At 46.9% G+C, this 922,746-nt stretch carries 854 protein-coding genes, 49 tRNA genes, 12 rRNA genes, 1 other RNA gene, 5 pseudogenes, 12 riboswitches and 1 other annotated feature (1 of these 934 cut by a window edge); of the genes and pseudogenes, 237 read left to right on the top strand and 684 right to left on the bottom strand.

Features of this window, described 5'->3' with window-relative positions:
* Together dnaE and QWY22_RS07295 are read right to left on the bottom strand one after the other, a co-directional pair.
* Positions 1 to 1,129, bottom strand: partial view of a DNA polymerase III subunit alpha gene (dnaE, locus tag QWY22_RS07300; RefSeq protein ID WP_300984348.1) — the 5' portion only. It extends 1,928 nt beyond the left edge of the window; 1,129 of the gene's 3,057 nt are visible here — the first part of the coding sequence; it begins with the start codon at positions 1,127 to 1,129; its stop codon lies beyond the left edge, outside the window.
* A gap of 22 nt (positions 1,130 to 1,151) precedes the next feature.
* On the bottom strand, positions 1,152 to 2,090 hold the full coding sequence (locus tag QWY22_RS07295; RefSeq protein WP_300983765.1) for a DHH family phosphoesterase: 939 nt from the start codon (positions 2,088 to 2,090) through the stop codon (positions 1,152 to 1,154).
* 94 nt (positions 2,091 to 2,184) lie between these two features.
* On the opposite strand from QWY22_RS07295, the gene QWY22_RS07290 reads away from it, so the two are divergent.
* Entirely contained in the window at positions 2,185 to 2,484 is a 300-nt protein-coding gene (locus QWY22_RS07290) for a YtpI family protein (RefSeq protein WP_053165447.1), read from the top strand.
* A 39-nt stretch (positions 2,485 to 2,523) separates the two neighbouring features.
* Here QWY22_RS07290 and QWY22_RS07285 read toward each other — a convergent pair whose 3' ends face one another.
* Together QWY22_RS07285 and QWY22_RS07280 are read right to left on the bottom strand one after the other, a co-directional pair.
* On the bottom strand, positions 2,524 to 3,831 hold the full coding sequence (locus QWY22_RS07285) for a DRTGG domain-containing protein (RefSeq protein WP_300983764.1): 1,308 nt from the start codon (positions 3,829 to 3,831) through the stop codon (positions 2,524 to 2,526).
* A 147-nt stretch (positions 3,832 to 3,978) separates the two neighbouring features.
* Positions 3,979 to 4,659: a metal-dependent hydrolase gene (locus QWY22_RS07280; RefSeq protein ID WP_300983763.1), complete on the bottom strand. Its 681-nt coding sequence runs from the start codon at positions 4,657 to 4,659 to the stop codon at positions 3,979 to 3,981.
* Positions 4,660 to 4,748: 89 nt separating this feature from the next.
* Between QWY22_RS07280 and QWY22_RS07275 the strand changes: the two genes are divergently transcribed.
* Positions 4,749 to 5,846, top strand: coding sequence for a M24 family metallopeptidase (locus QWY22_RS07275; RefSeq protein WP_300983762.1), 1,098 nt, complete (start codon positions 4,749 to 4,751; stop codon positions 5,844 to 5,846).
* Between the two features lie 151 nt (positions 5,847 to 5,997).
* On the opposite strand, the gene ald is transcribed toward QWY22_RS07275, so the two are convergent.
* The gene (ald, locus tag QWY22_RS07270; protein ID WP_300983761.1) at positions 5,998 to 7,113 is read right to left on the bottom strand and encodes an alanine dehydrogenase; all 1,116 of its coding nucleotides are present in this window, start codon (positions 7,111 to 7,113) and stop codon (positions 5,998 to 6,000) included.
* Positions 7,114 to 7,421: 308 nt separating this feature from the next.
* On the opposite strand from ald, the pseudogene QWY22_RS07265 reads away from it, so the two are divergent.
* A pseudogene (locus QWY22_RS07265) lies at positions 7,422 to 7,862 on the top strand (universal stress protein); the annotation flags it as partial.
* 196 nt (positions 7,863 to 8,058) lie between these two features.
* Here QWY22_RS07265 and QWY22_RS07260 read toward each other — a convergent pair.
* The 6 genes from QWY22_RS07260 to QWY22_RS19565 form a co-directional block, all read right to left on the bottom strand.
* A complete protein-coding gene (locus QWY22_RS07260; protein WP_300983759.1) occupies positions 8,059 to 8,409 on the bottom strand; it encodes a hypothetical protein in 351 nt (116 codons plus the stop codon).
* Positions 8,410 to 8,568: 159 nt separating this feature from the next.
* The gene (locus QWY22_RS07255; protein WP_300983758.1) at positions 8,569 to 10,107 is read right to left on the bottom strand and encodes a gluzincin family metallopeptidase; all 1,539 of its coding nucleotides are present in this window, start codon (positions 10,105 to 10,107) and stop codon (positions 8,569 to 8,571) included.
* Positions 10,108 to 10,321: 214 nt separating this feature from the next.
* Entirely contained in the window at positions 10,322 to 10,834 is a 513-nt protein-coding gene (locus tag QWY22_RS07250) for a GNAT family N-acetyltransferase (protein ID WP_300983757.1), read from the bottom strand.
* Between the two features lie 515 nt (positions 10,835 to 11,349).
* Positions 11,350 to 12,744, bottom strand: coding sequence for a M1 family metallopeptidase (locus tag QWY22_RS07245; RefSeq protein ID WP_300983756.1), 1,395 nt, complete (start codon positions 12,742 to 12,744; stop codon positions 11,350 to 11,352).
* Positions 12,741 to 12,875: a hypothetical protein gene (locus tag QWY22_RS19570; RefSeq protein ID WP_367281298.1), complete on the bottom strand. Its 135-nt coding sequence runs from the start codon at positions 12,873 to 12,875 to the stop codon at positions 12,741 to 12,743. The genes QWY22_RS07245 and QWY22_RS19570 overlap by 4 nt, the downstream gene beginning before the upstream one ends.
* 243 nt (positions 12,876 to 13,118) lie before the next feature.
* Complete coding sequence (locus tag QWY22_RS19565; protein ID WP_367281297.1) at positions 13,119 to 13,361, bottom strand: nucleoside/nucleotide kinase family protein; 243 nt, start codon at positions 13,359 to 13,361, stop codon at positions 13,119 to 13,121.
* Positions 13,362 to 13,509: 148 nt separating this feature from the next.
* Positions 13,510 to 13,553, top strand: a riboswitch (PreQ1 riboswitch).
* Between the two features lie 7 nt (positions 13,554 to 13,560).
* Here QWY22_RS19565 and queC point away from each other — a divergent pair.
* Genes queC through queE form a run of 3 tightly spaced genes read left to right on the top strand, consistent with a single transcriptional unit; the run spans position 13,561 to position 15,352 of the window.
* Positions 13,561 to 14,226 (top strand): 7-cyano-7-deazaguanine synthase QueC, encoded by a 666-nt coding sequence (gene queC, locus QWY22_RS07235; RefSeq protein WP_300983754.1) that lies wholly within the window; start codon positions 13,561 to 13,563, stop codon positions 14,224 to 14,226.
* The gene (gene queD / locus QWY22_RS07230) at positions 14,223 to 14,648 is read left to right on the top strand and encodes a 6-carboxytetrahydropterin synthase QueD (protein ID WP_300983753.1); all 426 of its coding nucleotides are present in this window, start codon (positions 14,223 to 14,225) and stop codon (positions 14,646 to 14,648) included. Before queC ends, queD begins: the two co-directional genes overlap by 4 nt.
* The gene (gene queE / locus QWY22_RS07225; RefSeq protein WP_300983752.1) at positions 14,645 to 15,352 is read left to right on the top strand and encodes a 7-carboxy-7-deazaguanine synthase QueE; all 708 of its coding nucleotides are present in this window, start codon (positions 14,645 to 14,647) and stop codon (positions 15,350 to 15,352) included. Before queD ends, queE begins: the two co-directional genes overlap by 4 nt.
* Positions 15,353 to 15,833: 481 nt before the next feature.
* On the opposite strand, the gene QWY22_RS07220 is transcribed toward queE, so the two are convergent.
* From QWY22_RS07220 to QWY22_RS07180, 9 genes are all read right to left on the bottom strand, one after another.
* Positions 15,834 to 16,667, bottom strand: coding sequence for an STAS domain-containing protein (locus QWY22_RS07220; RefSeq protein ID WP_300983751.1), 834 nt, complete (start codon positions 16,665 to 16,667; stop codon positions 15,834 to 15,836).
* Positions 16,668 to 16,806: 139 nt separating this feature from the next.
* Positions 16,807 to 18,198 carry a Na+/H+ antiporter NhaC gene (gene nhaC, locus QWY22_RS07215; RefSeq protein WP_300983750.1) on the bottom strand — a complete coding sequence of 464 codons (1,392 nt, stop codon included), beginning with the start codon at positions 18,196 to 18,198 and terminating at the stop codon, positions 16,807 to 16,809.
* Complete coding sequence (locus QWY22_RS07210) at positions 18,185 to 18,445, bottom strand: hypothetical protein (protein WP_300983749.1); 261 nt, start codon at positions 18,443 to 18,445, stop codon at positions 18,185 to 18,187. The genes nhaC (QWY22_RS07215) and QWY22_RS07210 overlap by 14 nt, the downstream gene beginning before the upstream one ends.
* Before the next feature lie 62 nt (positions 18,446 to 18,507).
* Complete coding sequence (locus QWY22_RS07205; protein ID WP_367281296.1) at positions 18,508 to 19,575, bottom strand: AbrB family transcriptional regulator; 1,068 nt, start codon at positions 19,573 to 19,575, stop codon at positions 18,508 to 18,510.
* A gap of 171 nt (positions 19,576 to 19,746) precedes the next feature.
* On the bottom strand, positions 19,747 to 20,136 hold the full coding sequence (locus tag QWY22_RS07200; protein WP_300983748.1) for a GNAT family N-acetyltransferase: 390 nt from the start codon (positions 20,134 to 20,136) through the stop codon (positions 19,747 to 19,749).
* A 188-nt stretch (positions 20,137 to 20,324) separates the two neighbouring features.
* Positions 20,325 to 20,798, bottom strand: coding sequence for a DUF5063 domain-containing protein (locus QWY22_RS07195; protein WP_300983747.1), 474 nt, complete (start codon positions 20,796 to 20,798; stop codon positions 20,325 to 20,327).
* A 120-nt stretch (positions 20,799 to 20,918) separates the two neighbouring features.
* Positions 20,919 to 21,221, bottom strand: coding sequence for a hypothetical protein (locus tag QWY22_RS07190; protein WP_300983746.1), 303 nt, complete (start codon positions 21,219 to 21,221; stop codon positions 20,919 to 20,921).
* A 152-nt stretch (positions 21,222 to 21,373) separates the two neighbouring features.
* Entirely contained in the window at positions 21,374 to 22,261 is an 888-nt protein-coding gene (locus QWY22_RS07185; RefSeq protein WP_300983745.1) for a DMT family transporter, read from the bottom strand.
* Between the two features lie 46 nt (positions 22,262 to 22,307).
* On the bottom strand, positions 22,308 to 22,817 hold the full coding sequence (locus tag QWY22_RS07180) for a GNAT family N-acetyltransferase (RefSeq protein WP_300983744.1): 510 nt from the start codon (positions 22,815 to 22,817) through the stop codon (positions 22,308 to 22,310).
* Between the two features lie 148 nt (positions 22,818 to 22,965).
* Between QWY22_RS07180 and QWY22_RS07175 the strand changes: the two genes are divergently transcribed.
* The gene (locus tag QWY22_RS07175; RefSeq protein ID WP_300983743.1) at positions 22,966 to 24,156 is read left to right on the top strand and encodes an MFS transporter; all 1,191 of its coding nucleotides are present in this window, start codon (positions 22,966 to 22,968) and stop codon (positions 24,154 to 24,156) included.
* Here QWY22_RS07175 and QWY22_RS07170 read toward each other — a convergent pair.
* From QWY22_RS07170 to QWY22_RS07130, 9 genes and pseudogenes are all read right to left on the bottom strand, one after another.
* A pseudogene (locus tag QWY22_RS07170) lies at positions 24,153 to 24,829 on the bottom strand (class I SAM-dependent methyltransferase). The gene QWY22_RS07175 and the pseudogene QWY22_RS07170 sit on opposite strands and share 4 nt — an antisense overlap.
* A gap of 62 nt (positions 24,830 to 24,891) precedes the next feature.
* Positions 24,892 to 25,485 carry a nucleotidyltransferase domain-containing protein gene (locus QWY22_RS07165; protein WP_300983742.1) on the bottom strand — a complete coding sequence of 198 codons (594 nt, stop codon included), beginning with the start codon at positions 25,483 to 25,485 and terminating at the stop codon, positions 24,892 to 24,894.
* Positions 25,482 to 26,003 carry an NUDIX hydrolase gene (locus QWY22_RS07160; protein WP_300983741.1) on the bottom strand — a complete coding sequence of 174 codons (522 nt, stop codon included), beginning with the start codon at positions 26,001 to 26,003 and terminating at the stop codon, positions 25,482 to 25,484. The genes QWY22_RS07165 and QWY22_RS07160 overlap by 4 nt, the downstream gene beginning before the upstream one ends.
* A gap of 26 nt (positions 26,004 to 26,029) precedes the next feature.
* Positions 26,030 to 26,566, bottom strand: coding sequence for a GNAT family N-acetyltransferase (locus tag QWY22_RS07155; protein WP_367281295.1), 537 nt, complete (start codon positions 26,564 to 26,566; stop codon positions 26,030 to 26,032).
* 24 nt (positions 26,567 to 26,590) lie between these two features.
* Positions 26,591 to 27,016, bottom strand: coding sequence for an NUDIX hydrolase (locus tag QWY22_RS07150; RefSeq protein ID WP_300983739.1), 426 nt, complete (start codon positions 27,014 to 27,016; stop codon positions 26,591 to 26,593).
* 46 nt (positions 27,017 to 27,062) lie between these two features.
* Complete coding sequence (locus tag QWY22_RS07145; RefSeq protein ID WP_300983738.1) at positions 27,063 to 27,620, bottom strand: AAA family ATPase; 558 nt, start codon at positions 27,618 to 27,620, stop codon at positions 27,063 to 27,065.
* A gap of 18 nt (positions 27,621 to 27,638) precedes the next feature.
* Complete coding sequence (locus QWY22_RS07140) at positions 27,639 to 28,145, bottom strand: GNAT family N-acetyltransferase (protein ID WP_300983737.1); 507 nt, start codon at positions 28,143 to 28,145, stop codon at positions 27,639 to 27,641.
* Between the two features lie 8 nt (positions 28,146 to 28,153).
* Positions 28,154 to 28,504, bottom strand: a complete 351-nt coding sequence (locus tag QWY22_RS07135; RefSeq protein ID WP_300984346.1) for a DUF6176 family protein — start codon at positions 28,502 to 28,504, stop codon at positions 28,154 to 28,156.
* Positions 28,505 to 28,648: 144 nt separating this feature from the next.
* Positions 28,649 to 29,902: an MDR family MFS transporter gene (locus tag QWY22_RS07130; protein WP_300983736.1), complete on the bottom strand. Its 1,254-nt coding sequence runs from the start codon at positions 29,900 to 29,902 to the stop codon at positions 28,649 to 28,651.
* A 99-nt stretch (positions 29,903 to 30,001) separates the two neighbouring features.
* Here QWY22_RS07130 and QWY22_RS07125 point away from each other — a divergent pair, with 99 nt between their 5' ends.
* Both QWY22_RS07125 and QWY22_RS07120 read left to right on the top strand, forming a co-directional pair.
* Complete coding sequence (locus QWY22_RS07125) at positions 30,002 to 31,660, top strand: ABC transporter substrate-binding protein (RefSeq protein ID WP_300983735.1); 1,659 nt, start codon at positions 30,002 to 30,004, stop codon at positions 31,658 to 31,660.
* Between the two features lie 86 nt (positions 31,661 to 31,746).
* Entirely contained in the window at positions 31,747 to 32,211 is a 465-nt protein-coding gene (locus tag QWY22_RS07120; RefSeq protein WP_300983733.1) for a DMP19 family protein, read from the top strand.
* Positions 32,212 to 32,283: 72 nt separating this feature from the next.
* Here the strand turns inward: QWY22_RS07120 and QWY22_RS07115 are convergent, their stop codons facing one another.
* The 15 genes from QWY22_RS07115 to ezrA all read right to left on the bottom strand — a co-directional run bounded on the left by QWY22_RS07115 (position 32,284) and on the right by ezrA (position 47,407).
* Complete coding sequence (locus QWY22_RS07115) at positions 32,284 to 32,883, bottom strand: GNAT family N-acetyltransferase (protein WP_367281294.1); 600 nt, start codon at positions 32,881 to 32,883, stop codon at positions 32,284 to 32,286.
* A complete protein-coding gene (locus QWY22_RS07110; protein WP_300983732.1) occupies positions 32,852 to 33,643 on the bottom strand; it encodes a nucleotidyltransferase domain-containing protein in 792 nt (263 codons plus the stop codon). Before QWY22_RS07110 ends, QWY22_RS07115 begins: the two co-directional genes overlap by 32 nt.
* 26 nt (positions 33,644 to 33,669) lie before the next feature.
* On the bottom strand, positions 33,670 to 34,548 hold the full coding sequence (locus QWY22_RS07105; protein WP_300983731.1) for a pentapeptide repeat-containing protein: 879 nt from the start codon (positions 34,546 to 34,548) through the stop codon (positions 33,670 to 33,672).
* Between the two features lie 152 nt (positions 34,549 to 34,700).
* Positions 34,701 to 35,315, bottom strand: coding sequence for a histidine phosphatase family protein (locus QWY22_RS07100; protein WP_300983730.1), 615 nt, complete (start codon positions 35,313 to 35,315; stop codon positions 34,701 to 34,703).
* A gap of 47 nt (positions 35,316 to 35,362) precedes the next feature.
* Positions 35,363 to 36,223 carry an alpha/beta fold hydrolase gene (locus QWY22_RS07095; RefSeq protein WP_300983729.1) on the bottom strand — a complete coding sequence of 287 codons (861 nt, stop codon included), beginning with the start codon at positions 36,221 to 36,223 and terminating at the stop codon, positions 35,363 to 35,365.
* Between the two features lie 224 nt (positions 36,224 to 36,447).
* Positions 36,448 to 36,633, bottom strand: coding sequence for a hypothetical protein (locus QWY22_RS07090; protein ID WP_036804854.1), 186 nt, complete (start codon positions 36,631 to 36,633; stop codon positions 36,448 to 36,450).
* A gap of 76 nt (positions 36,634 to 36,709) precedes the next feature.
* Positions 36,710 to 37,633: a class I SAM-dependent methyltransferase gene (locus QWY22_RS07085; RefSeq protein ID WP_300983728.1), complete on the bottom strand. Its 924-nt coding sequence runs from the start codon at positions 37,631 to 37,633 to the stop codon at positions 36,710 to 36,712.
* A 52-nt stretch (positions 37,634 to 37,685) separates the two neighbouring features.
* Entirely contained in the window at positions 37,686 to 38,192 is a 507-nt protein-coding gene (gene tpx / locus QWY22_RS07080) for a thiol peroxidase (RefSeq protein ID WP_300983727.1), read from the bottom strand.
* Positions 38,193 to 38,226: 34 nt separating this feature from the next.
* Positions 38,227 to 38,805, bottom strand: a complete 579-nt coding sequence (locus tag QWY22_RS07075) for an RDD family protein (protein ID WP_300983726.1) — start codon at positions 38,803 to 38,805, stop codon at positions 38,227 to 38,229.
* A gap of 15 nt (positions 38,806 to 38,820) precedes the next feature.
* On the bottom strand, positions 38,821 to 39,834 hold the full coding sequence (gene sppA / locus QWY22_RS07070; RefSeq protein ID WP_300983725.1) for a signal peptide peptidase SppA: 1,014 nt from the start codon (positions 39,832 to 39,834) through the stop codon (positions 38,821 to 38,823).
* A 78-nt stretch (positions 39,835 to 39,912) separates the two neighbouring features.
* Positions 39,913 to 40,830, bottom strand: a complete 918-nt coding sequence (rarD, locus tag QWY22_RS07065) for an EamA family transporter RarD (protein WP_300983723.1) — start codon at positions 40,828 to 40,830, stop codon at positions 39,913 to 39,915.
* A 725-nt stretch (positions 40,831 to 41,555) separates the two neighbouring features.
* A complete protein-coding gene (gene mbcS, locus QWY22_RS07060; protein ID WP_300983721.1) occupies positions 41,556 to 43,130 on the bottom strand; it encodes an acyl-CoA synthetase MbcS in 1,575 nt (524 codons plus the stop codon).
* A 186-nt stretch (positions 43,131 to 43,316) separates the two neighbouring features.
* Complete coding sequence (gene thiI / locus QWY22_RS07055) at positions 43,317 to 44,519, bottom strand: tRNA uracil 4-sulfurtransferase ThiI (RefSeq protein WP_300983719.1); 1,203 nt, start codon at positions 44,517 to 44,519, stop codon at positions 43,317 to 43,319.
* Between the two features lie 28 nt (positions 44,520 to 44,547).
* Positions 44,548 to 45,645 (bottom strand): cysteine desulfurase family protein, encoded by a 1,098-nt coding sequence (locus tag QWY22_RS07050; RefSeq protein ID WP_300983717.1) that lies wholly within the window; start codon positions 45,643 to 45,645, stop codon positions 44,548 to 44,550.
* 58 nt (positions 45,646 to 45,703) lie between these two features.
* Entirely contained in the window at positions 45,704 to 47,407 is a 1,704-nt protein-coding gene (gene ezrA, locus QWY22_RS07045; RefSeq protein ID WP_300983715.1) for a septation ring formation regulator EzrA, read from the bottom strand.
* A 153-nt stretch (positions 47,408 to 47,560) separates the two neighbouring features.
* Between ezrA and hisJ the strand changes: the two genes are divergently transcribed.
* Both hisJ and QWY22_RS07035 read left to right on the top strand, forming a co-directional pair.
* A complete protein-coding gene (hisJ, locus tag QWY22_RS07040; RefSeq protein ID WP_300983714.1) occupies positions 47,561 to 48,355 on the top strand; it encodes a histidinol-phosphatase HisJ in 795 nt (264 codons plus the stop codon).
* A gap of 26 nt (positions 48,356 to 48,381) precedes the next feature.
* The gene (locus QWY22_RS07035) at positions 48,382 to 48,861 is read left to right on the top strand and encodes a GAF domain-containing protein (protein WP_300983713.1); all 480 of its coding nucleotides are present in this window, start codon (positions 48,382 to 48,384) and stop codon (positions 48,859 to 48,861) included.
* A gap of 46 nt (positions 48,862 to 48,907) precedes the next feature.
* Here QWY22_RS07035 and megL read toward each other — a convergent pair whose 3' ends face one another.
* Positions 48,908 to 50,116: a methionine gamma-lyase gene (gene megL, locus QWY22_RS07030; protein ID WP_300983711.1), complete on the bottom strand. Its 1,209-nt coding sequence runs from the start codon at positions 50,114 to 50,116 to the stop codon at positions 48,908 to 48,910.
* Positions 50,117 to 50,450: 334 nt separating this feature from the next.
* Between megL and rpsD the strand changes: the two genes are divergently transcribed.
* Positions 50,451 to 51,053 carry a 30S ribosomal protein S4 gene (rpsD, locus tag QWY22_RS07025; RefSeq protein ID WP_036804882.1) on the top strand — a complete coding sequence of 201 codons (603 nt, stop codon included), beginning with the start codon at positions 50,451 to 50,453 and terminating at the stop codon, positions 51,051 to 51,053.
* Between the two features lie 99 nt (positions 51,054 to 51,152).
* Here the strand turns inward: rpsD and QWY22_RS07020 are convergent, their stop codons facing one another.
* Positions 51,153 to 51,998 (bottom strand): STAS domain-containing protein, encoded by an 846-nt coding sequence (locus QWY22_RS07020; RefSeq protein ID WP_300983710.1) that lies wholly within the window; start codon positions 51,996 to 51,998, stop codon positions 51,153 to 51,155.
* Positions 51,999 to 52,224: 226 nt separating this feature from the next.
* On the opposite strand from QWY22_RS07020, the gene QWY22_RS07015 reads away from it, so the two are divergent.
* Positions 52,225 to 53,031, top strand: a complete 807-nt coding sequence (locus QWY22_RS07015) for a cobalamin-binding protein (protein ID WP_300983708.1) — start codon at positions 52,225 to 52,227, stop codon at positions 53,029 to 53,031.
* 46 nt (positions 53,032 to 53,077) lie between these two features.
* On the opposite strand, the gene QWY22_RS07010 is transcribed toward QWY22_RS07015, so the two are convergent.
* Together QWY22_RS07010 and tyrS are read right to left on the bottom strand one after the other, a co-directional pair.
* Complete coding sequence (locus tag QWY22_RS07010; RefSeq protein WP_300983706.1) at positions 53,078 to 53,965, bottom strand: general stress protein; 888 nt, start codon at positions 53,963 to 53,965, stop codon at positions 53,078 to 53,080.
* 445 nt (positions 53,966 to 54,410) lie between these two features.
* The gene (tyrS, locus tag QWY22_RS07005) at positions 54,411 to 55,676 is read right to left on the bottom strand and encodes a tyrosine--tRNA ligase (RefSeq protein ID WP_300983705.1); all 1,266 of its coding nucleotides are present in this window, start codon (positions 55,674 to 55,676) and stop codon (positions 54,411 to 54,413) included.
* 343 nt (positions 55,677 to 56,019) lie between these two features.
* Between tyrS and QWY22_RS07000 the strand changes: the two genes are divergently transcribed.
* Positions 56,020 to 58,995: a transglycosylase domain-containing protein gene (locus QWY22_RS07000; RefSeq protein ID WP_436836785.1), complete on the top strand. Its 2,976-nt coding sequence runs from the start codon at positions 56,020 to 56,022 to the stop codon at positions 58,993 to 58,995.
* 58 nt (positions 58,996 to 59,053) lie between these two features.
* On the opposite strand, the gene acsA is transcribed toward QWY22_RS07000, so the two are convergent.
* Positions 59,054 to 60,772, bottom strand: coding sequence for an acetate--CoA ligase (gene acsA / locus QWY22_RS06995; RefSeq protein WP_300983703.1), 1,719 nt, complete (start codon positions 60,770 to 60,772; stop codon positions 59,054 to 59,056).
* Positions 60,773 to 60,941: 169 nt separating this feature from the next.
* Here acsA and QWY22_RS06990 point away from each other — a divergent pair, with 169 nt between their 5' ends.
* From QWY22_RS06990 to QWY22_RS06980, 3 genes are read left to right on the top strand one after another with little or no spacing between them, the layout of a single operon-like run.
* Positions 60,942 to 61,574 carry a GNAT family N-acetyltransferase gene (locus QWY22_RS06990; protein WP_300983701.1) on the top strand — a complete coding sequence of 211 codons (633 nt, stop codon included), beginning with the start codon at positions 60,942 to 60,944 and terminating at the stop codon, positions 61,572 to 61,574.
* A 21-nt stretch (positions 61,575 to 61,595) separates the two neighbouring features.
* Positions 61,596 to 62,240: an acetoin utilization AcuB family protein gene (locus tag QWY22_RS06985; protein ID WP_300983700.1), complete on the top strand. Its 645-nt coding sequence runs from the start codon at positions 61,596 to 61,598 to the stop codon at positions 62,238 to 62,240.
* Positions 62,210 to 63,388: an acetoin utilization protein AcuC gene (locus tag QWY22_RS06980; RefSeq protein WP_300983699.1), complete on the top strand. Its 1,179-nt coding sequence runs from the start codon at positions 62,210 to 62,212 to the stop codon at positions 63,386 to 63,388. Before QWY22_RS06985 ends, QWY22_RS06980 begins: the two co-directional genes overlap by 31 nt.
* A 47-nt stretch (positions 63,389 to 63,435) precedes the next feature.
* On the opposite strand, the gene ccpA is transcribed toward QWY22_RS06980, so the two are convergent.
* From ccpA to QWY22_RS06915, 13 genes are all read right to left on the bottom strand, one after another.
* Positions 63,436 to 64,431, bottom strand: coding sequence for a catabolite control protein A (gene ccpA, locus QWY22_RS06975; RefSeq protein ID WP_300983697.1), 996 nt, complete (start codon positions 64,429 to 64,431; stop codon positions 63,436 to 63,438).
* Positions 64,432 to 64,620: 189 nt separating this feature from the next.
* Positions 64,621 to 65,706 (bottom strand): bifunctional 3-deoxy-7-phosphoheptulonate synthase/chorismate mutase, encoded by a 1,086-nt coding sequence (locus tag QWY22_RS06970; RefSeq protein WP_036804901.1) that lies wholly within the window; start codon positions 65,704 to 65,706, stop codon positions 64,621 to 64,623.
* Positions 65,707 to 65,875: 169 nt separating this feature from the next.
* The gene (gene ytxJ / locus QWY22_RS06965; RefSeq protein ID WP_300983696.1) at positions 65,876 to 66,205 is read right to left on the bottom strand and encodes a bacillithiol system redox-active protein YtxJ; all 330 of its coding nucleotides are present in this window, start codon (positions 66,203 to 66,205) and stop codon (positions 65,876 to 65,878) included.
* Between the two features lie 16 nt (positions 66,206 to 66,221).
* The gene (locus tag QWY22_RS06960; protein WP_300983694.1) at positions 66,222 to 67,136 is read right to left on the bottom strand and encodes a YtxH domain-containing protein; all 915 of its coding nucleotides are present in this window, start codon (positions 67,134 to 67,136) and stop codon (positions 66,222 to 66,224) included.
* Between the two features lie 29 nt (positions 67,137 to 67,165).
* Complete coding sequence (locus QWY22_RS06955) at positions 67,166 to 67,657, bottom strand: DUF948 domain-containing protein (RefSeq protein ID WP_036804904.1); 492 nt, start codon at positions 67,655 to 67,657, stop codon at positions 67,166 to 67,168.
* A 139-nt stretch (positions 67,658 to 67,796) separates the two neighbouring features.
* The gene (gene murC, locus QWY22_RS06950; RefSeq protein ID WP_300983693.1) at positions 67,797 to 69,110 is read right to left on the bottom strand and encodes a UDP-N-acetylmuramate--L-alanine ligase; all 1,314 of its coding nucleotides are present in this window, start codon (positions 69,108 to 69,110) and stop codon (positions 67,797 to 67,799) included.
* A gap of 155 nt (positions 69,111 to 69,265) precedes the next feature.
* Positions 69,266 to 71,950, bottom strand: coding sequence for a DNA translocase FtsK (locus tag QWY22_RS06945; RefSeq protein WP_300983692.1), 2,685 nt, complete (start codon positions 71,948 to 71,950; stop codon positions 69,266 to 69,268).
* A gap of 6 nt (positions 71,951 to 71,956) precedes the next feature.
* A complete protein-coding gene (gene ytpR / locus QWY22_RS06940; RefSeq protein ID WP_300983690.1) occupies positions 71,957 to 72,565 on the bottom strand; it encodes a YtpR family tRNA-binding protein in 609 nt (202 codons plus the stop codon).
* On the bottom strand, positions 72,562 to 73,377 hold the full coding sequence (locus QWY22_RS06935) for a DUF1444 family protein (RefSeq protein ID WP_053165402.1): 816 nt from the start codon (positions 73,375 to 73,377) through the stop codon (positions 72,562 to 72,564). Before QWY22_RS06935 ends, ytpR begins: the two co-directional genes overlap by 4 nt.
* A gap of 60 nt (positions 73,378 to 73,437) precedes the next feature.
* Complete coding sequence (locus tag QWY22_RS06930; protein ID WP_053165401.1) at positions 73,438 to 73,755, bottom strand: thioredoxin family protein; 318 nt, start codon at positions 73,753 to 73,755, stop codon at positions 73,438 to 73,440.
* An 18-nt stretch (positions 73,756 to 73,773) separates the two neighbouring features.
* Positions 73,774 to 74,283, bottom strand: a complete 510-nt coding sequence (locus QWY22_RS06925; RefSeq protein ID WP_300983689.1) for a hypothetical protein — start codon at positions 74,281 to 74,283, stop codon at positions 73,774 to 73,776.
* Positions 74,284 to 74,316: 33 nt separating this feature from the next.
* Positions 74,317 to 74,865 carry a DUF84 family protein gene (locus QWY22_RS06920; RefSeq protein ID WP_300983687.1) on the bottom strand — a complete coding sequence of 183 codons (549 nt, stop codon included), beginning with the start codon at positions 74,863 to 74,865 and terminating at the stop codon, positions 74,317 to 74,319.
* A gap of 42 nt (positions 74,866 to 74,907) precedes the next feature.
* Entirely contained in the window at positions 74,908 to 75,981 is a 1,074-nt protein-coding gene (locus tag QWY22_RS06915) for a M42 family metallopeptidase (RefSeq protein WP_300983686.1), read from the bottom strand.
* 167 nt (positions 75,982 to 76,148) lie between these two features.
* Here QWY22_RS06915 and QWY22_RS06910 point away from each other — a divergent pair, with 167 nt between their 5' ends.
* Entirely contained in the window at positions 76,149 to 76,463 is a 315-nt protein-coding gene (locus QWY22_RS06910) for a PepSY domain-containing protein (protein ID WP_300983685.1), read from the top strand.
* 32 nt (positions 76,464 to 76,495) lie between these two features.
* Here QWY22_RS06910 and QWY22_RS06905 read toward each other — a convergent pair whose 3' ends face one another.
* The 6 genes from QWY22_RS06905 to pepV all read right to left on the bottom strand — a co-directional run bounded on the left by QWY22_RS06905 (position 76,496) and on the right by pepV (position 81,895).
* The gene (locus QWY22_RS06905) at positions 76,496 to 77,350 is read right to left on the bottom strand and encodes a YtnP family quorum-quenching lactonase (protein WP_300983684.1); all 855 of its coding nucleotides are present in this window, start codon (positions 77,348 to 77,350) and stop codon (positions 76,496 to 76,498) included.
* A gap of 20 nt (positions 77,351 to 77,370) precedes the next feature.
* The gene (gene trmB / locus QWY22_RS06900) at positions 77,371 to 78,021 is read right to left on the bottom strand and encodes a tRNA (guanosine(46)-N7)-methyltransferase TrmB (RefSeq protein WP_300983683.1); all 651 of its coding nucleotides are present in this window, start codon (positions 78,019 to 78,021) and stop codon (positions 77,371 to 77,373) included.
* Entirely contained in the window at positions 78,018 to 78,950 is a 933-nt protein-coding gene (locus QWY22_RS06895; RefSeq protein WP_300983682.1) for a diacylglycerol/lipid kinase family protein, read from the bottom strand. The genes trmB and QWY22_RS06895 overlap by 4 nt, the downstream gene beginning before the upstream one ends.
* 21 nt (positions 78,951 to 78,971) lie before the next feature.
* The gene (thpR, locus tag QWY22_RS06890) at positions 78,972 to 79,511 is read right to left on the bottom strand and encodes an RNA 2',3'-cyclic phosphodiesterase (protein ID WP_300983681.1); all 540 of its coding nucleotides are present in this window, start codon (positions 79,509 to 79,511) and stop codon (positions 78,972 to 78,974) included.
* Between the two features lie 81 nt (positions 79,512 to 79,592).
* A complete protein-coding gene (dat, locus tag QWY22_RS06885; protein ID WP_300983680.1) occupies positions 79,593 to 80,441 on the bottom strand; it encodes a D-amino-acid transaminase in 849 nt (282 codons plus the stop codon).
* 68 nt (positions 80,442 to 80,509) lie between these two features.
* Complete coding sequence (gene pepV, locus QWY22_RS06880; RefSeq protein WP_300983679.1) at positions 80,510 to 81,895, bottom strand: dipeptidase PepV; 1,386 nt, start codon at positions 81,893 to 81,895, stop codon at positions 80,510 to 80,512.
* 299 nt (positions 81,896 to 82,194) lie between these two features.
* On the opposite strand from pepV, the gene QWY22_RS06875 reads away from it, so the two are divergent.
* Entirely contained in the window at positions 82,195 to 82,416 is a 222-nt protein-coding gene (locus QWY22_RS06875) for a DeoR family transcriptional regulator (protein WP_036802205.1), read from the top strand.
* A gap of 85 nt (positions 82,417 to 82,501) precedes the next feature.
* Here QWY22_RS06875 and QWY22_RS06870 read toward each other — a convergent pair whose 3' ends face one another.
* Positions 82,502 to 83,215 carry a pseudouridine synthase gene (locus QWY22_RS06870; RefSeq protein ID WP_300983678.1) on the bottom strand — a complete coding sequence of 238 codons (714 nt, stop codon included), beginning with the start codon at positions 83,213 to 83,215 and terminating at the stop codon, positions 82,502 to 82,504.
* A gap of 10 nt (positions 83,216 to 83,225) precedes the next feature.
* Entirely contained in the window at positions 83,226 to 84,833 is a 1,608-nt protein-coding gene (locus QWY22_RS06865) for a putative polysaccharide biosynthesis protein (protein WP_300983677.1), read from the bottom strand.
* A 298-nt stretch (positions 84,834 to 85,131) separates the two neighbouring features.
* Between QWY22_RS06865 and QWY22_RS06860 the strand changes: the two genes are divergently transcribed.
* Complete coding sequence (locus QWY22_RS06860) at positions 85,132 to 86,397, top strand: BaiN/RdsA family NAD(P)/FAD-dependent oxidoreductase (protein WP_300983676.1); 1,266 nt, start codon at positions 85,132 to 85,134, stop codon at positions 86,395 to 86,397.
* 261 nt (positions 86,398 to 86,658) lie between these two features.
* Here the strand turns inward: QWY22_RS06860 and leuS are convergent, their stop codons facing one another.
* The 4 genes from leuS to QWY22_RS06840 form a co-directional block, all read right to left on the bottom strand.
* Positions 86,659 to 89,070, bottom strand: a complete 2,412-nt coding sequence (gene leuS, locus QWY22_RS06855; protein WP_300983675.1) for a leucine--tRNA ligase — start codon at positions 89,068 to 89,070, stop codon at positions 86,659 to 86,661.
* A gap of 41 nt (positions 89,071 to 89,111) precedes the next feature.
* Positions 89,112 to 89,317: a binding site (T-box leader), on the bottom strand.
* A gap of 45 nt (positions 89,318 to 89,362) precedes the next feature.
* A complete protein-coding gene (locus tag QWY22_RS06850; RefSeq protein ID WP_300983674.1) occupies positions 89,363 to 90,016 on the bottom strand; it encodes a 3-oxoacid CoA-transferase subunit B in 654 nt (217 codons plus the stop codon).
* A 17-nt stretch (positions 90,017 to 90,033) separates the two neighbouring features.
* Positions 90,034 to 90,726, bottom strand: a complete 693-nt coding sequence (locus QWY22_RS06845; protein ID WP_300983673.1) for a CoA transferase subunit A — start codon at positions 90,724 to 90,726, stop codon at positions 90,034 to 90,036.
* Between the two features lie 175 nt (positions 90,727 to 90,901).
* Complete coding sequence (locus QWY22_RS06840; protein WP_300983672.1) at positions 90,902 to 92,095, bottom strand: MDR family MFS transporter; 1,194 nt, start codon at positions 92,093 to 92,095, stop codon at positions 90,902 to 90,904.
* Between the two features lie 158 nt (positions 92,096 to 92,253).
* Between QWY22_RS06840 and mnmL the strand changes: the two genes are divergently transcribed.
* The gene (mnmL, locus tag QWY22_RS06835) at positions 92,254 to 93,207 is read left to right on the top strand and encodes a tRNA modification radical SAM protein MnmL/YtqA (RefSeq protein ID WP_300983671.1); all 954 of its coding nucleotides are present in this window, start codon (positions 92,254 to 92,256) and stop codon (positions 93,205 to 93,207) included.
* A complete protein-coding gene (mnmM, locus tag QWY22_RS06830) occupies positions 93,204 to 93,767 on the top strand; it encodes a tRNA 5-(aminomethyl)-2-thiouridylate-methyltransferase MnmM (RefSeq protein ID WP_300983670.1) in 564 nt (187 codons plus the stop codon). The genes mnmL and mnmM overlap by 4 nt, the downstream gene beginning before the upstream one ends.
* Before the next feature lie 395 nt (positions 93,768 to 94,162).
* On the opposite strand, the gene QWY22_RS06825 is transcribed toward mnmM, so the two are convergent.
* From QWY22_RS06825 to sdhB, 3 genes are read right to left on the bottom strand one after another with little or no spacing between them, the layout of a single operon-like run.
* On the bottom strand, positions 94,163 to 94,396 hold the full coding sequence (locus QWY22_RS06825; RefSeq protein ID WP_300983668.1) for a hexameric tyrosine-coordinated heme protein: 234 nt from the start codon (positions 94,394 to 94,396) through the stop codon (positions 94,163 to 94,165).
* 49 nt (positions 94,397 to 94,445) lie between these two features.
* Entirely contained in the window at positions 94,446 to 94,760 is a 315-nt protein-coding gene (locus QWY22_RS06820) for a cupin domain-containing protein (protein ID WP_300983666.1), read from the bottom strand.
* Between the two features lie 57 nt (positions 94,761 to 94,817).
* Positions 94,818 to 95,588: a succinate dehydrogenase iron-sulfur subunit gene (sdhB, locus tag QWY22_RS06815; protein WP_300983665.1), complete on the bottom strand. Its 771-nt coding sequence runs from the start codon at positions 95,586 to 95,588 to the stop codon at positions 94,818 to 94,820.
* A gap of 135 nt (positions 95,589 to 95,723) precedes the next feature.
* Here sdhB and QWY22_RS06810 point away from each other — a divergent pair, with 135 nt between their 5' ends.
* Both QWY22_RS06810 and QWY22_RS06805 read left to right on the top strand, forming a co-directional pair.
* Positions 95,724 to 95,915, top strand: coding sequence for a hypothetical protein (locus QWY22_RS06810; RefSeq protein ID WP_300983664.1), 192 nt, complete (start codon positions 95,724 to 95,726; stop codon positions 95,913 to 95,915).
* Positions 95,912 to 96,277 carry a hypothetical protein gene (locus QWY22_RS06805; RefSeq protein WP_300983663.1) on the top strand — a complete coding sequence of 122 codons (366 nt, stop codon included), beginning with the start codon at positions 95,912 to 95,914 and terminating at the stop codon, positions 96,275 to 96,277. The genes QWY22_RS06810 and QWY22_RS06805 overlap by 4 nt, the downstream gene beginning before the upstream one ends.
* A 181-nt stretch (positions 96,278 to 96,458) precedes the next feature.
* Here the strand turns inward: QWY22_RS06805 and QWY22_RS06800 are convergent, their stop codons facing one another.
* The 11 genes from QWY22_RS06800 to QWY22_RS06750 form a co-directional block, all read right to left on the bottom strand.
* Complete coding sequence (locus tag QWY22_RS06800; RefSeq protein WP_300983662.1) at positions 96,459 to 96,932, bottom strand: immunoglobulin-like domain-containing protein; 474 nt, start codon at positions 96,930 to 96,932, stop codon at positions 96,459 to 96,461.
* Positions 96,933 to 97,235: 303 nt separating this feature from the next.
* Complete coding sequence (locus QWY22_RS06795) at positions 97,236 to 97,637, bottom strand: FtsX-like permease family protein (protein ID WP_300983661.1); 402 nt, start codon at positions 97,635 to 97,637, stop codon at positions 97,236 to 97,238.
* A 38-nt stretch (positions 97,638 to 97,675) separates the two neighbouring features.
* Positions 97,676 to 99,712 carry an ABC transporter permease gene (locus QWY22_RS06790; protein ID WP_300983660.1) on the bottom strand — a complete coding sequence of 679 codons (2,037 nt, stop codon included), beginning with the start codon at positions 99,710 to 99,712 and terminating at the stop codon, positions 97,676 to 97,678.
* Entirely contained in the window at positions 99,709 to 100,467 is a 759-nt protein-coding gene (locus QWY22_RS06785) for an ABC transporter ATP-binding protein (RefSeq protein ID WP_300983659.1), read from the bottom strand. Before QWY22_RS06785 ends, QWY22_RS06790 begins: the two co-directional genes overlap by 4 nt.
* Positions 100,468 to 100,965: 498 nt before the next feature.
* Complete coding sequence (locus QWY22_RS06780; RefSeq protein WP_300983658.1) at positions 100,966 to 102,351, bottom strand: alpha/beta hydrolase fold domain-containing protein; 1,386 nt, start codon at positions 102,349 to 102,351, stop codon at positions 100,966 to 100,968.
* A complete protein-coding gene (locus tag QWY22_RS06775; protein WP_300983657.1) occupies positions 102,341 to 102,811 on the bottom strand; it encodes a MarR family winged helix-turn-helix transcriptional regulator in 471 nt (156 codons plus the stop codon). The genes QWY22_RS06780 and QWY22_RS06775 overlap by 11 nt, the downstream gene beginning before the upstream one ends.
* A gap of 381 nt (positions 102,812 to 103,192) precedes the next feature.
* Positions 103,193 to 103,648: a GNAT family N-acetyltransferase gene (locus QWY22_RS06770; protein ID WP_300983655.1), complete on the bottom strand. Its 456-nt coding sequence runs from the start codon at positions 103,646 to 103,648 to the stop codon at positions 103,193 to 103,195.
* 45 nt (positions 103,649 to 103,693) lie between these two features.
* On the bottom strand, positions 103,694 to 106,147 hold the full coding sequence (gene uvrA, locus QWY22_RS06765) for an excinuclease ABC subunit UvrA (protein WP_300983654.1): 2,454 nt from the start codon (positions 106,145 to 106,147) through the stop codon (positions 103,694 to 103,696).
* A 46-nt stretch (positions 106,148 to 106,193) separates the two neighbouring features.
* Entirely contained in the window at positions 106,194 to 107,180 is a 987-nt protein-coding gene (locus tag QWY22_RS06760) for an MJ1477/TM1410 family putative glycoside hydrolase (RefSeq protein WP_300983652.1), read from the bottom strand.
* A 140-nt stretch (positions 107,181 to 107,320) separates the two neighbouring features.
* The gene (locus QWY22_RS06755) at positions 107,321 to 108,340 is read right to left on the bottom strand and encodes an LLM class flavin-dependent oxidoreductase (protein WP_300983651.1); all 1,020 of its coding nucleotides are present in this window, start codon (positions 108,338 to 108,340) and stop codon (positions 107,321 to 107,323) included.
* Between the two features lie 16 nt (positions 108,341 to 108,356).
* Positions 108,357 to 109,160 carry an alpha/beta fold hydrolase gene (locus QWY22_RS06750; protein WP_300983650.1) on the bottom strand — a complete coding sequence of 268 codons (804 nt, stop codon included), beginning with the start codon at positions 109,158 to 109,160 and terminating at the stop codon, positions 108,357 to 108,359.
* Between the two features lie 218 nt (positions 109,161 to 109,378).
* Here QWY22_RS06750 and QWY22_RS06745 point away from each other — a divergent pair, with 218 nt between their 5' ends.
* Positions 109,379 to 109,897 (top strand): gamma carbonic anhydrase, encoded by a 519-nt coding sequence (locus tag QWY22_RS06745; RefSeq protein ID WP_300983649.1) that lies wholly within the window; start codon positions 109,379 to 109,381, stop codon positions 109,895 to 109,897.
* Positions 109,898 to 110,017: 120 nt separating this feature from the next.
* Here the strand turns inward: QWY22_RS06745 and metK are convergent, their stop codons facing one another.
* Complete coding sequence (gene metK / locus QWY22_RS06740) at positions 110,018 to 111,226, bottom strand: methionine adenosyltransferase (protein WP_300983648.1); 1,209 nt, start codon at positions 111,224 to 111,226, stop codon at positions 110,018 to 110,020.
* Between the two features lie 197 nt (positions 111,227 to 111,423).
* Positions 111,424 to 111,535, bottom strand: a riboswitch (SAM riboswitch).
* Positions 111,536 to 111,771: 236 nt separating this feature from the next.
* On the opposite strand from metK, the gene pckA reads away from it, so the two are divergent.
* Positions 111,772 to 113,361, top strand: coding sequence for a phosphoenolpyruvate carboxykinase (ATP) (pckA, locus tag QWY22_RS06735; RefSeq protein ID WP_300983647.1), 1,590 nt, complete (start codon positions 111,772 to 111,774; stop codon positions 113,359 to 113,361).
* Positions 113,362 to 113,435: 74 nt separating this feature from the next.
* On the opposite strand, the gene QWY22_RS06730 is transcribed toward pckA, so the two are convergent.
* From QWY22_RS06730 to QWY22_RS06720, 3 genes are all read right to left on the bottom strand, one after another.
* Positions 113,436 to 114,215, bottom strand: coding sequence for an alpha/beta hydrolase family protein (locus QWY22_RS06730; protein ID WP_300983645.1), 780 nt, complete (start codon positions 114,213 to 114,215; stop codon positions 113,436 to 113,438).
* Complete coding sequence (gene ytkD, locus QWY22_RS06725; protein WP_300983643.1) at positions 114,196 to 114,654, bottom strand: RNA deprotection pyrophosphohydrolase; 459 nt, start codon at positions 114,652 to 114,654, stop codon at positions 114,196 to 114,198. The genes QWY22_RS06730 and ytkD overlap by 20 nt, the downstream gene beginning before the upstream one ends.
* A 69-nt stretch (positions 114,655 to 114,723) precedes the next feature.
* Positions 114,724 to 115,170 carry a Dps family protein gene (locus QWY22_RS06720; protein WP_036802183.1) on the bottom strand — a complete coding sequence of 149 codons (447 nt, stop codon included), beginning with the start codon at positions 115,168 to 115,170 and terminating at the stop codon, positions 114,724 to 114,726.
* Between the two features lie 106 nt (positions 115,171 to 115,276).
* On the opposite strand from QWY22_RS06720, the gene yidD reads away from it, so the two are divergent.
* The 3 genes from yidD (at position 115,277) to QWY22_RS06705 (ending at position 117,124) form a co-directional block, all read left to right on the top strand.
* Complete coding sequence (yidD, locus tag QWY22_RS06715) at positions 115,277 to 115,507, top strand: membrane protein insertion efficiency factor YidD (RefSeq protein ID WP_074510560.1); 231 nt, start codon at positions 115,277 to 115,279, stop codon at positions 115,505 to 115,507.
* Positions 115,508 to 115,595: 88 nt separating this feature from the next.
* Complete coding sequence (locus tag QWY22_RS06710; protein WP_300983641.1) at positions 115,596 to 116,654, top strand: metal ABC transporter solute-binding protein, Zn/Mn family; 1,059 nt, start codon at positions 115,596 to 115,598, stop codon at positions 116,652 to 116,654.
* Positions 116,655 to 116,758: 104 nt separating this feature from the next.
* The gene (locus QWY22_RS06705) at positions 116,759 to 117,124 is read left to right on the top strand and encodes an iron chaperone (RefSeq protein ID WP_074510558.1); all 366 of its coding nucleotides are present in this window, start codon (positions 116,759 to 116,761) and stop codon (positions 117,122 to 117,124) included.
* Positions 117,125 to 117,488: 364 nt separating this feature from the next.
* Here QWY22_RS06705 and QWY22_RS19560 read toward each other — a convergent pair.
* From QWY22_RS19560 to QWY22_RS06655, 10 genes and pseudogenes are all read right to left on the bottom strand, one after another.
* Positions 117,489 to 117,908, bottom strand: a pseudogene (locus tag QWY22_RS19560) (SMI1/KNR4 family protein); the annotation flags it as partial.
* A 73-nt stretch (positions 117,909 to 117,981) separates the two neighbouring features.
* Positions 117,982 to 118,713 carry an AAA family ATPase gene (locus QWY22_RS06695; protein ID WP_300983639.1) on the bottom strand — a complete coding sequence of 244 codons (732 nt, stop codon included), beginning with the start codon at positions 118,711 to 118,713 and terminating at the stop codon, positions 117,982 to 117,984.
* Between the two features lie 19 nt (positions 118,714 to 118,732).
* Positions 118,733 to 119,098: a hypothetical protein gene (locus QWY22_RS06690; RefSeq protein WP_300983638.1), complete on the bottom strand. Its 366-nt coding sequence runs from the start codon at positions 119,096 to 119,098 to the stop codon at positions 118,733 to 118,735.
* A 168-nt stretch (positions 119,099 to 119,266) separates the two neighbouring features.
* Positions 119,267 to 119,935, bottom strand: a complete 669-nt coding sequence (locus QWY22_RS06685) for an MOSC domain-containing protein (RefSeq protein ID WP_300983637.1) — start codon at positions 119,933 to 119,935, stop codon at positions 119,267 to 119,269.
* Between the two features lie 107 nt (positions 119,936 to 120,042).
* On the bottom strand, positions 120,043 to 121,107 hold the full coding sequence (menC, locus tag QWY22_RS06680; RefSeq protein ID WP_300983636.1) for an o-succinylbenzoate synthase: 1,065 nt from the start codon (positions 121,105 to 121,107) through the stop codon (positions 120,043 to 120,045).
* Positions 121,098 to 122,531: an o-succinylbenzoate--CoA ligase gene (locus QWY22_RS06675; protein WP_300983635.1), complete on the bottom strand. Its 1,434-nt coding sequence runs from the start codon at positions 122,529 to 122,531 to the stop codon at positions 121,098 to 121,100. Before QWY22_RS06675 ends, menC begins: the two co-directional genes overlap by 10 nt.
* A gap of 64 nt (positions 122,532 to 122,595) precedes the next feature.
* The gene (gene menB / locus QWY22_RS06670) at positions 122,596 to 123,414 is read right to left on the bottom strand and encodes a 1,4-dihydroxy-2-naphthoyl-CoA synthase (protein ID WP_224077328.1); all 819 of its coding nucleotides are present in this window, start codon (positions 123,412 to 123,414) and stop codon (positions 122,596 to 122,598) included.
* Positions 123,411 to 124,238 carry a 2-succinyl-6-hydroxy-2,4-cyclohexadiene-1-carboxylate synthase gene (menH, locus tag QWY22_RS06665; protein ID WP_300983634.1) on the bottom strand — a complete coding sequence of 276 codons (828 nt, stop codon included), beginning with the start codon at positions 124,236 to 124,238 and terminating at the stop codon, positions 123,411 to 123,413. The genes menB and menH overlap by 4 nt, the downstream gene beginning before the upstream one ends.
* Positions 124,238 to 125,935, bottom strand: a complete 1,698-nt coding sequence (menD, locus tag QWY22_RS06660) for a 2-succinyl-5-enolpyruvyl-6-hydroxy-3-cyclohexene-1-carboxylic-acid synthase (protein WP_300983633.1) — start codon at positions 125,933 to 125,935, stop codon at positions 124,238 to 124,240. Before menD ends, menH begins: the two co-directional genes overlap by 1 nt.
* Positions 125,922 to 127,313, bottom strand: a complete 1,392-nt coding sequence (locus tag QWY22_RS06655; protein WP_300983632.1) for an isochorismate synthase — start codon at positions 127,311 to 127,313, stop codon at positions 125,922 to 125,924. Before QWY22_RS06655 ends, menD begins: the two co-directional genes overlap by 14 nt.
* A gap of 321 nt (positions 127,314 to 127,634) precedes the next feature.
* Between QWY22_RS06655 and QWY22_RS06650 the strand changes: the two genes are divergently transcribed.
* Positions 127,635 to 128,597 carry a DMT family transporter gene (locus QWY22_RS06650; protein ID WP_300983631.1) on the top strand — a complete coding sequence of 321 codons (963 nt, stop codon included), beginning with the start codon at positions 127,635 to 127,637 and terminating at the stop codon, positions 128,595 to 128,597.
* 80 nt (positions 128,598 to 128,677) lie between these two features.
* On the opposite strand, the gene QWY22_RS06645 is transcribed toward QWY22_RS06650, so the two are convergent.
* From QWY22_RS06645 to QWY22_RS06530, 24 genes are all read right to left on the bottom strand, one after another.
* Positions 128,678 to 128,749: transfer RNA gene (locus tag QWY22_RS06645), tRNA-Glu, on the bottom strand.
* A 6-nt stretch (positions 128,750 to 128,755) separates the two neighbouring features.
* Positions 128,756 to 128,846: transfer RNA gene (locus QWY22_RS06640), tRNA-Ser, on the bottom strand.
* Between the two features lie 4 nt (positions 128,847 to 128,850).
* A tRNA-Asn gene (locus QWY22_RS06635) sits at positions 128,851 to 128,925 on the bottom strand.
* A 1-nt stretch (position 128,926) separates the two neighbouring features.
* A tRNA-Ile gene (locus tag QWY22_RS06630) sits at positions 128,927 to 129,003 on the bottom strand.
* Positions 129,004 to 129,013: 10 nt separating this feature from the next.
* Positions 129,014 to 129,087 (bottom strand) — tRNA-Gly (locus QWY22_RS06625).
* A gap of 6 nt (positions 129,088 to 129,093) precedes the next feature.
* Positions 129,094 to 129,169: transfer RNA gene (locus QWY22_RS06620), tRNA-Phe, on the bottom strand.
* Between the two features lie 18 nt (positions 129,170 to 129,187).
* Positions 129,188 to 129,263 (bottom strand) — tRNA-Asp (locus QWY22_RS06615).
* A gap of 4 nt (positions 129,264 to 129,267) precedes the next feature.
* Positions 129,268 to 129,344, bottom strand: a tRNA-Met gene (locus QWY22_RS06610).
* A 189-nt stretch (positions 129,345 to 129,533) separates the two neighbouring features.
* Positions 129,534 to 129,626 (bottom strand) — tRNA-Ser (locus QWY22_RS06605).
* 14 nt (positions 129,627 to 129,640) lie between these two features.
* Positions 129,641 to 129,717: transfer RNA gene (locus tag QWY22_RS06600), tRNA-Ile, on the bottom strand.
* Positions 129,718 to 129,725: 8 nt separating this feature from the next.
* A tRNA-Met gene (locus tag QWY22_RS06595) sits at positions 129,726 to 129,799 on the bottom strand.
* A gap of 20 nt (positions 129,800 to 129,819) precedes the next feature.
* Positions 129,820 to 129,895 (bottom strand) — tRNA-Ala (locus QWY22_RS06590).
* A gap of 6 nt (positions 129,896 to 129,901) precedes the next feature.
* Positions 129,902 to 129,978, bottom strand: a tRNA-Pro gene (locus QWY22_RS06585).
* Positions 129,979 to 130,003: 25 nt separating this feature from the next.
* Positions 130,004 to 130,080 (bottom strand) — tRNA-Arg (locus QWY22_RS06580).
* 41 nt (positions 130,081 to 130,121) lie between these two features.
* Positions 130,122 to 130,210 (bottom strand) — tRNA-Leu (locus QWY22_RS06575).
* 28 nt (positions 130,211 to 130,238) lie between these two features.
* Positions 130,239 to 130,313 (bottom strand) — tRNA-Gly (locus QWY22_RS06570).
* Between the two features lie 5 nt (positions 130,314 to 130,318).
* Positions 130,319 to 130,403: transfer RNA gene (locus tag QWY22_RS06565), tRNA-Leu, on the bottom strand.
* Positions 130,404 to 130,427: 24 nt separating this feature from the next.
* Positions 130,428 to 130,503 (bottom strand) — tRNA-Lys (locus QWY22_RS06560).
* A 9-nt stretch (positions 130,504 to 130,512) separates the two neighbouring features.
* Positions 130,513 to 130,588: transfer RNA gene (locus QWY22_RS06555), tRNA-Thr, on the bottom strand.
* Between the two features lie 13 nt (positions 130,589 to 130,601).
* Positions 130,602 to 130,677, bottom strand: a tRNA-Val gene (locus QWY22_RS06550).
* 9 nt (positions 130,678 to 130,686) lie between these two features.
* Positions 130,687 to 130,802, bottom strand: a 5S ribosomal RNA gene (gene rrf, locus QWY22_RS06545).
* Positions 130,803 to 130,927: 125 nt separating this feature from the next.
* A 23S ribosomal RNA gene (locus QWY22_RS06540) occupies positions 130,928 to 133,862 on the bottom strand.
* A gap of 290 nt (positions 133,863 to 134,152) precedes the next feature.
* A 16S ribosomal RNA gene (locus QWY22_RS06535) occupies positions 134,153 to 135,702 on the bottom strand.
* The 16S, 23S and 5S rRNA genes sit together here with 20 tRNA genes alongside, the layout of an rRNA operon.
* A 354-nt stretch (positions 135,703 to 136,056) precedes the next feature.
* Positions 136,057 to 136,959 carry a DMT family transporter gene (locus tag QWY22_RS06530; protein ID WP_300983630.1) on the bottom strand — a complete coding sequence of 301 codons (903 nt, stop codon included), beginning with the start codon at positions 136,957 to 136,959 and terminating at the stop codon, positions 136,057 to 136,059.
* A 118-nt stretch (positions 136,960 to 137,077) separates the two neighbouring features.
* Between QWY22_RS06530 and QWY22_RS06525 the strand changes: the two genes are divergently transcribed.
* Complete coding sequence (locus tag QWY22_RS06525; RefSeq protein ID WP_300984344.1) at positions 137,078 to 137,809, top strand: MgtC/SapB family protein; 732 nt, start codon at positions 137,078 to 137,080, stop codon at positions 137,807 to 137,809.
* A 12-nt stretch (positions 137,810 to 137,821) separates the two neighbouring features.
* Positions 137,822 to 138,817, top strand: a complete 996-nt coding sequence (locus QWY22_RS06520) for a cation diffusion facilitator family transporter (protein WP_300983629.1) — start codon at positions 137,822 to 137,824, stop codon at positions 138,815 to 138,817.
* A gap of 44 nt (positions 138,818 to 138,861) precedes the next feature.
* Here the strand turns inward: QWY22_RS06520 and QWY22_RS06515 are convergent, their stop codons facing one another.
* The 4 genes from QWY22_RS06515 to pruA form a co-directional block, all read right to left on the bottom strand.
* On the bottom strand, positions 138,862 to 140,025 hold the full coding sequence (locus QWY22_RS06515) for an iron-containing alcohol dehydrogenase (RefSeq protein ID WP_300983628.1): 1,164 nt from the start codon (positions 140,023 to 140,025) through the stop codon (positions 138,862 to 138,864).
* A gap of 111 nt (positions 140,026 to 140,136) precedes the next feature.
* Positions 140,137 to 141,381: a Glu/Leu/Phe/Val family dehydrogenase gene (locus QWY22_RS06510; protein WP_036808413.1), complete on the bottom strand. Its 1,245-nt coding sequence runs from the start codon at positions 141,379 to 141,381 to the stop codon at positions 140,137 to 140,139.
* 82 nt (positions 141,382 to 141,463) lie between these two features.
* Positions 141,464 to 142,657: an ornithine--oxo-acid transaminase gene (locus QWY22_RS06505; protein WP_300983627.1), complete on the bottom strand. Its 1,194-nt coding sequence runs from the start codon at positions 142,655 to 142,657 to the stop codon at positions 141,464 to 141,466.
* Positions 142,658 to 142,734: 77 nt separating this feature from the next.
* Positions 142,735 to 144,279, bottom strand: a complete 1,545-nt coding sequence (gene pruA, locus QWY22_RS06500; RefSeq protein ID WP_036808407.1) for an L-glutamate gamma-semialdehyde dehydrogenase — start codon at positions 144,277 to 144,279, stop codon at positions 142,735 to 142,737.
* A 138-nt stretch (positions 144,280 to 144,417) separates the two neighbouring features.
* Here pruA and QWY22_RS06495 point away from each other — a divergent pair, with 138 nt between their 5' ends.
* Entirely contained in the window at positions 144,418 to 145,722 is a 1,305-nt protein-coding gene (locus tag QWY22_RS06495; RefSeq protein WP_300983625.1) for a sigma 54-interacting transcriptional regulator, read from the top strand.
* 421 nt (positions 145,723 to 146,143) lie between these two features.
* Here QWY22_RS06495 and yugI read toward each other — a convergent pair whose 3' ends face one another.
* Together yugI and QWY22_RS06485 are read right to left on the bottom strand one after the other, a co-directional pair.
* Entirely contained in the window at positions 146,144 to 146,515 is a 372-nt protein-coding gene (yugI, locus tag QWY22_RS06490; protein ID WP_036808401.1) for a S1 domain-containing post-transcriptional regulator GSP13, read from the bottom strand.
* An 87-nt stretch (positions 146,516 to 146,602) separates the two neighbouring features.
* Positions 146,603 to 149,212, bottom strand: coding sequence for a hypothetical protein (locus tag QWY22_RS06485; RefSeq protein ID WP_300983624.1), 2,610 nt, complete (start codon positions 149,210 to 149,212; stop codon positions 146,603 to 146,605).
* Between the two features lie 145 nt (positions 149,213 to 149,357).
* On the opposite strand from QWY22_RS06485, the gene QWY22_RS06480 reads away from it, so the two are divergent.
* Both QWY22_RS06480 and QWY22_RS06475 read left to right on the top strand, forming a co-directional pair.
* Positions 149,358 to 150,692 carry a sodium-dependent transporter gene (locus QWY22_RS06480; protein WP_300983623.1) on the top strand — a complete coding sequence of 445 codons (1,335 nt, stop codon included), beginning with the start codon at positions 149,358 to 149,360 and terminating at the stop codon, positions 150,690 to 150,692.
* 96 nt (positions 150,693 to 150,788) lie between these two features.
* Positions 150,789 to 151,010: a helix-turn-helix domain-containing protein gene (locus QWY22_RS06475; protein ID WP_436836776.1), complete on the top strand. Its 222-nt coding sequence runs from the start codon at positions 150,789 to 150,791 to the stop codon at positions 151,008 to 151,010.
* 39 nt (positions 151,011 to 151,049) lie between these two features.
* Here QWY22_RS06475 and QWY22_RS06470 read toward each other — a convergent pair whose 3' ends face one another.
* The 3 genes from QWY22_RS06470 to QWY22_RS06460 all read right to left on the bottom strand — a co-directional run bounded on the left by QWY22_RS06470 (position 151,050) and on the right by QWY22_RS06460 (position 152,739).
* Positions 151,050 to 151,310 carry a DUF1871 family protein gene (locus QWY22_RS06470; protein WP_300983621.1) on the bottom strand — a complete coding sequence of 87 codons (261 nt, stop codon included), beginning with the start codon at positions 151,308 to 151,310 and terminating at the stop codon, positions 151,050 to 151,052.
* A 75-nt stretch (positions 151,311 to 151,385) separates the two neighbouring features.
* The gene (locus tag QWY22_RS06465) at positions 151,386 to 151,889 is read right to left on the bottom strand and encodes a DinB family protein (protein WP_300983620.1); all 504 of its coding nucleotides are present in this window, start codon (positions 151,887 to 151,889) and stop codon (positions 151,386 to 151,388) included.
* A gap of 136 nt (positions 151,890 to 152,025) precedes the next feature.
* On the bottom strand, positions 152,026 to 152,739 hold the full coding sequence (locus QWY22_RS06460; protein WP_300983619.1) for a peptidylprolyl isomerase: 714 nt from the start codon (positions 152,737 to 152,739) through the stop codon (positions 152,026 to 152,028).
* Between the two features lie 188 nt (positions 152,740 to 152,927).
* Here QWY22_RS06460 and QWY22_RS06455 point away from each other — a divergent pair, with 188 nt between their 5' ends.
* The 8 genes from QWY22_RS06455 to mnhG all read left to right on the top strand — a co-directional run bounded on the left by QWY22_RS06455 (position 152,928) and on the right by mnhG (position 160,150).
* Positions 152,928 to 154,157 (top strand): MFS transporter, encoded by a 1,230-nt coding sequence (locus QWY22_RS06455; RefSeq protein ID WP_300983618.1) that lies wholly within the window; start codon positions 152,928 to 152,930, stop codon positions 154,155 to 154,157.
* Positions 154,158 to 154,395: 238 nt separating this feature from the next.
* A complete protein-coding gene (locus QWY22_RS06450) occupies positions 154,396 to 156,810 on the top strand; it encodes a Na+/H+ antiporter subunit A (protein ID WP_300983617.1) in 2,415 nt (804 codons plus the stop codon).
* The gene (locus QWY22_RS06445; RefSeq protein WP_036808360.1) at positions 156,797 to 157,219 is read left to right on the top strand and encodes a Na(+)/H(+) antiporter subunit B; all 423 of its coding nucleotides are present in this window, start codon (positions 156,797 to 156,799) and stop codon (positions 157,217 to 157,219) included. The genes QWY22_RS06450 and QWY22_RS06445 overlap by 14 nt, the downstream gene beginning before the upstream one ends.
* A complete protein-coding gene (locus tag QWY22_RS06440; RefSeq protein ID WP_036808358.1) occupies positions 157,219 to 157,566 on the top strand; it encodes a Na(+)/H(+) antiporter subunit C in 348 nt (115 codons plus the stop codon). Before QWY22_RS06445 ends, QWY22_RS06440 begins: the two co-directional genes overlap by 1 nt.
* Positions 157,559 to 159,040 (top strand): Na+/H+ antiporter subunit D, encoded by a 1,482-nt coding sequence (locus QWY22_RS06435; RefSeq protein ID WP_300983616.1) that lies wholly within the window; start codon positions 157,559 to 157,561, stop codon positions 159,038 to 159,040. Before QWY22_RS06440 ends, QWY22_RS06435 begins: the two co-directional genes overlap by 8 nt.
* 6 nt (positions 159,041 to 159,046) lie before the next feature.
* Entirely contained in the window at positions 159,047 to 159,526 is a 480-nt protein-coding gene (locus tag QWY22_RS06430) for a Na+/H+ antiporter subunit E (protein ID WP_074510179.1), read from the top strand.
* Positions 159,523 to 159,804 carry a Na(+)/H(+) antiporter subunit F1 gene (locus tag QWY22_RS06425; protein ID WP_300983615.1) on the top strand — a complete coding sequence of 94 codons (282 nt, stop codon included), beginning with the start codon at positions 159,523 to 159,525 and terminating at the stop codon, positions 159,802 to 159,804. Before QWY22_RS06430 ends, QWY22_RS06425 begins: the two co-directional genes overlap by 4 nt.
* Positions 159,752 to 160,150 (top strand): monovalent cation/H(+) antiporter subunit G, encoded by a 399-nt coding sequence (gene mnhG / locus QWY22_RS06420; RefSeq protein ID WP_407072348.1) that lies wholly within the window; start codon positions 159,752 to 159,754, stop codon positions 160,148 to 160,150. The genes QWY22_RS06425 and mnhG overlap by 53 nt, the downstream gene beginning before the upstream one ends.
* 46 nt (positions 160,151 to 160,196) lie before the next feature.
* Here mnhG and QWY22_RS06415 read toward each other — a convergent pair whose 3' ends face one another.
* The 7 genes from QWY22_RS06415 to QWY22_RS06385 form a co-directional block, all read right to left on the bottom strand.
* The gene (locus tag QWY22_RS06415) at positions 160,197 to 161,690 is read right to left on the bottom strand and encodes a leucyl aminopeptidase (protein WP_300983613.1); all 1,494 of its coding nucleotides are present in this window, start codon (positions 161,688 to 161,690) and stop codon (positions 160,197 to 160,199) included.
* Positions 161,691 to 161,867: 177 nt separating this feature from the next.
* Positions 161,868 to 162,197: a YuiB family protein gene (locus QWY22_RS06410; RefSeq protein ID WP_036808331.1), complete on the bottom strand. Its 330-nt coding sequence runs from the start codon at positions 162,195 to 162,197 to the stop codon at positions 161,868 to 161,870.
* A gap of 679 nt (positions 162,198 to 162,876) precedes the next feature.
* Positions 162,877 to 163,002, bottom strand: coding sequence for a YuiA family protein (locus QWY22_RS06405; protein ID WP_407072347.1), 126 nt, complete (start codon positions 163,000 to 163,002; stop codon positions 162,877 to 162,879).
* A gap of 142 nt (positions 163,003 to 163,144) precedes the next feature.
* The gene (locus QWY22_RS06400; RefSeq protein WP_300983612.1) at positions 163,145 to 163,642 is read right to left on the bottom strand and encodes an NUDIX domain-containing protein; all 498 of its coding nucleotides are present in this window, start codon (positions 163,640 to 163,642) and stop codon (positions 163,145 to 163,147) included.
* Between the two features lie 57 nt (positions 163,643 to 163,699).
* Positions 163,700 to 164,917, bottom strand: coding sequence for an NAD(P)/FAD-dependent oxidoreductase (locus tag QWY22_RS06395; RefSeq protein WP_246316515.1), 1,218 nt, complete (start codon positions 164,915 to 164,917; stop codon positions 163,700 to 163,702).
* Positions 164,918 to 165,165: 248 nt separating this feature from the next.
* The gene (locus QWY22_RS06390; protein ID WP_036808321.1) at positions 165,166 to 165,528 is read right to left on the bottom strand and encodes a HesB/IscA family protein; all 363 of its coding nucleotides are present in this window, start codon (positions 165,526 to 165,528) and stop codon (positions 165,166 to 165,168) included.
* A 119-nt stretch (positions 165,529 to 165,647) separates the two neighbouring features.
* The gene (locus QWY22_RS06385) at positions 165,648 to 165,884 is read right to left on the bottom strand and encodes a NifU family protein (protein ID WP_036808320.1); all 237 of its coding nucleotides are present in this window, start codon (positions 165,882 to 165,884) and stop codon (positions 165,648 to 165,650) included.
* Positions 165,885 to 165,967: 83 nt separating this feature from the next.
* Between QWY22_RS06385 and QWY22_RS06380 the strand changes: the two genes are divergently transcribed.
* Complete coding sequence (locus QWY22_RS06380) at positions 165,968 to 166,294, top strand: YuzD family protein (protein ID WP_300983611.1); 327 nt, start codon at positions 165,968 to 165,970, stop codon at positions 166,292 to 166,294.
* Positions 166,295 to 166,338: 44 nt separating this feature from the next.
* Here the strand turns inward: QWY22_RS06380 and QWY22_RS06375 are convergent, their stop codons facing one another.
* Positions 166,339 to 167,661: an MFS transporter gene (locus QWY22_RS06375; RefSeq protein WP_300983610.1), complete on the bottom strand. Its 1,323-nt coding sequence runs from the start codon at positions 167,659 to 167,661 to the stop codon at positions 166,339 to 166,341.
* A gap of 721 nt (positions 167,662 to 168,382) precedes the next feature.
* Positions 168,383 to 169,450 carry an NAD(P)/FAD-dependent oxidoreductase gene (locus QWY22_RS06370; RefSeq protein WP_300983609.1) on the bottom strand — a complete coding sequence of 356 codons (1,068 nt, stop codon included), beginning with the start codon at positions 169,448 to 169,450 and terminating at the stop codon, positions 168,383 to 168,385.
* 151 nt (positions 169,451 to 169,601) lie between these two features.
* Here QWY22_RS06370 and QWY22_RS06365 point away from each other — a divergent pair, with 151 nt between their 5' ends.
* Positions 169,602 to 169,838 carry a YuzB family protein gene (locus QWY22_RS06365; RefSeq protein ID WP_036808312.1) on the top strand — a complete coding sequence of 79 codons (237 nt, stop codon included), beginning with the start codon at positions 169,602 to 169,604 and terminating at the stop codon, positions 169,836 to 169,838.
* Positions 169,839 to 169,908: 70 nt separating this feature from the next.
* Here QWY22_RS06365 and QWY22_RS06360 read toward each other — a convergent pair whose 3' ends face one another.
* The 10 genes from QWY22_RS06360 to QWY22_RS06315 form a co-directional block, all read right to left on the bottom strand.
* Entirely contained in the window at positions 169,909 to 170,673 is a 765-nt protein-coding gene (locus tag QWY22_RS06360; protein ID WP_300983608.1) for a TIGR01457 family HAD-type hydrolase, read from the bottom strand.
* On the bottom strand, positions 170,660 to 171,118 hold the full coding sequence (locus tag QWY22_RS06355; protein ID WP_300983607.1) for a DUF86 domain-containing protein: 459 nt from the start codon (positions 171,116 to 171,118) through the stop codon (positions 170,660 to 170,662). The genes QWY22_RS06360 and QWY22_RS06355 overlap by 14 nt, the downstream gene beginning before the upstream one ends.
* Positions 171,119 to 171,201: 83 nt before the next feature.
* Positions 171,202 to 171,528 (bottom strand): YutD family protein, encoded by a 327-nt coding sequence (locus QWY22_RS06350; RefSeq protein ID WP_036808306.1) that lies wholly within the window; start codon positions 171,526 to 171,528, stop codon positions 171,202 to 171,204.
* 15 nt (positions 171,529 to 171,543) lie between these two features.
* A complete protein-coding gene (gene lipA, locus QWY22_RS06345) occupies positions 171,544 to 172,467 on the bottom strand; it encodes a lipoyl synthase (RefSeq protein ID WP_300983606.1) in 924 nt (307 codons plus the stop codon).
* A gap of 146 nt (positions 172,468 to 172,613) precedes the next feature.
* Positions 172,614 to 172,730 (bottom strand): methionine/alanine import family NSS transporter small subunit, encoded by a 117-nt coding sequence (locus QWY22_RS06340; RefSeq protein ID WP_300983605.1) that lies wholly within the window; start codon positions 172,728 to 172,730, stop codon positions 172,614 to 172,616.
* Between the two features lie 13 nt (positions 172,731 to 172,743).
* Positions 172,744 to 174,264: a sodium-dependent transporter gene (locus tag QWY22_RS06335; protein ID WP_300983604.1), complete on the bottom strand. Its 1,521-nt coding sequence runs from the start codon at positions 174,262 to 174,264 to the stop codon at positions 172,744 to 172,746.
* A 190-nt stretch (positions 174,265 to 174,454) separates the two neighbouring features.
* Complete coding sequence (locus tag QWY22_RS06330) at positions 174,455 to 176,032, bottom strand: Na+/H+ antiporter NhaC family protein (RefSeq protein ID WP_300983602.1); 1,578 nt, start codon at positions 176,030 to 176,032, stop codon at positions 174,455 to 174,457.
* Between the two features lie 111 nt (positions 176,033 to 176,143).
* Positions 176,144 to 176,326: riboswitch (Lysine riboswitch) on the bottom strand.
* Positions 176,327 to 176,396: 70 nt separating this feature from the next.
* Positions 176,397 to 177,740, bottom strand: a complete 1,344-nt coding sequence (locus QWY22_RS06325) for a bifunctional metallophosphatase/5'-nucleotidase (RefSeq protein ID WP_300983601.1) — start codon at positions 177,738 to 177,740, stop codon at positions 176,397 to 176,399.
* 13 nt (positions 177,741 to 177,753) lie between these two features.
* The gene (locus QWY22_RS06320) at positions 177,754 to 178,581 is read right to left on the bottom strand and encodes a sulfite exporter TauE/SafE family protein (RefSeq protein ID WP_300983600.1); all 828 of its coding nucleotides are present in this window, start codon (positions 178,579 to 178,581) and stop codon (positions 177,754 to 177,756) included.
* Entirely contained in the window at positions 178,581 to 179,441 is an 861-nt protein-coding gene (locus tag QWY22_RS06315) for a DUF72 domain-containing protein (protein WP_300983599.1), read from the bottom strand. Before QWY22_RS06315 ends, QWY22_RS06320 begins: the two co-directional genes overlap by 1 nt.
* 177 nt (positions 179,442 to 179,618) lie before the next feature.
* Between QWY22_RS06315 and QWY22_RS06310 the strand changes: the two genes are divergently transcribed.
* Positions 179,619 to 180,293, top strand: coding sequence for a DNA alkylation repair protein (locus QWY22_RS06310; RefSeq protein WP_300983598.1), 675 nt, complete (start codon positions 179,619 to 179,621; stop codon positions 180,291 to 180,293).
* Between the two features lie 77 nt (positions 180,294 to 180,370).
* On the opposite strand, the gene QWY22_RS06305 is transcribed toward QWY22_RS06310, so the two are convergent.
* From QWY22_RS06305 to QWY22_RS06215, 19 genes are all read right to left on the bottom strand, one after another.
* The gene (locus tag QWY22_RS06305; protein WP_053167145.1) at positions 180,371 to 180,556 is read right to left on the bottom strand and encodes a hypothetical protein; all 186 of its coding nucleotides are present in this window, start codon (positions 180,554 to 180,556) and stop codon (positions 180,371 to 180,373) included.
* A 182-nt stretch (positions 180,557 to 180,738) separates the two neighbouring features.
* On the bottom strand, positions 180,739 to 182,136 hold the full coding sequence (gene sufB / locus QWY22_RS06300; protein ID WP_036808280.1) for a Fe-S cluster assembly protein SufB: 1,398 nt from the start codon (positions 182,134 to 182,136) through the stop codon (positions 180,739 to 180,741).
* Between the two features lie 20 nt (positions 182,137 to 182,156).
* On the bottom strand, positions 182,157 to 182,597 hold the full coding sequence (gene sufU / locus QWY22_RS06295; protein ID WP_300983597.1) for a Fe-S cluster assembly sulfur transfer protein SufU: 441 nt from the start codon (positions 182,595 to 182,597) through the stop codon (positions 182,157 to 182,159).
* Complete coding sequence (locus QWY22_RS06290) at positions 182,587 to 183,816, bottom strand: cysteine desulfurase (protein WP_300983596.1); 1,230 nt, start codon at positions 183,814 to 183,816, stop codon at positions 182,587 to 182,589. Before QWY22_RS06290 ends, sufU begins: the two co-directional genes overlap by 11 nt.
* Positions 183,816 to 185,120 carry a Fe-S cluster assembly protein SufD gene (sufD, locus tag QWY22_RS06285; RefSeq protein ID WP_220629544.1) on the bottom strand — a complete coding sequence of 435 codons (1,305 nt, stop codon included), beginning with the start codon at positions 185,118 to 185,120 and terminating at the stop codon, positions 183,816 to 183,818. The genes QWY22_RS06290 and sufD overlap by 1 nt, the downstream gene beginning before the upstream one ends.
* An 18-nt stretch (positions 185,121 to 185,138) precedes the next feature.
* Positions 185,139 to 185,924: a Fe-S cluster assembly ATPase SufC gene (gene sufC, locus QWY22_RS06280; RefSeq protein WP_300984342.1), complete on the bottom strand. Its 786-nt coding sequence runs from the start codon at positions 185,922 to 185,924 to the stop codon at positions 185,139 to 185,141.
* A 263-nt stretch (positions 185,925 to 186,187) separates the two neighbouring features.
* Positions 186,188 to 186,415, bottom strand: coding sequence for a YuzK family famiily protein (locus QWY22_RS06275; protein ID WP_300983595.1), 228 nt, complete (start codon positions 186,413 to 186,415; stop codon positions 186,188 to 186,190).
* A 126-nt stretch (positions 186,416 to 186,541) separates the two neighbouring features.
* Entirely contained in the window at positions 186,542 to 187,072 is a 531-nt protein-coding gene (locus QWY22_RS06270; protein WP_300983593.1) for a hypothetical protein, read from the bottom strand.
* Between the two features lie 100 nt (positions 187,073 to 187,172).
* Positions 187,173 to 188,345 (bottom strand): dicarboxylate/amino acid:cation symporter, encoded by a 1,173-nt coding sequence (locus tag QWY22_RS06265; protein ID WP_300983592.1) that lies wholly within the window; start codon positions 188,343 to 188,345, stop codon positions 187,173 to 187,175.
* A 255-nt stretch (positions 188,346 to 188,600) separates the two neighbouring features.
* Positions 188,601 to 189,419, bottom strand: coding sequence for a MetQ/NlpA family ABC transporter substrate-binding protein (locus QWY22_RS06260; RefSeq protein ID WP_300983591.1), 819 nt, complete (start codon positions 189,417 to 189,419; stop codon positions 188,601 to 188,603).
* A gap of 34 nt (positions 189,420 to 189,453) precedes the next feature.
* The gene (locus tag QWY22_RS06255) at positions 189,454 to 190,122 is read right to left on the bottom strand and encodes a methionine ABC transporter permease (protein ID WP_036808257.1); all 669 of its coding nucleotides are present in this window, start codon (positions 190,120 to 190,122) and stop codon (positions 189,454 to 189,456) included.
* The gene (locus QWY22_RS06250; protein WP_300983589.1) at positions 190,119 to 191,138 is read right to left on the bottom strand and encodes a methionine ABC transporter ATP-binding protein; all 1,020 of its coding nucleotides are present in this window, start codon (positions 191,136 to 191,138) and stop codon (positions 190,119 to 190,121) included. The genes QWY22_RS06255 and QWY22_RS06250 overlap by 4 nt, the downstream gene beginning before the upstream one ends.
* Before the next feature lie 83 nt (positions 191,139 to 191,221).
* Positions 191,222 to 191,326, bottom strand: a riboswitch (SAM riboswitch).
* 157 nt (positions 191,327 to 191,483) lie between these two features.
* Positions 191,484 to 191,789: a thioredoxin family protein gene (locus QWY22_RS06245; RefSeq protein ID WP_300983587.1), complete on the bottom strand. Its 306-nt coding sequence runs from the start codon at positions 191,787 to 191,789 to the stop codon at positions 191,484 to 191,486.
* A gap of 5 nt (positions 191,790 to 191,794) precedes the next feature.
* Entirely contained in the window at positions 191,795 to 192,133 is a 339-nt protein-coding gene (locus QWY22_RS06240; protein WP_300983585.1) for a ribonuclease M5, read from the bottom strand.
* A gap of 131 nt (positions 192,134 to 192,264) precedes the next feature.
* Entirely contained in the window at positions 192,265 to 192,645 is a 381-nt protein-coding gene (gene gcvH / locus QWY22_RS06235; RefSeq protein ID WP_036808246.1) for a glycine cleavage system protein GcvH, read from the bottom strand.
* A gap of 78 nt (positions 192,646 to 192,723) precedes the next feature.
* The gene (locus QWY22_RS06230; RefSeq protein WP_300983584.1) at positions 192,724 to 193,077 is read right to left on the bottom strand and encodes an arsenate reductase family protein; all 354 of its coding nucleotides are present in this window, start codon (positions 193,075 to 193,077) and stop codon (positions 192,724 to 192,726) included.
* Between the two features lie 94 nt (positions 193,078 to 193,171).
* Entirely contained in the window at positions 193,172 to 194,953 is a 1,782-nt protein-coding gene (locus QWY22_RS06225) for an acyl-CoA dehydrogenase FadE (protein ID WP_300983582.1), read from the bottom strand.
* Between the two features lie 290 nt (positions 194,954 to 195,243).
* The gene (locus QWY22_RS06220; RefSeq protein ID WP_036808237.1) at positions 195,244 to 196,419 is read right to left on the bottom strand and encodes an acetyl-CoA C-acetyltransferase; all 1,176 of its coding nucleotides are present in this window, start codon (positions 196,417 to 196,419) and stop codon (positions 195,244 to 195,246) included.
* 28 nt (positions 196,420 to 196,447) lie between these two features.
* Complete coding sequence (locus QWY22_RS06215) at positions 196,448 to 198,832, bottom strand: 3-hydroxyacyl-CoA dehydrogenase/enoyl-CoA hydratase family protein (protein ID WP_300983580.1); 2,385 nt, start codon at positions 198,830 to 198,832, stop codon at positions 196,448 to 196,450.
* A gap of 206 nt (positions 198,833 to 199,038) precedes the next feature.
* Between QWY22_RS06215 and QWY22_RS06210 the strand changes: the two genes are divergently transcribed.
* The 3 genes from QWY22_RS06210 to QWY22_RS06200 all read left to right on the top strand — a co-directional run bounded on the left by QWY22_RS06210 (position 199,039) and on the right by QWY22_RS06200 (position 200,434).
* On the top strand, positions 199,039 to 199,359 hold the full coding sequence (locus tag QWY22_RS06210; protein ID WP_300983578.1) for a thioredoxin family protein: 321 nt from the start codon (positions 199,039 to 199,041) through the stop codon (positions 199,357 to 199,359).
* A gap of 61 nt (positions 199,360 to 199,420) precedes the next feature.
* Positions 199,421 to 199,885, top strand: coding sequence for an STAS domain-containing protein (locus QWY22_RS06205; protein WP_300983577.1), 465 nt, complete (start codon positions 199,421 to 199,423; stop codon positions 199,883 to 199,885).
* A gap of 30 nt (positions 199,886 to 199,915) precedes the next feature.
* Complete coding sequence (locus QWY22_RS06200) at positions 199,916 to 200,434, top strand: C39 family peptidase (protein WP_300983576.1); 519 nt, start codon at positions 199,916 to 199,918, stop codon at positions 200,432 to 200,434.
* On the opposite strand, the gene QWY22_RS06195 is transcribed toward QWY22_RS06200, so the two are convergent.
* The 18 genes from QWY22_RS06195 to QWY22_RS06110 all read right to left on the bottom strand — a co-directional run bounded on the left by QWY22_RS06195 (position 200,399) and on the right by QWY22_RS06110 (position 218,337).
* On the bottom strand, positions 200,399 to 201,322 hold the full coding sequence (locus QWY22_RS06195; protein ID WP_300983575.1) for a 5'-3' exonuclease: 924 nt from the start codon (positions 201,320 to 201,322) through the stop codon (positions 200,399 to 200,401). The two genes, QWY22_RS06200 and QWY22_RS06195, sit on opposite strands and share 36 nt — an antisense overlap.
* A gap of 78 nt (positions 201,323 to 201,400) precedes the next feature.
* Entirely contained in the window at positions 201,401 to 202,897 is a 1,497-nt protein-coding gene (locus tag QWY22_RS06190; protein ID WP_300983574.1) for a glycine betaine uptake BCCT transporter, read from the bottom strand.
* A gap of 336 nt (positions 202,898 to 203,233) precedes the next feature.
* Positions 203,234 to 204,304 carry an aldo/keto reductase gene (locus QWY22_RS06185; protein ID WP_300983573.1) on the bottom strand — a complete coding sequence of 357 codons (1,071 nt, stop codon included), beginning with the start codon at positions 204,302 to 204,304 and terminating at the stop codon, positions 203,234 to 203,236.
* 204 nt (positions 204,305 to 204,508) lie between these two features.
* Positions 204,509 to 204,862, bottom strand: a transfer-messenger RNA (tmRNA) gene (ssrA, locus tag QWY22_RS06180).
* An 83-nt stretch (positions 204,863 to 204,945) separates the two neighbouring features.
* Positions 204,946 to 205,410 carry an SsrA-binding protein SmpB gene (gene smpB / locus QWY22_RS06175; RefSeq protein ID WP_036808204.1) on the bottom strand — a complete coding sequence of 155 codons (465 nt, stop codon included), beginning with the start codon at positions 205,408 to 205,410 and terminating at the stop codon, positions 204,946 to 204,948.
* 47 nt (positions 205,411 to 205,457) lie between these two features.
* The gene (rnr, locus tag QWY22_RS06170; RefSeq protein ID WP_300983572.1) at positions 205,458 to 207,794 is read right to left on the bottom strand and encodes a ribonuclease R; all 2,337 of its coding nucleotides are present in this window, start codon (positions 207,792 to 207,794) and stop codon (positions 205,458 to 205,460) included.
* Between the two features lie 25 nt (positions 207,795 to 207,819).
* A complete protein-coding gene (locus QWY22_RS06165) occupies positions 207,820 to 208,566 on the bottom strand; it encodes an alpha/beta hydrolase (protein WP_300983571.1) in 747 nt (248 codons plus the stop codon).
* A 547-nt stretch (positions 208,567 to 209,113) separates the two neighbouring features.
* A complete protein-coding gene (gene secG, locus QWY22_RS06160) occupies positions 209,114 to 209,341 on the bottom strand; it encodes a preprotein translocase subunit SecG (RefSeq protein WP_036808196.1) in 228 nt (75 codons plus the stop codon).
* A gap of 98 nt (positions 209,342 to 209,439) precedes the next feature.
* Positions 209,440 to 210,735: a phosphopyruvate hydratase gene (gene eno / locus QWY22_RS06155; RefSeq protein WP_036808193.1), complete on the bottom strand. Its 1,296-nt coding sequence runs from the start codon at positions 210,733 to 210,735 to the stop codon at positions 209,440 to 209,442.
* 16 nt (positions 210,736 to 210,751) lie between these two features.
* Positions 210,752 to 212,284: a 2,3-bisphosphoglycerate-independent phosphoglycerate mutase gene (gene gpmI, locus QWY22_RS06150; RefSeq protein ID WP_300983569.1), complete on the bottom strand. Its 1,533-nt coding sequence runs from the start codon at positions 212,282 to 212,284 to the stop codon at positions 210,752 to 210,754.
* Positions 212,277 to 213,038, bottom strand: a complete 762-nt coding sequence (gene tpiA / locus QWY22_RS06145; protein ID WP_036808187.1) for a triose-phosphate isomerase — start codon at positions 213,036 to 213,038, stop codon at positions 212,277 to 212,279. The genes gpmI and tpiA overlap by 8 nt, the downstream gene beginning before the upstream one ends.
* A 14-nt stretch (positions 213,039 to 213,052) precedes the next feature.
* On the bottom strand, positions 213,053 to 214,237 hold the full coding sequence (locus QWY22_RS06140) for a phosphoglycerate kinase (RefSeq protein WP_300983568.1): 1,185 nt from the start codon (positions 214,235 to 214,237) through the stop codon (positions 213,053 to 213,055).
* A gap of 111 nt (positions 214,238 to 214,348) precedes the next feature.
* Positions 214,349 to 215,353, bottom strand: a complete 1,005-nt coding sequence (gene gap, locus QWY22_RS06135; RefSeq protein WP_074510148.1) for a type I glyceraldehyde-3-phosphate dehydrogenase — start codon at positions 215,351 to 215,353, stop codon at positions 214,349 to 214,351.
* Positions 215,354 to 216,397 carry a sugar-binding transcriptional regulator gene (locus tag QWY22_RS06130; protein WP_224076988.1) on the bottom strand — a complete coding sequence of 348 codons (1,044 nt, stop codon included), beginning with the start codon at positions 216,395 to 216,397 and terminating at the stop codon, positions 215,354 to 215,356.
* A 108-nt stretch (positions 216,398 to 216,505) separates the two neighbouring features.
* Complete coding sequence (locus QWY22_RS06125; protein ID WP_053166600.1) at positions 216,506 to 216,736, bottom strand: glutaredoxin family protein; 231 nt, start codon at positions 216,734 to 216,736, stop codon at positions 216,506 to 216,508.
* 15 nt (positions 216,737 to 216,751) lie between these two features.
* On the bottom strand, positions 216,752 to 217,507 hold the full coding sequence (locus QWY22_RS06120) for a TPM domain-containing protein (RefSeq protein ID WP_300983567.1): 756 nt from the start codon (positions 217,505 to 217,507) through the stop codon (positions 216,752 to 216,754).
* Complete coding sequence (locus QWY22_RS06115) at positions 217,504 to 218,082, bottom strand: LemA family protein (RefSeq protein WP_300983566.1); 579 nt, start codon at positions 218,080 to 218,082, stop codon at positions 217,504 to 217,506. The genes QWY22_RS06120 and QWY22_RS06115 overlap by 4 nt, the downstream gene beginning before the upstream one ends.
* 183 nt (positions 218,083 to 218,265) lie before the next feature.
* Positions 218,266 to 218,337 (bottom strand) — tRNA-Arg (locus QWY22_RS06110).
* Positions 218,338 to 218,509: 172 nt separating this feature from the next.
* Between QWY22_RS06110 and clpP the strand changes: the two genes are divergently transcribed.
* The gene (clpP, locus tag QWY22_RS06105; RefSeq protein WP_074510146.1) at positions 218,510 to 219,112 is read left to right on the top strand and encodes an ATP-dependent Clp endopeptidase proteolytic subunit ClpP; all 603 of its coding nucleotides are present in this window, start codon (positions 218,510 to 218,512) and stop codon (positions 219,110 to 219,112) included.
* A 90-nt stretch (positions 219,113 to 219,202) separates the two neighbouring features.
* Here clpP and QWY22_RS06100 read toward each other — a convergent pair whose 3' ends face one another.
* The 20 genes from QWY22_RS06100 to hprK form a co-directional block, all read right to left on the bottom strand.
* On the bottom strand, positions 219,203 to 219,460 hold the full coding sequence (locus QWY22_RS06100; RefSeq protein WP_036808168.1) for an HPr family phosphocarrier protein: 258 nt from the start codon (positions 219,458 to 219,460) through the stop codon (positions 219,203 to 219,205).
* A gap of 58 nt (positions 219,461 to 219,518) precedes the next feature.
* Positions 219,519 to 220,469 (bottom strand): DNA-binding protein WhiA, encoded by a 951-nt coding sequence (gene whiA, locus QWY22_RS06095; RefSeq protein WP_036808165.1) that lies wholly within the window; start codon positions 220,467 to 220,469, stop codon positions 219,519 to 219,521.
* Positions 220,470 to 220,492: 23 nt separating this feature from the next.
* Positions 220,493 to 221,488, bottom strand: a complete 996-nt coding sequence (locus QWY22_RS06090) for a gluconeogenesis factor YvcK family protein (RefSeq protein ID WP_300983564.1) — start codon at positions 221,486 to 221,488, stop codon at positions 220,493 to 220,495.
* Positions 221,489 to 221,492: 4 nt separating this feature from the next.
* The gene (rapZ, locus tag QWY22_RS06085) at positions 221,493 to 222,374 is read right to left on the bottom strand and encodes an RNase adapter RapZ (RefSeq protein WP_036808159.1); all 882 of its coding nucleotides are present in this window, start codon (positions 222,372 to 222,374) and stop codon (positions 221,493 to 221,495) included.
* Complete coding sequence (locus QWY22_RS06080; protein ID WP_036808156.1) at positions 222,367 to 222,852, bottom strand: 8-oxo-dGTP diphosphatase; 486 nt, start codon at positions 222,850 to 222,852, stop codon at positions 222,367 to 222,369. The genes rapZ and QWY22_RS06080 overlap by 8 nt, the downstream gene beginning before the upstream one ends.
* Positions 222,853 to 223,356: 504 nt before the next feature.
* Positions 223,357 to 224,310 carry a thioredoxin-disulfide reductase gene (trxB, locus tag QWY22_RS06075; protein WP_224076982.1) on the bottom strand — a complete coding sequence of 318 codons (954 nt, stop codon included), beginning with the start codon at positions 224,308 to 224,310 and terminating at the stop codon, positions 223,357 to 223,359.
* 67 nt (positions 224,311 to 224,377) lie between these two features.
* Positions 224,378 to 225,904, bottom strand: a complete 1,527-nt coding sequence (locus QWY22_RS06070) for a tetratricopeptide repeat protein (RefSeq protein WP_300983563.1) — start codon at positions 225,902 to 225,904, stop codon at positions 224,378 to 224,380.
* A gap of 81 nt (positions 225,905 to 225,985) precedes the next feature.
* Entirely contained in the window at positions 225,986 to 226,612 is a 627-nt protein-coding gene (gene hisIE / locus QWY22_RS06065; protein WP_300983561.1) for a bifunctional phosphoribosyl-AMP cyclohydrolase/phosphoribosyl-ATP diphosphatase HisIE, read from the bottom strand.
* Positions 226,609 to 227,361 carry an imidazole glycerol phosphate synthase subunit HisF gene (hisF, locus tag QWY22_RS06060; RefSeq protein ID WP_300983560.1) on the bottom strand — a complete coding sequence of 251 codons (753 nt, stop codon included), beginning with the start codon at positions 227,359 to 227,361 and terminating at the stop codon, positions 226,609 to 226,611. The genes hisIE and hisF overlap by 4 nt, the downstream gene beginning before the upstream one ends.
* Positions 227,355 to 228,083 (bottom strand): 1-(5-phosphoribosyl)-5-[(5-phosphoribosylamino)methylideneamino]imidazole-4-carboxamide isomerase, encoded by a 729-nt coding sequence (gene hisA, locus QWY22_RS06055; protein ID WP_300983559.1) that lies wholly within the window; start codon positions 228,081 to 228,083, stop codon positions 227,355 to 227,357. Before hisA ends, hisF begins: the two co-directional genes overlap by 7 nt.
* Positions 228,052 to 228,705 (bottom strand): imidazole glycerol phosphate synthase subunit HisH, encoded by a 654-nt coding sequence (hisH, locus tag QWY22_RS06050; RefSeq protein WP_300983558.1) that lies wholly within the window; start codon positions 228,703 to 228,705, stop codon positions 228,052 to 228,054. Before hisH ends, hisA begins: the two co-directional genes overlap by 32 nt.
* Complete coding sequence (gene hisB, locus QWY22_RS06045) at positions 228,702 to 229,289, bottom strand: imidazoleglycerol-phosphate dehydratase HisB (protein WP_300983556.1); 588 nt, start codon at positions 229,287 to 229,289, stop codon at positions 228,702 to 228,704. The genes hisH and hisB overlap by 4 nt, the downstream gene beginning before the upstream one ends.
* Complete coding sequence (gene hisD / locus QWY22_RS06040) at positions 229,286 to 230,569, bottom strand: histidinol dehydrogenase (RefSeq protein ID WP_300983555.1); 1,284 nt, start codon at positions 230,567 to 230,569, stop codon at positions 229,286 to 229,288. Before hisD ends, hisB begins: the two co-directional genes overlap by 4 nt.
* Positions 230,566 to 231,192, bottom strand: coding sequence for an ATP phosphoribosyltransferase (gene hisG, locus QWY22_RS06035; RefSeq protein WP_036808129.1), 627 nt, complete (start codon positions 231,190 to 231,192; stop codon positions 230,566 to 230,568). The genes hisD and hisG overlap by 4 nt, the downstream gene beginning before the upstream one ends.
* The gene (locus QWY22_RS06030; protein ID WP_300983554.1) at positions 231,185 to 232,348 is read right to left on the bottom strand and encodes an ATP phosphoribosyltransferase regulatory subunit; all 1,164 of its coding nucleotides are present in this window, start codon (positions 232,346 to 232,348) and stop codon (positions 231,185 to 231,187) included. Before QWY22_RS06030 ends, hisG begins: the two co-directional genes overlap by 8 nt.
* 234 nt (positions 232,349 to 232,582) lie before the next feature.
* Positions 232,583 to 233,095, bottom strand: coding sequence for an acyltransferase (locus QWY22_RS06025; RefSeq protein WP_300983553.1), 513 nt, complete (start codon positions 233,093 to 233,095; stop codon positions 232,583 to 232,585).
* Complete coding sequence (gene ppaX, locus QWY22_RS06020; protein ID WP_300983552.1) at positions 233,092 to 233,745, bottom strand: pyrophosphatase PpaX; 654 nt, start codon at positions 233,743 to 233,745, stop codon at positions 233,092 to 233,094. Before ppaX ends, QWY22_RS06025 begins: the two co-directional genes overlap by 4 nt.
* The gene (locus QWY22_RS06015) at positions 233,742 to 234,677 is read right to left on the bottom strand and encodes a nucleoside recognition domain-containing protein (RefSeq protein ID WP_300983550.1); all 936 of its coding nucleotides are present in this window, start codon (positions 234,675 to 234,677) and stop codon (positions 233,742 to 233,744) included. Before QWY22_RS06015 ends, ppaX begins: the two co-directional genes overlap by 4 nt.
* Before the next feature lie 14 nt (positions 234,678 to 234,691).
* Positions 234,692 to 235,504 carry a prolipoprotein diacylglyceryl transferase gene (gene lgt / locus QWY22_RS06010; protein WP_300983549.1) on the bottom strand — a complete coding sequence of 271 codons (813 nt, stop codon included), beginning with the start codon at positions 235,502 to 235,504 and terminating at the stop codon, positions 234,692 to 234,694.
* Between the two features lie 21 nt (positions 235,505 to 235,525).
* Positions 235,526 to 236,452 carry an HPr(Ser) kinase/phosphatase gene (hprK, locus tag QWY22_RS06005; protein WP_300983548.1) on the bottom strand — a complete coding sequence of 309 codons (927 nt, stop codon included), beginning with the start codon at positions 236,450 to 236,452 and terminating at the stop codon, positions 235,526 to 235,528.
* 169 nt (positions 236,453 to 236,621) lie between these two features.
* On the opposite strand from hprK, the gene QWY22_RS06000 reads away from it, so the two are divergent.
* The 3 genes from QWY22_RS06000 to QWY22_RS05990 all read left to right on the top strand — a co-directional run bounded on the left by QWY22_RS06000 (position 236,622) and on the right by QWY22_RS05990 (position 239,688).
* On the top strand, positions 236,622 to 237,164 hold the full coding sequence (locus tag QWY22_RS06000; RefSeq protein ID WP_300983547.1) for an N-acetylmuramoyl-L-alanine amidase family protein: 543 nt from the start codon (positions 236,622 to 236,624) through the stop codon (positions 237,162 to 237,164).
* Positions 237,165 to 237,280: 116 nt separating this feature from the next.
* Entirely contained in the window at positions 237,281 to 239,233 is a 1,953-nt protein-coding gene (locus QWY22_RS05995; RefSeq protein WP_300983546.1) for a GTP-binding protein, read from the top strand.
* A gap of 26 nt (positions 239,234 to 239,259) precedes the next feature.
* Complete coding sequence (locus QWY22_RS05990; RefSeq protein ID WP_300983545.1) at positions 239,260 to 239,688, top strand: DUF1801 domain-containing protein; 429 nt, start codon at positions 239,260 to 239,262, stop codon at positions 239,686 to 239,688.
* A 36-nt stretch (positions 239,689 to 239,724) separates the two neighbouring features.
* On the opposite strand, the gene QWY22_RS05985 is transcribed toward QWY22_RS05990, so the two are convergent.
* From QWY22_RS05985 to QWY22_RS05965, 5 genes are all read right to left on the bottom strand, one after another.
* A complete protein-coding gene (locus QWY22_RS05985; RefSeq protein WP_300983544.1) occupies positions 239,725 to 240,966 on the bottom strand; it encodes a M20/M25/M40 family metallo-hydrolase in 1,242 nt (413 codons plus the stop codon).
* Between the two features lie 134 nt (positions 240,967 to 241,100).
* Positions 241,101 to 242,276, bottom strand: coding sequence for a DUF4097 family beta strand repeat-containing protein (locus QWY22_RS05980; RefSeq protein WP_300983543.1), 1,176 nt, complete (start codon positions 242,274 to 242,276; stop codon positions 241,101 to 241,103).
* A 146-nt stretch (positions 242,277 to 242,422) separates the two neighbouring features.
* Positions 242,423 to 245,305 carry an excinuclease ABC subunit UvrA gene (gene uvrA, locus QWY22_RS05975; RefSeq protein ID WP_300983541.1) on the bottom strand — a complete coding sequence of 961 codons (2,883 nt, stop codon included), beginning with the start codon at positions 245,303 to 245,305 and terminating at the stop codon, positions 242,423 to 242,425.
* A 6-nt stretch (positions 245,306 to 245,311) separates the two neighbouring features.
* Complete coding sequence (uvrB, locus tag QWY22_RS05970) at positions 245,312 to 247,294, bottom strand: excinuclease ABC subunit UvrB (protein ID WP_300983540.1); 1,983 nt, start codon at positions 247,292 to 247,294, stop codon at positions 245,312 to 245,314.
* 142 nt (positions 247,295 to 247,436) lie between these two features.
* The gene (locus QWY22_RS05965; RefSeq protein WP_036808089.1) at positions 247,437 to 247,676 is read right to left on the bottom strand and encodes an IDEAL domain-containing protein; all 240 of its coding nucleotides are present in this window, start codon (positions 247,674 to 247,676) and stop codon (positions 247,437 to 247,439) included.
* Between the two features lie 177 nt (positions 247,677 to 247,853).
* Here QWY22_RS05965 and QWY22_RS05960 point away from each other — a divergent pair, with 177 nt between their 5' ends.
* Entirely contained in the window at positions 247,854 to 248,408 is a 555-nt protein-coding gene (locus QWY22_RS05960; RefSeq protein WP_036808086.1) for a competence protein ComK, read from the top strand.
* Positions 248,409 to 248,500: 92 nt separating this feature from the next.
* Here the strand turns inward: QWY22_RS05960 and QWY22_RS05955 are convergent, their stop codons facing one another.
* Together QWY22_RS05955 and QWY22_RS05950 are read right to left on the bottom strand one after the other, a co-directional pair.
* Complete coding sequence (locus QWY22_RS05955; RefSeq protein WP_300983539.1) at positions 248,501 to 248,869, bottom strand: YhjD family protein; 369 nt, start codon at positions 248,867 to 248,869, stop codon at positions 248,501 to 248,503.
* A 119-nt stretch (positions 248,870 to 248,988) separates the two neighbouring features.
* Positions 248,989 to 250,605: an ABC1 kinase family protein gene (locus QWY22_RS05950; protein WP_300983538.1), complete on the bottom strand. Its 1,617-nt coding sequence runs from the start codon at positions 250,603 to 250,605 to the stop codon at positions 248,989 to 248,991.
* A gap of 101 nt (positions 250,606 to 250,706) precedes the next feature.
* Between QWY22_RS05950 and QWY22_RS05945 the strand changes: the two genes are divergently transcribed.
* Complete coding sequence (locus tag QWY22_RS05945) at positions 250,707 to 251,483, top strand: enoyl-CoA hydratase-related protein (protein WP_300983537.1); 777 nt, start codon at positions 250,707 to 250,709, stop codon at positions 251,481 to 251,483.
* 242 nt (positions 251,484 to 251,725) lie between these two features.
* Positions 251,726 to 252,049 carry a DUF5658 family protein gene (locus QWY22_RS05940; RefSeq protein ID WP_300983536.1) on the top strand — a complete coding sequence of 108 codons (324 nt, stop codon included), beginning with the start codon at positions 251,726 to 251,728 and terminating at the stop codon, positions 252,047 to 252,049.
* A gap of 699 nt (positions 252,050 to 252,748) precedes the next feature.
* Here QWY22_RS05940 and QWY22_RS05935 read toward each other — a convergent pair.
* From QWY22_RS05935 to lplA, 7 genes are all read right to left on the bottom strand, one after another.
* Positions 252,749 to 254,725, bottom strand: coding sequence for a S9 family peptidase (locus QWY22_RS05935; protein WP_300983535.1), 1,977 nt, complete (start codon positions 254,723 to 254,725; stop codon positions 252,749 to 252,751).
* Positions 254,726 to 254,879: 154 nt separating this feature from the next.
* Positions 254,880 to 256,433 carry a fatty acid--CoA ligase family protein gene (locus QWY22_RS05930; RefSeq protein WP_300983534.1) on the bottom strand — a complete coding sequence of 518 codons (1,554 nt, stop codon included), beginning with the start codon at positions 256,431 to 256,433 and terminating at the stop codon, positions 254,880 to 254,882.
* A gap of 98 nt (positions 256,434 to 256,531) precedes the next feature.
* Positions 256,532 to 258,469 carry an ABC transporter permease gene (locus QWY22_RS05925; protein ID WP_300983533.1) on the bottom strand — a complete coding sequence of 646 codons (1,938 nt, stop codon included), beginning with the start codon at positions 258,467 to 258,469 and terminating at the stop codon, positions 256,532 to 256,534.
* A complete protein-coding gene (locus QWY22_RS05920; protein ID WP_300983532.1) occupies positions 258,441 to 259,214 on the bottom strand; it encodes an ABC transporter ATP-binding protein in 774 nt (257 codons plus the stop codon). Before QWY22_RS05920 ends, QWY22_RS05925 begins: the two co-directional genes overlap by 29 nt.
* Positions 259,117 to 260,220, bottom strand: a complete 1,104-nt coding sequence (locus QWY22_RS05915) for a sensor histidine kinase (protein ID WP_300983531.1) — start codon at positions 260,218 to 260,220, stop codon at positions 259,117 to 259,119. Before QWY22_RS05915 ends, QWY22_RS05920 begins: the two co-directional genes overlap by 98 nt.
* Complete coding sequence (locus QWY22_RS05910) at positions 260,220 to 260,924, bottom strand: response regulator transcription factor (protein ID WP_300983530.1); 705 nt, start codon at positions 260,922 to 260,924, stop codon at positions 260,220 to 260,222. The genes QWY22_RS05915 and QWY22_RS05910 overlap by 1 nt, the downstream gene beginning before the upstream one ends.
* Before the next feature lie 73 nt (positions 260,925 to 260,997).
* Complete coding sequence (gene lplA / locus QWY22_RS05905) at positions 260,998 to 261,990, bottom strand: lipoate--protein ligase (RefSeq protein WP_074510127.1); 993 nt, start codon at positions 261,988 to 261,990, stop codon at positions 260,998 to 261,000.
* A 143-nt stretch (positions 261,991 to 262,133) separates the two neighbouring features.
* Between lplA and yhfH the strand changes: the two genes are divergently transcribed.
* Positions 262,134 to 262,256, top strand: coding sequence for a protein YhfH (gene yhfH, locus QWY22_RS05900; protein WP_081720666.1), 123 nt, complete (start codon positions 262,134 to 262,136; stop codon positions 262,254 to 262,256).
* A 126-nt stretch (positions 262,257 to 262,382) separates the two neighbouring features.
* Here the strand turns inward: yhfH and QWY22_RS05895 are convergent, their stop codons facing one another.
* The 5 genes from QWY22_RS05895 to hemE all read right to left on the bottom strand — a co-directional run bounded on the left by QWY22_RS05895 (position 262,383) and on the right by hemE (position 266,707).
* Positions 262,383 to 262,688: a hypothetical protein gene (locus tag QWY22_RS05895; RefSeq protein ID WP_300983529.1), complete on the bottom strand. Its 306-nt coding sequence runs from the start codon at positions 262,686 to 262,688 to the stop codon at positions 262,383 to 262,385.
* A 78-nt stretch (positions 262,689 to 262,766) separates the two neighbouring features.
* The gene (locus tag QWY22_RS05890; protein WP_300983528.1) at positions 262,767 to 263,237 is read right to left on the bottom strand and encodes a FixH family protein; all 471 of its coding nucleotides are present in this window, start codon (positions 263,235 to 263,237) and stop codon (positions 262,767 to 262,769) included.
* Positions 263,238 to 263,242: 5 nt separating this feature from the next.
* On the bottom strand, positions 263,243 to 264,673 hold the full coding sequence (gene hemY / locus QWY22_RS05885) for a protoporphyrinogen oxidase (RefSeq protein ID WP_300983527.1): 1,431 nt from the start codon (positions 264,671 to 264,673) through the stop codon (positions 263,243 to 263,245).
* A 25-nt stretch (positions 264,674 to 264,698) separates the two neighbouring features.
* Positions 264,699 to 265,616 carry a ferrochelatase gene (gene hemH / locus QWY22_RS05880; protein ID WP_300984341.1) on the bottom strand — a complete coding sequence of 306 codons (918 nt, stop codon included), beginning with the start codon at positions 265,614 to 265,616 and terminating at the stop codon, positions 264,699 to 264,701.
* 44 nt (positions 265,617 to 265,660) lie between these two features.
* Entirely contained in the window at positions 265,661 to 266,707 is a 1,047-nt protein-coding gene (gene hemE / locus QWY22_RS05875) for a uroporphyrinogen decarboxylase (RefSeq protein WP_300983526.1), read from the bottom strand.
* Positions 266,708 to 266,912: 205 nt separating this feature from the next.
* On the opposite strand from hemE, the gene QWY22_RS05870 reads away from it, so the two are divergent.
* The 3 genes from QWY22_RS05870 to QWY22_RS05860 all read left to right on the top strand — a co-directional run bounded on the left by QWY22_RS05870 (position 266,913) and on the right by QWY22_RS05860 (position 269,724).
* Positions 266,913 to 267,422, top strand: a complete 510-nt coding sequence (locus QWY22_RS05870; RefSeq protein ID WP_036808027.1) for an antibiotic biosynthesis monooxygenase family protein — start codon at positions 266,913 to 266,915, stop codon at positions 267,420 to 267,422.
* Between the two features lie 57 nt (positions 267,423 to 267,479).
* Positions 267,480 to 268,472 (top strand): sodium:calcium antiporter, encoded by a 993-nt coding sequence (locus QWY22_RS05865; protein WP_300983525.1) that lies wholly within the window; start codon positions 267,480 to 267,482, stop codon positions 268,470 to 268,472.
* Positions 268,473 to 268,557: 85 nt separating this feature from the next.
* Entirely contained in the window at positions 268,558 to 269,724 is a 1,167-nt protein-coding gene (locus tag QWY22_RS05860; protein ID WP_300983524.1) for an amidohydrolase, read from the top strand.
* 38 nt (positions 269,725 to 269,762) lie between these two features.
* Here the strand turns inward: QWY22_RS05860 and QWY22_RS05855 are convergent, their stop codons facing one another.
* Positions 269,763 to 270,962, bottom strand: coding sequence for an ABC transporter permease (locus QWY22_RS05855; RefSeq protein WP_300983523.1), 1,200 nt, complete (start codon positions 270,960 to 270,962; stop codon positions 269,763 to 269,765).
* Complete coding sequence (locus tag QWY22_RS05850) at positions 270,946 to 271,695, bottom strand: ABC transporter ATP-binding protein (protein ID WP_300983522.1); 750 nt, start codon at positions 271,693 to 271,695, stop codon at positions 270,946 to 270,948. Before QWY22_RS05850 ends, QWY22_RS05855 begins: the two co-directional genes overlap by 17 nt.
* Positions 271,696 to 271,800: 105 nt before the next feature.
* Between QWY22_RS05850 and QWY22_RS05845 the strand changes: the two genes are divergently transcribed.
* From QWY22_RS05845 to QWY22_RS05815, 7 genes are all read left to right on the top strand, one after another.
* On the top strand, positions 271,801 to 272,232 hold the full coding sequence (locus QWY22_RS05845) for an HIT family protein (RefSeq protein ID WP_036807999.1): 432 nt from the start codon (positions 271,801 to 271,803) through the stop codon (positions 272,230 to 272,232).
* A gap of 104 nt (positions 272,233 to 272,336) precedes the next feature.
* Positions 272,337 to 272,894: a tryptophan transporter gene (locus QWY22_RS05840; RefSeq protein WP_036807996.1), complete on the top strand. Its 558-nt coding sequence runs from the start codon at positions 272,337 to 272,339 to the stop codon at positions 272,892 to 272,894.
* Between the two features lie 135 nt (positions 272,895 to 273,029).
* The gene (locus tag QWY22_RS05835) at positions 273,030 to 273,419 is read left to right on the top strand and encodes a YtxH domain-containing protein (RefSeq protein WP_300983520.1); all 390 of its coding nucleotides are present in this window, start codon (positions 273,030 to 273,032) and stop codon (positions 273,417 to 273,419) included.
* A gap of 223 nt (positions 273,420 to 273,642) precedes the next feature.
* Positions 273,643 to 274,215 (top strand): HTH-type transcriptional regulator Hpr, encoded by a 573-nt coding sequence (locus QWY22_RS05830; protein ID WP_300983519.1) that lies wholly within the window; start codon positions 273,643 to 273,645, stop codon positions 274,213 to 274,215.
* 92 nt (positions 274,216 to 274,307) lie between these two features.
* A complete protein-coding gene (locus QWY22_RS05825) occupies positions 274,308 to 274,853 on the top strand; it encodes a DUF3267 domain-containing protein (protein WP_300983517.1) in 546 nt (181 codons plus the stop codon).
* Positions 274,854 to 274,913: 60 nt separating this feature from the next.
* A complete protein-coding gene (locus QWY22_RS05820; protein WP_036807986.1) occupies positions 274,914 to 275,099 on the top strand; it encodes a hypothetical protein in 186 nt (61 codons plus the stop codon).
* Between the two features lie 158 nt (positions 275,100 to 275,257).
* Positions 275,258 to 276,145, top strand: coding sequence for a peptidylprolyl isomerase (locus QWY22_RS05815; protein WP_300983516.1), 888 nt, complete (start codon positions 275,258 to 275,260; stop codon positions 276,143 to 276,145).
* Positions 276,146 to 276,244: 99 nt separating this feature from the next.
* On the opposite strand, the gene yhaM is transcribed toward QWY22_RS05815, so the two are convergent.
* The 5 genes from yhaM to QWY22_RS05790 all read right to left on the bottom strand — a co-directional run bounded on the left by yhaM (position 276,245) and on the right by QWY22_RS05790 (position 283,487).
* A complete protein-coding gene (gene yhaM / locus QWY22_RS05810; RefSeq protein WP_036808014.1) occupies positions 276,245 to 277,183 on the bottom strand; it encodes a 3'-5' exoribonuclease YhaM in 939 nt (312 codons plus the stop codon).
* Complete coding sequence (locus QWY22_RS05805; RefSeq protein WP_300983515.1) at positions 277,183 to 280,020, bottom strand: ATP-binding protein; 2,838 nt, start codon at positions 280,018 to 280,020, stop codon at positions 277,183 to 277,185. Before QWY22_RS05805 ends, yhaM begins: the two co-directional genes overlap by 1 nt.
* 4 nt (positions 280,021 to 280,024) lie before the next feature.
* A complete protein-coding gene (locus QWY22_RS05800) occupies positions 280,025 to 281,242 on the bottom strand; it encodes a metallophosphoesterase family protein (protein ID WP_300983514.1) in 1,218 nt (405 codons plus the stop codon).
* Between the two features lie 102 nt (positions 281,243 to 281,344).
* On the bottom strand, positions 281,345 to 282,595 hold the full coding sequence (locus QWY22_RS05795; protein WP_300983513.1) for an ABC transporter permease: 1,251 nt from the start codon (positions 282,593 to 282,595) through the stop codon (positions 281,345 to 281,347).
* Positions 282,588 to 283,487, bottom strand: coding sequence for an ABC transporter ATP-binding protein (locus tag QWY22_RS05790; RefSeq protein ID WP_300983511.1), 900 nt, complete (start codon positions 283,485 to 283,487; stop codon positions 282,588 to 282,590). Before QWY22_RS05790 ends, QWY22_RS05795 begins: the two co-directional genes overlap by 8 nt.
* 125 nt (positions 283,488 to 283,612) lie before the next feature.
* Between QWY22_RS05790 and QWY22_RS05785 the strand changes: the two genes are divergently transcribed.
* Complete coding sequence (locus QWY22_RS05785) at positions 283,613 to 283,798, top strand: YhzD family protein (RefSeq protein WP_036807963.1); 186 nt, start codon at positions 283,613 to 283,615, stop codon at positions 283,796 to 283,798.
* Between the two features lie 35 nt (positions 283,799 to 283,833).
* Here QWY22_RS05785 and QWY22_RS05780 read toward each other — a convergent pair whose 3' ends face one another.
* From QWY22_RS05780 to QWY22_RS05770, 3 genes are all read right to left on the bottom strand, one after another.
* A complete protein-coding gene (locus QWY22_RS05780) occupies positions 283,834 to 284,613 on the bottom strand; it encodes an enoyl-CoA hydratase (protein ID WP_300983510.1) in 780 nt (259 codons plus the stop codon).
* Positions 284,614 to 284,699: 86 nt separating this feature from the next.
* Positions 284,700 to 285,047 (bottom strand): YlbF family regulator, encoded by a 348-nt coding sequence (locus tag QWY22_RS05775; RefSeq protein ID WP_300983509.1) that lies wholly within the window; start codon positions 285,045 to 285,047, stop codon positions 284,700 to 284,702.
* A gap of 12 nt (positions 285,048 to 285,059) precedes the next feature.
* A complete protein-coding gene (locus QWY22_RS05770; protein WP_300983508.1) occupies positions 285,060 to 286,208 on the bottom strand; it encodes a DUF445 domain-containing protein in 1,149 nt (382 codons plus the stop codon).
* 81 nt (positions 286,209 to 286,289) lie between these two features.
* Here QWY22_RS05770 and QWY22_RS05765 point away from each other — a divergent pair, with 81 nt between their 5' ends.
* Positions 286,290 to 286,493 carry a YheE family protein gene (locus QWY22_RS05765; protein ID WP_074510110.1) on the top strand — a complete coding sequence of 68 codons (204 nt, stop codon included), beginning with the start codon at positions 286,290 to 286,292 and terminating at the stop codon, positions 286,491 to 286,493.
* A gap of 96 nt (positions 286,494 to 286,589) precedes the next feature.
* Here the strand turns inward: QWY22_RS05765 and QWY22_RS05760 are convergent, their stop codons facing one another.
* Positions 286,590 to 288,344, bottom strand: a complete 1,755-nt coding sequence (locus QWY22_RS05760) for an ABC transporter ATP-binding protein (protein ID WP_300983507.1) — start codon at positions 288,342 to 288,344, stop codon at positions 286,590 to 286,592.
* 2 nt (positions 288,345 to 288,346) lie between these two features.
* Entirely contained in the window at positions 288,347 to 290,083 is a 1,737-nt protein-coding gene (locus QWY22_RS05755) for an ABC transporter ATP-binding protein (protein WP_300983506.1), read from the bottom strand.
* Between the two features lie 597 nt (positions 290,084 to 290,680).
* On the opposite strand from QWY22_RS05755, the gene QWY22_RS05750 reads away from it, so the two are divergent.
* Positions 290,681 to 291,202 carry a universal stress protein gene (locus QWY22_RS05750; protein WP_300983505.1) on the top strand — a complete coding sequence of 174 codons (522 nt, stop codon included), beginning with the start codon at positions 290,681 to 290,683 and terminating at the stop codon, positions 291,200 to 291,202.
* A 172-nt stretch (positions 291,203 to 291,374) separates the two neighbouring features.
* The gene (locus QWY22_RS05745; protein ID WP_300983504.1) at positions 291,375 to 291,809 is read left to right on the top strand and encodes a low molecular weight phosphatase family protein; all 435 of its coding nucleotides are present in this window, start codon (positions 291,375 to 291,377) and stop codon (positions 291,807 to 291,809) included.
* A 28-nt stretch (positions 291,810 to 291,837) separates the two neighbouring features.
* On the opposite strand, the gene QWY22_RS05740 is transcribed toward QWY22_RS05745, so the two are convergent.
* From QWY22_RS05740 to chrA, 3 genes are read right to left on the bottom strand one after another with little or no spacing between them, the layout of a single operon-like run.
* Entirely contained in the window at positions 291,838 to 292,461 is a 624-nt protein-coding gene (locus tag QWY22_RS05740) for a cyclase family protein (RefSeq protein ID WP_300983503.1), read from the bottom strand.
* The gene (gene kynU / locus QWY22_RS05735) at positions 292,462 to 293,715 is read right to left on the bottom strand and encodes a kynureninase (RefSeq protein ID WP_300983502.1); all 1,254 of its coding nucleotides are present in this window, start codon (positions 293,713 to 293,715) and stop codon (positions 292,462 to 292,464) included. It lies immediately after the preceding gene.
* A 12-nt stretch (positions 293,716 to 293,727) separates the two neighbouring features.
* Complete coding sequence (gene chrA, locus QWY22_RS05730; protein WP_300983501.1) at positions 293,728 to 294,900, bottom strand: chromate efflux transporter; 1,173 nt, start codon at positions 294,898 to 294,900, stop codon at positions 293,728 to 293,730.
* A 229-nt stretch (positions 294,901 to 295,129) separates the two neighbouring features.
* Between chrA and QWY22_RS05725 the strand changes: the two genes are divergently transcribed.
* From QWY22_RS05725 to QWY22_RS05715, 3 genes are all read left to right on the top strand, one after another.
* Positions 295,130 to 296,428: a hemolysin family protein gene (locus QWY22_RS05725; RefSeq protein ID WP_300983500.1), complete on the top strand. Its 1,299-nt coding sequence runs from the start codon at positions 295,130 to 295,132 to the stop codon at positions 296,426 to 296,428.
* Between the two features lie 83 nt (positions 296,429 to 296,511).
* The gene (locus tag QWY22_RS05720; RefSeq protein WP_300983499.1) at positions 296,512 to 297,399 is read left to right on the top strand and encodes a cation diffusion facilitator family transporter; all 888 of its coding nucleotides are present in this window, start codon (positions 296,512 to 296,514) and stop codon (positions 297,397 to 297,399) included.
* A 21-nt stretch (positions 297,400 to 297,420) separates the two neighbouring features.
* Positions 297,421 to 297,987: a hypothetical protein gene (locus QWY22_RS05715; protein WP_300983498.1), complete on the top strand. Its 567-nt coding sequence runs from the start codon at positions 297,421 to 297,423 to the stop codon at positions 297,985 to 297,987.
* Positions 297,988 to 298,487: 500 nt separating this feature from the next.
* Here QWY22_RS05715 and QWY22_RS05710 read toward each other — a convergent pair whose 3' ends face one another.
* The 10 genes from QWY22_RS05710 to QWY22_RS05665 form a co-directional block, all read right to left on the bottom strand.
* A complete protein-coding gene (locus tag QWY22_RS05710; protein ID WP_300983496.1) occupies positions 298,488 to 298,892 on the bottom strand; it encodes a YndM family protein in 405 nt (134 codons plus the stop codon).
* A 102-nt stretch (positions 298,893 to 298,994) separates the two neighbouring features.
* Entirely contained in the window at positions 298,995 to 300,290 is a 1,296-nt protein-coding gene (locus QWY22_RS05705) for a DUF2254 domain-containing protein (RefSeq protein WP_300983495.1), read from the bottom strand.
* A gap of 95 nt (positions 300,291 to 300,385) precedes the next feature.
* Positions 300,386 to 301,585, bottom strand: coding sequence for a cytochrome P450 family protein (locus tag QWY22_RS05700; RefSeq protein WP_300983494.1), 1,200 nt, complete (start codon positions 301,583 to 301,585; stop codon positions 300,386 to 300,388).
* Between the two features lie 184 nt (positions 301,586 to 301,769).
* Positions 301,770 to 302,765, bottom strand: coding sequence for a phosphotriesterase family protein (locus QWY22_RS05695; RefSeq protein ID WP_300983493.1), 996 nt, complete (start codon positions 302,763 to 302,765; stop codon positions 301,770 to 301,772).
* Positions 302,766 to 304,439 (bottom strand): long-chain fatty acid--CoA ligase, encoded by a 1,674-nt coding sequence (locus QWY22_RS05690; protein WP_300983492.1) that lies wholly within the window; start codon positions 304,437 to 304,439, stop codon positions 302,766 to 302,768.
* A 34-nt stretch (positions 304,440 to 304,473) separates the two neighbouring features.
* A complete protein-coding gene (locus QWY22_RS05685) occupies positions 304,474 to 305,265 on the bottom strand; it encodes an enoyl-CoA hydratase/isomerase family protein (protein WP_300983491.1) in 792 nt (263 codons plus the stop codon).
* Positions 305,266 to 305,283: 18 nt separating this feature from the next.
* Entirely contained in the window at positions 305,284 to 306,009 is a 726-nt protein-coding gene (locus tag QWY22_RS05680) for a 2-phosphosulfolactate phosphatase (protein WP_300983490.1), read from the bottom strand.
* A gap of 73 nt (positions 306,010 to 306,082) precedes the next feature.
* Positions 306,083 to 307,693 (bottom strand): long-chain-fatty-acid--CoA ligase, encoded by a 1,611-nt coding sequence (locus QWY22_RS05675; protein WP_300984340.1) that lies wholly within the window; start codon positions 307,691 to 307,693, stop codon positions 306,083 to 306,085.
* A 43-nt stretch (positions 307,694 to 307,736) separates the two neighbouring features.
* Positions 307,737 to 308,990 (bottom strand): acyl-CoA dehydrogenase, encoded by a 1,254-nt coding sequence (locus tag QWY22_RS05670; protein ID WP_300983488.1) that lies wholly within the window; start codon positions 308,988 to 308,990, stop codon positions 307,737 to 307,739.
* A gap of 167 nt (positions 308,991 to 309,157) precedes the next feature.
* A complete protein-coding gene (locus QWY22_RS05665) occupies positions 309,158 to 309,373 on the bottom strand; it encodes a hypothetical protein (protein WP_300983487.1) in 216 nt (71 codons plus the stop codon).
* A 341-nt stretch (positions 309,374 to 309,714) separates the two neighbouring features.
* Here QWY22_RS05665 and rsgA point away from each other — a divergent pair, with 341 nt between their 5' ends.
* Positions 309,715 to 310,770 (top strand): ribosome small subunit-dependent GTPase A, encoded by a 1,056-nt coding sequence (gene rsgA / locus QWY22_RS05660; protein WP_300983486.1) that lies wholly within the window; start codon positions 309,715 to 309,717, stop codon positions 310,768 to 310,770.
* A gap of 56 nt (positions 310,771 to 310,826) precedes the next feature.
* Here the strand turns inward: rsgA and QWY22_RS05655 are convergent, their stop codons facing one another.
* The 4 genes from QWY22_RS05655 to QWY22_RS05640 all read right to left on the bottom strand — a co-directional run bounded on the left by QWY22_RS05655 (position 310,827) and on the right by QWY22_RS05640 (position 316,494).
* The gene (locus QWY22_RS05655; RefSeq protein WP_300983485.1) at positions 310,827 to 311,459 is read right to left on the bottom strand and encodes a response regulator; all 633 of its coding nucleotides are present in this window, start codon (positions 311,457 to 311,459) and stop codon (positions 310,827 to 310,829) included.
* A gap of 17 nt (positions 311,460 to 311,476) precedes the next feature.
* Positions 311,477 to 312,592 (bottom strand): GAF domain-containing sensor histidine kinase, encoded by a 1,116-nt coding sequence (locus QWY22_RS05650; protein ID WP_300984339.1) that lies wholly within the window; start codon positions 312,590 to 312,592, stop codon positions 311,477 to 311,479.
* 579 nt (positions 312,593 to 313,171) lie between these two features.
* Entirely contained in the window at positions 313,172 to 314,872 is a 1,701-nt protein-coding gene (locus QWY22_RS05645) for a phospho-sugar mutase (RefSeq protein ID WP_300983484.1), read from the bottom strand.
* Positions 314,873 to 314,949: 77 nt separating this feature from the next.
* Positions 314,950 to 316,494, bottom strand: a complete 1,545-nt coding sequence (locus tag QWY22_RS05640) for a carbon-nitrogen hydrolase family protein (RefSeq protein WP_036807867.1) — start codon at positions 316,492 to 316,494, stop codon at positions 314,950 to 314,952.
* A gap of 131 nt (positions 316,495 to 316,625) precedes the next feature.
* On the opposite strand from QWY22_RS05640, the gene QWY22_RS05635 reads away from it, so the two are divergent.
* Genes QWY22_RS05635 through QWY22_RS05625 form a run of 3 tightly spaced genes read left to right on the top strand, consistent with a single transcriptional unit; the run spans position 316,626 to position 318,424 of the window.
* Complete coding sequence (locus QWY22_RS05635) at positions 316,626 to 317,051, top strand: disulfide formation protein C (RefSeq protein WP_036807866.1); 426 nt, start codon at positions 316,626 to 316,628, stop codon at positions 317,049 to 317,051.
* A 1-nt stretch (position 317,052) separates the two neighbouring features.
* Entirely contained in the window at positions 317,053 to 317,526 is a 474-nt protein-coding gene (locus QWY22_RS05630; protein ID WP_300983483.1) for a thioredoxin family protein, read from the top strand.
* A gap of 52 nt (positions 317,527 to 317,578) precedes the next feature.
* A complete protein-coding gene (locus QWY22_RS05625) occupies positions 317,579 to 318,424 on the top strand; it encodes an RluA family pseudouridine synthase (RefSeq protein WP_176294692.1) in 846 nt (281 codons plus the stop codon).
* Positions 318,425 to 318,461: 37 nt separating this feature from the next.
* Here QWY22_RS05625 and QWY22_RS05620 read toward each other — a convergent pair whose 3' ends face one another.
* The gene (locus QWY22_RS05620) at positions 318,462 to 318,962 is read right to left on the bottom strand and encodes a DinB family protein (protein ID WP_300983482.1); all 501 of its coding nucleotides are present in this window, start codon (positions 318,960 to 318,962) and stop codon (positions 318,462 to 318,464) included.
* 108 nt (positions 318,963 to 319,070) lie between these two features.
* Entirely contained in the window at positions 319,071 to 319,901 is an 831-nt protein-coding gene (locus tag QWY22_RS05615) for an aldo/keto reductase (protein ID WP_300984338.1), read from the bottom strand.
* Positions 319,902 to 320,055: 154 nt separating this feature from the next.
* Here QWY22_RS05615 and QWY22_RS05610 point away from each other — a divergent pair, with 154 nt between their 5' ends.
* Positions 320,056 to 321,357: an NCS2 family permease gene (locus tag QWY22_RS05610; RefSeq protein ID WP_300983481.1), complete on the top strand. Its 1,302-nt coding sequence runs from the start codon at positions 320,056 to 320,058 to the stop codon at positions 321,355 to 321,357.
* A 30-nt stretch (positions 321,358 to 321,387) separates the two neighbouring features.
* On the opposite strand, the gene QWY22_RS05605 is transcribed toward QWY22_RS05610, so the two are convergent.
* From QWY22_RS05605 to queG, 3 genes are all read right to left on the bottom strand, one after another.
* Positions 321,388 to 321,702: a hypothetical protein gene (locus QWY22_RS05605; RefSeq protein ID WP_436836775.1), complete on the bottom strand. Its 315-nt coding sequence runs from the start codon at positions 321,700 to 321,702 to the stop codon at positions 321,388 to 321,390.
* A 348-nt stretch (positions 321,703 to 322,050) separates the two neighbouring features.
* Complete coding sequence (trmL, locus tag QWY22_RS05600) at positions 322,051 to 322,524, bottom strand: tRNA (uridine(34)/cytosine(34)/5-carboxymethylaminomethyluridine(34)-2'-O)-methyltransferase TrmL (protein WP_036807855.1); 474 nt, start codon at positions 322,522 to 322,524, stop codon at positions 322,051 to 322,053.
* A gap of 9 nt (positions 322,525 to 322,533) precedes the next feature.
* Positions 322,534 to 323,679, bottom strand: coding sequence for a tRNA epoxyqueuosine(34) reductase QueG (gene queG, locus QWY22_RS05595; RefSeq protein WP_300983480.1), 1,146 nt, complete (start codon positions 323,677 to 323,679; stop codon positions 322,534 to 322,536).
* Positions 323,680 to 323,746: 67 nt separating this feature from the next.
* On the opposite strand from queG, the gene QWY22_RS05590 reads away from it, so the two are divergent.
* Complete coding sequence (locus QWY22_RS05590; protein WP_300983479.1) at positions 323,747 to 324,409, top strand: B3/B4 domain-containing protein; 663 nt, start codon at positions 323,747 to 323,749, stop codon at positions 324,407 to 324,409.
* Positions 324,410 to 324,487: 78 nt separating this feature from the next.
* Complete coding sequence (locus QWY22_RS05585) at positions 324,488 to 325,531, top strand: C45 family autoproteolytic acyltransferase/hydrolase (protein WP_074510087.1); 1,044 nt, start codon at positions 324,488 to 324,490, stop codon at positions 325,529 to 325,531.
* Between the two features lie 335 nt (positions 325,532 to 325,866).
* On the opposite strand, the gene QWY22_RS05580 is transcribed toward QWY22_RS05585, so the two are convergent.
* Positions 325,867 to 326,925 carry a C45 family autoproteolytic acyltransferase/hydrolase gene (locus QWY22_RS05580; RefSeq protein WP_300983478.1) on the bottom strand — a complete coding sequence of 353 codons (1,059 nt, stop codon included), beginning with the start codon at positions 326,923 to 326,925 and terminating at the stop codon, positions 325,867 to 325,869.
* A 107-nt stretch (positions 326,926 to 327,032) separates the two neighbouring features.
* Between QWY22_RS05580 and QWY22_RS05575 the strand changes: the two genes are divergently transcribed.
* Positions 327,033 to 327,983 carry an ATP-binding protein gene (locus QWY22_RS05575; protein ID WP_300983477.1) on the top strand — a complete coding sequence of 317 codons (951 nt, stop codon included), beginning with the start codon at positions 327,033 to 327,035 and terminating at the stop codon, positions 327,981 to 327,983.
* A gap of 75 nt (positions 327,984 to 328,058) precedes the next feature.
* Here the strand turns inward: QWY22_RS05575 and QWY22_RS05570 are convergent, their stop codons facing one another.
* Entirely contained in the window at positions 328,059 to 330,722 is a 2,664-nt protein-coding gene (locus QWY22_RS05570; RefSeq protein WP_300983476.1) for a cation-transporting P-type ATPase, read from the bottom strand.
* 375 nt (positions 330,723 to 331,097) lie between these two features.
* Positions 331,098 to 331,478: a VOC family protein gene (locus tag QWY22_RS05565; protein ID WP_300983475.1), complete on the bottom strand. Its 381-nt coding sequence runs from the start codon at positions 331,476 to 331,478 to the stop codon at positions 331,098 to 331,100.
* Positions 331,479 to 331,767: 289 nt separating this feature from the next.
* Here QWY22_RS05565 and QWY22_RS05560 point away from each other — a divergent pair, with 289 nt between their 5' ends.
* The gene (locus tag QWY22_RS05560) at positions 331,768 to 332,307 is read left to right on the top strand and encodes a hypothetical protein (RefSeq protein WP_300983474.1); all 540 of its coding nucleotides are present in this window, start codon (positions 331,768 to 331,770) and stop codon (positions 332,305 to 332,307) included.
* 73 nt (positions 332,308 to 332,380) lie between these two features.
* Here QWY22_RS05560 and QWY22_RS05555 read toward each other — a convergent pair.
* The 25 genes from QWY22_RS05555 to QWY22_RS05435 form a co-directional block, all read right to left on the bottom strand.
* Positions 332,381 to 332,464: transfer RNA gene (locus tag QWY22_RS05555), tRNA-Leu, on the bottom strand.
* Positions 332,465 to 332,578: 114 nt separating this feature from the next.
* The gene (locus QWY22_RS05550; RefSeq protein ID WP_300983473.1) at positions 332,579 to 333,577 is read right to left on the bottom strand and encodes an inorganic phosphate transporter; all 999 of its coding nucleotides are present in this window, start codon (positions 333,575 to 333,577) and stop codon (positions 332,579 to 332,581) included.
* Between the two features lie 15 nt (positions 333,578 to 333,592).
* Positions 333,593 to 334,210 (bottom strand): DUF47 domain-containing protein, encoded by a 618-nt coding sequence (locus QWY22_RS05545; RefSeq protein WP_053166649.1) that lies wholly within the window; start codon positions 334,208 to 334,210, stop codon positions 333,593 to 333,595.
* A gap of 1,010 nt (positions 334,211 to 335,220) precedes the next feature.
* Positions 335,221 to 335,304 (bottom strand) — tRNA-Leu (locus QWY22_RS05540).
* A gap of 9 nt (positions 335,305 to 335,313) precedes the next feature.
* Positions 335,314 to 335,387 (bottom strand) — tRNA-Cys (locus tag QWY22_RS05535).
* 8 nt (positions 335,388 to 335,395) lie between these two features.
* A tRNA-Gly gene (locus tag QWY22_RS05530) sits at positions 335,396 to 335,470 on the bottom strand.
* 5 nt (positions 335,471 to 335,475) lie between these two features.
* Positions 335,476 to 335,547: transfer RNA gene (locus QWY22_RS05525), tRNA-Gln, on the bottom strand.
* Positions 335,548 to 335,556: 9 nt separating this feature from the next.
* Positions 335,557 to 335,632 (bottom strand) — tRNA-His (locus QWY22_RS05520).
* Positions 335,633 to 335,676: 44 nt separating this feature from the next.
* Positions 335,677 to 335,752, bottom strand: a tRNA-His gene (locus QWY22_RS05515).
* Positions 335,753 to 335,772: 20 nt separating this feature from the next.
* Positions 335,773 to 335,846, bottom strand: a tRNA-Trp gene (locus tag QWY22_RS05510).
* 8 nt (positions 335,847 to 335,854) lie between these two features.
* A tRNA-Tyr gene (locus tag QWY22_RS05505) sits at positions 335,855 to 335,938 on the bottom strand.
* Between the two features lie 3 nt (positions 335,939 to 335,941).
* Positions 335,942 to 336,017, bottom strand: a tRNA-Thr gene (locus QWY22_RS05500).
* A gap of 24 nt (positions 336,018 to 336,041) precedes the next feature.
* Positions 336,042 to 336,117, bottom strand: a tRNA-Phe gene (locus QWY22_RS05495).
* An 18-nt stretch (positions 336,118 to 336,135) separates the two neighbouring features.
* Positions 336,136 to 336,211: transfer RNA gene (locus QWY22_RS05490), tRNA-Asp, on the bottom strand.
* A 4-nt stretch (positions 336,212 to 336,215) separates the two neighbouring features.
* Positions 336,216 to 336,292: transfer RNA gene (locus tag QWY22_RS05485), tRNA-Met, on the bottom strand.
* Positions 336,293 to 336,535: 243 nt separating this feature from the next.
* Positions 336,536 to 336,611, bottom strand: a tRNA-Val gene (locus QWY22_RS05480).
* Between the two features lie 116 nt (positions 336,612 to 336,727).
* Positions 336,728 to 336,802, bottom strand: a tRNA-Glu gene (locus QWY22_RS05475).
* A 26-nt stretch (positions 336,803 to 336,828) separates the two neighbouring features.
* Positions 336,829 to 336,918, bottom strand: a tRNA-Ser gene (locus QWY22_RS05470).
* A gap of 6 nt (positions 336,919 to 336,924) precedes the next feature.
* Positions 336,925 to 336,999 (bottom strand) — tRNA-Asn (locus QWY22_RS05465).
* Between the two features lie 13 nt (positions 337,000 to 337,012).
* A 5S ribosomal RNA gene (gene rrf / locus QWY22_RS05460) occupies positions 337,013 to 337,128 on the bottom strand.
* A gap of 120 nt (positions 337,129 to 337,248) precedes the next feature.
* A 23S ribosomal RNA gene (locus tag QWY22_RS05455) occupies positions 337,249 to 340,183 on the bottom strand.
* 122 nt (positions 340,184 to 340,305) lie between these two features.
* Positions 340,306 to 340,381, bottom strand: a tRNA-Ala gene (locus QWY22_RS05450).
* 9 nt (positions 340,382 to 340,390) lie between these two features.
* Positions 340,391 to 340,467 (bottom strand) — tRNA-Ile (locus tag QWY22_RS05445).
* 102 nt (positions 340,468 to 340,569) lie between these two features.
* Positions 340,570 to 342,119, bottom strand: a 16S ribosomal RNA gene (locus QWY22_RS05440).
* Between the two features lie 641 nt (positions 342,120 to 342,760).
* Positions 342,761 to 343,627: a nucleotidyltransferase-like protein gene (locus tag QWY22_RS05435; RefSeq protein WP_300983472.1), complete on the bottom strand. Its 867-nt coding sequence runs from the start codon at positions 343,625 to 343,627 to the stop codon at positions 342,761 to 342,763.
* Positions 343,628 to 343,849: 222 nt separating this feature from the next.
* Between QWY22_RS05435 and QWY22_RS05430 the strand changes: the two genes are divergently transcribed.
* Positions 343,850 to 344,203: a YgzB family protein gene (locus QWY22_RS05430; protein ID WP_036805765.1), complete on the top strand. Its 354-nt coding sequence runs from the start codon at positions 343,850 to 343,852 to the stop codon at positions 344,201 to 344,203.
* A gap of 96 nt (positions 344,204 to 344,299) precedes the next feature.
* On the opposite strand, the gene perR is transcribed toward QWY22_RS05430, so the two are convergent.
* The 4 genes from perR to bcp form a co-directional block, all read right to left on the bottom strand.
* Positions 344,300 to 344,743 (bottom strand): peroxide-responsive transcriptional repressor PerR, encoded by a 444-nt coding sequence (perR, locus tag QWY22_RS05425; RefSeq protein WP_036805768.1) that lies wholly within the window; start codon positions 344,741 to 344,743, stop codon positions 344,300 to 344,302.
* A gap of 120 nt (positions 344,744 to 344,863) precedes the next feature.
* Entirely contained in the window at positions 344,864 to 345,415 is a 552-nt protein-coding gene (locus QWY22_RS05420; RefSeq protein ID WP_053166921.1) for a cob(I)yrinic acid a,c-diamide adenosyltransferase, read from the bottom strand.
* 2 nt (positions 345,416 to 345,417) lie between these two features.
* Positions 345,418 to 346,359, bottom strand: a complete 942-nt coding sequence (locus tag QWY22_RS05415) for a D-2-hydroxyacid dehydrogenase (protein ID WP_300984336.1) — start codon at positions 346,357 to 346,359, stop codon at positions 345,418 to 345,420.
* Positions 346,360 to 346,374: 15 nt separating this feature from the next.
* The gene (gene bcp, locus QWY22_RS05410; RefSeq protein ID WP_176294685.1) at positions 346,375 to 346,851 is read right to left on the bottom strand and encodes a thioredoxin-dependent thiol peroxidase; all 477 of its coding nucleotides are present in this window, start codon (positions 346,849 to 346,851) and stop codon (positions 346,375 to 346,377) included.
* Positions 346,852 to 346,971: 120 nt separating this feature from the next.
* On the opposite strand from bcp, the gene QWY22_RS05405 reads away from it, so the two are divergent.
* Complete coding sequence (locus QWY22_RS05405; RefSeq protein ID WP_300983471.1) at positions 346,972 to 348,258, top strand: glutamate-1-semialdehyde 2,1-aminomutase; 1,287 nt, start codon at positions 346,972 to 346,974, stop codon at positions 348,256 to 348,258.
* A gap of 41 nt (positions 348,259 to 348,299) precedes the next feature.
* Complete coding sequence (locus tag QWY22_RS05400) at positions 348,300 to 349,385, top strand: FUSC family protein (RefSeq protein ID WP_300983470.1); 1,086 nt, start codon at positions 348,300 to 348,302, stop codon at positions 349,383 to 349,385.
* A 37-nt stretch (positions 349,386 to 349,422) separates the two neighbouring features.
* Here QWY22_RS05400 and nikC read toward each other — a convergent pair whose 3' ends face one another.
* The 9 genes from nikC to mutY all read right to left on the bottom strand — a co-directional run bounded on the left by nikC (position 349,423) and on the right by mutY (position 359,441).
* On the bottom strand, positions 349,423 to 350,310 hold the full coding sequence (gene nikC / locus QWY22_RS05395) for a nickel transporter permease (RefSeq protein ID WP_036805784.1): 888 nt from the start codon (positions 350,308 to 350,310) through the stop codon (positions 349,423 to 349,425).
* Between the two features lie 17 nt (positions 350,311 to 350,327).
* On the bottom strand, positions 350,328 to 351,332 hold the full coding sequence (locus tag QWY22_RS05390; protein ID WP_036805787.1) for an ABC transporter permease: 1,005 nt from the start codon (positions 351,330 to 351,332) through the stop codon (positions 350,328 to 350,330).
* 82 nt (positions 351,333 to 351,414) lie between these two features.
* A complete protein-coding gene (locus QWY22_RS05385; protein ID WP_300983469.1) occupies positions 351,415 to 353,037 on the bottom strand; it encodes an ABC transporter substrate-binding protein in 1,623 nt (540 codons plus the stop codon).
* Between the two features lie 29 nt (positions 353,038 to 353,066).
* A complete protein-coding gene (locus QWY22_RS05380) occupies positions 353,067 to 354,050 on the bottom strand; it encodes an ABC transporter ATP-binding protein (RefSeq protein WP_300983468.1) in 984 nt (327 codons plus the stop codon).
* Positions 354,025 to 355,044: an ABC transporter ATP-binding protein gene (locus QWY22_RS05375; RefSeq protein WP_074511584.1), complete on the bottom strand. Its 1,020-nt coding sequence runs from the start codon at positions 355,042 to 355,044 to the stop codon at positions 354,025 to 354,027. The genes QWY22_RS05380 and QWY22_RS05375 overlap by 26 nt, the downstream gene beginning before the upstream one ends.
* 139 nt (positions 355,045 to 355,183) lie before the next feature.
* The gene (locus tag QWY22_RS05370) at positions 355,184 to 356,929 is read right to left on the bottom strand and encodes an ABC transporter ATP-binding protein (RefSeq protein WP_300983466.1); all 1,746 of its coding nucleotides are present in this window, start codon (positions 356,927 to 356,929) and stop codon (positions 355,184 to 355,186) included.
* A gap of 57 nt (positions 356,930 to 356,986) precedes the next feature.
* Positions 356,987 to 357,532 carry a nucleoside tri-diphosphate phosphatase gene (ntdP, locus tag QWY22_RS05365; RefSeq protein WP_036805811.1) on the bottom strand — a complete coding sequence of 182 codons (546 nt, stop codon included), beginning with the start codon at positions 357,530 to 357,532 and terminating at the stop codon, positions 356,987 to 356,989.
* Positions 357,533 to 357,633: 101 nt separating this feature from the next.
* Positions 357,634 to 358,380, bottom strand: coding sequence for an enoyl-[acyl-carrier-protein] reductase FabL (gene fabL, locus QWY22_RS05360; RefSeq protein WP_300983464.1), 747 nt, complete (start codon positions 358,378 to 358,380; stop codon positions 357,634 to 357,636).
* A 2-nt stretch (positions 358,381 to 358,382) separates the two neighbouring features.
* The gene (mutY, locus tag QWY22_RS05355; RefSeq protein ID WP_300983463.1) at positions 358,383 to 359,441 is read right to left on the bottom strand and encodes an A/G-specific adenine glycosylase; all 1,059 of its coding nucleotides are present in this window, start codon (positions 359,439 to 359,441) and stop codon (positions 358,383 to 358,385) included.
* A gap of 125 nt (positions 359,442 to 359,566) precedes the next feature.
* Between mutY and QWY22_RS05350 the strand changes: the two genes are divergently transcribed.
* Complete coding sequence (locus QWY22_RS05350) at positions 359,567 to 360,547, top strand: metal-dependent hydrolase (RefSeq protein WP_300983462.1); 981 nt, start codon at positions 359,567 to 359,569, stop codon at positions 360,545 to 360,547.
* A 74-nt stretch (positions 360,548 to 360,621) separates the two neighbouring features.
* On the opposite strand, the gene QWY22_RS05345 is transcribed toward QWY22_RS05350, so the two are convergent.
* The 3 genes from QWY22_RS05345 to recX are packed head-to-tail and all read right to left on the bottom strand — an operon-like array spanning position 360,622 to position 362,018.
* Positions 360,622 to 360,882 carry a YfhJ family protein gene (locus QWY22_RS05345; RefSeq protein WP_036805818.1) on the bottom strand — a complete coding sequence of 87 codons (261 nt, stop codon included), beginning with the start codon at positions 360,880 to 360,882 and terminating at the stop codon, positions 360,622 to 360,624.
* Positions 360,883 to 360,886: 4 nt separating this feature from the next.
* Positions 360,887 to 361,219 carry a YfhH family protein gene (locus tag QWY22_RS05340; protein WP_053166928.1) on the bottom strand — a complete coding sequence of 111 codons (333 nt, stop codon included), beginning with the start codon at positions 361,217 to 361,219 and terminating at the stop codon, positions 360,887 to 360,889.
* Positions 361,212 to 362,018 (bottom strand): recombination regulator RecX, encoded by an 807-nt coding sequence (gene recX / locus QWY22_RS05335; RefSeq protein ID WP_224077247.1) that lies wholly within the window; start codon positions 362,016 to 362,018, stop codon positions 361,212 to 361,214. The genes QWY22_RS05340 and recX overlap by 8 nt, the downstream gene beginning before the upstream one ends.
* A gap of 92 nt (positions 362,019 to 362,110) precedes the next feature.
* Between recX and QWY22_RS05330 the strand changes: the two genes are divergently transcribed.
* Both QWY22_RS05330 and rlmD (QWY22_RS05325) read left to right on the top strand, forming a co-directional pair.
* Positions 362,111 to 363,010, top strand: a complete 900-nt coding sequence (locus tag QWY22_RS05330) for a TIGR01777 family oxidoreductase (RefSeq protein WP_300983461.1) — start codon at positions 362,111 to 362,113, stop codon at positions 363,008 to 363,010.
* A 40-nt stretch (positions 363,011 to 363,050) separates the two neighbouring features.
* Positions 363,051 to 364,415: a 23S rRNA (uracil(1939)-C(5))-methyltransferase RlmD gene (gene rlmD, locus QWY22_RS05325; RefSeq protein ID WP_300983460.1), complete on the top strand. Its 1,365-nt coding sequence runs from the start codon at positions 363,051 to 363,053 to the stop codon at positions 364,413 to 364,415.
* Between the two features lie 78 nt (positions 364,416 to 364,493).
* Here the strand turns inward: rlmD (QWY22_RS05325) and QWY22_RS05320 are convergent, their stop codons facing one another.
* Entirely contained in the window at positions 364,494 to 365,684 is a 1,191-nt protein-coding gene (locus QWY22_RS05320) for an MFS transporter (RefSeq protein ID WP_300983458.1), read from the bottom strand.
* Between the two features lie 79 nt (positions 365,685 to 365,763).
* Between QWY22_RS05320 and QWY22_RS05315 the strand changes: the two genes are divergently transcribed.
* Complete coding sequence (locus tag QWY22_RS05315) at positions 365,764 to 366,144, top strand: OsmC family protein (protein WP_300983457.1); 381 nt, start codon at positions 365,764 to 365,766, stop codon at positions 366,142 to 366,144.
* Between the two features lie 329 nt (positions 366,145 to 366,473).
* Complete coding sequence (locus tag QWY22_RS05310) at positions 366,474 to 366,665, top strand: SE1561 family protein (protein WP_036805835.1); 192 nt, start codon at positions 366,474 to 366,476, stop codon at positions 366,663 to 366,665.
* A 26-nt stretch (positions 366,666 to 366,691) separates the two neighbouring features.
* Here the strand turns inward: QWY22_RS05310 and QWY22_RS05305 are convergent, their stop codons facing one another.
* The gene (locus QWY22_RS05305) at positions 366,692 to 367,606 is read right to left on the bottom strand and encodes a YihY/virulence factor BrkB family protein (protein ID WP_300983456.1); all 915 of its coding nucleotides are present in this window, start codon (positions 367,604 to 367,606) and stop codon (positions 366,692 to 366,694) included.
* Positions 367,607 to 367,656: 50 nt separating this feature from the next.
* Positions 367,657 to 368,193: a YtxH domain-containing protein gene (locus QWY22_RS05300; protein WP_300983455.1), complete on the bottom strand. Its 537-nt coding sequence runs from the start codon at positions 368,191 to 368,193 to the stop codon at positions 367,657 to 367,659.
* A gap of 191 nt (positions 368,194 to 368,384) precedes the next feature.
* On the opposite strand from QWY22_RS05300, the gene QWY22_RS05295 reads away from it, so the two are divergent.
* Positions 368,385 to 369,758 (top strand): alanine/glycine:cation symporter family protein, encoded by a 1,374-nt coding sequence (locus QWY22_RS05295; RefSeq protein WP_300983454.1) that lies wholly within the window; start codon positions 368,385 to 368,387, stop codon positions 369,756 to 369,758.
* Positions 369,759 to 369,816: 58 nt separating this feature from the next.
* Positions 369,817 to 370,038, top strand: coding sequence for a DUF1128 domain-containing protein (locus QWY22_RS05290; protein ID WP_036805842.1), 222 nt, complete (start codon positions 369,817 to 369,819; stop codon positions 370,036 to 370,038).
* A 434-nt stretch (positions 370,039 to 370,472) separates the two neighbouring features.
* Here the strand turns inward: QWY22_RS05290 and QWY22_RS05285 are convergent, their stop codons facing one another.
* The 4 genes from QWY22_RS05285 to QWY22_RS05270 all read right to left on the bottom strand — a co-directional run bounded on the left by QWY22_RS05285 (position 370,473) and on the right by QWY22_RS05270 (position 374,877).
* A complete protein-coding gene (locus QWY22_RS05285; protein WP_300983453.1) occupies positions 370,473 to 371,459 on the bottom strand; it encodes a class I SAM-dependent methyltransferase in 987 nt (328 codons plus the stop codon).
* Positions 371,456 to 372,766, bottom strand: a complete 1,311-nt coding sequence (locus tag QWY22_RS05280) for an FAD-dependent oxidoreductase (protein WP_300983452.1) — start codon at positions 372,764 to 372,766, stop codon at positions 371,456 to 371,458. The genes QWY22_RS05285 and QWY22_RS05280 overlap by 4 nt, the downstream gene beginning before the upstream one ends.
* A 108-nt stretch (positions 372,767 to 372,874) precedes the next feature.
* The gene (locus QWY22_RS05275; RefSeq protein WP_300983451.1) at positions 372,875 to 373,786 is read right to left on the bottom strand and encodes a pseudouridine-5'-phosphate glycosidase; all 912 of its coding nucleotides are present in this window, start codon (positions 373,784 to 373,786) and stop codon (positions 372,875 to 372,877) included.
* Positions 373,783 to 374,877 (bottom strand): carbohydrate kinase family protein, encoded by a 1,095-nt coding sequence (locus QWY22_RS05270; RefSeq protein WP_300983449.1) that lies wholly within the window; start codon positions 374,875 to 374,877, stop codon positions 373,783 to 373,785. The genes QWY22_RS05275 and QWY22_RS05270 overlap by 4 nt, the downstream gene beginning before the upstream one ends.
* Positions 374,878 to 375,168: 291 nt before the next feature.
* Here QWY22_RS05270 and QWY22_RS05265 point away from each other — a divergent pair, with 291 nt between their 5' ends.
* The 4 genes from QWY22_RS05265 (at position 375,169) to QWY22_RS05250 (ending at position 378,533) form a co-directional block, all read left to right on the top strand.
* Complete coding sequence (locus QWY22_RS05265) at positions 375,169 to 376,401, top strand: aminopeptidase (RefSeq protein ID WP_300983447.1); 1,233 nt, start codon at positions 375,169 to 375,171, stop codon at positions 376,399 to 376,401.
* Positions 376,402 to 376,485: 84 nt separating this feature from the next.
* Positions 376,486 to 376,626, top strand: coding sequence for a hypothetical protein (locus QWY22_RS05260; RefSeq protein ID WP_175557149.1), 141 nt, complete (start codon positions 376,486 to 376,488; stop codon positions 376,624 to 376,626).
* Positions 376,627 to 376,866: 240 nt separating this feature from the next.
* Entirely contained in the window at positions 376,867 to 377,874 is a 1,008-nt protein-coding gene (gene mreBH / locus QWY22_RS05255; RefSeq protein WP_300983445.1) for a rod-share determining protein MreBH, read from the top strand.
* Between the two features lie 92 nt (positions 377,875 to 377,966).
* Positions 377,967 to 378,533: a beta-class carbonic anhydrase gene (locus QWY22_RS05250; protein WP_053166936.1), complete on the top strand. Its 567-nt coding sequence runs from the start codon at positions 377,967 to 377,969 to the stop codon at positions 378,531 to 378,533.
* A gap of 90 nt (positions 378,534 to 378,623) precedes the next feature.
* Here the strand turns inward: QWY22_RS05250 and QWY22_RS05245 are convergent, their stop codons facing one another.
* From QWY22_RS05245 to QWY22_RS05235, 3 genes are all read right to left on the bottom strand, one after another.
* A complete protein-coding gene (locus QWY22_RS05245) occupies positions 378,624 to 379,097 on the bottom strand; it encodes a DinB family protein (protein WP_300983444.1) in 474 nt (157 codons plus the stop codon).
* An 82-nt stretch (positions 379,098 to 379,179) separates the two neighbouring features.
* Positions 379,180 to 379,728: a GNAT family N-acetyltransferase gene (locus QWY22_RS05240; RefSeq protein ID WP_036805867.1), complete on the bottom strand. Its 549-nt coding sequence runs from the start codon at positions 379,726 to 379,728 to the stop codon at positions 379,180 to 379,182.
* A gap of 4 nt (positions 379,729 to 379,732) precedes the next feature.
* Positions 379,733 to 381,532, bottom strand: a complete 1,800-nt coding sequence (locus QWY22_RS05235; protein WP_300983442.1) for a M3 family oligoendopeptidase — start codon at positions 381,530 to 381,532, stop codon at positions 379,733 to 379,735.
* A 215-nt stretch (positions 381,533 to 381,747) separates the two neighbouring features.
* On the opposite strand from QWY22_RS05235, the gene QWY22_RS05230 reads away from it, so the two are divergent.
* On the top strand, positions 381,748 to 382,467 hold the full coding sequence (locus tag QWY22_RS05230) for a TspO-related membrane protein (protein WP_300983440.1): 720 nt from the start codon (positions 381,748 to 381,750) through the stop codon (positions 382,465 to 382,467).
* Positions 382,468 to 382,487: 20 nt separating this feature from the next.
* Here the strand turns inward: QWY22_RS05230 and map are convergent, their stop codons facing one another.
* Together map and thiT are read right to left on the bottom strand one after the other, a co-directional pair.
* Positions 382,488 to 383,237: a type I methionyl aminopeptidase gene (map, locus tag QWY22_RS05225; RefSeq protein WP_300983439.1), complete on the bottom strand. Its 750-nt coding sequence runs from the start codon at positions 383,235 to 383,237 to the stop codon at positions 382,488 to 382,490.
* Positions 383,238 to 383,370: 133 nt separating this feature from the next.
* Complete coding sequence (gene thiT / locus QWY22_RS05220) at positions 383,371 to 383,946, bottom strand: energy-coupled thiamine transporter ThiT (protein ID WP_300983438.1); 576 nt, start codon at positions 383,944 to 383,946, stop codon at positions 383,371 to 383,373.
* A gap of 94 nt (positions 383,947 to 384,040) precedes the next feature.
* Positions 384,041 to 384,140: riboswitch (TPP riboswitch) on the bottom strand.
* A 145-nt stretch (positions 384,141 to 384,285) separates the two neighbouring features.
* On the opposite strand from thiT, the gene QWY22_RS05215 reads away from it, so the two are divergent.
* Positions 384,286 to 385,356, top strand: coding sequence for a M20 family metallopeptidase (locus QWY22_RS05215; protein ID WP_300983436.1), 1,071 nt, complete (start codon positions 384,286 to 384,288; stop codon positions 385,354 to 385,356).
* Between the two features lie 69 nt (positions 385,357 to 385,425).
* Positions 385,426 to 385,563 carry a small protein YxzF gene (gene yxzF, locus QWY22_RS05210; RefSeq protein ID WP_300983434.1) on the top strand — a complete coding sequence of 46 codons (138 nt, stop codon included), beginning with the start codon at positions 385,426 to 385,428 and terminating at the stop codon, positions 385,561 to 385,563.
* Positions 385,564 to 385,598: 35 nt separating this feature from the next.
* Here yxzF and QWY22_RS05205 read toward each other — a convergent pair whose 3' ends face one another.
* The 4 genes from QWY22_RS05205 to QWY22_RS05190 form a co-directional block, all read right to left on the bottom strand.
* Complete coding sequence (locus QWY22_RS05205; protein ID WP_367281293.1) at positions 385,599 to 386,516, bottom strand: SGNH/GDSL hydrolase family protein; 918 nt, start codon at positions 386,514 to 386,516, stop codon at positions 385,599 to 385,601.
* Positions 386,517 to 386,519: 3 nt separating this feature from the next.
* Positions 386,520 to 387,749 (bottom strand): aminopeptidase, encoded by a 1,230-nt coding sequence (locus tag QWY22_RS05200; RefSeq protein ID WP_300983430.1) that lies wholly within the window; start codon positions 387,747 to 387,749, stop codon positions 386,520 to 386,522.
* Positions 387,746 to 388,906 (bottom strand): DEAD/DEAH box helicase, encoded by a 1,161-nt coding sequence (locus tag QWY22_RS05195; RefSeq protein WP_220629823.1) that lies wholly within the window; start codon positions 388,904 to 388,906, stop codon positions 387,746 to 387,748. Before QWY22_RS05195 ends, QWY22_RS05200 begins: the two co-directional genes overlap by 4 nt.
* Positions 388,907 to 389,580: 674 nt before the next feature.
* Positions 389,581 to 391,050 carry an MDR family MFS transporter gene (locus QWY22_RS05190; protein WP_300983428.1) on the bottom strand — a complete coding sequence of 490 codons (1,470 nt, stop codon included), beginning with the start codon at positions 391,048 to 391,050 and terminating at the stop codon, positions 389,581 to 389,583.
* Between the two features lie 162 nt (positions 391,051 to 391,212).
* Here QWY22_RS05190 and QWY22_RS05185 point away from each other — a divergent pair, with 162 nt between their 5' ends.
* Positions 391,213 to 392,064, top strand: coding sequence for a TetR/AcrR family transcriptional regulator (locus tag QWY22_RS05185; RefSeq protein WP_300983426.1), 852 nt, complete (start codon positions 391,213 to 391,215; stop codon positions 392,062 to 392,064).
* 38 nt (positions 392,065 to 392,102) lie between these two features.
* On the opposite strand, the gene QWY22_RS05180 is transcribed toward QWY22_RS05185, so the two are convergent.
* From QWY22_RS05180 to QWY22_RS05150, 8 genes are all read right to left on the bottom strand, one after another.
* The gene (locus tag QWY22_RS05180) at positions 392,103 to 393,554 is read right to left on the bottom strand and encodes an amidase family protein (protein ID WP_300983424.1); all 1,452 of its coding nucleotides are present in this window, start codon (positions 393,552 to 393,554) and stop codon (positions 392,103 to 392,105) included.
* A gap of 75 nt (positions 393,555 to 393,629) precedes the next feature.
* A complete protein-coding gene (locus QWY22_RS05175) occupies positions 393,630 to 393,779 on the bottom strand; it encodes a Fur-regulated basic protein FbpA (protein WP_074511596.1) in 150 nt (49 codons plus the stop codon).
* Between the two features lie 79 nt (positions 393,780 to 393,858).
* Positions 393,859 to 394,626: an ion channel gene (locus tag QWY22_RS05170; protein WP_300983423.1), complete on the bottom strand. Its 768-nt coding sequence runs from the start codon at positions 394,624 to 394,626 to the stop codon at positions 393,859 to 393,861.
* A 157-nt stretch (positions 394,627 to 394,783) separates the two neighbouring features.
* On the bottom strand, positions 394,784 to 395,776 hold the full coding sequence (locus QWY22_RS05165) for a tRNA dihydrouridine synthase (protein ID WP_300983421.1): 993 nt from the start codon (positions 395,774 to 395,776) through the stop codon (positions 394,784 to 394,786).
* A 144-nt stretch (positions 395,777 to 395,920) separates the two neighbouring features.
* Positions 395,921 to 397,285, bottom strand: a complete 1,365-nt coding sequence (gene rlmD / locus QWY22_RS05160; RefSeq protein WP_300983419.1) for a 23S rRNA (uracil(1939)-C(5))-methyltransferase RlmD — start codon at positions 397,283 to 397,285, stop codon at positions 395,921 to 395,923.
* A gap of 164 nt (positions 397,286 to 397,449) precedes the next feature.
* Positions 397,450 to 397,560, bottom strand: coding sequence for a cytochrome bd oxidase small subunit CydS family protein (cydS, locus tag QWY22_RS19630; RefSeq protein WP_407072354.1), 111 nt, complete (start codon positions 397,558 to 397,560; stop codon positions 397,450 to 397,452).
* A gap of 13 nt (positions 397,561 to 397,573) precedes the next feature.
* The gene (locus QWY22_RS05155) at positions 397,574 to 398,602 is read right to left on the bottom strand and encodes a cytochrome d ubiquinol oxidase subunit II (protein WP_300984335.1); all 1,029 of its coding nucleotides are present in this window, start codon (positions 398,600 to 398,602) and stop codon (positions 397,574 to 397,576) included.
* A 2-nt stretch (positions 398,603 to 398,604) separates the two neighbouring features.
* Complete coding sequence (locus QWY22_RS05150) at positions 398,605 to 399,951, bottom strand: cytochrome ubiquinol oxidase subunit I (protein WP_300983418.1); 1,347 nt, start codon at positions 399,949 to 399,951, stop codon at positions 398,605 to 398,607.
* 217 nt (positions 399,952 to 400,168) lie between these two features.
* On the opposite strand from QWY22_RS05150, the gene QWY22_RS05145 reads away from it, so the two are divergent.
* Entirely contained in the window at positions 400,169 to 400,603 is a 435-nt protein-coding gene (locus QWY22_RS05145; protein ID WP_036805912.1) for an NUDIX hydrolase, read from the top strand.
* A 530-nt stretch (positions 400,604 to 401,133) separates the two neighbouring features.
* Here the strand turns inward: QWY22_RS05145 and QWY22_RS05140 are convergent.
* The 27 genes from QWY22_RS05140 to QWY22_RS05010 form a co-directional block, all read right to left on the bottom strand.
* Entirely contained in the window at positions 401,134 to 401,781 is a 648-nt protein-coding gene (locus tag QWY22_RS05140) for a metallophosphoesterase family protein (RefSeq protein ID WP_300983417.1), read from the bottom strand.
* 92 nt (positions 401,782 to 401,873) lie between these two features.
* Positions 401,874 to 402,785, bottom strand: a complete 912-nt coding sequence (locus QWY22_RS05135; RefSeq protein WP_300983415.1) for a diacylglycerol kinase — start codon at positions 402,783 to 402,785, stop codon at positions 401,874 to 401,876.
* 182 nt (positions 402,786 to 402,967) lie between these two features.
* Entirely contained in the window at positions 402,968 to 403,528 is a 561-nt protein-coding gene (locus QWY22_RS05130) for a thioredoxin family protein (RefSeq protein WP_300983413.1), read from the bottom strand.
* A 228-nt stretch (positions 403,529 to 403,756) separates the two neighbouring features.
* A complete protein-coding gene (gatB, locus tag QWY22_RS05125; RefSeq protein WP_300983412.1) occupies positions 403,757 to 405,187 on the bottom strand; it encodes an Asp-tRNA(Asn)/Glu-tRNA(Gln) amidotransferase subunit GatB in 1,431 nt (476 codons plus the stop codon).
* Positions 405,184 to 406,653 (bottom strand): Asp-tRNA(Asn)/Glu-tRNA(Gln) amidotransferase subunit GatA, encoded by a 1,470-nt coding sequence (gene gatA / locus QWY22_RS05120; RefSeq protein WP_300983411.1) that lies wholly within the window; start codon positions 406,651 to 406,653, stop codon positions 405,184 to 405,186. The genes gatB and gatA overlap by 4 nt, the downstream gene beginning before the upstream one ends.
* Before the next feature lie 19 nt (positions 406,654 to 406,672).
* The gene (gene gatC, locus QWY22_RS05115; protein WP_036805930.1) at positions 406,673 to 406,963 is read right to left on the bottom strand and encodes an Asp-tRNA(Asn)/Glu-tRNA(Gln) amidotransferase subunit GatC; all 291 of its coding nucleotides are present in this window, start codon (positions 406,961 to 406,963) and stop codon (positions 406,673 to 406,675) included.
* A gap of 226 nt (positions 406,964 to 407,189) precedes the next feature.
* Positions 407,190 to 408,320 (bottom strand): CamS family sex pheromone protein, encoded by a 1,131-nt coding sequence (locus QWY22_RS05110; protein WP_300983410.1) that lies wholly within the window; start codon positions 408,318 to 408,320, stop codon positions 407,190 to 407,192.
* Between the two features lie 13 nt (positions 408,321 to 408,333).
* On the bottom strand, positions 408,334 to 410,340 hold the full coding sequence (gene ligA, locus QWY22_RS05105) for an NAD-dependent DNA ligase LigA (RefSeq protein WP_300983408.1): 2,007 nt from the start codon (positions 410,338 to 410,340) through the stop codon (positions 408,334 to 408,336).
* 15 nt (positions 410,341 to 410,355) lie between these two features.
* Complete coding sequence (pcrA, locus tag QWY22_RS05100) at positions 410,356 to 412,569, bottom strand: DNA helicase PcrA (protein WP_300983407.1); 2,214 nt, start codon at positions 412,567 to 412,569, stop codon at positions 410,356 to 410,358.
* 31 nt (positions 412,570 to 412,600) lie between these two features.
* On the bottom strand, positions 412,601 to 413,302 hold the full coding sequence (pcrB, locus tag QWY22_RS05095; RefSeq protein ID WP_436836774.1) for a heptaprenylglyceryl phosphate synthase: 702 nt from the start codon (positions 413,300 to 413,302) through the stop codon (positions 412,601 to 412,603).
* A gap of 186 nt (positions 413,303 to 413,488) precedes the next feature.
* On the bottom strand, positions 413,489 to 413,809 hold the full coding sequence (locus QWY22_RS05090) for a YerC/YecD family TrpR-related protein (protein ID WP_036805966.1): 321 nt from the start codon (positions 413,807 to 413,809) through the stop codon (positions 413,489 to 413,491).
* A gap of 180 nt (positions 413,810 to 413,989) precedes the next feature.
* Positions 413,990 to 415,678, bottom strand: coding sequence for an adenine deaminase C-terminal domain-containing protein (locus tag QWY22_RS05085; RefSeq protein ID WP_436836784.1), 1,689 nt, complete (start codon positions 415,676 to 415,678; stop codon positions 413,990 to 413,992).
* A 182-nt stretch (positions 415,679 to 415,860) separates the two neighbouring features.
* Complete coding sequence (locus QWY22_RS05080; RefSeq protein ID WP_300983405.1) at positions 415,861 to 416,451, bottom strand: N-acetyltransferase; 591 nt, start codon at positions 416,449 to 416,451, stop codon at positions 415,861 to 415,863.
* A gap of 210 nt (positions 416,452 to 416,661) precedes the next feature.
* The gene (gene purD, locus QWY22_RS05075) at positions 416,662 to 417,912 is read right to left on the bottom strand and encodes a phosphoribosylamine--glycine ligase (RefSeq protein ID WP_300983404.1); all 1,251 of its coding nucleotides are present in this window, start codon (positions 417,910 to 417,912) and stop codon (positions 416,662 to 416,664) included.
* Positions 417,913 to 417,927: 15 nt separating this feature from the next.
* Positions 417,928 to 419,463, bottom strand: a complete 1,536-nt coding sequence (gene purH / locus QWY22_RS05070; protein ID WP_300983403.1) for a bifunctional phosphoribosylaminoimidazolecarboxamide formyltransferase/IMP cyclohydrolase — start codon at positions 419,461 to 419,463, stop codon at positions 417,928 to 417,930.
* Positions 419,464 to 419,497: 34 nt separating this feature from the next.
* Entirely contained in the window at positions 419,498 to 420,070 is a 573-nt protein-coding gene (gene purN, locus QWY22_RS05065) for a phosphoribosylglycinamide formyltransferase (RefSeq protein ID WP_300983402.1), read from the bottom strand.
* Positions 420,063 to 421,121, bottom strand: coding sequence for a phosphoribosylformylglycinamidine cyclo-ligase (gene purM / locus QWY22_RS05060; RefSeq protein ID WP_300983401.1), 1,059 nt, complete (start codon positions 421,119 to 421,121; stop codon positions 420,063 to 420,065). The genes purN and purM overlap by 8 nt, the downstream gene beginning before the upstream one ends.
* Positions 421,122 to 421,133: 12 nt before the next feature.
* Complete coding sequence (gene purF, locus QWY22_RS05055; protein WP_300983400.1) at positions 421,134 to 422,555, bottom strand: amidophosphoribosyltransferase; 1,422 nt, start codon at positions 422,553 to 422,555, stop codon at positions 421,134 to 421,136.
* On the bottom strand, positions 422,531 to 424,759 hold the full coding sequence (gene purL / locus QWY22_RS05050) for a phosphoribosylformylglycinamidine synthase subunit PurL (protein ID WP_300983399.1): 2,229 nt from the start codon (positions 424,757 to 424,759) through the stop codon (positions 422,531 to 422,533). The genes purF and purL overlap by 25 nt, the downstream gene beginning before the upstream one ends.
* Positions 424,743 to 425,426: a phosphoribosylformylglycinamidine synthase subunit PurQ gene (purQ, locus tag QWY22_RS05045; protein ID WP_300983398.1), complete on the bottom strand. Its 684-nt coding sequence runs from the start codon at positions 425,424 to 425,426 to the stop codon at positions 424,743 to 424,745. The genes purL and purQ overlap by 17 nt, the downstream gene beginning before the upstream one ends.
* Positions 425,423 to 425,677, bottom strand: coding sequence for a phosphoribosylformylglycinamidine synthase subunit PurS (gene purS, locus QWY22_RS05040; RefSeq protein ID WP_300983397.1), 255 nt, complete (start codon positions 425,675 to 425,677; stop codon positions 425,423 to 425,425). Before purS ends, purQ begins: the two co-directional genes overlap by 4 nt.
* Positions 425,674 to 426,390, bottom strand: a complete 717-nt coding sequence (gene purC / locus QWY22_RS05035; RefSeq protein WP_300983396.1) for a phosphoribosylaminoimidazolesuccinocarboxamide synthase — start codon at positions 426,388 to 426,390, stop codon at positions 425,674 to 425,676. The genes purS and purC overlap by 4 nt, the downstream gene beginning before the upstream one ends.
* A gap of 15 nt (positions 426,391 to 426,405) precedes the next feature.
* A complete protein-coding gene (purB, locus tag QWY22_RS05030; RefSeq protein WP_036805999.1) occupies positions 426,406 to 427,701 on the bottom strand; it encodes an adenylosuccinate lyase in 1,296 nt (431 codons plus the stop codon).
* 17 nt (positions 427,702 to 427,718) lie between these two features.
* Complete coding sequence (gene purK / locus QWY22_RS05025) at positions 427,719 to 428,843, bottom strand: 5-(carboxyamino)imidazole ribonucleotide synthase (RefSeq protein ID WP_300983395.1); 1,125 nt, start codon at positions 428,841 to 428,843, stop codon at positions 427,719 to 427,721.
* Positions 428,840 to 429,328 (bottom strand): 5-(carboxyamino)imidazole ribonucleotide mutase, encoded by a 489-nt coding sequence (gene purE, locus QWY22_RS05020; RefSeq protein WP_300983394.1) that lies wholly within the window; start codon positions 429,326 to 429,328, stop codon positions 428,840 to 428,842. The genes purK and purE overlap by 4 nt, the downstream gene beginning before the upstream one ends.
* A 140-nt stretch (positions 429,329 to 429,468) precedes the next feature.
* Positions 429,469 to 429,568: riboswitch (purine riboswitch) on the bottom strand.
* Between the two features lie 89 nt (positions 429,569 to 429,657).
* Positions 429,658 to 429,843, bottom strand: a complete 186-nt coding sequence (locus tag QWY22_RS05015; RefSeq protein WP_300983393.1) for an NETI motif-containing protein — start codon at positions 429,841 to 429,843, stop codon at positions 429,658 to 429,660.
* A complete protein-coding gene (locus QWY22_RS05010; protein WP_407072355.1) occupies positions 429,840 to 430,361 on the bottom strand; it encodes a DUF2179 domain-containing protein in 522 nt (173 codons plus the stop codon). Before QWY22_RS05010 ends, QWY22_RS05015 begins: the two co-directional genes overlap by 4 nt.
* 221 nt (positions 430,362 to 430,582) lie before the next feature.
* Here QWY22_RS05010 and QWY22_RS05005 point away from each other — a divergent pair, with 221 nt between their 5' ends.
* Positions 430,583 to 431,140 (top strand): isochorismatase family protein, encoded by a 558-nt coding sequence (locus tag QWY22_RS05005; RefSeq protein ID WP_300983391.1) that lies wholly within the window; start codon positions 430,583 to 430,585, stop codon positions 431,138 to 431,140.
* Between the two features lie 53 nt (positions 431,141 to 431,193).
* Here QWY22_RS05005 and rrf (QWY22_RS05000) read toward each other — a convergent pair.
* The 11 genes from rrf (QWY22_RS05000) to ilvD form a co-directional block, all read right to left on the bottom strand.
* Positions 431,194 to 431,309, bottom strand: a 5S ribosomal RNA gene (gene rrf / locus QWY22_RS05000).
* A gap of 52 nt (positions 431,310 to 431,361) precedes the next feature.
* A 23S ribosomal RNA gene (locus tag QWY22_RS04995) occupies positions 431,362 to 434,295 on the bottom strand.
* 288 nt (positions 434,296 to 434,583) lie between these two features.
* A 16S ribosomal RNA gene (locus QWY22_RS04990) occupies positions 434,584 to 436,133 on the bottom strand.
* A gap of 672 nt (positions 436,134 to 436,805) precedes the next feature.
* A complete protein-coding gene (locus QWY22_RS04985; protein WP_053168201.1) occupies positions 436,806 to 438,143 on the bottom strand; it encodes an NCS2 family permease in 1,338 nt (445 codons plus the stop codon).
* A gap of 121 nt (positions 438,144 to 438,264) precedes the next feature.
* Positions 438,265 to 438,366: riboswitch (purine riboswitch) on the bottom strand.
* Between the two features lie 126 nt (positions 438,367 to 438,492).
* Positions 438,493 to 440,031, bottom strand: a complete 1,539-nt coding sequence (guaA, locus tag QWY22_RS04980) for a glutamine-hydrolyzing GMP synthase (protein ID WP_300984333.1) — start codon at positions 440,029 to 440,031, stop codon at positions 438,493 to 438,495.
* Positions 440,032 to 440,157: 126 nt separating this feature from the next.
* A riboswitch (purine riboswitch) is annotated at positions 440,158 to 440,259 on the bottom strand.
* Positions 440,260 to 440,290: 31 nt separating this feature from the next.
* Entirely contained in the window at positions 440,291 to 442,480 is a 2,190-nt protein-coding gene (locus QWY22_RS04975; protein WP_300983390.1) for a DUF4129 domain-containing transglutaminase family protein, read from the bottom strand.
* On the bottom strand, positions 442,477 to 443,691 hold the full coding sequence (locus QWY22_RS04970; RefSeq protein WP_300983388.1) for a DUF58 domain-containing protein: 1,215 nt from the start codon (positions 443,689 to 443,691) through the stop codon (positions 442,477 to 442,479). The genes QWY22_RS04975 and QWY22_RS04970 overlap by 4 nt, the downstream gene beginning before the upstream one ends.
* Positions 443,688 to 444,638: an AAA family ATPase gene (locus QWY22_RS04965; protein ID WP_300983387.1), complete on the bottom strand. Its 951-nt coding sequence runs from the start codon at positions 444,636 to 444,638 to the stop codon at positions 443,688 to 443,690. The genes QWY22_RS04970 and QWY22_RS04965 overlap by 4 nt, the downstream gene beginning before the upstream one ends.
* Positions 444,639 to 444,800: 162 nt before the next feature.
* The gene (gene nadE, locus QWY22_RS04960) at positions 444,801 to 445,628 is read right to left on the bottom strand and encodes an NAD(+) synthase (protein ID WP_300983386.1); all 828 of its coding nucleotides are present in this window, start codon (positions 445,626 to 445,628) and stop codon (positions 444,801 to 444,803) included.
* 12 nt (positions 445,629 to 445,640) lie between these two features.
* Complete coding sequence (locus tag QWY22_RS04955) at positions 445,641 to 447,110, bottom strand: nicotinate phosphoribosyltransferase (RefSeq protein ID WP_300983385.1); 1,470 nt, start codon at positions 447,108 to 447,110, stop codon at positions 445,641 to 445,643.
* 430 nt (positions 447,111 to 447,540) lie between these two features.
* Positions 447,541 to 449,256: a dihydroxy-acid dehydratase gene (gene ilvD, locus QWY22_RS04950; RefSeq protein ID WP_300983384.1), complete on the bottom strand. Its 1,716-nt coding sequence runs from the start codon at positions 449,254 to 449,256 to the stop codon at positions 447,541 to 447,543.
* Positions 449,257 to 449,506: 250 nt separating this feature from the next.
* Between ilvD and QWY22_RS04945 the strand changes: the two genes are divergently transcribed.
* A complete protein-coding gene (locus tag QWY22_RS04945; RefSeq protein WP_300983383.1) occupies positions 449,507 to 450,013 on the top strand; it encodes a GNAT family N-acetyltransferase in 507 nt (168 codons plus the stop codon).
* Positions 450,014 to 450,090: 77 nt separating this feature from the next.
* On the opposite strand, the gene QWY22_RS04940 is transcribed toward QWY22_RS04945, so the two are convergent.
* From QWY22_RS04940 to QWY22_RS04915, 6 genes are all read right to left on the bottom strand, one after another.
* The gene (locus tag QWY22_RS04940; protein WP_300983382.1) at positions 450,091 to 450,759 is read right to left on the bottom strand and encodes a GNAT family N-acetyltransferase; all 669 of its coding nucleotides are present in this window, start codon (positions 450,757 to 450,759) and stop codon (positions 450,091 to 450,093) included.
* 241 nt (positions 450,760 to 451,000) lie between these two features.
* On the bottom strand, positions 451,001 to 452,239 hold the full coding sequence (locus tag QWY22_RS04935) for a helix-turn-helix domain-containing protein (protein ID WP_300983381.1): 1,239 nt from the start codon (positions 452,237 to 452,239) through the stop codon (positions 451,001 to 451,003).
* An 84-nt stretch (positions 452,240 to 452,323) separates the two neighbouring features.
* Positions 452,324 to 453,589 carry a S8 family peptidase gene (locus QWY22_RS04930; protein WP_300983380.1) on the bottom strand — a complete coding sequence of 422 codons (1,266 nt, stop codon included), beginning with the start codon at positions 453,587 to 453,589 and terminating at the stop codon, positions 452,324 to 452,326.
* A gap of 265 nt (positions 453,590 to 453,854) precedes the next feature.
* Positions 453,855 to 455,474, bottom strand: a complete 1,620-nt coding sequence (locus QWY22_RS04925) for an alpha-glucosidase (protein WP_300983379.1) — start codon at positions 455,472 to 455,474, stop codon at positions 453,855 to 453,857.
* Positions 455,475 to 455,523: 49 nt separating this feature from the next.
* Positions 455,524 to 456,396 carry an ROK family protein gene (locus QWY22_RS04920; RefSeq protein ID WP_300983378.1) on the bottom strand — a complete coding sequence of 291 codons (873 nt, stop codon included), beginning with the start codon at positions 456,394 to 456,396 and terminating at the stop codon, positions 455,524 to 455,526.
* A 35-nt stretch (positions 456,397 to 456,431) separates the two neighbouring features.
* Positions 456,432 to 457,391, bottom strand: coding sequence for an aldo/keto reductase (locus QWY22_RS04915; RefSeq protein ID WP_300983377.1), 960 nt, complete (start codon positions 457,389 to 457,391; stop codon positions 456,432 to 456,434).
* Positions 457,392 to 457,564: 173 nt separating this feature from the next.
* On the opposite strand from QWY22_RS04915, the gene QWY22_RS04910 reads away from it, so the two are divergent.
* Together QWY22_RS04910 and QWY22_RS04905 are read left to right on the top strand one after the other, a co-directional pair.
* On the top strand, positions 457,565 to 458,281 hold the full coding sequence (locus QWY22_RS04910) for an NAD-dependent deacylase (protein ID WP_300983376.1): 717 nt from the start codon (positions 457,565 to 457,567) through the stop codon (positions 458,279 to 458,281).
* Positions 458,282 to 458,310: 29 nt separating this feature from the next.
* Positions 458,311 to 459,234 (top strand): PhzF family phenazine biosynthesis protein, encoded by a 924-nt coding sequence (locus tag QWY22_RS04905; RefSeq protein ID WP_300983375.1) that lies wholly within the window; start codon positions 458,311 to 458,313, stop codon positions 459,232 to 459,234.
* Positions 459,235 to 459,280: 46 nt separating this feature from the next.
* Here QWY22_RS04905 and QWY22_RS04900 read toward each other — a convergent pair whose 3' ends face one another.
* From QWY22_RS04900 to QWY22_RS04860, 9 genes are all read right to left on the bottom strand, one after another.
* A complete protein-coding gene (locus QWY22_RS04900) occupies positions 459,281 to 461,059 on the bottom strand; it encodes a S9 family peptidase (RefSeq protein WP_300983374.1) in 1,779 nt (592 codons plus the stop codon).
* Positions 461,060 to 461,107: 48 nt separating this feature from the next.
* Entirely contained in the window at positions 461,108 to 461,485 is a 378-nt protein-coding gene (locus tag QWY22_RS04895; protein ID WP_300983373.1) for a DUF3899 domain-containing protein, read from the bottom strand.
* A 116-nt stretch (positions 461,486 to 461,601) separates the two neighbouring features.
* Positions 461,602 to 463,233 carry a peptide ABC transporter substrate-binding protein gene (locus tag QWY22_RS04890; protein ID WP_300983372.1) on the bottom strand — a complete coding sequence of 544 codons (1,632 nt, stop codon included), beginning with the start codon at positions 463,231 to 463,233 and terminating at the stop codon, positions 461,602 to 461,604.
* A 24-nt stretch (positions 463,234 to 463,257) separates the two neighbouring features.
* Positions 463,258 to 464,244 (bottom strand): ABC transporter ATP-binding protein, encoded by a 987-nt coding sequence (locus tag QWY22_RS04885; RefSeq protein WP_300983371.1) that lies wholly within the window; start codon positions 464,242 to 464,244, stop codon positions 463,258 to 463,260.
* Positions 464,244 to 465,284, bottom strand: coding sequence for an ABC transporter ATP-binding protein (locus QWY22_RS04880; protein ID WP_300983370.1), 1,041 nt, complete (start codon positions 465,282 to 465,284; stop codon positions 464,244 to 464,246). The genes QWY22_RS04885 and QWY22_RS04880 overlap by 1 nt, the downstream gene beginning before the upstream one ends.
* Before the next feature lie 11 nt (positions 465,285 to 465,295).
* Positions 465,296 to 466,237: an ABC transporter permease gene (locus QWY22_RS04875; RefSeq protein ID WP_300983369.1), complete on the bottom strand. Its 942-nt coding sequence runs from the start codon at positions 466,235 to 466,237 to the stop codon at positions 465,296 to 465,298.
* Between the two features lie 3 nt (positions 466,238 to 466,240).
* The gene (locus tag QWY22_RS04870) at positions 466,241 to 467,167 is read right to left on the bottom strand and encodes an ABC transporter permease (protein ID WP_300983368.1); all 927 of its coding nucleotides are present in this window, start codon (positions 467,165 to 467,167) and stop codon (positions 466,241 to 466,243) included.
* Between the two features lie 37 nt (positions 467,168 to 467,204).
* Entirely contained in the window at positions 467,205 to 468,053 is an 849-nt protein-coding gene (locus QWY22_RS04865) for a M55 family metallopeptidase (RefSeq protein ID WP_300983367.1), read from the bottom strand.
* 83 nt (positions 468,054 to 468,136) lie between these two features.
* Positions 468,137 to 468,586, bottom strand: a complete 450-nt coding sequence (locus QWY22_RS04860) for an Lrp/AsnC family transcriptional regulator (protein WP_300983366.1) — start codon at positions 468,584 to 468,586, stop codon at positions 468,137 to 468,139.
* Positions 468,587 to 468,767: 181 nt separating this feature from the next.
* On the opposite strand from QWY22_RS04860, the gene QWY22_RS04855 reads away from it, so the two are divergent.
* The gene (locus QWY22_RS04855; protein ID WP_300983364.1) at positions 468,768 to 469,892 is read left to right on the top strand and encodes an amidohydrolase; all 1,125 of its coding nucleotides are present in this window, start codon (positions 468,768 to 468,770) and stop codon (positions 469,890 to 469,892) included.
* Between the two features lie 55 nt (positions 469,893 to 469,947).
* Here the strand turns inward: QWY22_RS04855 and QWY22_RS04850 are convergent, their stop codons facing one another.
* Positions 469,948 to 470,409, bottom strand: a complete 462-nt coding sequence (locus tag QWY22_RS04850) for a HEAT repeat domain-containing protein (protein WP_224077170.1) — start codon at positions 470,407 to 470,409, stop codon at positions 469,948 to 469,950.
* Positions 470,410 to 470,642: 233 nt separating this feature from the next.
* On the opposite strand from QWY22_RS04850, the gene QWY22_RS04845 reads away from it, so the two are divergent.
* Together QWY22_RS04845 and srtD are read left to right on the top strand one after the other, a co-directional pair.
* The gene (locus QWY22_RS04845) at positions 470,643 to 471,053 is read left to right on the top strand and encodes an LPXTG cell wall anchor domain-containing protein (RefSeq protein WP_300983363.1); all 411 of its coding nucleotides are present in this window, start codon (positions 470,643 to 470,645) and stop codon (positions 471,051 to 471,053) included.
* A gap of 53 nt (positions 471,054 to 471,106) precedes the next feature.
* Entirely contained in the window at positions 471,107 to 471,769 is a 663-nt protein-coding gene (gene srtD, locus QWY22_RS04840) for a class D sortase, LPxTATN-specific (RefSeq protein WP_300984332.1), read from the top strand.
* 85 nt (positions 471,770 to 471,854) lie between these two features.
* Here srtD and QWY22_RS04835 read toward each other — a convergent pair whose 3' ends face one another.
* Positions 471,855 to 473,090 (bottom strand): cysteine desulfurase-like protein, encoded by a 1,236-nt coding sequence (locus tag QWY22_RS04835; RefSeq protein ID WP_300983362.1) that lies wholly within the window; start codon positions 473,088 to 473,090, stop codon positions 471,855 to 471,857.
* A gap of 205 nt (positions 473,091 to 473,295) precedes the next feature.
* On the opposite strand from QWY22_RS04835, the gene QWY22_RS04830 reads away from it, so the two are divergent.
* Entirely contained in the window at positions 473,296 to 473,496 is a 201-nt protein-coding gene (locus tag QWY22_RS04830; RefSeq protein WP_036804579.1) for a spore coat protein, read from the top strand.
* 97 nt (positions 473,497 to 473,593) lie between these two features.
* Positions 473,594 to 473,860: a spore coat protein gene (locus tag QWY22_RS04825; protein ID WP_300984331.1), complete on the top strand. Its 267-nt coding sequence runs from the start codon at positions 473,594 to 473,596 to the stop codon at positions 473,858 to 473,860.
* 52 nt (positions 473,861 to 473,912) lie between these two features.
* Here QWY22_RS04825 and QWY22_RS04820 read toward each other — a convergent pair whose 3' ends face one another.
* Entirely contained in the window at positions 473,913 to 474,689 is a 777-nt protein-coding gene (locus tag QWY22_RS04820) for a 3-hydroxybutyrate dehydrogenase (RefSeq protein WP_300983361.1), read from the bottom strand.
* Positions 474,690 to 474,710: 21 nt separating this feature from the next.
* On the bottom strand, positions 474,711 to 476,030 hold the full coding sequence (locus tag QWY22_RS04815; protein ID WP_300983360.1) for a GntP family permease: 1,320 nt from the start codon (positions 476,028 to 476,030) through the stop codon (positions 474,711 to 474,713).
* A gap of 269 nt (positions 476,031 to 476,299) precedes the next feature.
* On the opposite strand from QWY22_RS04815, the gene QWY22_RS04810 reads away from it, so the two are divergent.
* From QWY22_RS04810 to QWY22_RS04800, 3 genes are all read left to right on the top strand, one after another.
* Entirely contained in the window at positions 476,300 to 477,181 is an 882-nt protein-coding gene (locus QWY22_RS04810; RefSeq protein WP_300983358.1) for a LysR family transcriptional regulator, read from the top strand.
* Between the two features lie 160 nt (positions 477,182 to 477,341).
* Positions 477,342 to 480,098, top strand: a complete 2,757-nt coding sequence (locus tag QWY22_RS04805; RefSeq protein ID WP_300983357.1) for a YfhO family protein — start codon at positions 477,342 to 477,344, stop codon at positions 480,096 to 480,098.
* Between the two features lie 59 nt (positions 480,099 to 480,157).
* Positions 480,158 to 480,433 carry a hypothetical protein gene (locus QWY22_RS04800; protein ID WP_300983356.1) on the top strand — a complete coding sequence of 92 codons (276 nt, stop codon included), beginning with the start codon at positions 480,158 to 480,160 and terminating at the stop codon, positions 480,431 to 480,433.
* 54 nt (positions 480,434 to 480,487) lie between these two features.
* Here QWY22_RS04800 and QWY22_RS04795 read toward each other — a convergent pair whose 3' ends face one another.
* From QWY22_RS04795 to nhaC (QWY22_RS04765), 7 genes are all read right to left on the bottom strand, one after another.
* Positions 480,488 to 481,132 (bottom strand): sortase, encoded by a 645-nt coding sequence (locus tag QWY22_RS04795; RefSeq protein WP_300983355.1) that lies wholly within the window; start codon positions 481,130 to 481,132, stop codon positions 480,488 to 480,490.
* Positions 481,098 to 481,895 (bottom strand): DUF4397 domain-containing protein, encoded by a 798-nt coding sequence (locus tag QWY22_RS04790; RefSeq protein ID WP_300983354.1) that lies wholly within the window; start codon positions 481,893 to 481,895, stop codon positions 481,098 to 481,100. Before QWY22_RS04790 ends, QWY22_RS04795 begins: the two co-directional genes overlap by 35 nt.
* A gap of 225 nt (positions 481,896 to 482,120) precedes the next feature.
* On the bottom strand, positions 482,121 to 483,056 hold the full coding sequence (locus QWY22_RS04785; RefSeq protein ID WP_300983353.1) for an aldo/keto reductase: 936 nt from the start codon (positions 483,054 to 483,056) through the stop codon (positions 482,121 to 482,123).
* A gap of 91 nt (positions 483,057 to 483,147) precedes the next feature.
* Complete coding sequence (locus tag QWY22_RS04780) at positions 483,148 to 483,813, bottom strand: reverse transcriptase-like protein (RefSeq protein WP_300983352.1); 666 nt, start codon at positions 483,811 to 483,813, stop codon at positions 483,148 to 483,150.
* 142 nt (positions 483,814 to 483,955) lie between these two features.
* Positions 483,956 to 484,876: a DUF5996 family protein gene (locus tag QWY22_RS04775; protein WP_300983351.1), complete on the bottom strand. Its 921-nt coding sequence runs from the start codon at positions 484,874 to 484,876 to the stop codon at positions 483,956 to 483,958.
* Between the two features lie 53 nt (positions 484,877 to 484,929).
* The gene (locus QWY22_RS04770; protein WP_300983350.1) at positions 484,930 to 486,774 is read right to left on the bottom strand and encodes a penicillin-binding transpeptidase domain-containing protein; all 1,845 of its coding nucleotides are present in this window, start codon (positions 486,772 to 486,774) and stop codon (positions 484,930 to 484,932) included.
* 124 nt (positions 486,775 to 486,898) lie between these two features.
* On the bottom strand, positions 486,899 to 488,368 hold the full coding sequence (gene nhaC / locus QWY22_RS04765; RefSeq protein ID WP_300983349.1) for a Na+/H+ antiporter NhaC: 1,470 nt from the start codon (positions 488,366 to 488,368) through the stop codon (positions 486,899 to 486,901).
* Between the two features lie 269 nt (positions 488,369 to 488,637).
* Here nhaC (QWY22_RS04765) and QWY22_RS04760 point away from each other — a divergent pair, with 269 nt between their 5' ends.
* Together QWY22_RS04760 and QWY22_RS04755 are read left to right on the top strand one after the other, a co-directional pair.
* On the top strand, positions 488,638 to 490,125 hold the full coding sequence (locus tag QWY22_RS04760; RefSeq protein WP_300983348.1) for a phytoene desaturase family protein: 1,488 nt from the start codon (positions 488,638 to 488,640) through the stop codon (positions 490,123 to 490,125).
* Positions 490,126 to 490,246: 121 nt separating this feature from the next.
* Positions 490,247 to 490,792 carry a hypothetical protein gene (locus QWY22_RS04755; RefSeq protein WP_300983347.1) on the top strand — a complete coding sequence of 182 codons (546 nt, stop codon included), beginning with the start codon at positions 490,247 to 490,249 and terminating at the stop codon, positions 490,790 to 490,792.
* Between the two features lie 87 nt (positions 490,793 to 490,879).
* On the opposite strand, the gene QWY22_RS04750 is transcribed toward QWY22_RS04755, so the two are convergent.
* From QWY22_RS04750 to QWY22_RS04730, 5 genes are all read right to left on the bottom strand, one after another.
* Complete coding sequence (locus QWY22_RS04750; protein ID WP_300983346.1) at positions 490,880 to 491,353, bottom strand: OsmC family protein; 474 nt, start codon at positions 491,351 to 491,353, stop codon at positions 490,880 to 490,882.
* A 100-nt stretch (positions 491,354 to 491,453) separates the two neighbouring features.
* Positions 491,454 to 491,834, bottom strand: a complete 381-nt coding sequence (locus tag QWY22_RS04745; protein WP_300983345.1) for a hypothetical protein — start codon at positions 491,832 to 491,834, stop codon at positions 491,454 to 491,456.
* Between the two features lie 327 nt (positions 491,835 to 492,161).
* Complete coding sequence (locus QWY22_RS04740) at positions 492,162 to 493,106, bottom strand: phosphoglycerate dehydrogenase (protein ID WP_300983344.1); 945 nt, start codon at positions 493,104 to 493,106, stop codon at positions 492,162 to 492,164.
* A 151-nt stretch (positions 493,107 to 493,257) separates the two neighbouring features.
* The gene (locus QWY22_RS04735; RefSeq protein ID WP_300983343.1) at positions 493,258 to 494,280 is read right to left on the bottom strand and encodes an SMI1/KNR4 family protein; all 1,023 of its coding nucleotides are present in this window, start codon (positions 494,278 to 494,280) and stop codon (positions 493,258 to 493,260) included.
* Between the two features lie 227 nt (positions 494,281 to 494,507).
* Positions 494,508 to 494,849 (bottom strand): hypothetical protein, encoded by a 342-nt coding sequence (locus QWY22_RS04730; RefSeq protein ID WP_300983342.1) that lies wholly within the window; start codon positions 494,847 to 494,849, stop codon positions 494,508 to 494,510.
* Between the two features lie 378 nt (positions 494,850 to 495,227).
* Here QWY22_RS04730 and QWY22_RS04725 point away from each other — a divergent pair, with 378 nt between their 5' ends.
* Positions 495,228 to 495,680 carry a GNAT family N-acetyltransferase gene (locus QWY22_RS04725; protein ID WP_300984330.1) on the top strand — a complete coding sequence of 151 codons (453 nt, stop codon included), beginning with the start codon at positions 495,228 to 495,230 and terminating at the stop codon, positions 495,678 to 495,680.
* Between the two features lie 79 nt (positions 495,681 to 495,759).
* Here QWY22_RS04725 and QWY22_RS04720 read toward each other — a convergent pair whose 3' ends face one another.
* The 5 genes from QWY22_RS04720 to QWY22_RS04700 form a co-directional block, all read right to left on the bottom strand.
* Positions 495,760 to 496,194 (bottom strand): Hsp20/alpha crystallin family protein, encoded by a 435-nt coding sequence (locus QWY22_RS04720; RefSeq protein ID WP_051413735.1) that lies wholly within the window; start codon positions 496,192 to 496,194, stop codon positions 495,760 to 495,762.
* A gap of 139 nt (positions 496,195 to 496,333) precedes the next feature.
* Complete coding sequence (locus QWY22_RS04715) at positions 496,334 to 496,795, bottom strand: DinB family protein (RefSeq protein WP_300983341.1); 462 nt, start codon at positions 496,793 to 496,795, stop codon at positions 496,334 to 496,336.
* Between the two features lie 135 nt (positions 496,796 to 496,930).
* Positions 496,931 to 498,448 (bottom strand): dihydrolipoamide acetyltransferase family protein, encoded by a 1,518-nt coding sequence (locus QWY22_RS04710; protein ID WP_300983340.1) that lies wholly within the window; start codon positions 498,446 to 498,448, stop codon positions 496,931 to 496,933.
* Positions 498,449 to 498,464: 16 nt separating this feature from the next.
* The gene (locus QWY22_RS04705; protein WP_300983339.1) at positions 498,465 to 499,487 is read right to left on the bottom strand and encodes an alpha-ketoacid dehydrogenase subunit beta; all 1,023 of its coding nucleotides are present in this window, start codon (positions 499,485 to 499,487) and stop codon (positions 498,465 to 498,467) included.
* A gap of 22 nt (positions 499,488 to 499,509) precedes the next feature.
* A complete protein-coding gene (locus QWY22_RS04700) occupies positions 499,510 to 500,469 on the bottom strand; it encodes a thiamine pyrophosphate-dependent dehydrogenase E1 component subunit alpha (protein ID WP_300984329.1) in 960 nt (319 codons plus the stop codon).
* Positions 500,470 to 500,982: 513 nt separating this feature from the next.
* Here QWY22_RS04700 and QWY22_RS04695 point away from each other — a divergent pair.
* Positions 500,983 to 502,128, top strand: coding sequence for a CapA family protein (locus tag QWY22_RS04695; RefSeq protein WP_300983338.1), 1,146 nt, complete (start codon positions 500,983 to 500,985; stop codon positions 502,126 to 502,128).
* A gap of 56 nt (positions 502,129 to 502,184) precedes the next feature.
* Here QWY22_RS04695 and QWY22_RS04690 read toward each other — a convergent pair whose 3' ends face one another.
* The 7 genes from QWY22_RS04690 to QWY22_RS04660 all read right to left on the bottom strand — a co-directional run bounded on the left by QWY22_RS04690 (position 502,185) and on the right by QWY22_RS04660 (position 509,945).
* Positions 502,185 to 502,373, bottom strand: coding sequence for a glycine zipper domain-containing protein (locus QWY22_RS04690; protein WP_300983337.1), 189 nt, complete (start codon positions 502,371 to 502,373; stop codon positions 502,185 to 502,187).
* Positions 502,374 to 502,523: 150 nt separating this feature from the next.
* The gene (locus QWY22_RS04685) at positions 502,524 to 504,815 is read right to left on the bottom strand and encodes a glycoside hydrolase family 65 protein (protein ID WP_300983336.1); all 2,292 of its coding nucleotides are present in this window, start codon (positions 504,813 to 504,815) and stop codon (positions 502,524 to 502,526) included.
* Positions 504,816 to 504,862: 47 nt separating this feature from the next.
* Positions 504,863 to 505,534, bottom strand: a complete 672-nt coding sequence (gene pgmB, locus QWY22_RS04680; RefSeq protein WP_367281303.1) for a beta-phosphoglucomutase — start codon at positions 505,532 to 505,534, stop codon at positions 504,863 to 504,865.
* Positions 505,535 to 505,597: 63 nt separating this feature from the next.
* The gene (locus tag QWY22_RS04675) at positions 505,598 to 506,290 is read right to left on the bottom strand and encodes a YesL family protein (protein WP_300983335.1); all 693 of its coding nucleotides are present in this window, start codon (positions 506,288 to 506,290) and stop codon (positions 505,598 to 505,600) included.
* 19 nt (positions 506,291 to 506,309) lie between these two features.
* A complete protein-coding gene (locus QWY22_RS04670) occupies positions 506,310 to 507,146 on the bottom strand; it encodes a carbohydrate ABC transporter permease (RefSeq protein WP_300983334.1) in 837 nt (278 codons plus the stop codon).
* Positions 507,146 to 508,021, bottom strand: coding sequence for a carbohydrate ABC transporter permease (locus QWY22_RS04665; RefSeq protein ID WP_300983333.1), 876 nt, complete (start codon positions 508,019 to 508,021; stop codon positions 507,146 to 507,148). Before QWY22_RS04665 ends, QWY22_RS04670 begins: the two co-directional genes overlap by 1 nt.
* 667 nt (positions 508,022 to 508,688) lie before the next feature.
* Positions 508,689 to 509,945 carry a sugar ABC transporter substrate-binding protein gene (locus QWY22_RS04660; RefSeq protein WP_300983332.1) on the bottom strand — a complete coding sequence of 419 codons (1,257 nt, stop codon included), beginning with the start codon at positions 509,943 to 509,945 and terminating at the stop codon, positions 508,689 to 508,691.
* A gap of 452 nt (positions 509,946 to 510,397) precedes the next feature.
* On the opposite strand from QWY22_RS04660, the gene QWY22_RS04655 reads away from it, so the two are divergent.
* Together QWY22_RS04655 and QWY22_RS04650 are read left to right on the top strand one after the other, a co-directional pair.
* Complete coding sequence (locus tag QWY22_RS04655; RefSeq protein WP_300983330.1) at positions 510,398 to 511,222, top strand: STAS domain-containing protein; 825 nt, start codon at positions 510,398 to 510,400, stop codon at positions 511,220 to 511,222.
* Between the two features lie 24 nt (positions 511,223 to 511,246).
* Positions 511,247 to 512,464 (top strand): EAL domain-containing protein, encoded by a 1,218-nt coding sequence (locus QWY22_RS04650; RefSeq protein ID WP_300983329.1) that lies wholly within the window; start codon positions 511,247 to 511,249, stop codon positions 512,462 to 512,464.
* An 80-nt stretch (positions 512,465 to 512,544) separates the two neighbouring features.
* Here QWY22_RS04650 and QWY22_RS04645 read toward each other — a convergent pair whose 3' ends face one another.
* The 5 genes from QWY22_RS04645 to QWY22_RS04625 form a co-directional block, all read right to left on the bottom strand.
* Entirely contained in the window at positions 512,545 to 513,669 is a 1,125-nt protein-coding gene (locus tag QWY22_RS04645) for a zinc-dependent alcohol dehydrogenase family protein (protein WP_300983328.1), read from the bottom strand.
* 54 nt (positions 513,670 to 513,723) lie between these two features.
* Positions 513,724 to 515,172, bottom strand: a complete 1,449-nt coding sequence (locus tag QWY22_RS04640) for an aldehyde dehydrogenase family protein (protein WP_300983327.1) — start codon at positions 515,170 to 515,172, stop codon at positions 513,724 to 513,726.
* Between the two features lie 86 nt (positions 515,173 to 515,258).
* Positions 515,259 to 516,092 carry an AhlS family quorum-quenching N-acyl homoserine lactonase gene (ahlS, locus tag QWY22_RS04635; RefSeq protein WP_300983326.1) on the bottom strand — a complete coding sequence of 278 codons (834 nt, stop codon included), beginning with the start codon at positions 516,090 to 516,092 and terminating at the stop codon, positions 515,259 to 515,261.
* A gap of 65 nt (positions 516,093 to 516,157) precedes the next feature.
* Positions 516,158 to 517,261, bottom strand: coding sequence for a zinc-binding dehydrogenase (locus tag QWY22_RS04630; RefSeq protein ID WP_300983325.1), 1,104 nt, complete (start codon positions 517,259 to 517,261; stop codon positions 516,158 to 516,160).
* Between the two features lie 195 nt (positions 517,262 to 517,456).
* The gene (locus QWY22_RS04625; protein ID WP_300983324.1) at positions 517,457 to 518,032 is read right to left on the bottom strand and encodes a hypothetical protein; all 576 of its coding nucleotides are present in this window, start codon (positions 518,030 to 518,032) and stop codon (positions 517,457 to 517,459) included.
* Positions 518,033 to 518,301: 269 nt separating this feature from the next.
* On the opposite strand from QWY22_RS04625, the gene QWY22_RS04620 reads away from it, so the two are divergent.
* Entirely contained in the window at positions 518,302 to 518,829 is a 528-nt protein-coding gene (locus QWY22_RS04620; RefSeq protein ID WP_300983323.1) for a DinB family protein, read from the top strand.
* 55 nt (positions 518,830 to 518,884) lie between these two features.
* On the opposite strand, the gene QWY22_RS04615 is transcribed toward QWY22_RS04620, so the two are convergent.
* The gene (locus tag QWY22_RS04615) at positions 518,885 to 519,133 is read right to left on the bottom strand and encodes a hypothetical protein (RefSeq protein ID WP_300983322.1); all 249 of its coding nucleotides are present in this window, start codon (positions 519,131 to 519,133) and stop codon (positions 518,885 to 518,887) included.
* Positions 519,134 to 519,294: 161 nt separating this feature from the next.
* Between QWY22_RS04615 and QWY22_RS04610 the strand changes: the two genes are divergently transcribed.
* Both QWY22_RS04610 and QWY22_RS04605 read left to right on the top strand, forming a co-directional pair.
* Positions 519,295 to 519,783, top strand: coding sequence for a hypothetical protein (locus QWY22_RS04610; RefSeq protein ID WP_300983321.1), 489 nt, complete (start codon positions 519,295 to 519,297; stop codon positions 519,781 to 519,783).
* A 145-nt stretch (positions 519,784 to 519,928) separates the two neighbouring features.
* Positions 519,929 to 520,807 (top strand): GNAT family N-acetyltransferase, encoded by an 879-nt coding sequence (locus QWY22_RS04605; RefSeq protein ID WP_300983319.1) that lies wholly within the window; start codon positions 519,929 to 519,931, stop codon positions 520,805 to 520,807.
* Positions 520,808 to 520,861: 54 nt separating this feature from the next.
* Here the strand turns inward: QWY22_RS04605 and QWY22_RS04600 are convergent, their stop codons facing one another.
* The 6 genes from QWY22_RS04600 to QWY22_RS04575 all read right to left on the bottom strand — a co-directional run bounded on the left by QWY22_RS04600 (position 520,862) and on the right by QWY22_RS04575 (position 527,049).
* Positions 520,862 to 521,284, bottom strand: a complete 423-nt coding sequence (locus tag QWY22_RS04600; protein WP_367281302.1) for a GNAT family N-acetyltransferase — start codon at positions 521,282 to 521,284, stop codon at positions 520,862 to 520,864.
* 92 nt (positions 521,285 to 521,376) lie between these two features.
* Positions 521,377 to 522,435, bottom strand: a complete 1,059-nt coding sequence (locus QWY22_RS04595) for a Gfo/Idh/MocA family protein (protein WP_300983317.1) — start codon at positions 522,433 to 522,435, stop codon at positions 521,377 to 521,379.
* 11 nt (positions 522,436 to 522,446) lie between these two features.
* Positions 522,447 to 523,421, bottom strand: coding sequence for an ABC transporter permease (locus tag QWY22_RS04590; protein ID WP_300983316.1), 975 nt, complete (start codon positions 523,419 to 523,421; stop codon positions 522,447 to 522,449).
* Positions 523,414 to 524,928 carry a sugar ABC transporter ATP-binding protein gene (locus QWY22_RS04585; protein WP_300983314.1) on the bottom strand — a complete coding sequence of 505 codons (1,515 nt, stop codon included), beginning with the start codon at positions 524,926 to 524,928 and terminating at the stop codon, positions 523,414 to 523,416. Before QWY22_RS04585 ends, QWY22_RS04590 begins: the two co-directional genes overlap by 8 nt.
* Before the next feature lie 68 nt (positions 524,929 to 524,996).
* Complete coding sequence (locus QWY22_RS04580; protein WP_300983313.1) at positions 524,997 to 525,968, bottom strand: substrate-binding domain-containing protein; 972 nt, start codon at positions 525,966 to 525,968, stop codon at positions 524,997 to 524,999.
* 91 nt (positions 525,969 to 526,059) lie between these two features.
* Positions 526,060 to 527,049 (bottom strand): LacI family DNA-binding transcriptional regulator, encoded by a 990-nt coding sequence (locus QWY22_RS04575; protein WP_300983312.1) that lies wholly within the window; start codon positions 527,047 to 527,049, stop codon positions 526,060 to 526,062.
* Between the two features lie 199 nt (positions 527,050 to 527,248).
* Here QWY22_RS04575 and QWY22_RS04570 point away from each other — a divergent pair, with 199 nt between their 5' ends.
* A complete protein-coding gene (locus tag QWY22_RS04570) occupies positions 527,249 to 528,217 on the top strand; it encodes a sugar phosphate isomerase/epimerase family protein (RefSeq protein WP_300983311.1) in 969 nt (322 codons plus the stop codon).
* A gap of 60 nt (positions 528,218 to 528,277) precedes the next feature.
* On the opposite strand, the gene QWY22_RS04565 is transcribed toward QWY22_RS04570, so the two are convergent.
* From QWY22_RS04565 to QWY22_RS04545, 5 genes are all read right to left on the bottom strand, one after another.
* Positions 528,278 to 529,078, bottom strand: coding sequence for an SDR family NAD(P)-dependent oxidoreductase (locus tag QWY22_RS04565; protein WP_300983310.1), 801 nt, complete (start codon positions 529,076 to 529,078; stop codon positions 528,278 to 528,280).
* A 309-nt stretch (positions 529,079 to 529,387) separates the two neighbouring features.
* Positions 529,388 to 529,888 carry an SRPBCC domain-containing protein gene (locus QWY22_RS04560; protein ID WP_300983309.1) on the bottom strand — a complete coding sequence of 167 codons (501 nt, stop codon included), beginning with the start codon at positions 529,886 to 529,888 and terminating at the stop codon, positions 529,388 to 529,390.
* 58 nt (positions 529,889 to 529,946) lie between these two features.
* The gene (locus QWY22_RS04555) at positions 529,947 to 530,273 is read right to left on the bottom strand and encodes an ArsR/SmtB family transcription factor (RefSeq protein WP_300983308.1); all 327 of its coding nucleotides are present in this window, start codon (positions 530,271 to 530,273) and stop codon (positions 529,947 to 529,949) included.
* Positions 530,274 to 530,414: 141 nt separating this feature from the next.
* Complete coding sequence (locus QWY22_RS04550) at positions 530,415 to 531,275, bottom strand: PPK2 family polyphosphate kinase (RefSeq protein WP_300983307.1); 861 nt, start codon at positions 531,273 to 531,275, stop codon at positions 530,415 to 530,417.
* A gap of 215 nt (positions 531,276 to 531,490) precedes the next feature.
* On the bottom strand, positions 531,491 to 531,943 hold the full coding sequence (locus tag QWY22_RS04545) for a putative immunity protein (RefSeq protein ID WP_300983306.1): 453 nt from the start codon (positions 531,941 to 531,943) through the stop codon (positions 531,491 to 531,493).
* A 220-nt stretch (positions 531,944 to 532,163) separates the two neighbouring features.
* On the opposite strand from QWY22_RS04545, the gene QWY22_RS04540 reads away from it, so the two are divergent.
* Both QWY22_RS04540 and QWY22_RS04535 read left to right on the top strand, forming a co-directional pair.
* A complete protein-coding gene (locus tag QWY22_RS04540; protein ID WP_300983304.1) occupies positions 532,164 to 533,075 on the top strand; it encodes a DMT family transporter in 912 nt (303 codons plus the stop codon).
* Between the two features lie 174 nt (positions 533,076 to 533,249).
* Positions 533,250 to 533,465, top strand: a complete 216-nt coding sequence (locus QWY22_RS04535) for a helix-hairpin-helix domain-containing protein (RefSeq protein WP_074509800.1) — start codon at positions 533,250 to 533,252, stop codon at positions 533,463 to 533,465.
* 58 nt (positions 533,466 to 533,523) lie between these two features.
* Here the strand turns inward: QWY22_RS04535 and QWY22_RS04530 are convergent, their stop codons facing one another.
* The 3 genes from QWY22_RS04530 to QWY22_RS04520 all read right to left on the bottom strand — a co-directional run bounded on the left by QWY22_RS04530 (position 533,524) and on the right by QWY22_RS04520 (position 537,580).
* Complete coding sequence (locus tag QWY22_RS04530) at positions 533,524 to 534,645, bottom strand: NADH-dependent flavin oxidoreductase (protein WP_300983303.1); 1,122 nt, start codon at positions 534,643 to 534,645, stop codon at positions 533,524 to 533,526.
* 198 nt (positions 534,646 to 534,843) lie between these two features.
* Positions 534,844 to 536,820 carry an FtsX-like permease family protein gene (locus tag QWY22_RS04525; protein ID WP_300983302.1) on the bottom strand — a complete coding sequence of 659 codons (1,977 nt, stop codon included), beginning with the start codon at positions 536,818 to 536,820 and terminating at the stop codon, positions 534,844 to 534,846.
* Positions 536,813 to 537,580, bottom strand: coding sequence for an ABC transporter ATP-binding protein (locus QWY22_RS04520; protein WP_300983301.1), 768 nt, complete (start codon positions 537,578 to 537,580; stop codon positions 536,813 to 536,815). The genes QWY22_RS04525 and QWY22_RS04520 overlap by 8 nt, the downstream gene beginning before the upstream one ends.
* A gap of 217 nt (positions 537,581 to 537,797) precedes the next feature.
* Between QWY22_RS04520 and QWY22_RS04515 the strand changes: the two genes are divergently transcribed.
* A complete protein-coding gene (locus tag QWY22_RS04515) occupies positions 537,798 to 538,253 on the top strand; it encodes a hypothetical protein (protein ID WP_300983300.1) in 456 nt (151 codons plus the stop codon).
* Between the two features lie 124 nt (positions 538,254 to 538,377).
* Here the strand turns inward: QWY22_RS04515 and QWY22_RS04510 are convergent, their stop codons facing one another.
* From QWY22_RS04510 to QWY22_RS04465, 10 genes are all read right to left on the bottom strand, one after another.
* Positions 538,378 to 539,250 (bottom strand): 5'-methylthioadenosine/S-adenosylhomocysteine nucleosidase, encoded by an 873-nt coding sequence (locus QWY22_RS04510; protein WP_300983299.1) that lies wholly within the window; start codon positions 539,248 to 539,250, stop codon positions 538,378 to 538,380.
* 139 nt (positions 539,251 to 539,389) lie between these two features.
* A riboswitch (purine riboswitch) is annotated at positions 539,390 to 539,493 on the bottom strand.
* Between the two features lie 174 nt (positions 539,494 to 539,667).
* Complete coding sequence (locus tag QWY22_RS04505; protein ID WP_300983298.1) at positions 539,668 to 540,684, bottom strand: sensor histidine kinase; 1,017 nt, start codon at positions 540,682 to 540,684, stop codon at positions 539,668 to 539,670.
* The gene (locus QWY22_RS04500; RefSeq protein WP_300983296.1) at positions 540,677 to 541,366 is read right to left on the bottom strand and encodes a response regulator transcription factor; all 690 of its coding nucleotides are present in this window, start codon (positions 541,364 to 541,366) and stop codon (positions 540,677 to 540,679) included. The genes QWY22_RS04505 and QWY22_RS04500 overlap by 8 nt, the downstream gene beginning before the upstream one ends.
* Before the next feature lie 173 nt (positions 541,367 to 541,539).
* On the bottom strand, positions 541,540 to 541,929 hold the full coding sequence (locus QWY22_RS04495; protein ID WP_300983295.1) for an RDD family protein: 390 nt from the start codon (positions 541,927 to 541,929) through the stop codon (positions 541,540 to 541,542).
* Between the two features lie 73 nt (positions 541,930 to 542,002).
* On the bottom strand, positions 542,003 to 542,563 hold the full coding sequence (locus QWY22_RS04490) for an MEDS domain-containing protein (protein ID WP_300983293.1): 561 nt from the start codon (positions 542,561 to 542,563) through the stop codon (positions 542,003 to 542,005).
* A gap of 137 nt (positions 542,564 to 542,700) precedes the next feature.
* Entirely contained in the window at positions 542,701 to 543,447 is a 747-nt protein-coding gene (locus tag QWY22_RS04485; protein WP_300983292.1) for a phosphatase PAP2 family protein, read from the bottom strand.
* Positions 543,448 to 543,568: 121 nt separating this feature from the next.
* Positions 543,569 to 544,030 (bottom strand): SRPBCC family protein, encoded by a 462-nt coding sequence (locus QWY22_RS04480; RefSeq protein WP_300983291.1) that lies wholly within the window; start codon positions 544,028 to 544,030, stop codon positions 543,569 to 543,571.
* 13 nt (positions 544,031 to 544,043) lie between these two features.
* Positions 544,044 to 544,676 carry a CPBP family intramembrane glutamic endopeptidase gene (locus QWY22_RS04475; protein ID WP_300983290.1) on the bottom strand — a complete coding sequence of 211 codons (633 nt, stop codon included), beginning with the start codon at positions 544,674 to 544,676 and terminating at the stop codon, positions 544,044 to 544,046.
* Entirely contained in the window at positions 544,673 to 545,479 is an 807-nt protein-coding gene (locus QWY22_RS04470; RefSeq protein WP_300983289.1) for an alpha/beta fold hydrolase, read from the bottom strand. The genes QWY22_RS04475 and QWY22_RS04470 overlap by 4 nt, the downstream gene beginning before the upstream one ends.
* Before the next feature lie 155 nt (positions 545,480 to 545,634).
* Positions 545,635 to 546,051, bottom strand: a complete 417-nt coding sequence (locus QWY22_RS04465; protein ID WP_436836783.1) for a VOC family protein — start codon at positions 546,049 to 546,051, stop codon at positions 545,635 to 545,637.
* A gap of 318 nt (positions 546,052 to 546,369) precedes the next feature.
* Between QWY22_RS04465 and QWY22_RS04460 the strand changes: the two genes are divergently transcribed.
* Positions 546,370 to 547,386: an STAS domain-containing protein gene (locus QWY22_RS04460; protein WP_300983285.1), complete on the top strand. Its 1,017-nt coding sequence runs from the start codon at positions 546,370 to 546,372 to the stop codon at positions 547,384 to 547,386.
* Between the two features lie 50 nt (positions 547,387 to 547,436).
* Here the strand turns inward: QWY22_RS04460 and QWY22_RS04455 are convergent, their stop codons facing one another.
* From QWY22_RS04455 to QWY22_RS19625, 3 genes and pseudogenes are all read right to left on the bottom strand, one after another.
* Positions 547,437 to 548,036, bottom strand: coding sequence for a YdcF family protein (locus tag QWY22_RS04455; RefSeq protein WP_300983284.1), 600 nt, complete (start codon positions 548,034 to 548,036; stop codon positions 547,437 to 547,439).
* A gap of 173 nt (positions 548,037 to 548,209) precedes the next feature.
* A complete protein-coding gene (ilvA, locus tag QWY22_RS04450; RefSeq protein ID WP_300983283.1) occupies positions 548,210 to 549,499 on the bottom strand; it encodes a threonine ammonia-lyase IlvA in 1,290 nt (429 codons plus the stop codon).
* A 135-nt stretch (positions 549,500 to 549,634) separates the two neighbouring features.
* Positions 549,635 to 549,924 (bottom strand): annotated as a pseudogene (locus QWY22_RS19625) (MFS transporter); the annotation flags it as partial.
* A gap of 303 nt (positions 549,925 to 550,227) precedes the next feature.
* Here QWY22_RS19625 and QWY22_RS04440 point away from each other — a divergent pair.
* On the top strand, positions 550,228 to 551,115 hold the full coding sequence (locus QWY22_RS04440; protein ID WP_300983281.1) for a fructose bisphosphate aldolase: 888 nt from the start codon (positions 550,228 to 550,230) through the stop codon (positions 551,113 to 551,115).
* 140 nt (positions 551,116 to 551,255) lie between these two features.
* Entirely contained in the window at positions 551,256 to 551,735 is a 480-nt protein-coding gene (locus QWY22_RS04435; RefSeq protein WP_300983280.1) for a BsuPI-related putative proteinase inhibitor, read from the top strand.
* 669 nt (positions 551,736 to 552,404) lie between these two features.
* Here QWY22_RS04435 and QWY22_RS04430 read toward each other — a convergent pair.
* Positions 552,405 to 552,839 (bottom strand): hypothetical protein, encoded by a 435-nt coding sequence (locus tag QWY22_RS04430; RefSeq protein ID WP_300983279.1) that lies wholly within the window; start codon positions 552,837 to 552,839, stop codon positions 552,405 to 552,407.
* Positions 552,840 to 552,854: 15 nt separating this feature from the next.
* Complete coding sequence (locus QWY22_RS04425; protein ID WP_300983278.1) at positions 552,855 to 554,066, bottom strand: aminotransferase-like domain-containing protein; 1,212 nt, start codon at positions 554,064 to 554,066, stop codon at positions 552,855 to 552,857.
* A gap of 414 nt (positions 554,067 to 554,480) precedes the next feature.
* Here QWY22_RS04425 and QWY22_RS04420 point away from each other — a divergent pair, with 414 nt between their 5' ends.
* Positions 554,481 to 555,125: a hypothetical protein gene (locus QWY22_RS04420; protein WP_300983276.1), complete on the top strand. Its 645-nt coding sequence runs from the start codon at positions 554,481 to 554,483 to the stop codon at positions 555,123 to 555,125.
* Positions 555,126 to 555,185: 60 nt separating this feature from the next.
* On the opposite strand, the gene QWY22_RS04415 is transcribed toward QWY22_RS04420, so the two are convergent.
* A complete protein-coding gene (locus tag QWY22_RS04415) occupies positions 555,186 to 556,244 on the bottom strand; it encodes a ketopantoate reductase family protein (protein WP_300983275.1) in 1,059 nt (352 codons plus the stop codon).
* 392 nt (positions 556,245 to 556,636) lie between these two features.
* On the opposite strand from QWY22_RS04415, the gene QWY22_RS04410 reads away from it, so the two are divergent.
* Positions 556,637 to 557,002 carry a hypothetical protein gene (locus QWY22_RS04410; protein ID WP_300983274.1) on the top strand — a complete coding sequence of 122 codons (366 nt, stop codon included), beginning with the start codon at positions 556,637 to 556,639 and terminating at the stop codon, positions 557,000 to 557,002.
* A 96-nt stretch (positions 557,003 to 557,098) separates the two neighbouring features.
* Here QWY22_RS04410 and QWY22_RS04405 read toward each other — a convergent pair whose 3' ends face one another.
* Positions 557,099 to 557,599, bottom strand: coding sequence for a VOC family protein (locus QWY22_RS04405; RefSeq protein ID WP_300983273.1), 501 nt, complete (start codon positions 557,597 to 557,599; stop codon positions 557,099 to 557,101).
* Positions 557,600 to 557,791: 192 nt separating this feature from the next.
* Between QWY22_RS04405 and QWY22_RS04400 the strand changes: the two genes are divergently transcribed.
* The 3 genes from QWY22_RS04400 (at position 557,792) to msrB (ending at position 560,579) form a co-directional block, all read left to right on the top strand.
* Complete coding sequence (locus tag QWY22_RS04400) at positions 557,792 to 558,697, top strand: oxidoreductase (RefSeq protein WP_300983272.1); 906 nt, start codon at positions 557,792 to 557,794, stop codon at positions 558,695 to 558,697.
* Between the two features lie 224 nt (positions 558,698 to 558,921).
* Entirely contained in the window at positions 558,922 to 559,452 is a 531-nt protein-coding gene (locus QWY22_RS04395; RefSeq protein WP_300983271.1) for a TlpA family protein disulfide reductase, read from the top strand.
* A 20-nt stretch (positions 559,453 to 559,472) separates the two neighbouring features.
* A complete protein-coding gene (gene msrB / locus QWY22_RS04390) occupies positions 559,473 to 560,579 on the top strand; it encodes a peptide-methionine (R)-S-oxide reductase MsrB (protein WP_300983270.1) in 1,107 nt (368 codons plus the stop codon).
* 108 nt (positions 560,580 to 560,687) lie between these two features.
* On the opposite strand, the pseudogene QWY22_RS19555 reads toward msrB, so the two are convergent.
* Positions 560,688 to 560,975: pseudogene (locus QWY22_RS19555) on the bottom strand (Hsp20 family protein).
* A gap of 588 nt (positions 560,976 to 561,563) precedes the next feature.
* Positions 561,564 to 562,463 carry a 3-hydroxyacyl-CoA dehydrogenase gene (locus tag QWY22_RS04385; protein WP_300983269.1) on the bottom strand — a complete coding sequence of 300 codons (900 nt, stop codon included), beginning with the start codon at positions 562,461 to 562,463 and terminating at the stop codon, positions 561,564 to 561,566.
* A gap of 152 nt (positions 562,464 to 562,615) precedes the next feature.
* On the opposite strand from QWY22_RS04385, the gene QWY22_RS04380 reads away from it, so the two are divergent.
* From QWY22_RS04380 to QWY22_RS04365, 4 genes are all read left to right on the top strand, one after another.
* Positions 562,616 to 563,515, top strand: coding sequence for an oxidoreductase (locus QWY22_RS04380; RefSeq protein ID WP_300983267.1), 900 nt, complete (start codon positions 562,616 to 562,618; stop codon positions 563,513 to 563,515).
* A 143-nt stretch (positions 563,516 to 563,658) separates the two neighbouring features.
* Positions 563,659 to 563,767, top strand: a riboswitch (SAM riboswitch).
* Positions 563,768 to 563,899: 132 nt separating this feature from the next.
* A complete protein-coding gene (locus tag QWY22_RS04375) occupies positions 563,900 to 564,748 on the top strand; it encodes a transporter substrate-binding domain-containing protein (protein WP_300983266.1) in 849 nt (282 codons plus the stop codon).
* Positions 564,749 to 564,807: 59 nt separating this feature from the next.
* Positions 564,808 to 565,491, top strand: coding sequence for an amino acid ABC transporter permease (locus QWY22_RS04370; RefSeq protein ID WP_300983265.1), 684 nt, complete (start codon positions 564,808 to 564,810; stop codon positions 565,489 to 565,491).
* A gap of 15 nt (positions 565,492 to 565,506) precedes the next feature.
* Positions 565,507 to 566,256, top strand: a complete 750-nt coding sequence (locus QWY22_RS04365) for an amino acid ABC transporter ATP-binding protein (protein ID WP_300983264.1) — start codon at positions 565,507 to 565,509, stop codon at positions 566,254 to 566,256.
* Between the two features lie 51 nt (positions 566,257 to 566,307).
* Here the strand turns inward: QWY22_RS04365 and QWY22_RS04360 are convergent, their stop codons facing one another.
* The gene (locus tag QWY22_RS04360) at positions 566,308 to 566,544 is read right to left on the bottom strand and encodes a hypothetical protein (protein WP_300983263.1); all 237 of its coding nucleotides are present in this window, start codon (positions 566,542 to 566,544) and stop codon (positions 566,308 to 566,310) included.
* Between the two features lie 182 nt (positions 566,545 to 566,726).
* Positions 566,727 to 568,142 carry a YfcC family protein gene (locus tag QWY22_RS04355; RefSeq protein WP_300983262.1) on the bottom strand — a complete coding sequence of 472 codons (1,416 nt, stop codon included), beginning with the start codon at positions 568,140 to 568,142 and terminating at the stop codon, positions 566,727 to 566,729.
* Positions 568,143 to 568,454: 312 nt separating this feature from the next.
* On the opposite strand from QWY22_RS04355, the gene QWY22_RS04350 reads away from it, so the two are divergent.
* From QWY22_RS04350 to QWY22_RS04340, 3 genes are all read left to right on the top strand, one after another.
* A complete protein-coding gene (locus QWY22_RS04350; protein WP_300983261.1) occupies positions 568,455 to 569,192 on the top strand; it encodes a YqcI/YcgG family protein in 738 nt (245 codons plus the stop codon).
* A gap of 259 nt (positions 569,193 to 569,451) precedes the next feature.
* Entirely contained in the window at positions 569,452 to 570,006 is a 555-nt protein-coding gene (locus tag QWY22_RS04345) for a sigma-70 family RNA polymerase sigma factor (protein ID WP_300983260.1), read from the top strand.
* On the top strand, positions 570,003 to 570,983 hold the full coding sequence (locus QWY22_RS04340; RefSeq protein ID WP_300983259.1) for a DUF4179 domain-containing protein: 981 nt from the start codon (positions 570,003 to 570,005) through the stop codon (positions 570,981 to 570,983). Before QWY22_RS04345 ends, QWY22_RS04340 begins: the two co-directional genes overlap by 4 nt.
* Before the next feature lie 88 nt (positions 570,984 to 571,071).
* Here the strand turns inward: QWY22_RS04340 and QWY22_RS04335 are convergent, their stop codons facing one another.
* From QWY22_RS04335 to QWY22_RS04320, 4 genes are all read right to left on the bottom strand, one after another.
* Positions 571,072 to 571,947: an AraC family transcriptional regulator gene (locus QWY22_RS04335; protein WP_300983258.1), complete on the bottom strand. Its 876-nt coding sequence runs from the start codon at positions 571,945 to 571,947 to the stop codon at positions 571,072 to 571,074.
* Between the two features lie 88 nt (positions 571,948 to 572,035).
* Positions 572,036 to 572,932, bottom strand: coding sequence for an acetamidase/formamidase family protein (locus tag QWY22_RS04330; protein WP_300983257.1), 897 nt, complete (start codon positions 572,930 to 572,932; stop codon positions 572,036 to 572,038).
* A 70-nt stretch (positions 572,933 to 573,002) separates the two neighbouring features.
* The gene (locus QWY22_RS04325; protein WP_300983256.1) at positions 573,003 to 573,905 is read right to left on the bottom strand and encodes an NAD(P)/FAD-dependent oxidoreductase; all 903 of its coding nucleotides are present in this window, start codon (positions 573,903 to 573,905) and stop codon (positions 573,003 to 573,005) included.
* Between the two features lie 78 nt (positions 573,906 to 573,983).
* Positions 573,984 to 574,385 carry an Rrf2 family transcriptional regulator gene (locus tag QWY22_RS04320; RefSeq protein WP_300983254.1) on the bottom strand — a complete coding sequence of 134 codons (402 nt, stop codon included), beginning with the start codon at positions 574,383 to 574,385 and terminating at the stop codon, positions 573,984 to 573,986.
* Positions 574,386 to 574,530: 145 nt separating this feature from the next.
* Here QWY22_RS04320 and QWY22_RS04315 point away from each other — a divergent pair, with 145 nt between their 5' ends.
* On the top strand, positions 574,531 to 574,740 hold the full coding sequence (locus QWY22_RS04315) for a TM2 domain-containing protein (RefSeq protein ID WP_300983253.1): 210 nt from the start codon (positions 574,531 to 574,533) through the stop codon (positions 574,738 to 574,740).
* A gap of 170 nt (positions 574,741 to 574,910) precedes the next feature.
* The gene (locus QWY22_RS04310; RefSeq protein WP_300983252.1) at positions 574,911 to 575,327 is read left to right on the top strand and encodes a DUF4181 domain-containing protein; all 417 of its coding nucleotides are present in this window, start codon (positions 574,911 to 574,913) and stop codon (positions 575,325 to 575,327) included.
* Between the two features lie 49 nt (positions 575,328 to 575,376).
* Here QWY22_RS04310 and QWY22_RS04305 read toward each other — a convergent pair whose 3' ends face one another.
* The 5 genes from QWY22_RS04305 to QWY22_RS04285 all read right to left on the bottom strand — a co-directional run bounded on the left by QWY22_RS04305 (position 575,377) and on the right by QWY22_RS04285 (position 581,583).
* Positions 575,377 to 576,747: a vWA domain-containing protein gene (locus QWY22_RS04305; protein WP_300983251.1), complete on the bottom strand. Its 1,371-nt coding sequence runs from the start codon at positions 576,745 to 576,747 to the stop codon at positions 575,377 to 575,379.
* A gap of 82 nt (positions 576,748 to 576,829) precedes the next feature.
* Entirely contained in the window at positions 576,830 to 577,384 is a 555-nt protein-coding gene (locus tag QWY22_RS04300; RefSeq protein WP_300983250.1) for a DUF488 domain-containing protein, read from the bottom strand.
* 366 nt (positions 577,385 to 577,750) lie between these two features.
* Positions 577,751 to 578,266 carry a hypothetical protein gene (locus tag QWY22_RS04295; RefSeq protein ID WP_300983249.1) on the bottom strand — a complete coding sequence of 172 codons (516 nt, stop codon included), beginning with the start codon at positions 578,264 to 578,266 and terminating at the stop codon, positions 577,751 to 577,753.
* Between the two features lie 93 nt (positions 578,267 to 578,359).
* Positions 578,360 to 580,975, bottom strand: a complete 2,616-nt coding sequence (ppsA, locus tag QWY22_RS04290; RefSeq protein WP_300983248.1) for a phosphoenolpyruvate synthase — start codon at positions 580,973 to 580,975, stop codon at positions 578,360 to 578,362.
* Positions 580,976 to 581,043: 68 nt separating this feature from the next.
* Positions 581,044 to 581,583 (bottom strand): DUF1697 domain-containing protein, encoded by a 540-nt coding sequence (locus tag QWY22_RS04285; RefSeq protein ID WP_300983246.1) that lies wholly within the window; start codon positions 581,581 to 581,583, stop codon positions 581,044 to 581,046.
* 300 nt (positions 581,584 to 581,883) lie between these two features.
* Here QWY22_RS04285 and QWY22_RS04280 point away from each other — a divergent pair, with 300 nt between their 5' ends.
* The 3 genes from QWY22_RS04280 to mug all read left to right on the top strand — a co-directional run bounded on the left by QWY22_RS04280 (position 581,884) and on the right by mug (position 584,932).
* Positions 581,884 to 583,383, top strand: a complete 1,500-nt coding sequence (locus tag QWY22_RS04280) for an MDR family MFS transporter (protein WP_300983244.1) — start codon at positions 581,884 to 581,886, stop codon at positions 583,381 to 583,383.
* 222 nt (positions 583,384 to 583,605) lie between these two features.
* A complete protein-coding gene (locus QWY22_RS04275; protein ID WP_300983242.1) occupies positions 583,606 to 584,355 on the top strand; it encodes an SDR family NAD(P)-dependent oxidoreductase in 750 nt (249 codons plus the stop codon).
* A gap of 76 nt (positions 584,356 to 584,431) precedes the next feature.
* Positions 584,432 to 584,932, top strand: a complete 501-nt coding sequence (gene mug, locus QWY22_RS04270; protein ID WP_300984327.1) for a G/U mismatch-specific DNA glycosylase — start codon at positions 584,432 to 584,434, stop codon at positions 584,930 to 584,932.
* A gap of 37 nt (positions 584,933 to 584,969) precedes the next feature.
* Here mug and QWY22_RS04265 read toward each other — a convergent pair whose 3' ends face one another.
* Together QWY22_RS04265 and QWY22_RS04260 are read right to left on the bottom strand one after the other, a co-directional pair.
* Entirely contained in the window at positions 584,970 to 585,929 is a 960-nt protein-coding gene (locus QWY22_RS04265) for an Abi family protein (RefSeq protein ID WP_300983241.1), read from the bottom strand.
* A 107-nt stretch (positions 585,930 to 586,036) separates the two neighbouring features.
* Positions 586,037 to 586,555, bottom strand: a complete 519-nt coding sequence (locus tag QWY22_RS04260) for a pyridoxamine 5'-phosphate oxidase family protein (protein ID WP_300983239.1) — start codon at positions 586,553 to 586,555, stop codon at positions 586,037 to 586,039.
* 294 nt (positions 586,556 to 586,849) lie between these two features.
* Here QWY22_RS04260 and QWY22_RS04255 point away from each other — a divergent pair, with 294 nt between their 5' ends.
* From QWY22_RS04255 to QWY22_RS04240, 4 genes are all read left to right on the top strand, one after another.
* A complete protein-coding gene (locus tag QWY22_RS04255) occupies positions 586,850 to 588,427 on the top strand; it encodes an NlpC/P60 family protein (protein ID WP_300983237.1) in 1,578 nt (525 codons plus the stop codon).
* 448 nt (positions 588,428 to 588,875) lie between these two features.
* The gene (locus QWY22_RS04250; RefSeq protein ID WP_300983235.1) at positions 588,876 to 589,391 is read left to right on the top strand and encodes a DUF2798 domain-containing protein; all 516 of its coding nucleotides are present in this window, start codon (positions 588,876 to 588,878) and stop codon (positions 589,389 to 589,391) included.
* Positions 589,392 to 589,689: 298 nt separating this feature from the next.
* Positions 589,690 to 589,992: a transposase gene (locus tag QWY22_RS04245; protein WP_300982078.1), complete on the top strand. Its 303-nt coding sequence runs from the start codon at positions 589,690 to 589,692 to the stop codon at positions 589,990 to 589,992.
* Positions 589,989 to 590,873 carry an IS3 family transposase gene (locus QWY22_RS04240; RefSeq protein ID WP_300982077.1) on the top strand — a complete coding sequence of 295 codons (885 nt, stop codon included), beginning with the start codon at positions 589,989 to 589,991 and terminating at the stop codon, positions 590,871 to 590,873. The genes QWY22_RS04245 and QWY22_RS04240 overlap by 4 nt, the downstream gene beginning before the upstream one ends.
* A gap of 202 nt (positions 590,874 to 591,075) precedes the next feature.
* On the opposite strand, the gene QWY22_RS04235 is transcribed toward QWY22_RS04240, so the two are convergent.
* The 4 genes from QWY22_RS04235 to gdhA all read right to left on the bottom strand — a co-directional run bounded on the left by QWY22_RS04235 (position 591,076) and on the right by gdhA (position 596,508).
* A complete protein-coding gene (locus tag QWY22_RS04235; RefSeq protein ID WP_300984326.1) occupies positions 591,076 to 592,152 on the bottom strand; it encodes an ABC transporter ATP-binding protein in 1,077 nt (358 codons plus the stop codon).
* Positions 592,149 to 593,891, bottom strand: coding sequence for an ABC transporter permease (locus QWY22_RS04230; protein WP_300983233.1), 1,743 nt, complete (start codon positions 593,889 to 593,891; stop codon positions 592,149 to 592,151). Before QWY22_RS04230 ends, QWY22_RS04235 begins: the two co-directional genes overlap by 4 nt.
* 30 nt (positions 593,892 to 593,921) lie before the next feature.
* Positions 593,922 to 594,950 carry an ABC transporter substrate-binding protein gene (locus tag QWY22_RS04225; protein ID WP_300983232.1) on the bottom strand — a complete coding sequence of 343 codons (1,029 nt, stop codon included), beginning with the start codon at positions 594,948 to 594,950 and terminating at the stop codon, positions 593,922 to 593,924.
* Positions 594,951 to 595,125: 175 nt separating this feature from the next.
* Positions 595,126 to 596,508 carry an NADP-specific glutamate dehydrogenase gene (gene gdhA / locus QWY22_RS04220; RefSeq protein WP_436836782.1) on the bottom strand — a complete coding sequence of 461 codons (1,383 nt, stop codon included), beginning with the start codon at positions 596,506 to 596,508 and terminating at the stop codon, positions 595,126 to 595,128.
* A gap of 666 nt (positions 596,509 to 597,174) precedes the next feature.
* On the opposite strand from gdhA, the gene QWY22_RS04215 reads away from it, so the two are divergent.
* Entirely contained in the window at positions 597,175 to 598,539 is a 1,365-nt protein-coding gene (locus QWY22_RS04215; RefSeq protein ID WP_300983228.1) for a YjiH family protein, read from the top strand.
* Positions 598,540 to 598,738: 199 nt separating this feature from the next.
* Here the strand turns inward: QWY22_RS04215 and QWY22_RS04210 are convergent, their stop codons facing one another.
* Both QWY22_RS04210 and QWY22_RS04205 read right to left on the bottom strand, forming a co-directional pair.
* A complete protein-coding gene (locus QWY22_RS04210; RefSeq protein ID WP_436836773.1) occupies positions 598,739 to 599,638 on the bottom strand; it encodes a macrolide 2'-phosphotransferase in 900 nt (299 codons plus the stop codon).
* Positions 599,639 to 599,768: 130 nt separating this feature from the next.
* Positions 599,769 to 601,505 (bottom strand): ABC transporter ATP-binding protein, encoded by a 1,737-nt coding sequence (locus QWY22_RS04205; RefSeq protein WP_300983224.1) that lies wholly within the window; start codon positions 601,503 to 601,505, stop codon positions 599,769 to 599,771.
* A gap of 209 nt (positions 601,506 to 601,714) precedes the next feature.
* Between QWY22_RS04205 and QWY22_RS04200 the strand changes: the two genes are divergently transcribed.
* From QWY22_RS04200 to QWY22_RS04180, 5 genes are all read left to right on the top strand, one after another.
* Positions 601,715 to 603,091 (top strand): ABC transporter permease, encoded by a 1,377-nt coding sequence (locus tag QWY22_RS04200; RefSeq protein ID WP_300984325.1) that lies wholly within the window; start codon positions 601,715 to 601,717, stop codon positions 603,089 to 603,091.
* Between the two features lie 13 nt (positions 603,092 to 603,104).
* On the top strand, positions 603,105 to 604,619 hold the full coding sequence (locus QWY22_RS04195) for an ABC transporter permease (RefSeq protein WP_300983222.1): 1,515 nt from the start codon (positions 603,105 to 603,107) through the stop codon (positions 604,617 to 604,619).
* Positions 604,620 to 604,658: 39 nt separating this feature from the next.
* Positions 604,659 to 606,467, top strand: a complete 1,809-nt coding sequence (locus tag QWY22_RS04190; RefSeq protein WP_300984324.1) for an ABC transporter substrate-binding protein — start codon at positions 604,659 to 604,661, stop codon at positions 606,465 to 606,467.
* 196 nt (positions 606,468 to 606,663) lie between these two features.
* A complete protein-coding gene (locus QWY22_RS04185) occupies positions 606,664 to 606,966 on the top strand; it encodes a transposase (RefSeq protein WP_300982078.1) in 303 nt (100 codons plus the stop codon).
* A complete protein-coding gene (locus QWY22_RS04180) occupies positions 606,963 to 607,847 on the top strand; it encodes an IS3 family transposase (protein ID WP_300982077.1) in 885 nt (294 codons plus the stop codon). The genes QWY22_RS04185 and QWY22_RS04180 overlap by 4 nt, the downstream gene beginning before the upstream one ends.
* 500 nt (positions 607,848 to 608,347) lie before the next feature.
* Here the strand turns inward: QWY22_RS04180 and QWY22_RS04175 are convergent, their stop codons facing one another.
* A complete protein-coding gene (locus QWY22_RS04175) occupies positions 608,348 to 609,205 on the bottom strand; it encodes a YitT family protein (protein WP_300983220.1) in 858 nt (285 codons plus the stop codon).
* Between the two features lie 342 nt (positions 609,206 to 609,547).
* Between QWY22_RS04175 and QWY22_RS04170 the strand changes: the two genes are divergently transcribed.
* Complete coding sequence (locus QWY22_RS04170) at positions 609,548 to 610,279, top strand: metal-binding protein ZinT (RefSeq protein ID WP_300983219.1); 732 nt, start codon at positions 609,548 to 609,550, stop codon at positions 610,277 to 610,279.
* A gap of 69 nt (positions 610,280 to 610,348) precedes the next feature.
* Here the strand turns inward: QWY22_RS04170 and QWY22_RS04165 are convergent, their stop codons facing one another.
* From QWY22_RS04165 to QWY22_RS04145, 5 genes are all read right to left on the bottom strand, one after another.
* Positions 610,349 to 611,137, bottom strand: a complete 789-nt coding sequence (locus tag QWY22_RS04165) for a class I SAM-dependent methyltransferase (RefSeq protein WP_300983217.1) — start codon at positions 611,135 to 611,137, stop codon at positions 610,349 to 610,351.
* Between the two features lie 83 nt (positions 611,138 to 611,220).
* Positions 611,221 to 612,189, bottom strand: coding sequence for an SPFH domain-containing protein (locus QWY22_RS04160; RefSeq protein WP_300984323.1), 969 nt, complete (start codon positions 612,187 to 612,189; stop codon positions 611,221 to 611,223).
* A gap of 33 nt (positions 612,190 to 612,222) precedes the next feature.
* Positions 612,223 to 613,005 (bottom strand): TPM domain-containing protein, encoded by a 783-nt coding sequence (locus QWY22_RS04155; protein ID WP_300983216.1) that lies wholly within the window; start codon positions 613,003 to 613,005, stop codon positions 612,223 to 612,225.
* Complete coding sequence (locus QWY22_RS04150) at positions 613,002 to 614,036, bottom strand: TFIIB-type zinc ribbon-containing protein (RefSeq protein ID WP_300983214.1); 1,035 nt, start codon at positions 614,034 to 614,036, stop codon at positions 613,002 to 613,004. Before QWY22_RS04150 ends, QWY22_RS04155 begins: the two co-directional genes overlap by 4 nt.
* 51 nt (positions 614,037 to 614,087) lie before the next feature.
* Positions 614,088 to 614,804, bottom strand: a complete 717-nt coding sequence (locus QWY22_RS04145) for a PspA/IM30 family protein (protein WP_036804129.1) — start codon at positions 614,802 to 614,804, stop codon at positions 614,088 to 614,090.
* A gap of 400 nt (positions 614,805 to 615,204) precedes the next feature.
* Between QWY22_RS04145 and QWY22_RS04140 the strand changes: the two genes are divergently transcribed.
* Complete coding sequence (locus QWY22_RS04140) at positions 615,205 to 615,390, top strand: hypothetical protein (protein ID WP_300983212.1); 186 nt, start codon at positions 615,205 to 615,207, stop codon at positions 615,388 to 615,390.
* Between the two features lie 277 nt (positions 615,391 to 615,667).
* Positions 615,668 to 616,612, top strand: coding sequence for an excalibur calcium-binding domain-containing protein (locus tag QWY22_RS04135; RefSeq protein WP_300983210.1), 945 nt, complete (start codon positions 615,668 to 615,670; stop codon positions 616,610 to 616,612).
* An 80-nt stretch (positions 616,613 to 616,692) separates the two neighbouring features.
* Here QWY22_RS04135 and QWY22_RS04130 read toward each other — a convergent pair whose 3' ends face one another.
* From QWY22_RS04130 to QWY22_RS04035, 20 genes are all read right to left on the bottom strand, one after another.
* The gene (locus QWY22_RS04130) at positions 616,693 to 617,796 is read right to left on the bottom strand and encodes a DUF4179 domain-containing protein (protein WP_300983208.1); all 1,104 of its coding nucleotides are present in this window, start codon (positions 617,794 to 617,796) and stop codon (positions 616,693 to 616,695) included.
* The gene (locus QWY22_RS04125) at positions 617,771 to 618,319 is read right to left on the bottom strand and encodes a sigma-70 family RNA polymerase sigma factor (RefSeq protein WP_300983206.1); all 549 of its coding nucleotides are present in this window, start codon (positions 618,317 to 618,319) and stop codon (positions 617,771 to 617,773) included. The genes QWY22_RS04130 and QWY22_RS04125 overlap by 26 nt, the downstream gene beginning before the upstream one ends.
* 177 nt (positions 618,320 to 618,496) lie before the next feature.
* Positions 618,497 to 619,636, bottom strand: a complete 1,140-nt coding sequence (locus QWY22_RS04120) for a mannitol-1-phosphate 5-dehydrogenase (protein WP_300983204.1) — start codon at positions 619,634 to 619,636, stop codon at positions 618,497 to 618,499.
* Positions 619,637 to 619,641: 5 nt separating this feature from the next.
* The gene (locus tag QWY22_RS04115) at positions 619,642 to 621,723 is read right to left on the bottom strand and encodes a BglG family transcription antiterminator (protein ID WP_300983203.1); all 2,082 of its coding nucleotides are present in this window, start codon (positions 621,721 to 621,723) and stop codon (positions 619,642 to 619,644) included.
* A gap of 101 nt (positions 621,724 to 621,824) precedes the next feature.
* Positions 621,825 to 623,747 (bottom strand): PTS mannitol transporter subunit IICBA, encoded by a 1,923-nt coding sequence (locus tag QWY22_RS04110; RefSeq protein ID WP_300983202.1) that lies wholly within the window; start codon positions 623,745 to 623,747, stop codon positions 621,825 to 621,827.
* A gap of 355 nt (positions 623,748 to 624,102) precedes the next feature.
* A complete protein-coding gene (locus QWY22_RS04105; protein ID WP_300983201.1) occupies positions 624,103 to 624,651 on the bottom strand; it encodes a DUF6155 family protein in 549 nt (182 codons plus the stop codon).
* Between the two features lie 28 nt (positions 624,652 to 624,679).
* Positions 624,680 to 626,335: an SWIM zinc finger family protein gene (locus tag QWY22_RS04100; RefSeq protein WP_300983200.1), complete on the bottom strand. Its 1,656-nt coding sequence runs from the start codon at positions 626,333 to 626,335 to the stop codon at positions 624,680 to 624,682.
* 245 nt (positions 626,336 to 626,580) lie between these two features.
* Positions 626,581 to 628,425: a helix-turn-helix domain-containing protein gene (locus QWY22_RS04095; protein WP_300983199.1), complete on the bottom strand. Its 1,845-nt coding sequence runs from the start codon at positions 628,423 to 628,425 to the stop codon at positions 626,581 to 626,583.
* Between the two features lie 16 nt (positions 628,426 to 628,441).
* Positions 628,442 to 629,914, bottom strand: coding sequence for an aldehyde dehydrogenase (locus tag QWY22_RS04090; protein WP_300983198.1), 1,473 nt, complete (start codon positions 629,912 to 629,914; stop codon positions 628,442 to 628,444).
* Complete coding sequence (locus QWY22_RS04085) at positions 629,911 to 630,111, bottom strand: 4-oxalocrotonate tautomerase (protein WP_300983196.1); 201 nt, start codon at positions 630,109 to 630,111, stop codon at positions 629,911 to 629,913. The genes QWY22_RS04090 and QWY22_RS04085 overlap by 4 nt, the downstream gene beginning before the upstream one ends.
* Positions 630,112 to 630,116: 5 nt before the next feature.
* Positions 630,117 to 630,911, bottom strand: coding sequence for a 2-keto-4-pentenoate hydratase (locus QWY22_RS04080; RefSeq protein ID WP_300983195.1), 795 nt, complete (start codon positions 630,909 to 630,911; stop codon positions 630,117 to 630,119).
* Positions 630,911 to 631,702, bottom strand: coding sequence for a 2-keto-4-pentenoate hydratase (locus QWY22_RS04075; RefSeq protein ID WP_300983194.1), 792 nt, complete (start codon positions 631,700 to 631,702; stop codon positions 630,911 to 630,913). The genes QWY22_RS04080 and QWY22_RS04075 overlap by 1 nt, the downstream gene beginning before the upstream one ends.
* Positions 631,703 to 631,764: 62 nt before the next feature.
* Positions 631,765 to 632,790 carry a 4-hydroxy-2-oxovalerate aldolase gene (dmpG, locus tag QWY22_RS04070; protein WP_036802616.1) on the bottom strand — a complete coding sequence of 342 codons (1,026 nt, stop codon included), beginning with the start codon at positions 632,788 to 632,790 and terminating at the stop codon, positions 631,765 to 631,767.
* Positions 632,787 to 633,698 carry an acetaldehyde dehydrogenase (acetylating) gene (locus QWY22_RS04065; RefSeq protein WP_300983193.1) on the bottom strand — a complete coding sequence of 304 codons (912 nt, stop codon included), beginning with the start codon at positions 633,696 to 633,698 and terminating at the stop codon, positions 632,787 to 632,789. Before QWY22_RS04065 ends, dmpG begins: the two co-directional genes overlap by 4 nt.
* Positions 633,699 to 633,710: 12 nt before the next feature.
* Positions 633,711 to 634,715 carry a catechol 2,3-dioxygenase gene (locus QWY22_RS04060; protein ID WP_300983192.1) on the bottom strand — a complete coding sequence of 335 codons (1,005 nt, stop codon included), beginning with the start codon at positions 634,713 to 634,715 and terminating at the stop codon, positions 633,711 to 633,713.
* A 20-nt stretch (positions 634,716 to 634,735) separates the two neighbouring features.
* Positions 634,736 to 635,212, bottom strand: coding sequence for a flavin reductase family protein (locus tag QWY22_RS04055; RefSeq protein ID WP_300983191.1), 477 nt, complete (start codon positions 635,210 to 635,212; stop codon positions 634,736 to 634,738).
* Positions 635,213 to 635,224: 12 nt separating this feature from the next.
* Positions 635,225 to 636,724, bottom strand: a complete 1,500-nt coding sequence (locus tag QWY22_RS04050; RefSeq protein ID WP_300983190.1) for a 4-hydroxyphenylacetate 3-hydroxylase family protein — start codon at positions 636,722 to 636,724, stop codon at positions 635,225 to 635,227.
* Between the two features lie 395 nt (positions 636,725 to 637,119).
* Complete coding sequence (locus tag QWY22_RS04045) at positions 637,120 to 637,344, bottom strand: hypothetical protein (RefSeq protein ID WP_036802608.1); 225 nt, start codon at positions 637,342 to 637,344, stop codon at positions 637,120 to 637,122.
* A 192-nt stretch (positions 637,345 to 637,536) separates the two neighbouring features.
* Positions 637,537 to 638,898, bottom strand: a complete 1,362-nt coding sequence (locus tag QWY22_RS04040) for an MFS transporter (RefSeq protein WP_300983189.1) — start codon at positions 638,896 to 638,898, stop codon at positions 637,537 to 637,539.
* A 42-nt stretch (positions 638,899 to 638,940) separates the two neighbouring features.
* A complete protein-coding gene (locus QWY22_RS04035; RefSeq protein ID WP_300983188.1) occupies positions 638,941 to 640,515 on the bottom strand; it encodes an AMP-binding protein in 1,575 nt (524 codons plus the stop codon).
* Between the two features lie 290 nt (positions 640,516 to 640,805).
* On the opposite strand from QWY22_RS04035, the gene QWY22_RS04030 reads away from it, so the two are divergent.
* The gene (locus tag QWY22_RS04030; protein ID WP_300983186.1) at positions 640,806 to 641,423 is read left to right on the top strand and encodes a TetR/AcrR family transcriptional regulator; all 618 of its coding nucleotides are present in this window, start codon (positions 640,806 to 640,808) and stop codon (positions 641,421 to 641,423) included.
* A 78-nt stretch (positions 641,424 to 641,501) separates the two neighbouring features.
* On the opposite strand, the gene QWY22_RS04025 is transcribed toward QWY22_RS04030, so the two are convergent.
* Complete coding sequence (locus tag QWY22_RS04025) at positions 641,502 to 642,698, bottom strand: M20 family metallopeptidase (protein ID WP_300983185.1); 1,197 nt, start codon at positions 642,696 to 642,698, stop codon at positions 641,502 to 641,504.
* Positions 642,699 to 642,835: 137 nt separating this feature from the next.
* Between QWY22_RS04025 and lipP1 the strand changes: the two genes are divergently transcribed.
* Positions 642,836 to 643,759 (top strand): LipP1 family hormone-sensitive lipase, encoded by a 924-nt coding sequence (gene lipP1 / locus QWY22_RS04020; protein WP_300983184.1) that lies wholly within the window; start codon positions 642,836 to 642,838, stop codon positions 643,757 to 643,759.
* Positions 643,760 to 643,819: 60 nt separating this feature from the next.
* Here the strand turns inward: lipP1 and QWY22_RS04015 are convergent, their stop codons facing one another.
* Together QWY22_RS04015 and QWY22_RS04010 are read right to left on the bottom strand one after the other, a co-directional pair.
* Positions 643,820 to 644,410 (bottom strand): hypothetical protein, encoded by a 591-nt coding sequence (locus QWY22_RS04015; protein WP_300983183.1) that lies wholly within the window; start codon positions 644,408 to 644,410, stop codon positions 643,820 to 643,822.
* A 34-nt stretch (positions 644,411 to 644,444) separates the two neighbouring features.
* Positions 644,445 to 645,104 carry a DUF4085 family protein gene (locus QWY22_RS04010; RefSeq protein ID WP_300983182.1) on the bottom strand — a complete coding sequence of 220 codons (660 nt, stop codon included), beginning with the start codon at positions 645,102 to 645,104 and terminating at the stop codon, positions 644,445 to 644,447.
* 257 nt (positions 645,105 to 645,361) lie between these two features.
* A riboswitch (cobalamin riboswitch) is annotated at positions 645,362 to 645,550 on the top strand.
* Between the two features lie 168 nt (positions 645,551 to 645,718).
* On the opposite strand from QWY22_RS04010, the gene QWY22_RS04005 reads away from it, so the two are divergent.
* The 3 genes from QWY22_RS04005 (at position 645,719) to QWY22_RS03995 (ending at position 648,446) form a co-directional block, all read left to right on the top strand.
* On the top strand, positions 645,719 to 646,264 hold the full coding sequence (locus QWY22_RS04005; protein ID WP_300983181.1) for a cobalamin adenosyltransferase family protein: 546 nt from the start codon (positions 645,719 to 645,721) through the stop codon (positions 646,262 to 646,264).
* On the top strand, positions 646,261 to 647,217 hold the full coding sequence (locus QWY22_RS04000; protein WP_300983180.1) for an ABC transporter substrate-binding protein: 957 nt from the start codon (positions 646,261 to 646,263) through the stop codon (positions 647,215 to 647,217). The genes QWY22_RS04005 and QWY22_RS04000 overlap by 4 nt, the downstream gene beginning before the upstream one ends.
* 200 nt (positions 647,218 to 647,417) lie before the next feature.
* Complete coding sequence (locus QWY22_RS03995) at positions 647,418 to 648,446, top strand: NADP-dependent oxidoreductase (protein WP_300983179.1); 1,029 nt, start codon at positions 647,418 to 647,420, stop codon at positions 648,444 to 648,446.
* 405 nt (positions 648,447 to 648,851) lie between these two features.
* Here QWY22_RS03995 and ltaS read toward each other — a convergent pair whose 3' ends face one another.
* Both ltaS and QWY22_RS03985 read right to left on the bottom strand, forming a co-directional pair.
* Entirely contained in the window at positions 648,852 to 650,810 is a 1,959-nt protein-coding gene (gene ltaS / locus QWY22_RS03990; protein ID WP_300983178.1) for a lipoteichoic acid synthase, read from the bottom strand.
* A 399-nt stretch (positions 650,811 to 651,209) separates the two neighbouring features.
* Complete coding sequence (locus QWY22_RS03985) at positions 651,210 to 652,229, bottom strand: SDR family oxidoreductase (protein ID WP_300983177.1); 1,020 nt, start codon at positions 652,227 to 652,229, stop codon at positions 651,210 to 651,212.
* 266 nt (positions 652,230 to 652,495) lie between these two features.
* Here QWY22_RS03985 and QWY22_RS03980 point away from each other — a divergent pair, with 266 nt between their 5' ends.
* On the top strand, positions 652,496 to 653,071 hold the full coding sequence (locus QWY22_RS03980; protein WP_300983176.1) for a DUF4256 domain-containing protein: 576 nt from the start codon (positions 652,496 to 652,498) through the stop codon (positions 653,069 to 653,071).
* Between the two features lie 66 nt (positions 653,072 to 653,137).
* Here the strand turns inward: QWY22_RS03980 and QWY22_RS03975 are convergent, their stop codons facing one another.
* The 4 genes from QWY22_RS03975 to QWY22_RS03960 form a co-directional block, all read right to left on the bottom strand.
* The gene (locus tag QWY22_RS03975) at positions 653,138 to 653,611 is read right to left on the bottom strand and encodes a DinB family protein (protein ID WP_300983175.1); all 474 of its coding nucleotides are present in this window, start codon (positions 653,609 to 653,611) and stop codon (positions 653,138 to 653,140) included.
* A 101-nt stretch (positions 653,612 to 653,712) separates the two neighbouring features.
* Positions 653,713 to 654,075, bottom strand: a complete 363-nt coding sequence (locus QWY22_RS03970; RefSeq protein ID WP_300983174.1) for a hypothetical protein — start codon at positions 654,073 to 654,075, stop codon at positions 653,713 to 653,715.
* A 140-nt stretch (positions 654,076 to 654,215) separates the two neighbouring features.
* On the bottom strand, positions 654,216 to 654,989 hold the full coding sequence (locus QWY22_RS03965) for a hypothetical protein (protein WP_300983173.1): 774 nt from the start codon (positions 654,987 to 654,989) through the stop codon (positions 654,216 to 654,218).
* A 4-nt stretch (positions 654,990 to 654,993) separates the two neighbouring features.
* Entirely contained in the window at positions 654,994 to 658,764 is a 3,771-nt protein-coding gene (locus QWY22_RS03960) for an AAA domain-containing protein (protein ID WP_300983172.1), read from the bottom strand.
* Positions 658,765 to 659,017: 253 nt separating this feature from the next.
* Here QWY22_RS03960 and QWY22_RS03955 point away from each other — a divergent pair, with 253 nt between their 5' ends.
* From QWY22_RS03955 to QWY22_RS03945, 3 genes are all read left to right on the top strand, one after another.
* The gene (locus QWY22_RS03955; RefSeq protein ID WP_300983171.1) at positions 659,018 to 659,791 is read left to right on the top strand and encodes an ABC transporter ATP-binding protein; all 774 of its coding nucleotides are present in this window, start codon (positions 659,018 to 659,020) and stop codon (positions 659,789 to 659,791) included.
* Positions 659,788 to 661,623 (top strand): FtsX-like permease family protein, encoded by a 1,836-nt coding sequence (locus QWY22_RS03950; protein WP_300983170.1) that lies wholly within the window; start codon positions 659,788 to 659,790, stop codon positions 661,621 to 661,623. Before QWY22_RS03955 ends, QWY22_RS03950 begins: the two co-directional genes overlap by 4 nt.
* A gap of 244 nt (positions 661,624 to 661,867) precedes the next feature.
* Positions 661,868 to 662,452, top strand: a complete 585-nt coding sequence (locus QWY22_RS03945; RefSeq protein ID WP_300983169.1) for a helix-turn-helix domain-containing protein — start codon at positions 661,868 to 661,870, stop codon at positions 662,450 to 662,452.
* A gap of 414 nt (positions 662,453 to 662,866) precedes the next feature.
* Here the strand turns inward: QWY22_RS03945 and nhaC (QWY22_RS03940) are convergent, their stop codons facing one another.
* Positions 662,867 to 664,324, bottom strand: coding sequence for a Na+/H+ antiporter NhaC (nhaC, locus tag QWY22_RS03940; protein ID WP_300983168.1), 1,458 nt, complete (start codon positions 664,322 to 664,324; stop codon positions 662,867 to 662,869).
* A 260-nt stretch (positions 664,325 to 664,584) separates the two neighbouring features.
* Here nhaC (QWY22_RS03940) and QWY22_RS03935 point away from each other — a divergent pair, with 260 nt between their 5' ends.
* A complete protein-coding gene (locus QWY22_RS03935) occupies positions 664,585 to 665,457 on the top strand; it encodes a sulfurtransferase (RefSeq protein ID WP_300983167.1) in 873 nt (290 codons plus the stop codon).
* Positions 665,458 to 665,499: 42 nt separating this feature from the next.
* Here the strand turns inward: QWY22_RS03935 and QWY22_RS03930 are convergent, their stop codons facing one another.
* The 8 genes from QWY22_RS03930 to QWY22_RS03895 form a co-directional block, all read right to left on the bottom strand.
* The gene (locus tag QWY22_RS03930) at positions 665,500 to 665,955 is read right to left on the bottom strand and encodes a hypothetical protein (RefSeq protein WP_300983166.1); all 456 of its coding nucleotides are present in this window, start codon (positions 665,953 to 665,955) and stop codon (positions 665,500 to 665,502) included.
* A gap of 41 nt (positions 665,956 to 665,996) precedes the next feature.
* Positions 665,997 to 667,502 (bottom strand): phytoene desaturase family protein, encoded by a 1,506-nt coding sequence (locus QWY22_RS03925; protein WP_300983165.1) that lies wholly within the window; start codon positions 667,500 to 667,502, stop codon positions 665,997 to 665,999.
* Positions 667,503 to 667,533: 31 nt separating this feature from the next.
* Positions 667,534 to 668,391, bottom strand: a complete 858-nt coding sequence (locus QWY22_RS03920) for a phytoene/squalene synthase family protein (protein WP_300983164.1) — start codon at positions 668,389 to 668,391, stop codon at positions 667,534 to 667,536.
* 350 nt (positions 668,392 to 668,741) lie between these two features.
* Positions 668,742 to 668,915 carry a hypothetical protein gene (locus QWY22_RS03915; protein WP_300983163.1) on the bottom strand — a complete coding sequence of 58 codons (174 nt, stop codon included), beginning with the start codon at positions 668,913 to 668,915 and terminating at the stop codon, positions 668,742 to 668,744.
* A 187-nt stretch (positions 668,916 to 669,102) separates the two neighbouring features.
* Positions 669,103 to 670,305 (bottom strand): M14 family zinc carboxypeptidase, encoded by a 1,203-nt coding sequence (locus QWY22_RS03910; protein ID WP_436836772.1) that lies wholly within the window; start codon positions 670,303 to 670,305, stop codon positions 669,103 to 669,105.
* Positions 670,306 to 670,580: 275 nt separating this feature from the next.
* Positions 670,581 to 671,360 (bottom strand): aspartate dehydrogenase, encoded by a 780-nt coding sequence (nadX, locus tag QWY22_RS03905; protein ID WP_300983161.1) that lies wholly within the window; start codon positions 671,358 to 671,360, stop codon positions 670,581 to 670,583.
* A 45-nt stretch (positions 671,361 to 671,405) separates the two neighbouring features.
* The gene (locus QWY22_RS03900) at positions 671,406 to 671,771 is read right to left on the bottom strand and encodes a DUF4181 domain-containing protein (protein WP_300983160.1); all 366 of its coding nucleotides are present in this window, start codon (positions 671,769 to 671,771) and stop codon (positions 671,406 to 671,408) included.
* A 267-nt stretch (positions 671,772 to 672,038) separates the two neighbouring features.
* A complete protein-coding gene (locus QWY22_RS03895; RefSeq protein WP_300983159.1) occupies positions 672,039 to 672,758 on the bottom strand; it encodes a FadR/GntR family transcriptional regulator in 720 nt (239 codons plus the stop codon).
* 186 nt (positions 672,759 to 672,944) lie between these two features.
* Here QWY22_RS03895 and QWY22_RS03890 point away from each other — a divergent pair, with 186 nt between their 5' ends.
* The 4 genes from QWY22_RS03890 to QWY22_RS03875 are packed head-to-tail and all read left to right on the top strand — an operon-like array spanning position 672,945 to position 677,275.
* Positions 672,945 to 674,018, top strand: a complete 1,074-nt coding sequence (locus QWY22_RS03890) for a tartrate dehydrogenase (RefSeq protein ID WP_300983158.1) — start codon at positions 672,945 to 672,947, stop codon at positions 674,016 to 674,018.
* Between the two features lie 14 nt (positions 674,019 to 674,032).
* Positions 674,033 to 674,782 (top strand): SDR family NAD(P)-dependent oxidoreductase, encoded by a 750-nt coding sequence (locus tag QWY22_RS03885; RefSeq protein ID WP_300983157.1) that lies wholly within the window; start codon positions 674,033 to 674,035, stop codon positions 674,780 to 674,782.
* Positions 674,783 to 674,796: 14 nt separating this feature from the next.
* Positions 674,797 to 676,239 carry an aldehyde dehydrogenase family protein gene (locus QWY22_RS03880; RefSeq protein WP_300983156.1) on the top strand — a complete coding sequence of 481 codons (1,443 nt, stop codon included), beginning with the start codon at positions 674,797 to 674,799 and terminating at the stop codon, positions 676,237 to 676,239.
* Positions 676,240 to 676,273: 34 nt separating this feature from the next.
* Entirely contained in the window at positions 676,274 to 677,275 is a 1,002-nt protein-coding gene (locus QWY22_RS03875) for a bile acid:sodium symporter family protein (protein WP_300983154.1), read from the top strand.
* 253 nt (positions 677,276 to 677,528) lie between these two features.
* On the opposite strand, the gene QWY22_RS03870 is transcribed toward QWY22_RS03875, so the two are convergent.
* Complete coding sequence (locus tag QWY22_RS03870) at positions 677,529 to 677,969, bottom strand: GNAT family N-acetyltransferase (protein ID WP_300983153.1); 441 nt, start codon at positions 677,967 to 677,969, stop codon at positions 677,529 to 677,531.
* Between the two features lie 26 nt (positions 677,970 to 677,995).
* Complete coding sequence (locus QWY22_RS03865) at positions 677,996 to 678,592, bottom strand: TetR/AcrR family transcriptional regulator (protein WP_300983152.1); 597 nt, start codon at positions 678,590 to 678,592, stop codon at positions 677,996 to 677,998.
* Between the two features lie 156 nt (positions 678,593 to 678,748).
* Between QWY22_RS03865 and QWY22_RS03860 the strand changes: the two genes are divergently transcribed.
* Positions 678,749 to 679,531, top strand: a complete 783-nt coding sequence (locus tag QWY22_RS03860) for an SDR family oxidoreductase (protein WP_300983151.1) — start codon at positions 678,749 to 678,751, stop codon at positions 679,529 to 679,531.
* 92 nt (positions 679,532 to 679,623) lie between these two features.
* On the opposite strand, the gene QWY22_RS03855 is transcribed toward QWY22_RS03860, so the two are convergent.
* Entirely contained in the window at positions 679,624 to 680,190 is a 567-nt protein-coding gene (locus QWY22_RS03855) for a TetR/AcrR family transcriptional regulator (protein ID WP_300983150.1), read from the bottom strand.
* A 153-nt stretch (positions 680,191 to 680,343) separates the two neighbouring features.
* On the opposite strand from QWY22_RS03855, the gene QWY22_RS03850 reads away from it, so the two are divergent.
* Both QWY22_RS03850 and QWY22_RS03845 read left to right on the top strand, forming a co-directional pair.
* Entirely contained in the window at positions 680,344 to 681,276 is a 933-nt protein-coding gene (locus QWY22_RS03850) for a DsbA family protein (RefSeq protein WP_300983149.1), read from the top strand.
* Positions 681,277 to 681,288: 12 nt separating this feature from the next.
* Positions 681,289 to 681,594: a monooxygenase gene (locus QWY22_RS03845; RefSeq protein ID WP_300983148.1), complete on the top strand. Its 306-nt coding sequence runs from the start codon at positions 681,289 to 681,291 to the stop codon at positions 681,592 to 681,594.
* Between the two features lie 86 nt (positions 681,595 to 681,680).
* On the opposite strand, the gene QWY22_RS03840 is transcribed toward QWY22_RS03845, so the two are convergent.
* Positions 681,681 to 682,676 carry an aldo/keto reductase gene (locus QWY22_RS03840; protein WP_436836771.1) on the bottom strand — a complete coding sequence of 332 codons (996 nt, stop codon included), beginning with the start codon at positions 682,674 to 682,676 and terminating at the stop codon, positions 681,681 to 681,683.
* Positions 682,677 to 682,907: 231 nt separating this feature from the next.
* On the opposite strand from QWY22_RS03840, the gene aldA reads away from it, so the two are divergent.
* The 3 genes from aldA (at position 682,908) to QWY22_RS03825 (ending at position 686,309) form a co-directional block, all read left to right on the top strand.
* Positions 682,908 to 684,359 carry an aldehyde dehydrogenase gene (aldA, locus tag QWY22_RS03835; protein ID WP_300983145.1) on the top strand — a complete coding sequence of 484 codons (1,452 nt, stop codon included), beginning with the start codon at positions 682,908 to 682,910 and terminating at the stop codon, positions 684,357 to 684,359.
* 151 nt (positions 684,360 to 684,510) lie between these two features.
* Entirely contained in the window at positions 684,511 to 685,227 is a 717-nt protein-coding gene (locus QWY22_RS03830; protein WP_300983144.1) for a 3-ketoacyl-ACP reductase, read from the top strand.
* Positions 685,228 to 685,433: 206 nt separating this feature from the next.
* Complete coding sequence (locus tag QWY22_RS03825) at positions 685,434 to 686,309, top strand: YitT family protein (RefSeq protein ID WP_300983142.1); 876 nt, start codon at positions 685,434 to 685,436, stop codon at positions 686,307 to 686,309.
* A gap of 99 nt (positions 686,310 to 686,408) precedes the next feature.
* Here the strand turns inward: QWY22_RS03825 and QWY22_RS03820 are convergent, their stop codons facing one another.
* Positions 686,409 to 686,921: a YcxB family protein gene (locus QWY22_RS03820; RefSeq protein ID WP_300983141.1), complete on the bottom strand. Its 513-nt coding sequence runs from the start codon at positions 686,919 to 686,921 to the stop codon at positions 686,409 to 686,411.
* A 211-nt stretch (positions 686,922 to 687,132) separates the two neighbouring features.
* Between QWY22_RS03820 and arr the strand changes: the two genes are divergently transcribed.
* Positions 687,133 to 687,600, top strand: a complete 468-nt coding sequence (gene arr, locus QWY22_RS03815; RefSeq protein WP_300983140.1) for an NAD(+)--rifampin ADP-ribosyltransferase — start codon at positions 687,133 to 687,135, stop codon at positions 687,598 to 687,600.
* Here arr and QWY22_RS03810 read toward each other — a convergent pair.
* Both QWY22_RS03810 and QWY22_RS03805 read right to left on the bottom strand, forming a co-directional pair.
* Entirely contained in the window at positions 687,540 to 688,565 is a 1,026-nt protein-coding gene (locus QWY22_RS03810) for an NAD(P)-dependent alcohol dehydrogenase (protein WP_300983139.1), read from the bottom strand. The genes arr and QWY22_RS03810 overlap by 61 nt on opposite strands.
* 39 nt (positions 688,566 to 688,604) lie before the next feature.
* Complete coding sequence (locus tag QWY22_RS03805; RefSeq protein ID WP_300983138.1) at positions 688,605 to 688,991, bottom strand: YciI family protein; 387 nt, start codon at positions 688,989 to 688,991, stop codon at positions 688,605 to 688,607.
* A gap of 171 nt (positions 688,992 to 689,162) precedes the next feature.
* On the opposite strand from QWY22_RS03805, the gene QWY22_RS03800 reads away from it, so the two are divergent.
* On the top strand, positions 689,163 to 690,827 hold the full coding sequence (locus tag QWY22_RS03800) for a DUF2207 domain-containing protein (protein ID WP_300983137.1): 1,665 nt from the start codon (positions 689,163 to 689,165) through the stop codon (positions 690,825 to 690,827).
* Between the two features lie 136 nt (positions 690,828 to 690,963).
* Here QWY22_RS03800 and QWY22_RS03795 read toward each other — a convergent pair whose 3' ends face one another.
* Both QWY22_RS03795 and QWY22_RS03790 read right to left on the bottom strand, forming a co-directional pair.
* Complete coding sequence (locus QWY22_RS03795; RefSeq protein ID WP_300983136.1) at positions 690,964 to 691,212, bottom strand: hypothetical protein; 249 nt, start codon at positions 691,210 to 691,212, stop codon at positions 690,964 to 690,966.
* Positions 691,213 to 691,230: 18 nt separating this feature from the next.
* On the bottom strand, positions 691,231 to 691,419 hold the full coding sequence (locus QWY22_RS03790) for a hypothetical protein (protein ID WP_300983134.1): 189 nt from the start codon (positions 691,417 to 691,419) through the stop codon (positions 691,231 to 691,233).
* Positions 691,420 to 691,596: 177 nt separating this feature from the next.
* Here QWY22_RS03790 and QWY22_RS03785 point away from each other — a divergent pair, with 177 nt between their 5' ends.
* The gene (locus QWY22_RS03785) at positions 691,597 to 692,049 is read left to right on the top strand and encodes a hypothetical protein (RefSeq protein WP_300983133.1); all 453 of its coding nucleotides are present in this window, start codon (positions 691,597 to 691,599) and stop codon (positions 692,047 to 692,049) included.
* Between the two features lie 27 nt (positions 692,050 to 692,076).
* On the opposite strand, the gene QWY22_RS03780 is transcribed toward QWY22_RS03785, so the two are convergent.
* Both QWY22_RS03780 and QWY22_RS03775 read right to left on the bottom strand, forming a co-directional pair.
* The gene (locus QWY22_RS03780; protein WP_300984322.1) at positions 692,077 to 693,117 is read right to left on the bottom strand and encodes an SMI1/KNR4 family protein; all 1,041 of its coding nucleotides are present in this window, start codon (positions 693,115 to 693,117) and stop codon (positions 692,077 to 692,079) included.
* A 558-nt stretch (positions 693,118 to 693,675) separates the two neighbouring features.
* Entirely contained in the window at positions 693,676 to 694,818 is a 1,143-nt protein-coding gene (locus QWY22_RS03775; RefSeq protein WP_300983132.1) for an NADH-dependent flavin oxidoreductase, read from the bottom strand.
* Positions 694,819 to 695,175: 357 nt separating this feature from the next.
* On the opposite strand from QWY22_RS03775, the gene glcT reads away from it, so the two are divergent.
* From glcT to QWY22_RS03760, 3 genes are all read left to right on the top strand, one after another.
* A complete protein-coding gene (glcT, locus tag QWY22_RS03770; RefSeq protein ID WP_300984321.1) occupies positions 695,176 to 696,018 on the top strand; it encodes a glucose PTS transporter transcription antiterminator GlcT in 843 nt (280 codons plus the stop codon).
* A 169-nt stretch (positions 696,019 to 696,187) separates the two neighbouring features.
* Positions 696,188 to 698,242: a glucose-specific PTS transporter subunit IIBC gene (gene ptsG, locus QWY22_RS03765; RefSeq protein ID WP_300983131.1), complete on the top strand. Its 2,055-nt coding sequence runs from the start codon at positions 696,188 to 696,190 to the stop codon at positions 698,240 to 698,242.
* Between the two features lie 105 nt (positions 698,243 to 698,347).
* On the top strand, positions 698,348 to 699,145 hold the full coding sequence (locus tag QWY22_RS03760) for an endonuclease/exonuclease/phosphatase family protein (protein ID WP_300983130.1): 798 nt from the start codon (positions 698,348 to 698,350) through the stop codon (positions 699,143 to 699,145).
* Positions 699,146 to 699,242: 97 nt separating this feature from the next.
* Here the strand turns inward: QWY22_RS03760 and QWY22_RS03755 are convergent, their stop codons facing one another.
* From QWY22_RS03755 to QWY22_RS03720, 8 genes are all read right to left on the bottom strand, one after another.
* The gene (locus QWY22_RS03755; RefSeq protein ID WP_300983129.1) at positions 699,243 to 699,977 is read right to left on the bottom strand and encodes a plasmid pRiA4b ORF-3 family protein; all 735 of its coding nucleotides are present in this window, start codon (positions 699,975 to 699,977) and stop codon (positions 699,243 to 699,245) included.
* A 209-nt stretch (positions 699,978 to 700,186) separates the two neighbouring features.
* The gene (locus tag QWY22_RS03750) at positions 700,187 to 700,774 is read right to left on the bottom strand and encodes a hypothetical protein (protein ID WP_300983128.1); all 588 of its coding nucleotides are present in this window, start codon (positions 700,772 to 700,774) and stop codon (positions 700,187 to 700,189) included.
* A gap of 634 nt (positions 700,775 to 701,408) precedes the next feature.
* Positions 701,409 to 702,230 (bottom strand): TspO-related membrane protein, encoded by an 822-nt coding sequence (locus QWY22_RS03745; protein WP_300983127.1) that lies wholly within the window; start codon positions 702,228 to 702,230, stop codon positions 701,409 to 701,411.
* 44 nt (positions 702,231 to 702,274) lie between these two features.
* Entirely contained in the window at positions 702,275 to 703,261 is a 987-nt protein-coding gene (locus QWY22_RS03740; protein ID WP_300983126.1) for a YhdH/YhfP family quinone oxidoreductase, read from the bottom strand.
* Between the two features lie 136 nt (positions 703,262 to 703,397).
* Positions 703,398 to 704,240: an aldo/keto reductase gene (locus QWY22_RS03735; protein WP_300983125.1), complete on the bottom strand. Its 843-nt coding sequence runs from the start codon at positions 704,238 to 704,240 to the stop codon at positions 703,398 to 703,400.
* 96 nt (positions 704,241 to 704,336) lie between these two features.
* The gene (locus QWY22_RS03730; RefSeq protein ID WP_300983124.1) at positions 704,337 to 704,654 is read right to left on the bottom strand and encodes a hypothetical protein; all 318 of its coding nucleotides are present in this window, start codon (positions 704,652 to 704,654) and stop codon (positions 704,337 to 704,339) included.
* Between the two features lie 227 nt (positions 704,655 to 704,881).
* Positions 704,882 to 705,391 (bottom strand): YfiT family bacillithiol transferase, encoded by a 510-nt coding sequence (locus tag QWY22_RS03725; protein ID WP_300983123.1) that lies wholly within the window; start codon positions 705,389 to 705,391, stop codon positions 704,882 to 704,884.
* A 96-nt stretch (positions 705,392 to 705,487) separates the two neighbouring features.
* Positions 705,488 to 706,204 carry a vWA domain-containing protein gene (locus tag QWY22_RS03720; RefSeq protein WP_300983122.1) on the bottom strand — a complete coding sequence of 239 codons (717 nt, stop codon included), beginning with the start codon at positions 706,202 to 706,204 and terminating at the stop codon, positions 705,488 to 705,490.
* A gap of 207 nt (positions 706,205 to 706,411) precedes the next feature.
* Between QWY22_RS03720 and QWY22_RS03715 the strand changes: the two genes are divergently transcribed.
* On the top strand, positions 706,412 to 707,056 hold the full coding sequence (locus QWY22_RS03715; RefSeq protein WP_300983121.1) for a peptidoglycan-binding domain-containing protein: 645 nt from the start codon (positions 706,412 to 706,414) through the stop codon (positions 707,054 to 707,056).
* 135 nt (positions 707,057 to 707,191) lie between these two features.
* Here the strand turns inward: QWY22_RS03715 and QWY22_RS03710 are convergent, their stop codons facing one another.
* The gene (locus QWY22_RS03710) at positions 707,192 to 708,859 is read right to left on the bottom strand and encodes a hypothetical protein (RefSeq protein WP_300983120.1); all 1,668 of its coding nucleotides are present in this window, start codon (positions 708,857 to 708,859) and stop codon (positions 707,192 to 707,194) included.
* Entirely contained in the window at positions 708,852 to 709,652 is an 801-nt protein-coding gene (locus QWY22_RS03705; protein ID WP_300983118.1) for an ABC transporter ATP-binding protein, read from the bottom strand. Before QWY22_RS03705 ends, QWY22_RS03710 begins: the two co-directional genes overlap by 8 nt.
* 228 nt (positions 709,653 to 709,880) lie before the next feature.
* Between QWY22_RS03705 and QWY22_RS03700 the strand changes: the two genes are divergently transcribed.
* Together QWY22_RS03700 and QWY22_RS03695 are read left to right on the top strand one after the other, a co-directional pair.
* Positions 709,881 to 710,927, top strand: a complete 1,047-nt coding sequence (locus tag QWY22_RS03700) for an aromatic acid exporter family protein (RefSeq protein WP_300984320.1) — start codon at positions 709,881 to 709,883, stop codon at positions 710,925 to 710,927.
* Positions 710,928 to 711,498: 571 nt separating this feature from the next.
* Positions 711,499 to 712,506, top strand: a complete 1,008-nt coding sequence (locus QWY22_RS03695; protein WP_436836781.1) for a DNA/RNA non-specific endonuclease — start codon at positions 711,499 to 711,501, stop codon at positions 712,504 to 712,506.
* A 101-nt stretch (positions 712,507 to 712,607) separates the two neighbouring features.
* On the opposite strand, the gene QWY22_RS03690 is transcribed toward QWY22_RS03695, so the two are convergent.
* Together QWY22_RS03690 and QWY22_RS03685 are read right to left on the bottom strand one after the other, a co-directional pair.
* Positions 712,608 to 713,393 (bottom strand): PucC family protein, encoded by a 786-nt coding sequence (locus QWY22_RS03690; RefSeq protein ID WP_300983117.1) that lies wholly within the window; start codon positions 713,391 to 713,393, stop codon positions 712,608 to 712,610.
* A gap of 241 nt (positions 713,394 to 713,634) precedes the next feature.
* A complete protein-coding gene (locus QWY22_RS03685; protein WP_300984318.1) occupies positions 713,635 to 714,588 on the bottom strand; it encodes a N(5)-(carboxyethyl)ornithine synthase in 954 nt (317 codons plus the stop codon).
* A gap of 526 nt (positions 714,589 to 715,114) precedes the next feature.
* On the opposite strand from QWY22_RS03685, the gene QWY22_RS03680 reads away from it, so the two are divergent.
* Together QWY22_RS03680 and QWY22_RS03675 are read left to right on the top strand one after the other, a co-directional pair.
* Complete coding sequence (locus QWY22_RS03680; protein ID WP_300983116.1) at positions 715,115 to 716,107, top strand: MsnO8 family LLM class oxidoreductase; 993 nt, start codon at positions 715,115 to 715,117, stop codon at positions 716,105 to 716,107.
* A gap of 262 nt (positions 716,108 to 716,369) precedes the next feature.
* Positions 716,370 to 716,825 (top strand): hypothetical protein, encoded by a 456-nt coding sequence (locus tag QWY22_RS03675; RefSeq protein WP_300983115.1) that lies wholly within the window; start codon positions 716,370 to 716,372, stop codon positions 716,823 to 716,825.
* A gap of 178 nt (positions 716,826 to 717,003) precedes the next feature.
* On the opposite strand, the gene QWY22_RS03670 is transcribed toward QWY22_RS03675, so the two are convergent.
* The gene (locus QWY22_RS03670; RefSeq protein ID WP_300983114.1) at positions 717,004 to 717,579 is read right to left on the bottom strand and encodes a DUF4126 domain-containing protein; all 576 of its coding nucleotides are present in this window, start codon (positions 717,577 to 717,579) and stop codon (positions 717,004 to 717,006) included.
* A 285-nt stretch (positions 717,580 to 717,864) separates the two neighbouring features.
* Here QWY22_RS03670 and yfkAB point away from each other — a divergent pair, with 285 nt between their 5' ends.
* On the top strand, positions 717,865 to 718,995 hold the full coding sequence (yfkAB, locus tag QWY22_RS03665; RefSeq protein ID WP_300983113.1) for a radical SAM/CxCxxxxC motif protein YfkAB: 1,131 nt from the start codon (positions 717,865 to 717,867) through the stop codon (positions 718,993 to 718,995).
* 244 nt (positions 718,996 to 719,239) lie between these two features.
* Here yfkAB and QWY22_RS03660 read toward each other — a convergent pair whose 3' ends face one another.
* The 7 genes from QWY22_RS03660 to QWY22_RS03630 all read right to left on the bottom strand — a co-directional run bounded on the left by QWY22_RS03660 (position 719,240) and on the right by QWY22_RS03630 (position 728,041).
* Entirely contained in the window at positions 719,240 to 719,449 is a 210-nt protein-coding gene (locus QWY22_RS03660; RefSeq protein WP_300983112.1) for a hypothetical protein, read from the bottom strand.
* Positions 719,450 to 719,461: 12 nt separating this feature from the next.
* Positions 719,462 to 719,593, bottom strand: a complete 132-nt coding sequence (locus tag QWY22_RS03655; RefSeq protein ID WP_300983111.1) for a hypothetical protein — start codon at positions 719,591 to 719,593, stop codon at positions 719,462 to 719,464.
* A 700-nt stretch (positions 719,594 to 720,293) separates the two neighbouring features.
* The gene (locus QWY22_RS03650) at positions 720,294 to 721,172 is read right to left on the bottom strand and encodes an HNH endonuclease family protein (RefSeq protein ID WP_300983110.1); all 879 of its coding nucleotides are present in this window, start codon (positions 721,170 to 721,172) and stop codon (positions 720,294 to 720,296) included.
* Entirely contained in the window at positions 721,159 to 723,249 is a 2,091-nt protein-coding gene (locus QWY22_RS03645) for an AAA family ATPase (RefSeq protein ID WP_300983109.1), read from the bottom strand. Before QWY22_RS03645 ends, QWY22_RS03650 begins: the two co-directional genes overlap by 14 nt.
* A 125-nt stretch (positions 723,250 to 723,374) precedes the next feature.
* On the bottom strand, positions 723,375 to 725,183 hold the full coding sequence (locus tag QWY22_RS03640) for an ATP-binding protein (RefSeq protein WP_300983107.1): 1,809 nt from the start codon (positions 725,181 to 725,183) through the stop codon (positions 723,375 to 723,377).
* Positions 725,167 to 726,294 (bottom strand): SIR2 family protein, encoded by a 1,128-nt coding sequence (locus QWY22_RS03635; RefSeq protein ID WP_300983106.1) that lies wholly within the window; start codon positions 726,292 to 726,294, stop codon positions 725,167 to 725,169. Before QWY22_RS03635 ends, QWY22_RS03640 begins: the two co-directional genes overlap by 17 nt.
* A gap of 142 nt (positions 726,295 to 726,436) precedes the next feature.
* Positions 726,437 to 728,041, bottom strand: a complete 1,605-nt coding sequence (locus QWY22_RS03630) for a DUF2075 domain-containing protein (RefSeq protein WP_436836780.1) — start codon at positions 728,039 to 728,041, stop codon at positions 726,437 to 726,439.
* A 497-nt stretch (positions 728,042 to 728,538) separates the two neighbouring features.
* Between QWY22_RS03630 and QWY22_RS03625 the strand changes: the two genes are divergently transcribed.
* A complete protein-coding gene (locus QWY22_RS03625) occupies positions 728,539 to 728,967 on the top strand; it encodes a hypothetical protein (protein WP_300983104.1) in 429 nt (142 codons plus the stop codon).
* Positions 728,968 to 729,065: 98 nt separating this feature from the next.
* Here the strand turns inward: QWY22_RS03625 and QWY22_RS03620 are convergent, their stop codons facing one another.
* From QWY22_RS03620 to QWY22_RS03600, 5 genes are all read right to left on the bottom strand, one after another.
* Complete coding sequence (locus QWY22_RS03620) at positions 729,066 to 729,554, bottom strand: DinB family protein (protein WP_300983103.1); 489 nt, start codon at positions 729,552 to 729,554, stop codon at positions 729,066 to 729,068.
* Between the two features lie 41 nt (positions 729,555 to 729,595).
* A complete protein-coding gene (locus tag QWY22_RS03615) occupies positions 729,596 to 730,255 on the bottom strand; it encodes a YdeJ family lipoprotein (protein WP_300984317.1) in 660 nt (219 codons plus the stop codon).
* A gap of 242 nt (positions 730,256 to 730,497) precedes the next feature.
* A complete protein-coding gene (locus QWY22_RS03610; RefSeq protein WP_300983102.1) occupies positions 730,498 to 731,346 on the bottom strand; it encodes an RCC1 domain-containing protein in 849 nt (282 codons plus the stop codon).
* A 29-nt stretch (positions 731,347 to 731,375) separates the two neighbouring features.
* Positions 731,376 to 732,245, bottom strand: a complete 870-nt coding sequence (locus tag QWY22_RS03605; protein WP_300983101.1) for a PucR family transcriptional regulator — start codon at positions 732,243 to 732,245, stop codon at positions 731,376 to 731,378.
* A 47-nt stretch (positions 732,246 to 732,292) separates the two neighbouring features.
* Positions 732,293 to 733,453, bottom strand: coding sequence for an ROK family transcriptional regulator (locus tag QWY22_RS03600; RefSeq protein WP_300983100.1), 1,161 nt, complete (start codon positions 733,451 to 733,453; stop codon positions 732,293 to 732,295).
* Between the two features lie 128 nt (positions 733,454 to 733,581).
* On the opposite strand from QWY22_RS03600, the gene QWY22_RS03595 reads away from it, so the two are divergent.
* The 4 genes from QWY22_RS03595 to QWY22_RS03580 all read left to right on the top strand — a co-directional run bounded on the left by QWY22_RS03595 (position 733,582) and on the right by QWY22_RS03580 (position 738,493).
* Positions 733,582 to 734,760: a galactokinase gene (locus QWY22_RS03595; protein ID WP_300983099.1), complete on the top strand. Its 1,179-nt coding sequence runs from the start codon at positions 733,582 to 733,584 to the stop codon at positions 734,758 to 734,760.
* Between the two features lie 2 nt (positions 734,761 to 734,762).
* The gene (galE, locus tag QWY22_RS03590) at positions 734,763 to 735,764 is read left to right on the top strand and encodes a UDP-glucose 4-epimerase GalE (protein ID WP_300983098.1); all 1,002 of its coding nucleotides are present in this window, start codon (positions 734,763 to 734,765) and stop codon (positions 735,762 to 735,764) included.
* A complete protein-coding gene (galT, locus tag QWY22_RS03585; protein ID WP_300983097.1) occupies positions 735,761 to 737,272 on the top strand; it encodes a UDP-glucose--hexose-1-phosphate uridylyltransferase in 1,512 nt (503 codons plus the stop codon). Before galE ends, galT begins: the two co-directional genes overlap by 4 nt.
* 123 nt (positions 737,273 to 737,395) lie before the next feature.
* Complete coding sequence (locus QWY22_RS03580; protein ID WP_300983096.1) at positions 737,396 to 738,493, top strand: ABC transporter ATP-binding protein; 1,098 nt, start codon at positions 737,396 to 737,398, stop codon at positions 738,491 to 738,493.
* 535 nt (positions 738,494 to 739,028) lie between these two features.
* Here QWY22_RS03580 and QWY22_RS03575 read toward each other — a convergent pair.
* The 8 genes from QWY22_RS03575 to QWY22_RS03540 all read right to left on the bottom strand — a co-directional run bounded on the left by QWY22_RS03575 (position 739,029) and on the right by QWY22_RS03540 (position 752,050).
* Positions 739,029 to 741,059 carry a beta-galactosidase gene (locus QWY22_RS03575; RefSeq protein WP_300983094.1) on the bottom strand — a complete coding sequence of 677 codons (2,031 nt, stop codon included), beginning with the start codon at positions 741,057 to 741,059 and terminating at the stop codon, positions 739,029 to 739,031.
* A 30-nt stretch (positions 741,060 to 741,089) separates the two neighbouring features.
* Positions 741,090 to 742,814, bottom strand: coding sequence for a glycoside hydrolase family 35 protein (locus tag QWY22_RS03570; RefSeq protein WP_300983093.1), 1,725 nt, complete (start codon positions 742,812 to 742,814; stop codon positions 741,090 to 741,092).
* A 68-nt stretch (positions 742,815 to 742,882) separates the two neighbouring features.
* On the bottom strand, positions 742,883 to 745,093 hold the full coding sequence (locus QWY22_RS03565; RefSeq protein WP_300983092.1) for an alpha-galactosidase: 2,211 nt from the start codon (positions 745,091 to 745,093) through the stop codon (positions 742,883 to 742,885).
* A gap of 144 nt (positions 745,094 to 745,237) precedes the next feature.
* Positions 745,238 to 746,065 (bottom strand): carbohydrate ABC transporter permease, encoded by an 828-nt coding sequence (locus tag QWY22_RS03560; protein ID WP_300983091.1) that lies wholly within the window; start codon positions 746,063 to 746,065, stop codon positions 745,238 to 745,240.
* Positions 746,062 to 747,003, bottom strand: coding sequence for a carbohydrate ABC transporter permease (locus QWY22_RS03555; RefSeq protein WP_036802375.1), 942 nt, complete (start codon positions 747,001 to 747,003; stop codon positions 746,062 to 746,064). Before QWY22_RS03555 ends, QWY22_RS03560 begins: the two co-directional genes overlap by 4 nt.
* Before the next feature lie 269 nt (positions 747,004 to 747,272).
* Positions 747,273 to 748,571: an ABC transporter substrate-binding protein gene (locus QWY22_RS03550; protein ID WP_176294571.1), complete on the bottom strand. Its 1,299-nt coding sequence runs from the start codon at positions 748,569 to 748,571 to the stop codon at positions 747,273 to 747,275.
* Positions 748,572 to 748,713: 142 nt separating this feature from the next.
* Positions 748,714 to 750,528 carry a cache domain-containing sensor histidine kinase gene (locus tag QWY22_RS03545; protein WP_300983090.1) on the bottom strand — a complete coding sequence of 605 codons (1,815 nt, stop codon included), beginning with the start codon at positions 750,526 to 750,528 and terminating at the stop codon, positions 748,714 to 748,716.
* Positions 750,488 to 752,050: a response regulator transcription factor gene (locus tag QWY22_RS03540; RefSeq protein ID WP_300983089.1), complete on the bottom strand. Its 1,563-nt coding sequence runs from the start codon at positions 752,048 to 752,050 to the stop codon at positions 750,488 to 750,490. The genes QWY22_RS03545 and QWY22_RS03540 overlap by 41 nt, the downstream gene beginning before the upstream one ends.
* Before the next feature lie 320 nt (positions 752,051 to 752,370).
* Here QWY22_RS03540 and QWY22_RS03535 point away from each other — a divergent pair, with 320 nt between their 5' ends.
* Positions 752,371 to 752,535 (top strand): hypothetical protein, encoded by a 165-nt coding sequence (locus QWY22_RS03535; RefSeq protein ID WP_300984441.1) that lies wholly within the window; start codon positions 752,371 to 752,373, stop codon positions 752,533 to 752,535.
* 25 nt (positions 752,536 to 752,560) lie between these two features.
* A complete protein-coding gene (locus tag QWY22_RS03530) occupies positions 752,561 to 752,836 on the top strand; it encodes a hypothetical protein (protein WP_300983088.1) in 276 nt (91 codons plus the stop codon).
* Between the two features lie 48 nt (positions 752,837 to 752,884).
* On the opposite strand, the gene QWY22_RS03525 is transcribed toward QWY22_RS03530, so the two are convergent.
* The 3 genes from QWY22_RS03525 to QWY22_RS03515 all read right to left on the bottom strand — a co-directional run bounded on the left by QWY22_RS03525 (position 752,885) and on the right by QWY22_RS03515 (position 754,851).
* Positions 752,885 to 753,286 carry a hypothetical protein gene (locus QWY22_RS03525; protein ID WP_300983087.1) on the bottom strand — a complete coding sequence of 134 codons (402 nt, stop codon included), beginning with the start codon at positions 753,284 to 753,286 and terminating at the stop codon, positions 752,885 to 752,887.
* Positions 753,287 to 753,356: 70 nt separating this feature from the next.
* Positions 753,357 to 754,097: a hypothetical protein gene (locus QWY22_RS03520; RefSeq protein WP_300983086.1), complete on the bottom strand. Its 741-nt coding sequence runs from the start codon at positions 754,095 to 754,097 to the stop codon at positions 753,357 to 753,359.
* Between the two features lie 145 nt (positions 754,098 to 754,242).
* Positions 754,243 to 754,851 carry a type 1 glutamine amidotransferase family protein gene (locus QWY22_RS03515; protein ID WP_300983084.1) on the bottom strand — a complete coding sequence of 203 codons (609 nt, stop codon included), beginning with the start codon at positions 754,849 to 754,851 and terminating at the stop codon, positions 754,243 to 754,245.
* A gap of 567 nt (positions 754,852 to 755,418) precedes the next feature.
* On the opposite strand from QWY22_RS03515, the gene QWY22_RS03510 reads away from it, so the two are divergent.
* The 9 genes from QWY22_RS03510 (at position 755,419) to QWY22_RS03470 (ending at position 764,380) form a co-directional block, all read left to right on the top strand.
* Entirely contained in the window at positions 755,419 to 757,518 is a 2,100-nt protein-coding gene (locus tag QWY22_RS03510) for an MMPL family transporter (protein WP_300983083.1), read from the top strand.
* Between the two features lie 75 nt (positions 757,519 to 757,593).
* On the top strand, positions 757,594 to 758,265 hold the full coding sequence (locus QWY22_RS03505; protein ID WP_074510044.1) for a response regulator transcription factor: 672 nt from the start codon (positions 757,594 to 757,596) through the stop codon (positions 758,263 to 758,265).
* Entirely contained in the window at positions 758,262 to 759,653 is a 1,392-nt protein-coding gene (locus QWY22_RS03500; protein ID WP_300983081.1) for a sensor histidine kinase, read from the top strand. The genes QWY22_RS03505 and QWY22_RS03500 overlap by 4 nt, the downstream gene beginning before the upstream one ends.
* 19 nt (positions 759,654 to 759,672) lie before the next feature.
* The gene (locus tag QWY22_RS03495; protein ID WP_300983080.1) at positions 759,673 to 760,062 is read left to right on the top strand and encodes a hypothetical protein; all 390 of its coding nucleotides are present in this window, start codon (positions 759,673 to 759,675) and stop codon (positions 760,060 to 760,062) included.
* A 129-nt stretch (positions 760,063 to 760,191) separates the two neighbouring features.
* The gene (locus QWY22_RS03490; protein ID WP_300983078.1) at positions 760,192 to 760,533 is read left to right on the top strand and encodes a winged helix-turn-helix transcriptional regulator; all 342 of its coding nucleotides are present in this window, start codon (positions 760,192 to 760,194) and stop codon (positions 760,531 to 760,533) included.
* 341 nt (positions 760,534 to 760,874) lie between these two features.
* Positions 760,875 to 761,810: a formimidoylglutamase gene (gene hutG / locus QWY22_RS03485; protein WP_300983077.1), complete on the top strand. Its 936-nt coding sequence runs from the start codon at positions 760,875 to 760,877 to the stop codon at positions 761,808 to 761,810.
* A gap of 289 nt (positions 761,811 to 762,099) precedes the next feature.
* A complete protein-coding gene (locus tag QWY22_RS03480) occupies positions 762,100 to 762,270 on the top strand; it encodes a hypothetical protein (RefSeq protein ID WP_300983076.1) in 171 nt (56 codons plus the stop codon).
* 196 nt (positions 762,271 to 762,466) lie between these two features.
* Positions 762,467 to 763,342, top strand: coding sequence for a CPBP family intramembrane glutamic endopeptidase (locus QWY22_RS03475; RefSeq protein ID WP_300983075.1), 876 nt, complete (start codon positions 762,467 to 762,469; stop codon positions 763,340 to 763,342).
* 198 nt (positions 763,343 to 763,540) lie between these two features.
* A complete protein-coding gene (locus QWY22_RS03470) occupies positions 763,541 to 764,380 on the top strand; it encodes a CPBP family intramembrane glutamic endopeptidase (RefSeq protein WP_300983074.1) in 840 nt (279 codons plus the stop codon).
* A 45-nt stretch (positions 764,381 to 764,425) separates the two neighbouring features.
* On the opposite strand, the gene QWY22_RS03465 is transcribed toward QWY22_RS03470, so the two are convergent.
* From QWY22_RS03465 to QWY22_RS03455, 3 genes are read right to left on the bottom strand one after another with little or no spacing between them, the layout of a single operon-like run.
* Entirely contained in the window at positions 764,426 to 766,285 is a 1,860-nt protein-coding gene (locus tag QWY22_RS03465) for an ABC transporter ATP-binding protein (RefSeq protein ID WP_300983073.1), read from the bottom strand.
* Positions 766,282 to 768,006: an ABC transporter ATP-binding protein gene (locus QWY22_RS03460; RefSeq protein WP_300983072.1), complete on the bottom strand. Its 1,725-nt coding sequence runs from the start codon at positions 768,004 to 768,006 to the stop codon at positions 766,282 to 766,284. Before QWY22_RS03460 ends, QWY22_RS03465 begins: the two co-directional genes overlap by 4 nt.
* Positions 768,003 to 768,479 carry a MarR family winged helix-turn-helix transcriptional regulator gene (locus QWY22_RS03455; protein ID WP_300983071.1) on the bottom strand — a complete coding sequence of 159 codons (477 nt, stop codon included), beginning with the start codon at positions 768,477 to 768,479 and terminating at the stop codon, positions 768,003 to 768,005. Before QWY22_RS03455 ends, QWY22_RS03460 begins: the two co-directional genes overlap by 4 nt.
* Before the next feature lie 226 nt (positions 768,480 to 768,705).
* Between QWY22_RS03455 and QWY22_RS03450 the strand changes: the two genes are divergently transcribed.
* On the top strand, positions 768,706 to 769,140 hold the full coding sequence (locus QWY22_RS03450; RefSeq protein WP_036802312.1) for a WapI family immunity protein: 435 nt from the start codon (positions 768,706 to 768,708) through the stop codon (positions 769,138 to 769,140).
* Between the two features lie 189 nt (positions 769,141 to 769,329).
* Positions 769,330 to 769,785, top strand: coding sequence for a site-2 protease family protein (locus QWY22_RS03445; RefSeq protein ID WP_300983070.1), 456 nt, complete (start codon positions 769,330 to 769,332; stop codon positions 769,783 to 769,785).
* Positions 769,786 to 770,045: 260 nt separating this feature from the next.
* On the opposite strand, the gene QWY22_RS03440 is transcribed toward QWY22_RS03445, so the two are convergent.
* The 3 genes from QWY22_RS03440 to QWY22_RS03430 form a co-directional block, all read right to left on the bottom strand.
* Entirely contained in the window at positions 770,046 to 772,028 is a 1,983-nt protein-coding gene (locus tag QWY22_RS03440; protein ID WP_300983069.1) for a penicillin-binding transpeptidase domain-containing protein, read from the bottom strand.
* Positions 772,029 to 772,246: 218 nt separating this feature from the next.
* Complete coding sequence (locus QWY22_RS03435; RefSeq protein ID WP_300983068.1) at positions 772,247 to 773,872, bottom strand: glycoside hydrolase family 13 protein; 1,626 nt, start codon at positions 773,870 to 773,872, stop codon at positions 772,247 to 772,249.
* Positions 773,873 to 773,960: 88 nt separating this feature from the next.
* Positions 773,961 to 774,236, bottom strand: a complete 276-nt coding sequence (locus QWY22_RS03430; protein ID WP_300983066.1) for a hypothetical protein — start codon at positions 774,234 to 774,236, stop codon at positions 773,961 to 773,963.
* A 278-nt stretch (positions 774,237 to 774,514) separates the two neighbouring features.
* Here QWY22_RS03430 and QWY22_RS03425 point away from each other — a divergent pair, with 278 nt between their 5' ends.
* The gene (locus QWY22_RS03425) at positions 774,515 to 775,096 is read left to right on the top strand and encodes a biotin transporter BioY (RefSeq protein WP_053166132.1); all 582 of its coding nucleotides are present in this window, start codon (positions 774,515 to 774,517) and stop codon (positions 775,094 to 775,096) included.
* A gap of 47 nt (positions 775,097 to 775,143) precedes the next feature.
* Here QWY22_RS03425 and QWY22_RS03420 read toward each other — a convergent pair whose 3' ends face one another.
* From QWY22_RS03420 to QWY22_RS03410, 3 genes are all read right to left on the bottom strand, one after another.
* Positions 775,144 to 776,619, bottom strand: coding sequence for a protein adenylyltransferase SelO (locus QWY22_RS03420; protein WP_300983065.1), 1,476 nt, complete (start codon positions 776,617 to 776,619; stop codon positions 775,144 to 775,146).
* A gap of 141 nt (positions 776,620 to 776,760) precedes the next feature.
* On the bottom strand, positions 776,761 to 777,783 hold the full coding sequence (locus QWY22_RS03415) for a potassium channel family protein (protein ID WP_300983064.1): 1,023 nt from the start codon (positions 777,781 to 777,783) through the stop codon (positions 776,761 to 776,763).
* A gap of 151 nt (positions 777,784 to 777,934) precedes the next feature.
* Positions 777,935 to 778,636, bottom strand: a complete 702-nt coding sequence (locus tag QWY22_RS03410; protein ID WP_300983063.1) for a Na-translocating system protein MpsC family protein — start codon at positions 778,634 to 778,636, stop codon at positions 777,935 to 777,937.
* 343 nt (positions 778,637 to 778,979) lie between these two features.
* Here QWY22_RS03410 and QWY22_RS03405 point away from each other — a divergent pair, with 343 nt between their 5' ends.
* The gene (locus QWY22_RS03405) at positions 778,980 to 779,204 is read left to right on the top strand and encodes a hypothetical protein (protein ID WP_300983062.1); all 225 of its coding nucleotides are present in this window, start codon (positions 778,980 to 778,982) and stop codon (positions 779,202 to 779,204) included.
* 120 nt (positions 779,205 to 779,324) lie between these two features.
* Here QWY22_RS03405 and QWY22_RS03400 read toward each other — a convergent pair whose 3' ends face one another.
* On the bottom strand, positions 779,325 to 780,110 hold the full coding sequence (locus QWY22_RS03400) for a TerC family protein (protein ID WP_300983061.1): 786 nt from the start codon (positions 780,108 to 780,110) through the stop codon (positions 779,325 to 779,327).
* A 256-nt stretch (positions 780,111 to 780,366) separates the two neighbouring features.
* Complete coding sequence (locus QWY22_RS03395; protein WP_300983060.1) at positions 780,367 to 780,939, bottom strand: TetR/AcrR family transcriptional regulator; 573 nt, start codon at positions 780,937 to 780,939, stop codon at positions 780,367 to 780,369.
* A gap of 141 nt (positions 780,940 to 781,080) precedes the next feature.
* Between QWY22_RS03395 and QWY22_RS03390 the strand changes: the two genes are divergently transcribed.
* Positions 781,081 to 781,839 (top strand): SDR family oxidoreductase, encoded by a 759-nt coding sequence (locus tag QWY22_RS03390; protein ID WP_300983059.1) that lies wholly within the window; start codon positions 781,081 to 781,083, stop codon positions 781,837 to 781,839.
* Positions 781,840 to 781,975: 136 nt separating this feature from the next.
* Complete coding sequence (gene ytvA / locus QWY22_RS03385) at positions 781,976 to 782,758, top strand: YtvA family blue-light photoreceptor (protein ID WP_300983058.1); 783 nt, start codon at positions 781,976 to 781,978, stop codon at positions 782,756 to 782,758.
* A 68-nt stretch (positions 782,759 to 782,826) separates the two neighbouring features.
* Here ytvA and QWY22_RS03380 read toward each other — a convergent pair whose 3' ends face one another.
* Complete coding sequence (locus QWY22_RS03380; RefSeq protein ID WP_300983057.1) at positions 782,827 to 784,011, bottom strand: CDP-glycerol glycerophosphotransferase family protein; 1,185 nt, start codon at positions 784,009 to 784,011, stop codon at positions 782,827 to 782,829.
* A gap of 175 nt (positions 784,012 to 784,186) precedes the next feature.
* Between QWY22_RS03380 and QWY22_RS03375 the strand changes: the two genes are divergently transcribed.
* Complete coding sequence (locus QWY22_RS03375) at positions 784,187 to 786,118, top strand: alpha/beta hydrolase family protein (protein WP_300983056.1); 1,932 nt, start codon at positions 784,187 to 784,189, stop codon at positions 786,116 to 786,118.
* Between the two features lie 423 nt (positions 786,119 to 786,541).
* Here the strand turns inward: QWY22_RS03375 and QWY22_RS03370 are convergent, their stop codons facing one another.
* Positions 786,542 to 787,318 (bottom strand): alpha/beta fold hydrolase, encoded by a 777-nt coding sequence (locus tag QWY22_RS03370; protein ID WP_300983055.1) that lies wholly within the window; start codon positions 787,316 to 787,318, stop codon positions 786,542 to 786,544.
* A gap of 165 nt (positions 787,319 to 787,483) precedes the next feature.
* On the opposite strand from QWY22_RS03370, the gene QWY22_RS03365 reads away from it, so the two are divergent.
* Together QWY22_RS03365 and QWY22_RS03360 are read left to right on the top strand one after the other, a co-directional pair.
* On the top strand, positions 787,484 to 788,275 hold the full coding sequence (locus QWY22_RS03365) for a DUF817 domain-containing protein (RefSeq protein WP_300983054.1): 792 nt from the start codon (positions 787,484 to 787,486) through the stop codon (positions 788,273 to 788,275).
* A gap of 84 nt (positions 788,276 to 788,359) precedes the next feature.
* Positions 788,360 to 788,824, top strand: coding sequence for a GNAT family N-acetyltransferase (locus tag QWY22_RS03360; RefSeq protein ID WP_300983053.1), 465 nt, complete (start codon positions 788,360 to 788,362; stop codon positions 788,822 to 788,824).
* Between the two features lie 52 nt (positions 788,825 to 788,876).
* Here QWY22_RS03360 and QWY22_RS03355 read toward each other — a convergent pair whose 3' ends face one another.
* Positions 788,877 to 789,764 (bottom strand): TIGR01777 family oxidoreductase, encoded by an 888-nt coding sequence (locus QWY22_RS03355; RefSeq protein WP_300983052.1) that lies wholly within the window; start codon positions 789,762 to 789,764, stop codon positions 788,877 to 788,879.
* Between the two features lie 144 nt (positions 789,765 to 789,908).
* Positions 789,909 to 790,355, bottom strand: a complete 447-nt coding sequence (locus QWY22_RS03350; RefSeq protein ID WP_036802264.1) for a DUF4385 domain-containing protein — start codon at positions 790,353 to 790,355, stop codon at positions 789,909 to 789,911.
* A gap of 408 nt (positions 790,356 to 790,763) precedes the next feature.
* On the opposite strand from QWY22_RS03350, the gene QWY22_RS03345 reads away from it, so the two are divergent.
* Positions 790,764 to 791,417 (top strand): hypothetical protein, encoded by a 654-nt coding sequence (locus tag QWY22_RS03345; protein ID WP_300983051.1) that lies wholly within the window; start codon positions 790,764 to 790,766, stop codon positions 791,415 to 791,417.
* Between the two features lie 89 nt (positions 791,418 to 791,506).
* Here the strand turns inward: QWY22_RS03345 and QWY22_RS03340 are convergent, their stop codons facing one another.
* The 4 genes from QWY22_RS03340 to QWY22_RS03325 all read right to left on the bottom strand — a co-directional run bounded on the left by QWY22_RS03340 (position 791,507) and on the right by QWY22_RS03325 (position 798,952).
* On the bottom strand, positions 791,507 to 793,144 hold the full coding sequence (locus QWY22_RS03340; protein WP_300983050.1) for a thiamine pyrophosphate-binding protein: 1,638 nt from the start codon (positions 793,142 to 793,144) through the stop codon (positions 791,507 to 791,509).
* A 19-nt stretch (positions 793,145 to 793,163) separates the two neighbouring features.
* Complete coding sequence (locus tag QWY22_RS03335) at positions 793,164 to 795,944, bottom strand: sensor domain-containing phosphodiesterase (RefSeq protein ID WP_300983049.1); 2,781 nt, start codon at positions 795,942 to 795,944, stop codon at positions 793,164 to 793,166.
* Between the two features lie 693 nt (positions 795,945 to 796,637).
* Positions 796,638 to 797,621, bottom strand: a complete 984-nt coding sequence (locus QWY22_RS03330) for an ornithine cyclodeaminase family protein (RefSeq protein ID WP_300983048.1) — start codon at positions 797,619 to 797,621, stop codon at positions 796,638 to 796,640.
* 26 nt (positions 797,622 to 797,647) lie between these two features.
* A complete protein-coding gene (locus tag QWY22_RS03325; protein WP_300983047.1) occupies positions 797,648 to 798,952 on the bottom strand; it encodes an MFS transporter in 1,305 nt (434 codons plus the stop codon).
* A 201-nt stretch (positions 798,953 to 799,153) separates the two neighbouring features.
* Between QWY22_RS03325 and QWY22_RS03320 the strand changes: the two genes are divergently transcribed.
* Together QWY22_RS03320 and QWY22_RS03315 are read left to right on the top strand one after the other, a co-directional pair.
* Positions 799,154 to 799,675, top strand: coding sequence for a helix-turn-helix domain-containing protein (locus QWY22_RS03320; RefSeq protein WP_300983046.1), 522 nt, complete (start codon positions 799,154 to 799,156; stop codon positions 799,673 to 799,675).
* 12 nt (positions 799,676 to 799,687) lie between these two features.
* Positions 799,688 to 800,044 carry a DUF1801 domain-containing protein gene (locus QWY22_RS03315; protein ID WP_300983045.1) on the top strand — a complete coding sequence of 119 codons (357 nt, stop codon included), beginning with the start codon at positions 799,688 to 799,690 and terminating at the stop codon, positions 800,042 to 800,044.
* A gap of 107 nt (positions 800,045 to 800,151) precedes the next feature.
* On the opposite strand, the gene QWY22_RS03310 is transcribed toward QWY22_RS03315, so the two are convergent.
* From QWY22_RS03310 to QWY22_RS03295, 4 genes are all read right to left on the bottom strand, one after another.
* The gene (locus QWY22_RS03310; RefSeq protein WP_300983044.1) at positions 800,152 to 800,904 is read right to left on the bottom strand and encodes a class I SAM-dependent methyltransferase; all 753 of its coding nucleotides are present in this window, start codon (positions 800,902 to 800,904) and stop codon (positions 800,152 to 800,154) included.
* Between the two features lie 81 nt (positions 800,905 to 800,985).
* Positions 800,986 to 802,008: an ABC transporter permease gene (locus tag QWY22_RS03305; protein WP_300983043.1), complete on the bottom strand. Its 1,023-nt coding sequence runs from the start codon at positions 802,006 to 802,008 to the stop codon at positions 800,986 to 800,988.
* Positions 802,005 to 802,730 (bottom strand): ABC transporter ATP-binding protein, encoded by a 726-nt coding sequence (locus tag QWY22_RS03300; RefSeq protein ID WP_300983041.1) that lies wholly within the window; start codon positions 802,728 to 802,730, stop codon positions 802,005 to 802,007. The genes QWY22_RS03305 and QWY22_RS03300 overlap by 4 nt, the downstream gene beginning before the upstream one ends.
* Before the next feature lie 115 nt (positions 802,731 to 802,845).
* Positions 802,846 to 803,460, bottom strand: a complete 615-nt coding sequence (locus QWY22_RS03295) for a 3'-5' exonuclease (RefSeq protein WP_300983039.1) — start codon at positions 803,458 to 803,460, stop codon at positions 802,846 to 802,848.
* Positions 803,461 to 803,569: 109 nt separating this feature from the next.
* Between QWY22_RS03295 and QWY22_RS03290 the strand changes: the two genes are divergently transcribed.
* Positions 803,570 to 803,749, top strand: a complete 180-nt coding sequence (locus tag QWY22_RS03290; RefSeq protein WP_036802238.1) for a CsbD family protein — start codon at positions 803,570 to 803,572, stop codon at positions 803,747 to 803,749.
* A gap of 15 nt (positions 803,750 to 803,764) precedes the next feature.
* Here the strand turns inward: QWY22_RS03290 and QWY22_RS03285 are convergent, their stop codons facing one another.
* The 22 genes from QWY22_RS03285 to QWY22_RS03180 all read right to left on the bottom strand — a co-directional run bounded on the left by QWY22_RS03285 (position 803,765) and on the right by QWY22_RS03180 (position 828,994).
* Positions 803,765 to 804,328: a GNAT family N-acetyltransferase gene (locus QWY22_RS03285; protein ID WP_300983038.1), complete on the bottom strand. Its 564-nt coding sequence runs from the start codon at positions 804,326 to 804,328 to the stop codon at positions 803,765 to 803,767.
* Between the two features lie 142 nt (positions 804,329 to 804,470).
* Complete coding sequence (locus tag QWY22_RS03280) at positions 804,471 to 805,205, bottom strand: SIS domain-containing protein (protein ID WP_300983037.1); 735 nt, start codon at positions 805,203 to 805,205, stop codon at positions 804,471 to 804,473.
* A gap of 30 nt (positions 805,206 to 805,235) precedes the next feature.
* On the bottom strand, positions 805,236 to 805,502 hold the full coding sequence (locus QWY22_RS03275) for a phosphocarrier protein HPr (RefSeq protein WP_263427806.1): 267 nt from the start codon (positions 805,500 to 805,502) through the stop codon (positions 805,236 to 805,238).
* A gap of 28 nt (positions 805,503 to 805,530) precedes the next feature.
* Positions 805,531 to 806,250 carry a GntR family transcriptional regulator gene (locus QWY22_RS03270; RefSeq protein ID WP_300983036.1) on the bottom strand — a complete coding sequence of 240 codons (720 nt, stop codon included), beginning with the start codon at positions 806,248 to 806,250 and terminating at the stop codon, positions 805,531 to 805,533.
* 5 nt (positions 806,251 to 806,255) lie between these two features.
* Positions 806,256 to 806,996, bottom strand: coding sequence for a glucosamine-6-phosphate deaminase (gene nagB / locus QWY22_RS03265; protein WP_300983035.1), 741 nt, complete (start codon positions 806,994 to 806,996; stop codon positions 806,256 to 806,258).
* Positions 806,993 to 808,162 carry an N-acetylglucosamine-6-phosphate deacetylase gene (gene nagA / locus QWY22_RS03260; RefSeq protein ID WP_300983034.1) on the bottom strand — a complete coding sequence of 390 codons (1,170 nt, stop codon included), beginning with the start codon at positions 808,160 to 808,162 and terminating at the stop codon, positions 806,993 to 806,995. The genes nagB and nagA overlap by 4 nt, the downstream gene beginning before the upstream one ends.
* Before the next feature lie 120 nt (positions 808,163 to 808,282).
* Entirely contained in the window at positions 808,283 to 810,190 is a 1,908-nt protein-coding gene (nagE, locus tag QWY22_RS03255) for an N-acetylglucosamine-specific PTS transporter subunit IIBC (RefSeq protein WP_300983033.1), read from the bottom strand.
* A gap of 204 nt (positions 810,191 to 810,394) precedes the next feature.
* Entirely contained in the window at positions 810,395 to 811,654 is a 1,260-nt protein-coding gene (locus tag QWY22_RS03250; protein ID WP_300983032.1) for an exo-beta-N-acetylmuramidase NamZ family protein, read from the bottom strand.
* Between the two features lie 20 nt (positions 811,655 to 811,674).
* Positions 811,675 to 813,777, bottom strand: coding sequence for a glycoside hydrolase family 3 protein (locus QWY22_RS03245; RefSeq protein ID WP_300983031.1), 2,103 nt, complete (start codon positions 813,775 to 813,777; stop codon positions 811,675 to 811,677).
* An 18-nt stretch (positions 813,778 to 813,795) separates the two neighbouring features.
* Complete coding sequence (locus QWY22_RS03240; protein WP_300983029.1) at positions 813,796 to 815,433, bottom strand: serine hydrolase domain-containing protein; 1,638 nt, start codon at positions 815,431 to 815,433, stop codon at positions 813,796 to 813,798.
* 204 nt (positions 815,434 to 815,637) lie between these two features.
* On the bottom strand, positions 815,638 to 816,705 hold the full coding sequence (locus QWY22_RS03235; RefSeq protein ID WP_300983028.1) for a DUF871 domain-containing protein: 1,068 nt from the start codon (positions 816,703 to 816,705) through the stop codon (positions 815,638 to 815,640).
* A gap of 312 nt (positions 816,706 to 817,017) precedes the next feature.
* On the bottom strand, positions 817,018 to 818,397 hold the full coding sequence (locus QWY22_RS03230; RefSeq protein ID WP_300983027.1) for a PTS transporter subunit EIIC: 1,380 nt from the start codon (positions 818,395 to 818,397) through the stop codon (positions 817,018 to 817,020).
* Positions 818,398 to 818,422: 25 nt separating this feature from the next.
* Complete coding sequence (gene murQ / locus QWY22_RS03225) at positions 818,423 to 819,307, bottom strand: N-acetylmuramic acid 6-phosphate etherase (RefSeq protein WP_300983026.1); 885 nt, start codon at positions 819,305 to 819,307, stop codon at positions 818,423 to 818,425.
* 133 nt (positions 819,308 to 819,440) lie between these two features.
* A complete protein-coding gene (locus QWY22_RS03220; RefSeq protein ID WP_176294532.1) occupies positions 819,441 to 820,289 on the bottom strand; it encodes a MurR/RpiR family transcriptional regulator in 849 nt (282 codons plus the stop codon).
* A gap of 243 nt (positions 820,290 to 820,532) precedes the next feature.
* Positions 820,533 to 821,870 (bottom strand): gluconate:H+ symporter, encoded by a 1,338-nt coding sequence (locus QWY22_RS03215; RefSeq protein WP_300983025.1) that lies wholly within the window; start codon positions 821,868 to 821,870, stop codon positions 820,533 to 820,535.
* A 46-nt stretch (positions 821,871 to 821,916) separates the two neighbouring features.
* Complete coding sequence (locus tag QWY22_RS03210) at positions 821,917 to 822,924, bottom strand: LacI family DNA-binding transcriptional regulator (protein ID WP_300983024.1); 1,008 nt, start codon at positions 822,922 to 822,924, stop codon at positions 821,917 to 821,919.
* 3 nt (positions 822,925 to 822,927) lie between these two features.
* Positions 822,928 to 823,764, bottom strand: a complete 837-nt coding sequence (locus QWY22_RS03205) for an SDR family oxidoreductase (protein WP_300983023.1) — start codon at positions 823,762 to 823,764, stop codon at positions 822,928 to 822,930.
* Complete coding sequence (uxuA, locus tag QWY22_RS03200; protein ID WP_300983022.1) at positions 823,761 to 824,837, bottom strand: mannonate dehydratase; 1,077 nt, start codon at positions 824,835 to 824,837, stop codon at positions 823,761 to 823,763. Before uxuA ends, QWY22_RS03205 begins: the two co-directional genes overlap by 4 nt.
* 15 nt (positions 824,838 to 824,852) lie before the next feature.
* Positions 824,853 to 825,473, bottom strand: a complete 621-nt coding sequence (locus tag QWY22_RS03195) for a bifunctional 2-keto-4-hydroxyglutarate aldolase/2-keto-3-deoxy-6-phosphogluconate aldolase (protein WP_300983020.1) — start codon at positions 825,471 to 825,473, stop codon at positions 824,853 to 824,855.
* 19 nt (positions 825,474 to 825,492) lie between these two features.
* Complete coding sequence (locus QWY22_RS03190) at positions 825,493 to 826,449, bottom strand: sugar kinase (RefSeq protein ID WP_300983018.1); 957 nt, start codon at positions 826,447 to 826,449, stop codon at positions 825,493 to 825,495.
* Between the two features lie 244 nt (positions 826,450 to 826,693).
* Positions 826,694 to 827,431 (bottom strand): SDR family oxidoreductase, encoded by a 738-nt coding sequence (locus QWY22_RS03185; protein ID WP_300983016.1) that lies wholly within the window; start codon positions 827,429 to 827,431, stop codon positions 826,694 to 826,696.
* Positions 827,432 to 827,524: 93 nt separating this feature from the next.
* Positions 827,525 to 828,994, bottom strand: coding sequence for an aldehyde dehydrogenase family protein (locus QWY22_RS03180; RefSeq protein ID WP_300984316.1), 1,470 nt, complete (start codon positions 828,992 to 828,994; stop codon positions 827,525 to 827,527).
* 367 nt (positions 828,995 to 829,361) lie between these two features.
* On the opposite strand from QWY22_RS03180, the gene QWY22_RS03175 reads away from it, so the two are divergent.
* Positions 829,362 to 829,850 carry a DUF4188 domain-containing protein gene (locus QWY22_RS03175; protein ID WP_300983015.1) on the top strand — a complete coding sequence of 163 codons (489 nt, stop codon included), beginning with the start codon at positions 829,362 to 829,364 and terminating at the stop codon, positions 829,848 to 829,850.
* Between the two features lie 247 nt (positions 829,851 to 830,097).
* On the opposite strand, the gene QWY22_RS03170 is transcribed toward QWY22_RS03175, so the two are convergent.
* The 7 genes from QWY22_RS03170 to xylA form a co-directional block, all read right to left on the bottom strand.
* Complete coding sequence (locus QWY22_RS03170) at positions 830,098 to 831,078, bottom strand: LLM class flavin-dependent oxidoreductase (protein ID WP_300983014.1); 981 nt, start codon at positions 831,076 to 831,078, stop codon at positions 830,098 to 830,100.
* A 103-nt stretch (positions 831,079 to 831,181) separates the two neighbouring features.
* Positions 831,182 to 832,240: an aldose epimerase family protein gene (locus QWY22_RS03165; protein WP_300983012.1), complete on the bottom strand. Its 1,059-nt coding sequence runs from the start codon at positions 832,238 to 832,240 to the stop codon at positions 831,182 to 831,184.
* 59 nt (positions 832,241 to 832,299) lie between these two features.
* Positions 832,300 to 833,298, bottom strand: coding sequence for a Gfo/Idh/MocA family protein (locus QWY22_RS03160; protein WP_300983010.1), 999 nt, complete (start codon positions 833,296 to 833,298; stop codon positions 832,300 to 832,302).
* 117 nt (positions 833,299 to 833,415) lie between these two features.
* Positions 833,416 to 834,513 carry an ABC transporter ATP-binding protein gene (locus QWY22_RS03155; protein WP_300983008.1) on the bottom strand — a complete coding sequence of 366 codons (1,098 nt, stop codon included), beginning with the start codon at positions 834,511 to 834,513 and terminating at the stop codon, positions 833,416 to 833,418.
* Between the two features lie 234 nt (positions 834,514 to 834,747).
* Entirely contained in the window at positions 834,748 to 835,731 is a 984-nt protein-coding gene (locus QWY22_RS03150) for an aldo/keto reductase (RefSeq protein WP_300983006.1), read from the bottom strand.
* Between the two features lie 484 nt (positions 835,732 to 836,215).
* Positions 836,216 to 837,715: a xylulokinase gene (gene xylB, locus QWY22_RS03145; protein WP_300983004.1), complete on the bottom strand. Its 1,500-nt coding sequence runs from the start codon at positions 837,713 to 837,715 to the stop codon at positions 836,216 to 836,218.
* Positions 837,716 to 837,764: 49 nt separating this feature from the next.
* Entirely contained in the window at positions 837,765 to 839,102 is a 1,338-nt protein-coding gene (gene xylA / locus QWY22_RS03140) for a xylose isomerase (protein WP_300983002.1), read from the bottom strand.
* Between the two features lie 297 nt (positions 839,103 to 839,399).
* Here xylA and QWY22_RS03135 point away from each other — a divergent pair, with 297 nt between their 5' ends.
* The gene (locus tag QWY22_RS03135) at positions 839,400 to 840,029 is read left to right on the top strand and encodes a YesL family protein (RefSeq protein WP_300983000.1); all 630 of its coding nucleotides are present in this window, start codon (positions 839,400 to 839,402) and stop codon (positions 840,027 to 840,029) included.
* A gap of 59 nt (positions 840,030 to 840,088) precedes the next feature.
* Here QWY22_RS03135 and QWY22_RS03130 read toward each other — a convergent pair whose 3' ends face one another.
* The 3 genes from QWY22_RS03130 to QWY22_RS03120 form a co-directional block, all read right to left on the bottom strand.
* A complete protein-coding gene (locus tag QWY22_RS03130; RefSeq protein WP_300982998.1) occupies positions 840,089 to 840,910 on the bottom strand; it encodes a carbohydrate ABC transporter permease in 822 nt (273 codons plus the stop codon).
* 14 nt (positions 840,911 to 840,924) lie between these two features.
* A complete protein-coding gene (locus QWY22_RS03125; protein ID WP_036802053.1) occupies positions 840,925 to 841,803 on the bottom strand; it encodes a carbohydrate ABC transporter permease in 879 nt (292 codons plus the stop codon).
* A 103-nt stretch (positions 841,804 to 841,906) separates the two neighbouring features.
* Positions 841,907 to 843,202 (bottom strand): extracellular solute-binding protein, encoded by a 1,296-nt coding sequence (locus QWY22_RS03120; protein WP_036802051.1) that lies wholly within the window; start codon positions 843,200 to 843,202, stop codon positions 841,907 to 841,909.
* Between the two features lie 250 nt (positions 843,203 to 843,452).
* On the opposite strand from QWY22_RS03120, the gene QWY22_RS03115 reads away from it, so the two are divergent.
* Positions 843,453 to 844,655, top strand: a complete 1,203-nt coding sequence (locus QWY22_RS03115; protein WP_300982997.1) for an ROK family protein — start codon at positions 843,453 to 843,455, stop codon at positions 844,653 to 844,655.
* A gap of 241 nt (positions 844,656 to 844,896) precedes the next feature.
* Positions 844,897 to 846,507 (top strand): glycoside hydrolase family 43 protein, encoded by a 1,611-nt coding sequence (locus tag QWY22_RS03110; RefSeq protein WP_300982995.1) that lies wholly within the window; start codon positions 844,897 to 844,899, stop codon positions 846,505 to 846,507.
* A gap of 159 nt (positions 846,508 to 846,666) precedes the next feature.
* Here the strand turns inward: QWY22_RS03110 and metH are convergent, their stop codons facing one another.
* The 5 genes from metH to QWY22_RS03085 all read right to left on the bottom strand — a co-directional run bounded on the left by metH (position 846,667) and on the right by QWY22_RS03085 (position 854,615).
* A complete protein-coding gene (gene metH, locus QWY22_RS03105) occupies positions 846,667 to 850,107 on the bottom strand; it encodes a methionine synthase (protein ID WP_300982993.1) in 3,441 nt (1,146 codons plus the stop codon).
* Entirely contained in the window at positions 850,088 to 851,947 is a 1,860-nt protein-coding gene (locus QWY22_RS03100) for a bifunctional homocysteine S-methyltransferase/methylenetetrahydrofolate reductase (RefSeq protein ID WP_300982991.1), read from the bottom strand. The genes metH and QWY22_RS03100 overlap by 20 nt, the downstream gene beginning before the upstream one ends.
* A 72-nt stretch (positions 851,948 to 852,019) precedes the next feature.
* A riboswitch (SAM riboswitch) is annotated at positions 852,020 to 852,125 on the bottom strand.
* Between the two features lie 171 nt (positions 852,126 to 852,296).
* Positions 852,297 to 853,157 (bottom strand): DUF6920 family protein, encoded by an 861-nt coding sequence (locus tag QWY22_RS03095; protein ID WP_300982989.1) that lies wholly within the window; start codon positions 853,155 to 853,157, stop codon positions 852,297 to 852,299.
* Positions 853,158 to 853,215: 58 nt separating this feature from the next.
* Positions 853,216 to 854,016, bottom strand: a complete 801-nt coding sequence (locus tag QWY22_RS03090; protein WP_300982987.1) for a hypothetical protein — start codon at positions 854,014 to 854,016, stop codon at positions 853,216 to 853,218.
* Positions 854,013 to 854,615 (bottom strand): hypothetical protein, encoded by a 603-nt coding sequence (locus QWY22_RS03085; RefSeq protein ID WP_300982985.1) that lies wholly within the window; start codon positions 854,613 to 854,615, stop codon positions 854,013 to 854,015. Before QWY22_RS03085 ends, QWY22_RS03090 begins: the two co-directional genes overlap by 4 nt.
* 175 nt (positions 854,616 to 854,790) lie before the next feature.
* Between QWY22_RS03085 and QWY22_RS03080 the strand changes: the two genes are divergently transcribed.
* A complete protein-coding gene (locus QWY22_RS03080) occupies positions 854,791 to 855,597 on the top strand; it encodes a YwqG family protein (RefSeq protein ID WP_300982983.1) in 807 nt (268 codons plus the stop codon).
* Between the two features lie 90 nt (positions 855,598 to 855,687).
* Here the strand turns inward: QWY22_RS03080 and QWY22_RS03075 are convergent, their stop codons facing one another.
* From QWY22_RS03075 to QWY22_RS03025, 11 genes are all read right to left on the bottom strand, one after another.
* Entirely contained in the window at positions 855,688 to 856,182 is a 495-nt protein-coding gene (locus tag QWY22_RS03075; RefSeq protein WP_300982981.1) for a YehS family protein, read from the bottom strand.
* Between the two features lie 150 nt (positions 856,183 to 856,332).
* Positions 856,333 to 857,406: a D-xylose ABC transporter substrate-binding protein gene (gene xylF, locus QWY22_RS03070; RefSeq protein ID WP_300982979.1), complete on the bottom strand. Its 1,074-nt coding sequence runs from the start codon at positions 857,404 to 857,406 to the stop codon at positions 856,333 to 856,335.
* A 13-nt stretch (positions 857,407 to 857,419) separates the two neighbouring features.
* Positions 857,420 to 858,964, bottom strand: coding sequence for a response regulator (locus QWY22_RS03065; RefSeq protein ID WP_300982977.1), 1,545 nt, complete (start codon positions 858,962 to 858,964; stop codon positions 857,420 to 857,422).
* Complete coding sequence (locus QWY22_RS03060; protein ID WP_300982976.1) at positions 858,939 to 860,405, bottom strand: sensor histidine kinase; 1,467 nt, start codon at positions 860,403 to 860,405, stop codon at positions 858,939 to 858,941. Before QWY22_RS03060 ends, QWY22_RS03065 begins: the two co-directional genes overlap by 26 nt.
* Positions 860,402 to 861,382, bottom strand: a complete 981-nt coding sequence (locus QWY22_RS03055) for a sugar ABC transporter substrate-binding protein (protein WP_300982974.1) — start codon at positions 861,380 to 861,382, stop codon at positions 860,402 to 860,404. Before QWY22_RS03055 ends, QWY22_RS03060 begins: the two co-directional genes overlap by 4 nt.
* A gap of 127 nt (positions 861,383 to 861,509) precedes the next feature.
* On the bottom strand, positions 861,510 to 862,685 hold the full coding sequence (locus QWY22_RS03050) for a sugar ABC transporter permease (RefSeq protein WP_300982972.1): 1,176 nt from the start codon (positions 862,683 to 862,685) through the stop codon (positions 861,510 to 861,512).
* 11 nt (positions 862,686 to 862,696) lie between these two features.
* On the bottom strand, positions 862,697 to 864,217 hold the full coding sequence (locus tag QWY22_RS03045) for an ATP-binding cassette domain-containing protein (protein WP_300982971.1): 1,521 nt from the start codon (positions 864,215 to 864,217) through the stop codon (positions 862,697 to 862,699).
* 86 nt (positions 864,218 to 864,303) lie between these two features.
* On the bottom strand, positions 864,304 to 865,434 hold the full coding sequence (locus QWY22_RS03040) for a sugar ABC transporter substrate-binding protein (RefSeq protein ID WP_300982970.1): 1,131 nt from the start codon (positions 865,432 to 865,434) through the stop codon (positions 864,304 to 864,306).
* Positions 865,435 to 865,745: 311 nt separating this feature from the next.
* Positions 865,746 to 865,955 carry a hypothetical protein gene (locus tag QWY22_RS03035; protein WP_036802011.1) on the bottom strand — a complete coding sequence of 70 codons (210 nt, stop codon included), beginning with the start codon at positions 865,953 to 865,955 and terminating at the stop codon, positions 865,746 to 865,748.
* Between the two features lie 228 nt (positions 865,956 to 866,183).
* Positions 866,184 to 867,044, bottom strand: coding sequence for a glycerophosphodiester phosphodiesterase (locus tag QWY22_RS03030; protein ID WP_300982969.1), 861 nt, complete (start codon positions 867,042 to 867,044; stop codon positions 866,184 to 866,186).
* Positions 867,045 to 867,203: 159 nt separating this feature from the next.
* Positions 867,204 to 867,599, bottom strand: a complete 396-nt coding sequence (locus QWY22_RS03025) for an MFS transporter permease (protein WP_300982968.1) — start codon at positions 867,597 to 867,599, stop codon at positions 867,204 to 867,206.
* Between the two features lie 128 nt (positions 867,600 to 867,727).
* Here QWY22_RS03025 and QWY22_RS03020 point away from each other — a divergent pair, with 128 nt between their 5' ends.
* Complete coding sequence (locus tag QWY22_RS03020; protein WP_300982967.1) at positions 867,728 to 868,315, top strand: TetR/AcrR family transcriptional regulator; 588 nt, start codon at positions 867,728 to 867,730, stop codon at positions 868,313 to 868,315.
* A gap of 56 nt (positions 868,316 to 868,371) precedes the next feature.
* Here the strand turns inward: QWY22_RS03020 and QWY22_RS03015 are convergent, their stop codons facing one another.
* The 4 genes from QWY22_RS03015 to QWY22_RS03000 all read right to left on the bottom strand — a co-directional run bounded on the left by QWY22_RS03015 (position 868,372) and on the right by QWY22_RS03000 (position 872,852).
* Entirely contained in the window at positions 868,372 to 869,139 is a 768-nt protein-coding gene (locus tag QWY22_RS03015; protein ID WP_300982966.1) for an aquaporin, read from the bottom strand.
* Between the two features lie 378 nt (positions 869,140 to 869,517).
* Positions 869,518 to 870,459, bottom strand: a complete 942-nt coding sequence (locus QWY22_RS03010; protein WP_300982965.1) for a sensor domain-containing diguanylate cyclase — start codon at positions 870,457 to 870,459, stop codon at positions 869,518 to 869,520.
* Positions 870,460 to 870,733: 274 nt separating this feature from the next.
* Positions 870,734 to 871,579, bottom strand: a complete 846-nt coding sequence (locus QWY22_RS03005) for a DegV family protein (protein WP_300982964.1) — start codon at positions 871,577 to 871,579, stop codon at positions 870,734 to 870,736.
* Between the two features lie 298 nt (positions 871,580 to 871,877).
* Positions 871,878 to 872,852: a tRNA dihydrouridine synthase gene (locus tag QWY22_RS03000; RefSeq protein ID WP_300982963.1), complete on the bottom strand. Its 975-nt coding sequence runs from the start codon at positions 872,850 to 872,852 to the stop codon at positions 871,878 to 871,880.
* A 274-nt stretch (positions 872,853 to 873,126) separates the two neighbouring features.
* Here QWY22_RS03000 and QWY22_RS02995 point away from each other — a divergent pair, with 274 nt between their 5' ends.
* Entirely contained in the window at positions 873,127 to 873,354 is a 228-nt protein-coding gene (locus QWY22_RS02995) for a hypothetical protein (RefSeq protein ID WP_300982962.1), read from the top strand.
* Between the two features lie 60 nt (positions 873,355 to 873,414).
* On the opposite strand, the gene QWY22_RS02990 is transcribed toward QWY22_RS02995, so the two are convergent.
* The 3 genes from QWY22_RS02990 to groES form a co-directional block, all read right to left on the bottom strand.
* The gene (locus QWY22_RS02990; protein ID WP_300982961.1) at positions 873,415 to 873,768 is read right to left on the bottom strand and encodes a YolD-like family protein; all 354 of its coding nucleotides are present in this window, start codon (positions 873,766 to 873,768) and stop codon (positions 873,415 to 873,417) included.
* 201 nt (positions 873,769 to 873,969) lie between these two features.
* Positions 873,970 to 875,601, bottom strand: coding sequence for a chaperonin GroEL (gene groL / locus QWY22_RS02985; protein WP_300982960.1), 1,632 nt, complete (start codon positions 875,599 to 875,601; stop codon positions 873,970 to 873,972).
* Between the two features lie 179 nt (positions 875,602 to 875,780).
* Positions 875,781 to 876,065 carry a co-chaperone GroES gene (groES, locus tag QWY22_RS02980; RefSeq protein WP_036812147.1) on the bottom strand — a complete coding sequence of 95 codons (285 nt, stop codon included), beginning with the start codon at positions 876,063 to 876,065 and terminating at the stop codon, positions 875,781 to 875,783.
* Between the two features lie 194 nt (positions 876,066 to 876,259).
* Here groES and QWY22_RS02975 point away from each other — a divergent pair, with 194 nt between their 5' ends.
* Complete coding sequence (locus tag QWY22_RS02975; RefSeq protein ID WP_300982959.1) at positions 876,260 to 877,045, top strand: CPBP family intramembrane glutamic endopeptidase; 786 nt, start codon at positions 876,260 to 876,262, stop codon at positions 877,043 to 877,045.
* Positions 877,046 to 877,098: 53 nt separating this feature from the next.
* Here QWY22_RS02975 and QWY22_RS02970 read toward each other — a convergent pair whose 3' ends face one another.
* The gene (locus tag QWY22_RS02970; protein WP_036812144.1) at positions 877,099 to 877,731 is read right to left on the bottom strand and encodes a redox-sensing transcriptional repressor Rex; all 633 of its coding nucleotides are present in this window, start codon (positions 877,729 to 877,731) and stop codon (positions 877,099 to 877,101) included.
* Positions 877,732 to 877,907: 176 nt separating this feature from the next.
* Between QWY22_RS02970 and QWY22_RS02965 the strand changes: the two genes are divergently transcribed.
* A complete protein-coding gene (locus QWY22_RS02965; protein WP_300982958.1) occupies positions 877,908 to 879,848 on the top strand; it encodes an ABC-F family ATP-binding cassette domain-containing protein in 1,941 nt (646 codons plus the stop codon).
* Between the two features lie 409 nt (positions 879,849 to 880,257).
* Here the strand turns inward: QWY22_RS02965 and tsaD are convergent, their stop codons facing one another.
* From tsaD to acpS, 31 genes are all read right to left on the bottom strand, one after another.
* Positions 880,258 to 881,277, bottom strand: coding sequence for a tRNA (adenosine(37)-N6)-threonylcarbamoyltransferase complex transferase subunit TsaD (gene tsaD, locus QWY22_RS02960; RefSeq protein ID WP_300982957.1), 1,020 nt, complete (start codon positions 881,275 to 881,277; stop codon positions 880,258 to 880,260).
* Positions 881,270 to 881,725 carry a ribosomal protein S18-alanine N-acetyltransferase gene (gene rimI / locus QWY22_RS02955; RefSeq protein ID WP_300982956.1) on the bottom strand — a complete coding sequence of 152 codons (456 nt, stop codon included), beginning with the start codon at positions 881,723 to 881,725 and terminating at the stop codon, positions 881,270 to 881,272. The genes tsaD and rimI overlap by 8 nt, the downstream gene beginning before the upstream one ends.
* Positions 881,722 to 882,417, bottom strand: coding sequence for a tRNA (adenosine(37)-N6)-threonylcarbamoyltransferase complex dimerization subunit type 1 TsaB (tsaB, locus tag QWY22_RS02950; protein WP_300982955.1), 696 nt, complete (start codon positions 882,415 to 882,417; stop codon positions 881,722 to 881,724). The genes rimI and tsaB overlap by 4 nt, the downstream gene beginning before the upstream one ends.
* Positions 882,414 to 882,869 carry a tRNA (adenosine(37)-N6)-threonylcarbamoyltransferase complex ATPase subunit type 1 TsaE gene (gene tsaE / locus QWY22_RS02945; RefSeq protein ID WP_300982950.1) on the bottom strand — a complete coding sequence of 152 codons (456 nt, stop codon included), beginning with the start codon at positions 882,867 to 882,869 and terminating at the stop codon, positions 882,414 to 882,416. Before tsaE ends, tsaB begins: the two co-directional genes overlap by 4 nt.
* A gap of 171 nt (positions 882,870 to 883,040) precedes the next feature.
* Positions 883,041 to 883,113 (bottom strand) — tRNA-Asp (locus QWY22_RS02940).
* Positions 883,114 to 883,125: 12 nt separating this feature from the next.
* Positions 883,126 to 883,241, bottom strand: a 5S ribosomal RNA gene (gene rrf / locus QWY22_RS02935).
* A 60-nt stretch (positions 883,242 to 883,301) separates the two neighbouring features.
* A 23S ribosomal RNA gene (locus QWY22_RS02930) occupies positions 883,302 to 886,235 on the bottom strand.
* A 288-nt stretch (positions 886,236 to 886,523) separates the two neighbouring features.
* Positions 886,524 to 888,073: ribosomal RNA gene (locus tag QWY22_RS02925) — 16S ribosomal RNA — on the bottom strand.
* 172 nt (positions 888,074 to 888,245) lie between these two features.
* A tRNA-Gly gene (locus tag QWY22_RS02920) sits at positions 888,246 to 888,319 on the bottom strand.
* 28 nt (positions 888,320 to 888,347) lie between these two features.
* Positions 888,348 to 888,424 (bottom strand) — tRNA-Arg (locus QWY22_RS02915).
* A gap of 8 nt (positions 888,425 to 888,432) precedes the next feature.
* A tRNA-Leu gene (locus QWY22_RS02910) sits at positions 888,433 to 888,518 on the bottom strand.
* Between the two features lie 120 nt (positions 888,519 to 888,638).
* Positions 888,639 to 888,713, bottom strand: a tRNA-Gln gene (locus QWY22_RS02905).
* Between the two features lie 6 nt (positions 888,714 to 888,719).
* A tRNA-Asp gene (locus QWY22_RS02900) sits at positions 888,720 to 888,795 on the bottom strand.
* 4 nt (positions 888,796 to 888,799) lie between these two features.
* Positions 888,800 to 888,876: transfer RNA gene (locus tag QWY22_RS02895), tRNA-Met, on the bottom strand.
* A gap of 211 nt (positions 888,877 to 889,087) precedes the next feature.
* A tRNA-Glu gene (locus tag QWY22_RS02890) sits at positions 889,088 to 889,162 on the bottom strand.
* Positions 889,163 to 889,166: 4 nt separating this feature from the next.
* Positions 889,167 to 889,241: transfer RNA gene (locus QWY22_RS02885), tRNA-Asn, on the bottom strand.
* Positions 889,242 to 889,334: 93 nt separating this feature from the next.
* Positions 889,335 to 889,790, bottom strand: coding sequence for a SprT family protein (locus QWY22_RS02880; protein WP_300982946.1), 456 nt, complete (start codon positions 889,788 to 889,790; stop codon positions 889,335 to 889,337).
* Positions 889,791 to 889,871: 81 nt separating this feature from the next.
* Positions 889,872 to 892,043, bottom strand: coding sequence for a Tex family protein (locus QWY22_RS02875; protein ID WP_300982945.1), 2,172 nt, complete (start codon positions 892,041 to 892,043; stop codon positions 889,872 to 889,874).
* 131 nt (positions 892,044 to 892,174) lie between these two features.
* Entirely contained in the window at positions 892,175 to 893,422 is a 1,248-nt protein-coding gene (locus tag QWY22_RS02870) for an MFS transporter (RefSeq protein WP_300982944.1), read from the bottom strand.
* Between the two features lie 336 nt (positions 893,423 to 893,758).
* Positions 893,759 to 894,358: a PP2C family serine/threonine-protein phosphatase gene (locus QWY22_RS02865; RefSeq protein ID WP_300982943.1), complete on the bottom strand. Its 600-nt coding sequence runs from the start codon at positions 894,356 to 894,358 to the stop codon at positions 893,759 to 893,761.
* Entirely contained in the window at positions 894,358 to 895,140 is a 783-nt protein-coding gene (sigB, locus tag QWY22_RS02860) for an RNA polymerase sigma factor SigB (protein WP_036807353.1), read from the bottom strand. Before sigB ends, QWY22_RS02865 begins: the two co-directional genes overlap by 1 nt.
* Entirely contained in the window at positions 895,118 to 895,588 is a 471-nt protein-coding gene (rsbW, locus tag QWY22_RS02855; protein ID WP_036807356.1) for an anti-sigma B factor RsbW, read from the bottom strand. Before rsbW ends, sigB begins: the two co-directional genes overlap by 23 nt.
* 1 nt (position 895,589) lies before the next feature.
* The gene (locus QWY22_RS02850; protein WP_036807358.1) at positions 895,590 to 895,919 is read right to left on the bottom strand and encodes an anti-sigma factor antagonist; all 330 of its coding nucleotides are present in this window, start codon (positions 895,917 to 895,919) and stop codon (positions 895,590 to 895,592) included.
* 93 nt (positions 895,920 to 896,012) lie between these two features.
* Positions 896,013 to 897,014, bottom strand: coding sequence for a PP2C family protein-serine/threonine phosphatase (locus QWY22_RS02845; protein ID WP_036807361.1), 1,002 nt, complete (start codon positions 897,012 to 897,014; stop codon positions 896,013 to 896,015).
* A 12-nt stretch (positions 897,015 to 897,026) separates the two neighbouring features.
* Entirely contained in the window at positions 897,027 to 897,428 is a 402-nt protein-coding gene (locus QWY22_RS02840) for an anti-sigma regulatory factor (protein WP_224075657.1), read from the bottom strand.
* A gap of 2 nt (positions 897,429 to 897,430) precedes the next feature.
* Positions 897,431 to 897,793: an STAS domain-containing protein gene (locus QWY22_RS02835; RefSeq protein ID WP_036807366.1), complete on the bottom strand. Its 363-nt coding sequence runs from the start codon at positions 897,791 to 897,793 to the stop codon at positions 897,431 to 897,433.
* Positions 897,793 to 898,620 carry an RsbT co-antagonist protein RsbRA gene (locus tag QWY22_RS02830; protein ID WP_300982942.1) on the bottom strand — a complete coding sequence of 276 codons (828 nt, stop codon included), beginning with the start codon at positions 898,618 to 898,620 and terminating at the stop codon, positions 897,793 to 897,795. The genes QWY22_RS02835 and QWY22_RS02830 overlap by 1 nt, the downstream gene beginning before the upstream one ends.
* 193 nt (positions 898,621 to 898,813) lie before the next feature.
* The gene (locus QWY22_RS02825; RefSeq protein ID WP_036807373.1) at positions 898,814 to 899,164 is read right to left on the bottom strand and encodes a type II toxin-antitoxin system PemK/MazF family toxin; all 351 of its coding nucleotides are present in this window, start codon (positions 899,162 to 899,164) and stop codon (positions 898,814 to 898,816) included.
* Positions 899,165 to 899,168: 4 nt separating this feature from the next.
* On the bottom strand, positions 899,169 to 899,453 hold the full coding sequence (locus QWY22_RS19620; RefSeq protein ID WP_036807376.1) for a transcriptional regulator: 285 nt from the start codon (positions 899,451 to 899,453) through the stop codon (positions 899,169 to 899,171).
* Positions 899,454 to 899,551: 98 nt separating this feature from the next.
* Positions 899,552 to 900,655, bottom strand: a complete 1,104-nt coding sequence (gene alr, locus QWY22_RS02820; protein ID WP_300982941.1) for an alanine racemase — start codon at positions 900,653 to 900,655, stop codon at positions 899,552 to 899,554.
* A gap of 20 nt (positions 900,656 to 900,675) precedes the next feature.
* Positions 900,676 to 901,026, bottom strand: a complete 351-nt coding sequence (gene acpS, locus QWY22_RS02815; RefSeq protein ID WP_300982940.1) for a holo-ACP synthase — start codon at positions 901,024 to 901,026, stop codon at positions 900,676 to 900,678.
* Positions 901,027 to 901,094: 68 nt separating this feature from the next.
* Here acpS and QWY22_RS02810 point away from each other — a divergent pair, with 68 nt between their 5' ends.
* Positions 901,095 to 901,703, top strand: coding sequence for a rhomboid family intramembrane serine protease (locus tag QWY22_RS02810; RefSeq protein ID WP_300982939.1), 609 nt, complete (start codon positions 901,095 to 901,097; stop codon positions 901,701 to 901,703).
* A gap of 94 nt (positions 901,704 to 901,797) precedes the next feature.
* Here the strand turns inward: QWY22_RS02810 and QWY22_RS02805 are convergent, their stop codons facing one another.
* From QWY22_RS02805 to QWY22_RS02775, 7 genes are all read right to left on the bottom strand, one after another.
* The gene (locus tag QWY22_RS02805) at positions 901,798 to 903,345 is read right to left on the bottom strand and encodes a PH domain-containing protein (protein WP_300982938.1); all 1,548 of its coding nucleotides are present in this window, start codon (positions 903,343 to 903,345) and stop codon (positions 901,798 to 901,800) included.
* Positions 903,338 to 903,817, bottom strand: coding sequence for a PH domain-containing protein (locus tag QWY22_RS02800; protein WP_300982937.1), 480 nt, complete (start codon positions 903,815 to 903,817; stop codon positions 903,338 to 903,340). Before QWY22_RS02800 ends, QWY22_RS02805 begins: the two co-directional genes overlap by 8 nt.
* A gap of 293 nt (positions 903,818 to 904,110) precedes the next feature.
* Positions 904,111 to 905,622 (bottom strand): degradosome RNA helicase CshA, encoded by a 1,512-nt coding sequence (gene cshA / locus QWY22_RS02795; protein WP_300982936.1) that lies wholly within the window; start codon positions 905,620 to 905,622, stop codon positions 904,111 to 904,113.
* A gap of 335 nt (positions 905,623 to 905,957) precedes the next feature.
* Positions 905,958 to 906,656 (bottom strand): alpha/beta hydrolase, encoded by a 699-nt coding sequence (locus tag QWY22_RS02790; protein ID WP_300982935.1) that lies wholly within the window; start codon positions 906,654 to 906,656, stop codon positions 905,958 to 905,960.
* Between the two features lie 140 nt (positions 906,657 to 906,796).
* Positions 906,797 to 908,155: a UDP-N-acetylmuramoyl-tripeptide--D-alanyl-D-alanine ligase gene (locus tag QWY22_RS02785; protein WP_300982932.1), complete on the bottom strand. Its 1,359-nt coding sequence runs from the start codon at positions 908,153 to 908,155 to the stop codon at positions 906,797 to 906,799.
* Positions 908,156 to 908,168: 13 nt separating this feature from the next.
* Positions 908,169 to 909,239 carry a D-alanine--D-alanine ligase gene (locus QWY22_RS02780; RefSeq protein ID WP_300982930.1) on the bottom strand — a complete coding sequence of 357 codons (1,071 nt, stop codon included), beginning with the start codon at positions 909,237 to 909,239 and terminating at the stop codon, positions 908,169 to 908,171.
* A gap of 196 nt (positions 909,240 to 909,435) precedes the next feature.
* Entirely contained in the window at positions 909,436 to 910,206 is a 771-nt protein-coding gene (locus QWY22_RS02775) for a hypothetical protein (RefSeq protein ID WP_300982929.1), read from the bottom strand.
* A gap of 162 nt (positions 910,207 to 910,368) precedes the next feature.
* Between QWY22_RS02775 and QWY22_RS02770 the strand changes: the two genes are divergently transcribed.
* A complete protein-coding gene (locus tag QWY22_RS02770) occupies positions 910,369 to 911,556 on the top strand; it encodes an FtsW/RodA/SpoVE family cell cycle protein (RefSeq protein ID WP_300982927.1) in 1,188 nt (395 codons plus the stop codon).
* A 38-nt stretch (positions 911,557 to 911,594) separates the two neighbouring features.
* Here QWY22_RS02770 and QWY22_RS02765 read toward each other — a convergent pair whose 3' ends face one another.
* Entirely contained in the window at positions 911,595 to 911,726 is a 132-nt protein-coding gene (locus QWY22_RS02765) for an Lmo0850 family protein (protein WP_268794757.1), read from the bottom strand.
* 318 nt (positions 911,727 to 912,044) lie between these two features.
* Between QWY22_RS02765 and QWY22_RS02760 the strand changes: the two genes are divergently transcribed.
* Entirely contained in the window at positions 912,045 to 913,226 is a 1,182-nt protein-coding gene (locus QWY22_RS02760) for an MFS transporter (RefSeq protein ID WP_053166003.1), read from the top strand.
* Positions 913,227 to 913,249: 23 nt separating this feature from the next.
* Here QWY22_RS02760 and QWY22_RS02755 read toward each other — a convergent pair whose 3' ends face one another.
* Positions 913,250 to 914,107 (bottom strand): SDR family oxidoreductase, encoded by an 858-nt coding sequence (locus QWY22_RS02755; RefSeq protein ID WP_300982924.1) that lies wholly within the window; start codon positions 914,105 to 914,107, stop codon positions 913,250 to 913,252.
* Positions 914,108 to 914,226: 119 nt separating this feature from the next.
* Positions 914,227 to 915,522, bottom strand: a complete 1,296-nt coding sequence (locus tag QWY22_RS02750; protein ID WP_300982923.1) for an MFS transporter — start codon at positions 915,520 to 915,522, stop codon at positions 914,227 to 914,229.
* Between the two features lie 116 nt (positions 915,523 to 915,638).
* On the opposite strand from QWY22_RS02750, the gene QWY22_RS02745 reads away from it, so the two are divergent.
* Positions 915,639 to 916,853 carry a helix-turn-helix domain-containing protein gene (locus QWY22_RS02745; protein ID WP_300982913.1) on the top strand — a complete coding sequence of 405 codons (1,215 nt, stop codon included), beginning with the start codon at positions 915,639 to 915,641 and terminating at the stop codon, positions 916,851 to 916,853.
* Positions 916,854 to 916,877: 24 nt separating this feature from the next.
* Here the strand turns inward: QWY22_RS02745 and QWY22_RS02740 are convergent, their stop codons facing one another.
* Positions 916,878 to 918,413: a GNAT family N-acetyltransferase gene (locus QWY22_RS02740; RefSeq protein WP_300982902.1), complete on the bottom strand. Its 1,536-nt coding sequence runs from the start codon at positions 918,411 to 918,413 to the stop codon at positions 916,878 to 916,880.
* Between the two features lie 15 nt (positions 918,414 to 918,428).
* Positions 918,429 to 919,547 (bottom strand): NAD(P)/FAD-dependent oxidoreductase, encoded by a 1,119-nt coding sequence (locus QWY22_RS02735; RefSeq protein ID WP_300982900.1) that lies wholly within the window; start codon positions 919,545 to 919,547, stop codon positions 918,429 to 918,431.
* Positions 919,548 to 919,737: 190 nt separating this feature from the next.
* Between QWY22_RS02735 and QWY22_RS02730 the strand changes: the two genes are divergently transcribed.
* From QWY22_RS02730 to QWY22_RS02720, 3 genes are all read left to right on the top strand, one after another.
* The gene (locus QWY22_RS02730) at positions 919,738 to 920,592 is read left to right on the top strand and encodes an MBL fold metallo-hydrolase (protein ID WP_300982898.1); all 855 of its coding nucleotides are present in this window, start codon (positions 919,738 to 919,740) and stop codon (positions 920,590 to 920,592) included.
* A 177-nt stretch (positions 920,593 to 920,769) separates the two neighbouring features.
* Positions 920,770 to 922,032, top strand: a complete 1,263-nt coding sequence (locus tag QWY22_RS02725; RefSeq protein WP_300982897.1) for a glycosyltransferase — start codon at positions 920,770 to 920,772, stop codon at positions 922,030 to 922,032.
* Positions 921,977 to 922,696, top strand: coding sequence for an HAD-IIB family hydrolase (locus tag QWY22_RS02720; protein ID WP_300982896.1), 720 nt, complete (start codon positions 921,977 to 921,979; stop codon positions 922,694 to 922,696). The genes QWY22_RS02725 and QWY22_RS02720 overlap by 56 nt, the downstream gene beginning before the upstream one ends.
* Positions 922,697 to 922,746: the final 50 nt, after the last annotated feature.

The following is a 922,746-nucleotide window of genomic DNA, read 5'->3' as shown; positions in this document are numbered from 1 at the left end:
CGGCGAAATCGATGTCGATATCCGGCAGCGTCACCCGTTCCGGATTCAAGAAACGTTCGAACAATAAGCCATGTTCAAGCGGGTCAACATCTGTAATCTGAAGCGAATAAGCGACAAGCGAACTTGCCGATGATCCCCGTCCCGGACCTGTTAAGATGCCATTGTCCCGAGCAAACTTCATGAAGTCTGCTACGATCAGAAAATAATCGATATAACCCATATTGCTGATAATGGATAATTCGTATTGAAGGCGTTCGGTATAGGCTTCCGTATGCTTTGGAACCCGCTCTTTCAGCCCTTTTTGGCAAAGTTTCCAGATGTACGCCTTGCGGTCTGTATTTTCAGGCAACGGATAAACCGGCAGCAATTGCTGATTCATCGGAATGCTTATCTGGCAGCTCGCCAGCATTTTCTTTGTTTCTTCCAACCATTCCGGATTGGAAGAAAACCAGGAAATGAATTCTGCCGTCGACGGTGCATATGCTTTTGTATGTTCCGGGCGTTTCCTTTGTTCATCATTCATTTTCAAGCCTTGGCCAATGGCTGATGCGACTTCAAATGCAAAAGCATCCGCTTCCTGCATATACCGGATTTCCTGCGTAGCAATGATTCGCATTTTGTGGTGCACACATTGAGCGGCAAATCCGTCTTCTTCAGCCATCCGCTCCCCGCCTGGCCGTTCAATGCTGCCAAAGCAATGTTCGCCAAAAACAGCCTTTATGAATTTGAAAACTTCTCCGCGGTCCGTCAACGTCCATTCTGTTTTGTTCGGAACCACACACAGAAGCCCTCCGCGATATGCTTTCAGCCAGGATTCAGGCAAGGCTGTTTTATCCCGGGTTGATAAGGCACTGCTGATTTTCAATAAATTCTTATACCCCTGATTGGTTTGGGCATAGAGCACCACCGGATACTCCTGCTCTTCAAATTCGATAAGCGCGGAAAGGCCGACTACCCCATGGATGCCGGCCTTGTGGCAAGCTTCCCAGAAAGGAAGGATGCCGTATAATTTCGTGTTGACGATGGCAGCTGATGCCGTCCCTTGTTCCTGCAGAAAAGGGAAAAGTTCGTCAAGGCGCACCGTGCTTTTCAGCAGATCAGCCGATGTGCTTATATGCGGATAAACCATTGACAACTGGACCCCTCCTTTTTTAAGATGCGCAAATTTCAATCAGCCGCTCAATTACGCGGTCTGCTTCTTCCCAAGAATACGCTGTAGCACCTGAGGCCATCGGATGGCCTCCGCCTCCAAATTCTTTTGCCAATCCATTGATGATGGGGCCTTTAGAGCGGAGGCGAACGCGGATTTCGGTTTCTTCTTCTATAAAAATTACCCATGCTTTTAAGCCTTTTACATTGCCGAGCGATCCAACAAGCAACGAAGTTTCAGTGGCAGTCACTTCGAAATCCTTCAAGACATCGAGTGTAATCTTCACGTAGGCAGCACCGCTTTCATCCATCACAAAGTTCTGATAAATATAGCCTTGCAGATGAAGCAAATTACGGTCCATTTCATACATGCCGTTGTGAAGTTCGTTGCGGTCAAAATTGAATTTGATCAATTCGCCTGCCACGGCAAAGGTTTTTTGCGTTGTGCTTGGAAACAGGAATCGTCCGGTGTCTCCAATAATTCCAGCATATAAAAGCCGTGCAGCTGAATCAGGCATTGTCCAATTCTCATGGTCCCGTCCATATGTAAACAATTCATACACCAATTCCGATGCGGAACTGGCATTGGTATCCACCAATAAAACATCTCCGTATGCATCATCATTCGGATGATGGTCGATTTTAATGATTTTAGCGCCGCTTGCATAGCGCTGATCATCGACGCGTTCCGTGTTGGCGGTATCGGTGACGATGACAAGAGCGCCTTTAAAATCAGCGTCCTGGATTACGTCCGGAAAATCCATAAAATCAAGCGTATAATCATGTTCCCCTGCTGCCAGGATCCGCTTCTCCGGATAATTGTGCTGCAGCAGATATTTGAGGCCGAGCTGAGAGCCATAAGCATCCGGGTCCGGACGCACGTGGCGATGGATCACAATGGTTTCATACTGTTTAATTGTGTCGATGATTTGACTGTTCATATCCAAGTTCCTCCGTTATCTAAGGAAATCCATTCGCATTTTCAGCCGATTCTCAGTACAATAGAGTTGAGTTCTGGAATACAGGAGGTCCCTAATGTTAGTATTTGTTGGTTTAATCATTGTATCATTTGTTTTTTATTTTTATTATAAAACAAAACAATTCCGTGCGGTTTTGCCGATCCGCAAAAAATGGTATGCCGCTGTTGCAGCATTTTCACTCGGAAGTTTCATCTTCTTTTTCGGCATCAACTTTCTTTTCGTTTACCAGTCACTTGTGACTTATATCGTTTCCGGCATTTTCATTATCCTGGGCGCTATGATGATGTTCTCTAATTACAAAGCCGCTAAGCACTACCACAAATTCGTGGCAGAAGAAGCTCGGCTGAACCAGTAAAAATCTCTCCTTGCGGGGAGATTTTTTATTTGTCCATCCTTACCGGTCTAGCAATTGGAAAGTCAGCAACGCTTTCCCTACAATCTTGTGGTCAGACAGCACTTCGACATCCACTTTGGCGGACTTGCGGCTGATGTGCAAGATTAGCGGTTTGATATGGAGCGTGGAATCCAGCTGGACCGGGTTCAAGTAGTAGATCGTCATGTTTTCCAACGCACTTTCTCTTCGGTTCTTGGTTTTTAATGCCGCTGTTGCCGCTTCCACCAAAATGGTGGTGTACGCTCCGTAGGAGACCGACCCATAGGCATTGGTCATTTGCGGCGTGACTTTAAATTCCAATGTCAGCTTGTCCGCTTGCGGGATGCGCAGCTGGCTTTTGATGATGTCGTCAATGGTCTCCCCTTGCTGGGGCTGCCGCTGCGCTGTTTGAATGGCTTTCAGCACATCTTGCCGGCTGATGACCCCTTTCAGTTTCCCGTGGTCATCCGAAACCGGCAGCAAATCTATGCCTTCCCAAATCATCCGGTGCCCAGCAGCGGCGACACTGGTTTGAAGCGATACGGTAATAGGGTCTTTTGTCATCACTTTTTCAATTGTCTCTTCATCTGAATGGCCGATTACATCACGGGATGTAATGATGCCGACCAGTTTTCCGCTGTCATCGATTACCGGAAACCCGCCATGCGTCGTTTCCTTGTTCAGTTCACGGTAACGGCTGATCGGGTCTTTTTCGTGCAGCAAATGCGTTTTTTCGTAAGGAATCAAAATATCTTCTATGAGCAGGATTTCTTTTTTTATCAATTGGTCGTAGATGGCCCGGTTGATCATCGTCGCTACTGTAAACGTATCGTAGCTTGTTGAAATTACCGGCAGTTCGTACTCATCCGCCAGCCGCTTGACTGTGTCCGACGCATCAAATCCGCCCGTTACGAGGACAGCTGCGCCTGCCTGCAGTGCGTATTCGTGTGCCTTGAAACGGTTGCCGACAATCAAAAGATTTCCGGCTTCGGTATAGCGCATCATGTCTTCCAGCTGCATAGCGCCAATGACGAATTTGGTCAGCGATTTGTGCAGTCCCGCTTTTCCGCCCAACACCTGTCCGTCGACGATGTTGACGATTTCCGCATAAGTCAGCCGCTCGATGTTTTCTTTCTTTTTCCGTTCGATGCGGATTGTGCCGACGCGCTCAATTGTCGATACGAGCCGCTGGGTTTCTGCTTCCTTGATCGCCCGGTAGGCCGTTCCTTCGCTGACCTGCAGATCTTTTGCGATCCGCCTCACCGAAATTTTCTCTCCGACCGGCAGCGTCTCAATATATTCTAAAATCTGTTCATGTTTCGTTGCCATAAACTCACCTTTTCTTTCTGCTTGCTCTTGCCCATAGTGTACCATATTTCCTATTGAAACAAAGGCAGCGATGCGGCTAAAGAGGCGGTGCATAAAAATTTTTTCAGCCAAAAAAATCCGGAGAATAGGATTCTCCGGATTCTGGTTTTACAAGTCGATCGTTCCGCCGGCCTGCAAGATATTCACTTCTGCATTTTTTACCAATGCCTTGAACTTTTCCGGATCTTGTTTGATCGGCGGGAATGTATTGTAATGGATCGGCACAACGGTTTTCGGCTTTAACAGCTCGACTGCATAGGCAGCGTCTTCCGGCCCCATTGTAAAAAAATCGCCGATCGGCACAAAAGCTACATCAATCGCATTGCGTTCGCCGATAATTGCCATATCGCCAAACACTTCCGTGTCTCCGGCATGGTAAACCGTCTTGCCTTCCGCTTTAATTAAAAGCCCTGCCGGCATGCCTCCGTAAATGACGTCTCCTTCTTCTGTCGTAAAAGAAGAACTGTGGAAAGCTTTGGTGTATTTCACTGTTCCAAAATCGAATTCATGAGAGCCGCCGAGATTCATGCCGATTGTATTCAACCCCTGGCTTCCCAAATAGTTTGCGAGTTCCACCGGCGCCACAACCTGGGCATCATTGGTTTTTGCCAAGTCGATCGTATCGCCCACATGATCGTTGTGTGCGTGCGTCAGCAAGATAACGTCCGGCTTTTCTTCGCTGGCCGTCAAGTCCGTCAAACTGTTCCCGCTGATGAATGGATCAATCAAAATGGTTTTGTTTCCTGTTTGGATTTTTACAACCGAATGGCCGTGATATGATACTTGCATGAAATCCCTCCCGAGTTTATTGGCAATCATTTCAAGCAGTATTATACCCTGAAATTTGATATGCTACACATATAAAAGGAGGAATACATATGAATAAAATACAGCAATTAAAAGCTCACTTAACCGAATTCGATGTTGATGCAGCATTTATCACCAACCCCGACAACGTTTTTTACGCCAGCGGATTTAAAAGCGATCCACACGAGCGCCTTCTTGGTGTTATGGTCTTTAAAGACGCAGAACCGTTTCTGATTTGCCCGCAGATGGAAATTCCGGATGCGAAAAGCGCCGGCTGGAACGGCGACATTGTCGGCCATGTCGATACAGAAGACGCGATGCAGGTCTTGCACCGCACTGCTGCCGAACGGAACAGCAATGTCCGCCGGATTGCCATCGAAAAATCACATATGACGGTAGACCGCTTTGAAGCCTTGAACCGGCTGTTCGGCAATCCCGAATTTGTGGCATTGGATGAAAAAATCAATGCCATGCGCGTCATCAAAGACGAGGCGGAACTTCAAATTTTAAGAGAAGCAGCCGAACTTGCGGATTATGCGATTGAAATCGGAGCCAAAACCTTGCGTGAAGGCATCACCGAAATCGAAGTATTGACGGAAATTGAGTTGGCGCTGAAAAAACGCGGCGTTACACATATGTCGTTCGATACCACTGTCCTTAGCGGGCCGAAAGCGGCTTCTCCGCACGGCAAAACAGGCGACCGGAAAATCCAGAAAGGCGATTTGGTGCTGTTTGACCTCGGCGTTGTCCATAAAGGCTATTGCTCGGACATTACGCGTACACTGGCATTCGGCGAACCGAACGAGGAGCAAAAAGCCGTATATGACATCGTCCTCCGCGCTGAGCTTGCTGCTGTAAATGCCGTGAAACCGGGCATTACTGCTGCAGAACTCGACCAAGCTTCACGCCAAGTAATCGAAGATGCCGGCTACGGCGAATATTTCACTCATCGCCTGGGCCACGGCCTCGGCATTTCGGTTCATGAATTCCCATCCCTTCACGGATCCAATCAAATGGCCATGGAAGCTGGAATGGTGTTTACCATTGAACCAGGCGTTTACGTGCCAGGAAAAGTCGGCGTCCGCATCGAAGACGATGTTGCTGTTACGGAAAACGGCGTGGAAGTATTGACGAAATTCCCCAAAGAACTTCAAATCATTTCAAATTAAATGCAAAAAGCAGTCACCGGAATTTCTCCGGTGACTGCTTTTTTGATGATGCTCGAGTTGGGGCGGAATAAGCCTGACCATGAAGTCTCATGCCCAGCTTTTGGGCATTTAAACTATTTCAGTATTATTTCGACTAACTCATAGATTTTGCTTATGCCAACAATTCGTCGACTGATTTGTATTCGATGCCTTGGTCGTCCGCAACGGCTTTATACGTTACATAGCCTTTCAGCGTGTTAACGCCTTTTTTCAGCGCTTCGTTTTCAAGAATCGCTTTTTCGTAGCCTTTGTTGGCGATTTGTACTGCATAAGGAACAGTAACGTTCGTCAAACCGATTGTTGAAGTCCGTGGAACAGCCCCTGGCATATTTGCCACAGCATAGTGAACCACGTCATGTTTTACATAAGTCGGGTTGTCGTGAGTCGTGATGCGGTCGCTTGTTTCGAAAATGCCGCCTTGGTCGATTGCAATATCCACAACCACAGAACCAGGTTTCATCGATTTGATCATTTCTTCTGTTACCAATTTTGGAGCTTTTGCGCCTGGAATCAATACAGCTCCAACGACCAAATCCGCTTCTTTTACAGATTCAGCAATGTGGAATGGATTAGAGATCAATGTCTGCACATCACCGCCGAACAAGTCATCCAGCTGGCGCAGGCGATCCGGGTTTAAGTCCAGAATTGTGACGCTTGCTCCCATACCGACTGCCACTTTCGCTGCATTGGTTCCGGCAACGCCGCCGCCGACAATGGTTACTTTGCCGCGTGAAACGCCAGGAATTCCGCCAAGCAGAATGCCGCCGCCGCCGTGGATTTTTTCAAGGAACTGTGCTCCAATTTGAGTCGACATTTTGCCCGCCACTTCACTCATTGGTGTAAGCAATGGCAAAGTATTGTTCGGAAGCTGAACGGTTTCGTAAGCGATTCCAATTACTTTGGAATCAAGCATCGCTTTTGTCAATTCCGGTTCTGGAGCCAAGTGAAGATAGGTAAAGAGAATCATGCCTTCACGGAAATAACCGTACTCCGAAGAAACCGGTTCTTTCACTTTCATGATCATTTCCTGTGCCCATGCTTCTTCAGCCGTGTTTACGATTTGCGCTCCAGCTGCTTTGTAATCTTCGTCTGTAAAGCCGGATCCAAGACCTGCTTCTGTTTCGATAAACACTTCGTGTCCATAAAGCGCCAAGTTTACTACGCCTGCCGGTGTCATTGCTACACGGTTTTCATTGTTCTTAACTTCTTTCGGTACCCCAATACGCATTACAAAACCCTCCATTTGTGTGTTATAGAATAATAATTTAACAAACATCTAAATGTTCAAAGCAAGTCTATTCTATCAGATAATTCCTGTTTCCGCTCCTCTTTTTTATGTTTTGTGAATTTTCTCCTTAAAAAGTCCGTTCTCACAATTTAATTATTATGAAAAAACAAAAATAATCAGCCCTTCAGTTTTCCGAAATCGAAAATCCATTCATATAACCACCAAATATCCGGTAAATATTTATGTGAAAAGAAGGAACTCGCCTATATTTATCGAAAGATATAACTATAGACAAGGAGGAATGCACAATGACATTGAAGTATTCGCAAATCTTGGTAGCAGTTGACGGTTCGAAAGAAGCAGAGTGGGCTTTTAAAAAATCGGTGGGCATAGCGAAACGGAATAATGCCACATTGAATTTGGTGAATATCATCGATACACGTTCGTTTGCGGCTATTGAAGCGTATGACCGTTCGATCGCAGACCGTGCCCAAAAGTTCGCTGAAGATTTGCTAGGAGGCTATAAAAAAGAGGCCGAAGCAGCTGGGGTTGGAAGCGTAAGTATCCTTGTGGATTACGGGTCTCCAAAATCGATGATTTCGCGCGAACTGGCTAAAAAGGTAAATGCTGATTTAATCATTTGTGGTGCAACTGGTTTGAACACAGTTGAACGCTTCCTCATCGGCAGTGTGTCTGAACATATCGTGCGTTCTGCAAAATGCGACGTGTTAGTGGTCCGCACAGAAGATGCTGAAGATGACGACATCAGCGCAAGCACTTACAGAACAAGCGACGAAATCGGTTCAGACGCAAATTCGGAACAAATTGTCGGCGACAAAACTCCGCTTCAGCAAGGCTCAGAAGTCGGCAAAGACATCGGCAGAAGATAACAAACAAAAATCCCCGATTGCAGGTCTCTGCAGTCCGGGGATTTTTCTTTTGCGTTCAATCGGAAGTGCTTTTCTTTTTCATAAGAATCAGGCGATTAGTCGATGAAATCACATCCACTTGTTCATCGCCTTTGTGGTACATGACAGAGGCACCTTCTCTCACCCCTTTTTTCCAGCCGCTGGCCCGAATAACGACTTCATAACCAAAAGGAATGCCATCCTCTTCTGAAGCACCGTTCCAGTAATACAATTTTGCGGTTTCTTTGTCTTCTGTAATTTCCGCAAAAACCGGCTCCGGGAACCCTCCCAGTGCTTCAGCCGGTTCGTAAGCATAAAACGTAGCCACATACAAAAAACCGGCAAGCAAAATAAAAAAAGCACCCAGCCATGCAAGCTTGCTCTTCATCTGTCCGCCTCCTACTTTTACCGAAACATCTTATGTATATGTACGCTTTTCTTTGAATAAAGTTACGAAGAATAAAGTGAATGACAAATTTCTTTTGCCATAAAAAACAAGCGGTTGCTTGCAGCCGCTTGTTTCACTTCGTGCTTTTCGTTTTATCTTTTAAAATTTCCCCGGGTATTCCTTTGCCAGCTTTTCATTCAGATCTTCGAGCATATAAGGATTCCATACCAGTTCCTGTTCAAAAATCATTTTATAGCCGCTTAATGCGCTTGGCGAATTAATTTTTTGATAAGCTTGCTCCAACAGGTCCAACTCCAACGGATCGTAATAGCCGCCGCTTTCCTCGTTCAAAGCTTTAGCTTTTTTGACGAGCTCTAATGATTTTACCGGATCCATGATTAACTGCACTTCAGCGAGCAGCAGCAAATCATCTATTAGAAACTCCTCTTCCCCTTTGCTGATTTTTTCCTCCAGGGCCGTAATTGTTTTTCCATACAATCCCTGCTCTAAATAAATATCGGTCAAAATCCAATAGGCTTCATCCACATCAAATTTATTACCGCTCTTTTGAAGACGTTTTAGGATTTCTTCCGCTTTGTCAAATTGTTTTGTGTCAATGGCATTATACGCTTGATCCAATTTTGCATTGCGTGTTTTTTGTTCTTCAAGCATATCTTTCAGAAAGGTTTTCTGGAATTCTGCGAGCTCCATGCCGGTCAATTCTTCAAGCTTGCGGTAAAATTCCGAGGTATTTCTGGAAGCCAGTAAATCAGGAATAAACTCCGTTCCATGGTCCATCACCAAGGATTGCACAGCCAGAAAACTCTGTGCATATGGATCATAACTCTCAGTAGATGCCTCCTCGAATTCCGTATAGATATCCAGACTGCGGAAATTGATCAGCTCGACCGATTGAAGATCGTACCAGTAACTATTGTCTTCCGCCAAAAAATCAGCAAGCCCTTCTTCAAACCAGGACGGAATCCGTTGAATTCCCAAGTTATTTTCTTCAGCATATAAATGGCTCTGGTAGTGGGTATATTCGTGAAGCAGGATCAGCTCCCAAATTTCATCATCAGGCATCAGATGAATCGTCCGGTTGCCGGAATTGTAATAACCCGCAATCCCTTCCATGCCCGAACTTGATTCAAGCGATTCATAGCTGCCGTGGAATTCTATCGACAAGCCACTGTCATCTTTTATGCCAAAATAGGAATAGAATCCTTGTTTTTCTTGTTGAAGCAGCTGGTCGATTTTTTCAATGTGGAGTTCCTGCTCTTCGGAATAATAATAGGTCACTCCATTTTTTTCAGTTTTCAACATTTCCTTCTGGGAAGGCACCTGGAAAATGCTGCTTGCAAAAAGGCGGGATTTTTCTGCATAAGCTAAATTATTGTCTCCAACTGTATATTCCACAAAAGAGTTGGCAACTGCAAAAGAGCCGACTACGGTTGACAGAAAAATAGAGAAAATCATTAAACCGATGTGTTCACGGACCGTACGAAACCCCATAAATTCCAAGCGGTTCGTCACCACTCCATAAACGCTCAATACAAAAAGAATCAGGCAAACCAAAAGGAATAACGAAGCAATTGCCAGCCCTCCCACAAGCCCTTGGTGAAAAATCAATAAAAAACTCGCAACCGATGCCGCAACGAGTATTAAAATCAAAGTGAAAAACTTCATTTTGCTGTTCATGTCATCCTCCGTCTTTCTGTCTTGGCAGTTTTTTGCCCGGTTCCGTATCGTTCTGTAAACTCATCCGATTTTCAATATGCACTTTCCTATATCATTCCCCTTCAGCCGGTTAACTACGCAAAATATTAAGTCTTAGAATAGATTTTTATTGAAATTGATTTTTGGGGTTTTAGGAATATTAATTATTCCTCCAGCCTATTAACTAACTCTCAATTTACAGGCGAATATCCTTCAAGGATTTCCAATGAAATACCGTTTCGCCCAGCTGCGTGCCGGCAATTTCGATTTCCAGCCGGCTGATTGCTTTTCCGCCCAAGCTCTTGTAAAAGCCGCATGCTGGATTGTCTTCCAGCGCCAGGACAATGAGTTCATCAATGTCCTGCTGCTGCAAATCGTCGATAATGGGCTTTAACAAGTGCTTGCCTAAACCGCGTCCCTGATATTCTTTTAAAATATAGATGGCATACACTTCACCGACAGCATCCCCAAAATTCCCTGTCCGTTCTTTGCCGCCTGTCGAAAAACCGGCTACTTGATTGCCGCTGGTCACCGCAACAAATACCTGGCTGGCAGAAAGATTTTTCCGCCATTGCTGTTCCCGGCTCTCGTAGTCCAACTGATTCAAATAATCCTGGGGGACAATGCCGCTATAAGTGGTTTTCCAACTGTCTATATGAACTTGGGCAATCCCTTTCGCATGACCTAGATCCGCTCGTATAATATGCATCAAATAACCCCGATCTTTTCTATATTTTAACAGCATCTTCTTTCAGAAAATAGCTTTATTTTTAATAAAAAAAGCGCTTCTTTTTAGAAGCGCTGAGCTTGTAGACAAAAGAATTTTTTATACTTGAGAGAAGAATTAACATACTACTGGACATCCCGATCCTCCGTTTCAGCCAGACGTGTTCCGCGGGCTCGCTGGAGTCGCCGGCTTTCACTTCGGATCCTGAACATGAAGGCTATCCAGAGGTGTCACTTTTCACCTTGGGATGTCTTTTAAGCTTCAATCCGATGACCATTCACTTGCGAATCCAAAGAGACGCCCCAACCGGTTCGGCGACGGAGACTCCTGTGGGACAGCGAAAGCTGAAGACCCCGGAGGTGCGAAGCGGCGAGGAGGCTGAAGCTGAGCCCACTGAAAGCGAAGTGGCCGGTCCGGTTGGTTCTATGCATCGCTATGCATCTCATCTAGGCTTTGTCTACAGTCTGAGCGTTTCTTTTCAGAAGCGCTGTTTTTATTCACTGAAGCCAACTGTCCAAAAATTCACGTTGTTCTTCACCGTAATAAGAAGTGAAAAAATCTTTAAAGGTCGGCGTATTGACGTACTTGAATTGATACTCGTCATAATAAGCCGCTAAAAATTCCAGCGCTTCGTCACTGCCACCGCGTTCTGCGAAGAAATTCCGCAGCACGAGCGGCGCTTCCCCGTAAACGGTCGATACGTATTCACCTTCGTTGTATTCACTTAATGGCAGATTCGCATACTTCTCTTGGCGGTAAGCATCTGCTGCCATTTGTGCCGATCTGAATCCGTAATCTTCATCCTCGTAATAGTCCGAAAGGAAAATGGAAGTGGCAAACTCGGTGATGCTTTCATCAAGCCAAGCATCTTCGTATGAATCATTTCCCACAATATAATAAAACCATTGATGTCCAATCTCATGGACCAGCACTTCATCCAGCGCATCCCATGTACTGGCCACTTCAATCACGTTCGGGTATTCCATATAGCCGTCATTGGCAATGATATCGAGTTCCGGAAACGGGTTGTCCCCAATCCGTTCTTCAAAAAATGCGTAAGCTGCTTTTGCCTTTACAATATTTTCATCCATAAACTCCTGGTCCATCGGCATAAAGAGCCGCAGGACCGACTCATTTACTTCTACCGACTCATAGAGCCATTCTTCTGTATTCAAAAAAGCCAAGTAAAAATCTTTGATCCGCTCGCCTTTCACTGTACCGGATGAAGATGGCCGAATATCCCCTTCAGCGGCCGAACTGGCCACCAAGTATTCTTTCGGCAGCTTATAGCTCACTTCAAAATCTCCAAATCCGCTGTGGTAGCTCTCCCCGTTCATATCAAAATCCTGAATGTCCCATCCCTTATCATATTGGGCAAGCATCGGGTACCACTGCGCCAAAAAATAATTGTCCCCGTCCTGCGACAATCGCATACCGTTTTCCGGCAGTTTCATGGTATAAGCAACCGTTATTTCTTCCGTACTTTCCGGTTCCAATCCCGTTTCCAGCTCTACCAGCAATTTGTTGTTGTCCAGGCCATAAGACAATTCTTCATCTCCGCGCTTTACTGATTCGACAGCGACTTCAGCAGACGCTTGCGCCAATTCCGGCATCTCGTCCGGATTGATGGCATTCGGTATCAAATAAAAACCCAGATCTTTAAAGGTTTCATCGGACTCGTTCAGTACGTTGATGTCTGCCGTAATCCGGAACCGGTTTTGATCATCCATTTGCACATCCAATTTGTAATCCGCGCTTGCGCCCATTTCGGTCGCACCTTTTTCATGGCCAGTGTCACGCAGCAAGAAATAAATAATGGCTGCAGCAATCAAGACCGCAACCAGTGCAACCACAATCCACATCGTTCTTTTATTTGCCGTGTTGCGGTTCATATTGCATCTCCTATCTTGCTTGTACTGCTATCCAGCACCCAATCTGCCTGCTCAGCCGGCTTTAGCATTTCTTCATAATACGCTTCTGCTTTCCAGTAGCGGCGCTTCAATAAAGCATGATCGGATTGCATATTCTCTGATTCCCGTAAAAAACGTTGTTCTGCCGGACATTCCAGATATACTAAGCAATCAAAAAAATGGCGCCATTCTTTCCTTTGAAGAAATACCCCTTCAACTAGGATTATGCCTTCTCCAGGCAGACGGACCGTCTGCAAGGGACGGCTGTCTTGGTCCCTATCATATACCCAAAGGTCCAGCTGCTCCGCCGTTTTTAACTGTCCAAAGAAAAATTCAGCCAGATGCTCTGCTTCCCATTACAGAAAATAATATTCCTGCCACTCTTCGAGTCCGGTTCCATAACGCCGCTTCTTCTCCACAATAAAATCATCGATGTGAAAGACATAGACTGCTAAGCCCTGCTCCCTGAGACGGGCTTCCAGTTCTTTAGACAGCTTTGTTTTGCCAGTACGGCTGAAGCCATCAATGCCAAGGATTGTCCGGCTCGAAAAATTCTGCCAGTCCATTTGTGAAAACCATTCTTCCGGTTCTATTTTCAATTGTCACTCAAACCTTTCCTTCATTCTTCTATAAATCCTATTCGACGATTGGCTGTTTTTTCCTTCCTGCTCATTCATACGCTCGTTATCCCACAAAAGTTTCACGGTTTCCCCTATTTTATTCTATGTTATTATTAACAGTGTTCGAAAAAAAGAGGTTCGCAAACTCCCTCTCTAAAAAACTAAGGAGATGTTTCATTTGAAAAACGAAAAAGCGGTTGTCGTGTTCAGCGGCGGCCAAGACAGCACCACTTGCCTTTTTTGGGCATTGAAGAATTTTAAAGAAATAGCTACCGTGACTTTCGATTATGGACAGCGCCATTCAGCGGAAATCGAATGCGCCCGCAAAATTGCGGAAGAGCTCGGCGTCTCTTTCAAAGTGCTTGATATGACCTTGATCAACCAACTGTCAGCCAATGCGCTGACGCGGGACGACATCGAAGTAACAGCAACCGAAGGCGAATTGCCCTCTACGTTTGTGCCCGGCAGAAACCACTTGTTTTTATCTTTTGCAGCGGTTTATGCTGATGCCATTGGGGCCCGGCATTTGATAACAGGCGTCAGCGAGACCGATTTCAGCGGCTATCCCGATTGCCGGGATACATTCATCAAATCGCTCAATGTCACGTTGAACCTGGCTATGGACAAGCAATTTGTCATCCACACACCTTTAATGTGGCTCGATAAATCCGAAGTATGGGAACTGTCGGACCAATTGGATGCACTCGACTTTGTCCAGGAGAAAACCCTGACCTGCTACAACGGCATTCCAAGTTCCGGTTGCGGTGAATGCCCATCCTGCATCCTGCGAAACGAAGGGCTCAGCGCGTACAAAGCGAAAAAAGCTGCAGGTGCTCATTTATGATGCAGCAATTCTATCCTTCTATCCCGCACGAATTTCGATTCGAATTGAACAAAGACATGCATTTTTCAGCAGCCCATTTCATTCCTAGCGAAGACGCAGGAAAATGCCAGGAAATGCATGGCCACACGTATTTCATCAATCTCACGATTTGTGGAAACGAACTCGACACCACTGGTTTTCTAATAGATTTTAAACTACTGAAAAATTTAATCCATAAAAAATACGATCATTCGGTATTGAATCACCATCCTGAATTTGAAGCACAGTTTCCGACGACAGAACTCCTGGCCCAACAAATCTGGCAAATGGTTGAGAACCTTCTTCAATCCACTGCCAACCAGCCGCATTGCCTGCAAGTAATTGTCCGGGAAACGCCGACGAGCTATGTCGTATACCGTCCCTCCAAGGAGGACTTCCAATGAGAATACCGGTTATGGAAGTATTCGGTCCGACCATCCAAGGCGAAGGCATGGTCATGGGGCAAAAAACGATGTTTGTCCGGACCGCCGGCTGTGATTACTCCTGTTCGTGGTGTGATTCCAAATTCACATGGGATGGCACCGGCAAAAGCGTCTCTAAAAAGCCTGAAGATATCATTGGGGAACTTAAAGCGATCGGCGGCCAAGCCTTTTCCCATGTGACCATATCCGGCGGCAACCCTGCATTGCACAAAGGCATTGCCGAGCTGGTGGCTCTATGCCAGGAAAACGGCTGGAAAGTCGGCGTGGAAACGCAAGGATCGATTTGGCAGGACTGGATGCCGGCAATCGACGACATCACCATTTCACCGAAACCGCCAAGTTCCGGCATGAAGACAGATTTCGGCAAACTGGATTTTTTCATGGACAAGCTTGCGGGTGCCAATGCCAGCCTGAAAGTGGTCATTTTTGATGAAGAGGATTTCAAGTATGCCGAAGACCTCCATCTGCGCTACCCAGCTGTCCCGTTCTATTTACAGACCGGCAACAGCGACACGGCCACAACGGACGACACAGGCCTCACAGCCACCCTTTTAGAGCGCTATGAATGGCTCATCGATCAAGCCGTCCGCTCATCAATTATGAACAATGCCAAAGTCTTGCCACAGCTCCATACCTTGGTGTGGGGCAATAAACGCGGCGTATAAATAGAAAAAAATTCTTTTTTGAATATCACCGATATTTCGCAAACCAGCTGCGCTTGCCGCGGGCGAGCGCCAAGCCTCCTCAGCCGCTGCGCGTCTTGCGGGGTCTCGGCTGTCTCGCTTTCCCGCAGGCAAGACATTAGTCGAAGCCTGCGAGGCTAAGTCTTTGCGACGAAGTGCGCAGCACTGCAGGAGCAGTAGGGTTTTCTCCGCTGGGTTGCTCCATATCGTTGGAGAGCAATGAATAAATAGCATGACTACTCTTCCACTCTTTTTGATAAAAACAATTCTTTATGAAAAGAGTGAGCCGAATGAAGCGGAAAGTGGCGACTCCTGCGGGAACAGCACGAGCTGAAGCCCCTGGACGGAGCGCAGCGAAGGAAGCGGCTGAAGCCGTGCCCGCGGAAAGCGTCCACTTGGAGCGAAATGGCTTAGAGAATAGAATGTTTCTCAACAGCCTAAAAAAGCGTGAAATCGAATGATTTCACGCTTTTTCTTGTTCAGTTAAAACTTTCAGGGCCTGTTTGACCGTTGCATAAGACTCGGTCATCGACATGTCCATTCCTGTATTGACAATTGTCTGTGCAAGATCCGGACGCAGGCCGGCAACTACTATATGAATCCCCATCAAACGCAGTGTGCCGCCAATCTGGTAGATGGCTTCTGCTACTTGGGCATTGATCATCACTAAGCCTGAAAAATCCGAAATGACGTGCCGGACATTCATCTCAGCCAATTGTGGAATGACATTATCAATGATGTGGCGAACTCGTACTTCATCAATAAAACCGATTAGCGGCAAGACCACTATATCGTCCTGGATTGGGACAATCGGAGCTGATAATTTGGTCAGCTCTTTTCGCGTTTCTTCCTGATATTGATCTGACAGCCGTTCAAATGCAAAAAACGTTTCATTTAAACTGACGTCCAGAATTTGGCTGATGCGTTTTAAGATAAAGCCTGCTTCTCTGACAGTCAATTCAAGCTCTACGCTAAGATCGGTAAACATTTCATTGACAATTTCCCGCGTTGGGCCATAGCGCACCACGATTTCAGAAATTTTTCCGCCACCAGCAACTTGCATCGCTGCATTGTTTTTGCTCCATTTGATCAGTTCTTCCGGAACCACTTCTTCATCTTTATAAATCAATATATCGCCGAAAAAGCCAAGAAGTTGATTGTACATGGCAATGGCCTGTTCTTTTTCAGCATCTGAAATGACTAATCCCATTCTGCTGATTACACTTTCAACAATCTGATTGGAGATGGATTCTACATTTCCATTTATATAAGCAGAAAAATTCGTTATTCCGTTCATTGCTCTACCCCTTTTTGTATACTCGCTTTTATTATATATGAAAAAATACGCTTATACTTTAGAAATATTGACAACGAAAGGAATTTCTACCTAATTTCTTATACAACTTTTCAAAAGCACGCTACAGGTCCGCTGACGATTACAATTCTTCCGCTTTCCGGTAAGTCAGGGTTTTGCCGGTGTAGCCGAACAAAACCGTCAAAATCGGCGACAAGAGGCAAAAGAATGCAAATGGCAGATAAGTTAAAGTAGAGACCCCTAAAATGGAAGTGATGAAAATGCCGCATACGCTCCAAGGAACCAGCGGATTGACGACCGTCCCGGCGTCTTCCATTACTCGGCTTAAATTTTTCCCGGTAAGGCCCACTTTTTCATATTGCTTATGGAATGCTTGGCCAGTCAATAAAATCGACAAGTATTGTTCACCAATCAGGACATTGATGCCAATGGCCGTCAACGCCGATGCCGCAATCACAGAAGAAACTTTCTTCAGTACGCTCTCGAGTTTTCCGAGCAGGCATTGGACGATTCCGAGCGTGAACAACAAGCCGCCCATGCTGAGTGCGAGCAGAACCAAGCCGACCGTAAACAGCATACTTTCCATCCCGCCTCTTGAAAGCAGCGTATCGATGTCTTTAACGCCTGTTTCAGAAACGAAACCGCTGTACAAAATTGCCAGCACTTCTGCCGCGCTGTAACTGAAGTGGAAAAAAGAAATAGCGACTGCAACAATGGAACTGACGGCAAGCGTCATCATGGCCGGCACTTTTCCGATTGTTAAAATGATCAGGACAACCAACGGAATCATTGAATACCAGTGGATGGCGCCCGTATCCAGCAAGCCTTGCTGGAAAATGGCCACGTCGTCCACTTGGGCCACTGATGAATCCGGGGACAGCACGGCAAATACAATCAGTGAAATGATAAACGCCGGAACGGTCGTCCAGCCCATATTGCGAATATGCTCGAACAAATCCACTCCGACCATAGAAGATGCCAGATTGGTCGTATCGGACAGTGGAGACATTTTGTCCCCGAAAAACGCACCAGAAACAATAGCGCCGGCCGTAATCGCTAGCGAAATGTCCATAACAGATGCCATGCCGATAAACGCCACACCGACTGTTGCTACGGTCGTCAGTGAACTTCCGATAGACAGCCCGATAATGGAGGTAACCACAAAAACGATGGCAAAAAAGAACAGCGGCGTCACCAAGTTGAAGCCCGCGTATATTAGCGTCGGAATCGTCCCGCTCATCATCCAGCTGCTGATCAAGATGCCGATGAAGAAAAAGAGAAATACGGCACTCATGCCGGCTCCTGCTCCGGCGACCAAACCTTTTTCCAATTTGTAGTACGGCACGCCTTTGATGAGTCCGTAGCAAATCAATAGAAGAATTGCAAAAAGAATCGGCATGTGGGGAACTGCTTGAAATTTGATTAAGCTGACGCTAATGATTAGGACGATCAAAGCGGTTATGGCAAACGCTTCTTTGATGGATGGTGAAAAAACTTCTTTAATCTGAAACATGGCTGATTCCTCCTGGATGTAAAAAAATATAATAAAAAAAACCTGTCATCCCCATAAAAAAGGGACGAAGGTTTCTCCGCGCTACCACCCTATTTGACAGCCAATGGCCATCCACTTCATTAAAAAGTTGAAAAAACGGATGGCGTACTTCATCCATATCGCTGCCTGAATTTCCACCATACATCCAGTCTCTTCTTGCTGCCCGCGAAATACTTACTGCACCATCTTCAACACTATTTGATTGCATCTTTGATTGTTCTAAATCTTATCATGTTCCCCGTACAAGTCAAGAGCTTATTTTGCCAAAGACTAATTTTTTGGGGAAGATCCAGCGAAATCTGTGTTTTTCGCTTTCCCTTCCCTGCCCGCAACAAATTTTACGAACGGTACAATGAATACGGACAGGAAGATGATCCGGAACAATTGAAACGCCGTGACTACCGTTACATCAGCGTGCACCGATGCCGCAATGATGCCCATCTGATCCAGTCCACCGGGCACGACGCTCAGAAAACTCGTCGAAAAACTCAAATCGTACATATCCTGCAGAATAAAACTAAGTGCGTAAGCAAAAACAATGAGCACGGCACTGGAAAAAACAGAATAAAAGATCAACTTCGGTGTTAGTTTGATATCTTCTTTTTTCAAAAGCAGACCAATGTATATGCCAATCAGCAGTTGCGCAATATGAAGCAGCAAGCCGGGCATCATAGGAACATCAACTCCGGTGAGATTCAGCACCATAATCAGAAATATTGGGCCAAGCAAAAAAGCCGTCGGCACGTTGATTTTCTTAAATAGCATGCCTGCTGCGAAGCAGGCGGCCAAAAGCATGAAAAGATAAAACGAATGTTCGCCTTCCGCTGCCGTGCTTGGCTGTGCAGCGCCGCCGCTTGCCACGATAAACGGCACGGCTGCGACAATCAGCAAAACCCGGAGCACATGGTAAAACGTCACAGCGGTTAAGTCAACCGTTTTCTGTTCTTCTGCAAACGTAATGATTTGGGACATGCCGCCTGGTACACAACAGGTCATCGCCGTCGCTTTATCCACGTTTGTCCGGTTCGCCATCAACGAACTGATCATCAAAAACAATCCAAAAAACACAATATTGATGACGAGCATCGGCAGGAAATATTGTTTCATGCCATTTAGTGCATCAAGCGTAAACGCAATTCCAATGACGTATCCGGCAATCACCAGCCCGGTATTCCGGAAAGCCGCGTCCCACTTCAGCGAAACCGGCGTAAACAATTGGACCAGCAGCACCGCAAATAAAGAGCCTAGCAGCCAAGGCATGGGCGCGCCTAAAAATTCAAACAGCAAGGCTCCTGCCAATCCAACGATAAATGCTTTCCCCATCGGGTATAAGTTCAAATCGGCCATCTTCTTTCTTATTTTCCATTTCTATTTTTCTATTATAGCTTTTTTCTGTTCTCCATTAAAATTTTTCACTTCATCAGAAGCAAAAAAAGCCTGCCTTTAGCCGGCAAGCTTTCACGGTATATTGATTTCTGCTCAAGAGAACGGGTTGAAAGGATGGTTTTTTCATGAAATAGCCGGTTCCGAGTAGATGGGAATCGGCAAGTCAGAAGTGCCGCGCACCTTGGCAATGAAGCGTGCTGCCTCTTTGGACAAGTGCATTTCTTTGGAATGCATTTGTTCTCTCAAAACTTCTAGCATCCGGTAAGCTGTTTCTTCTTTTTGATAGGACGGGTTCACGGAAAAGTGCAAAATGATAAAGTATTCTTCGTGCTGTTCTACTCCAGCAAGACCTGTAATATTGTCGCCTTCTTTCCAAAGAAAAAGCTGCCGCTCCGGATTTTCCTCATACATCCGAATGGTCTCCTGCAGCAATTTAAAGTTGAGGCCTTTTGCCATCAACGACAATAATCCTATAGCCACTTTATTATATGATTTTCTGTATTTGTAAAACATCCTGCAATCCCTCGATTTCGCTGTCTGTAATCTAAAACGATATGTTGCGCTAGCCATCTACATTTATATACGCCTATTTAATCATTTATAAACCTACATATTACTATTTTTTTATAATTTCATTTCCACAATCTTTCAATTAAAAAATCCAACCTTTCAAGTTGGACTCAGGTTATCATATGAGTGTTTCATAAGTAATTCACGGAATGCAAGGCTCGGATGGCGCTGGCTGCATGGGTACCCCAATGAATCTCAAAATTGTATTTCCATTCTGCAATCGCTTCCGCATGGTTTCCCTGTTCATACAAAATCAATCCGCGTTTTACGTCGCTATAGATGTCCAGCACATCGTCCGTCAACGTTTCATTTAACGGTTCTTCCATTATTTCTTCTAAGTCTTCGTCGGAGTGATAAGGGTCGTACCCTCCCCAATACACATTGTGTGTACCAAAATCAACTTGCGGGAGCTGGAAATCAATATCAAAAGAATCGTCTTTTCCCGGTTCGGTTTCCGGCAGATACAGCGCCTTTGCGTACAGTTCTGTCACTGCTGCGTGCAGTTGCTTGAATTTCTCAATTTCCCCTAAAGAATTTAATGAGTCCATCAAATGGCAATATCTTTTTGCAGCTTGTAAAAAAACTTCTACTTCAGTAGATTCCATATCCTGTCACGTCCAGTCCTTAAGTATCGGTGGAAACATGCGCTTCTCCGTAAATTTTTCCGATTAATTTCGTCTAGATGAAATGGCTCCGCAGGGCGTTTCAACTACCCTTGCTTCCTTCTATTTTTCCATCAATTTTATGTATTCCTGTTGAACAAGCTCAGTGAACTTTTCCTGTTCTTCTTTTGATGCTAGAAGTTTTGCAAGACTCTTCGCATCTCCTATCACCTTCCGCACCTTTGAATTGTAGCGGATGATGTGGTCATATCGAAAATCTTTCCGCAGCTCTTCAAACCAGTCTTCCTGGTCCAGCCGTTCCAGATTTTTTTCAAAATCCGATGGCTTAAAGAGAAACCTTTGCAATTGGCCTCCGGCTTTGAAGAGAACTGCACTCCCTAACAACTTAAACACAAACTTGAACATAGCATGCCACCCCGTGAACTTATTATTGGCAATCTGCAACTTGCCGGCAAACCGTCTACTTGTTTACAACTTGAAGTACCAGCTGATTTAGAAACTGGGTTTCATTTGGTCAATAAATGGTTTTCTAAATTCTAGTATTCTCGTTTTGCGCATTAAATTCCTTCTTTGAGAACCGCTGCTGCCCGTTTGTCCGGCCAGTTCACCAAAAAGATGCTGGCAAAGATCATGGCACCTCCTGCAAGCAGTTTCAAGCCAATATCTTCGCCGAGCAACAGCCATCCCGAAAGGATGCCGAAAAACGGCGCAAGGAACAGAAAGGCACTGACTTTCCCAGGATTGCCGTTTTGCAGCAGGAAAAACCAGATAGCAAATTGCACAATGGACGCCGGGACGGCAAGCCAGAGCACGATGAAGATCGAAGTCGGATTGATCACGAGCCGGGCATCTTCCAAGAGAAAGCTTCCGATCAGCAAAAGCAAGCCGCCAAAAAGCATTTGATAGGCGGTCAACACCCAAATATCAAAGCGCTGTCCCCATTGCTTGATCAGCAGCGTGGCAATTGCCCAAAAAACCGCACTGCAAAATCCGAGAAGCGTACCGATTTCTGCCTGCAGCTGTCCGCCCATCGTGACAAATACACCGATAAATCCTAGAATCACACCGCACCATTGGACAAGCCGGTAGCGCATGCCAAGCGCCAGTGTTCCAAAGACCACCACCAAAAGCGGATTCATAAACGTCAAGATGGCGGATTCCCCGGCAGTGATGGTGCGGAGGCTCAAAAAGATGGCTCCCATGACGCCGGCAGTTTGGAAAGAACCGATGCACACAATTTTCAGCCAGTCTTGCAGTTTTTTCGGATGCGGCCGCTGGAGCATCCAGACGATCGTCCCCATCAATAAACCAGCCAGCGTAAAACGCATTCCAACCAACAGCAAGGGCGAAACATGAACCATTCCCATCTTGCCTACCGCAAAAGATGATCCCATTAAACTGGTCGTCAAAATGACCAATAGCGCAAAAGCCCATTTATTGTTCAAATTTACAACTCCCTTTAGCATTTCCACTTTTTTGCGTCTGCTATTCTCATAGTTTCCGCCAATACCTTAGCGAAATCACCTTATCATCAGCGTTTGAACGGTAAACCGGCCGTTCACTGCGGCATATAAATTCGCGCGCTTCGTAAAACGGGATGCCTTTTTCATTTCCTTTTGCGACCGATACCCATTGTTCCTGCGCTCCGAATTCTTCTTTCTGCTGACGGGTAATGGCCTCCAGCAGCTTTGTTCCAATGCCTTCTCCCAGCCTATCAGGGTCCAGGTATAGGACGAAAATTTCCGCCGCTTTTTCAGAAATCATTCCGCCGCCGCCTGCTCCGACTACTTCTCCATTGTCGAGGGCAACAAAATATCCGCCCCATTCCCTGCTGCTGCTTTCCGCTTCTTCCAAGATCCGCTGCTCGTTATAAAATTCTTTAATCACTGCGTTGATATATTCGGCTGAATACATCTCGTCGTAGGTCGCCCAATACCCTTCGGTACAGACGCGAGCAATCCCTTTCACATGTTCGGGCTGTGCTTTTTGAATAAAAACCATCAAATGCCTCCTTTTGGAGAAATGCAACTGTTAGTTGGTGAATTTTTTAGGTGTGAAATTTTCTGATTATTGTTTATGATTTTATTATAACTGATATTGTTTAGCAAAATGAACTTCTGCACGGCGAGCAGAAAAGGAGGGGGATTGAATGATCACGCGGAGAACGGTCCTTTTTCTTGGTTTATCCCAGCTGATCTGCTGGGGAATTTCTTATTATTTGATTGCCGCTTTCGGGGAAGTAATTGCAGATGACCTAGGATGGAGCAGCACTTTGGTATATGGAGGTTTTTCTGCCACTTTGGCCGTCATGGGCCTCACTTCCCCGTTGACGGGGAAATTGATTGACCAGTACAGCGGCCGCTTTGTCATGTCTGCAGGGTCTCTTCTTTTAGCGATTGGCTGTGCCGGAATCGCTTTGTCGCAGTCCGTTTTGGCATATTACATTTCATGGATTGTTCTGGGTTTCGCCATGCGCCTCAGCTTGTACGATGCGGCTTTTGCGACATTGGTCCGCATTGCCGGGTCCGGTGCGAAACGATCCATTTCCCAGATTACGCTTCTTGGCGGACTGGCTTCCACTGTTTTTTGGCCCATCGGCTTTTTCCTTTCCGAATCTTTCGGCTGGAGGGCAGCTCTACTGGTTTATGCCGGATTTGCATTGCTGACGCTTCCGCTGCATCTGGCCATTCCAAAAGAACGGTTTGAAGAAAACGGCACGGTGGTGGAGCAAAAATCCGCTGCTTTTGAAAAACTGAATTTAATGGGCCGCGAACGTATTTATGCCGGCAGCCTTTATGCACTCATCTTTACGCTTCTTAACTTTTTGAACTCCGCCATGTCGGCGCATATGATTGCCATATTGTCCGGGCTTGGCCTTGCAGCAGCTGTTTCGGTCTGGATTTCCACACTGCGCGGAATCGGGCAGTCGCTGGCACGGGTAGGGGAAATCTTATTTGGCGGCCGTCTGCATCCGTTCAAGCTGACCATCCTTGCTTCTTCCCTGCTGCCGCTTTGCTTTGCCATCGGCTTGTTCAGCGGTAAGTTTCTTGCAACAGCGTTCATTTTTGCTTTTCTATACGGCGCAGGCAATGGCTTGATGACCATTACCCGCGGCTCTCTTCCGCTCGTCTTGTTCGACAACCGGACTTACGGTGCTTTCGTTGGAAAACTTCTGGTGCCGAGTTTCCTCTTATCCGCCATCGCGCCGGTTTTCTATACCGTCATCATCGAGCAATATGGGGAACAAGCCACACTCCTCTTTTCTGTCGCTTTGGCGTTTGTTGTTTTTGCGGCCACTTTGTGGTTGAAAAGAAGGTATACATATACCGAAGCGGCTTAAATCCTCGGTTCCAGCTTTTGAAACAAAGCGGTCCATAAACCGGATACGCCAAACACGTTGTCCGTTTTCGCAGCGTCTTTCATTCGGCAAATCTCAATTTCTTCAAACTCAGAAAAAATCTTTCGCAGCCGCTGTTCCGTAAACCCGAGTCCGCCTCCCAGGCTTTTTTTCCGGTAGACTTCCCAATCAGACATGCCGGACCCTCCAAGCTTTCCTTCCTGTACAAAACAGGTAAGGGCAAAAAATCCGCCTGGCTTCAGCGCTCGTTTGACCAAGTTGATATAGTCAAGTCGACGGTGCGGGGCAATATGGTGAAAACACCCTGAATCATACACCAAATCATAGGTGGCTTCTTCAACTTGAAGCATAAAGATGTCTTCGAGAATATAGTTCACTTCTATCCCACATTTTTTGTCCGTTCCATCGCCCAATCGATTGATTGCTCCGATACGTCCACTGCGTCTACAGAACAGCCTTTTTCCGCAAGAAATATAGCATTTCTGCCAGGGCCGCAGCCTAATTCCAAAACCTTTTGCGGTTTGACCATTGCTGCATCAAAATAGCGGACCAAATTTTCATCCGGCTTATTCACGAAAAAAGGAATGTTTTTTTCCCGGTCCTTGTAAAAACTATTCCAAAAAGGAGCCGGTTCCCGTAGCAACGAATCGAGCATCACGAGCAAGTCTTCTTGATTGTTGATTTCTTCTGCCACACATATTCCTTCTTTCGATTGAGTTATTTTAACGAAGAATATATCAACCTGCTGATCCACGGAGAATCGGGATGGTGTTTCGCTAATGCCTTCAAAAGCCAAGCTTTTTGCTTGTCATCCATAAAAAGCAATGCTATCGAGAAATCATGATGGTCTTTATCCCGTTCTTCTTTCGCTTTATACAAGAGCTGCAGTTCTGGAGCAATGTACTTTCTTCCAATTGGATCTGTACGAATGGCCTCATGGATGGACATCTTTATATCCCTATCTCGCCTAAAAATGATTTCGCCATCCTGTTTATCCGTCAGCAACACTTCGACGAACTCTTCGTTTTTAGTTAGATGAAGCCCATAACGGGGCGGACGGATGTCTTCAATTGAAAGGACTGGTTCCAGCCTGCTCTCTTTTGGGATGGCCACTTCGATCTGCCAAACCGAAAAATGCGCCAGTAGTTCTTTGGCATGTTCCCTAAAAACACAGATATCCATATCTCCGTGGTTTCGAGACACTTTGCCGACTTCAAGGTCAATGGCCCAGCCTCCTCCAATGAACCAAGGATACGTAAAACCGTCCATGATCCGATTGACACTGTCCAATTGCGGATGACTAGTAATCAATAGAAGTTCACTCCTTCGACGCCATCTTCTAAACGACATGCCGCATCCAAAATTTCCTGATAAAAATCCTGCCATCCCCCGTGGTAATACCTGCTAATTTCCTGAGGTGTAATGAATTTCCTTTCGACTGATTCGAATTCTGCTCTAAACGGGTGCAGCTCTTCAATATCCATCCGGTAATAGACTTGATAGCCCACTTTAGGATAAGGACTGTTTTCATCCCATTTCGGATTTTCTTCGTGGTCCACAACAACTCTGCCCAGCAACTGACAGTTCCCTGACACATATCCTTCTTCCAGCGCTTCCCGTTGAAAGCACTCCATCGGTGTTTCGCTGCCTTCAATATGCCCACCCGGAAAATCCCAGCCGCGGTGTTTCAGCTTTACGAGCAATAGCCGGTTCTGAAAGAAGCAAAATCCATGGACGCTCGTGATCAATTCCCGCGGCGGCAAATCGCTCCCTTGTTCCCATGCCAATTCCACTTTTCCGCTGCCCCAGTTTACATATGTTTTCGCCACTCGAAATCCCCATTTCGGTTTACCTGTTATCTTTTGTATTCCATCAACCAGCAGTCTTTCATTTCGCCTTCGTGAAGTTCATGTGCCGGCAGGAATTTCACTTTCTGGAATCCGCATTTCTCGTAACAGGCAATGGCCCGTTCGTTCGAGACCTGTGGATCCATGACAAGAACATCCGCCTGTTTTTCGCTCAGCAAATATTTCTTCATCAATTCCACAAGCTCAGTTCCAAGCCCTCGATTCCAGTAATCCGGTTCTCCAATGAATTGGTCCGTGCCGTAAATGACTTCATCGGGATTCCAATAACCGTATGCCATCCGCTCTTCTTCAAGGACTGGATAAAATTGAATATACCCAATGGGTGTTCCTTCGTATTCCACGAGGCATCTTGTCGTTTCATCTTTCCGCTCAAAGTAATGTTGGTTCACTCTTTTCAAATCATGTGGATTGTCGCACCCTTCGAAGTACTTCAATACTTCCGGATCACTCAGCCATTTAACCAACGCCTCTTTATCGCTGTCTTCCAGCTTCCGGATTGTCATTTTTTCGTCATGAAATAACATCATGCCCACCTCTTTTATCAGTAGTTAACGCTTCTGGATGACTTGCCCTCTTAATATATATGGAACTGAACGGTTGGCCCTAACCTGTTCTTCGGCTTTCTCCGGAATATATAAATATTGGACCGCTTCTTGGATCGGCATCCATTTTACTTCTTCGATTTCTTCCGGAAAAGCAATCGTGATTTCTCCGCCAAGAACCTGTCCTTCGAAAATGAAGAACACGGCATGGTGCCCTCTTTCGTCGAAGAAATCTTCACTGACCGAAAAAAGGCCGCCGATTGAGACATCGAGCCCGGTTTCTTCTTTCGCTTCACGAATGGCTGCTTCCTGCAAAGTTTCACCCGCTTCAACTGCACCGCCTGGAAGCGTATAGTAAGATCCTTTGTCTCCGTAGTTTTTGACCATTAACAATTTTTCTCCGCTGTCATCCCGCAGCATGACATACGACATCTATTCTTTTCATGGGAATCTCCTTACTCATTTGTCATCGTTCCGCTCAAAAACCAAACCTCTCTCGAATCAATTTCGCCACTTCATCCGGTTTCAAATCCGTATTGTTTATCCGAATATAATTCTCCCGTTCAATTTCTCCCTCGACTGAATTCAGGCGAAGCGTCTCCATCGATGCCCTCAATTCGCGTTCCGATTCTGCAACGTTCCGCTTAGTCGGCTTTTGTTCAAGCCGGCTAGCTTCTTTATTGCGCTCGACCCGGGTTTCCAACTCCGCTTCCAATTCAACAAAATAGACTTCATTACCCGCAGACTCAAAAATTTCACAAACCCGTTGAACAAAGTCCCAGTCCTCTTTCATGTTGAACGCCCATACATATGTAAATACGATTCCCTTTGCTTCGCTGACCGCTAATGTTTTGAACATCTCCGTACGGATCAGATCCGACAACCGGAACATTTCTTTGCTGAAGCCAAAAAAGGGATGCAGCAGTTCAATGGTCATATGGTTGTGGAACAGCTTAAAGCCGGTTGATTTTTCTAGTTCTTGCCCTATCGTCATTTTTCCTACTGCTTGCGGTCCGAATAATATGATGAATTTCATAGCTGCTCCTTCTAACCCTTATTCGCTCAATATTCTGGCCATATAATACTCATTGACATATTCACCTTTTATGTACAGGGAATCCTTTTTGATGCCTTCGATTTCATAACCCATCTTTTGATAGAGTGCAACTGCCGCCTCATTATGTTCAATCACCGTGAGCTCGATTCGGCGAAGGTTTTTCTCTCTTGCCCATAGTTCCAGCGCTTTAAAAAGCTGCGCCCCGATTCCTTTTCCGCGCTGCCCTTCCCGAATGCCGATGGCTACATATACAGTATGCCGCTTTCTCATCAGCGCATCTCCGATGACAAAAAGGTAGCCATGCAAGGAACTTCCTTCTTCCGCTATAAAGATAACCGAGTGTGCATCCATCCCTTGGAGCCTCTTTTCCAATTGCTCGGGCTTGGTTTTTCTTTCTCCCGGTTCAAAAAGCATCAATCCCGAATCTTCTACTTCTTTTATTAACTCAACCAGCTTCTCTGCATCCGCTGGTACTGCTTTTCGTATATGAATGTCTGTCTCCATCGGCAAGGTCATCCCCGTTTCATTTCCGCTTGAATGCTTTCCTGGATCATCACAGCTTCTGGCTTTAAATCCACCGGCAGGTATTCTTCATCGATGCACGCTTCCCAAAATGCCAAGTGCTGTTTATCGATTTCATGATGAAAATCTGTGACTTCGCTTCCGCCTTCTCCTTGAACGGAATACCAATAGAGAAATTCACTGTCTTCCTGCACTTCTCTGAATATCGTTTCGACATACATTTTTTCATCGTTCAAGGTCAGCAAAACTTCTTCCATATGCTCATTCAAAAAGGCCATCCATTCGTCCACTTTTTTAGACTGTCCAGCTTTTACTTTGAATCTGCTTAACTCCACTTTGATTGCCATAGTTCGCTCCCCCAGTCATTGTCTCTATCCTTAATTATACCTAAAATTCCCAAATACAGATAGAACAATTAGAATGTTTTGTGAAATTAACCTACAATAAAAAACTTCACCTATGTCAGCAACATAAGTGAAGGAATCTTATAGAACCGCTTCCGTCGTTTCTGTACTTTTTGTGGATGCCCCTCTTGCAAATAAACCGGTGTACACAAGGAATGTACCAACCATTAAAATGACCCCGATGTAAACGGACATCATTGTCGGAACGAGATAAGCACCGATGATAATTGTGGAACGTGCAACCAAATCCGCTCCGCTGAATGAAATATTGGAAAAGGCGGAATAAGAACCTCGTTTATCGGCCGGAATCATATTGGCCTGTTCGGCATTCCGGACCGGCGAGTAAATCAATTCTCCGAGCGTCGCAATCATATTAAAGAGAATCAAAATGTACCAAGTATCCGCCGAGGTGACGATGATATAGCCGATGCTGTAAACAATCAGCCCGGTGAGCAGCACTTTTTGTTTGGTGAAACGGTCTGTGATCCTGCTGACCAGGAACGTGAAGAACACGACAAACAGCATGTTCTGGATATTGAGCAAACTCAGCATCCGGACGCCTGCAATGTCAAAGTTCCCTAAGCTCACCGTTTCAAATGTTTCGGCAAGTCGAACACCGATATAGCTGTTCAGGGAAAATTCAGCTGCAAAAATAAACATCGACCCGACGACCACTTTAACAAAAGGCAAATCTTGAAAAGCCACTTTGTAGTTTTGAAATACATCAATCAGTACGTTTTGATGCTGCTTTTTCAACACGCTTGTCTGTTCATCGATCAGCCAAATCTGATAAGCAATCGGCAAGCTGATAGATGTCACACTCAGCAGCACAAATAATTCAATCTGGTGGTTGACGTATAACAAACCGCCGAGCGCTGCACCGATGGCCATCGATAAATTCGTCAGCCAGTATTCAATTGTATATACCGCTTTGCGGTTTTCCGGTGTAGTGGAGTCGATGATGAGGGCGTGCATTGCCGGCCTTCCCAGACTACTTGAGATGATGAATCCGATATAGGATGCTGCAAACAGCCAGATCAAATTATCTGCTGGCACCAAACTGATGGTCATGCTTGCAAACGCCAAAGCGCTGATTGCCGAGGTTCCGACCACAACCCCTTTTCGCGGAAAGCGGTCTGAAATATAGCCGCCGATTAAATTAATGAAAAAACTGATGATGACAGTTCCTACTAAAAACAATCCTGCCCATACTTTTCCCATTTCCATTGCAAAGAACAAAGCCATAAACGGCATGACCGCCGACCCTACGGCACGGTTGAAAAATGATGTAATCAACCGGACTTTGATATTTTGTGGATAGTCTTTCCAGCTCATATTGTCAACCTCCTTTGTCTTATGTATATTAAACTAGACGAATAGATTGAAAAATGGACATTTTCAAAAGATATGTCCCCTTTTATGGAGGAAACACATATGGATAATAATTTACTGGTGCTTTGGCATACCGTGCCGTCCGGGAAAATAAAAAAAGATAAGCTTGTGAAGTTGCTGGATGTCAGCGCCAAACAAGCTTCCCGCTACATCCGGAAGTGGACGCAGGAAGGCTGGTTCACTTATACGGCCGGCCGTGGACGGGGCAATTCTTCCGAGCTGCACTGGCTAAAAGACGTAGAGCGGCTGTTTGAGGAGCAGCTGATGGACATTATTGAACAGGAACCGGTGGAAACCAGCAGCAAGTATTTGCTGTTTGACTGGTCCGAAGAAGTGAAAATACGCTTAATAGAACGGTTCCGCAATAAATTTGGCTATACCCAAAACCAGGGGGATGTCGACAAATTGATCATCCCGCGCCGCCACCAGCTCATGACAATGAATCCCTTGGAGACAGCAGATGTCCATAGCGCCAATTTTGTCGCTACGGTTTTCAACCGCCTCGTATCCGTAGACAGCAAAGGGAAGGTTTCGCCCGAAATTGCGCACAGTTGGGACCTTTCACCGACGAAGCTTCGCCTGTATTTGAAAAAAGGAATTAAGTTCCATGACGGTTCTTTACTGACCGCTGATGATGTCGCCGAATGCCTGAACCGCATCCGTTCCCACGAAAATTCCCGGGAATTGTGGGAGCCCGTCAAAAGAATCACGGTGCCTGCTCCACTTGTCATCGACTTCGATTTTCCGGAAGGCTGCAGTTACTGTCTGCAGATGCTCGGCATGATCAACTCGAGCATCTTCAAAGAAAGCCAAGGACAGCTATACGGAACCGGCAGTTTTTGCCTCGACAACAGCCATGAACTAAAAACCGTTCTGGTGGCATTCAAGGATTATTTCAGCGAGCGCCCGCTTCTTGACGCAATCGAATTTGTGCAGGTGCCCGAAGACTTTGATTTTGCTTACCGGACGTCCCAGCCAAAAGAAGCGGAAGAAACGTTTCTGGTGGAAAGCGATTCAGGAGTCGGAATCATCGTCATGAATGCCTTCCGCGACTCGGCGATTCAGCGCCAGGAAGTCCGTGATTATCTTCATGCCATTATCCGGAAGCACCGCTATTCCATCAGCGAAGCAGATTCCCGCATCCTTCCGAATGAGGAAGGCATGCTGATCGGGCAGAACCAGCAATACCGCTTTGCGACTGCCGAACGTCCGCTGTTTGAAGAACCTTTGATCATCAAAACCACCAGTTACCTGAAAAACGTATCGGACTGGCTCCAGGCGATATTCGAGCAGGAAGGAATACCGGCAGAGGTTCGTGTTCTGCCGTTTCACGAATACCTGGTGGATAACGGCAAAGACCAGCAAGCGGATCTCTATATCCACGGCGAAGTATTCGAGATGAACCAGGATTTTTCTTTCTTTTATTTCCTGTCCAACGGCTTATCCCCGTTTGCCAGCTTGATCGATCGTGATCCGGAGCTAACGCAATTGCTCGGGCAATATCGGCATACTCCTTTTGAAGAATGGACAATGCTGAATCGTCAAATTGAAAAATCCTTGGTGGAATCTTCTATTTTGATTCCGCTCTATTATGCCAAGCGCCAGATCCCGTTTTCGTCGGAATTGATGAACATCAAATTGTCCCATTTCGGCTATGTCGATTTCAGCAAGCTGTGGGTGCGGCCAAACCTGGACTGTTGAGGGATTAACCAATAAAGAGGGATTCCGCACTAAGGCGTGGAAAACAAAAGATTCCACTGAAATTATAGATTGAAAGGAGCAATCCCTTGAAAAAGCAAATAAAGAAAAGTGAATTAAAAGATCGGTCGGATATTTGGAACGCAGTCATATTTGAAATCACTAGCCACGATTTTCCTGTTGAAGAGGCTTTGCTGAACGAATGCAATTTGGTTTTCCAGTACTATTCCGAGATCGAAAGCGGCGGCCATGAAATCTTGCTCAATTGGACCCAGCAGTACATTCGGGAAGTTGGAATTGCCCATTACTTGAGCGAGTTAACCGCTGCCTTGGAAAAAATCGGTGCAACGGATTACGCCCAAATCGAGAAGACCTACGGTGAAAAGCTATGGCGCCTGTTTACCGCTCTTGAGAACGAAGAAATTGAAGAACAAGCGTTTTATGAAGTGGTTGAAAAAGCCGATGAAGAATACTATGCCTTGGACGGCAAGCTGGAGCAGCTTTTGGAATCGTATTTTGTAGATATCCATATGGAACTGTTTGAAGTCATTTGATCAACTTAAATTGCTGCAAAATGAAAAACCAGTTCGGCTTTTAAGCTGAACTGATTTTTCATTTTGCAGATTTTATCCTTCCCAAATATAGTGCACAAACTTCACTTGCTCACCGTTGAAATCGATTTCTTCATCCATTTCTTCCACTTGGCTAAAACCGCTTTTTTCCAATACTTTCTGGGACGCTTGGTTCGTTTCGACAGTCTTGGCTTGGATCTGCCGAATATTTAAATCCGGCGCAGCTTTAAGCAATAGCTGTACAGCTTGGCTGGCAATCCCTTGGCCTATGTAATTCTGCCCCACCCGGTATCCAAGATGGCCCGTTTCATTGTTCTTATCAATATCAATTAAATTGACGCGCCCAACAATAGAACCCTCTTCGTTCTTCATTAAATAAAAAACTGCATCCCCAGTACCTTGTTCAGTCAGTAAATTCAGATGAAGTTGTTCAAACACTTCCTGCTTATAGTAAGCGTCCCCTCGGCCAGGAACTGTTTTCTCAAAGAAGCTTCGGTTTTTCATTTCGAATTGACGTAATGCTTCAGAATCAGCCGCTTGCAATTTCTCCAGTTTAATCTGCATGATGCCACTTCCCGGTTCTTCATAATAAGTATATTGTAAACTCAAACATTTTCTGCTGTCAGGAGCCTTTGTTGGCTTCTTCTCTTGCATGAAGCTTTACCATTTTCCCGAGCAAAGGTTCGATCTGTTCGGGTTCTCTGACCCTTTCTAGCATCCATCCCATCTCTTCTTCCACCAGGCTGCTGATTTGTGCAGCTGCCTCTGAATGAGAAGTTGCTGTCATGCAATTAAAGATGTCTTCCACTTTTCCTAACACGGTCTCTGGCAATGAATCACTCAAGGCTTTTAATCCTAGACGTGCCCGGTGCGGTGCGTATTTATAAAGAAGTCCTCTCGCAAAATGATCCATGACGCTCGATAGCATTTTCACCGACCAAATATCATTGCCGCGGGCTGCGGCTTTTTTATATTGAAACAAGAACCACGCTACGTCCATGACATCGTCACGGTATTCAGTTTCCGTCAGTTCCAGGCTTTGGGTATCTTTGAATTTCTCCATCAAGCCTTCCGGATCGTACAATACACTGAAGTAATCTTTTTCCGTGAATGTCTCCGGAGTTACGGTAAACAAATCAATGTGCAAAAGATTATCAAACACCGCAATGATTTGCGGCGCGATAATGAAAATATCGTCTTGGAAGAGTATTGGCCGGTATGCCTGCAAATGATGCACCCGGTTTTCCAAAAAACGTTTTTCGTTTTCTTCGTCCACTAGACAGTACAAATCAACATCTGAATGCTCATCATGCTCATTTCTGCCCATCGATCCTTTTAAGTACACTGCCAGGACCAAGGGATCTTTTTTTAAACTGCTGCAGATCTTCTGGACTGCATTTTCCTGTGGCAACATAAACTCTCCTGCTTTCACTAATTATATTAGAAAATTCTTGGCTTCTTCGCCCAATAAGCCGGACGGGCAATGCTGCTCGGCAACTTTGTAAGGCAGTCGCCAATTGCAGCATTGACCTGGACTTGCGTCAAATAAAGGCTCGTCGATAAATCGGCGCCGCTGATGTCCGCATCCCGGAAATCTGCGCCAATCACATCTGCTGTCCGCATATCGCTTTGGCGCAGATTGGCAGCAATGAAATAAGCACCTCTAAAATCAACGCCTTTCAAGTCAGCCCCTTTTAAATCCGCCCCCATCAAGTCAGCATTGCGGCGGTTCATCGCTTTGCTTTTTCGCCCTTTATGCCGTTTTATGTCTGCAGCTCTGACTGCCTCACTCACTTTCACCAATAATTTATTCACTTGTGCGCGGTGAGCAGGTACATCCAACATTTTCAGTTTTTCCGGCTCCAACAAGGTCAATTGTTCTGTTTTGCTTAATAAGTCAGCCAGCTCTTTTTTCAGAAGCGGCGCAGCTTCCTCTTTCATCGCATCAGCCAAATACCACATCATCTCGTGCAGCTGCGTCATAATCGGGAACACAACAAACATTTCTTTAGCCGTATCGGCATCACTCCGCCAGTCTTTGCCTTGAAATGTCACTTGCACCACTTTCTGCCCAGAACCGTAGCAGTCAAATACCGTACATCCTTTAAAGCCGCTTCGCCGGAGATCTTCGTGGATGCCGCAGCGGAAATCGGATTGCAGGTTCGGGCACGGCATACCTGCCGCTTTATCAAAAGCAAAATCTGCAGACGCCATAAAAGACAAACCGACACAGCAAAGCGCCGCGCAATTCCCGCAGTCGGCTTTCAAGCTTTTTTGGAGAACTTCGAGTTGCTCCATTGTTTCATAGTTGTTTTCCATTCCGCTTCCCTCTCCCTGAACATCGATTCAGTGGCAGTTCGGTTAATCGTATTTTCATTATAAAGTAAAAGTGGTGCAATTGAACAAACATTTCGACAAAAGGTTCGTACAAAAAAGAGACGCCTTAACGGAAGGCGTCTCTTTTTCTGCGTTCATTTCGTTTTTTCGGCAATTTGCTCTTCCACAACTTCAGGCAAATGCTTTGTGCAATTATAGAGGGTACATTGCCATTTGCTTTCTACATTTTCTAAAATGGTGATTGATGTATTGTTTAATACAATTTTCTCAAACCGGTCCGGCAGCAAGTTCTTCAACACCAATCCAATCAGTCCGCCGTGGCTGACCATTAAAATGCGCTGGCCCGGATACTTTTCCATCGCTTCTTGTATCGCTTCAGTGCTTCTTTTGATGCCAGCTGACAAAGGTTCTCTTTGCAGATCCTGCTCGCGCCAATCTAATCCCCATCTCTCGATACGGTCCGCTTCCGTTGTGCCTTCAATCAAACCGCCGGACAGTTCACGGATGCGCGGGTCGATTTCATCGATTGGCATCTCAAGTTCCGCTGCAATCGTCTCAGCAGTCTCCCTTGCCCGGATCAAATCACTGCTGATGATGACATCCCATGGTTCTTCTTGTGCCAGGCGGCCGGCGATGGCACGGGCTTGTTCGCGTCCTGTTTCGTTCAACGGGATATCTGAACTGCCTTGTGCGATGCGCTGGATGTTCCAATCCGTGATGCCGTGTCTTACAAATCCGATTGTGGTCATGTTCCATTTCCCCTTTTAATCTATTGATTTCCATCATACTGCATTTTTTATATAACTGTCGAACGCATCATGCTTAAAAATTTCATTAGTTCCTTATCAAAAAGCTCAGCTTCTTCCAGGAATGGATAATGGTTGCTTTCTTCAAAAACCACTAAGCGGGCATCTGGAATGTGCTCTTTCATTTCGATGGAGTATGTAAGCGGGCACTGGACATCGTGTCTGCCGCAAAGAATCAATGCCGGTACTTTAATTAGATGGAGTTTGCGGGTCACGTCATAAATCGGCAGTTCCCGATTAAAAAAATCCATCCGTGCCGCAGACATGGATTTCGAGATTTTCCTATGAAAGTATTCGGTGTATTTCTCAGGTCGGAACAACGATAATTTGGTCCGCTCTTCCCCCAATTGCCTGCGCTTTCCATCTGGAATATCTCCCTGCTTTAACTGCTCAATCAAGTTCTGCACCTCTTCAAACTCCGGATGTTCCGAATTATAGATGCACTCTTTCGAAAACGTCGCATATTCTCTTGCTGCCGCTCCCGTTAAAATCAAATAGCTCAAGCTTTCCGAACAATATATGCCGTAAAGAATGCCGAGCATGCCTCCGGTTGAATGCCCTGCAAATCCCCATTTTTCAATTCCCAGTTCTTCCCGGATTGCTTCCAAATCAAAAATGGTTTCCAGCATGCTTAATTGATAAGGCTCAGCAGATTTTTCCGACTGTCCGGCTTCCCGCAAATTGACCAAGTAGACAGCATGGTTTTTTGTAAAAGCTTCCGCATAATAATCTCCTGTCTCGTTGAATACGGAATAATGATGCGTGACACAAAGCGGCGGCCCTTCCCCTTTTTGAAATACTTCAAAGTTTCCGCGCTGGGTTGCGATTATGGTTTGTTTCCAGTTTTCCATAGACAGGCTCCTTTTTAAAGTGGTAGAGAACTTGTTCTTCAACAGCCCGTTTATTCCCTGCACATTATGCCTTAGTTCGGAATATAGCCTTATTTTTGATTAAGTAATCATAGATTCCTCATAAACGCTCATAGAACCTCGTTAAGTGATCATTGAACCTCCACAACCGCTCAATAGCATCATCCCAAAATAAAAAACCCGACATGTAGATGTCGGGTCCGAAATTAGACGCCCATTTTCCGGCGCGTGTTGCTTACTTTTTTTGTTTGCTGGCTTTTCAGCTTTTTTGTTTCTGCTGACATGCCGCTGCCGCCTTTGTTGTTCGCAGCTTGGTTTTTCTTCGCTTCCAATTGGCGTTTTACCGCTTCCTGCAAGCTTACTTTTTTCGGAGCTTCATTTGATTCAGTCATGACCATCCCTCTTTTCTGTTTGGACTATTAATTGCGGATGCTTTAATGACTTCCATTATAACACAAAATGTCCCAATTACTGCTTATTTTCTTTAAACCACTGGCTAACCTGCGAGAAGAATTTGGCCATTGATTGGGCATTCGACATATTTGGAACGCGGGCAAGCAGCACTTCTTTCGGCGCTTTGATGCCTTCTTTTTTCTTTTGCAGCACCAGGATGCCTTTTGCAAAAGCCGAATTTTTAAAAAGGCTTTCCGGCAGTTCCATGACGGACTGAATATATGCCGTCTTCTTCAGGAAGGTATGCAATTGGCTGGCCTGCGGCGATTCGAACAGCGCTTTCGGAATGACAAAGAATAAATAGCCGCCGTCTACGGTATGTTTCAGCGCTTGTTCGATAAATAGATGATGCGCATACGACATGCCTTCTTCCGCTTTCAGCTCATACGTTCCAGCGACTTCTTCATCCGGATAATATCCGACCGGCAAATCAGCAACGACAGCGTCTACCGGGTCGATCAATAGTGGCTGCAAAGCGTCCTGCCGGTAGAACGTCACCGGCTGCTCTGTCAAATCCGAAGTTGATGCAGCCAAACGGATCAAAAGATCGTCAATTTCCACTCCAGCTCCGGTAATGCGGCCATCCAGGTAATTCATGACCGTCAACAGAAGATTCCCTGTTCCAAGCGCTGGGTCAAGCAAGGTGAACTCCTTCTCTTTCACAAACAGTTCCACCAAATAACCAACCAGGAGGCCAAGTGCATCCGGCGTCATCTGATGGTGAGGCTGGACATGTTCTTTCATGCCTTTTAACACTGCCAGCTGAATCGCTTTCCGGACGTCCTCTTTTCCGGCTTGCCCGTCAGGCTCGATATGGCCGTCCAGCCAAGTCTCTGTTGTTTCCAGCAAGCTTTCCAAATACGGCAGATCCTGCTCTTTTTGCAATTTGGAGGCATGGCCATCGATAAAATTAAATACTTTTTCCATTTCTGAATTCATTCTAATCCGTCCTCAATAAGGAAACCCACTCGGGAAGAGTGGGTTTCTAGTATTAGTTTGTTAATGCCTTAACGGCTTCAATCGCTTTGTCGTAATTCGGGTGGTCGGTGCCTTCTGGAACATATTCCACATAAGCCACTTGGTCTTTGTCGTCGATGACAAAAATCGAACGTGCCAGCAGACGCAGTTCCTGCATTGTTGTACCGTAAGCTTCTCCAAACGATAAGTCGCGGTGATCCGAAAGAAGTGTAATGCCTTTTGTACCGTTTTCTTCCGCCCAGCGCTTTTGTGCAAATGGCAGATCAGCTGAAACCGTCAGCACTTCCACATTGTCGCCAAGAGATGCCGCTTCCTGGTCAAAGCGTTTTGACTGAAGTGAACATACTCCTGTATCGAGTGAAGGCACAACGCTAATCAAACGGACTTTCCCAGCTGTATCTTCTAAAGATACGGGGCTCAAATCATTAGCAAGGACCGTGAAATTCGGTGCCTGTTCTCCTACTTGTACTTCTTTTCCGGGCAATGTTACCGGATTTTGCTTGAATGTAACTTGTACCAAAAATAACGCCTCCCTTTCCAATACCTTTATCTTACTAGAAGGTTTCAGCCTCTTGCAACTCAGACCCTTCCGAACGCTTTTTCTCGAAGACGATTTGTTTGCGATAGGTCTGTTCATGAATGACTGTCGTATCCGCGATAAAATCGTGGACCCCTTGTTTCAGCTTCGTAAAGCCGACAATCCAGTATAACGGCAGGATCGTCACGGAAATAAACCGGCCGATCCATTCACGGAACAACAATGTTCCCCAAGATAAGTGGTCTTCTTTCAACGAAACGACCCGCAGCCCCAAAATCATTTTGCCGACAGTCTGTCCGAAGAACTTCGTCATCAGGACAAAATACGCATAGAACAGCACAGCTGAAATGATGGCATATGGCGCATACCATACCGTTTCCGCCGTCTCTACGCCAATCAACAGGAAAATCGGTTTGACTAAAATGGAAGTTGCCGAAGCAATGATCAGAAGATCGATCAAATACGCCCAGAACCGTACCCAGAAACCTGCCGGCTGGCGTTCGTAAAACATCACTTCTTTATAGTTTTGCAATTCAGGGCGATCGTTTTGAATAGGTGTTGCTGCATGCGTTTCATCATTGGAATGATTCGTCATAGGTATCGCCCCTCCTTATTGTTCACCGTACATATACATCATTCGCGGTGCACTGTTGTCGGTCAAAAGTTTCGCAATCAGTTTCGATTCCATGTCGTTGCCGAACAGAGAACCTAATTTCATCGAGAACAGCGATCCAATTCCTTGGTCGGCTCCGTACTCGATGACTTGTGCACCTTTCAGGTCGTAATCCGTACGCAAAGCTGCCAGCACATCTTCTTCAAAACCGAAGTCGTCTGCCAGTTTTGCTTCGACAGCCTGGCGCCCGTTCATGATGCGCCCGTCTGCGACTTTCTTGACTTGTTCTTCAGACATGCCGCGGCCATCTTCAATCACATCTACAAATGCTTCGTACGAGTCGTCCAGCATCTCTTGAAGCAATGCTTGCTCGTCGGCTGTCATTTCACGCGTCGGGCTTCCGATATCTTTAAATGGACCCGATTTGATCGTAACGAAGTCCACGCCGTATTTCTTAGCCAGTTCCCCGTAATTGACTGTCTGCATGATCACTCCAAGCGAACCGGTCATGGTTTCACGGTTAACGAAAATCTTGTCCGCTGGAGCTGAAATGTAATAGCCCCCGGAAGCAGCTACAGCCCCCATCGATACGTAGAAAGGTTTTTTGGTTTCTTCTTGGATTTCGGTGATTTTGTCATGGATTTGCGCTGATTCCACTACTCCGCCACCCGGCGAATTGACTTTCAGCATAACCGCTTTAATGGAATCATCATTTTTCACTTGTTCCAATTGCTCCATGAACAAATCATGGTTGTAGCCGGTTCCGCCCAAAAGCGAAGCAGCTTCCCCGGTGTCCTGGATGGTCCCTTCAACATTCAACACCGCAATGCGCTTGTCAAAATCTCCGTCTTCAACGATTTGCTCGGACACGGTTGCTTCGGATACTGCCAAAAATTCATCCATGCTTGTGCCGAGTGTACTCTGGAAAATGGCAAAAGCCGAATTGATCACCAGGGAAATAACCAATATGGCCGCTGCCGCAATTAATGCGATCCATCTTTTCGTATTCATCTACTACATGACCTCCTTTTATTTCTCTCTTTATTATACGGGTAACTAATTCAAATGTTTCACATTAACTCATTCGAATTAATGCTGTGCATTTAATTTTTCTCTTCTGACGCTTCGTGCCTCCATTACTTTCGAAGTTGTAAACAATGCAAGAGCCACCCAAATGAATGAAAACGAAATCAAATCGGTCCGGTCAAAAGCTTCGCCGTACACCAATACGCCAAGCAAGAGCATTAAAGTCGGTGCAATATATTGCAAAAATCCGATCATATACATGGGAATGAGCGGTGCCCCTGTCGCAAACAATACGAGCGGCAAAGCCGTGGCTGCTCCACTAATGATCAGCAGAATATCCGTCGCTGCTCCTTCGTGCAAAAACGAAGCGCTCCCGTTCGAAAACAAATAGGCATAATAAATGAGCCCAAGCGGCAAGACAAACAAAGTTTCCAGCGCCAGGCCGCGCAGTGCATCCAGTTTGATCGTTTTTTTGATCAGGCCATAAAATGCAAAGCTAAACGCCATTCCAAATGCCATCCAAGGGAAGGTGCCGTAGGAAATGGTTAAAATTAAGACGCCAATCGCAGCCAGGGCAAATGCAACTTTTGTGGCGTTCGACAGTTTTTCTTTCAGAAAAAACACACCCAGCAGCATCGAAACTAATGGGTTGATGTAATAACCCAGACTGGTTTCCACAATCCGGTCATTTGTTACGGCAAAAATGTATAAAAACCAGTTCGCCGTTATTAAATAAGAAGCCAACATCAGACTGAAGAACGTCTTCTTCGACTGCCACAAACTTTTCACATCGGCCAGCAGCTGTTTGCCGCCGCCAATCAAAAAGATGAAAATCACTGTCAGGACAAATGCCCAAATAATGCGCGATGTCAGAATTTCATCGCTTGGTACATGATCCACTTGCTTCCAGTAAAGCGGCAAGAAGCCCCAAATCGTATAAGTTAAAATCGTAAACAGTATGCCTTTTTTCTCGTCTGCCATCGCGCTTTTTTCACCTTGCTTTCTTTATTTTGTTACTCGAAATAATATTCCTATTATATGCCCGTCTAATTTTAATGTAAACAACAGAAAAAAGCAGCCGGTTTGCACCGGCTACTTTTTAGCTTTTAGACAAAAGAATTTCTACTCACGAGAAATAAAATCACATACCTAGGGACATCCCGGATCCTCCGTTTCAGCCGGACGCGTTCCGCGGGCTCGCGCCGAACTAACTCGGAACTGGCGTCCCGAGTGGATTTCGGCACTTCGTCGCTACGCTGCCCCGCTGGAGTCGCCGGCTTTCACTTCGGATGCTTAACGTGGAGGCTACTCAAAGGTATCGCTTTTCTTCTACAACCAGATGGTTGAGCATCAATCGGATTATCGTTCACTTTCAGATGAAAGTGACACGCCCAACCGGTCCGGCCACGAAGACTCCTGTGGGAGCAGTGAAGGAGCAACGCGACGGAGCGACGAAAGCTGAAGACCCCGAAGGCAGTGAGGCCATATCTTTGCGACGAAGCTAGCGCAGCGATGCAACGCTCTTCCATGTTACGAAGCTAGCGAAGCGATGCAGAAACAGGAGCAGCGGGTTTTCAAAGCGACGAGGAGGCTGAAGCTGAGCCCACGGAAAGCGAAGTGGCCGGTCCGGTTGGTTTATGCCATCAGTAATTATTTTTTTACACTTTGTCTACAGTCTAAAAGCAGCCGGTTTGCACCGGCTGCTCTTATTTTTTCGCTTGTTCTTTTTGGCGCAATTCGACGCGCCGTATTTTTCCGGAAGCGGTTTTTGGCAGCTCTTCCACAAACTCGATCGCTCTCGGGTATTTATATGGAGCAGTCAGTTCTTTTACATGGTTTTGCAAATCTTTCACCAGCTCATCGTTAGCCTCATTGCCCGGCACCAACACGATGAAGGCTTTCACAATGGTGCCTCGGATTTCGTCCGGTGCACCGATGACCGCACATTCCTGGACCGCCGGATGCTTCACAAGCGCATCTTCCACTTCGAACGGCCCGATGGTGTAGCCGGAAGAAATGATGATGTCGTCGCCTCTTCCCTCAAACCAGAAGTACCCGTCATCGTCTTTTGACGCTTTGTCTCCGGTGACGTAGTATTCGCCCCGGAACTGCATTTTTGTCCGTTCATCGTCTTTGAAATAGCCTTTGAATAAGGCAGGCGTATCGACGTGGACCGCAATGTCTCCGACTTCTCCGGCGTTAACCGGTTTTCCGAACTCATCGATGATTTCCACCCGGTTGCCCGGCGTCGGTTTGCCCATTGAACCAATGCGGATGTCCATTCCTTTCATAACTCCTACTAGCAAAGTGTTTTCAGTCTGGCCATAACCGTCGCGGACTTCCAAGTTAAAGTGCTCTTTAAAGACGTTGATTACGTTTGCATTCAATGGTTCCCCCGCAGACACAGCACTGTGCAAAGCGTGCAAATCAAACGATGCCAGATTTTCCTGTTTCGCCATAATGCGGTATTCCGTCGGCGTACAGCACAATACATTGATCTTGCGGCGCTCCAATATTTGCAGGTACACTTCCGGATCAAACTTGCCGTTGTAGACAAAGCCGGTTGCGCCGCTTCCTAATGTAGCCAGGAACGGACTCCAGATCCATTTTTGCCATCCCGGACTCGCAGTGGCCCAGACCAAATCGCCTTCTTTTGCTCCGAGCCAATGCTCGGCAGAAGTCCGTAAGTGCGCATAGGCCCATCCGTGGCTGTGCACGGCGCCTTTGGGATTTCCAGTCGTTCCGGATGTATAAGACAAAAACGCCATATCATTGCTCTTTGTGTCGGCTGCTTCGTAAACATCTGAAGCCGCTTCCATTTCTTCTTGCAAAGAAATCCACGATTGATCGGAGTGGCCAATGACGAATTTTGTCACCCGTGCCATTTCTTCCACTTCCTTGAATTGATCCATAAACGGCTCATAAGCAATAACGGCCTTTGCATTGCTGTGGTTCAGCCGGTACGAAATGTCTTTTGCGCGCAGCATTTCGGAACTTGGAATCACAACGAGCCCCGCTTTCAATGCCCCGATGTATGCGACATATGCTTCAATTAGGCGCGGGACCATCACAAGAACAATATCTCCCTTTTTCAATCCGGCTTTTTCAAAACTGTTTGCCGCTTTGTTGGCTTTTTTGATTAATTCTTCGTATGTAACTTGCTGCTCTTCTCCTTTATCGCTTTCCCAAACAATCGCCAGTTTGCCATCGCCCGTGGCATACTTTTCAATTTCTTCAACTAAGTTGTACTTCTCAGGTGCCAGTAATTCTTCACGATTCATTATGTATTCCCCCTAGGCGTGTGATAAAGAATGATACGTTATCATTATACCGAAAAAATTTAATTATTCAAAATAATTTCTAAATATAAATTACTGAACCGGCAGTTAATAGAGATTTTATTCAAAGAAAAGACAAAAAGCCAGAGACAAATAAACGTTTGCCCCTAGCTTTTGGATTTTTCATATTTATAATAGGTTTTCAAACTTCGCTTCTTTGACACGCGGGAATTTGATGGTTTCCCGCTGGTCTGCCGCTTCCCGGATCAATTCATCGAACGACACAAAGTTCTCGTAGAACTCGACTTTTTCAAGTTTTGGTTTGGTTTTAGGATTGGCCGGCGTAAAAATGGTGCAGCAATCTTCATAGGGCCGAATGGAAATGTCGTACGTCCCGATTCTTTGGGCGGTTTCAATAATGTCCAGCTTGTCAATCGCAATCAGCGGCCGGAGCACCGGGGTATTCGTCACCGCATTGATCGCGTGCAGCGATTCCAGCGTTTGGCTGGCCACTTGGCCTAAGCTTTCACCTGTAATGATGGCTTGGCTTTTAGTCTCTGCAAGCACCAAATCCGCTACGCGCATCATCATTCTGCGCGTGGAAGTCATCGTGATATTATCCGGCACCTGCTTATGCACTTCCTGCTGAAGTTTCGTAAACGGAATGATGTGCAGCGTGACGGAAGATCCGAACTGGCTCAGCTTCTCGGCCAAATCGAAAACTTTCTCTTTTGCCCGATCATTTGTATACGGCGGACTGAAAAAATGAATCAGTTCCAGTCTGACCCCCCGCTTCAGCATATGGTATCCTGCTACCGGGCTGTCGATTCCACCGGATAGCATCAGCAAAGCTTTTCCTCCGGCGCCGACAGGCAGCCCGCCAGCCCCTTCAACAACTTCAGCCATCATATACGCCGCTTCTTCCCGGATTTCCACTTTTAGGTCGATATCTGGGTTCTTCATTTGAACAGAAAGTTCCGGAAAGCTGCGGAGCACATGCGATCCAATTTCCTGGGTGATTTCCGGTTTTTCGTGCGGAAATTCTTTGAACGGCCGTTTGACTGATACTTTAAAACTTTTGTTGTCGCGGTCCAATTTGCTGACCACTGCAATTGCCGCTCGTTTCATCGCTTCAAAGTTCAATTCTGCTTCAGTGACCGGGCTGAACGACTGAATGCCAAAGACGTTCGGCAAACGCTCCAGCACCTGTTCCATTTCGCGTTCATCGTCCGCTAGAATAAACATGCGGTCCCGTTCCGCTTTGACGCGGACCGTTTCCAGATCGGCGAACATTTGCCGTACATTATCCCGAAGCCGTCCGATAAACGAACTGCGGTTTTTCCCTTTAGTGGATAATTCCCCGTAACGGACGAGGACTTGTTTTGTTTTCATACATTTAAACTCCTTCGTTGCCTATCTCTTATTTGATCAAGCGGTAAACCCGCTCGAATGCCGTTTTCAATGCAGCAATATCTTCGGCTTGTGTGAAAGCCCCAAAGCTGATGCGGATCACGCCTTCTTTGTATCCGCGCGGTACGCCGATTGCTTCAATGACATGGCTGGTTTCTTTGCTTTTTGAGGAACAGGCGCTCGAAGTCGACACAACGACCGACTCCTGCTGCAGACCGGATACCAGCACTTCGCCTTTCATGCCTTTCACTGCCACTGCAAGAATATGGGGAGCCCCTTTTTCCGGGCTGATTATTTTAACACCGGCAAATCCGGCGAAAAATGCCCGAAGATCCCGGTTCCATTCGGCATATTCCGGTCGTGGCATGGCCAGGCGAAGCGCTTTTGCTAGAGCTACCGCTTGCGGCACAGCAACGGTTCCGCTTCTTAAGCCAAACTCCTGGCCGCCGCCGTAAAGAACCGGCAGAAGTTCCACTTGGTTGAATGCCAGAATGCCGCTGCCTTTTAAGCCATGGATTTTATGCCCCGATACAGTCAATAAATCCGGCATGGAACCGAAAGGAAGCTCCAACTTTCCAACGCTTTGAACTGCATCGACATGGAGCAATGTCCGTGTTCCGTCGAGCAGCTTTTTCACTTCAGCAATTGGATGGATTGTGCCGATTTCGTTATTGACATGCATCAAGCTTACCAAAATCGTATCGTTTCTAAGGGCGTTATTCAACTCATTCAAACCGATGGCCCCGGTTTCGTCGACCGGCAGCCGGGTAATTTCAAATCCCTGCTCCTCAAGAACGGCTAACGGCTTAAGGACTGCCGGATGCTCTGTAAGGGCGGTGATGATGTGTTTCCCCCGGTGCTGATATGCTTTTGCAGCGCCGATCAGTGCCAGATTATTGGATTCCGTGCCGCCGGATGTGAAAACCACTTGCTCCATATTCAAGATTTGCTTAATTTGCGTGCGTGCGCCTTCCAGCAAATCTTCCGCTTCGTTTCCCATCCGATGGATTGATGCCGGATTGGCGTAGAATTGCTCATTCACTTTTACGAACGTCTCAAGCACTTCTTTTCGCGGCTGGGTAGTTGCGCTGTTATCCAAGTAAATCATTTAGCCACCTCCGAAAAGAAAACCACCAGCACGGTTGCTGGTGGTTTTCAATATTGTTTTAAACTCGCCATGCTTCTTCTTTGACCAGTACTTCAATGCGTTTCATTGACCCCGGTTCGAAGCTTTCAACTGCTGTTGCCGCTTCTTCCAATGCTTTTGAGTAACGGAGCTGTCTGAACGACTCTTCCGCTTCCTTCAACTTGGCATCCATTTGCGGGTTTGTTTTGCGGAAACGGTTGCCGTACTGAATAATGCGTTCAATAAGAAGTACGTTTTCAATCATTTCAGCTGACTTCTCTTCAACTTCTTCGATCGATTGTTCAGCATTCATCACATAATTGTCAACCAGTTTCATGTTCAATGGAACTTCCTGCAAGCTTTGCATCGCTACAAACAACTGCTCTTCCGCTTCTTCCAACCGGACATCCATTTCTTCCGGAATGCCTGGTGTATTGGCTTTGTGCAGCATTCTGTCTGTTTCCTGCAAGCGGCGTTTCAAGTCTTCCACTTTTCTGCGTGCTTCATTTTCGCCAATCCGCAAGCTCTTCAGTGATTCTGTGAAATCATGCTGGGTGACATCGATCTTCGCCAACTCTTCTCGAATATAAACCAGTTCTTCTTCCAGGTTCGAATACGCGGACTGGTCTTCTTCTGTCCGCGATTTGAACAAATCAAACCGGCGGTTCAGTTCTTCCAATTTTTCCAGGCAAGCCTTCGGGATGGCCGCATCGCTCTCGGAAATCTTATAGCTCTGCTGAACAAACAAGCATTCATCGTGCATATCGCGCGCATCACGGTTAATGAGTTCCAAATGCCGTCCGGTTTCCGCTTTGTAGTAATCCACGAAATGCTTAGCTTTCACTTCTTTTTCCAGAATTTCATAAAACGAATCAATGCGTTCTTTCATCTCTTCTGCTTTTTCTTTTGTTTCATCTACATTCAACCGGGCAACTTCTTCTTTCATCCCGACAAGTTCGTCTTCCATTCTGTCCAGTTGGCGCGTCAGTTCCAAATGGTTCAAGTAATAGGACTGGCTTTCCATTTCACGGATGCCGTTGCGCAATTCATTGATATAGGAAGGAATCTTCGAATTGATGTCTGTCAACAGCGCAGGAATTTCATCGATTAACGAGAAAACGTAATCTCCTTCTTCTGAAAGGCCCATAACGGTTGTCCGTGCTTTCAAGTAATTGCCTTCCGCTGTCAAACGGTCGTATTCCTCAAACAACGGCGAGAAAGCCTCCAGCTTTTTCTCCAAAGGAGCAGCTGCTGCACCGTAAGAATGCTGATGCGCCAATAAATTCTTCCGCGCCAGGCGGTATTGGTCTTTCATGACATCCATTTCGCTGCGGTTTTTCTCTTCACTGCCGATCAATTCTTCAAGTTCACTTAAAATCTCGTTCATATGGCGGTCGACATCATCGATGCGGACTTCAATGTCCTTTTCAAGCTCTGTAGCTTTTCCGAATCTGAAGCGATTAATCGCATCGTCTGCATCAAACAGCAACGCATCAATTTTCGGAATATGTAAGTCCATAATTTCCGTCCATATCTCACGCCAGCGCTCGAACATCTCTTCTGTCTGGCCGTTCATGTTCAATTGTTTTACTTTCGTCAATTCTTCAAGTATTGGTTTGTTTTGTATTTGCAGTTTTAACTGTTCCAAGCGTTCAATTTCCGCGTTGTGCTTCTTGCGAAACAACAAGCCGACGACAATTATCGCTAATAGAATGATGACCGCAATGATGATATACTTCATCATAAGTCATTTAGCCCCCTGTTCCAAAATCACATTTCCTTTTCTATATAAATGTTTTACATACTTCTGCTATTTTAACATGTATTCGATTCTTTTGTTTGTGAAATCGAAGAAAAGAGTGAAATATTTTCAAATCTGAAGAAAGTTGGTGCTTCAATGAAAAGAGATGGACACATTCATACCCCTTTTTGCCCTCATGGCACAAAAGATGAATTGCGTGCGTACATAGAAAAAGCGATTAGATCCGGTTTTGGCGATATTTCCTTTACCGAACATGCGCCTCTCCCCTCTTCTTTCGCAGATCCGACTCCCGAAAAAGACAGCGGAATGAGTTTAGAAACTTTGCACCTTTATTTAGACGCCATCAAGCAGGCTAAAGATGCCTATAAGAATGATATCCAAATTCGCGTCGGATTGGAAGTGGACTATATCACCGGTTATGAAGCGGAAACCCGCTCTTTTCTTGATGAATATGGACCATTGCTGGACGATTCGATTTTATCGGTTCATTTTTTGCGTTTAGGCAGCGACTATTTCTGCATGGACTACAGCAAGGAAGTTTTTATGGATATAGCCCGTCAAGCCGGTTCAGTGGAAGCCGTATATGAACTGTACTACGAAACTGTTGAAGCTTCCATCATCGCTGAGCTTGGACCTTTTAAGCCGAAACGCATCGGCCACCCGACGCTAGTCCACAAATTCCAGCTTGCGCACGGTGAAAAAATCGATGACGACCAGCATATCAAGCGCGTCCTCGAAAAAATTGCGGAAACAGGCTATGAAATGGATTTGAACGGCGCCGGCTTCTCGAAACCCGATTGCCTTGAATCTTACCCTCCGCAGCGCTATATCCCTTTTGCCGAGTCGCTCGGCATCCCGTTCGTCTTCGGCTCGGATGCACATAGCGTCAATGGCTTGCATAAGCATTACGAGAAACTTTATAATAAGTAAATCATAAAACGAAATGGGGCTTCACTATGTTTTCTCAAACAACTTACAGCGGCTCAAGCCTGGATCAATACACCATGCTTGGCAAACAATTGGATGCGCTTCTCGAAGGCGAATCCAATCTTGTCGCTAACTTAAGCAATGCTTCCGCTTTGCTTAACCAATTTTTAGAGCGCATCAACTGGGTCGGTTTTTATTTAATGGAAGATGGCGAACTGGTCCTCGGGCCATTCCAAGGATTGCCGGCGTGTGTGCGGATCCAGGTAGGCAAAGGCGTATGCGGAACCGCAGTGGCAGAAAAGAAAACGATGCTCATTGAAGATGTCCATGCGTTTCCTGGCCACATTGCCTGCGACGCAGCTTCCCAGTCTGAAATTGTCATTCCGTTGATTAAAGACGGCAGCGTGATCGGCGTCCTGGACATTGACAGCCCGGAACTCAGCCGCTTTACAGCTGAAGACCAAGAAGGCCTTGAACTCTTTACCGAAGTATTAATGAAGCATCTATAAAATTGAAAATGCCCGGATCTCCTAACTTGAGATCCGGGCATTTTTATTATGCTTCCTGCAATTTCGGCTTTACGGCTTCAAAAGCTTTTGTCAGATCTGCAATCAAGTCATCCGTATGCTCAAGGCCAACAGATAACCGCATCAGCGATTCGGTAATGCCCATAGCTTCCCGGCTCAGCTGCGGCACCACCGCATGGGTCATCGAAGCCGGATGTTGAATCAGCGTTTCTGCATCTCCCAGGCTGACAGCAATTTTCACCAGCGACAATGCGTTCATAAAGGCCTGCGCTTCTTTTTTCCCGCCTTCAATCTCAAATGAAATCAATCCGCCGCCGTCCCGCATTTGGCGCTTGGCGATTTCCATTTGCGGGTGATTTTCATCAAATGGGTAATATATCTTCTTGACCAGCGGTTCCTGTTTCAAGAAAGCAAGTACTGTCTTGGCATTGGAAATATGCCGGTCCATGCGGACATGGAGCGTTTTTAAGCCGCGCAGCAAAAGCCAAGCATCGAATGGCGACATGATCCCGCCGACATCTTTCTGAACGGTCATGCGGAGCTGCTGCATTTCGGCCCCGTCTTTGCCAACCAATATTCCCCCGACCACATCCCCATGGCCGTTCAAATATTTCGTGGCACTGTGCAGGACGAAGTCCGCCCCCAATTGAATCGGGTTCTGCAAATAAGGTGAGCTGAATGTGTTGTCAACCACGACACGCAGCCCGTGTTTTTTGGCGACTGAAACCACCGCTTCCAAATTGACGATTTCCATCGTCGGATTGATCGGTGTTTCGACATAAATGCAGACCGTTTCCGGACAGAGCGCTTGTTCAATTTCCTGCTCGGTCGTCATCGAAACCAAATTATGTGTAATGCCGTATTTCTCTTCCATCATCTCAAGCAGCCCGAACGTACAGCCGTAAATCCCTCTTGAGCAAAGTACATGGTCCCCTGCTTTCGTCAGATAGATCAGCGAGGCACTAACTGCTGCCATTCCTGACCCAAAAGCGAGCGCCCCTTCACCGTATTCGATTTCCGCCATCCGTTCTTCCAGCACACGGACTGTGGGATTTCCCAAACGGGAGTAAATATTGCCTTCGCAATTTCCGGCAAACCGGTTTTCTCCTTCTTCAGCACTTTCAAAAGCAAAAGTTGACGTTTGATAAAGCGGAGTCGCTAAACTGTCATGGTGGAGCGAACTTTTGTATCCTTTGTGGACAACTGCTGTTTCCATATTAATTTCTGGCTTTTTCATATTTATACACCCCTTACTCAAAATAGAAAGCGCTTACATCCCATCTCTTTCCATTCTACCTTGAATGATAAAAAAAAGAAAGCCGCCCTTTTCGAACACCTTTCTGTAATTGTTGACTTATTGCCTTCAGTGCGGTTATACTATAATTTGTGTAAAATAATCGCAGCAGTTGTATGTGCGGGTTTGTCCATTTTGTTCCTATTAGCTAATAAGTAGGTGTATCGCGTAACTCTTGGCTGCTGAGCGAAGGTACAAGAATATAAAATGGCTTACAGCATGAATACAATTGGTTTTTATTTTACTTCAAAAACCAACAATAGAGGAGGAGACATATATGTCTCGTTATACAGGTCCAGCATGGAAACAGTCTCGCCGCCTAGGAGTTTCTCTTAGCGGAACAGGCAAAGAACTAGAAAAACGCCCTTACGCACCAGGTCAACACGGTGCTAACCAACGCAGAAAAGTTTCTGAGTACGGTTTGCAACTTCAAGAAAAACAAAAACTTCGTTTCATGTTTGGTGTAAACGAACGCCAATTCAAAACTTTATTCAACAAAGCTGGTAAAATGCCAGGTAAACACGGTGAAAACTTCATGATCTTGCTTGAAGCTCGCCTTGATAACGTTGTTTATCGTTTAGGTCTTGCGCGCACTCGCCGCCAAGCTCGCCAATTGGTAAACCACGGCCACATCCTTGTTGATGGCAAACGCCTTGACATCCCGTCATACAGCGTAAAACCAGGTCAAACAATCGCATTCCGCGAACGTTCAAACAACCTTGATGTCGTTAACGAAGCAATCGAAGTAAGCAACTTCGTTCCTGAATACGTATCAATCGACGCTGAAAACAAAGTAGGTACTTTTGTACGCTACCCAGAACGCAGCGAATTGTCTGCTGAAATCAGCGAACAGTTGATCGTTGAGTACTACTCACGTTAATCTTTTGCTTTTAAAAGCCCCGAAACGGAAAACCGTTTCGGGGCTTTTTCGATGCCGTAAAAAATCCTTCGCCGATTCGGCAAAGGATTTTCAAGACTGCTATTGCACAAGCTGGACACCGTTCTCTTTCAAAGCCTGGGCAAGTGAATTATACACTTCGATATCCGTGAATTTGATGCCGAGATGCACCGCCGTTTGTGCGATAACCGGACTGATGCCGGATAAAGCGGTTTTGACGCCGATGATTTTCAAACCGGTAATCAATTGGAATACTTGCTGCGCGACCATCGTATCAATGATCGGCACACCGGATAAATCGACGACCAGCCGCTCCAGATTATGCTTGGCGCACTGTTTCAAGGTTTTTTCAAAAATGATTTGAGCCCGGTGTGAAGTGATCTCTCCCACCAGCGGCAAGAATCCGGAGCTTTTCGTCAGCAGAATCACAGGCGCACTCATTTCCACAATCATCTGTTGCTGGGTTTGCAAGCGCTCCTGGGCGACTCTTGTGTTTTGCGCAGTAAATTCAAGAATCACTTTTCCGATGGTTTCAACGATGGCCAGATTCCATTTGCTCAACTGATCAAAAGTAACTTCTTCATGATGCTGGGAAGCATATTCTGCAATCGTTTTAAGATATTGCTGCTGGGTACGGAAAAATTCCTCGATAACCACGACGATCGGTGTTTTTAAATGCCCGTCATCTGCAGCAATTTCCTTAATCCAATCTTGAAATTCCTGCGAAAAGTCCTGCTGATCTTCGGAAAACATCGAACAGAACAACACATGAAAATCATGATTCTGGCGTTTAAGATTTTCTATTTCTTCGGGATTTTTTGTACTGTAAATCCCTCTTTGGTTCTTATCCAATGTTCTATACCATTGTTCAGTCATTTCCCATGTACGTTCACGCAGATATTCATACAGTTGTTGATTTTCCACCATTTTCTCTTCCTCCTGCCCAAGCCTGCAACTTCCCCGGCTATTTTGCCTGTTAAAGCCGGTTGCAGCCTGCCCTCAACTACTTATTAAATATCATAATACATTGGCCTTTGGCTTGCATTCATTCGCTCGAAAAATTTACTATATTTCAACATATTTGAAGATTTAGCTTGTGCCCGTTTGGTTCTCCAACGCTTTGTGCTAAACTGAAAAAAACGGAGGTGCAACTATGAGAATCATTTCAATATGCCCCAGCAATACCGAACTGCTGGCTTTTTTAGATGCAGAAAATTTACTGGTCGGCATCGATGATTATTCTGACTGGCCCGGCCAAGTCACTGCCTTGCCGAGGCTCGGCCCTGATTTAGCGATTCGGATGGATGAACTGGAAGCATTAAAGCCGGACTTGGTTCTTGCGTCACTCAGCGTACCCGGAATGGAGAAAAACGTAGAAGAGCTGGTCCGCAGAAAAATCCCGCATTTGGTGTTAAATCCACAAACACTTGAAGAAATCGGTCAGGATTTATTGGCTGTTGGACAAGCCTGCGGCATCGATGCGCACCCGGTACATACGGAATTTTTGGCAGTCATCGAAGACATCAAGAACCGTTCATCATTAGCAGAGAGCCGCCCGTCACTTTACTGGGAATGGTGGCCAAAGCCCGTTTTTACTCCCGGCAACGTAAACTGGCTGACGGAAATCAGCGATATTACAGGAGCACGCAATGCATTTGATGACGTCGCTTCCGCTAATTTCCAGACAGACTGGGAAGATGTACGGCAGCGTGACCCTGACTATATCCTGCTTGCCTGGGTCGGCATCATGACTTCAAAAGTGAAGCCTGAACTGGTCCGAAAACGGCCCGGCTGGAATGAAATGAAAGCTTATAACCACATTCACATCATGGAGGAAGAACTGTATTGCCGCCCTTCTCCCCGCCTTATCGAAGGAGCTATCCGTTTGGGTAAACTGATCCACCCTGAATTATACGGCGATATGGAGTTGCCGCGGTTTATACGTGAAAAACAAATATAAAAAGGCGAACCCTGAAATACGGGTTCGCCTTTTGCCTTTAAACAAATTACAGCCCCGCTTGCCCTCTTTTATTCGGACGGCCCAGATCGTCATCTAATCCGGCATCGCTGTCACTGCCCAAAGTTGAGTTGCGGTCGCCCCTGATAGTGGAACTGCGTTCATCGCCAATAAGCGGGTCCTGGTTATGGTTAAGCGCCGAACTGTCGCGGATCAGCCCGTCTTGCGCGTCGCGCTCACTGATATAGGTTTCGCTGGTAGTGCCGGCATCGGCATTGCTGCTGCTGATATATGCGTCCTTTGTTGAACCGATATCCGCATCTCTGCCGCTTGATGACTCGAAGGAATTGCGGTTATCGCCAAGGCTCGAATTGCGGTCAATGGAATCCGAACCTCTCGTAATTCCCGAATTTGTCCGGTCCGTTGTATAAGTTTCCCGCACTACTCCCGGACGTGATTCCTGTCCGCTGATGAAGCTGTCGCGGTCATTGTGGTCCGGAATGGCGCTATTGCTGTCATCCACCAATACTAGAATACGGCCTTCTTTAAATTGTGTTTCATATTCCTGAGCTTCTTCTTCCGGAATTCCCATACCGATTAAAGCACCGGCGAGTCCACCGACTCCAGCACCTGCTGCAGCTCCCGTGAGCCCGGCCACAATCGGTCCGGCAGCTACAATCGGTCCAATTCCTGGAATGGCAAGCGCTCCGATGCCGGCAAGCACACCGCCCAATCCGCCAAGAGCCCCTCCTGTCACAGCACCGGCAGCGGCGCCTTCTCCGGCATGCGTTCCGGTTTCTTCCGTTACATTACGTATTTCCTCTTTGTCTTTGCTGAGAACCGAGATATCCTCTGAACGATATCCTTGTCTTTTAAGGTCTTCAATTGCATCGATTGCTTCATTCTCAGAATGGTAAGAACCAATTACTTTTGACATTCTTAAACGCCTCCTCAGTTTTAGAGCAATGGAAATGCTACAATTTCAAAATACCCTTCTGCCCTGCCCTTAAACATGAAACGTTTTCTTCATATTGCTGCGGCATTAAGTTCCTGTAACTTTTCTTTAACACTTTTCGTCTATTGCTAAAAATGGAGGAGTGATTTTTCTGATCAGGAATTTTGCGATTCTGTTGTCTGTAGTTTTATTGTTCATAGCCTACAACTATATCGCTTCTCCTCCAGTACCTTCCGTTAAAGCTGAGGGCAGGATAGTCTCAATAACGCCAGGTTCTTACTGCTGGGAAAGCAACTGGAACGCTCAATGCGTCGACATGGCGTATGCAAGTGTTTGGGAACAAGGCAGCGGCAATTCCGCCTTTTCAATAGAAGTAAAATGAAAAGCAGCCAGGAAATATCCCGGCTGCTTTAGTCATTTCTTCTATTTATTGAAACTGCACCATATGGTATTTTTTCTTGCCGCGGCGGACAATGGCAAAGGCATCTTCCAGCCGGTCTTTCTCGTCAATGACGTATTCCAAATCGGTCACTTTTTCACCGTTCACTGAAATGGCGCCGTTTGTCACATCTTCTCTTGCCTGGCGTTTTGAAGACGAAATGCCGGCTTCTACAATCAAGTCGACAATGCTTTTCGGCTCTTTCACCATTTCAACAGAAGGCACATCTTTAAATGCCGCTTTCATTTCTTCAGCAGACAAAGCTTTCAAATCCCCGCTGAACAATGCTTTGGTGATGCGCTGTGCATCTTGGAGCGCTTCTTCACCGTGGATCAACTTCGTCATTTCTTCCGCCAGAACCGTTTGTGCTTTACGCAAATGCGCTTCTGTTTCCACTGATTCTTGCAATGCTTCAATTTCTTTACGCTCCATGAACGTGAAAATTTTCAAGTACTTGATTACGTCGGCATCCGCCGTGTTAATCCAGAACTGGTAAAACTCGTACGGCGAAGTCTTCTTCGCATCAAGCCATACGGCTCCGCCAGCCGTCTTGCCGAATTTCGTGCCATCCGCTTTCGTTACCAATGGAATCGTAATGCCAAATGCTTTTGCTTCTTCATCGTGTGTTTTGCGGATCACTTCAAGGCCTGAAGTGATATTCCCCCATTGGTCCGATCCGCCGATCTGAACCCGGCAATTGTAATGATTGTATAAATGATTGTAGTCTATCGCCTGGATGAGCGTGTACGTAAACTCGGTGAACGAGATGCCGCTTTCCAAACGGGAGGCTACAGATTCTTTTGCCAGCATGTAATTGACGGAAATCAGTTTCCCGTAATCCCGCAGGAACTCGATGACGCTCATCTCGCCGATCCAGTCGCGGTTGTTGACCATACGAGCTCCGTTCTCTGAGTTAAAATCAAAAATACGTTCCATTTGAACTTTGATCGCATCTACGTTTTTATCAATCTGTTCAGTAGATTGCAGCTGGCGTTCTTCGTTGCGGCCAGACGGATCTCCGATCATCCCGGTCGCTCCGCCGACAAGCAGAATCGGCTGATGGCCGTGCATCTGGAAACGCCGCAATGTCAATAAAGGCACAATATGCCCAATATGCATGCTGTCTGCTGTTGGATCCACTCCGCAGTACAAGGAAATTTTTTGTTCCTCCAATAATTTCGCCATGCCTTCTTCATCAGTCTGCTGGTATAGCAGACCCCGCCATTTTAAGTCTTCAATCAATTCGTTGCCCATTCCAATTCCTCCTCAATGAAAATAAAAAAGCCCCTGCATGAATTTCATGCAGGGACGCTTTTGCGCGGTACCACCCAGCTTGGAGACTTAAATCTCCCGACTTCATGTGCCGTACGGGGCACTTCCGTAAACTCCAAGCCTGTAATTCAGCCGCTGCGTTTTGACCGGTTCACACCTTCCACCGGCTCTCTGGACAAAGTTCGCACGCCCTACTTCGGACTCTTCTTCGTTTGAATATGAAAATATATTAGTTAGTTTACTTCAATCTGGCATATTGTCAATCTTTTTCGTTGCAATTCACAGAATATGCTATAATAAAGCCAGATTTAGGAGGATGATTACAGTGCAAGATAAGGTGAAAAATGTTCTCAGGAAAACTGAAGAAACTTTAAATAGATGGACCTCCGCAAAGTGGTATAAACGGCTAAGCATCACGACAAGCGTCTTTTGGAACTTGGCCATTCTGCTGGCGATTATACTAGTCGCGGGCGGTGTATTTGCCGCTTCTGTCGGAGCCGGTTATTTTGCTTCTTTAGTGGACGAAGAAAAACTTCGGACCCCTGATGAAATGCGCGGAGAAATTTACAGCTACGAAGAAACGTCCGAGATGTTTTTCGATAATGACGTCTATATCGGAAAAATCCAGACTGATTTGGAACGCAAAGAAACCCAATTGGACAAAGTTGCAAAAACAGCGATTGATGCAGTTCTCGCTACCGAAGACGAGTACTTTTTGGAACATGAAGGCATTGTGCCAAAAGCGATCCTTCGCGGATTGTTCCAGGATGTATCCAATTCCGATAGCCAGACCGGGGGATCTACGCTGACCCAGCAGCTGATTAAAAACCAGATTTTGACGAACGAAGTATCCTATGAACGGAAAGCAAAAGAAATTCTGCTTGCCATGCGTCTTGAGAAATTCATGTCTAAAAATGAGATCATGGAAGCTTATCTGAACATCATCCCTTACGGCAGAAATTCTTCCGGCGCCAACATTGCCGGCATTGAAACTGCTGCGAACGGACTGTTTGATAAATCGGCGAGCGAATTGAGTTTGCCGCAGTCAGCATTTATCGCCGGAATTCCAAAAGCTCCTTTCCGCTATACCCCTTATTCTTCAGGCGGTGAGTTAAAAAATGCGGAAGGTTTACAGCCTGGCATTGACCGGATGAAAACAGTATTGTTCCGCATGAAAGAAACCGGCTATATCACGGAAGAAGAATACAATCAGGCGGTTGCCTATGATATCGTGAAAGATTTCCGCAAAGATGAACAGCGTTCATATGAGAAATATCCGTATATCACCGTCGAACTTGAAAAACGGGCATCACGCATCATTATGGACGTGCTTGCCGAGCAAGATGGCGTTGATCCAAAGACCCTGGAAGAAAACAACAAAATTTACGAGGAATATGCAATTTTAGCTGACCGGGCAGTCCGCTCAAACGGCTACCGCATTCACTCGACCATCAACAAAGATTTGTACGATGCCCATGAAAAAGCGAAAAATGCTTACAAAGGCTACGGCACGACTTTAACGGTTGAGTCGACCAATGAAGAAGGCGAAGCCGTCATGAAAGAGCTTCCGGTCCAGGTCGGCAGTATGATGATTGAAAACAAAACCGGCCGGATCTTAAGCTTTATCGGCGGCCGTGACCACGCTGTGGAGAAATTGAACCACGCGACGCAAGCTTACCGTTCCATCGGCTCTACCGTAAAGCCTTTGCTTGTATACGGGCCAGCACTTGAATTTGGCGCAATCGGCGCGGGCAGCCCCGTAGTCGATGTAAAATTCACTTTAAATGACAACGGCAAGGCTTGGACGCCTGCCAACTTTGTTCCGACGAGCGAGCAAGGCATCATGCCGGCGCGCGATGCACTGGCACAGTCCCAAAACTTGCCTGCCCTCCGCCTATATGGCCAAATTAGAGAACAAATGCCGATCAATTACTTGATCAATGCCGGTTTCTCTACAGTCGTTGAAAATGAAAACTACAATGCTTCCGCTGCTCTAGGCGGAGGGATTGAAGGTTCTGTAGAAGAATTGACAAGCGGTTACGCTACTGTCGCCAATGGCGGCAAAAAAGTGGATCCGTTCATGATCGAACGCATTGAAGACGCGGATGGCAATGTAGTTTTTGAACATAAAGCCGAGGAAAAAGAAATTTACACGCCTCAGACAGCGTACATCTTAACGGATATGCTGCGTGATGTATTTGACACGGATCGCGGTACCGCCAACCGTGCAAATGGATTGCTGGACTTTAATGCTGACTTTGCCGGCAAGACCGGTACAACTCAAGAAACAAGAGATGTTTGGCTGGTTGGGTATAACCCGAATGTCACGATGGGTGTTTGGCTTGGCTATGACAGAGAAAAATACTCTCTTGATAATTTCCGAAATACCAATTTACAGCCTTCCGTCCGTGTTAACCAATTGTGGGCGAGCTTAATGAATACAACTTATCAAACGGCTCCGGATGTAGTCGGAGCTAAAGAAACATTCAAAGCACCAAAAGGCGTCGTCACTCGTTCGTTCTGCAGCATTTCAGGCCTTGCACCAGGCGGCGGCTGTTCATCAGCTGGCCTAGTCGCATCTGACTTGTTCAACGAAAATGTCATGACCCCGAAAAAAGCGGATGACAGTTTGACTTCCGGATCTTATACAACCGTCAACGGCAGCCGTTACTTGGCTCTGGACAGCACGCCAAGAGAGTTTGTTACAAGCGGCGGCGCTGGAGTGTCAAAAGCATATATTGACCGCATGCTTGCACCATTCGGCGGAGATGCCGGCAAGTTATTCCCTGGAAACTCCAGATTCTCTAAAGTCGTTTCGGGCGCTACATTGAAACATGATGGCGTTGCACCATCAAGTGTCAGCGCCAGCATTAGCGGAACAACCATCACTTGGAGCGACTCCCCTTCCAATGATATTGTGGGATACCGGGTATACCGCAGCGGCGGCAGCTCTTTAGCTTCCATCTCTGAATCACGCGGCAATTCCTTTAAAGTTTCGGGGGCTGGCAGCTATTATGTAGTAGCTGTCGATATCACCGGCAAGCAGTCTTCTGCTTCTAACACGGTGAGTGTCGCAGCACCAAAACCGAAACCAGCGCCAAAAGAGGAAGAGAAAAAGGATGAACCGGCTGCTCCACCGGCAGATGAACCAGAAGAACCAACCGAAGAAACACCGGATGAACCAGCAGAGCCAGAAGAACCTGAAGAACCTGAAGAACCTGCTGAAACGCCGGATGAACCTGCTGAACCTGAAGAACCTGCTGATGAACCTGCTGAACCAGAAGAACCTACTGACCCATAAGGCGAAAACACCAAAAGAACCCCCAGCTGAAAAATCAGCTGGGGGTTTTTTCGGTTTCTTAATCTTCCATTGTAGACAAATCGCCTGTTGGCAAATCCAATTCCCAGGCTTTTAGAACCCGGCGCATGATTTTACCGCTTCGCGTTTTCGGAAGCTTGTCTTTGAACTCGATTTCCTTTGGAGCAGCGTGTGCAGCTAAGCCCTTTTTCACAAATTGCTGGATGTCTTGAGTCAATTCATCCGATGGTTTGTAGCCTTCGTTTAAAGCGACAAACGCTTTAATGATTTCTCCGCGGACCGGATCCGGTTTCCCAATGACCCCTGCTTCTGCAACTGCCGGGTGCTCAAGCAGCTTGCTTTCCACTTCAAATGGGCCTACGCGTTCACCCGAAGTCATAATTACATCATCAACTCGGCCCTGGAACCAGAAATAGCCTTCTTCATCCATGTATGCCGAATCTCCGGAAACATACCATTGGTCGTTCAAGAAATACGATTCATACTTAGACGGATTGTTCCAAATCTGGCGCATCATTGAAGGCCAGCCTTTTTCAATGGCCAAGTTCCCCATCTGGTTTGGCGGCAGTTCTTTGCCTTGATCATCCACGATAGCCACTTTGATGCCAGGAACCGGTTTCCCCATCGATCCTGGCTTAATCGCCATTGAAGGATAGTTGCAGATAGTCTGGGCTCCTGTTTCTGTCATCCACCACGTATCATGGATCCGTTTGTCGAATACTTGGACGCCCCAGCGCACAACTTCAGGGTTCAATGGTTCTCCGACAGACAAAACATGGCGCAGCGTCGATAAATCAAACTCTTTCACTAACGCGTCCCCTGCTCCCATCAGCATACGGAAAGCGGTCGGCGCACTGTACCAGACTGTAACGCCAAAATCTTCAATGGCTTTATACCAGCCTTCCGGAGAAAAGCGCCCGCCTAAAATGACCGTTGTGGTTCCAGTCAGCCAAGGAGCGAATACGCCGTAAGCCGTTCCAGTCACCCAACCCGGGTCAGCTGTGCACCAATAGATGTCCTGCTCCTGAAGGTCGAGCACCCATTTGGCTGTCTGATATTGCTGCACCATGGCATATTGTGCATGAAGAACGCCTTTTGGCTTGCCGGTAGAACCGGAAGTATAATGCAGAACTAGCCCATCTTCTTTATCGAGCCATTCAATATCGAATTGGTCAGAAGAACCGTTTATATGCTTCATGAAATCGACAGTCTTTCCATCTTCTTCAATATTCTCACCGACTAAGAAAATAGTCTTTAAGTTTGGCAAGCGGTCATACGGGACCCGCGGCAACAGTTCCGGCGTCGTAATGATTGCCTTGGCATCGCTGTCGTCCAAACGGTCATAGATTGCGCCTTCCATAAAGGCTTCAAACAATGGTCCGACAATTAGGCCCATTTTTAACGCACCGAACATGGCAAAATACAGCTCAGGTGAACGCGGCATAAAGATAAACATGCGATCCCCTTTTTCCAGTTCCGAATGCGCTTTCAATAAATTAGCAGCCCGGTTGGTCATACGTTTCATTTCATAAAACGTATAAGACTCGTGGCGGTTCTGATCTTTGTAATAAAGAGCTACTTTGTTTTTGCGGTCAGATTCAGCATGGCGGTCAATGGCTTCATGAGCCATATTCACTTTGCCAGTCTCATACCAACTGAATTCCTTTTCCACTTCAGCCCAATCGAAGGCTGCTGCAATTTCTTCATAATTATGTAGATGATGCTCCCCTTGTGTTGCTGGAATTAATTCCACTTTCATCCAAATCACCCTTTCGCATAGATTCTCTTCCATTCTACAACATTCTGACAATTTAATGCGAATAATTTTAACTTTTTAGAAAACTGCCTGTTTTTGTTAATGTAATTTCACTACTCTACTTCCTTTTCATGTATAATGTACCTAATTGTACCCAACAGGCGGTGAAATGATGGAACATAAAAAAACGTATAATGCCATGGAGTTAAAGACAAAGCACGGCACAATCATCATTGAAGGGCCGATTCCATCCAGCGAATTGAAAGCGCTTGATTTCCATGAAGACCTGGTAGCGTTTCGGCAACCTGAACAACAGCATAAAGCCATTACAGAAATTGCCGATTTGCCTGAAGGCCGGATTTTGATAGCCCGGGACCAAAACATGATTGTCGGCTATGTCACTTTTCTTTATCCCGATCCACTTGAGCGTTGGTCAGAAGGGAAAATGGAAAACCTTATCGAACTTGGTGCCATCGAAGTCATTCCTAAATTCCGCGGCACAGGCGTCGGAAAATCCTTGCTGAAGGTGTCGATGTTGGATGATGCATTCGAAGATTTCATTGTCATAACCACCGAATATTACTGGCATTGGGATTTAAAAGGAACCGGCTTGAATGTCTGGGAATACCGAAAAATCATGGAAAAAATGATGCAGGCCGGCGGGCTTGAATATTATGCAACCGATGATCCAGAAATCAGTTCCCATCCCGCTAATTGCCTAATGGCAAGAATCGGCAAACGGGTCGACCCTGAATCCGTCCAGAAATTTGATCAGCTTCGTTTTATGAACCGTTATATGTATTGATATGAAATAAGGGGTGTTTCCATGCTAATTGAAGAAATTATGAAAACCGATGTATATACGCTGCAGCCTGGCCAAACCGTCCAGGACGTTGTCGATTTGTTTGAAGAAAAGCGGATTCGCCATGCACCTGTTGTAGATGGCGGAAAAGTCGTCGGCGTGGTAACTGAACGGGATTTGAAGGATGCATTGCCTTCCCGATTTTCTGTATCACCTAAAATTAATGCTTACGAAAAACTGGTTTCTGAAATCATGGCAAAAAATCCGATTACCGCGCACCCGATGGATTTTGTCGAAGAATCCGCTTTGATCTTTTATGAGCAAAAAATCGGCTGCCTGCCTGTAGTCAGCCAGGACAAATTGGTTGGATTCCTCACCGAAACGGATTTATTGTATAAATACATTGAATTGACGGGTGCCCACCAACCCGGTTCCCATATTGAAATCCGGGTGCCTAACCGTTCCGGCATTCTTTATGAAGTTTCAAAAGTATTCTATAACCAGCACGTCAACGTGTTAAGTGTACTTGTCTACCCCGATAAAAAAAACAGCTCCAATAAAATTCTGGTTTTCCGTGTACAAACCATGAATCCGCTAGCCATTATAAACGACTTAAAAAAAGAAGGTTTTGATGTCTTATGGCCAAACACACCACAAATGAACGAATAAAACATGCTGTTTTTGTCTATTCAGAAGATCAATTGGGGTATAAATTTTCTGATACGCATCCCTTCAACCAAAAAAGGCTGGTATTGACGATTGATTTGCTCCGTAAAATGAATGCGCTTCCAGAGAATTTAGTGGTGCCGGCGCGTGTTGCTACCGACGAAGAGCTCATGCTTGCCCATGACCCGCGCTACATAGAGATTGTAAAAAAAGCGAGCCGAGGCGAAATATCTCCGGAAGCGGGCGAAAGCTACGGCATTGGAACGGAAGACACACCCATCTTCGAAAACATGCATGAAGCAAGCGCCCGGCTAGTCGGCGGCACTTTGACAGCTGTGGATTACGTCATGGAAGGAAAAGCCCAGCATGCCTTAAACCTTGGAGGTGGCCTTCACCACGGATTCCGCGGAAAAGCCTCTGGTTTTTGCATTTATAACGACAGCTCAGTCGCCATTAACTATATGAAGAAAAAGTACGGGGCCCGCGTGCTTTATATCGATACCGATGCCCATCATGGAGATGGTGTTCAATGGTGCTTTTATGACGATCCCGATGTTTGCACCGTATCGATTCACGAAACCGGCCGCTACCTGTTTCCTGGCACCGGCAATATCAATGAACGCGGCAGCGGCCAAGGCTACGGCACTTCCTTCAATTTCCCGATAGATGCGTTTACGGAAGACGAATCTTTCCTGGAAATCTACCGGACAGCGATGAAAGAAATTATCGAATTTTTTAAACCCGATGTGATTCTGACCCAGAATGGTGCTGACGCCCATTATTTAGACCCTCTAACCCACCTATACGGCACGATGAACATTTACCGGGAAATCCCCAGTATTGCACACGAACTGGCTCATGAGTACTGTGAGGGCCGCTGGATTGCTGTAGGCGGCGGCGGTTATGATATTTGGCGTGTCGTTCCAAGAGCATGGTCTTTGATTTGGATGGAAATGAACGATATGGCCTTGCCGACAGGCGATTTGCCGGAATCCTGGCTTTCCAAATGGCAGCCGGAATCTCCGGTGCCGCTTATCGGCACGTGGGAGGATCCGGCCAATATGTATCAGGCCATTCCCCGCAAAGAAGAAATTACCGATAAAAACCATCAAATGCTGAACAAGGCTTTGTACATGATCCGCAATGCTTAATTGAAAAAGAAGCTATCCCAGATCTTTCTGGGATAGCTCCTTTCGGTTTAAGCGTTTTTCGTAGACGCGCGTTCTTCGATCCGGTATGGAAGAATGACCTGATTTTCTTCAATCTCTTCCCCGTTCATGTATTTTGTCAAAAGACGCATGGAAACGGCTCCGATATCATAAAGCGGCAAAGCCACTGAAGTCAGCATCGGTCTCGCCATACGCGCTAATTTGGAATTTTCATAGCTGATGATTTCAACATCTTCAGGAATCTTTTGGCCGTTCGCTTCTACGCCATGAATTACGCCAATCGACATTTCATCGTTGCTGACAAAATAAGCCGTTGGTTTATGCGGCGCCAAAGTATTCACTGCCTCAATCGCTTCATCGTATGAATTATCACATTCAATCACAAGCTGCTCATCAACTTCGATGGAGGCATCTTCCAGCGCTTTTCTGTAGGCTTTCAACTTGTCTTTATTGACTTTCGAGCTGAATAATCCTGAGACAAAAGCAATTCTTGTGTGGCCATTGTCAATCAGTTTTTTCATTGCTTCGTATGCTGCCCCGTAATAATCGATGTTTACAGAAGCGATTGCATTGGAATCGTCAATCGATCCAGCCAGCACAATTGGAGTTGGAGATCGTTTCATTTCATAAAGAAGTTCACTTGAAATAACATCGCTCATGAAAACTATTCCATCCACTTGTTTCCCTAGCATTGTTTCAAGCAATTGAAGTTCCTTGTTTTCATTCTGATCCGAGTTCGACAGAATGATGTTGTAGCGGTACATTGTGGCAATGTCCTCAATTCCACGGGCAAGTTCGGCATACATACTGTTGGAAATATCCGGAATGATGACGCCGACCGTGGTAGTTTTTTTGCTTGCTAATCCTCTGGCTACTGCATTAGGGCGATATCCAAGTTCTTCGATTACTTTCAATACTTTTTTCCGTGTAGCAGGTTTTACATTTTGATTGCCATTGACTACGCGTGAAACGGTAGCCATGGACACATTTGCTTCTCTAGCTACGTCATAAATTGTAACAGTCACGGTGCGCCCTCCTTTCCTATATCTTTTATCATACGACAAAAACTTTCGTGATATCAACTAAAAATAGGATTGTGTATGATTATACGGTCATTATTTGTCAAACTCCAGCAGTTTCAGGGGAAATTCCTGAAGTTCTCTTCACACTTTATACACAAAAGAAAAAGCCGGGGGTCGCCCGGCTTTTTGGAATTACATTTTCAATTCGTATTGCTTCATGAATTTCATCAAAGCGTCGTAGTATTCGTCGAATTGGTTTAAATCCATTTGCTGGGCTGCATCGGATAAAGCAACAGCCGGATCCGGATGGACTTCAGCCATTACTCCGTCAGCGCCAATTGCTATGGCAGCTTTAGCCGCCGGAAGCAACAAGTCGCGGCGTCCAGTAGAGTGAGTAACATCCACAAACACCGGAAGATGCGTTTCTTGCTTCAGGATTGGAACTGCTGAAATGTCCAATGTATTGCGCGTCGCTTTTTCGTAAGTACGGATGCCGCGTTCGCAAAGGATAATTTGGCTATTGCCGGAAGCGATGATGTATTCAGCAGCATTGATGAATTCATCGACAGTTGCGGACATCCCTCTCTTCAAGAGGACCGGTTTGTTGATTTGGCCAACTGCTTTCAGCAACTCAAAGTTTTGCATGTTGCGGGCTCCCACTTGGACAACATCCAAGTAAGGCAGCGCATCTTCCAAATGATGAGGTGTAACGATTTCAGAAACAACCGCCAAATTGTATTGCTCGGCAGCCGCTTTCAACATTTTCAGCCCATCAAGTCCAAGCCCTTGGAAGTCATATGGAGAAGTACGCGGTTTGTACGCGCCGCCTCGGATTAACCGAAGGCCTTTGGCGCCGATAGCTTCAGCCACTTTAGAGACTTGCTCTTGGGATTCTACTGCACATGGACCAAAGATGAAGGAAGGTGTGCCATCTCCAATGCGTTCGCCGTTAATTGTAATGATCGTATCTTCGGCTTTCTTTTTACGCGAGACCAATAGAGCCTTGCGGTGATCTTCTTCTTGCATATCCAATGCGGATTTGAAGATTTCTTTAAATATATGGTCAACGGTTTTTTGTGCAAGCGGACCGTTATTATTTTCTTTTAACAGATTCAGCATATGGCGCTCACGCAGTGGATCGTATCGGTTTACCCCTTGCTTTTCCTTGATTTTCCCGATTTCTTGGATGACTGCTGCTCTTTCGTTGATAAGAGAAAGGATTTGCAGGTTGACCGCATCAACTTTTTCTCTAAGCTGTTCTAATTCTGAATGGCTCATTCTTTTACTTCCCCTTTCGTGAATCACCTTACTTAGTGAATCATATTAACATAATAGTGTTATTATAAGCAAAGTATTCGATAAAGTCACGCAATTTATTTTAGCGATTCAACGCGCTAAAGTATTTTCCGCAGCAAAAAGCCGAAGCACCAAGGCTTCGGCTTTTCTTTTAAGCGATAAATTCCTGCATCGCTTTGCTTGTAATATCCCCGTGTGAAGCATGCCAATCAACCGATTGATTCGAAAAATGGAACAGCTGCGGCGATTCATGTTTGATTTGCGTCAGCGCCTCAATATTTTTCGACAGTTCACGGTCTTCCTGGACTACCAGAAACAAAAATAATTGGTTAGGATGCAAAGAACAATATTCATTGAACTCATTCCAGGCTGCCGCGGATACTGGGCATGTGCTGCTGTGTTTAAACAGCCAATAATGTTCTGTACCGGACGTAGCCTGTTTTAAACTGTCTAAATCTTGTACACGCACTAGATTATCCATTGGATCCGCTCCCAGATTATTTCGTTGATTTGTTGTTGCCGGAGTTATTTTTGTTAGAGCTGTTGTTTGAGCTATTGGTAGAGCTGTTTTTGTTTGAGTTTGAAGTGTTGCTTGAACTGTTTTTGTTTGAATTTGAGTTGTTGCTGTTTGTGTTGTTTTTGCTGGAATTCGAAGCTGTGCTACTTCCTGTAGTGCCAGAAGCTGTTGAGCTTGTGTTCCCTGTAGAGTAGCCAGTTGAACTGGTTGACCCTGTAGTGCCTGTAGTTCCTGTTGTGCTAGAAATACCGCTTGTAGTAGCCGTGTTGGATTTTTTCTCTTCCTTCACTTCTTCTACGGCTTCTTTTAATGCACTTGCAGTTGAAGCAAATGCTTCGTGGCCAGCTGATTCAGCTTGGTCTACAGAGTTTTGAACTGTATTCAGCATTTCAATCTGTTCTTCGCCTTCTGAAGATGCAGTGCCGTCATCCATTGGTGACTGGCCGCCTTTCAGGCTTTTTGCTTTGTCGACCACTTTAGACGACTGCTCTTTCACCTGTTGGGTCAGTCCGCTTGATTTTTCTTTTACTGTATCCGTGTAGCCGGACGTTTTTTCTTTCAAAGTGCTTGCATGTGTATTTAAGTCCGTGCGCAATTCCTTGCCGGATTTAGGCGCCAGGAATAATGCTGCAGCTGCCCCGATAATACCGCCGACCAATGCTCCGATGATGAAGTCTTTTGATCCAGCTTCTTCTTCATAATCGTATAGATCGTCGTAGCGGTTGCCCATGCCATATGATTGCGGCACGTAGTCCGTTTGGTTAAACGCGCTTTCATTTGCATAGTAAGAATTCTGATTTGTGTTTTGATCGGTTGGAGAATAGTAGTTTTTATTGTATTGAGACTCGTTGTAATTCGGATTTTGGTTGTTGTTATTGTTGTTGCTTTGTGTCATTTTACATTCCTCCATTATTGTTGGTTTTGTTAAATCTGGTCGTTATGCGGCAAGCGCTTTTGCCCTGGAACAGGTGCATAAGATGAAGAAGCGCGTGCTTCGTAAATTTTGCGTTCTTTCCATTTGTCGCGGATGCCCATTACTACGTTGCCCCATTGCACAACTTGAGCGATTTTTTCTTCATTGTCTTCCACTTGTGAAGACACAGTAGTTGTAATGCGGCGGACAGATGAGTTTAAATCTGTTACAGCATTGCCGACACCTTTTACAGCGTCAACCACCGTATTCAATTTTTCAGATTTCACTTGGATGTCTTCTGCCAAAGCATTTGTTTTGTGCAGCAGGTTTGTTGTTTCCAACGTGACACCCTGTAGTTGGTTTTCCAGGCCGGATACAGTGCCTGACACTTCTTTTAAAGTGTTTTTGAGCGAGTTTAATGTCATAGCTAAAGCCACGCATAAAATTAAGAATCCGATAGCGGCAACAATGGCAGCTATGTAAAGCAAAATACTCCAATCCATACTGTTTCCTCCTTCTTTTCACAAACTGTTATATCTCTTTTCTACCCTACCCTTAGTCTGTCTAAACACAGGGTCTTTAGTTTTATTCCACAAAACCGCAGGAAATCCTTCATAAAAAAAAGACAATTTGACTTTAAAGTCAAACTGTCTCCTGAGAAGTAATTAATTTTTCAAAAGCTTCCTGGAACTTGGTAACATCTCCTGCTCCCATGAACAAGTAGACGCCCTGTTCGTGCGAAAGCAAAGGTGATACATTGTCAGCCTGCAGGACGTGGCTGCCTTCGATTTTTTCCACAAGATCCTGGATGGTCAAGGTGCCAGCCTGCTCGCGTGCCGAACCAAAAATATCACATAAGTAAACGTGGTCCGCCCCGCTCAAGCTGTCCGCAAATTCCTGCAGAAAAGTTTGAGTGCGCGTGAACGTATGCGGCTGGAAAATCGCGATTAACTCACGGTCCGGAAATTTCTGGCGCGCCGACTGCAAGGTAGCGCGGATTTCTGTCGGATGGTGTGCATAATCATCGATTAAAATGTTGCCGCCCAGTTCTGTCTGGGTAAACCGGCGTTTTACACCGCCGTAGTTGGACAATTGCTGCTGAATGATATCCGCTGGTATGTTTTCATAATGGCATAAAGAAATAACACCAAGTGCATTTAAAACGGCATGGTCTCCAAACATCGGAATATTGAATGTATGGAAAAATTCATTCCGGATGACCACGTCGAATGTCGTGCCTTCTGTGTCTTTTACAACGTTCCGCGCCTGAAAATCATTTTCCGGGCCGAATCCGTAATAGACAACAGGCACAGGTGCCTGGATTCTTTGAAGGTGCTCATCGTCTCCGCAGGCGATAATGCATTTTTTGACTTGCTGGGCCACTTCTTCAAATGCCTTAAAAACATCATCAATCCCCGTAAAATAATCCGGGTGGTCAAAATCGATATTCGTCATGATGGCATAGTCCGGGTGGTAAGCCAGAAAATGGCGCCGGTATTCACAAGCTTCCGCTACAAAGTAATGGGAATTTTCTTTCCCGAAGCCTGTACCGTCCCCGATCAAATACGACACCGGTTTATATCCGTCAAGCACATGTGCCATCAAGCCGGTAGTCGAAGTTTTGCCATGTGCGCCCGTAATAGCGACTGACACATACTGCTTCATCAAATCGCCAAGAAAATCGTGGTAGCGGATAACGGTCGCACCCAGTTCACGTGCCTTGACGAGTTCCGGATGCTCATCATTAAATGCGTTCCCTGCAATGATGGTCATGTTTTTCTGGATATTGTTTTCATCAAAAGGCAGAATGGTGATGCCCCGTTCGCGAAGACGGTCTTCTGTGAAAAAATGTTTTTCTATATCGGAACCTTGTACGTGCTCTCCCATATCATGCATGATCTGAGCAAGCGGGCTCATACCCGAACCTTTAATCCCGGTAAAATGTAATACTGTCATAAATGAACCTCCTGTGGAAGTTGAAGAATAGTCTATAAATAGCCTTGGGCGGATCTATAGCCGTCTACAAATCGTAATCACTCGATTATACCATCTTTCGAATTTGAGATGAAATAACCGATATTTCCTGTTAATTAGTGAAGAAATGGCATTTATTACTGAAAAACATCAGCCATGTCATCTTCTGTTATTAAAACAGCGCGGGCTTTGCTGCCGTTTTGCTCCGAGATAAAGCCATGCTGTTCAATCATGTCCATCAATCTCGCCGCCCGGTTGTAGCCGATATGGAATTTCCGCTGCAATAAAGAAGTGGATGCGCTGCCTTGCGAAATGATAAAGCGGCAGGCTTCCTCAAACAAGTCATCCTGTACATCTGGAGATTCACTTCGTTTAATAAGCTCTTCTTCTTTAAAGAAGTACTCCGGCTCCCCTTGTTTTCGGACATGCGCAATCACTTCTTCGATTTCGTCATCTGTCACGAATGTGCCTTGGAGGCGCACCGGCGCGGACATGCCGTTTCCAAGATAAAGCATATCTCCCCTGCCGAGAAGCCGTTCCGCTCCTTGCGAATCCAGAATCGTCCGGCTGTCCACTTGAGAGGATACAGAAAACGCAATGCGCGTCGGGATGTTGGATTTGATCAATCCGGTAATGACATCGACTGACGGACGCTGCGTCGCAATGACCAAATGGATTCCGCAAGCACGCGCTTTTTGGGCAATCCGGCAAATGGCATCTTCTACGTCTGATGGCGACATCATCATCAAATCAGCCAACTCATCGATGACAATCAAGATATATGGCAAGTGCTGGGCGTGATCCCCTTTTTCTTTAACCAGTTTATTGTAGCGGTTCAAATCACGGACTCCCACATGCGCAAACAATTGGTAGCGGCGCTCCATTTCCTCAACAGCCCATTTCAATGATGCGGTTGCTGCCTTGACATCGGTAATAACAGGGCTGATCAAATGAGGGATATGGTTGTATGGAGCGAGTTCCACCATTTTTGGATCGATTAATAACAGTTTCAAATCACGCGGCGATGATTTATACAATAAGCTCACCAACAGCGAGTTAATGCATACGCTTTTCCCGGAGCCTGTAGCTCCCGCAATCAGGCCATGCGGCATTTTACGCAAATCCAATGTAACCGGCTTCCCGGTCAAATCGAGGCCCATCGCTGCTTCCAATGGCGATTCCGAATCCTTGAATACCGGACTCCCAATCACTTCGGAAATTCGCACGGGACGGGATTTTCGATTTGGAATTTCAATCCCAATTGAACTCTTGCCAGGAATCGGCGCTTGAATCCGGATATCTCTCGCTGCAAGCGCCAATTTTAAATCATCCGCCAAGTTGCGGATTTTGCTGACTTTCACACCTTGGGCTACGGTCAATTCAAATTGAGTGACAGCAGGACCCTGTACAATGCTTAGAATTGAAGCTTGAATCTGGAAATAGGACAAAGCTTCAATCAGGCGCTCTCCCTGCTCTTCCATCCACGTTTCATCAATCAGATCATTTTCTGGAGGCCGCAGAAAGTCAAGCTTTGGGTATTCGTAAGGCGCCGCCGTTTCTTGTACCGACACTTGAACTGGTTCTTGAACTGGTTCTGCAGGTTGTGATGAAGCGATCACTTCAGACATCAACTGCGTCTTTACGTCCCGTTTTTTAGCGGGAAGCGGTTCAGCATTTTCTGTTGCCGGCTTACGGTCTAGGACCGCTGGCCTTGCTTGGCTGTTTTTTTTTTGGCGTTCTTTATCGGATTTCAGCATCAATACATTGAACGGCACGGTTTTTTCCCGTTTCGTTTCCGGTTTTGCAGCTTCCTTTATTGCTTTCGGCTCAACAGAATCCGGAGTTATTGGCAAGGATTGTTCCACACTTGGCAGTTCCGCTGCCTTTTCAGCTTCAACATCGGGTTGAGCGATAAGATCAGCAGTTTCCCGATTTTCAAAGTTTGTTTGTTGTTGCGGATCTGGAGTTATTTCATTTAATTGCACTTCTTCGGTTTCCGGCTGATTATCTTCGAAAAGCGGTTGTTCTTCAACAATCATGAGTTCCGGAACATGTTCTGCAGCTGGCAATGCAGCTGTTTCGTTAGCGTGTACCGCTGCTTCTTTTTCCATGTTCCGGCTCATGTCCGTTTCGTTAATCCGGATATCCTGAGGCGATTGCTCCGGCTGAATTTTCTTTTCTTCAATCTGAAGCCCTTTTTTCTCTAAAGTACCCAGTGCCGGAACCGAATTTGCATCTCCATAGCCATAGACCGGAGACGGTACACGGGTTGGCTGGAAACTGCGGGTTTTCTTAATCGGCTGCGTGTCAACATGACGGGTTTTCGTGAATTTCGGCGCTTCATACGGCTGAGTTGCCGGACGGGACGGCTTTGGTGATACCGGTCGGGCAACAGGTTGCTGTACTTCTCTTGGGGCTCTCGGCGCCGTTGTTCTCGGAATCGGCTTTTTAGCCGGCTTTGACACCATATAGGCTTCTGCCATAGGCGTTGTTTGTTTTGGTGCATCGTAATCCGGCAAGTAAGGCTGCCCAGGATCATGGCGCCGATTCTGGTTTAAAGCCGGGCTGTGCGGTCTGCGCTTCGGAGCGGTATGAAGAGTCTCCGCTTTTGGTTTTTCCCGCTTCACCGTTTCTGCCAGGCGCCCCCGCGGATTTTGTTTTAAGAAAGCTTCTTTTTCTGTATCGGTTATGACTGGAAAGCGGAACGGCGATTTCTTCGGCCGGACATCGGGTTCCGTTTCCTGCTCCGGAGCCACTTCAATTATTTCTTCATCCGTGTCTTGGAAAAACAAACGATCCCATAGATTTTTAATCCAACTCATTTTGCGTCACGCCTTTACTTCAAATGCGGAACCTGTTTCTGCATCTTCCGGCAGAACAAGAATTCCTTTTTCTTGTGGGGCATCCGGCAATGCCAATTCTTTTGCAGAGCAGATCATGCCGCTTGACGGAACTCCGCGAAGCTCAGCATCTTTGATCACCATTCCAGAAGGCATAACAGCGCCGACTTTGGCAACAACCACTTTTTGGCCTTGATCGATATTTGGTGCGCCGCAGACAATCTGCAATTCCTCGCTGCCTACTGAAACCCGGCAAACGCTTAGTTTGTCTGCGTTCGGATGCTTTTCTTTCGCTTCCACGTAGCCCACGACAAATTTTGGAGACAGATCGACTTCCAGCGTCAAATCCACACCGTTCTTTTCCAAGGCATTTTGCAACGCTGTCACCAATTCTTCAGATACGTCTACTGAAGCGGCCTCGCCCAAATCCATATAGGTGGAAGCACTGAATAAGTTGAAGCCGGCAATGTTGCCCTTTTCGTCTTTGATCAACGTGACATCGTCCATTTGTTCTGTGTGGATTTTTTCAGGAGTTTCTGTTTCAAGTTGAACCAATAGGACATCGCCTATACCATTTTTATTGTAGAATGCATTCATTTTTTATCGTTCTCCTTGTTTTGTCGATTTTTGGCCAGGATGAAAATCGGCTCCAATTCTCCATTTTCGTAGATGAATGACAATGAAGTAATCGGTACTTTGCCGTTTGTGAAGAAATGCATGGCCATCTGGGCCAATACATCGTAGCCCGTTTCGTTTCGGATATCGCCGATGATCAGCACATCCTGGTGCGGCACTGATACCGTCATATCCCCTGTTATTTTTGCTTTCATGTCTTTAAGAAAAGTTTCATTTAAGATACGCGAAGCGTCGTAGCCGTCGTTTTCATTTAAAAAATAAAACACATTGCCTGCGACTTGGTCTTCTTTCACAGCTGTTTTCAGTTTTCTGACCTGAAATTTGGCAATTTCCTTCAGCTGCTCTACAGTGAGACTTAATGAATTTAACATATTTTCATCAATTAAGCGATAGGTGGTTCCGGCATCAAGGGCATAATATACCCGCGTTTCCGCTGTATGCTCGGATGTAACGAATTTATGGCCTTCGTTGGATTCCGTTGGAAACGAAGTCGAGCGGATGACCGGATAAATATGCTCGGACGATTGAAGCTCACCTTTTGCCTCTTTCTCCATCGCATCGAAGGTTTCTGTAATCGTATAGACGATTTCCTGGATAGCGGCTTCTCCTTTGGCCTCATAACGGTTAATGACTTGCGGTACGCCAAGCGTCATTCCTTTTCCAATGCCTTTATGGCGGATATGCAGATTATTTTTTTCGCGGTCATGCCGCCATTCAAGCTGTTCGCTCGGCATCCGTTCTTTTAAGAGGTTGATCAGTTCAGTCGGTTTCATCTAAAAATCCCTTCTTTCAAAAATAAACGGCTCTGCCAGAAGTGGCGAACCGTCATTTTGTTATTTAGGCAGATTGGTCAAAAAAGCCTCAATCTCTTCTTGTGTTTTGCGGTCTTTGCTGACAAAACGCCCTGCCTCATTGCCGTTTGTGTAAGCAAGAAAACTCGGAATGCCATAGATGTCTTTTTCAATGCACAAATCAATAAAGTTGTCGCGGTCTACCGACACAAACGTAAAATCGCTGAAAGACGATTCAATATCGGGCATGATCGGGTCAATTACACGGCAATCCGGGCACCAGCCTGCTGTAAACATAAAGACAACCGGTTTGTTGGCTGCCAATTCATGGAATTCTTCAGTAGTAGTTAATGTTCTCATTCGGCTATCCCCTAACGTCTAATTTTCGATGGATCGGACTGTTTTCATCATCCAGTCCATATTTTTTTCAATGTCCCGTTCTTCGGAAATGGTGGTCAACTTGACGCCGCCAGCGCTTACAACCAATTCATAGCGGTCTTCAGCGATTTCCCGGACGGTTGTAAAGCCGAACCGTCCACTTTGTTCAAAAGTTTCATCAGCTACCCATTGTTGTTCTGGATTGGCCTTTTGAAGGTCATAGAATAACGTGCTGTCTGCTGCCTCGTTCGGGTTGATAAATAACGCATAGGAGTCGCTTCCTTTGGTGATCATGATATTCTGTTTGTCAGAAGGCTCCTCGATGGTATAGCTTCTTGGCACATAAAGTTCAGTCCCATCTGAACTTTCATTGGTTTCAACCGGCTCGTCTTCAAAAGCTGCAGCCACTTTTGCGACGCCGGCTGCAATACGTTCTTCCGGCAATGCCAGACAGCCGCCTAAAAAAGCCGCCGATATGATTATTCCTGCAAAAAATCCTTTACGAGGCACACTTATTCCTCCCTATCCATACTTGTTCTTATTTTAAAGATGTTTCGGAGCACTTGCAACTGTATCGATGCCTCTTACATATTGTCCGACTAATAGGCTGACAATATGCTCGAACATTTCATCCCGGTTAACGAACCCCGCCGTCAAAATCCCGACAGCTCCTTTATGGTGCCGGACGCCGGTTTCATTCGCATAGTCGTCCATCACTGGACCCAATTCTTGCCCTGCCCGCAATTTCTCGGCAATTTCATCCGGCAACGGAATTTGTGCACCTGCAGCTGTGTAAAGTTGCCCTTCGCTTGTCGACAATGCTCCCCAATTGCACAAATACATTTGCCCTTCCAGATCATAAACGCCGCCTTCCAGCCCAATCGCCAAATCAAGTGTTTCGGACAATGCCGATTTTGAGCGGTTGATTGCCCCTTGCCGCGTTTCAGCAAGGGACATTGGCTGAGCAGAAACGCCGGACTCTACATCTGCTTGAGCCAAGTCATACACAAGGTCCAGTTTTTCCAAAACCGCTTCAACCGCTTTTACTTTCGCAGGGTTTTTCGAAGCGATGGCTACCTTCATTTTTTTCATTTCAATCATTCCTTTCAAAAAAAAAGAGCCCGAAGGCACTTTTTAGACGTTTTGTTTAATGGTCTCAAGTGTCGTGCGGTCTGCCGCTTTGACAAGTTTCGTGATTAATTCTTTTGCTGCTGCATAATCATCTGTATGGATAATCGACGCAGAAGTGTGGATGTACCGGGAACAAATACCGATAACAGAGCTTGGTACGCCTTCGTTGGCTGTATGCACACGTCCTGCATCCGTTCCGCCTTGTGAAACAAAGTATTGATACGGAATATGATGCGTTTCCGCCGTATCCAGGATGAACTCGCGCATGCCGCGGTGTGTGACCATGGTCCGGTCCAAGATGCGCAGCAATGCGCCTTTTCCTAATTGGCCAAACTCATTTTTATCGCCGTTTGCATCGTTTGCCGGGCTTGCATCCAGTGCGAAGAATAAATCCGGCTGGATCATTGCAGCAGCCGTCTGGGCTCCGCGAAGTCCCACTTCTTCCATAACGGTTGCGCCTGAATACAATTGGTTCGGCAATTGTTCATCTTTCAGTTCTTTCAGCAATTCAATGGCCAATCCGCAGCCGTAGCGGTTGTCCCAAGCTTTTGCCATGATTTTTTTGTCATTTGCCATCGGAGTGAACGGACTGAACGGCACAATTTGCTGGCCAGGACGGATGCCGAAGGACAATGCATCTTCTTTGTCGTCTGCTCCGATATCGATCAGCATATTCTTCATATCCATCGGCTTGCTCCGCATTTCTTCGCTCAGCAAATGCGGAGGAATGGATCCAACAACGCCCTGGATTTTTTTGTCGCCGGCAATAATTTCTACGCGTGTAGCCAGCATTACCTGGTTCCACCAGCCGCCTAATGGCTGGAAACGGAGCATGCCGTTGTCGGTAATTTGCGTGACCATAAAACCGACTTCATCCATATGGCCGGCTACCATGATTTTCGGGCCGTCTTGCGGGCCGTTCTTGACGCCAAAGATGCTGCCCAGATTATCCTGAACGACTTCGTCCGAATATTTTTCGAGTTCTTGCTTCATGAATTTTCTCACTGCATGTTCATTTCCCGGAGCTCCAGGAAGTTCAGTTAATGTTTTAAACAACTCGCGCGTTTCATTATTCATCTAAGTGTTCCTCCTAATGGATTGCTAATTCAAGTTTAGAGCTTTTTTGGGCTGATTTCCAGCTTCTTCTTTCGATTATCGAAAGAAATACATTCTGCTTAGCACTTTTGTATGGCGAAATAAAATTTTGTGTTACAATTTATGGAGCACGTATAGGAGGGATTCTTGTGAAAAATCGAGATTTATTGGTTGGATTTGCAGCGGGTGTTGCAGCGACTTATATCATCAGAGAAGTCTATGACAGAAAAGCTACGCTTTACCCGGCTGACGATGTACTGAAAAGCGTTAAAACAGCGTTTAAAGAAGAAGGACCGATCGACGGCTCGTGGATTTTCATGAAAACCGAACCGTACAAACAGCATGCAGTTACAACAGAAGTTTATAAAGGCGGCATCACCCGGCACCGCGAAGATGAGCTCGAGCAATTCGAGTTCCTCGCAGATGCGTATACCGGAGCTGTTCTTGAAGTAAATAAAGTCTAAAAAAAAAGCCGGCATTCAGCCGGCTTTTTTATTTATAGCTTTTTCTCTTGGTACTGCACCGATTCGACAATCTCTTTGCCATCCGCACTCCATTTAAGGACCCGGTAATAGGCATCGTGGTAGAACGAGAAATAATAGCCATTTTGGAGCGCTTCTTTCATGAGCTTTTCCTTGGCATAAATGGAATCCATCGGATAGTCGTCATAAGCAAGCACCCACAGCGGATTCTGGTGGGCATGAGTTGGCATAATGTCGCCCATATGCAGGAGCGTTTCGCCGCCGCTTTCCATTTTGATGACGCTGTGGCCGTTGGAATGGCCGCCAGTGTGGATCATCGTAATGGCGTCGAACAAGGTCTTTTCGCCTTCGAAGGTTTCCACTTGATCCACAATCGGCTCCCAATTTTCTTTCCAGTATGTATTTCTGGATCGGATATTCGGATGCTGCATTTCTTCCCACTCGACGGCGGAAACGTGGATTTTGGCATTCGGAAATGCCGAAACATATGTCTCGCCTTGTTGTTTCGTCAAACCTGCGGCATGGTCTCCGTGCAGATGCGTCATCAAGACGGTATCAATATCTGCAGCACTTAGCCCAAGCTCTGCCAAGTTATCATCGATGCGCGATTCGGCGGATACGCCAAGATTCCGTTTTTGGCGGTCTGTCAGTTTTCCAGAGCCGAGTCCGCTGTCGATGATGATGTTATGGCCCTTATACTGTACCAGCACCGGATGTGTCGGCAATTCAATCTGGTTCTCCTCGGTCACTGGGTATCGTTTAGACCAGACAACTTTCGGCACCACCCCAAACATTGTGCCTCCGTCCAGCCAAGTTGTTCCCCCGTCCAGCCAAGTTAATGCCATGTCATGAAACTGAAATTTCTCCATCCCCAAATTCCTCCCAGTCTTTAATTCTCGTTGAATTGTGCTTCCAGCCGGTAAATCGGCTGCCCTTTTTTCGAAAACTTCTCTTCATACTCGGTCATGATGTTCCATTCCGGTTCGTTAGCGTGAAGGTCTAAAGAAACATCCTTTAGCAGCATGCCGTATTCCGACATGCTGACCAGCGAGTATTCAAATAGGCCGCGGTTATCGGTTTTAAAATGGATTTCCCCGTTTTGCGGAAGAACTGATTCGTAAAGCGCCAAAAATGTCTTGTAGGTAAGGCGGCGTTTCGCATGGCGCGTTTTTGGCCATGGATCGGAAAAGTTCAAATAAATGCGGTCCACTTCGCCTTTTTCAAAAAACTCCAGCAAGTCGGCTCCGTTAACCCGCAGCAACCGCAAGTTCGGAATGCCTCCTTCAGTTTCAAGGACCCCTTCGAGCGCACTGACGATGACGCTGTCAAACAACTCGATGCCGATATAATTGACTTCCGGGTTGGCTTTTGCCATGCCTAGGATAAAACGGCCTTTGCCTGTTCCCACTTCAATATGAAGCGGCTTGTCATTGCCGAAAACTTCCTTCCACTTGCCTTTTTGCTGCTCCGGATCCGGAATAACAATTTCCGGGTTGGCAGCGATTAAGTCTGCTGCCCATGGTTTATAACGTGATCTCATTTACTTTCCTCTTTCTTTCTTGTATTTACGGCATACCAATGATGCTCGCTTACAGTATAGCTTACCGCTTCATGAATGGGTGTTTTTCCTGCGTAATCTCCGTCTGTATGCCGGAAAATCGCCCCATCGACCGTCAGCTTGTATTCAATGCCGCTCGTCTGGTGCACTTCTTTAAACCGCGTATGGCTTCCGGTAAAAACCGTACCAAAGACCAGCAGCAGTTTCAAGCGGGAAATCCCGTGGACCACCGTCAGCTCCAGCAAGCCGTCATCGGTTTTCGAATCGGGCGATATTTTCATGCCGCCGCCAAAATAAGGCTGGTTGCTGACAGTCGCAAACCAGACATCCTCAAAAACCCTCTTCTGCCCTTGTTGTTCCATCGTGAGCTGAAATTTTTTGAAGCGGGCCAGCGTCAAAACCACATACAACAGGTAAACCAATTTGCCGGCATTGATTTTATTCAGCCACTTCTTAACTGTTGAGCGGTTAACCAATGCCGATATTTCCGCATCCAAGCCGATGCCGGAACTGCTGGCAAACCGTTGGATTCCCCCATTTTGCAGTTCGCCTAGATCTTCCCGCTTGGCTTCTGGGTGCTTTAGAAATTCTGCAATCGATTCAGCAGTCGGAAAAGAGTGGAACCCTCTTCCAAAGTCATTGCCGGATCCTGCAGCAACCGCACCCACGATCAGCTGCTCGGCTCCCGCCGCTCCGGCGATGATTTCGCGCAAGGTGCCGTCCCCGCCAAAGCCGATGATCAGCATTTTGTCACCAGCTTCTTTATAAGAACGAACGATCGTTGCAGCATGCCCAGCCGTTTGTGTGAACACCGTTTCATATGGGAAACGGATGGTTTCGGCAAAACGGCTCCATTTTTTTAAGGCATTGCCATTGCCAGCCGCTGGATTTATGATGAATACTGTTTTCATTGGACATCGCCTATCGCGTGTTTAAACGCTTTCTTTCAGTTGATAGCTTGCTTCAGGTATATACTTTGGCACATTGCCGGGCTCAATCCGAAAAACGGTAAATTCCGTTACCGGAAACGTCAAAGCCGGCACTGTCAGGTCAATATCAAGCGGCGGACCGCCTGCCCATTTACCAGCTAAAGTGATATGAGGGACAAACGGCTTTCCGTCCGGATTCAATTGTAACGGACGCAGCGCTTCCCTGACTTTAGCCTGCAGCTCTGCAAGCGCCGGACTGTCTTCCACCGCTGCATAAACAATGCGCGGTGTAGCAGGATTGCCGAAAGTTTTTACTGTGCTCGTCGTTAATTCAAACGGTGCATGGCGGATTGTTGAAAGTGCCTGCTGCGCCGCCCGAATTTCATCATGCGGATCGCTGCCGATGAAAAGCAGTGTGATGTGCATGTCGACCCAATGGGTATAACGCTTATGGCTTTTAAGATTCCAGCCCTTTCTTGCTTGGTCCAGTTTTTTTGCTGCTGCTTCAGGAATTTTGATGCCAATAAAATAATGTGCCTGCATAAGTGATCACCTCTCTTCAGTTTACCATTGATATCACCACAAAAAAATAGCGATCGGCTTTCGCCGATCACTTTGTCTCATTTATGATTTTACCGTTAATTTTAAATTGGCTTCGAACGCCTGCTGAAGTTTTTTCGTCAGTTCCCCAGGAACTCCTTCACCAATATTTTGACTGTCAATTTGAATGATCGGCATGATTTCAGCTGTCGTAGACGACATAAAGATTTCATCCATTTCAAGCGCTTCGGTTTTAGTGAAAGCCGTTTCCTGAACCGTAATGCCCTGTTCTTTGCACAACTCCAAAATCACGCGTCTCGTAATGCCGTTCAAGATCAAGTTTGTAGCCGGATGCGTATAGATGACGCCGTTTTTAATTCCGTACATATTTGAAGAAGATCCTTCCGTCACCACTTCACCGCGGTGCAGAATCGCTTCATAAGCGCCTGCTTCATGAGCTTCCTGCTTAGCCATTACGTTGCCAAGAAGGTTCAAGCTTTTAATATCGCAGCGTAGCCAGCGGACATCTTCTACAAATGCCGCTTTTACTCCGGCTTCCATCATTTCCACCGGACGTTCTACTTTTTTCGGATAAGCCACAAGCACCGGAGAAGTTACTTGAGGGAAATGATGCTGCCTCATTGCTTCTCCACGCGTAATTTGTACATATACTTGGCCGTTGTCGATTTCGTTCATTTCCACCAAGTCATACATCATTTTATGGAACACATCTTTCGTGTAAGGAATGACAATCTTGATTTTTTCTGCGCTGTCATAGAAACGGTCGATATGTTCTTTTGCCGTAAACAAATTGCCTTCGTACACCCGGATGACTTCATAAATCCCGTCGCCGAATTGGTACCCCCGGTCTTCTTTTGATACGTTCAACTCATTTTCCCGAATAAACTCACCGTTATGCAAAATCCACTCCATGTCCAATCCCTCTTTCCTCATTTTCTAATGCCGTATTCCACGGGTCTTGCAAAAGCCCACTGCGGAAATCAAGCGTCTCCGCTTTTCTTGCATGCTAATTGGTAAATGGCTTCAGCGTAAATCGCTGTCGCTTTTATTAAATTGTCGATATCGACAAATTCATCCGCTTGGTGGGCGACATCCTTTTCGCCTGGGAACAACATGCCAAATGCCACACCTTTTTGCAGCACGCGCGCATAGGTTCCGCCGCCGATGGATAGAAGATCCGCGGGATTGCCTGTTTGCTTTTCGTAAGCTTTTTGAAGCGTTCGGATGAATGGATCGTTTTCATCCACCCAATGAGGAGTCGAATTGGAGCGAATTTCCATTGAAAAAGCGTCCGTTTTCGCATCTGCCATTTTTTCTTCGAATGGATAACTGATTGAATACCTCATGCTGACTTCAACTGTCGCCAATTTGCCCTGTTCAAACTTCAGAATGCCGGCGTTGAATGTGGTATCACCGGAAATGTCATCGGTGTAATCCAAGCCGAACCGACGGCCGCGCGAATCATTATAGAAATTATCTGCAACAAACGCCGTAAATTCTTTGCCATCTCCAGCCAACTGTTCCTTTAAAAAGACGGCCAGCAAAATACCGGCATTAACACCTTCATCCGGTTCCATGGCATGCGCCGATTTTCCGTGTATGGCCAATTTGACGCCTTCATTCACTTGTTCGTATGTGGCTGCTACTTTGTGTTTGCTGCAGAATTCATCAAACTGCGCCTGCCAATCCGCTAAACTTCCATCCACGATTGCTTCTGCCAAATCCGGCACCATATTGGTCCGATTCCCAGACTCGAATGACTGCAATGCGTCCGGTTGATTCCATTCCTTTTTGGAGAATGCAAGAGACGCAATGCCTTTTTCAGCATTAATGATCGGGAAATCGGCATCCGGCGCAAAAGCGATTGTTGGCATTTCTTCGGTTTCAAAATATCGGTCGACACAGCGGAACCCGCTTTCTTCATCGGTTCCGATGATGAGGCGAATCCGTTTATCAAACTCAAAACCTGCTTCTTTCACCATATTCAGTGCAGTCCAAGCGGCAATGGTCGGGCCTTTGTCATCAATGGATCCGCGTCCATATAATTTGCCGCCTTCCACTTCACCGCCAAACGGCTCTTTCGTCCATCCGGCTCCAGCAGGCACTACGTCCACATGCCCCAGAATGCCCAGCAGTTCTTCCCCTTCTCCAATTTCAAGATGGGCTGCTACATTAGCTACGTTTTTCACGCGGTAGCCGCGCTCTTCACCTTTATCCATAAACCACTCTAATGCACGTTTCACTTCGGTTCCAAAAGGGGCCTCGGATGTTGTGTCTTCACTCAACACGCTCGGAATTGCGATTAAGCTTTGCAATTCCTCAATGATTTGGTCTCTTCTTTTTTCTGCTTCTGTTTGCCAGTCCATTTTCCACTCCCCTTTTATTAACGCTATTGTACACCTTTTGAGAAAAATTTAAAGAACCAACCTAAAAATTACGAAAATAATCCTGTGTTTAGGAATGTTAAGTTTATGTGAAATAGACGTTATTTGTAGATATTCGAATACTTTTTCGCTATAATCAAATTGTCAGATAATACCGACTGACAGATTTTTATAAAAAAAGGGGATGTCTTTGGCATTTATTTCAAACCTGCTGAGTATAACTCAGCCATTCGTCCGCTAGTCTTTGCCTACAGGAAAAAAGATGAAGGAGTGGTTCTTACTTGAAACCAACAACTGATCGCATGCTAATTCGTATTAAAGATATGTATAAGTACATCCGTGATAACGGGACTGTAACTACGCAAGATCTTGTCGATGAATTCGGCATCACTCCTCGCACCATTCAAAGAGATTTGAATGTGTTAGCCTTTAACGATTTGGTAGAAAGTCCAACTCGCGGCAAATGGACAACGACGCACAAGAAAGTCAAAATGACCTCCTGAGAAAAACGCAGGAGTCTGGACATCCCAAGAAAAGCGCAAGCTTAAATTCTTCCCAGCACAAAGAAAATGACCGCAATGTCTGCGGTCATTTTCTTTGTTTTAAGGCATCTAGTTCTTCTTCCGCCAAATGGCGGTATTCCCCGAGCTGCAAGTTTGGATCCAGTTCCAGCGGCCCCATCGACAGGCGCTTCAAATAAGTCACTTCTTTCCCGACGCTTTGAAACATCCGCTTCACTTGGTGGAACTTGCCTTCCGTAATCGTCAATTGGATTTCCGATTGTTTCCCGCTTTTCAAAATCTCCAGAAAAGCCGGTTTTGTCACATAGCCGTCATCAAGCATGACGCCCCGTCTGAAGGCGTCTCCGTCTTCTTCAGTCACAACGCCATCAATCAAGGCGAAATACTTCTTGTCGACATGCTTTTTCGGCGACAATAACTCATGCGCCAATTTGCCGTCGTTCGTGATCAGCAGAAACCCCTCTGTGTCTTTATCTAAACGGCCGACAGGAAACGGTTCAAAGTTCTGTTCCGCTTCCCCCAGCAAGTCGATGACGGTCTGGTCATATTTATCTTCTGTTGCTGAAATCACACCTTGGGGCTTATTCATCAACAGGTAAATAAATTCGGTGTATTCGACTTTTTCGCCGCCTACTGTCACCACATCCGCTGCTTCATCCACATGGACTTTCGGATCGCGGACGGCTTTGCCGTTCACTTCCACCGCTTTTGACTTCAGCAGGACTTTCACTTCTTTCCGGGAACCGTAGCCCATATTCGATAAAAATTTATCTATGCGCATTGTGCTCCTCCTAAAAACCGAATTTACGTGTATATTTTGTCAGACGTTCGCCTAGAAGCTTTTGCGCGATACCGGTTTTCAAGCTAAGGTATCCATAAACCGCTCCGCCGATTCCGCCGACAATAAGAATCCGTGCCAGTGAATGGAATTTAGAATCCATTCCGAGGAACAGGTCCAGACCGGCGAGTGAAGCAAAAACAGCTCCAGCCATAATGGCATTCAAAATGACTATCAACAGGATGCGGCGCAGCACCATATTCGAACGGTAATTCATCGTTTTGAAGATAACTGCCAAGTTCATGACGATAGCGACAACATAGCCGATAATGGTCGCAGCAATGGCGCCGTCTGTTTCAAACATGCGAATCAGCGGAATGTTCAATGCAAACTTCAGCAAAAGGCCGATGGACAAGTTCAAAATGATCCATTTTTGCTGATTGATCCCCTGCAAAATCGAAGCCGTCACCGGGAACATGGCAAACAGGATGGCGACCGGCAAGTAATGCGCCAGAATTTCCGAGCCTGGTTCACTGATTTCATAAAACACATGGTACAGCTCATCCGATAGCATCGTCATGCCGACTACGGCCGGCAAGGTCAAGAATAAAAGAATTTGGAAAGTCTGATCCAACGTGCGGTTTACAGACTTGAATTGATTATTCGTAAAGTATTTGGTGATTAGCGGAATAAGCGCCATTGAGAACCCGGTAGCAAGCATTACCGGAATCATCACCAGTTTATGGGCGGTCAAGTTTAAAATCCCTAAGTAAATGCTTGAATTGGCTGCATTTTCCGTTGTGCTCATCGCATTGTTGAATGTCAGCATATCAATAAACTGGAACAACGGATTGGCAATGCCAAGAAACACGACCGGCAATGCGTAAATGGCAATTTCTTTGTACATATCGCGCAGCCGGACATCATATGACTCAACCGACTTGGCGCGAAGTTCGTTGTACTCCGGCTTTTTCTTTCTCCAATAATAGAACAGGACAAGGACGCCGCCAAGCGCCCCGACAAATGCAGAAAGCACGGCAATCTGCACGGCGGTTTCCGGAGTTCCGTTAAAGACATTCAGAACCAAGTAAGCTCCGCCAAGCAGGAACACGATGCGGACAATCTGTTCAATCAATTGCGAAACGGCCGTCGGCATCATGAAGTTATAGCCTTGGAAGAATCCGCGGAACAAACTCATGAATGGCACAACGATCAAGGCAAAACTTACCCATTGAATCACTTCTTTTACGTCTTGGACCGAATTGACTTTGTCTTTTTCATCAATTGTCAGTTCCGCAAGCGGACCTGCGAAGAAATAAAGAAACAAAAACGCGACAAAGCCCGTGACCATCATAGTCGTCAGGCCGGACTTCAATAATTTTCTGCCGGTTTCGTAATCACCGAGCGAATTGTATTTTGCGACAAATTTCGAGAACGCAATCGGCGCACCTGATATTGCCAGCGACAGCATTAAGTTATAAGGTATGTACGCATACTGGTAAAGGCCGATATTCTCTTTCCCAACCATATCGTAAAACGGAATGACATAAATGACCCCAAGGATTTTAGATAAGAACAAACCCATGGTTAAAATGGCGGTTCCTTTTATTAACGTTGACATTTTACACTTCCTGACATTTTTCTAATAAAAAAAACAATCTACACGATAGTTTACACCTATAAAAGAAATTACTCAACGAGTTTTCTTCCATGGTGTATACTTGAGAAAAGCGGAAACGCCTATTCAGCTCCGGCAGTTATAAGACAGAACAGCGAAGTGGCGGTCTCTGCCACCTAGCTGGGCTTTCTTATGTCCTGAAGAGCTAGGCGTTGGAGACTAGACACTGGGCTGGCTTATGGCCGAGGAGCTAGGCGCTGGAGTCTGGACACTAATAAAAACGAAAGCGAGTTCTTATTTTATGTATGATGTAATTATTATCGGCGGCGGCCCTTCCGGATTGATGGCCTCCATCGCCGCGGCTTCAAATGGCCAAAAAGTGCTGTTGATTGAAAAAGGCAAAAAGCTGGGCAAAAAACTGGTGATTTCGGGCGGCGGACGCTGCAACGTAACCAACCGGCTGCCACTTGAAGAAATTGTGAAACACATTCCGGGAAATGGACGTTTTTTATACAGCCCGTTTTCCGTCTTTAATAATGAAGATATCATCGCCTTCTTTGAAGGCCTTGGCGTCGCTTTAAAAGAAGAAGACCACGGCCGCATGTTCCCTGTTTCGAACCGGGCCCAGGACGTAGCAGATGCCATGTTCCGGGAAATGGACCGGCTGAACGTCAAAGTGATGCTTGATTCACCGGTCAAAAAACTGCTGATGACCGATGACAAAGTGACAGGTGTGCGCCTTCATTCCGGCGAGGAATTTACGGCACGGGCGGTTGTCGTCGCAGTCGGCGGAAAAGCGGTGCCTCAGACCGGGTCAACCGGAGACGGCTACCCGTGGGCAGAAAAAGCGGGCCATACGGTAACGGATTTGTATCCGACGGAAGTTCCGCTCCTGTCAAAAGAGCCGTTCATCGTCGGCCGGGAACTCCAGGGCTTAGCGCTTCGCGATGCCGCAGTATCCGTGCTGAATAAAAAAGGCAAAGTACTCGTTACTCACCAGATGGATATGCTGTTCACCCACTTTGGCCTCAGCGGCCCGGCGATTCTGCGCTGCAGCCAGTACGTCGTCAAAGAAATGAAGAAAAACGGCCAGCAGCCGGTGGAAATGCGCATCAATACACTGCCGGAAGAAAATGCCGAATCGGCGTTCCAGCTGCTCCATAAAATGATGAAAGACGAGCCGAAAAAAGCGGTGAAAAACGTCTGGAAAAGCATCACCCAGGAACGCTGGCTGCTGTTTTTGATGGAACGCTCCGGAATCGATCCGCAGTCAATCGGTGCAGAACTGGCAAGCGACAAAGTACGTCTTCTCGCTCAGCAACTGACGGCTTTCTCGATGCTCGTGACCGGTACCCAGCCGATTGAAAAAGCGTTTGTCACAGGCGGCGGCGTCTCGATCAAAGAAATCGAACCGAAAACGATGGCTTCCCGCAAAAAGCCCGGCCTCTACTTCTGCGGAGAAATTTTGGATATCCACGGGTATACCGGCGGCTACAATATCACATCTGCTTTGGTTACGGGCAATGTCGCTGGACAAAGCGCCGCAGCTTTTGCACGAGAAGTTTAATAGGTATGACAGCGTCCGCTTTTAGCGGGCGTTTTTTAATAGGACGAGAATATTTGATGAAGGATGCAGGCTTGTGGATTTTATCGAAGGTGCTACTCAAATATTCCTTTCACTTGCAGCATTCTGTTTTTACTTGCCACAAAAGCTCCTTTACTTGCGGCATTTCACTCCATGCTTGCACCAACTCCATTTTTACTTGCATCAAACAAAAAAAGCCTGTCCGGCGTGAGCATTAGCTCCACCGGACAGGCTTTAAATTGATCAAGCGATCACTACGTTGACCAATTTCCCTGGAATTGCGATGACTTTACGGACTTGTTTGCCTTCAGCCGCTTTCACAATGTGCTCATCAGCAAGTGCTGCAGCTTCCAGTTGTTCTTTCGTAGAATCTTTGGCAATAACCAGTTTTGTTCTGACTTTGCCGTTCACTTGGACGACCACTTCGATTTCGTCGTCTACCATTTTCGACTCATCGAATTCCGGCCATGCCGCATAGGTGATCGATTCTGTATGGCCCAGTTTCTCCCATAGTTCTTCTGCTACGTGAGGCGCAATTGGAGACAAAAGTTTCACAAAGCCTTCCACGTATTCTTTCGGAATGGCATCTGCTTTATAGCCTTCGTTGATGAAGACCATCATCTGCGAAATAGCTGTATTGAAGCGCAGCCCTTCGAAGTCCTCTGTCACTTTCTTGACGGTCTGGTGATAGACTTTTTCCAGTTTGCCGTCATTGGCGTCAACGACTTTGCTGCTCAACTGCTCTTCTTCCACCAACAGGCGCCATACCCGGTCCAGGAAGCGGCGGGCACCGTCAAGGCCGTTTGTCGACCAGGCGATGGACGCTTCAAGCGGCCCCATGAACATTTCGTACAGACGAAGCGTATCGGCTCCGTGGCTTTCGATGATCTGGTCGGGGTTGACCACATTACCTTTGGATTTCGACATTTTCTCGTTGCCTTCACCCAGGATCATGCCTTGGTTGAATAATTTCTGGAATGGCTCTTTTGTGGAAACCACACCGATGTCGTAAAGCACTTTATGCCAGAAGCGTGCATACAATAGATGAAGTACCGCATGTTCTGCTCCGCCGATGTATACGTCAACTGGAAGCCAGTGTTTCAACAATTCCGGATCCGCCAATGCTTCTTCGTTGTTTGGATCGATGTAGCGTAAATAATACCAGCAACTGCCTGCCCATTGAGGCATTGTGTTCGTTTCGCGGCGGCCTTTCATGCCTGTTTCCGGATGGACCACATTAACCCATTCGGTGATATTGGCAAGCGGCGATTCACCCGTTCCGCTTGGCTTGATATCCGTTGTAACCGGCAGCATCAACGGAAGATCTTTTTCGTCGACCGGCGTCATTGTGCCGTCTTCCCAGTGGATGATCGGAATCGGTTCGCCCCAGTAGCGCTGGCGGCTGAACAGCCAGTCACGCAAGCGGTACGTGATTTTCTTTTCGCCGACGCCGTGCTCTTCAAGCCACGAAATTGCCCGTGCAATTGCTTCTTTTTTGTTCAGACCATTCAAGAAGTCAGAGTTGATCAATTCGCCGTCGCCTGCATAAGCTTCCGTTGAAATATCTCCTCCAGAAACCACTTCCACAATCGGCAAATCGAATTGCTTCGCGAATTCATAGTCGCGCTCGTCATGCGCCGGAACTGCCATGATGGCACCTGTGCCGTATGTCGCCAACACGTAATCCGCTATCCAGATCGGCATTTTCTCGCCGCTTACCGGGTTGATTGCATAAGCGCCGGTGAACACGCCAGATTTTTCTTTTGCCAAATCGGTGCGTTCCAAATCACTTTTCGTTTTCACGTCGTCGATGTACTTTTCAACTGCCGCTTTTTGGTCTTCCGTTGTAATGTCTGCAACCAATTTGTGCTCCGGTGCCAAAACTGCATAAGTTGCACCGAAAATCGTATCCGGGCGGGTCGTGAAAGCACGGAATGAATGGCCATTGCCGTCCACTTGGAATTCCAGTTCTGCCCCTTCGGATTTGCCGATCCAGTTGCGCTGCATGTCTTTCAAGCTTTCCGGCCAGTCCAATTCATCCAAATCTTCCAGCAAACGGTCTGCGTATTCTGTAATGCGAAGCACCCATTGGCGCATTGGGCGGCGTTCAACCGGATGGCCCCCGCGCTCTGAAACGCCGTCGACCACTTCTTCATTGGCTAGTACGGTGCCAAGTGCCGGGCACCAGTTGACCGCCACTTCGTCAACATAGGCCAAACCTTTGTTGTAAAGCTGGATGAAAATCCACTGGGTCCATTTGTAGTATTTCGGGTCCGTTGTATTTACTTCACGATCCCAGTCATAGGAAAATCCAAGTTCCTGGATTTGGCGTTTAAACGTTGCGATGTTTTTGGCAGTGAATTCCGCCGGGTCGTTTCCGGTATCAAGCGCATATTGCTCTGCCGGAAGGCCGAAAGCGTCCCAGCCCATCGGATGGAGAACGTTATAGCCCTGCATGCGTTTCATGCGGCTCAAAATGTCGGTTGCTGTGTACCCTTCTGGATGCCCGACGTGAAGGCCGGCGCCTGATGGGTATGGGAACATATCCAGCGCATAAAACTTCGGCTTGGAAAAATCCGTTTCCAACTTGAAGGTTTTGTTTTGATCCCAGTATTTTTGCCATTTCTTTTCAACTGTCTTGTGCTTGAATGTCATCTCTGTTCCTCCTCAAAAATAAAAGCTCCCGTCCCTCATAAATAAGGGACGGGAGCTTCCCGCGGTACCACCCAAATTAGCGGCCAGCCGCTCAACTTGATTCCTTAACGCGGAAAACGGTGTATATTACTCCATTCACATACACGGACTCCAAGGCGAGTTCAACTGCTCTATCCACCGGCTTGCACCACCCGCCGGCTCTCTTCAAGAATAGACACAATCTACTGCTCCTCTTCACAGCCACTTACTATTACTCCCTATTCTATCGGAGCCGCCAGCCTTTGGCAATACATTATGACACTTTCACGTTTTCTGTATTCAAGTGCGCATCCGTTGAATCGATGATGTCTTGCACCGTGAAGCCTTCAAATACTTCAGTCAACACAAGCCCGTTTTCCGTCACTTCGATGACGGCACGTTCCGTGATGATTTTATTGACAACGCCTTTGCCTGTTAAAGGAAGATCGCATTGCTTTTTGATTTTCGGCGAACCGTCTTTTGACACGTGGTCCATGATGACGATGACTTTTTTGGCACCGTGTACCAAATCCATCGCGCCGCCCATGCCTTTGATCATTTTTCCGGGAATCATCCAGTTTGCCAAATCCCCGTTTTCCGCCACTTCCATGCCGCCAAGGATGGCAACATCAATATGGCCGCCGCGGATCATGGCGAACGATTCAGCACTTGTAAAGAAAGCGGAACCCGGAATTGTTGTGACCGTTTCTTTGCCTGCATTGATCAAATCCGGATCCACTTCGTCTTCCGCCGGATAAGGCCCGATGCCGAGCAAGCCGTTTTCAGATTGCAGCACGACGCTTTTGTTGTCAGATATGAAGTTTGCTACAAGCGTCGGCATGCCGATGCCCAGGTTCACGTAATCGCCGTCTTTGATTTCTTTTTCGGCGCGTCTGGCAATTCGTTCTCTCACTAAGTTCTTGTCCACAGAATTCCCGTCCTTTCTTATACCGATCGAGTAGTTAAGCGTTCAATTCGTTTTTCCTGTTTGGCTTGAAGCAAGCCTTGCACGTAGATGCTTGGCGTCTGGACGTGGTTCGGGTCGATGTCGCCGATTTCCACGATTTCCTCAACTTCGGCAATCGTGACTTTACCAGCCGCTGCTGCCAACGGATTGAAGTTTTGCGCTGTTTTGTTGTAGACCAGATTGCCCATTTTATCAGCTTTGGCTGCACGCACTAAAGCGAAATCCGCCTTCAAAGCATGTTCCAATACGTAGTCTTTGTCGTCAAATTTACGGATTTCTTTTCCTTCCGCAACCGTTGTGCCAACGCCCGCCGGAGTGAAGAATGCCGGAATGCCGGCTCCGCCTGCCCGCATTTTTTCAGCCAATGTCCCTTGCGGCGTCAATTCCACTTCGATTTCACCGGACAGCACCTGGCGTTCGAATTCTTTGTTTTCGCCCACATAAGAACCGATCATCTTTTTGATCTGTTTGTTTTTCAGCAATAAGCCAAGACCCCATTCGTCCACGCCGCAGTTATTGGAAATAACGGTCAGATCCGTTACCCCTTTGTCCACAAGCGCCAGGATCAATTGCTCCGGAATTCCTACCAAACCAAAGCCGCCTACCATAATTGTGGCGCCGTCCTGTATTTGTTCAACTGCTTCTTGAGCAGAACCATAAATCGGTTTCATTAAAAGTGGCCTCCATTCGACTTTACAGAATATTATTTAAATAAAGCGCTTTCTCTTCTAATTTAAACAAACTCTCATTTAAAACGCAACATGAAGAAAGGAGTTGCCCCAATGTCATTTGGGACAACTCCTTTGCGGCGAGCATTTAGTATACTGGATAGCCTCTTTTGTTCAATCAATTATAGGTCTCCTGCAGCTCTGCCGCTTTTTCTGCCTTAAGCGGACGATCGTATAATAATGCGGTGACAATTGCGATAGCGATCAGCACCGTCACCAAGATGAACAACGCCGGCATGCCGTACACATCGACCATTACACCGCCAAGAAGCGGCCCGACCATACGCCCGCCAGTTGCGACGCTGTTGACGATTCCCTGGTAAAAGCCTTCGCGGCCTTTTGGCGCCAGTTGATCCGCTAATGCCGGAACCGCTGGCCAGACGAACATTTCCCCGATGGTCAACACGACCATGGCTGCGACAAACATCGGGAAATCCTGGGCAAATGCCACAATCACATAAGAAACAATCATAATGCCCATGCCGATGACGAGCTGGCTTTTGATATTGTCTTCGATTCGTTTCATGATCGGCCGGATGAACGGCTGCCCCGCCACAATCAAAAAGCCATTCAATGACCAAAGCAGGCTATACTGCGTCAACGTAATGCCGATTTCCTGCGTGTAAGTAGAAATTGTGGATTGCCATTGCACATAGCCGATCCAGCATAACAGATAGCCGGCAGAAACGATCATCAGCGCATTGAACGGCGCTTTTTTGCGGATTCGCTTTCCTTCATTGAACACCGACGTATGCGACACTGGAGATATCGACATCGACTTGAAACCGAACAAGGCGATCAAGAAAAACAGGACGTACATTCCTAAATTTGCTGCAAATATATAGTCAAAGCGATAAGCTGCGAGTATTCCGGCCATTGCTGGCCCGATGGCTACGCCCACGTTCTGTGCCAAGTAAATGGCGTTGAAAGCTTTGCGCCCGCTTTCTGGCCAAACGGTGCCGACCATCGCGTACATACTCGGGAACACAATTCCGCTGCTAAAGCCTATAGTGGTGTAAAAAATGACAAACGGCAAAAACTCATGCCATAAAGTCAAAGCGGCTAAAGCCACCGTGGTGACAATGATTCCGCCGAGTATCGATTTATAGCCGCCGAACCGGTCAAAAAGCGCGCCGCCCAGCAAATTCCCGATCACTGCTGCTCCTGCGTTAGCCATTAATACGAGCCCGGCAAGCGACAACGATTTTCCTAAATGGTCGTGCATATATATAGTAGTCAAAGGCCACAAAAACGAATTCCCCGTCACGTTGACGAGCATTCCGATAATCAAAAGCCAGACGCGTTTTGGCATTCTAATCTCTCCTCATCTTCCAATTCCAAAAGTCATTGTATTCTTTTTGATGCGTTCCTACAAGAGAAATATTTCGAGTCCCGTAAAATCAGATTTTTCAGGCGTTGTAGCTCCTTTTCCGCCCGTGATACAATACTTTTCAGAGGAGTTGTTTTAAGATGAATTCTACTTTGCCTTTTCCATCTGACGGCAAACGCTACCATACATGGAACCGCCATTTGCGCGACGAATTCGGCATGAAAATCATGAAAATCGCACTTGATGCCGGCTTTGACTGTCCAAACCGCGACGGCACCGTTGCCCATGGCGGCTGCACATTCTGCAGTGTAGCGGGATCCGGCGATTTTGCCGGCGACCGGGTCGATCCGGTCGCTGTCCAGTTTGATAAAATCAGAACGAAAATGCACCGCAAGTGGAAAGACGGCAAATACATGGCGTATTTCCAGGCGTACACGAATACCCACGCACCCCTTCCGGTCATTAAAGAAAAGTTCGAAGCCGCATTGCGACAGGAAAACGTCGTCGGCTTAAGCATTGCGACGCGCCCCGACTGCCTGCCGGATGATGTCGTCGAATACCTGGCGGAATTGAATGAACGCACGTACTTATGGGTCGAGCTGGGCTTGCAGACCGTCCATGAACGGACTGCGCTGCTCGTCAACCGGGCCCACGACTATGAGGCTTACGTCGAAGGAGTGGCGAAACTCCGCAAACACGGCATCCGGGTCTGCACGCACATCATCAACGGCTTGCCGCTTGAAGACCGCGGCATGATGATGGAAACGGCGCGCGAAGTTGCAAAACTGGATGTCCAAGGCATCAAGATTCATTTGCTTCATTTGCTGAAGGGCACACCGATGGTGAAGCAATACGAAAAAGGGATGGTTGAATTTCTGGACAAGCAGGAATACATCCAGCTTGTTGCGGATCAGCTGGAAGTCCTGCCGCCAGAGATGGTCGTCCAGCGCATCACCGGAGACGGCCCAATTGATTTGATGATCGGACCGATGTGGAGCGCCAATAAGTGGGACGTACTGAACGGCATCGATGCCGAACTGGAAGCACGGGACAGCTGGCAAGGCAAATTGCATAAAGGGCGTGTTGAAGTATGACATTGCAGCGCGTATTGCCTTTTACGAAAAGTTTATTGGAACAAACGGTCCAGCTAGGCGACACGGTTATTGATGCGACTGCCGGAAACGGCCACGACACGCATTTTCTCGCCGGTCTTACGGGTGGCAACGGCAAAGTATTTGCTTTTGATATCCAGCAGGAAGCCATTGACGCAACCCGAAAACGCGTGGAAGCGTTCACGCATGTGGAACTGGTCCACGACAGCCACGCCAAAATCGCCGACTACGTAAGCGAACCCATTTCTGCCGCTGTCTTCAATCTTGGCTATTTGCCAAAAGGCGACCACAACATCATCACAAAAGCCCAAAGTACCCTTGCGGCCATGGAGCAATGCTTGAGCCTGTTAAAAGAACAAGGGCTGCTGCTCGTTGTCATCTACAGCGGCCACGACGGCGGCAGCGAAGAACGCGACGCTGTCATGGCATTCGTCCAAAATCTGCCGCAGGTTTCATATGACGTATTGAAGTACGAATTTATCAACCAGCGCCACTCGCCTCCTTTTTTGGTGGCGATCAAAAAGAAGAAATCGAAGAAATGAGCAAGAGGGCTGCCGGCTAAGTTTACGCCGGTTGCCCTCTTATTTTATATAGCTATTAGACAAATTGAACTGCCGATAAGCCCTCATATGTTAACTGAAAAGTGAGGCATTTAAAAAAAGAAATTTTTCATAAAATTCGACTCTTCGGCTCCATAACAAGTCTCCGGAAAACCATCAACTTACATACTATTTTATAAAAAGTGATAATGAATAAATAGTTCAAGTCTCAATTGAGTTGTGGCTCATTTTTACGTTAGCATATACATTTGATACGTTTCCAGCTTGTATAATAGAAACAAAATCCCCAAAACCTTAGATTTTAGTCGAAGGTTTTGGGGTGGGCTTAATCTACTTTAACTTTTAGACTGATTATTTGTCGAGTTACTTAATGGTTACTATTCATTCCAGTAATTGTTAGCTGCAGCTACTGTTTGAAAATTAATAGCCACGACTTGAGAAGCAAAAGTTAAACTATCTGCGTTATTTGCATATACTGGACGCAATTCTTTACGCACATTTTCATCTGGTTGAGTCATCCCTACAGCTTTACGTGCTAACTTAACTGCTAAGTCGTATCCTTCCTCGGGTGTATCAGTCTTTAATGTCGGCAACCATGATTCTTTACTCATATGAATTCCTCCTATAATTTGTAGAAATTTCTATTACAAAACAGCTGGTCTATTCTTCTGCCTGCACGACATACACCGTCATCGCTGAAGCTCCTGTATTTTCTACACTGATTTTTTGGTGGGGATCACAGTGTATGATATCCCCCGGTTCGATAGCGTAATCGATGTCATCCAGATGGCATTGCCCTTGCCCTTCAATCACAAACACATAAGCATTTTTATGGGCATGCCCATGCTTAGACATCGCCTGTCCGGGAAGAAAATTAAACGCGATGATTTTACTTTTTTCTTCATTGAAAACCATATTACTTGTCATCTTGTTATCATCATAGATTTGAAGGTCCTGCAGTTTTTTTATCGTCATGGTTTATGCCTCATTCTTCTTCATTTTTTATATTGTCTTCCTTCTTCTATCTTTTCCTTACTCCACCATGTTGTCACTTCCAAAAAAGTTACGGAACATTTGAACTGTCGTGTCGCGGTTCATGGATGAAATGGAAGTGGTCAAAGGAATTCCTTTCGGACAGACTTCCACGCAGTTTTGTGCCATACCGCATTCTTGGATCCCACCCGGTCCCATCAGTAAATTCAAGCGTTCATCTTTATTCATGGCGCCGGTTGGATGCGCATTCATCAATCGCACTTGTGAAATCGGGGCTGCCCCAATATAATCGCTCTTGTCATTGACGTTCGGACAAGCCTCCAGGCAGACTCCACACGTCATACATTTGGACAATTCATATGCCCATTGGCGTTTGCGTTCCGGCATACGCGGACCTTCGCCAAGATCATGGGTTCCATCAATCGGAATCCATGCTTTTAGCCTTTTCAATGTATCAAACATGGAGCTGAGGTCTATAATCAAGTCACGGATAACGGGAAATTTTTTCATCGGCTGCAGCCGGATGGGTTGTTCCAGCTGATCTACTAATGCTGTGCACGATTGACGGGCGTAGCCATTGATGACCATTGAGCAGGCCCCGCACACTTCCTCCAGGCAATTCATGTCCCATGCAACCGGGGTGGTTTTTTGCCCTTCCATATTGACTGGATTGCGCCGAATTTCCATCAAAGCAGAAATCACATTCATATTCATGCGATACGGCAGTTCAAATTTTTCCCAATACGGCACTCCCTCGGGAGTGTTTCTGCGTTCAATTTCAAATATGACCGTTTTCGCTGCTTCGCCCACAATAAATCCGCCCCTTCTTGAACACCTATTATTTCCTCTTAGCTTTATTTTATCATATTTTTCAGAATTTTAAGACTTTTATGTTAGAATGGACCTAGGAAGCAAGAACGAACAACAAATCGAGGAGGGAATATAATGAAAATCCAGAAACAAACAGTTCTTGATCGATTTAATGCAATAGACCGGATGATCAATGAAGGATTGGGCAGTGGTTCGATCAATCCTCGCTATATAGAAGCGCATTTAAAGCTGAAAGAAAAACAAGAAGCGCAATTACTTTCTGCCTTGCGGGATAAATCCTCGGAAAAAAGAAATGAGGATAAATGAATGCTCTGCTAGTAACTTCACCATTGTCAGTTGATTTTGCTTTTACCTCACTTTTACAGGAACATAGTTTTATTTTCATTATTGGGATACTGGTCCTATTCCTTTCAGTAATTTTACGGGCGGTTAAAACGTTTTCCATTCAATTGATTCTGTTATTTCTTTTCTTCGCCAGCGAAGAAAGCTTCTCCAACCCCCTCTATATTTTACTGGTTGCGTTGCAGATCGCTTTGGGATTATGGGTGCTGTGGGGGTTGAAAAAAGCAGTCGATACGACTTTTTACCGGCAATCCGAAAAAACGTTAAAAAGACCGCGTGACATTACAAGAGCCGGAAACTCAGGTGTAGGACCTTTTTTATATTGAGAAAATTCTAATGGCTCTCAATAAATAATTCTTCCTAATCGAATAACAAGACGTCTATCCATCACCTGTGATAAGTTGTTGAATAGACGTCTTTTATTTAAATGATAATTGATAGAGAAGAATAGCTTTTTTTTGATGAGCACTATTCATCTGGTGTAACAACGGATTCCTCTTAAGCTATTCATTCCAGTGTGAATGGAAACGCTACAGCTATTTCAAAGAAAGGTTCATTTTGTGATAAAAATGTCTTTACGAGACGATATTCGCCCGGAACAAGTGTTACACCAAGTTGATTAAGGAAAAATGTCAGCTGCATTTCACTCCCCGCTAGTAACAGTTGCCCAGAATCGTTGAATTGTTTATTTTTCAAAAAGACAGCATCGGAATGTGTCACGATATACCACTTGCCATTTTTGTTCACTTCAATGTGATAATATTCTCCAAATCCGTAATTTTGCTGGCTTTCATTTTTTATCGTCGTTTCGATTACTGAAGGAGATTTATCATATGTATCTTCTGCAAGAGACAGCGATAATCCCGCTTCACTGGAATGCAGTTCTTGATCGGGCGATGGGTCTGTCAAAGTCGTCACTGACGCTTCGTTATGGCAAGCAGCGAGAACTAAAACGAATAGGAACATGCTTATTTTTTTCATGAGACCACCTTTATTCCTACTATAAACTTTTATCAATGGAATAACCTTAATTGAAGTCAATATCCTAATTGACCAACAGACTAATAAACGCAGTTTTTCAGAGACGCTACGAAGTGATGGTTTAATACTGGAATCTTTTCCTTAAGAAGCAGACCTCTAATTAAAGCGTTCCTAAATGTACACGTATACAGACAAAAAGAGAGAAAAGAGGCTGATTCCAGCACATCTTTCCTCCCTTGATATTTAAATGACTTCTGATAAGCCGTCATATGTTAACTAATTTATCGGCATTTGAAGTTTTCTTTACTTATTGTCACTTAGAATTTCCATGCTTATTTTCTTATTCTCCATCACCCATCCTACGGGTATAAAGATAAACAAGCTAATAAACCACATACTCGCTGCTACTCCCCACATCAAAGGAAAGTCGATGGCTACCCTGCCATAATCAATCAATGAAACAATAAGAGAGAACACCAATCCGCAAAACGCCCCGAAAACAAGCCCAATCAAAAGATAGAAAGAGATTTGCGTGACAATAATTTTCAGAATTCCCATTGGTCTTACTCCGATTGTCCGGAGTACCGCAAACTCTTTTCGTTTAGCCAGTATATTGTTCAAAAGGGTATTCAAGACACCTGCCATGACGGAAACAACCAGTATGATCAGTACCAAAATGAAGATGGCCCATCGCTGCACGAACATGTCTGAAGCTTCTTCCATTGAAGCAGTATGCGTATTGACTATGAGTTCAGGATACAGGTTTCAAGAGAACTCTTGGCCACTGATTCGTCAACTGCATTTACATACGCTTTATTAAAGTTAGTAGCAGGAGTATTTAACGCTTTCGCCTGCCAATCAAAAAGCACTTCTCCATTGCCAACTGCGTCAGAAACAGCACTTACCACCATAGTCGCCACATATTCAGCCTGTTGCTTTTCATCCGAGTAGATGCCAGTTTCTAAGGTATCGCCGACTTTTAACTTGTGCTTTTCAGCAAATACAGGAGATACAATCGCCGCCTCTGCTAAATTCTTCTCTGCTAATTCCGGTACAATCTTCATACTCTCCAATGCTTGTAGGTCGCCCAGCGTATAGTCAAAAGACATCGTCCCATCTTCAACGAACAACTCTCCCCCACCAAAGGTGCTGACAGAAGCGACTTGCGAGCCCTGGACTTGATTACGTACTTCTTCACTTAATTTTACCGGATCGATTTCCGATTGGTGAATCCGACTTGTAATGACCACAGAAGTGGGAAACTGTTCATTGATATAGTTTGTATTATTCTGCTTAATCGTACTCAGCATGACCGAACCGAAAACGGCGATAATCATAACAACGCTAATCGAAAGAATCACAAAGCTATTCTTTTTGACTTGTGGTTTTATAATTTGAAACGCGATTAGAACATTACTGGATAAGAATTTTTCACACACTGGTATCAGCACATTTAGCAGGCTCGTAAGCCACATGGGCAACGCCAGAAAAAGACCGGTTAATAGTAAAAATCCACTCAATAAAATCAACATCGCGCTCGCGTTTTCATCCATGGCGAGAATAGCGCCAAACGCCAGTGACACTAGGGATGAAATCCATAAAATCTTGATGAACACTCGACGCAGACCATGGTGTTTAAAATCAAGCTCTTCATTTTCCTGCAGAATCGTCAACGGCAAGATCTTTGATGATTTGAGAACCGGGATATACAGAAACAATTGAATCACTAGGCTCGATGCGACAAGAACAGGGATTGCTACTTCCCATGCAAATGACACCTGAGTTAAGGTTATGGAAAACCATCGCCCAACACTTGGCTGCAGGAATTGTTCCGCTGCATAAGCAAGCGCCAGCCCGAGCAAAGCGCCTGCAACTGTAATCATCGTGCTTTGGATTCGGGTGATTTTCGCTAGTTGCGCTGTCTTCGCTCCAAGCGCCCGCATAATCGCAAACTGATTTTTATTCTTATAGATGAACAAGTCAAAATTGGAAATGACCATGATGGCCGTGACAATCAAAATGAGTAGTGAAAGAATGACAATAAATAATGTCAGGGAATTCAAGTTATTTTTTGCTGCTTCATCCTCTTCAATAATGTCCACTCGCAAGTCCGGCTGAATCTTTTTGAATTCATTAGCCATTGCAATCAAGTCGGTTTCTTCTGCGGTTTTCACCATTAAAGCGGTTGTTTCATTCTTTAGATAGGACAGTTCCTCGTTGTGAAACAGCTTTGCTCTCTCCAATGCGAAAATCACCATATCAGGAGCAATCCCAGTTCCTTGAGCGTTCTTCAAAATTTCAGCAATTTCAAATGAATCTTGTTCAATTTCGATTTGATCGCCCATTGAAAGCTTGAGAGACGCTGCCAGATTTTCTGTGATGACGACTGTGTCTTCCGTTAAATCTACGCTTGTTTTATACCTGCTTTTTGCAATTGAATCGTTTTCGATTCCCAGTGTGTAAACTTCTCCACCTAACGGCGCTATATACGTTTGAGTAACCAATGCTTGTGAAACAGCAACTGTTGAAGGGTGTTTCGATACCATTTGCAACAATTCCTGTTCATCTTCCACCGGATTGTCATCGCTATAGACAAGGGCCAGATCCATATCGCCATACATCTTTCGCAGGTCCTCTTGAAGAGTTTGTTTCGCATTTACGGCAAATAGAGCCATTGTCATCACAAGGGAGACAGCGATGGCAATGCTCATCACCGAAGTGAAGACCAAAAATTTGTTTTCTCTAAATAAACGAAACGCCAACTGATTGAGTGATTTCATACGGCTGGACCTTTCAAAATATCCTGGGAGATTTTCATGATGTGCTCAAGATCTTGTTTGCCGGAACATTCGTACTCAGTGATGATGGCACCGTCATGGAAAAACAGGACCCGGTCTGCATAGGTAGCGACTTTCGGGTCATGCGTCACCACAAGTATGCTTTGGTTCAGTTCTTTTTTCATGGAGGTCAATACGCCCAGGATTTCTTCGGACGTATTGGCATCTAAATTCCCCGTCAATTCGTCTGCCAACAGTATGGGAGGTTCCCCGATAAGTGCGCGACCAATGGCGATGCGCTGTTGCTGCCCGCCCGATAATTGGACTGGACGATGTGCTTTCCACTTTGTTAACCCCATCCGTTCGATCATACTGGTTGTTTTTCTCTCGATGGCTTCTTTTGATTCCTCTTTCAAGAGCAATGGCAGCGAAATATTCTCTTCCACCGTCAAGTCTTTCAACAAGTTATAGGCTTGAAAAATAAATCCGATATTTTCCCGGCGGTAGTCCGTGGCTTTCGGTTCTGTAAAGAAACTTTCCGAATCTACTCCATTCAAACGTATTTTGCCGCTGGTCGGTTCATCTAATGCGCCGATTACATTGAGCAACGTGCTTTTTCCAGAGCCACTCGTTCCCATAATTGCGACAAATTCCCCCGCATATAAATTGAACGAAATACCTCTTAATGCCTCAACTTCGAACCCTTTACCTATGTATTTCTTTACTAGATTATTAACTTCCAAAATTACTTTTCTCATTAAAATCGGTAGCCTCACTTGTTATATATAATTTCTCTACATTTTGCTCGACTTCAGATATTTATAAATCAACCAAAAAGCCAGTTCTAGGAGTTGAAAATAATTTCTATTACTATATTTAGAACTAATACCATATAAATACAATATTATATATTAAAAAGGTTTCAGCCAATATAACGAGTCTTAGTCGAAATTTATTCAAACTTTCAATTCATTTATCATTTAAAGCTCAAGAAAAAGCCGTACTTGAAACAAAAAAGAAAGGAACTCTATATTCAGCTCCTTTCCTTCCGATAAATTCATGATATGTAAACTTAAGCCTTGTGACTCCTCCTCTATTAGATTCCCTCTGTATTTTAATCAAAAAGCTGCATATCATATTTTGAAAAGTGAATTGGAATAGACAAAGAAAAAAAGGAGCGAGAACTTATCCTCACCCCGTCTTTTATAAGAATCACTATTCAAGGTCATTGAACTGCTACCATCACTTGCTCAACATCAATTCAGGCTATCTAAGAACTTAAGTTTTTTCTCTACATACGTCTTGGTCGCTTTCGAATCGATGGTACTCATATACCCGTGAATTTCTTCGCTTTCATTTATATCCGGAATGTAAAGCTCGGTCTTGACGCCCAGTTCTGTCAACCGATTGTAGTAATCGATGGATTGATCTGCAAATGAACCCGTGTTTCCGTCCGTGAGGAAGGTGGGCGGAAACTCACTCGTCGCTTTTGGAATCAAGTTTGTCGCCTCCACCAGGTCTTCGTCAGGGCTTACCAATGACTCACCCAAAAACGCAGCTAACGATTGGCCGAAAATGTAGTCACTAAACGGAACTTCTTTTGTCGTTTTGCTTGCACGTGTTGGGTCAAGTGTGGGCACTTCCAATACCAAGCCTTTGATATCCTCCAGCTCCATCACCGGCTCGATGCCGATTTCTTCCGCATACTCCGGATTCGCTTGAATGGTGGTAAAGTCTGCAGCGATGTAGCCCCCTGCACTTCCACCGGCAAAGACGACATCGTTCATATTGATTCCATACTGCTCTCCGTTTTCCTGCATGAATTGCACGGCTTCCGTCAATTGCTTGGTAGGCGTAGGGTGCGTATATTCCGGAGCTAATGCGTAATTGAGTGCGACCACATTGTAGCCATGATCAATCATGACTTTGTAATGATAAAGGCCAGAATTTTCGCTGGCCGAAGCGTTCGGATCGCCCCCCAGTTTATCCCCTGCTATAAAGCCCCCACCGTGAACATAAAAATAAGTGGGACGGTTTTGGTCAAATTCTCCGGCCGGCGTCATGATATCTAGGTAACTTCTCGGATAGTTGTCCCCGTATTGAAGATTATTCGTTAACTGATAATTACCTTCAATAATCGTGGTAGTAGACGGTTCTTCTGCTTCGTACGAATTGTAATCGCCTGAAACACTTTGGAAATAGGAAGTGAACGGCTTAGGCGTAGCAGTTAACAAGATCATCAAGGAAGATACCCCAATCAAGACGATTAAGGCAATCCACTTAACGATTCCCAAAATGACCGATAGCACGTTCCGCTCCTTTTTCCGGTGAATGCCAAGCCCTAAAGCAACTAAAACAAACCCGATTAAGACAAATGAAACTTGGGCGAGTACAAACAGCCCAATCTTATCAAAGAACATCCACAAAATTTCTGCAACCACGTAAACGGCAGTCACGCTTGCTACCAGGCGAAAAAGCTTTCTATTGGCTAGTTTTTTCATGATCCATACATTGAGGACCGAAACCGCAAAGGCTGCCAACCCTAACGGGATCAAGTAGTTGATGAAAAAGGTCTGAGCCAGTGTCAGAAAGATAAACACCAACCCCACTAATAAGGCATATGTTCTCGTTTTAATGTTCATTTGGTTCCATCCCATCTTTAATCGATTTCATTTGGTCGGCAATTGCAGCTAAATTTGCGTTTAGGTTTTTAAAGTCTTCTGAAGAAAGACCGTTCCCCAAAGGCATCAGGCGGTCGAATATCTTCTTGCGGCCTTCGTTTGCGACTTGCTGCCCTTTTTCGGTTAACTGAAGATGGATAGTGCGCCGATCGTTTTGGTCCGGAATGCGGTTCACCAATCCTTTGTCAGCCAATCGAGTAATGATAGCGGTAATCGTACTTTTTTTCACGCCAGTTTCTTTCGCCAGCAAGCTTGAGGTACAAGTTTCCCACGTAAGAACTAAATTCAAAATATTGAATTGTTCGGGTGTCACAAGGCTGTCCTTGAAAGTGTTTTTCTGTATCGACTCCATGCTGTTGTTTATTGATTGGGTTAATTGGCTATAAATTTCAATGTATTGTTCCAGTTGTTTTCTATCCACAGTTCAAACTCCTTTTATATTAGTTTCATAGTCTAACAGTTAGTTTATGAAACTAAATATAAACTTTATTGTATTTCTTGTCAATTGATAATCAACAAATTGAAAAAATAAGATGAACGAACCCATACAAATATTTAAGGGTTGCTCAGACATAAGCATAGATAAAAAAAGCGTTCGTAAAAGTACACGTTTACGAACGCTTCAAAAACAGCAGAATATAGCCAAAAATAAACGTTCGTAAATGTACAAAAACACTTTACGAACGTTCGCCGTTTTTTATACTCTTTTACGAACGGAAATTGGGTCTTCCTTTATTAAAGCAATCAATTCATTAATTCAACATCAACTTGCTCATGCTTAAAGGAACCTCTTTTTACTACTTCACAATTCCTTCGCCATAAATACACTGTTCGGATCTTCCTTATAATCGGCAAAAGGTTCACACACCACAAAACCGAACCGCTCGTATAGTGTTCTCGCCGGTTCAAAAGGAGCAGCCGAACCCGTTTCTAAACTCAGCCGCAGGTAGCCGCGTTCCTTCGCTTCATCCATGATGTGTTCGAGTATTTTCCGGGCAACGCCTTTTCTCAAATGGTTGGAAGAAGTTCTCATCGACTTTACTTCCCCGTGCAGCGGGTCAAGTTCTTTCAATGCCCCGCAACCTAATAGTTCGCTTTCTTCCCAGGCACTCCAGACAGTTATTTCCGGCGTGCGCAAAGCTTCTACGCCGAGTGCGTGCTTGCTTTCAAGAGGAGAAATCTGGAGCATATTCTGTATATGTTCCTCCACCAATCTCTCTATTTCTTTTCCTGACAAATCGTCCAATTTAATGTCCACTGCTGCTTCCCCCTTAAACGCCTTTTGGTTAATTCACTTTGTTCTTCAGACTTTCAAGAATCCACCCGTGTAAGAGGCTGGATTTTTAGCCACTTGTTCCGGCGTCCCTTCTGCCACAATGTAGCCGCCTGCCTCTCCGCCTTCTGGTCCAAGGTCAACAATCCAATCAGTTTCCTGGATCATCTCGGTATTGTGTTCGACGATGATGACCGTGTTGCCGGCGTCCACCAATTTATTGAGCAGGAGAAGCAGCTGTTTGACGTCATTCGGATGGAGGCCGGTTGATGGTTCATCCAGAATGTACAAAGTCTGGCCTTTGGCCGTCTTGTTCAATTCCTTGGCGAGTTTCAGCCGCTGGGCCTCGCCGCCGGATAAGGTGGTTAAGGTCTGACCCCATTTTAAGTAGCCTAAGCCGACTTCAAGCAATAATTTGATTGTCATTTGGACTTTTTTGTTTTCTGTAAACAGCTCCATACTTTCTTCAATGCTCAGGTCCAGAAGACTGGAGATAGAATGCCCTTTGTACGAGACTTCCAGCACTTCTTCTTTAAAACGTTTGCCGCTGCAGACCGGGCAGACCACTTCAAGGTCCGGAAGAAAATGCATATTCACCAGCACAAAGCCCATCCCCTGGCAATGCTCGCAGCGCCCACCTTCGGTATTGAATGAGAAATGTTTGGCTGTAAGTCCGCGTTCCACCGATTCCGGCAATTTGGCAAAAAGCGTCCGGAACAAGGTATAAACTTCTGTGTAGGTCGCGATATTGGACCGCTGCATCCGGCTTAGTGCCGACTGGTCGACGGTCACCATACGCTCCACTGCTTCCAGCCCTTCAATATGGCTATAGCCTTCTCTTATATGGTCTTCTTCTGCACTCGCTGCCACTACATCAAACAGCAAAGAGGATTTCCCGGAACCCGACACGCCCGTTACAGCAATAAAACAGCCGAGCGGAAATGCCACTGTAACATCCTTTAAATTGTTTTTGACGGCGTTATGGACCGTGATTTTTTGCCCGGTGCCCGCTCTTCTCTTTAGCCTTGGCACATATATTTCTTTTAAATAGTTGCCAGTCACCGACTGGTCCTGCGTCTTAAGCGATTCGAGTGTCCCTTGCCCTACAATTTCTCCGCCGCGCATGCCGGCTCCCGGCCCAATGTCGATAATCCAGTCGGCCTGTTCCATGACATCGACATCGTGCTCGATCACCAACACCGTATTGTCGAGATCCCTCAATTGCTTTAGAACAGCTACAAGTCCGGCTGTATCTTTTGGATGAAGGCCGATTGTCGGCTCATCCAAAATGTAGAGAACGCCGGACAAAGCCGAACCGAGTATGGTCGCCAGGCGGAGGCGTTGCGATTCCCCGCCTGACAGCGTAACCGACTGCCGCTCCATCGACAAATAACCAAGCCCGATGCTGACGATGCGCTCTATTTTTACTTTCAGTTCAAAAACAAGCGACCGTGCAATGGAGTTTTCCCGGTCTTCCAATTCTTTTGCGATTTCTTGCACCCATCCCAGCATCTGGTCAAGCGGCTTTTTGGAAACTTCGGAAATGGGCAGACCCGCTACTATCACTTGCCGGCTTTCTTTTTTCAGTTTTTCGCCGCGGCATTCCGGGCAGGTTTGATGATAAAAGTACATCGCCTCATTGGAGACGCCTTCGCGTTCCTGGTACCTTCTCCACATGGCCGTCACAACCCCTTCAAACTTCCCTTTATTGGTCGTTTTTGGAGGCGGCGTGTCCGGAAAATGTTGCTTGAACTGCTCGCTTTCTATGCCGTAATACAGCAGATTTCGCTGTTCGGGGCTGTAGTTTTTCAGCGGCAAATTCATATCAAATTCAAACCCGTAATGTTTGGCAGCCGCTTTCAGCACGAGCCCATAATAATCGATTATGTTTTTAAACCAGGTTCTAACTGCCCCGCCGTTCAAGCTCAGTTCTTCGTCAAATATCAGTTCGGTTCGGATGCTCAAAGTTTTCCCGAGCCCCAAGCACGTCTCACAAGCCCCTTCCACCGTATTGAACGAGAAATGGGCTTTGTTCAGGTTTTTCATTTCATAGCCGCAATTGGAACAAGGCATCAGCAGGCTTTCCTCGTCCAAGTCTGCTGGTTTTTTCACACGTTTGTGGCAGTTCGGGCATTCCCGCTCCCCCAACTTTTCGTAAATCACCCGCAAATACGTATACATGTCCGTCACGGTTCCGACCGTTGAACGTGGATTGCGGTTAGTCGTCGTATACTGGCTGACGCCGATGGACGGCGATAATCCCGAAATCGACCCCACTTTCGGCTTGTTGATGAAATTCGTCGTCATGCCATTCATCTCAAAATATTGGCGCTGGCTTTCCCGCTGAAGAATATCCACTGCCAAAGTCGATTTGCCGGAACCGGAAGGACCGGTGATGACGACGAATTTGTTCTTTGGAATATTTACGGAGATGTTTTTTAAATTGTTTTCAGCCGCATCTTTGATTTCAATAAAATTTGTCATCCTTTCTCCTCCTTTGCGGAATCGTTTTGCTTAGGGACAGCCACCGTCACTGCTGCGGAATCCAGTCATCTAATTCCCGGTCGTTCATAGCCGGAAAGCAGAAAAAACCTTCATCAGTACAGCGCTGCATGTAATCTTTGATTCGCTTCTGATCTTCCGGAGTGGGTGATTCCGCAGCAACGTAATCCACGGAAAGGACATTCTTCCCCGCATCACGGACCTTTTTCAGATAAGGCAAGCGCTCGTCTAAATCGCTGCTTTTTTCCGTTTCGTCATACCACAGATCTTCCGTTCCCATGCCATCAATAGCAGCTAAATACGAACCGTCGTCGTAGTCGAAGATGCTTTCCGCATTTTGTGGATAGACCAGAAAATCAGGAGAATCCTTTTTCATATAGCCCGAAATTCGCTCTACCAAAAACATCATCCGTTCTGCAGCTTCCCCTTCACTTTGCGGGTCTGAAACCAGGCGTGTCTCCTGAACATGCGCTGCATCATTTCCCCAGTAGTAATACGCATCGACAATGTCCAAATATACACCGTCAAATCCCGCTTTTTTAATTTTTTTCAATTCCGGCTCTAAAATATCCCACCACGCTTCTTGCCAGTAGCGCACTTTTACGCTTTCCGGCCAATCGGGATTCGGCGTCCGGCCAAGCCATTCCGGCGCCTCCTCTGCAACTTGGAGTACACCGTCCCTTTCTGTTCCCCAGTTAGGGTTCCAGTAGTCTAAATACGAACTCGCTTCGCCGATGCTGAAATAGGCCAAGACGGTTGTACCGTTGGCTTTCATTTGCTCCAGATGCTCTTGTGCGTAGCGTGTTTCTTCGCTGCCGTCAGCTGTAGGGTCGATAACAGCAACGCTGTAGTCTCCGGCTGCCAGCTGAACCGGATTGGTATTTTGCAATTGGTAATGCCATTGATTGAAGGCATTATCTTCTATGCCTTTTTCTGCCGGCACCGATGAACAACCAGAGACAATCAAAAGAAGCGCACAAAATGCAAAATGAATGATGTTAGGTTTTCCCAGCATTTCGAGCCCTCCCGCCTTTCCGTTTTGTTAGTCGGAATTTTCCTTCTATTATAATGCGAGTCATGAAAAATGAAAAACCCGGATGTTCTTCATTTGAAGCCATCTGGGTTTGGTAAGCAGAGCTGAGTCAGTTTCCGCTATTATTTTCTGTTTTCGCGTTTTTGCATTTCTTCCGCAATTAAGCGGTACGTCGTCAGCTTATCTTCAAAATCATAAGCGATCGAAACGAGCATCACTTCATCGGCAGCGTAGCTGGCCGCCAGTTTTTCAAGTCCATCCACTACCTGTCCAGGCGTTCCGACAAGCATGCGTTTGCGGTTTTCTTCTACGAGCAGGCACTCAAATTTGCTATATGGATAATCCATCGCCCGCTCAGGCGGCGGCGTGCCTTTTGACGGCATGCCTTGAGCTCCCATTGCCAATGCCAAATCCATTGAAGAAGCCACCCGTTCTGCCTGCTCTTCCGTTTCCTGGCAGACGACAAATATTGCGACGCCCTGATAAGGTTCGCTGCCACGATGAGAAACAAACCGGTCCCGGTATGTACGGGCAAAACTTTGTCCGCCTTCTCCGTTAATAAACTGTGCGAACATGTACGGCAGCCCTTTTTCGGCAGCCAATTCCGCTGAACTCTGGCCGGAGCCGAGCATCCAGACCGGCGGGGCAGATGGCGTAACTGGCGTTGCTTTCATGCCATAATATTTATGGTCTTCAGGGATGGCATCCGTCAAATACATCTGTAGTTCATCAATTTGCTCCGGAAAACGGCCGACATCGCGTTTTTTGCCCTCGTTCAGCGCATAGCTGGCGCGCGGCATGCCGCCCGGCGCCCGGCCAACACCTACGTCAATGCGTTCCGGATACAACGCTTCAAGCAGTTTAAAATTCTCTGCAACTTTAAACGCTGAATAATGCGGCAGCATCACGCCGCCGGATCCGAGGCGGATCTTCTTCGTTACGGCCCCGAGGTGGGCAATCAGCACTTCCGGAGACGATCCCGCAAGCGTCGTGGCATCGTGGTGTTCCGACACCCAAAAACGCGTATAGCCCCATTCTTCCGCTTTTTGCGCAAGGATGGCTGTCTGCTTCAATGCTTCCTGCGGATTGCTGCCTTCTGAAATAGGCGACTGGTCTAATATACTGTATTTTAAATGTGCCATTTTGTACTTCCCTTCTTTACGTCACGACATACCCAAGCGAGCGCATAACATTCTGCAAAAACAAATGCGACGATACAAAGGCATCTTCCCGCTCCGGTTCCTGGAATATATCGTGGCGGCATTGCTTCCACTCTTTATAGCTGAATTCTGTTAAATCCTGCTGGCGGATCCAGCGTTTGGACACTTCTTTATCTGCTACTTGGTCAACTTCGCCAATATGCAAAAATAATGGAATGTCCGGGAATTTGCCGATCCCAAGGGCTGCTTGCTTCATGTAATTCTGCAATTCATGATACCACCCGGCAGTGACATGCGTATTGTAATAAGGGTCCTCTTTTTCCTGTTCGATCACTTCCGGATTGCGGGTTAAATCCTCGATGTGAAGATTGTGGTCAATGTTCACGCCGGGCGCCAGTTTATGCAACCCGGACAAAGCAGCCGGCAATTTTGACGGGGTCTTTAATAACCGCAGCCAAGGCGAACTTAAAATGGCTCCCGCTATCGGTTGTGAATATTTGCTTAAAAAATTCATCGCGATGGTCGCCCCTAATCCGTGGCCTGCTACAAATACCGGCAACCCATGTTCCAGCGCCGCGCGGATGGAATATTTAAGCGATTTTTCATATTCTTTAAATGCAGCTGCATGCGGCTGATCCATTTCTGCGCCTTTGCCATGGCCGGGCAAATCGCCCATGATGACATGAAAATCTGCCGTACGCCATTGTTCAATTTGCCAAGCGTAGCGAAGATGATTTTCATAAGCGCTATGTATGATGACAATTACCGCTTTTGCCTGCCCTTTTGCTTCCCATTTCCACATTTCGGTCATCTCCTTTTGCTTTGCTTCCCTTTATCCTTGTTTCTCTCTAAGTGGCCGTGAGCCATTTTTATCAGGCTTATTGCCTGCATGTGGAATCAGTAGAAAGAAAACCCACTGATTCAACTCTTACGTTATGTACTTTCCTGCCATTCCATTTGACCTTTGCATCGAATTTGATAGGATTAAAGATATCTTAACTTTTTTAACGGAGGTTTTCCATGATTTATCCATTTAACGGCAAATATCCATCCATCCACCCTTCTGTTTTTATTGCAGACCACGCCACCGTCACCGGAGATGTGATCATCGGAGAAGATTCCTCCGTCTGGTTTAATACCGTCATCCGCGGAGACGTCGCGCCAACCATTATCGGCAATAAAACCAATATCCAGGACTTGTGCATGCTGCATCAAAGCCCGGGAAAAACTTTGGTTCTTGAGGACCAGGTCACCATCGGGCACCAAGTGACGCTTCACAGCTGCGTCATTCGAAAAGGCGCTTTGGTGGGCATGGGTTCCATTATTATGGACGGAGCCGAAGTCGGCGAAGGCGCATTTATCGGCGCCGGCAGCCTCGTGCCGCCCGGCAAAGTGATTCCACCCGGCATGCTTGCTGTCGGCCGGCCAGCAAAAGTGGTCCGCGAACTGCGGGAAGAGGACAAACAGGACATGGAGCGCATTGTCCGTGAATATGCAGAAAAAGGCGCGTATTATAAATCGCTTCAAAGGAGTGAATAGAAAAAGAGCCGGCAGCTTTGATTGAAGCTATCGGCCAACGCCTCTCAAGGGACGAATCTGCGCAAGAAGCAGAAAAAAAGACGGCCGGCATAATTTTGCCGGTCGTCTTTTTGTTATTTATTACGCTTGTTTAAAAACACCTGATTGTTCTCTTAATACTTCCACTTTGTCTGTGCGTTCCCATGGAAGATCGATATCTGTACGGCCGAAATGTCCGTAAGCTGCCGTCTGTTTGTAGATCGGGCGGCGAAGGTCAAGCATTTTGATGATTCCAGCCGGGCGCAAGTCAAAGTTTGCACGGACTAGATCGTCCAATGTCTCTTCATCCACTTTGCCTGTTCCGAATGTATCAAATGCGATTGATACCGGATGCGCTACCCCGATTGCATAAGCCAATTGCACTTCACAACGGTCAGCAAGTCCTGCTGCTACAATGTTCTTCGCTACATAACGGGCTGCATAAGCTGCAGAACGGTCAACTTTCGTCGCGTCCTTGCCTGAGAAAGCGCCGCCGCCGTGGCGAGCGTATCCGCCGTAAGTGTCAACGATGATTTTGCGTCCTGTCAGTCCCGCATCTCCTTGTGGTCCGCCGATTACAAAACGGCCAGTCGGGTTGATGAAGTATTTTGTTTCCTCGTCGATCAAGTTTTGTGGAACCACTTCATTGATGACGTATTCTTTAATATTGCGCTGGATTTGCTCAAGCGTTACTTCCGGATGATGCTGAGTGGAAATAACGATTGTGTCCACGCGAAGCGGTTTATTGTTTTCATCATATTCGATCGTTACTTGTGTTTTGCCGTCCGGACGCAAGTATGGAAGGATTTCTTCTTTGCGTACTTCAGCCAATCGGCGCGCCAATTTATGGGCAAGCGAGATTGGAAGCGGCATTAACTCTTCTGTTTCGTTGCAAGCGAATCCGAACATCAGACCTTGGTCTCCTGCTCCGATATCGTCTAGTTCTTTATCAGTCATTTGGCCTTCACGTGATTCAAGCGCTACGTTCACTCCAGCGGCGATATCCGGTGATTGCTCATCAATTGCTGTCAAAACTGCACTTGTTTCGGAGTCGAAACCGTACTTAGCGCGAGTATAGCCAATTTCACGAACTGTTTCACGCACAACTTTCGGGATATCAACATACGTAGATGTTGTAATTTCTCCGGCAACAAGAACTAGCCCTGTTGTTACAGTTGTTTCGCACGCAACCCGTGCATTTGGATCCTCTGCTAAAATGGCATCCAAAATAGAATCGGAAATCTGATCACAGATTTTATCCGGATGTCCTTCTGTTACTGACTCTGATGTGAATAATCGACGGTTTTTCAAAATGTGTTTCCTCCTTATATCCTGCGAGATTGCTCTCGAAATTGATACGGTACTCGTTTCCCATGTCAAGTCCGTTCCGTGAGGATTGAACTTCAAGCCGTTGTGGCCTTTGTACACGAGGATTAAGGGCAATTTCATAAAAAAATCCCATCCAGCATCTGCATGTGGAAAGGAGAAATCATCATAAGCACCTTTCACTCTTATCGTCCAAGGTTGAGACCTTGCTTCAGGTTTGGCACCTTCTCTGCATGCAGCAGCAGGTTGCCGGGTTTCATAGGGCCTGTCCCCTCCACCAGCTCGGAATAAGAGTATCCGTTCAATTTTTCATCATACGGAAAGTAGGAAGTGATGTCAACGATTTTCGTTCAAACAACGGCAATATTGCGATTAAACCGCTATAATTTTTGTTACAGGCGCATTAAAAGTATTTTTTTCATAACAATTGGTTATTAGTATAGACTATTGGTTTGAATGTGTTATACTAATGTTCGAATATACATCCTCCCCATTGCCATGGGAATAACCGAAAAGGAAGGTACATATAAATGAATCCAGTGAACTTCGCAAATAATTTAAAGGATCTTTTAAATGGCCAAAATGTGCACATCCAACTTTCAGTTCCACAATTAGTGGAAGCTGCAACATCACGTGGGGAAGCCGTATTGACTCGAGAAGGTGCCGTTAAAGCTGAAACCGGCAAATACACAGGCCGTTCACCTAAAGACAAGTATATAGTAGAAGAAGCTATTACTAAAGACAAAGTCGATTGGGGTTCCGTAAATCGCCCGATTTCTTCTGATGTTTTTGAAAACTTATATAACAAAGTAATGGAGCACCTGAAAAAACAGGATGCCTTATACGTTTTCAAAGGCTTTGCAGGAGCAGACCCAGAGTCCCGTTTGGCAATTCAGACGGTTAATGAATACGCGTGGCATAATCTTTTCGCCCACCAATTGTTCATCCGCCCGACGGCTGAAGAATTGGCAGCGCATGAAGCGGAATTCACCGTCGTTTATGCCCCGACTTTCCATGCAGATCCTGCAGTGGACGGTACGGATTCAGAAACATTCATCATCGTTTCGATGGAAAAGAAAATCATTTTGATTGGCGGCACCGAATATGCCGGCGAAATGAAAAAATCTATTTTCTCAATCATGAACCACATCCTGCCTGAGAAAGGCATTCTTCCTATGCACTGTTCAGCGAACGTTGGGAAAGATGGCGATGTTGCGTTGTTCTTCGGTTTATCGGGGACAGGCAAAACGACTTTATCAGCAGACCAGGACCGCAAATTAATCGGCGACGACGAGCATGGCTGGTCAGACAACGGCGTATTCAATATTGAAGGCGGCTGCTACGCGAAAACAATCAACCTTTCACGTGAGCACGAACCACAAATTTACGACGCAATCCGTTTCGGTTCTGTCCTGGAAAATGTTGTAGTTGATCCAGAAACTCGCATTCCGGACTATAGCGATGGTTCATTAACAGAGAACACGCGCGCCGCTTATCCAATCCAGGCAATTGACAATATTGTCGATCCATCGGTTGCTGGCCATCCGAAAACAATTATTTTCTTGACTGCTGATGCGTTCGGCGTACTGCCTCCAATCAGCAAATTAACAAAAGAACAAGCGATGTACCATTTCTTGAGCGGCTACACATCGAAGCTTGCTGGAACTGAGCGCGGCGTCACTTCTCCGGAAGCGACATTCTCGACTTGCTTCGGTTCACCATTCTTGCCGCTTCATGCTACAGTATATGCAGAAATGCTCGGCCAAAAAATTGATGAGCACGGCGTAGACGTCTTCCTGGTAAACACAGGCTGGACAGGCGGCGAATACGGCATTGGCAACCGCATGAAATTGTCATACACGCGTACAATGGTCCGTGCGGCAATCAAAGGCGAACTTCATGACGTGGAAACGGAACAGGAAGCAATCTTCGGCCTGCAAATTCCAAAACAAATTGAAGGCGTACCTGCTAACATCCTGAACCCTCGCGACGCTTGGGCTGATAAAGAATCTTACGATCAAAAAGCGAAAGAACTTTCTCAGAAATTCCAGGAAAACTTCAAAAAATTCGGCACCGTTTCAGCTGATATTAGCGCACACGGCGGACCAACACCACTATAAATTACATGTAAAAAAGCTATCCTTTGGGATAGCTTTTTTGCTTGCGTACCTTTAAATTTCATTCTACTCCTGACTTACCGCTCTTGCCTTCTCATCCACTCGGTAAGTGCTCGCGCCGTCTTGCGGTTTGCTGCTGGCGGAAAGAAATGGGTGTATTCAGGAAAATACCAAGTTTCGTGCGGTTGGTCATTCATTTTCAAAGCTTCTTCCAGCAAATAAGCCTGTCCGGAATAAACGTTTTCGTCTTTCAGGCCATGGATGATTAAGACGGGCGCATTCACTTCGTCCAAGCGCAATAAGGGGTTGCGTTCTTCGTATGCGGTTAACGCCGTATTCGGTGTTCCGCCATACAAGCGTTTCATCATGCGCCGCATATCCGGACGCTCCTTATACGTTAGCACCGTATCCGTAACGCCGGCCCATGTGACGACAGAGCTAATGTCCCCTCTTAACACGGCTGTCCATAGCGCCATAATGCCGCCGCGCGAGAAAGCTAATACATGCACATTTTCATTGCTGAACTTTTTCAGGACTTCGACTGCATGAACAGCATCCCACCGGTCGGCTCCGGCAAATTCATCGCGGCCTTCCCCGCCCCGATTGCCCCGGTAATAAGGTGCAAATACCACAAACCCCTGTGCTGCAAATTGCGCAATGCGTGCCGGGCGCACCATCCCGATTGACTGGATGCCGCCTCTCAAGTAAAGAATGCCGCTCCAATCTCCCGCTTCTTTCGGTTCCGCCAACAGCCCTTTTACCCGCAAGCCTTCTGACCAGTAGACAATTTCAGTCAGGCGGACATGAGGATTCGGCGATGGATACATTTTTTTCGATTCAATTGCCCCATTTTCCAAGTTGCTCCACCTTCTTTATAATTTGTTTCATCCCCGCGTCTTTCATCAAAAAGCTGAAAGAGCCAACCGGTTGAAGTTTTTCCATTAACACAATGCCTTCGGTTTCCATCTTTTCGATTTTCTCCAGGTGCTCCACTTCCGCCAGAAAAACGGTTTTGCAAAAAGGTCTTTCCGAAAAGACGGTATACTCCGCAAACCATTCCGGATTATGAATGACTGCACCGGTTTCTTCGTATACTTCCCTTTTCGCGGCTTGCGCTAAACTTTCGCCTGGTTCCACCTTACCGCCAGGGAATTCAAGGCCACGCACCGAGTGCTTCGTCAACACCCATCTATTGTTGAATTTGCAGATCACTAGCACATGCTTGCTTTCAATCGGAAACGTTCCGGGCTTAAACGACAGTTCGCAGCGGCAGCCGTTCAAATCGATATACTCCATCATTTCACCTCTTGGACATCAGAAAAAGCGTACCCTGATATTATCAGTGTACGCTTCTGTATCTCTATCTTACTTCTTTTCACCCAAAAATGCTGACAACATCCAAGAATGTTTCTCAAGATTTTGATGGATGGCATTAAGCATGTCTTCTGTCATATCATCATTGTCGGCTGCTGCCAACTCCATCCCTTTTTTCAAGGATTTCATGATTTTATCAAAATCTGATACGACAGTCTGCACCATCTCATCTGAATTTTCCTGGCTGGTTGCTTCATCAACAACTGACAATTCCAGCTGCTCTTTCATCGTTGCGACCGGCTTGCCCCCAAGCGCCAACAAGCGTTCTGCGATTTCATCCATATGTAGAGTCGCTTCGTTGTACAGCTCCTCAAACTTCACATGCAATGTAAAGAACTGATGCCCTTTTACATACCAGTGGAAATTATGTAATTTTGTATAAACGACTGACCATGTTGCGACCTGTACGTTTAATTCCTGGTTTAATTCTGCTGACATTCCAATCACTCTCCAATTAGTTTGATAAGCTCTTATACTTTATTTATACCTCACCTGTGCTTACAATAAACATAAGTGATCCTTTCCAGAAAGAAGCTGACTTCAAATGAAGACCATCTTGTTGAAAATATTCCGCTTTTACCAGCGGTTCATCTCCCCCTTGTCGCCGCCAAGCTGCCGTTTTTATCCAACGTGTTCCCATTATGGAATCGAAGCGGTTGAAAAACACGGCGCATTCAAAGGCGGGTATCTTGCGGTACGGCGGATCCTTCGATGCCATCCATTCAATAAAGGCGGAGTCGATTTTGTTCCGGAACAATGGCCACCAAAAAAATAATTTGGTGGTTTTTCTTGTGTTTTTAAACAACATGCTGTAACATACATTTTGTTATTAAAACGTAATCATTACAATTTGGAGGTACATAATGAAAAAATTAATACCCTTTATTGCCCTTATCCTATTTTTAGCAGCCTGCGGCAATCCGGCAATCGATTCCCAAACGGAACCAGAAGATGATGCCAAGCTGCATATCAAAACCACGGTTTATCCGCTTACTTATTTCACTGAGCGCATCGGCGGAGATCGTGTCACTGTTGAATCGGTTTACCCGGCTGGCGCCAACGAGCACAGCTTTGAACCGACTCAACAGGACATGATTGCGCTTGCCGAAGCCGATTTGATGTTTTACATCGGCCTAGGCTTGGAAGGTTTTATTGACAGTGCGAAAAAAACACTCAACGGTGAAAATGTTCAGTTTATCGCAACAGCTGATGCTATAACGGATGAACAATTGGAGGCTGCCAGCCACGGGGAGCATGCTGAAGAAGATGAGCACGCTCATGAAGAAGAAGGGCACGCTCATGAAGAAGATGAACATGCCCATGAAGAAGAAGCTCATGAGGAAGAAGGGCATGAAGAAGAAGCTCATGAGGAAGAAGGGCATGAAGGGCACAACCACGGCTCCACGGATCCCCATGTCTGGATGTCGCCTGTACTGAGCCAGACCTTGGCCGAATCCATCAAGAATTCACTGATTGAAGCAGATCCTGATGGTTCTGGGACCTACGAAAGCAATTATGCAGAGCTCATCGTAGACCTGGAGAACTTGGACCGCTCATTCGGCGAACTCGCGGAACGCGTCGAAAACGACACATTCTTTGTCTCCCATTCAGCATTCGGTTATATTGCCGAGCCTTACGGGTTTGAACAAGTAGCCATTGCCGGTTTAAACAGCCAGGACGAGCCTTCGCAAAAAGAATTGACTCAAATTGTGGATCAGGCGAAAGAAAAAAACATCAATTACATTATTTTTGAACAGAATGTTTCATCCAATTTAACGGAAGTCATCCAAAAAGAAGTTGGAGCAGAAGCACTTCAGATGCACAATTTAGGCGTTCTCACCCAAAATGATATTGATAGCGAAGAAACTTACTTCACCTTGATGGAAAAGAACTTGCAGACATTAGAAAAAGCATTAAAATAAATAGAAAGGCGAAATCCGATGGGATTTCGCCTTTTTTGTATATAATCGAGCTAAAGATAAACGAACAAAAGAGTGAGGATTTTTCTTCACAGAAAGGAGAACCGATGAAACCTGAAAAAGAATCCTTTCATACGATTGATGAATACATCAGCCAATTTCCGATGGACATCCAGGAAAAGCTCCAACAGCTGCGCACGGTGATCAAAGAAGAAGCGCCCCAGGCGGCAGAAAAAATCAGCTATCAAATGCCGACGTTTTATCTTAATGGCAATCTCGTCCATTTTGCGGCTTTCAAGAACCATATCGGCTTTTACCCTGCCCCTAGCGGCATTGCCGCTTTCGCCGAACAATTATCCCGCTACAAAAGCGCCAAAGGCTCTGTCCAGTTTCCACTTGATGAACCACTTCCGCTTGAATTGGTCCGCGAAATCGTCAGGTACCGGGTCCAGGAAAACCTAAAGCAATCGTAGACACGAAGCCAAAGCCGCTCTCGCCCCCATCGCCGCTTTGGCTTTTTTATTGCTCCTTGAAACTCTCGATGTAACAATTCAATTCTTCATCGTTTTCGACGAATGACAATATCAGTTCTCTCAGTTCATTGCTTAATGCGCCTTTTCCTTGAAAATGAAAAGCATAAACCACAGCAAATTCTCTGAATTGTGGATTTTGATGCTTTAACAACTTCGGAAGTTTCTCTTCTATCAGCGGAAGATACAAGACCGGATTGTCTTCAAGATGGTTCAGCGACCTTATTAAGGTTGCCGGATCATCCGAATCGAGCCCTTCTGCCACTTGCTCTTCCGACAACTCAATTGCTTCCTCGTACTCGCCGTCTTCCATCTCTACATCAGCAGTATAAAGTCCATCCAGAAAAACCTCGAAAGAAGGCGCAAGTTCAACCAATTGGCCGCCTTCATTATCAATATAAATGACAGGCGGATTTTCTTTTACTTGCCGGTAATCCAGCGCAACCCATGAATGGCCGTCTCCTGATAAAAGCACCAAACCCTTCGGCATATCCCATTCCTCGATCAAATAGGCACTGCCGAGTATGCCTTCGCCTTCTTCAATGCCCATGATGAAGTCCATCTGAACATGGTCTTCTGCCCAGGCGTTAGGTTCACTTGCCGGATGGGCATTAAAACGGATTGATCCACCGTTTTGTTCACGCAGCAATTGAAGATAGGCCTGCGGCAGTTTTACGCCCAGTTCTTCTTCTGCTTTATTGATCATAGCCTCGCTCACTGGTGCCATTTCCGAGCTTTCCTCTGTTTCTTCCCAAATCCGGCGATTTCCCAATCCAATCTCCCCAATCCAGTTTCTTGTTTTATTCTTCCTCCAATAACTCTTTCAAAAACTTTTCACGATGGTCTAGAAAGTATTTGGTGATTTTAAAATGGTCTGTTTCTTCATAACCGATTTCTTCTATTGCGCCGCCATCAAAGCTCAGGATTTGTGCTCCCGGGTAGCCCAAAAGAATCGGCGAATGTGTGGCAATGATAAATTGGCATTCCTCTTCTTCTGCCAGCTCGTGCATGATGCGCAGAAAAGTCAGCTGGCGCTGGGGAGACAGCGCCGCTTCCGGCTCATCAAGAAGATAGATGGCCTGGCCGTTAAAGCGGTTCATGAACAGCGACAGAAATGATTCCCCGTGTGACTGGGCGTGCAGCGAACGGCCGCCGTAGCTCCGATAAGCATCATTCCCATCCCTTTGTAATTCGTCGATATGGGAAGCGAAATGATAGAAAGATTCCGCCCGCATGAAAAAGCCGTTCGACACTTTCGGCATCCAGGACAGCCGGACGTAGTCTCCGAGTTCCGATTCTGCCGCATGGGTTTCATATGTATTATTGCGCCCGCCGCCAGCCGTGTTAAAGCCGCATTTGTCCGCAATCGCTTCCAGCAGCGTCGACTTCCCCGAACCGTTTTCTCCGACAAAGAAGGTTACGGGACTCGCCAAGTTCAATTGATCGAAACTAGCAATTGAGGGAATATCAAACGGATGCTGCGAAAAATCCGGCACTTGGTCCCGCATCAAACTGATTCTTTTTAAAAACATTGCTACACTCCCAAGCTTTTTATAGTTCTTGTGATTTTTTTGAATTCCGGCGCTTTAGCTGAACTGAAATTTGGAAAAGCGACACCAAAAACAATGCCCATACGATGGGGCTGTCCAGAGAAATTCCAGATGTGGATTGGCCGCCAAGCAAACTCATACCGATGATTACAAACATTAAATACAAGCTGCTAAATAAAGTCCATTTTAATGTTCGGTGTTCCTCTAGTTCTTTATCAGCCGAAACGCTTATGCAAATGAAAATAACTAAGAAAAGCAGTAAAACGATCCATTTGGAAACATTCAAACCCGGCAATGCTTCAGGAAAAAAATCATTGAACATTAGAAACGTAAATCCCAATAGTAATAGAGAAACAATCCCTCTCATTAGCACGCCTCCTCTTAGACCGCTCGACTTTCCATTGTACGTTAGCAAAAGATTCATCCCCCCTGACATTCATCTACATCCTTTTTGGGATAAAATTTGCTTTCGAATAGCTCATTTTTGGCGGATCACCGATCATCTCATCTATTTTCTTGCCTGTATTTCAATTCTTTATTGGGAAGCAGTCAGCTTCTCCAGCCGTTTCTCGAAATGTTTCCGCCATTCTTCTGCCAATGCATCTACTTTTAATATCTTTGTCATTGCCTCGATGTCTTTTGCTCGGTGGAAATTCACTTCATTGGTATAAAGAACAGAGATCTGTTCAGGATGTGACTCAATTAATTCAATGTCCGAATCCGCTCGAATTTCTCCTTCTTCAAGAACCCGGCAAAGATACCCGGTAAAACCGGTCTTCACCATCCGTTTCATTAAAGGGGTCATTTCCAGCCGGCGATCAATGGTTTGGCAAGGCACTCTTCCTTGCGTCACTTGAATAATTGCATCGCCAATCCGGAAAATATCGCCGATGTATACATCCTGTTCCAGCATGCCTGACACTGTCAGGTTTTCTCCGAATGTTGCCGGCGGCAGCGGCTTCTGGAATTCCTGTTCCCATAGCGGGTAATGCTCCGCTGGGTAAATGCACACGGCCCGTTCTGGTCCGCCGTGATGTTTTAAATCTGCTACTTGGTCCCCGTGGAACCCTTCTTTCGCCAAAAATACCCGCTCGACTGCTTGTTTTTCAATAGCTGATTGCATTTCTTTGCCATTTCCATATTTCAAAGTTTTCGGAGTACCGATAGATAAATTATGGATAGTGGCTTTAGTAAAGTTTTTCATAATATTTCCTCCCTTCCTTTTCCTATTCGGTAGATTTCGAAAATTCTACTATCATATTTCTTATCTTAACAAAAAAAGACTGAAATCCAAAAAGGATTCAGCCTTATTCATATTTTCACTTCGTAACCGATGCCGTTCTCTTCGCTCAACATCACCTCACCATTGTCCACGCGGATTTCCGGGAAGACAATATCTTCCTGCCAAAAATGAAGCGAATCGGAAAAATCGCCGGGCAAGATGATCTCCGGCAAAGATGCCAAAGCCAAATTGTGCGCTTTTGATACACCGAACTCGATCATCCCGCCAACCCACATGCCGATGGAATGGTTATTGCATAGTCTGGCAACCTTCAGCGTCTCACTCCAGCCGCCAAGGCGCCCCATCTTCAGGACAATCATATCTCCTGCTTGTTCTTCAATCATCCGTTGGACGTCTTCAAAACTGCGGATGCTTTCATCCAGGCAAATAGCAGTTTTCATGGACTTCTTTGCTTTTGCATGGAGCTCCCATTGTTCTTCCCCAAAAGGCTGTTCGATCAAGGCAAAGCCAGCCTGGTCAAGTTCTAGCAATTGTTCAAAGGTTTCTTCCGCAAAGGTGCCATTGGCATCTGCGAAAAACAGCTGCTCCGGGTATTTCCGGATGATGCCTGACAGCAAATCCAAATCAGATAACGGACTGATTTTGATTTTAACGCGTTTGTATCCTGCAGCAGTTGCCTTTGCCACCTGGCTTTCAATGTTCTCAGGATCTGCAGCCACGACAATGCCTGCCGGGATCGCCTTTTTTTCTCCGCCGACCAGTTTCCATAGCGGCACGCCTTTTTTCTTGGCAAACAAATCCCAGACAGCCATCTCAACAGCCGCTTTCGCCATCCGGTTGCCTTTCACTTGCTGGAAAATCCGGTTGACTTGTCCGGGATGCTTCAGGTTTTGATGCAGCAATAACGGAATCAGCACTTCTTGAATGACAAAACGGCAGCTTGCCACCGTTTCTTCCGTGTACCAAGGGGTCGTGAACGCGACACACTCTCCGTAGCCTCCCGAGCCTTCTGCGTCGCTGACTTTCACAATCAGGCTTTCCCGCTCTTCCACTGTCTGTAAAGAGGTCTTGAACGGCTGTTTTAATGGTTTTTTCACTTCATATATATCAATGGCCGAAATGGTCAGTTCCATAGCTTCAGCTCTCTTCTGAGCAGTTTGTTCGATGCATTGCGCGGCAGCGCTTCAACAAAGGATAAACGCTTCGGTACTTTATAGGAGGCAATTTGTTTCTTGCAGTAAGCGATTAATTCCTCTGCTTCTGCTGGTGCATTCAATACAACAAACGCGGCCGGAATTTCGCCCCATTGCGCATCCGGCACCCCGCATACGCCTGCTTCCCGGACAGCTGGATGCGCAAGCAGCACTTTCTCAATCTCGGCCGGGTAGATATTTTCCCCGCCTGAAACGATTAAATCCGAGCGCCGGTCAATGACGAATAAAAAGCCTTCTTCATCCATATAACCGATGTCCCCTGTATGGAGCCAGCCGTCTTCCTTAACATTGCGGTCCGAAAACTTGCCAATATACCCCGGTGTCACTTGCGGCCCTTGAATCAAAATCTCTCCTTTTTCACCCGGCTGGCCGGTTCCTTCAATTTTCACTTGATACAAAAACAAAGGCTTTCCGGAAGAGCCGATTTTCCGCTCTGCATCTGCAGATTGCAACGTCGTGGTTTGGGAGGACGTTTCGGTCATGCCGTAGGTTTGGAGAACCGGGATGCCGCACCGTTCAGCTCGCTGGATATACGCCACAGGAATCGGTCCGCCCCCTGCAAGAATCGCTTTAAATCGCGTCGACGCATTCATGGACGCTTCTTCCACATTGCTCAATACGCGTTCGAGCATGACGCCGACCAGCGACATATGGGTCACTGTGCCATTGCAGATTTCTTCCGCACTGCGTTTTGCATCGAATTTCTCGTACAACCGAACACCCATGCCATAAATCAGCGACCGCATCAAAATTGAAAATCCGCTGATATGAAAGAGCGGCACAGAACAAAGCCAGACATCTTCCGGTGAGATGCCAATATTCAGCGCTGACGAAACAGCGCTCGAAAAATGGTTTTCTGCCGTTTGGCGGACTCCCTTCGGATTGCCCGTTGTCCCGGATGTATACATGATCGAAATGGTGCGTTCTTTGTCCCACTGAGGCTGGACTTCAAAAGATGCCGGAACCGTCTCCCGAATGGCGCTGAATAAAACCGGATTCCGGTCCGCCACTTTTCCTTGCAGCTCATCATCGGCCAAAACAAATTCAGCTTTTGAATCGTCGATCTGGTAAGCAAGTTCCGGTGCAGCCAGGCGTTCATTGAGCATGACCATTTCACAGCCGACATGCAGGCACCCGTACATGACAAAGACAAACTCAGGGTTGGACTTGGCCAGGATGGCGACGCGCGACTCTTGCCGGACGCCGAGCGCTGAAAGTTTTCCGGCATACTCAAGCGCCAATTCATTGATTTCCTCAAATGTCCATTGCTGTTCCTTGAAAGATAAAGCCATACGGCTCCCGCTTAAGAAGCTACGCTGGCTCAGCCAATTCGGATACGTCATTGCAAAAAATCCTTTCTTTAAAAAAAGCTGCCCCTGAAGAGGACAGCTTCTGTTTATTCGTTGATCAAGGGAAACGAGGGAATTGGCCGAAATCCGGTTTGCGTTTTTCTTTAAACGCGTCGCGTCCTTCTTTTGCCTCGTCGGTTGTGTAGTAAAGCAATGTCGCGTCTCCAGCCATTTGCTGAAGTCCAGCAAGGCCGTCTGTATCGGCATTCATTGCCGCTTTTACAAAGCGTAGTGCAGTTGGGCTCATTTCAAGCATTTCTTCACACCATTTTACGGTTTCATCTTCCAATTGCTCGTAAGGGACCACTGTATTGACTAAGCCCATATCAAGCGCTTCCTGAGCGTCGTATTGACGGCATAGGTACCAAATTTCACGTGCTTTCTTATGGCCGATGATGCGGGCCAAATAACCGGAACCATAGCCGGCATCAAATGAACCGACACGAGGACCTGTTTGGCCGAAGCGTGCGTTGTCAGCAGCAATCGTCAAGTCGCATACCACGTGCAGGACGTGTCCGCCTCCGATGGCATATCCAGCCACCATGGCAACAACCGGTTTTGGAATCACACGGATCAAACGCTGCAGATCCAATACGTTCAAGCGGGGAATTTCATCTTCCCCAACATAGCCGCCGTGTCCGCGTACCGATTGATCGCCTCCAGAACAGAATGCTTTTTCGCCTTCGCCCGTTAGAACGATAACGCCTACTTTTGAATCATCGCGTGCACGTGAAAATGCATCGATCATTTCATGTACGGTTTTCGGACGGAATGCATTGCGCACCTCCGGACGGTTGATTGTAATTTTAGCAATGCCGTTGTACGTTTCATACTTGATATCTTCATATGTACGTTCTGTAACCCATTCGCGTGTCATGATTTTCCTCCTCGATAATATAAACTCAAATACTCCTTTACCATTGTAGCAAATTCAGCGGGTTTTTCCACATGTAATGCATGGCCCGCTTCAATAACGCCGTGCTGGACTTTCGGCAATGCTTGTTTTATCTCATCGGCAATCGCCATAAACTTGGGATCCAATGTGCCGCTCAGCAGCAAAACGGTAACTTCCAGCTTATTGAGTTTGCCCCAGTAGGAAGACTGGCTGCCTGTGCCCATGCCGATCAGGCTGTTAGCAAGGCCCAATGGATTTTGGGATAGCCGCTCTGCCCGAACCGCTTGTCTGACGTTTACCGGTAAACTTTTCTGGCTGTTAAACAGCGGAATATTCTCCCAGCTATTCACAAATGAAGCAATGCCATTCGCCAAAATTTTTAACGCCAGCTCACTGTCGCGCTGCTGCCGCTCCAAGCGGTCCGAAACGGTTTTCAAACCGGGAGACGAACTTTCCAACACTAGCGCTCTCAGGCGTTCGGGATGCGTACAGGCATAAGCAAGTGCTGTGCGCCCGCCCATCGAATAGCCGACTAAAGCAAAGTCGTCTATTTTCAAGTGGCGAAGAAGCACGTCCAAATCATCGATTTGCCGCTCCATCGTATAACGCGCCGAATCTTCCGGTGATTCCGTTCTGCCATGGCCGATCAAATCAACCTGTACAATTTTGTAATCCGGGAAAAACTTCACCACTTCGTCCCAGGTTTTCGAGCTTCCGGTAAAACCATGGAGGAAAACGATGGTCGGCGCTTTGTCCGTATTCAAAACTTCTACATAATACCGAACCCCGGCAATCTCCATCTCCATTACTTCGACAGCTCCTCGCTCAGCCGGTTCCACAGCTTCCGGTGGACCTTCACGTTTTGTTGTCTATCGGTAAAGACTTCAATGATTTTAACGGCTTTTTGTTTTGGCGTACGCAATGCTTGCACAAGCTCTTCTTTCGTCTTTGCAGAGGCATATTCCGTATCATACATACGTGCAGCATCTTCAAAATTCATCCCTGTCGGCGTTCCAAACAAGTCTTCAAAATAACGCTCTTCCTCCGACTGCGGCAAATAAGAGAAAATCCCGCCTCCATCATTGTTCATCACCACGATTGTCAAATCCGTTTCCTGCATTTTTGAAGCAATCAACCCGTTCATATCATGCAGGAACGATAAGTCTCCAATCAATAAATAAGTTGGGCGTTTAACCGCCGCCTGCACACCGAAAGCGGTTGAAACCACGCCATCAATTCCGTTTGCTCCGCGATTGGCATAAACCACCACATCACAATCGGTTGTCTGGAAATACGTATCCAAGTCGCGGATCGGCATACTGCTGCTGACCACCAAATGGCACCCTTCCAGTTCATCAAACAGCACTTTTGCCAATACGCCTTCGTCCAGTTCTTTTTCGCAATGCTGGTCCATCAATTGCCAATACAATTCGGATGCCTGCTGCCATTTTGCTGTATAGGCATTGTTTTCTCTCGCTTCGAGTGGCAACTGCCACAAGCCCTTAGCAGCCGATTGAATGTGATGCGTCACAACCGACTGGGCATCGCGCATCATCGCGCTTTCATCAAAAACAACATAGGTTTTCGGTTTAACCGCTGCCAAATACAAAGTCAGCGGTTTGGATACCGGCTGCGGCCCGATGCGGATGACCACTTCCGGCGCCATCGATTCCTTGAACGCCTCACTTTTTAAAATCGCGTCATAGGAATCGATGATTAAATGCTGATGTTCCGGTTTGACGTTGGCGCGCAGATTGGACAATGGATCTGCAAGCACCGGCCATTGCAAATCTGCAATAAACTGCCAAAATTCTTGCGGCATCGGAGCTGCCATTTCCCCTACTACCAATAAGCCGCGCTCTGTTTGCAGCAATCCTTGCAGGAAGGTCTCCGTCTCCTGATTCAGCTTAAATTCCCCGGTGAAATGCATCATTTCTCCGCGGCTTTCAAAGGGCTGGTCAAAATCAATCCGCAAAGGTTCTCGGAACGGCACATTCAAATGCACCGGCCCTTTTGGCTCTGTTTTGGCCGTTGCTACCGAACGATGCAAATGGCGCGCCAAAAATTCAAGCAAGTTGTTGTCTTCCGGCATCGGCAAATCGGTAGCCCATTTCACATGGGAGCCGAAAAGATTGATTTGATTGATGGCCTGCGGAGCACCGACTTCACGCAATTCGTGCGGCCGGTCTGCCGTTACGACCAAAAGCGGCACCCTTGCATAATAAGCTTCTACAATAGCGGGAAAATAATTTGCTGCTGCTGTTCCAGAAGTGCAAAGCAGCATAACCGGATTGCCGGATGCTTTGGCCATCCCAAGCGCAAAATATGCAGCCGACCGTTCATCAATTTGCCGGTAAACGGTCAGGCCCTCTTGCTTCATGCACGCATAGGCAAGCGGAGTAGAACGGGATCCTGGACTGATGACGACATCCGTGATGCCTAAATGCATGAGCGAATGGGTAAATGCGGATACATATTCAGTTAAAGATTTACGATTCGTCACTTAATAGACCTCCAAGTGCACGCAGCATCGGTCTGAATTTAACCCAGGTTTCATCGTACTCCGATTCAGGTGTGGAATCTTCTACAATTCCGCCTCCTGCGTATAAATAAGCTTCTTTTTCGTTTAATAGCGCTGAGCGGATTGCTACGGCAAACTCCCCGTCGCCTTTTGCATCAATCCACCCAACCGGTGCCGCGTAATACCCCCGGTTCATTGTTTCATACTCGCGTATTATATCCAGAGCTTCTTGTTTCGGCTCCCCGCCAAGTGCCGGAGTTGGATGCAAGTCGCGGACCAAGTCAAACAAGGTAGAACCGGAATTCAGCTCTCCTTCTACCGGCGTATGCAAATGCTGGATGTCCCGTATCTTCATCAGTTTCGGGACATTGGGCACAGTTAAACGTGAAGTATGGCCATTGAATACTTCACGGATCATGTCTACTACATATTGATGTTCCGACCGATTTTTCTTGTCATTCAACAATGCTTCCCCAAGTTCCATATCTTTTTCCATGGTTTTTCCGCGCGGAGTCGACCCGGCAAGACAAGTGGACAACGCCTGGCTTTCTTTCACTTTTACAAGGCGTTCGGGTGTAGCGCCGAAGAAAAACTGGGTTTCTGCTTCCATCCCGAACAAGAAACTTTCGGGCTGTTCTTCCGAAACTTGGTACAACGCCGAAGAAGCCGAAAGCGGCTCTTCAAAGTCCAATTTCAACGACCGGGCAATGACCACTTTTTCTGCCTGTTCCGCTTTAATGATGCCAGTGACTTTATCAATCGAATCAAGATACTGTTCTTTTTTGATTTCCGTGCGGTCCATTACTAACGGTTTCTGATACTTCGGCAACTCTAGAACCTGTGCCGCATGGATCAGCCGGTCACGTTCTTTTCGCATAAGCTCGAATTGATTGAACGTCTCCTTTTCTGCCGTGATCAAATTGATGCTGACGTAGGCTTGATCATCTTTAATGACCAACTGGAAAGAAGGCACTGCAAAATAAGCTTCCGGAAAATGCGTCCATTCACTTTCAAGTTCATTTAACGGATCAAATGAAAAACCGCCGAATAAAATCGGTTCGACATCCGGTTCTTCATTCACAATCTGTTTGCACAGGCTCTCCCACTTTTGCTTAATTTCCTCAAAGCGGCCTTGCTGAACCGATGAAGCGAGTACATGCGCATGGCCAAGGCCAACCAAGGTAAAGGTCTTTTCGCGGTTTTGCCAAAACATGCGTTTTCCCTTATACTGCTTTTCTCCGGCTTCAAAAAAAGCCAATGCCGACATGCGCGACACTTCAATTGTTTCAGTGTAAAAACGGTACGCTGAGTAGCGCGTATCCGCATATTGTTCAATCGATGAATACTGTTGTGGATTCATCTTTTTCCCTCCGTTTTAAACTGGTTGTGCCATATAAGCACAATCTGCTTCACTATTTAATCTCTATCTTATATCATACTCTTTTCTGCTAAATTCAGCACAACATTTGCTGTATTTCCCCTTATATTGAAATCCAAAACTAACGCATTTATGTCTAAATTATCTCTAAAGTTTAACTCAATAAAAAATAGCATGAACTTGTAGCCATGATCTTCGGCAAGTAAATTGCTGCTATCTGGAAAAGGAAACGGCGCCTTGCATTGACCTCTAAGGACAAACGCGATATATTGAGATAAATTTTCAGAAGCAGGAGGAAATCATGTGCGCCCTATTGCCATTGGAATTTTTGCAGCTTTCTTTTTTGCCTTCACCTTTGTTTTAAATGCCAGTATGGAATTATCGGGAGGAAGCTGGATTTGGAGCGCCTCTTTGCGCTATCTCTTTATGGTGCCATTTTTACTGGTGATAGTACTTGCTAGAAGAAACCTAAAGCCGCTTCTAGCGGAAATGAAAAGCAATCCGATTGCCTGGCTGCTATGGAGCTTTATTGGATTCGTCCTCTTTTATGCCCCCTTATGCTATGCAGCTGCCTACTCTCCTGGCTGGCTGATTGCCGGTACTTGGCAAATTACCATCATTTCAGGTTCTTTATTGGCTCCGTTGTTCTACTCTACAATTCAGACGCGAAACGGCCCTCTTCTGGTTCGTGAACAAATACCTTATCGGGGATTAGCATTGTCTCTCATCATTCTTTTAGGGGTTTTGCTCCTGCAGCTGGAGAATGCTCAGCAGTTGCCTTTAAAAAGCTTCCTACTAGGTTTTCTTCCCGTACTCTTAGCTTCATTTGCTTATCCCTTAGGCAACCGCAAGATGATGGAACTTTGCAACGGCAGGTTGGATGCATATCAACGTGTTCTCGGTATGACCTTAGCGAGTCTTCCTTTTTGGATCATGCTTTCTGGCTATGGATTGTGGATTGAAGGGGCACCAAGTTCATCTCAGATGCTCCAATCATTGCTTGTCGCCATTTGTTCCGGGGTGGTGGCGACGGTCCTGTTTTTCATGGCCACAGACATGGTGCGCCAAGATATGAAAAAACTGGCTGCTGTAGAAGCCACCCAGTCTTTGGAAGTAATGTTTGCGTTAGCGGGAGAAGTGATTTTCCTCTCGATTGCTTTGCCTTCTTCTTTAGGCTGGATTGGAATCGCCACAGTGATGGTCGGCATGATTATCCATAGCCAAGCAGCCACAAAAAAACAAGAACTTGTGGTTCAACAAGAATAGCCGCTCCGACCAGAGTGGCTATTCCTTAATTAAGCAAAAGAAAAAAGAGACATGCAATTGAATGCATGTCTCTTTTAAGATGACCCCTACGGGATTCGAACCCGTGTTACCGCCGTGAAAGGGCGGTGTCTTAACCGCTTGACCAAGGGGCCAATTACTGGCGGAGAAGGAGGGATTTGAACCCTCGCGCCGGTTTCCCGACCTACACCCTTAGCAGGGGCGCCTCTTCAGCCACTTGAGTACTTCCCCAGTATGGCTCCGAAGGTAGGACTCGAACCTACGACCATCGCATTAACAGTGCGGTGCTCTACCACTGAGCTACTTCGGAATGGTGGGCCTAAATGGACTCGAACCATCGACCTCACGCTTATCAGGCGTGCGCTCTAACCAGCTGAGCTATAGGCCCATATGTATAATGGAGCGGGTGAAGAGAATCGAACTCTCATCATCAGCTTGGAAGGCTGAGGTTTTACCACTAAACTACACCCGCAAAAAATGGTGGGTCAGGACGGAATCGAACCGCCGACACTTAGAGCTTCAATCTAATGCTCTACCAACTGAGCTACTGACCCACATCATTAAGATAAAAATGGCGGTCCCGACCGGGATCGAACCGGCGATCTCCTGCGTGACAGGCAGGCATGTTAACCGCTACACCACGGGACCTTTTTGGTTGCGGGGGCAGGATTTGAACCTGCGACCTCCGGGTTATGAGCCCGACGAGCTACCGAACTGCTCTACCCCGCGACAATAATATAGGCGATACATTGTTACTCTTACGCTTTTCGCTTGATGGCCACCTGCATCGCCTTTCGGCTGCTTCGGTGTTAATCGCTATCTTCGTTCAGCGATTTGCTCTACCCCGCGACAATAATAATTGAGTTTCTTCTATTATATAGAAGTTTAAAAATGATAGTCCACACATTTTAAAATAAATGGAGGAGGAAGAGGGATTCGAACCCCCGCGGGATTTGACTCCCCTGTCGGTTTTCAAGACCGATCCCTTCAGCCAAACTTGGGTATTCCTCCGTGATAATAATAAATGGTGGACCTTGCAGGACTCGAACCTGCGACCGGACGGTTATGAGCCGTCTGCTCTAACCAACTGAGCTAAAGGTCCTAAAAAAGTGGCGGCAGAGGGGATCGAACCCCCGACCTTACGGGTATGAACCGTACGCTCTAGCCAGCTGAGCTACGCCGCCAGGATCTTTAATATTATAGTTGGTGGAGCCTAGCGGGATCGAACCGCTGACCTCCTGCGTGCAAGGCAGGCGCTCTCCCAGCTGAGCTAAGGCCCCATTGAATGGTCGGGAAGACAGGATTCGAACCTGCGACCCCTTGGTCCCAAACCAAGTGCTCTACCAAGCTGAGCTACTTCCCGAACTGAAACTGCTGAGTTGAAAATATGGCGCGCCCGAGAGGACTCGAACCTCTAACCGCTTGATTCGTAGTCAAGTACTCTATCCAATTGAGCTACGGGCGCTTCTTATAATATAGGAGAAAACCTACGGTTTTTTTGCTTAATGGTGCCGAGGACCGGAATCGAACCGGTACGGTAGTCACCTACCGCAGGATTTTAAGTCCTGTGCGTCTGCCAGTTCCGCCACCCCGGCTTAGGGTTAGCAAGATTGTGCAAAAAAATGGAGCGGAAGACGAGGTTCGAACTCGCGACCTCCACCTTGGCAAGGTGGCGTTCTACCACTGAACTACTTCCGCAAAAATGGTGCGGGTGAAGGGAGTCGAACCCCCACGCCCGAAGGCGCTAGATCCTAAGTCTAGTGCGTCTGCCAGTTCCGCCACACCCGCGTGGCAATAATGAAGTTGTAAAAATGGTGAGCCATGAAGGATTCGAACCTTCGACCCTCTGATTAAAAGTCAGATGCTCTACCAACTGAGCTAATGGCTCAAACATGAGTGGTGCCGGAGAAAGGACTTGAACCCTCAACCTACTGATTACAAGTCAGTTGCTCTACCAGTTGAGCTACTCCGGCGAAAGAGAAAAAATGGTGGAGGATGACGGGATCGAACCGCCGACCCTCTGCTTGTAAGGCAGATGCTCTCCCAGCTGAGCTAATCCTCCGTTATGTATGCCCAGCAATGTCCTACTCTCACAGGGGGAAACCCCCAACTACCATCGGCGCAAAAGAGCTTAACTTCCGTGTTCGGGATGGGAACGGGTGTGGCCTCTTTGCCATCATCACTGGACTGGATTGTTTTTGAAAGACAAGTTTTATTATACCAAGTCTACAAGGTATTGCAAGCTTTTTTTTCAAAAAACCTGCGGCTTGCGCCTTCAAAACTGGATATGCGACATGGTGAAAACAACGGGTTTGGTTAAGTCCTCGATCGATTAGTATTCGTCAGCTGCACGCGTCGCCGCGCTTCCACCCCGAACCTATCTACCTCATCGTCTTTGAGGGATCTTACTTGCTTGCGCAATGGGAAATCTCATCTTGAGGGGGGCTTCGTGCTTAGATGCTTTCAGCACTTATCCCGGCCACACATAGCTACCCAGCGATGCCCCTGGCGGAACAACTGGTACACCAGCGGTGTGTCCATCCCGGTCCTCTCGTACTAAGGACAGCTCCTCTCAAATTTCCTGCGCCCGCGACGGATAGGGACCGAACTGTCTCACGACGTTCTGAACCCAGCTCGCGTACCGCTTTAATGGGCGAACAGCCCAACCCTTGGGACCGACTACAGCCCCAGGATGCGATGAGCCGACATCGAGGTGCCAAACCTCCCCGTCGATGTGGACTCTTGGGGGAGATAAGCCTGTTATCCCCGGGGTAGCTTTTATCCGTTGAGCGATGGCCCTTCCATGCGGAACCACCGGATCACTAAGCCCGTCTTTCGACCCTGCTCGACCTGTACGTCTCGCAGTCAAGCTCCCTTGTGCCTTTACACTCTGCGAATGATTTCCAACCATTCTGAGGGAACCTTTGGGCGCCTCCGTTACTCTTTAGGAGGCGACCGCCCCAGTCAAACTGCCCGCCTGACACTGTCTCCCGCCCCGATCAGGGGCGTGGGTTAGAATTTCAATACAACCAGGGTAGTATCCCACCGACGCCTCCCCCGAAGCTGGCGCTCCGGGTTCTCTGGCTCCTACCTATCCTGTACAAGTTGCACCAAAATTCAATATCAGGCTGCAGTAAAGCTCCACGGGGTCTTTCCGTCCTGTCGCGGGTAACCTGCATCTTCACAGGTACTATAATTTCACCGAGTCTCTCGTTGAGACAGTGCCCAGATCGTTACGCCTTTCGTGCGGGTCGGAACTTACCCGACAAGGAATTTCGCTACCTTAGGACCGTTATAGTTACGGCCGCCGTTTACTGGGGCTTCAGTTCGCACCTTCGCTTGCGCTAAGCACTCCCCTTAACCTTCCAGCACCGGGCAGGCGTCAGCCCCTATACGTCACCTTACGGTTTTGCAGAGACCTGTGTTTTTGCTAAACAGTCGCCTGGGCCTATTCACTGCGGCTCTCTCGGGCTATACACCCTACCAGAGCACCCCTTCTCCCGAAGTTACGGGGTCATTTTGCCGAGTTCCTTAACGAGAGTTCACTCGCTCACCTTAGAATTCTCTTCTCGCCTACCTGTGTCGGTTTGCGGTACGGGCACCTCCCGCCTCGCTAGAGGCTTTTCTTGGCAGTGTGAAATCAGGGACTCCAGGGCGCAATGCCCCTTGCCGTCACAGTTCAATGTTTGCGGAAACGGGATTTGCCTCGTTTCCCACCTTGCTGCTTGGACGCGCTCAACCAACGGCGCGCTCGCCTTATCCTTCTGCGTCCCCCCATTGCTCAAACGGCGGGGAGGTGGTACAGGAATATCAACCTGTTGTCCATCGTCTACGCCTATCGGCCTCGACTTAGGTCCCGACTGACCCTGAGCGGACGAGCCTTCCTCAGGAAACCTTAGGCATTCGGTGGACGGGATTCTCACCCGTCTTTCGTTACTCATACCGGCATTCTCACTTCTAAGCGCTCCACGGATCCTTCCGGTCCCGCTTCGACGCCCTTAGAACGCTCTCCTACCACGGACATCTGAGATGTCCATCCACAGCTTCGGTAATCCGTTTAGCCCCGGTACATTTTCGGCGCAGTGTCACTCGACCAGTGAGCTATTACGCACTCTTTAAATGATGGCTGCTTCTAAGCCAACATCCTGGTTGTCTAAGCAACGCCACATCCTTTTCCACTTAACGGATATTTGGGGACCTTAGCTGGTGGTCTGGGCTGTTTCCCTCTTGACTACGGATCTTATCACTCGCAGTCTGACTCCCAAGCATAAATCACTGGCATTCGGAGTTTGTCTGAATTCGGTAACCCGGGATGGGCCCCTAGTCCAAACAGTGCTCTACCTCCAGGATTCTCTATCTTGAGGCTAGCCCTAAAGCTATTTCGGAGAGAACCAGCTATCTCCAGGTTCGATTGGAATTTCTCCGCTACCCACACCTCATCCCCGCACTTTTCAACGTGCGTGGGTTCGGGCCTCCAGTAAGTGTTACCTTACCTTCACCCTGGACATGGGTAGATCACCTGGTTTCGGGTCTACAACTGCATACTCATTCGCCCTATTCAGACTCGCTTTCGCTGCGGCTCCGGCTTCTCACCTTAACCTTGCATGCAATCGTAACTCGCCGGTTCATTCTACAAAAGGCACGCCATCACCCATAAACGGGCTTTGACTAGTTGTAGGCACACGGTTTCAGGATCTGTTTCACTCCCCTTCCGGGGTGCTTTTCACCTTTCCCTCACGGTACTGGTTCACTATCGGTCACTAGGTAGTATTTAGCCTTGGGAGATGGTCCTCCCGGATTCCGACGGAATTTCACGTGTTCCGCCGTACTCAGGATCCACTCAGGAGGGAAGCGATTTTCGGCTACGGGGCTGTTACCCACTGTGGCGGACCGTTCCAGGTCGCTTCGCCTAACCGCTTCTTTTGTAACTCCGTATTGAGTGTCCTACAACCCCAAGAGGCAAGCCTCTTGGTTTGGGCTGATCCCGTTTCGCTCGCCGCTACTCAGGGAATCGCATTTGCTTTCTGTTCCTCCAGGTACTTAGATGTTTCAGTTCCCTGGGTCTGCCTTCTCATGTGCTATGAATTCACACATGGATACCGCCCCATTAAAGGCGGTGGGTTCCCCCATTCGGAAATCTCCGGATCAATGCTCACTTACAGCTCCCCGGAGCATATCGGTGTTAGTGCCGTCCTTCTTCGGCTCCTAGTGCCAAGGCATCCACCGTGCGCCCTTTCTAACTTAACCATTAGAAAGTCGACCGAAAAAATCGGTCTCATCACTCGTGTTGCTTGTTTTCGTTGTTTCAATGTCGTCATATCCAGTTTTCAAAGAACAAGGGTTGAAGTGTCATGTCCAGCTCCAAACGCCAGCTCCCGCGTCTGCTTCACGCTTTCCTTCGACATGCAAGCATGTCAAGTCAAGCCTTCCAGCAGCCGGTTGAGCTGAACGGCGTTTTTCGCCTTTCAGTGAACCTTCAAAACTGAACGCAAAACGTCAACCGAAACCCGCAGGTTTCGTTCCGAGATTATCCTTAGAAAGGAGGTGATCCAGCCGCACCTTCCGATACGGCTACCTTGTTACGACTTCACCCCAATCATCTGTCCCACCTTCGGCGGCTGGCTCCACAAGGGTTACCTCACCGACTTCGGGTGTTACAAACTCTCGTGGTGTGACGGGCGGTGTGTACAAGGCCCGGGAACGTATTCACCGTGGCATGCTGATCCACGATTACTAGCGATTCCGGCTTCATGCAGGCGAGTTGCAGCCTGCAATCCGAACTGAGAACGGTTTTCTGGGATTGGCTCCCCCTCGCGGGTTGGCAGCCCTTTGTACCGTCCATTGTAGCACGTGTGTAGCCCAGGTCATAAGGGGCATGATGATTTGACGTCATCCCCACCTTCCTCCGGTTTGTCACCGGCAGTCACCTTAGAGTGCCCAACTGAATGCTGGCAACTAAGATCAAGGGTTGCGCTCGTTGCGGGACTTAACCCAACATCTCACGACACGAGCTGACGACAACCATGCACCACCTGTCACCGCTGTCCCCGAAGGGAAAGCCTTGTCTCCAAGGCGGTCAGCGGGATGTCAAGACCTGGTAAGGTTCTTCGCGTTGCTTCGAATTAAACCACATGCTCCACCGCTTGTGCGGGCCCCCGTCAATTCCTTTGAGTTTCAGCCTTGCGGCCGTACTCCCCAGGCGGAGTGCTTAATGCGTTAGCTGCAGCACTAAGGGGCGGAAACCCCCTAACACTTAGCACTCATCGTTTACGGCGTGGACTACCAGGGTATCTAATCCTGTTTGCTCCCCACGCTTTCGCGCCTCAGCGTCAGTTACAGACCAGAAAGTCGCCTTCGCCACTGGTGTTCCTCCACATCTCTACGCATTTCACCGCTACACATGGAATTCCACTTTCCTCTTCTGCACTCAAGTCCCCCAGTTTCCAATGACCCTCCACGGTTGAGCCGTGGGCTTTCACATCAGACTTAAAGGACCGCCTGCGCGCGCTTTACGCCCAATAATTCCGGACAACGCTTGCCACCTACGTATTACCGCGGCTGCTGGCACGTAGTTAGCCGTGGCTTTCTGGCGAGGTACCGTCAAGGTGCCAGTAGTTAGCTGGCACGGTTTCTTCCCTCGCAACAGAGTTTTACGATCCGAAAACCTTCATCACTCACGCGGCGTTGCTCCGTCAGACTTGCGTCCATTGCGGAAGATTCCCTACTGCTGCCTCCCGTAGGAGTCTGGGCCGTGTCTCAGTCCCAGTGTGGCCGATCACCCTCTCAGGTCGGCTACGCATCGTCGCCTTGGTGGGCCGTTACCCCACCAACTAGCTAATGCGCCGCGGGCCCATCCTGCAGTGACAGCCGAAACCGTCTTTCCGTAACCTCCCAGGAGGGAGGTCAAACTATTCGGTATTAGCACCGGTTTCCCGGAGTTATCCCGATCTGCAGGGCAGGTTGCCCACGTGTTACTCACCCGTCCGCCGCTAAACGCTTGGAGCAAGCTCCAAGTGTTCCGCTCGACTTGCATGTATTAGGCACGCCGCCAGCGTTCGTCCTGAGCCAGGATCAAACTCTCCATTATAGAGAACTGACTTGCTCAAATTCTGCTGGCGTCTCGCCGTTCCGAAGAACGCACGAGTCGCTTGATCTGGCCAAAGCCTGATCAGTATGTTAAGCCACGAACACCGTGTTGCTCACGCACCCTTGCGCCGATTGCCTGCGGCAACCTTCGCAAAAGCCGTTCTCGCGCCAAGGCGCTCGTGACGTCTTTCGTTGACGTTTTGCTGTTCAGTTTTCAAGGTTCATGTTTTGTGCGCCGCTCATTGGCGACTTTATTAATATATCCTACTTGAGATTCGAAGTCAATACTATTTTAAAATATTTTTTCGCGTCGTCTTAAGGACATGTATAAATATAAACCGCCCAGCGGATAAAATCAACCCTTTTTCTTAAAAAAGATTGATTTTATTTTTTGGTAGTCGGCAACGAACAAGATAATCCCCGCCAACACTACACTTCCGCCGATAATCTGACTGGCGCTCAAGGTCTCTCCAAGTATGTAATAAGCCAGTATTGCCGCCCCTACCGGCTCAAAAAGAATGGCAATGGAAATCACATTCGTGCTCACCCACTTAAGCGACCAGTTAAATAATGTATGCCCGAGAAGGTTTGGAATGATCGCCAATAACAAGAACCACATCCATTCGCTAGCCGGATAAGGCCCAAATGATTCGCCTTTGAATATGATATAGAAGAATAATGTTAGTGTGCTAACGCTATAAACTACAAATGTATAAGTAATTAGCGAAAGTCTTTTTCGAACGTCCTGCCCAAAAAGCAGATAGCCCGTAATTAATGCACAAGCGATTAAAGCTAACACATCTCCATATAAAGCGGTTCCGCTTATCTTGAAATCCCCGTAACCGATCAATACGCTCCCTAGCACTGCAATCATTCCGGAAATTAAGGTCTTGAGGGAAATATGCTCTTTAAAAAAAAGATACGTACCAATAAAAGCGAATAGCGGCTGCAGTGTTACGAGAACCGTTGAACTAGCCACGGACGTATAATTCAAAGATTCAAACCATAAAATGAAATGAAATGCTAAGAAAATCCCAGCGATTGAAGTGAAAATCCAATCTCTTTTGCTTAGCTTCTTGATTTCATGGGTATATTTCATAAAGAAGATCGGACTCATGATCAAAATTGAGAACAGCATGCGGTAAAATGCTGTAACTCCCGAATCAGCAGTCGTCATTTTCACAAAGATTGCAGAAAGTGCAACTGAGAAAACACCGATTATGATCGGAATAAAAGGATGGACCACTGGCTTTTCCATAATAATGCCTCTCTTTCTTTCGGACTGTCGTTTCAACTGTACATATTTTTCGCACTTCTATTAGTGTGACATGTCCAATCTTCTTTATCAATACTCGAAACGAAAGGAGGCCAAACTTATAGACTTTTTTTCTGCCCTTGAAATTTCATCACTCGAAACTTTTTTGAAATTATTTTTAGCTGCCATATTAAGTTTAGTGATCGGGTTGGAAAGGGAATTAAAAAGAAAGCCAGTGGGCTTAAAGACAAGCATTGTCATCGCTACTTTCAGTTGCCTGCTGACGATTATTTCCATTGAGTCTGCATATATTGCTGAAGGCAGCGAATACGCCAATGTGAATATCACAATGGATCCCCTCCGTTTGGCTGCACAAATCGTTTCCGGCATCGGTTTTCTTGGAGCAGGAGTCATTTTAAAACGCGGCAATGATTCGATCTCCGGATTAACGACTGCTGCGATGATTTGGGGAGCTGGAGGAATCGGAATTGCGGTCGCAGCTGGATTCTATATTGAAGCTGCCGTTTCTGTGCTAATCATTTTAATCGGAATTGAAGTTATCCCTCCCCTCCTTTTTAAACTCGGCCCCAAAAGGCTGCGGATGGTAGAGGCTAATATCCGGGTGGTTACATCCGAACAAAACGCAATTCCGGCCATAGTGGATGAGATAAAAGCAATCGGAGTGGTAATCGAAGCTCTTTCCATTTATGATCATCAGGAAAAAGAGGATCGGAGCCAGCACAAATTATCCATTCGAGCTTCTTTTCTTCAGGAGAAAGAAACGATTGTTCTTTATCAGGAGATTGGCAGGATCCAGTATGTTGAACACATTGAAATTGAATTGATTAGTTGAGGAGGAATTTGAATGGGAGAATTTTTTACATTGCTTAAAGGAGGCAACAAGCCATCCTTGTACGCGGCCATTACGAACACATTTATCGCAATTATGAAAGGTGTGGCCTTCTTCTTTACCGGCAACGTGGCAATGTTTGCAGAAACTATGCACTCGATCGGCGATGCAGCAAACCAATTTTTCGTCTTTATCGGATCAGCATTATCCAAAAAAGCACCGACCGAGCGATTTCCTAATGGATTTGGCCGGCTGCTGAATATCGTGCTGCTTGGAGCTGTCCTTATTGTCGGCATCATGGCATACGAAACGATTATTGAAGGCTGGCACCAAATGACTCACCCTGTTGAAGCTGAAGGATTTATCATCAGTGTTATCGTTCTCTCAATTGCTATCATCTTAGAAACTTTCGTTCTATATAAAGCTGGAAAAGAAATCCTTCATGAAGCCGGCGTTAAAGGAGGCGCAATGGCTCCGTTAACAACCAGTTTCGCTCATATGAACCGGGCAAAACCTGCAACGAAGCTCGTGTTCCTGGAAGACCTAGTCGCGACTTCCGGTGGCGTGCTTGCATTGATCGCTGTATTGATCGCCCATTACACTGGATTCCTTGCGATTGAAGGAGCCGCATCCATTGCCATCGGATTAATGATGTTTTACGTAGTCACTAAAGTATTTCTTGAAAATGCCCGTGGTGCTATCGGAGAAACTGATGAACAAATGGTCAATCATATCGCCCGTTTGTTGAGTGATCATCCAGACGTAAGAGATATCCGCAAACTTGAAGTGATCAAGGAAGGCGAATTCCTACATGTAGAAACTAAAGTTGAAGTAAACCCCTCCCTCAACGTGCCGGAAGCTGACTTGCTTCAAGATCGTTTGGCTGAACTGATTCTGAGTCAGCCGAGTGTTGACGATGTCATTGTCTCGTTGGATGCAGATGACGGAGTCAAACACTGGACCCATGTAAGCAAAAATCCTGAAACAAATGCAAACCTTTCTAAACAATAAAAAAAGCTTGAGCGCTGTTAAAATGCGCTCAAGCTTTTTTTATCTTATAGAGAGGCTTGCAAAATTTCTTTCACATCTTCATCTTTCAGTTTTGTAAAGTTGCCGAATTCTCCATAGACCATCGCTTTTTCAACCATTACATCGATTTTCGAATCATCGATATCATAGTAGTTTAAACGGGTCGGCGCGCCAAGAGAGGTCCAGAACTCCTGCAAACGGTCGATTCCTTCAAATGCCGTTTCTTCCTCTGTTTTGCCTTCCGGATTCACATCAAAGACGCGCACTGCCATCTGGGCAAACCGAGAAGGGTTTACTTTGACATTATGGCGCATCCACTGCGGGAAGAGAATCGCCAATCCACCTGCATGTGGAATATCGTAGACCGCTGACACAGCGTGCTCGATATTGTGAGTCGCCCAGTCGCCGTTATACCCCATCTGAAGGAAGTTGTTCAAGCCCATTGTCCCAGCGAATAGAATCGTTTCGCGGTGCTCATAGCTCTGCAGATCTTCCAGTAATTTCGGTGCAGTCTCGATTACTGCTTTTAAGACCCCTTCACACATCCGGTCTTGCACCGGTGTATTGGTGGCGTTGTTGAAGTACTGTTCAAAAATATGAGACATCATGTCCACAATCCCATAAACCGTATGGTTTTTAGGAACCGACATGGTATAGGTTGGATCCAAAATCGAGAATTTCGGGAATGACAGCGGGCTGCCCCAGCCGTACTTTTCCTGTGTTTCTTCATTGGTGATAACGGAACCTGAGTTCATCTCAGAACCGGTTGCAGCCAGAGTCAACACTGTACCGAATGGCAAAGCGCTTTCCGGCTTAGCTTTGCGGGAAACAAAGTCCCATGCATCGCCTTCATATGTAGCTCCGCAAGCAATCAGTTTCGCGCAGTCAATAACAGATCCGCCGCCTACTGCCAATAGCATTTCAATGCCTTCTTTTTTACAAATTTCAATGCCGCGTCTAGCTGTTGAAATGCGCGGGTTTGGTTCCACTCCTGCCAATTCGAAAACTTCCAGATCCGCTTCAGCCAAGGCCTGCATCACTTCATCATATAAACCGTTCTTCTTGATGCTGCCTCCGCCGTAGACAACCAAAACTTTCTTGCCAAATTTCGGCAACTCTTTTTTAACTGCCTCCAACTGGCCTTTACCGAATATTAACTTCACCGGGTTGTAAAATGAAAATGCATTCATCTGTTCAGCCTCCTTTTCTTCTCCTATTATGGATTTTCTGTATTAAAAACGCAAAAAATTTAAACCAAAAAGCCGCTCGGAATATTTCCCGAGCGGCTTTTCTTTAGATGCTTATACCCATCCGCGGAAGCGAGCAGCTTCTGCAGTTCTGCGTGCTCCTACCATATAGGCAGCAAGGCGCATATCGATATTGCGTGTAGTAGCAACATTGTAGACATTTTCAAAAGCGTCCACTAGTTTTTTCGTCAATTTCTCATCCACTTCTTCTTGAGTCCAGTAGTAACCTTGGTTGTTCTGTACCCATTCAAAGTAAGATACGGTAACACCGCCGGCACTTGCCAGTACATCAGGGACCAAAAGGATGCCACGTTCAGTTAAAATCTTTGTCGCTTCTGAAGTTGTCGGGCCGTTTGCCGCTTCAACTACGATGGAAGCTTTGATATTTGGTGCGTTGTCTGCTGTAATTTGGTTGGAAATTGCAGCAGGAACAATGATGTCGCAATCCAATTCAAACAATTCTTTATTGGTGATCGTGTTATCAAACAAGGTAGTCACTGTTCCGAAACTGTCGCGGCGGTCAAGCAAGTATTCTACATCCAAACCATCCGGATCGTGAAGTGCGCCATAAGCGTCTGAAATCCCGACAATCTTAGCGCCTTGATCATGCAAGAATTTAGCCAAGAAACTGCCGGCATTCCCGAAACCTTGAATGACAACGCGTGCGCCTTTCATTTCCAAACCACGTTTTTTAGCAGCTTCATTAAGAACAATGGTTACCCCTTGAGCAGTTGCTTTGTCCCGGCCTTGAGAGCCCCCAAGAACAATCGGTTTTCCGGTAATAAATCCAGGTGAATTGAATTCATCAATTTTGCTGTATTCATCGAACATCCAAGCCATGATTTGAGAGTTTGTGAAAACGTCTGGAGCCGGAATGTCTTTGTTCGGTCCAACGATCTGGCTGATCGCGCGAACATAGCCGCGGCTCAGTTTCTCAATTTCATGCATAGACATTTCACGTGGGTCACAAATAATGCCGCCTTTACCACCGCCATATGGCAAATCAACGATACCGCATTTCAGCGTCATCCACATAGATAGAGCCATAACTTCTTCACGGTTTACTTCAGGGTGGAAACGAACTCCCCCTTTTGTCGGTCCGACAGCATCGTTATGCTGCGCACGGAATCCAGTAAACACTTTTGTTTTCCCATCATCCATACGTACGGGAATACGAACTTCCATAATTCTCATTGGTTCTTTCAGAAGTTCGTACATAGCTTCTTCGTATCCGAGTTTATCCAATGCAGTTTTGATAACGTTCTGTGTTGACGTCAACAAATTCAGGTTTTCAGCCATTGTTTTAATTCGCCTCTTTATATCATAGTAATTACTCCGCAACTAGTGTAACATAATTCACTTTGCATGTGTCAGGAACATCTTATTTTGAAAAGACTTTTTGGATGCGCTCAATTGCCCAGTCCAGATCTTCTTTTGAAATAATAAGTGGTGGTGCAAAACGGATAACAGTATCATGCGTTTCTTTGCACAATAGCCCCAGTTCTTTTAACTGTTCGCAATATGGACGGGCCTCTTCTGTAAGCTCCATTCCAATGAACAATCCGCGGCCGCGAACTTCTTTGATAGATGGGTGGTCAATTTCACGCAATTTGCCCATGAAATAGTCGCCCAGTTCCAAAGAACGATCAGCCAGTTTCTCATCTTGCAGCACTTCCATCGATGCAATGGATACTGCACAAGCAAGCGGATTTCCGCCAAACGTAGAACCATGCGAACCCGGGTTAAAAACGCCAAGGACTTCGTGGTCAGCTACTACACAAGAAATCGGGAATACGCCGCCGCCTAGTGCTTTACCGAGTATGTACATATCCGGGTTTACATCTTCCCATTCACAGGCGAACATTTTGCCAGTACGCGCAAGGCCGCATTGGATTTCGTCAGCAATAAACAAAACATTGTTTTCGCGGCAAAGTTCTCTTGCAGCTTTCAAGAATCCTTCTTCCGGCATAATGATTCCAGCTTCGCCTTGGATTGGCTCAATCAGGAATGCAGCAGTGTTCGGCGTGATGGCATTTTTCAAGGCTTCCAAATCGCCGAAAGGAATTAAGTTGATGCCTGGAAGCATTGGGCCAAAGCCTCTGCGGTATTCAGGATCAGATGATAAAGAAACAGCCGTCATTGTACGGCCATGGAAGTTTCCGTTGCATGCAATGATTTCCGCTTTGTTTTCTTCCACGCCTTTAACGTCATAGGCCCAACGGCGAGCCGCTTTGAAAGCGGTTTCTACAGCTTCAGCACCAGTGTTCATTGGCAATGCCATTTCTTTGCCGGAGATTTTGCAGATCATTTCATACCACGGCGCCAGCATATCGTTATGGAACGCACGCGAAGTCAACGTCACACGGTCTGCTTGGTCTTTTAATGCCTGGATAATTTTCGGATGGCGATGTCCTTGGTTTACTGCAGAATAAGCAGACAGCATATCCATGAATTTATTGCCTTCTGGATCAGTCACCCAAACCCCTTGTGCTTCTGTGATAACAATCGGAAGTGGATGGTAGTTGTTAGCCCCGTACTTTTCAGTAGTTTGAATAATTTCTTGTGTTTTTGTCATGTTATTTCCTCCTTTTTTAAAAAAGGCAGACTTATCGTCTGCCTTAATTATGAATTATTATAACATTTAATGAATTATTATAACATCTCTGAAGTTGTTTTTGCTTGCATGTGAAGCGTCAGGTAATCCGGTCCGCCTGCTTTTGAGTCAGTTCCAGACATGTTGAATCCGCCAAATGGCTGGTATCCAACGATAGCGCCTGTGCATCCGCGGTTGAAGTACAAGTTTCCGACATGGAAATCTTCACGTGCCTGCTCCAAATGTTCACGGTTGTTTGTAATAACCGCTCCAGTCAAACCGTACTCAGTGTTGTTAGCGATTTCGATTGCTTCAGTAAAGTCTTTAGCTTTTGAAATGCCGATGACCGGGCCAAAAATTTCTTCTTGCATAATGCGTGAGTTCGGATCAAGATCAGCGAAAATTGTCGGGTTCACGAAATAACCTGTAGAGTCATCTCCAGTACCACCGGCAACTAGACGGCCTTCTTCTTTTCCGATTTCAATGTAGTCTGTGATTTTTTTGAAAGCAGCTGAGTCAATAACCGGTCCCATAAAGTTGTTTTGGTCAACAGGGTTTCCGATTGTCAATTCACCCGTTAATTCGATAACACGATCTACTACTTGGTCGTATACATCTTCAACGATTACAGCGCGTGAAGCTGCTGAACATTTTTGTCCACTGAAGCTGAATGCAGATTTCACGATGGATTGTGCAGCAAGTTCAAGGTCCGCTTCTTTATCTACGACCATTGTATCTTTTCCGCCCATTTCAGCGATTAAACGTTTCATCCAGATTTGCCCTTCGTTTACTTTAGAAGAACGTTCTGCGATGCGAAGTCCGACAGCACGTGAACCCGTGAATGAGATAAAGCGAGTTTGTGGGTGGTCTACCAAGTAGTCCCCTACTTCTCCGCCAGGTCCTGGAATGTAGTTGACGACGCCTGCTGGCATGCCCGCTTCTTCAAGAACTTCGATAAATTTGTAAGCAACTACCGGAGTTGTTGAAGCCGGCTTCAATAGAACCGTGTTTCCAGTTACCATCGCTGCAACAGTTGTACCTGCCATGATAGCGAAAGCAAAGTTCCAAGGTGAAATGACAACACCAACACCTAAAGGAATGTAATCGTAGCGGTTGTACTCGCCCGGGCGGCTTTCTACTGGCATGCCATCTTTAAGGCGAAGCATTTGGCGACCGTAATATTCAAGGAAATCGATTGCTTCAGCTGTATCCGCATCTGCTTCGTTCCAAGGTTTACCTGCTTCTTTAGTTAAAAGCGCAGAGAATTCATGTTTGCGGCGGCGGATGATTGCAGCAGCTTTAAACAATACGTCTGCACGCACTTCCGGTTTTACTTTTTTCCATGTTTTAAACGCTTCAAGAGCACTTTGCATCGCTTTTTCAGCTAAGTCTTTATTTGATTTAGAAACGCGGCCTACGATTTCTTCTTTGTCTGCCGGGTTGAATGAAACGATTTTGTCTTCTGTCATGACACGCTCGCCACCGATAATTAGCGGGTAGTCTTGACCTAAGTAAGCTTCAACTGTTTTCAAACCTTCTAAATACGCATTGCGGTTCGATTCAATTGAAAAATCAGTAAATGGTTCATGTTTGTAGGGAATCATGTAAATCCTCCTCGAATTTGGATAAGCGCAAAAAATATTTGCACTTCTAATCTCTTTCCATATATAATAATGCAAAAGATTGTTGCATTTTTCAAGTATTATCTATTAAAAAGTTCAAATATTTTTGAGGTGATTGGATTGACTACTGGAGAAATAGATTTGTCGCCCTTTCTAAAGTTTGCAGCAGAGCATGTAGCAGTAGGTATTCACGCTGTTGATCTGAAAGGGAAGACCATTTTATACAACCAAAAAATGAAAGAAATTGAAGGCTTTGATTTTGAGGAACTGGTTGACCGCTCCCTGCTTGAGGTGTTCCGATTTGAACAGCATGAAAGCACCCTTTTGCAAGTTCTTCAAACCGGTGAAGCTGTATTAAATGCGAAGCAAACCTATTGGAACCGGAAAGGCCAGCAAATCACCACATTGAATGATACCTACCCAGTTGCCCAAAGCGGCCAATTAATCGGTGCTGTCGAATTATCGCGTGACGTCACGACGCTTGAAAAAGTGGTTTACCAGCCTCTGAAAAAATACGAAGAGCCGATTACGTTCAACAGTATTACAGCTATTTCAGACAGCATGAAAAAAGTGATTGCCACAGCTGAAAAAGCAGCAACGACCAAATTGCCGGTACTTTTGATCGGTGAATCCGGTACCGGGAAGGAACTGATTGCTGAATCCATCCACTGGGCTTCTTCTTCATCCGGTCAATTGAATACGCTTTATTGCCACGGGGCAAATGAAAAATTGATTGATCAGTTAAATCAAGAATTGTCCGGCGGCACCATTTACTGTGAACGGATCGACTTATTGCCTCCGGCTTTACAAGTCCAATTATTGAAAATGGCACAAAAGCAGATGAACGGCGATACGTATTTCATAGCGAGTGTTGGCGAAGATCCTGTTGAATTGATCGCTTCGAAGAAACTATTAAAAGAGCTTTATTACTTTTTCTCAGCGATGACGATCCAATTAGAACCGCTCCGGAACCGCAAAGAAGACATTATGCCGTTCATCGAGGATTATTTGTCGCGGCACCGCATGTACTTCGGATCGCGGGTCAGCCGCTTAGATGAAGAGGTGAAAAATCTATTCATGGCCTATGACTGGCCGGGCAATTTAAAAGAACTTGAATTGCTGATGGATGAGACCACTTCCTTGATCACGACGCAAGAAAGCATCAGTGTGGATCTGCTCCCCCAGCATTTCAAATCCAAAACGATGAACAAAACGGCGTTGACGCCTGAAGATTTCATCATCCGGGCCGGCAAAGACTTGCTGCCGCTTGATGATTATCTGCTGGAAGCTGAAATGTATTATTTGCTGAAAGCCATGGACCTCCACGGCGGCAATGTAACAAAAGCAGCGGCAGCGCTCGGAATGAGCCGCCAGAACCTGCAGTACCGCTTGCGAAAAATCAAAAAAAACGAAGCACAGACATGATGTCTGTGCTTCGTTTTTGCGTTTAGGCTGTATGGCCGTCAGCGCTTTTCTTGTTGTCTAGCTGCAGCGCCTAGTCCCTCGGGGTCTTAAGTCAGCCCAACGCCGTGGCAAAAAAGCGCCACTTCGTTGTTCTGCCTTAAGCCTGTCGGGACTGAGCAGGCGCTTCCGCTTTTCTTACTGCCCAGTTCCGGCGACCAGGTCCTCGGAGCATAAGTCGTCCCGGCTGTGCGGCTGAAAACATGCCGCTTCGCCAGTACGCCTTATGTCTGTCGAACCTTGCTCGATCGCCTACACATTTCTTACTGTCTAGCTGCAACGCCTAGCTCCTCGAGACGCTTCGGACTTGCCGATAATGGCAAAAGCACCATTACCTTCAAGTCCTCCAGCGCTTGTCGGAGCTGAGCAGGCGCTTCCGCTTTTCTTACTGCCCTGAACGTTTGATCCATTCTTGCATTTTGTCTTTCAATGAGTTGAATCCTTCAGAGTCGTTTTCGTTTACGTGCGACTGAAGAGATTGTTTTGGTTTTTCAGTGCGTTGAGCTGCTGGTGGCTGCTCTTGTAATGCACGGATTGACAAGCTGATTTTTTTAGATTTTTCGTCAACTTCCAAAACTTTCACGTTAACTTCCTGGCCTACTGCCAAGTATTCGCTAACTTCTTTAACGTAGCCGTGTGTAATTTCTGAAATGTGGACCAATCCTTGAGTCTGATCGTCCAATGCTACGAATGCGCCGTAAGGCTGAATTCCTGTTACTTTACCTGCTACTGTGTCGCCTGTTTGATATTTTGTCATGTTCTACCCGCTCCTATACTTATCTAATTATCCTGTACACCTATTGGCATCTGTATATTATAGCACAATACATGCCTAGGAGTAAAATCAGTATGGAATTAAGTCTTCCATTCGCCATCCTTTTTCGGTTTTCACCATGTTTATCGTATAGCCTTCAGAAGAATCAGCTGTTATTCGCTCTACGTTTAACCCGCCTCTTATGTGATTCTCTGTATAGCCGTAGTAGGAATAATCTATAGAAAAATTCAAAGAACTTAGTTCCTTAAAATAAGGGTAAACAGTTTCAAGTTGGGAGGTTTCAAATGCCACAAGCGCTTGCTCCTGTTCGGCCCCCTCCGATAAAGCCATCATCGACTGTGTGTCTCCCTTTTCCCGTGCCAGCAAATACATTCCCCCGATTTCAGCGGGGGACACACGATTCAGCAAAGCTTCGTTATGCCAGGCAGAAAACGTTTCGTACAGACTTTCCACTTTCTTAACAAAAGGAGCTTCTTTGACAGCCAAATCATAGCCTTCATATAACTGGGTCCGCACAAGCCAGGTGTCGTTGTCCGAAGCAACAAGCGTTTGAGCTTGCCGCCACATCCTTTGTTCATCTTTAAAACCGATCATCGGCTCCACGTAAACATTGGCGCCTATCCGGTAAGGACTGTCTTCTGCTATTTCCAGGAAACCGGCCTCTTCCTTAAGGGCCGGCATTTTTCTCCAGATCGCTTTGTATTCTTCCAACTCCGGCTTTTCCTCTTCTTCGGCCAATAAATGCCACATCGTTTCTGCGTCTTCAAGCCCATTGGCGTAATCGAAGAGCAAAACAATTTGAAGAGGCGGCACTCCCTCCAGCAGTTTCAAGTCATAGTTCTTTGAGAAACTGTCGTAAAGCTGGGCAATTGGTGCAGCATCAAAGTGATCCATTTCAATACGGGCCGATTCCACTTCAAAGTTCCCATAAGGCAATCTTTCCGCCAGTGCTCCTTCCTTTTCCAGCTCCAGTGCCCTCAAAAGATCTTTGTAAGCCAATTGATCGTAGCTTTTTGAAGCGGTCCAACCGCTCGCTTCCATCTCGTCCAATATTGGCAGTAAAATAAAAATCATTGGATTTTTCGTTTGCATCGCCAGTTCTTTCCACGTCCGCCGGTATTCGGGTTTGACGACGCCCTTTTGGTCAAACACCGGCTGATTTTCATTGCCTTTTAAAGCCAGCCAGAAAGATTGCATGAAAATTGGCAAGTAGTCCTCGTAGATTTCACTGGAACGCTCCTCCAAGAGCAGCGCTTCTTCCATCATCATCAGCGAATGAGACAATCCTTCTATCGGCACTAACAGCCCTTGCTCATCAAAATACGGTTCATTCATCATCAAATTAAAATGATTGGTGGATAGCAAATACGAATTTAGCACATCATTTGCATAGAAAGTTTCCATATTGCGGCGCATGATAAAACGGTCTTCCGATGGATGTTTAAGGACAGTCAAACTTTGTTCCCGCAGTCCGCCCAACAGCCGTTCTATTTCTTCCGGAAACTCATCATTGTTTGCCAGCAGCTTCTCAGCAGACATTTCCCCATTAAAGCGGATCTGTGAAAGCGCTGAAGCATGCCGTTCAAAAATCTCTGCATCCGCCTCAATTAATTCAGTCGTTTTCAGTTTGTAATTATCCAGGAATGCTTCCACTTCTTCTCCCGCCAGAAAAGCATCTGGAAACTTCAATTCCATCCCTTTCGGTGTCTCAATTTTCAAAAGCAGCTTATTGACTTCATGCTCCATTTTCTTTGGATCGTTTTCCATCTTTTTAATCGCTTCTTTGCCCAGCACTCTTTTCTTCGCTGCATCCGCTTCTTTAACATACGCAAATTTTTCGTATGTTTTCGAATCTATCCCCAAACGTTCAGGCGAAGATTGGCGAATGGCATCGTATTCCGCTTGCCAGTTTTTCACCATTTCCTTGGTGATTGTTTCAGCTGAAGCGGCTTCCGTTGAAGAGGCGATGTTTGGGTTCGGATCGTTTAAGAGAAAAGAAGCGCCAATCACCCCGGATATGAACAAGCCGGCTGCCGCCAGCAAAACGGCAGTGCGTTTGCCAGCTTTATTGGTTGCCGGGGATTTTCCAAGAGCCAACAGCTCCTCGCGTTGTTCTTCAAAGGAAAAGAGCTCTTCCTCCGGAAATGGCAAAGAAATTCTCGCATATGATTTTGCGACAAACTCCAGCCTTTTCTCTGTCTGGTCTTCCTTTTCCATCCCCAATGCGCGGGTAAGCTCCGCCTTCGCAGCTGCCAGCTGATCGTTTATCTGCTGTTCCGTTTTTTCTGTAATCCACGCTGCTTCTTCTGAACTTTTCTTTATGAATGAAACCAAAGCAAGAGCAACCCGCTGCGGCTCTGCCAATGCTTGAATCGCTGCATGCGTTTCAAGGTCTTCCTCAAACCGAAGTACATCTATTTCTGCATCTTTTGTTTTCTCATTAAAAGCGGCAAGCTTGCTGATGGCAGTCTGCCACAACCTGTTGTCTGCTTCATTCGGTTTTAGGCCAGGCAGGACTTGATAAAATTCCTGAAAAACGGCCAGCTGATACTTTCCTGACCGATTAGGGGAAACACCATTTTGAAATCCAAATTGGCCGATTTTCGCCTGGCATTGCCAGCACCATTCAACGAAAGCATCCCGGCTGCCGCTTTGCGCACGCTCAAAAAGTTCCTCCACTCCACACCCTCCTTTATCATGAATATTCAATCTTTTCCTTTTTCTGTTTATTATACACGAGAATTAACCTATAAATCATTTTCGGCTATTTTTTTCATACGTGCTCGTGTAGAATGAGAAAATATTTAGAAATAGGAGTGACGAAATGGAAAAACGCGAACAATGGACTTCCAAACTCGGATTTATCCTTGCAGCCGCAGGGAGTGCCATCGGGTTAGGCGCGATTTGGAAGTTCCCATATGAAACCGGTTCAAATGGCGGCAGTGTCTTTATCTTGATGTTCATTGTCTCAACCATCGCAATCGGTTTGCCTATCCTGCTTGCCGAGTTTGTTATCGGAAGGCGTGGCCAGGCAGATGCAGTAACCGGGTTAAAGAAACAGGCACCCGGCAAGAAATGGTTTTTAATCGGCTGGTCCGGCTTCTTCTTCTCGTTCATGATCCTGTCTTTTTACAGTGTTGTGGGCGGTTGGATTTTGTCTTACCTCGGCCGTGCCATATTGCTTCAATTATCGAATTTAGGAGATGCAGATTTCGCCAATTTGTTTAATGGCATTATCGGGAATCCGCTGGAAGTGTTGATTGCCCAGGCGCTATTTATGTTCTTGACCATTTGGATTGTTCAAGGCGGCGTGCAAGCCGGCATTGAACGTGCCAGCAAAATTATGATGCCCGCGTTGCTATTGTTCTTCCTGGTATTAATGATTCGTTCATTAACTCTGGACGGGGCAATTGAAGGCGTTAAGTTTATGCTTGTTCCAGACTGGTCTTTCTTTACGTTCGATACAGCTTTAACAGCACTTGGCCAGGCATTTTTCTCGCTGAGTGTTGGAGTTGCAGGTATGATTACATACGCTTCTTATTTATCAAAAGCGGAAAACCTGACACGCTCAGCCCTTAGTGTCGTTTCTCTGAACATCATCATTTCCGTCATGGCGGGCTTGATCATCTTCCCGGCCGTGTTTGCACTCGGCTACTCACCGGATCAAGGTCCGGGGCTTGTATTCATCATTCTTCCGGCTATCTTTGACCAGTTGTTTATGGGTGAATTCCTGATGATCATTTTCTTTGTGCTTATGCTGTTCGCTACGCTGACTTCTTCCATTGCAATGCTGGAAATTGTGGTATCGATCGGAGTAAAAAACAAATTCGAACGCCGGCGCACATTGGCTTGGCTTTACGGGTTGATGATCTTTGTCGTTGGCATTCCAAGCGCTTTGTCATTCGGCGTCATGTCTGAACCGTTTTTGTTCGGTTATACGTTCTTTGATTTCATCGATATTCTCACCAGCAAAATCGGCTTGCCGCTCGGTGCGCTTTTCACCGCTCTTTTCGCCGGCTATGTGCTGACGAAAAAAGATACCGCCCTGGAACTCGGCGGAGAATCCGCGTGGGTTTCGATTTGGCGGATACTGGTCCGGTATGTCGCTCCAGTCGCCATTATCATTGTTTTTATCCAGGGAATCCTGGACGTTTTCTAAAAATATATACCTAAAAATGCCATAATTTCGTTTAGCGAAATTCTACATTTATGGTATGATTTGAGTAAGGAAACGCACTATTATGCAAAGGAGTGTATGAATTTGAGAGAAGATTTGCATGCCCAACTAAAATTCCTTCGGGAAGAACGCCGTCTGTCATTGGATGAATTGGCTTTGAAAGCACGCGTCGGCGTAGCTCGCCTCCAGGCATACGAATCAGGGGAAGAAGTACCTTCTGTACAAACTATTTTAAAGCTTTCAAATGCGCTAGAAGTGCCAGCTTCCAATTTGCTGGACTCGTTGGAAACAACCAAATAAAAAAAGCTTTCGGCTTATCGCGCCGAAAGCTTTTTCTTTTTAAATAATGGATTTTGCTTCGTATTTAAAGCCAAGCAGTTTATAGGAAATATCCACACATTTCTCCAGGGGAATCCACTTATCAAAAGAGAATTCATAAATCTTCTGGATTTGTTTAGCCAAATCGGAAGGATGGTCGAGCAGATGAAGCTGGGCTACCACATCCACAATTTCCGTTTCGTATTGGTCTTTCCCGACTGAAAACGGATCCCATTCTTCAAGAACTCGTGCAGCTTTCCGATTCATTTCACTTGTTTCCATTTCATTTCACCTGACATTTCTAGTATGTTACCAGCAATAATAGCATAGAAATGAGAAAAAGAAAGAAAATTTTCTTTAAAGCGGCGGCTTTTCCACTCCAAGATGGACCCAATCCTCTTTTGGCGGTCCATAAACTCCGTAAGGTTTGATGCCAGCTTGCCGGATAAGAACGGTCATCTGTCCCCGGTGGTGAACCGTATGCTTGATCAGCCCCATAAGGATTTGCGCATTCGTTTCTTGTCTGCCAAAAGCAGCCTGCACGTCCTTTAATGATTCGTCAGTCCAGTGCAGCTGAATGGCTTCCGCTCCAGCAATGCTGGTGCGCTTGAACGCTTCTGCAATTTCCTTAGCGGTGGCCGGAACGGTTTCCGGATTTTCTTTCTGATCGGTTTTTACGCCAAAATGATTCAGGTATTCAGGAATCGTCGTTGTGATATGCCAGGCAAGACGCCCCAATGTACGGCCTTCCGGATAAACCTTCTGGTCCAGTGATTCATCAGTCAGCCCTTCTAAAACCTTTTGGGTCAGCTCAGCTTCCCGCTCCCATTCTTTCAGGAAATCTTCTACTGTTACGTACATAACTTTTTTCCTCCCTTACTAAATTCGTCTCCTTAGCTATTTGGCCATTTATCCGAAAACTCCTGCAAAACTGCTCTCCTTAGTTTTTTCTATAGAAAAGAGGGAAATCCATATTAATTGGATTTCCCTCTTTTTATCATTTTTCTAGAATTTCAATCGAGTCGATTGTAATGTCTTTTACCGGTCTCTCTTGCTGGGTTTCTGTCGCGGCGATGGCATCCACCACGTCCATGCCTTCAACTACCTGGCCAAACACAGTATGTTTGCCATCAAGCCAAGAAGCGCCGCCCATTTCTTTATAAGCTGCTTTTATTTCTTCCGGATGGTCAGCTGGAATTTGTTCGGCAGGAACTTCCGTTGCCTGGACAATGAAAAACTGGCTGCCATTTGTTCCAGGACCTGCGTTTGCCATGGAAAGGGCTCCGCGGATGTTGTATAAATTCTTACTGAATTCATCTTCGAACGGCTTGCCGTAAATGCTTTCTCCACCGCCGCCGGTGCCTGTCGGATCACCGCCTTGAATCATAAAGCCTTCCATTACCCGATGGAAGAGAAGTCCGTCGTAATAGCCATTTTCAGCATGTGTCAGAAAGTTTTCGACGGCTTTAGGCGCCAGTTCCGGAAAAAGTTTGATTTTAATGTCGCCCATTGATGTCTTCATTGCCACCAGCGCTTCATTGTCTGCCACTTCTTTCGACAATTGTGGATAGCCTTCTATCACTTTTGCTTCAGAAGCCGTTTCGGATGATGTTTCTGTGTTGGCTGGTTCAGTTGTTGCAGTTTCACTATTGGTATTGCAGGCAGCCAGAAAAGCTGTAAGCAATACGATTGGCATTAGTTTTTTTCTCATTGTCTTCACCCCGCTTCATTTTAGCATAAAGAATATGGCCAGTCAGTTCAGTATCCTATTTTGCTTCTCCCTCCCTTTAAATTAAAGCCGAATTTATTGAAAACACTTGTAATTCACCTTACTTTTTTCGTGTGACGAAATATATTATACTAGAGCTAGATCCATGGTTCAGAAAGAAGGGGTTCCGAATGGATGCACAAAAAAAGAATTTCTTTATCATTATATTTTCCAACTTCCTCGTAGCAGGAAGCACCACCATGATTATGCCTTTTTTATCGCTTTATATTGAAACGCTTGGCAATTATTCAGAAGCATATGTCCAACGGTGGGCTGGGCTGGTATTCGGCGTGACGTTTGTCGCGGCTTTGTTCATGTCGCCAATCTGGGGAAGGATTGCAGATAAATACGGCTATAAGCCGATCCTGATCATCAACGGGTTCGGGATTGCTATTAGTATATTTTTGATGGGCACCGCCGATTCTGTTCATGAATTATTTTTAATCCGGCTGTTCATGGGTGTTGTTACCGGCTTTATCCCTACTTCCCTTGCATTCGTCAGCTCGCAAACCCGCAGAGAAGAAGCGGGCAAGACGCTTGGCACACTGCAGATGGGGAGTGTATCGGGCACTTTGTTCGGTCCGGTGATTGGCGGGTTGATGGCGGATGCTTTCGGCTTTATCTATACGTTCGTCATTACGTCCGGCGTTATCGGGATTGCGGCTCTTCTCGTCGCTTTCGGTTTGAAAGAAATCAAACGGGTGAAGAAAAAAGATGCGCATGTCTACGCGCGAAAAACAATCATTCAAGGGATACTCAATCACCGGCTGCTGTTTAATGTCATGATCATCACGTCGCTGATCCAAATCGGCAACTTTTCCATACAGCCGCTTTTGTCGCTATATGTCGCTCATTTGACCGACGGCTCACAAGTTGCGCTGCTCGCCGGGATTACGTTTAGTGCGACCGGTGTCGGGAATCTGTTGTTTGCCCGCCGCTGGGGACGGCTAGGCGACCAGATCGGCTACGAGAAAGTGCTGACGTTTTTGCTGATTCTCGCCTTTGTCTTTATCGTCCCGCAAGCGTTTGTGACTGAGCTTTGGCAATTGATGATCCTTCGCCTGCTGTTCGGGATTGCTGTCGGCGGTATGATTCCAACGACGACCGCTTTAATGCGCAGAGAAGCGCCGATTGAAATCCAAGGGGAAATTATGGGCTATAACACAAGCTTCCGCTTCCTAGGCAATATCATCGGTCCAATGTTCGGAGGGATTGTCAGTGGATTTATCGGCATTCCATCCGTATTTATCGTCACTGGCACGCTTTTCCTGGTCTCCTTTGTCTTTTTGAAATACACCACCTCCAAACCGGAGCAGGATTTCGAAGACGTACTGCTGGAACAGGAATTGAAATCGATGTAATAAGAAAAGCGCTGGAGGCTGCACAAAGAAAAAGCCGATTTTCATCAGAAAATCGGCTTTTTTTATTATGTCTTTTAAATTCACAAAATTAACTTAATTGAGTTTCTACCTATCTTAAAAGAACTGAAAAAACTGCTACAGAAAGATGGACGTCCGTATCTATCGGTGCAAATTATGTTCAGGTACGTTATAATTTCTCTAGAAAGTCATCACGTATTCGATTGAAAGGAGGATTCATTTGTCACTTGTGTTTTTGATTTTCTTACCTATAATAGCAGCACTGTTCATCCCGCTGTTGTTTAAAAAAATCGGCCAGATTCATACCGGCTGGTTTGTTTTGGTTGTTCCGGTGATTTTATTCATTTATTACGCTACCCAGCTTCCGACTACAATGGACGGCGGCACACGGGTTTCAGAATTTCAATGGATTCCCTCACTCGACCTCTCATTCATAGCCTACCTGGATGGATTGAGCCTTTTGTTTTCGTTGCTTATTACGGGCATCGGATCTCTGGTCGTCTTGTATTCAGTTTTTTACCTGGATAAAAAACGCGAGCAATTACATAATTTTTACGTTTATCTATTGATGTTCATGACTGCCATGCTGGGCATCGTCCAGTCTGACCATCTGATTACGCTGTACCTTTTCTGGGAACTGACCTCGATTTCTTCGTTTCTATTAATCGGTTACTGGTATACCCGTGACCGCTCGCGGTTTGGTGCTTTGAAATCGATGATGATTACCGTGTTCGGCGGGTTGATGATGCTCGGAGGTTTTGTGCTTCTCAGCATTATGGGCAACACGTACTCCATCCGCGAACTGATTTCCCAGGCTCCGGAGCTGCTTGGCCATGAGTTCTTTACTTGGGCTTTGGTATTGATCCTGCTTGGTGCGTTTACGAAATCCGCGCAATTCCCATTCTACATCTGGCTTCCGGATGCAATGGAAGCGCCGACACCTGTCAGCGCTTACCTGCATTCAGCCACTATGGTGAAAGCCGGCCTTTATCTGGTCGCGAGATTCACACCAATTTTTGCCGCTTCCGGCACTTGGGTGTGGCTGGTGACCGGAATCGGGTTGTTCACCATGTTCTGGGGATCGTTTTTTGCACTAAAGCAAAAAGACCTCAAGGGAATCCTCGCTTTTTCAACAGTATCCCAGCTTGGATTGATCATGAGTTTGCTCGGTGCTTCTGCACTCGGCTTCCATGTTGAAGATGCCGCCGGTACGGTATTTAAGTATGCGGCTTTTGCAGCAATTTTCCACCTGGTCAACCATGCGGTATTTAAAGGCAGCCTGTTCATGATTGCTGGAATTGTCGATCATGAAACCGGTACACGCGATATCCGCAAACTCGGCGGGTTGATGAGCATTATGCCGATCAGCTTCACGATTGCGATGATCGGTTCGTTCTCCATGGCTGGGATCCCGCTTTTCGGCGGTTTCCTCAGCAAGGAAATGTTCTTGACGGCCATGCTTGCCATCGCAGAATTCGATTTGTTCTCCATGGATGTATGGGGAATCCTGTTCCCTGTCTTGGCATGGATTGGAAGCGTTTTTACGTTCGTTTACAGTTTTTATTTTGTGTTCCACACCTTTGCTGGCAAACACAAGCCGGAAGAATTGCCGAAACATGCGCACGAAGCACCTATCGGGATGCTGGTATCCCCTGCTATTTTAGCGGTGTCTGTCATCGCCATTTTCTTTATTCCAAACGTGGTTGGCGATTGGCTTGTGAAACCGGCAGTGCTGGCAATCCAGCCATTTATGTACAGCAGTCCGGAAGAAATTGATATCCATGTTTCCGCTTGGCACGGTGCGAATACCGAGTTCTTTATGACGCTTGGCATTTTTGCCATTGGTGCTCTGCTGTTCTGGTCGTTCCGCAAATGGAAGCAGGCTTACGAAGTATTCCCTGACAGCGTTTCGCTCAACCGCTTATACGACAGCTTCATGTATTTAAGCGATGGCGGAGCCAACCGCTTTTCCGCTGTTTACATGACCGGCTTCATCCGGTCCTACCTTGTGTATATGTTCGGTTTCCTCGTGCTGATTGTTTTAAGCACATTGGTCATTACCGATGCCTTTGTTTTGGATCTGAGCAACACAGCTCCGATCGGCATTTATGAAATCATCATCCTGGTCGCCTTAGTGGGCGGCACCATCACCATTTTGGCGGCGAAATCCAGATTAACTGCTATTATCGCACTCGGTGCGGTAGGTTATTCCGTTGCTTTGTTCTTTGTCATTTTCCGCGCGCCGGATTTGGCTTTGACGCAACTGGTGATTGAAACCATCTCGGTCGCTTTGTTCCTGCTGGCGTTTTATCATTTGCCGAAAGTGAGCAAAAAAGAAGAACGGATGGGCTTTAAACTTGGGAATGCCGCGATTGCTCTAGGAGTCGGCATCACCATGACACTTGTCGCTTTGGCTTCCCATTCGCAAAAAATCCTGCCGTCCATTTCGGAGTATTATAAAGAAACCGTCTACACTGAAGCCGGCGGCGGAAATATCGTCAACGTCATTCTGGTGGATTACCGCGGTTTTGATACGCTGTTCGAAATTACGGTTCTTGGCATCGCCGGGATTGCCATCATTTCCATGATCAAACTCCGTTTAAACAAAAAGGAGGGGCAACATGAGAACAAATGATGTGATGCTTCAAACCGCTACAAAAGTGGTGACTTTTATCATTTTGATGTTCGCTGTCCATATTTTCTTCGCTGGGCATTATACGCCGGGCGGCGGATTTGTCGGCGGCCTTCTGACAGCCAGTGCCATTGTTTTGCTGATGCTGGCGTACGACATAGAAACGGTGAAAAAAATCATCCCGTTCAATTACGTCATGATGACCGCTACCGGCCTGCTATTGGCCCTTGGAACGGCGAGCGCTTCCATTTTCTTTAATGTCCCATTCTTTACACATGCCTACGATTATTTCGATTTGCCGCTTTGGGGCAAAACATCTTTGCATTCTGCCGCTTTGTTTGATCTAGGTGTTTATCTGGTTGTTGTCGGCGTTACGATGACCATTATTCAAACGATTGGAGAGGATGAATAATGGAAATTATCATGTCGGTTGTCATCGGCTTCTTGTTTATGGCAGCTGTTTACCTAATGCTTTCAAAAAGTTTGATCCGCATCATTATCGGTACCGGCTTGCTCAGCCACGGCGCGCATTTGTTGATTTTGACAATGGGCGGCCTTGGCGGCACTGCGCCTCCAGTAGTTGCGGACGGCGTAAGCATTTCAGATTATGTCGATCCCCTTCCGCAAGCGCTGATTTTAACGGCGATTGTCATTTCTTTTGCGGTGACGTCATTTTTCCTGGTGCTTGCTTACCGTTCTTATCAGGAGCTTGGCACCGATAACGTGAATTTAATGAGAGGAACTGAAGACAATGATTAATTTACTTCTCTTTCCTGTCTTAATTCCGTTGCTATTTGCTGCGATTCTATTGTTTTTCCCTAAAAATATCCGTATGCAGCGAACATTCGCTGCAATAGGGGCAGGACTGGCTTTAGTTGCAGTTTTGTTTTTAATAGCTAAAGTGAAGACAGATGGCATCCAGGCTGTCACATTAGGCAGCTGGGATGCACCTTTCGGCATTACGATGGTATCTGATTTGTTTTCCGCTTTGCTGGTGCTTAGCGCAACAATCATTACCTTATTCATTATTTTTTACAGCTTCCCGACAATCGGGGCCGGACGTGAACAATCGTTTTACTATCCTGCGGTGCTTTTCCTGTTGACCGGTGTTAACGGAGCATTCACGACCGGTGATATTTTCAACTTATTTGTATTTTTTGAAGTGCTGTTGATGTCTTCTTATATGCTGATTGTCCACGGCGGCGAAAAACCGCAGCTGCGGGAAACAATCAAATATTTGTTGGTCAACGTGATCTCTTCTGCATTGTTTGTGTCAGCAGTCGCCTTTTTATACTCGGTTACCGGAACTTTGAATATGGCCGACTTAGCTGTTAAAATTCCCCAGATTGAAGCGACTGGAATCTTAACGGTAATTGCGGTGATGTTCCTGGTGGTTTTCGGCTTTAAGGCTGCTATTTTCCCGCTGTACTTTTGGCTGCCGGGAGCTTATCATGCTCCCCCTACCCCCATCTTGGCGCTTTTCGGTGCTTTGCTGACCAAAGTCGGGGTTTATGCGATTATGCGTACATACACCTTGTTTTTCACAATGAACACAGATTTCACGCATGAGCTGCTGGCCATCATTGCCATCCTGACGATCTTGGCCGGCTGTATTGGGGCCCTTGCTTATTTTGATGTTAAGAAAATTATCATTTACAATATCATCATTGCTGTAGGGGTGATTTTGTTCGGCGTATCGCAATTGAATGAAGCCGGTGTGGACGGGGCAATCTTTTACTTGGTCCACGATATGTTGATCAAAGCGGCCCTCTTTTTCCTGGTGGGTATTGTTGCTGTCATTTTTGGGACATCCAATTTGCGCCAAATGGGCGGATTGATGAAAACCCATCCATTCCTCGGATGGGTGTATCTGATCACTGCATTCGGCTTAGCCGGTATTCCGCCGCTTAGCGGATTCCCGGGTAAATTGCTTATTGTACAAGGTGGATTCGAGGGGCCGCATTTCTGGGGCAGCATTGTGGTATTGGCAACAAGCTTGCTTGTATTGTTAAGCGCAATGCGCATTTTCGTTTATGCATTCTGGGGAGAACCGGTTGAAACGGTGCCTTTAAAAAAATCAACATACCGCCAAATGCTGATTCCTTCGGTACTGTTGGTCGCCATCACGGTTTTCATTGGTGTGGGCGCTGAATTGTTCATGCCATTGATCAATGGGGCTGGTGAGGTTCTATTAAATCCATCCATCTATATAGATGCGGTATTAAAGGAGTAGATGAAGATGGCTTTGCAAATTTTACTGAATTTCTTTTTAGCCGGAGTTTGGATGTTCATGACCAACGCGTTTACTCCAACCGGTTTTGCAGTCGGCTTTATTGTGGGCTTGCTGCTCATTATTCTGATGCGCCGTTTCTTTTCTTACCGGCTTTACACGTCACGGATTTGGGCAGTCATTTCGCTGTTCTTTCTGTTCCTGAAAGAATTGGTTCTTTCAAGTTTCTCTGTATTTAAACTGGTGATCCAGCCGAAGTTGGACATACACCCTGCTGTTTTCGAGCTGGAAACCGAATTGAAACACGACTGGGAAGTGACTTTGCTTTCTGCATTGATCACCTTAACGCCAGGTACACTGGTGATCGGAATATCGGAAGATCAAAAGCGCCTGTACATTCACGCCATCGATTTCGAAGATATTGAAGACGCGGTGTCTTCCATCAAAAACACATTTGAGCGTGCAATTCTGGAGGTGAGCCGCCCATGATGACATTTTACTGGGTTGCCCTTATGATTGTAAGCTGTGCTTTTGCTGCTCTTTTGTTCCGCCTTGTCAAAGGGCCGACGGTTGCTGACCGTGTAGTGGCGCTTGATGCTTTAGGTGTGGCACTCGTATCCATTGTGGCATTGCTGTCGCTTATCATCGGAACCGAGTTTTTCCTGGAAATCATTTTGCTCTTAAGCATCCTGTCGTTTATCGGGACTACGGCATTTGCGAAATTCATTGAGAGAGGAGAGATTTTCGATCGAAACAACAATCGTTAACATCCTCATCATCATTCTAATCAGCGTAGGGGTCATTTTGAGTGTGGTTACAGCCCTTGGACTTTTGCGGCTGCCAGATGTCTACACTCGGACGCACGCAGCTTCTAAAAGCTCTACACTGGGTGTAATGTGTATCCTTGGCGGTACATTTATCCACTTCTGGCTGCTGGAAGACCATTTTAACCCGCAGCTGGTGATTGCCATCGCTTTCTTGTTCATCACTTCTCCCGTCGCAGGGCATTTGATTGGACGCGCGTCTTATATGTCGGGCATCCCCCTTGCCGAAGAAACGGTACGCGATGATATGAAAATAGCAATAGAAAAGGAAAAAGGCGAACAAAAATAAAATGAGCCAGGAAGCAGAAAACTGCTGCCTGGCTCATTTTTATGTTTTATTGTTCTTCTGCCATTTTTTCAACCATCATGGCCAGTGTGCGGACCATTGCGCCCGTTCCGCCTTGCGGCCCTAAATCATGCGGAGATGCTGCATGTGAAGTCCCTGCGATATCCAAATGGATCCAAGGTGTGTTTTCAGCAAACTCGCCGACAAACCCGCCGCCGAAAATCATATGGCCGTCACGGCCCGGCGAATTGTTCAAGTCAGCAACATCGCTTTTGCGGATGCGTTTCTTGTCGCGTTCAGTCAGCGGCAGTCTCCAGACAAATTCGCCTGTTTCAAGCGCCGCTTCCATGAAGGTCTCAAAAAAGGCTTCATCGTTTGTCAACGCACCTGTTTTGTCATTGCCAAGTGCCACAATTACGCCGCCGGTCAATGTCGCCACATCAATGATATGTGTTGCGCCCATTTGTTTCGCATACGTCACCGAATCAGCCAGCACCAAACGGCCTTCCGCGTCTGTGTTCAGGATTTCAATTGTTTTGCCGCTCAGGGACGTGATGACATCATCCGGCTTGAAGGCATTGCCGGATACCATGTTATCCGTAGAGGCAATAACCGCCACGACGTTTTTCTCCGGCTTCAATTCCCCGATGACTTTCATGGCGCCGAGTACCGCTGCCGCTCCGCCCATGTCGCCTTTCATGCCGACAATGCCGTCTTTCGGTTTCAAGGAATAGCCGCCTGTATCGAACGTGATCCCTTTTCCAACAAGAGCCAGCGGATTATCAAAGCTGTCTGTCGCTTTGTATTTCAACACAATCAGGCGCGGCTCTTCAACAGACCCTTGGTTTACTGCAAGAATGGCACCCATTCCCAGTTCTTCAAGTTCCGCTTTGCCCAGAATGTCGGTTTCAAAACCATACGTTTCTCCAAGTTCCTGTGCGTAATCAGCAAGTGCTGTCGCAGTCAAGAGATTTCCCGGCATGTTGACAAGCGTCCGAGCTTCATTAACCGATTGCCCGAACACTTGGCCAATAAACGCCGATGCCTGCACTTCGTCTGCATCTTCCTGTGTCAGCAAGGCCAACAACTCTAACTGAACATCCGCTTCATTTGAAGATGTTTTGTAATCATCAAAACGGTATGTTCCCATGCCAATGCCTTCAGTAGCTAAGTAAGCAGCGTCTTCAGCACTGATGCTGTCGTTTTGGAACGAATCCAAATACACGGCCGCATGCTTGATTTTCTTCTTCAACAACTCTTTGCCGACTTGCCCGAAAGCTGTCCGGACATCGTCTTCCGTAAGTTTTTTTCGGTCATTCAAGCCGATAAACAATACCCGCGGAATTGAACCGGATAAAGTCGGGTATGTAGTGGATGCGTTCAAGTCAAACGACAGATCTTGTTTTGCCCATTCTTCCAGCTTGCCGTTAAAGCGCTCGGAAAACTCGCTCCAGCCCTTAGTATTCTCGGGATGGCGGCTAAGGCCGACGACCAAAATTTCCGCTTCAAGATTTAATGCATCTTGCTGTACTTTGAGTTCCATGAAAATCCCCCTCTTTTTTTGCTTTCCTTTTCAGTTTATCATGTCTGCTCTTTCTCGAGTAGTTCGTTACTCGAAACAATCAAAAGAATGTTTTTATTTGCCTTGGGCTGACAGTGAAGGCAAAATATAAAAAAACGCCAGACCGATTTGCCGGCCTGGCGTTTTCTACATAACCCGTTAAAACATTTGATAGCCCATCTTGCGAAGAATCTTCATAACAAAACCGGATGTTACCGCTCCAGCAAAACCTGCCAATAGCACAGCTATATCACTGCCTGTCAATGAAGTCAGCGTATCTCCCAGCATTGAGAAAGATTCACCCGGGTTGGTGAAGTAATCGAAAAAGCTGACATCGTCAATGATCAGCAGCACCACAATCGGATAAACGATCGCCATCAGCCACGTCATGCGCAAAAGCATATTCAACAAAAAGCCGATGCCGAAAAACATTACAAAAAATAAAAGAACCGAAATAATTAACTGAACAATACTAAATGATGTACTCATGAATTCTAACCTCCGATATTCCTTTCATCAGTTTACCCGAAATGTTGAAGGCTTTCAACGACACGAACCAGAGTTCATCGCTTTGTCAAATATGGAAAAGAAAAGCGGAAGTGTCTGTTCAGCTCCGACAGGCGTAAGACAATCTGGCGAAGCGGCGCTTTTTGCCGCACAGCAACGAAAAGTGGAAGTGCTTGTCCAGCTCTGACGGGCATAAGAAAGACCAGCGAAGTGGCGCTCTTTGCCACACAGCTGGGCTAGCTTATGTCCCGAAGAGCTAAGCACTGGAGACTAGACACAGAGTGGCTTACGACCCGAGGAGCTAGGCACTGAGCTAGACAAGAAAAGCGCAGGCGGCCTTCTAGCCCCGACAAGCGCTGGAGGGTTTGGCATGAATGGCGCTCTTTGCCATTCGAGGCAAAACCGAAGCGACCTCGAGGGGCTGGCCGCCGGAGCTGGACACTAAGAAAAGCGCAGCCGGCCTTCTAGCCCCGACAAGCGCTGGAGGGTTTGGCATGAATGGCGCTCTTTGCCATTCGAGGCAAAACCGAAGCGACCTCGAAGGGCTGGCCGACAGAGCTGGACAAGAAAAGCGGAAGCGCCTGTTCAGCTTCGCCAGAAATTCCTTGGGCACAATAAAAAGACGTCTGTGGAGTTGTCTCCACAGACGTCTTTCGGGGGATCATTTTTTGCCGGAACCTGAACAGCGGGAGCACGTTTCTGAACCGCCCAATCGCAGCTGGAAGTATCCTTGGCCTGCACAATAAGGGCATTTATTTGTAGGCATTGCCTTTTTAAAAACTGTCATTCGAAACACCTCCCTCTGTCATTGTTTTTAATATTCTGATAATATACCATGTCTTTTTTTATTATGCAACAATAGAAAAAAGAGATGTAAACGGATACATCCCTTTTTTTCTTTCATATTCCACTTTCAGCTTTCATATGCTCTATTTTTTAAAAAATAATTTATATGTAGAATAGCCGAAAACATCTCCCGGGTTTACATCTTCTATAGCCTCGAATCCTTCTTCAAGCACATAATTCACCATTTCCTGAAGCATGACTGATACTGAATCATCTTCTGCCAACTTCTCTGGAGACAGCCAAGCCGCTTCATAAAGTTCTGAAAGCTGTGCAGCGATCGGCTGATTCTCCTCTCTTGCTTTCATTAAAAAGACGGCCATATTGTCGCTGATTTCCTCCCGGATTACCCCGGTCCGAAAACCAATCATTCCAAGCACTTCGCAATCAATTCCGGTTTCTTCTTTCACTTCCCGGACCGCTGCTTCATCGATTGTTTCCGTCGCCATGACAAAGCCTGCAGGCAGCGACCATTTGCCATTCAGCCCGCCGTAGCGCTTTTTCACCACCAGCCATTCGTTTCTGCCGTTAACGACTAATCCGGCTGCTCCGAGCCAGATGTTTCCGCGTTTGTGTTTTGCCATCCACATTTCATCCCCTTTAACAAAAAAAGCCCCCGCAAGCGGAGGCTTTTGATCTGATTATAGAACGTTGAATTTACCTTTTTTCATCACAAGGCCAGGTCCGCCAACCAATAGCAATGCACGGTTGTCGATCATTTTCTTCATGAATGAAGCACGTTTGCCAGTAATCTTCTTGCCGAATACGACGCCGATAGCATCATCTTCGCCTAAAGAACAAACTGTTCCTTTCAAGTCAGGAACGAACGGCATTGTATCTTCGCCTTTGATCAAGGAGTTGATGTTTTTCGCTATTGTTTCACCTTGCTGCATCGCAATTTGTGCAGTCGGTGGGTATGGACGGTTTGTTTCTTCGTTGATCATCAATGCACAGTCGCCAACGATAAAGACATCCGAGAAGCCTGGAGCGCGAAGGTCCGGTTCCACTTTTACGCGGGCGCGCATGTTTTCAATCCCCGACTCTTCGATCAGCTTGCTGCCGCGTACGCCTGCAGCCCAAACCACTGTACCGGCTTTGATGAATTCGAATTTATCGTCGCCTTTTTTAATGTTAACCCCTTCAGGCGTCGCTTCAACAACCGGCGTACCGATTGAGAATTCGATTCCTTTGGATTCCAATTTGCCTACTGCATAGCTGACAAGTTCCGGATCAAATCCAGGCAATACCATTGGTGCTGCCTCTACACAGACAACACGAACTTTTTCGCGCGGTACATCGTATTCTTTGCAAAGTTCAGGTACACGGTTAGCAAGTTCGCCTAAGAACTCGATTCCTGTAAATCCGGCTCCGCCGACAACAATTGTCAAACGGCTATCGTCTTTTTCTTCTTCCGCTGACCAGTTCGCAAATTGGAACTCGATGTGCTCACGGATATAACGTGCAGCTTTAACGTTCGCAATCGAAAGTGCATATTTATCAAGGCCAGGAATTCCGAAAGTTTCCCCTTCGAACCCTAAACCGATCACAAGATAATCGTATGTAAAGACACCGTTATCTGTCGTTACTTTTTTGCCTTTAACATCGATTGCTTCTACTGTTGCTTGGACAAATTTCGTTTTCACGCTATCGATTACATCTTTGATATCGTAACGAACTTGTTCTGGAAGAAGTGTTCCAGCAGCAGCTTCGTGAAGCCAAGTGCTTTCGTAATGGTATTCGTTTTTATTGATCAACGTAATGTCAGCACCATCTGTGCCCAACACTTTCTGCAAGTTTACTACAGTAGTCAAACCGCCGTATCCTGCTCCTAGTACTAAAATTGAGGGTCTCTTAACCACAATCGCAACCACCTTCAAGTCATTTTTAAAGCTTATATACTCCTACACTCTATATTAGCCCTTTTGTATACCGTTTTCAACTCACAATTCCCTTGCTGTAAGCTTTATCCATCAAGTGTGATGGAATTATTACGGATGTCCGCATTGATTAAGAAAGAACTTGTGCAATGTGCTTGCTTTCTGCAAATTGCCGTTCCTTAGGTGTATTCTAAATTAAAAAACCTTCTCAGATGAGAAGGTTTTCCACTTTAACAACTTTCCGGCGTACCCGCTTTTTTGGCAGTTCGGAAAGAAGTTCCACAGCCGCATGAAGCGATGGCGTTCGGGTTTTCAATGGTGAAGCCGCCGCCCATCAATGACTGCTTGTAATCAACTACTGTACCGGTCAAAATAGGTGCATCTTCTCTCGCCACTAAAATGCGGATGCCGAATTGTTCCAATATATCATCATCAGAGCCTTGTTCTTTTTCAAAGCCCATTCCGTATGTCAATCCGCTGCAGCCTCCGCCTTTAACAGCTACGCGAAGAAATGAATCTTCTTCTTCGTTATGGCGCATCATTTCTTTGACTTGAAAAGAAGCCGCTTCAGTAATTTCAACTACTTGTGCCATGCCTATCACTCCTCTTTCATCATCATAGCAATAAATGTTTGCCCGCTTCAAGCGAACAAGCTTGTGGCAGGCGTTAATTATATGTAGCAAAAAAGGGACCTATGAGGGGTCCCTTGGCATTAAAATACTTGTTCTACTTCTACAACGCCAGGAATTTCTTCCATCAATGCGCGTTCAATACCTGCTTTTAATGTAATGGTCGAACTTGGGCAGCTTCCGCATGCACCCAGAAGACGAAGTTTTACGATTCCATCCTCCACATCTACAAGCTCACAGTCTCCACCGTCACGCAAAAGGAATGGACGCAATTTATCTAAGACTTCCATTACTTGGCTTTCCATCATAGCTTCAGTCATTTATATCGACTCCTTTCATTATAATCATTATAATGTGATTGAGAGGAAAAAGCCACTAATGAATTTACAGGAGGTACACTAAAATGCCAAAAGAAATCTCGATTGAAGTTTACGGAACCGATGTTATTTGTGCAAGCTGCGTCAATGCCCCTTCTTCCATAGACACCTATGAATGGCTCGAAGCGGCAATTTCTCGTAAATACAAGGACCAGCCATTTTCAATTACCTATATCGATATTGAGAAACAGCAAGACCTGGAACACCGCAAAGACTACGCCCAGCGGATCCTGGACGATGAATTTTTCTATCCGCTTGTATTAGTCGAAGGCGAAGTTGTCGGCGAAGGCTACGTCCAGTTGAAACCGGTATACAAAGAACTTGAAAAGCACGGCTTCTCAGCAGAAGCATAAAAAAAGCGCTCCTATGAGCGCTTTTTCATTTATATTAGGTTTTTTTAATTTGAAACTTCAAGAGGTTGTTCTGCTATAAGCTCGTTCTTTCGGTTCTTCTCTAGTTTTAAAGTGAAAAGTGTAACGAGACTGATAAGCATAAAGCCAGCAATAACAAACATGCCTTCTCTTAACTCTACGACACCCAGCAGCATCGGGCCAATAAAACCGCCAATTGCAGAAAGCGAGCTTACCAAGGCAATGCCTGCAGGTGCTGTTGATTGCGTAAAGAAGAACGTTAAATATGCATAGAATGAACCCGATATTCCGTATAATCCTGCAGAAGTAATCGATAACATTAGGACCATTAAAGGAGCAGTCGGTACCAGCGCACATCCTATGAGGCCAACCATAGCAATTGAAATGCAGGCAATTAAATGCTTTTTATAAGAGTTTGTCCGATCTGCATTCCATCCAACAAACAGTATGGCCGGAATGGCGATAAGTGATGGAATCATGGCCAACCAGCCGATTTGAATATTTGTCGTCGAAGAAGAAGATAAAGATTTAAGAATTGTCGGCATCCAATATGACAACCCATTTACAGCAACGAAGCCGGCCATATTAACAAGAGACAATTTCCAGACTTTCGAATCTTTCAACATGGCACGATGCGAAGTTTTATTAACCATAGAGCTTAACTCTCTCTCTTTTTCCAATTCGCCTTCAAGCCATGTTTTTTCTTCAACTGTCAGCCACTTCGCATCAGCCGGCTTATTTGTCAGGTAAAACAAAACAACAATTCCCAATAGCACGGCCGGTATACCTTCTAAAATGAACATCCATCTCCATCCTGCTAAACCACCCCAAGAAATTGTATCGATAATCCAAGTAGACAGCGGTGCCCCTACCAACGCACTCAAGGGCAACGCGACGAAAAAGACAGCGGTTGCTTTCCCTCTTTCACGCGCTCTGAACCAATACGTTAAGTAAAGAATGATGCCAGGAGTAAAACCCGCTTCAGCCACCCCAAGTAAGAAGCGCAGTATATACAAATGTGCAGCAGATTGTACAAACCCCGTCAATACAACGATAATTCCCCAAGTAATCATAATACGAGAAATCCATAATTTTGCACCAAACTTTTTTAACATCAAATTACTTGGAACTTCAAACAGGAAATAACCGATAAAGAATAAACCCGATAACAAACCGAATACTTCAGCTGTTAAGGCTAAATCTGCATTCATCTCTAGAGCAGCAAACCCAAGATTGATCCTATCCAAAAAAGCAACTGCATAAAGAAGTAAAATAAACGGCAAAATCCTTTTCATCGTTTTCTTGACCGTTCTTTTTTCAATATCAGTTATTGGGTGCATATGATCCATTCCTTCCCCTCCACTTCAAATTAACTACCAGAATATATACATGTATTTCTATAAATAGCCCACCAAAAATCGCAGCAGAGACTTTTCTTTTTCCAGCCTGTCCATCAAGTTGAGGCGGCGACTCTATGTATCCGCTTTCATTTATTCGAAGAACCGCCGTTTCATATTCACATATAAAGTCATACGGAATAAAGCTTGTAAACTATTCATCTAATTTGTAGTCTAATCATTTAAAAGCAAAGAACTAGAAATGTTTGCATCTCCTCTCTTTTCTTTCAGTCTTCCGGGCTTTGTTTTCAGTAAATTCTAACTATATTGACACTTTACTGATTTTGCCATATAAGTTCTAGAGTGTTCGTTGTTAGTTTTCTTACAAAAATTCCGCAACAATTTTACAGTTTTTAAAATGTAAGTTTAGTTTAAACCTCTAAAAGTTTACTTTTAACGCAAAAAGACCTTAAACACCAATGTGTTAAGGCCATTACCAAAAATCATCCTAGTTTGTATATTGTTTGAGGACTTATCTTCTTAAAGTACATGAATTGAAAAAGCTATTCCATTGATTTACAACAGCCATTTCAAGTAAGCAAAAAAAGAGGCTTCCGTATAAGCTCTCACTCGCTACGGCAGCCTCTTTTCACTTTAATTTTGCATAACGCTTCAGATTCAGAAAGAAAGTCTCTTACAAAATCCGCAATATGTTAATGTTACTTTTCTCTAATCAGCCATTATGCCATTTGTACATCCAAAGCACGCCAGACTTCATCAGACGGGCAATGCGGCCTGTTACAGTACGGTCTGCCAGATAAGCGAAACCTTGCTTTTTGCCGAGCGACCCAAGGAATCCTTTTAGCTGGATTTCCGGCATCTGCTCAGGCAGCGGCTGGTTTCTCCAAGTTGCCGACAGCACTTTGACAATTTGTTCCGCTTGTTCTTCTGCCAGCTGCGCAGATGGCGCCATTGGCAACGCCGCACAGTCGCCCACAACATAGACGTTTTCATGATTTGGAATTTGGTGGTACTGGTTGATCACAATGCGTCCGCTGCTGTCGCTTTCAAGCCCCAGTTCACGCACTACTTTCACCGGTTGGATGCCTGCCGTCCAAACTACCGCATCCACCGGAATCGTGTCTTCGTGGTTATAAAGAAGATTCGGCTCCACTTTCGTGATGTTGGAGCTCGGAATCACTTCCACGTTGTTTTTATCGAACCATTTTTTAACGAAATTGCTTAAGCGTTCCGGGAAGTCCCGCAAAATTCGCGGACTCCGGTCGAACAGCTTGATTTGAAGATCTTGTCTGCTTTCACGCAGTTCGCTTGCCAGTTCAATTCCGCTAAGGCCGGCGCCAACAACGCCAACTACCGCGCCAGAAGGAAGGCCTAAGAGCGTTTTAAAGGTTTCGCGTGTTTTGCCGATCGTCTGGATGCTGTACGTGAATTCGTCCGCTCCTGGAACGCTGTGGTATTTGTCTTCACAGCCCAAGCCAATGACCAAATCATCGTATTCGATGCAGTCGCCGTTTTCCATGACAACGCAGTTTTCATCCATGCTGATTTTTTCAATTTCTCCGTGGACCATTGTCAAGCGGTCGCTTTCAGGGAATGCCACCCGCACTTCATGGTCCGACGCTGTTCCTGCAGCAAGCGCATAAAATTCCGTCTTCATGCTATGGAATGGCGTTCGGTCGATTAAAATAATTTCGGTATCAAGCGGAAGGTTATTTGGCAACAGGCGAAGTAATATCCGCATATTCCCATATCCACCGCCGAGTAAAACTAATTTTCGCATAAGTATCTCCCTTTTCATCCGTATATCTGCACAATTTCTCAAATAAGAGTATAGCTGATTGTGATAACTTTCACAAGCTATTATACAGAAATCAATTAATTGACTACTGCTATAAAAAAAGGTAGGATTTCAAAGTAGCGAGGTGACCAAAATGAAACCAATTGTGGAATTTTGCATCAGCAATATAGCAAATGGATCACAAGAATCTTTTGAAAAACTGGAACGGGATCCCAATCTTGATGTCCTGGAATATGGCTGTTTAAGTTATTGCACAAAATGTTCGGAATCTCTATATGCACTCGTAAATGGTGAAATCGTAGAAGCAGATTCGCCCGAAGAGCTGACCAAGAATGTTTATGAGTTTATAGAAGAAAATCCTTTATTCTAAGCCGTTCCCAGCGGCTTTTTTATTTTGTCCAGACTCCAGCGCCCAGATCCGGTAGGTGCTTTCACTTTTCTTATAATGTCCAAAATCCAAGGTGTTCCAGCAGATGCGTCGGCTGGACATCTTTTTTCATAACATCTTCCATTGGCGTAACACCGGTATTGACGTGGACCGTATCAATTTCAAAATGGACGCCTGCTAAAATATCAGTGTCGTAATTGTCTCCGATCATGACCATGTCGTTTTTTTCAAATCCGTGTTCATAAAGAATGGCGTCGAGCATATGCCCTTCCGGTTTGCCGATATACACCGGATCCACTCCTGTCGAAGCAGCAACAAGCGTCGTAAATGCCCCGTTTCCTGGGAGCAAGCCTCTTTCCGACGGAAATGCCAAATCGCGGTTAGTTGATAAAAAGACGGCGCCTTTACGGACTTCCAGGCATGCCGTTGCCAGTTTCTCATAGTTGACTGCAGGGTCTATCCCCATCACCACGATATCGGCGTCCTGTTCAACTTGCGAGATGCCTTCTTGCGCTAACGCTTGATGCAGGCCGTCTGAACCGATTACAAAGACCGTCTTATTCGGATACCAGCGCTTGATGTATTTGGCGGCAGCAAGTGCGGAAGACATAATTTGGGACTCTGTTGTATCAATGCCAAATCGCGCGAGCTTTTGATGGAGCTGCAACTGGGTCATCGAAGCATTATTTGTAACAAAAAACGGTTCAATGCCTTCTGTTTGAAGACGGCGGACAAAATCCACCGCTTCTGCGATGGGTTCTGTTCCCCGGTAGACCGTGCCGTCTAAATCCAGGCAGTAAGCTTTATAATTTTTCATTGTTAGACTCCGGCAAAAATGCAGATACCGGCCCCAGCTCATGCTCTAAATAATGTTCAACTTTCGGCGCAAAGTCTTTCAATGGCACGTAGTTTGCACGAATAACATCCACCAATTCCTGATGGTCCACTTTCATAAATTCCCGTACCAGCATTTTCCGAAGCCCAATCACCTTTTTCAATGGTTCATCCATTTCTGCCGTAATGACTTTTTCGTCCACCAGAATATCAATGATGTCCTCATAGCTGCCAGGATCGCGCATGATAAATCCGTCAATCATGGAATTTCCCATATCGATCATCGACTCAATCAAATTATTCGCAAGGCGCTCCAATGCCAAATGGTCCAGCAACGATGTCCACTCTTTCTTTTCCTCGAACAAATCAATCAGCGCAGCCATGTGGCTTGCTGTTTCTGTAATTTGGTTTCTATCTATAAAATACATTCAAAACCCTCCATTAAACTTAGCTGTTTTCATGCTGTTCTCTTCTTTATCATATCATAAGGCACGAAAAAACCCTCGCCAGATTATGAATCTGTCTCGAGGGTTTCCGGTTGTTGTTCAGGTTCTGGTGCAGGGGCTTTGCCCACTTTCTTGATGACAAAATAGGCACAGCCGAAATTGCAGTACTCATACAAATAATCCTGCAAGGTGCTGATTTTTGTGTCATAAGTCGCTTTATGATTGGTATCTTCAAAAAAGCCTTTTAAGCGGAGCTGGCCATATCCCCAGTCTCCCAGTATATAATCGTATTTCGCCAGGATTTCGCTGTAGCGGTTGGCCAGTGCCTCTTGCTGAAATCCTTCCCGGTAATCGATTATCACTTCATATTCCCATTGATCTAATATAACCATCGTTATCACCATCCATTAGCTGTTTGAAACAGCTGCTTGTATATCTCCAAGACGCTGGCGTTCTTTTGCGGCTGCGTTGACTTGCTCATCCGCATGGTAGCTGCTGCGGACGAGCGGCCCTGACTGGCAATGCGAAAATCCTTTTTCCATTGCAATTTCCCACAGGTCCTTAAACTCTTTTGGTGAATAGTATTTCTGCACCTTCAAGTGTTTTTTGGAGGGCTGCAAATACTGGCCAATTGTCATGATATCAACATCATTTGCCCGCAAATCGTCCATGACTTCAAGTATTTCTTCTTTTGTTTCGCCCAGTCCGATCATCAGTGAAGACTTAGTCGGAATTTCCGGACGGATTTCTTTTGCCCGTTTCAATAGTTCGAGCGAACGGTCATACGTTGCCCGTGCACGGACTCTCGGCGTCAATCTTCGGACGGTTTCGATATTGTGATTTAAAATATCGGGTTCCGCCACCATCAGGCGTTCCAGGTTTTCATACACTCCGCCCATATCAGAAGGCAGAACTTCAACAGTCGTAAATGGATTTAAACGTTTGATGGCGCGAACAGTTTCAGCAAACACTTCCGAGCCGCCGTCTTTTAGGTCATCGCGGGCTACAGCTGTTATTACTGTATGCTTTAAATTCATCAATTGCACAGATTTTGCTACACGTTCCGGTTCCTGAAGATCCAGTTCATTCGGCAACCCAGTCTTAACTGCACAAAAACGGCAGGCACGGGTACAAACAGCCCCTAGAATCATAAAAGTGGCCGTTCTGCGGGTTCCCCAGCATTCATGGATGTTTGGGCAACGGGCTTCTTCACAAACCGTATTCAGGTTGTTTTCCCGCATCATCTTTTTCAGATCCGTATAGTTTTCATTTGTGTTGAGTTTGATCTTTAACCAATCGGGCTTCCTTAGATGTTCCTGTTCAACTGACACGCTCATCGTCCCCATTCTGTTAAGTTATGTATGAAACCATTCCATCCAAATGTACCATAAAGAATGTTCGCTCACAATATAACAAAAGATGGAAGGCTTTCTATATGCACAAAAAAGCCCGGAAGCTGATGCTCCGGGCTTTTTTATCAAGCTGCTCTTTTTGCAGCTCTGCTTTTGCTGACGGCGTGCATGATGCTTGCCACTAATCCGCCCCAAATGATGACCATTCCGATAATCATTACTACGATTGCGCTTGTTGACATCAAATACGCCCCCTTATTTTTCTTCTTCAAATTCTGCATGGTCTTTATGCCATTTTCCAAAAGACGCCAACACACCTAAGATAATGGCCGCTGCAGCTACTGTTACTCCAGCTGACATGATAAACATGTCGGAATAACCCTCGTAATTTCCATTCTCTGTATCAAACTGTTTTAAAAGATTCACTTTAAACAACCCGAACATCATATATCCTAATACAATCGGCGTCACGATACCCAAGCAGATTTTCCACCATCCGCCAAGCCGGATATCCGAAATAGCATCAGCATGGCCTTTAAGCATATCCGCTTTTCGGAATACCCACACCACTAAGATAACTTCTACTAAACCGATGAAAGCTACCCCGAACTGATTGATGAAGTAATCGACTACATCCAGGAAGTACAATCCGCCTTGAGTAGCAAACAAAATTGAAATCAAAGCAGCCAGTCCGCCACCAAAAGCCAAGGATTTATTTCGAGAAATGCCAAATTTCTCTGAAACGCCGGCTACATAAGTTTCTGTAATTGAAATCAATGAAGTCAGTCCGGCAAGCGTCAATGACAAGAAGAATAGTGCTCCAAACAAGCCATTGAAGCCGGGAAATTCATTGATAATCTGCGGGAATACCACAAACGCCAAACCAACGCCGGCTGCTGCTACATCTGCAACTGCAACTCCCTGCTGATTTGCCATAAAGCCTAAAGCGGCAAATATCCCAATACCGGCAAGCAACTCGAATGCTGAGTTGGCAAATCCCGTAATGAATGCATTATTGGTCAAATCTGATTTTTTTGGAAGGTAACTTGCGTAAGTAATCATGATGGCAAATGCTACAGATAAGCTAAAGAAAATATGACCATAAGCTGCGACCCAAACTGCCGGGTTCATAAGCTCTTCAATATTCGGCTTGAAGAATGCATCAAGCCCCATCAACGCGCCATCTAAAGTTACAGCACGCAACACGACGATTAAGAAAATAACAACAAGTGTCGGTATAAAGATGCGGTTTGCCAGTTCAATCCCCTTTTTGACACCGGCAAATAATATTCCAAGCGTAATTATCCAAACAAATGCTAATGGAATAAAGACTCCCCATACAATTCCGCCCGTTTGCCCAGGCTGCACCGTTAAATGTAAAAATTCATTAAACAAGAACCCTTCTGTATCTGATCCCCACGCTAAATTGAATGAGAAGATGGTATAGCGAATTGCCCAGGCGATAATAACAGCATAATAACAGGAAATGATAAACGATACGAAAACTGCCCACCATCCGAGCCATTCCAGTTTTTTCCCACTCATTCTAAAGAATGATAGGGGCGCTGATCCACGAAACTTTTGACCAATGGTGAATTCCATGATTAAAATCGGGATTCCTGCTGTAAGCAGAGCGAATAAGTACGGTATAAAGAATGCTCCTCCACCATTTTCATAAGCGACGTATGGAAAACGCCAAATGTTTCCTAAACCTACTGCGGAACCGATTGCCGCCATAACGAAACCGGCTCGCGTACCCCATTGCGAACGTTCCATTTTTGTTCCCCCTTTGTGCTCCCATTTTTATTACAGAAAAATAGGAAGTTTGTTTATTTTCAGATTATTTGATAATCTAAAAATAGTATAACTATGAGGGCAATTAAAGTAAAGACAAATTAAAAGATTCCAAAAGAAAACTATTAAAATAATAATAAAAAAGCAGAGATTTTAAATCTCTGCTTTTTTATTATTGAGTATTTACTTGTTTTCCAACTAAAGAACCCTGCTTAGACCAGATTACAAACAATATCACTAAAATAACAATAACGGATGCTAGTGCCAGCCAAAGCGAACCGGTAAACCCTATGACAATATACCCTACCGCGCCAATCGCAGCAGCGGTCAATGCATAAGGCAATTGCGTTAAGACGTGATCCATATGGTTGCTCCCCGCTCCCGTCGACGACAAAATCGTGGTATCCGAAATAGGTGAGCAATGGTCGCCGAATACGGCTCCTGCCAATACTGCTGCCAATGCCGGCAACAAAAGTTCAGGCGCCGCCTGAGCCATAATATTTCCTGCGATCGGAAGCAATATTCCGAACGACCCCCATGAAGTTCCTGTTGAAAATGCCATAAACCCTGCAAGTACATATAACAATACCGGCAAAACTGCTGTCGGCAAGTTCCATGCAGTGACAAGGTCTGCCAAATACAAGCCGGTTTGAAGGGCATCGATCAAGTAGCTCAACGACCAGGCAAAGATTAAAATGAACACCGCTCCGGACATGGACTTAATGCCTTCAGCAATCCCTTTAAACATCCATGTCGCATTGGCCGTTTTGTTCTTTTTAAATTGTCTCACGTACAACAGAATAGAAGAAACCGCTCCGAGCAGCCCTCCTACCAGTAAGGAAGTTGGTACGTCGGTGTTTTCGAAAATTAACCAGATATCAAAAATTTGTCCAGCATTCTGGTAACCTGTGTACAGCATAGAACCGACAGTTCCGGCAATCAGCAAGATGATTGGCAGCAATAAATCCATGACATGGCCATGGGAATGCGTCGGGAAATCTTCCTTCATTTCACCTGGAATTGTTTTATTGGCATCATATAATTCACCTGTTTCGATGGCACGGATTTCGTGTTTTCTCATCGCACCAAAATCCACGTCGCGAATGGCAATGAAAAAGACAATGGCCAAGGTGGCTATGACGTAAAAGTTCATCGGCGCCATCCATACGAAAGCTTGGAGAGCAGACATCTGTACATAGCTTTGGCCCGCTAAAATTGTTGCTACAATCCCGATAATTGCTGCTCCCCAGCTGGATACCGGTGAAATGACACAGACCGGTGCAGCGGTAGAATCGATGAAGTATGCCAGTTTAGCACGGGATACTTTATAGCGGTCCGTAATTGGACGCGCCACTTGTCCAACTGCCAAGGCATTAAAGTAATCATCGATAAATATAACCATGCCAAGCATTACTGTAAGAATTTTAGCGCCTCGGCGGCTCTTGATGCGTGTAGCTGCCCACTCTGCAAAAGCATGGCTTCCGCCGGACAAACTGACGAACGCAGTGATGATTCCGAGCAAGAGCAGGAACAGAATGATGAAGACGTTATAAGCGTTAAAGCCTTCGTCCCAGAACGTAATGGCAAATGAATTATAAACTTCCCGCAATGCTTCCAGCGGCGCAAACGATGTTAAAATCAAAGCACCCGCCACAATTCCCGCGCCGAGCGATAAAAGCACGCGGCGAGTCAGCAGCACCATGACAATCGCAATGATTGGCGGCAAGATCGAAAAAAAAGTGTTTTCCATGTTACAGATTCCTCCTGTTTTTTAGAATGGAAGAGAAAGAAAAAAGAACTCACTGTCTCCCAATGGATACAGTCAGCCCTCTACAATTCGTCTGTGCGTTCAAACACCAAACAACCCTGTAGCTCTTCGCCTATGTTAAAACATAAACGACAGTGGCATTCTTGTTCAGAATACCCCCAGCTCTTTTTTCAGTGACAGCAAAAAAAGAACTTCGGCAAAACTTCCTTTTGGATGTGTTCAACGTTGTCACACTCGCACATCGTACTTATAAGTTTTGCAGCCTCTACCCATCAATATTTATTTCATAGTAAGCATAGCCCATACAATTTACAAAATCAAATGTATATTAAGTGCGAATTTTCTTTCAACGGATGGCTTTGCTCCGGAAATACTGGCTGAAAACGTCCCGCAGGAATTCGGGCATAAAATACTTTTTCGGAGCGCGCTTCAGCGATGGGAAAAAGTAGCCGAACGTAAACATATCCAATGTAATCAGTTCGAAGGTTTCGTCGTGGGCTGCCGGTTTTCCGCCGACAAACAGCTGATGATTTCTCAACTCCAGGCCCACCCGGATCATTTTGCCGACCACTGCTCCCCGGAACCCCATCCCTTTCAATTCAATATGCGGCCACTCTGCATTTAAGGACTGCATATAAATTTCTTTCAGCTCTGCCCCGGTCAGCTCGATCAAACACGGATTAATCGGATGCGGCAGCATTTTATGGAAGTCGTAGCGGGTTGCTTTTCCGATCGGCATGTCTTCCATAAACAACCCGGCATTAAATAACGCACAAGGAGCACCTGAAAATTCCAGCAAGGCTTCGCCAAACAATTCAGCAAGTGCGGAGTCTTTGAACCATTCCGCCTTCAACTCTTTCTCATTATAAAAAATCGGCTCATCCAATTGCGCTTTGCCTTGTTCAATCAGCAGCTCGTTGAATGTGTCGTCGCTGTTTTGCAGCGTCGCGGTTTCAATCAATTGCGCTTTTTTCTCCTGGAGAAAGGGCTCGATGGTGACATGGCCAATGTACATGCCAAATTTTCCAGCGGCACCGAGCAAAGTATTGCCGATTAATTTTCCTTCATGAAAAATATGGTGTGTATGGGCTCCTAGAATCACGTCAATGTCCGGGCATAATTCCGCTAAATATTCGTCTTCCTTGACGCCCAAATGCGATAGGCAGATAATCAGGTCTGCCTCTCCTTTAATAGCCTCTACAGCCTCTATAATGGCGTTTTTAGCGTCTGAAATCGTCCAGCCGAGGCGTTTATAGAACGGGGTGAATTCGGCCGTAGCGCCGACGAGACCAATGGTATACCCGCTTTTTGTTTCGATCAGCCGGTGCGGTTTTGCCCATTCGGGACGGTCGCCGTTCGGCTCATGCAAATTAGCGACAATCACGTCAAAATCAGCTTGTACATATAATTCGTCCAATTCTTCTTTGGACAGCGTAATGCCCTCATTATTGCCGATGGTTACCGCATCGTACTCGGCATCATTCAGCAATTCCACATTGCCTTTTCCGGCTGTTCCTTCCGTGTAAGGATGCGAGCGGTCGACATGGTCGCCGATATCGAGAATCAGGCAGATGTCCCCTTCTTCCTCATGCCAGCGCTTCCGCTCAGCCAGTAAGTTCTTGATGCGCGGCCAATTCGAAAAATGGCTGTGCAAATCGTTTGTATGATATATATGAATGGTCTCACCCATTACTTCCACCTCTTTAAGAACTGAATAATCCTTCGTAGATCGAGCGCAGCCCCAACACCAATAAGGCAATGCGCAATATGACGACAAGCGTCTCAGACTGAAGTTTTTTGTTTAACCCTGCCCCTATTTTCGCCCCGATATAAGCTCCGGGCACTACAGCCAATGTGTAAATCCATGGAATGTTGCCAAGTGAAAAATGGGTGATGGAGTTGACAATCGCCGATAAAAACACCATGAACATGGAAGTACCGACTGCCACGTGCGGCGGGAATAAGAACAGCAGAATCATGGCTGGCACCATCATCGAGCCGCCGCCGATGCCAAACAGGCCGGAAGCAAAACCGACAGCAAATGTCAGCACAAGCGCCGCCCAAATCGGGTATCCATAAACATATTCCTTGTTCATAGAATCCTTAAAATGATACTTTTTGCCGTTGTCGACAAACCAGTGGACTTCTTTTAGCCGGTCCCGAACTAACAGCAAAGCCGCCAGGAAGACCAGCAAAATGCCGAAATACAAGTTAAAAGAAGGCAAATCTAGCCCTTTATTCACAAATGCTCCAATAATGGTTCCAGGAGCACTTCCTGCAAAAAAGATAAATCCGCTTCGGTAATCGACGGTTTTCACTTTCATATAAGACAAAGTGGAGGATAGCCCTGTAAAAATCATCATGATCACCGATAGCCCAACAATTTTCTGTGGTGACAACTCAGGGAAAAACGTAAACGCCGTGCCGAGAAACAGCATGGCCGGAACGAGAATGACCCCTCCGCCAAGGCCGATCAACGCACCTACGATTCCTGACAATAAGCCAACAATCGCAATTAGCACAAACTCCATTAAAATTCACCTTCAAACAAATCGAGCTGTTTCTCATTGAGTCCTTGAAATTCCAATCCATTCATCTCTTGGAATTGTTTGGCGTCTCCCGCCGCATGGCCGCCGGAGTTGTTATTGAAAATCACATACACCTTATCAGTGGATTTTTCTAAGGATGCAACGGCTTCGCTAATTTCTTCCAGCTCTTTTTTATTGTAATCATATAAGTAACGGACTTCCCGCCATTTTTTGGCATTGCCCGGATTCAGCCAGCCGTGGACATTGCGGCCGTGCAGCCGAAAGAGCACTTTGTCTTCTCGGGTGGAAATCGGCACTAATGGAATGGAACCGTCTCCTGCCTGCGGTTCATCGCAAACTGAATGGATCAAGTTGTTTTCCCTTAAAAATTCAATCGTCTTCTCCTTTAGTTCCGGAGCATACCACGATTGGTGGCGAAACTCGATTGCCAAATCAAATTCCTGCAAACGCCCGACAATCTCCCGGATTTGTTCGACATTGTCCCGCTGGCAATCAAACCAAGGCGGAAACTGAAGCAGCACCATCGCCAGCTTCCCCGCTTCCTTTAAAGGCCGAATCGACAAGCGGAATGCTTCAAACATTTCGTCGCGGCTATCGAATGGGTTTTCCCCGCGCTGATGCCCGGTCATGCCTTGATACGCTTTCACCACAAACTGAAATCCTTCCGGCGTCTCGTTGATCCATTTGCGGATATTGCGCTCGGGCTGGACTGCATAGAACGATGAATCCAATTCAACGATTGGAAAATGCGAGCTGTAGTCAATTAGTTTTTCTGTTTTCTTTGAGCCTGGGCTGTAGACGTCCGGATGGTCGCCCCAACCTGTCAAACCAACGTATATCATCGTCCCGCCTCCATTTTTCGTTATTATTTTATGATAGCACACAAAAAATTGGACGTCTTTTTGTAAGATGCCCTTTACGGCAATTGCAAGGTTTCCAATAGAAAAAAAGCAGTTGCTGTACATTTCCCTGCTTTCGGATATGCTACACTTTAAAAAAAGGGTGAGGAGATGATTTCCATGAAAAAAGCATGGGACCATAAAGGAATGATCGAGAAATTCAAAGCCCGTCGCAACGAAGAGCTTGCTGTGCCGATGAGCGCTTATATGCGACATCAATTTGCCTTTCTTGGCATCAAAACACCCTTACGGAAAACCTTGCTGAAGGAACAGTTTAGCGAATATCATCTCCCTGAGCCCGAGCGTTTAAAAGAAGAAGTATGGAAACTGTATGAACTGCCGGAACGCGAGTACCAGTATGCGGCCATCGCTTTGCTCGAAAAAATGGTTAAGCACTTGTCGCTTGCTGATCTGCCCTTTTTGCGGCAATTGATCGAAAGCAAGTCCTGGTGGGACAGTGTGGATGCCATCGCACCGCGGACAGTTGGCCTTGTGGTCAAAAATGAACGGGCTGCCGGAACGCGTGCCATGCTCGAATGGTCGCAAGCAGAAAACATGTGGACAAACCGCGCCGCTATTCTTCATCAATTAAAATACAAACAAGAAACCGACACGATGATCCTTAGCCGGATTATTCTCGAACACGCCGCTTCGCCTGAATTCTTTATCCAGAAATCCACCGGCTGGGCACTTCGCGAATACGCCAAAACCGATGCCGACTGGGTACGATCTTTTGTCTTGGAAAACGAACTGATGCCCCTCAGCAAACGGGAAGCAGTGAAAAATATTAACTGATAAAAGCCCGGCGCATAAGCGCCGGGCTTTGTTCGTTTCTGCATTTCAATTATGAAGCATCATGACTGTTCATCTTGTCAAAAGAGTCCGCCGAGGCCTTTTCCGCCAATGATCGATTTTGCAGATTCGAACAGTTCTTTCTTTTCATTTTCGTCAATTTTTCCATCTTCGTGGGCTTGTTTGGCTTGTTCCATCACTTCTTTTGCCTGCCCCAAGTCTGCGTTGCTAAGCTTGGCTTTCAATGCATCGAATGTTTGGCTCATGTCCAGCATTCCTCCTTGAAATTTACTTACCCAGCTACTATACCCTTTCATGAGTCCCCAAAACTTAATAAGATTGTCCAGAGTTTACTATAAAAAAACACTTATTGATCTTTTGTCTTTAAGAGATTCCATAAAAAAACCCCTTGGCATGAACAGAGCCATACCAAGGGGGGATAACTTTATTAACCGATAGAGCCTTCCATTTCGAACTTGATCAAACGGTTCATTTCTACCGCATATTCCATTGGAAGTTCTTTTGTGAATGGCTCGATAAAGCCCATTACGATCATTTCTGTTGCTTCTTGTTCAGAAACACCGCGGCTCATCAAGTAGAACAATTGCTCTTCAGATACTTTTGAAACTTTCGCTTCATGCTCTAAAGATACGTTGTCGTTCAAGATTTCATTGTATGGAATTGTATCAGAAGTTGACTGATTGTCCATGATCAATGTATCACATTCAATGTTTGAACGGGCGCCATCAGCTTTGCGGCCGAAGTGAACGATCCCGCGGTAGGAAACTTTACCGCCTTGTTTCGAAATGGATTTCGAAACGATTGAAGATGAAGTGTTTGGAGCCAAGTGAATCATTTTCGCTCCAGCATCCTGGTGCTGTCCTTTGCCGGCGATTGCAATCGACAAGGTCATGCCGCGTGCACCTTCGCCTTTCAAGTAAACAGCTGGGTATTTCATCGTCAATTTAGAACCGATGTTGCCATCAATCCATTCCATTGTACCGTTGGCATCTACAAATGCACGTTTCGTTACAAGGTTGTAAACGTTGTTTGCCCAGTTCTGGATGGTCGTGTAACGGCAATATGCATCTTTTTTCACAACAATTTCAACTACAGCAGAGTGCAGAGAGTTTGTTGTGTAAACCGGTGCTGTACAGCCTTCTACATAGTGAACGCTCGCGCCTTCATCTACGATGATCATCGTACGTTCGAATTGGCCCATGTTTTCCGAGTTGATGCGGAAATATGCCTGAAGCGGAGATTCCACTTTAATGCCTTTCGGTACATAGATGAACGATCCGCCTGACCATACTGCTGTGTTAAGAGCAGCGAACTTATTGTCTGCAGCCGGAATTACGGTCTGCCAGTATTCACGGAACAAGTCTTCGTTTTCACGAAGCGCTGCATCTGTGTCTTTAAAGACAATCCCCATATCTTCCAATTCCACTTTCATGTTGTGGTAAACCACTTCTGATTCATACTGTGCAGAAACACCTGCAAGGTATTTCTGTTCAGCTTCTGGAATTCCCAATTTATCAAAAGTTGCTTTGATTTCATCTGGAACTTCATCCCAAGAAGTTTGGCTCGCTTCAGATGGTTTTACGTAATACGTAATTTCATCGAAGTTCAACGAACCTAAATCGCCGCCCCATTGTGGCATTGGCATTGAATAGAACAATTTCAACGCTTTCAGGCGGGATTTCAACATCCATTCAGGTTCGTTCTTGATACCTGAAATTTCTCTTACGATATCTTCTGTAAGTCCACGTTTTGATCGGAACACCGAAACATCTTTATCGTGGAACCCATATTTATAATCACCGATCTCCGGCATTTTTTTTGCCATCGTCGTTCCTCCGTTCTGTGTTACGATTTTTCTTCGCTTTTTACGCCTTTTTCCATGGCTTTCCATGCAAGAGTAGCACATTTGATGCGCGCTGGGAATTGTGAAACACCTTGCAATGCTTCAATATCCCCTAAATCGATTGAATCATCGTATTCTTTTCCAAGCATCATATCTGAAAAGATATGCGAAAGCTGCAATGCCGTTTCGACATCTTTGCCTTTAACCGCCTGGGTCATCATTGAAGCAGATGCCATCGAAATCGAACAGCCTTCGCCATCGAATTTTGCATCTTTGACAATATTGCCTTCGACTTGCAGCGTCAGTTGAATCCGGTCGCCGCATGTGGGGTTGTTCATTTCGATATTTACGCTGTTGGATTCAAGTACGCCTTTGTTGCGCGGTGTTTTGTAATGATCCATAATGACTTGCCGGTAAAGTTGATCTAAATTATTAAAAGACATTATTGAAATACTCCTTTGCTGTACGCAGGCCTTCCACTAAACGATCGATGTCCGATTCGTCATTGTAGACGTAGAAGCTGGCACGTGCTGTAGCAGTCACGTTCAGCCACTTCATCAACGGCTGCGCACAATGGTGTCCAGCGCGGACAGCAATGCCGCTCATATCCAGAACAGTTGCTACATCATGCGGATGCACGTCATTCAAGTTAAACGTTACAATGCCTGCACGTTTCGCGGGATCTTTCGGGCCGTAAATTTGGAGTCCCTCGATGCCGCTCATTCTGTCCATCGCATAAGCAGCCATCGCATGTTCGTGCTGTTCGATATTATTCAAGCCGATTTCATCCAGAAAATCGATTGCAGCACCGAGTCCAACCGCTCCTGCAATAATCGGCGTCCCACCTTCAAATTTCCAAGGAAGCTCTTTCCAAGTTGAATCATACAGGCCAACAAAATCAATCATTTCTCCGCCGAATTCAACAGGTTCCATTTCTTCCAATAATGCTTGTTTGCCATATAATACGCCGATTCCCGTAGGACCAACCATTTTATGGCCAGAAAAAGCAAAGAAATCACAGTCGAGCTGCTGAACATCGATTTTCAGATGCGGCGCAGCCTGGGCTCCGTCCACAACAAGAACGGCTCCATTTTCATGGGCAATCTGCGCAACTTCTTTTACCGGATTCATCGTACCAAGGACATTCGAAACGTAGACCATTGAAACAATTTTCGTCCGTTCAGTTATAGCTGCCCGCACTTGTTCCAATGAAATCGTGCCGTCTTCTTCAAGTTCGATGTACTTCAGAATCGCTCCGCGTTCTTTTGCGAGTTGCTGCCACGGAATGATATTGGAATGGTGCTCCATATAAGTGATGACGATTTCGTCGCCTTCTTCCACATTCGCTCTGCCGTAGCTTTGGGCTACTGTGTTGATGGCAGTCGTAGTCCCGCGGACGAAAATCACTTCTTTGGCATCATTGGCATTGATGAACTTCCGGACCTTTTCACGTGCGCCTTCATACTTTTCCGTTGCCCGGTTGCCGAGTGTATGCACACCGCGGTGGACATTGGAATTGTCAAACTCGTAATAGTTTTTCAATGCTTCAATGACCTGCACCGGTTTTTGGGAAGTGGCTGCACTGTCCAGATAAACAAGTGGGTGGCCATTAATTTCTTGGTTCAGTATCGGAAAATAGCTTTTTATCTCTTGGTTGATCATTAGCGGACTTTCCTTTCGATAACCTCCGTCAATTGCTTTTTAACGCCTTCGATTGGCAGCACATTTACTACTGGTGCCAAGAAGCCGTGAATAACAAGACGTTCAGCTTCCTGTTTTGTGATGCCGCGGCTCATCAAATAATACAATTGAAGCGGATCTACTCGGCCAACTGAAGCAGCGTGGCCTGCGGTTACATCGTCTTCGTCGATCAAAAGAATCGGGTTTGCATCTCCGCGTGCTTTCGGGCTCAGCATAAGGACACGGGATTCCTGTTCAGCATTCGCTTTTGAAGCCCCGTGTTCGATTTTGCCGATGCCGTTGAAAATAGCGGATGCCGCTTCTTTCATAACGCCATGCGTCAAGATCTGGCCTTCTGAATTTTTGCCCCAATGCGTTACAGTTGTGGTAAAGTTCTGTTTCTGAGTGCCTCTGCCCACTACCACCGTTTTTGTATCGCCGGTTGAATTGTCGCCAATGAGGTAAGTTGTGTTTTCAGAAATCGTATCGCTGTCGTTCATCATGCCAAGCGCCCATTCAATCGTTGCATCGCGTTTCGCGACTCCGCGGCGGTTGATATAAGCTGTAAATCCTTCAGCCAATACGTCCACTGCACCGTAAGTGATTTTCGCATTGTCTTCTGCAATAACTTCAGAAACGATGTTTGCGAGTCCGTTAGCTTTGGGTACTGTTGAAATATAAGTTTCAACATACGTTACCTGGCTGCTTGTATCTGCTACAACCAACACGTGGTTGAACAGTGAAGCGTCTGCGTTGTCGTGGATAAATACCACTTGGACAGGCTCTTCGATGACAACGTTTTTCGGTACGTATAAGAATACGCCGCCGTTTAACAACGCTGCATGAAGCGATGTCAATTTATGCTCTTCCGCTTTTACAGCTTCGTTCATAAAATATTTTCCGACTAGGTCTGCATGGTCACGGATCGCGGTGAAGATATCAGTTAAGATAACTCCTTTTGCTTTCAGTTCTTCAGGCAATGCTAAGTATGCCGGCGTGTTATTGTGCTGGATGTAAAGATTTTTCTGGTTCAAGTCAACAAGAGACTGCACTTCTTCTGGAAGCTCCGTAAGCGAAGCATACGTTGAGCTCTCTGTTGAATGCACAGGAAACTCAGTAAAGTTCCAAGCAGTAATTTTCGTTTTATCAGGTTTTGGCAACGGCAATACTTCTGCAGCTGCAAGCGCCTGAACGCGCAAGTTTGTAAACTCTTCAGGTTCTGATTTAGAAGCCGAGAAGGAGCGTACGTCCTGCTCGGTTATTGTTAAATTCGTTTCAACCGTCACGTTAGTTTCCCCTTCCAATTAAGCTTCTTGTCCTACAGTCTCATCTTCGATTCCAAGTTCCGCTTTGATCCAGTCATAGCCTTCTGCTTCCAGTTTCTGAGAAAGTTCTTCTCCACCGGATTTAACAACACGGCCCTGCATCATTACGTGAACGTGGTCAGGCGTGATGTAGTTTAACAAGCGCTGATAGTGAGTGATGATCAAGCAGCCAAAGTTTTCGCTTCTCATTTGGTTAACGCCTTCAGATACAACTTTCAATGCGTCGATATCCAAACCGGAGTCAATTTCGTCAAGAACTGCAATTTTCGGCTTGATCATCATCATTTGAAGAATTTCATTGCGTTTCTTTTCCCCGCCTGAGAATCCTTCATTCAAATAGCGTTGCGCCATTTCCTGGTCCATATCAAGAACTTCCATTTTCTTATCAAGTTCACGGATAAATTTCATCAAGGAAATTTCATCGCCTTCTTCGCGGCGGGCATTCATAGCCGAACGCATAAAGTCAGCATTTGTTACTCCAGAAATTTCACTCGGGTATTGCATGCCAAGGAAAAGGCCAGCGCGGGCACGTTCGTCCACTTCCATTTCCAATACGTCTTCGCCGTCCAAAGTAATTGAACCGGATGTTACTTCATATTTTGGATGCCCCATGATAGCAGAAGCCAAAGTTGACTTCCCTGTTCCGTTAGGTCCCATGATGGCATGAATTTCACCTGTATTAATAGTTAAATTTACACCTTTTAAAATCTCTTTACCTTCGATTTCAACGTGCAAATCTTTAATGACCAAAGTTGACATGTAAATACCTCCATAAAGTTGATGTTGAATGGCAAACCATTCTTAATTAGTATCATTCTAATCTTAACCCAAATCCCCATTAGTAGCAAATCATTAAACCGGAGAAGAATTTTAGAAATGAGCAATTCAAAATGCTGTATTTATTGCTAAAACCGGGTTTTCGGCACACTGTTTCTGAGCCATTTTTATTTTCAATAGAAACTCACTAAATGAGAATACATATCAATCAAAAAACCAGCACCTAAAGGCACTGGCTTAAGCATACTATATTAATCACGGTGTACCAGACGTTCGATCTTTGCAGCCGCTAGCTGCCCTTTTTGATAGTCTCGTTCTCTCCGCTGCTCTACTTCTACAATTTTGTTAGTGTCGTTTTGGTATTCATCAATACCAAATCCGTGGACGTCTCGAAATGCCTGCTCCATTTTTTCAGTGTGCTCAATTCCATGTGAATCGATAGTGAACCATTCCTTTCGAATTTGTATTTCACTACCCATTATACCCCTGTTTCCCAGCTTAAAACCCAAGTACAGCAAATTTGTCAGAAAATAGCACTATCGTCATACAAAGTGGAAGAACCTATAAAAAGACCCGGAATAGGAATATTCCGGGCCCTGGAGCAATTATTTTGCTACTTCTGTATAGATGCTTGATGGGTTAAGTTCCAAAGATTCCAGCATGGCGTTGAACTTTTCATCCGCTTCAGCGAATTTAGCATTTGCCGCTTCGAACGAAGCTTCTTTGGTCAGTTCTTCCGCTTTCATGTCGTAAGATTCTTTAATAGAAGAAAGTCCCGCTTCGATATCTTCTTTATGGTCAGCCAGCGATTCCGGAATTTCAATTCCTTCCACTGCTGCCGCTGTTTTTTCAGCAGAAGCTTTAGCTGCATCTTTCATTGCCTGCAAATCTGCCCCTTCAGGAAGTGTGCTTTCTGTCTGGTTCACTTCAAACGTGTTCAAGTCAACATCTGCGCCGTTGATTGTTTGAGGAATGGACATATAGAAACGCATAAATTCCTGCTTGGCGTTGCCGGTTTCTTTCGATGTCTCTTCTGATGCAGTCTGTTCTTTAGCTGTGTCTTCCGTAGCAGTTTCTTCACTGCATGCCCCTAGGAATAAAGCAGCTGAAAAGCCGATCATAAGCAATTTCTTCATGATGTTTCCCCCTTGTAATTGAAATCCTCAGTTATAATAGCATAGCTGAATGAAATCGTATACAGTAGGGCGAATAGCCGGAATTCATTGAATTCCCATATTATTGCAATACTTTTTTCCCGTTAGTAAACCGGTCTACAATCATTGCAAGTGCCCCATCGCCCGTCACATTCGCAGCAGTGCCGAAGCTATCCTGTGCCAGGTATAAAGCGATCATTAACGCTATCATCGTCGGATCGAAGCCGAGCATGGCTTCAAGCAAGCCGATAGCTGCCATAACAGCCCCTCCCGGCACTCCCGGAGCGGCAATCATAGTGACGCCCAGCATGAAGATAAAGGGCAGGAAACTTGAAAAGCTCGGCAGATCTCCCGTCAACAGCAGCACACCGATGGAGCACGACACGATTGTAATGGTGCTTCCCGACAAATGGATGGTCGCGAATAATGGCACTGCAAAATCGACCACTTTTTCGTTCGCGCCTGTTTCGCGCGCTTGGCGAACGGTGACGGGAATCGTAGCCGCTGAAGACTGAGTGCCGAGTGCAGTGAAGTATGCCGGCAACATGGTTTTCAATAAGCGCATCGGATTCTTTTTGTTCAGTGTTCCCGCTGCTGTGTATTGAAGCATCAGCATCACCCAATGCAGAATAATTATTAGGACAAACACGACCGCAAAAAGCGATAAAATTTTGGCGACCGCTCCGCCGTATGCCATATTGGCAAAAATCCCGAAGATATGGAATGGCAATAGCGGAATGATGACATACGAAATGGTTTTTTCAATAATGGCCTGAAATTCTTCAAAAAACGAAATCATGGTTTTGCTTCCAGTAGAAGCCATACCGATGCCCAGCAGAAATGCCAATATCAGTGCTGACATGACGCCGAATACCGGAGGCATATCCAAAGCGATAAAAGAGGTGGCCAATGCTTTTTCCGGGTCTTCAATACCGCTCATCGCACCGGCTTCCATAAAGTTCGGCAAAATGGTTGTAGCCGCAAAAAACGCCAGTATACCTGCTGCAATGGTTGACGCATAAGCAAAAAACGTAGCCAGCCCGAGTAGTTTTCCTGAGCCTTTGCCGAGCTGTGCAATACCCGGTGCAATAAACCCAAGTATGATCAGCGGAACGATGAAATTAAGGAAGTTTCCAAAAATCGCTGTGAATGTGGCGAATATCCGTGCCATCCACTCCGGCGCAAACGAACCAATCAATACCCCTAATGCAATAGCAACAATAATTCTCGGCAAAAGACCGAATTTTACCTTCATGATGTGTCCTCCCTAGATGAACAACTGTATTTTAATTATTATACAAAAGTATCATATGGCGAACTGAAAGAGAAGAGAACCTTTAAAACCCGGAATATTTTTATTATTCTATCAAAAAAAATAAAAATCTATTAAACTATGCCCCTCTAAATACTCGCGCCGATTTGTCCGTTCCACACCCCGCCGATCATTCACCACAGAAAACAAAAAGCAGGTCTACTCAATTTCTTGAGAAACCTGCTTTTTTGCATTTTATTATTCAACTGGTACTACAGAACCGCCCCACTCTTCCAAGATGAAGTCCTGAATTTCTTTCGACTTCAATGTTTCGACAAGCGCTTTGACGTTTTCGTTATCTTCGTCGCCTGCATTCACTGCAATTACATTGGCATATGGAGACTCTGAGTCTTCCAGTGCAATCGCATCTTCCAATGGATTCAAGCCGGCATCAATTGCGTAGTTTGAGTTGATCAGCAACGCATCACCTTCACCTGACTCATACAATTGCACCATCAAAGCCGCTTCGTAATTCGCATCAAACTCAAGGTTTTTCGGGTTTTCTACGATGTCTTTCACTTCTGCAACCGTTTTGTCTACGCCATCAGCCAATTTGATCAAGCCTTTTGCTTCCAGCAAAGAAAGAATGCGGCCGTGGTCGGCAACCGAGTTGCTCATCAAAATGGTTGCGCCTTCCGGAAGCTCTTCCAATGAAGCGTATTTCTGGGAGTATACACCGATTGGTTCGATATGGATTGCACCGGCATTTTCAAAGTCATAGCCAAATTCTTTCTTTTGTGATTCCAAGTAAGGAATGTGCTGGAAATAGTTCGCATCGATTTCACCGGATTCTAAATCCTGGTTCGGCAAAATGTAATCCTGATATGTTTCAATTTCCAGTTCGATGCCTTGTTCTTCTAATAGTGGTTTCGCTTCTTCTAAAATAATGGCGTGCGGCACGTTAGATGCCCCTACTTTTATGGTGCTCGACTCTTCTTCGCCTGCTCCGCCGTTATCGCTTCCGCAGCCTGCCAGTGCAAGTGCTGTTAATAATGATCCTACCAATAATTTCTTCATGTCTCTATCCCCTTTTGGTGTTTTTATATGTGTATTACCTTTTATCTGACTTAACTGTCAAACGGTCACCGATAAACTGGATTGCGAAAACGATGATTAAAATCAATATCGTTGCCATCAGCGTTACGTCTTCCCGGCTTCTTTGGAACCCGTCCAGGAATGCCAGCGTCCCAAGGCCGCCGGCTCCAATGATGCCAGCCATAGCTGTGTAGCCAACCAAGGCGATTGCCGTTACAGTAATTCCGGAAATCAAAGCCGGTTTGGACTCCGGCAGCAGCACTTTACGGATAATCGTCCAAGTGGTCGCTCCCATGGAACGTGCCGCTTCAATGACGCCTTTATCAATTTCCTTCAAGGCAATCAAGACCATGCGTGCATAAAACGGCGCGGCTCCAATGATCAAGGCCGGCAAAGCCGCGTTCGGCCCGCGGATGGTTCCAATCATAAACTTGGTAAATGGAATCAACAAAATGATTAAGATGATAAATGGAATTGAACGGAAAATGTTGACGAATGCGCCTGTCAGCCAATTGACAATGCTATTGGCCCATAATTGCTTAGGTGCCGTCAAAAATAAGATGATGCCCAGCACCAAGCCGATGACAAACGTAAAGAATGTCGACATCGCCGTCATGTACAGTGTTTCAAGTGTTGCTTCCCACATATTGTCCCAATCGACGTTTGGAAATAATGACTCGATCATGCCATCACCTCCGTCTGGATACTTTCGTCATTCAAGAAAGCAAGAGCTTGCACAATTTCAGGCTGCGTCCCTTTTATCTGAATGATCAATGTGCCATATGCTCCGCGCTGTGTATGGGAGATATTGCCGTGAACGATGTTAACATCAACCGGATACTTGCGGATCAATTTCGTCAAGATCGGCTGCTCGGTCTGGTCGCCGACAAAAACCAATTTGACCAATTTGCCTGTCGGATAAAGTTCACGCAGATGCTTGATGGTTTCATTTGAATCTTCCGTATCAGTCACTTGGGCGACGAAGCGCTTTGTAATTTCCTGCTGAGGCGCCTGGAAAACCGTCAGGACATCCCCAAGTTCCACAACGCGTCCGCCTTCCATTACCGCTACACGATGGCAAATTTTGCGGATGACATGCATTTCGTGCGTAATCAGCACAATGGTCAAGCCTAAGCGCTTGTTGATATCCACCAGCAGTTCCAAGATGGAATCCGTTGTTTGGGGATCAAGTGCTGAAGTGGCTTCATCGCAAAGCAGCACTTCCGGTTCGTTTGCCAACGCCCGTGCAATGCCGACCCGCTGTTTCTGCCCGCCTGAGAGCTGCGACGGATATGCATTTTCTCTTCCCGCAAGGCCAACAAGTTCAATCAGCTCCAGCACTCGGGCATCCCGTTTGCTTTTCGGGACGCCTGCAATTTCAAGCGGAAATTCAATATTCTCTTTTACCGTACGTGACCACAAAAGGTTGAAATGCTGGAAAATCATACTGACTTTCTGGCGCGCTTTTCTTAAGTCTTGCCCTTTGCTGGCCGATATGTTCTGGCCGCTAATCGTGACCGAACCCGAAGTCGGTTTTTCAAGCCCATTCAACAACCGGATCAATGTACTTTTACCGGCGCCGCTGTAGCCGATAATTCCAAAAATCTCACCGGATGAAATGGACAGGCTCACATCGTCAACCGCTTTTAAAGAGCCCTTGCCTGTGTCGAATACTTTCGACAGTTCTTTTAATTCAATCATCCTTTACAACTCCTACTCCAAAATAAAAACCCTTCTGCGCAGAGCTGAGCAGAAGGGTGACCGTGAAAAACACGAAAACCGCTCTCTCATCTCCCAAAGCTTCCGCTTTGTGTGATTTGGCACCATTTCATTTGCATGACGGTTGCCGGGCTTCATAGGGCACTTCCCTCCACCACTCTAAATAAGAGTTACGATATAAAATTATAATTCAGAAATTCAATTTACCATGCTCGACATTTTTCGTCAATAAATATGTTGAATTAAAAATAATTAACTGCCAGCTATAGGCAAGTTAGCTCAAACTTCAGCGAAGCAGTCTGCACCGGAACCTTTATTTTGTTTCGTTTATACAGATTTCAATTTGCTGTAAATATGAGGCACTGATTGAAAAGCGTAGATCTTTTCTTTCAGTTGGCCATTTTCTGTAATAAGCAAACAAGGTACGCTTTCCACTTGATACAGTTCGGCAATTTCCTGCACGTAGTTCAAGTTCGCTTTTCCCATTGGCAAGTCGGGCAGAAGTTCTTTCACCACATCCATCATTTTTGAAGCCACCTGGCATGTTCCGCACATCGGCGTGTATAAATAATAGGCAGCTGCAGCGTTTTTGTTTTTTTCTTTCAGCCAATCTTTATGTGTCCATTCTTTCATCTTGTTCATCCCTCGGTTAATAGCTTATTGACTTGAACATTTGCCGAAATCAGTACATCCAGCAAGATCCGGATCGGCGTTGTTGCCACTTCCTTGTAACTGCGGTTTATATAGAAGTGCCGGGCTTCAGGAAATTCGCGCTTTACGAGCTTCCTTAACTGTTCACCTGATTTGTCTGCATCCAACAATACGATGATATCCAGATCTTCATAAGGGAGCAGCAATTCTTCAAGCCTTGATGCACTTACTGTACCATTTGTGCAGAGAATCGTCACGGGTTCTGCAATAAGCGGTGCGATCCGGGTCTTGTCGCTAAGTCCTTCGACTACAATTACTTTGTCCATAAGTCTACACCTCGCTGATATAAGATGAAAGATCAGAATCAATTGCTGCTTGAAAAGAATCTATAGGAACCTGCTCTCTATAAGCCTTTCGGCTATCAAAAAAAGCGCCAAGTAATAGGCGCTTTAAAGTATTACTCGTTCGTCATTTCTTTGTATTGGTCAGCAGTCATCAACTCGCTGATTTCTTCTTCGTTTGGAGATTCGATTACCACCATCCACGCATTTTCATACGGAGATTCGTTAACAAATTCCGGGCTGTCTTCTAATTCACTATTCACTTCAACTACACGTCCGCTAATCGGCGCATATAGCTCCGAAACGGTTTTAACTGACTCAACGCTGCCGAAAGGCTCGTCTTTTTTCAGTTCGTCCCCAACTTGCGGCAATTCTACGAAAACGATGTCGCCAAGTTCAGCTTGTGCAAAATGCGTAATTCCAATGCGGGCTGTGCCGCCTTCAACTTTAACCCATTCATGCTCTTTAGAATAACGAAGTTCTTGTGGTGTGCTCATCGAAAACCCTCCAAATTATGTAGTGTACTCAATTTCAGTTTGACATAAAGCCCTTGGAAACACAAGATTTCACTGCTTTCATTTCCAGGTATTTTCAAACTCTTCTTCTTTGAATCCCAATGTTGCTTGTTCGCCGTTCCAAGCGAGCGGCCGTTTGATCAACATGCCATCTGATGCCAGCAATGCCAACTGCTCTTCTTCCGGCATGTCCTTCAGTTTATCCTTTAATCCAAGCGCCCGGTACTTCAAGCCGCTTGTATTGAAAAATTTCTTCAATACCACTCCGCTTTTGGTGTAGATTTCACGGATTTGGTCCTGGGACGGCGGCGCCTCGGCAATGTTAATTTCATTATAGGCGATGCCGTTTTGATCCAGCCATTTTTTTGCTTTGCGGCAGGTGGTGCATTTGGGGTAAGCATAATACGTAATCATGGTAAAACCTCCTTTTAACCAAGCTTACCAAAGTTGCCCTTTTTGGTCGATGCAAAAAAACGCAGCCCGAAGGCTGCGTTTTGTAAAAGAAGCATTACACGACATATTTTTCGACTTCTACTAATTTCACAGCTGCTTCGCGTTTTTTCGCAATAACGTTATACGGAGTCGAACGAGTCAATTTGCGAAGTGCAGAAAGCATCATGCGCTGGTTGTCGCCTTCTACAGCAGCAAGCAATGTTTCTTTTGCATCTTTTTCAATTTTATCGAAAGCTTCCTGGCAGTAAATTTGGGTGTATAGCAATTTTTGCTGGGCTTTTTCTTCACCAGAGGCAGCAATCGCTTTTTCTGTACGAAGCACGGCAGACTCCATTGCAAACACATTGCTTACGATATCTGCAATATTGACAAGCACTTCCTGTTCTTGTTCAATTTTCGCTCCGTAAGTCTGAGCTGCAAGCCCCGCTGCCAGCAAAGCAATTTTCTTCGCGTTTTTCACCAAGTATTTTTCTTGAGCCAATGCTTCCGTGCCAATTTCTTCCGGCATCATCATCAACAGCTCTTCCTGCAGTTTCTGCGCGTGCTGCAATAGCGGAAGCTCGCCTTTCATCGCTTTGCGCAGCAAGGTGCCCGGCACCAGCAAACGGTTGATTTCGTTTGTGCCTTCGAAGATCCGGTTGATGCGGGAGTCGCGGTAAGCGCGCTCGATTTCATATTCCTGCATGAAGCCGTAACCGCCGTGCAGCTGAACGCCTTCGTCAACGATGTAATCCAAAGTTTCTGTGCCGAAGAATTTGTTCATGGAACATTCAACAGCGAATTCTGCAATCGCATCCGCCACTAGTTTTCCGTTGGCGTGCTCTTCTTCTGTAAAGCCGCTCATGCGGTCTTCGAACAAGCCCACTGTACGGTAAACAGAGCTTTCAAGTGCATATAATTGAGAAGCCATCGTTGCCAATTTCTCACGTGTTAAGTTGAAAGAAGAAATTGGTGTTTTAAACTGCTGGCGCTGGTTTGTATACGGAATCGTAATTTCCATTGCACGTTTTGAGCCGCCGATTGTGCCTACACCCAATTTGTAACGGCCGATGTTCAAGATGTTGAATGCGATGACGTGGCCGCGGCCAGCTTCGCCGAGCAAGTTTTCCACAGGCACTACTGCATCCTGCAAGACCAATGTCCGTGTTGAAGACGACTTGATCCCCATTTTCTTTTCTTCCGGTCCGACAGATACGCCGTCATACGCGCGTTCTACGATAAACGCTGAGAATTTTTCGCCGTCAATTTTCGCATACACAATAAAGACATCTGCAAATCCAGCATTTGTGATCCATTGTTTTTCGCCGTTCAATACGTAATGTGTGCCCGCTTCGTTCAGCTTCGCAACTGTTTTAGCACCTAAGGCGTCGGACCCTGAGCTCGGCTCCGTCAATGCATATGCTGCGATCAATTCACCTGTCGCTAGGCGCGGCAAGTATTTTTGCTTTTGTTCTTCGTTTCCGAACAAAACGATTGGCAAAGAACCGATTCCGACGTGAGCGCCGTGGGTAATGCCGAATCCGCCTGCTTTAGACATTTTTTCAGCAATCAAAGCAGAGGCGATTTTATCCAGGCCCAGTCCGCCGTATTGTTCCGGTACATCCGCTCCGAGCAACCCAAGCTCTCCTGCCGTTTTCAATAATCGAACCGAATGATCGAACTCGTGGTTTTCAAGCTTTTCAACGACTGGAAGCACTTCGGTGTTCACGTAATCCTCTGTCGTTTTCGCGATCATTTTATGCTCTTCCGTGAAATCTTCTGGTGTAAACACGCGGGATAAATCTGCGTCTTCAATTAAGAAACTGCCGCCTTTGATCAACGTCTTTGATTCTGCCATTTTGAATTCCTCCTGTTTTGTGGTTAGGTTTTGATTTAGCTATATTGATTCTTAACTCGATATTACGTAAAACAGCTCCGCTTTCCTGCGGGCTTGCGCCGAACTAACTCGTGCTAGCGCCCGAGTGGATTTCGGCACTTCACTATCCCGCGGGAGTCTCCGCTGTTTCACTACATATCTAAGCTTTTATTTGTTAAAGAGTAATTTACAGATCATATCTTTTTATAAAGCTTATTTAGCGACGGTGTCTCCGAAGCAGTTTATAGGAAAAGATCATATACTTTTCGAACTTATAGCATTTCAAATACGCCGGCTGCGCCCATCCCGCCGCCGATGCACATCGTGACGACGCCGAATTGTTTTCCTTGGCGCTTCAATTCGCTCATCATTTTCAGCGTCAAGATCGAGCCTGTCGCACCAAGTGGGTGGCCGAGTGCGATGGCGCCGCCGTTGAAGTTCACTTTGTCGATGTCGATATTCAAGTGCCGGATAACGCCTAATGACTGGGAAGCGAAGGCTTCGTTCAGTTCCCATACATCGATATCGTCAATGGTCAGGCCAGCCAGTTTCAAAGCTTTAGGTATCGCGACGATCGGTCCGATGCCCATAACTTCCGGCGGTACACCGCCTGTAGCGAACGAACGGAATTTTGCAATCGGCGTTAAGCCAAGCGATTCCGCTTTTTCACGGTCCATGACGAGCAGTGCAGCAGCCCCGTCAGATGTCTGCGAAGAGTTTCCGGCTGTTACGGTTCCGCGTGCTGAGAAAGCTGCGCGGAGTTTGTTCAAGGTTTGGATGCTTGTGCCGTGGCGAACGCCTTCATCCATCCCAAATGTAAAGGTTTTTTCCTGGTACTTGTTGTTGTCATCGACGAAACGCTGCGTCACTTCGACCGGCACGATTTCTTCATCGAATTTGCCGGCTGCAATGGCTGCAGCCGCTTTTTCATGGGAGCGGACAGCAAATGCATCCTGGTCTTCCCGGCTGACGCCGTATTGGGTTGCCACTTGTTCTGCCGTATGGCCCATGCTCATGTAGTACTGGGGCGCAGTTTCTGCCAATTTCGCGTTCGGACGGATGACATTGCCCATCATCGGCACCATGCTCATCGATTCAACGCCGCCTGCAATAATAGCTTCTGCTGAGCCGACCATAATCCGTTCAGCTGCATAAGCAATCGACTGAAGGCCTGATGAACAGAAACGGTTGACCGTTACGGCCGAAACGGTTTCCGGCAATCCTGCCAATGCACCGATATTGCGCGCAATGTTCATGCCTTGCTCCGCTTCCGGCATGGCACATCCCATAATCAAATCATCTATCGGGCCGTCATAGCCGCCTGCCCGGTTTAATGCTTCACGTACAACCAAGGCGCCGAAATCATCCGGGCGCACAGTTGCAAGAGAACCTTTTTTCGCTTTTCCGACCGGGGTTCTGGCCCCGGCCACGATTACTGCTTCGCGCATCTGTTTCTCCTCCTCTAATATCTTTCGGTTAGTTGCGCAGCGGTTTGCCTTTAACCAGCATATGCTGCATCCGCTGCTGTGTTTTCGGCTTCGCCACCAAACTCAGGAAAGCTTCGCGCTCCAAATCCAGCAAGTACTGCTCGTCTACTTTCGTACCGTATGGCAGTTTGCCGCCGGATAAGACAAATGCCAGCTTTTTGGCGATTTTCAAGTCGTATTCGGAAATATAGCCTGAGATGTGCATGCCTTCTGCCCCGAGAAGGAGCGTCGCATATCCAGGTTCACCGGTAACCGGCACTTTTTCGCGAATCGGCGCCTGATAGCCATTTTCGTATAAAGCAAGGGCTGCCTGTTTTGCATCGTAAATCAAATGGTCGCTGTTGACGCTGATGCCATCTGTGAAATTCAAGAAGTTGTTTTCGCGCGCCTCTTCTGCGGAAGTCGATACTTTTGCCATAGCAATCGATTCAAACACATTGCTGGCGATATTCTGGTAATCCACTGTTACGCCGTTCGGCAAGCCTTTCAAATGCTTGATGTAAAGCTCTTTGTTTCCGCCGCCGCCCGGAATCAAGCCGACGCCCGCTTCCACTAAGCCCATATACGTTTCCATCGAAGCCTGGATGTGTGCTGCATGCAGCGCCACTTCCGCCCCGCCGCCCAGTGTCATGCCAAATGGCGCCACGACTACCGGTTTTGAGCTGTATTTGATTTTCATCAAGGCATTCTGGAAAGTTTTGATCGTGAAATCCAGTTCGAAGATGTTGTCGTCCTGCGCTTCCATCAAAATCATGCCAAGGTTCGCACCGACACAGAAGTTCTTCGCCTGGTTGCCGATGACAAGCCCTTTGTAATTCTTTTCAACTTCCTCTACCGAATAGTTGATCAATTGCATAATGTCGAGTCCGATTGCATTTGAACGCGAGTGGAATTCCAGCAGCAAGATGCCATCTCCAAGGTCAATCAAGCTGGCGCCTGAATTCGACTTCAACACACCGTGCTTTTTCTTATAGCGTTTCAAGTCAATCGCTTTTTCGTTGACCGGTACCGGCTCATAGTCTGTGCCGTTGAAGAAATGCAAATCGCCGTTTTCTTCTTTATAAAAGCTTTCGTTGCCGCTATCGAGCAGGCTTTGGACGAATGCCGGAATTTCATAGCCTGCTTCTTTCATTTTCTCAACGGACTTTTGGACACCAATTGCGTCCCATGTCTCAAACGGCCCTTGTTCCCAGCCGAAGCCCCACTTCATAGCATTGTCGATGGCAACAATGTCGTCTGCGATTTCGCCCGTCAGCTGTGCAGAGTATAGAAGCGTCGGTGAAAGGATGCTCCACAAAAGCTCTCCTGTACGGTCATCCGCGTAAGTCAGGGTTTTCACTTTTGCTGCTAAACCTTTTTGCTGTTTCGCAATTTCTTGTGAAGGCGTTTTCAATTTTCCGGCTGGGCGGTATTCCATTGTTTCCGGATCGAGTTCCAGGATGTCTTTATCTTTTTTCAAGAAGAACCCCTGTCCTGATTTTGCACCGATCCAACCGTTTTCCACCATCTTTTTCATAAATTCAGGCACTTCGAACACTTTTTGTTCTTCGCCTGAAGTCTGGTCGTAAACGTTTTTTGCTACATGCATGAATGTATCAAGGCCGACAACGTCCAAGGTGCGGAATGTTGCGGATTTCGGGCGGCCGATTAAAGGACCGGTCACCGAATCCACTTCGCCGATGGAATAGCCACGGTTTTGCATTTCACGCAATGTCACCAGCAGCCCGTAAGTACCGATGCGGTTTGCAATGAAGTTTGGTGTGTCTTTTGCAATTACAACGCCTTTGCCAAGGCGGTCTTCACCGAATTCCGTCATAAACTGGAGCACTTCCGGAGCCGTCGTATTCGCCGGAATCACTTCCAATAATTTTAAATAACGCGGCGGATTGAAGAAATGCGTGCCCAGGAAATGCTTCCCGAAATCTTCCGAACGGCCTTCTGCCATTGCGTTAATGCTGATGCCGGATGTATTGGATGAAATAATTGTGCCCGGTGTTCTCACTGCGTCGATTTTTTCGTAAAGTGATTTTTTAACATCCAAGTTTTCAACAATCACTTCGATGATCCAATCGACGTCTTTTAATTTATTCAAATCGTCTTCCAGGTTTCCCGGTGTAATTAGCTGCAAGTTCTTTTTAGCAGCCAGCGGAGCCGGTTTTTGCTTCAGCAACTTTTGAACCGAAGTCGATGCAATGCGGTTTCTCACTTGTGGATGTTCCAACGACAACCCTTTTGCCTCTTCTTCTTTCGATAACTCACGCGGGACAATATCCAGCAATAACACCGGAATCCCTATATTTGCAAGATGTGCTGCGATTCCTGAACCCATGACACCGGAACCAAGCACCGCTGCTTTTTTAATTTGGTAAGCCAATGAAAAACCCTCCTCATTTTTTGAATGAACACTCATTCATTTTCAGCTTAAAAAAATAGAACCTTCTCTATGTCCTTAGTGTAAATTATTTTTGTTGTTTTCGCAATATTTAATCGTTAAAAAATATTCTTTCCTTCAAGTTCAATCTCTTCACGAAACCTGGGCGCCATTGTAAACTGAGTAAGAGACATTTAGGAGGAGATTTTATGAAACCTATTACATCCACTGAACAGTTCAAAGAAGTAATTGAAGGAACAGAGCCAGTCATCGTCAAATTTCAAGCAGGCTGGTGCCCGGATTGCACGCGGATGGATATGTTCATCGATCCGATTATGGAAGAATATAATGATTACAAATGGTTCGATGTGAACCGCGACGAGTTGCCAGAGCTTGCTGAGAAATACGAAGTCATGGGCATTCCAAGCTTATTGATTTTTGAAAAAGGCGAGAAAAAAGCGCATCTTCATAGTGCAAATGCAAAAACGCCGGAATCTGTCACAGAGTTTTTAGCAAACCAAAAGAAATAGGCCCAGCCTATTTCTTTTTTGCGTTATAATAGATATCAATAATACAGATAGAGGTGTCTTTATGGATTCATCGCAAGAAATTAAAGAGTTAAAAGAATTGGTTTTGCATTATGAAAATGTGATTCACAATATGTCAGCGCCCATCATTCCGTCAATTGTACCGGAAACCATCCTGGTTCCGATTGCCGGATTTATTTTCCGTGACCGCTTCGAAACGATCCGGACGAAAGTACTTCAGTATGCCGCAGAACACCGGGATACACAATGCGTCGTTTTTGACTTTACCGGCGTGCGTGTCGAATACGTCGAGAAATTCGACTACAACGAACTGGCCAGCGAGCTGGCCCAGTTGAACAGCGCCATCAAACTGATGGGCATCCGGCCGATTTATGTCGGCTTCAATCCGCGTTTCGTGCGTGAAATCGTCCATGCCGGCATCCAGGTCGAGCTGGAAGTGTTCAATACGTTCCGGGCAGCTCTGAAAAAATTGCTTGCAGAAAGCGAGAAATCTCTGTATTCCATTTAACAGCCGCCACTGAATCTTTTTTGGGAGGTCTTGAAGCTGAAAATTCTACTTCCATTTGAAGGCAAATCCCAATACGATGCAGCCGTCGATCCTAAAAAACAAGGATCCGCATGCGGACCGACAACGATTGCGGCGATTTTAAACCATCATGAACAAATCGATTATGGAATTAATCAGCTTTATAGTCTCCTCGGTACGACATCCATCGGTTTGTTCACATGGCGGCTGGTCCGCAAGTTCAAGAAAATCACAGGCCAGCGTTACCACATCGAAAAGATCCGGTCGCTTGATGCTGTTAAAACGGAACTTCGTGCCGGGCGTCCGCTCGCCATGAAGTTCGACCGCTGGTTTTCATTTCGCTGGTTTTCAAAACCGCTATACAACTACCACTGGGTACCGCTGATTGGATATGAGGAAAAAGATGGTGACATTATCCTTTTCATCCACGATAACGGAAAAAGAAACCGCCCCAGCAAAGTGCAGGCGGTTTCTTATCTTCAAAATCAGCACGTATTATCGTTCGTACGGATCTATCCGGTCAAACGGTGACGATTCCGGAATGATGCTTTTCTCCAATTGGCGGGCGAGCAGTTTTAATTCCTGCTCGTCAAACAGCTGAACCATGTCGTTTGTGTAGTTGGGAACTAAAATTTCATCCAGCGACACGTCGAGCGGAATATCGCATTTAATAACCGCCAGCTCTTTAGATAGCAGCAGCATATCCTTATGCTCTTCTATCTTTTTCTTTTGGGCCGGTTTCAATTCCTCAATCGCTTCGAGCACCCCGTCAGTCGACCCATATTTTTGGATCAGCTGCAGTGCAGTCTTCGGCCCGATTCCTTTCACGCCCGGATAGCCGTCGCTCGCGTCTCCCATAAACGCTTTCACGTCTGCAAACTGCGCCGGTTCAATGCCATACTCTTCTTTAAAGCGGCCTTCTGTATAGACATCATAAATGTGGAAGCCTTTTTTCATGAACGCGATCTTTACTGAGGGGTTCAACAGCTGCAGCATATCTTTATCGCCGGTCATAATCGTGAAATCTGCTTCGCCTTTCCACTGTTTGGTAAACGAGCCGATAAAGTCATCCGCTTCGATGCCCTTTTCGCCGTAATTTTTCCAGCCGAGCTGCTCGGATACCTGCTTCGCCAAATCGAATTGGTGCAGCATGTCTTCCGGCGGCGCCGGACGGTTGGCTTTGTAGCCGTCAAACATGTCGGTACGGAAAGTCTGAGCGCCCATATCCCAGCAGACGGCCAAATGCGTCGGCTTCATCATCGTTTTCGCCGCCAACACGTGGCGCGCAAATCCTTGGACGCCGTTTGTTGCGAGGCCTTCCGTTGTCCGGAAATATTGCCCGACTGCAGATGTTGCGAAAAATGAACGGAATAGGAGCGCCATGCCGTCCACTAATAATACATGTGGTTTTTCATTCATTGTAAATCCTCCATCCTTCATCAAACACTCTCTCCATTGTACCTCTTTTCACACAAAAAAACCGCCGAAGCGGCGGTTTTAGCGTTTGCGTTTGATGGCCCGGTATTCCAGGCTGATTGATTTGTAGAACGATCCCATCATCAACAACATGATGAACGAGAACGGGAAAGCGGCAATGATCAAGGCCGTTTGAAGTGCTCCAAGCCCGCCGGTTGACAGTAAAATCACCGCGATCAGCGACTGGGATACTCCCCACGAGATTTTAACCGAATTGGCCGGATTCAGCGAGCCGTTGGTCGATTGCATCCCTAGCACAAAAGTAGCCGAGTCGGCTGATGTGACAAAGAATACTGCAATCAGCACAATGGCAATTACTGACAAAAAGCTGCCAATCGGCAATTCGTTGAATACAGCGAACAGTGTCTCTTCCGTCAATAAGCCAGTCAAGTCAACTCCGCTGCTTTGGACGTCCATTGCAGTGGTGCCAAAAGTAGCAAACCAGATGAAACTGAAAACCGCTGGAATCAACAGGACGCCTGACAGGAATTGGCGGATGGTCCGCCCTCTTGATACCCGGGCAATGAAAATCCCGACAAAAGGAGCCCAAGAAATCCACCATGCCCAGTAGAAAATGGTCCAGCCGTCAATCCAGGCGCGTTCTTCAGAATCGACGGGTGCGGTGCGGAAACTCATTTGCATAATGTTTTGGATATAGCTGCCCATTGTATCCGTAAAGGTGTTGAGAATCAGCAACGTCGGCCCTAAAATGACCACAAAGAACAACAGGATGATGGCCAGCACCATATTCGTATTGGACAGGTATTTGATCCCTTTGCTGACGCCGCTCCATGCGGAAATCGTAAACAGGATTGTCACGATCACAATTATGATGATCTGGACGATAAAGTCATCACTCGGGATGCCCTCGAACAAGAAGGACAGCCCACCGTTAATTTGTATTGCCCCAAAACCAAGCGTCGTTGCCACTCCGATGGCGGTAGCAAAAATAGCGATGACGTCGACCGTAATGCCCCAAGGCCCTTTCATTTTATCTCCGAAAATCGGTTTTAGCGTGGCCGAGATCAGACCCGGCTCCCCTTTTCGGAATTGGAAATAAGCCAGCACCAGCGCTACTACTCCGTAGATAGCCCATGCATGGATGCCCCAATGGAAAAAGGTGAAGCGCATCGATTCACGGAATGCTGCAGCGGATTCCGGCTCCGCAGTGGCCGGATTAATCGCGAAATGGGACAATGGTTCAGCTGATCCCCAAAAGACCAGCCCAATTCCCATTCCTGCTGAAAATAACATGGAGACCCATGTAATGAACGAAAACTCCGGTTTGTCATTTTCTTTCCCCAATTTGATTTGCCCCATTGGACTTACGAGGAAAAACAAGCAGAACAAAACCATCAGCGATACGATCAATAAATAATACCACCCGAACGAAGTTGTCAGGAATCCTTCTATATTCCCGGTAACTTCTGCAAAATTATCTGGCGCAAATGCCCCGTAGGCGACTGCCAACAAGATGAGGGCGAGCGAGATCCAGAAAACATTCGTTACTTTTCTCATATAGTACCTCCTGAAATTTTTATCACAAGTGTTAAGGATAAAGAAGTAATCGGCTTCTGTCAAACCCGCTGCCGCCCTAGCTTTACATGTAACAACCCATGATACCGCTTCCAACCGCGTCTTTATACACTCACACTTTTGCCGCTAACAATAAACTGTTTTTAGGTTTAATTAATCGGAAGAATTTTTGGTCAGCTATCTCCTGTCATTCAACTTATACATTCCCGCTATTTCTTCATTCTACTCCTCAGCTACTCGTGCTGAAAAATAAAAAGAGCACCAAACCAAATCGGTTCGGCACTCTGTTTTCGATGCTTCCTGTTTTTATTTGAAATCCTAATCCTCTATTCCCATTGACTCTTTGTAGCCTTTCAAATAAGTGATTTCAGAAGGGCTGCCAAGCTCCAGCGAATTCATTGCCCGGTGCCAGTTCGGATAAATTGGTACTGGCCGTGCCACCCTTTCGATGCGGTCATGCTCTTCTTGCGTCAACTGGATATCAAATGATGCAATGTTTTCCTTCAGCTGCTCCTCGTTGCGGGCAGCGATGACAAGCGGCCCGACGTTTGGACGGTCCCTTACCCACGCGTAAGCGATTTGCGGAACGGAAGCGTTGTGGTTTGCCGCCACTTCCTCGAGTGCATCAATTACTTGATAAAGGCGCTCCTGGTCCTGTACCCATGGCTCTGGCCATCCACCGCCTTGCCGCGTGTTCTCCGGCGTCTGCTTATTGCGCCCAATCTTGCCATTCAATAGCCCTTCGCCGAGCGCGCTCCAAATCATTGAACTGACACCCAGTTCCGCTCCTGCCGGCAGCAGCTCATATTCCGCTTCCCGCGCTTCTGGCGAGTAGTAAATCTGCTGCGTGACCGGTGGAATGAATCCGTTCTGTTCAGCAACCGTATACGTTCTAGCGAGCGCCCAGCCGCTGTAATTCGATACACCCCATTGGCGGATCTTCCCGGCCTTCACCAAGCTCGTCATCGCTTCCACCGTTTCTTCAACCGGCGTCTGCCCGTCCCAAAGATGGGTAAAATACAAATCAAGATAATCCGTTCCCAGACGCTCCAAGGTCTGGTCAATGGAAGTTAGAATATTGTTCCGTGAAGCGCCGTGATCGTTCGGATTGTCACTTAATGGAAATCCTGTTTTCGACGTCAGCAGCACGTCCTCCCGGCGGCCTTTGATGGCCGCACCAAGCACGCGCTCCGCATCGCCTTTGGAATAGAGGTTCGCCGTATCAAACATATTGATGCCCGCTTCCAGCGAAAGATCCACCATTCGGCGTGCCTGGTCTTCCTTGATGTCGCCTGCTGCTTCAAAGCCATTGGTCCCGCTGAACGGGACCGTTCCGAGTATATATTTCGGTACGCGCAGTCCTGAGTTTCCTAAGTAGATATATTCCATGAGAGCCTCCTAATAAATATGCCTTATTGAATAATTCGAGATACTAGTGGGTTACCCTGCTGGTTTATTAGTGAAACAGTTTTTTAAATAAGAAGCATTATTGAGAAGTATTTAAAATCTGATACTGTTAATTGAAAACGCAACAAAAAAAATGCCCAAACCTCTTAAAAGGTTTGGGCATTTTTCCTAAAATCCAAAATCTCCATATGGAGACGGCGGGAGTCGAACCCGCGTCCAGAAACTCCGCTACTTGAGCGTCTACGCGTGTAGCTTACTTATTAGAATTTCATGCGCCATTCTGCCAATAAGCGGGCGTCCTGGGCACTAATTTGAGAATCTCTTGCCGGCAGCTCAAATGGCACTGCAGGCCGTATCCCACTAAAGTTGAGCTTTACCCAGCCACATGGGCGATGGATAGATAAAGCAGATCCGAGCTTACGCTGCGAATGCTAGGTTTTGGTTTGTTTTGCCAGTTACTATAGTTACGTTGGTGACGGAGCCGATCCTCCGACGCGCGACTCAAGCCCAGATCATCCCTGTCGAATCCGTAACGTCCCCTCATTAATAAAGGAACACGGGAAGGCGATGAGCCTTATGTGCTATATACTTAGTATAAGGCAACATTGGTCAGACTTCAAGTGTTAACGGTTGCGGTCTTTCATGGCGCGGTCAATCTCACGTTTTGCGTCTTTCTTTTTCAAATCCTGGCGCTTGTCGTAGTTCTTCTTCCCTTTACCAATGCCGAGCAAGACTTTTGCATAGCCGTCTTTCAAGTACATCTTCAGCGGGATAATCGCCGCTCCCTGCACTTTCGATACGCCTACAAGCTCATTGATCTGCTTTTTGTGCAGCAGCAATTTGCGTACTCTCGTTGGATCGTGGTTAAAGATATTGCCCTGTTCATACGGCGCAATGTGCATATTGGAAATCCACGCTTCACCGTTCCGGATCCGCACGAAAGCATCAACCAATTGCACTTTGCCGTTGCGGGCCGATTTGATTTCGGTCCCTTGCAGCACAATGCCGGCTTCAATCGTCTCTTCAATTGCGTAATCAAAGCCCGCTTTTTTGTTCTGGGCTATTACTTTCCCTGAACCCTTTGCCATATTCCTTCACCTCGACTAAATCTAGAAGGGCGGCAATTGCCGCTCCTTTATTTTTTCTTTTTGCGTGCCGGGCCTTTGCCCTTGGCGACGCCTTCATAGAACTTTTTCTTTTTGTTTTTCGGTTTGCGTGTCGGGCCACCCGGCTTATCGCCTGGCTTGCCGCCGCGTCCCGGCTTTTTGTCGCCGTCTTTTTTCGCCGCACGGATCACTTTCGGTGCGTCTTTGCGTGTCCGGCGTACGTTTTGCGTCATGCCGACAATTTCAAAATCGATGGCGGATTCTTCCGGTTTCACACCGATGACCTTGATGGCAATTTCATCGCCGATGCGGAACTGGCGGTTGCTGCGTTCGCCGATCATCATCATTTGGCGGTCATCAAAACGGTAGAAATCATCCGTCATATTCGATACGTGGACAAGCCCTTCAATCGTGTTCGGCAATTCAATAAACAAGCCGAAGTTCGTGACCGAAGAAACGATTCCTTCGAATTCTTCGCCGATTTTGTCTGCCATGTATTGCGATTTCTTCAATGCATCGGTATCGCGTTCCGCTTCTACTGCGCGGCGTTCACGTTCAGATGTATGTTCAGCAATCTCATCCATGTTTGCATCCCAGTGCATAATCGTCGCTTTCGACAAGTCTTTATTGATTAAGTACGTGCGGATCAAGCGGTGTACGACCAAATCCGGATAACGGCGGATCGGTGATGTGAAATGCGTGTAATACTCCGTAGACAAGCCGAAATGCCCCAAGCTTTCTGCAGAATATTTCGCTTGTTGCATGGAACGAAGCATCATGGTCGAAATGACCGGCTCTTCCGGTGTTCCGGCAATCGATTCGATGATTTCCTGCAACGCCCGTGGATGGATTTGGTTGCCGGTTCCTTTAACTACGATCCCGAAGTTTGTGACAAACTCAAAGAATCGCTGCAGTTTTTCAGGTTTAGGATCTTCGTGAATCCGGTAAAGCGCCGGCACGTCCATATGGTGGAAATGTTCCGCAACGGTTTCGTTGGCTGCCAGCATGAATTCTTCAATCAGGCGTTCAGCAACTGTACGCTCACGAACAACGACGTCTACTGGATAGCCGTCTTCATCCACCAGCACTTTGGATTCTTTAAAATCAAAGTCAACGGCTCCGCGGCGCATGCGCTTGCCTCTTAAAACTTCGGCCAATTCTTTCATCAACTCGAACATCGGCACCAGATTCGCGTACTTCTCTTTCAGTTCCTGGTTGCCCTGTTCCAAAATTTCATATACATCGGTATACGTCATACGAGCCGACGTTCTGATAACACTTTGGAAAATATCATGCGACAACAGTTCACCCTGGTCGCTGAAAATCATTTCGCATGATAAAGTCAAACGGTCAACTTGCGGGTTGAGAGAACAAATTCCGTTTGATAAACGATGAGGAATCATCGGAATGACGCGGTCTGTCAAATAGATGCTTGTCGCGCGGTCATAAGCTTCCCGGTCAATCGCAGAACCTTCCGTAACATAATGGCTGACATCCGCAATATGGACGCCGAGCTTATACGTGCCATCTTCCAGTTTTACCACTTGGACAGCATCATCCAAGTCTTTTGCGTCCGCGCCGTCAATCGTGACGATTTGTTCTTCTCTCAAGTCACGGCGGTCCATTAAATCTGATGGATCGATTTCTTCAGGAACACTGTTCGCCTGGTCCAGTACATCCGGCGGAAATTCTGTTTCAATGCCGTGTTTGTGGATAATCGATAAAATATCGACGCCCGGATCGTTTTTATGGCCCAAAATTTGCGTCACCATGCCGGTTGCCGACATGCGGCCTTCTGGCCAGCCGGTAATCTCAACGACCACTTTATGGCCATCTACTGCACCCAGCGTGTCGTCTTTTGCGATAAAAACGTCCATATTCATCTTTTTGTCATCCGGCACAACAAAACCGAAACCGCGGTTATCCTGGAACGTTCCAACCACTTTGGACGTACCGCGCTCTAAGATACGGACAATGGCGCCTTCCCGGCGGTCTCCTGAAGAGGCTTCCGAAACTCTGACCATTACTTTGTCGCCGTTTACCGCACTGTTTACTTCAGTCGGCGGAATGAAAATATCATCCATGCCCGGTTCTTCAGGTGCAACAAATCCAAACCCGCGTTGATGCCCGATAAATTTCCCGCGCATCAAATTCATCCGCTCCGGAACGCCGTAACGGTTGGCACGTGAACGGACAAGCAAGCCTTTTTCTTCAAGCTTTACTAAAGTCTTTACCAATTCGGTAAACTCATCGGCATCTTCAAAACCGAATTGTTCTTCTATTTCTTGTACAGTCAACGGTTTATAAGCGTCTTCACGCATAAATGCCAATAACCGCTGATCCAATGTCATTTCATTATTTGCCATACTGATTTCCTCCTCTTTGACGGTCTTACACGCTCCAATCAAGCGATTCGAGAAATGCTAAGATGTCTTCATGCAATTGCTGTTTTTCTTTGCCTAGCGTAATGACATGCCCTGATTTCTCATACCACTTAATGTTTTTCTGGAATGATTCCGCCTCTTCATAAATGATATTGGCAGAATCTGTGTCGATCACATCATCTAATGACCCCTGGACGACAAATAACGGTGCGTACACATGATCGACCTGTTCTCTCACATGGCCAATCAGTTTCCGCAAATCCGCCAATGACTCCATCGGGCGTTCTTGAAACTTCTTCATTTCTTCTTCGATAACGTGTTCGTCTTTTCCTTCATATTTCTTGTATTCACGGGCATATTTTACAACCCCTTCATACATCAGATCGGTCGTCTTCATATGCATCGGTGCGCACATCGTGACTAGCCCCTTTACAGGGAATGTATACCCTATCTTTAAGGTAAATACGCCGCCGAGCGACAATCCGGCCACCGCAATTTCCTCGTACCCTTCATCTTTTAACTGATTATAAGCGTTTTCAACGTCTTTCCACCAGTCTTCAGGACCGGTCGGAAGCAGTTTTTCCGGCTCCACTCCGTGCCCTGCGTAATGGGGCGCTAAAGACGTATACCCTTGTTTTTCAAGGAATCGCCCAAGCATCCGGACATCAGCTGAATTCCCTGTAAATCCGTGAAGCAACAAGACCGCTCTCGGCCCTGCTTTAAAGAAAAATGGTTTTGGCTGCGAAACTCGCATAAATATCCTCCATTCATTCAATCTAACTTAGTTGAACTGTATATTTTATTCTTTAAAGACCATTAATATATCAGGTAAAATCTTTGTCTTACCCTTAGAAGGGTTGATGAAATCGCTTCAGGCGGACGCTTTCCGCGGGCATGGCTTCAGTCTCCTCGTCGCTGCGCTTCCTGCGGGGCCTTCAGCTCATGTCGCTACGCTGCTCCCGCTGGAGTCGCCGCCTTACGCTCATTCATCATACATGCATATGGTCATACAAATGAAGTTCAATTAAATAGCCAACAATTTGTATTGTCATCAATTTTCATGTTAATCATTTTTATTAAAGCATCTAAAGATATGGAGCAAACCAGCGGAGACTCCCGCAGGATAGCGAAGTGCCGAAATCCACTCGGACGTCAGTTCGAGTTAGTTCGGCGCAAGCCCGCAGGAAAGCGCAGCTGGTTTGCGGAATATCAGGAATATACAAAAGCAAAGCTAAAATTTTTCACCCTATTTAAAAGAAAACGCCTAACCAGTAAATGGTCAGGCGTTTTGATTATCCACATTAAACTTTTGTAACGGCGATAGCCAGAATAAAGAATAAGGCAGCAAGTACAATCGTTACGCGTTGAAGGACTAGGTCCAAACCACGGGCTTTTTGCTTGCCGAAAAGTTGCTCTGCTCCACCGGAGATGGCTCCTGAAAGACCTGCACTTTTTCCTGATTGCAATAATACGACAACGATTAAAGCGAGCGATACGATGACGAGTAATGTCATTAACAACGTATGCATAAATTCCACCTCCTGAAAAGAACTTTCACAACAAGAACAAGTTTACCAAAAACTCCGAACTATGACAATAGCAACAGAACGAAAGGGTCCCTTATACCTTATTTCTTCAAGTTGTAGAAAGTTTTAACGCCGAGGTATTTCGATGTCTCATTCAATTGGTCTTCGATGCGAAGCAATTGGTTGTATTTCGCTACACGGTCCGTACGCGACGGAGCTCCTGTTTTGATCTGTCCAGCGTTTGTCGCAACTGCGATATCTGCAATCGTTACATCTTCAGATTCGCCTGAACGGTGGCTGATAACGGCAGTGTAGCCCGCACGTTTTGCCATTTCAATCGCATCGAATGTTTCTGTCAAAGTACCGATTTGGTTTACTTTGATCAAGATTGAGTTGCCGACGCCTTGCTCGATTCCTTGTGCCAATTTTTTCGTGTTGGTAACGAACAGATCGTCACCAACCAATTGGACGCGGTCGCCAATGCGTTCTGTCAGCAATTTGTGGCCTTCCCAGTCGTTTTCATCCAATCCGTCTTCAATGGAAACGATCGGGTATTTGTTGGCAAGTTCTTCATACCAGTCAACCATTTCAGCAGAAGTTTTCACTGTGTTGTCGCCTGGCAAGTTGTAAACGCCTTTTTCTTTGTCATAGATTTCAGAAGAAGCAACGTCCATCGCAAGAAGTACGTCTTCGCCTGGTTTGTAGCCGGCTTTTTCAATGGCTTCCATGATCGTTTGAAGGGCTTCTTCGTTCGAACCAAGGTTCGGTGCAAATCCGCCTTCATCGCCGACAGATGTGTTATAGCCTTTTTCTTTTAAAACGCTCTTCAAGTTATGGAAGATTTCAGCGCCCATGCGTACAGCGTGGCGGAACGTTTCTGCGCCAACCGGCATAACCATGAATTCCTGGATGTCGACGTTGTTATCGGCATGTTCGCCGCCGTTTAAGATGTTCATCATCGGCACCGGCAATTGCTTCGCATTGAATCCGCCCAAGTATTGATAAAGCGGAACATCCAAGTAATCAGCTGCAGCGTGTGCTACGGCCATGGAAACGCCCAGAATGGCGTTTGCGCCCAAACGTCCTTTGTTTTCTGTGCCGTCAAGTGCGATCAACGCTTGGTCGATCGATACTTGGTCAAGCGCTGAGAAGTTCCCTTCGATTTCTGCTGCGATTTCGTTGTTTACGTGGTCAACCGCTTTTAATACGCCTTTGCCCAGGTAACGGCTCTTGTCGCCATCGCGGAGTTCAACTGCTTCGTGTTCGCCTGTAGAAGCTCCTGATGGTACGATTGCGCGCCCGAAAGCACCGCTTTCCGTAAATACTTCCACTTCGATTGTTGGGTTTCCTCGTGAATCTAATACTTCGCGTGCTAATACGTCTGTGATAATTGGCAATGAAAACAGCTCCCTTTTAATATAATGGTTTTCCGGTCATTTCTGCCGGTTGTTCAACATTTAATAATTTCAGTACAGTTGGAGCCAGATCGGCCAAGATGCCGTCTGTTCTCAATTCAACGCCTTGTTTGGTCACAATGACCGGCACCAGGTTCGTGGTATGTGCGGTCATCGGCAAGCCTTCAAGCGTGGTGACTTCGTCTGCATTGCCGTGGTCAGCGGTAACAATGGCATGTCCGCCTTTGGCATGCAGCGCATCCACGATGCGGCCTAGGCATTCGTCGACCACTTCAATGGCACGGATGGTCGGCTCAAGCATTCCGCTATGGCCCACCATGTCCGGGTTTGCAAAGTTCAAAATGATGGCATCGTGTGCGTCGTTTTGAATTTGCTCCACCAAACGGTCGGTGACTTCATAAGCACTCATTTCCGGCTGCAAATCGTACGTGGCGACTTTCGGCGAATTCACCAAAATCCGGTCTTCGCCTGGGAAAACATCTTCTCGCCCACCGCTCATAAAGAACGTGACATGCGGGTATTTTTCCGTTTCGGCAATGCGCAATTGCGTCAAGCCTTTTGCGGACAATACTTCGCCGATGGTGTTTTCAAGGTTCAGCGTTTCAAAGGCGACGCGCGTCGGCAAATCGTCGCTATACGAAGTAAACGTGATAAACGACAAATTGGACGGATGCTTCGCGCTAAGCGGCATCGCATCAAATCCTTCACGCACAAATACTGACGTCAACTGAATGGCACGGTCCGGGCGAAAGTTGAAAAACACAACGGAATCGCCGCTTTCCAATGTAGCAACCGGCAGGCCGTTTTCAGTGATGGCAAACGGAACGACAAATTCATCGTGGATGCCGGTTTCGTATGAAGCCCGAATGCCGTCGCTTGCAGACAACGCGTTTTGCCCGATGCCATCCACCAGCACACGGTACGCCAATTCGACGCGTTCCCAGCGTTTATCGCGGTCCATTGCATAATAACGGCCACTGATGGACGCAAATTTGCCGACGCCGATTTCTTTCATCCGACGTTCCGCTTCTTCTACGTAACGAAGTCCCGTTTGCGGTCCGACGTCCCGGCCATCCAAAAAGCCGTGGACATAGACATCTGTTAAACCATGCTGTTTCGCCAATTCCAAAAGGGCAAACAAATGCTCATAATGGCTGTGGACGCCCCCGTCTGACAACAAGCCCATCAGATGTAGCGCTTTGCCACTTGATTTGGCATTTCCAACAGCTTCCAGAAATGCAGGGTTTTGATAAAAATCCCCATCCCGGATCGATTTATGGATCCGGGTCAGGTTTTGGTAAACAATCCGTCCGGCGCCAATGTTCAAATGGCCAACTTCCGAGTTGCCCATCTGGCCTTCCGGAAGCCCGACCGCTTCTCCTGAAGCAGTCAATAAGCTATGCGGATAGCTGTCCCATAAACGGTCAAACGTCGGTTTTTCGGCTTGTGCGACTGCGTTGCCGAATGTCTCTTTCCGGCAGCCAAAACCGTCCAAAATAATTAAAGCGACTGGATATTCTGTGTTACGCATGCGATCCCGCCTCTAATAGTTTTACAAAAGAATCGGTTTCAAGGCTGGCTCCTCCAACAAGTGCTCCGTCAATATGCTCCATGCCCATCAATTCTTCAATGTTGGCCGGTTTTACACTGCCGCCGTATTGAATGCGGATGTTTTGTGCAGTTTCCTCATTGAATAGTGAAGCGACTTTCTTGCGGATGATGCCGCAAACTTCATTGGCATCTTCTGCCGTTGCTGTTTTGCCTGTTCCAATTGCCCAGATTGGCTCATAGGCAATTACCAATTCACTTGCTTGCTGTTCAGAAAGTCCTGCAAGTCCAGCTTCCACTTGCGCTTCGACTACAGAACCGGTTTCGCCGCTTTCGCGCTGTTCAAGCGTTTCGCCTACACACATAATCGGTGTGATGCCGTGTTCAAAAGCAGCCACTACTTTTTTGTTTACCGATTGGTCTGTTTCATTGAAATATTGGCGGCGTTCTGAATGCCCGATAATGACGTAGTTGACGCCCAGGTCTTTCAATTGCACCGGGCTGACTTCGCCGGTAAAGGCGCCTTCTTTTTCTTCGTGCATGGTTTGTGCACCGATTTGAAGAGCGCTTGATTCGGTTGACGCCACAAGCTGTTGAAGATAAAGTGCAGGGGCACAGATAACTGAGTCCACTTTGCTTGCATCAGGTGCAAGTCCTTTTACTTCTTCTACAAATTGTTTAGCTTCTGCAGAAGTTTTATACATTTTCCAGTTTCCTGCAATGATCGGCTTTCTCAAAAAAACCACTCCTTTTATTTGTCGGTTAATGCCGTTACGCCTGGCAATTCTTTGCCTTCCATAAATTCAAGGGAAGCACCGCCGCCTGTGGAAATATGATCCATTTGATCAGCAACTTTAAATTGTTCAACTGCAGCGGCTGAATCGCCTCCGCCAATTACGGTATACGCTTCTGTTTTTGCCATAGCCTGCGCTACAGATTTGGTGCCATTCTCAAATGAGCTCATTTCGAACACGCCCATCGGTCCGTTCCAGATAATCAATTTGGAATTCATGATGACGTCTGAATACAGTTCAACGGTCTTTGGCCCAATATCGAGGCCCATCCAATCAGACGGGATTTCATTAATCGGGACCACTTTTGTTTCCGTGTCATTCGAAAATTCTTTCGTTACCACTACATCGACCGGAAGGTAAAGCTTGACGCCTTTTTCTTCCGCTTTTTTGATGAACGACTGTGCGAGTTCAATCTTATCTTCCTCAAGAAGCGACGTGCCGATTTCATGGCCTTGTGCTTTCGTGAACGTATACGACAGACCGCCGCCGATCAACAGATTATCAACTTTGTCCAATAAATGGTCGATAACGCCGATTTTGTCTTTTACTTTGGCTCCGCCGATAATTGCGGTAAACGGACGTTCCGGGTCGGATAAAGCTTTCCCCAGTACATCCAGTTCTTTTTCCAGCAGCAAGCCTGAAACGGATGGCAAGTGCTTTGCAATTCCAGCCGTCGAAGCATGTGCTCTATGTGCGGCTCCGAATGCGTCATTGACAAATACGTCCGCCAAGGCAGCAAACGCTTTGGCCAGTTCTTCGTCATTCTTTTCTTCGCCTGGGTGGAACCGGACATTTTCCAATAAAACAATGTCGCCATCGTTCATTGAAGCGATTTCCTGTTCAACTTTTGGCCCGATCGATTCATCGAGGCTCTTTACTTCTTTATGTAATAACTCACTTAACTTGGCTCCCGCTGCCGCGAGTCTCATGTCTTCGTTGACTGTGCCTTTTGGCCGTCCCAGATGGCTTGCCAAAATCAATTTTGCTCCATTTTCAACCAGATATTCAATTGTTGGTACAGCTGCACGGATCCGTGTGTCGTCCGTCACTTTTCCTTCTGACATCGGTACGTTGAAATCTACTCGGCAAAATACACGTTTTCCTTTTAAGTCCACGTCTTTCATCGTCATCTTATTCAACATGAAAATACCTCCCGTTCGATTTAAAAAAATAAGGGGGCGGGGTATGATCCCCACCCCCTTTACCCTCTTTCATTATAGAGGTTCATCGGAAATTAAGCTATGATTTTGGGATTACAAACCTGTTTTGTACATGTGCAAAGCAATGTCGATGCATCGTGCAGAATAACCGGATTCGTTATCGTACCATGCAAGAACTTTTACCATGTTTCCGCCAAGTTCCATTGTAGACAATAAGTCCACAGTTGAGGAAGCTGTAACGCCGTTGTAGTCGCGTGAAACCAATGGAAGTTCGCTGTAGCTCAAGAATGCATTTTCGTCTTTGTCGATTGCTTCTTTAAGTGCAGCATTTACTTCTTCTTTTGTCACATCTGTTTCAAGTTCTGCAACCAAGTCGATCAAGGATACGTTTGGTGTAGGAACGCGGATTGCCATACCGTCTAGTTTGCCAGTAAGTTCCGGCAATACTTTTGTTACTGCAACTGCAGCTCCTGTAGTAGTCGGAATCATTGATTCTGCAGCAGAACGTGCACGGCGGTAATCTTTATGCGGTGAGTCCAAAAGAATCTGGTCGTTTGTGTACGAGTGGATTGTTGTCATCATCGCTTTTTTGATGCCGAAACGGTCGTTCAAGATTTTAGAGATTCCTGCAAGGCCGTTAGTTGTACAAGATGCGTTTGAAATCACATCGTCTTCTTCCGGGTTGTAGCTTTCGTGGTTAACGCCCATCACAAGAGTTTTCATGTTCTTGCCTGGTGCAGAAACGATAACTTTTTTCGCGCCTGCTTGGATGTGTTTTTTCGCATCGTCAGCATTTGTGAAGAATCCAGTAGATTCAATTACGATATCGATGTTGTTTTCAGCCCATGGAAGGTTCGCCGGATCTTTTTCAGAGTAGACATGGATTTTCTTGCCGTTGACAATCAAATCATTGCCTTCAGATGAAATTTCTGCATCCAATGTGCCGTGGATTGAATCATATTTCAGCAAGTGAGCAAGCATTTTTGCGTCAGTCAAGTCGTTTACTGCCACTACTTCCACTTCTTCGTTTGCCAATGCTTGGCGGAATACAATACGTCCGATACGGCCGAATCCGTTAATAGCTAATTTTAAAGTCATTTAAAATTCCTCCTGTTTTTGAGTTAACTCGATTATTTTTCGTGCTGCACCTTCATCTGTAATTAAGGTCGTCTGCGGCGGTGCAATTTTGAAATACGAGAGAATCGCTGTCGCTTTTGAACGTCCCCCTGCAACCGCCAGGATAAATGGTGCGTTTTGAACCTGCTCCATTTGAATTCCCGCTGTGCGGATGCGGTAAACTACATTTCCTTCTTTGTCGAAGTAATAGCCGAACGCTTCGCTGACCGCTCCGCCGTTTCGGATGCGATTGACCTCTTCCACCGAAGACTTGCGGTGCAGCGCAATTTCTTCAGCGTTGCCGATGCCATGGACAACTACTTCTGTCTGATCATACAGCTCCATCATTTCCTTGATCACCGGTTCCCGCATCATCATCTCGTACGCTTCCGCACTTAAATGATCCGGCAGGTAGAGCGTTTTGACGGCTCCGCCCGTTTTTTCAGCGAACAAAGAAGCAATGGTATTGGCTTGATGCAGCACATCTTCGCCAAGTCCGCCTCTTGCCGCAATAAATTGCAAAGAGGCGTCTTTCTTATCTGCAGTGATTTCTTTCGAAATGGCGGCCATCGTGCTGCCGCCGGTCACTGCAATTTTTTTATACAGTGGGAACTTTGTTTCCAATAAGCGGGCTGCTTCTTTGCCAATGTTTGCCTTCACTGCTGGAATGTCATCGCTGTCTTGCGGCAGAATGAGCACTCTTGTGATGCCTAAAATCGATTTCAGCTGCTTTTCCATGTCTGACAAGCCAGCCATTTCGCGCATGAAATCTTTTAAAGCTTCCAGCACTTCCTCGCCTTGTACCGAAACATACATGCCGGAAGTTCTGGCTTCAATCAACTGCTGGTTTCGCAGTAAATCCGTTTCTTTCCGAATATCCCGTTCTGTCATGCCGGCAAGTTCACTTAACGTCCGCCTGCCAATCGGCTGTTCCAATCCAATCGTCTGCAGGATCTGATAACGTTTCTTCAGGAGCTCGGTCATTTCCGGCATCAGCTTTTTTTTCGCTTCCGTTAATGGATCCATTCGTTCACTCCATTTCGAGCTGGACGTTTTTTGTCCCACTTGTTATTTTTATGTCCCACTAGTTACATTCTAGCGAATCACTTATTAAAATGCAAATAAAAAGAAGCGTTAAAATTCTAACGCTTCCAGCAGTTCGATATAGCCGACGTTTCCGTAAATGGCCACTTCCCCGTCTTTTTCAACGACAGGAATCATCAGCATGTATTTTTCATGGAGGGCATCGTCGCTCTCGATATTGACTTCTTCGTACTCAAACGGAAAATCTTCTCTTACGAGTTCCATCATCATTTTTGCCTCGTCGCATAACGGACAGTTGGGCCGTGTGTATAAAGTAATCATGTTTTCCCTCTTTCTTCAGAATTTGCGGCCGGCACCGCCTCCGCCTCCGGAACCGCCGCGGCCGCTTCGCGAACTGCTGCTTCGGCGGGAACTTGACGGACTTCTTTTTCCTGCACTTTTGCTATTGCCTCTCCCGGCCCCGTCGCCAAATAAAGAAACGAGGATCCAGATGACAAAAATGCCGACGAGGATGAGCCGAGGAATCAGCCATACATCCTTTTCTTCAGCACCACTCGGCTGCTGAGTTAACGGCTGTGGAACTGCCAGCTCCGCATCCCAGCCATAAGTTGTTCCTATTTCTTCATGAAGCGCTTTATAGGTATCTTTTATTCCCGCGCCAAAATCATTTTGCTTAAGGTGGGAAACGGCATAGTCATCCAGGATCCGTCCCACTTTGCCATCTGGCAGAACGGCTTCAAGGCCGTAACCGGTAGAAATGTAAATTTCCCGGTCTCCAGTCGAAACGACCATGAGCACGCCATTATTTTCTTCTTTTGTCCCTACTCCGTAATGCCGGAGGGCTTCCACCGCATAATCAGCAATCGGTTCACCGTCCAGTGTCGGGACAACCATCACTGCCAGCTGAGCCGTGGTGGCATCTTCAAGCTCTCTTCCCAACTGCCGCAGTTCCTCTTCTTCTTCAGGAGTTAATACGCCGGCAATGTCCTGAATGTAAATATCCCCTGCCAATTCGGGAAATTCAAAAGCTAGGACAGGAGCCGCAGCCATAAAACTGAAAATCCCAAACAGAACCATCCATTTCTTCATCATTCCTTGGTGCTTCCAAAGTCTACTTCCGGAGCGTCTGAAGCATCCGGGTCTGCTCCAAAATATTGTTTTTCACTAAATCCGAAAACAGCGGCAACTACATTGCCAGGAAAACTTTTTGCTTTGCGGTTGAATCCGGAAACCGTTCCATTAAAATCCTGTCTGGCTACCGCAATCCGGTTTTCCGTGCCTGCCAGCTCATCCGAAAGCTGCTGGAAGTTTTCACTGGAACGAATTTCCGGATAGTTCTCTACTACTGCCAGCAGCCGGCTCAAAGCGCCGCTCAACTCGGCATCTGCACCGGCTTGTTCACTTACGCCCTTTGCACCGGCCAAATTCGAACGCGCCTCTGTGACACTATCGATAATGTCCTGTTCCTGGCCGGCGAATCCCTTAACGGTTTCCACCAAGTTGGGAATCAAGTCATGTCTTCGCTGCAATTGATTTTCAAGCTGTGCATACGATTCGTCCACCGCTTCTTCAAGCTGTACGAAACTGTTGTAGCTCGGGATTAAAATCGCAGCTGCTATTACAATAAATGCAATGACAATCATAAAAGGAATCAATTGTTTTTTCAATGCTTCACCTCTTCAGTAGTTTGTCCAAAATTTATTCTTCTTCAGTATAAAGCATTACAACAATTATTTTTGGAATTTTATTCCTTCCCTTAATTATTGGGAATGAATTTCCGTTATAACTTTTTAACAGCACAAAAAACCCGATTTGCCTTGGAGAGGCAAATCGGGTCTTCACTTTTTATATGCCCTCGGAAGGAATCGAACCTCCATTTTAAGAACCGGAATCTTACGTGTGATCCATTACACTACGAGGGCGTTTGGTCGTTAACGACTTTTCTATTATAACCATAATAAAAAAAGTTTTCAAGCACCTTTTTATAATTCGTTAGATTTGACCTTCATTGACCAAGATGTGTATGATATTAATACAGCTGGAAGAACTTTCAGCAGGAAATGACCATTACCTATTATGAGGAGGAACTATCTTATGAATTTAATTCCTACAGTAATTGAACAGACAAGCAGAGGCGAACGCGCCTACGATATTTATTCGCGCTTGTTGAAAGACCGTGTCATCATGCTCGGCAGCGGAATCGATGATAATGTTGCCAACTCAATCGTAGCTCAGCTCCTTTTCCTTGAAGCTGAAGATCCGGATAAAGATATTTCCATCTACATTAACAGCCCGGGCGGCAGCATCACTGCCGGTATGGCGATCTATGATGTTATGCAGTTCATCAAGCCTGACGTACAGACCGTCTGCATCGGTATGGCGGCATCAATGGGTGCTTTCCTTCTTGCAGCCGGAACTAAAGGCAAACGCTATGCACTTCCGAACGCTGAAGTCATGATTCACCAACCGCTTGGCGGAGCTCAAGGGCAAGCGACAGAAATCGAAATTGCCGCGAAACGCATCTTGCACCTTCGCGAAAAATTGAACGAAATCCTGTCAGAACGTACTGGCCAGCCGCTTGAAGTGATTTCTAAAGACACTGACCGCGACAACTTCATGACTGCTGAACGCGCAGTTGAATACGGTTTGGTTGACCAAATCATCACGCGCAACAAAATGTTGGAAGACAAAAAATAAGATACGCTAAAAGGACCAGGATGAAATCATCCCGGTCCTTTTTCTATTTGTATTCCAAATAAAAGTCCACAGCTTGAGCTGTGGACTTTTTTACGCTTCTTTTTCGATTTGTGCAGCCAGTGAATCGACTGCTTCTTGTTCGTCTCTGCCGTCGGCAGAAATTTTAACGCTGGTGCCTTTGCTAATGGCCAGGCTCATAATGCCCATGATGCTTTTCGCATTTACTTTTTTATCGTCTTTTTCCAGGTATACATCCGAATTAAACCGGTTGGCTTCCTGGACAAACAATGCCGCCTGCCTTGCTTGTAAACCTGATTTCAACTGGACTACCACTTGTTTTTCAACCATATTGCTCCTCCTCTAAAACTGATCTGCACACCCAAAATATATGAAAGAACGGCCAAAATTATTGGCCGATCATCTCTCCCTTGCGCAAGTTTTCGGCAATTTCATCAATTTTCCGCAATCTGTGATTTACACCGGATTTGCTGACACTGCCTGCCGATACCATTTCACCCAGTTCTTTTAACGTGACGTCCTGGTATTCCACCCGCAGCCGTGCGATTTCCCGCAGCCGCTCAGGCAATTGGTCAATACCGATCATTTGATCGATAAAGCGGATATTTTCCACTTGGCGCAGCGCGGCGTCGATGGTTTTATTTAAATTCGCCGTTTCACAGTTCACTAGGCGGTTTACACTGTTGCGCATATCCCGGATGATCCGCACGTCTTCAAATTTCAATAGCGCAGAGTGGGCCCCTGCTATGCTCAGGAAATCTGAAATCTTTTCTGCTTCTTTCAAATAAGTTACAAAGCCTTTTTTCCGTTCAATCGTTTTTGCATTCAAGTGGAATTCGTTCATCAAGTCCACTAAAGATTCTGCGTGGTCTTTGTAAAGCGAATAGATTTCCAAGTGATAAGAAGACGTTTCCGGATTATTGACAGAACCGCCAGCTAAAAATGCACCGCGCAAGTAAGCGCGTTTGCAGCAATTTTTTTCAATCAGTGATTTATTGATTTCATGTTCAAATTGGAAGCCTTCTGAAATGATCGCTAAGTCTTCCAATACATGTTTAGAACCTTCCCTGATTCTGCAAATGTAAACGTTGTTTTTCTTCAGCCGCATTTTCTTCCGCACCAGCAATTCCACTGGATACGCCCGGTAAAACCGCTTAAGCAGCGTGTAGATCCGACGGGCAATCGCTGCATTTTCCGTCTGGATATCAAGGCTTAGCTGTCGGTTTGAAAATGACAGGGTTCCATTCATTCGAATCAAGGCAGATAATTCCGCTTTCCCGCAACAATCGTCCACTTCTACTTGGGTCATCTCTTTTTTTGTTTCCGAAGCAAAAGACAAAACATCTTCCCCCTTTCCAAGAGCTAAAAATATAGCTGCTTTGGATCTTCTTTGGCCAGGCCTCCGGCATATTCAAATAACCATTCTGCCACTTTCAATGGTTCATGCCGGACCGTTTCACCCAAAATGTTGGCGATGTCCTGTTTAAAAATTTCAAGGCCCATGCTCTGCAATCGTTCTTCATCGTACGCCACAGGCCAGGCTTTTTGTTTGATATAGCGTTCCGCAATTCCTTGGGGAACTTGTTCTTTATTCAGTAAAATGGCGTCCAGAAACGGTTCGCCTACATGGTCATAGAGCGCCTTGACGTGATCGCAAGCCGTATATTTATATGTTTCTCCGGCTTGTGTCATCAGATTGCAAATATAAATCTTTTTGGCTTCGGCTGATATGACCGCCTTTTTGATGTCTTTTACGAGGAGGTTCGGCAAAATGCTGGTGTACAGCGACCCGGGCCCTACAACGATGACATCCGCCTTTTGAATGGCTTCTATGGTATCCGGCAAAGTCTTGACATCGCGCGGCTCCAGGAATACTCTCTTGATTGGCTGTAAATACGCCGGAATTTTTGATTCTCCACTGACAATCGTGCCATCTTCAAATTCTGCATGAAGCGTGACCAATTGGTTGGCTGCCGGCAATACGGTTCCGTTGACATTCAGCACGCGGCTCATTTCTTTCACGGCATGCGAAAAATCCCCGGTGATGTTGGTTAAGGCCGCCAACATTAGATTGCCCAGTGAATGGCCGTCCAGATCCGGTGATTGTTTAAATCGATATTGAAACATTTCTGCTACCAATGGTTCGGCATCTGACAGCGCAGCCATGACGTTGCGGATATCGCCTGGAGGCGGAATATCCAAGTCATTCCGAAGGCGCCCAGAGCTTCCCCCATCGTCGGCTACGGTCACAATCGCAGTCAAATCCAACGGGAACTTTTTCAAGCCCCGCAGTAATGTGGACAGCCCTGTGCCGCCGCCGATGATGACAACCCGTTTCCGGCGTAAAGTACTTTCCATGCACTCAGCCCTTTCTTGTTTTGACATCCCGATGCGTAATGATCGTTTTGTTGTTTTCGGCCAGCAGTTTTCCGTAGTATTCAGCAAGCGTCACTGAACGGTGCTGCCCGCCCGTACAGCCGAAAGCAATAACCAATTGGGCTTTGCCTTCGTTTTTATATTGGGGAATGATGAAGTCAAAAAGGTCGCTCAATTTGCTGATCAATGTCTGTGTTTCGCCCCATTGAAGCACGTAGCTTGAAACCGGTTCATCCAGACCCGATAATGGCTTTAAATCTTCAATGTAATAAGGATTGGGCAGGAAGCGCACATCGAAAACCAAATCGGCATCAATCGGAATGCCATGTTTGAAACCGAATGACATGACATTGACGGTAAATTTATTGCTGGATTGCGTTGCAAAATCTGATACAATTTTTTCTCTAAGCTGGCGAGGCGTCATTGACGAGGTGTTGTAGATATACTTCGCCCGTCCTTGCAAATCCATCAGCATATCGCGTTCTTTTTTTATGCCGCCCAGCACTAAGCCGCCTGGCGACAAAGGATGCGAACGCCGTGATTCTTTGTAGCGGCTGACCAGTGTCTGATTATCCGCATCCAGGAAGAGGATGGTGGTGGATACTTTCGGTTCTTTCGAAATATTGTCGATTGCATCGACTAGGCTGTCAAAAAAGTCGCCGCCCCGCAAATCCATTACGGCAGCGACGCGTTTCATCGATTTGCCCGAGTCTCTCATCAACTTGATAAAAGTCAATAGAAGCGCAGGCGGCAAGTTGTCAATTGTAAAAAAGCCCAAATCCTCGAAGCTTTGGATGGCGACTGTTTTGCCCGCTCCTGACATGCCGGTAATTATGATTAATTCAGTTTCATCGGTGTGCTTATCCATTACGCGGAATCCCCTCTTCGGTAGACGTTTGAATGTTTTCGTTGATCAATTGGAATTCAGATGAATAATGGAACGTGCCGTACTGCATGCCTTCCTGGCTTACGGCAAACTTCAAGTTTGTCCGGTCGCCTTCTGCCATCGGCAAGAAATCCAAACTTTCAACAGGATGCCATTCAAGCAGCCCTTCTCTTGTTTCTTCATAAGGGGTGCCGGTGATGCCGGTTGCGAGAAACGTAAACAGCATCCATTCGTCTACGATTTGCTCCCCTTCTTGTATCATCATCGTATAAATCCCTTTTAAATGAGTGCCGATCGGCGTCGCTCCGGTTTCTTCCTTAAACTCCCGGATGGCGGCTTCGTAAATCGATTCTCCTGATTCCATTTTCCCGCCCGGGGCTACGTACCAATCCCGCCGGGGTTTCTTCAATAGCAATACTTGTCCGTTCTGGACCACTAATAAATTTGCGATTCGCTGCACTGTCGACACTCCGTATCTATTGTAAACTCTCTCCATTATACATCTATCCAGGCGTGTCATGCAAAAAAGAAAAGTGAAAAGAGCCGTTTAGCTTCGACAGGCATAAGCCGAACTGGCGAAGCGGCGTTTTATGCCGCACAGCCTGGTTGGCTTATGACCCGAGAAGCTGGCTCTTGCAACTGGACACTAAGAAAAGTGCAGGCGGCTTGTTCAGCCCCGACAAGCGCTGGAGGGCTTGAAGATAATGGCGTTCTTTGCCATTACCGGCAAGACCGAAGCGACTCGAGGGGCTAGCCGCCGGAACTGGACACTAAGAAAAGAAGAGGCACCTGTTTAGGCCGGTTGGAAATAATAAGATCTCCACACAAAAAAAGAAGCCGTCTTCCGAGTGAATCGGAAAACGGCTTGTCAAAGTTTCTTTATAAAAAGGGGGTCAATTTACTATTCCTACTCTACCACTTATCTGTGACAAGCGTGTTACAGCAGGATTAAATTAGCGTTAAATCAGGCTTTAATCCCGATTCGTTCAACCAGTTCCTCAATATAATGCTGAACAGCTTGTGCAGCGATACTGCCGTCGCCCGTTGCAGTTACAACTTGGCGAAGCATTTTTTCGCGGACATCCCCTGCAGCGTAGATTCCTGGAACCGATGTTTCCATTTTTTCATTAGTCACGATGTAGCCTTCGTCGTTTAAGATGCCAAGGTTTGCAAATGGTTTCGTCAATGGCAGCATGCCGATGTAAATGAATACGCCATCTGCATCAAATTCCTGTTCTGCACCGTCTTTAGTAGAAACCAGGGTGACGCTGCCGACTTTGCCGTTTTCGTCATTGATTTCTTTCACGGTATGGCTCCAGATAAAGTCGATCTTATCGTTTGCAAATGCGCGGTCTTGAAGAATTTTTTGCGCACGCAATTCATCACGTCTGTGGACGATTGTGACTTTGTCAGCGAAACGCGTCAAATAGACGCCTTCTTCAACTGCAGAGTCCCCGCCTCCGACAACAACAAGGTTTTTCTGTTTGAAGAATGCTCCGTCGCAAACCGCACAATAGCTGACGCCGCGGCCGCCCAGTTCGCTTTCTCCCGGAACACCCATTTTCTTGTATTCGGCACCTGTCGTAATAATAACCGCACGAGCCTTGTATTCTTTCGAACCTACGATGATGGTTTTATATTCTTCCCCATCGATAATTTCTTTTACATCTCCGTACGCATATTCAGCACCGAATTTCTTCGCATGCTCGAACATTTTATTGGAAAGATCCGGTCCAAGGATGTGGTCAAACCCCGGATAGTTTTCAATTTCTTCCGTATTGGCCATTTGGCCGCCCGGAATTCCACGCTCTAACATTAATGTTTTCAAGTTCGCTCTCGATGTGTAAACAGCGGCAGTCATGCCTGCTGGTCCTGCTCCAATAATGATTACGTCGTACGTATTATTCGTCTCAGTCATAATAGGACCTCCTAAATCTCAGTAACTAAATCGTATAAGATTCCCGGCATTGCGGCAACTTTTTTGCTTAGCTCTCAAAAAGCGGCAGGAATTTCGCCAGTTCGTTGACGTATTTTGTCAATGTGGCAGCCGAAACGCCAAACTGGTCGGCAACCGCTTTTTTTGTAGCAGACCGGTCTCTTGAAAATTTGACCATATACCATGTTGCAGCAGCCAAAGCCTTCGGATTTTTAAATCCATAATTTTCATCAAACGCCTTTTCAACCAACATAAACCACAGTTGAAAAACGGCGGCGTTTTGTTCGGTCACCATCTTTTCTTCCTCATACAGGATTTCAGCGGCTTTCATGGCGCGCACGAAAGCCATTTCTTCCGGTACGGATTCTTTAAACGGATGGCCCAGCGCATATCCAAGCAGATAAGTTTCAATTACGGTCGGCTGTTCCGAATTGAGCCAGTTCGGATGAGAAATGATTTCCTGTTTATGGGCAGACTTGCCGAGCAAGAACAAGCCAAACAGCCGCTCGCTTTTTTGCACATGATCGAGTTTTCCGACGAGGTAATCGCGGTCATGTTCGAGTGCATCAGCATGCGGCATGGCAGCCTGTTCGGCCCATGGTTCATAACCGTCTTTTCCCGGATCCATTTTCGTCAACTGCTTCCAGGCCTGTTTTGCTATGTCTTCATGGCCGGAATGGTAAGCGGCATGGGATAGCCAGAAATAAAACGCCGGATCTCCGTCAAAGCCACGTTTTTGCAAACTGCGCAGCCAGCGGTAGGCTTCTTTGTATTTGCCGACCAAGGCAAAAGTTGCCCCCAGTTTATAGCGGTGCTCAAAGACATAAGGCTGGATTTTCTTCAATAATTCCAGGACGTCTTCCAACTCTTCGTTTTTTTCGTAATAATGGAAAACCGCTAAATTGCAAAGCGCATGCAAATTGCCCGTATTTCTCCGCAGCACGTCATGCAGCAGCGCTTTCGCCATTTCGGATTCGCCGATGTAGAAGTAGGCAAGCGCCAAGTTGTTATGCGCTCCCCAGAAGTCCGGCTTTTCTTCGATCAAGGTTTCCAAAAGATCAATGGCTTCCGGGAATTTCCCGTCTTCCATTAAACGGCGTGCTTTTTCCTGCTGGTAATAATACTCGCTGTCCTGTGCTTCGCCTTCATCATCAAAAAGCTGCCAGTCTTCCTGCTCCGCAAAATCAATGATTTCCAGCGCTTCTGCAACATACCTTCCCTGAACATCGTTTTCCACGTATTTCTTGGCGAAATTGCGCGCTTCTAAAAACATCCCCAGATGGGCATGCACTTCCGCTAAGAAAAATAAGGTTTCGGTCTTGTCGATATCCAAGTCATATGCAGTTCGCAACGCTTCTCTCGCCTGTTCAAACTCCTGCATTTCCATCAGCACAATGCCGAACTGAATCCAGATGTCGGGATCTTTCGGGCTGAGTTCTGTCGCCCGCTGCAAATACTTGTGAGCTTTTGGATACTGCTCGCGGTGCAGCTCTTTCAATGCTTTTTTATAATAATATTCCCCCGTTGGAATGAACGACAGGATATTCTCGTAGTTTTTCTTTTTTTTATTCTCCAAAATATGCCTCCGAAAAAGTAAAAGGAACGATCAACATCGCTCCTTTACTCAAATGTGCTGTTATTATAGCATATTTCCGTATTATTTACTTGCAGTTTTTGTGGCGTGGCGTTCTTTCAAGACGTCAATCACTTCATCTAGCCCGACTTTTTGTTCCTGCAGCAACACGAGGACATGATAGAACAAGTCTGCTGTTTCCATCGCCAATTCTTTTGGGTCTCTATTTTTAGCAGCAATGATGACTTCTGCAGCTTCTTCTCCTACTTTTTTGCAGATTTTATCGACGCCTTCTTCAAACAAATATGTAGTGTAGGCACCTTCCGGCATTTCCTGTTCTCTTTTTTCAATAAGCCCGGTCAGTTCACTGAACATATCCACAGCCGATTCGTTCGGTGTTCCAGCAATTGTGTTGTGGAAGCAGCTTTCTTCGCCTGTGTGGCATGCCGGGCCGTTCGGAATCACTTCGTAGATCAACGAATCGCCGTCGCAATCAAGGCGTACAGCCGTGACCTGCTGCGTGTTGCCGCTTGTCGCCCCTTTGTTCCACAGTTCGTTGCGGCTTCTGGAGTACAGCCATGTTTCATTGGTCTCGATTGTTTTTTGCACAGCTTCTTCCGTTGCATAAGCAAGTGTCAGCACGGCTTTTGTTTCAGCGTTTTGAATAATGACGGGAACCAGCCCGTTTGCATCATATTTCACTTCGTTCATCGGACGTTCACTCCCTCTTTCTTTAAATAATCTTTTACTTCAGCCACGCTGGTTTCTTTATAATGAAAAATCGAAGCAGCAAGAGCCGCATCGGCATCTACTTCTTTAAAGACTTCGGCAAAATGCTCGCAGTTTCCTGCTCCGCCGCTTGCAATCACCGGCACTTCAACCGCTTCCCGCACCGCCTTGGTCAGAGCTAAGTCAAATCCGTCTTTTTGGCCATCTTTATCCATCGACGTCAACAACAGCTCACCTGCCCCGAGCTCGACGCTCCGCTTCGCCCATTCCACAGCATCCCAGCCGGTTTTGTTGCGGCCGCCGTGGGTATAGACATCCCAGCCCGTGCCGTTGCTTTTCGCATCAATCGCTACGACGATGCATTGCGAGCCGAAATAATCGGCGCCTTCTTTGATCAGTTCCGGGCGGTCGAGCGCAGACGTGTTCAATGACACTTTATCTGCACCGGCGCGCAGCATGCGTTTCATGTCTTCCAGCGACCGGATGCCGCCGCCTACAGTAAACGGAATCGACAATTCGGTTGCCACGATTTTCACGACTTCCACCATCGTTTCTTTGCCTTCATGGGAAGCGGAAATGTCCAAAAAGACCAGTTCGTCTGCTCCTTGCTTATCGTAAAAACGGGCCAGTTCCACCGGGTCTCCGGCGTCCCGCAATTCCACAAAGCTGACGCCTTTGACGACGCGCCCTTCCTTCACATCCAGGCACGGAATGATGCGTTTTGTCAGCATGACAGCGCCTCCTCTAATGTAAAGCGGTTCTCATACAATGCTTTTCCAATAATAACGCCGGCAACCGGGCTTTCTTTCGCAGCCACTTTAACATTTTTAATATCTTCCAGCGTGCCAATGCCCCCAGAGACGATGACTTCGGCTTCGTCCGAATCGACCAATGCTTTATTCGCCTCGATGTTTGGCCCGGCGAGTGTCCCGTCTGTTGCAATATCCGTATAGATAAAATGCTTGGCGCCTTTGGACACGAAAAAGCGTGCCACGTCTTTTGCCGACTGCCCCGAGGTTTCAATCCAGCCTTCGGTTGCGGCCATGCCGTCTTTCGCGTCAATGCCAATGACGATCTGGTCAGCTCCGAATTCCTCGATAAACGATACGACCAGTTCCGGATTGCGAATTGCCAGGCTTCCGATAATCACCCGGCTGATGCCGTTCGATAAATAATGTTCGATGTCTTCACGTGTCCGGATGCCGCCGCCAATCTGAATATTGACCGGCAGTTTTGCGGCTTCGATCACTACTCCATCGTTGATCCGGACGCCGTCTTTTGCGCCGTCCAAATCGACCATATGAATCCATTCCGTACCGGCATCTGCAAACTTCTTCGCCATGTCGACAGGCGAATCGCCGTATACGGTTTCCTGTGCATAATCTCCCTGGAAAAGGCGGACGCATTTGCCGCCGCGCAAATCAATTGCGGGATAGATCTGAAACTTGCTCATCTTGGTTCCTCCTGACATTTGCAATCCACTGTTCCAATAAATAATGGCCGAAGTCGCCAGACTTTTCCGGGTGGAACTGCATTCCCGTAATCAAACCGGAACCGACCACCCCCGGCACATCGATGCTGCCGTAGCTTGCCGTCGCCCATACTTGTTCAGGTTCTGTGTTCACCGCTAAAAACGAATGAACGAAATAGACATGCGTATCCACTTGCAAATCTTCCAGCCAATAAGGTAGACGAGAAAACTCGAGCCGGTTCCAGCCCATATGGGGAATGCGGTAAGCGCCCCTCTCAAAACGGCGGATCTGCCCTTTCAGCAACCCCAGCCCCTGGGTCGGCCGTACTTCTGAACTGTCTTCGTATAAAAGCTGCATGCCCAGGCAAATGCCAAGAAGCGGAATCCCTTTTTGGGGCAGCGATTGGATAAAGGTAGAAAGGCCTTTTTGGTTTAACAATTCCATGGCATCCGGAAAAGCACCAACTCCCGGGAGTAAAATCGCTTCCGCTTCCAGAAGCGTTTCCGGATCATCCGATAAGATGACGGTGCAGTCCAGTTTTTTCAGCGCCTGTTCGACGCTGAACAAATTGCCCATGCCGTAATCGATAATGCCGATGATCATGTGAGCAACCCCTTTGTAGACGGCACACCTTTCACACGGCCATCAATGATGGTCGCTTCGTCCAGTGCACGGGCGAGGGCTTTAAAGACCGCTTCAATGATGTGGTGGGTGTTATGGCCGTAGTGGATAATCACGTGGACATTCATCCGGGATTCCAGTGCAAATTTCCACAGGAACTCACGGACCAATTCCGTATCGAACGTACCGACTTTGGCATTTGGGATCTCGCCGCGCATTTCCAAATGCGGCCGGTTGGAACAGTCAACAACCACTTGCGCCAGTGCATCGTCCATTGGCACAAACGCATTGCCATAGCGGCGGATGCCTTTTTTATCGCCCAATGCTTCTTTCACTGCCTGGCCAAGCACAATGCCGATATCTTCCGTAGTGTGGTGGTCATCGATATGCGTATCGCCGTCCGCTTTGATTTCCCCGTCGAACAAGCCGTGCTTGATGAACAAATCGAGCATGTGGTCCATGAACGGCACGCCCGTTTCGATGTCCGCTTTTCCTTCTCCATCCAATGAAAACGAAACAGCAATTTTGGTTTCATTTGTATCGCGTTTGATCTCGGCTTTTCTCATCGTCCATTCTCCTTTTTCCAGGCACGGGATTCTACTGCCCGCGCGTGTCCTTCAAGCCCTTCGAGGCGTGCAAGACGGGCGATTTTCGCTTCGTTTTGCTGCCAGGCCTGTTCGCTGTAATACACCACGCTTGTCCGTTTGACGAAATCATAGACCGACAAAGCACTCGAGAACCGCGCCGTGCTATTGGTCGGCAAAACATGGTTCGTTCCGGCAAAATAATCGCCGATCGGTTCCGAGGAATAGCGGCCGATAAAAATCGCGCCCGCGTTTTGAATCTTTTCGGACAAAGCTTCGGCATCTGCCGCCATGATTTCCAAATGCTCAGGGGCGAGTTCGTTCGCCGCATCAATCAAGTCGTCCATCGTCTTTCCGATATAAATCATGCCGTAATCCCGGATAGCTTTCCCGGCAATTGCTTGGCGCGGCAAGGTTTTCAGTTGGCGCTCGACTTCAAGCGATACAGCGTCCGCCAATCGTTGGCTAGTCGTCAGCAGCACCGCCGTCGCCATGGGGTCGTGCTCCGCCTGCGAAAGCAAGTCCGCCGCCACTTCATCTGCAAAAGCGGTATCGTCGGCAATGACGGTAATTTCACTCGGCCCTGCAATCATATCAATGGCCACGTCACCGAACACTTCGCGTTTAGCGAGGGCTACAAATACATTGCCCGGACCCGTGATTTTATCGACAGCCTGAATCGATTCTGTCCCGTAGGCAAGGGCCGCAATGGCCTGTGCCCCGCCAGCTTTGTAGACTTCTTCAATCCCCAGTATATGCGCCGCCACGAGTACTCCGTCAGACAATTTGCCGTCTTTTCCAGGAGGCGAAATCAGCACAATGCGCCCCACTCCTGCCACTTGCGCCGGAATGACATTCATCAATACGGAAGACGGGTATGCTGCTGTACCACCTGGCACATACAAGCCAGCTGAGCCAATTGCTGTAACCCGCTGGGCGACATAAGAGCCGTCTTCTTTTATGTTTTTATAGCCTTGCTGTTTCTGGTTTTCGTGGTAGTCCCGGATATTGCCTGCAGCTTCCGATAAATCCTGGAGAAGCTGCGGATCGAAACGGTCTATGGCTTCCTTCATTTCATACGGCTCCACTCGGATTGTTTCCAATTTGACGCCGTCCCATTTCTCGGTATATTCAAGCAGTGCTGCATCGCCGTTCAGCCGGACATTCCGGATGATTTCTTTGACAGCGGCCAGTTGCTCGGCGTTGTCTTCAGCCACCGTTCTTCTGATGGAGATATCCGAAGTCAATTGCATCTGTTTCATGCTTTCGCCTGCTTTCGTAGATTTTCGACCAGTTCCCGGATCCGCTGCTGTTTCAGTCGGTAACTCACGGGATTGGCAATCAGACGGGATGTGATGTCCACGATCTGCTCATATTCCACCAGGCCATTTTCCTTTAAGGTTTTGCCGGTGGATACAATGTCGACGATGCGATCGGCCAAGCCGATCATCGGCGCCAATTCAATCGAACCGTTCAGTTCAATGATTTCCACCTGTTCACCTTTGCCGCGGTAAAAGCGGGAAGCGATTTTCGGATACTTTGTCGCAATGCGCGGCGTCACCGGGTTCATTTCCGTGTTAGGGAGTCCAGCTGTTGCAATATAGCAGCGGCTGATGCCAAGGTCGAGCAGTTCATGCACCGAACGGTCGAGCTCCAGCATGACATCTTTTCCCGCGATTCCGATATCTGCTACGCCGTGTTCCACGTAAACCGGCACATCCATCGGCTTCGCCAAAATAAAGCGGAAGCGTTCGTTCGGCGCTTCCACAATCAGTTTGCGCGAGTCGTCCAGTTCTTTCGGCAAATCATAGCCCGCTTTGACAAGCAGTTCATAAGCTTCTTCAAAAATGCGCCCTTTCGGCATTGCAATTGTCAGTTCATCCATTTGTAGCACCTTCCAATCGTCTTACTTCGCTGAATAATGCGCTAAACTCTTCTAACGCTTTTACGGCCGGAGCATATTGAAGCGTCACCCGCGACCCGTTTGTGCGCAGCTCCTGCGCCTGCTCATGAGCCGTTTCTTCGGTCTCTTCCGAGAAGAGAATGAGGATATGCGGTTCTGCTTCCTGGTTCGGTGCAATGACTTCGAGCAGCCGGTCGACGCGAAGGCCGAACCCGGTAGCGCCGACATGCAGGCCGAATTGCTTCATAAGGCCGTCGTAGCGTCCCCCGTTGCCGAGTGGAAACCCGCTTCCAGCTCCGTAGAATTCAAACACCAATCCGGTGTAATACGTCATATGGCTTGTAAAGGATAAATCATAGGTAATGGCTTCGGATAAGCCGTTTCGCTGGATAATGGTTTGCAGTTTCAGCATTTCCTCGTACAGCGCCGCCTGTTCTTCGTTGGAAGGATTGATATACGGCTTCCAGTCTTCTAAAGAAGACGTCGTCACCAACCCTTTAAAAGCGGCGGCCTTCGACTCGTCATTTAATAGCTCAGCGGCAAGCTGTTCAAAACAGACACTGTTTTTCGATACCAAAGCCGAACGGACAACATCGATTTGGCTGTTGTCCAAGCCAAAATCTTTTAAAATCAGCTGAAGCAATTGCGTATGGCCAATTACGACACGTCCCGATTCCACGTTCAATTCTTTTAAGATGGTCGATGCCAGGATGATCACTTCTGCGTCTGCATAAAGAGAATCGTCGCCGATCAGTTCAACGCCCATCTGTTCGAATTCTGCCGGGCGGCCGCCTTCCCGTTTTTGTGCGCGGAAGACATTGGAATAGTACCCAAGACGCACCGGCATTTTTTCTTTCAGCAATTTGGATGCTGCCACCCGTGCAATCGGAGATGTCATATCCGGCCGCAGGACCAGCGTTTCACCTTGGCTATCCAGCAATTTAAAAAGCGCATTGTCCGGAATGGCGGAAATTTTGCCGATTGTTTCGTAATATTCCAAGGTCGGAGTCTGAAGCAGATCATATCCGGACCCTTGCATAATTGAAGTGCCTTTCGCGCGCAGCTCGGCTTTTTTCTTCGCTATAAAAGGAAAATCGTCGCGCATGCCTAACGGTTTTTCGAACATTTGAATGGTCATTGGGAGTCACTTCCTAAAATTGGTTATTTTACTTTAGTTAGTTAGAGTAGTGAAGTAATTTTTATTTTAGCGCATCTTTCCATCGACCGTCAAGGAATTGGCTGCAAGTTATGTGAAAGAAATGAATTTTGGCATTGTCTCATCTTTTTTCCCTTTTGAAATCTTGCCAACAAACAGTCCATTTCCTATTTACCCTATTCTTTTATAGTAAAAAAACCTGAAAGCACACCGCTTTCAGGTTTTCAGTTGGCGTTCGGCCATTTGTTCAGCTGTATAAATGATTTTCATCGGATTGCCGCCGACAAACGCACCGGCTGGCACGTCTTTGTTGACGAGTGTAGATGCAGAGACGATAGCGCCATCGCCGATTGTCACGCCTGGCAAAATGGTGGTGTTGGCGCCGATCAGCACTTCGTCTCCTATAATCACTTCCCCCAACCGGTATTCGTTAATCAAATACTCGTGAGCAAGGATCGTCGTATTATAACCAATCACTGAATTGCGACCGACGGTAATTTTTTCCGGGAACATGACGTCCGGCATGACCATCAACGCAAAAGAAGAATGTTCCCCCACTTTCATTCGGAGAAAGGTTTTGTAAAGCCAATTTTTCATCGGCAGAAACGGCGTATAGCGGGCCATCTGAATGACGATGAAATTTTTGGCTACTTTCCAGAACGGCACGGTTTTGTAAATATGCCAAAGCGAATTGGAACCTGTCACAAAATGGCGCTCTGTATTTCTCATTGGACCGCTTCTTTCGTGAGCTCCAGCAAATCGCTGATATGCTGCAGCATATAATCCGGACCGAAGCCGGCTAAGTATTCCTCGCCTTTAATCGACCAGGCCACACCTGCAGTACGGACGCCGGCATTTTGGCCCCCTTCGATGTCGTGCGAGTTGTCCCCGATCATCAATGCTTCTTCAGGAGACGCGTCCAAACGCTCCAATGCCAGCAGGACCGGTTCTGGGTCCGGCTTCGGTTCTTTCACTTCGTCCAAACTGACGATGACATCGAATAACCCTTCAATGCCCATCACTTCCAGGCCATGTCGGATGCCTGCACCTCTTTTCGTCGAGACGATCGCCATTTTCAGGCCACGGCTTTTCAGGAGGCGCAAGGTTTCCGCAACGCCGTCGTATTCTGCCACTAATTCATCATGCAAGGTTTTATTGACGGCGCGGTATTGTTCCATCAGTTCTTCTGCCCGTTCCGGGGCAATTGCGGTAAAGGTCTGTTTCAAGGATGGACCGATAAAATGCAGCACATCCTGGCGTTCAAAGCGGCCCGGGAAATGTTCGTCCAGCACCGACAGAAAGGTCTGGATGATCAATTCGTTTGTATCAAGCAAAGTGCCGTCAAAATCGAATAACAGCGTATTGATGTCTTTTGTCATGTTGAAACCACTTCCTTCCGGTTTTCTTCCGCTTTACGCCACAGGTAGGAGACTATAATCGTCAAGACTAAAGCGGTCACCAGGCGAATGATAAACAGCGGCCATATCGGAATTCCGAGCGGAACGAATATGAGCGTATCTTCGACGATGGCGTGGCACGCCACCAAAAAGATGAAAGCAAGCGTGGCATCTTTTTTGCTGACGCCGTCTTCCTGAACCGCTTGGATCATAACGCCCGCACCCATTGCGAGTCCAAAGACCAGGCCGGAAGCCAAAGTCAATGAAGCATTTTTCTGGATGCCGAGCAATTTCGTCAACGGACCCATGCTATTTGAAATACGCTGCAAGGCGCCTTTGTCTTTCAAAATTTGAATCATCAGCATGAGTGGAATGACAATCATCGCCAGCTGCAAAATGCCGAATGACGCTTTTTCCAGACCCAGCAGGAAGATGGCCATCCAGCCCTCAGGATCAGCAGCCTTTTCCGGCGCAAAGCCGTATTGTGCGGTTTCGGCTCCGCCTTTCCAGACCAGATTGATAATGATCCCGGATAGAGCGGCAAGCCCGAACCGGACAACGAGCACGACCCACAGTTTGACGCCTACTTTCAGCGCCACACCGGTTTCGATAAAGATATTATGAGAAAAAGACAGCATAACTGCCAGGATAAATACTTCTTTTACAGTAAGCTCCAGAGACAAAATTCCTCCGATTCCGGCGTACAAGTTCAGCGCATTGCCCAGAACCAGCGGAATGGCGGCATCCCCGCTGAGGCCGAAGATTCCCATGACCGGAGCGATAAAATCGATGATGAATGGCAGGACCGGTGTATATTGGAGCATCGTCACCAATAATGTAATCGGGAAAATGATTTTCCCCAATGTCCAAGTCGTACGTAGACCCGCTTTCAATCCATTTTTTAACGTAGACATTCCATTCCTTCTTTCTATTTATCCAAGTAGTGAGGTGGATTTTTTAATTTAACGCGGCGATACACAACAAAAACAACGGCAATGAGGATAGCAACTACGGATACTAGTTGGGCAGCCCGCAGCTCCCCGATGACGTACAAGCTGTCTGTCCGCATGCCTTCAATGAAGAAACGCCCGACAGAATACCAGATGACGTAGAAAAAGAACATTTCGCCCCGTACCAGGTTAACCCGGCGCAGCAGCAGCAAAATGATAATGCCGACAAGGCTCCACATTGATTCGTATAAAAACGTCGGATGGTAATACGCGCCGTCTATGTACATTTGATTGATGATCCAATCCGGGATAAACAAATTCTCCAAAAACGTCCGGCTTACTTCTCCGCCGTGCGCTTCCTGGTTGATGAAATTCCCCCAGCGGCCGACAGCCTGGCCGATCAAAATGCTGGGCGCCAGAATATCCGCTACTTTTAAGAACGAAGTATTGCGGCTTTTCGTAAACAAATACGCCACAATCACCGAAGCGATCAAGGCTCCGTGAATCGCAATCCCGCCGTTCCAGATGGCAATGATTTCAGCGGGGTTGTCTTTATAATGCTCCCACTGGAAAATCACATAATAAATGCGGGCCCCGATGATGGCAAGGGGCACCGCCCATATCAACAGATCGGTTAAAAAATCGGGGTGAAGCCCCCGTTTGACCATTTCACGCTGGCCCACTAAAAATGCGATGATGATGCCGACGGCAATAATGACGCCGTACCAGCGGACATCGATTGGTCCGAGCGAAAAAGCGATCGGATCAATTGAAGCAAGAATCGAATACATGCCGTACACCTTCCTATTCCCTTAGTTTGTATCTTGAGCGATTACTTCATCGAGCCGTTTCGAAAATTCTTCTGCTGCGTTGACGCCCATGCGTTTCAAGCGATAATTCATTGCAGCCACTTCAATAATAACGGCTAAGTTTCGCCCAGGGCGAACAGGAATCGTCAGCTTTGTTAAATCGGTATCGATGATCCGCATTTTTTCTTCTTCCAAACCGAGGCGGTCGTATGTTTTGTCCTGATCCCAGATTTCCAGATCGATGACAAGTGAAATCCGCTTGAATGTCCGGACAGCACTTGCACCAAACAAGGTCATGATATCGATAATGCCGACTCCGCGAATTTCGAGCAGGTGCTCGATCAGTTTCGGCGGATGGCCGACCAGCGTGTTCTCGCCTTCTTGATGAATTTCCACACAATCATCCGCTACGAGGCGATGACCTTTTTTCACAAGCTCCAATGCGGTTTCACTTTTACCGACGCCGCTCTTTCCGGTAATCAATACGCCCACGCCGTAAATATCGACCAATACGCCATGGACGGCTGTAGTCGGAGCTAATTGGCTTTCCAGGTAGTTGGTCAGCAAACTGGAGAATCGGGTTGTCGGCATCTTCGTGCGGAGTACCGGCACGTGCTTGCGGCCGGACGCATCCACCAATTCATTTGGCACGTCCATGCCGTGCGCCACAATAATGGCCGGTGTGTCATCCGTGCAGAGTTTAAACATCCGCTCTGTCCGTTCCCGAGCTTCCAGCAGGGCAAAAAACGACAGCTCGGTTTTGCCGAGCATTTGGATCCGGTTTGCCGGGTAATGCGTAAAGTATCCTGCCATTTCAAGTCCAGGACGAGAAATGTCACTGATGGGAATACGGCGTCCCAGTCCTTCTTCTCCGCTGATTAAATCTAAGTCAAACATATCCATGACTTGCTTTACTGTAACTTGTCCCATGTTTCCCCTCATTCCTTTTACATTCAAAATGCAGAGAACCTTTTGCAAAGTTCTTTCATCATTCTGACGGTTTGCTCCTATTTTAACACGGAACACAAGGTTTTGAAGGTTTTCCTGTCTCCTTTCTTTCCGCTTCCATCTATATAGGAAGGAAAGGAGGAATTTGACAATGAAAATTATGATTGATGCAGGGCACGGTCCGCATACTCCAGGCAAGCGTTCCCCGGATGGGCGCATCCGAGAGTTCCACTTTAACTCAGCGGTCGCGGATGAGGTGAAAAAGCGTCTTGTGCTGGATGGGCATACGGTTTTTTTCAGCCATCAGCCTGACCAGGATGTTCCGCTGCACGAACGAACCTCCCTTGCCAACCGCTTAAAAGCAGATTTATTGGTCTCCATCCATGCCAACGCTTTCGGCTCTTTTTTCAATGAAACAAGCAGCATTGAAACGTTCACTTTCACCAAGCCGAGCACTTCCGCCGTCAATTTTGCCAGCTGCATCCAGCGGGCACTTGTGATATCGACTCACCGGAAAGACCGCGGAGTGAAACGAGCCGATTATGCCGTTCTGCGGGACACAATGATGCCTGCTGTGCTGATTGAATGCGGTTTTATGACCAACCGGGAAGAAGCCGAACTATTGAAACTGGATGCTTACCGGAAACGATGCGCCGGCGCCATTGCGTTCGGCATCAGCTGCGCCCTTTCTTAACAAACCGAAGAGAACCCATGAACGCCGCTTTGGCTTTCTTGGGTTTTTTTCTTTTTTTCGAACGCCGTAAGTTCTGCTACACTGTTTCCATAGGAAGTCTAATGAAGAGGTGGACCATGAATAAGACAATCGGCATTCTTGCCCATGTGGATGCAGGCAAAACAACGTTTTCGGAACAATTGCTGTATCATACCAAAAGCATCCGGCGGCGGGGACGCGTCGATCACCAAGACGCTTTTCTCGATAGCCATGAAATCGAAAAAAACAGAGGCATTACGATTTTCGCCGACCAGGCAAAGTTCTCCTACAACGGCTCGACGTATTATTTGATCGATACACCGGGGCATGTCGACTTTTCGGCTGAAATGGAACGCGCCATCCAAGTCATGGACTTTGCCATCCTGATCGTCAGTGCCGTTGACGGCATTGAAGGCCATACGGAAACGGTTTGGCAATTATTAAAAAAACACAAAGTGCCCGTATTCTTTTTCCTCAATAAAGTTGACCGTGACGGCGCAGATGCCGAACGCACCATCGCCGAAATCCGCAGCAGCCTGACGCCGGATGCCATTGATTTGACGCATGTTTTAGACAACGGCCGGATGGACGAAGAACTGGTTGAATTTATTGCCGAGCGCAGCGAAGCCCTGCTGGACCATTACATGGAGACCGGCTACGACCCGGAACGATGGCTTGAGGCATTAAAAGAAATGATCCAAGAACGCCAGATTTTCGCCTGTGCCTGCGGTTCCGCTTTAAAAGATGCTGGCGTAGCGGAATTTCTTGAGCAACTCGATCAATTGACGGAAACCCATTATTCAATAGAAGAAGGATTTTCGGCGCAAGTGTATAAAATCCGCCATGAGCCCAACGGCAATCGCCTTACATTTATCAAAGTTTTAAGCGGTGAACTGCGGGTGCGGGATGAAATCCCATACGGCCCTGCCGAACATCGCCTAACAGAAAAAGCGACGCAGCTACGCTCCTATAGCGGCGTAAAGTTCCAGGCGGTTGAAAAAGCGGAAGCCGGCGAACTCGTAGCTGTCGCGGGCTTATCGGATGCTCGCATTGGCGACGGACTGGGCCAGGCATTCTCCCGTGCTTCGTTTTCCATGGTGCCTACATTAAAATCGAAAGTGTTGTTTGATGCAGCAGCCAATGTTAAAGAAGTATTGAAAACATTCATGCTGCTGGATGCGGAAGACCCTTCTTTGCGCGTCGTCTGGGACGAACATTTCCAGGAAATCCACATTCACGTCATGGGAGTCATCCAACTGGAAGTGCTGCAGCAAATCGTCAAAGACCGCTTCGGTTTTGATGTGTCGTTCGGCGCTCCGGAAATCCTGTACAAAGAAACCATCGAAGATGCAGTCATCGGCTATGGCCATTTCGAACCGCTCCGCCATTACGCGGAAGTGCATCTCCAGATCGAATCCGCGCAGCGCGGAAGCGGCATCACACTGGCAAATGCCTGCCATGCGGATGCGCTGTCGACCGGCAATCAAAATCTCGTGCTGCACCATCTGGAAGAACGCGACCATCACGGCCTGCTTACGGGTTCTGCGTTGACCGATTTGAAAATCACGTTGTTGACCGGCCGCGGGCATAACCAGCATACGTCCGGCGGCGACTTCCGCGAAGCCGCTTACCGGGCTCTCCGGCAAGGCCTTGAAAAAGCCAGGAACCGTCTGCTTGAGCCGGTATATCGGTTTAAAATCATTGTCGACATGGACCATATGGGAAAAGTGTTATCCGACATCCAACAGGCCCATGGCCAATTTGAAGCCCCAGAACTTTCCGGAGGCCGAGCGTTGATTCAAGGGACGGTTCCAGTTGCTACCTTTATGGAGTACAGCACCGAATTCGCATCCTTCACCCACGGCAAAGGCTCTCTTTCCCTGCTGTTCGGCGGCTATGACTTCTGCCATAATGAAGATGAAGTGATCCGGAAAATCGCCTACAACAAAGAAGCCGATCCGGAGTACACATCCACTTCCATTTTTTGCGCAAAAGGCCAAGGCTATAAAGTTCCGTGGGACGAAGCAGAAGCCGCTATGCACTTCCTTTAAACTCCAACCGAAAAGAGGGATTCCGTATGTATGAACCCAAAACGAAAGAAACCGATTCTGACGTCATCCAGTTTATCGAAGACACTGTGGAAAACCCAAAGAAAAAACAGGACGCTTACCGCTTGCTTGAGATTTTCGAAGAAACCAGCGGCTTTCCGCCGAAAATGTGGGGACCGAGCATTATCGGCTTCGGTTCGTATCATTACGTCTATGAATCCGGCCATGAAGGAGATGCACCGCTTGTCGGCTTTTCCCCGCGCAAAGTGAAAACCAGCTTGTATTTTGCCACCGGTGACCCGGACCGCGAGCAGCTGCTTGCCAAATTCGGCAAACACACCAGCGGAAAATCATGCGTCTACATCAACAAACTGGAAGATATCGATACCGACGTGCTAAAAGAATTGATCACCGAATCGATTGATTTCCTTCAGGACTTATATCGTGAATACAATTAAAAACAGGCAGCGGAAAATTTCCGCTGCCTGTTTTCCTTATTCTTTAAGAAGTGCTTCGCAAACTCCGTCTACTCCTGCCAATCCCAATACGGTCATAAAGCTTTTTTGGATTCCGAGATGGCCGTTTTTCGGATTGTGCCATTCTTCCAGCGTATGTGCTCCGCCGAAATCTCCGCCAAGCCCGATAGTAACGGCGGGAATGCCAAGGCTCATCGGGTAATTGGAATCTGTGCTGCTCGGCTCTCCAAGTTTTGGCTGGCCGCCAATCGATTTCACCGCAGCACAGGCAATGTGCACAATGGGCGCATCTGCCGGCTGGCTTGCCGGCGCCCGGTTGCCGAAGCGTTCGATTCCCACTTGCAAGCGGTCATCTTTCCATCTGTTATTTTCATCGTCCCTTGCCGCTTTCACGATTTCTAAAAATCGGCTTTCCAGTTTCTCAAGTTCTTGCTGGTCATTGGAACGCAGATCGACAGACATGCTGGCTTCCTGGGCAATCGCATTCACGGACGTGCCGCCAGACACTTGGCCGATAGAAAACGTTGTTTTAGGCTGGGAAGGCGTTTCAAGATCGGCAATTGCCGCAATCGCCCGGCCAAGCGCATGCGTGGCGCTCGGCGTTCCAAATGCGCCGAAACTATGGCCGCCCGGTCCTTTATATGTAATGGTGTAGCGGAAACTGCCTGTTGCCAGATAAGTGATGTGATCATACCCTTCCCCGTCCATCGATACAAAAGCATCTATGTCGGAACGCCCATCAAAAAAGGCTTTCACGCCGCGCAAATCACCGGCGCCTTCTTCGCCGACCGTTCCCCCGAATAGGATATCTCCACTGGTCTTAATGTCCGCTTCATTCAGTGCACGCACTACCGCAAGCAGCTCGGCCAAGCCCCTTGTGTCATCGCCGATGCCCGGGGCATACATGACACCTTCTTTTTGGCTCACCGTTGTATCTGTGCCTTCCGGGAAAACCGTATCCAAATGGGCAGACACAAAGATTGTTGGACCATTGCCTGTTCCTCTGCGCAATCCGAACACATTCCCTTCCATGTCCATTTGGACTTCTTCAAGCCTCAATTCCTGCAATCTCCGCATGAACTCTTCAGCCCGCTGCTGCTCTTTAAACGGCGGCGCCGGAATTTCTGTCAACGCAATCTGGTCGGCAATGGTTTGTGCATGATCTTGTTCAATGAACGAAAGCCCCTTTTTCACAGCTTCCTGTTCTGTTAACTGCCGGAAAGCTTCTGCAATCCGCGTTGAAATCGTTGAATCTGCCATGTGTCATCCTCCTCTTTCAGTTCCACTTATAGCCATTGACAAAATTATCGGCCTATTTAAACAGTACCGCAACTTTCAAGTGAGCTCAAGAATAGAAAAAACCGGCATACGCATATGCCGGTTTCCACTTTTAATTATTCAACTGTTAAATAACGCACAAGTACGGTGCCTGTTTTCGTTTCACCGTATACAAGAAGAGGTGCTGCCACCGCTTCTCCGCTTTCTTTTGAAAAACGGATAGACTTTTGCATAAACTGGCCTTGCTCATGTGTGTGCTCAACATCAGAAAGCAGCACATCCATTTTGCCGAGGTTGGAAGAAACTTCTCCTCTTAATGGAAGATGGGACGGAATATAGATTTCCACATTGCCCGCCAATGTTTTGGCTTCCACTTTGCGTGCTTCTGTAGAGCGAGTCGTTATAACCACATTGCCGTTCAACGATTTTGCTTCCGTTGTCTGGATATCGCCGTCAATGTAGATGCGGCCATTCAATGTTTCTGTTTCCATCACTTTTCCTTGCACTTCCTGCACTTGGATTGCTCCGTTAGCTGTTTCCAATTCAGCATCATCAAATTCAACGTTCTTCAAGTCAATTTTGCCGTTGGCCGTTTTGACTTTGATCAATGCCGTATTGATGCGTTTCATGGAAAATCCGCCGTTGAATAAACGCGCTGTGATGTGGTCATATGTCTTTGCCGGCACATACAGCAAGACATTTACTTGAGTGGTTTTCAAATCACTGATGATGCGAAGTTTCTGGTCATCCGCAATGAAGACAAACTTATCCAGGAAATCTTCTTTCGCCTGTTCTTCAGATTCAGCACGATACGCTTTCACGCTGCATTCCGCGCGGATGGTATCATCCTGCGACGGGAAAATTTCAAGCTGGCCATTTGCAATGTCTGTAATGATGTTGCGGATGTCCACATTTTCCTGTCTGAATGTATGCGTGAACTGGAAAGCTTCTCCGAACGGGGAATCGAATTCCATCGTTTTAAGTTTGCCGACCGAGCTTTGCATAAACTGCATCATGCGGTCGCTCAACTGGTTAAAATCTTTTGAAAGGTTTTTCGAAAAGTCCTTTGAAAAATCACGGGATAAATCTTTCGAGAATTTCTTCACCATGTCTTCCGGTCTGAACAAGCCGCGTCTGCCGCGCTTTTCACGGTAATCGTCCCGGCTGTAGTTGCGGGATGACTGGTCGCGGTCTCCTCCGCCGTCTACTGCTTTCAGTAGCTCTACTGCTTCTCTTGCCGTAATGGTGCCATTTTCCACCATGTCCAAAATGCGTTCTTTTTCACTTTGCATGTATTGCGGCCTCCTCTTCGTCGGTTAGATGACTAGCCAGGCAGCAGTGTGATTCCCTTTTCGAAAGGAATCTTGGCAGCTGCCCTGCTAAGCAAAAAATCAACTGAATGTTCTTCTTAATCATACGTTTAGTGATGCAAAAGGTTTCATTTCGCTACTTTTTTCTTGCGTGTCGCTTTCTTGACTTGCGCTCCCATGCGGGCACGATCTCGTTCCAAAATTGGGCCCAGGTATTTGCCCGTGTAAGAGCCTTTGACGTTGGCGATGTCTTCCGGTGTTCCGGTAGCAAGAATGGTACCGCCTTGGTCTCCGCCTTCCGGCCCGAGGTCGATGATGTAATCCGCCGTTTTGATGACATCCAGGTTGTGCTCGATGGTCAATACGGTATCGCCATTATCCACCAGGCGCTGAAGCACAAGAAGCAGGCGTGAAATATCATCCGCATGAAGCCCAGTTGTCGGTTCGTCCAATATATAGAAGGATTTGCCGTTCGAGCGTTTATGCAATTCGGAAGCAAGTTTCACCCGCTGCGCTTCACCCCCGGACAAAGTCGTAGCCGGCTGCCCCAATGTGACATAGCCTAATCCCACATCCACAATCGTCTTTAATTTGCGGTGGATTTTCGGATGGTTCTCAAAAAACTGGGAAGCGGCTTCGGCAGTCATTTCCAATACATCTGAAATGCTCTTGTCTTTGTACTTCACTTCCAGGGTTTCCCGGTTATAGCGTTTGCCATGGCAGACTTCGCATGGAACGTAAACATCCGGCAGGAAATGCATTTCTATTTTTATAATACCATCTCCACGGCATGCTTCACAGCGTCCGCCCTTGACGTTGAAACTGAAACGCCCTTTTTTATAGCCGCGCACTTTCGCTTCGTTCGTCGATGCATAGACATCGCGGATATCGTCGAATACACCGGTATAAGTAGCAGGATTGGACCGCGGCGTCCGGCCGATCGGCGATTGGTCAATATCAATCACTTTTTCAAGTTCGTCAATGCCTTCAATCGAATCGTGCTTGCCGGGTTTTATCCGTGCCCGGTTCAATTTGCTGGCGAGCGATTTGTAGAGGATTTCATTGATCAACGTACTTTTCCCCGATCCGGATACGCCTGTGACCGCTACGAACATGCCCAGTGGGATATCCACGCTTACTTTTTTCAAGTTGTTTTCGTTTGCGCCGCGGATGGAAATTGCGCGGCCGTCCGACTGTCTTCGCTCTGCAGGCAGCGGAATGAATTTTGTTCCGTTCAAATATTGGCCCGTTAAGGACTTTTTGTTTTTCATCACTTTCTCAGGAGTACCGGCCGCAATGATTTCACCGCCGTGCACTCCGGCTCCTGGCCCGATATCAATCAAGTAATCGGCTGCCAGCATCGTATCTTCATCGTGTTCTACAACAATCAAGGTATTTCCTAAATCGCGCATGTCTTTCAGCGCACCGATCAACCGGTCGTTGTCCCGCTGATGCAGGCCGATGGATGGCTCATCCAAGATGTATAAGACACCTGTCAGCCTTGAACCGATTTGCGTCGCCAGGCGGATCCGCTGCGCTTCGCCGCCAGACAATGTACCGGAAGCCCGGTTTAAAGTTAAATAATCGAGCCCGACGTTGATCAGGAAACTGACCCGTTCACGGATTTCCCGGACGATGGCACTTGCAATTTGTGCGTCTTTTTCCGACAATACCAGATTCTCGAAAAACTCATCCGCTTCAACAATTGAAAACTCGGAAACCAGGCCAATATGCAAATCATTCACTTTCACTGCGAGTGATTCCGGTTTTAACCGATGGCCTTTACAAGCAGGGCAAGGCTGTTCGCCCATGTATTTTTCCATTTGTTCGCGGGTCCAATCCGAAGATGTTTCCCGGAAGCGCCGGTCGACATTGGTCATGACGCCTTCAAAATGGATGTGGTTGTCGCGGATTTGTCCGTAGTCGTTTTCGTAGCGGAAACGGATTTTGTCATGGCCGGAGCCGTGAAGCAAAATCTGAATGTGTTCTTCCGGCAATTCGCTGACGGGCACTGTCATGTCAATTTTGTAATGGTTGCAGACGGCTTTCAGCATCTGCGGATAATATTGCGAACTTGTCGGTTTCCACGGAGCAAGTGCATCGTTTTCCAATGAAACGCTCCAGTCCGGAATCACAAGGTCCGGATCCACTTCCAGTTTATGGCCAAGCCCATCGCATTCCGGGCAGGCGCCAAACGGCGAGTTGAACGAGAACATGCGCGGCTCCAGTTCACCGATGGAAAATCCGCAAATTGGGCAGGCGTGGTGCTCGCTGAACAACAGCTCTTCCTGTTCCATGACATCGACCAACACCCGGCCATCCGCAATGCGCAGCGCAGATTCCAGGGAATCGCTGAGGCGTGTGGCAATGCCTTCTTTCATAATGACGCGGTCAATGACCACTTCAATCGAATGTTTTTTGTTTTTATCCAAGTTGATGTCATCATCCAGGTCAACCAAATCGCCATTGACCCGCACACGTACATATCCCTGTTTTTTAATGTCTTCCAGCAATTTTGCATGAGTGCCTTTTCTTCCTGAAACGACCGGTGCTAAAATCTGCATTTTGGTCCGCTCCGGATATTCCAGCAGACGGTCCACCATCTGTTCAATGGTTTGGGATGAAATTTCAATGCCGTGATTCGGGCAGATCGGCTTTCCGATTCGCGCATACATTAAACGCATATAATCATAAATCTCGGTTACGGTAGCTACTGTCGAACGCGGATTTTTGCTCGTCGTCTTCTGGTCAATGGAAATCGCCGGCGACAAACCTTCAATCGAGTCGACATCCGGCTTGTCCATTTGCCCTAAAAACTGGCGGGCATAAGAAGACAGCGACTCCACATATCTTCGCTGCCCTTCCGCGTAAATCGTATCAAATGCCAAAGAAGATTTCCCTGAACCGGAAAGGCCCGTCATAACCACAAGCTGATCCCGTGGAATGACGACATCAATGTTTTTTAAATTATGCGCACGCGCGCCTTGGATTCGTATTTCCTGATTTTTCAAGCTTTATCACCCTTCCGCTTTCAATTCCAGCACTGTATCTCGCAGTTCGGCTGCCCGTTCGAAATCGAGCGCTTTGGCTGCTTCTTTCATTTCTGTTTCCAGTAAAGTAATCAATTTCACGCGATCTTCTTTTTTGAGCTTCTTGCCGGCTGCCGCTTTTGAAACGTATTCTTCCGTCTCTTCTGCTGCGACCGTGGCCCGGATCACATCCCGGATTTTCTTTTCGATTGTAATTGGCGTAATGCCATGTTTTTCATTGTAAGCGGCCTGTATCGTGCGCCGGCGTGTCGTTTCATCAATCGCTTTTTGCATCGAGTCGGTCATTTTATCGGCGTACATGATGACATGGCCGTTGGAATTCCGCGCCGCACGCCCCATCGTTTGAATAAGCGAGCGTTCTGACCGCAAGAAGCCTTCCTTGTCGGCATCAAGGATGGTGACAAGAGAAACTTCCGGAATGTCCAGCCCTTCCCGAAGCAAGTTGATGCCGACAAGCACATCGTAAACACCCATCCGCAATTCACGGATAATTTCGATTCGCTCCAGTGTCTTGATCTCCGAGTGCAGGTAATTGACTTTAATCCCTGCTTCTTTCAAATAAGCCGTCAGGTCTTCGGACATTTTCTTCGTTAATGTTGTTACGAGCACCCGTTCATTTCTTTCCGTGCGCTGGCGGATTTCATCCATTAAGTCATCGATCTGGCCTTCGATCGGACGCACTTCAATGGTCGGATCCAACAGTCCGGTCGGCCGGATAATCTGTTCCACCATTTCCGGTGTATGTTCCAATTCATATGGCCCCGGCGTTGCGGAAACAAAAACGGCCTGATGGATATGCTTTTCAAATTCATCGAATGTCAGCGGCCGGTTGTCCATCGCTGAAGGCAGGCGGAAACCATGGTCGACCAACACTTTCTTGCGTGCCTGGTCACCGTTGAACATGCCGCGGACCTGCGGCAGCGTGACATGGCTTTCATCGACTACCAGCAGGAAATCTTCCGGGAAGTAATCGATGAGCGTGTAAGGCTGGGCGCCTGGAGGGCGCAGCGTCAAGTGGCGGGAATAGTTTTCGATGCCTGAGCAAAAGCCCATTTCCCGCATCATTTCCAAATCGTAGCGTGTGCGCTGTTCAAGGCGCTGCGCTTCAAGCAGTTTATCTTCTGCACGCATTTCTTTTAAGCGTTCTTCCAGTTCCGCTTCAATATTTTCAATGGCTTTCACCATTTTTTCTTCTCGGGTAACGAAGTGGGATGCCGGGAAGATCGCGACATGTTCCCGCTCGCCGATAATTTCACCGGTCAACGCATCCACTTCACGGATCCGATCGATTTCATCTCCAAAAAACTCAACACGCAGACAGCGTTCATCGCGTGATGCCGGAAAAATTTCCACTACGTCTCCGCGAACGCGGAAAGTTCCGCGGATGAAGTTGATGTCGTTTCGCTCATACTGGACATCCACCAATTTCCGCAGCAGCTGATTGCGTTCGATTTCCATTCCTTTCCGGAGAGAAACGACAAGCTCCCGGTACTCTTTAGGAGAACCGAGGCCGTAAATGCAGGATACGGAAGCAATGACAATGACATCATCCCGCTCAAACAACGAACTTGTCGCGGAGTGGCGAAGTTTGTCGATTTCATCGTTGATGCTTGCATCTTTTTCTATATACGTATCTGATTGGGGCACGTAAGCTTCCGGCTGATAGTAATCGTAATAACTGACAAAATATTCAACCGCGTTATCCGGAAAGAATTCCTTGAATTCACTGTAAAGCTGCCCTGCCAATGTTTTGTTGTGCGCCATGACGAGCGTCGGCTTTTTCACTTGCTGAATGACATTCGACATGGTGTAAGTTTTCCCTGTACCTGTTGCACCGAGCAAAGTCTGGCAACGCTTGCCATTAATGATGCCTTGTGTAAGTTCTGCTATGGCTGCAGGCTGATCTCCTGCCGGCTCATAAGGTGCCTGGAGTTTAAATTCCTGTTTCATCTTAACGTCCTCCCGTTTGTTTCGCTGTCCCTATTTTATCATATGCCCTAAAAATCCCCTAACAAAAAGCGAACGTATGTTTTTTGAGGCATCTTTTTTGAAGCAAAATAAAAAAACCGCCCCTTAAGGGCGGTTTTGATTTTTATTCATCTTCGCACTTTAAAGCCTGCAATTGGGCTGAATAAGTGGCAAATGCTTCACGGTCGTTGTTGTCCAGGGCTTGGTCGATAAGCGTCATGAGCTGTTCTTCCTGCTGTGAGCGGTGTACATGCTTCAAGAATAGATCCAGATAAATATCGTTCAGCAGTTTTTCCGCTTCAGTGATTTTCTTCGTTTGAGCCATCGCTTTCATGAAGTCAGCATAAGAATAATAGTTTTCCATTCTTCATCACCCCGAATGCTTTTCATTAGTATACATGATAAAGCTATCAACAATCAATTGTTTTTTGAAAATTCTAATGAAATAGAAAAAATTTTATTTTTGAAATAAAAACAATTGAAAATCTTCCATTTATTGTTACAATAATATTTGTATAGTAAATTTGGGGGGTATAGCATAATGGGTAAAAGGAATCATCAGCCCTCTTCTTATACGGTGTGCAGCAATACATACGCACTTTTGCCGTATATAGACGGCAATCGCAGCTGGACACGTGTTATTGAAGATCGAAGCGAGTTTGTCGTAGAAGAGTCCGTTTACAAAACAGTCAGTTCTTCATGCAGTTTTTATAGGGGTTCACTGGAGAGCGCGACTCTCTATTCCCAAAAAGCAGTCCGCGTCAAACACAAGCCGCCCATTATTATCGGGGAGTATTATGGCAATCCGCTTCTCTTCTTCCCTACGCATTCTCCGAAAAACAAAGAATCAGTGTGGCTCAATTTTGACGCCGTCGAATTGGTGGAAAGCGATGACAGCGGAAAAGGCAGCATTGTGTATTTAAGCAATGGCGTAACCGTTCCTCTCGATGTATCTCCGATCGCTTTAAGGAATCAGCATTCCTTTGCTGGATCGTTGCGCCGTTATTTTAAAAATGCACAGCAGGTTCATCAACACCAAATGGTCTATTTGACAAAGCGCCGATATCCCCCTAGAAGACAACATCCTCTCGATTAAGTTTTCCAGTTGAAACGGCAAAAAAGCAGGCAGAAGCCGAGGTATTCCATCGGCTTCTTTTTTATGCCTGCTTTTTTGCAAGCTCTCTTCTCCTACCAGATTTGCCGATTGGACATCGCTAAATACACACGCAGCAATTCTTCCACCCGGTTGCGCAAGCGCAAGTTCAAATAACGCCGGTGGTCCTCGTAGCCGCCGTGGTAAAAGACGTACTCGGTAAATGTATCATCTCCAATTCCCCTGATCATTTTCATGTGGTGCTTGCGCATATGGATCTTCGTTTCCTGCAGCTCTTTTTGGACAAGCTTGATTGCGTTGTCCACCAGTTCAATGTATGGCCGCTTCAACTTAAAAGTTCCTTTTTCGAATAAAGACCGGTCGCGTTCGAGGATGATAAGCACCATTGGCAAATAAATAGCTTTCTCAAAATGGACAACTTCCTCTTGTGAGATCAACGGCATGTTTTACACCTCCTCAAAAAGGGAACGTTTGTTCTTATTTTTAATTCTACCCTGAAATGGCCAAATTGCAAGACTTGCCAAAAAAAATCTGCGCCCGGTAAGGCACAGATTTTTCGTTCTTATTTGATTGAGCGATAAGTCCACAGCGATCCGGCAAAAAACACACCGGAGACCCAGATGAGCGGTTCATGAGAAAACCAGACGGCTGTTGAGATACCGAAAAACGACAAAATCGTGAAAATGCCGGCAAACATGCGGCTCTGCAAGTCCCGCTGATGCTCCCGTTCACGGCCATCCCGGTTTTCCAGGTAATGGCGCAGCCGTTCCGGTTCTTCCAGGTAATTGATTACTTTCTGCGGGAACACGCGCAAAGGCCCTGATGCGTTCAGCACCCAGCGGAGAACATCGGCACGGCCGAATACACGCTTTTCTTCCTGCTGGGAAGATGCCCATTCGATGACGCGCGGCCGTGCCAGCGCCAGCAAATCGATTCCCGGGTCAAGCACGTTCAGCACCCCGACAAAAATGGAGGCTGCCCGGCCAAAAAAAGCAAACTCAGCCGGCAGCTGGACAGGCTGGGTGCGCACAATATTCTGCATGTCTTTGAACAGCCGTTCCACTACGAAGCTGTCCATCTGCATCAATTCGTTCGATTCATAGGCGGCGACTAAGCGTGCGATGGTATCGGCCAGCAGCTCGCGGTCGGCCTGCGGCAGCAGAAAGCGCAATTCTTCAAGCGCATCAATCACTTGATCATAATTCTTGAAGATAATGCCTTCGGCAATCCGCAGCACTGCCTGAGAATCCTTTTTCGTGATGGTGCCAGTCATGCCAAAATCGATCAGCACAATCGTGCCGTCCGGTTTCAGCAACACATTGCCCCCGTGCGGATCTGCATGGAACTGACCGCCGTAAAGGACTTGCTCAAGAAACAGGATGAACAAACGCTCGGCAATTTCATGGCGGTCGAGTTCGTTCTTTTCAATAAAGGCCAAATCCGTGATGCGTGCTCCTTCGATCCATTCCATCGCCAGTACACGGCAGGTCGAGATTTCATCAAAATAAACCGGGAAGCGAATGCCTTGCATTTCGGAAAAACGGTCTGCGAACGATCGCCCGCTTTGCAGTTCCTGAAGGAAATTCAGTTCGGCACCGATGGTCTCGGTCATTTCCCGGAACAATTGATTGAAATTGATTTGCTTTGAAAGCGGCGTAAAGGTCTTCATAAACCAGATAACGATGCGCATCGCCTGAAAATCTGCCCGCAGCAGCCGGTCGGTTCCCGGACGTTGGACTTTCAGCGCAACAATCGTGCCGTCTTTCAATACACCCTTATATACTTCTCCAATGGAAGCCGAAGCTACAGCACTTGCCGACAGCTCAGACAAATAACTGGTATACGGGGAATTCCATTCCGATTCAAGCACCGAAACAATTTTTTCCCGCGCCACTGATGGCACCCGGTCAGTCAGCCCTTCCAGTTCCTCCAAAAAAGACGGCGGCATGATATCAGCCCGGGTGGACAAGAACTGCCCCATTTTAATCATCAGACCACCCAGTTTTAAGGCGAGTGTCTTGTATTGCTTCGCTTGCTTGGTAACCAGCCGGTTCCACTTTTCCTCAACAATCGGATTCCACCTGCCGCGGTACCGGCGCTGAAAAAGCGTCGCCTGCGTATAAAATTTAATAGCCATATAAACAATTCGATAAATGCGGATAAACGTGATACGGTTCATACAGAAATCCCCTCTCTGCGCTTTATTATAGAGCGGGTTGGCGGAATAGTCCAAAAAATGGTATGTTTTTAATGGATGGAATGATACTAAGGGGGATGGAAATGGACACAATTCATTACGAACAACACGGCAATCTGGCATTTGTCACCTTGAACCGGCCGGATTCCATGAATGCTTTCAATTATGACATGCTAGCCGAGCTTGGCCAGGTGGTCGAAGCAATCCGCATCAATCCGGATATCCGCGTCGTGATCTTCACCGGCGCCGGCGAAAAAGCGTTTAGCGTTGGAGCCGATTTGAAAGAACGCAAAACGCTCACTGAACAACATGTGAAGCGCAATATCTTTAAAATCGGAGAAGTCTTTACCACGATTGAAAATTTGCCGCAGCCGACAATTGCCATGATGAACGGTTTTGCCTTCGGGGGCGGTATGGAACTGGCGCTGGCCTGCGATTTCCGCATCATTACAGATGATACACTGCTCGGTTTGACCGAAACCAGCCTGGCCATTATTCCGGGAGCCGGCGGCACACAGCGGCTGCCGCGTTTAATCGGAGAATCCAAAGCAATGGAATTGATTTTGACGGCACGCCGCTTAAAGTCGGCTGAAGCTTTGGCATACGGGCTTGTCACCAAAGTGGCGCCGCGCGCTGAACTGGTGGACGTCACCGCCCAATTCGCCGATATGATGCTGTCCAATGGACCGATTGCTCTGCAGCAGGCGAAATTTGCCATCAAGAATGGCATGAATGCAGACTTGCAGACGGGCTTGAATATCGAACGCAAAGCTTACGAGCTGACCATTCCGACTGAAGATCGGGTCGAGGCCCTTATGGCGTTCAGCGAAAAACGGAAACCTGTTTTTAAAGGCAAATAAGTGCGAGTCACAAAACAAACGAAGAAGGAGCGCCTCCTAGAGCCGCTCCTTCTTTTTCTATGCATTTAAAAATCCGCCAATCAGGTTATATGGACTATTAAAAATAAAATTAATATAAAATTAAATATTTTCTAGTCAGAAATGACTAACCTTTGCGATGATTGGGTATTTCTTTTAGTAACGTCTACAAATCAGAGGACTCTATTGTTTATATCGGAACAACTATACGCAGGAGGTGACATATGGCCGTACTTGAGCGAAGCACTCCTTTAAAAATCCCTGTCTGGACGCTTGGTATTTTGAATGTCTTGGACGGCATGCTGACTTTCTTCGGCCTCAGCTTAGGCTATATAACAGAAGGCAACCCTTTACTGAGCTCCCTTTCGCCATTCGCCATTTTAACCATCAAGCTGTTCTTATCGCTATGCCTGTTTAGCCTGCTTTTAACGCCTTTCATTGCCATTCGGGCCCGCCACTGGCGCTATCTGCTGCTATCTGCAAATATTCTCTACTCCATGATCCTTATCCTTCATGCCAGCTGGCTCATCCTCGTCGCCATCGCCTAATGCTCATTGCTTCGTATCCGGTTATTTGCATAAAGAAGACGCCCAACGGCAGTTGGGCGTCTCAGACTCTAGACCAAGTCCAGATCAAATGAATAAAGCTGTATAAAATCAACCGGACTGACCACTTCGCTTTCCGTGGGCTCGGCCTCAGTCTCCTCGTCGCTTTGAAAACCCGATGCTCCTGTTTCTGCATCGCTTCGCTAGCTTCGAAACATGAAAGAGCGTTGCATCACTGCGCTAGCTTCGTCGCAAAGACTTGGCCTCACTACCTTCGGCCAATGTCTTGCCTGCGGGGCCTTCGACCTGAGTCGCTCCGTCGCGTTGCTCCTCCACTGCTCCCACAGGAGTCTCCGTGGCCAGCCCGGTTGGGCGTCTCTCTTCTATAAAGAAAGTGAAGAGTCATCCGATTGAAACTCAGCCAGTTCGCGAAAGGAAAAAAGCGACACCTCTGGGCAGCCTCCAAGTTAAGGGTCCGGAGTGGAAGCCGGCGACTCCTGCGGGAGTAGTGCGAGTCCTAAGACCCCGCAGGGAGCGCTAGCGAGCGAGGAGGCTTGGGCCGCACCCCGCGGAAAGCGTCCGGCTGAAACGGAGGATCCGGGATGTCCTTTTATATTTTTATTCATCCATGACGTACGAAAATTCTTTCGTCTACAAGCTCAGATGTCCAACAAAAGTTGGGGGTCTTTAAAATTCCGTTCCTTATAGGTATTTCTCCATCCAGCCGGCAATTTGCTCAAGGCGGGCAAAACGGAGGTTCGGTTTGCCGGTGCGCGACAGGTTATGGTCCGCTTCCGGGAAACGCACAAATTCGGTTTCTTTGCCCATGCTCTTCAACGTGACATACAGCTGTTCCGACTGCTCGATCGGGCAGCGGAAATCGTTCTCCGAATGAAGAATCAGCAGAGGCGTCTCGACGTCTTTTGCATATTTCAGCGGCGAGTGATGCCACAAAGTCTCGACATCGGTCATGTCCGCACCAATTTGCCAATCACTGAAATAGTAGCCGATGTCTGAGACGCCGTAAAATGACACCCAGTTGGAAATCGAGCGTTGGGTAACGGCCGCTTTAAAGCGATCGGTATGGCCGACAATCCAATTGGTCATAAAGCCGCCGTAGCTGCCGCCGGTCACGCCCAGGCGATTTTCATCGATCCAGCTATGCTGGCCCACGATTCCTTCAAGCGATTTCATGATGTCTTCATAATCTCCGCCGCCGTAATCGCCGCGCACTGCATCGACGAACTCTTGGCTGTAGCCGTGGCTGCCGCGCGGGTTGACGTACAATACGCCGAAGCCGCGCGCCGCCAGCACCTGCATTTCATGGAAGAACGTATTGGCATACATGGCATGCGGGCCTCCGTGAATGTTCACCACAAGCGGGTATTTCTCGCCTTCTTTAAAGCCGCGCGGTTTCATGAGCCAGCCATGGATGGTCCAGCCTTTTGCACCATCTGCGACAATGGCCACCGGCTCAATCAGTTCCGTTTCTTCCAGATAGGTTTTATTAAACTCGGTTAATGGTTCCCGTTCTCCAGTGGCAATTGTCAGTTTGTACAATTCGCCGGGATTCACCGGATCGCTGATCGCCGCTACTGCAAACACGCCATCTCTTGAAATGTCATAGCCGTAAACATGTTCCATTTCGGGAGAAGCCGGGTAAATTGCCCCGTCAAGTGAAGCAAAATACAAGCGGACGTCGCCCATTGTGGAGACTTGGAAATACAGATGGTCATCTTGTGTCCATACCATGGCCGGTGCTGCTGCCCCTTGCTGATGATCCGCTACCACATAATCGCCGACCGGTGCATCGAGCCCTTCCGTCAAGCATACGATTGATTGCTGCGCTGCATCGTATACGTAAATATCGGTATGGGACGCGTTCTCAAATTGGCGCGTGCTGCCGACAAAAGCAATTTTCGAATCGTCGTGTGAAAAAGCTGCATCGCCGTAATAGCCCTCTTTATCAATCAGCGGCGTTTCTTTTTTCGTTTCCACTTCGTACAGGTAAAGCGGCTGGCGGAAAACAAAATCCAAATTCTCTTCGCGCACGACGCCGTATACCAGTTGGTCCCCTTTGTTTGATACGGCTTCCAAATTGTAGTCGTAATTGCCTTCTGTAAGCTGCTGGACTTCTTTGGTGTTAAGGTCAACCACACCGATATGGCGGTGGAAATCCATTGGCACTAAGCCCATGCCATCCATTTTGTATTTGAGCTTGCTGACGAAAACCGGCTCCGGATTTTTCTTTTCTTTTTCGTCTTCTTTGTCAGTAAACGTCTTGCCTTCTTTGGCCAACGCATTAAACCATATTTTTTCACTGCATGGCGACCAGAAGAATCCATTGACTCCTTTTTCAAACTCCGTCAATGCCCGTGCTTCGCCGCCTGTAGCCGGCATGACGTACAATTGATTTTTGTCATCGCGCGTCGATAAAAACGCAACATAATTGCCATCTGCCGACCAAGCAGGCGAAGAAACGCGTTCTTTGCCGTATGTCCATTGCGACACTCCTCCGCTTGCCAAGTCCAGATGATGCAGATGCGCTGTATATGTATTTTCTTCTTCATCAATATGGGTGCGGATAAACAATGCTTTCGAGCCGTCTGGTGAGATTCGTGGATCTGTTACAGAAACCAGTTTGTTTAAGTCTTTAATTTCTACCGCATTTTTTGCCATGGTTAATCCTCCTACAATATATATTTCGAAATTCGCAATACTTCCTTCTTTACTATAAAGAAAAGAGTCAGTCTTTTCAATCAAATTCAAAACAAAAACGGTTTCAGCCTATAAAGCCGAAACCGTTAATGCTATCTTTTTCTCAAAATAAGGATTATTTATTCAACGCCTGATCTTTCAGTGAACGGCGCAAGATTTTGCCGGTAGTGTTTTTCGGAAGTTCCTCTAAAACCTCAAAATGCTTCGGCACTTTGTATTTTGCCAAGTGTTCTGCGCAATAGGCACGGAGGTCTTCAACAGTCAGCGCATCGTCTTTCAAGACGACGTATGCATGGACTTCTTCCCCGAAATTCGGGTCAGGCAGTCCGACAACCGCCGCTTCGACCACACCCGGATGAGCGAACAGCACTTCTTCGACTTCACGCGGATAGACATTATAACCGCCTACGATAATCATATCTTTTTTGCGGTCGACGATATAGAAATAGCCTTCTTCATCGACGCGCGCCAAGTCGCCTGTGTACAGCCAGCCGCCTCGAAGGGCCGACTCGGTTTCTTCCGGCATCTTGTAATAGCCTTTCATCACGTTCGGTCCGCGGACAACCAGCTCGCCGACTTCGCCGACCGGCACTTCCTCTCCCAGTTCATCAACCACTTTGTTTTCAACATTGATGATCGAAGTTCCGATCGACCCGGCTTTCCGCTCGCGGTCAACCGGATTAAAGCAAGTAACGGGTGAAGCTTCGGACAAGCCATAGCCTTCTGAAATGCGCACATTGAATTTCTCTTCGAAATTGTGCAGCAGAGCGACCGGCATAGCCGAACCTCCTGAAATGGCAAGGCGGACCGAGTCAAAATCAGACGGTTGGGCGTCCGGGAACTGATACAAGAAATTGAACATAGTCGGCACACCGGCAAAAACCGTAGCTTTCTGCGATTTGATGGCTTCGAACACTTCTTTCGGATTAAAACGCGGCACTAAGACGATTGTCGCCCCTTGCAATAAAGGCGCGTTTACAACAACTGTCAAAGCAAATACATGGAATACCGGAAGCGTAGCAATGATCCGGTCTTCAGGGGTCACCCCTAAATAAGCGCCAACATCGCGTGCATTCGAATAAAGGTTATCGTGCGTCAGCATGGCCCCTTTCGGTTTCCCCGTCGTTCCCGAAGTATACAAAATAACCGCGTTGTCGTCTCCCTGAACTTCCACTGCTTGTTCAAGAGAACCCGGCTGGCGGATCAATCCCGAGAATGCACGGACTTTCGCTTGGGCGTCAGCCGGCAATTCAGCGATTTTGGCCACTGTTTCCGGAGCGGTTTCACAGATGATAAAAGTGGATACCTTCGGAAGGGCTGCATGCGCTTTCTCGACAAGCGGCAGAAGGGCATCCAATGCGATAACCACTTTCGCGTCGCTATCTTTCAATATGTAAGCGATTTCATCCGGGGTGTAGATGGGATTGATCGGAACAGCCGTCGCCCCTACCCGCATTGTTGCATACAAAGAAATCAAGAAATGTGGTGTATTCCCCAAAAGAAAAGCGACATGATCGCCTTTTTCTACACCCAGGCTCTGTAAAGCAGCTGCAAATTTTGCAACAGATCCTTCAAACTCGGCATATGATGTATCTTTCCCCATAAAATGATACGCCGTTTTGCCCAGGTTCTTTGTTGAAACTTCATGAACATATTTACACAAACTCATCTTCCATCCCTCTTTCGTGTTGAATGAATACTCATTCATTATTCACACTTTATTCATTATAAAATAAATCTTCAGACAATACAACAAGCATCGTAAAATTACGATGCTTGCAGATGGGCAATATAACGCCAGCGGATTAAAAAGAAGTAAAGAATTTGAGCCACCGTAAATCCGCTCAGCACGAGGACCATTTCGCCAAGGATCGACAGTTCGGCAAATTCGTCCCACACCACTTGAAGCGAGATGAAAGCAAATGTGCTATGGAGCAGCGCAACACCCCAAGGCAGGAAGAACTGGGGAACGAGCTGCCGGTTGACGATTTTCCGGAGCTCTTTTTCCGTCATTCCGAGGCGCACCAAAAGCGAATATTGCTTCCGGTCGCGTTCAAGCCCCGTATACAATTTAAAGTAAATAAAGCTCCCCGCAGCCAGCAAGAACACCGCTGCTACCATGACTCCGATAAACAGCAGAATGGCAAACGATGATTTAAAGCGCCGATAATCTTCACCAGGGTTTTCAAAAAAGAAATTAACGCCGCTGAAATCTGCGGCAGCGGCTGCTTGCTCCATCTTTTCTTCCAATTCTCCGCCGATGGCACTCGTCTCTTCCCATTCCGGTACATCGAACGCATAATACGTGAATGTCGACTCCCCAGGGCCATAGCCAATCAGGGGCTGATCGATCGCTTCATAATCCACGTCGTTAACAATGATGCTGTTTAAATTCATCGTATGCCCCGGGAACATCAGCCGGGGATAAACTTCTGCAATGGAAAGGTCGATGCCGCTTTCCACCAATGTAGTTTGTACATTGCTGTTTTTCAGTTCTTTCAGTGAATCCCTCGAATAAGGGATAAAAATCCCTTTTCCTTTTTCTGGATAGACCGGCTCGAAGCCAAGTGAAAAGGCCAGCCGGTTAAATTGCTGCGCCGAGAAAATATCCACATCGTTTCCGGTAAAAGCGGACGTTTGGCGCTTGATCGACAGCGGCACGACATCGTAAGCCAATTGCTTTTCTTCCAGTTGCAAAGCCAATCTTTCCACATCTGCTTGTTCTGATTCATTGCCGTTAAAGGAAATATAAATCAACCCAAGCGGATTGGATTCCCGGAAATCTCCGGTATAAGACATAAACGAAGCCAATGTGCCTACCGTCAAAAACGCAACCGTCGAAACGATTGTCACGATGAAAAACATCTGCGCGCTGTCTTTCAGCTTCACTGAAGCTTCTGCCAAAGAAATCAGCCGCGTCTTATGCCAGTAAATCCCTTTTCTGCGTTTATACAGGTTCAATAGCGAGTGGATGGAATGTGTGAAAAATAGATAGGTGCCGAGCGTGGCAATCGGTGGAATGATCGCGGCCATTTGATAAACCGTCTGGTCGGTTACCATCGAAGCCAACAGGTAGGCAGCTAGTAAGAGAAGGATCCCAAGCATTGACAGGCCTTTTGAAATCCCGGTCATTTCATCCGTCTTCCAATAGCCCTGCAGCAAATCCAGGATGCCTTTTGTCCGGATAAACGACACACTGATAACGGAGATGATGATGAACAAACTGGCAAAAGCCCCGATCGTTAAAGCAAAGGGCTTCCACGACACGTACAAAGGAAGCGATTCCAGCTGCATGATTTCGCGGCCGATCATAAAGAAGAATTTCGAAAAAGCAAAGCCGAAAGCAATTCCAGCCACTGTTGAAACCGCTCCAAGAATCATCGTTTCAAAAAAGATCATTTTGTTCAGTTGCTTTTTGGTCATGCCCAAATGCATGAGGATACCGAACTCTTTCGACCGGGCCTGCAAAAAAGCACTCATCGAATAGAACAAGAAGAACAGCGTGAAGATGTACAAGACGATTTCTGCGATGAACATGCCCCGGACAGCCAGTTCCTGCAGCCCATCTTCTTTAAAAAGCGGATGAAAAATAAACATCGAATATACAAAAAACACCATAACGGAAAATACACTGGCCAGAAAGAACGCGGCGTAGCTGCGGCGGCTCCGTAAGACATTATGGTAAGCGAGTTGCCGAAAGGTCATTCACGTTTCCTCCAAGCAAGGATAGAACATTCAAGATCCTTTGATAGAATGTCTGACGGCGTTCATCGCCATAGATTTCATTGAAAAATTCCCCGTCTTTGATGAACAGCACCCGGTCGCAGTAGCTGGCAGCGATGGGATCGTGCGTCACCATCACAATGGTAGCCCCTTCGTTGGCACTGACTTTCGATAATAAATCAAGGACGTCCCGGGATGCTTTTGAATCCAGGTTCCCCGTCGGTTCATCGGCCAGAATAATGGCCGGCTTGTGGATCAATGCCCGGCCGATTGCGGTCCGCTGGGCTTCCCCGCCGGATATTTCATTCGGGCGCTTATGGAGAATGGACGTTAAATCGAGCCGTTTGGCCAGTTCCAATACACGCGTCGCCATATCATTGATCGGCACATAATCCAGTGTCAGCGGCAGCACCAGATTTTCTTCCACTGTCAGCATCTGCAGCAAATTGAAATCCTGGAACACAAAGCCAAGTTTGCGCCGTCTGAACAGCGCAAGTTCATTTTTGTCCAGGCGATGGGGATTAATGCCGTCGATGAGAATTTCACCGGCAGTCAGCGAATCGATTGTTGAAATCAAGTTGAGCAGCGTCGTTTTTCCGCTGCCGGAAGGGCCCATGACAGCCAGAAATTCACCTTTTTCCACTTCGAAGCTCAGTTGATTCAACGCCCGATGGGTGACCTTCCCTTCGTACACTTTCGTCACTTCGTTGATTTTCAATAAAGACATCGTCTTGGCCTCCTGTTGTTGAGTCTTGGTTGAAGAACGATACCGATACGGCAGTTCCTTGTCCCCGTTCCGAGGAAATTGTCAGCTTATGTCCAAGTTTATCGCATACTTCTTTTGCCAAATACAAGCCCATTCCTGTGGACTCCCCGGTCTTCCGTCCATTTTCCCCTGTGAAAAAGGCTTTTGTAATACGCGGCAAGTCCGAGGACGGAATGCCGATTCCTTCATCCCGAACCGTTAAAACGGCATTGCCGTCTGCACATTCGGCATGAAGATACACTTTCTTGTTCGGTTCAAAGGTATATTTTAAGGCGTTTGTTAAAAACTGGCCCACAATAAACTTCATCCATTTCCGGTCAGTTGCCACGACGCAGTCTTCGGCCATATCGATTTCCGGATACACGCGTTTGGAAATAAACAAGCGCTTGTTTTCTGTGACGATTTCCGCTACCATGGCGCGCAGCGAGACTTGTTCGATTTGCATATCATCTTCAAAGGTATCCAGCCGTGCATTCATCAATACCGTATCGAGGCCCGACTTTAACCGGTCCACTTCTTCACGGACACTGTTTTTGTCGAGCTCCCCTTCTTCCTGAAGCAATAATTGCATAACGGATAAAGGGGTTTTCATCTGGTGCACCCACTGGTTCATAAACTGAAGATGGCGGTTTTGAGAAGCATAAAGTGCCTGCGCTTCGTTCTGGTAGAGCCGGTACAGTTCCTGCAAATACCTTTCGCTTTGAAGCTGTTCCGGAGAGCGGGCTTCCCGCTGGATGGCATGTTCCATCCGGTCCGGAATTGCCAGGATCTTTTGATAAAAATGATACCGCTTCACAAAACGCGCAGCTAAAAAAGTGACAACCAGTAATGTGCTGATGACAAACGAGTAAATGGCTGTATCGACGTTCCGGAAGCCGTCGAGCCAGTACAGCGCCATGATGAACGCTACCAGCACCGCCTGAAAGACAATAAATGCAGCATGTTCTTTAAAAAACAAGCGAAACATTACAGTTCCTCCTCATGAATCAGCAACCGGTAACCGGAGCCCCGGACTGTTTCAATGGAAGACAGCACTTCATAATCCGCCAGTTTTTTACGGACACGCGTCATGTTGACATTCAGCGTATTTTCGTCCACGAAAGCCTGGTCATCCCAAAGCTCTTCCAGCAATTGCTCCCGGGTCACCACTTTCGGATAGTGGGCCAACAACAATTCCATGATGGTGCATTCTTTTTTCTGCAGCGGAATGACCGCCGTCTTTACATGGAGCTCCATTCGTTCGAGGAACAGCGAGATTCGCCCCGCCTTCACTGAACGCTCTTCCTGCTTTGGAGCATATTCCCCATAAGCTCTGCGCAGATGGCTTCTTATTTTTGCAAGGACGATTTCATAATGGAAAGGTTTCGTAATGAAATCATCCCCGCCATTTTCAAGAGCAAAAACCTGATCCATTTCCCCTGACCTGGCGGAAATGAATAAAATCGGGCAAGTGGATGTTTGGCGCAATTGGCGGCACCAATAGTATCCATCGTAAGAAGGCAAATTGATATCGAGCAGAACCATATGGGGATCAAATGCCTCAAACTCTTCAAGAATGTGGTCGAAATCTTTTGCGGTTTCCACATCGTAATGGTATTTGCGTAAAGTCTCGGCCAGCATTGCCGCTATTTTCAAATCATCTTCCACTATGAAAATTCTTTGAGCTGCCATATTGATTCCCCCTTTCCTGTTTCTTTCCATTTTAACAAAAGAGCCTGCTCGATAGCAGGCTCTTCATGAATTCTTAATAAATTAATTTCAGGAATTCTTCTTTCGTGATGCCGCCAAGATACGTCGGGATATCAAATCCGCTGATGGCTTCATCAAGTGAAGCCCGTTCGTATTTAACGCCAGTAATGGCTTGTTCAATTTCCGCCACATCGCCAACTCCAAAAAAGTCGCCGTAAATATTGGCATCCTGTACAATGCCATTTTCCACTTGAAGACGGACATCAATGCCGCCGACCGGGAAGCGGTGGGAATGCTTCACATTGAACTTAGGCGATTTTCCGTAGTTCCAGTCCCAGTTGCCATAGCGCTCTTTTGACAATTGGCGGATGTTTTCCCAATCCTGGTCCGTCAACTCCCAGTACTGAATGTTTTCTTCGCCGTCAAACAGCGAAGCCAAAATCGCTGAACGGAATTCTGTGACCGTCATCGGCTCTTTCAGAAACTCCGAAATATTCGCGACGCGGCTGCGGATCGACTTGATGCCTTTGGACTCGATTTTTTCTTTGCTGACTTTTAATGCTGACACAACTGCATCCACTTCTGTATCGAACATCAGCGTTCCATGGCTGAACATGCGGCCGCGAGTAGAGAATTGAGCATTGCCGGAAACTTTGCGCCCTTCTACCATCAAATCATTGCGGCCGGATAGTTCCGCATTGACGCCGAGGCTTTGCAAAGCATGTACAACAGGCTCAGTGAACTTCCGGAAATTGCGGAAGCTGTTGCCGTCGTCGACTGTGATAAAGCTGTAGTTCAAGTTGCCGAGGTCATGATAGACGGCGCCGCCTCCGGACAGGCGGCGGACAACATGAATGCCGTTTGAATCAACATAGTCGGTGTTGATTTCTTCTGCCGTGTTTTGGTTTTTGCCGATAATGATGGAAGGTTCGTTTATGTAAAACAGCAAAAATGGATCTTTTTCTACGTCCATTGTCTTTAGCAAGTATTCTTCAATTGCCAAGTTAATGCGCGGGTCGGTAATGCCTTTATTGTCTACAAAATACATAATTTCTCTCCTTTGAAGTACATACTCTCCTTAGTTTAACGGATTTTTCAAAAAAGTTCACGGTTTAGGGTTGACGAATCTAAACTGTTATAATACAATTCAATAAAGAATCACAGTACTATAACAAAGGAGCTGGAATGGATATGGAAAACGTAGTGGAATTTTTCAAGAACCTGCCCGCGAAAAAATGCTCGAATTGTGGAGAAAAGATCGAAGAACAGCATGAATGTTATGGTAGCCAATGTGAAAAGTGCGACGAATTATAAACATACATAAAAGAAGCGGACGCTGCCAATATGCGCCCGCTTCTTTTATTTGCGCCTGAACATTACCGGCAACTGTATCAATATCTGTATCATCTAGCCCGATGTATCTAAAAAACTGTTCTTTCCTCATCTGGCATGGGTCATATACCAGTTGTATGAGTCTTTATCCAAAGTGGCCAAACTGTAGCTCCCAATGTCGCCAAGCTTGCAATAAGGTTTTGCATAAACTCCATATCCACTGATCGCCGCATCGTTGACCGATACATTCGTCAGCAGATAGACGATTCCTTCTTCGCAATATAACGCATAACTTACGCGCTCTGTTTCATGCTTTTTGAACAGCATAATTTCATGTAAGGGAATCTCGTATTTCTTAAACTCAAAAATTTCATAAGGCGTTGCAGGATTGTGTGCTTTTTGAAAATGCTTCATGTCAGCCACCTCTTTCGTTCAGACAATCAGTCAATAAGAAAAGCCGGCTGCATAAACGCAGCCGGCTCTTTCACCATCTCAGTGGCCGGAATGGTCTCCCATTTTGTCCATGCCCTCTGCGTCATCGCTGTCATCCGGTACGACAGATGCCGGATCCGGACTGCCTACAGTAATTTCCTGTTTTGGCATTACGTGCAGGCGGCGGGCGCTGGTATGCGCCTGGATCAAGTACACGCCTTCTTCTTCAAAGGCGGTCTCGGCTTCATAAACGCCATCGCCTGTATGTTCCGCTTCAATCATTTCACTGCTGTCGCGATGTCCCGACTCCCAAACTTCGTAAACGACTTCATCTGCATCTTCGACAGCTTCATCGCCTTGCGTAACCGTAGCCGACAGCACGACTTCTCCAGTCTGTTCCACTGTTTGCGGCGTGTTGATCTCCACCACAACTTCTTCCAGCGAGTTGCCGGTTCCGGCTGAATCGGCTTCTTCACTGCCGCATGCCGCCAATAACAATAACGGCAGCGCCAGCCCCATCAATTTCTTCATATTCGCTACCTCCGCATTTCCTGTTCCACTTGGCAATTCCCAAGAATTTGCTGTGCTGCTGCTTTGCCTTGGTCCACACAGCCTTGCAAGCCAAATCCTTCAAACGAACTGCCGATGACCTGAACCATGGGAAAGTCTTTTTCCACTTCTCTGCGTGCTTTTTCCACACGTGCTTTATGTCCAACCAAATATTGCGGCATCGCTTCTGACCAGCGCGAAACGATCGTGAATTCCGGCTCCGCTTCAATGGCCATCGCCTTTTGCAAATCTGCCAGGACGGTTTTTTCAATTTCTTTATCCGATAATTCCACCACTGCTTCGTCTCCTACGCGGCCAATAAAAGCTTTAAACAGCATTTTGCCTTCCGGCGTTTGGGATGGCCATTTGCAATGTGAAGCAATGCACGCGGTAATGGATAAATCACTGTTTCGCGCCACGACAAACCCCATTGCCCGATCCGCGAATTCGCGAACCGATTCTGCAGGAAACGCCATCGACACGGTTGCCACTGAAGTTGCCGGCATCGCTTTTAGCTCTTCCAATAACCCGTAAGGTTCGAATAAGGGTTGGACTTTCGTATGAGGAAGCGCAAAAATCACCTCATCCACAACCAACGTCGACTCATTATTCAGCTTTAAAACGGCTTGGCCGTTGTTTTCCGCAATCTGAACCACTTTGACGCCTTTTAATATGGTGGAAGCAGTAAGTTCTTTTTCAATTGCGGTCACCAGCGTTTCCATTCCATTTTTAAAAGACCGGAAAACCCCTCTTTTATTGGTAGTGTATTCGTTCGGACAAATCCGTTCGTTTTTTTTCATCCCATAAATCAGGCTGCGGTGCTGCTGCTCGATTTCCTGGAATGCCGGGAATGTAGCGTCTAGACTTAAACGGTCGATGTCCCCGGAGAAAAATCCGGAAAACAGCGGTTCAATCAAGTTTTCAACGACTTCATTGCCAAAACGGCGCCGTACAAAAGGGCCGACCGGCTGATCGGCTGTTTTTTTGGATTTGGGGAGAATCAGGTCGCCTGCCGCTCGGACTTTGCCGCTCCATGAATACAGCGACGAAGCCAAAAACGGACCGACGGCTGTCGGTACGCCCATCACCGAGCCTTTCGGTACAGGATGCAGTTTATCTTCCACCATGACATACGTTTCCCCTGCACCGCTTTCCACCAGCTGATCTTCAATTCCCAATTCCTTCACCAATGCATTAATATTTTTCGTACGGGAGAGAAACGAATCTGACCCACGCTCAATTACAAAACCGTCTTTGCGCAGCGTTTGGATTTTTCCGCCTAGGCGGTGCGTCGCCTCGATCAAGGTGACTTCCAATGAAACGCCAAGTTCCTTCGCTTGTTTTTGTAAATAGTAAGCAGCAGACAGACCTGTGATTCCTCCGCCCACGACTGCTACTTTTCGCGTTCGTTCCGCCACGTTTCGCCCTCTCTTTCGCTTATCTTTATTTTTCAGCTAACTTATTCAAAACGACATCTGCCAGTCCATCGATAAACAATGGCTGAACGTTCGGCATTTCCGGACGTCTGTAAGTTGCGCCAATTTCGTCGCACACGACTTTACACTCATAATCGTTGTCGAATAACACTTCCAAATGATCGGCCACAAAGCCGACTGGCGTGTAGACAAACGATGTATAGCCTTTTTCAGTGAACAATTCACGTGTCAAGTCCTGAACATCGGGGCCAATCCAAGGCTCCGGTGTCTGTCCGGCGCTCTGCCAGCCCACTTCCACATTATTCACTCCGGCAGCTTCAGAAACCAATACAGCTGTTTCTTTCAATTGTTCAGGATACGGGTCTCCATTAGCGATGATTTTTTCCGGCAAGGAATGCGCAGAAACGATCAGGCATGCTTTTTCGCGCTCTTCTTCTGACATTTCAGCAAAAGCGGCGCTTACTTTTTCGCTCCAGTATTGGATGAATTTCGGCTCGGTATACCAGCTTTCCACGGAAGTCAGTGAAATGCCCGCTTTTTCAGCGGCTTCTGCAGCACGTCCGTTATAGGACTTGACTGAGAATGTTGAAAAGTGAGGAGCCAAAACAATCGAAACCGCTTCAGTGATGCCGTCAGCACGCATCGCTTCAACACCGTCTTCTACAAATGGCTCAATGTGCTTTAAGCCAAGATATACTTTGAAATCGATCTCGTCCTGCATTTCGTTCAAGCGGGCGCCTAGTGCGTCTGCCTGGTCTTGTGTAATTTTAGCAAGCGGTGAAAGGCCGCCAATCGCTTTATAGCGGCTGCGCAAGTCTTCCAAGCTTTCTTCGCTCGGTTTGCGGCCGCGGCGAATATGCGTGTAATAGCGTTCAATATCTGCTTCTTCGTAAGGCGTGCCATACGCCATCACTAATAGTCCCATTGTCTTTTTCAATGTAATCACCCCAAGAGAAATTTGTTGTTCGATTAAACGCGTGCTTTATGGGCAGCGCTGTATTCATGGACAAATGAAGTCAAACGCTTAAGCGTATCCGGCTGAACTTCCGGGAACACGCCGTGGCCCAAGTTGAAAATGTAGCCATCCTGCTGCAAGCCCATATCCAAAATCGCTTTTACGCGTTTTTCGATAGTCGGCCAGTCTGCCAGCAAATAAGAAGGATCGAAATTCCCTTGGAGGGTTTTCGTTAATCCCATTGCACGCGCTTCAGAAATCGGCAGACGCCAGTCAAGCCCGACAACGTCTACAGGAAGGTCATGCCACTCTTTTGCCAAATGGCTTGCCCCAACGCCGAAAATGATCAACGGTACGCCTTCTGTGCGAAGTTCCGAGAAGATGCGGTCCATTACCGGCTTGATGAAAATGCGGTAATCTTCCACATTTAAAGCCCCTACCCACGAATCAAAAATCTGGATTACTTTCGCCCCTGCTTTGATTTGAGCTTTTACGTAAGGGATGATGGTATCAGCAAGCTTGTCCATCAACAAAAACCACATTTCCGGTTGAGAAACCATCATGGCTTTTGTTTTATTGTAGCTTTTCGACGGGCCGCCTTCGATCATATAGCTCGCCAGTGTGAACGGTGCACCCGAAAAGCCGATCAATGGCACATTCAATTGTTCCTGCGTCAAAATGCGGATCGTTTCCAATACAAAATCCACATCTTTCTCCGGATTGATCTCACCCAATCGTTCGATATCCGCCATGGTGCGGATCGGATTGTCGATGACCGGGCCAACTCCCGCTTTGATTTTCACATCTACGCCAATTGCAGGCAGCGGAGTGACGATGTCTTTGTAAAGAACAGCCGCATCCACATTGTATTGGTCGACAGGAAGCTTTGTCACATACGCACAAAGTTCGGGTTGATGTGTAATTTCTTCTAGCGAGTATTTTTCTTTGATCTTGCGGTATTCAGGCTGTGAACGGCCAGCTTGGCGCATAAACCACACCGGTGTGTGATCCGCTTTCTCTCCGCGCGCCGCCCTCAAAAAAGTATCGTTAAATTCAGTCATGTTGATAAACATCCCTTCGGTTCATATCGTCCTGCATTCTATATCCGTATTTCACTATAGACGCTCCACATTCTATTGTATAGATTCCTTTGGCAAATGTCATAAATTAGACGCTTCTCCCTTCACCGGTTCGCCATTATGTGTTTCAGCCCATTTATTAAGGGAACCATATATAATGAAAGCAATTGCTCAAGGAGGGATTTTGATGAATTTATTTATGACGACAGGCACTTATGATTTTATGAAGAAAATGCGGGAAAAACATCCCAATGAAACGATGGTGCTGATGCAGGGCGAAAACACCACTTTGCTGCTGCATGAAACAGAAGGCAAAACCATCTTCCAGACACCGCGCCGATATGAAGTGGTGGATGGTACCGGCACCTTTAAAGAAAAAGGCTTTTTTGTATTCAATAATATTCCGGTTACAGATGAAGGCCGGCCGATTTTTGAGCACCGCTTTAAAAACCGCGCCGGTGCCATCGAAAACGAGCCTGGCTATGTGGCGTTCCGGGTACTGCGCCCATTGGATTCCGATACGTATGTGGTATTAACCGAATGGGAATCACCGGCGTTCTTTGAGAAATGGAAAGAATCGCAGGCTTTTTCGAAAGCACACGCAAAACCAGCGGAGAATGCCGGCGAGAAACGCCCGAACATTTTCTCAGGCGCTTCTTATATTACGACCTACAAAGCAAAACCGGAAGACGAATAAAGCTTGGCAAACCTCTTCGTTAAGAGGTTTGATACATAATGATCAGGGGGAACAATATTGGCATTTGTTTACTTCATCCTCGCTGCTATCGTGACCGTTTTTGCTGCCGTCAAGCTTTCGCAGTATGCAGATGTTATCAGTGAAAAAACTTCCATGGGCGGTATGATGGTCGGCACTTTGCTGTTGGCTGGGGCCACTTCGCTCCCGGAAATTTCCACCAGCTTTTCAGCGGCCGCCATCGGAAATGCAGATATCGCAGTCGGCAATATGATCGGCTCCAACCTGTTTAATCTTTTCATTTTGGCAGCGTTCGATTTTTTGCTGCGTAGACGCCGGATTTTAGAGCGTGCATCTAGAGACCATATCTATACACTGTTTCTTGGATTATTATTGACCGTCTTGGTTATTTTAGCTCTTTGGCTGCGGCTTGATGCATCCATCTTAGGAATTGGACTGGACGCTTGGATTATAGCGCTTGCTTATATCTTCGGAATGCTCGCGATCAACAAGTTGCCCAAATCTGAACCTGCTGCAACACAAAGCCTGCCACAAACAGAACCTGCTAACCCGAGTGCTTCCCTGTCTGCAAGGGCGGCGATTGCACGATTCATCGCAGCGGCTATCATCATACTTGGCGCCGGTACTGCATTGTCCATAACAGGCGACCAAATTGCGGTTATTACCGGCATTGGCTCTAGCTTTATTGGCAGTTTTCTAATCGCAGCTACGACTTCCCTGCCGGAAGCCATTTCCGTCTTTGTTGCTCTGCGGCTAAGCAATGTCAATATGGCGGTTGGAGCTGTCCTGGGGAGCAATGTGTTTAACATGATCATTCTGGCAATTTCAGACCCGGTTTATACAGCGGGACCAATCCTGTCTGCCGTGTCAAATTCGCATCTGATCATTGCTGTCGGCGTACTCTTTATGTCGCTGCTCGTGCTTTACTCGCTGCTTCAGAAAAAGACGATTTCCAATTTCAAATATGCGCTGCCGTCGGCAATTGTCATTTTGATTTATTTCATCGCTTCCTATTTGAATTTCACTTATTAAAAAAAAGAGCCGAGTGCTCTTTTTTTTATGCTATCATTTATAGTGGAACTATTTTGATTATTGGAAATTGAAAGGGGTTTACAACATGATTGAAAAAATTTATGCCGAACTGGATTCAAGTTACGAAGAAATGGTAGACATACGCAGACATTTGCATATGCATCCTGAACCTTCTTTCAATGAAACAAAAACCGCTTATTATATCCGCCATTTTTATGAACAGCTTGGCATTGAAGTAAAACATGGCGTTGGCGGCAATGGCGTCATTGCTACGATCCGCGGCAGCAAACCGGGAAAAACCGTTGCGCTGCGGGCCGATTTTGATGCCCTTTCTATCCAGGACCAAAAAGAAGTTGCCTATAAATCGATGGTTCCAGGTGTGATGCATGCTTGCGGACACGACGGCCATACGGCCACTCTGCTTGTTCTTGGCAAAGTGCTGCACACTTTCCGCAACGAATTGAGCGGCACGTACGTGCTGATTCACCAGCATGCAGAAGAGCTGGCGCCCGGCGGAGCAAAAGCCATGATCGAAGCAGGCGCGCTTGAAGGCGTAGATGTCATTTTCGGCACGCACTTATGGTCGACAACGCCTTTTGGCAGAATCGATTACCGTGTCGGACCGATCATGGCTGCAGCGGATTCGTTCGAAATCAAAATCCAGGGCCGCGGCGGGCACGGCGCCAACCCGCATGAAACAAAAGATGCGGTGGTGATCGGTTCCCAGCTCGTGACAAACTTGCAGCAATTGGTGTCCCGCCGCGTCGATCCACTCGAATCTGCGGTATTGTCCGTTACATCGTTTGTCGCTGAAAATCCCTACAATATCATCGCAGACCAGGCCTTACTCGGCGGAACCGTCCGGACGTTTACGGAAGCCAACCGGGTCCTTATGGAAAAAGAAATGGCCCGCGTCATCGAAGGCACCAGCATTGCCACAGACAGCCTGTATGAATTCAACTTCATGCGCGGCTATCCGGCAGTTGTAAACCATGAAAACGAAACGCTGTATTTGAAAGAAATCGCAGCTGGTGTACCCGGCGTCGAAGAAGTTTACCATTGCGCGCCGCAAATGGGCGGAGAAGACTTCGCTTATTACTTAGAGCACGTGCCCGGCACCTTCTTCTTTACCGGTGCGATGCCGGAAGGTGATGTGTACCCACACCACCATCCGAAGTTCGACTTTAAAGAAGAAGCGATGTTAGTAGCCGCCAAAACCCTGGCGACCGCTGCACTGAATATGAATGAATAATAAAAATCCCCGCCGATTTTGAATCGGCGGGGATTTCTTTAGTTCTTCTTCTTTCCAAAAGCCAGTGTAATAGCTGAAACAAGCAAAATCACGGCGAAGACAGCAAGCGCGGTAAGCGGCTCCCCTACTCCTATAAGGACGGCTGCGACCAAAATCGCCTGCAGCAGTTGCATAACCAAAATAAGCTTTCTGACCGCCCGCTCCCTGCTGAATTTCGTCAGCGGGAACAGGTTGTCCATCCGGAAATGCTGGGTCTGGTTCAAGCCTTGCCAAATCTGGATAGCGGAAGCAAAAGCGAGTGCGGCAGCGAAAATGATGACAGCCGCCGGAAACGGAATGAGCCAAGCGCCTGCCATGGCAATAACCGTTAGCCTCACCCATAAATAAAACAATTCATCGGACCGGATAAATGTGCGCCAAACCAGGTAATAATGGGCGTTTTCCGGTCCTCTCTTGATAAAACGGTAAACCCAATTTAACCAGGTCCGTTCTTTGATCTTCCCTTTGATATGCGGAACATCGGTAAAATAATTGGCAAACTGGTAGAAGCGCAGCATCCGGTTTTCTTCCAGGCCTACAAAATGCTCATAGGCAAACGGCTTTCCTGCCGCCTGCTGCTGCACCCATCTGCCATAAACGATGATCGCAAACAAAACCAGCACCGCGATTAACAGGTTGCTTGCGACATATAGGTAAACAAAAATGAAGACGAGCGTGAAGCGGACAAGGCGGTCCACCCAAGCACGGTATCCCAAATAGGCTTTGCGGTACGCAAACTCGGTCTGGATGTTCCACCATTTGAGCAGCAGCAGTAAAATCGGCAACCCGATCAACAAGGAAGACGGCAAGCCGTACAAGGCATTGACCATCGGCAAGGAAACGATAAACGCAATGACTGGCAAGTACAATTGCGAAAAGAACGTCCATTTTAATGCCGGCTTTAAAAATTGGTCCAATTGGCTTTCGAGCGGCAGAAAGTAAACCATGTCCGCTTCTTTCAATAAGGTCGTCGGCGGGCTGTAAGCCAGAAGCAGACCAAAAACGGCTGCTAAAATCCAGGCGCCCGGAAAATCAGGCGGCACATTCTGTACCCATTCGCTGTACGCATAGCCAGCTGCTCCAATGGCGAAAAGCAGGACAACTGCAATATGCCCAGTAAAGATATACTTTAAATAATTTTGGACTTCAATGGTGTATTTTTGAAGCCGGTTCGACCACACTTCATGCAAGTTCTTCATTGACAGCATCCTCGGTCATCGCAATGTATAAATCGTCCAGTGATGCATCCGGCATATTGAACGCCTTCCGCAAATCCGCCATTGTTCCCATCGCACGGATCCGCCCGTTATGCAGCAGGATAATCCGGTCGCAGTACCGTTCTGCCGTCGACAGAATGTGGGTGGACATCAGGACCGAAGCCCCTTTTTTCTTTTGCTGCTCCATTTGGTCCAGCAGCGATTTGATGCCGAGCGGATCGAGCCCGACAAAAGGTTCATCGATGATGTAAAGCGCAGGATTCACGAGAAATGCGCTCATGATCATCACTTTTTGCCGCATTCCTTTTGAAAAATGGGACGGAAACCATCTCAGTCTTTTTTCCATGCGGAATTCCTTCAGCAATTCTGCCGACCGTTTTTCAAATCTGGCTGAATCGAGGTTGTATGCCATTGCGGTCAGCTCCAGATGCTCGCGCAATGTCAGTTCTTCATATAATACCGGCGTCTCCGGAATGTATGTAAACGATGACCGGTAAGCATCCATGTCTTCCTCAAAGGTTTTGCCATTCAAGCGGATTTCTCCAGACTGCGGCTGCATGAGGCCGATGATGTGCTTAATGGTTGTACTTTTCCCCGCACCGTTCAAACCGATCAATCCAACCAGTTCTCCTTTGTTGATTGAAAATGTTACGTCTTGCAGCACGGGCTTTCTTGTATACCCGCCCGTCAATGACTGGACTTCCAAAATAGCCAATCTAAACACCTCTTTCTTTCAAACTATTGTATCAAAATCAGCTGACGATTTCTTTTCCGAAATCGAATTTATGATAAACTGGAAAAAATGGAAAGGATGATGACAATGACCGATTGTATTTTCTGCAAAATTATCAACGGCGATATCCCCAGTGTAAAAGTGTATGAAGACGAACATGTTTACGCATTTATGGACATTATGCCGCTATCTAAAGGCCATACTTTGCTCATCCCCAAAACGCATCGCGAGTATGTATACGATTTAGCCCCGGAAGAAGCTGCCAATCTGTTTTCAGTAGCACCGAAGATTGCCAGCGCCATTAAAGAGACATTCGAACCGGAAGGCATGAACCTGTTGAACAACAACGGAGCCAAAGCCGGGCAAAGCGTTTACCACTTCCATTTGCATTTTATCCCCCGCTACGGCGCAACCGACGGCTTTGGCGCAAAATGGATGACCAAAGAAAAAGAATACACGGCTGAACGCATCCAGGAACTGGCAGAACAAGTCAAACAGAAATTAAATCCGGATACTTGATAAAAAACACCGGACACGATAGAATCAGTATAAGTTTTTTCGCCGGCGGCCAAGAGGGCACGTCCGGGAAAAGCAAATAGCCCAGAGCTGAGGAGAGATGAGAAATGAATACGAAAAATCTAGTTTTAATGGCGCTGCTGGTCAGTGTCGGAGCAGCACTTTATGTGGTGATTCCAGGATTTAGCGGCGGGATGAAGCCGGACTTTATGCTGACAATGATGTTTATCGGGATCTTGTTGTTCCCGAATGTGAAATCGGTGTTCTTGCTGGCAGTGACAACCGGAGTTATTTCCGGATTGTTTTCCACTTTCCCAGGAGGATTTTTCCCGAATATCATCGATAAATTCATCACAGCGTTTGTCTTTTTCGCTTTTGTCCTGATCTTGAAAAAAGTGGTCGTTAAACTTCCCGTGGCCATCGCCCTTTGCGCAGCCGGTACAGTCCTTTCAGGAACCATTTTCCTGTCAGCAGCCATTTTCGTAATCGGTGCAGAAATTCCTTTCGGCCTTCTTTTCACAACGGTCGTACTGCCAGCCATCGTGCTGAACGGCGTTGCTTTTGCGCTCATCTACCCGATTGTCATCCAGTTGGTTAGACGCTCAAAGTTTGAAACAGCCGTTACACCTTCTGCTGGAAGAAGCGGGAGTATTACTGCCCGTTAAAGTGAGATAAAAAAGAGCTTTTCGGTGAGAAATTCACTGAAAAGCTTTTTTTAATTGAATAGTCGTTCATCTTTATGTTTTAATTAAGTGAAATAAAGGAAAAGAACGGTATAGGACGAAAGGGGCGTTTGGCCAATGAAAGCATCAACTTTTTTTATAGGACTTGCTACAGGGCTTGCGGCAGGAGCTGCAGCGACATTATTTTCCACTCCCCAATCCGGGAAAGAGCTTAGAAGCTCAGTGAAAACCGCATCTACGGATTGGAAAGAGAAATTATCAGATGTTAAAGAAAAAGTGAACGGTTTAAAAGAGTCGGTCGCTAAATTGTCCGACGAAGCAAAAACCGTTGTTCCGGAAGCAACCGACGGCTTGAAAGAATCACTTCAGGAATGGCAAGAAAGCACGGCTCCAGCAAAAGAGCATTTACAGCTTGAAATTCTTGCGATCCAAAACGCAATTGAAGCGCTTCAAAATTCCATCAGCAAAGACAAGAATGACAAAAAAGATGATAAAGATAATGAATAAGCTGCCTTGGGCAGCTTTTTTATTTTCCTTTTTAATATAGATAGGATCTTCACTCCCTTGAATACGAGAGCCCCACTGACGAAAATCCCCTAATAAGCTCTATCCCCTTCCCTTTCCGCTCGCGTGAATCAGATATTTAAATTTTTTTATTATTCACACTTCATTATGTTTTGCTTTACTGCTATAATAAAGAAAAAATATTTGGGGGAAAGTGGGTGCTTTAATGAGTGAACAAAATTATACCTTTAAAGAAGCCATGTTGTTTAGCCAGCGGATTGGGCAGCTGTCAAAAGCATTATGGAAAGCAGTCGAAAAAGATTGGCAGTTGTGGATAAAACCTTATGATTTAAATATTAATGAACACCATATTTTATGGATTTCCTATCATTTAAAAGGCGCTTCCATTTCCGATGTCGCAAAATTTGGAGTCATGCATGTTTCCACTGCCTTCAACTTTTCAAAGAAATTGGAAGAACGTGAGCTGTTGGCATTTTCAAAACGGGACACAGACAAACGCAATACATATGTGGAACTGACCCCAAAAGGAGAAGCTTTAATGCAGGAAATGATTGAGAAGTATCACGACACTCCCCACGCAGTCATTGACGGTTCGATGCCGTTGAAGGAATTGTACGGAAAATTCCCGGAATTCCTGGACATTATGGCCGTAATCCGGAATATCTACGGTGATGACTTTATGGAAATTTTCGAAGCTTCCTTTAAGAACATCGAATCAAAATTCAGTGAAGAAAACCAAATCATTGTGGCGTCTGAAAAAAATGAAAACGTTCTATAAAATTTAAAGCGAATCTTTATTGCATTTCCTAGCTATTCGTTGTATTGTATGTATCGAATCAAAAGAGAAATCCACTTTTAGGAGATGCAAACATGCACTGCTGGAAAACCATTAATCTAAAAAAACAATACGGACTCGATCGTTTATATATCATGTCTGCACTTATTGCCTTGGGTGTCTTTATGAGCTTTTATATCGTATTGAATATTCTTTATTCCGATCCTTTGTCCGATCAAAACTTTCTATTATTTATCTGTGCTATTCTTGCCGTTTATCCGTTGCATAAATTGTGTCACTTCCTGCCGCTCGTCGGTTGCCGGAAATGCATTAAACTGATTGTAAAAAAACAACTAAAAGTTTTGCCGAAGATTTCACTGCACATCAGCGAACCGGTGAGCAAGATCCGATTTATCATGACACTAGCGGCACCGTTTATGTTGATTAACACCACAATTGTGTGCCTAAGCTTGCTCATGCCGGTTTACAGCCATTATTTTGCCATGCTGCTGGCTTACCACAGCGGTTTGTGTTTGACGGATTTGATTTATATGCGAAACTTGGCACATTCGCCTAAAGACGCACTTATTGAAGAAACGGACACCGGCTTTGAAATTCTCGTACCCGAAGTGGTAGCCTAATCCTGCTTTTTCTTCCCGTCTTTGGTATACTAGAACCTAACATTAGAGGGGAGGAAATTCATGATTATCGCATTTGTAGTGATGTTCTCTGTACTTTACTTATTCCAGATCAACCGCATGACATTGGCGCTCGTAACTTCCCGGGAAATTCCTGAAGAAAACCATCAGAAAATTTTCCGTACAATCAATATATTGATCACGATTTTATTGGTATCCTTGTACGTAGGCGTAGAATTTACTCCGTGAGTTCACTTGCCCCTGGCAACTGAACTTTTTTTTATCCAAATTTAAAAACTCAAGGTGTTGCGAAGAGATATTTTCCTCTTTAAGGAAACTTTTTGATTTTTTAAACGTTTATGGTATAGTAACTACTGCATCTAGATAGAATGTTGGGAGCGAAAAAAATGAAAAAATCAATATTAACCCTTTCTTTGGCCGCATCTGTGTTGGCATTGGCTGCATGCAGCGACAGCGGTTCTGGCGATGAAGTCATCGTTGAATCAAAAGTTGGGGATATTACACAGCAAGACCTTTATGAAGAAATGAAAACTTCTGTTGGCGATCAGGCACTTCAAATCTTAATGATTGAAAAAGTGCTTGCTGATAAATACGAAGTGACCGACAAAGAAATTGACGCGGAGTATAAAAAATCCGAAGAAGAAATGGGCGAAAGCTTTGAGCAGTTCCTGGCCCAAAACAACCAAACCGAAGAAAGCTACAAGAAAGTCATCCGTTTGAACTTGTTGCAGGAAAAAGCATTGACTGACGGCGTTGAAGTATCTGACGAAGAAATTCAGGCGCAGTATGACCGCAAGGGTACTGAACTGAACGCACGCCATATTCTTGTAGCCGATGAAGAAACAGCGAACAAAGTGAAGAAAGAATTGGATGCTGGCGGCGATTTCGCAAAACTGGCAGAAGAATATTCTTCTGACACAGGTTCTGCTGCAAACGGCGGAAGCCTTGACTGGTTCGGTACTGGCGCTATGGTGCCTGAATTCGAAGAAGCAGCTTATGCTCTGGAAGTTGACGAAATCAGCGAACCGGTTCAATCCCAGCACGGATTCCACATCATCCAAGTGACGGAGAAACGCGAAGTGAAAGATCAGCCTGCTCTTGAAGACCAAAAAGAAGAAATTCGTTCTGAATTGGCCGCTTCCAAAGCAGACCAAACTACTTTGGTTCCTAAAATCGCTGACATGATGAAAGAAGCAAATGTTGAGATCAAAGATGAAGACTTAAAAGGCGCACTTGATGAAATCATGAACGCTGAAGCTGCACCAGCTCAATAATTTGTACGAGAGCCCTCCGCCAATTGGCGCTGAGGGCTTTTTTGTTTAAATTGAATCTAGAGCATAAAAAAACTCCCGTTCGAATGAACGGGAGTTTTTTTATTTAATCGTCGGTTTATAGAATGACCGGTTGTCCAATGGAAACAGGCGCTCTGAGAATTCACCTGGTTTGGTTTTATCCAGTGCGCGGTCAAGCATCATCATTTTCGCATCGATATTATCGATATAATGCAGCATTTCCGCTTCTTTGATCATCGGCTTTTTCGGACTGCCCCACTCTTCTTTTCCATGATGCGACAACACCATATGCTGAAGCAGCAGCACTTCTTCCCCTTCGATTTCGAGTTCATCGGCGGTTTTCGAAATCTCGTTGACCATGATGGAAATATGGCCCAGCAAATTGCCTTCCAGCGTATAAGTCGTTGCAATCGGTCCGGACAATTCAAACACTTTGCCTACATCGTGCAAGATGATGCCGGCATATAACAAGTCTTTGTTCAGGCTCGGATAAATTTCGCAGATTGCTTTTCCAAGTCTCAGCATAGACACTACATGATCAGCAAGGCCGGATACATAATCGTGATGATTCCGGGTGGCAGCTGGGAACGTCAAAATTTGCTGCTGGTATTTCTTTAAGATGTGGCGGGTGATCCGCTGAATCGCCGGATTTTCCATTTGGAACAAATACTGAAGGATTTCTTCAGACAATTGTTCCGTCGTTTTTTCCGATGATGGCATCAAATCGGAAATCGACTGGTGCTCTTCCGGTTTTGCCGGACGTATGCTTTTGATGCGCAGTTGATTTTTTCCGCGGTAGTTATGGATTTCCCCGCCTACTCTAACAATTGTTTCAGCAGCAAATAATTTTTCATGCTCATCTTTCGTATCCCATAATTTCGCTTCGATATCTCCGCTCTTGTCCTGCAAGACGAGCGATATAAAAGGGTTTCCGGTGGTGGTAACCCCCTTCACTGATTGTTTGATCAGCAAAAACTCATCAACCGTTTCCCCTACAGCACGCTGTGTAATCCCTTTTATCATAGTTGGACACTCCTTTCGATTGTGGCTACATTTATTATAGAAGCATTCGGCCAAGCCTGCTGCATCGCTTCGTGGCAAGTGAAATAAATGAATTGATGGCTCTGTTGCAGCTCTGTTATTAAGTTTATCATTTGCTGCAGCCGGCTGCGATCAAAATGAACAAAGGGATCGTCCATAATAAACGGGAATGGATGGCTCTCCTGCATTGAAACTGCCAAGGATAGCCGAAGCGAGATATACGCCTGCTCTTTTGTGGCTTGGCTGAGTTCCCCGATATGGAACCGCATGCCGTCCTTTCTGACGGCTTCAAAAAATCCTTGGGGATTCATTTCCAAGCCTGTGTAAGCGCCTGACGTGAGCGACTCAAAGAATTTTTGAGCCGCGGCAATAACCGCCGGCAATTTCTTTTCCTTCAGTTCTTCCATCGTTTGGCGGATCGCTTCTGTAATTGCTTTATCGATCGACCAGCGCTTCGCCAATTCCGCAAGCTCTACTTTCTTTTCCTCGAATTGCTGCAATTTGTCTTCGTAGGTTTCATCTTCCAGCAGCACTTTTGTCATTTGGCGTTTTTCCGCCTGTTCTGCCAGCAGCAGATTTCGTTCTTCTTTTAATTGATGCAACACAGATTCGCTTTGTACTAGCCAATCGCGTGCTTGCGTGCTGTCCATATCGGCAGGTAAGGCACTACTGCCGATCGCTATTAATTGCTCTTTAATCGGGGCAAGCTCCCGCATCAACATTTCTTTTCGTTCCCACTCATCGCAAGCGCGGTAAAATGCTTCAATCGAAGCTGTGCCCGCTTCATCCAGCAAAGCTTGCTGTTCTTTTTGGATTTGCCCGTAAAGCGCAGTCAGCTGCTCATGCTCTTTTTTCAGCTCGGCCGCTTTTTCCTGGCGCTTTGCTTGTTCGGCGAGCCGCTGCTTGCGGATGTTCCATTCAGAACGCAAATTTGCATACATCTCTTCTATACCTAATGGGTTGCCGTAAACTTCAGATGCCTGCTCGGTCCAACTCTCCAGCTGTTTCGCAAGTACATTCGCCTCTTCCGTTACGCGCCGTTCTCTTCCAGTCAATGAATGGACTTCCCGCAGATTTTCGAACAACTTCAAAACGGTGCTGCGGCTCGTTTCCGCACGAAAGCCTAGTTGCTCCAGAAAATCTTCATAGGCTTCTTTCGCCGACTGGCTGATTGGCATGCCGGATAGGTTGGCTATGCGATTTTTCGCCGCGTCCACCGCTTCAAACAAAGCATCCAGTTTTTTGTCATAGCTATCCAATTTTTGCACCAAAGCCTCATATTCCGCTTCTTTGCCGCTATAACGCTCTAAAACTTTCGCATAATCATTAGACAGCCCCGCCGGCTTCTCTCGGGTCCGCCATAGCCAGGCACCTCCTGCTGCAGCCAGTAAGCCAATCGCGACCACCAAGAAGTTTGGCTGGATGATTCCTATCACCAGCCCTAGAAGCCCAAGGCCAATCAATAAGTAGTATAGTGCTGGAGAATTGCCGGTTGTCTGCATTTGCTTCGCAGCTTTCGCTTCAGCCAATTTGGGTGCAGCTGCCTGCCACTCTTCAACCGCTTTCCTATCTGCTTCTGCAGGTTCTGTCGCCAGGAAGTACCGCAATTCTTTTTCCGCTTCCATCAGCTTCTCTTTTTCTTCCGACACTTTTCTATTCTGGTACTGCTTTTCCTCTTCTTCCATATTCACTTGCCGGATATGCTCCAAAAGCAATTCTTCTTGCCCCAATGAAACGTCTGCTTGGAGCGCTTCGGGTTCACTCATCCCTACAAGCGCCAGAATCCGGTTTTTCTCATCTTCAAGTTTGATCCGTTCTTCTTTTTTCTGGCGCAAAAGCGCCCGCACTTGAAGCCATTCGGATTCTTTTGCCAGCAGTTGCTCAAGCGGTTCAACCTGGACTTCTTCAAAGCCAAGACTCGTGAGTGTGTCCAATTCTTTTTTAAGATAGTCCTTTTTGGCTTCCGCTTCGGAAAGCCGGTCTGACAACCGGTCCATTCGCCGCTTTCCATCTGAAGGAAATGCAGAAACCTTCACTCCCTCCAACTCTTGTTCCAGCTGTGCTTTCTTTTCGGCGAGTGGAGCAGCCTGCAGCCATTTTTCCACTGATTTTAATTGGAGGCTCCGGCCTTTTTCTTCCGCTTCAATCGTTTCCAGCCGGACCGCTATTTCCTGGAGCCGGTTAACCGCAGGTTCATAAAGCTCTGTGCGGGTTCTGAGTTCTTTCAATTCACTTTCCTGCTGCCGCAATTCTTCAATGAGTTGATTGACTTTCGGATTGCGCCCGGCCTTTTTGAACACTTCTGCCATTTCCTTCTCTAAACGGCTTTCCAGTTTCGTGACAGCGTCGACACCTGTGGTTCCGGAAGCAAGCAGCGTCCGACTCAGCTCTTCTTCTGTCATTTGTTCAAGACCCTGTAATTCATGAATGGAGAAAGAAAAAATGGATTCAAAAGAAGCACGGTCATAATCCCGTAAAATCATTTTCAATTCCGCATCGGATCCCCGTGTGCTATCTTCGAAATACACGGTGACATCTCCTGCCGATTTTCCTTTTACCCGCTCGATGATGATGCGCCCGTATTCGTCGTCGCTTATGTGCAGCTGCCCCCCGTATTTGCCGCCAGCTTTTGGTTCGTAGCGCAGCAGGTTCTGGTTGCGCGAAGGATAGCCGAACAGCGTCTGAATGATAAACTGCTGAATGGTCGTTTTTCCCGCTTCATTTGCTCCATAAAAAATGGACAGTTCCGGATTTACGTCGATCGTGCGGTCCTGGTGTTTGCCAAACCCGTAAATGACTAGTTTTTCAATTCTCATCGGTTCATTCCCCCAAATGCATGCCGCGGCGGATTTTCTGTGCTGCAGCTTCCTGGATTTCCGCTGTTTTTGACGGATCCAGCGCCTCTAAAAAGCGGCTGCCTTTCGGATGCCGATACAGATCTTTTAATACTTCTTTCCAGTCCGAAAGCTGCCATCCGGCCATTCTGTCCATAATTTCCTCCCCAAGCGGCGTAAGTTCCGCTTGCGTTTGCATGCCGTCCACGGCAATTGACTCGGCCCAAACCAAATCGTCCAGCATGCTGAACGCCTCCCGGATGGTTTCCGTCAATTCTTCTTCTGTTGTGTCTTTTATCATATCGAAGGCTTCTTCATTCAAGTTGGCCAATTTCACTTCGACAACTCCCGCACCATAATGCCCCGCAAATTCCCGGGCTGCCGATAAGCAAGCATCCAGTAATTCATTCATGTGCACAATGCCGCTGCAATCCACTTGTATTTCGTCAAACTGAAGCACCGAAGCAGGAATAAAATTTAGATGGGATGTGCCGCCTGAAATGCGGACATCGTAAAATCCTTTTGGCCCACTTTCATTTTTGTGCCGTCCCTGTAAATTTCCAGGGTAAATTACCGGTGGATCCATATGCAGTTCCTGCCGTAAATGGATATGCCCAAGTGCCCAATAATCATAATTTTTGCTGAGCAGCTGCTGCTTCGTAAACGGCGCGTAGACCGCATGGGCCGTATCCCCTTCCATGCTGCCGTGAAGCATGCCGATGTAAACGGCGTCTTTTTCTTCAGCCACCGGATATTGGTGGATGACCGGTTCTTTTACATGGCGCTGGGCATAACTGAATCCAGTAACGACTGCATTTCCATTCGCCGTTGAAAGGCGGATTTGAGATACCGAGTCATCGAAGGCATGAACATTCTCGGGCAATTCGAAACGCGTCCATTTGCCGCTCAAATGGTCATGGTTGCCATAGCTTAAGACAACCGGGATCCCCGCTTCCGAAAGCCTTTGCATTCCTAGCTGAAAACGGTGCTGTGCCCGGATGCTGCGATCTTCTCCGTCGTAGATATCACCGGCAATCAGCATGAAATCCGGCTGTTCTTTCACTGCGTAGTCAATCAACCGGCCAAATGCATCCAGCGTGCTGTCTTTCAGCTTTTTCCATTGCTCAGGATGCAAGCCCCGCATGCCCGTAAACGGACTGCCCAGATGCAAATCTGCCGTGTGAATAAATCGAATTTCCCCCATAGCCAAACTCCTTCGAAAACCGAATATTTGTTCTTATTTTAACATGTTAGCGGACGAAAAAAAACTGTTTGCAGAAATCTTCCGGCAAACAGTCATCTCTCTTTATTTGTTTTCCCCTAAGCGAATCGCTTTGCGGATATCTTTCAGCGACTGGGATGAACCATACATGAGAACGCCGCCACGGTATACCCTCGCACCGAACCAGCCCAAAATGCCGATGGTCGCCAGCATGATGGCAATCGACAGCAAAGGTTCCCAAAGCGGAATATCCAGCATGCCGACGCGCAAGAACATAACCAGCGGCGCAAAAAACGGAATAAACGAAGAAACCGTCACAAATCCTGCTTCGGGCACGCCGATGCCAGAAAATGCGATAAACGAGGCGATGATGATCAAAAACATCATCGGCAGCATCAATTGCTGTACATCTTCCGTCCGGCTGACAAGCGATCCGAGAAGCGCAGCCAGTACCGCATAAAGGAAATAGCCAAGCAGGAAAAACAGCACGGCGAATAAAAATGTGCTGATCTTCACATCTGAAAAGCCGAAAACGCTGAATGCACCTTCCGATAAATCCGTTCCAGCTGTTTTGATGGCGACATAGCCCGAAAGTCCGAACACCAGCATCTGCAAAATTCCGAGCGTTCCGATTCCGGCAATCTTCGCAAACATATGCTTGACCGGCGATACGCTTGAAATCAGGATTTCCATCACCCGAGACGATTTTTCATTGGCGACTTCCATGGCGATCATGTTCGGATAATAAATGACTGCAATATAAATCAACATGATTAAAATATAAACGAGCCCTCTTGCCTGGCTCAATTCTTCCTGTGATTTAGACGACTCGGAAACGGCTTCCCGCTCAAACGCGGCCGGTAGGAACAATTGGCTGACTTCGTTCGCATCGAGGCCCATGGTTTCAGCCGTCAATGTCGTTTGCAGTGACTGAACCGCTTGTTCGATGTCGGCACCGCTGTTCATTTCATTGGCGGACTCCGAAACATAACGGGCAGACAACTGGTCATTTTGCTCCAATACCAGGTAAGCTTCAATCGTACCTTCGCTTATCCCCGCCTTTAATTCATCTTCACTCAAGTCGGTCGGCATGGCTTGCATGTCACTGCCTGTTGCTTGTAATTGCTGCTGCAGTGCTTCGGTAAGGTTACCGTTTTCGTCCAAAACATGAAGAACATTCTCTTCTTCTTCAGAACCTTGAAAAGCCTCGATGATATTCGGCAAATTGGCCATCAGGAAAAAGGCTGCAGCGACAATGACTGTCGTAATGATGAACGATTTGGTTTTCGCTTTTGTCATAAAAGCTTGTTTAAAAATAATCCAGAAACTATGCATAGGCTTTTCCCACCTTCGCTATGAATATTTCCTCCAAAGAAGGCTCTTCGATTGCAAAATGGCGGAGTGCGCCGAGCTTCATCGATTCCTCCAGCAAGCGTTGGGCCACCGTTTCGTCTGTAATTTGGAACAAGGCCCCGTCGTGCGTTTTGGTGAAGTTTTCTACGCCCGCTATATTATGCAAAATCGAGAGGTCCTGATCCATCTTAATCCGGACATTTTGTTTGCCAAATGACCGCTTCACTTGGCGAATCGATCCGCCCACAACAATCTTGCCGCGGTCCAGAATGCTCATATTGTCACACAGTTCCTCCACATGATCCAGACGGTGACTCGAAAACACAATCGTTGCCCCTTCTTTCTGGAAGTCCAATATCGCACTTTTCAGCATTTCCACATTCACCGGATCCAATCCTGAAAAAGGCTCGTCCAATATGAGCAACGAAGGCTGATGCAATAATGAAGCAATCAGCTGGATTTTCTGCTGGTTCCCTTTCGACAATTCCTCCACTTTTTTAGAAGCGTAATGCGGCACTTCAAAGCGCTCCAGCCATTTCTGGACTTCCTTTTTTGCATCTGCTTTTGGCATACTACGCAATTGAGCCAAGTAAACCAATTGCTCTTCCACTTTCATCTTCGGATAAAGCCCCCGCTCTTCGGGCAAATAGCCGATTTCCGGACTTTCAGCATATGTAATCGATTTTCCATTCCAGCGAATAGTTCCCGCAGTCGGGTTCAGCAACCCCAAAATCATCCGAAAAGTCGTCGTTTTGCCGGCGCCATTGGCTCCTAAAAATCCGTGCATCTGTCCTTGCTCTACCGTCAGAGACACATCATCCACTGCAGTGAAATCGCCGAATTTCTTTGTGGCATGTTCTACTATCAAACTCATTGTCCTTCCTCCTTTCGATACTTTACTATACGAGGCAACTGTCGAAATGTTTCAAAATTGGAGGACTTTTTCGGCAAAACCGGCTATACTTAAAATGAATAACCATTCAGAAGGAGCTGTTCCTCATGAGAACGTATAAACTGACTGCTTACGAACAAACCGGCAAACTGATTACAGAAGAAACTTTCACAGCAGAAAACGATGAACAGGCAAAAGAAAAAGGCCGTGCCCTCCTGGAAGAAAAAGAACTCGTCAACCAGACGCACAGACTCGCTTCCCCGGCCGGCAAACTGTTATTGTTCCATTCTTAAAATGCAAAAAAGCATGGCAACCGCCATGCTTTTTCTTATTTTCCGTGGAATTCCGGTTTGCGTTTTTCAACAAAAGCCTGGATGCCTTCCAGGTGGTCCGCGCTTTTGCGCATCGCCGATTGGGCAGCCGCTTCCATTTCGAGCACTTGCTCCAATTCGCCGACTTTCAATTGATGCAAAATATGTTTGGACGCGAGACGCGCTTTTACCGGAGACTGCAGCGCTTGTTCTGCATAAGTTTCAGCGTGTTCCAGCGCCAAGCCTTCAGCCGTCACTTCATCGATCAAGCCCTTGGCAAGCGAATCATGCGCCTTCAGGATTTGGCCGGACCAGATCAATTGCTTCGCTTTCGGTACTCCAACGCGTTCTTTCATGAAGAAATGGCCGCCGCCATCCGGTACAAGGCCAATGCCGATAAAGTTCATCGCCAGTTTGCTGTTTTCTTCTGCAATGATGTGATCGCATGCCAATGCCATACTGAAACCAAGCCCGGCTGATGCCCCGTGTATGGCAGCCACTGTGATTTGCGGCAATGTGTAAAGCGATTTCGCAAGACGTGAGACATCTTTCATAACCAAGTCGATGTCCATCGGGTTGTCCGGGTCCATCATTTCTTTAATGTCTCCTCCTGCCGAGAAAGCTCTGCCTTCTCCGTGGATGATCAATACTTGCAGCGTACTGTCAGCAAGCAGCGACTCAAAACAGTCGGCCAGTTCTTTCATCATTTTTCCGCTCATGGCGTTCATCGCTTGCGGCCGGTTCAGTTTTAAATAGCCGATTCGCTCTTGCTTCGTCAATTCGATTGTTTCATACATACAAAAAGACACCCTTTCGTAAAATGAATAGTCATTCACTCTACGTATTCGGTGTCTTCTTGTGAAAATCCTTTATTTTGGTTCAATTACATTGATTCGTAAAGCGATTGAACCGGTTTGATCAATACACGGTTTACTTCATCAATGATTTGGCTCAAGCCCATTTCAGCTTCAAGCATGGCTAAAATTTTCGGATCAGCTTGTGCAGCCTGAGCTGTCGCTTGTGCACTGACCATTTCTTCTTCTGTGATTTCTTCGCCTTGCGCTTGTTTTTGCTGAAGCGTAATTTGAAGATCGCGGAAATTCTTGAACAATTGGCTGGAGTCGCTGTCAGCTGTGACAGCTTCCACCGCTTGCTGCAATTTGCCGAATTCCTCGGTGCTGCGGAACGTGCTTTCTAATTTGTTGATGTCGTCATAAATGTTGACTGCCATAATGATTCTCCTCTACGCGTTATTCAGCACGATGCTGAGGATTCCTTGAAAAATGCCGATAAATCCTCCAAGTAAAAATCCAAGTGCTGTAATCATTTTCAACTCTCGTTGTGAAATTCCTAAAACCAATTCTTCCAGGCGGCTTAACGGCAAGGAATCTACTTGCTCTTTCACCATGCCTTGGATATCAATTTTATGAAGCGTATCTTCCAATTTCACTTCCCCTTGTTCGAAAACAAAATCCGCGACAAGCGGGATAAAGTTGGCACTTGTCCATTCTAACCCTGTCGGCCAAGTCTCTGCAAGTGTCCGCTCCAGGCGGCCGTCGATATTGGCAATTTCGCGCACATATTGTTTGACGGCGCCTACTGCCGGCTCAAAATCAAATTCCTTCAGCAAGTCATCCGCTCTGCGGTCCTGAAGTTTTTCCCATTCTCCGTATGCCAGCGTAATGGCCAATTCAAACGTTCTTGGGGAATTTAAGAATTTGATGATTTCGGGCTGGATGCGGTCAACAATCGGTTTGGATTCGCCAAGCAGGGAATGCAGCATATGGCCAAAACGTCCACGCGACTCCAGAAATTCATCGAAGAAGTTTTTGACGGTTTGGCGCCCTTCAATCGAAGCAAAATAATCCGATCCTTGGTCAATGCCGTATTTTACAGCATGAATCATCTTTTGTTCCGTTTCTTCTTTCCAGTTTTCAGGAAGCAGTTCACCAATCGTTTTGCCTTCAATATAAGCACGAAGCGCCAGCGCTTGCCGGTCCACCAGTTCATCCAGCTTTGATTCGATCCGTACATCCAGATTCTGTTGTCCGGCAATTTCCAGCCAGCCATTAAGTGAACGCTTCGACTCAAAAACATGGGTCTTCAGTTCCCGGTACATCCACGCCTCTAATTTGCTGCGCATTTCTTCATTGAAGAAACGCTTCTTGAATGTTTCCGGCGTCAGCAAGTGCTGAACGATGGTGCGCCCTAGCTGCGTCGATAACTCGTCGCGGCGTTTCGGGATCAAGCCGGGTGTAAAAGGAAGGCGCCATTTGCCGATATAGACGGCTTTATACGGCCGGAACAGCATCTTGATGGCGATAAAGTTGGTAATGCCGCCGATTAAAGCACCAATGACTGCCATTAAAACAATGGTCAATAAAATACTCACGATCTTCACTCATTTCTTTTTTCTTCTTTGTCATTCACATAAAATCCCTTTATACTGAAGAAGAACCAAAGGAGGATTTGTATGCTGCAGCATTTTAAATTTAAACCAATGTTTGAAAACTCCCAGCTGCCTGGCTGGAATATATCCTTTTTCTATAAAAACGAACGAATTGCAGGCGAGTATCATCCCGATGGCCGCATCGTCTGGCTTTCCAAAGCACCTGAAGACGAAGAAGCAATCAAAACAATGATCCACGAGCTGATGCTCTACCATGTATACGATTAAAGCGCCGGAAAGTTTCCGGTGCTTTTTATTATATGTAAGGTTCAATGATTTTAACAGCAATAGCATTTTCGGCGACAAAAAAAGGGAATGCCCCTTTTACCCGACGTGCTGGGTAGAGGACATTCCGGATTGGATTTGATACATCTGATAGTACTGGCCGCCTAGTTTCATCAGCTCGTCATGGGAACCTGATTCTACTATTGAACCGCGGTCAAGCACAAGAATGCGATCTGCGTTTTTGATCGTTGACAAACGGTGGGCAATGATGAAGGTAGTGCGCCCTTTTTTCAGCACTTCCATTGCATGCTGAATGATTTCTTCCGTCTCCGTATCAATGTTTGAAGTGGCTTCATCCAGAATGAGGATGGCTGGATCGAAAGCCAGTGCGCGGGCAAATGAAACCAATTGCCGCTGGCCGGAAGAAAGCGTACTGCCTTTTTCCACTACCGGTTCGTCAATGCCGCCCTGCAAATGTTTCAGCACCCGCTCTCCGCCAACAGCAGCAAGCGCATCTTCCACCATTTTGCGGGTGATCCGCTTGTCTCCAAGCGACACGTTCGACTCGATCGTTCCCGTGAACAAGTACGGATCCTGCAGGACAATTCCCATATGCTCACGGACAGCCTGGCGGGACATTTTCGTAATATCCTGTCCATCGATGGTAATGGTTCCTTTGGTCGCATCGTAAAAACGGAACAGCAAATTCATGATGGAACTTTTTCCGGATCCCGTATGGCCGACCAACGCAACCGTTTCCCCTTGCTTCGCTTCAAATGAAATATCCTTCAGAACATACTCTTCGTCTTTGTAAGCAAACCAGACCCGTTCCACCCGAACATTGCCGCGGTACCGGGCAATGTTTTCGTCGCTGACCGCTTCGCCTTCCCGGTCGAGCAAACGGAAAACACGTTCCGCTGCTACAAGCGCCTGTTCAAGCTTGGCAAACTGGTTGACGATGCCGCTGATCGGATTGAACAAACGGATGATGTAATCCACGAAGGCATAAAGGACACCGACTGTGACCGCTGAGTTTGCCGTAATGGCATTGGTGCCGAAATACCAGATAAACAATACAAAAACCAAGGAGCGCAGTACGCCGACCATATTGTAGGAAGCAGTTGCTTCCAAAATGAGCAGTTTCTGCTGGAATTTGTAATGCTTATTGTTCATCTCTTCAAATTCTTCTTTCATCTGCTTCTCGCGGCGAAAGGCCTGGATGATCGTCATCCCCTGAATCGACTCGTTGATCATGGCGTTCATGTCGCTCAATTTTTCACGGACAACGTGGTTGTATTTAGCCGCGAACTTCCGGTACACGAGCATCCAGCCATATAGAAGCGGAACCAACACCAGCATCATCGCCGCTAGTTTCCAATCCAGATAAAACATGGCAACGTAAATGCCGCCCATATACATAAAGCTGGTGGCAAATTGCGACAGCACCGTTACAAACAGTTCCCGAATTGCTTCCGTATCGTTTGTAATGCGGGAGACCACCTTTCCGGCAGGCAAGCTATCAAAATAACGGATTGGCAATGTCTGTACATGCTTGTAGACATCATTGCGCATTTTCTGAATGATGCGGTTTGCCCCTTTTTGCAAGTATAAATACTCGAGAAAGCGGAATACCGCTGCTACGACCCCGAGCCCCAGATAAACAGCCAGTAAATAGGCAATCGGCTCAAAGTTGAGCGTACCGCCGACCGGAGCGATGTGGTTGTCGATAATTTCCTTGGCTACAAGCGGTGCCGCCAAGTCAGCCGCTACCGTAATGGCTAAAAGCAGCAAACCAACGATCAAGATTCCTTTAAAATGCATGGCGTATTGGAGCAAACGTTTTCCTGTTCCCATGCTTACACCTCCTCAATCTGCTGGCGGAGGAATTGTTCACTATACCAACCTTTTGTTTTCAGCAAGTCTTCATGTGTTCCTTCTTCAATGACTTTTCCGTCATCCAGTACCACAATCCAGTCGGCATGCTGAACTGCCGATAGGCGGTGAGTGGTGATAATCGTCGTTTTCCCGGAGCGTTCTGACTGGATATTCTCAATAATCTTCGCTTCTGTTTTCGCATCCACGGCAGAAAGCGAATCATCCAGAATCAAAATTTCCGGATTTTTGATCAATGCCCGTGCAATGGATATCCGCTGTTTCTGACCGCCGGATAAAGCGACGCCTTTTTCCCCTACCAAAGTTTCCAGGCCATTCGGCAGCATCTCCAGATCTTTTTCAAAATGGGAAAGCCGAATCGCTTCCTGAATGTCTTCTTCAGTAGCATCCGATTTTCCAAATAAAATATTGGCCCGGATCGTACGGGAAAACAGCACGTGGTCCTGCGGCACATAGCCGATCCAACTGCGCAGCTGATCTTTTGTCAAATCGCTCAATTCGACGCCATTCATCATGACTGATCCTTCGCCGAGTGGATACTCTCTCAATAATTGCTTCACGAAGGTCGTCTTCCCGCTTCCCGTCTTCCCGACAATGCCCAGCGTTTGGCCGCTGTTCATTGAGAGATTGATGCCTTGCAAGTTAATCGAACTCGATTGCGGATACGTGAAACTGAAATTCCGGAAGCCGATATGGCTTGGTTTATCAATGAATTCCGGAGTTGCCGGATCTTTCACGTCTTCCTGGTACTCGAGTGTTTCGTTTACCCGGTCTACCGACGCATTGCCGCGCTGCAGGATATTGATCATTTCACCGATGGCAAACATCGGCCAGACAATCATTCCCAAGTAAACGTTAAAGGCAACCAAATCGCCGAGCGACATTGTGCCTTCTGCAACGAGCACTGCCCCGTAACCCAGACCAATCATATAACTGATGGTGGTCAGGACTTTTGTGACCGGCATAAACAAGGCATCAATCCGCTCGACGGCCATGTTTTTTTCATACACATCATTTGTCATATCTGAAAATTCTTTTTCAGATGCCCGCTCCTGCACGTACGCCCGAATGACCCGGACACCACCAACCGATTCCAGCACGCTGTCGTTCATCCCCCCAAAAGCATCCTGGGCTGCCGTATAGCGGACATGGATTTTTTTGCCGAGTATTTGAACGACAATCGCGAGGATCGGCAATGGGATGAGTGCAAAAAAGGTTAGCTCCCATGATACCAGAAAGCCCATTGCGACAATGATTGTTGCCATATACAGAGTGGAATCGACCATTGTCAAAATCCCGAAACCGGCTGTCTCGGAGATGGCCCGCAAATCATTGGTTGCCCGCGCCATTAAATCACCGGTCCGGTTTTTTTCGTAAAAGGTCGGAGTCATTTTCAAAAATTGCCCCATCAAACTGGAACGGAGCTGGCGCTCAATGACGTATGCCCCGCCAAACAGCTGATATTGCCAGACAAAATTGATTAAGTAGGCCAGCACCAATGACACCACCAGCACAAGAATGTATTGCCATAATAACTGGCTTGTCAATTCCCCTTGCGCGATTGAATCGATTGCAATGCCAATTAACCAAGGCGGCACAATTTCAATGACGTTTGCAATCATCAATAAGCCTACAGCTACGGTGTAGCGCAGCCAGTTTTCTTTAAAAAACCATCTTAATTTCCATAAAACACTAAACATCATTTACGCCTTCTTTCTTCTTTCTGCTTTAAGTTCCTGCTAGTCGCCTTCCAGCGATTCCTTGATTAGAATTTTTCGTTGTTGAAGTTTTTTCATCTTCATTCTCTCCTTTAGTTTTTTATCTATTTGAACAGCAAAAAGCTGGACAAAACTCCGTATGCCCCGAAAGGGCCGTCAGTTGAACACAAAAAAGCGCGTACCTGTTTTCTAGGCACGCGCGCACGAAAAGAGGACTGGATGTCAGACCAGCCCCGATATTTTTAGTCCCGAAATAAATTCAAAGGGAAAAATCCGGATGGTCCGACAACAATATGAAATTGACTGAACGTGCACTCCATAACTTTTTCATTGTCAAAACCTCCTTTTCCTTTGATTTGGTAATTCAAGAGTAACACCCTTATTTTTAAATTGTCAAGATTTTTCGGAATAAATCGAAATCTTAATAAAATTACATAATATTCCTATATTCTTAATAAGCAATTGAGAAAGATTGATGGCTCTTTTGTTTTCCGTGCGCCTGTCTTATAGGAATAAGGTTTCGTTTACCATGCTTAGGGTATTTTAGTAATAAGAATAATAGAATCGGAGTTGAATGGTATGTATCAAAACATTATGGTGGCTTATGATGGTTCAGACGGCAGCCGCCTGGCATTCGACCAAGCTATTGAATTCAAAAAAGCCTTGCCTGATGTTAAATTGACCATTATTTATGTGAACGAGCAATACCATGAATCCACCGGGTTAGTAGAAGCTGGAGGCGGCACGACACCACGTGTTGTTTCGGCGAATGTAGACAGTACGTATGCCCAGTTTATGCCACCCGACATTGACGGCATGGCGTCTCAGACAAACTCGGATTATGCGGATACTTCCATCGAATTTTCCAAGCATATGCATAATTCGATCCACCAGCAGCTGGAAGAAAAAGGCGTCCAAGCGAACGTCTTAGCTTTGGAAGGAAATGCCAGCAAAACGATTCCCGCTTTTATTGAAGAACAGCACGTGGATTTATTGATTATTGGCAACAGCGGCAAGTCCGGACTTCAAAAGTTCTTCGTCGGGTCAGTAAGCCGTAAATTGATCAAAGAAGCGCCATGTTCGGTTCTCGTAGTAAAATAATAAAAGTTTACTCGGTGGGTGTATTCCAAAAGAACCGAGTAAACTTATTTTTTTGATGTTTTATTGATTTATCCCCTTACATTAGTAAGAAAGTGTCAGTTTAAAAGTGGATGTTGTGGGTATAGATTACTAATAAGATAAAAGTTATCACAAAGGAAGAAGGGATTCAGCCATGTCTAAACATACCGTATATTTTCTCTCTTCCAGCCAGCACCGCGGTCTCATGGCTGAAATCTGGGCGAACCGCCTCGAACTTAGTGATTGGGATATCCGAAGTGCTGCATGGGGCGATCCATCGATTAATGACACGCCAGTTGAGATAATGAAAGAAATTGTATTGAATGTGCCGGAAGTACAGCCGCGTGCCTACAACACCCATGAAGTAAGCCAGGCAGACCTGATTGTTGCGCTGCATGACAGCGAATACGAGTCCGCTGATATACCAAGCGATCTGCCTGCTCAGAAACTGTTGAGGTGGGACATCCAAAATCCTGAGCTCCGTTCATCCGACTTGTCGGAACAATGGGCGCTATACCAGGAAGTGTGCGACGAAATAGCGATTAACATTAAGAATCTGGAGCCGTATTTCCGGTCTGCACATATGTAAAAAAACCTTCACATAAGTGAAGGTTTTTTTATGTGTAAAGGACTGCACGGACCGGACTTCCATCAGCGCCTTTGATTTTCAGCGGAAGTGCCGCCAATTGGTAAACGCCTGCCGGCACCTCATCCAGGACAATCCCCTCCAAAATGAATCGGCCATGGCGGTTCATTGCCATATGCATCGGCAAATCTTTACTGTGTTCTGTATCCACCGACGGCACATCTACTCCCAGCAGCTTGATGCCGTTCTCCGTCATCCATTCGGCTATCGATGGATCGAACAGCGGCCAGGTTTCCGGGAATTTGCTCCGGTCTTTCCAGCTGTCTGATTTTAGCAGAATGGCGGTTACCCCTTTTTCTACTACCGGCAAATCTGAACGGGTAATTTCAGTCTTTCCTCTTACATCGGCAACCTGTGCGGTCGTCAAATAGCAGTCCAGCGGCAATTCGTTGATTTTGATGCCGTCATTGTCGTAATGGAAAGGTGCGTCTACATGTGTTCCGATATGCGTACTTGTCACCACTTTCCCTACGTTGACAGACCCGCTTTGTTCAATGGTCGCTGCAAGTTCATATTGGAATGGAATATCCCCTGGCCATTCCGGTGTCTGCCCGCTCAGTTCCATCGAAATATCGTATATTTTTCCGATTTTCATCTACGCCACCACATTTCGTTCATTGGTATAGTTCTTATACAATTCTTCGTCCATCACTTTTTTTAAGCGGCTAACCATTTCTTCTACGTCTTCCAATGATGTATACAAGGCAACGGGTGCAAGACGGATGATGTTCGGTGCACGAAAATCAGGTACAACTCCGGCTTCTTTTAATGCTTTGCAAATTCGTGCGGCTTCTTTGTGGGCCAGCGCAATATGCCCTCCCCGCTCTTCATCCCGTTTCGGCGTCACGTCGTCGAAGGCGGGAATCTGCTCGGCAATCAAGTTCCGCAGAAGCCGTGTCAACTGAAGCGATGTCTGCCGAATATTTTCAATGCCGGCTTCTTCGAATATTTCTACACTACCCAGAAGCGGTGCCATACTGAATATATGCGGTGTACCCACTTGATAAGCTCCTGCACCTTCGGCTTTCTCGAAAGAATGATCCATATCGAATTGCTTTGTTTTATCTGAACCGAACCAGCCTGCCAGGCCTGGGATCAGATGGTGATGGCGCTCATGAAGGTAAAGACCGCCTGTTCCGCCTGGACCTGAGTTCATGTACTTGTAATGGCACCAGACAGCAAAGTCGACTTCTGTGTCGTGCAAGGTATGCGGAAGCGCACCGATGGAATGTGCAAGATCAAAGCCGACAAGAATCCCTTTTTGATGGGCGGCTTCAGTAATTTCCCGAATCGGCAGCAGTTGCCCGCTTCGGTACAAGACAGATGGCAATAATAATACGGCCACATCTCCCGTCAACTGCTCCAAAATATCTTCAAGTTCCAGTGTATAGCCATCCCGGCTCGTGATTTTTTTCAAAGCCGTCTCCGGATTTAAACCGCGCAGCTTCAAATGGCTTTCCACTGCGTAAATATCCGAAGGAAAATTCAATTCATCCACTACGATAGTGCAGCGGCTCTCAGACGGCTGAAAAACAGTCGCGAGCATCTGATGAATGTTGGAGGTGATCGATCCGGTTACCATTACTTCATGCGGCAATGCCCCGACGAGCGGTGCAATCCGCGAACTCAAATTTTCCGCCATCGTGAACCAAGGATTGGCGCCTTCTGTCCAGCCATCAATGGCGTGATCCTTCCAGCTTTCTGCTATTTCGAGCAGTTTGGTTTCCGCCCTTTTTGACATCAGTCCAAGCGAATTGCCATCCATGTAAATTTGGTTTTCCTGTTGATAAAACTCGGCTTTAAAACGAGCCAGTGAATCGAGCTGTTCCTCATTGTCTGCTATTGCCACTCGACATCCCCCTTATGATAGAAATGCGTATGCCCCTGCTCCAAGAATTGCGGTAATCAGTACGACAATCCACGGTGCCAGTTTAAAATAGACTAACATTGCAAAGGCGATAATCGCAATCGCGAAGTCGAGCGGCCCACGGATTCCCGAAGTGAAAACCGGGTCGTACAACGCTGCCAGCAAGATGCCGACAACCCCGGCATTAACGCCTTTTAGGGCTGCCTGGACGCCTGACTTCGTGCGGATGATGCTCCAAAACGGCAAAGTTCCGATTACCAGCAGAAACGACGGCAAGAACATGGCCACTACAGCGAGCAGGACGCCAAGTCCGCTGCCCATTAATTGCCCTAAGTAACCAGCCAAAGTGAATAAAGGTCCTGGAACGGCTTGTGCCGCTCCGTAGCCGGAAATAAAAAGATCCGCTGACATCCAGTTCGGAACCACTTCCCGTTCAAGCATCGGCAAGACGACGTGCCCGCCGCCGAATACGATTGATCCGACACGGTAAAAGATATCAAATATAGCGTAATAGCTTGATTCGATAACGGGGCGAAGCAAAGGCAATCCGATCAGCAGTCCCACAAAAATCGCCCAAGCTGCTAAACCCGTCTTTTTGCCGAACGTTAAAGCCAGCTTGACGGCTTCCGGCGCCTCTGCTTTTCGATAGAGAAAATAACCGATGATTCCGGTCAATACAATGATGCCAATTTGAGCCCAAGCCGTCGGCATCAGCAAAATTGCCGCAGCAGCTCCGACAGCAATGGCGATTCTTGGTTTATCCGGGGCAAGCGACTTGCCCATCCCCATTAAGGCATGTGCGACTACCGCGACTGCAACGATTTTCAAGCCTTGGATCCAGCCGCTGTCAAAAGAACCGTTGGTAACAAGCAAGGCAAACAACACCAGCAAGATGACCGAAGGCATTGTAAAGCCGAACCAGGACAGAAAGCCGCCGAATATTCCGCCTCTCAGCATGCCGACAGAAATTCCGACTTGTGAACTCGCCGGTCCCGGCAGGAATTGGCACAATGCGACTAAATCGGCATAGGCTTTATCATCAAGCCATTTTCGTTTCACTACATATTCTTCCCTGAAATACCCAAGATGTGCAGTAGGGCCTCCGAAAGAAGTCAGTCCTAATTTCGTAGATGCTTTTAAAATTTCCATGTAATTCTTTTTTGCCATAATTCTCTCCTTCGCCATTTTGATTTTCGGCTGATTTTAGCTGCTTACCCATCCCTTCCCTCAAGCATAACTGATTGCTTATATGAACGCGTGTTACAAATTTGTAAATTTATTTTCAGAATTATTTGTCTTTTATTAGCTTATCTTTTATTATTAGATTAAATCAGACTTTCCTTTCAGGAGGTGTAAACTTTGTTTCGCTTTTTAGAAGCTGAAGCAAAGGAGCCATTTGGACATACCCATACGATTGACAGCAATTGCTGTCTTCCTCGCGGCCACTGCCTTTTTCTCAGCCAGTGAATTTGCGATAGTAAAAGTACGGATGGCCCGCATTGATGCGCTGCTTGCTAATGGACACAAACGGGCAATCGCGGCCAAAAAGGTCATTGCCGGCATGGACAATTATTTATGTCTTTGCCAAATCGGCATCACCGCATCCATTTTAGGAGTTGGCTGGTTGTCGCATCGATTGGCAGAACAGTTTACCTTGCCAATGGTGATGCACGTCGGCTTTTCACCCGGCACTGCCGAAACTGTTTCCATGGCTGTCACTTTTATGTCAATCGCTTTTCTGTTCATAGTCGCCGGTGCCTTGGTGCCGAAATTGATTGCTGCCCAGCAGGCTGAAAAAATTTTGCTGGTCAATGCTCATTGGCTTGTCTGGTGCAACCGGCTGTTATTTGTTTTCATTCCGCTCTTCCAAGGCTCCGTCCGTTTCATCACAGGCATGTCTGGGGTGCAGCGTACGTCTGCCGACAGCGCTGTCCATGCGGAAGAAGAATTAAAACGGCTCTTATCGGACAGCTTAAAAAACGGTGATTCTAATGTCCTTAGATATGGATACGCCCATAAACTTTTTGAGTTCGAAAGTTTGAATGCGAAAGACATCATGGTGCCACGCACCGCCATGACCACAATTGAAAAAGACACGAGCTTGAAACAAGCCATCCAGTTTGTCCAAAACGAGCAATTTACCCGCTATCCTATTACAGACGGCGGTAAAGACCACATTGTCGGCGTGGTAAATATGAAGCACCTGTTGACGGCTTTTATTCAAGATCCGGCAAACGGGCAGCTGCCTGTCGGAATTTTTGCTTTGCCGATCATCCAAGTCATTGACGCAAGTAAAGCCAGCGATCTGCTGTTGAAAATGCAGCATGAACGGATCCATATGGCCATTCTTCGGGACGAATACGGAGGAACCTCCGGCCTAGTGACAATTGAAGATATCCTTGAGGAAATTGTCGGCGATATCCAAGATGAATTTGATACAGATGAAATTCCGGAAGTCCAACAGCTGGGAGAAGGACATTATATCTTTGATGCCAAACTGTTGATTGACCACACCAATAATCTGCTGGGAATCGATATAGCGAATAAAGACATTGATACAATCGGAGGATGGTTTATGGCCAAAAGTTTTGATACAATTAAAGGGCAAAAAATTTCTGAGCAAAATTATGATTTTTTGGCAAAAGAAATTGATGGACATCAACTTCTCTACTTAGAAGTTCAAAAGCGCAAATAAAGACAAATAAAGAATTTATACGAAACGGCTCTCATTCGAGGGTCGTTTCACTTTGTTTACAAGACTTGGAGGCGGGAAACTTTATGGAGCTCTATACAAATTTGCGCAAAGGGGAAAAAGGCGCCTGGATCAGCATCGGCGCCTATGTCTTCCTCAGCGCATTAAAGCTCTCTTTCGGGTATGCCGGCTCTTCAGAAGCACTGAAGGCGGACGGACTGAACAACTTAACAGATATTATTGCATCGGTGGCCGTATTGATCGGATTGCGGATTTCGCAAAAACCGCCTGACGAAAACCACCATTATGGCCATTTGCGGGCAGAAACAATCGCTTCCCTGCTTGCCTCGTTCATCATGGCCATTATCGGGCTGCAAGTGCTTTTGGGGGCTGTACGCAATTTCTTCTCCCCTGCAGAAGCTGCACCTTCCCTTTATACAGCAGGGATCGCCTTTTTCAGTGCTTTGGTGATGTACTTTGTGTACCGCTACAATATGAAGCTCAGCCGCCAGATAAAAAGTTCTGCCGTGCGGGCTGCCGCCTACGACAACCGTTCGGATGCCTTGGTCAGTATTGGCGCCGGAATCGGAATTATTGGAGCGGTTCTTGGTGCTCCAATAATTGACGTGGTTACAGCGTTTATCGTCGGACTGATTATCATCAAAACAGCACTGGACATTTTTAAGGAAGCTGTTTTGACCTTGACCGATGGATTTAACGAAGAGGAAGTGGAAACGATGTCGGTGCTTGTGCGTAAAGTACCAGGCGTCAGCATCTTGCGGGACTTTAAAGGCCGCAATCACGGCAATGTCATGTTCATTGATTTGACTATAGGCGTCAATCCTTCCTTGAATGTGATTGAGAGCCATTGGATAACCGAAGAAATTGAACGAAAAATCCAAAAAGTGAAACCGAATTGCGTCGTACTCGTACATATAGAACCGGACTATCAAAATCCAGACTGGTCCGATTAATGGTTTAAGGAGACTTGGAATATGTATGATTTTGTCGACCAGAAGAAAATCATTTACATCACCTTCGCCATCATCTTATTGATTTCTTCTCTTTTTGCACCAGTTGCCATTTTCTATCCCTTAAAGGTCATTTTTATCACACCGGAGGCCATTGCTATCGGAACTTCTTATATTTCGCTCATCACTGGCGGCATTGGCATTGCGCTGATTGCTGCAGGCTTGTTCGCTTTGGCGCTCATCGAAATGCGGATGAAGAAGTATCTGGCTGCCGCTATTTTGTTTGTGGCCGGCAGTGCCGGTATGTGGTTGTCGCTTAGTGACTATTACTATATGACAACGGATGAATTCATTTACAACGGGCCATTTTCTATTTCTTCCGAAAGCTACAAATGGGAAGACTTCGAGAAAATTGAAGAACGAATTGGAAAAGAAGACAACACGCAAACCGTCCAGTCTGTAGCTATGTATTTGAAAAATGGCAAAGTGATTGAAATGTCTTCTGGCAAAATTCTTGAAATGCGCGGCGATCTCGCCAGCCGGATCCAACAGGCCGGCGGACTATACGAACGCGTTGAGCTCGAACAATAAGGGCATGAAAAAAAGACTCCTGTGAAGGAGTCTTTTTTCTCAGACTGTAGACAAAGGCTAGATGAAATGTATAGCGATGCATAGAACCAACCGGATCGGCCACTTCGCTTTCCGTGGGATCAGTCGCGTTGCTCCTTCACTGCTCCCACAGGAGTCTACGTGTCCGGTACGGTTGGACGACTCTCTTTCTTCCGAAAGTGAACGATAAATCGGATGCTGTTCAACCAGCTAGCTCAAGAAGAAAAGCGATACTTTTGGGTAGACTCTACGCCAAGGATCCGGAGTGAAGGCCGGCGACTCCTGCGGGACAGCGAAGTGCCGAAATCCACTCGGGACGCTAGTTCCGAGTTAGTTCGGCGCGAGCCCGCGGAACGCGTCCGGCTGTAACGGAGGATTCGGTATTTTCTCTCCAGTCGTAGGTTTATTCAGCTATCATGTGTAAAAATTCTTTTATCTACAAGCTCTGAAAAAAGACTCCTATGAAGGAGTCTTTTTCTGTTTTATCGAGTTGCTGTGCCTGTTGTATCATGCTTTTCAGGGAAGACGCTGCGGTCAAGGTATTTGTGGAAGAACCATTCTCCGCCGCCAATAACAATGGCAGAAATGATTGCCGGAGTGATAATATCGACATTGCTGCCGACAAGTGCATCCCCCATTAGCCAAATAACCAGGAACGCTACGACAATATCAGATACAGTAGCAATGGCATTGCGCTTGTTCTGGTCTGAACGATTTCCTGCTTTTCGGAAAATCATCAAATCGCCCATTACGTATGCAACTAAAGTTAACACTAGGCTAATCCATAAGGTGTCAGCAAAAGGAACATCAAACAGTAAAGTGAGAATAATAAGTAAGACTGCTGCAATCATAACGAACTTCATGACCAATGCTTTTACGTGATTCATTTTCCATGCCTCCTTTATTCGTTGTTATTGATTTTTTACCCACTCTTATTTTTTTTAATCATATTCCTGAAATTTTTCTTGACTTTTTCGAATAATTAGTTTTCAATCCGGCTTTTGCAGCAAAACGGACTCATGGCCTGTGATTTCAGCGAGCTCATCCACTTTCTTTTGCAGGAAATCCCGGTCGAGGGTTTTCAATTCCCCATCATTAATGGCTTCCAATAAATAGAGCTGTATTTTCCAAATTGTATCGTACCGCAATGCAGGAGCTAAAGCGGCTGTGACAATCAATGCATCCGTCATAGAAGAATGAACCGAAACGTCTTTCTTGCTGTGGTAGGATATCTGATAAAATGTTTTGTACAAAATATCGCTGTACGATTCAAAACGGTAAAGCAGCCGGTTATTGCCTCTTTCATCCGTTAAAACCAAACCATCCGTCTTCAAATGGCTCATTTCGCCAAGCAAATGGCCCAGCCGGACTAAAATATCTTTTGCTGTATTTGGATCTTGTCTTCCAGGTGAAGTAGCCCGTACGGCCACTTCTGTAATTTTTTGTATGGCATATCCCAGGTCCTGGTCTGCCGTCCGCTCATCGCCGATGGTTATATAGTCGGCAAAAGGCAAATCCATTTTTTGATCAGAATAAAGGTGCAAAACCGGTTTTCCTTCATAGACATAATCGCCAATTTTACTAATAACTTCGATTGCGCCATCGTTTTTTTCAGCCAGCTCCATCAAACCGGATAAACCAATAAATTGGATATATCCGGCACGCGTCGCTCCAACTGTTTCTTTCGGATTCCAGGGTCGCCAATTCTCCTCCGACACATGCTTCTGTTCGTAAAGCTCCAAGTATTGGGCAATTACTTGTTCTGCATCCGCTGTCAGTTTATTCGTTAAAGTGCTGACTTGGACATTTGAAGCCACAAAGTGAATGTAATAAGCAAAGGTCGCAATACAGAAAAAGACGATCAGTATGCCGGCGGTTGTGGAAAGGACTTCATGGTCAAACACATCTTCCTGCATATAAAGAAGCGACAGCATGTTAAAGATAAATCCCCCGACAAAAATACCGAGGACATGCCGGGTAGTAGCGCTCTGAATAAAATTTTCAGGAGCGCGAGGAGAAAATTGAGAAGTATACATCGTCAAGACGACGAGCACAGTAGAAAACGTAAACGTGGTCATCGTCAGCATCGCTGCTGTTAAAATTCCGAGGATTGTTTGCCCTTCAGCTACTTTTGTCAGGAATATAGAGGGAATTCGATCAATAAACCGCTCTACCAAATACAAGTCGGCGTAGAAAGTGGCCAGCGATAATAGAATCGCTGCAACGCTGTACATGGCCGGTACGATCCAGATTTTTTCTTTTAGAAGATAGGAAACAGGCTTCAACCAGACCCCTTCTTTCTTTATCGGATAGCCTACTTTTCCCACTCTTCCTAATCAGCAAACGCGGATATAAAAAAGACCGAAATAGCATCCGGTCTTTACTCTTCAATGGCTAATGGGATTTCTTTAACGCCTCGGACGATCATGCCCGGCCGCCAAACCAATTCGCTTTCATCCACTGCCAATCTCATTTTCGGAAAACGCTCCAGCAAACTGGAAATGGCGATTTCCCCTTCGAGCCGGGCAAGCGGTGCCCCCAAGCAAAAATGGATGCCCATGCCAAAAGCTAAATGCGGGCTTTTTTCCCGGGTAATATCAAAAACTTCTGGGTCGTTGAATTTTTCAGGATCATGGTTTGCCGCATTCAGCGACACCACCACCAAATCGCCTCTTTGGAACTGCTTGCCTTTGAATTCGATGTCTTCACTTGCCCAGCGGGACGTGCTGAATTCAACCGGTCCGTTATACCGAAGCGACTCTTCAATCGCTTGTGAAATCAGTTCCGCCTGCTCTCTGAGCTTTTGCTGCTGCTCTGGATGTGCCAGCAGTGCCAGTACTGTATTGCCGATCAAATTGACGGTTGTTTCATGCCCTGCAATTATCAGAAGCGAGACGACACCATACAATTCCTTTTGCGTCAGCCGGTCCCCTTCTTCTTCGGCTATAATCAAATTGCTGATCAAATCATCTCCGGGCTGCTCATGCACTTTCGCAAACCATTCGCCTAAGTATTGGATAAACTGCGTCATATGTTCGTAAACACTAACCCCTATTTCTCCGCTTGTGCCTTCAATCAACGAATTCGACCAAAGGCGGAACTTGTCGCGGTCTTCTACCGGCACGCCCAAAATTTCGCAAATAACACTAATCGGCAATGGAAACGCAAAATCGTCAATTAAATTGATGGTTTTTTTGTTCTCCATCTCATGCAGCAATTCATCGGCAATTTCCTGAATCCGGTCTCGCATCCCTGAAATCATTTTAGGGGTGAACGCTTTTTGTGCCAACCCGCGTAATCGCTTATGGTCCGGCGGATCGGAAAACAGCATATTCTGTGTAAAAACAGACATCTGGTCCATCGTCCCGCCAAACAGCTTCGAATAGTCTTTGATAAAACGCTGATCTTTTAATACAGCAGCCGCGTCTTCATAATTCGTAATCAGCCAGCCTTTCTGACCGTCCGGAAACCTCACTTGGTGAACGGGATCCATTTCGCGCAGTTTTGCATAAGTAGGGTAAGGGTCTTGAATGAACTTCTCTGTGAACAACTGGGCTTCTCCGGAATTGAATGTATTCATCGCTACTCCTCCTTTTTCTTACATATACCCGCACTTGCTTGTTTTTGTCTCGTTCAATATGCTTAAATTTCCATTTATGTTGAACAAATGATTTCACCTTATGATTACCTGCAAACAAATGATTAAATCCGCATAATGTTCGACTGACCCAAAATAAAAAAGGGCTGAATTTCAGCCCTTTCCTTTACACCGCTACAGTTTCTGCAGCAAACAGTTTTTTCGGATTTTCCATAAACATTTTATCGAGCTGCTCATCGGTCACGCCTGCTTTTTGGAGTTCGGGAATCACTGTTTCAAACAAATGCGTTGGATGCCAGTTTGCGATTGCGCCCAGCGCCGCATCTGGAATGACCGGCGGCCGGCCCAGCCACATGCTAATGGAATCATGTGAAAGCATAATTTGGTCTTCGTATCCCAAAGCCAGCAGCTCAAGCAACGTGGCAATCCGCTGATGGTCAAAAGGAGCTCCAACCATCCCTTGCAAACCAAATCGGTCAAAAGCGATGTTCACGCCGGTTTCAAGGGTCCGCTTATGGTAAGCCGGATCCGTATTGCCGCACATATGGCCAATGACGATGCCTGCAGGGTTCGCACCGAGCTCTAAAAGAAGCTGCGCCTGTTCCGGCCCCATCGTGCCTTCCTGGGTATGCGTCAATAACGTGATGCCGGTTTCTCTTTGGGCTTGCGCTGCAGCTCTAAAGAACATTTTTTCATAATCCGTGATGATGTCTTTACTGGAAGCCAGTTTGATGATGCCGGGTTTGATATTCGTTCCACCAATGCCTTCTTTGATTTCCGCTGAGAACATTTCACCGATTTCCTGTTCAGCAGTGCCAAGAGACGCCCGGAACTTAAAATAAGGAGTAGCCCCTTCCCCTTCGTAATAATAGCCGGTCGCGCAAATAATCTGCAGTCCGCTCTTTTCGGAAATTTCTTTTAAGACTTCCGGGTCCCGGCCGCATTCATTCGGCGTCGGATCGACGACCGTCTGCACACCATGAGCCATCATCTTTTTCGCGGCCTGCACGCCGGCTTCCACGGCAGCTTCCCGGTTGAACGGCCCAAGAGTTACGTCTCCATGAAATCCAGGGTAGCCGAAAATGAAATGTTCGTGAATCAAGGTCTTTCCCATCGCTTCGGGAGCAATGGGTCCGGTTACCGTTTCTACTTGTTTTGCCATCTACAAAACCTCCTCGGATTTTTGTCTTTCTTCTTCCTGCAGTTTGCGCCATAGAATTTTTCCGCTGCTGGTTGTGGGAAACGATTTCCGGAACTCAATGACACGTGGATATTTATAGGCTGCCATTTCATTTTTCGCCCATTCGATGATTTCTTCTTCCGAAACCGTTTTTTCCTGCCCGTCATTTAAAATGACAAAAGCTTTGACCGTTTCGCCTCTCCGCGCATCGGGAATTCCGACGACGCATGCCTGTTGGATGGCCGGATGCTTATAAAGCAGCGATTCGACTTCGGTCGGCCAGACTTTAAAGCCGGCAGCATTGATCATCCGCTTAACCCGGTCGACCATAAAGTAATACCCTTCTTCATCGCGTCTGGCAATATCACCTGTCCGGAAGAACGAAAGCCCCTCCAGTTCAACAAAAGAATTCCGATTATCATCGTCGCGGTTGTAATAGCCGGCAAATACCTGCGGACCGCGGATAACCAGTTCCCCTTCCTTCCCCGCTTCCAATTCTTTGCCCGTGGAAGGATCAATGATCCGTGCATCCACATCAAACGAAGGAATCCCCAGGCACTGCAGCTTCGGCCGGTCCGGCGGATTGAAATGGGTTTGGGAAATCGTTTCCGATAAGCCGTAGCCTTCCACGTATTTCAAGCCAATCGTTTTGGTCAATTTTTCACCGACTGCTGCCGGCAGCGGCGCGCCGCCTCCTCCAATCACCTGAAGAGAAGAAAGCTTATATTTTTCCAAACGTGGATTCGACAAGAAATCAATGATCATCGTACTGATGTTGATCCAATGTGTGCATTGATAAGCTTCAATCGCCTTAGCCGCATACTCACGATCCCACCGTGTCATCATCACCATGGCGGCTCCGGCGTAAATCGGCATGTGCATACTGTGGACCATTCCGGTTACATGAAAAAGCGGCAAAGTGGCCAAAACAACCGCATCAGACGTAACATTCATCCAGTGGAACGTCCCCACCGTATTCGCTTGCACGGACCGGTTTGTATGGATACAGCCTTTCGGCAAACCGGTTGTTCCTGAAGTATATGGCATCACCGCAATATCGGACGTTTCTCCCGAGTATTCGGAAGGTTCATGCCCTGCTTCAACTGCCTGCTTCCAAGACACTGCACGGGCAAACCTCCGGACGGCTTCCTCAACAACCGGCGGACGATTGCCGATTCCGTCTTGTGCACCGGCGTACTCGGAATAAGCCGCCGTTATAACCGATTCAAGCATAGCTGATCCTTTCAGTTCTTCAATTCTTCCGTACAGCTCTTGGCCGACAATGCCACAGCGGATTTCGCCGTCCTGGATGTAAAACGCCAGTTCTTCTGCCGTATTCATAGGATTGACCGGCACTACAATGGCCCTCATTCTTAGAATGGCGTAATAGCTAATCAGGAATTGAGGCGAATTCTGCATAAACAGCAGCACCCGTTCCCCTTTCGAAACGTCCATCTCCTTCTCCAAATAACCAGCCAGCGCATCAATTTCTTCTTTTAATTGCACATACGTATACTCCGCACCGTAATAATATAAGGCGGTTTTCTGTGGATACTTTTTGGTGGACATAGCGAAATTGTCGTATAAAGTGGTTTCAGGAACAGTTAAAGTTTTCGATACTCGACTTGGCCAAAATTTATAATGGGTAGTGTCCATTCCGTTTCTCCCTTCGGCGATTTTCAAGCCATTCTTACAGAACTTCCTGCTTCTTCTTGAAATCCGGTTTCCGTTTTTCTTTGAACGCCAAGACGCCTTCTAGGTGATCATCGGTTGTCACCAGCATGGCCTGCGTGATTCTTTCCTGTTCCAAAATTTCCGGGAGGCCAGCCGTGCTTGCCTGGTCGGCAATCTTTTTCATCAGCCCAAATGTCCGGGACGGACCGGCTGCCAAGCGGGCAGCAAGCCCGAAAGCTCCCTGTTCCAGTTCCGCAAGCGGATATAAGTGGTTAACGATTCCCCATTCTTTCGCTCGTTCAGCTGTAATCGGCTCCGCACTAAAGAACAGTTCTTTTGCCCGGTATGGTCCAACCAATCGCGTCAGGAAATAAAGGCCGCCTCCATCGGAAATCAGCCCAACCTGTGCAAAGCTCATGACAAATTTGCTGTCTTCCGCTGCCACTATCAAATCGCTGGCGAGCGCCAAATTAAATGCCGCTCCTGCTGCAAAACCGTGGACTGCTGCAATGATTGGTTTTTCAAGCGCACGCATTGCCAGTACCAGTTCGTTTAGTTTGCCGATATGGTCATACGTTTCCGAAGGACCGGCTTGGCCCATCGTCTTCACATCGCCTCCCGCTGAGAATGAGCGTCCGGCTCCTGACAAGATCACAGCCCCGACTTCCGGATTGCTTCCGGCAGCCTTGATTTCTTCGGTTAAGCGCAAAATCATTTCCGGGCTGAACGCATTCAGGCTTTCCGGCCGGTTCAGCTGCAGCGACAAGACCCCATCCGTCAGTTTGACAATAACGTGTTCTTTTTCCATACCAATTCCCCCTTGTTTTTAATCGATGACGAGCTTTCCGTTCTTTAACCACGGAACATGCGAAATCTTTGAAGCTTCTGCCACAAAATCGATTTCTTCTTCAAATCCGAGACTCATCAACATTTCACCGACACGCGACTGCTTCAATAATTCTCTGCTGTTGCTTTTGCTGGTTTCATAGAAAATGCGGGCCGCTTTTGCGGAATCCGTCAGTTCCCAATGCGTAGTTTGCCGCATCAGGCAATCGACAAAATAACCGGCCCCGAAAAAATCTTCCAGGCAAAACTCGCCGCCGGATCCCGAGCAAACAGCGACAATCGTTTCTTCCTGGTGCTCAGCGGCAATTTTATCGGCTACAGCGCTGCCGTTCAATAATGAAGCGGTATAGACTTTATTGGCACCGGCTGCTTTTCGTATAGCTACGGTACCATTGGTTGTCGACAAAACAACCGTTTTTCCGGCAATCTGCTTTTTCAATTGCAATGGGTTCGGGTCAAGAAATCCTTCAATCGTCTTTCCGTTGTATTCTCCTACTAAGCAAAAGCTGTCGATTTCCCGTCCTACCGCCTGTTTTCTCGCTTCGTCGCCGTCCAGCACCGGAATCACTTCCTTAGCGCCATGCCAAAAACAGGCGGCTATTGTAGATGTGGCCAGCAGCACATCAAAAATAACGGCTGTCTTGTCCTCCTGCATCCGCGCTTCGTCAATTTCTTCTTTTTTCAATAAGAGATGGAGTTTCGGCACACGTGCACACCCTTCCAAAATTCGGTAAAAAAAGGGAACAGCAAGAGGCGTCAGGCTGTTCCTTTCATAAAGCTTATTCTTTGGCTGCCGCTTCATCACGAAGTGCCCGCCGCAGAATTTTCCCTACGTTTGTTTTGGGAAGTTCCGTACGGAATTCGATGATTCTCGGCACTTTATAGGCAGCCATTTTCTCTTTGGACCATTGGATCAGTTCTTCTTCAGCCACTTCCTGCCCATTTTTTTTGACAATGATGGCTTTTACGCTTTCTCCCCGGTAAGGATCGGCGACACCAATCGCCACCGCTTCTTGGACCGCGGGATGCTCGTATAAAATTTCCTCGATGTCGCGCGGATAGACATTGTAGCCGCTTGAAATGATCAGGTCTTTCTTGCGGTCGACAATGTAAATATAGCCGTCTTCATCCATCCGTGCGATGTCGCCGGTAAAGAGCCAACCGTCCCGTAGCGCATTTTCCGTCTCTTCCGGCATGTTCCAGTAGCCTTTCATGACTTGCGGGCCGCGGATGATCAATTCCCCTTTTTCGCCAACTGGAACTTCTTCTGTCCCGGTGGCCAAATCTACTACTTTGTATTCGGTCGAAGGGAATCCGATGCCGATGCTTCCCGGCTTGCGCTCTGCAAACGGCGGATTGCAATGGGTCGTCGGAGCGGCTTCCGAGAGGCCATAGCCTTCCAAAATTTTCGCGCCGGTTTTCCGTTCAAATTCCTTCATCGTCTCCAGCGGCATCGGTGCACTGCCGCTATTGCAAATATGGATGCTGTCGATTCCGTATTTCTCTGCTTCCGGGTGATTGGTGATTGCAATGTACATCGTTGGCACGCCCGGGAATGTCGTCGGTTGTTCGCGCTTGATCGTCTCCAGCACTTCCTGCAGATCAAAACGCGGCAGCAAAATATTTTTGGAGCCATTCAATATCGACAGGTTCATGGCGGACGTCATGCCAAATACATGGAATAGCGGAATGACCGTCAAACAGCTTTCTTCCCCGAACGTCACTTCATTTTTAAAGAATTCCTGCGACTGATAAGCATTCACCACGATATTGCGGTGGGTAAGCATCGCCCCTTTGGATAGTCCAGTGGTGCCGCCGGTATATTGCAGGACCGCCACATCTTCAGCCGGGTCAACCGAAACTGGCTTTAGCTGCCCATCCCCTTTTTCTATAAATGCCTGAAACGAATAATCTTCTTCGAGTGGAGCCGGTTCTTCGGCAAAGCTCACGACAATAATGGTTTTTATCGAGGTATGTCCGGCAATCGCTTTGATGCGTGGGTAAAGCGGTTCATATACCACAACTGTTTCTGCTCCTGAGTCCTTGAAAATATGGATCAATTCGTTTTCCATCAGCATCGGATTGATTTGGGTAACCGTCGCTCCCGCCTTTAAAACACCGAAATACGAAATGACATACTGCGGGCAGTTAGGCAGCATGATTGCAACCCGGTCATCTTTTTCCACGCCGGAGCCTTGAAGCGATGAAGCAAAAACTGTTGATAAAACATGCAATTCCTTAAAGCTGATTTCCTTCTGATAGAATTTAAGCGCTGTGTGGCCCGGTATTTTCGCTGTTGTTTCCGCTAAAATTTCCGGCATCGTCTTGTTTTGAAATTCCATTGCAGACTGGATATCCTGCGGGTAATGCTTGGACGCAATCTCGTTCATTGTCATCTACTTTCCCCCAATGTGTTTTAATGGCAGGCTTTGTTTAGCGTGTTTCTAAAGCGGAGAAGCTGTCTGTCGCTTTTTCGGATTGAGCATATTTCTTTAATTCCAGGCGGGCAATCTGGTTGCGGTGAACTTCATCCGGACCGTCGGCTAAGCGCAGCGTCCGTGAATTCGCCCACTGGGCAGCCAATGTGAAATCATCGCTGACTCCCGCTGCGCCGAAGGCCTGAATCGCCCGGTCAATGACGCGCAGGGCCATATTCGGCGCTGTAACTTTGATCATTGCAATTTCGGCTTTCGCTTCTTTATTGCCGCTTGTATCCATCATATAAGCGGCTTTTAGCGTCAACAAACGGGCTTGTTCGATTTCAATCCGCGAATCGGCAATCCATTCGCGGACGACCCCTTGGTTAGCGAGCGGCTTTCCAAACGGCTCACGGCTTTGGACGCGTTTGCACATTTCTTCAAGCGCACGTTCCGCTGCACCGATCAAGCGCATGCAATGGTGGATGCGGCCAGGGCCCAGACGGCCTTGCGCAATCGCAAACCCTTTTCCTTCATCCCAAATCATGTTGCTAGCAGGCACCCGTACGTTATCGAACGTGATTTCAGCGTGGCCGTGCGGCGCGTGATCATATCCGAATACTGACAACAGTCGTTCGATTTTTACACCCGGTGTGTCGAGCGGCACCAGAATCATGGATTGCTGCTCGTATTTCGGGCCGTCTGGATCCGTTTTCCCCATGACAATGGAAATTTTGCAGCGTGGATCCCCTGCGCCCGATGACCACCATTTGCGGCCGTTGATGACGTAGTCATCGCCGTCCCTAACAATTGACGCTTCAATATTCGTCGCATCGCTCGACGCCACATCCGGTTCCGTCATGGAGAAGCATGAACGGATTTCTCCGGCAAGGAGCGGCTTTAGCCATTTCTCTTTTTGCTCTTCCATGCCGTAGCGGACGAGCACTTCCATATTGCCGGTATCCGGTGCGTTGCAATTAAACACTTCCGGACCGATCAGCGACCTGCCCATGATTTCACATAACGGCGCATATTCCTGATTGGTCAGCCCTGCTCCGTACTCACTTTCCGGCAGAAATAAATTCCACAGCCCCGCTTCTCTCGCTTTTTGTTTTAGCTCCTCCATAATCGGAGGCACTTGTGACCAGCGGTTCTCCTGAGCATTCAATTGTTCTTCAAATAGTTTTTCGTTCGGGTATACGTGTTCCTCCATAAATAAAGTTAATTGTTCCTGCAGTTTTGCGGTCTTGTCTGAATACGAAAAATCCATTTTCCTTTTTCCACCTTTCTGGTACTAACCGGTTGGTATGTTCAGAATATTAACTTAATGTTAGCGCTTCCAAATTATAAATGCAAGTCCTCTTTAATTTTTTATGGGCATTCTCCTGTAATTTTTTCCACAAAAAAAAGCCACGGATCCGTGGCTCTCTTCTGCTATTAAGGCGCATCGCCGTCTTGTTTTTCTTCATTTGTGTCATCTTCCAGCTCTTCTTCTGTATCTGTCCCAATATCTGAATCCTGCTCGTCTTCGTCTGTTGCCGGATCTTCCACTTCAATATTGTCATCGTCTCCATCGCCGCTGCCGCAGGCCCCCAGCATGCTCGCAGATAGTACCGCTGCTGCGCCGAGCTTCCACCATTTAGATTCAACCATATGAGTCCCTCCTTTAAAAATTACCAATATGCCGTTCGCATTCTGTTGTTCTATTCCCTTTTCTCTGAAGAAACTAACAAAAATCCTGAATGATTGGATAAGTTTTTATTTTCGGATAAAAAAACCTTGACCCCTCTTTCTGCTTGCAGTATCTTTAAAGTAACTTGAAGAAAGAGGTGAGGCATTATGGCTATTTTATTTTTGAATACGCAAATCCAATCCATGATGTCCCGCTCCGTGTATCGCTGACGATACGCTTCTTCCATTATGCCCGGGAACCATGGATTGCGATTTGCGCGCATCCATGGTTTTTTATTTTGCATAAATAGGAGGAACTTACATTGAATTGGATCGAACAATACGGCTGGAATACAGCTTGGCAAGAAAAAATCGGCGCCGCCGGCATTCCGGGGCGCATTACACTCGAACATAAAAATATATACCGGGTTGTGACAAACAGCGGCGAATGGCTGAGCACGCTTTCCGGCAAATACCGGCACGAGCATTTGCACAGCGAATTTCCGGCAGTGGGCGACTGGGTCATGGTCGAACAAATGCCCGGAGAAGAAAAAGGGATCATCCATCAAGTGCTCCCCCGCTCTTCCCAATTTTCGCGAAAAGCAGCGGGCGATACTTCCGAAATCCAATTGATCGCGGTGAACGTCGACTATGTCTTCCTCGTCATGTCGCTGAATCATGACTTCAATGTCCGACGTTTGGAGCGCTACTTAATCGCTGCTTGGGATTCAGGTGCCAATCCGGTGATTGTGCTGACGAAGAAGGATCAATGCGAGAATTTGGAACCTTTTCTGCAGGAAGTGGAATCGGTTGCATTCGGTTTGCCGGTATATCCGGTATCGAGCGTTACCGGTGAAGGCATTGAAAACTTGCAAAACCTGCTTACACCGAATAAGACCGGAGCACTCCTTGGTTCTTCCGGCGTTGGAAAATCTTCTCTCATCAACGCTTTGTCCGGCAGTGAATTGATGGCTGTCCAGGACATCCGGGAAGACGACAGCAAAGGCCGCCATACGACCACGCACCGTGAACTGGTCCGGCTGCCTGGGGGCGGTTTGTTGATCGACACGCCGGGCATGCGTGAATTTCAGCTTGGCGATTATGAAGAAGGCATCGAAAGCGGTTTTTCCGATGTCGAGCAGCTTGCCGATCATTGCCGGTTCCGGGACTGCCAGCATGGCAACGAACCGGGCTGCCGCGTCCAGGAAGCGCTTTTGACAGGCGAATTGCAGCGGGACCGCTACAGAAGTTACTTGAAACTAAAGCGCGAACTGGCGCATATGGAACGAAAAAGCGATGCGGCCGCCCAAAAGGCAGAGCGCAGCAAGTGGAAGCAAATTACGAAGGATTCCAGAAAACGGCCGGTCAAGAAACGATAAAAGAACGAATAAAAGCAGGCGCCTACGAATTTTTGTAGGTGCCTGCTTTTTAATTTTTAAGCTTCAGTCAACCCGTGCTTGACCGCATAAAGCGCGGCTTGCGTCCGGTCCTGAACTTCCAGTTTGGCAAAAATATTGGAAATATGCGTCTTGACCGTTTTTTCGGTGACAAATAAAGCGGATGCAATTTCACGGTTGCTTTTGCCTTTTGTCAGTTCCGCCAACACTTCCTTCTCGCGCGGCGTCAACAGATTCACAGTATGCGGCGCCGGTTCAGCCGGCCCTTTTAATAATTCCGAATTGGCTTTCGGATGCACAGTATTTTCGCCGCGCATCAAACTGCGGAGCGACGCCACCAGTTCATCCGGTTCGATGTCTTTCAACTGGTAGCCGGCTGCCCCCGCTTCCATTGCCGGCACCACATGATCGCGGTCCGAGAAACTGGTCAGCATCAAGACGATGATTTCCGGATATAGTTCTTTAATTTCCCGTGTGGCTTCTATGCCGTCCATGACTGGCATAACCAAATCCATCAAGACGAGATCCGGCTGAAGTTTTCCGGCCATCTCCACCGCTTCTTTGCCGTTTACTGCTTCCCCGACGACTTCAATGTCTTTTTGCGTCTTTAGAAAAAACAGCAAGCCGCGACGAACCACATGATGATCATCGGCAATCAACACTTTCACCATGCCTACCACTCCTTAATCTAGTACGGTATTCGAACAAGAATTTCCGTTCCTTTTCCAATTTCGCTCGACCAGTCGACGGTCCCGCCTTCGGCCTGCGCCCGTTCCCGCATGCTTTGAATGCCGATGGAAGGTATGTAGAGCCGCTCATCCAGCAAAAACCCCCGGCCTTCGTCTTTAATCACCAATAGCACATCAGAAGAAGTGACCGACATGAACAACTCGACTTTGTTGACGCCTGCATGCTTCCGGATGTTATTCAAGGCTTCCTGGGCAATGCGGAACAGCGTCTCTTCGGCGCGCGAAGGCAATTGAATGACGCCTGTCACTTTCACTTCTGTCGTCAAACCGAGCATTTCGGCGTAGCCTTTAATGGCTTCCAGCAATCCGCTCTCCAGCCCTTTTGGCCGCAGCTGCCAAATAAGCGCACGCATTTCATTCAGCGCTTCCTGGGTTAAATGCTGGATGTCGCGGAACGTTTCCTGCACTTCCGGCTCGGCAGACATTTCACTGCCGCCTCTTGCCGTAAGCGTAACAGAAAACAGCAGCTGATTGACCGAATCATGCAAATCCCGCGCCAACCGGTTGCGTTCTTTTACCAGCGCCAATTCCTGTTCCTGCTTCGTCAGCACGATGCGCTTGATTGCCGAACCGATTTGAAACGCCACGGATTCGAGCAGCGCCAATTCATCTGCTGAAAATCCCGTTCTCTCCGGGGCGGCAATGTTCAGCAGGCCGAATTTCTCTGTCCCCGACTGCAGCGGCACAGTCGCATGATGGGTGATGCCTCCGGAACCCTTCGTTTTTGTGGTTCGGGCATTTTCAATCCGCTGGCAGGCAATGATATTGGAAGCTTTTTTCAAATCGCCGTCGTGATATCGTTTAACGCACCAGCAACCGCCTTTTTGGAGATGCCGGCAGCCGTTCGCTTTTAAGGCTTCAGGAAGATTCGCTTGGGCCACCAATTTGTGTTTGCCTTTTTCGTCGATGAAAAAAATCCAGGCGGTTTCAAAATTGGAGCCATTCAATAATTTCCAGATGGCCCCTTCCAGCATCCGGTCCATATCCGTTTCCTCATTCAGCAATTCCGCAATTTCTTTCAATAAAATCACATTGGAATGTTCATCCAATACCATTCTTGCCCCTCCCATCGCCATTAGTTCTACCATACACGTTTTCATCCGGCTTTCGCCTCGTCCTTTTGAATGAAAAAGCTCCCTGTAAAGGGAGCTTAGACTGAAGAAAAAGTTTAAATGAAATGAATACAAATGCATAAACCCAACCGGACCGGCCACTTCGCTTTCCGTGGGCTCAGCCTCAGCCTCCTCGTCGCTCTGCTCCTGCGGGGTCTTCAGCTTTCACTGGTCCCACAGGAGTCTTCGTGGCCGAACCGGTTGGGGCGTCTCTCTTTGATTCGATAGTTAATGGTAATCGGATTGAAGTTTAAACAGACATTCCTAAGAGGTAAAGCGACACATCCAGATAACCTTCATGTTAAGGGTCCGGAGTGGAAGCCGGCGACTCCAGCGGGGCAGCGTAGCGACGAAGTGCCGAAATCCACTTGGGACGCAAGTTCCGAGTTAGTTCGGCACAAGCCCGCGGAACGCGTCCGGCTGTAACAGAGGATCCGCCATGTCCTGTTGCATTTTCATTCATCTCTCAAACATAAAAAGTCTTTTGTCTATAAACTCAGCTCCCTGTACAGAGAGCTCTTGTCATCTTCTGTTCATTTCATCCAGGAACGATTCTTTGATCAGTTCCAGCTTCTCGTCGCTTTCCTGTTCCGTATCGGCGAAGACTCCGAAATAATATTTCACTTTCGGCTCCGTTCCGCTCGGGCGCAGGCACACCCACGATCCGTCTTTCAGGAAATACTTGATGACGTTCGCTTGCGGCAATTCGATTTTTTCATCAGTGTTCATATCCACAAAAACCCGTTTTTGCGTTTCGTAATCTTCGATGGAAACGACCGGGATGCCTGCAATCGCTTGGAGCGGCTCTTCACGCATGCCCGCAAGCAATCCTTGGATTTCACGCGCACCATCTACGCCTTTTTTCGTCACTGAAACAAGCGCTTCCCGGTACCAGCCGAAACGGCCGTATAGATCGATAAGTACATCGTGCAGGCTTTGGCCTTGCGTTTTGTAATACGCAGCCGCTTCTACAAGCAACAAGACGGCCTGTACGGCATCTTTGTCCCGTGCAAAATCACGGATCAAGTAGCCGTAGCTTTCTTCATAGCCGAATAAAAACTCGAATTCTTTCTTCACATCGTTTTCTTTCAATTTTTCGCCGATGAATTTAAAACCGGTCAGCACATCGACACAGTCGACACCGTACGAATCGGCAATCACGCGGCCAAACTCAGAAGTTACAATCGTTTTGAAAATACGGCCATTTTCAGGCAACGTCCCTTTTTTCTGCTTTTGGCGCAGCACGTACTCAATCAGAATCGCGCCGGTTTGGTTGCCGGACAGCAGTTCATAATGGCTTCCGCTCCAAACCGCAATTCCAACACGGTCGCCGTCCGGGTCCACTGCGATCAGCAGATCGGCACCATTTTCCTTGCCGTAAACCTGTGCCATTTCAAAAGCCGATGCTTCTTCCGGATTCGGCGATTTTACGGTCGGGAACTCACCATCCGGTTCCATCTGTTCTTTAACGTAAGTGATGCCGTCATACCCTGCCGTTTCCAGCAGCCGTTTAACAGTAGCACCTGAAGCGCCATGAAGCGGCGTAAATACAGCAGAAATTGGTGAAGCCGATTGCTCCTGCACCGTCAAAGCGTTCGCGATATAAGCCTGGTCCATCTTCTCGTCGATTTTGACCAGCAAGCTTTCTTCGTACTGATTGTTGACGATATTCAGCTCATCTTCTACCCGGCTGACGTAGTCGATCACCCGGTCTGCATCTTCCAGATTCAGCTGGGCGCCGTCTTCGCCGTAGACTTTATAGCCATTGTATTCCGGCGGATTATGGCTTGCCGTAATGACAATCCCCATAAAGGCATTCAAATACCGGACACTGAACGACAATTGCGGAGTCGTCCGAGGACCGCTGTACAAATACGTGTGGATGCCGTTGGCAGCGAATGTACGGGCCGCTTCCAGCGCAAACTCAGGGGACATGCGCCGGCTGTCATAGGCAATCACCATTCCGCGCGCCATGGCCTGTTCGCCGTTTTCTTTGATGTAATCGGCGATTCCTTGCGAAGCTTTTCGGACTGTGTAGACATTCATGCGGTTTGTGCCCGGTCCAATTTCGCCGCGCATTCCGCCGGTACCAAACACCAAATCTTGATAAAATGCATCTTCCGCCAACTTTTCATCTTCTTGAAGCAGAATCAAACTCTGTTTTGTGTTTTCATCGAGATTGTCATGTTCCAACCACCGTTTGATACGTTCTTTCCATGTCATATACATCCCTCCATATCAATTAGTTTACCAAAAAAACCAAATAAAAGCCGCTTCCTTTTATGGAAGCGGCCTGTAAATCAATCTTTTTTGTAATTGATGCTGTAAACGTCATGGCGGCGGTCTTTCAGCTGCTTGACCGTACCATTTTGGCGCTGGCGGCGAAGGATTTCAAGATCGACATCCCCGATCAGCACCATTTCCAGGTTGGCATTGGTTTCACCTACAATGCCATCACGGGCAAATTCAAAATCGCTTGGTGCAAAAATGCCGGACTGGGCATATTGGATATCCATGTTTTCCGTTTGCGGCAAGTTGCCGACTGTTCCGGAAATAACGGTGTAAATCTGGTTTTCCACAGCGCGGGCCTGTGCACAGTAACGCACACGAAGATAGCCTTGGCGGTCTTCTGTACAGAATGGGGAGAAAATGATGTTCGCTCCCATATCGGTCGCAATGCGCGCCAATTCCGGAAATTCGATATCGTAACAGATCTGGATCGCGATTTTCCCGCAATCCGTATCAAATACGCGGACCGAATCCCCTGCTGAAATTCCCCACCATTTCCGTTCATTCGGCGTGATGTGGATTTTGTACTGCTTGTCAATCGAACCGTCGCGGCGGAACAAATACGCAATGTTGTAAATTTCATCGTCTTCTTCTTTTACGAAATGCGACCCGCCAATAATATTGACATTGTAGCGTACTGCTAGGTCCGTAAACAATTCAATATACTGCGGCGTATATTCCGTCAACTTGCGGACGGCTTGGCTCGGTGATGGTTCGTTCAGGAATGACATCAGCTGAGTCGTGAAAATTTCTGGGAACACCACGAAATCAGAATGGGCATCCGAAGCAACATCTACAAAGTATTCCACTTGGTTCGCGAGGTCATCAAACGATTCAATCGCACGCATCAAATATTGGACCACACAGATGCGAACCGGCAAACTTGTTTTAAAATGCCGTTTGGAAATCGGTTTGTAGTCAACATTGTTCCACTCCATTAACGTGGCATACTTGCCGGATGCCAAATCATCCTGCAAGTAATTCGGATTGATGCGCATTAATTGGAAGCCGTTCATCAATTGGAAAGTTAAAACAGGATCGTAAATTTTGTGGCGCGATACCGAATCCACATATTCTCTTGGCGACATTTCATCCGCATGTTTATGGTAGTTCGGAATGCGTCCCCCAAGAATGATCGATTTTAAGTTCAATTCGCGAGCCAGTTCTTTTCTGGCTTCATACAGGCGCTGCCCTACTTGCATCCGGCGATAATCCGGGTGCACCATTACTTCAATCCCGTACATATTGTAGCCGTCGGGGTTGTGGTTGGTGATGTAACCGCCGTCGGTCACATCGTCCCAGGTATGGCGGTCATCATACTCATCAAAGTTGATCAATAAACTCGAACACGACCCGATGACTTTTCCGTCCAATTCAGCGACGAGCTGGCCTTGCGGGAAAACGCCCAAGTGGCTGCGCAATTGTTCTTCCTTCCAAGGATCCATCCCTGGAAAACACAGACGCTGCATTTCCAGGATGGCATCAATATCAGAATAAGTCATCTCACGGATGACCATGCTTTTTTCAAAATCGGATAAATCGAATTGTTCTGGCACTGCAGACACTCCTTCACAAAAGTTTCAAACTTTATTATATAGGATTAAAGCGCAAGTTAATATTAATTTACTTGTTTGCATATAACAATTATACTTTTAAGGAAGTAAATTTTGAAATGAGGTACCTGCCAATGTCGAAACGCCAAGAGAATATTTTGCTTTCCATGTGGGGAGTGGCACTTGTGGCCACTATGGGTTCACTGTATTTTTCTGAAATCCGGGGATATGAACCATGTGTGTTGTGTTGGGTCCAGCGGATCTTCATGTACCCGCTCGTCATTATCATCGGAATCGCCTATGTTCAGAAAAATGTTAAAATCGCACTTACCACACTGGTGTTCTCAGTGATTGGCGGATGCATCTCACTTTACCATTATGGAATCCAAAAACTGGACTTCCTGTCCGATACTGCTCCAGCATGCGGACGTGTGCCTTGCACAGGCGAGTACATCAATTATCTCGGATTCATCACCATTCCATTTTTAGCGCTGACTGCTTTTATTTTGATTGCAGGCATGAGCATCTACCTGTGGAAGTCTTTGAAGGAGGAAAAGTAAAATGAAGAAAATGATTATTATTGGTGCAGCCGTTGTGTTGATTTTCGGTCTGATCATCTTTTTGACCAATCAGTCGAACAGCAGCAAGCTTGCCAATAACCCCTACGATACAGAAGATTTGAACCAGGCAACAATCGATCAGCTGGATGATGAGAATTACCAAAACATCGTTCTGCCGGATGAACTGGATAAAAAAATTGCAAGCGGCGAACCGACGACGGTTTATTTCTTCAGCCCGACTTGCTCGCATTGCCAGGCAACTACGCCTGTTTTGATGCCGGTTGCTGAAGATATGGATGTAGACGTTCTGCAATACAATCTGTTAGAGTATGAACAAGGATGGCAGCAATATTTCATCGAAGCGACACCGACACTAGTCCATTACGAGAATGGCGAAGAAGTCTCGCGCTGGGTTGGAGAACAACCGAAAGAAAACATGGAAGAATTCTTTAACAAAGTAGTCTTAAAAAAATAAACAAAGGGCCATGTGCTTGTGCGCATGGCCCTTTTATATGGAGGAATGAATGATGACCTGGAGTTATGAAGTACAGGACGACGGCATGACCGTTGAAGAACTGTTGAGAAAAGAATGGGGCCTTGGGAAAAAAGTGGTCCACGAAATGCGGATGGCGAAAAGCGTCAAGAACGACAAGTTTCAGGAAGTGATCTGGAAAGAGCCCTTGGCAAAAGGAACCGTGCTGCATTTCGACTTGCCGCCTGCCGGCTCGCCTTATGAACCGAATCACGACATTGAACTTCCGATTCTTTTTGAAGATGACCATTTTATCATCGCGCGGAAGCCGAAAGGCATGGCGACGCATCCGAATGAAGTCGGGCAGAATGATACATTCATTAATGCCATACTGGGCCATATCATCCGCAGCGGCGGAACTTACGGCGAACACGTACACCGCCTCGACCAAGGAACATCCGGCCTCTTGATGGTCGCCAAACACCCTGTTGCCAAAAATGTACTCGACCGCATGCTCGAGCAAAAGCAATTGGTTCGGGATTACGAGGCTGTTGTCAAAGGAAAAGTCCACAATAAATCCGGCACAATCGATTTTCCGCTCGGCCGCGACCGCCATCATGCGACGCGCCGACGCGTTTCCCCATCTGGCCAAAGCGCTGTCACCCATTTCAAAGTGCTGAAGCAAATGGAAGGCAAATCTTTGCTCCACTTGACTTTGGAAACCGGCCGGACACACCAGATCCGTGCCCACCTGTCCCATATCGGACATCCGATTATTGGAGATGAACTATACGACGGACCGCTGACCCAAGACGGGTCCTACCATCTCCACGCTTTCCGCATGTCGTTTATCCATCCGTTCACCCATGAAAAAATTGTGGTTGAAGATAAAGACCGTTAATAAAAAGGCACCACAGCCGGTGCCTTTTTTCTTTTGCTCAATACCAGTCTTCTGCAATGATCCAGCTTCCCTGCATTTTGCGGATGTAAATCATTTGTCCAATATGATAGGCGTTATGCGTACAAAGATTGGATAGCGCTTCCCACCAGACAGCTTCTTCAGGGAATTCCGGGATGTTTTTATGAAGTGCTTCTTCAGTGGCTTGTCCGATTGCTTGCTGCCACTTCTCTAAGCTTTGATCCAGGTGCTGGGCCAGCGCTATCCAATTTTCTTCTGTAACATTGTTTAATTCTGTAAATGTGGACGCATTGGTTTCCGGATAATCATTGATGATTTGTCCGCGGAACCGCTGAAGCCAGCGCTCGTTGTAAAAGAAGAGATGGTTTGCAATTTGAGCAATGGAATGTGAATCCTTATTCGGCTTCCAGCTGGCCTGTTCTGCAGTCAGGCCTTCAAGCGCTTTACTTAGAGGTTTGAACCAACTATCTGTATTGCGGCATACTGCCAGTTGATCTAGAATAAATTCTTTTTTGCTCATTGAAGGCTCCTTCCTTTTTCAGATTATTTCATTATATAATATCACGGATACATTCTAATTTTTACAAACATCCACAAAAAAACCGCCAACAATTTGGCGGTTTTCTTTTTATACTGTAATTTGGTCCGGATGCGTTCCAGCACGCCAGTCCTGATTCAATTCGTCGATCATCTTCATTTCTTCAGCGGATAAAGCAAAGTCGTAGACATCAGCATTTTCCACAATGCGCGACGGCGTTACCGATTTTGGAATGACAATCAAATCGCTCTGCAGATGCCAGCGGATCACCACTTGAGCAATGGACTTGCCATGCGCTTCGCCGATTTTTGCAAGGACCGGGTCTTCCAGCAGGCGGCCGCGTGCAAGCGGCGACCAGGATGTGACCGCAATCTCATTTTCTGCACAGAATTCACGCAGCGGTTCCTGGGTCAGCTGCGGATGCAGTTCGATCTGGTTGACCATCGGCTTTGTATTCGCTTTGGCCAGGATTTTTTCCAAATGGTGCTGCTGGTGATTGGACACACCGATCGAACGCACCAGCTTTTCATCATAGAGGCGTTGAATCGCCCGGTATGTTTCTTCATACGTATCTGGAATCGCCCAATGGGTCAAATACAGGTCCAGGTAATCAAAGCCGAGACGCTCCAGAGACGCTTCAAAAGCACGCAGCGTATTGTCATACCCTTGGTCGGTGTTCCATACTTTTGAAGTGATGAACAATTCTTCCCGTTTCACACGTGAAGAACGTAAGGCTTCGCCGACTTCGTTTTCATTTTGATAAACCGCGGCTGTATCAATGGCACGGTAGCCTGCATCGATAGCGGCAAGCATCGCTTCGACAGCCACTTCTTTGTCGGTCATCTTGTAGACCCCAAGGCCAAAGCGCGGCATTTCAACGCCATTATGTAAAGTTTTTGTTGAATTGATCGTTAAATCCATATTCATCATCCTTTCTTTTCCTATTGTACAAATAAGCTGAAGAAAATTCGACTGCCTTGCCTTTTTTTATAAAAATCGCTTGCTTTCTCGAACAAAAGCGAATAATATAGTAAACGTTGTTTAAAATGTTCGTGTTTTAGGAGGAGTAACACCCATGTTTCAGTTAAAAGAAAACGGTACTACTGTAAAAACAGAAATTCTTGCCGGCATGACGACTTTTTTGACGATGGCTTATGTCGTAATTGTCAATCCCGTCATCTTAAGTGCAGCTGGCGTTCCTTTTGACCAAGTCTTTATGGCCACCATCATCGCTGCTGCGATCGGCACCTTATGGATGGCGCTGTTCGCCAATTACCCGATTGCCATCGCACCCGGTATGGGATTGAATGCCTATTTCACTTCATTGGTCCTCGGATCCAACGGAGCCATTGATTACGTCACTGCTTTTTCAGCCGTGTTTATCGCCGGCTTGATTTTTGTCCTTTTGTCTTTGACGCGCCTGCGCAAAATTTTAATCCAGGCGATTCCGGAAAACTTAAAGCACGCCATTACTGCCGGCATTGGCTTGTTTATCGCCTTTATCGGCCTTCGGCTCAGTAATTTAATTGTAGCCAATGAAGCCAATTTGGTTGGCCTTGGCGACTTAACTTCGCCGCCGGTCGTACTGACTCTGGTGGGTTTGGTGGTCACGTTGATTTTTATGTCTTTGAAAATCCACGGCGGCATTTTCTACGGCATGATCGTAACCGGCATGATTGCGCTCGTTACAGGCCAACTGAAATTCGAAGGGGCACTGCTCCAGCTGCCTTCTCTGCCTGAAGGCATTCTCGTCTGGAATCCGGTTGAAGCAGTTCAGTTGGTCATTGAATATGGATTATACGGTGTGGTCTTCTCTTTCCTGCTGGTTACGCTCTTTGATACGACCGGTACCATGGTCGGCGTTGCGAAACAAGCGGGTCTAATGAAAAACAATGATATGCCGCGCATGCGACAGGCCTTGCTCGCTGATTCTTTTGCAGCGACAGCCGGTGCAATGGTCGGAACCAGCCCAACGACTGCCTATGTAGAATCGACAGCGGGTGTAGCCGCTGGCGGGCGTACAGGTTTAACTTCGCTGACAGTTGCCATCCTGTTTATCATTGCCGCTTTTTTCGGACCTTTCGTTTCTGCCCTCTCCAATGTGGCAGCCATCACAGCTCCTGCACTGATCATTGTCGGCAGCCTGATGATCGGCTCTGTCAAACAGATTGAATGGGAGAAATTCGACGAAGCTTTCCCGGCATTCCTTGTCGTCTTGATGATGCCGCTGACTTCCAGCATCGCGACCGGCATCGCCCTTGGCTTTATCACATACCCATTAATGAAAATCTTTATCGGCAAAGCTAAAACGGTCCATCCGATTCTTTATGTATTTGCGGTCTTGTTCACCATCCAGATCATCATTGCGCCGCATTAAATAGAAAAAAACCGCCGTTTGGCGGTTTTTTTATATTCTAGCCCGCGTTCCAAATCCAGCGACCATAACTGAGACGATCAACACAAAAGCGGTCAATAAGTGAAGCGCCCAACCGATTAGCGGAATCCATGCCAAGACGCTGGTAATGATCCCGAGAATCGAACCGCTTTTTGGCGAGTATTCACGGAAGCAGAAGAACAGGGTGATCGCATGGAGTACAAACATCAAACCAAGCGCTGTATAGCCCGTTGATATGACGAAACTTCCTCCTATAAATGGAATAGCCAACGCTGCTTCTGCAAGGCCGGTAATCCATAATAAAGCGACTGAAATTTTCATTTTCATCCTTTTCACCTCTTTAAACCTTATTTACCTATTATACGAATGACACCCACAGAGGTTTCATTTTTATCAACATTCCCAAAAACTTACGAAAGGCACGTTGGAATTTGTACAGAAAATCTCCACATTTCAATTCGTCATTCTGTTTCATTTTTCCCGTGATTACGCTATACTAAACACAGTTGCAAATTTCAAGGAGGTCATTACGTATGAACTTAATCCTAATCCTAGGTATTTGTGTAGCGTTCTTGTTAGCTATCTTCACTGCTGGCTTCGATGACAAACCAGGTACTACCGAGAAGAAATAATGCAAAAGGACAGCCAATGGCTGTCCTTTTTTCATGCCTGCAATTAAGTTAAATCCGGGAAATCCTGTTGGCGCAATGCCTCGTACATCAGAATGGCTGCCGTATTAGACAGATTCAATGAACGGATATGCTCATTCATCGGAATGCGCAGGCAATGGTCCAGGTTTTGTTCAATCAATTCTTTCGGCAATCCTTTCGTTTCCTGTCCGAAAACGAAGAAATGGTCTTTTTCCCGGTCCGAGAAATCGAAAGTCGAATAGGTTTTTGTGCCAAATTTCGTGATGTAATAGAACTCGCCTTCTTTGTACCGGTCGAACAATTCCTGCAAAGAGTCGTAATAGCTCAAGTCGACATGCTCCCAGTAATCCAGTCCGGCACGCTTCAACATTTTGTCGTCTGTTGAAAAGCCAAGCGGACGGATCAAATGGAGCTTCACTCCCGTCCCTGCACATGAACGTGCAATATTCCCGGTATTCGCTGGAATCAGCGGTTGGTACAAAACAATGTGTATAGCCAAATCTTTCACTTATCCTTTCAATTCTTCGGCGAAAAATGCCAATCCTTTTTGAATTTCTGCTAATGCTTCTTCATCCTGCTCAGTGTGCTGCGCCTGTTTGAGCGCTTGCAGCCCTTCTTCTGTGCCGATTTTGCCTAGGGCCCAAGCCGCTGTCCCCCGGATGACCGGCCGGTCGTCTTTCATCAACAGCTCAATCAATGCCGGTACGGCACTTTCTTCTTTAAAATGGGCCAACGCCAAAATGGCATTTCGCTGAATCGGCTTTTTGCCTCTCCAGGAACCCGAGACGTAACCGAACTTGCTCTTGAATTCCCGGTTGGAAATCGTCAACAGCGGTTCCAAAAGCGGTTTTGCAATTTCGGGATCCGGCTCGAATTCCGGATGGATCCCATTGGCTTTGCGTTTGTTTTTCGGACAGACCGTCTGGCATGTGTCACAGCCATAAAGCCGGTTGCCGATCACCGTCCGGAACTCATCCGGCAGAAAGCCTTTTGTCTGCGTCAGGAAAGAAATGCAGCGCTGGGCATTCAATTGGCCGCCTTCTACTATTGCACCAGTCGGGCATACGTCGATGCACAAACGGCAGTCCCCGCACTGGTCTTCCATTGCTTCATCAAAGCGGAACGGAATATTGGTGATCATTTCGCCCAGATAGACATACGAACCAAACTCCGGCGTGATAATCGATGTATTCTTTGCACTCCAGCCGATTCCGGCCCGTTCCGCCACTGCCCGGTCGGACAGCTCGCCTGTGTCGACCATGGAACGCATGCGGGCGTCCGGATAATGGGCAGCGATGAACGCTTCTAAGAGCGTCAAGCGCTCACGAAGCGCGGCATGGTAATCTTTCCCCCACGAAGAGCGCGAAAAGATGCCGCGTCGTGCGCCTCTCACTCCTTGAGGCGCATCTTTCATTTTGGAAGGGTAAGCGATGGCAATGGCGATGATGCTTACTGCTTCATCCAGCAAAAGAGCGGGGCGCGTCCGCTTATCGATATCCGGCTCTTCAAAGCCGGATTGGTAGTTTAATTGCTGCTGGCGGATCAGCCGGTGCCGCAGGTTATAAAAAGGTTCAGCCGAAGCAAAACCGATTTTATCAATTCCGATTTCCGAGGCATACGCAACAAGGTCTTTTTGGAATTGATCCAGATTCATCTTGTAACCCCTCATTCTTATTATATGATACGATAAGCCTAATCCATCATCTGAAAGGAAGATTGCCATGGAACTGTCAATCCATCCATCAATTATTGAAATCCTTCCTGACTTTAAAATAGGAACTATTCATTATAACAATATCACCGTTTCCGAGTCACCTCAAATGTTAAAAGGCCGGCTCCAGCTTTTCCAGGAACAGCTGTATTTTGATTTGGAAGAAAAAGAACTCACCGACTTTCCCGGCCTTCTGGAATGGCAGCTGATCTGGAAAGCGCTCGGCGCTGATCCGAGCCGTTATCGGCCATCTGCAGAAGCACTGTACCGCCGCATCAAAAAACAAAACTACCTCCAGTCCATCCACTCGGCTGTCGATATGAACAGCTTTCTGTCACTGCAATACGAAATACCGCTTGGCTTATACGATGCGGACAAAATCGAAGGGGATGTGGAGATTAACATTGGCACCTCTAAGGACCAGTTTGAAGGCCTGAATAACCGGGTGAACACTTTAACGAATATTCTCGTTTCAAAAGACGCACAAGGCGCCTTTGGCAGCCCTTATGTCGATTCCAAACGAACCGCTGTGACAGAAGCTACGAAAAACGCCTTACATATCTTTTACTTGCGCCCTTCCATGGAGAAGGACACCGCCTTGCAGCTGCTGACGGCGGCTTCCAATATGTTCACAGGCATCAACGGTGGAGAAGCGGAAATACAGGTTGTCTGACTTCTTAAGCATATTCTTTTCTATTTCGCGCAGGATGCAGTAAAATCTTGTTAATCCGAGAGAAAAGAAGGTCTTCAAGTGAAACGAGTGCATAGCGATATTATCCAATTCCGTGGAAGCCATTATGATTTCGGTTTTATGCAAGGCGAGCGGTTGAAAGATTCGATTCTGCTGCCAAACCGCCGCAAACAAAGAAATTCATCAAGCAAAAGTTTATTGATAAATGAACAGCAAGCGACAGAAATGCTTCAATCGTTCGCTCCAAAAATTTGGGAGGAAATCACTGGCCTGGCCGATAGTCTCGAATGGGATCTGCACGATGCCATCCGCGAGTTCGGCGGCTATTATTTGGAATACGTGCGCAGCGGCTGCTCCATCTTCACCGGCTCCGATTTCATGGTCCGTAATTACGACAGCGCGCCTCAAGGCTATGAGGGCCGATTTGCGCTGTACCAGCCGACTGACGGCGGATATGCCACAATCGGGCCGACCATGCAGATCACCGGGCGAACTGACGGACTGAATGAAAAAGGTTTGGCGATGGGCTACAACTTCATCAACCGACGCAATTCAGAAGACGGCTTTATCTGCAATATGATCGGCCGGCTGATTTTAGAGAATTGTGCTTCCATTGAAGAAGCCATCGATTTGCTGAAAGACATTCCGCACCGCCGTTCATTCAGCTATGTGCTGCTGGACCGCACCGGAAAGTCGGTTGTCGTGGAAGCTTCACCGCGTTCCGTGGTAGTCCGCGAGTCGTCGGTATCCACCAATCATTTTGAATTGCTGACAGAAGAAAACCGCTACCAGACTGATGATTCACGCCGCCGGGAAGAAACCATGCTCGCTTACCAGAACATGGCGGATGCCTACAGCGCGTTCCGTCTGCTCAACGACTCCGACCAGGGCGTCTTCTCAAAGAAATACACGACCGCTTCCGGCACCTTGCATACGGCCTCTTACTTCCCGCATAGCCTGGAAGTCGGCTTTGCAATCGGTCCGGACCGCTTGCCGCTGATGTTTGATTTCGGCCGCTGGCTCCAGGGAGAACGCTTGTATGCCAAGCGGATCAACGGAAAAATCGATACCCATCTGCCCTTTGTTCATATGGCGGAAATGTAAAAAAGGAGTTGTCCCCAAAGTAATGGGACAACTCCTTTTTCAGTTATCTAAACACTTTTCGGTGCTAAACAGGTGCTTCCACTTTTCTTATTGTCCAGACTCCAGCATCTAGCCCCTCGAGTCGCTTCTGACTTGCCGGCCATGGCAAAGAACGCCATTTCCCGACAAGCCCTCCAGCGCTCGTCGGGGCTAAACAGGTGCTTCCGCTTTTCTTATTGTCCAGACTCCAGCATCTAGCCCCTCGAGTCGCTTCTGCCTTGCCAGCCATGGCAAAGGACGCCATTTCCGGCAATCCTCCAGCGCTTGTCGGAGCTAAACAGATGCTTCCGCTTTTCTTATTTATAAGCGTAGTTCTTTTCCAGATGGGCAAAGCCGATGTCCGTGTCAATTTCACCATAAACTTTCTGTTCTTCAAAATCCTGCCCTTTCAGCCACTCCCCGAAATCAAAAACAGCCGGCTTCTGGTTGCCGCCAATCGAAAACCAGACTTGTTTGTCTTTCGGCAAATAAACAGAAGTATGGATGGTCCCTGCCCAGCTCTTGTAATCTGTTGAAAACACGCCTTTGTCCATGTCATTGAACAGCCGGTATGCTTTATACGCATCGGTTGTTTCTTTAGGTTGAGACACAATTGCTTCAAGTCGCTGATGGGAGTCTTTTAAATAGTTGCGGTTTTCATGTGACTGGATTTCAAAATGATTGGTGCAAACGTTCGTTTTGCGCACGTCGACTGCTCTCGGGCTTGCTTCGATTACAAAAGTCTCTCCGCTGAGATCAGTTACGACGTAGCTGAACGAGCCCCGGTGAGGAATCGCTTTTACTAATTCCATGACTTCTTGCACGGTCGCACATGTCTCCAAAATGATGCGGCCGATCATGTAACAAACAAAACCGTCTCCCGGTTTTTTTCGGTGCGTGAAATTGTACCCCATTGCCAGGCCTTTCTCGTTCATGCCATCCATCCGTCCAGCAATACGCGAAGTCGGTCCGATCATGGCATAGCCGCCGTCTGCCGGCTGAAACACACTGAAGCGCCCTTCATAAGTCTGTGGGTGGAAATCGTAATTCCGCACCATGAAGTCCTCTCCTGTAACGATTGAACACCCTGAAGGCATTGCATCAATCCGGTAGCCGCCAAAGTCGCGCAAGACTTCCTCCATCGGCAAATTCAGGCTGTCCCGCAAACCGTTCAACTCCTGCCAGATTCCCGGTGCAAATTGTTCAAAGGCAGTTTTGGTTTCTTCCACATCGATTTGAAACCGCGGTCTTTTTACTTTCCATTGCTTTCTGCGGTTTTCAAGTGTAATGGATTCTTTCAACAGTTCCCCCTGCATCCAGCCAAAATCATAATGGTTTCCCCGAAACTGCAGAATATCGCTATGTATGTGTTTCATAAATGCCCTCCTCTGTCCCTTATACTATTGAATCTGTCTAATATTCAGTTATTATAACAACTAAGCAATGTATTTTGACAGAAAAACGGATTGAGAGGAGTGATGGGATGCCGCGGCTAAAAATGCTCATTGGCCTTCCGGGGAGCGGAAAATCGACGTTTGCTGCGAAAATCACTGAGACAGAAACGGGATGGATTCACTTGTCATCGGACCGAATCGCCCACGAAAGGTTTAGTGTGAAGGAACCGATTGACCACCGTACAGTTTTCGAAGAACTATACCAGCAGACCGCCGCTTCCCTCACTGCCGGCCGCGACGTCATTTACGATGCCACCAACCTAGCTTCTTCAAGAAGGAAAAGCCTTCTGAATCGCCTTCGGAAAATGGAAGCCGAAACAGAAGCAATCCTGTTCTTCACACCAGTTGAAGTGCTGAAGCAGCGCAACCGCATGCGAAATGACCGGGAACGGGTACCCGAAGCGATTCTGGAACGCTACATCCGGGCTTTGCAGTTTCCGAGAAGAGATGAGAAGTTGGATAAAATCAGCATTGTTTCCGGGTTTAAGCCTTCTATAAAGTCTTCAGAAGCACAAAGCCTCCGACAGCTTATCGGGTCTGAAAACACCACGTTCGAAGATATCCTTGCCCTCTACAGATCGTTTGAAGAATCAAGCGCACTCATCACTCACCCTGAAATGGAAGCCGTCGCTTACCGTTCCTATAAACTGTTTAAACAGGTTCAACTGGATGTTCTGAACCGCCAAGAACGCGCTCTTCTTTCCTGGGCAATGCTTCTCCATGGGATTGGCAAGCCCCATGTCCGGAAACCTGTGCCTATTGAACAGGACAACTTCTATGGCTATGAGCATGTTTCCATGTACATGGCCTATCCGATTCTTTCTGCTTTAGAGTACCCAGAACCATTCGTTTTCGATGTGCTTCTGCTGATTGACGAACATCGAGAAGCCCCAGCGATGAAACGAGGGAAAATCAGGCGTAGAATTGGGGAAGAAAATTTTCAGCGGCTTCAGTTTCTAATGGCGAAAATAAATACCTGATACTAAACCAATGCATCTATCTTATAAACTTCAGAAAAAATTTTACTTCAACATATGCAATTCGGATCGTTCAGTTTATGATTTTGCCGTAAAAAATTTGCGAGCCACCCATTTTTCCAGTTCTACCATAACAAACACAATGAGGCCAATAGCCAGTGGCCACACCCAATATTCCAGTGCAAGTGGTGCGGTGCCCAATAAGATATTCATAAAAGGAACGTAAGTAACCGCCAGTTGGACGGCAATCAAAATACCGGATACAAGAAAAGCGGCTTTATTCGAAAAGAATTCTCGGTTAAATGCAAATCCTTTTTCACTTCTGCAATTGAATAAATAAAGCAATTGAGAAATCACCAATGCTTGCAGCGCCATGGTATGAAGGATAGCTGCATTATAGTTCATGTCCTTTGCTTCTTCCAGCATAGCTAGTATCCCACCGCAGATTACGGCAGAAACAAACGCAATACGGAAAAGATAATAACGGCTCAACAGCTTTGTGTCGGGTCTTCTAGGCGGCCTTTTCATAGCACCGGGTTCCAGCTTTTCAAATGCAATCGCCATTGAAATCGTGACAGCTGAAATCATATTAACCCATAGAATCTGTACGGGAGTCAGTGGCATTACCGTGCCGAACAAGATACTGACAAATATTAAAAAACCTTCCGCCACATTGGTCGGCAAGATAAATAAAATCGTCTTTTTCAAATTGTCGTAAACACGCCGACCTTCTTTGACCGCTTTGACAATCGTATTAAAATTATCATCAACCAGCACCATATCCGCTGCCTCTTTTGTTACTTCCGTTCCTTTGATGCCCATCGCCACACCAATATCCGCCCGTTTCAAAGCAGGTGCATCGTTTACCCCGTCTCCGGTCATGGCGCAAATATGGCCTTCAGCTTGAAGCGCCTGAACCAAGTGAAACTTGTTATCCGGGCTGGTCCGTGCAAAAATATCGTATTTCAACGCTGCCTCAGACAATTCCTCTTTGCTCATCCGGTCCAAATCTTTTCCTTCCACTACCAAACCGTCGCTTCCGATTCCCATTTTAGCGCCGATTGCTACTGCCGTATCCTTATGGTCGCCCGTAATCATTTTGACACGGATTCCAGCTTCTTTGCATTGCCGGATAGAATCGATCACTTCTTCACGCGGCGGATCGATAATGCCCGCCAAACCGATGATTTCAAATCCGCTTTCCATGTCGCTGTGGTCGATGCTCTTGACAGAAAAATCAACTGGTTTTGCGGCAGCTGCTATTAGCCGTTCTCCTTTTTTCGCGTGTTCCTGTATTTTCTTTTGCCATATTGCCCCTTGATGATTGGCTGTTTCTAGATTGGCCATTTTAAATATTTGTTCAGGAGCTCCTTTTACAAATATCACTTTTTGCCCTTCCATCTCTACAAGCGAAGCCATATATTTATACGACGAATCAAAAGGGATCTTGGACTGGCTTTCCAATTTCCCAACCCTTTCATCCGCTTTTTCAGCCAAAGTGATGAGGCATCCTTCCGTGGCATCACCGCTAATAACCCAATGGCCTTGCTTATTGTATCTCAAGTCCGCTTCATTGACTGTTTTAACACAAACCAGAAACCGCTTTAGTAATGGAAACTCCGTAAGCCGAACTTCCTTTTGATTCAATGAAATAGCGCCTTCTGGAGCATATCCTGTTCCTGTCACTTCAAAATCTCCATCTCTCATCAAAATCGACGTAACCGTCATTTCATTTTTAGTCAATGTACCCGTTTTATCGGAACAAATAACAGAGACAGCACCTAGCGTCTCAACAGAAGGCAAACTGCGTACAATTGCATTTTCTCCGGCCATCCTTTGCACGCCAATTGCGAGTATGATTGATAAGACTGCCGGAAGCCCTTCGGGAATTGCCGCTACGGTTAACCCGATAATCGACAATAGCAGCTCTGCTGTCCCGTAGTCATGAAAGATATATCCAATAAAGAACATCATAGCTGCACTTATCAAAATAATAGCGGAAATGACTTTTCCAAATTCAGAAATCTGCCGGAGTAATGGGGTTTGCAGCTGATCCACTTCAGAAATAGAGGCATTGATTTTCCCTAACTCCGTATTATTACCAATTTCTACTACCACTCCAATGCCTGAACCTGAAGAAATAGACGTACCTGCATACAGCATATTCCACCGGTCAGCCAATACTGTGTCTTTAAGCAATGCCCTGCTGCTTTTTTCAATCGATTCCGATTCTCCTGTTAAAGACGATTCCTCTACATTCAAATTGACCGCTTCAAAGATGCGGATATCTGCAGGTACTTTATCTCCTGCGCTTAAAACAACGATATCCCCTGATACTAGCTCGGCAGAACGAATGGCCGTTCTCGTACCGTTACGGACCACTGTTGCTTTTAAAGACAGCATTTCTCGTATGCCTTCTAGTGCTTTTTCCGCTTTACTTTCCTGAAAAAAACCGATTGTTGCGTTGATTACGATAACCAGTATAATGACTGATGTATCAATATAATGCCCCAATAGAAATGTAATGACTGCCGCTCCCATCAAGACGTAGATCAGTACGTCATTGAAATGTTTAAGAAATCGCAATATGGCTGGTTCTTTTTTGGGTTCCGGAAGCACATTTAGCCCCGATTGCTTACTTCTTTTTTCCGCTTCTTCTTCCGTTAATCCTATCGTTTCATCTGTCTGAAGCGCTTCAAATACTTCTTGAACAGTAAGTTGATGCCAAGCCGTTTTCTGCATGGGGCTGCCCCTTTCTAACTTCCACCTCTCTGTTATCCACGACTGCAAGTCTCTGCTATTCTTCACTGTATGGTATTCGTTCCGTGATAACAAGTTTCCGAAAAAATTGTTGTATCTTTATATTTACGATGCAAAAGTAATTGATTGCCCACTTAGATTTTTAGTTGTAAATTTCCTTCTATCCGCATTTTGTTTTTCAATTATACCCAGTATTTCTTAAGTCGGAATGCTGCTTGCGAGAGCCTTACATTCCTAATACCGATTGGTGCTTATTCAACTTAAGTATTTTGTAGGGCTCTCATTGATGACGAAGCAATTGAACTTAATTTTATATTTCAGACTGTTTTCACTGCTAACCAGTTCTACTGCCATTGCTTAATTATAATTAGAGATTTCAATTAAGTTTTCATCTGGATCTCTGATGTAGACAGATGTGATTCCTGCTGTTGCTCCTGTCCTTTCAAGCGGACCTTCTTCAATTCCTAAATGACATTTCTTCAAATGCTGAATAACTTCAGCTATAGGAACTTCCGTTATAAAACAAAGATCAGCACTGCCTGGCGTAGGCATTTTTGCTTTCGGCTCAAATTCTTTGCCCTTTTCATGTAAATTGATTTTCTGGTTTCCAAACCTTAAAGCTTTTCTATTGTCGCCAAATGTATGGGTGTCCAGCCCTAAAGCTTCATGGTAGAATTCGCAAGTGCGTTCGATGCTACTGACTGTTAAAACCAGATGATCCAGCCGGTCGATTTTCATTTGCCGCAGCTCCTTTCGCTTTAGTTTCTTAATTCAACTTCTCGCCTCTTCAACCCTTTTAAATAGCAAAAAGAAACATTGCTGGTGTATCTGTTGGCCAAGCCCCCTTTATGTTTACTCCCAGTTGCTCTGTTGAAGTCAAATACAAAAGAATTGAAATAATCGTATAAAATATTCTGAATATTTAACGGAATTGTCTTGCAATTCAAATCATCAGGTATATAATGTAGTTGAACTAAATATCAATTTATTGATACATATATTAAATATTTATCAAGGAGGAAGTACAATGAAAAAGTTTCTCGTCGCCATCATGGTCGCATTTCTTAGCCTGTCTGCCATGTCATCAGTCAGTGCGCATCCACGCCATCACGACAACGGTGGCGACGACTACGACTACAAGTTCACTGTGAAAAAGGAGCTGACCATCAGCAAAAGAGCGCTTAAAAAGTACCGGGACATCGATGTTGCGCTGGATGAAGGATTCACCGGATTAGTTCCAGGAGCCTGTGTACCGAATATGGGGATTCACTTGGTCAAACCGAACCGCGCGGATGACGCAAAACTCCACATCAAAAGACCGGAAATCTTGGTTTATGAGCCACTGAAGGACGGCAGCTATAAACTCGTCGCAGCTGAATGGTATGTGCCTGCAGAAGAAACAGACAAAACACCCGTATTATTCAACGAGAAATTCCAAGGCCCAATGGATAACCACGACGGCTCTAAAGGACAGCATTACGACTTGCACGCATGGCTCTTTAAAAAGAACCCCGATGGAATGTTCACACCGGAGAACAAGCGCGTAAGCTGTGAATTCGCAAAATAAAAAAAGCCGATGTTCTGAAAGAATCAGAACATCGGCTTTTTAGGTTCATCGCTTGGCATGGCGATGATGAGTATACCGGCGGTCGGGGTCGAACCGACACTCCCGTGAAGGAACGGGATTTTGAGTCCCGCGCGTCTGCCAATTCCGCCACGCCGGCATGTCAAAAGGACATTAATAAATATAACATAAATTATTCAAAACACCAATAGTTTTTCACAATAATATTAAAAAAAGTAGGAACGCCAGAATTCCGGCGTTCCTACTCCCTGTTTTAAAGGAAAATATTAAGGATAAAATAGATGCTTCCAGCTAGCAGAGCTGATATCGGCATCGTGATCAGCCATGTAATCAGCATCGTTTTAGCAGTGCCCCATTTAACGCCTTTCAGCCGGTGTGAAGCCCCGACACCCATGATGGATGACGAAATTACATGCGTCGTGCTCACTGGCAAGTGAATGAACGTTGCCCCGAAGATGACAGCTGCTCCTGTAAGGTCAGCTGCCACTCCGTTAACCGGACGGATTTTCATAATCTTGCCGCCGACGGTTTTGATGATTCTCCAGCCGCCGACAGATGTTCCAAGAGCCATGGCAAGAGCACAAAGCGCCTGTACCCATAACTGAATATCATCAGAACTTTGATAATTATTAACAATCAAAGCCATGGTAATAATCCCCATCGCTTTTTGGGCATCGTTTGTACCGTGCGAGAACGATTGCAATGCAGCAGTTGCAATCTGGATCAAGCGGAAATTGCGGTTCGTCTTCGTCAAATTATTATTTTTAAACACCACTTTAAATATGCTGTAAACAATATAACCGACTGCAAAAGCCAGCACCGGCGAAAGGATCAATGCTTGAAGAATCTTTATAAATCCTCCGTAATTCAAAGCCGTAAAACCAGCTGCAGCAATTGCGGCTCCGGCGATCGAACCAATCAAAGCATGAGAAGAGCTGCTCGGAATGCCGTAGTACCAAGTAACCAAATTCCAAATAATAGCAGCCAATAAAGCTGCCAGGATTACAACTGTTCCATTTGTAAGTGTAAATGGATCCACAATATCTTTTGTAATTGTTTTAGCAACGCCGGTAAAAGCCATAGCTCCAACAAAGTTCATAATTGCCGCCAGCATAATCGCATGGCGCGGTTTCAACGCTTTTGTGGAAACCGCCGTAGCGATTGAGTTGGCCGTATCATGAAAGCCGTTGATAAAATCGAATACTACAGCAAAAACGACAATTAAAACTGTTAATAGCAGCACCATATCCATCGGTCATCTTGCTCCTTAAGCGTTTTTCATAATAATTGATTCGAATGTATTTGCTACCTTTTGGCAATGGTCTGCAATTTCTTCAAGTTCTTCGTAGATTTCTTTGTATTGGATAATGCGAATCGGGTCTTTTTCCGTCTGGAATAAGTGTTTGATTGCGTGGCGTCTTGTCACATCGCATTGGGATTCATAATCTTTAATCTTAATCGCATGCTCTCTCATAGCAGGCAATTTCTTAGAAGACATTAAATCTACAGCAGTTTCAATTTCAATCGTACTCAAGCGAATCGCTTCCACAAACTCCAGCATGAACTCGTCTGCATTAATAATCGAATACATTTCAAACATGGAAGCTGTATGGTCCAGCCCATCGAGCACGTCATCCATCGTCATGGCAAGGGCCAAGATATCTTCGCGTTCAATCGGCGTGATGAACGCTTGATTCAAGTCCTGGATAATCGTATGGACATAATTGTCCCCTTTGGTTTCGTAATCCTTCATCGTGTTCGAAAATATTTTCAGATCGCTGATTTCCCGCAATTTATAATCCGCAAAATAAGCAGCACTCTCTTTTAAATTCAATGCGATTTCACCCAATAAAACTGCAAACTTATCTTTCTTCTTGAAAGCCATTTTCTTACCTCCGCTATATTCATAAAATAAAATCTAAGCTTTTATATAATATACTATTTAACATCAGTTGCATACTATATTAATAAAATTTACAATCCTGTAATATTGAAAATTTCCACGAAAATAACATACTCCTTTTTTCAATTAAAGTCCAGAAATTTTGACTCTAAATGCTACAAGAAGGTAATTATTCAACTGTTTCTTACTCTTTAGCTATAGCAAGGATAGTTTCATTTTTTTCTAAAGTAATACTCTCTTATGGAGGATTTGCTTTTAAGATAATAGCATCAGTTAATTTTTCTGGACGCCACTGCCTTAATTCTCCCTGTCAATCGCAGCATTTTGCAGCAACAACTTTGCTTTCTCCCATGCTTACAAAACTGTTTTTAGTATAATCTAGTGGGCTTTCATTCACTTCGCTCGATTCTGCAAAGATTATAAGGGCAAACAGGATTTAGGCGACTGTGATGCTTGATCAAGCCACATAGCATTTTATAAATTCCGTTTCTTGAACATAAGACATTGCGTTAAGTCCCTCTCCTATAGCACATGCTTTAAACACTCCTGCGCCAGCTCTAAGCCATTTCTCTCTACTTGATCATAACTCTCTCTTAAATCGCCTGAATGGCTTTTAGAGTTGATATTTAAGCTTTAAGCATTAGTCACTTGTTAATGAAGTAATGCCCGGCTGCATATGCTGCCTTCAAGCAATTCACTCTTTCTTTAACGCGGCAATCCTCAAATGCAGCATTTCTTGCGCTGTCCTTCCCTCTCTTGAATAGATTCATGTATGAGACAATTGCCATTCATTAAAACAGCGCCAGTCCAACAAATTCAGCACATGTACTATCCTTCATGCCTTCATTCTATTTTTCACAGGTTGCTGTCAGCGTAGTTCTGATGGAAAACAAAAACCGTGGCTTTTCTTTAAAATGAGCAAAAAAAACTTCCAGTTTTGAAATAAATCAAAACTGGAAGTTTATAAAGGGCAGGCAGGCCCTTTTAATTGATACCGGCGGTCGGGGTCGAACCGACACTCCCGTGAAGGAACGGGATTTTGAGTCCCGCGCGTCTGCCAATTCCGCCACGCCGGCAAATTATGATGGAGGCGGCAACCGGACTCGAACCGGTGATAAGGGTGTTGCAGACCCATGCCTTACCACTTGGCTATGCCGCCATAACTTTTGGAGCGGAAGACGGGGTTCGAACCCGCGACCTCCACCTTGGCAAGGTGGCGTTCTACCACTGAACTACTTCCGCAAAAGCTGGGGTACCTGGATTCGAACCAGGGCATGACGGGATCAAAACCCGTTGCCTTACCGCTTGGCTATACCCCAATAATTGGATGGGGCGGACGAGGGGAATTGAACCCCCGAGTGCCGGAATCACAATCCGGTGCGTTAACCACTTCGCCACGACCGCCATAATATTATTGGTATATCGATTAGTTATTAAAAGAAAAAACATGGGGCGGACGAGGGGAATTGAACCCCCGAGTGCCGGAATCACAATCCGGTGCGTTAACCACTTCGCCACGACCGCCATCATATAAAATTTAAAATTGGCAGGGGCAGTAGGAATCGAACCCACATCGGAGGTTTTGGAGACCTCTGTTCTACCGTTAAACTATGCCCCTATAAAAACTGGTGGTGGGGGGCAGATTCGAACTGCCGAACCCGAAGGAGCGGATTTACAGTCCGCCGCGTTTAGCCACTTCGCTACCCCACCTAGTGGTGCCGGAGAAAGGACTTGAACCCTCAACCTACTGATTACAAGTCAGTTGCTCTACCAGTTGAGCTACTCCGGCATGGAGAATTAAAAAATAAAAAAATGGTGGGTCAGGACGGAATCGAACCGCCGACACTTAGAGCTTCAATCTAATGCTCTACCAACTGAGCTACTGACCCACGTAATTAAGATAAAAATGGCGGTCCCGACCGGGATCGAACCGGCGATCTCCTGCGTGACAGGCAGGCATGTTAACCGCTACACCACGGGACCTTTTTGGTTGCGGGGGCAGGATTTGAACCTGCGACCTCCGGGTTATGAGCCCGACGAGCTACCGAACTGCTCTACCCCGCGACAATAATATAGGTGATACAGTGTTACTCTTGCGCTTTCGCTTGATGGACACCTGCATCGCCTTTCGGCTGCTTCGGTGTTAATCGTTGTCTTCGTTCAGCGATTTTTTCTATCCGCGACGATCGTATTGTTCTTACTTTATCATACTTATATTCACTTTGTAAGGCATTTCAGCGTTAAAGGAATATCTTATATAATAGAAGAAACTTTTCAAATCATTACTGGAATTATGTATGTTGGAAATGGTGGAGGATGACGGGATCGAACCGCCGACCCTCTGCTTGTAAGGCAGATGCTCTCCCAGCTGAGCTAATCCTCCGTATAATATAAATCAACATCTGTGACAATTTGCGAACTCTGCTATGAAGACGTTAAAGGAATACTCCTTCCTCGCTTCGCTGCGTCGTCGCAAATTACCATCTTCGTTTGGTAATTTGGTGACCCCTACGGGATTCGAACCCGTGTTACCGCCGTGAAAGGGCGGTGTCTTAACCGCTTGACCAAGGGGCCATTAATTGGTATTGAAGAATATCTACTGGCGGAGAGCAAGGGATTCGAACCCTTGAGACGGTTGCCCGCCTACATGATTTCCAATCATGCTCCTTCGGCCACTCGGACAGCTCTCCAAAAGTTGGCTCCGAAGGTAGGACTCGAACCTACGACCATCGCATTAACAGTGCGGTGCTCTACCACTGAGCTACTTCGGAATAATATGGATCAGCCTGGCAACGTCCTACTCTCACAGGGGGAAACCCCCAACTACCATCGGCGCAAAAGAGCTTAACTTCCGTGTTCGGGATGGGAACGGGTGTGGCCTCTTTGCCATCATTACCAGACCAATTTATTTTGAAAGACAAGTATTATTATACCAAGTCTACAAGGTATTGCAAGCTTTATTTTCAAAAAACCTGCGGCTTGTGCCTTCAAAACTGGATATGCGACATTGAACAACGGTGTTGGTTAAGTCCTCGATCGATTAGTATTCGTCAGCTGCACGCGTCGCCGCGCTTCCACCCCGAACCTATCTACCTCATCGTCTTTGAGGGATCTTACTTGCTTGCGCAATGGGAAATCTCATCTTGAGGGGGGCTTCGTGCTTAGATGCTTTCAGCACTTATCCCGGCCACACATAGCTACCCAGCGATGCCCCTGGCGGAACAACTGGTACACCAGCGGTGTGTCCATCCCGGTCCTCTCGTACTAAGGACAGCTCCTCTCAAATTTCCTGCGCCCGCGACGGATAGGGACCGAACTGTCTCACGACGTTCTGAACCCAGCTCGCGTACCGCTTTAATGGGCGAACAGCCCAACCCTTGGGACCGACTACAGCCCCAGGATGCGATGAGCCGACATCGAGGTGCCAAACCTCCCCGTCGATGTGGACTCTTGGGGGAGATAAGCCTGTTATCCCCGGGGTAGCTTTTATCCGTTGAGCGATGGCCCTTCCATGCGGAACCACCGGATCACTAAGCCCGTCTTTCGACCCTGCTCGACCTGTACGTCTCGCAGTCAAGCTCCCTTGTGCCTTTACACTCTGCGAATGATTTCCAACCATTCTGAGGGAACCTTTGGGCGCCTCCGTTACTCTTTAGGAGGCGACCGCCCCAGTCAAACTGCCCGCCTGACACTGTCTCCCGCCCCGATCAGGGGCGTGGGTTAGAATTTCAATACAACCAGGGTAGTATCCCACCGACGCCTCCCCCGAAGCTGGCGCTCCGGGTTCTCTGGCTCCTACCTATCCTGTACAAGTTGCACCAAAATTCAATATCAGGCTGCAGTAAAGCTCCACGGGGTCTTTCCGTCCTGTCGCGGGTAACCTGCATCTTCACAGGTACTATAATTTCACCGAGTCTCTCGTTGAGACAGTGCCCAGATCGTTACGCCTTTCGTGCGGGTCGGAACTTACCCGACAAGGAATTTCGCTACCTTAGGACCGTTATAGTTACGGCCGCCGTTTACTGGGGCTTCAGTTCGCACCTTCGCTTGCGCTAAGCACTCCCCTTAACCTTCCAGCACCGGGCAGGCGTCAGCCCCTATACGTCACCTTACGGTTTTGCAGAGACCTGTGTTTTTGCTAAACAGTCGCCTGGGCCTATTCACTGCGGCTCTCTCGGGCTATACACCCTACCAGAGCACCCCTTCTCCCGAAGTTACGGGGTCATTTTGCCGAGTTCCTTAACGAGAGTTCACTCGCTCACCTTAGAATTCTCTTCTCGCCTACCTGTGTCGGTTTGCGGTACGGGCACCTCCCGCCTCGCTAGAGGCTTTTCTTGGCAGTGTGAAATCAGGGACTCCAGGGCGCAATGCCCCTTGCCGTCACAGTTCAATGTTTGCGGAAACGGGATTTGCCTCGTTTCCCACCTTGCTGCTTGGACGCGCTCAACCAACGGCGCGCTCGCCTTATCCTTCTGCGTCCCCCCATTGCTCAAACGGCGGGGAGGTGGTACAGGAATATCAACCTGTTGTCCATCGTCTACGCCTATCGGCCTCGACTTAGGTCCCGACTGACCCTGAGCGGACGAGCCTTCCTCAGGAAACCTTAGGCATTCGGTGGACGGGATTCTCACCCGTCTTTCGTTACTCATACCGGCATTCTCACTTCTAAGCGCTCCACGGATCCTTCCGGTCCCGCTTCGACGCCCTTAGAACGCTCTCCTACCACGGACATCTGAGATGTCCATCCACAGCTTCGGTAATCCGTTTAGCCCCGGTACATTTTCGGCGCAGTGTCACTCGACCAGTGAGCTATTACGCACTCTTTAAATGATGGCTGCTTCTAAGCCAACATCCTGGTTGTCTAAGCAACGCCACATCCTTTTCCACTTAACGGATATTTGGGGACCTTAGCTGGTGGTCTGGGCTGTTTCCCTCTTGACTACGGATCTTATCACTCGCAGTCTGACTCCCAAGCATAAATCACTGGCATTCGGAGTTTGTCTGAATTCGGTAACCCGGGATGGGCCCCTAGTCCAAACAGTGCTCTACCTCCAGGATTCTCTATCTTGAGGCTAGCCCTAAAGCTATTTCGGAGAGAACCAGCTATCTCCAGGTTCGATTGGAATTTCTCCGCTACCCACACCTCATCCCCGCACTTTTCAACGTGCGTGGGTTCGGGCCTCCAGTAAGTGTTACCTTACCTTCACCCTGGACATGGGTAGATCACCTGGTTTCGGGTCTACAACTGCATACTCATTCGCCCTATTCAGACTCGCTTTCGCTGCGGCTCCGGCTTCTCACCTTAACCTTGCATGCAATCGTAACTCGCCGGTTCATTCTACAAAAGGCACGCCATCACCCATAAACGGGCTTTGACTAGTTGTAGGCACACGGTTTCAGGATCTGTTTCACTCCCCTTCCGGGGTGCTTTTCACCTTTCCCTCACGGTACTGGTTCACTATCGGTCACTAGGTAGTATTTAGCCTTGGGAGATGGTCCTCCCGGATTCCGACGGAATTTCACGTGTTCCGCCGTACTCAGGATCCACTCAGGAGGGAAGCGATTTTCGGCTACGGGGCTGTTACCCACTGTGGCGGACCGTTCCAGGTCGCTTCGCCTAACCGCTTCTTTTGTAACTCCGTATTGAGTGTCCTACAACCCCAAGAGGCAAGCCTCTTGGTTTGGGCTGATCCCGTTTCGCTCGCCGCTACTCAGGGAATCGCATTTGCTTTCTGTTCCTCCAGGTACTTAGATGTTTCAGTTCCCTGGGTCTGCCTTCTCATGTGCTATGAATTCACACATGGATACCGCCCCATTAAAGGCGGTGGGTTCCCCCATTCGGAAATCTCCGGATCAATGCTCACTTACAGCTCCCCGGAGCATATCGGTGTTAGTGCCGTCCTTCTTCGGCTCCTAGTGCCAAGGCATCCACCGTGCGCCCTTTCTAACTTAACCATTAGAAAGTCGACCGATAAATCGGTCTCATCACTCGTGTTGCTTGTTTTCGTTGTTTCAATGTCGTCATATCCAGTTTTCAAAGAACAAGCTCGTTTTCGCGCAAAAAAAAAGAAAACGATTGGTGGAGCCTAGCGGGATCGAACCGCTGACCTCCTGCGTGCAAGGCAGGCGCTCTCCCAGCTGAGCTAAGGCCCCAAGAAGTTATGGTGGGCCTAAATGGACTCGAACCATCGACCTCACGCTTATCAGGCGTGCGCTCTAACCAGCTGAGCTATAGGCCCTCTTGGGTATTCAAAATGATCAGGAAAGTTCTACTGAACCTTCAAAACTGAACGCAAAACGTCAACCGAAACCCGCAGGTTTCGTTCCGAATATATCCTTAGAAAGGAGGTGATCCAGCCGCACCTTCCGATACGGCTACCTTGTTACGACTTCACCCCAATCATCTGTCCCACCTTCGGCGGCTGGCTCCACAAGGGTTACCTCACCGACTTCGGGTGTTACAAACTCTCGTGGTGTGACGGGCGGTGTGTACAAGGCCCGGGAACGTATTCACCGTGGCATGCTGATCCACGATTACTAGCGATTCCGGCTTCATGCAGGCGAGTTGCAGCCTGCAATCCGAACTGAGAACGGTTTTCTGGGATTGGCTCCCCCTCGCGGGTTGGCAGCCCTTTGTACCGTCCATTGTAGCACGTGTGTAGCCCAGGTCATAAGGGGCATGATGATTTGACGTCATCCCCACCTTCCTCCGGTTTGTCACCGGCAGTCACCTTAGAGTGCCCAACTGAATGCTGGCAACTAAGATCAAGGGTTGCGCTCGTTGCGGGACTTAACCCAACATCTCACGACACGAGCTGACGACAACCATGCACCACCTGTCACCGCTGTCCCCGAAGGGAAAGCCCTGTCTCCAAGGCGGTCAGCGGGATGTCAAGACCTGGTAAGGTTCTTCGCGTTGCTTCGAATTAAACCACATGCTCCACCGCTTGTGCGGGCCCCCGTCAATTCCTTTGAGTTTCAGCCTTGCGGCCGTACTCCCCAGGCGGAGTGCTTAATGCGTTAGCTGCAGCACTAAGGGGCGGAAACCCCCTAACACTTAGCACTCATCGTTTACGGCGTGGACTACCAGGGTATCTAATCCTGTTTGCTCCCCACGCTTTCGCGCCTCAGCGTCAGTTACAGACCAGAAAGTCGCCTTCGCCACTGGTGTTCCTCCACATCTCTACGCATTTCACCGCTACACATGGAATTCCACTTTCCTCTTCTGCACTCAAGTCCCCCAGTTTCCAATGACCCTCCACGGTTGAGCCGTGGGCTTTCACATCAGACTTAAAGGACCGCCTGCGCGCGCTTTACGCCCAATAATTCCGGACAACGCTTGCCACCTACGTATTACCGCGGCTGCTGGCACGTAGTTAGCCGTGGCTTTCTGGCGAGGTACCGTCAAGGTGCCAGTAGTTAATTGGCACGGTTTCTTCCCTCGCAACAGAGTTTTACGATCCGAAAACCTTCATCACTCACGCGGCGTTGCTCCGTCAGACTTGCGTCCATTGCGGAAGATTCCCTACTGCTGCCTCCCGTAGGAGTCTGGGCCGTGTCTCAGTCCCAGTGTGGCCGATCACCCTCTCAGGTCGGCTACGCATCGTCGCCTTGGTGGGCCGTTACCCCACCAACTAGCTAATGCGCCGCGGGCCCATCCTGCAGTGACAGCCGAAACCGTCTTTCCGTAACCTCCCAGGAGGGAGGTCAAACTATTCGGTATTAGCACCGGTTTCCCGGAGTTATCCCGATCTGCAGGGCAGGTTGCCCACGTGTTACTCACCCGTCCGCCGCTAAACGCTTGGAGCAAGCTCCAAGTGTTCCGCTCGACTTGCATGTATTAGGCACGCCGCCAGCGTTCGTCCTGAGCCAGGATCAAACTCTCCATTATAGAGAACCGATTGCTCAAATTCTGCTGGCGTCTCGCCGTTCCGAAGAACGCACGAGTCGCTTGATCTGGCAATGCCTGATCAGTATGTTAAGCCACGAACACCGTGTTGCTCACGCACCCTTGCGCCGATTGCCTGAGGCAACCTTCGCAAAAGCCGTTCTCGCGCCAAGGCGCTCGTGACGTCTTTCGTTGACGTTTTGCTGTTCAGTTTTCAAGGTTCATGTTTTCGTCCTGTAAAAGCGACTTCTTTAATTTAACATCGTTGTCGTTTGGCGTCAAGCTTTTTCGAAATGTTTTATTATCCTGAAAAAACTTAATCTCTCTTTGCGACGTGTATTATCATAATACGGATTCCACTTTCCTGTCAACGCTAAAACTGAAAAAACTTCAAAAAGTTTTCTTCTTCATCTATTAGCAAGTTTGTTCATATGGAATACCGGCAGCTCTTTGTCCAAAGCCGTACTCCTTCTATGCCCTTGCCTCCCTTGATTTTCGCTTTAATCCTCCACTTCCTGCTTCTTTACCTTTCAAGATTTCGACTAGTTAGTCTCAATATAATTCCTCCCTCGCCCTTTTCCTAACTAAAAAAGAATTGATTCCCTTGTAAAAGAATCAATTCTTTTTTATAAGTTATTCTCTTTTTAGTTTTTCACATAATAGTATCGATGGAAGATTCCTTCACTTTTTGTCTTTATACTTTCAGTGGAAAGCAAATCTTTTTCAACCAAAAACTCTATAAAGACTTCCAAATTCGATGAGTAGTTTCTCAACTCTTCCTGTTCATGCAATTCCTGGATGGTCCATTTCTCTTTTTGTTCCATTACTTCCCGAATATGCTGAGCCCCATCTTTTGTGCGGGAGTGGATGAAAAATTCACTCGCTAAAAATAAAAGCTCTAACCGTTTTTCCAACGCTTCATCGCTCATGACCAGTTCTTCGTAGAGTTTGTATATAGCCGGTTCCATTTGTTTCACTTGCGACCATACGGTTACTTCAGGCGGCAGCCCGTTTTCCAGAACAGCAAGCCTCGCCAAATGATGAAGCGACTCTACGATATGGTGATAAGCATCCAGATAGTTTTTCTCTTCAAAGAAGACTTTGCCTTCCAAGTAGCGGCGAATCAGCTTTGCAAATTCCATTCCCATTTTGATTTTGCGTCCATAGAACGGATAGTCTTTCAATTCGGTTTTGAGTTTCTCCATAAATTCGTTGCGGTCGTATATGATGCGCCCGTGGAACAACCAGTCCACAATCTTTCGGTTGGTTCCAAGCAGCAGCCATTTATGCAGCTGTTTTTCAGTAACGATATGCATAGCCGCTTTTTTATCCAGGTACGTATAATGCTTGGTAAATACGGGTGTTTCATTTTCCTTAGTGATGATCAGCAGAATCGAGTCGAATGTATCGGTGATTGGGCTCACCTTTTCACGCTTCTCAACCAGAATCACTCCAAGGGTGCTTTCCTGGCTGGCGCGTTCCTGGTAAATGGGTCTTAGAATTTGTTCCATCAATTTCACTCCTTGCAATACTATCTATACTTATTCACTTCGTTCCTGTTTTTAAAAGCCGTAAGGCGAAATTACTCAACCACTTCCTGCGTATGTATGCATCTGTTGCCGCTTTTCTTTATTTCGACATATTTCTCCATGATTCCTGCACGCTTTAATCTTTATCACTTTTTCGCACTGTTTATGATATAGTATGATGGATGCAAGGAGGAAAGAATTTAAATGAAACCTTATAAAAATAAAATCAATCGTATCCGGACTTTTGCCTTAGCGCTGATTTTCATCGGCATTGTTATTATGTACGTCGGCATTTATTTCAGAGAACACCCGTTGGTCATGGTGATTTTCATGTTGCTCGGTGTAGTTGCCATTATTGGCAGCACAGGCGTCTATGCCTGGATCGGACTCTTATCGATGAAGACCGTTCCGGTAGAATGCCCGAACTGCGGAAAACATACAAAGATGCTTGGACGCGTGGATATTTGCATGCATTGCAACGAACCGCTTACAATGGATCCTGCTCTTGAAGGAAAAGAGTTCAACCAGGATTACAACAAGAAAAATTCGAAGATATAAATATAAGGTCCGCGTGAACTCGAAGTTCACGCGGACCTTTTTTATTTGCTGCAAAAAGGGCAAAAGAAAAAACGAGCACTAAAGCCTGCTCGTTTTTTATTGGGCTTTTGCCGTTTTCCCTAGACAGTCCTGGCACGTTCCATAGATTTCAAGCCGATGGTAATCCACTTGGAATCCGGTAACATGCGAGGCGAGATGTTCCACTTCATCCAGTCCCGGATAATGGAAGTCGACGATTTTGCCGCAATCATTGCAAATTATATGGTAGTGGTCGTGTGTCACAAAATCAAAACGGCTGGAAGAATCCCCGTAAGTCAATTCTTTTACAAGCCCTGCTTTTCTGAACACACGCAAATTGTTATAAACCGTTGCAACGCTCATATTTGGAAAAGTTTTCTCAAGCGCGCGATAAATGTCATCCGCTGTCGGGTGCATCGTTGAATGGATCATATACTCCAGAATCGCATGGCGCTGTGGAGTAATTCGAACACCTGTAGACTTCAAAGCATCAAGCGCGTCTTTTAACTGTACTTCAGACATCGCTGTGCACCTCACTTCATCAATATTCTTACATTGTAATCGTTATAAATAGTGTACCCAAAAATGAGGAGCGATGTCAAGAAATCACTATATTGTCCGTTCTGCCAAGTGCTTTTCCAATTATTTTTGATGCAAATCCTTTTCAACTCGGCCGAGGCGCAGATTGACAAGTCGCGCAGCGACAAAAAGAAAATCCGACAACCGGTTTAAATATGCCAATACATTGGGCGGAACTTCTTCCCCGATGGATATAGCGGCGCGTTCCGCTCTTCGGACAATAGTACGCGCCATATGGAGAGCCCCTCCAGCGGGATGCCCGCCCGGCAGGATAAAGTTTTTCAATGCCGGCACTTCTGCATCAAAGCGGTCGATCCATTGCTCCAGCTTGGTAATGTCTTCTGCTGTCAGCTTCCATTTCACTTCTTTGCCTTTTGGCGTGGCCAATTCTGCCCCGACATGGAAAAGTGTGGTTTGGATTTCATGCAAAACTGCTTCCACTTCTTCTTTTTCCTCGAAGAATTCATTAAACAAATGGCCTGCTGCCACCCCAATCATGGAATTCGCTTCATCACAAGTGCCGTAAGCTTCCACTAATGGATCATTTTTTGCGACACGTGTGCCATAGACGAGTGAAGTTGTTCCTTTATCGCCGGTTTTTGTATAAATCTTCATCTTTAATACCCCCGCTCCATATTGACGAGATTGCTCGGATGCGGATCTTCCGCGATCCACTTTTTCAGATTTGCCACAAACACTTCCAGCGCCCGTTCGACATATTTTTCAGAATGGCTGGAAACATGGGGCGACACCACTACATTTGGCATCGACCAAAAAGGGTGGGCTTTCGGCAGCGGCTCTTGCTCAAACACATCCAGTACGGCATAAGCAATTTCTTCTTTTTCCAGCGCTTCGATTAACACTTTCTCTTCAACCAGGTCTCCGCGGCCAAAATTCATAAAGATGGCTTCGTTTTTCATAGCCCGGAAGTGTTCGGCTTTTAGCATGTGCTTTGTTTCTTTGGTGCTTGGCAAAACCGAAATGACACTATCGACTTTCGGCAATACGTCGATCAATTGGCCAAGCGCCACCATTTCTTCCATAGCATCTGCAGATTTGCCTGAACGGTTACAGCCAATGGTATGGACACCGAACGCCTGCAGCAAACGCCCGATTTCCACTCCGATGGCCCCTGGTCCCATGATCAATGCAGTTGATCCAGACAATTCGGTAGAACCTGATTTTCGGCTCCATTCCTCTTTGCGCTGCTGTTCATAGATAAAAGGCAGTGACCGTTTCAACGCCAGCAAATGGGCGAGCACCGATTCTGTCATCGGCGTCTTGTGGATTCCTCGTACATTGGAGACCACAATGCCCTTTTCTAAAATTGCCGCATGCGGCATCTTTTCAACCCCAGCACTGGCTACCATGATCCATTTCAACTTTTCCGCTTGCTGAATATCTTCATCTGAAAGATCTTCGCCAAATGTAACCACGATATCTGCCGTAGGCAAGCGTGATTTCCCTTTATACTCGAAATAAAACTCTACATCTGGAAATTCAGCAATCAGCTGTTGCTGCTGATGCTCTTTTGGAATGAACGTGAAAAAAACTTCCATCATCTGTCTCCCCTCTTAACGGTTGGTAAGCGATTTCAATGTTTCAAGAACTTCTTGGATATGGTTCTCTACTTTTACTTTTCTCCATTCCTTGACGATTGTTCCGGTTGGATCAATTAAAAACGTAGAACGTTCAATGCCCATGAATTCTTTGCCGTACATCTTTTTCTGTACCCACACCCCATATGCTTCTGATACTTGATGGTCTTCATCCACCAACAAAGAAAACGGCAAGCCGTGCTTTTCAATGAACTTGACATGCTGCTTCTCGGAATCTGCGCTGACTCCCAGAATAACCGCATTCAATTCCGAAAAATCTTCCTGGGCGTCCCGGAAATCACAAGCTTGCGTCGTGCAGCCAGGCGTCATATCTTTCGGATAAAAATAAAGCACCACGTATTTTTTTCCGGCAAAATCTTCTAATGCCACCGTTTCCCCTGCTTCGTTTTTCAATTTAAAATTTGGCGCTTCCAATCCTTCTAATAAAGTCATCATCATCACTCCTTTTCTTACTCCTATCGTACCCAACCTGCTCTGCAGTTTCAATTTCTTTGGCGTTCAGACCGTATTTTGTCTACAATAGGTAAGAGATTACTCTAGGAGGCAATAAACATGAATCATTCAACATCCGAGAAGCTACACGAAGAAGCGCTGCAGCACATTGTCGGCGGCGTCAACAGCCCATCAAGATCGTATAAAGCAGTGGGAGGCGGCTCACCCGTCGCAATGGAACGTGCCAAAGGCGCTTATTTCTGGGATGTCGATGGCAATAAATACATCGACTACTTGGCTGCATACGGTCCGATCATTACCGGGCATGCCCATCCGCATATTACAAAAGCGATCACGCATGCAGCAGAAACGGGTCTTTTGTACGGAACACCGACCCGCCACGAAATTACCTTTGCCAAAATGCTGAAAGAAGCCATGCCGAAAATGGACAGAGTCCGTTTTGTCAACAGCGGAACGGAAGCCGTCATGACGACCATCCGTGTTTCCCGCGCTTATACAGGACGCACCAAAATCATGAAGTTTGCCGGCTGCTACCACGGCCATTCCGATTTAGTGCTCGTTGCAGCCGGTTCAGGCCCTGCAACACTTGGAACACCGGATTCTGCAGGAGTGCCAAAAACCATTGCAGAAGAAGTCATTACGATTCCATTTAACGACCCTGCTGCTTTTTCGGAAGCCATGGACAAATGGGGCGAAGAAATTGCTTGTATTTTGGTCGAACCAATTGTCGGCAACTTCGGAATTGTGGAACCGAATAAAGGCTTCCTTGAAGACGTACACCGCATCGCAAAAGAAAAAGGCGCTTTGATTGTCTACGACGAAGTAATCACGGCTTTCCGCTTCCATTACGGCGGCGCTCAGGATTTGCTGGGGCTGACTCCAGACCTGACTGCACTTGGAAAAATCATTGGCGGCGGCCTTCCTATAGGAGCATACGGCGGCAAAAAAGAAATTATGGAAACTGTAGCGCCGCTTGGACCTGCTTACCAAGCTGGAACTATGGCAGGCAATCCGGCGTCTATTCAAGCAGGAATCGCTTGCCTCGAAGTTCTTCGCGAAGAAGGCGTCTACGAGAAAATGGACGAACTTGGCCGCCAACTAGAAGAAGGAATCCTGGCTGCCGCTGAAGATTTTGGCGTCACCATTACCATTAACCGTTTAAAAGGAGCCTTAACGATTTACTTTACAGACCAAAAAGTAGAAAATTATGAACAGGCAGAAGCAAGCGACGGCGAAGTATTCGCTCGCTTCTTCAAATTAATGCTCGAGCAAGGCATCAACCTTGCGCCATCTAAATATGAAGCTTGGTTTTTAACGACTGAACATACAGCAGAAGACGTAGAAAAATCAATTCAGGCAGTGCGTGAAGCCTTTAAACAGCTTTAACCATGCAACCTGCGGAATGAAAGGGAGGGGGATATGCGTCCATGCAATTAGGAGCACGAATTTTTAAAACCGGAATCGCTATTTCGCTGGCTTTGTTTTTAGCTGATTTGTTGGAGCTGCCCATCCCTTTCATGGCAGGCATAGCAGCGATTTTTGCCATTCAACCTTCTATTTACCGTTCTTACTTGACGGTTTTGGATCAAATATACGGAAACCTTATCGGAGCCGTAATCGGGATTATTTTTGTACTGACTTTGGGGACTAACTATCTGACTGTTGGCCTTGCCGCTGTTTTAGCCATCATTATTATGCTGAAATTGAAGCTGAATAATCCGGTGCCGTTGACGCTCGTAACCATTATTGTCATTATGGAATCCCAGCAAGAAGCATTTTTAGAGTTTGCTGGTTTGCGGTTTCTCACAATCGTGCTTGGAATTCTGTCTTCTTTCATTGTAAACATCATCTTTTTGCCGCCGAAGTATGAAGCGCGGCTATTCACTTCTATTCATGAAGTATCGGAAGAAGCAATCCGCTGGATCCGCATTTCAATCCGGCACGTATCCGACCATACTTCTGTCAAGAATGACATTGACCGCTTGACTGAAAAACTTGAAAAAGTGGACCAATGGTACTCCTTCTATAAAGATGAACGAAGCTACACCAAAAAACAGCAGTTTGCCAAAGCACGGAAACTCGTGCTTTACCGGCAAATGATTGCCACTACCCGCAAAAGCCTGGATCTGTTAAAGAGGCTCCACCGTTTTGAAAACGAGCTGTCGGAACTGCCAGAGCAATTTCATATGATGCTGCAGGACCATTTGGAAAGTTTAACCAGTTATCACGATCAACTTTACATGAAATATATCGGAAAGCTGCGCCCTGAGCATAGTGAAACTTCCGCTGAGCACGCCATCTTGAAACGCAATGAAGTATTGGCTATTTTTGTAAAAGAAATCTCATTGGCCCAAGAAGAAGCAGGAGACGATTTATCCATTTATCATTTAATGCATGTATTATCTGCTCTCCTTGATTATGAAGAACAGCTTGAGCATCTGGATTTGCTCATCATCTCTTATTACAATTACCATTCCGAAGAAGTCGGTTCAGATATCGAAAATGTTATATAAAAAACGTGCCTGGCAAATGCCTGGCACGTTTTTTGTCTTACGATTTCATGCGCGGATCTAGTGCATCCCGCAATCCGTCGCCCATTAAATTAAATCCGAGCACCGTCAGCATGATCGCAATCCCTGGGAAAATCATCGTCCACGGGGCATTCGTTAAATACGAGCGGGAATCCGCCAGCATTTTTCCCCATTCCGGAGAGGGCGCCTGTGCACCGAGTCCCAGAAACCCAAGAGCAGCCGCTTCGATAATGGCTGTCGCAATTGCCAGAGTCCCTTGAACAATTACCGGCGCCATGGAATTCGGCAAAATATGCGAAAATAAAATCCGGTTGTCTTTCATGCCGATCGCTTTGGCTGACATGATGTACTCGTCTTCTTTGATGCTCAAAACTTTTGATCGGATCAGCCGCCCAAAGTTCGGTACGTTGATGATCGCAATGGCGATCAGGGCATTCCGCAGGGATGGCCCAAGAACCGATACAACCGCAATCGCCAGCAAAATACTTGGGAAAGCGAGCATGATATCGAAAATCCGGGAAATGATGGTATCCACCCAGCGTCCGTAATAACCCGCTAAAATCCCTAAAATACTGCCGACTACTACAGAACCGATTACCGCTAAAAATCCGACCCACAGAGAAATTCGTGCGCCGTAGACGATTCTTGATAAAATATCACGGCCAAAATCATCCGTCCCCATCCAATGATCGCCAGAGGGAGGCAAAAGCCGCTGGGATAAATTTTGTTCGTTGATTCCTTGCGGTGTAAATAAAGGACCGAAAATTGCCAGTAGGATAAAGAACAGGACGATTCCCATTCCGACAACCGCTACTTTGCTTTTTCGGAATCCGCGCCATGCTTCTTTCCAGGGTCCGGCAACTTTGTCCACTTTCACTTCATCTTTATTTGCTGCAACATTAGCCACTGTGTTCCTCCCCCTTCCTAATCATATTTGATGCGCGGATCAACTAAGCCGTAAAGCAAATCGACAAATAGATTGATCATGACAAAGATAAACGCAACAATAAGAATTCCTGACTGGATTACCGGATAATCACGGAAACCGATCGCTTCATAAATATAACGGCCAATTCCAGGCCATCCAAAAATGGTTTCCGTCAAAATGGCGCCGCCAAGCAGCAAGCCCATCTGAAGGCCGATGATGGTCAAAACCGGGATAATGGCATTTTTCAAGGCATGCTTGTAAACAACCCAAAACATTTTCAGCCCTTTTGCACGGGCAGTGCGTACATAATCCGAACGCATCACTTCAAGCATGCTTGAGCGTGTCATTCTGGCAATGATCGCCATTGGAATCGTGGCAAGCGCCGTTCCCGGCAAGATCAAATGCTTTAATACAGTCGCCAACTGATCAAATTGTCCGGTAATCAATGTATCAATCACATAGAAATTCGTGATGACATCTACCGGATCCCGCACGTTCTCCCGGCCGGTCGTCGGCAAAACACCGAGTTCAATCGAGAAAATCCATTGATTCATCAAGCCCAGCCAGAAAATCGGCATCGATACCCCGATCAAAGCGATAATCATGGCTAGATAATCAAACCAGGAATTCTGGAACCAAGCGGAAATGATGCCGGCATTGATGCCGATGATCACAGCGATAATAATCGCAAATACCGATAATTCAATCGTAGCCGCCAAATACGGCCAAACTTCGTCAACTACAGGTGTACGGGTGCGAAGAGATTCTCCCAAATCCCCCGTCAATAAGCCTTTCAGGTAATCAAAATATTGAATATACCAAGGATTATCCAATCCTAAAGTTGTACGCAGCGCCTTTATTGCTTCTTCGGATGCTTGCTGGCCTAAAATAACTTGTGCAGGATCTCCTGGGATCGCCCGGATAATTAAAAATACGATAAATGTCATGCCGAGCAAAACCGGAATCAATTGCATAATTCGCCGTCCGATATAGTGAAGCATGTTCTCCACCTCTCCATCCCTTGCATATGTATACATTAAGAAAAAAGAGGAGAAATCAAGATGACCTCTCCTCTCAACATTCCTACTCCAAATCTACAGTAGACAATTTGTCAGAACCGGTTGGGTGTGCTTTGAAGTTCACTACATTCTTGCCGCCTGCTAGAAGCGGAGTTGAGTGAGCCAGTGGTACCCAAGGGGCGTCTTCATGAATAATTTCTTGTGCTTTTCCGTACAAATCATTGCGCTTGTCTTCATCAACTTCTGTTTGAGCCTCAATCAAGATATCGTGCAATTCCTGGTTTTTGTAGTATGTGTAGTTGTTTGAACCGATGTTGTCCTGGTCAAGCAATACATATAGGAAGTTGTCGGCATCGCCGTTATCTCCTGTCCAACCAAGCAAGAAAGCATCCGCTTCCCCGTTTGCAGCTTTTTCAAGATACGTTGCCCATTCAAAAGAAACAATTTTTGCTGTTACGCCAACATCTGCCAAGTTTTTCTGGATGGCTTCAGCCACTTTTTGGCCGTCCGGCATATATGGACGTGGAACCGGCATTGCGTAAAGTTCCATTTCAAAGCCGTCCGGAAGTCCAGCTTCAGCCAGCAATTGTTTCGCTTTTTCAGGGTTGAAGTCATAATCTTCAATGCTGTCGTTATATCCGCTGATTACAGGCGGCATAGGGTTTTTCGCGATTTCGCCGCGGCCTTCAAAGAATGCGTCGACAATCGCTTGTTTATCGATTGCATGGTTCATCGCCTGACGGACTTTCGGATCGTCAAACGGTTCACGTGTCGTCGTCAATCCAAGGTAGCCCACGTTCATGGACGGACGTTCGAACAATTGAAGCTTATCATCGCCTTCGACAGTTGCACCGTCAGAAGGAGTGATGCCGTCTGCCAAATCGATTTCGCCAGACAATAAGGCATTCAAGCGGGCAGAGTTATCAGGAATCGAACGGAACACGACTTGATCCAATTTCGGTTCGCCTTCCACCCAGTAATCCGGATTTTTCTCGATTGTGATCGAATCGTTGCGTTTCCATTCTACAAATTTGAATGGACCTGTACCAATCGGTGCATCGCCGAATTTGTCGCCAGCTTTTTCAAATGCAGTTGGCGAAGCAATTCCGAAAGAACTCATTGCCAAGTTTTTCAGGAATGGCGCTTGCGGGCGTTTCAATTTAAATTCAACTGCGTAGTCGCCAGTTGCAGTGACAGATTCAATGACATGGCCTTCTTCATCACCGAAGCCGCCAAACATGGACCCGTAGTATGGGAATTGGTCTGCATTTCCTGCAGCCCAGCGTTCAAAGTTTGCCACTACAGCTTCTGCATTAAAATCTGTGCCGTCGTGGAATTTCACGCCTTCTTCCAATGTGAATGTATACGTCAGCCCATCTTCAGCTGCTTCCCATTCTGTTGCAAGCCCAGGATGAATTTCTGTATCCTGTTCACCGAAATTCACCAATGTATCAAAAATGTTCTTTGTGACTTTGTAGGATTCCCCGTCCGTTACGGCAATCGGATCAAGTGAAACCGAGTCTCCGCCGCGGCCAAAGATCAATACTTTCGGTTCGCCGGAATCTCCGCTGTCCCCGCTGTCCCCTTCTGTGTTATCCGACGCATTATCGGAACTACAGCCGTAAAGCGCTGTCGCAAGCAATAAAAGCATCAGAAAAGCCAGTGATACGAGCTTTTTCTTTCTCAAATTGACCCCTCCATTTGTGTTATTTATTATCATTGCGGCCTGGACTCTTCGTAAAGGTGGCAGGCTACAGAATGACCTTTTTCAACTTCCGCAAAGATTGGTACTGTTGTTTCACAAATATCCATCTTAAATGGACAGCGCGTATGGAATCGGCAGCCGCTTGGAGGATTCGCCGGACTTGGCACATCGCCTTTGATCACCACTTCTTCCCGCAGGAAATCCGGGTCCGGAACCGGCACTGCTGACAACAGGGCTTGCGTATAAGGATGAAGCGGTTTTTCGTACAGCGCTTCGCTGTCGGCAAGTTCTGCCATCTGGCCCAGATACATGACCCCTACCCGGTCGCTGATGTGGCGCACGACGCCCAGGTCATGGGCAATAAATATATAAGTAAGCTTCAGTTCTTTTTGCAGATCCTGCATCAAGTTTAAAACTTGGGCCTGAATCGAAACATCAAGAGCGGAAACCGGCTCATCGGCAATAATCAGTTTCGGATTGGTCATCAAAGCGCGGGCAATGCCGATGCGCTGCCGCTGTCCGCCGCTGAACTGATGCGGATAGCGCTTTGCGTGATAGCTGCTTAATCCGACAATTTCAAGAAACTCATAAACTTTTTTCTTTCGTTCCTTTGGGTCTCCGAGGTTATGTACATTCAACGGTTCCATCAGGATTTTTTCAATTGTGTGCCGTGGATTCAACGATGCATAAGGATCCTGGAAAACCATCTGGATATCCCGGCGCACTTTGCGCATCTCGCTGGTTGAAAGCGCCGTCAATTCCTGGCCATCGAAAATCACTTTTCCTTCTGTGGGCTCCAGCAATCGCATGAGCATCCGGCCGGTCGTCGATTTTCCGCATCCCGATTCCCCGACAATTCCGAGCGTTTCCCCTTCATTTACGGTGAAGGACACATCGTCTACAGCTTTCACGTAATTTTTTACTTGGCCAAGAATTCCGGATTTGATCGGAAAATATTTTTTCAGGCCTTCAACTTTTAACAACGGTTCTGTCATGTGCCTGCACCTCCTTCGGGTCAAATAGGAAGCAGCGGGTTTGGTGGTCTTCTTCCGTCCGGTACAAATCTGGATTTTCTACGATGCAGCGGTCAAAAGCGAATTCACAGCGCGCTGCAAATCGGCACCCTGTCCGGATCGTTCCTGGTTTTGGGACATTGCCCGGAATGGAATACAAGCGCTCTTTCTTAAATCGCATATCCGGAACAGATTCCAGTAATCCTCTTGTATAAGGATGCTGAGGATCTTTAAAAATTTTATGCACCGGGCCTTCCTCTACCACTTTACCTGCGTACATGACAATAACGCGTTCGCAGGTTTCTGCTACGACGCCTAAATCATGTGTTATTAGCAATACAGCTGTGTTTAGCCGTTCATTTAAATTCTTGATCAGTTTCAAAATCTGGGCTTGGATGGTTACATCGAGTGCCGTTGTCGGTTCATCTGCAATCAGCACTTTCGGATCGCAAAGCAAAGCCATTGCAATCATCACCCGCTGGCGCATTCCGCCGGATAACTGATGAGGATATTCTTTCATCAAGCCTTCTGCCCGAGGCAGGCCGACCAATTTCATCATTTCGATTGCGCGTTCCTGAATCTGTTTTTTCGACCAATCTTTTTTGTGGATTTTTACCGCTTCCCGCAATTGGTCGCCGATTGTAAACAACGGATTTAAAGAAGTCATCGGTTCCTGGAAAATCATTGCTATATCATTGCCACGAATGGCCCGCATTTGTTTTTCGGATAATTTTGTCAAATCCTTATCTTGAAATAAAATTTCGCCTTCTGTGATTTTCCCCGGCGGGCTTGGGACCAACCCCATTACCGACAAGGAAGTCACGCTTTTTCCACAGCCTGATTCGCCAACAATTCCAAGGACTTCCCCTTCCCGTATATGAAAGTCTATATTGTCTACAGCTGGAATTTCGCCGTCGTCGGTGAAAAAGGATGTCTTTAAACCCTTGACGTCCAATATCGTTTTTCGGTTTTCCATTTCGGCACCCCTTTTTTATTTCAGAAAATTCTATGTGTTTTTATTATACGTAAGATTAGTATTATTTCAATAGTTTTTTTCAGAAATCATTTTTGGAGCCAAAAAAAGACCCTCGAATTTTCGAGGGCCTTAAGCACTATTAATTAAAATGCTGGACTTGGAAAAGATTGTAATAGATTCCTTGCAATTTCATCAACTCATCATGGGTTCCTTTTTCAGCGAGGCGCCCATGGTCAATCACCAGGATTTGGTCTGCGTGGGTAATCGTAGACAAACGATGGGCCACAATCAATGTGGTCCGGTCATGCGCGAGACGTTCCAGTGAATCTTGGATCAATGCTTCGCTTTCCAGATCGAGCGCTGAAGTGGCTTCGTCCAAAATGAGAATCGGCGGATTTTTCAAGAATACCCGCGCAATGGCAATTCGCTGCTTTTGCCCGCCGGACAGTTTCACGCCGCGTTCTCCTACTTTGGTGTCGTAGCCGTCTGGGAGCATTTCAATAAAGTCATGGGCATTCGCCGCCTTCGCAGCAGCCTCTACTTCCGCATCGCTTGCAACCGGTTTCCCCATCAAGATATTCGATTTCACCGAATCACTGAACAAAATGGAATCCTGCAGCACCAGGCCAATCTGATCGCGCAGTGTATGAATGGAAACATCTTTCAGATTGTGGTCATCCATGTAAATGCCGCCGCCCGTTACATCGTAAAATCTTGGAATCAGCGACACGATGGTCGACTTTCCTCCGCCGCTCATGCCGACAAATGCGACCGTTTCTCCAGGTTTAACGGTAAAGTTTAAATCTGAAAGAACTTCCGATCCTCCATCGTTGTAGTGAAAAGAAACATCCCGGAATTCCAGTTTGCCGTCCACTACTTTCAAATCTTTTGCGCCATTTTTATCGGTGACGTCGTAGTCTTCGTCAATCAACTCGAATACGCGGTCCATCGAAGCAAATGATTGCGTCAATGTCGTGGACGAGTTGACGAGTCTGCGAAGCGGATTATACAAACGTTCAATATAAGCAATAAAAGCGACCATGGTTCCAAGCGTCAAATTGCCCTGGATGACCTGATAGCCAGCGTACGCGATAACTAGGAGCGGCGCGATGTCTGTAATCGTGTTGACGACAGCAAAAGCTTTTGCATTCCATTTCGTATGGTCAATCGCTTTATCCAGGAATTCGTCATTGGTTGCATCGAATAATTTCTGTTCATGTTTTTCCAGCGCAAAACTTTTGATGATGCTCATCCCTTGAACGCGTTCGTGCAGATAACTTTGTACATTAGCCAAGGCCTGTGAACGGTTGCGCGTCAAATCACGCAATCGCCCGAAGAAAAACTTGACGCTGAAGGCATAGAACGGAAATGCCAGCAGCGCTACAATGGTCAATGGTACGTCCATCGTCAGCATGATGCCGATTGCAATTAATATGGTCGCCAGATCGAGCCATAAATTCATCAGCCCAATCATGACAAAATTCTTGGTCTGTTCAACGTCATTGATGACGCGGGAAATGATTTCCCCGGCACGCGTGTTGGCGTAATAGCGGAGACTCAGTTTCTGCAGATGGCCGTAGAGGTTCTGGCGGATGTCATACAGGATTTTATTGCTGACTAACTGGGCATAATATTGCCGGTAATACTCGATCGGCGGCCGCAAAATGAAAAAGAGGATGGCGGTTCCGCCAAGCCATAAATAAAGCTGGGTTAATTTTTCATCGCTTGATAATCCTTTAGCTCCAATGATGTCGTCAATGACGATTTTAATGAGCAACGGGATGAAAAGCGGAATTGCGAATTTAAAGATTCCGATAAAAATTGTTAGCGCAATCTGCCAATAGTATGGCTTTACAAATTTCATATAGCGCTGCATCGTACTCAAAGCGTTCACTCCAATCTGTTCAAAACGAAAAACCTGTTGGCAAGCAACAGGTTTCTCTCATTCCGTAAGCCGGTACTGTCTATGAAATTCGTACCGGCTGGTCCACACTTCTATGAAGTCCGGAGCAAAGGGCCCTCTGCGCTGTTTAATCCAGCCAATCAACTTATCCACATTTCGATGCAAAATTTGATCGATCACTTCCGGATAGCCCATTTGCCTTTTATGATCTTCATATTCGTCTTCGTCCAACAAGGTATACGACATATCCGGAAACACCTTAACATCCAAGTCATAATCGATGTACTTTAATGATCCATTGTTATACACAAATGGAGAGCTTACATTGCAATAATAATAAACTCCATCGTCACGCAGCATGCAAATGATATTGAACCAATGTTCGGCATGGAAGTAACAGATGGACGGCTCGCGCGTAATCCAGGTTCTGCCATCCGATTCCGTCACCATGGTCCGTTCGTTTGCACCGATGACTATGTTATTTGTGCCCTTCAATACCGTTGTTTCCTGCCAGACACGGTGGATTCGGCCGTTGTGTTTGTAACTGTGGATTTGTATTGTCTCTCCCTCCACGGGTATCGCCATGTCCATCCCACCTTTTCGTCTAAGCCGTATATAATTTATCCGTCTTCATGATTATATCAATCAATTCTGAAAACATACAGCGAAAAGACAGCAAATGGATTTTACAGGACAACTGAACGGCCGCCATCCACAATAATGGTTTGGCCGCGGATCATATCCGCTTGATCAGAAATCAGGAAAAGAGCGGCTTTAACCATGTCTTCTATTTCAACCATGCGGCCGGCCGGTGTGTTTACGCGGGCATCATTCAGCAATTCTTCACGGTTTGGGAAATGCATCAACGCTTCTGTATCAAGTGCGCCGCCGGAAACCGTATTGACTGAAATGCCTTTTGGCGCCAATTCAACCGCTAAATAGCGCGTAAGCGATTCAACTGCAGCTTTGGAAACGCCGATTGTCGTATAGTTTTCCAGGTAACGGATAGAACCGAGCGAGCTGACGCCGACAATTTTGCCGCCTTTGTCCATCAGCTTTGCTGCTTCCTGTGCCCCGAACAGCATCGCTTTTGCGTTGATGTTCATCGTCCAGTCCCAGTGGGATTCTTCCAATTCCATAATCGGGCGCAAAACGCCTGAAGCTGCATTCGACACGAAGACATCCAAACGGCCAAATTCTTCTTTAATGGTTTCGAACATGCCGCGCAGTTTATCGACATCGCCGACATTTGCCCGCACAAGCAACGCTTTTTGGCCTCTTGCCTCAATTTCTTTTACCGTATCAAGTGCGGCTGTTTTGCTACGCGCGTAGTTTACAACGATATCATATCCTTGCTCCGCTAAAGCGATTGCCAAAGCTTTTCCTAGCCCTCTGCTGCTTCCTGTCACCAATGCCACTTTTTGTTCTGCCATTGTCAAACATCTCCTCTTTGTTTTAAAACTGTTTTCATTTTTTGCACCGGTCCGGAAATTGGAAGCAATTCCAATTCCTCAGCCGTCACCCATTTCATATGAGGCGGTACGATTAAGTTTTCGCCGTTTGCAATATAACCATCCACATTCCATGTTAAATGAGAAAACACATGTTTGAAAGAAGTAATTTTTTCAGCGTTGCTGACAGTGCCCCGGAAACTTTCCGAAAGCTGTTCTTCTATCTCAACCGGCAGGATCTCTTCTGTCAATTCAACCATCGGGAACTGCCACATATTGGCAAGCAAACCGGACTCCGGCCTTTTTTCCACCAAGACCGTTTCTCCGCTGCGAATGGCAAGCATCGCGTATTGCATAGCTTTTGTTTTTTTCGCTTTGGTTTTAATCGGCAAATCCTGCTGCTTTCCTTCATGGAATGCTGCGCAATGTTCACGCACCGGACAAAGCAGGCATTTAGGGGAAGTCGGCGTACAAATCAACGCGCCCAATTCCATCAGCCCCTGGTTAAACGAGGACGGGTCTTCGTGGCTGATGATTTCGGTCACGGCTTCTTCAAATATCTTGCGGGTCTTCGGTTTGGCAATATCTTCTTCAATCAATAATATTCGGGACAACACCCGCATCACGTTGCCATCCACAGCGTGCTCCGGTATGCCGTAAGCAATGCTGAGCACAGCTCCCGCAGTATAAGGGCCGACGCCTTTCAAGGCGGAAATTTCTTTTCGGCTGTTCGGGACAATGCCGCCGTAGTTTTCTGCGACTTCACGGACACCCGCCTGGAGATTGCGGGCACGGGAATAATAGCCAAGGCCTTCCCATTGCTTTAAAAGCACTTCTTCGTCTGCTGCCGCTAAATCGTTCAACGTGGGAAATTTCTCGATAAAGCGTTTATAGTAAGGAATAACCGTATCAACGCGTGTCTGCTGCAGCATAATTTCCGATATCCAGATTTGGTAAGGATCGGCTGTACGGCGCCAAGGCAAGTCCCGTTTTTCTTCGGAAAACCAGCCGATTAAATCTTTTTGAAATTGTAATTTATCCATTTCTATTTGGACTGCCTCCGATCAAGTAGATTATCCCGCAGAATTACGGGGTATATATTAGTTATAGGCATTTTTCTCAAGCAATAAAAGCAACACCAACATCCAAGTAGAAAGAGGGTGCGGCAATGGATACAGGCACTCATATCGTCATGGGCATCGCACTTGGCGGCCTTGCAATGGCAGACCCCGTTGTAGCCAGCCAGCCAGCAACAATGACAGCCGTTTTTGCAGGCGTCATCATCGGTTCCCAGGCACCTGATATCGATACCATTCTAAAGTTAAGGAATAATGCCATTTACATCCGCCATCATCGCGGGGCAACCCATTCCATTCCGGCGGTTATTTTATGGCCGTTATTAATTACAGCAGCTTTGCTGCTCATTTTGCCGGAAGCGAATTCACTCCATTTATGGCTCTGGACTTTCCTGGCCGTGTTTTTGCATGTTTTCGTAGATATATTCAATTCGTATGGAACACAGGCGCTCCGGCCATTTTCAAACCGCTGGGTAGCGCTCGGCGTTATCAATACCTTTGACCCGATCATCTTCGGCGCTCATTTGATCGCCTTGATGTTTTGGGCATTCGGCTCAAATCCGGTATGGACGATGCTGATTTTATACGGACTCCTGTTTTTCTACTACATCGCACGATTCGCTGTTCAACACGCAGTGAAACATGCGGTCCGGAACACCATTCCCGGAACGACCAATATTATCGTTGCTCCGACGATGCGGTTTTTCCAGTGGCGGATTGCGGCAGATACCGAACGCCATCATTATGTAGGAAGAGCATACGGCCGTTCCATCAATATTTACGATAAGTTTCTAAAAAAACCATTGCCCGAATCAAATTTGATTCAAGCAGCACTGAAAGACAAAAACTTATCCGCCTTTGTTTCCTTCTCCCCTCTGTACAGATGGGAAATCAACCAATACGGCGATTTATACGAAGTCCGCTTAATCGACCTGCGTTACCGGAGCAACGATTATTATCCATTCGTAGCCGTTGCCCACTTGAACGAACAATGCAAAGTCGTCAACTCCTATACCGGCTGGATCTTCAGCGAAGACAAGTTAAGGAAAAAACTCGACTTTAGCCATAACTAACGAAAGGCGAAAATCCCTTTTCAAGCAATCCTATAGTCAAAGAGAAAACGCACACAGCCTTGTGTGCGTTTTTTCTAGTTCTGGTGTTCGTTCAATAAGTGCGCGTATTTTGGGTTGGTTCCAGCGAATTCATGGATGCGGTCTCCGTAGCTTTCGATCCATTGACGAATCACTTTTTCAACTACCGCTGTTCCTTGATAATCGTATCCGGCTTTGGCATACGAAGATTCGAAATCAGACACCAACAGTTCAATCCAAGTACGGGCTTTTTCTTCTGACAGGTTCGGATTTTTTTCGCGCAATTCCAGTATCAATTGATCAATCATTTCATTCATTCGGTTACTTCCCTTCCTTCAGCGGGCGCAGCATGGAAATCGGCAGCGCTTCTGTGTATTTTTCGCCACCTAGGCGATATCCCCAGGCAAAACGGCCCTTCAAATAGTCGATCTGAAAAAAGACATTGGGGTCGCCTTCGATGCGATAAACTTCACCCTTTTTAAAGTCCTCAGGATTCATCATATAAGCTGCGGCCATAATGGCTTTCCGTTCTAAAACCGCAAATTCATTGACCATGCCCAACTGCTCCGCTTTTCTCGCTTTTTCTTTTAAGCGCCCGATTTCATTGCGCAGTTCATGTTCATCCATTTCACTGTAACGCTTTTCTTCAGTCATCTTCCTGCTCCTTCTGTTCGATGTATTCGTTGATTACTTCACTGGGGAATCCTTTTTGGTATAAGCCTTGTTTGACTTTCGATTTCAAATCATAGCCGGTCAGCTTGCTGCTGTGTTTTCTCCACAGTTTATCACCTTGCTCTTTTACGATATCCGTCCACTGGTCTTCGTCTTTTTCCAAGTCCAAATCTTCAATGGCCAGTTTAACCAAGGTATAGGAATATCCTTTTCTCATCAAGGAATCGTTGATTTTCTGCTTGATTTGGCTCGGTGTTTTCATCTTTTCCTTAGCGGCGATTTTGGCCGCCAGTTCTTTGGCAATTTCCAGCTGCTCTTCTTCTGAATAGGAATTCAATACGTCTTCTTGCATCTGTTTATCAATCCCTTTTTTCTGCATTTCCTGCTGGATGGCACGAGGCCCCTTTTTGCCGGAATTTATTTGAGTGCGGAGGAGCGCTTCCGAAAAAGCCTGGTCATCCAAAAATTTATGGGTATAGAGCTTTTTAATGGCTTCATCGATCACGGCATTGCCAAATTCTTTTTCTTTCAATTTGGTGCGCACTTCGTCTTCGCTGCGCATGCGGAACCCGAGGTAATTGAGCGCTTTATTGTAAGCCTTTCGGACTTCATCTTCGAAATTCATTTCTTCGATGGTCCACTGGTCAAGTTCCTTGCCTTTAGTCAGTTGGTACCGGATCAGCACCGCCTCATCGACACTAAAAGCGAATTTTTCCTCCAGGTAAATATTGTACCTTTCCGGATTCCTTTTCCCTCTGGTGATTTTCGAAATAATCGGCATTTGCGGCACCTCTCTTCCTTTCCCATTATACCCTTTCAAATGCTTAAATGCATGGATTGCGGGTATTATTAGAAGAAATGGAGGCGATACGGATGAAGATAGCAATCACTGGCGGAACTGGTTTTGTCGGCAAAGAATTGACGCGCTTATTCCATAGCAGCGGACATATGGTTTACATTTTAACAAGAAGCCCCAAACGCTCGACCGCGAATACCAAATACGTCCAATGGCTGAAAAATGGTGCCCAGCCCGAGAAGCAATTGGAAGGCATCGACGCCATCATTAACCTGGCCGGCACTTCGATTAATGACGGCCGCTGGACCAAAGAACAAAAACGTGCAATTTACGATAGCCGGATGGAAGCTACAGAAGAAGTGCTTCGCATTATTGGGAAACTTAATAAAAAGCCCCGCGTGCTGATTAATGCCAGCGCCATCGGTGTTTATGCGCCTTCTGAGGTTGTTACATATACAGAAGCATCACGAGATTTCGGAAAAGACTTTCTCGCCCGCACCGTCATCGACTGGGAAAAGCTTGCAGACCATGCGAAACATCACGGCGTCCGGGTCGCTTCCGGCCGTTTCGGCATCGTTCTCGGCAAAAAAGACGGCGCCTTGCCGCTGATGTCACTGCCGTACAAATTATTTGTCGGCGGTACGGTGGGTTCCGGCAAGCAATGGCTGTCGTGGATCCACGTAAAAGATGTTGCCCGGGCGATTCAGTTTGCCATGGAGAATGAAGCGATTGAAGGTCCGTTCAATGTCACAGCACCTCAGCCCAAGCAAATGAAGGATTTTGGTCTAGGCATTGCTGAGGCTCTGCATAAACCGCATTGGCTGCCTGTCCCTTCTTTTGCGATGAAGGCGCTGCTTGGCGAAAAAAGCCAATTGGTCCTCACCGGACAGCGTGTATTGCCGACCGTCCTTGAACGGGAAGGATTCCAATTCCAATACCCCGACTTAAAATCGGCACTGGCTGATATCTACAAATAAGACTATAATGAAGGGATGATTACATTAAGGACGTGAAGAGATGAACGATAAACCGATCATAGAAGAAGGGCAAAAGTTTCCGCTGACGATCAAACGGCTCGGCATCAACGGTGAAGGCATTGGTTTTTTCAAGCGCAATGTCATTTTCGTACCCGGGGCATTGCCAGGGGAAGAAATCACTGCCCAAGTAACGAACATCAAACGGAATTTTGCAGAAGCGCGCATATTGAAAATGCGCAAACCTTCTCCGCATCGCCAGACACCGCCCTGCCCGATTTACGACGCGTGCGGCGGCTGCCAGCTTCAGCACATGACCTACAGCCAGCAATTGGTGGAAAAGCGCGACTTGGTCGTTCAAGCCTTGGAGCGTTATTTAAAAGGCACCGATGTCTTGGTCAATGATACGATTGGGATGGAAGATCCGTGGCATTACCGCAACAAAAGCCAGTTCCAGACCCGCTTGAAAGGCACAAAAGTAATTGCCGGCTTGTTTGCAGAAGGGTCGCATCAACTGCTTGATATTGAACAATGCCTGGTTCAGCATCCGGATACAACGGTCATTACCAATGCCGTTAAACGTATCCTGGAAGAATTGAAAATGCCGATTTATGATGGCAAGACGATGAAAGGCATCATCCGGACTATCGTGGTGCGCACCGGCCTTAAAACCGGTGAAATCCAATTGGTGCTGGTAACGACCCGCTCTAAAATTCCACAAAAGGAATTATTGCTGGAGAAATTGAAGAAGATCGATACGAACCTCGTGTCGATTGTTCAAAATATCAACAAAGAAAAAACTTCTCTAATTTTTGGCGAGGAAACCATTACGCTTTACGGCAAAGACACGATTCATGAAGAACTCGGAGAGCTTGCTTTCGATTTATCAGCGCGCGCTTTTTTCCAATTGAATCCGACACAAACCGTCAAATTATACGATGAAATCAAACGCGCCGCCCAATTGACCGGCACGGAAAAAGTGGTGGATGCGTATTGCGGAGTTGGCACCATCGGCTTATGGCTGGCAGACGGTGCCGGCGAGCTTCGCGGGATGGACATTATCCACGACAGTGTCGTAGATGCAAAAGCAAATGCCAAGCGGCAAGGCGTCAAAGCAAAATATGTCACAGGGACCGCTGAGAAATGGCTTGAGCTCTGGAGCAAGGAAGATTTCGTGCCCGATGTTTTGACGGTCGATCCCCCTCGCACCGGTTTGGCTGACTCTTTGTTAAAAACCATTTTAACTGTAAAGCCGCAGCGTTTTGTGTATACATCCTGCAATCCTTCCACCTTGGCAAAAGATTTGCAGCAGTTAACAAAAGTTTACCGCATCAAATACATTCAGCCTGTTGACATGTTCCCCCAGACGGCACAAGTGGAAGCAGTCTGCCTATTGGAAAGAAAATAACTGCCAAATCCGAGAAAAACCGCTCCCAAAACGACAAAAGAACTTCCGAAACGATTCGGAAGTTCTTTTTCTATCCATCTATAAAGTTTCTTCAACTGCAGGCTTGGATTCGGTATTGCTGCGGAGAGCAATAATTGTGAAAATAACAAGCAGTATGACCGCAATGAGCAGCAGAAAACTCAGTTCTTCGGTCAAGTCAAGGAACAAACCGCCAAGAGCCGGTCCCGCGAGGCTTCCGATGCTAAAGGCAATGCCGCATAAAAGATTGCCCGTCGGCAGCAGATCCCTGGGCATGAGGTCTGCCATATAGGAGATTCCCAAAGAGAACGTAGAGCCGACAAACATCCCGGCAATGATAAATAACGCCAGAGTTGCCCAAGCATTCGATTCAAAGAAACTGGCTGTCCCAAATGCCGCTGCCCCGCCAAACAAAGCAAGCAACAGCACTTTGCGCCTGCCGATCCGGTCGCTTAATGCCCCAAGCGGCAACTGAGTCGCAATTGCACCGATTGAAAAGGCAGCCAGCATATAAGAGACCATTGCCACATCAATCGATTGCCTTAGCGCATAAACCGGGAAGATGGCATTTAAGGAAGCCTCCAAAAAGCCGTAGCCCAGTGGCGGCAAGAAAGCGATCCAACCGATGATGAGGGCGGCCTTGAAACGCCCAAGCGTCCCTTTTTGCGCCATCGATCCAGCTGAAGTTTCGGGGAAATCGTTTTTCAACAAAAACACAAGCGACCAGGCGATCAAACAGAGGATGCCTGAAATGATAAACGGCAAAGCTTCAAAAATCCCGACGAGTGGAACGAACAAAGGCCCCGCTCCGAAACCGACACTGAAAGACATGCCGTAGATGGCAATGTTCCGTCCAAGCCGGTGCTGTGGTGAGAATGAAGTAATCCAAGTTTGGGTGGAAAAATGCAGCGCTTGGTCGCCGATGCCGATCAGCACCCGCAGAACAAACCAAAACAACACGCTTTTCCACAGTGGAAACGCCAACAGCGAAGCAATGACCAATCCGCCTCCCACCAAGATTAGCGGTTTATAGCCGAACCGCCGCAATTGAGGCTCCATAAAAGGCGCAATCACCAATGTTCCTATGTATAGCCCTGTCGCACTTAAGCCATTTAATGCGGATGATACTCCGTCTTGTTCGAAAATGACAGCAATCAGCGGGAGCAGCATCCCTTGCGAAAAACCTGAAATTGAAACAATAGCGACTAAAACCCAAAAACGGGCACGATCGCTCTTTAAAAATATCTTCATCTGGACCTCCTGCTCAAGCACGTTCTTTTATCTTTCTTTCAAATTCAGATACAATTTTACCACAAGGAGGCGGAAATCGATGAAATTTTCAATGAACGAAAATGGCTTCACTGGAACTTTGCCGTTTGGGCAACTTTTGGTGTCAAGCAATGAGGAATATGGCTACCGTCCGTATCAGCTGCTCGTATCTTCGTTGGCAGTTTGCAGCGGAGGCGTCATGCGGAAAGTTTTAGAGAAAATGAGGATGCCTGCAGAAGATATCCAAATCGAAGTAAGAGAAGTTGTTCGCATTGAAGAAGAAGCAAGCCGGGTTTCAAAAGTGCATTTGCATTTCATGCTAAAAGGCAAAATTGACTCAGCAAAAATGCCGCGAGTTATGGAATTGACCCGCAAAAACTGCTCGATGGTCCGCACTATGGAAGATGCAATCGATATCATCGAAACTTACGAAGTTTTGTAAACACTAAATAGGCTCAGTCCGTATCTGTTTTCAGATCCCGGCTGAGCCTTTAGGCTTTTGCAATATCCAATTGAATTTTCATAATTCGATTTCTTCGGCTAAGCTGCCGGTGAAATGTTCGAACCCCCTCCTTCATCTTCCTACAGCGATTGGTTTCGACGATTCACTTCGGCCTCCCCTCTCTGTTGATTAACACCACCTTAACATGAAAAATAAATAAAGTAAATATTCAAAACATTTAAACGAGTAAAATAACGCTTTTTACCTAGCTTTTATTGAATTTCTTACAGTTTTCAGCTATCATTAACAGGCGAAAAGAGGTGTTCCGAGTGGGTAAATCCATAACAAATAAAGAACAGCAAGTTACTTACATGAAACAACGCTTAAACATGTTTTTAGAAGTTTTGGATGCCATCGAGCCTGAAACTGCCGAACTGGAAGATATTGACCGCTTGATTGCCATGGTCGACGAACTGGATGACAAAATGCAACAGTTCAAATCACGTCCAAGCGGAGAATAATAAAAAACGATTCACACCAGAAAAGTTCACTTGGTGGGAATCGTTTTTTTTCTTTTAAGCCGTAAAAGCCGACGGCGCTTTTTCTTTTTAGTGGCGATTATGTCGCTTCTTCCCTGCATGACGGCATTGATCTGCCCCCCTACCAACAAAAGCATTGCTGATAAGTACAGCCAAAGCATCAGCACAATAATACCGCCAATACTGCCGTATGTCGCCGAGAAGTTGGCGAAGTTATTAATGTAGATGGAAAAAACATAAGAAATGACAATCCATCCGATTGCTGTAAATCCTGCTCCGGCAATAACGCTTTTAACGTTCAGCCGTATGTTTGGTGCAATCCAGTAGATAACTGCACATACCGCGAAAATGATCAATGATGGAATGGTAAAACGGATAGCTCCCCATAACTCCAGGAACCCTTCTTCCAACCCAAGGAATGTAAAGATAATGAGTCCGACTTGCCGCCCAAAAATCGGCAAAACAAGCGCTACAATCAAAATGAAAATCATCAAAATGGTGGAAAGGATTGACATGCCCCGCGCAATCAGCAACGGGCGGTTTTCCTCTACTCCATAAGAAAAGTTTAACGACTTTATCAGCGCATCCATTCCAAGGCTCGCTGACCAGATCGTCGCAATGATTCCAAAAGAAAGCAGTCCGCCATTTTGCTTTGTCAGTATTTCAGTCAAAGTTTCTTGAATTAGAACGTAAACTTCGCCTGGCGCGACTTCTTCCAGAAAACTATAAACCTGGTCTTCCGAGATGTTCAAATACGGCAGTAAGGTGATAACAAAAATAAGCAGCGGAAATATGGACAATAGGAAAAAGAACGCTAATTGCGCTCCTAATCCTAAAACGTCTATATCATTGATTCGTTTAAATACTTCTTTCAAAAACCCTTTTCCGGTTGTGACATCATGGCTAACCGCCAGATTGTGCAACCGCTCTTCCGGTTCTGAAACATGGCCTTTGTTTTTCGTTTCTATCGGAATTAGGCCTTTTTTGAAGAATTTGTGCCGGAATTATAACCCGATGTTGATCCTGACGCCGATCCTGTCGTTGATCCAGTCGACGAATTTGAAGTTGATCCAAAGTTAGAACCGGATCCAGTAGAACTTGAATCATTTCCTTCAGTCAAAGATGAAGTAGCAGACGGGCTGTCTTCTTTTAGAGCAGACAATACGTCGTCTTTAGAATCAATGACTGCATCTTTCGTATCAACAAATGCCTCTTTTGTTTCCATTGCTAGTTCTTTCACATGCGGAGTCAAGTCTTTCAATTCGTTTACTTTTTCTCCCACATAAGAAGCGTCTTCGGAAATTCTTGAATAAAGATTTTGAACTTTTTCAGTCTGCTGCTGTACAGCATTCACTAATTCTTTTCTATTTTGAGCATAATATTGAGCACTGCTGCCCACTTTTTTCGATTTGTTCACTACGTCATTTCGCGTGTTGCGGTCTAATAAAGATACGATTACACCAACCGCAGCTCCCATAAGTAATCCTGTTAATAGTTTGTTTTGGCTCATCCTGAATTCCTCCCAATAATTGTAGTACTTGCGTCTCTTTTGGATTTTCCCTAATCTCCAGAAATTTAAACACATAGTAAATTTTATTTTCAGAAAAACCTTGACTCTTCCTATAATATTTCGGAATATTAAATCTAAAGGCGGTGAGTAAAGAAAGCTATACCATACTATACACAAAAAGGGGAAATAAGATGGAGCGATTAGAATCAATTTTGGGCAGCATCAGCAGTTTTGTCTGGGGTCCACCTCTTCTGATTTTATTGGTGGGCACAGGAATCTTCTTAACTATTCGTTTAGGCCTTTTACAAGTCCGATATTTGCCTTATGCATTAAAGCTGGTATTTACTAAAAATCAGGATACGAAATCAGAAGGCGACATCAGCCACTTCCAGGCGCTCTCCACCGCACTGGCTGCAACAGTCGGTACCGGTAATATCGTCGGTGTTGCGACAGCCGTCATTTTAGGCGGCCCGGGTGCCGTCTTCTGGATGTGGATGTCGGCATTCTTTGGGATGGCGACCAAGTACGGGGAAGCTGTGCTTGCAGTCAAATACCGTGTCGTCGATGCCAGAGGTTTGATGGCCGGCGGGCCGATGTATTATTTGGAACACGGCTTGAAACAGAAATGGCTGGGCGTATTATTTGCCATCTTCGGTTCCATTGCTGCGTTCGGCATCGGCAACGGGACACAGTCCAACTCGGTTGCTGCAGTAGTCCGCGATACGTTTAACGTACCCACATGGATTACCGGCATCATTTTGACGGTTTTCGCAGCTGCTGTTATTTTAGGCGGCATCACGACAATCGGAAAAGTTACTTCCTACTTTGTTCCGTTTATGGCATTGTTCTATATCATTGCCGGAGCGGTAATTATGGTGCTGAACGTTGAATTGATCCTGCCGGCAATCGGCACGATCCTTACTTCGGCCTTTACCGGCGAAGCTGCAGTAGGCGGTGCAATCGGTGCCGCGATCCGATACGGGGTCGCCCGAGGGGTCTTCTCCAATGAAGCTGGCCTCGGTTCTGCTCCAATTGCCGCAGCGGCTGCCAAAACGGATATGCCGGGGCGCCAAGCCCTTGTATCGATGACACAAGTATTTATCGATACCTTGATCATCTGTTCCATCACAGGCATCACGATTGTCATGTCAGGCATGTATACCGACAAGTCGCTGGAAGGTTCCGCACTGACAACAGCTGCCTTCGAACAATTCCTAGGGCCAATCGGTCCGATTGTGGTCGCGATTGGGCTCATTTTCTTTGCTTCTTCAACGATTATCGGCTGGTCGTACTACGGCGAGAAATGTTTCCAGTATCTATTTAAAAATCCGAGCCTTTTGATTGTTTACCGTGTTGCCTTTATTGCGGTAGTGTTCATCGGTGCCACTGTTTCTCTTGATGTGGTGTGGATGTTCTCAGATATCATGAACGGATTAATGGCTCTGCCAAACTTGATCGGCCTTCTCGGTCTGTCGGGTGTCATTGCGCTTGAAACGAAACGCATTGTGGCAAAAATCAAAGAAGAAAAAGCAGAAGCGAAAGAAGCCGCGCGCATTGGCAATTGACATTTTTTTTGAACAGTGAAATGATGGGTTATACCCTATCGAAAGGCAGGAATCCATTATGGACCTCTCACAACCGTCAAACGAAAATGTTTCTTTCATGATTGAAGAAATAAAAGCAAAATTGCGCATGGTCAATTCCGACGCAATGAAACCTGAACACTTCAATTCATCGAAATACGAAGACTTGAAAGAACTGTATGAAATGGTCGCAAGCCGCGACAACATTACGCCAAACGAAATGCAGGCAATCGCGCAGGAACTTGGTTCATTGCGCAAATAAAAAGCCCCTTGGTTTTCAGGAATTTCCTGAAGTCCAAGGGGTTTTTGCTTTTTAAAACAAACGGCCATTTCAGCTTTTCTTGTCTAGTTTCGTCGGCTAGTCCCTCGAGTCGCTTCGGTCTTTCCGGCGATGGCAAAGAGCGCCATCTTCAGCAAGCCCTCCAGCGCTTGTCTAGCCTTCAATGCCTAGCTCTTCGGGACATAAGCCTGCCCAATTACGCGGCAAAAACCGCCACTCCATTGGTCCGTCTTATGCCTGTCAGAGCTGAGCAGGCACTTCCGCTTTTCTCGAGTCGGGGCTGACCAAGCGCTTCAGCTTTTCTTTTGTCCAGCTTCAACGGCCAGATTCTCGGGTCGTAAGCCGAACTGCCTGTGCGGCTGAAAACACGCCGCTTCGGCAGCTCATCTTACGCCTTTCGAATCTTAACGGCCATTTCAGCTTTTCTTTTGATATTGTGCGATGTACCAGCTGCCTTCTTTAATGACGGTTTTAATGCCAAGCATGGTGAGTCCTGCTTCTTCTCCCCATTCCGCTAGTTCCTGTCTTGTCGGCAGGCGGTAGAGGTTGTCGAAAGAAGAGAAAAAACTGTTGAAGACGTTCGCAAAAGGCGGATCATCGCTGCTGCCGGCGATTGGGGTGACCACTGAAAGAATGCCATCTTTCTCAAGCCAAGTGGCCAGTTCCGTGAACAGCGCCTGCCGCTTTTCCAGGTCGATATAGTGGATGACGTTGTTCATCATGACCATATCTTGCAGGCGTTCAGGCTGATACTGCCACAAGTCTGCATTTTCAATGACAATATTGTCATTGTCAGCGGTCAATTCCTTAGCGGTTTCCACAACTGCCGGACTGATTTCGATTCCGGTAAATTGGGTATCAGGAAAACGGTCAGCGAGCTTTTTGATATATCCAGCTTCTCCACATCCAATGTCGAGAACGGTGCGGCTCCTGTTTTCCCGAATACGTTTGGACATTTTTGGCATAGCCAGCACTTCAAGCAAACGGCTGGTTTCTGCAACGGTCGGGGCATGTTTTTCTTCATCAAAATGGCGCCGGTTTTGATTCCGCATCATTTCGGGGTAACTGAGCAAAGTCGGGATGTGGAGTTCCATCATTTCCTTTAACAAAACGCCGGACGAATTATTGCCTTTCGGTTTCGGCAATTTCCAGGTGTTCCATACTTTGTAGCGCCCTCTTCCGGCTTCTTTCAAGTGGCCGATCGAGACTCCGACACTTACCCATTGGCGCAGCAAATCCTCATCCAATTGAAGGGCGTCCGCTACATCAAATTGCGTCACCGGGCGTTCAAAAGCTTTAAACAAATCCAATTCATACCCTACATAAGCGTGCCAGCTATATAAAAACGGCTCATTGCGCTTCATATACATACGAGCCTTAAACATTTTCATCACATCAATCATAAAAGTCCCTCCACTTTCCACGGATAATCTTCTTCTCTGGTGAAATATTTCAATTCTTTTGTATCTGAAGTTAAATCCCTGCTTCGCCGAACAGGCATAATTCCGCCTTGGATAAAACGGTCGCGGACGTTTTCTTTCCACATGCCGAGACCTGAAACATTCAGCATCTGCTTGAAGTGAAGGATTGGATCTTCTTCCATGCGTTCAACTGTTCGTGTCCGCAGATAACTAACGGTCCGGAAAGGAAATGAATAGGCCAGTGCCGATAAATGGCTCAGCTGGATTACGTGTTCAGCCCGTTTATAACGCACTTTTTCAAACCAGTGCAGATTTTCAGGGTTCCGTTTTCCGGATTCGGCCATATCGGCCAGCAGCTCGCCTAGTACATCCGCATCCTGGATGGCCATGTTCATGCCTTCCCCTGCCATCGGATGCACCGCATGAGCGGCATCTCCAATAATCGCTTTATTCTCTTTTACATAGGAAGGGGCATGGAACATGACCGGAATCATTAACTGGATTTTCTTCCAGTCCTGCAATTGTTGGACATAACCATCTATGGAAGGCGCCAAATCTGTATAAAGTTTATGGAAATGGCTGATCGGTTTCTCTTTCAACGCTTGGTAGTCTCCTTCCGGTATCAAGTACACGCTTCGTACCTGGTTATCCGGCAAAGGAAACAAACCCAAAAACCGGTTGTACGTCGAAATGATTTTTCCATCCCGGAAATTTTCAGCGCGCGGAAAAGTGACGGTTAAGAAATGATGGTTGTAAGTTGTTTGCTTTATTTCAATGTCCATCGCTTTTCGCGTAACCGATGCCCTGCCTTCGGCTCCTATAAAATAATCAGCCTGCACTTCCAGTTTTTCTTTGCCTTTTTGTAAGTGGGCGGCATTTCCATCAATTTTCTTTACGGTAGTTCCACCTAAATAAGAAAAATTGGGGTATTGGGAAGCGGCTTCACGAAGAATCGATTTCAGTTCTTCATGATGCGCCATATAAGCGGCATTGTATTTTCCCGGAAGCACGCTATAATCCAAAAAAGATTGATCGCGGACTGCCAGGGTACTGGACAATTCCAGCATATCGAGCACTTTGATCTCATTGGAACGTTCTTCAATTTCTTCAAAGAGTCCCAGTCCATCAAAGATCTGCATGCTTTTGGGCTGCAGCAATTCACCTTTATAAGCAGGAGTCTTGGAAGCCAGACGTTCCGCGACGGTGACATTCACTCCGCGCTGTGCCAACTTCAAGGCAAGTGTTAAGCCACCGACTCCTCCCCCACTAATGAACACATCTGTTTTCATAGGTTTCAGCTCCTTATTTCTATGTACCCGCAAACAAATGCAGAAGAAACCTTTCTCAAAACACAAAAAAGAAGCTCCCAAAGTTGAGAGCTTCTTTTTCGTATTTTCTTAAAGTCCGTTATAAGCCACTGCTAATTTCGCGCCGACTTCAGCGTTATGTTTTACCAATTCAATGTTTGCGACCAAGCTAGTGCCTTCCGTCAATTCTTTTACTTTTCCAAGAAGGAAAGGCGTTGTTTCTTTTCCAGCGATGCCATTTTCTTTTGCTTCCACCATGGCTTGATCAATAATGCCGTTAATGAACGATTCTTCCATCGCATGTTCCGCCGGAATCGGGTTGGCCACTACAGCGCCGCCTTTTAGTCCAAGATCCCATTTCGCTTTCAATACTTTTGCCAAAATATCAACATCATCTGCACGGAAAGTCAAATCAAATTCGCTGGCTTGTGTATAGAACGCCGGCATTTTATCTGTTTTATAACCGATGACCGGTACACCTTTAGTTTCAAGGAATTCCAGTGTTAAACCGATATCCAAAATCGATTTAGCTCCGGCACAGACAACTGCGACTCCTGTAGTAGCCAATTCCTCAAGGTCAGCAGAAATGTCCATTGTCGTTTCTGCACCACGGTGAACGCCGCCAATGCCGCCTGTGGCAAATACACGGATGCCTGCAAGTTCTGCACAAATCATTGTAGCAGCAACCGTCGTCGCACCGATTTTTTTCGTTGCGATCAATTGTCCAAGATCGCGGCGTGAAACTTTTGCGACGTCCGGACTGTTGCCCAGAAGTTCCAGCTCTTCATCGGATAAACCGATTTTGATTTTGCCGTCCATAATGGCGATTGTTGCTGGAACAGCTCCATTATCGCGGATGATCTGTTCAACGATGCGCGCTGTTTCCACGTTTTGCGGGTAAGGCATGCCGTGAGAGATGATTGTCGATTCCAGCGCCACAATCGGTTGGTTGTTGTCCATTGCGTGTTGTACTTCAGTTGAATAAGTAATCATTGAGTTCATAGTAGTTCCTCCAGTTCAATTTGTAGTTGCATTGCCGATAACTCGGTTCTTACGGTTGATTCGCTTTGCAGCGTTTTCGCTGCATTGATTAGCCCCGTCTGAATAATCTTTTCAAACGGGAGGTCTTTTAAGTAACTGTGGATGATGCCGCTTGAAAATGCATCTCCGGCTCCAGTGACATCGAGAAGCTCCGGCACGTCGATTGCCGCGAAGTGGCTGATTCTTTCATGGTTCCCTGCCATCGCCCCTTCTTTTCCAGCGGTGATTACGATATTTCCCGCTCCATGTCCAAGCAAACGGGCCGCAGCATTTTTCCAAGCTTCGGGAGAATCGATTTTGATGCTTAAAAAGCGTTCCGCTTCCCCTTTATTCAAAATCAGCCAGGTAATGCCGGTCAAATCTTCTCCAAGCCGGTCAATTTTAGGTGTAGAGACGGGAATGACAGCCAACGGGATATTGCGTGTTTTTGCCAGTTCCTGCACGTAGCGGACTGTTTCTTTCGGACAATTCAAATCGATGACAAGAAAAGCAGCTGCCATCAACGCCGTTTCGTGGCGTTTGACGTATTCCACGGTCAGTGAATCGTAGATGGCCATATCGGCCATCGCCAAAATCATTTCCCCATCCGGCTCCAATATGGCTGTATAAGTGCCGGTCGAAAGATCGTTATGGGTTTGCGTTAATTCCGTATCCATAAAAGGCGAAGAGGTTTCTTGTATCAATTTCCACTCCGGATCGTTGCCGGCGATGGTCATCAGTTTTACCCGGTGGCCCATTCTGCCCAAGTTTTCCGCTACGTTCCGGGCGACTCCGCCGACGCTGCCCGAAACTGCTGCCGGGTTGGATGTGCCCATCTGCGCTGTTTTTTCCAGCCAAAACTTGCGGTCGACGTTCGCCCCGCCAATGCAGACAACCGTTCCTTCTTCTGGTAGGATGTATGCCCGGCCTGCAATTTTCCCTTGCCGAATTAACCCGGAGATTAAGTTAGCTAAAGATGGACGGGACATTTGTAAAGAATCCGCCATCTCTTGTTGAGACAAATAAGGATTTTTCCGGATCAGTTCAATGACTTCCTGTTCCTTTTTGTTCAACTCCTCACCTCCCTTTTCAAACATTTGTTTAAATCGTAAACTTTTATAATAAAAATTGCAAGAGAAAACCTTAAATTAATACAAAAAAATAAAAGCTTCCCGCCATACTCCTTTTTGAAGTGCTTGAAAGAGAGTGAGGCCTGGAGCACAACGGTCATAGTATTTCCTGTTTTCTTTTTGCCATTAGAGTGAAAGTCCTGTAAAAAAATTTCTATTCATGCTTTTAGTGCTAAACATTGCCACGACTGACTGAAAATTGCTAAAATAAGAAAGATGAGAGGAGAGATTTATTTGACAACTTTTGACGAAAAACTGGCCCGTTATGCGGAACTTGCTGTAAACGTAGGTGTTAATATTCAACCGGGGCAACCGCTTTATATCAACACTACCTTGAATGCTGCACCTTTTGTACGCTTAATTGCAAAAAAAGCCTATGAAGCAGGCGCCAGACAAGTCCACGTGGACTGGAGCGATGACGAAATTACACGCACCCGCTTTGAACTGGCTCCAGAAGATTCGTTTGCAGATTTCCCTTCCTGGAAAGTACAGGAGCGTGAATTGCTGGCTGATCAAGGAGCTGCGTTTATCAGCATTATGTCTCAAAGCCCGGACCTTTTAAAAGGCATTGATTCGAAACGGATTGCCGCTTCGCAAAAAGCAACGGGAACGGCACTCAGCAAATACCGCCAATATGTGCAATCAGACAAGATCAGCTGGACCGTTCTTGCCGCCCCTTCCAAAGAGTGGGCAGTCAAAGTCTTCGCGGAACTTCCGGAAGATCAGCAAATGGACGCGTTATGGGACGCAATATTCAAAGCGGTGCGCGCCGATTTGGACAATCCGGTACAAGAATGGCTGGACCATGATAAAACTTTGCACACGAAAGTGGATTACTTGAACAATAAAAAATACACTAAACTACATTACACTTCTCCAAAAACAGACTTGGAAGTTGCATTGCCAAAAGGCCACTTGTGGTGCGGTGCAGGATCTGTAAACGAGAAAGGCCATACATTCATGGCAAACATGCCGACTGAAGAAGTATTCACTGTGCCGGACAAAACAGGCGTCAACGGCTATGTTTCCAGTACGAAACCGTTAAGTTATGGCGGCAATATCATCGATGATTTTAAAATTACGTTTGAAAACGGCAAAATTGTCGATGTTACTGCAGCTGAAGGCGAAGAAGTGTTAAAAGAACTTGTTGCTACCGATGAAGGTTCGCATTATCTGGGCGAAGTAGCGCTCGTGCCGCATGAATCGCCGATTTCAGCTTCGAATATTTTATTCTACAATACCCTTTTTGATGAAAATGCATCGAACCATTTTGCGATTGGCAGTGCATATGCCTTCTGTATCGAAGGCGGCAAAATAATGTCGAAGGAAGAGCTGGCTGAACAGGGCCTAAACCAAAGCATTACCCACGTCGACTTCATGGTCGGTTCCGGCGAAATGGATATTGACGGAATCCTGGAAGACGGCACTCGTGAACCGATTTTCAGAGCCGGCAACTGGGCTTTTTAAGTATCATTATTTTGACACTTAATTTATCGTGGGCTATCATGTATACTTAAAGTGATAATTACAGACACGAGAGGAGTTATCATTATGTTAGAAGGCGTTACAATCGTTATGGGCTTCATGGTAGTTATTTTCTTGTTCTTCTTTACACTCTTGCATTTTCTGGGTAAAGAGCTTCATGCACACGATGCGGAGCATGTAGATCCACTACCGAAAAAAAGATATTGAAAAAAAACCGTTCTCTTATTGAGAGCGGTTTTTTCATGGCTGAATTCGGCACCTGCTCCCGCAGCAGGAAACCTATTTTCTTTTAAGATGGCCCAACTCGCGACTATATACCCTCAATTCCGATTTTTTCAATATAATTCACCTTTCAAATGTCTCATTTTCTGCTTCCCTTCTTTTTACATTAATTTTTCATGGTAAAATGTAAGATGGCACTTGTTTATAATTAGGAGGAGTTTAGGCATGTTTTCTTCAACGGATATTGGAATTGATTTAGGAACTGCAAATATTTTAGTTTATACAAAAGCAAAAGGCATTATTTTAAACGAACCTTCAGTGGTCGCATTGGATACAAAATCAAATAAAGTGATTGCGTTCGGCGAAGATGCCAAAGCTATGATTGGCAAAACCCCTGACTCAATTCGAGTGGTCCGTCCCTTAAAAGAAGGCGTTATTGCAGACTTTGACGTGACCATCGAATTGTTGAAACTGGTCATGCAAAAAGCAGCCAAACAAATCGGCGGTTCTTTCCGCAAACCGAATGTCATGATTTGCACGCCTTGCGGTGCCACTTCCGTCGAACGGCGCGCCATCGTGGACGCAGTGAAACACAGCGGCGCAAAAAGCGTCCACTTGATCGAAGAGCCGGTGGCAGCTGCAATTGGCGCAGATCTTCCAGTCAGCGAACCGATTGCCAGCGTCATCGTAGACATTGGCGGCGGCACGACTGAAGTCGGCATCATTTCCTTTGGCGGCGTTGTATCAGCCAATACAGTACGAGTTGCGGGTGACCGCATGGATGAAGACATCATTCAATATGTCCGCAAAAAATACAATGTGCTGATTGGCGAGCCTACCGCTGAAAATATTAAAAAACAAATCGGTTATGCCTTGATCTCTCACGAAGAGGAAACCATGGAAGTCCGCGGCCGCGATATCATGACCGGTTTGCCAAAAGTCGTGAACTTGACTTCAACGGAAATCCAGGAAGCTTTAAAAGAATCGTTGCTGGCCATTCTCGAATGCATCCGCGCTACGCTGGAAAACTGTCCGGCCGAATTGTCTGGGGATATTGTAGACCAAGGCGTAATCATTTCAGGAGGCGGCGCCTTGCTGAAAGGCCTGCAGCAATGGCTATCTGAAGAAATTTCGGTACCGGTACATATTGCACCGCAGCCGCTGGAGTCTGTCGCAATCGGCACTGGAAAATCGCTTGTCATGCTTAACAAATTGGACAAAATCGCACGTTAAGCCCAACGGTCCGGAAGCATTGTGCTTACGGGCTGTTTTTTTCTGCAAAAAGGATTAAAATAAAAATAGGCTTTCTAAAGGAGGAACCGAATATGTCCATGTTGGAAGATATTTTGGAGTACAACGAACAATTTGTTGAGAACAAAGAGTATGAGCAATACATAACCACTAAATTCCCCGACAAGAAAATCGTTATTCTTACTTGTATGGATACCCGGCTATTTGAAATGCTGCCTAAAGCCATGAACTTGAAAAATGGCGATGTAAAAATCGTAAAAAGTGCCGGTGCTGTCATTAACCACCCATTCGGAGGAATCATGCGCAGCCTATTTGTCGCTGTCTATGAATTGAAAGCAGAAGAAATTTATATAATCGGCCATCATGACTGCGGCATGTCTGCCATTGATCCGACTTCCGTGCTCGAAAAAATGAAGGCACGTGGAATTGATGAAAAAACCATCGAGCAATTGAAATATTCCGGAGTGAACATCGAGGACTGGCTGCGCGGCTTTGATGATGTCAACGAAAGCGTACGCCACAGTGTAAATATGGTGAAAAACCATCCATTAATGGACCGTACTGTACCGGTTCACGGACTGGTAATTGATCCTACTACGGGCAAACTTGATATTGTTATTAACGGAAACGAAAACCGCTGAGAAATCTCAGCGGTTTTTTTCTGCTCACTATAGTTAAACACTCTATGCTGTTAGTTCGGAAACATTAAGAATTCCCTTAAAGTGCCCTGCTTATTTTTTAAAATAAAGATAATCAAGTGCAATTCCCTCTTTGCCAAATTGGCGCAGGAACGAAGTAACTTGTCCTCTGTGGTAAGTGCCATGATTGATAACCGTGAAAAGCATTTCTTCGCGCGAGTTCTCGAATTCATCGCCGCGCATATTTTTAAACGTCAGCTTCTCCAGCCATTGCTCTTCCGTCAGTGAAGACATATACAATTCCATTTCTGCATGCAGCAGCATAAACGCTTCGATGGCTTTTTCTGATGTTTCGACATCGAAGTATTCAAATGCCGGATTTTCGGTTGCGGCCATCCGCATCAGCCACAGTTTTTCGACGCCGATGACGTGTTCCATCGTTTTTTCGATGGAAGCGAAAGAATTCTGCCCTTCTCTCCGGTAAAGTTCCTTGCCCAGCGATTGGACGTGCCGAAGGCATTCCAGAGTGGCCCATTGATGATAGGAAAACAATCTTTGTCTATCCATCTTGCAATCTCCTCCTCAGCCTTTATTCTGAAAACCATCTGGCAAGTGCATTCCACCATTTTTTATAGGCGGCCTTGCCCTTTCAAAATTCACTTTCCAGGATGGCGTATTGGAAATGATCTTCCCATACCCCGTTAATATAGAGAAACTCGCGCAGCAGCCCCTCTTTTTGATATTTCGATTTTTCGAGCACGCGAATCGAACCTGTATTTCTCGGAGACACGTATGCTTCAATCCGGTGCAGCCGGAGCTGTTCAAAGCCGAATGCTGTCACAAGCCCTACTGCTTCCGTCGCAATCCCTTTTCCGATGCAGGCTTCATCAATGGAATAGCCAACCAGTGCACTGAGAAAGGGAAGTCGCTTAATGCCGTAGATTGAAATATGCCCAATCATATTATTGGACTCGTGCTCAAAAATCCCAAAGCTGTACTCGCGGTTTTCTCTCGCCTGATAGATTGATTCCCTTATCTTTTCACGCTGGACCATGGCTGTGAAATAACTATCTTGATGGCGGGGCTCATAAATAGCCCAATAATCCCGATTGCGCGACAGTAATTGCACCATCTCTTCCGCATCATCCACTGTTAAATTCCGAATATAACATGTACGCCCTTCGAATAGTAAATTCATGGCATCATCCCACTGAGGAAACTAGCGCGTTAAAATCTTCAGCATCTTTCACACAAAGCGCGATTCCTTTTTCCCAGAACGCCTGTTGTGTGATGTCTTCGCCCAAATGCTTCATCGCCAGGTCTTCAGCTGTCATAATAGCCGTATCGCGCAGAAGTGCCATATATTTTTCTTCAAATTGGCTGCCTTCTTCCAATGCTTTTGCATAGATGCTCAAGGAGAATAAATAACCGAACGTATACGGGAAATTGTAAAACGGGACATCGGTGATATAAAAATGCAATTTGGATGCCCAGAAATGCGGATGGGTGGATGTTAATCCCCCTGCAAACCCTTCTTGCTGCGCTTCTTCCATCAATTCGTTTAAGCGTTCAGCCGATACTACCCCGTTTTTGCGTTCTTCATAAAAACGCGTTTCAAACAGGAAGCGGGAATGGATGTTCATGAAGAAAGCGACGCTCCGCTGCAATTTATCTTCAAGAAGCGCTAACTTCTCTTCTTTAGACTGCGCATTTTTAACGGCCGCATCCGCGACGATCATTTCTGCAAAAGTTGAAGCCGTTTCTGCAACATTCATCGCATATGAGCGGTTTAGTGGATGAACCGGCTGCATGGCATGGCTGTGGAAAGCATGGCCTAGTTCATGCGCCAATGTGGCAACGTTTGACATTGAGCCGCTGTAAGTCATGAAAATCCTTGATTCTTCGGTCATCGGCAAACTCGTACAGAATCCGCCTGGGCGTTTGTTCGGCCGGTCTTCCGCTTCAATCCAGCCTTTTTCAAATGCTTGGACTGCAAACTTTTGCAGTTCCGGACCAAACTTCCCGAAATGCTCAAGGATGAATTCCGCACCTTCCTGATACGCATATTGTTGCGTACTTTCCGTTACCGGTGCATCCACATCAAACCAATCCAGCCCATCTTTTCCAAGCATCTTGCCTTTTTTATTCAAATAATCAACAAAAGGCTGTTTGTTTTTGCTGATGGCTCCCCACATCGCATCCAAGGTTTCCTGCTTCATGCGGTTCATATGAAGCGGTTCTTGAAGAACGCTGTCCCAGCCGCGTTTTTTATAGACTTCCAATCGGAATCCTGCAATTGAATTTAGAGTCTTGGCAAAAAACTCTTCTTTGTCCGTCCATGCCGCTTCCAGTTTTTCATAGGACTGTTGGCGGATGGCTGCATCCGGATCTGAGCTTAAGTTATTGGCTTGGCCGACAGAAAGATCTTTTTCTTCCCCGCTGATGTTCATCTTGATTTTGATATCGCCCACCAGCATGTCATACAGTTGGCTCCACCCATGGTAGCCCTCGGTACTAAGCGAAGTAATGATGTTTTCTTCTTTTTCGGAAAGCAGCATATTTGCTTCTTCTCGCCATTCATTCAACACAAAACTGAATTCTTTTAATGATTCCGATTCTAAAAGTGCCGTCCACACATTTTCTTCCGTCTTGGCCAATTGCTGCTGGATCGCCTGAAGAGCCGTCTGAAAACGGGCATTTAATACAGCGTCTTCACTTTGCAGAATCGCTGCTTTTTTATCTTCGGTATTTTGAGCCTGGAGGCACCCGATGAATGAGCCCGCCTGGTTCAATTGCTGCATGATGCCTTTGACTGTCTCCAGCATAGCTACAATGGCTGCCTCGTCTTTCTCTGATGCCGGTACTTGAAAGTTTTTAGCCAGCGCTTCAAGTTCCGCTAAATCAGAGTTTGTCTTTTCAATATGTAAACGCAATTCTTTTGAGTTGCTTCCCCCTGGAAAAAGAACTTCCAAATCCCATACTTCCGGAAATTTCACCGTCATTGTGTTACCCCCTGGTAAACTAAATTTTCTAAAAACACTTACTAGTATAGCATTATTATTCGGCAGGCGGAACAATTGAAGCAATCCTTCTTCTCCAATATTTTTTTAAAAGTGTCGGCTTCTTCACAAACTCCCTTTTATTTCAATTTTTTTGGAATTGCAGTTTGTTGTCCCCTACAAGGACAGTTATACTTAAAACAGAGGAGGGATCTCTTATGTTTAGGATACTGTTGATGACTATTGCTTTTATAGCCATCATTGTAGTAAACGCTATGGCCAATATCCTGCCAATAAATGGACAGACAACTGGAGAAATTTCCAATCGTCTCCCGGTCATGTTTACACCCGCTGGTTATGTATTTTCAATCTGGTCAGTTATTTACATCTTGCTGGCTATATGGATTATCGGTTTTTGGGTCCGTCTGAAAAAAGGACAAATTCCCCCATTAAAAATCACCGCATTCTTTGTATTAAGCGCATTGTTCAATATTAGCTGGCTGCTTCTTTGGCATTACGAATTCTTCGGCTGGTCAATCGCAGCGATGATTGGGTATTTGCTGGCGTTGATTGGGCTTTATCTTCAATATAGCAATGAAGAACGCGGTCTTTTTGAACGTTTACCTGTAGCCGTCAATATGGGATGGATCAGTGTGGCTACAATTGCCAATATCAGTTTTGTCCTTACCTACTATAACTGGAGCGGCTGGGGACTGAGCGATCAGCTATGGACGGTTATCATGTTGACTGTCGCAACTGCACTTGCACTTCATATTCGATTCCATCATTCCGACATCCCTTATGCCCTTGTGTTCATCTGGGCATTTATCGGCATTGCAGTTAAGCATCAAATGGATGAGCTGCTCGTTACGACAGCGTCCTTATTTTTAGCAGGTGTTATATTAACCGGAATATTGCTCATCAAAAAAAGACCCTGAGAAGGGTCTTTTTTTGTGCCTTAATCTATTTTCGTCAATAATACCGGTTCGCCTTTTGTGACCAGTACCGTGTGTTCAATTTGCGCGACCAGTGACTGATCCGGTGTGATGAACGTCCAGCCGTCTCCTGATTCCACAATATGTTCGGATTTCTGGGAAATAAACGGTTCTACTGCCAGAACCATTCCTTCTTTTAAGATTGTTGTTTCCCACGCATCGTAATAATTTAAAATATGTTGAGGCGCTTCGTGAAGAGATTTTCCAATTCCGTGGCCCGTCAAGTTTTTAATAACGAACAATCCTTGCTGTTTCGCTTCGCGCTCAACCGCTTTGCCGATCTGGTTTAACTTTGCGCCAGCTTTCACTTTTGTCATCGCACGCTCAAACGAAGAAGCGGCAACTTCGCAAAGTTTTTCTTTTTCCGGATAGCCGTCCCCGACAACAAACGAAATGCCGGTATCGGCAAAATATCCTTCGTACGAGCCGGATACATCAATGTTGACCATATCGCCCTCGTTAATTACCCGTTTCCCCGGCATGCCGTGGGCGACTTCTTCATTTACGCTGATGCATGTATACCCTGGGAAATCGTATTCTGATTTCGGTCCGGACACGCCGCCCATTTCCTTGAACATGCGTCCGCCAATCTCATCAAGTTCTTTCGTTGTAACGCCGGGCTTTGTAGCAGCTTTCATAGCGTCACGGATTTCAGCGACCATGCGGCCCGCTTTTTTTAGCATTTCAATATCTTTTTCTGTAGTGGCAATCATTTAGTACCCTTCTTTCAACTTGTCTACCCAAAATTATATCATAAGAAAAGCGCAGATGCCCGTAAAGCACCGTCATTTGCTTGAATCTCAGCATAACAAAAAGAGGATTATCCGGTAGATAATCCTCTTAAACTTACGCTTTTGTATCCACCAGTTTAGGTGCCGTTGCGAAGAGTGTGGAACACACAACCGCGGCGACCAAAAATACCGGAATCATATAAGTGGCATTGTAAACTGCTGAATAGATCAATACATTGCCTTCTGCAAACATGCCGAAAAAAAGAATTCCGGTAACGACGTGGACCACATAACGCAGAACGGAGCCGATAAACAGCCCAATCACTACTGCCGCAATCATGCCGCCTGTCCGGTGTTCATGCGAAGCCTGCAAGTACCTTCTGCGCATGAGGCCGGCAAGCCCAACTACACCGTATGCCAATAGGTAATCCAACAAGACCTGCAATACGACAAATCCAAACGACAGCGGCGTAACCGAAATGACGCCGGTGACGATTTGCAGCAGGCCAACCAGCAGACCGGTTAACACACCGGCTAAAACACCTCTGCGAAACGCCATCAAGACGATCGGAATCATTACCAAACTCACTGAACCGCCTTGCGGCATTTTGAATGCCACAAAATCCAGCACGTATCCCAACGCTCCGAAAATAGCGATTTCCACCATCAGTAAAACTCGTAAATTTCTCATGACTTCCTCCTTGTGTTGTGCACATCACCAGAAGGGCCGCAGAAAAAAACCATATAAAAGCGGCGCTAGGACAGAGCCTGGCGCCGCGTTAAGGACCGGTTTCTATCCACATCCCTGCGCAAGCATTAACTTACAGGTTCAAAGGGTAAGAACAATATGTTCACTCTCAGCAAATAGCTCCCCTTGTGGTGTATACAATTATTTCGTTATCACCTGTATTGTACACAACTCCCTGACCGAAAGCAATTCCGTTTCAAACTGATCCATTAGGGTACTCTTTTAGATATGAGGAAAAACAGAAAGGTGGTGTTGGCAGCGGAACTTTAGCTGCCATAAATAATGATAGAATTGCTTAAGGATTTGATTAAAATTGAAAGTGATACAAAAGAAGAGGCGAACAAGGCGCTTCTTTTTTGCGCCGACTGGCTTAAACAACAGGGGCAGGAAGTAACGGTCCATGACAACGAAGGTTATTTAATGCTGACGGCAATTAAAGGCCAAGGGCCCGAAACCATTGTTTGGAACGGGCATGTCGACGTCGTTCCGGGACACGCCGACCAATTTGTTCCAATGGAAGAAAATGGTCGGCTTTACGGACGAGGGGCTGCGGATATGAAAGCCGGCGTAGCTGCCATGATGCAGGCTTTTGTCGACCTTGAGGCTGAAAAATTGCCGCGCGTTGTGCAATTGCATATTGTCACCGATGAAGAAATCGGGGGCCGCCATACATCTAAATGGCTTGTCGAACAGGGCTTCCATGGCGATTTTGTCATCTGCGGCGAACCGACGGGACTGAAGGTCGGCTTGCAGTCAAAAGGCATATTGCGCATGGATATGACGTTCAAGGGCAAACCCGCTCACGGCAGCCGGCCATGGGAAGGCATCAATGCGATTGAATCAGCGATGAAATATCATATGGCTATTGCTGAATTGCCGTTCCGTAAAGAATCCACCGAATACTATGAGCAAACTTCCGTTAACTTGCCGATCATCAATGCCGGCGACCGCTATAATGTCGTTCCGGAAATTTGCCATATGTCCTATGATATTCGGTTTATGCCGGGACAGGACAAAGACGAAATCGTCCGGCAGATGGCGGAACTCGCAAAAACCTTGAATCTCGATATGGAATACAAAGCAAGCGGCTCCACGCCTGCACTGACTACTTCGGAAGAAAATCCATACATTCAATCCCTGAAGAAATCCATTCAGCAGGCAACAGGGGAAGATGCCGTGCTTTTCGGTCAACATGGAGCCGCTGATACCCGTTATTATGCACTGGTGAACGGCGGCGAAGGAGCCATTGAATTTGGTCCTTCCGGGGACGATTGGCATGGGAACGCTGAATATGTGCTTCTTTCAAGTGTCCACGATTACCGTAAAATCCTTGTTTCATTGGCCTTTTCATAAAGATCATGTTTAAAAAAGAAACGATGAGGGAAATTAGTCTATACCTCACTTATGATAGGAGAGATTGCTATGGGAATAGGTCGAATCGTAAAAACCGCTATTAAAATAGCACCAGTTGCTTATCCAATTATCCGCAAAGTCATGCAAAGCAAAAAAGCTGGCGATACGAGCAAGTACAAAACGACTCCAACAAAACGTACAAGATAAAAAACCGCTCCGGGTTCTGCCCGAAGCGGTTTTTATTATGCATATGGAATGGCTTCACGCAATGCCAAATAATGATCGTCCAGCTGGCTGTGGGAAGTTGCTGAAGAAACGTCGTTCTGCCCGTCTGCTTCATCAGCTCCATTTTCCTCCTGCTCTTGGATGATTTCTTCAAACGTTTTTGGGTCAGCTGCCGGCAATTCCTGGTCTTCCACTTTCCAACCTGGCTGGTAGGCGTCCAGGAAAGCATTGGCCATCGCCTGATACCCTTTCACATTCGGGTGCACATCTGCCGGATTCGGCACTTTATCCGTGCCGTTGTCTCCAAATGCTCTATCAATTGCCACAAATGTTGCCCCTGCCTTTTCAGCACTTTGCTCTAAAATCATGTTCAGGCGATCAAGCTGCATCGCGGTGCCTTCTTTTTGTGAATCCCGTACGTGGGGATAGGCAAAATAATAACCCATTACATAAATGTCCGCCTGCGGTGCCGTTTTTTTCATTTCTGTTAAGATTTTTTCCATGTTTAGGCGTGCTTTATTCAACGCAAAATCGGCCTGGATTTGCTGAAATACCAATGTTCCTTGTGCGGAATTCGACTGGACGAGCCGCAGCAGATCGTTCGCTCCGGCAGACAAGGTAATGATATTTGCAGCGCTTAAAACTTCCTTTGCCTCCGGTGACTGAATTCGTTCTAAGACGTCTTCAGTCGTAAACCCGGGAAAAGCCAGATTTTTTGAATAAAACGCTACCGGCTGATGGCTTGCTAATTCCTGTGCGATCAAATCCGAATAGCCTGTATCAATTTGAGAATTCGGCGTCTGGCCGGCAGCGAGCGAATCCCCTACCGCGATGTAAACCGCAGGCATTTTCACTTCTGCCTGAACCGACATCGTGCAGCCGAACAACAAGGCGAATGCCAATACCGCAATCCAGTAGTTCTTCAAATTACTCACCTCTTAGAATGCCCAGTTTCCTTCGCGGAAAATCGGCTCTTTTGTGCCATCGCTCCGGATTCCGTCAATGTTCATGCCGGCGCTGCCAATCATGAAATCTTCGTGGACGATGGATGTATTCAGGCCAATCGACTCCAGTTGAGTCCGTTCCAAATCGCGTGCGCCTTCGCAGCAAGTCGGGTAGGAATCGCCGATTGCCAAGTGATTGGATGCATTTTCATCAAAAAGCGTATTGAAAAACAAAATGTTTGAATCTGAAATCGGCGACTGGTGCGGCACCAAAGCCACTTCTCCAAGGTAAGCAGCGCCTTCATCCGTTCCAATCATTTCAGCGAGAAGCTCCTGTCCGACTGCTGCCTGCGCTTTAACAATCTTTCCTTTTTCAAACGTCAATGTGAATTCGTCGATAATATTCCCTTGATAAACGAGTGGTTTCGTATTGCGTACAACACCTTCAACGCCATACTTCAACGGAACTGTATAAACTTCTTCAGTCGGCATATTGGCGATGAACGGATTTCCTTGCGGCGTCTTTGCAGCACCGGACATCCAGATATGCTTTTCAGGCAATGCAATCGTCAAATCTGTTCCAGGGGCTGTGTAGTGCAGCTTGTCAAACCTTCTGTTATTTAATAAACTTGCCCGCTTTTCCAAAGTGGCGATATGCTCCTGCCACTTTTTCACCGCATCTCCTTCGCCAATGCGCACGGTTTTGAAAATCGCTTCCCATAGTGCATCCATCTGCTTGCCGCTTTCCAAATCCGGGAACACTTTCTGCGCCCATTTTTGAGATGGAATGGCCACAATCGACCAAGCCACTTTATCCGATCCAACTGCCTGCCGGTAACGTTCCAAAGCTTTTCCAGAAGCTTTCTGGGAGTCCGACAATCTTTTCGCCGGAATGCCGGTCAATAAGTCCGGATCTTCAGCATCAATCCATAAGAAAGAACCGCCGGTATCAATGATTTCGTCGCGCTGGACAACAGACCATTGTGGATATTCCTGGAAAGCTTCGTCTGGCGCCATTTCAAAATGCGTGCGCGTTTGCACAGGGTCCGTGTAGTTGACGTAAACGCGCTTTGCGCCTGCTTCGTATGCTTTTTTAACCACCAAACGGGTAAATTCAATCGTATCGACCGTAGTATTGATCATGATGGTTTGGCCTTTTTGGACATTCAATCCGACGTATACGGTCAAATCTGCGTATTGCTCCAACTTTTCCTGGAAAGTCATCGTCTGTTCCCCTTTTCAGCAATGGTTTTGCTGTTTCCTTCAATCAACTGGCCGCCGTGCAGAACTTTCTGTACCGGTTTTGAAGGCAGCTCTTTAGTGAATTTCTTATAATGGCGCTCATCTTGGTAAGCCAGAAGCGTCAGAACTTCTCCGTCCGCTCCTGCTCTGCCGGTACGTCCCGAACGGTGCAAATACTGCTCAACGGTCTGAGGCACATCGACATGGATAACATGTGTCACTGCATCGATATCAAGGCCGCGTGCTGCCACTTCCGTCGCAATCAGCACCGACACTTCCCCTTTGCGGAAAGAATCTAGTGCTTTTTTCCGCTCTTCTTTTTTCATTTCAGAATGCAGCGCAACAATCTTTGCATCACGGAATTTCAATTTTTCTTCTTTCATCAGCAGCTGATCGAGGTTATTGACGAAAGCCAATGCCTTCATCCCGTCAATATGTGAAATTCTGCGAAGCAAATCGGTTTTATCCCGCTCTTCCACTTTAATGAATGAATGCGTCACTTTGCCGAGCATCGGCAAGTCTTCTGCTGTTACCTGGATGCGGGTCGGGTGCTGCATCAAACGCTCAGCTACCAGTTCCACTTCCTCTGTAATCGTCGCTGACACTAAAACAAGCTGGCGCTCATTCTGTGTTTTTTCAATCAAATCTTTCATAACACCACGATGTTCACGGGCCATCAACTGGTCACCTTCATCGAGTACAAGTATTCGGATTTCATGCATTTTCAGTTTTTTGCTTTTGACCAGTTCGTTCAAACGGCCTGGCGTTCCCACCACAATTGTCGGTTTCTTCTTCAGTTTTTCCAGCTGGCGCTGCACGTTCGCTCCGCCAATCAACTGTGCCACTGTTACGTCCGTTCCTTCCGTCCATTCGCGCAGCACATTGACGATCTGCATCGACAATTCCTGGGACGGCGCAATGATCATTGCCTGAATGGATTTTTTAGCCGGGTTAACGCGCTCAAGGATCGGCAGTACATAAGCCAAGGTTTTCCCGGAACCCGTTGGGGACTCAGCGACGATGTCGTTGCCGGCCAGCATTTCCGGAATCATTTGTTCCTGGATCGGCATAGCTGTTTCAAATCCTGCTTTTTCCCATTTTTCTTGCCAAATCGGATTTAGTTCTTCTATAAATTTCATGTCGTATTCCACCTTTTTTTCGATGCTAATAGTGTACCATAATTGATGCTGCATCGCGATAAGCGCAGGTGGTGCAAGCCTTGTCTGCATTGAATATAAAAAAGACGGGTCCAGTAACTGGACCCGTCTTCTAGGCTGTGACAAGTGAAGCCTTTATTCATTTCGCTCCAAGTGGACGCTTTCCGCGGGCACGGCTTCAGCCGCTTCCTTCGCTGCGCTCCGTCCAGGGTCTTCAGCTCGTGCTGTTCCCGCTGGAGTCGCCACTTTCCGCTACATTCGGGTCACTCTTTTTATAAAGTTCTCTTTTTATCAGAAAGAGTGGAAGAGTAGGCATGCTATTTATTCACAGTTCACTGTCGATATGGAGCAAACCAGCGGAGAAAACCCCTACTGCTCCTGCGCAAGCTCGTCGCAAAGACTTAGCCTCGCAGGCTTCGGCTAATGTCTTGCCTGCAGGAAAGCGAGACAGCCGAGACCCCGCAAGAAATGATTGGGCTTTTCCCAATCATTTGCGACGAAGCTAGCGAAGCGATGCAGGAGCACAAGGTTTTCGCAGCGGCTGAGGAGGCTTGGCGGATCGCCCGCGGCAAGCGCAGCTGGGTTGCGGAATATCAGTTATATCTTTCTCAACAAGCTGAAAGGCGGGTCCAGTAACTGGACCCGCCTTCCTCAATTTATTCTGTGACTTCTTTTTGTTTGTAGACAATCTCTTTTTCAGCTTCCGTAGCAGGCCGGACCGGCTTTTTGATGAAGAGCGCCAATGCCAGTGCGACGAGTGCGATGAAAGTGGAAACAAAGAACGAGAAGTTGATGCCATCCAGCATCGCCAAATTCAAAATATCAGCTGGGTTGGTTCCGCTGGCAGCCAAGTCTTTTGCAGCAGTTTCCGTACGGGCGTTCATGATGGAGATCAGGAACGCAGAACCGACAGCGCCTGCTACTTGCTGCAGCGTGTTATTGATGGCTGTACCATGTGGGTATGATTTCATCGGCAATGTGTTCAAGCCGTTCGTCATAACCGGCATCATGACCATTGAAATCCCGAACATCCGCAATGTATAAATCAGCATGATGTTAAGGAAACTCGAATCCAGGCTTAATTGGCTGAACATATAGGTAGTCAAGACAACAATCGCAAGACCTGGAATCGCCAGCACTTTCGCGCCGAAGCGGTCAAACAGCCGTCCGGTGATCGGCGACATCGCCCCCATAACGAGTGCACCCGGCAACATCAAAAGGCCGGATTCAATCGGGGAGATGCCTTTGATCGTCTGAATGTAAATTGGCATCAAGATCATCGCGGAAAACATGGACATCGAAACAACGACAGAAATCGCGGAAGACAAAGCAAACATCGGATATTTGTAAATTCGGATTTGAAGCAAAGGTTCGTCCAGTTTCAGCTGGCGGAAAACGAAAATTACCAGAGAAATGATTCCGACTGCGATAGTAGCCATAACCGTCGGATCTGTCCACCCCATCGTTCCGGCTGAACTGAATCCGTATAAGATCCCGCCAAACCCGAGAGTTGAAAGAATCAATGACCCGGTATCCAATGAGATGTTGCGGTCTTGGAAAGTCAGGTTCTTCAATTTAAATATCCCTAAAGCAAGCGGAATCAACGCAACCGGCAATACAATCCAGAACAGGACACGCCATGAGTAATGTTCAACGATAAATCCTGATAGTGTCGGCCCGATTGCCGGGGCTACGACCATGACAAGTCCGAAAAAGCCCATAGCTGAACCGCGTTTTTCAATTGGGAATGCAGCCAGCATCACGTTCATCAGCAATGGCATCATTAAAGCTGCACCTGCTGCCTGAACCATACGCCCGGCAAGAAGCACACTAAAAACTGGGGCTGTTGCAGCCAGTAATGTCCCCAGCGCAAACAGTGACATTGCGACGATGAAAATCGAGCGGTTTGAGTAACGCTGGATCAAATAGGCACTGGCCGGAATCAAAATACCATTCACGAGCATATATGCAGTCACAAGCCATTGTGCTGTAGAAGCTTCGATACCAAAGTCGATCATGATGGACGGCAGCGCAATGTTCAATAAAGTCTGGTTAAAGATTGCCACAAACGCTCCGGTAAAGAGTATGGCGATTATGCCATAAGGCGGTTTTTTCTGTTCTTTCATTCTTTTATTCCTCCGTATATTTCTTGCGTTTTTTCTTCATTTCACCATTCTATACTGCCTGTCTATTATTATCAAGCAAAATATACCGGTGGTCCAAAATGATTGATTTGCAAGCACTTACAAGATATGATGACAGTAGACTAACAGTATAAAGGTGAAAACATGAATCTAAAAAAACAGCAAATTATCAATGCAGCTTACACCCTGTTCATCAATAAAGGCTACAATGCCTCATCGATCCAGGACATCCTGGACGAAGCAGGAGTTTCCAAAGGGACTTTCTACAACTATTTCGCTTCGAAAGCAGAGTGCCTGATTGCCATTATGGAATCGATTGGAAGCGAAATCCGCCAAAAGCGGATGGCGGCAGCCGTCGGGAAACCGTTGAACAATAGCGATGTCCTGGCTGAACAATTATGCATCCGCATCCAGATGAACCGTGAAAAGAATTTGTTTTCCTTATATGAAAGTATTTTTTATTCACAGGACGAGGAATTGAAAAAATTCGCTCGGGAAACTTATTCTTCTGAAATCGAATGGATTGCGACACGGATTGTGGACGTCTTTGGCGAGGAGTCGCGTCCGTATGCACTGGAAAATGCAGCCGTCGTTCATGGTTCCATTCAGCAACTGACAAACGTTTGGAAACTTACCGCTGCCGAAGAGTTGCCGACAGAACAATTGTCGGCTTTTGTCATTAGACGTTTGAAAGAGGCCATTTTGAATCAGATGGAAACGAAAGACCAATTTATCACCAATTCAAAAATTCTTCTCGACAATATGAACGAAACCATGTCGCTCGAAGACCTCAGCACTAAACTAAAAACATTGCTTCTTGAGGAAGAAGACGACATTAAACAGCTGGTTTCTTTTTTAGCCGATGAACTGGTGTTGAAAACTCCAAGAAAGCCGTTAATTGAAAGCGTATTATCCACTTTGGCCAATAATTATTCCTACGAACACGAACTGGTCATTGCTCTCGAGAAAGTATGGAAAGAACTGCAGCATATGTAAAACAAAAAAGGCAGCGCCGCAATTGGCGCTGCCTTTTTTCATGGTTTTTGCCGTCCTTTTACTGCCTGCTCAAAAGCAAAGGCATACTCAATCAATGCCGGTTCGCTGAATGCATGGCCTGTAAATGTTATGCCGAACGGCTCGTGATTAGAAGAGAAACTAAAGGGAACGGTGATGGATGGAAATCCGGCCGCCGCTCCGATATTGCAGCCGAAATCCTGCGGCAGTACGAGCGCATCAGCACCTAATTCTTTCAGCGTTGCACCGATTCCCTGTTCGGCTGCTAAATAGCGGTTCCGTTCCAACGCTTCTACGTATTCACGTTCATTCAGCTTGCCGCTCATGCTGTTGGCCTGCTCGAGAAGATTCTGGCCAAACTTCAGCATGGTTTCGGCATGTTCTTCATTAAAGGTCATCACGTCTTCCATCGACCGGATCGGATTTTGCGGATTGGATTTTGCCAAATATGCATTGAGATCTGCTTTAAATTCGTGGAGCAGAACAGCAAATCCCAAATCGTCCTGATCTGCTCCCAGGTCGACGTTATCAATAATCTCCGCTCCGCAGCCGCGCAGCGAGTCCAATGCTCTTTCAAATTGCTCCAGCTGCTCTTTTGGGATGTCTTCATCGAACAGGTTTCTCGGCACGCCGAATGTCACGCCTTTTAAGCCGTCTTTATTAAAATGACGCTTCCAATCGTAGCCTTCAAATTGCTCGGCCATGGCAGAGATGGGGTCTTCCGGATCTTGGCCGATCAGTGCTGCAAAAACAGTGACTGCATCCTCCACGGTGCGCGCAAGTGGCCCTGGAATGTCCTGTGTATGGGACAGCGGAATAATGCCGCTGCGGCTAACCAAGCCGACCGTCGGTTTGATGCCGACTAAACTGTTTTGGGCCGCCGGATTGATTATGGAACCTGAGGTCTCCGTTCCGATTGCAGCAGCTGCCAAGTTGGATGCAACTGCTGCTGCAGAGCCGGAACTGGAGCCGCCGACGTCAAATGGCCCGTACGGATTTTTGACTTGCCCGCCGCGGGAGCTATAGCCGTTGGGCATTTTATCCGACATGAAATTGGCCCATTCCGTCATATTCGCCTTGCCCAGGATGACGGCTCCGGCTTCCCGCAATTTCGCGGCGACATGTGCATCCTGCAAGGCATAATGGTCTTTCAAGGCAAATGAACCTGCACTTGTATGCATTTTGTCTGCTGTATTCATATTATCTTTCACTAACACCGGGATGCCGTGCAGCGGCGACCGTTCGCCTTTATGCGCCCGCTCAAAATCGAGCGCCTGCGCAATCTGCAGCGCATCCGGATTGAGTTCAAGTATGGCCGCAGTATTTTTGTCGCGCCGCGAAATATTCTCTTTGTACATCAGGACCAGTTCTTCTGACGTCAATGTTCCGTTCCGCATTTCCTGCTGCAGCTCAGAAATGGACATTTCATCTAAACGGTCCCGGCGGAATTCTTCCAGTTTTTTATGATGCATGCCGTTTCCTCCAATTCTTCTATTGATCAGTGCCTATCCAATTTTTTGTATTGAAAAAAGCCGGAAGGCTCCGGCTTACGCTTCTTCTGTATATGTTTTCATCAATTCATACAAAGACAATTCATATAGCTGTCTGCCGTCAATTTTAAAGACATTCTGCTCGACCAATTGCTCAATGATGGTTGATCGTTTATCTTCGAATTTGGATTCTGGTATTTGGTCCATTGGGTTCGTTCTCTCCTTGTTGAAGTCTCCCTTTTCTTTACCACTAATGTGTTTTCGTGAAACCTAATAAACGACTAATTTACTTTAAAATCGAATCCACAGCCAATTTCGCAATCGTCGCATTTGAAAGAATAAAGTTGTCCACTTTTACGTGCGAGAAATTCGGAATATGCTCTTCCCGCTCCACCTCAACTGTTGTATGCACTTCAGGCGAAATGCGTTCAACAGCACAGGCAATCATCAAGGATTTTCCGTCAGCCAAAACCTGGTCTTCGATTTTATCATCGGAAAAAATCAGCAAAGCATCTGCCTGTTTCACATTGGCTTTGTCCAATACTTCCCCGTCGGTCGCTCTGCCTTTAATAAAGTGAATGCGCTCATGGGCTTCTTTCGCTTTGTCGATGGTATCGATAACGACAATCTCGACTTTCGGATCTCTTGCTAAAATTTCTTTGATGGCGTTTTCCGCTTTATGCGACCAATCAATGATGACAATATGGTTTTTCCCCTCGTACACCAAACCACCGCTTTCTTTTTGTCTTCTGTAAAGCGTGATGCTGTCAATCGCTTTGCCGATAAATGTCGCAAACAACCCGATGCCGACAATGTAGAGAAAAATGATTGTATAGATTCTGCCAAGCGCCGTCACTGGATATAAATCGCCGTAACCTACTGTCAGCATCGTGGTCATCGTAAACCAGAGAGCGTCAAAGTTCCCAGCAAAAGTTTGCGGCTCAATGAGCGGCAGCAGCAATGTACTCAGCAAAATCAGTACCGCAGTGCACGATGTCAAGATTACCCAAGAAAGGGTCGTCGCTTTAAAGTACAGTTTTTTTAAAATGATCATCAGTTTCCCGTCCCTTTCTTTTTTGACAGAAAATTCATTTTTCCTTTAGTATACACTTTCTGCCTGCTGGTGTTTGTCATTATTCAGAAAAAAGCGGCTCTCTAAAAACAAAAAAGCCTGACGTCCTTAAGGGACATCAGGCTCAGCCTAGCACTCTTTAATTTTTCAAAACAATGTCGTTTTGCTGTACATCATTCAACTCGAAATTTTCGAGCAGTGCACGCACTTCCTCGGTAGATTTGGTGTTCATTAATTGATTTCTCAATTCGCCCGCTCCCCGGAAGCCTTTGACATATATTTTAAAGAATCGATGAAGCGCCGTTACGGAACGGGGCACTTCTTCAATGTATTGATCATGCAGATCCAGATGCAGGCGCAGAAGATTGAGGTATTCCTCGCTGCTGTGTTCTTGCGGCTCTTTTTCAAAAGCAAACGGGTTTTTGAAAATCCCGCGTCCGATCATGACGCCGTCCACTCCGTACTGTTCCACAAGTTTCAGCCCCATTTCCCGGTCCAGGATGTCTCCGTTAATGGTGAGCAGCGTATCGGGTGCGACGCGGTCACGCAATTCTTTGATTTCCGGAATCAGCTCCCAGTGCGCATCGGCCTGGCTCATTTCTTTTCGGGTGCGCAAATGGATCGACAGGTTGGCAATATCCTGTTTCAAAATATGCGTCAGCCATTCCCGCCATTCCTCTATTTCGGAATAACCCAGTCTTGTTTTCACACTGACCGGAAGCCCACCTGCTTTTGCTGCCTGGATAATTTCTGCCGCCACATCCGGGCGCAGGATCAGGCCGCTGCCTTTTCCTCTCGTCGCGACGTTCGGAACCGGGCAGCCCATATTCAGGTCGATTCCTTTAAAGCCCAATTCTGCCATGCCAATGCTCATTTGGCGGAAGTTCTCGGGCTTGTCTCCCCAAATATGGGCAACCATCGGCTGTTCATCTTCCGTAAACATCAAACGTCCGCGTACACTTTTCTGCCCTTCCGGATGGCAATAGCTTTCTGTATTTGTAAACTCCGTGAAAAACACATCCGGCCGTCCTGCTGCGCTGACGACATGGCGGAATACCACATCCGTCACGTCTTCCATGGGAGCAAGCACGAAAAACGGCTTCGGCAAGTCTTGCCAAAAATTCTCTTTCATTGCACTACCAATCCTTTCGTTTGAAAACAAAAGCAGCTGCTTTAAAAGTACAAGCCGGCACTTTTAAACAGTCTACTTTTGAATCAATCCGTATTCAATTCACTGTCATTTATGATTCATCTATGAAAAGCATTTCGATAATGGTTATTCAGCCAATTCCAGCCACGCCACTGCTTCGCAGTGCGTAGACTGCGGGAACATATCGACCGGCTGCACTTCCTGTGTGCGGTAGCCGCCGTCTTCTAAGATGCGCAAGTCGCGTGCCAGTGTCGCCGGGTTGCAGGAAACGTAAACGACCCGTTTTGGACGCTGCTTCAAAATCGTCTGCAGCAGCTGCTCATCACAGCCTTTGCGCGGCGGATCGACCATCAGCACATCGGCCGTTTTGCCTTCTTTATACCAGCGCGGAATCACTTGTTCTGCAGGACCCGCTTCAAACAAAGTATTCGAAAAACCGTTCAGAGCGGCATTGCGTTTGGCGTCTTCAATTGCCTGAGGCACGATTTCAACACCCATGACAAATTTAGCACGTTCCGCTAAAAACAACGAGATGGTCCCGATGCCGCAATATGCGTCAATTACGGTTTCATCTCCAGTCAATTGCGCGTATTCCAATGCCTGTCCGTACAGCACTTCCGTCTGTTCCGGATTGACTTGGTAAAACGAGCGGGCAGAAATTTCAAAACGCACATCACCGATGCGGTCTTCAATAACGTCTTTGCCCCAAAGCGTCAGTGTTTCATTGCCGAAAATGACATTGGTTTTTTCTCCGTTGACGTTCTGGACGATGGAAGCCACTTCAGGAACAAGCGACCGGATCAATTCGACAGCTTGGTCTCTTTGTGGGAATTTCTTTTTCTTGGTGACTAACACCACCATGATTTCACCGGTTGCGCGCCCTTTGCGGACCACAACGTGGCGAAGCATGCCGCGGTGCTTTTCTTCCTCATATGGCTCGATGCCCATTTCATGGAGGTTGTTTTTCAAGCCAGTCATAATGGTATCGGCTTCCGGTGTCTGTATCAGGCAAATATCGGTATCCGCAATATTGTGCGAACGCGTCTGGTAAAAGCCCGCCACAACGCGGCCGTTGTCTGTGCCAAAAGGGATCTGGGATTTATTGCGGTAGCGCCACGGATGTTCCATGCCTTTGACTGGATGCACCGGCACGTCCGGCAATTTGCCGATGCGCGTGATGGCGTCGCGGACCAATTTCTGCTTGAATGTCATCTGTCCTTCATAGGACAAATGCTGCACCTGGCAGCCGCCGCATGTATCAAATACCGGGCAAGGCGCCGTTACACGGAACGGCGAAGCCTGCTCGATTTGGATCAATTTTGCAAAGCCATAAGACTTTAAAGTTTTCAAAACATGGACCTGGACATCTTCCCCTGGCAAAGCGCCCTGGATAAAGAGCGGATAGCCGTCGACTTTGGCAACGCCCGCTCCGTCATGCGTCAAATCTTCCACATGAACAAGCAATCGGTCATTTTTTTGTACTGGTTTCAATTCGTTCACTCCATTTCACATTTCACCATTGTACCACAAAAGAAAAGCGAAAGTGACCGTTTAGATTCGATACGCAAATGATGGATCAAATGCAGTCAAAGGCATTTTCCACTGACAATTACAGCATCAAAAAACGCGGACAGGATTTTCCCTGCCCACGCTGATTATTTGTCTTCTTTTGACGCTGCTCCGTCTTTCAGGGAAATCCAGAAACCAAACACAATGGATCCGATCAACACTAAAAACGGTGCATAAAATATAAAGAAATCTTGCATTCCTGTTTCCTCCTTACGCGTGGTAATCCGATTTCCCTTTGACGTAGTCTTTATCAAACAAGAACAGACGGAACAACAGATACAGTGATGGCAGCAGCAAGCCAAGCCCTGCAATAAATGCAATGATCAAGGCAATCGCCATCGATTCGTTTGTGAAACTGTCATAAATCGTCAAATAAGGATACAGCAAATACGGATAATGCGAGAAGCCGTATGCGAAAAACGCTGTAAAGAATTGACCAACCAGCAAAATGAATGCCCAGCCGTAATTCCGGCGTTTCCAAATCAAGTAGACGGTGCCGATGAACAACAGGAACGAAATACCGAATACCCACCATAAATCAAGAAGGCGTGCGTAATGTTCCGCATTGTGGGCACGCAGCTCAAAAATGATGCCGGTAGCGGTAACGATGGCCGGACCTGCCCAGATCAGCGCATATTTGCGCATCAATTCTGTGGCTTTGACGTCTCCGGCTTTATCTGCATACCATGTCAGGAATACGGCAGAAATGTAAAGAACCGCGGCCAAACTCAATACGACGATGCTCCAAGTTAACGGACTAGTAAACAGCGCCCAGTAATCCAGATACGGCTTGTCGTTTGCCATTTTGATAAACCCGCCTTCAGACATAGCCAGTACGGGAGACAGGGAAGCCGGGAGCAAAAGCCCCGACAAGCCGTACATAAAGATATATCCTCTATGGTTGATTTTTGCCCCGTACGTTGCAAAAGCGTAATACGATCCGCGAATAGATAGCAGGACAAGCGCGATGCTCGCCGGCACTAAGAGCGCCGTGCCGTAATAATAAGCTGTCTGCGGGAAAAACCCGATGATGCCGACAAAGAAGAAGACGAAAAAGACGTTCGTTACTTCCCATACCGGCGATAAATAGCGCTGGATGATATTCGTTAAGATATGCTGTTTGTTCGTAAATGCACTGTAGGCGTTAAAGAACCCGGCGCCAAAGTCAATTGACGCCACGATGACGTACAAGAACAGGAATAGCCACAAGACGGAGATTCCGATTATTTCAAGTGTCAAAGTCATTCTTGTTCACCGCCTTTTTGAGCTTCACGGTCTGCAAGTTCCTTTTCAACCGGATTGCGTTTGTACATCCGTGATAAGACCACAATCGTTCCGGCTCCAAGAATAAAGTAAAGGCCAGCGAACAAAATAATCATCAAGTCGACTTGCCCGCTTGTTGTGGCTGCTTCAGAAGTCTTCATGTAGCCGCGCAGAATCCATGGCTGCCGCCCGACTTCCGTAAACCACCAGCCGGCTTCGATGGCAATCAGCGCCAACGGGCCGCCTGCTACAATCAGCCAACGGAACCATTTGGCTTTGATGAATGACCAGCCGCGCCATGCAGCAGCGACGTAAACAAAGGAGAAGAACGCTAGCCACATGCCGATGGTTACCATCGTATCAAACAGATAATGAATCCAAAGCGGAGGTATTTCATCTTTTGGAAACTCATTAAGGCCGGTAACTTCTGCATTTGGAAGACTGTGTGCCAGAATGCTCAGCGCATACGGAATTTTAATGGCGTATTTCGCTTCTTCGCCGTCCAGTACACCGAACAAAATCAGCTCTGCCCCTTCTTCCGTTTCAAAATGCCATTCAGCAGCCGCCAATTTTTCCGGCTGGTATTCTGCCAGGTATTTACCGGAGAAGTCACCGATCAATGCTGTCGCAATCGAGAACACTAATCCTAATTTCATTGTTAAGAACAACGCTTTTTTGTGATAGATATGATTGGAACCGCGGATCATCCGGAATGCCGCAATCGATGCCAGCAAAAAGGCGGATGTCATAAACGCAGTCGCCATCACGTGCGCCACTTTCGTCGGCATCGCCGGGCTCAGCATCGCAAGCAGCGGGCTGACATTGACCAGTTCGCCGTTCAATACTTCAAACCCTTGCGGTGAGTTCATAAATGCGTTAACCACTGTGATGAACAGTGAAGATGCGGCTGCGCCAAGCGCTACCGGAATCAGCAGCAGCAAATGCTTGCGCTGGTCTTCGAACCGGTCCCATGTATATAAATATATTCCAAGGAAAATCGCTTCAAAGAAAAAGGCGAAAACTTCCATAAACAACGGCAAGGCAATCACGTTACCCGCCAATTGCATAAAATCCGGCCACAATAAGGATAATTGCAGCCCGATGGCTGTTCCGGTTACGACCCCGACTGCGACCGTAATAACGAAACCTCGTGCCCATCGTCTTGCCAAAAGGATGTAGTGGTCATCGTTTTTCTTGATTCCTACCCACTGGGCAATCATGATCATTAGTGGAACGCCTACGCCTACTGTTGCATAAAGAATATGGAATGAAAGCGTCATTAAAGTCAATATTCGACTCAGCAGCGCTGTATCTTCAAATCCCATCAATTTATTCTCCTTTCAAAATCACTTTATTTCCCGTACTCGTCTCTACACCCCTATTGTACCTTATCTCTCCTTCTTTCTTGGTTTATAAACCCTATAAAAAGGCAATAATTAAAGGAGCTTTGAATAACTTGTGACAACAAAAAAGGGTCAAGCAATTGAAATATTTCTAAATATTTAGTATTCTATTAAGAACAATAAAAAAGGATGATGCAGCATGAGAACAAGACGGAAAGTATTTGCTTATATTACGAGAGGTCCCGAAGACCAGAAAGAATTATTGGTATTCGAACACCAAGGAGAACCGGAAGCAGGTCTTCAAGTCCCTGGAGGAACTATCGAAGAAGGCGAAATGCTGATCGATGCCCTGTACCGGGAAGTGCAGGAAGAAACCGGCTTGCCGCGTGCAGTACTGGAATTTGTGGGCAAGGTACACAAATACAATTATTATCCGGACCAGCAAGAAGATAAAGTATATGAACGAAACATCTTCCACTTTGAATACACAGGCGAGCGTGTCGATTACTGGGAACACACAATTGTCAGCGATGGACAGGACAACGGGCGGACATTCATGTTCCACTGGGAGCCGGTAGCCCATTGCCCGAAACTCGCTGCTGACCAGGATGCTGCGCTTGAATTGATGGAATAAGCGATTCATATGGAAGTAAGCTAAAAAACCATGGATTTTTATCCATGGTTTTTTTGAGCTTGTAGACAAAAGAATTTTCACACATGATAGCTGAATCAATATCCGATTGGATAGAAAATCCCGGATCCTCCGTTACAGCCGGACGCAGTCCGCGGGCTCGCGCCGAAATCCCGCTGGAGTCGCCGGCTTCCACTTTGGATTCTTAGCGTGGAGGCTACCCGGAGGTATCGCTTTTCTTCTACAATCAGATGGTGGAGAGTCAATCGGATGATCGTTCGCTTTCAAATGAAAGTGACACTCCCAACCGGTCCGGCCACGGAGACTCCTGTGGGACCAGCGAAAGCTGAAGACCCCGCAGGAACGTTAGTGACGAGGAGGCTGAAGCTGAGCCCACGGAAAGCGAAGTGGCCGGTCCGGTTGATTTTATGCATTGCTATACATTTCATCTAGCCTTTGTCTACAGTCTGAAAAAAACCATGGATTTTCATCCATGGTTTTTTTGTCTTTACTTATAGCAGAGAGGTCTTCACTCAAATATCACGAGGATCTGTTTTTTCATTCACAAATCCGATGATGTCCCCATTCGGCTTCACTTTCACTCCCGTTAAATACCCGTTGTATACAGCGCCTGTATCAATATTCCACGCACGGCTTTGCTCCTCGTACAGCGGTTCTTGACGCGGTGTGTGGCCGATGATTTGAAGTTTGCCGATATTCTTCAACGGGCTGCGGTTCCACAGAATGCCGTACACATCCCATTCAACCAGAGGATTTTCTGCCTGCAGAGAAATTCCCGCATGGCTGACAAACAATCCGTCGGTTTCAAAGAATAGAGGCCGGCTTCTCAGCCATTCCATGTCCGACTCAAAATCACGATTCGCCTGTTCGTATTGAGCGAGTGTTTCTGCTCCGCCTTGCCTTAGCCAATTCGGATTCGGACCATGGAAAACATGCTCTTCCATTTCGAGTTCGTGGTTGCCTTTCAAGAAAATGGCTTGCTCCGGCCAATCCGCATTCATTTGCCTCACTATAGCTACTACTTCAGGCGCGTGGTTTCCCCTGTCTATCAAATCCCCCACTTGGACCAGCACTTCATTTTCTTTGTCCCATTCGCGGGCAACCAACTGACTGAATGTGTGATAACAGCCGTGTACATCACCGATCACAAAATAATTCATCTCACCAAGCCTCCTTTGTTAAAAGAAAAAATAAAGATGCGAAAAGACCAAATCGATCTCGATCTGGCCTTTTGCTTATGGAAGTTCCACTCTTATTCTTGGTCTTGTTCATCAATTGCCGATAGCGGAACCATCACTTCGATATGGCGTGCATGGTTCACAAATGTGGCCGGCAGCAATCCGCCATATTCGCCGTCCAGATTCAAAAGAACCCGTTCATTGGAAGATACGGAAATTTTGCTGGCTTTTGCATAGATGACATGGGGATCGGATAAATGTTCTCCGCGCAGGGCCAAAGACGCGACCCGAATAAACTCCGCCATGTTTAATTCCTTTAAAATCAACAAAGTGAATTTCCCGTCATTAATGCTGGCATCAGGCGCCAGCTTTTCGAATCCGCCGACGGAATTTGTCAGTCCGATTAAAAACAACATGGCCTTGTCATCAAAAACCTGGCCATCGTATTCAATCCGGACATTGGAAGCACGGATGGATGGCAGCATTTCGATGCCTTTTAAATAATAGGCCAACTGCCCAAGCACCGTCTTCAGTTTGCTTGGAACTTCATACGTAAGTTCGGTCAATCTGCCGCCTCCAGCAATATTGATGAAATAACGTTCATTCATCATGCCGACATCGACGGGGATCGATTTGCCCTGAATAATGATATCAACAGCTTTATTGATATCCCGGGGAATCTGGACGGCACGTGCAAAATCATTTGTCGTCCCCATGGGAATCAAACCGATTTTCGGCCGGTTTTTAAATTGGGATACCCCTGCAACCACTTCGTTCAAGGTCCCGTCTCCACCAACAGCAACAATCAAGTCATAGTTTCTATTTACTGCAATGGAGGCGGCTACCGTGGCATCGCCTTCGCCAGTAGTGGCGTGGCAGGATGTTTCGTATCCCGCTTTCTCCATTTTTTCAAGCACTTCCGGAAGGTGTTTGCGGAACAATTCGCGTCCGGAAGTCGGATTGTAAATGATTCGTGCTCGTTTCATACCCCATTCAGCCTTTCTCAACGTTCTATAGAATAAGACTCCTTTAGTCAGCAGGAAGTTGCCATCAAGAAAACGCCGGCGGCTGGACCTAGAACTTTGCAGACTGCCCAGTCTTTGCCCTTAAACGTTTGCGCGTTCTTCTCGCTAAGAAAAAGCCGGCAGCGAGCCGGCTTCCTTCATACTTACTTCAATACGTCAAAAAAAGTCTTGCGCAAGTCTTCATAAACCGCCTGCCAAAAATCACTGTTCCAAGTAAAGCCATCGGATATTTCACCGATTACTGTTTTTAAATTCAAATCAAATTGAGGATCATCTTTTTCAGGAAGGACCGATCTTTTTTCTGTCACGAACTCCTGGACTTTTGGTGCACGCGGTCCCCAGTCCCCCAACACTTCGCCTTCTTTTGATAGGATGATGTATTTCGGAATGGAGCGGCCGCCGTTCGTCAAGTACTGGTCCATCAATTCCAAATTCTGATCGCGGTATACACAACGCACTTTTACATCCGCCGCTTCTGTAATTTTCCGCAAAATCGCATTGTTCATCATCGCATCGCCGCACCAATCTTCTGTAATGACCAAAACATGTGGCTGCTTTTCTTTTAATAAATTGATAAATTCCGGATCTTCCGGCAGTTCGAATTTCTCGAAGATGGAATAAGATTTTTCCTGGTTCGACTCCATTTGAGCCATATAGCTCTCTAAAGTAATCGCATTTTCAAAATACTGTTGTTCCGTTGACATCGTAAGATCACTTCTCCTTTATCCTGCTTTCATACCCAGTAGATTACCCTTCTTCCAGGCAGCAAAAACTCAAATAACACAACTTCACACGGTTCAGTATTTCAAGTGAAGTTTCTCTTTATCCTTAGTTTACTTGTAGTAAGTAGAAGCTTCAACCTATTTTAGCCTTTCGCCCGTTAATTATGAAGACATTAAAAAGATGGCCCGTGAAAGGGCCATCTCGTCATCTTATCGTTTTGCAATTTCTTCAAGCAGGATTTTATTGAGCAATGGCGGGTTTGCCTGCCCTTTTGTCTGCTTCATAATTTGGCCGACCAAGAAGCCGATTGCACGGTCTTTGCCGTTTTTGAAGTCTTCAATCGATTGCGGGTTGTTGTCCAAAGCAGCTGTAACAAATTCACGCAATGTGCCTTCGTCCGAAATTTGGACAAGCCCTTTTGCTTTGACGATGTAGTTCGCGTCTCCGCCTTTTTCAATCAATTCTTTAAAGACTTTTTTAGCGATTTTAGAAGAAATCGTACCATCTGTAATCAGCTTGATCATGCCAGCCAAACCTTCAGGCGCCAATTTCGTTTCGCTCAATTCTTTTTGCTCAGCATTCAAGTAAGCCGAAACTTCACCCATCAGCCAGTTAGATGCAAGTTTTGCATCAGCGCCGGCCGCAACTGTCGCTTCAAAGAAGTCCGAAATCGGTTTCGCCAGCGTCAGGACCATCGCATCATATGATGACAAGCCAAGTTCAGAAACATAGCGCGCTTTGCGGGCATCCGGAAGTTCCGGAATTTCTGCACGGACGCGATCCATCCAAGCGTCGTCAATGATGATATCGACAAGATCCGGTTCCGGGAAGTAACGGTAATCGTCCGATCCTTCTTTCACACGCATCAAAAGGGTTTTTCCTGTCGATTCATCGTAACGGCGGGTTTCTTGTTCGATAATGCCGCCTGAAAGCAACACTTGTTCCTGGCGGACTTGTTCGTGCTCGATTCCTTTGCGCACAAAGTTGAATGAATTCAAGTTTTTCAATTCCGTCTTTGTTCCGAATTCCTCTTGCCCGTATGGACGAAGTGAAATGTTGGCGTCGCAGCGAAGCGAACCTTCTTCCATGCGCACATCAGAAACGCCTGTGTACTGGATGATCGCTTTGATTTTTTCCAAGTAGGCATAAGCTTCTTCCGGCGTGCGGATGTCCGGCTCTGACACGATTTCAATCAGCGGCGTACCTTGGCGGTTAAGGTCTACAAGTGAATGGCCATTGCCGGTATGCGTCAGCTTTCCGGCATCTTCTTCCATATGGAGACGTGTAATGCCGATGCGTTTTTTCTCGCCTTTTACTTCAATTTCGATCCAGCCGTGTTCGCCGATTGGCTCATCAAATTGCGAAATCTGGTAAGCTTTCGGATTGTCCGGATAGAAATAGTTTTTGCGGTCGAATTTTGTGTGGCGGTTGATTTGGCAGTTTAATGCAAGCGCCGCTTTCATCGCCCAATCCACTGCAGTTTTGTTGACGACCGGCAAAACGCCTGGGTAGCCAAGATCGATCACGTTTGTATTGGTGTTCGGTTCTGCGCCGAAATGAGCCGGTGCAGGAGAGAACATTTTGGATTCTGTTTTTAGCTCGACGTGTACTTCGAGCCCGATGATTGTTTCAAAATTCATTGTGCAGCTCCCTCCCAAACTTGAGGAGTTTTTTTATGGAAATCGGTTGCCTGCTCGAAAACGTCAGCAACGCGGTAAACCGTTTCTTCATCAAAATATTTCCCGATGATTTGCAAGCCAAGCGGCAAGCCATTGTCAAAACCGCAAGGAACCGAAATCGCCGGCACCCCAGCCAAGTTGACAGGAATCGTCAAAATGTCATTCGCATACATCGTCAGCGGATCGTCGATTTTTTCGCCGATTTTAAATGCCGGCGTCGGCGTTGTTGGCCCGATGATGACATCGTATTGTTCAAACGCTTTATCGAAATCCTGTTTGATCAATGTGCGCACTTTTTGTGCTTTTTTGTAATACGCGTCGTAGTAGCCGGAGCTAAGTGCATATGTCCCAAGCATGATGCGGCGCTTCACTTCGTCGCCAAAGCCTTCAGAACGGGTATTCATATAAAACTCAAGCAAAGTGCCCGCTTTTTGGGTGCGGTATCCGTAGCGGATTCCATCAAAGCGCGACAAGTTGGATGAAGCTTCAGAAGAAGCGATCAAGTAATACGTCGAAAGAGCATATTTCGAATGCGGCAAAGAAATTTCTTCCCATGTCGCGCCTTTTTCTTCAAGCACTTTCAATGCATCGCGGACTGCCTGTTTGGCAGCTTCGCCGACGCCTTCTGCAAAGTACTCTTTTGGAACGCCGATGCGAAGCCCTTTGATGTCGCCCGTCAATGCAGCAGCGAAATCCGGTACTTCAACGTTTGCAGAAGTTGAATCTTTCTCGTCGTGTCCAGCAATTGTGTTCAATAGCAAGGCGTTGTCTTTAACCGTACGGGTGATTGGCCCAATTTGATCCAAAGACGAAGCATAAGCAATCAATCCAAAACGGGAAACACGGCCGTATGTCGGCTTCATACCCACCACGCCGCAAAATGCAGCAGGCTGGCGAATAGATCCACCGGTATCTGAACCAAGCGTAAACGGTACTTCTCCAGCAGCTACAGCTGCTGCAGATCCGCCTGAAGATCCGCCTGGTACAGTTTCAAGGTTCCAAGGGTTTTTTGTGTTTTTGTAATACGAGTTCTCATTGGAAGACCCCATCGCAAATTCATCCATGTTCAATTTGCCGACAATGACCATACCTGCAGCTTTGATTTTCTCCACAACGGTTGCATCGTAAATCGGGTTAAAGCCTTCAAGAATCCGGCTTGAAGCCGTGGTTTCAATGCCTTCTGTGACGATATTGTCTTTGACGCCAATCGGCAAACCGAATAACGGCCCACGCTCATCAAGAGGCGTGTCTTCCAATTGTGCGGCTTGCTTCAAAGCACCTTCTTTGTCGATAGCCAAGAAAGCATCAACTTTCGAATCAAGCTCTTCAATGCGGTCAAACGCCTGCTCCGCCATTTCAGAAATGGTCATTTCCTTTGTATGTATCAACTCTTGCAGCTCAGCTGCCGTTTTATCTGCTAATGCCATCTTTTTGCTCTCCTCCTTATCAGTCAAGAATCGTCGGAACTTTAATTTGCCCCGCTTCATGTTCTTTTACGTTTTTCAGCACCAATTCACGGTCCAGTCCCGGAATTGATTTATCTTCACGCAGTACATTGACCATTGGAAGTACGTGCGTCGTCGGTTCCACATTCTCAGTGTCCAGCTCATTCAGCAATTCCATTGCGTTTGTGATTGCTTCCAGCTGATCTGCAAAATGCACAGCTTCTTCATCAGTGATCGCTAAGCGCGCCAAATGGGCCACTTCAATTACTTCTTCTTTTGTCATTTTCGCCATTTCTCTACACCTCCGGATTCAGTAAACATACGTAATATCATAGCATTTTTCTTAGAAAAGCGAAAGCGACCGTCTAGATTCGATGGGCATAAGACGATTTGGCGAAGCGGCGTATCTTTAGCCGCACAGCCAAAGTGGCTTATGACCCCGAGAATCTGGTCGCTGAAGCCTGGACAGAAAAAATGAATAGGGACAGCCGGCGTGGCTCTCCCTATTCCAGTGCAAATTATTCATAAATGTGAACAACCGGTTCTTTTTGATCGGCTTTCCTTAAAATCAGCGCTTCCGGACCATTCGTTGAAGTGACACTGATTTCCACTTCCAGGTTTCCAGGGAAATGTTCCAGCACAAGCCCGGTCAAGTATTGGCTGAATCCGATCAATTCAGCCGAGCCATAAAACTGGATGGGAATATCCACTTGCATTTTGCGCAATTGGTTTTCCTGGTAGAAGCCTGTGCCAATGACGCTTGTGAAGTTTGAGAAATATTCTTCGACATCCATTTTAAAGTTGCGGAAGGTTGTATCCACTTCCCGGTATTTTTCTTCAGCTCCTGAAGTTGGAAATACAACATACTCTTCATTGACTGGAGTCCAATTGGCGACCGCTTCCTGTCCGCCTGGCGCCACGCCATAAGAAAAATAAGTTCCCGGCGTAATGGCTCCGCGGCTATTTTGTTTATACAGCCCGACCGTGATTGGCACTTTCGCCATTCCTTCTTTTGCACGTAGGCGTTTCACGATTTCGTTGGCGAGGCGCACTCCTTCTTTTTCGATCTGTGCCTGCGAAATGGCTTCCTCATAGGCAATTTCATTGACCGAATTGTAATAAGTGGAGTTTAAGGCTAAGCCAATGGAAACACCGCCCAGGCGGATCGTTTCCTCATTCGTTTTCACCAAGTAATTCTGTTCGACAATATGGGCCAGGATTTCAGCCGGTGGGCGTTCTCCCGCTTTTTTCTGCGCTTCTGAACGCGGATCGGCCGGATTCAAGCCTAAAGGATTGTCTTTGCTTGCACGTGAAAGCCATGCATTCGCATCTTCATCCGTTAGCTTCTGGCCTTCCTGAAAATAATAGTCATCCGGTGAAAATTGATTCTGCGACAATCTCAATAGTCCGTTTTCCGCTTCTTTAATATCGTAGCGGGAATTCAGCCGGTTAACGATTTTGCCTCTCGTGGCACTTTGTTTATACGGCAGCAACGTCCGGTAATAACGGTCATCCAGCTGCATGCTCGGAATGATCGCCGTTTCTGCTGCTTCTTCTTCTGTCTTGAGCACTTCCGCTTCATCCGAATCAGAAGGCACACATCCCGAAAGCAGCAATAAGCTGACCGGAATCCACCATAAGCGTTTCATGTTCCAAATCTCCTCATTTACTCAATTCTTCAATGAGACGTTCTTCGTTCCAAACGTCCACTTTCAGTTCCAACGCTTTCGCCAGTTTTGAACCAGCTTCTTCGCCTGCGATGACCAGATCCGTTTTCTTGCTGACACTGCCGGATACTTTTCCGCCCAGCGCTTCAATCTGTGACTGTGCTTCGCCGCGCGTCAGTTTTTCAAGTTTTCCGGTCAAAACGATTTTCTTGCCGGCAAAGGCATTTGCGCCTTCTTCAACTTGAACGCGTGTCCCTGTATAAGTTAAATTGACGTTTGCTTCAGCTAAACGTTGCATCAATTGTTGAACTTCTTCTGTTTCAAAATACGCCACAATCGAATCGGCCATTTTCCCGCCGATTTCATGGATATTGATGAGTTCATCAAAAGTGGCAGTCATCAATTTCTCCATGCTACCGAAATGCTCGGATAAAATCCGAGCTCCCCGTTCGCCGACGTGGCGGATGCCAAGGCCGAACAATAAACGCTCCATCGAATTGCTGCGCGAAGCATCAATGGCCGCAATCAAATTGGATGCAGATTTTTCTCCCATCCGTTCAAGTTTCAGCAATTGCTCTTTCGTCAGCTTGTAGATATCCGAAATATCGGCAATCAAGCCTTCCCGATATAGCTGCTCGATCACTTTTTCTCCAAGCCCTTCGATATTCATCGCATTGCGCGATACAAAATGAATCAATCCTTCGGTAATCTGAGCCGGGCATTGCGGATTGACGCAGCGAAGCGCCACTTCCCCTTCAATCCGGATCAGTTCGCTTCCGCAGGCCGGACAATTCTCGGGCATCTCAAATGGCAGTTCGTCTCCCGTCCGCTGTTCAATCAGAGCAGAGACTACTTCCGGAATAATGTCCCCTGCTTTTCGGATGATAACTTTATCTCCGATGCGAATGTCTTTTTCGCGGATCAAGTCTTCATTGTGAAGTGAAGCACGCTGAACAGTTGTCCCTGCTACAGACACCGGATCAAGTATGGCAGTCGGCGTTACGACACCTGTGCGTCCGACACTGAGTTCAATGTCGCGGATAGTGGTCATCACTTCTTCTGCCGGGAATTTATAAGCTGTTGCCCATTTCGGGCTTTTTGCTGTAAACCCGAGTTCCTGCTGCTGCAGGTAGCGGTTCACTTTGATGACGATGCCGTCAATTTCATAAGACAAATCCGCACGCTGCGCTGTCCATTTCTCGATATAAGCCAGCACTTCTTCCACACTTCGGCACACTTGGCGTTCGTTGTTCGTTTTGAAACCGAGCGCCTCGATAAACTGCAGCGTTTCTTCGTGCTCGCTCAATCCGTGCGATTCAGCGTCTCCGCCGATGCCATAGATAAAGACATCCAAATTCCGGCTCGCTGCGATTTTCGGATCCAATTGGCGCAGCGATCCGGCAGCAGCGTTTCTTGGATTGGCAAACAATTCCTCGCCGCGCTCCCCGCGTTCTGCATTTAATGCATGGAATGATTTTTTCGGCATGAATACTTCGCCGCGCACTTCCAAGGATTCGGACTTCCGCAGTTTCAACGGGATGGTGCGCACTGTACGCAGGTTGACGGTAATGTCTTCCCCGACGCGGCCGTCTCCCCGGGTCGCTCCCCGGACAAACTGGCCATTTTCATAAATCAGGGAGACCGCAAGCCCATCGATTTTCAGTTCACAGACATATTCAATATTGTCCCCGGCGCCGCTTCGCACTCGGCGGTCAAAATCGCGTATGTCTTCTTCATTAAAAACGTTTGATAAACTGAGCATCGGCAAGGCATGCGTCACTTTATCGAAGTTGGAAATCGGTGTGCCGCCAACCCGTTGAGTCGGTGAGTCGGGGAAAATCAAATCGGGATACAAAGTCTCGAGTTCGATTAATTCGTTCATCAATTGATCGTAAACAGAGTCGGGAACAGCCGGTTTGTCGAGCACGTAATAGGCGTGGCCATACCCCCGAAGTTGTTCGTTTAACTCAGTAACGCGTTGCTCTGCTTGTATGCGGTCCATTTGGTTTCCTCCCGATTATTCTTTTTCGATCGGCGCGAATTTCGCCAATAGCCGTTTGATGCCGACAGGGCTTGGAAATGCAATGTCAAGTTCAGTTTGTTCGCCTTCGCCTTTGACGCTGACTACTGTCCCGGTACCCCATTTTTTATGTTTCGCACGGTCGCCTGAGCGCCATCCGAGTTTGTCGCCGCCGGACGGCTCGTAGGCTGGACGGCTGACGGCTGCCCGCCGCGAGGCCTGTCTGTAGCTGGTCGCTGCCCCGGCACGGTGAACCGGTGTTGATTGTTCAATCAGCTCTTCCGATATTTCATTGATGAAACGAGAAGGCATATTGTAATTGCTCTTGCCGAACAAGGTCCGGGATGAAGCATGCGTCAAATACAGGCGCTGTTCAGCCCGTGTGATGCCGACATAAGCTAGGCGGCGTTCTTCTTCCAATTCGTCGTCATCGTTGTTTGAACGGGAATGCGGGAAGACGTTTTCCTCCAGTCCGATGATAAAGACGACAGGGAATTCAAGCCCTTTTGCGGCGTGCATAGTCATCAAAATGATCGGCCCGTCTGCATCTTCTTCGTCATCGACGGAGTCGATATCGGAGATCAAGGCCAAATCCGTCAGGAAAGCGACCAGTGATTTATCGTCGCTTTGCTTTTCAAATGCCTGGGTAACCGATAAGAACTCATTCAAGTTTTCCAGGCGGCTTTCGCCTTCAATGGTTTTATCGATTTGCAGCATGTGCTTGTAGCCTGATTTTTTCAAGACTTCCTCAACCAGTTCCGTCACCGACAGATATTCCTGCATTTGCGTAAAGCCATTGATCATATTGCGGAATTCGAGGGCTGTCTGCGCCGTTTTCGGCGTCAATCCCATAAAATCGGCTTCCTGCAGGGCATCCATTATGGTGCGGTCCTGCTCGATGGCAAAACGGGCCATGCGTTCAAACGAAGTAGCGCCGATGCCGCGTTTCGGTTCATTGATGACCCGGGCAAGCGACAAGTCGTCGTCGTTATTGGCGATCAAGCGCAAATAAGCCAACAAATCCTTGATCTCTTTGCGGTCATAGAACTTCGTTCCGCCGACAATCGTATACGACATATTCGATTTGACGAACATTTCCTCAAGCACCCGCGACTGGGCATTCGTACGGTAAAGAATCGCAAAATCCGAGGTTTTGTAACCTTCTTCTTGCATCAGCTTCTGGATGGTCTGGACCACATACTGCGCTTCCTGGCGTTCATCTCCCGCTTTATGGAGCGTGATTGCCGGGCCATCCGCATTATCGGTCCGCAATTCTTTCGGATAGCGGCTCTTGTTTTTCTTGATGACATCGTTCGCTGCCTGCAAAATCCGTTTGGTCGAACGGTAGTTCTGCTCCAGCATAATGACTTTTGCATTCGGGTAATCTTTTTCAAACGACAGGATGTTCGTGATATCCGCTCCGCGCCAGCGGTAAATCGACTGATCGGAATCCCCGACAACACAAATGTTCTTAAATTTGCTCGCTAATTTCTGGACGAGCTGGTACTGGGCATTGTTTGTATCCTGGTACTCATCAACATGGATATAATGGAATTTGTTCTGATAAAACTCCAATACTTCCGGCACCGTGTTAAACAACGTCAGCGTTGTCATGATCAAATCGTCAAAATCAAGCGATTGATTCTTTTTCAACCGCTTTTCGTAAGCGGCATAGACATCTGCCACCGTTTTTTCATACGGGTTATGCGGATTCATATTCGCTGCAAATTCCGTTGCACTGATGCATTCGTTTTTCGATGAAGAAATGGCATTCAGCATCGTACGGGGTTCATATTTTTTCGGATCCAGATCGAGCTGTTTCAGGACATTCTTGATGACTGTCAACTGGTCGGTCGTATCCAAAATCGAAAAGTTTTTGGAAAAGCCAAGCCGGTCGATATCCCGGCGCAAAATGCGGACGCACATCGAGTGGAACGTCGAAACCCACATGCGTTCTCCCGTCCCGTGCCCGAGCAGCCCATCGATTCGGCTGCGCATTTCGCGCGCGGCTTTATTTGTAAATGTAATTGCCAAAATATTGGAAGGGTAAACTTCTTTCTCAAGCACTAAATAAGCGATGCGATGCGTCAGCACGCGCGTCTTCCCCGATCCGGCACCTGCCATGATCAGCAACGGGCCGTCAGTTGATTTAACCGCCTGTTCTTGTTCAGGATTCATCCCTTTTAATAAATTCTTTGTAATGATTTCCATTGTGCACCACCTCGAACGTCTGTTCTTTTTATTATAGCGACTTGTTATCCGTTTCCGCAACCGCCTGTACGGTTGCCATCGCATTTTCGATATTTTCATAAATCAAGTTGCCGACGACGATTGTATCAGCAATGGCGGACATTTCTTTCGCCTTCTCCGGCGAATCGATGCCGCCTCCATAAAACAAACGGGTATTGTCCAGCACGCGGCGGACATCCCGGACCCAGCCGGCATTTCCGTATGTACCGCTGTATTCCATATAAAAAATCGGCAGCCGGAAAAAATGTTCCGCCATTCTCGCATATGCCACCACATCATCAATTGTGATATCCGTTTTGGCCTGTGTCAGTTCTGCCGCTTTGCAATCGGGGTTTAAAATGCAGTAGCCTTCCGGAATTAATTCTTCCCAGTCCATAATATCTCCATATTCCCGGATGGCTTCGTGGTGAAGGCCTTTGACCCATAAGGGATTGTCGCTGTTTAAAACGGTCGGAATGAAATAAAAGTCAAACCCTGGCGTTACCGCTTCAATTGCCGATACTTCCAGCACAACCGGTACTGTGTAGCGGCGTACCCGCGCCATTAAATCAAGGACATTGTCGAGTGTGACATTATCGCTTCCGCCAATCAAGATGGCATCGGTCCCAGATTCGCAAATTCGTTCCAACTGTTCATCCGAAATGGCTTTCGCCGGATCTAATTTAAAGACATGACGCCATGTTTGAAAGTCCACAATCATCCACCTAACCTTGGTTCTTTTTTCATCACTTCATTATAACAAAAAAACGGGGCCAACCGATAAGTCTACTACGCAACTCGTCGGCTAGCCCCTCTTTTTCAAACAAAAACCTGCTCTAAAATGCTTTGCTGGATTCATCGCAAAAGAGTTGCCGCAGTAAATTTGCGGCAACTCTTTTGTTCAGTCTTTTGGAAGTTGAAACGGTTTTTCGTCTGGATACAGACGTCCCAGCATTTCATCGTAGCCGTCGTTGCCGTAATTCAGGCAGCGGCGCACACGTGAAATCGTGGCTGTACTCGCACCGGTTTCATTCTTAATTTTTTCATATGTTTTTTTCATTCTCAGCATATGCGCTACTTCCAAACGCTGCGACAGCGATTGGATTTCACTGATGGTGCAAAGATCATCGAAAAAACGATAAGCTTCTTCTTTATCTTTCAGCGCCAAGATTGCTTCGATCAATTGGTCTGTTTGCGGTCCGCGGATTTTATCCACCTGCATGCAGCTTCACCGTCCTTTCATTCCTCTTCCTGAGCTGGCTCATCCCATGTCAAAGGCATGAAGAAGCCCGCTTCTCCATGCCCGGTATAAGACATTTAATTAAGAAGCCTGTTTCACTAGTTTAGCACTTTAGCCAAGCAGAGAAAAATAATATGGCTATTCTAAAGCTACAGCTATATCTCAGCGCATAAATGCCGGAAACAGGATTTTTTTGTTCATGACATCATAAATCCCTTTTTGCGTAATGCGCACATAAGGCAGATGGGTAGCCTGTAAGAACAATAGCGTATAAACGGCGTCGCCATGCTTATAGCCGCGCTCTTTCAGCGCTTCTTTCAAAGCCGCCTCCTGCGGGATCAATTGCTCCATCGGCAGATCGGACATGCCTCCGCCTATTGGCAGCGGCAGCGTGCAGACGTTTTCTCCGTCTTCGATCAAGATGATGCCTCCCTTGATGCGCTTCAGTTCTTCAAAAGCGGCCCACATATCGCGCCGGCTTTTTCCGATTAAGATGATGTCCCCTGTATTGGTATACGAAGAAGCAAATCCGCTGACTCCTGCGGCGAAGCCTTTGATCAATGTATTGACGCGCCATTTCCCATGCCGGTCCACCAGCATCATAAAGCTTTCATCATGGGTCTTCGACAAATTGCCGTCGTGGGTGTCGACATTGACTGAATAGGGTTTTGTAATCACGTCGTTGACCATTTCGATTCCGAAAGGCATGGAGAACTGGAAATCGTCTTCCGTCAAGTCAAATTTCATATCGAGCTCCGGCATAACCGACCAGTCGATTGTTGGAAGCGTATATACTTTTTCACCGTTTTTCTTCAGCCAGACGCCTTTTGAAATAACGCCGGACGGCACTGGATTTTCAATATCATCCAGAATATTCAAGTTGGCCATGCGCCCTGTGGCAATCAAACCATGCAGGTTCGTTACATTGTAGTAACGGGCCACATTATAAGATGCCATCATATAAGCATCAATCGGCGGCACTCCTGCATCCAGTGCAATTTGGATGCACAAATCCATAACCCCGTCCTGATGGAAACCAGGAGTGGAGCCGTCCGTAGTCATCATCAGCTTATCAAATACATTCAACTCACGTTCGACAATGCCTTTGAGCAAGCTCGGCAAATCCGGGCGGATGGAAGAATGGCGAAGCGTCACGCCGTAGCCGTGCAGCAAGCGCATTTCCACTTCGTCAACCGTCATCGCTTCGTGGTCTCCGTCTGCTCCAAGGAGCCTCATGCGGGCCAAAGTCTTTTCAGAAGCCCCTGGGAAATGGCCTTCAATTTTTTTCAGGCCCAGTTTCGCTTTCTGGATCCAGTACAGCATTTGATCATCGCCTGCCATCAGCTTCGGCCAGCCTGTTAATTCGCCGCCTAACAGGACGTCCGGACGGTCCAACCATTCTCCGACTGACTTGGATGTGAATAAATGGTCTTCATTATTCATCTCTGTCTGCGAATCAAAGCGAGTCCACCAATAATAATTGAACGGCAGCTTTCGCAGTTCATCCAGCAATGAAAACGCTTTCTCGTTTTCCAATGCTAAAAACAAAGTCAGGTTGTCCGACAGAAACGTCGTGGTTCCGCCTTGCGCTGCGTAATCAGCAAATGTCTGCGGATTATACAGCTGGTAAGGGTGAACATGAGGCTCTATGTATCCGGGTACGATAAATTTGCCGGTCATGTCTGCAACTTCCGTGTCTTTGCCGATGTTCGGCATTTCTTGTCCTGCGTAAACAATCCGGTCATCCTTGATCCAGATGTTTCCGGTCATCCATTTTTTGAATATGCCATGTAAATAAGTTGCATTCGTCAGAACAAGATCCGGCGATGCTTCTTTCGTAATTACCTTCATTTGCTGTCTAATTTCGTTGTTTCTCCATAACGGGTTTACCAAGTGCCGGCACCTTCTCTCTCTTCTCTTATAGATAATATCGTAGCATAATATAGGTTGAAAATACAGATAAGACTGTCAAATATAAGAAGCCATTTTTAAGAAGCAGACACAAAAAATCCACGCCTGCGCGTGGATTTTTCTTATTTCGAAACCGGGTTTGAAAATGGTTCCAAGACGTCTTCTTTGCTTCCTTCATCGAAAGTCAAAACTTTATTGACCCCGTCATACGATTCGCCGTAGAAATGAGTGTCTTTGTAAGTGTGGATGTCTTCATACATTTTCTTCATCGCTTCGAAAATCTCTTCTTCGCTTTCGCCGTTCGGAGCCCAATACAGAATTTCCATTGAGTTTTCCTCGCCGGTTGCAAGTGAGCGGCGGCAGTAGCCGATTGATGACGCATGTTCAAATCCTTCGCGTGCATAGAAACGGAGGCGTTTTTCAGAATCCGTATCTTCGTAATTTACCGGCTCCACTTCCAGGATAATCGGTTTCTTTTTGTCTTTCAGCATTTGCAAAGTCTTTTTGCCAAGCCCCATGCCGCGCGATTCTTTTGAAACAAATAAATAATCCACAAAAGAAAAGTTCTCGAATTCAGCGTACATCAAGACATGGTATGGCCCTTCATCTTTATGATACACATTGCTTTTTTCTTTCAGCAAGGTCTCCATATGCTCTTTTGATTTCATTTCTTCTACCGGGAAATACTGATTTAATTTTTCGTACCAATTCATTCAATTTGCCCCTTTCATAGTGGGAAAGCTTGTTTGCTTTCAATTCTTCGTTAGCGTACTTGTTCTGGAGTGTACAGGGAGGTTAGATGTGGGTAAACGCGTTCCTCAACCTGAATGGTATACCCGTGTTTTAAGAGGAAAAAACAAAAATGGCGTATTTTCTTTCGAAATCTACGCCATTTGCTGTTTATTATTATAACACACAAAAAATTACTTTGCACGCCATCCGATATCTGACCGGTAAAAAAAACCATCCCATCGGAGCTTATTCAGCTGCTCGTATACTTTATCCTGAGCCAGTGCAATGCTTGCGCCCGCTGCAGCAACCAACAAAACCCGCCCGCCGTTTCCAGCGTAGCCGGAATCAATCCGCTTCGTTCCGGCATGTGTTATTTCAACCCCATCCAGCCGCTGAAGATCCGGCAGCAGCAAGCCTTTTTCGACGCTTTCCGGATAGCCTTCTGCTGCTAAGACAACACCTAATACCGCCTGGTCATTCCACTCGAGTTCGAACGGCTTTCCTTTCAGCAGGCTATCAATAAAAGCACCAAAATCGGATTGCATGCGCGGCAGAACTACTTGCGTTTCTGGATCGCCAAAGCGTGCATTAAATTCAATCACTTTCGGTCCTTGCTCAGTTAAAATAATGCCGGCATATAGGATGCCGTTAAACGGCGTGCCTTCGGCTTCCATCGCTTCAACAGCCGGTACCACAATTTTGGCATATGTCTCTTTCACAACGCTGTCGGAGATTTGAGGCACCGGCGAATAAGCGCCCATGCCGCCTGTATTCGGTCCACGGTCCCCGTCATATGCCCGTTTATGGTCTTGTGCAATCACCATTGGATAAATCTGGCCGTTCTGAACAAAAGACATGAATGAAAATTCTTCCCCGTCCAGAAATTCTTCTATGACCACACGTGACCCGGAGTCGCCGAATTTCTGGCCATCGAGCATGTCTTTGACCGCAGCGATTGCTTCTCCTTCGGATGCAGCTACGACAACCCCTTTACCTGCTGCTAAGCCATCCGCTTTAATAACAATCGGCGCTCCGTGTTTGCGGATAAAGTCAATCGCCGGTTCCGTTTCAGTGAAGGTCTCGTAAGCCGCTGTCGGAATCTCGTATTTTTTCATCAATTCCTTGGCGAATGCTTTGCTGCCTTCAATTTGGGCGGCTGCTTTCGATGGCCCAAAAATTCGCAGTCCACGTTCTTCAAAAAAATCGACGATGCCTGCAGCCAGGGGCTGTTCAGGTCCTACAAAGGTGAAATCAATGTTTTGCTGTTCGGCAAAATCGGCTAATGCCGAAAAATCCATTTCATCGATTGCCGTGACCGCTGCATCCTCCGCCATTCCATCGTTGCCCGGAGCTGCATAAACCTGCTCCACCGAAGCCGACCGTGAAAATTGGCGTGCGATGGCGTGTTCTCTTCCGCCTCTTCCAATAACCATTACTTTCATCCAACTGCACCTCGCTTAGTGTTTGAAATGGCGTACCCCTGTGAAGACCATTGCGATGCCGTGTGCGTTGGCCATATCGATTGACTCCTGGTCTTTTTTCGACCCGCCAGGCTGGATAATTGCTTTGATACCGGCTTTGGCAGCTGTTTCTACAGTATCGGACATCGGGAAAAAAGCATCAGAAGCCATGATGGCGCCTATGGCTTTTTCTCCGGCTTGTTCCAAAGCGATTTTTGCAGAACCGACGCGGTTCATCTGACCCGCACCAATTCCTAATGTCATATCCGAATTAGAAACGACAATGGCATTGGATTTGACGTGTTTGACCACACTCCAGCCAAGTTTCAAAGCTTCTAGCTCTGCCTCAGTCGGCTGGCGTTCTGTCGCCACTTGGATTTCCGCATCCTCATAGCCATAAGTGTCGGGCTCTTGTACAAGCAAACCGCCTTCGACAGTCACTGTATTCCATTTGTCTTTTTTAGTGCTGTCAAATGGAATTGTCAATAAACGAATATTTTTCTTCTGCATCAATTTTTCCAGTGCTTCTTCTGAGAATGCCGGTGCAATAATGATTTCAAGAAAAATGCCTGCCAATTGTTCTGCAGTTTCAGCATCGACTTCGCGGTTCAATGCCACAATGCCGCCGAAAATCGAAGTGGAATCCGCTTCATAAGCTTTCGCAAAAGCAGCAGAAATCGTTTCACCCGTTCCGACGCCGCAAGGATTCATATGCTTGACCGCAACTGCTGCCGGCATCTTGAATTCCTTGATGATTTGAAGTGCTGCATTCGCATCCTGAATATTGTTATAAGACAATTCCTTGCCATGCACTTGCTCAGCACTCGCAATCGAAAAGTCCGAGCCAAGCGGGCTGCGGTAAAATGCCGCTTTTTGATGCGGATTTTCGCCGTAGCGGAGCGGCTGCTGCAATTCATATGTAAGCGTCAATTGATCCGGGTATTCTTCACCGGTCAAATCTGTGAGATAATTGGAGATATAAGAGTCGTAAGCTGCGGTATGGCGGAACACTTTCGCTGCTAAACGGCGTCTGGTTTCAGGAGTTGTAGTGCTTTGTCCACGCAATTCACTGACCACAATTGCGTAATCTTCAGAATCGACAATAACCGTGACATACGCATGGTTTTTGGCTGCAGAACGAAGCATCGTCGGACCGCCGATATCAATATTTTCGATGGCATCTTCAACTGTTACATCGGGTTTTGAAATGGTTTCGCGGAACGGATATAAGTTGACGCAAACGATATCAATCGGGGATATGCCGTTTTCAGCCATTTCACTTTGATGCTGGGCATCATCATGTTTTGCCAAAAGGCCGCCGTGGACTAAAGGATGCAGGGTTTTAACGCGTCCGCCCAGAATTTCGGGGAATTTCGTGATTTCATCAACGGCAGTAATCGAAACGCCGTTTTCTTCCAAAAAGCGTTTTGTGCCGCCTGTCGACAAGATTTCATAGTCCATCTTTTCCAGTTCTTGCGCAAACTCCAAAATCCCTGATTTATCCGATACACTTAGCAAAGCTCTTTTTCTCACGTTAAGTCCTCCTATAAAATACTGCAGATGTGTGCTACTGGTTAAATAATCGCTGCAAAGTTGCAGGATACAATCGGTGTTCAATTGCATGGATTTCTTGCTCGACCGCTTCCCGATCCCGGTTAGCTATAGCAAAGGATTGCTGGGCAATGATCTGTCCGGTATCCATGCCGGCATCGACATAATGCACGGTAACGCCCGCCTTTTCCGCTTCGGAAGCCATCGTTTGGCCAATGGCGTCTTTTCCCGGAAAAGCAGGCAAAATGGAAGGATGGATGTTGATGATCCGGTTTTCATATGCTTCCAGGAGTACAGGTCCAATCAGCCGCATATAGCCGGCCAGCACAACCCATTCTACGCCTAAGCTTTGCAGTTTTTCCTTCAGCATTTCTTCATACAATTGCTTCGAATCATATTCTTTTGGGACAAAGGCAAAAGAAGCGATGCCCGCTTTTTTTGCTCGTTCCACCACAAAAGCTTTCGGGCGGTCCGTTACAACAAGCACCAAGTCGGCTTCCAGCTTGCCAGCCTGGACTGCATCCGCAATCGCTTGAAAATTAGAGCCGTTTCCAGAAGCGAAAACGGCAATTTTGGGTTTATTATTCATCGAGAGTTCCATCCTGTTCGCCTTTGAATTGCACACCGGCTTTAGCAGACACTTTGCCAATCACATAAGCTTGTTCACCGCTTGCTTCAGCCGATGCCAATACTTGTTTGACGTCCTCCGGAGCTACGGCGATTACAAAGCCAATCCCTGTATTGAATACTGAAAACATGTCGCGGTCTGTCAATGAACCTTTTTCTTTCAGCATTTCAAAAATGCGCAAAACCGGCCAAGCGCCGAGTTCAATTTCAGCTCCCAAGCCTTCCGGCATCATGCGCGGCAAGTTTTCGATAAAGCCACCGCCAGTCACATGCGCCATGCCATGGACTTCTGTGTTTTTGGAAATCGCTGCTACGGTTTTTGCATAGATTTTCGTCGGCGTCAGCAATTCGTTGCCGAGCGGGCCAAGGTCTTCAAAGCCTTCAATGATCTCGTCAAGCTGGAAATGGTTCTGGTCAAAAACAATATTGCGGACAAGCGAATAGCCATTCGAATGGATGCCGCTTGAAGCAAGGCCGACCAAAACATCGCCCTGCCGGATTTTTTCGCCGGTGACAATGCGGGACTTTTCCGCTGCGCCTACTGCAAACCCGGCAATATCGTATTCTTCCACTTCATAAAGCCCCGGCATCTCGGCTGTTTCACCGCCGATTAATGCTGCTCCTGCCTGGACGCAGCCGTCCGCTACGCCTTTGACAATCTGCTCAATTTTCTCCGGAACCGCTTTGCCGACTGCAATATAGTCAAGGAAAAACAGCGGCTCTGCACCTTGTGCTACGATATCATTGACGCACATCGCCACACAGTCAATGCCGATTGTGTCATGTCGGTCTGCCATAAAAGCCAGCTTCAATTTCGTTCCGACTCCGTCCGTTCCGGAAACAAGAACCGGTTCTTTCAAGTTTAGCTCGGATAAATCAAACATGCCGCCGAAGCCGCCGAATGCACCCAGCATGCCTTTGCGTGCTGTCCGCTCCACATGCGATTTCATGCGGTTTACCGCTTCGTAGCCTGCTTCGATATTCACGCCTGCCTTTTCATATGCTTTTGACACACCGGTTCCCCCTTATTTCACTTTCTCTTTTTCATGCGGCAATACCGTATCCGAATAAATATGGGTCGGATATTCGCCGGTAAAACAGCCTAAACAATGCCCACATTTGGAACCTGGATCTGTACGGCCGATGTTTTGCACCATGCCATCCACTGATAAAAACGTCAACGAGTCAGCGCCGATGATTTCACGCATTTCTTCTATCGTGTTGTTCGCTGCAATCAGCTCGCCTGAAGTCGAGATATCAATGCCGTAAAAACATGGGCTCTTAATAGGCGGCGAACTGATGACCACATGGACTTCCGTCGCTCCCGCTTCTTTCAGTAAATTGACGATGCGGCGGGAAGTCGTCCCACGGACGATGGAATCATCGACCATGATGACGCGCTTGCCTTTTACAACTTGGCGCACCGGCGATAATTTCATTTTGACACCCTGCTCGCGAAGGTCCTGCGAAGGCTGGATAAACGTCCGTCCGACATAGCGGTTTTTGATCAAGCCCAGCTCGTAAGGAATTCCGCTTTCTTCTGAAAAGCCGATCGCTGCCGAGATGCTTGAATCGGGAACACCCGTGACGACATCCGCATCAATTTGAATTTCTTTTGCCAGCTGTTTGCCAAGGCGTTTGCGGGCAGCATGTACATTGATGCCGTCAATGTCCGAATCGGGACGTGAAAAGTAGACATATTCCATCGTGCAGATCGAGCGTTCTTGCGGATAAGCAAAGCGTTCAGCCCGCAAGCCATCATCTGTAATCACCAAAAATTCACCTGGTTCAACTGAACGGACAAATTCTGCCCCGATGATGTCAAAAGCACAAGTTTCAGATGCTACGACCCACGCATCGCCCAGTTTGCCGAGAGACAATGGACGCAAGCCGTTCGGGTCTAGTGCGACGTACATCGCTTCTTCTTTTAAGATTAAACAAGCAAATGCGCCTTTCAAAAGGGACAAGGCATTTTTTGCCTGTTCTTCAAACGTCGCATAGCCGCTACGCTTAATCAGATGCGCCAGCACTTCCGTGTCCGAAGTGGTCTGGAAAATGCTGCCTTGACGCTCTAAGTGGCTTTTCAAGCTATTGGCATTCACCAAGTTGCCGTTATGCGAAATCGCCAGGCTGCCGGTTGTGGAATTGAAGAGCAGCGGCTGCACATTTTCAATGCCGCTGCCGCCGGCTGTGGCATACCGGACGTGTCCAATAGCACCAGTGCCGGCAATGGCTTCAATTTTCTCCGGCGTAAACACTTCACTGACCATGCCCTCGCCTTTTAAAGCTTTCAAGTAACTTTTATCCGTCGAAACAATCCCTGCGCCTTCCTGGCCTCTGTGCTGCAAAGCGTGCAATCCGTAATAGGTAAGCTGAGTCGCATTCGCGTGGCCCCAAATTCCAAAGATGCCGCATTCTTCATTTAAGCTTCTGATTTCAGCAAGCATGGGATAGCTCCTTTCCAGGCTGAGCGAAGCGTTTCGACTGAATCATTGATCCATACCGTACCGTCTTCACTTCTTATCACTAAATCTTGAGTGTCGGTGACTGTGCCAATTCGTTTGGCATCCGTGACAGCTTGTTCGAACGCTGCTGCATGTTCCGGAGAAACGGTAAGGATAAAACGGGATTGAGATTCACTGAATAGAGCCGTAGTCGCAGCACCGGAAAGTGTCACATCAATTCCCACTCCGTTGCCAAATGCTTTTTCTGCCAGCGCGACGGCAACGCCGCCTTCTGCCACGTCATGAGCGGATGATACTAGACCACTCTGGATGGCTGACAAAATCTGCTCCTGGCGCTTCGCTTCAATCGTCAAATCAATGGAAGGCGCTTTGCCGAAAATGCGCCCTTCGACCATTTTCTGGAGTTCACTGCCGCCGAATTCGGTAAAGCTTTCGCCGATCAAGTAAACCAAATCGCCGGCATTTTTTGCATCCTGCGTCGTCACGTGGGACAGGTCTTCCACTAAGCCGACCAAGCCGATCGTCGGCGTTGGGTAAATCGCGGTGCCGTTTGTTTCATTATATAAAGAGACGTTTCCGCCGATTACGGGTGCATCAAGAATCGTGCAGGCTTCCGACATGCCGTCTGCCGCTTTTTCCAGTTGCCAGAAGATTTCCGGCTTTTCCGGATTTCCGAAGTTCAGGCAGTCGGTAATGGCCAATGGTTTTGCACCGGATACCACTACATTGCGCGCTGCTTCCGCTACGGCGATTTTCCCGCCGGTTTCCGGATCCAAGTAGATATAACGGGAGTTGCAGTCTGTCGTCATTGCGAGGCCTTTGTTCGTGCCGCGCACGCGGATGACTGCTGCATCCGATCCTGGGCTCACAACTGTGCTTGTGCGTACCTGATGGTCGTATTGGTCGTAAACCCATTCTTTCGAAGCAATCGTCGGCTGTTTCAATAAAGCCGTCAGTGTTTCGCCGTAGTTTTCCACTTTCGGTTCCACGTTTTCCATTTGCTGATACTTGTTAAAATAAGCAGGTACACTGGAAGGTTTGTGGTAAACCGGTGCATCTTCTGCCAATGCATCAACCGGTACTTCTGCCACGACTTCTCCTTTATGCAATAAACGTAGGGTCGAATCGTCCGTTACGGTACCAACTGTCACAGCATCCAATCCGTACTTCTCAAACAGTTCCACAATTTCAGGTTCGCGGCCTTTTTTCACAACAATCAGCATACGTTCCTGTGATTCAGATAACATCATTTCATAAGCCGTCATGCCCGTTTCGCGCTGAGGCACATGGTCCAAATCCATTTCAATGCCGGAACCGGCTTTTGAAGCCATTTCCGCAGATGATGAAGTCAGCCCAGCCGCACCCATGTCCTGGATGCCGACCAGTGCATCGGATTTCACAAGTTCCAAACACGCTTCAAGCAGCAATTTCTCCATGAACGGATCTCCAACTTGCACCGCCGGGCGGTTATCGCCCGATGATTCCGTCAATTCTTCCGAAGCAAATGTCGCGCCGTGAATGCCGTCGCGCCCTGTTTTTGCGCCGACATACATCACCGGGTTGCCGACTCCTGAAGCGATCCCTTTTTGAATGTCTTTATGATTGATCAACCCGACGCACATTGCATTGACGAGTGGATTGCCATCATAGGAATCGTCAAACTGGACTTCGCCGCCGACTGTCGGGATGCCGATGCAGTTGCCGTATCCTGCGATGCCGGCTACCACTTCTTCAAATAGGTATTTCACGCGAGGCGTTGTCAGCTCCCCAAAGCGAAGCGAATTCAACATCGCGATTGGGCGTGCGCCCATTGAGAAAACGTCACGGATAATGCCCCCGACCCCTGTCGCTGCCCCTTGGTAAGGCTCAATCGCTGATGGGTGGTTATGGGATTCCATTTTAAAGACCACAGCCTGGCCGTCTCCGATATCGACAATCCCAGCGCCTTCGCCTGGCCCTTGAAGTACGCGCGGTGCTTTTGTCGGGAATTTAGCCAACACCGGTTTGGAGTTTTTATACGAACAATGCTCGGACCACATGACCGAGAACAAACCCGTTTCAGTGTAATTCGGTGTTCTGCCTAAAATGTTTTCCACCATCTCAAACTCGGCATCCGACAATCCCATTTGCTGATAGATTTTCTGCTCTTTGATTTGCTCAGTATTTGGCTCAAGCATGACTGACATTTGCTTCCCTCCACTGTTTCACGATTGATTTAAATAATGCCAAGCCGTCGCTTCCGCCGATCAATTCGGACACTGCGCGTTCGGGATGCGGCATCATGCCAAGCACATTGCCCCGTTCATTGACGATTCCTGCTATGTTGTTGCGGCTGCCGTTAAAGTCATCCGCATAAGAAAAGACGATCTGATTGTTTTGTTTCAGCTGTTCGTAAGTCTCATCATCGCAATAGTAGTTCCCTTCGCCGTGTGCGATCGGAATCTGGATTTCCTGGCCTTCTGAATATTCATTGGTAAACAGCGTGTTGGCATTTTCAACTTTCAAGCCAACTGTCTTGCACATGAACTTCAAGTTCTTGTTGCGGAGCAAAACGCCGGGAAGCAGGCCCGCTTCCGTCAGAATCTGAAAACCGTTGCAGATGCCGAGAACCGGCTTGCCCGCTTCCACCGCTTTTTTCACTTCATCCATTACGGCAGAAGATTGGGCGATCGCGCCGCAGCGCAAGTAATCGCCATACGAAAAGCCGCCTGGCAATAAAATCCCGTCGTAGCCGCTCAAATCTGTTGAATCGTGCCAAACGTACTCTGCTTCTTCACCAAGTTCATCCTTGACCGCGTGGTACATATCCAAGTCACAATTGGATCCAGGAAATACGATTACTGCGAATTTCATTGCGAGACAGCCTCCTCAATTTCGAAACGGTAATCTTCAATCACCGTATTCGTCAATAACTTTTGGCACATTTCATTTACAAGTGCATCAACATCGTGTGCGTCGTCTGAAATCATCAATTCCAAGTATTTGCCGATCCGGACATCTTCAACTTCCGCGTAATCCATTTTATGAAGAGATCCCATTACCGCAGACCCTTGCGGATCCAATACGCTTTCGCGCAACGTGACGTAGATTTTTACTTTTTTCATGAATGTTGTCCTCCCAGTTTCGCTAAAATGAGTTCGTACGCATCCGTTAAATTGCCGAGGTCCCGGCGAAATACATCTTTATCGAGTTTCTGTTTTGTTTTGGCATCCCATAGGCGGCAAGTATCCGGCGAAATTTCATCTGCCAGCAAGACACGTCCTTCTTGGTCACGGCCAAATTCAATCTTAAAGTCCACCAAATCCACACCCACTTCTTTAAAGAAGCCGATCAGCACTTCATTGACCTTCAGTGCTTTTTCACGCAATTCCTGAACTTCTTCCGTAGACGCCAATTCCAGCATTTCTATATGATCTTCTGTAATGATTGGGTCTCCCAGCGCATCGTCTTTGTAATAAAATTCAACGATTGGACGCTTCAGGACCGTTCCTTCTTCCAAACCGAGGCGCTTGGCCATACTGCCGGCCACGATATTCCGGGTCACTACTTCAACCGGAATGATCGCGACCTGCTGTACTAACTGTTCGTGGTCAGACAATTGTTTAACGAAATGGGAAGCAATGCCCGCTCCCTGCAATCTTTCGAAAATCAATGAGGTAATTTTATTGTTCAGCATGCCTTTGCCGGCGATTTCGGCTTTCTTCTCGCCGTTGAAGGCTGTTGCAGAGTCTTTGTATTCCACCCATAAAATATCTTGTTCGTCCGTTGCATATAAGCGTTTTGCTTTGCCTTCGTACAATAGCTGACCTTTTTCCATGTTCAGAGCCCCCGTTTAGTTTAATCCAAGTCGGTTGAAAATCATGTCCACTTGCTGCAAGTGGTGGTTATAGTCAAAGCAATCGTCCAGTTCTTCTTTAGACAATTGAGAAGTGATCGTGTCGTTTGCTTCCACGATTTTGCGGAAATGCGTCTGGTTTTCCCACGCCTCCATCGCGCACGGCTGTACCGTGTCGTAAGCTGCTTCACGCGCCATGCCTTTGTCGATCAAAGCAAGAAGCACACGCTGCGAATAAATCAAGCCAAGCGTTGAATCCATGTTGCGCTTCATGTTTTCTGGGAAGACCGTCAAGTTTTTCACGATATTCGAGAAGCGGTTCAGCATATAGTTCAATGCAATCGTGGCATCCGGCAAAATCACGCGCTCTGCTGATGAATGTGAAATGTCGCGTTCATGCCATAGCGATACGTTTTCATAAGAAGTAACCATGTATCCGCGGATCAAGCGTGCAAGGCCCGTCATGTTCTCAGAACCGATCGGGTTGCGCTTATGCGGCATCGCCGATGATCCTTTTTGCCCTTTTGCAAAAAACTCTTCCACTTCGCGCGTTTCCGATTTTTGCAGGCCGCGGATTTCTGTCGCGAACTTCTCAATCGATGTCGCAATAAGTGCCAATGTGCTCATATACTGCGCATGGCGGTCGCGCTGCAAAGTTTGAGTTGAAATCGGTGAAGCGGCAAGTCCCAGCTGTTTGCAGACATATTCTTCAACGAACGGGTCGATATTTGCGTATGTTCCGACAGCGCCGGACATTTTGCCTGTTTCAATCGTCGCTGCTGCTGCTTCAAAACGCTCCAGGTTGCGTTTCATTTCTTCGTGCCACAAGGCCAGTTTCAAACCGAATGTGGTCGGCTCTGCGTGAACTCCGTGTGTACGGCCCATCATGACCGTCATTTTATGTTCTTTGGCTTTATTTGCCAAAACTTCGATGAAGTTGTTCAGATCTTTGCGGATAATTTCGTTCGCTTGTTTGATTAAATACGATAACGCCGTATCCACCACATCTGTAGAAGTCAGGCCGTAATGGACCCATTTGCGTTCTTCGCCGAGCGTTTCCGATACGGCCCGTGTGAACGCAACCACATCGTGGCGGGTTTCTTCTTCAATTTCCAGAATGCGGTCTACTGAGAAGGAAGCGTTCTGGCGGATTTTTGCCACATCCTCTTTTGGAATGTCTCCAATTTCAGCCCATGCTTCACATGCTAAAATTTCCACTTCCAGCCAAGCGTTGTAGCGGTTTTCATCTGTCCAAATTGCGCCCATTTCAGGCCGTGTGTAACGTGCGATCATAATTCAAGTTCCTCCAATTATTCCGGCCAAATGCCGGATTCGTCGATTTCTGTCAAAGTCCTTTTCAGGTCTTCCGTTAATATTGTAACATGGCCCATTTTGCGTTTATGCTTGGCTTCGTCTTTGCCGTACAAATGAACCGACCAGTTCGGGTAATGCGAAATTTTCGAGGTCAACGGAGCTACATGCTCCCCAAGAATGTTCACCATGACCGTATCCGCCCACAGTTTCGGTTTTCTTAGCGGCCACCCGCAAATGGCACGGACATGCTGATGAAACTGGGAAATATTTGTTCCTTCTATTGAATAATGCCCTGAATTATGGGGACGGGGTGCAAGTTCGTTTACAATGATCCGCCCATTCTCCAGAACGAACATTTCCACTGCCAAAGTTCCAACCATATTCAGATGGCCAGCAATTTTCTCTGCCGCTTCTTTCGCCTGTTGGATCGTCGCTTCCTTTACCGGTGCCGGTACGATGGTTTGGTGGAGAATATGGTCTCTGTGGATATTCTCCCCGATCGGCAGGATCGTCATTTCGCCGTGCACATTGCGCTGAATAATAACCGAGATCTCTTTTGTGAATTCAATGAATGCCTCCGCGACACAATCGCCGTTTTGGAAAAGAGGTTTTGCCAACGGCAGCTCTTCTTTCGATTTCACCGTCTGCTGTCCCTTGCCGTCATAGCCGCCTCTTGCTGTCTTTACGACAAAAGGAAACGATAATTCACTGCTTTTCTCTTCCAGTTCTTGATAAGAAGATGCTGCGAAATAATCCGCAATCGGTACGCCCGCTTCTGAAATGGCCTGCTTCTCAAAAATACGATCCTGTGTAATCCGGATCAATTCAGATCCTTGCGGAACATAAGCGATTTGAGTCAGCTTTTCCAAGCCTTCCACATCTATGTTTTCAAATTCATAAGTGATGACATCACTTGCTTCAGCCAACTCTTCTAAGGCATGCATATCATTATAAGGTGCAACGATTTGAACATCGGCCACTTGGCCGGTCGGCGAATCCATTGCTGGATCCAATACCGCAATTTTAAAACCTGCCTCTTTAGCCGCCAGTGCCATCATGCGGCCGAGCTGTCCCCCACCAATAATGCCAATCGTTTGTCCGGGCAAAATCATTTTTGTCATATTAAATCACCTGTACTTGTTAAGACTTCTGCGTGCGTTCGATTTCTTCTATCCTGCAATGCCTCGGCAGCCTGTACATCTGTTGTTCCAAGGATCTGTGCAGCAAGAAGGCCTGCGTTAATGGCTCCTGCTTTTCCAATTGCCACAGTTGCAACAGGTACGCCGCCAGGCATCTGCACGATGGATAACAGTGAATCCAACCCGTTCAGCGCTTTTGATTGGACAGGAACGCCAATGACCGGGAGAGTTGTTTTTGCTGCTACCATTCCGGGCAAATGTGCAGCTCCGCCTGCACCTGCAATGATGACATGCAATCCCTTTTCTCTCGCTTCTTCTGCATAAGAAAACATCAAGTCGGGAGTCCGATGAGCGGAAATTACTTTCTTTTCATAAGCAATGCCCAGTTCATCCAATACATCACATGCATGCTTCATCGTTTCCCAATCACTTGAACTTCCCATTATCACGCCGATTCGTGGATTCATTTCAAAATCTCTCCTTTAAAACAAATAAAAGCCCTCAAGTAAACTGTTCACATTACGTGAAAAGCAGTTTACTTAAGGACTTTTTAATAAGACGAATTAGTAAATGATGCCGCAAATAAGCCCATTTTTCGCCACGTATCCATTAAGTTGCTTTCCCGCATAGTCCAGACATTCCGGTGTCTTGGTAGAAACGCAGAAGCCAATTCCTCTGCATATATGGGGTATCCTCAATTATCATAACAAGATAGAAAGAGTGCGTCAACTATAAAGTCGAACGATTACTTATTTGCATATTCCATTGTTCGGTTTTAATAAGGTTTTAACCGTTATTACTCCATTTTTGTTCCTTTAAATTTCACAATTTGCCGAATTGGAACCGGTTTTCCGTCAACCTCTTCGAACAAAGGCTCTTCTTTCCGGCCAACTGCCATATAACCATCCTGTTTCATTCTTTCCAGGCAGGCATCCATGGTTTCGTTTTCGGCAACCTCAAACCAGACCGTTTTTTTGCTCATTTAAACAACTTCCCTTTCCGTACTTGTTTCACCCAGAAACCGCCATGAATCGTTTTCGGCTCATAGGCAATGATAAAAGCTTTAGGGTCCAGTTCTTGAATCGTTGCATATAATTGAAGCTCCATTTTACGAGGCGTCAAAATTTGCATCGACTGACGTCCGCCTTCCATGCCGTTGGCAATCCAGTCAGTAACTCCATATCCTTTTTCCCGCAGTTTTGCCGGAAGCAATTGATCAACATCACTGGTAATAACATTTACCGTAATGTAGCCGAGAGCCAATTTCTCTTCAATCTTCGATCCAACAATAACGCCTGTACCGAAACCGATTGCATAGGCAATTAAATTTTGAATTTGATCTAAATTATCCAATACCAGTCCTAATCCTACTATATAAATAACCGTTTCCACCATACTTACCATTGCAGCGCTATAACGATAGCCTTTCAGCGTCAAAATCATACGTATTGTCAAAAACGCAACATATACGACATTAATAGAGAAAATAATAAGAATCATCAACCACGGATTAAAATCCACTTTTTGCACCCTTTCTTACTCGCTTCTAAAGTTCCATGTCTCATACTAGTAGATATGAACAGTGAATGCAAGACAGAGAATGTCAGTTTTCCATTATATAGAAGGAACACATTTTTATCGAAAGGATTTTCAATATATACAGCGAACTATTTTATTTAATGAAATCCGCAAAACCATTCTTGAGTAAAGGGGAGTTACCAATGAAACAGGCACTTATCGTAATCGACGCCCAGCAGGCACTTATTGACGGAACCCCGTCCGAACCGGAAGTTGTGAATAAGCACCAGTTGATCCAGACAATTAATGATATAATCAGCAAAGCAAAAGCGGATTCCGTTCCCATTGTCTTCATACGTGACTTAGATGTAGCAGAGGGCCAGGGTGCTGGTTTTCAAATCCATCCGGACATTGACTCTTCTAACCCTGCCGCAATATTTGATAAAAAAGCCACCAATGCTTTTTATCAAACCCCATTGCTGAGTTTTCTGCAGAGTCAGCATATTGAGCACATTGTCATTATGGGATGCAAGACGGAATTCTGCATTGACACAGCAGTTAGAACTGCTACCATTAATGACTTTGATGTCACGCTGGTCCAGGATGGACATTCAACAACCGATTCGCAAGTACTGACGGCAGAAGAAATTATTGCACATCATAACCACGCACTTCATGGACATGACAATATTGAACATTTCTCCTTAGTGCGCAACAGCAATGAAGATATTTTTGTTCCCACCCACAACAACTACCGCTAGAAAACACAAAAAAAAGCCGCCGCCGGGAATACCGGCAACGGCTTTTTTTCTTGGCCCAGCAATGTCCTACTCTCACAGGGGGAAACCCCCAACTACCATCGGCGCAAAAGAGCTTAACTTCCGTGTTCGGGATGGGAACGGGTGTGGCCTCTTTGCCATCATCACTGGACATGAGTGCTTGCGCCCTCAAAACTGGATATGCGACATTGAAAACAACTATGTTGGTTAAGTCCTCGATCGATTAGTATTCGTCAGCTGCACGCATCGCTGCGCTTCCACCCCGAACCTATCTACCTCATCGTCTTTGAGGGATCTTACTTGCTTGCGCAATGGGAAATCTCATCTTGAGGGGGGCTTCGTGCTTAGATGCTTTCAGCACTTATCCCGGCCACACATAGCTACCCAGCGATGCCCCTGGCGGAACAACTGGTACACCAGCGGTGTGTCCATCCCGGTCCTCTCGTACTAAGGACAGCTCCTCTCAAATTTCCTGCGCCCGCGACGGATAGGGACCGAACTGTCTCACGACGTTCTGAACCCAGCTCGCGTACCGCTTTAATGGGCGAACAGCCCAACCCTTGGGACCGACTACAGCCCCAGGATGCGATGAGCCGACATCGAGGTGCCAAACCTCCCCGTCGATGTGGACTCTTGGGGGAGATAAGCCTGTTATCCCCGGGGTAGCTTTTATCCGTTGAGCGATGGCCCTTCCATGCGGAACCACCGGATCACTAAGCCCGTCTTTCGACCCTGCTCGACCTGTACGTCTCGCAGTCAAGCTCCCTTGTGCCTTTACACTCTGCGAATGATTTCCAACCATTCTGAGGGAACCTTTGGGCGCCTCCGTTACTCTTTAGGAGGCGACCGCCCCAGTCAAACTGCCCGCCTGACACTGTCTCCCGCCCCGATCAGGGGCGTGGGTTAGAATTTCAATACAACCAGGGTAGTATCCCACCGACGCCTCCCCCGAAGCTGGCGCTCCGGGTTCTCTGGCTCCTACCTATCCTGTACAAGTTGCACCAAAATTCAATATCAGGCTGCAGTAAAGCTCCACGGGGTCTTTCCGTCCTGTCGCGGGTAACCTGCATCTTCACAGGTACTATAATTTCACCGAGTCTCTCGTTGAGACAGTGCCCAGATCGTTACGCCTTTCGTGCGGGTCGGAACTTACCCGACAAGGAATTTCGCTACCTTAGGACCGTTATAGTTACGGCCGCCGTTTACTGGGGCTTCAGTTCGCACCTTCGCTTGCGCTAAGCACTCCCCTTAACCTTCCAGCACCGGGCAGGCGTCAGCCCCTATACGTCACCTTACGGTTTTGCAGAGACCTGTGTTTTTGCTAAACAGTCGCCTGGGCCTATTCACTGCGGCTCTCTCGGGCTATACACCCTACCAGAGCACCCCTTCTCCCGAAGTTACGGGGTCATTTTGCCGAGTTCCTTAACGAGAGTTCACTCGCTCACCTTAGAATTCTCTTCTCGCCTACCTGTGTCGGTTTGCGGTACGGGCACCTCCCGCCTCGCTAGAGGCTTTTCTTGGCAGTGTGAAATCAGGGACTCCAGGGCATACGCCCCTTGCCGTCACAGTTCAATGTTTGCGGAAACGGGATTTGCCTCGTTTCCCACCTTGCTGCTTGGACGCGCTCAACCAACGGCGCGCTCGCCTTATCCTTCTGCGTCCCCCCATTGCTCAAACGGCGGGGAGGTGGTACAGGAATATCAACCTGTTGTCCATCGTCTACGCCTATCGGCCTCGACTTAGGTCCCGACTGACCCTGAGCGGACGAGCCTTCCTCAGGAAACCTTAGGCATTCGGTGGACGGGATTCTCACCCGTCTTTCGTTACTCATACCGGCATTCTCACTTCTAAGCGCTCCACGGATCCTTCCGGTCCCGCTTCGACGCCCTTAGAACGCTCTCCTACCACGGACATCTACGATGTCCATCCACAGCTTCGGTAATCCGTTTAGCCCCGGTACATTTTCGGCGCAGTGTCACTCGACCAGTGAGCTATTACGCACTCTTTAAATGATGGCTGCTTCTAAGCCAACATCCTGGTTGTCTAAGCAACGCCACATCCTTTTCCACTTAACGGATATTTGGGGACCTTAGCTGGTGGTCTGGGCTGTTTCCCTCTTGACTACGGATCTTATCACTCGCAGTCTGACTCCCAAGCATAAATCACTGGCATTCGGAGTTTGTCTGAATTCGGTAACCCGGGATGGGCCCCTAGTCCAAACAGTGCTCTACCTCCAGGATTCTCTATCTTGAGGCTAGCCCTAAAGCTATTTCGGAGAGAACCAGCTATCTCCAGGTTCGATTGGAATTTCTCCGCTACCCACACCTCATCCCCGCACTTTTCAACGTGCGTGGGTTCGGGCCTCCAGTAAGTGTTACCTTACCTTCACCCTGGACATGGGTAGATCACCTGGTTTCGGGTCTACAACTGCATACTCATTCGCCCTATTCAGACTCGCTTTCGCTGCGGCTCCGGCTTCTCACCTTAACCTTGCATGCAATCGTAACTCGCCGGTTCATTCTACAAAAGGCACGCCATCACCCATAAACGGGCTTTGACTAGTTGTAGGCACACGGTTTCAGGATCTGTTTCACTCCCCTTCCGGGGTGCTTTTCACCTTTCCCTCACGGTACTGGTTCACTATCGGTCACTAGGTAGTATTTAGCCTTGGGAGATGGTCCTCCCGGATTCCGACGGAATTTCACGTGTTCCGCCGTACTCAGGATCCACTCAGGAGGGAAGCGATTTTCGGCTACGGGGCTGTTACCCACTGTGGCGGACCGTTCCAGGTCGCTTCGCCTAACCGCTTCTTTTGTAACTCCGTATTGAGTGTCCTACAACCCCAAGAGGCAAGCCTCTTGGTTTGGGCTGATCCCGTTTCGCTCGCCGCTACTCAGGGAATCGCATTTGCTTTCTGTTCCTCCAGGTACTTAGATGTTTCAGTTCCCTGGGTCTGCCTTCTCATGTGCTATGAATTCACACATGGATACCGCCCCATTAAAGGCGGTGGGTTCCCCCATTCGGAAATCTCCGGATCAAAGCTCACTTACAGCTCCCCGGAGCATATCGGTGTTAGTGCCGTCCTTCTTCGGCTCCTAGTGCCAAGGCATCCACCGTGCGCCCTTTCTAACTTAACCATTAGAAAGTCGACCGAAAAAATCGGTCTCATCACTCGTGTTGCTTGTTTTCGTTGTTTCAATGTCGTCATATCCAGTTTTCAAAGAACAAGGGTTGAAGTGTCATGTCCAGCTCCAAACGCCAGCTCCCGCGTCTGCTTCACGCTTTCCTTCGACATGCAAGCATGTCAAGTCAAGCCTTCCAGCAGCCGGTTGAGCTGAACGGCGTTTTTCGCCTTTCAGTGAACCTTCAAAACTGAACGCAAAACGTCAACCGGAGCGTAAGCTCCGTTCCGATATTATCCTTAGAAAGGAGGTGATCCAGCCGCACCTTCCGATACGGCTACCTTGTTACGACTTCACCCCAATCATCTGTCCCACCTTCGGCGGCTGGCTCCACAAGGGTTACCTCACCGACTTCGGGTGTTACAAACTCTCGTGGTGTGACGGGCGGTGTGTACAAGGCCCGGGAACGTATTCACCGTGGCATGCTGATCCACGATTACTAGCGATTCCGGCTTCATGCAGGCGAGTTGCAGCCTGCAATCCGAACTGAGAACGGTTTTCTGGGATTGGCTCCCCCTCGCGGGTTGGCAGCCCTTTGTACCGTCCATTGTAGCACGTGTGTAGCCCAGGTCATAAGGGGCATGATGATTTGACGTCATCCCCACCTTCCTCCGGTTTGTCACCGGCAGTCACCTTAGAGTGCCCAACTGAATGCTGGCAACTAAGATCAAGGGTTGCGCTCGTTGCGGGACTTAACCCAACATCTCACGACACGAGCTGACGACAACCATGCACCACCTGTCACCGCTGTCCCCGAAGGGAAAGCCCTGTCTCCAGGGCGGTCAGCGGGATGTCAAGACCTGGTAAGGTTCTTCGCGTTGCTTCGAATTAAACCACATGCTCCACCGCTTGTGCGGGCCCCCGTCAATTCCTTTGAGTTTCAGCCTTGCGGCCGTACTCCCCAGGCGGAGTGCTTAATGCGTTAGCTGCAGCACTAAGGGGCGGAAACCCCCTAACACTTAGCACTCATCGTTTACGGCGTGGACTACCAGGGTATCTAATCCTGTTTGCTCCCCACGCTTTCGCGCCTCAGCGTCAGTTACAGACCAGAAAGTCGCCTTCGCCACTGGTGTTCCTCCACATCTCTACGCATTTCACCGCTACACATGGAATTCCACTTTCCTCTTCTGCACTCAAGTCCCCCAGTTTCCAATGACCCTCCACGGTTGAGCCGTGGGCTTTCACATCAGACTTAAAGGACCGCCTGCGCGCGCTTTACGCCCAATAATTCCGGACAACGCTTGCCACCTACGTATTACCGCGGCTGCTGGCACGTAGTTAGCCGTGGCTTTCTGGCGAGGTACCGTCAAGGTGCCAGTAGTTAGCTGGCACGGTTTCTTCCCTCGCAACAGAGTTTTACGATCCGAAAACCTTCATCACTCACGCGGCGTTGCTCCGTCAGACTTGCGTCCATTGCGGAAGATTCCCTACTGCTGCCTCCCGTAGGAGTCTGGGCCGTGTCTCAGTCCCAGTGTGGCCGATCACCCTCTCAGGTCGGCTACGCATCGTCGCCTTGGTGGGCCGTTACCCCACCAACTAGCTAATGCGCCGCGGGCCCATCCTGCAGTGACAGCCGAAACCGTCTTTCCGTAACCTCCCAGGAGGGAGGTCAAACTATTCGGTATTAGCACCGGTTTCCCGGAGTTATCCCGATCTGCAGGGCAGGTTGCCCACGTGTTACTCACCCGTCCGCCGCTAAACGCTTGGAGCAAGCTCCAAGTGTTCCGCTCGACTTGCATGTATTAGGCACGCCGCCAGCGTTCGTCCTGAGCCAGGATCAAACTCTCCATTATAGAGAACTGACTTGCTCAAATTCTGCTGGCGTCTCGCCGTTCCGAAGAACGCACGAGTCGCTTGATCTGGCCGAAGCCTGATCAGTACATTTGCGCGGGCCGTTTTGCGCGGCCGTTGCTATTGTTGACGTTTTGCTGTTCAGTTTTCAAGGTTCAATAATCAGTCGCTTTAAATTAGCAACTTTATTAGTTTACTTCATCCTGCAGTTCGTGTCAACTAAATCATTTATCTTTTAAATGAAAGTGTTTCGTTTTCACTTTGTTTCCCTGAGGACATGTACTAATATATCAAGGTTCTCGTTATAAGTCAATGACTTTGAGAAAATTAATAAATAAATATTAACCGTTTACATTTTTTATTATAACAGAATATTCGCAATATAAAAGTTACAAACTTGTTACAACTTTGAAAGGAAACTGTTCCTTTACATTCTAAGTGTTGGCGATTTTCCCGCTAATTTTTCCTAGCTTCTCTTTTTCTGCCTGCCCTTGGTTTTCGCTTCCCTTTTTATCTTCCTTCTATATTAAAAGACTGCTGATTTAAAGAACACTCAAAATTTCGGAGGCATATCGCCAGACTCACTTAATCTACATCGCATCGACTGCAGTCGTTCAAATTTTCTTTTCTTCTATATAATAAAAAGCCCGCCAGTAAATTTGGCGGGCCGGGATTTAAGCAATGAAGATAAAATAGAGAATGAAAATGACAAACAGTCCGTACATGATCGGGTGAACTTGCTTGGCCTTGCCTGCCGTAACCATTGTGATCGGATAGAAAATAAATCCGATGGCGATTCCTGTTGCGATGCTATAGCCAAGCGGCATCGAAATCATCGTCAAGAATGCAGGAACGGCAATTTCGAATTTCGACCAATCGATTCTTCCTAAAGCCGAAACCATCAGGACACCAACAATGATCAATGCTGGGGCCGTTACCGCGCTCGTGATCACTTCCAGCAGCGGATAGAACAGAATGGAAATTAAGAAAAGCAAGCCAGTGACGACGGCTGCAAATCCTGAACGCGCCCCCGCAGCAACACCGGCACTCGACTCAATGTAAGAAGTCGTCGTTGATGTTCCGAAGATCGCGCCGCTGACAGTAGCAACGGCATCAGCAAGAAGGGCCCTCCCTGCACGCGGAAGTTTATCGTCTTTTATCAAGCGCGCTTGAGTTGCGACAGCAACCAATGTCCCTGCCGTATCGAAGAAGTCTACAAACAAGAAAGTTAGAACGATGACAAGGAATTCAATGTTCATGAGTGAACCAAAATCATGAAGAATCGGATCCAGCGCTACACCGAATGTCGGAGCCATGCTCGGAACGTTAAAGTCTACAATAGCGCTTGGCAATTCCACTACTTTAAAAATCATTCCAATTACAGCAGCAATGATCATCCCGAAGAAAATTCCGCCTTTGACGCGGCGCACCATCAGAACAACGGTTACTACCATTCCAAAAATCGCAAGCAACGTAGATGGTACTGTTAAATCACCAAGGCCGACCATCGTCGCTTCATTTGCTACAATGATGCCGGAATTTTGAAGTCCAATAAATGTAATGTAAAGCCCAATCCCCGCTCCGACTGCCAGTTTCAAGTCGTTCGGAATCGCATTAATAATCCGTTCACGAAGCCCCGACAAAGAAAGAACGATGAAGATGAGTCCGGAAAATAAAACGCCTGTCAAAGCAGTTTGCCACGGAATGCCGTATGTCAAGATAACGGTATAAGCAAAGAATGCATTTAATCCCATACCCGGCGCAAGTGCAATCGGATACTTGGCGATGATCCCCATCATCAAACATCCGATAGCTGCAGCAAGAGCCGTCGCCATAAATACAGATCCATAATCCATATACATTTCAGCAGGCAGGTCCGGCACGGAACTTAATGTCAGCGTGAGCGGATTGACGACTAAAATATAAGCCATCGCTAAAAAGGTGGTTAAGCCCCCGATAATTTCTCGGCGGTAATTAGTTCCCAGTTCCTCGAACTGAAAATACTTTCTCATGTTGTTTTCCTCCGCGTGTCGTCGCGATAATGTTGAAACATAAAAAGCACATACAGCTTCATGCCGTATGTGCTCGATTTCCTCTTCAAATTCACCTCAAATGAAGAGCGTCCAATTCATTGCGAATGCGGACAAAAATCGTAGTCGAGTCATTTACGGTAACTCGGTAGAAACTTTCGGGCCATATCCCCGACATTATACGACAACGTTATTTAATTTCTATCGTAATATAACATGATTTTTTCAATCTAACAAGCCCAAACCCGAACATTTCAATAAATTTCTGCATTAAAGTTCGTCTAAAAGAAAGAAGCTACACTCCCTAATAGGAATGCAGCTTCTTTTTATTTTATTCCCACTCAATAGTTGCAGGTGGCTTGCTCGTAATGTCATAGAGCACACGGTTGATATGCGACACTTCGTTGACCAAGCGGACACTGATTTTCTCCAATACATCCCACGGGATGCGTGCCCAGTCAGATGTCATGCCGTCAATTGAAGTGACAGCGCGGATGCCGATTGCGTAATCGTACGTACGGGCATCGCCCATAACGCCGACACTGCGGATGTCCGGAAGAACCGTGAAGTACTGCCAGATGTCCCGGTCAAGTCCAGCTTTACTGATTTCATCACGCAAAATCCAGTCGGATTCACGGACGATTTCCAGTTTCTCTTCCGTTACAGCGCCCATGATGCGAATGCCAAGGCCCGGCCCTGGGAACGGCTGACGCCAAACGATTTCATCCGGCATGCCAAGTTCAGCGCCAAGCACACGCACTTCATCTTTGAATAAGGTATTTAATGGTTCAATCAATTTAAACTGCATGTCTTCCGGAAGACCGCCGACATTGTGGTGCGATTTAATTGTTTGAGCAGTAGTCGTACCACTTTCGATAATATCAGTATACAGCGTACCTTGTGCCAGGAAGTCCATGCCTTCCAGTTTAGAAGCTTCGTCATCGAATACATAAATGAATTCGTTGCCGATGATTTTCCGTTTTTGTTCCGGATCGGTTACTCCGGCAAGTTTGTTCATGAAACGGTCGCGTGCGTCGATTTTAATGACATTCATATGGAAGCCGTCAGCAAAAGTTTTCATGACGCTTTCAGCTTCTCCTTTGCGAAGCAAGCCGTGGTCAACGAACATACAAGTCAATTGGTCGCCGATTGCTTTGTGGATCAAGACGGCCACTACGGAAGAATCTACGCCGCCGCTGAGTGCGCAAAGAACTTTTTTGTCGCCGACTTCTTCACGGATTTTTTCAATTTCCAGTTCAATGTAATTTTCCATTGACCAGTCATCGGTCATGCCGCAAACATCGAATACGAATTGACGCAGCAACTCATTGCCGTAAATCGAGTGGCGGACTTCCGGGTGGAATTGAACACCGTAGAAACCGCGTGACTCATCTGCCATCGAAGCAATTGGGCAGCTTGCGCTCGTGCCGATTACATCAAATCCAGGAGGCGCTGCAGTTACCAGATCCCCGTGGCTCATCCAGACAATCTGTTCTTCTGGCAAGCCTTTAAACAAGGTGCTTTCTTTGGTCAATTTCAGTTCAGCTTTCCCGTATTCACGGTTTTGGGCTTTTTCAACTTTGCCATTTAAATGCAACGCCATCAATTGCATGCCGTAGCAGATCCCTAAAATCGGAAGACCCATTTCAAAAATCGCATCGTCTACAGAAAAAGCATTCTTGTCATAAACCGAATTAGGGCCGCCTGAAAAAATAATGCCTGTTGCGTTCATTTCTTTGATTTCTTCTGCAGTAATGGTATGCGGATGCAATTCACTGTAAACACCGATTTCACGAATACGCCGTGTAATCAATTGGTTATACTGGCTTCCAAAATCCAAAACCACAATTTTCTTTTGCTCTTTTAACATCGGACTTGCTGGCACACTCTTCACCTCTTCTATTCAATTCAGGCCTCAAAATGACAAAAGAACGCGGAAAAGGATTCCTCGCGTTCTTTTGCTCTACATCAAAAAGGCGAATGCACATGTCTGAACGCATGCGTCATCCACCTTCATAGTCAAGTCATTTCCGGGGACTTGGTAGAGACATCTGGTCCATATTACCAGACATATATGAGGGCACTTGTACTTTTAATTTTCTCAATTGTACAAGCTAGCTCGACCAAAATCAACCGATTGTCTGTTTGATTAAATTTTCCCAACTTTCCTGCAACTCCCGCCATTCAATGGAATCCTTACGCCCGCCGTAGATTGACTGCTCATAAGCATTGGTTAGGCGGGTCATATCTTTTGTTCCAAAAAATGTGTCTATATAGGAAGCATAGGCTCTTAAGGTCTGCCCCTCGCTTCTTTTTATCCCATATAACTCCAATTGTTTCAAAAGCCGCAGATAAGCTTTTTCGAATGTGGCGGTATCGCCGCTGCGCAGTCGGTAATAAGGAATTAAGACACGAGGCAGCCATTTATGACGGAACTTATAGAAAATCGCTGCCAGTACACCAAGGGCAATTGCCCCCCAACCGATTTTTCTGCTGTTTTCATCAAGGAACGCTTGGAAGCGGCTCCAGAAAGATGGACCGGCATTCGGATCTGAAACTGCTTCATCTTCCAGTTCTTCAGGCAGCGGAGGTTCCGGACGGTCGGGCATAGCCGCTTCATCTTCCTCGGCGGCATCGACTTCTATATCAAAATCGACGGCAGAAGAACCCGTAAACCCGATGGTCGGTTCAAACAGCATCCAGCCGACTCCCGGCATGTAAGCCTCTACCCAGGAATGGGCGTTGTTATTGGTGATTTGGTAAATATCGGTATCATCTTTCGTCTCTACGATTTCCCCTTCGTTAAACCCTTTTACCCACCGGGCCGGAATATCCAGGGAACGCAGCAGGACAACCATAGACGTGGAAAAATTATCACAATACCCTTTTTTCGTATCGAATAAAAATTGGTCGACGTAATCCTGGTCTTCATCCGGCACCGGAATATCCTGCTGGCTGTATTCAAAACCGGCATTGCTGAAGTACCTCTCGATGTCTCGGGCTTTATCGTAGATTGTAGTCGAACTGGCTGTTATTTCTTCTGCCAAATCCCGAACGCGCTGCGGCAATTCGGCCGGCAACTGGCGATAACGGTCAAATTCCGCCGGCAGCTCCGCCAAATCTTCCGGGGCAGTTTCACGCAATGCCGTTAAACTGAAAGTTGGCTCACTGAACGTGATCTCGTAAACTTCCGGTTCAAAAACATCGCCTTGCTGATAGGTTTCAATTCGCTGGTCTGCCGTATTGTACTGGTAATCCAAATTTTCATCCATCACAACCGATTCAGTCCCATACGGATACAACACGAACGGGAAATCCTGATCCATCGACAAGAGCGCGATTTCTTGCATTTCCGGGTCTCCCGGCGTGAAATCAGTCGCAATAAAGTCGCCGTTTTCATACAGGAAAGAGTCGCCGATATTCTCCGTCAGTTCCCAGCCTTTTGTCGTATAAATGTCTTTTGACTCCACTTTCCAGTATTGCCCGCTGACAACTTCCGCTTTAAATACCGGGGAGCTGTCGCCGATGAACGAACCGCCCAGCTGCGAATCGTTCACTCCGTAGCCGATTCTTCCAACTGTACCGCCCGGCCCGCTTCCCGCTCCGCTTGAAAAAGACGTAATATACGGAACAGGATCTGGCCAGATAGGACCGGATTTCGGCAAGTAAAGCGCCACTGCCGTAGAACCGGCAATCATGATAAACAACGGAATGATTGCCGCTGCAATTTTTTCGCTGCTCAGTTCTATTCGGTGACGCTCTGTCCATCTTGCTAAATGCAGAAGACCGGCCAACAATAAGCCAATGACCATAATGCGGATAATGGCCGTATTCCCTGTATAAGGGCTGAACGTATCCAGTACCGCAATAAAAACCACCGTCAACAAGTAAAACAGGAAGATGCTCAAACGGAAGCTCACCCAGTAATGAATCAAGTAAACAGCCATCCATAACAGCGTGAAAAATAAAAGCGTGCGAAAAACATCGGTCGTGTTCGCCCAGTTTTGAGAAAAAAGAGCAGCTAAATTGATTTTTAAGTCTTGCCAGACAAATGCGATGGCTTCACCGGTGAAAAACACTTCACCGGTATACACGTAAACGATAAACCATAAAACATACAGCAATTTCAACGGCCCGGAAATCCACCAGGAGACTTTTAATAAAGACATTCCAAGCGCCATTGCAATAAAAATCAGAAACAATGGTTTATAGGCAGTAGCCGTTAAAGTCATTACCGGCGTCAGCCATTCGGCCAGCAGGAAAAAGACAAGAATGTAGAGCCCTGCCATAAACCAACTATTTTTCCTTATGGAAGTCATTTGCCGTTCACCTCCGTAAATACCGATGAAAAATTATCCGGACTGACACGCTTTACAGTAAAACCTTTTGAACGGGCAAATTGATGGGCAGCTTCTTCCTGGGGAGAAGCCGGTTCTCCTTTATGAGTGACAACCAAACACATACACGTATTTAAATGCTTCACATTTCGCTGAATGGCTTTCACCATTTCCATGGTTAAATGGCTGGTCACATACAAAAGGCTTGAGGCCTGGATTTTCTGGAGCTCACGCCCCCCTGCATCTTCCGCAGGTTTCTCCAGATCAGGCTGGACCTTTGTTAAATGGTACATGATCCGATGCAGATGTTCTTCGGTCTGGATGACCGGAAAATGATTGTGGGTTTCGCCAATCGATAAGTAAGACACACTTGAATTGGAACGTACAAGCGATTTAAGAATAGAAGCCACCAATTCCACTTGAATTTCAAATTTCTCTGAAGGCCGTCGGTCATCCATCAAAAACAGGTCCTGGGACTGGCGGTCTTCAAATTCCTTTGTGCGCATTGTCTGTGTCCGGGCAAATGACTTCCAGTGGATCCACGAAACCCGGTCTCCCGGATGGTAATCCCGGATGCCGGTAGCCATGGTCGTATCCTTGACCAGTGTAAACGGCGCAGCCATCGAGCCGTGATCGTATTTGGACTCCATCGGCCGATAAACAATGTCTACGGTATTAGGATAGACGAGCACTTTTTGCTGAAGCGGCACCAATCTGCTTTTACGGACCCAGCCGAAGAAATCGGCGATTTCAATTTGAACGCCTTCCAAAACATGTTCTCCGCGCGGCATATGTTCAATCTCATATGTCCATGAATAATTTTTCCGGAATCCGGGAACAAACATTTTCTGATGCATGCCGGGCGTTTGTTTTTTTAAAGCGGGAGAATGGGTCTTTTCAGTAAGGACCGTATACAGCAAAGGAAAGCGGAGTTTTCTGCGCATATGAATGGTTGCTGAAAAACTGCTTCCTTTTCGCACTTGAGCGGTATGGATATCACGGGATAATTCAATATCGCTTAGAGGGTAAAATGTCAACAAAACGGAATATAAGGCAAAAGGCAAAGCCATATAAAAAATGAACCAGCTGACAAATCCGCCTTGGAACATGGCAAACGAAAATGTCAGCAAAAGGAGGCCCAGGACAAAAAGCAGCCTCCCCCATAAATTCATAAATTCTTTCGCTTTATTCATTGGCCGACTAGCCTTTGAACGGGAACTCGTGTTTTCGCCAAAATCCGGTCTGTGATTTCTTCAGCCGTAACTCCGTCATAACGCGCTTCCGAACGCAGCATGATGCGGTGTCCAAAGACAAATTTCGCCAAATGCTGCACATCGTCCGGCGTCACAAAATCCCGGCCTTTCAGCATGGCGTAGGCTTGGGAAGCTTTCATCAATGCAATAGACCCCCTTGGGCTCACTCCCAAGTACACATAAGGGTCAATTCGGGTTTGTCTGGCTAGATCCACGATATAGCTGCGGATGGTTTCGTCGACATTGATCCGCTTCACTTCTTCCTGCAATTTCAGCAGCTCCTCAAGCGTCATCACCGGCTGAAGTTCATCAATCGGCGCAGAAACCTGGGAGCGGTTCAGCACTTCCATTTCTTCGCTGGAACTTGGGTAGCCGATCTTAATTTTCAGGAGGAAACGGTCCAGCTGCGCTTCAGGCAGCGGATAGGTCCCTTCATATTCAATGGGATTTTGAGTAGCCATAACGAAAAACGGTTTCGGTATGTGCTGGGTTACGCCATCAATTGTGACGGAAGCTTCTTCCATCGCTTCTAGCAAAGAGGATTGCGTTTTAGGGGAAGTCCGGTTTATTTCATCGGCTAATACGATATTTCCCATAATCGGTCCCGGCCTGAAATGAAACTCCATGTCTTTCGGATTATAAATGGAGACACCTATAACATCTGACGGGAGCAGGTCAGGAGTGAATTGAATCCGTTTAAAATCAGCGCCGATGGATTTCGCGAGCGCTCTCACCAGCATCGTTTTGCCGACCCCAGGCACATCTTCCAGCAGCACATGCCCTTGGGAAAGCATAGCTACAATGCTTAATTCAGCGATATGGCGTTTGCCGATGATCACTTTTTCTATATTGTCTATCACTGCATTCAAGCGGTCTTTAGCATTCATCCTGATTCCCCCAGTATATAAATTCGCGTATTTTAAATTGTTGAAATCTTATCATAAGCATAACGAATTTATATAATTTTCTCAACTGTCTGTAACTTTTATAAGGACTTTTTCCGCAAATAAAAAACAGAGCTTAAAAAGATAAGCTCTGTTGCATTTGAGTTATTTCCAAAAATCATCAAAAATCGTGATCGGCAAGTGGCGTTTGTGCTGGGAACGCAAGTAATAGCCTTCCAGTTTTTCCTGTGCATCTTGCGGAATTTTCTTGCCTTCCAAATAATCGTCAATCATGTCATAGGTGATGCCAAGCGCCACTTCATCCGGAATTGCAGGTTTGTCTTCTTCCAGATCGGCCGTCGGAATTTTCATGTACAAATGCTCCGGCGAACCAAGTTCCTTCAACATCGCCCGGCCTTGGCGTTTGTTCAAGCGGAACAACGGAGTCAAGTCAGCAGCCCCATCGCCGAATTTCGTGTAGAAACCGGTAATCGCTTCAGCTGCATGGTCCGTCCCGAGAACAACTGCATTGTGCATGGCTGCAGCTGAAAATTGCACTTTCATCCGTTCACGCGCTTTTTCGTTCCCTTTGGCAAAATCCGTCAGTTCAATGCCTGCAGCATCCAGAGCATGTTTGCTGGCATCCACTGCTTCTTTGATATTTACTGTATACACTTTCGTCGGGTTGATAAATCCAATGGCATCCTGCGCATCGTGTTCATCAAACTGTTCTCCGTACGGCAAGCGGATTGCATAAAAGCCGTATATAGGTTCTCCCGCTTCTGCGTTCAATTCGTCGACCGCCATTTGCGCCAGCTTTCCGGCTAAGGTAGAATCCTGCCCTCCGGAGATGCCTAAGACAAATCCTTTTAAAAACGGATGCTTCACCAGGTATTCTTTTAAAAATGAAACCGTTCGTTCAATTTCTTCTTTCGGATTTATGGAAGGCTGAACTTTAAGTTCTTCAATGATCGTTTTTTGCAAATCTGACATGAATATTCCCCCTTATTTTCCTGTAAGTTGTTGAATAGCGTCTTTCACTTCCTGGATATTGCGCATCTTGTTGTCCCAGCATTTTTGGCTTAAATCGACTGGGTATTCTTCCGGATTTAACGAACGTTTGTATTCGTCCCATAATAGCTCCAGGTTTTTCGCTGCGAACTCCTGCATTTCCTGGACAGAAGGATTCTCATAAATGATTTCTCCTTTTGCCACGACTTGATGATGGATATTCACTGCATAGAAATTGGAAACAAACTTCGATACATAAGTATGGACCGGATGGAACATCTTCAGATGATCTTCCTCAGCAGGATTTTCATCCTGCATCGTTATATAATCACCTTCTGATTTTCCATTTTCCCTGTCTATAATCCGATAAACGTTTTTTAGGCCCGGAGTCGTGACTTTTTCAGCGTTGCCCGAGATTTTGATGGTATCTTCCATTTCGCCGTGTTCGTTTTCAATGGCGACGATTTTGTATACCGCGCCTAGCGCCGGTTGATCGTAAGCTGTAATCAGCTTTGTCCCGATTCCCCAAGAATCCACCCGGGCTCCTTGCGCTTTCAAGTTCAATATCGTATATTCATCCAAATCGTTGGAAACAACAATTTGGACATCCGGGAAACCGGCTTCATCCAGCATTTTACGGGCTTCTTTCGACAAAAAGGCAATATCGCCGCTGTCCAGGCGGATGCCCAGGAAATTGATTTTGTCACCCAGTTCTTTCGCTACCCGAATTGCAGTTGGAACACCGGATTTCAACGTATCGTATGTGTCCACAAGAAATACGCAGTCTTTGTGGCGTTTGGCATACGAATGAAACGCTTCGTATTCATCTTTGTAAGCTTGGACCATGGAGTGGGCGTGGGTTCCGGCAACCGGAATGCCGAATCGCTTGCCTGCACGGACATTGCTCGTCGCTTCAAGTCCGCCGATAAAAGCGGCTCTTGTTCCCCAAATGGCCGCATCCATTTCCTGCGCACGCCGCGTACCAAATTCCATCACCCGCTGCTCCTTGACAATCTGTTTGATGCGGCTTGCTTTTGTCGCAATCAAAGTCTGGTAATTCACGATATTCAAAAGAGCCGTTTCAATTAATTGGGCTTCTACCAAAGGAGCTTCGATCCGGAGCAATGGTTCGTTCTGAAAAACCAGCTCTCCTTCCAGGACGGAATAGACGTTCCCTGTAAAACGCACCGTCCGCAAGTATTCGATATAGTCTTCTTTGTAGCCGACTTCTTCTTGAAGGTACGCAAGGTCGCTTTCAGTAAAACGGAAATCTCTCAAATAATCCAGGACACGTTCCAACCCGGCGAAAATGGCATAACCATTGCCGAACGGCAGCTTCCGGAAAAAAAGCTCAAACACCGCTTTCCGTTCATGCATGCCATCTGCCCAATAAGATTCGGACATGTTGATCTGGTATAAATCGGTATGTAAGGCTAAGCTGTCATCTAGATATGTTTTTTCCATATAAATCTCCTTCTTCCGCATGGGGTAATTTTTCTTATTATACCCCAATAGTCATGTTTCAAAAAACAAATCCTTGTGCCAGCTAATCAGTTGACTAAGGCGTGAATTTATGAGATACTTATTCAGTTAACAAAGAGGTAACGGATATATTTTGATAATCTGGCATTCTACAACAATGTTTTTGAGAATACTTATTCACACTGGCGCGATTTCAGGATCGCAAGGACGTAAAAGAAGGTAGGGTTTACGTTGCTTAAGTTAGAAGGCACCCAGTGGAACTATGACCGCGGCACTGAAAGAAAGAACTTTCAATGGAAATGATTCCCCCGATAAAACGGGTTGAAAAATTGAGTCAAAAATAAATTAATGTTACCTTGCAAAATCAAAGGGATGCCCTCAACTCGAGGGCATCCCTTTTCCAATTCTTTTATTAATTTTTCACAGTTACCGTTGCTTCCGTTTGTTCGCGGTTCAAGTAATCAGTCACCGCTCCTTTTGAAGAGCAGGTCACATTATGCGCATATTTCCCCAGCACACCTTTCTTATGCAAAGGCGGAGCCACCCAGGCATTGAGGCGCGCTTCCAATTCTTCTTCTGAAACATCCATCGTAATTTCCTGGGTATCGGAATCGATCGTGACGATATCGCCTTCTTTCAGAAGAGCAATCGGTCCGCCGACTTGTGCTTCCGGTGCAATATGGCCGACCACCAATCCATGAGTGCCGCCGGAGAAACGGCCATCTGTCAGCAAAGCTACTTTCTCATCCATGCCTTTGCCGACAAGGATTCCTGAAATCGACAGCATTTCAGGCATTCCCGGACCGCCTTTTGGCCCCACATAACGAATCACCAACACGTCCCCGTCATTGATTTCGTCTGCCATTACAGCAGCTGTCGCTTCCGGTTCGTTGTCAAAAACGCGTGCCGGCCCTGAATGGCGTTTCACTTTAACGCCCGACATTTTCGCGACTGCGCCGCGCGGAGACAAATTCCCTTTTAGTACGATCAACGGACCGTCTTTGCGTTTCGGCTTATCGAACGGCATGATCACTTGCTGGCCTTCCAGGAGATCCGGGGCCTCTTTCAAGTTTTCCGCTAAGCTTTTACCGGTAACCGTCATGCAGTCGCCGTGCAAATAGCCAGCTTCAAGCAACACCTTCATCACAGCTTGCACACCGCCAACACGGTGCAAATCCTGCATAACGTATTTGCCGCTCGGTTTTAGATCGGCGATATGCGGCACCGTTTTTTGGATGCGGTCAAAATCATCTATCGTCAGATCGACTTCTGCCGCATGCGCGATTGCCAATAAATGAAGAATGGCATTGGTCGAACCGCCAAGCGCCATCACAACCGTAATGGCATTTTCAAACGCTTCTTTGGTCATGATGTCTTTTGGGTAAATCCCTTGTTCGAGCAAATTGTAGACGGCTGCTCCTGCGGCTTCACAGTCTGCTTTCTTGCCTTCTGTTTCTGCGGGATTTGAAGAACTGCCCGGCAAACTCATGCCCATCGCTTCAGCGGCGGAGGCCATGGTGTTGGCTGTGTACATACCGCCGCAAGAACCGGCGCCCGGACAAGCGGCACATTCGATTTTGCGGAGAGCGCCGTCATCGATCGTACCGGCGTTATGCTGGCCCACTCCTTCAAAAACCGACACAATGTCAATGTCCTGACCGTTATTTTTGCCCGGGGCAATTGTTCCGCCGTAGACAAAGACTGCCGGGACTTCCGAATTCGCAATGGCAATCAAACAGCCTGGAATGTTTTTATCGCAGCCGCCGATTGCGACTAAGCCGTCTAAACTTTCCGCGCCTACTACGGTTTCAATCGAATCGGCAATCACATCACGGCTTGAAAGTGAGTATTTCATCCCTTCTGTCCCCATTGAAATCCCGTCCGAAACAGTGATCGTATTGAAAATCATTGGCTTTCCGCCTGCTTCTGCCGCCCCTTTTTTCGCGCTCACTGCCAAATCATGAATATGTATATTGCAAGGAGTCACTTCGCTCCATGTACTTGCTACGCCAATCTGCGGCTTGGTGAAATCATCGTCAGAAAACCCTACAGCTCGGAGCATAGCCCGGTTTGGCGCTTTCATCGCCCCTTCGAACACTTTACTATTGATACGCAAATCTTTTGTCATAAGGCATCTTTCCTTTCTTTTAACTCATTATAGAGAAATATTAAAACAATTCAATGAATTTCAAATTTTTCTCTTCATTTAATTTTAAATCGTCAAAAAACTTTCACATGTAAGCCTTTACATTGACTAGGAGTTTGAAATGCTATTCTTTTATCATTCCAACTGCTTCTTTGAATAAAAAAGTGCTATACTAAATGCAATTATTCTTAATTCGAGATATTTATCTGGAACAAGAACGGGAGGTATATTTTTGGTTATCAGAAAAGCATTCGCCCATGAATACGAAACCATCAAAAAGCAGCGGCTGGCCTCGTATGAACCTTTTAGCAAAGTTATCCCCGCTGGCCATTGGGAAATATTAAAAAACACCTTAACTTCCGAAAACGCCAAAAACGCCGGTGCAGAAGTTTTTGTTTCAGAGATAAATGGCGCGATTGCCGGAAGCGTGGTTTTATTCCCTTCCCAGTCAAAGGCTTACGAATGGGATACAGCAGCACTTGAATACCCGGAAATCCGCATGCTCGCTGTTGATGCAAATTTTAGAAACAACGGAATCGGCCAAGCCTTGGTTGAGCATTGCGTAGCTGTTGCCAAAGAGCATGGCTATCCGTTCATCGGCTTGCATACGGCCCATTTTATGGAAAGTGCCATGCGCTTATACAAACAACTCGGATTCAGCCGGGTTCCTTCTTTGGACTTTGAGCCTTTAGATGACGGCATCATTGTGAAAGCTTTTCGGCTCAATTTAATGCCGTAAAAAAAGCAGCTTCTGCAATTTTTTGCAGAAGCTGCTTTTTAATATGGGAAATTGCTCACCATCAAGTTTTTAATAGATCAATTATTTTTAAAAGGATTTTTCCATTCCATTAATAACGCATAGTTGTGCGATTCGGCGTCTTCGAGATAATCGGAAACGAGCGACAGCGGGGTTCGGCCGCAGCGGAGCAAAAATGTGATGACCGGGTCTTTTAATTTGCCGCTGATTACATGTTCGACGTATTGTTCGGCCGTCAGTTCACTCGCATATTTGTGATAGCCTGAGATTCTTCCCCCGCCTAAGAGCCGGTCCAATCCGTAATGAACCACATGCTCATACATCGACTGCATCATCAACTTGCCTAAATCGAGCTTGCGGAACGACGGTTTGACGCATAAGTCTGCAATATAAAGCGTTTTTCCGTTGGGCTGGTGATTGCCAATTGAGCCATTGTCCGTAATTTCTTCCCATGTGTGCTGAGGATGCAGCGGATCAAAGTCGACCAGCAGACTGGTCATCGATCCCGCAATTTCTCCGTTCACTTCCACACAAATCGCACCTTCCGGGAAATGCTTCAAATGGCTGGCCAATTGCTTTTTTGTCCACCACAAGTCTTCCGGAAACGGCGGCGGAAAACTTTCTTGCTGAACGGCAATTAGCCCAGCGAAATCTTCTTCCGTGTAAGTTCTAACAGTTGCCATCACTGTTTCCGTGCCTTTAAAAACATATTGTTTTTTCTGGTACATCTCCTTCCCCGTCCTTCCTCTCATCATTTCTTTCTATTATAGGGAAAGCCTGTTGAAAGTTCTCATTTAAAGGCTGTTGTGCAACGCAAAAAGGCTTCCAGCCAGAATGGCTGAAAGCCTTTATCGTGCGATTTATTTCTCGCTTAAAGCGGCGGCAAAATATGTGGCGCTGCCATTGGCAATGCGGCTGCAGCAATCATTGCTGCAGTAAGGATTGATGCGAATAATTTTTTCCCGATTTTCATAAATATTCACCACCATTTCGTTCATTATAAGTGCGGTAGAAATGAGCTTTCTCCCACTCTTTATTCCGCTGATAGTAATCGATCAGTTCAGCGGCAACTTTTTTTCCTTCTTTTATATAACCATTTTTTCTGAAAAATGGAAACATTTTCTCCTCACAATAGGACCAAAGATCCTCTTGGGAAAAACTACGCTTTTCGAAATAGTTCGCGTATATGCGAAAGTATTCATCTTTGGGTTCGGCAGCCAATTCGCGCAATTCCTTGATTAGCGGCACGGCGTCGACCGGTCTTTCCAGCTTTGTTTCCAATAAACTGACGAGTACAGCTTTATAAAAATAAGAATTCCTGGAAACATTTTCTTTTAATTCGTGTAAAAGTTCTGCAGCTTGCTGGTATTCTTCTTTTTGCTTTAATAATTCCACAAAATTATAGACGGTTTGGTTATATAAATCCTGTTGGCCGGTCAAATGGGCGTTTCGCTTCAATACTTCGTATATGCCGCCGGCCTGTGCCAGTAAATTCCGTCTTGTGTAATTGATGGCCAGCAAAAGTTGGGCATGAAGCAGCCGGATGTAGTTGTGGTGAAGCTGATAATACTGGACCGCTCTTTCTGCATAATGGGCAGACACTTCAAAGCGGTCATGCAAAATCAGCAGACGGGCTTTTTGGTAATAATACTCCCCTTCAAACTTTTGTGGAATGCTTTGGATTCCTTTATCCAAGCCGTCCAAATAACGGAGCGATTCTTCCGTTTTGTGGAGCATCGTGTAATAAAGCGACCGAAAAAACTGATGAAGCCATTTTTCAGGCGCTGTAAAAGAGCCTTCCAACCTTTCAAGCAATTGCTTCTGCCGCTCTGCTTTGGCCTGATCGTTTTGGTAAATATAATAACGGAATTTATAGAGCTCGTATTGATTCACTAAATCGCTGGATTGAATATAATCATTTTCCTGTTCCAGCTGGCTATATTGCCTTTCCATAGTAGCTAAGTCGTAATGCAGGGAACAATCAATGAATTCTCCCAATTGCCGTTCCAAGCGTTTGTAGCGGTCTACTTCTTTTTCCCACTGAACACCCATTTTCACCAATAATGCCTGAATGGTTGATTCATGTGGTGTATAGGTATTGGATTCAATTTTACTTAAATGCGAGATGGAGCAAATGCCGTCTGCCAATTGTGACTGAGTTAGATTGTTTTTAGTGCGGTAATACTTGATGACAGATCCGATATTCATACACTCACCCTTTTAATCTAGATAAAAAAATATTAACATAAAAAAACAATTCCAGCGAAAGCTGGAATTGTCCTTTAGAGAAGATTAGCGCACGCGGGCAAATCCGAAACCGGAAGCATAGTCGTCGCCAACTGCTGCACCCGAACCAGAAAGGATGTCGTATGCTTTAGCACGGTTCTGCAATTCAGCACGCAGTTGCGTGTTGCTCGCAGAAGTGTTTGTGGCCCAAATTTTTGCAGCCAATCCTGCTACGTGCGGAGTTGCCATAGACGTTCCGCTAATTGTAGAATATCCGCCTGTATACCAAGTAGAGTAAACAGAAGAACCTGGTGCTGAAACTTCCACATCGCCTTTGTTGATCACGTAATCGCCGTCTGTAGCGCTATAGCCGCGGGAAGAATAATCCGCTACGCGGTATGTGCCGTTTTGAATTACGTTTTCAAGAGCTGCTACAGCTACTGCGTTTTGCAAAGCTCCAGGGTAGCCGATCGACCCCTGGTAAGGGCCTGAGTTTCCAGCTGCAGCGATAACAAGAACGCCTTTGCTATAAGCATAGTTTACTGCATTTGTGATCAAGCTGCTTTCACCTGATGAACCAAGGGACATATTGATGACCACTTTCGTGTTCAGAGCAGTTGCTTGATCCGCAACGTGGCGGATGGCAGCTGCGATATCATCCGAATACCCGGAACCGTCATCACCCAATACTTTATAAGCCCATAGATCAGCGGATGGAGCAACACCGTATACGCCAGTGCCTGTTCCACCATCAGCCAAAGCTGAACCGGCAACGTGTGTCCCATGCCCTTGGCGGTCAACACATGAGTTGTTTACTACTGTCGTAGTGGTTGTAAAATCTTTGCACTGTTCCACATTATTTTTCAAATCTGTATGGTTTACATTGACTCCTGTATCCAGCACAGCGATGTTAATGCCAGCCCCGCCAGTTGGTTTAGTCAATGCACTGTCATTGTAAATTGCCTTAATTCCCCACGGTACAGATTGGGAAGCTGCCATTGCAGAGTACGCTGCTTCCGGCTTTGAAGAAGTTTCTTCGATCGAAAATTCCGGCACTTTTTCCACGCTTAAGTTTTTGTTCTTTTGAAGCGCTTCAAATTGTTTTGCATTCATTGTCGTAGTAAAGCCTTCAGAATTGAATTCACGGTGGACACCGTATTTGCCTTTGGCATTTTTCAATTCATTTTGATTTGCCGAATCAACAAGAACGCGGAATGTTTCATTGCCTTGCTGCTGGGCTGTTTCCCCATTTGCTGCGCCAACGCTCATTGCCGGTACTAGCAAAGTAGCAGTCAGCATTACTGATGTTAAAAACTTCGCCGATCTCTTCATCGTTCAATCCCCTTTACCCTCATGATTTTAGGCACTCAATGCCACGTGCAGCGTCCTGCAGCAGCCTGACCGCTTCTGCTCGAGAAGCTATGCCGTACAATTAAGTTATCAGATAACTAAGGATTACGTAATTGGGAAAATGAAAGGGCTTTTTTAGAAAATAAAAGAAAATAGTTCTTTCGATATGCGCACATTAGGGTGCCTGTAATGCATAAAAAGCCAATAAATAAAACCACTTGAGAAAAGTGGTTTTAGAAAGGGATTTTTACTTTTCCAATTGATAAACCCGGGCTTCATAAGGCCGTAGACTATAAGGATCTTCTGCGCCGTAATTGCAAAGCAGCAGGACCGCCCCTTCTGGCGGCGACCAGGCACAAAGCTCGTCTTTTAAATTTGATAGAACAAGCACTTTTTCCTTTTTGTCTTCTCTGGTGTAGGCATAGACGCAGGCATACCAGGTCTTGAATAATTTATAGGCGCCATAAACCAAAACCTCTTTGTTTTTCCGCAAAGCAATCATCTGCTTATATAAATTGAAAACCGACAAGGGATTTTGCCGCTGTGCTTCCACGTTCAGCCATGTGTAGTTTGGATTTAAATCCAGCCACGGTTTTGAAGTTGAAAAGCCCCCATACCCTTCGCCTTGCCACTGCATAGGCGTGCGGGAATGGTCCCGGCTGTTCATTTTAATCATTTGCATAATGGCTTCGTGCTCTATCCCTTCCGCTTTCTTATAGCGGTAAAAATTTAAGGTTTTCACGTCATGGTACAGATCAAGGTCTTCAAACGGCGCATTGGTCATGCCGATTTCCTGTCCCTGATAGATAAAGGGAGTGCCTTGCATAAAAAAATACATAAAGCCGACCGCCGTTGCGCTTTCGCGCCAATAAACCGTATCGTCCCCCCATGTCGAAACGATGCGCGAACGGTCGTGGTTTTCAACATACAGAGCATTCCAGCTGATTCCTTGAGCCGCTTCCTGCCAGCGTGTTAAGACGCCTTTAAGGGCATCGACATTGACGCCGCACGGTTCGTCGGGTTTCCGGAGATACCAGGTTTCGAATTGGAACAGCATGTCCATGACGCCATGTTCTTCGCCGATCCACTCATCGATTTCGTCAGTCGTTACACCATTCGCTTCCCCAACCGTCATTACGTCATATTTTGCGAATGTTTTATCCCGGAGTTCCTTCAGAAAATCGAGAATCCCTTCGACATCGGTCATTTTTTCCCAAGCCGGTACATAGCCGCGCCCTTTTGGATTCGGCATATTGGAATAGTCTTTTTTGATGTGGCTGATGGCATCCAGACGAAAACCATCCACTCCCTTATCAAGCCACCAAATGGTCATGTCATACAGTGCACGGCGCAATTCGGGATTTTCCCAATTCACATCCGGCTGTTTTTCTGCATAAAGATGAAGGTAATATTGACCCGTCGTTTCATCAAATGTCCAGGCAGGGCCGCTGAAGATGCTTTCCCAATTGGTCGGCTCTTCCCGCCAAATGTACCAGTCCCGCTTCGGATTATCGCGTGAAGAACGGGATTCGATAAACCAGGGATGTTCGTCGCTTGTATGATTCAGCACCAAATCCAGAATCAGCTTCATCCCCCGTTTATGCACCCCGTCCAATAACCGGTCGAAATCATCCATCGTCCCCATTTCTTCCATAATGTCCTGAAAGTCACTGATATCGTAGCCATTGTCTATATTCGGCGATTTATACATCGGACAAATCCAGATGACATCAATCCCTAATTCGACCAAGTAATCCAGCTTCTGCATGACGCCTTTCAAATCTCCGATGCCATCGCCATCAGAATCTTTGAAACTGCGGGGATAAATCTGATAGACGACCGCTTCTTTCCACCAAGTTTTCTTCATGGCCGACCCTCCTCACTTCTTTAGGACAAGTACCAGTGCCATCTACAATTTACTCACCATCTATCAATAATGCAGCTCCGAGGACCCCGGCTTCGTTGCCGAATTCGGCGACTTTTACAGACAGGGGATTTAAGAGCAGCGGCTCAAGCTGCTGCATGAACGGATCCCACCAAAGTGGTGCAGACTCTGAAACCCCGCCGCCAATCACGACAATTTCCATATCAAATATGGCTTGCAGCGAACTGATGCCCTGTGCCAGGTCAGCTGTAAATTCCTGAACCAATTGCCGGGCTTTTGGATTGCTCGCAGCCACTTCAAAAAGCTCCCGTGAATTGATGGCAAGGCCGGCTTCTTGGATGCGCCGGTTCAACGCTGTCCCGGAAACATATTGCTCATAACATCCCCGGCGTCCGCAAGGGCATAATACGCCATTTGGCTGCAAAATCATATGCCCGATTTCAGCAGCGCCTCCGTGCGGTCCGCCGCTCAAAAGCTTGCCGTCCCAAATAATGCCGCCGCCGAGGCCCGTTCCAAGCGTTAAGCAGACAACGCGATTTTTGCCTTTAGCCGCCCCTATCTTGGCTTCAGCCAAAGCTGCACAATTCGCATCATTGTCCACCTCGACCCGTTTCCCTGTCGCACGCTCCAATTGCTCTTTCAAGTCTGTTCCCGTCCACCCTGGCAAAATGTCTGTGGCGTAAATCACTTTTCCTTTAGCCGGATCAACAAATCCGTGTGTGCCAATGCCAATTGCTTCCACTTTGGGATGAAGTTTGAGAATGCGCATAACTTGATCTTCAAGATAAGGATACAACGGTGTTTTAGTTGGAACTGTCTCATCAAAGCTTAGCTCGCCTCCTTGGCCAACAATCGCCATTCGGATCTTTGTTCCTCCAATATCTATGCCTAATACCTTGTTCATTTTCTTCCTCTTTTCTTGTTTGCTGGATTTCCTTATTACAACGCTGTTGCGGCTCCCATCAATTCCTCCGGCCATTTCCAGTCGCTGATTGCTACCGCTTCTGTTACATGCTGAGGTTTGCTTGCTCCGATAATTGCTGATGTGACCACAGGCTGATTTAAAATCCATGCCAATGAAAACTGAGAAAGATTGACTTTCTGTTCTTCAGCCAGTTGTTTGTACTTAGCCACTCTTTCAAAATTCTGGTCGGTGAAATATGGCTGGATGAGCTGCTCCCCTTTAGCTGCCCGGCTGTCTTGCGGCAAATCTGCTTTAGACGTGTATTTGCCGGACAACATGCCGCGGGCCATCGGGCTGTAAACCAGCAGCCCCATTTTCTCAGATTGGCAAAATGGAATCACTTCCTGTTCCAGCTCCCGGGACAGCAGATTATATTGGGACTGGGAGCAGATAAAATGTTCAAGCCTGTGAAAAGCACTAAGGCCGTTCGCTTTCGCCATTTGCCACGCTGCATAATTTGAACAGCCGATATAGCGGACTTTTCCTTGCTTGACGAGTTCTGTCAAGGCAGAAAGAGTTTCCTCAAGTGGAGTACGCCTGTCAAAACGGTGAACTTGATACAAATCAATGTAATCCGTGTTAAGGCGCGTTAACGACTTTTCCACTTCCCGGTGAATATGGAATTTGGATAAACCTGCATCATTGACATATTGTCCGACCGGCAGCCCTACTTTGGTGGCCAAAACGATTTTGTCCCTTTTGCCTTTTAAATGGCGTCCGATAATTTCTTCTGACTCGCCTGTTCCATATTTAAACGCTTCATCCTGCCCTTTGCCGTAAAAGTTCGCCGTATCAATTAAGTTAATGCCGGCATCAATGGAACGGTCCAGAATTTCTGCAGAAGCGGCGTCATCAATCCATCTGCCGAACGCCATTGTCCCAAGACTCAAGTTTGAAACACGCAATCCTGATTTTCCTAGATTTGAATACTTCATTGAAGTCTTCCCACCTCTCTTTGCCTTCCGAAAACATCTTTCTTTTTTATTCGCTGCATGGCATAGGAATCCCTTCAATACCGCTTATTTTCAAGCATTCATAATAATAACAATTTCGCTTCAGATTCGATATACTGTCATTAACAGAATTTTCTTTAAAGGCAGGTGGCCCCATGATCAGGGAATGGCTTCTATCTTCAAATCACACGGTCGTGTTTACAGGCGCTGGCATGTCTACGGAAAGCGGATTACCGGATTTCCGCTCGGCTATTCAAGGTCTTTGGCAGCAAAAAGACCCCAGCCAGGTGGCCAGCGTCTCAGCTTTGAATAATAATGTCGAAGAGTTTATCGAATTCTACCGCAAACGAGTGATTGGCGTAAATGAATACCATCCGCACCGCGGACATCAGCTGCTCGCAGAATGGGAAGACCGGGGATTGATCCAAGCGATCATTACCCAAAATGTTGATGGCTTCCATCAGCAAGCAGGCAGCAAACAAGTTGCCGAACTCCACGGCACTTTGCAGAAGGTCCATTGCAATTCCTGCGGCACCGTCTACAGCAGCACGGAATATGCAAACGGAACTTATCAGTGCATAGCCTGCGGCGGCCTCTTGCGCCCATCAGTCGTGCTGTTCGGCGAAATGCTGCCGGAAGAAGCATTTAACCGGGCATTCGAAGAAGCTGCACGCGCTGAACTGTTCATCGTTCTCGGCTCTTCGCTTACCGTCACTCCAGCCAATCAATTTCCACTTATCGCAAAAGAAAATGGCGCACGCCTCATAATTGTCAATCAGGAAGAAACACCGCTCGACCAATACGCCGACGAAGTGATCCGTGACCGGAAAATTGGCGAAGTACTGGCGGAATGGGACGGGCTGCTGAAATAACCCCAAAAGATAAAGAATGGAGGCAGGCTATGACAAGCTTAAACTACGAATTGATCGATGTGTTTACCAATAACCCTTTTGGCGGCAATCAATTGGCGGTGTTCCACGATGAAATCGAATTGCCGACGGAAACGATGCAGAAAATCGCCGCCGAACTGAACCTTTCTGAAACGGTGTTCATCCGCCCGCCCAAGAATCCGGACAATCAAAAAAGCCTGCGGATTTTCACACCGAAAGTAGAGTTGCCGATGGCCGGGCACCCTACAGTGGGCGCTTCTTTCGTCCTCGCTGATAAAGGCCTGATCCCAACGGAGCCCGGGCAAAACCATTGGATTTTGGAGGAACAAATCGGCGAGATTCCGGTGACTGTTTATAAAGAAGGTACGGCCATTTCAAAAGTCGAAATGACGCAGCCGCTTCCCGTTTTTGGCAGCCAGTTTCAAAAACCAGGTTTGGTTGCCGATTTACTGTCGCTGTCTCCGAAAGATTTGGACCACCGTTTTCCCATTCAATCCATTTCATCGGGCGTCCCTTTTCTCTTTATCCCCGTCCGCACGTTAGCGGCAATGAAAGACATCAATTTCCGTGTAGACATTTGGGAACGGCAATTCAGCAAAAATCAGTATACGCAGCATATATTCGTCTTCACGATGCAAACAGAAGAAAAACACTCCACCGTCCACAGCCGCATGTTTGCACCGGCAATGGGCATTCAGGAAGACCCGGCAACCGGTGCCGCAGGCGGACCGCTTGGCGCATACTTGGTAGAGCATGGCGTTATCCCGCCTTCGAAAGACGGCACATACATGATTCGCAACGAGCAGGGATTTGAAATCCAGCGGCCCAGCTATATTGACATCACACTCACTAAAATTGGCAGTAAAATCAGCGACGTGAAAATTGGTGGTCAGTCTGTCAGCATGGGTAAAGGGCAGATTGTTCTTCGGGAATAAGCTAAACCCACTTCCTACTCGAAATTCTGGAGGAAGTGGGTTTCTTTTATAAATGCTTTTGCATAAACTCAACAATCATTGTATTCATCTTAATATGATTTTCTATTTTTTCAGTTTGATGGCCTTCGTCTTCAAAAATGACAAGTTCTACTGGCTTGCTTTGCTTCTGTAAATCGGCTGTCAATTGTTCGGCTTCGCTCACCGGTACACGCGTATCGTTTCTTCCGTGGAATACAAGAAGCGGCGCGTTGATTTTGGCTGTATGATTCAACGGTGCAATTTCTTCGAAAAAGTCCGTATCGTCTTTTAACGAGCCGTATTCAAATTCACGCAAAGCACGGCGCCAGGAACCGGTATTTTCCAGGAACGACTTGAAGTGAGATATCCCGACAATGTCAACTCCAGCAGCCCACACATCCGGGTAATGCGTTAAAGCAGCCAACACCATGAACCCTCCATAGCTCCGGCCCATAATTCCAATTCGACTTCTGTCCACTCCATGATTTACCACTAGATCATTCGCCAATTCTTTTAGATCGGCAACAGAATCCATGCGTTTGCGGACATCATCCAGCTTCACATAGCTCCGGCCATACCCCATGCTGCCCCGGACATTCGGAGCCACGACTGCAAAGCCATTGGCTGCTAAATATTGAATGACCGGATTAAATTCTGACCGAATTTGATGTTCCGGACCGCCGTGTACATAAATGACCACTGGCTGTGAATGCTCTTGCTTGCCGTACAGGAAATAAGGAACTTTCAGACCATCAAATGAAGAGAATGTACAAAGCTCCGGCTGCACCCAAAGATGCTGGACTTCTTTTTCTTCCCCAACAAATGTCAGACGCTCTGATGTCTTAGTAACCAATGACACTTTCCAAATATCCCCGGGAAAAATCGGGCTTTTAACTCCTAATACAAGTTCTTTTTCAGAAATCCAGGAAAGCGAATCGAACACGCCATTCGGGATTTCTTCTATTAAATGATGTGTTTTATTGTCTACGTCATAAACACCCAGTTTGGAAATCCCGCCTTCGTTCACCGTAAACGCCAGCTGTGACCCCTCGGGTGAAAGTTTAATTTCTTCAATATCCCAATTTCCGATTGCCAGTAATTCTTCTGATTCAGCCAGTTCCTGAAATTTAAATTGATGGATAGCCAAAGCATCTCGTCCTTTATCCGAAACATAAAACCCGCCTTGTCCATCTTTGCTGAGCTGCAAGGATTGAGTTCTTGCCAATGCATTTTCAGCGCCAATTTTGCTCAGTTCTGCTGTTTTCAAATCCAATACATAAAAAGATTGGTCAATGTTCGTATCAGGCATATTCAGTACTAAACTGCGGCCGTCTTCCGTCCAGCAGATCGGTGTGCAATTGCCATCTACTTGAAAAACAACTTGTTCCACTTTCGACGCTACATCCAGTACATAAACGTCAAAATAACCTGGATGTCTGCGATTGGATGAAAACGCGATTTTCGTTTCATCCGGTGACCAGCCGCCGAAATGGTGGAAATGCTCTTTGGAAATAACGAGCTCTTCTGTCCGCTTCTCTTCTAGTAAATAAAACTGCTCCTTCTCATTTCCTTTCCCGTCCATTCCTATTACTGTTCTGCTGCCGGACGGGGCATGATAAACAGACAAGATACGATCAGGAAGATCCGTCACTTGCTCAATCTGTCCGCCTCTCCATTGCCACACTTGCGGAATACCGGTTTTTTTCGATAAAAAGGTAAACGCCTGCTGATTTGGAATTACACTGGGCTGAGTTGCTCCGGTCACATTCAAATAAGTAAGTAAAGTTTGGTCGGTAGAAGTCGTCATATTTATTCCCCTTCACTTTAGGTTTGGTGATGAAAAAAACTACTCATTTCAATAAAAAACGAGTAGTCCGATTACTGATATAAAAATAGAGGCAGCTGATGCACTTGACATGAAAAGAAACAACCAACCAGCAATGGTTTGTTTGAATTGCTTTAAGCCTTCGTCTTCGGCAAAAAGTTGATCGGCCCGCTCAAGTGATCGGGATTTTGCCATTGGCATAAAAAAGGGCCCCATTTTTTTAAATCCACCCATGAACAAATCCAGGAAACGGCTTTGCCAAATTTTAATGCTTGCCATTAAAATGGCTGCACATAATCCCACCAGAAACGCCGTATTGATCCAATCCAAAAGCGGCAAATTCAACACCCATTTATAAGCAATCCATAAGACAGCCATACTACTGGTCAATGCCATAAATCTTTTCATTTTCTCACCTCATAAAATTGATAAAGTCCCGGCTTCCGCTTGATTGCTAATTGAGCAACTATGCGTAGACGGGACTTTACCACTTTAATTATTTATTCCCATCAGGAATCAGTCAGTTATTTTGTTTTTTCTGCCCATTTCAAGTATGGATAACGGTTCACATAATAAGCAATGTTTTCGTAATCCTGGCTCACCAAGTAAGTGTTTTTGTAGAAGTTGATCGGCATGAACGGCATATCCGTCATCAAGATTTCTTCTGCCTGATGCAGCATCTCATAACGTTTGTCTGGATCTTGCTCTACTTTAGATGCAGCCATGATCGAATCGAATTCTTCATTGACCCATCCAGTGCGGTTGTTCGGGCTATCGCCCAAGTAGTAATCCAAGTTAACTACAGGATCAAGGAAGATGCCGATCCAGCCCATGCGAGCCATTTGAAAGTTTCCTTGTTTCGTTGTATCCAAGTAAGTACCCCATTCCTGGTTAGCCAATTTCACATTGACGCCAAGGTTGTTTGTGATCATTTCCTGTACTGCTTCTGCAATTTTCTTGTGGTTTTCGGCAGTGTTGTACATTAAAGTGACTTCAGGAAGAACGTCCCAGCCTTCTTCAGCCATACCTTCTGCCAACAATTTTTTCGCTTCTTCAGCGTTTTCTTCGAAATAATCTCCGCCGACTTCACGGAAATCGCCCGCTGGTGTTTCTGCGCCTCCAGGAACCATTGCATATGCAGGCGTTTCTCCAGCTTTTGTTACATTATCCGTTAATGATTGACGGTCAACTGCCATAGCGAAAGCACGACGGACTTTTGCATTTGTAAATGGCTCTTTTTCAACATTGAACATATACATATAAGTTCCGTAGTAAGGAACTTCTTTATATTCAGCGTTCTCTTTTTCAGATTCAATAACATCTGTCGGCAATGTCATGACTAGATCCAATTCAGCCGTTTTGAACATTTGATAATAAGTCGTTGCTTCGTTGACCAATTCAAATGTCACTTTTTCCATTTTCACTTCATCTTTTGCATAATAATCATCATTTTTCTCGATGACGACATTGCTGTCATGCTGCCATCCTGTCATTTCAAATGGTCCGTTGCTTACGTAAGTATCCGCTTCAGCTGCCCAGTTTTTATCCGCTTCAACCGCTTTTTGCTGAACCGGGTAGAATGTCCAAAGCGTCAATAGACTGTCGAAATATCCAAGCGGTGCATTTAATTCCACTTCAAAAGTCGTCTCATCGACTGCTGTGATTCCTACATCTTCAACAGTCCCTTTTCCTTTATTGTATTCTTCAGCGCCTTTAATATAGTACATATAGAAAGCGAATGGACTACCTGTTTCCGGATTTAAGACGCGTTCCCAGGCATACTCAAAATCACTCGCTGTAACCGCTGATCCATCTGACCACTTCGCATCTTCACGCAATTTGAAAGTGTAGGTTTTTCCGTCTTCGGAAACTTGAACATCTTCTGCTGCCCCAAGAACCGGGTTGCCGTCTTTATCACGTGTGTACAAGCCTTCAAAAATATGATCCAATACCCATCCAGATGTCGTATCAGTGGCAATTGCCGGATCGATTGCCGGAGGTTCAGACATGGCATTGACTACAATTTCCTGTTTAATGCTTGACGCGTCTCCCCCTTCACCGCCTGTTGAAGCTTCTTCTCCGCCTCCGCCGTAGCAGCCGGACAGTGCAGTTGATGTTGCCAGCAATACACTCATTGGAAATAACCATTTTTTCATCTCGTTCTCCCCATTCTTGTTTTATTAGTATAAATGACAAGCAGTCCAGTGCTCGTCTTCTACTTCTTTCCACTGTGGTTCTTGTAATGCACAAATTTCCATTGCATGCGGGCATCTCGTCCGGAAACGGCAGCCGCTTGGCGGAGCTGTTGGACTTGGCGGATCGCCAAGCAGGACAATGCGTTCCCGTTTAGCAGCTCTCGGATTCGCTTTTGGAATTGCCGATAGCAGGGCTTGTGTATACGGATGAAGAGGATTCGTGAACATGTCATCGCTGTTTGAGAGTTCCATCATCTTCCCTAAATACATAACACCGATGCGGTCACTGATATGTTTTACCATGCCAAGGTCATGGGCGATAAAAAGATAGGTAAGCCCTTCACTTTCTTTCAGCTCTTCCATCAAGTTGATCACTTGTGCTTGAATGGAGACATCGAGCGCTGAAATGGGTTCATCTGCCACGATGAATTTCGGTTCGACCGCCAGTGCACGGGCAATTCCGATTCGCTGTCTTTGCCCACCGCTGAATTCGTGAGGAAAACGTTTGGCATGTTCGGGACGCAAGCCGACGCGTTCCAGCAATTCGTAAATGCGCGCTGTCCGTTCTTTTCCTTTAAACAGTTTGTAAGCATCGATGCCTTCGGCAATAATATCGCCGACGCGCATTCTAGGATTTAATGAAGCCTGTGGATCTTGGAAGATGATCTGCATTTCTTTGTTAACGTCTTTTTTCGCTTGTCCATCAAGTTGGGTCACGTTCTGGCCGTTGTAGATAATCTCTCCTGCAGTCGGGTTCTGCAAGCCGACAATCGTTTTTCCTAACGTCGACTTGCCGCTGCCGCTTTCTCCTACCAGGCCAAAGGTTTCTCCTCTTCTAATGGAGATCGAGATGTCATCGACCGACTTGATGGTGACGTCTTTTTTGATATTGAAATATTTCTTTAAAGAATGGACCTCGAGAAGATGATCTCTTGTCCGATCTTTTTCTGTTTCCTGCATTTTCTCCACCATTATTCACCACTCCCTACTACAGCCGCCTCTTGTGCTTCAGGCGCAAAGGCATGTTCGATTTTAGGTGCACGCGAATCATTCAGCCAACATTTGGCATGATGCCCCTCGCCGATTTCAAATGCACCTGGCATTTCCTCTACACAAATATCCATGGCAAATTTACATCGCGGAGCAAATGGACAGCCTTTGGGCGGAGCAAACAGATCCGGCGGCGAACCTTCGATTGGAATCAACTTCTTTTTCTCAGGCCCTTCCACATTTGGAATCGAGTTCAGCAAACCCCACGTGTATGGGTGTTTTGGATTTTCAAATAAATCAAAGACACTGCCGCTCTCGACCATCATTCCGCCGTACATGACAATGACCCGCTGAGCTGTTTCTGCTACCACGCCCAGATCATGGGTAATTAATATAATCGCGGTATCCGTTTTTTTCTGGATGTCTTTCATCAATTCGAGCACTTGCGCCTGAATCGTCACATCGAGTGCTGTTGTTGGTTCGTCGGCGATCAACAGTTCCGGATTGCAAGCTAGGGCAATAGCAATCATCGCCCGCTGCCGCATGCCGCCACTGAATTCATGCGGATACTGGTTATAGCGTTCTTCCGGATTTGGAATTCCCACCAATTTGATCATTTCAATCGCTTTTCTTTTTGCTTCTTGTTTCGAGACATTCTGGTGTGCAATCACGCCTTCTGCAATTTGCTTGCCCACTATCATGGTCGGGTTTAGCGAAGTCATCGGATCCTGAAAAATCATGCCGATTTTCGAACCTTTTACTTTGCGCATTTCCCGTTTCGACATGCCCAGCAATTCTTTGCCCTGAAACTGGATGCTGCCGCCTTTGATAATGCCAGGCGGTGTCGGGATCAATCCCATAATGGTTTGCACGGTGACACTTTTGCCGCTGCCGGACTCCCCCACAATCGCCACTACTTCTCCTTTGTCGACATGGAAGGATACATCGCGGACTGCTTTGACTTCACCGCCATACGTCTTAAAATTTACTTCCAGATTATTTACTTCTAATAAACGGCTCATCGTTTTACCTCCTACTTACGGGCTCGTGGATCAAGTGCATCTTGTATTCCGTCGCCAAGCGCGTTAAATGCAAACATCGTCAATGCAATCATGAATCCCGGGAAGAACAATCTCCACCATTGGCCGCTTAAAATAACACCAAGCGAATCATTGGCCATCGTTCCCCAGCTGGCAAACGGCGCCTGGACACCAAGGCCAAGGAAACTTAGAAATGCTTCAGCGAAAATCGCTGTCGGAATTGTGAACGTTAAGTTGATAATGATAATGCCCATCGTATTAGGCAATAAATGCCTTGAGATTATTTTCGTATGAGATGTTCCCAACTTTTCTGCAGCAAGTACGTATTCTTGTGACTTCAACTGCAAAACTTGGCCCCGGATAATGCGGGCCATCCCGACCCAGCCGGTAATCGATAACGCTATGATAATTGTCGTAATGCCTGGTTCCATAACAACCATCAATAAAATAACGACTAAAAGATAAGGAATGCCATATAGAACTTCGACAATTCGCATCAAGATATTGTCAACACGGTCTCCGAATTTTCCGCGTCCAGCCATATACCCGGATACGCCGCCGACAACCACTCCGAGCACCAAGTCAATGAATGCGGCAACAAAGCCAATAGTCAACGAAACCCGCGCACCTTGCCATGTCCGCGCCCACATATCGCGGCCTAAGTCATCGGTCCCGAACCAATGCGCGCTTGAAGGCGCCTGGTTGGAATTAGTCAATGCTTGTTGGGAAGCACTATAAGGCACCATAGCAGGTCCAAAAAGTGCCAAAAAGATAATGACAACCAGCAGGGCAAGGCCCAAAAGCGCCAATTTGTTTTTCAAAATCCCGATAAAGGTTTCTTTCCAAATTCCTAAGCTCGGGCGTTCAATTATGTCCGTCTGCTGTCTGGCCGGATCAATCGGCCGAAACAAAGAATCATTCACTGTTTTTACCACCCGTTAATCCCCCTTACTGTTCAACTTGATTCTCGGGTCAATGAATCGATATGAAATATCGATCAAGAACAAAGTCACCACTAAAATCGTGCTAAAGAATACCGTAGTTCCCATAATGACCGGATAATCCCGGTTGAAAATACTGTCTACGAAATACTTTCCGATGCCTGGAACCGCAAAAATCTTTTCAATAACGAATGTCCCGGTGATCAATGACACAAATAAAGGTCCGATAAACGACACGACCGGCAATATTGCATTCCGAATGCCGTGGCTCAGAACAATCTTAAAAGATGATAAACCTTTGGCATCCGCTGTTTTGATGTAGTTCTGATTCATGACTTCCAGCATGCTTGAACGCATAAAACGGGCGACTACTGCAAGCGGTGTAACTGCTAATGCAATGGTTGGCAGGACAGAATGCTGGAACGTTCCCCACGAGGCAACTGGCAGAAGGCCCCACTTCACTGCAAAGAAATTGATAAGCAAAGGCGCCAAAATGAAACTCGGCACCGATATCCCAATAATTGCAAAAATCATCGCTGCATAGTCGAGAAGTTTGTTGTGATTCAATGCTGCTACAATTCCGAGCAAAAGTCCGAAAAATAAAGCAACAAGAATGGCTTGAATTCCAAGCGTTGCAGAAGCTGGGAAGCCTGCGGCCAATATGTCATTGACTGTTCTTGTTTCCGATTGAATGGAAGGCCCTAAATCGAAGCGAAGTAAATCTCCTATGTACATGGCATATTGGATTGGAATCGGTTCATCTAAATTGTATTTAGCTCTCATATTTTCGACGACTTCTTCGGGCAATACATCCGCATCTGAAGCAAACGGATCTCCCGGAATCATTTTCATGATTAAAAAAGTCAACGAAGCAATAACCCAAATCGTTACCAGCATCGTTAAAAATCGTTTCACAATATACATGACTTTTCTACACCACCGTTCAGATTAGTAAAACTCTTTATGCATTGACGCTGCCTAAAACTCCATTCGTTGCTGTTATGGCAATAATGACACAGCCCCACATATGTTTATAAGCTGTCACCATGTCTTCGCATGTAAAGCGGATGCTTTTCGGTCCGGTCAATTCGACGCTTGGAATGGTCGTCGTCATCATCGCTTGCTGCGAACCTTTAAACTGAATTTCAAACGTGACAGGACCTTCCAAGACTACTGGTTTTTGATCCGCTGCATTTTTAACAGCTTTTTCCGCTTTTTCCCGAATGATGCCTTGCGCCAGTTCGGGATGAAGCAATTCGGCTGCAAAACGGTCTACTGCACGTTTCGTCACCGCTGCTTCTACATTCGGCAATGTCTCCTGAACTTCTTGAACATATGCATCGTCTCCGCTGATAAAGAGCGGCGGCACACCGAAAGCTCCTGCTACATACGTATTCATTTCTGTTTCCCCAACGATGCGGCCATTGATTTTCATTTCATTGACGCAAATTCCAGCCAGTGTATGGCTAATGACCGCTCTTTCTGATCCGCCTTCCCGGCCATGGTGGCCGACGAAAAGAATGCCGTCAAATGAATCATCCAATCCTTCGAGCTGGCACATCACACGGTTGCTCCCTGATACGAGCCGTGCCCGCTTGTCCAGTTCTTCAATAATGATGTTCGACATATTGCCATGGCCGTCTGCAACGACGATTTCTTTCGCTCCCCCGTTAAAAGCGCCTTCAATGGCGGCATTGACATCTGCTGTCATCAGCTTGCGGAAACGCTGATATTCAGACGGTGTTTTAAGCTGTTGGTTTGTCGCGACACCCGAAATTCCTTCCATGTCCGCTGAGATAAAAAATTTCATTCTACATTTCCTCCTGTTCGTTAGACAACTCATGATCAAAACACCCTTTAGGCGCAACATTCCGACTATTCCGTTCAAAAAAATTAACGAATATACTCAAATGTATTCTTGTGTACGTCCAGCTGAATAATCGTGTTAAGGTCCGTTACAGCCTCAATTTCATTGATCGAATAGACGACTTCCGTTATTTTTTCCTGATCCTTGACGGTAATTTGAACAAGCAAAGGATATTCACCCGAAGTCACCGTAATATACCGGATCGGCTTGATCTTTTTAAGTTCTTCAATTACAGCTGCAATCGATTTAGGCTTAACTTTTATTTGAATGATGGCTCCCGCTTTTAAACCGACCGCAATCGGATTTACGATCCCGTAAACGCCTAAAATTTCTTTATCAATCAAATTTTTATAGCGGAGACGGATGGTCTTTTCGGTTACATTGAGAGTCTTTGACAAATCGGTAAAAGAGATTCGCCCATCTTCTGCCAGGCATTTGATAATGCCGTGATCCAGTTCATCCACTTCGTATATCACAAAACACCTTCTTTCTTCCACAATACCGAATTACCGGAAAGAGGAACAATTCTAAAATTTTCTACTCCTTTACAATATTCATAAAATATTTTATTATCTAAAAAAGGAATATTATTGCCTAGTTTATATTAGGTATATTTATAAAGCAATCCTTTTTTTTATAAATTATGGAGGTTTTTTAATGATAGCGATTACAAATTCAACAATCTTTAATGGCAAAAACGAAGTGATTGAAAATCACATGATCCTTGTGAAAGATGGAAAATTCGAAGCAGTAGTAGCTCAGACTGAATTAGATAAAAGCTATCAAGTAATTGACGCTATAGGTAAAATCGTAACTCCGGGATTGATTGATGTACATACACATTTAGGCATTTCAGAAGAAGGTGTCGGAAAAGAAGGACACGATTTTAATGAAACCAGCGATGCCGTTACACCTCAAGTCCGTGCCATCGACGGCATTAATCCGATGGAACCTGGCTTTCAAGATGCAAGACGAGCAGGTGTGACCACTGTTCAAGTCATGCCAGGCAGTGCAAATGTCATTGGCGGTGAAATGGTGGTATTAAAAACTGTTGGAACGATTGTTGACGAAATGGTCATCAAATCCCCTTCCGGCCTGAAAGCTGCAACCGGCGAGAACCCCAAAAAATATCACGGCGAAAAAGGACATATGCCAGTGACGCGTATGGGCGTGGCTGCATTATTGCGGGAAAAACTGATTGAAGCGCAAAATTACATAAACAGCGGCCAACCAGAACGAAAACTTGGCCTCGAAAATTTAGCAAAAGTGCTTAACAAAGAAGTTCCGCTCCGGGTACATGCACACCGAGCGGATGATATCCTAACTGTTCTCCGTCTGAAGCGTGAATTTGATATCAATGTGACAATCGAGCATTGCACGGAAGGCCAGCATATTGCAGAATTTATTGCGAAGCATGACGTACGGGTTTCCGTTGGGCCGACTTTATCAACTCGCTCCAAAGTTGAACTGAAAGACAAAGACTGGACAACCATTAAAGTTCTGCTCGATGCTGGTGTACCTTGTTCTTTAACGACGGATCACCCAGTAGTTGGGATCGACTATTTAGTGACCAGTGCAATTCACGCTATCCGAAATGGCATCACCGAGCAGCAAGCGTTGACGGCCATTACGCTGGACGCGGCTAAGCATCTTGGCGTGGAGGACCGTGTGGGATCAATTGAACCAGGCAAAGATGCTGATTTAGTGATTTGGAGCGGCAATCCGTTTGATCTCCGCAGCGTACCGGAAAAGGTGTTTATTGATGGGAAAATCGTTAATTAACACAAAATAAAAAAGCCGTTTCTTCAGTTTTTCAACTGAAGAAACGGCTTTTCATTTACTTTCTTGCTTGTCTGCCGGGAATGGACTTCCACTGATCTTCAAGCCACTGGTCGAAGTCTTCGCCTTTATCGCCTTTGTACGTGTCATAGATATCCACACGCATTTTTTGCAATTTCACTTTAAAATCTTCGAACTTGTGGTCATGCGGCAAACTTTTCTTGATGCGCACGAGTGTTTTCGAAGCGTCTTTAATCAAATCAAATTTTTTGCGCGTTGGCATATCCACTTCCAAGCCAAAGTCCTGCAATGCATCAAAAGCGGCAAGCTGCACTTTGTAGACCGGGTCGTTTTCCATGCGATGCGTCAACATGTCAATGGTCTGTTTGTGCTTCCATTTGCTAAGCTCTTCAACCGCAGCTAAACGTTCTTTCCAGTTTGCTGTCCGGTTTACAGCCTTTTTCAATTCGTCGTAATTCGGCGGTAAAGTTGTGTTAAATTGTTGACTCAAAAAATTCATTCTCCTTTTAATCATTTTCCTTTTTGGAAAATGAAATGGTCTCTTCCGTTAGCAGAAAAGCTTATCCATGTATTGTACCATCATCTGATGAAAAGAACAAAAAGGCAATTTTGCAGGATTTAGCTAAAAATTTATTGGAAAATATTTAAATTTATAAAATTATAGTTTGAAAATTCAATTAAAGGGTAAATCAAGGGATGTTACATACAAATTCTAGGAGGCGAAAAGAAAAGATGTTAAAACAAACAGTATTAGGCAGTTCTATGGCTTTGCTTTTAGTTGCAGGTACTTCTCTAGAAACACAGGCCGCGGTTAATGACAAGGATTGTGGAGATTTCTCATCTCATCAGGAAGTCATGGAATTTTGGTATGCAAATGGTTTTAGTGCTGAAAACGACCCTCACGACTTAGACCGTGATAATGATGGCCTAGCTTGTGAAGTGAGCCAAAGCGAGTACGACAGCTTCGTTGCCGACAAAGAAGCTGACAATTCTTCTGATGGTGGAACAAGCGAAGAAGAAACTGCTGCAGGGGAAGAATTGCCGGATACAGCAAGCAGCAATCCTCTTATGATGCTGTTTGGAGCAGGAATCGCCGGACTGGGCTCTTTGTTGCTGTTCCGCCGAAAAAGCCAGCAAGCTTAATACTTAATTTATCAAAAAGGCAGATCCTATCCTGCCTTTTTCCTTTGAGGTGAATTGTTTTGAGAAGATGGCTGGGATTAATATTAATAGTAGCCGGCCTTGTGATCGGCCTTTATAGCTTATCGGAATGGTACACGGCAAAAAGCTCGGCGCAAAACCTGACAGACGCCGAACTTAAAAAAATCGAGCAAGTCGACGCGGCAATTGGAACACAAATTGAAAAACCACCGGAAGAACCAGTCAAAGAAAATCCTAAGCCCGTTCTTCCCCCTTCTCCTATAAAGACTACTGGAATCGACCGTCAACTTGGAGAACAAGCGGCAACTCTTGTCATTCCAAAAATTGAACAAAAGTATTCGGTCTATTGGGGAGCTGACTCCGCTACATTGAAGAAAGGAGTCGGCATGTATGTCAGCGACCTGACCACCATTCCTGGCGGCCATGGCCATACAGTGTTGAGTGGACATCGGGACACGGTTTTCACAAGGCTTGGAGAACTGGAAAAGCAAGATCAATTGCTGGTGGAATATGAAAAAAAAATTTATGTTTATGAAATTACTGAAACGTGGATTACAGATGCAGAAGATCGCAGCGTCATTGTAGAAAAAGATAGATCAATCTTAACATTAACTACCTGTTATCCTTTTGACTTTATTGGCTATGCACCGGACCGATACATTGTTCAGGCAAAACTGGTTTCAACTCAAGACGCATAAATTCAAAGGAGGCAAAAGCTGGTGATTCAGCTTTTGCCTCCTTTCTCTTTTTCTATAGCCGCGCATCAAACAATGCACGCTCTTGTTATTTAAGCTCTGAAACTGCCTGAATAAAGCGCTCCACTTCTTCAAACGTATTATACGGCGCCAACCCTGCGCGGATCCAGCCTCCGGTTTTGTTGATATCGAGCCGTTCGGCAAGTGTCGATGCATAGAAATGCCCAGATGCGATAAAAATACTATGCTCTTCCGCCATGATTTTACACACTTCTTCCGGCTCAACCCCGCTCACTTGAAAAGCGATGGTCGGTGTTTTCGGGATGCTCCGATCTGCTTCAAACAAAGTGACGCCTTCGATTGCTGCCAATCCTTCCCGCAAACGGGACGCCAAGCTGCTTTCATATGCCTCAATTTTTTCAAGGCCCGATTCAATTCGTTGCCTGCGCGTTTCGCCTTCGCCGAAGCTTGCAAAGAATTCGATAGCCGGTTGGATGCCTGCAATGCCTTCATGATTTTGCGTGCCGGTTTCCAGTTTATCCGGGTAATAGCTTGGTGCCGGTACTAATTTATACGGCTCCAAATCTTTAAATATGTCTTCCTTAATGGCGGCAATGCCGATATGCGGACCGAAAAACTTATAAGCCGAGCATAGAAGGATATCAATGTCCATGCGGTCGCGGTCAATTAACATATGAGGGGCGGCATGGACGGCATCGGCAGCCACCAATGCACCCACTTCTTTTGCTCGCTTCGTAATCGGTTCCAAGTCAACGATTGTTCCTACGGCATTGGAAGCAAGACCGACGGCCACCAATTTGGTTTTATCATTGATTACTTCGTTCAAATCCGATAAATCGAGTGTCAAGCTGCCCGTATCTACTCGGATCCATCTTACAGTCAACCCCCGGTCTTGAGCCATTAAAAGCCATGGATCGACGTTTGCCCGGTGGTCCATTTCCGTCACGACAATTTCATCCCCTGACTGGAACTGTTTGCCTAGCGCATTGGCAATGGCAATCGTAAGCGTTGTCATATTCGCGCCAAAAGCCACTTCATTCGTTTGGACACCCAAGAAGTCTCCTACTGCTTTTTTCGCTTCAGCAATGATTTCTTCGGTTTCCCAACTTGACGGAAAACACCCGTGCAAATTTCCGCCGCCGTTTTCCATATAAGCCGCAATTGCCTGAATGGACGATTTCACAACCTGGGAGCCTCCCGGACCATCAAAATATGCAGCCGGTTTCCCATGATAGGTTCTCTTTAAAGCCGGAAATTGTTCGCGCACTTCTGTAATCGGAAAAGTCGTTTCAGTTATTTTCATCGGTATGTAGCCCCTTTTCAGAAAGTTTCCCTTTAAATAAACCATGGCAGCAACCTTGTTGTCTATTAGGAAGCTCTATCTTGCAGAAAATTCTTTCAATATTTTTAAGTTAAAAATCTAAAATATATGATTATAAAGAAAAAGAGCGGGTAAAATCCAACTAGTGTTGAATTTTACAATTCATAACCAATTGGAGGGATTTTTAATGGCAAAAGAATACGCTGCACACGAATTACTCGAAGTCCATGAAATACTGACTTTCAAAACCGCCTGCGTTGCAAAAAGCAAAGTATTCAGCGGCTTGGTTGAAGACCCAAAGTTGAAAGAAATTCTTGAAGAAGACATTGAACTTTCTACAAAAGCGATTAAAGATTTGCGCAAAATATTGGAAGATTCTTCAAAATAATTCAGTGGAAAGGAAGGATATTATGGCTAAACAAAACGAACAGAAAAAAACTGAAACAGAAGCAATCAACAAAGAAAATTTAGCAATTCCCGGCTCTATGCTGGATGACTTAGCTATTGCCACTGATTTCCTGGTGACTGCAAAAGCAGCCGTCCGCAACCTAGCAGTTGCGATTACTGAAACTGCTACTCCTCAGGTGAAAAAATTATTGCGCCGCGAGTTGGATATCGCGATTGATACGCACGACAAAATTGCCCAGTACATGATTAAAAATGAAATGTATCATGCCTATGACATAGATGAACAAGTTCAGCATGATTTGAAAAAAGCCGATATTGCTTTGGAACTGGCTAAGAATAAATGAGATTGCATGAAAAGACCATCCGTTTGTGTTTCCAACGGATGGTCTTTTATTATTATTGTGCCGTATACCCGCCGTCCAAGACGACTGCTTGCCCTGTAATACCAGATGCTTTGTCGCTTGCTAAAAACATCGTATAATCCGAAATCTCCTGTACAGATAATAGACGCTTTTGAGGAACCAACGGATAAATGACTTCTTCAAGCACTTTGTCCAGCGAAACATTGCGTGTTTTCGCCAAATCGCCCATCTGATTGCGCACAAGCGGCGTATCCACATAACCCGGACACATTGCGTTGACTGTAATGCCGTATTCCGCACCTTCAAGAGCAGCCACTTTCGTTAAGCCGATTACGCCGTGCTTGGAGCTGTTATAGGCCGCTTTGCCGGCAAAGCCAACCAGGCCGTTGATGGAAGCCATATTGATAATGCGCCCTTTGCCTTGCTTCTTCATAATTGGAAATACATGTTTCGTTGCTACAAAGGGAGCGACAAGCATGATCTTCACCAACAGTTCAAACTTTTCCGTCGGGAATTCTTCAATTGGCGAGACAAATTGCATGCCTGCATTATTGATCAATACGTCAAGTGAACCGAACTCTTTTACTGCTTGATCGATTGCTGCTGAAAGCTCCGTTTCATCTGTCACATCCACTTTTATGCCGACCGCCTGAAACCCTTGGTTTTTCAAGGTCTGTGCGGCTTCCTTAACGGCATCTTCATTGATATCCGTCAATACGATTTTTGCGCCCGCTTTGGCAAAATCGGCACTGATTTCATACCCGATGCCGCTTGCTGCACCCGTGATAAACACTACTTTATTTTCCACCATACGAATCACCTCGACTAAGATTTAAATGCCCATTCCTAAAGAAAACAGAACGATTGCAATTATGGTTCCCAAAAGCGGCACAATAACCGTTACCGCTCCTACCGATCCGTAAGCCGCTTTGTGCGTTTCGCCGCAAATGCCCTGGATGGTTGTCACAACATATCCATTATGCGGCAGGGAATCCAGCGCTCCGGAAGAAATTGCGATTGTGCGGTGCAATGCTTCCGCGTTTACTCCCATGTCCAAATAATGAGGTGCCAATAACGGCAATGCGATAGCCTGTCCGCCAGAAGATGATCCGGTGATGCCCGCAATCACACTTACGGCAATGGCTCCGCCAATCAGCGGGCTTCCCGGGATATTCGTCATGGCATCGACTGCCACTTGGAAAGCCGGCGCCGCTTTCGCTACACCGCCAAAACCGACAACGGCGGCCGTGTTTCCAATTGCGATCAACGCTCCGATTGTTCCGTCGGTCAATGCTTTGCCCAAGTCATGGAAATGTGTTCTATTCAATAAATAAGTGGCAATCACTCCACCTAAAAGTGCAATGATCAACGCTGAGGTTTTCAATGAGTCATGGAAGATATACGAAATGACCAGAACCACCAGGAGCGGGATCAATCCCATCAATGGATTCGGCAAATTGCGTTCTTCCGCGATCGGATCTGTCTTGCGCGCTTCGAATCGCTCCCCTTTGTTGACTGCCTTGTTGATCATGCGCTTCAGCCACCAGTAGCCGAATACTGCCATAAATACAGCGACGACAATGCTGACTTCCCATCCAGCGTACGGGCTCGTCCCCAGGAACTCAATTGGAATCCAGTTCTGGATTTCCGGCGACCCCGCGGATGTCATTGTAAACGTAACCGAACCCAGAGCCAGAGCTGCCGGGATAAATCGGCGCGGAAGATCCGCTTGTTTGAACAAGCTGAGTGCCATTGGATAAACCGAGAATGCTACGACAAATAGGCTAACCCCACCATATGTCAGCACGGCGCAAGCGATGACAATCGCCAGCACCGCCCGCTTGAGGCCAATTTTACTGACGAGCCAACGGGATACGCTGTCAGCAGCTCCGCTGTCTTCCATCAACTTCCCGAAAATTGCTCCAAGCAGGAACATCGGGAACCAGGATGTGATAAATCCGGAAAATCCGGTCATGTAATTGCCTAAGAAGTTCACTTCTCCTTCAGCCACCATCTGCGGGAAAAGCGGCAGGCTGCTGAATACCGCGACAACCAGAGCGCTTAATGGCCCTGCAATCAGCAGATTCATGCCTCTCATTGTCAAAAAGATAAGCAATGCCAATCCACCAATTAAACCGATCATACTAAACATAGTTTTTCCTCCTTCGTTTGCAGCAGTTCAGTGCAGCGATTTTCAAATGCCGCCATACCCGCTGCATCATTCTTTTTTGCCGCCTTTGCAGAAAATAATATAAGTACAAATGCTAAAATTGAAAGCGCTCTCTTTTCACTATAAAAAGCGTAAATTTTCTAAAATATTTATCAGCGGCGGTTTTTTAAGTGTACACTCACACTTATGATAGGTAAAATGAATAATAATTATAGGTTCTATAACTATTTGTTATAACAGGAGGTTACATTGTGGATATTCGCCAATTGACTTATTTCATTGAAGTTGCAAAACACAAAAGCTTTACGAAAGCTGCACTTGCCTTGCATGTCACTCAACCGACTTTAAGCAAAATGGTCAAAAACTTGGAGGAAGAAATGGAAGTCACCTTGTTTGACCGATCTTCCCGGCAAATTGAATTAACGGATGCAGGAGCCGTGGTTTTCGAGCAGGCGCAAAAGATTGTTGTCAGCTTGGATGACTTGACTGCATCTCTTTATGACGTCATGAACTTAAAAAAAGGAAAAATAAAAATCGGCCTTCCGCCTGTCATCAGCACTTTGTTTTTCCCAACAATTATTGCGGAGTTTCAAAAGGCTTATCCCGAAGTCACCGTTATGCTTGCAGAAGACGGTGCAAAAAAAGTGGAACAAAAAGTGCTGGAAGGAGAAGTCGATCTGGGATTTGTCATGCTGCCGGTAGACGAGGAAAAATTCGATGTCGTACCTTTTGTACACGAAGAAATAAAATTGCTTGTCCATGAATCCCATCCACTGGCTCATCGGGAAACCATCGATTTGATCGAATGCAAAGACGATCCTTTTTTGCTGTTAAGCAAAGAATTTACATTAAATGGCCGGACGATTGAGTTCTGTTTGAGCGAAGGGTTCACACCCAAAATTGCGTATGAAAGTTCCCAATGGGATTTCATTGTCGGCATGGTCGAAAAAAATTTGGGCATTACATTGATGCCCAAACTGATTTGCGAACGGTCCAAAAACGGTCCGTTCAAGACGCTTTCACTGACCAATACATTTCCTTGGGTGCTTGGCATCATTTCGGCCAAAAACCGCTACCTGCCTTATACATCTCGATCGTTCATTTCACTTGTCAAAGATTTGCCGAAAGTCTAGTGAATCTTTCCAAACCTTCAAACCTTGGAGGTTTTTTCTATTTTTAAAAATCCACTTACCTTGGATAGACCTGCCAAAAATATCATGTTACGATAAGTAAAACTATAATTTTCTAATTATTCAGTTTTTAATTCCTTATTAAAATTAAAGGAGATGGCTTATGCACAAATGGTATCTACATCTTCTATTTGCCGTCTTTTGCTTGCTGTTAAGTGCATGCGCCCATGCCGTGTTCCTGCGGGAATTGCTGAATGACCGCTTTATGGCAGGTCCGAACGATGGGCTGTCTCAGATGCTGCCGTTTAAAAAGCTGCTATATGATCAATACACATCCGGGGAATTTTTCTATTCATCCCTTTTCGGTTTGGGCGGCGACACATACAGCGGACTTGCTTATTATTTTTCCACTTCGTTTGTTTTCCTTTTGACGGTCATTGCCGTTTTTCTGCTTGAATCAACGGGAATCATTGGAACTCCGGATATTTTGTTTTGGGCACATGCGGCGGTTTTTATCAATATCGTCCGTCTTGCCGCAGTGTTATTTATAGGGACCGCTTTATTCCGGTACATGAAATTCGGTCCGATCCCTGCTTTTTTGGGTGCTTGTGTGTATGCTTTTTCCAATATCTATTTCCGCCACGCTACCTATTGGGAGTTTTTTGCGGATGCGTACTTGTGGCTGCTGCTCTTGGTATTTGGAGTGGAAAAAATATTGCGGGAAAAGCGCAGCGTCTGGTTTATGCTCGCTGTCGCTGTATCCATGATCGATAACTTCTATTTTGCCTACATCAACTTTCTGTTGGTCGGCATTTATATTGCGTTCCGCCTTCTTTTGCCGCTTGAAGAAAATGAAACACCTAAAGGGACAGCTATCTCTAAGTTTTTGATCAGCGGCTCCCTTGGCGCCGGAATCAGTGCCGTGTCATTTATCCCAGCGGTTTATGCATATTTGAATAATCACCGCCCGCCTTACGCCCATGACATTCCTTGGTTCGGCTTTATCGATAATATTTTATTCACTAGTTCGTTTGTCGTGCTGCCGGCACTCTTTGTGCTATTGGCGTTTGCCCTTCCTTTATACGGGGAGCGCAAGTTTCGCTTTTTTGTTTTTCTTGTGCTGTTTTCGGTGATTCTTCATTACAGTCCGAAAGCCGCCAGTATGTTTAACGGGTTTTCTGCGCCTCAGTACCGCTGGGAATACTTCATGGCGTTTGCGGCCGGCGGAGCAGTTGCGGCCGGCTTCAGCTCACTGAACCGGCTGACACTGAAACACATTGCAGTAGCTGGCGGACTTTCTTTGCTGTTGTATGGACTCTTGGCATCCATCGATCCGGAAATTGGCGTAAACCAACTAATACTTTCCCTTGTTATTGGTTCTGCACTTGCCCTGTTTTCCGCTTATGTTTGGACACTTCAAAAACAATCCAAAATAGGGCAAGCGGCCGTGCTCTTTTTGCTTGCGCTTGGTATCCTTGCGAGCGGCTATCAACTTCTTTTAGCTTTGATGGAACAAGGAAGAACTGTTCAGCTTCCTTTGTTTCTTGGTGTCATTGGAATTGCCCTTTTCACCTTTATGCTTTTTGTCAAAGCAGTCTGCGATGAGGTTTATTCAAAAGCAACTGCTACCTTCCTGGTGTTAACCTTGCTGTTTTCCGTCAACGGTTCTGAATACGTGCTGCTCGTTATCCGGGGCGAAACTCAAACCGTCACCGAAGAATTGATTACCGGCCCCGATTACAGCGACCCCGAAGTTCTTGGGCTGATTGGCGCCATTTATCAAGATGAAGTGGATCCGCTTTTTCGCATCGAATGGATGGAAGGCGTTCGCAATAACACGCCAATCGCACTTAACTTTCATGGGTTAAGTGCTTATTCCAGCATACTGAATGAACAAGTGCTTCAATTTTATTTAGTGGACTTGGAAATTGACATGGGTCGTGAAAGCGTCAGCCGTTACGCTACGCTCGGGAAACGGGCGAACTTGCACAGCCTGCTTCAGGGGCAGTACAGCATTTTATCTAATGAAGATCCGAATGTTCCGGCTGGTTTTGCAGCAAAGCATGAATCGGAACATTTGGTTGCCTACGAAAACCGCTATCCCTTGCCGTTCATCCGGCCGGCTTCCGCAGTCTATAGCGAAGAGGCGCTAAAAACTGAATCGGTATTGCGGCGTGAACATGCCATGCTGACAGGCGTCGTTTTAAAAGACACCGATATTTCATCGCCGCTTCCGCCTGCACCGAAAAAATTAGCTTATGAACTGCAGGGAGAAAATGCTGTGTACGAAAACGGGGTGCTGGATGTGGCGGGCGAAACGGGCGGCCTCAATTTACTTTTAACGGAAAAAGCTGCGCCTGAAAGCGACTTATATGTGTCTTTCCATCTTGAGAACCTGGCCATGGATGCTTTTTTTCCTTTAACCGTGAACTCATATAGAACGACAAGAAAAGCGAATGTCTCCGTCTACAAAACTTTTGCGGACGATTTAACCATCCGCATCCCGGCTGACGAATCTATTCGGATCCGCATGCCGAAAGGCTTATATCAATTGACCGAACTCGAAGTATTCGAAGAACCTTATGACGTGCTGAAAACGGAAGCTGCTAAAGAACAAGCCGTGCAGCAAGTCCAGTGGGACAACAGCCGCCTTGATGCTGAGTATTTGAATACCGCCAATGCTCCCTACCTCACCATGCCGATTCCGTATGAAATCGGCTGGACAGCGAAAGTCAACGGCAAGAAAGTCGATGTGCTGGAAGCAAACTATGCGTTTCTTGCTATCCCTGCAGAAAATGGCCTCAATAAAGTTTCGCTCGTTTACCGGCCGCCCCATTTTTACAAATCTCTGCTTCTTTCGCTCTTTTCTCTAATTGCCGCTGCAACTTATTGGTGTTTGCAAAAAACGCGCAATGATTAAATGTGAAGCGAAACGGGAAAGCCATAAGAAATATCCTTTATAGAATTGGAGGAATTTCCTTGAGTGAAACGATGCAAAAATTTTTCTACGCCAGTGCAGCAGCCGCTACCGCTTTTGTTTTAGTGAAGACATTCAATAACCGTAAAAAAGCCGTTTGGGTGTTTCCGGACCACGATATGCGCAATAGCACAGAAGTCGACCACCGGGAGAGCCCGAACGCTCCGTACGACCATGCCGAAGTCGGCTTGACTGAACTGGACTCCACATATCGTTCTGAATGGGTTTCCATGGGATATCCAAAGACTCACCGGGAGCTTCCGGAAGATGAAGACTAAAAAAACGCAGAAACAGGGAAGGCTGATCGGCCTTTCCTGTTTCTGCGTCTAAAATTATTCTTCTATTAAACTGGCATATACGACTAATCGCTCTTCCCGTGTCCCTCTGGAATAATCATAAGTTCCGGCGCAAGTGATCAAGACCAATTCCGGAGAAGATTGGTAACCGAATATTGAAGACAAATCAGCGTTGTCCAATGGAACCGATTCCATTTTATAAACTTTGAATTGGAGCTGTTTATCCCCTTCGGCTACAAGGATTTTATCTCCAGCCTTTAATTTGGAAAGGTCCCAAAATATTGCCGGCCCTTCCAAATCATCGACATGTCCCGCAATCACTGCACGCCCGTTTTCTCCAGGCTGATAGCCATGAGAAAACCAGCTGACTTCTTTGCCGTTATCCGGCACTGCCATTTCCCCTGTTTCTGTCAGTCCCAGATGGAGGATTTCGGATTTCACCTCTATCGCCGGGATTTCCAGTTTTGTCGGCAGAATGCCATCCCTTTTAACGGTATTGATGGGGTTGGCTACCGGCACCGGCTTCTTCACTTCGACGGGTGCCGGTTTCTCTGCCACAAAGTCTATATTTTCAGTGCGCTTGCTCACTTCGTCTTCTTGCTGCCCACAGCCGCCAAGAAAGACAATTGCCGCGGCAATCAGCACACTATTCCTGAAATCGTTTTTTCCAAACAACTGCACTAGTTCCAAACAAAGCGAGTGTACCAAGCATCAACATCCAAGGAGCATTTGACTGATCCGGTGTACCAAGTCCGGTTGTCGGCATGCCATCCGGTGATGCTGCAGCTTCGTAATCAACCAAAGCAATCACTTCCAAAGCATCTGCATTGTTCACGGCAAACACGCTGTATACTGTATCTGCTGCCAATTCAGTTCCTTCTAGCGGCAATACTTGAGTTCCATCAGGCAAGCGAATTTCCAAGTCATATGTTCCTGGATCCAACTCAGTGTAATCAGTGATTCCCGGGAATTCAGCTCCGCTGAATACAGCGTCCCCGCCGATCAGTCCAACATCTACGGCTGGTGCATCAGGAGACAAGTGGCCCACACGAATTTTTGTTTTTCCTTCAGTGACTTCCATTGAATCTTCAGCAACTACAAATTCAAGTGCATCGACAGTATTCGCTGCTGCTACTGTATAAGCTTTGCCAGCTTCAACGGTTAAATCTGCTTGCAATACGCCAGCGCCTTCTGCATATTCAGTTCCTGTAGCAAAAACTTCTACATTGTGCGTTCCTGCCGGTACTTCCAAATAACCTGAATCTGCTTTAAATGGCACATTCTCTAGTGTCAAATCTCCATTGACATAGACATCGACAGCGGGTGCATCTGGTGAAGCATGGACTACTCTGACTTTGGCAGTATGGCTATCGGCGGAAACCCCCATACCGAACGACAGGAACAGAACCAAAGCAACTGCGAATAAAGCTAAACCTTTCTTCATGTGAACATCTCCCTTGCCTCTTATTTGTAAAACTTTTGTACAACTTATTTATAATCTATTTCATTTCGAATAGCAACCAATAAGATTGATTTTTCTGAAAATAATTTCATTTATTTATACTGTACATATTTTTGCCACAAATAAAACCGTCCGGCAAAATCTGCCGAACGATCAAGTAAAAGTGCTAGTTTTTCTTTCCTATCATTCACATAAAACTTATAATGTTTACTGCTTTACTTGCAGGATTTCATCTATTTCATCCAGAACTTCTGCTTCCAGCCGAATTTCCGCTGCTGCAATATTGGACTCCACCTGCTCCCGTTTTTTCCCTCCTGGAATGACGGCGTCAACGCCCGGCTGTTCAAGAAGCCAAGCAAGCGCTAAATTTGAGACATCCGTTCCTTTTTTGTCCGCCACTCCTTTCAGCTTTTCAACAATCTCGATGTTTTTCTCGAAATTGCCTTTTTGGAACAGCGGCACCCGGTTGCGCCAGTCGCCTTCTTCCAGCTGCAGATCTTTAGTATAGTTGCCGCCCAGGATGCCAAACGCCAGTGGCCCATACGCTACAACTGAAATATTGTTTTCAACGCAATACGGCAAAATGTCTTTTTCAATTTTGCGGTCGAGCATATGGTATTCCAACTGGATTGCAGAAATTTCCAGACTTGAATTGGCTTCGCGAAGTTGATCCAGTGAAAAGTTGGAGACGCCGATTGCTTTGATTTTTCCTTCCTGCTTCAAACGGGACAATTCCGCAATGGCTTCAGCAATCGGTGTTTTGTCATCCGGCCAGTGGATATAATACAAATCGACATAGTCAAGCTGGAGCCGTTTCAAACTGTCTTCCAACGCATTCCGCAAATATTCCGGGCTGTTGTTGCGCGTGCCCGTCCGCCAGTCGCTCCCGCCTTTGGTAGCAACGATAAACTGGCTGCGGTCGTACTCCTTCAGCACTTCCCCCACCAGTTCCTCCGAACGCCCTTTGCCGTATACATCGGCTGTATCGATAAATGTAATGCCGTTGTCCAGTGCGGCGCGGACAAAGTCTTTTCCTTCTTCTTCGTTCAAACCTTCAAATAAATTGTGGCCGCCAACTGCATTAGTTCCCAGTCCTAGCGCCGAAATTTGAATATCAGTCTTTTTCAATGTCGAAAATCTCATGCTAACACCCTTTCCAATTGGTCATTCTGTCTTTAACTGGATCTTGTACATCCACTTGCGCTTCCAAAAGCTAGCTTATCGGTTGTTCCATTCAATTGCCCGGGATCAATTCAATGGTTCCGGAAATTTCGGTTCCGTTCATAGCCTGCGTCGCGAGCCGGTCCGCTTCTGCATTGCCTTTGCGCGGAATCAGTTCGTATTCGGGCTGAATGCCGAGGCTATTCAGTTTTTCATCGATGCGGTCTGCCCAACGGAGCAAGTCTTTTTCAATGACCGGCCATTCTCCACCCATCTGGTTGATGACCACTTTTGAATCCCCAATAAATCGGACCGGCAAATGATGGACATTCAAGCCTTCGAGTTCCTGCACAGCCATGTACAATGCTGCATACTCGGCTTCATTATTCGATAGCAGTTCTGCGACCGCCGCATTTTGGCGAAGCCTATAGGGTTTTCCATTCATTTCATAGTAAATGGCACAGCCAAGGCCAGACCGCTGCGTTTCCCGCTCATAGCCGCCGTCAAAATAAACGGTCACGTTATGCGGCTCCGTTTCCACGCCTTTCAAATAGCCCTTCATTTCCTTCATTGTCCAGGAACTGTCGTAGCCGTCCACGAACACCAGATTTTTGGCGCGCCCGGTCCGCTCCAAATCTTCAGCGATGACCATTCCTTTTCCTGCAGGCATTTCTTCGGAACGGAAGAAAGCTTCTGTTCCTTTCGCTGTTCGGTATGTGCATTCAATCCGGATGTTCATTGCACATTGCCCCCTTCTATTTTTGTCTATAAGAATGTTTAGCCGCCGGTTCTTGCACTTAAACACAGAAACAGAAAAACCATTTCTTCGCGGACAGCAACGGCTTTCGCCAACAAGAAAAACGCCTTTTCATATCAAGCCCTTAGTTTCCGCTTTTCATGGTGGGCTGGGATTTCATCAGCAACGGCGTCTTATAATATTCACACCCTTCCCACTTCAACTCCTGTGTTAATACATCGAAGCTCGTATTGAAAAACCGCTGTACAGCGCTGCTTGGAGAAGAGGCGTTCATCACTGCAGGGACAGGCAGAAAATATTCACTTGCCTGGCTATCATAATAAGCTTCCTTGGGTTCTATTGAAGGATCATTCAAATTCTTATATAAAAAAGGGTAAGGCAAGATGAAAAAGGACGGAGTATCTGTCCGGTCATCGCCTAACCAAAACCCAAATTCGATAAATTGTTCGTCGAACGCCGCTTTCTCAATTGGTTTATCCTCCGGAAACGGTTCGGCAATATTTTGAATAACAATAGCCGACACGTCAAATGTTCCCCAAAACAAGCCCGGCTTCACTTTCCGGCAGCGCAATGGCCCGACAAACTTCAGTTCCTCGTGCTGGGCAAAATGAAACAGCTCCAAGCCCCTCAAAGCTTGCAGCGGCTCATAAACATGATGAACTGTATCTTCACTCAATAATGTTGCAACATCCATTTCCTGCGGACGGGGATTAATCGCAATGAATATTCCATGCTGCTGCAGCGTCTGAAAGATAAATTCATAATAGGTTTTTATCGAAGTTCCATTTTGCAACGGCATAGAATGTTCCTGGCCGTCCACGTTAATGGATAGTGCATTTTTTCGGATATCCACATCAGCTTGAAAAACATGGTCTTCGATGTAAAGAAGCCCGGTCGAAAAGCCATCCACTGTAAGCGTCAGCATGACATGCGCCCATTGCGGTTCCTGCTGCGCAGTTTCCAGACGGATCTTCCCCAAAATCTGTGACAGCAAATGCAAAGTCAGTTTTGTATCCTGCCATTCCGAGTGTTTTACAAGTTCCATGAAAACTTCTCCTTCCATACATTCCATAATGGCAATTGGCTAAGCACGGCATTCTACTCCTTGAATACTGAGGCAGAAACTGCAGAAACTTCTGCTGTACGATTGTCTTCTTTCGCATTTTCAATCATGACGGCCAAGATCAGATTCGGATTAGTTTTGTTGAAACTGACAGCAAAATCAGTTTCTATCCCTCCGTTTTGTGCTGTTCCGGTTTTCTCAGCCAGCCAATTGCCCGTATCCGTACTTTGCAGGCTCGTGCGCACGGTTTCTGCCTGTTCAGGATTGAGCGATCCTTCCTTCCAAATCTCATCCTTTTCATCCAGCAACAGCGTCGGTTTGTATATTGCGCCTCCAGTTGCGAAAGGCTCGTACATCGAAGCCAAGTGAAGCAGATTCACTTGCATCTGTCCTCTTCCTGATTTGGCTTGCGACAGCTGTCCTGCTGCATCCAAAGTGCCGTCATTTGAAATTTGTGAAACAGCCAATTTCAATGGCAACGGCATCTCTTCCCCGAACCCAAAACTCTTTAATCCTTTCAGCAACACATCGTGCCCTATTTCCTTCGAAGAAACATTACCGGCAGCCATTCCGATAGCAGAAATGACCGGTTCAATGGCTGCTCCTGGGGCATAACTCCCAGTAAAGCGGGGAAACAGAGGCTTCAGCGCATTGTTTTGCAGCTTGCTGAATTCCGAACCTTTAATCCCGGCGGCAAAAACATTCGGATCAAAGCCAGGAGAGCTCAGCAATACAAAGGTCTCACCTGTATTCGGATCAACAGCGGCACTTGCACCTGCTTGTCCTTTCATCGCCTGGTAAACTCTCTTTTGGAGTTCGGCATCAATCGTTAACTTAATGATTTCTCCCGGCCTTGCCGGTTTTTCTGCGGCAACAATCGGATCAATTCCTTCAAGGGCTTTCCGAAGCAAGATACGGACGCCCTGCTCGCCGCGAAGCCGGTCCTCCAACACCTCTTCGAGTCCTTGCCGCCCAATCAAATCATCCGGACCGTAGCCTTGGCCTTTTCGTTCGGCCAATTGCTCGGCTGTAATCGGGCCAATAAAACCGGACACATGAGACAGCGCTTCGCCGTACGGATATTGCCGCAGCTGCACTTCCCTTCGCTCCGTTCCCGGTATCGCAAAAATTTGCTGCAAGGCTGCTTCCGCTTTTGCCGGCAGAACAGCGAGCGGCACATAATGGCCCGGCTGGACCCAGCTTTGGCCGAGCTTTTGGTCAATTTCTGCCGGTGTGATGTCCAAAAGGGCAGCCAAATCATTTTTCTTTTTTGCTTCATCAAAATTGGCCGGAACCACGCCCACTTCATAAGCTTTGCCGTTGACAGCGATCGGTTTGCCAGTGCGGTCGTGGAGTTCGCCGCGCTGAGGATTGCTCCGTTCAATTTCAACCGTATCGCCTTCTTCAAGCTGCGGGAATATAAATGACGGATTCCATTCAGCGAACCAGTCTTCGGTACCTCCCTGCGTTTCAAATAGCAGCGTCAAGGTCCGATCAAATTCCACCGGTCCGGCTGCCGTATCCATTGTGATTTGAATGCGGAAATCAGCCGGCTTCTCCTTGCTCCACCGCATGTCTTCTTCCGGCTTTGCATAAGCCACTTCCACGTTTTGAATCGCCAGCTCTTGATGCAGCTGTTTCTGCCAATCTACAAAAACCGCTGTTTCATATGCCATTTTGGTGCCTTCCGTCAAATACCCTTCGTACATTCCAGCAAAATCTCCTTGTTCCCAGCGGCTGATATACTCCATCAGGCGATTCTTCGGTGTGACCTGCTCTTCCTCCAGCTGTTCTTCCGGTGTTACTTGCTGTTCGTCTTGGCAGCCTGCGAGGAGGATAAGAAGTAAAAGAAAAAGAATGCCAAGCCCTCTTTTCTTCATCCACTGACCTCCGTTCCAGTCCTTTTCCATCCATTACCCGAATCGGGAAACCTTTAAATGCAGCTGGAGGGGAAATGAAAAATAAAAAGGCATCAAGCGGTTTAAGCTTGATGCCTTTTCAAATTTACGTCAGTACTGATCCAGAAGAGTCGGTTTCCGTATTTTCTTCTGCCTGTTTTGCTTCTTTTTCTTTGAGCGCTTTTATTTCTTCCTCTGTTAAGTATTCCACTTTCAAGCCGAGGAAAGCCATAATAATGGAAATGATCGGGATAGCATAATTCAATACGGCATAAGGGGCATAGGCAAATGTCTCAACGCCCAATGTTGCCAGTATGAAAACACCGCATGTATTCCAAGGCACTAAAGGCGAAGTAACCGTTCCGCCATCTTCGAGTGCCCGCGATAAATTCTTTGAATGCAAGTTTTTGTCCTTGAAAGCTTTCGCATACATTCTTCCCGGAAGAAGAATCGAAATGTATTGTTCAGATGCAGTTGCATTTGTAAAAAATGCCGATACAATCGTCGCGGCAATCAGGCTGCCGGCAGATTTCGCCACTTTTAAGATTTGCTTCACAATAGCCTGCAGCATCCCGACTTGTTCCATGATTCCGCCAAAAATCATGGCCACGATGGTAAGCGAGACGGTATACATCATCGAATCAATGCCGCCGCGGTTAAACAAGTTGTCGACCATTTCGTTTCCACTTGAAATTGAGAAGCCATCGTGCAATGTGTTGACTGCATCTGCCACATTGCCCCCTTGGATAAAGACATGGCACAACCAGCCGAGCAATACGCCAATAGCAAGCGCTGGCAAAGCTGGAACTTTTTTCGCTACCATTACCACTACGGCAAGCGGCACGAGCAATAGCCAAGGCGATATTACGAAATTGCTTTCCAGCGCCGTCAAAATGCTGCTGATGTTCCCTGTATCCACCGCTGCTCCCCCGAACTGCCGGCCAAGGAAAAAGTAAACGACCAAGGCGATGACCAAACCGGGAATCGTGGTATAAATCATGTGTTTTATATGTACAAACAAATCCGTTCCGGTAATCCCTGCAGCTAAATTCGTTGTATCGGACAACGGTGACATCTTGTCTCCAAAATAGGCACCGGAAATGACCGCTCCCGCCACCATGGCTGCCGGAATCCCCATACTCACGCCGATTCCCATACCGGCAACGCCAATGGTTCCCATCGTGGACCAGGAACTGCCGATTGCCAAAGTGACAATGGCGCAAATAACGCAGATTGTTACCAGGAATAAGGACGGTGTAATGATTTTCAATCCGTAGTAGATCATTGTCGCTACAATGCCGCCGCCAATCCAGGCACCGATGATGAGGCCAACCAGAATAATAATGACAATCGCCGGAAGCGCCATGCGGATGCCTTTATAAGCCCCTTCTTCAATAACATCCCATTTATAGCCGTAGCGCCATCCGATGAAGGCTGCTGCAGCTGCCCCGATCAACAATGGAACATGGGGGCTTCCTTCAAATTTAATAATGGTCACTGCCATTATCGCTATCATGATGACCAAAGGAATTAAAGCCATTAAAAAAGGTATTTCGATTTCCTGCTGTTTTTTCATAATTCCTCTCCTCGCTGTCTGTTATGAAAACCCTTTCACCTATTTTGCCATGCCTTTCATTCAGGCGCAAATGTTTTTTTCAAAAATTATAAAATTTAAAATTTTTGCGCAAAAATTTTTTGCACTCTTTTTTTGCCTAAGCTCTTAATTTTAAAACCTGTATTTAGAAATTTGTGCTTTTTAATAAAATGCCATCAATGAATGCCATTGCCCTAAACTTGCTAAGGCAAAGAAAATGCCCACATAATAGAAATAAAGGAGGAGTCGGGATGGATCAATCTGTATTAGTAGTGGGAGCAGGAATCGGCGGCTTAACAACCGCTTCACTGCTGGCAAAACACGGGATGGATGTAACGCTTCTTGAAGCCTCCTCTGAACTTGGCGGTTGTGCCGGCAAGTATCAGCGCAATGAATACTTGTTTGCCGTTGGAGCTACCCTCGGAATGGGACTTGAAGAAAACGGGATTGTTGAACGGGTATTTCGCTATTTGGAAAAACCCTTTCCACTTGAGCCGCTTGAAACTGTTATGGAAATGGTGCATCCCGAAGCTACTTTTAAGTTTTTTAAAGACCGGGAAAAGCATGTCAGCCAAATGGTCCGCCGCTTCCCTGAATACGAGCGGCAAATCCGGGCTTTTTATAGCGAAATCTTTTCGGTTGCCGCAAATATCCGGACATTGATGGGACCGCTTCCTGTGCTTCCGCCAAGCACACCGAAAGAATGGTCATTTTTAATGGCTTCTCTTCGTCCCAGCCATGTAAAATTATTGCCTTTCTTCAATCAAACACTCGAACAGCGGCTGAAGCGCCATGGCCTGGATCAATTGCAGCTTTTTCGGCAAATGATTGATGCCTTGCTGATTGACAGCCTGCAAACCGGCAGCAAAGACGCCTCTTATTTGCTTGCGTCCTTGGCACTTGATATTTATCACGAAGGCGCATATTACATTCCAGGCGGATTGTATCAACTCGCCGAAATCATGGGCAAAAGCCTGATCGAAAATGGCGGCACCTTGAAGAAACGGCGGACCGTGGTAAAGCTGCAGCAACAGGATAGAAAATGGACAGCAACCGACCAGCGCGGCAACCAATACCAGGCAGACCATGTGGTATTGAATGTGCCGATTCATCAATTGCCTAAGCTCCTGGCGCCTTCACAGCTCAACAAGCTGAAAAAACCGTTGCGTGAAGGCTTAGCCACTCCGACTTGGACTACTTTGTCATTGTATATCGCTGTCGATTCGTCAAAACTGAAAGCTCCCTTGCCGCTATTTCGCCAGATTGCTAGCAAAAGTGGTGAGGGCTTGGCAGAAGGCGATTACTTTTTCATGTCATCTTCAAGGCCGAATGATTTGCTGCGGGCTCCGGCAGGGATACAAACCGTAACCATCTCTACTCATACCCGCTTCGAAAACTGGGATGCGAAAGATAAGTACGAAGCTTCCCGTGAAGCTGTGTCTGGCCGCATTCTCAGGGCCATAGAAAAATTGATCCCTGGCTTCCAGGAAGCCATCCTTTATCTTGAAACCGGTGCACCCAAGGCGTGGGAACATTATACCGGACGTCCGAACGGCTATGTTGGGGGCTTTCCACAAACTGTCAACGCTGCTTTGTTTAACGCCATTTCGCACCGTTCCGGACTGCCGGGCCTTTATGTCTGCGGCGACCACATTTTTCCGGGAGCCGGCACAATCGGAGTGGCAACAAGCGGAATCCACGTTGCCCGCACGATTTCCGGGAAACGCTTAATTTATTGATGTTGCACTTTAATCGTCCCTCAAACAATGCCATAGTACCTAATTAAAATTCAAAAAATATTTCATTCCTAGTTGCAATGACTTATAATAAGGAAAAATATTTGTTGAAGGGGAAAACTTAATGATGCAGTCACTTGCCAAACGGCCGCCGATGCTCGCCTGGCTTGTTCTAATCGTCAGTGCATTTATTCTGGTATCTATGCTTCCAATTATTTTTATGACCGCTGTACTTCCCATTTGGAGGCCGGAAGAATTCAGTATAGTTTCGGTGGTTATGCTGGTGGTTGCTCTTAGCTTTGCAGCCGGGGCTTTGCTGTCCATTCGATGGGCAAAGCGTACAATTGGAGCTGCAGTTCGGCGCAATAGCGAATTGGAAGAGAAATCAATGGAACATCCTCCTGCCTTTCCTCAGGCAGAAAAAGCAGAAGAAAAGAAAAAACCGGTTTGGCCGTGGCTGGTGATAGCCCCTGGCGCCCTGCTGCTGGTCAGTACAGGACCGGGTGCAGTTATGCTGCCGATTATGCCATTGTTCTTAGCTGGAATGTCTACAGATTCCGGCAATACATCTGATTACGTTCCAGCCTTAATTATCCTTATCGGTTATGGCATTATGGGAATTTATGGTTACTGGCTATTCCGCGCCATTAAAGTGCTTCGAAAAACGTAAGACCGATCCTGTCTTCCTTCTCTTGCAAAGCAAAAAAGAAGCGGTTGAGCCAATTGGTTCAACCGCTTCTTTCTATGCTAGTGCTTGTCAATCAGCCGATGCCAGCGGCTTGCTTTCTGCTTTGTAAGGAATAATTTTGATGTGCACATCGACATTGCCAAGCACTGCTTTTGATACCGGACAATGTACATGCGTCTCATCTGCCAGCCGCTGCACTTCGCTTTCGTCCATTCCTTCGATTGCAACTTCCAAGTCCATGCCGATTTTGTTAAACCCTTCATCCATTGGATCTGTGAACAGCGACACGATGCAGCTTACCCGTGTTCTCGCCGACTTCCCTTCATCCTGCATGATTTTCGCTAAAATGAAACTGAAGCTAGTGCTGTATCCCAAAGCTAAAAAACGTCCCGGATTAAAAGCTGTTTTGGGCCCTGTGCCTCCGAGTTCCGCCGGAGCAGCAACCGGCGCTGAAAAGGCACCATCCTCCAAATAACTTTCTCCGCCTGGCCCGTCAATCGTGATGGCAGCAACCGACCGGTGCAGCAATTGTGAACCGTCCACTTTCAAAATCCCCTTTCCGGATTTAATTTTCACTGTCAGTATACGCCCCTGGCGTTCCCTTTCACATCAATCGGCTCATCGAAAAGCAGTGTTTTCGCCTTTAAATAAAAGCCCGCAGCATTTTTTCATCCAGTTGCAGCATCCATTTCCGGATGGAACGGCGATGGCGCTTTTCTGCCGGCAAAATTTCCTTCGCCCGGTCCAGCAGCTCGCTGCAGCGCAGCTCCATTTCCGGCTCTTCTTGCCAGCAATGCTCCGCTAGAAAATAGGAAAGCAGTTTGATGGCTTCGATATAGGTGTCCAAACTGGCAGGGGCAAGAAGATTGATGCCAATCAGCAGCAGCGCTGCTTCATCGTCTTCTTCCAAGTCTTCTTTATCCGGTCCATAAAGCTGGCTAAACGCTTTCATTTCTTCAAACAGCACCGTTACTTCTTCCAACACCAAAGCCGCGACATGATCTTCATTCGAATGGATTAACATCTTCCTTCCCCCCTCTTAATTTGGCACGTTCTTGTATTGCCGGTCTATTATGCAGCATGTAGTATTAATAAATATAATTCTCTGCAACTGCCTCATTCTCCTTTTTTATTATTCTATTTTAAGAATAAATATTAACCTTAAATTCTCTTTTCAATTTCGCAAAACGAAGAAAAAACCATGATTAATAATTGTTTTTAAAGCCATATTTGTTAAGTAATCTTTGTTCATTTTTTCACAATACAAAAAAGAGCGTGCAGAATGAATACAGATTCATCCAACACCCTCTTTTATGCACGAAATATACAAAATCCGTTTTAACACTTAATTTCAAAGAACTTCAAAATCCAAGTCTTCTCCATTCAACAAGTTTTTAATATTGGAGATCGATAAGTCGCTTATACGGGCTACTGCCTCATAGGTGGCTCCTCCTACATGCGGAGTTGCCACTACGTTTTCCAGTTTCGGCAATTCGTTGGCCGGCGGTTCTTTTTCAAATACATCCAGCGCTGCGCCTTTTATTTTCCCGCTCTTTAACGCCTCGATCAAATCTTCCTCATGAACCAATTGTCCACGGGAAATGTTGACCAAAAAAGCACTCGGTTTCATCAGCGCGAGCGTTTCCTTGTTCACCAAATGTTTATTTTTAGCTGTCAGGCTCGTAGCGATAATGATGTAATCGGCTTCTTTAAACAATTCGTCACGCTCAACAAAACGGACGTTAAGCTTTTCAGCCAACTCGTAATCCTTGTAATTGCCATAAGCCAGCGTTTGCATATCAAAGCCCATCGCGCGTTTCGCCAAAGCTTTTCCAATTGCGCCAAAACCGATGATCCCCAGTTTTTTCTCGTAAATTTCATATCCCATTGTTGTATCCCAATAGCCGGACTTTACTTCCTTATCTTTTTTGGGGATGTCCCGGGCAGCTGACAGCATCAGTCCGAAAGCATGGTCTGCCACTGCCTGGGCATTCAACCCCGGTGCACTTGTGACGCGGATGCCTTTTTGTTTAGCATAATCAATGTCGATATTGTCGACGCCTGCCCCAAACTTTACAATGTATTTCAAATGAGGAGCAGCGTCCATTATATCTTTATCAATTTTTACGATATTCACCAAAATAATATCCGTATCTTTTACTTCATTTTTCAATTCGTCCTTGTCAATTCCCTTATCGGTATACAAGACTTTTACGTTCCCTATTTTTTCCAGCTCTTCAATTAAATTTGGGTCCGCTCCATAAAATGCTTCCCGCAGCATCAGCAAGATATTCATAAAATCCCTCCAATTACTGAATGTTTTCATCGCTTCTTATGTAATAAGTTAACTTCTACTTAAACATACTACAGCTGGAAGCAAAATTCATCGGTATCCATTCACTTGGCTGGAAAAGGCATGCAAAAAAGCAGCGGAAGCCCCACTGCTTTCACTCACTGCGTACAATATAGGCAGATATCGGTTTTTCCCCTTCAAAGCCTTCGCCGTTATAGATAACCCCCAGCTCTTTTACAAAATAATAAAGAATGGCGACGTATTCTTTTAAACTATCCGCCAGAACAAGTCGATCTTCGTATTCGTGGTCCACTTCGACAATTTGGCCATAGTACCCTTTGGTGTCAGGGTCCAAATCAATGGCGATAAAGTTTCCGCCGCCGTCGTGGTAAATCGGAATTTTCTGCGCCAACATAAAATTATCTTTCACAAAGCCTTCCGGTATCGACTGGACTTCTTCCCGGCTGATTGCTTCCCGTGCTGCTTCTTCGGCTTCCAGACGGATTTCCCGTAAATTCATCAGGGGATATCCTGTAATATGGGCATAAGCTGGATGCCCGGCTTCCACTAACTCCATCCACATATCCAGATCGTTGCCATCACAGTAGCGGTACAGCGAGACGAAATCCCCCACGGGTTCGGCTTTGCATAAGTGGAAAACAGCGTCAATGTCTTCACTGGCATTCCCGGGCAACAATGGCACAACAGCTTCTCCAAACTTGGCTTTTAAATATTCATGGTATTCCTGCCAAAGTTCCAGAAACGGCATAGCTTGATAGCGAGCCAAGAATTCTTTCATTCCTGGAACGGAATGGTACACGCCATAACGATGGTCTAATTTAATCAGACTGTTCGTTTCTTTACTTTCCTTTTGGGCATTCCGGGATTCGAGAGGCTCTGCCTTCTGCCACACACACTGATAATTTAAGCCATTTTCCATCATCTCTGCAATTGCATAACGCAGGATTTCATCCCCGTATGCGTATTCATGAAGTTGAAACGAATAAGGCTGCTTTGTCATCGGATGGATTAATTCAATGACTTCCTTTTGTGCGATATTCTCATATTTGCTTTGAAAGGGATTTGGCACATCTGTATCTAATTTTATTCCGTAGTGGTCGGAAAACAGCAAACCAGCTTCTTTAAAAAACAATAAGTTCCAGCCATTTTTATACATGAGATGACCTCCTCCTGATTTAGCATTAAGGCAATTCACACATTTCTTTTCTATACCCGCCTTATGGCCAAATTAGGCTTAACTTTACGTATAAACAGATTGCATCCCGATTTCCATATGCAGCTCTACCTCTTCTGCCAGAAAGGTGTTTCAGCAGTTCCAAGCTACGACAAATTAAAAAGGAACTTCCCCACTTCCGGTTAAGTTCCTTGTCAATATGTATGAATTTAACTGCCCAATTTGTTATATTCCCTTGCGACATAAACAGGCGTCAAACAGTATAATTCCTGATGATGGCTGCTTGCAATTTGAAGCAAATCTTTAAAAATTTGTTTGGAGACATTGAACATATACATAGCATCCGGCATATTCTTTAGTTTTTCTGTCGCCTGCTCCCATTTCACTTCTTCAATTTCAACCCACGCACTTTTCGACTGCCCATCATTTTGAACGGTCAATCTGCCAAACAACGTAATGAATTTTTGGCCATTTTCCTCGTAGGTATCTTTTACACGTGTAAACGTATATTGGACTTTTTCGGTAGTCAAAAGCTGATTATGCTGCATCAAGTTCCATCTCCTTCTTAAATTGTCGGCTTGGCTGGGCATCAAGAAAGAACAACGATTAACTTTAAGACACGAATCAGTAAGGCCTGGGAATCAAAGAGAGGTTAAATGGCGCTAGAGAGAAAGGTTTTATTTAAACAATCCATGACTAATCCCTTCTATCGTGCCTGTTCGAAACTTCCAAACTATAAATGCATCTTCGTATGCCCATTACAGTTTATAAGTCCTCTGTAGGATGATTCATTTCATTGCCTAAACAAATAGTAACGCATAAACCGATATTTGTGTCAGAAAATTTACAATTTAAGATTTTTTAGTTATAAACCCATCCTTTTATACATATTTTTACCAAATAACTTCTTTGCTTAGTGGAAGTATGGAATTTATTTTTCGAATACAGATGCCTATTTTGAAAAACTCCTGACATACTTTGGACCAAATCTGCTGCTGGTGGAAGTAAGCTATGAAGGCCAGACAATCGGAATGTCCTTAAACTTTCTGTATGAAAAGACCATACATATTCACTTATCCGGGACCATGCGGGAATTCGATTATTTGTCTCCTGCATTCATATTGCGTTATGCTCTTGCGGTCTGGGGGAAAGAGAACGGAGTGGAATTGATCCATGAAGGCGGCGGACGGACAAATGCAGCGGACGATTCTCTTTATCTCTTTAAAAAGCAATTTGGCAAAAACACTTCTTTCAATTTTTGTGTGGCAAGGCAAATATGGAACAAATCTGTTTATCAACAGCTTTGTAAAACAATGGAAGCTCCCATGGATTCTGATTACTTTCCCGCCTACCGATCTGCCTTATCCCTTGAATTCAACTAACTGCCTGCAAACACTCCTGGAATAGCAAAAGGCAGTTTGGATGAATAATCCAAACTGCCTTTTTAAATTCAACCTTTTTCTACTCAATCGGAATACGATGTCCTTGATGATCGTTATGCAAATTCGGCGCTTTTGGTATGCTCAGCGTTAATACCCCATTTTGGAAAGTGGCCGCTACTTGGGCTTCCTCAATTTCTCCAATATAGAAACTGCGGCGGAAAGAACCATATGTCCGTTCTTTGCGGATATAGCGCCCTTCCTGTTCCTTTGTATCGCTTTTCCGTTCTTTTGTCCCGCGGATTTCCAAATAGCCGTCCCGGTATTCCACTTCGACATTTTCTTTAGAAAATCCGGGCAAGTCCACTTCCAATTCATAGCGATTTTCTTTTTCCTGGATGTCCACTTGCGGGTAGTGAGTCTCCCCAAAAAATTTGTTGAATACATCTGTTTCTACCGTGCTTTCAAAGAGGCTGGGGAAAAACTCGTTTCGTCTTTTTGGTCTGAGTTTAGCCATGACACTCTTCTCCTTTTATAGTTTTAGCCTTCCGCCCTGCTTTTCCAAACTTCCTTGAACCATCCTGAACGTGCTTCTTCATGAAGGATTAATACCAGTTTTATTTTTAGCGCTAATTCACCACCCTACTCTTTCCCCTTTACCATGTATCGCCACCGGAAGGCGGTGGCCAAGCGCCAATCATCCGGCGCACGAAGACGACTTGTCCGGCATGGTAGCTATTGTGATTGATAATCACCATGAGCAGATCCGCACGCGTTCTTCTTTTTTTGCCGAAGCCTTCTTCCGAAAAATCTTTTGCCGACTCCTGTTCAGCTTGCTGCAGGCCGGCTGAAAAACGCTCAACTTCCTGGACCCAGTCCTGCTCACTCGCTGGCCTCGGATCTTCGGGCCAGGTTTCTGCCGCATGTTCCGGATTTCTCGGCGCTTCGCCTTTTAAGTAGGCCAGCATAAAGTCTTGCCAGTAATTCATATGCCACAGCAGCTGCCAGACAGAATGCGGACACTTTTCCGGTTTCTCACCAGCTTGCTGCCAGTCCAGCCCTTCAAAAACAACGGCCGCGTCTGTATGTGCACTGGTCCCACGGATGCCTCTTTGCAAAAATTAATTGGCCACACATGTTCCTCCTGTTCCTGAATGCCTTGCCCATACTGAGAAACTTAACTTGTTGCCAACATAAATGACTTCTAGAAGAATGGGTTCTGTCAGCAGACGCCTCTAGTGAACCGCTTCTTTTCAGGATTTTTTCTTTTTGCTTTTCTTTTTGTCTTTCTTCTTTTCTTTCTTTTTCTCTGCCTTCTTCTCCATCACCTCATCATCTTTAAAAAGCTGTTTCGGTTTTTCCAGAAGCCCAATCAAATCGCCCAGGAATTTCGCAGCCGGAGCTCCGTCAATCGCCCGGTGATCAATTGTCAAACTCAATGGAAGCCGTTTTCTTTCCTGTACTTTTCCGCCTTCGAGCGCCAGATAGGTTTCAATCGTTCCAACGCCCAGGATCGCCGTTTCCGGTGGGTTGATAATAGGCGTGAAAAATTGGATGCGGTATGCCCCTAGACTGGTGATGGTGAACGTACTGCCGGCACTTTGTTCATTCGCCAATTGGCCGTTCCTCGCTTTTTCCGCGAGGTCCGCAAGATGTTTTTGCAAATCGCCAAGCGAGTGCTTGTCTGCCTCTTGTAGAACCGCGACTTGGAGGCCGCGATCCGTATCAACCGCAAATCCCAGATTGATTGCTTCTTGCGGAAGGATTTGCCCTTCTTTAATATGGGCATTTACGAGCGGATGGTTGCCTAAGGCCTGGGCTGCAGCCTTTGCAACGACGGCTGTCCAACCTGCTTCTTTTCCTGATGCATCTTTTTTGCTGTGCAGTTTTGTAACATCGGCCCAAGCCGTCTCAGTAAGCTGCGCACTGTTTTGCAGACTTTCGGTCATGCGTTTGGCAATCACTCCCCGAATGCCAGAAAACGGTACAGCATCGGATTCGCGATCGTTTTCGTCCGGTTCAAGTATAGCCTCCGCCTGTTCAGCAAGCGCTGCTTGTTCTTGCTGCGCCAGTTCTTCCGGCGGCTCCTCACTTGGCAATTCTTCAGTTCCCGCATTTTCTTGTGCTGTTTCCTTCTCAGGCACTTCTTTTGTTGGTGCTTCATCTATAGCTTGGTCTGTTGTTGATTCTTCTGGCGCCGATTCTTCTTGTTGTGATTCTTCCGCTTTTGCAGCAGGCTCTGCCGCTGCGGCTTGGCCCGCCACTCGGCGGATGTCTTTTTCCGTAATTTTGCCGTTTCTTCCGGTTCCCGCAATAGACTCTAACGGAACATTCAGTTCCCGTGCCAGCTTCCGCAATCCAGGCGCCAATCGAAGTGTTTTGGCTGGGCCGGTTTTTCCGGAAGCCTCTTTTGGCTGTTCCGTATCCTCTGTTATCTTTTGTTCTTCCGGCTTTTGCCCATCATCCGGAATTTTTGTTTCCGGCTCTGTGTTTTCTACGATTTTCTGCTCTTCCGGTTTTGTTTCCTGCGCGTTTTCTGCTGGATTAATCGTGGCCAACACCTCCCCGACTTTGGCTGATTCGCCTCTTTTGTAAATAATTTCATTGACTGTGCCGCTGGCTTCCGCTTCTACTTCACTCACTTCTTTTTCTGTCTGGATTTCAAGCAAAGGGTCTCCCTTTTTTACAGCGTCTCCTTCAGAAACGAACCAGATGACCACTAAGCTTTCATTGACATCCTCCCTTATTTTTGGCAATTTCACTTCGATCATTCAAACGCCTCCAGTTTCATTCTTCATCCATCAGTGCTTTTACTTGTTCGTAGATTCTTTCCACATTCGGTATGACAAAATCTTCAAGCGGACGGCTGTAAGGAATCGGCACATCCGGATTGGCCAAGCGACGCGGCGGGGCTTCCAGATCGTAAAATACTTCCTCCGTTACAATTGCAGTTATTTCGGCAGTCATGCCGTAGGATTTATAATCTTCATCAACGACAAACAAACGATGTGTCTTTTTGACCGACTGAAGAATCGTGTCTTTATCAATCGGGGCAATAGACCGCAAGTCGATTACTTCGGCGTCAATTCCTTCTTTTGCCAGCCTTTCTGCTGCTTCTACAGCGTAATGGGTCATCATTTGGACTCCTACAATCGTGACATCTTTTCCTTCCCGCACGACTTTCGCTTTATCAAGCGGCACTGTATAGGCTTCTTCCGGCACATGTGCAGCAGATACGTCCAGTTGTTCCATCCAGCCCAATCCCTGCAGCGATTTGTGGAACATAAACAATACCGGGTTGTCGTCCCGGATGGCCGAAATCATCATGCCCTTCAAGTCATAAGGAGTGGAAGGCGCGACCACTTTCATTCCCGGCATATGTCCAAACGTCGCATAAAGCGTTTGCGAATGCTGGGCAGCGTCGTTATAGCCGCCGCCGACTGCTGTCATGAGAACCATCGGCAACTGAACATTGCCGCCGGACATATAAGGGATTTTCGCCATATGATTGTAGATTTGATCCATACAAACGCCGAAAAAGTCGACGAACATCAATTCCGCTACCGGCCGCATGCCTTCTGCAGCCGCACCGATTGCGGCACCGATAAAAGCCGTTTCAGAAATCGGCGTGTCCAGCACCCGCTGAGCGCCGAATTTTTCAATCAGCCCTTGAGTGGAACCGAAAATACCGCCGTAATTTCCGATGTCTTCACCGAGTACAAAAACGCTTGGATCCCGCTCCATTTCAAGCGCAATCGCTTCTGCCATCGCTTTGTTCCCGGTTAAAATCCGTTTTTTCGCTGTTTCCATTCGGAATTTTCCCCTTTCATTATTAAGATGTAAAGACATCCTTTAATGCGGATTCGGGTTCAGGGTACTTGCTGTCCCGTGCAAATTGATAAGCTTCATCCACTATTTTCTTTGCCTGCTTCTCAATTTTCTCAATCTCTTTTTCGGAGACTTGTTCTGCTTCCAGCAGCATGTTCCGCAGTTTCAAAATTGGATCCAATTGGCGCAGCCCCGGAACTTCCGCTTTATCACGGTACAATTCAGGATCTCCTTGAAAATGCCCTAAATAACGATGCGTTTCAATTTCAATAATGGTAGGGCCTTGGCCTGCCCGTGCTCTTGCAACCGCTTCTTCTGACGCTTTATACATGGCAATTGGATCGTTGCCTTTTACGTATGCCCCTGAAATTCCATACGCCGCTGCCCGGAGATCATTGGATGCAACAGCAGTAGAAGACGCTTTTGGAACAGAGATTCCATAAGAATTGTCTTCCACTACCACAATAAGCGGTAGATTCCATAACGCCGCCAGGTTCAGCGATTCATGAAAAGCGCCTGCGTTCGCTGCCCCTTCTCCGATAAATGCCACTGCCACCCAATCTCTTCCTTGCATCTTGCTGGCCAGTGCCGCACCTGCAGCATGCGGAATGCCCGCAGCGACAATTCCGCCACAGGAAAATTTGACGTCTGGATCAAACAAATGCATATGGCCGCCTTTGCCTTTGCCAAGCCCCGTTTCCTTGCCGAAAATTTCGGCCGTCATTTTTTTCAAATCAACGCCTTTGGCAATGGCATGGTGATGCGGACGATGTGGAGCGGTCACCGTATCGTCTTTAGTCAAATGCACACAAATTCCCACAGCAGCCGGTTCTTGCCCGGTTGACAAGTGCATTTCGCCTGGAACCGGTCCTGCTCCAATATTAAAAACCGGTGCCTTTCCTTCGGTATAAACCTCTACCATTTGATCTTCGTAATAACGGCTTTTCACCATCTGTTCATACATCCACTTCAGTTTTTCCACAGACACGGCAGGCTGTTTTTCCTCAAAAGTAGCCAAGTTTTTTTCCCTCCCTCTTGAAATAGTGAACTTTGCAAGCGGTGAATGAAAAAGCAAAAAGTCTACCTATAGTTCATACTATATTTTTTCTGTTAATTGTCAATATTCCGAAAACAGATTGCATAGCTTTGAATCATGCTGACAGCCGGCAATTAGAAGAAGTCTTATTCATTCAGGCAAAGCCGTTTAAGAGCAGTCAAATTTGTATACTTGTGGATAACTATATTGCTTACTGGAAGTTATTTATTTTCGATAAATAGCCTAAAAGACTTGGATAGATATTTGTGTTTTTTTCATTAACCTTTCAGTACTGGCCGCAAGAAAAGTTAATCCTCCTATAAAGCCATCACAAAAAGACTATATAAAACCCGTTTTTTATAGTACTATATCATTAAATACATAAGTCTTTTGATTTGTGAGGACTCGATAATTTATATTGAACTTTTGGGAGTGTCTAAGGTGAAAACGAAACAAAATTTGCTAACCCTGCTTCTGATTTTGCTGTGTTTGTTTTTGGCCGGCTGCTTGTCCCATACGAACAGCGCTGCTCCTGCACCGGAAGCTGAAGAATTTGAAGCGCGAAGTGCTCCTGTTGCTATCATTCCTTCCAAACTTATAAAATCTTCCCGTGTTTCTTTGTCAGCAGTCGGCGATATTTTAATTCATGAGCGGGTTTATTTGGATGCAAAAACCGGCAGTGGTTTTGATTTCACCCCCATGCTTGATGAAGCAAAGCCTTTTCTCGAAGCGGCTGATATCACGGTTGCCAATTCCGAAAGCATTGTAGGAGGAGACTCAATCGGGCTTTCCACATACCCCTCTTTCAACAGTCCTTATGAAGTGGCCGATGCGTTGAAAGATACGGGAATCGATGTCGTGTCCATGGCGAACAACCATACACTCGACAGAGGGGAAAAGGCGATTCTCAGTGCCATTAATTACTGGGATCAACTCGGAATAGAGCATGCAGGCGCTCATACGTCGGAGGCAGAACGAAACAAACTCACAACGCTTACAAAAAACGGCATCAAGTTTTCTTTTCTTTCTTACACGTATGGCACAAATGGCATTCCGACCCCCAGCGGCAAAGACTACTTGCTTAACCGGATCGATAAACAAACATTGCAAACTGATTTGGCAAAAGCCAAAGATGCTTCCGATGTAGTGGTATTAAGCCTGCATTTTGGAAACGAATACGAAACGATGCCTACTGAAGAACAAATCGAACTCGCCCATTTTGCCGCAGAACAAGGTGCCGACTTGATTTTAGGGCATCATCCTCATGTTCTTCAGCCAGTAGAATGGATTCAAACCACTGATGGCAGAAAAAGTTTTGTTATTTATTCCTTAGGCAATTTCCTGTCAGGGCAGGAAGGCTTGGAAAAGCAAATTGGCGGCATTCTTCACATTCAAGCGGTCAAAACGACTGATGCTGAGTCAGCCAAGATTGAATTGGAAAAGCCGTCTTTTACCCCCACCTTCGTGGAAAGTGAAAATCAAAAAAATTACAATGTCACTTTATTAAAAAATGCACACCCTGAAGCGAATCAATCCATCAAACAGCATATGGCCAGATGGGTCGAAGATCTTGCATTTGATGAATAACAAAAAGAATGCCGCATTCACTCTGAAAAGTGAATACGGCATTCTTTTTGTCTTCCTTAAGCCTTAATGCGTTTTTGTTCCATTGCTGCTCCTGCAGCAAAGCCGATGGCAATGCCAAATCCGATTCCCACTGCCGCGTTGCCGAACATCAGGCCTAAAATGGCGCCGATTATTGTCCCCAATACAATTCCGATTGCAATAAATGGTGTCTTGTCGCCGGTCCCGTTTTTGTAGCTTGCTGCCATAAGGTTCACCCTTTCCATTCTGCAAGGAGATCCGGCCCAAGGCCAGCCGAACCTTCAATAGATGTCTGTAGCATAGAGCTTTTGCCGGTGGCTGATTGAAGCTAAAGGCTTAGCGAGGAAGCAATACGAAATAGAAATACTCTTTTTCACTTAATGGCGTTTTGCGGATTCCCTGATTGCTACTTCTTTTCCCGGTTCAAGCCGGATAGGCTCTCCATCCTGATACACCGTTACAGGCTCACCTTCGACCAAAAGGTACTTCACCGCATTCCGTTCTATACGCAAGAAAATCAGCCTGCCTTTGTACTGAAAGTGAAAAGCAAAAGCATTCCACTCTGATGGCAATGAAGGAGCAAAGCTTAAGCCAGCCTCTTTGATGCGCAAACCGGCAAATCCATACACAATGGCAAGCCAGGCACCGCCCATATTCGCCATATGGAGCCCGTCTTTTGTATTGCCGTGGCTATTGTCGAGATCCAGCCGGGCTGTTTCCTTAAAATAATGATATGCCTTATCCCTATACCCCAATTTGGAAGCCATAATGCTAAAAATACAATAAGAAAGCGAAGAATCATGTGTGGTAATTTGTTCATAATAGTCATAAGAATTTTTGATTGTGGCCACATCCTGTTCGTCTTCAAGCAGAAAATGGGCTAAAACCGTATCAGCCTGTTTGCAGACCTGGTATCTATAAAGCGTAAGCGGATGATAATGCAGCAAAAGCGGGAATTTCTCTTTTGGAGTGTCCTCCAGATTCCAGCGTGCCTTTTGCAAAAAGCTGTCATCCTGTGCATTGATTTTATGGGCTTCATCATAAGGCAGATACATTTTTTCGCCGGCTTCCTGCCAAGTCGCTGCTTCTGCTTCCGTAAGTGCCAGTCGTTCTGCAAGTTCACTCAAATGCGCTTCATCTTTTTCCTGAAGCATCCGGTAAACTTTAACGGCCCAAAGCAGATTATGCTTGGCCATCACATTGGTGTAATAATTATTATTGACGATGCACGTGTACTCATCCGGACCGGTCACGCTGTCGATTTTAAAAGCAGTGCCGCTCATATGCCCCGTATCAATCCACAAACGCGCCGTTTCAAACAGCACTTCTGCTCCCGCTTCTTTTAAGAACGCTTCGTCTCCTGTTGCCAAATAGTACTGGACATAGCTATAAGCGATATCTGCACTGATATGGTATTGCGCCGTGCCTGCCGGAAAAAATGACGAACTTTCAGGTCCGTTGATGGTCCGCCAAGGGAACAAGGCCCCCTTTTCATGGCCGAGGACTTTTGCACGGGCTTTTGCGCTTTCCAAAATTGAATAGCGGTATTTCAGCAAGTTTTTTGCAATTTCGGGATTGGTCATCAAAAATACCGGGAACATGAAGATTTCCGTGTCCCAAAAATAATGCCCTTCATACCCTTCTCCAGACAAGCCTTTTGCCGAGATATTGCTGTGCGGATCTTTTCCAACCGATTGAAGCAGCTGAAAAAGGTTAAACCGGATGCTTTCCTGCATTGCCGCGTCGCCGTCAATTTCGACATCCGAATGCAGCCAAAAGCGGTCCATGTATGTCCGCTGTTCCACCAGCAAATCCTCAAAACTTTTGCCTTCGAGCCGTTCCTGCAGCATCCGCGCTTCTTCCACCACTTCAATTCCGTGCCTCAATGTATCGGTATAGACGCTGAATTTCGTAAACTCAATCGTCCGCCAGCCTTCGCACACATAAGTTTCCTCTACGCGGCTGCCTTCAACCTGGCTGCTGTAAGTATATTTCTCAGCCTGAATATCTGTGGCTGTTACGCAAGCCACTTCCAGTTGGGTAACATAGGTCAGGCACTTCACAATGCTAAAATCTTCTTCTTTCCGGGCTTCCGTCACATGAAGCCTTTTTGCATGGCCCGAACTTACACGCGGATCGCTGGAATCTACAAAGTTCGAGACGTCCCCATCCACTGCCGTCACAATTCTTAGTTTCCGAATGCCTTCTCCCGGCTCAATCCGGATGGAAAGGGCAAATAACTCCCGTGTAATAAAAGAAGCCATACGCCGGAAAACGACCTTCACTTCTTTTCCTTTCGGTGATTTCCAATGGACGATACGCTCTGCAAAACCGGCATCCATATGTAAATTTCGTTCAAAATGAATTACCTCTCCTTCAAACAAGGAGAACAATTCGTCGTCCACATATATTTGGACCGTTTGCGCATCAATCACATTGAGTATTTTTTGCTGCATCACCGGAAAGCCGTATAATTTCTCCCCATACGCAATTTCCGTTTCGTCATGATATGCGTTGATATAGGCTCCCCGGATTGAACTGAACAGTTCCGGGTAGCCTTCCTCAAAATTCCCTCTAACACCTAGATAGCCATTTCCTACTGACAAAATGCTCTCATCAAGCAAAAGGTCAGGTTTCTCCAGTCCATATTTCGTCAATTTCCAGGTCATCGGTTTCACTCCTCAGCCGGTCCCTTTGGTGGTCAAAACTTCAGCGTTTATTGATCCGATTCTTTCAATACCATCTGGTGCCGGTACCGCTCGATAATTTCTTCAAAATCCAATTGTGAAGTAGCCTCGACTAAGTAGTCGGCGTCGGAAAGCTGTTCAGCGTCCCCGACTCCTACCGAAAACATGTGGGCGGCATTGATGGCTGCAACTCCTGCAGCTGAATCTTCGATGCCGATGCATGCCGGATATTCAATTCCGAGAGCATCTGCAGCGGCCGTAAACGTTTCGGGATCGGGTTTGCCTTTACTTACTTTCGACGCATCGACAATGTAATCAAAATAGTGGGTCAACCCAAGCCGGTCCAATACATACTGTGCATTCTTGCTTGCTGAACCCAAGGCAATTTTAAAGCCCTGTTCTTTGTTGGCCGCCAGCAATTCTTCGATGCCCGGCAGGATATTAGATGAATCAATGGTTTCGACCAATTCCAGATACAGCTCATTTTTCCGATTGGCCAAGTTTTCTTTTTCTTCATTAGACAGCTCGGATAAGGAAGGATCCAGTTTTAGAATCAGTTCCAAAGAATCCATCCGCCCTATTCCTTTCAACTGCTCATTGAACTGCCGATCAATCGATATATCAAGTTTTTGTGCGATTTTCTGCCAGGCCAAAAAATGAAATTCTGCTGTATCTGTAATTATGCCGTCTAAATCATAAATGAAGGCTTTCGGATATATGCTGATGGTACTCGCCTCCTCCTTGTCACTGCTTTTCCTTCCTTATTAAGCTGTGATTTTTTTCTTCGTTTTTAAAGCAAACCGGTAAAAGGCAAGAAAAGAAAGATATGCGCTGATCGATGCGGCGAAAAGCGGCAGCAAAAATAAGAGTTTTGCAGTACTGACATAAAATACAGCAAGATTGCTTGCAAGAATAAACAAACTCAACAGCGGATTGCCAATGGTGACGTAAAAAGCATTTTTCATTAAGGACCGTTGTTTCATGTCAAAATGCGCACTCAGCGAAAAAAAGTTTAGCGTGTAAACAAAAAGGAACAATCCTATGAATGCAAAGAGCAGACCGAAAAACCCGTTCGCCGCTTTGAAAAAGTAGAAATCCACTAGCCAAACCAGCCAGATTCCCATTAAAAAGATGCCGGAGAATAAGCTTTTCCGATAATTCGCTTTTGCATGGAACAAATAGGCTTTCGTAATGGACGGCTGGTCTTTTTGGATAATCCACTCACGCACCGTGGCAAATAACGCGATTGTACTGGGCACCAATACCGCCGGAAACAATCCGGCAATCGGCAGCAAGTACCACACGAATCCTTCAGTGAATCCATTGAGGTAGACACTGAACAGCACAAATGATAACGGAAGGTTTGCGATAAACCATAAGATATTAGCAGCAGAAAATCGCATAAGCCATTCTGCATAAACGTATAAAGTACCCGCTATTCCCGGCATTTCACGCATCGTTCATCACCACTTTTCTTTATTTCACTGCGCCTTCTCCAATCCCTTTGATGATGTGTTTTTGGGCCATCGCATAAAAAATGATGACGGGGATGATCGTAAGCGTCAGTCCTGCCATAGCCAAATTCCATTGGATGGTGAACTCCCCAAAGAAAAAGAACGTCGATAACGGGATGGTTCTGAGGGCTGTATCAATCAGTGTCAAGGATGGCAGCAAAAAGTCATTCCATATACTGATGACATTTAAGATCATGACAGTGGCCGTAATGGGTTTCAGCATCGGAAAAATGATTCGCCAAAAAACGCCGAACTTCGACGCTCCGTCTATCGTCGCCGCTTCCTCCAACGTAATCGGGATGGATTTGATAAAGCCGTGGTACAAAAATACCGAGAGGCTGGCATGGAATCCGATATTCATGAAAATCAAGCCTTCCCGGGTGTTGTACATCGGAATATTCAAATTTTCGGTGATGGCGCTCATAAACTGCATGAGCGGCATCATTAAAGTCTGGAAAGGAATCAGCATCGTTGCGATGAAAGTCATGAAAATGACTGTGCTCCATTTGCTGTCTGTCCGGACTAGCATCCACGCGGTCATAGAAGACAAAATGACAATCAGCACGACCGACACGATGGTGATATACAGTGAGTTTCCAAGTGCACTGAGAAAATTCATTTTTTCCATTGCTTCCAGATAGTATTGAAAGCTGAAGTTATCCGGCAGCGCCAAGGCGTTGTCATAAAGTTCCTGCCGGTCTTTGAACGAGTTGACGAAAATGATGTAAATCGGCGACAGGAAGAAAAGGGCGAGCAAAATGAGCAGCACGGATTTTAATATGCCCGAAGTTTTTCTCATCACATTTCAACCTCCCGCTTTTTCGTCATGTACACTTGGGTCAGCGTAATTGCAGCGACAATCAAGAAGAACACAATAGCTTTCGCCTGCCCAAAACCGTAATTGCTGCTGCCGAAAATTTCCTGGTAAATGTTCATGGCAAAGAGTTCTGTGGCATTTGCAGGCCCTCCGCCCGTCAGTGACAAATTGACGTCGTAGATTTTAAAGGCGGACGAAAGCGTCAAGAACAGGCTAATCGTCAACGCCGGCATCAGCAGCGGGAACGTAATTCGGGTAAACCGCTGCCACGTACTGGCACCATCAATTTTTGCCGCTTCCACCACATCATTCGGAATCGCCTGGATGCCTGCAATATAAATAATCATGATATAGCCGGCCATTTGCCAGGTAAAAACAAACACCAGGCCATATAAAGCAAATTGCGGATCCACCAGCCAGTTGAAAAACACCTGGTCCAGCCCGGTTACTTCTCCGAGAAAAGAAAACACATCGACGAAGACAAACTGCCAAATATATCCGAGAATCAACCCGCCGATCAAGTACGGCATAAACAGCAAGGTACGCGCCGCATTCGCTGATTGGATTCGCGACGTGACCAAGAGGGCAAAAGCCAACCCGATGACATTAATCGTAATGACAGATAGGATAGTGAACAAAGTCGTCAGCCACATCGACCGGAGAAACTGGTTATCTCCCCATAATTCCACAAAATTATCCAGGCCGACAAATACTTTCGGATTTGCTCCGATACCGTCCCATTCAAAAAACGAATAATAAATGCCCACAAGAAACGGAATGAGTACGACAATCGTAAAAATGAAAATCAATGGAACTGTGAATAAGACAAACCATTTTAGTTTATTTCGATTTGGCACGCCCACCCCTTCTTTCTGGCGAATGATCTAGACATATTCAAGGAATAGTGGACACGCCAAGAGGCGTGTCCAACCTTGTAGAAAAAAGAATTTTTACGCATGAGAAATGAATGAACAGTCAACAGGAGATTTCGGATCCTCCGTTTCAGCCGGACGCGTTCCGCGGGCTCGCGCCGAACTAACTCGGAACTTACGTCTCGAGTGGATTTCGGCACTTCGTCGCTACGCTGCCCCGCAGGAGTCGCCGGCTTCCACTCCGGTTCCTGAACATGAAGGCTATCTAGAGGTGTCGCTTTTCCTCTTGAGCTGTCTATTTAAGCGTCAATCCGATGAACATTCAATTATCGAATTAAAGAGAGACGCCCAACCGGTTCGGCCACGGAGACTCCTGTGGGAGCAGTGAAGGAGCAACGCGACGGAGCGACGAAAGCTGAAGACCCCGCAGGCAAGACATTGGCCGAAGGCAGTGAGGCCAAGTCTTTGCGACGAAGCTAGCGCAGCGATGCAGGAGCAGCGGGTTTTCAAAGCGGCGAGGAGGCTGAAGCCGAGCCCACGGAAAGCGAAGTGGACGGTCCGGTTGGTTTTAGCAATTTCTATTCATTTAATTCACACCTTATCTACAGTATGGACACGCCAAGAGGCGTGTCCAGATTCACTTCTATTTGATTTACTGGGCGCCTTTCCATGCTTCATCCATGCCCGCAATCAGTTCTTCGCCGGTCATGTCTTCCGAGAAGAATTGCTGCGCGAGCGGAGTCAAATCATTCGGCACAATATTTGCCGGATAGTAGTTGATTGCCCATGGAATGGTTTCGCCGCTGTTGCTGGCATCAAGAACCGCTTGTGACAATGGGTCCAGTTCGCCTGCATCAATATTGGTCAGAGCCGGCACAAAGCCGAACTCTTCCACAATATAACGGTGTCCCGTCTCGCTTGTGGACATCCAATTCAGGAAGTCATTCGCTGCTTTAATCTCACCTTCTTCTTTTTTGCTGTTGATCACCCAGTTGTTGCCGACGCCTACCGCTAATTTGTCATTGCCCATCAACGGAAACGGCATCATGCCCACTTCAAAGTCGAATTCAAATTCGGACAGCATGCCAAATGCCCAGTTTCCCTGGTGGATCATGGCTGTTTTCCCTGAAGCAAAGTCACCGACTTCCTTGTCATAGGTGATGCTGAGCGGGTTCGGTGTATTTGCTTTGATCGCTTCCATAAACTTGCCGAATTCCTGGAATTCCGGCGTTTCTGCCATTGTCACTTCTCCTGCATTCAAGCGGTCAATAAAGTCAAAATGATCTTCCTGCAAGGCAAATGGATAGTTGCTTGGATGGCCGATCAGGAAATAGGCATCCTGTGCCAATCCGAAGCCATTAATGCCTTCTCCTTTAAACTTCTCAAGCGTGCTGACAAATGACGCATAATCGCTTACATCTTCCGGTTTCACCAAATCTTTGTTGTAGACAATCCCGAATCCTTCGACGCCATAAGGGACGCCGACAATTTTGTCATCCACTTTCAGTTCCATATCGGGTGCAATGTGTTTTACATATTCTTCATTGCTTAAATCATAGGCATAGGACTTCAATTGCTCTGCTTCTGTTTCGTTTTGAAGCGTAAAGATGGAAGGGCCCTGGTTGCTGTTTAAGCGGATCTGCAATTGCTGCAGATAATCATCGCCTGTCGTCCCCAATACTTCCACTTCCACTCCCGTTTCTTCCGTGTATTCTTTGGCCATCGCAGCCAGCTGGTCAGAGATTTCCACTTTCCGGTTGAAAACCGTGATTTTTTGGCTTCCTGAATCATCGGAGCCCCCAGATTCTCCGCCGCTTTCTTCGCTTCCTCCATCACCGCCGCAAGCTGCCAAAATGAATACGATAAATGCCAATAACAGAACTTTCCACACGTTTTTTTGGTTCTTCATGCAAATTCCCCCTTTTTAAAAGTTTGAATTGCTATAGTGAACAAAACAGGAAATCTGTTTTGCTACTGCCAGAATCAAGCAAGGTGAAAATTTCTTTATGTGCAAGTCCGGTTCTTCTCTTTTTGCTGCCGGACATTTTTCTTAGGTGTAAGAATTGCGCCACTCTATGTAATACTCCCTGTTTCTCATTAAACCTGTCTCATGTTTTAGTATAAATTTAATATTTGGAATAGTCAATATCTTCTAATTCCTGTCAACTTTCGCACATAAAAATAAAGTAGCTGGTACTAGTTTTATGGAAAAATAAAATGGGAAAAATTACAGGCATGGTAAACCCTCGGCAACTGGTTTAGTTTAAACAAAATTGGAAATACTTAATTTCTAATTTCAGCAGTTATATGATTTAATTAAGAGAAACATAAGTTAAATATTTCATAAAAGGAGCAGGGAAAATGGCACAGGCCTTACAGAATTCTAAACAAGTAAAAGCATTTTTTGCAGAAAACAAACATGCCTTTGAAGAAAAGTTATTGTCAGAGGCTGTGAACGTTAAAGATAAAATTGATGAAATCTTGGCTATCGGGAATATTGACTTGGTTGCCAATGCCCACAAAGTAGTCGGTTATATCGTAGACGGCGAAGAAGAAAAACTAAATCTGTTTGCTAAGCAAGAAGGGATTGCCTGGGCAACCCATTCAATCGATTTGGCTTTCAAATTGGAATGGGTGCAGGCCATCCGCCGTACACTTTGGACTTTCATCAACAAATACAATCAATTATCCAAAGGCGATTTGGCTCCTGACTTTTTCAAATTAGAAGAAGTTGTGAACAACGGTGTGGATAAATTCCTGAATACATTTTTCATCAGTTATTCCACTTATAAAGATTCCCTGATTCTGGCTCACCGCCAGCTGGTTGAAAACTTGTCCGTTCCAATCATTCCGATTAATGCTTCGGTTTGCATCCTGCCGCTGATTGGTACAGTCGATTCGTTCCGTACGAACATCCTGGAAGAAAAAGTGTTGACGGAAATCGGCAGATCCCGCATACAGACATTGATCATCGATTTATCCGGCATCGCTGACATGGAACCTGAAGTTATTCACCACTTGATGAAAATTATCGACGGTACCGCTATGATGGGCTGCAAATCGATCATTACCGGATTAAGAGCAGAAGTCGTCAGAAAGATGATCAATTTGGACTTAACATTCGATTCGAAAACACAAACGCTCGGCACGCTTCAACAAGCCTTAAAAGAATACTTGATTGCATAAAAGCTCCCGTAAGGAGGCGGACTTTTGGATCCTTTAGACATTCTTGAAAACCTCGATCATGTAAAGCCTGCCTTTCAGCCTATTGTCAGTGCAGTGAAACACACCATTATCGGCTATGAGATTTTCGGCCGTTACCAATCGGATAGCGAATGGCTCAGCCTGGCAGACTTTTTCCACGATGCCGATGTGCCGGACGAGTACAAAGTAGAAGTTGATCATCATCTTTTGCAATTGGCCATCACTGAGATGGTCCAATCAGGCACTGAGGGCTCTTTATTCATCAACCGAAATGCGAAACAGCTGCTGATCAACGGCGGGGAAGATTTTTTGCATACTTTACTGGAATTTGAAAAACAAGGATTCTCCATGAACCGGTTGGTGCTGGAAATTACCGAACATGATTTTGAAGAACGATTCGATGTGCTGAATCATCTGCTGCTTTATTACAAAACATACGGTATCCAGATTGCCGTCGATCATGTCGGGGCCAAAAGCTCGAACATCGATCGGATACGCCAACTTAAACCGCATATTCTAAAAATCGATACCGGCATTATCCGCCAGAGCAGCCCGGATGTTTTTCAGGACATTCTCTATTCTGTGTCGCTGCTTGCGCGCCGAATTGGCGCAAAGCTTTCGTACGAAAATATAGAGGACGACCATCAACTGTATTTTGCCTGGAAAAACGGCGGCCATTATTACCAGGGCTTCCATTTGGCAAGGCCGTCTTTTACGCCGTTGCTTGATGACTCGCTGCTAATCAATGTCGGCGAAAAAGTGCTCGGTTTTATCCAAAGGGAAAAATCCCTGGTCAAAGAACGCTTGGCATTTGCTTTAGCCTGCGAGGAAAAGATGAAAAAAATGCCGGCGAAATGGCAGGGTCCGGAAACGGCCGATGCCTTTATTGCTTCTGTGACCGAAGCATTCGAAGAAGAAAGTTTCCGCATTTATGTCTGCAACAGCGATGGCCAGCAAGTGTCTTCAAACTTCAGGAAGCAGGATGGCAGCTGGACGACGGAAACGGATCAAAAAGGGTCGCACTGGGCATTTCGCCCTTATTTCCTGGAAAACATCCTGCACATGCGGACATGGCATAAAGGAATTCTTTCCGATCCGTACGCAGATATCGAAACGGCTGAAATGATCCGCACGTTCAGCTTTCCGCTATCCGACAAGTATTTTTTGTTTGTGGATATTAGTTATGCATTTATTTTCGACCATGATTTTTTGCTTATTGAATAGACCTTTCCATAAAAAAATAAAAACCCGCAGCCAGTATGAAATCGATGATTTCACCGGCTGCGGATTTTTTATGGATTTCCTTAGAATTTTATGATGATGCGGGACGAATCCCCTTTCGCCAGAATGTCAAAGCCCTTGTTTACTTCATCCAAAGAAATAAAATCAGTGATCAGCTTATCAACCGGCAGCCGATCTTCCTGGAACAAATTCATATACCGCGGGATGTCCCGGCTCGGCACGCAGCTGCCGATATACGAGCCTTTGAGCGTCCGTTCTTCCGCCGTCAACGAAAGGTACGGGAAAGAAAATTTGTGTTCCGGATGCGGAAGCCCGGTTGTGACGGTAGTTCCGCCGCGCTTCGTAATGGAGTAAGCCACTTCCATCGCCGGCACCACTCCGGCTGTTTCAAAGGCATAGTCCAAGCCTCCGCCGGTAGCTTGGCGGATCTGCTCCACCACGTCCGGATCTTTGGAGTTGAACGTGTCGGTCGCGCCAAGTTCTTTTGCCTGCTTAAGCTTCGTTTCGTTAATATCCACTGCGACAATCCGGCTTGCGCCTGCAGCAATGGCGCCAAGCAGCGCACTGAGCCCCACACCTCCAAGACCGACAATCGCAACGGTGCTGCCGAGTTTTATACCGGCTGTATTCACTACAGCTCCAACGCCGGTAATGACGGCACAGCCAAACAACGCCGCTTTTTCAAATGGAATGTCTTTGCTGACTTTCACGACGGAATTCCGGGAAACCACCGCATATTCGGAAAAAGCCGATACGCCGACGTGGTGATTGACCACACCTTCAGAATTGTGGAGCCGCTGACCGCCGCCAAGCAAGGTCCCTGCTGTATTCGCGATAGCTCCAGGCTCGCATAAAGCCGGGCGCCCTTCACGGCAGGGCCCGCACTGTCCGCAGCTCGGCACAAATACGCACGCCACATGGTCGCCGACTTCCAAGTCGACGACGCCTTCTCCGACTTCAACGATAACGCCTGCCGCTTCGTGTCCAAGCGCCATTGGCAACGGACGCGGACGGCTGCCGTTCATCACCGATAAATCGGAATGGCAAAGGCTCGCTGCTTTTATCTGGATCAATACTTCTCCCCGCTCCGGAGAATCTAGTTCCAATTCTTCAATCTGAATCGGCTGGCTTTCTTCATACGGAGTCTGGGCTCCAATTTCACGCAATACCGCTGACTTCACCTTCATTTAATCCTCTCCCTATCTGGAATTGGTTAATCCATTCAATACTTTTTTATGAAATCAATACAGCTTGATCCCGACAAATTTCAAGTCCGTCATTTCTTCAATTGCATATTTCACGCCTTCTTTGCCGATTCCGCTGCTTTTGATGCCGCCATATGGAATATGGTCGTAGCGCCGTACCGAGACTTCATTGATCCAGACGCCGCCTGTCTCAATGGCATCTGCCATGCGCATCGCCCGGTTGATGTCGGCGGTAAAGACGCCGGCATGGAGGCCGAAGTCCGTATCGTTGGCATGAGCCACCACTTCTTCTTCCGTTGAAAACGGCATGACGCTGACAATCGGCGCAAACACTTCCACACAGACGACTTTCATAGCAGGTGTAACATTGCTGATAACAGTAGGTTCAAGCATCGCCCCTTTTCGGCTGCCGCCGGTCAGGATCGCAGCCCCCTGATCTTCGGCTTCTTTTACCCAGGACTCTGCACGCTCTGCAGCTTCTTCCGTAATCATCGGACCCATATCGGTCGATTCTTCCAGCGGATCTCCTGTTTTCAGCGCACTTACTTTTTCAACAAGCTTATCAAGGAATTTTTCGTAAATGGTTTCGTGGACATAAATCCGCTGTGCGGAAACGCAGGCCTGTCCGGCGTATGTATAGCCGCCGAGCACAATTGCATTGACCGCGACCTCGATATCCCCGTCTTCGAAAATAATATTCGGTGCATTGGACCCCAGTTCAAGCGTCACTTTTTTCCGCTTTGCCATTTCATGGATTTTCCATCCGACTGCGCTGCTTCCGGTAAACGAGACTTTTTTGACGTCGGGATGCGTCACCAAAGGTTCCACCAGTTCCTGCCCCGGCCCCATAACGATATTTAACGCACCTTTTGGCAGTCCGGCTTCTTCCAGCAAATGATACAGCAGCACCGAAGAAAACGGCGTTTTTTCAGCTGGCTTTAACACGACTGTATTGCCGACTGCAAGTGCTGGTGCTATTTTATGCAGTGCCAGGTTGAGTGGGAAGTTAAACGGTGTGATGGCTGCTACAACGCCTAAAGGCACCCGTTTGGCGATGCCGATTTGATTTTCGCCGCCAATGGCGCTGTCGAGCGGAATGGTTTCACCATAAATCGCTTTGGCTCCTTCTGAAGCAAAACGGAGAACCTGGATTGCCCGCTGCACTTCGACCCGGCTTTCTTTAATCGGCTTTCCCGCTTCCAGTACCAGGGTGCGGGCAAACTCTTCCACTCTTTGCTCCAGCAAATCAGCGGCTTTCCGCAAAATTTCCGAACGTTTATGGGCTGGCATCTTTTTAGTCGTTTCTGTGTATACACGCTGCGCTGTGTCCACCGCACGCTTTACGTCTTCAGGTGTCGCGCAGGATATTTTTCCGATGGCCTCATTTGTATATGGATTAAAAACTTCGAGGTCTGTTCTGCCTTCTTTGCTGAGTTCTTCCCCATCGATAATCGAGCCAAAATAATAACTTTTTACGTCAATCATCCACTCGTCCTCCCTTTTTCAATTAAAGAAGACCGGCCCTAACAGCTGATGTCCAGATGTCGCAGGGCCGGTCCAATTAAACTGCCTTATTCATAAAAGCCCTCGGTGGATTTGATGAAACTGCGGAACTGCTTGGAATCGTGCCCGTACCATACTTGCGAATTGGTGCGTTCAGCGTATTTTTTGATTTTTTCCACTGCACTTAAATAACCTAAAGAATCATAGATGATTCCCGGAATTTTAACCGGCGGTCCGTAGTTCTCAGCTGAATACACAGCATCCGACGCCAAAATAACGCCGCCTTCTCCCGGAAGATCAATATGGAGCCCCAAAAGTCCCCAGGCATGGCCCGGTCCGAAGTTTAAAATCTTAACGCCTTTTACAAGCTCCAATTCATCTTCATGCGGCATGACGGTTTTCCATTTCAAGTCGTTGCCGATCCAAGCATTGATGTCCGCCCATATGTAGGCGCCCATGTCTTTTGTCATCGCATATTGCTTCATCGTGTTTTTCAGTTCAGAATCGTGCACGATAATTGTCGCATTCGTAAACAGCTCGAGACAGCCCGCATGATCAAGATGCAAATGGGAAGCAACGACGTATTTAATATCATCAGGCCGCAGATTCAATTGCTCCAGCCGGTTGATCAAATAACAGGATTCATCCTGGAACGCCGGGAACAACTTTTGGACGCCTTCTGGCCATCTTCCGTTTTCCCCCATTCCTTCCGGGTTGCAGCCGGTATCGAACAAAATTTTTCCATCCGGATGGTCAATCAATACCGCATACACCGGGAATTCAACAAATTCAGCCGGTGGATTGGGATTGTCGATGCTTGCCGGATTATGGGCAGCCACCATGAAGTTTTTATCCATTTTCATTGTTCCTGTATCCAGTACGTATAATTTTGGTTTATCCATTGTATGACCTCCGTCTGCTAATTTTTGAACCTTTTGATTATATGATCAGGCTTTCTGAAGAATCGTTACCGGTCCATAATAATGGTCGCTCTCGTCACTTCCCGCGCTGCGGATTTATCCAGTGCGAGTTTAATATCATCCATTGAAAATTCAGCATCAATCATGCCGTCAAACCGATATTTCCCTTGGGTGTCTGAAAGAAATTTCAAGGCTTTGTATAAGTACCAGGGATTGTAGCGGACGACCGGAATAATTTGAATCGACTTTCTGGTTAGTAGACCCGGATCGAATTCCACCAGTTTGCCCGGTGTTATATTCCCAATGGTTACGTATTTGCCGCCAGGCCGGATGTAATGGATGCCTTCTACAAAAGCGGCAGGGACGCCTGCCACTTCCATCGCAAATTCAGCCCCTTTTCCATCCGTAAGATTAAGCACTGCTTTTGCCCGTTCTTCGACAGAGCCGTAGTCGTTTAAGTTAAGCGTATAGTCGGCCCCAAAAAGTTTGGCTTGCTCCAGACGGCTTTCTACACCATCGACCACAATCACTCTTGCTCCTTTTTCCTTGGCTACTGCCGTCGCGTTCAATCCAAGGCCGCCTGCTCCCTGGATAACAATGGTTTGGCCATACGTCACACCCGCTTTGTCCAAGCCGAAATAAACCTGCGACAAAGCGCAGTTTGCACTGGCTGCTGAAGCTTCTGATACATTGTCCGGCACTTTATAGAAGTATTGGTCTGGGTGGATGTAATAGTGCGAAGCAAAAGTGCCATGAAAATGGGGGCTTACTTCCGGCGGCTGGTTCCAGAAATCGTAAGCATGTTCACACAAGTGAAAATGCCCTTCCCGACATGCAGTGCATTTTCTGCATGTAATGTAATAAGCGGAAACGATGCGGTCTTCTTTTTGAATAGGTTCGCCTGCATAGTCGGTCGTAACGCCGTCTCCTAGAGAATGGACTTCACCAATCATCTCATGGCCAAGTACGCCCTTCTTTTTTGTCGGATGCTGGCCTCTCCATATATGCAGCTCCGACCCGCAAATATTGGAACGCAGCACTTTCAGAAGAACCGCTCCCGGTCCCGGCTCCGGCAAGTCGTATTCCCGGTAGCTCAACTTCTCCGGTTCATCCATTACGGCCACTCTTCCTTTTGCATGGTTATCGTTCACATCTCCCCACTCCCTTTCCAAAATAAAAAGCGCTTACATTTTCATTATACGTATCAAAATTTTTGCTTTCAATATATTTTCTGATTATTCATAATAATTTAATATAAGAATTATCTAGTCAAAAGATAAAAACCATGCTGATGAATCATCAGCACGGTCTGTATGCAGCAAATGTTTTTTGATGTGCAGCTAAACTCATCGAAATGAGACAGTATCCGCAGAACTACTTGGTTTAGTTTTCGCCAGCATAACGCGGGCAAATACAAGTCCGGCGACTAAAGCAATGGCCATTGTAATGAGCGACCCCACTAAGGGCAATTTGACGGCCATTAAAAACAGAATACCGAAAACCAGCATCGCCATAACTGAAACGGAATTCCAAAGCACCGGATCTCTCAGTTTTTTCATCAAATCTCCAGAAGGAACCCGATCGGTTTCTGCCTCGGCGGCGGCAAGAATTCCTTTAAGGCGGCGCAAGTTGATGACTGGCCCTAAAAAGCTGGTGCCCAAAAGCGCTGCTAAAGATACATTAATCCATGCCATCCCCCATCCCCATGTCGAAAATACAAGATACAGCGCTGGCACAATAATGATGAGTGTACTTAACGGAAACAGCGCGTCCGTTTTCACTGCAAGTCCCGCCCAGCGCTTTACATCTTCCGTTTCTTTGGCATGCAGCAAGGAAAGCATGGATAATGCGAGGATACTGATGGCCATAAACATGATGACCGCTCCTAAAATGTGCAAGAACAATACGACATTATACAGCATCTTTTTTTCTCCTTTTCTAGTGGCTGTCATTTCATTTGAGTGGCTTTAAAGCTCGGGCAATTGGCAAAGGAACACGAGAAAATTTTGTTTGCCTTTTCTCCTTTCTCTATTTTAGTCAAACTATGCTATCATTTTCCGTTTTAAATTCGTACTCATTATACGCTTTAATAAAGAATAAAACTATATCTTACCTAAAAATTCAGATTACTATATAATGAATCCAACATGTTTAATTGCTTATTTACTTAACCACGGAAAGGAGCATATTAATGGAGTTGAAACTTGAAGAAGCAATTGAAATTTTGGAGCGTACCCCTGTCATACTTACCCACTTCTTGTCAGGGTTATCTGAAGGCTGGCTGCAAAACCGCGAAGGCGAAGGCACATGGAATGCAGAAGAAGTTGTGTCACATTTGATTGAAGCCGAGAAAAGCAATTGGCTGCCGAGGCTCGAAACCATTTTGCAATATGGAGAAAACAAGCCTTTTCCGCCATTTGACCGCTTTGCTCATTTGAAAAACGGTGCACAGATTACACTTGAAGAAAAGTTGCAGGAATTCAAAACCCTCCGCTTGCAAAATATCGAAAAACTGAAACAGCTTGTAAATCCGGAAATTCACTTTGAACTGACCGGCATTCATCCGGAATTCGGTTCTGTCAAACTGCGGGAATTGCTTTCAACCTGGGTTGTCCACGACATGACCCATCTATCGCAAATCGTCCGCGTGATGGCAGAAAGGTACCGGGAAGACGTCGGTCCATGGGCAAATTACTTGGGTGTTTTAAAAAGAAAATAATCTACAGCGCATCATAAAGCCGTCTGCAAAAAAACTGCAGACGGCCCTTCGCTGATTATATTTTAAAGAACTTCCACAATAATCGGTTAATCGTTTTTCTAAGAATTCGTTTGCCGATCCTGTTTCCGATGGTGCCATTTTTCACGGCCTTGAAATCTCCGCTTAACCGGTCGATCTTGTATAGAAAACTCCTTGTTTTCCTGAAACCCATTTTTCCACCCCCATATATCTGCTTTGCAACAGGCAACCATTTTAAAAACGCATAGCAGCCATTTCCACTTTTTTCTTCTTCGACAAAATTCATGAAAAAATTTCTTCGTTTTTATTCTAACACTAGGTTTCTTGGTAAAAATATGATATTATATTCAATATCTGAATTTTCCATTATTTATTATTCCCGTATATTTTAATTTCTAACCAATACCTATTTTTCTTTATTCTACATATTCCAGAGGAGGAATTACCATGGCTTTCAAAAAATTCTCTACTGCCACCAAACTATTAGCATCTGTTTCTATATTTTTTGCCATCGGTTTTGCGGCTGAACCAGCAGAAGCCCATAATGGTGAAGGCAACTGGCCTTCACACGCGGTTGGCTCCATGTCTTGTGCCGGAAAAATTGTCAAAGCCGAACCTCCTCGCTATGTGACTGCCTGGAAAGGGCGCGAAACGGATACGGTTTTTTGGAAACCTGTCCTTTATCGCTATAATGGCTCGAAGTATGAGCAATTTAAATCCCTGGCGGAGTGGCCGGGCTATGCGTACGTGACTTTATACGGATTTAATCCGGATACCAAACCGGGTTGGCGCAACACGTCAAATGACGGAAGATTGAATTTCACATCTTTCAAGAGCCTGCCATCTGGAAGCTATAAAATCCTGAATCAAATCCATTGGGTCAGTACCGGAGCCACTCACACCGAATGGTCGCCGAACTCCTGTGCCATTAAATAGCGCCTCCCCAAGCTTAGAAGGCCGTTGGTTTTTCCAATGGCTTTTTGTTTTGGCTGCAGCAGCAAATTGCATGCACAGTCCCTTTGTTCAAAGTTATAATAAACAGGAGAACCAGTCAATCCGACAGAAGCAGGGAGTGCAGGCAATGGAAAAAACGATACGTGTACTGGGCCTTGAAGATTTGCCCTATATGGAAGCGATGCAAACCGGAATTGAAGACGATTACGTCACACGGATTTTTGAGCGGCTGGTCACCACTGACCAAGACCGCCTGTTCGGTTTATTTTTGGATGACCAATTGGCCAGCGTCTGCGGCTATTCGATATTTGCCAAGCATTACGCGATACTTGGGAGAATCCGCAGCGACATCCGATATCGAGGCAAAGACCTGGCGACCGCGCTGACTTCCCAAGTCATGGATGAAGCGTTCAAGCTTCCCGATATCCAGTGGGTCGGCGCCAACACGCAGGAAGAGAATCTTCCGGCGCGGCGTGTTTTGGAAAAGCTCGGGCTCTCGCCTCAGGTAGTTATTTACGGAGCTATTGCAAAAGATGTGTCCCCGCTGGAAAACGGTTCTCTTGCCTGGAACAAATTGAGTGATTTAAAGCGGAAAAAACAATGGGTTTACGATTTGTATGTCAAAAACGGCTCCGTTTTCCCTTACGAATGCTATTATCTGTTACCTGCTTCTCCAGAGTTATTTGCAGAAGACGAACTGGAAACGTGGTCGTTTTTCGAAAGCGAAGACGCCACACGAGTCGTGATTGTTAAACGGGATATTAAAACGGCTCATTACCTGCACGCCATTTATCCATGGGAAGACTTGATGGATCAACCCGGCCTGTGGGAAACTATCGCTTCTGCCTACAAAGAATTGTGCCGGGAAGTTGGAGAAGATGCGTTGATCTGGATGGACTTCACCAAAGAACAAGCCCTGTCCTTGCCGGAAAATCACCAGTTTGACCTTCCTTCTCCCTGGATGCTGTACGGCACCGGACGGACAAAAGCAGAAAAGGGTGCGTAACCAGCAAGAAGAACCAAAAGCCCTCGGCTTTTGGTTCTTCTTTTTTCTGTACCTTTAAAAATATGGAGGGACCGGCTCTTTCAGAATCTGTGTGCATAATCCCTCATCCGCTCGGATCATGCAGATGGCTTGAAGCGAACTTTGATGGGACTCCGGCAGTGCCCGGAACCCGAAGCGTTCATAATAAGCGGCGCCGATTTCGCTGTAAAGCATGAAAGCCGCATCCGGATGAAGCTTCAAGCTTTCCTGGATCAATTGCGCCCCTACACCTTTCCCGCGAAATTCCGGCTCCACGACAATTGAGCCAATCCCGAACAACCGAGGCTTGAACTCCAGCAGCAGCAGTGAAGCGATGATGTCTTCCTTGCCATCCACTAAGACATACCGTTTGCCCAGCGTTTCTTCTTTTTGATTGTCCGTTATATATTGCTGAAGAGAACGCCCTTTTGCCCATTCCCGGTAACCTTGTCTGTAGATTTTTTCATATTCCTATTCGGTTGCTTCGCGCACCTTCACTTCGCTCGCTCCTTCTTCCTGCTGGCGTTTCTTTTCCTTATTAAAAGCCCTCCTTAAAAATACTGGAGAGACCCGCTTTCAACCGTTACCACACGCCCTGTCTCCGCTGCTTCTAAAATAGCCAGAATAACCGCTAATGACGATAAGGCCTCCTGCCCCGTCACCATCGGCGGGTGGTCCAGCCGGATGCTTTCAATAAAAGCATCAATCATGCCGGTATTGGTCTGGTTGTCGTTTGTCTGGATGCTTTCCAACTCGTAATTGATTTTTTCGCCGTTGTTTGTCAGCACTTCCAATTGATAGGCATCGCTATTGTATATTTTCAAGATGCCTTTTTCGCAGTAGAGGACTGTGCTATTGTCTTCTTGGCCGTAATGCGTCCAGGAAAAAGAAGCTGTTCCTAACCGCCCTTTTTTTGTTTTCAAACTGCAGACGATGTTGTCGCACACTTCAATCGGCTGGCCCTGTTCGTTGACTTTATGCAAGGCACCTTGAAAAGCGCTGGCTTGCTCAATTTCATCATCCAGCAAGTAATGGAGCATATCCACTTTATGGATTCCTAAATCTCCTGCCACACCGAGGCCTGAGCGTTCTTTTTTGAAAAACCAGGTCGAGTTGGTTTTATTGTGCCCCCATTGTTCGGGGCCGGAATGTCCGAACGTGGTACGGAACGTCAGAACGTTTCCGAGTTCTCCGCCCGCGATGATTTCTTTCGCTTTTTGATGGGCGCGCGTAAACCGCTGGTTGTGGTCGATCATCAGTTTCTTGCCGGATTTTTTTTGTGCATCCAGAATTTCTTTGGCATGCTCGATGGTCAACGAAATGGGCTTTTCGCACAGCACATGCTTGCCGCTCAGCAATGCTCTGGAAGAGAAGATATGGTGATATTCATTTGAGGAACAATCGCTGATGATGTCGATTGTTGGATCCTCCATCAATTCATCCACCGTTTCCGCAACTTTTCCGCCGAATAAAGCTGCCAATGCTTCCGCGCGGTCCAGATTGCGGTCGTAAAAAACAATTTCATCTACATACGGATTCGCCGTATATTCCGGTGCATGGCGCATTTTCGTGATGGAGCCGCACCCAATGATGCCTACTCGATAGCCCATATTGTTGCCCCCTATTCCCTTTTTTGAAAGACGACCGCTATGATAATGATCAGGCCTTTCACAAATCCTTGAAGATGCGGCGAAACATTCATCAGGTTCATCATATTATTCAAAATACCTAAAATCAGAACACCAAAAAGGGTACCGATGATTTTTCCACGCCCTCCGGTCATCCGCGTGCCCCCGATAATGACAGCCGCAATGGCATCCAATTCATACTGGGCGCCTGAACTCGAGGATGAAATGGAATTCAAGCGGGACGTTTCAATGACAGCCGCTACGCCGACCAATGTCCCGATCAAGGTATAAACGCCGATTTTAATGCGGTCTACCCGGATTGCGGACAGCAACGCCGCTTTTTCATTGCTGCCAAGCGCATAGACGTAACGGCCAAAGCGGGTTTTGTGCATCAGGATAAAGACGAGCGCAGTCATCGCGATGAAAATGAGTACTGGCACATCAAATATCCAGAAATCGCTATTGGCAATGGCGGTAAATCCGGTAACTTCCCCGGAGACGCTGCCGCCGTCTGCGATATAAAGCGCAATCGACCGCGCGCCTGCCATCATGCCGAGTGTGGCAATAAATGAGGCAATCCTGCCTTTAGCCACCATCAGCCCATTTAAGAATCCAGCAAACGAACCGACCAATAAAGCCGTGAAGACGCCGACAAGAATGCTGCCGGACGCATTCAGCGCCAAGACGGAAATTACACCTGCCAAAGCCAGGACGGAGCCGACTGACAAGTCAATGCCGCCTGACAGCATGACAACCGTCATTCCCATCGCAATAATGCCGATGATCGACACCTGCATCAAAATATTCAGCTGGTTGTTCATATCCAGAAATCTTGGGTTCATAATTGCTGATGCGATAAAAATAACGACAAAGGCAATAATGACGCTGTATTCCGACCAAAGCCAGGAAAGCCGGCTTTTGGCTGTTGAACTTTGGGGTTTGTATTCTTTTGCATCGATGTTAGCCAATTTTCGCAGCCTCCCTTTTTGAACCAGTGGCATAATTCATAATTTCTTCTTCGGTAGCTTCATCACCGCTAAATCTGGCCGTTATTTCGCCTTGGTACATCACATTGATGTTATGGCAAATCCGAAGCACTTCCGGCGCTTCCGATGAGAGAATAATGACTGATTTCCCCAACTTGGCCAGTTCGGCAATTTCATGATAAATTTCCTGCTTGGCGCCCACGTCAATTCCTTGTGTCGGGTTGTCAAAGATGAGTATGTCTGCGCCCACTTCGAGCCATTTGGCAATAATCACTTTTTGCTGATTGCCCCCGCTTAATTTGTCGATGGTGATCCGGGGATTGTGCACTTTGATATTGAGCATTTCTTTGTACTTCTGGAATTTTTTGCGTTCCATCCGGTCCTGAATAAATCCGGATTTCTCAAAATGCCCCATGGAAGACAGGCTCATGTTGTGGATGACGCTCAAGTCTTTGATGATGGCATTTTCTTTCCGGTCTTTTGGCACCAGGCCGATCCCTGCTTTGACCGCTTTTCGGGGATGATCTATTTTTACCGCTTTGCCGTGGATCCGCACTTCGCCGCTGTATTTTTTGCGGTACCCAAATAAGCTTTCAAAAAGTTCGGTCCTCCCGTCGCCGCTAAGGCCCGTAAACCCAAGGACTTCGCCTTGCCTTAGTGCGAAATGGATATTTCGGAACAAGCCCGGGCTTGTCAAGTTGACGACTTCCAATGACACTGGACCGAATTGATGTTCATGGATAAAGCGGTCCTGCGATATGGATTTTCCGACCATCAGGCGTGTAATGGTTTCAATATCTTCCTCTTCAATGGCGCCGGTCTTCACCCGCTCCCCATCCCGCAAAACCGTAAAGCGGTCGCACACCGTTTTGATTTCCTTCAATTTATGGGAAATATAGATAATCGAAACGCCGGACTTTTTCAGATTTCTCATCAGTTCAAACAAACGGTTTACTTCGTGTTCGGCCAGTGAAGTGGTGGGTTCGTCCATGATGATGAGCGTGGAGTTGTGGAGCAGGGCTTTCGAAATTTCAATCAGCTGTTTATAGGACGTAGCCAGATTCCGCACATACTCTTTCGGGTCGATGGCGACGCCCAGCTTTGCCATTACTTCGTATGTTTTTTGGCACATTTCTTCCACTTTTAAAAAGCCCATTTTATTTCGGAGCTCTGAGCCCAGAAACATATTTTCATAGACCCGCAAATCTGACACCATATTAAGCTCTTGATGGATAAAGCTGATTCCATGTTCTTGGGACACCCGCGGGTTGGCCATTTTCACTTCTTGGCCATTTATGTGGATGGTTCCTCCATCGGGTTGATGGACGCCGCCCAATAGATTCATCAATGTGGACTTTCCTGCCCCGTTTTCGCCTAATAAGGCATGAATTTCCCCTTTTTCAACTTCCAGTGTGACATTTTTTAAAACCGGCACACCGTTGAATGACTTCTCCATATTTTGCATGATCAGGAAAGACTGTCTATCCATTGCGCAAACTCCCCTTATATAGGAAAAGAGGAAATACAATGAACCTCATTGTATTTCCTGGCATCCTGTTAGAATTTAGATTCGGGATCGTAATACTCGTCTACATTTTCTTTGGTCACTTGCGTTGCTTCTTTGACGACCATCGGTTCTGCCGGTTCTTCCCCTTGCGCAATATCAGCGGCAATTTTTACTGCATCCTCCACCATTGTCGGCGAATACAGGAATGTCGCTTTCATCAAGCCATCATTTTTCATGTCTTCAAACACTTCTTTTGCGCCGCCTGCTCCTGTAACGAATTTGATGTCGGTGCGGCCTGCTTCTTTAATCGCCTGCAAGACGCCTAATGCCATTCCGTCATCTTGTGTAAATACTGCGTCAATTTGAGGATTGGCCTGCAAGATATTCTGCATGACCTCCAGAGATTTTTCAGTAGAGAAATCGCCGCTTTGTGAAGCAATGATTTCCATGCCCTCCTGCCCGTCTACCGCTTCTTTAAATCCGGAGCCACGCTGTTCCGTAACCGAACTTGGCGGTCCGCTGATTTCAACAATCTTCCCTTTGCCCTGCAGTTGTTCGATAAAATATTTGCCGGCATTAACACCGATGCCTTCATTGTCGCCTTTGACCACTACGGTTGCCGCATCATTTTCCAATTCCCGGTCAACGATGACCAATGGTATGCCGGCATCTTTTATTTTTTGGCCGACCGGTGTCAGCGCTGCTGATTCGATCGGCAGCATGACAATGACATCAACATCCTGTGCGATCAAGTCATCCACATCGTTCGCTTGCTTGTTCGGGTCTGCAGCATTGGTCATGACGTATTCAATGCCGTCGCTTTCTTTTAAAGCCTGTGCCTGTTTTTCAGCGCTGTCGATCAACGCCCCCATCCAGCCATGCGTTGCAGAAGGCAAGGATATGCCGATCGTCAGTGTATCATCTTCTGCACTGCCGCCTCCGCTTGACGCGGTTTCTTCATTGCTGCCGCAGCCTGCCAAACCGAACACGGTAATCAACGATAACATCAACAATTTCTTCATTCGATTCACCCCTTTATTTTTTTAAAACTGCTTAAATGTAAGCGATTACACAAATGTCCGAACCGATTACATCATTGCCTCTTGCCATTGTTTATCCAGATGTGGATTCCCTGATAATGAGTTCATAGTCAAGTATAACGCTGTCCACTTCCTTGCCTTTAATCTTATCAATCAGCATGGCTGCCGCCGTCGTCCCCATTTTATACATGGGCTGAGCAACGGTTGTCAAAGTCGGATTGGTCATATTGGAAAAATCAATTTTGTCAAACCCGACTACGGCAATATCATTTGGTACGTGGAGGCCGGAAGCATTAATTTCCTTTAATGCCCCGATTGCCAACAAATCCGATACCGCAAAAACGGCTGTCGGCCGGTCCCGCAAAGCCAAAATTTTTTTCATCGCCTGCTGGCCATGTTCAAAGCTAAGTTCCTGGGTATAGACCATATAGCCATTGTCCAAAGCCATGCCATGCTCTTTCAATGCCCGCTGATAGCCGGCTTTCCGTTCTCTGGCATATAAAAACTTCTCATCCGAATTCATCAGTGCAATTTTTGTATGCCCGATTTGGATCAAATGCTTTACCGCGCGGTAAGAAGCTTCTTCGCTGTCAATTGTCACATAGGGAATGCCAATGCCGCCTCCGTATTCGCTGCATTGAATAATGGCGTATGTTTTGGCAAGTTCTTTTAAGGTGTCTACATTGACTGCCGGGTCCATCGACACAATGCCGTCTGCCATCTTTTTTCTCACCAGATCAAAATAAATATTTTCTTTGTCCGGATTCGAATCGGTTTCGCACAACAGGATGTTATAGCCTTGGCTGAGCGCCATGTTTTCAATCCCTTTAATGATATCCAGGTAAAACGGATTGGAGATGTTCGGGATTAAAATCAGGATGATCCGGCTTTCGGAATTCCGCAAATTCCGTCCCAGCATGCTGGGTTCATAATTCAGGAATTTTATCGCCTCTTCCACTTTCGTTTTTGTTTTCGACGAAACCGTGTTTTGCCCATTCAACACTCTTGAAACTGTGGCTACAGATACTCCCGCCTGTTTTGCTACCTGCTGGATATTGGCCATATGCTTTCCTACTTTCCAGAATTCCATTAAAAATAAAATGAAATCGATTACATTTTCATAGTAATTTATTCAGAATTATCTGTCAATATGTTTTTTTATAGGACATAATCTATTGATTTCAGAGAAAGATTTGGTTATGTTAAAGATGTAACGGATTACATTTCTGTATTTTCTGATATTTTAAAAGGAGGTTTTGGTATTGAAATTAGGCGTCTTTACGGTTTTGTTTTCGGAGAAGAGCTTTGAGGAAATGCTGGACTACGTAATGTCAAAAGGCATTGAAGCAATAGAGCTTGGGACGGGCGGCTATCCAGGAAACGCGCATTGCAAAGTGGATGAACTGCTGGATGACGCAGACAGCCTCCAGCGTTTCAAGCAGCAGATCAGCGACCATGGACTCGTTATCAGTGCCTTGAGCTGCCACACAAATCCGCTTCATCCGCAAAAAAAGTTTGCTGAGCCGGCGGATGAACTGTTGGTGAAGACGATGAAACTCGCATCGAAGCTTGGTGTGCCTGTCGTCAATACATTTTCAGGGTGCCCAGGCGACCATGAACATGCGCTTTACCCGAACTGGCCCGTAGCTGCCTGGCCATCCGATTTTCAGGAGATACTGAAATGGCAGTGGGAAGAAAAGCTGATTCCTTACTGGAAAGAAAAAAATGAGCTGGCCGAATCCCTGAACGTCAAAATCGGCCTGGAGCTCCACGGCGGATTTTCCGTGCATACGCCTGCTACCATGCTCCGTCTGCGTGAAGCTTGCGGCCCTGCAATCGGCGCCAACCTGGATCCAAGCCATATGTGGTGGCAAGGCATCGACCCGGTCGAAGCCATCAAAATACTCGGGCGGGAAAACGCCATTCACCATTTCCATGCCAAAGATACCATCATTGACCAGCAAAACATGAACCGCAACGGCCTTACCGATATGACCGATTATTCCCAGATGCGCGATCGGGCCTGGTATTTCCGGACGGTCGGTTTTGGCCATGATCAAAAAACCTGGGCGGATATTATCAGCACCTTGCGGCTATACGATTACGATTACGTCGTCAGTATCGAACATGAAGACGGATTGATGTCTGTAGAAGAAGGATTTACGAAAGCGGTGGATAATTTAAAGCCGCTTTTGCTGAGAGAACCTACGGCTAAAATGTGGTGGGCTTAAATAGAAAAAGATGGGACTGCAGCGTCTGCCAGTCCCATCTTTTTTGCCATGCAAAATTTTTTATCTCATGAAGTTCCCGCCTGAAATTTTCAATGACTCGCCAACAATATTTCGGGCCGCATCTGTCAGCAGGAACGCAATCGTATTTGCCACTTCTTCCGTTGTTGATATGCGGCCGGACGGAATCGCAGCGGCGGCTTCCTTCATTCCTTCTTCAAACGATATGCCGTTCTTTTCCGCTTTCTTCCGGATGCTGTTCCAGGCCATTTCTGTTTCTACATATCCTGGACAAACGGCATTGACCCGGATATTGTGTTCAATCGCTTCCAGCGCCATTGATTGCGTCCAGCCAATGACCGCAAATTTACTGGCGGCATAAGCTGTGTTGCCGTGCGTACCCCGAAGTCCTGACAGCGAAGACAGATTAACGATGTCGCCTTCTTTTTGTTCAAGCATTTTGCGGTATACCAGTTGCGTCAGAAAAAGCGTGGATTTGAAATTCACATCCATAACCCGTTCCACTGTTTCTTCATCCAGCTCTTCCACTACGCCGCCTCCTCCGATGCCGGCTGAATTGACGAGGCCGTTTATAAATCCAAGGGCTTTCGCAGAACTTTCCACAAGTTCTTCACGGCTTGCCTGATCCGTCAAATCTGCTGTTTTCACAAAAATATTTTCTTCCCCCGCTAATGAGATGAGTTCCTGCTTCAACTCGAGCAACTTTTCTTCGTTTCTGCCTGTTATGGTAAGCCTGGCCCCCATGCTTGCCAGCACCTTCGCCGTTTCATATCCGATGCCGCCAGTAGCGCCTGTAATCAGCACATGTTTTTGTGTTAATGAGTCGTTCGAAAAAATAGCCATGAGCATTCCTCCACCTTTTTTAAGTTTTTATCAAGAATGGTTCCCCTTTTCCCTTTCAGCTGCATCAGCCAAACGCAGGATCTGCAAGAAAAATTGTTTAATGTACATGGAAAGCAGGAAAAGGAGAGAAACTGGAAAAAAGGTGGGAAGGCTATGCGCATGTCTTGTATGGGGAGTATTATCATTTCAATTGTTCTTTCAATTATCCTGACCGTCCTGATCAATCTGCTATTTCTCTAACATAAAAAAAACAGCCGCCCATGAATCTCATTTCTAGGGTGGCTGGTTCTATTTCCACTGTGCTTTCTGCTACTGTTGATTCAAGTATTGTTCGAGGCGATCAAAGGTTTCCGTCATGCCTTCGACTACGCCCATTTCCATGACCTGTTTTAAATCTTCTTCGGTTTCAAACAGGGTCCGGCTGACAATCCGGGTCCCATTGCCCTCTTCCACAAAGTCGACTGTGATTTTCATAACTGGAAAACCTTCCGCATCATTCCCGTTTTCATCGGAGAACATATCTTCATAAACGAGCCGTTCTGGTTTTTCCACTTCCAAATAAGTGCTTTTCCCCCACGCTTCTTGCCCATCTTCTGAACGCATGCAGTAATGCCAAATACCGCCTGGCCGCACATCCATTTGATAAATCGTAGTATTCCAGCCAATTGGCCCCCACCAATTTTGAATGTGTTCCGGGTCGGTGTACATTGAAAAGACAAGCTCCCTCGGCGCCATGAAAAACCGCTCCATCACCATTTCCAATCCTTCGACTTTTGTAAAAGTCTCATTTGACCCTTCGTTGAATGACATTGTAATTCCTCCTTTGGTTAGGTTTCACTCCATTGGCTGAGGCGGCTGGCAAGTGCAATCATTTGTCCTCCTCTCCATGTTTTTGAACTTTTATTAAATAGTCATCCAATCGGTCGAACCGTTCTTCCCAGAGTTGGCGGTAAGATTCAATCCATTCCTGCAATTCCTGAAACGGCTCGGGATTCAGCTGATAGACGCGGCGGTTCGCGATAGGATGGACTGCCACAATCCCGGCTTCGCTTAATACTTTTAAATGCTTGGATACTTGCGGCTGCGGGAGCTCCAGTTTCCTGGCAATTTCTCCAACTGTCAAAGGCCCTTCCTTCAACAGTTCGACTATATTCCAACGATTAGGTTCACCCAATGAATTCAATAGTGTTTTCATAGTTACAATATACTCCTCGAGGAATATTCTTGTAAAGGTATATTAACTGACTTTTCGAACTTTTTATTAGTTTACTTCTTTTCCTGCAAAAAGAAAACTGCCCTAACCGTCGCTTTTCAGAAGGTTAGGGCAGTAGCAGCACTATTCATTTTCCAATTTTTTTATGGCTTCATCCAATTGCTCTTTTTCTTCACCTGAAATGACCGGGTATTGCGGATTGATTTTCTCAAGCAACTCGACCATCACTTCAGAAATTAGGTAACGCGAATACCATTCATCATCGGCAGGCAGCACATACCATGGCGCGTACTCTGTAGAAGTATGATTGATCAAGTCTTCAAAAATGTCCTGATATCCGTCCCAATGCTCCCGTTCTTTTACATCGTTAAACGAGAATTCCCAGTTTTTTTCGGGATCTTTCATGCGCTCCAGCAAGCGTTTTTTCTGTTCGCCCTTGGACATATTAAAAAAGAATTTAACGACGGGGAATCCGTTTTCCACTAAGTATCTTTCAAAATCATTGATTTGGCGGTATCGTACTTTCCAAATATCATCACCGATCAGTTCATTCGGCAGCGGCGTATCTTCCAATAGGTTGTGGACTCTCGGTGCAATCACTTCTTCGTAATAGGAGCGATTGAAAATGCCAATTTCCCCTCTTGCCGGGCGCCCTTTGTGAAATCTCCAGAGGTAATCGTGTTTCAGTTCGTCTTCTGTCGGCTTTTTAAAAGACGTCGTTTTTAATCCCTGTGCCGCCAGATTTGAAAAAACATAACTGATGGCTTCATCTTTCCCTGCGGCGTCCATTGCCTGGAGGACAACGACAATCCCTTTTTCTTCTTCTGCACGCAATTTTGTGTAGAGCACTTTCAATTTCTCGAGGCTTTCAGGAATTAACTTATCCCGCAATTCTTCTTCGGTGGGCCGATTTTGCTCAGCCGTCTGGTATTTGGACAACTCAACTTGTTCATCCGGTTCAATCCGGTATTTGTTCAAATCCATACTATTCCTCCTTATATAAACTGATGGTTCCACCTTTATTATTCATTAAAAAATTAGCGTTCTTCACTAGATTACCCGTCTTATTGGATGACAAACGACGGAAAAGACAATATGTATGGCAGGTTTGTAAACTTCATAGCATAAAAAAACAGCCGCTCCTGCTGATGAGCAGAAGACAGGCTGTTTTTTGTAGTTACAAATAGCGGAATTCCGTTTTATGAGCGGATCCATTCTTTTAAGCAGGCATACTGCCAATTCCGTTCTTCTGCAATCGCCGCTTCATCGAAATCGGTGGCAATGGCCACCGCTTTGACGGCATAAGTGGAAGCATGGACTGCATGGCCGATGCTATGAGGTGTAGCGCCTGCCTGCCCTGCTGCTTGGGCTGCTGCAATTGCAATTTCATCCGTCGCTTCACGTGCTGCTGCATGAGCGGGGAAAGCCGCTTCGCGGGCGTCTCGAGTCGGGAGCTCTCCTTTTCCCCATCGCTGAGCTGCTTGAACCGCCTTTCGCAGCCGCCCGTCTTGAGGGTGATACTGCTCATAATAAGAAAGAACACGCTCAGCACAGTCAGCTGCCCAACATGCCGCTGTCCGATGATCTGTTTTTTCCAATAACTCATCGATTGATTTTTTTATCTCTGTGTCTGTAAATTTTTGCGATGCCATTGTCTTCCCCCATTTCACTCACCATTTCCCTTTACCCTTTAAATTATAGATGAAGCTTTTTAATAAAAATATAGAACTATTGAAACATATAAAAGAGGAACTGGAATATTTTTTCATTATACAGCAAGCGTAGGGATGGAATAAAAGACATTTCCATCCTTTCCGAATATAATAGAAACTGTTGTTTTATAAATACATCGTGTTTACTGGAGGAAATTTTTTGAATACAAAAGCATTTTCACTGGCATTATTTTCAGTTCTTATATGGGGATCATCTTTTGCAGCCATCCGCGTTAGCTTGCAAGGCGGCTACGATGCGGGACAAATGGTCTTGGTGCGGTTTGTCATTGCTTCGCTGCTATTCCTCGCTTATGCATTGTGGCCCGGCACGAAATTCCGGCTTCCACGCAAGCAAGATATTTGGAGCATATTGGTTCTTGGCTGGATTGGCATCAGCATTTACCATATCTGCGTCACTTTCGGGATGGAGACCATTTCTGCCGGCACCGCAGGCATGCTGGTTGGCTCCGGGCCGATTTTCACTGCATTGATTGCAGCCGTTGTGCTGAAAGAGCGCTTGACGGGAATCGGCTGGATCGGCCTTGGCGTCGGCTTTATCGGCATTGTCCTGATTGCGTTTGGGGCTGCAGGCGCATCGCTGACGCTCAATAAAGGCGCCTTGCTGGTCCTGATTGCGGCTTTTGCGACATCCATCTTTTTTGTGTACCAGAAAAATTTGCTGGGGCGCTACTCGGCAATCGAACTGACGGCTTATTTCACTTGGGCCGGCACATTGCCGTTTTTCATCTTTTCGCCGGGCATTTTCACAGCACTGCAAAATGCGACGCTGGAAGCCCATTTATCCACGCTGTATGTCGGCATTTTCCCGGCTGCCATCGCTTATGTCACGTGGTCCACTGCCTTGTCTTTGAGCAGTGCCAGCTCCGTATCGAGCATGATTTATTTGGAACCGGCCGTTGCGATCCTGGTTGCCTGGATGTGGCTGCATGAACTGCCGACCGGACTTTCGCTTATCGGCGGAGTGATTGCCATCTCCGGGGTATTGATCGTCAATGTGCTCAGCAGAAGAAGCCGGCGCATGCATTCAAGCCGGACTGCCGAATCTTCGTAACTTCATCCAAACGATAGCTGCAGCCAAACTTATGGGCTGCAGCTTTTTAATGGTATAACGAATTGACCGCATTCCTATTTTCCAAGAGTTCAGGAATCGCCCCTGATATTCTAAGCATTGCAATTTTCTTAGGCTGGCAGTATATTTACAGCAAGAAGGGCTGGAGGGATTAAAATGGCACAGCAGGAAGTTGAACACAGTTTGCCGCAGGGCATAGGACGCCCTGCAACCAATGCTTTATTGCTCGCCGGCTTCACGCATCTGGAGCAATTCACCACTGTTTCAGAAAAAGATCTTTTGAAGTTGCACGGCGTTGGGCCAAAAGCGATCAGAATTCTGCGCGAGGCTCTTCACGAAAAAAGGCTGTCTTTTTCAGAAGACGCGCAATGATTCCGCAGCAGAAAAGCCGCGTTTCCAGTATATTCACTGGAAACGCGGCTTTTTTCGCTCAGTCTTCTACGCGGAACCAGCCTGGTGCATTGGCAACCATATTCCATAAGTTTTCAGGAATATCCAGTTCATCCTTTTTGCTGCGGTGAAGCGCTTGGAAAATTTCTTTCTCCTGGCTTTTCTTCACTTTCACTAACCATTCCGGATCCATGATCAAAGCATGGCCAAGTGATACAAGCGGCATGATTTCAAGCGCCTTTTTCACTTGTTCAAGCGTCTGCAGGCTGCCGACGCCGATGACCGGCACACGGTCTCCGACATGTTCCTGGATCATTTCCACGCGCGAACGGACATCGTCTTCCCGTATGGATCCGCCGAAGAAATTGCCGACAGATGCATGGATATAATCAATGCCTTTGTCCACGATGGCCGACAAAAACAGCAGTGTGTCGTCCATCGTAATGCCCGGTTCTTCCCGTTCTTCCGGGCTGATTCGGTAGCCGATTACAAACGGCTTCTCGGCATATTTAGCCACCGCTTCTTGAATTGATTCAATAACCGCTAGTGGAAACGCCATCCGTGCGTTTACATCCCCGCCCCATTTGTCATTGCGGCGGTTGGAATGAGGGGAGAAAAATTGCTGCACCAAGTACGTATTGGCTCCGTGGATTTCGACTCCGTCGAATCCTGCCTGTATCGCCCGTCTTGTGGCTTCACCGAAAGCAGCAATCGTGGCTTCGATTTCTTCAGGCGCCATTTCACGCGGTATTTCCGCATTCGGACGCGGGGCCGCGATATTGCTTGCTGACACCGGCTGTTCGCCGTTCAGCAATTTCGAATTGGACATACGGCCGGCATGGAAAATCTGAAGAATTGCTTTGGCTCCGCCGTCGTGGATGGATTCAGCCAATCGCACCAAACTTGGAATGCGCTCATCGCTGTCCGCTCCAATGGAATCCGGGAATCCGGCGCCTAACGGTTCAACGAATGCACAAGCGGTGATGACAGCTCCCAGTCCACTTTTAGCCCGGCGATTGTAATACGCCAGTTCGGCGTCCGTCGCGTCTCCGTTTGCATCTGAAGAGGAGATTGTCATCGGCGCCATCATAACCCGATTTTTCACGGTTAAGCCCGATGTAAATGTAAACGGTTCGAATATGTTTTCTGTTTTAATTTTCAAATGAATTCCTCCTTAAAGGTCTATACCCAGTTGCCATTGTTGGAAAGCGGGAATAGTTTCCGTTTCCTTTATAGGTAAATGCTATTTGAAAATAAGACAAAAAGGTATTAATATGCTCATTTTGAACACCATTTCAGTCTTTAGGCTGAAAAAAGAGCCATTCAGGGGACAGGGTCCTCGAACAGCTCTCCAATGAATTTATTTCACAATACTGTAATAGACTCTTGAAGTGATGCGGTAAATCATCCAGTAAATGGCGCTGAATGCAATTACGACTCCTGTGAACGACAACAGCCAGGTGATTTCACTCGTCACACCGAACACCGTCAGCATTTTGCGGACAATGGGATAGGCAAAAATGACATGGATGGTAGCTGTGACGATTGGCAGCAGGAACATCCAGACAATTTGTGAACGGGTCGATTCGTGGATCATGTCTTTGTCGAGGCCTACTTTTTGCATGATTTGGAATTTCTCCCGGTCATCAAAGCCTTCCGATACTTGCTTGAAATAAGTGATCAAGACTGTGCCGATCATAAACAGCAATCCAAGGAATATCCCGAGAAACAGGAACCCGCCATTCATGCTGTACCATTCCTCCCGAAATGCCTCTCTGGATTCGAAACTGAGCGATTCGGAACCGAACGATAACTGTTTCATCTGCTCGCCAAATGCTTTCTTTTGCGCATTGGTCCCGTCTGTATTCCAGCCGATGAAGGCATCAATGCTCGCTGGGTTGCCCTGCGGAAGTTCCTTCTTATTAATTTCCGAAATCATTTCGATCTGGGAAAGTTCAGGAACAATCAGAACCATTGTCGTGACAATTGCCGCTTCGCCTTCAAAATCGTAGTCGGCTTCCTTCAAATTGAACTTCTGATCCCCGATTACAATATTCTGCTGATTGAGAGCTCCCTCTGAATGGTAGTACAGCGCTTCGCCTTCTGAAAGCTCGACCTGTTTTCCAGCCATTTCATTAAAGTCTTCCAATAAGAGCACCTGGATATATAAAGGGGCATTGGCTGCCGGGAACCCTTCTTCAAATACGAGGCGATCGCCTTCCAAATTACCAAACACAGTCAAGTAGCGATAACTTTCCATGTCTGTCACTTTAAGCTCCATTTTCTGTGCTTCTTCACGGAACTTGCCCTGAAGCCCCACAAATTGTGTATTCAGCTCTTCCTGTGATAAGTCTGTCCCGTTAAGGGTCATATTGTTCTCATTCGGAAAACGATTTTCCAATGTTTCTTCTGTCCCTACAAAAATAGTGACTGTTGTCGACACGGCAATGATCACCATCGAAGCCAAAATACAGATATTCGCTAACCCCACCGCATTTTGCTTCATCCGGTACAACATGCCTGAAATGGAGATGAACGGCCCCGGCCGATAGTAGATCCGTTTGTTTTTCTTCAGCGCCTTCAAAATATAAATCGAGCCCGTGATAAACAGTAAATAGGTTCCCATAATAACCAGCAGGACTGCAAGGAAAAACTTTGAAATCGCGCTGAGCGGGTCGGCAATTGTCAGCGAAATGCCGTAGCCCCAACCTATCAAAACGATAGACAAGACAAAGAGGAGAATCGATCCTTTCGGTTCTTTTTCCCCTTCTTTTTTGCCTTTCAACAATTTAATCGGATTGGCGAATGTAAACTGGCTGACGTTGTACAGATAGGTAATCGCAAAAACTCCAGCGAACAAGCCTGCCGTGACCAAAGCCGTCATCGGGCTTGTCGAATAATTGATATTTGTCGGCAAACGGAGCAGATAATTCAGCAGCATGAAAAACAAGCGCCCAAAAATCTGCCCTAAAATCAGCGCTCCGGCAATGCTCACAAACGTCGTGATGAGCGTCTCAAAAAACAAGATTTTCGCCACATGCTTTTTCTCCAAGCCCAGTATTCCGTAGAGGCCGATCTCCTTTTTTCTTCTTTTGATCAAAAAACTATTGATATACAAAATAAAGATAAACGAAAAAATTCCAATGACAATCGTCCCCATTGCAAAAAGCGTCGGCAACACACTTGAACGTTCCTGGACGAATTTATTCGTTAAAAGAGAAGACATCAAATAGAACATCGTGATAATCGCGGTCGACGACAGCAAATAAGGCATATACAGTTGCTGGTTCGATTTGATGTTGCGAACGGCCAAAGAAATGAAAAAGCGGCTATTCATCTTTTCCACCCCGGCTCGACAACACCGTCAATGATTGGGAAATGCGCTCCATGAATTCGTCCGAAGTCTGCTCGCCGCGGTAAATTTCGTGGTAGACGGATCCATCGCGGATGAATAAGACCCGGCTTGAAAAACTTGCTGCGCGCGTACTGTGTGTGACCATCAAAATCGTCTGGCCTGTTTCATTGATCCCCTTTAATATTTCCATTAAGTTTTGTGAAGCCTTCGAATCGAGCGCACCGGTCGGTTCGTCTGCCAGAATGATTTTCGGTTGTGTGATCAATGCCCGCGCCACAGCTACCCGCTGCTTTTGTCCGCCTGAAACTTCATATGGGTATTTGTTGATATGGGCTTCAATTCCAAGCTTGCGGACAATGGGGATCAGCCGCTCTTCCATTTCCGCTACCGGAGTTTTTGACAGCACGAGCGGCAGCAGAACGTTGTCTTTGATTGTAAAATTATCCAGCAAATTAAAGTCCTGGAACACAAAGCCCAAGGTGTTCCGGCGGAAAGCGGATATTTCTTTGTCTTTAATGTTGGATAGGGGCTTACCTTCGAGATAAACTTCTCCGCCAGTCGCCTCGTCCAAAGTCGAAATGATATTCAGAAGCGTCGTTTTCCCGGAACCCGACTCGCCCATGATGGAGACGAACTCGCCTTTTTTCACTGAGAAGTTGACCGTCGATAGTGCTTCGGTTTGCTGGTTGGAAAAACGAGCCGTATATACTTTTTTCAGATTCTTAATTTCTAATAAGGCCATTGTTAACCCCTCCTTGCTTTTAACTATACGACAGAAAAATGCGGACTGCCTGTACCGTTTCTTACAATCGAAAAAGGTATCTTACGAAATCGTAAGATACCTTTCAACCTCTCCAAATCCAAATAAAGGGAACTCTGAAGGTTGTTTCGATTTTATTGTTATACTATTCTTAGAGACCTTTGTTTCTTTATAAAGCAATTTTTTAGGAGGCAGACCAATGATTGAAAAGTTACTGAAAGACCAATCCGCTCCTGCTTATTTTGTCTACTTAACGAATGGAGCAAACCCGTTCCCAAAAGTTGCCCAGACGATTCCAGAAATTTTCCACAACCTGCGTGAAGAAGCACCGATGGGCTACACCGCCTTGTGGCTATTGAAGCGCATCGGCCTGGCCACCGAAAATCAGCAGTCTTACTTTGGGGAAAATGATGTTTTGACATCTGAAGATACGAAACATCCAAATGAGCAACGCCCTTATATAACATTCCGGTTTGTGCAGATCAATGGAACTTCTCCCATGTACACAAGCCAAGGCGCTGTAGCTACCCACTCGAACTACGAAGAAGCAGCCAGCTATGCTGCTGAAGAACTCAAGAAGAGCAAGGAACGCTATCCCGAACGCGATTTCCAGATTCTGATTGCGCGATTGATTGAACAGATGAATTGGCATTGAAACTTTCAGACCCGAGTGAAGGCGCAGTGGAAAGCGGCCACATGAAGCGAAAAGAAAAAGGCTATCGAGAAACACTCGATAGCCTTCAAACCTTATATGTTTTTATAGGCATCTTTTAATTTACTTACTTGCTTGAAAGACTGGAAATGTATTCTTTTACCACTTCAAACACATAATCCTGATTCGCTGCTGCTGTATCCGGATTGTAAGCACCGTCGTTTGTTTTATTATTTGATAAAATGCGAATGCCGAGGAATGGAATATCGTATGCTGCAGAAATTTGCGCAGCGGATGCAGTTTCCATTTCTTCAACAGAGGTGCCATATTTCTCATGGATCCAATTGATGCGGTCCACTTCATTGTTCCAGAAATCAGCGGAACCGATTGTTCCTTCTACAACTTTCCCTTTAGTATGCGTATCTTTTACTGCATTAGCTGCAGCCAATAATTCTTTGTCGCCTTCATAGTAACGGATATTTTCAGCATCCGGATCTTCTCCGGCACTGCCTTCTGAAGCCATCAAGTCCATCGGCTTCCATTCCGTTGGCTCGATGCCTTCACCTTTTGCTAAATCCCCTGTTTTCAAAGCTCCTATATTTACAGAACGTTCGCCAAGCACAATATCAAAGACGTTCAGTGCTGGATCGTGTCCGCCTGATGTTCCTTGGTTGATGATTGCTGCGGGATTGTATTTTTCAATGGCCAATGCAGTTGCGGCACCGGTATTTGCCGTCCCTTTCCCTGTCTTGGTTACAATCACCGGATACCCTTCCACTGTCCCAATGTAAAATTCAAAGGTCGACCCTGCTTCTTCTACTTTCACATTTTCCAAACGTTCAGCAAACTTTTCCGCTTCAATCGGCATTGGCCCTTGAATTAAAATCGGACGTTGCGGTTTTTCTTTCGCTTCTGTTTCGCCTGTTGAACTGCATCCTGCAAGAATTAGCAAGATCGCCATTGCCAGTACCCAAATTTGATAGGTTTTCACTTTTCTCATGCTGTCTTCCTCCTAGTTGTTAAGTCCTCCCCACGGCTGTCCACACAAAAAAAGCCAGAGAAGTTAGCTTGCGCTAACCTTCTGGACCTGCAAAGTTAAAGTGTGAACGAGGCAAACCAATAGTCGGTTAAAATCGCCATCGCCAAATACTTCAACCCGTAGTCCAGTTCATTTTTTGGGAACTTGGTAGAAACGCCCGGACCATATTACCGGGCATATACGAGAATTATTATTCATTTTTAACACTTTGCTAATATAACAAGCACCCAACAGGGAGTCAACACAAAAACGAACATTTATATCTTATTATCTATTTATAGTTCGTGTTTTTTAAGTTTCATCCGACTTTCTACTAAAATCACCAATCGTTTTTCTGTTTTTGGTTCTTTTCTCTTTATCCAACTGCATTCTCGTTCCTCAATCAAATACCCGTAATTCCTCTCTCGACAGATCGATCAGCACCTTTGTTCCTTTGCCTAGTTCCGACTGAATATCGAGCTTATACCCCAACCGTTCACAGATTTTTCTGCTGAGAAACAATCCTAGTCCCGTCGATTTTTCATAAAGACGGCCATTGAAACCTGAATAGCCCTTGTTGAAAATCTTCGGCAAATCTTCAGGGCGAATGCCGATGCCCGTATCTTCAATGATCAGCCTTCCTTCTTTCTCTGAATCTTTGTAAATGGAGATTTTGCCGTTTGGCGTGTATTTCAAGCTGTTGGATATCAACTGTTCAAGCAAATTTTGCAGCCATTTTTCATCGGATAAAACAGTCATCTGAAGCGGTTCGTATTCTAATTTAATGCCGTTGTAGATAAACAAAATAGAATATTTTTTGAGAGCTTTTTTAATAACACCATCAAGGTCCACCTGGCTCAAATCAAGTTCAGAACCCGGTTCTTCCAGCTTCACATAATTTAATGCCATATGGGTATAATCCTCTAGCCTAAGCAATTCCTGTGAAATCTGCCTTGCCTCTTTCCCGCTGGAACTTTGGTTCAGCAAACTGATCGCAGAAATCGGCGTCTTGATTTGATGCAGCCATAAAGTGAAATAATCCAGTTGATTGGTTTGCCGGTCTGCATAGGCTGTTTCTGCTTCACGCTGTTCCCTCATCACTGCCGCTAATTTTTCTATGTATAATTTGTCAGCAGGATCCACACTTTCTAAAAGCTTTTCCACTTTGTCGCTGTTTGCTGTCTGGAGTTCCTGCAATCTCTCGTAGCGCTTTGTATATCGAATATACTGGACAAGCAAAAACACAGTAAACAAGAACAGCGATAACTCCATAGTATAGAGAAAAAGGTCGAGGGGCAGGCGGCCCAACACAAAAATCAAACCGAATATGACAGCCATCCCAGCAAAAACAAATACTTGATGACGTATGGCCTGCAAGAAGTTATTTAAAACAGCACTGCCCCAAAAACTACGCATGGGCTGCCTCCTTGTTTAGTGCATACCCAACCCCTTTTTTAGTCACAATAAAGTCGGCCAGTTCTGCCTTTGCCAGCTTTTTTCGCAGTCGCGCCACATTCACAGCCAAGGTATTGTCATCAATGAACGATTCGTCCTCCCATAGCTTGACCATAATTTCTTCCCGCGTAACATACTTTCCCTTTTGGTGAAACAACAGTTCAAGGATTTTCAGTTCTGTACGAGTTAAATCCACTTCCCGCTTTTCGTAATAGAGCTTCGATTCACCCGGCTTTAAAACTGTACGATTAAAGTTTAGAAAGTTATCTGCTTCATTAAAATCATATGTTCTTCTCAACAACGCCTGTGTTTTGGCAATAGCAACGGTTAAATCGAATGGTTTTGAGATGAAATCGTCGGCTCCCATTTGAATGGCCATGACGATATCCAAATTTTCATTCCGAGAAGAAATGAAAATAATCGGCACTTGAGACAATTTCCGGATTTCCTGGCACCAGTAATAGCCATTGAACGAAGGCAATTGGATATCCAGCAAGATCAATTGCGGCGCCTGTTCTTTGAACACATCAAGCACACCGTTAAAATCCTCTACTGCAAAGGCTTCGTAATTCCATTTCTGCAGTTCTTTCTTCAGTATGCCGGCAATCGTCTCATCGTCTTCAACTATCATGATTTTGAACATGTGCTTCCCTCCTGCCTTTAAAATTATTATCCATTTCTATACATTCTTTCTTTTATCTTAGCGGAAATCCAGAGCTTCAACTAGTCAAAGAGAGACACGGCGCAAAAATAAAAAACGCCGCTCTTTTGAGTGATCCTCAAAAGAGCGGCAGAATAGGACGATTGTAAATGGCCTTATTTTTCTCTGACTACTGTGCGGGCATAAGCATCATGCGGGAAGCTTGCCCCGTCTAGTTGTTCAAAGCCTTTACGGTCTTTAAAATAATCAATGGTGCTGATAAAATCACGGTAAAGGAAACGCTTGGCAATTTGTTCGCCGCTTGGTTTTTGGCCGTCTTCACTTTCCAAAACGAGCCCTTGTGTTTTGTAGCCGAGCGTTTGCCCTGATTTGGCCAGCTGCACATACTCCAATCCCCACACCACTAACGATGGTACAACAAGTGAATATACTGCATTGCTTTTGACTTTCTTTGGCACGGCTGCTTCTAAAACCGTTAACGCTGCGGTCACTGCAAGAAAATCAATAAACATCGCTTTTGACCTTTTCTTTGACAACTCTTTCATCCAACTCCTCCTTTTGATTGCGTTCTATCTCAAGATTAAAAAAAGAAAGAACGGTTTACAACAGCCTTCGCTGCTATTTATTCGCCAAGGAAATAATGCTGTTGTCTGTCATCAAGTAGCCATGGCAGCTCAAGAGCTTATTCTTAAGCTCTTCGGAAATTCGCTCCGCATTATATGCACAAACAGAAATTGCTTCATTATGAAACACCATCCGGTCAAGTTCGTTTTCATACACTGCGATTTCCCGCTCGATATCCTGCGAGTCGCTCCACTCGACATGCCCCCATGTACGGACATTGCGCTTAGTCCCATTTCCTGCAGCCATCACTTCATCTAAATAAGCCAAAATGGTAGGCGGATGAAAATTCCCATTTCGCCAATAAAAATCAAAATTATTGATGTAGTGCAAAGCTGATTGTTCTTCTTCTGTCAGTCTCTCTTTCAAATGTTTTTGAATCATCGGAAATATACGGGAATTTTCTACAAACAGCACGTAGTCTCCTTGCTGAATGCCATATACGATAAAAGAAACGGCATTGCGGATATAATCTTCCAAACTGTTGGAACTATAAAAAATGTGGCCCTTGCCTGTTACATTCAATGTTTTTGCCAGGTTTGCAATCTTTTCGTTCACAGGCTGATGCCTCCTTAGAATTCAACCGAAATTTATGGATACTGTGCAGATGAAACATTATTAAGATAACCATACTACAGTCTCAATCTTTCATCAAAATAAAAAGGAGAGGACCGGGTTGGGAAAATTTTTACATGCTATTTATTTGCCGGAAATCGCTTTCTGATTGCATTCCACATTGACGCTAGCATGTTACGGATGGAATGTACAGGACGCACATCACTTTTGCTTTGCCACTGAATCCACTCTAAAGCAACCAGACACAAAATTAGCCAAATCGTACCAGCTATATAACCGGCCAGCACATCACTCGGAAAATGGGCGCCCAGGTACACACGGCTTGAACCGATGAGCAGCACCAAAATCCCCATTAATATGATGGAAAGCCGCTTAAAGGCAGCACTCCCATTGCCGCGCATGACGAGATACATGATAAAGCCATAGAAGATAAGGGATCCCATGGAATGGCCGCTCGGGAAGCTGTAGCCGACCGCATCAATTTCCGGATTGATGGACGGGCGGCCTCTTTCATACAATTGCTTCAGCATTTTCGTCAATAAACCGCCAACTCCAACTGCCAGGAGGAAAAACAAAATCCCCCATTTATCTTTGTATTTAATCCCTAATACGAGGACCGTTGCAACGGACAGCATTGTTAAAAACCAGACCGATCCAAGCTCCGTGATCAAAATCATGGCCGTGTCGAGATAAGGATGGTCAATTGCTTTAAAGTAATTGATAATTGATCCATCAAATCTTCTCATTTCATTTTCCATGACTTCTTCGGCCAGTTCCGTAAATATCACCAGGAAAAGCGCAGCCACGCCAAGCCCTAACCCCAGCAGCAACAAGCTGATGCCGACTTTCGTATTCTCTTTTATCATTTCATCGCTCCTTACCGTGTTTCTAATCTGTTATTTGTATACCCACAACTTTAGTAGTCCATCCGTTAAAATAAAAAAAGCTACACCTTGGCATAGATACTGCCAGACGTAGCCGCTTTCTCTAATTGGTTCTGAGTTCCGTTGTCTCACAAATGTCCTTTAAATTCTTTAAACTCTGTTCCATGGCATTATTCATCACTTTTTTGATAATCAGCTTATCTGCCAGTTTCGTCATCAGACTCTTTGGCAATTCATACTCTTCCGCATAGTCAATTCGGGTTGCGGTGCCTTCTGGCGTATAAGTCCAGCTCTGGAGAGAATCGATTGATCCTTTGATAAGCCCTTTCCACGTGTAGCCGCTGCCCGTCCGTGAATTTTCCGTCACTGCAACGATAACAGGAAGCTGCATGCCGAACAGATGAATATCCAAATCCATCGTTGTCCCCGCTTCGCCTTGCCCACTTAGATTCCGTGGTTCGGATAAACCGGAATACCATTGATACCAATGCTCCGGATCTGTTGCATATCGATATACTTCGTCAATTGGCCGATTGATCACAATACTTTTTTGGACTGCCACCATTCCGTCGTCCCCCTTATCTCACAATAAACCAGTAGACACAAACAATTCCGAAATCCGATAGCACATGGCTGATAATGGTTGCGGTCATCGAACCCGATTTTTCCCGAATGAACCCCCAGAATAGCCCAGCGATAAACACAGGCAGTACGGCGACAAAACTAAACCCAGCTTCAAAAATCGGAATGATCGAAAGCAGATGATACAAGGTGTAAAAAGCAGCTGACATTCCAACGGCATACAAAGCGCTTCCTTTCATCCGCAGCCGGTTAAACATATAGCCTCGCCAGTAAAGTTCTTCCAATACCGGATTTGCCAACAGCAAAACGAGAACCAAGAGGATTTCACCTCGGCCTGAAAATCCCCAGTCCATAAGCAAGGTCCGCAAATATTCAATATCCAATAGGTAGACATGCAGCCAACTTAACCCCCAAAAGATAAAAATGAAAAAAAGCAACCCGCTTCCAAAGCCTAAGGCAACTCCCTGTTTATCCAGCTTCAGCTGTTCCACCGGAAATGCTCGGTCAATCAACGGCACAAACAGCAGCCAGCTGTAAAAAAGCAAAAAAGTAATTGCGACATTTTCCATGACTTGAAGCCCGATAAAAATCATCATCGTCGGCCCAATCAAACGCAAAGCGTTCTTCATCGTGCATCACCGGTCTTTGCTGATTTATCTCGCTTCTTAATCGGCCGCAAAAAACAATCTACTGCCGCATTGAATTCCTTAAACGACCGAGGCGGCAACTGATGGGTACCCCCTTCGATAAAAACCACCTGTGTTTGGGGCGCTGCTTTCAAAAATGGAATCCGGTAATGGTGCATCGGTTTTTCAAGCGTTCCATATAGAAGAAGAATCGGCATTTTCAAACGATGAAGCGAATGGGTGGAAATATAGTGCAGCCCCGTTTTGCAAAATTCATAAGAAGCCTGGGGATCCGACTTCTTGGCCAATCGGTAAATCGCTTGTTCATCTCCCGGCAGTTTCCGGTTTAATTTAGCCTGCAGTTTCGCAGCCATGGGGATTTGCCGAAATTTCGCCATGTACATGACGGATTTGATAAAGAATTTAGGAGTAAAATTATTCAATTCCGAGTAGCCTCCGGACAGGATTAAAGCGATGGTGCGCTCCGGATAGTTCAAGGCAAATTCCTGAGCGATCAATCCTCCGTGGGAATAACCGCAAAGAACTACTTGTCTAATACCGAGCTTATCGAGCATTCTCTTCAAATGTGCAGCCAGCAGATGGATGGTCACCGGTTCGCCGCCTCTTGAACTGAGTCCATGCCCGGCAAGATCATAGAAAATCAATTGATAGTTTTCTGCGAGAGCTTCCTGGTTATGGAATACATTATGCCCCATAACAAATGGATGGATAAAAACGATGGGCATGCCTTGTCCTTTAACATGATAGTAAAGCGAAACTGATTCATCAATCGAAATATGCGGCATAACAACGATTCACTCCTATAGACGAAAAAGCATACGGGGTACGCATTTCAAGGTTTTTTATACCCATACCCTAACTGCCAAGCAGTCGAAACGCACAAGCAAAAAGCACGCGCCTAAAGGCAGGCGCGTGCTGTCATTTCCCCCATATTGTGGTATTATTGCTGCTGGCCATAAGACCCGTCATCGTAATTGAACTGCCACACAATGCCGAATTTATCTTCAAGTGCCCCATACGCCGGACTCCAGAAAGTTTCCTGCAATTCCATCGTCACCTTGCCGTCTGCTCCCAATCGGCTAAATTGAGACTTCACTTTGTCCAAATCATTTGAGACGATCGTCAAATTGAGATTTTTGCCAAACGGCACTTCCGAATCCGGCATTCCATCCGAAAACATCACTTCACTGCCTTCGATATTTAAAGCCGTATGCATGACCAAGTTCTTTGTCTCTTCCGGCATCTCAAAGCCTTCCTCCGGAGGCATGTCCCCGAAATGCATGATTTCCTGCTGTTCTGCTCCAAAAACATCCGCATAGTACTTGACTGCTTCTTCACAATTCCCGTTGAACACCATATAAGCAACTACCGGCACATAAATCGCTCCTTTCTTTTATCCCTTATATATTTTACGTATTCAGGGAGAAGCTATTTTTCCCTGCTACGCATAATCCTGCTGAATTAGTCAGACGCCTTGCATACATCTTATGCAGACAACCAAAAGGAACAAGTGTTCTTGTATTTCTAATTATACACTCATTCTCGTCGGATGAAAAGTGTTTTTTTCAGTTTATTCAGACATTTTTCCTATTCTTCCTGCATTTAAGTGTTAAAAGAGACATTCAGAAATCTAAACTATATAATTAATTTATCTTGCTGATATGGAGGAACAACAATGACGCAAAAGAAAAACATAACAGTTGGCGGAATCGAATTGAAATGGGATCTGGATTCAGGAGAAGTGCTTTTTGAAGGCGGAGACGTAGTCTTCTTTTGGATCAGTGCCATGAAAACCTTCTTTGATACCATCAAAGAAATCTCAGGCGTTGAAGCAACCAACCTCGTTCTGGAGACCACGGGTTTTCGCCAAGGTATCATTGTTGGCGAAGGCTTCGCAGAAATGAAGCATATCGATACGTCGAATATTGTGGAATGGATTTCCGATACATACGCCCCTGCCGGCTGGGGGAAAGTCGAAATTGTAAAAATGGATGCCGAAAAAAATACGTTCACTTTGCATATCCAGGATGACTGGGAATACAAACTGAATCAGCTGGATGAACAACAAACAAAAGGGATTTTTGTCCCTTCTCATTACGCCGGTGTTTTAACAGGTATTTTCGGCCTCAATTTCTGGTACAAGACGGTTCAATACCAGAACAGCGAAAATCCATACAGCATTGTTGAATACTTCCCTTCCGATGTAACCGTCCAACGCAATATCCACGAACTGTCGAGGCGGCAGGAAGCTGAACAGATCAACAAACTTGAAATGCTCGTAAATGACAACACCCAAATGCTGCAGAAACTTGTGAAAGAACTTTCTTCTCCTATCATTCCGGTACTTGAAGGCATTATCGTCGTGCCGATGATCGGCACGTATGACATGGAACGGGCTGAAGATTTGATTTACAAAACCTTGAGCCATTTGCCAAAACACCAGGCCAATTACCTGCTTTTGGATTTAACCGGCTTGAATAAAAACATTACAGCCTATACGGCAGAACTGATTGACAAACTTGGTGCTTCTGCACGGCTTCTAGGAACTGAAGTAATTTTGGTCGGCGTCTCGCCTGAATTGGCATTGATCATTTCGCAAACTTTGACCAGCTTAAAAAAATTCGAATGCCTGCAATCCTTGCAGCATGGCATTTACTATGCCCTCGGAAAAAGCGGCCGGAGAATCGTATAAGAAATAACAAAAAGAGCGCCTCTGCTAAAGCAAAGGCGCTCTTTTATGGTTTAACGGAAAAATGCGAATGACAGCACATAGCCGACGTAGCATACGGTTTCCCGGATGAAAAATGGCAGCTGGGTGCTGAATGTCTGATAAATTGAACTCTGTGTCGGTGAAGAATGAGCATCGATTCCCGTCACTTGCGCCATCAATAACGCACGTTTCATATGTAAAGGGTCACTAACCACCAGAAAGCTGTCCAGTCCATTTTCTTCTGCAACTTCATAGGCATACAGAAAATTTTCTTCTGTAATCATGGATTTGGTTTCAATGAGAATATCTTCATCCGGAATTCCCAGTCCTAAAGCATAATTGCGGGATACTTCCGATTCCGCCATTTCGGCGCCGTCCGTTTTGCCGCCGGTAAAAATGATTTTGTCCACAAACTCATTTTCGTAAAGCCAGACCGAATGGTTGATGCGTTCCCGCAGTACCGGTGAAGGCTCGTTCCCGATCACTTTGGTGCCAAGGACAATGGCCGCATCGGTTTTTATATTTTCTGTTTCTGCAGCATATGTCCAAATGCCATAAGCCGCAAACACTGTAAATGCAAAAAGCGCCAGCATCAGCACTTGCATAGTTTTTCTTATTAATCGTTTAGGCAATGATTTCCATCCTTTTGCGCTGCTTTTTTTCTCAACTCATCCTTGATGAATTTTCCTTCTATATTATGATTTGAAATGCCCCAAAAGAAAAGAGCATTTGCCAAAAAATCACCAAATGCTCACAAAAGCACCAGAATAGCCAAGAGCCCCTTTAGCGAAAAGGGGCTCTTCGACTAGATCAATAAGTTAAACAATAAAGCATCATTATTGATGTCTTTGTATGGGAAGCCGTTTTCCGCCATCCGTGTAACAAGCGGTTCGTAGTCTTCCCGGCGTTTCAATTCGATGCCGACAATGACAGGCCCTTGCTCCCGGTTGGTCCGTTTCGTGTACTCGAAATGAGTGATATCGTCTTCTTCACCAAGCACTTGCTCCATAAATTTGCGGAGCGCACCTGCACGCTGCGGGAATGTAACGATGAAATAATGTTTTAAGCCCTCATAAATTAGCGACTTTTCTTTGATTTCCTGCATCCGTTCGATATCGTTATTGCCTCCGCTGATTACGCAGACCACGTTTTTGCCTTTGATATGCTCTTTATAAAAATCCAGTGCAGCTACCGATAAAGCGCCAGCGGGTTCTGCGACAATGGCATTTTCGTTATACAGTTCCAGAATGGTCGTACACACTTTTCCTTCGGGCACGGGAATGATGTCATCAACAACGTCTTCGCAGATGGCCATCGTCAAATCACCTACCTGCTTGACGGCGGCTCCGTCAACGAAAGTATCAATCTCATCGAGGCGTGTCACTTCTCCGTTTTTTAAGGAAGCTTTCATGCTGGCGGCGCCCGCCGGTTCCACACCAATCAGTTTGGTGGAAGGGCTGATTCCTTTTAAATAAGAACCTACGCCGGAAGCAAGCCCCCCGCCTCCGATTCCACAAAACATGTAATCGACCGGCTCCTGCATTTCATTCAGCACTTCAAGCGCGACCGTTCCTTGTCCCGCAATGACTTGGGTGCTGTTGAATGGATGGACAAAAGTTTTTCCTTCCGCTGTGCAAAGTTCCATTGCCGCCGCAAACGCATCATCAAACGAATCTCCTGTCAGAACTACGGAAACTTGGTCACCACCGAATCGCTTGACTTGGGACACTTTTTGGCTTGGTGTGGTGAGCGGCATGAAGATTTTCCCTTCGATGCCCAGCGCCTTGCAGGAATAAGCCACACCTTGTGCATGGTTGCCCGCACTGGCACAGACGACGCCTCTGCTTCGTTCTTCCATGGTCATGCTGGAGATAAAATTATACGCTCCGCGTAATTTAAAAGACCGCACAACCTGCTGGTCTTCCCGTTTTAAAAAGACGTTGCAGCCGTAGCGGGCGGACAGAATTTCGTTGCGCTGCAGCGGCGTTTTCACAATGACGTCTTTCAGTGCCTGATTCGCCACCATGATGTCTGCCACTGTCACTTTCGCTGCGTCTGTTGCTCTTTCAAGCTCTGTCGTATTGCTTCTCGTCATCTGAATCACCCTTTTGAATTTAGTTATTTCACTACTCTAACACAAAGAAGCAAATTATTGATAAAAAATTTTGACAATTATGCGAAAGTGCCGTTTTTACTATTAATTGCCTCCATTCAAGCTTAGTTTTTCACTTCATTTCAAAAGAACAACAGGCGGCTTCCCTTGTTTTGAAGCATGTGATTTTTTCAGCAGGATTTCAAGTTCTTCCAGCGATTTGCCTTTTGTCTCCGGGATGAACTTTCAAACGAATAATGCCGAAAACAAGCTCATGATTCCGTAGAACGAATATGTCATCGCCCCGCTTACTTCCATCATCATTGGATATGCAGAAGAAGTGAAATAATTGGCGGCCCATTGAGCTGCGACAGCGATCACCAGTGCTTGGCCCTGATTTTGTTCAGGAAAATCTCGGACAGCAAGACCTAATAGCTAAACAAAAGTCCCCCTAAAGTAGCCACTAAAGTAATGGCAAAAATATAAAAGTTCTTATTGTTTTTCATCTGCGTCAAACGGGAGAAAAATCATTATTCACTCCCTTCCTCCTTTCATTTTGAAATCGTTACCATTAATTACTGGAACCGTGTGAAAATTCAGTGCTTCAGGCGTTATATATTCTTTTGTAGTTTAAATCGATTATTGTTACACTAATTATTGTAAGAGGTTACTTTTAGTTAAAGTTTTTATGAAGGTTTTATTCAAAAAAATTTATCTAAGGAGCTGGGAAGATGAACACAGAGCAGTTAGAATTGGTTAAAAACGGACAAGGTTTTATCGCAGCGCTTGACCAAAGCGGCGGCAGTACACCAAAAGCGTTGAAATTGTATGGCGTTCCGGAAGATGCCTATTCCAACGAAGAGGAAATGTACGATTTGATCCACGAAATGCGGACGCGTGTCATGACCGCTCCTGCGTTCAATTCCGATTCCATTCTTGGAGCCATCCTATTCGAACAGACGATGGACCGGAAAGTGGAAGGCAAATACACACCCGATTACTTATGGGAAGAAAAAGGCGTTGTGCCCTTCTTGAAAGTCGATAAAGGCTTGGCAGATGAAGAAGGCGGCATCCAATTAATGAAACCCATCCCAAATTTAGATGAACTATTAAAGAGAGCAGTTGAACGCAAAGTGTTCGGCACGAAAATGCGTTCAGTCATTAAAGAAGCGAACCCTGAGGGCATTAAGCAAGTCGTGGCCCAGCAATTTGAAGTTGGCAAGCAAATCATTGATGCCGGACTTGTGCCCATCATTGAACCGGAAGTAGACATTCACAGTGCCGACAAAGAAAAAATTGAATCCTTATTAAAAGAAGAAATTTTAAAAGAACTGGATAATCTCAGCGAAGAACAGCCGGTGATGCTGAAATTATCGATTCCGACAGTTGATAACTTCTATAAAGAATTGATCGAACATCCCCGTGTGGTCCGAGTAGTGGCTCTTTCGGGGGGTTATACACGGAAAGAAGCGAACGAGAAATTGGCACGAAACAACGGCTTGATCGCCAGCTTCTCCCGCGGTTTATCTGAAGGCGTCAGCGCTGACCAAAGCGATGACGAATTCAACGAAGGCATTGCCGATTCAATCCGAACAATTTACGAAGCGTCGATTACGTGAGTGATTAAAAAGCGTCGCTGGTGGCCTTTGACAGGTTGCCGCCGGCGCTTTTTTCTTTTGTAACTTTTCTCTTCGATTAACGGTCTTATACTAAAGGGATACGGAAGAGATTCCGTTGAAGTTTCAAAGGAGGTACGGTGATGAGAAAACGCTCATGGTTTTTGGCATTATCGCTGTTGTTGCTGGCATTCTTTGGAGCAGCATGCGGCATGGAGGAGGATTCGGAGAAAATGCCTGAAGAACCCGAAACAAACGAAGGCACTTCCGGCGGCATTGCAGCCGGCGAACCGGAACCGGCGATTAAACAGTTGGATGCTAGAACCTATCTGTATACGGTAAAAAACCAAACGGAAAAGCCGCTGACTTTTGATTTCACCAGCAGCCAGCGCTATGATTTCGCTTTGCTCGATGAATCAGGCGAGGAGGTTTTCCTGCAGTCTTCTGTCAGCATGTATGCCCAGGCGCTTGGAGAAGAAACGGTGAAACAAGCGGAAGAATTGCAATATGAAATCGAAGTGCCGCCGCTGGAACTTGAACCCGGCACCTACACACTGGAGGCCTGGTTGACGCCTGAACAAGGACCTGCCTTCCGAACAGAAACTGAATACGTGGTGGAATAAAAAATGTAAAAGGAGGCATCCCTTAGGGTGCCTCCTTTCATACTGTAGAAAAGTTTAAATTAAATGAATACAAACACATAAAACCAACCGGATCTGCCACTTCGCTTTCCGTGGGCTCAGCTTCAGCCTCCTCGCCGCTTTGAAAACCCGCTGCTCCTGCATCGCTGCGCTAGCTTCGTCGCAAAGACATGACCTCACTGCATTCGGCCAATGTCTTGCCTGCGGGGTCTTCAGCTTTCGCTGTCCCACAGGAGTCTCCGTGGCCGAACCGGTTGGGGTGTCTCTCTTGGATTAGAAACAGAATGCTCATTCGATTGAAGCTTAAACAGACAGCTCAAGAAGAAATGTGACACCTCTAGATAGCCTTCATGTTCAGGATCCGGAGTGAAAACCGGCGGTAAACCACTGCTCCTGCATCGCTTCGCTAGCTTCGTCGCAAAGGCTTGGCCTCAGTACCTTCGTTCAATGCCTTTCCTGCGGGGCAGCGTAGCGACGAAGTGCCGAAATCCACTCGGGACGTTAATTCCGGGTTAGTTCGGCGTGAGCCCACGGAACGCGTCCGGCTGTAACGGAGGTTCCAGGATGTCCAGTTATTTTTCATTCATTTATCCTAAATGACCTTTTATCTACAAACTCAAAGGAGGCATCCCTTAGGGTGCCTCCTTTTTACTAGCCTTCTAAACTTAATAGATCAATTCCATGCTCTGCAAAAATCTCCAGCATCTCGGGGTAGGAATAGGCAAGGCAGACTGAAAAATCCTGGATCGAAAAAACGAGCTTGCCTTCCCGGTAGAGATTGAAATTCCAAAGCGGATACACATAGTCATCCTCTCTCGGAACCATATGATGCCAAAACAATTCTCTGGACTCTGCATTCAAAGGGCCGCTGTAAATGGTGCTGTCTTTCATGCCACTCCATGGAAAATTTTGAATCTCTTCCAATTTTTCAAACTCGGATTTACCTGTCAGCAATGGGTTTTCTTTATCCCATTCTCCGTCCGGGTACATGATTTGAAAACTGCCGCAGACCGACAGTGCGGTGCCAAAAAGCTTCGGCCATTCCGGCTCAGCTTCTATATCCTGAATGACGATATATTTTTCCAAGGGATTTCTCCTTTTCTACGGGTTAATGTTTTCCTGTGGAACCGTTCTCCCGATTACTTGCCCTAAAAGTTCGATCCCCTTTACAATCTGCTCTTCGTCCGCATAACTGAATGACAACCGGAGGAATTCACGACCTTCCTTTTGGTTCAGGAAAAAGTATCTGCCAGGCACATATGCCACACCAGCCGCGATTGCTTCTGGCAGCATTTGGGCTGTGTCCACTTCCGGCACTTGGACCCAAATAAAGTAGCCGCCGCCCGGTGTATACCAGGAAACCGACTTCGGCAAGAATTTTTCCAATGCCGCAACCATTACACTGCTTTTTCGCTGATAAGCATCCTGAAGCTCTTGAAGATGGCTGTCAAAATCCAGTCCTTCTAAATAGGAAGCCATCGTTGCCTGAGCGAATGGATGGTGCAAATCTTTTTTGAACCATTCCATAGCCGTGACCAATTCCTCCGCTCCTGCCACCCAGCCGATCCGCATGCCAGGCGCGACAACTTTCGATAAGGAACCGACGTAGAGCACCCGGTTGCCCGGATCCATCGCTTTCAACAAACGCGCTTGTTCCCCAAAAGCCAGTTCACCGTAGGCATCATCTTCTAAAACCAGAAAATTGTAGCGTTCGGCCAATTCCAGCACCTTTTCTCTCCGTTCCAGCGTCATTGTCGTCCCCGTAGGATTTTGAAATGTCGGGATGGTGTAAAGCAAGCGCGGCAAAGTTTCCCCTTTCGCTTCTCTGTCTGCCAGCATTTCTTCAAAGCGGTCGGTATTGAGCCCCTTTGCATCAATCGGCACACTCATGAATTGGTCGGTATAATTTCCGAATACCTCCAATGCCTCCATGTAGGTCGGTGCCTCAATTGCTACAACGGCTTCGTCATCAAGCAAAATGCGGGAGATCAAGTCAATGGCCTGACAAGCTCCTGACGTGACCAAAAGCTCTTCCTCGGAAAGAATGACTTCTCGTTTTTGCATGCGCTGCTGGATGAATTTTTTCAACTCCGGAATTCTGGGGCTGCCGATATAGTGGAGCGGTAAATCCTGTTCTTCATCAAGCAAGCGCGCAACTGCCTCTTTTATTTCTTTGGAAGGCACCAGGCTCGGCTGCGGATACCCTGAGTTCAGGCGAATGCACCCCGTTGGTACGGCAGTCATCCATTGCCCCGGCGGATCATTTTGGAAGGCCAGTTTTATGTCTTTGGAAAAAGGAAAATTCTGTTTCATATGTATGAGCTCCTTTCGGATTTAAAGTAGTTACCTCTATTCTACATGAAAATTGTGAAAGCATTCTGGAAACTTCACCTTTTAAACGGGATTAACAGATTTAGGTCAGAAGAGTGAAAGGAACTTCTTTGCTGCAACGAGCTTGAAATGTTATAAAAAGCAAACACTTTATCCTACTAAAGAATACCTTGATATTAGTAAAAATATTTAAATTATTTATTCTAAATTATATGAATTATTTGACCTTTATAGTATAATTATCGTGCAAGTTCAATCGTTTTTGTCACAAGCCGTATAAAAGGGGGGCCGAATTTCTCTCAAAAAATACTTTAAAATGACGATTGCAAGTTTAATCTCCAAGCCATGAACGAAGAGACGAACAAAAATCTAATTTTAAACAAGGGAGAATCAGTCATGAAAAAGTTTGCGATGATTTTATTGACTTTTATATTGGTATTCGGTTTTTCTTCTATGACCTTTGCTGGCAACGATGACGGTCATAAAGGGGATAACAATACAACCGAAAAAGTGACTTTCCATAAAGGCGTCACGACCATTGTAAAAACGACAAAAGAAGTAAGCTATGATAAGGTTGTCAAAGTAGAAAAAGACACGGATTACAAAACCGAGAAGAAATTTAAAAAAGACACTTACACTGAATCAAAAGTTGAAAAGAAACGTGAAAAACATCCAAAACACGATTGGTATCGAGACGTATATGTTAAAACCACTTATGAAATCACCAAAACGACTTCTTGGGATCAAGTGACAGCTATTCACACCGTTAAAAAATTCACGACTCCAGTTAAAATCACCAAAACAACTGTTACTACCATTAAGCACCGCGGCAAACCAGGAAGCAACGGCAAAATCATCAGCAAAACAACTGAAAAATTCTTTGATAAAGAATTCGGTAAAACAACCAAAGAAGTGACCAAACACAAAGAAACATTCAAGAAAAATGAACAAACCCATTATGACAAAAAAGTTGTAGATGTTGAGACAACTTACGGCAAATGGGAGAAACACGGCAAAGACAAAGGCAAAAAACGCCATTAATAGTTGAGAACAGGCTCCAGCCATTATGGAGCCTGTTCTTTTTAGTCCGTCTAGTTAAGCTCACTTCCTTGCTTTCTTGAGTAAACCCGCCAAGATAACCGCTCCAATTGCCACTCCATAAATTCCTCCCCATTGAAGAGGAATGCTTTTTGATCCAAAAGGAATCGCCTCTTTCGTATCATAAGTATATTCAGCGAGTTTATCCAAAGTCGGTGTCGGGGTATTGCCGTGCCGGATCAGCTCAAAAAACTCATCGGTTAAATGACGGACTTCATCCGAAACGCTTTCCAAATGCTCCATTACATTTTCAAATGTCTTGCCTTTCGCCATTTGTCCAAGGGCTAGGACAAACACCGGTTCCGGAATCCATCCGATGATGCGAAGTGCTGGAGGAGTGATGGGCACTCCTGCATTTTGAATTGCCCGGAAAGCTTCAGGTAATGCTCGTCTTAAAAGCACATGAGCATCCCGAGTGGCGGCAAAATGCTCCAGATCCGTATTGCACGCATAGACCGCCGGAGCAAGCGTCGGAATCAGCAAGGCGACATGCGTTTTTAGCCAATCGTCAATGTCTTTCCGGATTTCTGCCCGGTAGCCGCGCATCGAACTTAAAATGTCTGCCACTTCACAAGTACGGGGAAGAACGTTTCCATCGACTTCGCCAATCGGCAAAATTGTGGGTTTCTTTTCTTCCACCGGTATCATGTACATGACATAGCTTTTTTTATACCCGCCCGGGAGCGGAAAACCGGCCATCACCCGTTCTTTGCCGAGAGCTTCAACAAATTGCTGCTGGCCCATGGCGTTGTTCATCATGAACAAGAAAGTTGGAATCTTTTTATTGGCTGCCAGTGCCGGCAACACATCCGCAACCGAATTTTTACGGATCGGCACAATAACCAGATCATACGCATCATCTTTTTCCAGACGCTCTACCACTGGAAGCCTCGTCACTGTCCGCTCACCCGTCACTGTATTTTCTGTCACAACGCCGTATGTCTTCAACTCTTGCTGCCTGTCCCCATGATCCAGCAAGAATACGGAGTGCCCCGCTTCTGAAAGGCGCTCGGCAAACAAGCTGCCGAACGGCCCTACCCCGTAAATTAAAATTTTTTTCACGATTTCCCCTCCTTTTTGCGTTATAGCAGTAAAATTGTTTACTGAAATAGAGCGGCCTGCTAGATGTTATTTTCTTCCTAAACTAAAACACAACTATGTATTGAGAGCATTCCTGCTCTAGCCCAACTATTATCCCAAGAAACTAAAATAAATTTATTTTTTATAATTTTCTAATAATTGTAGTAAATTTTTGATTTATGTTGTACAATAGCTTCAAGGACAAGGAATTCCTATTAAATCAACATTTATAGAAATTTCTTGAAACCGCTTCATAATTTATTTAAGAAGGAGGTCCTACTCTCTAAAAGTACATAAATAGGCAAGTTTATGACTCCACGACACTCCTGTCCAGAGAGTAAACAAAATCTAATTATGAAATGGAGAGACAAAACATGAAAAAGTACTTAACGATTTTGATGGCATTCTTTTTAGTATTCGGATTTTCATCAACTGCTGCATTAGCACATGGTGATGATTCTGGACACGACAAAGATGGCTATCATGACAGAGACTATAACCATGATAAAGACTACAACAAAGACTATGACCATGACAAAGACTATAACAAACACAATAAGTATAAAGATCGCGATAGATACGATAAAGACGACAAATATGATCGGAAACACCATAAACACAATAAAAAATATCACAAAAAACACAAACGCGATCGTTATAATGATGACTGCAAAGACAAACGGCATTACAAACACGGCAAACACGACAACAAACGTTTCAAACATCACCATAAACATTAATAGCCAAAATCAGAACTCTGAATCAAGCTCCTTTTTCTAAAGGAGCTTGATTTTTTTAAGCGTTGCTTTAAAATTATTCAGCCACTCCCGAAAACTTTAACCTTCATACACCCGTTGAAGTTCATTCAGATCCAGCTTCTTCATTTGCATAAATGAGTTGGTGACGCGCTCCACTTTTTCCGTATCTGGATCTACCAGCATCTCATTCATCGCAATCGGAACCACTTGCCACGAAACGCCAAACTTATCCTTTAGCCAGCCGCATACTTGGGCACTCTCATCTCCGCCTTCGGTCAGTTTGTCCCAATAATAGTCGATTTCCTCTTGAGTTTCGCAATTGATGATAAACGAAACGGCTTCCGAAAATTTGAACATTGGCCCACCGTTCAAAGCCATGAACTCTTGCCCGGCGATTCGAAATTCAACGGACATGATGGAACCAGGTTCTTTGCCGTGAATTTCCTGCCCCGCCTTCACATACCGGGTAATTCGGCTAATGCTTGAATCCTTGAAAATTGAAACATAAAATTTTGCTGCCTCTTCCGCTTGCATATTAAACCACAAGCACGTCGTGAATTTTTGCATAATCTCTGCCACGCTGTTCTCCTTCTTTCCTAATAGCATTAGATTGCAAAGAGTGCTATGTAAAATTATTAGAATTATCAGATTAATGTCACCTTCATCTTACAATATCCGCTAAGAGAAATAAATCTTTTTTTTATATTTGTTCTGATGCTGCTCTCATGATAAGTTGAAAAGGATTCGCACTCTATAGCAGGAGCTGATTTTGTGGAAAAACATCTACTGGCAGGAAAAACCGCCGTCATTACAGGCGCCAATAGCGGCATCGGCCTGGAAGCGGCAAAAGACTTAGCCGGCAAAGGGGCACGGATTGTGATGGCTGTCCGCAATCTGCAAAAAGGAAATGCGGCACGTCAAGAAATAATCGGCCGCCATCCGCAGGCTCAAGTAGAACTGATGCAATTGGATCTCACCGATTTGACCAACATCCGTTTTTTTACCGAGCGCTTCCGGAGCGAAAACGATTCGCTCGACTTGCTGATCAACAATGCCGGTGTCATGATGCCTCCATATACCAAAACCAAAGACGGCTTTGAACTGCAGTTCGGCGGCAATCATCTTGGCCATTTTGCATTGACCGGCCTCTTGCTGCCGTTGCTGAATAAAACGCCTTTTTCGCGCGTAGTAACCATTGCTTCCCTGGCCCATAACCGAGGGAAAATCAACTTTGACAATTTGGACGGTTCCAAAGGCTATAAGGCTAAGAAATTTTACAACCAAAGCAAACTCGCCAATCTGATGTTTGCGCTCGAACTGGACAAGAAATTAAAAGAGCATGGCTGCCAAACCATCAGCGTGGCCTGCCATCCCGGCATTTCCGCCACCAACATATTCAAACTTGGAAAACGGGATGCTCCTAAGTTTTTAAGAAACGCCGCCAACTTCTATTTGCAGCCGCCGGAAATGGGTGCTCTTGCAACGATTTACGCGGCAACCCATCCTTCCCTAACAGGCGGTGAGTACATTGGACCGGACGGCAAAGGCTACCGAAAAGGCTACCCGACGCTTGAAACGCCGCACGATGTTGCGCTGGATGCAGCCGTTGCCCAGAAACTTTGGAACGTTTCCGAAAAGCTGACAGGTGTGCAGTTTGATTTTGACAACTACAAATAGAATGTTTTCCATTTACACAAAACCGGCAGCTTCGAGAAATGGGCTGCCGGTTTTCATCTATTGTCCGGAATGTGGACAGTCCTCTGCTCTTTATTCCCTAGTCTGAGTCCATTCAATGTCTTTTATTGCCAATCCGCTATATGATATTTGTAAATAGAGATGGCTGCCCTATCCGCAATTGCCTTTTCCCCAGCCGCTAGATTCCCAAGTAAAGGATGAGTCCGATGAAACCATTCTCTAAAATGTTCCTGGTCACCGCATTAATTTGTTTATTGGCTGCTTGTTCCAGCAATCCTGAAAACGCTGCCACTTCTGCACAACCGGTGAATAAAGGCGAACCGGCGCCTGCTTTTGACCTGGTCGATTTGGAAGGCAATCCGCACGAATTGTCTCAGTATGTCGGCAAAAAAGTATACGTGAAATTCTGGGCATCCTGGTGCTCTATCTGCCTCGCCGGCATGGAAGAATTGAATACGCTGGCTGGTGAAGATCCCGACTTTGAAGTGCTGACCATCGTGTCGCCAAGTTCAAATGCCGAAAAAGACAGTGCGTCTTTCGCCAAATGGTTCAGTGGACTGGACAACGCATCGAACATTACCGTCCTATTGGATGAAGGCGGTGCTGTCTTCGATGAATATGGAGTCCTTGCCTATCCAACTTCCACTTACATCGGTTCTGACGGCGTCATGGTAAAAAGCGCTCCCGGCCATTTCAGCAACGACCAAATTTATGAGACCTTTGAAAGCATCCAATAATGAAAGGCGGTTACCCAACCATGAAACTTAAACACGCCTGTCTCCTGCTATTGATCGTGTTGCTGGCCGGCTGTTCCGTGCCAAACTTTAACAATGCAGGTGAAACCACTGCTGCCGAATCTGAATCACGGTTTCCCGACAATCCGAATGAGGGCTTAACTTTTGATGAAGAAAACTTAAAGGATATTTGGCTTGCAGGCGGCTGCTTCTGGGGCGTCGAAGCCTATATGGCGCGGGTATTCGGTGTTTATGACGTCACTTCCGGCTACGCCAATGGCAATACCGAAAACCCCAGTTATGAAGACGTAACACGCAAAAATACAGGACACGCGGAAACCGTCCATGTCCGCTACGATCCCGAACGCATCGATCTTGAAAAATTGCTGTCCCATTACTTCATGATTATCGATCCGACGTTATTGAATCAGCAAGGCAATGACCGCGGCGAACAATACCGCACCGGCGTCTACTACAAAGATGAAGCCGACCGCGCAATCATTGAAGCCGTGATGGCGAACGAGGCACCGAAATACGACGATCCTCTTGTTACAGAAGTAGAGCCGCTTGAACATTATTACCTGGCAGAGGAATACCATCAGGATTACCTGGAGAAAAACCCGAATGGCTATTGCCATGTGGAATTTGATTCACTTGAAGACCAGGAAGTCCCAGCTTTGATCGACCCGGCGCTTTATCCGAAGCCAAGCGACGAGGAACTGAAGGCGACACTGACTGATGCCCAGTACCAAGTGACACAGAAAAACGACACCGAAACTGCCTACTCCAACGAATACTGGGACAATTACGAGCCTGGCATTTACGTGGACGTTGCAACCGGTGAGCCGCTGTTCTCGTCCCGAGACAAATACGATTCCAAATGCGGCTGGCCGAGCTTCACTCAGCCGATTGAACCGGATGTCGTAACCGAACATAAAGACACCAGCTACAATATGGTGCGCATTGAAGTACGGAGCCGTTCCGGCGACAGCCATTTGGGCCATGTTTTCAATGACGGGCCGAAAGACAAAGGCGGCTTGCGCTATTGCATCAATAGCGCTTCGATCCTGTTCATTCCTGAAGCGGAAATGGAAGCAGAAGGTTATGGGTATTTGAAAGGGCTGCTGTGAAAGCAGAATAAAATTAACTAAATCACGAAAAAAACCCGTATGCAGCTATCTTTCAGCTGCACACCGGTTTTGTGCTTCCCGATAAATTAGGGGAATATGAGGCGTTGCTTATTCAATTGGAATGCGATAGCCTTTATCTTTTTTTGCCTGTTCATTGGATTTCGGCACTTGAAGCATTAATACCCCTTTTTCAAACGAACCGGCAATTTGTTTTTCATCAATTTCGCCAATATAGAAGCTGCGTTTAAAGGCACCATAAGAACGTTCTTTTCGTACGTAGCGCCCTTCCGTGTCATTGGACTCCTAATTCTGTTCACGTTCACCGCGAATTTCCAAGTAGCCGTCTTTGTACTCCACTTCGACTTCATCTTTGGAGAACCCTGGAAGATCGACCATAAACTCATACTGGCCTGCCTTCTCTTTTATATCAACTTGAGGATAGGTGTTTTCCCCAAAAACTTATTAAAGAAGTCTGATTCCAATCCGCTTCCAAAGAGGCTTGGGAATAAATCTGTTTGTTTTCTTGGAAACAAAGTGCTCATTGCAATCTTCTCCTTATATTAAATTTTTTGGCCGATGCCAGCTTTTCAAAAGTCACAAGATCCTACTCACTTTTTCAGGAGCAATCGATTCCTATGGCCACCCTTCTAACACTTGGGCTTGCCATGAGATGACTTTCAAGGCCCACACGGTTATCTTTCCCCTTTCTTCATAATTGGTCTTTCTACTTAAAATTATATGCAAAACTGTTTTTTCGTCAACTGATACACATCGCTTAAAACCCTTGGCAGAAAAGGGTTTTTAAAGAATTTCAGTTACACAATCAGTACGAACTGCTTGTGCGCAAAAATTATTTTCCGTCCCTTTATAATAGTATAGGGTTTTCCATTTGTCCGTTAAGTTTATGCAAATAGAACCAGCAGCTCCCAATTTTAAGAGTTGCCGGTTCTGTACATACCTTATCTTTTGCAGGTCACTTCATCATTAATTCTTTAAAAATTCGGGATCAAGGAACGCCGGGTTCGGGTATTTGTAGAACCCTTCCCCTGTCGATCTTCCGAGTTTTCCTTGGTCGATGTACTCCGCCTTCAGCAAGTTCGCCAGCTTTTCAAAGTCGGGATTGCCGGTAGCTGCTGCTTTTGCCTGAACAATATTATGGGCTGTATTGATGCCGACCACGTCTAAAATAGCAAACGGACCGAGCGGCGCACCGGTCGCAATCTGCCATGTTTTATCGATGGTTTGGACATCTGCCACCTCTTTTACCAGCAGCAATTCCGCCGCGTTGAGGAGAGGCACAAGCAAGGAGTTCAGAATATAGCCCGGCTGTTCCTTATGAAGCGGCAGTGCAACCATGCCGATCGCTTTCGCAAAGTCGATCAAATCGTTGAATACTTTTTCATCCGTTCCAGAATGCTTCATGATTTCCGCTGTGTTGTTGATCCAAATCGTATTCGCAAAATGGAGGGCAAGAAACTTTTCCGGACGCCCCGTCGCTTCTGCAAACTGGCTCGGCAAGAGAGTTGAGGAGTTCGTGGCAAAGACAGTTTTGTCGGGAGCCAATTCCCCTAATTCTTTGTAAAAAGCGCTTTTGATATCGACTACTTCCGGAATCGCTTCAATGACAAGGTCTGCGTCTGCTACTGCTTGTGCCAAGTCCGAATTGAATGTCAGACGGTCAAAAGCTCCGTTGACTTCCGCATCGGTTGCGCCTAAATCCGTTTTGTAATTGGCTTTCAGCTTGGCCATTCTATTCTTCGCTTTTTCAAGAGCTTCATCATTGATATCGTAAACCGTCACCTCAAACCCTTTGAATGCTGTCTGATAGGCAATCTGGCTTCCAAGTACGCCGCTTCCGGCAACTGTGATTTTTCGATAATCCATAAATGGCAAGTCTCCTTTTTAAGTTCGTTTTCTATTCCCTTCCCTCGTTCATTTCTTTTAATCATCATATAGGATGAATGCTTGGATTACCGAAACCAAGATAGGGGTACAATGGTTTAGAAAATGAATTTATTAAACAAGGAGCGGATCGTTTGGAAGAGAACCGATTAACGGGAAAGACGGCCATCATTACAGGAGCGAACAGCGGACTCGGCCTTGAGACCGCAAAAGTTTTTGCCGGACAAGGTGCACATGTCATTCTTGCTGTTCGGGACATAGATAAAGGGCAAACCGCCCTGGAAGACATAAAAAAAGAAGCACCTGGTGCTTCCGCTGAAGTTATGCAGCTCGATTTGTCAGACCTTGACAGCGTTCGGGCATTTGCTGAACAGGCAAATAGAACAATAGAGTCATTGGATTTACTGATCAATAACGCGGGCGTCATGGTTCCCCCTTTCACCCAGACAAAAGAGGGAATCGAGCTGCAGTTTGCCAGCAATCACTTAGGCCATTTTGCATTGACCGGCCTCTTATTGCCTCTTCTTTTAAAGGCACCGGAGTCTCGGGTAGTGACACTCAGCAGCCTGGCTCATCGCGGTGCTGCCATTGATTTTGATAACCTTGACGGCGCAAAAGGCTATAAAGGCATGAAATTTTATGGCCAAAGCAAGCTGGCCAATTTGATGTTCGCCCAGGAACTCGATAAAAGATTGAAGCAGCATGGCCTGCCAACAATCAGTATCGCCTGCCATCCCGGGATTTCTGCGACCAATTTGTTCAAGTTCGGCAAACGGGAAGCTCCGCGGATTTTCAAAGGGTTGATGAACCGGTATTTCCAGCCTGCAGTAATGGGTGCGCTCCCCACCATCTATGCAGCAACTGAACCCGGCTTAAAGGGCGGCGAATATATCGGCCCGGACGGCAAAGGCCAGCGCCGAGGTTATCCCATTATTGAAACTCCTCATAAGGCAGCCCATAACGAAGCAGTGAGCCAGAGGCTGTGGGAAATCTCAGAAAAACTGACCGGAGTAAGTTTCAACTTCACGAATTAAATCTCGTCCAATCGCTATCGACACAACTTAAGTGCTGTTCACTTTTCGTCTAAAGAAAAAAACAAATGATTTCTATCAGAATATTGTGTTGACGATTAAATCTAACGGTGGTAAAGTTTTCAACATAGTTTAATAGCAATTTGTTCTTATCATGAGAGGTGGAGGGATTGGCCCTACGAAACCTCGGCAGCGGGCTCGCAACCAGAGCACTGTGCCAAATCCAACAAGCTTTTTTAGCTTGAGAGATAAGAAGAGCCGGAATTTCAATGTGTTTTCACATGCCTGCCTCTTCTTATAGAAGAGGCTTTTTGTTTGCCTTCATGTTGGAACAGTTCTATTAACTTAAAACCAAGTAAACCAATAGAAAAGGAAGGTGCAAAATTTATGAAAAACACGAAACATCTTTTATTGTTGCTGGCAGTTCTGGCAGCCGTTATCTTGTTGGCCGCATGCGGCAGCAAAGAAACATCGAACGAAGCAGCAGCCTCATCAGAAAACAAAGAACAAAACGCGTGGGAGCGCATCGAAGAAGCCGGCAAAATCGTTGTCGGAACAGAAGGCCTTTATTATCCGATTACATATCATGATGAAACAACGAAAGAATTGACTGGGTATGATGTGGAAGTTGCCCGTGCTCTAGGCGAGAAACTTGGGCTTGAAGTTGAGTTCAAAGAAATGGAATTCGATGGCTTGCTTCCGGCGCTTCGCAATGGCCAAATTGATATTGCGGCCAATGATTTCGCCATTACAGATGAACGCAAAGAAAAATTCGATTTCACGGTTCCGGTGAAACATTCCTACGGTTCTGCCATTGTACGTGAAAGCGACAACTCCGGCATTGAATCAGTGGAAGATTTGAAAGGCAAAAAAGTCGGCGGTTCTGCTACAAGCAACTATTCGAAATTTGCCCAGGAACAAGGAGCTGAAGTGATTGTTTATACCGGTTCTGATACAGTTCTTCCGGAAATCGTCAATGGCCGCGTGGATGCGACGCTGAACGATTACCTGGTATTGATGCGCTCACTTGAGCAGTATGACAAGCCCGGCTTGAAACTGGCTGAAGGCGTTAAGTTCTCCTTCAGCAGCAGTGCCATCGTTATGCCGAAAGACAGTCCAGAACTGAAAGAAAAACTCGATGCTGCGCTTGAAGAATTGCTGGCTGACGGAACGCTTAAAGAAATCTCCACTAAATTCCTGGGTGCCGATGTGACTCAGCCGCTTGAGAAAGAGTAATCATTTTTGGGGAATCTTCGGGTTCCCCTTTTATACATAATAAGCAAAGGAGTTTTCCGATGGCCGACTTTAAATGGGAATATCTTTTTAATGTAGAAATCGCACTGGACTCCCTTCCTTTCATATTGGAAGGGGCCTGGCAGACCATCTTGATTGCATTGGTCAGTATGTTTTTTGCGCTGATCATGGGGCTGTTCGTCGCCCTTGCCCGCATGAACCGCTTTATCGGCTTGTCCCTGCCTGCCCGGTTGTTCATTTCCTTTATGCGGGGCACTCCGCTGTTGGTCATTTTGTTCATCCTGTATTTCGGCTTTCCGATGGTCGGCATTGAAATGGAACCGCTGACTGCTGCCATCATCGGCATCAGCATCCATTTTTCCGCCTACACTGCAGAAATTATCCGCTCTGCCATCTCTTCTGTCTCAAAAGGCCAGTGGGAAGCAGCCGAGACTTTGCGGATGAGCTACTGGCAAACGATGACCCGCATCATTTTGCCGCAAGCGACGCGCATCGCTCTTCCGCCGTTATCGAGCACGTTTATGGATATCATCAAAGGGACTTCGCTCGCTATGGTCATCACCGTTTCCGAAATGTTCTACCGCGCCAAAGTAGTGGTCGGGCAAACGTATGAAAGCCTCACTTTGTATATCCTGGTCGCACTCATCTACTGGGCCATCTGTGCACTGGTGACGCTGTTGCAGGATTACCTCGAGAAAAAAGCAAACCGCTATGTGGCAGCGTGATAGGAGGCCATTTATATGATCAAAGTTGAAAATTTAAGCAAACAATTTGATGACGTGGAAGTGCTGAAATCGATCTCCTTAGAGATTAATAAAGGTGAAGTCGTCAGCATCATCGGGCCATCGGGTTCCGGCAAAACCACTTTGCTCCGCTGCTTGAACCTTTTGGAAACCCCGTCGCGTGGGTCACTCCAGATTAATGACGTCCGCGTCACATTCACTGGAAAAACGCCAAGCAAAAAACAAAAAATCGACATCCGCCAATTCTCAGGCATGGTGTTTCAGCATTTTCACTTATTCCCGCATAAGACGGTAATTGAAAACATTATCGAAGCGCCGCTTGTTGTGCAGAAAAGGAACAAGCTGGACTTGGTGCGCGAAGCAGAAGGGCTGCTGCAGAAAGTCGGACTGCTCAACCATAAAAACCAATATCCGGAACAATTGTCAGGCGGCCAGAAACAACGGGCCGCCATCGCCCGCATTCTTGCCTTAAAACCGGACCTCCTGTTGTTTGACGAACCGACTTCCGCACTTGACCCGGAACTGGTCGGCGAAGTATTGACGGTCATCAAAGAGTTGGCTTTGGAAGGGCAAACGATGGTCATCGTGACGCATGAAATGGATTTTGCCCGCGAAGTATCGGACCGTGTCATCTTTATCGCAGACGGCCATATTATCGAACAAGGGAAACCGGAAGATATTTTCACAGCGCCTACTGAGGAACGGACGCAGAAATTTTTGCAGAAGGTCTTGCTGAGAAGAGCCTGATTCCCAGGGAAAAACGGATGCGGCAGCTAAGGCAGCTGCCGCATTCGCTTTTTAATATTTGTCTCCTGTATTTTCAATATGCTTCTTTTCCCCGGTCTTATGGTCTGTAATAACTTTATCTCCTTTTGGAACATCTTCTCTGCCTTCATCCGGTGCATTTTGGAACGGCCCATCGACACCGATTTCACGGCTGTCGTCTTTTCCAAAAGCATCTTTTGCTTTCTTGGTGATTTTGTCCATCGTTGTTTTATTGTTTAAAGTGTTTCCATCTGAAGAGTTTGTTTTCATAGCTTATCCCTCCCTTAGAAGTTTAATGGCTGGGGACTAAACGAGCGACCTCTATCCTGTCAAGGCAGCGCTCTCCCATTGTTCCAAGCCCTACTGGATTAAATTCTTAATCTTTTTTATACCCTTTAATCCAATTAAAAAAACTGCCTCACATTTTTATTTGTGAGGCAGTTTCTTCTATATTACACCGTCCAGATAAACAAATGAGCAACCGTCACGAAAATAATGCTCAAAACCGTTTGCACCAAAATCAGCGGCCAAACCCATTTGAACCATTTGGTAATGGGAATGCCGGCCATCGCTAGTGCAGCAAACAGCAACCCGCTTGTCGGCGAGAAAATATTCGTTACCCCATCGCCCATTTGGTAAGCAAGGACCGCAGTCTGGCGGCTGACTCCAATCAAATCAGCAAGCGGCGTCATGATTGGCATACTCAATGCAGCCTGCCCGCTGCCTGAAGTGATGATCATATTCAAAAGAGTTTGAGTGGCAAACATAGCTACTGCACTCAAGGTTCCTGGGAGAGAAGAAACGACATTGGATATATTGTATAAAATCGTATCAATCGTCAAGCTTTCCTGCAGCAGAACTAGCGCCCCGTAAGCAAAGCCGACAATCAATGCCCCCGTCGCCATTTCCTCGCAGCCTTTGACAAATGACCGAGCCATTTGATTAAAACTCATCCGGTAAACCAAACCCATTACAATTGCCATAATCAAGAACAACCCTGCAATTTCTCCTATGTACCAGCCAAACTTGATAACCGAGTAAGCAAGGATGATCAATGTGGCTCCAAGGACAGCCAGAACGGCGATTTGGTTTTTCGTTATTTTTTGTTGATTCATAGCAGCCGTGTCTATTTGGCGTGCTTTGTCTTCTTCGTAAACCACACTTTTTGTTGGGTCTTTTTTCACTTTATGCGCATAAATCATGACAAAGGTAATGGCTGCAGCCATATAAACCAGCCAAAAGCCGATTCTTGGCAACATGCCTGAAAACAGCGGCAATTCCGCCAAGCCCTGAGCTACCCCTACTGTGAATGGGTTCATAAATGCCGCTGTAAAGCCCGCAGCCACCCCTACAAGAACCATTGCTGCTCCGACCATCGAATCATAGCCCAACAAGATAGCAAATGGAATCATGATCATTACGAATGGCAATGCTTCCTCAAACATTCCTATTGATGCACCAGCGACCCCAAAGAACATCATGACAATTGGAATCATCAGCATTTCTTTGCCTTTTGTTTTACTTGAAATACTTGCAAATGCCCCTTCTATCGCTTTCGTGTCCCGGAACACATGAAAGGCACCGCCAACTATGAAGATAAAGAAAATGATTGGTGCACTTTGCACCATCCCTTTATGGATGGATTGGAAAATATCCAAAAATCCAGCCGACGGTGCTGCAACTTCCTTATAAGATCCATCCACAACAACCGTTTGGCCCGCTTCGTTTGTTACACGTTCATATTCGCCTGCAGGAATAATATAAGTTAACAAAGCCATAACCAGAATTACACCAAACATGATAACAAATGGATGCAAGGATTCTTTCTTCTTTTTCTCTATATTGATGTGTTCGTTTACTGTAGCCATTTTATCCCCTCACCTTTTTAGCATTAGCTTTAATTTCTCCATTAAACACATGTTAAAGGTTACTATGAATAAAAAAGTCAGTCAATAAATTTTTATTTGATTTTATGTATAAAAATCAATTCACTCATTAATGACAAAGAATGATTTCATTGAAATTTCTTCTATTCAGAGCCATTTATTTATTCAACTATATGCAAAAGCAACCGATGCCATTTACTGAATCACCTGGCCGCTGGTCTTCTGGCCGTTTTATTCCATCCAATTAGGGAATGCTTTACAGAGATACATGTAGAGCAAATTGGAGGAATTTCATTGACGACGACTGTTGACGCTTTATTGACAAAAGAAGATTTTCAAAACCGCAGCGATTTGCCTGAATGGCTGCTTAACGAATACCAAACCTTCCATAACACGGTAACCGATAAAACGTTCCCCTGCTATTTCGGGATGAGCGGCGAGTTGAAAGGTGAGCTCCGCTACGCTTATGTCACCCAGGACGACTGGCGCAATTTGCCGGAAGCAGTTTCGGCATTTCTTCAGCTGTTTAAGGATCCAAAGCATAAGCGCCACGGCCTTTTTGTGTTTGTCGAGCCTTTTGAAACGGAAGGTTCTCTTGAAGAATACCGGAAGCAATTCTGGGATCTGCTGCAATACATGCACGATACCGATAAAACCGAATGGCCGAAAGATGCACCGAAAGATCCGGACCATTACCTGTGGGACTTTACCTTCGACGGCGAACCGATTTTCGTGTTCGGCAACGCCCCGGCATACAAACAGCGCAAAACGCGGCATCTCGGCAACGCGATGGTGCTCGGGTTCCAGCCGCGCCGCATTTTTGAAGGCTTGAAAGGGACCGAAAAAGGCGGCATCATGTCGCGCGACAAAGTGCGTTCCCGTGTGGAAGCTTGGGACCACTTGCCGACCCACCCGGACATCAGCCATTTTGGTGACCCGACGCACAATGAATGGAAGCAATTCTTCATTGGAGACGACAGCGAACCGATCAAAGGCAAATGCCCATTCCATCATAAAGAGATGGCTGAATAACCGATAAGGAGCTGCAGGAAACCCGAATGGGTCCTGCAGCTCCTTTTTGTCTTTTCCGCGCTTAAAATTCCATTGTATGTCACCGTCAGGTCCATTATACTTTTCAACAATATACAGGACTCCAGCGCACAACTCCCCGCTTTCTCGGAGGCCACTATTTCGGCTTCTGCTTTTTGTCTGGCCATTTTTTTAAAAAAGTTCGCGAGGTTTGTTCATATGGCTTCGTTGTATTCAGTAACAAGGCAAGGGAGGGATTCAAGTGGAGAATTTTATCGGTCGGTTAAAGCGGCGGGATGAAGAAGCCTTGGCATTTTTGATTGATACATACATGCCTTTTCTCAAAGGGATTTGCCAGCATATTCTAGCCAAAAGCTGTGGAAAACAAGCGGCAGAAGAATGCCTGAACGATGTATTCCTGACGATTTGGCAAAAATCCCACCAGTTTGAAGGCAGCAATGAGGATTTCCGCAAATGGGCTGGCATGGTTGCCAAATACAAAGCAATCGACCGGTATCGCCGGGAGACAAAACAGCAGCTGCGGGAAACATTGACCGATGAGAATGTGGCAAGCGGCGGCCGGCACTCCACGGAAGAAGCCGTCCTGAAGAACGAATCACGCGAGGAAATGCTGGTCCGGCTCCATCAACTGCCGGAAGCAGACCGTGAATTGTTTTTGATGCGGTATTATTTGGACCTGTCAAACAATGAAATTGCAGAAGCACTCGGCATCACCCTTTCTGCAGTCGAAAACCGGCTCTACCGCGGCAAGAGGAAACTGGGGCATTTGATGGAACGAAAGGAGCGATTCATATGAGTGACGTAAAGAAATGGCTGATGACCGATATTGAAGACTTTCCGGAAGCTGAAGTTTCCAGCTCTGAAAAAAAGCAGATGCACAAAAGCCTCCTCGGCAAAAAGCGCAAATCCCCATGGTTTGCCAAACTCGCACTTGCAGCCGGTATTTTTCTGGCATCCGCTGCTACAGCAACGATCGCTTTTCCTTCACTTGCTTCCCAGATTCCGGTTTTGCAGAATATCGTATCCTATTTTGATGGAGACGAATTGATTTTCAATCATTTCAGTGAAATGGCCCAGCCGATCGGATTGGCAAAGACAAGCAATGGCACGACGGTAGCTATCGAAGAAGCCGTTTACGACGGCACATCGGTCACCATCAGTTTTGCATTGAAGACCGAAAAAGACCTGGGTGAGTTCCCTAACGCAAGCGGCCTGCTGGAAGCATCTGGTGCCGGCGGTTCAGGCTCTGCCACCGCCATGGAGAAAGTGGATGATACAACTTATGCCGGCATGATCACGATGGCTCCGGATTTCTTTTTCGGTCCGCCCAGCACCTTGAAACTTTCTTGGAAACCCGAGGCTTTCGAAGATATGGAAACCGGCACACGCGTAGCTGGAGATTGGGCATTTGAGTTTAAACTCAAAGCCATTGACAGCGAAAAGGTGCCAATCGGCAAAGAGATTTTCTTTGAAGGCGGCAGCTATGCTTTGGATAAACTGAAGTTAACGAAACTGTCCACCGTGATGACGCTGTCGAAAGACGAAATTGATGAAAATCACTATATGACTGATTGGCAATTGAAAGACGACCTCGGAAATATCTATCCTATGCGGTTTGGAACCGGCAACGAGTCCCGGCAACAATTCACCTTTGAAGCCATGGATCCGGCAGCTTCTTCTGTAACCATCATTCCAACCATTACGTATGTTGAGAACTTTGAAGATGAAGGTAGTCCGGTGGATGCTTCTTCCGTATCAATAGAAATAAAATAAACTCCCAAAATCAATTGTTCCCTAAAAAAGCCGATGTTCTGCTTTCTGCAGAAACATCGGCTTTTTGATTTATGGGGTTTCGAAGCTGTTATTTCGTCATTTCTTTCACTGGAACCCAAATCTCGCTATAGACTTTCTGCGGATTTGAAAAGCCGCCGTTAAAAGAGATTTCCGGTCCGTCTTCCAGTTCATAATGGGACGAAGGCAGCCATTCCGAAAAGATTTTCGCCCATGTCTGTTGGAGCGTTTGGGGAAACGGCCCTTCTGAGCTGAAAACAGCCCAGCTTCCTGCCGGCACTTCCACTACATCAAAATCTTCAAAATCGCGATCTTCTGTCGTGATGGAGCCGATCAAATGGTCCAATTGCCCTTTTTCGATGTTGCGCCCTTCGTCAAAATTGAACGAAGCGTTGACGACGGTTTTCACTTCCGTGTTGCGCAATTGCTGCAGCTGCTCCCGCTGTTCCGGTGTAATGGACTGCACCATTTTCATGATCTCCGGATTTTCGCCTTCAAAAACAATCGGCACGCGTTTTTTGATTCCCACTAATTTAAATGGCTCTTTCTCTACAATGCGATATTCCATATCAATTCCTCCTTGTACAATCAGTTGGAAAGTCAGCTTTGGAAACACTTTGAACAAATCGCTATTTTTCACTTCCGACGGATTCATGCCAGACCAGTCACGAAATGCCCGGCTAAAACCGTCCGCTGAATCGTAGCCATATTTGACGGCAACGTCCAATACCCGCTCGCCGCCCTGCTGCAGATCGAAGGCTGCCTGGGACAATCGCCGGTTTCGGATATACGAATTCAGGCTCATGCCGGACAAATACGAAAACAATTTGCGGAAATGGTATTCCGAAACACCTGCAATCGCCGCTACTTCCTCAAAATCAATGTCCGCGTCCAACTGTTCTTCAATATAGCGCAAGGCTTCATTCATATCTTTTAGCATATCCATTTGCTGACCTCCTTTCCCTTTTCATTGTACGAGGAATCGAATCGACTCATCCGATGTGCACAGGTTGGAAAAAGTCGGATTTCTTACTTCATTGCTCCCAAGGAAAAGAACCGGCAAATAAAGATTTTGGCACTGCGACTCTTACCGTCACCAAGTCATTGACAATCTGGCTGAATTTCAAATCACAGACTGCGCTCAATAAACGGTAGCCGTCATCAAACGGCAAACCGAGCCAGTCGGCCAATTGCTTCGCCGTCTGGTACAAAACCGTATCGATGGCTTCTTCGTAAGATTTTGCAGAGGCAAGGAAGTATAGAAAATCGTCATCTTCGACCAGCGGGTTTTCAATTAGGACAGGCGCTTTCGTGAAGCGCAGCCCGATAACTCCGCTTGTTTCAACACCAGTGCCGCTCAGTTCCCCGTCTCCCATTGCCGCATGCAAATCTCCAAACGCCGCAAGTGCTCCGTCTGCAAACACAGGCAGATACAATTTATTGCCCGCTTTGATATCTTTTGTATCGAGATTTCCGCCATGTTCCCCTGGAAGGGCTGTCGAGATTTCCCCTTCCGCCGGCGCAACGCCGGCCACACCGATCATCGAACTTACCGGCAACTTGAGCGATTCGGCAAACTCTATTTGGCCATTCCGGATCGGCAAAATTTTTGTCGTCGAATCCGTGACATGCTCGCCCAACGGACCAAGTCCAGGGGCAGCCATCATGATACCAAAGTCCCCCGTTTCGATTGACAGCACCTCGACACATAAGGTGTCTCCTTTTTGAATGCCGTTAATGTAAATGGGCCCGGTTGCCGGATTCAGCCGGCTTCTGTCAAAATCCCCGCGGAGCGTAGAGCTGTCCTGCACCTGTCCGTCGTAGCAATCCATCGTTTCCACCGCCACTGCCTCACCCAGTTCCACAAAATATGCCGGTTCGTGTTTTTTTGAAAATGCCGTAATTCTATGTTCAGTTGAAAATCGCTTCATTTGTCCCCATCCTTTTTCCCTTTTAACAACCATTATAGCCGAAGTGACCACTACTCGGAATGGCTCAAAATCAATAGCGTTCCAAAACCAGCTCCATGTTTGCGGCGGTCGCCGCCTTGCTTCCTTCTGCTGCTGCAATAATTAGCGATGAAGGGCCGCCGGTAACGTTTTCCCCGGCTGCATAAACGCCGGGCACAGAAGTCCGCCCAAAAGGATCCATTACCAAGGCGCCGTTGCTGTCGAGTTCACACCCCAGTTGTTCCGCAAAAGGATTTGGACGGTAATAAGATGGCACGACAAACCCGCCTGTCCGCTCCAGTTCTTCTCCGCCCTCAAACACCAGTTTCTTTAAATAGCCGTCTTTTCCTTCCAGAGCAGCAATTTTACCGCTTTTGACGTGAATGTTTTTCCGCTTGAACTCTTGCAGCGTTTCGGCTGTGAAATCGTGCCCATTGCTTGCAATGACAAGATTTTCTGTCCAGTTGTACACGAGCTTTCCTAAATGCAAAGCATGCGCTTCTATTTCAGCAATGACCACGAGCGGCTGATCTCTCATTTCCCAACCGTCACAGTACGGGCAGCTGTAAAGGCTTTTGCCGTAATAATCGCGGATGCCTGGAATATCCGGAAATGCTTCCTGGACGCCTGTAGCCAGGATTACTTTTTCCGCTTTAAATTCTTCGCCGGCGGCTGAAATTGTAAAAGAACCATTTTCCAGCCGTTCAATGGCCGATACCGTTTTGGAGAAATGTTCGACGGAGGAATAAGGCTTTAACTGATCAATTGCAATGGTTCGGAATTCTTCAGGCTTGATGCCATCCCGAGTCAGAAAACCATGGGATTCCTGCGTAACCCGATTCCGGTTGGTTTTATTGTCAAAAACCGCTACTTTTCTTCGCGATCTTCCGAGCACTAAGGCTGCACTCAGTCCCGCTGCCCCTCCGCCTATAATGGCACAATTCACTGTTTTCATTTCGACTCATCTCCTCGGATTTTCAAAGGACTTAAAAGACTCTTTAAGTCCTTAATTGATTTAAAAAGAAACAGCGGTTTATTTTGCCGCTGCTATTTCTTTTGCCAAATCGGCTATTTTTATGTTTCTCAGTTCTTCTTCCATTTTCTCTTCCGCCGAAACCATTACTTGCTGAATCAGGCAGTTCGGTCCGTGATCAACATCGCAGTCAAACAGCGAAGCTTTTCCTTCAATGGCGTGGATGATATCAAGAAATGAAATGTTTTCCCAGTTTGCTTTCAGCAAATAGCCTCCATTGGCGCCTGAAGCGGATTGCACCATGCCTTCTTTCACCAATTTCGTCAGGATTTTAGACAAGTAAGTCGGAGAAAGTTTCTGCTGCTGGGCCAATTGCTGCACGCCCATCGGTTTGTCCGGTGTAGCTACTGCCAGATGCAGCATGGTATGAAGGGCGTAATTTGTTGCTTTAGAATATTTCATATAATTGTCCGTCTCCTTTCAAAGACTTCATGGGTCTATAATAACTTCAAACTCAATATTTGTCAATCGAATTGGATTTGTACGAGCAGGATTAGCAATTCAATAGAAGGGAAAACATAAGAATAATGCAGAAAGGATGAGCGGCATGAAAAACAAATTAGCAGCCGGCCTTCTCGGTATTTTCCTCGGTGATTTTGGAGCCCATAAATTCTATCTTGGCAAACCGAAAACCGGTCTTTTGTATTTAGCCTTCTGTTGGACAGCTATCCCTGCGATTCTTGGATTCATCGAAGGTGTTTCTTATATATTGTCGTCAGAAGAAAATTTTCAGGCGAAGCACGGCAGAAGATATTAATGCCAACACCTGCGTAAACTCGACAAGTTGCTGCAGGTTTTTATTATGCCGACATCTTGCATGAATTCATTTACTGAATTCCTTCATTTCCTGAAACCTTCCATCTTTTGGAACGTATTTGTAATAGAAGCATTTTCAGCAGATTGCAGGTATGAAGGAGAGGGCCAGCCATGGGGAAGTTATTATTAAGTATAGCCGTACTGTTCATAGTCATTTTTCTGGTCAAGGTTTTATTGCGGAAAATCTTCCATATCGAAAAACGGAAAAAAGAGTTCTTTTCTTATAGTCATGTCAATAGTCTGCATCGGAAAGTTGATTGGGCTATTCGGATTGGTTCTATGATTGTTTATCTCATTTTCTTTTACAAGTTAATCTATGAAGATTATTCCCTCAATCTAATGCTAGGCATTATGCTTACTCTTTTTGTTCTGCAGATGGCCGTTCAGGCATTTTTCGAATGGCGCTATTCCGAACATCCAAAGGAAGCCATTTTGACGGCAAGCGAAATGGCCATTTTAGCTCTAGCTATCGGAGCAGTCATCTGGTTTGATCTGATGAAATTTTTAATAGATGCTCCCGTTTCCTAAACAGAGCCCCTGCTGAGATCCATTGATCTCAACAGGGGCTCTTGCTGCTTTATGAACCGTAATTTTCTTCACTTTCTTCTTGCAGCTGTTTTACTTTCGCCTCGAGCTTTTCATGCATGTCTTTGCGGATGGTGTCTTTTCTTTCCTGTTCCTGTCTGAAATATTGGGTCACGGTTTCGTGCCGTGTCTCGATCAACTCTTTGTATTTAGTAGCTGCTTCCTCGTCTTTGAACTTTCCGAGATCCGCCAATTTGTTGGACATGCTGTACATATTATTCAAGGAAGCCAGCGATTTGCCGTAAATGTCGTTGTTGTATTTCAGCAGATCACTATAGATGTTATTGCTTTGGTGCAAAATATCATAATAGCGGTCATTGCCCCAAGCCAGCCATTCCCAGTACAGGCGGCTGTATTCCTGCTTCAGGTATTCATTCAGTTCGCTTTCCGAGTAAACGGATTTGTACTGTCCTTTGCCGGCTTTCGCAACCTCTTCAAGCTGTTTCTGCCCTTCGTTGTCCACATCAAATCCAATGATATTCACTTCCGCTTCAATGCCGGATCCACTGAGAGATGCAGCAGCTGCGACCGGATTGCCGCCACAAGTCTCAATGCCGTCGCTGACAACATAAATCACATTGCGGATATTGTCGCCATTCTGTTCCTGCAAATCCTGTTCGGCTGCTTCGATGGCCCCTGCTAAAGGCGTCCACCCCGCCGGTGCAAACTCTTCAAGCGCTGCGGTGAATTTAGATTCGTCGTAAGCACTCAAGTCATATACCACTTCGTTAGAGCTGCAGGACATTTCCTTATCGGCATTGGTTCCCTCGCCTTTATGGCCGTAGATGCGCAGCATGACATTTGAGCCTTCAGGCAGGTCTGCTGCGTATTTTTGGATTGCCTGTTTGGCCAGTTTCATCTTTTGGCCGCTCGATACTTCCCCAGCCATACTGCCGCTTGCATCCAAAAGTACGGCGACATTGACCGTTTCCTGTTCCGGCAGATCGATTTCGTCTTCTGGTGTGGCGGAATCAATCGTGATCACCGGATCGATTGCTTCGAATTTCGCTGCCGGCTCCTCAAGATCCGGTGCAATCAATGAAACAATCAGGGAATAGGCTTCTTCTCCGGTCATTCCATCTGGAGCTGCTTCCAATTCTTTCTGGATTTCCTCCATCTGATTTCTTGCATCGTATTTTCCTTTTTCTTTCACGATTTCTTCTACATTATGTATGGCTGCTTCCGGGATGGCCGGTTCAGCTGGCGCTTCTTTTTCTGCTTCTTTTTCTGCTTCTTTCTCAGCTTGCTGCTCTTCTTTAGCCGGCTGCTTGTCCGCCGCACTCGGTTTTTCATCGCTGGAACAGCCGGCCAGCATAGCTGCTAACAGCAGATTTCCAACCAGGAGCATTTTAAAATTCGTCATCGGCACCGTTCTCCATTTCTTCTTGCGTTTGCTTTCTTCTTTATTGTACGGGTTAAAGCTGAAAGAAGTTTCGTTTTTGTGCTTATTCTTCAGCGGCCGGATAGACGACCGTGCCGTCACTCCTCAATTCTGCGGGCGCACCCCACATGCCAAGTTCATGATCCACAAGTTCGATTGCCCCGTCTTTGCCGTCAATGATGTGCTTGACTGAATGCCCGTTTGCGACAAGCCAGTTTGAAATCAACAGCCGGTGGCAGCGCGACGGATGCCGCTCCGAACAGCAATACGCGACTTTCTTTTCAGCTGCCCTTTTCAGCAGTTCCTCAATGCCTTGCTGGAATTCTTCCGTCAGCGTGTAATCCGCGTAATTCTGGAGTGAGCGGTTGCGCCAGCCAGCGTTCACTTCCCCTTCCACGTCTTTCGATTTTCGGCGCCTGCCGCCGAGTTTCCCGAAATGTTCATACGTGATCCCTTCCGCTTCCAGCCAGACAGGAAACACATCTTTTGAAAACTGGGGCCACTTGCGGCTGCCGGGATATGCGCGAACATCTGCCAACAAATCAATTCCCGTTTCTTTTAGCATGCGATCAAAAAATTCTTTTGAATGGCTGGAATGCCCAATCGTATAAATAATCATAACCAATCCCCCTTGCTGTTCTATTCCTGTAGAAGGCTGAACTTAAACGGGAATGCCCTGTTCTTCTCTATGCCAATAAAAGAAGAACTTCGATAGAGAATGCAATACCTCGGATAGAAACTGGAAAAACAGCAGTAGAGAATAAAAAAACCCTCTTGCCAACCGGCAAGAGGGTTCATAGAAGGAGCGGGTAAAACACTAAAGCGGCTATCAGCCAGCATTTGCAAATGGTTGGTCATCGGTCACAGGTAAAGGTGTCATGGGTGATGGGTCATTGGTTTGGCCATCTGCCATTCAATCATTTGTACCGGAGTACAACGCAAATGCTCCTCCTATGCCTTGAAGCGGAGTCTCACCACTTCAAGGTTAGAAATACTTCTCGCTATCAAAATCCAGCTCAACTGCGTAGTTTTTCGAGTTGATGGCGTTCGAAAGGCGGTTCGCCTGGCGTTCCAGTTCAAGGGCTTTCAGCCGGTATTCTTCCGGATCAAACATGGCCAGCCGGACAAGAGGCGTCCCTTCCCCAAAAGAATAGGTCAGCTCTTCTTTTGAAGCAGCTCCAAACTCTTTGAACTTCCGTGCTTTGGCACGCATCTGCGTCGCCAGTTCGATGGCTTCCACGATTGTTAATGCCTCGCCGTTGAAGTCGATTTCATTTTCGATATTTGCCTGGTACATCAATTTGTCTAACAGGCGGAAGTCGCTGCGAATCTCGTCGATTTCCTGTTCCACCATCGATAAAGTGCGGGCTTGCTTCGGCACTTTCGTCCCTTTTTCAATTTCAACATAGGATACGCGGTACATCTCTTCTTCCAATTCTTGAATTCGTTTCGCTAACACACTTTTCAGTTTTACTGCTTCCGCAAGTGAAAGGTTCGACATGGCTTAGTCTCCTTAACAATCGAATAGGTTAATTAACCTCAGTTTACCAATAAATCAAAATACTTACTATTGTAACTTTCAATCATTTTTCTGTTATTCCATTATTTCCACGTAGCCTTCCGAGCCGTTGATGCGAATCCGTTGTCCGTCTTTTATCGTCATCGTGGCATTTTCGACTCCCACGACAGCCGGCAATCCATATTCTCGGGCAATCACTGCGCCGTGCGTCATGAGCCCGCCCACTTCGGTCACCAGTCCGGCTGCCGAGACAAACAATGGGGTCCAGCTCGGATCGGTAAAGGCAGTGACCAGAATGTCTCCAGGTTCAAGGCGGGCCTGTTCCATCTTGAGGACCACTCTTGCACGCCCTTCAACCGTTCCGGCGGAAACCCCGATGCCTGCAAGCGCCCCTTCTGGAAGCCGGTCGGTTTGATAGCTGCCAAAAATCTCTTCGCCTTCAGAAGTCATCAGACGCGGCGGCGTCAATTTTTCATAATGCCGATATGCTGTTTTCCGCTCTTCAATCACTTGCCAATTCAGCGCTTTTCCATTCACCGCTTCCCGGAACTCTTCGAACGTCAAGTAATAGACATCCTCAGGCTCTTGGACAGCTCCTTTTTGCTGCAGAAGAACCGCTTCTCTCTTCAAAGCCTGCTTGTAAAGAAATAAATGTTTGACGAGCGCGAATTTCGGATATTCCCGGTACCCAATAAAATTTTGGAGCAGGCTGATCATGTGTTTGGCTTTCTTCGCTTTCCGTTTGCCGCCGGGCTGCTGTTCCAGCCGCTGCAGCAACTCTTCCGTTTTTTTGGCTGCGCGCCGTTTTCCTTCTTCTACCATTGCTTGCCGTGCATTCGGAAGGAAGTTCTTGACGTTGCCCAAAATGGGTGGAACGAGAATGGTCGGGTCTTCGCTCCACCGTGTTTTGGCGATATCGATTTCACCGGCACAGCGCATGCCGTATTTACCAAGGTAATCCCGGATCACCAGGCTCGCTTCTGATCCGCCCTTCAGTTTTTCGAGATCTTTAAAAAAAGTATCTTTATCCGGATGTTCGAAGTAAGCGAGCACTTCCGGATAAGCACGAACCGCATCCGCTACATCCAATAGTTCACGTCCCATTTCCGATGTGACATTGTTGGCGATGGATTGGCTTAAAACGTCGGCCACATTTTTTTCGCCAAGCCAGTTTTCCATACTTTTATTGAGCCAGTGTGTGGCATATGCGCCGATCAGAATCGCCGCTATGCCGCGCTGGTCGTAAGCACTCTTTCTCAATTCTTTTTGATCTTCTAAAATCAAGGCGAACAATTCATCTCCGGAAACCCCTTCAATCCGCCACTCGAGTTCCCTGATATAAGCCTCACTTCGGTTGATCAACTGGCCGGCTAAACGGCGATCGTTGTCACGGTAAACTTTCGCCAGGACAGCTGGAAATGTCCACGGAAGGTAATCGTTCCCCAGTTTGAATACACGTTTGCCTTTTATCAGTTTCGGTTTTCTTTCCAAAAAGTTGAGAAGTGCTTGTTTCATCAACGGATCGTTGCTGCCGAGTGATGATATTGCAATTTTGCGGCCGCTGAACGAAGCGAGATCATGCGTCAAATCAACAAATAAGCGACCGCCTGCATGAATCAGGTCATAATCCGGCATGAACCCGAAAAAGGAAATGCCGAGCGGTTTAATCGGATCAGTCATCATTTGCTGATGGCCTACCGAAAAAAAGATCCGGTAATGGTCGTCGTGTTTTTCGGGCAAAGGATACAAAGTGGTGATTGGTCGGCTTTGTACGATATAAATGACATCATCCGCCAAGCACCACTCTATGTCCTGGGGCTTCCCGAACTGGCTCTCAACCTGCCGGCCCAGTTTCTCGAGAACCACAATCTTTTCGTCTTCAATCGCTTGTTTTTTCTGTTCGGCAGGTGGAACTTCTCTTTTCTCAGTAGCTCCATCTGATTGCGGGTAAACAGCGACTTTTTTTGGCGCGATTGTTTTTTTGACAATCCTGCCTTCCCGGACTTTATAATTGTCCGCGGAAACGATTCCGGAAACGAGTGCTTCTCCCAGGCCAAAACTGGCATCGATTGAGCTAACATTGCGGTTGGACGTCACCGGATCTGCCGTAAACAAAATTCCGGATGCTTGTGGAAATACCATTCGCTGAACAACGACCGACAAATGCACTTTTCTGTGGTCAAAGCCGTTCTGGGTACGGTACACCACAGCCCGGTCGGTAAACAAAGATGCCCAGCATTTGCTGATGTGCAGCAGGATTTCCTTTCTTCCACGAATATTCAAAAACGAATCCTGCTGTCCGGCAAAAGAGGCCGCCGGCAAATCTTCTGCAGTTGCACTTGAGCGGACGGCAAAAGCAGCTCCTTCTCCCAGCTCTTCCATAGAAGAAACAATTTCCTGCTCTATTTCTAATGGTATAGCTAAGCTTTCAACGAGACTCCGCAGGTGCGCACTCACTTCTCTGATTTTCTCCTTATCGTCAATTGTCAGCAGCGACAATTCATCGAGCAGCCCTTCCGCTTCTTTATTGCCAGCCAGCATTTTCTTGAAGGCGTCTGTCGTTACACAAAATCCGGGAGGCACCTGGATTCCCGGCATCTTTGCCAACTGCCCCAAATTCAATCCTTTTCCACCGACCTGTAATAAATCATCGTGGCCAATCTCCTGAAAATCCTTTACATAGGTATGCAAAATGTCCACCCCTTTGCAAGATGATGTAAGTTATTGCACTGCTTAGGCTTTCAATGAAATTTTTTCTTCTATTCTTCTTTCATCAGTTCGTAGATTTTGCGTGCAGTGTTGACGTTGCGCACAGTCATGCGCTTGTAAAGAGCTGACCCGGCCAGCTTCATCATGCCGCTCCTTGTCACCCATTGCCTGTCGACTGCCCAAAGAAGCGCACCGGGCACATAGAACAACTGGTCAATATCCGGTTTTATTCCCACTTCTTCCAATAGGGATTCCCGGTCGATTTCTTCCCAGAGAAAGAGCACATCGCTTTTCATCTCATCTCCATTTGTCCAGTGCGGCGGAATGGCTTGCGCAATTTTTTCGTATTGCTCCAAACTGTAGACGAGCACCCGGATTTCCAGGTTGAAATTTTCAAGAATCGCCCCTTCCAAAATTGCCGCGAGTTCTTTCGATGATGGGCAACTGCTGCTGAAAATGATATTGCCCGAATTGATGTACGTTTTAACGTTCTCCATCCCGGCTTCTTCAAAAACCTTTTTGAGTTCTTTCATATTGATTTTGTTGTTGCCCCCTACATTAATCCCGCGAAGCAATGCTACATGGCGCATGAAAACTCCCCTTTCTTCCAACGTATTCCACTTGTCTTGTTTACTTTTACTTTAGTCTGTATTTCAAAAATAACAAGTGCTTATTCCAAAGTGAAAAAAGTTAAGGTGAGGTGCTGGCCTACCAATTAGTTAATCCAAAAGAACCGGGAAATTAAACAAATTAAATAAAAAACAGCTGTTCTAGAATAAACTTAAAATTTAACTGGAAATCTGAGCTTCTAAATTTGGAATTTTGATTTTCGAGGACTATGATATAAAAAGCTTATATAGATAATTGAAGAAAATGGATGGAGGATTCTTATGAAAAACAAAGGCCAAAGCAATATTAAAGTGGTCATTGGCGGTTTGCTGCTCGCGATTTTGGTCGCTTCGATGGACAATACCATTGTCACGACTGCACTGCCATCGATTGTCGGAGAGCTAGGCGGCGTCGATAAATTTGTCTGGGTGACTTCCGCTTACTTAGTCGCCCAAATGGCCGGCATGCCGATTTTCGGCAAATTATCCGATATGTATGGGCGGAAGCGCTTTTTCATTTTCGGATTGATTGTATTCATGATCGGATCGATTCTTTGCGGTACCGCTGATACGATCAATGAATTGATTATTTACCGTGCGATTCAAGGAATCGGCGGCGGCGCATTGATGCCGATTGCCTTTACCATCATGTTTGACGTCGTACCGATTGAACAGCGCGGCAAAATGAGCGGCATGTTCGGTGCCGTTTTCGGGATTTCAAGTGTATTCGGCCCGTTGCTTGGTGCGTATATTACCGAATACATCGGCTGGAATTGGGTGTTCTACATTAACATCCCGCTCGGGCTCATTGCCTTTGCAATGGTCGCTTTCTTTTATAAAGAATCAGTCGAACATGCGAAACAACGCATTGACTGGCTCGGCGCCTTTACGCTCGTCGGCGCTGTCGTATGCCTCATGTTCGCAGTTGAACTTGGCGGCAAAGAGTTTGCCTGGGCATCTCCGCAAAGCTTCAGTTTGTTTGGCGGTTTTGCCATCCTGGCCATCGCTTTTGTGATTGCGGAGCGCCGTGCAGAAGAACCGGTGATTGACTTCAGCATGTTCAAAGAGCGCTTGTTTGCAACGAGCGGCCTGATTTCCATTTTCAGCGGCGCTGCTTTTATTACAGCTTCCGTTTACATTCCGTTTTACATTCAAGGCGTGCAGGGCGGCAATGCAACAAACTCCGGCCTTGTGCTGTTGCCGATGATGGTCGGTTCGGTTGTCAGTGCTTCGATTGGCGGGGCTTTGATGGCGAAATTCGCTTACCGCTCTTTCCTTATTCCGACGCTTGCGTTATTGACTGTCGGCATGGTATTGCTTGCAACGTTGTCGATTGATACATCGCGCTTCCTAGTTGTCGCGTTTATGATTCTTGCCGGCCTTGGCATCGGGGCTTCGTTCTCGGTGCTGCCCTCAGCGGCGATTCATCCCTTCTCTGTACGGAAACGCGGTGCGGCCACATCTACCGTAAGTTTCCTTCGTACGTTCGGGATGACAATCGGCATTACGGTTTTTGGCATTATCCAGAGCCATGCATTCACCCGCAATCTGACGGATAGCTTCGGTGAAGGGGCAGCCACTTTCTCCGGGGATTCACGTGCGCTCTTATCGCCGGAAGCCCGTTCGAACATTCCGACAGAAATTGCGAATACGTTGACGGAAGCTCTTTCTTCTTCCATTGCCAGTACATTCCTATGGGCCATCGTGCCAGCTGCACTTGCACTGGTTGTCGCCTTTATGATGAGCAAAGAAAAACTGGGAGACCAGATTAAACAAAGCTGATTCACCATGTGGCCTTCGCTAATTGCGGAGGCCTTTTTCATATGCCCCCCGCCGATCTGTTCCAATTTCAGCGCTGCAATTTTTTATCAGAACTGAATAAGTGTTCGTTTCTTTTCGAATTGTTCGCATTTCTGCTTTTCAAGCAGATTGTTTTAATTCAAGATATTTGAGGAATACAATTAAAAGGCAGGTTGTTATTTATTAAATGGAGGTTGATTTTTGATGAGCAAAACAGCAATTATCACAGGAGGCGGAAGCGGCTTAGGCCAAGCAACAGCTGTCCGCTTAGCAAAAGAAGGCGTCAACATCGCAGTCGTTGATGTCAGTGAAAAAGGCGGAAACGAAACCGTAGAAATGGTGAAAGAACTGGGGCCGGATGCCCTATTTATCAAAGCGGACGTTTCAAAAGCCGAAGAAGTGAAAAAATATGTAGACGCTACTGTCGAACATTTTGGCAGCATCGACTATTTCTTCAACAACGCAGGAATTTCCGGCAGCGGGAAATTTTTCCTCGATACAGACATCAGTGAAATCGAACAGATTGTCGGCATCAACTTGATGGGCGCTTTGTACGGTGTGCGCTACGTTGCTGAAGTGATGCTGAAAAACGGCGGCGGCTCCATCGTCAACACGGCATCAAGCGCCGGCGTCATCGGACAAGATTCGGTTGTTACGTATTCTGCAACGAAACACGGCATTGTCGGTTTGACGAAGAGCATGGTCGCGGAATACGCTAAAGACGGTCTCCGCGTCAATGCGATTGCACCAGGGCCGACCGAAACACCGATGGTCAAAGCCTTCTACGAAGCAAATCCGGAAATGAAAGCCAATGCCACCGGCGGCATTCCGCAAAGACGCTTGGGTACAGCCGATGAAGTGGCAGAGCTTGTCACGTTCCTATTAACTTCTAAAGCGGAGTACATCAACGGCGAAGTGATCCGCATCGACGGCGGTTTCACAAACACCAAATAAACGGATCAAATAAATGGCCGGCAAACTCCTTTTAGGGGTTTGCTTTTTATGTCAAAGGAGTTGAATTCTGTTGCACTTGGAACCCATCCCCGATCATATGCAAAAAGATTTGAAAGTCTTGTTTGTCGGTTTTAATCCGAGCATCCGCTCTTCCGAAACAGGCTTCCACTACGCCAATCCGACCAACCGGTTTTGGAAGATCCTTTACGAAGCCGGACTGACGTCCCGAAAATATGCTCCAGATGAAAACAACGAACTGCTTGAACTTGGTTACGGTTTGACGAATATAGTTGACCGTCCAACAAAAGAAGCGGCTGAGATTTCCAAAACGGAGTATGCGGAAGGCGCTGCTATTTTGCAGCGGAAAATTAAAATGTATCAGCCAAAAGCTGTCTGTTTTGTCGGCAAAGGCGTCTATCAGGAATACAGCAAAAAACGTTCCATCCAGTGGGGCGTCCAGGAAAATCCGGTTGTGCCAGACACCATCGAATACGTCTGCCCTTCATCGAGCGGCTTGGTGCGCATGAAGCTGGATGACATTGTCGAGATTTATAAAGGGTTGAAAAAATTCATCTGAAAACGCCGCGTTCCTTGTTGGAAGCGGCGTTTTACTTTTATTCTTTGTAGCCCATGTCCTTCATGATTTTTTCATAAGCTGGCTCCATGATAATGCTTTCGAGTTCACCCTGCAGCCGCTCGAGTTCGATTGCAAATACATCGTACTCATCTTTTGCAAGCACCAGTTTCAGCAAGGTCACCATGGAACAAACCGTCCCATTGCTCAAACTTCCTTTCGGCATCCCTATGCTTTGTTCTACGCCCCCAAGTTCCACCGGATGCGGCAACCGGTAGCGGTACAGCACTTCTTCGTGCGCCGATTTGTTGCGGTACGGAAAAGCGACTTTCAAGATGGCGTCGATTTCCTTCGCTTTCAATCGGATGCCGCTGTATTCTTCGCTGTACTCTTCCGCAAAGTCACGGGCAATGCGCTCCCGCAATTCTTCGTCGATCACTGTATAAAAGTTGGTGATCTGCCCGAGCGACAGAAAATTGGCGAGCACCCACAGTGGCACGTTCCGGTTTTTATCGAAAAAGTCGCGGATCGCGGGATATCGTACCCGGTCGCGCTTTTTATGGCTTTTAATCAAGTTGGCAAGCGTTGAAATGATGCGGTCCCGTTCGTGAAAATGCTGGGAATCGAGGCTGTAATGCGCCGGTTCCAAAAAGCTATCCTGCTCCTGGAATTTCTCAGAGAAGCGATAGGAAATTTTTGATTTCATGTTCTTTTCGAACTTCAGCAGTTCATTGAGCAGCAGCATCCGCAGCTCCCGGTCAAAGCGGTACAGCGCATAAATATGGCTGAACTCCGTCCCTTCGGTATATTGCTCAATTCGATACGGGTTCAGCCGCTCGTCTTCTTCAAGAAACGGCTCTTTATAGCCATCGATCAGCGCGTAGTAGTTCTCACGCGACAAAATGCGCTTAGTAGCCGCTTCGTCTGATACAAGGAGCCCGCGTTCTTGCAGTATGGCAATCTGTTCATCATGGGTGGCAAAAAACTTCACAATTCTCATCCTCTGCAAATGCTTCTTTCTTTACTCTAAGCGAATTCCCGGTAAAGATAAACCTTTTCTCCAGACAAAAGACCAGCCTTTGCGGCTGGCCTCTACTCTGTTTCTATTCAGCTGTCGCTGCCGTAATGGCGTTCGAATTCAACGGTATCGTTCAATTCGTCGTCTTCGCCCATGGTTTCTTTGGTCGCCAGCTTTTTCGCAAATTTTTTCACGGTTTTTAGCGTTGTACCGGATTCCCAATATTCCGCTGTTTCCGGCGTCACTTTGATCAAGACGACATTTGGATCGTCATAGGTCGTTTCAAGCAATTTGCCGAATACCGGATTCCAGTATTCTTTTTTCTTTTCAAGGTCTTCGCTGAATTCCGCCGTTCCGCTGATGGAAACATAGGACTTGCCTGAATAAGCCAAATTCACAGTAGGATTCGCCAGGATTTCCTGATATTTCGACGTATCTTTCATCGTCATGAACCAAAGATCCCCATCAAATTCGGTCTCCTGTGTCTGCATCGGACGCGACACTGCTTTTCCATTCGAAATGGTGGTAAACATCGCCACTTCGATATCCTTGATCAGCTCTTTGACTTTTTCAATTGCTTCTTTGTTGGATGTTGTATGGTTTGCCATCGTAATCTCCTCCTAAAGAAAAGTTCCCATATGCTTAAGTTCTTATATATGCTATATACTTTCCCGACTGGTAGAACCCCTAAACTATCGCAATTGCCAAAACTTCTTAGGTGAGTACTTTCAGTATGAGAAGCATAAAAGTAATCGCTATTCATACTTTTTATCTTTTATCATTAAATTGAAATACAAGCAAAAAAATTAACTTATTTGAAAGACTTATTAATTATTTCGTTTACCATTAACCTCCTTTTACTGTATAGTATTACCTATAAAAAGAAGCACAGGAGGATCACAATGGCCAAAAGGTTGATAGCATTAATTGCTGCTTGTATGGTTTTGATTCTATGCATGAACCCTGCATATGCAGCGCCTGTTTTTAAGGATGTGGATGATAAATATTCTTCAAAAGCAGAATTCGATTATTTAGTAAAACAAGGAATTCTCACTGCCAATCCCAAAACTGAATTTGGCGTAAACAAAGAAATCACCCGGATAGAAGCAGCTGAAATTCTTGCTAAGGCCTTAAAACTTGATCTTAAAGGCCGCCCTATCCCTAAATTTACTGATGTAGCTCCCAACGACCCCAACATGCCGCTCATTGCAGCAATAGTGGATGAAAAAATTCTGATCGGTACGGATAAGAACGAATTCAAGCCTTATGATAAATTAACCAGAGGGCAAATGGCTGCCGTACTTGTAAGAGCTTTTAAATTGAAAGGCACCTCTGCTGCCGTATTCAAAGATGTTCCTTCTACTTACTGGGCTTCAGCTTCCATTCAGACTTTGGTAGCCAACAAAATTACGGTCGGTTATACAGATAATACTTTCAAACCGGCTTCTTTCCTTACAAGATCACATTTTGTTATATTTATCGCTCGCATTTTAAATCCGGAATTCCGGAAAAACATATCCCCGCCTGTTGTTCAAAAGCCCGTACAACCTGCTTCCTGTGAAAAGCCAAGTAAAACGAATACATATAAGGTCAATGTGGCCGTGACAAATATGTGGAAGCAATATAACAAAGCTCGCTCTATTGACAGGCTTTCCATTACGTATCCTGTTGACATGACAAAATGGATCAACGGCATGTCGTTAAAAGAAAAACAATGGCTAGTTGAAAAGACAGATACACAGGCAGTGTTTGGTGAACAAGTAACAATCTTAGAAACAAAAGGAAGCTGGTACCGCATTGCTGCCAAAGACCAATATGTGCCTTATCAAAAAGAAGGATATCCTGGATGGGTTCCGAAAACGCATATTGCTAAAACTTCAAAAGATTATTCAACTTGTTCCATAGCCATAGTCACATCCAAATTAGCAACTTTGTATCATGCAGACACTCAAAAGAAATTTATGGACATCAGCTATTCGACAATCCTTCCTGTCATTAAAACAGAGGGAAATTGGCACCATGTTCAAACTCCAGCCAATGGAATTAAACTGATGCGCAAAACAGATGCAAAAACATATAAGAATTATGCATCTGTTCCAAAACCCACACAAGCAGATATTGTAAACAGCGCTAAAAAGTATATTGGCCTCCCGTACTTATGGGCCGGCACCTCTGCTTACGGTTTTGATTGTTCCGGTATTATATATGCTGTTTATAAAAACTATGGCGTCCTAATTCCTCGTGATTCTTTTTATCAGGCTACTAAAGGCACTGCCGTATCCAAGAAAAATTTACAACCTGGGGATTTAGTGTTTTTCGCTTACAACGGCGGCAAAGGAAAAGTTTATCACGTTGGAATATATATTGGTTCGGGGCAAATGCTTCATGCACCAAATGCCTCTTCCAAAGTCAGAGTTGAAGCTCTGAACTCTGGAGTTTATTTAAAAAATTACTCCGGAGCCAGAAGATACCTTAAATAGTTTCATAAAATAACTTTAGCAGTCAAACTTAATAAGAGTTTGGCTGCTTTTTTATCTGCATTCTGTCATGACAGAATGTAAGATCCGTAATTTGAGTCCCGTTGTTTGCTTAGCTAGTTAGTAAGGTTTGCAATAAAAAGTTCACATAAAAAAGACACACAATAGACACTTACGAAAAAGCCAAAAACTTTGTTAAGGTTGAAAACAGACTGAGTGGAGCACCAATTTAAATTAAGCATAACTGCAAAAAAACAGCTTATCTAAAATGTATAGCCAGCTAGAGTAAAGACTGGAAACGAATATTGGAAAGTTTCATTTAGGCCTTCAATGGATATCCTCTATTGATGTGCTTCAGAAGCTTGCCTTTATGACCGCGTCCCTCGATACCTTCGTACATAATTTAATGGAATGCCAAGGTCAAGAAAAGCTTTTGGAAAGGAAGAATAACATGCATCAAGAAAAAAGATTGCCGCGCAACGGCAAAGAGGGCCTATTATACGGCACCATCATCTCTACTTTAACCGTTCTATTTATGACCACATTCAGCACCGTCTATTTTGCCGGAGATTTTAATGGGGAGATTGCTTTTTCCATTTTAAAAATGCTGCCAATCATGTGGATTATCGTCATGATCATTGAACCGACTATTTTCGGCCGTATTGCCGAAGCCTTGACCGCTAAATTCACAAAGCCTACGGACAGCTTCAACTCAAAAATTATGTTCCGCATTGTCTTTACTGTCCTTGGAATGTCTGCAGCGATGACTTTGATCGGCGATGTTGTCGGCAATGGTTTCCACTCCGAACTCTTCAGCAATTGGCTGCAGTACTGGCCGCGCAACTTTGCCATCGTGCTTGCCGCAGAAAGCCTGGTCATCCAGCCTATTGCACGTTTTGCTATGGTGAAACTGCATGAAGCACAAGACCGAAAAGCTGCAGCAGTTGCAGCGCAAGTACAAAATTAACAAAAAAGCTCCCAGACAAGATTCTGAGAAACCCGGAAACCGATTGGCGGTTTCCGGGTTTCTCTGTTTTATGTGCGTTTGACAGAATATGTGTGCGTTCAGCATATTTCGAACACTTTTTCGTCTTCAGCACAAATGCGAAACCCCTTGATTTGGTTGCTTTTCGCAAGCGAAAAGCGAAACTGCCAACAAGAAGACGGCTTCTCCAACTTTCTATTTGCGTTCACACTGAGACAATGAACCAAAAGTAGACAAATAGTTTATTGTTCCTTCAAACTTGAACCAAGGAGTGATGACTGTGAACACACGAAAAAGCTATACCTATGAAACCAAGAAGCAGGCGGTAGAACAGTACTTTGAAGGACGATCCGTTAACGAATTAGCCCCCCTCCTGGAGATTCAGAACCCTGCCAATATCCGGCACTGGGCGCGGCTGGTGAAGGAAGCCAAGTCTTTTGAGGTGCTTCGTGAAAAACGCAGAGGGCCACGGGAGTCGGGCAAAGACGCGAAAACAGAATTGGAAATTACCAAAGCTGAATTGGAACGCACGAAGCTTGAAGTGATGTACTTAAAAAAGCTTATTGCGCTCCGAAAGGAGTGAAACCGATCGACCTCGACTTTGTGTTCGTTGAAGAGCACAAGAACCGGTTCCCGATTACAGAGCTCATTGGCATAGTCCAGAACCTGAGCCGCGCGGGCTATTACAAACGGCTGAAAAAAGACCCTGCGCAGTCGCAAACGGAACGGGACCAAGCGCTTTTAAAACAGATGCTTTCGCTCTACGTCACCCATGGTGGGAATTTGGGTCACGAACGGTTTAAGCTGGAGCTCGAGAATGTATACACTCATATCGTCAGTCTCAAACGCATCCGCCGGATGCGGGAAATGTATCGCATGCCGCTCAAGACAGCACGCCGAAAGCCACGTCCTGCCGGAAGCGGCCATGCGGTTATCGATAATCTCCTGAACCGGAACTTCAAGGCCATGCGACCGGGTCTCAAGTTTTCCGTTGATATCAGTTACCTGGAAGTGAAAAAGCCATTCCGGGACTTTATCTACTTATGTGCAATTCTGGATCTATACAATAACGAAATCGTTGCTTACACCATCAGCGACACCCTGGATGTGGATTTTGTCCTGGAGGCCGTTCGTCAGTTGGAAGCACGCGGGTTCGAGAAAGAAGCCCTTCTCCACAGTGATCAGGGCATCCAGTTCACCAGCCATAGCTATCAAGGACTCCTGAAAAAAATGGAACTGACCCAGTCAATGTCCCGTCGGGGCAACTGTTGGGACAATGCGCCGATTGAAAGCTTTTTTGGCAAGCTCAAAACCGAAATGCCCGGTTTCACTGTGCCTGAAACGGCAGCCCAAATGCGCGCAGCAGTAGCCGCCTACATCACGTATTATAACGAGACACGACCGCAACTGAAACTCGGTGCGTCACCGGTTACATACCGCAATTTACAAGCACGGGCCGCTTAAACCGCGCACTTAATCAATAGCCACTTTGAGAAGCGTTTTTAGGCTCGAAGAAATTCGGACGGAAGCGAAATCGGCTCTCCGTCTATAATCGCATATGAGAAAAAACGCCGATAAACTCGTGTCTACTTGACAGGTAGGGAGTCACACCAGTTTATTTGCGCTTGCAAATTTTTATATGCGCTCGCACGTTTCAGGCACTCTTTCACTTCATAACCGCAGCCAATTCCCTCTCCTGCAGGACTGCCGTCTTTAAGGAAACGGCAACAGCTTCCCCCACATGGAACCTCGGAGCGTAAACCGGCTCATGAACCGTCCACATTGCCTCATTCACTTCGACCGTATAGTGAATTTCATTTCCTTGGTATTGAACAAACGAAACCTGGCCTTGAAGCCCTGCGTTTCCTGCCAAAGCTAATTGCAATTGCTCCGGCCGTACCGGGAAGATGCCGTTTGCTTTAAAGCTGCGTGCCACGCCAAGATCCGGCCAGACGCTTTTGGCATCGCCATCCGGCACAAATCCTTCCGTTTTCCACTGCCCTTCGACCAAATTGCATTTGCCAACAAACGAAGCCACAAATGGTGTTTCCGGGCGCGTATAGATTACTTCCGGAGGAGCGATTTGTTCAATCCGGCCGGCATTCATCACCACAATCCTATCTGCAATCGCCAATGCCTCGCTTTGGTCATGCGTTACAAAAACGATGGAAGCGCCGGTTTCCTTATGCAATTTCTGTATTTCTTTCCGCATCTCCATCCGCAATTCGACGTCCAGTGCGCTGAACGGTTCATCCATCAATAGCAGATTCGGCAGCGGTGCAATCGCACGCGCCAATGCTACCCGCTGTTTCTGGCCACCGGAAAGTTCTGACGGATAGCGTTTCGCAAATGCCTCCAGCCCGACAAGGCCGAGCACTTCCTGAACCCGGCTTTCGAGTTCAGACCTGCTTCTTTTTTTCCGGTTCGGATGGTATTCAAGTGGAAATTTGACATGGTCGGCGACGCTCATATGCGGCCACAAGGCAAACGACTGGAACACCATACCAATGTTGCGCTTTTCCGGCGGCACAACTTTTTTCGCTGTTGCCACTTGCATGCCGTCCATGGCAATGCTGCCTTCTGTCGGTCCCATGAAACCGGCAAGCAATTTCAAAAGCGTCGTCTTGCCGCAGCCGGACGGACCCAGCACGGCAATGAATTCCCCTGCTTTTATTTTCAAGTCCACGGTATGCAGTGCTGTAAAATCTCTGTATTTTTTTGACACTTCTTGAACATCAATCATTTTGCTTTCATCACCTTTCTGTCCCATAGCTTGCCGAGCCCCATAAATAAGGCGCCGCCGAGCAAAATGCCCAGCACAAGAACTGTTGAGAACGCAGTCGAATAAGTCGAATAGCCGGCCTGTTCGTAGCTAAAAATGACGACGCCAACCGTTTCAGAGCCGGAAGACCACAGCAGGCTCGATACGGTGAGTTCCGTCAAAGCCATCAAAAAGACCAGCAAGGCGCCGCCGAGTATGCCCGGAAACAATAAGGGCAATAAAATCCTGCGCCACTTCGTCCAGCCCCTTGCGCCCGCTATTCTAGCCGCCTCTTCCATCGATGGATCGATTTGCAGGAATGCCGTATGGCTGCCGCGGATCTGCAGCACGAGAAATCGGGTGGTGTAGGCGATAAAAAGAATCAGTACGGTCCCGTAAATTCCAGGGTTCCAGCCAGGCACCGGTTCTATCCACATGAAAATCATGCAAAGTGCGAATACGGTTCCAGGCAGCGCATACGGTATTGTGATGAACAATTCCGCTGTTTTCGTGCTCCAGTCCGGGTATTTAAACCGGAGATAGGCTAGCATGGTGCCCAGAATCAAGCAAATGGCCATCGTAACCAGCGCGAGCTTAAGGCTGTTCGCTAATGCGGACGCCGGTTTGGCATCAATTAAAAATATATGCTCATAGTTTTTCAAAGACAAATTCTCCAATGTAAACGGCACGCCGTATGCAGAAATCAGCGACAATGCAGCCATTGCCATCAGCGGCATGACGCTCGTCACCAGCAAAAACGCCCATAGTGAAACTTCCAGCACTCTTCTTTTGGCAGGCTTCAGGAAAATACGCGGCTCCGAATCACTTCGTGCCGTTTCCGTGACGCGGCTCCGCCGCAGCAAAAACCATTGCAGCAGCGTGCCGAAAAGTGCAATAACCCCCAGCAGGACCGACAACACAGCCGCCCGCGAGAATGCTTCCGGACCAAAACCCACGACCTGCTCATAAATATAAGTGCTGAGCACCCGGATATTCGATGGGGTCCCTAAAAATGCGGGTATCCCGAAATTGTCAAGATTTGATAAAAAGGCAATCAAGCCCCCGCTCGCAATGCCGGGAAGTGCCAACGGGAGCACCACTTTCCGGAATGCCTGTTTTTTCGACAAGCCGGATGTCGCTGCCGCTTCTTCCAAATCACGTGGAATCTTCCGGAAGACATTCACTGTGAAAAGGTAAACCAGCGGGTAATGCGACAAGCCAAGGAGCAGGACGATGCCCCCGATGCTGTACAAATTCGGCACTTCTAAATTTCCGGGAAGCCTCGCCAATAACGCCGCTACCGGACCTGATCCACTGAAAAACTGTGTCCATGCCAGTGTCGTGATATAGGAAGGAATGATAAAGGGCAGAAAAATGAACAGCTGCATCGCCCGTTTTCCGCTCACTTCGACGTAAGCGACAATCCAGGAAAATGCAACGCCCAAAACAAGCGCCAGTAGCGTAGATCCCAGCACAATGATCAGCGTGTTCTGGACCGTCACCCATGTCGCTGCTTCCTGCAGCACCTGTTGGTAATAGTGCAGCGTCAGCCCGCTTTTATTAACAAAACTGAGCCAGACGAGCCGGAGCACCGGCAGCAGGAACAGCAGAAATACCGCAAGCAGGCCGATGCCTTTATAGAAGTTTTTGTTTTGAAAAAAGAGAGAGAAAGAAGGCATCCCCTTTTTCCTCTCTCCAATTGCCTGCTGTTTTACCATCATATTGTTAACTCCTTACTCCAGAAAAATCGGTCATTGACCGAAGATTTCCCCGAATTTCGCTTTGTCGTCATCGCGCGTTTGGAGCAATTCCACTGAATCAGCTTCCAATACCTTTATGTCGTCCAATGATTTTAAGCCTTCCGGCGCTTCAACGCCTTGCCGTATCGGTGTATAGCCCTGATCTGACGCCAGTTCCTGCCCTTCTTCCGACAGCACAAAATCAACAAATGCCTGGGCCGCTTCTTCGTTATCGGTATTTGCCAGGATGCCTACCGGCTCAGTAATGACCGGTACGCCTTCTTTTGGATACACCAATTCCACAGGAGATCCGTCGCTCTTCGCTTGCGCTGCTAAATAATCAACAATCATGCCGTACTGCTGTTCACCCATTGCCACGCCTTCCAGCACGGCGCCGTTTCCTTGCGTAATGGTGATGTCGTTGGCGCGCATGTCTTCATAGAATTCCCAGCCCATGCCGTCCTGCTTTGTGACCACGCCCAAGTTATAAGCGGCTGCTCCGGAATACAGCGGGCTTGGCATCCCCGCTTTGCCTTTCGCCGCTTTTTCCGTCAACACAGACCAGCTGTCCGGCAAATCTTTTACTTCGTTCGTATTGACGATCAGTCCCGTCGCCATCACTTTTGTTCCGGTATAAGTGCCATCGGGATCCACATAGGCTTGGTCAATGGCATCAGCTTCCGGCGACTTGTAGGAAAGCAGCAACTCTTCTTTTTTGAAATTCTCGAATGTTACGGAATCCGCCACCAGCAGTACGTCGGCCTGAATATCACCTGCCTGGTCTTCCGCCTGGATTTTTGATACCACTTCTTCTGTGCCTGAACGGAAAATGCTGACTTCCACATCCGGATTCTTTTCCGTGAACGCATCGACCAATGCCTGTGCATCCGCATCGGGTTGAGACGTATAGAAATCCAGTGAACCGGAAATGCCCGCACCAGTGCCTTCCGCTTCTGCGTTATTTGCCGCTTCTTCCCCGCTGCACGCTGCGAGCATCGCCGTCATCGCCAGTACACCTGCAGTTGCTGTCCATTTCTTCATGTCAATTCCCCCTCGAATTTTCTCGTTTGTTATTCATTAATTGTACGGGTCGAATGTGAAGTTATTGTTGAGGAAATATTAAGAAGTATGTGGATTGCGTAAAGGCGCAATACAGCAAATAAAAAAACGCTCAGACTGTTTTGTCTGAGCGCTTGTGAGCTTGTCTTGCTATATATCAGCTTAATCCATGGTCCAGCATGGCATCCGCCACTTTCTTGAAGCCGGCAATATTGGCGCCGACGATCAAGTTTCCTGGGGAACCGTATTTTCCGGCAGTCTCCATGCAGTTCTTATAAATGGTTTTCATAACTTGATGCAATTTCGCATCCACTTCTTCCGCTGTCCATGAATAACGCATGCTGTTCTGGGACATCTCCATCGCCGACACTGCGACACCGCCTGCGTTGGCCGCTTTCGCCGGCGCAAAAAGCACTTGGTTATGTGTCAATACACGAACCGCTTCATCGTTGCATGGCATATTGGCGCCTTCGCCGAGCGCTTTAAGACCGTTATCCACCAAGGCTTCAGCGCTTTCACGGCCAATTTCGTTCTGAGTGGCGCACGGCAAGGCGATGTCGCATGGAATGGTCCAGATCTCAGATTTGTCATTTCCAAAACGGGCATTTGGATGATGCTCCAAGTAATGGTAGATTCTTTTTCTTTCCACTTCTTTCAGCTGCTTGACCGTTTCGACATCAATTCCGTCGGGATCGTAAATATAGCCTTCCGAATCGCTGCAGGCAATCACTTTGGCACCGAATTCAGTCGCTTTTTCCATTGCGTAAATCGAGACATTCCCTGAACCCGAAACGATGACGTTGCTGCCGGCAAACGACAGCCCCTGCTCTTTCAGCATTTCTTCCACAAAATAAACGGTGCCGTAGCCCGTTGCTTCTTTGCGGATCAAGCTGCCGCCGTTATCCGGGTTTTTTCCGGTAAAGACGCCCGCTTCAAAAGCGTTGCGGATTCGCTTGTACTGGCCGAACAAATAGCCGATTTCCCGCTTGCCGACGCCGATATCACCTGCCGGAACATCAATATCCGGGCCAATATGGCGGCTGAGCTCCGTCATAAAGCTTTGGCAAAAGCGCATGATTTCGCGGTCAGATTTTCCTTTCGGGTCAAAATCCGATCCGCCTTTGCCTCCGCCAATTGGCAGGCCGGTCAAGGCATTCTTGAAAATCTGTTCAAAGCCGAGGAATTTGACGACGCTGCCGGTCAGTGACGGATGGAAGCGGAGCCCGCCTTTAAATGGCCCAAGCGTGCTATTGAACTGCACGCGGTAGCCCCGATTGACGTGTACATTGCCGTTGTCATCTTCCCAAGTTACCCGAAACGTGATGAAGCGCTCCGGTTCCGAGATGCGCTCCAGAATCCCTTCTTCCACATATTCGGGATGCTGTTCAAAAACGGGCTGCAAGGAATCAAAAACTTCCCAAGTCGCCTGCAAAAACTCGGACTCCCCCGGGTTGCGGTCTTTGATTTTTCTGTGGGTGGCTTTTATGTACTCAAGGGCTGATTGCTGCAGAACTTCATTTTTTTGTTCTCCGACTTGCATATGCATACATTCCTCTCTTTAAAAACATCTTTGTTATATGTGCATAAATATTCAATAAATTAATTGTTTATTAATCATTATACAAATTGCTTTTGGCTTTATCAAATAAATATTTCATTATTAAGTTTTTCTCCGCGGATTTCCCTGTGCGGTTATACCGCCTTCTTATCTTGGCAGATATAAATAATGATCCTTTCATCAGTCTTAAGCTGATGAAAGGATCCGGATCGTCATATGGAAATTTAAAAGGAGTTAGAAAAATCGTTATGCATTTTTCATAAGTATAGTTTAAAATATCTGTCTTTATCAATACTAGCAGAACTGACAGGCACTTTCTAAGAAATTTTGTTCTTTCAATTGAAAACAGGTCTATGGAATACGTTTAGGGTATATGTATCTCGAGTTAGAAAGTTCCTTCTGCATCTTGATGCTCAAGGGTTACAAGCAGTTTTTCGCTGAAAAAATTTCCGTCATATTTTATACAAATCTTATTTTCATGCTTACACTTATGGTTCTTAATACATAATGCATATTTGTCTTCACGTCCTTCATGTGAGGCAATTACAATAATTAAAATTTTATTTCTTCTCAGCTATTGTATAATTATAAGAAATTTTTGTATACTGTATACATCTTATTTTATAAAGCCACAAGGAGGATTCATCTATGACCATGCTCCAGCAAAACAAAAAAACCATTTCTCCAGCGGCAACCTGGAAATTTCTCATTCCATCGCTGATCGGGGCACTGCTGTTTTTATGCCCGATTTCGTATAACGGGGAAGTGACAATCGGCGTCGGTATTCTGGCCTCCTTCCTATTATTAACTTTTAGCTCTGCAATTCCCGGATTCATCCTCTTCCTGCTTGGCTTTTCAGCCATTGCCAGTCTGGCCGCGACTGCCATAAAACCGGCGTTCGTCCAGAAATCGCCCTTCCTGCGTTCAACGTTTATCAATGGTCCGTTCGGCCTCGCTGTGCGCGTCATTGCCTTCGCATTCGGCATCATGGCTTATTTTGAAATCGGTCCTGAAGCAATTGCTTCCCGCAATACAGGCGGAGTCGTTCTTTATGATTTGGCGCCGGTCCTGTTGACCTGGTTCTTGTTCGCCGGTATTCTGTTGCCTTTGCTCGTTGAATTCGGGCTGATGGAATTTGTCGGCGTTCTGGTCAACAAATTCATGCGTCCCATATTTACTCTGCCTGGCCGTTCCTCGATTGATGCCATGGCATCCTGGATGGGAGCAGCGCCAGTCGGCGTTCTGGTAACGATGAAACAATATGATGAAGGTTATTACACCGAACGTGAAGCGTCCGTCATTGCCACCACTTTCTCGATTGCATCGGTCGCATTCAGTTTGGTCGTCGCCAATGTGGTCGGCATCGGCCATTTGTTTTTGCCATTCTATTTGGCCGTATCGGTCGCTTGCCTGGTCGCGGCCATCATCATGCCGCGCATCCCGCCGCTGTCCCGCAAAAAGGATGACTATTATGCGCCGGTCGGCAAACAAGTTGATGACACCATTCCGGAAGGCGTGTCTCTCGTTAAATGGGGGTTGGCTGAAGCCCGCCGCAAAGCGGACAGTGCCGCAAGCCCATCGAAACTTGCCAAAATCGGCGTTGAAACCGTTTTGGATATCTGGCTGGCGTTAATCCCATTGGTCATGGCACTCGGAACAGTAGCATTGGTCGTAGCGGAATACACGCCGCTGTTCAAAATCGTCTCTTATCCGTTGATTCCTGTACTGACTTTACTGGGGCTCCCAGAAGCAGCCGAAGCGGCCCCGACTTTCCTCGTCGGTTTTGCGGATATGTTCCTGCCGGCAGTTCTTGGCAGCGGCATCGAGAGCGAATTGACCCGCTTTGTTTTGGCAGGGGTTTCGTTGACCCAAATCATCTACATGTCTGAAATCGGCCTGTTGATCTTGCGTTCAAACATCCCGCTCAAATTCTGGGAACTGGTTGTCATCTTCATTTTGCGCACAGTAATCACTTTGCCGATTCTCGTGTTGTTTGGCCATTGGTTTGTATAAAAGCGAAAAATCATCCCTTGGAAATTTTGTTTCAGGGATGGTTTTTTATTACTTTTTCATTTCTTGTTCTCATGCATAGATTTCCCCTTGGCATCGTGTCGAAAAAAAAGCCGACAACCAAAAACAGCAGGCATCCTTTTGATGGGCGCCTGCTGTTTTTTTAATAGTTGCCTCGAAGTTAACCAAACCTGCTAATAGCTTAAGATTCTTGTCCTTTTAAAGCTCCGCGAGCCATTTCCGCATATTCTTCAATCCCTGATTTCAATGCGAATTCGGCGATATCGATCGGATACGTGGCCGCCAGTTCAAGAATGTGTTCTTTCATCTTCGGCCAAGTGATGCCGCCTGCTTCTTCATAAGCATCCACCAGCCGCTTCATTTCCTCTTCGCCGTGCGCACGCAAATGGCCGACAAAATCGGTGGAAACGTCCGCCACTTTGCCTTCTGTCCAGTCGATAAAACCTGTGACGTTTTCTTGCGAGTCAATCAGAATATGGCCGGCATGCAGATCGCCATGGATGAATCCCGTATGGTCCGGCCACATGGAATCGTCTTCAATCCATTTATGCCAGCGAGTCCAAAGAGCATCACTGACTTCAAACTGAGCTCTCACCGTTTCCATTCGTTGCAGCATCTGGCTCCTCACTTCATCAATTGCCTGAATAGCCAATCCGCCAGCTTCCACTTTCTCAAAGGAAATCGAATGAAGAGACGCCATTCCTTTTGCCAAGCTGGCCACGTAATTCTCAGACAGCTGTTCGGGATTGATCACCCAGTCATAGCGCTGCTCTTCTTTATTGATTGTACCGGCTGGAACGCCCGGAAGTGCACGGTAAGCAATCAATTCTTCCGTGATCACTTCCCATTTCGGAGCTGCCACAACAAGATTCGGTTCTACGACGTCCAAAATCGCTTTTTCTTTTCGGATTCCACTTTGCACGTCCGCTCTTCGCGGTATGCGCAGCACCCAACGAATGCCTGACGGATCTTCGTAGAGTACCACCAAAAAGTCCAGCCCTGAATCATTCAGTGTCCATTTCCGCCCTTCCAGTTCAAAACCGTACCTTTTCGCCAACTCGATGATTTCTTTTTGTTCCAATATCATCCCGCCCTTTCCATAAGCTCTCTTTTATCCTTTCGGTTTCCTGGATGAATTTCCTCTATTATAAAAAAAAGCTATAACCCAGATCCTTTCGGTTCAGGTTATAGCTTAGAAACAGTTTATTTAGTCAACGGACCACTTTCGCTACCCAATGGCCTTCGGATACTTCCACAAGCTGTGAGTTCAGCAAGTTGTAGCGGTCCTCGGTCGTTTGTTCAGCCAACATGACCCGTTTTTTCTTCGCTTCGATTTTTGGATCCGGAATTGGAATGGCGGACAACAGCGATTTTGTGTATTCATGCTGCGGGTTGGCATACAATTCTTCGCTCTCTGCCAGTTCGACAATTTTGCCAGCGTACATGACCGCAACCCGGTCGCTGATATGCTTGACCATCGACAAATCGTGGGCGATGAACAAGTACGTCAATCCCAAACGCTGCTGCAAATCTTCCAGCAGCTCAACAATCTGCGCTTGGATGGATACGTCCAGCGCCGATAATGGTTCATCGCAAACGATGAATTTCGGTTCGACGGCAAGCGCCCGCGCAATGCCGATCCGCTGGCGCTGTCCTCCGGAAAATTCGTGCGGATAGCGCAGCGCATGCGAAGGCTCCAGTCCGACCATGACAAGCAATTCCTCCACCCGTCTTTTCCGTTCTTCTTTGGAGCCGCTCAGTTTATGGAGGTCCAGTGCCTGGCCGATAATATCGAGCACTTTAAAACGCGGGTTGAGCGATGAATACGGATCCTGGAAGATCATTTGCATATACCGCCGCATCGTTTTCATTTCTTTTTTCGACAGCCGGTTGACCGGCATGCCTTCGTATAATACATGGCCGTCCGTCGGTTCATGAAGCCGCAGGATGGCGCGCCCCGTCGTCGACTTGCCGGAACCCGATTCTCCTACCAGCCCCAGCGTTTCGCCCGGACGGATAAAGAACGAAATATCGTCGACTGCTTTCACTGTATTGCCTTTCCCCATATCAAAATGCTGCTTGAGCGAATTTACTTGGAGGAGCGGCGTGCCTGAATCACTAAGGGGCACAAGCGGCGTCCGCTTCGGTTTTTTCTTTTCGTCCAAACGCGGCAGCGCATTCAACAGCTTCCGGGTGTATGGATGCTTCGGGCTTTCGAAAATTTCTTGGGTTGTACCGGTTTCAACAATTTCCCCGTCTTTCATCACAGCGACGCGGTCGCACATTCCTGCCACCACGCCCAAATCATGGGTGATCAAAATGATTGAAGTCCCGAGTTTTTGCTGGATGTCTTTCATGACATTTAATATCTGTGCCTGAATCGTTACATCGAGCGCTGTTGTCGGCTCATCGGCGATCAAGAGCGTCGGCCGGCACGCAAGAGCAATTGCAATCATGACCCGCTGCCGCATGCCGCCCGAAAACTCATGCGGGTACTGGTTGTAGCGGACCGCACTGTCCCGAATGCCTACCAATTTCAGAATCTCTATGGCCCGGGTTTTCGCTTCCGCTTTGTTCATCTTCTGGTGCTTGATCAGGCTTTCCGCAATCTGGTCGCCGATCCGGATGGTCGGATTCAGGGAAGTCATCGGGTCCTGGAAAATCATGCCCATATCCCGTCCGCGTATGGCTTCCATTTCTTTTTCTGTCTTAAGGGCCAGGTTCTCTCCCAGGAAGCTGACTGCCCCTTCTTTAATATAAGAAGGAGGCGATGGCAGCAACCGCATGATGGTACGGGCGGTGACGCTTTTGCCGCTTCCCGACTCTCCGACAATGCCCAAAGTCTCCCCTTTTTTCACTTCAAAACTTACACCGCGGACCGCTTCAAATTCCTTGTCTCCGGATTGAAACGACACGCGCAGATTTTCTACTTTTAAAATGGTTTCCACTTTTTTGCACCTGCCAGTTTGTTTTGGCGAAAACTATTATTTCGCAAAAGCGAAACATTGACTTTCCTATATGCCTAAAATAAAATATACTATACCTATCGGAATTAGGCAATTTAGCAAGAAAGGTCGTTATTTAATTGATAAACGCTGAAAAAGCACCTCCAAAATCCTCAATTTTTTTGGAAACAATCCGTTATACATACAGCAAAATGAGTTTGCGCCCCTTCTATCATGCTTTGCTCTTTTTATTGGGATTGCCTGTAACGCTTTTTGTTTTCATCTTTTATTTATTTCAGAAAAACAATGAGGCGTACTCGAAGGTACTCCAAGAAACGCGGGCGTCCCTTCTGGGCACCGGCTACCGCGAGCGGCTAAAAGAAGATTTCAAGCAGCAGCTCATCAAGAAACAGCGATTTTTCAATAAGCCGGTCGTTGAACAGTCGATTGACGGAGAAGCCCAAAAATGGGCGGACGAAGAATTCCATAAAAAAGTGCAGGCAACCGCCGACTCAGCTTTTGCCGAACAAGGAAATAAACGCGCCACTTTCCGGGGAACTTTCCAGGAGCTTCTGCAAAACCCCGTTTTTTTAATGCTTTCTTTTGTCCCTGGCCTCTTGATGTACGCCCTTATTCTGCTGTACAGCAACTTCTATTTGAAATACATTCTCGAACGCCTCGTCATGAGTATTTTTGTCATCTTCGGCGTCGTGGTTTTGGTATTCACCATTTTGTATTTATCGCCGTTTGATCCGGCTGCGAATTTGCTCGGGGAATCCGCCACGCAGCAGCAAATTGATAACTTCAACCGGATCTACGGGCTCGACCAGTCGTACTTTGCGCAATTGTGGCACGCCATCCAGGGCATTTTCACCTTTGACCTTGGCACTTCCTATGAAGGAAATGAAGACGTCGCAGCGACCATCGCCGGCAAATTCCCGGTGACGTTCACACTGACCCTTTTTGCGCTTTTGATGGCGATTGCCATCGCCATTCCAGTCGGCATCATTTCGGCAACGCGGCCGAATTCATTTTTGGACTATACCTTAATGTTCATAGCGTTGATCGGTTTATCGATTCCGAACTTTTGGCAAGGACTGATTTTCATCCTCGGCTTCTCGATCAATCTTGAATGGCTGCCGGCGACGTATAACCCTTCCAATTGGCTGTCGATGATCATGCCGGTCGTGGTACTCGGGACGGCATTGACCGCTTCGGTTGCGCGGATGACACGGTCGTCGATGCTGGAAGTGGTCAACGAAGACTACATCATCACCGCAAAAGCAAAAGGCCTCAGCGAACGCTATGTTTTATGGAAGCATGCATTCGGCAATGCGATGATTCCCATCATCACAGTCATCGGCTTGTTGTTCGGCGGCATGCTCGGCGGCGCTGCAGTTACCGAAAAGGTATTCAATATCAGCGGCATCGGCAGCTATATCGTCGACAAGCAATTCGTTCCCGACATTCCAAGTATTTTGGGCGGCGTTGTGTATATCGCCATCACCATTTCCTTAGTCAACGTTATCATCGATCTGTTGTATGCATTTATCGATCCACGCATCCGATCCAAGATGAAAAAATATTAAAGCAGGTGTCATGATGTCGGTCATCACAGAAACAGAAAAAACAAATACCGTAAGGCGCGTGCTGAAAATGTCTTCCGAGTATACCCAAGCCAGTTTCACTTCAGTGGTATCTCTCGCGTTGACACTGGTACTGCTAGCCAATAGCTTTGATTACAGTTCTGGAAAAGTCAAGACGACTCTCTTTGCAGCGGCGCTTGCCTACGCCTTGTTTACCGCTTTCCAGCTGGTTCTCACTTGGCTCATCAAACGCGACTTGGCAAAGTTCGGGCACATCCAAAAAAAGACCCGGCGCCTTGGTTATATTCAATTGCTCAGCTTGTTCACTGCCAATGTGTTCACCGCCGTATTCGCTTTCCAGCTGGTAAAGCAGCAGAAAACGGCAGAATACACCTTTTCGGTTTACATGCTGCTCGTCCAGTTATTCATTGTCGCGATTTCCGCGCTGAATTTATTTAAACCTTATGTGGCGGACTCCTTCCCCATCGGCATGCTCTTTTTGCTGGTCATTGCAGCCGTTCACCTGGCTTCGCTGCTGCTTGTGGCGAAATTCGTGGATGCTGAAACAGCGCATCCGCGCCTCTTGGCACTCGCTGTCGTTCTCCTGGCGACGGCAATTTGTGGAAACTTGTTTGCCTTCGTGCTCGGCTTGAGCCTGATTTTCAAGATCCGCAGCCAGAACCGCCCGGGCACCGGACAGTGGCCGCTCATCTGGGATAAAATCACCCGCAATATGACGGCAATGATCGGCATGTTCTTCATCGTCCTGACGTTCGCCATTTCGATCTGCAGTTATTTGACGTTCGACTATTCATTGGCGGTTGAAAACAATTACGAAGCGCTGCTCGAATCCCCGAGCTTGATGTATCCGCTCGGAACCGATGATTTCGGCCGCGACTTGTTCTCCCGTATTGTGTTCGGAGCACGCATTTCACTGACGGTCGGCATCCTCTCCACGTTAATCCCGGTCATTATCGGCGGCATTTTAGGCGCGTTGGCCGGCTATTACGGCCGGCGCACGGATAATGTCATCATGCGCTTGCTTGACGTGCTGTATGCCATTCCCGGCATTTTGCTTGCCATTGCCATCATTGCCGCTTTCGGCGCCAATACCACCAACTTGATCATTGCGCTCAGCGTCGGCTCCATTCCGACCTACGCCAGAACGATGCGCGCCAATGTCTTGATGGTCTCCAATTTGGAGTATGTCGATTCCGCCCGCGCACTTGGCGCCGGCGATGCGGAAATCATATTTAAGCACATCGTGCCGAATTCACTTGCGCCGATGATTGTGAAAGCCACATTGACGATCGGCGGAGCGGTGATCGCGACAAGCAGTTTGAGTTACCTCGGACTCGGCGTGGAACCGCATATCCCGGAATGGGGCAATATCCTGAAAATCGGCAGTACGTACCTGGAGTCGCATTCGTATTTGGCCATCTTCCCCGGCCTGGCGATCATCCTGCTTGTATTATCATTCAACTTTTTAGGGGACGGATTACGTGATGCCCTCGATCCGAAAATGGATTGAGTTAATCAAAAATATAAGCAATAAACTTAGGAGGAATCCATTGTGAAGAAACGTTTACTAGCACTCCTGCTTGTCTTTGTCCTGATTTTAGCAGGCTGTGTAAATACAAAATCCGACGTGGCTGAAGAAAAAGCCAACGACGGCGTATCGAAAGGCGAAAAGCCGGTGATTGAAATCCTGAGCATGAGCGCCAATGAAGACGATGTCAACATTGCCCGTGACCAGCTGGTGAAAAACGGCTTTGACGTCAAATTGAACCTTCAGCCGGATTACGGCAGTTTTACGGCTCAAAAAGAAGCCGGAAACTTTGACTTGGCTGTTTCCAGCTGGACAACGGTTACCGGCAACCCGGATTACGCAGTCCGCGGCCTGTTCAAATCTGACGGCGACAACAGCATCATGGCTGACAAAGAAATTGACGAATTGATTGATCTGGCCAGCACGCAGACAGCTTCAGAATACAAAAAAACCTACAAAGAACTTGAGCAATTGCTTGTGATGGACCGTGCGTACATTGCCCCTCTTTACACATCGTATAAAACGCAGGGCATCAACACCGAAATCCTAAATGCCGATACGGTCCGCCTGTCGAAATCCCGTGCGCTTGCATGGGAGCCAATCGACTTTGTTGACCAGTCAAAACGCGAAACGCAGCCCTTTATCGTTTCCCAGGAAATCTCGACTTTGACTTCGCTTGATCCGATCAAAGGCAATGATGGTTCAATCAACCAATTGAACACCAATATGTACGTCCGCCTTGTCAATTTGACTGAAGACGATAAAATTACTGCAGAAGGCTCGCTGTCCCACAACTTTGCGATGGCAGAAGGAAATTCCGATTACTACTTCCTGCTTCGCGATGACATCAACTTTGCGAAAATCGAAGACCAGCAAGCTGTAGACACCGGAGAACGCGTCGGCAGCGACGACGTCATCTTCTCGATGGACCGCGCGTCCAACCCGGATTCTGTGCCGGACCACCGCACATACAGCTTGCACGAACACATCGCTTCAACTGAAGCCGTTACAGATTTGGCTGAACTTGACGCCCCTGCCGCTTCCGGCAAAGGGACGGTAAGAGAAGCGCTGGAAGCTGACCTTGAAACAGGCATTTCCAAACTTGTTGAGAACAAAAACGATGCAGACAATGCAAAAGGCGTTTACCAAGTGATCAAACTGACAACAACTGAACCTTTCCCGCAAGTCTTGAACTACCTGGCTCACCAATCTGCCGGAATCGTTTCAAAGAAACAAGTGGAAAGCATCACCACCTATGATGTGGCATCATTTGACGTCAACAAAGACATTCCTTACGGCGACCAGAATACGGTGACAGAAGGCGCGAAGTATGACAACCACTTATACGCGAGCGGCCCGTATATCCTGTCCCATAAAAACGATTACGAAGCCATCTTCCGCAAAAATCCGGCTTACATGGCGGGTACCGAAAACGAACCGAAAATCTCAAATGTCACGGTCCGCTTTATTGCCGATCCGGACAGCGCCCTTTCCGCTCTTCGAAACGGTGAGATCCACTTGAACTACGTCATTCCGGAAACGAAATACAGCGTAGTTGAAGACGATCCGAAACTCAGCCTTCAAAAAATGGAAAGCAACGGCGTCCGCTACATGCTCTTCAACACAAAAGGCCGTGAAGTTTCCGAAAGCGAAGACTTGCGGAAAGCAGTGCTGTACTCGATCAACCAAGACGAGTTCATCAACTACTACCAAGGCAATAAAATCAAAGCCGTCTCTACCGTCAGCCCGCTTGTCGATACAGGCAACGAGCTAGTCGCAGATCCTGAAAAAGTGAAGGAATACCTGAACAACTACCAGGAAAGCAAATAAGTTTTACGCAAACAGCCCGTGGGAAACTTCCCGCGGGCTGTTTTTATGGGCAGATTTTACGCCAGCAAGCGCATTCTGCGTTGTTTGAAGTTTATCTGCGTTTCTTGGGATTTATCTGCGTTTCTTGTGAGACAATGAACCAAAAGTAGACAAATAGTTTATTGTTCCTTCAAACTTGAACCAAGGAGTGATGACTGTGAACACACGAAAAAGCTATACCTATGAAACCAAGAAGCAGGCGGTAGAACAGTACTTTGAAGGACGATCCGTTAACGAATTAGCCCCCCTCCTGGAGATTCAGAACCCTGCCAATATCCGGCACTGGGCGCGGCTGGTGAAGGAAGCCAAGTCTTTTGAGGTGCTTCGTGAAAAACGCAGAGGGCCACGGGAGTCGGGCAAAGACGCGAAAACAGAATTGGAAATTACCAAAGCTGAATTGGAACGCACGAAGCTTGAAGTGATGTACTTAAAAAAGCTTATTGCGCTCCGAAAGGAGTGAAACCGATCGACCTCGACTTTGTGTTCGTTGAAGAGCACAAGAACCGGTTCCCGATTACAGAGCTCATTGGCATAGTCCAGAACCTGAGCCGCGCGGGCTATTACAAACGGCTGAAAAAAGACCCTGCGCAGTCGCAAACGGAACGGGACCAAGCGCTTTTAAAACAGATGCTTTCGCTCTACGTCACCCATGGTGGGAATTTGGGTCACGAACGGTTTAAGCTGGAGCTCGAGAATGTATACACTCATATCGTCAGTCTCAAACGCATCCGCCGGATGCGGGAAATGTATCGCATGCCGCTCAAGACAGCACGCCGAAAGCCACGTCCTGCCGGAAGCGGCCATGCGGTTATCGATAATCTCCTGAACCGGAACTTCAAGGCCATGCGACCGGGTCTCAAGTTTTCCGTTGATATCAGTTACCTGGAAGTGAAAAAGCCATTCCGGGACTTTATCTACTTATGTGCAATTCTGGATCTATACAATAACGAAATCGTTGCTTACACCATCAGCGACACCCTGGATGTGGATTTTGTCCTGGAGGCCGTTCGTCAGTTGGAAGCACGCGGGTTCGAGAAAGAAGCCCTTCTCCACAGTGATCAGGGCATCCAGTTCACCAGCCATAGCTATCAAGGACTCCTGAAAAAAATGGAACTGACCCAGTCAATGTCCCGTCGGGGCAACTGTTGGGACAATGCGCCGATTGAAAGCTTTTTTGGCAAGCTCAAAACCGAAATGCCCGGTTTCACTGTGCCTGAAACGGCAGCCCAAATGCGCGCAGCAGTAGCCGCCTACATCACGTATTATAACGAGACACGACCGCAACTGAAACTCGGTGCGTCACCGGTTACATACCGCAATTTACAAGCACGGGCCGCTTAAACCGCGCACTTAATCAATAGCCACTTTGAGAAGCGTTTTTAGGCTCGAAGAAATTCGGACGGAAGCGAAATCGGCTCTCCGTCTATAATCGCATATGAGAAAAAACGCCGATAAACTCGTGTCTACTTGACAGGTAGGGAGTCATTGCAGTTTATCTGCGTTCCTCGGAATTTATGCGCGTTACTCAAAACGATCTCTGCAAAACCAGAACGTTCCCGGCCAAATTAAAAAAGCCGCATACGAATGCGGCTTTTTTCGTGCTGTTCATTTTGCCCAGTGGTGGAAGATGAAATAGGTCATGATCAGCACGACTGCAATGGCTGCAAGCACGAGCATCGGTACAAAACCAAATGTTGGATCCATCTCAAATCCTCCTCCTTCTACCTTCATCATAAACCCAATTACCCAAATTGGGTATACTTATTTTGATTATTCTGATAAAAATTTTATAAACGAAAAACCCCTCCGATTTTCAGCTTCGAAGGGGGTTACTGCTGGTCTTACATCATTTGAGAAGCACCAGGCACTTTTTTGAAATTATCGTCTTTACGGAAGTTGCCCATGACTTCCATCGTTTCGCTGATGCTGACGAAAGCGTTTGGATCAATTTCCTTGATGAGCGGACGGACATACGCGAGCTCATAGCGCGAAATGACGGAGTAAAGCACTTTCACTTTGTTCCCCGAATACGCGCCTTCCCCGTCTGTCACCGTAATGCCGCGGTAAAGATGTTCAAGCAATTGCTTTTTCACGGCATCGCCTTTGCTGGTCACCACCATCAGGCTCAGCTTGATATGGCGGGTATGGATACGGTCAACCACAAGCCCCGTGATATAAATGGAAGCCATCGTATACATCGCAAGTTCCCATGTGAAAATAAAACCCGATATGAAAACAACTAAGCTATTCAACCCAAACACCAAAAAGCCGAGTGGAATGTCGCGTTTCATCGTCAAAAGCAAGCCGATCACGTCAAAGCCGCCTGTTGAACCATAGAAGCGGATGATGAATCCGACCCCAACTCCAACCAGGACCCCGCCGAATACCGATGACAACAAAGCATCTTCCGTCACTTTCATAACCGGGATATAGAGCATCGAAATCGATGTCACAGCTACCGAGAAAATGCTGTTCAAAATGAATACTTTTCCAAGCTTCATCCAGCCCAATACCAACACCGGGATGTTCAAGAGAATCAGCCAAATTCCGGCATTGACCGGCAACATTAAACTAAATATCATCGCAATCCCCGTGATTCCGCCTGATAAGATTTCATGCGGCAATAAAAACATATTGAATGCTACTCCAAGCAAAAGCGATCCCAGAAAAATGATCACCGTGCTGTAAACTCTGTCCATACTTGTTCTTCTCCATTTCTAATTGAAAATGCTGGCGGCACAGCGCCAAAAATCCGTGCATAATTCTCTCCGAGTTTATGAAATTCGGACACAATGTATCAAATTATAGGGCATTGAATGGCTGCTGCGCAAGTTTTAATCACTAGGCGAAAAGAACTTTTTTAGATCCCGGTTTTATTTTTCTCTTGTTTCCTTTAAGGGTCAAAAAATAAAAGTTATGTCCGTAGATGAGGTAATTGGGGCATTTGTAAATTCAGAATAATCTTTTTATTAACATTCTCGCTTTTGATATGTATAATCATAAATTGTAATCATTACGATTTACATAAAAGGAGTGTACTCATGAAAAATTCATTGACCAAAAGCGCCGGAATCCTGGCTCTTACTGCCTTGCTTGCAGCCGGATGCCAATCTGCAGATTCCTCCGAGGCTGAAAAAGAAGCAACTTCTTCAAGCACTGCACAAGTAGAAACAAAAGAAACGGAAAGCGATCACGATCATGACCATGAACACAGCCATGCACACGACGAAGAATCACAAAAAATCTACGACGGATTTTTTGAAGACAGCCAAGTAGAGGACCGCTCCCTCTCCGACTGGGCAGGCGATTGGCAATCCGTCTATCCGCTTCTTGAAAACGGCGAACTAGATGAAGTATTTGAGGACAAAGCGCTGCACTCAGACGACATGACAGCCGAAGAATACAAAACCTATTACACCGAAGGCTACGAGACAGACGTGGAGCGAGTTGTCATCACTGAAGACCAAGTGAGCTTTTTCCAAAACGGCAAAGAACTGTCGGGCACTTATACATACGACGGCTATGAGATTCTTACATACGAAGCCGGCAACCGGGGCGTCCGCTTTGTCTTTAAATTGACAGAAGGCAGCGACGGCATGCCGCAGTTTATACAGTTCAGCGACCACGGCATTTCACCGACCGACGCGGACCATTACCATTTGTATTGGGGCGACAATCGCGAAGCCTTGCTCGATGAAGTGGTGAACTGGCCGACTTACTATCCTTCCGAAATGGATGGCCATACGATTGCCCATGAAATGATGGCGCATTGAGGATAAAACCAAAAAGCCGATCGAAAGCAGCTGCTCTGCATTCGATCGGCTTAAATCCATATTCAGCTGCTATTCGGCTAATATGACGATGCTATCGAGACTGGTGATTTCCTCTTTCTCCAACAAGGAATAAAAACTGCCGACAAGCGACCTGATGCGCGGCGGCACTTTTGAAAATGCCTGTTGCACTGACCGGGCATAATCCGCTTCCCAAGCCCCGTCCTGCAAATAAGACGCCGCGACCGTCGTAGTTTCGGCCACGTTCCAGCCTGCTTCTTCCAGCAAATGCCGCAATTGCTGCGAATCAAATAAATGCTGGATATTGCCGTCATTTTCGACAAACTCGCTGTACAACGCCAAAATAGCCGCCGCTGTAAAATGGCTGCGCTGGGATAGCTGTGTATAGTTCACGTCCCATTCCGCGATGCAAATGCGGGTGGCCATACAGCGGAGCTTTTTCAATATCAGCAGCAGCTGATCCGGATCCCGGAAATACCAGGAACAATGCGACAACACCGCAACATCAAACCGGTCGTCCCGCAAATCCAGCAAATCGGTTTTCAGCTGAAACTCCACTCTGGAACCAAGCGGAGATGCCGCAATGGAAGACGTTGCTTCACCAAGCGTGATGGGCGCACCGTAATCCGGCGGCGCAATATCAATCGCCAGCACGCGGCCGCTTTCACCAACCCGGTCTGCCAGTGCAACCGTTGTGTCCCCTTGGCCGCAGCCGACTTCAATGACCGACATTCCGTCTTGAATGCCGAACGCTTCGACCAAATCGATGCGGTGCTTCAGCTGTGTGCGTTGAATTGTGTCATCACCCAGTATTTTCATTGCTGCCAGTAAATGGTCCAATAGAATTCCTCTTTTCCGGTGTTAGAGAATTTGTTTCCTGTTAGTTTTATTCTCGAACACGGGAGAAATTTCCTTTTATTTGCCTATGCTAATTTCTGCCCGCAATTCGGACAAAACTTCGCGCCTTCGTTTTTCTGGCCGCAGTTCGGGCAGAAATTCGGCCCTTGGGCGCTGTCGCCTCCAGCCGTTTGTCCGCCGCCGGATTTTGATTCTTTCATGGTGTCCATCATGTCTTTGGCAATGTTCATCCCGACCATCATGCCGGCCATGTCCGCCGCAGAGCCGGACCCGGAAGAATTGCCTTTGGCAATGGCATCCGCCACAGAAATCTGCTGGTATTTCGACACATCGCCTACCATGCCGTGGGATGAGTTTTTGTTGATCATGTCCTGGATTTCTTTCGGATAGTTGAAGCTCATGACCTGGAAGCCGGTGATTTTCATGCCATCGTCCATCAGTTCCATATTGAGGTCATCCGAGATGCCTTTGCCGATCTCGTGGGCATTTGCCTGCAAGTTGAACATGTCTTTGCCTTCTTTAGTAATCCATTTCATCAGCAGCTGATCCAGTATTGCCGTAATCCGGATTTTTACGTCGTCGACCAGGTAGCTGTCGCGGATTCCCGCAATTTTATCAATCAAAGCGGTAAAATCGTTCACTTTAAACTGGAACGTGCCATTTGCACGGATGGGCATACCGCCCGGCAATTGAGGCGCCGGAATATTGATGGGGTTTTGCGTCCCCCACCGGACCGTGAATTCTTTCGTGTTAACAAACAGCACTTCAACGCGCATGCCGCTGTTAAAGCCGAAGCGAAATCCTTTTAAGGTCGACAGGAATGGCACGATTTCCGATTCGATGTCGTAATCGCCGTCGTCTTCAAAAATCCCTTCGATTTTGCCGTTATTGATGAAAATGGCGTCTTGTCCAGGCCGGATAATCAGCCGGCTGCCTTTTTTGATTTCGTCGTTGTGCCATTTCCAAAAAATCATGTCTTCCCTGAATTCATCCCATTCCACTACGTCTGAGAATTGATTGCCGAAAAGCCCCATATTGTTCATTCCTTCCTTTTATTCGATTCGCTCTTAGAAGTTGCGTCCGCCTCCGCTGTACGAACTTCCCCCGCCGGTCATGCCTCCGCCGCCAAATCCGCCACCGCCTCCGCCATTGCTTTTAGGCACTCTGCGCCTTGAAACGGTTTTGTTGCGGAATTGGTCGCGCCGGCTTCGAACCTGTGTATTTTGGCTGTCTACATAGGTACGGGATGTCGTCGTCACCCGTCCGCCTGCATTGAAAATCATCGAACCGACTACTACACCGCCAAGCAGCAAAGCAACCGCTGCCTGGAACCAGGTCTGCAGAAAAATGTTTTCCGGATTGACGCCTGGCCGGTATTCCATGTAACGGCTCGATGTGGTGACCGTTTCATGGAAGGCCCCGCCGTATTCCCCGGCGCTCATATACGGCATGATCCGGTCGAGTACCAGTTCGACCCGCTGGTTGTCGAGTGAAGTTTCAGCAGTGCCGAAACCGGCAAGGTACACTTCCCGGCTGCCGATATCAATCGTCAGCAGCACCGCATTTTCCTGGTTGTTTTCCGCTTTCCATCTTTCAAAAAAATCGCCCATATATGTAGTAATTGGCTGTCCATTTGTTGTGGGCGTCGTCAAAAACAAAAAATCTGCGTCGTGTTTCCGGCTGTGTTCCGCCGCAAGAGCTTCGAGTTCCCGGATTTCCCCATCACTCAGCAAGCCGGCATTGTCGTATACATGCTGATCGGTCTCTGCAAATACGGCCGCTCCACTCCATAGGGAGATGAAAAACAACACGATAAACATGAACATCGCTTTGCTTGTTCGTCTGCTCACCAAAGAACACCTCCCATTACATACGCAATGCCTTTCAACACTGCGAATGTGCCGGCGGCGATGCCGGCAAACCAGGCAAAGACCTTGCCTCCGCTAATTGGCGGTTTGCCAACCACTTTCCCGGTCTGGCCATTCATCGCAAAGGTGTGTTCCTTGTTTTCAAAATCATAATAAACCATCCACACAGGGAATAACGTATAGTAAGCCTTTTGCTTGTTCGCCTGAATCTGCTTGTTCGTATAACTGACAGTTGAATAGCCCGAAATGGTGCCGCTGATATAGGAATCGATATACGGCACAATTTTGGATTCGACCCGGGAAAATAAGGCATCGTCGTCGTAATCGTATTTTTCTGCCAGGTAGCCGGCAAGATACGGCATCCTGAAATCCATCAGCTCCTGGTAATCGTATGGCTCGAGCTTATCCATCAACTCATCGTCCATTTTTTCCGATGCATCAGCCGGCACTTTCAGATAACTGAGGTCGATGCCGCGGTAGACATCGTAAAAATCTGTCTCTGTATAAATGGTGTCGCCCCTTTGGTATTGATGTACGCGTGTACCGATGGCTGCCACTTCAGCCGTGCCGTCAATGTCATACAGCCAAAACGGCACATACATGCCCGTCATTTTCTTGATGCGGTCGCCGTTCATAAAACCTCTCGGCGTCAGCCGGCCGTTTCGCGTCCATTTCCGGAAAGCCGCCACCGCTTCTTCCTTGCTGATCTTGAATGGAATGACTTTCGCCGGAGCGAATTCACCGGTCAGCCGCTCCGACAGCACGACCGGCGCACCGCAAAAACTGCAATGCGTTGCTGTCGTCTCGGCCGCGGTCACAATCACCGCGCCGCAGTTTTCACAATGGTATTCCTTTGCTTCGGTTTCTTCCGGTGAAACTGTCTGTTCGATGTTCTCCTCCGGAAACGTTTCAATGCGGTCTTGCCGCCCACAATTCGGGCAGGAAAGCGTTCCTGATTCTGCATCGAACGCCATGTCAGATCCGCAGTTCGGACATTTATATTGAACAACCAATCCGGCTTCCTCCCCTCATTCTGCGGGAAACAACGTTTCTCACGGCAGCCATTATTCGCCTTTGTTCATCTGGGATTTCAGCGCTTCCAGCTCATCGTCCACATTGATTCCGGCCTTTAACGATTCCAGTTCGTCGTCCACTTTCTTATCGGTTTCGTATTTTGCCGCTAAGTCTTTAATGTCCGTGCCTGAACCTTTATTGAGTTCCTGCATCGACATCGCCTGGTCCAGCTCCTGGTTGATCCGCTGCTCCATCTTATCGAACGCAGAAATCCGTTCGCCGGTGCTGTTCATCGAAGACGTCATCTCGTTCATGCGGTTCTGCGCTTTTGCCATAGATGCTTTTCCTTTCAGCTCTGTGCGGCGCGATTCCAGTTCGGAAATATCCGACTCCAATTTGTCGTGCATCTGGCGCATCTGCGTCGTATTGGTCGCAGCCATTTCGACAGCCGTCTGCATTGTTTTTTCCCGTTCCGTCAGTTCCGCTTTGCGCTGAAGGAATTTCCGCGCATCGTCTTCATTTTGTGCTTCAAGCGCCTTTACCGCATAGCGCTGCATGTCTTCAATTTCCTGTTGCAGCTCTGCCAATTCACGGCGTTCCCGCTTCTCAGCCGCCATGATTGCCGCGGTTTCCGACTTCACTTTTCCAAGGTCGCTGTTGAGGTCTCTCAAATACTGGTCAATCATCTTCTCCGGATCCTCTGCCTGATCCAATAACGCGTTCATATTGCTCGCCATAATGTCTCTAAACCGTTTTAAAATTTCCATCATCATTCTCCTTTTGGTGTGGTTTTGTCGGACTGCTTTGCAGTTCCTCTTAAGGAAGAGATTACCCTTAATTGGGGCGGGATAATCATGGGGGAAATTTGAGTGTTCCTGATAATCGGCGGAATTCAGAACTAGGATAGAAAATCTGGAAACACCGATAGAAAATGTTGAAACAAGGATAGAAATAGCCGAAACACGGTTAAGGAGAAAAATAACACAGATAAGAAATTGGATAAACGCAGATAAGAGGCGAATGCAGGGAGTTGGGTACGAGAAGAAATGAAATAGGGATTTATTCGCGGAACTCTACTTTCAGTTTTTCAAATGAAGAAGAAAAAACACCGAAAGAAGATGCGGCATTTCCCAGTTATTGTTAAGATAAATGAAGGGAGTGAACTCAATGATTAAATACATGTTATTTTCTCTAGGAATTCTTGCAGTATTGCTCATAGCGGCATTTGGACAATTGAAAGAGAATGCGCTTTGGGGGCTTCTGCTGCTTCCATTTTTCTTTATCGGTGAACCTTGGTATAAATCGTTGAAAAGAAGGAAACCTACATCAGTACCCAATAAAAAGCTCACTTAAAATACGAGCTGCTATTTCAGTTGCTATTACATAAACTAACCCAAAAACCCGTTCTGGCAATTATGCCGGAACGGGTTTTGCACTTTCAAAATAAAACTTTGTTTCTACATTACTAAATATAAACATTTAATAAAAATAATGTATCCTATTATGGTAAATCGTGTCATACTAAAAGGAAATATTACTAAAAGTAACAAAAAAATGTTGTCACATGTGAATGCTTTTCTTTATCACTGTTTTTCCTTATTTTGAATACTAATCCCCAGGAGGTTTTTCAATGAATAACCGCAATACACCTAGTAGAAACAGCATCACCTTAAAAGAGTGGCTAAAGAAAGTCCCGGGGTTTCGATCCAACCGACCTTGGAAAAAGGTTATTGCTTCTTTTGTTTATTTCTTACTGATATTCAGTCTGATTTCCAATTTGCTAACAGGTGGACTTGTTCAGTTCCTGCTTGTAGTAGTTACATTGATTTTCTTCTTATCCATTGGGGCTTTGATACGTGGAAAACTTTCTTTACTTCGCATCCCGAATCGTCCAGTAGCTGGACTGCTCATGGTGTTTTCGTTTTTCTTAATGATTTTGCTGTCTCCAGAAAGCAGCAATGAATCGAATGATACATCTGAATCGCCAAGTGAACCCAACGCTTTATCTCAAACTTTAAAAGGTGAAGAAGAGGCCCAAGAAAAAACTGAACAAGCTACTGCCCAGAAAATTGAAGAAGACCGCAAAGCTCAAGAAGCAGCTGAACTCGCCAAGGCCGAACAGGCTGCCGCCGCTCAAAAAGCTGAAGAAGATCGCAAAGCCCAAGAAGCAGCTGAACTCGCCAAGGCCGAACAGGCTGCCGCCGCTCAAAAAGCTGAAGAAGATCGCAAAGCCCAAGAAGCGGCTGAACTTGCTAAAGCTGAACAGGCTGCCGCTGCTCAAAAAGCTGAAGAAGACCGCAAAGCCCAAGAAGCGGCTGAACTTGCCAAAGCTGAACAGGCCGCTGCTGCTCAGAAAGCTGAACAAGAAGCAATAGCTGCCGCCGAAGAAAAGAAAAAACAGCAAAGCTCACAAGCAGCCACCACTGCATACGATACATCAGGTGCCGATAAGAATTGCAGCGACTTCTCAACTCAAGCAGCTGCCCAAGCATTTATGGAAGCCTCTGGACCATCGGATCCACATCGCTTAGATGGAAATGACGATGATGGCATTGCTTGTGAAAGTCTCCCATAAACTTCTTTTTAACACAGAATATTTATCACAAACATCAACCCGCTCCGGCAACTAAGCCAGTGCGGGTTTTGTATACCTTTCTATTCTTCCTCTTCCTCATCTTCTTCCTCCAGAACAGGAAACACCGGATCTTTAACAATCTGATACGTTCCTTCGAGCATATTGATTTCCAAAGCATCAAATTCTATCCGTATCCACTCCGAAGTTCCATCAACAAATCGGCTAATATGGGCAAACGGGTAAAATGTTAATGAAGTGGCTTGAGGATCCAAACCTCTCATCGTCGCTGTCCAGAATAAGTCTTCCCTTGTTATGGCTCCCGCATAAGCGGTGCCTCCGTTATAAGGAACTTTATAAACGTTCCCCAAATTGTTTTGGGCGATTAATTCGGCTTCTACAGCTTCCCATTCTGTCAATAATGCAGGATCAACCAATTGCTGGTATGCAATATTCACCGCAATATCAGTAAAGGTAACTTCGGTGAAGTGCACTGTCACGCCGCTATCTGTAACTTTTTCATCCAGAACGATGGGATCTTTCTTCAACTGATCCACCGCAAACTCGAATTTCCAATCCCCTTCTATCTCTCCGTTATCGGTGTAGAGGCTGACCGGTTCCCATAGCACATTAACTTGAGCAGCTTCTTCGTTAAGATGCGGCATGGAATTCATTCCCACGAGGGTTTCTTCTTTTATTTCCCAATCCATCGAAGCATTTACGCCTTCCGCTTCCAGTAGCTGAGGGAATCCAGTAAGTCTTGCAGATTCGTCCAATTCTTTTTCAGCGCTAACGGTATAAGTAAAGGTCACATTGGTACCATCATACACGGCCTGATCGATTGAAATCGTCACGCCATTGCTCGTTTGAGACAATCCTACTTTTTCACTGAAGCGCTCGTATTGCAATAGCCCTTCCTCTTCTTCTGCAAAAATTGAAAATACATTTCCGATAAATGGCAGTTCCGCCATATAATTTGCAAGTGCCGGAGATGCAGTAAGGGTAGCTGCTGAAATGCCAATAAAAAGAATGGATGCCGCTGCAGCCGGAAGCAGCCATTTGCGCCGTTTTTTAGGTTTTGCCGGAGCCGTTTCAAGAAAAGCATTTTCAATAATTAAATCCAGGCGGTCTTCAGGTACGTCTATTTGCTCCATTGCCTTCTTAATTGAAATCTCTTTTTCGTTCATCTGCATACACTCCCTTCAAATCTTTTTTCAGCAAGGCCAATCCCCGGTGTATGATTGTCTTTATGGTTCCTTCCGGACAATTCATCACTTCCGCAATTTGCTTCACCGTAAAATCCTGATAATACCGCAGCATCAACGCCGTCTTATATTTCTCCGGCAATAAGCCCAACGCGTTCGCCACATCGAGCTGCTGGGCAATCTCAGCGGAAGTATCGTTTGCGGCTCTCCGTTCTTCCACTTCGTCCATTACAACCAGCTTTTTGTTCCTCTTTAGAACTGCCAATGCTTTATTGATGCAAATTCGTGTCAGCCAAGTGGAAAAATAAGCTGGCTCTTTTACTTGGTGCACCGATTCAATGGCTTGAAGAACCGTCTGCTGAAAAATCTCCAGTGCATCTTCCTCGTTCTTCACGTATGTAAACGCCATGCGGTACAATTTTACTTTTTCAGCTTTCAATAGCTGTTGAAGCGCCAAGCGGTCACCTTGGATCGCCGCGTCAATTTTTTCTTCATCGTGCTGCATCCACCTCATCCTCCCTTTACTTATTAGAGACGGGAGCCTCTCAAAACGTTTCGTTTATTTTTACATCTTCAGTAAAACTTTACCATTATTCTGAAAAGCATTGGATAAAATAAAATACAGCATGAAAAAACCTCTCAAGAATCATCTTGAGAGGTTTTTCCACACTATCTTATTCACTTACGCTTTCAACGCTTCATACTGCCGAACCACTTCTTGAGCAATGCCGCTGTCCGCGTCCAAGCCGCTGATTTCTTTCAATACGGATGAGGGTCCGTTTTCTTGGATCATCGCTTGGATTTTCACTGCGTCTTCGTCTTCCGGGTTGTCGAACGCAAGCGCAGCGGCAATTGCTTTAGCGAGATAGGTGTATGGCAAGCCCGCTTTTTGGGCTTGCATTGCCGGGCGCACAAAGCGGTCATCCGGGCCGAGCTTGCGGATTGGTGCCCGTCCTACCCGTGTGACGCCGTCGTTTAAATAAGAGTTCTTAAAGCGCTCGATGTTTTTATTGATATACACCAAATGTTCGTCTTCATCGAGGCCGTATTCTTTTACAAGGTAAGCGCCGGTTTCTTTCAGCGTTTCCCGCACTTGGTCTTCGATTTCGCTATCGGCCAAAGACTGGTCGATTGTCGGTTTGCCAGCTAAGTAGCCAAGGTAGGCAATCACGGCGTGTCCCGTATTCACAGTAAAGAGCTTGCGCTCGATAAAAGGAGCAAGGTCTTCGACAATCGTCATGCCTTCAACCGGGGGAATCGTTTCACTCGTTTCCACGACCCATTCGTAATACGGCTCGACCAGCACATCAAGGGAGCTGCTGTCCTGGATCGGCACAATCCGATCGACTGCCGAATTGAAGAAATAGACGTTGCCGTCCAGCTTGTTTTTCGTTTCTTCATCCAGGTTATCGAAGATATGTTTCTTCAAAATATCCGTCGCACCGATCTGGTTTTCACAGGCGATGACATACAGTTTTTCATCGGTTGCCTGCAGGCGTTCCGTAATGGCTTTTGCAATTAACGGCGCAATCCGCGGCAAGATGTTCGGTCCGATTGCGGTCGTCAAATATGTCGCTTGCCCAATCGCCTCGATAACCCCTGCTTCGTCTTTCATATTGTTGACGCCTGATACATGTTTAATCGTGATGCTTTCCGGCTCGGCTTGTGCCAAGTTGACTTGGTAGGTTTTCTCTTCGTTTAATTTATCGATGATCTGATCAGCCACATCCACAAATGTTACGTGGTAATCGGATTTGGAAAACAATGCTCCGATAAACCCTCTGCCAATATTTCCTGCTCCAAAATGAACGGCTTGTTTCAACGTCATCATTCCTTTATCAAGTTATTTTGTAGGTACTCAAAAAACACATCTTCCAGTTTGTTGCGGATCATATTCTCGTTCGAGGAAGAAAAAATCATCATTGCGGCATCGCTTTCGATCAGCGTCGAACTGATGAGGCTGAGGATTTCCTGTTCCCTGGCGGTCATATCCAGCGGGGCGAGCATAAGCAGCAGATTGCGCATCGCTACAGGTTCCCCGTCCATCCCTTTCACCGTACACGGCGTATCCAGATGCACCACCTGGAACAGGAGCTCTTTCACCGTTTCATCGCGGCAATGGAACAGGGCCATCGTGGTGTTGGGGATGCCAAACCCGCCTTTTGCTTCACGGGCTGCAAGCTCACGCATCGCTGCTTCTGCATTCCCTACCAGCCCGTCCCTTTCGGCTTGCGTGAGCACATCCATCAACACCTGGTTTTGCCCGGATGCTCCTTGCCCGCGGAACACTTTGAAGTTCGCCAGTATCGCTTCCATGCTTGTCTGGACGTCTTTTATTTCCCGCAAGAGATTTTGGACGTTCGGCCGGTTTTTCTTAAGCAGCGGTTCTTCGGCATTTCCCTCGCCCAAATACTGTTTTTTGCGGGTGATTTTCTCGATATTGTGCTGCAGGTAGCTTTCGATGGAACTGATGTCCTTGTCGCTAAGCAAGGGGCTTACCATGATGTAATCGACATCGGTGACCGGCAAACGGATTGTGGAAATCACCAAATCGTAGTCCTGGAAATGGGCCGATTGGAAATCGTTGATAGACAGGATTTCCACCGAATTGATTTCGGCCAATTCTTTTTGGATGCGGCTCGCCAGCATTTTCGATGTGCCGATGCCGGTCGGGCAAACGACTACCGCATCAATCTGCACTTTTTCTTCATTCATTAATAATGCCGAACCGAAATGCAGCACAATATAGGCGATTTCGTTTCCTGGAAACTCAAGGTCCTTGAACTCGTTTTCCAGCCCTTGCTTGACGGCCATGAACAATACCGGGTATTTGCGCTTGATTTCTTCCGTCAGCGGATTGAACGATTCCAGGTTTTGCTTCAGCCGGAAAATGGACGGCCCCATATGCGCGAGCAAGCCCTGGTAAAGCGAAAAGTCGTCGGTCAGGTCAACATGGAGCTGAGCCGATACATCAGCAATCAGGTTTTGGATCAGCTTGCCGAGCAGCACGCTGTCGTAATACACCATGTCAGCCGCCTGTACTTTGGAGCCTTTTAAAATTACCGCGAGAAACCGAATGTCCTCCACAGTCAACCGGATGCCCAGTTTGCTGTTCAATTCAGCGCCAACTGCCGCAATCACTTGCTGCTCCGCAGTGGATTCGCTTGCTGCACCATGTCCCAATAAATAATGCTGGTCGGTCCGCTGAAGCGTCAAACAAATATGGACAACCAGTCCGACATAATCACTGTCAGCCAAGCGGGTTTGTTCTTTGTTGATCCTATGGTTCACCAATTGATCCACGAGCGCCAAGTACTGCGGTGAAAAATAACCGAGTATTTTCTCTTCCAGGTTTTTCCCTTGTTGAAGGAAATACAAACTTTCGATCAGTTCTTCGTAAAAATAAATAAGAAAGTAGCTGGCCAGCGCATGCCGTTTATGGCCTTCTTCGCCTTCTATTTCCACGCCGACGCCTTTTCTGCGGGTCAGCCGGACCGAGAATTTATGCAGCCAGTCGGTCAAGTCATCCAAATAGGACGTCAAAGTTGCGGTGCTGATGCCCAACTGACCTGCGAGCACCTGCATTTTAAAAGAAGGGCCTTCGTGCAGCAGCGTGATCAGCAGACTCAATTTGCGCTCTTCCGGTGTTTCATCGGTCGGGTTGACGCTGATCAAGCTTTGCACAAGACGGTAAATCTGTTCGTTATTGCCGTCAATAAACAACCCTTCGCTCACGGTGCGCTTCACGGCCAAGTCGAATTGCAGCAGCAGCTTTTCAACGGACTTCAAATCCCGCTGGATTGTTCGGGCACTGACATTCAAATAGGTAGATAAGGAATGCACGGTATGCTTTCCGGATGTTCGGACAATCAATTCGATGATGGATTTTTCCCTAAACGTGATAAACATCTCACTCACTCATTTCACTTGTAAGTTTTCCTTTTTCAAGAGCGAGAAATGCAAAATAGAACAAAAAGGCAGGAATTCCCCTACCTTTAAGTTCCGACTGTTTAGTTGCTGTTGATGATTGCGAGTATTTCTTTAGCGGATTTCGCTTCTGCCAGCTGGTCCACATTGTCCTGTTCTGCGCAGATGACTGCGATGCCGGACAGGATGTCCAAATGTGTGCCGTCTTTGCCGGCGATGCCGAAAATCAGTTTCGCACTTTCTCCATTAAAGTCTACTCCATTTGGAACTTGAACAACAGTAAAGCCTGATTTGATGACCGATTTTTTCGCTTCTTCGGTGCCGTGCGGAATCGCCACGTTGTTGCCCATATACGTTGTCGTGATTTCTTCGCGCTTCATCATTTCATCGACATAGGACTCCTCCACGTAGCCGGCATTCACAAGTGCTTCTCCGGCAAAGCGGATCGCTTCTTCTTTGCTGCGGAAATCCTGTCCGATGAAGATGTTCTCTTCCAATAAAAGCTGATCGTCTGCAGCCGGTTCGTTTTGTTCGGCTACTGGCGCTTCACTTTCTTCAACCAGTTCGCCCTGTTCGCCGGTCACGCCGTTTTTCAGGCTGTCGATCAACCGGTCGTATTCGGGACTGGATAAGAAATTATCCACTGAAATGTGGTACGCATTCGGCACTTTGCTTTGTGCACGCGGCGTTAATTCTTCCTGCGTAATGACGATCTCGGAATCGGCAGGAATCGTGCTGATGGCTGTGTTCGTCACTTTGACATCAAGCCCTGCTTCTTTCACTTTCTTGCGCAGAAGCGATGCCCCCATCGCGCTCGACCCCATTCCGGCGTCGCAGGCAAAGACGATTTTTTCAACATTGCTCGGCATAACCCCTGTTGCCGTAGCCGCCGTGCCCGTTAAGTTTCCGGCAACCGAACTTTTCTTGCCTTTCATTTGTTCCATTTTCTTTGTGGCTTCGTTGATGTCTTCATCTGTCTGCTTGCTGGATTTCAAGATCACAGCAGAAATCAGGAAGGACACCGTTGTCGCTACAAGTACCGCTGCGAAGTTGGCTACATATGCCATGCCTTCAGGCGGCGTAACCGCTGCAATTGCCAGGATGCTTCCCGGTGATGCCGGAGCAACCAAGCCTCCGCCCATCAAAACAAGTGTGAACACGCCGCTCATACCACCTGCAATGACGGACAGCAGCAACATCGGCTTCATTAAGACATACGGGAAATAAATTTCGTGGATCCCGCCGAAGAAATGAATGATAGCCGCACCCGGTGCTGATTGTTTTGCCATGCCTTTGCCGAACAGCATGAACGCAAGCAGGACACCAAGACCCGGTCCTGGGTTTGCTTCGAGTAAGAACAGAATGGATTTTCCAGCTTGCTGGACTTGTTCCAAACCGATCGGCGACAAGACGCCGTGGTTGATGGCGTTGTTTAAGAACAGGATTTTCGCTGGTTCAATCAGAATGCTTGTCAGCGGCAATAGCCCCGCTTCCAATAACCAGTCAACGCCTGATACCAAGACTTCGGTAAATGCTTTTACAGCCGGCCCGACTCCTAGGAATGCCAGGATGGCTAAAACGCCGCCAATAATCCCGGCAGAGAAGTTGTTGACCAGCATTTCAAAACCGGTGCGGATTTTGCCTTCGATCAATCCGTCAAATTTCTTGATGACGAACGCCCCAAGCGGCCCCATGATCATGGCGCCCAGGAACATCGGTGTATCCGGAGCTCCGATAATGACGCCCATCGTTGCGATCGTCCCGACGACGCCTCCCCGCTGATCATAAATTAGCCGTCCTCCTGTATACCCAATCAAGAGCGGCAGCATGTATGTAACCATCGGCCCGACCATTTTGCCAAGTTCTTCGTTCGGGAAAAAGCCGGTCGGGATGAACAATGCCGTAATTAATCCCCAAGCGATAAACGCGCCGATGTTCGGCAGCACCATCGAACTCAGGAAGTTGCCAAACTTCTGTACGGAAACTTTCATTGCTGATTGATTCATGTCTTCCATCCTTTCTGCTAAAGAGCAGTTTCTGTTTTCTTCTTACTCTTATCATAGAGGACAAATGGAAGCGCATTCAATGAGAAGGAAAGTTAACTTTGTCGCAGGTGTTTGGACAAGGGTATGGTTAGTGTTTTATATAGAAGAAACACAGTTGAGAAGGAAAGTGGGGAATATCGATAGAAAGCTTGATAACACCGTTAGAAACTAAAAAAACACGGATAGGAAAATGAAAAACACCGATAGAAAGCTGCTGGAACGCTGATAAGGCTTGGGGTGGAAACCTTTAGGCAATAAAAATACAGGCAACAACTAAAAAGTTTCCGCCTGTCGGTTTTCCGTATACAACTGCTTTTTATTCTTCCTCACCAGCTAACCACTCAATTGAATAATAGCTTTCAGCCAAATTATCCGGGTATTCCCATCCGATGCCTCTTGCATTTGAAACAACGGCTTCAAGACGCTCGCTTACCTGCTGATAAAGGCGTTCGTCACGGTTACAGGCATCAGCGACCTGGTCAAACATCGTGGCCATGCTATAATAAAACGCCCCATCAATATCCCCGTAAGCCGCCGTGAATTCCGTTCCAAGTTCAACATAGTATAGCATCAAGTCGGTTTTCAAAAATTGGTCATCTGTGAATTTCGCAAAATTGCTGATTGCTTTTTTCGCCTGGGAAAGGCGGAGTTTCGGCTCCCCTTTTCGTGGGAAAAACTCATTCTGTATCTGAGTTTTTGCCTCTTCGTGCAATTCGGCAACTGCTGCTTCCCCTTGAACTTCAGCCGCCAAGAAATTCTGCGCTTCCTTGCTGGTCTTAGATAACTCGACAATCAAACGGATAAGATTCTCGTTGCTGTAAGATTTCAGATGCTTTTTCAATTCGCTTACTTTCAGTTTAGCCATTTGCAACGGCCTCCTCTCATTGCCATCATTAATACGAAATCTTCGACAATTCATCAAGCAGCGCTTTGCGTTTCGGGTACATAAATTTAAGTTCATCAATCAATACGACAGCCGCTTCTTTTCCTAATGCTTTTTTATAAATCTTGATTTTTCTGCATGCTTCCTGATATTTCTTGCGGTCGGAAGTGGGTGCTACCAACTGATAAATGTAAGAAGTGAAAAGCTCATTCACTTCCAGCGGATACTCCGCCAATAAATGCGGGTACAGCGTTTCGATAGTATGAAGGTTGGCCCGGCAATATTCCAGCAGTTCTTCGGTCATCTTTTCCTCGACGAGGATGGTCACATAAAGATCAGAATTCCATCTCAGCTTCTTCAAACCCTTCAGCAAAGATGCCACTGTTTCCTGCCATTTGTCAGCCTCCACCAGTTTTTTCAACGCATGATAATAATCCTTCTCGCCGGCAGCAACAAGTTCATAGGCAAGAGCGATTTGATGTTTTTTCCAGCCGGCCAAGGCATACGCTTCAAATCGCGCCTTTTTCCAGTCCCGCACCAAGCCCGGCAAATCTGAATCTATTAGCTCCGATTCTTTGCACAAGCGGATGGCTTGTTCAAACTCACCCGCTTCCATCGCCTGCTCGACTTGCGCTTTCCGTATATATGGAAAAGCACTGTGCGTTCGATAGAACTCTTCCACCGCCGCTTGGTCTCCTCGCTCCTGCAAAATCATTAGCTGAAACAAGCGGAATTGTTCGGCTTCGTACCGATAGGACTTGTTTTGCAGCGCTTCACTGCTAATTACCTTTTCAATAAAACTATAGATTTCTGTGCCATAATTCCCTCGGTCGCTCCACTCCATCAAGGACCCTACAAGTGACGCCGGTACATCGGTCATATCCTGTTCCAGATGAAAAAGGATGGCAGGATAAAACAAGTCCAATATCCGGTCAAAAACCACGCGATTCAAGCTTTCCGGCCACTGCTCCATTACTTCTCCAATCTTCCCGAGGCTTTCGCCTATTACCGTTCCGATTATTCCCGACGAGTCATCCGCTTTCTCAAGCATTTTGCTGCATTCGTGGACAATGATTAAACTGAGGAGAATAATCCTTTCGCCGTCCTGTGCCAGGTCGAGTGTATCCAAATAGTCCTGGACTTCCAGCGCCCCCTCGATTGCCTGATCCGTCCGGTCCCATTCGATAAACCCACTTCGGCTTGCACGATTTGCCGATTTGCGGATGATCCGGCGGGCCTTCGCTTCATCCATTTCGGCTGTTTCTGAGAATTTTTCCGCTAAATATAGATTCACAGCCGGCTGTTGCTGCAGCAAGTCTTCCAGGAGTTCCAGCAGCTCCGCTTTTTTCATTCCCTTCAACTCGGACATAACATCCACGGGAGCAGGAACGTATTCATTTTTATGCTCTTGGATCGCCAGGCAAACGGCCACTTCATGTTTGCACAAAGAATCGGATTCAAAAGGGCAGGTGCAGAAAGAGGACAAAATCTCATCCTCTTCACTTAAAAGCACCGACACATGATAATCGTTAGTGCCGGACACAACTCCATGCCAGCGGTTCGGCCCATCTTCCCTCAAGCCTTTCACATAATTCTGTTCAAAATAATCCATGCCTCTTTTATACAGCTTAGCAGGCACGTTTTTTTCTAAGTTGCTTAACTTCATAAAAGTTCACCTCTTGGTTCCATTATAGCCGGATGGATTGGGAAGGCGAAACGGGCTATAATGCTGATTTCCTAAAATAGCGATAGAAAAGATTAAAGATGACAGCTTTTCACTAGCGAAAAGTGAAAAACTGATTTAGTTGCGTTCCTGGGAATTTATTCTCATTCTCAGGGCTTTATTCGCGGAACGCAGCTTTCCTGAAAAAGAACAACAAAAAAGCCCGGCAATTGCTGCCAGACCCCTGCTTAAAACTCCCCAATCACCTTTAAGGCTTTTAACGCCAGCTGCAGATCAAATTGCTTTTGGGAATCCCGCAAATCAACTTTGGCGATTTCGCTGATTCGGTTGATGCGATAGCGTAGACCACTCACTGATAACTTTAAATTTGCAGAAGTCAGCTCCAAATTTCCGCCGTTCATCAAAAATTCATAGAGGGTGAGCATGTATTCTTTCTGCTGTTCGGATGTCCCATACAAGGCACCCAACTCCATTTCCGCTATTTTACGGATTGCTTTTTCTTCCTGAGAATGGACAAGAATGCCGAGAATCCCCAGTTCCTTGAAATACATCGTCGGTTGCTGTTCAGTGGTAAACCGGGCCGCTGTCATCGCTTCTTTCATTTGATCATGTACTAAGCTAAGATCGTTACAAGTTGAACTAACGCCGACATGGCAATGAAGATTTGGATAAGACCGTTTGATGCGCTCATAGAAAATCATTGGTCCATTATGCATCAATTCGTGTTCAGCTTCTTCCGGGATAAAGCACAAAATCCCGTTTGCCCGTTGAACCTGCAGAACTTCATAACTGCGCTCCTGAAAGAATTGAACGACTTCTTGATAAATATTAGTGAACGTCGACAAGTTGTCTTCTTCGTTGAATTCATTGTAGCCGAGCGCCAAATAAGCGATATGGTATTTGCCGGACACATCAATGTTCAAAAGATTCAATTCACGGACAATCTGCTCTTTCGATTCGAAACCATCCGTGAGCATTTTCTCAAAAAGAATTCCTTTTGTGCGAGCATTGGCTTCCATGATGTTCTTATTGTTCAAATAAACGAGTGTACTGATGGATGTCAGCCTGCCGAGAATCATCCGATCGATTTCTTCGGGCAGCTGCTCGCTTTGCCCGTAAATAAACGAGCAATAACCCAAAATTTGATTTTGGATATATATGGGTGCCGTTAATCGGCCATACTGCTCAAATTCGAGAAATTCTGTTTTTTGGATCGGCCATTCTTTCAGCCGTGCATGAAAAGGAGCTTGTAATCCGGTCGCTTCTTCCAAGCTGATATTTTCAAAATCGGTGATTTGGCCTTTCTGATTTTCAATAATAATCGGTTCTGAAATGTATCTTTTTAGGATTTCCAAAATATTTTCCAGCCGATTGGAACGAATCAGTTCCTCTGTCAGCTCGTTATGGATATCAATGACCATCTGAAGACGGTTCCGCTCTTCAACGACTTGGAAAAAAGGTACCGGACTCTCTTCTGCATCTGTTCCCATAAAACCTTTGTAATCACAAGGATCCCAGTCTTCAAGCAACTTCCCTTCCCATTGGCACGCCGCATCACCGCTTGCCTCACAAGTATGTTCCTTAAAAAATACATCTTTGCCGATCAAAGTGGAAATATAGCCGCTGGCAAACCCGCATAAAGTATAGCAAACGGGTTTTACAGCGGTTATTTCTTTATTTATATAATTATCTGTCTCAAAAGACTCTTTCCATCTGCCTTTGAACAAAACAGAGACCACTTCGTTTTCAACGACTTCAATCTTCTTGACGTCAATCGTGACATGCGCTTGACCCAACGCTCCATGGATTTCAGCTCCATAGAGCATCTGGGAAATCAGATCCAGGTCCTCTCTAGCATCAACAGTTAAAGCCACATCTCTTCCTTGCGACCAGCCAAACTGAAAGAAATTCTTTTTCACTTTTTCCAAACCCAGCATGTTGATCAATTGCTGCTGCCATGCCAAAAAAGACGCTCGCGGAAATTCAATCGAGCGTTCTTTTCTGTTTTTTTGAGATTGGCCATCTTTTGAGTCATTCCAGGTTTCCCTGTTCGAAGACAGTCTTTGTCCCATTTTATTTCTCCACCCTTCAGTTCAAGGCAATGCAGATGTTTTTCGCTTCCGAGAAAAATTCAAGGCTATGGTGGCCGCCTTCCCGTCCGATTCCGCTCTTTTTGAAACCGCCAAAAGGTGCACGCAAATCACGGACAAACCAGCAGTTGACCCAAATCGTGCCCGCACGCACGCCATGTGAGATGCGATGCGCCCGTTTCAAGTTTTCCGTCCAGACCACACCGTTCAAGCCATATTGCGTATCGTTGGCAATCTGCAAAGCTTCTTCTTCTGTATCAAAAGGAATGATTGTGACGACCGGGCCAAAAATCTCTTCCTGGCAAATTCGCGCTTTCGGATCTTCGTGCAAGTATACCGTCGGCTGCAGATAATAACCATCTTTTAAATGAGGAGCCAACTCTGGTGTGCTGCCTCCCGTAATTAGAGTTGCCCCTTCTTCTTTGGCAATCTCCAAATAAGATTTCACTTTTTTGAAATGCTCTTCACTGACAAGCGGTCCCATTTTCGTTTCCGCTGCCTGCGGATCGCCTACAACCAGCGCTTCAGCTGCAGCTTTATATTTTTCAATGAATGTATCTAAAATGGAACGCTGAACTAAGATTCGGGAGCCTGCCAGGCAGACTTGTCCGGAATTCAAGAAAGCCGCCTGGATTGAAACTGGAATGGCTTTATCTAAATCTGCGTCTTCAAATATAATATTAGCCGCTTTGCCGCCGAGTTCAAAGGCAAATTTTTTCAATGTATCCGCACCGTTTCGCATAATGGCTTTTCCTGTGGCTGTAGAGCCGGTGAAAGAAATCAAATCAATATCCGTATTCTTTGTGATTGCTGTTCCCACTACGCTGCCTTTGCCGTGAATGATATTGACAACACCGTCCGGGATTCCAGCTTCTTTTGCAATTTCACCGAGCAATGAAACCGAAAGGGGCGTCATTTCTGCGGGCTTGATAACGGCTGTGTTCCCAGCCGCCAAGCATGGGCCGAGTTTCCAAGTTGTCAGCATGAATGGCGCATTCCACGGCGTGATCAATCCTGCAACACCTACCGCTTCATAGCGTGTGTAGTTGATATAGGCATCTTCCATCGGATACGTTTCACCGCCTTGCTGTTCCATGAAGTCCGCGAAGAATTTCAAATTTTGCGCAGCACGTGGAACTTCTCCAGCAACAGCATGGCTGTATGGTTTGCCGACATCCGCTGCTTCCAGACGGGCGATTTCTTCTTTCCGTTCTAAAATAATTTCTGCCATGCGGCGGATTTTTGCGCAGCGTTCCGCTACCGTCATCGTTCGCCAAGGACCGTTTTCAAACGCTTCCCGTGCAGCTTGGCATACTTTTTCCACGTCTTGCTCTGTCGCTTCTGAGACAACGGCGATCACTTCCTGAGTCGCCGGGTTTTTCACTTCAAAAGTTTGCTGATCTGAAGAAGCTTCATAGTTTCCGTTGATGAAATGCTGAACTTCTCTTACTTTAGTTTCTACTGAAGTCATTTGGATTCCTCTTTTCTTTTTGAAATCGATTGGCCCGCTATTCCCCAATGGGTCTTCGGTACTTCCGTGATCAACACGCGAACGTTTTCTTTAGGTGCATCGAGCGTTTTAGACACGGTGGCTGTCACTTCCGAAATCAGCTGTTCCACTTTTTCAGGACTGCGTCCTTCAGCAATCGTAATTTGGATAAATGGCATTCTACTCACTCTCCTGTCTTGAAACTGGCATGTATCGTTCCAAATCCGTCGAACGATGCTGAGAAATGATCTCCTGGTTCAATGTGGATGGCTTGAGTGATGGCACCGCTCAATACAACCTGGCCTTTTTGGATAAACTGTCCGCGCTTGGCAAGTTTATTGGCCATCCAGGCGATGGCACTCGCCGGATTGCCCATGACGGCAGCGAGTGTGCTGGTTGCGGCCACTTCCCCGTTTTTCCGGAACACAACTCCGCCGAGCCGCATGTCCACTGCTTCCGGTGATAGGATTTGATTGCCCAAAATATAGCGGCACGAAGATGAATTGTCCGCCACCGCATCAAGCAGTGTGAATTTAAACGCTTCAAAGCGGCTGTCAATCACTTCAAACGCCGGCAGCACATAAGCGGTTGATTGAATGATTTGTGCGGCCGTTATATAGTCGCCCTTTACATCTTCTTTAAAGACAAAAGCGAGTTCCGGCTCCAGTTTGCCATGGATAAAGCCATCGATGGAATGCGTCTCGCCTTCATTCAGGCTCATGTTCTTTAATAGGACACCGTATGAAGGTTCATGGACGCCCATCATCTGTTGTTTGGCTTTGCTGGTCAATCCGAGTTTCCAGCCGGAAACCGTCGTTCCTTCTTCCAGGCATTTTTTTTCGATCAATAATTCCTGTACATCGTAAGCTCGGTCTTCATTAAATTCCGGAACGTCCTGTGCAAATTGCGGCAAGGTTCGTACATCTTTCTCAGCCCGAAATAAATCTTCTACTATATGATCAATTGATGCTGTTTTCATTACGCGTTCCTCCCATCCGAAAAACTTGCTGAAACTGATCCAATATGGGCAAATTCAGCGGTAAATGTATCGCCGTCCTGTATCGGAAGCGCAGTGGTAAAAGCGCCTGTCAAAACGATTTCACCAGCTAAAAGCGATACATCATAAGCCGACAAGGCATTTGCCAGCCAAGCGATAGCGGTGATGGGATTGCCGAGAACTGCTGCACCAGTGGCTGATTCGAGGTACTTGCCGTTTTGATAAACGTTCATCCCCAAACAGCTGAGATCCAACCCTTCCAGTTTCGTCGGTTTCGTGCCCATCACTACGAGAGCGGAGGACCCGTTATCCGAAACGGTGTCTTCAAAACGGATTTTCCAGTCTTCAATGCGGCTGTCGATAATTTCAATGGCGGGCACTATGTAATCCGTCGCTTCAATCACATCAAGCGGTGTGATGTTCGGCCCTTTTAAATCTTTCTTCAGCACGAAAGCGATCTCGCATTCCACTTTCGGCTGTAAAAGTTCTTCAAGCGGTACTGTATCACCGTCCGTATACATCATCGTATCGAACAAATGCCCATAATCAGGTTGGTCCACCCCGAACATCGACTGGATCGCTTTGCTCGTCGCTCCGATTTTCTTGCCGACAATCCTTGCACCTGCCGCTTTTTTTTGTTCGACGTATTGCAATTGAATCTGGTAGGCGTCTGATAAAGTGATAGCCGGAAAACGTTCCGTTAATGGCGCAATCGGCTTTTTAGTCCGTTCCGCTTTGAGTAGTTCATTTGCAAGCTGTTGAATCACAACCATGTCAGCAATCCTTTCTTCTAGGGAAAAAGCCGTCAACAAAAAATCATCAACGGCATTCCTGTTTATTTCACGAGTTCTTTTTGAGCCAGTTCTTTTTGCTGCAATTCGAGAGCTACATCCAAAATCCAATCTTCCTGTCCGGCAACTGCGTGGCGGCGCCCCAACTCTTCGATAATCGCCACCGGATTCAGATTGAATTTCTCTGCCGCTTCCCGGACATGGAGCAAGAAGCTATTGTAAACACCGGCATAGCCGGAAGCCAAATTATCACGGTCGATAACATTGGGATATTTGAATACCGGTGCCACCAGATCTTCTGCTGTATCCATCAAAATCGTCAAGTTGATGCCCGTATCGATCTTCATTTTATTCAATACGGCTACAAGCACTTCAGTTGGTGCATTGCCGACGCCTGCGCCAAGTCCGCGGAGCGTCCCATCAACTTGATCAGCCCCTGCTTCCAAAGCAGCAACCGTATTGCCAATGGCAAGTCCCAAATTATTATGGGCATGGAAACCGACATTGATCGACAAGGCTTCTTTTAAGCTTGCTACGCGCTCCCGGACACTTTCCGGAACCAGCGCCCCTGCGGAATCGACGACATAGACACAGTCTGCGCCATAGCTTTCCATCAGTTTTGCCTGTTTTGCCAGCACTTCAGCCGGTTGGGTATGGCTCATCATCAGGAATCCGACAGTGCCAAGGCCGCTTTTTTTCGCTTGTTCAAAATACTGTTGAGACACATCCGCTTCCGTACAATGCACAGCTATGCGCAGAACATCGACACCGTATTCGGCAGCTTTCAAGATTTCCGGTCGTGTCCCGATTCCCGGCACGAAAAGCGAGGCGATTTTGGAGTCTTTTTTATTGGCCACCGCTCGTTCAATCAGCGACCATTCGTCATGTACCGAGAATCCCTGCTGGATGGTCGAACCGCCGAGGCCGGAGCCATGGCTGACTTCAATCACCGGAACGTTTGCTTCCGCCAAGCGGCTTACCACTTCCCCGACAAATTCCGGAGTAAAGGAATGGCTGACTGCATGGGATCCGTCCCGCAATGTGGTATCTGTTACAATCGGTGTCTTCATGCAATCACCCCTCCTTTCTTCAGTAAATGGCTGGCGAATTGTTCGCCGACTTGTTGAGCCGCTGCTGTCATAATATCCAGATTGCCGGCGTAGGCTGGGAAGAAATCGCCTGCCCCTTCCACTTCATTTAAAATGATCACAGTCGGCAAATCTCCCCAAGGGGTATGGCGGACATCGATATATGGAGCGCCTTTCAGGCGGTAGCCTGGCACGTAGCGCTGCACTTCTGCCACGACTTCATGGATAGAGTTCAGGACGGCCGCTTCATCGGCTTCTTCTTTTAAAACTGCATAAACGGTGTTGTTCATCATAATCGGCGGCTCTGCAGAGTTGATGACGGGAATCGCACGGGCCGTTTCCGCTCCACCAATCCCTTGGCAGGCATTTGCCGTGGTCATCGTGAATTCGTCCAAGTTTTGCCGGGTTCCAGGACCGACTGAGTTACTGGAAATCGTCGCGATGATTTCGCTGTATTTCACAGGGGCTATCCGGTTTACCGCATATACGAGAGGCGTTGTTGCCTGTCCGCTGCAGGAAATCATATTGACATTATCCAGTTCGAGATGGTCGCCAAGGTTAATGGCCGGGACTACATACGGGCCGACCGCTGCCGGCGTCAAGTCAACTGCGATAATGCCTGCTTCCTTCAAACGGGGAGCATGTGCCAAATGCGCTTTGGCGCTTGTCGCGTCAAACACAATCCGGATGTCCCGGTTTTCCAGAACGCCATCGATGCCCTTGGCAGTCGTCGGGATTTCAAGTTCAGCCGCCCGTTTCAAACCTTCCGACTCCGGATCGATGCCGGCCATTAAAGCCAGCTCCATTGATCCGTCGGTCTTCAGGATTTTATACATTAAGTCCGTTCCAATATTTCCTGATCCTAGTATGGCAACTTTGATTTTCTCCATGGGAACCTCCTATTATTCAGCGACTGCTTTTAATGGGACCGCTGCTGGTGCCGGTGTGCCGTAAGTCCAGAACGAATCCGGGAAAGCTGCCCCTACCCAAGCATCGCCGTTGCCGGGAACATCTTCCATTTGCCAAGTCAATGTTTTCCAGTCCGGGTCGAGAATCAAATAGCCGGCATCTCCGAACAATTCGACGCGGTTGCCGCCTGGCTCATATGCATACATGCAGAACGCCTGGCTGACCCCGTGTTTATTAGGCGGGATTTCGATGAAATAGCCGTGGTCTTTCAATAAATCCGCTGCATCGTATAAATTTTGAGGTACACCGTACCAGTAGCAGACGTGATGCAATTTCCCTTTGGTGCCAGTTGGTTCCTGCATGATTGCGATTTCGTGCACCAAGTTCGAAACACTGTTCCATGTGCCGACGACATAATCGTTGTCGACAATTTGTTCACGGACCTTGAAGCCAAGTGTCTTCACCAGGAAATCGGTATCTGCAGCCGGATTGCTCGACATTATATTGATGTGATCCAAACGGCGGACCGGAACACCATGTGCCGGCCGTTTCTGGCTTCTTGACAACAATTTTGAACGTTTGTCGACATGGCACTCATAGTACTCAACTTCCCACAAAATCTCCATCTTATGGCCATCCGGAGTCGTAAACTGATAAGCCGGACCGTGCCCGTATTCATCGTTTGCCCAGCCTTCTCCGCGACCGCTTTCTTCGAGCGCTTTCACTCGGCGTTGCAGCGCCTGTGGAGACGTAGTGCGCCAGGCAACATGGCCAAGCCCTGCTTCTTCCGCTTCTGTCACAATCAAAGAATATTTATAATTGTCTTCATAGGCGCGCAAATAGGTTTTGTGTTCAATCTGTTCAACAACCTCCATCCCAAGCATGTCGGTATAAAACGCAATAGTCTCTTTTGGCGTTGGTGACAGAACTTCTACATGGGCAATTTGGGCGACATCAAAAATCGGTTCCTCGTGCTGGTTTGTCAATTCGCTTGTCATTTTAATTTCCTCCCTTTCGTTTAAAGGACCGCGTATTGCGGATCCAGTTCTGCATATTTTCCGCAAGAGAACAATAACGGCTCTCCGTCTTTGACAATCATTTTCTCTACTTTTCCGATGAAGATGGTGTGATCCCCTGCTAAGATTTCCTGCTCTACTTCACAGACAATTTGGACGAGAGAATCGCCGACTAATGGAAAGCCGTTTGCCGCATCAAAGCGGAAGGCTGCATCACTTGGAATTTGTCCGGCAAACTGCTTCGAAATATGAACCTGGTCTTTTGACAAGACACTGACGCCGAAACGGCCGCTTGCTTTGATCAATTGAAGCGTCTGCGCCTTTTCGCCGATTGAAATTGCGACCAGTGCCGGGTCCAAGGAAATCGACATGAACCCATTTGCTGTCATTCCGTGGTACGTTCCTTCCACATCTGTTGAAATCACCGTTACCCCAGTGGCGAATTTACCCATTGCGTTACGGAATTCACGACTATCCATTCAAAGCCCTCCTTATATTGTAGGAATTTTCTCTTTCCACACGGCATTCGTCCAACCGTTCAAGTCGTAGTCACTCATAGCGTCATCTACCAAAGCCTTAAACGATTCTGCGTTGCCTGAACCGATTGAATGATACATCGCTTCCACACGGATGTTTTCGTGATTTCCAGCATAGTTTACTTCGTATAGTTCGTGGCGACCGCCGAACTCGCTGCCGATTGAATCCCACACCATCTTCAAAAGTTTGACGCGGTCTTCCGCGGTGGTATTTGTTCCTTTATAGTACTGGTCCAAATAAGGACGAATTTCCGGGTTCAGGAAATCTGCAGCACTTGATGGCAATTGAATCAACCCGCCTGCAACCACCTGTTCGAATATCTTTTTGACCTTGGTCCATACTTCGGGAGCAAGCACCCGGTACGCATTAGCTGCGACACCGTTTGGAATAGCGACACCGTTGCGTCCGATATCCGGGTTCATCGCCATCGAATCTGATAGACTCCAGATCATATTGCGCATCGCTACGACTTCTCCGATATTTGCCTGTACGCCGCGGAACTGATGTGTTCCTGAAGCTTCCGTTGCTTTCATCAGGAGGCCCGCCATGAAATTCAGTTTCACGCCTAATCGTGCACAGCCATGGAAACTGAAACGGTTGACGAAATGAGTTTCTGCTACAAAGTTATTCGATACTTCCACATTGTTATAGGCCAGTATGTTTTCCCATGGAACGAAGACATTGTCCAATACGATTACCGCGTCGTTCTCATCAAAACGGCTGGATAATGGATAATCGAACGGCGTGCCATTCGTTTTAGCTTGCAGTTCATAGGATTGGCGGCTGATCATCTTCAATCCCGGCGCATTCATCGGTACCAGGAAGATTAGTGCGTGGCTAATGTCCCCGCCCTCTAATTCTTTAGGTCCGTAGTTAGCGACAAAGTTGTAGTTGGTTAAAGCAGCAGCCGTCCCAACCATTTTGGCACCGCTTACAACAATTCCGTCGTCGCGTTCTTCCACAGCACGAACGAACACTTCTTTGTTTTCATGGAGTGATTTGGAGCGGTCCATTTGTGGATTGATGACCGTATGATTGACGAACGGCAAGTCTCTGGCAGCTTTCTTGTACCAGGCTTTGGCATTTTCCTCATAGCCTACATAATAATCCGAATAGGCTTCAAGGTGTCCCAGGAAAGAAGCTTTGTAATCCGGTGTTCTTCCCATAAAGCCGAAATTCAGTTTCGACCATTCAACAATAGCGTCACGGGCTCCGACCAGGTCTTCTGCTGTACGTGGAGTCTTAAAGAACTTATGTGTGCGGTCACCATGTTCATTGATCGTTGTCAGCACATCTTGTTTTGCTGGATCGTGCAATGCATCGTACATTCGTGCATAGGAAAGGGCTGAATTTCGGTAAGCCGGATGAGTCGTCACATCGTCAATTTTTTCTCCATTCAAGTAAACCACTCGTCCGTCCCGCAAACTCTCAAGATACTGTTCTCCAGTTAACATGAAATCACTCCGTTTCGTTGGGTTCGTAATGTAGGCCTTACATTTGTTAAAACTATATAACGAAATGTAAACGCTAACAATGACAGGGAATGTCGAGAAAAAATCATTCTACTGACAACTATTGTCTGAAAAGTTAAAAAATTAACTAGGCAAAATGAAAAGCAGTTGGCTAAACTGTCAACTGCTTTTCGTCTTGTTGAAGCGTTCTTTTCTTATAGTAGCTTCTCCAGCTTGTATAAAATTTATCCGTAATTCTTACAAATTTCTCCTAAAGACTTGGTGGCGTTCTCTAAGCTTCGTTCGCACTTCTCAGCATTTATTCGCAAAAAACAATTTTTCGCAAACAAATCAAAAAAAGCCCGGTGCGTTCACCGGGCTTCTTCGCATTAACTCTATTAAACGTTTCCATCGGTCTCTCTTTCAGGTGGATTATGCGCAGCCTTCTTCGAATACTCTTTCGCTGCTTCCATTTCGTCTTCACCTTTTACTTCTTCGTAGTCAGTTGCATCATTGTCTTTGTCGAAAGCTTGTTTTGTTTTATTGATCGCTTTATCGATTCCGGATTCGGTCGCGCCTAGTTGTTTTTCGGGCATGCGCCCTGCTGTACCTTTTCTAGCCAATGTAATTCGCCTCCTGTTTCAGATGATTAACCCTAGTTTACCCATTGCATCAAGTGCATAATCCTATTTAGGTTTATCAAACTTCTAATTGCCCTGACAAAGCGCAAGAACTATAAAACATATTCTTCCCCTTTTAAAACTGGCCAAATAAAAAATGGTCAGCTGATACCTGCTGACCATTCCAAACTATTTTCAGCTTTCAAGAGCACTTTCTTTTTTAAGCTTTTGCTGTTCTTTGTCATTGGATATTAATCCTTCGACCTGCACTGCCACTGGCACTCCATCACTTTCATATTTCGACACTTTGTGAGTGTCGGGTATGAATATGCTCAACACAAGTGATACGGCTAATCCAGCCATCATAAATCCTCCGAAAACCCATGGAGAAGATCCATAATTATCACCCATCACCGCCCAAAGCATCGGACCGAATCCGACAATTGCAGCGGCCATTTGATAGCCGAAAGAAAGACCGGTATAACGGACTTTTGCGGGGAACAATTCAGAGAACAAAGTTCCTTGTGTAGCAAAAATAGATGCCCAGACTACCCCTAACATTGCAGCTTGCATCAAATAAAGCCATGTTGCCCCTTGTTCAATAAGGAAGAAGTATGGGATAGCCAATACAAACATCAAGACCAGCCCGGTAATGTAAATGATTTTACGCCCAATAAAATCTGAAATGTAGCCGATTACTGGAATTGTAATGATCATCGAAGCACAGCCAATTGTTAACGCTGTCAACGCTACCTCATTAGAGTAATCCATATACGTAGTGGCATAGACCAGCACGAACGACATAAGAAAGACGTTGAAGAATCCATCGCCCAATTTAAGTCCAATAACATGGAAAAGACTTTTCCGGTGATAGCGGAACGTTTCAGCTATCGGCACTTTCGCAATTTCCCCACTGTCTTTCTGTTTCTGGAAAGCATCCGTTTCAGGTACTCCTCCGCGAATCCATAAAGCCAAAACAATCAAGACGGCACTGAATAGAAATGGAATCCGCCAACCCCATGCCAAGAACTGAGCGTCTGTCGTCAAATAGGCGATAAAAGTCAAACTGAACGAGCCAGCCACCAGCCCAAGCGGAACACCTAACTGCGGAACGGAGCCAAAGAGGCCTCGCTTCCCTTTCGGTGCAGATTCGGTAGCCAATAAAACGGCGCCGCCCCATTCGCCTCCAAGTGAAATTCCTTGGATCAGCCTTAAAAACACCAATAATATCGGAGCAAGCAATCCAATTTGGCCATATGTCGGCAACAGCCCAATCAGAAATGAGCTTCCGCCCATTCCGATTAAAGTCAGCATCAAGGCCGCTTTCCTTCCAATCCGGTCGCCGTAATGACCGAAAATCAAACTGCCTACTGGTCTTGCTGCATAACCGATTCCAAAAGTAGCAAAAGCCAAAAGAATAGAAATAGCCGGGTCTTGATTCGAGAAGAAGAGTGTAGTGAACACTAAGCCTGTTGCCGTTCCATACAAATAAAAGTCATACCATTCAATAACGGATCCGGAAAGACTGGCCAGCAAAACTCGCTTGTTTTTTTTCATCCATTTCAACTCCTTTTAATGGTGGTATATAGGGTAAAGATATCAAATATTCTCAATAGGAATTTGAGCATCTATTTTTCGCAGCATATGCTTTTGGATCTTCCCTACTGAAGTTCTTGGGAAGTCTTCCACAAACTCAATAATGTCGGGAACTTTGAACTTCGCTAACCGTGTTCTGCAATATTCAATCAGTTCTTCTTCTGTCACATCTGCTTGTTCCTGAAGAATGACAAATGCCTTGATTGCTTCGTCTCTTATTGGATCGGGAATACTGACGACCGCTACTTCATACACGCCTGGATAATCTGCAATAACGCTTTCCACTTCATTGGCCGCCACATTTTCACCCGATCGCTTGAACATGTCTTTGATGCGGTCAACAAAATAAAAGTAACCATCTTCTCCAATCATGCCGTTGTCGCCTGTATGGAGCCAGCCATCTTTCAATGTTTCCTCCGTAGCAGCCGGATTCTTGAAATACGCTTTCATCAATGTCCGTCCTGGTATTCCTTTAACTACAATTTGGCCAGGTTCACCTTGTTTGGTTTCTTTGCCTTCTGCATCAATAATTTTCACTTCATAGCCTATCGTCGGCCTGCCGATGCTCATGTTTTTCCGGATGCCGTCCAATGGGTTCATCAAAGGAACGCCGACTGTTTCAGTCATGCCATACATTTGCAGCAACGGCACCTGGTATTTTTCTTCAAATTCATTTAATTGTTCTTCTGTTACAGATTGCGCGAACCAGATGACACGCATTGAGTGATCCCGAAAAGAAGTGTCATACTTTTGAGCCATGATCATACGGATTGGCGCAGCGAATAACGATCCCACTGTAGCCCTTAATCTTTTAGCCTGTACAAAATAGCGGGAAGCGCTGAACTTTTCGGTAATGGCGATACTGGCTCCAACGACTAAAGCGGACATCGTTGAATAATATTGCGCATTTCCGTGAAAAAGCGGCAACACCACCAGTTGCCTGTCTTCAGGCGTCAACCGGATGGACTTCGACATTACTTCACCTGTATAAAGATAATTGGCATGTGTGACTTGGACACCTTTCGGTTTCGATGTGGTCCCTGATGTGTAAAGCATCGCAGCTACATCCTCGGAATTAATGAAAACATCTGGCTGGCTGGCTTCTGATTGTTCCATCAATTTGGCTATATCTTTAGCAGCCACTTGGCTGCTTTTGGTGCGTGCCAGCAGAATCTCTTTCAAGTATGGCAAGCGATCACCTGTCTCCGTAAATTTCTCCAGGTAATCTTCTTCTGTCACTAGCAGGACAGATTCTGAATGATTTAATATATACTCCATTTCATCTCTTGTAGATAAGATATTCGTCGGAACCATAATGGCCCCAATATTAGCTAGCGCAAACCAAGAGGTCATAAATTCCAGAGAATTGGGGAGGTGCAGCGTGACGTGATTTCCTTTAGAAACCCCCAACCCGAGAAAGACATTGCTCAAACGATGGACTGCATCTGAAAATTCTCGATAAGTCATCTCTGAAATTTCATCCTCTACATCCTCGAATAATAAAAAGGTTTTGTCGGCATACCGTTTTGTTTGCTCGCTCAGTAAATCTTTTAAGGTTCTATTTCCAATTATGTCCATTCTCCTTCTCTCCTTTGCATTAAACACTCCCAGTGACTTTAGAGAGCGCTTTCATAAATGGTTTGAAAATAAGCTCTCAAATAATTTCACAAACTATAGTCTTTGAAATTAGTATAGAGAGCCTCTATCCATTCGTCAATATATTTTTCAGAATACTCTAAATTAAATGCCGCTTATACTTTCTTTAATTTACTTAACATCCTCCAAGCTTCAAAATTATGTATAATGGGGAATATCACTTATAAACAAATGGATTATCCATGTTGCTATCGGTAAAGGAGGGTGTGCGGATGCCTGCGCCTACATCTAGACAAATAAAATCTCAGCAAACCAAGAAGAAAATTTTAGAAACCGCTTTAAAACTTTTTAGCGCTAAAGGTTTTAACGAAGTAACAGTTGATGAAATTGTAGAAGTCAGCAAAACTTCCAAAGGGGCATTTTACGTACATTTCAAATCCAAATATGAAATCTTCATCGAGAAGTTCCACGAGATTGATGAATTTTATGAGAATTTCATTCAAACAATGCCCAAAGATTTAAGTTCGAGCGAAAAGATTTTGTTATTGGCAAAGTCGCAAATGATTTACTTTAGAGACGATTTAGGAAAAGATTTAATGCGGACCGTCTATGTCAGTGCGTTGATTCCAAATCAGCCCAAGTCACTGTCCGATACCGATCGGACACTTTTCAAAATTGTTCATTCACTTGTAGAAGAAGGCCAGACTGCAGGCGAGTTCACTGCTGCAATTCCACCTGACGAAATTACAATGTTAATCACGCGCTGTATGCGTGGGACGTTATACGATTGGCTAATATTCGGGGAAGATTTCGATTTGGTCGAAGAAGCACAGAAGTTTATCAAAACCATTTTAATCGAAAGCATCTCCATCAACCCAAAAAGCCTTTAGCGCATTTTAATGCGCTAAAGGCTTTTATCTTATTCAACACAAAAAGAATTTTGGTTGTTTGGAGGTGACAAACTAACATCAGCTTTCACCCGTCCCGCAATACGCCCCCACCACAGCAGCCATCGCTTTTGCGCTGATCAACAAGCTCTTCTCATCAATTTCAAATTTCGGGTGGTGGTGCGGATACCACTGCTTGCCCTCCGGTTTTGCACCGACATAAAAGAAGCAGCCCGGCTTTTCTTTTAAATAATAAGCGAAGTCCTCGGACGGTGGCTGCGGCGCGACTTCTGTGACGGCTTCCACTTCAGGAATAGCTGCCTGCAGGAGCGCTTCCCGGACTCGCTCCGTCGCTTCCGGATCGTTGTAAAGCACCGGATAGTCGTTCGCATACTCCAATGTGGTTTCCACGCCGAACGACGCATCGAGCCCTTTAGCAAACTGGCGCACTTCTTCTTCGACCAGCTCCCGGGACTCCACCGACATTGTCCGCACGTCGCCTTCCAAAGTGACGGCGTCTTTGATGACGTTGAATTGCCCTTTCCCATCAAACGAACCGATGGTGACAACTGCAGTATCAAATGGATTCATTCGGCGGCTGATGATGGTCTGGCAGTTCATGACAAATGAACTCGCCGCAACGATGGCGTCATTGGCCATATGCGGTGAAGAACCGTGGCCGCCTTTTCCTTGGACAAGAAGTTTGAAGCGGGCTCGTCCGGTCTGTGTATTGCCGCTTCTGTAAAAGACGCAGCCGGTTTCCATTGTCGACATGACATGGATGCCAAAAACCGCATCCACTCCTTCAAGCACGCCTGCTTGAATCATGCCAATCGCACCGCCCGGCGGCATTTCCTCAGCCGGCTGATGAATGACTTTCACGGTTCCTGCCAATTGGTCTTTCAGCTCTGCCAAAGTTTCTGCGAGAATGAGCATATAAGCCGTATGGCCGTCGTGGCCGCAGGCATGCATCACCCCTTCGTTTTTCGATGAAAACGGCAAATCCGTTTCCTCTTGGATTGGCAGCGCGTCAAAATCGGCGCGGATGGCAATTGTTTTTCCAGGCTGGCTGCCTTTGATGGTTACAACAATGCCGCGCTGTCCGCCAACATTCGTTACAACGGAATCAACCGGCACCTCTTTATAAAATTCTTCGATGTAGGCGGCAGTTTCTTCCTCTTCAAAAGAAAGCTCCGGATGCTCATGAAGATAGCGGCGTATGTCAATGATGCGCTGTTCTTTCGCATCCAGCCTTTTCATTAATTCTGCAGTTAACATGTCGATCACTCCTTTCCCAAGCTCTACCCGTTCTCACCGAAATGAATGCGAATTTTTTTATTTCGGTTGCAGGAATATTCTGGATAAACAGCGAATCTTTTTAGGGCTATACCACAAAGGAAACGGGAGGAATAGACATGCCGGTAAATCCGAAAATCAAATTCTTTTTAGAACAAATGAATACCATGCCTGTATCGTTTGAAAAGATTACTCCGGAGGTCATGCGCAGCTCAGAAAACTCCGCATTGATGGCTATGCAAAAAGAGCCTGTCGAAAAAGTGGAAGACCGGATAATTCCCTTGACGGGGCGCGATATCCCCATCCGCATTTATACCCCGACTGGCAACGCGCCTTTTCCGGCACTTGTTTTTTACCATGGCGGCGGCTGGGTGCTCGGCAGCATTGAAAGCCACGACGCCATTTGCCGTGAACTCGCTAATTTGGCATCGTGCGTGGTCGTGTCAGTTGAATACCGCTTAGCCCCTGAACATAAATTTCCCGCTGCGGTAGAGGATGCCTATGAATCGCTCGAATGGATTGTCGCACATGCAGCAGAACTGGGAATTGATCCGGACCGCATAGCCGTCGGCGGCGACAGCGCGGGTGGAAACTTGGCAACGGTGACGTGTTTGATCGCCAAAGAACGCAGCGGTCCGCGCCTCGTCCATCAGCTTCTGCTGTATCCGTCAACAGGTTCGGCAGCCGGTACTCCGTCGATGGACGAAAACGGCGAAGGGTATTTGCTGACGAGCGACATGATGGGCTGGTTCCAAATGCATTATTTGAACAGTCCGGACGACCGGCACCATCCATACTTGTCGCCGATTTTGTCCAATGAACTGGAAGGCCTGCCGCCGGCAACCATTCTGACGGCCCAATACGATCCGCTTCGGGACATTGGTGCGGCCTATGCTGAAAAGCTGCAGGACCACGGCGTTGAAGTGTATTACAAAAACTACGAAGACTTGATCCACGGCTTTGCAAACTTTTCAAGCTTTGTTCCGGAAGCCCGGGATGCCGTTGCTGAAGGCGCACAGGAACTAAAAAAAGCTTTTTCATGATCAAATAAAAAACAAGCCGGAACTTCCCTCACAGGAAAGTCCGGCTTGTTTGATTTTGTATTAAAAGAGCGGCTGCTTTGAAAACTTGTAAGAGCCGGCCGCAACTGCAGCGATGCCCGCCAGAACCATGAGAACAACCAAATATGCATTTTCTAAAGAGTAATTTATTAGCAATACGGGCGCTGTGATTGCAAACAGAACGGCAAAGCAGTGCTTCACCCAACGAAAACGCATACGGAAGCCGATCAGCGCCAGTGCACCGGTGGCGATAAACAACATCCACATGGTAGCGATGCTTCCTGTATCAATGCAGATCAGGATGCCGAGCAGCACTAGGCCCAATGCGCTTAACACCACATCCGGATAACGACGGAAGAACGGGACAAGCAGCAGCGCCATCAACAAATTGCAGATCGCAGTTGGCAGATTTTGCAGAAAAAAGATCGAGCTGATGTCCACCAATGTAAAAGCGGCAACTAAAATGATTCCTGCACCGCCTGGCTTCACCCGCTTCCATACAAACAAAAACAAGCCGAACCAGCCGACTGTCAATAAACCAAAAATCCACTCTGCACCGTACCAAAGTTCGGATATTCGATACAGCAAATAGCCGCCTAAAATAGCCGCTGCATACAAGACAAATGCCTTCATGCCCTCATCTTCTTTCTCCAGAAGTCCGTACTGTTTACGATTCCAATACTTCGATTTTCACATCTTGTGCAATAATTTCCACTTCAACCATCGGGCTGTCGAACAGCACATGCAGTTCGAAGCGGTCTTCGTTCAAGTAAATTTCGTTATACAGCCACCATGCACCGGCAAAGTTTTCAGGAATATCCGCTTTGGCGACGCCCGTGAATGTCAGCTGGATATCCGTGAAATAATGGAAGCCTTTGCTGCAATCGAGCTTGATGATCAAGGTATCTTCCGCTTCTTTTTCAACCGAAATCACTGTGGCATCATGCAGGCTTTGCTCCATTAACTGGATTGCGCCGGCTGGAAGTTCGCCTTTGATTGATTGGTAATGCTTGCTGTATTCTTCGTTGATGGTTTCAAGCCGCGTTTCATGCTCCTGTTCCCATTGCTTTGCCATATCCCGCAAATCCTGCGGTGGAAAGCCGTGGCTGATGGTGCCATCGTAAATATATGGATGAAAAGACTCCGGCAGGAATTTCAATAAGTCCTCCCGCATATCTTCCAGATTTCGTCGGTAGTTTTCTTCGTAATCAATGCCTTCTTCTCTATAGGAAACAAGCTCTTCTTCCCATTCCTCTAACGATTCATGGTAAGCCAGATAACCGGACACCTGCATCTCGTCGTACCATTCTTTTGTAAAATACCTCATTGTGTTCCTCCTGTTTGTTCAATCAAGCAGTTTTTTCTCTATACAATAGTGTACCCCCTTCGGCACTTCGGTGGATAGTACAATTTTTGAATATGTGTTGATTATCTTCCTCAGACACTTTATAAAGCACAAAAAATCTGTAAGTTCTGTCAATAAAGGCTGCTTGTCCCCTCTCTTTCCTGTTTAATGCTCGGCGAAAAAGAACCCAATTGGCCCTCCCTCTTCGAGAAGCAGTATGCTACACTAAAGCTAAGTAAATAGTCATGCAGGGAGAAGGTGCTGATTCGTCAGCGTAACAGGGAATCCGGTGAAAATCCGGAGCTGTTTCCGCAACTGTAAGTGCGTATGAAACAAGGAATGCCACTGATCGATGAATGTCGATTGGGAAGGTCTTTGGAGTAAAATGATGCACAAGCCAGGAGACCTACCTTTTTCTGAACGTATTTTTGCTCTTCGGAAGATAAGGGGATCTACGGCAACTTTTTCTATTGGCAGCTTTTTGCGGTCTGATAATAGTCTTTGTGCCACCCTTACATTAGGGTGGCTTTTTTGTGTTCTGCTGAAAGCGATGCGTCTGCTGATATTTACACAATCCAGGTCGTGGAGGTGAAATTGTGAAAAAAGATATTCGTTATGTCTGTTACCCGTTCATGCGGGAAAGTGCTTCAACCGTGGATTTTGAAATCCGGACCGATTCATTGACGACCCGGATCGGCGAAGCCATCGCCTTAACGGAAGACGTGCCGATGGTCTATGAGGACCTCCGTTACCTGCAGCCGATGGCGTACCATTTAAATGGTTCCGTCCGCGGAAAACTGGCGGTGACGGAAGAAGACTTGGCGTTACTGAGCGAGATGTACGACAAATATGTCGCCGAAGTTGAAGAGGAAATCAGCCATTTTGTCCTGCCGCAAGGAACGCACGCCGCCACCGTCCTGCACGTATGCCGCAGCGAAGCGAAAAAGTCTGTCCGCGCCTTGCACAAGGTGAGCTTAGAGCGCGACGTACCGGAGCATCTGATGGACTATGCCGGCTTGCTTGCCAATTTATTGTTCGCGATGGCTGTATACGTCAACAAACAGCACGGCATAGCGGAAATTCCGTTCGTCAGCAAATCCTATCCAACCAGACCTTCAAAGAAAAAGGAGACTACACCGTGAAAACCAAATCGATACTTTTATTCCCCACCATTCTTGTCGCTGCCCTGCTCGGCGCCTGCCAATCGGATGAAGCAGCAGACAAGACAGAAGCCGACAAAGCACCGGCTGAAGAAAAAGTAAGTGAAGCCTATACAGTCAAAGACGACCGCGGCCAGGAACTCACGTTTGAACAAGCGCCTGAAACCATCGTTTCCCTGATTCCAAGCAACACCGAAATTGTCTATGCCCTTGGCGAAGGCGACAAACTGATCGGCGCAACCGATTACGACAACTATCCGGAAGAAGCAAAGAAAGTCGAACGCGTCAGCGACTCGGTCGCCTTCAATGCTGAACGCATCCTGGAGATGAAGCCTGATGTGGTCCTCGCTTATTCTACGGGCGAAGTGGCACCTGAACTTGCCCAGTTGGAAGATGCCGATATTCCCGTATTCGTGATTCAGTCCGCCACTTCGTTTGATGAAGTATACGGAGACATCGAACAAATTGCTTCTGTTCTTGCAGCGGAAGAAAAAGGTGATGAATTGGTCAAAGACATCCAAACACAGATCCAGGATGTGCAGGATAAGTTAGCGGCAGTGGAAGAAAAGAAAGATGTATATATGGAAATCAGCCCTTCTCCTGAAATTTACACAACCGGAAAATCGACGTTCCAGCAAGAAATCTTGAATCACGCTCAAGTGGAAAACGTTTTTGAAGATTTGGAAGGCTGGCCGAACATTTCCGAGGAAGAAGTCATTACACGCGATCCGGAAGTGATTTTGACGACTGTTTCTTACGTGGAAGATGCCATTGGCGATATCAAAGCCCGTGAAAGCTGGTCTACTGTCGAAGCCATTGAAGACGGCGATGTCTACTTCGTGGATTCAGACATCACTTCACGTCCCGGTCCGCGCATTGGCGAAGCCGTGCAGTTGGTTGCAGAAACCGTTTATCCGGAACTGATGGAACAATAAGGCCTTAAAAATGATTGATGAAAAGGCACTATCCGAATCGCCCCTGGGCAGGTTGGATAGTGCCTTTTTCAATGTAATTTTTACCAATACCACACCCGTAAGCCATCTGCAACAATATCAGCTTGCCGGGTTATAATTTTTGATTCGCCTCGCTAACCATGTTACGCTTCTTTTCGAACAAAATTAGAGGAGGAATTTTCATGACACCAAACACATACAAAGAAATCCATTTGATCAACCGACCGGAAGGCACACCTACAAATGAAGATTTTGCATTTGTCGACAAAGAAATCCCTTCACTCGGAACCGATGAACTGTTGTTAAAAACACTTTATCTGTCTGTTGACCCGTATATGCGCGGCCGCATGAAAGATGTTAAATCGTATATTGCTCCCTATCAATTGAACGAAGCTATCACAGGCGGCATCTTGGCTGAAGTCATTGAATCGAAATCCGACCGCTTCCAAAAAGGCGACATCGTGACCGCTAACCTTGCGTGGGCGGAGTATAACACAGCCAAAGCGGATTCCGTACAAAAAGTGGATCCGGCAATAGCGCCTATCACTACTCGCCTCGGCATCCTCGGTTTGACCGGCTTGACCGCTTACTTCGGATTGCTCGATATCGGCCAACCGAAAGAAGGCGAAACCGTTGTGGTTTCTGGCGCAGCTGGAGCAGTCGGTTCCGTTGTCGGGCAGATTGCCAAACTGAAAGGTGCAAGAGCAGTCGGCATCGCCGGTTCTGATGAGAAAGTGGATTACTTGATCAACGAACTTGGCTTCGATGCAGCGGTCAATTACAAAAAAGACAGCTTCAATGAAGACTTGAAGAATGCCTTGCCGGACGGCGTAGACGTTTACTTCGACAACGTCGGCGGCCCGGTATCCGATGCCGTCATCTGGGAACTCAACAACAAAGCACGCGTCGTGCTATGCGGCACCATTTCGTCCTACAACACACCGGGCGAAGACATCGGACCGCGCATTCAATGGAAGTTCATTACAACCAGCTCCATGATGAAAGGCTTCACACTTGGCGATTACGCGCACGACTTTAAAACCGGCGCTGTCGCTCTTGGCAAATGGCTGCAAGAAGGAAAACTGAAATACGAAGAAACCATCATCGAAGGTTTCGAAAAAACACCTGAAGCATTCTTCGGCTTATTCGAAGGCAGCAACCTCGGCAAACAGCTCGTAAAAGTCGCCGATCCGGAAATTGCAAAACTGTAATCGAATAAAATAATGAATAAAGAGGAAGCTGCACTTGATCAAGTGCAGCTTCCTTTAGTTTGCCCAGAAGTCCTGGCCAGATGATTAAGCCGCTATCACAAGAATTAAAGTGGTTACTTCATTTCCCATAAACTTAATTTCATTTGCTTTAAGTTTTCAGTTATCCCCGTTAATCCGAAACGAAAGACGGCGACACCAACGGGAATAGGATGAGCCGAAGATCCCGCAGGAGCGAAGCGACGAGGAAGCTGAGGCCAGCTCCGCGGAAAGCGTCCGCCTGAAGTGAAGGATTAGGCAAGGTACTTGTTAATGTTCATTCTTCTAAAAATTCAGCTCTCTATTTAGTCAAAAAAGAGGTGCCCCGACAAACCGTCAAATCCGGTTTTCGGGACACCTCTATTTCGTTTATTCGCCTTCCACAACCGCTGGATCTACCTGGTAGTTGTAGTCCGCTGGATCGATTGGCTCGAAACCAGGCGGTGTATAGAATCTCAACAAGTCGCCGTTGACCACGCGGTCAGACAACTGCAATTCATACGTGCCGTGTTCTTGCAGATTTTCTGCGATTTCCAGTTGTTTTTCATCTTCAATCGGCAAGCCCGTTTCCGGGTTGTAGAACTGTTCGCCGACTGCGTAGATTTCCGGACTCGCAAAGTCGCCGTTGCGGAATGTCACTAGTTCTTCGTGTTCCGGAGACAATAGGTCTGTACCGAACTGGACGTTGTTTTGTGTGTCAACGCCAAGCAAATGCATCACAGTCGGCAGAAGGTCAATTTGGCCGCCGTACGTATGATTGACGCCGCCTTCCATACCCGGTACGTGGATGAACAACGGAACCCGCTGCAGCTTGGTGTTTTCAACCGGTGTGATTTCTTTTCCAAGCAACTGGCCCATGGCCGCGTTGTGGTTGTCGGAAATCCCGTAATGGTCCCCGTACATGACGACCATCGTGTTGTCCGCCAAACCGGATTCTTCCAGCTGTGTGAAGAACTGCTCAATCGCTTCATCTGCGTAGCGAGCCGTCTGGAAATAGTTATCCACACTGGCATCACCCGTTGCCGCTTTTTCGATCGTTGTCAATGCAGGATCGATTTTATAAGGGAAATGGTGGGCGACTGTGATAAATTTCGAATAGAACGGTTCCGGCAATGACTCCAAAAGAGGTGCCGACTGTTCAAAGAAAGGCTTATCCATTACGCCGTACTCAGCCATGTCTTGGTCGGTCAGATTCGTATATGACTCGATATCGAAGAAATGGTCATAGCCGAATGATTTGTAGATTTCAGAACGGTTCCAGAACGTGCCGTTGTTGCCATGGAAGACTGCAGACGTATAGCCTTTGTCTTTCAGTAAAGCAGGAGCGGCTTGGTAAGTGTTCTGGCCTTTCGTGATAAACGCGGAACCTTTCGGCAAACCGAACAACGAGTTTTCAAGCATGAACTCGGCATCCGAAGTTTTGCCTTGCGCTGTCTGATGGAAGAAATTATCGAAGTACATCGTATTTTCTTCGCCAATCAATGAATTCAGGAACGGCGTCACTTCTTCTCCGTTCAATTCATAATCCATCAAGAAGGTCTGGAACGATTCCAGATGCAGGTAAACGACGTTCATGCCTTCAGCTGCCCCGAAATACGCTTCGTTCGGGCTCGCATAATTGGATTTCGTGTAGTTGACCACTTCCGTGCCGTCATCGCTGTCAGCGAGTACGCGCTGGGAAGAAGATTTCAAGGTTTCCACCGTGTCATAAAGGGCGTAATTGTACATCCCCAAATATTTCACGATGTAGTTGCGGTCAAAGCCGCGCGTCAATAATTCGGGACGGTCGCTTTCTGCCAGGCCTAAGTTCAAGAACGAAATTGCCAATGCCATCGTAATCGCTGGAATGACCGCTTTCGTTTTGAAGTTTTTCGTTTCTTTTGGCACCCGCTTAGAAAAGACCAGATAAATCAGCAGTGCGACATCCACAAAGAACAAAAGATCCGTCGGCTGGATCAGCGTAACGATGCTGCCGCCCAGATCGCCGAAGTTCTGCGTTTGGAACAAAGTCGGCAAGGTCAGGAAATCACTAAAGAATCGGTAATACACCGCATTCGCATATAGGAATATGGACATAACGACGTAAATGAATAGAAGCGATATGTATTTCCGTTTCCCTTTAAACAATAGCGACAAGCTTAATAATAGCAGCGCGGACCCGAGCGGGTTGATGAACAGCAGGAACTCCTGCAAGACGCCGTCGACATCCAGTTTAAATTGAGTTTTTTGGGTCAAGTATGTCTTCATCCACATCATGACTACTGCCAGCAGGAAAAGAGGCACAAACTTGTTTGTTATTTTTTTAGTAGTTGTTTTCATATTTTTCATAATACACCTTCTCATTAGTGGTCTTCACAGGAATCTTTCGGACAGGACATTAAAAAAGCTTGAAGCCAGATACCTCAAGCGAGAGATTCTTACAAAGAATGACAAATTCTATTTTACTAAACAACTGGCAGGAATGATAGTTTAAAGTCCCTAATTTCTTCAAAATGCGCAGAAGGACTTACCCGCTTTGTCGTCTTTAAAACCCCTATTCCGGTGAATTCGTGACTTCCTTCATGGGTGAATGAAAGCTTTCTTAACTTCATAGGACGCACAGGACGCCTAAATAGTTTCCAGTTCTTTAAATTTATTAATAGAAATGAAAAAAGCTCCTACAGAAAAAATATCCCATAGAAACTCTTTTCATCGTGTTGGCTTTGTTTGACTATCATTCAGGGCAGTTTAAAGCGCCCGTTCTTTCCAATCTTCCAGCACCGCTTTTTCTTTTTGTGGATCGAGCCCCGCTTTCCGCTCCGAAACGGTGCGCGTCGCTTCCCAGGCAAGCGTGTCCCGGACCGTGTCGCTTAGCGGACGAAATGTTAATCCCGCTTGCACTGCTTTGCGGCTATCGACGGTAAGAAATCCGGCCATGTTTTCCTCATCCGGAATCCAGAGCGGCATGTCCGACCAGCCAGCTACGCCGTGCCCCAACAAAAAGTGCTCATCCACCCAGACCAGCTCGGCGTCACTCTCTGCTGCTGACTTGCAGCCTTCCAAAAACTGTTCCATCGTTAGCTTCTCTTCCGGCCCTGTCGCATTAAACGTTCCGGTTTCTTGGCTTTCGACCATCTTCACAATCCATTCCGCCAAATCGCGGACATCAATAAACTGCACTTCCTTGTCTCTTCGCCCAGGCGCCAGCACTTCCCCGCCTTTTTTCATGCGGTTGACCCAATAAGTAAAACGGTCCGTGAAATCGTAGGGGCCAACAATAAGCCCAGGCCGGATAATCAAACTGCGTCCTGTAAAAGCTTGCTCCACTTCCTGTTCGCATAACACCTTCAGCTCTCCGTAATGGGCGCCAATCGCCTGCGCCGCGTCCATCCCTTTCAGCTCTTCCACTTTTTCCGGCTTTAATTGCCCGACTGCATGGTTTTCATCAATTCCGGGTCCTTCGAGCTCGGCATAGACAGAAGCGCTGGAGATGAAAGTATAGTGGCCGGTTGCATCACGAAGCAGTTCCGCCGAATCTTTGACCTGCCATGGCAAATAGCCGCTTGTATCAATTACCGCGTCCCATGTCCGTCCTTTTAGCGCTTCTAATTGGCCGTCCCGGTCTCCGGTCAATTTCTCTGCTTCCGGAAACAAGTTGGGATCCGATTTCCCTCTGTTGAACAAGCTAACTTCATGCCCTTTTTGAAGGGCTGTTTCGGCCAGAAAACGCCCGAGAAAACGGGTGCCTCCGAGAATCAAGATTTTCATCGTATTTCCCCTTTCTTCGTTTAGGTGGTTTAGACCTTACCGGGACTCCATGGCTGCTTACTTTCCTTACACTTACTGGTTGCCTATAGTATTCTGCAGTGGAGCCAGACAATCCTTTATATCGAAAAAGGGGCCGCTGCAGTTTCTTCTATATAAACTATTTGCTTACCGGAATGCAGTTCATTTGGAATTTATCAGGATTTTAACCTAAACAAGCGCCTTTTCTTATATACTAAGAGCATCAAGAACAACAAGGAGGAATTAGCGTGACAAAAACTGATCAGACGAATAAACCTTTAGCATCGGAACAGCGCTACGAATTGCTCAACACTTTGAAGGAACGATTCGAGAAGCACATCGACCGCCACGAATTTTTGGAATGGCCGAAAATCCAGGAAAAGCTTGAAGCCAATCCGGATAAACTGTGGTCGCTCCATGAAATGGAGCGGACAGGCGGCGAACCGGATGTTGTCGAGTATGACAAAGCGAAAGATGAATATGTGTTTTATGACTGTTCCAAAGAAAGCCCGGACGGCCGGAGAAGCGTTTGCTTTGACCCGGAAGCGCTCGAATCCCGCAAGAAAAACAAACCCGAAAACAGCGCAGTCGGCATGGCAGCGGACATGGGCATTGAGTTGCTGACGGAAGAACAATACCGGAGCCTGCAGAAAGTTGGCGACTTCGACTTGAAAACATCAAGCTGGGTCCAGACGCCTCCCGACATTCGGGACCGCGGCGGTGCCTTGTTCTGCGACTCCCGCTACGGGCAAGTCTTCCTGTACCATAACGGCGCGGATTCCTATTATGCAGCCAGAGGATTCCGTGGTTCATTGAGAGTGTAAAAAAAGAGCTTCCAGGAGGATGTACGTCTCCCTGGAAGCTCTTTTCGATTCTATAAACCCACGGCCTCATTCGAACAACTGAACGTTCGGTTCCCGCTTGAGCACATGGACCAGAATGGCGTGCAGCTGGCCGCGATGATGATAAAAATGCGCCTGCGTATCCAGAAGCCACTCGTATCTAGAGTGGACAGCCCCGAAAAAGGAAGTCGTTACCTGCTGCAAATCCTTTTCTTCCATTTCCGCCATGCCATTCCGCAGATAAGCGTAGTTCCCCGTTAAAGTAGAAGCAATGGACTTCAAACTCATTTGAGGTGCTGTTTCCTCGTAATATTGGTCCAATTCTTCCTCCGATGCTCCCAAACCAATCAGGAAATCGGCTTTGCCTATAACGGACATATGCGCCAACAATTCTCCAATCGACCATTTCTCCGCATTCGGCTTGTTCAGCAAATCTTCATCGCTCAACGTGTCCATTAGTTTAATAACCGAGTCAACCGCCAAATCCATTTGTTGAATGATGCCTTTACAATATGGGTTCATTCTCTATCCCCTTTAACTAAGAATCTCAATTCAGAAACGGAAGATATCTCACTCTGTTGGAAGTTGTTATTACTTTTCAACTTCTCCTTGACCATCCGCCATTAAGTTTTGAATTTGGGTTCTATCATCCCTCCCCATTTTAATTCAAAATCCTTATTTTCCAGTTTGTATAAAAAGGCGAGGATTTCATCCATATTTCCCGAACGAATTTGATGGTAGAATTCCTTTTTCATTTTTCCGATGTATTCAGTTTTCGTAAGCCTGTCTTTCTCATCGTGCGGCGCAAGATCCTTTTCGTAATTGCTCATTGCAGCCAGATCCTCTTGATCAAAATGATAAGAGCTGCCGTCAGGAGCTGTTTTAACGACAAAAGGGTACTCTTTGATGACGTCTTTTTTGTTTTTAAATGAAAAATGGTTGTATTTAATTGAAGAAATATCACTTACGAAAATGGTTTTCTTCACCACATTCACCCTTTCTGATTTCGCTGGCTTTCTATTTACAGTATTTCGATAAACAGCTGTGGTGTCAATTCTAAATTTTCTGTCTTTTATACAAAAAAGAAATCCAGCCTCATCGCAATGAGCCGGATTCCTTTTGAATTTTATTCAGTGCTGGCCAGTACCGCTTCCCGTTCTTCCATCACTTTGCGCCATTTCACGACTTCGCGCTCTTCGATTTGCTTGGCAAGCGTTTCGTCCCAGCTGCCTTTGAACGTATTCCAGACGCGGGCATAAAAAATGTCCTGCTTCCGGTCGTACAATTGGAATTCCAGGCACGGAACGAACACCGTCTCCTGCTCGATGCAGGCAGTGATGTCCGTGGCGATGATCTGGAAACTGTCTTCTGCCGGATATACCATTTCCTTCGCCAACAGCTTTTGCATGCGCTCTTTTTTCAGGGTGCCCCGTACCCCGTCGTAGCGGTAACGCGGCATTCTTTCTTCCGCTTCGGGATGCATGTGGTCGGACGGAAGCAAATACTCATCGTGCACGGCACTGAAGGAAATCACGGTCGCTTCGCCTTCCATCTCTTCATCAAAAATGCCTTTTTCCAGGTAATCAAAGCCTTTCGCTGTCAGCCCATAGCCCTTCTTTTGAAGTTCAATCAACCCCGTCCGCTGCATCTTCTCCATCAAGTCACGGACAAACAGTTCCTCTACCATCAGCATATCCGCGAGTGTTGCGGCTCGGCGGATTTCCGTTTCCTGAAACGCAAACAGCAGCATCTTCATCAAGATGTCCATCTTCAAGCGCTTCACGCGATCAAAACTAACATCGTAAAGCACAACCGGCAGTTTCCAAACCCGTTCGTCGGTGATTGACACGTCCGAGGCAGCAAGCAGGTTCGACCGCAATTCGCTTTTCAGTTTCTCCATACGTTCATCCCCTGCTTTCCTGCACCAGCTTCAGGCCATTTTTCCGTTTTACGGTTTCGAGTACATGCCGGTACATCTGTTTCGTTTCGTTCTTTTTCGCACGCTGCGTAAACATAGACGAACTGCCGACCAGCACCAGCAATTGCTTGGCGCGCGACAATGCCACGTTCAGGCGGCGATAGTCTTTCGCAAAGCCAATATCTCCATGGCTGTTCCCGTTGTTGCGCACCATGCTGAGCAGGATGACTTCCATTTCGCTTCCCTGGAAGCGGTCGACGGTTCCTGTCCGGATCGTCAAATGCGGCAAGCGCAGTTCCTGGTCGATCATGCGCTGCAGGCGTTTGACTTGTTCGCCGTAAAACGAAATCACGCCGACGCTTTTCAATTCGTCTGCGGCAATTCGTCCGGCTGCTTTTGCTTCCGCCACTGCGTCGTTCATTTCCACTAGCAGTGCGCTGATTTCACGCAGTTCGGCTGAGTTATACAGACTTTTCCCGCCGCTCATGCGTTCTTCAAAATACGCCGGTTCGTTCGGCACATCAAGCCACATCAAGTGATTGCTGCGTTTCACGGTGTTCGATTCCAATAAATGATCGCGTTCCCGGTCAGAATCGAGAAGTCCGCATTGCAATTGCTTGTTCTCGCCTTTATAGAACGGCGTAATTGTTTCCATGATGTCCGCATGCATGCGGTACTGGATGGCAAGCATCGTCTTGTTCGCGTCCGGCAAGTTTTTGTACAAGCGCTCAAACAAAGACTCTTCCAACAGTTTCTCAAGTTCCCGCTTTTCTTCGAAGCCGCTGTTTTCTTTGATCATTTCCTCAAGCGTTTCTTCCAGTGTGTCGTTCCCGAGCAATGGCGGCAATTGGTGATGGTCGCCGACCAGGATGATTTTCTTGCCTTTTAGCATCGGCAGCAGCAGTTCCGGCGGCGTCGCTTTCGATACTTCGTCGATGATGACGACGTCAAATTCCGGATAATTGTCGATGAAGTCCTTGCGCGCAGAAGCGACACACGTTGTCCCGATTACATTGGCATGCTTGATGTACAATTTGCGGATTTCGTCCAAGTCGTGATCGTTTGCATCTTTCAATAAATCGAGCCATTTCTTTTGGATCGTCTGCATCAAAGGCAGGTTTTTCTTTTCCTGCTTGAGCGATTCCAGATCAAACGACAAACTCGCCATTTTTTTCGCCGTTTCTTCATATTCCTTTTCCGGATGAGTTGCAAGGATTTCCTGCAAAGCAGCCCGTTCTTGTTCTTTCACCGACAATCTTTCTTGTACCGCTTCCATTTCCGACTGGATTTCTGCCGTTCGGGCTTTTTGTTTTTCCAACGCGGCCGTTTCCGCTGTACGTTCCGTTTCAAATTGGCCACTCTGTTTCACGGCCTTTTCATAGGCTGCTTGGTCTTCCAGGAGAACAGCTTGTTCAGCTTTCCGTTCACGGATGGTTCCTTCAATATCGGAAGGTATTTCGATAGCAACGGCAAGCTCCCGGCATTGCTGTTCCAGCGCTTCAAGCTCTTGCTGCTTCCGTTCCAGGTCCGCCTGCCATTTCCGGTCGAGTTCCAGGTAATACGCTTGCTGTTTAACGAGCTCGTCGCATACCGCTTTTTTCACGCCTTGGAATGCCCGCTTGGAATCTTCGATATACGCTTCCGCCGACTTCAGCTTCGCGCCTCTTCTCCACAAGCTGTTTTGCCGTTTGTACAAACCGGTGAGCGCTTTTTCCAATACACCCGGCTCGTCACCCCGCGTGCTTTTCAGCACCGTTCTCAAGCGCTCCAAAAAGAAATCCATGTCACTCGAAGTGAATGATTCAGGTCTCGCTAAAGCTTGTTCTTTCAATTCACTTACTGGCACATGCGCACCCGTCAGCAGCGGCTCTACATAGGAAATCGCTGCTGCAAACTGTTCGTTGTAGGCGCGCAGTTTCTCAAACTCGTTGATCTTTTCACGGATTCCTTCAAGTTTATTGATGCCAAACGTAATCGCCGGCGTTTCTTCGATCTTTTGTTCGTTCATCACCTGCAGCAAGCCGTCCATCTTTTTCACACGTTCCGTGTTTGCCGCCAAGGCGTTCTTCTCATCGATCACTGCGGTCACTTGCTCGCGCTTGTCTAAAATGGCAGCAACGTCGCGCTTTTTAACAGCCAATTCTTCTTCCAATTTTCGCAATCGCAAGGCACTATAGAGCTGTTCGATAACATGTGAAATGCGGTTCTGTTCATCCTCGAACCATTGCAGGCTCTTGCTGTCCATCAAAGCTTGCTGGCTGTGGATGGATTCTTCGAGCATTTGGAGTTTTTGTTCGGTGCCTTGCTGCTCCTGCATAGCTTTTTGCTTTGCAAGCTCAAACGCTGCCAGCTTGTTCTGGTCTTCAGCCAACAGCTTTTCGAGTGTACGGTGCTTGCCTTGTGCGGCTTTTTTCGTTTCCACCGCTTGCGCCAGGTTTTCAAAAACCGGCTGCAGCTCTTCGTAAGCTTGTTTTGTAGCCGCGAGTTCCCGTTCCAGTTCCGGCTCGCGGTTTTTGCGCATTTCGTACTGAGCGGTGATTTCTTTTAAGGTATTGTCTTTCCAATACTGGCCGACGTTTTCTTCGATGAATTTTTTGCCTTCTTCTTCGATGCTTTCGGTCCGGCCGACGCGAAGGATGCGAATGTCTTTATTCGCCAACAAGCGCCCGAGCGCATTGTCCACCGCCAAGTTCGATTGTGAGGCAACGAGCGTCTTCAATCCTTTTCTGGCATTCTGCAGGCAGATTTCCGCGATAACGGTCGTCTTTCCGGTTCCGGGCGGCCCTTGGATGACATACAAATCTTCCGCTGCAACCGCACCGGTGACCGCCCGCTGCTGGAACTCATTCAACCGGTTGTGGAACGGCAGCTTTCCAATCGGATTGACCGGCTTCACCGGCGGCTTTTCTTCAAACAACAGCCGGTCGAGGTTCGGGTTCACCGCATGGCCTTTTTCCAGATTCGTGAAGCCTTGGCGCAGCCGTCTGATTTGGCTGAGCGCTGCAAAATTGCTGAAGACAACTTCTTTTTTCGCCAGCGAATGTTCTTTGTCGCGCAGCTGTTTGACGACATAGTTTTGCAGTTCGATTTCGATGATCCGGTTTGATGCCTTAAGGACCGTTCCAACATCGCCGTCGATGCCGGCCAAGCGCACGCTTAAGTTTTTCAGCCCTTTCCACTCGGTGTCTTTCATTTGGCAGCCGGTCAAAGTAATGCGGCTGAAATCGTGGCTGAACGCCAGTTTCGAATAACCCGTTTTAATATCCGGAATGTCCATGCCGCGCTCCTGGATTTTCAAGTAGCCTTCCCAGCTCGAAATCCGCTTTTTCACGTAATCGGATTTTTCCTTCGCCGGCGTCATGCGGTTGATCAAATTGAGGAGCGCTACCGGAGCCGGGTCGCGGGAGTTGTCAAACCGGATCGACTCTTCGCGCTGCCAGTTCGTCCCGAGCGCGCCGTACGCTTTTCGGAGCGTCACATTCGTTACCAGCAGTTGATGGTTTGCAACGACGCAGTGGAAGACGACGAGCCCATCAAGCTCTTTGTCCGTCAAACGGCTGTTCTCCGTTTGGCCGAAAATCAGCGCAACCGAAAGAGAGGCATCCGGATTGGAAGGATACCTCTCGATAAAGACGTTAAACGCGCCGTCCGCCTGGAAAACCGAGCGTTCGCTGATTCCGAACCCTTTCATCTTTTCCGTCGCGGTCTTCGTCATTCTTAGGGAAGTTCTGTATGTATCTGCTTTTGCTAATACCATTTCATCTCACCTGTTCTGTAAAACTGAAGAAATCTCTCGTCGAGTATTTCCGCCTGATCTTTTTGTCATTTAAACATCATATCATCTATTTTGGGCAAGTAGGTTTCGGAACTTTGAACAAATTAAAAAAGCGGGTTGGAAATGCGGAAATTCCATTTCCGGTTTTCTTAAGAAACCCTTCATATTTTCCCTCACTAATTCTTCATGTTTTCCCTTTATGCTTAAAGCCATCCCACTGACTGGAGGAATAAACATGAACACGATCTTAAGCGCAACTAATGTTTCGAAAATTTACGGCAAAAAAGGGGCAAGCACATACACCGCTATCCGCAATTTGTCCTTTTCCATGAAAGAAGGTGAATTCATCGGCATCATGGGGCCATCCGGTTCCGGCAAAACAACGCTTTTGAACATGATTGCGACACTCGATCCGGCAACTGAAGGCGACATCACCATTAACGGCGTCTCGCTGTCTGTGATGGATGAAAACGGGCTGTCTGATTTCCGTTCCCGGCAGCTCGGCTTCATTTTTCAAGATTTCAATTTATTGGAAACGATGAACGCCTTCGAAAACATTGCGCTGCCGCTTTCGCTCCAGCACATAGCTGCACCAAAAATCCAGGCAACCGTCCGGCAAGTGGCGGGGCTGCTTGGCATCAATGACATATTGAAGAAATACCCGGCGGAGCTATCAGGGGGCCAGAAACAGCGGACCGCTATTGCCCGTGCACTTGTCCACAATCCGGCTCTCCTTCTTGCCGACGAACCGACCGGTGCCTTGGATTCGAAAAACGCCGCAGCATTATTGAATACGTTAACCGAGTTGAACCGCAGACAGCACGCCTCCATTTTGATGGTGACCCATGATCCGCTCAGCGCAAGCCATTGCAGCCGCCTGTTGTTCATCAAAGACGGCGCCATTGCACAAGAACTCCATTCCACCGGTACACGCGAACAATTCTACCGGGACATTCTGGAAGTGCTAGGCGGCATGGACCGCGAGCTTGTGGCAGGTGGCCGCAGATGATCTGGAAATTGGCATTAAACGGCTTGCAGCGCAACCGCCGGGATTATTTGATTTTGTTTACGGGTATGATCATTTCCGTTGCCGTTTTTTACATGTTTCTGGCGATAGCCTTGAACAAGGAATTCATCACGCAGAATACCGTCATTAACCATATTCAATTGGTGTTCGTGGTAGGTGCAGCCTTGTTGTTCGTCATCACCTTTTTCTATTTGTTTTACACCAACTCATTCCTGCTGTCGCTCCGAAAAAAGGAATTCGGCCTGTATGAGCTGATTGGCGCTAAAAAATATCAGCTGAAGCGCGTGTTTCTGCTTGAAACTTTGAGCATCACAGCTTTTGCACTAGCAGCCGGCCTCCTGCTCGGCTTTGCCTTTTCCGGAATGGTTTCTGCGCTTTTGATGAATCAATTAAATGTCGAATTCACCGCATTCAAAGTCGTCTATTTGCCGGCCATTTTCTGGACAAGTGCATACTTCCTGCTTGCAGCTCTTATAACTTCTTCTATTCACAGTTCCAAGTTGGCGAAAGCTTCGATTATCGGCTTGCTGCAGGCAGCTGTGCAAAACGATTTTATTCCCGAAAAGCCAAAGAAGGCTGCCTGGCCGCTCATCGTTCTGGGCTTTGTCTTTCTTGGCATCGGCTACGCGGCACTTTTCTTCATGGAAATCCTGCGGTTTGTGGGGCTTTTCACAGCGCCTGTCATGACGACGCTTGGCACCTACTTGCTGTTCAGCTCGCTTTTGCCCGTCATCATCCGCAAATGGAAAAGCAGAAACCGTGCTAATTTAAAAGGCATCAACGCCTTTACCTTGTCCCAGCTCAGTTTCCGGCTCAATGACCTAAAATGGGTGCTTGCGACAATTGCCATGCTGATTGCGTTGTCGGAAGGCGCCATTGCCGGCGGCTTTGCATTCAAAAACAATGCTGTCACCTCCATCGATCAAGAGCGCTTATACGATGCCACACTTTATAATCCTAGCACTGCCGAAGAAGAGATTTTGAAAAGCCTTTCTTTGACCGAACAGCTCAGCTATCGTTTCAAAATGGACGACCAATTCATCTACTATGCGGAAGAAGAGCTTGTTGAAAATCCACCGCTCATCGTGGACTGGATCGACTATAAACAAAAGCGGCCAGGTCCGCTTCCTGAAAAGCTGGAAACCGACGAAGCCGGCTACCCGATTCTCCCGGACGATTGGATGACGGCGCTTGAAACGATCAATCCCGCTTTTGCCACTACTCGACCGGTGCGCATCGTCCCCCTTGAAAGCTTTGAAAAAACAGGCGGCGAAGAAATCGCGATTGTCCTTGCTCGGACCGATAAGTTTCAAAACTATATTCCCGAATGGCAAGCACTCGACCGCCTGCAGCTTTCAGCATTTGCACAGCTGCAGGCCGGCTTTGATCCAGTAGTTGACGGACTCCCCGGCAAGTATGCCCAGTTTGAACGTCAATACGCTTTTGCCAGCGGCACTTTCTTTATGGGCTTTTTCTTAGGGCTCGCATTCCTTACGATGCTCGCAAGCATTTTGATGTTCAAAATCCTGGCCGGTGCAGGCAGCGATATCCGCCGCTACGACAGTCTCCGGAAACTCGGCGTGCGCAAGCAGCTCCTGTCCGCTTCTTTATCTAAAGAAATCCTGATCGTCTTTTTGTTCCCGGCTTTTTTAGGCCTGCTGCATGTCCTCATCGGCATGAGAATCTTCACATTTGTCATAGGCGACCCGTATTACCGCCTTTGGGTATCCTTGCTGATTTTCCTCGTGACTTACGGCGGTTATTATTTCTTTACTGTGCACCTTTACCGAAAACTTGTTTTGCCGAAGGCATAAAACTGCTGGATGAGTTTAGCATCAAAAAGCCGCATCTCTAAAGATGTGGTTCTTTTATTTCTTAATGTGTTCCGCTCCTTTGTAAAGACGGCATTGTTAACTCTCTCTATGTGCAACATTTTAACTTTTGCTCACCAACGTCAATTTTGATACAGAAAACGACGAACTTATTGGACTCCACGGAGCGTTTGTTGCGGAGACTCATGCGATTCCCTATGATGATTATATGCAGGAGGAGAAAAGAATGGATACTCGTAAAGTTGGAGAATTAATTTATCGGCTGCGGAAGGAAAAAGGCCTTACGCAAAAGCAATTGGCCGTTCAGCTGAACCTTTCAGACCGGACGATTTCAAAATGGGAACGTGGACATGGCTGCCCCGATATTGCGCTATTGCCAAGTTTGTCTGCCGTATTGGGCGTCAATATCGAAAATATTTTAGGCGGCGAATTGCCGCTGAATGATTTTGTAGGAGGAAATATGAAAAAATCGAATTATTTTGTTTGTCCATCGTGCCACAATATTGCCCTTGCCACTGGAAACGTCTCCCTTTCATGCTGCGGAAGAAAGCTGGAAAGCTTGGAGGCAAAAAAAGCGACAGCCGAAGAAAAGCTTTCCCTTACTGAAAGCGATCAGGAATGGTTCGTCACAAGCGACCATCCCATGACCAAAGACCATTACATCTCGTTTCTCGCTTTTGCCACAGGCGATCAGATCCAGCTGGTCAAGCAATTTCCGGAATGGGCACTGCAAACTCGCATCCCGAAACGCAAACATGGTAAATTGCTGTGGTATGACACGCAATTCGGCTTGTATTATCAGCTTGTATAAACAAAGCAGCTCCATCCCCAAGCCGGATGGAGCTGCTTTTATTTTTCAATATAGCTTCACTCTTTCTTTAAACGGTAAATCAATTGTGTCGCTGCCGTTCAAGAATTTCAGAAAGACCATCTCCTCATCCTCCTTAAATACTTGGTTTGCTTAAAAGCTTTCGCCGATGCAAGGCACTTGTCCTGTTGGAAAATCGCCGATTGAAGCGAACAACGATAGAAAGTTTGAAAACGCCGATAGGAACGACAAAAACGTCGATAGAAATCGCAGAAACACCGATTAAAACTTCAAAAACTGCGATAGAAACTGCCAAAAACACCGGTAAAGGATTCGCCCAGAGCAACGAACCCTTTTGGACAAGAAAAAGCCTCTCCAGCAACTGCTGAAGAGGCCTTTTCTATCACGGTTTTTCTTTTACACGCCTTCACTCAATTCATTTTCACGGTCAACCCGCTCTTGTTTAACTTTCAGCTCGTTCATTTCGCCTTCGGTTAAAAACTGAACTTTAAAACCGACAAACGCCATGATGATGCCGATGATCGGCACAGCGTAATTCAGCACCGCATACGGTGCATACGCAAACGGATGAACTGCAAGCGTCGCAAGGATGAAGACGCCGCATGTATTCCATGGAACAAACGGCGACGTTAATGTACCGCCGTCTTCAAGTGCACGCGATAAGTTTTTCGAATGCAGCCCTTTGTCCTGATACGCTCTGGCATACATCCGGCCCGGCAAAAGAATTGATATGTATTGTTCCGAAGCCGTCGCATTGGTGAAGAATGCCGAAAGAATCGTCGCGGCAATCAAGCTGCCAGCCGATTTCGCCACTTTCAGGATTTGCGTCACAATAGCTTTCAGCATGCCGGTATGTTCCAAGATCCCGCCGAACACCATGGCAAAAATGGTCAGCGACACCGTGAACATCATCGCTTCAATCCCGCCGCGGTTAAACAAGTTGTCGACCATCTCGTTGCCGGAAGAAATGACAAAGCCATCGTGAAGTGTATTGACTGCATCGCCGATGTTTCCGCCCTGCACCAGAATCTGGCACATAAACCCAAGAAAAACGCCCGCAATCAATGCCGGAAGCGCCGGCACTTTCATCATGACCATGACGACAATCGCCAGCGGCACAAGCAGGAGCCACGGCGAAATGACAAAGCTGCTGTTGAGCGATGCCAGGATGCTTTGGATGTTCGCCTGGTCGATTTCCCCTCCGCCAAACTGGCGGCCCAGGATAAAGTAGACGATCAATGCCAGGACCAGGCCTGGAATCGTTGTGTACGTCATATGCTTAATGTGGTCGAACAAATCGGTTCCGGTGATGCCGGCCGCCATATTCGTCGTATCCGACAGCGGCGACATCTTGTCGCCAAAATACGAACCGGAAATGACTGCTCCTGCAACCATTGCAGCCGGGATGCCCATGCTCATGCCGATTCCCATCCCTGCAACTCCGATGGTCCCCATCGTCGACCAGGAACTGCCGATGGCAAGCGACACGATGCCGCAAATAATGCAGATCGTCATCAGGAACAACGAAGGAGTAATGATTTGCAGGCCGTAGTAAATCATCGTCGCAATTACCCCACCGCCAATCCAGGACGCAATGATCATTCCTACCACAATGATGATCAATACGGCCGGCAGTGCCAAGCGGATGCCTTTGTAGGCCCCTTCTTCGATGTCCTGCCATTTGTAGCCGAGGCGCCAGGCAATAAATGCCGCAACTATACTTCCGACAGCCAGCGGCACGTGCGGACTGCCTTCGAATACAATAATGGTGACTGCCATTACGGCAATCATTGTAATTAATGGAATTATTGCCAGTAGAAATGGTGTTTCAATCTCATTTTGTCTGTTCTTCATGCTCCATAACCCCTACTCTATACAGTTTTAATACATATTACAGTAAAATTCAAAATAATCTAGTGGCTTTTATCACATAGCAATATCCCGGTACGCTAGGAGAGTGGCTTTAAAATGACGAAAATTTGTTCATTTATTTTTACTGATATTTATGCATAGCCACTCCTTTGCCTTTTAAAGTAATTTCCTGTGCATAAACTTTGACGCTCTTCTTCCCGAACAGGTAAAGTTAGAGGAAATGAGGCTTAGGAGGAATTCAAATGAATGATATCCCGTTAATCGTAACAACCGAGTGGCTCGCCGAACGGCTGGACGATCCAAAACTGCGCATTGTCGATGCAACCGTATTCATGAAATTCCCGGAAGGCGGCGGACCGCCCAGTGTCGAGTCGGGGCAAACTTCATATGAAGCAGGGCATATCCCCGGAGCAGTTTATGCCGACCTGGTGGGTGAATTATCCGACGCCGACTCCGAACTTCCTTTTACAGTGCCCGCACGCAAAGAGTTCGTGGCAAAGCTGACGGCACTTGGAATCGGCGATGATACATACACGGTCGTCTACGACCAGAATGCGCTTGTTGGTGAACCAACCGCCGCTTCCTACTGGGCATCGCGCCTTGCCTGGCAGATGCGCTACGAAGGATTCGAACAAGTGGCCATTCTTGAAGGCGGCTTGCAAAAATGGCAGGCGGAAGGCCGGGAATTGTCGACCGAAGAAGCGGCTTATCCGCACGCCAATTATACAGGGAAGCGGCACACGGACATGCTGGCATCGAAAGAGGATGTCCAAAAAGCGATCGATGATGAGCAAACCATCCTGATCAACAGCTTGGCGCCGGAAGAATTCCATAGCGGACATATTCCAAACAGCCAAAACATTTTCTTCGGCCTGCACGCTGATGAAGAAACAAAAGCGCTTTACGGCGACGAACAGCTGCGTGCCTTGTTTGCTGAAACCGGCGCACTCGATCCCAATAAGAAAGTCATCACTTATTGCGGAGGCGGCATCGCCGCTACGTGGAATGCATTGATTTTGAATAAACTCGGGCAGCACAACGTCGCTGTCTACGACGGCTCAATGAACGAATGGACGAGCGATCCGGCTTGCCCGCTGGTGAAAAGCGAAAAATAACCAAATAAAAGGCGCACTCTAGTTCAATGAGTGCGCCTTTTTTTAAGCTCTTTGATACACAATGCGAAAATCATGTTTCCAGTCTACGCCGTCGTCCGATTGTTCCCATTTGCTATCAACGACGTTTCCCGTTTCACCTACAGTTCCAGTGAAACGCTGAAAAAAGTCCAATGGCGAAAAATCAGCTTTATCCCGCCACAATTTCCAGTGCCCACTCTCCAGACTCATTTGATACAACCGCGTCACGCCGCGTGTGTCAAAATAATGCAGCAAGTACTGTCCCGTCTCCGGGTTGCAGTCATACACAATGGTATTGTCTGGAAACTCCGCTTTGTCGATGTGCGTGTGCTGGATGACGTACTTCTCGTTCAGCCAATCAAAACTAGTGCGGCCGGTTATTGGGTTTGGTTCAAGATGCGGATGAATCACTTCCATGTTCCAATGGCCGATGAAAAATTCCAATCGCTTCAGCATGTCTTCCCGAGTAGATGCGTTCAACCGAAACACCCTCCCCATCATTGCAAGCTGTCCTGTGGCTTTTACCGCTTCACCAGCGAATCGCGTTTTACAATCTTCTGGCTCACCTGTTGGCCGCTCAGCGTTACCATTGGCATGCCGCCGCCCGGGTTTACCGTGCCGCCGACAAAGTACAAGTTGTCGTAAAGTTCGCTTTCTTTCTTGTTTTTGAATCCTCCGTTGCCTTTTTTATCGGATACGGTGCCATAAATGGCGCCGCGGTCAGATCCATACGTCCGTTCAATGTCATGCGGCGTCCAGACGTCGCGCGTGACGATATGGTCCCGAAGGCCATGCAAGCCCATGCGTTCCAGCTTTTCATAGACGCGTGCCTCAAACTTCAAGTAATCGTCCGGGGTAAACGGATTGTCCTGGATGTACGGGATATGCGGCAGAATCTTCAAGTTCTCATGCCCCGGCGGCGCCTGGGCCGGATCGGTTTTATTCGCATTGACGAGGTAAATCGTCGGGTCATCCGGCAGTTCATGTTTCACGAACACTTTTTCCATCTGGTCCTCCAGGTTTTCCGGGAAGAAGAAGTTGTGGTGGTTCAAGAACGGATAGGTTTTGTTTACGCCAAGGTGCAGCACCAAACCGGAACTCGCCGGTTCAAACTTCTTCTCCAAGTTCTCCACGTACTTCGGTTTCGCATCGACCATTTTCTTATAGAACGGAATCACTTCCATATTTGAAACATAATAATCCGCTTTCTTGACCGAACCGTCTTCCAGCTCAATCGCCGTGATCTGCCGCTTGTTGTCCGTATGCGCACGCACCACCGCTTGGCCGGTATGGATCCGGACGCCTTCTTCTTTTGCCAGCCGCGTCAGGCCTTCGCCCAATTTATGCATGCCGCCCGGCACGTACCAGCAGCCTTGTGCATGCTGCATGTAAATCATCATATTCAGGACGGCCGGTGCCTGGTAAGGAGACGAACCGACGTATTTGACGAAATACGAAAGCATATCGCGCAGATGCGGATTGGAGATCCGTTTGGATACCGCTTCGTACACCGTCGAAGTCAGATCAAAGCCGGTCAAAGTGGCAATGACGCCGTTTTGTGCCACAGCTTCCTGTGCGGTATCGAAGCCTTCGCCGAGATAACTGTCTTCCGTCGTCTCGTATATTTTCTTGGCGTATTTTAAGAAAGCGTAATACTCCTTCATATCTTTGCGGCTAAGCGACGGATTCGCGCGCTCCATCAAGCGGAGATCGTGGAACAAATCCAGCACGGTGCCGTCCGGGAAGAACGAACGCCATTCGCGGTTGAGCCGTTTGATTGGCACGTAGTCTTCCATGCGTTTGCCGCTGCCGCGGAACAATTTATCGAAAATATGCGGCATCGTCAAAATGGACGGGCCGAGGTCAAAGCCGAAACCGTCCTGTTCCAGGCGGTTCAATTTCCCGCCGATATGATCGTTCTTTTCATATAAAGAAACGCTATAACCGTTTTGCGCAAGAGAAATAGCAGCTGATAAACCGCCAAGTCCTCCACCGATCACGATTACGGATTTTTTCACATTCGCCATACTTCTGCCGACCTTCTTCCCCCAATAATTTTCACTTCGCCGAATCTGTCAAAATCCGGATCATTTCCTGTTTGGTTACAAAGTTCCGCTGTTTAAAACAATCGTAATTATTTTGGCGGACACTCGTTAAAATTTCGCGATACACCTGCGCAGACACCACAATCGGGATTTGGCTATCTGTATCAAAATTTGAAATGCATGTGATAAATTCATCGTATAAAGCTTCTGCCCGCTTGGCCATCAGCTCCCAGACCTGGATAAAGCCTTCGTTGATTTCCGAATGGGCCAGTTGGTCCTTGCGGTAGCCCACCCGTTCAAGTTCTTCTGTTGGAAGATAGATTCGCCCTTTTTCGCGGAAATCCTCCCCCACATCCCTCAATATATTCGTCACTTGCATCGCAACACCCAGATTGACCGCTGCATCAGTGCAGTCCACTTTCGACTGGGACGCGATAATCGGCAGCAGCATTCGGCCGACCGAACCTGCTACGTAATAACTGTAAGTCTCGACGTCCTCCAATGTCTGAGGTGCTTCAAACGAAAGGTCCATCCGCTGGCCTTTGATCTGGTCATAGAATGGCTCTAAGTCCATGTCGTACGTGTCAAACACAACACGCAGTGCACGCCATAGCGGATGGTCAATGTGCTCACCTCGCGCAAAGCGATCGAGTTCTGTGCTTAACCGCTCCAATTCACGCAATTGGGCTGCCTTCCCAGATGTTTCATCCACACTATCGTCCGCTGTCCGGCAAAAGGCGTAAATGGCGTAAACCGCCTGGGCTTTTTCCTCAGGAAGTCTGGAAAAAGCGTAATAAAAACTTTTCGAATGGCGCCTAATGACACTTTCGCAGTAATCAAAGTCCTCTTGCATCTGCATTTGAGCAGTCATGGAAAGCTCCCCCTTTCAACGGGCATGGATTTTCTGGCATTGGGCAATACGGGCGGAAAGCAGAACGAACGGTCCTTGGCGTTGGAAGTATGTATGATTTGCACAATTTCGAAGGGGCTATTGTAGAGGTACTAGCTCCGTTGGACTTGCTGTAATACTACCCTTTATTCCCTTCTGCAAAAATTATGAAACATTTAATATATAAGATTTGTATAACTTTTATACCTGATCTTAACCACATAAAAACAAGGCTTATTTATCGAGTGAGTTCATAAAAAAACCTCAAAGCAAGACCACTTTGTTAGTGTCCTGCATTTGAGGTGTTATTTGCATTCCGTTAAGCGCTGCTCTTATTTTTGTTTTCTCTCTTTGATTTTATTCGCGACATCATCTTTCATTTCCATGGCTTTGTCTTTGTAAGTTGCCGCTTTTTCTTTGTAGTCGTCTTTGTTTTCTTCCCAATGAATCTTGCCTTTTTCAACGGTCTTGTCTTTCAATGCGTTCAGTTTTTCCAGAAATGCCATATGAACCATCCTCCCGTTCTACCCGCCATTGAATTGGAGAGCTAAACTGCGCTAAGCATAGCTCATTTTTTAAATACTGTCTAAGGTCTGCTCTTATAAAAACCGAAAAACACCTGCAATTCCGACTAGGAAATTACAGGTGTTCCGTTGTGCTATTTGGTACTTTTAAAACTCACTTTAACAAATATTAAAATGCCGGACGGTAAGCTGTAAGCGGAATGTCTTCGTACGCTTCCGGATCTAGTTGCTCGACAGAACCGTCAGCGACGCCTTCGATGATTCCAGAAAGTCCGCGTTCAACTGATTTGACCAACTGCCCTTTTTCTTTTTGCCCAAGGCTCTGCGTCTGTCCTCTGACTTCAAAGAGGACCGTGCCGCTGCCGTTCAAGGCATACGTGCCAAGCGCTGTTCCGGGAAGGTCGAGCCCTTGTTCATAAAGCGAGATGTTGGTGAATTTCGAGTTGCCGTAGGACTGCAGTTCGTTATACGCCAACAAGTTCAATTGGCGCGAGAAATCGTAGTTGTAGCCGTCCGCATACTCTGCATATTTTGCCCCCTCAGGAGTGGACGGGTCTGGCACAAATTGAGCCGATAAGGAAAGCGTGACAGGATCCGCAGTGCCATCTACATAGTAAAGGCCCTGGTGGTGCAAGTCGACAAAGACGTCCACGTTGCCAAATTCGTCCTGCAGGGATTTATAGACATCACGTGAAGTTTGCGATTCCGGATTGATGAACCAGCCTGGCTGGTTAGAAGCACCCGGGAAGTCCTGCGCTTTCGGCACATAATCCAGGTTCGGGTTGAAGTCACGGTTTACATCAAATCCAGGATTTGCACCGTAATCGTAGCTTTGGCTAATGCCGCGGTCCAAATAGTTCCAAGAAGGCTTGGCGCCTGCTAATTGCGGATAGCTTTCTACTACTTCACTCCACGTCAGGCTGTTGCGGCGCTTATCCGCTTCCGAAGCATCCGGATTCATCATCGGCATGAACACGACCGTCACTTCTTCGCGGATTTGCTGGGATTGTTTTGAGTTGTTCGATAAGGTTTTCAAGAGGTTAAGAATCGCTACCGTGCCCGTTTTCTCGTTTCCGTGAATTTCACTTTGAACAAGAAGGACCTTGTCTCCAGTACCTACCCGCGCGGTATAAATATCCCGCCCTTCATGGGACTGCCCGGCTACATCCAATTGGACGACGCCTTTACTGGAAGCTGCGATTTGCTTTAAGCTTTTTTGCAGTTCCTGATAATCGATAAACCCGGAAATGCTGTTGTCATGGTGATGCTCAGTTGTTTTTGTGACTGGTTCAGCCGCATAAACCGGCATCGCCAATGCTGTACACAAACTCAAAACTCCTACCGTACTCGCCCATCGTCTCTTCAAAAACATCCACTCCCCATAAGTTTAAATAGTTTTACCAAAAATAGCTTAGCAATAAAAGAAATAATAGTAAATATATTTAGAATTTTCAGTCCATAAGTAATGATAGTGGATAAAGCAGATTAAAAATTCTGCACCAAAAGATATAGGGACCCCCATTTACTTCGACCTACTAAGTAATATCAGCACAAAAAAGACCGGCTTTCTAAAGAAAGCCGGTCTGCCATTTAGCAAGCCGATCAAACAAACCCCTTAAGTATGGAGTCCTTCCCTAAAACAAAAATTCAATTCCCGATCCGCAGTGCGCGGTCTTTATTCTGCAGCACGCTCAAAATACTCAAAGCAGCAAGCAGGCTCGTCTTCGGATTGCCTGGCATCGGATTATTTTCGACTTGCAGCTGCATCCGGCCGAAATCCCCTTCTGCTTCAATCGTATGGGTATTCTGTTCAATTTCCGGATCAACAATGATGCGTACTTTTGTTTTCTCGACGCCGATTCCGGCAATCGCAAGCACCAATGCCACGTTGATGTTCTTCGGGAACTTCCCGACAGCTTCAAACGCCGAACCGTCAAAGATTATGCGCTCTTCGTCTGCTTCGATGCCGAGTGAAGCCGGCGATTTCCGTGTCGTGATCTGGACACGTTCCAACCCACCGGCTGCTTTCGCTGATTGCAAAACGTCCAGCCCGCCGATTGCGCCGGACGGCAAGAAAATTTGCGTCCCTTTGGATTCCGCCAAAGTTGTCAGTTCTTCCAGGAAAGCGATATTTTTGAAGACGCCAATGCTGCTGACAACGAGGTCTTTCTTGCTTGCGACTACATCTTCCACATAAATCCCGGCCGCTTCCACCGTCGCTGCCTCCACCACAATATCGAGCGGCAAGTTCAAAAAACTCTTCAAATCGGTATAAAAATCAGCTTCAAAATCTTCGCTCAGACGCTGCCCCACTTCCTGGTTGCGCCCGAAAATGGCCGTGACTCTTCCGTTTGCCAGTTGCTTGTGGTTGATTTGCTCCAGTAAATACGATGCAATATTGCCTGTCCCGATGATTCCGATGTTCATGAGTGCCCTCCTCGTATCCTTCGTTTAAGCCGAGATCTATCTGTTTTATCCAATTTGCCATCTGATGGTTGCTATAAAGACAAGCAAAGCCAAAGCCGTGGCAGTAAAGTAAACGAACGACATCTGGTATTTTCGTGAACCTTTCAAGAATTTCCATTCCAAGAAAACCTGAGCTGTATTCACTGTCAGAAAAATGATAAAGACCCAGAAAAAGAAAGGTTCAGGTGCGTCTACGAAAAATAGAATCAGCATGATGATTGCAATCATCAACACTGCAGCAGTCCAGCGCTCAAACCGCCTGACTGGTATCCCTGAACGCTCTTCCTGTTCAATGGCAAACCGCTTTTTCAAAAAGCTTTTTAGAAAGCTGAAGCCAAAGACCAGGACAAACCATATAAGCAGCAGTTCCATATTCTGCACCTCCTATCCCATTCCTTTTAATACGAATGAACTGGATAGGAGTTCCATATAAAATAGAAGGCTGTCCTCAAATTGAATTTAATTATAATTTCATCCCTTAAAACGAAACGGATACATATCCGCCGGATTCGCCATACTCTTCAAGCCAAGCGCCTCCTTGCAGCAATTTCTCTCTAGAAATTTACTAGGTGCATAATCTTTACTTTCGTCTTTAGTGTCGGTTGTTCCTTTAATTCGTTTAATAAGCATTCATGAATCTCAAAGCTTTGAATTACTGTCTGATTCGCTCTCTAGCCATACTTGATTGTATTCGATCATTTTATCTATCTGTTTATCACTGACAACGACATCTTTCTGTAAAAGAAGATCCAAGTATGCTTTATGTGTCTGGAGTGTCTGCTGGATGTTAGTTGACTGCTTTGCCACGATCATTTTTGGCTTATACAATTCATAGATGGTTCTTCCGATTTCAATTACAAAATCATTTTCTGTTGCTTCAAGAACGGCGTAATGGAATTCCAAATCGATGGCCGCTAATTCTTCTGGACTGAGTTCAGGCTTTAGCCGCTTCACCTGGCTCTTATAAACCTCTTCAATACGTTCAATCTTTTCCTTGGACCATTTGGCACGAATGATATTCACCATCAAGATTTCGAAATGCTGACGGAACTCCACCAGTTTCTGTGTATTATTGCTATGCATGATTAAGCTGAAGATTAATGGATTTAACGAGAAATGGGACGGATTATTCGTGATGAACATGCCCTCCCCGCGCTTAATTTGAATCACTCCAATCGATTCCAATACTTTTATCGCCTCACGCACAGGGGTTCTGCTGACACCTAGCTGCTCGACCATTTCAGCTTCAGTAGGCAATTTGTCTCCGTTTTTAAGAGTACCGTCAAGCAGTTTATTTTTTATTGTGGACACAATTTCAGTTGAAATTTTATTAGAAAATGTTAGCTTTTCAAATTCCATAAAGCAATCCTCCTGTTGGGGATAATTCCCTTTCTCTAAATAATATATCGAATTAATAAGATATTAAAAAATTTAGTGTTTTTTAAACTATTTAAAATATTCCGTTTACATACTTTAAGTTTGATGATAACATCAATACCTAGTACATCATATGTAGTATGTAATCATTTGGAAGGGTGTGACGAATTGCAAGTACATAAAATTGCGAGCATTCCGGGAGATGGAATTGGACCGGAAGTTATGAAGGAAGCGCTCAAAGTATTAAGTGCAGTAGAAGAAATTCATGGCAACCTGCGTTTTGAGGTTGATTCTTTTAATTGGAATTGTAAGCGCTATCTCGAAACCGGCCGGATGATGCCGGAAGATGGAATAGCCATATTGGCTCCCTACGATGCTATATTATTCGGTGCAGTCGGTTCTCCTGAAGTTCCTGATCACATTTCTGTCTGGGAACTGATTCTCCCTATTAGAAGAGAATTTCAGCAGTACGTCAATTTGCGGCCGATTAAGCTACTGAAAGGGATTGAAAGCCCTTTAACAAATAAAGGTGTTGAAGAAATCGATTTTATAGTAGTCCGCGAAAATACAGAAGGTGAATATTCAAATAGCGGCGGGAGGCTTCATATTGGAACTCCTCATGAGGTTGTTGTTCAGAACAGTGTTTTTACGAAAATGGGCAGCGAGCGAATTTTAAAATATGCTTATGAATTAGCACAAAAAAGAGAATCTCCGCATTTATCTATCGCAACAAAGTCAAACGCTCTAAACTTCTCTATGCCTTTTTGGGACGAAGTGGCAAAAGCAATTGGGAACGATTACAAGAATATTGAACCAAAGTTTTACCACATCGATGCTTTAGTTGCTTTTTTTGTATCGAAACCGGAAATTTTTGATGTTGTAGTCGGCAGTAATTTATTTGGAGATATTTTAACCGATTTGGGTGCTGCAATTTCTGGCGGTCTTGGAATTGCCCCGTCAGGCAATATTAATCCTGAAAAAACATATCCGTCCATGTTCGAAGCAATCCACGGCTCTGCTCCCGATATTGCCAACAAAGGCATTGCCAATCCTATCGCACAAATCTGGAGTACCGCTTTGATGCTGGAACATTTGGAGTATCCGGAACTGGCTAAAGCGATTGTTGCAGGTATTGAAGAGACGTTAGTAGATTTTGAGATTAGAACTCCTGATTTGGGCGGCACCGCTTCCACTTCGCAATTTGCCGATAAAATTATTGAAAATATAAAAAAACAAGCGTAAAGGGGTTTTTTACATTGAGTCAGCTAAAAGAAAAAGTTATTGCCGTTACCGGAGCAGGCGGAGGGATGGGAAAAACAGTCGTAGAAAATTTATTGGCGGATGGTGCGATTGTGATTGGTCTAGACATTAATACTGATGAGTTAAATTCCATCGAAAACGAAAATTTCAGTGCCAAAAATATTGATTTACTAGATGAAGCAAGCATCAACGAAGCTTTCAAAGAAATCTATACAGATTTCAAGAAACTCGATGGATTGGTTAATATAGCAGGAATTGCCCAAGCCGGCAAACCGATTACAGAAGTCGCCTTATCTGAGTGGCAAAAACTGATTGATATTAACGCTACAGCTGTATTTTTGACGAACCGAGAAGCAGTCCGATACATGAAGGTATCTAATAACGGCTCGATCATCAATATTGGTTCTGTCTCTGTGACTCGTCCTCGTCCGGGTTTACAAAGCTATGTTGCTTCCAAAGGGGCAGTTGAAGCATTTTCAAAAGCATTAGCACTTGAAACTGCCCCCTTCAATATTCGAGTAAATGTACTGCACCCAGGTCCTGCTGATACTCAGATGCTTGGCCAATTCACTTCTCCAAAAACCGGAGATGTCGAGTTGAACAAAGAAGTTTTTGCAGAAAGTGTACCGCTTGGCAGACTGATCAGTCCAGCTGATATTTCTTCAACCGTTCTGCATTTGTTAACCGATGGTGCTCAAATTATTACAGGTGCAGTCATTCATGTAGATGGCGGCAGAAGCATCTAAAAGGGGAGTTCTAAATGGATAAGATACAATTGCTAATTAACGGAGAATGGATTGGAAAGAAAGACGATCAATGGATAAATGTCATCAATCCTGCTTCCAATGAAACCATTGCACAAATTGTGCGTGGAAATGAAACGCATGCAAACCTTGCCGTACAAGCTGCAAGGTTTGCGTTAAAAAACAGTGAATGGAAATCCATTAAACCTTTTGAAAGAGGACAGTTTTTACAAGAAACGGCTAGACATATTAGAGAACACGCAATTGAATTGGCTTTACTCGAATCTTTAGATACTGGCAAACCTCATGCTCAAGCAAAGAGTGACATCGAAGCCGCTGCCCGCTATTTTGAGTTTTATGGCGGCATGGCCGACAAAGTCTTTGGGGACACGATTCCAATAGAAGAAGACTTATTGAATGTTACCGTCATTGAGCCGATTGGGGTCACGCTCCATATCGTCCCGTGGAATTATCCGATCCAAATCACCTCACGAAGTGTCGCAGCAGCACTAGCCACTGGAAATGTCGTCATTGTAAAAAGTTCGGAGGATACTCCCCTGACGACTAATTTTCTAGCGAAGTGGTTCCATGAGAAATTGCCAAAAGGAGTCTTTCAACACTTGACAGGATATGGATCAGAAATTGGCGCTGCGCTGACTTCCCACCCGGGAATCAATCAAATTACTTTTACCGGCTCTGTTCCAACAGGAATCGCAGTAATGAAATCTGCTGCTGATAATGTCGTGCCGGTAACGCTTGAATTAGGTGGCAAATCACCAAACATCGTATTTGCGGATGCTGATCTGGCACGTGCTGTTCCTGCTATCGTCAACTCCATTGTTCAAAATGCCGGCCAAACCTGTTCTGCTGGTTCACGCCTTTTAGTTGATGAAGCTATCGCCGAAGAACTGCTAGAAAAACTGATTGAGCGTTTTAATAGCCTTAAAGTGGGACCTCCAACACTTCAGGCAGATGTCGGCCCCATCATCAATCAAAAACAATACAATCGAATTTTAGGGATTATCAATGAAATTGGTGAAGATGCAAAAGTTTTAGTTGGCGGGAAAGCAGTTCAAGTCGAAGGCTATACTAAAGGCTTTTACATTAGCCCTACAATCATAGAAGCATCCAGCCATAACGAAACTTATGTACAGGAAGAAATTTTCGGACCGGTGCTGAGTGTAGTAAGATTTAAAGGCATCGAAGAAGCAATTGAATTGGCAAACGCAACTGATTACGGGCTCGTCGCTGGTGTTTGGACAAAAGATATTGATCAAGCACATCACGTAGCATCCCGCATTGAAAGCGGCCAGGTCTTCATCAACAGTTACGGTGCGGCAGGCGGTGTCCAAATGCCGTTTGGCGGGTACAAGAAAAGCGGCATCGGCCGTGAGAAAAGCCATTTGGCTGTACAAAACTATATTCAGATTAAAAACCTTGCTATTCAAGTTAAATATTAACTCTTTAGATTAAGTACGGAAACGGAGGGACAAAATGAAAGCGTTAAGCAAACTCAGTAGCCTAGCGGGCACATACTTTGCATTGATCGTCATCGTATTTTCGGTACTTGCTTTTATGGTTCCAAGTCTATTTACTTCATTTGGCGCCTACATCACCATTTTACTCGGCGTCGTTATGTTCGGTATGGGTTTGACACTGCAGGCATCTGATTTTAAATTGGTCTTCACAAATCCTATACCTGTTTTAATTGGGCTAGTCGCACAATTTTCCATCATGCCGACCATTGCATTTATTATTGCGTACCTACTACAATTACCCGCTGAACTTGCAGCAGGCCTAGTTTTGCTTGGCAGTGTTCCGGGTGGAACTTCTTCAAATGTGATGGTCTATTTAGCAAAAGGGAACGTTCCCCTATCCATCACTATGACGAGTGTTTCCACTTTAATGGCGCCAATCATGACGCCCTTCCTGTTATTGATATTTGCAGGGCAATGGCTGCCTGTTGATCCAATTTCCATGTTTATGTCCATTATTCAAGTAATCATTATTCCAATTCTTCTTGGATTAATGGTTAGTAAATTTCTTCCAGCCATAACGAAGAAAAGTGAATCGATTCTTCCATTGATCTCCATTGTGGCAATCACCATCATTGTGTCGGCGATTGTTGCTAATAATAAAGAAAACATTGCTACAGCTGGTATCCTCGTCTTTGTAGCCGTCCTGCTGCATAATGCATTCGGGCTTATACTTGGCTATTTTGCAGCAAAAGCGCTTAAATTATCACGCCAAGATCAGCGCGCCATTTCAATTGAAGTCGGCATGCAAAACTCTGGCTTGGGAGTAGCATTGGCTTCGGCTTATTTCACACCACTTGCTGCATTGCCGAGTGCCTTCGCATCTGCATGGCAAGTCATTACTGGGACATTTCTGGCTACCTATTGGGCAAAACATGAAGTTCCTAAAGACAGCGATGCGGCAGTAAATACACAGACGGACCGCAATCCTTTAACTAATGCAAAAGGGCCTACGAAGTAAGAGACTGAACACCACAGCTTTTTTTCGAAATAATTTATTAAATTTTTTAAAGGTACTCTGTTTGAATTAAAGGCACTCTTGAAGTGTCTGGTAAGCATCGATAAACCGAAAATACATGGAAGTGTCCAAAGTTGATTGAAGAATAGCGTTAAAGAAAAGCTATCTAATTCTTTTTGAAAAACCAAAAGAAACCACACTCGCTCATGTAACAATAGCGGGTGTGGTTTCTTCTGAATCATGAACTTCTTGCTATTTAATTGACGCCTCTGCTTAAAAACACAAGGCGCTCCACTTCCGTAAATCCATTTTTCTTATAAAACGCTTCAGCCGGTATCCCCCGGTCGGTGAGCAGCGAAAGATGAGTGATTGAACGCGCCTCTAGTTCTTCCAGCAGCCGGTCCATCAAAGCTTTGCCGATTCCTTTGTTCTGCTGGCTGCTTTTGACACACATCTCATGGATAAAGAATTCATCACCGCTCCACCAAACGCGGCGGACGCCGAAAAGAAAACCGATAAGCTCTTCGCCTTCTGTTGCCAAGAGCCCCAGAAAGCCAGGCATGCGGTAAAAATCCAAGAGATAGCGTCCGGCTTTTTCCGATTCCCATTCATCGTTCCAGGGCTCTCCATTAAAGACTTCGATAAACACATCCGTGCACAATGACAGGTCGCTTTCTTCGACATAGTTGATTTCCATAAACAAGCTCCTCTTTTAGGAATTCTTTACTCCACCCGAAAACCGACAGCAATCGCCTGCAAAATCCCGATCAGTTCTCTTGACACTTCTCTTGGCGACTTCTGGTAGCCGTTTTTTGCCCAGTCCAAGATGAGCCCAGCCGTGCCATGGGCCATGTACAGCTTAAACGCCGGAGAATTGATGTCATGGTCGCCTACAGGCGTAAAAGTGAACTGCTCATCAAACAATTCAAAAATCGCGCGCGGCAAATCCTGGTACAGGCCAGGGATGGTGTCTTCTTTCAAATAGAGATTGAAGAAAGAGCGGTTATCGTAGATGAAGCTTACCAGCCCGAACGAATCTTCGTTCATCGACTCGGTAACCACTTCTTTGCCCGGAATGTAGCGGTCTTTGCTGGTCTGTTTGATTTGCTGGAACATCTCACTTCTCAGCTCTTCTGTAATGTCCGGCTTATCCAAATAGTAGAGGTAAAAAGTCGCCCGGTTATACTGGGCACGCTGCACAATATCCGTTACCGATACATGGCTGAATCCTTTTTCATTGATCAGCTCGGTGAACGCCTGTTTGAATTGATGTTTTGTCCGTTCCGCCTGCGGTGACAGGTTTTCTTTCTTGTCTCCCATAAACTTTTTCCTCCAGAATCGACACTTCACGCCAAACTGTCGAATTACTCAACATTTTCGATTTTTTTACTGATTGAACCCTTTTCTGCAAAGGCTTACACTGATTGTGAAACATAAATCCAGTTTAGCATAACCATAAAAAAGGAGAGATATTGAATGATTAATTACACAGACAAAGTGGTTGTCATCACAGGAGGCGGCTCCGGACTCGGACGCGCGGCTGCCCTTTCCATCGCCAAACAAGGCGGCAAACTTGTGCTCGTCGACATGAGCACGAAAGGCCTGGAAGAAAGCCGGAACGAAATTCTGGCGGCAGCGCCGGAAGCCCAAGTGGAAATCGTTGAAGCGAACGTAACAAATGAAGAAGAAGTGAAAAACTACGTTCAGTTCACAATCGATAAATTCGGTAAAATTGACGGCTTCTTCAATAACGCCGGCATCGAAGGCAAACAAAACCTGACTGAAGATTATGCTTCGGACGAGTTCGAAAAAGTGGTCAGCGTCAACTTGAACGGCGTCTTCTACGGCATGCGCCACGTCCTGAAAGTGATGAAAGAACAAGGCTACGGCTCGATTGTCAACACAGCATCTGTCGGCGGCATCCGCGGCGTCGGCAACCAGTCCGGCTACGCAGCGAGCAAACACGGCGTTGTCGGCTTGACACGCAACTCGGGCATCGAGTACGGCCAGTTCGGCGTCAGCATCAACGCCATCGCACCAGGCGCCATCTTAACGCCAATGGTTGAAGGTTCGTTGAAACAAATGGCGGGCGACGATTGGGAAGCAGCCGGCAAAGAATTTGTCAGCGTCAACCCGATGAAACGCTTTGGCAAGCCTGAAGAAGTCGGCAACCTCGTTGCATTCCTTCTATCGGACGCAGCGAAATTCATCAACGCTTCTGTTATTCCGATTGACGGCGGCCAGTCTTACAAATACTAAAACTGCCAAAAGCACACTCATTTTTACTTGAGTGTGCTTTTTTTATACGCTCTATTCAACTGAATGCAGTTCTGTATCTTTTTGCGAGACCGCTATTTCTGGAGATCAAATTGAAGGCCGTGCATCAGAAACGGCAGGGCCGTATTGAGAAATTCCTCCGGCGGCGCCGTACCGTTCCGCTTCCACTCAAGAGATGCGCCGTAAAGCCCCCAGCTTAGCATAACCGCAGTGGTTTTGAGCATCTCTTCTTTTTCCGGTCCATATTGCGCTTTTAGCATTTTATTGAAAACCACTTCGAGCTGGTCCCGGATGATCTGGGCAATCGTGTCTTCGTAGCCTCGGTGGCAGCGGTTTGACAGCGACTGCTGGAAATCGGTGATGGCTTTGAATAAGTGGTTGAACACGTCTTCGTCCAGTTTCTTATGCTCGTATTCCGCTGAATTCAAATTGATCAGCAGCACTTCCGACAAAGCTTTTTCCAGCAAATCGTAGATATCTTCAAAGTGATAATAGAACGTCGCCCGGTTGATCATGGCTTCCGTTGTGATGTCTTTGACCGTGATGTCCCGAAACTCCTTGCTTTCCGACAGCTTGATGAACGAATCCATGATCAGCTTCCGGGTGCGGACAACCCGGGGATCCATTTTCACTTGCGCCATGTTCGCCACTCCTTTTCCGACAATATCTCCGGAGTGTCGGATAAGCGACACATCCCGGGAACTATTGGTGTTGTTGCTTTTCATTATGGCTTAGTATTTGGATGTAAAGCAAACAAGCTAGCTTATAAAAACCATAGAAAAGAGGAAAACGACATGACTAACAATCCGAATTTTGTATGCAATCTGGAAACCGGCGTCTGCGGTCCCGCTGACGAAGAGGAAATGGGGCTGATTGATTTCAGCCAGCCGAAAAAAACGATCACGCTTTACTACGTTACAGACCCGATCTGTTCGCATTGCTGGGCCATCGAACCGGTGCTCCGCCGCTTCACGGAACAGTACGGCGGCCACTTTAAGTTCCAAACCGTGATGGGCGGCTTGCTGGAAAAATGGCATGACGGCCCGATCGACCCGGCGAATGGCATCTACAAACCAGCGGATGTGGCACCGCACTGGCGCGAAGTTGGCGAACATTCCCGGATGCCGATCGACGGATCTCTGATGATCGACAATCCGGTCCAGTCGTCCTATCCCCCGTCCCGCGTCTTTAAAGTGATCCAGGAACAATACACAGATGCCAAAGCAACTGAATACCTGCGCCGTGCGCGAGAAGCCCTTTTCGCATTCAACAAAAACATCTCAGAAGATGCGGTCCTGATTGAAATCGTCAATGGCATGGGGCTTGACGGACAGACAATCATTCAACGAGCCAATGAACCCGCCGGCCAACAGCTGCTGACGGAAGACTTCAGCTTGGCAAGAAGCCTCGGAGCCAGAGGGTTCCCGACAATCATCATGGTCAATGAAGACAACAAAGGCGTCAAACTGGTCGGTGGCCGGCCGTATGAGGCATATGTCGACGGCTTGCAGAAAGTCCTTGGCGAAGAAGAGCTGCACGCCAAGCAGCCGAAGGCGTTATCCGCTTTGCTGAAACAGGAAGGGCTGCTTTTCGCCAAGGAAATCGAAGTGATGTATGAAGTTGACCCAAGTGACCTTCCCGCTTTCATTGAAAAAGAATTGCCATCGGAACAATTCGAACAAAAAGAAATTCTCGGGGAGTCTTATTTCACCCCGCTTACAAAATAAGGAGGAAACCACATGGCATACCTGCTGCAAGTAGACTTCCAAATGGACGGACCTTTTGGAGAAGAAATGGCTAAGGCATTCGCAGAACTCGCAACAAGCATCACCGAAGAACCCGGATTCAAATGGAAAATCTGGACAGAAAATCCCGAAGCCGGTGAAGCCGGCGGCATCTATCTGTTTGAAACAAAGGAAAGCGCTGAAACGTACATCGACATGCACGCGAAGCGGCTCGGCGGATTCGGCATCAACACGGTCAACGCCAAAATCTTTGCGATCAACTCCGCGCTGACGGATATTACAAAAGGTCCGGTGAGCTGAGCGGCTTCAATCCCATACATGTGAAAGTGAAATCATGAAAAAAGGTTCCGGCCATCAAGCCGGAACCTTTTTGTTATTCTTTTAGATTATTTCCGGCTCCCCGGCAATGCGGCTTTTGCAGAAATGAGCTCTTTCTCGACCAACTCTTCCCAGAACTCAGCCGGAATGTTCGCTTCCAGTGCCTGCAGGTCTTCCTTGATGCGGTCCGGCCGCGTTGATCCGGTCACGACCGCTTTGACTGCAGGATGCGCAGTCGAAAACTGCAGCGCGGCATCTTTCAAATTAACGCCGTGGTTTTTCGCCACGCTGTTAAAACGGGCGACGCGTTCTTTAATGTCCGGTGTGATTTCCTTGTAGTCGAAATAGTCCCCACCAAACAAGGCACCCGAATTGAAGGTTCCCCCGATAACGAGTCCACCGTCATTTTTCTGCGCCAGCGACATCATGCGCTCCAACGCCCGTTCATGTTGGAGCAGCGTGTATTGAGTAGCAGACAAACTCAAATCCGGATGCGCTTCTTCCAGTTCCAACGCCACTTCGATCGGTGTCGTTGTATTAACGCCAAGGCCCCACGCTTTAATGACCCCTTCGTCGCGGAGCCGGTCCAGCACGTTAAAGGCGCCTTTTCGGGCTTCGTCAAATTTCGTAATCCATTCATCGCCCAAGAAATCCGGCGAAAGGTCATGCACAAACACCATATCCAAGCGGTCGGTTTTCAGGCGCTTCAGGCTGTCTTCAATCGATTGAAGCGTGCCGCTTTCGGTATAATCCGTCCGAATTTTGTTCTTGCGGCCGTATTCAAACAACCCTTCTTTTTCCTCTTCTTCATCCAGGATGATGCGGCCGACTTTTGAACTCAGCAAATAATCGTCGCGCTTATAGGAAGACAAAATCTCCCCGAGCCGCATTTCGGCGAGGCCTGCCCCGTAAAACGGCGCCGTATCAAAATAGCGGATGCCTTCGTTCCAGGCCGACTGGATCGTTTCCATCGCTTCGTCTTCCGGCACTTCTCTGAACATATTGCCAAGCGGCGCAGTCCCGAGACCGAGTTTATTTTTGATTGTTATATCGTTTTTCATCATTGGACACCTCTTTTGGAAGTTGTTTTTTATTAAAAACACATACCAATATCTACCCGCTATGAACTTGAATAAACGGCCGCCAGCAGGCCGGAAAGTTGGCCTAGTTACTTAAAATCAAAGATAACTACCTTTCTTTTTACTTTTGTATAAGATGTTCGTCCTATTGTCCTTCGTTTAACAATCCATGCATAGGGAACACTTAGAGAAACACTAATTTTAGGAGGAAATACTTTGCAAAACCACCAACTGTATGTGAACGGCAAGTACATCGAGTCCACAGGAACGGAATGGATCGACATCCTCAACCCGGCAACCGAAGAAGTGATTTCCAGAATTCCGAAAGGAACAAAAGAAGACGTCGACAAGGCGGTAGAAGCTGCCGACCAGGCACAAAAAGCATGGGAACTGACGCCGAATATCGAACGCGGAAAAATCGTACGGAAGCTCGGCGATGAAATTGCCAAACGCCGCGACACGTTCATTGACTTATTGCAGGAAGAACAAGGGAAAGACTACGAACTGGCAAGCGGTGAAGTGGATTTGGCGATCGACTACTTCCATTACATGTCCGAATGGGCGCGAAGAATCGAAGGCGAAATCGTGCCGAGCGACCGGCCGAATGAAAACATCTTCATCTACAAAAAACCGATTGGCGTTGTAGCGGGCATCATCCCGTGGAACTTCCCGGTCTTTATATTGGCGCGGAAAGTAGCAACAGCTTTGGTGACAGGCTGTACGATTGTCATCAAGCCGAGCCAGCAGACGCCGAACACGACGATGGAATTCACCAAAATCGTAGATGCGCTGGAAGAGATTCCGGCAGGCGTCTATAACGTGGTGATGGGCACCGGTTCAGAAATCGGCAACGCCCTCGCCTCTCACAAAAAAGTGCAGCTGATCACCATGACTGGCAGCGTCCAAGCCGGAACAAAAGTGATGGAAGCGGCAGCGCAGAACATCACCAAAGTCAACTTGGAACTGGGCGGCAAAGCGCCGGCGATTGTGACGCAAAATGCCGATTTGGATCTGGCGGCAGAAGCCATCACCACGTCAAGGCTCGCAAACGGCGGCCAGGCCTGCACGAATGCTGAGCGCGTTTACGTCCATGAAAGCGTGGCAGAAGCATTGACCGAAAAACTGATCCGCGCATTCGAGTCGAAAAAACTCGGCAATCCGCGGAAAGACAAAGACGTGGAAGTCGGTCCGCTGATCAGCGAAGACCGTTTGGAGACCGTCGAGGAAATGGTGCAGGAAGCGGTGAAAGAAGGCGCAACCGTTGCAACGGGCGGCGAACGTCCGGATTTTGGCGGCGGCTTTTTCTACAAACCGACCATTCTGACAAATGTGAAACACGATTCTGCCATCATCCGGGATGAAATCTTCGGGCCGGTGCTGCCGGTTGCGACATTCAAAACATTGGATGAAGCGATTGAAAAAGCGAACGACACCGTCTACGGCTTGTCTTCTTCTGTCTATACGAATGACTTGAACGAAGCAATGCGCGTCGTCAATGAAATGAAGTTCGGCGAAACGTACGTCAACCGCGAAAACTTCGAAGCCATCCAAGGCTACCATGCCGGTATGCGCCAATCCGGCCTTGGCGGAGCGGACGGCAAGCACGGCATGGAAGACTTCCTGGCAACGCAGGTGGTGTACATGCAGTATAAAAACGATCAACAGTAATACAGCACCATCTTAAAAGCACTGTCCCCAAAGTCCGGAAACCCGGATTTGGCGGGCAGTGCCTTTTTTTGTGAGCACTTCACTAAGGTTTTTGTGCGGTGTTTTGCTACACTGTTGAATGGAACAGATTAACGATAGAGGAGCGGTACATATGCAAAACGTAACAGGCAAAAACGCATTAATCACAGGAGCTGGAAGAGGCATCGGCCGCGCAACTGCGCTTGCTTTCGCAGCAGAAGGCATCAATGTCGGGCTTGTCGGACGCACGGCAGAAAACTTGGAAAAGGTAGTGGCAGAACTTGAACAATACGGCGTCAAAACGGTATTTGCTGTAGCGGACGTTGCAGACCCGGAAGCGGTCAACGCAGCCGTTGAGCACATCACAGCGGAACTCGGATCGATCGATATTTTGATCAACAATGCCGGCATCGGCAAATTCGGCAAGTTTTTGGAACTGTCGCCGGAAGAATTCAAAGGCATCATCGATACGAACTTGATGGGCGTCTACTACGTAACACGTGCCGTCTTGCCGCAGATGATCGAGCGCCAGTCAGGCGAAATCATCAATATTGCATCAACCGCCGGCCAAAAAGGCGCACCGTTGACAAGTGCCTACAGCGCTTCTAAATTCGGTGTCATGGGGCTTACAGAATCGCTAATGTTGGAAGTCAGAAAACACAACATCCGTGTGACTGCCTTAACACCGAGTACCGTAGCAACGGACTTGGCAATTGAAAGCAACTTGACTGACGGCAACCCGGACAAAGTCATGCAGCCGGAAGACTTGGCAGAAATGATGGTAGCGCAGTTGAAACTTCATCCGCGCGTGCTATTGAAATCAGCTGGCCTTTGGTCAACCAACCCATAATAGATTTTTTGAGAACACCTCCGACAACTTCGGAGGTGTTTTTTTGTACTTAAAAACTTATTGCGGATCGATTAAAAAGGAGAAGAACACGGCTCTTTGACGGTCCACATAGAGCTATCGCTATGAAAACAGCCAAAAAAAGGGTATATTTAATAGTTAAGTGAAAAAAAGTTCCATCTCGATACTACATAGAAGGAGAAAGTAAAATGAACCAAACCATTACAAAACGCAAGAAGAGCCGTGCCAAAATGCTGTTGAGGGCGCTGCCTATTATCATTGGAGCATTCATCACTGCATATGGTCTTGAAGCCGTGCTGATTCCGAACAATGTATCCGACGGCGGCATTACGGGCCTCAGCATCGTCGGCTCGCAATTGTTTGAATTGCCTCTTGGCTTATTGATCGCAGTCTTAAACATCCCCTTCGTCTATTTGGGCTATAAACAAATCGGACGGAGCTTTGCCATCTATTCAGTCATCGGCATCGCTTCCCTTGCCTATGCAACGACCGTCATGCACCACGTCCCAACTATTGTCGAAGGCGATACCTTACTCGTCACCGTTATCGGCGGGATTATCATCGGGGTCGGCATGGGGCTTGCACTCCGGAACGGCGGAGCACTGGATGGCATCGATATGCTTGCTGTGCTGCTGTCGCGCAAATTGCCGTTCGGAACGAGTGACATGATCCTGTTCCTGAACGTCTTCGTCTTTATTGTCGTTTCATTCGTCTTCGGTTTGAAAGGCGCGTTCCTTTCCGGCATCGCGTATTACATCGCATCCAAAGTGATTCACTTGGTCGAAGAAGGGTTCAGCGGCTCCAAAACCTATAAAATCATTTCGAAAGAGCCGGAGCTGCTCGTGCAGACCATCTACGACCGCCTTGGCCGAAATGCTACGTACAGCCTAGTCAAAGGCGCCTACACGAACGACGAATACAGAGAAATCACCTGCATCATCAACCGTCTTGAAGACAGCAAGATGAAAGAAATCATCTACGAAATCGACAAGAACGCGTTCATCGCCGTGTACGACGTCGCCGAAGTTCGAGGCGGCAGCTTTACGAAGCGGGACATTCACTAATTTACAAAACAAAAAAGCGCCGAATCCTCTGTTTCAAGAGAATTTAGCGCTTTTGTAGTTTAAAGTTTTTAGTGCTTTCATTTCAAAGACTTGTTTTGCTTAGTTCTTCTGTTTACTCTGCAGAAAACTTCTCACTTCTTCCACATTTTCCAGATTTCTTTTGGGCAGAATAAAGGCAGACATTCCACTATTGTATAAATAAAAGTTCGTCTGATCTTCCCCAAGCTTCTCGATGCCTGACCAAGCTACACTTTTCTCACCGGTTTTGCTGATTTCACGGAGACCGTCCTCCGATAAAACCATTGTATAATCTCCCAGCACTCCGTTATTTTTTCCTTCACGAATCATCTTTTTGGCCGTTTTTCCAATATGCCTGAAAAAGTAAGCTGGATAAAAAATGATCCATAAAGCTGCTAAAATTAAAAACGGAATTAATAATACTAAGAATGGCAGATCAAGGAGATAAGAAAAAAATATCGCCAATAGCACATACATAAGAGGAACCGTGATTCGCTGGATTATCAGGGAGCGTTTCACTGTCTCTGAACTCTTCGAATGATACACGTTAAAATCAATATAATCTTCTTCAGTTACCTTGTAATTCATTTCCATTGGATAAGCCGGCTCCTTCATTTAACTTCTATCTTATTAATACAACACGGATCTTGAGCTGCTTAATAGTAGCAATCCTTTATAACAGCACTTGCATTTACCCAGCTCCGTTCTCTCTACTTCCATTATACCCCATTTAAAAACCAATTTATAGACTACCTTTCCATGAATTCCTGCCCTATACTGTAAGCATCAAAGGAGGCAGATCCCTATGAATGAGAACAAAGAAGCCTTAGACCGCGGGCCTTTCTTCCACGGAACCAAAGCCCAGTTAGCTGTAGGCGATTTGTTGGAGGCGCAAAACCAATCCAATTACCAAGACAGGAAATCCAATTACATCTATTTCACTGCCACCTTGGACGCAGCCAAATGGGGCGCCGAACTCGCTGCCGCTGATGCTAAAGAGAGAATCTTTCTTGTCGAACCGCTCGGCCAATTCGAGAACGACCCGAACTTGACCGACAAACGCTTTCCCGGCAACCCGACCCGCTCGTATCGCTCGAAGTCGCCGTTGAGAATCATTGCAGAGCTCGGATCCTGGCAACGGCATACCGATGAAGAAATCAATCCATTAAAGAGCCGCCTTTTCTTTTCGAAACGGCGGCTCGACTTTTTCATCTATATCTTTTCACTTTCATTCACACCTATAAATTGCTTCAACTCACTGAACTCCAATTGATTGGCAATCACCACATTGCCTTTCTTCGCCCCACTCTCTACATAGCGGTGCGCTTCGTGCAGCTGTTCCAGCGGGAATACTTGATCAACAACCGGCTTGAGTTTGCCTTCTGCCAATAGTTTGTTCAGCTCGCGCAAATCTTGGGCGTTGTAGCTGGCTGCCCCCGCTATGATTTTCCGGCCGCCTTTTTTCGTCGGCCACAGCCTTCGGAACATTTGGCTAAGACCCGGATTGCCCATCAGGTAAATGCCTTTCGGTGTCAATGCGTTGACGGTTTTGGTAAATGGGCTCTTTCCCGCGACATCAAAAATCACGTCATACGTTTCGCCAGTTGCCGTAAAATCTTCCTGCCGGTAATCCATTACGCGGTCTGCACCAATGGATAAGAGCATGTCCAATTTTTCCTTGCTGTCGATGACCGTCACCTCGGCGCCTGCATGTTTGGCAAGCTGAACGGCCACCGTGCCAATGCTGCCGCCGGCTCCGATGACCAGTACTTTTTGGCCCGCCTGGATTCTCGCTTTCCGGAGAAAAAACAAAGCGTTCATTCCGCCTGTCGGGATGGTGGCAGCTTCTTCAAAACGGATTGCTTCCGGAATCCGGGCGATTGCGGAGCTGCCAGAAAGGCAAAGGTACTCGGCATACGCCCCGAGCTTCAAACCCGTCGCGCCGTAGACACGGTCACCTTTCTGGAAGGCTGTTTGTCCGGTTCCCACGGCTTCAACTTCTCCGGCAAATTCCTGTCCGAGTACGTTCACTCTCGGTTTCCGCAAGCCGAAAAACAACCGTAGCGGAATCCACAACAGCACCGGGAATTTAAAGCTCCGGATTTCGCAATCCCCGGCTGTAACTGTGGATGTGTGGACTTTAATCAGAATTTCGCCCGCTTTTGGCACCGGCTTGTCGAGCTGCTGAAGCTCTAACACCTCCGGCGGCCCGTACCGGGTGCAAACCATGGCTCGCATACTCCCCCTCCTTCCCCCACGCGAAAACTTGACGCATACTTAATCGGACTGCGGTTCCGAACTCTCCACCGGCCCTTCGAACACCTGACGCAATTCGGCCTCTCCTTCCCCGTTGCCGATTGGATCCGGCAACCGCATCACCCATTCAATGGCCTCTTCTTTCGATGCCACATCAATCAAAAAGAAACCTGAAACCAACTCTTTTGGATTTGCAAACGGCCCTTCGGTCACTACCGGCTTTTCACCAGGATTTGTATACGAAAGCCGAATTCCATTCGAACTGGGATGAAGCCCATGTGCCATCACCCGAACATCCGCATCCATCAATTCTTTGTTGTACTGCGACATGGCTTCCATCAATTCAGTGCTCGGGAGTTTTCCCGCTTCCGAAGTGGGTGATGCTTTGATCATCAGCATAAACAGCATGGCAATTCCTCCTTTTAATGTTCCAGCCTTTTTCTTCTTAATAAATTCAAGACGGGCCTGCTCAATCCCTTTTTCCCAATCAATTATTCACCCCTAAGCAGAGCCCTTAGCCTTTTCTCCATGAAACTTTTTCCAGACTCACCCGTATGCTTATACAAGAGGTGATGGACCATGAAACGAAAAATCATTCCATATGCACTGGCAATTTTCTTGGTGGGACTGGTTCCCGCTCAAGTGTATGCAATCGACTTTGGCATTTCGGAAGTGCAGATTGATGCGCAATTGAATGCAGACGGCACCGCAGATGTCACGGAACAATTCACGTACGAATTCGACGACGACTTTAACGGCATTACCCGCAGCCTGATCGAGAAAAAAGGAACAGCAATTGATAATTTCTCGGCTGCCGAAAACGGCAAGCCCTTGAAAGTGGAAATGGAAGACGGCGTTTACCAAATCCATCGCGAAGGGGAAGACGGCGAAACGATCCAGATCGAACTGACTTACGAAATCTCAAACGCAGTGGAGAAGTTCGAAGACGGGGCGCAGTTTTATTGGGCGTTCTTTGACGAAAGCAACGAAAGCGAATACGGCGACTTGGCGATTGCTGTCACTCCGCCTGCTCCCACTGAAAATACGGAAGCTCTCGGCTACGAAGAAGCGTACGGCACAGAGCGCATCACAGACGACGGCACCGCGCTGTTCGAATTGGGCTACGTGCCGGAAGGTGAAAATGCCAACGTCCGAGCCATTTTTGAACCGGAATTGTTCCCGGGCGCTGAGACGCTAAGCGGGACGGTCCGGGACGATATGGCCCAAGATCGGGAGAACCTGGAAAACGAAGCCGCGGCTTTTGCCAAGAACCAGCAGACCGCACGCAATGTCGGAATTCCAGCCATTGCGATTGGCGGAATCTTGCTGCTGATCGGGACGCTCGCTTTGTGGTTCCGCGCGTACAAACGGAAACGGCAAATCCGGAATTACCCGTATGAATTTTTCGTACCGAAAGCATCGATGAGCATCCCGGCCCTGCTTTATTTCACAAATTCCGTATTCCTGTCGCCGAACGCGATTTCGGCAGCGATCCTGGAGCTTATGCGTAAAGGCAATATCCGGCAACTTTCGGAAGACCATTTTGAACTGGTCCACCGGAAAACGGACCATGACCATGAAGCCATACTGATTGAGCTTTTATTCGATCAAATTGGCGACGGCCGGGAATTCAAGCTGAGCGGAGTGGAAAAATTCACGAAAAATGAAGACAACCATGCAGCCTATAATGAAGCAATAGCTAAATGGAATAAAGGCGTTGCCCAGGAAGTGAAAGCGAAAGGCTTTTACGAGAAGCATCCCGTGCTGCGCTGGACGGCCGGCATCCTGAGTGCCGCATTCATCGGCCTCGCCATCTATACCGGTATCTACGAGCTGTTCCCTTGGATGGCTGCTTCAATTGTCCTTGCGATGGCAGCTTTTGGCATCGCCATCAGCTATTCGCCTATCACATTCGAGGGGCATGAAATCCGCCACAACTGGCGCCAGCTAAAAGCGGCAATGCAAAACTTGCCGGCCAATCAGTGGGACCGGCTGAAGACGGATGAAAAACAACGTGCCTACGCTTACCTGCTCGGCAGCGACCCGAAAACCGCCGAACGGAAAGCGATGGCCTTCACTTCCGCTGAATCGGCCGCAGACGATTCCAGTTTTGTCATGAACCCGGTATTCATGACTGCCATTTTCGTATCAGCCGGTTCAACTACTACAGCCAGCGCAAGCGGCGGATCGGCTGGTTCCGGTGCAGGAGTCGGCGGCGGTGGCGGCGGATCGGGAGCGTTTTAACGCAGTGAATGCCATTTAACTCAACCATAAAACAGAAGACCTCTCGGAGAAATCGCAATTTCCTCCAAGAGGTCTTTTTACCAGCGTTTGCTTCTGCAGTTTTTTTAAGCAGCCCTTGGTTTACTCCTTAGGCTTGCTATTTCATCTCCTGCTGCTCTCTATTGCTTTTCCAGACGCTGCCGACCACTTTAAGAAATGCGACGAGCAGGATGGCCACCGGAATCATCCAGAGCAAGAACTGCCAAAAAGGCATCTCGGTTTTTGGATAGACCAGTGTACCAAGCATCGCCCCTGCAAAGGCAAGCAAAAAATTGATGAACGGATCTATTTTCTTTGAAAAAATCGGCTCCTTCAGCCAACGGATCATCCTTGTCCTGTTGTCCATAAATGCCTCCTATGGCCATCAAATTTGTTTGCGCTTCCTTTTGTCCAAGGCCGGATAGATGAATGCATAAGTGAGAAATCCGGCAATGGCCATGCCGATCACCAAAGTCCAGACCGGCTCACCGCCGTTCAATATCATCGAGACAACAATCGCAATCCCACCATATACCAAAGTTCCGAGGATGATATTTTTAACACGTTCGTTCAAAAAATCCCTCCTTCGGGAATCTGTCTTTATTAGCCCTTATTACGCCATACCCTTCTCCGCTTACTGGAAACTAATTGTAATTTCTTTCTCTCTATACGCCGGCTGGAAATCCCCTCGAGCAGCCAAATTGAGAAGAAAAATTTGCTATACTGGTCATAAGGCAAAGGGGTTGGAATAATGACGGATTACCGGCAGAAAAACAGGGATTCGATTCGGGCAATGCCCAAATACGACGTCTGCGTTGCTTTCAAGGAAGCGGATTGGGCAATTGCGCAAGATCTTTTCCGTGTGTTTGACGAGCATGGAATTACCTACTCGACATATGAAGATGAAAAAATAGCCGAAGCAGAAGCGATGCGCATGATCTACCCCAAAATGGCCAGAGACAGCTACTTTTTCCTGCTGATCGATGAACCCGGATCAATCGACGACGATGCAGTGCAGACGATGCTCCATAAAGCCATGCTGGCAAATCGGGAACCGATTGTACTAAAGCGGCAGTCAGGCACTTCCTATCCCGGAATTGGATGGACTGCCGACACAAAAGAAGCGGTCTTTCAGGAAGTCGCCGGCTACATTCGGACACAGGAACGCGACCCGGATTGGATTTACGGAGACAGACGAAAATAAGCAGCGGCACAAAGCCGCTGCTTATTTTCATTGTGGATTGATATAAGACGATAAAGGCCGGTCCCCTTCATACCCTTCGCCGTTGTCGATAACTCCGAGTTCTTTCAGGAAGTAGTAAAGAATGGTGATGTATTCTTTCAAGCTTCCTGCAAGCACGACCTGCTCCTCGTACTCATGGTCGACTGTGATGATTTGGCCGTAAGTCCCGCGCATATCGGGATCGAGATCTATCGCGATAAAATTGCCGCCGCCATCGTGGTGGATGGGTATCCGGTTCGACAGCATCCGGTTGTTTTTCACATAACCAGCCGGCAGTGATTGGTGAGGGTACTCGCTCCGAACGTCTTTTCCGGCATACTTCACTTCAGACTCGATTTCGCTCAGCTTCATCAACGGGTTCCCGCCAATATGGGCATAAGCGCAACCATGCTCCTCGATGCTGTCCAGCCAAAAATCGTCGTCGTTGCCGCCGCAAAGTTCATACAGTACCACAAAATCTTCAATCGGTTCCGCATCGAAAGCATCAAACACCGAAAGGATTTGTTGCTTGCGGGTTCCAGGCAGGAGCGGCGTATAAAATTCGCCGAACCTCTCCTGCATCAGGGCATCATACTCCAGCCATACTTCCTTGAATGGCCAGCTTTCGTATTTCTTGACGAATTCGGCCATTCCCGGCACGTGAGTATAAACGCCGTACCGCTCGGGATCCGGCTTTTTCGGGCGGGAGGTTTCAAATTGCTGCAAAACCATCCCTTCGATTCCCCTGCCCAATTGCGGCTTCCGTGAATATGGTTCGTATTTGCACCAGATGGACTGGTAGATTTTATCATCGACCGGTATCTTCGCCGTCAAATACTTCAGCCGGTAATCCCCGTATTGAAACTCCGATAACGTGTACTCGAACGGTTCGTTTGTGATGGGATGGACATGCTCATATCCGCTTTTCTGCCGAACCGCATCGCTCATGCCAAAAATCGGATTAGGTACGCTGTTCGATGGGTAGTACCCTCTTCGTTCATCCATAATTTCATCTTCGTCGTGGAAATAAATAGACTGCCAGCCGTTCACCAATGCATCTCTCCTCCCACAAATCAGGTTTCATGTTCTAGTAGTTATTATATCATTTCTAAATGGCCCAATACGACCCGAATCCGTTCATCCATTCCGATCTGCTATCGCGTCTACAGACAAGGTTCGCTCTTAGGAAAGAAGCAAAAAAAGCTCCTTGGCCATTTTGGCCAAGGAGCTTCAGGCTGTAGACAAAGTTTAGATGAAATGTATAGAAAGGCATAAAACCAACCGGACCAGCCACTTCGCTTTCCGTGGGCTCGGCTTCAGCCTCCTCGTCGCTCTGCTCCTGCGGGGTCTTCAGCTTTCGCTGTCCCACAGGAGTCTCCGTGGCCGGACCGGTTGGGGCGTCTCTCTTTGATTCGATAGTGAATGTTAATCTAATTGACGCTTAAAGAGGCAGCTCAAGAAGAAAAGCGACACCTCTAGATAATCTTCATGTTCAGGATCCGGGGTTTCCTCTCTGGTCTTAGGTTTATTCAGCTATCATGTATAGAAATTCTTTTGTCTACAAGCTCAAGCTCCTTGGCCATTTTGGCCAAGGAGCTTTTCACATGCTTATTCAGCGTTAACGTTTTCCGGTTCTTCGATAGCCACCATTTTATACGTAGTCATCAAGTTCCAAAGCGGCCCTGGAATGTCGAGCTTGCCGATCATTTCATGCGGGATGGTTTCGTTGATGTCGCCTTCTTTGCCTTGTTTCACTTTTTCCGTCCATTCCGGATCGACCAGCACTTGGCGTCCCATTACGACGAGGTCGGCGCCTTCTTCGAGCGCTGCAACGGCATGCTCCGGCTTTGTAACGCTTCCGACAACCACAAACGCGACACGTCCGGCGATTTGCTTGGACAGGACCTCAACGATGCTGCCTTCTGTTTCTTCGTTATGCGGGCGCTTTTTGAAATCCATCAACGACACGTGCAGATAATGGATGCCGCCTTTGATCAATTTCTCTGTCAGGATTTTTGTTTCTTCAATCGTATAGCCGATGCCCAGTTCGCCGTATTCTTCCGGTGACAGGCGGTAGCCGATGATGAAGTCGTCATTGGCGAATTCCGCTGCCACGCGCTTCACTTCGGTAAGAACCGCAAGCGGGAACTTCATGCGGTTTTCCAAGCTGCCGCCCCATTCGTCTGCGCGGAGGTTGGTCACTTCCGATACAAACTGCTGGATCAAGTACGTGTTGGCGCCGTGGATTTCCACCCCGTCAAAACCGGCTGCAATCGCGCGGCGCGTCGTTTCGCCGAAGTCGCGGATGATTGCTGTGATTTCCTCCCCTGTCAGTGCACGCGGTGCCGGCTTTTCAGCAGAACCCCCGACAGCACTCGGTGCCACCGTTTCGTTGGCTGCGATCAATTGCGGCTGTCCTTGGCGTCCGCCGTGCTGCATTTGCAGGATCGCTTTGTTGCCATTTGCTTTCATCGCTGTCGCCAACTGCGTCAAACGCGGCATGACGTCTTCATCAAATGCCACGAATTGCCCCGGGAATGCGATACCGTTTTCCGAAACTGCGATGCATGCGGAGATGAACAAGCTGCCGATGTTCGAGCGGCGGCGGTAGTAAACCAGTTCTTCGTCCGATACCGTACCGTCCGGATTTCCGGAGTATGTAGTCATGGGCGCAACGCCTAAACGGTCGTTTAATACGACGCCGTTCGGCAAGGTGATTTCTTCGAATAACGCTTTATATTGTGGTTTCATATAAATAACTTCCTCTTTTCTTTTATTGGGTCATTTATCCAAATTAGCATAAGCTCCCAGTGACTACAAGAATTCTAGCTCGGAGTGAACGCCTTTGGAGAATGGAAGTACAGATTTCCCTGTAAACTCCGCCGCCTTCCCTTACAATGGAACAAGAGGCACCGGATAGAAGGCGGAATCCAGCCGGCTATTGTAAAATGAAGGTACCTAAACGGAAGAGCGAATGCTGCTCACAATAGATCAGCGAAAAAGAAATCGACATAATGGCACAAGCGCTGGCCCTTACAGCGCGCCATGGCTTGAGAAAAGATAAGTTTTTTGCAACAGAGAGCGAGGTTCACTTGAATGGTAGATAAAATGGAACAGTTATTGACCATCGAAAAAGTACTGAATAATAATGTAGTGATTGCCCGCCACGACGCTTATAAAGAAGTCGTATTGATTGGAAACGGCCTCGGCTTCAACCGGAAAAAAGGAGACGTCATTTCGTTTGATCATGCCGACAAAACTTTCCTGCTGCAGGATGAGGCGGAAAAAGAACAGTACGTCAACCTGATTCCGCATATTGATGAAAACCTGATTGCTTCCATCAATGAGTGGCTGGTGTTCATCGAGGAGAACATGGGCAAAAAGCTTAATGAACACATACATGTGGCCTTGACCGACCATCTGTCTTTCGCCATTACACGGGCAAAGAAAAACATCCAGTTCGCCAATCCGTTCCTGCTGGAGATCGAAACACTGTATCCGAAAGAATACCGGGTGGCAAAAGACGTGGTAAAAGAAGTGGAAAACCGTATGGACGTCGTGTTTCCTGAAGGGGAAATCGGTTTTATCGCCCTCCATATCCATAGTGCGGTAACCGACAAAGCGCTGCGCGATATCAATCGGGATCACGCACTCATCTCCCGGCTGACAAAACTGATCCAAAGCGAACTGAAAGTCGATTTGGCCAAAGACAACGTCAATTACCACCGCTTGATCCAGCATCTGTACCGGGCGATCGACCGCGTACATCAAGGCGAAGCGCTTGGCGAAGAAAATAAACTTCAAGAGTTGTTGAAAGCCGAATACCCCGTATGCTATAATCTGGCTTGGAAGCTGATAAAAGTTATGCAAAACCAATTGAACAAGCCCGTAGACGAAGCGGAAGTGCTTTATCTGACGATTCATCTGCAGCGCTTGACCCACCCAAACTAATTCATACGTGTTACTGATTCGATCAGGCATGAGTATGAAAAGGTGCAACGGTTAATCCAAGGGGGACACTCCCTCTTTTTACCCGTGCCTTTTCTGCTCATGCCTTTTTTTGTGGTCGAGTCGCCATCCCGCTTTATCCGCTCTACCTATTCAATAAGGAGGAATTATGATGTCTTTTAATTTATTCGGTACACTGCAAAAAGTCGGAAAGGCATTGATGCTGCCTGTAGCGCTTTTGCCTGCAGCCGGAATTTTGCTGGCTTTCGGCACAAGTTTTTCACAAGACACGTTTGTGGAAGCGGTCCCATTCTTCGGCGCTTCCTGGATCCAGTCCCTGCTCTACGTCATGGCGGAAGCCGGCGGTGTGGTCTTTGACAATTTGCCGCTGCTGTTTGCGGTCGGCGTCGCAATCGGCCTCGCTGGCGGTGACGGTGTCGCAGGGCTCGCTGCCATTATCGGCTACCTGATTATGAACGTCACGATGAAAGCGTTCGGCGGCATTACAGCTGAGATGACGACGGACCCGGCATATGCCATGGTCCTAGGAATTCCCACATTGCAGACGGGCGTATTTGGCGGAATCATTGTCGGGATCCTGGCAGCTGCCATGTACAACAAATTCTTCAATATCAACTTGCCGCAATTTCTCGGCTTTTTTGCAGGAAAGCGTTTTGTTCCGATTATCACGGCGTTCTCCGCTTTGCTTCTCGGCATCGCCATGTTCCTGGTATGGCCGTTCGCACAGAATGGCTTGAATGCACTGTCCCACTTTATGCTGGAAACCAACCGGACACTCGCTGCCTTTGTTTTCGGGGTAATTGAACGGGCGTTGATTCCTTTCGGGCTGCACCACATCTTTTATTCGCCGTTCTGGTTTGAGTTCGGTGCTTACACAAACGCTGCAGGCGAAATCATCCGCGGCGACCAGCGCATCTTCTTTGAGCAGCTGCGGGACGGTGTGGATTTCACAGCCGGCACGTTCATGACCGGGAAATTCCCGTTCATGATGTTCGGCCTTCCGGCAGCGGCGCTTGCCATTTACCACTGCGCACGCCCGGAACGCAAAAAAGTGGTTGGCGGCATCATGGCTTCGGCCGCTCTGACTTCTTTTTTGACAGGCATCACCGAACCGCTTGAATTTGCGTTTTTATTTGTTGCACCGGTCTTGTTCGGAATCCACGCGATATTCGCGGGACTGTCGTTCATGACCATGCATTTGCTTGATGTGAAAATCGGCATGACCTTCTCCGGTGGCCTGATCGACTTCCTGCTCTTCGGCGTCATGCCGGGCAAAACGGAATGGTTCTGGGTCATTGTCGTGGGTCTATTCTTCGCCGTCATTTACTATTTCGGATTCCGCTTCGCCATCCAGAAGTTCAATTTGATGACTCCTGGCCGTGAAGATGAAGAAGAAGACGAAGAAAGCGGAGAAGCTGTCGGCGACTTGCCGTACGAAATCCTGGAAGCGATGGGCGGACAAGCGAACATCAATCATCTGGATGCCTGCATCACGCGCCTGCGCGTCAGTGTAGAGGACAAAGGCCAGGTCGACAAAAACCGCTTGAAAAAACTTGGCGCTTCCGGCGTCATGGAAGTCGGCAACAACATCCAGGCCATATTCGGCCCTCTCTCGGATAACCTGCGCGGACAAATGCAGGACATCATCAACGGCAAAACACCGCGCACGAAAACAGCTGTATCCAATGTGATCAACCAGGCAAAAGACGGCGGAGACGCACCCGTCCGTTTGAATGCGCTTGACTTCAGAAGTCCAATCGCCGGTGACATCCTGCCGATCACCGATGTGCCGGACCAGGTATTTTCCGGCCGCATGGTGGGAGACGGATTTGCAATCAAGCCTTCAGAAGGCAAAGTCGTTTCTCCGGTGAACGGTGAAATCGTGACGCTGTTCCCGACGAAACACGCAATCGGCATCAAAGCGGACGACGGCACGGAACTCTTGATCCACATCGGCATTGATACCGTCCACCTCAAAGGCGAAGGCTTCACGTCCCGCGTCGAACAAGGCAACTTGGTCGAACAGGGCCAATTGCTGATGGAAATGGACCTTTCCTATATCGGGGAGCATGCACCGTCCATCATCACGCCGATTGTCTTCACGAACCTTCAAGAAGGCCAATCCGTGAAGATCAAAGCATCCGGCCATATTGAAGCAAACGCTAAAGACATCGTTGAAATCACTGGCGGAATCGAAGAAACCTAGAACAATTTAACAACTCCAAAGCCGGATTGGCGCGAATTTATTCGTATCGATCCGGCTTTTTCAATAAGAAACTCAGCCATCAAAATGATTGGGAGGATGACAAACATGAAACTACTGACATTGAATGCCCATGCCTGGCACGAAGAAAACCAACTGGAGAAGATCCGCCACTTGGCGGCAGCCATCCAGGAAAACGCCTATGACGTCATCGCGCTGCAGGAAGTCAATCAGTCGCTCGGCAAAGAATCGGCCGAACACATCGTAGAAGAGGACAATTACGCATTGGTGCTGCTTCAGGAAATGGAGAAACTTGGTGTGACCGGCTATACGATGGTCTGGAGCTTTTCCCATCTCGTGTATGGCAAGTATGAAGAAGGCCTCGTGATCCTGACGCGCCATCCAGTCATTGAAGAGCATTCATTCTTCGTCAGCCAAGATACCAACAAGCATTCCCATAGTACCCGTAAAATTGTTGGAGCCACTATCCGCTGCGATGGCCGGCCGATCACCTTCTACTCCTGCCACACCGGCTGGTGGCATGATCCGGAAGAACCGTTCAAATATCAAGCCGACCAGCTGCTTCAGCACATCCGAAAAGACGTGCCCGTGTTCCTGCTGGGCGATTTCAACAACAACGCCTCCCTCAAAGGCGAAGGCTATGCGTACTTGATGGAACACGGTTTGTACGACACCTATACACTGGCGGAAGAAAAAGATGACGGCATCACCGTGAAAGGGAAAATCACCGGCTGGAGCCAGAACAAGGAAGACCTTCGCATCGACCTGATTCTTTCAACGGAAGCTTTACGCGTCAAGTCGTCGCGGGTCATTTTCAATGGTAGCCATAAACAGGTGGTATCGGATCATTTTGGGGTGGAAGTGGAGCTGGAATTAGTGAACTGAACACGATGAATAAAACGAAGAGCATATCCGGCAAAATACCGGATATGCTCTTCGTTATTTTGTTTAGAAGTAGTACTGCACATGTGGAAACAGTGAATCAACTCTTCCGGTATTTATCTTCAATCACCCGGTGGTTTTCATGATGGATCTTATCCCACTCTGTCTTTTTGTACATCCGGCTTTTCAGTCTTCCATTCATTCGGTCTGGGTCATATTCTTTGAAGGACTGGCTGTCTGCCCATTTCTTCATTTCTTGGTGCTCCGGATGCTGCGGATCGCGGTAAATTTGGAGGAACTCATAAAATGCATGAATGCCACCAACATCTTCTGGTGGTGATGTCTCAGCTCCGTCCAGCAGTGTTGGAAATCCGAAATAATAGTCATCGACAATCGATTCCAGTTGAATCCGAAATTCCCAGCCGTCCCCAAAATCGTACCGATAGAGAAGCTCGCCATGCTTCTCTAAATATTCATCAATCTTGATGCCTGAAGGTTTCCTTACCGTTGTCGAAAGGCGTTTTTGATAAGCTTCTTCAAAGCGTTTATGCGCCGGCTCCATATTCTTCAGCCGCTCTGAGAACTCTGTGCGATTTTTTTTGAAATACTGATGCTCGAGGTACGCTTCCTCATCATTCGTCACCCGAATGTTGTCCTCTGCTAAATCGAACTCAAACAGATGATATGCTTCATAAGGATAGCCGCTTTGGAAATTGGTCACCTGCTGGATGATGTCATGCAGCATATTGAAAGTCGCTCCTGCCGGCATAATCACTTGCCGCCAAATCAGCGGATCGGAATGTTCTAATTCGATTTTGATGATGTAGGATTTCATTGATGGTTCACCTGGCTTTCTAAATGATGGGCCATATTGTACTTCTTAAGGAGGTCATAGTATTTATTCACTTCTTTTGATAGACAAACCTCATTTTCATAAACGATTGATTTCATCAAAGATGATTTTTCTTTACGTAGTTCAACTTCATTAACCGCATCATTGTACATACAGATGAGTGATTTCTATATGCGGCGAAATTTATTTTTCTATAAAAATTCATTTCTTATGATTGTAGGATCCATATTGGTTTGGCTGACTAAAAAATTTATTATTTCATTAGAATCAGCTTTTTCAACAAGCTTTTTAAATTCTTTAACGTTTCTTTCGAACCCTTCAAAGTAAGTGCTAGTATATTCATCTTTATTGTAAATCTTCAGGTATTCTAGGTAATCTTTCATTTTAATTTTCCCATCAATTTGAACAAGCAAGGCTTCCCAGTTTTTTCTTCTTTTAATATGGAGTGGTTTTTTTGCTTTAGTTTCTTTAGACATTTCCATCTCTATTTGTTCAATAAATTCCATAGCTTCATGTTTATAGGCATGAAGTTCTTCTCTATTATAGTCATTCAGATTTCTCATTATCCTTTTATTAAATTCATCATAACGCTCTTTTCTAAGATGAATTTTTCCCCCGTCAGCTTTATTTTTCTTGTTTTCGGCCAGTTTCTCTATAATTCCTTGTGCAGCAATAAAAGTTGGTCCAATCTTACCCGCATGATCATACAGAAACTTCCCTGCTTTTGGTCCATGTTCTTTAGCTATATCTATAAGTGGTTTCATGTTTTTGGGAGCCATTATCCGTCCTCCTAGTGTAATTCGTCTTAAAATTAAAGAATATCTTAACATCTTCTATAGTACTATTTATATAAGTATTGAAGAATGATAATGCAGAAATGTTTTTATACACAAGGTGATTTTAACTTCTGTTGATTGAAATTTTATTTATTCGGGTATATGATACCAATAAGAAAACAAAAATCGCCTGGTGCGCTAACACCAGACGATCCAGCAAAAGACAGGTCCCATCAAGGGGATCGGCGTCGAGTTTAATGAGGTTAACCCGCTGAGCGATCAACTCAAGAGCAGGTTATTTTTTTTGGCTCGATGACGCTATTACAAACATCAAGCCTGCAAATATCACTGCAAACATCAATGCTTCATACACGGTCATCCTTACCACCCCCTTTCTATCGGGGATGGCCAACCACCCTTGAGTTCCCTATTCAATTGCTTCTGATTATTTTAGCATAGGTGATGAATAAGCACCTTCAAGTAATTTCAATTTTTAAAAATTATCGATTCATTCTCATATTTCCACTGTTAGAAATGCAACATGTCCAAGTTTCACTTTATGAGCTAATAGGCAGCAATCAAAAAGCAGACACAAAAGACCTTCTTTTAAAAGAAGCTTTTTGTGTCTGCTTTCATGTCAAGAACGCCCTTCTCCCGTATGTTTATAGAAAAGAGCATTCCCATTCTTAATAAATCTCCACACCGCAGCGATCAAAAAGATCACGATGCCGGCAATCAGAAGACCTTGGATGGCTGTCGCCAGCTCGGGGTCGACCCGGCCGCTTCTGTAAGAACCGTAGATTCCAAAGAACGCCCATGCCAAAGGCAGCGGGTAGGCAGCGTTTTTGTACCGCGAGATGTAAATGAGCACAAACGCAATCGCAACCACCAAGATGATCAGCGTCCAAACCGAATAGGAAATGCCGAAACCGTTCCACTCCAGCTGCACCAATAACAGCGAAGTATTGACGACAGTCGCGATGGTCACCCATGCACAGTAGAGCGTGAAGCTCAGCCCTGCCAGGGTCGCTGGAACTTCAAAGCGATGCGTATAGATTTTCCCAATGATGACGAGCAACGAGAACAGCAGGCCGATGATCAAAAGTGTCGAGATGAACAATCTCTCATACGAGAACGCGACGATCCAGGCCATGTTGAATACTGAGCTTAAGATAAACCACGGCGAAATCAACAGGACCAGCTTGCTGACTCCCGCGTCTTTCCGTTTGATCAACAAATAGACCAGCGTAATCAGCACCAGACTATAAATGACGCCCCAAATCGAAAACGTAAAAGGCGCCGGGGAAATCAGCGTCATGTATTGGTCGGAGATGTCCCCTTGGCTTTGTCCGTTGAAAAACCCGGAAGAGCCGAGGTAATTGATGCCGAGCGTCAAAAAATAAAAAACCAGATTTAATATCGTAAACAGCGTTACTTTTTTCAATGTGCTGTCATTCACGGTGACCCCATCCTTTCCTTATTTTTGTTGCCTAAAGCTTTTCATTAGCACTTTACAATCGTCCGTCCGAGATGTTGTCCTTTCTTAAGGGCATCAATGGTTTCCGGCACTTCTTGGAGCGAAATTTCGTCTACCAACGTCGTTCCGGCAATGTTCCAGTCCTTTGCCATTTTCGCCCAAATCGCCGGACGCTTGTCGATCGGCACATTGACCGAATCGATGCCGAGCAAATTGACGCCTCGCAGGATAAACGGCAGGACAGTTGCCTTCAGTTCAACACCCGCTGCCATTCCGCACATGCTCATGCTGCCGCCGTAGGAAAGCTGAGGGATCAACACGGAAGTGATGTCCCCTCCGACGGTATCCAGGATGTAATCGAATTTCTCTTTATTCAACGGCTTTTTCAATTCGCCCAAGTCGTCCGGGAATATGACGGTATGCGCGCCGAGAGATTTCGCCACTTCTTCTTGATGGTCTTTGCGGACCAATGCCGTAATATTTCCGTAGCCGATTTTTTCAAGCAGCTGCAACGCCACGCTGCCGACGCCGCCAGTCGAACCGGTCACCAGAATTTTCGGATCGTTTCCTGCGTCCATGCCGTTTTTCTCCAATGCCAGGATGGACAATGCCGCCGTGAATCCAGCGGTTCCGAAAACCATGGCGTCCCGCAGGCTCAAATTCTCCGGCAATGCGACCACCCAGTCTGCAGGCACGCGGGCATACTCGGAAAAGCCGCCGGTATGGCTCATGCCCATTTCAAATCCGGTGACGATGACTTCCTGCCCTTCCTGGAAGCGGGAATCGCTCGACTCGACTACCGTACCGCTCAAATCGATGCCGGGGATCATCGGATAGTTCCGGATGACGCCGCCTTTTTTCTGCACCGCCAGCATGTCTTTGTAGTTGATCGACGAATATGCCACTTGGATGGTGACTTCCCCTTCTGACAGCCGGTCCTCGCCTATTTGTTCCACGCCGTAAACCACTTCGTCTTTCTGTTCTTTTACAACGATCGCTTTAAAATTATTCATGTTTTTACCCCTCCTCTCCCTTCTCTTCCCTTATTGGCTTTGCGGCAAAACTGTTTTCCAGCAAAACCCTGCCAAAAGGAATAAAAAACACACCCGTCAGTGTCTGGCGACGGGTGTGCTGCTGCATGTGCTTATCTTAAAACTCTTCATGAGTCGCTGGGTCCATATCAAATAATCTGCCATCCGGGCGTGTCAAAGCAGCGATTTCAGCCATTTCATTTTCGTTTAAAACGAAATCAAAAATCTCCAGGTTTTCTCGCTGCCGCTCGGGCGAAGTGGATCTCGGAATCGATACAGAGCCGATCTGGTACTGCCAGCGCAGCACAATCTGAGGAACCGTCTTGTTGTGGTTTCCAGCGATTTTTTGGACCGTTTCATTCGACAGAATATCCGCAGCCCGGGCAATCGGGCTCCATGACTGGGTTTGGATATTGTGCTTCTCGTGAAAGTTCCGCTGTTCTTCCTGGTTAAAGAACGGATGCAATTCCACCTGGTTCAGACTCGGCGTGACCCCGGTCTCTCCAATGATGCGCTCCAAGTGTTCCGGCAGGAAGTTGCTGACGCCAATCGACCGGACGAGCCCCCATTTCTGCGCATCGATCAAGGCTTGCCACGCTTCCACGTATTGGTCCTGATTCGGAAGCGGCCAGTGAATCACATACAGGTCAAAATAATCCAGATTCGAACGATACAAGGATTCCTGAATCGCCACTAAGGCTTTTTCGTAATTGTGATAACGGCCCGGCAGTTTGGACGTCACCCAGATGTCTTCACGGGAAATGCCGCTGCGCTTAATGCCTTCCCCGACAGCACCCTCGTTCTCATAATTATAGGCCGTATCAATCAGCCGGTAGCCGGCATTGATTCCGCTGCTGATGGAGTTCGCTCCGGCATTGCCCCAAAGTCCGTATGTACCAAGTCCGGTAACCGGCAGCACCGTTCCGTCATTTAACGTCCATTCTGGTATTGCTCCTTCCATTCCCAATCACTCCTCTCGTTTCTGCTTTAAGCGTACGCTTCCTTGATTCCAAACTCAATCGATTCAATCCTTTTGCTTCTATAGTATCGGCATTTTCTAGGAAGGGCTCTTTTCTTCTTTGCTGTAAGATTCATAAGCAAAGTAGCCTGCCAACATCCCAATTCCTGCCCCGAGCGGAATCGCCATGGACAAGGAGATGTTAAAGAGGATACCGAGCAGCACTCCACCTCCGATTCCAACAATCATGCCGAGTGGAATCAAGCTATCCAACAGCGTTTGAGCTTCTGCCGTTTCTTTCTTGCCGAGCGTGCCTCGCTTCTGTTTCGCTTTCAACCGACTGATTACAAACAAAGCAATCGCCCCAACGATGACAATTGGCAACACAATGCGGATGATGTCTATAACCGGCTCCATCTAAAAACTCCCTTCCTGAGCGTTTCTCCAGGACCACAACTAACCAATGCAGTTTTGCCTAATCAAACCATGGAACTGCTCGATTTGATGAGCTGACACCGATGGTCGGATATACAAGTTCCTATTCCCCTTTTTTGGCAAAAAAATCCGCTCTATCATTAAATAGAACGGATTTTGTCTAAAGATTAAAGTTTATTTTAACTTTGACTTCGATAAGCTAGTGCTCATCACTTCGCCAAGGCAATCTTGATATGCTCCAGATGATGCTCTTCGTGCCAGCACAGTTTGGCGAGTTTCGTCGCGACGCTGATTTCGCCATTCATTTCGTGGGTGAAAACACACTTTAATTGCTCGTCCGTCACATGCTTCCCGATGGCGACGATCCGTTCGTTCAAACCTTCCAAAATGCGGATTGAACTTTCCACCGGCAATTCGTTGTCCGGCAGCTCCGCCCATTTTTCCTGGTCAAAAGCCGGAACCGTCGGATTGTCATCCGTCAATGCCAGTCTAAGGCGCTGATACATCGTCAGCTGCGAATCGGCGATATGGTGCACCAGCTGGCGCACGGTCCAGCTGCCTTCGCGGTACTTCTTGCCAAGCTGCTCGTCGTTCAGTCCATCGACTGCTTCTCTCAAGCGCGCCGTGTAGCTGCTGATTTTCCCGAGCCATTCTTGCACATGTTCAGTTGTTACGTGTTCAGGAACTTCTAATTTTCCAATGGGAAATTGCACATCCATTTGTCCAACCTCTTTCCTTATCCGTATTTGTAAAACATTGCATTCACGCTCAATATACCAATGGAGTAACGTTTTGTAAACTGGAGGCCTGAGAGCTTACTTCAAAATCCCTTTTTCTTTCGCTTCCTTCAGCCACATCGGAAACTCATTCAACAGCTGATCGTATAATTCCTCGTCTGTTACTTGGCTGATGTCGTCGAGGTGGAAAAAGTTCGCATTGTCGACGACGCGCCCTTCCATTGTATCGAGTTTTCGCAGGACATCGAAATTCGAATCGCCGATTCCGACAAACTGCCAGAAAATCGGCTGGCTCGATGATTCCACGATGAATTTCTTGATGCCCGGCTTGCATCCACCGTCGTTGATGAAGACAAGGAACACCGGCTCGCCGCTCGGGTCCTGCTTCGTATACTTTCGGATCACGTCTTCCATCACTTTCGGCTCGTCGTTGCGGCCGAATTTGTGGACGCCCGAGTTCGACAGGATGTTCTTTTCCACATAACCCATGAACGTCGCCTCGGTCGCTGCCGGAAGCCTTGAAAATTCGTTGTCGTAAACCCAGACATCCAACTCGCCGTCATCATCAAACTGGCTTGCGACCGCCAGCACCCGCTCCACCACGTCCTGTACGACGCCTTCGTTATACAATTTTCGCATCGAACCGGAAATATCCAACACGACGCCGACTCTGGCAGAAACGCCGGTCAACTTCTTCTTCTCCAACACAATCGTTGCCGTTTTTTTCTTCAAGGAAATGCCGCTTAAATCCGCTGTTTTTTCCGGCTTTTTAAAGATTTTATCGAATATACCCAAAACCTACGCCCCCTGTTTAGTCTTTTTTAAAAGTATACCCTCTCGGCAATCGCAATGACAGCGATTGCCTATAAATGTAAAGTATTAGAAATAAAAAACGGATACTTGCTAGGGGCCCCCTATAAACTATGTTTTTCTAACTGACCGTTTTGTTTTATCCTAGAGAGGGTACCTAGGAGGCAAATACAAATTCAGGAGGACTCAACCGTGAAGAAAAAATGCATTCCCATGTTGCTGGTATTCGGATTATTGGCCGCCTTTCCCCTCTCCTTTCAGCCGGCGGAAGCTGCAAGCCATTCAGCTGCAGTCAAAGAAGACAAGCTGCCAGCCAACCTTGAAAAGCTCATGACCGTCGCCCCGGAGCATCAGTACACGCTGCGAAAAGGAAGCACACGCGTTGAAGTGAAACTCCTCCAATGGACATTGAATCAGTACGGGCTAAAAACAGCAGTCGACGGGGTATTCGGCGCTGCGACCGACAGGAATGTCCGGCAATACCAGAAGGATAAAGGCTTGAAAGCCGACGGCATTGTCGGCATCGATACATGGGTGGCCATCTACGCAGAACATAAAAAACCAACAGATCCAAACGGGGAACTTCCAACCGAACTCAGAAACTTGATGGATATTGCACCGGAGCATCAATTCATCCTGCGCGAAGGAAGTAACCGCATGGAAGTGCTGCTTCTCCAATGGACATTAAACCAGTACGGATTAAAAACAGCGGTGGATGGTGTCTTCGGAGCCGAGACCAACAGAAATGTTCGGCAATACCAAGCAGACAAAGGTTTGAAAGTCGATGGCGTTGTCGGTGTGAATACATGGGTCGCGATATACGGAGAGTATCAGTAAAACTTGTTTATAGAAGAAACTCACTTAATTTTATGGGCTGTAACTTATCATAAGGAATGCCCGCCCGAAAAATCGGGCGGGCATTTTTAGAGTTTCCGATCTACTATTTTCTTCCCGTTCACTGGCATATAACTCTCAATCCGTCCGATTCAATGCGAGATCTCGATTTTCCTTTCCGCCTTTTTTATTTTCCCAGAAAACCCGCTGCCAGCCGATCCATAGCGCCGCAGCCAGAATTGCGATGTAAATATAGATTCCCCAGCCAATCGAGGCCGCGATGAAATGCGCCCCGATAAAAGCTCCGGTCAGGAGTGAAAGCATCAGCATCTTCGTAGTTCCTGCTTCCTGGGCAAACTCAAACGACATGGAAAATGGAAATCCGTCTTCATTGACCACTTTATGCGCAATAAGGGTTTGCAGAAGACCCCCAAGAAATACAGCTGCCAGATCCGGAAGGATACGCACCGTGAAAACCCAGATGAATACCAAGGACACCGCAACGAAAACCGGTACATACAACTTCACCAAAAAGGCTTTTAAGGCACCGCTGTAAGCATAGGAAATCCGTTCGACCGGTGCCGCTTTGAAAAGCCAGGCGCCTTTAAAGCCTTCTGAAAACTTCAGCATGTATACGAGGCTCGGAATCATGAAATTGCAGAAATAGATGAATAAAAACAGATTGCCTTCTGCCATTTCTTCCAGCCCGCCGTCTTCCGAAAACGTGAACATAAAGAGAAACGGAAAGAAAATGGACATTCCGAGTGCCGGAAAAACTTTCAGCTTGAATTCCCGTTCTTTTTTCATCATCGACGCCGCAAAGCGGAAGAAGATCCGTTCTTCCTTGGAGCGGCACAACAGTTTGGCCGCGACTTCATCCAGCCAGTTCCTTTTCGGCCGCCCGGTTTTCGTATCGCTCAAAAGCTTTTCAAGATTCCGCTCAAACGACGGCATCAGTTTGGCATAGCAGAAAATCGCAATGACCGGCACGAGCACGGCCAGCACAGTAAACGCAATCAAGGAGCCGGAAAAATTGCCGTTTAGGAACACTTCATAGGGTGCAGCGTACCAGAGCGGCGGAATCAGGAAATGCCACCAATTGAACGTATACACCATATCCAAATCGGTGAACTCAAATAATCGGATCAATACCTGATAACCCAGCACCACGCCGACAGATAGCAAGATCTGCACGTAATTGATGATGTCTTTCAATTTTTCCCCGTCAAAAAACCGTAAGATCACTAAATACAGCAAGGACGTCAGCACAACAACCAGCAAAACCGTCAATACGATTTCAATCAGAAAAATCAGCGCGAAAAAGATGCCGTGTTTATACAATCCCACAAAGAGCGGAATCGTTGTAAAAGCCCCGGCCACGAAAGCGATATAAATCATGATATGGACAATTTTTGCGGCGGCAATGGTTTTTCTGCCCACCGGCTTGGTCTGGATAATGTTCTTGTCCCGGACATCCAGCAGGACCGCTGAGAAATCGGAAATCATAGAAGTCATTAGGATAAACAGAATGATGCCAAAAACGAGGCTCAGCTGAAAGATATAATTGTCTCCAAGCAATAAAAACGGGAGCAAAATTAAGCTGTAAAGCCCGTAGATCCAAAGCGATTTCAGGAACTGGTTCCCTTCTTTCTTTTTGCCAGTGTCATTAAAAATCGTCGGCACCCGCCGTTCATCCATCGTCAGTTTGATCTGCAGGATTTTTTCCATCATCGCATAATCCACACCGAGTTTAGTGAAGACTCCTTTAAATATGGACAGAAACTTCAATGATTGGAATTCACGCATCCTCCCGGTCTCCCTGCACGATCGATACAAAATCCCGGGCTTTGCTGCGGTGCTCCGTAAAGCCGGTCAATTGGTTGAAAATCCCCGAAAGCGATCCTTCTGCGCTCAGTTCCTGCAGTTCCTCAAACGTGCCATCCGCCACCACTTCCCCTTTCACCAGCAGGACAATGCGGTTGCTGATTTTCTCGACCAGGTCCATGATATGGGAAGAATAAAAAATGGTTTTTCCCTGCGCTGCCAGCTGCGCCAGGATTTCCTGGATGACCATCATGCTGTTGGCGTCCAGTCCGCTGAGCGGCTCATCCCAAAACAACAAATCGGGGTCATGCAACAGACTCGCGATAATCATCACTTTTTGCTTCATGCCTTTTGAAAAAGAAGAAAGCCGGGAATGGTGCACCTCCTGCAAATCGAATTGCTGCAACAGCCGTTCCGCTTTTGCCTGTGCCGCGTCCCGCTCCATGCCATAAAGTTCCCCGCTAAACACCAAATACTCCATCGCCGTCAGGTTGTCGTATACTTCCGCGTTTTCCGGCACATAACCGATCCGCTTTTTATACGACGGATCGCCTGAAGAAATATCCTGACCGAAAACGACCACTTCTCCTTTGTAGTCATCAATCAGCCCAAGCATGATTTTCACGGTCGTACTTTTTCCCGCTCCGTTCGGTCCGATGTAGCCGATGATCTGCCCCTTTGTGACTTCAAGATTGATGCCGTTCAATATGTTTTTGCTGCCATAGCTCATTGTCAGATTCCGTATTGATAAAACCTTGTCGTTTCCTGGCTCCATCTAAACACCTCCCACCTTAATTGTGTGTTTATTCTAACATTTAATTGGTTGAAATTGGGAGCTTGATTTGAATCCGCAGGAAATATACAACGGAAAGCTATAAATTAAATTATTTCTGAACCAGAATGCGATTTTCTCATCCAAATTGCCTTGGAATCACTATAGAAATGGATGATATAATAAACTACGGCAAAAATACTTCATAAAAGAAAGGATGCTTAACAGATGATGCGATCCTTTCATTTCAACGGCAGCCGGATTTTAAAAACCGGGATAGCGATCTTCTTAACCGCCATTATTTGCGGATGGTTCGGTTGGCCGCCTGTCTTTGCGGTCATCACGACCATTGTGACGATTGAGCCCACCGTCAGCGATTCGATCAAAAAAGGGCTTGTCCGGTTCCCGGCATCTGCAATCGGTTCTGCCTTCGCGGTTCTCTTCATTACCTTCTTCGGGAATTCCCCGATCACCTATACACTCGCCGCGGTTGCCACGATTGCCGTCTGTTATCGGCTTAATCTGCACGCCGGCTTGCTCGTCGCGACATTAACTTCCGTCGCGATGGTCGAAGTCATCCACGACCATTTCCTGATTGCGTTCTTCATCCGCTTAGGCACCACGACAATCGGCCTGCTCGTGTCTACCGCTGTCAACATGCTCGTGTTCCCGCCTAACTACCGAAGCGATATTCTTAGGAGCATCCAAAGCATCAGCGAACGCGCAGGAAGATTATTGGAACACACATTCCATACGATCCTCTTTGAAGGAGATGCGGATCTTCAAGAAGACCGGGAAATTGTTAAAGGGCTGACAACGGAAATCAAAAAGACGGAGAAATTGATTCATTACCAGCGGGATGATTTCAGTTTGTACCCTTGGGTTCGCAATCGTGAAGCAAATCTTCAGATGGCCGAAAGGCAATTACTTTTTTTGCATAACCTCGAGTTCCATATGGACGCTTTGCTTCGGATCCCGCTGCATAATTTGGAGTGGACACCAGCTGAGCGCAATACCATTATGCAGGCCGTTGCGGAGCTTGCGGACGACTTGCAGCATTCCCTCGACTACGACCATGAAACGCATCAGCACCAATTAAAACGGATTACCGACCTGTTTTGGGAGAACAGCAAAGGTGTAACGGCAAGCGATGCTGTGGAGCCTACCCTGTTCCCGCCAGAGTTTACGATTCTTTACGAACTCATCACGATCTACGATTTAGTGGATAAGTTTTTTGATCCGAACAGCGTGAAGGCTGTGCTGGAAGCGGAAAAATAATTGGATTACTCGAATACGATCCAGTTTAAACATACCCGATAAATGTTTGTTTTCTATTCAAGAAAAAATCCGCTCTATTCAACAATAGAGCGGATTTTTTTGGCGTTTATTAGATAAAGTAAATTTCATTTAATAACAAACGGTCTTTTATTTTTATACATAGCAAGTCTTTCAAATAAAATAATCCAAATAATTCCATACAAAAATCATCACCCCCTAGTATTTACCTTCCTAATCATGTTATAGTCAACTTTGGAAAATAGTCATATAGATCTAGTTAGAAAACTGGGGGAAATACGAAATGAGTAATTTATTTTTGGTGTTGTTGCTGCTTGCCTTACTCGCTTTTGCTGCAAGCATCGTTATGTTACTGGTCAGTGCTTTGTTCAAAAAAGGGCTGACGGTTAAGCAAAATGTTCTTGCGGCGGGAGCTTCATTTATCGTGATCATCGGTTCTTTTGTTGGCTTTGGAATGACAGCAGAAGAAGTTGAAACTGCAGCCGACGTCGAAAGTGAACAGATGGAAGCACAAAAAGAAAAAGCGGCCGAGGAAAAAGCCGAAGAACAGCGCCTGGCCAAGGAAGAAGCTGAGAAACAGGCGGCGCTAGAAAAAGAAGAAGCGCGTCTGGCAGCAGAACAGGAAGCGGAAGAAAAAGCGGCAGCTGAGAAGCTCGCAGAAGAGAAAGCAGCTGAAGAAAAAGCAAAGGCTGAAACGCTTGCGAAAGCAAAGGCCGAGGAGCTTGCAAAAGAAAAAGAAGCACAGGAACTGGCAGCTCATGAAAAAGCAGCTGCGGAAGCCGCGGCCAAACAAAAGAATGACCTGTTCGCAGGATACTCTCTGATCGAAGTGGATGGCGGTGACATCTCTGGAACTCGCGAAGCCAATGTCGTCGTTGATATCGGGTTTGGGGATCGCGAATATTGGGCCTTTACGAACGAACATGGGCAACTGGTGCGTGTCGTGGCTGACGAAATCATTCTACAGGACGATAACAACGAACCTGTTTTATCGACCGGCAGATACTACTCGGATGAAGCAAAGGTTCCTGGCGTTGAAAGTGACGTGTTAGACGAAGGGCATGCCATTGCGGATTCGCTCGGCGGGGTATCGAATGCCTATAACATCACCCCTCAGGAAAGTACGCTCAACCGCCATGGTGACCAGGCTTATATGGAAGACGTCATCCGCGATGCCGGCGGAGCGACGAATTTTGAAGCCATCATCACCTACCCGGATACAGACACACAGGTTCCTTCTAGCTACCAGTACACATATACGGTTGCGGGCAACGAAGTCGTGGATACATTCGACAACGTGAACCCCGATGAAGTCAACGCATCACTTGGCTTAACCGACAGTGAACCTGCTGAATTAAGCCCTGCAGCCACTGAGAGTGCCCCTGTGGAGTCAGCCCCTGCAAACACAGGCGGAGATGTTTCCAGTGTGGATACAAACGGCAACGGACAAGTAACAATCAAAGAAGCAAAAGATGCCGGTTTCCCTATGCCGATCATGAGCGACCATTGGTTATATCCTTATATGCGGGACAATGACAACGACGGCATGGTCGGAGAGTAAGTTCTAAACGAATAAATTGATAGTCAAAAAGAAATCCGCCCTCTCGCTGAAGAGGGCGGGTTTTTGTATGGATAAAATGTTGTTTGACATGGAAGGTTTTTTTACTCGGCATCCCGGTAGCGGAACAACGATTCATAGGAACGAATCCGTTTATCGGTTTCAAAGGAAGTCCGGCTCCAGATGCTCTCCAGATCAGAAGATTCTTCCGTCTCGACCAGCTTCAATTCCCCTGCTTCCAGCGTCATGATGTCCGATTCGATGACCTTCAATTCTTTTTCTTCGGAATCCAGTGCCCGAATCCGCACTTGGACCTCTTTTTGCATATCCAAATTGTTTTTGAGGAAAAATGCGTTTTGATACGTTTCGTGGGTGCAATTGTTTGTGGAAGTCCGGAAGCATTCTTTTTCAGAGCCCATGAACACGACGGTGATTTCTTCATCGGCTTGCTGTTCCTCGGACTGCGCTAAAGCATTCTCGACTTTATTGATATAAGATGCTTTCTCTGCCAACGGATACACCCATATGGTGAAAAACAGGATCGTCGTGCAGAGCACCGCTGTAACAACCCACACCACTTTCGGGTTATGGACAGACTTCGGTGCCCCTTTGAAAAGGATGCTCGTAATCACGTTGATGACCGAGACAATTAGCAGAAATGCTAACGAAACAACAATGGCTACTTTGCTTTCAAATCCATTTTGAAAGAAAGAAAGCTGATATGTATCGGAAAAATAATAATTTAAACCTGCACTGACCAGAACCAATGCCAAAAGAACGGCCAAAGGTTTTTTCCAGCGCGGCTTCCCGCTTTTTGAACTCATGCTGGTCCAGAGGAGCCAAGCGTACGGTAGGAAAAAGATTAAGATGACAAGTGCAACAGTGCCCATTAGATCATGCCTTTCACAAAGAGTAAGTGAGAAACAATGCTTTAAAAAGCCATACACCCAGTAAACCTTTTCAAAGCTTCCTTTTCGTATGACGTGCGTTATTTTCTATCTCGCTTTAATTATACGGAATACAGGTTAAAAAGATTCAGCTGTATGAAGTGTTTTCTACATACGGGGATAAAATTTAAGTTTCAACCAAAAAACTCCCGCACTAATGTCCTGTGCGGGAGTCTGTTTTGATTTATTTCACCAACAAGCCGCGTGCTTCTCTGAACTCGGTGATATGAGGATCGATGATGCGGCCGCTTTCAATGACGACCGCTTCTTTGACCATGTCGGACCAATTGCCTTCCGTCAAGTCATCAAGCATGCTCCAGAAACCTTCGCTCAACACTTTCGTGACGGTATGCGGGAACATGGCCGGCGTGTTGTCCACTGTGTAATGGATGATGCCGTCTACCGTATAGACCGGATTGTCGATCGTCGACGGTCGCGACGTTTCGATTTCCAGTTCGGGATCACAGCTGACGTCGATGATCATGGCGCCTTTTTTCAAGCGTTTCAAATCTTCTTTGTAAATGATGCGGTCTGTGCGTTTCGTGTCCCACATCACGCAGTTTACGAGAACATCGTAGTCGGTCATTTTCTCGCGGAACAGCGATTCGAGCCTGCGACCAAACACATCTACTTCCGCGCCTAATCCGTGAAGGATGCGCATCGCGCCTTTGGCGGTATGGCCGTTTCCAAGGATTGCCACTTTCGTTTCATACGGCATTTTGCCGACATGCTGGTACGCTTGAAGAACAGCTGCTTCGCCCGCTACTTCGCGGTTGCGGTAGAAAATATAGCGGCCGCCTTCGAACATTTCTTCCCATGCAATGACCGTGTGGTTGCCCGCCAGCACTGCGTCAGTGAAACGGATATCCTGAACAGCATGTGCCCAGCCGATCAATAGCTTGCCTTCAGTGATTTGGTCAAAGTAATCGGCATCGCCAAGCTTTACGTCGACGATTGCTTCACATTCCAATGCACGTTCGCGCGATACCATATGTACGCCGTACGCCGCGTATTCTTCGTCCGCAATGCCGAGTGCTTCGCCGTAGCCTTGTTCAAAATACAGGCGTTCCGGGAACTTGATGCCCGGCATATCCTTCGGCAAAATCGCCCGGCGCTTTTCGTTGTTTTTATGGCTGATGACAAATCCTAATGTGTAAATAATAAACCCTCCGCTTCAACTTAAATCCGATCAAACGGCAGCTTCTGTAAATTACGCTGCTATGTGAAACCCGGTCCTTTCCAAATCATACCATGGCTGGTGAAAATCGTGTGAATTTAATTATTATTACTGAAAGCTGCCGCTCCTCAGCCAGTACACGAGCTTTGCCTCGCCTTCAATGCCATGCTGTAAACTGAGCGAACGTTAATCCGCTCCCGGGTTAAATAAGCCGATTTTTTATGCAGGTTTATTGTGTGGCTTGAATGGCATCTTACATAGGCACCCATTTAAATGCACACCTATTCGAAATCAGATTTAAAGAAGAACATCCCGAAGACTTCAAGCGGCAAACACACTTCTTCTATATAGCGAGCTTCCATAAGCCCCATTTGCAGTCGGCACTTAAGCTAACTATTGATACAGGCAGATAGAGTGATTTCACAATGCCCGACTGCTATACTCCTCTATGTGCAAACTTGCAATATAAGGAAGGAAGTTATTATAGATGAAATTAAGTGTATTGGACCAAGCTCCTGTGACAACAGGAAACACGGCAGAAGCTGCCATGCAAAAAGCGGTGGAACTCGCGGTTCTCGCTGACCAGTTAGGCTATAGCCGGATGTGGATGGCGGAACACCACGGCTCCGGTGCCTTTTCAAGCTCCGCACCGGAAGTCACTGCCGCGTACCTAAGCGCCAAAACGGAGAACATCCGGATCGGCACAGGCGGCGTGATGATGATGCATTATTCGCCGCTGAAACTGGCGGAAGTGTTTAAGACACTCAGTGCACTGGCACCTGGCCGCATCGATTTCGGTGTGGGGCGCGCACCGGGCGGCGACCACAGTTCCATCTACGCGTTGTCTGAAGGACGGCGTGCCATGATGGATGACATGTACGGCAAATTCGACACTGCGCTGAAATTGATCAACGACGAAGCGCCGGAAGACAACCTGTACAATAAAATCATCGCTTCTCCAACAAATATCCAATTGCCGGAAGCCTGGCTGCTCGGCTCGAGCGGCAATAGCGCCTTGGAAGTGGGACGCATGGGCGTCGGCTATTCGTTTGCCCAGTTTTTCAATGGCGGCATGACGAAAGACATTTTGGATTCCTACCGGGCAAATTTCGTCCCTTCCGCTTTCATGGAGAAACCCGAAATTTCGGTGTCGTATTTAGTGACAACGGCGGAGACGGCCGAAGAAGCAGAATACGAAGCATTGCCGCAGGACATTTCGCGTCTGATGTTAATGAAAGGCCGCATCATGCCGCTCATGACACCGGAAGAAGCACAAAACTCGGCACTGACGGAAATGGACCGCATGCAAATCCAGGCAAGCCGCAAAATCCATTTAGTCGGTTCCGCAAAAGACGTGGCCGATCAATTGCAGCAGGAGCAATTGGAATACGGTTTTGAAGAAGCCATGATCTGCAGCATTCCGCATTCACAGGAAAAACGGCTGGATGCCTATCGCCTACTGGCACAGCAGTTGTTATAATTTATAGTCCTGAATAAGAAGGCCGATGGGTGCTGGACACCCATCGGCTTTTCACATAAAAATATTGTTCTAAAAGTGATTGCATATCAGCGCAGTCTTAATTTCCAGTAGTCCTCCTTGTTCCCTGTGCAGCAAATCATTAAAATCGTTCGAAATTGCTTTTTACACAGCGGGACGAAAGTGTAAAAGACACTGTTCATATTTACAGCAGTAAGGTTTTGAATTATGATAGGACGAATAGGTTAGTTGAAGGAGTGGCAAAGTGAACAAATCAGTAACGAAAAAAATGGACGAAATGCTCGAAGTCTTTAACAATCTTCCGAATTGCAAAATTGAAACGAATGTAGAAGGCAAGATCTTGATTGCTAGCCATACCCCGGTTCACTGGAGCGGTTCTCTTGAGAAGACCGACGCGGAATCGATGCACAAAATCGGGTCTATCGCGCCCCATAAAGCGTCCCTCGGCCTCTATATTGATTTCCCGCATAATCTTTTGGACGTTGACCGGGTCGAGGAAGTCATCAATCCAGAAGGCACCTTGATGTATTATGAGCCAGGTACAAAGGCGTCAAATGTGAAAAGCTGGTGGAGATTCCGCTCAGACGAAAAATTCGATAGCATCCATTTGGTACTGCGGAAGATCGAACTGGATATGTATGATTTTAAGCGAGAAGACTGGATTGGATTGATGGAAGAGATCACGGGTGTTCATCAATAATTAATAACATAACTTCATATGAGAAAAAAAGACCTGTCACCCGGAATCGGATGGCAGGTCTTAATTTTTGCTTCCTTAGGAATAGCACAACTCACAAATAATTTATATGAAGGAATTAAATAGAAAGCCCAGATAGAAACAGTAGTTTCATAAAGATGTTAGTAATTGCAGGGCATTGTCAAAAACGTTCAACGGGGTTGCGATTTTTCTTCCGGCGCTTCCGCTTGTTATAAAGAGTGAAAATCAGCACTGGAATTAGCACAACAAAAACAATTGCCAGCACCGGAACCAGGAAAATGGCGATTGGCACGGTCGTTGCTGTTATATCTTCTACGACAGCGACAGCGGGACTGAGAAGTGCGGTTTCGCTTATACCCTTAACACCAGTCACCGCAGCATGCGATGCTGCAGCAACTCCCCCGCCACCGATAATCGCGATGCTCCATTCCAGCAACGGATTCATATCTCCGATAAAGGACGCTGTCAGCAAAATACCGGCAATTGCCGCAATCGGCGTTGCAATAACTTTCATAATCGAACCGACCGCTGGAATGTAATTCACGGCTATTTCAAAAACGGTGGCCGCTCCGAAAGCCACCAAAGCAGGCGTGCTGCCGAGCCAGCTAAAACCTTCTGTCACCGTAATCCAGTCTACTCGTTCAAAAACACCGGTTATAAATAAAGGCGTAAAAATCCGGAATCCCACTGTCGCACTTAAAGCCAGGCCGATGCATATTGCAAGAATCATCTCCATAGAAGATTCGCTCCTTTCCAAGGACTTTTCACCATTATATACCAGCATGGATCAGGTGCTCAAAGAATCGTTAACTGCATCCGCTATTCCACACGCTGTAAAAGCAATATAAAATAAAAATCGCTAGATATCGTCGGCGCCGAAGAGAATAAGGTTTAGCCTCCCTGCAGTTATTTTTCAGAAATGCCTAGGATGATTGAGCCAAGAGTTAAAAACGAGCCTTGCACAAGCAATTCGAAAAGCGCATACTTAATAGTCGAGAAAATGATTAGGAGTTCGGTATAGATGGAAAACAATGCAACAACACTTACCAAAATCACACCCCAATACGATCCGTGGGAAGCGTATATGGATATTCAGGAACATGGGAAACTGACCTTATCCAGCATCGAATTTACCACGACCTATTTATGCAATATGCGCTGTGAACATTGCGCTGTCGGCTATATGCTGGCGCATAAAGATCCGGATGCGTTGCCGATTGAGCTGCTCTTTGCGCGATTGGATGAAATTCCGCATTTGCGGACGATCAGTTTGACGGGCGGAGAGCCGATGTTTTCAAAAAAATCGGTTGCCAATTATGTATTGCCTCTATTAAAATACGCCCATGCTCGCGGAGTCCGCACCCAAATGAATTCGAATTTGACGATGCCGCTTGACCGCTATATGGAAATCGCGCCTTACTTGGATGTCCTGCACATTTCCCATAACTGGGGCACCATCGATGATTTTGTCGATGGCGGATTTGCCAATATGGAACGCAAACCTTCAAGAGAGCGGCGGGCGGAACAATTCCAGCGCATGATCGACAACAGCCGTGCGCTGGCGGAGGCAGGCGTGATGGTATCAGCAGAAACGATGCTGAACAAACGGACATTGCCTCACTTGCAGAGCATCCACAAACAAATCGTGGAAGAAATGAAATGCGCGCGCCACGAAGTGCATCCGATGTACCCAAGTGATTTCGCGAGCCAATTAGAAGTGTTATCGCTCGATGAAACGAGAAAAGCAATTCATGACTTATTAGATACCCGCGATGATAATGTCTGGATGCTATTCGGCACCTTGCCGTTTTACCCGTGCAGCCAAAACGAAGAAGATACAAAATTGCTGAACCGCATCCATTCTAGCAAAAATGTCACCGTCCGCAATGATCCGGATGGCCGCTCCCGGTTAAACGTCAATATTTTCACCGGCGAAGTCATCGTCACGGATTTTGGCGATACCCCTGCGATGGGCAATATCCAGACTGATTCACTGCCGGCCATGCTTGACCGCTGGCTGGAACGGCCGTTAGCCAAGACAATCGGCTGCCATTGCCCCGCAGCAAAATGCCTGGGACCAAATTTGTTAGTGAAAGATGCTTATTATCCGGACACCGATTTCACTGTCCAAAAATCTAGGATTACCGTTTAATTTAAAAAGCTCGATCTTGTTGAGATTCCAACTAGATCGAGCTTTTTATGGATTCATCTCCGGTAAACAAGACTTTACTAGGTTCAGTCAAAGATTATGTATTATTCACAGATGGTCCCTATGAGTGGCTCAATAATGAATACTTACTACATCCATTCAAAATAAAAATGCCACTAACAAATATATTTCAAAGCTATTTTTATGAGGAGTATTTTGCAAAAAACACCTGAATGTTTAATGTTTTTTAATTTTCCTTAGATTTCCCCCATCTATGATTAGCTAATTGCCTACCTGCTTCAGAAGAACCTTCCTTACGCAAAAGTGACCCATAAACATTAACTTGTCCATCTCCATACCCGTCTTCATAGCCGTCTTCATAGCCTTCTTCATAATCAATTTCAACTTCTTTACTTACTTTATTACTGTTATTAAAAAGTCTATCTAAAAGTCCCATAAAATATTCCCCTCATTTTCTTTTTTTATATTTTTCCGACATTTTATTTCTCATTTTTTCACGCATTTCTTGTCTTTTTATATCTTTTCCCTTAATTGAAATTTTTCTCTGATAATCTTTCAGATAAACTACCTTAGAATTCAAATTTTCTTTACCTCCTTTTTTTGATAGTAAGTGTATTTATATTATAGTAAATTTACCAAGAAATAGAAATAACTAATTAATTGAATTTTTTTAATTTAAGTTACTTCCTTCGCTATTCACTGAGGGGCAAACCGTAGCGCATCACACTGTTCCAAACAAGTAGAATCGGGACAGGCACACCATATGCTGATGCTTGCTCTTGAAACCAATATATATATATATTTAACGGTCGAGATAATGTGGCCGAAAAACGGCTGGCTAATATCAGCGTCTCTCCGAACTAGACCTGACTATATTGCCCTAAGAGAGTCAATCTACAATACCGTTTGAGAAATGAACGGATCTGTATCGGAAATCAGATTCAAAGAGAAATATTTCGAAGACTTTTTGAATGGTAAAGTTTCTGTGAAGCTTGAATAGATACTTTGTAAAAAACTTTCATTAGTGTTTACTTTTCTTCCAGAACCCTCAGATATTCACCTTATTTAGAACAAATATGGCTAATTAGCTTTTTTAATTATTAATGCCAAAGAAATCCACCCTATTTAACATAGGACGGATTTCTTTAACAGTTTTATTGAATAACTTGAATTGTATTTGACAAAAAGCGGCATTTCACTTTTCAAAATGGTACTATATTTTTCACCTTTTCCATGATTTTTAAAACCTTATTCCATTCAAATCAACTATTTTTTCTCTATCATCTTCCAATTAAGCTAGGTGTGTTCTTAATTGTTTTTTTAAATTCTTTTTTTAAATCTCTTACAATCGGATGAATAATGTTGCGGGCAGCAGCTGCATATGGAGAACTACTACGCATACGTCTTCTTAAATTATTATAGTGTCTGTAATAGGACTTTTTATGTCTGTGCAACTGAGTTATGTTACTTGCTTCTTTAATGCCAATAATTGCTTCGAATGCAGATACTATATCACTTTTAATATATATAATTAACTCTTTTCTGACACGGGTTAACTCTGGCCTTCCAAGTACATAAGTGTCCACTGAAGCCGAACCTTGATCTGTTATAAGCTTAATTAATCCACTAGCTAAAAATGTTAAGTGTTCGTGTGGTTTATCATAATAAGGATGTAATAATAAGGGCTGTTCATTTATCTCTTCTCCAGGAAACTTTGCTCTCTCACTTTCGCATTTAAGTGGAAAATAATTTCCCTTTCCTTTTGTTACACAAGTGCCATCTTCTAATTCATATCTCCTTAATTGGTTACAAGCTGGACATGAGGGCAGAAGATTCGAAAAATCTGCTGCCAGCCAATAATAGCCTGGATAAATTAACTCATCTCCAATTTTAATAGCTTTTTTTGGTCTATAATGTTCGATTTCCATAGATTTAATATGTACAATAAGACTTTCACAGTAAGCACATTTACCATTAAAACTTTCGCTAAACACTTTTTTTAATGAGTCGCAACGATAGGCATCAAAATTAAAATTTTTTTTTGGTTTTGGCCCTGATAGAAAATAAACCTTTGCTCTTTCAGTTTCTTTATAACCTGCACTTAAACAATTAGAAAGGTTGAGATTATTTGGTATAGCACCCTGTTTAATCTTTATCAAAAGAGGCATCCCCTTTCGTTGGGTCTAAAATATTTAACAACTTATCTTTTAATGTCGTTTCTAAATCAGAACTCATCAACCTATTGGTTCCCTCAGCAACATAATTGTCAATAGTCGAGAGAAGTATCTGTTCCCTTTTATTATTTCCTAACACCATTGATTTATTAATAACTTGACTAATATCCACTATTTCTTTCTTCTCATCCTGTGTCTTTTCCGGCTTATTTAATAGCTCGTAGTATTTCTTAAAAAGCCCATTAAAATATGTTGAATATGTGGAATAGAGGCCAAAATAATCTGCTGTCAAAATTTGATCTATCTGCATTCCTTCAATATCAGGAAGATTTTTTATCAGGTAAACTTCTCCATCGATTTTATTAATAACATTAATCTCATTACTGTTTAATCCTCTTAAGCAAAGAGGATCATGAGTAGTACATATAAATTGGATTCTAGGGAATACCCTTCTTAACTGCGTAACGATTTTCATTTTCCATTGAGGATGTAGATGAAGGTCTAGCTCATCTATTAATACAATTCCCTCCGCTTTTTCAATTTCATCCCAGTATTGCCTCATAACAATTATAATGTCACTAGCTAATGCTATCATTGATTGAAATCCATCACTTAAGTCCCTTAACGCTACTTTATTCTCATTTATATCTTTCAAAAAAATATTTTCTCTTTCTCTTACAAATTTATATTCATTGCCCAAACTCAAAAGACTTATTAATAAATCAGCCGTTTTAACAAACTCTTTCTCGGTTATTTTTCCGAAAAAGGCTTTAATATTGTTTAGTGATGCATAAGGATTGAACATATTCTCAATTTTAATAGTAAAACCTCTAGTTGCATCCTCGTTTATTTCATCGGAAAGGATACGGGTTGAACCATAAGCTAACAGCAATACTTTTACCGCCTTAATATCGGTACCATAAAAACGCTCAGAATCCTTTTTAAAATGAAGGGTCACAGGTTTAAGAGATCCGCTTAAATACAAAGATATATATCCTTCTTCTTCACCAGATTTGAGGAACTGTGAAGCTCTTAATTTTAATTCTTCTCTCTTGTCTTCTCCCATTAGCGTCAATGAAATCGCCTTAAGTATCGAGCTTTTCCCAGTTCCATTTTCCCCCAAAAGCATCAGCCAAGGTGTCTTTTCTTCTTGATATCCTGGTAAAAATATATCCAAATACTTTATGCCTTTAAAATTACTGATTTCCACTCTTTCTATAAGTCTGTTTTTAGTGTAGTAATTTAGAGTTCGTTCATTTTTAACTTGAAGGTCATATTGCTCATTTTTAGTTTGGAACTTTCGATAAGCCATTTTGGCATCTATATATGGACGATCTATTGGAGTATTCAGATCACCAATAGTAATTATATGCTTTTTCAAAAATTTTTTTGACAGCCATAGTGATTTATTGTGTTTAATATTCGCTGTACTTCTTGTTCTTCTAAAAGAGTAATTAGATTCATTTTTTAGGGCTGATTCACGTCCAGTTCTCGCACCTTTGATTTCTAATGTATGATTGAATTTATTGTTTTTCCATTTTTTTAAAAAATATCTTTTCATTCCTGCAAATTGAGACTTATCATCTATGCTATCTATTAATTTCCCAGTAGTTATTGAAGCTCTTTTCCATTTAATATGAAATTTTAACAATTCGTCTTTTCTTCTTCTTAAAAGGTCATTCCTGTTTAAGTTGAAAGTATTAATAGTAACGTTTCCCTTTTCTGTATTGCTAAAAATCATGCCGCTAGCATCATAAAGAAAATGTTCCTCTGGTTCATCTATATAAGGATTAAGGAGTAGCATCTCTTTGTCTCGAGAAACAGGAAATCTAGCCCCCTTATTCATGTTGCAAGAGTGGCAGATACAAATTAAATTATTTGTGTTTTCAAAAATCTTTGTTGCTAACGTTTTTGGTACAAGATAATCGATGTTTAGAGCCTCTAAATTTAAAAACTTTGATTCACAATAGTTACATTTTAACTCATTTTCAATTTTAAATTTTTTTATTGCGTTCTTATCTAAGGAATTATAGTTAGAGGCTAAATTCACCAGTTTTATCATAGAAATCCCCCGTTTTTTATTTATAATATCATATTATTAACAATAATAAGAAAAAGTTTTCAAGAGAATTGTTTGTAATTTACAGAGCTTTCTTAAATATACGTTTAACACACTTGAGAACTATATTAAACCTTTTTTATTTTCCATACATCTGACGGTTTTAAAGTCTTCGAATGCTCCCCATAGTCTGTTCCATCAATTATTAATTCCATGGGAATTGAAAATGCTTCGCCAACCAATAATGCTGATCCAGTTTTTAAATATGAAATTCTTCTGAGTTGTGATTCGTTAATATATGGAATGCTTTTTCTCATTTGCTCAATATCAATATTGTTTCTAATCCTATGTAGAATATAGTTATTACATTGCGACAAAACAGTTCTAGAGAGTTCACTTGGACGTTGGCTGACTAAAATCATAAACATCCCAAACTTTCTGCCTTCCTTCGCAATTTGTTCAAAGATTTTTAGAGAGCGTATATTCTCTTTATCACTGTCATTAATATACTTATGTGCCTCGTCAAAAATAAAATGAATTAACTCATGTGGGGAACCATTAGTTTTTCTTGAAGCTTTTTGTTGATTGTAAAAAAACCGCAATATATAACCTGTGAAAAACAAAAGATCTGCATCTTCAATACCAGAAAATTTAATAAGAGTAAAACCTCTTTGTAATTCCAAGCCTTCTTTAAACTTTTTTCTTTTTTCAGGATTACTATCAAACATGCTATTGCTATAACTAGATATAAGATTCTCTATTCTACTGACAAGTGTAGAACAATAAGATCGAGCTTGTGAATTACCTTTCATTTCTTCAAATAGAAAAACAATATTTATGCCTGTCATTAAAGTTTTTAAATCAGAAACAGCACATTTAGCTGACTCCATTAGTATTTCAATTTTAATTTTACACTCATGATATCTCCAACCAGACTCTTTAAAGATGTAAGATTCCAAAGTACTCTTGAATTGCTCTTCATTCGGGTTAGTAAAATTCCCAAAATGCGTATATTTTTTAAGAATTTCTTGGATTTCCTCACTATTGATGCCACTTAATAGACCAATTATTTTTGTTCTTTTTGCTACAGCATCAGTTTGAACATTATTGTATAGTTCTAACGCACAAAAAGCTTGAATCCATTCAATTCTTACTTGATGGCTTTCTAATAAGTTTGCCATTCTTAACCCTTGCATTAATATTGGTAATTGAGCAGCAGAAGACGGTTGCACTAAATTAATCCAATCATCAATTTTTAAAGTTTCTAAAGGAATCGAAATTTCTTCGAGTTCGATTCTATTAACATGTTCTTTTGGCAAGCCCTCATATTCATCGTGTACATCAAAAATTATGAAATTTACTTTATCCATATCTATTTCGTTTCTATCAAATAAATGTACAATTTCATGAAGTAATTTTCTAGCAGTAGTAGATTTACCAGACCCAGTATTTCCTAGTATACTCATATGATGTGACAGCATATTATCTAAAGAAAATTTGGGTAAATAATTATTGTGAGTAGCTAATGTACCTAGAGTTATAGAAATTTCTTTATTTGATAATTGTAAGATTAAATCAATATCTTCATTTAAAGTCATATAAACATCGTATCCTATCATTGGAAACTTAGATAATCCAAATTCAAACTTCTTACCTTGAATTTCTCCAATTGGAACTGCTTCAAAATATGCCTTTCCGGAAAATTTTGATTCTTCCTCTTGGTTAATATAGGGCTTTTCTTGTTCATACAAACTAACTATTTGATATATAAATTTCTCATATTTCGATTTATAAATTGTTACGAACGTATTAACGCCTTCAAACAAATATAGATCGCCTTGAAAGTTATTGTTTATTTTTGAAGTATCAGGTATTTCAATAACTATAATATTTGGAAATACCTTACTGACGACTCCGATACTATTCTGTTTCGACATTCTGTTCACCATTTCCTAAAAATTTTATGACCTTATCGAAATAATGTCCGTCGCCCTTTTGCTTTATATCTCCTCCAATAAAATGAAAGTTTTTCTTATTAGAATGTTTTTTATAGAATTTTTCCGCATTTTCTTCGTCTAGATTGCCAAAAATTATTAAAGTAAAATCTTCGTTATTTAGCGCCTGAGAAATTAACTGATTAATATGTTCATCTGGAAACCCATAACCAATAACAATTAGTGTAGAATTCTTTTTTTGCAAATTTATTGTGAATTCTCTGAAAAGTTCGGAATATGGAGATTGCTGAGTTTCTAAATGTTTATTTACTGTAGGATAAATCATGATTTCTTCATGTGAATTTTCATTAGATTGTACAATTGAATCGAGTTTATTGTGATATTTCCAGTCAATTGAACCGTGAATTTTATATAGCTTCACATACCTACGAATCGCATTCCATCTATCTTTATACCGGTTTTCAGCATCAACTAATCTCAAGTGATATACTGCCGGATCAAAAATTCTATTTACATTTCCACGAAAGCCGTTTGTATAATGGACCCCTAAATTTTCCATAGAAACTTCATTAAATAAGTCATAATTTGTAGTGAAAATATTTATAGGGTTAAGTTTTTTATATTCGCGTTGTAAAAATATAATATTGTAAAAATCTTGATAGTTCTTAATGGCCATAAGAGTATATTTTTCAGTACCAGTTATGTAGTCTGTAGGCATAGATTCAATTAATGCATGCTTAGTTTTATCAAAAGCATCTTGAAATTTCGCACCGTTCTCTGTTTTCTCCCCGTTAAATGTAATAGCATTTTTTAACCAATTAAGATAACCCTCGATATCCTTACTTTCCCCACCAAATTCACCTAACACTTCTCCATTTAATTCTTCTTTAATTTTTTCGAATGTGCCTCCCATTAAGGGAACTGCAGGTAAGGAGCAACCAGAACCTAAAAAGAAATGTAAATTTTCACTATTGCATTCTTTTTTAATAAAATATGATATTTTTTCTTTTTGCTCTTTAATAGATAGACCTGAAATTTTATCATTATTTAATCGGTAATGATAAAAGTTTGGTGAATGTGCTTTTTCTTTCATAAAAACTTCCCCCTATTCAATCTGTAATAATAAAACATGTTGATTTAACGTAGATATTCAACTCTGAAATCTAATACTTTTAATATTCTAGAAAATATGCTCTCTACTGATTTGCTTCGCTTCAACTATTTCCTTATCTCTTTTATAAACTTAAAAGACGATTTCTTAACTTCTCATTACTAACATAGATATAAAGCCCTTTAATCCCTCTCTTCATCAACACATTAATTGAATTCAATATGATTTGTTCTTTCGCTTTTTCAATATCAACAATGCCATCTTTCCCTCTGAAAGCTTCGGTGTCGCTATACTTTTCAGTAATAATCTTCAAACAATCATTATAGTCATCGTAGGTAACTGATGGACCTAATATCACTCCAACATAATTCAAATCGAAGCCTTGAATCGTATAGATGGATCCCGCTTCTTTAATTGTCTCCGGCTTTTCTGCCCAGGTGTTTCTGGCATCGGTTGAATTCCATGGGATTTCAAGACTATCTTCTCTAATGTAATATTGCTCGCCATCTTTTTTATGTTCATAATCGAATGTAGAAACCACTCTAGAGAGGCCGTGTTCTTCATTCTTTTCCACTATGGCATCATGCATTTCCTTTGCAGAGTCGAATATTTGAAAATCATACAGCTCATCTTTGGGTAACTTCAGAATCCGCTTCTCTACAAAATTATCGATCCAGTCGATCACTTCGTCCCCAGCATTCATGCGGAACTGTTCTCTTAAAACATAGGGTTCTTCTCTTTGATAGCCTGACACTATTTTCTTTAGCCTCTCTTTGTCCCAATAGCTTTTCAGTTTTAAGACCTGTTTTTCATCGTAGACAACGATGACGACTTTGCTGTGCTTGATGATTTCTTCCAATTGATTGTCTTCGTTAAATCCATTGAAAGCATCAGCTCTGCTCAGCAATAAATGCGCTTCGTCGACTAGAACAATTTCCGCTTTTTCTGCAGATTTCTTTTGTTTATTAATGAAACTTGTGGGCTTATCGAAGTTATTCTTTTTAAGAAACTTCACATTGGCAGCGATGTTTTTATACGTTTTCAGCATTTCCGAATGATTGACGAGCAAATAATTCTTTGTACCATGGATGTTAGAACTTTTATCAGCCGCCCGTTCCTGGATGCTATTAAAAACGGAACTCAGAACCACACTCTTCCCAACTCCCGCTTCGCCTTTAACCATGAATACGAAAGTTTCATCGTCATTGATGTGCTCTTCACACACTTCCAGGATTTTTGTTTTAAGCTCTAGTTGTGTCATCGTCAGCTCTTTGAAAGGAGAAAGTTTAAATATATCCCTGTTTTCAATTACGTGAGCAGGATTATTTACCATCTTTCTTTTCAATAGTTCTTTCCATATATCATTAAATATCTCTTTATCGTAGAATTCCTTGTTATGGTAGTTGTGCGTTACGCTTTGCACAGTCTGGCTCTTGTTCTGCAGCTTGTAGCGATTATCGCCTAAGAAATAATTGATGAGTTTGGTTTCGATATTGTATGTAGCCGACCGGTGAAATTCTTCATGAATGATGAGAGTCATTTTTTCTAATTTCTTTCGCTCGATATTATTTAAGTGAGACTTCATCCGATTTTTAAAGGACACAGTTTCTCCGATATATACCGTAGTATTATTGTTCAGAAAATAAACCACTGGATAGTCAAAATAAGTATCGTTTTTGATACTTTCCAAAGTAGATTTATTAAAGTCCCAGGTTTTTAGTTCGGTCATTCCCATAAATATTCAGCCTCTCTAAATCTAGAAAAATCAATAGTTTGAATAAAATATATAAATCAAGCGCTTACAGCTTTGTATAAAATGTCGATTCAAAATACAGCTGAATTACTAATGGCTTAATATTAGCATTATTTAAAAGCCAATTGTCTACTTTTGGAAAAATTTACTGATTATTATTATGTATTCGGTAAAACCACTAAATTCCTCAATTTGAACATGGAGCTTCAGAAAAAATTATAACTTTAGATTAAATCTCAAGGGAAAATCCATTTTCCATAAATAAAACCTGGAGCAGCATACGTTTTGCTGCTTCCAGGTTTTATTAATTACTTTAGATTTCTTTCAGCAAGCCCCTTGTACTGACAATCTTCTAATTTCTGTACTTATAATGGTATATTTATAAAAAGAAAGCATAAATAAGGCTTTAGATGTTATAACCTCTTGGCGTGTTAGATTATGGAATAACAAACTATTAATAAAGGAATGAGACGATGGAAGTGCCTATGGATTTAGACCAAGCAACTTTTCATGTAGAGAAAACGAAATCACTGAAACTAAAAGAATTGATTTTTAAGATTAAACCTGACATTAAAGAACAAAAAAGATTGTTTAGAACATCATTATATAAATTAACAATTGTCGCAGAAGTAAATAATAAAGGGTATGAATTTGCTGGTTATGATCTCAACGACAAGTTAATTTTACAACTGGAAAAAGACCCTTCAAGATTTTTAGTTGGAGCAGATCCACCCTTTTTATGTGGAACTAACTGGCCGGCTAGTGGAATATCTGAAGTTGTAGAGGCAAACAATATACCTTTGGATTCCCTGATTATAACAGATGGAAGTAATGTCATTGCGACAATCTATAATGATGAGATACCTATATTGAGCAACTGGCTTAAGAATTTGATCAATTAAAATAGTAGTGGTTTAAAGAAAACATTAATGCCAAAACCATCAATTGAATGATTATTAGCCTTACTAAAATAAAAACAGAAAGCGGCGGCTTTCTGTTTTTATTTGTTTTTATTCAATTCAGGTAGACCCCGTCCCACGAGATTCGCAGACACCGGCTCTCTCCCCAATTCCCTCGACCACACCGATAATTGTCCGATATGATGGATTTCATGCGCGATGACGTGCCGCATCACTTCTCCCCACTGATCGATGTCGATGGTTCCGTCTCGTCCTGGCGTCTTAAGTAGGCGGTGTTCCATGCTGTCATCCCAGTTCGCCACAAAGTGTTCGACTTCCGGCCGGAACTGCGCATCAAGCTTGCGCACCTTTTCCAGGCTGTTGTATTCCTCGAAGTCTTCCTGGAAATCGTCTTTTCCTTCCAGTAAACGAATCCAGCTCCATTCCACATCCGCTATGTGGAAAAGCGTTTTAAGGATGCTGCCTTGGCCACCGGTGCGTTTCTTCAACAGCTCTTCTTCACTGATTTCCTCGCACCACTGGTACCATTCTTCCCGGACCATCCAGTTATAATGGAAAAACATTTTCATAACTGACCTCCTAATGGCTCCCTTTGCTTAATGTTTTATTCTTATGACTGTTCTTTCAGCAATTCGATCAAGCGAATGACTTCCTCGTCTTTCCCTACATCAATCGGTACGAGCTCTGTATTATCGATAATCTCCGTATAGAACTCTTCCCCCGCCGGATACTCGCCGTCCCAGCGCAGCGGCACATTGTAGACGTTAATCGTGCCGTCGCCGTTTCCGCTATACGTGACAGAGCCATCGACTAAACGGGAACCGGCCAATTGGATAACATCCTCCGGATAAACGCCGCTTGTTTCATCATCGGGATTGAGCGGAGTATCCGCCGGGATGCGTTCTACATACAAACCGTCGATGTCCTGGTTCGGCCCGAGCTGCAGCCAGACTCTGGCGTATTCGATCTGCTCGCTCGTATACTCGGACAAGGCATCTTCGTCTTGCTGGTTCCCTGCATTTTCAGAAGTGCTGTCCGGTTCAGTTGATACGGTTTCTTCTGGCGTGACTTCGTTTTCCTTTTCCATATCCGATTCCTTCCCTTCATCTTTTGATGTGTTTTCTACTGTTTCAGTTGTATCTTTTTCTGTAGTTTCGATTGCTGGACTGTCTTTTGAAGCATCTGGTACAGCTTCTTCATTCGCATTCCCGCAGCCTGCCATCAGCAACATCACCGCACTCATCCAAAAGATCTTCGTGACCGCCTTCATTCCTCCCACCTTTCCTTTCTTCTGCGTCTTCGACTCTAAGTATTCAACTACTGGTAGTTGAACATTGGATTTTTCATGCCGTTTCTCTATCGATCAGGTATAGCCACAAATTCGCTAGAGGCAGAGTTTTTTCCTGCTAAAACTTGGCTGCTATAAATAAAAAAGATTGAACGGAATCGCTCCGCTCAATCTTTTGCTTCTATATAGTTGTTCTCTTTCAAACTCTTCTTTGATGATCAATCCTATGTGTCAGAAAGCCCGATGCCGCTCCACTCGCTGACATTGCACTGGCCTTCATCGTTCCGGCCAGCCGCGACCACGGTACCGTCTGCTTTCAAACCAAGCGTATGGGCGTAGCCCGCTGAAACCGCAACGATATCGTGCCAATCGTTCACGTCACACTGCCCTTGATTGTTCCGGCCGACAGCGACGACTGAGCCATCCGACTTCAACCCGACTGTATGATTGCTTCCAGCGGCGATTGCTACAATACCCTTCCAGCCACTTACTTCGCATTGGCCGTCTTTATTCGAACCCATTGCCACCACCGTGCCGTTCCTTTTCAGTCCGACCGTATGCAGGTAACCTGCTGCGACTCCCAACAAGTCGTGCCAATCGCTGAGATTGCGCTGGCCGTAGCGGTTATTCCCCACACCGACTGCCGTTCCGTCCCTTTTCAACCCGATTGTGTGCCAATCGCCGGCTGAGGTCGCCACAATGTCTTCCCAGTCTCCCACATTGCACTGGCCTTCGTTGTTTTGGCCGACTGCCAAGACGGTCCCGTCCGTTTTGATTGCGACGGTGCGGCGCCAGCCTGCTGCAATCGATACGATTTCATTCCATTCATCCACTTTGCATTGGCCGTATTTATTCCAGCCAGCGGCTACTACCGTGCCGTCCTTTTTCAACCCGACCGTGTGCGAACTGCCGATATGCGCGCTGCCGGCTTCAATGGCTATGATGTCACGCCAATCGCTGATATCGCATTGGCCATCTTTATTGTCCCCGGTTGCAAGTACAGTCCCGTCCGTTTGAAGCGCCACCGAATGGCGGTAGCCGGCAGCAATAACCTTCCATTCTTTTCTCTTCATCCTTGCTGACCTCCTGAAACTGGATTCAGTCAAACCTTAACGAGCAATGCCAAATAGACGGCCATCGCCTGGTGGAATTTCCGGATGTCGATGCCGGTGTTTTCGGTGAAGCGGTCGAGCCGGTATTGCAGAGAGTTGCGGTGCAGGTGGAGCGCTTTGGCAGTTTCGGAGACGTTCAAATTGTATTTCGTGAACACTTCGATCATCCGCAAGGTTTCTTCGTCATCGTCATAATTCTGCAGGATCATTTCCCGGATGCTGCGGTAGTGGTCCGCATTCGCTTGGTCGATCAATAAATACGGCACGGCATCGCTGAGATTCGCGACTGCTTTATTGGACTCGGCAAAAACGGCTTTCGCCGCCGTCAGCATAAACGCATGGTACTGGCTGACCCGCTCCATCCCGGTTCGGAAAGGGCCGACCAGGAAATGGATCTTGATGTACAAATCGCTCATCAAAATATTGATGATGTCTTCGTAGGAAATGCTGTCGCTGCCGATGCTTTCGTGTTCAATCAGAATTCCTTCGTGGCCATTTTCCCATAGAATCGGAACGTTTCCCGGAAACAGTTCAGCGAGCGCATCTTTGAATAATTCCGGGCTGATCTGGTTTTCTTTGATGGAGAAATAGACAAAGCGGTAAGTCCCTTCCGTTTCCACCAAATCTGCACCGTCCGAGTCAATCGCGTTTCGCCATTTCTGTTCTTCTGGCGTCAGGACAGGAACATCGCTGCGGTAAGGCGTCATGAACGCCTCGAGCACCGACAGGTCTTTCGGGCTTAGTTCGCTTTTTTCGATGCCGATGATTTCACCGGCTTCTGTTCTGAACCAGTTGTAGCTATCGTCCAAGCCTTGGCTCTCTTCTTGATAGACGACCAAGGAAGGGTAAATTTTTTTCAAGTTGTCGATCATCCCACCACTTCTTTCTTCGAAGATAGACGCTTTCTTTATTTCAGTTCAAAAAGATCGACCAGCAGCAAGGTGATGGCGCCGATCAATGTGGCATCGTCTCCGAGTTTTGTGACTTCGACTTGAGTTTTACTTGCAGAAGGCGTCAGTGCGGACGCTTGAATCGTTTCGCGGATTGCCGGCAAGATGAATTGCTCGGCTTTTGAGACGCCGCCGCCCAGGACGATTTTTTCCGGGTTGACGATGTGGATCAAGTTGGTCAGCCCCACGCCCATCGCTTGTCCGGATTCTTTCAGGATGTCCGCAAACTGTCTGTTGCCGCCGACTGCCAGTTTGTAGACGGTTTCGGCAGTCAGTGGATTCGCTGCCCCTCTATTGGTCACTTTCCGGGCGATGGCCGGGCCTGTGACAAAGGTTTGCAGGCAGCCCCGGTTGCCGCATTCGCAAATTTCACCGTGCAGATCGATCGTCATATGGCCGATTTCCCCCGCGATATCTGAAAAGCCGTGGTACAGTTTCCCGTCGATGATGAGGCCCGCTCCGACGCCTCTGCCCACATTCACTGCCAGCATGCTTTCCAGTTCGCCGTGGTTGCCGAACCAGTATTCGCCGAGTGCCATGGCGCGTGCATCGTTTTCCACTTTCACTTCCAGGCCAAATGCCTGTTCCAGTTCTTCTTTGATCGGGATATTGGCGAGACCAAGAATTGGCGCATTCAGCGAAACGCCGCGTTCGACATCCACCACGCCGTGCATCGCGACGCCGATGCCGATGATGTTTTCTTCTCTACCTGAAGTCCCGTCGAGGCACTCCGCAATGCCGCGCTTCAAGGCGGCGAGAAACTGCTCGCTGTTGATGGGGAGCTCAAGCTTCGTCTGCGACCGTTTCAGGACTTTCCCTGCCAGGTCCGCTACGATGCATTCGATGTGTTCTGGGCCTGCGTCCACACCGATGATCGTGAATGCCTGGTCGTTGATGACGAGCATCGTCGGCTTCCGTCCGCCGAGCGATTCGCCGAAATCACTTTCTTCGACGATTTTCTGGTCGATCAGCTCTTTGACGTTGCTGCTGACGGTCGGCGGCGTCAATTTCGTTTCCCGTGCAATCTGGGCGCGCGAGATCGGTCCGTCTTTTCTGATTTTGTTGAGGATGATCGATTTGTTCATCGACTTCATCCATTGAAAGCTGCCTTGGCGCATGTCTATCCCTCCGGTTGGTTCATACAACTAAATTGTAAGAGTTTTCATTCTTATTATTGAATAGTTTACCAAATTCCTTTATACTCATGTTAATTAAATTAATTTATTAAGTATTGGGGTGGAAGACAATGATTCAACAGCACGTGGCTCAGACATTTAAAGACGTTTTCAAAACGGCGGAGAAACCGCGCTTCTTCTTTGCACCGGGGCGCATCAACTTGATCGGCGAACACACCGACTACAACGGCGGCCATGTGTTTCCGGCAGCGATTTCGTTCGGTACATATGCGGTTGCCCAAAAACGCCCGGACCAGCAATTGCGGTTCTATTCGATGAATTTTCCGGAAGAAGGAATCATCGAATGTGATTTGGGTGACCTGTCCTATAACCCGGACCACGGCTGGGCGAACTTTCCGAAAGGGATGATCCAGCAGTTTACCGGCAACGAATTTCCCATTTCTTCCGGCATGGACATCCTGTTTTACGGCAACATCCCGAATGGTGCCGGCCTCTCTTCTTCCGCTTCCATTGAAATGGCGACCGGCGTGGTGCTCGAAGGCTTGTTCGATTTAACGATCGACCGCCTGCAGATGATCCAGCTTGGGCAACGGGTGGAAAACGATTATATCGGCGTCAACAGTGGCATCATGGATCAGTTCGCCATCGGCAAAGGGAAAAAAGATGCGGCGATTTTATTGGATTGCCAGACCTTGAAGTACAGCTACGCGCCGGTTAAATTAAATGACCACGAGATTGTCATCATTAACTCCAACAAGCAGCGGACACTTGCCGGCTCGAAGTACAACGAACGCCGCAGCGAATGCGAACAGGCGCTGGGAGACCTGCGTGCGGAACTGCCCGTCACGAGCCTCGGCGAACTGACGAACGAGAAATTTGAGCAGTTCCAGCACCTGATTGGCAGCGACACGAACCGCAGACGGGCGAAGCACGCCGTCTCCGAAAACGAACGGACGCTGCTCGCGCTCGATGAACTGGAAAAAGGCAACCTGGAGCGCTTCGGCGAATTGATGAACGCCTCCCATCTGTCTCTCCGGGACGACTACGAAGTGACGGGTGCTGAGCTCGACCACATTGCCGAAACGGCCTGGGCGCATCCCGGCGTTATCGGCGCACGGATGACCGGTGCGGGATTCGGCGGATGTGCGATTGCCATCGTCGAACAGGAACAAGTGAAGAGTTTGAAAGAAACAATAACGGAAAGCTATACCGAAGCGTTCGGCTACGCCCCTTCTTTTTATGAGGCGCAAATTTCGGATGGCGCCAAAGAACTTGTAGAGGAGTTTTGACCATGACGGTTTTAGTATTAGGCGGAGCTGGATATATCGGATCGCACGCGGTCTACCAATTGATCGACCAAGGAACGCGGGTTGTCGTTGTCGACAATTTGGAAACAGGCCACCGGGAAGCGGTCCACCCGGAAGCGGTATTTTACGAAGGCGATATCCGGGACGCTGCGTTTCTCAATTTTGTTTTTGAAAAAGAAGCGATTGACGAAGTTGTCCATTTCGCTGCCAATTCCCTGGTCGGCGAATCGATGGAGAATCCTTTGAAGTATTTCGACAACAACGTCTACGGAACACAGGTATTGTTGCAGGCGATGACCAAGCACGGCGTCGGGAAAATCGTCTTTTCTTCCACCGCTGCCACTTACGGCGAACCGGAAGCAGTGCCGATCACCGAAAAGATGCCGACCGTTCCGACGAGCACTTACGGCGAAACCAAGCTCACCATGGAAAAGCTCATGAAGTGGACCGGCCTTGCGCATAGGTTGAAATTCGTGTCGCTGCGCTATTTCAACGTTGCCGGTGCAAGAGAAGGCGCCGAAATCGGCGAAGACCACCATCCGGAATCCCATCTTGTGCCATTGATTTTGCAGACAGCACTTGGGCAGCGAAGCGAAATCACTGTGTTCGGCGATGACTACGATACTGAGGACGGCACGTGCATCCGCGATTACGTCCACGTCGAAGACTTGATCCGTGCGCATTTACTGGCACTCGACTATTTGAGACAAGGCGGCGACAGCGATGTCTTTAACCTAGGGAGCAGCCAAGGCTTTTCCGTCAACGAAATGATTTCCGCTGCCCGTTCAGTGACCGGCAAGGAAATCCCGGTAAAAACGGGTGCACGCCGCGCAGGCGACCCGAGCATCCTGATTGCCAGTTCCGACAAAGCGAGAACCGTGCTAGGCTGGAATCCCGTCCATACGTCCGTTGAAAAAATCATCGAAGATGCCTGGAACTGGCATTCTAAAAACCCATCCGGCTACGAAAAGGAAGTGTTGAAATGATCTATCAAACACTTGCCGGGCTTGTCCAAAAAGCCCTCGAGACGGGACTCATTGAAGCCGCAGACAGCGATTATACCCGCAACCAGGCGATGTACCTGCTTGGATTGCAATCATTCCCCAAAGGAGCGCTCGAACCGGCGGACGACACCATCCCGAACCTGCTCGAAACTTTGGTTGGCTATGCCGTAGAAAAAGGCGTCATCGAAGACATCTTTGACGACAAGGAAATGCTGTCAGCCAATATCATGAACTGTTTAGTTGCACGGCCTTCTGCTATCAATGCAGCATTTGATGAGAAATACGCGGAGTCGCCGGAAGCGGCAACGGATTATTTTTACGAACTGAGCCAAAACAGCAACTACATCCAGATGAACCGGATCCGCAAAAACATTTCCTATAAAGCGGAATCTAAATACGGCGAAATGGACATCACAATCAATTTGTCTAAGCCTGAGAAAGATCCGGAACAGATCAAGCGCGAACGCGAGATGAAGCAGACGCTCTCTTATCCGAAATGCCTCTTGTGCAAAGAAAACGTTGGCTACGCGGGGCGCATCGGCTACCCGGCACGCGCCAACCACCGCGTCGTTGAGGTGCCGCTTGCCGGTGAAAACTGGTATTTCCAGTACTCGCCTTACGTCTATTACAACGAACACAGCATCCTGCTTTCAAAAGAACACCGCGACATGAAAATCGACCGCAGTGGCTTTAAACGCCTGCTTGCTTTTACCGAACGCTTCCCCCATTACTTTGTCGGCTCGAATGCGGATTTGCCGATTGTCGGGGGCTCTATCTTAAGCCACGACCATTACCAGGCCGGGCGCTATGAATTTGCCATGACCAAAGCGGAAGACGCGTTCATCTTTCCGCTGGCCGCCTATCCGGACATCGCGGCATCCGTCGTGAAATGGCCGATGTCGGTGATCCGCTTGAAAGGCAGCGAAATCGGAAGCCTCGTCGATGCAGCGGATGAGATTTTGCAGAAGTGGAAAACGTATTCGGATGAAGAAGCCGATGTATTGGCATTCACTGGCGACACACCGCACAACACTATTACGCCGATTGCGCGAAAACGCAGCGGACTGTTTGAAATCGATTTGGTGCTCCGAAACAACCGCACAACAGCGGAACATCCGTCAGGGATCTTCCATCCGCACGCAGATGTCCATCACATCAAGAAAGAAAATATCGGTTTGATTGAAGTGATGGGGCTTGCCGTTTTGCCGCCCCGCTTAAAAGAGGAACTGGCGGAAATCGAGGAATTCCTGCTCGGAAATGCAGACACTGTCTCTCCTCCCCACCAGGAATGGGCAGAACAATTAAAAGAGCAGTATGGCACGCTTTCTCAGCGCGAAGAAGCGGAAGCAACCCTGCAAAAAGAATTGGGCAAAAAGTTCGTCCGCATCCTTGAAGACGCCGGAGTGTTAAAAGAAAAAGAAGCGTTCGACCGGTTTATCCAGACCTTGAATCAGCCCGCAGCAAGCGGTTCAATCAACGGAATCCGCTGACATTGGTCAAGATGCACGAAGACTCCCCGTATCTTTGTGCATCCTTGCCATTACCGGAATTCCGGCTTTACGGTATGCTTTTACTAGTTAATGAAAGCACTTACACACATTGGAGGGAATCAAATGGCAGGCTTGAATTTAGTGAACATCAGAAAAGAATACGAAAAAGGGGTTGTATCCGTACAGGACTTCAACCTGGAAATTCGCGACAAAGAGTTCCTCGTTCTCGTCGGCCCTTCAGGCTGCGGAAAGTCAACGACGCTTCGGATGATTGCCGGCCTTGAAGACATCACACAAGGCGACTTGTACATCGGCGACAGACGTGTCAACGATGTCTCGCCGAAAGACCGCGACATTGCGATGGTCTTCCAAAACTATGCCCTTTACCCGCATATGAGCGTTTATGACAATATGGCGTTCAGCTTGAAGCTGCGTAAAATGAAAAAAGACGATATCAAATCACGGGTGGCGAATGCCTCGAGCATTCTCGGCCTTGATGATTATTTGGACCGCAAGCCGAAAGCCTTATCGGGTGGACAGCGCCAGCGTGTTGCTTTAGGACGCGCCATCGTCCGCGACGCGGAAGTATTCCTAATGGATGAGCCGCTCTCCAACTTGGATGCCAAACTGCGTGTGCAGATGCGCGCCGAGATCCAGAAGCTGCATCGCCGCCTGCAGACGACGACCGTTTACGTAACCCACGATCAGACCGAAGCGATGACAATGGCGACACGCCTTGTCGTCATGAAAGACGGCTTTATCCAGCAGGTCGGATCACCGAAAGAAGTATACGACTTGCCGGACAATATGTTCGTCGGCGGCTTTATCGGTTCGCCGTCCATGAACTTCCTACGCGGAAAAATCGTCGGCGATTCGTTCGTGATGGAAGGCATCAAAGTGCTTGTGCCTGAAGGAAAACTGAAGACTTTGCGCGACCAAGGGTACGCTGACAAAGAAATCATCCTCGGCATCCGTCCGGAAGATATCCACGATGAGCCGTTGTTCCTGCAGCATTCGCCGCACACGAAAATCGTCGCGTTTGTCGAAGTGTCGGAATTGATGGGATCTGAAATTGTCCTGTATTCAAAAGTGAACGACCAGGACTTCATCGCCCGCGTGGACGCCCGCTTCAATGTGCAAGCCGGCCAAACGATCGACATGGCATTCGATATGAACAAAGCCCATTTCTTCGATATTGATACGGAGTTGCGGATTAAATAAGCTTGTTGAATATAAAGTTCCTTCTATATTGAAGAGGCTGTCCCGAAGTCATTTTAAATGACAAAGGGGCAGCCTCTTCTTTTTAGTAATGTGATTAACGTTCCATTCGCGTCAGGCGCGCGCTTTCCGCCGGCACGGCTTCAGCTTCCTCGTCACTGCGTTCCTGCGGGATCTTCAGCTCGTGCTGATTCGGCAGGAGTCGCCGCCTTCTGCTCATTCCACTGGCTTCAGTTTTAAATTTAGTTATCTTTAATTAGAAGAAAGCGGCGGTACGCCGCTTCGCTGATAGAACTCCTCATTTTAATAGAAGTCCTTACATCTTTTTCTCCCTAAAAATAGAGCCCTCACCGAGCGAGGCGCGTCCGTGGGCTAGGCGAAGCAAGAAGACAGGCGGGTTTCCCTGGCTTCTTGTGAGAGCCATGCCCCAAGCGTCCGAGCGGGCATCCCCAGATACGAAGAAGAGAAAAAGGCAGTCCAAAAGCCGCTGACTCCGACTTTCAGGACTGCCTTTAAATTTGTTCTTCTTGTTAACAGTTTATGCCTTCGCTAAAATCAAGACGCCTTTTGGTTCCAACCCAACCGTTCCGCTCACTTGCTCATTGGACAGCAATTCCTTGTACGCGCCATCCCCTAGCTCGATCGCTGCTTCTTCGTTGTTGTGGTTCAGCACGAACAGGTAGGTCTGTCCGTCTTTCACACGCTCGGTTGTTTCCACGCCTTCCGGTACGGCTAGAAGCGGTTCGACGCCGGCTTCTTCGCACACGGTCTGCAGGAAGTCGACCAGGAAGTCAGCATCTGGGCTTGACGCCACGTACCACGCTTTCCCTTTTCCGAACTGGTTGACGGTCAGGACCGGCATCCCTTTGTAGAAGTCGGAGCCGTATTCAGCAACGGCTTCAGCGCCTTCTGTATGGATCAGGTCAAACAAGAGGTTGCAGGAATAGCTGCCGTTCATCTGTCCGCGGGCATCGTTCAAAACGATTTGATTCGTTTCGTCCGGATGAAGCGCATCGATTTCCTCTGCCCAAATGCCAAGGACGTTGCGCAATTCGCCCGGGTATCCGCCAAGCGTCACGATGTCGGTTTCATTGACAATGCCGCTGAAGAACGTTGTCAGGAACGTGCCGCCGTTTTCGACGAAGCTTTCCACTTTCGATGCATAGCCTTCTTTCACCATGTAAAGAACCGGTGCAATGACGACATCGTATTGGCTCAAGTCTTCTTCGACGCCGATCATGTCGACTTGGACATTTAATTTATAAAGTGCGTCGTAGTATTTATGGACTTCGTTGACATAGTCGAGCGACACAGACGGTCCGCTTGACAGCTCCACTGCCCAGCGGTTTTCCCAGTCAAAGACGATGGCAACTTTGGCGTTGACGCGTGCATCAAGCAGCGTATCCCCTAATTGGTTGAACTCTTGCCCGATTTGAGCGACTTCATTGAATACCCGCGTATGTTCGTGGCCAACGTGTTCAATGACCGCGCCGTGGTATTTCTCGCAGGCGCCGACAGAACGTCGCAATTGGAAATACAGGATGGTGTCCGCGCCGCGGCCGATTGCCTGGTAGCTCCATAAGCGCATGACGCCTGGACGCTTCAAGGAATTGTATGGCTGCCAGTTTTGCTGGCTCGGCGTCTGTTCCATCAGCATGAACGGCTGCCCGCTCTTCAGTCCGCGCATCAAATCATGCGTCATCGCCGTGTAGCTGAACGGCGTATCGATGGCCGGGTAGTTGTCCCAAGACACAACGTCCATTTCTTTTGCCCATTTGAAGTAATCAAGCATCGGATATGTGCCCATCAAGTTGGTCGTGATCGGCGTGTTCGGCGTGTGTTTCCGGATGGCATTGTACTCCAGTTTGTAGCAGTCCAACAGGCTGTCCGATTGGAAGCGGCGGTAATCGAGCGAAATGCCTTGGAAATCGGACTCGTTGTTTTCGCGTTCTTCGCTCAGCATGTTCGGCGGCACAATTTCATCCCACTCGTAGAACGTGTGGCCCCAGAATCCGGTGTTCCATGCTTTGTTCAGCTTTTCCAGCGTGCCGTATTTGTCGCTCAGCCAGTTTTGGAAAGCGGTTTGGCAGTTGTCGCAATAGCAGTAGCCGCCGTACTCGTTGGCCACGTGCCAGATCAGGACGGCCGGATGGTCTTTGTAGCGCTCCGCCAGTTTCTCTGCGATTTTCTCGGAGTATTCGCGGTACGTCGGGCTGTTCGGGCAGGAATTGTGGCGGCTGCCGAATTTCCGTTTCCTGCCGTAGAAATCAACGCGGAGGACATCCGGGTATTTTTTCGCCATCCATGCCGGATGTGCTGCCGTGCTCGTCGCGAGGCATGTGTAAATGCCGTTTTCGTAAAGGCGGTTGATTTTCTCATCGAGCCAGTCAAAGTTATATGTCTCTTCATCCGGCTGGTTCAGCGCCCATGAAAAGACGTTCAAAGTCGCTACATCAATTCCTGCCAGTTTGAACATGCGTACGTCTTCGTCCCAAATTTCCTGCGAATCCCATTGTTCCGGGTTGTAGTCCCCGCCGTGCCAAATTTTCGGCAATTTCTCGTTAATCATGTGATTCCATCCCTTCTATCTCAAGCCCGGTCATCCGAGCTTTGGCTGGTCCAGCAATTGGATTTGGTCGGTCGTGGTGTTTTCAAGTTCCAGCACGACCACTTCGTTGTTTTCTTCTTTCAATAAAGGACCCGGCACATACAGGCGCTGCTGCGGCCCGGCTGTGTTCCAGTAGCGGCCGAGGTTAAAGCCGTTGATGAAGACATTGCCTTTCGTGAAACCTTGTGTGTCAACATACGCATCGAGCCCTTCCACTGCATCGAACGTGCCGCGGAAAAATTTCGGGAACCGCTCTTCATTGCCGGTCTGGTAATCAAGCGGCAAGCGGTCCATTTCAATCTTAAACATTTCCCAGTGGAAGAAATACTGTTCGCCGAGCCACAGGTTTTTGAGCAGGCCTTTTTGGTCGGTCAAATGCTCGCCGTAATTGGCGCGCCCCAGGTTCTCCACCAGGATCTCCAGCGTGTTGACTCGTTCCGGGAAATCCAGGACGAGCGCTTTGTCTTCGTCGTTGATGTACGTCGTTGCGGCGTAGCGGCCGTTGATGTAGATGAAGCCGCGGTCGCGGATATGGCCTGAATTCATTTTCAGCTCGCCTTGGCGGTTGACCGTCGTGCGGTACAGCGTATAGCCGTAAGCCTGATCGATGTCTTCCATCGGGAGCGGCACCATGTGCTCGACTTTTTCACTGATGCTTTCCAGGACGTCGAACAAACTGACGCTTTCCCCTACGTTCACGGTTCCGTATTCTGTTGCCGTCGCTGTCTCTTCAAAATCCGCCGGCACTTCGGTGTATGCGCTCAGCACCCTTTTGACGGCTTTGTATTTTTCGGTAATCGCGCCGCCTTCGGTCAGCAAGCTGTCGTAATCGTAGCTCGTGATGGTCGGGTAGTAGATGTCGTAATGGTTGGCGCCGTTCATGAAGCCGAAGTTCGTGCCGCCGTGGAACATATAGAAATTGACCGAAATGTTCTTGTCCATGATTTCCTTGAAGACGGCCGCGACATCGTCGCCGCTTCGCACCGTATGCTCTCCTGACCAATAATCAAACCAGCCGATCCAGAACTCGGCCACCATCTTCGGCGAACCCGGCTTGAAGGCTTCGAGCGCGTTGAACGATTCATCCACCCGGGAACCGAAGTTTAGTGTGGTCGTAACATCCGGCAACGAACCTTGCGTGATGAAATCCGGGCCGTCTGACGTGAACAGAAAGGTATCAAGCCCGTGCTTTTGATACTGGTCTTTGTAGAAATCCAAGTATGCCAAATCATTGCCGTAGGCGCCGTATTCGTTTTCGATCTGCATGGCAATGACTGGCCCGCCGTTTTGGCACAAGTGCCGCTTGAATTTCGGCAACAGAACGGCGAAATAATCTTCCACATGCTTCAGGAAAGACGGGTCGCTGCTTCGCATGACGAGCCCCTTGTCTTTTAGGAGCCAGGACGGCAAGCCCCCCATTTCCCACTCCGCGCAAATATACGGTGCCGGGCGCAGGATGACATAAAGCCCCACTCGTTGGGCAAGCTCGATAAACTGTTCGATGTCCGCCATTCCGGAAAACTGGAATTCGCCTTTTTTCGGTTCGTGAAAGTTCCACGGAATATACGTTTCAACGGTATTCAGCCCGAGCGCCTTCAGTTTCTGCAAGCGGTCTTCCCACTGCTCTGGCACTGTCCGGAAGTAATGGATGCCCCCCGATAAGATCTGGAAAGGCTTTTCATCGAAATAAAACGATTCGTTTTTAACAGTCAGCACATTGACGCCTCCTATGTATGGCGGAATGCGGGTTTGCCGTTATGGATCTTTCGCAAACCCGGTTCCGGTTATACTCGCTTAACTTTGTAGACGACTGAAGAAAAATCAGCCGGATGTTCACTCAGGCGGTAGCGGTTCAGCTGCAAGCCGGCCCCCATCAATTCGTCCCCGTAAAATGTGGCATCAAGTCCTTCGATCGCGTACTCGAACTCAGGGTTTAGCCCTTTAAAGAAAATGCGGGAAAGCCCTGGGTTCGGGGTCGACAGGATCTGGTAATAGCCGAGCAGCGCTTCGCTTTGGTCATCCGACACCACCAGCCAGCTCGTGCGGTTGCCGTCTTCTGCAAACGGGCTTTCAATCCGGTAAAACTGCCCTTGCTGGATCAGCGACCGGTTTTCTTTGTAGAACCGGATCTGTTCTTTCACTTGTTCTTTTTCCGCATCTGTCATCATCGTTACATCCAGTTCGTAGCCGAAAGCGCCAAAATACGCGACGTTTGCGCGTGTTTCCAAACTTGTCACTCGTCCTACCTGGTGGTTCGGCACGGCCGAGACATGCGCGCCCATTGACGAAACGGGGTACACAAGCGACGTGCCGTATTGGATCTTCAACCGTTCTACGGCATCGGTATCGTCGCTCGTCCATCCTTGCGGTGCATAATGCAGCAAGCCCGGATCAAAGCGGCTGCCGCCTCCTGCACAGGATTCGAACAAGACATGCGGAAATTTCGAAGTCAACCGCTCGTACAGCGAATACACACCCAGGATGTAGCGGTGCGCCACTTCCCGCTGCCGGTCTGCTGGAAGGTCGAGCGAGCCGACTTCCGTCATGTAGCGGTTCATGTCCCATTTCACGTAGGAAATCGGTGCATCCCGCAGGACTTTCGCCATCAAACCATAGATGTAGTCGACGACTTCCTGGCGGGAGAAATCCAGCACCAACTGGTTTCTGCCATGCGACATTCGGCGGTTCGGCACGTGGATCACCCAATCCGGATGCGCGTTGTACAAGTCGCTCGCTTTTGACACCATTTCCGGCTCAAACCACAAGCCGAATTCCATCCCAAGGCCCGAAATGGCTTTTGCCAATTGCGTGATGCCGTTCGGCAATTTACGCTTGTCTTCGAACCAGTCGCCGAGCGAACTCGTGTCGGCATCGCGCTTGCCGAACCAGCCGTCGTCCAGGACGAACAATTCCACTCCGAGCTCTTTCGATGACTGCGCGAGTTCAAATATTTTCTGTTCATCAAAATCGAAATACGTCGCTTCCCAGTTGTTGATCAGCACCGGACGTTCCCGGTCGCGCCATTTCCCGCGTGCCAATCGGGTGCGGTACAGCTGGTGGTAAGTCTGGCTCATGCCATTCAAGCCCGCGTCCGAATACACCAGCACCGCTTCCGGCGCCTGGAACGACTCCCCGTTTTTCAGGAGCCAATTGAAATCGAACGGGTTGATGCCCATCATCAAACGCGCCGTGTCGTAATGGTCCACTTCAACCTGCGCCAGGAAATTGCCGCTGTAAACCAGGCTCGCGCCGTAGACTTCGCCTTGGTGTTCCGTCGTTTCCGGCCGCTTTAATGCCAGGAACGGATTTTGCTGGGCACTGCTCGTCCCGCGCGTGCTCGCGATGCTTTGAAGCCCCGGCACCAGCCGGCGGTTTTTGATGTGCCGCTCCCGTGCCCATGCTCCTGACAGCTGCACCATCTCAAAGTTGGCATCCGGCAAATCGATGCTGACGCTCAGCGCCCGCGTCAAGTTGACATCCGCCTCACCGTAATTGGTAAAACGGGCCGAGCGGGCAATGGCATCCAGTTCTTCAAAAACGGTGTACGACAGCCGGACTTCCACGTCGATTTCCTTATCGTATAACGTAATTTCCAAGGTCGTCGCTTCCCTGTCGTTTTCAGAATACGTGGCCGGCAAGCCTTCCAGTTTCTCTTTGCCTCCGAAAATCCGGTGGTCCTGATAGACAAAATCGGTGATGCGGCTGCCCCCTTCTTGCAGCACTTGGTAAGCGGGCTCACGGAAATCCGTCGTTCCGTATGCCGGATACTCTTGTTTGACGAGATCGAGCGAAAAGACCAAATCTCCTTCTGTCGTGCAGGCAGTATTCGGCGTCGCTTCCACATGGAACAAGCGCTCGAACGACTCCCGGTGGCGCAATTTCTTCCCGTAGTAAAGCTGGCCCAACTGGCCGTTTTCCATCACGCTAAAAATATAGCTCGTTTTTTCGGTTTGCAGGTGAAACTCCCGTGTGGAGCCATTGTATAAAATCGGCACAATATACCTCCTCGTAGTAAAGCAGATCAAGCGGACTTTCTAATTTCCTTAATTTATTCACTTGTTAAAATCACTGTGTTTTTCGTGTTATTCGATATGTATCAAAATAGCTGCGCCCGCCTGAGGCAAGTGCAGCTATTTCATTTAACCCTTAACCGATCCCATCATGCCGGCTACAAAGTGTTTCTGCATCAGGAAGAACACAAGCGCTGTCGGCAATGTCGCGATGACAATCGCCGACATGATGACGCCGTAGTCAGGCGAGTAGCTCGAACCCAAATTGGAAATCAGCAATGGAATGGTCCGTTTTTCCGGTGATTGTAAGATGACCAATGGCCATAAGTAGTTGTTCCAGCTGTTCATAAACGTGATGATCGCTGCTGCGGCATAGGTCGTTTTCATCGTCGGCATGTAGATCCGGAAGAAGACGCCGATTTCGCTCAAGCCATCAATTCTTCCCGCTTCCACCAAATCTTTCGGAAACATTTTCGTGTTCTGGCGGAAGAAGAAGATGAAGAATGCCGTAGTCGCTGTCGGCAAAATGACCGCGCCGAGCGAGTCGATGCCGAAAAGCGGCGCCGTGTCGCTGATGCTGCCGAACATGCGGTACAAAGGCACCATGATCGCTGCAAACGGAATCATCATCGACAACAGCAGGATGTTAAAGACGATGTCTTTCCCTCTGCTGCGGTGGATTTCAAAACCGTAGCCGGCAAGCGATGCCAGCAAGAGCGTCACTACGGTCGTGATGACCGCGATAATTGTCGAGTTGACCAACGCCGGAACGATGTCCACCGATTCAAACAGCGTCGTCATGTTTTCGATCAAATGAGTGCCTGGAAGCAAACGCCCTTTTGTCACATCCGATGATTTATTGGTGATGCTAACGAGCATCCATAAAAACGGGAAAATGGATACAATGGCTGCAAGGCTTAGAAACACGTAGATAAAGGCTCTTTTGATGTTCTTCATTTCTTCTCACCCGCCACTCTGAATTGAATAATCGAAAGAATTACCACTAGAATCACAATGACGTAAGAGACGGTCGACGCATAACCGAAGTCAGGCGTGTATTCGAACGACAGGTTGTAGATGTACTGCGAAATCGAAATCGTCGCATTGCCGGGTCCGCCGTTTGTGATGTTGACGATTTCATCGAAGATCTGCAACGTTCCGATTGTCGACGTAATCGATGTGAACAAAATGATCGGTTTCAACATTGGCACGGTAATCTGGAAAAATTGCTGAATGGAGTTTGCTCCATCAATTTTCGCTGCTTCGTAGATCGATTTATCCACGTTCTGCAAAGCCGCCAAATAGAAAATCATGTTGTAGCCGGTCCATCTCCATGTGATGGCGAGAATGATGACCACTTTCGCCCAAAACGGATCGGCCAGGAAGTTGATCGTTTCGGAAATAAAGCCGAAATTGAGTAAAAACACGTTGATGATGCCATCCACACCAAACAGGTATTTAAAGATGACCGAATAGGCAACCAGTGAAGTGACACACGGCAAGAAAATCGCGATTCTGAAAAAGCCTTTGAATTTCAAATTAGGATCATTTAACAGAACCGAGAAGAATAACGCCAATACAATCATCAATGGAACTTGAATCAGCAGATATATTGATGTATTGGTTAGCGCTGCGATAAACGTCGGATCGCCGAACAATCGCTGCCAGTTGGCCAATCCTACATACTCAAGGTTGCTGCCCATCCCGGATTGGAACGATAAAAGGAAAGCCTGGACCATAGGGTAAAAGTTGAAAATCGTAATGGCAATGACTGAGACAATGACAAACAACCAACCGACTTTTTTCTTAAAAAATACACCGGTTTTTTCGCGCCTTGTTTCTTTATAGCGCAGCGGAAGATCCAGTTCGTCTTTTTTTGTAGCTTGCTGGTTCATGTTTCTCATTCCTCCTATAAGAAAAGCGCAAGCGCCCATGGAGCTCCAACAGGCTTAATGCACTTCACGCAGGAAATTCTGATTTCCGGAGTGATGTGATTTAAGACCCCGAGGGGCTGGGCGCTGGAGTCTGGACACCGATTACGCAATTCTGATTTCTATGCTTCTCATCATTTTAAAAAAACTTGAGCTGCGCCTGGCTGGCGAGTGATAAAGCACTTCGACCAGTCCATTAGCGGCAACTCAAGGCTTTATTGTTTCCCGTGCAATTATTTAAGTTGTGCTTCCGCTTGCCCTTGAACATTTTCAAGCACTTTTGTCAGCTCTGTGCCTTTTAGGTAGTCTTGCATCCCTGTAACCAAGATGTCTTCGATGGCATATGTGTGCAGGCCATAGTTGACGCCAGGAATTTCATCTGTCCATTTTGAGAAGTCGGTAATGATTTGCTGTCCGCCGAAGAATTCATCTTCTACTGCGTAAGCTTCGCCTTCAGCTGCTGCTGAGTAAGTTCCAAGAGCACCGATGTCTTTTACAAGTGTCTGGTACAAGTCAGCATTTGAGCCGAATGTGTTCAGCATGAAATCTGCCGCTTCTTCTTTGCCGTCTACGTTTAAGATGTACCACGAGCTTCCGCCCAAGTTAGAAGCGTTAACTGCGCCTTCCATATCCAAACGCGGCATTGGCACAACTGCCCATTTCCCTGATTGTTCTGCTTCTTGCTTGATGCTTGGCGTGATCCAGTTTCCTGTTGGTACGCTGGCAACATCGCCGCTGTTGAATGCGCCGACAAACTGGCTCCAGTCAGAAACGATTTTCCCGATATCTGCGTCCATCATCTTTTTGTATGTTTCGAATGCTTTCGCAAGTGTTTCGTTTCCTGCAAGGTTCGGTGTTGAACCATCTTCTTTCACGTACCAAGAACCGTTCGTCTGGATCATCATGCGGATTTGGCCTAAATCGTTCGGGTCCAATGTCAGCATGTTTTTGCCTGTTGCTTCTTTTACTTTCTTGCCGATTTCAATGTATTCGTCCCACGTGATGTTCGTCAGATCTTCTGCTGTGTAGCCTGCTTGCTCCAAGTAGTCCGTACGAACGTACAATCCGGCTACGCCTGAATCGAATGGCAATCCGTATTGTTCGCCGTTATGGCTCGTTGTAGCAATTTTGTAATCTGCAAAATCTTCCGGGTTAATAACGTCTGTCAACGGATGGAATGCATCCGGATAAGCCTGCAGGAAACTTTGTGCACGGTAATCTTCGATCAGGACAATGTTTGGCATCCCTTTCGTCGTACCTGAGCTAAGCCCTGTGTTAAGTTTTTGGATGATATCGTCTTGTGCATTTTCAATGATTTTCACTTCAAAATCGCCGTCACCGTTATATGCTTCTTTTGCTTTTTCAAGCGCTGCAATATTGAATGCCGGATCCCAAGCCCAAGCTGTAATGGTATCTGCGCTTCCTGCACCTTCTGCACTGCTTCCGCCGCTTGCTTCTTCATCCCCCGAAGAACAAGCTGCCAATACAGCCAATCCAACCAGCAGCACGAGCATAAGATAAAATTTCTTCATCAAAAATCCCCCTTTTTGTAAGCGCTTCATTTTGCACCTTTCATACAGTATAGCGGCATAAAAAAAAAGATTGTTAGCACAATCTTTAGGTGTTCCTTTGAAAATTTTTAGATATTTCAAACTTGCGAGATAGTTGGTATGACTATTCTTGGATACTTGTAATTTCGTTGGATTTTGGAGCTGGATCCAACTTTTGAATAGGCAATTCCACTTTTACTTTCGTCCCTTCGCCTTTGTTGCTTGTAATTTCTACGCCGTATTCTTCCCCGTAAATCATCTGGATGCGTTCATGGACATTGCGAATGCCGATGCCGCTGAAAAGATGGCGTTTCTCTTTGATGTCTTCTTTTGTGTGGTCGCCTTTTATCTCCATGCCGTCGCCGTTATCCACGATTTCACAGACCAGTCTGCCGTGTTTTTGCGACACCAGAATTTGGACGAAGCCTTCTTTTTTCTCGTTGAATGCATGGAAAAAGGCATTTTCGATGAACGGCTGCAAAATCAATTTCGGCAGCTGGCAATCCAGGCAGTCCGGCGAAATGAAGAAATTCACTTTGATGCCGTTGCCGTAGCGCGCCTGGTTAATCAAGACGTAGTTTTTCAAATCCGTTATTTCCTGTTCCACGGTGATGGTTTGGTCCACATTGCTGAGGGCATTTTGCAATAACGAAATCAGTGCGTGGATCATATCGGTCGCTTTTTCCTGTTTGCCTTGCTGGACCATGAATTTGATGGAAGCCAGCGTGTTATACAAAAAATGCGGGTTGATCTGATGCTGCAGCGCCATCAATTCCGCGCTGCGCTGCTTTTGTTCGGCTTGGACGACCAAGTCTACATATTCCTGCAACTCGTTGAGCATGTAGTTGAACGCGTTGGCAATTTTCTTTGCTTCGTAGCCGCCGGTTTCAGCAACCGGCTTGTTGAAATCGTATTTGGCGATTGTCGAGATTTGTTTGACCAGCCGGCTGATCGAATTGGTCATCCGCCGCGAGATGATAAACACTACGATAACAGCGAGCAAGACGATGCCGAAGCTGATCAGCAGGATTTCTTTTGTATTGATCAAATTTTCCAGCACCGCGTCTTTGTCCACCAGATTCACCAAATACAAATCATAGGTCGGCAAGTACTGCGACATCAGCAAGTAATCGGTATCGAAAACTTGAACATCTTTGAATTCCACTTCTTCGTTTTCAACTTCTTTTGCCATTGACAAAAGTTCCGGCGTTTCCTGCCCGATCATTTCTTCCTGGTTGCTGGAAACGATTTTGCCGGTTCTGTCGACAAGCAGCACTTTGTTTTCCGTGCTCGTATACCCCTCGTAAAGCTCTTTCCAATCCTCTTCGCGGATCGGGAAATACAGCACCCCGTAAATTTCGCCGGTCGACCGTTCCATCAGCGCTTTTGTCGCCACAAGCATCGGTTTGTCGTTGAAAGAAGTGGACGGCATGAATTGATAAAGCAGCCGGTCTGGCTCATTGAACGCAGCTTCGGTAATCGGATGGTTTCGCAGCACTTCCCAGGAAACCGGCCAATTTGAATAGTTCATATTGTACAGGCGCTCATTTCGCCCGAGTACGATCATGTTGGCGTCATAGGCTTCCACCGTCGGGTAAATGCGTTCAATCTGCCGGCTGATGTCGTGGTAGGATTTCGACGTTTCAATCGCACTTTCGTTTTGCTGGGTCAGTACCCTTTTAATGGTGCCGTTGTTCTGCACTTCGTTCATCGCATTGACGATGGCGAAGCTGTAGTCTTCAAACCTTATTTCAATCTGCTCCAGCGCTTTCGTATTGGAAATGCTGAATGTGTCCATAAACAAATTGGAAGACATGCGGATGGAACTGAAAGTGATCAAAAGCGAGACCGCCACGATGCTGATCACCATAATCAGGAACATTTTAATGAACAGGCTGTTATTTCTTAAGATGAGAAACGCCTTTTTCTTCATTTTCATGCTGGGCTTGGATCTCCTTTCGGTAACTGCCTGGAGACATCCCCGTAATACGTTTAAACACCTTGCAATAATAGCTGTGCTCTGAATACCCGACCATGCCGCTGATGTTTGAAATTGAAACCGTACTGTTTTCCAAAAGCTCCATCGATTTCTTGATCCGGACGCGGTTCAAGTATTCGCTGAACCCTTCCTTATGGTGCGTGCTGAAATAAGACGACAAGTACGAGGCATTAAAGTGAAAATGGCCGGCAATTTCCGATAGCCGCAGGGGTTCTGTAAAATGCTGCTCAATATACGCGAGAATGAGATTCAGGTTTTTGGCCTGTTCGCTTCCCTTGTCTTCTGAAAGCAGGATTTCACGCACTTCTCCAAGAAAGCCATTGAGCTCATCCAGTGCTTCGTTTACATGAGCGGCTTCGTTGATCTTCGTGAAATAGCTGTATTTTTTTTGCTCGAGCTCCTGGATATCGTATTTCATGGTATCCAGCAGCACAATGATATTGAAAACGACATTGCCTAAAAACGACTTGAATTCAAAACTGTCGTTGCTGTACCGTCCCGCTAAATAATCGACATGGTTTTCCAGATAAGTAAACGCCGCATTGAACAAGCGGTCTTTGAACATTTCGATAAAGTGGTTCAAATCAAAAGTGGCTTGTTTTGCCTTTTCTTCCGGCAGCCCATCAAACGAAAAGAAGGTCTGCTCCGGCAAGTAAAACAAATACTTTTTCATTATCAATAGGTTTTCATCATGTACACTTTTCAAATCGCCGATGCCGTCGAACGGCTTGCCCAGCATCCACACGGCATCCCGGTTTTCGCTTGCCAGGGTTTCGACGGCTTGTTTGATCCTTTCCAGCTGATCGGGATTAAAATTAAACAAAAGCAGCGCATCGGATTCACCCGAATCCAGCACGAAAACGGACGCTTTTTCAGGCACGGCGCGCTCGAAAGCCGCTTTCAGTTGAGCGCGGTCCAAATTTCCTCCCTGTACGCTCGCCAACATAAACTGGCTGCCCGTGAAGACTGCAGACAAGCTATCCAGATCTGCGGATGGGCCATATCCGAGAATCAGCTGTTCCAGCACTTCCTCAGTTGAGCGTTTCGGTTCTACCAACGATGAGGCGTGGTGGAGATCCGGAATCCGGCTCGCTGCCTTGTTTAAGATCCGCAATAATTCAGGGCCATTCAATTTCGGCTTCAATATATAATCAGCAACTCCGTTTTGGAACGTCGAACGCACATAATCGAAGTTTTCAAAACTGCTTAGCACAATGATTTCAATATCCGGAAATGCCAGTTTCGCTTCTCTCACCAAATCGATGCCGTCCATAATCGGCATGACGATATCCGTAATAACAATATGCGGGGAAAATTCCGCGATCATCTGCATCGCTTCTTTTCCGTTTGAAGCTTCTCCGACAATTTGAAATCCTTCTTGTTCCCACTCGATGTAATTGATGATTCCCTGACGGATCAGCATTTCATCATCGACAATCAGAACTTTGCATGCTTCTCCCATGACCGTGCCCCCTTCGCATTTAACCCCTTAGACATCCATTTTTTCTCTCTTTGTGTCGAATAAACCGGTGTTCACTCGCATTAATCTACAGACATAGTATCATCTTTTTATTGTCAGATGTCGATTTATCGGTCCTATTCATTCAGGCGAATAGAGTTCCCAGACAGTAAAAAAGCACCCTGAAACAGCATTTGGCCGCTTGTCTTTCTATTCATCCGGAGGAATCAGAGCAAAAGCGGGCATCCAATCTTTTTAAGTTGCTGCTTTTAATTGAAACATTTGGAAACTTGCTGCGTAATACAAGTAAAGGAGGTTTTCTGGTGAATATGATGGGTGATTTATTATTTTTAATTCCTTTACTTTCGCTGCTGTTTTACGTCATTCTTATTGGATTTGGCATTTTTATTGCCTTGTCTTTGTTAAAGCAAGGGAAAGAGCGGAATGCACTGTTAAAAGAGATTGCAGAGGAACTCCGGCGAAGGTAGTTTTTCAGAAAGGGGCTTGGTCGGGATGGGATTGATTCGCTTTTTGTTCATGAAAAAGAAATGCCTGGACCACACCGCATTTGGCAACGAACGGTATTACAGCGCTGCCAGTAAATTGAGCGCGCACGGCATTTCCTGCGACGTCGTGCGGAAATCGAACATCAGCATGATGGATATGGCTTTTGGCGGCGGCGGGCAAAACGCAGTGCCGTTTGCGAAAAACGCGGAGATCAACAATGCGCAATACGATTTTTATGTAACAAAGGAAGATGAACATTTGGCGCAGCGGGCTTTGCGTTGAACCTAAAAACGCTTGGACACTATCTGTCCAAGCGTTTTGTCTGGCTTTTTAAGGCCGGTAGCCATAAGCAAAATTAAAAAAAGTGTAGCAAAAGAAAAGCAAGATTGCAGCCGGAATGATGCTCAACCCGATCATGGCCTTAGCCGTCCGGCTTTTAACTTTCGCAATCCATTTGATGTAAATGAAAATCAGGATTCCAGTGAACGGCACAAACAGCAAATTGGAAACCGTGAAGGCCCATTTGGTATTTTCATCCCAATAGGCATCAGGAACCGGAATCACATCTGCGTACTTCTCATTAATTTTATTGGTAATGGTGATGAACAAAAAGGAAATGCCCACATAATAAGCTGTAATGATTAATTTAATCCAACCAAGCAAATACCTGCTGGACACGATCACAACCAGCATCACCGTAAGCATGATAAAAAAACCTGTGAAATATTGCACCTAAATCCCCTCCTTCTAAACCTTAACGAACCTGGAGGAGATGTTCAATGCCACTAATCAAAAGAGTTATTTACACAATAATCACTTGAAGCAGGATGGCGATAAAAACCATACCCACGATAAACGCAGGGAAACTGCTTTCCCGTTCTTCCGGCAATTCGTCGTTCAGGATGTTCAAGACCACGCCGCCCGTGAGAAACGACGACATGAACGCCAAGGTCAAATCGCTGGCATGAGTTACTTCGTAAAGAATCCATCCGGCCAAAACAGAAAAAGCCAACACCCATCTTCCGACCCGCGTGTAGAGGTCTTCATGCGTCAAATGGAGAATGCGGTTGTTGGCGATGAAATGGAACGAAAAGACAACAAAGTAAACGATATAAGCGGCAATATTGTCACCGCTCAGCTCCTGAAGCAAATAGCCGATCAAGCCGTTGTACAAAGCAAAAGCGCTGATTTCTAGAACAAAGACCGGAACGGATGGCCGCGTCAGATTCTCTTTCCGCCGGTTTTCCCGCTCGGATTTCTCGCTCAACTGATTGATGCCGTAAAAAACCGCGACGCCGAGCAGCGCCGACATATACGTGACGTAATCCACTTTTTCAAGCCAGGGAACCAAGGCCGCTTCATGTGCAACGTCCTGGTAATGCGTCAGTTCGGGCACCAGATGCAGCAGTACGTAAGCGATGGAGCCACCCGAAACGAGCGACACAAGCCGGTTCGTCATCCGCTTCTCCAAGCGCTTGATGGCATTCGTAAAGATGTGCACAATCATAAAGCCGATAATGACAAGCAGACTTGGAATGAACATGGCCACACCCCTCCAGAAAATCGTCTTTGGAATGAAAATTGTATAGCCTTGATGACAGGCAAACAGCCGCCTTCATGGATGAATTCGGCGATCACCATTTAAATTTGGTCAAAAAAACCGCAGCCCTGCGACTACGGTTCATCTCCTACTTATTCTGCATAAACTCATAATATCCGCTTTTGAAGAACTCGTACCATTCATCAATCTCTTCTTGCGGCGCTGACTCAAGCGCCGTCATCACTTCTTTGCCAAATTCAAGGTACGCCGAGCCGTTTGCAGTAATCACGTTTCCATCACGGACTGCCTGCTCTTCCACATAACGGGCAGCATTCGTATAATTCTCGCCAGCCGCTTCCTGCAGTTCCTCCAAGCGGTTGCCCGTATGCTGAATCGTATTCAAAACGCCGTTCATCCCCAGAAATTCTGTTGCTCCGCAAATGGCACCCAGCACTTTGCCGTGATCCAGCGCCTTTTGCACAAGCTCCATGACCGGCTTGCTCTCCTCTTTCTGCCATGAGTTCCCGCCGATCAGCACGAGCCCCGCAAAATCGTCGCCCACTTCGTCCACGGTATAATCAGGCACTGTCCGGAATCCGCCGATCGACGTCACCGGATCTTTCGTGAGCGATACCGTCTTCACCCGGTATTTCCGCTCGCTCGTCTCCGGCTCCTCGTTCAACGCCGCAGCAATTGACGCCGCTTCCCAATCCGCATACTCCTCCAGCACTACAAACAGCACTTCCTTCACACTCATTCCATTCACTCCTTTCAAATTAAACTCCCCTTACAACCATTCTGAACCTTTTTCTTACCTGCATTATAGCACTCCAAATGACCTTGGCATACGTATAAAAGCAGGAATCAAATGTCTTGTAAATCTACCTTTCCTTAATTAAATTTAAGCCAAGATATGGAGCAAAACAGCGAAGAAAATCTTACTGTTTCTGCAGCGCTTCGCTAGCTTCGAAACAAAAAGACCGCTGCTCCTGCAGCGCGATGCGCTTCGTCGCAAAGACTTAGCCTTGCAGGCTTCGGCTAATGTCTTTCCCGCGGGAAAGAGAGAAAGCCGAGACCCCGCAATCGCGAAGCGATGAGGAGGCTTGGCGCTCGCCCGCTGGAAAGCGGAGCTGTTTTGCGGAATATCGGATAAGAAGAAAACCTTACTCCCCTTGCAAGAAAGCATCCATCTGAAGCAATTTCTTCGATTTTTATAAAATACACAACTGTTCAAACTCCTGCCATCAAAAATTGATATTCAATTTATATTCGTCCGTTATCATAACGGAGGTATCATTTTTAAACTAAAAGAGGAGTGGCAAACATGAATAAGTTCTTGAACCCGATCACCGACTGGGTCTCCACGAAACGCGGCATGTGGATCACTATCATTGCCTGGATTGTTCTCGCGGTCGGCCTGACGTTCGGACCTAGTCTGAACGACTACAAAGTCGCAAACTTCCAGTCGTTGCCGGATGATGCCCAGTCGATCATTGCGGACCAGAAACTGAAAGAGTATTTCCCGGATGACCAGGGCACCCCCGGCATCCTCGTCTTCCATAACGCGGAAGGCGACGTCGATTTAACAGCCGTCCAGGACATCCTGGCAGGCATTACGGACGCTAAGATTGAAGGCATCGACTCGATTGTCGACATCAGCCAGCTTCCACCGCCTGCCTTGGAAGGCTTTTATTCTGAAGACAACACCACGATGATCATCCCGATGACGCTCGAAGCAGGGCTTGGCAGCGCCGATTTCGCGGAGATCAACGATGAAGCGTCCCAAATTGGCAGCGACATCGCCGCTGATTTCAATAACATGGAATTCTACATCACAGGACCGGCCGGCATTGCAGGCGATACCGTGAAACTGTTTGAAGAAGCGGACTTTGTGCTATTGATTGCAACCGTTTTGATTATCCTGGTTCTATTGATTGTGATTTACCGTTCGCCGCTATTGGCAATTATTCCGCTTCTGGCAACCGGCATCGTTTATCAAGTGGTCAACCAGACGCTTGCCTATATGGGCAAAGGCGGCTTGGAACTGACGAGCCAGACGACGTCGATCATGAGCATTCTGTTGTTCGCGGCCGTCATCGACTACTCGCTGTTTGTGTTCTCCCGCTACCGCGAAGAACTGAACCATTATGAAAGCAAATACAAAGCGATGAAATACGCCATGCGCGCAACCGGTGAACCGGTCTTCTTCGCAGGCGGCACCGTACTTGCAGCAATGCTTGTCCTATTCTTTGCGGACTTCCGCGATTACGCGAACTTCGCACCGATTTTCGGGACTGCGGTATTTGTCATCATGATTGCGTCGATTACATTAGTGCCGGCACTCTTCACACTGTTCGGCCGTAAAGCGTTCTGGCCGAAAGTGCCGAAATACGGCGACGCGAAAAACGTCAAGCACGGTATCTGGGGGCCAGTTGCGAAATTTGTCGTCAACAAACCTGTATTGTCCGGTGGCCTTGTCGCAATTTTGATGATCATCTCGGCCATCAATGTTATCAACCTGGAATTTGAATTTGACACCGTGAAATCATTCCCGGATGATATGCCATCACGCGTCGGCTATGAAATTGTCGAAGAGAAATTCGACAAAGGCGAAATCGCCCCTTCTACTCTTTTGGTCGTCAGCGATGAGCCGATTTCGGAAGAAGCAGCTGCTGCTCTTTCTGAGCAATTGACAGCTTATGACGAAATTGCCTCTGCCCGTCTTTCCGGCCAAACCGAAAACGGCGAAGCCGTGAAATACAACTTAGCCTTGTCCATTAACCCATATACAACAGAAGCGCTTGATTTCGTGGAAAGCTTGCGGGATGACAGCGCAGCCCTTCTTGAAGAAGCGGGAATTGACGGTGAAACGCATTTCGGCGGCATCACGCCAAAACTGGTGGACGAACGCAACGTCAACAACAGCGACATCTACAAAATCGTAGCGCTTGAAACGATTTTGATTCTGGTGCTCTTGTTTGTCCTGACCCGTTCATGGAAAATGCCGTTCTATATGATGGCAACCATCCTATTCTCTTATGTATCAGCGCTAGGCTTGGGAATTTTCCTTATCGATGTGCTGTTCGGTTTTGATGCCATCAGTACGCGCGTGCCGGTCTATGCGTTCATCTTCCTGGTCGCACTCGGCATTGACTACAACATCATCCTGGTATCGCGCTTTATGGAAGAGCGGAAAACACGGAAAGTGAAAGATGCACTTGAAGTGGCGATCCGTAATACCGGCGGCGTCATATCAAGCGCCGGAATCATTCTGGCAGCAACATTCGCAGCCCTTACGACGATGCCGATCGCCGATTTGTTCGTCTTCGGCTTTATGGTGTCCATCGGGATCCTGATCGATACGTTCCTCGTGCGCGGCATGCTGCTCCCGGCCCTGATTTTGTTTTTTGAAAAAGATAAGTAAACCCTGCATAATGGAATGAGCTGATAGCCCGGCTACCAATTATGCCGGGCTTTCTATTGATGGGGAGGAATTCCAATGAAAATACTCGTCGTGGACGACGACCTTTATATTCAGCAGCTGGTCGCGATTCATCTCGGCAAGGAAGGCTATACCGTCTACAAGGCAAGTGACGCTGAACAGGCACTCCTGCTGCTTGAAGAGCTCACCGTCGACTTGGCCATTGTCGACGTCATGATGCCCGGAATGGATGGGTTTGAACTGACCCGAATCCTGACGCAGGAGCTGGAAATCCCGGTAATTCTGCTGACGGCAAAGGGGCAGCTTGACGACAAGGAAAAAGGCTTCCTGTCCGGATCCGAAGATTATATGGTCAAACCGTTTGAACCGCGCGAGCTGTTGTTCCGTGTCGCAGTCGTGCTCCGGCGTTCTGAGCGTTCCCTGCAGGAAAATCTGAACGCCGGCAATCTGTCGATCAACCGCCGCAATTTCGAAGTGGCCATCGACCATGAAACTTTGATCCTGCCGCTGAAGGAATTCGAAATCCTGTCGGTCCTGGCGGCGCGCGCCAATATGGCGACTCCCCGCAGCTTGTTGATGGAACAGGTTTGGGGCGAAGACAACGAAGGCAATGAAATGACCTTGAACACCCATATCAACCGTATACGGGACCGGCTGAAGCGCTACGGCGCCAATGTCGAAATCCATACACTGCGCGGCATCGGCTATAAACTCGAGGCACCGAAATGAAGTCGCTGTACCGCCAATTTATCGTTTCCACGCTGTTCATCCTGGCCATTTCCATTTTGATCGGCTTTACACTCGCCAATTTGTTTTACTTGGCTGTCACAAAAGAAGAAGCCATCGAACAGGATGTCGGCATTGCCAAGGAAATCGTCCAGACGCTGAAAGCCGTGCCCCATTCCGACAATAGCTTTGACCGGTACCTGGACGCTGTTTCCAACCTTGGCTACCAGATTGCAGTCGTCGACAGCGATGGCCAGAAAAAGTTTTACGGGGATTCTTTTGACGATACAGCACTGCCAAAAGAAGCGGAACGCGTTATAACGGACGGCGACATCTATACCGGCCTGAATGACTTCTCGAGCCAGATTTTCATGATTGCGCATTTTACAAACAAGCTCCACAATACGGTCGGTGTGCCGTTTACGTTTAATGATGAACCGTACGGCCTTTTTATCCGTACCGACACAGAGCTCGTCGCCACGGATATCCACGCCGTCCTGATTGGGTTTGTCGGCGCCATCGGCATCGTCAGCATACTTGGCATGATCTGGATGGCCCGCCAATTGACGCGTCCGATTGTCCAATTGACCGAAGCGACCCGCTACATTGCACGCGAAAACTATAGCTACCCACTGGAAATCAAGCGCAACGACGAGATCGGCCAGCTGTCGGAAAGCTTCAACTTGATGCAGACGCAATTGAAGCATAACGACCTGGCGCGGAAATCGTTCATCAATAACGTCTCGCACGATTTCCAGTCGCCGCTCATGAACATCCAGGGCTATGCAGACCTGTTAAAGTCGCCGGACCTGTCAGACAGCGACCGCCTTGCCTACACGTCGATCATCGACCAGGAAGCGAAACGGCTGTCCAGCCTGACGCGGCAATTGCTGCTGCTGACTTCGCTAGACCAAGGCGCCTACCCGATGAAAGCTGCCGAGTTCCGACTCGATGAAAGTTTGAAAAGCGTCGTGCAGAAATACCGCTGGCGCCTGGAAGAGGAAGACATCGACATCTCGTACAAGCTGGCCCCGGTTTTATTCCACGGAGATGCGGAACTGCTCCAAAACGTCTGGGACAACCTGCTGACCAATGCCATCAAGTATAATAAACCCGGCGGCAGTATTGAAATCAACTTGCGTTCGTCTGATAATGGGATAGCGGTGTCGTTCAAAGACAGCGGCATTGGCATTGCGGAAGACGCCATCCCGCAGCTGTTCGAGCGCTTTTACCGCGTTGATGCGGCACGCAAAAACGACGGCACCGGGCTCGGGTTGTCCATCGTCCAGCAAATCGTCACGCTGCACGGCGGAACGATCAGAGTCCAAAGCCGTGCCGGAGAAGGAAGTGAATTTACCATCACCTTCCCGCATCCGGAAACGAAACATTAACTTACTGGAGGTTCTTACTATGGAAAAAACCTGGAGTCTACGTTTGATCCAGTTCGCAGCCATTTTTGGCTTTATTGGCACATTTCTTGGTTCACAAATGGCAGGCGAAATGGATTATTCGCTGCGCCCTGTCCACGCCCACATCCTGGTCGTCGGCTGGCTATCGGTATTTGCCTGGGGTATTTTCTACCGCGTCTATACGGTCAAGTACAAGAAATTGGTTGCCATCCACAGCGTGCTCGCCATGCTCGGCGCCTTTGGTTTAACGGCCGGCATGTGGATCTACAACTTGAATCCGTTCAATTGGAATGAAACATTGGTGATGATTCTGTTCATCATCGGCGGTTCGCTGCTCTTGCTCGCTTTCCTGTTGTTTGTGGTCATTACGTTCTTGACGGAAAAAGAGTAAAAATGAATAGGCCTTTTTCAGGGGATAAAACCCGGAAGAGGCCGTTTTCATCTAATACCGTTTGAAAGTATACTTTTTATACTAGAACAATCTTTATAGCGCTCGCAATTTTGTTAAGGAGTGATAAAAATGAAAGTCTCTCCATATATAGAAGCGTCTTTTCAGGTGCTCGGGAAAAAATGGAACGGACAGCTCGTCCATTATTTATCGCTATGTGAAAACCAGACGGCGCGTTTTTCGGACATTAAGCGCGACATTAAGGGCATCACCTCCAGATCGCTGTCGCTGAAGCTTTCCGAACTTGCAGAAGAAGGTTTGATTGAGAAAGCCGTGGATAGCAGCGCATCCGGAGCTATGTCCTACCGCTTGACCGAAAAAGGCAGCGCTTTGGCAGACAGCCTCCAGCCCTTGCAGCAATGGGCCCGGCAGTACATGGAAATCGAACGCCCATCTGACAATGAATCCTCTTAATGCGACAGGCTCTTTTTGAATCAAAAAAGCAGAATGACCAAATAAATAAGAAGGGGCTGTCCCATAAGTCGAACAATAGACTTATGGGACAGCCCCTTCTTCTAATAAAGCGTAAGGGAATACTATTGCTCCTGTCTCTGCATCGCTGCGCTAGCTTCGAGACATGAAAAACCGTTGCATCGCTACGTTTGCTTCGTCGCAAAGGAGTTGTCCCAAATTGCTTTTGGGACAACTCCTTTTTTGTTCTTTGCCGTTTGGGGAATGTTTTCATGCACAGCTCCCTGAAATTCATTACAATAGAAAGATGAAGCTTTATAATATATTTACTCGAGGTGTTCTATTTGTATAAATTACCGAGAAAGCATTTTTGGCACGGACCGATTGACAGCGAGTCAGACCGGGACAGTTTCCGCTTTCACCAAAGCGTCGAATTCGTCAGCAGCATTGAAGCGCCGAAAGGTTCCTTTTCCATCCTCGGCTTTGAATGCGATGAAGGCGTACAGCGCAGCGGCGGACAGGCCGGAGCTGCTGAAGCACCAGACCAGATCCGGAGCCAGCTCGCACAATTGCCCGATCATTTGGGCGGGCGCCAGCTGATTGATGCCGGCACCGTGATGCAAAAAGACGGCAAAATGGAAAAAGCGCAGCGGGAACTGGGCGAACACGTCAGCAATTTGCTGCGCTGCGGATCGACGCCGATCATCCTCGGCGGCGGACACGAAACCACCTACGGCCATTATTGGGGAGCGCGGCGCTTTTTCGGCCCCGATGCAAAAATCGGCATCATCAGCATCGATTCCAATTTCGATCTGCAGGAGTCGGATCGCCCGCATGCCGGGACGATGTTCAAACAAATCCTGGAGTCGGATGACAACGCCGGCTACCTGGTGCTGGGCGTTCAGCCGCTCGGCAACACACGTGCCACATTCAATCAGGCCGACAAACTCGGCGCGCAGTATGTGCTCGCGGAAGACCTTGCACTGCGTGATCTGCAAAGCACTCAAAACGTCATCGATGCATTTTGCGAAAAGCACGACCACGTCATTGTCAGCTTTTGCATGGAATCGCTGTCGTCGTTCCATGCCCCGAGCATCGTCGACGCGTCGCCGTTCGGGCTTGAACCGGTTGTCGTGCGGCAATTGCTATGGCACATCGTTGTCAACCAAAAAGTGCAAAGCTTCGATATCTCCGACGTCAACCCGACAATTGACGAGAACGGCAAGACCACAAAGCTTGCAGCGTATTTAGTAGCCGAAGTGATGGCTGCGTTTAATTAAAGCTTTTTAGTGCACCAGCTGAACTTGGCTGGTGCGTTTTTTTATGTTTGGGCATCTATTCTTTAAAGGGGTTGCGGTTTTGTGAGATTCAGCCGGCAGCCGCGGGCATACGACCGGCAACGGCTGAAATACGACCAGTAGTCTGGGAAATACGACCAGTAGTCCAGAAAATACGACTAGAAGTGGAAGAAATACGACTCACATGCCCTTAATCACATTGATATCCTTTGAAACTTCTGTCCCTCTCTTCCGTAGAATAAGCAGAAGTCTTTTACGAAGGAGGAATTCCATGGAAATCGGTGTATTTGCATTGACAGCTGTACTTGGCGTCGCCTTTATGACACTCGCCGGCTTTGACATGCGCATGAAATCGCAAGTAAATCTCGCGAAAATCCAATTGGAACGCGACAAAGTCGCGCTGGAACAGAAAAAGCTGGAGCTTCAGCAAAAAGGCCTTTAAGCATTCATACATAAGAATTTCCCCGCCCCTTTCCGGGCGGTTTTTCATTTCAAAAAAAGAAACTTTTCCTCTTCCAAACTTCCTCCAAAATAGTTAGACTGTCCATTTTCGGGTAAAATATAAGTAACTGGATACCCCGTCGCCAAACCTTACTGTTCTCGCTTGCCTTAGGTCAACCTGAGAGGCGGTGCATAGCATGTTTGAAGAAATGAGGACCCGTGACTTTGTCCGCTGGATGTTTTTCGGAATTCTGATTGCCGCCTTCGCACTGGTGCAGCTTTCGCCAAATCCGCTCGTCTTGGATGTCGGCGTTCAGCTGACGTTTTATGTGATTGTGCCGGTCCTGTATTTCGGACGGCAGTTTCAAAAGCAGCAAGTACCGCTGTCGCGCGTCGTGTTCTTAAAAGGCGCTTTTCGCTGGCTTGTGCCGCTCGCCGGCCTCGTCACGCTGTCGACGTTTTTTTCCATGGCGATGCTTTGGCTGCAGCTGCGCGTCTTGCTGCCGGTCGCTCCCTGGATGGTCGACTCGCTTCTCGAGCGGGCGCCGTTTCCTGACAACACTGCATATCTCATCACCGTATCGCTCATTGTGGCGGTCATCGGACCCATTGCGGAAGAGTTCATGTTCCGGGGGCTTCTCCTGAAACGCCTGATTTCCAAGACGTCGATGTGGGAAGGAATCGGGACATCGAGCCTGTTGTTCGGGATGCTGCATATGGACTTTTTCGGTGCGTTTTTATTCGGCGTGACGGCGTCGATTCTTTATTTGCTGACGGACAATCTGCTAATTCCGATTTTGCTGCACATCTTCCACAACTCGCTTGTTGTCGGTTTGATGTTCATCAGCCCCGGCTGGCCCGAATGGCTGACCGTGATGGAAAGCGCGGACATCTACACGAAAGCCGTGCCGAATGCGATTGTCCTGTTCGTCACCAGCATCCTGATCTTCGCTGTGATCCTGCGGCTGGCGCAAAGCTTGAACAAGAAAAAAGAAGAAGAGAAGTACCAGGCCTTCTTAAAGAAACAACAAGAAGCCCTGCAGAACGAACCCCATCATCCCGAAATGCCTTAAATGCATTCCGGGATTTTCCCCGCTTTAACGGGCAGTTGGACTCCCGCTTTTCTGAGCGGGAAGTCTACTGACCGTAAAAGCCCGATTGGTTCAACTACCCATCAGTGGAAAAACCACTGATGGAGTTTCACTTTATTTGTAGTTCCATAAGCCGAAACTCCTGCTATACTGGATTTATTCTACATTAGGGGTGCACGAATGTTTGAGAAAATGAAGTTTCGTTACATTGTCGGGATTACGCTGACTGTTTACCTTTCGTTAATATACGCCACGACCGTTTTCCCGATGAGCGAAGATTTGGAATGGATCCTGGTATCGGTGGCTCTTTACGGAGTCGTACCCGCCTGGTTCTTTACATACCAGTTCCGCCTGCAGGGCGTGACGCTGTCCACGTTCGCCTTTACGCAAGGCATCGAACGCTGGATTGGCGCGGTCATCGGGCTGATTGTTGGGTCGACCGCTTTTTCGCTGGGCTTTTTGTGGCTTCAGCTGAACGTCTTCGGGTCGATTGCACCGGGATGGGCCGCATATTTGCTGGAGCCGGTTGCGCTGCCGGCAAGTCCGCTTTACTTGGCCATCACAGTCGCCATCATGATTTTGCTTGAACCGATTGCAGAAGAATTCATTTTCCGCGGCGTTTTGTTGAAGCGGATGGTGCTGAAAACTTCCCGCTGGGGCGGTGTTTTCATCTCGAGCCTGTTGTTCGGTTTGATGCACGATGACATTCTTGGCGCTTTCCTGTTCGGGATCATTGCGGCCTTGCTGTATTTGAAAACGCAGAATTTGCTGGCACCGATTATTTTGCATATCGCCTACAACGCTTTTTATGCGCTCACGATGGCCTATGCCCCAACTTGGCCGGAAGCACTGCGTGTGCAGGAAATGTCTGAGATCACCGAGAAAGCAGTGCCGAACCTCATCGTTCTTGCCATCGGCACCTTGTTATTAGCCGGCTTTGCCGCCTGGCTGATCCGTGAAAACGTTTGGAAAAGGAACCGGAAAGTCGTCTTTCTCAATAAAAAAGGTTTTAGAAATTAATAAAAACCGCTCAACAAATTGTTGAGCGGTTTCTTTCTATCCAAATTAAATGGCCACTTTTTCCGAAAACTGGCTGTTGTACAAATCGGCGTAAAAGCCGTTTTTCTCGAGCAGTTCTGTATGGGTGCCTTGTTCAATGACATTCCCTTTGTCCATGACGAGAATCAAATCGGCATCTTTGATGGTTGACAGGCGGTGCGCAATGACAAAACTTGTGCGCCCTTCCATCAGCCGGTTCATCGCCTGCTGGATGAAGATTTCCGTCCGCGTATCGACGCTTGACGTGGCTTCGTCCAAAATCATGATCGGCGGGTCCGCCAATATGGCGCGTGCAATCGTCAAGAGCTGCTTCTGGCCCTGCGAAATATTTGATGCTTCTTCATTCAGCACGGTGTCATAGCCGTCCGGCAGCGTACGGATAAAATGGTCCGCATGCGCGGCGTCGGCAGCGGCGAAGATTTCTTCGTCGGTCGCACCGTTTTTGCCGTAGGCGATATTGTCTTTGATGGTGCCGTTGAAAAGCCAGGTATCCTGCAGCACCATGCCGAAGCTTTTGCGCAGCGAGCTTCGGGACATTTCGCGGGTATCCAGGCCGTCGATCAGGATCCGTCCGGCGTTCAACTCATAAAAGCGCATCAACAGGTTGATCAACGTCGTCTTGCCGGCACCTGTTGGCCCGACGATGGCGACCGTCTGCCCCGGTTTTACTCGGATGTTCATGTCGTGGATCAGCAATTCTTCGCCGTAGCCGAAATCGACTCCTTCGAATACCACCGCGCCTTTTGCTCTGTCCAGGCTGACCGCTGCGACTTCCTTCTGTTCTTCCGGTTCATCGAGCAGTTCAAAAACTCGTTCCGCTGCCGCCACCGTTGACTGGACAATGTTCGCGATGTTCGCCGCTTGCATGATCGGCTGCGTAAACTGTTTCGAATATGTGATGAATGCTTGGATGTCTCCGATTGAAATCGCCCGCTGCGTCACGAGAATCCCGCCGACAACGCTGATCACCACATAGCTGAAGTTGCCGATGAACGTCATGAGCGGCATGATGATCCCCGAGATAAACTGGGCGCGCCGCCCCGCTTCGTACAATTCGTCGTTCACTTGCTCAAACTTGGCCACTGCTTTTTTCTCATGGCCGAATGCTTTCACCACCGGATGCCCGGTGTACATTTCTTCGATATGGCCGTTCAATTCACCGAGCGAGCGCTGCTGGTTGGCGAATTGTGTCTGCGACCGCTTCAAGATCGGCTGGATGACAAACAGTGACAGGGGCAATGAAACAAATGCAATCAAGGTCAATAACGGACTGATTGTCAGCATCATGACAATGATACCGACGAGCATCACAACCGACGTAATAAATTGCGTCAAGCTTTGCTGCAGCGTACTGCCGATGGTGTCGATGTCATTCGTCATGCGGCTCAAGGTTTCACCGTTTGGCCGGCCATCAAAATAATTCAAGGGCAGTTTCTCGAGTTTTTTATTCACATCCTGGCGCAAGTCATACACCGTATCCTGTGCCACCGTTGACATGATGTACTGCATCAAATAACTGAAGAGACTGCTGAAGATATACAATCCGGCCAGCACCAACAGGATTTCGCCGATGACGCCAAAATCGATGCCGGCACCCGGCGTTCCCTGCAGTTTGCCGTATGCCCCTTCGAACAATTCCGTGATGGCGTTCCCGGTCAGCTTTGGTCCGACAATCGAGAACACCGTACTTAAAATGGCAGCGAGGAAAACTACCGTCAAGCGCTTGCTGCGCGGCTTCAAATACCGGACGAGCCGTCTAAACGTCACTTTGAAGTTTTTCGGCTTTTCAGCGGGCATGCTCATACCCGGAGGCCCGCCGTGACCGCCACCGGGTCTGCCGCCTGGAGGCCGTTTTTCGTTGCTCATGCGATCTCCTCCTCTGACAGCTGGGAATAGGCGATTTCCCGGTAGACTTCGTTGCTGTTCATCAATTCTTCGTGCGTGCCCATGCCGACAACCCGCCCGTTTTCCAGGACGATGATGCGGTCGGCGTCGACGACCGTGCTGACGCGCTGCGCCACCAGCAAGACCGTCGCATTTTTCGTTTCATCTTTCAGCGCTTTGCGGAGCCGTGCATCCGTTTTGAAATCAAGCGCCGAAAAACTGTCGTCAAAAATATAAATATCCGGCTTCCGGACAAGCGCCCGGGCAATCGCGAGACGCTGCTTCTGGCCGCCCGACAAATTCGAACCGCCTTGCTCAATTTCCGTCGCGTAGCCTTCTTTCAGCCCGCTGATAAATTCAGTCGCTTGTGCAATCGAGGCGGCGTGTTCAAGTTCCGCCTGCGTCGCTTCTTCTTTCCCAAAGCGGATGTTGTCGGCAATCGTACCGGTAAAGAGAATCGATTTCTGCGGCACAAAGCCGAGCTTTGAACGCACTTCATCCTGCGACGCATTCCGGATATCGACGCCGTTGACCCGGATGGCCCCGCTTGAAATCTCATAGAAACGCGGGATCAAGTTGATCAATGTCGACTTCCCGGAGCCGGTCCCGCCGATAATGGCGGTGATTTCACCCGGCTTCGCTTTGAAGGAAATGTCCGACAGCGCGGGCTTCTCGGCTCCCGGGTAACTGAACGTCACGTCTTCAAACTCAAGCGTGCCGCGTTCACGGTCCGCCGTATCATTGCCCAAGTCCTGAAATGACGGTTTCATATCCAGCACTTCGTTGATGCGGTTCGCCGAAACGGCGGCACGCGGCACCATGACGAACATAACCGATGCCATGACCAGTGCAAACATGATCATCATGACGTATTGGATAAAGGCCATCAAATCACCGATTTGCATTGCCCCATTGTCAATGCGGAGGCCGCCGAACCAAATGACCGCGACAACCGTCAAGTTCATGACGAGCATCATGGCCGGCATCATGAATGCCATGATTTTATTGACCCGGATAGAGACGTCCGTCAAATCACGGTTCGCTCCTTGCAGCCGGGCTTTTTCTTCCGTTTCGCGATTGAACGCCCGAATGACGCGAATCCCGGTCAGGTTTTCACGCAGCACCAAGTTCAGGCGGTCTAGCCGCTTTTGCACTTCCTGGAACAACGGCATCGCTTTTCTGAAAATCAAAATGATGGAACCGGCCAGAAACGGCATTGCGCCGACAATGACCAGCGACAATTTCGCATCTTGAGAAATCGCCATGATCAAACCGCCGACGAGCATGATTGGTGCGCTGATGACCATGCGCAGCATCATCATGACCACTTGCTGGATTTGCGTGATGTCGTTTGTTGTCCGGGTAATAAGCGACGCCGTGCCGACCTGGTCAAACTCCTGCAGCGAAAATTTCTCCACATGCTTGAATACGCGGCCGCGAAGGTCACGCCCTAAACCCATTGCGGCTTTTGAAGAATAGTAACTCGCCGTAATCGAAGCAACCGCCCCGAGTGCGGAAATCAACAGCATCCAGCCGCCGATCTGCCAGATATACGGGATGTTCCCTTTCACGACGCCGTTGTCAATGATGTCCGCCATCAAAGTCGGCAAAAAGAGGTCCGCCATCGACTGGCCAAAAATCAGAAGCGTGACAGCGGCAATGAGCCATTTGTAGACACTCAAGTTTTTTAGAATTCGTATCATTTGCGCTGCTCCTCTAACTCACGCACGTTCAAATGCGCGGAAATGTGCTGGTGGATCTCCAGCAGTTTCTCGTATTGTTCATCGCTCAGCGATTCCACAGCTTCCTGGAACCGCTGATGGCTTCCGCCTTCTTGCTGGTGGATCGCTTCGACAAGCGCTGCGCCTTTTTCGGTCAACGCAAGCTGCATCTCTCGCCGGTTGTCTTCCACTTGACGGCGGTCCAAAAACCCGTCACGAACCAAGCCATCCACCGCCTGGCTCAACGTGCTTTTCGGGAGGAACGTCACTTCCCCTACCTTCTTCTGCGTCATTTCCCTGCATTTTCCGAGCGTCATCAAAATTGCGTATTGCGGCATCGACAACCCGTTCCGGGCTGCCGTCTGCTGCTCCAGGCAAATCAAGTTTTTCTGCACATTCCGGAATGACCGCATCAACTGGATCGAACGCGTTAACTTTTCATTTTCCTCTTTCATGGGCCACGCTCATCCTTCCATTTTCGAACAGTTCCATTTCGAACCATCTTTTTCGATAGCTTAAATCTACTCCTATCCATCCTGAGAGTCAAAAAGTTGAATCGGTTTTCAAACTTCATTCACCGGTTTATTGGCTCTCCACTTTTTTCTTTTTCTTTCGATACTCTTTTCTGTGCATTATTGATAGACTTAAGTTACAACAGTTATCATGACCGGGGTGAAGAGATTGAAGTTTCTTGTGTTGGGTGACAAAACGAAATTGGAGATTGAAGTACTGCAGCGGAATTACCCGAATAGCCGGGATTACTGGGATGCCAATTGGATCGCTTCCCGCATCCATCTGGAGATCCCTGGATACACCGCGCATTTTGAAGCAGACCTCCGAACAAATGAATTGAAGGAATTTGTTGATGAGCTGCGCGACATGAACGAGGCCTTAAAAGGAACCGCTACTTTAAAAAACCTGGATGATTATATCCATCTGACCGGCACGATGAATTCACTCGGCAAGATCATCTGGAACTTGGAGACCCGCTTTCCGGCAGGTGACAGCGCCAAACTGTCCTGCACCTTCACCTCCGACCAAAGCTACCTGCGGATTTTGATCGATGAAGTGGATGCAGTGCTTGAAGCTTATCCGGTGGTGGGAAAAGTTCGGTGAAGATTTGTATATGAAACATTTTCTGAGCACTGCATGCTGCAGTGCTCTTTTGTTTGCCTTTCTGTATCTGACCCAGAACAAGCGAAACTTATTCTTTCATAAAAACGTATAAGGATAAGAAACTTTCAAGTATTTTCCAAACATAAAAGATAGATGCCTGTCCTTAAAAAGCGAAAGGGAGTTGCAGAAATGGATTTTTTGATTAACTTTGTTGTGATTGCTTTGCTGATTTTTCCTTTTATTGCACTTATTCACGAAGCAGGCCACGCTTTTTTCCTTAAGCTATTTGGCGGAGAAATCCACGAATTTAGTATCGGAAACGGGGATGTGCTATGGAAGAAAAACAAGTTCCATATTAAAAACGCCTATTTTGCAGGCGGAAGCGTGACTCCCAGCAATATTGATGTGATGAGCAAAAATCAAAAAGCATTCTTTTTTCTAGGCGGCGTCATTTTTAATTTAGGTTCGGCGTTTGCCCTAGACCTGGCTACGGGATACGAGTTCGGGGTCTTCCGCCATTATTTAGACAGTTTTATATTTGTGTCTTACTTGAACGTCGTGATTAATCTGATTCCGCTTACTACGATTGCCGGTGAAACTGATGGACGAAAACTAGTGATGCTCTATAAAAAGGCTGCGAATTGACAACTATGTTTTCTGTATAGAAGTTTGAAAGGTGGATCCGGACACTCGGTGGCCAACGTCCCAACCCTTTATCGGCGTTTCTGGCTGTTTTTATCGATGTTTTTAAGTTTTCTATCGGTGTTTTCAGGTTTTCTAACGGCGTTTTTCATATTCTTATCGGCGTTTCTGGACTTTCTATCGGCGTTGGTTACAAACACGTTTTCAATTCAATATAAAAAAGGCTGCCGAGAAGCTCTCGACAGCCTGAAAAATCATCCCTCTTATTTAAACACTTCCGCCGCCATGCCGGCCACGTAATCGCTGCCGCCATTGTCTTCGACGTTTTCAACCATCATCGCAAGCAGAAGCGTTGGATCAGCTTCGTTGTACGTGACGAAAAAGCCGTTTTCTTTGCCGCGTTCTTCCCCGGCTGCTTTTAGTTCGGCTGTACCGGTTTTGCCGGCAAGCGCAGCGCCTGGAATGTTCGCCGATTGCGCATAGCCGTCAACCACTACATTGCGCATGCCTTTGCGGAGCGTCGCTGCGTTTTCCGCTGAAATTAAGCCTTCTTTCCACACCTGTGCATCTTTGTCGTCCAATACAAGCGTCGGTTTGTACATGATGCCGTCAGTCAGGAACGGTTCGTACATCGTCGCCAAATGAAGGATATTCGTCAGCATCTGTCCTTGGCCGAACGAAGTCGCTGCCAGCTGGCCTTCCGAATCGATGCTGCCTTCATTGGAAATTTGGGAAGCCTCCAAGTTCATCGCAAATGGAATGTCTTCGCCAAAGCCGTATTTCTTCAAGCCTTCAACAAAGGTTTCATTGCCCATTTTGAGTGCCTGCTGGGCAAAGTAAATATTGTCTGAGAACACCAAGGCTTTGTTCAAATCAATCGGATTCGGTGCTTCCGGATGCAGGCGCGTGACGCCTTGCCACGACTTGCCGTTGATTTCCAAGCCTTCTGCAGGTTTTAAGGTCCCCGCTTCTAAGCCGATTGCAGCCGTCACCGGTTTCAAAGTCGAACCCGGTGCATAAGCCTGGGCAAAGCGGTTGAACAACGGTGTCAATGGATCGGCTTCCAGTTCCTTAAAGCGGTCGCCGCTGATGCCGAGTGTGAATTCGTTCGGGTCAAAGCTTGGCGAGGAAACAAGCGCCAAAGTTTCGCCCGTTTTTGGATTCACCGCTGCCGCTGTTCCCGGTTCGCCTTTCATCGAAGCGAACGCTTTTTTCTGCAGTTCCGCGTCAATCGTCAACGTGATGTTTTCGCCATCTGTCACCGGTTGTTCGGCAACCGTAATCGGCTCCACGCCTTCTGCCGGTTTGTCGATCCAGATTCGCATTCCGTCTTTGCCGCGGAGCTGTTCTTCAAATGTCCGCTCCAAGCCTTGGCGCCCAATTTGGTCGCCGGCTGCGTAGCCTTCATCTTTCCGCTCTTCCAATTGCTCCGCAGTGATGCTGCCGATATAGCCTGACAAATGCCCCAGCGCTTCTTCGTACGGATATTCCCGCATCGCTACTTGCTGCGCCGCGACACCTGGAATGGCAATGGCTTTATCGAGCACTTCCGTATTGTTGCGCGCGATTTTTGCAAGCGGCACAAACAATTCCGGCTTGACCCAGTCCTGCCCCAGCTTCGCATCGATTTGTTCGACCGTCTGGTTCAGCAGTTTCGCAAGCTCGGCTTTTTTGGTGTCATCGGTGAATTTCTCAGGCACAATGCCGATATTATAGCCGCCGCCGTTAATGGCGATTCCTTTTCCGGTGCGGTCCAAAATTTCTCCGCGCACCGCTTTGATGCGGTCGATGCGGATTTCGTCTTCGGCTTCCAATTGCGGGAAGATGAATGACGGATCCCATTCCACAAACCAGTCTTCCGTTTCGCCTTGCGTCTCGTGAAGAAGCGTCATCGTTTTTTCAAACTCCACCGGTCCGGCGAGTGTGTTCATTTTGACCTGCACCGGGAAATCCGCCGGCTGCTCTTCTTCCCATTTTGCATCTTCTGCCGGTTTCGTATAAGCCGCTTCCAGCCCATCGATTCCCAAGTCTTTTTTCAGTTTTTGCTGGCGGTCCACGAACTGCGCTTTGTCATACGCCTGTTTCGTGCCGTCATTTAAAAATCCATCATACATTTCGGCATACTCGCCTTTATTCCAATGATTGATATATGCCGCCAGCCGGTCTTCCGGCGTGGCCTGCTGCGAGCAGCCTGCCAAAAGCACAAACACTCCGATTAATAAAATTGCTGCCCAGTATTTCTTCATTTTCCGACCTCCAGTTCTTCCTTTATATTACCAATAATTACCGAATAAGAAAAAGAATAAATCACTATATTTTCAATTAAAAATAAACTCGGTTACGAATGAAACTTTGCAAAAGAAATCTATTTCTCCGCAAAAAAGCTGTCCTTCAATAGGACAGCTTACTTTATATTTTGTTTCATTTTTTCACTTTATCCCGCTTTAACAATCAGTGGAAAACCTCATTGATTGAGTTTCACTTTATAAACACGTGCTTCGTAAGGGTACAGTTGGTTGGGATCGATTACTTTATAATTGGCTAACAATAAAGTGCCGTCTTCCGGTTCGTCCCACCAGCAGGCATGCTGCCCCAGATTGGTTACAACGAGGACTTTTTCATGCTCGTCTTGCCGTGTATAGGCAAAAACCGATTCGTGCCCCATTTCCACAAGATCGTAGCGGCCATATACGAGCACTTCCATATGCTTGCGCAGCCAGATCATTTGTTTATAGAACGACAGCACTGAATGCGGATCGTTTTTCTGCGCTTCCATGTTCAGCCAACTGTAGTTCGGGTTGGCCCGGAGCCAAGGTTCTGCAGTCGAAAAACCGCCGTGCGGGCTTGCGTCCCATTGCATCGGCGTCCGGGAGTGGTCGCGGCTCGTCGCTTTGATGAGCGTCATGACCTCATCATGCATCATGCCGGTCTGCCGTTTGTAGAAGTAAAGATTGTGGGTCCGCACATCGTTGTAATGCTCGATTTCTTCGAACGGCGCATTGGTCATGCCGATTTCCTGCCCCTGGTAAATGAACGGTGTGCCTTGCATGAAAAAGTACATGCAAGCGAAGGCCGTGGCACTTTCACGCCAGTACTGCCGGTCGTTGCCCCATGTCGAAACCATGCGGGGCTTATCGTGATTTTCAATGAACAGTGCATTCCATCCTTTGCCTTCCACGCCATTTTGCCAGCGGGAACGGATCTCTTTCAGCCTGCGGACATCGACGCCGTGTTTCGAATCGGCATTCCACAACCCCATATCTTCAAACTGGAACACCATATTGAATTTGCCGTCTTCTTCGCTGATCCATTCATCAATGTCATCGACATGGACGCCGTTTGCTTCTCCAACCGTCATGATGTCGTATTTCGCAAATGTCTCATCACGGAGTTCAGCAAGCAGCGGCTGGATGCCTTCGACGTTCATCATTTTTTCCCAAGCCGGGATAAACGCCCGATGAGCATCGTCCGGCATGTCGCTGAATTCCTTTTTGATGTGGCTGATGGCGTCTACCCGGTAGCCGTCGATGCCTTTGTCCAGCCACCAGTTCACCATTTCATACAACGCTTTTCGCACTTCGGGGTTCTCCCAATTCAAGTCCGGCTGTTTCTTGGAAAACAAATGCAGGTAGTACTGCTTCGTCTCTTTGTCATACTCCCAGGCCGGTCCGCCGAAAATGCTCTCCCAGTTGGTCGGTTCGTCCCGCCAAATATACCAGTCCCGCTTTGGATTGTCTTTTGATGAACGGGATTCCTGGAACCAGGGATGTTCATCGCTTGTGTGGTTGATGACCAGATCAATAATGAGTTTCATGCCGCGCTTGTGTACCTCTTCAAGCAGATGGTCAAAGTCCTTCATTGTCCCAAACTCGTCTAAAATCTCCTGATAATCGCTGATGTCGTAGCCATTGTCATCATTCGGTGACTGGTACATCGGGCAAATCCAGATGACGTCGATGCCGAGCTCCTGCAAATAATCGAGCTTGCTTGCCACACCTGCTAAATCGCCGAGCCCATCGCCATTCGAATCTTTAAAACTTCGTGGATACACTTGATAAGCAACTGCTTCCTTCCACCATTTTTTGTTCATATCGCTGACTCCTTTAAAAACGATCACACAATCCGCGTTTGATCAACCGCGTAGGTTAAAAACTAGTTTCGCGCCCCGTTTCCTCCATTTATTTTTTGTGTTTTCCAGGGTCTTTGCAACAATTCCAAGCGGCAGCAGCAGTGATTTTATTGGTTTTTAGTACATACCCGCTTGCCCACAGGATATGCGCCTTAAACCACATATTTATGGCTAAAAAACAACTTTTTTTTGGATTTCTTTTACGTTTTTCCGTTTCAAAAAAACTCTGAATCACTAGGCGTTTCTTATACAAAACACACACTGCCACTTTTCCAAAACCTTCTTCTCTTGACTCAGTTAATCCTGTGCTATGTAGTTGATCCATTCAGTCCAATCACCAAAAATCTTCCTGTGCTGAACTGCTCTTAATTTCACCGTTTGTCATAGTATCACGTTTCAACAGCCACCAGGCGCCTCCCTCTCGCACGAATTAGTGAACATTTGCTAATTCGAACACAAATAAGGCATCCCATTCCTCCTTAGAGGTTTAATTCAAGATAAATAAAATTTATTAATTCTTGTGTTAACCTATTTCAAAATTAAGTTGACTCAAATATTATGTTTGATTATACTGAATTTAGTCCAAACAACGGAGGGAAAAAGATGACAACTGCTCCATCCAGAACGTCCAATCATACCAAGACTTTGCACTTAATACATATCGCCATGTTCGCGGCGCTTATGGCCGTCGGGGCAAACATTTCCGCATTCCTTATCATCGGCGGTGTGCCGATTACGCTACAGACCTTTTTTGCCATCTTAGCGGGCATCATGCTTGGCAGCCGGAAAGGCGCATTCGCGATGATCGTCTATGCCTTTATCGGGCTTGCCGGTGTTCCGGTTTTCGCGGGCTTCTCAGGCGGCATGGACACCATCATCAGCCCGACATTTGGCTTCATCGTTTCGTTTGTGCTCATTGCACTGGCAAGCGGCTGGGTCGCCAAGAAATTCCCTACCCGCACCGGCTTTGTCGTCGCAGCGCTGGTCGGCCTGGTCATCAACTACGGATTCGGCACCAACTGGATGTATGCGGCCTACAAACTCTGGTTCGCTGCACCCGAAGGCTTTACTTACCAGATGGCTTGGGCTTGGATGGCCGTTCCGCTGCCAAAGGACTTGATCCTTTCCGTGCTGGCCGGACTCTTCGCCTTCCGCCTGCGTCCGATCATCCAGAAATACAACTAAAAAAAACGGCTAACCCACCCCGGGTTAGCCGTTTTTCTTCTATATAATCATGTTCCGCAGAATGTCTGATAAGAATCAGGCGCTTCCGGCGGCAATTTCGTGTACTCTTTTTGTTCTTCGGAATAAGCAAATGGATTGGAGAGTACGTTCAGCAGCCGGTCCATGCCGCTGTAGTCGCTTCTTTGGACAGCGGCATCCAGTGCTTCTTCCACCCGGTGGTTCCGCGGAATGATGGACGGGTTGCGGCTCCGCATCAACTGGCGTACTTCATCCATGGACTGGTCTTGGCGTGCAAGCCGTGCTTCCCATTGTTCTCTCCACTCGTTAAATTCCGGTTTCCCGGACAGCGAAGTTTCTTCGAATTCACCAAGCGTCAGCGCTCGGAAAGCATTTGTGTAATCCGCATCGTACTCCTTCATTAAATTGAGCAGATCGGCCACCAGCACTTCGTCTTCCGCTTCTTCGTTGAATAAGCCAATCTTCGCACGCATGCCGGTCAACCAATGCGCGTAATAGGCTTTGATGTAATCGGACAATACCGCTTGCGCCAGTTTCACCGCTTCTCCCGAATCTTCATGGAACAGCGGAACCATTGTTTCCGCAAAGCGCGCCAAGTTCCAGCCGGCAATCTGCGGCTGGTTGCCGTAAGCATAGCGCCCTTGGTGGTCAATGGAACTGAAGACTGTTGCCGGGTCGTACGCGTCCATAAAGGCACAAGGGCCGTAGTCAATGGTTTCGCCGCTGATCGTCATGTTGTCGGTATTCATGACGCCGTGGATAAAGCCGACGAGCTGCCATTTTGCCACAAGCGAAGCATGGCGCTTCGCCACTTCTTTGAAAAAGCCAAGGTAACGGTTATCGCCAAGGTCCACGTCCGCATAATGGCGCTCAATCGCATAGTCCGCAAGCGCACGAATCTTGTCTATATCGCCTACTCCGGCAGCGTACTGGAAAGTGCCAAAACGCAAATGGCTGGCTGCTACGCGGGTCAGTACAGCACCCGGCAGACTGGTTTCGCGACGGATTTCTTCTCCTGTTGCAACTACAGCCAAGCTGCGTGTCGTTGGAATCCCGAGGCCGTGCATCGCTTCGCTTATAATGTATTCGCGGAGCATCGGCCCAAGTGCCGCACGTCCGTCCCCGCCTCGCGAGTAAGGGGTGCGTCCAGCACCTTTCAGCTGGATGTCAAAGCGTTCGCCGCCCGGTGTGATTTGTTCACCGAGCAGTACGGCACGACCGTCGCCAAGCATCGTCAAAAAGCCGAATTGATGGCCGGCATAGGCCTGAGCCAACGGAAATGCACCTTCCGGAATTTCATTGCCTGCCAGAATGGCTGTGCCGCTGTCGCTTTTCAGATCTTCTATAGGGAGCCCAAGTGTTTCTGCAAGCGGTTCATTGAACGCCACAAGTTTCGGGGACTGCACCGGATCCGGCCGGAGACGGGTAAAAAACACTTGCGGAAGTCGGGCGTAACTGTTTTCAAGCTTCCAGCCGGTTTTCGTTTTTTCGGGTCGCTGTGTCATAGGATGTCCCTTCTTTCTTTTTTCATACTATATGATGCATCACATGCCTGAGGAATGTATTCCGTCAAAAGGCATCCTTTAAGATATGCCTTTTCTCTTTTTACTATACCCTTTCAGGGGGCAAAGATGCCTTTTCTCTGCTCAAAGTGGGGCCAGCTCCAGTTTCCGGTACGTTTCTTCATCGCAGATAACATACAGGCGGGAGTCAGGAGGAATGGCATCGTGCATGCGGCGGATGATGCTCAGGTCGTTGCCGTCCGCGATTAAATTGGCTCCTTGGCGCCGCAACGATTCGAAAGCGTCTTCGTACGTTTTCCAGGAAGGATCCGGTTTGATTTCCCACATATGTTCGCCGTGGGCATGGCTAATCAAGTTCATAAACAGCCGGCTGGAACCGTGGTGCAGCAAAGCCTTTGTCATCAAATGCGGAAACGATTCCGTGGACAGCACGAATTCATCAACCTTGGCGTATTGAAACATCCGGATATGGGCTTCGTGGACAATTTCAGCAATGGTATAGATTTCAATATTCCGGGCTTCTGCGTATTCCTCGATTGCCAGAGCGACCAACAGCGTTTTTCCGTCAGTTGTCACTTCGTCTTCGTTTTCAGAAGCAAATACCGATACGGAATTGGCTTTGCCAATATTCGCTTTTTGCAGGATGTCCATATCGGTCGGATTGCCGCGGATATAATGGAACCGTTCATGTATGAACGGTGATTCCTTTAAATGATCGATCAGCACGACATCGTTTTCAATGTCTTTATTCGCCAGTATTTCTTCCACTGTCTTCTGGACACTTTTGGACCAGCCAATCAGCAGAAAATGATTGTTTCCTTTGTAATCCAATTTCCCCCGCATTTTCATCCTCCTAAAATAAGAATACGCATCTACAATTTTCCCAAGAATGACCCCGATCAATCCGATGCCGAACAAATACAGAAACATGCCATACAGCATCCCCGGAACCGTGCGCGGCGCATAATCGCCGTACCCGATGGTCGTGACGGTCGTCATGACCCACCAGAACCCAATAAAGGGCGTGGGAAATTCCTCCGGTTCAAGGTAATGAATGATAAACGCAGAAAGCACATAAAAGATTGCTGTAAAAATCAATAACTTGGTTGTATTTATTTTGACGGCCCTTTTCATTAGCTCGAACATATCTTACCCTCCTAATCGGCCGTTCGCTTTCAAGCCTGGCGTATTAGTGTTATACCTTTTCTTTCGGAATTACTAACAATATCCGAAGATTTTCGCATAAAAAATTGCCGGCATGCAGAAGGTTCTGCATGCCGGCAATCATTGACCCGTTTCATTTTGCTTTTGAGGGTTCCAATAAAAAAATGGTAAAGCCTAAGTCTTTTTCAAAATTCCAATCCAAAAAAGTTTCGGTTATGGAGCGATTCAAGGCGGCTTCCAATCCTACTTTCTGAAGCATTTGCTGCTCAAGCGGGCGTTTAGCCAATTTCAATTGTTCTTCAAATCCATTCTTGATCAGCGCCTTTTCAATCTCCACCAAAATTTCCGTACGCCGCACGACAATCGTCCGGTCGCTCAGCCAATAGATGGTGGTACTGCCTGGAGCTTTTTGCGCCTTGTTGCTCGCTTCAATGATTTTTCCACGGAAAGCTTCTAGATCTATATCCTCCGGAACTGGCATGGAGCCTTCGGAATCATCACCGTTCAAGACACTGATAATCATGCCGGTTTCTTTTTCAAGATTCCAGTCCGCATACAATTCTTGTACATCGTTGTTCAAATGCTTGCTGAGTTCAAGCATGATATCCGGTTTCAACTCATCCATCATTAAATCCCGGGTTTCCAATATCCGCTGATATTCTTTTTGGTTGATCAGCACCCGCTCCATCGGCGAAATAAACCCGCGAAAATGAACAGTGATAAAAGGTTCCGCAATTGTGACGTAAACCGAAGTTGGCCCTTTGCCAAAATGTGTCCGCAGCAAGTTTGAAAAATAGCTGCCGATTTCCGATTCCAGCGTTTTTTCTTTTGCCATTCTAAAGCCCCCTTGCTTTAAGAAAACGTTCTTCTAAGTTAGCCCCATTATAAAGGAATCGGAGCCGACTAGATACTCATTTCATTAACTCGTTCTAATTCAACAGAAAGCAAAATCCTGGTACTGAATTGTTGGTTCCGCTTAAATGGATATTTGGAGCAACTCTGAATTAGGTAAAAGGACTTAATAAAACTCATATTTATTTCCTTTACACAAAATGAAATCTGATTTTTCAGATAAAAATAGACTTTTCGGCACTACTCTTTTCTTTAGCGCTTCTGTAAGCTAAGAATAAGACACCCATAGAATACCTTGCCTTTTCTTTTAGAAAGGAGTGTGGGAAATGAAATATTTAATTGATCATGCAACAAAAACGATTCATCAACGCGTCTATGCCGGAGACCGGTGCGGATTTATAACGACACCGATCGAAAAACGTGAATTTGAGGACTGCCCTGTTTACATCGAGTCGCTCCAAATTCAAAAAGGGTATAGTATTTGCCCGCATTGCACGTCTGTACAGTTGATGGTGCATCATGAGGAAAGCTTTATCAATTCAGCGCATTAGCTGCCTTTCCGTTCCATCCAATTTCCTTCCTCTTTTAACGGCAAGTTCACCTTAGTGGATAAAAACCACAAAATGAAAGAGCCTGCTTGGATACCTAAGCAGGCTCTTTCATTTTGTTGCTTATTTAGCTTCAGCTTCTTCTTCTTTTTTCTTTTTAACACCAAGCAATGCTCCGACAACGACGATGCCGACCAATACAACCCAGAACGTGATGGTCCATGGCGTCGAGTGCGGGAAGTCATGCGGCAAGATGCCTAGTTTTTCGTGTGACAACGTCATTACAAGAAGTTTGACCCCTACCCATCCGACAATAACGAAAGCGGCTGTTTCCAGCTGTGGATATGTTTCCAGGAGCTTAACGAATTTGTGTGCAGCGAATCGCATAATAATTACACCGATCAATCCACCGGCAAGCATAACGAAGAATTGCCCGGAGTTGATGCCGCCAATATCATTCATTCCGAATACATTCAAATGCGGCAAGGTAACAGCAAGTGCTACCGCTGCAAGCATCGAGTCAATTGCAAAGGCGATATCCGCCAGTTCAATTTTCAACACTGTCATCCAGAAACCTGAACCTTTTTTCGGTTCTGGTTCCACGTCAATAGCATGCCCTGTTTCACTTTTTCGCTGATCGTAAATGTGTTTAATCGAGATGAATAATAGATACGCGGCCCCAAGTGCCTGAATCTGCCAAATGTTCACCAACAACGTAATCATGAACAAAGCGGCAAAACGGAATATGAATGCCCCTGCTAATCCGTAAAATAATGCTTTTTTCTGTTGCTCTTTCGGCAAATGCTTCACCATAACTGCCATCACGACAGCGTTATCGGCAGCCAAAAGCCCTTCCAATCCAACTAAAACCAGTAATACCCAAGCGTACTCCAATAAAATTGCTTCCATCTTTCATCCTCCTTGTGTTTTTTGCCAACAAAAAAGACCCTTGCCTAATAAAAGGCAAAGGTCTCGCTAAGCAAAATTGATTGCTATCACAACCGATGGCTACGAACCATGTAATGACGACTGTGAAATAGGTTTCCCTACAGCTACTCCCCCTTGACATAAAGTCAAAGACTATTGAGTTGTACCTTTACTATAACATCTTTTGTACCTGGTGGAAACGAATATATGTCGAAATCCAAAACTCTCGTGCGTCCGCTTACTGGCGGCTTTCCGTTTGGATGTTCAAAATGCGGACCAGCAGCAGGTTCATGTCTTCCGCTGGTTGCTGGAAATCATTCCGCCCCCATTCAATAATGAGCCCCAGTATGGCGTTTGCCTGGTAAGCGCTGAGCATCGCCGGATCGACTGATGTCTTCAACGTAAGCTCCATATCGCGTTTCAGCAAATCCTGGACTTGATTGAACAGGAGATAATAGTAAGACATTGGCACGGTCCGTGAAAAGACAATGCGGTAAAAGTTTTTGTACGTTTCAATATGGTGGAAAATCCGAATGGTCGAGGGGTTCAGTTCTCTCGGATTTAATATGTCGACATGCCGATAAGGCTCCTGGTACGAATCGGTTAAGTCTTTCATGATTTCCTTGTAATATTCCTCAAACAAGTCTTCAATCTGGCCATAATGCAGATAAAAGGTCCCGCGGTTGATCTTGGCGAGCCGGCAGATTTCTGTAATGGAAATGGACTTCAACGGCTTTTCCTGCAATAAAGTCAGCAGTGCTTCTTCCAATGCCTGTTTGGTTTTTGTTATCCGCAAATCACTTTTCAGCATTCCCATCCCCTTAATAAACAAATTCACAAAATCTGTTGTTTAATGAACAGTATAAATTTATTTGATTATTGAAGCTATTCATTTTCTCTACTATACTTTTTATTAGACAAATGTTCAATAAAAATTCAGGAGGTTTTCATAATGAGATTAGAAGGCAAAGTTGCAATTGTAACCGGTGCGGCTTCAGGAATGGGAAAAGCGATTGCAGAAGCTTATGCAAAAGAAGGCGCAAAAGTCGTCGTTTCCGATTTGAATCTTGAAGGGGCAACAGCAGTAGCCGATGCGCTTAAAGAAACAGGGGCTGAAGCGATTGCTGTGAAAACAAACGTTACTTCGGAAGAAGACATCAACCAGTTGTTCGAAGAAACGAAACAGGCATTCGGCAAACTGGATATCCTGGTAAACAACGCCGGCATCATGGACGGCATGGAGCCAGTAGGCGAGATTTCAAACGATCGCTGGGACCGTATTTTTGCGGTCAACACAACAGCAGTCATGCACACAATGCGCTTGGCAATCCTCTTGTTCCTTGAACAAGGGCACGGCGCCATCGTCAACAATATTTCTGCCGGCGGCCTTTACGGAGGGCGTGCAGGAGCAGCTTACACAGCTTCCAAGCATGCAGTCGTTGGTTTGACGAAAAACACCGCATTCATGTACGGCGATAAAAACATCCGCACGAACGGCATTGCGCCTGGAGCAGTTGCGACCAATATCGGCAGCAGCATGAGCAACATCAGCCAAGTTGGCATGGGCCGCCAGCAGCTGGGCATGGCATTGAACCCGCGCGTCGGCCAACCGGAAGAAATTGCGAACTTGGCGGTATTCCTCGGATCCGATGAAGCAAGCTTTGTAAACGGCCAAGTCGTGACAGTCGACGGCGGCTGGACTTCTTATTGATTGAAATGAGCTCCACTAAAAAAACCTGCTTGAACAGAGATATTTTCTCGTTCAGGCAGGTTTTTGGTTTTTTCTGGCTGTTATGCTACGATAAATAAGCAATTAAACAAGGCAAGATTTGGTGGAGGTAATTCAGATGAAAACTTTAGCTTTTGAAGAACAACTTACGCTTCTTGAGGCTATGGTGGATGGCAGCAATGTAGCCACTATCGTAACCGACCCTTCACAGGATGACAACCCGATCATTTACACAAACCGAACTTTTGAAAAAATGACCGGTTACCAGCAATCCGAAGTATTGGGCCGGAATTGCCGTTTCCTCCAGCGAAAAGAAACAGATCCCACGGAGCGCCAGAAAATCAGAACGGCGATCGAAGCTAGAGAAAGCGTAACGGTCACGCTGCAGAATTACCGCAAGGACGGATCTCTCTTCTGGAACCGCCTGCACATTGAACCCGTTGAAGTCATGGGCGCTCTTTACTTTATCGGTACCCAAACCGATGTCACGCTGGAACACAACCAACGCCAGGAATTGACCGAAAAAGAATTGGAAATTGAACAGATTATGCTGCCAATCCTGTCTCTGCAGGACCATGTGGCGGCTGTCGCTTTAATCGGCAACATGACTCACCACCGCTTTGACCTTTTGATTTCGAAATTGAGCCTGTATGTGCAAAAAGAACGGATTGAACACGTTATGATTGATGTCACCGGACTTTATTGGGAAGAAGGATTTCCGCTGGAAGGGCTGTTGAGCATCCGCGATGTCCTGAAACTGATGGGCACACATTTGTATGTCACCGGCATTTCCCCAAAAGCTGCGCGCGAATTGGGCACACTTCAGGACCAGAGCCGCCCGTTGTTGACTTTTTCATCGATTCAGCAAGCTATGGCATTTTCACAAAACGGAATCCGTTGATTCCCTTCATTAATAAAGAAGCTTCCGAGTATGTGCATTTGCTGAATGCATCCACCTGGAGGCTTTTTTTATTCTATACGTTTTGTTCCAAATACTCGATCGGTAAGCCGCTTGCAATTGTCCTGGTCAAAAAAGTCGATAAACTGTGGTGCCATGCTGTACCATTTGTTGTAATTAACGCCTTCGGTGATCTCTTTCAAAAATCCGTAAACATCTTCTGCTGTCTTCGCTTTATAGCCATACAAGTCTTTGTTCAAATCCAAGTAGATTCCCCGCTTCGTTTCCCAGTCTTCCTGGTCAAACAAATAAAAGATAATCGGTTTGTTCAAATAAAGGAAGTCCCAGGATACACTTGTGATATCGGTCAGCAGCATGTCGTTTTCTTCAATGGCTTTGGAAATGGACAGTTCCTCAAAAGCCACAAAGCGGATCCGTCCGCTTGAAATTTCTTCGAAATGCTTTTCAAAGCGCTGCATGAACGGATGGAGTGCAACCGTCACTTCCATGTCCTGTTCTTCCAGCAGTTTTTGGATGCCGCCATGCTGCAGCAGCCCATACGTATTGAGATAGTAATCGCTTTGTTCGAATTCCTTGGAGCCGGATTCGAGCAGCCATTCACGCCACGTCATCATTACCAGCACCCGTTTGACGCGTTCGGCCGGCTGATCCGCCGGATACCGGTCAAAACGCGGAAAGCCGGTCACAATCAGCTTTTCTTCCGGGATTCCCCATTCATTCCGTTTGATCCGCCGTTCGAATTGCGAGGCGCAATTGAAAAAATCCGTCCGCTCTAATTGCGGCAGGTCTTCTTTCTGGATCAGAATTTTTTTAAATCCTTCAATGCCGTGGCTGACGTGTGTCATGACTGTTTTGTCGTTCAAAGGCAGAAAATGTGGCGCAAAAGGCGCAAGGTCGTAAAGAATCGAATGGCTGTGAAACGAATAGTCCGCCTGGAAAAACAGCACATAGTTTTCCCAGCTTCCGAGCGCAATGGCATTTGGGATGTTCTGTTCTTTTACATAAGCTGTGTTCGGGTCATAAAGCCAGTAAATGCTCATCTCATCCGCGTAATGATCGATTAAATACCGGTGCAGCACCGCGGCGTTGTCTTCGTATTTTTCTCCCAGATTGCCGCCGACCAGCACAATTTTTTTGCCGCTTGTATTCGGAAATAGTTTAGCCGCGAGAAACGCCGCAATAACTTTAAAATTTTCCGATATCCAGCTGCCTTTTCCGTACCCCTTCAGCTCCATAAAGCCCCCTCTTTTCTCTATCGGGATTGTGGCTCTATTCTTCCACACTTCCCGCTTTCTGTCTACGAAAAAAGGAAGATATTACCTTCAAATTTTTCACCAATTCTGACAGATTGGCTGGTAAAATAAAGAAATAACATCGAAAGAAGTTTACTTGCCAAGGAGGAATAAAGATATGAGCCAACCTGCAACTTCGCCGTACGGCAGCTGGAAATCACTTATTGCACCGGACTTGCTAACCCAAGATACTGTCGGTCTACTCAGTGTGGCATGGGACGGACCGGACCTTTATTGGGTTGAACAACTTCCAATGGAAGGCGGACGCAATACGGTCATGAAAAGAACTCCAGACGGGTCGACGATAGAACTGACGCCTGCGCCTTTCAATGTGCGCACCCGCGTCCACGAATACGGCGGCGCTCCGTTTATCGTCCATCAATCCCATTTGTACTTCTCGAATTTTGATGACAATCTGCTGTATGTCCGAAAAGGGGAAAAGCAATTCCACGCACTCACTTCGGAGCCGGATCTGCGCTACGCCGATGCGGCAGTTGATGCTTCACGCGGGCGCTTGTACGGGATACGCGAAGACCACCGCAAATCCACCATTTCCGCAGAAACAACCATTGTCGTCATAGACCTCGACGGCAGCAATGAGCGGATTGTCGCTTCCGGCAATGATTTTTATTCCAATCCACGGATCAGTCCGGATGCAAAACAACTGGCGTATTTGACGTGGAACCACCCAAACATGCCATGGGATGAAACCCAATTGTGGCTTGCTGATTTAAATGACGATGGTTCACTAAGCAATGCCCGTATGGTGGCCGGCGGATCTGCTGATTCCATTTTGCAGCCGGTCTGGTCACCGGACGGGGTGCTTTACTTCCTGTCCGACCGAAGCAACTGGTGGAACCTCATGCGCTGGAACGGCAGCGAAGTGGAAGCCGTGTGCCCTATGGAAGCGGAATTTGGCGGGCCGAGCTGGATCTTCGGCCGGTCGGATTATGATTTCTTGAACGACTCGACGGTGCTTGCTTCCTATTCACAAAACGGCAACCGGCGACTGGCGAAGATCGACCTTGAAACCGGCAATTTGGCTCCGGTCGACAGCCGCTTTACTGTATTTTCTTCCATTCATGGCAATGGCAGCGAAGCCGCCTTTCTCGCTGCATCGCCCATGGATCCGCTGCGCATTATACGAATGGATAGAAATGGCCGTATGGAGGACGTGAAAGTATCTTCAGATCTGGACTTGAATCCAAACTATTTGTCGATTCCGGAAACGATTGAATTTCCGACAGCTCACGGCAAGACGGCTCACGGCATTTATTACCGTCCGAAAAATCCGCATTACACCGCACCACCAGGCGAGAAGCCGCCGCTCATCGTAACGGTCCACGGCGGTCCGACAAGTGCCGCCACTTCCGCTTTGAACTTGGAATTCCAGTATTGGACAAGCCGGGGATTTGCGGTAGTCGACGTCAATTACGGCGGCTCGACCGGCTACGGCCGGGAATACCGGGAGCGCCTGAAAGGCAATTGGGGCATAGTTGATGTGGAAGATTCGGCGAATGCCGTAAAGTACTTGGTGGAGCAAGATGAAGTTGACGGCAACCGCGCCGTTATTGTCGGCGGCAGCGCCGGCGGCTATACGACCCTGGCCTCGCTCGTCTTCACGGACGTCTACCGCGCAGGCGCCAGTTATTTCGGCATCAGTGAACTCGAAGTGTTCGCCACCGAAACGCATAAATTGGAATCCCGCTATGCGGACGGCTTGATCGGGCCGTTCCCGGAAGCGAAACAAGTGTATTACGACCGCTCACCCATCAATTTCACGAATCAGCTGTCCTGCCCGATCATTTTTCTGCAAGGGCTCGAAGATAAAATCGTTCCGCCGAATCAGGCAGAGCTGATGGTTGATGCCTTAAGGAAAAAAGGGTTGCCTGTCGCTTATTTGGCATTTGAAGGCGAAGGCCACGGTTTCCGCATGGCAGAAAACATCAAGCGTTCGATTGAAGCCGAGCTGTATTTCTATAGCCAAATTTTCGGTTTTGAACCGGCCGATGCCATCGAACCGGTACCAATTGAAAACTTAAGGCCATAAAAAAACGGAGCGTCCAAGGAATTTGGGCCGCTCCGTTTTCTTCTATGTATTTTTTGCTGGAATCGTATTTTAAGCGTTGTTGAGCGTATTTCTTCACTTGCTGTGCGTATTTTATCGTTTGCTGTGCGTATTTCTGCCATCGCTGAGCGTATTTTATTTTTCGCATCCGGAAAACCTGTTTCGCCACGTTCGACCATGCTGTATATTGACATAGCCGATTCCTTAGATAAATCAACTAAAAAACCACTTCGCCCGAAGGCAAAGTGGTCTCGATAAATTTGCGGCGTCCTAGCCACGCTCCACAACGTGTTCCAATGAAGGATTGCTGGTCGTCTTACGCAAACGAGCTCATCGCGTCTCTAACAGTAAAGCAAATACGGAAGAGTGTCAATCTATTTCGCTTTTTGAATAAGTCCAGACCGGTTACTCTCGAAGGAAATCATCCACTATATTTAAATACTTCTCCGGTTCTTCAACATTTGGGGCATGGCCCGACTGTTCGAATTCAACAAATTCTGCATTTGGAATAAGCGAAGCCAGCTCTTGCCCTCTGACCGGTGGATTCAATCCATCATGGGAGCCGCTAATCACTAAGGTTTCAGCAACTACAGTCGGCAGTGCTGCCCGAAAATCAAACCCTTCCATGGCTTTGTTTGCCGCTGCCATTTCGGTAATCGACAATTCCGGTTCAAGTTTCAGCATTTCTTCCTGCCATTTTTGAATTGCCGGCAAGTTATGAAAGACATATTTGTACAAGTGTTCCATTTGCTTTTGTTCAGGGATCCCTTCCAGCTCATCTGCATAGCGGACGAGCATTTCCTGTGTGGACGAAGTTTTCCCGTGGGCTTTTGAAACGACCAAGATGAGTTTTCCAACTCGGTCCGGATGCGAAAGCGCTAAGCCCTGGGCAATATAGCTGCCCATCGACACGCCCATCACGTGGGCTTTTTCGATGCCTAAATGGTCAAGCAGTGCTACGGCATCTTCAATATGGTCATTAAGCGTGAACTTGGCCGGCCGATCGGATTGGCCGTGCCCGCGGCAATCGAGGGCAACGGTGCGGTAGCCGTTTTTGAAATGCTCCATCTCTTCCTTGAACATAAAATGGCTTGAGCCTAACCCATGCAGCAAAAGCAGCGGTTCGCCGTCCCCTGTTTCCTCGTAATACAAGCGGACGCCGTTTGAATTAAATTCTGGCATGCTATTTCCTCCTTTTTACAAATTGTAATAATCACTGTACATCTTTTTGTTCTATACCCGCTTTCTGTGAATCAAGCCTCTTTTTTGAGAACCTGGGAAACATGAAGCGAAGCCCGTTCGTCTCAATGTAAAATCTTTCTTCCAGAAACGGAAAGGAGCATTCACATGCGAAACTTTTTGCGCTTCGGCTATCTTCAAGCACTGTCCTGTCTTTTTCCAGTCATCATTTTTGCCGCACTCGCTTTATCAAAGTTTGTTGAAATTCCATTTGTCCCCCGATACGATTTCATCCTGCTTGTGTGCATGGCCGCGCAAGTATTCATGCTGGCCTCGAAACTGGAAACCCTTGATGAATTTAAAGTAATCTGTGTGTTCCACGTCATCGGGCTCGGGCTTGAACTGTACAAAGTGCATATGGGTTCATGGAGTTATCCCGAAGAAGCCTACTCCAAGTTTTTCGGCGTCCCGCTCTATAGCGGCTTTATGTATGCCAGTGTCGCCAGTTATATTTGCCAGGCGTGGCGGCGGATGGACCTCCAAATTTACGATTGGCCCAAACCGTTCTTCACCGTCGCCATTTCCGTTTTAATTTACGCCAATTTCTTCACCCATCATTTCACTTACGATTTCCGCTGGATTTTAAAAGGGCTGCTGTTCGTGATTTTCTTCCGGACTGCTGTGACGTTCCGAATCTATCAAAGCACCTACAAAATGCCGCTGATCCTGTCGTTCCTGCTGATTGGTTTCTTTATCTGGATAGCCGAAAACCTCACAACGTTTCTTGACGCCTGGCAATACCCTAACCAGCAAGCTGCCTGGTCGCTCGTCCATATCGGCAAAATCAGCTCGTGGTTTTTATTGGTCATCATTTCCGTCATCATTGTCGCCCAATTAAAGCGGGTGAAAAGTTCATTGAAGTATCGGGTAAAAGATCAACCCTCCATCAATGAGCCATAAGAAAAGCTTATGTATTTGCTTCTTTAATTTCGAATTCACGAATAGAGATAGGTAAGGTACGATGGAAGAAAAAGGAGTGGGATGATGGAAACTGCTGTAGAGTTCAGAAACGCTGTACGCGAAGACCTCGACCGAATTGTGGAAATGCTCGCAGACGATGTACTTGGAAAAGAACGGGAACGCTTTGAGCAGCCGCTGCCGAATTTTTATATTCAAGCTTTTGAAGCGATCGAAGCTGATCCAAACAATGAACTGATTGTTGCCTGCCTGAACGGTGTGATTGTCGGCGTCCAGCAAATTACGTTTACGCCTTATATCGCAAGGCAGGGCAGTTGGCGAGCGACCATTGAAGGCGTACGGACCGCAGCTTCTGTCCGCGGCAAAGGAATCGGGCGCCAGATGATTTCCTGGGCAATCGAACGGGCAAAAGAGCGCGGCTGCCGGATGGTCCAACTCACTTCGGACAAGCAGCGGGAAGATGCCTTGCGCTTTTATGGCCAGCTCGGCTTCAAAGCCACACACGAAGGAATGAAACTGCAATTGGAATGACAAAAGGAACTCCCATTGGGAAGTTCCTTTTGTCTAATGCTATTTAAACTAATTATTTCTTTAAAATCTCGCGCAGTGCCGGCTCCGGCATTTTGTATTTAAACTCAAACCCGGCCCGTTCCAAGCGTTCCGGCAGCACCCACCGGCTTTTTAAGATCAGTTCCGTTTCCGTGCCGATTGCGACTGCGCCAACTGACAACATCCACTTTGCCGCCGGCAGTCCAACTCTGCGGTGCATCACTTTGCGCACCGATTCCATGAATTCCTTGTTGGTAACCGGATTGGGCGCCGAGGCATTGAAAACACCGCTTAACTCTTCGTGTTGCTGCAAGAAAAGAACAATGCGGTAGACGTCTTCCACATGAATCCAGCTGAACATTTGCTTGCCATTCCCCTGCTTGCCGCCAAGGCCGAAGCGCACCATGTTTTTATACGGCCCCATAGCGCCTTCATCTCCCAGCACAATGGCGAGGCGAAGAGCTGCCTGGCGGGTTTTCGGCAGCTGGAAAGCAAAAAAGGCCTGTTCCCATGCCTGGCCGACTTCCACAGAAAAGCCGCTGCCGATTTCGCCTTTTTCTTCTGTCATCGGCCGGTCTTCTGCATGGCGGTACATCGTTGCTGTGCTGGCATTGATCCATAGCGGCGGCGGGTTTTCGCATGATTCTACAGCTTCGCCGAGAAGGCGCGTCGTTTCGGTCCGTGATTCCAAAATCTCTTTCTTGTTTTCATCAGTATAGCGGCAGTTGACCGACTTGCCGGCAAGGTTGATAAGCATTTCCGCCCCTTCCAATGCCGCTACAATTCCGCTTGAATCACTCCATGAAATCTGGTTTGATTGGCGGGAGATGATCAGCACTTCGTAGCCTTGTTCCTGGAACTGCTTCTCTAAGTATTGGCCGATAAATCCGGTGCCGCCTGCGATTACCACTTTCTTTTTCAAATTGTCTCCCCATTTCTTCTCTGTTATTAGTTAAAAGGACGCAGAAGCCGCAAACAAGATTCCCGAAAACCGGGACTTTGGAAAATAAACTCCGCCTGGAATTGCTAAGTGCCGGGCATAGAAAAAAGGCTGATCCTGCAGCCTTTATCCATACTTTTTCTGGTGTTCTTTTTTGCGCCGCAAATAATCTTCGTCTTCCCGAATTTCGTCCCATTTCTTTTTGAAAATGGCCGCCGACTCCGCTTTGACCGGATCGATTTGGCGTTCTTTAATCGTTCTGTCTTCGTTGTATTTGCGTCCGCCTTTGTAATTGGTGTATCGGCGGGCACGTGTATAGCCCATTTGGATGAACTTCCGCGCCATGTCCATGCCGACAAAATCATCTTGTTTGCGGTACTCCTCAAACATCTCGTAAATTTTGTCGCAGGATTCCTGTGCAATCTCGGGCGTCTTGAAGCGCCAATGCGGCAAAATCTCACCTTTATACGGTTCCACCAACAGTACGCCCTGCTCGCCTTTGCCGACTCGGTACAGCTCGGGATGTTTTCTGAGATCCAGATTTTCATAGTCAAGGTCGTAATCAAAAGCCATGGACATTCACTCCTTTGGCTTTTTATACCCCTTTTTGCAATAGAAAATGCACCTCCCAATTAAAACAAAAAAGCAGAACCTAGCCGGATTTCCGGATGGGTTCTGCTTTTTTCATTGTTCAAATGAAAATTGCCGGTTTAATAGCTTGGACATTTGTAATGCTGGCAGGGGCCTGCTGAAATAGTAGCCTTGGACTTCGCAGCATTTCTTTTCCCGCAGGAAGTCCAATTGTGCCTTCGTTTCGACACCTTCCGCGCCTGCTGTTCTACTGCTTGATTCGTACTCTTTTCAGACAACATTAGCTATACTTCAATTCTTGAAAAGAGGAATATTTTTACTGGAATGTATGAGCTATAATGGAATGAATAGGAAAACTATGATTATTTGTTTAAAAGGAGGAGTAAAAACATGAAAAAGATTTTTTCCGATTCCCCCCAAAAAGATGCACCGGCACTGACAAAGGTAGCATGGATGGACCAACGCATCGCGTCAACTGAAAAGATTGACGGCCCAACCATCTGTACCGTCATCCGTGAAGTTTATGGCTTGGACTTGTCTAAAGCCCCTTTGCTCGACAAGGACTTTGAAAAGCGAGTCACCGCTCTGGTTCCAAATACAAGCGACCTTTCTGCCGCTGCAGTGGATCTATACATAGAAGAGAGCCGCAAACCGCAAACAGGACCAGAAGTCCGCGCTTTATTGAACCATATATTCGGCACCAATCTGGAGGGCATTTCGCAATTGCATGAGCGGCGCATTTCGCTTTATTCCAAAGACCAGTGGATCGTCCAAAACGAAAAAGATTTGTTCATTGTGCATACCGGAAAAAACGACATCGATGTAAAAGTGATTCCGACTCCTTATTTTATCGAAAAAACCGGAACGCAGCAGCTGCCGGAAGACCTGCAGCAAGCTTTGCGCAATTTGGGCTTCACTTATGACGAAGAAATTGGCGCGTATTACTACGCCAATCCAAGCGGCCAATCGGTGCCAGATCCATTTAAGCGCCAAACAATGGGCGCCATCCATCAAACCATTCAAGCATCTTATACCGATTTATAGAAAAATCCCCTTTTCAATTCGAAAAGGGGATTTACTTTATCCAACTATAATAACCAGAGGCAGCACTCACCCGCTGATTGGCGTTTCTTTTATTTTCCGAACGAGGATAAGAACTTCACGCGGTCGCCCATTGGCGGCGTGTTGTTGTCGACAAGCGCCACTTCCAGGACTGCCGGGCCGTTCATGTTCATCAGGTTCTCAAGAACTTCCGGATTCAAGTCGTCCATACCGTCCACACGGTAGCTTGGAATGTTCATCGCTTTTGCCATTGCTGAAATATCAATCGGCTCCTGCTCAAACGCCGCATGCACCCGTTTGAACTGCAGCGCATGTCCGTGGTAGACCATGCCAAGGCGGGCGTTGTTCATGACCACAAACAAGATCGGCAAATTGTATTCTTTCGCCGTCAAAATCTCCATGCCGTGCATAAAGAAACAGCCGTCTCCCGTAATCGCTACCGTCGGGCGCTCCGGTTCTGCAAACTTCGAGCCGATCGCCGCGCTAAGCCCGCTTCCCATAGCTCCGAAATGGACATTGATGTCAAACGTCCCTTCATCAAGCACTTTCATATGGTGGATAACGTACGCCATAAATTCGCCGATGTCGATGGTGTAGCGCGTTGAAGCCGGCAAATATTCCTGAAGTTTCAGCAAAACATTTTTCGTGCTGTATTCTTCAAGCTCCCCTGCTGTTTCCGCCACTTCGAGCGGCTTCAGCGGCTTCGCTGTTAGCCCAAGCGCCTTCAATTCTTCAATCAAAAATACCAGGCTTAATTGAATATCCCCTAAAACCGGCACATCCACTTCGTATTTGCGGTTAAAGACCGATGCATCAAAATCCAATTGAACAAGGAAACGATCTTTCGCCATATTGGCGTTGTAATTGTTTGTCGCTGTTTCCCCGAGGCTTGAACCGACTACAAGGAGAGTGTTGGCATCGCCTTCGTTCATCAAGGTTGAGGCGCTTTCGCTTCCGGCAAACCCGAAAATTCCGGCAAACAACGGATGGTCGTGGCGGATAATTCCTTTTGCCTGCGGCGAAACCATGATCGGCCATTCGAGCAACTCAGCCAGTTCAATCAGTGCTTCCGTAGAATTCCGTGCTCCCTGCCCTGCAAAAATGTAGCCGCTCTGGCCTTGTGCGATTTCCTTCGCAGCTTTTTTAATCGCTTCAAGATCCGGCGTCATGCTTTCCCGCTTTATTGGGGCTGGAATTTCCACTTCTCCTACTGGGCTGTGCTGAATGTCGATTGGCATGGCCACATGGACGGGCCCCGGTACGCCGGAAATCGCAATTTCTACCGCTTTGACGATTTCCTTCAGCAAGTCTTTGCTGTCGGTAACCGTTACGCTGTATTTGGTGACCGATTTGAATACCGGATCTGCATCCAATTCCTGAGAGGCGTTCAAGCCCATTGTACTCACCGGGACTGCACCTGTTAAAAACAAGACAGGCAAATGCTCACGCATGGCATTTGCAGCGCCCGTGACAAGGTTTGTGCCTCCTGGGCCGCTGCTGCCGATGCAGACGCTCAATTGATTGCTGTATTTGGCATAAGAAGCAGCCATGTAGCCGGCAGCCCCTTCGTGTTTCGTGACAACTGGTGTGATTTCTGGCATATCGTAAAGCTCATTGAAAAATCCGTTGACGGAACCTGCTGGAATACCGAATACGTGTTTAACTCCCATGCCTTGCAAATACTCCAATACTGAGCGAACTGCTTTCATTTTATAAAGCCCCCTGGTTTTAATGTAATGTATTATTGTTGCTGATAAAGTATTTTTCGGCAAAATCCAGTGCTTTGACCGGTTTGCTGAAGAAAAAGCCCTGCATGATATAGCAGTCTTTGGACATCAGGAAATCCAATTGTTCCTGAGTCTCCACCCCTTCTGCGATAACATTCAGTTTTAAGTTTTGCGCTAACGTAATAATGGTGTCGGTGATGGCCGCATTGTCGCTGTCGTGTTCAATATCCTGGACAAAGGACCGGTCAATTTTGAGTGCATCGATCGGGAAGTTTTTCAAATACCCCAACGATGAATAGCCGGTCCCAAAATCATCAATGGCAATTTTCACGCCGAGCTTCTTTAATTCCTTCATTTTTTTGATGGTTACGCCTGTATTGCGGATCAATTGATTTTCCGTCAGTTCAATATGAAGGCATTCCGGATCGATTTTCTGCTCTTTGATGATTGCTTCGACCATGGCTACCAGATTGTCTTCTTCAAATTGGCGTCCGGACAAATTTACCGAAATGCTCAGCTCGGTATATCCCTCTGCATGCCATTCCATCAATTGCCGGCACGCATTTTCCAGCACCCATTTGCCGATTGGAATAATCAGCCCGGTTTCTTCCGCCAGTGGGATGAAGTTCACCGGAGAAACCATGCCTTCTGTCGGATGAATCCAGCGGAGCAGCGCTTCAGCGCCGATCAAGGTGTTCGTTTTGCTGTCGATTTGAGGCTGATAATAGATCTCGAGCTCATCATTGTCCAAAGCTTTGTATAGCGCATTTTCCAATTTGATGCTTTCAAGGTTCCGGTTGCTCATTTCACTTTCAAAAAAGTGATAATAGGTCCCTGAACGTTCTTTTGATTTGTACATGGCGGCGTCCGCATTTTTAATGAGGACTTCCGCCGTATCGCCGTCCTGCGGATACATGCTGATGCCGATGCTTGTTTTGATATAAACTTCGTTGCCTTTCAGCCAATATGGTTTTGAAAAAGAATCTATGACTTGCTCAAGCAGCGGCAGTACATCGTTTTTACAGTTTATCTCCGGCAAAATGATGGTAAATTCATCGCCCCCCTGGCGTGATACAATGGCGTCTTCAGGAATGCTTTCCCGCAGGCGTTCAGCGGATTCACGCAGCAAAATGTCCCCATAACTGTGCCCCAGGCTATCATTGATCAGCTTAAAGCGATCCAGGTCCAAATAAAGAACCGCCAATTTTTTGCCTCTTGCTTTGGATTTAGCCAGCATTTGTTTCAGTCGATCATTCAGCAGCACCCGGTTTGGCAAATCGGTCAAACTGTCATAATAAGCCAAGTACTTTATTTCTTCTTCGAGTTTCATTCGTTCAGAGATGTCTTTGAAGGACACAACTTCGCCCAGCACTTGGCTGCCGTCTTTAATAGAAGAAATGACGTATTCAACGGAAAAGCTCGATTTGTCTTTTTTGAAAAACTGCTGATTTGGTTCAAAAAGAGCCGTTTCGGAAATCGCCGGCTTTTTTTTGCCAAAAATGATGTCGGAGCTTTTGCCGATCAGTTCTCCGGATTCGTAGCCAAGCATCGATTCGCTGGCAGGATTGCAGAAGGTGATTTTCCCTTCCAAATCCAAACCGAATAATCCGTCTCCTGCGGAGTTCAAAATCAGTTCCCGTTCACGGCTCAAATTCCCAAGTTCTGCTACTACCCGTTCCAATTCATTGTTCTTGATCCGGATTTCCGAGGTCCGTTCTTCAATGATGACTTCCTGCTTTTCCATATACAGCAAGTTTGATAAAGTGGCCGCGGTGGCATCTGCCAAAGACTGAGCCAGCTGCATGTCCGCTTCCGCAAATGAAAGTTCCTCTTTTTCCAATTCCGGAACCGCGAGTGCCCCCAGTACTTCACCCATGGCGATCAACGGCATCATGAACATGCCTTTAATGCCAAAATTGGCGCAGACTTCATGGTTCGGCCGGTCATCTTCAAATACATTCGGAATAAGCAAAGGCTTTTTTGTGCGGATCACTTCCTGGAACACCCCGTCATTGGCGGGATCGAGCGGCGCTTTCGTGTGCGTCGCCAACCATTCTTCTTCTGACCAATCACTGTCTTTGCTCAACGTCGCCGGTTCAATCTTCTTTTCAGCTAAAGGCTCCAGAAGATGCACGCCTACATTGTAGTTGTTCAATACTTCGCCAACATAGGAAAAGCATTTGTCCAGTGCTTGGGACATTGTTGAACACATCGACAATTCCCGCGTAAAGTCCAGCAGCACCTGTTTTTCAGCCAACAGATTTTCTTTGCGGGTCAAGTTGGTGGCATTGCGGATGGCAACGCCTGCCATATTGACGTAAGCTTCCACCGTCTGGATCTCATCTTCTTTTAAATTCATTGGAATTCCATAGTCAAATAAAAACACCAGACCAAACAATTCATCTTCATACGTGATGGGCAACCCAAGCAACGATTTAATTTGGAAACCTGCAACCGCCCGATGATCCGGCCGGTCATCTTTGGAGGTATCCGGAATGTAAATCGTTTTCTTTGTTTCGATTACTTCTTTTGCCAACAAATCATATTCTGTATCGATGAAATGCATATCCAGTGTCATGCCGTTTATGATTTCCGGTTTGCCGACAAAGCCGCGGAAATCTCCATTCTCTTCAGGCAAATAAATGCCGACCGAATCACACTGGACAATTTCTTCAGAAATCGCAGTGATGACATGTTCAAGCACTTCTCTCAATTCAAGTTTTGTATTGATTAATTTGGTGATTTGAGCCAGCCGAGAATATCGTGTCTGTTCTTTTCGCATCCATACGCTCCCCAATTCTATGATTAATCGGTTCGATTTTAGAATCCGTTCCAATAAATGTATTTTATCTCTTTATTTTAACACTTTTATGCAACGAATATACTGTTTTATTGTAAAGTTTTTAGCACATACTACCATTGAATATAGTTATTTTGGCTGAAAATTACATCCTCCTAATGTACTGATTATTTCATTTTGTCTATATAAAAAAGTAATTATCCTGCAAATATGAAAGGCTGTCCGCATTTGCGGACAGCCTGAGTTTGCAGACAAAAGAATTTTTACGCATGAGAAATGAATGAACATACAACCGGGCATCCCGGATCCTCCGTTTCAGCCGGACGCGTTCCGCTGGCTCGCGCCGCACTATCCCGTAGGAGTCGCCGGCTTCCACTCCGAATCCTCAAAGTGGAGGTTACCCAGAGGTGTCACTTTTCTTCTACATCCAGATGGTAGGTCTTCAATCGGGTTATCGTTCACTTTCAGAGATGAAAGTGAGTCTTCCAACCGGTTCGGCCACGAAGACTCCTGTGGGAGCAGTGAAGGAGCAACGCGACTGAGCGACGAAAGCTGAAGACCCCGGAGGTGCAGAGCGGCGAGGAGGCTAAAGCTGAGCCCACGGAAAGCGAAGTGGCCGGTCCGGTTGGTTTTATGGATTTCTATTCATTTAATTTATACTTTGCGGACAGCCTCTTACATTTCTATTTCTATTCCGGAATCCAATGCTTTCGCTTTTGCAAAAACCCCTTTGGCGACAGCGAGATCAAAATAGGCGGCTCCGACCGATTTAAAGAAAGTAATTTCTTCAGCTGACTCGCGTCCGGCTTTTTCGCTGCCTGCCAGTTCGCCAAGTTCGGCGTAAATATTGTCGAACGACCAATCGCCGCTTTCTGCACAGTGGATCAGTTCACCGGCTTCATCCCGAACACCAACTAAATCATCGGCAACGATTTTATCAGCCCGCTCTACGGTAACTTCGTCCACTTCGCGCATGCTTGGCAAATAAGATCCGACGCCGTTTATATGGGTTCCTGGCTTTAAATCCCTTCCATCAAATACCGGGTTATCAGAACGCGTGGCGCAGCAGAGGATGTCTGCCTGGTTGACGGCCTTCTGGACATCCGTTTCGACTTCGTATGGAACCGTGACGCCGAATGCTTTCAATTTCCCACCGAAAGCCTCCGCTTTTTCAGGCGTCCGGTTCACCAAAGTGATGCGTTCTATTGCCCGGACTTCCAGCACTCCAAGCACTTGCTCAAACGCCATCGCTCCCGTGCCGATTACAGTCAGGACGCGGCTATCAGTTCTCGCCAGGCGCTCTGTTGCAATGGCGCTTAATGCACCTGTCCGCAAGCGCGTCAGGTAAGACGCCGTCATGAGTGCAACGTGTTCACCGTTCGCTGCATCCGACAACAGGATCATGCCTTGGGTTGTCGGTTTTCCTTGCGCCGGGTTTTCCGGAAAGATGGTGACCACTTTCACGCCGGCAATGTCGCCCACTAAATCGGCACTCGGCATATACAAGGATGATGCCTGGCGTTCCGGGAAATCCAGAACGGTGCGGTGTGGGTTGTCGATTTTGCCTTGCTGTTTTGCTATCAAAATTGCCGTGATGTCTTTGATGGCATCTGCCATGTTATACGATTCCTGAATCTGTTGTTCATTGATGATGAGCATGGTTGTCCTCCCTTGAAGAAAGTGGCTTATACGCGGCTTTCTTTCGCCGCCACTTTCGGTGCTGCCTGTTTGCCGCTCAGATCTTTCACTGCCCAGATAGAGACAAGTGAGATCAGCGCGGTGAAGATGATGTAAATCGCGACCGGCACATAAGAATTATCAAAGTTTGCAAGCAACGCCGTCGCAACGAGCGGAGCTGTTCCGCCTGCCAGGGCTGCGCCAATCTGGTAGCCGAGCGTAACACCCGTGTAGCGAACTTTGGCGTCAAAAATTTCCGAGAACATGGTGCCGAGAACGGCAGTAATCGGCGCCCAAATAATGCCAAGGCCAATAATGGTCGCTACCACCAGCAGCAGGACAGACCCTTGGTGCAACATCCAGAAATACGGGAACGCGTAAAGCGCCATTGCCATTGCTCCGGCAATGTACATTTTCTTGCGCCCGACTTTATCGGACAGCGAGCCCATAATCGGAATTAAAATTGTCGTGATGACTGTCGCAATCATTACCGACCCCAATGTCGCAGTTTGTGAAAAGCCAAGATTCGTTGTGGCATACGATACCACGAATGTCCCGAAAATATAGAACGGTGCGGTTTCCACCACTTTCGCGCCGATTGCAATCAGCACTTCGCGCCAGTGGTATTTCAGTGTATCGACAATCGGCAGTTTCGGGATTTCGCCCGATGCCTGTACGGCCTTAAATTCCGGTGTTTCATCGATGCCTTTACGGATCCATAAACCGAAAATAACGAGGAATGCGCTCAAGATGAACGGCACGCGCCAGCCCCATGTCATGAATGCCCCGTCCGGCAGCAAGGTCATGATCCAAAGCGCCAACGTTCCCATGACCATCCCGATCGTAACGCCCATTTGTGGAATACTGCCGAAAAATCCGCGTCTTTCAGGCGGTGCGTATTCCGTCGCAAGCAACAGCGCCCCTCCCCATTCGCCGCCGATTCCAAGGCCTTGCACCAAACGCAGCGTGATTAATAGAATAGGTGCCCAAATGCCGATAGCCTGATAGGTTGGCAGCAGACCCATGCCGAATGTAGCAAGCCCCATCAAGCTTAGCGTAATGACCAAGGTTTTCTTGCGCCCAATGCGGTCGCCGATATGGCTGAAGATGATGCCGCCAAACGGACGAATGAAGAACGATAATGCAAATGAGGCGTAAGCGAGCATCAGCCCGACTGTCGGATCCTCGTTAACGAAAAATAATTGATTAAATACAAGAGCCGCCATTGTTCCATATAAAAAATAATCAAACCACTCAATCGAACTTCCCACTAAACTTGCCGTCAATACCCGCCGTGTTTGCTTCTTGTCCAAACTGACTCCTCCTTGTGTTTGTTTGAATTGAAGTAGCACTTCAATTTCTCCCATGTTCCTATCTTATTCAGTTCCAAATTTTCTGTCAACGACTTTTTTCAGTGGTGGGCTTTTGGCAAGTACGTTATGATAAAGGGAACTTCAGTCTGAAAGCAGGCTGATGAAAAGGATAGAACGATTAGAGTAAGGCGGGGAATGGTTATGCCAACGAGTTCAATTGGCTTTACGCTGAAAGATCTTCGCAAAAAGCGAAAAATGACATTAAAAGAATTAGCTGATGAGACCGGTGTGTCCATCAGTTTCCTGTCTCAAGTGGAACGGGGAAAATCAAGCGTCACGCTGGAATCGCTGCGGAAGATTTCCGATGCCTTGAATGTGGATCCCAGTGCATTCTTTGCTGAAGGCGATACTGATCAGGACGAGCTGGCGATGCGGCTGGAACGGTTTTATTATAAGGACTTATCGAATGATGTAAAAGAAGCGGACTTTTCTCCGATTCTCGTCACCTTGCATCCCGGGGAAAACGAAGGCAACGCGTTTGCTCATCACGGCTATGAATTTATTTTCGTCGTGGAAGGCGTATTGACTGTGGAAGTGGATGGCCGGCAATTTGAACTCAGCGAGCAGCAATCGACGATGTTCGATGCGCGCCAAACGCATTACTGGTTTAATTTGACCGACCGCGACGTACGCTTTCTGGTGGTTTCATCCAAAACGAAATGAGGAGAGTGTCCGATGAACGTACAGCTTAATCCAGCAGTCGACCAATACATCAAAGAACTTCCAGAGCATGTCCAGCAAATGGCGGTGGAATTGCGTCAATTGATTTTCGAAGTTTCCGAAAGCATGACCGAAGAAATCAAATGGGGCAAACCTTCTTATTCACGCGACGGCTTGGTATGCTACCTGCAAACCGCTAAAAGCCATATCAATTTCGGCTTTTACCAAGGCGCCCAACTGGATGACCGGGAAGGCCTTCTTGAAGGCGACGGTACAAAGATGCGCCATATCCGAATCCGGAAGCTTGCTGACATCCAGCCGGGACCGTTCAAAAACTTAATTTGGGAAGCGATTGATTTGAATCGGCGCTAAAAAGGATGGCTCCGCGGAGCCATCCTTTTTTTGTTGATTATGCCCGAGTCGCAGCTGTTTATGCCCAACTTCGGCTGTTTATGCCCAAGTTTCCTAAAATCGCCGATTTATTTCACCGCTTCAAACGTGATGCATTGTCCCGCTCCAGTCGGATACTCCCCGTATCGGTAATCGGTTGAAATCGTGATAGCCGTAAATCCCGCCTGTTCCAGCAACAGCCTAAATTCTGCTACACCGTACCAGCGCATAGGAAAGCGCTCCAGTTCGGTTTCAATCAGCTTGCCGTCCCGCCACTTTTCATAGCGGTTGTGCGAAATACTATATTGGTTAATCCAATCCACTTCGACTTTTTTGTTTTCCAGCGTAATGGTGTCCCCGTTTTCAAGGGTCCAAGTGCGAGTCGAAGTTTTCTCCAGCTCGATATTCCCCGGCAAATACAGATCAACGATGAACCGGCCGCCGCTTTCCAGATGACGATGGAAATTGCTTAAAGCTTGCAGCGATTGCTCCCGTTCATGCAAAAGCAGAAACGTGCCGGTCGGAAGGATGATCGCCCCGTATTTCCCGCTAGCAGTAAACGACTCCATCCGCCCTTCAAACAGTTCCGGACTGAGCCCCCTTTCACGGCAATTGTCCCGGCATCTCGCGAGCATTTCCGGCGATACATCAAAGCCGTCAACTTCAAATCCGGCTTGGAGCAGCGGAATCATCATGCGTGCTGTGCCAACTGCCGGTTCCAAAATCCGCCCAGCTGTTCCTTGCAGCCGCTCCAGATAATACTCGATATCGCCGAACGAACTGCCGACGGGTTTGTCCAAGTCGTATACTTCTGTTGATAATTTACTGTAGTAATTCAGCAATGTGCATATCCCCCTTGTTCTTCCCCTCCTTTTGGAAGGGTTCTTCCTAACTTCCAAAACGCAGGAAGTCGAATCCATCTGTTATAATTTCCGATGTCTTCTCAATACGACAAGATTCAGCACAATAAAGACGGACGCAAAAACCACCAATGCCAACAGATCGCCGCTGATTTCACTGAAGCCCTGACCTTTGTACATGACTGCTTTCAATGCGTCCGCTGCATAGTAGATCGGCATGATGCGGCCGATTGCCTGCAGCCAGTCTGCCAGTCCTTCGACGGGGAAAATACCGGCAAAAAAGATTTGCGGCACGACCACAATCGGGATGAATTGGACCATTTGGAATTCAGAAGATGCAAAGGTCGACAATAAAATACCGAGCGCCAACGCCACTAATGCCAGCAGTAAATTAATGAGCAGCACATGCCACACCGATCCGACCAGTACCACATCCAGCACCGTAATCGAAAACGCCACCACAATGACCGTCTGAATGACCGCGAAAATGCCAAATCCGATTAAATAGGCCGCAATCAGCTCTCCTTTGCGGATGGGCGTCGCCATCAAACGCTCCAGCGTACCGGATACCCGTTCTTTTAACAAGCCGATCCCGGAAATCAAAAAGACGAAAAAGAACACAAAAAAGCCAATCAATACCGGCGACAGCACATCGAAAAATTCCGTGTCGCTGCTGCCGTAAATATAGGCGGTTTCGAGCGGTATGGGCTGAGCTTGTCCCGAAGCCAGCAAAACCGTCTGGCTGACCTGCGCCAGCAGATTTTTCGCCAGCGACGGATCATCATTCAGCAAGGTTAAGGTCATCCTGCCGCTTTCCAATTCCAGCAAACCGTCCAAATCGTCTTCTATCACCGTTTCCTCCGTGGCTTGGCTGTAAGAGGTGATGATCATCCCTCTTTCTTCCAAAGCCATAGCCAACGATTCGGGAACATCCACTGTCCCAAGTTCAGGCTGAACCGTATTGCCGTTGAAAAAGAAGTACATCAGCGTCAGGACAAATAGCGGCGCCAGAAACAGCAGCGCCAAGGTCCGCTTGTCCCGCAGCATTTGTTTGGTGATCCGGCGCACCAACGCGGCAATTCTCATCGCTGCTCCCTCCCCGCTTTTAGGAAGGCTTCTTCTAATTGATTGACGCCGTAATGACCTTTCAATTCTGCCGGTGTGCCGCTCGCTAAAACAGCTCCGTCCCGCACCATTGCCACTTGGTCGCATTTTTCCGCTTCGTCCATGACATGCGTCGTGATGAGGATGGTTTTTTGCTGTTCGTTTTTCAAATGAAACAACTCGTTCCAGATAGCTACACGCAGTTCCGGATCAATCCCCACTGTCGGTTCATCAAGTATCAGGATTTTCGGATCGTGCACCAACGCGATTGCGAGCGACAGCCGGCGCTTCATGCCGCCGGAATAAGCCAATACTTTCTTTCCAAGGTCATCGGACAGTTTGACCAGGTCCGCAGCATAAGCAATGCGCTTTTTCATATGGGATTTTTTCATCGGATACAGCGATGCAAAAAAGTCCAGGTTTTCCTTGCCGGTGAGCTCCGGATACAGGGCATCGGACTGCGCCATATAGCCAATCTCGTTCAGCAGTTCCAGATCCGGGACTTGCACATCGAGCACCCGAACCGTACCCGAATCCGGCGCATCAATGCCGACGATCATTTTCACCAAAGTTGTCTTTCCCGAACCCGATGGCCCGATCAGTCCATAAATCTGGCCTTCCCCAATCGACAAATCGATTTCCTGCAGCACGGTTTTCTTGCCAAAGCTTTTGCTGACGTTTTTCAACTCTATGCTGGCGTTCATGGACAAGCCCCCATTTCAAAAACGAATGCGTGATTACTCTGTATTTTACTCTTTTCCGTTCTGATTCATAGCCGCTTAGGCAATAAAAAAACAATCTCCACTAAGGAGATTGCTCTTATCGTTTCATTCGGCTGATGCAATACTGGTAGATTTCCGCTGTCACCAGGCAATCGCCTAACGCATCGTGGGCATTGTGCTCAAGCTGCAGGTACTGCGCTAAAGTTCCCAGCTTGTGGTTCGGCGTTTCGCGGATGACTTTCCGCGCCAGTTTCACCGTATCGATGACCGTGTACTCCGGAATCGGCGTGATTTTGTCGAGGGCGTACAAAAAGCCCATATCAAACGGTGCGTTATGTGCCACTAGCGGCAGTCCCTCGATAAACTCGATCAAGTCGTGCGCCACTTCGTCAATTGTCGGCGCATCCTGGACGTCTTGGTTTTTAATGCCGGTGATGCGCGTAATGGTCGGAGAAATGTATTGTTCCGGATTGATCAGCAAATACATCGTGTCTTCCCGGTTGTGCCCGATGTATTTTACGGCCCCAATCTGGATGATTTTATCGCTTCCTGCCCGTAGGCCGGTTGTTTCAAAATCCAGGACGACGTAATTTTCCACCAATTCCATGCTCGGTTTGTATTTCTTCGGGCTCGGCGTCTGGTTCCGCGTCCATTTCGGGCGGGTCTCCCGCATTTTCTGTTCAAGAATCTGTCTCGGGTCTCGTTTTTCCATGCCGTCCCTCCTTCCAATTAAACTTTCTCTCTATTGTACCGGAAAAAGTTTAAAATTTCCGTTCTGGTGCTATACAAAGAGTAAGAAACTTCAATAGGAGGCGTCTAAAATGGCCCGTGACAAAGGGTTCTCAGACAAACTGAAAAGCGTCGTCAGCCGGACAAAAGGTGAAGTCAAAGATCAAGTCGGCAATGCCACAGACAATCCGCGCCTGCAGAATGAAGGCAAGTTTGACAAGACCAAAGGCAAATTCCAGAAGACCATTGGAAAACTCAAACGCGGTTCTTAACTTCCAACATCCAGCTTATTGCTGGGTGTTTTTTATTCGATTGTGCCAATCTTCTGCCAGCATGCCGTAAACCGTGTGGTCAACGTAATGGTCGTACAGCCATTCTGCCTGGCGGATGGTGCCTTCTTCCACGTAGCCCAGGCGCTCTGGGATACTGCGGCTTTTCTGGTTGCCGACAGCGGCACGAATTTCCACTCTATTCAGCTTCAACTCGTCAAATGCATGTTCGGTAAACGCTTTTACGACACGCGTCATGATGCCATGCCCTTGATATTGCGGCGCGAGCCAATAGCCGATCGACGCTGCTTTGTTCGCTTGGATAATGCTGTTGAAACCGCCCATCCCCACTATTTCCCCTTCAAACAAAATAGCGGCGTTCAAAGTTTTGCCTTCTGCGAAATTGCTTCTGCCTGCTTTAATAAAATCCTGCGTGTCTTCTACTTTCGCGGTGAAGTCCACCCACGGAAGCCATTCTTTCAAATACTCACGCGAGCTGTCTGTCAATTCGAAAATCCGCTCTGCGTCTTTCAGTTCCGGAAGTTTCAACGCCAGCTCATCGTCAATTTTATGTATAAACATGCCAATTCCCCCTTAGATTTACTTTATATAGTAGCACAACCGGGTTTATTGCCGCTTGTGAAAATTTATTCGCACTGCACCTTTTTTAAGCGAAAAGCAAAAAAAAACAGATTCCAAGTAGGTGCTTGGAATCTGCTGCTTCTCATGCCAACGCCGCAATGCGCTCTTTGTATTTTTCAATCAAGCGGTTGTTGTGGCTGTCGGCGCCGTCGATATTGCCGCTGAGGAAAACCGGCGGCTCGAAACCGTTGTCGGCCATTAGCTGGATCGCTTCAGCGAATATGGCGTTCAGGATTGTGGCGCCTACGACAGTCGAAGTCGGACCAAAAGGCACTTGGACGTTTTCTGCCTGGAGTACGGCATCGCCGATCACGGAATGGTTATTGATGGCGAGATCCACAGCATCGTGCAGATGTTTACCGCTCCGATGCCGCGATGTTTGGCTGTTGGCGTATTCCAGCGACGTCAATCCAATAGTGAATGCGCCCGCTTCACGGGCCGCCAATGCGAAATCGATCGGCACGGGATTGCGTCCGGAAGTAGACAAGACAAATACCACGTCTTCCGGGCGGAAATCCTGCTCCCGCAGCACTTCTTCGGCATAGTCGTTTTGCCGCTCAAGCTGCGAAGAACGGACCGCTCCTTCATGAAGCATCAGTGGCTCGATGAAAATCGGCTTGACCGGAACGAGCCCGCCAGCCCGGTAAAACACTTCTTCGGTCAGGATATGGGAATGGCCGCAGCCGAACAGCTGAACAATGCCGCCGTTCTGTATGGCTGCCGCGACTTTCCCTGCCGCTTCGGCCATCGCTTCAGCTTCCTGTTCCTCGACTAGCCGCAGCCTTTCGCGTGCTTCTTTAAAATAGGCCTTCAGCATGCCTCATCCGCTCCTGTCTTCAAAGAATGTTTACGCTCCGAGGCCTTCGCCTACAATGAGTTCATCCACTGCAGCCATCAGTTTTTCTTCGTCTTTGCCATCTGCAATGATTTTGATTTCTTTGCCTTTTGAAATGCCAAGCGACATGACGCCCATGATGGATTTCATGTTTACTTGCTTGTCTTTAAACTCCAATTTCACATCGGCTGAGAATGGTGTAACGGTCTGTACTAGGCGTGAAGCCGGACGGGCGTGAAGGCCCTCATCGCTTGTAATAGTATAGTTTTTTTCAATCATGTTTTTCAGTTCTCCTTTGGGTTTGTTTTTAGCGTTGAATTTCGGTGACGAATTTGTACCGGTCCGCACGGTAAATGCTGCGGACCACTTCAAACGGCGTGCCGTTTGTTAAATAAGAAATCCGTTCAATAATCAGAATGGCGGACGGCATGGCGATTTGAAGCAGCTCCGCTTCTTCTTTGCGGACAAGTGCCGCTTCCATGCGCTGGGAAGCATGGCTGATGGACTGCTGGCCCGACTCAATGAGCGAATACAGCGAACCGTCCAATGCCTGTTCGTCAAGGCCTGGAAACAGTTTGGCCGGCAAATACGTCCGTTCGAGCGCCATCGGCTTTTCATTGGCGTAGCGGATCCGTTCAACCTTGAACACTTCCTCGCTTGGCTTCAGCTGAAGCTCTGCGGAAATGTCTGGCTCCGGCAGCATTTTTTCAAACTGGATGACTTTGTTGCTTGGCGTCAGCCCGCGGGCTTTCATATCTTCCGTAAAGCTCGTCAAGCCGTTCAGGGGCTGTTCGACTTTCTGCGAAGCGACAAAGGTGCCGCGCCCTTTTTCCCGGTACAGCAAACCTTCATTCACCAGATTGGTGATGGACTGGCGGACGGTCATGCGGCTGACGCCAAACTGCTCGGTCAATTCCCGTTCTGACGGAATCGCTGTCCCCACCGCCACTTCGCCGTCTTTAATCCGGCGCTTCAGCTCTTCTTCGATTTGGACATACATCGGGATATGGGATTGTTTATCGAGCACCGCGATCACTGCCTTTCTGGTTCCACCAATTGATAGGCATCCCGGTCTGCAATAAGTGTCACATCGTCATGGTTCCATAAAAACGAAGCCGGAAAATCTTCGCTTACTTGCTGTTCCATCAGCTTTTTGACGGCTGGGGCTTTTTTCTTCCCGGATGCCAGCAACAAAATGCGGTCACTTTTTAAAATCGAAGTGATTCCCATCGTTATTGCATGCGTCGGCACGGCTTCCTGTGATTCAAAAAAGCGGGCATTGTTTTTGCGTGTGGATTCATCGAGTTCGACGCAATGCGTCAAACTGTCTTCAGGGGTACCCGGTTCGTTGAATCCGATATGGCCATTCGTCCCCATTCCGAGAATCTGCAAATGCACCGGGCCGATCCGGTCAATCAGCGCCTCGTAGCGAACGCATTCCTCTTCCACCGAGCGGGCTTGCCCATCCGGAAGATAGGTATTGCGCATCTGAATGTTGATGTGTTTGAATAAATTTTCGTACATGAAACTATGGTAGCTGTTCGGATGGTTGCGATTCAGTCCTTGGTATTCGTCGAGATTGACGGTCTTGATCTGCTCATAGGAAACGCCACGGTTTTTAAACCCCTCAACCATTTTGCCATAAAGGCCGAGCGGAGTGGAACCGGTAGCTAGTCCGAGAATCGATTTTGCATTTTTCAAAACTTGCTGTTCCACGATTTCTGCAGCGCGCAGGCTCATTTCATCGTAGTTTTCCACCACAATCACATTCATGCCAGCCCCTCCTTCTTATACGCAATGGTGCCGCGGCAAATTGTCAGCTGCACATCCAAATGTTCATCAAGAATGACCAAGTCGGCGTCTTTGCCTCTTTCGATGCTTCCTTTATGGGATAAGCCCAATTTTTTTGCTGCGTTGTAAGAAGTGACGGCAACCAGTTCCGAAATCGAACAGTCTGTGCACGATTGCACGTTTTTCATCGCTTCATCCATCGTCAGAATGCTCCCGGCGAGAGCGCCGCTTTCCAGCCGCGCGCCGTTTTCAGTAACGAATACATCTTGCCCGCCCAAATCATACGTACCCGGCTTAAGCCCTTTTGCCCGCATAGCGTCGGTGATCAAGACGAGGCGATCAGCCCCAATTTGGCGGAACGCCAGCTCTACCGACTTCGGATGGCTGTGAATAAAGTCCGCAATGATTTCTACCGACAAGCGTTTGTCCACCAAAGCCGTTCCTACGACGCCCGGTTCCCGGTGATGGAATGCACTCATCTGGTTGTAGAGATGCGTCACATGGCTTGCGCCAACCGAAATGGCATGCTGCATTTCTTCCCAGGTGCCGTCTGAATGGCCAATGGAAGCAATCACACCGGTGGACGTCACTTCGTCGACAAAGCCATAGCCGCCTTCTGTTTCCGGCGCCATCGTCACGAGCTTGATGCGGTCGCCGCTCAGGCTCTGCCATTTCTGAAACAGTTCAGTCGATGGCGGAATGATGTGTTCCACCGGCTGTGCACCCGGCTGCTTTTTCGAAATGAACGGACCTTCCAGGTGGATGCCCACCATTTCGGCCTGGCCATCACCTGATTCAAATCCGCTTGCATTTTGAAGCGCTTGCGATACAGCTTCATCGGATTGGGTCATTGTCGTCGCCAAAAAGCTTGTCGTGCCTTCTTTTGGCAAAGCGCTCGCCATGCCGCTCAGCGCTTCCGGCGTCGCGTCCATAGCATCAAAACCTGCCGCACCGTGGATGTGGACGTCGATAAATCCCGGAACGAGTGTCCAATCTTTTCCGGCTGCATCAATATGGAGATCCGCTTCTTTTGCAAGTGACGGAGCGATTGCTGCAATTTTCCCGTCCTCCAGGTAGACATCTCCAAGAAACGGTTCGTTTTTTGCATCCGCAATATGAATAGATGAAATCAAAATGGTTTTCTTCATTTTTTGCCTCTCCTTACGAAAAACCAGGAACATCACGGATGAGTTTCCTGGTTTTGTTTTATCGCCCTGTAAGTGCCTTAACTGCAAACAGTGGAGGGGTGAGCTCCACTGTTTTTTTGTTTATTGAATTCTTAAGATCGAAACAGTGCCTTGTTTTTGAGAACCTTTTTTCAGCACTTCAAGCTCCTGACCTGTCAAGTTAGTGAAAATGACCGGTGTAACCACCGAAGGTGCATTAGCTCCAAGATAAGTCAGATCCATTTTCAATAATGCATCTCCGCGCTGAACCAGCTGGCCTTGTTCCACGAGGGTCTCAAAACCTTCGCCGTTCAGTTTGACCGTATCGAGCCCTACATGAATCAGGATTTCGATGCCGGTATCCGTTTCAATGCCGATGGCGTGCTTCGTCGGGAAAACGGTAACTACGCGGCCATCAACCGGTGAATGCAGCGTGTTGCCCGATGGCACAATTCCGAATCCTGGCCCCATCATCGCTTTGGCAAATACTTCATCCGGCACTTCGGACAACGGGATGATTTCTCCGTCAATCGGCATCGCAAAGTCTTCTGCACGGATTTCTTTCACCATTTCAGGTTCTGTGGACATTTCTTCTTCCGGCACGTTCAAGCTTTCAGGCGCCGGGTTGCCATTGGCCAAGCGTTTCTTCATGGCGTCTGCCAAGAATTCAACAGCTGTTCCGATTACCACTTGGACGTTTGTTTTATTCACTTTCATAACACCCATTGCTCCGTGGCGCTTCAGTTCTTTTTCATTTACCCGGTCTGCGTCTTTTACAGACATACGAAGACGCGTTGTGCAATAATCAACTGCCGCAATGTTTTCGGCGCCGCCAAGCGCTTCGATTGTGTGATACGCTCTGATGTCGATTCCTTTATTGCCCGTATCTGCATTGCCGTCTTCTGCATCTTCGTCTTCACGCCCAGGCGTTTTCAGATCCAGTTTGACAATCAGGAAGTAGAAAATGGCAAAGTAGATGACACCGGTTCCGAGTCCCATAACCAGGAGCACCAGCGGATTCTGTGCCAGCCCGTAGTTCAGAACAAAGTCGATGGCGCCTGCCGAGAATCCGAAGCCGTGATGGACATCAAGTGCATAAGCAATCATCATCGATACGCCTGTCAATAAAGCATGGACAACATACAACAATGGCGATAAGAACATGAATGAGAATTCGATTGGTTCCGTGATCCCAGTAAGGAATGACGTGAAACCGATACTGAACAGCATCCCGCCAACAATCGCTTTGCGTTCTTTTTTAGCTGCTGCATACATAGCCAAACATGCTGCCGGAAGCCCGAACATCATGATTGGGAAAAAACCGGAAAGGAACGGCCCCGCTGTCGGGTCCCCTTTTAGGAAACGGTTGATCTCACCGCGCACGACTTCTCCCGTCGCGTCCGTGAATGTACCAAAATCAAACCAGACAATCGTGTTGATGACGTGGTGCAATCCGGTTGGCAACAGCAAACGGTTGAAGAAACCATAAGCCCCTACCCCGAACATGCCTGCGTTTAAAATCCAGTCGCCTGCGCTGTCGATCAAATCCTGGATCGGCGGCCATGCGTAGCCTAATATCCCTGCCAGCACCGTCATGGTGGCAGCGGTTATAATCGGAACAAAGCGCCGTCCTCCAAAGAACGCGAGCCAGGCCGGGAACTTCACGTTATAGAATTTATTGTATAATAGCCCGCCGACAATCCCGGAAAGGATTCCGGCAAATACGCCCATATTGATTGATTCATTGATTGTGACAATCGCTGAAGTCAATACGAGATAAGCAATGGCACCCGCAAGCGCCGCCCCGCCGTTGCTGTCATGGGCAAGCCCGAAAGCGATACCGATGGCAAAAATGATGGCAAGGTTGTCGATGATTCCCGCACCGGCTGCCGATAAGAACGGAATGCCGAGCAAGTCATCCTGGCCAAACCGCAGGAGCAAAGCCGCTGCCGGCAATGTTGCGATCGGGAACATCAATGATTTCCCTATTTTCTGCAGAAAACTGAACAAGTGAATCCACCTCTTTTTTCTTAGTCTTAATTTTTACTATAGAGTTAATATGTATAGATGTCTATACCAATTTGACGTTTTCATAAAAAAATGTATGCGTTTTCTTTTTACTTCAAATAGAAAAAAATAATTCAGTTACTTGGACATACGGCATCAGGAAAAAGAAAAAAGCTGCAGACTTTGGGGTCTGCAGCTCTTTCCTTCCTATTTATACAGCAAGTAATTCTTTCTGACTTTCTCGAACTCTTTCAGTTCCGGTTTCCATTGTTTTTTCATTTCTTCAACGGTCATGCCGTCTTTGATGCCTTGGGCAATCCAGTCGTTGCCGATCAAATTGTTGAAGAACGCAGTCAATGTAACTTCGCCCGGATACAGATCATAAATCGTTTTGACGATGTGGAGTCCGGTTTCAACCGGCAGGTATGCGTCGCGGTCCGTGATATGGACTTGGATGCCGTGCGACAGTTTGCCGGAGTGTTTCGAGAATGCCGGAGTGAACGAGGCTGCGCGGAAAGCGACGCCTTGCAATTCCAGCGCATTCAATTCTTTTGCCAGTTCGGTGCTGTTGATGAACGGTGCGCCGATGTATTCGAATGGCTTGGTCGTGCCTCTGCCTTCCGACACGTTCGTGCCTTCAATCAAAGCGGTTCCCGGATAGGCTAGAGCCGTTTCAAGTGTTGGCATGTTCGGTGAAGGTGCGACAAATTCCAGCCCGGTTTCATCGTAGAACATGTTCCGCTTCCAGCCTTTCATTTTGACGACGGTCAGGTCGGCACCGATGCCAAATTCTTCATTGAACAGTCCAGCCAATTCGCCGACCGTCATGCCGTGGCGAAGCGGAATCGCGTATTGCCCGACAAATGAAGCGAATTTCGGATCAAGCACCGGCCCTTCCACTTTAACGCCGCCTTGTGGGTTCGGACGGTCAAGCACGATAAACGGAATGCCTTTTTCTTTGGCCGCTTCCATCGCTAGCGCCATCGTATAGATGTACGTATAGAAACGAGTGCCGACGTCCTGGATATCAAACAGCAGCACGTCAACGCCTTCAAGCATTTCCTGTGTCGGTTTTCTGGTAGAGCCGTATAGGCTGTAAACCGGAAGGCCGGTCACTTCATCATTATAGAATTCTACATATTGCCCAGCCTGCGCATCCCCGCGCACACCGTGTTCCGGCCCGTACAATGCCGTCAGATTCACATCGGGATCATTGTGCAAAAGGTCCACGATGCTGTTCAAGTCTTTATCCACGCCTGTCGGGTTGGTGATCAGCCCGACGTTTTTCCCTTCGATCAAGTGTTTCTGGTCTTCCAGCAGCACTTCGATTCCGATGGCAAATTGGTCTTTTTTGCCTTTGCCGCGGTCTTTCGATTTGCCGTTGCCGTTGTCATGATTGGCGAATGCGATCGAAAGTGTAGATAAAACGAGCATGGCGGTGAGCAGCATTACAATCCATTTTTTCAAAGTCATCTCTCCCTATCCGTTTAGTAAGTCAAACCGTGTCCGTATTCATAAAGTGTGCCGCCTGCGAGATCCGGAATGGTTACCGGCAATTTTCCGGTTGGTGACAATTGCCCTAGAATCGTTGAAGCCATCGCTTCGTAGCTTGCTGTTCGGAAGCTGTATTGCGTCAAATACGCATCCACTTCCGGATAAGCCATAATATCGTATGGATTTTGGATGCCGACTGCAATGACTGGTGCATCGGTAGAGGCAATAATCTGGTTGGCCATTTTCATTTGTCCGCTGTTCGGCGAACGCTGCGAGACAGTGGATGTACGCGTTCCGACTACCACTGCTTTTGCAGCTTGGACTTGGGCCAGTTCCTGCTCGGTCAATAAATTATCTTTTTGAATCCAGATGGTGTTGCCATGGCGCGCTTTCAATCCTGCATAAAGTTCATCGGAATAGGCATTTCCGACAACCACCACTAAGTCTTCGGGATTTGGTGCCAGCGGCAATACGCCTTCATTTTTCACAAGCGTAATAGATTTTTCCGATGCTTCGCGTTCAACTTGCTGATGTTCTTCCGAGCCGACCACCTGCAGCGCATTGGCCACTTTTTCTTCAACCGGCTTCGGTGTTTCTTCTTTCACAATGCCGCGCTTTAATTTCAATGCCAGGATGCGCTTGGCTGAAGATTCGATGCGGTCTTCGGAAATTTCTCCTGAACGGACCGCTTCGTATAAACCGTTTGCGACACTTTCAAGCCCAACCGGCATGAGGACGATATCGCTTCCAGCATTGACCGCACGGATCACGGCTTCAACCGGTCCGAAATGGTCGGCAATCGCCTGCATATTCAAGGCATCGGTGAAAATGACGCCTTCATAGCCCATTTCATCCCGCATCAATTCCGTTAGTACTTTGTGTGAGAGCGTAGCCGGCAACGTGATTTCACTGCCGTCTTTTTTCGAAATGACTTTTGTGCCGTCCACTTTCGGGAACGTCACGTGCGCGGTCATGATGGCATCAATGCCCGCTTCCATCGCTTTTTGGAACGGGTACAATTCAACTGCTTTCAATCGTTCCAAATCATATGGCACTTCCGGCAAGCCGATATGGGAATCGGTCGCTGTGTCACCGTGTCCCGGGAAATGTTTCGCAGTCGCAGCAGTTCCGGAAGCTTGCAGCCCTTTCGTATAAGCTACACCCAGTTCCGCGACCAGTTCCGGATTTTCGCCGAATGAACGGACGCCGATGACCGGGTTGTCCGGATTGTTGTTGATATCAAATGACGGGGCAAAGTTCATGTTAATGCCAAGAGCGGAAAGCTCTTCGCCAATTGCGTTCCCCACATTCTCCGTAATTTCTGCAGAGCGCGTCGCTCCCAGCGCCATGCTTCCCGGCATATCGGTTCCGGACTGCAGACGCGTCACGATGCCGCCTTCTTGGTCAATCGTCATCAAGAGGCCGTATTTTTCTGCCGCTTCCTGATAGTCCGCCACAAGCTTTGTTGTCTGTTCAGTCGTTACGACGTTTTCACGGAACAAGATGACCCCGCCCAGATGGTATTGCTTCACCAGTTGCTCAATTTCTGGAAGTAGCTGTGTGACGTTTTGCCCTTTCCAGTTTCTGAAATCCGGCATCAGCATCTGGCCGACTTTCTCCTCCATCGTCATGCCGGCTACTGCTTTTTCGATCAAGTTATAGCGCTCTCCGCCGCTTTTAATTACCGACACCTTTACCGGCGGTTTGCCTTTGCCGGTTTTAGCGGACCCATCCGGCTTTACCTGCACGGCGATTCGATCCGTGTAGCTGCCGTCGGTTACTGTGATAAACGTTTTCCCCGGTTTTCCAAGAACCGTTACCGTACCTTCGGCGTCTACAGAAGCTACGGTTTTATTCGTCGAACTCCATTCCAATCCTTCCGAAGCCCCCAAAAAGTGTCCGTCTTCATACAAATGCACGGCTTTTAATGTGAGTTCCCCGTTGCTGTCGACTTCGACTTCAGGCACGTTTTGAAGAATCACCAAATCGGCCGCCGAGTTTTGCGCTTTTGCTGCTCCTGCGCCGGCTGCCAGTGAAGAAACCACCAAGGCGGCGATCACCAGCGGCAAAACCAATAATTTATGAATTTTTTTCATATTCCATCCCCCTCTAACTTAATTGCTGCGTACAGTCCAGTTGTTGTTTTCCGCTTTCGGCTGGATCCGTTTGCCGTCTATCTGGATATTGCCGACGTACCAGCCGCGCCCATTAACGGAAGCGTCGGTTTGGTATCGGAAGCGAAGATGCTTCGTGCCTTCCGGCAATTCGATTGAAACCCGTCCCCATTCGCCGCTTTCACCCGTAAGAGGAGCAGCCGCTTGCGTCCAGTTCACACCATCCGAAGACGTTTCAATAAAACCGAAATCCGAGTTGGCTTCCAGACGATGCCATGAATCGAATGAGGCTGCAGTGGCGCCCGCCGGAACAGCGACTTGCATTTCATTGTTTAATTTATCGCCGTAGCCCGAGAACCAAGCCTCCTGATGCTTCGGAACTGGAGCCGATATGGCGTCCGCGACCGATCTGGCAAAGGCCCGGCGGATGCCGTTTGTCGAAATCGTGCTTCTCGATGGATGCACGCGGTTCGTCAACAGGATGGCAATCGTGTTGTTTTTCCGGTTGATGACGATGCTTGTACCCGTGTAGCCGGTGTGACCGAATGCCGCCGGATCTGCTAACGCGTCCATATACCAGCCCTGGTTCAGTTCCCAGCCAAGCCCGTGGTCATCTCCCGGAAATTCCGGAATCTGGTTGGTTTCAAGCAAGCGGACCGTTTCCGGTTCCAAAATCCGTTTGCCGCCGTATTTGCCATTGTTCAAAAACATATGGGCGAATTTCGCTAAATCCGAAGCTGTAGAGAAAACACCGGCATGTCCGGCAACACCGCCCAAGGACCAGGCGTTTTCATCGTGGACTTCCCCCCATACCATGCCGCGCCCAAGCACCGGCTGGTATTCCGTTGCCGCGATGCGGTTTTTCAAAGATGCAGGCGGGTTGTACATGGTGTCTTTCATGCCGATTGGGTCCGTAATTTCCTCTTTTACAAACTGATCGAGCCGTTTGCCGGAGTATTTCTCAATCAATGCCCCGAGCGTGATCAAGTTCAAATCGCTGTATGTGTAATGGGTGCCCGGCTGATTGGCCAGTGGATAGCGCAGCGCGTATTCGATGCGGTCTTCGCGCGTCTTTCCTTGCTGATAGAGCGGCACCCAGGCGATAAACCCGGACGTGTGCGTCATGAGCTGGCGAATGGTGACTGCTTCTTTGCCGTTCTCCGCAAATTGCGGAAGGTGCAGAGCCACCGGATCGTCCAGCTTGAAATGCCCTTTTTCGTACAGCTTCATCGCCGCCGTCGTCGTAAAGATTTTGCTGATGGAAGCCAAGTCGAAAATCGTGTCTTCTTTCATTTCAATCGGATTAGCCACCGGTGTAAACTGGTCGTCGGCGTACAGAGATGCATAGCCATACGCATCGTGCTTAATGATATGTCCGCTTCGGGCAACAAACGCGACCGCACCTGGCGTCGTCTTCGCCGTTAAAGCGCTTTCAATTTCAGTGTCAAAACGGTCCAGCGGTTCCTGGATCATGCCCGCCCCTTTCACTGAACCCGGATGGAGTACAGGCGACATCGGCCCTGGCTGATTCCATTGATTCGCCGGAGCCGCCATTGCCGGTGAAGCGAGAACAGATGTGAAAGCAAGCGAACAAACCAAGGCAGATGACAGAACTTTGAGCTTCGTTCTTTTTTTCATTTCTTTCCTCCTCTTATTCTTTTTTGTATTTATTTACCTCTACTGTCCAATATTATCTGACAATTCTTTTATTGCCCATGCCCCAATAGCTCTGTCTTTAAATGGATTTTGCGCTTTCCATTTTTCGTTCCGTTTATATTTGCTCAGGTTCAGGGGCAGAAGTACGCCTTTTGGAGGAATAAATTTAGAAATTAAAATTCTTCTTTATACCCACATTAACTGAAATTCCACTCCGGATTTTACATGCTTGAGCAATGTTAAATCTTCCTGCAGAACTCTTCCGATGACATTGACCCGGTCGTCTTCATGCAAATCTCTTTTTGTGATTTGCATCTCGCCCTGGTAGCGGCCGTAGCGTTCATTGTCGATTGTAATGCTGCCGGTTGGCCGTTCAATGGTCTGTTCCGGCGCCAGCCGCCGTGTGCCGAACAAGCCGTATTCCCTTGACTCCATCGAACGGACGCAGTCTCTTGCCGCATCCATTCGGTTGGTTTGGACCAGACCGGCTGTTTCTAGCAAAGCCTGATTTTCGATCAGCTTCTTTGCACGCAATTGGAGGACACCTTGCTCATAAGCAGCGAATTGCGCCAGGCTTTCTTCGCTGAGTGTGATATCGCCCACCAAAATCTTATCCACCAGTCCGCTTTTTTCGAATGCCACATACGCCGCAAATGGCGAAACGCAGCGATGCTCTTCCAAAGTGGGCAGTCCTTCGAATAAAGGCCCCCGGCGCTTGCCGTCTCCCGGTATAAAGGCCATGACCGCCAAGCCTTCGCTTTTCAGCCACTCGTTCACTTCATAGAAATCTTGCGTATCCAACCCGGTTTCCGGCCGCGGATAGAAATTATGCCAGGCTTCAACCGCTTCTGTCCGAAGGCCCGCTGCTTTCAACCGCGCTAATCCTTCTTTTGTTAAGGTGCTGGCATTCAAGGCGATTTTCATTTTCCCAGACAGCTCAGCAATCGTGTTCTCTTTGATGCCGTAGTCGATCCGGAGCCCGGTGACGCCCCATTCCACTAAGCCTTCTGCATTGTCCCAAGTGAACCCGAGATGCCCCAGCGATTTCGGCGAAATGTCCGCCATCAATTCCATGTCGTATGCCCGCGCCAGTGCTCCCAGCTCCCGCAGCCTTTCTTCGTACAACGACGGGTCTTCTTCCGGGATGTGCAGCGACGTGAAAATTGCACTGAATCCGAGCTTTCGGACCCTTTGAATATAAGGCTCAAGTTCTTTCGGCGAGCCTTCTCCTAAATAAACTGATATGCCGCGCATGCTATTCCTCCTTTTGGCTAAAGAAAAAAAGGGAGAACTGAATCTCCCTTTTTGGTTGTCTTGCTCTTATGTTTTTCATGGTGTGTAGTATATGAAGGGCCGCTTCGGTTTTGTCCTGAATGGCAAAGTGCGCCATTCCTGCCAAACCCTCCAGCGCTTGTCGGGGCTAGATGGCCGCCGCCGCTTTTCTTTGTGTCCAGCTGCAAGAGCCAGCTTCTCGGGTCATAAGCCCACTTGGCTGTGCGGCTGAGAACATGCCGCTTCACCAATCGGTCTTATGCCGGTCAAAGCTGAACGGCTCTTTCCACTTTTCTAGATCCCTTCTGCCATTCTCTCTTTGAATCCAAACAAATACGTGAAGATAAATCCAAAGACGTACGAAACAACGAGCCCCAGGAAGTACCAGATGTATTTGCTGTCAGCAATCAGTGGGATCAACGAGATGCCCGATACGCCGATGCCTTGTGCCGCTGTGTGCATCACTGCCTGGAAGGCACCGCCGAATGCTGCACCCATACAAGCGGTGATGAACGGACGCCCAAGCGGCAAGGTGACACCGTATAGCAATGGCTCTCCGATTCCAAGGATTCCAACCGGCAATGCGCCTTTGATGATATTGCGCAAACGCTGGTTTTTCGTTTTCACGTAAATGGCAATCGTTCCGCCGACTTGCCCTGCACCTGCCATTGCCAGGATCGGCAATAACGCCGTACTGCCGAACGTGTTCATCAATTCCACGTGAATCGGCGTCAAACCATGGTGAAGCCCGAGCATAACAAGCGGCAGGAAGAATGCTGCCAAGACGCCGCCGGCTACCACTCCGCCGACATCAAGCGCTGAAATCAACCCAGTAGTAATGATGTCGCTCAATACACCGGCAACTGGAACAATTGCATATAAAGAAATAAATCCAACTACAAGAACCGTAATTAATGGCGTAAAAAGAATATCAATCGAACTGTGCATGACAGAACGCACTTTCTTTTCAACAAACGTCATCAGCCAAGCTGCAAAAATGACTCCGAACAATCCACCGCGCCCGACGACGAGCGGTTCCCCGTAAATCGTAATATCCGCCAATAACGGATTGAACAAAATTCCCCCGGCAATCGCACCGAGCACCGGCGTTCCGCCGAATTCTTTCGCTGTGTTCCAGCCGACTAAAATGGCCAAGTATGTAAAGACCGTGCTTCCCAGCAGCAATAAAATCTGCATATACGTCGCTGTTTCATCCACTCCGGCATTTTTAGCGAAGTTCGCTGCACCGTTGATGATTCCCGAAGCAATCAAACCAGGAATCAGCGGTATGAAAATATTGCCGACTCTGCGCAAAAACAGCTTGAACGGCGTTTTGTTTTTTTGCTTCATTTTTTCGCGGTCGAGTTCCGCTTTTTCGCTGAAATCCATATCGCCTTCGTTGACAGCCGCTTCTTCCCCGATTGCAAGCCCTGTTTCATTGCTCATTTCAGCCGCGACTTTATTAACCGTTCCCGGTCCTACCACGATTTGAAGTGTGTCGTCTTCAACGACGCCCATCACGCCGTCAATTCGTTTTAAGTCATTGATATTCGCTTTGCTGTCGTCTTTCAGCGACAAGCGCAAACGCGTCATACAGTGGGCTACCCGTTGGATATTCTCTTTTCCCCCGACTTGCTTAAGAATATCCTGCGCCATTTTTTGTTCTTTTTTCATACTGTCCCCCCGCTCTCCCATTGTGTTATAAAGCTTTTCTTACAAAACCGCCAGCTGTTTCCAGCTTCTCAGCCGCTTCCCCTTTTGAGCAATCCAATAAAATCATGACGATGGCCGTTTTGACATGGCGATCGGCTTTTTCGTAAAAACGCTCCGCTGTTTCATAATCCACTTGCGTAGCGTCCATAATAATACGCTTCGAACGCTCAATCAGTTTTTTGTTGGTCGCCTGTACATCCACCATCAAATTTCCGTAAACTTTGCCGACGCCGATCATCGAAGCCGTTGAAATCATGTTCAATACGAGCTTTTGGGCTGTTCCCGCTTTTAAACGCGTAGAACCGGTCAAAACTTCCGGCCCTGTTTCGATTTCAATGGCAATTTGCGCATACCGGCTGATTTCCGATTCCGTATTGCAGGAAATGGCTACCGTTTTCGCGCCTACTTCACTTGCATACTCCAGCGCCCCGATTACGTAAGGCGTTCTGCCGCTTGCTGCAATGCCGATCACCGTGTCTTTTTCCGTTAAGGAAACTTTTTTCAATTCTTCCTTAGCAAGAGACGGGTTGTCTTCCACTCCTTCTTGAGCCATTGTGAACGCTTCCATTCCACCGGCTAAGAAACCTTGCACAACATCCGGCGAGACGCCAAAAGTCGGTACACACTCTACTGCATCCAAAATGCCAAGACGCCCGCTTGTGCCTGCCCCCACATAAATCAGCCGGCCGCCAGCCTGGAACGATTTGATCACTGCTTGCACCGCTTGTTCAATGCGGTCCATCTCCTTGGCAATCGCACCTGGAACCGTCTGGTCTTCCCGATTCATCGTTTCAAGGATTTCCAGCGTCGACATTTCATCCAGCTTCATCGTATCGTCATTTCTTTTCTCTGTAGACAAATTCTCTAACATCGGCTCATCCTTTATTTGGTTATTTCTTGACTTCATTTTACTCTTAAGAAATTTCATGTCAATATAAATTATCCAAATCATGAATTTTAATTTCATGAAGAAAAATAAAAAAGAGCTGATTTCTCAGCTCTCTTTACCTTCTCAAACTTTCCATTTCACTGCGGGCATCGTAGTACTGCTGCAGCACTTTTTCGCCGAGGTGGTGGAAAACGCTCATATAAAGGGTGTCGATTACGGTGAGCTGGGTCATCCGGGAAGCGATGCTGCCGCTCCGGAAATCCTGTTCAACGTTTGGCGTACATAGCCGGATGTCCGCTTCTTTGTAAAGCGGCGATTTGTTCAAGTTCGTAATGGCAATCACTTTTGCACCTCTTTTTTTCGCAAAGCGCGACAGTTCCAACACGTCTTTTGTCCGCCCCGACATGCTGATTGCGACAAACACGTCGTTTTCCGTCAGATGCGGAATCAATGACAGCATGTAATGGAAATCCAGCGAAGTGATGGACTGATAGCCGAGCCGCATGAATTTGTACTGGGCATCCACGGCCGCTGTCGAAGAGCCGCCAACGCCGAAAAAGACGATTTTGTTTGCGCCTTTCATCGCGTCGACCGCTTGCACCAATTCTTTCCGGTCCATCGAATCTGCACAGGATTCAATGGCCGACTTGTTGACGTGGATCACTTTATGGAATAAATCATAAGGGGAATCTTTCTGCTGAAGCACCGAAAAGTCCGTCAGGTTCGTATCGGTCAGGGTCAGGTCTTTCATGAGCGCCAATTTGAAGGATTTGAAGCTTCCCATGCCGATCGATTTGCAGAAGCGGATGATGGTCGCTTCGCTCACGCCCGCTTTTTCCGACAGTTCTTTTGTGGTCATATGCGGAATGGCATCCGGCTGCTGGATGATGTATTCGCCGATGCGCCGTTCCGCTGCCGACAATTGCTCCAGGTCGAGTTCAATTTTTGTAAGTAACGATTTCATTGCATATCTCCCAACTGCTTTTTGTTATGGTGTGTGCCACTTTCATTGAATATTATAGGAGAATGATTTTTCCCGCAATCAAGAACTTCCTGCACGCTGCTGTTTTTAAATCCAGCTTTTAAGTTTCCGGGTCCCTCTCTTCCATGAGATGACTCCTAAACTTTCAACGTAATTTAGAACCGTCCAGTTTTTAAGGACAAGTTAAAAAGCCCGTTCTGCTTGGAGCAGAACGGACTTTATTTATTAAATGAACAAGCTGAGCAATAGAACCACGCCAAGACCGACCAGAGAAGTGGTCAATAGCAGAAGGCCCCATGTTCTGAATGTTTCTTTGATCGATAAGTTGAAGTACTCTTTGAACAGCCAGAACGAAGCATCGTTGACATGTGTAATCGTGTTGCTTCCTGCTGCTGTTGCGAGTACCATCAATACCGGGTTTACATCAAATGTATCGATCAGCGGACCTACGATTCCTGCAGCAGTAATGGCGGATACCACGCCTGTACCGGTTGCAATACGCAGAATGGCGGTAATGAGCCACGCCATAATAAGCGGGGAAACGCTGGTATTTTGCATCATGCCGGCGATGAAATCACCGACGCCGGAATCCAAAATGATTTGTTTGAAGGCACCACCGGCACCAACAATCAGGATAATCATCGCGATGCTTTGTATGGCGCTTGAGAACGAATCCATGACTTCATGCATTTTGCGTCCGCGGCGAAGGCCGAACACATAGATCGCAACTAAGACAGCTAGAAGCAAGCTAATTTCGGCGCTTCCGATAAAGTTGACGATATCGTGTGTCAAAGAACCTTCTGTGATGAAATAGTTAATGATTGTCGCACTTGTGATAATGATTGCTGGCAATAAAGGAACCAAAATACTGATTGCAAATCCAGGCATTTCATCGTCGCTGAATTCTTTTGGCTTTTTCAAAAGAGGTGGAACCGGCTTGTCCAGATTACGCAGCAATCTCGGCAAGATGACACCTGCGGCAATAACAGCCGGGATAAATACCACGACGCCGAGTATGTACACCATACCCATATCTGCGCCGTATGCTGCAACAAGCGCGGTCGGGCCAGGTTGTGGCGGGAATAGGCTATGGGCCATTGTGGCCGCAGCAACCATCGTGATTCCAAGACGCATATATGAAACTTTGGCTTCAATCGCAATACTGATAACAAGCGGCGCTAAAATGATGAACGCTACTTCATAGAACACGGAAATCCCGAAGATTCCGCCGACGATCAGGATCGCCCATTCGATATTCTTCACGCCGAATTTTTTCAACAATGTTGAAGCTACGCGCTGAGCAGCTCCAGAGTCGACCATCAACTTACCGAGTACAGCACCCAGTCCGATGATCAATGCCAAACTTCCGAGTGTACCGCCGAAGCCGGCTTTGATTGATTCGATGACATCCGGCAATCTGAGTCCGTTTAAAATTCCGACAAAAATTGCAGAAATCAATAACGCAAGGAAACTGTTCAGTTTCACTTTCATGTTCAAGAACAACAGCAAGGCTACGCCCAGCGCTACCGAGATAATCGGCAGCTTATCAATAAACCATTCCATTCCTATTCCCACCTATTCTAAAACAAAAAACCCGTTTCCAATCAAATTAACAAGAACCTCTCTTAATCAAGCTAGGCTGCAATCGATGTATGGCAGTTTTGGCTGTTTTGTTTTCTGATTTGATTTGTTCCAGCAGCAATTCTGTAGCTTTATTGGCCATATCGATTGTCGGCTGGGTGACCACCGTAAGCGGCGGTGTATAAAAACTGGCGAAGGCTACTTCATCGATGCCGATAACAGCAACATCATCGGGTATGACCAATTGATGTTCTTTCATGTATTTCAGCACTTCGAGCAGCACTCTGTCATTACCAGCAAGTATCGCTTCTGGAGGAGCATCCAGTGCAAACAGTTCGTTTAACTCATTTTGGATATTGGCTGCATCGGCTGTTCGGACATACTCTTCCCGGACCGGAAGGCCATGTGCTTCGAGTGCCTGCCGGTAACCTTCAATCCGTTCCACACGCGGACTGGTATTGCGGATGATGGAAGTTGTAATAATGGAAATCCTCTTGTAATCGCTTTCAACAAAAGCATCAATTGCCAATTGGGCAGCCCGATGGTTATCGAGCATGACGGTATTGACTTCAAGTCCGTCAATTTTCCGGTCCATGAAGACGACAGGAAAATTCTGCTTGTTCATTTGTTCGTAAAGATCCAAATTGCCGCCTGTCGGAAAAATGATGAGGCCGTCGACTTGTTTTGCCAGCAGCATCTCGATATAATTCCGTTCTTTTTCCGGCTCATCGTCTGCGTTGCAGATGATGATATGGAAACCGTTGGCATTGAAGTTGTTTTCAATGGCCCGCAGGATCTGCGTTGAAAACGAGTGAAGAATATTGGCGACAATGACCCCTACCGTATACGTCGATTTCTGTTTTAGGCTGCGGGCAATGCTATTCGGATGGTAATTGAGTTCTTCAATAGCTGCCTCAATTCGTTGGCGCGTACTTTCGCTCATGTATTCATAGCGCTTGTTCAAATATTGGGAGACAGTGCTTTTGGACACTTTCGCCTGTTCTGCTACTTGGGCAATGGTTATATTTTTCGCCATAGCTTAAACCCCCGAATACGCCATAAAGCCGCCGTCAACTGATAAAGTCGTTCCGGTAACAAATGAAGAATACGATTCATCGACAAGGAATAATAACGCCCCAAGCAAATCTTCAGGCTGACCGAAGCGGTTCATCGGCGTCGCGGCTAAGATTTTTTGTGAGCGGGCAGTTAAATTGCCTTCTGCATCTACAAGCAAGTCCTTATTTTGCGTGGTTTTGAAAAATCCGGGTGCGATGGCATTGACGCGCAAGCCGGTTTCCGCGAAATGGACAGCCATCCACATCGTGAAATTGTTGATTGACGCTTTTGCTGCGCTGTATGCCGGTATTTTCGTCAACGGCGCATACGAACTCATGGATGAAAGATTGACAATGGCCGGTGCTTCGCTTTTCAGCAATTCTTTTCCGAACACTTGGCAAGCCAAAAATGTGCCTGTGAAATTGAGCGAAAAAACATTGCTGAATCCGCTTTCTTCCAAATCAAAGAAAGATTTCCCTTCCGCCTCTTCGTCGTGAAGTTCCGGTCCGGTAATGGCATCGGCGTGGTTGCCGCCTGCGCCATTGATCAAGATATCGACTTTGCCGAATGCTTTCAGCACGGCATCTTTCGCTTTTTCCATTTCGCTGCGGTTCAGAACATCTGCAGAAATTGCCAAAGCGGTGCCGCCTGCTGCGGTAATTTCCTTGGCAACGGTTTCGCCTTTTTCAGCGGTCCGGTTAATCACTGCGACGCTGACGCCTTGGCGCGCCAGTTCACGTGCCATTTCTGAACACAATACACCGCTGCCGCCTGTGATGACCGCAACGCGGCCTTTCAAGTTTTCATGAATGGGAATCATCGGGATTCCTCCGTTCTTTTGGTTTCATAAGCATCCCATAAGCCAAGCAGATACATAATGCCGAGTGCACGGTCATATAAACCGTATCCCGGGCGGCATACTTCGCCCCAAATGTGGCGGCCATGATCAGGCCGTACGTAGCCTGTATAATTTTGTTCATGCAAAGCTTTGACTACACCTTTGACATCGATTGAGCCGTCTTGTGTGTAATGGGAAGTTTCCGTAAAATCGCCGTTGTCGTAAATTTTTACATTGCGGATATGGGCGAATGGCGAGCGGTTTGCATATTTCTCGGCAATTTCCACCATATTGTTGGAAGGGCTCGCTCCCATTGAACCTGTACACATCGTAAATGCATTCGATGGCGAATCCGAAATTTCAATTAATTTCTCATAGCTTGCTGCTCCTGTAATAATGCGCGGCAGACCAAAGATTGAAAACGGCGGATCGTCCGGATGAATCGCCATTTGGATGCCGGCTTCTTCTGCAACGGGAATGATTTCTTTTAAGAAATACGCTAAGTTTTCCCACAGCTTGGCTTCGTCGATTTCTTTATACGCATCGAACAGTTCGGTGATGCGATCCAGTTTTTCCGGTTCCCAGCCTGGCAGCGTCAAATCGGACGCTTCGCTGACTTCCCGTACCAATTCTTTTGGATCGATGTTGTCCACTTTCGCTTTTTCGAAGAACAGCGCCGTTGAACCGTCTTCGAGCGGATGGAACATCTCGGTGCGCGTCCAGTCGAAGATCGGCATAAAGTTATAGCAAATCACTTTTACGCCAAACTCAGCCAAGTTGCGGATTGATTCTTTGTAATTTTCAATGTAGCGGCCGCGTTCTGCATTGCCCAGTTTGATGGATTCGTGGACATTCACACTTTCTACGACATCTATGTGGAAACCATGAGATTTGATGTAGTCCACTTCGTCTTTGATTTCTTCTTTTGTCCAGATTTCTCCGGCTGGCTTGTTATGAAGTGCCCAGACGATGCCTTTAACGCCTGGAATTTGTTTGATGTGTTCTAAGGTTACGGTGTCGTTGCCTCTGCCGTACCAGCGAAATGTCATGTTCATCGGTGCCACTCCTTTTTATTGCGCGCTTTGCTGCATGTATTTTTGGCTCAATTCCACAGCTGCATCAAATCCGCCGGCTGCGTAAGCTTTATTTAAATCACTGCCGATTCCGACTGCCACTGCTCCAGCCGATAACCAGTCTTGAATGTTGTTCAAGTTAATGCCGCCTGTCGGCATAATCCGCACGTGCGGAAGCGGTCCGTTGACTGATTTGATGAAAGAAGGTGTGAAATTGTTCGCCGGGAACAATTTAATGATGTCGCTACCGAATTCCAGAGCTTTCACCATCTCACGAATAGTCATACAGCCAGGCAAATACGGGATGCCGTAGCGGTTGCACACGGTCGCAATTTCTTCGTTAAAATGGGGGCTGACTACAAATTTTGCGCCGGCTAAAATCGCGTGGCGTGCAGTCTCCGGATCCAGCACAGTTCCTGCCCCGAGCAGGACGTCTTCTTCCGCCAAAGCTTCAAAAACCTTCTGCACGTGAGGCGTCGTATACGTCAATTCGATGGCTGGAATGCCTCCTTGTACGGCTGCTTTCGACAATGCAATCGCTTCTTCTGCGTTGCTTCCGCGAATCACCGCTACCACTTTTGTTTCAGTTAAACGCGATAAAACTTCGTGTTTCAACATATCGGTGTTCCTCCTCTAGTTAACGTTCAATGATTTTTTCGTTGCGAATCAAAGCCTGTACTTCTTCTAAATACGGAAGTCCTTCGTTGTCGCCGGATACGGTTGTCACCAGCGCTCCAACTCCGTTCGCAAACTCCAGCGCCTCTTCGGGCGAATAGCCATGAAGCATGGCGTAGACATAGCCGGCATCAAAGCCGTCTCCTGCTCCAACCGTGTCGATTGGCGTTACTTTGAATGCTTCTTTCGTATACCAGGTTACGTCGCGGTAAAGCCTTGCTCCGTTGCCGCCGTCTTTGATAACCAGCTGCTCAATATTGAATTCAGCTGCAAATTTCTCCAAAGCGCTTTCAGAAGAATCCCCGATAATCATGTCGATTTCATCGAGCCCGGTCAGTAAAATATCAACCGACGGGAAAATTTCCTGATACACTGCATTTGCTTGTTCAAGCGTCCACAACTTCAAACGGATATTCGGATCGAACGACACTTTAATTCCTTTGTCTTTGGCTATGGCTAACACCCGTTTGGCAATCGCCAGGTTTTTCGGATCGATTGCCAGGAACACACCTGTCAGATGAATCAAATCCGTATCTGCAAACATCGTTTCTGTAATGTCTTCCGGTTCCAATGTTAAAATCGGCGACTGGTAGCGGTAATAAAACGTTTTTCCAGAACCGTCTTCGCGAATTTCCTTGAAATTCAATGATGTCGGATAGTTTTCGACAAACTTCACCTGTTCCATATCGACGCCTTCTCCGCGTGCAAAATTATAAATCACACGGCCAAATTCGTCTCCGCCTAAACGGCTTGCCCATTTCGTATGCAGCCCCAAGCGAGCGCAGCCAATCGCAAAATTCAATTCAGCCCCGCCTACCTTGCGGCTGAACGCTGGCACATAGCGAAGCGGTCCAGTTTCAGAGGGATTGAACGTGATCAACGCATCACCCAATGTAAAAACTTGATAAGTCTTCGACAACCCAATTACCCCTCTCAATACTCCATCTAGATTTAATAAATCGGTTTACTAAATCGGTTTAGTAGAATTATATGTGAAAGTGCTTTCAAAATCAAGGCATCTTAAAATTTTCTGTAAAATGAACCATTTGCCACAGCTCGCCGAAAACTTCCAGTACTGCTAGCTGTCAGGCTTTCAACTAAAAAAAGAAGCTGCAAAATCTTCTAAGTTAATTAGAAAATCTGCAGCTTCTAGGAACTTATTCTTATTTCTGTTGGCGCGGACGGATCAGGATTTCGTTGACATCGACATAATCCGGTTGTTCGACTGCATAGCCAATCGCGCGGGCAATGTCTTCCGCTTCCAAGAACTTCATCGGATTGCCGCTTGCAAAACCGTCCAGGATGTCCTGGTCGGTGATCGTGTCTGTCAGTTCTGTGGCAACTGCACCTGGCGATACAATCGTCGCCCGGATGTTCATATCGGGACTCAGTTCCTGGCGCAATCCTTCCGTAATGGCACGGACGGCAAACTTCGTTCCGCTGTAGACAGCACTGCCTGGCGTAATATCATGCCCGGCAACCGATGAGATGTTGACGATATGCCCTTCCCCGCGTTCTTCCATATGCGGAAGAACGGCAGCGATGCCATACAGCACGCCTTTGATATTCACATCGACCATTTTGTCCCATTCTTCGATTTTCAGTTTGTTCATATAAGACAAAGGCATGAGGCCCGCGTTATTGACCAACACGTCAATCTGGCCGAACTGTTCAATCGCCGCTTCTGCCAAGGCTTTCATCTCTTTGGATGAAGTGACATCCGTCACTTGATACGCTGCCTGTCCACCTGCTTCTTCGATTTCTTTTTTCAGTTCCACGAGGCGCTCTTCCCGGCGCGCTGCCAGCATGACGGCATATCCTCTGCCCGCCAGCTCTTTGGCAGCCGCTTGGCCGATGCCGCTGCTTGCACCTGTAATAATCACTGTTTTCTTTGTTGCCATTGGTTTTCCAGCTCCATTTCTTCATAAATCATAAGTGATGCTTTTTCACTTTAAACTGCTTGCATACTGCTGTAAATATCTAAATTTTCCCGTTTATTTCAATGCTTCAATAAACGGGCCGTAATCGCGATGCGTATGCTGAACAGAAATCCATTTCATCGTTGTGAATTCTTCCAGCACCCAGTCCCCGTTGAAACGTCCAAGGCCGGATTCTTTCTCGCCGCCAAACGGCACATGCGCTTCGTCGTTGACCGATTGGTCGTTCACGTGAATCATGCCGGTATTGATTTTATGGGCGAATTGCGTGCCGCATTCAATATTGGAAGAGTGGACGGCGCCGCTCAAGCCGTATGGGAAGGCATTGACCATTTCGACTGCTTCGTCGTCGCTGCTGAATGGAATCAATACCGCAACCGGCCCAAAAATCTCGTTTTCTGCGATTGGCATATCGTTCGTGCCTGCACCGAGGACCGTCGGCTGCATGACGTTTCCGTCGCATTCGCCGCCAAGCAGCAATTCCGCTCCGCGTTCCACGCTTTCTTTAATATCCTGCAAAATGCGGTCGGCCTGGTCCCGGTTGATCAGCGGTCCGACGTGTGTATCTTTTTCCGCCGGATTGCCGTATTTCAATTTCTTCGCGCGGGCTACAAACAGCTCAGCGAATTCTTCGTAGCGGTCTTCATGAATAAGAATCCGGTTAGTCGCCATACAAATTTGCCCTTGGTGGTAAAACTTGCCGAACAGCGCAGAGTTGACTGCGTAATCGATATCCGCATCATCCAGTACGATGAAGGCGTTATTGCCGCCAAGTTCGAGCGCCGTCTTTTTCAGGTTGCCGCCCGCCAGTTCGCCTATGCGCTTTCCTACCGGCGTCGACCCCGTAAACGAAATCAAACGGGGAATCGGGTGTTTGACGATATCGTCGCCGATTTCCGAACCGCGTCCGACGATGACATTCAGCAGGCCTTTCGGCAATCCCGCCGCTTCAAAAATGCTCGCAAAGAGCAATCCGCCGGTCACAGGCGTGTCCGTCGCCGGTTTCACCACGACGCCGTTGCCCGTTGCCAAAGCGGGTGCAATCGAGCGCATCGCCAAATGGAACGGGAAGTTCCACGGGCTGATAACTCCGATGACCCCGATCGGATTGCGGTAAATCCGGTTCTCCTTGCCAGCCGTCTGGGAGGGCAAAATCTTACCTTCCATCTTGAATGGAAATGCTGCTACTTCTTTTACGACATTCAAAGCTGCACCAAATTCCGTCGCTGCCTTCATATACGTACTGCCGGCTTCTTTGATCAGCCAGTCGATAATGAGTTCTTTGTTTTCCGTCATGACCTCTTCTACTTTTTCCAAAACTTTGCGCTTGTTCTGCGGCAATTCCTTCGCCCAGTCGATTTGCGCTTCCGCTGCTGCTTTATAGGCGCGGTCCAAATCATCTTTGTCGGCTGCCTGAATCGTCACCAGTTCTTCTCCTGAATAAGGATTCGTGTTTTTCATCTTATTGTCGCTGGATCCGTTCTGCCATTTTCCTTCAAAATAAAGCTGTGAAAAGTCGGTTGTAATCATGTTAATTAACACTCCTTTTGGTTTAACAGCCTTTAGCTTAAGGTCTCTGCCAGGCAAGCTGCTTGTTCATTTATTCCGTCTCTATCTCTACCCGTTAAGCCGGAAACTTAAAACGCCGGAGAGGTTCTCTGCTATTCTGTTCTGTAAACGGATGGCGGGATGAAATAGCGCTTTTCTTTTAGCCGGTTTATTCGCGCTGCCTGGAGTTTATTCGTGGTCTTCAAAGTTTATCCACGCTGCTCTGAAATCATCTCCAAAAGATTCTCTATACACCTGTTGCTTGCCGATGTATATTGTATTTAACTAGCGAGAAGCGGCTGCCTTGAAATGTATTTCGAAACCGACATTCATGAGGAGGACTCAAATGGGAGCACAAGTTTTTCCAGGAAGGTATACGGCGGATACGGACGAAGATTTTGTGGTTTTCATCATCGGCATGCGCATCAATAATTACCGGGCAGTGCGCAAATGGTTCCCGGTGTTTACGGCTATGCCGGCCATGATCAAGGAATTGTCTATGAATAAAGAACTGGGTTGTTTATCCATCGAGAATTTTTTTGGATTGCGGACGACAATCATGATTCAATACTGGCGCTCCGAACAACAACTGCTGGCCTATGCGAAAGGATCAAAACATTTACCCGCCTGGCGTAACTTCAATAAAAAAGTTGGCAACAATGATGCGGTCGGCATTTACCATGAAACTTATTTAATTCGGGCAGACGGTTTTGAAACCATCTACGGCAATATGCCAAAGTTCGGTTTGGCAAAAGCAATCGGTTCCACTGAAATTACTGCTGCCAATAATTCGGCACATAAACGGATTAAGAAAAATTATGTGCTGCAAAAATAAAAAAACGTTCAAAAACGGCTATCCGTTTTTGAACGTTTTTCAACTTTGCAAAGCATTAAAATTCCCGCACGATCCGGATAATAAGCCTTGGAATATATAGAAGAAGATCCAGCAATTCCAGAAAGAATTCAACCACATCCCAAATCCACCAACGATCCTTCTTCTCTTTTTTCCGCCTCTTTTTCTCCATCCGCCGTCTCCCCTTTAACCGAATTTATTCATAATACGCAAATCGGTAAAAAAGGTTTCAACTTTTGGAAAGGCCGAAAGCTTCAGCGAGCAGACGGATGCCGTTCATCCGATTTTCCGCACCGGAAATATTCGGGATGATCGTTACTTCATCGGCCTTAAATTGTTCGGCAATGCGCTCTATTTCCGCCTTCACGGTTTCGGCATCGCCGATAATCATGCGCTGGCGGTTCTTGTCGACTTTTTCCTGTTCACGTACACTAAAGCCGCGTGCTTTTGCCGTTTCAATGGACGGGTAATAAGGAGGCGGCATGTCCGATTCCACAAACAGCAGCCACAGATCGAAAGCTTTTGCGATTTCTTCCGCCTCCTCTGCTGTTTCCGCAACCACTGCAAACACCGCGAGGATGACTTTCGGCTCGTTCAACAGTTTCGACGGCCGGAAGCTGCTCCGGTACGTTTTCACCACTTCTACTCCGGATGCAGCAGGGCGGGCAAAATGGGCATACGCGTAAGCGGTGCCTTTTGCAGCTGCCAGTTCCGCACTGCCGCCGCCTGTCCCAAGGAGCCACAGTTCCGGGGCCGTTTCGGTAACTGGCGTAGCAACCAGTTCACCCGAGTCGGTCAGATATTGCTGCAAATCGTCTATTTGCTGGTCATACGAAATTTGTTTATTGCCGTTCAGCGCCTGATTGACTTTCAAATAACTGCGTGAGCGCCCGATGCCAAGATCGATACGGTCCGGGTGGAGCGCTTCAAGCATGCGGAAGTTTTCTGCCACTTTGTAGGCGCTGTAATGCGGCAGCATCACGCCGCCCGAGCCGATCCGGATTGACGACGTCGAAGTCGCCAAATGCATCATTAGCATTTCCGGTGTGCTGCCGGCAACCGACATGACTTTATGGTGTTCCGCCACCCAAAAACGTTTATAGCCTGCGCTTTCGGCAAGCTTCGCTAATTCGGTCGTCTGAAGCAGGGCTTCGCGCGCTGTAGACCCTTCATCGATCGGCGAGTAGTCCAGGATATTCAGTGCAAACATCGGACTCCCCCTTTTCTTTATCTTTTTACTCTTCTTACCATACCGAAAACAAAAGAAAAGCGCCAACTCCCAAGCACTGGGAGCCGGCGCTGACTATAGCCAATTACGATTTGTTGATGACGCCAAACGAATAGCGGGTTTCGCTCGTGTAGCGTTCACCTTTCTTCAATACCGCCGAAGGAAAATGCGGCTGGTGAATCGAATCCGGCAAGCCCTGTGTTTCCAGGCACAGCCCCAAATAATTACAGGCTTTCGTTCCGCGGTACACGTCTGGGCCTTCCAGTCCATTGCCCGTATAAAGCACGACTGCCGGTTCCGTCGTCTCGACGGTCAGCTTCCTGCCGCTCGCTTCGTGTTCGAGCACAATTTCTTCCTGCTGGTTGCGGTCGAGCAAAAACGGATGGTCGTAGCCGCAGCCGGCCAGAAGGTTTTGCGGGTCGCCCGATACCGTTCCGTCGTGGATCTTTCGGCCTTCACGGAAATCAAACACCGAGCGGTCGACCGGCATCGCTTCACCAGTCGGAATCAATTCTTCGTCGAGCTCCAAAAACTCGCTGCTGCCGAGCACCAGTCGATGATTTAAGACATCTTCCTTCAAATCGCCGCTCAAGTTGAAATAGCTGTGGTTGGTCAGATTCACTAAAGTCGTTTGGTCGGAAACTGCTGAATAGTGGATGAGAAGATCATTCGCGTCGTCAGAAAGCGTATAGACAACTTTCAGTTCGAGATTTCCCGGATAGCCTTCTTCACCGTCCGGGCTCAAATATGTAAATTCAATACGGGCTTCATTTCCATTGTGAATGACATTCGAGTCCCATAAAACATGGCTGAACCCTCTAGTACCGCCGTGCAGATGGTGTCCATTGGCATTCGCCGCAAGCTGATAGTCTTTGCCGTCCAGCTTGAAAGCGCCGCCTTTGATTCTGCCGGCAAAACGACCCGCCACCGCTCCTAAAAAATGCGGATTGTCGCCGTACTCTTCGAGTGCATCAAAACCCAGGACCACATTTTCCAACTTGCCGTTCTGGTCTGGAGCTTGAATTTCAGTAATGATGCATCCCCAATCGATGCACGACATCTGAAACCCGTTGGCGTTTCGGACGGTGATCAAAGTCACCGGACGCCCCTCTATATGGCCGAATAAACGCTGTTGCACTTCCATTCTGTTCAATCCCTTCCCATGGTCCGTTGAACTTTTTTCAACTTCTCCGAAATTTAAACTTAGTCCACTTTCGCCAAAACCGTCTCTCCGGTTTCGCCCGCTTTGTAGCAGGCATCGATGACGCGCATATTTTGGATGGTTGATTCAGCCGTTATCACAAGCTCCGAATCGTCCAACACTGCCGAAGAAAAATGCTCCACTTCCAAGCGGTAAAGGTCGCCGTAAATCTTCTCCTGCCGCGTTGCACCGGCTGCTTCGACAATCACCAGGCCCATGCCGGCATTGATGTCCGGCCGGAACGCGTAGGGCACTTTGATGGTGCCTTTTGTGCCGACCACTTCGTATTCGTTCCGGCTCACCATATCAAAACTGCAATCAAAAATGGCGGTTACGCCGTTATCAAGTACCAGGTATGCACTCGACAGCATGTCGACACCCGTAACCGAATCTCTTTCGGATACGACCTGCACTTCCACCGGTTCGGCGTCAGTCAGGTGACGGATGGCCTGGATTGAATAGCACCCAAGGTCGTAGATGGAACCGCCGCCCATGGTTTTATCCATCCGGATATCGCTTTCTCGGTTTTCCAGATAAAACGAATGGCTGGAGCGGATCAGTTTGATGTCGCCGATTTCACCGGAAGCCATGATTTCTTTGACGCGTGCGTGCTGCGGATGCAGCTGGTACATGAACGCTTCCATGAATTTGACGTTCGACTCCTGGCACACCTGGACCATTTCTTCCGCTTCGTTCGCGTTTAGGGCCGCCGGCTTTTCGCAAAGGATGTGCTTGCCTTTTTTAGCCGCTTTAAAAACCCATTCTTTATGTAAGTGATTCGGAAGCGGAATATAAACCGCATCAATTTTCGGGTCGTCCAACAGTTCTTCGTAGCTTTCGTATGCTTTCGGTATGTTTAGGGCCGCTGCCACTCCGTGGACCTTGCTGCTGCGGCTTGCAATCGCTTCCACTAATGCGTTGTTTGACCGGAAAATTGCCGGAATCAGTTGCGACTGTGCAATGTTGGCTGTACTGATGATGCCCCAACGAACTTTTTTCATCTCGAATCCTCCTTCAGCTGCTGATCCATTCATCGTAACAAAAAAAGCCGCCAAAGAGCTATTTCCAGCTCTTCAGCGGTTTCAATTTCAAGACAGCTACCGCTTCTTGCAAACCTCTTATTTAATGCGGGCTTCCGTTTCCTGATCAAAGAAATGCGCTTTATTCAAATCAAACGCCACATCGATCGTCTGCCCTGCTTCTACATTGAAACGGGCATCGATGCGTGCGATAAAGTCCTGTCCGGCAACATTCGAATAAAGAATGATTTCCGAGCCCATCAATTCAGCTACTTCAATCGATGCACGCACTTTCGTTCCCGGCGAATGATCGAGGAATAGCGGCTCATCGTGGATGTCTTCCGGACGGATTCCCAGAATCACTTCTTTTCCGTTGTAGCCTTGCTCACGCAATAAATTCAATTTTGCTTCCGGCACTTGAACTTTCACCGTGTCCATCACAAAATGTTCGCCTTCCAGCTTGCCGGTGAGGAAATTCATCGCTGGCGAACCAATAAAGCCGCCAACAAAAACATTGTTCGGCTCATCGTATACTTCTTTCGGTGTCCCCACTTGCTGAATCACGCCGTCTTTCATCACGACGAGGCGCGTCGCCATCGTCATCGCCTCTGTTTGGTCATGCGTCACGTAGACCGTAGTCGTCTGCAGGCGTCTGTGGAGTTTCTGGATCTCCGCCCGCATTTGCACCCGAAGTTTGGCATCCAAGTTGGAAAGCGGCTCATCCATCAAAAACACTTCAGCGTCGCGGACAATTGCACGGCCCAAAGCGACACGCTGGCGCTGCCCGCCAGAAAGCGCTTTCGGTTTGCGCGTCAAATATTCTTCCAGGCCCAAAATCTTCGCCGCGTTGTCCACGCGCTCTTTGATTTCCGGCTTTTTCAATTTGCGCAGCTTCAGCGCAAACGCCATATTGTCGTACACGCTCATATGCGGATAAAGCGCATAGTTCTGGAACACCATTGCGATATCACGGTCTGCCGGCGACAAGTCATTGACGCGTTTTCCGCCAATGAACAAATCGCCTTCCGAGATGTCTTCGAGTCCGGCAATCATGCGAAGCGTCGTCGATTTTCCGCAGCCGGACGGGCCGACCAGTACCAGGAATTCTTTGTCGCGGATTTCAAGGTTGAAATCTTTTACTGAAACTACCCCTTTGTCGTATACCTTTTTCACGTTCTTCAATTGCAAGTCTGCCATTCTATTCCCTCCCATTTTGCTTTGCTTGTGTAATATTTCTGACTAGGCTTCCGGTTTTTAAAAAAGCTGCTCCTCCAGCGCTCGTCGGGGCTAACCAGGAGCTTCCGCTTTTCTTGTCCAGCTGCAATGGCCAGGTCCTCGGGTCATAAGTCGTTCCGGCTGTGCGACAAAAAGCGCCGCTTCGCCGATCCGCCTTATGCCTGTCGGACCTTAACGGCCATTTCCGCTTTTCTATTAATAAGGTCCTCGAATTGCCGGGTGGACTTCTTGTTGGTAGAAGTTCGCCAGTTTATCCAGCTCTTCTGCAGTAAAGTCCTTGGCATCGAGTGCTTTTAAGTTGTCTTGTACTTGTTTGACTGTTTTAAAGCCTGGAATAACTGAAGAAATGGCATCGTGCTCTAAAATCCATTTCAATGCGGCGCGGGTCATATTGCCGCGGCCGTCTGCAATCCAGCCTAATTGATTGCTCAGGTCGACGCCTTTGGCGAATTCCAGTCCTGCGAATGTTTCTCCTACATTGAACGCAGCGCCGTCGCGGTTGAAATTGCGGTGGTCGTCTGCTTCAAACTTGGCGTTCGCCTTGAACTTCCCTGTCAGCAATCCACTGGCCAACGGTACGCGCGCCAGGATTCCGACGCCTTGTTCTTTGGCTTTCGGGAATAACTCATCCAGCGGCTTCTGGCGGAACAGGTTAAAGATAACCTGCAAACTGCTGACATTCGGATTGTTCAGGCACAGCAAGCCTTCTTCAACCGTTTCGACGCTGACGCCGTAGTAGCGGATTTTGCCTTGTTCCTTTAAGCGGTCAAGCACTTCAAACACTTGGCCATCCTGCAGAATTTCAATCGGCGGGCAATGGATTTGGAACAAGTCCAATTGCTCGCGCTCCAGCCGTCTCAAGCTGTCTTCGCAATATTTCGTGACGCTTTCCATGGAATAGGTTTTCGGGTCGTGGATGTCTCCAGCCCGGCAAAACTTTGTGGCAATGTGAATTTCAGAATGGCGGCCTTTGGTCGCCTTTGCCAAGAGTTCTTCGCTGTGGCCGTCTCCGTATACGTCAGCCGTATCGAAAAAGTTGACGCCTTCGCCCATCGCATAATCCAATGCTTTCAATGACTCCTGGTCGTTGGTGGTTCCCCACGAACCGCCAATCGCCCATGTGCCAAAACTAAGTTCACTGACCTTTAAATCGGTGCTGCCAATCTGACGATAATTCATTTCTCCACACTCCCGCATCTTAGTTTCTGTCCTTATTAAATAGTATTGTTGATATTCCGCAAAACAACTACGCTTTCCGCGGGCTTGCGCCGAACTAACTCGGGCTTTTTGCCCGAGTGGATTTCGGCACTTCGCTATCCCGCAGGAGTCTCCGTTGTGTTGCTCCATATCTAAGTAAATGATAATCAAGAATTTCTCAACGTGATCCTCTTTCTTATAGTAATCTTTCTCAGCGTCGGCGCGTTTAGGGGCTAGGCGGAGCTATGAGACGAATGATCTTTTCGGCTCATGGCGAGAGCCAAAGAGGCGCCCAAAGCATTTGGGTGACTCTTTGGCGACGAGCTTGCGCAGGAGCAATCGTCTTTGCACTGCCCAAAGCGACCGAAGCGTTGTATAAAAGGACAATTATTTTATTCAACGTATATAGCGATTATCTTTACAAATAAGAGCCTCAACTGAAAGTTGAGACTCTTATTTTAATGGACTACTTACGGAACTCCAAAAGTTTTTTATTCAGCTCTTTTGTTTGGCCGTATACGTCCTGATAAATGGCGAACAGTTTTTTATACGTTTCCACATTGGATGAAATCGGCTGGAACTGGCGGTCTTCTTTCAAAAACTGGTCTGCACAGTCCTTCAATGTCGCAAACCATCCACACCCAAATGCTGCGAGCATTGCGGCTCCCATGCCTGGACCTTGTTCACTATTGAGCCTTACGATTTTTGCATTGAAAATATCGGCTTGCATTTGAAGCCAGTCTTCGTTGCGTGCTCCGCCGCCAATCGAGACGATGGTGTCGATTTCTTTGCCGCTGCGGCGGAAAAGATCAATGGATTCATTGAGCGAGAACGTGATCCCTTCAAGCACTGCACGCGCAAAGTCTTTTCGCTGATGCGAAGCATCCATGCCGATAAAGCTTGCACGGATGGTTGCATCTGCATGAGGCGTCCGTTCCCCGACCAAATACGGTGTAAACAACAGCCCGTTTGATCCTGCTGGAACTGACTGGATGTCGGCGAGCAAATCTTCGAATGATTCATCCGCCGCAAAGACATCTTTGAACCAAGTCAGGCTATAGCCGGCTGCAAGCGTTACACCCATGGTATAGAAAACATCCGGTGCCGCATGGTTAAAGTAATGGACTTTGCCTTCAAAATCTTTGTCGTCGCTTGCTTCATAGGACAGAACTACACCAGATGTACCGATGCTGCACAAGGTTTTGCCATCATCCAGAATTCCTGAACCGATGGCGCCGCAGGCATTATCCGCTCCGCCGGCAAAAACGCGTGTTGCAGGTCTTAATCCGGTGATTTCCGCATAATCCATTTTAACCGTACCGACTTCTTCATGCGAATAAACAAGCGGTGGGCAAAGCGACGGATCAATCTCGAGCAAGCTGCAGATTTCCGTGCTCCATTCTTTCTTGCTGATATCCAGCAGGAGCGTGCCGGCTGCATCGGAATATTCCATCTGCAGCTGGCCGGTCATCTTGTAGCGCAAATAATCTTTCGGCAGCACGAAGGCTTTCGCCCGGCTGTAGATTTCCGGCTCATGCTCTTTTACCCATAGCAGTTTCGGCAATGTAAAGCCTTCAAGCGCCGGGTTCTTGGTGATTTCGAGCAAGCGTGCCTCACCGATTGCATCGTAGATTTGCTGGCACTCTGCCGTCGTCCGTGTATCATTCCAAAGAATGGCCGGGCGCAGCACGTCATTGTTTTCATCCAGCAACACAAGCCCGTGCATCTGGCCTGAAAAACTGATGCCTTCGATGTCTTCAGCGCGGCCGTTCCAGCCGCTTAACAAATCAAATAGTCCAGCCGTTGTGCCTTCAACCCAGTCCTGCGGATTTTGTTCGCTGTAACCTGTTTTCTCTTGGGTCAGTGCAAATGATTTTGAGACGCTGCGGACAACTTCACCAAGTTGGTCGACAAGCAAAATCTTGACTGCACTGGTTCCTAAATCTACACCAATAACATATTTCATCGCGACCGCTCTCCTGCCCTGTTCAAACTTGTTGCTTAAAACTTGTTACTTATTTGAAGCTTGCTGTTTTCGCAAAAGCTTGCAGCAAGTACTGGTTGATCGTTGCTTTGATTTGCTCCAGGCGTCCGGAAGTTTGTTTGATGTCCGTCAAGCCAAATGCGTACTGCTCAAGTTTGTGGAAATCTGTGTTGCCGGAAACGATATCCAGGCCGATTCCATCATTATACGTGCTGTAGCGCTCATCAAGAATGTTTTCCAACACTTTGTCGTCGATCAAGTTCTGTGCTACGCGCAGGCCGACTGCAAATGCGTCCATCCCAGCGATATGGGCATGGAACAAATCTTCTGGCTCGAATGAACCACGGCGCACTTTTGCATCGAAGTTCAACCCGCCGCGGCCAAGTCCGCCGTTTTGAAGGATTTCGTACATCGCAAGCGTCGTTGTCCAAAGGTCTGTCGGGAACTCATCCGTATCCCATCCAAGAAGCGGATCGCCTTGGTTGGCATCGACTGACCCCAGCATATTGTTGATGCGGGCATAATGAAGTTCGTGCTCGAACGTATGGCCCGCAAGTGTTGCGTGGTTCGCTTCGATATTGAATTTGAATAGTTCTTGAAGACCGTAGTTTTGCAGGAAGGCGTGAGCCGTTGCCACGTCGTAATCGTATTGGTGGGTTGTCGGCTCTTTTGGTTTCGGTTCGATCAGGAACTGGCCGTCGAATCCGATTTCTTTCGCATAGTCCGCTGCCATATGGTAGAAGCGAGCCAGGTTATCCAATTCCAATTTCATGTTCGTGTTAAGAAGCGTTTCGTAGCCTTCGCGGCCGCCCCAGAACACATAGTTTTCAGCGCCAAGCTCTTTCCCGATTTCCAGGCCTTTTTTCACTTTCGCTGCAGAATAAGCAAAGACGTCTGCGTTGCTTGATGTTGCTGCTCCATGAATAAAGCGCGGATGCGTGAAGTTGTTGGCCGTATTCCAAAGCAATTTCGCTTTGCTGTCTTTCATATAATCCTTGATCATGCCAACGATGGCATCCAAGTTCTGGTTGGATTCTCTCAAGTTGCTGCCTTCTGGTGCGATATCGACATCATGGAAGCAGAAAAATGGAACGTCCAGTTTATTGTAAAACTCGAACGAAGCTTCAACGCGCGCTTTCGCCAAATCCATTCCGGAATATTTGTCCCAAGCACGGTTCATCGTGCCGGCGCCGAAAGGATCTGAGCCATCCATTGTGAATGTGTGCCAGTAAGAAACCGCATAGCGCAGAATTTCTTCCATCGTTTTGTCGCCGACTTTTTCTTCCGGATTGTAGAATTTAAACGCGAATGGATTCGTGGAAGAAGCCCCTTCAAATTTGATTTTGTTAATATTCTGGAAATATGCCATAGTTTTTTGCCTCCAATGTTTTATATTTATTTACCTATAAACCGAAGATTAAAAAGAAATTAAATGTAAAGGCTTTCATTTTAGATTATAACAATATACAATTAGTTTGTCTATTGATTGAACAAAGTTTCTGGCAAAAATAATGTGAAAATTGTTATTTTAGTAATTTGAATTGGCTGCTACAGTGAAGACAGGATGATTACTCAATGTCGCCTTACTTTAACGAATACCGGTAAAGGCAATTCTCTTGTTGTCCTTGTATAATAAAATAAATTATTCAAACAAAGGCGGTTTCAAATGAACTCTACCAGAGGTTTTATTTATAGTATTACGGAATGGATTACCCGGTTTGCTTACGTGAACTTGTTATGGATCTTGTTTTCTTTGCTCGGTGCTGTGGTTTTCGGTCTTTTCCCGGCCACGACAGCCATGTTCGCCGTCACCCGGCAATGGCTGCGGGGCAATACGGATGAGCCGGTATTGAAAACGTTTTGGGACTATTACCGGAAAGATTTTTGGAAAAGCAATTTGGTGGGCTTGTTTGTCGCCGGCATCGCCGCTCTTATTGCTATCGACATTCTGTTCATCCAGGCAAACGGCGGCAGTGGGCTAGGCTGGACGAACGTTCCATTGTTCGCTTTTATGCTGCTGTTTCTGTTGTTTCTGTTCTACCTCTTCCCGACATTCGTGCATTTCGACATGAAGCCTGGAAAAGTGATCAAAAATGCGTTTTTGCTCATGCTTGTCAATCCGCTCCACAGTTTCATCATCCTGCTGTGCCTGGTGCCGCTCTTTTACATCATGCAGCTTGTCCCGGCGCTCGCGGTTATTTTCGGCGGCAGTTTGTATGCCTTCATCACCATGTGGGTCTGCCTGCACGCTTTTGACAAAGCACAGCAAAGGAGCGGACAAGTATCCAGCGAATAAAAAAAAGCTTCACCCAACAGGAATCGGTTCCTGAATCGGGCGAAGCTTTTTTGCTGGGCTCAGCCTTTCACAGCGCTGGAAGAAATCCCTTCCACGACTTTATTGCTGAAGAAGATGAACGCCACGATAATCGGCAGCACACTGATGATCAGTGTTGCACCAATTGCGCCCCAATCGGTCATGTACTGGCCGATGAAGTTTTGGATGCCGACCGTCAAAGTCTTATATTTCTCGGAGCTGATGAACGTGTTGACGAAAACGAATTCGTTCCAGTTGTAGATCATGTTGATGACAACGGTTGTCGCCATGATCGGCGTCGTCATCGGCAGGATCACCTGGAAGAACATCCGGTTCACTGAACAGCCGTCAATGATTGCCGCTTCTTCGATTTCATGCGGCAAGGTGTAGTAAAAGCCGAGCAGAATCATCATCGTGATCGGCAGGTTATATGCCGTATACGTCAGGACGATAGCCAGCGGATTGTCGATCAAGTTGACGCTCAAGAACATGCTGTACAGCGGAATCAATGCCGAGTGGATCGGAATCATCAAGCCGACCATGATCATGCCGAGCACCAATCCGCTCAATTTCCATCGCATGCGCGTAATCGCGAACGTAGCCATGCTGGCAAACAACACCGTCAAAACAATAGCCGCTAAGGTGATCCAAACACTGTTGAAGAAATACGTGCTGATGCCGCCTTCCCAAACTTTCAGGTAGTTTTCCCAACGGAATTCCGTCGGCAAAGCGAACGGTGATCCGGCGAAGATTTCCTGGTTGCTCTTAAGCGAGAAGGCGAACAGCCAAAGGAGCGGGAGGATCTGGAATAATGCTACGACAATCAGGGACAAATAGAGAAGTAAATAACCAATGCGCTTCATTTATAGCCCTCCTCTTAATATTCGATTCTTTCTTTTGTTTCAGTTGCTTTTCGGATAATGAACGTCACGATCAGCGTGATGATCAAAAGCAGGAAGCCGATGGCACTGCCGTAACCGAAGTTATAGCTGGAGAAAGCCAGTTTGTACATATAAGACGCCATTACTTCACTGGCGCCGTTCGGTCCGCCGGCCGTCATGACGTAAATCAAATCAAAGTATTTCAATGACCCGACAATCGCCAGGACGATGGTGACGCTGACGACTTCTTTGATCAGCGGCAGTTTGATCCGTGTGGCAATCTGGAAAGGCGTTGCCCCGTCAATGCGCGCCGCTTCAATGAGCGACTCCGGAATGTTTTTCAATGCCGCATAATAGATCAAAATGTAGAATCCGGCATACTGCCAAAGAATCGGTACGAAAATCGCAAACAGCACTATCGATGGATTCGCGAGCCAAGCAGGTGGGTTTTCCACTCCGATTTGGACAAGGAACGCATTTAAAATACCATTCGAAGGGTTATAGACTTTCACCCACAGCTGGGCGATCGCTACAGAGGATAACAGCATCGGAATCAAATAAATTTTGCGCAGCAGGTCCGCGCCTTTGATTTTTGAAGCCAAAATGAACGACACAACCAAATAAACGGCCAAACTTAATGCTGAGAAAAGAGCCAGCAAAAACGAGTGCAGCGCACTGTTCCAGAACAGCTTGTCCTGAATCCCCGCAATATAATTATCCAGTCCGATAAATGTCTTTGCGCCAATGCCGTCCCATTCCATCAATCCGTAATATCCGGACAAGCCGAGTGGAATAAAGATCAAGACGGTGATCAGCAACAGAGCCGGCGCAATATAAAATCCGATAAATAATTTATTGGACATGACTTTGTTCATCGCATTCAACTCCATATCTTAGAAAGGAGAAGAGGACAATCCAACATGCAGGATCTGTCCCCTTCTTCCTTGCTGTAATTTGCCAAAATGAAATTACTGTCTCTTATTTGGAAAGCGCATCTTCATGGGCTTTTCCGAATTCTTCCGGAGTCATTTCTTTCCCGAACAATGCCTGGATGGAATCCAAGTGCGTTTGTGCTACGCCTGGGCTCATTTGGACATCCGCGAACAATGTGATGTTGCTTGCATTGTTAAGCTCGTTCAAGATATCCGTGTACATTTGCGGAAGATCCAGTGACTCAGCGTCCACTTTTGTAGCCGGAATTACGCCAGCTTCTGTAACCGCTTTTTCGCCCCACTCTTTTACAAAGTAAGCAGCAAAGTCTTTCGCTTCTTCTTTTACTTCAGAGTCTTCAGCAACGAACAAGCCAACCCCTGGTCCGCCAACATAGCTGTTCATGTCGCCATTGCCTTCAACAGTCGGGAATTTCAAGTATTGTACGGAATCTCTGAATTCCTGAGGTACATCTTCGTTTGTCGTGTAGTTCGGAAGATCCCATGTTGCGATCAAGTACATTGGCGCCTGGCCGCTCATGAACATCGATTTCGCTTCTTCATCGGCAAGGCCATTAAAGCCGTCAACGAATGCGCCAGCATCGACAAGCGTCTGCACTTCTTCAGCCGCTTTCACAAGCGCTGGATCTTCAAAGCTGCCAGAACGGTCGATGGCTTTGTTCAAACCTTCAGCACCGGCAATGCGGTCAGCCAGGTACATATACCACATAGATCCTGTCCAGGAATCGCGGTTTCCTAAAGCAATCGGCTGGACGCCGTCTGCACGGAATTCTTTCACGACATTCAATAATTCTTCATACGTTTTTGGTGCTTCAAGGCCATGCTCTTTGAACATTTTATCGTTATAGTAAAGCGTTACAATGTTCAGTTCTAATGGAAGACCATAAGTTTTCCCGTCCAAAGCATACGCTTCGGCAGTCCCTGGAACGAACGCATCTTTCAAATCTGATTCGATTACATCGTCAAGCGGTGCGAACATGTTTCCGCCAACGTACGGCTCAAGGAACCCTGCTGACCAAGTAAGCCCGACATCCGGCAATTCTTTTGAGGTGGAGAGAACACGAAGCTTGTCTTTGTATTGTTCGTTGCTCAACACTTCCAAATCTACATTCACGCCTTCGTTTTCTTTTTCGTAATCGGCAATGATGTTATTGACAACGTCATAATGCTTTTTCGAACTTCCCTCAGGCCATAGGTGCATAAATTTTATTTCAGTATCCCCATTTGCATTTGCTGATTCTTTTTCGTCGGACGAACATCCTGCCAACAACATTGTAGAAACAACTGCGGACAAAGCGATTGTAAGCGGTTTCTTAAACTTCATTATTTCTCCCCCATCTCGTGTGTGTTGTTACAACAATTTTCTGAATAATTGTTGTATGCGTTTTCATTATAGCAAAGGGAAGCTTGTTAGTCTAGTGGATAAACAAAGTTTTATTTTTAGGTTATACTGTCTTTATAACAGCGGGTTTGTTAGATTTAAATTAATCAATAGAAGCAAACCCGTACAGGCAAAGAAGGCGTATTTACCAGGCAATGATCCACCTAAACCACTATAGAAAGAGCTGAGCCAGATGAAAATAGGCATGAACCAAACGTGGAACCATCATGTTGTAAAAGAAGGAAATAAATCTTTGGTGCTCGACAAAATCAAAAATGACTACCCGATTTCACGGGCGGCCGTCGCTAGCCAGACCGGTTTGAACAAAGGCACCGTCTCTTCCCTCGTCAACGACTTATTGGAAGACCATTTGATCTTTGAGTCCGGCCCCGGAGAATCAAGCGGCGGCAGACGGCCCGTCATGCTGCTGTTCAACGGAACGGCCGGCTATACCATCGGCATCGATCTTGGCGTCAATTATTTGCTCGGCATCCTTTCTGACCTTGAAGGAAATGTCGTCAGCCAAAAAGAAGCCCGCTACAAGAAAATGTCCTATGAAGCGATTGAAGCAAAGCTGTTCGAAACCATCGATGAACTGATGGCTGCCGCTCCCGAAAGCCCTCACGGCATTGTCGGCATTGGCGTCGGCGTACCAGGAATTGTCGACAAAGGCGGCGAAATTCTTCTGGCACCGAACTTGAATTGGAAAAACCTGAACTTGAAAAACATCCTGGAGGAGAAATACGAGTTTCCGGTCATCATCGAAAACGAAGCGAATGCCGGTGCTTACGGCGAGAAAAAGTTCGGCGCCGGCAAAGAATGCGAAAACATCATTTATGTTTCAGCCGGAATCGGAATCGGCGTCGGGTTGATCTTGAACGGTTCTTTGTATAAAGGCGCCAACGGATTTTCAGGCGAAATGGGCCATATGACAATCCAGATTGACGGCCCGAAATGCCGTTGCGGCAATCAAGGCTGTTGGGAGCTGTTTGCTTCAGAGCAAGCGTTGATCGACCGCGCCGAAAAAATGGGCATCTCCCCGGAACAAGCCGATTTCGACTTATCGGATCTGTTAAAGCTTGCCGAGCAAGGCGACGAACAAACCATTGAACTGTTCGAACAGACCGGTGATTATTTAGGCGTCGGCATCAACAATATCATTAATACGTTTAACCCGCAGCAAGTGATCATAGGCAACCGGATGGCGACATCGAAAGAATGGCTGGAAAAATCCTTGACGAACCGGGTCGCGAACCAGGCGCTTTGGTTCCAGCAAAATGATTTGCAAATCAATTTTTCGGAGCTTAGCACGCTTTCCACCGCTCTTGGCGTAGCCGCTTTCTCCATTGAGAACTTCTTAAGCGTCTGCATGCAGCCGAAATTGGTCTTGCGATAATAAAAAAAGGTTCAGACTACTTAGTTTACTCATTAGACTAAGTAGTGTATGATCGAATATAACTTAGAAGAATTGCTAATTTTCGATATTCATCCTTTCCTTTTCGGTACGCTTTAGCGCCCGGAAGAAAGATGAAGTCGTAAGTTAGTTTTTTTTCGGGTGCTTTTTCCGCTGATTATTGTAAGCACTTACATATTGGAACGGGCGGGCTTCCAAAATACTGCATAAAGGGTGACGAAAAATGACAACGATTCAAAATCCCATTTTAACAGGATTCAACCCAGACCCGAGCATTTGCCGGGTAGGAGAAGATTATTACATTGCCGTGTCTACCTTTGAATGGTTCCCCGGCGTCGGCATTTACCACTCGAAAGATTTGAAAAACTGGCGTTTGATTTCGCGTCCCTTGAACCGGCTGAGCCAGTTGAATATGATGGGCAACCCGAATTCCGGCGGCGTATGGGCTCCAGCCCTTTCTTATAGCGACGGCCAGTTCTGGCTCATTTTCACGGACGTCAAAGTGACCGAAGGCCAGTGGAAAGACTGCCACAACTACCTCGTGACATGCGACACAATTGACGGCGAGTGGTCAGAACCAATCTATTTGAATAGCTCCGGATTCGACCCTTCCCTGTTCCACGACGAATCCGGCACGAAATATCTCGTGAATATGTATTGGGATCACCGCATGGGCCATCACAACTTTTACGGCATTTCGTTGCAGGAATACAGCGTTGAGGAACAAAAGCTCATTGGCAAATCCGAAATCATTTTCAAAGGAACCGATGTGGCGCTTGTTGAAGCCCCTCACCTTTATAAAATCGGCGACTATTATTATTTATTGACGGCTGAAGGCGGCACGAAATACGATCACCAGGCGACGATTGCCCGCTCGAAAGATTTGCGCGGACCGTACGAAGTGCATCCGGAAAACCCGTTGATCACGTCGTTTTTCTCACCGCGAAACCCGCTGCAAAAATCGGGTCATGCATCCCTTGTCCAGACGCATACCGATGAATGGTTCCTGGTGCATTTGACGGGACGCCCGTTGTCGAGAACAGGCCAAGCCCTGCTCGACCCGCGCGGCTTCTGCCCGCTTGGGCGCGAAACGGCGATCCAGCGTGTGGAATGGAAAAACGACTGGCCGTATGTCGTCGGCGGCAACGCACCTTCGCTCGAAATCGAAGGGCCGGCGATTGAAGAAGTCCAATGGGAACCCGATTTCCCGGAGAAAGACGATTTTGATTCGGAAACTTTGAATCCGCATTTCCAGACATTGCGCATTCCGCTTGGCGAAAACATTGTTTCGTTGAAAGAGAATCCAGGCCATCTGCGCCTGCGCGGCAAAGAATCGCTGACGTCAAAATTCACGCAGGCATTTGTCGCAAGGCGCTGGCAGCATTTCCACTTTACGGCGGAAACGAAAGTCGCCTTCAATCCGGATACATTCCAGCAAGCAGCCGGCCTCGTCAACTACTACAACACCGAAAACTGGACGGCTTTGCAAATTACGTGGAACGAAGAAAAAGGACGCGTCCTTGATGTCATGGTATGCGACAATTTTGCATTCGACCAGCCTTTGCAAGGCAATGAAATCGTCATCCCTGATGAAGTGAAGTATGTGCATATGAAAGTGGACGTGACGGCGGACATTTACCGGTACTCCTATTCATTCGACGGCGAGAACTGGATCTTGATTCCGATCCGTTTCGGTTCGCACAAGCTGTCGGACGATTACATCCAAGGCGGCGGCTTTTTTACCGGCGCATTTGTCGGCATGCAGTGCCAGGACACATCTGGCCAAAACTTGCCGGCTGATTTTGATTACTTTATCTACAAAGCGAACGAATAAGCAAGCAAAAAAAGGGCGGCTCAGTTCATTCTGAGCTGCCCTTTTTCTATTTAATTGGGTGTCTTGCGGTAATACTGTCCGCTCGGCGGCGAATGCTGTCCGGAATCCGGAAATACTGTCCGCTCGGACCCAATTACTGTCCGCAAGCCTTCAACCCACTCAATCCACCACAAAATAACGCGCATCGGGATGCGCAAAAACGATTGCCGATACGGAAGCTTCCGGGTCCATCATGTATTCTTCCGTCAACTGGACGCCGATGTCTTCCGGCTTGATCAAGCCGAACAGTTTCGCCTGGTCTTCCAGGTTTGGACAAGCCGGGTAGCCGAATGAAAAACGCTGTCCCTGGTATTTTGCGGCGAAGCGGTCGCGCATCGAGAAATCCGTAGCATCCGGGAAGCCCCATTGATCGCGGATTTCCTGATGGATGCGCTCAGCGAATCCTTCCGCCAGTTCAAGCGCCGTCGCCTGCAAGGCATGGCTTTCCAGAAATTTGCCGGCTTCTTTCAAGCGCGCTGCTTCATCACGGACGCCGTGCCCCGCCGTCACTTGCATGAATGCCACATAATCCATTTCGCCGCTTTCGACGGATTTCAAATAATCCGAAAGGCACAGGAACGGTTCCACCGACTGGCGCGGAAACGTGAAGCGTTCAATTTCGGTCTTGGCATCCGCCGGGCTGTAGATGACGACATCGTCGCCGTCGCTTTGCGCCGGGAAAAACTGATACATGCCGGATGGCTTAAGTAACCCTGACTGCAAAAAGCCGGTAGCGAGTTCGTGCAGCTCGACGGCACGCGAATCGCCTTTGGCAAGCGTGTTTTCGTTGAACCCTTTCAAGCCGAGATGGTGGCCGATCAGCGTCCGCATATTGACGTACGGATACAAATGCGCCACCGAATAATCCTTTAGCACGTGCCGGCGCAAGTCATGCGGCTTGTAGACCGGCACATCTTCCCGGACCGTCTTCACCGGACGGATGGCTACTGCGACCGCCTGTTTCGATGCTTTCGCTGCTTCCGAAGCTTTTCGTTTTTCCTGCTGCGCACCGAGTTCTTCCAGCAATACCGCTTTTCCAGCGCCGCTTTGCAGGCGGTTCGCCAAGTCCAATCCCTGCATCGCGTCTTTCGCATAAATGACCGGGCCGTCGTATTCCGCAGCAATTTTCGTTTCCGTGAAGCGGCGGGACAAGGCCGCGCCTCCAACCAAAATCGGCACATCAATGCCCGCTTCCTTGAAGTCCTGCGCCGTGATGACCATCTGTTTCGCCGATTTGACGAGCAGCCCCGATAAACCAATCATATCCGGCTTTTCTTTCCGGATTACATCGATCAAGGTTGCCGGCGTCACTTTGATGCCGACATCGATCACTTTAAAGCCATTGTTGCTGAGGATGATGTCCACCAGGTTTTTGCCGATGTCGTGCACATCGCCTTTTACCGTTGCAAGTACAATCTTGCCTTTGCCTGAATCGTCAGCTTCTTTTTTCTCCATAAAGCCTTCCAGGAATGAAACCGCCGCTTTCATGACGCCCGCACTTTGCAAAACTTCTGCGACAATCAATTGATTGTCGTTGAACAAACGGCCCACTTCAGCCATTCCTTCCATGAGCGGCCCATTGATGACGTCAAGCGGCGTATCGTACATGTCGAGCGCCCGTTCCAGATCCGGAAGGAGCCCTTCTTTCGTGCCTTCCAAAATATAATAAGCGAGGCGCTCCGGAACCGTCTTCGGGATGTCATCTTCGGTCTTTTCCTTTTTCTTATCGCGGTAAAAGTCGGTGAAATCCGCCAGCGTTTGATCAGTCGTCGTAAACAGCAATTCGTCCGCCATGGCGATTTCTTTTTCCGGAATCGACGCGTAGCGCTCCAGTTTTTCGGTATTGACGATGGCGTAATCCAGCCCTGCCTGCGTGCAGTGGTACAAATACACCGCATTCAGCACTTCACGGCCGACCGGCGGCAAGCCGAACGATACGTTGCTGATGCCAAGAACCGTCAAGCACTCCGGAAACTTCTTCTTGATCAGGCGGATGCCTTCAATCGTTTCCACCGCCGACCCGATGTATTGCTGATCACCCGTGCCGACCGGGAACACGAGCGGATCGAAAATGATGTCTTCCGGCGCCAGCCCCCATTTACCTGTCAATAAATCATACGAGCGTTCCGCGATTTCCAGTTTCCGTTCGCGCGTTACGGCCATGCCGGCTTCATCAATCGTGCCGACTACGACAGCAGCGCCGTATTTTTTCACCATCGGCATGACCGCATCAAAGCGTTCTTCGCCGTCTTCCAAGTTAATCGAGTTGATAATCGCCTTCCCTTGAGAAAACTTCAAAGCCGCTTCGATCACATCTTCATCGGTGGAATCAATAACGAGCGGCACTTTCACTTTTTTGACGACTTCTTTCATGAAATTCGTCATGTCTTCCAGCTCATCGCGGTCTGGGTTTGCAAGGCAAATATCAATGACGTGTGCCCCGTTTTTCACTTGTGCCCGGGCAATTTCAGAAGCTTCCTCGAACTGGCCATCGATGATCAAGCGTTTGAATTTGCGGGAGCCGATGACGTTGGTGCGTTCGCCGATAAACAGCGGGCGCATCGTTTCATCGTATTGCAGCGGCTCAATTCCTGAAATGACATGGCCATGGCCGACTGCTTCCGGCTTTCTCGGCGCCAAGCCTTCTATCGCTTCCCGGACGGCTTTGATATGGGCAGGCGTCGTGCCGCAGCATCCGCCGACCACATTGATCCAGCCTTTTTCCGCAAAACCGCGCAGTTTTTTGGACAACGATTCCGGCGTCTCGTGGTAATGCCCTTCCTCGTCTGGCAAGCCGGCGTTCGGGTAACAGCTGACATAGCCATCCGACAGCTCTGCAAGCGAGCGGATGTGGTCAGTCATGAATTCCGGACCTGTCGCGCAGTTCAAGCCGACCGACAAGGGCTTGACGTGTTCAATTGAAATATAGAACGCTTCGATGCTTTGGCCGGCAAGCGTCGTCCCCATCGGTTCAATTGTGCCAGAAATCATGATCGGCAGTTCGATGCCGGTTTCTTCAAAGGCCCGTTTGATGCCGATTGTCGCTGCTTTGACATTGAGCATGTCCTGGCTTGTTTCCAGCAAGATCAAATCCGCGCCGCCTTCAACGAGCGCTTTGGCCTGCACATAAAAGTTATCCAGCAGTTCATCAAACGTAATGCCGCCTGTCACCGACAAGGTTTTCGTCGTCGGCCCGATGGCGCCTGCCACAAAGCGCGGCCAGTCCGGCGTGGAAAACGCGGCCGTGCTGCGCTTCGCGATTTCCACTGCGCGCCGGTTGATTTCCGCTGCTTCGCTCCCAAGGCCGTATTCATCGAGCACGACCGGCGTGCCGCCGAAGGTATTCGTACAGACAATATCAGCGCCCGCTTCCAAATACGCGTTGTGGACGCCTTCGATGACGTCCGGGCGGACGATGTTCAAGTATTCATTGCAGCCGTCCAGCTGCTCCCCGCCAAAGTCTTCCGCCGACAAATCGGCATTTTGGATCATCGTTCCCATGGCACCGTCAATGATTAATATTCTTTTGTCGAGCTGCTGTTCAATTAGCTGTTTTGACATGGCTGTTATCGCTCTCTTTCTGTATATCAAGTTGGCGGATATAATCGATTAATTCCAGAGACATATCGTAGCGGAAAAATGGCGTGATCACGTAAATGCCGTTGAACAACTCCGCTGCAGTATCGATCAATTCCTTGGCAATTTGGATGCCTTCTGCCGTGGCGCGCTCTTTGTTGTCGCTGCAAGCACGCATCCGCTCCAGAGCATCTTCGGATAATTTGATGCCCGGCACTTCGTTGTGCAGGAATTCTGCGCTGCGGATGCTCGTAAGCGGCATGACGCCAAGGAAAATCGGAGTCTCCAAATGCTTGGTGGCTTCGTAGATTTCAATGATTTTTTCTTTTGTGTAAACCGGCTGCGAAATAAAATAATCCGCGCCGCTTTCGATTTTCTTCTCCAACCTTGCCACTGCCCGGTCGAGCACCCGGACATTCGGATTGAATGCCGCCGCTACTGAGAAGTTCGCTTTTTTGCGCAGCGGCTTCCCGGAAAAAGAAATCCCTTCATTGAGCTTTTTGATCAGCTGGATCAATTCCATGCTGGAAACATCGTAGACGCTCGTCGCACCGGGAAAATCGCCCACTTTGGTCGGATCTCCTGTTACTGCCAGGATATCATGGATACCGAGTGCATCAAGCCCCATCAAATGCGACTGCAAGCCGATCAAGTTCCGGTCGCGGCATGTAATATGTGCAAGCGGCCGGATTTGTTCCTGGTGTTTCAAGATCGAGCCCATCGCCAGATTGCTGACGCGTGGCGAGGCCAGCGAATTGTCGGCCATCGTGACGGCATCCACGCCTGCTGCATTCAGCGCTTTTGAGCCTTCCAAAAACTTCGTAATATCCAAATGGCGCGGAGTATCCAATTCTACGATAATCGTGCGTTCCGTTTTCGCTTTCTCATGGAGCGGCGCTTCTTCGAGCGCTTCCGCTTCGCGGATGATGATCGGCTTTTTCTTCACCACTTCTTTTTCCGTAACCGGCTTTAAATGGCCGATGCGCTTTTTCAATGCTTCGATATGTTTCGGCGTTGTGCCGCAGCAGCCGCCAATCAAGCGTGCCCCTTCTTCTCTGAGCAAGAGCCCGGCGCGGCCAAAGTAATCGGCTTCTGATTCATAGACGACCCGGCCATTTTCAAGGTCCAATAAGCTCGCGTTCGGATAGGCCGACAGGAACGCTTTTTGCGGCAGCGCCACTTCTTCCAGTGCCTGGATCGTATGGTGGGGGCCTAAGCGGCAATTGACGCCGACGATATCCGCGCCGAGCGCTTCGAGTTGATGCAATGCGTCGTTCAGCGCCATGCCGTTTTGCAGAATGCCGGGCTCGTGCATGGACACTTGGGCAATCAACGGCACGTCGGTCGCTTTTCGCAAATGTGTGACGGTCGCCGCCAATTCTTCAAAATCGTAATACGTTTCAAGCAGCAAGGCATCAGGAGCGCCTGCTAGTAAATAGCCAGCTTGCTGGTCAACCATCGCGATAATTTCTTCCAGTGTCGCATCGCTTTTCCGGATGCCCCGGATGCCGCCGATGGTTCCAAACACAAACTGGCCGCCATCCGCTGCTGCCCGCTTCGCGATGCGAATAGCCGCTTCGTTGATTTCCTTGACCTGGTGCTCCAGCCCGTAGCGCGCCAGCTTCAAGGCATTGCCGCCGTAAGTATTGGTCTGGATAATGTCCGCTCCTGCCTGGATGTACTCCTGATGGATTTTTTCAATGATTTCCGGACGCTGCAGGTTCAGCTCCTCGTTGCAGTATTCAATGCCGTAAGAATACAAAAGTGTACCCATGGCGCCGTCTGCTGTCAGTATTCTCGTCTTTAGCTCGTCTAATAAACCCATGCTCTTCGCCCTCCCATATATACAAAAAAACCTTCTTGAAAAAGAAGGTTTCACAGTCGCTAAACTCGTTCCTTTTCATCTGCCAGGCACAGAATGCCTGCTGGATTTAGCACCTTAGCCTTTGCGGCTGGTTGCTGAAGCGTCATAGGGCCAGTCCCTCGACTTCTCTCGATAAGAATTCACTATTCAATTTGGATGCTGCTTCTAGCTTTGAAAGTTTAACTGCACTTTCACTTGCTGAAGTTCCGCTATATATCTTCTAATCCTATCTGCATTGGAAGGGCAGGTCAAGTTGATTTGTCTAAAAACAATGAACTTTCTGTGTTAAGTGATATTGCCGTGCTTTTCTTTAAGTGACCGCAGCATCGCGCACTGCCCGGATCGGATCGATTTCTGCTCCGTGCACTTCGAATTTGTACCAAGTGAATTTGCCTTCTTCCAAATACCAGCTGATTTCAACTTTGGAAGGGATTTTATAGGCACCTGCATTGTGATGTTCTTTAATCTCCGCAACACAAGGCAAGCGCGAGGCTGATTTATCATTGTCTTTATAGCGGTAAGCTATCACTTTCTGCAGTTCCCCAGCTTCGGAAAAATAAAAATCAGCAGATCCGGAAATGCCGCGGTACGTCATTGTCGCTCTCGCTGTATTAGCGTCAAGTTCTTCCCAGGTCACATATGGACTGAGCGCCGCTGTCGGATACCATGCCATCTCCATCAAAAAGCGCTGCAGCGCCGATTCATCGGTTTTGGTGTTGTTGCTGACTTGGACAATCGGCAGAAGGCCGGCTGCTTTGATCACCATATCAGCTTTGCCCGACTCGAAATGGTCACGGCCAACCACTTGTCCAAACGGCGCCATGTTCGTCTTGACGGTCCAGGTAAAAGACGGCGGATTGACCGTAATGGTTTGTTCCGCTTCCGCCTTCGTCCATTTTTCCTGCTCCGGTTTAAGGCGCATCCAGCCGGTTTGCTTTAAGGTCACCGTTCGGATTTCGTCTGCTCCGATGGCGCCTGCTTCAATCAGCCAATTCCGGACGGATTGTGGAAGCGGTTCGAGCATGTCGTTTGTCATTTTTTTCGGTTGGGCGTCCGGCACTCCATCCAGCTGCTGCTGAATTTGTTTATTGCTTTGATTTGAAAAATTCCATAAAGCTCCTTTGTACAGAGCGGCAATTCCAACGATTGCAAGCGGTATGGCAACTCTCATCAAAAACACCTCCGTTTAGCGTTACTATTGTCTATACGACATCGAAGGCAAATTCCCTTTAATAATTGTCATTTAATCGCTTTCGCTCAACCGGTAAATCCATGCGTTTCAGTTCCGCCAGCACCAGCTGCTTGATTTCCGGTTCTTCCAAAATATTCGTAAACTGCGCATCGCGGATAAATGCCAGACGGCTTTCCACAGGGGCGGCTGCCAGGAACTTCCGCATATCGCCTATATCAATCTTCATATCTTCATGGACCGGATAAAGAGGCAAATCGCCGTTGCCCTTCTGCGCGACAACTCCCAGGCCATCCAGCGTCGGCAGCGCAATTTGCCGTTGCCGAGCTTCTTTTAACTCCACTTCCACAAAGCGGTAAACGTCTTCGATGGCATGAAGACCAAACTCGGCTTTCATGCTTTCCAACTTCTCGACCCGCTCTTCATATGTTTCATCATTTCTAAGATTGTTCAAGAGCTTTCTATAATCCTGTTTGTCTTGAAAATAAGTAAAATTGGCGATGGCGCTGAAATCTGTTACGGTATAAATCAAATCCAGGAATTCTTTTAAGTTTCGTGCGACAATTTTAACGTGTTCCCCAAAATTCATCGGCGTGACACAGACAATGGGGGCTTCTTCCAAGTTGGAAATCATTCCGAAGTCGGTCAGCAAACCAAAATGATTCCCGTCTACTCCGGTCGCGGCAAATGGAATCACATCAAGCGGAGTCAAATTATACCGGCTTTCGTCCCCAACAATGCTGAACCCGATCCATTCATCCAGCGAACTTCCCTGTCGTTCCAATTCTTTATCGAAATCTTTTAGTTTCTGCAAAGTTGGCGGCAAGCGGTCCATCTTCATAAAGCTTCCACTGGAAAAAATGTTTTGACGGTCTGGATGGGGCGTGCCTGCGTTTGCTCTTCAAACGGGCGGAATTCGACGTTTCCGACATGGACGCCCATATTGTATTCCCCGATGACGGAATCCAGTAAGATAAAGAGGGCTGGCGCCAATTCGTCTTCGTTGTCTTTGGTCAGTCCTTTGACGTAAAGCGTCAAGCTGACCTCTTCGTGCTCAATGTCCTGAAGCGCTGTATAATACACATCGTTCCAAGTCAGCTGCCGGCTTCCGAACTCGACGCTGAATTCTTCTTCTGAAGGCTGCCGGAATGCCACGACGTCAAAAAGTTCAAGTTCCGGCATTGCCTCGTGCAAATCAAAAACTGCATCAAATGCATCGAGCATCCCGTCCGCACTGATTGTAAACTCGCGTTTGCCCCCTACCGGCTCCACACTGAACTGAAAAACCAGATGCTTATTCACTTTTTGCAGTTTTCGCTGCAGCACGGCAAACAGCTCTTCCTGATTGCCTCTGGTTAACTCAAAATAAGTGCGTTCGTTTTCTTTAAACCATTTCCAAAAAGCCTCCACTTTATTTTTTCTCGTAGGCAGCCATTTCATCTCATCTATCCCCTTTGCTCGGCTTTTGCTATTAACTATATTGGCACTCCGCTCAACTTTTGCTAAACTTCTGTTAATTAAAAGCTTATACTAAAGTAATAGTAAATTTCCATATTTTTTTATTTAAAGTAGAAAATTAAATGCCAATCGACGCACAAATGAAAGGAAGATGACCATGCCACGCTTATCTATGCCGCCAGAGTTAGAGAGATTTCGGGAAAAACTCGAACCAACTGTCAAATCGGTGATCCGGGTTCAGACAAATCCACAAGCCACCGCTTGGCATCAAAGCAAGTTCGGCGGCCTGCCTTATTTGCCAACCGGTATGGAGCTGCCAAAAGATGCGTCCGGCGGCGCCATGAGATTGCTGGCCCAAATTAATTTTGAAGAACTTCCCTCGGTGCTGGAGGACTGGCCAGAGAAAGGCATCCTGCAATTTTTCCTTTCGCCGGACGTTGATGGCATAGGCCTGGACTTCGACGACCAAACCAAGCAAAGCAATTTCAAAATGGTTTTTCATGAAGAACCCGTTTCGGAAGACGGGCTCGTTACAGATTTCTCATTTCTCGAGGAGCCGAAAGAAGATGATTTCCCGCCGTACAAAGAATCGGCTTTGTCTTTTGTCTTGGACCAGGACGCTGTCTCGATTACCGACCGGACTTTTGAAGCTATTTTCAAAGGAATCGACTATGAAGAAGTGATGAAAATGGAAAAGAATCAACCTATTATTTTCTGGCAACTTTACTCCGAGCAGTTTTCCGGAGAAGGCCATAAGATTGGCGGCTATCCTTTCTTCGCCCAAGTCGACCTTAGAGGAAATGAAAGATATGCCGATTACGATGTCCTATTGCTTCAGGTTGATACGGATGAAGAAGCGGGCATTACATGGGGAGATACCGGCGTCGGCAATTTTTTCATCAGCAAAGAAAATTTAAAGAAGCGGAATTTCTCGGATGTATTGTATAACTGGGATTGTTACTGACCGGGTCAAAGCGGCAAAAAAAGGGTGCCGGAATGTGATATCCAGCACCCTTTTTTCAGTTCTCCGTCTGCCAGGCATTCGGAGTCTCGTTTATTTTCTGTATTTGATGGCCAGCCCTTTCAGGAAATTGCGGGCATAGCGGTCGCCGCAAATGCTGTAGTTTTTGTGGCCCTGCTTTCTTAAAATTCCGCCCATTTCGCCTTTGGTGACCGTAACGCCTGCCAATTTCAAAATGTCGAGCATGTCATCGCTTGTCAGCTGCAAGGCGATTTTCACTTTCTTCAACAACAGGTTGTTGGAAGGCTCATTTGAAAGCGGAGGCTGTGCCGGCTGGCCTGGTTTCGATTCCTGTTTGCCTCGTTTGTAAACGATCAAGCCGTTCAAAAAGGATTCAAATGCTTCTTTGTCCAAAGGGATATGGTCTTCGCTTGCTTTAGGCTCTTCATCTTCCGGCGTTTTTGTCAGCACTTTCAGTACTTCTTCTTTCGAAAATTCAATGCCGCCGAGTTTAAAGATTTCTACCATATCGCTGTTTTTTATATCAAGGGCGTACCTTAACCTGATCAGTAAGTCGTTATTGTCCATTTGAAAAAACCTCCTATTATTGCATACGTTCCAGTTGGCTACTGTTTATATCCATCCTTAATAATAGCATAAAGAGAAGCTTCAGGACTTTTGCCGCGAGACAAAAAAGCCGTTCATCAGCCCGTTTGCCTGATGAACGGCTTTTTCCGATTATTTTTTTAGCTCCTGATATACTTCTTCTTTTGAATGAAACCCGTCGGCAATGACCGTATTTGCCAGATTTTCGGCATTCACTGCAGTGGGCGCCAGTAAAATCGACGGCACTTCGGTCTTCCCGTTATTGACGCTGACGGACGTCATGACTTCTTCTCCTTTTGCCAGCTGCACCGCCAGTTCCGCCACTTGGGCGGTCAGGTTCTGGATCGGCTTATACACAGTCATGGTTTGGGTGCCCGCAACGATGCGCTGAGCCGCCGCAAGTTCTGCGTCCTGCCCCGCTACCGGAATTTCCCCGTTCATCCCTTGTGCTGCCAGCGCTTTGATGGCGCCGCCGGCTGTTGCATCATTGGCCGCAATGACCGCATCGATTTGATTGCCATTGGCTCTTAGGGCTTCAGCCATATTGTGCTGCGCATTTTCCGGCGCCCAGTCATCGGTCCACTCGTCGTAGACGATTTGAATGTCGCCCCGGTCAATGGCCGGCTGAAGCACATTCAAGACGCCTTTTTTGATCAAGTGGACGTTGTTGTCGGTCGGGGCGCCGCCGATATAGGCATAATTCCCTTTCGGCACCGCATCAAGAATAGCCCGCGCCTGCAGTTCACCGACCTGCTCATTATCGAACGATACATACAAGTCAACATCGGCATTTTTCACCAGGCGGTCGTAGGCAATGACTTTAATGCCGGCTTCATGCGCTTTGTGGACAATGGCTGCGGTCGCTTCCGCATTATGCGGCACAATCACTAACACATCGATGCCGCCTTGGATCATGGCTTCCGCCTGGGCGATCTGCAGCGCGTCATCGCCGTTCGCCGCTGCTATCTCCACTTCCGCGCCCAATTTCTCAGCCGCTTGGCGGAACAAGTCGCGGTCTTTCAGCCAGCGTTCCTCTTTTAAAGTATCCATTGAAAACCCAATTTTGACGGCTTCGTCCTGTCCGGTTTCCGGCGGCAAAATTCTCTCTTTCTGCGCTTCCGGCTCTTGCCCTTCACAAGCCGCAAGCATCCCTACCGCAACCAATGCCATCAACAGGCCGGCAATCCGGCACTGAATCTGCTTCATGGGATTTTCCTCCCTACTCTTCCTTGATGCCCAAAAGCGTCTTGCGGTATTCTTTCGGCGACATTTCGTACATCTTTTTGAACACTTTGCTGAAGTAATTTGGTTCGTGGTAGCCGACGTCAATGGAAATTTCCTTCAGGCTCTTTTGCGGATCGGCCAGCAGCTTTTTCGCCCGCTCCATCCGGCAGGCCGTCAGGAACTCGATGTAATTGACGCCCAGTTTTTCCTTGAACATCTTGCTGATGTAGATGGGACTCAAGTCTACCCGCCTTGCCAAGGTATCAAGTGAAATGTCTTCATGGGAATGCTCCCGGATGTATTGCTTGATCTGGTGGATTTTATCCACTTCCAGCCGTCCGCAATGGCTCTCATACAATTGCTTCATCCCTTCAAGCAATTGCCGCGTCTCGGCACTGAGCTGACGGTAATCCTGCGCCTGTACCGGATAATACGGCGCTGCCGCCTCAACGCCCATTTCCTCCATGACTCTCGATGTAATCCACAGCACTTCAAGCGCCCGCTGCTGGGCAAGAAGAACGTTCGCTTCCTGCTGTTCGAAGCGCCGTATTAAATCCAGGACAATCTGGTCAATGCATTCCCATTCTCCCTGCCGAACATAATCGAACAGTTTTTTCTCCTGTTGTTTGATAAAGGCGGCATCACTTTCTTTATCCAGCACCGGCACATCGGAATAAAACCGGTATTTCGAAGGAATCCCCAGATCCATGGTCGCAATCAGCGATTTCTGGTATGAATTCCGGATCTCTTCAAGCGAACTGCATTCCGTGCCAATGCCGACAAACCAGCCTTCCTGGACGTGCTGTTTCGAGATATCCAGAATATCCTTTGCCAATTTGATGGCTTGGGAACGAAACGACGTGCCGGCTTCACGGAAGACGATGATCGGCAGCTGGCGACCATATAAGGCACCGACCCACGCATTGCCTTGCTGCCGGATGTTTTCTTTGATTTTTGAATACGCTTCTTCGCATCCTTCCGGAATAAGCACGGTCAACACAAACTGCTCATTTTCTGACTGGATTTCCAGCATTTCAACCAGCATATCAATATGCACTTCGTGGACATGGTCAAAAAGCAGTTGGGTGACAACATCGGTCTCGACAATGCTCAGTGCCCGATGGAATGCATCCTGTTCCTGCCGGCGCATAGCCGACTCCTGCTCTTTCTGCCGCTGCTGTTCCAATAGTTTGCCGACAGTCGCCACAATTTCACTGGCTTTGCTCGGCTTCAGCAAATAATCCTTTACGCCGAGCTTGATCGCTTGCCGCGCATAATCGAACATATCAAAAGCCGTCACCATGACAAACTGGACTTCCCCGTTGGACCGCTGAATTTGTTCGATGGCTTCGAGTCCTGTCATCCCCGGCATCATGATGTCCATGAAGATCCAATCCGGATTCCAGTCTTCGGCGATTTCGACGGCCAGCTTGCCGTTCTTTGCTTGCCGGAATTCAAAATTTGGATAGTTTTTTTGCAGAATTGCCTGCATGCCATCGCGTTCAATCGGCTCGTCATCCACTATGAGCAGTTTGACCATGATTTTGGCCCCCCTTTACTTTTGGCAATTTCAATGTAATTTTCGTTCCTTTGCCGACTTCGCTGTCGATTTCAACGAGGCCTTCCCTTCCATAGAAAAGGTTCAGCCGCTTCAGCACATTGCTGAAGCCGATGCCGGTTGAATGTCCTTCTTTTGACACGACGGCCTGCTCCAAAAGCTGCCGCTGTTTTTCTTCATCAATGCCGCGCCCGTTATCTTCAATTTCAACCCATACTTCGTCTCCGACTTCCTGGATGCGGAACCAAATCTCGCCGCCGTCTTCTTCCGGCTCGATGGCATGAATGACCGCGTTCTCAATCAATGGCTGCAATGTCAGCCCCGGAATTTGAAAGCCCAGTGCGGACTCTTGCACGTCTGCATGGAACTTCAGGCGGTCGCTGTAGCGGGCTTTCTGGATGTCGATGTACTGCTGGAGCACATACACTTCTTCGTAAAGCGAGACTGCTTTATCCATCCGCTTTAAGTTGTAGCGCAAGAGACCGGCCACACTGACGAGCAAATCGCTCGTTTCTTCCGCACCGTCGAGATAAGCTTTTTTTGACAACGTGTTCAATGTATTAAACAGGAAATGAGGATTGATCTGGTTTTGCAAATTGCGCAGCTGGCTTTCCTGCAGCAGCATTTTGCTTTCCTGCAGTTCCCGCTCAAGCTGGGCTTTTTTCTGAATCTCCAGGATCAATGCATTGATGTTGCTGCGCATATGGTCAAAGGTCTTGGCAAGAAACGAAATCTCGTCGTTTGAATCCACTTTGATGGGCCGGTCGAACCGGCCGATTGCCAGCTCGTTGGCCGCTTTGGTCAATTGCTGCACCGGTTTGGTGATGCTGCGCGAAAACAAATACGTAAACAGCACAAGCACCAGGGTGATCAGCAGCAACAGCCAAACGCCCAGTTTCTCCAGCTCTTCCGACTGGCTGATGATGCCCCGGTAAAAGCGTTCATAGGTTTTTAGTTCAGTATCAAAAATGCTTAACGTCATTTCAGAAATATACAGGGAGATGTTCGATGCCTCCGCAAACTCAGCCAAAGCCGATTCTGCTTCTCCCTGCTCCTGGAACATCACCGAACGGTCCACCGTTTCCACAAAACTGTCGATCAAGTGGCTGTAATTGGTCAAGATGAATTCGTTTTCCACATTGCGCAGCTCATAGACGGTCGACTGGACGCTCAGCAGCCGCTCGCGGCTTTCCTCAAGCTCGGCTTCGTTGCCCGCTGTTGGAATCATTAAATATCGGTTTAAATTGGCGACAATGTCCTGGCTTGAGCTGGTCACTTCATTCATCTGCAAATAGCGCTGCAGGATGTCGTTGTACTGTGTCTGCATTTTCTGGTTATAGAACGTCAGCGTCAGCCAAATGGCGATCATGATGGCGAGAACAACGGAAGCCAGCACCCAAATCTTTTTTTGTATCGTATTCATGGGCGTTTTTTCGCCCCTTCCAGTATCCGGATATCCGTAAAATAGCCATCTGGATCCAGCGGAACTTTTTCGTTGTTCAGCCAATCCATGATTAATTCGACGCTCAGGCTGCCCATTTTTTCAGGAGACTGGCCAATCACCGCATCCAAACCGCCTTGCGTCAGCAGCGCCGGAATGTCTGCGCCGTCGTCAAACGAATAAATATGGAACCGTTCAAGGGCCGAACGCCTGCTGATTTCCTGCATCATCGTTCCGACATGGTTGGCGTTGAGCGCGATAAACGCATCGGCTCCCGGCACCTGATTAAGCACATTTTGCGTCGTTTCAATCACTTCTTCGGTGGCATCCCCGCTTTCCACCAGCACGGCTTCAATACCGGGATATGCCTCCAAGACTTTATTCACCCCTTGCAGCCGTTGCTGTTGGCTAAAAGCTTGTTCGTCGTTGCCCAGTAAAACAACCTGCCCTTCGCTTCCCATATCGTGGACCAGTTCCTCGGCAAGCCGTTTTCCGGCTTCCGCTTGATCCGATCCCACATAGGTTTTCCGCAAGCTCTCGGCAACCGGCACGTCATTTGCCACCGTTACAACCGGAATGCCGTAGGACGCCGCTTTAATCTTCGTCAGTTCCTTAAATTCCTCGGTATCCAAGCCTTGGACAATGACCCCATCCACTTTGGAGTGAAAGGCGATTTCAATTTGCTTTAAAAACTCGTCCTGGTCATTGCCGTAGCTTCCCCATACTTCGAGGCTGACGCCTTCTTTTTCCGCTTCGTTCGAAGCCCCTGCTGCCACCTGATTCCAAAACGGCGTCTTCATTTCCTGGGTGACGAGGACCAAGCGAGGTTTTTCCTGGTTTCCAGGGACACTCGCCGGCAGCTGCCAATCGGAACGGAACGCCTTACCGGCTGACATGAATGTAAAAAATCCTAAAACCGCACAGAGCATACAAAGGATGACGACGACTTTTTTTCTCATGTTGTGCAGCTCCTTTTCCGTGTCCTAACTGCTTTTATCATATCATTTGCCAGAAAATTCACAATCACTTTCCATATATAGAAAAAGCGCCTTCTTTAAGCAAGAAGACGCCGGTTTTACTTAATGCTTACGCCCGTTGTTTCCGGGTCATCACATCAAAAATTACTGCCAAAGCCAAAACGCCGCCGCGGATCATGTACTGATACGAAATCCCGGTTCCAAGCAAGTTCATGCCGCTCGACAGCGAAGCCATAACGATGGCTCCGATAATCGCACCGGTCACTTTCCCGACGCCGCCCGCAGAAGAAACCCCGCCGACATAGGCAGCCGCGATGGCATCAAGTTCGAACAGCGTTCCTGCAGTCGTCGTTGCCGATTGCAAGCGCGAAGTAAACAGAATGCCGGAAAGGGCAGCAAGCATCCCCATCGACCCAAAAACAAAAAGCGTAACTTTCGTGACGTTGATTCCGCTTAAATGGGCAGCTTCCGGATTGCTCCCAACCGCATAAATGTTGCGGCCAAGCACGGTTTTCGTCGCCAGGAAATGATAGATGACAACGACCAGCAGCATGATGACCACCGTCCAGGAGAAGCCGTTGTAGCCCGCAAGAATCCACGTAATATAGCCGATAATAAAGGACACAAAAACGAGTTTCACGATGAAAATTTTAAACGAAACCACTTCAAATCCGTATTTCGCTTTGTTCCGCCGGTTTGAAATTTCGCTGTAGATGTACAGCAAAATTCCGGCAAGTCCCATCAATAGCGACAACAGATGTAGTCCGTTGATTTCCATAAGCGACGGGATGAATCCATTCCCCAGTGCATTAAAGCCATCGTTGTTGACGATGATTGTCCCCGTGCCTTCTGTGACATTTAGCAAAGCGCCCCGGAAGAACAGCATCCCCGCTAAGGTCGCCACGAATGCCGGAATGCCTACTTTGGCAATCAAGAAGCCGTTGAACAACCCGATGACGCCGCCAAAGATCAAGACGAGCGGAATGACTAGGAAAACGGACATGCCCATCTGCGACAGGAAAATCGCGGCAATGGCGCCCAAAAAGCCGGCTAAAAATCCGACCGACAAATCAATGTGACGAATGACGATGACCAAGGTCATGCCGACTGCGAGGACCGCAATATACCCCGTTGAATCGAGTAAATTGCTGATGTTCCGTGAAGACATGAATAAACCGTCTGTCATGAACGTAAACGTCAGTATAATCACAAGCAAGGCGATGTACATTCCGTAATCGCGGATATTCGCTTTGATCAAATGTTTTGCTTCTGCTAAAAACTCCATTGCTCTACCCCCTATTGCGTCGCAAGCTCCATAATGGCTTCCTGAGTCGTTTCTTCTATTGTTAATTCACCTTTTATGGCACCTTCCGCCATGACATAGACGCGGTCGCTCATGCCGATGATTTCATTCAATTCGGACGAGATCATGATGATGCTTAATCCCTCTTTGATCAGCTGGTTCATAATGGTATAAATCTCGAATTTCGCGCCGACATCGATTCCGCGCGTCGGTTCATCCAGGATCAAAATCTTAGGTCCAGTAAACAGCCATTTGCCGAGTGATACTTTTTGCTGATTGCCGCCGCTCAGTTTTCCAACCGCCTGCTCAAGCGAATTGGCTTTGATCCGCAGCGATTTTTTGTATTCCGTCCCGACTTTCACTTCTTCGTTCAAATTGAGGACGCCTCTTGCCGAAATTCCTTTCAGATGCGCCGCAGTCACATTGCTTTTGATGTCTTTGATCAAAAAAAGCCCGTTTCCTTTTCGGTCCTCGGTTACGTAAGCAATCCCCGCTTTGATGGCGTCGCTCGTGTGTTTCAGCGTTCGCTGTTTTCCGAAAACCTCAAGTTTGCCTTGCAGTTTGTAATTTTTCGGATTGCCGAAGATGCTGAGCGCGAGCTCTGTCCGGCCCGATCCCATCAATCCCGCGATGCCGATGATTTCCCCTTTTTTCACTTCCAGGTTGGCGTGTTTCACGACTTGCCGTGCCAGTTCCGGGTCATAAGCGGACCAGTCTTTCACCTGAAGAACCGTCTCTCCGATTTTCTTTTCTGTCCGCTTTGGAAATACATCTTCGATTTCACGACCGACCATGTTTTTGATGATGACGCTCTCCGACAGCTCCCCTTTATGGGCGTCCAATGTGACGATGGTTTTGCCATCGCGCAAAATGGTCGCTTTGTCGGCAATCGAGATGACTTCCTTTAATTTATGGGAAATCATGATGCAGGTGATTCCCTGGCTTTTCAGCTCTTTTAATAACTCCAATAAGTTGTCGCTGTCGTTTTCATTTAAAGCAGCTGTCGGTTCATCGAGAATCAACAGTTTCACGTCTTTGCTGAGCGATTTTGCAATTTCAACGAGCTGCTGTTTGCCTACACCTAAATCCTTGATCAAGGTTTCCGGATCCACCTTTAACTTCACCTTCTGCAGCAATTTGGAAGACTGGACGATGGTTTCATTCCAATCGACAAAAGGCCCTCTCCGGATTTCATTGCCGGCGAAGATGTTTTCGTAGACCGTCAAATCCGGAAACAGTGCGAGTTCCTGATAAATGATGCCGATGCCCGCCTTTACGCTGTCGTTGATTTCATTGAACTGCTGGACTTTCCCTTCAAAGACGATATCGCCCTCGTATGTGCCGTAAGGATAAACCCCGCTCAGGACTTTCATCAGCGTCGATTTGCCGGCGCCGTTTTCTCCGATCAAGCAATGGATTTCTCCGCGTTCCACCTTGAAGTTGACATCCGACAAGGCTTTCACCCCGGTAAACGATTTCGAGATGTTCTTCATTTCTAAAATATAGTCGCTCATTTCTTCGCCTCCCTTGCGCAATCATCAAGGAATGGAGAAATAGTGATAGAAGGTTCTACCACTATTTCTTCCGCCCTATTTGATTCTTACTCTAAGCCTGTGAATTCATCCGCTTTGTAATACTCGGAATCGATCAATTCTGCTTTGACGTTTTCCTTATCTACCACAATGACATCCGTTTGTTTCGCTTTTACTTCCGTCATGCCGTTGTCGTAAGAACCCGTTGTTTCCGGTGTGTTGCCGTCCATGATTTCAACTGCCATGCCCATTGCATCTTCCACCAATGTGCGCACATCCTTGAACACGGTCATCGATTGTTTTTCATCGATAATGTACTGGACGGAAGCTTTCTCTGCATCCTGCCCGGTGATCATGTAATTCGTTACGGCCGTGTCTGATGCAAATACATCGGCAATTGAACGGGCAGTGCCGTCATTCGGTGCAAGGATGGCTACGTTGCCTTTCATGTCGTCGCCGACAGAAGTCAAATGCGTTTGTGCTTTGTTTTTGGATTCGTTCGGATCCCAGTTGGTTGTTACCTGGCCGATGATCTGGCTCAACTGGTCACGGTTCAGTTCTTTTGTATCCTTCAAAGCTTCTGCTTGGCTGGAGTTGGCAATTTTGAATGTGCCATCTGCAATTTTCGGCTGCAGCACTTCCCATGCGCCTTGGAAGAATAAGAATGCGTTGTTATCAGAAGATGCCCCTGCATACAAGTAAAGCGGTACGCCCGTGCCTTCTGCATTGTCCACCAAATACTGGGCTTGTGCAGCCCCTACTGCCAATGAATCGAATGTTACGTAATAATCAACAGCATCCGTATCGGTGATCAAACGGTCATAAGCGATCACCGTGACATCGTCCTTTTTCGCAGCTTCCACTGCGGCAGCAGCTGCTGCTCCGTCATGCGGCGTGATGATCAGGACTTTGATGCCTTTGTTCAACAGCGCTTCCACGTTTTCTTTCTCTTTTGCTGAAGACCCTTGGCTGAACAGGATTTCAGTCGAATAATCCGAATCTGCTAACGCTGCTTTAAAGCGCTCTTCATCCTGGACCCAACGCGGCTCATCTTTTGTCGGCAAGACAATCCCAATATCTACACCCGAACTTGAACCAGATCCTGAACCTTCTTCTCCTCCGCCATTGCATCCAGCAGCAATCAAAGCGAACACGGCCAAAATCACGAATAACAAGAAGCCTTTAGAATTTCTTCTCATCTTCTAACCCCTCTCCCTTTATAAATAAAATTAAGTACAAGTTCAGTATAAATTTCAGAACATCAAATGTAAGCGTTATCATCAGTACTCTTTTAACATTAACTGTAATTTTTTAGCTTTTCTATGCTTTTTGATGAACAGGATTGGCAAAGTAACTGTTCCCTTGATCATGCCCCTTCCTATTCAGCCAGCCCATTTTTTCTTCTCCTTACAGGTATAGTTTCAATTTACCGTTTACGGCACTGCAATACCTCGTAAAAAACAAAACAGCACCTATCTCCGGCTAAGGAAATAGGTGCTTCGTTTATTTTTTAGCGTGCTTCTTTTGGCGGCTGGCATACGTCGCATTTGCGCTGGTTGTTCTTGTTGAATTTCGTGAAGGTCTTTTCAAAGTTATTGCCGCATGAACATTTGAACAGCAGCTTCTGAGAAAATCCGTGGTATTCCGTTGACAGCAGTTTGCTGTCCGAGTTTTTCTCTGTAAATTCTCTAATTTTATCGATCGTCCATCGTTTATTCATTTTCTTACACCTCTATAGTTTATTGGTAGGCGGTTCGCCATCCGTTCAATTCGAGCAAATGCCGGCATCATCCTAAGTTCTTCATTATAGCACGGATGCGCACAGAAGGAGAACCTAATCTGCCTGCATCAATTTCAGACCTGATTCCACGCTGCTGCACCGCTGTATACCCGGACTCCATTCGGCAATAAAAAAAGCACCGGCTTGTTGCACCGATGCTTTCTACTGTTAATTATTTTTTACAGGATGGTAGTAGACATGTTCCGTGTAATCGGTAATGATTCCATCTACATTTAAATCGAATAGACGCAAGGCTTGTTCCTGGGTTCTTGAAGTGTATGGGTAAATCTTCATCTCCGCTTCGTGGACATCGCTGACCAGTTCATCCGTTACAATGCTCATCGTCGGATTGAAATAATCGGCATAGGTGGCGAACTGAGCCAGTTGTTCTTCCGTTACATTCTTCCAGCCCGCTCCTACTAGAACGCCGTGAGGCAGATTCGGCAGCAGCTCTTTGGATTTCTTCATGGATTCGTGGTTAAAGGATTGCAGGATGACTTTTCCGTTGTTCGAAAGATGCATGTTTCTTTCCATTAACGCATCCGCAATTTTCTTCTCCATTCCAGGATAAAGTTCCGGCGCTTTCAACTCGATTAGAATGCCGACTTTCCCGCGAAACGCATCGATTACTTCCTCAAAGGTCGGAACTTTCTCACCCGCGTAGGATTCGCTGAACCAGCTGCCGGCATCCAGCTGCCTGATTTCCTCAAACGTTAAACTGCCGACTTTGCCCGTTCCATTTGTAGTGCGGTCAACCGTGGTGTCATGGATGACGACAAGCTCGCCGTCTTTGGTCATTTGAACGTCAATTTCAATGTAATCTGCCTTCATTTCGAAACCTTTTTGGAAAGCGCCCATCGTATTTTCAGGTGCATGCCCCGAAGCGCCTCGGTGTGCAACGTTCACCATTTTTTGCTGTTCCTGCTTCGAAATCACTTTGCTCACTTCTCCGTGTTCAGCCGCAAGTACAGGTCCGCTAAAAGATGCCGCCGCAAGGCTTACCGCTAAAATCGTAACCATCCGCTTCATTTAACCACTCCTTATTTGATGTCTCCCTTATTATAGGAAGTGAATGTGGAGTGGATATTAATTAATCATTAAGAAATGTAAATAAAATACATATTTTTTATAAAATTAATATAATTAGAATTTACTTGGCCTCTTGCATTCACACACGGCCTTGAGGTGTTAACTGTTCGACGGTTCTAATTTTACAGACTGCAACTTCTCTTTTGCAAATCCCGTGAAAAAGGTCATAAACACCATACCGACTACCAGCATCAGGACACTGCCGCCTAAGTAAGCGGAATCCATTTTGAACAAGACTTCATTTCTGAACCAGGACTGGAATGGCAACCCGAATCCTAACAATACGGCAAAGAACACAACTTTCACCGTCCAGCTCTTGCCTTTCATCTTCTTAACCGAATTATTTACAAAGAGACGCAGGAACGCGAGTGCCATCCCAATACCCCAGAAAATCAGCAGAAACATTTTAATATCTTCATTGAATATAAAACCTTTGGCCAACATCCCTACTCCGATCAAAAATGCAGCAATCATTGCTATACGTGATTTCTTCATTTTTCTCACCCGTTCCGCAGATTCCACTCAACACTCTGTTGATTGGTATGGTTTAATTTTATGCCCCTGCTATAATGAAAGCAATAAACAGAATAGGCGTGACTGTTCAGTGGTCCGGAGGGAATCAGATGGCTTCGATTTACAATGAAATGGTTGAAAAGACAAAAGAGAAAATCCAGCAAAGCTTCCTGCAACTCTTAAAGGAAAAGAACTTTATGAAAGTGTCGGTGCGGGATATCACCGAGGCAGCAGAGATCAACAGAGGCACTTTTTATCTGCATTACCTGGACAAATACGATTTGCTGGACCAAATGGAAGAAGGTTTGCTTCTGGACCTCGAAAAGCATTTGGAACGCCTTCAGCCGGACGTGCTGCTGGAGGAAGCAGAAAAAGGCAATATCTCGATGCACGCAGTGGAAGTGTTCCGTTATATTGAGATGAACGCCGAACGCTTTCAAGTCTTCCTGGGGGGAAACAATCACATCGGTTTCCACAAACGGCTCAAGCGTTTTTTCGTCAATCATTTCGTAGATAAAATGATGAAAAACGAAAACTTTTTCAAAGGCGTTGCGGTACCGCCGGATTACCTGTCTTCGTTCGCCACGTCCGCTTTCCTCGGCTTGATCGAACAATGGATCGAAAACGGCCTGGCCGAAACGCCAAGTGAAATGGCAGAGATGTACATTCACATCATCTTTTTCATTAAGAATTTGTAATTCTGCCGTATCTGCAAAAAAAGACTGCTTCCTGTAAAAAGGAAACAGTCTTTTTCTTATCTCCGTGTTTTGTCATGATGGGAATCGCGGGATCCACCATGCTGTTCATCACCGGCTACTTCAAGTCCGGTTTCTTCTTTTACCGTAAAGAACGATTTAAAGACTAGGGCTGCCAGCGCTGCCCCTGCAAGAGGGGCGAGCAGGAATACCCATACTTGCGCCAGTGCATCCCCTCCAGCAAAAACGGCCGGGGCCAAGCTTCTTGCCGGGTTTACCGAAGTACCTGTCAACGGGACGCCAATGATATGCACCAGCGTCAGGGTTAAGCCGATGACAATTCCGCCCATATGCGAAGTGGCCTTGCTCGATGTTACACCTAAAATAGCCAGTACAAAGATAAAAGTAAGAATCACTTCGACGCCAAGCGCACCGATCAGGTTCAAGCCGACTGCACTCAATTCGCCGTAGCCGTTTGCCCCGTACCCCTCCAGGCTTGTAGAATTGGCAATGACGAAAGCAAGAAACGAGCTTCCTGCAAATGCACCTACTACTTGTGCAATCACGTAGCCGCCAAATTCTTTAGCGGTTAAATTCCCAGACATCCAGACGGCTAACGAAACCGCCGGGTTCACATGGCATCCCGAAATGTGGCCGATGGCATAAGCTGCAGCAACAATCGACAGACCGAAAGCAAGTGCAATGGCCGCTACTCCAAGAAAACCGGTGTCGGTCCCTCCTGTATAGCCGCCTAAAACGACCGCAGTGCCTGTTCCCAGAAATACTAAAATAAAGGTGCCAATAAATTCTGCTAAATACTTTTTCACGTTCTCTCTCCTTCCATAAATGGATTTTCCGTTAAAAAGAAACTAAAAAGAAATAAATTATCAGAACTTTCGAATTATTATAGCATACACGTCATGTAATAAAAAACCATATCCTTGTTTTTCCAGGGTCAACATAAGGAAGTTCGCCATTCGATGTTTGGTTGACCATTGAATAGGTTCCACCCCCATAAAGCTTGCGTCATTTTTGCAAGCAACGGACGAAACCATGAGCTTCAACAAGATGCCCAACATACAAAAACCTGCCGGCAATTGCCGACAGGTTAAACGCACTGTTATTTTTTCGCTTTGATGCTTGCCAATACTTGGCCGTCTTTATATTTGACTGTGACCTTGTAGTCACCTGATCAAATTCCGCGGCTAAAAAAACTTATACGTGTTCTTTCCAGCCTGCTTGGCACGATACAAAGCCTCATCTGCATTTTTAAGCAGTGCATTTAAACCGGAAATGCCATCTTCTGTATATGTGACAATTCCAATGCTGGTGGAAAGCTCATACCCCAAGTCCCAAGTACTTAAGCTGTCGAGCAATTGCTCCGCCCGCTGTTGCATTGTTTCCTTGCTGGATAAACTGGAGAAATGCACGACAAATTCATCGCCGCCTAACCGAACCGCAAAAGCGCCTTGATGCTCCGCCACAAATTTCTGCAGCTTTAAAGCGACTTCTTTTAATACCAAGTCACCCGCATCATGGCCGTGGATATCGTTCACCTTTTTAAAACCATCCAGATCAAGAAAGAAAATCACGCCTTCTGCGTTAGGATGATCTTCAAAAAAATTGGAAAGATAGCGTCTGTTGTAAAGGTCAGTCAAGGCATCTCGATAAGCAAAACGTTCAAGATTGAGGTAATAAGAAAACATCCGCACGATTCTCTGCAGCAGCCCGACGCTCTTCTCATCAAACTGGCTTTTTTCATCATGGATGGCGCATAAGGTTCCGAACCTTTCGCCATTCCCAAGCGAAATCGGAATTCCCAAGTAAGACCGGACATGGGCTTTTTCGAGCGCATTTCTTAAATCGTCCAGTCGGTGCTCTTCCCGCACATCTTCAAAAATTGCCGGCTGATTTTTTTCAAAATCCACAAAGCTGCACAGCGATTGGTTAAGGTTTAATGTCATCCCTTCGCTCATCGGAATCTTTGACTCTTCGCTCGAAAGTTTTAAAATGATTTGCTGCGTCCCGTTGATCGAACTCAAATAAAGCAATTGATCAGGCAGAATTTCTTTTGCCAAATCCAGGACATCCCTGGACAGCTCTTCAAAATTCGCATACATCTGAAGTTCTTGAAATGTCATCCCCATAAAGCACCTCATCTATATCATCTTTAATTCACCAATAATTTCGCATGTCATTTTTCGGAAATTCAATATAATCATTATTCCCTAAAGCTTAACATAGGAAACTAAGGGTTCTCCTTCTATTTGAGGTATCTACTGGTGGCAGCGATTGCCCATGAAAACATCAAAAGTTTAATTTCCCAATAAAGACAGAATCCCAGATGGTTGGCACTCAGCGAGTGTGTTCATCCACAGGTCTGTCTCTATCAATATTGGTATTCGAAATGGGGCATCAAACTCAATAAGCCACCCAGCTTAAGCCGGTCGTCCCTTCGCCGGCATGTACTCCCACGCACACACTAAGCTGAACCACCTGGACTTTCAGGTCTGGAAACTCCCGCAAGAGCTCATTCTTCCAGCTTTCTGCATCCGCGGCATTATTGCAGTGATTGACCGCAACTTCCGGCACGCTGCCCGCCGCCATATCTGCACGGAGCGCATCCATGACGGAGTTTTTTGCCCGCTTGTTCGAGCGGACCTTCTCTTTCATAACCGTTTTGCCGTCTTCAAACGTGATGACCAATTTGATGTTTAGGACATTGCTCAAAAATGCCTGGGTCCCGGACACACGCCCGCTTTTATGCAATTGGTTCAGGCTTGATGGAATAAAGGACAGATGGGAATTCGCCGCCATACTTTTAAGTGTTGCGACAACTGCCTCTACCTCATTGCCCTCTGAAAACAGCTCAGACCCGGTTTCGATCATCTTCACCATTGGAAATGACCCAATCAGCGAATCAATCGGATAGACTTTAAAATCCGCTATCTCTGCAGCAGATTGTGCCGTCGCAAACGTGCCCGAAAGCCCGCTGGATAAATGCAAAGCAATCGCAAAATCGTATCCTTCCGACTGCAGCTTTTCATACAAGGAAAGCATCTCGCCAATTGCCGGCTGCGACGTTTTAGGGGATACTTTCGCCAAGCGCAATTTATCGTAAAATTCCTGTTGTGTCAGATCGATCGATTCTTTGTATTCACCGTCCCCAAAAATGACGCTAAGAGGCAGTACGTAGACATCATGCTTTTCGATGAACGCTTCATCCAGCTGCGCTGCCGTGTCCGTAATCCAAGCTATTTTCTTCATTAATAAATTCTCCTTTAAATGCAATTCCGTATCGGAAGCAGCTTTCTGCTACGGATAATTTACCTGAGGAAGCAAGGGGGCGCCTAGTGACAGGTGTCACATAAGCCCAATCTTTTGAAAGCGCAGACATAATTTGAACTTATCTTGCTTATTCATCCGTCAGCAATATTAAAAGCCTCACACCGATTTCTTAAAATGGTGTAAGGCTTTTTCGATTGGACTGTGACCTATGTGGCAAACAAAACACTCCCGGTTTAATGAAGAACCTAAATAGACCCTTCATGGAAGGCTGTTTTATTCAACGAACAGCAATTTGTTGCTCGAACGCCTGAAGCAACGCCCGCACTTCGTCCGTCGAATCCGTTTTCAGCAATTGATTTCTCAAATCATCGGCGTCCGGGATTTCACTGACATAAATCTTGAAAAAACGGCGCAGCGGCCGGAACGGCAGCGGCTCTTCTTCAGTAGAATATTTGTCATGCAAATCCAGGTGCAGCTTTAACAGGTCCAGCATTTCTTCAGGGCTGTGTTCGCGCGCTTCTTTTTCAAAAGCGAACGGATTCTGGAAAATCCCGCGGCCGATCATGACGCCATCGATGCCGTATTTTTCGGCAAGTTCCACGCCGGTCTGGTAATCCGGAATATCCCCGTTGATCGTAAGCAATGTATGAGGCGCCACTTTATCTCGGAGCTTCTTGATTTCCGGAATCAGTTCCCAGTGCGCCGGAACAGCACTCATTTCTTTCTTCGTGCGCAAGTGAATCGACAGATTGGCGATGTCCTGTTCCAAGACATGGGTCAGCCAGCCTTTCCACTCCTCGACATCCGTATAGCCAAGCCGCGTCTTCACACTGACCGGCAAGCCGCCTGCTTTGGCTGCCTGGATGACTTCCGCCGCATTTTCGGGGTAGCGGATCATGCCGCTGCCTTTGCCTTTCGCAGCCACATTCCCTACCGGACAGCCCATATTGATGTCGATGCCTTTAAAGCCCCGCTTCGCCATCCCGAGGCTCATCTCCCGGTATTGTTCCGGAATGTTCCCCCATATATGCGCGACAATCGGCTGTTCATCTTCTTCAAACGTCAAGCGCCCTTCTTCACTGAAAACCCCGTCCGGGTTGCAGTAGCTCTCTGTATTTGTAAACTCCGTAAAAAACACATCCGGCCGAGCTGCTTCCGCTACCACTTTCCGGAATACCACATTCGTGACTTCTTCCATCGGCGCCAGAATAAAAAACGGCCGTGGCAAATCGAGCCAAAAATTCTCTGTCATCTCTAACTTCCAATCCTTTCATTGCTGGACGAAGAATTAGCCCTTCATCCCATCATCTTCTATGCATCTATTTTCAAAATAAAAAATATCAATTTTAATTGTGCTGCATTCTATTCCCATTAACTTTAACTAGTTTACATGACTCATGCGTTTGTGGAAAGCGGCGCGATTTGTCCATCGATGTATAGCTGAAGTTTAAGTAAGTAAAAAATTTCATTTCTATATATCGCTGGTTTTGCAAAATCAAGTATACTGGAAGAAATAGGATTTTACGATGAATATTCTTAATAAAGCGATTTGCTGCAGCAAAATTTATAAAGGAAACGGAGTGCTGATCATGGAGATTGAGAAAAAGAAAAGAAAACTAAGAGACAATTGGTTTGTGGAATTAATTTCGGAATTTAGTTTTACGTTATTTATTGAAGTTGTTCTTAGCATCGTCTGGAATGTCATTTTATTCATCCCGAGATTATTGCTGCGCTTTCTCAGCAATTTAAATTAAGCTACCACTTTTTTCGCCATTCTTCCATGCCTCCTTGAACAGATGAACGGAGAATTCTCTTTAATCGACGATATTCACTGATACAATCTCGGCCGAATTTAATGTGCGATCCTTAAATGGATCTGCATAGGTGAGTATGTTAGCAGTCTGATCAATACTTAAAATCGCACCATAATGCCTGGTCACTTTGCCTTCCTTCCACGTATGGATAATAACATTGCATCGGCGTTTAAGGGCCCATTCCAATTCTTCCTGGATCAGCTGCAGGTCATATGCATCCAATTTCGGTTGAGGCATCGTTTTATCTTCTTCCACTTCTTCTTGCTGCATTTTTACAGGTTCATTTAACAACATGCCTTGCCACTTGATGGTTCCCCGGTCCTTAATGACCCTTAATTGTTGATTGATTTTCATCCCCATTGCCTCCTAATCTAAATAAGAACACTTGTTCTTATTCTATACCACCTCTTTTCCATTAACAATCCTATTTAAACAAATAAAAAGACAGCCATTTTATTGGCTATCTTTTTACTATGGATTTCATTCATCAAATGCGACTCCACAAAACAAAAAAAACCGAAAACCTCGGTTTTTCGAGGTTTTCGGAATGTTTAATTACATCATGCCGCCCATGCCACCCATATCAGGCATTCCGCCCATTGGTGCTGCTGGTTCCGGGATGTCTGCAACAACTGCTTCAGTTGTCAGGAACATAGCCGCAACAGAAGCTGCGTTTTGTAGTGCTGAACGCGTCACTTTCGTTGGGTCAACGATTCCTTCTGCAAGCATGTTGACCCATTGGCCATTTGCTGCGTTGAAGCCGATGCCGACTTCTTCTGATTTCAGGCGGTGAACGATGATGGATCCTTCAAGGCCTGCGTTTGTAGCGATTTGGCGAACCGGCTCTTCAAGTGCACGAAGAACGATGTTAACGCCTGTAGCGATGTCGCCTTCTTGCGTTTCAAGAAGTTCAGCTACTTTGTTGTATACGTTAATCAACGCAGTACCGCCGCCGGCAACGATACCTTCTTCAACTGCTGCGCGAGTTGCGTTCAATGCATCTTCAATGCGAAGTTTGCGTTCTTTCAACTCAGTTTCAGTAGCTGCTCCGACTTTGATGACTGCAACACCGCCAGCAAGTTTCGCCAGACGTTCCTGCAATTTCTCTTTGTCGAACTCAGAAGTTGTTTCTTCCAATTGGCTGCGGATTTGTGATACGCGGCCAACAATTTTCGCTTGGTCTCCAGCACCTTCAACGATGGTTGTGTTTTCTTTCGAAACAACCACTTTAGAAGCGCGGCCAAGTTGTGTGATGTTGGTCGTTTTCAGCTCAAGGCCAAGATCTTCCGTGATCACTTCAGCGCCAGTCAATGTTGCGATGTCTTCAAGCATTGCTTTGCGGCGGTCACCGAATCCAGGAGCTTTAACAGCCACTGCATTGAATGTGCCACGCAATTTGTTCACTACCAATGTAGCAAGTGCTTCGCCTTCAACGTCTTCCGCAACGATTAATAGCGGTTTGCTTTGTTGTACAACCTGCTCCAACACAGGAAGAATTTCCTGGATGTTGCCGATTTTCTTATCTGTTACAAGAATGAATGGGTTGTCTAAGACAGCTTCCATTTTCTCGGAATCCGTTACCATATAAGGAGACTGGTATCCGCGGTCGAATTGCATCCCTTCGACTACATCCAGTTCAGTTGTGAAGCCGCGTGATTCTTCCAAAGTGATAACGCCGTCGTTGCCAACGCGCTCCATTGCTTCAGCGATCAAGTTTCCGACTTCAGCGTCTCCAGAAGAAATCGCTGCAACTTGTGCGATCGATTCTTTGCCTTCGATTTGCTGGGAAACAGCTTTCAAGCCTTCAACAGCGCTTTCTACAGCCATTTCAATCCCGCGGCGGATGCCGACAGGGTTAGCGCCTGCAGTTACGTTCTTCAAGCCTTCACGGATCATAGCCTGCGCCAGAACCGTTGCCGTTGTCGTACCGTCACCTGCGATGTCGTTCGTTTTAGAAGCAACTTCCGCCACCAATTTCGCACCCATGTTTTCAAATGCGTTTTCAAGCTCGATTTCTTTTGCAATCGTTACACCGTCGTTGGTGATAAGAGGTGATCCGAATTTCTTCTCAAGTACCACGTTGCGCCCTTTTGGCCCAAGCGTCACTTTTACTGCATCTGCTAATTTATCAACACCAGCAGCCATCAAACTGCGTGCATCTTCGCTGAATTTAATTTCTTTAGCCATGAATAGTTTCCTCCTCTATTTTAATTCCCAAATATTTCAAGTCGCGATATGGAGCAAAACAGCGGAGACTCCCGCGGGACAGCGCAGTGCCGAAATCCACTCGGGCCATTAGCCCGAGTTAGTTCGGCGCAAGCCCGCAGGAAAGCGTAGCTGTTTTGCGCAATACTGCATATTAATTTTTAGCCCAATACCGCTAAAATATCGTTTTCGCGTAAGATCAAATATTCTTTGCCTTCATATTTAAGTTCAGTGCCTGCGTATTTTGAGAAGATGATCCGGTCGCCTTCTTGGACTTCCAGTTCAGTGCGCTGTCCATTGTCACGGATAACTCCATTACCTACAGCGATCACTTTGCCTTCCTGCGGTTTTTCCTGTGCCGAACCCGGCAATACGATACCGCTTGAAGTCTTTTCTTCTGCTTCGATAAGCTCAATAATAACGCGATCTCCTAATGGTCTTAACAATTGAAACACCCTCCTCAGATTATCTAAATATTCCACATTAGCACTCTAACACCTAGAGTGCTAACCCACTTCTCAGTTTAATAAAATCCCCTTCCATTTGCAAGTCTAAACATTCACTTTTTTTTATTCTTTGCGGTTCCGTTTTGAAACCTCTACAATGAAAGTAATCTGTTAAACGAAAGGAAATCCGCTTTATGAAAATGAATATTAAAGCAAAAGCCGACACAGGCCGCTCCAAGTACAGTGTCAAAGCGAGCCGAAAAGGCAAAAGAACACCACTTTATATCCTGTTGATTTTTATCGTTGTGCAACTTGCACCGATTTTATTTATAACACCGACACTTAATTATTTCCTCGGCCAAGGCATGGACCAGGCGACAGCGGCCGCCAGCACTTCCGGTTGGCTGATCGTCTGGACGATGGGCATCGGGTTTATTGCGGCGATGTTCCTTATTCTCCGGGACAAGCAATTCTTCAATATTTGGAAAGGCAAAAAAGCCGGTTTGCTTGAAGCAATCGGCTGGGGCGTACTCGGCTTTTTCCTCGTCTACTTCGCCCAAATCATCGCGGCGCTGATAGAAGTAGAATTGTTCGGCATCGCTCCGGGATCCCAAAATACCGCATCCATCACCAAATTGGTTGAAGTCGTCCCGTGGGCACTTCTGGCGGTCGTCTTTTTTGGACCTGTACTGGAAGAGCTGGTGTTCCGCCGGGTGGTATTCGGTTCCTTGAACCAGACCACCAATTTCTTTCTCGCCACCGCTGTCAGCGCGCTCGTATTCGCCGCTGTGCATTTGGAATTCAGCCATTTGCTGATCTACTTCTCGACCGGCATTGTGCTAGCTTTCCTTTACCAGAAAACAAAGCGGATCATTACGCCGATCATTGCTCACGTGATGCTCAACGGCTTTGTCATGATTGCGCAATTGAACATGGAAAAACTCGAAAATTTCCTGAAACAGCTTGAACAGATGCAGTGAAAAAGCTGGCCAATAAAAAACCTTCCCCGAACTCGTTTCGGCGGAAGGTTTTTTCAATGCTGTTTGATTTGGTAGATCAAGGTCTGCAGTTCGACCGATAAATCGATGGTCTGCACGCGGATGTGGTCCGGCACCGAAATGCGGACGGGCGTAAAGTTCAAGATGCCCTTGATGTTCGTTTTTGCCAGGCGGTCTGTAACTTCCTGGGCCGAGCGCGAGGGAACCGTCAAAATCACCAGTTCGATCCCGTATTCCTCGATTTTCTCTTCGATCCGATCGGGGTGGAATGTATCGATTTCGCTGATTTTCTCCCCTTCAAGAGGTGAATTCGAGTCGAATGCCAGCACGATTTTCGTGTTGTGGTTGCGCTGAAAATTATACTTTAGAAATGCGCTTCCCAAATTCCCGACGCCGATCAGCGCCACATTGGTCGCTTCATCCTGGTCGAGTGTTTTGCGGAAAAACGCCAATAAGTCCTGAACGTCGTAGCCATACCCTTTTTTGCCCAATGCACCTAAATGGGAAAAGTCGCGGCGTATTGTGGCCGAATCGATTTTCATCGCTTCACTTAATTCCTGCGAAGAAATCCGTTTTTGCCCGGCATTCGCGAAATTCTGGAGGAAGCGGTAATAAAGCGGCAACCGTTTTGTAGTGGCTTGTGGAATTTTTGATGGTTCGTGTAACATGCAACGTTACCTCCTGCGGTCGTCTAAAGATTCACTGGGGATTCTTTTTTTCCTGCGTCTATGGATAGTGAATCAAATCGATTTTATCTTACCTGAGGCGGCCCGATATGTAAAGCTGGCTTGATTGCGAACAATACGCCCATCAGCTACACTTAAGAAGAATAGAGGTGACCCACATGATTGTATTACAAGTTAACCAAGTCCATAAATCGTTCGGTGCCGATGAGATTCTTGCCGGCGTCAAACTGGAAGTCCAACACCGCGACCGCGTTGCACTCGTGGGCCGCAACGGCGCAGGAAAGTCGACTTTGCTGAAGATCATTTCCGGTGAAATTTCATATGACAGCGGCGATATCATTATGCCGAAAGATCTGACCATCGGTTATTTGGAACAGCAAACCGACCTCGAATCGGAAGCAAGCATCTGGGACGAAATGATGACGATTTTTAGTCATTTCCGTGAACAAGAAGCAAAACTCCGGGAACTGGAAGCCCAAATGGCCGATCCAGCTGTCTACGACGATGCCGTCCAATACGAAAAAGTCATGAAAGAATACGATACTTTGCAGCACGATTTCAAGGATGCAGGCGGCTACCAGTTTGAAGCCGATACACGCGCCATTCTCCACGGTATGAAATTTTATCCCGAAGACTACGACAAAAAAGTGGTGTCGTTATCCGGCGGCCAGAAAACGCGCTTGATGCTGGCAAAACTGCTGCTCAGCAAACCCCAGCTTCTGATTCTTGATGAGCCGACGAACCACTTGGATATTGAAACACTGAGCTGGCTCGAGAATTACTTAAAGAATTACCCGGGTGCGATTCTCATCGTTTCGCATGACCGGTACTTCCTCGACCAAGTGGTAACGCTTGTCTACGAAGTCTCGCGCCACCGAGTCAAAAAGTACACAGGCAACTACAGCCGCTACCTCGACGAAAAAGCGAAGCAGTATGAACTCGACTTAAAGCAGTTCGAAAAACAGCAAAGCGAAAAAGCGAAACTGGAAGATTATGTCCAGCGCAACCTGGTCCGGGCTTCCACCACCAAAATGGCGCAAAGCCGCCGGCGGGTGCTTGAAAAAACCGACTGGATGGATGCACCGGACGGCGACGAGAAATCCGCCCGTTTCGGTTTCACCATTGCCAAGCAAAGCGGCAACGACGTGCTGAATGTCCAGTCGCTCGCCATCGGCTATAGCGGCCAGCCCGTTTCGCAAAACATCGTTATGAAATTGTACCGCCAGGACAGCCTGGCGCTTGTCGGCCCTAACGGCGTTGGGAAGTCGACTTTGCTGAAAACCATCATGAAAGAATTGGAGCCGCTTGCCGGAACCATTCATTACGGCACCGGCATCCAGTTCGGCTACTACGACCAGGAACAAGCCAACTTAAAAGGCAATAAGCTCGTTCTGAATGAATTATGGGATGATTACCCACATGTTAACGAAAAAGACATCCGCGGCATTCTGGGCCGCTTCCTGTTTACCGGAGACGACGTATTAAAACCGATCTCTACACTGTCAGGCGGCGAAAAAGCCCGTGTGGCACTGGCTAAGCTCATGATGCAAAAAGCCAATGTGCTGCTTTTGGATGAGCCGACCAACCACTTGGACCTCGACAGCAAAGAAGTGCTGGAAAACGCCCTGCTCGATTATCCGGGCACCATTTTATTCGTTTCCCATGACCGTTACTTCATGAACCGCCTCTCGACAAAAGTGGTGGAATTGACCCGTGACGGCACGACGGAGTATTTGGGCAACTACGACTATTACGTGGAAAAGAAACTGGAAACCGAAGAGCTGCAGGCATTGGAAGATGCAGAAAAAGCGACCGTTGCTAAAACAGTTCCCGTTGCAACCACATCCCAGATCAACAAAGAAGCAAAAAAACTGGAACGCCAGCTGCTGCGCCAATCCGAAGAAACCGAACAGGAAATGGAGCAGCTCGATCAGCAGATCGCTGAAGTCGAGGAATTGCTGTGCCAGCCTGAGATTTTCCAGGACCACGAGAAGGTCTTGCCGCTCCAAAGCCAGTTGGACGAGTTGAAAGAAGCACACGAAGAAAAAATGTTATTTTGGCTCGAATTGCAAGAAAAGCTTGAAAAAGTCCACAGTTGACCGCATACTATTGTATGCGGTTTTTTCTTTTTCTATATATAGGTCAATACCTTTTCCGTAAATTTATGTTTCCACAAAGTTGCACACATGTCTCCTCTTATTAAATCAACTATCAACAGACTTTTCCACATTATCCACAGGCAATTTAATTATTATCCACAAAGTTTTCCCATAACTAGTACACAAGATATAGAATTGAAGGTGTTTTTCAGAAAGTTATGAACATGTTATGCACAAATTGTGCATAAGTACAAATGTTCTCTATTGACAACGAACGGATTTTTTGTGTAATAAATAATCTGAAAACAGAAAAAAAGCGCAGTTGGCATTCCTTTTCAGGAATCAACTGCGCTTTTTTGAACTTTAATAGTTTATTGATACAGATCAGCTTTCCACAGGGCGAACAATTTTATCCCCAGGAAGACAAGACCATTCCTGGCCGGCCGTTCATCGCCATATTTCCTGTAATGCCTTTTTCGAACATGACGGTGCCAGCTGCTGCAATCATGGCTGCGTTATCCGTACACAAGGAAAGAGGCGGGATGAAGAACGGAATGCCTTGCTGTTCAAACGCTGCAGACAGAGACGTTCTGAGCCCTTTGTTGGCAGCCACGCCGCCCGCTGCGATGACTTGGCGCACTTTGTACTCTTTTGCAGCACGCAGCGCTTTCGCTGTTACCACTTCAACGACACTGTTTTGGAATCCGGCAGCGACGTGTTCAGGCGGCACCACTTCTCCGCGCTGTTTGGCATTGTGCATATAATTCAGCACAGCCGACTTCAAGCCGCTGAAACTGAAATCATAGGATCCTTCTTCGAGCCATACCCGTGGAAAATCAATGGCACCGTCGCTGGCATGCGCTAAGCGATCAATATGAGGCCCGCCTGGATAAGGAAGATTCAAGGTTCTTGCCACTTTGTCATACGCTTCCCCTGCAGCATCATCACGCGTTTCCCCGATCACTTCAAAACTGCCATGTTCTTTCATATAAACCAGTTCCGTATGCCCGCCGGAAATGACTAAAGCAAGCAAAGGAAACTCCATTTCCTGCTCCAGGCGGTTGGCATAAATATGCCCTGCAATATGATGGACGCCGACAAGCGGAAGACTGTTGGCAAACGCAAATGCCTTTGCCGCATTAACGCCGATTAGCAAGGCACCGACCAATCCCGGCCCTTCCGTTACTGCTACTGCATCCAGCTCTTGCGGCTCCATCTGAGCGCGCTGAAGCGCTTCTTCGATCACCAGTGTAATCTGTTCCACATGATGGCGCGAAGCGATTTCAGGCACCACTCCGCCGAAGCGTTTATGGCTTTCGATTTGCGAAGCCACAACATTAGAAACGATTTCCCGTCCGTTTTTCACAATGGAAGCGGCTGTTTCGTCGCAGCTGGTCTCAATACCCAATACATAAATATCTTTATTCATCAAAATTCACCCACATCACTATGGCATCTTCCAGGTTATCGGTATAATACCGTTTCCGGATGCCACCATTTTGAAATCCTAATTTACGGTACAAACTTTGCGCTACATGATTGCTGACTCTCGCTTCTAAGGTCATCAGCACTGCGCCATGCGCTTTTGCAATATCGATCGCTGCCCGCATCAAACGTTCGCCTAATTTTTTGCCGCGTTGGTCTGGAAGGATTGCAATATTCGTGACATGGCTTTCATCTATGATGAGCCACATCCCGCAATAGCCGACAATTCCTTTTTCGGTTTCCGCAACTACGTAATAGGCATTTTCGTTATGCAGCATTTCATAGTAAAACGATTCTTTTGTCCAAGGCAAGGTAAACGAAAGCTTTTCAATTTCGTACACTTCATCAATGTCTTTTACCGTCATTTTGCGGAAAATCACATCGTCGCTCATGAGCTTTGCCCTTCCTGGCTTTTGATGTAATTCGCTTCAGCTTCCGTAATGCGCTGATACTCCGGAACGGCGTGGTGGATATCCGCTGCCGGAACTTCTTTCGCCAGCATGATCAGATTCACAGCACGCGGCAGACGGTTTTGAGGCGCCGTGAAAAATGCCTGGCTGCCCAATACTTCCCGAATGGTTTCTTCGTGAATGGAAACATCAATCCCCGTAAACAATACCGGTTTGCCCAATGCTTTGGCTTTTATTAAAAACTCCTTGAAATGGCTGTGCTGATCCTCAATGACCAGCTCCAGAGTTTTCCCGTCGTATAACGCAGTAAAAGCCGTGCCACGTCGCGCATCCATAACCGGACAAATCAGCCCATCAAAATACTGGCCGTTTGCTGCCAACACTTTTAAGCTCGAAACCATATGCAAAGGCAGCTTCAATGACCAGGCAAGCGTCTTGGCAATGGTCAGTCCAATGCGGACACCGGTGTAAGACCCCGGCCCTTCAGCCACTGCAATATGTGTTAAATCTTTCGGAGCAACTTTGGCCTTTTTCATCATCTCTTCAATAGCCGGCATGGCCGTCAACGAATGATTGATTTTCAAGTTGGTGATTTCCTCTATCAAAACGGTGTCATCAGACATCAGCGCAATAGCTGATGGAGAATTTGATGTATCGATGCCTAAATAAATCATGATAAGTTTAGCTCCTTGCACAAAGTTTCATAACGGCTGCCAATGGGATGAAACTCAATGCTCCGGCTCTCTTCAGCATGCCGGGTGATGATGATTTCCAGCCGTTCTTTCGGTAAGTAATCTTCAATGAAGGATGCCCATTCAACCACGGAAACTGCTTCACTTTCGAAAAGCTCTTCAAAACCGATGTCTTCATCACTGTTTTCCAAACGATAGACATCAAAATGGTTTAGATCCAAGTCCCCTTCATATTGCTTTAAGATCGTAAACGTCGGGCTATTCACCATTCGTTCAATTCCAAGCCCTTTGGCGAGCCCTTTCGTGAATGTTGTCTTTCCGGCGCCCAGGTCTCCTTCCAATGTCAAAAGGTCCTGCGGCTGCAGAAAGCCAGCAAGTTTGGCTGCAAATTCTTCCGTTTCCTCTGGAGAATTAACTTCTATTGTATACATCATTAGCGTGTCACCTCGTTTGAGTCTTAACATAGTTTAGCGAAGAAATAGCAGTAAATCAAAATATCTTTCTTCAAAAGCCCATTTGGCAAAAGAACCAATTATTTTTTCTGTTTAACGATAGAAATACAAAAAAAATAAACACAGCGGGATCGCTGTGTTTATTTTGAAATACGGTCCCGACCGGGATCGAACCGGCGATCTCCTGCGTGACAGGCAGGCATGTTAACCGCTACACCACGGGACCAAAAAAAAAACAGACCAGCGACGTCCTACTCTCACAGGGGGAAACCCCCAACTACCATTGGCGCAAAAGAGCTTAACTTCCGTGTTCGGGATGGGAACGGGTGTGGCCTCTTTGCCATCGTCACTGGACTATTTTTCTGAGTGCTTGCGCCCTCAAAACTGGATATGCGACATGGTGAAAACAACGGTTTGGTTAAGTCCTCGATCGATTAGTATTCGTCAGCTGCACGCGTCGCCGCGCTTCCACCCCGAACCTATCTACCTCATCGTCTTTGAGGGATCTTACTTGCTTGCGCAATGGGAAATCTCATCTTGAGGGGGGCTTCGTGCTTAGATGCTTTCAGCACTTATCCCGGCCACACATAGCTACCCAGCGATGCCCCTGGCGGAACAACTGGTACACCAGCGGTGTGTCCATCCCGGTCCTCTCGTACTAAGGACAGCTCCTCTCAAATTTCCTGCGCCCGCGACGGATAGGGACCGAACTGTCTCACGACGTTCTGAACCCAGCTCGCGTACCGCTTTAATGGGCGAACAGCCCAACCCTTGGGACCGACTACAGCCCCAGGATGCGATGAGCCGACATCGAGGTGCCAAACCTCCCCGTCGATGTGGACTCTTGGGGGAGATAAGCCTGTTATCCCCGGGGTAGCTTTTATCCGTTGAGCGATGGCCCTTCCATGCGGAACCACCGGATCACTAAGCCCGTCTTTCGACCCTGCTCGACCTGTACGTCTCGCAGTCAAGCTCCCTTGTGCCTTTACACTCTGCGAATGATTTCCAACCATTCTGAGGGAACCTTTGGGCGCCTCCGTTACTCTTTAGGAGGCGACCGCCCCAGTCAAACTGCCCGCCTGACACTGTCTCCCGCCCCGATCAGGGGCGTGGGTTAGAATTTCAATACAACCAGGGTAGTATCCCACCGACGCCTCCCCCGAAGCTGGCGCTCCGGGTTCTCTGGCTCCTACCTATCCTGTACAAGTTGCACCAAAATTCAATATCAGGCTGCAGTAAAGCTCCACGGGGTCTTTCCGTCCTGTCGCGGGTAACCTGCATCTTCACAGGTACTATAATTTCACCGAGTCTCTCGTTGAGACAGTGCCCAGATCGTTACGCCTTTCGTGCGGGTCGGAACTTACCCGACAAGGAATTTCGCTACCTTAGGACCGTTATAGTTACGGCCGCCGTTTACTGGGGCTTCAGTTCGCACCTTCGCTTGCGCTAAGCACTCCCCTTAACCTTCCAGCACCGGGCAGGCGTCAGCCCCTATACGTCACCTTACGGTTTTGCAGAGACCTGTGTTTTTGCTAAACAGTCGCCTGGGCCTATTCACTGCGGCTCTCTCGGGCTATACACCCTACCAGAGCACCCCTTCTCCCGAAGTTACGGGGTCATTTTGCCGAGTTCCTTAACGAGAGTTCACTCGCTCACCTTAGAATTCTCTTCTCGCCTACCTGTGTCGGTTTGCGGTACGGGCACCTCCCGCCTCGCTAGAGGCTTTTCTTGGCAGTGTGAAATCAGGGACTCCAGGGCATATGCCCCTTGCCGTCACAGTTCAATGTTGATGGAAACGGGATTTGCCTCGTTTCCCACCTTGCTGCTTGGACGCGCTCAACCAACGGCGCGCTCGCCTTATCCTTCTGCGTCCCCCCATTGCTCAAACGGCGGGGAGGTGGTACAGGAATATCAACCTGTTGTCCATCGTCTACGCCTATCGGCCTCGACTTAGGTCCCGACTGACCCTGAGCGGACGAGCCTTCCTCAGGAAACCTTAGGCATTCGGTGGACGGGATTCTCACCCGTCTTTCGTTACTCATACCGGCATTCTCACTTCTAAGCGCTCCACGGATCCTTCCGGTCCCGCTTCGACGCCCTTAGAACGCTCTCCTACCACGGACATCTACGATGTCCATCCACAGCTTCGGTAATCCGTTTAGCCCCGGTACATTTTCGGCGCAGTGTCACTCGACCAGTGAGCTATTACGCACTCTTTAAATGATGGCTGCTTCTAAGCCAACATCCTGGTTGTCTAAGCAACGCCACATCCTTTTCCACTTAACGGATATTTGGGGACCTTAGCTGGTGGTCTGGGCTGTTTCCCTCTTGACTACGGATCTTATCACTCGCAGTCTGACTCCCAAGCATAAATCACTGGCATTCGGAGTTTGTCTGAATTCGGTAACCCGGGATGGGCCCCTAGTCCAAACAGTGCTCTACCTCCAGGATTCTCTATCTTGAGGCTAGCCCTAAAGCTATTTCGGAGAGAACCAGCTATCTCCAGGTTCGATTGGAATTTCTCCGCTACCCACACCTCATCCCCGCACTTTTCAACGTGCGTGGGTTCGGGCCTCCAGTAAGTGTTACCTTACCTTCACCCTGGACATGGGTAGATCACCTGGTTTCGGGTCTACAACTGCATACTCATTCGCCCTATTCAGACTCGCTTTCGCTGCGGCTCCGGCTTCTCACCTTAACCTTGCATGCAATCGTAACTCGCCGGTTCATTCTACAAAAGGCACGCCATCACCCATAAACGGGCTTTGACTAGTTGTAGGCACACGGTTTCAGGATCTGTTTCACTCCCCTTCCGGGGTGCTTTTCACCTTTCCCTCACGGTACTGGTTCACTATCGGTCACTAGGTAGTATTTAGCCTTGGGAGATGGTCCTCCCGGATTCCGACGGAATTTCACGTGTTCCGCCGTACTCAGGATCCACTCAGGAGGGAAGCGATTTTCGGCTACGGGGCTGTTACCCACTGTGGCGGACCGTTCCAGGTCGCTTCGCCTAACCGCTTCTTTTGTAACTCCGTATTGAGTGTCCTACAACCCCAAGAGGCAAGCCTCTTGGTTTGGGCTGATCCCGTTTCGCTCGCCGCTACTCAGGGAATCGCATTTGCTTTCTGTTCCTCCAGGTACTTAGATGTTTCAGTTCCCTGGGTCTGCCTTCTCATGTGCTATGAATTCACACATGGATACCGCCCCATTAAAGGCGGTGGGTTCCCCCATTCGGAAATCTCCGGATCAAAGCTCACTTACAGCTCCCCGGAGCATATCGGTGTTAGTGCCGTCCTTCTTCGGCTCCTAGTGCCAAGGCATCCACCGTGCGCCCTTTCTAACTTAACCATTAGAAAGTCGACCGAAAAAATCGGTCTCATCACTCGTGTTGCTTGTTTTCGTTGTTTCAATGTCGTCATATCCAGTTTTCAAAGAACAAGGGTTGAAGTGTCATGTCCAGCTCCAAACGCCAGCTCCCGCGTCTGCTTCACGCTTTCCTTCGACATGCAAGCATGTCAAGTCAAGCCTTCCAGCAGCCGGTTGAGCTGAACGGCGTTTTTCGCCTTTCAGTGAACCTTCAAAACTGAACGCAAAACGTCAACCGGAGCGTAAGCTCCGTTCCGATATTATCCTTAGAAAGGAGGTGATCCAGCCGCACCTTCCGATACGGCTACCTTGTTACGACTTCACCCCAATCATCTGTCCCACCTTCGGCGGCTGGCTCCACAAGGGTTACCTCACCGACTTCGGGTGTTACAAACTCTCGTGGTGTGACGGGCGGTGTGTACAAGGCCCGGGAACGTATTCACCGTGGCATGCTGATCCACGATTACTAGCGATTCCGGCTTCATGCAGGCGAGTTGCAGCCTGCAATCCGAACTGAGAACGGTTTTCTGGGATTGGCTCCCCCTCGCGGGTTGGCAGCCCTTTGTACCGTCCATTGTAGCACGTGTGTAGCCCAGGTCATAAGGGGCATGATGATTTGACGTCATCCCCACCTTCCTCCGGTTTGTCACCGGCAGTCACCTTAGAGTGCCCAACTGAATGCTGGCAACTAAGATCAAGGGTTGCGCTCGTTGCGGGACTTAACCCAACATCTCACGACACGAGCTGACGACAACCATGCACCACCTGTCACCGCTGTCCCCGAAGGGAAAGCCCTGTCTCCAGGGCGGTCAGCGGGATGTCAAGACCTGGTAAGGTTCTTCGCGTTGCTTCGAATTAAACCACATGCTCCACCGCTTGTGCGGGCCCCCGTCAATTCCTTTGAGTTTCAGCCTTGCGGCCGTACTCCCCAGGCGGAGTGCTTAATGCGTTAGCTGCAGCACTAAGGGGCGGAAACCCCCTAACACTTAGCACTCATCGTTTACGGCGTGGACTACCAGGGTATCTAATCCTGTTTGCTCCCCACGCTTTCGCGCCTCAGCGTCAGTTACAGACCAGAAAGTCGCCTTCGCCACTGGTGTTCCTCCACATCTCTACGCATTTCACCGCTACACATGGAATTCCACTTTCCTCTTCTGCACTCAAGTCCCCCAGTTTCCAATGACCCTCCACGGTTGAGCCGTGGGCTTTCACATCAGACTTAAAGGACCGCCTGCGCGCGCTTTACGCCCAATAATTCCGGACAACGCTTGCCACCTACGTATTACCGCGGCTGCTGGCACGTAGTTAGCCGTGGCTTTCTGGCGAGGTACCGTCAAGGTGCCAGTAGTTAATTGGCACGGTTTCTTCCCTCGCAACAGAGTTTTACGATCCGAAAACCTTCATCACTCACGCGGCGTTGCTCCGTCAGACTTGCGTCCATTGCGGAAGATTCCCTACTGCTGCCTCCCGTAGGAGTCTGGGCCGTGTCTCAGTCCCAGTGTGGCCGATCACCCTCTCAGGTCGGCTACGCATCGTCGCCTTGGTGGGCCGTTACCCCACCAACTAGCTAATGCGCCGCGGGCCCATCCTGCAGTGACAGCCGAAACCGTCTTTCCGTAACCTCCCAGGAGGGAGGTCAAACTATTCGGTATTAGCACCGGTTTCCCGGAGTTATCCCGATCTGCAGGGCAGGTTGCCCACGTGTTACTCACCCGTCCGCCGCTAAACGCTTGGAGCAAGCTCCAAGTGTTCCGCTCGACTTGCATGTATTAGGCACGCCGCCAGCGTTCGTCCTGAGCCAGGATCAAACTCTCCATTATAGAGTAGTTGATTGCTCAAATACTTGCTGGCGTCTCGCCACCCCGAAAGGTGCGCGAGTCGCTTGATCTGGCCGAAGCCTGATCAGTACATTTGCGCGGGCCGTTTTGCGCGGCCGTTGCTATTTGTTGACGTTTTGCTGTTCAGTTTTCAAGGTTCATAGTTTTAAAATTATGGAGCGGGTGAAGGGAATCGAACCCTCATCATCAGCTTGGAAGGCTGAGGTTTTACCACTAAACTACACCCGCATATAAAAGTTATAAGAAAGAAAAATGATGGCGCGCCCGAGAGGACTCGAACCTCTAACCGCTTGATTCGTAGTCAAGTACTCTATCCAATTGAGCTACGGGCGCATTGCGTATGGTGCGGCCGAGAAGAGTCGAACTTCCACGGGATTTCTCCCACTAGGCCCTCAACCTAGCGCGTCTGCCATTCCGCCACGACCGCATAAAATTATTTTAGGGACAAATTCTATTATAGAACTTAGACAATCAATTGTCAACATCTTTTTTGATTTTTCCATTCCAATAATCATTGCGTTGTTATCAATTAGATCGGCATTAAAAATGGCTGGGGTACCTGGATTCGAACCAGGGCATGACGGGATCAAAACCCGTTGCCTTACCGCTTGGCTATACCCCAATAAAATGGCGGTCCCGACCGGGATCGAACCGGCGATCTCCTGCGTGACAGGCAGGCATGTTAACCGCTACACCACGGGACCTTTTTGGTTGCGGGGGCAGGATTTGAACCTGCGACCTCCGGGTTATGAGCCCGACGAGCTACCGAACTGCTCTACCCCGCGACAATAATAGTAGTAATACTTTGTTTCTCTTACGCTTCTTTTGTAGCGGACACCTGCATCGCCTTCGGCTGCTTCGGTGTAACTTCGCCGTTTTCATACGGCTCGTTGCTCTACCCCGCGACAATAATATTACTTTATAAGATATGTAAGGAGTTTCTCTAAAGTATGTATTTCAAAATAGCAATTTAACTCAACTGCTTTTTAAAATGATTGGTGACCCCTACGGGATTCGAACCCGTGTTACCGCCGTGAAAGGGCGGTGTCTTAACCACTTGACCAAGGGGCCTTAATGGCTCCGAAGGTAGGACTCGAACCTACGACCATCGCATTAACAGTGCGGTGCTCTACCACTGAGCTACTTCGGAATAGTGTTTCAAGAACTGTTTAAGTACTTGTCGACTTTTTCTATTATAAAGAGGTCCTGATGAATCGTCAATACCTTTTTGAATTTCTTTTTATTATTTTAGAGAAAGCTTTCCGGAACATCTTCCGCAGCGGTACCTTTCGACATTCATCCGGATCTTCCGGACGTAGTTTGCATTGCAGGCGACGCATTCGTATACATAGCGTTTAGCCGGCTTTGCGGTTGTTGCTCGCGGTTCGATTGACGAGCAAAAGCGCGGAGCTCCGCTTTCTTTCAGCAGCGTTCTGAAATCCGCATCCCGGTGTTTATAGCCTTTTCCTTCTATATGTAAGTGGTAATGGCACAGTTCATGTTTGATGATTCCTTCCAATTCGCTGAAACCGAATTTCTCATATGACTTCGGATTGATTTCGATGTTGTGCGATCTCAACAAGTACCTTCCGCCTGTGGTTCTTAAACGGGTGTTAAAAATCCCTTTGTGGCGAAATGGTTTACGAAATACGGAATGGGAGATTTCTTTTATCAGTTCTGTCAGTTCGTTGTTGGTCATTGTCACTCACCTATTTCTTTTCTTAAATAAAACAGCCGCTTCTATTTTAACAAGAAGCGGCTGTCTGTGCATGGGCATTTTTTAACCCTGTTCGATTTGTTGTTTCGGCGGCAGCATCGTCAAGGCAATGCGCCCTTTGTCTTTTTCGACTTTTTCCACCCACGCGGTGACGATATCTCCAACCGCTACGACTTCCAGCGGATGTTTCACAAATCCTTTTTTCAATTTCGAAATATGGACGAGCCCGTCCTGCTTTACGCCAATGTCTACAAAGGCACCGAAGTCCACAACATTGCGGACGGTTCCTTGCACTTCCATGCCTGGCAGCAAGTCTTCCATTTTTAAAATATCGCTTTTCAATAAAGGCTGTGGGAATTCGTCGCGCGGATCCCGGTTCGGCTTTTTCAGTGCATCCAGAATATCCTGCAGCGTCACTTCGCCGACGCCCCATTTATCGCTGAGTTCGTTCAGCGGCAGCTGCCCTAATTTCTCTGCCACTTCCGGCTTGCCGACATCTTTCTTATCCGCTCCAACCAAATTCAGCAGTTTGTCTGCAACATCATAGCTTTCCGGATGGATGCCCGTTGCGTCCAATGGATTTTTTCCTTCCGGAATCCGCAGGAACCCGATTGCCTGTTCATAAGTTTTCGCACCAAGGCGCGGAATTTTCTTGAGCTGGGCACGCGTAGTAAAACGGCCGTTTTCATCCCGCATTTTAATGACGTTCTCCGCCACCGTTTTGCTCAAACCTGCTACATACTGCAGTAAGGAAGCCGATGCTGAGTTTACGTTCACGCCTACCTGGTTAACCGCTGTCTCGACGACAAAGGTCAGCTGGTCCGCCAGCTTCTTCTGCGACACATCGTGCTGATACTGTCCGACCCCTACCGCTTTCGGATCGATTTTCACGAGTTCCGATAACGGATCCTGCAGACGGCGCGCAATCGAAGCGGCACTCCGCTCTTCCACTTGAAGATTCGGGAACTCAGCGCGGGCGATGTCGGATGCCGAGTACACACTCGCCCCCGCTTCATTGACAATGACATAGGAAATGCCTTTATCGGTTTCCGAGATGAAATCGGCAACAAATTGCTCGGTCTCTCTCGAAGCCGTGCCATTTCCGATGGCCATAATTTCAATCGGGTATTTTGAAACGAGCTGCTTCATTGTTTTTTTCGCACCCGCTTGATCGTTTCGCGGGGCATGAGGATAAATAACGGCCACTTCCAGCAGTTTCCCGGTTTCATCGATGACGGCTAATTTGCAGCCTGTCCGGTAAGCCGGATCTACCCCAAGCACCATTTTGTTTTTCATCGGCGGCTGCAGCAGCAGATTGCGCAAGTTTTCCGAGAAGATATGAATGGCTTGCGTTTCCCCTTTTTCACTCAGCTCGGTTCGGATTTCACGCTCAACGGACGGCTGGATCAACCGTTTGTAGCTGTCTTCGATTGCGGCAGCCACAATTTCACCTGCAGCCGAAGATGTTTTGACCCATTTGTTTTTCATAAGCGTCAGAATTCGGTCTACCGGCGGATTGATGGAGACTTTCAAGACATCTTCTTTCTCGCCGCGGTTAATGGCTAAAATCCGGTGGGGAACGATTTTTTGAATCGCTTCTTCGTATTCGTAATACATTTCAAACACTTGTTTTTCATCTTCGTGGTTCTTTTTGGCAGTGGTCGCTATGGTGCCGTTTTTGCGGGTCATGTACCGGACCTTTTCACGGATATCCGGATCATCTGCGAATGATTCCGCCAAAATGTCCTGTGCGCCTTGAATGGCTTCTTCTGCCGATTCGATTCCGGCTTCTTTATTGATAAACTCATTTGCTTTAGCCGTCGGATTTTCTTTGTGGAATTCCATAAGCCAATCAGCAAACGGCTGCAGCCCTTTTTCTTTGGCAATCGTCGCTTTTGTGCGGCGTTTTTGTTTGTAAGGCCGGTAGAGATCTTCTACACGCTGCAATACCGTAGCGCCCAAAATTTCCTTTTCAAGCTCCGGCGTCAGTTTTTCTTGCTCAGTGATCGAGCGGATGACTTCTATTTTTCGCTGTTCCAGGTTTTGGATATATGTATAACGGTCATCGATGGCTTTGATCTGCACTTCATCGAGCGACCCTGTCGCTTCTTTTCGGTAACGTGCGATAAACGGAACGGTATTGCCGTCTTCAATCAACGCAATAACTTGGCCTACCTGATTCGGACGCACACCGGTTTCTTTGGCGATCAACGCATGAATTTGTTGCATTTCCATAAAGACACTTCCCTTCATTTCCTTATTATTTTAACACAGAAAAAAGAAGCCAACTTGTTTAAGCTGGCTCCCGCTTCTTCTTCCCTTACTCAGTTAAGTGTGCGTTACAAGAAAATCAAGTTGCTGCCGGATCAAATTTCCGGAGTGGCTTTCACCAAAGCCTGTTCTTTGGCCGCCGTTTTTGTTCTCAAAGTTTCGATTAAGCCAAACGAAATCAGGAAAGCGACAAAGTAAGAAATCGGAACGACGAGCATCACTGCCGTCAGGCTATAGGCATCTGCCAAAACTCCGGAGAATCCGATGGAGAAGGCCCCAATCAGTTCGCCCACGCCCATGATCAAGGCATTAGCGGAAGCCATGACCAAAGGTGAAACACTTTCGACCGGGATGATGCTTTGGTAAATCGTATTCATCGCCAATATGATTCCGCCGAACAGTACCAGAATCACCAGGCTCGCAGCTGAATTCGGGAAAATGAACAATACGAGCGGCGTGACCATCGCCATCGCCAAGTAGCCCGTCATTGCCGGCTTTCTTCCGATTTTATCAGAAGAATAAGGAATGAAGATTTGCCATACAATCGTCAGCAAGCCGAACAGTGAGAAGACGATACCCATTTGCGTGATCGACAGCTGGCTGATTTGCGTCAAATAAAGCGGCAGGAATGAGTTGAATGTCCACATCGCTCCCATGCAGAATACACTGATGAGCGTACAGATTAAGATGTTCCGGTTTTTCAAGCCGCTCAAAATGCTGCTGACCGTAACGCTGCTTGCTTCTGCAGCGAGCGGAGACACCTCCACTTCTTTGACGACTTTCAGCATCAACATGGCCGCAATGAAGCTAGGTAGGCTGACAAATAAGAACGCATAGCGCCAATCAAACAGTTCACCCAATTGCGTGACGACCACCGGCCCAATCGCGACGCCAATGACAGCAGCTCCTGCGTATACCAGTCCCATGTTCCGGCCGAGAGTGGTCGGACGGGAAACGGCAGCCAGCATCGAAATCGAGATGGGAAGAATAATTCCTTCACTGGCCCCGAGCAAAGTCCGCACAATCAGCAAATAGTTGAAAGACCCTGCAAACATAGTAATCAGTGCGAGAATCGACGTAATAAGTGTAGCCCAAAACAGGATTTGCTTTTTATGCCCCAAGCGGTCTGAAAGTATAGCAAAAATTGGTGCGGAAATCGCAAAACCGATTGTTTGCCACATATTGATTTGGCCGATTTTCGTATTATTGAGCGCAATATCTTCAATAATCATTGGCATTAACATCGATATGGCCTGTCTATCCAAATACAAAAATCCCCAAGCTACAAAAAAGAGCATAACCAATTTAGTTTCATACTTAATGCCATTTTTCAATAAAGCCATCTCCATCAATCCTCCTCGATAATTCGATTTGTTTTCCATCTGCCTTGGCATCTCCGTCAATCATGCATATTGGTCCAGCCATTCAAGCCACTGTGCTCTATCTATTCCTCCTTTCAGATAACACTTCTTTGTGTTTTATCAAAGCTTTTTGCAGCTACAAGATCTCTGGACTGCATCGTTTCTTTTTCCACAATCAGAGGCTCTTTGATATATAGAAGTTTATGAGAAAGCGCTTTCAATATATAGAATTAAAATCACTCTATTTTGTCAGAATTTTAAGTAAAATTGATTGGTTTTGGTTTTCGTATATAAAAGAAGACAAAAAAAGAAGCCCACTCATTTGAGTAGGCTTCCCGCTATAAATGTTGCGTCATCGCCGGTCTGAATCGAACGCAGGATATCGTAATACAGGCGCTCAGGAATTCCCGCTTGGCGCATCATAGCTTTCGGATTTCGCAGTTCCACGCCATCGGAATGGATAAGGAACAAATCATCTTCTACATACGTGTAAAGCTGCGTCCGCAATTTCTGCGGGCGCCCCGATAAATAGCCCATAACAGGCAAAGGGTAAATCATTTCATCGGTTCCTTTCCGGTACAGATAAAACCGGATATTCCCGACACAGCTGTATTCAAGTGTCTTTTTCTTAAAATCCACTTTGAAGATCGCTACAGCTGCCCCTCGTTTTTGAACCATCAGATCATTGAACCGTTTCATCAGTTCATCAATGGTTTCATGGTGAAACTCTTCTAGTATTTCAGGAATAACCTGTGAAGATTCGCGCGCCACAGGACCATTTCCAAGACCATCGGCTATGGAGCAAATGAAATACTCATCCGTTAAAACAGTATGGTAACTGTCGCCGGATTCATAATTCCCTTTTTTTGCTTCATTGAAGATAAAGGCATCCACAAAACTATGCTGTATTTTCTCCACTATGAAACTCCGCCGGCTGCCAAAATAGCTTCTTGCAGTTTCTTAATCGCTTTGCGCTGCAGACGGGAAACATGCATTTGGGAAATCCCCAGCTTGTCCCCAGTTTCTTTTTGGCTCAGCTGCTCTATGTAGGTATACTGGATGATTTGCTTTTCCCGTTCAGAAAGCACATTCATCGCATTCGCTACAAGCATGCGCTGATCCGCTTTTTCGTAACCATCGTCTTCTTGCCCGACAACGTCAAATAAGGTTACTGTACTGCCATCTGAATCGGCTTCCAAAGAATGGTCCATTGAAAGAGCCTGGTAGCTCTTGCCCATTTCCATTGCTTCCAGTACATCATCTTCGTCAACATCTAAATACTCGGCGATTTCCCATACTTGCGGCGAGCGTTGGAGTTCGCGTGTCAGCACTTCAACCGTCGATTTGATGCGCGGCCCTAATTCCTTGATGCGGCGCGGCACATGGATTGCCCACGTTTTGTCCCGCAGGAATCGTTTAATTTCACCGATGATTGTCGGAACTGCAAAGGCTTCAAAACTTCTGCCAAAAGAAGGGTCGTAGCGCCGGATGGCACCAAGAAGCCCAAGCATGCCTACTTGTGCAATGTCCTCGTGGTAAGATTTACCATTGGAATATTTGCGTGCAATCGATTCAACAAGCCGTTTGTAATTCATGACGAGCATTGTTTGGGCTTCTTCGTCTTCGTTTTTCTGGTAAGCCTCAATCCATTCAAGCACTTGCTCTTTGGTCGGCTGATTAGGATGAGATCGTTTCGACATCCTCTTCCACCTGCTCTCCTCCAACATACTTTGTCATGAAGACCGTAACGCCTTCCTGATGATGGACTTTCACTTCATCCATTAAGGTTTCGATTAAGTACAGGCCAAGACCTCCTTCGCGAAGAAAAGCGCCTTCTTCCTGATCGTGATAAGGGCCAACCTTCGCTTTTGTTTCTTCAAAATCAAAGCTTTGTCCATGATCGGCAACCATTATCTCAATTTTGTCTCCATAAAGGGCACAGCCAATAACAACTTCGCCTTCTTCACCTTCTGTATAAGCGTGCTGAACCGCATTTGTCACCGCTTCACTTGAAGCAATTTTCAAATCTTCAATATCGTCAAACGTAAATCCAATACGGCTTGCCAACCCTGAAATGGTCAGACGCGCAACTCCAACGTATTGTGATTTAGCGGGAACCCTCATTTCAACATAATCGAAAGGACGCATATCAATTACCACCTTTTCCAACTGATTCGATATCCATGATATCGCCCAAACCAGTTATGTCGAATAACCGTTTCAAACGGGACGAGAGGCCAGTCAGCTTCACATGCCCGCCTTTGGCATTTACTGATTTGTAGAATGCCACAAAAACGCCTAATCCAGTACTATCCATATAATTAACGTCGGAAAGATCCAACTCTGCATTTACGCCATCTTTGTTTTGGTAAGCTTCTAATTTTTCCCGAAGAACCGGCGCAGTATGCGCATCAATTTCCCCATGTATATAACCTTTTAATTTATTGTCCGTTTCTTCTAGTTCCACTTGAATATTCATCTATTTGACACCCCGTTTTTCTTTAATTCGCTTGAACTTAAAAAAGCCATCGTAAGTTTAAATACCACTTGGAAGTGGTTCTTAAACCTAGGATTAGACTTTTTTATAAATAACTAGTGTAAAGTCGTCCCGAAGCTCTGCATTCTGCATCCGTTCCAGCTCGTCGTAGACGTGTTGGACAATGGTCTGAGCCGGTTCATCTTTTTTCTGTTGGATCAACTCAAAGATAACTTCACGCTCGATAAAGCCTTCATCGGTGCGCCCTTCGGTTACGCCGTCCGTCATCATGATAACCAGATCGTTCTCTTCCAGTTGGACCGTATGTTCTTCGTATGCCGCAGCCGGAGAAACGCCGAGAAGCAGCCCTTTTGCATACAGTTCATCAAATTCACCCGTTTTTGAACGGTACAAAATAGCCGGTTCATGCCCTGCAGACCCATAAGTCAACGCCGCAGTGCTTGCATCGTAGCGGCCGTAGAACATGGAAACAAACATAGAATCATCAATGCTTTTCTCAACCACCCGGTTGATGACGCCCAGTACTTCACTTGGGCTGGCCGGGGAATTATTCAAACTGTCCATGCCAAATTTGACCATGGACATGCAAAGAGCTGCCGGCAGTCCTTTGCCGATTACGTCGGCAACGGCGATTCCGGCATGGCCTTCTTCGTCACTGATAAAGTATATGTAATCTCCGTTCATTTTGCGGGCAGGAATCGACAATAGGCCAATATCCAAACCTTTTAAGGCCGGCAACTTTGTTTTCAGCAAAGTTTCCTGAACATTCGCCGCCAAATCCATTTCCACCCGTATTTCTTCCTGGCGCTGCAGTAAGCTTTGGCGTTCCTGTAGAGCCAAGCCGTAATTGATCATCATTTCAATCAGAAAATCAAAGGAATGCCAGACAACATCCGGCAGCTCCTTGTAAATTTCCTGCATTGCCGCTTTGTGGACACTGATCACTTCTTCTGGAGAGATGTTTTCAGAAATAAGCTGGCGGCTGAAGTTTTGACCCACATACAGATTTTGTTCAGACTGCCTTTGCATATACTGATTCAAAATTTCTTTGTATTGATTTTCGATTTTGTGGACCATAGTGTGCTCCCCCTATCGAAGCCATTTTGTAGCTCTAATGTCTGTCCCTTCACCCGGGATCGTCTCAATTTTAAATTCATCCATTAGCCGTTTGACACCGGGCAAACCCGCTCCCAAACCGCCTGAAGTCGAGAATCCGTCTTCCATTACTTTTCGTACGTCTGGAATTCCGGGCCCCTGGTCTGCTGCAATGATTAAAATCCCTTTAACGCCATTTTCCGTTAATTGCTGGATTTCAATTCGCCCTTGACCGGCGTAAAGGTATATATTTCGGGCAAGCTCGCTGATAGCTGTCGTAATGCGAGCCTGATCTACTGTGCCAAAGCCCAGCTCTTTCGCTACATTGCGCCCGAGCTGCCTTGCGGCGACAATATCCCATTCCGTCAATATTTCCACCGAAGACTGGTTGCTCATATTTAAGCCTCCAATTCCAGTTGAAGTTTATCCAAGCCATTTTCTAAATCCAGTGCTGTCATTACATCTTCAAGTCGAATTCCTAATTCGATTAAAGTGATAGCCACTGCTGGCTGGATACCGGTAATAACCACTCGCGCTCCCATTAGGCTTGACATGCTGATGACGTCTCCCAGGACTTTTGCGATAAATGAATCGATAAAATCGATTGATGTTAAGTCAATGACTACTCCACGTGCACTCGTTTCGTGCAGCTTTGTCAGTAAGTCTTCTTGAAATTGAATGGCCGTTTGATCGTCCAGTTCCCATTGGATGGATACAATAAGCGTATCCCGCAGCTTTAAAATTGGAATTCGAAAGTTCATTATTCTTCAACCTCCACGATTTGGCGATTTGTCCAAGCCAGTGCCTGCTCTACTCCACGCTGCAGCGTGCTCGTAGTTGTAAATTCGTTCAAATTGATGCCCAGCGTTACAATTGTTTGTGCAATTTCCGGACGGATGCCGACCAGCATGCATTTTGCTCCCACTAAACGCACGGCATCTGCCGCCTGGATAATGTGGTGCGCAACCATTGTATCGACGACCGGAACACCTGTGATATCAAGAAGCACTACTTCCGCCCGGTGTTTTACGACACCTTCAAGCAAATTCTCCATAATAAGTTTTGCACGCTCTGTATCGATCGTTCCGACAAGCGGCATAACCGATACTTTGTCAAAGACCGGAATAAGCGACGCAGAAAGTTCCTGAAGCGCAATTTTTTGCAGACTTACTGTCCGTTCCCAAGTTTTTGAATATGTATCAATGGTGCTGTCCCGGATCGGGATGATCCAATTGTTGAACTCTTTATAGAAATCACTGAAATTGTCTTTTGTGATTATTCCCTTTTCTTGCATGCCTTCGAATACCACTTCTGAAAAATGAGTAATCGCCTTTGTCACAAAAGTGATCGACCAACCGAGGCGCACAACTTTTTCTGCAAAATCGTTTAACCGATTCTCATATGCCTGATGGCTTTCCAATAAATTCGAGACCATCAAATCAGCGAATTCCTTGCTCGTCTGATTCATTAAATCGGTCGGCATCACTTGGAAAGAACGTTCGTCTTTCTCGTTTTTCATCAATTCCTGCCACTTTGAAATAATCTCCGTGGAATTTTCCTGGATGTATCCAGCCATTTTCTTATTCATCGATTTCCAGAACCCTCCCTGAACCACTATATAACGCTTGCTTCCTATTGGTTTTATATACTCTATCCTTTATTGTATCGGAAAACTATTTTTTTCACATCTATTTTGTCAGCTGTCTATGGAGTTTCTCGTCTGGACAACAAAAATAACACCCGAAGAATGCATTCTTCGGGTGTTTCAGGAGTATGTATGCTTAGAACTTTACAAGGCCGACACTGATTTCAAGTGCTTCGTCCACTTTTTCCATCAACTCATCATCAAGCTGGGTAATTTTGTCAGTCAAACGAGATTTATCAATGGTCCGCAATTGCTCAAGCAAGATGACCGAATCACGTTCAAAACCATACTTTTTCGCATTGATTTCAACGTGAGTCGGCAATTTCGCTTTTTGGATCTGCGCAGTAATCGCTGCAATGATAACAGTTGGACTGAACCGATTTCCTATATCATTTTGTATCACCAATACAGGACGGGTCCCGCCTTGCTCAGACCCGACAACTGGCGAAAGTTCTGCAAAAAAAACGTCACCACGTTTTACAATCAAATTGTCACCCTCCGCTTACAAGTCGCACGGTCGTGTGCTCCGCTTCGTACTCGGCATGAGAACATTCACAAGCGATTGATAAATTGATTTGTGACATCTCCACGTAGCCCTTGATCATTGCTTCTCGAATATGATGTGAATCGTATACATTTTTTATTACCCGCTGCGTGGACACGTAAACATAGTCTCCGCGCTCTTGAATGAGTTCATCTGAATGAGTAGTCAACTCTGATAACAGTTGTTTTGGCAGTTTTACTACCACTTTCTTTGTCTTTGACCTCTCGTACACAGCCGACACCTCCAAAAATACCGTTCTTTCTCTGGCTCACCCTTCCATCTTAACATCGAAGTGCTGCCGTGAAAAGGTTCTTTTGGCAATCGAAGCTTTTAATGGTACATTCGAGGGATTCTTTTCGTCAATATGCACGGGATTTCATAGGGGATGGTCCCAAGTTTCTCTGCCCACTCGTCAATTCGGACCAAGCCGTCTCCCTGTTTGCCGATAAGCTGCACTTTTTCACCAACCGGCACTTGTTCGTTTAAACGAACCATGCACTGATCCATGCAGATGCGGCCGACAACCGGCATCCGTTCTCCCCGAATTAAGACATCCTGCCCTTGAAGCCCACGCAGCATGCCATCCGCATAGCCGATTGGAAGCGTCGCAATCCATTCGTCTTTTTCACTGCGGTAAGTCGCGCCGTAACTCAAGGTTTCGCCAGCTTTCACTTTTTTCACATGGACCACTTCCGTTTCAAGGCTAAGAGCCGGAACCAGTTGGAACGGCATCTTTTCCTCTACATAAGGGGACGGGGCAATGCCATACATCGAAATGCCGATGCGAACGGCGCCGTAAGCCAGCTCCGGATGCATGATGGCCGCTGCACTGTTGGACACATGAACCAACACTTGCGGGTCGTCCAATTGATCGATAACGGCCTTCATTTCATGCACTTGGCGCTGGAACAGCTCACCTGACTCTTCGTCCGCCGTAGCAAAATGAGTGAAAATGCCGGTAAATTCAAATGGGTACTGGCGGATCAATTCGATGGCTGTTGGCGCCTCTTCTGTCAGAACCCCTACCCGTCGCATACCGGTGTCGACTTTCAGGTGAATTTTCAAAGAAGGAAGATCGGGCTTCACAGCAGCGGCTGCCATTTGGAGCCATTCCAGTGAAATAGCAGCCACCTCAATTTCTTCTTTTTGCGCGACCGGGAGGAATGATGCCGGCGTGGCGCCCATCACCAAAATTTTTGTTTGGAAGCCGTGGTTCCGGAGGTGCAGCGCTTCGTCCGGTGTTGCCACCGCCAGAAACTGCACGCCGCTCTCTACTGCACGATTAGCCACTTCGATTGCGCCATGGCCGTAAGCATCCGCTTTTACCACTGCAATCAATTCGGCCCCTTGGCTGCGTTCTTTGAAAGCGGCCAGGTTTTTTTCGATTGCGCCCAAATCAATGACCGCTTTTGTTGGTCTATAGTTTTCTGTCATGTCATATCCCCGCTTACTTTTTAAGATTGTAAAACAACTTGAGCAGCAGCGTATTCTTTCGTATGGGTGATGGAAACAAAGCCGATTTCCTGCTGCCGGAAATAAATGCTCGGCTTGCCCTTTTCGTCTTTTTGAATTTCGATATCGGCAAATGAACACATTTCTCCGATGCCGGTGCCGTTAGCTTTGGCAAAAGCTTCTTTCGCGGCAAAACGCCCAGCGAGAAATTCCACTTTGCGCTTGTCGGACAACCCGGCATATTCAGTGAGTTCCCGTTCCGTCAAAATGCGTTCCCGGAATTTGGAAGACCTATTGTCGAGCCTCCGAATCCGGTGGAGTTCCACAATATCCAAACCGATTCCAATAATCATAATTGTTTCTCCTTTCAATCGCAAACACTAAGAAGGTATAATAACTTGTATGAAATCGAGGTGACAAAATGTTTATTCGCACAGAAAGTTTCAAACAGTATCTGCGTTTGTATCCAGTTGTGTCGACTTTGATTGCGCTTAATCTGCTGGTGCATGTCCTCACTTGGGTGCCTATTCTCGGCAGCCGTATCTTTTATTACGGAGTTGGCTCTAATGCGATGATTGCCGACGGAGAATGGTGGAGGCTGTTCACGCCGATGTTCCTTCACGGCGGCATTATGCATTTGCTCTTTAATATGTTCTCATTGTTTCTATTTGGACCTGAACTGGAAAGGCTGACGGGTAAAGTCCGGTTTATCACCATTTATGCAGTAGCCGGATTTGCCGGAACTTTTGCCACTTACTTGCTGCAGCCACTGGACTACTTGCACGTAGGCGCAAGCGGAGCAATCTTCGGCATTTTCGGTGCTTTCGGAGCCCTTCTGTATTACGGACGCCGGGCGCTGCCTCAACTCAGACAAATTATACTCCCGATTATCGTCATAAGTATAATCATGACTTTCCTGACGCCAAACGTCAACGCCACTGCGCATATCGCTGGGTTGATCGCCGGTTTCCTGATCGGATTAAGTTATTTCCACCCGAAACGGATTGTCAGCTGGAAAAAGAAAAGATAAGTAAAGAAAAGCGGAAGCACCTGTTCAGTCCCGACAAGCGCTCGAGCCTGGACAAAGAAACGCCTAATCCATCATTTGCCTGCAAGCTAAAAAGTCAGCCGGAAAATAACTCCGGCTGACTTTTTTCTGCATTGGCAGCTCTCTGGTCAGAGGGTTCATACCAGGCGAGAATGCGGCTGGCATCGTCTTTTTCCATGTGCTCAATCCGCGCCGTCGCACCCATCATTCCCGATTTAATCGTCGATTGAATGGAAGCTAAGCTTTTTCGGCGCTGGAAATAGCTCTGGGTCACGTCGATCGCCTGCACTCTTCTCTTCATCATAAAGAAAGTATGCTTGCTGAACCCTCGGAACTGCATCGTCAATTGCTTATTCGCTAAAGCGTAGCCAGCCGTCTTGTGCTGCCAGATGCCCAATAAGACAATAACCGGTACAATCAGCAGAGCAAACAGGCCGTACGGGTAGAAATAGTAGCCGATTGCCGCAACGAACGGCACCATCCAAAGAAAATCGAGGCGATAATAAAAATGGACGCTTCGTTTAGGTGCTTTTGCCATAACCGGTTCCCAGTCCATGTCCGGAAACAACTCCTGCAGGACCGGCAGCATCGTCGATTTTTTAGCCAACGGGAACAAGCGGATTTTTTCATCTTTATCCCCGATGGATCCGCCGGCGCTTTCTACAGTTACCGTGGCATAGCCGAATAGTTCACGCAGCGGATTTTGTGAAACCTTAATGCCCTGCACCCGTTTGAAGGGAACCGATACTTTCTTTTTCTCCAGCAATCCCCTGGTTAGGTAAATATGATCTTCATCCGTTTGGATGGTGAAATGGTAGTTCGCAAAAATGGCCAATATGACAGAAATCACCCACGCAATCAACAAGGCGACAAAAATGGTCAGTGCCACAATCAAATAGCCAAACCGGAGAAACAGCATGACTTCTTCATAAATCGCGTCATAAGGAATCAATTCGGAAAACTGGGACAGAAAAACAGCGGCGGCTGACAGCACCACTCCGATTCCGCCGGAAGTGGTCGCAAGCACCAAAAGTTCTTTCATTGTCATCCGGTACAGCGTCTTAACGGGTTTCTTTTCTTCCACAACCGGCTCTTCCACCGCAGCCAAATCGCTTTCCACTGCTGTTTCCCGCTGGACGCCACGTTTCGCTTCTTCCATTTTCCGCTCAATGCGGTCTGCATCTTCCCGGGAAATAGCGGTCAATTCCGCTTCGGCTTGCCCAACTTTTCCAGATCCGGCCGTTTCCACTTTCACTTTCACCAAACCAAGCGGCCGGTGAAAAATCCCTTCCGTGTAATTGAGGCTTTGAATGCGGTCGAACGGAATATAACGCTTTTTCTTGACGAACAATCCGTATTCAATCCGCAGTTCGCCATCTTCAAACCAATACACAAACCGCTTCCATTTAATGATTCCGGCAATCAGGACAAATACCAGCACAACTGATCCAATCAGCACCGGAATCAGCCCTTGCCACCCTTGATTGAACATTCCGCTGATGCCGCCGTCCCGGAAAAGATTGACGCCGAATACGACCAGAAACGGAACGATCAGTTCTTTTAGCCCTTTGACGAAGTTGATCAGCGCCGAGACCGGATGCAATTTATAGTAGGTTTCAGACATCGTCTTCCGCCACCCTTGCCAGCACAGAAATTCTCGCTCTCAGTTCATCTGCTTCCGCTGTAATCAAAGCCGGAATGGTATGCGTGGTCGCAGCAGTGGAGATCGAGATTTCGGCCAAATCGTATTTTCTCAAAATCGGGCCTTGCTCGGTATCGACGTGTTGGACTCTTACCATTGGCACCAGTGTCCGCTTCACAATAAATAAGCCGTGCTGCAATTCAATTTCCTGTTCGCGCACTTCATAGCGCCAGCGTTCCCACCGGATTTTCGGAAATAAGTAAATGAATAAAGTTCCGTATACAATTACAATTGCTGCATAAACAGCATAAAGCCACTGGGGCCAATCAAAAAAGTAAGTGAGTACTCCGGCTCCAATCATCAGGACTGCGAGGATGGCCGTTTGAATCATTCCGTATAATCGCCAAACCCTTAATCCTTTTCTGGAAATCTGGTTTTTTGGTTGATGCTCCATGCGCTTCTCTCCATTCGCGTATCTTGCTTTACTATACGATGTTAACGGTAATGGGTTTCACTCTTATTGTACCTGAGAACCGCGACGCAAAAAAGGCGGATACGAAAACAGTTTCCTGTTTCGTATCCGCCTTTTATTTAAAATATGCATAAGTCTGTAGATAACGTGTATCTGTGTCCAGACTCCAGTGCCGAGCTCCTCAGGACATAAGTCAACCCAGCTGTGTGGCAAAGAGCGCCACTTCGCTGGTCTGCCTTATGCCTGTCGGAGCTGAACAGGCGCTTCCGCTTTTCTTAACCTTCGTGACGGCGAGTGCGTCCCGGACGGCCTGCACCGCTTCCGCTTCCGCCTTCGCGACGGCGTCCAGCGCCTGAACCTGAACGGCTTGAAGATGGACGGCCTGATCCAGTAGAACGGCTGCCTTTATAGCCGCCGCCTCCACTGCTGCGTCCACCTTTGCCTTTATAGCCGCCGCCTCCGCGGGATGGCAATGGGCGTTCTTCAGAGATAGAAACCGGTACATCTTCCGGCTCTTTTGTCATTGTTTTAAGAGCTGCTGCAATCAAATCAACTGCATCGAACTTCTCAAGCATTTCTGCCGCAAATGTACGGTAGTCGCCCAAGTTGTTTTTCTCAGTCATTTCTTGCAATTGTTCCATCGCAACGCGTTTTTGGCCTAATACAGCCTCGTCAGCAGTCGGAGGGATCAAAGCTTCCATTTTTTTCTTAGTTGTGCGTTCAACGATGCTCAAGTAGCCCATTTCACGTGGTGTTACAAACGTGACTGCGACTCCTTTTTTGCCTGCACGGCCAGTACGGCCGATACGGTGAACATAGCTTTCAGGATCTTGTGGAATATCAAAGTTGTATACATGTGATACGCCTGAGATATCAAGTCCGCGAGCTGCTACGTCAGTTGCAACCAAGATATCGACTTTGCCTGCTTTGAATTGCTTCAATACAGACATACGTTTTGCTTGGCTAAGGTCACCGTGAATTCCTTCAGCTACATAGCCGCGGATATTCAAAGCTTTTGCTAATTCGTCCACCCGGCGTTTTGTGCGACCAAAAATGATTGCAAGTTCCGGTTGTTGAACGTTGATTAGGCGTGAAAGGATGTCGAATTTTTCGCGTTCTACCGATTTAACATAGAACTGCTCGATGTTTTCAACAGTCATTTCTTTTGATTTGATTTTTACGATTTCTGGAGTCTTCATGAATTTCTCTGCAATGCGGCGGATTGCATCCGGCATAGTTGCTGAGAACAACAAAGTCTGGCGCTCTTCTGGAACGCTTGACATGATTGTTTGGATGTCTTCGATGAAGCCCATGTTCAACATTTCGTCCGCTTCGTCAAGGATCAATGTGTTTACATTGTCCAATTTAAGCGTACGGCGGTTGATGTGATCCAAAAGACGTCCAGGTGTACCAACGATAATTTGTGGGCGGTTTTTAAGTGCACGGATTTGACGGCTAATTTCTTGGCCACCGTATACTGAAAGGATGCGCACGTTTTTATCTTGGCCCAGTCTGTAAAGTTCTTCAGAAACTTGGATAGCCAATTCGCGTGTCGGTGCGATAACTAAACCTTGGACGTTGCCATCTTTAGTGTCGATTTTTTCAATCAACGGAATACCGAAAGCAGTTGTTTTACCAGTACCAGTCTGTGCTTGCCCGATAATGTCCTTGCCTTCCATGCCAAGACGGATCGTACCTTCCTGGATTGGTGTTGCTTCTTCAAACCCCATGCGTCGTACGGACTTTAAAGTTGTTTCGCTAATATTTAACTCTGAAAATTTTACCAAATTTTTTCAATCTCCTTTTGTCTTCATCTTATTTACAAATGGTGTACATTTTAGATGAAATCGTGACAAAGTCGAGCCTTTATGAGGAAGTTTCACGTCGAAAATCATACTCTGTAGTTTTAAGTCAGAGGGGATGTGTGAACAGAAAAAGCTCGGGCGTTGCCGAGCGGTCTGATCGGCGGGTTTTTTCATGCCCAATAAGTAGAACAAACCGTTTTGCTCAAAAAAATACTCTTCACAGGGAAGAGTGTCTCAAAAATGTATCCATTGCTTTCATTAGAATAGCACGATTTCCAAGTACTTGCAATCAATACGCAAAGGTTCTAATAATCAGTTTACTCTGCGCCCTTTTTCATGAATCCAAGGACCTGCATAAACCAATCGTCGCAATCTTCGCTATAACAGATCAAATGCTTGCCGGAGTCGGAATGGATAATGTGCTTTTCTTGAGAACCGATGTTGTCGTAAATATGCTCAGCCGCCGAAACTGGGACAATGCCGTCTTTTCTCCCTTGTACAATGATAACCGGTGCTTTGATTTGCTGGTAATGCGGTTCCACCATTTTGACCACTTTCAGGAACTCCGCTGTCGATCCCGGAGGTGTATGCGTCAATTTGTATTTGTATTGCTGGAAAAACTCATTGTCTTTTAAATTCCCTTTTACGGCATCGGCCATTGTTTCTCTCATCTCCGCCAAGAGCTGGGCCGCACTAATATACTTGGCCGCTGCGCTCAGCAGCACCAGTCGTTCCACTTTATAGCGCAGGGCCAGATACATGGCGATCAGCCCGCCCATCGAAAAGCCGACGATTATGACCCGGTCCGTTTCTCTTTTCAGCTTCCGCAGCGCAATTTCTGTTGCCATCATCCAATGTTCGGCTTTTGTTCCGCGCAGGTTCAACTGTCTGCCGTGGCCCGGAAGCGTCGGCACTTCCACTACCCAATCTGTATGCTTTTCAATAAACTCGGCAAACGGCTCCACCTCGTAAGGCCCGCCGGTATACCCGTGAATGCACAAAACTCCTGTCTTCAAGCAACTCTCCTCACTTCCTTTAAGATCATCCCTCTGACTTCAAAAGCTTTATCTTCTATAGTAGATCCCACATCTTGGATCTGGCAGAACTGGTTTTCCGGATAATTTAAAACAGCGGAGGCAAAGTCCCCCGCTGTTTGTTAGTTCTCGATAAAAGGTTCAACCACCCGTTCAAGTGCCATGCCGCGGGATCCTTTAACAAGGATCAGTGAATCCGCTGTAATGCGCTCTTCTAAAAATTGAACGATCGGCACGTAATCACTTTCGCTCCAGATCAATTGCCCTTGGTAAGTGTCTTTCATTTTCTCATAAAGCCATTTCATGCGCGGCCCGTACAAGCAAACCCCGTGGATATCTTCCGAAATGGAGGCTTGAATGGCTTCGTGGTATTCCTGTTCGGTGTCGCCAAGTTCCAGCATATCGCCAAGGACAAGCCACTTGTCTTCTTTCATGGTCGTTTCCCGCACAAAATTCAATGCCGCTTTCATGGAAGAAGGCGCTGCGTTGTATGCATCGTTGATAAATGTTGCACCGTTTTTTGCAGGAATGATCTGCATGCGCATATCGGTCAATGCCGCATTCTTCAACGACTTGCGGATGTCTTCTTCCGACAAACCAGCTTCCAGCGCAATCAAAATGGCGGACAATGTGTTCTTCACCTGGTGTTCACCGAGAACCGGAATGGAGAACGGCGCATCGATAATTCCGCTGACCTGAAAACTGCTGCCGTTTTCAGTTGCTTTGATATCGGTAACTGCCAGCTCGTTATTATTATCAAATCCGAACGATACAGCTTGAGGGAAATCTTCGACAAAAGGCTGAAGCAATGGCTCATCGCCGTCGTAGAATAATTTCCCGTGGGTTTCCAATCCAGCCGTAATCTCGAATTTCGCTTTGGCGATGCCTTCGCGGGAACCAAGGTCCTGCATATGGGCTTCACCAATGTTCGTGATCACTGCATAATCCGGACGGGCAAGCAGGGATAAAAACTCGATTTCACCAAAACCGCTCATGCCCATTTCCAACACCGCAAACTTCGTATCTTCATCCAACGACAAAATTGTCAAAGGCAAGCCGATTTCGTTATTGTAATTGCCTTGTGTTTTCTGCACTTTAAAATACGGCTTTAATACACTCGCCACTAAATCTTTTGTTGATGTCTTGCCGTTCGATCCGGTAATGCCGATGACCACAGTCGACAGTTCATCGCGGTACGCTCTCGCCATTTCCTGAAGCGCCGTTTTTGGATCTTCAACAATCAGCAGCGGCAAATCTTTTGGCGGGTTTGGCTCATCCTGCTGCCAAAGTGCGGCAGCTGCCCCTGCTTCAAACGCCTGCTGGACATATTTATGCCCATTGGTATTTTCTCCGCGGAACGGAATGAACAAATCGCCAGGCTGAAGCGTTCGGGTGTTGATCGAAACACCTGTAATTTCAATTCCTTTAAAATTCGTTTTTATATCAAGCCATTTGGCCAGTTCTTCAATCTTCTTTTTCATCAGGTATCTCCACTCAATCCATTTTTACTTGCAATAATTGCTTGTCTTCATAACGTTCAATGGCTAAGGCAATCAGGCGTTCAATCAATTCCGGGTAAGGCAGCCCCGTGTTTTCCCATAACAGCGGGAACATACTGAACGGCGTAAAGCCCGGCAAGGTGTTTACTTCGTTGATCAAAATCTCGTTTGACGCCGTCACAAAGAAATCGGCCCGGACAAGGCCTGAACAATCCAGTACTTTAAATGCTTTTTTCGCTGAAGCCACAAGTTCTGCGTAAACGTCTTCGTCCAGTTCTGCGGGAATAATCATCGCGGTATTGCCGTCTTTGTATTTCGCCTGGTAATCGTAAAACGCTTTAAGGGGCTTGATTTCTCCGGCAACCGAACATTCCGGCACATCATTGCCAAGCACCCCGACTTCGATTTCACGGGCTGCGACGCCTTGTTCAACCACAATTTTGCGGTCGAATTTCAAAGCTTCTTCTACGGCTGCAACCAGTTCCTGTTCGTTTTCCGCTTTGCTGATGCCGACGCTTGAACCTAAATTAGCAGGTTTGACAAAAACCGGCCATTTCAGTTCACTTGCCACTTTGTTCACCCAGAAATTTTGGTCGTTGTGCCATTCCCGGCGAATAAAGTACACATAAGGCGTTTGGTTTAAACCGGCTATTTCAAACAGCTGCTTCATTACAACTTTGTCCATGCCGGCAGAAGATGCCAGCACTCCGTTGCCCACATATGGCAAATTCATCACTTCCAGCAATCCTTGAACCGTGCCGTCTTCTCCATTTGGTCCATGCAGCAACGGAATAATGACTTCCAGGCTTTTTTCAGCTTCTTCAGGCAAGAAACCGGAAATGTCATGTGGATGAGACGAGCCTTCCGCCAATTGAAGCTGTTCAATTGTCTGAGCCGGTCCTTCCAGCATTGGACCCTTTACCCATTCCCCTTCTTGGGTAATGTAAATCGGATATATTTCATACTTCTCAAAGTTTAAAGCATTTGTAACTGCCAGCGCAGTGGAAAGCGACACTTCATGTTCTGCCGATTTGCCACCATATAGTAAACCAATACGTTTTTTCATCCGTTAAACCTCCGCTTATGTCCAGTTCCGAATTCTTCGGCGCTTTTCATGTTCTTAATTTCATTTTGCATATTGCTTAGTTTATCACGAACAGCGAAAGACGAAAAATTTTTTCCGGGCAGCGGCCCAAATAGTTCCGCATATCAGCTTTATATCCTAGTTATACAGACAAAAAAATAATACCCGTTTCCGGGTATTATCTCCATTGCTTCGTTTTCCGGTCGAAAATGATTTTGCGGGTGACTTCCTGTTTTGTGTAATCTCCGATATCTGACCAAAATTCATCCAAAAACGAAATCTCTTCGACTGACCGAATATGCAATTCAATCGTGTTCTTTGTTTTTTCAGGGTCTGCAAGCGAAATCAAAGCCCCTTCACGGAAATCGTTTTTCAACGAAGCCAAAATTTCCCGCGGCACTTCCGGTACCAGGTCTTTCGGTTTGCGGCGCCAGAAATTCTGCCCGCTCGTTTCTTTGCGGATCAGTTGGGTAAAGTAATTGCCGACCAACTCATTCAATCGTTCCATGTAGCGGAAATAAATTTTAGTTGTCTGCTCTTCTTCGCTCGATAAATAAACAAACTCATTTTGTAAATCTGCGTAAAAAGGAGGGCGCACTGTTTCTTTTTTATGGCCAATATACAACAGCTCGGCCTGCTCTTGGGGAGTCAAAGAATTTAATTGCTTCTCGTTTTTAAAATCAATCCAGCAAAATTCGCTTTTTTTATGAGCCAGCGCTTTTCGAAGCTGCACAAAATCTTCTTGTCCAACAAATTCCATGTAAGTATGCATATTGAACGAAGCGTCTTCATATGGATGTTTGAGCAACAGGAGATTTTTGGGCATCTTCATAGCGTCCAAAAATTGGGCAAAGGTTAAGCCACTAAAAAGAGCAAACTGATCGGCTTCATTTAGATAAATGTATAAATGCTGTATGTAATAATCCGCGTTTAACGGTTTTTTGACCATATCCCCCACTCCAATCTCCTTTTTACATTATACGACCATTCCAATGAAATATGAAACATCCTAGCTCTATTTGCGTCATTACTTTTGGTATAGGCACATTCGCTGAGAATACGCTATAATGTAAACCGACTCTCAATCCTAAAAAAGTACAGGTGAACGCAAATGCATACTAACAAGAGCTTTTCCGATCGCATTGATTGGCCGCTCGCTTTTATATTGTTTCTCTTTTTCGCTGTTTCTTTGATTGCCATTTCTTCAGCCCAAACATCAGGCCAATATTTGACGAATTTTGTGCCAAGGCAAGCTCTTTTTTATTTTATTTCCATCTGTATGATTGCTGTGCTGATGTACTTCGATCCTGAACAGTATAAAAAGATGGCTTATTACCTTTACGGGCTTGGCATCTTTCTCCTGATCGTGCTAATGGTCTCACCCGACGGACCTGGCCAAATTGCGGAACCTGTCAACGGCGCAAAAGCCTGGTTCCATACGCCGTTTGTCAATATCCAGCCGGCAGAATTTATGAAAACCTTCTATATTTTAGCTTTAGCAAAAATGATTTCTTCCCATCATGAAAAAAACCCGTTAAAGACGATGAAGACCGATTTGATTCTGCTTGGAAAAATCCTTTTCTGTTTGATGATTCCGCTCGGCTTTATCCTGCTTCAGCCCGATTTGGGCACCGCGCTTGTCTTTATTGCCATCACGCTTGCGTTGACAATAGTCTCGGGCATTACCTGGAAAATTATTGCTCCAAGTTTCGGCGGCGTAGCAATAATTGGAGCACTCCTTTTATGGATGACCCTTTATATGCAGGATTTTCTATCCAGTGCATTCGGTTTGAAACCGTATATGTTTGAACGGATATACACGTGGCTCGACCCTTATTCCTACGCAGAGTCAGGCGGCTATAATTTGATCGCTGCAATGAACGCCATCGGTTCAGGCGAAGTGTTCGGAAAAGGCTATCAAGGCCGGCAAGTGTATGTTCCGGAAAATCACACCGACTTTATCTTTACTGTCATTTCGGAGGATTTCGGATTTGTCGGAGCCAGCGCCGTCATTATCCTATTCTTTATGCTGATTTACCACTTAACAAGAATCACGCTTCAGTTTAAAGACACGTTCAGCACGTACGTCTGTGCCGGAATCATTGCCATGATCACGTTCCACGTTTTCCAAAATATCGGCATGACAATTCAGCTGCTCCCGATTACCGGAATCCCTCTTCCGTTCATCAGCTACGGGGGAAGTTCACTGATCGGGAATATGCTGGCCGTCGGCATCGTGTTCAGTATGAAGTTTCATCACCGCAACTATATGTTTGGCAACGATAAAGAAATCGATTAAAAAACTCCGACGCTGGGCGTCGGAGTTTTTTGCATTCATTATTGAATTTGCGGTGCTTGCGGCAAAGCCAGAGCTTTCAATAATTCTACACGAGATTTTGTGATGTTTACTTGGATTCCCAGTTTCGATAAATTTGAAACGATTTTGCGAACTTCAACGTCTTTCGCCATCCAGATCACCTCTTTATATTTTCATACTGTTATTGACGTTTAAAATGACAGTCAGTTTCGTATGTATGGGTTAATAGTTGACTTTTCTGTGTCTATGCATATAATACCATCTTTTCAGAACTTTAAACTTTTCATTTTGATGACAAAGTAAAAAATTTGTAAATGCTTGTCCGGAAAAGAGTCAGCCTTGAATTTTTTTGCAGCCGCTCCGTTGTCCTCCTTCGCCTGGTTCCTCTCTTCTTGATTTTTACTGGATTGTTGTTCTTATTGAACAAAGGTAAAATAGAAGCAGAGCCTTTTAGAAAGCAGGAGTTTCACATGAAAAAAACCATTTTGTTGTTGATGTCTGTCCAATTTTTCGTTTATCTGGGTTTCGGCATTATTATTCCGGTTTTGCCGGAGGTTGTGGTCCAGCAGGGATATGCAGATATCCACGTAGGCGGCCTGATTACCATCTATGCCCTCGCATCGTTTTTCACCGCACCGCTTTGGGGCCGGCTGTCTGATAACGTCGGACGCAAAAAATTGATTTTAACCGGTTTAGCCGGTTTCAGCCTGAGCTTCTTTTTATTTTCCTTATTCCTCGACCATTTGGTTTTATTGTACGCATCGCGCATCATTGGCGGGTTGTTCTCGGGTGCCCTTTACACAGCCGTAACCGGGTATGTTGCGGATATCACCACTTCGGAAGAGCGCAATAAATACATGGGGCTGCTTGGCATGTCCATCGGCCTGGGCTTTATATTCGGCCCGGCAATCGGCGGGCTGCTCGGTGCCGTATCCCTTTCATTGCCGTTTACTGCATCTGCCGTCCTGGTGCTCGCGCTGATGGTATATGCCGGCATCGTTTTAAAAGAACCGGATCGTTCAGGGGAAGCGGTCAAACGGAAGCTGCTGCCGCAAGGTGCCGCCATGCTTTGGAACTACCGCATCCGTTACTTGTTCCTGTTCTCGTTTACGGTAACTTTCCTGCTGGCTGGATTGGAATCAACGTTCCAGCTGTTTCAAATCGACCAGATCGAAATTACACCGCTGCAGCTCGGCTACCTCTTTATGGCCAGCGGGTTTGTTGATGCCGCCATCCAGGGAGGCGTTGTCCGCCGGGTCAAAGACGGCACGGAAACCAAATGGATCATCGGCGCCCAAATCGTGACGGCGGCAGGACTGTTTTTGCTGCCCTTCACTTCAAACCTGGTTTTCGCGGGTATTGCCCTCAGCATTTTTACTGCCGGCAACGCACTTGCCCGAACCGTACTCGTATCACTTACATCCAAAGAATCCGGTGGTAAATACGGAACTGCCGCCGGCATGACTTATTCCATGGATAATATGGGCCGCATCATCGGGCCGCTGTTTTTCACTTGGCTCCTGACGCTCCAATCCGGATCGATTTATTACTTGTCGGGTCTGTTGGCCTTGCTTAGCATCGGGTTGATCATCGTCTACAGAAGCTCCGCTAAAACATTGCAGACAAATGAAAAAGCAAGCACCTCTTCATGAGGCGCTTGCTTTTTCACTTTTTCTTAAACTGGCGTACCGCCATTGATGTTCAACACTTGCCCGGTTACGTAAGACGAGTCATCTGACGCCAGGTAAACATAGCCCGGAGCCAGTTCATCCGGCTGGCCGGCACGGCCAAGCGGCGTATTCTTGCCGAAGCTCTCTACCTGTTCCGCAGGGAACGAGGCTGGAATTAGCGGGGTCCAAATTGGCCCAGGCGCCACGGCATTGACGCGGATTCCTTGTTCTGCAAGGGATCCGGACAAGGCGCGTGTGAACGATAGGATGGCCCCTTTTGTAGAAGAATAGTCGATCAAAGTCGGCATTCCCTGGAAAGCCGTGATGGAAGTGGTGTTAATAATCGAGCTGCCCGGTTTTAAATGGTCGAGCGCTGCTTTGGTGACGTGGAACATGCCGAATACATTTGTCCGGAACGTCCGCTCCAATTGCTCCGCCGTTATGTCTTTCAACGAATCCTGCAGATGCTGCTCGGCGGCATTGTTGACGAGAATATCCAATTGACCGAATTCATCGATCACTTTTTGCACGGCTTCCTGGCAGAATGCTTCATCGCCGATATCGCCAGCAATCAGGAGGCAGCGCTTCCCTTCTTTTTCAACATACTTCTTTGTTTCTTCTGCATCTTCATGTTCATCCAGATAAGCAATGGCGACGTCTGCCCCTTCTTTTGCAAAAGCTACGGCAACTGCGCGTCCGATGCCGCTGTCCCCACCGGTAATCAATGCCGTTTTCCCTGGCAAACGCTGTGCTTTTCCAGCGAGATTGCCGGTAAAATCAGGCTCTGGCGTCATTTTGGATTCAAAGCCCGGTTGGCGTTCCTGTTCTTGCGGCGGCAAGTTTTCTGGTTTGTCTTTTTCCATTTTGCTTCATCCTCTCTGATTTTTCATGTCTTTGGCATTTTTCCCTTTGAATCCACAGCTAAACCTGAAAATACGAAAAACAGCCGGACCCAAGGCTGGAGTCCGGCTGGCAACATGTTTTATTGTTTTTGCAGAATCACGCTGTCGGAAGAATTGCCAAGTGCAGGGTATGCTTCTTTGATCACGCTTGTCCGGATCATATATGCGGTTAAAACGATTAGGCACAGGCTGCTTCCCAAAACCACGTATTCGGCCGGAACCTGATCATACAGCAAGCCGAATAACAGATACCCAAGCGGCATCATCGCCATTGCCATCGATTCCAGGATTCCGAAGACGCGTCCGCGGTATTCCTCGTCGACGTCTTTTTGCATCATGATGCCAATCGGTGTATTCACACACACATTCGACACACCGAAAGCGAGCACCAGAATGATCAAGTAGCCGACGTTCAGGTTATAAGAAAATTCTAAGATGAGCGGCAAACCAAGGGCAGCAAGAAGCACGGACATCATCAGAATGGCTCGCTTGGAAAACAGCAGCGGAAACTTCACTTCTTTTCGGACAGAGAAGTAAATGGATCCCGCCAGCATGCCGACCGCAATCATGGCTTCGATTACACCAAAATGAGCCGACTCCACTTTTAATTGCTGAATCGCGATAAACGGCAAGCCGATCATCAATGCAGAGAAAAAGAAATTCAGCCCGATAGCGGTCGTCACAATGACCATGATCACCCGGTTGGTTCTTAAATAAGCGACGCCTTCTTTCATGCCTTGAATGACCGATGGTTTCGGCTGTTCTTTCGACTTCGCTTCAACAGTGGTAAACAATTTGAAGTTCATCGTCGCTTCCAGGGAAAGTGCGATGAAGTAAGCGGCAATTTCAATGACGAGAAAAACATTCATGGAAACAAATCCGAACAAAGCACCTCCGATGACAGGTCCGCCGATCGCCGCAAGGGAAACCGCCGATTGGTTAAATCCCATCGCTTTTTGGATGCGGTCTGAATCGATCAAATTCGCGATGGATGCCGAAAACGTGACACCGTTGAACATGGAGAAAACCGATACCAAGGCCGTTGCTGTATAAATGGCCGGAAGCGACAGCCCTGCAATCATGCTATACCCCAGCAATCCGCCGACTGAAAGAATACCGCCGAGCTGCGATGCGATAATCAGCTTTTTCTTCGAATAATTATCGGCCGCATACCCGGCAAGCGGTGCCAAAATTGTCCGAGGCAAAATACTGCTGATGAGATTGATGGCAAAACTCGCAGCCGATCCCGTTAAAGCTAACACGTATAAGCTAATCCCGAATGCATAAACACTGCTGCCGAAAGTTGAAATCAATTTACTGACCGTGAATGTGTACAAATGGTAACTTGCCCGTTTAAGCTTTGCCGCTTCTGACATTTTTCTCGCTCCCCTTTAGTAAGTTTAATTTAATTAAACAAAATATAACATGCCGAAACTAGCAATACAAGAGAAAGTTTAATATAATTAAACTAATATTTGAAAGAGGTGGTAGAGTGGAAACATTGGGCGAACGCATCAAGAAATTGCGCAAAGAAAAAGGCCTTACATTGCAGACACTCGCAGGTGAAGTTCTGACGAAAGGCATGCTTAGCTTGATTGAAAACAACAAAGCCAAACCTTCCATGGAAAGCTTAGCTTATATAGCGGGACAGCTCGGTGTCCATCCGAATGAATTGCTTGAGGAAGTCCCGACAACGGAACTGCGCGAATTGCTTCAGGAAGTTGAAACGCTTTATAAAGCAGATCTGTATCAGCCGGATGATTTCAAACCCATTGTCGATAAGATCGAACCGTATGCCGAAAAGCTGCCCTACCGCTACGAGTCCGCCCGGCTTTTGGAAATCTATAGCCGCTGTCTGTACTATGCAAAATTTCCGGACTGGCAGCCGGTACTGGAACGGGCGGAAGCCATGTACGAAGGGCTGCATTTAATCAATAACAGCGCCGATGTCCATATGTTCCGGGCCATGGTAACGTTTCAGCAGCACGACTACGCGGAAGCCTTGAAAATGCTGCAGGACTCACGGCGCTCTTTCGAAGAACGGGATGCCGTCATTGATTCTTTGAAAAAACTCGACTTCGATTTTCTGGAAGCCATCCTATACTTTGCCATTGGAGAAGATATGGAAGCGCTCCGCGTTTTAAAAGAAGGCATTGATTATTCACGAGAACATCAAATTTACTACAAGATCAACGACCTTTACCGGGTGATGAGTTTCCATGCCATGCTTTCAGGCGATCTTCAACGGAAAGGATATTACGTCAGCAAACTTCGGTTGTTCGCCGAGTTTTCGGAAGACGAAAAGATTGAAACGACTCTTGATCTGTTAGAAGCTCATTACCTTAATTCCTTCGCACATGACTATGAAAAAGCGACCCCTATAATCGATTTCAATCTTGAAAAATACAAAGACGAAGACAATTTTCAATTTTATTTGGAGAAAGGGAAAGCATTATATGGGCTGAAAAAAATGGATGAAGCGCTTTATTGGCTACAAAAGCATCAGATCTACGAACACCTTCACCATCCTTACGACTTATCAATGAATTACGAAAAAGACGCGTACTTGGCGCTGATTTATGAACAGCAAGGCCAACATGATTTAGCAGTGAAGCACGCGGCCATCGCCAAAGAAAATATCGAACCGATGCTGGACTTGCCTTATAAAAAATTCATCTTGGATGTATACTGGCAGATCACCCAATAAAAAAACCCGCCAATTGGCGGGTTTTTATAATTGGTGGTATTCCGTGTAAACTTTATGAAATTTCATGAGCGATTCCCAATCTGCTTCAAAGCTTGGCTGGATACAGGAAATTTGAAATAAATTGCGGTTTACCAAATAGCCGCTTTTGGCATGCAATTCAAATCCCGACAGGTGTGCATCAAGCGGAAACTGTTTGAAGTCCGCTTCTGCTTTGAACGTAAGCAGCATGGGATAGCCTTCCGCTAAAGCGGGCCAAGTACCGGTTTCCATTTTCATCGTTTCAAAGCGTTCCTGCAAGAGCGAATACCTTTCCGGATAGGCAGCCAGCGCCTGCTTGAAACTTTTCAATAACGGATATGACAAAGTGAACGGCACTTTGTTGCCATACAAGCCGATATCGAGATAAGCAGGCAGGTGCGGATCCGGTTCAATTTCGTGATGGGAAAAAACGATGGCTAATCCGCTTACGGTTCCAACCGCTTTTCCACTTACTGCCGTGGCGAGCCAGACGTTCTTCAAGGAAAATGGGAGAGCACCGAATGTACTGACAGCATCTACGCATAATTTCACTCCAAGCTCCGCACACAACTCCCCTATGGCATCCAAATCGTTCAGCATGCCGACAGACGTTTCTCCGTGCACCATTAGCAGCCAGCCATATTCTCCGCCAGCCAGCTGCCTGCTGATATGATCCAGCGAAAAAGCTTCGCCCCAGTCGGCATCTACTACATCAAAAGAAAGCTGCCATCTGTCGGCTTGTTTTTTCAGGCGCTTGCCGAATTCCCCGTTCACGAGAATCAGCCCTTTTGCTTGCTCCTTTTTCAACTGGGCAATCATCGCTTCATTGGCAAGCGTGCCGCTTCCAGCCAGTATATGCGGATTCGCTTCCGCCAATAGATGCAGCCGGTTTCTTACTTCCTGGCAAAGCGCCTGGAATGCCGAAGACCGGTGGGATACGGGAAAATCTTGAAAAGGCGCCGCAAGTCTTTCGGTCAATTGGACAGGCCCAGGATGAAACAATTTTCTTTTGGTCTGCAGCCTGGCTGCTACGGATTCTGCATAATGCTGGCGCGTCGTCACCATGGGAACAAAGACCGCTTCTCCTTCACCCACCGGATCGGCAAATGCGTGAAAGCCGATTTGGCCGTAGAGCCTTAATTGCCTCGTCGTTCCTGAAATGACGGCAGCGTCGTATCCTTGTTCAAAACAGTAATCCGACAACGCCCGGGCCAACAGGAAAAACACGCGCCCATTGCGATGGGGTTTTCGTACAGCCATCAGGCGGATCTCACAGATTTTTTCAAAATGCGGAAGAAAATTTTCTACCTTCCCAATTTTCTTATCAAGTGAAAACGGACGCTCGTCGCGAAGCGCAATCATGCCGACAATGGCCGTATCCGCCAGCACAATCAAATAAATGTTTTGTCCATGGAAAGAATCAACGCGTGTACCGGATGGATCCGGTTCGTGCTGTGGAATTTCTTCCACAAAGGTTTCATAATTCAATTTGGCGATTTCGTCAAATTCAGATTGGGTCCGAGCAACTTTGCACCAATACAAGCGATTCCCGCCTTCCTATTTTCCACGGAATACTTCTTCTACTTTATAAAGACTCAAATCGATGTCGATAGGTTGCCCGAGCGCCAGTTTCGCCAATTCTTTGCCGAGATAAGGGCCGGCCGTTAAGCCCGAAGAACCGAGGCCATTGGCCATATACAAATTTTGTTGGCCAGGGACCCGCCCAATCACCGGCAGCGCGCTTTGGGTGGATGGCCTGAATCCGGTGCCAGCTCCCGTCACTTCTGCAGCCGCAAGCCCCGGAGCAGCGTCCAATGTTTTATCCAGAATGTGATGGATGCCGCCCGCGGTCAGCTTTGTATCAAACCCCGCATCATTTTCATGTGTTGCACCAGCCACAATGCGGCCGCCTGAAAAAGGCACAACATACAAGCCGTACGGCACCATTGCTACCGGCCAGTCAACCGCGGAGTCTTCTTCTACATGCATGTGAAGAATTTGAGCTTTTTGCGGAACAATGTCCAAAGCCAGTCCAAGCGGTTCAAACAACTCAGCTGCCCATGCGCCGCCTACCGAGACGATGCTGTCTGCAAAAAATTCTTCTGTTTCCGTCCGGACTCCTGTCACTTGTGAATCTTCCACAATTAGTTTGGCGTTGCCGGTAACTTTTCTGGCCCCAAGTTTTACAGCCACACGGATTAAAGCATCTCTGACGGCATGGCCTTCCACGCGTGCCGCGCCGCTGACAAACAGAGACCCATATTCATCAGAAGCAAAAGGAAACAACTCTTTCGTTTGAAGGGGAGACAAACGGTTGATTTCCCCCATTTCCGGAGCCTCTTCCCGCCGCTCATATGCTTTCGCTTCCATTTTATCCAATTTGCTTTCTTCATGAATGCTGACAATCCCGACTTGCTTATAGCCGGTATCTGATTCACCTAATTGTTCCAGTTCCGTTATTAACTCTGGATAATAAGCGGCTCCACTTTTTGCCAGGCCGTACCATGCCTTGTTTCTGCGCTGCGATATCCAAGGGCAGACGATGCCTGCCGCTGCACCGGTCGCTTGTCCGGCATCTTGGCGGTCGATCAAAGTGACAGCTGAACCTAATCTGGCCGCGTGATAAGCGGCAGAGGCACCCAGAATGCCAGAGCCGATAATGATGACTGATTTCATGTATAACACCTAGTTCCTATTTTTTTATTGCACTTTATTTCAAGTTTCTATATGCATTCATTTTACTGGAGATGCCGCTTTTACTCAAACAGCTCCCCTTTTAAAGCCCTCAATGGGTGATTCGAAATCCAGTTTTGGGGTAAAGCAATATATAGAAATGAGTATGAGGAACCAAGAAGGAGGAATTCGAATGGAAAGAAGTTCATCAACTGAAAAAATTTTGCCGGTAACGTCCATCCGGGACGGTTCAGGCACGGAAGTGGTGCCTGGAGTTTATTGCTACACCGTTCAAATTGCAAACGTCTTTTTTATCGGCAATCCTGAAATCAGCAACGAATGGGTATTGGTCGATGCCGGAATGCCAGGTTCGGGCCATCGCATCCTATCTAAAGCCGCAGACCTTTTCGGGCCCGATCACCGGTTAAAAGCCATTATCCTGACCCATGGCCATTTTGACCATGTCGGCGGCTTGATTGATATTCTCGAAGAACACCGGGTTCCGGTCTATGCCCACCCTCTTGAATTTTCATACTTGAAAGGAGCTTCCGATTACCCGGCACCGGACCACGAAGTGGACGGCGGAACGGTAGCCAAAATGTCGTGGGAGTTCCCGCATAAAGCAATCGATATTTCCGCACACCTCCAGGAGCTTCCAGCAAATGGCACGGTCCCTGAAATGCCGGGCTGGCAATGGATTCATACGCCTGGACACACCGAAGGCCATGTCTCCCTATTCCGGGATCATGGACGGGTATTGCTTGCCGGCGATGCATTTGTCACCGTCAAACAAGATTCCCTTTACAAAGTGCTGACGCAAAAACGGGAAGTGCACGGCCCACCGGTATATTTAACGCCCGATTGGCGTTCCGCTTGGGAATCCATTGTTAAGATTGTCGAACTTCGGCCTTCAGTCGCAGCAACCGGACACGGAAAACCGATGCGCGGCGCAGCCCTTGCCAAAGGCTTAGTGAATTTAGCCAATAATTTTCAGGAAGTCGCTGTACCTAAATACGGTAAATTTGTAGAACAGCCAAAAGCCCAGTAATGGACACTCCCCTTGAAAGCATGGCTTTCAGGGGGTTTTTCCGGGAATTTCCTCTCAATTCTTAGAGGCACGAAAAGAAATGAAAATTTAATGTTTAAACATTTCGAAAAAGGGAATACAAATAGTCCAGTCTCGTTTTCTTTAGAAACTGCAATATTAGGAATGGAGATGAGCACGATGACTAAAAAGGCGCTATTTGTTTCTGACCACGGAGATCCGCTGGCAAAATTAGGCGGCAAGCAAGCCGGTGGCCAAAATAACTACGTAAAACAATTAGCTCTTGCCCTTGAAAAAAATGGCTGGCAAATAGATGTCGTTACCCATTGGTGCGACGCTTCAGCACCGCAAATTGAAAAATTCGGAACTGCCTGCCACGTAATCCGCATTGAAGCAGGACATAAAGGTTTCGTATCAAAAGATGAAATGTATACAATGCTTCCGGCATTTTATAAAGAAATGAAAAGCACGCTGCTGCTTTCTTCATATGATCTCGTTCACACGCATTACTGGCTGTCCGGCTTGATCGGAAAACGGTTAAAAGAAGAATTTGGGCTTCCGCTTGTCCATACTTCCCATTCTTTGGGCTGGGCAAAAGCAAAAGCGACAGGAATTCGGGACGCCCGCCGCATAAAAGCAGAAAGAGCAATTTTACAGGCTGCAGACGAAGTTCTGGCAACAACCAACAATGAAAAACAGTTGATTCAACATAACGTCAACTCTCCTTCTCCTATAAAAGTAATCCCCATTGGAGTTGACCAAGCATTTAAAGTGCGTGGAATCCGTACACATCTTAGAAAAAAGGCCGGCTATGACGCCCCCCTCTTTGTTTTCGCCGGCAGATTGGAAGAAACAAAAGGCATTTTCACTTTGTTGGAAGCATTCCAATTGCTCATCCAAAAAGGCGACGAAAGTTTAAGACCACGGCTTTTGATTGCCGGCGGCGAAGAGGATGCTATTGATGCGGAAACGCGTTTGCCGCTTGATGAAAAATTGCGCAATGCCGTCAAAGGAATCGAAGCACACGTGGAATTTTTAGGGCCGCAATCGCAAGAGCAGCTTTCCCTGTTGTTTAATATTGCGACTGCAACCATTGTTCCAAGTTATTACGAATCGTTTGGCATGGTGGCAGCTGAAGCACAAGCCTGCGGAAGCCCGGTAATCGCCTCCGATGTCGGCGGATTGAAAAATGTGGTGCAAAACGGCATCACCGGACTTTTAGTTGATCCGAAAAACGAAATAGATTTGGCCATTGCAATGGAAGTATTGTCGAAAAACACATTGTTGGTTGAACGCTTAAGCCGCCAGGCAGTGCGTATTGCCAGCCGTGATTTTGACTGGACATCTATTTCAAATCGTGTCAATTCAATGTATGAGGTGATTACAAGTGCAGAAAACAAAACATATACTGGCAACCGACCTGGATGGAACACTGGTGGGTGACCCAGACGGCCTTCAGCAATTGCTGGAGTTTTACGAAGAACAGGTTTACGACGTTTCCTTGATTTACATCACCGGCCGGTACTTTGATTCCGCCTTGTCGCTGATCGAAGAAGAAAATCTTCCGGTTCCGGATATCTTGGTTACCGATGTCGGCTCAAGCATTTATGTCGGCAACTCCTTCGACAAAGACCTGGAATGGCAAAAACGGATCAAAGCTAATTGGATGCCGGAAGAAATTCACGCCATTGCTGCGACCGTTCCCGGCCTTACCAAGCAGCCAATGTTTCTGGAAAACCGCTGTTCATACTATGTTTCAGATGAAAAGCCTGTTGAAGAGTTCAGGAACAAGCTAGCTGCGTCTGGCATACCGCATAAATTGATTTTCAGCGGCGGCAAAGACGTGGACATTGTGCCTATGGAAAGCGGCAAAGGCCGCGCTCTTCAATATCTTTTGGATAAATACAAAGTGGAAGATGCCAAACTGCTTGTTGCCGGTGATTCGGGCAATGATCTGGAAATGCTGACGCTCGGCTTCCCTTCCGTTATTGTGGGCAATGCCCAGCCTGAACTGTTGGAAAGTGATGAGCATCCCCGTATTTTCCGAGCGAAAAAAGGCTTTGCCGGAGGCATACACGAGGCATGGACCCACTTTCATTCCGAATAACCTTTTCCAGCCCTCGACGACGGCTGGAAAAGGTTTTTTAGATATTCCGA

This window comes from Planococcus liqunii (assembly GCF_030413595.1).
Classification (GTDB): domain Bacteria; phylum Bacillota; class Bacilli; order Bacillales_A; family Planococcaceae; genus Planococcus; species Planococcus liqunii.
Note: the sequence above shows the minus strand (reverse complement) of the source record. Positions and strands in the feature narration are given on the sequence as shown.

Coding starts and splice junctions, on each gene's coding strand:
- QWY22_RS07295 (WP_300983765.1), bottom strand. CDS start 2,090: ATGAACAGTCAAATCATCGACACAATTAAACAGTATGAAACCATTGTG.
- QWY22_RS07290 (WP_053165447.1), top strand. CDS start 2,185: ATGTTAGTATTTGTTGGTTTAATCATTGTATCATTTGTTTTTTATTTT.
- QWY22_RS07285 (WP_300983764.1), bottom strand. CDS start 3,831: ATGGCAACGAAACATGAACAGATTTTAGAATATATTGAGACGCTGCCG.
- QWY22_RS07280 (WP_300983763.1), bottom strand. CDS start 4,659: ATGCAAGTATCATATCACGGCCATTCGGTTGTAAAAATCCAAACAGGA.
- QWY22_RS07275 (WP_300983762.1), top strand. CDS start 4,749: ATGAATAAAATACAGCAATTAAAAGCTCACTTAACCGAATTCGATGTT.
- ald (WP_300983761.1), bottom strand. CDS start 7,113: ATGCGTATTGGGGTACCGAAAGAAGTTAAGAACAATGAAAACCGTGTA.
- QWY22_RS07260 (WP_300983759.1), bottom strand. CDS start 8,409: ATGAAGAGCAAGCTTGCATGGCTGGGTGCTTTTTTTATTTTGCTTGCC.
- QWY22_RS07255 (WP_300983758.1), bottom strand. CDS start 10,107: ATGAACAGCAAAATGAAGTTTTTCACTTTGATTTTAATACTCGTTGCG.
- QWY22_RS07250 (WP_300983757.1), bottom strand. CDS start 10,834: ATGCATATTATACGAGCGGATCTAGGTCATGCGAAAGGGATTGCCCAA.
- QWY22_RS07245 (WP_300983756.1), bottom strand. CDS start 12,744: ATGAACCGCAACACGGCAAATAAAAGAACGATGTGGATTGTGGTTGCA.
- QWY22_RS19570 (WP_367281298.1), bottom strand. CDS start 12,875: ATGCAATCCGATCATGCTTTATTGAAGCGCCGCTACTGGAAAGCAGAA.
- queD (WP_300983753.1), top strand. CDS start 14,223: ATGATGCAGCAATTCTATCCTTCTATCCCGCACGAATTTCGATTCGAA.
- queE (WP_300983752.1), top strand. CDS start 14,645: ATGAGAATACCGGTTATGGAAGTATTCGGTCCGACCATCCAAGGCGAA.
- QWY22_RS07220 (WP_300983751.1), bottom strand. CDS start 16,667: ATGAACGGAATAACGAATTTTTCTGCTTATATAAATGGAAATGTAGAA.
- nhaC (WP_300983750.1), bottom strand. CDS start 18,198: ATGTTTCAGATTAAAGAAGTTTTTTCACCATCCATCAAAGAAGCGTTT.
- QWY22_RS07210 (WP_300983749.1), bottom strand. CDS start 18,445: ATGCAATCAAATAGTGTTGAAGATGGTGCAGTAAGTATTTCGCGGGCA.
- QWY22_RS07200 (WP_300983748.1), bottom strand. CDS start 20,136: ATGTTTTACAAATACAGAAAATCATATAATAAAGTGGCTATAGGATTA.
- QWY22_RS07195 (WP_300983747.1), bottom strand. CDS start 20,798: ATGGAATCTACTGAAGTAGAAGTTTTTTTACAAGCTGCAAAAAGATAT.
- QWY22_RS07190 (WP_300983746.1), bottom strand. CDS start 21,221: ATGTTCAAGTTTGTGTTTAAGTTGTTAGGGAGTGCAGTTCTCTTCAAA.
- QWY22_RS07180 (WP_300983744.1), bottom strand. CDS start 22,817: ATGGTTTTTATTCAAAAAGCACAGCCCGAACATGTGAAAGGGATTGCT.
- QWY22_RS07175 (WP_300983743.1), top strand. CDS start 22,966: ATGATCACGCGGAGAACGGTCCTTTTTCTTGGTTTATCCCAGCTGATC.
- QWY22_RS07155 (WP_367281295.1), bottom strand. CDS start 26,566: ATGTTATTTCATGACGAAAAAATGACAATCCGGAAGCTGGAAGACAGC.
- QWY22_RS07150 (WP_300983739.1), bottom strand. CDS start 27,016: ATGTCGTATGTCATGCTGCGGGATGACAGCGGAGAAAAATTGTTAATG.
- QWY22_RS07145 (WP_300983738.1), bottom strand. CDS start 27,620: ATGAAATTCATCATATTATTCGGACCGCAAGCAGTAGGAAAAATGACG.
- QWY22_RS07140 (WP_300983737.1), bottom strand. CDS start 28,145: ATGGAGACAGACATTCATATACGAAAAGCAGTACCAGCGGATGCAGAG.
- QWY22_RS07130 (WP_300983736.1), bottom strand. CDS start 29,902: ATGAGCTGGAAAGACTATCCACAAAATATCAAAGTCCGGTTGATTACA.
- QWY22_RS07125 (WP_300983735.1), top strand. CDS start 30,002: ATGGATAATAATTTACTGGTGCTTTGGCATACCGTGCCGTCCGGGAAA.
- QWY22_RS07115 (WP_367281294.1), bottom strand. CDS start 32,883: ATGCAAGAGAAGAAGCCAACAAAGGCTCCTGACAGCAGAAAATGTTTG.
- QWY22_RS07110 (WP_300983732.1), bottom strand. CDS start 33,643: ATGTTGCCACAGGAAAATGCAGTCCAGAAGATCTGCAGCAGTTTAAAA.
- QWY22_RS07105 (WP_300983731.1), bottom strand. CDS start 34,548: ATGGAAAACAACTATGAAACAATGGAGCAACTCGAAGTTCTCCAAAAA.
- QWY22_RS07100 (WP_300983730.1), bottom strand. CDS start 35,315: ATGACCACAATCGGATTTGTAAGACACGGCATCACGGATTGGAACATC.
- QWY22_RS07095 (WP_300983729.1), bottom strand. CDS start 36,223: ATGGAAAACTGGAAACAAACCATAATCGCAACCCAGCGCGGAAACTTT.
- QWY22_RS07090 (WP_036804854.1), bottom strand. CDS start 36,633: ATGACTGAATCAAATGAAGCTCCGAAAAAAGTAAGCTTGCAGGAAGCG.
- QWY22_RS07085 (WP_300983728.1), bottom strand. CDS start 37,633: ATGAATTCAGAAATGGAAAAAGTATTTAATTTTATCGATGGCCATGCC.
- QWY22_RS07075 (WP_300983726.1), bottom strand. CDS start 38,805: ATGACGAATCATTCCAATGATGAAACGCATGCAGCAACACCTATTCAA.
- sppA (WP_300983725.1), bottom strand. CDS start 39,834: ATGAATACGAAAAGATGGATCGCATTAATTGCGGCAGCGGCCATATTG.
- rarD (WP_300983723.1), bottom strand. CDS start 40,830: ATGGCAGACGAGAAAAAAGGCATACTGTTTACGATTTTAACTTATACG.
- mbcS (WP_300983721.1), bottom strand. CDS start 43,130: ATGAATCGTGAAGAATTACTGGCACCTGAGAAGTACAACTTAGTTGAA.
- thiI (WP_300983719.1), bottom strand. CDS start 44,519: ATGAAAACAAAACAAGTCCTCGTCCGTTACGGGGAATTATCCACTAAA.
- QWY22_RS07050 (WP_300983717.1), bottom strand. CDS start 45,645: ATGATTTACTTGGATAACAGCGCAACTACCCAGCCGCGAAAAGAAGTG.
- ezrA (WP_300983715.1), bottom strand. CDS start 47,407: ATGATGAAGTATATCATCATTGCGGTCATCATTCTATTAGCGATAATT.
- hisJ (WP_300983714.1), top strand. CDS start 47,561: ATGAAAAGAGATGGACACATTCATACCCCTTTTTGCCCTCATGGCACA.
- QWY22_RS07035 (WP_300983713.1), top strand. CDS start 48,382: ATGTTTTCTCAAACAACTTACAGCGGCTCAAGCCTGGATCAATACACC.
- megL (WP_300983711.1), bottom strand. CDS start 50,116: ATGAAAAAGCCAGAAATTAATATGGAAACAGCAGTTGTCCACAAAGGA.
- rpsD (WP_036804882.1), top strand. CDS start 50,451: ATGTCTCGTTATACAGGTCCAGCATGGAAACAGTCTCGCCGCCTAGGA.
- QWY22_RS07020 (WP_300983710.1), bottom strand. CDS start 51,998: ATGGTGGAAAATCAACAACTGTATGAATATCTGCGTGAACGTACATGG.
- QWY22_RS07015 (WP_300983708.1), top strand. CDS start 52,225: ATGAGAATCATTTCAATATGCCCCAGCAATACCGAACTGCTGGCTTTT.
- QWY22_RS07010 (WP_300983706.1), bottom strand. CDS start 53,965: ATGTCAAAAGTAATTGGTTCTTACCATTCTGAGAATGAAGCAATCGAT.
- tyrS (WP_300983705.1), bottom strand. CDS start 55,676: ATGGGCAACGAATTGATTGAAGACTTAAAATGGCGGGGTCTGCTATAC.
- acsA (WP_300983703.1), bottom strand. CDS start 60,772: ATGAAAGTGGAATTAATTCCAGCAACACAAGGGGAGCATCATCTACAT.
- QWY22_RS06990 (WP_300983701.1), top strand. CDS start 60,942: ATGGAACATAAAAAAACGTATAATGCCATGGAGTTAAAGACAAAGCAC.
- QWY22_RS06985 (WP_300983700.1), top strand. CDS start 61,596: ATGCTAATTGAAGAAATTATGAAAACCGATGTATATACGCTGCAGCCT.
- QWY22_RS06980 (WP_300983699.1), top strand. CDS start 62,210: ATGGCCAAACACACCACAAATGAACGAATAAAACATGCTGTTTTTGTC.
- QWY22_RS06970 (WP_036804901.1), bottom strand. CDS start 65,706: ATGAGCCATTCAGAATTAGAACAGCTTAGAGAAAAAGTTGATGCGGTC.
- ytxJ (WP_300983696.1), bottom strand. CDS start 66,205: ATGGATAATCTAGTGCGTGTACAAGATTTAGACAGTTTAAAACAGGCT.
- QWY22_RS06960 (WP_300983694.1), bottom strand. CDS start 67,136: ATGACACAAAGCAACAACAATAACAACAACCAAAATCCGAATTACAAC.
- QWY22_RS06955 (WP_036804904.1), bottom strand. CDS start 67,657: ATGGATTGGAGTATTTTGCTTTACATAGCTGCCATTGTTGCCGCTATC.
- murC (WP_300983693.1), bottom strand. CDS start 69,110: ATGACAGTATTACATTTTACCGGGATTAAAGGTTCGGGTATGAGCCCG.
- QWY22_RS06945 (WP_300983692.1), bottom strand. CDS start 71,950: ATGAGTTGGATTAAAAATCTATGGGATCGTTTGTTTTTCCAAGACACG.
- ytpR (WP_300983690.1), bottom strand. CDS start 72,565: ATGAATGCATTCTACAATAAAAATGGTATAGGCGATGTCCTATTGGTT.
- QWY22_RS06935 (WP_053165402.1), bottom strand. CDS start 73,377: ATGAAACCGACTGAACTGATCAACCTCTTAAAAGAACGGATGCCGAGC.
- QWY22_RS06930 (WP_053165401.1), bottom strand. CDS start 73,755: ATGAGAACATTAACTACTACTGAAGAATTCCATGAATTGGCAGCCAAC.
- QWY22_RS06920 (WP_300983687.1), bottom strand. CDS start 74,865: ATGAAAAAAATGAAGGTAGCCATCGCTTCGAAAAACCCTGCGAAAGTA.
- QWY22_RS06915 (WP_300983686.1), bottom strand. CDS start 75,981: ATGAATAATGAAACGCGCGAGTTGTTTAAAACATTAACTGAACTTCCT.
- QWY22_RS06905 (WP_300983684.1), bottom strand. CDS start 77,350: ATGGAGAAATTTCAGTTTCATGACATGGCATTAACTTGGCTGGACGGG.
- trmB (WP_300983683.1), bottom strand. CDS start 78,021: ATGAGATCACGTTATAAACCATGGGCAGCAGACTTAATCGCTGCCAAC.
- QWY22_RS06895 (WP_300983682.1), bottom strand. CDS start 78,950: ATGAAAACAGTATTCATCATAAATCCAGCGGCTGGCAATGGCAATGCC.
- thpR (WP_300983681.1), bottom strand. CDS start 79,511: ATGCAGGCACATTATTTTATTGGCATCAAAATTCCTGAAGCAGCAGCA.
- dat (WP_300983680.1), bottom strand. CDS start 80,441: ATGGAGTGGATTTTGCATAACGGTGAGTTTATTCGGGAAAATGAGTTG.
- pepV (WP_300983679.1), bottom strand. CDS start 81,895: ATGGACTGGCAAACAGAAGCAGAAAAAAGAAGAGACCAAATCATTGAG.
- QWY22_RS06870 (WP_300983678.1), bottom strand. CDS start 83,215: ATGCGCATAGATAAATTTTTATCGAATATGGGCTACGGTTCCCGGAAA.
- QWY22_RS06865 (WP_300983677.1), bottom strand. CDS start 84,833: ATGTCAACGTTAATAAAAGGAACCGCCATTTTAACCATGGGTTTGTTC.
- QWY22_RS06860 (WP_300983676.1), top strand. CDS start 85,132: ATGTATGATGTAATTATTATCGGCGGCGGCCCTTCCGGATTGATGGCC.
- leuS (WP_300983675.1), bottom strand. CDS start 89,070: ATGACATTCAAGCACAAGACAGTTGAAAAGAAATGGCAAAAATACTGG.
- QWY22_RS06845 (WP_300983673.1), bottom strand. CDS start 90,726: ATGAAACCGATTTATGGTTCTGCTCAAGAAGCAGTTGAACAAATACAG.
- QWY22_RS06840 (WP_300983672.1), bottom strand. CDS start 92,095: ATGCCAAAACGCGTCTGGCTTTTGATTATCGGAATGCTCGTCAACGTG.
- mnmL (WP_300983671.1), top strand. CDS start 92,254: ATGAATTCTACTTTGCCTTTTCCATCTGACGGCAAACGCTACCATACA.
- mnmM (WP_300983670.1), top strand. CDS start 93,204: ATGACATTGCAGCGCGTATTGCCTTTTACGAAAAGTTTATTGGAACAA.
- QWY22_RS06825 (WP_300983668.1), bottom strand. CDS start 94,396: ATGAGTAAAGAATCATGGTTGCCGACATTAAAGACTGATACACCCGAG.
- QWY22_RS06820 (WP_300983666.1), bottom strand. CDS start 94,760: ATGACGATAAAAAAACTGCAGGACCTTCAAATCTATGATGATAACAAG.
- QWY22_RS06810 (WP_300983664.1), top strand. CDS start 95,724: ATGAAAATCCAGAAACAAACAGTTCTTGATCGATTTAATGCAATAGAC.
- QWY22_RS06805 (WP_300983663.1), top strand. CDS start 95,912: ATGAATGCTCTGCTAGTAACTTCACCATTGTCAGTTGATTTTGCTTTT.
- QWY22_RS06800 (WP_300983662.1), bottom strand. CDS start 96,932: ATGAAAAAAATAAGCATGTTCCTATTCGTTTTAGTTCTCGCTGCTTGC.
- QWY22_RS06795 (WP_300983661.1), bottom strand. CDS start 97,637: ATGTTCGTGCAGCGATGGGCCATCTTCATTTTGGTACTGATCATACTG.
- QWY22_RS06790 (WP_300983660.1), bottom strand. CDS start 99,712: ATGAAATCACTCAATCAGTTGGCGTTTCGTTTATTTAGAGAAAACAAA.
- QWY22_RS06785 (WP_300983659.1), bottom strand. CDS start 100,467: ATGAGAAAAGTAATTTTGGAAGTTAATAATCTAGTAAAGAAATACATA.
- QWY22_RS06780 (WP_300983658.1), bottom strand. CDS start 102,351: ATGAACATTAAAACGAGAACATATGCCTTATTAGTGGGGTTGGTGTTT.
- uvrA (WP_300983654.1), bottom strand. CDS start 106,147: ATGACAAATTTTATTGAAATCAAAGATGCGGCTGAAAACAATTTAAAA.
- QWY22_RS06760 (WP_300983652.1), bottom strand. CDS start 107,180: ATGCTGGGAAAACCTAACATCATTCATTTTGCATTTTGTGCGCTTCTT.
- QWY22_RS06755 (WP_300983651.1), bottom strand. CDS start 108,340: ATGGCACATTTAAAATACAGTATATTAGACCAGTCGCCTATTTCAGAA.
- QWY22_RS06750 (WP_300983650.1), bottom strand. CDS start 109,160: ATGTGGAAATGGGAAGCAAAAGGGCAGGCAAAAGCGGTAATTGTCATC.
- QWY22_RS06745 (WP_300983649.1), top strand. CDS start 109,379: ATGATTTATCCATTTAACGGCAAATATCCATCCATCCACCCTTCTGTT.
- pckA (WP_300983647.1), top strand. CDS start 111,772: ATGAATCCAGTGAACTTCGCAAATAATTTAAAGGATCTTTTAAATGGC.
- ytkD (WP_300983643.1), bottom strand. CDS start 114,654: ATGGAGTATATCGATTTGAACGGCTGCCGCTGCGAACTGTCGTTTAAG.
- QWY22_RS06720 (WP_036802183.1), bottom strand. CDS start 115,170: ATGTCAGCAGAATTAAACCAGGAATTAAACGTACAGGTCGCAACATGG.
- yidD (WP_074510560.1), top strand. CDS start 115,277: ATGAAGACCATCTTGTTGAAAATATTCCGCTTTTACCAGCGGTTCATC.
- QWY22_RS06710 (WP_300983641.1), top strand. CDS start 115,596: ATGAAAAAATTAATACCCTTTATTGCCCTTATCCTATTTTTAGCAGCC.
- QWY22_RS06705 (WP_074510558.1), top strand. CDS start 116,759: ATGAAACCTGAAAAAGAATCCTTTCATACGATTGATGAATACATCAGC.
- QWY22_RS06695 (WP_300983639.1), bottom strand. CDS start 118,713: ATGTTTTTAAAAAGAATCAGTTTGATGCGGGACCAAGTGCCGGATTTT.
- QWY22_RS06690 (WP_300983638.1), bottom strand. CDS start 119,098: ATGAGAGGGATTGTTTCTCTATTACTATTGGGATTTACGTTTCTAATG.
- QWY22_RS06685 (WP_300983637.1), bottom strand. CDS start 119,935: ATGAAAAACTTTACTAAAGCCACTATCCATAATTTATCTATCGGTACT.
- menC (WP_300983636.1), bottom strand. CDS start 121,107: ATGGAACTGACCATTTCGGCCATTGATATATATGAAGTGAAAAAACCA.
- QWY22_RS06675 (WP_300983635.1), bottom strand. CDS start 122,531: ATGACGTATCCGAATTGGCTGAGCCAGCGTAGCTTCTTAAGCGGGAGC.
- menB (WP_224077328.1), bottom strand. CDS start 123,414: ATGACACGCGAATGGGTTACAGAACGTACATATGAAGATATCAAGTAT.
- menH (WP_300983634.1), bottom strand. CDS start 124,238: ATGGAGATGGAGATTGCCGGGGTTCGGTATTATGTAGAAGTTTTGAAT.
- QWY22_RS06655 (WP_300983632.1), bottom strand. CDS start 127,313: ATGAATCCACAACAGTATTCATCGATTGAACAATATGCGGATACGCGC.
- QWY22_RS06530 (WP_300983630.1), bottom strand. CDS start 136,959: ATGGAAAAGCCAGTGGTCCATCCTTTTATTCCGATCATAATCGGTGTT.
- QWY22_RS06520 (WP_300983629.1), top strand. CDS start 137,822: ATGGGAGAATTTTTTACATTGCTTAAAGGAGGCAACAAGCCATCCTTG.
- QWY22_RS06515 (WP_300983628.1), bottom strand. CDS start 140,025: ATGAATGCATTTTCATTTTACAACCCGGTGAAGTTAATATTCGGTAAA.
- QWY22_RS06510 (WP_036808413.1), bottom strand. CDS start 141,381: ATGGCTGAAAACCTGAATTTGTTGACGTCAACACAGAACGTTATCAAA.
- QWY22_RS06505 (WP_300983627.1), bottom strand. CDS start 142,657: ATGACAAAAACACAAGAAATTATTCAAACTACTGAAAAGTACGGGGCT.
- pruA (WP_036808407.1), bottom strand. CDS start 144,279: ATGATTCCCTACAAACATGAACCATTTACTGATTTTTCAATTGAATCG.
- yugI (WP_036808401.1), bottom strand. CDS start 146,515: ATGACAAAATATCAAACAGGCGACACAGTAGCAGGTAAAGTAACAGGA.
- QWY22_RS06480 (WP_300983623.1), top strand. CDS start 149,358: ATGGAAAAACGCGAACAATGGACTTCCAAACTCGGATTTATCCTTGCA.
- QWY22_RS06475 (WP_436836776.1), top strand. CDS start 150,789: ATGAATTTGAGAGAAGATTTGCATGCCCAACTAAAATTCCTTCGGGAA.
- QWY22_RS06470 (WP_300983621.1), bottom strand. CDS start 151,310: ATGGAAACAAGTGAAATGAATCGGAAAGCTGCACGAGTTCTTGAAGAA.
- QWY22_RS06465 (WP_300983620.1), bottom strand. CDS start 151,889: ATGTACGTAACAGTAGAAGATTTCCTGAAAGAATGGGAGCGGGAAGCT.
- QWY22_RS06460 (WP_300983619.1), bottom strand. CDS start 152,739: ATGAGAAAAAAACTAATGCCAATCGTATTGCTTACAGCTTTTCTGGCT.
- QWY22_RS06455 (WP_300983618.1), top strand. CDS start 152,928: ATGGATGCACAAAAAAAGAATTTCTTTATCATTATATTTTCCAACTTC.
- QWY22_RS06445 (WP_036808360.1), top strand. CDS start 156,797: ATGAGAACAAATGATGTGATGCTTCAAACCGCTACAAAAGTGGTGACT.
- QWY22_RS06440 (WP_036808358.1), top strand. CDS start 157,219: ATGGAAATTATCATGTCGGTTGTCATCGGCTTCTTGTTTATGGCAGCT.
- QWY22_RS06435 (WP_300983616.1), top strand. CDS start 157,559: ATGATTAATTTACTTCTCTTTCCTGTCTTAATTCCGTTGCTATTTGCT.
- QWY22_RS06430 (WP_074510179.1), top strand. CDS start 159,047: ATGGCTTTGCAAATTTTACTGAATTTCTTTTTAGCCGGAGTTTGGATG.
- QWY22_RS06425 (WP_300983615.1), top strand. CDS start 159,523: ATGATGACATTTTACTGGGTTGCCCTTATGATTGTAAGCTGTGCTTTT.
- QWY22_RS06415 (WP_300983613.1), bottom strand. CDS start 161,690: ATGGAACTCAAAGTACAGCAAGATGCATTAAATCTTGAAGCGGAAATT.
- QWY22_RS06410 (WP_036808331.1), bottom strand. CDS start 162,197: ATGAGTACATCATTTAGTATTGTTCAGTTAATTATTTCGGTTCTTTTA.
- QWY22_RS06405 (WP_407072347.1), bottom strand. CDS start 163,002: ATGACAGTTTTTAAAAAGGCAATGCCTACAAATAAATGCCCTTATTGT.
- QWY22_RS06400 (WP_300983612.1), bottom strand. CDS start 163,642: ATGGCAAAACACAAACGCGGAAACATCTGGCTCGGAGCAGCCGGATTA.
- QWY22_RS06390 (WP_036808321.1), bottom strand. CDS start 165,528: ATGGCACAAGTAGTTGAAATTACTGAAGCGGCTTCTTTTCAAGTCAAA.
- QWY22_RS06385 (WP_036808320.1), bottom strand. CDS start 165,884: ATGACTGAAGCTATGATGGAAAGCCAAGTAATGGAAGTCTTAGATAAA.
- QWY22_RS06380 (WP_300983611.1), top strand. CDS start 165,968: ATGCCAAAAGAAATCTCGATTGAAGTTTACGGAACCGATGTTATTTGT.
- QWY22_RS06375 (WP_300983610.1), bottom strand. CDS start 167,661: ATGGATCATATGCACCCAATAACTGATATTGAAAAAAGAACGGTCAAG.
- QWY22_RS06370 (WP_300983609.1), bottom strand. CDS start 169,450: ATGCGAAAATTAGTTTTACTCGGCGGTGGATATGGGAATATGCGGATA.
- QWY22_RS06365 (WP_036808312.1), top strand. CDS start 169,602: ATGAAACCAATTGTGGAATTTTGCATCAGCAATATAGCAAATGGATCA.
- QWY22_RS06360 (WP_300983608.1), bottom strand. CDS start 170,673: ATGAAAAATTATAAAGCTTACTGCCTGGATTTAGACGGCACGGTCTAC.
- QWY22_RS06355 (WP_300983607.1), bottom strand. CDS start 171,118: ATGTATTTTATAGATAGAAACCAAATTACAGAAACAGCAAGCCACATG.
- QWY22_RS06350 (WP_036808306.1), bottom strand. CDS start 171,528: ATGGTTATATTAGATCAATGGGAATATGAAGTGATAATCGATTACCGG.
- QWY22_RS06340 (WP_300983605.1), bottom strand. CDS start 172,730: ATGTCAACAAGCGCAATCGTAGTAATGATTATCGGAATGGTCATCATT.
- QWY22_RS06335 (WP_300983604.1), bottom strand. CDS start 174,264: ATGGAACGTTCGCAATGGGGTACGCGAGCCGGTTTCGTTATGGCGGCA.
- QWY22_RS06330 (WP_300983602.1), bottom strand. CDS start 176,032: ATGGAAAACACTTTTTTTTCGATCTTGCCGCCAATCATTGCGATTGTC.
- QWY22_RS06325 (WP_300983601.1), bottom strand. CDS start 177,740: ATGGGTGAGACCATTCATATATATCATACAAACGATTTGCACAGCCAT.
- QWY22_RS06320 (WP_300983600.1), bottom strand. CDS start 178,581: ATGGAGTTTGTGCTAATTGCGATTGTTGGCTTATTGTCAGGAATCGTA.
- QWY22_RS06315 (WP_300983599.1), bottom strand. CDS start 179,441: ATGATATACGTTGGTTTGACAGGTTGGGGCGACCATCCGGACGTCTAC.
- QWY22_RS06310 (WP_300983598.1), top strand. CDS start 179,619: ATGAAAAAAGCATGGGACCATAAAGGAATGATCGAGAAATTCAAAGCC.
- QWY22_RS06305 (WP_053167145.1), bottom strand. CDS start 180,556: ATGAGCCAAACATTCGATGCATTGAAAGCCAAGCTTAGCAACGCAGAC.
- sufB (WP_036808280.1), bottom strand. CDS start 182,136: ATGGCAAAAAAAATGCCGGAGATCGGTGATTATAAATATGGGTTCCAC.
- sufU (WP_300983597.1), bottom strand. CDS start 182,597: ATGTCTTTTAATAATTTAGATCAACTTTACCGGCAAGTCATTATGGAT.
- QWY22_RS06290 (WP_300983596.1), bottom strand. CDS start 183,816: ATGATCAACCAAGAGATAAAAAGCTATTTTCCGATACTGAACCAAGAA.
- QWY22_RS06275 (WP_300983595.1), bottom strand. CDS start 186,415: ATGGGTAGTGAAATACAAATTCGAAAGGAATGGTTCACTATCGATTCA.
- QWY22_RS06270 (WP_300983593.1), bottom strand. CDS start 187,072: ATGAAGAAATTGCTTATGATCGGCTTTTCAGCTGCTTTATTCCTAGGG.
- QWY22_RS06265 (WP_300983592.1), bottom strand. CDS start 188,345: ATGAAGGTAAAATTCGGTCTTTTGCCGAGAATTATTGTTGCTATTGCA.
- QWY22_RS06260 (WP_300983591.1), bottom strand. CDS start 189,419: ATGAAGAAATTATTGGTAGGATCATTATTAACAGCACTTGCACTGGCA.
- QWY22_RS06255 (WP_036808257.1), bottom strand. CDS start 190,122: ATGATCGAGTCATTATTTCCAAACGTCGATTGGGACAATATGTGGGAA.
- QWY22_RS06250 (WP_300983589.1), bottom strand. CDS start 191,138: ATGATTGAATTAAAAGAACTGTCGAAAGTATTCGACACAGGCAAGGGC.
- QWY22_RS06245 (WP_300983587.1), bottom strand. CDS start 191,789: ATGAAAGAATGGACACATAAAGATTGGCTGAAAGAAAAAAACAAAAAC.
- QWY22_RS06240 (WP_300983585.1), bottom strand. CDS start 192,133: ATGGACAAAGTAATTGTAGTCGAAGGACTTAGCGACAAGACCCGGATC.
- gcvH (WP_036808246.1), bottom strand. CDS start 192,645: ATGAGCACACCACAAGAACTTCGTTATTCTAAAGAGCATGAATGGGTT.
- QWY22_RS06230 (WP_300983584.1), bottom strand. CDS start 193,077: ATGATTACGTATTATGCTTACCCCAAATGCACCACCTGCCGCAAAGCA.
- QWY22_RS06225 (WP_300983582.1), bottom strand. CDS start 194,953: ATGGCAGAATCAAAGACGTTGATCAAAGGCGGCAGTTTCTTAATTGAA.
- QWY22_RS06220 (WP_036808237.1), bottom strand. CDS start 196,419: ATGCGCGAAGCAGTAATCGTGGCCGGGGCCAGAACCCCGGTCGGAAAA.
- QWY22_RS06210 (WP_300983578.1), top strand. CDS start 199,039: ATGAAACCTATTACATCCACTGAACAGTTCAAAGAAGTAATTGAAGGA.
- QWY22_RS06205 (WP_300983577.1), top strand. CDS start 199,421: ATGGATTCATCGCAAGAAATTAAAGAGTTAAAAGAATTGGTTTTGCAT.
- QWY22_RS06195 (WP_300983575.1), bottom strand. CDS start 201,322: ATGAATGAAAAACCACATGTATTATTAGTGGACGGCATGGCGCTCCTA.
- QWY22_RS06190 (WP_300983574.1), bottom strand. CDS start 202,897: ATGAGAAAAGTAACGAATGTTTTCTGGATCTCGCTCGCCCTCATCTTG.
- QWY22_RS06185 (WP_300983573.1), bottom strand. CDS start 204,304: ATGGAATATATCTACTTAGGAAACTCAGGACTGCGCGTACCGAAATAT.
- smpB (WP_036808204.1), bottom strand. CDS start 205,410: ATGGCAAAGGGTTCAGGGAAAGTAATAGCCCAGAACAAAAAAGCGGGC.
- rnr (WP_300983572.1), bottom strand. CDS start 207,794: ATGGCAAATAATGAAATGACATTGGATCAGCGGTTATTGGCATTTATG.
- QWY22_RS06165 (WP_300983571.1), bottom strand. CDS start 208,566: ATGCGAGTTTCGCAGCCAAAACCATTTTTCTTTAAAGCAGGGCCGAGA.
- secG (WP_036808196.1), bottom strand. CDS start 209,341: ATGCATACGTTGTTAATGACATTACTCGTCATCGTATCGCTCGCTTTA.
- gpmI (WP_300983569.1), bottom strand. CDS start 212,284: ATGCGTAACACAGAATATCCAGTCGCTTTAATTATTTTGGACGGTTTT.
- QWY22_RS06140 (WP_300983568.1), bottom strand. CDS start 214,237: ATGTTGAATAAGATGACGATGAAAGACGTGGACTTAAAAGGAAAACGT.
- gap (WP_074510148.1), bottom strand. CDS start 215,353: ATGACTTTAAAATTAGCTATTAACGGATTCGGCCGTATCGGACGTATT.
- QWY22_RS06130 (WP_224076988.1), bottom strand. CDS start 216,397: ATGGATCCATTAACGGAAGCGAAAAAAAAGCTGATGCCGGAAATGACC.
- QWY22_RS06125 (WP_053166600.1), bottom strand. CDS start 216,736: ATGATTACTTTATACACACGGCCCAACTGTCCGTTATGCGACGAGGCA.
- QWY22_RS06120 (WP_300983567.1), bottom strand. CDS start 217,507: ATGATGAAGAAATGGATGGTTCTGTTTGGGATTTTCAGTTTTATGGCT.
- clpP (WP_074510146.1), top strand. CDS start 218,510: ATGAATTTAATTCCTACAGTAATTGAACAGACAAGCAGAGGCGAACGC.
- QWY22_RS06100 (WP_036808168.1), bottom strand. CDS start 219,460: ATGGTTGAAAAACAAGTGGTAGTCCAGTTGAAATCAGGTTTACAAGCA.
- QWY22_RS06090 (WP_300983564.1), bottom strand. CDS start 221,488: ATGGAAAGTACTTTACGCCGGAAACGGGTTGTCATCATCGGCGGCGGC.
- rapZ (WP_036808159.1), bottom strand. CDS start 222,374: ATGGATAAGCACACCGATGAAACTGAATTAATCATAATTACCGGCATG.
- trxB (WP_224076982.1), bottom strand. CDS start 224,310: ATGACTGAGACGAATAATACGTACGACGTAATCATTATTGGAGCAGGA.
- hisIE (WP_300983561.1), bottom strand. CDS start 226,612: ATGAACGAAGTGAAATATGATGCAAACGGGCTGGTTCCCGTCATTATT.
- hisF (WP_300983560.1), bottom strand. CDS start 227,361: ATGCTGACAAAACGCATCATTCCGTGCCTGGATGTGAAGGAAGGGCGC.
- hisA (WP_300983559.1), bottom strand. CDS start 228,083: ATGAGCAAGTTTCAGATCTATCCCGCAATTGATTTGCGCGGCGGCAAA.
- hisH (WP_300983558.1), bottom strand. CDS start 228,705: ATGATCATCGGCATTATCGATTACGGCATGGGCAATTTGTTCAGCGTC.
- hisB (WP_300983556.1), bottom strand. CDS start 229,289: ATGAGAAAAGCCGAGATCAAACGCGATACAAATGAAACCAAAATTGCT.
- hisD (WP_300983555.1), bottom strand. CDS start 230,569: ATGAAACAGATGCAATTGACTTCGGATATCTCCATCAGAAGAACGGTG.
- hisG (WP_036808129.1), bottom strand. CDS start 231,192: ATGGATGAACTGACAATTGCAATGCCGAAAGGGCGCATTTTTGAAGAA.
- QWY22_RS06030 (WP_300983554.1), bottom strand. CDS start 232,348: ATGACCATTCAAATGTTCGAAAAACCGTTAGGCATGCGCGACGATTTT.
- QWY22_RS06025 (WP_300983553.1), bottom strand. CDS start 233,095: ATGAGAAATACAGAGCGCCATTTTGTGACAGGTTCCAATTCGCTTTGG.
- ppaX (WP_300983552.1), bottom strand. CDS start 233,745: ATGACAAAAGACATCAATACGCTGTTATTCGATTTTGACGGCACTTTG.
- QWY22_RS06015 (WP_300983550.1), bottom strand. CDS start 234,677: ATGTCTACGTTAAAAAATGGATTGAAAGCGGGTCTACGTACGACTTGG.
- lgt (WP_300983549.1), bottom strand. CDS start 235,504: ATGTATTCGATTCTTGCTTCAATTGATCCGATCGCTTTTTCGCTCGGA.
- hprK (WP_300983548.1), bottom strand. CDS start 236,452: ATGGGACAAGTTACAGTAAAGCAAGTCATGGATATGTTTGACTTAGAT.
- QWY22_RS06000 (WP_300983547.1), top strand. CDS start 236,622: ATGAAAATTATGATTGATGCAGGGCACGGTCCGCATACTCCAGGCAAG.
- QWY22_RS05995 (WP_300983546.1), top strand. CDS start 237,281: ATGAATAAGACAATCGGCATTCTTGCCCATGTGGATGCAGGCAAAACA.
- QWY22_RS05990 (WP_300983545.1), top strand. CDS start 239,260: ATGTATGAACCCAAAACGAAAGAAACCGATTCTGACGTCATCCAGTTT.
- QWY22_RS05985 (WP_300983544.1), bottom strand. CDS start 240,966: ATGGCAGATTCAACGATTTCAACGCGGATTGCAGAAGCTTTCCGGCAG.
- QWY22_RS05980 (WP_300983543.1), bottom strand. CDS start 242,276: ATGCAAAGTGAAAAAGAACGCATTTTGGACATGGTGGAAAATGGCACC.
- uvrB (WP_300983540.1), bottom strand. CDS start 247,294: ATGAAACAGGAATTTAAACTCCAGGCACCTTATGAGCCGGCAGGAGAT.
- QWY22_RS05965 (WP_036808089.1), bottom strand. CDS start 247,676: ATGGAAAACTATTATTCTTATGCTGACTTCATGAAAGCGATGGCTCAA.
- QWY22_RS05960 (WP_036808086.1), top strand. CDS start 247,854: ATGGGTAAAAGGAATCATCAGCCCTCTTCTTATACGGTGTGCAGCAAT.
- QWY22_RS05955 (WP_300983539.1), bottom strand. CDS start 248,869: ATGCCGTTGATCTCACAAGAGGAAGTTGTCCATTTTGAGAAAGCTATT.
- QWY22_RS05950 (WP_300983538.1), bottom strand. CDS start 250,605: ATGAACCGTATCACGTTTATCCGCATTTATCGAATTGTTTATATGGCT.
- QWY22_RS05945 (WP_300983537.1), top strand. CDS start 250,707: ATGGACACAATTCATTACGAACAACACGGCAATCTGGCATTTGTCACC.
- QWY22_RS05940 (WP_300983536.1), top strand. CDS start 251,726: ATGGCCGTACTTGAGCGAAGCACTCCTTTAAAAATCCCTGTCTGGACG.
- QWY22_RS05935 (WP_300983535.1), bottom strand. CDS start 254,725: ATGGCAAAAAATGCGGTAGAAATTAAAGACTTAAACAAACTGGTTTCT.
- QWY22_RS05930 (WP_300983534.1), bottom strand. CDS start 256,433: ATGAGTTTGTGTAAATATGTTCATGAAGTTTCAACAAAGAACCTGGGC.
- QWY22_RS05925 (WP_300983533.1), bottom strand. CDS start 258,469: ATGACCTTTCGGCAACTCGCTTACCATAATGTCTTACGGAGCCGCCGC.
- QWY22_RS05920 (WP_300983532.1), bottom strand. CDS start 259,214: ATGTCTTTATTGAAAATCAACGAAGTGACGAAAGTGTACGAAGGGAAG.
- QWY22_RS05915 (WP_300983531.1), bottom strand. CDS start 260,220: ATGTTTCGCTTGTTTTTTAAAGAACATGCTGCATTTATTGTCTTTCAG.
- QWY22_RS05910 (WP_300983530.1), bottom strand. CDS start 260,924: ATGGCAGCTCAAAGAATTTTCATAGTGGAAGATGATTTGAAAATAGCG.
- lplA (WP_074510127.1), bottom strand. CDS start 261,990: ATGTATTTTGTAGACAATAAAGGCATTACCGACCCGCGCATTAACTTG.
- yhfH (WP_081720666.1), top strand. CDS start 262,134: ATGGAAAACGTAGTGGAATTTTTCAAGAACCTGCCCGCGAAAAAATGC.
- QWY22_RS05895 (WP_300983529.1), bottom strand. CDS start 262,688: ATGAAGCATTTTCAAAAAGCACACAATCCTGCAACGCCTTATGAAATT.
- QWY22_RS05890 (WP_300983528.1), bottom strand. CDS start 263,237: ATGAAGAAATTGATGGGGCTGGCGCTGCCGTTATTGTTATTGGCGGCA.
- hemH (WP_300984341.1), bottom strand. CDS start 265,616: ATGGGACTATTAGTGATGGCGTATGGCACGCCTTACGAAGAAGCAGAT.
- hemE (WP_300983526.1), bottom strand. CDS start 266,707: ATGACTGAATTTAACGATACTTTTTTGAGGGCGGCGCGCGGAGAGAAA.
- QWY22_RS05870 (WP_036808027.1), top strand. CDS start 266,913: ATGAATTTATTTATGACGACAGGCACTTATGATTTTATGAAGAAAATG.
- QWY22_RS05860 (WP_300983524.1), top strand. CDS start 268,558: ATGATTGAAAAAATTTATGCCGAACTGGATTCAAGTTACGAAGAAATG.
- QWY22_RS05855 (WP_300983523.1), bottom strand. CDS start 270,962: ATGAAGAACTTGCATGAAGTGTGGTCGAACCGGCTTCAAAAATACACC.
- QWY22_RS05845 (WP_036807999.1), top strand. CDS start 271,801: ATGACCGATTGTATTTTCTGCAAAATTATCAACGGCGATATCCCCAGT.
- QWY22_RS05840 (WP_036807996.1), top strand. CDS start 272,337: ATGAATACGAAAAATCTAGTTTTAATGGCGCTGCTGGTCAGTGTCGGA.
- QWY22_RS05835 (WP_300983520.1), top strand. CDS start 273,030: ATGAAAGCATCAACTTTTTTTATAGGACTTGCTACAGGGCTTGCGGCA.
- QWY22_RS05830 (WP_300983519.1), top strand. CDS start 273,643: ATGAGTGAACAAAATTATACCTTTAAAGAAGCCATGTTGTTTAGCCAG.
- QWY22_RS05825 (WP_300983517.1), top strand. CDS start 274,308: ATGCACTGCTGGAAAACCATTAATCTAAAAAAACAATACGGACTCGAT.
- QWY22_RS05820 (WP_036807986.1), top strand. CDS start 274,914: ATGATTATCGCATTTGTAGTGATGTTCTCTGTACTTTACTTATTCCAG.
- QWY22_RS05815 (WP_300983516.1), top strand. CDS start 275,258: ATGAAAAAATCAATATTAACCCTTTCTTTGGCCGCATCTGTGTTGGCA.
- QWY22_RS05805 (WP_300983515.1), bottom strand. CDS start 280,020: ATGAGAATTGAAAAACTAGTCATTTACGGGTTTGGCAAACACCAGGAC.
- QWY22_RS05800 (WP_300983514.1), bottom strand. CDS start 281,242: ATGGGGGAAATTCGATTTATTCACACGGCAGATTTGCATCTGGGCAGT.
- QWY22_RS05795 (WP_300983513.1), bottom strand. CDS start 282,595: ATGCATAGTTTCTGGATTATTTTTAAACAAGCTTTTATGACAAAAGCG.
- QWY22_RS05790 (WP_300983511.1), bottom strand. CDS start 283,487: ATGAGTTTGATAGTAGAACATGCCACAAAGAAATTCGGCGATTTCACT.
- QWY22_RS05785 (WP_036807963.1), top strand. CDS start 283,613: ATGAGAACGTATAAACTGACTGCTTACGAACAAACCGGCAAACTGATT.
- QWY22_RS05780 (WP_300983510.1), bottom strand. CDS start 284,613: ATGTATGAAACAATCGAATTGACGAAGCAAGAGCGAATCGGCTATTTA.
- QWY22_RS05775 (WP_300983509.1), bottom strand. CDS start 285,047: ATGGCAGTCAACATTTATGACGACATCAACAAATTAGAAAGCACGTTC.
- QWY22_RS05765 (WP_074510110.1), top strand. CDS start 286,290: ATGCTGCAGCATTTTAAATTTAAACCAATGTTTGAAAACTCCCAGCTG.
- QWY22_RS05760 (WP_300983507.1), bottom strand. CDS start 288,344: ATGGGAACAGGAAAACGTTTGCTCCAATACGCCATGCATTTTAAAGGA.
- QWY22_RS05755 (WP_300983506.1), bottom strand. CDS start 290,083: ATGTTTAGTGTTTTATGGAAATTAAGATGGTTTTTTAAAGAAAACTGG.
- QWY22_RS05750 (WP_300983505.1), top strand. CDS start 290,681: ATGTATCAAAACATTATGGTGGCTTATGATGGTTCAGACGGCAGCCGC.
- QWY22_RS05745 (WP_300983504.1), top strand. CDS start 291,375: ATGTCTAAACATACCGTATATTTTCTCTCTTCCAGCCAGCACCGCGGT.
- QWY22_RS05740 (WP_300983503.1), bottom strand. CDS start 292,461: ATGAAAATCGGAAAAATATACGATATTTCGATGGAACTGAGCGGGCAG.
- chrA (WP_300983501.1), bottom strand. CDS start 294,900: ATGGCAAAAAAGAATTACATGGAAATTTTAAAAGCATCTACGAAATTA.
- QWY22_RS05720 (WP_300983499.1), top strand. CDS start 296,512: ATGGAGCTCTATACAAATTTGCGCAAAGGGGAAAAAGGCGCCTGGATC.
- QWY22_RS05715 (WP_300983498.1), top strand. CDS start 297,421: ATGTATGATTTTGTCGACCAGAAGAAAATCATTTACATCACCTTCGCC.
- QWY22_RS05710 (WP_300983496.1), bottom strand. CDS start 298,892: ATGAATCACGTAAAAGCATTGGTCATGAAGTTCGTTATGATTGCAGCA.
- QWY22_RS05700 (WP_300983494.1), bottom strand. CDS start 301,585: ATGAATACATTCAATTCCGGAGAAGCCCAGTTGTTCACAGAGAAGTTC.
- QWY22_RS05695 (WP_300983493.1), bottom strand. CDS start 302,765: ATGGCAAAACAAGTAGAAACGGTAACCGGACCCATTGCTCCCGAAGCG.
- QWY22_RS05690 (WP_300983492.1), bottom strand. CDS start 304,439: ATGGACACTACCCATTATAAATTTTGGCCAAGTCGAGTATCGAAAACT.
- QWY22_RS05685 (WP_300983491.1), bottom strand. CDS start 305,265: ATGGAAAAAGAACACGTTATTGTCAAACTGACGGATGGGGTCTTGTCG.
- QWY22_RS05675 (WP_300984340.1), bottom strand. CDS start 307,693: ATGAACGAGATTGCGTCCAAGCATTACCCGCAGGATATCCAGTCTGCA.
- QWY22_RS05670 (WP_300983488.1), bottom strand. CDS start 308,990: ATGGATTTTTCGTATTCAGACAAGACCGCAAAACTGCAGGAACAATTA.
- QWY22_RS05665 (WP_300983487.1), bottom strand. CDS start 309,373: ATGGTTGAATCTAAATGGTGGAAGCTCGGCGCAGCAGCGGTACTATCT.
- QWY22_RS05655 (WP_300983485.1), bottom strand. CDS start 311,459: ATGGTGAAAGTGTTGATTGCCGATGATCATCATGTGGTTCGTCGCGGC.
- QWY22_RS05650 (WP_300984339.1), bottom strand. CDS start 312,592: ATGGTATTGGATGAACATTCCAATGTGATTTTATTGAAAGAAATTGCG.
- QWY22_RS05645 (WP_300983484.1), bottom strand. CDS start 314,872: ATGACATGGAAAGAACGTATCAAACGGTGGTTGGAACATGACAATCTC.
- QWY22_RS05635 (WP_036807866.1), top strand. CDS start 316,626: ATGTCGAAACGCCAAGAGAATATTTTGCTTTCCATGTGGGGAGTGGCA.
- QWY22_RS05630 (WP_300983483.1), top strand. CDS start 317,053: ATGAAGAAAATGATTATTATTGGTGCAGCCGTTGTGTTGATTTTCGGT.
- QWY22_RS05625 (WP_176294692.1), top strand. CDS start 317,579: ATGACCTGGAGTTATGAAGTACAGGACGACGGCATGACCGTTGAAGAA.
- QWY22_RS05620 (WP_300983482.1), bottom strand. CDS start 318,962: ATGAGCAAAAAAGAATTTATTCTAGATCAACTGGCAGTATGCCGCAAT.
- QWY22_RS05615 (WP_300984338.1), bottom strand. CDS start 319,901: ATGGATTTAACGATCAATTCAACAAAAACTTTACATAATGGCGTTGAA.
- QWY22_RS05610 (WP_300983481.1), top strand. CDS start 320,056: ATGTTTCAGTTAAAAGAAAACGGTACTACTGTAAAAACAGAAATTCTT.
- QWY22_RS05605 (WP_436836775.1), bottom strand. CDS start 321,702: ATGAAAATGAAAATTTCAGTCGCTTTATTATGGATTACCGGCCTTGCA.
- queG (WP_300983480.1), bottom strand. CDS start 323,679: ATGAATCTGGATCAATTCCAAAAAGACCTTGTTGCGTATGCCTCGGAA.
- QWY22_RS05590 (WP_300983479.1), top strand. CDS start 323,747: ATGGAACTGTCAATCCATCCATCAATTATTGAAATCCTTCCTGACTTT.
- QWY22_RS05580 (WP_300983478.1), bottom strand. CDS start 326,925: ATGAAACACATACATAGCGATATTCTGCAGTTTCGGGGAAACCATTAT.
- QWY22_RS05575 (WP_300983477.1), top strand. CDS start 327,033: ATGCCGCGGCTAAAAATGCTCATTGGCCTTCCGGGGAGCGGAAAATCG.
- QWY22_RS05570 (WP_300983476.1), bottom strand. CDS start 330,722: ATGCAGAAAACGGCTTGGCATCAACTTACTGTTCAAGAAGTATTTGAA.
- QWY22_RS05565 (WP_300983475.1), bottom strand. CDS start 331,478: ATGAAAATCGACCGGCTGGATCATCTGGTTTTAACAGTCAGTAGCATC.
- QWY22_RS05560 (WP_300983474.1), top strand. CDS start 331,768: ATGAAAAAGTTTCTCGTCGCCATCATGGTCGCATTTCTTAGCCTGTCT.
- QWY22_RS05550 (WP_300983473.1), bottom strand. CDS start 333,577: ATGGATATGGTGCTGCTATTAACAGTTTTAATTGTCGTTTTTGCTGTA.
- QWY22_RS05545 (WP_053166649.1), bottom strand. CDS start 334,210: ATGGCTTTCAAGAAGAAAGATAAGTTTGCAGTTTTATTGGGTGAAATC.
- QWY22_RS05435 (WP_300983472.1), bottom strand. CDS start 343,627: ATGGAACAAATTCTAAGACCCATTTACCAGGAACGCGCCAGCCAGGAA.
- QWY22_RS05430 (WP_036805765.1), top strand. CDS start 343,850: ATGAAACCTTATAAAAATAAAATCAATCGTATCCGGACTTTTGCCTTA.
- perR (WP_036805768.1), bottom strand. CDS start 344,743: ATGTCTGAAGTACAGTTAAAAGACGCGCTTGATGCTTTGAAGTCTACA.
- QWY22_RS05420 (WP_053166921.1), bottom strand. CDS start 345,415: ATGAAGATTTATACAAAAACCGGCGATAAAGGAACAACTTCACTCGTC.
- QWY22_RS05415 (WP_300984336.1), bottom strand. CDS start 346,359: ATGGAAGTTTTTTTCACGTTCATTCCAAAAGAGCATCAGCAGCAACAG.
- bcp (WP_176294685.1), bottom strand. CDS start 346,851: ATGACTTTATTAGAAGGATTGGAAGCGCCAAATTTTAAATTGAAAAAC.
- QWY22_RS05405 (WP_300983471.1), top strand. CDS start 346,972: ATGAATCATTCAACATCCGAGAAGCTACACGAAGAAGCGCTGCAGCAC.
- QWY22_RS05400 (WP_300983470.1), top strand. CDS start 348,300: ATGCAATTAGGAGCACGAATTTTTAAAACCGGAATCGCTATTTCGCTG.
- QWY22_RS05390 (WP_036805787.1), bottom strand. CDS start 351,332: ATGCTTCACTATATCGGACGGCGAATTATGCAATTGATTCCGGTTTTG.
- QWY22_RS05380 (WP_300983468.1), bottom strand. CDS start 354,050: ATGACAGAACCGTTGTTAAAAGTTGAAGGCCTGAAAAAATATTTTCCG.
- QWY22_RS05375 (WP_074511584.1), bottom strand. CDS start 355,044: ATGGAAAACCGAAAAACGATATTGGACGTCAAGGGTTTAAAGACATCC.
- ntdP (WP_036805811.1), bottom strand. CDS start 357,532: ATGGCGATACCCGTGGAGGGAGAGACAATACAAATCCACAGTTACAAA.
- fabL (WP_300983464.1), bottom strand. CDS start 358,380: ATGGCAGAACAAAAAGTGGCATTGGTGACAGGAAGCAGCAGAGGGCTA.
- mutY (WP_300983463.1), bottom strand. CDS start 359,441: ATGGATAAATTACAATTTCAAAAAGATTTAATCGGCTGGTTTTCCGAA.
- QWY22_RS05350 (WP_300983462.1), top strand. CDS start 359,567: ATGGATACAGGCACTCATATCGTCATGGGCATCGCACTTGGCGGCCTT.
- QWY22_RS05345 (WP_036805818.1), bottom strand. CDS start 360,882: ATGAATGAAATGATTGATCAATTGATACTGGAATTGCGCGAAAAAAAT.
- QWY22_RS05340 (WP_053166928.1), bottom strand. CDS start 361,219: ATGACTGAAGAAAAGCGTTACAGTGAAATGGATGAACATGAACTGCGC.
- recX (WP_224077247.1), bottom strand. CDS start 362,018: ATGCCGATTATTTCGAAAATCACCAGAGGGAAAAGGAATCCGGAAAGG.
- QWY22_RS05330 (WP_300983461.1), top strand. CDS start 362,111: ATGAAGATAGCAATCACTGGCGGAACTGGTTTTGTCGGCAAAGAATTG.
- rlmD (WP_300983460.1), top strand. CDS start 363,051: ATGAACGATAAACCGATCATAGAAGAAGGGCAAAAGTTTCCGCTGACG.
- QWY22_RS05320 (WP_300983458.1), bottom strand. CDS start 365,684: ATGAAGATATTTTTAAAGAGCGATCGTGCCCGTTTTTGGGTTTTAGTC.
- QWY22_RS05315 (WP_300983457.1), top strand. CDS start 365,764: ATGAAATTTTCAATGAACGAAAATGGCTTCACTGGAACTTTGCCGTTT.
- QWY22_RS05300 (WP_300983455.1), bottom strand. CDS start 368,193: ATGAGCCAAAACAAACTATTAACAGGATTACTTATGGGAGCTGCGGTT.
- QWY22_RS05295 (WP_300983454.1), top strand. CDS start 368,385: ATGGAGCGATTAGAATCAATTTTGGGCAGCATCAGCAGTTTTGTCTGG.
- QWY22_RS05290 (WP_036805842.1), top strand. CDS start 369,817: ATGGACCTCTCACAACCGTCAAACGAAAATGTTTCTTTCATGATTGAA.
- QWY22_RS05285 (WP_300983453.1), bottom strand. CDS start 371,459: ATGATTGATGTGATGAAAATGTTTAAGGCTCGTATGTATATGAAGCGC.
- QWY22_RS05280 (WP_300983452.1), bottom strand. CDS start 372,766: ATGAAAACAGATGTGTTCATTAGTGGGGGAGGAGTCGGTGGCTTAACA.
- QWY22_RS05275 (WP_300983451.1), bottom strand. CDS start 373,786: ATGAACTCAATGATTACTTATTCAACTGAAGTACAACACGCAATGGAC.
- QWY22_RS05260 (WP_175557149.1), top strand. CDS start 376,486: ATGTTAGAAGGCGTTACAATCGTTATGGGCTTCATGGTAGTTATTTTC.
- mreBH (WP_300983445.1), top strand. CDS start 376,867: ATGTTTTCTTCAACGGATATTGGAATTGATTTAGGAACTGCAAATATT.
- QWY22_RS05250 (WP_053166936.1), top strand. CDS start 377,967: ATGTCCATGTTGGAAGATATTTTGGAGTACAACGAACAATTTGTTGAG.
- QWY22_RS05245 (WP_300983444.1), bottom strand. CDS start 379,097: ATGGATAGACAAAGATTGTTTTCCTATCATCAATGGGCCACTCTGGAA.
- QWY22_RS05240 (WP_036805867.1), bottom strand. CDS start 379,728: ATGAATTTACTATTCGAAGGGCGTACATGTTATATTCGGAATTTAACA.
- QWY22_RS05235 (WP_300983442.1), bottom strand. CDS start 381,532: ATGACGGTGAAATTTCCGGAAGTATGGGATTTGGAAGTTCTTTTTCCA.
- QWY22_RS05230 (WP_300983440.1), top strand. CDS start 381,748: ATGTTTAGGATACTGTTGATGACTATTGCTTTTATAGCCATCATTGTA.
- map (WP_300983439.1), bottom strand. CDS start 383,237: ATGATTGCCACTACAGAAAAAGATATTGAAATGCTAAAAAAAGCGGGC.
- thiT (WP_300983438.1), bottom strand. CDS start 383,946: ATGAGAAATTTACGAGTTTTACTGATGGTGGAAATCGCTATTTTCGGA.
- QWY22_RS05215 (WP_300983436.1), top strand. CDS start 384,286: ATGATAGAATTGCTTAAGGATTTGATTAAAATTGAAAGTGATACAAAA.
- yxzF (WP_300983434.1), top strand. CDS start 385,426: ATGGGAATAGGTCGAATCGTAAAAACCGCTATTAAAATAGCACCAGTT.
- QWY22_RS05200 (WP_300983430.1), bottom strand. CDS start 387,749: ATGACTTTCCAGGAAAAGTTGGAGCAATACGCAGATTTGACCGTATAC.
- QWY22_RS05195 (WP_220629823.1), bottom strand. CDS start 388,906: ATGAAATTTATAGAAGAACTAAATCCGATTTGGCAAGAAAAATGGGAA.
- QWY22_RS05190 (WP_300983428.1), bottom strand. CDS start 391,050: ATGAAAGAACAGAAAAAACCGCCTTATGGCATAATCGCCATACTCTTT.
- QWY22_RS05185 (WP_300983426.1), top strand. CDS start 391,213: ATGAATCTAAAAAAACAGCAAATTATCAATGCAGCTTACACCCTGTTC.
- QWY22_RS05180 (WP_300983424.1), bottom strand. CDS start 393,554: ATGCATCATAAAAAACTGGAAGAATTCCGCCGGGACCGTTTAGATGAA.
- QWY22_RS05175 (WP_074511596.1), bottom strand. CDS start 393,779: ATGGACCAAATACCAGAATCCAAATTCGAAGATAAACGATCAACCATC.
- QWY22_RS05170 (WP_300983423.1), bottom strand. CDS start 394,626: ATGATCATTTTAAAAAAACTGTACTTTAAAGCGACGACCCTTTCTTGG.
- QWY22_RS05165 (WP_300983421.1), bottom strand. CDS start 395,776: ATGAAAGAGAATTTTTGGCAAGACTTGCCGAAGCCGTTTTTCGTGCTT.
- cydS (WP_407072354.1), bottom strand. CDS start 397,560: ATGCAAGATTTCTTTATATTTTATGCACCGTTTTTAGTGTTGATCGGA.
- QWY22_RS05150 (WP_300983418.1), bottom strand. CDS start 399,951: ATGGGATTTGAAGATACAGCGCTGCTGAGTCGAATATTGACTTTAATG.
- QWY22_RS05145 (WP_036805912.1), top strand. CDS start 400,169: ATGAGAACAAGACGGAAAGTATTTGCTTATATTACGAGAGGTCCCGAA.
- QWY22_RS05140 (WP_300983417.1), bottom strand. CDS start 401,781: ATGAATTATTTTGTGATCGGTGATGTACACGGCTGTTATCACACATTC.
- QWY22_RS05135 (WP_300983415.1), bottom strand. CDS start 402,785: ATGAAACGAGCACGAATCATTTACAATCCGACTTCCGGACGCGAATTG.
- QWY22_RS05130 (WP_300983413.1), bottom strand. CDS start 403,528: ATGTCAACGGAACAACAGTATTTTGAAAATGCGATTACTTTAGAGAGC.
- gatB (WP_300983412.1), bottom strand. CDS start 405,187: ATGAATTTTGAAACAATCATCGGGCTCGAAGTACACGTCGAGCTAAAA.
- gatA (WP_300983411.1), bottom strand. CDS start 406,653: ATGGCATTAGCAGATAAAACGGCAGCTGAGCTGCAAGAGTTGATACAT.
- gatC (WP_036805930.1), bottom strand. CDS start 406,963: ATGGCGAAAATGACAAAAGAAGAAGTAATTGAAGTGGCCCATTTGGCG.
- QWY22_RS05110 (WP_300983410.1), bottom strand. CDS start 408,320: ATGAAACGCTTATGGTGGATTCCGGTCAGCTTATTGCTGCTTTCGGGA.
- ligA (WP_300983408.1), bottom strand. CDS start 410,340: ATGGACCGCATACAAGCAGAGCAACGCGTTACTGAGTTAAACGAACAA.
- pcrA (WP_300983407.1), bottom strand. CDS start 412,569: ATGGAAATCATTACAAAGAATTTATTAAAAGGGATGAATCCTGAACAA.
- QWY22_RS05090 (WP_036805966.1), bottom strand. CDS start 413,809: ATGCAGGTGGATAAAATCCGCGGACCGCAAACAGACCAATTGATCGAA.
- QWY22_RS05085 (WP_436836784.1), bottom strand. CDS start 415,678: ATGAAGGTAATTACGAAAGAAGCATCGCCGGATCTTGTTCTGACGAAT.
- QWY22_RS05080 (WP_300983405.1), bottom strand. CDS start 416,451: ATGAATTGGTACGAAAAATTAAATCAGTATTTCCCGGTAGAAGAAATG.
- purD (WP_300983404.1), bottom strand. CDS start 417,912: ATGAAAGTAATGGTTATTGGAAGAGGCGGAAGAGAACACGCCATCGCA.
- purN (WP_300983402.1), bottom strand. CDS start 420,070: ATGAATAATAAACCCAAAATTGCCGTTTTCGCTTCTGGAAACGGCTCT.
- purF (WP_300983400.1), bottom strand. CDS start 422,555: ATGCTTGCTGAAATCAGAAGCTTAAATGAAGAATGCGGCATCTTTGGA.
- purL (WP_300983399.1), bottom strand. CDS start 424,759: ATGTCAGTCATGCTTGAGCCAAATACTGAGCAAATCAAAGAGCAGAAA.
- purQ (WP_300983398.1), bottom strand. CDS start 425,426: ATGAAATTCGCAGTAATCGTATTTCCTGGATCCAATTGTGACTTGGAT.
- purS (WP_300983397.1), bottom strand. CDS start 425,677: ATGAAAAAAGTAAAAATCTACGTCACGTTGCGCGAAAGCGTATTGGAT.
- purC (WP_300983396.1), bottom strand. CDS start 426,390: ATGGAAAAAGGTCAGCTATTGTACGAAGGCAAAGCAAAACGCTTATAT.
- purB (WP_036805999.1), bottom strand. CDS start 427,701: ATGATCGCACGTTACACACGGCCTGAAATGGGCGCAATTTGGACAGAT.
- purK (WP_300983395.1), bottom strand. CDS start 428,843: ATGACAAAAATGATTTTGCCCGGACAAACGATTGGCATTATTGGTGGG.
- purE (WP_300983394.1), bottom strand. CDS start 429,328: ATGAATCCACGAATCGGCGTGATAATGGGAAGTTCAAGTGATTGGGAA.
- QWY22_RS05015 (WP_300983393.1), bottom strand. CDS start 429,843: ATGAGCAAAAAAACGGTCTGGTTTGAGGTTGCCGAAAACGAAACCATG.
- QWY22_RS05010 (WP_407072355.1), bottom strand. CDS start 430,361: ATGATTCTTATTATTTTCTCTATTAATGTCGTATATGTTGCGTTTTTG.
- QWY22_RS05005 (WP_300983391.1), top strand. CDS start 430,583: ATGAAACAGGCACTTATCGTAATCGACGCCCAGCAGGCACTTATTGAC.
- QWY22_RS04985 (WP_053168201.1), bottom strand. CDS start 438,143: ATGAGAAAGTATTTTCAGTTCGAGGAACTGGGAACTAATTACCGCCGA.
- guaA (WP_300984333.1), bottom strand. CDS start 440,031: ATGTTAAAAGAGCAAAAGAAAATTGTGGTTTTGGATTTTGGAAGCCAG.
- QWY22_RS04975 (WP_300983390.1), bottom strand. CDS start 442,480: ATGACTTCCATAAGGAAAAATAGTTGGTTTATGGCAGGGCTCTACATT.
- QWY22_RS04970 (WP_300983388.1), bottom strand. CDS start 443,691: ATGAATAAAGCGAAAGAATTTATGAATTTATGGGGGAGGCTGCTTTTT.
- QWY22_RS04965 (WP_300983387.1), bottom strand. CDS start 444,638: ATGAATGCTAAAGACCGCTTGAATGCAGTGATAGACAATATAGAAAAA.
- nadE (WP_300983386.1), bottom strand. CDS start 445,628: ATGTCAGATTTGCAAAAAACGATCATTGAAGAACTTAAAGTTCAGCCT.
- QWY22_RS04955 (WP_300983385.1), bottom strand. CDS start 447,110: ATGGAAAAAACATATCTAGATGACAGCTTAGCCTTACATACCGATTTA.
- ilvD (WP_300983384.1), bottom strand. CDS start 449,256: ATGACAAAAGATTTGCGTATCAATAGTAAAGTGTTCGAAGGGGCGATG.
- QWY22_RS04940 (WP_300983382.1), bottom strand. CDS start 450,759: ATGTACCAGAAAAAACAATATGTTTTTAAAGGCACGGAAACAGTGATG.
- QWY22_RS04935 (WP_300983381.1), bottom strand. CDS start 452,239: ATGAATATCGGATCTGTCATCAAGTATTACCGCACTAAAAACAATCTA.
- QWY22_RS04930 (WP_300983380.1), bottom strand. CDS start 453,589: ATGAAGAGATCGGCGAAGTTTTTAACATCAGTAATGCTGACTGCTACT.
- QWY22_RS04925 (WP_300983379.1), bottom strand. CDS start 455,474: ATGAAGAAAACTTGGTGGAAAGAAGCGGTCGTCTATCAGATTTATCCC.
- QWY22_RS04920 (WP_300983378.1), bottom strand. CDS start 456,396: ATGAACAAGGTATTAGGCATAGATATTGGAGGAACAAAGATCCGAATG.
- QWY22_RS04915 (WP_300983377.1), bottom strand. CDS start 457,391: ATGAAGTATTCAAATCTAGGAAAATCAGGATTGCGTGTTTCAAACTTG.
- QWY22_RS04910 (WP_300983376.1), top strand. CDS start 457,565: ATGATCAGGGAATGGCTTCTATCTTCAAATCACACGGTCGTGTTTACA.
- QWY22_RS04905 (WP_300983375.1), top strand. CDS start 458,311: ATGACAAGCTTAAACTACGAATTGATCGATGTGTTTACCAATAACCCT.
- QWY22_RS04900 (WP_300983374.1), bottom strand. CDS start 461,059: ATGACGACTTCTACCGACCAAACTTTACTTACTTATTTGAATGTGACC.
- QWY22_RS04895 (WP_300983373.1), bottom strand. CDS start 461,485: ATGAAAAGATTTATGGCATTGACCAGTAGTATGGCTGTCTTATGGATT.
- QWY22_RS04890 (WP_300983372.1), bottom strand. CDS start 463,233: ATGAAAAAATGGTTATTTCCAATGAGTGTATTGCTGGCAACATCAACT.
- QWY22_RS04885 (WP_300983371.1), bottom strand. CDS start 464,244: ATGGTGGAGAAAATGCAGGAAACAGAAAAAGATCGGACAAGAGATCAT.
- QWY22_RS04880 (WP_300983370.1), bottom strand. CDS start 465,284: ATGAGCCGTTTATTAGAAGTAAATAATCTGGAAGTAAATTTTAAGACG.
- QWY22_RS04870 (WP_300983368.1), bottom strand. CDS start 467,167: ATGTATATTGTGAAACGATTTTTAACGATGCTGGTAACGATTTGGGTT.
- QWY22_RS04865 (WP_300983367.1), bottom strand. CDS start 468,053: ATGAAATTTTTTATCTCAGCGGACATGGAAGGAATTTCGGGTGTCGCG.
- QWY22_RS04855 (WP_300983364.1), top strand. CDS start 468,768: ATGATAGCGATTACAAATTCAACAATCTTTAATGGCAAAAACGAAGTG.
- QWY22_RS04850 (WP_224077170.1), bottom strand. CDS start 470,409: ATGAATTTTTTGAGTCAACAATTTAACACAACTTTACCGCCGAATTAC.
- QWY22_RS04845 (WP_300983363.1), top strand. CDS start 470,643: ATGTTAAAACAAACAGTATTAGGCAGTTCTATGGCTTTGCTTTTAGTT.
- QWY22_RS04835 (WP_300983362.1), bottom strand. CDS start 473,090: ATGAAAATAACTGAAACGACTTTTCCGATTACAGAAGTGCGCGAACAA.
- QWY22_RS04830 (WP_036804579.1), top strand. CDS start 473,296: ATGGCAAAAGAATACGCTGCACACGAATTACTCGAAGTCCATGAAATA.
- QWY22_RS04825 (WP_300984331.1), top strand. CDS start 473,594: ATGCTGGATGACTTAGCTATTGCCACTGATTTCCTGGTGACTGCAAAA.
- QWY22_RS04820 (WP_300983361.1), bottom strand. CDS start 474,689: ATGGTGGAAAATAAAGTAGTGTTTATCACGGGTGCAGCAAGCGGCATC.
- QWY22_RS04815 (WP_300983360.1), bottom strand. CDS start 476,030: ATGTTTAGTATGATCGGTTTAATTGGTGGATTGGCATTGCTTATCTTT.
- QWY22_RS04805 (WP_300983357.1), top strand. CDS start 477,342: ATGCACAAATGGTATCTACATCTTCTATTTGCCGTCTTTTGCTTGCTG.
- QWY22_RS04790 (WP_300983354.1), bottom strand. CDS start 481,895: ATGAAGAAAGGTTTAGCTTTATTCGCAGTTGCTTTGGTTCTGTTCCTG.
- QWY22_RS04785 (WP_300983353.1), bottom strand. CDS start 483,056: ATGAGATTTTCGACATTGAAAAAGACTGATATTCAAATTTCGGCGCTA.
- QWY22_RS04780 (WP_300983352.1), bottom strand. CDS start 483,813: ATGAACATCCGGATTGAATGCACATACCGAACAGCGAAAGGAACAGAA.
- QWY22_RS04775 (WP_300983351.1), bottom strand. CDS start 484,876: ATGGAACTTGTAAAACACTCGGAATGGCAGGATACAAAACTGACTTTG.
- QWY22_RS04770 (WP_300983350.1), bottom strand. CDS start 486,774: ATGAAGAAAAGAGGGCTTGGCATTCTTTTTCTTTTACTTCTTATCCTC.
- nhaC (WP_300983349.1), bottom strand. CDS start 488,368: ATGAAAAAACAGCAGGAAATCGAAATACCTTTTTTAATGGCTTTAATT.
- QWY22_RS04760 (WP_300983348.1), top strand. CDS start 488,638: ATGGATCAATCTGTATTAGTAGTGGGAGCAGGAATCGGCGGCTTAACA.
- QWY22_RS04755 (WP_300983347.1), top strand. CDS start 490,247: ATGATGCAGTCACTTGCCAAACGGCCGCCGATGCTCGCCTGGCTTGTT.
- QWY22_RS04745 (WP_300983345.1), bottom strand. CDS start 491,834: ATGTTAATCCATTCGAATGAAGATCATGTCGCGGCTTTGGTGTTGGAA.
- QWY22_RS04740 (WP_300983344.1), bottom strand. CDS start 493,106: ATGAATATCTTGCTGATGCTGCGGGAAGCATTTTATGGAGCGGACCCA.
- QWY22_RS04735 (WP_300983343.1), bottom strand. CDS start 494,280: ATGTATAAAAATGGCTGGAACTTATTGTTTTTTAAAGAAGCTGGTTTG.
- QWY22_RS04720 (WP_051413735.1), bottom strand. CDS start 496,194: ATGGCTAAACTCAGACCAAAAAGACGAAACGAGTTTTTCCCCAGCCTC.
- QWY22_RS04710 (WP_300983340.1), bottom strand. CDS start 498,448: ATGATCGAAGTGAAATTGCCAAAAATAAGGGAGGATGTCAATGAAAGC.
- QWY22_RS04705 (WP_300983339.1), bottom strand. CDS start 499,487: ATGGAAACAGCGAAAAAACGGATTTTAACCGGGAACAAAGCGATGGCA.
- QWY22_RS04700 (WP_300984329.1), bottom strand. CDS start 500,469: ATGTATGAACAGATGGTGAAAAGCCGTTATTACGAAGATCAAATGGTA.
- QWY22_RS04690 (WP_300983337.1), bottom strand. CDS start 502,373: ATGGCAGCAAGCTACAAAAACGGGACCGGCGACAAGACACCATTTATT.
- QWY22_RS04685 (WP_300983336.1), bottom strand. CDS start 504,815: ATGACCTGGAAATTGACGAAATATGGACTGGAGAAACCTGACCTTTTG.
- QWY22_RS04675 (WP_300983335.1), bottom strand. CDS start 506,290: ATGCGTGAAATGCCGGGAATAGCGGGTACTTTATACGTTTATGCAGAA.
- QWY22_RS04670 (WP_300983334.1), bottom strand. CDS start 507,146: ATGAGAAAAACTTCGGGCATATTAAAATCCGTGCTGCTCATTTTGCTC.
- QWY22_RS04660 (WP_300983332.1), bottom strand. CDS start 509,945: ATGAAGAACCAAAAAAACGTGTGGAAAGTTCTGTTATTGGCATTTATC.
- QWY22_RS04655 (WP_300983330.1), top strand. CDS start 510,398: ATGGCACAGGCCTTACAGAATTCTAAACAAGTAAAAGCATTTTTTGCA.
- QWY22_RS04645 (WP_300983328.1), bottom strand. CDS start 513,669: ATGAAGGTGAAGTCAGCGGTATTGCGTGAAATTGGAGCCCAGACTCCG.
- QWY22_RS04640 (WP_300983327.1), bottom strand. CDS start 515,172: ATGATTGACGTAAAAAGTTATTATTTTGGCTCGATTATCGATGGGGAA.
- ahlS (WP_300983326.1), bottom strand. CDS start 516,092: ATGGATAAACCAAAATTATACGTACTGGATACAGGAACAATGAAAATG.
- QWY22_RS04625 (WP_300983324.1), bottom strand. CDS start 518,032: ATGCTGTATAATGTCGTATTGTTCTTGCACATTTTAGGAGCGGTCATC.
- QWY22_RS04620 (WP_300983323.1), top strand. CDS start 518,302: ATGGAGTTGAAACTTGAAGAAGCAATTGAAATTTTGGAGCGTACCCCT.
- QWY22_RS04615 (WP_300983322.1), bottom strand. CDS start 519,133: ATGAATTTTGTCGAAGAAGAAAAAAGTGGAAATGGCTGCTATGCGTTT.
- QWY22_RS04610 (WP_300983321.1), top strand. CDS start 519,295: ATGGCTTTCAAAAAATTCTCTACTGCCACCAAACTATTAGCATCTGTT.
- QWY22_RS04605 (WP_300983319.1), top strand. CDS start 519,929: ATGGAAAAAACGATACGTGTACTGGGCCTTGAAGATTTGCCCTATATG.
- QWY22_RS04595 (WP_300983317.1), bottom strand. CDS start 522,435: ATGGGCTATCGAGTAGGCATCATTGGGTGCGGCTCCATCACGAAAATG.
- QWY22_RS04585 (WP_300983314.1), bottom strand. CDS start 524,928: ATGGATAGACAGTCTTTCCTGATCATGCAAAATATGGAGAAGTCATTC.
- QWY22_RS04580 (WP_300983313.1), bottom strand. CDS start 525,968: ATGAAGAAATTGTTGATGTTATCGTTGATTACCGTGTTCGGTTTGGCA.
- QWY22_RS04575 (WP_300983312.1), bottom strand. CDS start 527,049: ATGGCCAATATCCAGCAGGTAGCAAAACAGGCGGGAGTATCTGTAGCC.
- QWY22_RS04565 (WP_300983310.1), bottom strand. CDS start 529,078: ATGGCTATTTTTTCGAACGACTCATTAACACAAAAACATGTGCTGATT.
- QWY22_RS04560 (WP_300983309.1), bottom strand. CDS start 529,888: ATGTCATTCAACGAAGGGTCAAATGAGACTTTTACAAAAGTCGAAGGA.
- QWY22_RS04555 (WP_300983308.1), bottom strand. CDS start 530,273: ATGAAAACACTATTGAATTCATTGGGTGAACCTAATCGTTGGAATATA.
- QWY22_RS04550 (WP_300983307.1), bottom strand. CDS start 531,275: ATGGATTTGAACAAATACCGGATTGAACCGGATGAACAAGTTGAGTTG.
- QWY22_RS04545 (WP_300983306.1), bottom strand. CDS start 531,943: ATGGCATCGCAAAAATTTACAGACACAGAGATAAAAAAATCAATCGAT.
- QWY22_RS04535 (WP_074509800.1), top strand. CDS start 533,250: ATGGCACAGCAGGAAGTTGAACACAGTTTGCCGCAGGGCATAGGACGC.
- QWY22_RS04525 (WP_300983302.1), bottom strand. CDS start 536,820: ATGAATAGCCGCTTTTTCATTTCTTTGGCCGTTCGCAACATCAAATCG.
- QWY22_RS04520 (WP_300983301.1), bottom strand. CDS start 537,580: ATGGCCTTATTAGAAATTAAGAATCTGAAAAAAGTATATACGGCTCGT.
- QWY22_RS04515 (WP_300983300.1), top strand. CDS start 537,798: ATGATTGAAAAGTTACTGAAAGACCAATCCGCTCCTGCTTATTTTGTC.
- QWY22_RS04510 (WP_300983299.1), bottom strand. CDS start 539,250: ATGAGAAAAGTGAAAACCTATCAAATTTGGGTACTGGCAATGGCGATC.
- QWY22_RS04505 (WP_300983298.1), bottom strand. CDS start 540,684: ATGCGTAGTTTTTGGGGCAGTGCTGTTTTAAATAACTTCTTGCAGGCC.
- QWY22_RS04500 (WP_300983296.1), bottom strand. CDS start 541,366: ATGTTCAAAATCATGATAGTTGAAGACGATGAGACGATTGCCGGCATA.
- QWY22_RS04495 (WP_300983295.1), bottom strand. CDS start 541,929: ATGAAAGAGTTGTCAAAGAAAAGGTCAAAAGCGATGTTTATTGATTTT.
- QWY22_RS04485 (WP_300983292.1), bottom strand. CDS start 543,447: ATGATAAAAGAGAATACGAAAGTCGGCATCAGCTTGTTGCTGCTGGGG.
- QWY22_RS04480 (WP_300983291.1), bottom strand. CDS start 544,030: ATGGTGGCAGTCCAAAAAAGTATTGTGATCAATCGGCCAATTGACGAA.
- QWY22_RS04475 (WP_300983290.1), bottom strand. CDS start 544,676: ATGAAGAACGCTTTGCGTTTGATTGGGCCGACGATGATGATTTTTATC.
- QWY22_RS04470 (WP_300983289.1), bottom strand. CDS start 545,479: ATGCCGCATATTTCGATTGATGAATCAGTTTCGCTTTACTATCATGTT.
- QWY22_RS04465 (WP_436836783.1), bottom strand. CDS start 546,051: ATGGTGTTCAACGGGAATTGTGAAGAAGCAGTCAAGTACTATGCGGAT.
- QWY22_RS04460 (WP_300983285.1), top strand. CDS start 546,370: ATGACGCAAAAGAAAAACATAACAGTTGGCGGAATCGAATTGAAATGG.
- ilvA (WP_300983283.1), bottom strand. CDS start 549,499: ATGACGAGAAGCAATACGACAGAGCTTGAAAGAGCAACAGACGCAGCG.
- QWY22_RS04440 (WP_300983281.1), top strand. CDS start 550,228: ATGAACACAGAGCAGTTAGAATTGGTTAAAAACGGACAAGGTTTTATC.
- QWY22_RS04435 (WP_300983280.1), top strand. CDS start 551,256: ATGAGAAAACGCTCATGGTTTTTGGCATTATCGCTGTTGTTGCTGGCA.
- QWY22_RS04425 (WP_300983278.1), bottom strand. CDS start 554,066: ATGAAACAGAATTTTCCTTTTTCCAAAGACATAAAACTGGCCTTCCAA.
- QWY22_RS04420 (WP_300983276.1), top strand. CDS start 554,481: ATGAAAAAGTTTGCGATGATTTTATTGACTTTTATATTGGTATTCGGT.
- QWY22_RS04410 (WP_300983274.1), top strand. CDS start 556,637: ATGAAAAAGTACTTAACGATTTTGATGGCATTCTTTTTAGTATTCGGA.
- QWY22_RS04395 (WP_300983271.1), top strand. CDS start 558,922: ATGAAACCATTCTCTAAAATGTTCCTGGTCACCGCATTAATTTGTTTA.
- msrB (WP_300983270.1), top strand. CDS start 559,473: ATGAAACTTAAACACGCCTGTCTCCTGCTATTGATCGTGTTGCTGGCC.
- QWY22_RS04385 (WP_300983269.1), bottom strand. CDS start 562,463: ATGGATTATCGAAAAATCACAGTTGCCGGAAGCGGCGTACTTGGAAGC.
- QWY22_RS04375 (WP_300983266.1), top strand. CDS start 563,900: ATGAAAAACACGAAACATCTTTTATTGTTGCTGGCAGTTCTGGCAGCC.
- QWY22_RS04370 (WP_300983265.1), top strand. CDS start 564,808: ATGGCCGACTTTAAATGGGAATATCTTTTTAATGTAGAAATCGCACTG.
- QWY22_RS04365 (WP_300983264.1), top strand. CDS start 565,507: ATGATCAAAGTTGAAAATTTAAGCAAACAATTTGATGACGTGGAAGTG.
- QWY22_RS04360 (WP_300983263.1), bottom strand. CDS start 566,544: ATGAAAACAAACTCTTCAGATGGAAACACTTTAAACAATAAAACAACG.
- QWY22_RS04355 (WP_300983262.1), bottom strand. CDS start 568,142: ATGGCTACAGTAAACGAACACATCAATATAGAGAAAAAGAAGAAAGAA.
- QWY22_RS04340 (WP_300983259.1), top strand. CDS start 570,003: ATGAGTGACGTAAAGAAATGGCTGATGACCGATATTGAAGACTTTCCG.
- QWY22_RS04335 (WP_300983258.1), bottom strand. CDS start 571,947: ATGGATATGCTAAAAGATATGAATGAAGCCTTGCGCTATATTGAAGAA.
- QWY22_RS04330 (WP_300983257.1), bottom strand. CDS start 572,932: ATGAAGCGATTTTCAACTGAACATAGAATTACGGCATTTTCAAAAAAA.
- QWY22_RS04325 (WP_300983256.1), bottom strand. CDS start 573,905: ATGAAAACAGTGAATTGTGCCATTATAGGCGGAGGGGCAGCGGGACTG.
- QWY22_RS04320 (WP_300983254.1), bottom strand. CDS start 574,385: ATGAAATATTCTAAAGCAACAAATTACGCCCTTCATACCATGCTGCAT.
- QWY22_RS04315 (WP_300983253.1), top strand. CDS start 574,531: ATGAAAAACAAATTAGCAGCCGGCCTTCTCGGTATTTTCCTCGGTGAT.
- QWY22_RS04310 (WP_300983252.1), top strand. CDS start 574,911: ATGGGGAAGTTATTATTAAGTATAGCCGTACTGTTCATAGTCATTTTT.
- QWY22_RS04305 (WP_300983251.1), bottom strand. CDS start 576,747: ATGACGAATTTTAAAATGCTCCTGGTTGGAAATCTGCTGTTAGCAGCT.
- QWY22_RS04300 (WP_300983250.1), bottom strand. CDS start 577,384: ATGATTATTTATACGATTGGGCATTCCAGCCATTCAAAAGAATTTTTT.
- QWY22_RS04295 (WP_300983249.1), bottom strand. CDS start 578,266: ATGTCGAACCTTTCACTTGCGGAAGCAGTAAAACTGAAAAGTGTGTTA.
- QWY22_RS04285 (WP_300983246.1), bottom strand. CDS start 581,583: ATGCGCCATGTAGCATTGCTTCGCGGGATTAATGTAGGGGGCAACAAC.
- QWY22_RS04280 (WP_300983244.1), top strand. CDS start 581,884: ATGAAAAACAAAGGCCAAAGCAATATTAAAGTGGTCATTGGCGGTTTG.
- QWY22_RS04275 (WP_300983242.1), top strand. CDS start 583,606: ATGAGCAAAACAGCAATTATCACAGGAGGCGGAAGCGGCTTAGGCCAA.
- QWY22_RS04265 (WP_300983241.1), bottom strand. CDS start 585,929: ATGAGAATTGTGAAGTTTTTTGCCACCCATGATGAACAGATTGCCATA.
- QWY22_RS04260 (WP_300983239.1), bottom strand. CDS start 586,555: ATGGCAAACCATACAACATCCAACAAAGAAGCAATTGAAAAAGTCAAA.
- QWY22_RS04255 (WP_300983237.1), top strand. CDS start 586,850: ATGGCCAAAAGGTTGATAGCATTAATTGCTGCTTGTATGGTTTTGATT.
- QWY22_RS04250 (WP_300983235.1), top strand. CDS start 588,876: ATGCATCAAGAAAAAAGATTGCCGCGCAACGGCAAAGAGGGCCTATTA.
- QWY22_RS04235 (WP_300984326.1), bottom strand. CDS start 592,152: ATGATTGATGTTCAAGAAGTGTCAAAAAAATACAGAGATTTTACAGCA.
- QWY22_RS04230 (WP_300983233.1), bottom strand. CDS start 593,891: ATGATGGTAAAACAGCAGGCAATTGGAGAGAGGAAAAAGGGGATGCCT.
- QWY22_RS04225 (WP_300983232.1), bottom strand. CDS start 594,950: ATGAAGAAATGGACAGCAACTGCAGGTGTACTGGCGATGACGGCGATG.
- gdhA (WP_436836782.1), bottom strand. CDS start 596,508: ATGCAAGTCGGAGAACAAAAAAATGAAGTTCTGCAGCAATCAGCCCTT.
- QWY22_RS04215 (WP_300983228.1), top strand. CDS start 597,175: ATGACCATGCTCCAGCAAAACAAAAAAACCATTTCTCCAGCGGCAACC.
- QWY22_RS04200 (WP_300984325.1), top strand. CDS start 601,715: ATGAGTTTGCGCCCCTTCTATCATGCTTTGCTCTTTTTATTGGGATTG.
- QWY22_RS04195 (WP_300983222.1), top strand. CDS start 603,105: ATGTCGGTCATCACAGAAACAGAAAAAACAAATACCGTAAGGCGCGTG.
- QWY22_RS04175 (WP_300983220.1), bottom strand. CDS start 609,205: ATGGACAGAGTTTACAGCACGGTGATCATTTTTCTGGGATCGCTTTTG.
- QWY22_RS04170 (WP_300983219.1), top strand. CDS start 609,548: ATGAAAAATTCATTGACCAAAAGCGCCGGAATCCTGGCTCTTACTGCC.
- QWY22_RS04160 (WP_300984323.1), bottom strand. CDS start 612,189: ATGGGGCTTTTCGGCAATCAATTCTCAGACGTAGTGGAATGGGATGAA.
- QWY22_RS04145 (WP_036804129.1), bottom strand. CDS start 614,804: ATGGAAATTTTAAAACGGTTTAGAGACATTATGGCGAGCAATATGAAC.
- QWY22_RS04140 (WP_300983212.1), top strand. CDS start 615,205: ATGATTAAATACATGTTATTTTCTCTAGGAATTCTTGCAGTATTGCTC.
- QWY22_RS04135 (WP_300983210.1), top strand. CDS start 615,668: ATGAATAACCGCAATACACCTAGTAGAAACAGCATCACCTTAAAAGAG.
- QWY22_RS04130 (WP_300983208.1), bottom strand. CDS start 617,796: ATGAACGAAAAAGAGATTTCAATTAAGAAGGCAATGGAGCAAATAGAC.
- QWY22_RS04125 (WP_300983206.1), bottom strand. CDS start 618,319: ATGCAGCACGATGAAGAAAAAATTGACGCGGCGATCCAAGGTGACCGC.
- QWY22_RS04115 (WP_300983203.1), bottom strand. CDS start 621,723: ATGTTTATCACGTTTAGGGAAAAATCCATCATCGAATTGATTGTCCGA.
- QWY22_RS04110 (WP_300983202.1), bottom strand. CDS start 623,747: ATGAATCAATCAGCAATGAAAGTTTCCGTACAGAAGTTTGGCAACTTC.
- QWY22_RS04105 (WP_300983201.1), bottom strand. CDS start 624,651: ATGGCTAAACTGAAAGTAAGCGAATTGAAAAAGCATCTGAAATCTTAC.
- QWY22_RS04100 (WP_300983200.1), bottom strand. CDS start 626,335: ATGAAGTTAAGCAACTTAGAAAAAAACGTGCCTGCTAAGCTGTATAAA.
- QWY22_RS04095 (WP_300983199.1), bottom strand. CDS start 628,425: ATGGGACAAAGACTGTCTTCGAACAGGGAAACCTGGAATGACTCAAAA.
- QWY22_RS04090 (WP_300983198.1), bottom strand. CDS start 629,914: ATGACTTCAGTAGAAACTAAAGTAAGAGAAGTTCAGCATTTCATCAAC.
- QWY22_RS04085 (WP_300983196.1), bottom strand. CDS start 630,111: ATGCCATTTATCCAAATTACGATTGCTGAAGGACGCAGTCCTGAAAAA.
- QWY22_RS04080 (WP_300983195.1), bottom strand. CDS start 630,911: ATGAAAACAGCATCAATTGATCATATAGTAGAAGATTTATTTCGGGCT.
- QWY22_RS04075 (WP_300983194.1), bottom strand. CDS start 631,702: ATGGTTGTGATTCAACAGCTTGCAAATGAACTACTCAAAGCGGAACGG.
- dmpG (WP_036802616.1), bottom strand. CDS start 632,790: ATGAAGACACCGATTGTAACAGATACCACATTGCGGGACGGATCCCAT.
- QWY22_RS04065 (WP_300983193.1), bottom strand. CDS start 633,698: ATGGAGAAAATCAAAGTTGCCATACTAGGATCAGGAAATATTGGAACG.
- QWY22_RS04060 (WP_300983192.1), bottom strand. CDS start 634,715: ATGACAAGCGAATTGACAAACCAGCACGAGGAACCGATTTTTGATGTC.
- QWY22_RS04055 (WP_300983191.1), bottom strand. CDS start 635,212: ATGGATAGTCGTGAATTCCGTAACGCAATGGGTAAATTCGCCACTGGG.
- QWY22_RS04050 (WP_300983190.1), bottom strand. CDS start 636,724: ATGTTAACTGGAGAACAGTATCTTGAGAGTTTGCGGGACGGACGAGTG.
- QWY22_RS04040 (WP_300983189.1), bottom strand. CDS start 638,898: ATGAAAAAAAACAAGCGAGTTTTGCTGGCCAGTCTTTCCGGATCCGTT.
- QWY22_RS04035 (WP_300983188.1), bottom strand. CDS start 640,515: ATGGACATAATTGGAAATAGAACCTTAAAAGATTTACTGAGCGAGCAA.
- QWY22_RS04030 (WP_300983186.1), top strand. CDS start 640,806: ATGCCTGCGCCTACATCTAGACAAATAAAATCTCAGCAAACCAAGAAG.
- QWY22_RS04025 (WP_300983185.1), bottom strand. CDS start 642,698: ATGTTAACTGCAGAATTAATGAAAAGGCTGGATGCGAAAGAACAGCGC.
- lipP1 (WP_300983184.1), top strand. CDS start 642,836: ATGCCGGTAAATCCGAAAATCAAATTCTTTTTAGAACAAATGAATACC.
- QWY22_RS04015 (WP_300983183.1), bottom strand. CDS start 644,410: ATGAAGGCATTTGTCTTGTATGCAGCGGCTATTTTAGGCGGCTATTTG.
- QWY22_RS04010 (WP_300983182.1), bottom strand. CDS start 645,104: ATGAGGTATTTTACAAAAGAATGGTACGACGAGATGCAGGTGTCCGGT.
- QWY22_RS03995 (WP_300983179.1), top strand. CDS start 647,418: ATGACACCAAACACATACAAAGAAATCCATTTGATCAACCGACCGGAA.
- ltaS (WP_300983178.1), bottom strand. CDS start 650,810: ATGAAAAATATGAAAACAACTACTAAAAAAATAACAAACAAGTTTGTG.
- QWY22_RS03985 (WP_300983177.1), bottom strand. CDS start 652,229: ATGAAAATCTTGATTCTCGGAGGCACCCGTTTTCTCGGGCGTTTTCTG.
- QWY22_RS03975 (WP_300983175.1), bottom strand. CDS start 653,611: ATGAACCCATATTGTAAAGGCATCATTCAACAAATGGATTTGGCGGTT.
- QWY22_RS03965 (WP_300983173.1), bottom strand. CDS start 654,989: ATGGAGAAACTGAAAAGCGAATTGCGGTCGAACCTGCTTGCTGCCTCG.
- QWY22_RS03960 (WP_300983172.1), bottom strand. CDS start 658,764: ATGGTATTAGCAAAAGCAGATACATACAGAACTTCCCTAAGAATGACG.
- QWY22_RS03955 (WP_300983171.1), top strand. CDS start 659,018: ATGAACACGATCTTAAGCGCAACTAATGTTTCGAAAATTTACGGCAAA.
- QWY22_RS03950 (WP_300983170.1), top strand. CDS start 659,788: ATGATCTGGAAATTGGCATTAAACGGCTTGCAGCGCAACCGCCGGGAT.
- QWY22_RS03945 (WP_300983169.1), top strand. CDS start 661,868: ATGGATACTCGTAAAGTTGGAGAATTAATTTATCGGCTGCGGAAGGAA.
- nhaC (WP_300983168.1), bottom strand. CDS start 664,324: ATGAAGAACAGACAAAATGAGATTGAAACACCATTTCTACTGGCAATA.
- QWY22_RS03935 (WP_300983167.1), top strand. CDS start 664,585: ATGAATGATATCCCGTTAATCGTAACAACCGAGTGGCTCGCCGAACGG.
- QWY22_RS03925 (WP_300983165.1), bottom strand. CDS start 667,502: ATGGCGAATGTGAAAAAATCCGTAATCGTGATCGGTGGAGGACTTGGC.
- QWY22_RS03920 (WP_300983164.1), bottom strand. CDS start 668,391: ATGACTGCTCAAATGCAGATGCAAGAGGACTTTGATTACTGCGAAAGT.
- QWY22_RS03915 (WP_300983163.1), bottom strand. CDS start 668,915: ATGGCATTTCTGGAAAAACTGAACGCATTGAAAGACAAGACCGTTGAA.
- QWY22_RS03910 (WP_436836772.1), bottom strand. CDS start 670,305: ATGTTTTTGAAGAGACGATGGGCGAGTACGGTAGGAGTTTTGAGTTTG.
- nadX (WP_300983161.1), bottom strand. CDS start 671,360: ATGAACATCGGAATCATCGGGACAGGCAATATTGCATCGTATTTACTG.
- QWY22_RS03900 (WP_300983160.1), bottom strand. CDS start 671,771: ATGGAACTGCTGCTTATATGGTTTGTCCTGGTCTTTGGCTTCAGCTTT.
- QWY22_RS03895 (WP_300983159.1), bottom strand. CDS start 672,758: ATGGAATTTGAAAAGCTAACATTTTCTAATAAAATTTCAACTGAAATT.
- QWY22_RS03880 (WP_300983156.1), top strand. CDS start 674,797: ATGGATAAGATACAATTGCTAATTAACGGAGAATGGATTGGAAAGAAA.
- QWY22_RS03875 (WP_300983154.1), top strand. CDS start 676,274: ATGAAAGCGTTAAGCAAACTCAGTAGCCTAGCGGGCACATACTTTGCA.
- QWY22_RS03870 (WP_300983153.1), bottom strand. CDS start 677,969: ATGGAAATCAACTATGTCGAAGAAAGCGACCTGTCATTGTGCACGGAT.
- QWY22_RS03865 (WP_300983152.1), bottom strand. CDS start 678,592: ATGGGAGACAAGAAAGAAAACCTGTCACCGCAGGCGGAACGGACAAAA.
- QWY22_RS03860 (WP_300983151.1), top strand. CDS start 678,749: ATGATTAATTACACAGACAAAGTGGTTGTCATCACAGGAGGCGGCTCC.
- QWY22_RS03855 (WP_300983150.1), bottom strand. CDS start 680,190: ATGGCGCAAGTGAAAATGGATCCCCGGGTTGTCCGCACCCGGAAGCTG.
- QWY22_RS03850 (WP_300983149.1), top strand. CDS start 680,344: ATGACTAACAATCCGAATTTTGTATGCAATCTGGAAACCGGCGTCTGC.
- QWY22_RS03845 (WP_300983148.1), top strand. CDS start 681,289: ATGGCATACCTGCTGCAAGTAGACTTCCAAATGGACGGACCTTTTGGA.
- QWY22_RS03840 (WP_436836771.1), bottom strand. CDS start 682,676: ATGATGAAAAACGATATAACAATCAAAAATAAACTCGGTCTCGGGACT.
- QWY22_RS03830 (WP_300983144.1), top strand. CDS start 684,511: ATGCAAAACGTAACAGGCAAAAACGCATTAATCACAGGAGCTGGAAGA.
- QWY22_RS03825 (WP_300983142.1), top strand. CDS start 685,434: ATGAACCAAACCATTACAAAACGCAAGAAGAGCCGTGCCAAAATGCTG.
- QWY22_RS03820 (WP_300983141.1), bottom strand. CDS start 686,921: ATGGAAATGAATTACAAGGTAACTGAAGAAGATTATATTGATTTTAAC.
- arr (WP_300983140.1), top strand. CDS start 687,133: ATGAATGAGAACAAAGAAGCCTTAGACCGCGGGCCTTTCTTCCACGGA.
- QWY22_RS03810 (WP_300983139.1), bottom strand. CDS start 688,565: ATGCGAGCCATGGTTTGCACCCGGTACGGGCCGCCGGAGGTGTTAGAG.
- QWY22_RS03805 (WP_300983138.1), bottom strand. CDS start 688,991: ATGCTGTTTATGCTGATGATCAAAGCATCACCCACTTCGGAAGCGGGA.
- QWY22_RS03800 (WP_300983137.1), top strand. CDS start 689,163: ATGAAACGAAAAATCATTCCATATGCACTGGCAATTTTCTTGGTGGGA.
- QWY22_RS03795 (WP_300983136.1), bottom strand. CDS start 691,212: ATGGACAACAGGACAAGGATGATCCGTTGGCTGAAGGAGCCGATTTTT.
- QWY22_RS03785 (WP_300983133.1), top strand. CDS start 691,597: ATGACGGATTACCGGCAGAAAAACAGGGATTCGATTCGGGCAATGCCC.
- QWY22_RS03775 (WP_300983132.1), bottom strand. CDS start 694,818: ATGAAACCACAATATAAAGCGTTATTCGAAGAAATCACCTTGCCGAAC.
- glcT (WP_300984321.1), top strand. CDS start 695,176: ATGGAACAGTTATTGACCATCGAAAAAGTACTGAATAATAATGTAGTG.
- ptsG (WP_300983131.1), top strand. CDS start 696,188: ATGTCTTTTAATTTATTCGGTACACTGCAAAAAGTCGGAAAGGCATTG.
- QWY22_RS03760 (WP_300983130.1), top strand. CDS start 698,348: ATGAAACTACTGACATTGAATGCCCATGCCTGGCACGAAGAAAACCAA.
- QWY22_RS03755 (WP_300983129.1), bottom strand. CDS start 699,977: ATGAAATCCTACATCATCAAAATCGAATTAGAACATTCCGATCCGCTG.
- QWY22_RS03750 (WP_300983128.1), bottom strand. CDS start 700,774: ATGGCTCCCAAAAACATGAAACCACTTATAGATATAGCTAAAGAACAT.
- QWY22_RS03740 (WP_300983126.1), bottom strand. CDS start 703,261: ATGAATAATTTTAAAGCGATCGTTGTAAAAGAACAGAAAGACGAAGTG.
- QWY22_RS03735 (WP_300983125.1), bottom strand. CDS start 704,240: ATGGAAGGAGCAATACCAGAATGGACGTTAAATGACGGAACGGTGCTG.
- QWY22_RS03730 (WP_300983124.1), bottom strand. CDS start 704,654: ATGGAGCCGGTTATAGACATCATCCGCATTGTGTTGCCAATTGTCATC.
- QWY22_RS03725 (WP_300983123.1), bottom strand. CDS start 705,391: ATGGATGTGCAATTTCCCATTGGAAAATTAGAAGTTCCTGAACACGTA.
- QWY22_RS03710 (WP_300983120.1), bottom strand. CDS start 708,859: ATGCGTGAATTCCAATCATTGAAGTTTCTGTCCATATTTAAAGGAGTC.
- QWY22_RS03705 (WP_300983118.1), bottom strand. CDS start 709,652: ATGGAGCCAGGAAACGACAAGGTTTTATCAATACGGAATCTGACAATG.
- QWY22_RS03700 (WP_300984320.1), top strand. CDS start 709,881: ATGCGATCCTTTCATTTCAACGGCAGCCGGATTTTAAAAACCGGGATA.
- QWY22_RS03690 (WP_300983117.1), bottom strand. CDS start 713,393: ATGGGCACTGTTGCACTTGTCATCTTAATCTTTTTCCTACCGTACGCT.
- QWY22_RS03680 (WP_300983116.1), top strand. CDS start 715,115: ATGAAATTAAGTGTATTGGACCAAGCTCCTGTGACAACAGGAAACACG.
- QWY22_RS03670 (WP_300983114.1), bottom strand. CDS start 717,579: ATGGAGATGATTCTTGCAATATGCATCGGCCTGGCTTTAAGTGCGACA.
- yfkAB (WP_300983113.1), top strand. CDS start 717,865: ATGGAAAACAATGCAACAACACTTACCAAAATCACACCCCAATACGAT.
- QWY22_RS03660 (WP_300983112.1), bottom strand. CDS start 719,449: ATGGGACTTTTAGATAGACTTTTTAATAACAGTAATAAAGTAAGTAAA.
- QWY22_RS03645 (WP_300983109.1), bottom strand. CDS start 723,249: ATGATAAAACTGGTGAATTTAGCCTCTAACTATAATTCCTTAGATAAG.
- QWY22_RS03640 (WP_300983107.1), bottom strand. CDS start 725,183: ATGTCGAAACAGAATAGTATCGGAGTCGTCAGTAAGGTATTTCCAAAT.
- QWY22_RS03635 (WP_300983106.1), bottom strand. CDS start 726,294: ATGAAAGAAAAAGCACATTCACCAAACTTTTATCATTACCGATTAAAT.
- QWY22_RS03630 (WP_436836780.1), bottom strand. CDS start 728,041: ATGACCGAACTAAAAACCTGGGACTTTAATAAATCTACTTTGGAAAGT.
- QWY22_RS03625 (WP_300983104.1), top strand. CDS start 728,539: ATGGAAGTGCCTATGGATTTAGACCAAGCAACTTTTCATGTAGAGAAA.
- QWY22_RS03620 (WP_300983103.1), bottom strand. CDS start 729,554: ATGAAAATGTTTTTCCATTATAACTGGATGGTCCGGGAAGAATGGTAC.
- QWY22_RS03615 (WP_300984317.1), bottom strand. CDS start 730,255: ATGAAGGCGGTCACGAAGATCTTTTGGATGAGTGCGGTGATGTTGCTG.
- QWY22_RS03610 (WP_300983102.1), bottom strand. CDS start 731,346: ATGAAGAGAAAAGAATGGAAGGTTATTGCTGCCGGCTACCGCCATTCG.
- QWY22_RS03600 (WP_300983100.1), bottom strand. CDS start 733,453: ATGCGCCAAGGCAGCTTTCAATGGATGAAGTCGATGAACAAATCGATC.
- QWY22_RS03595 (WP_300983099.1), top strand. CDS start 733,582: ATGATTCAACAGCACGTGGCTCAGACATTTAAAGACGTTTTCAAAACG.
- galE (WP_300983098.1), top strand. CDS start 734,763: ATGACGGTTTTAGTATTAGGCGGAGCTGGATATATCGGATCGCACGCG.
- galT (WP_300983097.1), top strand. CDS start 735,761: ATGATCTATCAAACACTTGCCGGGCTTGTCCAAAAAGCCCTCGAGACG.
- QWY22_RS03580 (WP_300983096.1), top strand. CDS start 737,396: ATGGCAGGCTTGAATTTAGTGAACATCAGAAAAGAATACGAAAAAGGG.
- QWY22_RS03575 (WP_300983094.1), bottom strand. CDS start 741,059: ATGATTAACGAGAAATTGCCGAAAATTTGGCACGGCGGGGACTACAAC.
- QWY22_RS03560 (WP_300983091.1), bottom strand. CDS start 746,065: ATGAAGAACATCAAAAGAGCCTTTATCTACGTGTTTCTAAGCCTTGCA.
- QWY22_RS03555 (WP_036802375.1), bottom strand. CDS start 747,003: ATGAACCAGCAAGCTACAAAAAAAGACGAACTGGATCTTCCGCTGCGC.
- QWY22_RS03550 (WP_176294571.1), bottom strand. CDS start 748,571: ATGAAGAAATTTTATCTTATGCTCGTGCTGCTGGTTGGATTGGCTGTA.
- QWY22_RS03545 (WP_300983090.1), bottom strand. CDS start 750,528: ATGAAAATGAAGAAAAAGGCGTTTCTCATCTTAAGAAATAACAGCCTG.
- QWY22_RS03540 (WP_300983089.1), bottom strand. CDS start 752,050: ATGGGAGAAGCATGCAAAGTTCTGATTGTCGATGATGAAATGCTGATC.
- QWY22_RS03530 (WP_300983088.1), top strand. CDS start 752,561: ATGGGATTGATTCGCTTTTTGTTCATGAAAAAGAAATGCCTGGACCAC.
- QWY22_RS03520 (WP_300983086.1), bottom strand. CDS start 754,097: ATGTTCATTCCAAGTCTGCTTGTCATTATCGGCTTTATGATTGTGCAC.
- QWY22_RS03515 (WP_300983084.1), bottom strand. CDS start 754,851: ATGAGTGTGAAGGAAGTGCTGTTTGTAGTGCTGGAGGAGTATGCGGAT.
- QWY22_RS03510 (WP_300983083.1), top strand. CDS start 755,419: ATGAATAAGTTCTTGAACCCGATCACCGACTGGGTCTCCACGAAACGC.
- QWY22_RS03505 (WP_074510044.1), top strand. CDS start 757,594: ATGAAAATACTCGTCGTGGACGACGACCTTTATATTCAGCAGCTGGTC.
- QWY22_RS03500 (WP_300983081.1), top strand. CDS start 758,262: ATGAAGTCGCTGTACCGCCAATTTATCGTTTCCACGCTGTTCATCCTG.
- QWY22_RS03495 (WP_300983080.1), top strand. CDS start 759,673: ATGGAAAAAACCTGGAGTCTACGTTTGATCCAGTTCGCAGCCATTTTT.
- QWY22_RS03490 (WP_300983078.1), top strand. CDS start 760,192: ATGAAAGTCTCTCCATATATAGAAGCGTCTTTTCAGGTGCTCGGGAAA.
- QWY22_RS03480 (WP_300983076.1), top strand. CDS start 762,100: ATGGAAATCGGTGTATTTGCATTGACAGCTGTACTTGGCGTCGCCTTT.
- QWY22_RS03475 (WP_300983075.1), top strand. CDS start 762,467: ATGTTTGAAGAAATGAGGACCCGTGACTTTGTCCGCTGGATGTTTTTC.
- QWY22_RS03470 (WP_300983074.1), top strand. CDS start 763,541: ATGTTTGAGAAAATGAAGTTTCGTTACATTGTCGGGATTACGCTGACT.
- QWY22_RS03465 (WP_300983073.1), bottom strand. CDS start 766,285: ATGAGCAACGAAAAACGGCCTCCAGGCGGCAGACCCGGTGGCGGTCAC.
- QWY22_RS03460 (WP_300983072.1), bottom strand. CDS start 768,006: ATGATACGAATTCTAAAAAACTTGAGTGTCTACAAATGGCTCATTGCC.
- QWY22_RS03455 (WP_300983071.1), bottom strand. CDS start 768,479: ATGAAAGAGGAAAATGAAAAGTTAACGCGTTCGATCCAGTTGATGCGG.
- QWY22_RS03445 (WP_300983070.1), top strand. CDS start 769,330: ATGGATTTTTTGATTAACTTTGTTGTGATTGCTTTGCTGATTTTTCCT.
- QWY22_RS03440 (WP_300983069.1), bottom strand. CDS start 772,028: ATGAAGAAATACTGGGCAGCAATTTTATTAATCGGAGTGTTTGTGCTT.
- QWY22_RS03435 (WP_300983068.1), bottom strand. CDS start 773,872: ATGAACAAAAAATGGTGGAAGGAAGCAGTTGCTTATCAAGTGTATCCA.
- QWY22_RS03430 (WP_300983066.1), bottom strand. CDS start 774,236: ATGGATCAACTACATAGCACAGGATTAACTGAGTCAAGAGAAGAAGGT.
- QWY22_RS03425 (WP_053166132.1), top strand. CDS start 774,515: ATGACAACTGCTCCATCCAGAACGTCCAATCATACCAAGACTTTGCAC.
- QWY22_RS03420 (WP_300983065.1), bottom strand. CDS start 776,619: ATGACACAGCGACCCGAAAAAACGAAAACCGGCTGGAAGCTTGAAAAC.
- QWY22_RS03415 (WP_300983064.1), bottom strand. CDS start 777,783: ATGTTCGAGCTAATGAAAAGGGCCGTCAAAATAAATACAACCAAGTTA.
- QWY22_RS03410 (WP_300983063.1), bottom strand. CDS start 778,636: ATGGCAAAAGAAAAAACGCTGGAATCGGAAATCGGCAGCTATTTTTCA.
- QWY22_RS03405 (WP_300983062.1), top strand. CDS start 778,980: ATGAAATATTTAATTGATCATGCAACAAAAACGATTCATCAACGCGTC.
- QWY22_RS03400 (WP_300983061.1), bottom strand. CDS start 780,110: ATGGAAGCAATTTTATTGGAGTACGCTTGGGTATTACTGGTTTTAGTT.
- QWY22_RS03395 (WP_300983060.1), bottom strand. CDS start 780,939: ATGCTGAAAAGTGATTTGCGGATAACAAAAACCAAACAGGCATTGGAA.
- QWY22_RS03390 (WP_300983059.1), top strand. CDS start 781,081: ATGAGATTAGAAGGCAAAGTTGCAATTGTAACCGGTGCGGCTTCAGGA.
- ytvA (WP_300983058.1), top strand. CDS start 781,976: ATGAAAACTTTAGCTTTTGAAGAACAACTTACGCTTCTTGAGGCTATG.
- QWY22_RS03380 (WP_300983057.1), bottom strand. CDS start 784,011: ATGGAGCTGAAGGGGTACGGAAAAGGCAGCTGGATATCGGAAAATTTT.
- QWY22_RS03375 (WP_300983056.1), top strand. CDS start 784,187: ATGAGCCAACCTGCAACTTCGCCGTACGGCAGCTGGAAATCACTTATT.
- QWY22_RS03370 (WP_300983055.1), bottom strand. CDS start 787,318: ATGCCAGAATTTAATTCAAACGGCGTCCGCTTGTATTACGAGGAAACA.
- QWY22_RS03365 (WP_300983054.1), top strand. CDS start 787,484: ATGCGAAACTTTTTGCGCTTCGGCTATCTTCAAGCACTGTCCTGTCTT.
- QWY22_RS03360 (WP_300983053.1), top strand. CDS start 788,360: ATGGAAACTGCTGTAGAGTTCAGAAACGCTGTACGCGAAGACCTCGAC.
- QWY22_RS03350 (WP_036802264.1), bottom strand. CDS start 790,355: ATGGCTTTTGATTACGACCTTGACTATGAAAATCTGGATCTCAGAAAA.
- QWY22_RS03345 (WP_300983051.1), top strand. CDS start 790,764: ATGAAAAAGATTTTTTCCGATTCCCCCCAAAAAGATGCACCGGCACTG.
- QWY22_RS03340 (WP_300983050.1), bottom strand. CDS start 793,144: ATGAAAGCAGTTCGCTCAGTATTGGAGTATTTGCAAGGCATGGGAGTT.
- QWY22_RS03335 (WP_300983049.1), bottom strand. CDS start 795,944: ATGCGAAAAGAACAGACACGATATTCTCGGCTGGCTCAAATCACCAAA.
- QWY22_RS03330 (WP_300983048.1), bottom strand. CDS start 797,621: ATGCTCATCATCAATGAACAACAGATTCAGGAATCGTATAACATGGCA.
- QWY22_RS03320 (WP_300983046.1), top strand. CDS start 799,154: ATGCCAACGAGTTCAATTGGCTTTACGCTGAAAGATCTTCGCAAAAAG.
- QWY22_RS03315 (WP_300983045.1), top strand. CDS start 799,688: ATGAACGTACAGCTTAATCCAGCAGTCGACCAATACATCAAAGAACTT.
- QWY22_RS03305 (WP_300983043.1), bottom strand. CDS start 802,008: ATGAGAATTGCCGCGTTGGTGCGCCGGATCACCAAACAAATGCTGCGG.
- QWY22_RS03300 (WP_300983041.1), bottom strand. CDS start 802,730: ATGAACGCCAGCATAGAGTTGAAAAACGTCAGCAAAAGCTTTGGCAAG.
- QWY22_RS03295 (WP_300983039.1), bottom strand. CDS start 803,460: ATGGAAAAACGAGACCCGAGACAGATTCTTGAACAGAAAATGCGGGAG.
- QWY22_RS03290 (WP_036802238.1), top strand. CDS start 803,570: ATGGCCCGTGACAAAGGGTTCTCAGACAAACTGAAAAGCGTCGTCAGC.
- QWY22_RS03285 (WP_300983038.1), bottom strand. CDS start 804,328: ATGTTTATACATAAAATTGACGATGAGCTGGCGTTGAAACTTCCGGAA.
- QWY22_RS03280 (WP_300983037.1), bottom strand. CDS start 805,205: ATGCTGAAGGCCTATTTTAAAGAAGCACGCGAAAGGCTGCGGCTAGTC.
- QWY22_RS03275 (WP_263427806.1), bottom strand. CDS start 805,502: ATGATTGAAAAAAACTATACTATTACAAGCGATGAGGGCCTTCACGCC.
- nagB (WP_300983035.1), bottom strand. CDS start 806,996: ATGAATGTGATTGTGGTGGAAAACTACGATGAAATGAGCCTGCGCGCT.
- nagA (WP_300983034.1), bottom strand. CDS start 808,162: ATGAAGAAAACCATTTTGATTTCATCTATTCATATTGCGGATGCAAAA.
- QWY22_RS03245 (WP_300983031.1), bottom strand. CDS start 813,777: ATGAAAAAAATTCATAAATTATTGGTTTTGCCGCTGGTGATCGCCGCC.
- QWY22_RS03240 (WP_300983029.1), bottom strand. CDS start 815,433: ATGAAAAAAAGAACGAAGCTCAAAGTTCTGTCATCTGCCTTGGTTTGT.
- QWY22_RS03235 (WP_300983028.1), bottom strand. CDS start 816,705: ATGCGCGGCATATCAGTTTATTTAGGAGAAGGCTCGCCGAAAGAACTT.
- QWY22_RS03230 (WP_300983027.1), bottom strand. CDS start 818,397: ATGAAAAAAGAACAAAAAATGGCGCAGGATATTCTTAAGCAAGTCGGG.
- murQ (WP_300983026.1), bottom strand. CDS start 819,307: ATGTTAGAGAATTTGTCTACAGAGAAAAGAAATGACGATACGATGAAG.
- QWY22_RS03220 (WP_176294532.1), bottom strand. CDS start 820,289: ATGAAATCGTTACTTACAAAAATTGAACTCGACCTGGAGCAATTGTCG.
- QWY22_RS03215 (WP_300983025.1), bottom strand. CDS start 821,870: ATGGAATGGTTTATTGATAAGCTGCCGATTATCTCGGTAGCGCTGGGC.
- QWY22_RS03210 (WP_300983024.1), bottom strand. CDS start 822,924: ATGGCGAAAAATATAACCATTGCCCAAGTAGCAGAACAGGCGAAAGTG.
- QWY22_RS03205 (WP_300983023.1), bottom strand. CDS start 823,764: ATGATTCCCATTCATGAAAACTTGAAAGGCCGCGTTGCGGTCATCACA.
- uxuA (WP_300983022.1), bottom strand. CDS start 824,837: ATGAACATGACATTTCGCTGGTACGGCAGAGGCAACGACACCGTAACC.
- QWY22_RS03195 (WP_300983020.1), bottom strand. CDS start 825,473: ATGTTGAAACACGAAGTTTTATCGCGTTTAACTGAAACAAAAGTGGTA.
- QWY22_RS03185 (WP_300983016.1), bottom strand. CDS start 827,431: ATGGCAACAAAGAAAACAGTGATTATTACAGGTGCAAGCAGCGGCATC.
- QWY22_RS03175 (WP_300983015.1), top strand. CDS start 829,362: ATGGGAGCACAAGTTTTTCCAGGAAGGTATACGGCGGATACGGACGAA.
- QWY22_RS03170 (WP_300983014.1), bottom strand. CDS start 831,078: ATGTTTGCACTGAATATCCTGGACTACTCGCCGATCGATGAAGGGTCT.
- QWY22_RS03165 (WP_300983012.1), bottom strand. CDS start 832,240: ATGGAAGTGCAACAGCGTTTATTCGGCCATATAGAGGGGCGTCCGGTG.
- QWY22_RS03160 (WP_300983010.1), bottom strand. CDS start 833,298: ATGAAAAAAGTTCGTTGGGGCATCATCAGTACAGCCAACATTGCACAG.
- QWY22_RS03155 (WP_300983008.1), bottom strand. CDS start 834,513: ATGGCAGACTTGCAATTGAAGAACGTGAAAAAGGTATACGACAAAGGG.
- QWY22_RS03150 (WP_300983006.1), bottom strand. CDS start 835,731: ATGAATTATCGTCAGATTGGCAGCACCGATTTAAAGGTCAGTGAACTT.
- xylB (WP_300983004.1), bottom strand. CDS start 837,715: ATGAAATATGTTATTGGTGTAGATTTAGGAACCAGTGCAGTCAAGATT.
- xylA (WP_300983002.1), bottom strand. CDS start 839,102: ATGGCATATTTCCAGAATATTAACAAAATCAAATTTGAAGGGGCTTCT.
- QWY22_RS03135 (WP_300983000.1), top strand. CDS start 839,400: ATGAACTCTACCAGAGGTTTTATTTATAGTATTACGGAATGGATTACC.
- QWY22_RS03130 (WP_300982998.1), bottom strand. CDS start 840,910: ATGAAGCGCATTGGTTATTTACTTCTCTATTTGTCCCTGATTGTCGTA.
- QWY22_RS03125 (WP_036802053.1), bottom strand. CDS start 841,803: ATGAACAAAGTCATGTCCAATAAATTATTTATCGGATTTTATATTGCG.
- QWY22_RS03120 (WP_036802051.1), bottom strand. CDS start 843,202: ATGAAGTTTAAGAAACCGCTTACAATCGCTTTGTCCGCAGTTGTTTCT.
- QWY22_RS03115 (WP_300982997.1), top strand. CDS start 843,453: ATGAAAATAGGCATGAACCAAACGTGGAACCATCATGTTGTAAAAGAA.
- QWY22_RS03110 (WP_300982995.1), top strand. CDS start 844,897: ATGACAACGATTCAAAATCCCATTTTAACAGGATTCAACCCAGACCCG.
- metH (WP_300982993.1), bottom strand. CDS start 850,107: ATGTCAAAACAGCTAATTGAACAGCAGCTCGACAAAAGAATATTAATC.
- QWY22_RS03100 (WP_300982991.1), bottom strand. CDS start 851,947: ATGGGTTTATTAGACGAGCTAAAGACGAGAATACTGACAGCAGACGGC.
- QWY22_RS03095 (WP_300982989.1), bottom strand. CDS start 853,157: ATGAGAGTTGCCATACCGCTTGCAATCGTTGGAATTGCCGCTCTGTAC.
- QWY22_RS03090 (WP_300982987.1), bottom strand. CDS start 854,016: ATGAAGATGGACCGCTTGCCGCCAACTTTGCAGAAACTAAAAGATTTC.
- QWY22_RS03085 (WP_300982985.1), bottom strand. CDS start 854,615: ATGAAATGGCTGCCTACGAGAAAAAATAAAGTGGAGGCTTTTTGGAAA.
- QWY22_RS03080 (WP_300982983.1), top strand. CDS start 854,791: ATGCCACGCTTATCTATGCCGCCAGAGTTAGAGAGATTTCGGGAAAAA.
- QWY22_RS03075 (WP_300982981.1), bottom strand. CDS start 856,182: ATGGACAATAACGACTTACTGATCAGGTTAAGGTACGCCCTTGATATA.
- xylF (WP_300982979.1), bottom strand. CDS start 857,406: ATGAAGCAGATTCAGTGCCGGATTGCCGGCCTGTTGATGGCATTGGTT.
- QWY22_RS03065 (WP_300982977.1), bottom strand. CDS start 858,964: ATGGTCAAACTGCTCATAGTGGATGACGAGCCGATTGAACGCGATGGC.
- QWY22_RS03060 (WP_300982976.1), bottom strand. CDS start 860,405: ATGAATACGATACAAAAAAAGATTTGGGTGCTGGCTTCCGTTGTTCTC.
- QWY22_RS03055 (WP_300982974.1), bottom strand. CDS start 861,382: ATGAGAAAAAAAGTCGTCGTCATCCTTTGTATGCTCTGTGCGGTTTTA.
- QWY22_RS03050 (WP_300982972.1), bottom strand. CDS start 862,685: ATGGAGTTTTTAGCAGAAGCAAAACATTTGATCAAAGCGAATATCCGC.
- QWY22_RS03045 (WP_300982971.1), bottom strand. CDS start 864,217: ATGAGCGACTATATTTTAGAAATGAAGAACATCTCGAAATCGTTTACC.
- QWY22_RS03040 (WP_300982970.1), bottom strand. CDS start 865,434: ATGAGAAGAAATTCTAAAGGCTTCTTGTTATTCGTGATTTTGGCCGTG.
- QWY22_RS03035 (WP_036802011.1), bottom strand. CDS start 865,955: ATGAATAAACGATGGACGATCGATAAAATTAGAGAATTTACAGAGAAA.
- QWY22_RS03030 (WP_300982969.1), bottom strand. CDS start 867,044: ATGAAGCGGATGGTTACGATTTTAGCGGTAAGCCTTGCGGCGGCATCT.
- QWY22_RS03025 (WP_300982968.1), bottom strand. CDS start 867,599: ATGAAGAAATCACGTATAGCAATGATTGCTGCATTTTTGATCGGAGTA.
- QWY22_RS03020 (WP_300982967.1), top strand. CDS start 867,728: ATGGCTTCGATTTACAATGAAATGGTTGAAAAGACAAAAGAGAAAATC.
- QWY22_RS03010 (WP_300982965.1), bottom strand. CDS start 870,459: ATGGGGATGACATTTCAAGAACTTCAGATGTATGCGAATTTTGAAGAG.
- QWY22_RS03005 (WP_300982964.1), bottom strand. CDS start 871,579: ATGAAGAAAATAGCTTGGATTACGGACACGGCAGCGCAGCTGGATGAA.
- QWY22_RS03000 (WP_300982963.1), bottom strand. CDS start 872,852: ATGACAGAGAATTTTTGGCTCGATTTGCCACGGCCGTTTTTTATTCTG.
- QWY22_RS02995 (WP_300982962.1), top strand. CDS start 873,127: ATGAATATTCTTAATAAAGCGATTTGCTGCAGCAAAATTTATAAAGGA.
- QWY22_RS02990 (WP_300982961.1), bottom strand. CDS start 873,768: ATGAAAATCAATCAACAATTAAGGGTCATTAAGGACCGGGGAACCATC.
- groL (WP_300982960.1), bottom strand. CDS start 875,601: ATGGCTAAAGAAATTAAATTCAGCGAAGATGCACGCAGTTTGATGGCT.
- QWY22_RS02975 (WP_300982959.1), top strand. CDS start 876,260: ATGAAAATGAATATTAAAGCAAAAGCCGACACAGGCCGCTCCAAGTAC.
- QWY22_RS02970 (WP_036812144.1), bottom strand. CDS start 877,731: ATGTTACACGAACCATCAAAAATTCCACAAGCCACTACAAAACGGTTG.
- QWY22_RS02965 (WP_300982958.1), top strand. CDS start 877,908: ATGATTGTATTACAAGTTAACCAAGTCCATAAATCGTTCGGTGCCGAT.
- tsaD (WP_300982957.1), bottom strand. CDS start 881,277: ATGAATAAAGATATTTATGTATTGGGTATTGAGACCAGCTGCGACGAA.
- rimI (WP_300982956.1), bottom strand. CDS start 881,725: ATGAGCGACGATGTGATTTTCCGCAAAATGACGGTAAAAGACATTGAT.
- tsaB (WP_300982955.1), bottom strand. CDS start 882,417: ATGATTTATTTAGGCATCGATACATCAAATTCTCCATCAGCTATTGCG.
- tsaE (WP_300982950.1), bottom strand. CDS start 882,869: ATGATGTATACAATAGAAGTTAATTCTCCAGAGGAAACGGAAGAATTT.
- QWY22_RS02880 (WP_300982946.1), bottom strand. CDS start 889,790: ATGACCAACAACGAACTGACAGAACTGATAAAAGAAATCTCCCATTCC.
- QWY22_RS02875 (WP_300982945.1), bottom strand. CDS start 892,043: ATGGAAATGCAACAAATTCATGCGTTGATCGCCAAAGAAACCGGTGTG.
- QWY22_RS02870 (WP_300982944.1), bottom strand. CDS start 893,422: ATGGCTTTATTGAAAAATGGCATTAAGTATGAAACTAAATTGGTTATG.
- sigB (WP_036807353.1), bottom strand. CDS start 895,140: ATGTCGAAACGATCTCATCCTAATCAGCCGACCAAAGAGCAAGTGCTT.
- rsbW (WP_036807356.1), bottom strand. CDS start 895,588: ATGCGTCCTTTCGATTATGTTGAAATGAGGGTTCCCGCTAAATCACAA.
- QWY22_RS02850 (WP_036807358.1), bottom strand. CDS start 895,919: ATGAATATTCAAGTGGAACTAGAAGAAACGGACAATAAATTAAAAGGT.
- QWY22_RS02845 (WP_036807361.1), bottom strand. CDS start 897,014: ATGGTCCACAAAATCGAAAATCAATACAAAGAAATTTTGAATCAGTAT.
- QWY22_RS02840 (WP_224075657.1), bottom strand. CDS start 897,428: ATGAGCAACCAGTCTTCGGTGGAAATATTGACGGAATGGGATATTGTC.
- QWY22_RS02835 (WP_036807366.1), bottom strand. CDS start 897,793: ATGAACTTTCGAATTCCAATTTTAAAGCTGCGGGATACGCTTATTGTA.
- QWY22_RS02830 (WP_300982942.1), bottom strand. CDS start 898,620: ATGAATAAGAAAATGGCTGGATACATCCAGGAAAATTCCACGGAGATT.
- alr (WP_300982941.1), bottom strand. CDS start 900,655: ATGACAGAAAACTATAGACCAACAAAAGCGGTCATTGATTTGGGCGCA.
- acpS (WP_300982940.1), bottom strand. CDS start 901,026: ATGATTATTGGAATCGGTTTGGATATTGTGGAACTCCACCGGATTCGG.
- QWY22_RS02810 (WP_300982939.1), top strand. CDS start 901,095: ATGTTTATTCGCACAGAAAGTTTCAAACAGTATCTGCGTTTGTATCCA.
- QWY22_RS02805 (WP_300982938.1), bottom strand. CDS start 903,345: ATGTCTGAAACCTACTATAAATTGCATCCGGTCTCGGCGCTGATCAAC.
- QWY22_RS02800 (WP_300982937.1), bottom strand. CDS start 903,817: ATGGAGCATCAACCAAAAAACCAGATTTCCAGAAAAGGATTAAGGGTT.
- QWY22_RS02785 (WP_300982932.1), bottom strand. CDS start 908,155: ATGAAAAAGAAGATTGAAGAACTGGCCAAATGGCTTGATATAAAAACG.
- QWY22_RS02780 (WP_300982930.1), bottom strand. CDS start 909,239: ATGAAAAAACGTATTGGTTTACTATATGGTGGCAAATCGGCAGAACAT.
- QWY22_RS02775 (WP_300982929.1), bottom strand. CDS start 910,206: ATGGTCAAAAAACCGTTAAACGCGGATTATTACATACAGCATTTATAC.
- QWY22_RS02770 (WP_300982927.1), top strand. CDS start 910,369: ATGCATACTAACAAGAGCTTTTCCGATCGCATTGATTGGCCGCTCGCT.
- QWY22_RS02765 (WP_268794757.1), bottom strand. CDS start 911,726: ATGGCGAAAGACGTTGAAGTTCGCAAAATCGTTTCAAATTTATCGAAA.
- QWY22_RS02760 (WP_053166003.1), top strand. CDS start 912,045: ATGAAAAAAACCATTTTGTTGTTGATGTCTGTCCAATTTTTCGTTTAT.
- QWY22_RS02755 (WP_300982924.1), bottom strand. CDS start 914,107: ATGGAAAAAGACAAACCAGAAAACTTGCCGCCGCAAGAACAGGAACGC.
- QWY22_RS02750 (WP_300982923.1), bottom strand. CDS start 915,522: ATGTCAGAAGCGGCAAAGCTTAAACGGGCAAGTTACCATTTGTACACA.
- QWY22_RS02735 (WP_300982900.1), bottom strand. CDS start 919,547: ATGAAATCAGTCATCATTATCGGCTCTGGCATTCTGGGTGCCTCTGCC.
- QWY22_RS02730 (WP_300982898.1), top strand. CDS start 919,738: ATGGAAAGAAGTTCATCAACTGAAAAAATTTTGCCGGTAACGTCCATC.
- QWY22_RS02725 (WP_300982897.1), top strand. CDS start 920,770: ATGACTAAAAAGGCGCTATTTGTTTCTGACCACGGAGATCCGCTGGCA.